Raw genomic sequence first — 922,746 nt, 5'->3', positions numbered from 1 at the left:
TCCAGTTGGCGTAGCGCGTCGGCGACGGCCATCGCAGGCTCTACGTGACCGGCAGTGCCGCCGCCGGCCAGGACCACCGATAACGGCTCACCGCGTTCCGGCGTGCTGACCGAGTCGTTCACCGCCTATCGCTGACCTTCCAATGCTCGCGCGCGCCCGCGGGTCGGACGCGCCCCGGCGTGACGCCGGCCGCCTCCATTTTGCCCTGTCCGGCCGGTGCTCCGACCCGCTGCCCGTGCCGACGTCTGCGTACCGGTGCGCGGCCGCCCCGATCGGGCCGGTGTCCGCGCCGCCGAACGCGGACGGGTTTCGGACTGCGGGCGCGAGCGCAACCGGTCTCGCAGCGCCTCGATCCGGCTCGGCGCATACGGCTCCGGCAGCGGCAGCCGCAGCAGCCGGTTCATCCGGTCGTCCCGGCCGGCCCGCAGCGCCGCCACTGCTTCGGGTTCGTGGCGCGCGGCATTGGCCATGATCCCGATCATGAACAGCGTTGTCGCCGTGGAAGTCCCGCCCGCGGAGATCAGCGGGAGCTGGATGCCGGTGACCGGGAGCAAGCCGATCACGTAGCCGACGTTGATGAACGACTGGCCGATCACCCACATCGTGGTGGCGGCGGTCAGCAGTCGCAGGAACGGGTCGGCGGACCGCTTGGCGATCCGCATGCCGGTGTAGGCGAACAGCCCGAACAGCGCCAGCAACCCGAATCCGCCGACGAAGCCCAGTTCTTCGCCGATGATGGCGAAGATGAAGTCGTTGTGCGCGTTGGGCAGGTAGTTCCACTTCGCGGTGCCCTGGCCCAGGCCGTCGCCGAAGATGCCGCCGTTGGCCAGCGCGAACTTGGCCTGCCGGGCCTGGTAGCCGGCGTTCTGCGGGTCCGCATCGGGGTCCAGCCAGGACCGCACCCGGTCGGAGCGGTAGCCCTCGGAGAGCGCCAGCACGACCGCGAGCGCCATCGCCCCGATCGTCCAGGTCAGGAAGGTCTTCAGCGGCAGGCCGGCGTACCAGAGCAGGGCCAGCAGGATGATGACCATCGACACCATCTGCCCGAGGTCCGGCTGCACGAAGATCAGCAGCAGCGCGGCTCCGGCACCCGGTATCAGCGGAAAGACCATTTCGCGCAGCGTCGCCCGTTCCATCCGTCGGCTCGCCAGCAGGTGAGCACCCCAGATCGCGAAGGCGATCTTGGCCAACTCCGACGGCTGCATCGAGAAGCCGGCGATCACGAACCAGCCCCGAGACCCGTTGGACAGCGTGCCGATGCCCGGAATCAGCACCAGTACCAGTAACACGACGCTGAGGGCGAAAGCCGGCAGCGCCATCCGGCGCATGAACCGCACCGGCATGCGCAGTGCCACGTAGCAGCCCGTCAGCCCGATCACGGTCCACAGCACCTGCTTGCCGAAGATCCGCCACGCCGAGCCGTCGAGCCCGTAGGACTCCACCCCGGAAGCGGACAGCACCATGATCAGGCCGAGCGTGGTCAGCAACGCGGCCACCGCGACGATCAGGTGGAACGACGTCATCGGCTTGCCCAGCCAGGCACCGAATCGGGTGCGCGGCTCCGCTTTGGCGGGCTTGTCCGCGGTCCCCTCCGCCGAAGCGTCGGCGGCCCCGGCACCGCGCCGCAGCCGGGCCAGAATCCCGATCACACCGATCCCGCCGCCGAGCGCGCCGCGGCGGCGAACGCATCGCCTCGCGCGCCGTAACCGGCGAACTGGTCGAACGACGCGCCCGCCGGCGCCAGCAGCACCGTGTCGCCGGGCCGGGCCAGCTCGCGGGCGGCAGCCACCACTGCTGTCATCACCCGCGAGCCCAAGGTCTCGTCGGCCCCATCAGCTACTCGCCTCACCTGAGCAACTGGAGACACAGCAGTATCACCCATACCACTATCCTCACCCGTCACAACCTGGACGACGGGGACATCCGGTGCGTGTCGTGATAACGCCTTGGCAACCTCGGCCCGATCCCGGCCGATCAGCACGGCCCCGGCCAGGTGCGTGGCGATTCTGGCCACCGTCTCGTCGATCGAGGCGCCCTTGAGCAGTCCGCCGGCCACCCAGACCACCCGCGGATGCGACAGCACCGACGCCTCGGCGGCGTGGGGGTTGGTGGCCTTGGAATCGTCGACGTAACTGATCCCGCCGTCGACGATCACCAGTTCGGCCCGGTGCCGGCCGACCCGGAACGACGCCAGCGCATCGGCGACGGCCGCGGCCGGCACATCCACGCTGCGGGCCAGTGCGGCGGCCGCCAGCGCGTCGAGGACACCGACCGCGCCGGGCACCGGTATCGAGGCCGTCGCGGCCAAGGGCACGCCGTCGGAACCGGCCGGGCCGAACGCCCGGTCGACCAGCATCCCGTCCACCACGCCGAGTTCGCCGGGTTCGGGTTCGCCGAGCCGGAATCCCACCTGCACCGGGGCGGGGCCGGTGCCGTGCAGCGCCGCCGCATGCGGATCGTCCATGCCCACGACCGCCACCCGCCCGGCCAGCGCCCGCGCCTTGTCGGCGGTGTAGGCGGCCATGCTGCCGTGCCAGTCCAGGTGGTCTTCGGCGATGTTGAGCACCACGCCCGCCTCCGGGCGCAGCGACGGCGCCCAGTGCAGCTGGAAACTGGACAATTCGACGGCCAGCAGTTCGGATTCATTCGGCTCGGCGAGCACGTCCAGGACCGGGCTGCCGATATTGCCGCACAGGTCGGCCCGCCGGCCCGCGGCGAGCAGCATCGCGTGCAGCATCGACGTCGTCGTGGTCTTGCCGTTGGTACCGGTCACCACCAGCCAGCGCCGCGGCGGGCCGTAGTGGCCGGCCGCGTCGAGGCGCCACGCCAGTTCGACATCGCCCCACACCGGCACCCCGGCCGCGACCGCAGCGACCAACACCGGGGTCTGCGGACCGAAACCGGGGCTGGTGACCACCAAACTGAATTCGCCGATCCGCGCCGCGGCATCCGCGGTGCTGCAGGTGGCCACCTCGGGGTAGCCGTCCAGCGCCGCCGCGTTGTCGTCGCACAGCGTCGGCTCCGCCCCCAGCGATGCCAGCGCGTTCAGCACCGCCCGGCCGGTGATCCCGGCACCGGTGACCAGGACTCGCGCACCCGCGGCGACCACGGCCGGTGCGGCCGGGTCCGGTGCGGGCGGCATGTCAGACGCCTACGGCGGCGAACCACTCGCCGTAGAACATCGAGACGCCCAGTCCGCAGGCAATGGCGGTGAGCAGCCAGAACCGGATGATCACGGTGGTCTCGGCCCAGCCGGCCAACTCGAAGTGGTGATGGAACGGCGCCATCCGGAACACCCGGCGACCGGTGGTGCGGAAGGCCAGGATCTGCAGCACCACCGAGGTGATCTCGGCGACGAAGAGCCCGCCGAGCACCACCGCGAGGATCTCGGTGCGGGTGGTGATCGACATCCCGGCGATCACGCCGCCCAGCGCCAGCGACCCGGTGTCGCCCATGAAGATCTTCGCCGGGGCGGCGTTCCACCACAGGAAGCCGATGCAGGCGCCGGCCGTCGCCCCGGCGATCAGCGCCAGATCCAGCGGGTCACGGACGTTGTAGCAGCCCAGCCCGGGTGCGCTCACACAGGCGTTGCGGTGCTGCATGACGGTGATCAGCACATAAGCGGCACTGACCATCGCCATCGCGCCGGCCGCCAGCCCGTCGAGCCCGTCGGTGAAATTCACCGCGTTCGACCAGGCGCTGACGATCAGGATCACGAACAGCACGAAGGCGGCCGCGGGCAGCGTGACGGTGGCGATGTCGCGGACGTAGGACAGTTGCAGGCTGCCCGGGGTCAGACCGGCATCGTTGCGGAAACACAGCACCAGCAGGCCGAAGATGGTCGCCGCGGTGACCTGACCGACGGTCTTGGCGGTCTTGTTCAGACCGAGATTGCGCGACCGGCGGATCTTGATCAGGTCATCGATGAAACCGACGCCGCCCAGCGCGGTGGCGAGTCCCAGCACCAGCAGGCCCGAGGCGGTCGGCCCCGTCCCGTAGAACACCAGGCCGGCCAGTTGTGCGACGAGGTAGCCCGCCCAGATCCCGGCCACGATGGCCACACCGCCCATCGACGGGGTGCCGCGCTTCTTCTGATGGCTGGCCGGACCGTCCTCGCGGATCTCCTGGCCGAATCCCTGCTTGGTGAACACCCGGATCAGCACCGGGGTCAGCAGGATGGACACCAGCAGGGCCACCCCGGCGGCGACGAGGATCATGATCATCGGCGATCTCCTGACTCGTGGCCGGTCAGCGCATCGGCCAGTCGGGTCAGCCCGGCGGAGTTCGACGCCTTGACCAGCACCACGTCGCCGGGTTCCAGCTCGGCACGCAACAGCGCCAGCGCGGCGTCGACGTCGGCCACCGCGGTGGCCTCGGCGCCCCAGGACCCTTCCATGACCGCGCCGTGCAGCATCGCGCCCATCGATCTCCCCACTCCGACGACAATGAGACGAGACACATCTAAGCGCACTGCCAGCCGTCCGATGCGGTCATGCTCGGATATCGCGTCCTCGCCGAGTTCCGCCATCTCCCCCAGCACCGCCCAGCTACGTCTCGACGCGAACGGATTCTCACCCCGGGAGATCCAGGCCAGCGCCTGCAGCGCCGCCCGCATCGAGTCCGGGTTGGCGTTGTAGGAATCGTCGATCACGGTCACCCCGTCCGCGCGGTTGCTGACCTGCATCCGGTGCTGCGAGACCGGTCCGGCGCCGGTCAGGGCATCGGCCACCTGCTGCGGAGTGGCACCGCATTCCAGCGCGACCGCCGCCGCGCACAGCGCGTTGGAGACCAGGTGATCCCCGGAGACCCCCAGTGCCACCTCGACGGCCGGGCCGTCGCCGGCGTGCAGCGCGAAACGCGGGCGGGCCAATGCGTCGAGTTCCACCGGGCCGGCCCAGACGTCGGCCCCGGGCGACCGAGCGACCCGGACCACCCGTGCCGCGGTCGTGCCCGCCATCGCGGCCACCGCCGGATCGTCGACGTTGAGCACCACCACCCCGGATTCGGGGACGGCTTGGGCCAGTTCGGCCTTGGTTTCGGCGATCGCCTCGCGGGAGCCGAACTCCCCCAGGTGCGCGGTACCGACGTTGAGTACCACCGCCACCTGCGGCGGGGCGATGGCCGCCAGTGCGGCGATGTTGCCGCGGTGCCGCGCGGAGAGCTCCAGCACCAGGAAGTCGGTGTTCTCGTCCGCCCGCAACACCGTCCACGGATGGCCGAGTTCGTTGTTGAACGAGCCGGGCGGGGCGACCACCCGCCCCAGCGGTGCCAGCACCGCGGCCAGCATGTCCTTGGTGGAGGTCTTGCCCGCCGACCCGGTCACGCCGACGATCGTCAGGCCCTTGGCCACCAGCTCGGCCGAGACCGCGGCGGCCAGCTCGGCCAGCGCGCCCAGCACCGCGGCCCCGGACCCGACTGCGTCGTCGTGTTCCAGTGCCCCCGAACGACTCTCGGATGCCACCGGTTCCACCACGATGGCCGGTACCCCGACCGGCCGCGCGGCCAGCACCGCCACCGCTCCGGCCGCGACGGCCGCCGCCGCATGATCGTGGCCGTCGGCCCGCGCGCCGGGCAGGGCCAGGAACAACCCGCCGGGGGTGACCCGGCGGGAATCGAACTCCACGGTGCCGGTGACGACGCTGGCCGCCGCGTCCGCCGGGGAGATGTCGGCCAGGCGCCCGCCCACGATCTCGGCGATCTGCGCAACCGTCAACGCGATCATGCGTGCTGCTCCAATGCCGCCGCCAACTCCACCCGGTCGTCGAACGGCTGGGTGTGGCCGCCCGCGGTCTGCCCGCTCTCATGCCCCTTGCCCGCGATCAGCACCACGTCGCCGGGCCGTGCCCAGGCCACCGCGTGCTCGATCGCGGCCCGCCGGTCGCCCAACTCGATCACCTCCGCCGTACCGCCGGTGGCCCCGGCCAGGATCGCCCGGCGGATGTCGGCGGGGTCCTCTCCGCGTGGATTGTCGTCGGTGACGACCACCAGGTCCGCGGATTCCGCGGCGATGCGGCCCATCGGCTCACGTTTGCCGTGGTCGCGGTCGCCGCCCGCGCCGAACACCACGGCCAGTCGCCCGCCGGTGTCGCGCACCTGCTGACGCAGGGTCGCCAGCACCGCGGCCAGCGCCCCGGGCTTGTGCGCGTAGTCGACCAGCGCGAGAAAGTCCTGTCCGCGGTCGACCGGTTCCATCCGTCCGGGGACCCGCGCCGCGCGCAGGCCGGGTGCCGCCTGTTCCGGGGAGACCCCGACCGCGTCGAGGATCGCCAGCGCCAACAGGCAATTGGCCACGTTGTAGTCGCCCGGCAGCCCGATGCCGATCGGGTGCCGCCCGCCGGAGGGATCGACGGCCACGAACTCCCGGCCGCCGGTGGGGCCCGGGCCGGCCGTCAACGGTTCGATGCGCCAGTCGGCCGGCCGCCCGGTGGTGCTGACGGTGATCGGTGCGGCCGCCCGGACGGCCATGGCCGCGCCCGCGTCGTCGTCGATGCAGAGCACCGAGCGCCGCGCCCGCAGCGGTGAGGCCGGGTCGAACAGGCGGGCTTTGGCCTCGAAGTAGTCCGCCATGGTCGGGTGGAAATCCAGGTGGTCACGCGACAGGTTGGTGAAGCCGCCCACCGCGAACCGGGTGCCGTCGACGCGTCCCAGGCTCAGTGCGTGGCTGGACACCTCCATCACCGCGGTATCCACGCCCCGCTCGGCCATCACCGCCAGCAGGGACTGCAATGCCGGGGCTTCCGGGGTGGTCAGCGCACTGGGCAGGTCGACGCCGTCGATGCGGATTCCGACGGTGCCGATCAGACCGGCCGTGCGCCCGGCGGCCCGCAGACCGGCTTCGACCAGGTAACTGGTGGTGGTCTTGCCCGATGTGCCGGTGATGCCGATGAGCGTGAGCCGTTCGCACGGATGCCCGTAGACCTCGGCCGCCAGCCCGCCGAGCACCGCGCGGGGATCCGGGTGCACCAGCACCGGTGTATCGGTGACGCCGCCGATCGCCGCGGCGCCGGCGGCGTCGGTGAGAATCGCCGCCGCGCCCCGGGCGTCCGCGTCGGCGACGAAACGTGCCCCGTGCGTCGTCGCACCGGGCAGCGCGGCGAACAGGTCACCGGGCTGCACATCCTGGGCACGCAGGGTCAAGCCGGTGATCGGCACGTCCGGCACGGTTTCACCGGCGGCGACGGCCCCGATCCGGGCGGCCAGTGCCGGTAACGGCGTCCCCGGAACCAGGTCCGGGCGCAGCGCAGCCGGCACCGCCATCACCTCCATCGCCTTGGGTCGACTCTTGCCGAATCGGCAATGACACTACCCAGACCGGTGCGCCTCAACGGCGAGGCGAGCCGCATTGGTGCGACGCCGCCACACCACGGTGGCGGTTGATATCCGTCGCACCGCACCGGCGCCGGCGCGATGACCGGACTACGCCCTACATCGCCTCCAGCACCAGCGGCGGTCCGGGGTCGGGCGACAGCGGCACGTTGTGGCGCTGCAGCAACCAGCTGGCGATGTCGTGGAACAGCGGGGCGGCCGAGGTGCCCGGCGATCCGTCGGCGGACCGATGGGGATTGTTCATCATCAGGCCGATCACGTAGCGCGGATTGTCCGCCGGGGCGATCCCGGCGAAGGTGATCCAGTAGACGTCGTCGTAGTAGCAGCCGCAGGCCGGGTTGATCTGCTGCGCGGTGCCGGTCTTGCCGGCGATCTGGTAGCCGTCGACGGCGGCCTGCCAGCCGGTGCCCTGCTGTACCCCGGTCGGGTCACGCTGCACGACCGAGCGGAACATGTTGCGCAGTGTCGCCGCGGTCTGCTCGGAGACCACCCGGATGCCCTCGGGGCGGGGCTCTTCGGTACGGCTGCCGTCGGCTCCGATGGTGGCCTTGACGATTCGGGGCGGAATCCGCAACCCGTCGTTGGCGATCGCCTGATACATGCCGGTCATCTGCAGTAGCGTCATCGAAAGTCCCTGGCCGATCGGCAGGTTCGCGAATGAGCTGCCCGACCATTGGTCGATCGGCGGGACCAGGCCGGAACTCTCGCCGGGCAGCGCCACCCCGGTACGTTGCCCCAGACCGAACTTCTCCAGGGTGTCGAACCAGCGCTCCGGGCCGACCCGCTGGGCCAGCATCAGCGTCCCCACGTTGGAGGACTTCCCGAAGATCCCGGTCATGGTGTAGGGCGCCACGCCGTGTACCCAGGCGTCGCGCACGGTGACGTCGGCGACGTTGATCGATCCCGGCACCTGCAGTACCTCATCGGGTTGGCCCAGACCGTATTCGAGGACCGACGCCGCGGTGACGATCTTGTTCACCGATCCCGGCTCGAACGGCGTGGACACCGCCAGGTTGCCGAGCTGGCGGTCTTCCTGGCGCCCGATGTCCTGGGAGGGGTCGAAGGTGTTGTCCCCGGCCATCGCCAGCACTTCCCCGGTGCGCGCGTCGAGCACCACCGCGGTGACGTCGTGGGCACCGGAGACGTTCTTGGCCTGCTGCACCTGCTGTTGGACGTGGAACTGGATGTCGTCGTCGATGGTCAGCTGGACCGTCGAACCGTTGACCGCCCGGTGGCGGTTGCGGTAGCTCCCCGGAATCACCACACCGTCCGAACCACGGTCGTAGGTGACCGAGCCGTCGGTGCCGGCAAGTGCGGCGTCCATCGACTCCTCGAGCCCCAACAGGCCGTGGCCGTCCCAGTCAATGCCGCCGATGATGTTGGCGGCCAGCGACCCGCCCGGATACTGGCGCAGATCCTGCCGCTCGCTGCCGACCTCCGGATACTTCTCGGTGATGATCTCTGCCACCGCGGGGTCGACGGCACGGGCGAGGTAGACGAATTCCTCGTCGCTGCGCAGTTTCTTGAGCAGGGTCGGCACGTCCGGCTTGTTGTCGAGCCGGACCGCGATCGCCTTGGCGATCTCCTGCAGTCGCTGTTGCGGGTCGGGCGCCGACGAGTCCTTCTTCTTCACCTCGGCCAACTGTTTACGGATCTTGACCGGCTGGAAGGACAGCGCCCGGGCCTCGATGGTGAACGCCAGCTTGTCGCCGTTGCGGTCGATGATGTCCCCGCGCATCGCCTGCTGCACGTCGGTGACCTTGAGCTGGCCGGCTGCTTCATCGCGGAGCCCGGATGCCCGCGGTACCTGCAGGTAGAACAACTGCGCAGCGGCCAGAGCCAACACCCCGAAGATGACGAAATTGCCGCCGCGGTGGCGGAATTCGAACGACGCGCTGCGCGGCCCCAATTCGGTGGCGGTCCGGGTACGACGGTCGCGGGCCGAGTGTCCTTCTATCGGGGTGGTTTTCGGGGCTTTGCCCGGCTTGGGAGATTTCCCGGCTTTGGCCGGCGGGGTGGACTCGGGAGTCCGGCGTGCCCTTCGCTTGGCAGCCGAGGCCGAATCGCCGGCGCGACGCGCCGGACCGGTACCCCGCGCGGCCCGCCTCATCGGATGGCTCCCGGGAACACCTGCGCGGCCTCCGGCGGCAGCGCTGCCTCGGGCGACGGCACCCCCTCGGTCGACGGCGCCGGCTGCGGCGGAAGCATCGCCTCGGGCGGGATGACGACCGGCGGCAACACTTCGGCCGGGCCGGTCGCGGGCAGGGTGACCAGGGGCGGAACGTCCAGCCCGACCGGACCCGGCGGCGGCCCGGCCACCGGAGTACCGGGCCCGCCGGGCAGGCCCGGGATGGTCAGCGGCGCACCGGGTACCGTCCCGGCGGGCGGTACCGCCGACGGCAGATGCCGGCTGTCCAGCTTGGGCCCGGCGGGGGGCACCCGCACCGGTACCTCCACCGGTGGCGCGACATCGTCGGGCAGCTTGGTGTTCAGCGGTGGCGGCGGCACCCCTTCGGCCGGTTTGGGTTGCCCGACGACCACCCAGTTACCGACCGGATCCTGGATCAGATGCGCGGTGTCGCGGCTCGGGATCATGCCCAGTTCCCGCGCGGCCTCGGCGAGCGCCGGAGCGGACTCCGCGGTCAGCACGTCGCGCTCCAGCGCTTCCTTCTGCTGCAGCAGGACCCGGTTGCGTTCCCGGAGGTTGCCCAACTCGTAGGAGCGCTCGGCGGCGTCGGTGGACAACCACAAGGTGATACCCAGCCCGATGCCGAGCGCTCCGATGATGAAGACCACGAACGGAACCCGGGCGGCCAGGGCACGCGGGCGTAGGTCGACCTCGGCCAGCCTCGCAATGAGGCGTTCGCGCAGTGGAACACGCACCACCTTGGGGGCCTTGGCCTTGCGCGCCTTCGCCCGGGCCTTGGCCTGCTTGGTGTTCTTGGGCGGCAGCGGCCGGGCGTCGGGACGCAACGGTGCCGTCTTCTGCGGTCCGGACCTCGGCCGCGCTTCGCGCCCCGGCGTGGGTGCGGTGCCGCGTTGCCGACGCGATCCCCGGGCCTGGCTCGCCTCGTTGTTCCGGCGCGGGCCGGTGCGAGCCGGGTGCTCGGAGCCACGCCGGCGGTCGGCCTGCCGTACCGCTGGCTTGCGTTTGGTCGCCATCATCTCCCCCCCGATGCCGAGACGGCCCCGGCCCGAACACGCTCGACCGCCCGCAACCGGACCGAACCCGCGCGGGGGTTTCGGTCCACCTCATCCGGTTCGGCGCGTTCGGCTCCCCTGGTCAGTACCTTGAACCTGGCTGCGTCACTGGGTAATTCGACCGGAAGATCGACCGGAGTGCGGGACGTGGTCAGCGCGGCGAACAGTTGCTTGACGATGCGGTCCTCCAACGACTGGTATGCCATGACCGCGACACGCCCGCCCACCGTCACCGCGTCCAGCGCCGCGGGCAACGCGTCGCGCAGTGAGTCCAGTTCGCCGTTGACCGCGATGCGCAGCGCCTGAAAGGTCCGCTTCGCCGGGTGTCCGCCGGTGCGTCGGGCCGGCGCCGGGATCGCCTCGTAGAGCAGGGCCGTCAACTCCCCGGTCGAGGAGAACGGCTGCTGCGCCCGACGGCGCAGGATCTGCGCGGCGATGCGCGAGGCGAAACGCTCTTCACCGTATCGGCGCAGGATGTCGGTGAGCGCGGCCGCGTCGTAGGTGTTGACGATGTCGGCCGCGGTGAGCTCACCCTCGGGATCCATGCGCATGTCCAGCGGAGCATCCTGGGCATAGGAGAAGCCCCGCTCGACCCGGTCCAGTTGCATCGAGGAGACACCGAGGTCGAACAGCACCGCGTCGATCGAGTCGGTTTCCGCCAGACCCGATTCGGCCAATGCGGAAGCGATCCCGTCGTAGCGGGTGCGGACCTTCTGGAACCGATCGCCGAACCGGGCCAACCGGGCGCCGGCAATGTCGAGGGCGGTCGTGTCGCGGTCCAATCCGATGACCCGCAGGCCGGGGAACTCGGTCAGAAAGCTCTCGGTGTGCCCACCGGCGCCCAGGGTGGCGTCGACCAGCGTCGCGCCGCTCCCGTCGGCCGCCCGCCTGGTCAGTGCCGGCGCCAACAGCTCCACGCAACGTTCCAGAAGGACTGGCACATGCCCGAATTCGCCCTGCTCGGCCACGCCGACACCTCCCCGTTGCAGCCCGTGAAATCGGCGGCCGGCCCCTCGCTGCGCTCCGAGGCGGATCCGGCTCCCGCAGGCCCCTGCCTCGAGGTCCCTGCCCGACGGTGCGAACCTGACGTTGGGGAAGTACGTCAGGGTCGGTTCGGACAGAGGCCACGAGGCACGGGCGTGCTCGTCAGATGATGTCGCTGAGTGCTTCATCGCTGGCCGCGGAGAAGTTCTCTTCATGGGTCTGCTGGTAGTCGCTCCAGGCCTGCGCGTCCCAGATCTCCAGGTAGTCGACCGACCCGATGACCACGCAGTCCTTCGACAGGTTCGCGTAGCGGCGGTGGTCGGGCGACAGGGTGATCCGGCCCTGGCCGTCGGGATGCTGCTCGTCGGTGGCGGCGGCCAGGTTCCGCAGGAAGGCCCGCGCTTCCGGGTTGCTGCGTGAGGCCTTGGCGGCCCGGCGCGCCAACTGCTCGAACTCCGCACGCGGGTACACCGCAAGGCTGTGGTCTTGGCTCTTGGTGACCATCAACCCTCCTGCCAGCGCGTCCCGAAACTTGGCGGGCAGCGTCAGCCGCCCCTTGTCGTCGAGCTTGGGCGTGTAGGTGCCGAGAAACATCGGCCACCTCCAGCCCTCATCGACGTCGTGCGCCCACGATACCCCACATTCACCCACTCTGCACCATTTCTAGGGCTGTTTCCGCCCCTTAGCCCCACCAGATGACCCCACAACCGCGGAAACCAGGCGCAGAGCACCTCACCGAGACCGCAAATGACCTGGTCAAAGCGGTGGGGAGAAAGTGGGGCGCGGTGGGGAGAACGCCCCGAAAAGCCCGCGCAGTGGGGCACGTGCCGCGACGGCCGGGCACACCGCGCGAGCCACGCCGGGCGACCGGGCACGGAGTGCGCACGAAAAAGGGGCAGCCGATCGGCTGCCCCTTTCACATCACAGGTACTGCGGGAATCCGCCTAAGGCTCGAACCGGCGCCGGAAACGCTCTTCCATCCGGCTGCTGAAACTGCCGCCACCACCCTTGGCGCGCCGCTGCGGGGCCCCACTCGACGGCGCCGCGTTCTCGTGGGCCGCCCCGGCGTGGCCGCTGGTCAGGGCGAACACCGCACCGCCGAACATGACCAGGAAGCCCAGCACACTCAGAATCAGAAACACCAGATTGCTCGTGTTCGAGTACATCGGAATGCCGGCGACCAGCATCACCAGGCCGACCACGAGCAGGGTCATGCCCTGCACGCGCCGCCGGGTGGTGGGAATCCGCAGGGCGCCGCCACGAACGCTGGAAGCGAACTTGGGGTCCTCCGCGTAGAGGGCGCTCTCGATCTCGTCGAGCATGCGCTGCTCATGATCGGAGAGTGGCATTCGTCCCTCCCTTACCGACGGCCGGTCATATCAATGCCCACGGTGCGATACGGACGGTTGCGGGCAACTAACACTGATACTACGAGATCAGCCTGTGCCGTACCACAGGCTTCGACCGCCGATTGTAGCGGCGCGCCGGTGTCTGCGACCCGCAACGGCCGACGACGACGGGATGAACCCGGATAATGGAGCTGCGTCTCATGCCGCGTCGCACGCGAGATGCCGGGTCGTGAGCTACCGACGCCCTGCGATACCGACCGCGAAAGGAGACTCCGCGTTGGCGACATTCCTCATCGACATGTCGCCCGGCGTGATGGCGGACCGTCTCAGCGAAGCGCTGCGCGTCTACGTCACGGCGATGGGCTACCCGCCCGGCACCGAACGCCAGCGCGCCGCGATGTGGCTGGAACACACCCGCCGCAGCGGCTGGCGGGCGGTCGCCGCCTTCCACGACGGTGCCGTCGAGGCCGGTGGAGGAATCGGCACCATCCGGACCGCGGATGCCGTGCCGGTCGGACCGGGCAACGCCGAACTGCTGGGGGTGGCCTACGGGTACAGCGGCGCGCGGGACCAGTGGTGGCAGCAGCAGGTGGTGCTCGGATTACAGCGGCGCGGGGTGCCCCGCCCCGACATCGCGGTTCTGATGGCCAGCTATTTCGAACTGACGGAGTTGCACGTCACGCCGCGGGCGCAGGGCAGCGGGCTCGGCGAGGCCCTGACGCGGCACCTGCTGTCCGGACGCCGGGAGGCCAACGTGCTGCTCTCGACGCCGGAGATCAGCGGTGAAGCCAACCGCGCCTGGCGGCTCTACCGTCGGCTGGGTTTCGTCGACGTCATCCGCGGTCACCACTTCACCGGTGACCCCCGACCGTTCGCCATCCTGGGCCGTGCCCTGCCCCTGTGACGGGCCCGGGGCCGCATCGTCGGCGCAGCCGCCCCCGGGTCTGGCACGATGACCCCGTGCATGTTCGGCGATCGCTAGTGCCCGTTCGACAGCCCGTTGGAAGTCGGCCTCGACGATTCAGCACCTACCGCCGACTGTTGGCGGCGCTGATGTTGCTGCTCGTGGTGGCACCGCTGAGCGGGTGCGTGCGCATCCGGGCGACCATCACCGTCTCCCCCAACGATCAGGTCTCCGGGCAGATCATCGTGGCGGCCAAACCCCGCACCGACGAGGACACCGGCCCCAAGCTCAACGCGGATGTGTCGTTCCCGCAGAAGATCGCGATCTCCAATTACAGCCGGGACGGCTACGTCGGCTCGCAGGCGGTCTTCTCCGATCTGACCTTCGCCGAATTGCCGCAGCTGGCCGAGATGCACCGCGACGCCGCCGGGGTGGACCTGTCCCTGCGCCGCGCCGGAAACCTGGTGATCCTGGAAGGCCGGGTGGATCTGACGACACTCAACGACCCGGAGGCCGACGTCCAGTTGAGCGTCGCGTTCCCCGGTGAGGTGACGGCCACCAACGGCGAGCGCATCGGCGGTGACACCGTGCAGTGGCACCTCAAGCCGGGCGTGGTGAGCACCATGAACGCTCAAGCGCGCTATACCGATCCCAGCAATCGGGCGTTCGCCCATGCCGCGACCTGGCTGGCCCTGTCGACGTTCGCCGCCGCCGGACTGGTCGCCCTGCTGGCCTGGTCCCTCCGGGACCGGTCGCCGCGCTTCGGCGCACCCGACGACACCGCCGGCTGAGCCGCGACGCCGGTTCAGCGCACCTCGGGCGAGAAATATTCGAGCATCTGCGCGAAGGTCCGAAACGCCGCGCCGGAAACCCCGTAGGTCGCCTCCAGGTGGATGCTCAACGGGAAACCCAGGTCGACGACGCCGTCGACCACCCGCTTGTACAGGTCGAGCATCAGCTTGCGGCGCTCGTCGGGCTCGCTGGCGGCGAGCGTCTTGACGAATTGCTGCTCAGCGGCGACCGCGGCGTTGCCGGGGTCCTGGATCAGCCAGTCGATCAGTCCGACCCGGCTCTCGACCGTCGGCACGAAACCGAACGACAGCAAGACCTCCGGGCGGGCATCACTGCGCTTGGCGAACTCGGTCAAAAACCCCACGATCGCATCGGAGTACAGCAACTGGGTCAGGGCGAAGTTCGCGCCGCGCTCGCACTTGAAGTTGAACCGGCCGAGCTCGTCGGCACGGGTCGGGATGAGAATGGCGCCGCGGTTGGCCACGTCGGCCCGGAAGATCTCCAGCGCATCGGTCGGGGGTACGCCCGCGCCCTCCCCGTCGGCCATGGTGCGGGGCACCCCGACGAAGACGACACCGTCGATACCGGCACCGGTCAGATCGCCCAGCCGACTGCGCAGACCGGCCTCATCGGAGAACGACGTGACCTGCGTGCACAGACCGGCCACGCCCGGCAGTTCCGGGCGCAGGGCCTGCCAGAAGTCCAGGACGTCGAGCTTGGGCTTCATCTCGATCGGCCGGTCGTCCTCCTCGGCGATCATGCTCGGCATCAGGATGTGGCGGATCCGCCCCTGCAGACCGGACTCGGACGCGAACCGCAGCACCTTGTGGGCTTCCTCATGCACCGTCTCGTCGGCCGGCCGACCGCCCGGCTCCACGTTCGGCGGGACGAGTTCGAGTGCGACGGTATTCAAGGTCACGCGGTTGCTCCTCATCAAGGACGGCCAACAGTGCTTCGGGGGTTGGGCGGGGCAGCGTCCAGCCGCCGCCGGCCGCCACCGGCCTGAGTCCCCCCACTCGTGGTGGCACACTCTACGCTGAACGCACGCTGGGGGTCCCCGGCCGGGCTGCGCAGAAAGGGGTGCCGAGCTGAGCGTCAAGGCAACAGCAGCGACGACACCGTCGGCCGCCGACCTGGCCGGCGCCGTGACCGATCGGTTGCGCAGCTACCTGAGCGGCCGTCGATCCGAGACGGCCTACATCGGCGACGACTACGAGGCGCTGGTCGCCGGCCTCGAAGAATTCGTGCTTTCCGGCGGGAAGCGACTCCGGCCGGCCTTCGCCTACTGGGGCTGGCGGGCCATCACCGGCCGCGACGCCGACGACGACGAATTGCTGCTGTTCTCCGCGCTGGAGTTGCTGCATGCCTGCGCACTGGTGCACGACGACGTGATCGACGCGTCGGCGACCCGGCGCGGCAACGCGACCACCCACCGCAAGTTCGCCGAGTTGCATCACAGCCGGGGCTGGCGGGGGTCGGCCGATCAGTTCGGTATCTCGGCCGCGATCCTGCTCGGTGACCTGGCGCTGGTGTGGGCCGACGATATCGTCGCCGGCGCCGACCTGCCGCCGGACGCCCAGCGCCGGGTGCGGCGGGTGTGGTCGGATATCCGCACCGAAGTGCTCGGCGGGCAGTATCTCGACATCGCCGCCGAAGCCGGCGGGGTCGATTCCATCACCTCGGCGATGCGGGTCAACACCTATAAGACGGCGTCCTACACGATGGTGCGTCCACTGCAGCTGGGGGCGGCCGCGGCGGGCGATCGACCCGACATCCAGGCACTGTTCCACGAGGTGGGCACCGACCTCGGTATCGCCTTCCAGCTTCGCGACGACGTGCTGGGGGTGTTCGGCGATCCCACGGTGACCGGCAAACCCTCCGGCGACGACCTGCGATCGGGCAAGCGCACGGTCTTGTTGGCCGAGGCGGTCGAGCGCGCCGCGGCGTCGGGCCCGACGGCCGCCGAACGGTTGCGCACCACGATCGGGACTGCGCTGACCGACGCCCAGGTCCGGGAACTGTGCGACATAATCGAATCGGTCGGTGCCCTGGCCGCGGTCGAGGAGCGCATCGACACGCTGAGCCGCCGCGCCATGGCCGCCCTGGCATCCGCACCCATCGACGAGGTCGCCAAAGCCGGGCTCACCGATCTGGCCCGCCTGCTCGCCGACCGGTCCGCCTGAGGAGCCCCACCGCGATGACGTCGACCCCCGCCACGCCCGCTGCGCCGAATCCGGCCGGCCCCGCCGTGGGCGGCTTGGCGCGCCTGCGGGAGTTCGCCACCGGAGCGCAGGCGAAAGCCGCCTGGTTCGGTTGCCTGGGGGCCCTGCTGATCACCGTCGGCGGGCTGGGTGCCGGCAGCACCCGGATCCAGGATCCGGTGCTCGATTCGCTGCACCTGTCCTGGCTGCGCTTCGGCCACGGGCTGGTGCTGTCGTCGGTGCTGCTGTGGACCGGCGTCGCGGTGATGCTCGCCGCCTGGCTCGGCCTGGGCCGACGGGTGATCGACGGCACCGTGAGCGCCTACACGCTGATCGTCACCACCGGTTTCTGGCTGGCGCCGCTGCTGCTGTCGGTTCCGGTGTTCAGCCGCGACACGTATTCCTACCTGGCCCAGGGTGCGTTGCTGCGCGACGGATTCGACCCCTACCAGGTGGGGCCGGTCGACAACCCCAATGTGCTGCTCGAGGACGTCAGCCCGATCTGGGCGGCGACCACGGCACCGTACGGTCCGGCGTTCATCCTGGTCGCCAAGCTGGTCACGATGCTGGTCGGCAACAACGTGGTGGCCGGAACCATGCTGTTGCGCCTGTGCATGCTGCCCGGGCTGGCGTTGCTGATCTGGGCCGCGCCGCGGGTGGCCGCCCGTGTCGGCGGCAGCGCCCCGGCCGCGCTGCTCCTGGCCGTGCTCAACCCGCTGGTGATCATTCACCTGATGGGCGGGGTGCACAACGAGATGCTGATGGTCGGCCTGATGGTCGCCGGTATCGCGTTCACACTGGAAAGTCGTCCCCTGGTGGGGGTGGGACTGGTAGCGCTGGCGGCAGCGGTGAAAGCTACCGCCGTTATCGCGTTGCCCTTCTTGGTGTGGGTGTGGATGCGGCGACTACGTGAACGGCGCGGCTACCCGACCCTGGCCGCCTTCGCCACCGTGACCGCGCTGTCGGCGGCGATCGTCGTCGCTGTCTTCGCCGTGTTGTCTGCCCTGGCGGGCGTGAGCATGGGCTGGTTGACCGCACTGCTGGCCGGCAACGTCAAGATCATCAACTGGCTGACCGTGCCCACCGCCGCCGCCAACCTGATCCACCTGATCGTCACCTTCTTCGCGTCGGTGAACTTCTATTCGGTGCTGCACATCACCCGGATGTGCGGCCTGGCGGTCATCGGGCTGGTACTGCCGGTGCTGTGGTGGCGGGCGCGACGCGACGACCGGTCCGCGGTCTGCGGTATCGCCTGGGCGATGCTGCTGGTGGTGCTGTTCGTGCCGGCCGCGTTGCCCTGGTACTACACCTGGCCGCTGGCGGTGGCCGCCACCGTGGTCCGCTCCCCGAGTGCGATCGCGGTGATCGCCGCGGCCTCGACGTGGATCATGGTGATCTTCAAGCCGGACGGCTCGCACGGCATGTACACCTGGCTGCACGTGCTCAGCGCGATGGGCTGCGCAGCCTATGCCTGGCACCGGTTGTCGAAGGCGCCGCGGGCCGCCGAACTCGACTCCACCCCCGCCGCCTGAACCGCGGCTGCTAGTACGCCATGGCCTGCGCCCGGCGCATAACTTCGCGGGCCTGGTGGGCGTGCAACGCATCGATCGGGCGGGCGTTGTCGACCGGGTCGGGCGCGCCGTCGCGGGTCAACGACAGCGACGGGTCCGGGGTGAACAGCCACCGCACGATCTCGGTCGGCTGATAGCCGCCGTCGTGCAACAGCGCCAACAACCCCGGCAGGAGCTTGACCACGTCGCCCTCGTCGGTGAAGAACACCTGCGGCACCAGCAGCACACCGGAGCGCCGAATCGCGATCAGGTGGTTGTCCCGTAGATGCTGGTGCACCTTGGTGACCGGAACCCCGAGCATTTCGGCGACCTGGGGCAGATCGAAGGTCGGTTCATCGGGCTGAAGGACGTCATCGGAGGCCGGAATGCTGCTCACGACACAAGTTTAGAACCGCCGAGCGGGCCGCTCGCACACATACCATGACCAGATGACTGCAGCGTGGGGCGGCGATGTGCTGGAGGGCGCCCTGCTCGACGGCCGGTATCGGCTGGGACCCCGGATCGCCACCGGTGGCACCTCCACCGTCTACCGGGGCCTCGACGAGCGTCTGGACCGCCCGGTCGCGGTCAAGGTGATGGACCTGCGCTACGCCGGGGACCGGCAGTTCCTGAGCCGGTTCCAGCTCGAGGCGCGGGCGGTCGCCAGGCTCAAGGATCCGGGGCTGGTCGCGGTCTACGACCAGGGTTTCGGCACCCCGCACGACCCCGGGCAGCCGTTTCTGGTGATGGAGCTGGTGGACGGCGGGACGCTGCGGGAGTTGCTCGACGAGCGCGGGCCGATGCCGCCGCACGCCGTCGCCGCGGTGCTACGCCCGGTGCTGGGGGCGCTCGGTATCGCCCACCGCGCCGGTCTGGTGCATCGCGACGTCAAGCCGGAGAACATCCTGATCTCCGACGAAGGCGACGTGAAGGTGGTCGACTTCGGGTTGGTGCGCGCCATCGCCGCAGCCGGGATCACCTCCACCAACGTGATCTTGGGCACCGCTGCCTATCTGTCTCCGGAGCAGGTCCGCGACGGCGAAGCCGAACCGGCCAGCGACGTCTACGGGGTGGGCGTGCTCACCTACGAACTGCTCACCGGCCACCAGCCCTTCACCGGCGACTCCCCGTTGACGGTGGCCTACCGGCGCCTGGACCACGACGTCCCTCCGCCGAGCAACGTCATCGACGGTGTCCCACCGGAATTCGACGATCTGGTGGCGTGCGCGACGGCCCGCGACCCCGCCGACCGGTATGCCGACGGGCTGGAGATGGCGCACGCGGTGCAGGTGATCGCCGAACGTCTGGCACTGCCGGAATTCCGGGTGCCGGCCCCGCAGCACTCGGCCCAACACGTATCGGCGGCATCCCGGCCCGGCGCCGCACGGCCGCTCCCGCAGCCGTCGGCTTCGCCGCACCAGACGCTGCACATGCCCCGCGACGCGGAGGATTGGGCGGAGGACACCGACACCCACTATCAGCTGGTGACCGGGCAGTTCGGCGGTGTCGAACTGAGCCGGTTCGTGCTGGAACGCCAGCATGCCCGCCGGATGGTGGTGATCTGGCTGGCGGTGGTGTTCGCGCTCACCACGCTGATCGCCGCACTGGGGTGGACGCTGGGCAACAACGTCGGCGCGCTGCTGTAGCCCCCTCCGCCGAGCAGACAGAGAATCGCGCTAGGGGTCACCTATCCGTGCGATTCCCTGTCTGCCTCGCGGGGAAAAGGGGAAAAAGCTAGCCGCGCAGCATCTCCGCGACCAGGAAGGCCAGCTCCAGCGACTGCTGGGTGTTGAGCCGCGGGTCGCACGCGGTCTCGTAGCGGCCGCCCAGGTCCGCGTCCGAGATGTCCTGTGCGCCACCCAGACATTCGGTGACGTCCTCGCCGGTGAACTCCAGGTGGATGCCGCCCGGGTGGGTGCCCAGCGCGTGGTGGACCTCGAAGAACCCCTGGACCTCGTCGACGATCCGGTCGAAGTGCCGGGTCTTGTGACCGGTCGAGGCCTCGTGGGTGTTGCCGTGCATGGGGTCGCACTGCCAGATCACCTGGTGGCCGGTGGCCTGCACCTTCTCGATGATCGGCGGCAGCAGGTCACGCACCTTGGAATTGCCCATCCGGCTGACCAGGGTCAACCGGCCGGGCACGTTGTTGGGGTCGAGACGCTCGACGTACTCGACCGCCAGGTCCGGTGACGTGGTGGGCCCGAGCTTGATGCCGATCGGGTTGGCGATCACCTCCGCCAGCGCGACGTGCGCGTGGTCGAGCTGACGGGTCCGCTCACCGATCCACACGTAGTGCGCCGACAGGTCGTAGAGCTGCGGTGTACCGGCGATATCCGACATCCGCAGCATGGCCCGCTCGTAGTCGAGCACCAGCGCCTCGTGGCTGGCGTAGATCTCGGCGGTCTGCAGCTCCCGGTCGGCGACCCCGCAGGCGCTCATGAACTTCAGGGCGCGGTCGATCTCGGCGGCCAGCGCCTCGTAGCGGGCGCCCGCCGGCGAGGTACGGACGAATTCGCGGTTCCAGTCGTGCACCAGTTCCAGGGATGCCAGGCCCGACGACGTCAGCGCACGCACCAGGTTCATCGCCGCGCTGGCGTTGGCGTAGGCCCGCACCAGCCGGGACGGGTCGTGTTCGCGCACCGCGGCGTCGGCCGCGAATCCGTTGACCATGTCGCCGCGGTAGGACTTCAGCCCCAGCGCGTCGATGTCCGCCGAACGCGGCTTGGCGTACTGCCCGGCGATACGGGCCAGCTTCACCACCGGCATGGACGCGCCGTAGGTCAGCACCACCGCCATCTGCAGCAGGGTGCGGATGTTGCCCTTGATGTGCGGTTCGGTGTTGTCGGTGAACGTCTCGGCGCAGTCGCCGCCCTGCAGCAGGAAGGCCTCGCCACGGGCAACCTGCGCCAACAGCCCTTTGAGCCGCTCGATCTCGGAGGCCACCGTGATCGGCGGGACACTCTCCAGCACGGTGCGCATCGCCTTGGCCTGGTCAGCAGGCCAGCTCGGCTGCTGGACGGCCGGCTTGGCCAGCGCGGCGTCGAGGCGCTCGCGTAGTTCCGCGGGCAGCGGCGGCAACGCCGGCAGCTGGTCGATGGGTACGTCAACGGTCCAGTTCACCCGACCATGGTAGCCGGGGCCCGACCTTCGCTGATCAGGGCTGTTGCACCCCGGTAATCACCTGGTAGCGCCGCCACTGATCGCGGGCGTCGACCAGGGCGTCGTGACTGCCCGCCGACCGCGGTGGCAGCCGGGGCCGGCCGCGGTCCTCCCACAGTTGCCGCAGCTCATGGGTGAACCGTGGGATCGGCTCCGGCAGATCCGGCATGGTCCCCCACAGCTGGCAGAGCACCACGTGGTCGTAGGCGGCCACCCAGGCCCACAGCTCGATCGGCTCGCCGCGGTGCCCGTCGGCCACACCCAGGAACTCCTCCAGGTCGGCGCGGATGCGACTGCGCGAGCGCCATGCCTTCGACGCCGGTGACGGCAGCTTGGGCAGCACGTGGGTGCGCACCCACGGCCCGGCCCGGCCCGGGTCGAAGTCGGTGGAGACCGCGTAATATTCGCGGCCGTCCTCGGCGACCACCCCGATCGAGATCAGTTCGATGGTGCGGCCGTCTTCGATGAACTCGGTGTCGTAGAAATATTTCACCGCGGCGGACCGCCCGGCCGGTGGATGCGCGGAATCGCGACCGGCATGGTCGGCGCCGACGCCTCGGCGACCACCCGGTTGGGTGCCGGACGCATCGGTGGCCGGACCGGGCCGCCCGCCGCCGGTACCGGCCGCTCCGGCGGCCGGCCGATGGGTACCTGGCGGCGAATCATGAACTGCACGGTCGGAGCCGACGCCGCCCGCACGTCGCGGTCGAGTTCGGCGTCCACGACATGGTCATCGGGCACCTGCGGTTGGCCGGCGATCGCATCCTGCAGCCAGAGCTTCGCCTGGATCACCGGCCGGCGCAGCCGGCGTTCCCGCTCCAGCGCCCGGTTCATCCGCTCGGCGTTGGTCAGGTAACGCCAGCGCGCCCACGGCGCGTGCGGCCTCGACAGCCGCACCGCGCCCACCACCAGCAGCGGAAAAAAGAACATCCCGAGCAATCCGGTCCACACCTTGCCTTTCAACAACACCACCACACCCAACGGCAACGCCATCACCAGGCCGGCGATCACCCCGGCGTGGATCAGCGGCGACGACGTGTCATGCCACGTCGACAACACGAACGTCAGCGGATGAAAACCCAGCACCAGCAGTCCGGTGACCGCGGCGGCGGCGAACACCGCATCCACCGAGGCACGCCCGTCCTCCTCCCAGTACACGTCGGACAGGTGCAGGATCAGCGCGTACTCGTCGAGCACCAGCGCGGCCCCGATGCCGAACCCGATCGCGGCGAGGCTGAACGCCGGTTCGCGCGCCCCGGCGCCCATCGCCACCAGGGTCACCCCCGAGACCATCACCAGCACCACCCCGAAGACCACGTGGTGGATGTGTTTGGAACCGAAATGCAGATTTCGCGGCTGCCACCACCGGGGTTCACCGGCATCGGCGGGCCGACTGCGGATGTAGCGGACCACCGACCGGGTCACCAGAAACGTCACCAGGAACGCCAACAGACAGCACAGCAGCGGCAGTCTGCCACGGCCGACGATGTCGTCTTCGAACCATTCGAGCACCTAACAGAACGTACGCCCTCGCCGCGCACCGCGCCCGGATGACCGTCGGCATGGCGTGGGCACCGATAGTCTGTTGCTCACCATGAATAGATCGGGCCCGTCCGACCGGGTTGACCAGCGGCTCGTCATCTGGCGGGCATTTCAAGTACTCACCCTCGGGCTCCTGGGTTCGGCGACGTACTGGGTACTGACCTTCTGGCCGTACCGGATCGACATCGACGTCTACCGGATGGGGGCGCAGGCCTGGCTGGACGGTCAGCCGCTGTACGCCGACGGGTCGCTGTTCACCACACAGGGCGGACTCGACCTGCCGTTCACCTATCCCCCGCTGGCCGCGATCGTGTTCGCCCCGTTCACCTGGCTGTCGCTGCCGGCCGCCACGGCGGCGATCACCTGCACCACGCTGGTGCTGCTGGTGGTGGCGATGGCACTGGTGCTGGCCGGCCTGGGCGTGCGGCCCGGACCGGACCGCACCGGTGAGCCGCTGTGGGCGCGTCGACTGTGGCTGGCGGCGGCGATCGTGGCGGTCGCGGCGGTCGTGTCCGAACCGATCCGGTCGAATCTGGGCTTCGGGCAGATCAACGTCGTGTTGATGACGCTGGTGCTCGCCGACTGCGTCCCGCGGCGCACCCCGTGGCCGCGCGGGTTGCTGCTGGGTGTGGCGGTGGCGCTCAAACTGACCCCGGCGGTATTCCTGCTGTATTTCCTGCTGCGGCGCGACCTGCGGGCCGCAGCGACGACGACGGCGTCGTTCCTGGCCGCGACCCTGGTCGGTTTCGCGCTGGCCTGGCGTGATTCGTGGCAGTACTGGACGGGCACCATCGGGCACACCGATCGGATCGGTGGCGCCGCGCTGAACACCAATCAGAACGTGGCCGGCGCGTTGGCGCGGCTTCCGTTGAGCGAGCACCAGCGGTTCGTGTTCTGGGTGCTGGCGAGTCTGCTGGTGCTGGCGATCACGGTGTGGGCGGTCCGCCGGGTTCTGGCCGCGGACGCTCCGATGCTGGCCCTGATCTGCGTGGCGCTGTTCGGGTTGGTCGTCTCACCGGTGTCGTGGTCACACCATTGGGTGTGGATGCTGCCGGCCGTGGTGGTCACGTGGGTGCTGGGCCGGCGGCACGACTGCACCGGCCTGACGGTGTTGGGCGCGGTCGGGGCGGTGCTGATGGTGGCCAGCCCGGTGTATCTGTTGCCCGAACACCACGAGGTGGGCGCGACGTGGTGGCGTCAGCTGGGCGGGGCCTCGTACATGTGGTGGGCGCTGGCGGTGATCATCACGGCCGGCGCGACGCTTCGGCCGCTCCGGCAGCCGGTCCCGGATCAGCCCGCGGCGGTCTCCGGAAACCGGGCGACCGGCTGACCTGCCGTCCCGCTGGTTTCCGGAACACCGTTCTTCAGGCTAGCGGCGTAGACGTCGACGTATTCCTGCCCGGACAGTCGCATCAGCTCGTAGATGACCTCGTCGGTGACGGCCCGTTCGATGAAGCGGTTGTCGGCCATGCCCTCGAAGCGGGAGAAGTCCATCGGCTCACCGAACCGGACCGTGACCCGGCCGAACCGCAGCATCTTGGTGCCGGGTGGGTTGACGACGTCGGTGCCGATCATGACGACCGGGATCACCGGGACGCCGGTGTGCAACGCGAGCCGGGCCAGCCCGGTCTTGCCCTTGTACAGCCGGCCGTCGGGCGAACGGGTGCCCTCGGGGTAGATACCGAGCAGCTTGCCCTGCGACAGAATCCGCGCGGCGGTGTTCAACGCGGCCTGCGCGGCATCGGAGTTGTCCCGGTCGATGGGAACCTGCCCGACCGCGGTGTAGAACGTGCGGGTGAGCCAGCCCTTGAATCCGGTGCCGGTGAAGTACTCCGACTTGGCCAGGAAGGTGATCCGGCGGCGCACCACCAGCGGCAGATAGAAGCTGTCCATCACGGCGAGGTGATTACTCGCCAGGATCGCCGCGCCCTCGTCGGGGATGTTTTCGAGTCCCTCGACCTTCGGCCGCCCGATCAGAGACAGCAGAGGTCCGAAGAAGACGTACTTGACCAGCCAGTACCACATGGCCCCTCCCTCCTGCCCCCGACTAAGGCGACCGTGTTCGCGCCAACTTTACCGACCGGGGGTGCCCAGAGCCACACGGTGATTCGTCACAGCGCGAATTCCGCGGAATTCCTCAGCTTTCAGGGTGGCCGTTATCGGTTTCGATGGTGACCGGAATGTGTTGATAGCCGGGCCGATTGGCCGGCGGGGCGCCGTCGCCACTCGGCGGGGCGCCGTCGGGCGGTCCGGGCGGTTCCGGCGTAGGCCCGGTCCCGCCGCCCTCGGCGACCACCGCACGGATCACGTCGTAGAGCGCGGTGCTGTGTTCGGCGACGACGGTGAGCAGGGGGTGCTCTTCCCCGTTGACCAACGCCACCAGCGCGCAGACCGGGCACCACACCTGTTGGCATTTGCCCGGGCCGTCGCCGGCGGCCGCGAGCAGCGCCGCCGCCCGCACCGCCGGGTCCAGCCGATCCAGGATCGCCTGGGCCAGCCTGCGCAGTTCCGGCCCGAGCTCGCCGAGATCGCGGTGCGCGCCAGCGGTCACCGTCGCACCTCCTCGTCAGCACTCGCCGGCCACAGTCGCGGATCCGGCCGGAAGCGCACCGTCAGTTCGCTGCCCCGCAGGGTCGCGTCGCTGACCGTGCATCGCCGCAGCACCGACGCCAGCCGTACCCGGCGCCGGGTAGCACCGGCACCGATGATCAGGTCGTCACCGGATCGCCCCAGGCGCAGCGCGCCGGAATCGACTTGGGCCAACTCTAGCCGCAGCCGGTAGACCGCCCCCAGCCCGGAACCGGACTCCCGATCGACCACCGGCCGCAGCGGGCCGGGCGGTGCCGAACCGTCCCGGCGCCGACTGCTGTCGAGCAGCTCACCCAGGGCCCGGGGGCCGATCGGTTCGCCCGCCAGATGCGGGACCAGCACCATCGCCACGTCGCCGATCGCACGGTCGAGTTCTTCGAGGACCCGCTGCTGCTCGCCGATCCGCGCGGTGTACCAGTCGAACGCCGGATGCGCGGGCAGGTTGTCGTAGGCGTACGAATCATCCTGCGGCAAAATCTGATTGACGATCAGCTCGGCCACCCGGACACCGCTGAGCGACAGCGCACCCAGCGTCCGAACGGCTTCGGCGGCCACCACGCGTTCCGCGGTCAGCACCAGGTGCGCGGCCACCGACGTCTCGTCGGTCAACCGCTCGGCCAGCCGCTCGGCGGCGCCGCTGACCCGCTCGATCAGCTCGACCAGAGCGGTCGAACGGGGATCTTCGGTACCGCTGAGCCTGCGGTGCCGCGGCCAGGACCGCTCCGCATAGAGCGCCACCGTGGCCGGCAACGTCAACATCCGCATCGCGTCGGCGGTGGAGGCGCAGTCGACGACGACGAGGTCCCACCGTCGACTGTCGGCCAGCTCGACGACCTCGTGCAGGCCCAGCACCTCCTGGATGCCGGGTAGCGCGGAAAGTTCTTCGGGAGCAACACTTCCCAGATCCGATTCCGGGAAACGCGCAGCCAGGACGTCGGCGACGCCGACCCAATGCGCCTCGAGCAGCGCCAGGGTGTCGAGCGCCAGGACCTCGAGGCTTCCGGTCTGCGGAGCGGCGTCGTCGAGCGTCACCGCGACGGCCTCGCGGGCGTCCCGCGCGCCGCTGGGGGTCACCGCAACCCCGAGTACGTCACCGACCGAGTGGGCCTGGTCGGTGGAGATCAGTAGCACCCGGTTTCCGGCGCAGGCCTGGACAACAGCGCTCGCCGCTGCGCAGGTGGACTTTCCCACACCCCCTTTGCCGACGAACAGGCCGATCGCCGTGGGCGGCACGGATTCCGGCGGCTTCACTCAGCCTCTGCTCGCTTCTTAAGGTCCTTGAGCGCGGTGTCGGTCAATCGCCGCTCCGCCTTGCGCTTGAGCAGACCGATCATCGGAATCATCAGGTCCACCGACAGCTCGTAGACCACTTCGGTCCCGGATCCCTTGGGCGTCAGGCGATATGCACCGTCCAGCGCTTTGAGCAGCGAACTCGACACCAGCGACCACCGCACCGACCGGCGGTCCGCCGCCCAGTCGTAGTCCAGCACCATGGTGTCTTTGAGTACCGCGGCGTCCAGCACCAGCCGGGCCACCTTCGGGTAACCGTCGGCATCGGTTTCGAGCACTTCGGCCTCGGTGTACTCCGAGACCCAGTCGGGATAGGCGGCGATGTCGGCGATCACCGTCATCACGGCGTCCGGATCTGCGGAGATGAAGATCGTCTGAGCTGTCTTGTCCGCCACGCGGCTACTTCCCTAACTCGTTCGCACCTACCACCGGTTCTCGGCAGAGACGCTACCTCGCCGCCACCGGTGGGACCGGATCAATGCACGGCGAGCGGCGAGACCCCGACCGGCCGGGAACGCTCCAGGCGGTCCTTGACCTCGAAGGCCATCCGCTTGCCGGCCACCCGGCGGCGGTGGTTCAGCTTCGCGAGGTTCAGTCTGGCCAGCTGCCGCCCGGTCACGCCGGTCGGTTCGGCGTGCAGGAAGTAGTGCAGCAGCACACCGTCGAGCATCGGTTCCAGCCAGATCTCCATGGTGCCGGTCAACGGCCCGCCCACCGTCCAGCGGACACCCTTGTCGGCGCGGTCCTCGACCACCTGGAGTTGGAGGTCCGGCCACCACCGCCGCCAACTCGACGGGTCTCCGACGACCGCACCGACCTGCTCGCCGGAGGCGGCGACGAACGTCTCGTCGGCAACCTGGATACTGTTCATCGCCCCAGCTTCACATATGCCGATTCCATCAGGTGGAACACCCTGGGTGCTCAGGGACCATCGGAGGTTTCGACGGTGACCACCATCACACCGTGACCGGGCGCCGACTAGGCTGGGCGGGTCGACACCCATGCTGGCAAGAGAGGTCATCGCAATGCGTGAGTTCAGTGTTCCCGCGCCGTTCACCGTCGAGGAGCACGACAACGTCGCTGCGGTTGTTTTCGAGCACGAGCGCAACCACCCCGACTTCGTCATCTATCAGCGACTGGTCGACGGTGTCTGGACCGATGTCAGCTGCGCGGAGGCCGCCGCGCAGGTCCGTTCGGCGGCCCTGGGGCTGATCGCGCAGGGTGTGCAGGCCGGCGACCGGGTCGTGATCTTCTCGGCCACCCGCTACGAGTGGGCGATCCTCGACTACGCGATCCTGTCCATCGGCGCGGTGACCGTCCCGATCTACGAGACGTCCTCGGCCGAGCAGGTCCGGTGGGTCATGCAGGACTCCAGCGCGGTGGCGGCGTTCGCCGAGACCGACGCGCACACCCAGATCGTCAACGAACTGGCCGATGACCTGCCCGCGCTGCGCCACGTGCTGACCATCGACGGCTCGGGCCCGCAGGCCCTCGACGAACTCGCCGCGGCCGGTGCCGGTCAGGATCCCGAGCAGGTCACCGCACGACTGGCCGCGCTGCGCGCCACCGACCCGGCGACGCTGATCTACACCTCGGGCACCACCGGGCGCCCCAAGGGCTGCCAGCTCACCCACTCCAACCTGCTGCACGAGGTGCGCGGCACCCAGGCCGCCCTGCCGACGCTGCTCACTCCCGGGCAGCGCCTGCTGGTGTTCCTGCCGCTGGCCCACGTGCTGGCCCGCGCCCTGAGCATCGGTGGCTTCGCGAACCGGGTCACCGTCGGATTCACCAGCGACATCAAGAACCTGGTGCCGATGTTCTCGGTGTTCAAGCCGACCGTGGTGGTGTCGGTACCGCGGGTGTTCGAGAAGGTGTACAACACCGCGGCGCAGAACGCCGCCAACGACGGCAAGGGCCGCATCTTCGAGATCGCGGCGCAGACCGCGGTGGACTGGAGTGAAGCCCTCGATCACGGCGGTCCGGGACTGCTGCTGCGCGTCAAGCACGCCGTGTTCGACAAGCTCGTCTACCACAAGCTGCGCTCGGCGCTGGGCGGCAACTGCCGCGCGTCGGTCTCCGGCGGGGCACCGCTGGGTGAGCGGCTGGGGCACTTCTACCGGGGTGTCGGGCTGTCCATCTACGAGGGCTACGGGCTGACCGAGACCACCGCGGCCATCACCGTCAACCCGGTCAGCGGGATGAAGGTCGGGACGGTCGGAAAGCTGGTGCCGGGCAACAGCATGCGGGTCGCCGACGACGGCGAACTGCTGGTGCGCGGCGGTGTGGTGTTCCACGGTTACTGGCAGAACGACGCGGCCACCGCCGACGCGTTCGTCGACGGCTGGTTCCGCACCGGCGACCTGGCCCACATCGACGCCGAGGGCTACCTGAAGATCACCGGCCGCAAGAAGGAGATCATCGTCACCGCCGGCGGCAAGAACGTCGCACCCGCGGTACTCGAGGACCAGTTGCGCTCCCACCCGCTGATCAGCCAGGCGATGGTCGTCGGCGACGCCAAGCCGTTCATCGGGGCCCTGATCACCATCGACCCCGAGGCCATCGAAGGCTGGAAGCAGCGCAACGGCAAGGCCGACAGCGACACGGTGGCGGATCTGGTGACCGACCCGGACCTGCTCGCCGAGGTGGACGGCGCGGTCAAACAGGCCAACCTGTCGGTGTCGCACGCCGAATCGATCCGCAAGTTCTCGATCCTGCCGGTGGACTTCACCGAGGCCACCGGTGAGCTGACCCCGACACTGAAGGTCAAGCGCAACGTGGTGGCGCAGAAGTTCGCCGACGCGATCGAGGAGATCTACGCCAAGGGCTGAGCCGGGCCTTCGGCGAGGCGCACCGCGGCCGGTTCAGGCCTGCAGCAGGGTGCCCATCCGGGTCGCCAGCGCATCCCAGCGCCAGTTGCCGGTCACCCATTCGCGGCCCGCGGCGCCCATCGCCGCGGCCCGGTCGGGATCGGCGAGCAATCCGCCCACCGCCGCACCGATCTGGTCCACGGCGCGACCGTCGACCACCAGGCCGGTCCGCTCCGGCAGCACGGTCTCGGGGGCACCGCCGGAGTCACCGGCCACCACCGGGACACCGGCTGCGGAGGCCTCCAGGAACACGATGCCCAGACCCTCCACGTCCAACCCGGCACCCCGGGTGCGGCACGGCATCGCGAACACGTCGCCGAGCAGGTAGTAGCCGGGTAACTCGGCGGCCGGTACGCCGCCGGTGAACGTCACCGCATCGGCCACGCCGCACTCCACGGCCAGCTTGTGCAGCGTCTCGGCGTAGGGCCCGCCGCCGACGATCACCAGGGCGGCTCCTTCGACCCGTGCCCGGATCGCCGGCAACGCCCTGATCAGCATGTCCTGGCCCTTGCGCGGCACCAGCCGCGAAACGCACACCACGGTGGGGCGCTCCCCGAGGCCGTGCCGGGCCCGCAGTTCGGCGCGGGCCGCCGGATCCGGCCGGAAGCGGTCGGTGTCCACCCCGGGCGGCAGATGCTCCAGTGCGGCGTCGGGGCCGAACGCCGAGGCGAACCGGCCGCGGGTGTAGTGACTGACGAATGTGACGGTGTCGCAGGTCTCGCCGATCCGGCGCAGCACCGAGCGGGCGCCCGGCACCATCGACCAGCCCACCTCGTGGCCGTGGGTGCTGGCCACCACCCTGCGCGCCCCGGCCGCACGCGCCCGCTGCGCCAGCAGCGCCAGCGGTGCGGCCGCCCCGAACCAGACGGTCTCGGCCCCCGACTCCCCGATGAGCCGCCGCATCCGGTTGTCCACGGACGGGCCCGGCAGCATCAGCGTGCCCGGGTGCCGAACCACCCGATAACCCGCGGAGTTCGCCGCGTCGTCGAAGGCCTCGGCGCCCTTCCACTTCGGCGCATAGACGGTGACCTCATGGCGTCCGCTGCCGGCGATACGCCGTACCAGCTCCTCGAGGTAGCACTGGATCCCGCCGGGGCGCGGCGGAAAATCATTGGTCACCAGCAGGACCCGACTCACCCGTGGGATGCTAGCGGCCGGTGCCGACCGGCACCCAATCGTCACGTCGCCGAAGAAGGGGTGCCGGCATGGGTAGCCGCACGACTGATGCGCCGACCACCGCGCGGTCGCGTGTGGTGGCCTGGGCGTTGTGGGACTGCGGCGCGACGGGCGTCAACGCCGTGGTCGGCACTTTCGTGTTCTCGGTCTACCTCACCGCGCAGGTGGGTGACGGATTGCCCGGCGACACGACGCCCGCGAGTTGGCTGGGCCGGGCACTGACCGTAGCCGGGTTGTGCGTCGCACTGCTGGCGCCGGCGATCGGGGTGTGGGTCGACGCGCCGCACCGCCGGCGCACCGTGCTGTCGGTCTTCACCGGACTGGTGGTGGTCATGACGGCGTCGATGAGCCTGATCGACGACGACTACCGGTATCTGGCACCGGGTCTGCTGCTGCTGGCGTGTACCGCGGCGTGCAGCGATCTGGCGACGGTGCCCTACAACGCCGCACTGAGCCAACTGTCCACTCCGCAGAACACCGGTCGGATCTCCGGCATCGGTTCGGCGTCCGGATTCTTCGGCAGTGTGTTGCTGCTGCTGGTCCTCTATGTCGGGTTCATCTCCGGTGACGGCGATACCCGGGGCATCTTCGGACTGACGGTGGCCCACGGCCAGTACATCCGGGTGGCCATGCTGGTGGCCGCGGCGTGGCTGGTGGTGTTCGCCTGCCCGCTGCTGTTCCTGCTGCCCACGCCCCCGCCGGTCGGACCGCCGCCGGCGGTCCGCCTCGCCGGCACCTATCGCGCACTGTGGCAGGAGGTGAAGAGCGAGTGGCGGCGCGATCACCACGTCGTCTACTACCTGCTGGCCAGCGCGGTCTTTCGCGACGGACTCACCGGGATCTTCGCGTTCGGCGCGGTGCTCGGTGTCAGCGTGTACGGGATCTCGCAGGCCGACGTGCTGATCTTCGGCGTCTGCGTGAGCATCGTCGCCGCGATCGGTGCGGTGCTGGGCGGTCTGCTCGCCGACCGCGCCGGCCCCAAACCGGTCATCATCGGCTCGCTGGCGGTCATGGTGGTGATCGGGTCGGCCCTGTTGGCCGCCTCCGGTCCGACGGCGTTCTGGGTCTGCGGGCTGCTGCTGTGCCTGTTCGTCGGCCCGATCCTGGCCTCGGCCCGGGCCCTGATGCTGCGGATGTCCGCGCCGGGCAAGGAGGGGGTGGCGTTCGGCCTGTACACCACCGCCGGACGCACCGCGTCGTTCCTGGCGCCGTGGATGTTCTTCACCTTCGTCGACCTGTTCGGCACCGATCGGGCCGGGATGGGTGGACTGTGTGTGGTGCTGGCGGCCGGTCTGATCGCGATGTTCGCCGTGCGGGTACCCCGCGAAGCGACCTGACCCCATGTGGCTGACCGTCCTGGTGATGGCACTCGCCGTCAGCCTGGAACCGTTCCGGATCGGGATGACGGTCCTGATGTTGAACCGGCCGCGACCGATGCTGCAGTTGGCGGCGTTCCTGTGCGGCGGCATCGCGATGGGCATGACCGTCGGGTTGATCGTCCTGTTCGTCCTTCGGCACCGACTGCTCGACTGGACGTTCGTGACCGTGCCGCACGTGCAGATCCTGATCGGCGCGCTGGCGCTGCTGGCCGCCGCCGCGGTGGCCACCAGGCACCGCTGGGCGCGTCCCCGCCGGGAATCGGCGGACCGGCCCACCCGACGACTGCTGCAGGGCACCTCGCTCTGGCTCGCCGCGGCCGCCGGCCTGGGGATCGCGTTGCCGTCGGTGGACTACCTGGCCGCCCTGACCGTGATCCTGGCCTCCGGGTCGGCGGCCGCCACCCAGGTGGGCGCGTTGACGCTGTACCACGCCGTGGCCTTCACACCCATCGAGATTCCGCTGCTGGCCTATGTTTTCGCACCGCAGGCCACGCAGAGCGCGGTCACCGCGGTCAACGCCTGGATCCGGTCACGGAGCCCGGCCCAGGTCGCCGTCGCGCTCGCCGTCGTCGGCGCCGGGTTGCTCACCGCCGGTGTCGTCACCCGCTGACGCGGCCGATTGTGCGCCGGCTTCCGATTCCGGATCCGGCAACTGGCCGGCCAGATACTCGCCCAGGCCGCCGATCGTCGGATAGTCGAATACCGCGGTCGCATTGATCGTGAACGCGCCGCCGAACTGGCTGTGCAACCGGTTGCGGAGTTCCACCGCCATCAGGGAATCGGTGCCCAGGTCCAGAAAGCGGCTGGTCGGTGCCGGCGGCTGCGCCAGTCGCAGGAAGCCCTGCACCTCGCGCTGCAGGAACTCGGTGATGAAGTCACCGCGCTGGGCGACCGGGATCTCCTGCAGTTGCCGCAGTAGTTCGGCGTCACCGGTGGCTTCGCCTGCGGCACTGGGCAACACCAGGTCCAGCATCGGTGGGCGGGAGCTGCCCAGTACCTTCGCCGCGCGCTGCCAGTTGGCTTTGAGCACGGCCGCCTGCGGGCATCCGTTGGCGACCACCACCGCGAGCGCCCCGAGCGCCGCCGACGGCTCCAACGGGACCAGGCCCTGCGCGCCGATATTGGCCCGGGCCGCATCCGAGGACGCCATACCGCCCTGGGCCCAGGGGCCGAAGTTCACTCCGGTCGCCGGCAGGCCCGATGCCTGACGCCGGGCGACCAGACCGTCGAGGTAGGCGTTGGCGGTCGAATAGTTGGCCTGACCGGGTGCGCCGAGCAGGCTCGACACCGACGAGGACACGATGAAGAACTCCAGGTCGTCGTCGCCGGTCATGCGATCCAGATAGCAGGCCCCGAAGGCCTTGGGCGCCAAGGTGGTACGGAATCTTTCCGGGGTCTGCTCGGAGAGCAGCGCATCGTCGAGCACACCGGCCAGATGCACCACGCCGGCCAGTGGGGGCAGCTCGGCGCGGATACGGTCCAGCAGCTGCGCCACCTCCGTCTCCTCGCCGACGTCCGCGGCGAAGGTGTGGATACGGCACTTGTGGCGTTCGGTGATCTCGTCGATCACCCGGCGCGCGTCGGCGTCCGGCCCCCGCCGGCCGGTCAGCACGATGTCACCGGCGCCGAGTTGGGCCAGGTACCCCGCCACGTGCAGGCCGATCGCCCCGAGTCCGCCGGTGACCAGGTAGCTGCGGTCACCGCGCGGCTGCAACGGCGCGGGCATGGCCAGAACGATCTTGCCGATGTGCCGGGCCTGCTGCATGCGGCGGAACGCGGTCTTGGCCTCGGCCAGGGGGTAGATCTCCGCCGGCAACGGCGACCACTCCCCCTTGCCCAAGCCGTCGGACACCTCGGCGAGCAAGGTACGGATCCGGTCGGGCTCGGTGAACATCACGGTGTCCAACGCAACGATCTCGTAGGCGATGTCGGGGCGAACCTCGGCCATCTGTTCGGCGGTCCAGATGTCTCGCTTGGCGATCTCGGCGAACCGACCGCCCGGTGCCGTCGCTCGCAGGGTCGCTTCGATGAAGCCGTCGTTGGTCAAGCTGTTGAGCACCACATCCACGCCCGACCCGTCGGTGTCCGCGAGAATTTGATCGGCGAAATCTGTTGTGCGCGAATCATAGACATGCTTCACGCCGAGCTTGCGCAGCGTTGCCCGTTTGAAGGCGCTCGCCGTCGCATACACCTCGGCACCATGCTGTTGGGCCATTTGGACGGCGGCCAATCCGACACCACCGCTGGCGGCGTGGATGAGCACCTTGTCGCCGGGATTGAGCTTCGCCCAGTCGAACGAGAGCCGGACGGTGAGTGCCGCGGCCGGAATCGTCGCGGCCTGCACCGCGCTCACCCCGTCCGGGATCGGCGCGGCGAACTGGGCCGGCACATTGAAGCGGCTGGCGAACGCGCCCTGCATGGAACCGTAGACCCGCTGACCGACCTCGAGTCCCAGCACACCCTCACCGACTGCGGTGACGACACCGGCGAAGTCCCCGCCGATCGGCCCCGGATCTCCCGGGTAGAGGCCCAGCACGTTGAGCACGTCGCGGAAGTTCAGCCCGGCGGCCTCCACCCGGACCTGCACATAGCCGGCCTCCGGCGGCGGCACCTGCGTTTCGGTCAGCCGCAGGTTGTCGATTGCGCCGCGTTCGGTCGGGGCCAACGCGTAGTCGGTGCCGCGCGGCACCGCCAGGTGACCGCTGCGCGCCCACTGCAGCAGGCGCGGCGCCAGCAACTTTCCCTGCCGCAGGGCGAACTCGGCTTCGTTCGGCGGGGCCGCCAGCAGACCGGCCAGTATCCGCACGCCGACGGCGGACCCGTCGTGATCGATCAGTTTGCAGTTCAGCGCCGGTTCCTCGTTGACGATGGTGCGCCCGAGCCCCCACAACGCCGCCTGCACCGGATCGGCGGGTTCACCGGATTCGGTGGCCACGGCCCGTTCGGTGACGATCCACAGGCCGCCGGGCAGCTTGATCGCGGCCTCACGCTGCACCGCATGCACCGCCCCGAGCAGCTGGCCGATCTCGTCTTCCAACCGGGTCGCCGACTCCCCGCTCGACTCCCCGTCCCCCGCACCGGCACTGCGCCAGACGACACCGGCGAAGGGCATCCCACGCCGGTGCGCCTCGGCCAGCAGTTGCCCCAGCGGTTCCGGATCGGTGGTGCGGTCCAACGCGATGGCGCCGGGCAGCCGGTCGGCCAGCTCGTCGAAACCGGCGACCAGCCAGGTCCCGGCGGGCGATCCGGCGTCGTCGACGGCGGCCGGCACCTCGTGCCAGCCGAGGCTGTACAGCAACCGGTTGGTGTCGCCGCCGAGTCCGCGCAGCAGGGCCTCACGCGGGGCGCGCTTGACGGTGAACTCGCGGATGCCGCCGAGCCGCCGGTTGTCCCGGTCGACGAAATCGAGGTCGAAGACCTGGGTTTCGCCGTCCAGTGCGGCGGCATGCCACCGGGCGCGGCAGTAGAACCGCCGCGGCATTTTCTCGGCCAGCGTCACCTGGCCGTACCGCAGCGGCAGGAACAGGTCGTGGATGCCCTGCTCGGCGGCGAGCAGCGCCGGGAACGCCGGGAACGCCACGCCGGTGCACAGGTCGAGCAGGACCGGGTGCATGGGTTCGGCGCCCAGGTTCTCGGCGAGTTCCGCGCCCACGGTGATGTCGCCGATCGCCTCCCCGTCGCCGAGCCACAACGCCTTCAGGCAGCCCGACCAGTTCGGTCCCCACGCCAGTTCCATGTCGGCGAAGGTCTCGAACAGTTCCTGCGGGCGCATGCGTTGCAGTCGCTCCAGGGCGGCGTCGACGGGATCGAGTTCCGCCTCCGGCTCGTCGTCGATGCCCGAGACCACCACGCCGTCGGCGTTGAGCGCCCATTCGGCGTCGTGGACACCGTAGGGACGGCTGTGCACCCGGAAGTTCCATCCGGCACCGCTCGCGGCGCCGTCCTCCAACGGGTGCAGGGTCAGCTGGACCTCCCGGGAGCTTTTCTCGGGCAGGATGATCGGTTCGTAGAAGAAGACGTCTTTCACCCGGGCCGGCGGGCCGACCGCCGCCAGCGCCATCGCCGCGTAGGTCGCTCCGGGTACCACGACGGTGCCGTAGATGACGTGGTCGGCCAGCCACGGCTGCGATTTGACCGACAGCCGGCTGGTGTAGACCGAATCGCCGGACGCCAGATCCTTCGCACTGCCGAGGATGCCCGACACCACCGGGCCGTCCACGGTGACCCCGGACGATCGGGGCCAGAACCGGCGACGCTGGAACGGATAGGTCGGCAGCTCGACGCGTCCCGAGGAGCGGTGCAGCGCACCGAAATCGGGTCGATGGCCGCTGACGTAGGCGCCGGCCAGTGCATCGGCGATCTGGCGCCGGTCGCCGATGCCCTTGCGCAGCGACACGATGGCGCGCGGTGCGGCCAGATGCTCCGGCCAGACCTGGATCGCGTTTCCGGTCAGGACCGGTTGCGGCCCGAGCTCCATCAGCACCGAGCACCCGAGTCCCGCCACGGTCCGCACGCTTTCGGCGAACTGCACCGGTTGGCGGGAATGCCGGCGCCAATACTGCGCGTCCAGCGGCGTATCGGCCATCAGGACGGTTCCGGTGCGGTTGCACACCAACGGCAACGTCGGCACCGCGTACTGCAGTGTTCCGGCGTATGCCTCGAACTCGTCGAGCACCGGATCCAGCAACTCGGAGTGGAACGCGTGGCTGGTCTGCAGCCAACTGCAGCGCACCGCGTCCTCGCCGAATGCCGCGGCCACCTGCTCCAGGTCCTCCGCCGGCCCCGACAAGACCGTGTTGGGCCCGTTATAGGCGGCGACCGAGACGCGCGGGAACGCCTTGGCGCCCTCCTCGACGCGCGCCGCGTCGGCGAACACCGCGACCATCCGGCCACCGGCGGGTAGCGCGCCGAAGAGCCTGCCGCGCTCGGCCATCAGCCGGGCACCGTCCTCCAGGCCGAAGACTCCGGCGACGCACGCCGCCGCGTACTGCCCGACGCTGTGCCCCAACACGACATCGGGTTCGATACCCCACGACTGCCAGAGCCGGGCCAGACCCATCTCGACGGCGAACAGCGCCGGCTGGGCGAACGAAGTGTGCTGCAACAGTTCCGCCGCCTCGGGGTCGGTGGCCAACAGCACCTCGAGCAACGGTCGCGCCAGCATGCCGTCGACGGCCTCGGCGCACCGCCGGACGGTCTCGGCGAACGTCGGCTCGGCCTCGAACAGTTCTCGGGCCATCCCCGGGTACTGGCTGCCCTGTCCGGTGAAAAGCCATGCGGTGGTGGGCCGGTCCGCGCATTCGCCGCGCAGCACGCCGGGACGCAGTCGGTTGTCGGCCAGATCCGTCAGTGCCTCGTCCGCGCTGCGTACCGAGTCCACCACCAGGGCGGCCCGGTGGTCGAAATGCGAGCGCCCCACCCCGGCGGTCCGGCAGACCTCGGCGATGTCGACGTCGGGGTGTCCGTCCAGCCAGGCCGCATACCGGTGCGCCAATGCCAGCAGTGCTTCGGGGGAACGCGCCGACAGCGGCAGTACCTCGACGGTGCCCGCGGCCGCGCCGGTGACCGCCGGTGCCTCCTCCACGTCGGGGGCCGGTGGGGCCGGTGGTGCTTCTTCGATCAGCACGTGGGCGTTGGTGCCGGTGAAGCCGAAGGAACTCACCCCGGCGCGACGCGGTCGGCCGTTGGCTTCCCAGGGCCGGGGGCTGTCGACCACCCGCACCGGCAACGAATCCCACGGGATGTGCGGTGACGGATTGTCGAAGTGCAGGCTCGACGGCAGCATCGCGTGTTGCAGCGACAACACCACCTTGATCAGTCCGGCGGCGCCCGACGCCGATTCGAGGTGGCCGATGTTGGTCTTCACCGATCCCATCAGCAGGGGGCGGTCCGCGGCACGGCCGTCCGCATAGGCCGCCCCGGCCGCCTGGACCTCGATGGGATCGCCCAGCGGGGTGCCGGTGCCGTGCGCCTCGAGGTAGTCGACGTCGCCGCCCACCAACCCGGCACGGGCCAGGGCGGTCCCGATGAGCCGTTGTTGCGCTCCGCCGTTGGGGACGGTCAGCCCACTGGAGGCTCCGTCCTGGTTGATCGCGCTGGCCGGGATGACCGCGGCGATCCGGTCGCCGTCGCGGACCGCATCCCCGAGCCGCTTGAGTACCAGGATCCCGCAGCCTTCGCTGCGCACGTAACCGTCGGCGGAGGCGTCGAAGGTCTTGCAGCGCCCCACCGGGGAGAGCATCCGGGCGCGCGAGGCGGCGATCACGGTCACCGGGCTGAGCAGGACGTTCACCCCACCGGCGACGGCCAGGTCGCAGTCGCCGGAGCGCAACGCCAGACAGGCCTGATGGACGGCCACCAGCGAGGAACTGCACGCGGTGTCGACCGCCACGGCCGGGCCCTCGAAGCCCAGCGCGAAGGCGACCCGCCCGGAGATCGCGTTGAGGGCGTTGCCGGTGATGAAGTACGGCTCGATCTTGTCGATCGGTTCGGCCGACAGCAGGTGCGCGTATTCGTTGGCCGCCACCCCCACGAAGACGCCGGTTCGGCTGCCGCGCAGCGATGACGGCGCGTACCCGGCCCGTTCCAGGCCCGCCCAGACGGTTTCGAGCATCAGCCGCTGTTGCGGCTCGATCCAGACCGCCTCGCGGGGTGAGATCCCGAAGAACTCCGGGTCGAATTCGTCGATTCCGTCGAGGAACCCGCCGAACCGGCTGTAGGTCTTGCCCGGGGTCTCCGGGTCGGGGTCGTAGAACTCGTCGATGTCGAACCGGTCTTCGGGCACCTCGCGGATCGCGTCGACGCCGCCGGCCAGCACTTCCCAGAAGGATTCCGGGTCGGGCGCCCCGGGGAAGCGGCACGACACCGCGACGATCGCGATCGGCTCGTCGGCCGGTGCCGCCGGCCCCACCGGTGCCGCGGTCCGTGATTTCGCCGATGCCGGGTCCCCGAGTTCGAGGACGTCGCCGAGCAGGTAGTCCACCACGTCGGACAGTCGCGGGTAGTCCATCGCCAGGGTCGCCGGGATCTCCTTGCCGACGCCCTGTTCGATTCGGCGGCGCAGTTCCACCGCCATCAGCGAATCCATGCCGAGATCGAAGAAGCCCGCGTCGGCGCGGATCTCGGCCGGATCGACCCGGGTCACCTCGGCGACCGCATCGCGCAGATAGTCCGAGAGCAGCTTGCGGCGTTGTTGCACCGGTGCGGCCGCGAGCCGTTCGACCAGTTCGGTCTTCCCGGCCGCGGTCGGAGTCGCAGCACCGACGCCGGGGACCTCGCGCTCCAGGTCCGCCAGGAACGGATGCCGGCCGGCCTGCTGGTACAGCGGCAGGAATCGTTCCCAGTCGACCCGTGCGACGACGCCGTGGGCGGGTCCGCCCGCGGCGGCTGCGGCGACCACATCGGCCATACCGGCGAGTGCATCGGCCGGCGACAGGGTGCGGATGCCCCGTTTGCCCAGCCGGGCCCGCGACTCCTCGTCGGCCATCCCGACCGACCAGGGCCCGAAGCCGACGCTGGCCCCCGGGATGCCCCGGGCGCGCAGTCGCCAGGCCAGCCCGTCGAGGAAGGCGTTGGCCGCCCCGTAGGCGGTCTGGCCGAATCCACCCCAGACCGAGGCGATCGACGACGTGCAGACGAAGAAATCCAGCTCCAGGTCTGTCGCGGCCTGGGCAAGATGCCAGGCGCCCCATACCTTTCCGGCGAAGACCCGATCGATCTCGGCATCGTCGAGGGCGCTGAGCGGACTGGTGCCGATCTCGCCGGCGGCGTGGACGATCCCGGCCGGCGGCGGCAGCTCCGCCCGCACGACCGCCAGCAGATCCGCGACGTCGTCGGCCTGCGCGACGTCGGCGGCGACGATACGCACATTGCAGCCGTACTGAGTGCTGAGCGCAGCAATCCGCGCCCGGGCGGCGTCGCCGGGTGCGCGTCGACCGGTCAACACCAGGTTCCCGGCGCCGTGGGCGGCCAGATACGACGCGATCTCCAATCCGATCGAGCCCAGCCCGCCGGTCACCAGATACGTGGCGTCCGAGCGCAATACCAGCGGTGTCGCCGCCGGTTCGGCGTCGCGGCGAACCAGGCGCGGAACGTAGACGGCGTCGCCGCGCAGCGCGATCTGGTCTTCGCGCGGGCCCGGATCACCGGATTGCGCGATCTGCTCGATCAGCCGCGGCCACGGTTCGGGGCCGGTCCGGTCGAGGTCTGCCAGGCCGCCCCAGAACTGCGGATACTCCAGTGCGGCGGCACGGCCGAAGCCCCACAGGCAGCTCTGGTCCGGTGCGACGTCGTCGGTGTCGGTGACCCGTTGCGCACCGCGGGTCACCACCCAGACGGGTCGACGCAGTTCGGCGGCGGCCGCCGCCCGGAACAGTCGGCGGGTTCCACCGAGCACCGCGTGCTGCATGCGTGCCGGTGACCCGTCCTGCGGGCCGTCTTCGGCGTCGAGGCCCGCCACGTGCAGGATGCGTAGCTCGGGTGTATCGGCCGCCGCGGCGCGCAGCGCCGCTGCCAGCGCTGCCTCCTCGGCGTCCGTCTGCGGCAACCCGTGCACCTGATGGCGGTGCCCGCCGCCGGTCAGCGCCGCGGTCAACGCCGCCGTGTCGCCGGAGCCGTCGCCGACGACGAACCAGGCCGTCCCGTCGGATTCGCCGGGTCCGGTGACCGGCGTCGTCGACGTCTCCCAGCGGAACTCGTAGCGCGCATCGGCGATCGAGTGTGCTTTGCGCTGCTGATTGTGTTGCGCGGCAAGCTTTGACAACACCGTCAGGGTCTGCGGGTCGGCGTTGCCGTCGTCGAGCAGGGCGGCCAGCTCTGCGACCCGGCCGTCCTCGAGCATCCGGAGGGTTTCGGTGCCGACCGCGGTGTGCTGCTGCTGGTTGGGCCGTTGCCGGTCGTCGCGGTACCAGTAGCCGCGGTGTTCGAAGGGGTAGCCGGGCAGATCGACCTTGCGGGCCTGCGACATCCCGACGGACCCGAAGTCGGGTCGATGCCCCGCCACGTAGGCGTCCGCGAGGGCTTCGGTGATCTGCCGCTGGTCGGCGGTGTTGCGGCGCAGGGATGCGATGGCCTTCGGCGTGGTGGCCGGGTCGGGCCAGGCCCGCAGTGCGGCGGCCGTGAGCACCGGTTGCGGCCCGATCTCCAGCAGCAGCTTGCAGCCCAGCTCGGACAGGGTGCGCACGCTCCTGGCGAACTCCACCGGCTGTCGCGCATGCCGGCGCCAGTAGTTGCCGTCCAGCTTGACGCTGCGCCCGATCGCGGTGCCGGTGCGATTGCAGACCAGGGTCTTGGTCGGCGGCGCATAGCCGAACCGGTCGGCGTAGGACTCGAATTCGTCGAGGATCGGGTCCAGCAGGGCCGAGTGGAAGGCATGGCTGGTCTCCAGCCGGTCACAGCGGATACCGGCGGCGGCCAGTCGGGCGACCGCCTGGTCGAGGTCCTGCTCCGGTCCGGACAGCACGGTGTTCGCGCCGTTGTAGGCGGCCACGGACAGGCCGGGAAAGTCCGCGGCCACGCCCTCGACGCGGTCCGCGTCGGTGAACACCGCGACCATGCGGCCACCGGCGGGCAGGCTGCCGAAGAGGCGGCCCCGCTCGGCCATCAACCGGGCGCCGTCGTCGAGACCGATCATCCCGGCCACGCACGCCGCCGCGTACTGGCCGACGCTGTGGCCCAGGACCACATCGGGTTCCAGCCCCCACGACTGCCAGAGCCGGGCCAAACCCATCTCGACGGCGAACAATGCGGGTTGCGCATACGCCGTCTGGCGCAGCGTCGCTTCGGCCTCGGGACCGTCGACATCGAAGACGACGTCCAGCAACGGTCTGTCCAGGACGTCCGCCAATACCTCGGCACACCGGTCCACCGTCTCGGCGAACACCGGCTCGGCCGCGTACAACCCGCGCGCCATGCCCGGATACTGGCTGCCCTGGCCGGTGAAAAGCCATGCCGTCTTGGGCCGGTCGCCGGTACCGCCGCGCACCAACCCGGGTGCCGGGCGATCGTCGGCGAGCGCGCCGAGTAGCTCACCGGCCGACTCCCGCGAATTCACCACCAGCGCCGCACGGTGTTCGAGGTGCGCCCGCGCCGTCCCAGCGGTGAAACACAGGTCCGCAGTCGTCGCCTCCGGATGTGCGTCCAACCAGGCGCGGTACCGACCGGCGAGCGTCACCAACGCGGTCGGCGTCCGCGCCGACAGCGGCAGAACGCGGAATCGCGCCGACCCCGGGTCGGCTCCCGCCGCCGGCGGCACGGGTACCGCGGGCGCCTCTTCGATGATGACGTGGGCGTTGGTCCCGGCGAACCCGAACGAGCTGACGCCGGCGATGCGGCGCCGGCCGTTGCGTTGCCACGCGGTGGCCTCCTCAACGACCTTCAGCGGCAACCGTTCCCAGGGGATGTGCGGTGACGGGTCATGGAAGTTCAGGTGCGCCGGCAACAGTTCGTGCTCGAGGGCGAGGATCACCTTGATGACGCCGGCGATTCCGGCGGCCGCCTCGAGATGACCGATGTTGGTCTTCGCCGAGCCGATCAGCAGCGGCCGGTCCGCCTCGCGTCCCGCACCGAACGCCGCGCCCGCCGCCTGCGCCTCGATCGGGTCACCCAATGACGTTCCGGTCCCGTGGGCCTCCAGGTAGTCGACGTCGCCGGGTTCGACACCGGCGCGGTTCAACGCCTCACGGATCACCCGTTGCTGGGCGACGCCGTTGGGCACGGTCAGGCCGCCCGAGGCCCCGTCCTGGTTGATCGCGCTGCCCCGGATGACCGCCCGGATCCGGTCGCCGTCGGCGATGGCGTCCTCAAGCCGCTTGATGACGATGACGCCGCAGCCCTCGCCACGCACATAGCCGTCGGCGGCGGCGTCGAAGGTCTTGCACCGGCCGTCGGGGGCGAGCATGTGGGCGTGCGAGAACGTGATCATGGTGGCCGGCGTCAGCAGTACGTTCGCCCCGCCGGCCAACGCCAGATCGCATTCGCCCAGCCGCAGCGCCTGGCAGGCCTGGTGGATGGCCACCAGTGACGAGCTGCAGGCCGTGTCGACGGCGACCGCGGGACCCTGCAGCCCCAGTCGGTAGCTGATCCGGCCGGCCGCCGCGGCGTTCGACGTCCCGATGGCCATGTAGGCCTCGATCTCCGGGTAGGTCAGCTCGTCGGATGCCATCCCCAGGTAGTCGTGGGTCGCCAAACCGACGAAAACACCGGTGTCACTGTCGGCCAACGCCGCCGGGGAGGTGCCCGAATGCTCCACCGCACGCCAGGCCGTCTCCAGCAACAGCCGGTGCTGCGGATCGAGTAGCCGTGCCTCGCGGGCGGAGATCCCGAAGAACGGGGCGTCGAATCCCGTTACGTCGTCGACGAATCCGGCCCGCCGGGTGACCACCTTGCCGGGTGTGCCCGGTTCCGGGTCGAAGAACTCGTCGGCGTCCCAGCGATCATCGGGAACCTCCGAGACCGCGTCGCGCCCGTCGCGCAGCACGTGCCAGAACTGATCGGCATCCGCTGCGCCGGGCAGGCGCGCGGCATAGCCGATGATCGCGAAACCAGGTGACGACTCTTCCGGATCCCCGAGGGGTGCCATAACGGTCCCTTCCCATGCCCCAACGGGCCAGGCCCCGGTCGCACGTGATATCCGAGCCCGCCCCCAATCGCCCACCAAGACTCCCCCGTGGTCGGCCGCTATTGCAAGAGTTACGCGGAATCCTGATCCTCACCTGGCAAATCCTGCTGAACTCTCAACACCGCCGAGGCGGCTTCACACCGGCGCCGGGGTTGGTAAAAATTGCACGTATCGGATGGCGCTCCGGCACGCTATCCTGACAACGCTGCAGCGTCGCCGGGGCACCCACGCCGAGGAGGATCGGTTTGCGCATAGGGAAAATAACGGTCGGTTCACTCGATGAATGGACCCTGTCCCCCGGTTCGGTGATCTCCTGGCATCCCACGATCGCAGCAGCAGAAAAATCCCGGCAGGCACCGGTCAGCTCTGTTCCGGTCAGTTACATGCAGGATCAGCATCTGCGTAATTACTGTCGGCGAACCGCCGCCGGTCAAAGTTTTTCCCGGCAGATCATAGCCAGTTGCGATGTACCGGGCCGGTGCGATACCGACGCGATGAATCTCGCACTGAATTCCTACCTGCGTCGCCATGACACGTTCCGCAGTTGGTTCGAACAATCTCCGGACGGCGGCTTCATCAGGCACACTCTCGCCGATCCGGGCGATATAGAATTCGAGCCGATCGAGCACGGCCGGATGACTCCCGACGAGATCCGCGCGCACGTCGTGGACATACCCACCCCGCTGGAGTGGGGGTGTTTCACCTTCGGCATCTGCCAGTGCGACGACCACTTCACCTTCTTCGCCGCGATGGATCACGTCCACGGGGACGCAACGCTGATCGGCACAACGATGTTGGAAGCCAACGGAATGTACTCCGCGTTGCGCACCGGCGGCGGCGCACTGGCCCTCCCGGACGCCGGGCGCTACGACGACTTCTGCGTCCGTGAGCGCGAGTACACCGCGACACTGTCCGCCGATTCGCCGGGGGTACGCGCCTGGATCGACTTCGCCGAAAACAACGACGGCGGATTTCCCGAATTTCCGCTCCCGTTGGGGGACCCGGCGGAATCCACCCGCAGTGATATGTCGTCGGAACTACTGATGGATGCAGGTGAAACGGAGCGTTTCGAGGCGGCTTGTTCAGCGGTGGGGGCACGTTTCGTCGGTGGATTGTTCGCCTGTTCCGCACTGGTGGAACACGAATTCACCGGAACGCCCACCTATTACGGCCTCACCCCGCGCGATTCGCGAACAGCCGCCGATAATTTCATGACACAGGGCTGGTTTACCGGATTGATTCCGATCACCGTGCCGATAGCGGCTGCATCTTTCGGCGACGCCGCGTGGGCGGCGCAGAATTGCTTCGATTCCAGCCTGGATATGGCGCGGGTTCCCTATTACCGGGCGCTGGAGTTGGCCCCGCACCTGAACTGGCCGCAACCGAATTTCCCGGTGACAAACTTCCTGCACGGCGGGGCCGCCCCCCTCAACGCGATTCTGGCGGCCGGGGACCTGGGACTGGCGGACAATATCGGCATCTACCCCGACGGCCGATATTCATATCAACTCACTATCTATATATTTCGGTACGGCGAGGGCACCGTCATGGCGATCATGCATCCCGATAATCCGATCGCCCAGAAATCGGCCACCCGCTACATGGAGGCCATGCGATCCGTGTGCGCACGGGTCGCCGACAGTGGACACTGGGGACGCGTCGCATAAAAGGGGGAATGCGATATGCGCCGGCTAGCCGACGTGGTGGTGCGATGGCCCTGGGCGGTGATCGGGGTCTGGATCGCGATCGCCGCCGCGCTGCCGTTGTTCTTCCCGTCCCTCAACGAGCTGGCCCAGAAACACCCGCTGGCGATCCTGCCCGCCGATGCCCCGGCCAGTGTCGCCGCCCGCGCAATGTCGGAGGCGTTCGCGGAGTCCGGTTCGGACGACCTGCTGCTGGTGGTGCTGACCGATGACGACGGGCTGAGCGCCGCCGACGAAACCGTGTATCGCCACCTGGTCGACGAGTTGCGCCGCGACACCGAGAACGTGGTGATGCTGCAGGATTTCATTCGCACTCCCCCGCTGCGTTCGGTGCTGACCAGCGACGATGAGAAGGCGTGGGTGCTGCCGGTCGGTGTAGCCGGCGAGCTGGGCACCCCGCAGTCGTTCGCGGCGTTCCAGCGCGTCAGCGCCATCGTCGAACACGCGCTGGAACACGCGCCCGACGACGCGGCCCTGTCGGTGCATCTCACCGGTCCGGCGGCCACGGTGGCCGATCTGACGATCGCGGGTGACCGCGACCGCCTCCCCATCGAACTGGCGATCGCGGTACTGGTGCTCATCGTCTTGCTGGTGGTCTACCGCAGTCCGATAACGATGCTGCTGCCGCTGATTTCGATCGGCATTTCACTGGTGATCGCCCAGACCCTGGTGGCCGGGTACGCACTGGTGACCGGCGCGGGCGTGTCCAATCAGTCCATCGTTTTCTTGAGCGCGATCATGGCCGGCGCCGGAACCGACTATGCGGTCTTTCTGATCAGCCGCTATCACGACCACTTGCGAACCGGCGCGGATTCCGACCGGGCGGTCAAGAACGCGATGATGTCGATCGGAAAAGTGATCGCCGCATCGGCGGCGACCGTCGGCATCACGTTTCTGGTCATCAGTTTCGCCCGGATGGGTGTTTTCAAAACCGTGGGATCCTCGGCGGCGATCGGAATCGGCGTGGCATTCCTGGCCGCGTTGACTTTACTGCCGGCAATTCTGACGCTGGCCGGGGCGCGCGGCTGGGTCAAGCCGCGGCGCGAGCTGACCGCCCGACTGTGGCGCAAGTCGGGAATCCGTATCGTGCGCAGGCCGAGGGCCCACCTGCTGGCCAGCCTGCTCATCCTGGTGATACTGGCCGGCTGCGCCGGGTTCGTGCGCTACAACTACGACGACCGCAAGGCCCTGCGCGCATCGGAGCCGAGTTCGCTCGGGTACGCCGCGCTCGAACAGCATTTCCCGGTCAACCAGTCGATCCCCCAGTACCTGCTCGTCCAGTCGCCGAACGACCTTCGGACGCCGGAGGCGTTGGCCGACCTCGAGCAGATGGCGCACCGGGTCAGCCAGGTGCCGCACGTCGCCGCCGTCACCGGTATCACCCGCCCCACCGGCGCGGTCCCCGAGGAGTTCCGGGCCACCTACCAGGCCGGGGCCATCGGCGGATTCCTCGCCGACGGGTCGGCGTTGATCAACGGGCGGCGCAGCGATCTCAATCAGCTCTCCGACGGCGCGGAGACCCTGGCCGGCAATCTCCACGACGTCCGCGGCCAGATCAAGCGTCTGTCGACCGGTGTGCAGGAGGTGGTCGACTCCTTCGCGTCGATGAAGAACCAGTACGGCGGCGACACCCTGGTCAAGGAGGTCGACACGGCGGCCAAGCTGGTCGACCACGTCAACTCGCTCAGCAACTCGATGGGCTGGAACTTCTCCGCGGGCAAGAACCTGTTCACCTGGATCGGCCCGGTGCTGGCCGCGCTGCAGGGAAACCCGGTCTGCGATCTCGATACCTCCTGCAGCGCCACCCGGTGGAGTTTCGAACAACTGGTCGGCGACCGTAATCAGGCGGACCTGGACGCGATCAACGATCTTGCGCTCGAGTTGCAGTCGATCCCCGACCAGAAGTCGCTCGACGCCTCGATCAACCGCGTCCGCGCCGCGCTCGCCGACCTCACCGCAGCGATGCAGGCGATGGGGATGGACAAACCCGGCGGACTGCAGACCAACCTGAAATCCATGCAGGACGGGGCGGATCGCGTCGCGGGCGGTAGCCGGCGGATCGCCGACGGCGTGCACGAACTCGTCACGCAGGTCAAACAGATGGGCGTGCAACTCGATGCCGCCGCCACGTTCCTGCTGACCCTGAAGACCGGCGCGGCGCACCCGGCGCAGGCCGGCTTCAACCTGCCTCCCCAACTGCTGGAACTCGACGAGTTCACCCAGGCCGCCAAGATCTTCATCGCACCCGACGGACACTCGGTGCGCTACCTGGTGCAGACCGAGCTCAACCCGTTCAGCACCGATGCGATGGATCAGATCAACGCGATCACCGACGTCGCCCGGGGCGCCCAACCCAACACCGCATTGGCCGATGCCACCGTCTCGATGGTCGGCTACACCGCGACCCTGCGCGACACCCGCGACTATTACCGACACGACATCCGCTTCATCATCACCGTCACCGTGCTCGTCGTGCTGTTCACCCTCATCGCGCTGCTGCGGGCGATCGTTGCTCCGCTGTATCTGGTTGCCTCCGTGGTGATCTCGTATCTTTCGGCACTGGGCATCGGTGTCCTGGTCATCCAGTTCCTGCTCGGCGCGCAGTTGCACTGGACCGTTCCCCCGCTGGCGTTCGTGGTGCTGGTCGCCGTCGGCGCCGACTACAACATGCTGTTGGTGTCGCGGATGCGCGACGAATCCCCGCACAGCATCCGCTACGGGGTGATCCGCACGCTGGCCGGGACCGGCGGGGTGATCACCGCGGCGGGGCTGATCTTCGCCGCCTCGATGTTCGGGCTGCTGTTCTCCAGCATCGGTACCGTGGTCCAGGGGGGCTTCGTCATCGGTGTCGGGATCTTGCTGGACACCTTCTTGGTGCGCACCATCACGGTGCCCGCGATCGCAGCACTGGCCGGCCGGGCCAACTGGTGGCCGTCTCAGCTGGCATCTCGACGGGCGGCCCCGAGCCGCATACGGGCGTGAGGAGGGGGTTACGAGTGGGTGCGAACTGTGTGAAACTACACAACGAGCCGCAGCGGTCAGGGGTGACGGGGATGAAAAGACTGGTCGCAGGAATCACCGTGCTGGTAGCCGTGAGCACCACCGGATGCCTGGGCGCCGGGATCGGGTGGGCCGATGACACGCCCGCCCCGGAGACACCCGACGGCGGCAGTCCCGGCTCGAACGACCGGACCGCCTACGCGCTCGGCGGCGCCCACGTCCTGGGTATCCCCTACGACGAATACATCCGCCGCGAAGGCGAGGAATGGTTCCCCGGGCTGAAACGACAGATCGTGCACTATCCCGCCGGCCAGGTACAGGGGCATGTGCTCGAGCGGCTGTTTCCGGGTATCGGCCGGCTCGACGAGGCCTTCCCCGGCCTGGGCGCCGACGGCCCGAGCATCGGCGAGTCGGTCGACGAGGGCGAGGACAATCTGGACGCCGCGATCCGCGCCGGCGGGCCGGGTACCGCGATCGGGCTCTCCGAGGGGTCGCTGGTGCTCAACGCCGTGCAGGCCCGACTGGCCGACGACCCCACCGCACCACCGCCGTCGACGCTGAACTTCGCCACGTTCGGCGATCCGATCGCCCGGCACGCCTTCGGCCAGAGCTTCCTGACCGCGATGTTCCCGGTCGGCTCCGTGGTGCCCGCGATGGACTACCGCATGCCGGCTCCGGTCGAAAGCCAATACGACACCAAGATGTTCGTCTCCGCCTACGACTCCATCGCGGACTTCCCCGACCGGCCGGACAACCTGCTGGCGCTCGCCAACACGCTGATGGGCCTGGCCACCGGCCACACCGCGGTCGCCTTCACCAACCCGAGCATGGTGCCGCCGCAGAACATCAGAACCACGGTCAACTCCCGGGGTGCGACGACCACCACCTACCTGATTCCCGAGAAGCATCTTCCGCTGGTCATGCCACTGGCCTATATCGGGATCGACGAAGACACCCTCAACAGGCTGGACGCCATCCTGGCGCCGCGGGTCGACGCCGCCTATTCGCGCAACGACGATCCGGCGACCGCACCGGTGCAGGTGGACCCGATCAACGGTTTCGACCCGGCGGCGGTGACCGCACCGGCCACCCAGGCCACCTTCGGCGGCGGCGCCGACCCGATCTCCCAGATCCTCAGCGGCGCGATGTCGGTCTTGTCCGGCTTGGGCAAGGGCTGACGAACGCGGCCGCCGAACCCATCGATCGAACGAGTCGATACGGACCCGAAGTGACACCGATACCCCAGTCCTCCGTTCTGTCGATGCTGCACGGGCGGGCCAGCCTGCGTCCGAACGATGTGGCCTTCACCTTCACCGACTACGACCGCGACCCGGCGGGCATCCGCGAAGCCCTGACGTGGTCGCAGCTATCCCGTCGTACGTTCAACGTGGCGCGTGAACTGGGTTTCCACGGTTCGGTCGGCGACCGCGCCCTGATCCTGGCCCCGCAGTCGCTGGATTACATCGCGGCGTTCCTGGGCGCCATGCAGGCCGGCCTGATCGCGGTTCCGCTGCCGCTGCCGCACCGCGGTTCGAGTCACGAGCGGGTGAGCGCGGTACTCACCGATACGTCGCCCTCGGTGGTGCTGACGACGTCTGCGGTAGCTCAGGAAGTCGCCGAATACGTGGATGCGGCCCGCCTGATCTCGGTGCCCAAGATCGTCGAGATCGACTCGCTGAATCTGGACGCCATCGGCGAAACAGTCTTGCCGACAATCGATTTCCCTAAAACCGCGTATCTGCAATACAGTTCGGGATCCACCCGGCTGCCGGCCGGGGTGATGATCTCGCACACCAACCTGCAGACGAATTTCGAACAGCTGATGCGCGGCTTCTTCGCCGACGCCAAAGTCCCCTCGGACGCCACCATCGTGTCCTGGTTGCCGTTCTACCACGACATGGGTCTGGTGCTCGGGGTCTGCGCGCCCATCCTCGGCGGGTACCGCGGCGAGCTGACCAGCCCGGTCGCCTTTCTGGAGAAGCCCGCCAGATGGATTCGGACCCTGGCGCAGAACCCGCAGTCCTTTTCGGCCGCACCGAATTTCGCATTCGATCTGGCGGCCCGCAAGACCACCGATGCGGACCTGGCCGGATGCGACCTCGGCGAGGTGCTGGGCATCATCAGCGGCGCCGAACGGGTGGAGCCGACCACCCTGCAACGGTTCGTCGACCGGTTCGCCCATTTCAACCTGCGCGATCAGGTGATGCGCCCGTCCTACGGCCTGGCCGAGGCGACCGTCTTCGTCGCCGCCGGCACCTGGGACGAGATGTCGCCGGCGGGGTACTTCGATGCCGACGAGCTCAGCGCGGGCCGGGTCCGGCGATGCGGGGCCGCGACCGGCACCGCACTGATCCGCTACCGGGTGCCGCACTCGCCCCGGGTGCTGATCGTCGACGGTGACACCCGTCGCCCGTGCCCGCCGGGCGTCGTCGGCGAGATCTGGGTACACGGCTCCAACGTCGCCGAGGGGTACTGGAACAAACCGGCCGCCGAACAGCAGTGCTTCGGGGCGGCTCCCGACGCACCGGACGCGGGGGTTCCCGCCGAGGGTTGGCTACGTACCGGGGATCAGGGCTTCATCGACCGCGGTGAGCTGTTCATCGTCGGCCGGATCAAGGATCTGCTGATCATCCGGGGCCGCAATCACTATCCGGAGGACATCGAGGCCACGATCCAGCAGATCACACCGGGCCGGGTCGCGGCGATCGCCGTACCGGTGGCCGACACCGAGAAACTGGTCGCCGTGGTCGAGGTCAAGCTGCGTGACGGCCGGTCCGACGAGGACCTGCAGCGACTCGACCGCATCAAAAGCGATGTCACCTCGGCGATTTCGACCACACACGGCGTGAACGTCGGAGACCTGGTGCTGGTGGCACCGGGTTCGATTCCGACCACCACCAGCGGCAAGATCCAGCGCGCCGCCTGTCTCGAGCAGTACCGGCGGGATCAGTTCATCCGGGTGGATTCCTGAAATCCTGCGCCCAGTGCTGCCAGTCGGCGAGCACATCGGGAAGGGGGCTGCCCAACACCCGATGCACGGTGGCCGCCAGGTCGGGCCGGTCGGGTCCGCAGGCCGCCAGATACAGCCGCCGCAGGCCGTCGGCGCCGTACCGCTGACCGACATAGCGGGCGAACCACCAGGAGCGTTCGTAGGCTTGGGCACGTCGCGGCCCGGTCGCCGTCAGGTCGGCGTCCGACGGCAGCCACATCGGCAGCGGCGGCGAGTCACCGGGTGTCACCGGCCGGGCCACGAAATCTGCCACACCTTCGGTCAACCAACGGGGCGCATCGACTGCCGTATCAAGTCGGGCGGCGTAGTGAAAGAGCTCGTGGGTCAACACGATCCGTAGTGCGGCGGCGGTCATGCCGACCGCACCGGGCGCGAACACCACCTGTTGTCCACTCACCACCCGGCGTTGACGATCCACGCCGTCGGCGACCGCGACGGCCGCGATGTCCGACCACTGCGCGGGATCACCCGCGGTATCGCGGCTGGCCAGGATCGCGAACTGCTGGTCGGTTCCGGTCGCGGTGACGGTGAGCCGGTGCGACCAGTCGGTACCCCAGAACGCCTCCACCGCCTCGACGGCGGGACCGATGGCCGCGGCGATCCGGTCCAGCAGCGCCCCGGTCTCCGGTCCCCCGAGGTTGATCAACTCGACGGTGCGGTGGTCCCCGACGACCAGGCCCGCCGGTGCCGCCGAGACGGCGGGGGCCGGGGCACTGTCGGGCTGCGTCGACGGCGACACCCGCGACACACCGCTGATCAGTTCGACCGCCAGCACCACGGCCAGCAGCCGACGGAGCCCGCGACGATCAGTAACGACGGGCGTTGTGGATCGGGCCGGACGAGTTCATCGGCACCACCCGGACCGGCTGGCCGTAGGTGGACGAGTGGATCATCATGCCGTCGCCGACGTAGATACCGGAGTGCGACGCATCCGAATAGAAGGTCAGGACGTCACCGGGCTGCAGGTCCGACAACGCCACCGGCTGACCGCCGTTGGCCTGCGCCTGGCTGGAGTGCGGCAGGTTGATGCCGGCCTGGTGGAAGGCCCACATCACCAGTCCGGAGCAGTCGAAGCCGCCCGGCGCGGCCCCACCCCAGACGTAGGGAGTGCCGACCTGGGTCAACGCCGCCTGCACGGCGGTGGCTGCGGCGCCGCCGCCGGGCGCCGCCATCGCCATGTCGATCGACGGCGGGGGTGCATCCGGGCCGGGCATCGGCAAGCCGGGGGCCGGGGGCGGTCCATCGGGCGCCGGTTGTCCGGGGACACCTTCGGGTGCCGCTCCCGGGCCGGCCAGCGCCGTACGCTGCGCCGGCGTGAGCGAGTAGTACTGCGATTTGACCACGGAGATCTGCAGTTGCAGGCGGCTCTGGCGCGCCTGGAGTTCGGCGCGCACCGCGGCGGCCTGCTCGGCTGCCGTGCGGGCTTCCTCGGCGGACCGGGCGGAGTCCTGCTCGGCGCGGTCGGCCTGTTCGGTCGCGGCCCGGTAGCGGTCCATCTGCACGGCCAGATCTCCGGCAACGACTCGTTGCACACCGAGTTTGTCGATCAGTTGTTGCGGGGACTCGACGGTCAGGATGGCGTCCATGCCGCCCACCCGGCCACCCATGTAGGTGGTGGCGGCGTACCGGTTGACGGCCGTGCGGTAGCCCGACAACTGGGCTCGGGCGGCATCGAGGGTCGCTTGGTCGGCGGCGTGCGCGTTCTCGGCGGCCTGCTGTTCGGCGAGTTTCTCGTCGAGGTTGAGCTGCGCGGTGTGCATGGCTTCAGTGGTCTGCTCGGCCTGCCGCGACAACTCGCTGAGCTTCGCCAGCGCATCGTCGGCGGGGTCGGCGGAAACATTGCCGACCAACACGCTGCTCATCGCCGTGATGCCGGCGACCAGACCGACGACGGCACCGAGAGCAGGACGCCGAAAGGCACGCAGATTCCACTGCATACGTTCGAGGTCCAAGATTGCATCCTTAACACTGCCCAGGGCGATACATGGACGTGCCGCCGCCGAAAGTACGTAAGGTCTCGAACAGGTTACGGAACGGCTACGACGTTGTCCATACGCGGGCTGCCCACACTAACAGCCGGTCCCGTGAAATCTCTAAGGCCGGCGAGGGCCGTCAGGCCACGCCCGAACGGCGTACCGGACCGCGTTCCCCGCGGATCGGCACCAGCCGCAATCGCGGTGCCATACCGGCCTCGGCGAGTACGTCCAGCGCCGCCCGCTCATCTTCGAGCAGTTCGTTCGGCACACCCAGCAACACGCTGACCACGCAGTCGCGGCAGGCGGGGCCGCGCACCGCGCAGTCGTCGCAGTCGATGACGACCGGTCCCGGATCGACCGGGCACGCATCGCTGTCTTCGGACGGGCCCGAGATATGTCCCATGACGATTCCTCTCGATCGGTTGCCGGCACGCTAACCCCGGGTACCGACAACATTCCGGGGACGGCTGTCGGTGCACCCGCCTACGGTTCGGCTATGACCTCCGGTGCGCACGCGGAGCAGCTGTGCTTCCCCCCGACGGATGCCCACCTCGACGCCGCCCCGCCCTCGTTGCGGGAGACCACGTTCGTCGTGGTGGATCTGGAGACCACCGGGGCGCGCGCCGCCGCCACCGCCGACGCCGGACCCGACGCCATCACCGAGATCGGCGCGGTCAAGGTGCGCGGCGGTGTCGTCGAAGGCGAGTTCGCCACCCTGGTCAATCCGCAGCGCGGCATCCCGCCCCAGATCACCCGACTGACCGGTATCACCACCGCGATGGTGCATGAGGCGCCCACCGTCGGCGCCGTGCTCCCGTCCTTCCTCGAATTCGCCGGCTTCGACCGTGGGTCGGTGCTGGTCGCACACAACGCCGGGTTCGACGTGGGATTCCTGACGGCCGCGACGCAACGCTGCGGCCTGGACTGGCCACGGCCCCCGGTGCTGTGCACGGTCCGGCTGGCACGCCGGGTGCTCAGCCGCGACGAGGCGCCCAGTGTGCGGTTGGCGGAGCTGTCCCGGCTGTTCGCGGTCACCACCACCCCCACCCACCGGGCCCTCGACGACGCCCGCGCCACCGTGGACGTGCTGCACGCGCTGATCGACCGGCTCGGCAACCAGCGGGTGCAGACCTTCGTCGACCTGCGCGCCTACCTGTCGCATGCCACCGCTGCCCAGCGCAGCAAACGCACGCTCGCCGACGGGCTGCCGCACCGTCCCGGGGTCTACCTGTTCCGCGGTCCCTCGGCGGAGGTGCTCTACATCGGCACCGCCACCGACCTGCGTCGACGGGTCGCGCAGTACTTCAACGGATCCGATCGCCGCAGCCGGATCACCGAGATGGTCGCCCTGGCCACCCGGATCGACCACGTCGAGTGCGCCCACCGACTGGAGGCGGGGGTACGCGAGCTGCGCCTGTTGGCCGCGCACGCCCCGCCGTACAACCGCCGGTCGAAGTTTCCCCGGCGGTGGTGGTGGATCACCCTGTCCGACGAGGCCTTCCCCCGGCTGACGGTGGTGCGCAATCCCCGCCACGACCGAGCGATCGGCCCCTTCCGGTCCCGCGCCGACGCCGCCGAGACGGCCGGTCTGCTGGCCCGCTACACCGGTATCCGGACCTGCACGAAGCGGTTACGACGCGACGCCGTGCATCGCTGCCCGACGGCCGAGGTCAGCCCGTGTCCGGCCGCGCCCGGAGTCACCGCCGAGCAGTACGCCGACGCCGCCCGCCGGGCGGCCGCGCTGATCGACGGCACCGACAACGCCCCGCTGGCCGCAGCGGTCGGTCAGGTCTCCGCCCTGGCCGAGCGCGGCCGCTACGAGAGCGCCGCCCGGCTGCGTGACCGGACCGCCGCCGCGATCGAGATGCTGTGGCGCAGCCAGCGCGCCCGGGCATTGGTGGCGTTGCCCGAGTTGGTCGCCGCCGCACCCGACGGGGCCGGTGGATGGCAGCTGGCGGTGATCCGTCACGGCCGGTTGGCGGCCGCCGGATGCGCAGCCCGCGGGGTGCCGCCGATGCCGGTCGTCGAAGCGCTCACCCTGGGCGCCCAGACGGTGATCCCCGAGCCCGCACCACTGTCGGGCGCCCTGGTCGAGGAGACCGCGCTGATCGCCGGATGGCTGGCCGGCGCCGGGGTTCGTATCGTGCGCGTCACCCCCGAACACGGCTCCGCCGAGGCACCCGGTTGGGCGTCGCCGCTGGGTTCGGCGGGGCCGTGGGCGGCGTGGGCGGCGGTGGCCCGCTCGGCGCGGCTCGCCTCAGAGCTGGGCGCCGAAACGGACCCAGCGGGCCAGCAGTTGTTCGGCCGCGCCGCTGTCGATCGCCGCGACAGCGCGCTCGAGCCCGTCCTCCCACGCCGGCAACCATTCAGCGCTGCTGGATAGCCCCGCGTGCGCGACCAGGGCACCGGCGGCGTTGAGCACCACCGCGTCACGCACCGGCCCCTTCGTGCCGGCGAGCACCGATCGGGCCTCCGCGGCGTTGGCCTGCGCGTCGCCGCCCAGCAGTTGGGAGATCTCGGCCCGTTCGAACCCGAACCCGGCGGGGTCGAAGGTCAGCCTGTCGACCGTGCCGGCCTGTACCCGCCAGATGGTGCTGGTCGTGGTGGTCGTCAACTCGTCGAGGCCGTCGTCGCCGTGCACCACCAGCACGCTGGACCGGCGGGCTGCGAAAACACCGGCCATCACCTCGGCCAGACCGCCGAACGCACATCCGATCAACCCGGCCCGCGGCCGCGCCGGATTCGTCAGCGGCCCCAGCAGGTTGAACACCGTCGGGACGCCGATCTCCCGGCGTGCCGCCGAGGCGTTGCGATACGACGGCTGGAACTGTGGCGCGAAACAGAAACCGATGCCGACCTCGGCGACGCTGCGAGCCACCTCGTCGGGGCCCAAGTCGATCCGCACCCCGAGTTCCTCCAGGGTGTCGGCGCCGCCGGACAACGAGCCCGCCGACCGGTTGCCGTGCTTGACCACCGGCACGCCGGCCGCCGCCACCACGATGGCCGCCATCGTCGACAGGTTGACGGTGTTGGCACCGTCCCCACCGGTACCGACCACGTCGACGGTGTCGGTACCGATCTCCTCGGTGGGTACCTTGCGCCCGTGGGCGAGCATGACCTCGGCCAGCTCCGCCACCTCAGCAGCGGTCGGGCCCTTCATCTGCATCGCCACCCCGAAGGCCGCGATCTGCGCGGAGGTCGCCGCGCCGGTCATGATCTGCTCCATCGCCCAGGCCGCCTGCCCCCGGGCCAGATCGGCGCCGGACGTCAAACCGCCCAGCACCTGTCGCCACTGTGCTGTCTGGGCTTTCGGCTGCGCCTCATTACCTGGCTGGACCACGCGCCGATCGTCGCATGCGTACCTGGCGTCTCCAAAGTGGCCCGGCAACACGCCGGAGACGGTCGGAAAACAGCCTGGTAACGGCCAAGACACCACTACTTCTCACAAATTCACAGCCCCGGGTGGAGTTCTACAACTACATAGCGTCATACTTGCGGGGTGACGAGCGCTGTGGGGTCCTCGGGTACTGCCATTACTTCTCGTGTGCATTCGCTGAACCGTCCTAACATGGTCAGCGTCGGCACCATCGTGTGGCTATCCAGTGAGTTGATGTTCTTTGCCGGTTTGTTCGCGATGTACTTCACGGCTCGCGCCCAATCCGGAGGTGCGTGGCCGCCGCCACCGACCGAGCTGAATCTTCCCTTGGCGGTCCCGGTGACGCTGGTGCTGATCGCATCGTCGTTCACCTGCCAGATGGGTGTCTTCGCCGCCGAACGCGGCGACGTCTTCGGGCTGCGCCGGTGGTACATGGTGACCTTCCTGATGGGGGTGTTCTTCGTCTGCGGTCAGGCCTACGAGTACTCGCACCTGATCGCGCACGGCACCACCATCCCGTCGAGTGCCTACGGCACGGTCTTCTACCTGACGACCGGTTTCCACGGCCTGCACGTCATCGGCGGCCTGATCGCCTTCGTCCTGCTGATGCTGCGCACCACGATGAGCAAGTTCACCCCGGCTCAGGCCACCGCGTCGATCGTCGTGTCCTACTACTGGCACTTCGTCGACATCGTCTGGATCGCGCTGTTCGCAACGATCTACTTCGTCCGATGAGCAACCACCCGATGAACAGGAGTGTCCGGTTGAAGACACCGAACAAAACCGTCGCCCGGCGGCGCCTGCGCCGTCGGCTCTCCGGTGGACTGCTGTTGCTGGTCGCCCTGGCCATGGCCGGCGGATTGGCTGCAGTGCTCACCCCGACCCCGCAGGTCGCCGTCGCCGACGAATCGGCCTCGGCCACCCTGCGCAACGGCAAGCAGCTCTTCGACACCTCGTGTATCAGCTGCCACGGCGCCAACCTCCAGGGTGAGCCCGGCCGCGGCCCGAGCCTGATCGGCGTCGGCGAGGCCGCCGTCTACTTCCAGGTCTCCAGTGGCCGGATGCCGGCGGTGCGCGGTGAGGCTCAGGCCCCCCGCAACTACCCGATCTTCGACGCCCAGCAGATCGACGACCTGGGCGCCTACGTGCAGGCCAACGGTGGCGGCCCGCAGGTGCAGCGCGACGCCGACGGCAAGATCGCCCAGGCCTCGCTGCGCGGCGAGGACCTCGGCCGCGGCGGTGACCTGTTCCGGCTCAACTGCGCGTCCTGCCACAACTTCACCGGTCAGGGCGGCGCCCTGTCGTCCGGCAAGTACGCGCCGGATCTGGCGCCGGCCAGCGAGCAGCAGATCTACACCGCAATGGTGTCCGGTCCGCAGAACATGCCGCGCTTCTCCGACCGGCAGATCTCCCTGGAGGAGAAGAAGGACATCATCGCCTACGTCAAGACCGTGACCGAGGAACGCAACCCGGGCGGCTACGGGCTCGGCGGCTTCGGCCCCGCCCCCGAGGGCATGGTGATGTGGATCATCGGCATGGTCGCCGCCATCGCCGCAGCATTGTGGATCGGGGCACGCGCATGAGCAGTAACGACAAGATCGAAATCCCGAGTGACTCCGCCCTGGCGGAGATGACCACCGACGAGTTGCTGACGCTCGGCGGCGACATCGACGGCGTCAACACCATCTACAAGGAGCCGCGCTGGCCGGTCGAGGGAACTCGCGCCGAGAAGCGTGCCGAGCGCAGTGTCGCACTGTGGTTCCTGGCCGGTGGCGGCTTCGGTGTGGCGCTGCTGCTGATCTTCCTGTTCTGGCCCTGGGAGTACGCCTCGGTGGACTCCGCGGACGGTCTGGCCTACTCGCTGGCCACCCCGCTGTACGGCCTGACCTTCGGGCTCTCGGTGCTGTGCATCGCGATCGGCGCGGTGATGTTCGTCAAGAAGTTCATCCCCGAAGAGATCACCATTCAGGAGCGCCACGACGGCAGTTCTTCGGAACTGGACCGTCGAACCGTCGCCGCACAGCTCACCGACGCCTTCCAGGGCTCGACCATCGGGCGGCGGAAGCTGCTCGGCGCCTCGATCGGTGTCGGTTTCGGCGCCTTCGGTCTGGGCACCGTGGTCGCCGGCGCCGGCGGCCTGATCAACAACCCGTGGAAGCCGGTCGTCGAAACCGCCGACGGCAAGAAGGCCGCACTGTGGACCTCCGGATGGACCCCGCGCTACAAGGGCGAGACCATCTACCTGGCCCGCGCCACCGGCCACAGCATCAACTCGCCGTTCGTCAAGATGCGGCCGGAGGACTTGGACGCCGGCGGCATGGAGACGGTCTTCCCGTGGCGGGAGTCCGACGGTGACGGCACCACCGAGGAATCGCACGAGAAGCTCAACGAGATCATGATGGGCGTCCGTAACCCCGTCATGCTGATCCGCATCCGGCCCAACGACATGGCGAAGGTGACCAAGCGCAAGGGCCAGGAGAGCTTCAACTACGGCGACTTCTTCGCCTACACGAAGATCTGCTCGCACCTGGGTTGCCCGTCGTCGCTGTTCGAGCAGCAGACCTACCGCATCCTGTGCCCGTGCCACCAGTCGCAGTTCGACGCGCTGACCTACGGCAAGCCGGTCTTCGGCCCGGCGGCTCGCGCACTGGCACAGCTGCCGATCACCGTCGACTCCAACGGATATCTCGTGGCCAACGGCGACTTCGCCGAACCTGTCGGACCTGCCTTCTGGGAGCGCACCTCATGAGCCCTGTAATCGGCGACCTGCTCGCAAAGCAAGCAGACGACATCGACACCCGGTACCACCCGGCGGGAGCGCTGCGGCGTCAGTTCAACAAGGTCTTCCCGACGCACTGGTCGTTCCTGCTCGGTGAGATCGCGCTGTACAGCTTCATCATCCTGTTGCTGTCCGGTGTCTACCTGACGCTGTTCTTCGACCCGTCGATGGCCGAGGTCGTCTACCGCGGTGTCTATCAGCCGCTCAACGGGGTGCAGATGTCGCGGGCATACGAGTCCGCCCTCGACATCTCCTTCGAGGTGCGCGGCGGCCTGTTCGTCCGGCAGCTGCACCACTGGGCGGCGCTGATGTTCGCGGCGTCGATCATGGTTCACCTGGCCCGCATCTTCTTCACCGGCGCGTTCCGCCGGCCGCGTGAGGCGAACTGGGTGATCGGCTCGCTGCTGCTGATCCTGGCGATGTTCGAGGGCTACTTCGGCTACTCGCTCCCCGACGACCTGCTGTCGGGCATCGGTATCCGTGCCGCGCTGTCGTCGATCACGCTGGGCATGCCGGTGATCGGAACCTGGCTGCACTGGGCGCTGTTCGGTGGCGACTTCCCGGGCACCATCCTGATCCCCCGGCTCTACGCGCTGCACATCCTGCTGGTCCCGGGCATCATCTTGGCCCTGATCGGCGTGCACATGGCGCTGGTGTGGTTCCAGAAGCACACCCAGTTCCCCGGACCGGGACGTACCGAGTCCAATGTGGTCGGCGTCCGGGTTCTGCCGGTCTTCGCGATCAAGTCCGGTGCGTTCTTCGCGATGATCACCGGCATCCTCGGCCTGATGGGTGGTCTGCTGCAGATCAACGCGATCTGGAACCTGGGCCCCTACCGGCCGTCGCAGGTCTCGGCGGGTAGCCAGCCGGACTTCTACATGATGTGGACCGAAGGCATGGCGCGACTCTGGCCGGCCTGGGAGTTCTATCCCTTCGGCCACACCGTGCCCGGCTCGGTCGGCGTCGCGCTGATCATGGGCGCCGTCTTCACCCTGCTGATCATCTACCCGTTCCTGGAGAAGAAGTTCACCGGGGACCGCGCACACCACAACCTGCTGCAGCGTCCGCGGGATGTACCGGTGCGGACCGGGATCGGCGCCATGGCGATCACCTTCTACATGGTGCTGACCCTGGCCGCGATGAACGACATCATCGCGTGGAAGTTCCACATCTCGCTGAACGCGACGACCTGGATCGGCCGCATCGGAATGGTGGTGCTGCCGCCGCTGGTCTTCTTCGCGACCTACCGCTGGTGCCTCGGCCTGCAGCGCAGCGACCGTGACGTGCTGGAGCACGGCATCGAGACCGGCATCATCAAGCGGCTGCCGCACGGTGCCTACATCGAACTGCACCAGCCGCTGGGCCCGGTCGACGAGCACGGCCACCCGATTCCGCTGGAGTACGCCGGTGCGGCGCTGCCGAAGCGGATGAACAAGCTCGGTTCGGGCGGTGCCCCGGGTCGGGGCAGCTTCCTCACCCCGGATCCGGCGGACGAGACGGCTGCACTCAACGAGGCCGAGCATGCCGGCGAGAAGCGCGCGATGACCGCGCTGGCCGAGCATCAGGGCAGCGACACCAACGGCCAGCACTAAGGCCTATCGGACCCACCGGTCCGAACCGACGGGCAGTCTGCGCAACCTTGCGCGGGCTGCCCGTTCTGGTTTTCACGGACCTCGGATCCGATCCGGCGCCGGCACCCGAATGCCCCGGTCGAGCTGCTCAGCGGGTCGCTGCCGGATGCGATCCGCCACGGCGTGACCGAGGCTCATGCGGTGCCGTCGCACACTGTGGCCGAGGTCCCCGCCGCGTCCGCCGCCGAGCCGGCAATCCCGCTGTGGCACCGGCGTTCTACCGGCTGACTGTGGGGCGTCCGGGCTAGGGCCGCGCCGCTCACCCCGAGCGTGCCCTACACCGATCCGGGTGAGCGCGACGAGGCGCTGAAGAAAGCCCGGCCGCAGGCCGGCCCACTCCCCCACCCCGGCATCGGACGTATGGGATGTGGGGATGCGATCCGGGCCGACCCGGTCGGGTATCTGGCGGGCCACAACGCTGACCTACGGCGGGAACCACCGCGGGCCTGCCGACGACGCTGTACCGGGCCGGTGGGCCAGCGGCCGGCACCAAGCGGCAGGCGGCCCTCACCGGGCCGCCGGGCGACGACTTAGCCGAGTCGGGCCGGGAGGTCCTGTACCTCGTCCAGGCGCCGCAGATACAGCCACGGGATGACCGGCATGGCCACCGCGACGGCCCCCGCCACCCCGTAGCAGACCCACGAGCCGGTGTCGGCGCCGGTCGCCATCAGATAGGTGGCCAAAGAGACCGCCCCCAGCGAGGTCCCCACCGCACCGGCCAACACCGTGATGCCACGCAGCAGCACCCGATCCACTTCGGCCTGGTTGGGCGCCGCCTCACGGGTGACGGTCGCGCGGCGGCCCGGGGCATCGAATCCGCGCTGGGGCAGCGGGGCGTCCGGTCGCTGGGGCTTCGCCTGCGGGGACGGTCCGAAACCGGGTGGACGCGGAGTCGCGGGCTGCCGCGCCCGCAACAGGACCGGAATGGCGCCGAGGATCACCAGTGCGGAGACCCCGATCACGACGTAGAGCAGGCCGGTGTGCGAACTCGTCGTCGGTTCGTCGTAGCCGCGTCCCAGATCCACCAATGCCACGGTGGCCGCCACGCTCAGGCCCAGCCACGTCAGCCAGATCCCGGCACAGACGCCCAGCAGGACCCGGTCGACGGTCTCCGGGGACTGTCCCGGGCGAATGAACCTGTCAACCATGTTCCGATTCATCATCCGCAGCTCGCAGCCGGCGCATCGTTGGTGTTGGCGAAGAGCACCCGCCCGTCACTGCTGGTGATCGTGCAGTTGAGCTTGCTCAGTCGCAGCATGCTGGTGACCTCCACCGAACCCACCTCTGATTGGGAGATCGGTGTCAGCGTCATCGACCAGGGAATGTAGGCGTTGCGTTGGACCCGGCGCTGACCGGTGGCATCCACGAACGTAATGGTGATCGAGTCGAACGGCGCCTTGGTGCCCGTCACCGAATAGGTGATCTGCAGCGGCTTCGCCTGGCTGGACGTGGTGGGCTCCTGCGTCGTGGTGGATGGCTCCGGGGCCGGCTCCTCGCTGGGTGGCGGCGGGGGCGGCGGCTCCTCACTGCTGGGCAGCGGGGGCGGCGGCTCCTCGCTGCTGCTCGGCGGGGGCGGCGGCGCCGTGGTGGTGGTCGGTGTGCTGGTCTTGGTGATCTCGTCCTGCACGGGGGGCACGGGCGGTGCACTGGTGGTGGTGACCGGCGCGGCCACGTCGTGGTTCTCGGTGTGCGCGAACAACAGTGCCACCGACACCACCAGGGACACGGCCGCGATGATCACGGTGATACCGACTACCCACGGCCACCGCGGCGTCTTGGCGTGTGGGTCCGGCTCGTCGGCGCCGCCGTAGTCGTCGTAGTCGTAGAGGCGCGGATCCACCGGCACGTACGGGCCACTGAGGAACTGGTCGGATTCCGGCGCGGAGTAGGCCTGCGAGTAGGCGGTGTTGTCCGGTGCCGCGGCCGGGGCCGCGACCTCCAGTTCGTCGATCTCCGGGATGCCGTCACCGGCCGCCGTCGAGTCTGCCCCGGATGCCGACGGTACGTTGCCGACGTCCTCGGCTCCCGAGTCCGGCTCCGGGGGATTCGGCCCGCTCATTCCCGCCTATCCTGTTCGCATCGCCGCGCCGACGGCATCACGCCGTGACCGATTGCGGTCGACATCGACCGCCGATGGTCATTGTGCACCGGAAACCCTACCCAAGTAGGTCGACACGGCGGTCCCGACGGGACGCAGTCAGTGCTTCTCCGGCCCGATGTAGTACTCGAAGACCAAGCCGGCCACGGTCGCGATCACGAAGACCACGCCGGCCGCGATGAGCCACGGCAGCCACAACCCGACTCCGACGGCCACCACCGAACCCGACAGCGCGATCAGGATGGGCCACCAGCTGTGCGGGCTGAAGAAGCCCAGTTCGCCGGCGCCGTCACTGACCTCGGCGGCCTCATAGTCCTCCGGGCGGGTGTCGAGACGACGGGCCACGAACCGGAAGAAGGTGGCCACGATCATGGCCATCATCCCGGTCAGGAACAACGCCGTGGTGCCGGCCCATTCCACGCCGCCGACCTCGGAGTACTTCCCGGTCAACACCGCATACAGCACGCCCACCGCGATGAAGAAGGTGGCGATGAACTCGAACAGCCTGGATTCGATGCGCATGTACGTGTCCCTACTTGTCGGCGGCTTCGGCGATCTGGCCGCGGCGGCTGTCGAACGGTCGCGTCGACGTGGCCTGCGGGGCCTGGTTGATCGCCTCGAGGGCCTCGGCGTTGCTCTTACCGGCCTTGCGCTGTTCCAGGTACGCCTTGAACTCGTTGGGCGAGACCACCCGGACCTCGAAGTTCATCATGGCGTGGTAGGTGCCGCACATCTCGGCGCAGTGGCCGACGAAGGCACCTTCCTCGGTGATCTCCGAGACCTGGAACCGGTTCTCCTGGTTGTTGCGCTCGGGCCAGGCGATGACGTCGCGCTTGAACAGGAAGTCCGGCACCCAGAACGAGTGGATGACGTCGGCGGAGTTCAGCTGGAACTCGATGCGCTTGCCGCTGGGCAGCACCAGGATCGGGATCTCGCTGGTGGTACCGACCGTCTCGATCTTGTCGAAGTTCAGGTAGGTCCGGTCCTGGGTGTTGAGGCCCTGGATCGGTCCGCGCCGTTCCACACCGTGCTCGTCGGGGCCCTCTTCGGGCTTGGAGGTCATCGCGGCTTTGGCCTCGGGGTCCGAGCCGTCGTAGCCCTGGATCAGACCGTCGTGGAAGTCGACCTTCTGGTAACCGAACTTCCAGTTCCACTGGAACGCCGTGACGTCGACGACCACCTCGGGGTCGTCCTTGAGCTCCAGCATCTGCTGCTGCACGACGACGGTGAAGTAGAAGATGACCGCGACCGCCAGGAACGGCAGCACGGTGAGGCTGAGCTCCAGCGGCATGTTGTAGCCGAACTGGCGCGGCAGCTCGGTGTCGGTCGCCTTCTTCCGGTGGAAGATCATCGTCCAGAAGATCATCCCCCAGACCAGGCCACCGATGACCACCGAAGCGATGACCATGCCGATCCACAGCTGATAGTTGGCATGGGCTTGCGGCGTGATGCCCTTGGGCCAGCCGAAGCCGACGATATCGGTCCAGTCGAAGCTGCAACCGCTGAGCGTCACCGCCAGCAGTCCGAGCACGCTGGCTCCCACCAGCGGCCGACGCAGACGGCTAAGCGCAACGCCCTGCCCGCGACGTGTCACGTTGATGCCTCCTCGAGTCACAGAACGGGCCGACTGACCCGGCGGAGCAGTCGAATACTACGCAGCGTAGACCACCCGGACCACCGAGGTTCGACGTACCTGCCCGTTGGCCGTCTCGGTGTGTTGACCAGCACGGCCGCCACCCGGTGCCGATCGGGGCCCCGGCATGGGCCTACGTGGCCCGACGCCGATCCCGGTGCGGCATACTGACACCCGATGTGTGGACTGCTGGCCTTCGTCTGTGCCCCGGCCGGCACGACCCCGAGCCCCGACGTGGCCGAAGTCGCCGGCGCGGTTTCCCGTGCGATCCATCTGATGCGTCACCGCGGACCCGACGAGCCGGGCGGCATCTGGGCGGGCGACCAGGTGGTGTTCGGCTTCAACCGGCTGTCGTTCATCGACATCGCACACGCTCACCAGCCGATGCGGTGGGGTCCCCCGGAGTCCCCCGACCGCTATGAACTGGTGTTCAACGGCGAGATCTACAACTACCTGGAACTGCGTGCCGAGTTGGCCGCCGAACACGGTGCGGTGTTCGCGACCGACGGCGACGGTGAGGCGATCGTCGCCGGCTACCACCACTGGGGCGTCGACGTGCTGACCCGGCTGCGGGGCATGTTCGCCTTCGCGGTGTGGGACACCGTCACCGGCGAGTTGTTCTGCGCTCGGGACCCGTTCGGGATCAAGCCGCTGTTCATGGCGTCCGGCCCGGGTGGCACCGCGGTGGCCAGCGAGAAGAAGTGCCTGCTGGACCTGGCCGAGGTCATCGGGTTCGACACCGGGATCGACGACCGTGCCGTGCAGCACTACACGGTGCTGCAGTACGTGCCGGAGCCCGAGACCCTGCACCGCGGCATCCGGCGACTGGAGTCGGGCTGCTACGCGCGGATCCGGCCCGGCGGAGCACCGCAGACCGCCCGTTACTTCCGGCCACGGTTCGACGCCACCCCGATCACCCGGGACACCGAGCAGGCGCGTTATGACGAGATCACCGCGGTGCTCGAGGACTCGGTCGCCAAGCACATGCGGGCCGACGTCACGGTGGGCGCGTTCCTGTCCGGGGGCATCGATTCCACCGCGATCGCCGCGCTGGCGATGCGCCACAACCCGAAGCTGATCACCTTCACCACCGGTTTCGAGCGTGAGGGCTTCTCCGAGGTCGACGTGGCCGCCGCCTCCGCCGAAGCGATCGGCGCCCGGCACGTGGTCAAGGTCGTCAGCCCGGCGGAGTTCGTCGCCGCGCTGCCCGAGATCGTCTGGTACCTCGACGACCCGGTGGCCGACCCGGCATTGGTGCCGTTGTTCTTCATCGCCCGCGAAGCCCGCAAACACGTCAAGGTGGTGCTGTCCGGGGAGGGCGCCGACGAGTTGTTCGGCGGCTACACGATCTACCGCGAGCCGCTGTCGCTGCGCCCCTTCGACTACGTCCCACGGCCGGTGCGCCGGTCCCTGGGCAAGGCGTCCCGGGGGTTGCCGGAGGGTATGCGCGGCAAGAGCCTGCTGCACCGCGGCTCGCTGACGCTGGAGGAGCGTTACTACGGCAACGCCCGTAGTTTCTCCGACGAGCAGCTGCGGGCGGTACTGCCCGGCTTCTCCCCCGACTGGACGCATACCGACGTCACCGCGCCGGTGTACGCCGAATCGGTCGGCTGGGATCCGGTCGCCCGGATGCAGCACCTCGACCTGTTCACCTGGTTGCGCGGCGACATCCTGGTCAAGGCCGACAAGATGACGATGGCCAACTCACTGGAGCTGCGGGTGCCGTTCCTGGACCCGGAGGTGTTCGCGGTCGCCTCCCGGCTGCCGGTTTCGGCCAAGATCACCCGCACCACCACCAAGTACGCGCTGCGACGCGCGCTGGAGCCGATCATTCCGGCGCATGTACTGCACCGCCCCAAGCTGGGCTTCCCGGTGCCGCTGCGGCACTGGCTGCGTGACGGTGAGTTGTTGGAGTGGGCCTACGCCACCGTGGATGCGACGGGTGCGGATCATCTGATCGACGTGGCCGCGGTGCGCAGCATGCTCGAGGAGCACCGTGCCGGCACCGTCGATCACAGCCGCCGGCTGTGGACCGTGCTGATCTTCATGCTGTGGCACGCGATCTTCGTGGAGCGCTCGGTGGTGCCCGCCATCAGCGAACCGGACTACCCGGTGCGGCTTTAGTCGTTGACTCTGCATCCACGGCGCGACGTACTCGCACTTGTGCGCCGTGGACGCAGAGTCAACGTTGCTTACTTGAGTGCAGCGCCGATCTCGGCGGCGGCGTCGTCGCCGTAGGCATCCGCCAGACGGCTCACCGCGGTCTCGCGGTCCCACGTCCACTCCTGGGTTCCGGTGGACTCCAGCACCAGCACGGCCACCAGCGAGCCGAGCTGCGCGGAACGCTCCAGACTCAGGCCGGCACTGCGGCCGGTGAGGAATCCGGCGCGGAAGGCGTCGCCGACACCGGTCGGGTCGGTCTGAGACTTCTCCGGGACCACACCGACGTGAATACGCGATCCGTCCGGGGAGACGATGTCCACACCGTCGCCGCCGAGGGTGGTGACCCGCAGTCCGACCTGCTTGGCGACGTCGGCCTCGGTCCAGCCGGTCTTGGACAGCAGCAGGTCCCACTCGTAGTCGTTGGTGAACAGGTAGGCGGCGCCGTCGATGAGCTTGCGCGCCTCGTCGCCGGTCAACCGGGCCAGCTGCTGCGACGGGTCCGCGGCGAACGCCAGCCCGAGCTTGCGGCACTCCTCGGTGTGCAAGAACATCGCCTCAGGGTCGTTGGCCCCGACGATCACCAGTTCCGGCTTGCCGTTCGCCTCGATCAGCTTGGCCAGCGAGATGTTGCGGGCCTCCGACATGGCGCCCGGGTAGAACGACGCGATCTGGGCCATGTCCTGGTCGGTGGTGCAGACGAACCGGGCGGTGTGCGCGGTCGTCGAGGTCAGCACGTGGTCGCAGTTGACGCCGTGCGATTCCAGCCACTGGCGGTAGTCGGCGAAGTCCGCGCCGGCCGCACCGACCAGTGCGGCGTCACCACCGAGCACACCGATCGCGAAGGCGATGTTGCCGGCCACGCCGCCGCGGTGCACCACCAGGTCGTCGACCAGGAAGCTCAGCGAAACCTTCTGCAGGTGATCGGCCAGCAGTTGTTCGGAGAACCGACCCGGAAAGCGCATCAAATGGTCGGTCGCGATCGAACCGGTCACCGCAATCGTCACTGAAGAATCCCCCTCATATCGTCACCTTGGGCCTGGATGTGGGTACCCACGGTAGCTGCCCGGTGCCGTCGAACTCACGCCGGGCAGCGCAAGCCGCCCGGCGTGCCCAGTGCTATCGGGTGATCAGTTGAACGAGTCGCCGCACGAGCATGAGCCGCCGGCGTTGGGGTTCTCGATGGTGAAACCCTGCTTGTCGATCTGGTCGGCGTAGCCGATCTCCGCACCGTCGAGGTACGGGGCGCTCATCCGGTCGACGGTCAGCGTCACACCGTTGAAGTCGGCGACGATGTCACCGTCGAGGGTGCGGTCGTCGAAGAACAGGTTGTAACGCAGACCCGCGCAGCCACCCGGCTGGACCGAGATACGCAGGGTCAGATCGTCACGGCCTTCCTGTTCCAACAGCGCCTTCACCTTGGCCGCGGCTTCATCGGTCAAGACCACGCCGTGAGACTCGGTGGTCGACTGATCCTGAACAGTCATTGCGTCTCCCTAATGCGGTTGATCATGGGGATGGATCCCGCCCCGCCCGGAGCCGGGCGAACCCACACCCGTCAACGATACCCTGCGTCAACGGGTTCCCCACCGGCCCGCCGCACCGGATCAGCCCTGCCGGTGCCCGCCGATCTGCGCCGCGGTGACGGTGGTCAGACCGATCAGCTGATTGGCGGCGTCGATCAGGGCCAACCCGACCGAGCCGGCATGGTCGGCGATCGACCTGGCGGCGACCACGCCCGCCGACCGCAGCGCCGGTTCGTCCAGGCCGATCTGCCCGGCCAGCACCAGTAGCGGGATCTCACGTGCCCGGGCCGCCGCCGCCAGCGAACCGATGACCTTCCCGTGCAACGACTGCTCGTCGAAACATCCCTCGCCGGTCACCAGGACGTCGGTGTCGTCGAGGGCCGCATCCAGGCCGGTGTGGCGCGCCACGATCGCCGCCCCGGATTCGACGGCACCGCCCAGCGCCAGCAACGCCGCGGCGATGCCGCCGGCCGCCCCGCCGCCCGATGCGGCACTGACCGCCCATCCGGCGGCTCTGTCCAATTCGACCGCCCACGCGCTCAGGCGACTGTCCAACACGGCGACCGTGGCCGGATCGGCGCCCTTCTGCGGCGCGAACACCCGCGCCGCACCCCACGGTCCCAACAGCGGGTATTCCACGTCGCAGGCCGCGATCAGCTCGACGTCGGCGAGTCGCCGGCGGCCGGCGTCCAGGCCACCCAATTGGTCGACCATGCCGCGGCCTCCGTCGGTGCACGCGCTGCCGCCGAGTCCGACCACGATTCGCCGCGCACCGGCCGCCAGCGCCGCCTCGATCAGCTGCCCCACCCCGGCACTGTGGGCGGCCAGCGCGGTCTGCGGCGACGGCGGCGTACCGAGCAGCGCCAGTCCGCAGGCCTGGGCGCATTCGAGGTAGGCCGTCTCGGCGGGGGCATCCCAGACCCATTCGGCGTCGACGGGGTCGTCCAACGGCCCGCCGACCTGTACGCGCCGTACGACCCCCAGTTGGCTGGCCAGTACCGCGACGAAGCCCGGTCCGCCGTCGGACTGCGGTGCGATGGCCAATCGGTCGTGGGGGCGGCTGCGATGCCAGCCGGTCGCGATGGCCGCGGCCGCCTGCACCGCGGTCAGGCTATCGCCGTAGCAATCCGGCGCGATCAGCACCCGAAGCGCCCGTGGCGCGGGGCCGGCCGGACCGCCGCCACCCGGGTGATCAGCCATACCTGCAGCGTATCGAGCCGCACGGATGGCGACGCAGACCGGGCGCGCCGGGCAAGTAATCTGGCGGGCGTGAAGATGCCGGGGCGCAGGAAAGACGAGGCTCAGTCCGCTGAGTCCGTGGTTGCCGCCGTCTCTCCCGACGGTGCCGAATCGCAGGAGTTCACCCGCAGTGGGGGCACCGCGCCCAAGGGCCGGCCCACCCCCAAGCGCAACGCGAGCAGCAAGCGTCGGGGCCCGGTCGCACCGGCTCCGATGACCGCCGCGGAGGCGCGGGCCCGCCGCAAGGCGCTGGCCGGTCCGAAGCTGAGCAAGGAGGAGCGCCGGATCGCCAAGGCGCAGCGCCGGGAGCGGATGGCCGACCACCGCGAGCGGATGTTGGCCGGCGACGAGTCGGCGCTGCTGGAGCGTGACCGCGGTCCGGTCCGCCGGTACGTGCGCGACGTCGTCGACTCCCGCTACAACCTGCTCGGCATGTTCATGCCGTTGGCGCTGGGGTTGATGTTCATCATGATGGCGGTCCCGCCGCAGGCCCAGTTCTATTTCTCCCCGGCGATGATGCTGTTGATGGTGCTGATGGCAGTCGACGGGGTGCTGGTGGCCCGTAAGGCGGTGCGCAGTGTCGACGCCAAGTTCCCCGACAACGTCGAGTCCCGGTGGAAGTTGGGCCTGTACGCCGCGAGCCGGGCGTCGACGCTGCGTCGGATGCGGGCACCGCGACCGCAGGTACGCCGCGGCGAACGCCTCGACTGAGTTCTCCCTGCGACGCCGCGCGTGATGGATTTCCCCCCGGTCAGCCCACCCGATGCGGCGGCGGCCGCCGCGGCCCGGACCCGGCAGGATCGCCTGACCAAACCCACCGGTTCGCTGGGCCTGCTCGAGGATCTCTCGGTATGGGTGGCCGCCTGCCAGGGGCAGTGTCCGCCACGACAGTTCGAGCGGGTCCGGATCGTGGTGTTCGCCGGCGATCACGGCGTCACCCGCGAACGGGTGTCGGCCTATCCGCCCGAGGTGACCGCGCAGATGGTCACCAACATCGATCGCGGCGGCGCGGCGATCAACGCGCTGGCCACGATCGCCGGCGCCGGAGTCCGGGTGGTGGATATGGCCGTCGATGTCCCGGCCAGCGACTCCCCCGCGGTGTCGAAAGACGTGCACGCCTACCGGGTGCGCCGCGGCAGCGGTGACATCTCCCGCGAGGACGCGCTGACGCCTGCGGAGACGGTCGCCGCGCTACAGGCGGGTCGCGACATCGCCGACGACGAGGTCGACGCTGGCGCAGACCTGCTGATCCCCGGCGACATGGGGATCGGAAACACCACGGTCGCAACGGCATTGATCGCCGCACTGACCGGCACCGAGCCGATCGACGCGGTCGGCTATGGGACGGGGATCGACGACGCGGGGTGGGCGCGCAAGACCGCAGCGGTGCGCGACGCCCTGTTCCGGGCGCGTCCGTATCGCACGGATCCCGTCGCGTTGTTGCGCTGTTGCGGCGGTGCCGATTTCGCCGCACTGGCGGGCTTCTGCGCGCAGGCGGCGGTGCGGCGCACCCCGCTGCTGCTCGACGGCCTGGCATCCACGGCCGCGGCCCTGGTCGCCGAGCGATTGGCGCCCGGCGCGCGGGCCTGGTGGCGGGCCGGGCACCGATCTCCGGAGCCGGCGCATGCCCTGGCCTGCAGCGCGCTCGACCTGACGCCGATCCTGGACCTGCGGATGCGCCTGGGCGAGGGCACCGGTGCCGCGGTGGCGCTGCCGGTGCTGCGTGCCGCGGTCGAGGCCCTGGTGTCGATGTCGACCTTCGACGAAGCCGGGGTGTCCGGGCCGGGCGACGGGCCGGCCGGGTGATCCGGTCGCTGGCCGCGGCCGTCGGGTTCGCCACGGCGGTGCCGCTGCCCGCGGGCGCGGCCGGTCCGCCGGGGCGCGGTGCGATGACCGCGCTGCCCGTGGTCGGAGCCGCGCTGGGCGGGCTGGCGGCCGCCGTGGTGTGGGCCGGGGGTATCGCGTTCGGGCCGGGCAGCCCGGTGGCGGGCCTGCTCGCGGTGGCCGCTGTGCTGGCCGCGACCCGGGGGCTGCACATCGACGGGGTGGCCGACACCGCCGACGGACTGGGCAGTTATCGGCCGGCACCGCGGGCGCTGCAGATCATGCACGAGGGATCAACCGGCCCGTTCGGGGTGGTCGCAGTGGTCCTGGTGATCGGACTGCAGGCGTTGGCGTTCCCGCTGCTCGGTGCCGGGCAGATCGTGGTGGCGGTCTGCGCGGGCCGGGTGGCCGCGGTGCTGGCCTGCCGGCGGTCGGTCCCGGCCGCGGCGGGCAGCACGCTGGGTGTCACGGTGGCGGGCACCCAGCCGCTGCCGGTGGCGTTGGCGTGGGTGGTGGTGTTGGGGCTGGCCTCGGTGTGGTCGGGCCCGGTGTGGTGGCAGGGTCCGCTGGCGGTGCTGGTCGCGCTGAGCTGCACAACGGTGCTGGTCCGTCGGTGTGTGCGGCGGTTCGGCGGGATCACCGGCGATGTACTGGGTGCCGCCGTCGAGTGGACGACGACGGTGGCCGCGCTGGTGTTGGCCGCCGGGTTCGGGATGGCCGGCTAGCACCTCGCGTCGGCCGGCCGAATCCTGATTTCCAAACCCGATTCCGGTGTTCCGGAGATTTATCCGACCCGATGTGTTATGCCCAAATTTGATTTGTAAAAATCAAACAATCGTTAACATTCGGTCCAACGGGGAGGGCACACGGATGGCTCGGCACCATAGCTACAGCAAGCGCAGTCGGGAATCACTCAAAGCCCGGACGGACAGCACCGTGGAATGTGAGGACTACCCGGACTGCGACGAGTGCTCGACGGAGTCCTGGTCCACGCCCGCCGACACAGACCTACCGCTCAACCGGGTTCGCTGAGCCTCCAGCTCAGTCCAGCCGGGCCATCCAGCCGTGGGTGTCGGCGAAGGTACCGCGCTGGATCCCGGTCAAGGTGTCGCGCAGCGCCATGGTGACCTCACCTGGCCGGCCGTCGGCGATGGTGAATTCACCGGTGGCGGATTTCACCTGCGACACGGGGGTGATGACGGCTGCGGTGCCGCACGCGAACACCTCGGTGATCTCGCCCGAATCGGCCTTCTGCTGCCACTCATCGACATCGATCTTGCGTTCTTCGACGGCGAACCCGGCGTCGGTTGCCAACTGCAGCAACGAATCCCGGGTGATGCCGGGCAGCAGTGAGCCGGACAGCTCCGGGGTCACCAACCGTGCCGACCCGCCGCTGCCGAACACGAAGAACAGGTTCATTCCGCCCATCTCTTCGACGTAGCGGCGCTCCGGCGCGTCCAACCAGACCACCTGGTCGCAGCCCTGCTCGGCCGCCTGGGCCTGAGCGACCAGCGAGGCGGCGTAGTTGCCCCCGAACTTGGCGGCGCCGGTGCCACCCGGGCAGGCCCGCACGTATTCGGTGGACAGCCAGACGCTGACCGGCTTGATCCCGCCCTTGAAGTACGCGCCGGCCGGCGAGCCCATCACCAGGCAGCGGTACTCGTTGGCCGGGCGCACCCCCAGGCCCGGCTCGGTGGCGAAGATGAACGGCCGCAGGTACAGCGACTCCTCACCGCCGGGCGCGGGCACCCACTTCGAGTCGACGGCGATCAGTTGCCGCAGCGATTCGATGAACAGGTCGTCGGGCAGCTCCGGGATGGCCAGCCGGCGCGCCGATGCGCGCATCCGGGCGGCGTTGACCTCCGGCCGGAACGACACGATCGCCCCGTCGGTCCAGCGATAGGCCTTGAGCCCTTCGAACACCTCCTGCGCGTAGTGCAGGACGATCGCCGACGGGTCCAGTTCGATGGGGCCGTAGGGCATGACCCGCGCGTTGTGCCAGCCGGCGTCGACGGTGTAGTCGATCGAGACCATGTGGTCGGTGTGGTATTTGCCGAAACCGGGGTCGGCCAGGATGGATTCGCGCACCTCGTCGGGGGTCGGGTTAGCCGTGACCGACACATGGAAATCGAGGACGCTGCTTGTCATGCAGCGATTGTATAGGCGGTGCGCTAGCGGGTTTTTGCCGTCACGAACGGCGGCGTCACCACTTCGCACTCGACCGCGCGGCCGCGTACGTCGACGGTGACCCGCGCACCGTCGGCGATGCCGGCGTCGGCGTCGATCAGCGCCAGGGCGATTCCGACTTTCAGGGTCGGCGAGAACGTGCCGGAGGTGGTGACCCCGATCCGGCGGTCACCGTCGAGCACCGCCAGGTCGGCGCGCAGCACGCCGCGACCGGTGGCGCGCAGCCCGCGCAGCAGCCGGGACGGGCCGGCGGCCTTCTCCGCCAGCAGCGCGTCGCGGCCGAAGAATGACTCCTTCTTCCAGCCGATGGCCCAACCGGCGCGGGCCTGCAGCGGGGAGATCTCCGGTGACAGTTCGTGGCCGTGCAGGGCGTAGCCCATCTCGGTGCGCAGGGTGTCGCGGGCGCCCAGACCGGCCAGCTCTCCCCCGGCCTGTTGCACGGCGGCCACCAGTGCGTCGAACACCACGGCGGCGGAGTCCCAGGCCGGCAGCAGCTCGTAGCCGTGTTCACCGGTGTAGCCGGATCGGCACACCCGCACCGGAACGCCGGCGTAGTCGGCGTCGGCGAAGGCCATGTAGTCCATCTCGGTGGGCAGACCCAGCCCGGCCAGCACCTCGGTGGACCGCGGCCCCTGCACCGCGAGCACCGCGCGCGATCGGTGTTCGTCGGTGATGCTCACCCCGGCCGGCGCCACCGCCTGCAGCGCGGCCACCACCGCCGCGGTGTTGGCGGCGTTGGGCACCAGGAAGATCTCCTCGTCGGAGACGTAGTAGGCGATCAGGTCGTCGATCACACCGCCGGATTCGTTGCAGCACAGCGTGTACTGCGCCTGCCCGGGTGTGATCCTGCCGAGTTCGTTGGTGAGCGTGGAGTTGACCAGTTCCGCGGCGCCGGGACCGCGGACGGTCGCCTTACCCAGGTGGCTGACGTCGAACAGGCCCACACTCTCCCGGGTGGCGGTGTGCTCGGCGACGGTCCCGGCGTAGGAGACCGGCATCAGCCAGCCGCCGAACTCGGCGAAGCTGGCGCCCAGCTCGCGGTGACGGCTTTCCAGGGGTCCGTGTTGCAGTTCGCTCACGGCAGACCAGCCTAGTGGGCAGACTTGTCCCCATGGTCGATTGGGATGCGCTGGAAAAGGCCGGGATATCCGACGCCCGAGGCCGCGCCGATCTGATCGAATACCTCGCCGGCCTCGGCTTCACCGCCGAGGAGATGGCCGATGCCGAGCGGCGGGGCCGACTGTTCGGGCTGGCCGGCGACGCAGCCGGTCAGTCCGGGCCGCCGATCTATACGCTGCGCAGCGCCGCAGACGCGTTGGGGGTGCCACTCGGCGACGTTCAGCAGGCCTGGCGGATGCTCGGGCTGCACCTGCCCGACCCGGACACACCCGCGCTGAGCCAGGCCGACGTGGACGGGCTGGCCACCTGGCTTGAGATGCGGTCCTACCTCGGCGAGCCCGTCGACGGCTTCCTGCGGGTGCTGGGCGCGACCATGGCCCGGCTCGCCGAGGCCGAGTCGTCGATGATCCGGCTCAGCTCCCCCGACATGTGGTTGGGCCACACCCGCAGCGAACTGCGCACCGCCCAGGCGTGGCGGACGGTCGCGGAGTTCATCCCGCGGATCGGCGCGATGATCGACGCCGTCCACCGCCACCACCAGGTCAGCGCCCGCACGTTCCTTGAAGGGCTGGCCGGGGGGCCGTCGGCCAGCCTGGTCTGCGGTGTCGGGTTCGCCGACCTCACCGGCTTCACCGCGCTGACTCAGGTGCTCAGTTCCGCCGAGCTGGCCACCCTGCTCACCGACTTCGGCGGCACCGTCTCCGATGTGGTGCACTGCGACGGCGGCCGGGTGGTCAAGTTCATCGGAGACGCGGTGATGTGGGTGAGTTCGACGCCACAGCTGCTCACCAGGGCGGCCATCGACCTGGTCAATCATCCGAAGGCCCGCGAGGCGGGCCTGCAGGTGCGGGCCGGTCTGGCATACGGCGAAGTGGTGACGATGGTCGGCGACTACTTCGGGACACCGGTGAACCTGGCCGCACGCCTGGTGGATGCCGCAGCGCCAGGGCAGGTGCTGGCCGACGACGCGGTCCGCGCGCAGCTGCCCGATTGGCCGGCCGATTCATTGGAACCGTTGGCACTCAAAGGATTCGACGTACCAATCCCGGCATACGACATGAACCGCCGCGCCGCTGGCTAGGGTGAGTGCTTGTGAGCACCGAACCCGGATACCGTCCCCCCGCCGTCACCGTCGCCGACTCGCTGCCTACCGGCACCGACGAAACGGTGTTGATCCTGCCGGTCGTCTCCGCCGGCGAGGACTCCGAAGCCGCCGCCGTGGTCGCCGCCACCGAACCGGCACTGCCCACCGAGGCGGTCGCCGAGATCGAGGCCGCACTGCAGGCGTTGGGCGCCAAGGGCGGCAGTGACCAGGTGCACCGGTTGGTCGTCGCATCGCTGCCGGTGGCCAGTGTGCTCACCATCGGACTGGGCAAGGCCCGCGAATCGTGGCCGGCCGACGTGATCCGGCGCGCCGCCGGAACCGCGGCCCGCTCGCTCAACGGGACCACGGCGGCGATCAGCGCGCTGGGCGGGTTGCCGGGTGACGACGTGGTGGCCCCCGGTGTCGAGGGCGTGCTGCTGGGCGGCTACCGCTTCACCGCGTTCCGTACCGACAAAACCGCTCCGAAGGACCCCGGCCTGCAGAGCCTGACCGTGTTGTCCACCGCGGCCGACGCCGGCGCCGATGCGGCCCGCGGCGTCGACATCGCCGTCGCGGTGGCCACCGCGCGGGACTTCGTCAACACCCCGCCGAGCCACCTGTACCCGGCGGAGTTCGCCGACCGCGCCAAGGCACTGGGCGAGGCCGCCGGACTGGAGGTCGAGGTGCTCGACGAGCAGGCGCTCGCCGAGGCCGGCTTCGGCGGTGTGGTCGCGGTCGGCCAGGGCTCCTCGCGCCCCCCGCGGCTGGTGCGGCTGATCCACCGCGGTTCCCGGTTCGTCCCCGACCCGGCGGGCGCGAAGAAGGTGGCGCTGGTCGGCAAGGGCATCACGTTCGACACCGGCGGCATCTCGATCAAGCCGGCCGCCTCGATGCACCACATGACCTCCGACATGGGCGGGGCGGCCGCGGTGATCGCAACCGTGGCGCTGGCCGCCCGCCGCGCACTGCCGATCGACGTGATCGCGACCGTGCCGATGGCGGAGAACATGCCGTCGTCGACCGCGCAGCGCCCCGGCGACGTGCTCACCCAGTACGGCGGTACCACCGTGGAGGTGCTCAACACCGACGCCGAGGGCCGACTGATCCTGGCCGACGCGATCGTGCGGGCCTGCGAGGACGACCCCGACTACCTCATCGAGACCTCCACGCTGACCGGCGCGCAGACCGTCGCGCTGGGTGCCCGCATCCCGGGGGTCATGGGTTCCGACGAGTTCCGGGACCGGGTGGCGGCGATCTCGCAGGCCGTCGGCGAGAACGGCTGGCCCATGCCGCTGCCCGACGAGTTGAAGGACGAGCTGAAGTCGACGGTGGCGGACCTGGCCAACGTCAGCGGGCAGCGCTTCGCCGGGATGCTGGTCGCCGGGGTCTATCTGCGCGAGTTCGTCGCCGAGGGCGTGTCGTGGGTGCACGTCGACGTGGCCGGCCCGGCCTACAACAGCGGCGCCCCCTGGGGATACACCGGCAAGGGCGGCACCGGGGTACCGACTCGCACCATGTTCGCGGTCTTGGAGGACATCGCGGCGAACGGATAGCCGGAAAGCGTTAGCGTGGTTGGCGTCCCGATCATGTCGATCGCGCGCGGCCATCGGGCTCGAAAGTGTCGACGCTTCGCTGGAAGGACAGCGCAACACTCTGCACCAGCACCAGACCGGTGAGAAGCGCAACCCATATCCACGCTTCCGCGGGAGCGATATGTGCGCTCGGGTCGATGGTCTGTAATACCTCGACGGACCGGATACGGGCGACGACCACAAAGGTGATGGTCAGGTACGGAAGCATGGTCTGGGTGGCCCGTGCCAGCCGGCCCGGTGGCTTCGCCGAGCGTCGGCGCCGCGCACCGATGCACCACAGCAGGGCACAACCGCCCAGAATCGTGTAGCCGATCGGCGCCCCGAGTCGGTTCGCGTCGTTCCACATCGGCTGCAGCGGCAGATGCTCTTCGGGCGAGCCCAACGAGATCGCCAGGTCCATCAGCCTGATCTCGGCGAACGAGAAGACGATCGGCGGAACCAGCACCACCACGATGAATCGGATGTGTTTGGCCAGCGACGCCGACGAACTCGCCGCGAATTGGACCAGGCCGTAGACCAGAATCCCGATCGCCGCCGCGAACATGACATCGCCCAGCAGCCCTTCGGACGCCGCCCGCCCGCCGATCAGGGCACAGCCGCGTTCGCCGGCCAGGGTGCCGTATTGGAAGCTGGCGAACAGCAGGCCCAGGAATGCGGCGATCAACGCGATTCCGGTCAGCTTTTCGTACTCCAGCCCACGTCTGTCCACGGATTCCCCGCCAACACTGTTCCGATGCCAGCGGTCCAGGATGACGGTGAAGGCGGCGAAGGTGAAACCGGCCAGAATGCCTGCGATCGATTGATAGTTGCTGGCGACGCCGGATATGTCGAAACCGGACCACAGTTCGCAGCTGTCTGCGCCATCTTCTGCGCCCATGACGGGGATGCTAGATCGCCGGCCGAGTCGCAACCCCCTGGATGTGAAACAAAGCCGCGACAATGACAGGATGGCTGGGGAGTCAGCCCGGGCACACCGCTCGATGCACCCGCTGTGGTAAGCCGGAAGGCGAATCTACGGCGGCCCACCGATCGATCGAGGAGTCAACTGCGATGGCGTTCTCAGTCCAGATGCCGGCACTCGGAGAGAGCGTTACCGAGGGAACGGTGACCCGCTGGCTCAAGCAGGAAGGCGACACCGTCGAGGTCGACGAGCCCCTGCTGGAAGTCTCCACCGACAAGGTCGACACCGAGATCCCGTCACCGGTTGCCGGTGTGCTGACCAAGATCGTCGCGGGCGAGGACACCACCGTCGAGGTCGGCGGCGAGCTGGCTTTGATCGGTGAGGCCGGCGAGAGCCCCGCCCCCGAACCGGCGGCCGCACCGCCGGCGGCGGAACCCGCACCCGCGGCCCCCGCCGCCCCCGCGGCACCCCCGGCCCCCGCTCCCGAAGCTGCGGCGCCCGCCGCACCGGCGGCCGCGCCGTCCGACGCCGGCACCCCGGTGCTGATGCCCGAATTGGGTGAATCGGTCACCGAGGGCACGGTGACCCGCTGGCTCAAGCAGGTCGGCGACAGCGTGGAGGTCGACGAGCCCCTGGTGGAGGTCTCCACCGACAAGGTCGACACCGAGATCCCGTCTCCGGTGGCGGGCACCCTGCTGTCGATCACCGCCGGTGAGGACGCCACCGTGGAGGTCGGCGGCGAGCTGGCCAGGATCGGGGCGGCGTCCGCGGCCGCTCCCGCTGCGGCCCCGGCACCGGCACCCGCCACCCCGGAGCCCACCCCGGCACCTCCGGCCCCGGCACCGCCTGCCGCCGCGGCACCGGCGCCCGCTGCACCGGCACCTGCACCGGCACCGGCCGCCCCGCCCGCACCCGCGGCGCCGGCATCGGATTCGGCCCGTTATGTGACCCCACTGGTGCGCAAGCTGGCCGCCGACAACAACGTGGACCTGAACCAGGTCACCGGAACCGGGGTCGGCGGCCGCATCCGCAAGCAGGACGTGCTGGCCTTCGCCGAGGCGCAGAAGGCCCCGGCGGCCCCCGCCGCAGCGGCGGCACCGGCAGCACCCGCTGCACCGCCGCGTACCGCGACGCCCGCACCGGCGTCGGCGCTGGCGCACCTGCGCGGCACCACCGCCAAGGCCGGCCGGATCCGTCAGATCACCGCCCGCAAGACCCGGGAATCCCTGCAGGCCACCGCGCAGCTCACCCAGACCCACGAAGTCGACATGACCAGGATCGTGGCGCTGCGGGCCCGCGCCAAGGCGGGTTTCGCCGAGCGCGAAGGGGTCAACCTGACCTACCTTCCGTTCATCGCCCGTGCGGTGATCGAGGCCCTCAAGGCCCACCCCAACGTCAACGCCAGCTACGACGAGGACGCCGGCGAGATCACCTACTACGACGCCGAGCACCTCGGCTTCGCGGTGGACACCGACCAGGGCCTGCTCTCCCCGGTCGTGCACAACGCCGGTGACCTGTCCCTGGCCGGACTTGCGCGTGCCATCGCCGACATCGCCGCCCGCGCGCGTTCGGGCGGCCTGAAGCCCGACGAACTGTCCGGGGGCACCTTCACGATCACCAACATCGGCAGTCAGGGCGCGCTGACCGACACCCCGATCCTGGTCCCGCCGCAGGCGGCCATGCTCGGTACCGGTGCCATCGTCAAACGCCCGCGGGTCATCGTCGACGAGGCCGGCAACGAGTCCATCGGGGTGCGGTCGGTCTGCTACCTGCCGCTGACCTACGACCACCGTTTGATCGACGGCGCCGACGCCGGTCGGTTCGTCACCACCATCAAGAACCGACTCGAAGAAGGCGCGTTCGAGACCGACCTGGGGCTCTGACACCACCGGGGATTTGTGAAGAGCTGCACGAGGATTCAGCTATGAACAACCCCACCGTCGCAGTCGCCGGATCATCCGGGCTGGTCGGCTCGGCACTGGTGTCGGCACTGCGCGCCGACGGCGGTCGCGTCCTGCGCATCGTGCGTCGCCCCGCGGCCCAGCCCGGTGAGCTGCAGTGGGATCCCGACGCCGGCGAGATCGACGTGGCGGCTCTGGTCGGAGTGGACGCCGTGGTCAACCTGTGCGGCGTCGGGATCGGTGACCGCCGGTGGTCGGGGTCGTTCAAGCAGCATCTGCGCGACAGCCGGATCACCCCGACCGAGGTGCTGGCCACCGCAACCGGCGAGGCCGGCGTGCCGGTACTGGTCAACGCCAGCGCGGTCGGGATCTACGGCGACACCGGCAACCGCCCGGTCGATGAGACCGCGCCGCCCGGCCTGGGCTTTCTGGCGCGGCTGGTCGGGGACTGGGAGGCCGCCACCGCACCCGCCCGCGCCGCGGGCACCCGGGTGGTGCTGGCCCGTACCGGTCTGGTGCTGGCCCGCTCCGGCGGGCTGATGAGCCGGCTGCGCCCGCTGTTCTCGTTCGGGCTGGGCAGCCGACTGGGCAGCGGCCGCCAGTACATGCCGTGGATCAGCCTGGAAGACGAGGTCCGCGCGCTGCGGTTCGCCATGACCGAGCCCACGATCCGCGGTCCGGTCAACCTCAGCGGACCCGCGCCGGTCACCAACGCCGAGTTCACCGCCGCGCTCGGGCGTGCCCTCAACCGTCCGGCGCCGCTGATCCTGCCCGGGTTCGCCGCACGGGCCGTCGTCGGTGAATTCGCCGACGAAGGACTGCTCACCGGTCAACGCGCCATCCCGACGGTGCTGGAACGCTCCGGCTTCCGGTTTCAACACAACACGATCGGCGAGGCCCTGGCCTACGCCACCGCCCGCCCGACCCCGTTGTAACCGCGGCTCGACGGGTAGCCTGCGACCATGGGGTCCATCCGGTCCAGCGCCGCACCGATCGACGTGCGCCAACTCGGCACCGTCGACTACTCCGCCGCCTGGCAACTGCAACGCGACCTCGCCGAAGACCGGGCGGCCGGCGGCCCCGACACACTGCTGCTGTTGGAGCATCCGCCGGTCTACACCGCCGGGCGCCGCACCGAACCTCAGGAACGCCCGGTGGACGGCACCCCGGTCGTCGACACCGACCGCGGCGGGAAGATCACCTGGCACGGCCCGGGTCAGCTGGTGGGCTATCCGGTGATCGGCCTGGCCGAACCCCTGGACGTGGTGAATTACGTTCGCCGCCTTGAAGAGTCACTCATCGAGGTGTGCAACACCCTGGGACTCAACACCGTTCGGATCGAGGGCAGATCCGGAGTCTGGGTTCCCGCCGGCGGTGGCCGACCGGACCGCAAGATCGCCGCGATAGGCGTACGAGTGGCGCGCGCCACCACCCTGCACGGATTCGCCCTCAATTGTGATTGCGATCTCAACGCGTTCGGCTCGATCGTGCCGTGCGGCATCACCGATGCGGGAGTGACGTCACTGTCCGCGGAGCTCGGCTTCGACACCGGTGTCGAAGACGTGCGGAACGCCGTGGCCAAGGCCGTCGTCGACGCACTCGACGGCGTGCTGCCGGTGCGCGAGCATTCGGCACCCCGCGTACCATCGACGTCGTGAGCGCCGTCGGAGAAGGCCGTAGATTACGCCGTGCCGAAGCACGCAACGCCGAGACGCCCATCGAACGCAAACCCGAGTGGATCAAGACGCGCGCCCGGATGGGGCCGAACTTCACCGACCTGAAGGTCTTGGTGAAGAAGGAGAAACTGCACACCGTCTGCGAAGAGGCGGGCTGCCCGAACATCTACGAATGCTGGGAGGATCGCGAGGCGACCTTCCTGATCGGCGGCGAGGTCTGCACCCGCAACTGCTCCTTCTGCCTGATCAAGTCGGGCAAGCCGCCGGAACTGGACCGCGACGAGCCGCGCCGGGTCGCCGAGAGCGTGCACACCATGGGGCTGCGGTATTCGACGGTCACCGGTGTCGCCCGCGACGACCTGCCCGACCAGGGCGCATGGCTCTACGCGGAGACCGTTCGGGCCATCAAGGCACTGAACCCGTCGACCGGCGTCGAACTGTTGATCCCGGATTTCAACGGCCGCCCCGACCTGCTGGGCGAAGTGTTCGAATCCCGCCCGGAAGTGCTGGCACACAACGTCGAAACCGTTCCGCGTATCTTCCGGCTGATTCGGCCGGGGTTCAGCTACGAGCGCAGCCTCAACGTGCTGACCCAGGCCCGCGACGCCGGACTGGTGGCCAAGAGCAACCTCATCCTGGGTATGGGTGAGACGGCCGAGGAGATCCGGACCGCGCTGGCCGACCTCTACAACGCCGGCGCCGAACTGGTCACCATCACCCAGTACCTGCGCCCCACCGAACGGCATCACCCGATCGACCGTTGGGTCAAGCCCGAGGAGTTCGTCGAGCACGCCCGGTACGCTGAGGAACTCGGCTTCGCCGGCGTGATGTCCGGCCCGCTGGTGCGCTCGTCGTATCGGGCCGGCCGGCTGTATCAGCAGGCCGTAGCGAACCGCGAGGGCCGGGAGCTGCGCGACGAGTGCGCCACCCCGGCCGGCAGCTGACGCCCCGGAAAGGCGTAAGCCCGGCTGCGTATCCTTGGTAGCTATGGCCAGACCGCGCAACTCCGCTGAAAACAAGGCTGCCCGCGAGGCGGCCAAAGCCGCTCGCAAGGCTGCCGGCAAGCAGCGCCGTGCCCAGCTGTGGCAGGCCTTCCAGATGCAGCGCACCGAGGACAAGCGCCTGGTGCCCTACATGGCCGGCGCTTTCCTACTGGTCTCCGGGGTGATCACCGCGGTGGCGCTGCAGGGCAACACGTTCGCGCGGGCGACGACGATCCCGCTCGGCGTGCTGCTGGGCGCACTGGTGGCGTTCGTGATCTTCGGCCGGCGCGCCCAGCGGTCGGTCTACCGCAAAGCTGAGGGGCAGACCGGTGCGGCGGCCTGGGCGCTGGAGAACCTGCGCGGCAAGTGGCGGGTCACCCCCGGTGTTTCGGCCACCGGTCACCTGGATGCCGTTCACCGGGTGATCGGCCGGCCGGGGGTCATCCTGGTCGGCGAGGGCTCCCCCTCCCGGCTCAGGCCGTTGCTCGCCCAGGAGAAGAAGCGCACCGCCAAAGCGGTCGGCCAGGTGCCGATCTACGACGTGGTGGTCGGCAACGGCGAGGGTGAGGTCCCGCTGGCCAAGCTCGAGCGTTTCCTGACCAAGTTGCCCGCCAACATCTCGGCGAAGGAGATGGATTCGCTGGAGTCGCGGCTGGCCGCGCTGAGTTCCCGCACCGGCCCCGCGGCCATGCCCAAGGGCCCGATGCCCGCCGGCGCGAAGCTCCGCGGCGTCCAGCGCGCCGCACGTCGCCGCTAGTCGCTCGTGCCTGTCTCCGTTGACTCTGCATCCACGGCGGCGCCTACTCGCACTTCCCCGCCCTGGACGCAGAGTCAACGGGGACCGGGTCGGGTCAGCGGCTGCGCACCACGGCGGTGGCGGTGGCCCGGTCCTGTAGGCCACGGCCATCGGCGTCGGTGAACAGCGCCGGCACCACCAACGCGATCAGCAGTCCCCGCAGCACGGCCCGCCCCAGCCCCACCCCGAGCCCGGGACCGTCCACCGGGATCACCCGCAGCCCGAAGGCGTACTGACCGGGCGTGAAGCCGAACAGTCGTACCGCAGCGACGCCGAGCACCAGCCAGATCCCCAGCACCACGGTCGCCAGATATTCCGCGGTCACCACTCCGGCGGCCACACCCAATCCCGCCAGCCCGTAACCCACCATCCAGTCCAGCGCGAGAGCCCCCATGCGGCGCCCCATCCCCGCCAGGGACCCCGGGCCGCTGGGCGGCAGGCCCAGGCGTTCACCCGGTGCGCTATCGGGATGGTGGGCTCCTGCCGATTCCGGCCCGGACAGCCAGGAGGAGAACATGCGGCTCATGGCCCCTACGATAAGCGGGCGGCGAATCCGACCCGGCGTCGACGGCCGCTGCCGTGGTTGCGTAACGTCTGCATCGGCGACCTCGGTGTCCGACCGGGGCTACCAGCGGAGGAGAACACTTCTGTGACCGACAAGACGGCCGACGATATTCTCAAACTCGTCGCCGATGAGAACGTGGAATACGTCGACATCCAGTTCTGCGACTTGCCCGGTCAGATGCAACATCTGTCGATCCCCGCATCCACGCTCGACGCGACCGTCTTCGAGGACGGCCTGGCGTTCGACGGTTCGTCGATCCGCGGCTTCCAGTCCATCCACGAGTCGGACATGATGCTGCTGCCGGACTTCTCCACCGCGCAGATCGACCCGTTCCGGGCCGCCAAGACGCTGAACCTGAACTTCTTCGTGCACGACCCGTTCACCCGCGAGCCCTACTCGCGCGACCCCCGCAACGTCGCCCGCAAGGCGGAGAACTACCTGGCCAGCACCGGGATCGCCGACACCGCCTACTTCGGCGCCGAAGCCGAGTTCTACATCTTCGACTCGGTGAGCTTCGACTCGCAGATGAACAGCACCTTCTACGAGGTCGACTCGGATTCGGGATGGTGGAACACCGGTTCGCCCACCGAGGCCGGCGGGCGGCCCAACCGCGGCTACAAGACCCGCCCCAAGGGCGGCTACTTCCCGGTGGCGCCCAACGACCAGTACGTCGACCTGCGCGACACCATGACCACGAACCTGGCCAACGCCGGTTTCACGCTGGAGCGCGGCCACCACGAGTGCGGTTCGGGTGGGCAGTCCGAGATCAACTACCGGTTCAACACGCTGCTGCACGCCGCCGACGACGTGATGCTGTTCAAATACATCATCAAGAACACCGCGTGGCAGAACGGCAAGACCGTCACCTTCATGCCCAAACCGCTGTTCGGCGACAACGGCTCGGGTATGCACGTGCACCTGTCGCTGTGGAAGGGCGGCCAGCCGCTGTTCTACGACGAGGCCGGCTACGCCGGACTGTCCGACACCGCCCGGCACTGCATCGGCGGCATCCTGCATCACGCCCCGTCGCTGCTGGCCTTCACCAACCCCACGATCAACTCCTACAAGCGCCTGGTGCCGCACTACGAGGCCCCGATCAACCTGGTCTACAGCCAGCGCAACCGGTCGGCGTGCGTGCGCATCCCGATCACCGGCACCAACCCGAAGGCCAAGCGGCTGGAGTTCCGCTGCCCGGACTCCTCCAGCAACCCCTACCTGGCGTTCGCGGCCATGCTGATGGCCGGCATCGACGGCATCAAGAACAAGATCGAACCGGCCGCCCCGGTCGACAAGGACCTCTACGAGCTGCCGCCCGACGAGGCCGCCAACATTCCGCAGGCCCCGACCAGCCTGGCCGCGGTGATGGACAGCCTCGAGGCCGACCACGAATACCTCACCGAGGGTGGGGTGTTCACTCCGGATCTGATCGAGAACTGGATCCGTTTCAAGCGTGACAACGAGATCACCCCGATCAGCCTGCGCCCGCACCCCTACGAGTTCGCGCTGTACTACGACTGCTGAGCACGACGGTCGAGGTTGTCAGCCGACCGAAGCGATCAGCGACCAATCCTATTGTGCAGCAACTCAACACCCGGTCCCGAAAGCTCATCGGTGACGCCGCGGCGACCGGCGATCGCCATCAGCAGCGCTTCGCCGCGGCCGCGGACCTCAAGCCCCCGCCCAGCCGTCCAATCCAGGTCGGTGGCGATCAGCCGCAGGCCGCGAGTCCGCGAGCGCGCATGGATCGGCGGCGCAAACAGCGCGAATTTCAAGGCCGCCAACAGTCGGTCGGCCGGAATCTCGCGGGGGATACCCAGGGGTCGACGGACGTCTTGCTGATGAATCATCCCGTCCAGTAACGCGATCCGCCCGCCGAAGGCCGTCGTGAGCCCGCGAGGACGGATGCTGCGGTCAAGCAGATCAAGCAGTTGCGGAGGGTCATAGCCGGCGTAATCCGCCAAACCGACGGTATTGGCGGCACTGAATCGCAGGCGGGCGTCGGCGAACCGGCGCAGCACACCTAGCGGGCTCAGTTCTTCGTAGCTGAGCATGTGGGCGACGACGTCACGAACCGTCCATCCCGCGCACAGGGAAGGCACCAGCCACTGCTGCGGAGACAGCGATTTCAGCAGCACGGCAAAGTCCGTGCGCTCAGCTGCAGCCAGTGCCGTTACGTCGAATGTCATGCTCCCCATCGACTACTTCCTAGGTGACGAAACTCAGCAGCATTGCCGTATTCGCGCCACCGCGCAGCGCTCAGAACAAGAAGTCGAAGTAGTCCGGTCCGGCAAAGGCGGCCATGTCGACCGGGTCGAAGAGGCTCCCGACCCACACGATCGGGACAGACGCGAAGAGCGCCGGCATCGCCTCAAGCCAGATGACGCCGAGCACATCGAATGACGCTCCGATGACGTCCGGCATCGATCCGTCCGCCAGGGCGGCGTCGAACGCCTGGGTGGCGTCGAGCATCGATTCCCCGGCGTCCGCCCACTGCTGATTGAGCGGGGCGAAGAACAGTTGATCGATCAAATCCGCCAGCGAACCCGAGTGTCCCAGGATCGCGGCCTCGGCCGGCTCGAGTCGATCCCCCATGAGGTCGACCATCCGATCCACGATGCCGGGCATCCGTTCCATGGAGCGGACCGCGCCCAGAACCGAATCGGACAGTTCCGAGGTGTCGATCCCGGTGTAGACGTCTTTGGCCTCCAAGAAATCCGTGACGGCCGCTTCCAACAGGTCCGACGAGCCGGCAAGCGAGATATCGATGGCCCGATCGGCCGCGGTGTCGTGCACACCTCCGATGCCCAGCGTCAACGTCATCGCGGCGGCTCCGCCGACCAGCACCGCCCTGGAACCGAATCGATACACCCGATTAGACATCCGAAGTACCCCGCTGTTTCGCCAAAACCACACCGCCCACCAGGCCGGATAGACAGTAAGTGAATCCCGCGAAAAAGCTTAACAAAATACTGTCGATTTCACCTCGCCAGCAATGTCGATACGTCGATCGCAGCGCCGGGCCGTCACTGGGCCCCGTCGCGCGCCCAGGACGGGGTGATGAAGACGCCGTCGGCCTCCACGGTGACGCCCTCGGCGTCGGAGATGTGACCGCGGCAGTAGGTCTTGACGCCCTCCTTGCGGTAGATCGACGCCTCGGCGTGCAACGGGCCCAACGGAGTTCCGCGCAGGTACTTCACCGTGATGGTGCCGGTGTAGAGCGGCTTGGTCAGGCCGTCGCTGGCCGCCTCCCCGAGAATGTGGTCCAGTACCAGCGCGCTGACGCCGCCGTGCACCAGCGACGGCGGGCCTTCATAGGCCGCGCCCAGGTGGAAGTCGGCCCAGCAGTGGCCGTTCTCGCCGTGCTCGATCACCAGCGGCGGGGCGATCGGGTTCCGCAGTCCCACCACGGCATTCCCCCACGCCAGTGGCCGGCCCTCGACCAGGTAGCGCAGGCCGGGCTCGTCACTGAGGCTCTCGCCGCGCAGCCGCTCGGTGAGCTCGCGCACCGCCGCGGTCACCTCCCGGGCGGTGTCGTCGTCGGCCCGGGTGCGGATGGTGACGTCGATGAGCTCGCGTACCGCCTGCGCCAGCGGCCCGTAGCGGTCCAGCAATGCACCGCTCTCGTCGGCACTGATCGTGGGCACGTTCGAGCGAGCTCGGAAATCCACCACAGACGTTCTCCTTCAATTACTTCAATCGCCGAAAACCTTGCGCACCACGGCCTTTGCCCTCCGGGTCACCCGCAGGTAGTTGTCCAGGAATTCACCACCGTCGCCGCCGGGCCAGCCGGCGGCCACCGCAACCGCGTTGAGCGCACGCCCCGGTCCGGGCAGCTGATCGGTGGGTTTACCACGAACCAGCACCAGTGCGTTGCGGGCACGGGTTGCGGTCAGCCAGGCCTGCCGCAACCGGTCCACGTCGTCTTCCTCGAGCAGCCCGGCAGCCGCGATGGCATCCAAGGTCTCCAGCGTAGAGGTGTTGTGCAGGGCGGCCACCCGGTGGGCGTGCCGCAACTGCAGCAACTGCACGGTCCACTCGATGTCGGCCAGCCCGCCGCGGCCGAGCTTGGTGTGGGTGTTGGGGTCGGCGCCCCGCGGCAGGCGTTCGGCGTCGACGCGCGCTTTGACCCGCCGGATCTCACGTACCGCATCGGCCGACACCCCACCGGCCGGATAGCGGGTGTCGTCGACCATCTGCAGGAATCGGTTGCCCAGGTCGGCGTCGCCGGCGACCCAGTTGGCCCGCAGCAGCGCCTGGATCTCCCAGGGCTGCGCCCACTGTGCGTAATAGGCGGCATAGGAGGCCAGTGTGCGGACCGGCGGGCCGGTGCGGCCCTCGGGGCGCAGGTTGATGTCCACCTGCAGCGGGGGGTCGGCGCTGGCGGTGCCCAGCAGCGCTCTGACCTGTTCGACGATGGTGGTGGCCCAGCGCACTGCGTCGGCATCATCGGCGCCGGCCGCCTCTTCGTTGGCCTCGCAGACGAACATCACGTCGGCGTCGGAGCCGTAACCGAGTTCGCCACCGCCGAGCCGACCCATCGCGATCACCGCGATCCGTGCCGGTGCGGTCATCACCTCGTCACCGGAGGTCAGATTGACCCGGATGATCGCCTCCAGCGCGGCCTGCAGCACCGCCACCCACACCGCCGTCAACGCCCGGCAGACATCGGTGACCTCGAGCATGCCCAGCAGATCCGCCGAGGCGATCCGGGCCAGTTCGTGGCGACGCAGGCTGCGGGCCACCGCGATCGCGCGCTCGGGGTCGGGATAGCGTCCCGCCGAGGCGATCAGCGCCCTCGCCACCGCATCGGGGGCGGGGTCGAGCAGCTTCGGTCCGGACGGCCCGTCACCGTAGGACTGGATGACATCGGGCGCCCGCATCAGCAGGTCGGGGATGTAGGCGGAGGTGCCCAGCACCCGCATCAGCCGTTTGGCCACCGCGCTGCTGTCGCGCAGGGTGCTCAGGTACCAGCGCTGCTGCCCGAGCGCCTCGCTGAGCCGTCGATAGGCCAGCAATCCCGCATCCGGATTGGGGGTGCCCGACAGCCAGTACAGCAACGTCGGCAGCAGCACGGTCTGCACCTGACCCCGCCGGCCGCTCTGGTTGGTCATCGCGGCCAGATGGGTCAGCGCATTGTGCGGGGCCTCATAGCCCAGCGCGGCCAGCTGGCGTTCGGCGGCACCGGGTGTCAGTCCCCCGACCAGTTCCAGCCCGGCGGGCCGGACCGCCTCCAGCAGCGGCTGGTAGAAGAGTTTGGCGTGCAGCCGCGACACCCGCCGGTTCTGCGCCTTGAGTTCGGCGCGCAGCACGCCGAGCGCATCGCGCCTGCCGTCGGGCCGGATGTGGGCGGCTCGGGCCAGCCAACGCAGCGCCTCGTCGTCGTCGGGGGGCGGGAGCATGTGGGTGCGCTTGAGTCGCTGCAGCTGCAGCCGGTGTTCGAGCAGTCGCAGGAACTCGTACGACGCGGTCAGATCGGCCGAGTCCTCCCGACCGATGTAGCCGCCGGCACCCAAGGCCGCCAGCGCGTCGACGGTGGACGCCACGTGCAACGATTCGTCCCCGCGGCCGTGCACCAACTGCAGCAGTTGCACGGCGAACTCCACGTCGCGAAGTCCACCGGAGCCCAGTTTTATCTCGCGGGAACGGATCTCCGCCGGCACCAGTTGGGCCACCCGCCGGCGCATCGCCTGCACGTCGGGGACGAAATCCTCACGCTCACAAGCGGTCCACACCATCGGCAGCAGGGCGTCGACGTAGGCCCTGCCCAGTTCGGCGTCACCGGCCGCGGGCCGTGCCTTGAGCAGCGCCTGGAACTCCCAGGTCTTGGCCCACCGCTGGTAGTAGGCGACATGCGATTCCAGGGTCCGCACCAGCGCACCGTGGCGCCCCTCGGGCCGCAGCCCGGCGTCCACTTCGAAGAACGCCTCGCCGGCCACCCTCATCACTTCGCCGGCCAGCCGCGTGCTCAGCGCGTCGGCCTCTTCGGCGACGAAGATGACGTCGACGTCGCTGACGTAATTCAGTTCGCGGGCACCGCATTTGCCCATTGCGATCACTGCCAGCCGAGGAGCGGGATCGCCGGCTTCGTCACCGCAGACCAGCAGTTGGGCGACCTGCAGCGCCGCCGCCAGCGCGGCGTCGGCCAGGTCCGCCAGGTGCTCGCCGACCGCCACGAAGGGCAGCCCGGGCAGACCCTCCACGGTGGGGGCCAGGTCTATCGCCGCCAGCACCAGCAGTCGATCGCGATACAGCGACCGCAACCGCTCGACGTAGGCACCATCGGTCGTCTCGGTGACACAGGCGGCGAACATGGCCCGCAACTCCGCCGGCGACGGCAGCGTGATCGACCAACAGTCGGCGCCCTCGGCGTCTTCGGGGCTGGTCAGCAGCTTCCACGAGTCCGGGTGGGTGATCAGGTGATCGCCCAGCGCCACCGAGGATCCCAGTACCCCGAAGAACCGCCCGCGCAGCCCGCGATCGGACATCAGCGCCGCGCTGAGTTCGGCCCAGTCGATACCGGGCGCCTCGGACAGTCGTACCAGGGTGCGCAACGCCGCGTCGGCGTCGGCCGCCCGCGACAGCGCCCAGAGCACGTCGACGTTGGGTTGGGTGTAGGCGCTGTACCAGCCCAGCGCGGTCAGATCCGCTGCGGCATAACGGTCGACCAAACCGAGCCGTCCAACGCTGGGCAGCTTGCGGCGCTGCGCTCCGGGATAGGCCACGACCGTCGGCGGGCCTTACAACGCCAGGTAGTTCTGCAGCTCGTAGGGCGTCACATGGCTGCGGTAGTTGGCCCACTCCTGACGCTTGTTGCGCAGGAAGAAGTCGAAGACCTGCTCCCCCAACGCTTCTGCAACCAGCTCGGAGTTCTCCATCTCCGAGAGCGCCCGCTCGAGGGTCCCGGGAAGTTCCTTGTAACCCATCGCGCGGCGTTCCTCGGGGGTCAGCGCCCAGACGTTGTCCTCGGCCTCCGGCCCCAGCTCGTAACCCTGCTCGACCCCGCGCAGGCCGGCGGCCAACAACACCGCGAACGCCAGGTAGGGGTTGCACGCCGAGTCCGGGCTGCGCACCTCGATACGCCGGGACGACGTCTTGTGCGGGCTGTACATCGGCACCCGCACCAGCGCCGAGCGGTTAGAGGCGCCCCAAGACGCCGCGGTGGGGGCTTCACCGCCGTGGATCAGCCGCTTGTAGGAGTTCACCCACTGATTGGTGACGGCGCTGATCTCGTTGGCGTGCTCGAGGATTCCGGCGATGAACGACTTCGCGGTGGCCGACAGCTGCAGCGGGTCGTCCGGGCTGTGGAAGGCGTTGACCTCGCCCTCGAACAGGCTCATGTGGGTATGCATGGCCGACCCGGCGTGTTCGCGGAACGGCTTGGGCATGAACGACGCCCGCACGCCCTCTTTGAGCGCGATCTCTTTGATCAGGTACCGGAACGTCATCACGTTGTCGGCCATCGACAGCGCGTCGGCGTAGCGCAGGTCGATCTCCTGCTGGCCGGGAGCGTGCTCATGGTGGCTGTATTCCACCGAGATGCCCATCGACTCCAGTGCCTCGATGGCGTGCCGGCGGAAGTTGGCGGCCGAGCCGTGGATGGACTGGTCGAAGTAGCCGGCGTCGTCGGCCGGAACCGGGGTGCTGCCGTCATACGGGCCGGGCTCGAGCAGGAAGAACTCGATCTCGGGGTGCACGTAGCAGGCGAATCCGAGCTCGCCGGCCTTGGCGAGCTGCCGGCGCAGCACGTGCCGCGACGACGCCCAGGCCGGGGAACCGTCGGGCATGGTGATGTCGCAGAACATCCGGGCCGAGTACTGCCGACCGGCATCCGATGTCCAGGGCAGCAGCTGGAAGGTGGACGGGTCCGGGTGGGCGACCATATCCGATTCGAAGACCCGGGCGAAGCCCTCGATCGCCGAGCCGTCGAAGCCCACGCCCTCGTCGAAGGCGCCCTCGAGTTCGGCCGGGGCGATCGCGACGGACTTCAGATAACCGAGTACGTCGGTGAACCAGAGCCGGACGAAACGGATGTCGCGTTCCTCCAGCGTGCGGAGCACAAACTCCTTCTGACGGTCCATACCGCGAAGCGTATCAGCGCTCAGCACTTCGCATCGTTTGGCGGCAACGTGCCGTCGACCAGGTAACGGGTGGCGAATGCGTCGACGCATTCGTTGCCCTGGAACACCACGGTGTGCTGGGTTCCGTTGAACGTCAGCAGCCCGCCGCGCAGTTGCTTGGCCAGGTCCACCCCGGCCTGATACGGGGTGGCCGGATCCCGGGTCGTGGACACCACCATGGTCGGCGGCAGATCCGGCACCGAGACCGCATGCGGTTCACTGGTCGGCGGCACCGGCCAGAACGCGCAGGTGCCCAGCGGCGCATCCCCGGTGAACTTCCCGTAGCTCATGAACGGCGCGACCTCGCGTGCCCGACGGTCTTCGTCGATCACCTTGGCGCGGTCGGTGACGGGCGGCTGATCGACACAGTTGACCGCGACGCGGGCATCGGTGGCGTTGGTGTAGTGGCCGCCGGCGTCGCGCCGCATGTACAGGTCGGCCAGGCTCAGCATGATGTCGCCGCGGCCGTCCACCAGATCCGCCAGACCGTTGTTGAGGTGCTGCCAGAACGTCGGCGAGTACAGCGCCATGATGGTGCCGACGATCGCGTCGCTGTAACTGAGCCCGCGGGGGTCCTTGGTCTTGGCGGGACGATCGACCAGCGGGTTGACCAGACTGTGGTAGACGTCGACGGCCTTGGCCGGGTCGGTGCCCAACGGGCAGTCCTCCTCCTTGGCGCAGTCCGCCGCGAAGTCGTCGAACGCGCCCTGGAACGCCTGGGCCTGGCGCAGATCCTCTTCAATCGGGTCGGCGTTGGGGTCGACCGCGCCGTCGAGGATCATTGCGCGCACGTTCTGCGGGAACGCCTCGGCGTAGGCGGCGCCGATCCGGGTGCCGTAGGAGTAGCCCAGATAGGTCAGCTTCTCGTCGCCCAGGCCGGCGCGGATCGCATCGAGATCGCGGGCGACGTTGACGGTGCCGACGTTGGCCAGGAACTCCTCGCCGGTCTTGTCCAGGCAGCGTTGGACGTACTCCTTGGTCTCGTTCTCGATCGCCGCCACACCCTCGGGGCTGTAGTCGACCTGGTCCAGGGCGCGCAGCCGGTCGTTCTCCTTGTCGGAGTTGCACCAGACCGCCGGCCGCGACGACGCGACCCCGCGCGGGTCGAATCCGACCAGGTCGAAACGCTCGTTGACCCGGCGCGGCAGCGCGGTGATCAGGCTGGCCGCGGTCTCGATGCCCGACTCCCCCGGCCCGCCCGGGTTGATCACCAGTGAGCCGATCTTCTCCTTGGTGGCCGGGAACCGGATCATCGCGAGTTGCGCGATCGCGCCCTGCGGTTTGTCGTAGTTCACGGGTACCGCCAGGAATCCGCACCGGGCGCTGGCCGGCACCTTGATGTTGGTGTCGGCGGTGAAACGGCATTTCTCCCACTGCACCGGCTGACCGACCTGCGGCACCGCCAGCACCGCATGTCCCGGCGTCATCCGGGTGCAACTGCCGACCATCAGGGCCACCATCGCGATCACGAGGCAGGTCAGGGGGGTGCGCATGATCCTGTCACGGCGCGTCGGCGAGCTCATGACACCACATGCTGCCATGCAGACCCGGGGATGCCCGGGCACCGGCTGCGCTCAGCGCGTTGACGATGTGAGGAAATGCACTCGACCTGGAGGTTCAGCAACGCTTCCGCAGGTGGCACACTGGCTGATGTCAGACGACCCGGGGACCCGCTCATGGGCTTCGAGGATCGACCCGACCATTTATAGGGATAACGATGTCTGAGCACGTCTATGGCGCTTCACCTGAGCCTGCACGCATTGCCCCGCAGACCCGCGTCCACCATCTGCAGCAGATGAAGGGCGAGGGCCGTAAATGGAGCATGCTGACGGCCTACGATTACTCCACCGCCCGAATCTTCGACGACGCCGGTATCCCGGTGCTGCTGGTCGGCGACTCGGCCGCCAATGTGGTCTACGGCTACGACAGCACCGTTCCGATCACCGTCGATGAGCTGATTCCGCTGGTCCGCGCGGTGGTGCGCGGCGCCCCGCACGCCCTGGTGGTGGCCGACCTGCCGTTCGGCTCCTACGAGGCCGGGCCCGCCGCGGCGCTGGCGACCGCCACCCGGTTCATGAAGGAAGGCGGCGCGCACGCGGTCAAGCTGGAGGGCGGCGAGCGGGTGGCCGATCAGATCGCGACGCTGTCGGCGGCCGGTATCCCGGTGATGGCCCACATCGGATTCACTCCGCAGAGCGTCAACACCCTGGGCGGTTTCCGCGTGCAGGGCCGCGGTGACGCCGCCGAGCAGACCATCCACGATGCGATCGCGGTAGCCGAGGCCGGCGCGTTCTCGGTGGTGATGGAGATGGTGCCCGCCGAGCTGGCCACCCAGATCACCGGCAAACTGACCATCCCCACCATCGGCATCGGTGCCGGACCGAACTGCGACGCCCAGGTTCTGGTGTGGCAGGACATGGCCGGGATGACCACCGGCAAGACCGCCCGCTTCGTCAAGCGTTTCGGTGAGCTGGGTGCTGAATTGCGCCGGGCGGCGGAGCAGTACGCCGACGAGGTCGCAGCGGGCACGTTCCCCGCCGAGGAGCACTGCTTCTAGTCCCGGCGGTGCCCCGGCGCGGCGGCCTGCGCCGCTACTCGGGCAGCTCTGATGAGGTCCAGTTGCAGCGCTTCTGCTGGTCGGCCAGCGGCTGGCGGAGCTGCTTCAGATCGGTATGCACCTGGGGGTTGGCGTCCATGTAGGCCTGCAGCGCCGCTTCGGCGTCGTCCTGCGGTTCGGTCTTCAGCTTGGTGAAGAACTCGTTGACGTCCGGGTGGGCGGTCAGATATGCCGCGGTCTCGGTCGCCGCGCTGGCCGAAGCGCGGGCCAGGTCGGCCGCCGTGCAGTTCGCCGGGGTCGGGTCGGCCGCCGCGGTACCGACGGCGCCGAACAGCGCCGCTCCGGCCAGAGCGCCGGCGGCGATACCACCGTAGATCCCGCGCAGGTCGATCCGGGTGAAACTCAACATGGCTACTCCCTCACCTCGACAATGACGTCCGGTATTGCGATCTTCATCGCACGCTGTAAACAGTACCGAGCACGAAATACCATAAAGCACAGGAACATCGGGCGCGGCCCGTATACTCCGATTCCATGACCGCTCACGAAATGGTTTCGCGCAAGGCCGATTCCCGCCGGCGACGGTCGATGAACCGGCGTTCGTGGATCGTCGGGGTCGCGGCCGTGCTGGGAGTGTTCGGTGCGGCGGAGGCCGCCACCGTCATCCGACCGCCCGCCGAGGCTCAGGCCACGATCTGTGTGGGGATCGGCCGCATCATCGGTATCAGTGACTGTTTCGGAGGCATGCGGGATTACGCGCCGATACCGCGCGACTACTACGCACCCCCGCCCCCGCCGCCGCCACCCGCGCCGGCTACGACGACCGCACCGCCGCCGCCTCCGGCGCCGTAGCCCCTGGCCGGGCCATGGTGCCGGCTCGATCTGGCACCATGGAGTCTGCGGCCCGCGTCCCGTGGAGGCGAGAATGTCAGGAATCGTCGATCGGGATTCGACTATGACTCAGCACCTGGAAATCGAGTGCAAATTCGACGTCGAAGAGTCCACGCTCCCGCCGTCGTTCTCGGGCATCCGGGGGGTCGCTCGGGTAACACAGCTACCGCCGGTGGAACTGGCCGCGACCTACTTCGACACCGCCGGGCATGACTTGGCGGCGCGGCGGATCACGCTGCGCCGACGCACCGGCGGCCCCGACGCGGGCTGGCACCTGAAGCTTCCGGCCGGGCCGGACGCCCGCACCGAGGTGCGCGCGCCCCTGGGCGAGGAGATTCCGGACGACCTGCTCGATGTGGTGACCGCGATCGTGCGGGATCGGCCGGTGGCTCCGGTGGCGCAGATCCGTACCGCACGCAGCCTGGTGGTGCTGCACGACGAGCACGGTGAGGTGTTGGCGGAGTTCTGCGACGATCAGGTCACCGCCTCGGCCGACGGTTCGGCAACCGACCAGACCGAACAGTACTGGCGGGAATGGGAACTGGAGCTGGGCTGCGGGGACCGCAAGTTGCTGGATCGGTTGGGCAACCGACTGCTCGACACCGGCGCCAGGCCCGCCGGCCACGGTTCCAAACTGGCCAGAGTGCTCGACTCACCGGCGAGGCCGGCGCCCCCGACCGATCGCCTGCACCGGGCGTTGGCCGAGCAGGTCGAGCAACTGCTGGTCTGGGATCGCGCGGTGCGCGCGGACATCGACGACGCGGTTCACCAGATGCGGGTGACCATCCGACGGATCCGCAGTCTGTTGAACAGCAAGGAGCCGGCGCACGCGGTGGTGCTCGGCGAGCTGAAGGAACTGGGCACGGTGCTGGGTGCCGCCCGGGATGCCGAGGTCCTGGCCCAGCGTTATCGGCAGGCGCTGGACACGCTGGCACCGGAGCTGGTCCGCGGTCCGGTCCGTGAACGGCTGGTGGACGGTTCGCTGCGCCGCTATCAGGCCGGGCTACGACGCAGTCTGGCCGCGATGCGGTCCCCGCGCTATTTTCGGCTGCTCGACGGCCTCGAGGATCTGGTCGGAGCGCCGGCCGCCGGGCGGTCCGCCACCGTCGGCCTCGCCTACCGGCGGCTGCGCAAGGCGGTGAAGGCCGCCAAGGGCGCGGCCGACCACGACGCGGCCCTGCACCGGATCCGCAAGGCTGCCAAGCAGCTGCGCTATGCGGCCGCGGCGGCGAACAAGAAGAAGATCGCCCGGCGGGCGAAGACGATTCAGACCCTGCTCGGCGAGTACCAGGACAGCGTGGTCAGCCGGGCGCATCTGCTTCACCAGGCCGACGCCGCGGCGGCCGCCGGTCAGGACACCTTCACCTACGGGGTGCTCTATGCCCGGGAGGCCGAACTCGCCGCGCGGTGCGAGGCGGCACTGCGGCCGGCCCTGCGCAAACTCGACCGGATCATGTAGCGCGACTCGACAAAGGCCAACCGCGGCCGCGTGGCTACCGCCTCTGGCAGTCGACCCATTCCAGATAGGCGGATCCGCTCACCGCTTTGCCACGCCAGTGGCCGGTATAGGAGTACGCGCCGACGTATCCGCGCCCATGGCCGAAGCGAAGCGGGGAATCGACGGTGCCCGTGATCGAAGCGATCTCGCGACCGTAATGCAGTATGTCCCAACGCAAGCGGCGCGGAACCCTCATCGACCGCCCCATCGGGTCGACCTGCGGGTCGGCGTATTCGATGACTTTGAACCGAACGTCGTCGAACACCTCGGCCGGCCGGTCCAGGTACCGCACCTGGGCCAGCCGGCATGCGGTGGCACCGGCCGCGCGCACATCGGTCAGGAGCAACTGGATATCACCGGGCAGCGCGATGATCTGGTAGGTGAAGAAATCGACCGGCAACCGGGCGGGTGCCGGCAGCGGTCGCGCCAGCATCGTCTGCGGACTGATGCAACGCGCATACTCCACGGTGCCGATGCCGGACACCGGAATCCGTTCGTCCCCGTCGCGCAGCACACCGCGGTAGGGAGCCAGCAGACTGAAGTGATCGTAGACCGGCGTCTTGACGAAGTACGAGACGTGTTGGGTCGCATCGAACTCCAGGTCGATGCCGAATTCCTCGTAGTCTCCGTGCACGGTGTATCGAGGATGGTCGGCCTCGACCGCCAGATGCTCACCCCAGCGAAGGGTCGATCCGTCGGCGGCGAAGTCGCAGTCGCGGCGGGCGTCGTAGGCGCGGTAATGGTGGTGATCCGCTGCCGCGGTCGAGGAGAGCACCGTGGTGGTGTCGCGCACGTCGGCGCTGGCCACCACGCCGTTGTCGAATATCACCGTTCCGGTGGTTCCGATCAAGGTCATGGTGTTGACGTAGCGATACGGCTCCGGCAGGTCCGGGACGAAGAATCCGTAGTGCGTCCAGCCCCATCGGCGACTGCCCAGTTCGGGACGCATCTGCCGAGCCTGGGTGAACGGTTGGACCGACGCCGAAAGGCGACGATCCAGCATCGGCAACACGTGCCGTGTCAGGCCGCGTCCGGCCGCATCGAGTAACCGACTCCGCTCGCCCACCCCGGTCACGCCGCCCCCTTGCGCAGTGCAGTCATGTAGCCCCCTCGACGATGACCCTGCGGCCATCTTGATATCCGCCGAGGGCTTGGTCAATGGGGGCGGGGCGGCCCGGTGGAGAGGGCGGACGAGTTGGCCTGTAAGCCGGATTCTGTCCCGCACCGCTTACGCGCTGCGGCGGCGACCATCCATCTGGGCACACCGTCGCCGGGTACCTCAAGCGGCCTACCCGCAGATTCGGGCGAGCAGCCCTCGAACACCTGCGCGACCGCACCGGAGTGCGGCCTTCTTGGCCTTGCTTCGGGTGGGGTTTACCAAGCCGTCCCGGTCACCCGTGACGCTGGTGCGCTCTTACCGCACCGTTTCACCCTTACCACCTCGCGGTGGCGGTCTGTTTTCTGTGGCACTGTCCCGCGAGTCACCTCGGATTGCTGTTAGCAATCACCCTGCTCTGTGAAGTCCGGACTTTCCTCGACCCGCCTGAAGCGGGCCGCGGCCGCCCGGCCAACTCGTCCGCGCTGATCACCGTACCGGTAAGCCGATGTGGCGGGCCAACCGTGCCATACTCGCGACGTGAGCGAGTATCCGGGCGACGGTCCTGATCAGCCCAGTGGCTATCCCCCGCTCGGCGGCTATCCGCCGCAGAGCGGCTATGCCCAGCCCGGTTTCTATCCGCCGCCCGGCGCGTACCCGCCGCCGGGCGCGTACCCGACACCGGGCGGTTACGGGGCGCTCGACCCCTACGCTCCGTTCGGCCGGGATCCGATGACCGGTGAGCCGTACTCCGACAAGTCCAAAGCCGCCGCCGGCCTGTTGCAACTGTTTCTGGGTGGTTTCGGCGCGGGCCGGTTCTACCTGGGCTCGAACCAGCTGGCGGTCGCACAGTTGGCCACCTGGATCGTCGGCTTGCTGCTGCTGGTCTTCGGCATCGGCGCACTCATCTGGTTCGGCCTGGGCATCTGGGTGATCGTGGACGCCATCATGATCTTCACCGGCTCGGTGCGCGACCGGTACGGCCGACCGCTGCGGCCCTGAACCGGACGCCCCGATGGCCGCAGCCGTTCCGCCCAACCGTTGGCAGCGCCGCGTCGACGCCGCCGACTGGGCTGCGGTGCGCACCGAACTGGACGAATCCGGCGGCGCCCTGCTCCCCCGCCTGTTGACCGGGCCGGAAGCCGCACGGCTGCGACGGTGCTACACCGACGACACGCGTTTTCGCACCACCGTCGACATGCAGCGACATCGCTACGGCTCCGGCCAATACCGCTATTTCACCGCACCGGCACCCGATCCCGTCGAACCCCTCAAACGGGCGTTGTACCCGCACCTGTTGCCGATCGCCCGGGAGTGGGCGGACCGACTCGGCCGGGAGTCGCCCTGGCCCGACGATTTCGATACCTGGCTGGAGCACTGCCACCGTGCCGGCCAGATCAAACCGACCGCCCTGATGCTGCACTACGGCCCGGGCGACTGGAATGCCCTGCACCGGGATCTCTACGGCGAGTTGGTGTTTCCACTACAAGTCGTGATCAACCTCAGCGATCCGGGCACCGATTACACCGGCGGTGAGTTCCTGCTGGTCGAGCAGCGTCCCCGCGCCCAGTCGCGGGGAATGGCCGTGCAGTTACCCCGGGGGCAGGGCTATGTGTTCACCACCCGCGATCGACCGGTGCGCTCGACTCGGGGATGGTCGACGGCCCCGGTGCGCCACGGGGTCTCCCCGGTCCGATCCGGCCAGCGCTACACCCTCGGATTGATCTTTCACGACGCCGCTTGAGGGACGCCGCTTGAGGGACGCATCCCCTGCGCTGCAGCAGAATCACGTTGCCGAGGCGGTCGTGATCTTCGCGGCCCACGGCGAACGGGTGCACCTGCACAGACCGAGCGAGCGTCGCCGGTCTACAGATAACCCGTCTGGTTGACCAGACGCACCGACGCGGGGCCGTCACCGTAGAACTCGGCGATGCTCAGTGACGCCAGATCCAGATGCAGCCGGTACAAGATGCCCGGGCCGGCGTCCAGCGCCAGCCGCAGCACCGTTTTGATCGGCGTCACATGCGACACCACCAGCACGGTGGAGCCGGCGTGGTCGGCCACGATCCGGTCGCGGGCCCGCTGCACACGCTGTTGCACCGCGTCGAAGCTCTCGCCGCCGGGCGGCTCGGTGGAGGTGTCTTTGAGCCATCGGCGGTGCAGTTCGGGGTCACGCTCGGAGGCCTCGGCGAACGTCAGGCCCTCCCAGGCTCCGAAGTCGGTCTCGGTCAGGTCGTCGTCGACGGTCACGTCCAGGCGCAGGAGCTTCGCCGCCGCGGCCGCGGTGTCGCGGCAGCGCTGCAGTGGCGAACTGACCACTGCGGCAATGCCGCCGCGCTCGGCCAGATAGCGCGCCGCGGACTCCGCCTGGCGCCACCCGGTGTCGGTCAGCGGCGGGTTGCCCCGGCCCGAGTAGCGCCGGTGCACCGACAGTTCGGTCTGCCCGTGCCGCAGCAGCAGCATGCGGGTCGCGGTTCCGGTGGCCCCGGTCCAGCCGGGAGCGGTGGGCGCCGGCGCCGGAGCCGTCTCGGCCTTGTCGGTCGGAGGCTTGTCGATCCCGGCGGCGGCGTCCATCGCCTCGTTGGCCAGCCGGTCTGCGTGCGAGTTCTTCTCCCGCGGGATCCAGGTGTAGCGGACATGGTCGAATCGCGACGCCAGGTCGCGGGCCTGCCGGTGCAGTGCGATGAGGTCGGGGTGTTTGACCTTCCACCGGCCGGCCATCTGTTCGACCACCAGCTTGGAATCCATGAACACGCCGACCTCGGCGGCACCCAGGCGGGACGCCTCGGTCAATCCGGCGACCAGGCCCCGGTATTCGGCGACGTTGTTGGTGGCGATCCCGATGGCCTCTTTGGCCTCGGCCAGCACATCGGCGCGGTCGGCCGACCACACCACCGCGCCGTATCCGGCCGGTCCCGGGTTGCCACGCGATCCGCCGTCGGCTTCGACTATGACTTTCATCCCACGACCCTCACCAGCGATGCCGCTAACCGAAGTCCTTGACCCGCAACAGGATCGCGTTGCATTCGGGGCAGCGCAGCACCTCGTCGGGCTCGGCGGCCGAGATCCGGGCCAGCTCACCGCGATCGATCTCGATCCGGCAGGCACCACACTGGCCGCCGCGCAGCGGTCCCGCGCCGACCCCGGCCGACGCCCGCTGCCGCTCATAGAGGGCCAGCAGTTCGTCGCCGATCGTCGCGACCAACTCGTCACGGCTGGTGGCGCGCTGCGCGCGGGTGGTCTCGATCTCCGCCAGCGCGGTGTCCACCGCCTCCTGGACCCGGGCCAGGTCGGCGGCCAGACCCTCGACGACGGCCGCTTCGGCGTCCGCCTGGGTCTGCAGTTGCTCCCGCTGCTCCATCAGTTCCAGCAGCGAGTCCTCCAGGCTGGACTGACGTTTCTGCAGCGTCTCCAGCTCGTGCTGCAGGTCGGCGACCTGCTTGACGTTCGTCTGGCTCGAATCCAGCAGCGCACGGTCGCGATCCTCGCGCTGGCGCACCGCGTCGATCTCGGATTCCAGGCGACCGGCCTGGGCGTCCAAGTCCTCCAGCGCCAGCTCCAACGCCGCCAGCCGATCCGCGGCGGCGACCTGATCGGCCTGGATACGCTCGCGCTCCTGCTGCTCGGGCAGGTGCCCGGCACGGTGGGCGATCCGGGCCAATTCGGCGTCCAGCTCCGCCAATTCGAGTAGCGAACGTTGCTGTGCTACTTCGGCTTTCATGGCCGGTCTCCTTCGTGCGCGAGGTTCCAGGGGTCAGTGCGCAGCGTGCTCACGTGCACCGGCAACGTCGCACCGAAATGCGAGCGCAGTATATCGGCGGCTTGAGTGCACCACGGGTATTCACTGGCCCAGTGCGCCACGTCGACCAACGCCATCGGCGACCGGCGGGAGTGCTCGTCGGCGGGATGATGCCGCAGGTCCGCGGTGACGTAGACCTGGACATCGGCGGCGGCCGCGGCGTCCAGCAGTGAATCGCCGGCGCCGCCGCAGACCGCGACCCGCGAGACCTGCAGGTCGGGATCACCGGAGGCGCGTACCCCCCATGACGTGGCTGGCAGCACCGCGGCGACGCGGTTGACGAAGTCGTGCAACGGCTCGGGAACGGCCAGACTCCCGATCCGGCCGATCCCGACACCGGCGGGCAGCGGCTGCAACGCGAGGATGTCGAAAGCCGGCTCCTCGTAGGGGTGTGCGGCCCGCAGCGCCGCGTGGATACGCGCCCTGGCCCGCGCCGGTGCCACGACTTCGACGCGATCCTCGGCGACGCGCTCCACCGCACCCACCTGCCCGATGGCCGGCGTCGCACCGTCGCCCGGCAGGAATTGGCCGGTACCCGGGACGCTCCAGCTGCACTGCGCGTAGTCGCCGATCTGGCCGGCGCCGGCGGCGAACACCGCAGCGCGCACCGAGTCGGCGTAGGCCGCCGGTGTGTAGATCACCCATTTGTCGGTGTCGACCGCCGCAGCGGCGGGGTCCAGAACCGCCTCGACGGTCAGCCCCAGCGCGTCGGCGAGCGCGTCGGACACCCCGGGCGAGGCGGCATCGGCGTTGGTGTGGGCGGTGAACAGGGCGCGGCCGTTGCGGATCAGCCGATGCACCAGCGAGCCCTTGGGGGTGCTGGCCGCCACGGTGTCCACGCCGCGCAGCAGCAGCGGGTGATGCGCCAGCAGCAGACCGCCGGCGGGCACCTCGTCGACCACCGCAGCGGTCGCGTCGACGGCGATGGTCACCGAACTCACCGTCTCGTCCGGGTCACCGCAGACCAGCCCGACGGAATCCCAGGAGTGGGCCAACCCGGGCGGGTAGGCCGCATCCAGTACGTCGATGACGTCAGCCAGCCTCGCGGTCACACTGCAAGACAGTAGTGCGCCACCCGGCGAGCTCTCCGGCCACGTCGGGGACAATGGACCCGTGACACGCACCGGCACCGCCGCCGCCGAACTGGTGATCTTCGACCTGGACGGCACCTTGACCGACTCCGCCGCCGGGATCGTCGCCAGCTTCCGCCATGCGCTGGGCCGGATCGGCGCTCCGATCCCCGAGGGTGATCTCGCCCAGCGGCTGGTCGGCCCGCCGATGCACCACACGCTGGCCGCGATGGGTCTGGGCGCGCGGGCCGAGACGGCGATGGCCGCCTACCGGGCCGACTACACCAGCCGCGGGTGGAAGATGAACACCGTCTTCGACGGGGTGTCCGAGCTGCTGCACGACCTGCGGGCGGCCGGGATCCGGTTGGCCGTGGCGACCTCCAAGGTCGAGCCCACCGCGCGCCGGATCCTCGCTCATTTCGGGCTCGACGGCTATTTCGAGGTGGTGGCCGGGGCCAGTGTCGACGGCGTCCGGGCCGCCAAAGCCGACGTGGTGAGTCATGCCCTGCAACAGTTGTCCCCGCTGCCCGAGCGGGTGCTGATGGTCGGCGACCGGCGCCATGACGTCGACGGTGCCGCCGCGCACGGCATCGACACCGTCTTGGTCGGCTGGGGCTACGGGCGCTCCGACTACGCCGACGTCGCCGACGGCGATGGTGACGGCCCTGTTCCTTGTCCCGACGGTCCGATCGCCCGCGTGCAGACCGTCTCCGAACTACGGGAGGTACTCGGTGTCTGATCCGGCACTGCATGTCACGTTCGTGTGTACCGGCAACATCTGCCGCTCGCCGATGGCCGAGAAGATGTTCGCCCACCAGCTCGCACAGCGCGGCTTGGGCGACCTGGTGCGCGTGAGCAGCGCCGGTACCGCGGACTGGCATGTCGGCAAGGGTGCCGACGAACGCACCAACCGGGTGCTGCGCGACAACGGCTATCCGGTGGAGCATCGCGCCGCCCAGGTCGGTCCCGAGCACGAGTCCGCCGACCTGGTGATCGCGCTGGGGCGCAACCACGTCGGGCTGCTCCAGGGGCTGGGGATTCCCGCCGAGCGGATCCGCATGCTGCGGTCCTTCGACCCGCGTTCGGGCGCGGCCGTACCCGACGTCGACGACCCCTACTACGGCGACCACGACGACTTCGTGCAGGCCTTCACCGTCATCGCGGCGTCGCTGCCGGGTCTGCACGATTGGGTCGACGCCCAGCTGGCACCGGGTCGGGACGGTTGATGCGACGCCTGGCCTTCCTGCTACGCCCGAGCTGGCTGGCTCTGGCGGCGGTGGTGCTGGGCTTCGCCTACCTGTGCTTCACGGTGCTGGCGCCATGGCAGCTGGGGAAGAACACCACCACCTCACGCGCCAACAGTCAGCTGGAGCACGCCCTGACAGCGGAACCGGTGCCGCTGACAACGCTGCTGCCGCATCAGGATTCGTCGGCGCCCGACGAGCAGTGGCGCCCGGTGACGGCCACCGGACGCTACCGCCCCGAAGCACAGGTGCTGGTGCGGTTGCGGGTGATCGACGGGATGCCCGCGGTAGAGGTGCTGACCCCGTTCGCCGTCAAGGGCGGTCCGACGGTGCTGGTGAACCGCGGCTATGTACGCACCGAAGACGGCGGTTCGCGGCTGCCCGAGATTCCGCCGCCGCCGGATTCGGAGGTCACCCTGATCGCGCGCCTGCGGGATCCCCAGGGCGCGGTTCCGGACAAGGCCCCGTTCACCGCCAACGGTTTTCGCCAGGTGTACTCGATCAACACCGAGCAGATCGCGGCGTTCACCGGCGTGCCGCTGACCGGGACCTACCTCCAACTGGGTGAGGACCAGCCCGGCGGGCTGGGTGTCATCGCACTGCCGCGCCGCGACAACGGGCCGTTTCTGTCCTACGGGATCCAGTGGATCGCGTTCGGCATCCTGGCACCGATCGGACTGGGCTATTTCGCGTTCGCCGAGTTGCGGGCCCGCCGGGCGGAAAGCCAGCCGACCGAAGCCGGCTCCGCCGACGGCGACGAACCCCCACCGATGACCGTCGAGCAGAAGCTCGCCGACCGGTACGGACGCCGCCGGTAGGCCACACCACCGGGCGCTGTGCCATTCTGGGGCCATGGTGAACCTTTCGGGTGTCGGGATCTGGAGTGCGTCGCTGCGCTACGGCGACCAGGGTGAGGCCGCCGAAGCGGCCGCCGAATTGGAGGAGCTGGGCTTCGGCGCGCTGTGGATCCCCGATGTCGGCGGCCCGGTGTTGGAGTCGGTGGCCAACCTGTTGGCGGCCACCCGGCAGGTGGTGATCGCCACCGGCATCCTGAACCTGTGGATGCATGAGCCCGCCGATGTCGCCGCGTCGCACGCCTCGCTGACCGCCGAACACGGTGACCGCTTCCTGCTCGGCATCGGGGTCAGTCATGCCCCGCTGATCGACTCTCGCGAACCCGGCCGCTACCGTCGGCCGCTGCACGCGACGGCCACCTTCCTCGACGGCCTGGACGCCGCGGAGACGCCCGTCCCGGTGCAGTCCCGTGTGCTTGCCGCACTCGGCCCGAAGATGCTGGATCTGGCCGCCGCCCGCAGTCGCGGCGCGCACCCGTATCTGGTCACTCCCGACCACACCCGCTTCGCCCGCGAGCAACTCGGTGTCGGCCCGCTGCTGTTGCCCGAGCAGACCGCGATCTTCTGTTCCAGTCGCGAGGAGGCGCGCGAGATCGGTGTTCCGTGGCTGGCCTCTTACCTGGCGCTGCCCAACTACGCCAACAACCTGCTGCGGACGGGCTTCTCCGAGGAGGACATCGCCGACGTCAGCGACCGGTTGTTCGACGCGATCATCGCCTGGGGCACCCCGGAGACCGTGCTCGGCCGGGTCGCCGAACACCATGCGGCCGGCGCCGATCACGTCTGCGTGCAGATGCTCGACGCCGACCCGCGCGCCTTCCCGCGTCAGCAGTGGCGCCGGCTGGCCGACGCCTTGGGCTGAGCCGCCTTGATTCTGGTGGGCGCGGACGGTTTCGAACCGCCGACCGCTGGTGTGTAAAACCAGAGCTCTACCCCTGAGCTACGCGCCCCTGCCTCGGGCAGGTTACCCGGATCGGTACCCCAGACCCAAAACGGCCACTACCCCGCGACGAGCGTGCACAGAATGCCGCCGCGGGCGGCGTGTCGGCGTACAGACACGCGCGCTCGCCGGTGAGGGGCTCAGGCTTTCAGGGCTTCCAGGGCGTCGAGCCAGAGTTGCTGGTCACGCGACTCACCGGGCTGCTTCATCTCGGCGAACCGGATGATGCCGGCCTTGTCGATGACGAACGTGCCCCGGTTGGGAAAGCCGGTCTCGGCGTTGAACACCCCGTAGTCCTGGCTCACCGCACCGTGCGGCCAGAAGTCCGACAGCACCGGGAACAGAAAGCCGCTCTCGGTCGCCCAGATCTTGTGGGTGGGCGGCGGGCCCACCGAGATCGCCAGGGCCACGCTGTCGTCGTTGACGTAGCTGGGCAGGTGGTCGCGCAACTGGTCGAGCTCGCCCTGGCAGATACCGGTGAACGCCAGCGGGAAGAACACCACCAGCACGTTCTTGGCACCCCGGAAGCTGCTCAGCGTCACCAACTGCTGGTTCTGGTCCTTGAGCGCGAAGTCCGGTGCCTGCGCGCCGACCTCCAGCATCAGCGCTTGCCCGACCGCGACTTGGGCTGCACCAGCCGGCTGGCGCTCCAGTCCCCCAGATTCACCGACGAGGTCGGCATCAGCCCCGCCGTCGGCGCCGCCTCGGCGATCTCGGCGGGCTGGACATGGCCCGACCTGCCGGTCTTGGGCGTCAGCACCCAGATCACGCCGTCGTCGGCCAGCGCGGTGATCGCGTCCATCAACGTATCCACCAGATCGCCGTCGCCGTCGCGCCACCACAGCAGCACGACGTCGACCACCTCATCGGTGTCCTCATCGAGCAGTTCACTACCGGAAGCCTCTTCGACATCGGCACGGATGTCGTCGTCGGCGTCGTCGTCCCAGCCGAACTCCTGGACCAACTGTTTGCTTTCGATGCCCAGTTTGCGGGCGAAGCTCGGGGCGTTATCCGCCGCGACCACCGTGCGACCTCCTTCGATCGTCAGCGCGTCGTATGTTAGGGAGTATCGTTGCACAGCTACGCATGCTGGCGCTGAGCATGGGGTTCAGAATGCTTTGCACAGCTGGATCCCCTTCTCCCTGGCGCGATTGAGTTCATCTTTGCGGGCGTTGTACACCGACACCGGCGCCTTGGCCGAAATCGCTGTAGCAACACCCCGTGCAGCCTCGGCATAGGTGTTGAACGCATCCACCAACTCCGAGGACAGCTTCTCGTTGATCGCCTTGGCGACCTCGTCGGCACTGCGATTGAGCGCCTCCACCGCAGGCCCGGCGGTTCCGGGGATGTCCCCGCCGTTGTTGAACGCTTCGACGTACCGGTTCACCACATCGACAGCATCACTGCTGCTGGAGACGAACCGTCCACACGCACCGCGTATCGCCTGAGTCGTCATCGAATGCTGACGCTGGGTCTCGCGGATGCTCGACGTCGCCTCCGACGCCGACACCGAGGACCGATACGCCGGGGCTTCCGAGACGTCCGCCTCCGGGGTACCACCGATGATGCTGGTACAGCCGACGACGCCCATAGCGATCGCCGCGACTCCACCGGCCACCAATGCGCCGACTCGGGCGTGTCGCCGCCTTCGCACGCGCGAAGCGGTCCGCCATCCGATCAGCACAACTTCAAACGTTACCGCGTACCGCTCACCGGGCCGAGATCAACCCACCTGCGGCCACTCACCCACCGCCGGTCGGCGACCGCGTGGGGCAGGATAGAAAAGACAGACCGATAAAACAATCGGGCCGGTGTCATCCCAGCCACAAGCCGGGAGACACATCTTGTCCTCCGAACCAAGGAGCAATGCGTTGAGCACTGAGGCCGCAAATCAGGACCTGGCCAAAAAGCCAAGCACCACAGGCGAATCCGACCGAGTAAGGGTGATCCGCGAAGGTGTGGCGTCGTACCTGCCCGATATCGACTCCGAAGAGACCTCCGAGTGGTTGGAGTCGTTCGACGAACTGCTCGCGCGGTCCGGCCCGGCCCGCGCCCGCTACCTGATGTTGCGGCTGCTCGAACGCGCCGGGGAACAGCGCGTCGCGATCCCCGCACTGACCTCCACCGACTACGTCAACACCATCCCGACCGAACTGGAGCCCTGGTTCCCCGGCGACGAGGAGACCGAGCGCCGTTACCGCCGTTGGATCCGCTGGAACGCCGCGGTGATGGTGCACCGCGCCCAACGTCCCGGCGTCGGCGTGGGCGGCCACATCTCCACCTACGCATCCTCCTCGACGCTCTATGAGGTCGGTTTCAACCACTTCTTCCGCGGCAAGGACCACCCCGGCGGCGGCGACCAGGTGTTCATCCAGGGCCACGCCTCCCCCGGCATCTATGCCCGCGCCTTCCTCGAGGGCCGACTGAGCACCCATCAACTCGACGGCTTCCGCCAGGAGCACAGCCACCCCGGCGGCGGCCTGCCCTCCTACCCGCACCCGCGCCTGATGCCCGACTTCTGGGAATTCCCCACGGTGTCGATGGGCCTGGGGCCGATGAACGCCATCTACCAGGCCCGGTTCAACCACTACCTGCACGACCGGGGCATCAAGGACACCTCCGACCAGCACGTGTGGTGCTTTCTGGGCGACGGCGAGATGGACGAACCCGAAAGCCGCGGCCTGCTGCAGATGGGGGCACTGGAGGGCCTGGACAACCTGACCTTCGTCATCAACTGCAACCTGCAACGTCTCGACGGCCCGGTGCGCGGCAACGGCAAGATCATCCAGGAACTGGAGTCGTTCTTCCGTGGCGCGGGCTGGAACGTGATCAAGGTGGTGTGGGGCCGCGAATGGGATGCCCTGCTGCACGCCGACCGTGACGGCGCCCTGGTCAACCTGATGAACGTCACCCCCGACGGGGACTATCAGACCTACAAGGCCAACGACGGCGGCTACGTGCGCCAACACTTCTTCGGCCGCGACCCGCGCACCAAGGCCCTGGTGGAAAACCTCTCCGACCAAGACATCTGGCACCTCAAACGCGGCGGCCACGACTATCGCAAAGTCCATGCCGCCTACCGCGCCGCCATCGAACACAAGGGCCAGCCGACGGTCATCCTGGCCAAAACCATCAAGGGCTACAGCCTGGGCAGCTACTTCGCCGGCCGCAACGCCACCCACCAGATGAAGAAGTTCCGCCTGCAAGACCTCAAGGACTTCCGCGACGAGATGCGGATCCCGATCCCGGACTCCGAACTCGAGGCCAACCCCTACCTGCCGCCCTACTACCACCCCGGGGAGCAAGCGCCCGAGATCCGCTACCTGCTGGATCGCCGCCGTGCCCTGGGCGGCTTCGTGCCCCGGCGCCGCACCACCGCCCGCACCCTGGCACTGCCGGGCCCGGACGCCTATGCGGCGGTCAAGAAGGGCTCCGGCAACCAGGAGGTCGCCACCACCATGGCGACCGTGCGGGTGTTCAAAGAATTGTTGCGGGACAAGCAGATCGGCCCGCGGCTGGTACCGATCATCCCCGACGAGGCCCGCACGTTCGGGATGGACTCCTGGTTCCCGTCGCTGAAGATCTACAACCGCAACGGCCAGCTCTACACCTCCGTCGACGCCGACCTGATGCTGGCCTACAAGGAGAGCGAAGTCGGCCACATCCTGCACGAGGGCATCAACGAGGCCGGCTCGACGGCGTCGTTCACCGCCGTGGGCACCTCCTACGCCACCCACGACGAGCCGATGATCCCGATCTACATCTTCTATTCGATGTTCGGCTTCCAGCGCACCGGCGACGGCCTGTGGGCCGCCGCGGACCAGATGGCGCGCGGATTCGTCCTCGGCGCCACCGCCGGACGCACCACGCTGACCGGTGAAGGCCTCCAGCACGCCGACGGGCACTCCCTGCTGCTGGCGTCCACCAACCCCGCCGTGGTCTCCTACGATCCCGCGTTCGCCTACGAGGTCGCCCACATCATCGACAGCGGCCTGCAGCGCATGTTCGGTCCCGACCCGGAGAACGTCTACTTCTACATCACCCTCTACAACGAGCCCTACGTCCAACCGGCCGAACCCGACGGATTCGATCCCGAGGGTCTGCTGCGCGGTATCTACCGCTACCGCAAAGCGGCCGAAAGCCGGGCGAGCACCGCGCACATCCTCGCCTCCGGCGTCGCGATGCCCGAGGCACTGCGCGCCGCGGACCTGTTGGCCGCCGACTGGGACGTGGCCGCCGACGTCTGGTCGGTCACCAGTTGGGGTGAGCTCAACCGCGACGGCGTCGCGATCGAACGCCAACGCCTGCGCCACCCCCAGCGCCCGGTCGACGTCCCCTATGTGACCCGGGTGCTCTCCGAGGCGCTGGCCGACACTCCGGGCCCGGTGGTCGCCGTGTCGGATTGGATGCGCGCGGTGCCCGAACAGATCCGGCCGTGGGTACCCGGTGACTACACCACCCTGGGGACCGACGGTTTCGGGTTCTCCGACACCCGGCCCGCCGCCCGTCGTTACTTCAACACCGACGCCGAGTCCATCGTGGTGGCGGTGCTGGCCGCACTGGCCCGTGACGGCGCCGTCGACGCCTCCGCACCGATCGCCGCGGCGACGCGCTACCAGATCGACGACGTGCTGGCCGCGCCGGAACAGACCTCGGATCCGGGTGTGGCCTGACCCGGCCACACCCACTTGTGGGTATCAACCAGAATTCAGGCGTAGCTTTTAGGGATGCCTGACAAGTCCGCTTCGACCCCTCCGGGGAGTCCGGTCCTGCCGCGTTCCACGTTGGACCTGCTCAGCGCGGTCCCGGACACCATCCTGCGCAGGCTCAAGAACTATTCGGGCCGGCTCGCCACCCAGGCCGACGCGGTGATGGGCGAACGACTGCCGTTCTTCGCCGAATTGGAGGCGTCGCAGCGGGCCAGCGTCCAACTGGTGGTGCAGACCGCGGTGGTCAACTTCGCCGAGTGGATGCGCGACCCGCACGGCAACGTCAGCCACACCGCGCAGGCCTTCGAGTTGGTGCCCCAGGACCTGACGCGGCGCATCGCACTGCGGCACACCGTCGACATGGTGCGGGTCACCATGGAGTTCTTCGAGGAAGTCGTGCCGTTGTTGGCCCGCTCCGAAGAAGAGGTCTCCGCGCTGACGGTGGGCATCCTCAAATACAGTCGCGACCTGGCCTTCACCGCGGCGTCGGCCTACGCGGACGCCGCCGAGGCCCGGGGCACCTGGGACTCCCGGATGGAGGCCAGCGTGGTGGACGCCGTGGTGCGCGGCGACACCGGGCCCGAACTGCTCAGTCGCGCCGCGGCGCTGAACTGGGACACCACCGCTCCGGCCACCGTCGTGGTCGGCACCGCCCCACCGGGACCGGACGCCTTCGCCGGGCAGAAGGCCAGCCAGGATGTCCGCGACGTCGCCGAACGTCACGGCCGTGCGGCGTTGACCGACGTCCACGGCACCTGGCTGGTGGCCATCGTGTCCGGCCCGCTGTTGCCCACCCAGAAGTTCTTCGCCGACCTGCTCGGCGCGTTCTCCGACGGGCCGGTGGTGATCGGCCCGACCGCGCCGACGCTGACCGCGGCCTACCACAGCGCCAGCGAGGCGATCTCGGGGATGAACGCCGTCGTCGGCTGGACCGGGGCACCGCGCCCGGTGCTGGCCCGCGAACTGCTGCCGGAGCGGGCCCTGATCGGGGACGCCTCGGCGATCGCGGCGCTACACACCGACGTGATGCGACCTCTGGCCGAGGCGGGCCCCACGCTCACCGAGACCCTCGACGCGTATCTGGACTGCGGTGGCGCGATCGAGGCCTGCGCACGAAAGTTGTTCGTTCATCCCAACACGGTCCGGTACCGGCTCAAGCGGATCGCCGACTTCACCGGACGCGATCCGGCGGTCCCCCGCGACGCCTATGTGCTGCGGGTCGCGGCGACGGTGGGGCGGCTGGCCAATCAGGCGCAGCATGCCACCATCAGCAGCGCAGACGTGACGTATGCCACCGACAGCGCCGCGCTACCACCCGCGACCGGCTGATCCACCGCGCACCCGGAAGCAGCCTTGCCCCGACGTGTTGTCGCAGTTAGGTATCGAATGCATCGCATGAATCGACTAATTTGTAGGGTCTCCACAAAAACATAAGACAATGTTCATAATCTAGGACATCCTGCAAAACGCTCTTCACAATGTTCTCTTAAAGACGTGATTGCGTTGCTCGCTCCCGGACAGGGATCGCAGACTCCCGGCATGCTGGTGCCGTGGTTGGAGTCGGCCGACTCCGACGCCGCCCGCGATCAGCTGACCGCCTGGTCGGAGATCAGCGGCCTGGACCTGATCACGCTGGGCACCACCGCGACCGCCGAAGAGATCACCGACACCGCGGTCACCCAACCCTTGGTGGTGGCGGCGACTCTGCTGGCCTACGCCGAGCTGACCAAGCGACGCAACGGATCGGCCCTCGGCGCCGACGTGGCCGTCGCCGGCCACTCCGTCGGTGAGATCGCCGCCTACGCGATCGCCGGCGTGATCTCCGCCGACGACGCCGTCCTGCTGGCCGCCATCCGCGGCCGGGAGATGGCGAAGGCCTGTGCTCTCGAGCCCACCGGCATGGCCGCGGTGCTCGGCGGAGACGAAGCCGAGGTGTTGGCCCGACTCGAACAGCTCGACCTGACCCCGGCCAACCGCAACGCCGTCGGCCAGATCGTGGCCGCCGGGCCGCTGCCCGCGCTCGACAAGCTCGCCGAAGACCCGCCGGCCAAGGCCCGGGTCCGCAAGCTGGCCACCGCCGGGGCGTTCCACACCCAGTACATGGCGCCCGCGCTGGAGGCCTACGCCGCCGCCGCGGACAAGATCGTCGCCGCGGGCGTCTCCGAGCCCACCGTCACCCTGCTGTCCAACCGCGACGGACAGCCCGTGACGTCGGCGGCCCAGGCGATGGAGCACCTCGTCGCGCAGATGACCCGGCCGGTGCGCTGGGATCTGTGCACCGAGACGTTGCGCGCCCGCGAGGTAACGGCGATCGTGGAGTTCCCGCCCGCCGGCACCCTGGCGGGCATCGCCAAACGCGAACTTCGGGGGACCCCGACGCACGCCGTCAAAGCCCCCGCGGATCTGGACGGGCTCCCCGAGTTCTAACGCCCGCATCCAAACCTGCACCACCCAAAACGCAGTAATCACCCGCACACCCCGTGCGGATCCAACCGAAGGGAAACACAGTGGCTGCCAGCCAGGAAGAAATCATCGCCGGTCTCGCCGAGATCATCGAAGAGGTGACCGGGATCGAGCCCAGCGAGGTCACCGTCGAGAAGTCCTTCGTCGACGACCTGGACATCGACTCGCTGTCGATGGTGGAGATCGCCGTTCAGACCGAAGACAAGTACGGCGTGAAGATCCCCGACGAGGACCTCGCGGGCCTGCGCACCGTCGGTGACGTGGTGGGCTACATCCAGAAGCTCGAGGCCGAGAACCCCGAGGCTGCCGCCGCACTGCGCGAGAAGTTCGGTTCCGAGAGCTAATCGTGTCCTCTAAGCCTTCGACGGCCAACGGCGGTTACCCCAGTGTGGTGGTAACCGCCGTTGAGGCCACGACATCGCTCGGTGCCGACATCGACAGCACCTGGAAAGCCCTGCTGGCCGGCGAAAGCGGTATCCACGTCCTCAAGGGTGAGTTCACCGAGAAGTGGGACCTGGCGGTCAAGATCGGCGGCCAGCTCAAGGACCCGGTCGACGACCACATGGGTCGGCTCGACATCCGGCGTATGTCGTACGTGCAGCGGATGTCCAAGCTGATCAGTGGCCGACTCTGGGAGAACGCCGGTTCGCCCGAGGTCGACAAGGACCGGCTCGCGGTCGTCATCGGCACCGGTCTGGGCGGCGGCGAGAAGATCGTCGAGACCTACGACCTGATGAACGAGGGCGGGCCCCGCAAGGTCTCGCCGCTGGCCGTCCAGATGATCATGCCCAACGGCGCGGCCGCCGTCGCCGGACTGCAGCTCGGCGCGCGCGCCGGAGTCATCACCCCGGTCTCGGCCTGCTCGTCGGGTTCCGAGGCGATCGCCCACGCCTGGCGCCAGATCGTCATGGGTGACGCGGACATGGTCGTCTGCGGCGGCGTGGAGGGCGGCATCGAGGCCCTGCCGATCGCGACGTTCTCGATGATGCGTGCCATGTCGACCCGCAACGACGAGCCCGAGAGGGCCTCGCGTCCGTTCGACAAGGACCGCGACGGATTCGTGTTCGGCGAGGCCGGCGCGATGATGATCATCGAGACCGAAGAGCACGCCAAGGCGCGCGGCGCCAAGCCGCTGGCCCGCCTGATGGGCGCCGGAATCACCTCCGACGCCTACCACATGGTGGCTCCCGGCCCCGACGGTAAGCGCGCCGGTTACGCGATGAAGCGGTCGCTGGAGCTGGCGGGCCTGTCCGCCAAGGACGTCGACCACATCAACGCGCACGGCACCGCCACCCCGATCGGTGACACCGCCGAGGCGAACGCGATCCGGGAAGCCGGTTGCCAGCACGCCGCGGTGTATGCGCCCAAGTCGGCGCTGGGCCACTCCATCGGAGCGGTCGGTGCGTTGGAGTCGGTGCTGACGGTGCTCTCGTTGCGTGACGGGGTCATCCCGCCGACGCTGAACTACGAGACGCCGGACCCCGAGATCGATCTGGACGTGGTGGCGGGCGAGCCCCGTTACGGCGACTACAAGTACGCAATCAACAACTCGTTCGGCTTCGGTGGGCACAACGTCGCGCTCGCCTTCGGGCGGTACTGACGCTCCGACACGAAAAAGGAGTTCGCACGACCCATGTCAACACTGGCTACAGGCAACGGTTTTCCCAACGTCGTCGTCACCGGTTTTGCCATGACGACCGCTCTGGCCGGCGACGCAGAGAGCACCTGGAAAGGTCTGCTCGACGGCCAGAGCGGGATTCGTACGCTCACCGACTCGTTCGTCGAGGAATACGACCTCCCGGTACGGATCGGTGGGCACCTCGTCGAACCCCCGGAAGCCTTCGACGAGGGGCTGACCCGGCAAGAACTGCGACGCCTGTCCTATCTGCAGAAGATGTCCACGGTTCTGGGTCGGCGTGCGTGGGCGCACGCCGGTTCGCCCGAGGTCGACACGACGCGCCTGATGGTGGCGGTCGGCACCGGGATGGGGTCCTCCGAGGAGCTGGTCTGGGCCTACGACGGCATGCGGGAACGAGGCCTGCGAGCCGTCTCGCCGCTGGTCGTGCAGAAGTACATGCCCAACGGGGCGGCGGCGGCCATCGGGCTGGACCGCAAGGCCAAGGCCGGGGTGATCACCCCGATCTCGGCCTGCGCGTCGGGATCCGAGGCCATCGCCCACGCCTGGCAACAGATCGTGCTCGGTGAGGCCGACGTGGCGATCTGCGGTGGCGTGGAGACCCGGATCGAAGCGGTGCCCATCGCCGGGTTCGCCCAGATGCGCATCGTGTTGTCCAACTCCAACGACGACCCGGAGGGCGCCTGCCGACCGTTCGACCGCGACCGCAACGGGTTCGTGTTCGGCGAAGGCGGTGCGGTGCTGGTGATCGAGACCGAGGAGCACGCCAAGGCGCGCGGAGCCGAGATCTTCGCCCGCCTGATGGGTGCCTCGATCACCTCCGACGGCTACCACATCGTGGCGCCGGACCCCGACGGCCAGAGTGCGGGCCGGGCCATGACGCGGGCGATCCAGGTGGCCGGGCTGACCCCCGCCGACATCACCCACGTCAACGCGCACGCCACCGGCACCTCGGTCGGTGACGTCGCCGAGGGCCACGCCATCAACAACGCACTGGGAGCGCACGGCGGCAACGCCGCGGTGTACGCCCCCAAGGCGGCACTCGGTCACTCGGTCGGCGCGGTCGGCGCGGTGGAATCCATCCTGACCGTGCTGGCCCTGCGCGACCAGGTCATCCCCGCGACCCGCAACCTGACCAATCTCGACCCCGAGATCGACCTGGACGTGGTGGCCGGAGAGCCACGACCGGGCAACTACGAATACGCGATCAACAACTCGTTCGGATTCGGCGGACACAACGTCGCGCTGGCCTTCGGTCGGTACTGAAGACCATCAACGGACCCGGCACGAGACCCGCGAGCAATCGACCAAGGAGAGGCGCGATGACGACTATGGCTCCCGAAACGGTGGGCGAATCGCTAGATCCGCGCGATCCCCTGCTGCGACTGTCGACGTTCTTCGACGACGGCACCGTGGAGTTGCTGCACGAGCGTGACCGCTCCGGGGTGCTGGCGGCGAGCGGCACCGTCAACGGCGTGCGCACCATCGCGTTCTGCACCGACGGCACCGTGATGGGCGGTGCGATGGGCATCGACGGCTGTAACCACATCGTCGACGCCTACGACACCGCGATCGCCGAGCAGAGCCCGATCGTGGGCCTGTGGCACTCCGGCGGCGCTCGACTCGCCGAGGGTGTGCGCGCCCTGCACGCGGTGGGGCTGGTCTTCGAAGCGATGATCCGGGCATCCGGCTACATCCCGCAGATCTCGGTGGTGGTCGGATTCGCCGCCGGCGGCGCCGCCTACGGCCCGGCGCTGACCGACGTGATCGTGATGGCGCCCGAGGGCCGGGTGTTCGTCACCGGTCCCGACGTGGTGCGCAGCGTCACCGGCGAGGACGTCGACATGGCCGCCCTCGGCGGGCCCGACACCCACCACAAGAAGTCCGGTGTGTGCCACATCGTCGCCGACGACGAACTCGACGCCTACGAGCGGGGCCGCCGCCTGGTCGGGTTGTTCTGCCAGCAGGGGCATTTCGACCGCAGCAAGGCCGAAGCGCACGACAGCGACCTGCACGCACTGCTGCCCGAATCGGCGCGCCGCGCCTACGATGTGCATCCGCTGGTGACCGCACTGCTCGACGACGACGCACCGTTCGACGAGTTCCAGGGGAAGTGGGCTCCGTCGATGGTGGTCGGGCTGGGTCGGCTGGCCGGGCGCACCGTCGGGGTGCTGGCCAACAACCCGCTGCGGCTCGGTGGCTGCCTGAACTCCGAGAGCGCCGAGAAGTCGGCCCGATTCGTGCGGCTGTGCGACGCGTTCGGCATCCCGCTGATCGTGATCGTGGACGTGCCGGGTTACCTGCCCGGGGTCGGCCAGGAGTGGGGCGGCGTGGTGCGCCGCGGCGCGAAGCTGCTGCACGCGTTCGGTGAGGCCACCGTCCCGCGGGTCACGCTGGTCACCCGTAAGACCTACGGCGGGGCCTACATCGCGATGAACTCCCGGTCGTTGGGTGCCACCAAGGTGTTCGCCTGGCCGGACGCCGAGGTCGCGGTGATGGGCGCCAAGGCCGCGGTCGGCATCCTGCACAAGAAGAAGCTGGCCGCCGCCGCCGACCACGAGCGTGACGCCCTGCACGAGGAGCTGGCGCTCGAGCACGAGCGGATCGCGGGCGGGGTGGACAGCGCCATCGACATCGGCGTCGTCGACGAGAAGATCGACCCGTCACACACCCGCAGCAAGATCACCCAGGCCCTGGCCGAGGCACCCGCCCGCCGCGGCCGGCACAAGAACATCCCGCTGTAGGGGCGCCCCCCTCATCCCTCATCCCTCATCCCTCATCCCTCATCCCTCATCCCTCATCCCTCATCCCTCATCCCTCATCCCTCATCTCGCGAGCGAGCGTGTCTGTACACCGACACGCCGTGATCCGCGTACAACCGCGCACGCTCGCCGGCCGATTCAGCGCGTGGTGTACCCGCCGTTGGCGAAGATCGTCTGCCCGGTGACCCAGTGCCCGCCGTCGAGTAGGAACAGCACCAGCGGCGCGATGTCCTCGATCCGGGTCAACCGGTTGCCCATGCCCTGCGACTTGTGGAACTCGACTCGCTCGGGGGTCTCCTGCGGGTAGAAGAACGGGGTGTCCATCGGACCGGGGGCGACGCTGTTGACGCTGATCCCCCGGGTTCCGAACTCCTTGGCCGCCGCCCGGGTGAAGTGCTCCACCGGACTCTTGGACCCCGCATAGGTGGAGTAGCCGTCGGTGAACGCGCCGAGCAGCGCGGTCACGATCGTCACCACCGCGCCGTTGTCGTTGAGTCGCCTGCCGGCCTGCTGCAGAAAGAAGTAGGCGGCCTTGGCGTTGACGTCGAACATCGAATTATATTCGGCTTCAGTGGTTTCCAGTATCGGCTTTCGCAGCACCTTGCCGACGGTGTTGATCGCGAAATCCACCCCGCCGAACGCGTCGACCGCCGCGTCGAACAACGCGGTGACATTGGCCGGAGCGCTGAGGTCGCCCTGCACCTTGATCGCCTTGGCACCGGTGGCCCGTACCGCCGCGACGGTGGCGTCCGCGTCGGATTCCGAACCGTCGCTGTTGTAGTGCACGGCCACGTTGACACCCCTCGAAGCCAACGTGACGCTGATCAACCCGCCCAGGTTCTTCGCCCCGGCGGCCACCACCGCAGACTTCCCCACCAGATCACTCATGGATATCCCCCTCGTCGTCGCAGACCATGAAACTAACCGGCCATTCCACAAATAAGAAACAGATAATTACGGATGTTCAACAACCATCATTTGTGGATAGCATGGGTCGATGTCCCCGGTCCCCGATCTGCGTCGCCTGACCCACTTCATCGCCGTCGCCGAGTCCGCGGGATTCACCAGTGCGGCCCAGCACCTGCACCTGTCGCAGCAGGCGCTGTCGCATTCGGTACAGCAGTTGGAGAAGGAGATCGGCGTACCGCTGCTGACGCGCTCCGGCCGCCGGATCACGGTGACGGCGGCCGGCCAGGTTCTACTGGACGAGGGTCGCGTACTGCTGGCGGCGGCCCGGACCCTCACCCGACACACCCGCGCCGCCGCCGGCGCGCAACCGGCCGAATTCGTGATCGGCCACTCCCCCGCGATCAGTACCCACGAGGCGTACTCGCTGATCGCACCTGCGATCGCCGCGGCACCCGACACGTCGTTCACGGTCATGCAACTGTTTCCCGACCGGCTCACCGCCGGTGTGCGCGACGGCGACGTGCAACTGGGCCTGCGCCGGGCGGTGGTGCCCCAGGAGCAACTCGCCGGTGCGGTGATCCGCTACGACACGCTGCGGGTCGCCGTACGTACCGATCACCGGCTGGCCACCCGCGGCCGGATCGGCATCGCCGAACTCGCCGACGAACCGATCGCGCTGTGGGCGCCGCCGGGCGCCTCCTACTACAGCGACTTCCTGATCAACGCCTGCCGCCGCGCCGGGTTCGAACCCCAATACCGGGTCAGCCGGGTGCAGGGCTGCCCGCCGGAGGTGGCGGCGCTGACCGAGAACGCCGCCGCGTTCGTCACCGCGGCGGCCGGCCCGACGGTCGGCGGCGCCGTGACGATCATCGATCTCGATGAGCCCCTGCTGGTACCGCTGCAGGGGCTGTGGCAGCCGCATACCAGCTCCGCGGTGAGGGATCTGATTCTTCGTCAGTCCCCCGCCGGTTGATCCGGCATGGGGGCGAACTCCCGCGCTACCGCGAGCACCCGATCGCGATCGGAGTCCACCAGGCCTATCCGGGTGCGACGATCCACGATGTCGGCCACGGTCAGCGCGCCTTCGTGGCTGACCGCGTACTCGAATTCGGCTCGGAGAACATCGATTCCGTCGGCCACCGGGTCTCCCGGACGGCGGCAGGTGCCGGCGGCCAGCACGTTGGCCGCCTCGGCGCCGTAGCGCGCAACCAGCGATGCCGGCAGTTCTGCCGCCGGGCCCTGCGCGCCGGGATTGCCGGGGGCCCCGATCAGCGGCAGATCGCGGGTGCGGCAGGACGACGCCGCCAGGCCCCGCGCCCGCACCGCGCGATCCAGCACGTCTTCGGCCATGTGCCGGTATTCGGTCAGTTTGCCGCCGATCACGCTGAACACTCCCGACCCCGATTCGACGACGGCGTGGTTGCGTGAGACATCCGCGGTGCGCCCCTCCCCGGTATCGATCAGCGGCCGCAGCCCGGCATAGGCGCCGCGGACATCCGTCATCCACAGGGCGGTGTCGAGTGCGGTGTTGACGGTGTCGAGCAGGAACGAGATCTCCGCATCGGTGGGCCGCGGGACGTCGGGAATCGGTCCGGGTGCTTCTTCGTCGGTCAGCCCCAGGTAGACACGGCCCAATTGTTCGGGCATCGCGAAGACGAATCTGTTCAGTTCGCCGGGGATCGGAACCGTCAGGGCCGCAGTCGGATTGCCGAAAGCCGCCGCGTCGAACACCAGGTGGGTCCCGCGGCTCGGCCGAAGCCGCAGCCCCGGGTCGATGTCGGCGGCCCACACCCCGGTCGCGTTGATCACCGTTCGGGCCGCGACGTCGAACGATGCGCCGGAGAACCGGTCGGTCAACCGCACCCCGTCCCCGGTGGCCTGCGACGCGGCGACATAGGTCAGGACCGTCGCACCGTGCTGCGCCGCCGTGCGGGCCACCGCCGTGACCAGTCTCGCGTCGTCGATCAACTGTCCGTCATAGGCCAGCAGGCCCCCGTCGAGGCCGTCCCGGCGCACCGTCGGCGCCAGTTGCGCGGCCCGCTCGGCCGAGATCCGGCGCGACCGCGGCAACACCTCCGGCGAGGTTCCGGCCAGCCGGCGCAGCCCGTCGCCGGCCAGGAATCCCGCCCGCACCAGGGCACGGTCGCGGGTGCGCATCGAGGCCAGCAGCGGAACCAGTTGCGGCATGGCCCGCACCAGGTGAGGAGCGTTGCGGCTCATCAGGATTCCGCGTTCGATGGCACTGCGTCGCGCGATACCGACGTTGCCGGTCGCCAGATACCGCAGCCCGCCGTGCACCAGTTTGGAGCTCCACCGGCTGGTCCCGAATGCCAGGTCGTGTTTGTCCACGCACACCACCCGCAGGCCGCGGGTGGCCGCGTCCAGTGCGATCCCGGTGCCGGTGATGCCCGCCCCGATCACGACGACGTCGACGGTCCCCCCGTCGGCCAGCGCGGTCAGTTCGGCGGTACGGCGGGCGGCGTTGAGCGCGGCGAAGTCCGGGATCACGACAGGTACCTGTTCAGGGTGTAGGCCAGTTCAACCGAGAGGGCGTCCTCATCCAGGATCGGCGCGACCACCTGCGCCGACTGAATGGCCGATTGGGTGATCAGCAGACACATCGCCGCGAGCCGGCGGGGATCGCCGGCCCGGACCTCGCCACCGTCCTGCGCGTTGCGGAGTTCGCCGGCGACCAGGTCGATCAACCGCCGTTGGCTGGCGCCCATCCGCTCGGCGATATAGACCATCGCCAACTCGGGGGCATGATGCAGCACCTGCATCACCACGTCGTCGTGGCGCAGTCGGGCGGCCACCGCGACGATCCGCGTCACCAGCGCCGCGCGCCCGGAACCGGGTTGCGCCACCTCGGACCAGGCGGCGGTGATGCGTGCCGTCAGCAGTGCGGCGATCACCGATCGACTGTCCGGCCAGCGCCGGTAGACCGTGGGGCGACTGACCCCGGCACGGCGCGCGATGGCCGCCAGCGTCACCCGTTCAACGCCCAGCGCGAGCAGACAGCTGGCGGCGGCCTCGAGGATCCGTTCCCCGACCTCCACCTGCTCGTCATTACTAGTTGACAGCATCTGTAATACTGTAACGCATGACGCCGGCCGATGCCCAGGACGCCCTGACCCCTCCGATGAAGTGGAACGCCTGGGGCGATCCGGCCGCGGCCAAACCGCTCTCCGACGGCATCCGACAACTGCTGAAGGCGGCGCTCGGAGTGGACGGCTCGAGCGCCACAGAGCCGGACCCGAGTCAGGTACGGCTGCGCCCGTCGGCGCTGACCGACGAACACCGGCAGGCACTGGAGGCCATCGTCGGGGCGGAGCACTGCCGAACCGGCCACCTCGATCGACTGCTGCACGCCGGGGGTAAGTCAACACCGGACCTGTTGCGGCGTAACGGTTCCGACATCCAAGATGCACCCGATGCAGTACTGCTTCCGGGCTTCGACCTCGACATCGCGGCAATCCTGGAGTACTGCGGCAACCACCGCATCGCGGTGGTGCCGTTCGGCGGCGGAACCAGCGTCGTCGGCGGGCTCGACCCGATCCGCGGCGACGCTTTCACCGCGGTGATCTCGCTGGACCTGCGCCGCTTCGACGCGCTGCACAGCCTCGACGAGGTGTCCGGCGAGGCGGAGTTCGGCGCCGGGGTGACCGGCCCCGCGGCGGAACGGCTACTCGGCGAACGCGGGTACTCCCTGGGCCACTTCCCGCAGAGCTTCCAATTCGCCACCCTCGGCGGCTTCGCCGCCACCCGCTCGTCGGGCCAGGACTCGGCGGGCTACGGCCGATTCGACGACATGGTCCGCGGCCTGCGGGCGATCACCCCGGCGGGCGTGCTGGAGTTGGGCCGCGCCCCGGCCTCGGCCGCCGGTCCCGACCTGCGTCAGCTGCTGCTGGGCTCGGAGGGCGTCTTCGGTGTCATCACCCGGGTGCGGGTGCGGGTGCATCCGACGCCGGAGACCACCCGCTACGAGGCGTGGTCGTTTCCCGATTTCACCACCGGCGCCGCGGCACTGCGCGCGGTCACCCAGACCGGCACCGGGCCCACCGTCATCCGCCTCTCCGACGAAGCCGAGACCGGTGTGAACCTGGCGACCACCGAGCAGATCGGCGAACAGCAGATCACCGGTGGCTGTCTGGCGATCACCCTGTTCGAGGGCACCGCCGAGCACACCGCGAGCCGGCACGCCGAAACCCGGGCGGTGCTGGAGGCGCACGGCGGCACCTCACTGGGCGAAGAACCTGCGCGGGCCTGGGAGCACGGCCGATTCGGTGCACCGTACCTGCGCGATTCACTGCTGGCCGCCGGGGCGCTCTGCGAGACGCTGGAGACCGCCACCGACTGGTCGCGGGTTCCCGCACTCAAAGCCGCCGTCACCGAGGCGTTGACCACCGCACTGGCCGACAGCGGGACGCCGGCGCTGGTGCTGTGCCACATCTCGCACGTCTACCCGACCGGCGCGTCGCTGTACTTCACCGTGGTCGCAGGCCAGCGCGGCAACCCCATCGAGCAGTGGAGCGCCGCGAAAGCCGCGGCAAGCCAAGCAATCATGAACGCCGGCGGCACCATCACCCATCACCACGCCGTGGGCGCCGACCACCGGCCCTGGATGAGCCGGGAGGTCGGCGAACTGGGTGTGCAGGTGTTGCGCGCCGTGAAGGCCACGCTGGATCCGGCCGGCATTCTCAACCCCGGCAAACTGATTCCATGAACCCGCGCCCGCAGAACCGCCGCGTGATCGACCGGGTCGCGCTGCTGACCAACCCGGCGGCCGGACACGGCAACGCCCGGCATGCCGCGGAGCGGGCTTTGGCGCGATTCCAGCAGCGCGGCATCGATGTCCAGCATCTCGTCGGCGCCGATCCCGGCCATGCCCGGAGACTGCTCGACGACGCCCTGGCGGCGGGCACCGACGCCGTGGTGGTGGCCGGCGGTGACGGCGTCATCTCCCTGGCATTGCAGTCGCTGGCGCTCGGCGACGTGCCACTGGGCATCATCCCGGCCGGCACCGGCAACGATCACGCCCGCGAATACGGTCTGCCCACAGGAGATCCGGAAGCCGCCGCCGACGTCGTCGTCGACGGCCGGATCGAGACGGTCGATCTGGGCCGGATCGCCGGCGACGACGGCGCGGTGTCCTGGTTCGGCACCGTGATGGCTGCCGGTTTCGATTCACTGGTCAGCGACCGGGTCAACCGGATGCGCTGGCCGCACGGCCGGATGCGCTACAACGTGGCGATGGTGGCCGAGATGTCGCGGCTCCGACTCCTGCCGTTCCGGCTGACGTTCGACGACGATGAGCAGCTGGAGATCGCATTGACGCTGGCGGCGTTCGGCAACACCCGCAGCTACGGCGGGGGGATGCTGATCTGCCCGGACGCCGACCACGCCGACGGCCTGCTCGACGTCACCATGGTGCATTCGGATTCGCGGGCCAAGCTGATCAGGCTGTTCCCGACGGTGTTCAAGGGCACCCACGTGCTGCTCGACGAGGTCAGCAGCCGTCGGGCGTCGTCGATTCGGGTGGAGTGCCCGGGGATCAACGCCTACGCCGACGGGGACTATGTCCGCCCGCTGCCGGTGACGGTGTCGGCGGTGCCCGGCGCGCTACAGATCCTGCGCCCGCCCCTCTAACCGCGGAGAAAAACGCGGCCGGGAAATCAGCCCACGCCGCGGCTGAGCCAGGACACCTCCGCGCCCTCCCCGCCGTCGCGGTAAGGCTCCAGCGCCTCGTCCCACGCGGCACCCAGCACGGTCTCCAACTCGGCGGCCAGCGCGTCGGCGCCGGCGGCCATCAAGCTGCGCAGCCGGTTCTCCCCGACCATCACATCGCCGTTGGCGCTCATCGTTCCGCTCCACAACCCGAGCTGCGGGGTGTGGCTGAACCGCTGGCCGTCCACTCCGGTGCTGGGGTCCTCGGTGATCTCGAAGCGCAGCACCGACCAGGAGCGCAGCGCGCTGGCCAGCCGGGCACCGGTGCCGACCGGGCCCACCCAGTTGACGACCGCACGCAATTGTCCCGGCATCGCCGGTTGCGGCGTCCAGTTGAGTTTCGCCTGGCCGTTGCGGGCGCCCAGGGTCGAGGTCAGTGCCCACTCGACATGCGGGCATACCGCCGCGGGCGAGGCGTGGATGTACACCACGCCGCTGGTCACGTCGGCGAATTGATTCGTCGCGCGCATCAGTTGCTCCTTCGGCTCCACGAGGGACGTCTTCCCCAACGACCTGGTGGATTCCTGCAGAGCAGTGATACTGCTGAGTATTTAGTGTTGTATGTGTCTATTGTGCCTTGTGTGACGCCTGTTGGCTAGTCCCAGCCGGTCGCGGCCACCACGGCATCGGCCAACACCGGCCAGCACGTCTTCGCCCAGTCCCCGAAATCACGATCGGTCAGCACCACCAGGGCCCGTTCGATCACCGGATCAACCCAGATCAACGTGCCCGACTGGCCGAAATGGCCAAAGGTCCGCGGTGAGTTCGTCGCACCCGTCCAGTGGGGACTCTTGCCGTCTCGGATCTCGAAGCCCAGACCCCAGTCATTGGGGCGCTGCGGCCCGTAACCGGGCAACACCCCATCCAGCCCGGGAAACTGCACACTGATCGCTTCGGCATGCAGTTGCGGCGACACCGTGACCGGTATCAGCAGGTCACCGGCGAATGCCGCCAGATCCGCCACCGTCGAGGTGGCCCCGAAACCGGCGCCCGCGGCGCCCCCGTCCAGTCGGCTGGCCGACATTCCCAGCGGCTCGAACACCGCCTGAGCCAGATAGTCGCCGAACTCGATCCCGGATTCCTGTTCGAGACTCCGGGCGAGCACCTCGAAGCCGTGATTGGAGTACACCCGGCGGGTGCCGGGCGGCGCCTGAATCCGGTCGGAGCCCGCCGCGAACCCGGACGCGTGCGCCAGCAGATGCCGCACGGTGGCCCCCGGCGGCCCGGCCGGGGTGTCCAATTCGACGGCCCCCTCCTCCACCGCGACGTGCACGGCCCGCGCCACCAACGGTTTGGTGACCGAGGCCAGGCGGAACGGTCGGGCGATGTCACCGTGGGTGGCCAGCACCCCGTGCGGGCCGACGACCGCGGCGGCCACATGATCGACCGGCCAGTCGTCGACAACATCCAGGACAGCCATCGGCGGCCAGCCTAGCCCGCCGGGCTAATGCGGCCCCGACGTCGTCTCGCCCGGCTCGGCCATCCGGGCCGCCTTGCGATGACTGCTCGCGCTGCAACCGAACCACCGCTGACAGGACCGGCTGAGCACACTCTGCTCGGCGTAGCCGAGTTCGCAGGCCAGATGCGCCAGGCTGATGTCGGTGTCACGCAGATAGCGGTGGGCGGCATCGCGGCGCACCCCGTCGACGAGCGTGGCGAACGTGGTCTGCTCGGCCGCCAGCCGCCGGTGCAGCGCCTTGGGATGCAAACCCAGTTCACCGGCGATCAGTTCCAGGCTGACCGTTCCGGTCGGCAACAACTGACGGGCGATGGCGCGCACCGACGCCGCAACACCCGCCGACTCTGCGGTGATAGCGCGCAGATAGCCGACCACGGCCTGATGCGCCTGGTCGTCCCGGTGCAGCGGCCGGTCCAGATCCGCGGTGCGGAAGGTGAATCCGGCGACCGGCTGGGCGAAGTAGGGCCGGCAGCCGAAGTAGGCCAGGTAGTCGCGCAGCGGGGTCAGCGGCTGGTGCGGAAGATGCACCGACAGCGGCGCGTACGGGGCGTCGAACATCATCCGCATGATGCCCAGCGATACGCCCAGCGACAGCTCGGTGGTCTGTGGGTGCGGTGGGGACCGATCGATGAGCACTTCGAAGGCATAGAACGATTCGTTGGGCTCGGCACCGGCCAGGATCCGTGCCGAGATCGCCGGACTGTAGGCGGACAGGAATCGCTCCACGATCGAGAACCCGCCGCCGACGGTGGCCGCGGTACGTGCCGCCACGCCCAGCGGCCCGAAGTTCCCGATGTCCTGGCGCAGCGCCAACCGCCGCCCGAAGTCCGGGCAGTCGACGGCGCTCGCGGCAGTCTCCACGGCCAGGATCACCGCCCGGTACGGCACGAAGACCTCATGCACTCCGACCGCCCCGCCGGGGACCCCGGCGGCCTGCAGCAACGCGGCGGGATCACCGCCGAGTTCGGCAACCAGCTCCGCGTATCCGGACAGCGCGGTGCCGCGCACCACCGACATGTCCGCAAATATCAAAGAATTGTCCGCAGATGTCAAGACTTCCGCTGCGTCGCGGGCCATGCTGGGAACGACATCCGGCGGAAGGGAATACCCGTGAGTTTTGACACCGTGATTCGTGGCGGCCGGTGGTTCGACGGCACCGGTGCGCCGTCGGCGATCCGCAACATCGGTATCCGCGACGGCCACGTCGCGGCGATCTCGGCCGAACCGCTCGATGAGACCGGCTGCGCAAACATCATCGATGCAGCGGGGAAATGGGTGATGCCCGGTCTGCTCGACATCCACACCCACTACGACGTCGAAGTCCTGGCCGCCCCGTCGCTGTCGGAATCGGTACGCCACGGGGTGACCACGGTGCTCGTCGGCTCGTGTTCGCTGTCGACCATCCACGTCGACGGGCCGGATGCCGGTGACATCTTCGGCCGCGTGGAGGCCATCCCCCGCAAGTACGTGGTGGAGACCATCGATGCCCACAAGACCTGGGCGAGTTGCGAGGACTACATCGCCGCACTGGAGAGTCGGCCGCTCGGCCCGAACGTGACGGCGTTCATCGGCCATTCGGACATGCGCGCCGCAACCATGGGCCTCGACCGCGCCACCCGTTCGAACGTTCGGCCCACCGCCGCCGAGCAGGCTCGGATGGAGCAGATGCTGGATGAGGCTTTGCAAGCCGGATTTGTCGGAATGTCCTCCCAGCAACTGCTTTTCGACAAGATGGACGGCGAGATCTGCCGCTCACGAACACTGCCCTCGACCTATGCCAAGCCGAAAGAGCTCCGCCGCCTCAAGGCGAAGCTGCGGCGCACCGGACGAATCCTGCAGGCCGGCCCCGATATCAAGAACCCACTGGACGTGGTGTCCCAGCTGGCCCAGGCCCTGGGGATCTTCCGCCGGCCGCTCAAGACCAGCCTGCTGGCCGCCGCCGACGTCAAGAGCAACCGGTGGGCGATTCCGACGATGGTCAAGGCGTCGCGGATGCTGACCAAGCTGGGCGCCGATTTCCGTTGGCAGCACCTGCCGGTGCCGTTCGACGTCTACGCCGACGGTATCGATCTGGTGATCTTCGAAGAGTTCGGGTCCGGGGCCGAGGCGCTGCACCTGCGCGAGTCCGTCGAACGTGACGAGTTGATGCGCGACGAGGCCTACCGGCGCCGTTTCCGCAAGGACTACGCCAACAAGTACGGCCCGCGGGTGTGGCACCGCGACTTCTTCGACGCCGAGATCACCGAATGCCCGGACACCTCGATCATCGGAAAGTCCTTCGGGCAGGTCGGGGTCGAACGCGGCGGCGTGCATCCCGTCGACGCGTTCCTCGACCTGGTCCTGGAGCACGGGACCGCGCTGCGCTGGCACACCACGATCTCCAACGACCGGCCCGAGGTACTCAAGACACTCGCGCAGGAGCCCGGCATTCAGATGGGTTTCTCGGACGCCGGCGCACACCTGCGCAACATGGCGTTCTACAACATGGGCCTGCGTCTGCTGCGCCACGTCCTCGACGCCGAGCAGGCCGGCAAGCCGTTCCTGTCGGTCGAGCAGGCGGTGCACCGGCTCACCGGCGAACTGGCCGACTGGTACCGGATCGATGCCGGCCACCTGCGGGTCGGCGACCGCGCCGACATCGCGGTCATCGACCCCGATCACCTCGACGACACCCTGGACGCCTACAGCGAAGACACCTTCGCCGCGTACGGCGGCATGTCACGGATGGTCAACCGCAACGACGACGCCGTCACCGCGGTCTTTATCTCGGGTCGCCCGGTGGTCCTCGACGGACAGCCGACCGAGGTGTTGGGTGCGCAACGCACCGGAAGTTTCCTGCGCGCCGACACGCCCACCCGCGCGGTCACCGCACAAGCCGAGGTGCCGGTAACGCGCGCCACACCGGCAACATAAGGTTGGCCGCATGAGTCAGACAGTGCGTGGCGTGATCTCCCGTGAGAAGGGCAAGCCGGTCGAGGTGACCGACATCGTCATCCCCGACCCCGGGCCCAACGACGTGGTCGTGGCCATCACCGCATGCGGGGTGTGCCACACCGACCTGACCTACCGGGACGGCGGCATCAACGACAACTACCCGTTCCTGCTGGGCCACGAGGCCTCCGGCACCGTCGAGTCGGTGGGATCGGCGGTGACCGCGGTGGCCCCCGGTGACTTCGTGGTCCTGAACTGGCGCGCGGTCTGCGGCCAGTGCCGGGCCTGCAAGCGTGGCCGGCCGCACCTGTGCTTCGACACCTTCAACGCCTCGGTGCCGATGACGCTGACCGACGGCACCGAACTCTCCCCCGCCCTGGGCATCGGGGCGTTCGCCGACAAGACCCTGGTCCACGAGGGCCAGTGCACCAAGGTCGATCCGTCCGCCGACCCGGCGGTGGCCGGTTTGCTGGGCTGCGGGGTGATGGCCGGTCTGGGTGCGGCGATCAACACCGGCGGCGTGACTCGCGACGACACCGTCGCGGTGATCGGTTGCGGCGGCGTGGGTGACGCCGCGATCGCCGGTGCCGCCCTGGTGGGAGCCCGGCGCATCATCGCCGTCGACACCGACGACACCAAGCTGGCCTGGGCCCGCGACTTCGGCGCGACCGACACCGTCAACGCTCGCACTCAGGACCCGGTCGAGACCATCCAGGAGCTCACCGACGGGTTCGGCGCCGACGTCGTGATCGACGCGGTGGGGCGCCCGGAGACCTGGAAGCAGGCGTTCTACGCCCGCGACCTGGCCGGAACCGTTGTGCTGGTGGGTGTTCCGACCCCCGATATGCAACTGGAGATGCCGCTGGTGGACTTCTTCTCCCGCGGCGGGTCACTGAAGTCTTCGTGGTACGGCGACTGCCTGCCCGAACGTGACTTCCCCACCCTGATCAGCCTGTACCTGCAGGGCCGGTTGCCACTGGAGAAGTTCGTCTCCGAACGCATCGGACTGGACGACATCGAGCAGGCCTTCCACCGGATGCACGGCGGCGAGGTGCTGCGTTCGGTCGTGGTGCTGTGAGCGCGAACAGCCCGATCCAGCGGGTCGTCACGCATGGCACCTTCGAACTCGACGGTGGCAGTTGGGAAGTCGACAACAACATCTGGGTCGTGGGTGACGATTCAGAAGTCATCGTCTTCGACGCCGCGCATACCGCGGCGCCGATCGTCGAGGCGGTCGGCGGACGCAAAGTGGTCGCGGTGGTGTGCACGCACGGCCACAACGACCACATCACCGTCGCGCCGGAGCTGGGCCAGACTTTCGACGCCCCGGTTCTGCTGCACCCGGCCGATGCGATGCTGTGGCAGATGACGCACCCGGACAACGAATTTCGTGCCATCGACGATGATCAGCGGCTGACCGCCGGCGGTATCGAACTGCACGCCCTGCACACTCCGGGCCACTCGCCGGGATCGGTGTGCTGGTATGCGCCGGATCTGGGCGCGGTGTTCAGCGGCGACACCTTGTTCCACGGCGGTCCCGGCGCGACCGGTCGCTCGTTCTCGGATTTCCCGACCATCCTGGCGTCCATCTCCGGGCGCCTCGGCGCGCTGCCGGCCGACACCGTCGTCTACACCGGGCACGGCGACAGCACCCGTATCGGCGACGAGCTGGTCAACTACGACGAGTGGGTGGCTCGCGGCCACTGACGATGCGCCGCGAGGAACGAGCGGCGTTGAGGAAGCGGCCCATCCGACGTAGCCACTGACGATGCGCCGCGAGGAACGAGCGGCGTTGAGGAAGCGGCCCATCCGACGTAGCCACTGACGGTTCAGTGCCCGCGCAGGATTCGCCGCTTCTCTTCGGCGAACTCCGCCTCGGTCAACGCACCGGAATCGCGGAGGGCCGTTATCGTTTTGAGCTGCTCGATACGGATGCCTTCATCGTCGGGGACGTATCGGCCGGCCACAGATTCCATGACGGTTTCCGCGGCGGATTCCGTCGCGGCACCGTCCGACCGCACCGACCGCGGGCGACCGCGGACCGCAAACCACCGCGCTGCGATCAGGTCCAACAGACCGAGACCGAAGATGCCGGCGAAGATCCAGACCAGCGACCACCGACCGGCGTGCTCACCGAACGCCAACCGCGGAGCGATGTAGGCACCGACCTGCCCGTCAGTAGTGATCTGGTAGTCGCCGGCGACCGCCACCTGCATCCGCCACAGCCGGCGTCGCGAATCGTTGTTGACCGTGGTGGTCGGCCCGATGCTCTCCTCGAACTCCGGATCGGGCGCCCCGTCCGGCGATGTCACGCCCAGGCTTATCGGCGGTACCGGCAGACCGCCGCCGGTAGGGCTGGAGATGACTCGGGTGTGCAGGCTCACCGTCACCTCGCCCACGGGCAGGTGCACCGTGCCACTGCCCGGAATCGGCACTTCGCCGTAGGCGGCATAGCGGTCCAGCACAAAGACATTGAGGATGAGTGCGACCACGAAACCGATCACACCGATGCCCATCAGGGTTACCGCAACACCGACCGGAATCCGCCTGATCGCACGCCGCGCGCTCATCTCGGCAGTGTGCCACGACTGGGCGATGCCCGCGCTACGGGCTGCCCGGTCCCCCGGTCGGTTCGGTGGGCTCGGGGGCCGGGTGCTCGGGAATCTCCGGGTTCTCCGGCCCCTCGGGGAACTCTGGGACGACCGACTCGTCGGGCAGCATCGGCAAGACCGGCTCGGGGCTGGGCGCGAACGCCGGCGGCGGCTCGTAGGTCGGGGACGGTGTGCTGGTCACCGGTACCGGTGGCACGGTGGAGTCTGGTGCGGGTTCGGCGGCGTTGCGTAACACCAGCACCGCCACGGTGCCCAACAAGGTCGCGACCACTGCGGCGAGGATGACCACCGGGATCGGTCGCCGATACCAGGGCACACCGCCCCCGCCGAGCGGTTCCCGTTCGGGCACCACCGCTTTGGCCGGCGGGGCGATGACCGGATCGGGTGGGGTGACCAGAGGTTGGGGTGCGGGCTCGGTTCCACCGTTGCCGGTCTGCGGCGGACTGAATTCCGGCGGCGGTTCCGGCACGGGGAATTGCGGCGACTCGCTCGGCGGAGGCGCCTGCTTCGGAACGGCAACCGCACTGCCGGCGACGCTGAGGGCCGCGCCGATCGCCGCGGTCAACTGCGGCCGCGGGGAGCTGACGACGGCGACACCGAAGCGTTGCGACAGCCCGGTCGTCACGGTCGGCATGTTCGCCCCGCCGCCGACCGAGACGATCGCAGACAGCCCGTCGGGCCGGACATCGTTGTCGGCCAGGATCTGCTCTAGAACCGTGAAAAAGCCGTCGAGAGGCTGACGCAGCGCTTCGTCGAGTTCCACCCGGGTCAGCCACGCCCCGCCGTGGAATCCGGCGAGTTCGGCCACCGTCTCCGCCGACAATTGTTCTTTGGCGTCACGGCACTGGTTGCGCAGCCGGTTCAGCGATCCCACTGTGGGGGAATCCTCGCCGTTGCCGCCGAGATCGGCCACTACATGATCGAGTAGCGCCTGATCGATGACGTCCCCGGCGAACGTGGTGATTCGACGGGTGGCGCCCAGCGGCGCGAATTCGCGGCCGGCATCGACGAGGGTGACGTTGGTGCCACTGCCGCCGAAATCGCACACCGCGATGACGCCCTGGTCCGGAAGGCCCGGATTGGCTTGCAGCGCAGCCAGAACCGCAGTGGTATCGGGGATCAGCGTTACCGGGTGCTGCGCCCATTCGGCCACTCGCCCCAGCGCGGTGCGCAATGCGGCGACCGCATCCCGCGACCAGTGGGCGGGGTGGGTCACCGCTACGGCGGGCGGTATCGGCTGGCCCTCGGTCACCGCGTAGGCGAGTGCGTGCAGTCCATCGGCGAGCAGCTGCTCGGCACGGTGCGTCGAGCCGTCGCTGGCCACCACCGGTCCGCCACCGCCGACTCGGTCGACGAAATCGGTTACCACCAGGCCGCGGTCATGCAGGCTGCCGCTCACGGCGGAGTTCTCCGATGGCATACCGATCTGGGACGGACGATCCCGGAACAGGGTCAGCACCGGCCGGCGGGTCACGGCCCGATCGGCGGTCACCGCCGCCAGGGTGGTCGCCCCGACGGACATGCCCAATGCGGGGCCTGTCTCTTGCGCCATGCTGTCCCATCCACGGTGTCGTTCCGGCGTCCAGGGCCCACCGGTCGTCGCAATTTTATCGACCAATCCCCGATATACCCGGCATTGCAGCACCATTGGTGCGGCGGCGACCGCACGCCCACGGCAATCGGATCCCGCTGACGTCGGTTCGTATGCGGGCGCGGAAGCGCGCCAGATCCCGTGTCCCGATGAGCCCGTAGCCGTTCGTCGCCGCATTCGGCGCGGTCGGTCTGCTCGCCGTTTTCGTCTACGAGGACGCCCGTTCCATCACCGGTCCGCTGTCGCGCGCGTGCGGCGCCACAGGCTCGGTGGTCGACAGGGCACGGATCGGTTGGCTCTGTGACGTGCCGGTCGGCACGCCCGCGGCATCGGCGGGGATCCCGGTGCCCGCACTGCCGGCCGCCGTCCGGCCGAAAGTTTGCTCGACGGACATCGACCGGTAACCGTGCGCCTGCCACGGCAGGCTGCCCCATGGGTCGCCGTCGACCCACCGGGCCGGATCTCAGTGACGACTCAGACCGCGGCTATGGTCTGCTCAGCGAACGGTCGCGCAGATCGTCATGATTCTGCGAATAGGGTCACTGCCAGGTGTGTCTACTGCATCGCACAGGTTTGTTATGCCACCATGGACCGGTGAACGCACGTCGGATTTTTCGCCCCCTCGGTGTTGCGCTAGCACTGACCTGGCTGCTGCACAGCACCATCGTCACCCCGTCCACCGCCTCCGCAGACCCCTGCCCGGATGCCGAAGTTGTGTTTGCTAGAGGTACCGACGAGGCGCCCGGCCTCGGCGAGACCGGGCAAGCTTTCGTCGACGCCCTGCGGGCCCGACTGCCGGAGCGCTCCGTGGAGGCGTACCCGGTCAATTACCCGGCCACCAATGACTGGCCGACCGGCATCCAGGGCATCCGCGACGCGGCCGCCCATATCGAGGCGACCGCCGCCAACTGCCCCAAGACCAAGATGGTCCTCAGCGGCTTCTCCCAGGGTGCCGCGGTGATGGGTTTCACCACCGCCGACACCATCCCGGACGGGGTGGACGGCAACGACGTACCTCGGCCGATGCCCCCCGAGGTCGCCGATCACGTCGCGGCCGTGGTGCTCTTCGGCACCCCGAACGAGCGGGCGATGAACTTCCTCGGCCAGCCGCCGGTGAGCATCGGCCCCGCCTACTCCGCCAAGACCATCCAACTGTGCGCCCCCGAGGACCCGGTCTGCTCGGAGGGACTGAACTTCGCCGCACACGCGCCCGACGCCTACGGCGGCATCGCCGACGAAGGTGCGGCGTACGCGGCAAACCGCCTTTAACCTCGATGTTCGGCGCACAACACCGCCTTTGCGGTTTGCTGAACCGCGACCCGAAGACCGGTGGCGGGGTCGGGGCATGTCAGCATTCAAGGATGAATCTGCCCTACACCGTTCGCACATTCGCCGCCGCCGTCATGTTGACGGGAACGCTCGTAGCGGCGCCGGTGGCCGTGCCGACGGCCTCCGCAGACCCCTGCCCGGACACCGAGGTGGTGTTCGCCCGCGGTTCCGGCCAGCCCGTCGGCCTCGGAGACGTCGGTGAGGCCTTCGTCAACTCGCTCAGGGAGCAGTTGCCCGACCGCGACATCAGCGTGTACCCGGTCGAGTACCCGGCGAGCACCGATTACCACAACAGTGCGGTGCTCGGTGAGAGCGACGCCTCCGCGCACATCCAGAGCACCGTCGCCAACTGCCCGAACACCAAACTCGTGCTCGGCGGGTACTCCCAGGGCGCCAGCGTCATCGCCATGTCCAGTAACGCGCTGCCGGCCCGAGTCGCCGACCACGTCGTCGCGGTGGCACTGTTCGGCCCCCCGTCGAGTCCGTACTCCACCTCACTGTGGGGCGGTCCGCTGCCGGTCCTCTCCTCGACCTACCGTCCGAAGGCCATCGACTTCTGCCTGGCCGGCGACATCTACTGCGAAGACGCGGGCAGCGTCGTGCCGCATCTGATGTATGTGCAGGACGGCAAGGCCATCGAGGCCGCCGCATTCGCCGCCGACCGGGTGACGGCGGCGAAGACCGCGGGCTGACCCGCCCGGCCGGAACCGGGTGCCCGGTCAGAACAGGGTCGGGATCCGGGCGTCGATCAGGTGCGGGCCCGGCTCGGCCACGGCCCGGCGGAACTGTTCGGCGAGTTCGTCGCAGGTGGTGGCGACCGTGGCCGGCACCCCGAATCCTTCGGCGATCTTCGCGAAGTCCATGTTCGGCCGCGACAGATCCAGTAGGTCGTTCGCTTTGGGACCTCCGCCCTCGGCTCCGACCCGGGCCAGTTCCAGGCGCAGGATCGCATACGAGCTGTTGTTGATCAGCACCGTGGTCACGTTGAGGTTTTCGCGCGCCATCGTCCACAGCGCGGAGATGGTGTAGGCGGCGCTGCCGTCGGCCTGTAGTGCGATCACCGGTCGGTCCGGCGCGGCCACGGCCGCCCCCAGTGCCACCGGCAGGCCCTGCCCGATCGCCCCGCCGGTGAGCGTGAGCACGTCGTGCCGCGGTGCGCCGGCGGTGGCTGCTGGCAGCATCAGGCCGGAGGTGTTGGACTCGTCGGAGATGATCGCGTCGTCGGGCAGCAGCGCCCCGATCACCTGCACCCAGTTCTGCGGGGTGAGCTGGCCACTCGGCAGTTCTGGGACGGCCGCGGGGGCGGGCCGCGGCTGCACGTCGGGGGCCACCGCGTCGGCGAGCTGCTGCAGGGCCGCCACCACGTCGCTCTCCAGGCCGGCGAGATTGTGCACGGTGGCACCTTCGGGAACCAGGTCGCTGGGCTTGCCGGGGTAGGCGAAGAACGACACCGGGGCTCGGGTTCCGGCCACCACCAGGTGCTTGATCCCGTCGAGTTGGAATGCGGCCTGTTCGGCCAGGTAGCCGAGCCGGTCGATGGCCGGCACACCGGCACCGCGCACGACGCGGGCGGGGAAGGTCTCCACCAGCGCGCGGGCACCCGTCGCGGCGGCGATCCGGTCGGTGGCCTCCAGTGCGCGCACGTCGGCGACGGCCGGGCCGCCGATCAGGATCGCCACCGACTCCCCGCTGCGCAGCACCGCCGCGATCTCCGCGACGGCTTGTGCGTCGGGGGCCGCCGCGGGGATCGGTTCGACCGGAGCCGCGGACTGTGCGCCCTCGTCCCAGGAGATGTCGGCGGGCAGGATCAGGTTGGCGACCTGCGCCGGACTGGCCATGGATGCGGCCACCGCTTCGGCGGCGTCCCGCCCGACGTCACTGCCCTCACCGGTGCGGCGTACCCAGCCGTGCGTCCAGTCGGTCAACGGTTCGATGTCGGATTCCAGTGGGGCGTCGTACTTTTTGTGATACGTCGCGTGGTCGCCGATCACGTTGACCACCGGCACGTGGGCGCGGCGGGCGTTGTGCAGGTTGGCCAGGCCGTTGCCGAGCCCGGGCCCCAGGTGCAGCAGGGTCGCGGCGGGCTTCTGCGCTACCCGTGCGTAGCCGTCGGCGGCGCCGGTCACCACGCCTTCGAACAGGCACAGCACCCCGCGCATCTGTGGCACCGAATCCAGTGCCGCCACGAAATGCATCTCGGAGGTACCGGGGTTGGCGAAGCAGACCTGCACCCCGCTGTCCACCAGGGTGGATATCAGGGCCTGGGCTCCGTTGGTCATGTGCTTGCCTTTCTTGCCGGGCACCGAGATAGAGACGGACGCTCGCTGCCTATAGAAGCACGCCGGGATTGAGGATTCCGGCCGGGTCGAAGGCTTCCTTGATCCGGCGCATGAGCGCGATCTTGGCCGGGTCCTCCAGTTCCAGGAAATGCTCGGTCTTCACCCGTCCCAGGCCGTGCTCACCGGAGATGGCGCCACCCAGGTCCATCGCCGCCGCGAAGATGTCGTGCAGCAGTCGGTGCCGGACCTCGTCGTCGGCGCAGAACACCGCCAGGTGCACGTTGCCGTCACCGGCGTGGCCGCAACCGACCACCCCGGCGCCCGCACCCTGCGCGAGTTCCTGCGCCGCGGTGAGGAACCGGTGCATGCTGGCCCGCGGCACCACCACGTCGATGACGTCGTGGGCACCGGCGGCCTTGGCCGTCCAGAACGCCTTCTCCCGGGCTTCGATCAGGGCATGCGCCGAGTTGCCCTCCAGCACATACACATCGAGGGCGCCGAGTTCGCCGAGCAGCTCGCCCAGCATGGTCACGTCGCCGTCGAGCCGTTCCCGGTCGCGGTTCTCCACCCCCACCACCAGGTGCGCCTCGGCGGTTTCCCGGACCTCGTCGGGAATGCCCAGGTTGAGGTTCTGCGAGTAGCTGATCGCGGCCAGCGTGAGCTTGTCGACGTATTCCAGGATCACCGGGTCCACCCCGCTGCGCACCACCGACGGCACGGCACGCATGATCGCGGGCAGATCCGGGAACGGCGCCAGCAGGGTGGCCGAGTGCCCCAGCCGCGGGTAGAGCCGGACGGTGACCTCGGTGGCCAGCGCGCAGGTTCCCTCCGAGCCGATGATCAGTTGGGTCAGGTCGTAGCCGGTGGACAGCTTGGTGATGCGGCCGCCGGTGCGGATCAGTTCACCGGTCGGCAGTGCGGCCTGCAACCCGAGCACGTTGTGGCGGGTCACACCGTATTTGACCGCGCGCATGCCACCGGCGTTGGTGCCGACGTTGCCGCCGACGCTGGCGGACAACTCACCCGGGAAGACGGTGTACATCAGCCCGACGTCCGCGGTGGCGGCATCGAGGTCGGCCAGCGTGACCCCGGGTTGCACGACGGCGACCTGGTTCTCGGTGTCGATCTCCAGGATCGCCGCCATCCGCTCGAAGGAGATCAGCAGACCGCCGGGGCACGGCCGGGCACCGGCGGACATCCCGGTGCCGGAACCCCGTGCGGTGACCGGAATCTTGGCCGCGGTCGCCGCGGCCAGCAGCGCCGCGACCTGCTCGGCGTTCTCCGGGCGGGCGACATAGCCGGGCAGGACCGGTGTCCCCACCAGTGCCTCGTCATGGGCGTAGTCGGGGCCGATCTGGTCGCCGGTCAACAGTCCGGTCGCGCCGACGATGTCGGCGAACCTGCGCGCAGCGTCGGTCTCTACCGTGCCCATCGGTCCCTACCTCCCAAATCCGGCGTCACGCAGCGCCTGAGCCATCGACCCGCCTGCCGGGGCCGAATCCCGGCGTCCGGCATTGTTGCCCGGACGCCGCCCCCGATTCTGCTTGTCGCCGTCGCCGCGTGCAGCGGGTTTGGCCGCCGACCCGCGGGCGGGTTTCGCCCCCGGCTTGTCGTTCAACCGCAGGGACAGGCCGATGCGTTGGCGGTCCACGTCGACGTCGACCACCCGCACCTTCACCACCTGGCCGGACTTGACCACCTCGTGCGGGTCGGAGACGAACCGGTCGGCCATCGCCGAGACGTGCACCAGGCCGTCCTGGTGCACCCCGACGTCGACGAAGGCTCCGAAGGCGGCGACGTTGGTCACCACGCCCTCGAGCACCATGCCGACCTTGAGGTCGGCCACCTTCTCCACGCCGGTGGCGAACGTCGCGGTGGAGAACGCCGGCCGCGGGTCGCGTCCCGGCTTCTCCAACTCGGCGAGGATGTCGGTCACCGTCGGCACACCGAACCGGTCGTCGGCGAAGTCGCCGGGCTGCAGCGACCGCAACAGCCGTTCGTCGCCGATGATCTCGGCCAGTTCCACTCCGGAGCGATCCAGGATGCGCCGGACCACCGGGTAGGCCTCGGGGTGCACGCCCGAGGAATCCAGCGGGTCGTCGCCGTCGCGAATACGCAGGAAGCCGGCGCACTGCTCGAATGCCTTGGGCCCCAATCGCGGAACGTCGAGCAGGGCGGCTCGGTTGCGGAACGGACCGGTCTGGTCGCGGTGCGCCACGATCGCCTCGGCCAGCGATTCGGAGACCCCGGAGACCTTGGCCAGCAGCGGTGCCGAAGCGGTGTTGAGGTCCACGCCGACGGCGTTCACGGCGTCTTCGACCACCGCGTCGAGGCTGCGGGCCAGGGTGCCGGGCGTGACGTCGTGCTGGTACTGGCCGACGCCGATCGACTTGGGTTCGATCTTGACCAGTTCGGCCAGCGGGTCCTGCAGCCGGCGTGCGATCGACACCGCGCCGCGCAGCGTGACGTCCAGGTCGGGCAGTTCGTGGGCGGCATATGCCGAGGCCGAGTACACCGATGCGCCGGCCTCGCTGACCATCGCCTTGGTCGGGGCGGGGGCCCCGGCGGCCTTGATGTCGGCGATCAGTTCGGCGGCCAGCGCGTCGGTCTCGCGTGATGCGGTGCCGTTGCCGACGGCGATCAGGTCCACACCGTGGCGGGCGACCAGCGCGGCCAAGGTGGCCTTGGCCTGATCCCACTGCTTCTGGGGTTGGTGCGGGAAGATCGCGCAGGTGTCGACCACCTTGCCGGTGCCGTCGACGACGGCGACCTTCACCCCGGTACGGAAGCCCGGGTCCAGGCCGAGCGTGGTGCGGTTGCCCGCCGGGGCGGCCAGCAGCAGGTCTTTGAGGTTCTTGGCGAACACCGCCACCGCGTCGGCCTCGGCGCGTTGCCGCAGTCGCATCCGGGCGTCGACGGCGGCCGAGAACGCCAGCCGGGTGTCCCACGCCCAGCGCACGGTGCCGGCCAGCCAGGGGGTGGCCGCGCCCGGAGCGGTCATGTCCACACCGAGCGAGTCGGCGACCATCGCCTGGTAGGGCGCATCGTCGCCGCCGTCGAAGGACAGCGCCAAGGCGTCTTCCTTCTCGCCGCGCAGCACTGCCAGCACCCGGTGCGACGGCATGGTCTCCAGCGCTTCCCCGAACTCGAAGTAGTCCCGGAATTTCTGTGCCGCTGGACTTTTCGCGGCTTCTTCCGACCGCGGCATAGTCTTGAGCGAACCGCACGACCAGAACTTCTCCCGGACCGCGCCCACCAGTTCGGCGTCCTCGGCGGCGCGTTCGACCAGGATGGCGCGGGCGCCTTCGAGTGCGGCGGCAGCATCGGCGACCTCTTCGCCGAGATATTCGGCGGCCAGCTGTTGCGGGTCCAGGCTCGGGTCGGCCAGCAAGCGCTCGGCCAGCGGCTCCAGGCCGGCTTCCCGGGCGATCTGCGCCTTGGTGCGACGCTTGGGCTTGTAGGGCAGGTAGATGTCTTCGACGCGGGCCTTGGTGTCGGCCTGGATCAAGGCATTGCGCAGTTCGTCGGTGAGCTTGCCCTGTTCTTCGATCGAGGACAGCACGGCGTTCCGGCGCTCATCGAGTTCGCGCAGGTAACGCAGCCTTTCTTCGAGGGTGCGCAGCTGGCCGTCGTCGAGGCTGCCGGTGACCTCCTTGCGGTAGCGGGCGATGAACGGCACCGTCGCCCCCTCGTCGAGCAGCGCGACGGCGGCCGCGACCTGCCGTTCGGCCACCGCCAGTTCGTCGGCGAGGCGGGCATTCACCGGTTTGAGGGTTGAGCTCGAAGTCACGGGCAGCGACCCTACCGAACACCGCCGACAGTTCCCGGGTGCGGCACGGCGTGGCTTTTGACGGTCCGGAGGATGTCTACGATGCCGGTCACGTCGGCGTCGCCGAAGAGCTGGTCCGGGCCACGCGGCGCGTGATCGGTGTAGGGCGAACGGTTGCCCCTACAGCCCTTAACTATCGGTGCCGGCGCACCTTCAAAAGGTCGTCATCAACTCATCTGCCATACCCCAGCACGGTTGGCGATATCTGCCGCGCCGGTTCTCTGAGGTCGGTTTATCCCCAGTTGCCTGTTTGATCCACAGGCCGGGGTTCGACACCCATCTATCGCACGTTTGTTCGATACGTTGGGGTCATGGCTGAACAGGTCCTCACCCCCGCCGAGACCGCCCGCGCCGCGGTCCGCACCGAACTGGACCGCATCGACACCGCCCACGCCCGACTACGCGCCCTGAACACCGACATCGTCGGCAACACCTTCCGCATCGAAGTCGCCGAACGCCTCGAAACCCAACACCGGACCAACCGCGGCCTGTCCTACCGCATCCTCGGCGAAATCGCCGACCCCACCGACGGCCCCGACCAACCCACCAGCACCGCCACCCTCGACTTGCTCTGGCAGAAACTGCGCATCCCCCGCGCCGAACTCCGCCGCCGCATCCGCATCGCCGCCCGCATCCGCCCCCGCCGCAATCTCACCGGACCACCACGCCCACCCGAACTACCCCACCTGGCCACCGCCATCGAAGAAGGACACCTCGGCGACGACCACCTCAAAACCATCACCACCACCCTCGACCACCTACCCACCACCGTCACACCCGCCGACCGCGACCGCGCCGAACACACCCTCGTCCACCACGGCCGCGAACACGACGCCGACTTCGTCAGAATCGCCGGCCAGCGCATCGCCGACCACCTCAACCCCGACGGCACCTACACCGACCACGACCGGGCACGACGCCGCACCCTGAACCTCGGCCGCCAAGGCCCCGACGGCATGAGCACCCTCACCGGCTGCCTCGACCCCGAAACCCGCGCCTACCTCGAAACCGCCCTCGCCGCCGTCCGCCCCGGCCACCGCCAACCCGACGGCCTCGACACCACCGGGCCCGACCTACGGTCCAACGGCCAACGCAACCACGACGCCCTCAAACTCACCCTCCGCGCCGGCATCGCCTCCGGGGAGTTGGGCACCCACCGCGGCGTGCCCGTCACCGTCATCGCCACCACCACCCTGGCCGAACTCAACCAAGCCCTCCACGCCACCACCAACCCCGCCATTCCCATGCCCGGCCCCGCGACCACCGGCGGCGGCAGCCGCCTCCCCCTGCGCGACCTGATCACCATGGCCGCCGACTCCATCCACTACCTCGCCGTCTTCGACGACCACTCCAACCGACCCCTCTACCTCGGCCGTAGCAAACGCCTCGCCACCCTCGACCACCGCATCATCTGCCACGCCCGCGACCGCGGCTGCACCCGACCGGGCTGCCCCGCCCCCGGCTACCACTGCGAAGTCCACCACACCCCCGACTGGAACAACGGCGGCCAAACCAACCCCGACCAACTCCACTTCGCCTGCGGCTGCGACCACACCACCACCACCCAAGGCCAACTCCACACCCAAGTCACCGACCAAGGCCGCCTCGCCTGGACCGACGGCACCACCCCACCAGCAATCAACCACCTCCACCACCCCGAAGAACTCCTCGACAAACCCCCCGACAACGACGAAGAAGAAGACCCCTAGCGGGGCCACAGGAAACCCCACCCACCACGCGAGAGGATGACACGGTGACCACCTACACCGAGATCCGCAACAATGCGCCGCTGTGGCCGGGCGTGCTGGACCGCTCGCTGGTCGGTAACCGGCAGGCCCAGGCTGCGCTGTATCTGGCCGACGCGGCCAAGCGCGGCAAGTGGCGCAAGGTGATCCGCGAGCTCGACCGGGGCGATCACGTCGTCGACATCAAGTACTGGCGGCCGGAGGGAAAGACCTGGCTGTCGGTGCTGCACCAGGCCGGCTGGAACGGAGCCCCAACCGAGGTCGCATCGTGGCTGATCGAGCGGGGAGCACTGCGCAGTCAACCGGATGCCGCCGGGCGGACCGCCTATGACCTCGCGGTCGAACACGGCCGACCGGCCGAACTATTGGAGGTGCTCAAACCGCCGCAGAGTCCGCTGGACCGCGACCGGATCACCGCGCTCGACGACCAACTCGCCGCGGTCCTCGACGGTTTGATCGAGCATCTCTTCCGCGGCGCCGACCTGCGCCAGATGTTCCGCTATCCCCCGGTCGAGGTGCTGCACGAGCTACCCGGCAGGCAACTGTGGTTCCCGGTCCCCTACCTGTGGGGCGGCTTCCGGGTGGGGCTGAGCGGCGATGACGTGGAACTGTTCGGCGGCTACCGCGAACTCGACCCGGTCGGCGAGGTGCACATCGCCACGGTCGGCTACCTGATCACCCCCGACGGCCCGTCCCAGGTCTACGAGGGCTACGAATGAGAAGAATATCCGCTGAGTTCCCGCAACCGGCCTTTGGCGATCTTCCCGCCCGACGAGCGGGGTAGCTCCTCGAGCACGACCAGGCGCTCGGGCAGCAGCTCCTTGGACACCCCGAGTCCCAGCAGATGCTCGGCAAGTCCCGGCAGGTCGACGGTGCGTCCGCCGACCAGTTCCACATAGACGCAGACCTTCTCGCCGAACACCTCGTCACGCATCGGCACCGCGGCGGCCACCGCGATCGCCGGGTGCGACATCACCGCGTCCTCGACCTGGGCCGCACTGATGTTCTTTCCGCCGCGCAGGATGAAATCCGAGGTGCGGCCGGTGACGCTCAGATAGCCGTCGGCGTCGATCTCGCAGATGTCGCCCATCCGCATCCAGCCGTCGGGGGTGAACAGCTTGTCGTGATCGACGCCGTTCAGATACCCGAGGCTGGTGGCCGGTCCCCGGCACGCGGGCTGCCCGCGGCCGCTGTCGGTCACGTCGGTGTCGCCGTCGTCCCCGCCGAACAGTCGCACCGCCATCTCCGGCACGATCCGCCCGCCGGAGCGCAGCCGCCGCTCCAGCGGGTCGGCCAGCGTGGTGGCGCTGAGCAACCCGGTCTCGTTGGATCCGTAGAACTGCAGGATCTTCGCGCCGGTGAGCTCCTCGAACTCCGCGGCCGGCCGATACGGCAGGGCCTCGCCACCGGTGAACACCACCCGCAGTGAGCTCAGGTCGAACTCCCGGCTCGCCGGGTCTGCCATCATCATCGTCAATTGCGTGCTGACACAGCACAATACGGTGACCTTATGCCGTTCGATCGCCGCGCAGGTCGCCGCCGCGCTGAACCGCTCCAGCAGTACCGCGGTAACCCCCAGATGAATCGGCGTGGTGTGGCTGGTCCACAGACCGAATCCGAAAGGTGTCGGGATGATCGGCAGGAACACGTCCTGCGAACTCAACCGGCCGTTGGCCACCGCCAACTGGTGGAAGTAATGCCAGCGGTTCTGGGTGTGCACCACGCACTTGGGCAGCCCGGTGGTGCCCGACGTCGAGTTGATCAGGAATACGTCATCGGGGCCGAGCGCCGGCCCCGGCGCACCGACCTCGACTCCAGACCGCAGCGTGTCGATGTCGAGCGCCTCGACCCCCAGGCCGCTGGACGCGGTCTCGAACCGCTGCTCGTCGGCGATCAGCAGCTTCGCCCCGGCGGCAGCCAGGATCGCGGTCACCTCCCGGGTCCCGGCCCGCGCGCCGATACCCACCACCACCGCACCGCACCGCTCCAGAGCCACGAACAGTACGTGAATAGCAGAAGAATCCTTATGCCACACCGCAATCCGGTCACCGGGCCGCACACCCGCCCCGGCCAGGCGGGCCGCCAGCGCGTCGGCCTCCGCGTCGAATTCCCGCCAGGTCAGCGCCGATCCCGGATCGTCACCGCGATAGTCCACGTACGCCTCACGGTCGGGAAACCGCTGCGCATTGTCGCGGACCGCATCTGAGAGCGTGGTCTGCGACCACCAGCCCTCGGCGTGATAGCGGGCCACTTCGGCCTCGGTGTAGGCAGGTGAAACCCAGTCAGGCATAACGCTCCTGCAGCTTTCCCTTGATGAGTTTTCCGGTCGGCGTCCGCGGTAGGTCGGTGCTGAACTCGTAGCGTCGCGGCACCTTGTAGTGCGCGATGCGCTCCCGCAGGAACTGCTCCAACAACGCTGCCAGCCCCTCGGTCTCGTCGAGGTCGGCGACCGGATGCACCACCGCCAGCACCGATTCGCCCATCTCCTCATCCGGCACGCCGATCACGGCGACGTCGTGCACCGCGGGATGCAGCGTCAGCGCGTTCTCGATCTCCTGCGGATAGATGTTCACCCCGCCGGAGATGATCATGAACGATTTGCGGTCGGTCAGATACAGATAACCGTCGGCGTCGAGGTAGCCGACGTCACCGGTGGTGCTCCAGTTCGGGTGGTCCCGGTGGCGGGTTTCGGCGGTGCGCTGCGGGTCCCCGTGGTATTCGAACGGCGCCGTATCGCGTTCGAAATAGATGGTCCCGACCTCTCCGGTCGCTACCTCGGCGCCGTCGTCATCGCAGATATGCGCAACTCCCAGCACCGGTCTGCCGACCGATCCGGGATGCGCCAGCCACTCGCCGCTGTCGATGATCGACGTGCCGGCGGCTTCGGTGGACGAGTAGTACTCCAGCAGGATCGGCCCCCACCAGTCGATCATCGCGCGCTTGACCTCGACCGGGCACGGCGCGGCACCGTGCACCGCACACCGGTGCGACGACAGATCGTAGGAGTCGCGGACCCGCGGATCGAGTTTGAGCATCCGGACGAACATCGTCGGCACCCATTGACTGTGGGTGACCCGGTATTGCTCGATGAAGCCGAGCGCCGCCGCGGCGTCGAAACGTCGCATCATCACCACGGTCGCGCCGACCCGGTGCGCCATCGCCATGAACCGCAGCGGCGCCGAATGGTAGATCGGCGCCGGGGACAGATAGACCGAGTCGGCATCGAGTCCCATCGGCCCGGCGAACAATCCGGTGATCCGGTCCCCCGGCTCGTCGACATCACGATCCGGCAGCGGTACCTCGATCCCCTTGGGAAAACCGGTCGTCCCCGACGAATACAACATGTCCGCCCCGCAGGGCTGCGCGGGCAACGGCTGCGACGACGCGGATGCGATCACCGCCTCGTAGTCGTCGAAACCGGGCACCGCCCCCAGGGCGATCCGGCGCCCCACGCCGGGAACCGCGGATACCACCGCGTCGGCGACAGTGGCGAACCGCTCGGCGACCACGAACGTCTGCGCACCGCAGTCCTCAACGATGTAGGCGACTTCGGCCGCGCTCAGATGGGAGTTGATGAACGTGACGTAGAGGCCCGAACGCAGTGCGGCCCAGTAGATCTCCATGGCCCGCGGCTGGTTGTCGCAGAGCACCGCGAGGTGATCGCCGGACCGCACCCCGTCGTCGTAGAGGTGCCGGGCGAACCGCAGCGAGCGGTCGTCGAGGCGGCCGTAGGTGAGGATCTCCCCGGTCTCGGCGACGATAACCGCCGGACGCTGCGGTGCGATCTCGGCAACGGTGCCAGGATACCCGGGAGACATCGCGCGTGGCCCTCCGCGTCAGTAGATGTAGTCTTCGCCGCTCGCGCGCACCGTGATGTCGCTGATGCTGATGCCCCAGGGCTGGTCGATGACATGCACCACCGCCTCGGCGAGATCTTCGGGCGTGATCAGCCAGTACTGCACCGAATCGATGTCGGTCTGCTCGGCGGTGAGATTTCCCTGGGCGAACGCGGTGACCGACTGCATGTAGCTCTCGCCGCGGGAACCGACGATGCCCATGATCGCGGCGCCGTTGACGACCCCCTTGCCCAGGTTGGTGCCCAGCACACCGGTCGGCTTGACGGTGGTCACCTTGATCTTGCCTTTGGCCTCGCTGCGCAGCGAGTCCGACAGCACCGCCACCGCGGCTTTGGTGGCGCTGTAGACGCCCGATCCCGCCACGCCGGCGTTGCCGTAGATGGACGAGATGTTGACGACGTGTCCGCGGCCCTGCTCGATCATCTGGTCGTAGACGGCCGAGATGCCGTTCACCACACCCTTGATGTTGATGTCGATCGCGCGATGCCACTGTTGCCACGCCTTTTCGTGGTCCGCGAAGTAGGCCAGGGGCATCACGCCGGCGTTGTTGACGATCACGTCGACCGCGCCGAACGTCTGCACCGCGTGCTGCACGACGGCTTTCATCTGGTCCATGTCGGTGACGTCGGCGACCTGATAGGTGCCGGACCCGCCCGCCTCGCGAATCCCGTCGAACACGTCCTCGAGTGCCTGCGCGCCGATGTCCACTCCGACGACGCGTGCTCCTCCCGCGGCGCACTTCTCGGCGATCAGCTTGCCGAATCCGCCACCGGCGCCGGTGACGACGACGACTTTGTCCTGCAGGTGTTGCGACATAGTCGTCCTCCCGACAACGAAAATGGGACCGAGCAGTATCGCTGCAGTCTAGGTGGCGGGTATTGCCGCTGCTGCGTCCGCCCGATTGCCCGGCACAGTCCGCATGTTCAGTCGCCCGACCACCGGGTCCGGGCGCTATGGTCGCCTGGTGAAACGTCGAACGGCACTGGGGCTGCCCCTCTTGTTGACGGCGGGTTCGACATTGAGCCGACTCCCGCGGGCCGGCGCGGATCCCGGCCGATGGTCGATCGACCGGGTGAATCGCTGGTATCAGGCTCAGGGCTGGCCGGTCGGTGCCAACTACATCACTTCGACCGCGGTCAACCAGTTGGAGATGTTCCAGGCCGACACCTTCGACCTGCCGCGGATCAACGCCGAGTTGGGCTGGGCCCGATCCGCCGGCTTCAACACCATGCGGGTGTTCCTGCACGACCAGTTGTGGGCGGCCGACCAGCGGGGCTTCCAGTACCGGCTGTCCCAGTTCGTCACCGTCGCCGCCCGGCATCGCATCAAACCGCTGTTCGTGCTCTTCGACTCCTGTTGGGATCCGCATCCGAAAGCCGGGCCTCAGCAGGCGCCCCGGGTCGGGATCCACAACTCACGCTGGGTGCAGAGTCCGGGCGCCGATCGGCTCGGCGACCGCAGCTACTACCCCACCCTGCATTCCTACGTCACCGGTGTGATGAGCCAGTTCCGATACGACGACCGGGTGCTGGGCTGGGACCTGTGGAACGAGCCGGACAACATGGCCCGCGAGTACAGCAGCGTGGAACGCTCCGACAAACTCGATCTGATCAGCGACCTACTCCCGCAGGTCTTCAGTTGGGCGCGGTCGGTCAACGCCCGCCAACCGCTCACCAGCGGTATCTGGGAAGCGTCCCGACGGGGCAGCACGATCGTCAACACTCAACTGAACCAGTCCGACGTCATCACGTTCCACTCCTACGACAAGCCGGCGGACTTCAGCCAGCGCATCGCCGAGTTGGCACCGTACGGCCGGCCGATGATGTGCACCGAGTACCTGGCCCGTACCCGCGGCAACACCATCGACGGGATACTGCCGATCATGAAGCGCCACAAAGTGGGCGCCTACAACTGGGGATTCGTCGCAGGCCGGACCCAGACCTACCTGCCGTGGGATTCCTGGGACCACCCGTACACCGCAGAACCGCAGGTGTGGTTCCACGATCTGGTGCAGCCCACCGGGCGCGCCTACCGCAATCTGGAGATCATGACGATCAGCAACCTGACCGGCCGCTGATCCCACCGGCCGCACCGAATTCGACGGATCTTGGCGCGACCGGCTGATTGCCGCCGGGTTCGATGATGAAATCATTAGCGGCAATGTCGTCGGACGTGTGGTTCGGTGGCCGGGGTTCATGGATTTCCGTGAGGAGTCGGTGATGGGCGAGACCGCGTCGGGTTCGCGGGCTGGGTCGCGCGTGGGGCGTTACCTCCTCAAACGGTTGTTGGGGCGCGGTACCACCGGCGAGGTGTACGAGGCGTTCGACACCCAGAAGAACCGCACCGCCGCGCTCAAGCTGCTGGCACCGGCGTTGGGGCAGAATCCCGCTTTCCGCGAGTGGCTGCAGCGCGAAGCGCTGGTGGTGGGGCGGGTACAGGAACCGCACGTGGTCCCGGTCCGCGATTACGGTGAGCTCGACGGCGAGGTGTTCATCGATACGCCGCTGGTCCAGGGGGACGACTTGGCCGCCGTGCTGAAACGCAACGGCGTGTTGGCGCCTTCTCGAGCGGTGAACCTGGTGTGGCAGGCGGCCTCGGCGCTGGATGCCGCGCACAACGCCGGGGTGATCCACCGGGGCGTCAAACCGCGCAACATCGTGCTGACCGGTGACGATTTCGTCTACCTGGTCGATTTCGGGTTGGCGGGCGCGCCCGGGGCCGAGGCGGCCGACGCCGAGAACGCGGGCGCCCGATGGAAGTACGCCGCACCGGAGTTGTTCACCGGCGAGGACTTCGGGCCGAGCGTCGACGTCTACGCGTTGGCGTGCGTGCTCTACCAGTGTCTGACGGGCTCGCCGCCCTACCGCGCGGACAGTCTCAAAATGCTGGCCAATGCGCATCAGTCCAAGCCCATCCCCCGGCCCAGCCTGGCCGGAGCGACGATTCCGGCCGGGTTCGACGACGTCGTCGCCAAAGGCATGGCCAAGGATCCGCAGGAGCGTTATGCCAACGCGGCGGAGCTCGCGACGGCGGCCTACCAAGCACTCAGCGCACCCGATCAGCACCGCACGCTGCAGATCTACGAGGCCAGTCAGCAGGCCACCGGACCGTTGATCGAGCCGTCGCCGGCCGGCGCGCAGCCCGCCCCGGCCGAAGCGCCTCCCGATGAACAGCCCATCCCGCCGGTCCCGCCGGTTGACGTCCCTCCGCCCGCGGCGCCGGTCGAGGCGGCCACACCCGTCGAGGCGGCCGCACCGATCCAGGCCGCCGGACCGGCGGCGCCCGATCCGGTCGTCGCCCACCCGGGTGCCGCCCGGGTCTCGACGGTCACCGACGACTGGTTCAGCCCGCTGCGCCGTCAACCCCTGTACCGCGACCCCGCGAAACGCAAGCTGTTGTTGCGGGTCGCGGCCGCGGCAGTCGTATTGATCGGCCTGATCACCTGGATCACCAACCGATCCGGCTCGGAGGACCAGACCGCCGGCACCGATAGCACGGAGTCGTCCGAGGTGAGTCGGCCCACCACCACCGCGTCGACGGCCGAGGCCCAGGCCCGGCTGCGCAAACTACTGCCGTCGGGATATCCGCAGGATGCCTGCACCACGACCACGCCGACGGGCGGCGCTATCGCGCAGCTGACCTGTGGCCGCAACGTCGATGTCGACGGGCCGCCGGCGGCGACCTACGCACTGTTCGGCGACGCCGGCGCGATGCGCCGCAGCTTCGACAGCACCGTGCAGGCCACCAACGTCGTCACCTGCCCCGGCCGCATCCAGTCGCCCGGCGCGTGGCACCGTGCCGCCGCCCCCGACAAGACCGCCGGGACACTGCTGTGCGGGATGCGGCAGAGTTCGCCGGTGCTGGTCTGGACCAACGATGCCAATTTGATGATCGGCACCCTGCAGACCGAACGCAGCACGCCGACGCTGGAGCAGTTCTACACGTGGTGGAGTTCGCACTCCTGACCGTCGATCCAGACGACACGGACAAACATAGTTGTGCGATCCGTTAGGATTTTGCGACCTGAGTCACTGCATCACCCGCGAGCCCCCATCGACCCCGAGGAGTGACCTGACAATGAAGTTCTTCGCAACTGCCGTGGTAGCAGCCGGCGCGTTGGCCGCGGCCGGAGCCGTCACCGCCGCAGCCGCAGGTGCCGACGTCGGTGACGCCGCCCCCTCGATCCATCCGATCGGCACTCAGGCCACGCTGGACAACGGTGGGGTGATCCAGGGCTGGACCATCAGCAACCTGCGCCCCAGCTCGGATGCGATCCCCTACCAGCCGCGCGGCACCCTGTGGGAGGCCACCGCCACCGACGTGGCCATCCAGGGCACCGTCACCCCGGTGATCGCCAACATCGGGGCGCGCTCCGCAAACGGTCAGACCTATCCCGCACTGTTCACCGTGGCCACCGCGCAGGGTGTGAACCCGGCCAACCTGGCTCAGGGCCAGCAGACCAGCGGCAAGGTCTACTTCGACGTCACCGGTGACGCCCCCGACAGCGCGGTCTACCAGGGCGCCGGCAAGGACCTGCTGATCTGGACCCCGGCGCCGGCCGCGGGCTCGTCGGCACCGGCGGCCACCGGTTCACCGCGGACCTCGGCGCCGGCCGCCACCAGTCCGAAGCCGGCGCAGTCGGGTGCCCAGGGCGCACCGGCGGCCGCCGGAACCACGCCGGCCACCGGCAGCACCGCGCCCGCCGGCAGCCAGGGCACGCCGCTGCCCGCCGAAGCCGGCGGCACCCCGGCGGTCGCGACGGGTACGGAGACCCCGGCCACCGGCGGTTCGGAGACCACCGGCAGTACGAGCGGCGCCGAGGGGTCGACCACCGCCGGCAGCGCGGAGGCGTCGGCGCCGGCGAGCGAACCGGCGCCGTCGTCGCAGCAGACTCCCGGTAGCACCTCGCAGTCCGAGGCCTCGGCTCCGGCCGGCAGCTCGGGCACGCCGCTGCCCGCCGAAGCCCCCAGCTCGGGCACGCCGCTGCCGGCGGAGGCCCCCAGCGCATCGGCGACGGGGTCGGAAGGCAGCGTGTCGGTGCCCGCCGGCAGCCAGGGCACGCCCGTTCCCGCCGCCGCCGGTACGGCGTCGGCCGGCGCTGCGGGCACCGCCACCGCATCGAACTGACCGAGCACCCGAAACGCCAGTCCGGCCCGGTCTCCGCCTCGGCGGCGGCCGGGCCGGACTCGTTTCTCAACTAGCCTGGTCGAAAGCCCGTTACCATTGCGGTACATCAGTACCAATGCCGCCGGGATGTCGCCGAACCGAGGAGCCAGACCCATGAAGTCCATCTCGACCGCGCTGGTTGCCGGGGCGCTTGTCGCTACCGGGATTTTGAGCGGCGCAGTCGCTGCAGCGGACGGCCCCGAGCCGGTCACCCACCCGCTCGGCACCCAGGGCACCGTGCCCGAAGGCCCGGGGGTGCACGGCTGGACCATCGCCGATCTGCGTCCCAGCTCCGACACGATCCCCTACCAGCCGCGCGGCACGCTGTGGGAGGCCACCGCCACCGACGAGGCCATCCAGGGCACCGTCTTCCCGATCGTCGCCAACCTCAGTGCCCGCTCGGCCAGCGGCCAGAATTACCAGGCACTGTTCACCGTGCCGACCGCACAGGGCATCGTGCCGACCGGCTTGGCCCAAGGTCAGAAGACCAGCGGCAAGGTCTACTTCGACGTGACCGGCGATGCGCCGAACAGCATGGTGTACCAGATCGGCGGCAACGACCTGATCCGGTGGGAGGCACCCGCACCCCAGCCCGCTGCGACGGCACCGCAGCCGCAGCAGACCGGCGGCGCCACGCAGGCCCCGGCCAACAGCGGCAGCCAACGTGCGCCCGCACCGGCCCGCACCCCATCGACCAACTCCACGCGCCCCGGTCCCGCGGCTCCGCCGCAGGGCAGCTCGGGCACGCCGCTTCCCGCCGAAGGCAGTTCAGGCACCCCGCTGCCCTGATTCAGTGGCCGCTCACAGCCCGAACTGATCGTCGATCAGCCCGAGCCAGATCTGGGCCGCGTCGATGGCCACCTTCTCGCTGATGAAGGCATGCTGGGTACCGGTGTAGATGTCGCGGAATGCGCGCTCGAGCCGGCTGCCTTCGCGGATCGCCGAGGTCCCGGCGACCAGATGCGCCCACTCCGCGCAGGCTCGGGCGGTGTCGGTGGCGTAGACGGCGGCCACCCGCATGTCGGCCCGTAATCCCGGCGTCAGGTCTTCGCCTGCGGCGACGGCGGATTCGGCGGTGGTGAAGGCATCGAGCACCAGCAGTCGGGCGGCGCGCCACGCGGCGACGTGGTGTGCCAGTCCCTTCTGGAAAGTGGGTCGACTGGCCAGCGACGCCATGTCGCTCATCCGGTATTTGGTGGCCGCCAGTTCGGTGACGTCGTCGAGCATGCTCTTGGCCACCCCGAGCGCCCACGACGCGTGTCCGGCGGCCGTCACCGGCATCAGGCCCATCCGGACGGCCGGTGAGTCTCCCCGCGACGGGCGGCGACTGAACAACGGAAACGTCCGGTACTGCGGGACGAACACGTCCTGCACGCTGTAGTCGTAGGAACCCGTTCCCTTCAGACCCTGGACGTGCCAGCCGTCGTCGAACGAGACCTGTTCACGCGGCAGGACGGCCACCTGCATGTCGGGTATCCCCTCACCCGCCCAGCGCATCTCGCCGTCGTCCATCGGGAAGAAACCCGCGGCCACATACGCCGAATGACCGATGCCGGAGCCGAAGCTCCACGCCCCGCTCAGCCGGTAACCGCCGTCCACCGCGACGCCTTGGCCGTTGGGAAAGTACTGGCCGCCGAGCGTGACGCGCTGGTCGCCGCCGCCGAACACCTCGGCGAAGCCCTCCTCGGGCAGATAGGCCGCCGCGGCGAACGACGACGGCATGTTGGCGATGCCGACCCAACCGAACGATCCGTCCTGCCAGGCCATTTCGATCCACGTCTCGATCATCTCGGCGAACGACGGCTCGACACCGCCGGCGGCGACCGGATTGAACGCCGGCAGCAACCCGGTGCGCCACATCTCCTCGACGACCGGGTCGGTCAGGGTACGGGCCTGCTCGCATGCGGCCGCTTCGGCCGCCACCACGTCGCGCATGCCGCGTGCGGCCGCGACGACCCCGGCGCCGGTCACTTCCGGAAACGCCCGGCGAATCCGCGCAGCGGCAGGTCGGCACTGGTCAACAGGCCGGGCGGTGCCGCCACCACCGACTTGATCGCGTTGAGGGCCGGGAGCCCGGTCACGGTCATGCCGATGGAGGCGAAGTTGTCCGGGTCGGACAGGTCGATGCCGGGCTTGGGGAAGATCATGTGCTTGTTGTAGACGCACGGGTCACCGGTGACCCGGGTGATGTAGCAGCCCTTGATGTTCCAGTTCGGTTGGGTGAACGGGGTCATCTGCCACTCCAGGTGCGTCTCGACGCGCGGGACGCCGTCCACCATGCCCTGGTACTTGATGTAGCTGCCGCCCAACGAACCCTTGGGCAGGGTGTACCAGCCCAGGTCGACATCCCTGGTGCACGCACCCAGTTCGTAGTCGAACGTCACCTCGTCGAGAGTCAGGTCGAAGCAGTCGGCCATCATCAGCACGCTGTCGGCGAAGACCCGGGTGAACTTCTCCAGCTTGGCCGGGATCTCCGGATCGTCCACCGACTGGCCGTAGCCGACCTCGATCCAGGTGTCCTTGGAGTGGTGGCACGACACGTCGACCGATTCGATGGTGGTGATGTTCTCGATCTCGGCGACGTCGGCCGAACACACCACGCCCAGAATCTGGTTGAGCCCCGGGTTCATCCCGGTTCCGTAGAAGGTCGCGCCGCCCTTCTCGCAGGCCTCCGCCAACAGTTGGGTCACCGGTTTACCCGACGGGTGCGGGTGGTTGGTGTCGCGGTGCCAGCCGGTGATCCAGTCGGCGGTGGTGACGATGTTGATGCCCGCTTCCAGGATCGTGACGTAGAGGTCCTCGTCGGGGAAGACGCCGTGAAAGGTCAGGACGTCGGGTTTGGCGGCGATGATCTCGTCGACGCTGCCGGTCGCGATCACGCCGTTGGGGGCGATCCCGGCCAGTTCTCCGGTGTCCTTCCCGATCTTGTCGGGCGAATAGCAGTGCACGCCCACCAGTTCCAGGTCATCCCTGGCGGCGAACCGACGGATCATCTCGGTCCCGACGTTGCCGGTGGCGACCTGGAAGACACGGACGGGAGCAGCTGCGTTCATGCGGTGGAACCTTTCTGGGCGGTGAGTTCGGCGACCTCGGCGGCGCTGCCGCCGATGCCGTCGGGATAGAACTGTTTGGCCCACTGGCGAATCGCGGTGAAGCCCTCGTATTCGGCGGTCGCCAGGGCCGGCGGGTCCGAGTAGCGCTGATGCGACCAGATGTGGATGTCCTGCTCGAACTGGCGGATCACCTCGCGGCCGAAGTCGGCGCCGCGCGCTGCGGCGCGTTCCGGGTCGCCGGACGGTGAACGGCCGATGTAGACCATGAAGCGGACGTCGGAGGTGGAGTCGTCGACCGGTGTGATCGCCGAGATGGTGCGGTTGTCGATCATGCCCCAGCTCCTGGTCACCGCGATGCCCAAGCCGCCGTTGATGGCGTTCACGCCGCTGTTGACGTCTTCGATCTTCTGCCCGTCGTCGCCCTCGAAGGTGATGGTGAAGTCGACGTAGGAGACCGGCTCGGCGAAGTCGTGTCGGGTGAAGACGGGCACGATCGGGGTCTTGTGTACGTACTTGAAGTGGGCGAAGTCCACGCCGTTCTCCAGGACGTACTGCGGGTGTAGCTCCAGCCCTTGCCGGAACAGCCGCTGCTGCGGGTAGTAGTCCGCGGCCGTGCGGTCGTCGAAGTCGGCGAAGACGTCCGGCGGGTCGAAGAACGGCTCGCGCCCGTGCGCATCGTTCCAGATGTAGACCGATTCGTTTCGTTCGACGACCGGATAGGTGGTGATGCGCCGACCGCGGTTGGGCTTGTCCTGGTAGGGAATGCAGACGTTGCGCCCCTGGGAGTTCCACTGCCACCCGTGGAACGGGCACTGCAGGACCTCGCCGCAGACGGTGCCGCCGTAACCCAGGTGTGCGCCGAGGTGTTCGCAGTAGGCGTTCATCACGGTGAGGTGGCCGGACTCGGCCCGCCAGGCGATCATCTCCCGGCCGAAGTACTTCATCGTGTGGACGTCACCGATGCCGATCTCGTTCGACCAGGCGACTTGAAACCAGCCTGTCGGGTTCATCGACAACGGCGGTTTGGCCATGCCAACGTGTCCTCTCCGTGCGCGAGTGCGTTCTGCGGTGAACAGACTACGCCAGAATCATAGTGGGCACTATGGAAATTTTGTTAGGATTCGGCGGATGGCTCAACCGGAGACGCGGCGCACCAACAAGCGGGGGCAGGCGACCCGCGAGGCGATGCTGGATGCCGCCGTGCGCTCGCTGGCCACCGGCGACCCCGGTGCGGTCTCGGCCAGCCGGATCGCCAAGGAGAGCGGTGCCACCTGGGGGGCGGTGCAGTACCAGTTCGGCGACGTCGACGGATTCTGGGCCGCGGTACTACACCGCACCGCCGAACGCCGCGACGCCGCGATGACGGCGTTCGGCAGCGTGAAATCCGAAGCGCCGCTGCGGGAACGCGTCGCGGCGATCATCGACACCCTCTATGACGGGCTGGCGGCACCGGATTCCCGCGCGATCGAGAACCTGCGGGCCGCGCTCCCCCGGGATCCCCGGGAACTGGAACGCCTGTATCCGCGCACCGCAGCGGAACTGCATTCCTGGGGCAAGAGCTGGCTGATGACCTGCCACGCGGCCTTCGCCGATCTTGGCGTCGACCCCCAGCGACTGCGCGAGGTCGCCGCCCTGATCCCCGGCGCGATGCGCGGTCTGGTCTCCGAGCGCCAACTCGGTTCCTATGCCGACCTCGACGAGGCCCGTCGCGGACTCACCAATGCGCTGGCGGGTTACCTCGAAGGCTCCCGGGGCAGCTGACCGGATCCTCTCGCGGCGACAGAACGCGGGCGGCCCGCTACCATCCACCTTCGTGACCGAATCCCTGGCCCGCCGAACGCGGCTCGCAGTCGCGAGCGCAGTGCTGGCGGCGACGATGTCGACCGCCCCCGTCGTGCTTCCCGCGGGGACACCCGGGGCCGCCGCACCCGCAGGCGCGGCCTGCCCCGACGTCGAAGTGGTGTTCGCCCGTGGACGTCTGGAACCGGCCGGCGCCGGCGCGGTCGGCAATGCGTTCGTCAGCGCGCTGCGGTCGCGAACCTCGAAATACGTCAGCCTGTACGCGGTGAACTACCCCGCCGACAACCAGGTGGACCAGGGCGCCAACGACATGAGCGCCCACATCCAGAAGACCATCAACGGTTGTCCGAACACCCGCATCGTGGTGGGTGGCTACTCCCTGGGGGCCGCGGTCAGCGACATCGTCCTGGCGGTGCCCTTCCAGGTATGGAGCTTCAACAATCCCCTGCCGCCGGGCGCCGACGAGCACATCGCCGCGGTCGCGCTGTTCGGCAACGGCAGTCAATGGGTCGGTCCCATCACGGCATTCAATCCGACCTATAGCGATCGGACCATCGAGCAGTGCCACGGCGCCGATCCCATCTGCAACCCCGCTCACCCGGACACCTGGGAGGAGAACTGGCCGCAGCACCTGGCCAGTGCCTACATCTCGTCGGGAATGGTGAACCAGGCGGCCGACTTCGTCGCCGGAAAGCTGTAGCGGCTCAGCCCCTCGAGAGTTCGGGAGCACCGCGGCCCACACTGCGGAATCCCTCGCAGGGTTCCTTCACCCCGATCACGAACGGCAATCTGCTCCACCGCAGTTTCATTCGGTCTGCCAGCCCCAGTGCAGCCTGTGGTTGCACCACCGAGCGATCCAGCCCCAGGTAGTAGGTGGGCAGCGATCCCAGACCCTCGAACTCATGGATCAGCTCGGTGCAGTCCTGACGGACCGGATCGTCGAGGCACTGCGCGACGGCGTCCGTCATCAGCACATATTCTGCTACCGGCACTTGGTTTTTCAGCATCCGATGCACCAGGATGACGTCGACGCCGGCCAACTCGGTACGCCGCTTGACCTTCTGCTCGGCCACCTCGCCCTGATGCGCGACGAACTTCAGCGACAGGCTCGCCACCTGCCCGCAGCTCCCGCAGTCGCATTGGTTGCCGGTGTCGAGCTGCGCCTGGCGATCGAGGAAGGCCCGATGCATCCGCGCCAGCCGCTCACCCACCAGTGTTCGGGCATCTCCGTCGGGCGCCCAGAAGAAGGCGGCATCGCCCTCCAGCTTCGCCAGCTTCATGCCCTTGGCCGCATCGATGACCGACTCCAGCAGTGTGGCGACCGCCGTCTGGGCACACAACAGTTCGCCGCGATTCCAGTTCATGTAGGCGGTGTACCCGCCGATGTCGGCGATGACGAGCACTGCGCGCCGGATGGCCATGGTTCCCGCAGTTTAGTCCGCGTCGGCCGCCTGCGATACGGCCTGACGATAAAGATGCGGGTCGTGCGCGTTGACGATCAGCAGGTCCGGCGCGCCTGATTCCTGCAGTTCGGCCAGCCTGCGCTGATTGCCTCGGACCTTCTTCCAGTCGTAGGCGGTGATGCGCTCCATCAGCGTGAGCGCCCCGGGTGTCCGACCGGCGCCGCCGATCTCGCCGCGGTGGTAGAAGGAGTCACCGGCGTGCAGGATCCAGCGGTCCCCGGCGTCGACGGCGACCGCCGCATGGCCGCGACTGTGACCGGCCAGGTCGATCAGCACGATGCCCTCGGCGATCTCCGTAAGTTCTTTGGCCCCGGGAAAGCCTCGCCAGCTCTCGGCCTCGGCTGCGGAGTGCTCCACCAGCAGTGGGCCGTGGTCGCGACAGGCCGGCAGATAGCGCTGCTTTTCGGTGAGCGTTCGCGGATGCTGTGCGGCGGCGGCCTCGGCGCCGGTGAGGTGAACACGCGCCCAGGGAAAGTCCGCGGCACCGCCGACGTGGTCGGCGTCGAAGTGGGTCAACACGATGTGGCGGACGTCGGTGGGGTCGAAGCCCAGTTCCCGAACCTGGTTGATCGCGGCCTCATTCGGGTCGAAGGCCGGGCGGATCAGGAACCGCGCCGGCCCGAATCTCGGCCCCGGTGTCGCGCAGTCACGTAATCCGAGCCCGGAATCGACCAGGACCAGACCGCCCGGCGTCTCGATGAGCAGGACGTGACAGATCAGCCCATCCGGGGCGCCCAGCGGCCGCATGGTGCCGCAGCTGAGATGGTGGATCTTCATCCGAAGGCGGCCTTCATTTCTGCCGGGGTGGCGGGATCTCCGCCGAGCATAGCCGGATCGATGACCCGGATCGGTTGACCTCCGTCCCAGCAGCCGGCGGCCCCGTTGAGGTCGACCGGCCCTCCGGCCGCCGGTCGGGTCCGAGACCTCCGATGAGTGCGCGCATGAGAATCTTTCTGGGGGTTAGAGGTCGGCCGGCGGGGTGTTGAGCAGACGCGGATCGGGTTGGCCGGACATCGCGAGCAGCCCGCGCAGCCCGCGGAGCACCAGCGGCCAGTTGCGCGGGTCGCGCAGGTTCACCCCGCCCAGTAGCTGCTTGAGCATGGTGAGGCTGTCGAAGTAGATCCGCTCGCTGACCAGGTTCTCGTTCTCGTCGAAGACGAAGTACGCCGACATCCGGGTCCGGTGCCGCGCACCGGTCGGCGGGATGGTGCCCAACGGGCCCAGATGTGTCCCCAGTAACCAGAATTCGACGATCACCGCATCGGCGCTGTGGCGCAGCGCGATGATCTCGTGGTCTTGATCGGGGAAGGCCACCCGGGTGTCGCGGTAGTAGCCGCGCACCTCGTCGTCGCCGTCGTGGACGGTCAGCGTCGGGATGATCTCGTAGTGCGGATGCGGAAACGTGGCCAGCACGTCGTCCCAGTCCTGCCGCACCTCGTCGTGAAAGTGGTCCAGGACGAGCTTTTCGCGGGCGCGCAGCACCTCGGCGGACGGGATGGCGTAGCGGTCGGTCATCGGGGCCCCTGCCTGATCATTATTCCCACACCGTGGGAATAAATGCACGATAATCCCACAGCGTGGATATCTGCAAGGGTTCCAGGGGAGAATGATCGCCATGACCACTCCGCGGCGCGGCCGTCCGCCCAAGACGCAGGCCCAGTTGACCCGGGCCGCGATCCGCGAGGCGGCCTTGGCGGTGATCGACCGCGACGGTATCGCGGCGCTCAGTATGCGTTCGGTCGCCCAGCTGCTCGGTGTGGACGCCAAGAGCCTGTATCACCATGTCACCGACAAGGACGACCTGCTCGACGCCGTGGCCGAGCATCTCCTGGGCCAACTGCGGGTACCGGCGGCCACCGGCGTGCTGCGCACCGATTTGACGGCCCTGGCCCACGAGTTCCGGCGGGTGACGCTCGCACATCCCGAGGCGGCGAGCCTGGTGCTGACCCGTCAGCTGTCAACCCTGTCCGGTCTGGCACCGGTCGAGGCCATCCTGTCGGTACTGCGCCGCGCCGGCGCCGACCCCGAACACGCGGTGCACCTGGTACGGGTCTTGGTGGCCGGGTTGATCGGCATCCTGATGCGCGAAGTGTCCGCAGGCCCGACGTTCGGCAGCAGCGATCCCGCAGACATCGCCGCTCGGCAGCGGGCCCTGGAGGATTCCGGCCTGCCGGAGGTCACCGCAGCCGCGCCCTACCTGGCCCGATTCGACAGCGACCGGGAATTCGACTCTGCAATAGATCTATTCGTGGATGTCGTGGCATCCCGACTGGCCGGCTGACGGCCGGCTCAGCGCTCCGCACTCTCCTGCCGGTACTGGCGCAGCTCGGCGCGCACCGCGGCATCGAACGCGCGGTCCAGACTCGCGTGCGCCGCCCGCCGTGCCACTCGGCGCAGAGCGTCGACAAAGTCTGCGGCCCAGGCGAGTTCATCGTCGTCGGTGGGCAACCAGCCGGTTCCGCGCTGGCGTACCACTTCGGTGTAGCCACTGCGGGTCAGCGCTCGGGCGACCTCATCCATCTTCTCGTCGACCACGGCGCTGACCTCGAGCATCGCCGACAGCGGCGCACCCCGCGCAACCAGCGTGCCGAAGTCTTCGATCAGACGCATGTCCGGCACCAGATAGACATCGGGCTCGGTGGTCTCCTGGATCACTCCCCCGCCGACCAGCCGCCGCAACGTCGCGGCGTCCACCGTGCCCAGCTGTTCCTCCAACTGGACGCGCGTCAGCGTCTTCTGCACCGGGTGCGACCACGGTGCCGTGACGAGTTCGCCCAGATCGGCGAGGTCCAAGACCTCGACCAGATCCGCGCCGCGCTGCAGCCCGGTGAGGAATTTCAGAATGTGCTTGACCGTGAAGCCCTCGCCGAGCAGCCGAATGATCGCCTGCAACTGGCGTAGGTGCCGGTCGGTATAGATCGCGACCCGGCCCCGACGCAGCGGCCGCGGCAGCAGGCCGCTTTCCTGGTAGACCCGGACGTTGCGCGTGGTCGTCCCCGCCCGTCGCGCAAGATCGTCGATCCGGTACTCCGTCACCAACGCATCCTATGCAGTCAGGACGGGTTCGCTGCTCACCTTCGACACGGTGATCTTGAAGTCGTCCAGGTTCACGCTCTTGAGTTGGTTGACGTACTGAGTGGCGAATCCCGGGTACATGGTGGCGTTGAACCCGTCCTCGGTCAGATACCAGCTCTGGCATCCGGAGTTCCAGGTCGTCGATTCCAGGCGCCGCTGAATCTCCTTGTTGTAGCGAGCCTGCACCTCCGGCCGTACATCCAGGGACTTCCACTCGAATTGCACGAGTTTCGCGATCGCGTCGACGATGTAGTCGATCTGGGCTTCCATGTAGACCAGAGCCGAGCTGTGGCCCGGCCCGGAGTTCGGCCCGAAGGTGAAAAAGAGGTTCGGGTAACCCGAGACCGCGACGCTGCGGTAGGCGTAGGCACCCCTGCTCCACTCCGAGGCCAGCTCACGGCCGTCGATTCCGGTGATCGGGATCGGGGCGCCCGCTTTCGACACCTCGAATCCGGTGGCGAAGACGATGGCGTCGAATTGGTGCTCGATGCCCTCGACGGTGCGAATCCCCTTGGGCGACAATCGGGCGATCGGCCAGGTGACCAGCTTGCAGTTGTCCGCCTGCAGGGCCGGATAGTAGTCACTGGTCATCAACAGTCGCTTGCAACCCGCGGAGAAATCCGGGGTGAGCTGTCGCCGAAGCCACGGATCCTTCACCTGCACACGCAGGTTCGCCAGGCTCAAGGCTTCCACCAACCGGGTGAACGGGGTGTCCCACACCACCCCGACCGCAACCGATTCATGCCCCCAGAACCACGCGGAGCGCATCAACTTCTCCGCGAACGGCACATCCCGGTAGATCCTCTTCAGCCAGCCACCGGTGGCGGTGTTGATCCGCGGCAGCACCCAGCCCGGGGTGCGCTGGAACACCTTGACCGACCCGGCCACCTTGACCAGTTCCGGAACGATCTGTACCCCGCTGGCGCCGGTGCCGATGACGGCGACCTTCTTGCCCTCGAAGTCGTAGTCATGATCCCAACGGGCGCTGTGGATCTTGTGTCCCTCGTAGGTCTCGATACCGGGGATGTCGGGGAAGCTGGCATTGGCCAGCGGGCCGGAGGCGACGATGACGGTTCTGGCCCGTACCGGCTCGCGGCCGGCGAGATCGATGATCCATTCGCCGGCATCTTCGTCATAGCCGAGACCCAGGACGGTGTGGTCGAACCGGATATACGGTGCGATCCCCGATGTGTCGACCATCCGGTCGATGTAGGCGAGGATCTCCGCGCTGCCCGAGTAGGTGTGCGACCAGTCCGGGTTGGGCGCAAAGCTGTAGGAGTACAGCCGCGACGGGATGTCGCAGGCCGCGCCGGGATAGGTGTTGTCACGCCAGGTCCCGCCGACCCGCGAATCGCGTTCGAAGATCGCGAAATCGGTGATGCCCTGGTCTTTGAGGCGGATGGCGGCGCCGATACCGGCGAACCCGGCTCCGATGATGGCTGCGGTGATCGTCATGGTCAGGGTCCTCTAGGCGACGGGCTCGTAGGTGAGTTCTGCCGACCAGGTCGGCGTGTGCTGCACCAGGGCCGGCGGGATGACACCGGTGATCTTGACCAGCGAATCGGCTAGCCAGTGGTACTTCGAGGTGCGGTCGATCACCTTCTTGCCGTGCCAGGAGATGACCTGATACATCGGCACCCGACGGGCGAAAGCGCTTCGCTCGCCGACGCTCCGGAATCGCCGCATCGCCTGGTAGAGCCGTTCTTCATCGACGCCCATCGCCACGATGTTGTCGCGCATCTTGTTCAGCAGCGGGAAGTAGCTCAAGGTCCCGATCAGCAGCGTCGGGTTCATCCAGCTGCCCACGAAATCCACGGCCAGCTTCCGCAGGTCGGCATGGCCCAGGATGTCCATCACCTCGAAGTCGACCGCCAGGTGCCGGGATTCGTCGGAGTTGATCCGCTTGAAGACTTCTTGGGCCACCGGGTCTTTGACCTCGTCGGTGATGAACTTGATCAGCGCGCCGTCCAGCGCCACTTCCAGCATCGGAATGACGGTGCCCAGTATCGACAGCGACATCGAGTCGGAGAATTTGTCGAGCCAGGTGATCACCAGTTGCACGTTGACGCTCGGCGGCGGGATCTCGTCGTCGTCGAGCATGCCCCACCGCCGCATCAGTGCCAGCTCGGCGTTGGCGTGCTTCTGCTCCTCGGCGTGGAAGTGCTCGTAGATGCTCTTCAGCGTCGGGGTCGGGGCCTTCTTGGCCAACGCGGCGAACCCGCGCGCTCCGACGTTCTCGATCCACATCAAGTCGGTCATGAACGGCTTGAGCTTGGCCCACAACTGCGGCTCGATGAGCTCGGCGCCCGGCGCGTCCCAGTCGATGTCGACCAGGGACCACTGCTTGTCCTTGATCTTCTGCAGCATGTCGTCGAGATCCATCGCCATGATCGGCACTTCCTTCCCGGGGATGAACGGTCGCGGGTCAGTTCTGCGGCAGCACCCGGCCGAGTAGGCCGGCGCCGCGGGCGTAGAGCGCGGGGAAATGCCGCTTCAAATGCCAGATGACGGTGGCGTCGATCTGCGGCACCATGTACAGCCGGCCGTTGTCGTGTGCGTCCAGAGTGCGCGCCGCGACGTTGTCCGCCGACAGTCCCGTCCACCGGGCCAGCTGCTGGGACAGACTCATCGAGCCCGGGGTGATGCGGCCATCGGTGAAGACATTGGTCCTGACGAAGGTCGGGCAGAGCACGGTGACCGCGATATCGGTGTTGGCCAGTTCGGCGGCCAGGGTCTCCGACAGCGACATCACGCCGGCCTTGGACACGTTGTAGGCCGCCATCGTCGGGGCCGCGGCGAACCCCGCCGCCGAGGCCACGTTGATGATTCCGCCACGCCCGCCCTCCCGCAGCAGCGGGGTGAAGACCTCGCAGCCGTAGACCACGCCCCACAGGTTGATGCCGAGGGCCCAGTCCCAGTCCTCGAAGCCGATGTCGCCGACGGGTTTACCGCCGATACCGACACCGGCGTTGTTGATCACCAGGGTGGGCGCACCCCCGAAAATCTCCTGGGCCCGCTCGGCGAGTGCCTCGACCGCACTGCGGTCGGAGACATCGCACCGCACGGCATGCCCGGTTCCGGTGGGCATCGCCTCGATCAGCGCCACGGTCTCAGCGGCCCGGTCGGCGTCGATGTCGGCGCAGATCACCTCGCCGCCGCGGCGGGCGAGTTCCAGGGCGAACGACCGGCCGATACCGCTGCCGGCGCCGGTGACCACCGCCTTGGCGTCGGTGGTGCGGCGCGGGCCGCGAAAGACGTCGAGTACCGAGTCCAGACCGAACATCACTTCACTCCTTCGAGTTCACCGGATCGCGTGTCGTCGTAGGCGTCGGCGATGAACGCCGCCGCGCGACGCAGCGCCGGCACGGCCTCGGGCGCCAGGCGCGGCAGCGCTTGGAAGACATGCACCATGCCCGGCCACACCTCCAGGGTGCTGGTGCCGCCGGCCCGCCGCACTTCGCCGTCCAGGTACCGGGCGTCGGCGCTGAGCATCTCGCGATCACCGACCTGGATGAAGACCGGCGGCAACTGTGCCGCCTCGGCGAAGTCGAGTCGCAGGCGTGGGTGATCCCGGTCCAGACCCCGGGTATAGAGGCCGACCATCCGCCGCGCCGCGGTGGCCGACATGGCGGGGTCTCGCCGGACGGCTTCCTGCCGGTGGGCCAACGTCAGGGTCAGATCGATCAGCGGCGAGAACAGCACCACGCCCGCGGGCCGGAAATCCGCTTCGCCGGCGTGCGACAGCAACAGGTCACAGGTCAGGTGTCCGCCGGCGGAGTCCGCACCGATCACGATGTCGGATCCCGCATAGCCCTGCGCCAGCAGCCATCGATAGCCCGCCTCGACGTCCTCGGCGGCAGTCGGGAACGGGTGTTCGGGCGCCAGCCGATAGTCGACGACATACATCGGCAGGCCGGTGGCCTCGGACAGGCGGGCGACGAGTTTGCGGTGGGTCGACGGCGAGCAGAGCACGTAGGCGCTGCCGTGCACGTAGTAACCGACCCGGTCGCCGAACTCGACGCCCGGTCCGAGTACCCATTCGCCACGGATCCGGGGCCCGTTCACCGGGATGACCCTGGTCCCGTCGGGCAACGATCCGAACGTCCGCATGATGGTGGCGAGCAGCCGTCGTCCGAACCAGATACCGGGCCGGTTCATCGGGATCACACTGGTCAGATTGCCCAGCGTCCAGCGCGCGACGACGGCCGACAGCCTCGCACGCGCGGTCGCAGTGGTGGGCACCGCCGGAAGCTCGGAGGCATCAGGTCTCACGCCCCAAAGAACATCACCGACCGTGCCAGTTGTCAATGGCACGGTCAGTGATGTCGTGGTTGCGCGCAGCCGCGCATCCTGAGCCCCGCATCGTTTGACTCCGCTTGAGGTTTCTTACGATTCCGCAGATTAAATTGTCAGGCTTTGAAATAATTCTGCTGTTGCGTTCCGGTGCCACAGCGCACGACGACATCCGCCACGGCGGGGATGCCGGACAACGAAATCACGTACCCAGCAATGCAGTTCGACGACACCATCAGTGATCTTGCGAACAAGGGGAACCCATGAAGCGAATCTATCTCGGCGGAATCCTCGGCGGCGCCCTCTGCGGTGCGGCGCTGGCATTCGCCGGTGCGGCCAATGCCGAGGCCTACACGTTCGACAACTCCGAATTTCTTTACGGCTCGACCAGTGCGTTGGTTCTGGGTCCGACCGGCATTGCGACGCCGAGCGACAACTACATCAGAAACGGCATCGACTTGTACCTCGAACCACTCGGGTACCAGGGCAGCGTTGAATCGTCGGAGGCGCTGACACTGCCCAACTCCTACGACTTCTTTGAGAGCGTGCCCGGTGGTGAACAGATCCTCATCGACGCGGTCCTCGCCGACTACGAGGCCGGCGAAATGGGCTGCGACGACGGCGTGTGCAGCGACCCACTGACTATTTTCACCTACTCCCAGAGCAGCCTGGTGGCCTCCTACGCCCAAGACGACCTCATGGAGGCCGGCGTCCCCACCGATGCGTTGCGTTTCGTGATGCTCGGCGCCAACCCCGAGGCCGTCCCCAACGACCTGTACCCCACCGAAATATTCAATATCGACGGGGATGTCTTCGCAGCGAACCTGGGCGAAAGTTGGCTCAACCTGCTGTTCGGGAACACAAGTTGGGCGGACGTGGCGTACGGGTTGGGACTCCACAACGCCTACTTCGGCTTGACTGCCGACCAGATCGATGCGGCCACATCAGTGACCGATGGACTGACCACCATCAACGAGATTCCCACTCTGACCCTCCCGGAGCTGATCGGGGCGCTGATCAACGCGTTCTTCGCGGTGTGACGCGGTAATCACCGCACCGCGACCGGCCCCAGCCCGGCGGGCACGTCGGAGATGAGTTGCGGCAGACCCGGCGTGCCCGGATCCAGCGGTGCCGGCGACGCGGGTGCCGGCGTGGTGCCGATGGTCCAGTTCCCGTCGGCGCCCGCGGTGTAGGCCAACCAGACCCGGTCGACACCGGCTTGCGCTTTGGCGGCCTTGAGCTGTTCGTTGTGATAGCCGGTGCGCGGTACCGCGAATTCGCCCTGCCCGATACAGCCCAGTCCCCCACCGCCGAATTGACCGGTGCCGGTGCTGATGTGCCAGCCGTCGGCTCCGCGGCATGCGTAGTGCAGGAACTGACCGCAGCCCTCGGCTTGGAATCGGCCGTCGCCGTTGTGCACGGCGCACTGCTGGACCGAACTGGACAGCGGCTGCCCGTAGGACCAGCTCCAGACGAAGCCGGCCAGCTGGTCGGTGTGCGGGTCGAGGAAGTTCGGGCCGGGCCAGTTGGTGCCGCACCGCATCATGTCGCGGATCTGGTCCCCGGTCATCGGCTGGGTGTTGCCGCCGCCGGCGAGCACGTCGACCAGTGTGTTGGAGTCGAAGAACCGGGTGAACGAGTTCTCGAATTCCGACCGGCTGAAGTGGCAGTTCGGGTACTGCACGGTGACCGGCATCCCCTTCTCGATGACGTTGTGGTCGTTGAAGCCCAGGGCGTCCCACGCCGCATTGCGACCGCAGCCCCTGGTGTAGAGCAGCACCTGCTTCCCGCTCGCGCGGATCTGGGCCAGCGTCACGTCGCGGGGAACGGATGCCGTGGCACAGGTTGCGCCGGGCGCCACCTGGGTGGGACGGAACAGCAGGTCACGCGCCGACGTGTTGCCCAGTGTGCTCTCGATGACGGCCGCTCCGGCCGGCAGTGACTTGCTGATGTCGTCGACCGAGTCGTTGAGCCGGTTCTCCACATACAGGACGATCACCTGATCGGGGTGCGCATCCAGCCAACCGCGGATCTCCTTGAAGCCCGCGACGGCGGGGCGTTCGAAGGTGCAGCCCAGGTGATCGTCGAAGCCGTGGCACAGGATCGGCGCGTAGCCGCCGGGTGCGCCCAGGCTCGGGTACCAGTGCACGTCGAGTTCGAGGAACCGCATGTCCAGGTTGAGCTGGTCGACCAGTGAGTACAGCTGATCCGGGTCCATCCCCGACAAGGTGGGCGGGACGTTGGCGTTGGTGTAGTTGAACGAGTTATGGGTCGCCGGCAGCTGCGCCTCGCGCAGCGGCAGGGTCAGGTTCAGCCGATACTGCTCGGCCAGCGCACGGTGGACCGGCCCGGCCAGGTAGTCCCGGACCGATGGTTCGCCGATCGGGCTGCCGTTGCGCAGCGCGCAATAGTTGATGGGGCCGTTGACCACTCGGCACTGACTGGCCACCAACTGCGCCGCGGCGTCCAGCGTCTTGCAGGCCGTCGCGAGTTGACCGGTCGCGATGTCGAAGCAGGCGCTGATCAGCCCGTGCTTATTGCCGCCGAACCAGCTGCAGGCCTCCACCGACCCGACGGTGCTGCACGCCTGCACCAGGGGGTCGGTGATGCCGCCGATCGCCGTGCACACCGGGTCGAAGGCCGGACCCAGGTCGGTGCACGCGGTGGCCAGCGACGGCGGTGCCGCGGCGGGCGACAGCACCTGAATGCCGACGACGGCCGGATCCGAGACTCCCACGCCGTCGGTCGCGGCGTAGCTGAACGCATCGGCACCGACGAAGCCCTTGGCCGGGGTGTAGGTGAACGTCGAGCCGGTGACGGTGACGGTGCCGTGCGCGGGAGCGGCGACGACGGCGAATTGGGTGGCCGGGCCGGCCGGGGCGGTGATCAACCCCGCGGTCACCGGCGTGCCGGTGGTGGTCACGGCCACCACGTTCTGGGCCTGGGCGATCGCAGCCGATGGCACCCCCGGTACCCCCGAAGCGATCCCCGCACCGCCGAAAGCGACTGTCAGGGCAGCGAATAGCGCCGACCACCGCAGCCTGCGGGTCGCGATCCTGGCCGTGGCATCGCACCGGTGGTGCCGCCGAGAACGTTCAACTGCCGCCCCAAAGACCACAGGTCAAACTCCTCATTCGGTTACGACACCGACTCGCTCACGGAACACTCCTGCAACGTCCGTAACAATGAGGTCTATAAATCACACCGGTAACACGACATGATCACAGGTAGAACTCAATAAATTCTTGGGATTAACTTGGCTTAGGGTAATGGCCGCGCGGGGCCGGGACCGTTTCAGAGATCCGGCAGCAGAGCACCCGGGTCACCCGGGTCGTCGACATCGCCGAGATCGGGCGGCGGTGCGTCGTTGAGCGGCGACGGGTCGGCACCGATCGCCTCTGCGACGGATCGCGGCAGAAAATTCACCAGCGCATCGACGAAGCCCGTCTGCTCGGCCGTCTCGAAGGGTGCGAGAACCCCTGCCAGGCCGGGGCTTTCACTGTTGAGATAGGCGTTGAGGATCTCGGCCGGGGCGCCGATCAGCCCGCTCAGCGCGCCGCCGATGTCCCCCGCCGACAAGTCGTCGATGAAATCGCGCCCCACCGTTTCCACTTCGGCGATGACGGCCTGCAGAGAACTCAACGCGGCAAGCCCCACCGGCACCTGCAGGGCATGCAGCACGGCCGTCGCCGCGTTCACGATGTTCCCGATGACGTCGATGGGGATCGCCACCAGCCGATCCACCAACCCCAAGACCGGAAAGGCGCTGATCACCATGATGATGGCTTCCGACAGGGCCGGCACGATATCGCCGGAGGAGATCGAGTCGAAGAGGCTTTCGAGCTGACCCGGCAGGTTCTTCAGCCCGTCGACCACCGACTCGGCGGTATCACCGATCGCATCGACCGTCCGCTGCAGGTAGTCGCCCCAGTTGTCGACGAGTTGGGCCGCGGTCGGCAGCGGGTCGTCCAGCCAGTGTTCACCGATGGTGACCAGGTTGTCGAAGGTGTTGGTCACCAGATCGACGTACGGATCGAAGGGCGAGGCGGTCAGCGCGACCGACGGAACGACGGCCACCGAGCGCGGCGGCAGGTGCGCCGGCGCGATGAGCGTTGCGGCGACCAGCGCCGCGATGCCGACGCCGATACCGGAATGACTGACAGATCCCACGACTCTCATTTCATGACTGGAGCCACTACGGTACCTGTGAGGACGCTGAGCGACGATGGTAATCGGGGTTTCGGTGTGGCTGCCGCCGGGTTCGCCGCGGCTCAGCGCGTCCGGACCAACGGGGATGCCATCAGCATGTCGGTGACATGGTCGACGAAGACGGTTCTGTCCTCGCCGAGGTTGCCCTCCGTCCATTCGATGAACAAGGAGATGACGGCGCCGAACACGGTCGCATAGTGCATCTTGACCCGCGGCGTTTCGGCCGTGGGATCGGTGTAGTCGCCGAACGCGGCCGTTGCGAGTCGGCGAACGTAGCGGCGTAACCGGAGGTCCGCGACCGGTTCGATCAGCAGGATCCGACAGATACGCGGGTCGTCACGGACCAGCAGTGCCGCCGCGTCGACCCGGCGCCGGGTTTGCACGTGCAGCGTCTCCGCCGGGTCGCCCGCGGTGTCGTCGATGGCGGCCAATGCCCGCTCCAGGGTGGTGCGATACACGGTGTGCAGCAGTTGGTCGCCGTCGGTGAAACTCTCGTAGAAGAACTTCTGACTGAGTCCGGCCTGGCGGCACACCGCCCGCATGGTCATCGCCGACACCCCACCGGTTCCGACCAGTTCGATACCGGCCTGCACCAGCCGTTCGCGGCGTTGGGCCGCGCGCGCCTCGGCGAGATGGCCGCGGTAGGGCCTGGACATTCTGCGAGCGTAGCGCCCCGTCCGGGCGCAGCGATGTCGGTCTTGACGCCCGTCGCACAATCGGGAAGCATTCGCTTTCGGAAGCAGCCGCTTCCACATAGGCCCGCGGGTGTCGGACGATGCGATCGCCGGGCGAGCCGTACGGCCGGCTTTCCCCGCGCGGCCGCGACACGGAGGTAGCAGATGGCGGTATCCACCGGCGAGCCGTACCGATTCCCGCGGTCTGCGCTGCCGAACCCGGCATCCTCATCGACGATCCGGCACCCCGGTATCGCCACGACCCACGGGTGGTGATGCCGAGATGACCGAGACCCCCAACGGTCCCGACGGCCATGACCGCCCGGAGATCGCAGCCTGGAACCGACTCGTCGACGCACTGCGTGATGCGGGCACCCGACTGGCTGCCGATACCGCCGAATTGTCCCGCATAGAACAGGCGGACGGCTTTCGCGCGCTGCTCCGCGCGGTGACAAATCAGCTCGCCCGATTCGAGGTCGATCGCGACCGGCCCGAACTGGTCGCGTTCAATCAGTGGCGTCAGAAATTCATGATGGACAATCCCGATTTCCAGTATTGGGTAGCCGACGTCCGCGCCGACGGCCGGTACCGGATTCGGGGCAACCGCGCCGATGCGCACTACGTCTCGATCACCGCCTACGCGACCGCCGGCGGCGACGCTCAGGCGACCTCGCGCATCGACAGCGACACGCTGCACTTCGACGAGTTCGGGAACTACGACGTCGTCGTGGGTGGTGAACCTGTTCCGGGAAGCGACTGGCTGGGTTTGCCCGAACGCGCCTCGGCGATCTGGGTGCGGCATTTTCATGAGCGGGTACACACCGACGAGATCGGCTGGTGTCGCATCGATCCGGTGGGCACACCACCGGTTCCGCAGCCCATCGCACCGGAGCGGTTCGCCGCTCAGCTGACCAAGCTGGCCACCATGGCCTCCCTGGTCCCCCAGATCTGGTCGACGGCACGCGCTGCCGATGAGCAGAATCTCAACCGATTGCGGCACTGGGACGAGATGAGCGGCGGCGCCGTCTTCACCGAACCCGGCATTCATTACCTGCGCGGCGGATGGCGGTTGGCCCCGGACGAGGCTCTGGTGATCGAGGGCGAGCTGACCCCCTGCCGCTACTGGAACATCTTGGCGTACAGCCGGTTTCTCAACTCACTCGATCACCGCTACCGGCCCGTCTCCTACACCGGTGCCACCGCAACTCTGACCGGCAACCGCTACCGGTTCGTGGTCTCGGGAACCGCCCCGGCGGCTGCGGCGGGCGACTGGATCGACACCGAGAATCGGCCCTTCGGGGTGCTCGTCATGCGATTCCTGCAACCGGAGCGTCCCCCGGAACTGCCCACCGTGCGTCGCATCGCGCTCGCCGATCTGGACGGGCAGTCATGAGCGGCTGGGTCGCCCCGCCACGTAGCCCGGCCGCACTGCAGGCCTACGCCGCCGCCGAACACGACCGCGGGCTGGCGCCGCAGAAGTATCGGCTCGGCGCCGATGCGGTGCAGTCGGTGGTCGACCGCGCCTGCCGCGGCGCCGACAGCACCGTTCTGGGGCCCGCCGCGGCGTGGCGGCCCGGGCTCGTCGAATACCTCGGCTCGGCGGCCGAGGACGGCCGACTCAATGCCCTGGGTGCGCTGACGGTGCAGAACACCGCGGTGGGCCGCCTGGTCGCGCGGTGGCGGATCGCCGAGTATCTGCGCTCGCATCCCGACGTGGAACGGCGGCCGGTAGGCCCGCCGATCGTCATCATCGGTGGCTGGCGCACCGGCACGACCTACCTGTTCCGGCTGCTGGCCCAAGACCCGCGGCTGCGTGCGCCGCTGCCCGCCGAGCTGGGTCTGCCGTGGAAGCTGCCGGGCGAACTGGCTCCCGAAGTGCGCGAGCAGCGGATCCAGGCAGCGGCTGCCGCCAACCAGATGTTGCACATCCTCAACCCCACCATGGCCGCGGTCCACGACTCCGGGCCGCAGATGGCCGAGGAATGTGTGTTGGGCATGGGCACGACGCTGTGTAACTGGGGGTTCACGGCGACGACGCGGTTGAACGGTTACGCACGTTGGCTGGCCCGGCAGGATCTGTCCGAGGAGTACCGCCAGCATCGCCGCATGCTGCAGATTCTCGACGGCTGCGACGGGCGCCGCTGGGTGCTCAAGGCACCGGCGCATACCGCCGAGCTCGATCACCTGATTGCGACCTACCCGGGCGCCTGCATCGTGCAGCTGCACCGCGACGTCGTACCGACCGTCGCCTCCGGGGCGAGCCTCTTTGCGACGTATCGCTCGACCTACAGCGACGAGGTCGACGGCGCGGACGTGGGCCGAACCCAGCTCGATCAGACCGAACTGTGGCTGCGGCGAGCACTGGGCGTCCGCGAATCCGATGCGGCGCAGCGCGTTACCTGGGTCGACGTGCAATACACCGATCTGGTTTCCCGACCTGAGCAGACGCTGCACCGGATCTACGCCGGCGCGGAAATGGACAGCCCCGATGTGGCCGCGATGCTGGACCGGAACGAGGTGGTCCATTCACGCGATGCCCACGGCAAGCATCGCTATTCAGCCGCCGAATTCGGCCTCGACCCCGGCGAAGTGCGCGAACGGTTGCGCTTCTACACCAATGCGTTCGAGGTGCCGGCCGGCTGAGCCGACGTAATAAAGGAGACTTAGTAGGGCTGTTTAGCGTCGGGTGATGGTTGACGGATCGTGTTCGGTTGATCCTTGACACTCCGGGTTAGTGGTTAGGCCTGTTCGCGGGTGCGTAGGGCCCTTTTGTTTCGTACCGGGTCGCGACTGGCTCTGGCGGCGGTTTCGACCAGATGGCCGGGCCCGCCCCGGACGGACTCCGACGCGCTGGTCCTCCGGTGCACCACGAAGGCCGGTGCCGTCTAGGGCGATGCGTCCGCGGTGCTGGTGCCGTACGCCTTCTTCGGCCCCGACGCCGTCCCGTTCGTCCCCCGAGGGCGATCCGATCCCCGAGCTGTCGCCCGACGACACCCAGGTGGCCATCCACACCGGCAAGGTCGGGCTGATCGTTCCCCGTCTCGCGGGAGGAGTGGGAGGCAGGGCGACGCGGCCGCGCTCATCTCCGAGGCCTCACGGGAGGCGCTGGTGCGCAAGGCCAACCGCGCCTTCCTGACCGAGGCTGCGCCGGTCGCGCCCGCACCAACCCGCCCGCTGGCCTGCTAAGCCGGCCGCTGACCGTGGGCACGGGCGACGTCGTGACCGCCGGGAACCTCGACGCGGTGATGGCGGCCATCGCTAACGCCGAGACCGCCGGCGGCCAGGCGACGCACATTCTGGCGCACCCGCTGGACTGTGCGCCGCTGCCGGCGCTGACGCTCGCCGCCGACAGCAACGCCGCGCTACTCGGCCCTGCCCCAGGGCAGGTAACCCTCCCCATGGGCACATCGCCCCACGGATGGCATTGCGCCTCTAATGTCGCCGGGGTCCGGGACTTCAACCTCGCGCGGTCACTCGCCCCTGCAGCGGGACTCCAGCTCAGCCCGCAGCCACTTCCGGAGGTCTCGGATAGCGTCGTTGATGATCGCTCCCACAATGTCGTTGCATCGCGGGTCGGTTGCGTCGCACCGCGTGAACTCGATCGTCAGGGTGCCCTGAAATACGAGCAAGTCGTCGCCGCCGTCGAACGACGCGACCGATTGATAGATCGCACTGTCCTTCGCTGAGCGATCTTCAGGCGCGTGATGGGTCAACTCGTGCTGGACGTCGGTGAACTCATTGTCGGCGATCGACGCGATGGAGTCGGGATCGCTAAGCAAGCTTTTGGACAGCGCCGTGTCGATCACCGCCGTCAGCTTCACCCGTCCGTTGTCACCGAACTCGACCTCGACCGTCGGAGGATTGCCCCCGTTACCATGTTCGTCTCCGCTCGTCATGCCGGCCTCTTCTTCCCGAAGCGGGAGCCCGCGAGCACGTTGATGCGCTGTTCGACATTGATCAGGCCGAGGACCGTAGCGGTGAGCGCCTCCGGAGACGTCCAGCTGTCAATGTTGGCGTTGTTCACGCGGATGACGTCATCCCCGTCCACTGCGTACAGCGGCTGACCCGACATCTTGTGGGCATGCATCACCTTGGAGATCACCTCGTCCTCGTACACACCTTTCACAAGATCGACGACGTCTTCGGACGCTGCCTTCGGATACTGCTCAATCCAGTACTGGAATTCAGACTGGAACAGCGGGAACGACAGATTGAAGTGCACCGTCCCGTAGGATCCATCAACGCAATCGGCCTTGTCGAAGCGTGCAGCATGGGCACCCTCATCCTCTGGAAAATGGCTGTCCCAGCAGGTGTTCGGGATTCCGTCGGATGAGCGTCGCACGGCGCCGAACCGCTCACCGCTGCGATCCTCGTTGAGGAGCGCCGTGCCCCCAGTGCCGCCGGTGTCCTGGCGGCCAGGAGACGAGGATTCACTGGGGCGAGGCTGGTTCGGCCGCTTTGCCTTGACGTGCACACGTGACTCGCCGGTGCGCGCGCCGGAATCGTTGCCGGCCGTCCTCCCGAGGGCATGCTCGATCAGCTTCACGGGACGGAACCGCGTCGCCAGCCGAGATGCGATGCGCTTTAGGCGCTCTCGGCGCTCGGTGCTGTCGGCAGGCGACGACCGAGATTTGCGGAACTCCGCGAGCGCGTCCTGGATCGGCTTGGGCATGTTGAGCGCGAACGAGTCCTCCCACTCAGCCCACGGCAGCGGGGTGCCACCTTTCGAGAGAAGCTGACCGCGTGACCCCTGCGGGAATACGCCCCAATCCGGACGGCCTTCTTCGTACTTGGGCGGCGTCAGGACGAGCCACAGCCTGTTCCTGAACTCATCGATCAGGCCGAATGGGCGGTAGTCCCGTACGGTCGTCTTACGTTCGTACGCCTCACCCTCGTAGGCGAGGCAAATGTGCGGAGTGGCCGGTCCGTCCGTCTGACCGCGGGTGACGATGTCTTCTCCCGCGAGGTACCAGTCCACCCACGTGTCGTGCTTGAGCTTGAACCTGCCGCGCTGCGCGGCGGCGGGGATGTAGGCCAACGAGCCGCGGGCGCGACGCCAGTCCAGGGACAGCAACGTCCCACTCGGTGATTCCAGCGCGTCCTTCTGCCAAGTGCCCGGCTCACGCTTGGTCCGATCCTCAACCTCGGCGACTCTCACCGTCACGCCCTCCGGGATCTGGAGGAACCGGGAATTGATATAGATGATGATCCCGCGCTTCACCTTGTCCTCGCCGCGATCGATATCCCCTCGGTGGGTGTCGTCGTCGGGCGCTTTGCCGAGGAACAGGAACACCGTGCCCTGGCCAGCCTCCTTGATCTCCTTGGTCTTCAGCTCGGCGACGTCTACCCCGATCTCGTCGAGGTAAGAGGGGGCCACGACATCCTCGACCGAGCCGTCGTCGTCGACCTCGAAGTCCTTCAACTCCCAGTAGATCTTGCCCGCCCGCGTAACCCGGTGGATCCAGATCATGCAGCCCTCGGGGTCATCCTTCGTCCACGACGCAACGATGATCCCGTACGGATTCCATTCGTAGCAGGACGATTTGAATCCCTGCCCGAAGTTCTGGGTCAGCCCGATCGGACGTCCGCCGCCGCCGAAGGACATGAGGAATATCTTGATGTCCTCGGGGCTCATCCCGATGCCGTTGTCGGCGATGTACCGGCGGAGTACGCCCTTCGACTTGAATCCCTGCGGCTCGACGCCGAACTCAATTGACGTGGCCTGAGCCTGGATCCCGTTGACAAGAGCTTCCCGAGCCCACTGCCACTTCTCGCCGGCCTCGTATGCCTGGCGAATCAAATAAGCGGTGCCCTCCTGGGACACCGACGCAATACTTCCCATCAGGTTCTCCTAGTTTGCTAGGAACGGCGGCTAGGCAACTAGCTTCCGCTCAGGCCCGGCAGTGCGGACCTTGCACCGAGGTTACCCCGATCACCGACAAGTCGGTGGAAAATTACGCGGGTAGTTACTAATCGCCGATGTCGGTAGGTGCCGCATCAGGCGCCGGGACCCGGAATACTGCAGGTGGGCGATCGCGGTACCGCACTGCCAGCGACATGGCTGTGTTCGCCAGGAGTGAAATGGTGTGGGCCAGCGCCTCCCGCGTCCGTTGTCAGACTCCACTCGTAGCCTCGGATTCAGAGCCACCCAGACGAGGTGATGACGATGCCACTTCCACAAGAATTGCGCGACCTCGACGTCACGATGATACCCGTCTCGCACGTCAAGCCAGGCATGTCCCTGGTAGTCGATCATGGCATGGGGCGCCAGCTATTTCAGGTAGAGAAGGTCGGCTTCAGCTGATGGTTGACGGATCGTGTTCGGTTGATCCTTGACACTCCGGGTTAGTGGTTAGGCCTGTTCGCGGGTGCGTAGGGCCCTTTTGTTTCGTACCGGGTCGCGACTGGTTCTGGCGGCGGTTTTGACCAGATCGTCGCCGATGTAGAACCTCAGCAATTTCCCGTCGATGTGGACGTCGCATCGTTGGCCGGCATGGTGGGCGCCTACGCTGACCTGCTGCCAGGACACGCTGACGACCCCGTTGGTGGTGACCCGACGCGACACCCAGTCATCGCCGTCGCGATCGGCGCGCGGGACCGGCGAGGGTTCGCTAACCGTGCCGGGCGGCCCCGGGGTGAATCGTTGCGCGGGTGTGGCCATCGCGATCGCTTGATGCGGGCGGACGGTGTTGTAGTAGTCCACCCACTCATCCAACGCCCGCTGCGCAGCCCGCAGGTTGGTGAACGGCCCTCGGTTGCTGAGGAATTCAGCACGCAAACTGCGATGGAATCGCTCAATCTTTCCGGTCGTCGTCGGACTGCGTGGCTGAGTCAACAGATGCTCGATTCCGTTGAGACAGCAGATCGCATCGAAGAGCACCTCCACCGGCGGATGATGAAACCGACCCGTGAACACCTTGGGCGTTGTCGGTCAAGATCTGCTCGGGAGCACCGTAACGCCCCAACGCTTGACGGAGCCCATCGCAGACTGAATCGCCCTGGGATCGGTGGAGGCTCGGGCTAGTGGATTTCGGCCAGGGTTTGGTCGATCCGTTGCCCAGCGTAGAAGGCGTCTTCGTACTCGGTCGGCGGCAGGTCGTCGAGGTAGCCGTGTAGGCGGCTGGTGTTGTGCCAGTGCACCCAGCCCAGGGTGGCCAGTTCGACGTCCTCGACGGTCTTCCACGGCCCCGAATGGGCGGGTCCGTAGATCAGCTCGGCCTTGTAGTAGCCGTTGACCGTCTCAGCCAGGGCATTGTCGTAGCTGTCACCGACGGTGCCGATGGAGGGCACCGCGCCGATCTCAGCGAGACGTTCACCATAGCGAATACAGGTGAACTGCGCCCCGGCATCAGAATGACATCGCAAGCCCGGCAACGTGTTTCCCCGTGACCAGCGGGCCATCTCGATCGCATCGAGCACCATGGTGGTGCGCATGTGCGACGCGACCCGCCAGCCCACGATCATCCGGGAGAACGCGTCGGTGATGAAGCACACGTAGGCCACCCCAGCCCAGGTCGGCACATACGTCAGATCCGTCACCCACAGCTGGTCAGGTGCGACAGCGGTGAAATCACGTTTGACCAGATCCGGATGCCGTGGCGCCTCCGGATCGGCCTTGGTGGTGCGTACCTTCCTGCGGCGATGCACGCCGGTGATGCCGGCGGCCTTCATCAACCGGGCGACCTGGTCACGGCCCACGTGGTGGCCGGCACGACGGGCGGCCTTGGCCAGCTTGCGGGCTCCGTAGACGCGGTAATTGGCCTCCCAGAGCTCCACCAGGATCGGCGTCATGAGCGCGTCGCGGACCGCCCGCGCACAGTGCGTGCGGTTCTTGGCCGCGTAGTAGGTGCTCGGGGCCACCCGCAGGCCTGCGCTGCGCAGGACGGTGCAGATGGGCTCGACCCCGAGATCGGCACGGTTGGCGTCGATGAAGGCCACTATTTCTTGTGTTGGCGGTCGAGCTCCGCCCCGAAGAAACTGGCTGCCCGTTTCAGTATTTCGTTGGCACGCTTGAGCTCTCGATTCTCCTGCTCAAGGTCCTTGATCCGCCGTGCCTCCGCGGTCGATACCCCGGGCGCATGCCCGTCGTCGATATCTGCCTGGCGCACGCTCTGGCGCACAGACTCCACCCCGTAACCGAGCTGGTTGGCCACGCGCTGCACGGTGCCGTGCTCGGTGCCCAGCTCCGCGCGCAAGGTGCGCACCATCCGCACCGCCGAGGCCTTCTCCTCCGGACTGTAGCGACGACTCGTCGGTTTACCCGGCGTCTGCTTCTTCGACATGACTCCATCCTCGTTTCCAAGGTTTGGAGCCTCCACACAACCCAGGGCGATTCAACCGGAACCAAAACGTCAAGCATCAACCGACGTAATACAAGAGACCTAGTAGGGCGGGCGGGGCTCGAACCCGCGACCAATGGATTATGAGTCCACGGCTCTAACCGACTGAGCTACCGCCCCTCGCATCGCGTGCATGGTCGACTCTACTGATGCTCTCCATCGCGCCAGGCACCCCGGGTAGTCAGTGCGTGACACCGGCGACGTCGGTGTGCGCGAAGTCATCACCCTTGTACACCTGATCGGCGTCGACGGCCACCAAGTCGACCACTGCACGGTGCAGTCACAGATCCAGCTCGCGTCCGCCTGCTTCGCCGAATCGTGCTTCGATCACTATCGCGGCTTCCAGATACGACGCCGTGGACATCAGCCGGATCGGGTCGGCTTCGACGGCAGCCTCGAACTGTGCGGACTCCGGCTCGTCGGTCAACATCGCCACCAGAGAGGGCGTGTCGATCACCATCAGATGGGCAGGCCATTGTCGTCGTAGCCGATGCTCTGTTCTGGCGGCCGGGAATCCACCTCCGGCAACGCCGCACAGCGCAGCCGAATCGCGGCGAGCTCATCACTCAGCACACTGCCCCGTGCGCGCACGCGGCCCGGAATCAGCATCGGCACCGCGGCCCGGTACTGCCGGTACTCGTCGCCGAGCGCCGCGATCAGGTCGCGCTCCTCCAGGCGCAGCGCGATCAGGATGTAGCCGGTGGTCGCCACGGCGAACAGCAGGTGGCCGGCGGTCATGGTGGGCGTGGCCCAGAACGCGATCACGAAGCCCAGCATCAGCGGGTGCCGCACCAGCCGGTACAGCGCCGGCGCCCGGAACTCGACGCCGCGATAGGGCCGCCCCCGCCATGCCAGGTACACCTGCCGCAGCCCGAACAGGTCGAGATGACTGATCATGAACGTCGACGTCAGCGCGATCCCCCAGCCGAGCCAGAACAGCACCCACAACGCCGCGCGCCCCGCCGGCGCAGACACGTCCCAGACCACCGCCGGGATGGGATGCCACTGCCAAAACAGCAGGGCCAAAACCAGATTCGATGCCAGCACGTAGGTGCTGCGTTCGATCGCCCGCGGCACCACCCGGGTCAGCCATCGCTTGAACGCCGGGCGCGCCATCACGCTGTGCTGCAACGCGAACAGGCCCAGCAACGCCACGTCGACCGCGACGGCCCGTCCCGCCGGCGCCTGAGGGCCCACATCGACGGTTCGCGGCACCGCGACGTCGGCGACGAAACCGACGGCGTAACCGAATACCGCGAGGAATACCAGGTAGTTGAGTGCCCCGTAGACCAGGGCGAGATAGCGGGCCATGTTGCCCTCCCGACCTAACGAATACGTCATGGTATCCCCGACAACCCGCCGGTCACCAGGCTTTTCTCCGAGGCGGCTGCGGGCCCGATACCCGTCCCGGCATACGATCCGAAGATGACCGCGGAAACCTTCGTCACCCACACGCCCGGCGATGTGCGGATCATCGCCGACCGGCACGGCGATCCCGACGCCCGTGCGGTGGTCTTCCTGCACGGCGGCGGACAGACCCGCCGATCCTGGGGCAAGGCCGCCGCGGCGGTGGCCGAACGAGGCTGGCAGGCCGTCACCGTCGACCTGCGCGGTCACGGCGAATCCGACTGGGACGAAGACGGTGACTATCGGCTCGTCCGCTTCGCCGACGACGTCCACGAGGTATTGCGTACCCTGCCGCCGGACCCGGTATTGGTCGGGGCGTCACTGGGCGGGATGACGGCGACCCTGCTGGCCGGGGAGATCGCGCCCGGTGCGGCCAGTGCCGTGGTGCTGGTCGACATCGTGCCGAATATGGATTCCTCAGGGGCTCAGCGGATTCAGGCGTTCATGACCGAGCGGGCGGAATCCGGTTTCGAATCCCTCGACGAGGTTGCCGATGCGATCGCCGCCTACAACCCGCACCGTCCCCGCCCGGCCGACCTCAGCGGGCTCACCGCGAATCTGCGCCGTCGTGGCGATCGCTGGTATTGGCATTGGGACCCGAAATTCGTCGGCGGCGACGAGTACCGCGGGCCCATGGAGATCCACGACGTCGATCGGCTCAACACCGCCGTGCAGGCCATCCTCGACGGCGGCGTGCCGATCCTGCTGGTGCGCGGCCAACTCAGCGACCTGGTCAGCGCCCAGAACGCCGAAGACTTCTTGGCACGCTTCCCGCAGGTCGAGTTCGTCGACGTCGCCGGGGCCGGTCACATGGTCGCCGGGGACCGCAACGACGTCTTCGCCGACGCCGTCCTGGACTTCCTAGCCCGCCACTCCGACTGAGTTCAGCTGTACACCGTCTGGCCGTCGGCGTCGATCAGGTAGTGATCGATGCCCTCGGCCACCCGCGGCGCATCGGCGGCCAGCGCCACCGCGATCTTGTTGCCGGAGTTACGCATCACGTCCAACGTCAGTTCGACGGCCTGCTCGTCGGTGAAGTACCGGCGCACCCCCGCCGCCACCTCCGCATCGATCTGCGTCGGTGTCCAGATCAGCGCATCGACGTAGCGCAGTGCGGCCTTCTGTGCCTCGTTGAGCCGACCGGATTCCTCGAAGCGTTCGATGTCGTCGTAGAGCGACTCCGAGCCGCCGGCATCCAGCGCCGTCGTCTCGCGCAGCGATTTGCACAGTCGGCAGTTGTGTTGCGCCGCCACGCGGAGCCGGACCACCTCGGAGGTCACCGCATCCAGGGCCCGTAACCGGGCGACGGCGGGCATGAACCCGTTGAACAGGGTGCCGGCCAGGTCGCCCGACCGATCTGTGTCCTCGGCCGCCGGCCATGCCGCCGTGAGCCCCAGCGCGGCCAGACCGGCACGCACCCGCGGTGCGAAATCGGCGATGAACATCTGCGCGACCACACTGAAGGCCTGGTCTCCCAGTGCTTCCCGCAGCCGGTCCCGTTGCGCATCGGTGATCACCGAGACGTCGACGCCGAACTGTTCGGCGAACTCGGCGACCGCGGGATCGGAGTCCTCCACCGGATCGCCCGCCAACGCCACCAACCGGTTCAGCTCATCGAAGACGTCCACCCACCGATTATGACCACAACGGCAATAGGGTGGAACCCATGCGCGCCGTCGTCATCACCAAACAAGGCCCACCATCGGTGCTGCAGGTGCAGGATCGCCCCGATCCCCCGCCGCCGGCTGCCGGCCAGGTACGCATCGCGGTCCGCGCTGCCGGGGTGAACTTCGCCGATCATCTGGCCCGGGTCGGGTTGTATCCCGACGCGCCCGAACTGCCCGCCGTGGTCGGTTACGAGGTCGCCGGGACCATCGAGGCCGTCGGCGACGGCGTGAATCCCGCCCGGGTCGGCGAACGCGTATTGGCCGGCACCCGGTTCGGCGGCTACGCCGAGATCGTCAATGCCGACGCCGAGGACACCATCGTTCTGCCGGCGTCGATGAGCTTCGATGAGGGTGCCGCGGTCCCGGTGAACTACGCCACGGCCTGGGCCGCTCTGCACGGATATGGATCCCTGCGGGCCGGTGAACGGGTACTGGTGCACGCCGCGGCCGGTGGCGTCGGTATCGCCGCGATCCAACTGGCCAAGGCCGCCGGAGCGGTCGTACACGGCACGGCATCGCCGGGCAAGCACGCTCAACTCGACGCACTGGGCATCGACCGGGCCATCGACTACCGGCGAAAGGGCTGGTGGAAGGGTCTGCCCGCCTACGACATGGTGCTCGACGGGCTCGGCGGCACCTCGGCGTGGCGCTCGTTTTCGTTGCTGCGTCCCGGCGGGCGGCTCGCCGCCTACGGCCTGTCGTCGTTGCAGCAGGGCGAGAAACGGTCATTGCTGCGGGCGGCGCCGCAGGCGCTGGCGATGCTGCGCGGCTTCAGCCTGATCGCTCAGATGGAGCAGTCCAAGACCGTGATCGGCATCAACATGCTGCGACTGTGGGACGACCGGGGCACCCTCGGGCCCTGGATCGCACCCCTGACCGAGACGCTGTCGGCAGGGATCGCCAAACCGATTGTGCACGCGGCGGTACCGTTCGCGAATGCCGCTGAGGCGCACCGGATTCTGGCCGCCCGCGAGAACGTCGGCAAGGTGGTGCTAGTCCCCTAGCGGCCGCAGCACCCGGGGCGCACCCGCGCACCCGGCTCAGCCGTGATCGCCCTTGACGCCCGTGGTGCCGCTCAGCCCGGGTCGACTGATCTGTCCGTTCGCGCCTCCGGGGCTGCCGCCGGCGCCCACGGTGCCGTTGGAGTCTCCGCCGGCGCCCCCGGCACCACCGGTGCCGCCGTCCTTGGCCAGATAGCCACTGCCGCCGTCACCACCTGGCCCGCCGCCGCCTCCTTGGCCGCCCCGGCCGGTGTCGCCGCCGTTTCCGCCCAGACCGTTGGTGGAGCTGCCGCCCACACCGCCGGCGCCGCTGACGCCCCCGGTACCGCCGCTGCCGCCGGTGCCGCCGGTGCCGGCCTCGTACAGACCCCAGGAGTCGCCGCCGTCACCGCCGGCTCCGCCGCCTCCGCCGAGACCGCCTTCACCGCCCATGCCACCGTGACCGCCGTTGCCGTTGGTCGCGGTACCACCCCGGCCGCCGGTGCCACCGTTTCCGCCGGTGCCACCCTTGCCGCCGGTGTTGCCGTAACCGCCACTCTGGGCGGGGGCGCCGGAGCCGTTGGCGCCGTTGCCACCCCGGCCGCCGGTCCCGCCGTCACCGCCGACTCCGCCGGTGCCACCGTCACCGCCGTTGCCGCGGATCGAACCGCCGGCACCGCCGCGCCCACCGTCACCGCCGGTGCCGCCCTGATCGCCCCCGGTCCCGACACCGCCGTTGTAGGTGTTGCCGAAGCCCTGTTGGCCGTTGCTGCCGTTCTTTCCGACCAAGCCGGGTCCACCGGCGCCGCCGTCGCCGCCGCGCCCGCCGTTGCCGATGTTGCCGCCGTTGCCGCCACGCCCGCCGTTACCGCCGAAGTCGTGGACGGCGGTGGCGTCCGCACCCTTACCGGCGTCGCCGCCGTTGCCCAGCGCACCGGTGGGCAACTGGCCGGCCGCACCGGTGACACCGTTGGTGGAGCCGGTGCCGCCCGCACCTCCTGCTCCGCCGGCCCCCGCGTCGCCGCCGTTGCCACCGTCACCGCCAGAGCCGGAGAACCTGCTGATGTCGCGGTTGTCCGCGCCCCGGCCACCGTCGCCGGGAGTGCCGCCGGTACCGCCGGCGCCACCGTTGCCGCCTAGTCCTTGAGCACCGGCGTGGCCCGATCCACCCGACGCCACGCCACCCCCGGTGCCGCCATTGCCGCCGGCGCCGCCGGTACCGCCCGCACCGCCGTTGCCACCGTGCTGCCCGTTGCCGCCGTTGCCGACACCCACCGCGCCGTTCGTCCCGGTGCCACCGGTTCCACCGGTACCGCCGGCACCGCCGGAACCACCGAGACCGCCGTCGCCGCGGTCGCTGCCGCCCGTGCCACCGGCACCGCCGTTGCCGCCCGCTCCTCCGGTACCGCCGGCACTTCCGGACACGCCGTAGCCGGTTCCGCCGTCGCCCTGCCGGCCTAGGGCGCCCTGTCCGCCGTTGCCGCCGATGCCACCGTTTCCGATGTTGCCACCGTTGCCGCCGCGGCCGCCGTCACCGCCACGGGCCCCGGGTGAGGCGCCGTCGGAGCCGTTTCCGCCGGCCCCGCCGTTGCCGTGGATACCGCTCGCCGGGCCACCCGCGATACCCGCTGCGCCCTTGACCGAGCCGCTGCCGGCAGCGCCGGCCGCACCGCCATAGCTGCTACCACCGTTGCCGCCGGCACCGCCGTTGCCGCCGCCGATGACGGCGTCGGCGCCCTTGCCACCGTCACCGGGGGTGCCACCGGTGCCGCCGTTGCCGGCGTCCCCGCCGGCCCCGATCTCACCGTCGCGCCCGGATCCGCCGAAGGCCACTCCACCGCCGGCACCGCCGCGGCCACCGTTGCCGCCCTGGCCGCCTCGGCCCCCGTCACCGCCGGACTGACCGTAGCCGCCGTCGGTGTCGCCGTTGGCTCCGTTCTGGCCGGCACCACCGGTTCCCCCGGTGCCGCCCGCACCACCGGCCCCACCGTTGCCGCCGTTACCGCTGATCGAACCGCCCAGGCCACCGGCCCCGCCGGCGCCGCCGGTGCCACCTTGCCGGCCCGCGGTCCCGGACTGGCCGGCGTGGGTGCCGTCGGTACCGGCCTCGCCGTGCCCGCCGCGGCCGCCCTGGCCACCGGTACCGCCGTTGCCGTACGCCCCGCCGTTGCCGCCCTTACCGCCGTCACCGCCGATACCGCTCTCCCCGCCGGTTCCGCCTTCACCGCCGGTACCGCCGTCGCCGTGGTCACCGCCATTGCCACCGGCGCCGCCCCGGCCGCCGGTGTCACCGGCATCGGTGGCGTCGAAGCCCCGGCCGCCGGTGCCGCCGTTTCCACCGCTCTGGGCTTCAGCGCCGGCCTCGCCATGGAAGCCGGGGCCTTCATCGGCCATGCCGCCGGCGCCACCGGTGCCCGCCGTGCCGCCATTGCCACCGTTGCCGCCTACGCCCCCGTTGGGGTTGTCCTCGGTGCCGGCCGCTCCGGTCCCGCCGGTGCCACCCAGCCCGGCCGCTCCCCCGCGGCCGCCGGAGCCCGCGCTGCCGAATTCACCGCCGTTGCCTCCGATACCGCCGACGCCACCGATCCCGCCGTCACCGGCGTTCCCGCCGGCTCCGCCATTGATGCCGACGACGCCGGCCGCACCGTCGCCGCCGAATCCGCCCTGGCCACCGGCGCCGCCGATGCCACCGTTTCCGAATCGCGCGGTGCTCTCGCCGCCGGCGCCACCGTTGCCGCCGGTACCCCCGGCTGCACCGAGAGCACCCGTTGCGCCGATGCCACCGGCGCCGCCCGCGCCGCCGTCACCGAACACCACGCCACGTCCCAGGCCGCCGATTCCACCGTCACCGCCTCCGGCACCACCGGCGCCGCCGGCACCGCCGTCACCCAGTAGCCAGCCGCCCGCTCCACCGTCGCCGCCGCTCTGCCCGTAGGCACCGATGCCGCCGGCGCCGCCGTTGCCGAACATCCCGGCGTCACCGCCGTCGCCGCCGAGGCCGTCATAGCCGTGGCCGCCGTCACCGAACAGCAGACCGCCGGCGCCCCCGTCGGGGTGCTCCGCGGTTCCGTCGACACCGTCGCCGATCCACATCTGGCCGGCCGGCGCCAGGCTGTTGATGATGTCGATGAGCCAGTCGTTGTCCGGGTCGTCGATGAAGCTGTCGATCCCGGCGTAGATCGGGTCGTTGACGAACCAGTCCAGAAACGCCGCCCAGTCGAATTCGTCGGCCGCCCCGGCGCCGGCGACCGCGTCGACGGGATCGAGCAGATCGTCGATCCAGCCGAAAACGTCCGCCTGTGCCCGCGGGCTCGTCACCGACGGCGCCATCCCGAGCGCGACGAAGGCGCACGCGGCCACCGCGGCGGCGAACACCCGAGTCCGCAGGCGTGCCCATGCGCTCGGCGGCCGGCGGCGTCCGTTGCGGTGTGCATCGAGCATGCGACTGCGTCCCTTCTCCGGCGCCACGACAGCAAGAATTAAAAACAACTGAGATCGCCCGTAGAAAGGATCAAGCTCAAGGTAATAAATTGTGCGGTTTCACTGCGTTGCCGTCAACAGGAAACGCAGTGAAACCGCCCGGCGCGCGGCCGGGACACCGGCTCACACGGTGCGGGCCAGCCGCCCCGCCAACAGCTCGGCGAACCGGGCCGGATCCTCCAGCGCCCCGCCCTCGGCCAACAGCGCGGTGCCGTAGAGCAACTCGGCGGTCTCGGCCAGGTCGGTGTCCTCGCCACGCTCGCCGTGCGCCTGCCGCAGGCCGGTGACCAACGGATGATCCGGGTTGAGCTCCAGAATGCGCTTGCCCACCGGAACCTCCTGACCGTTGGCCCGGTAGATCCGCGCCAGCGCCGGGGTCATCTCGAAGGTGTCGGTGACCAGGCAGGCCGGAGAGTCGGTCAGCCGGGTGGACAGCCGCACCTCTTTGACGTGCTCGTCGAGGGTCTGCTGCAACCAGCTGAGCAGCTCGGCGAAGTCCTTCTCCTGCTCCTTGCGCTCGGCTTCGTGGGCGGTCTTGTCCTCCTCGGAATCCAGGTCCACCTCGCCCTTGGCCGCCGACTGCAACGGCTTGCCGTCGAACTCCGCAACCGCACTCACCCAGACCTCGTCGACCGGGTCGGTGAGCAGCAGCACCTCGTAGCCCTTGGCCTTGAACGCCTCCAGGTGCGGCGATTTCAACAGCTGCTGACGCGACTCGCCGGTGGCGTAGAAGATCTGCTCCTGACCGTCCTTCATCCGGGTGACGTACTCGGCCAGCGTGGTCGGCTCGGAGTCGCTGTGCGTCGAGGCGAACGAGCTGATGCCCAGCAGTGTCTCCTGGTTGTCGAAGTCGGAGAGCAGGCCCTCTTTGACGACGCGGCCGAACTCGGTCCAGAAGGTGCGGTAGTCCTCGGGGCGCTGCGCCTGCAGCTCCTTGATGGTGGAGAGCACCTTCTTGGTGAGCCGGCGCCGGATCGCGTTGATCTGTCGGTCCTGCTGCAGGATCTCCCGGGAGACGTTGAGCGACATGTCCGCCGCGTCGACGACACCCTTGACGAACCGCAGGTATTCGGGCATCAACTGGTCACAGTCGCCCATGATGAACACCCGTTTGACATACAGCTGCACCCCGACCTGGGCGTCGCGGTTGAACAGGTCGAACGGGGCGTGCGACGGGATGAACAGCAGCGCCTGGTATTCGAAGGTGCCTTCGGCCTTCATCGCGATGACCTCGAGCGGGTCGTCCCAGGCGTGCGCGATGTGCTTGTAGAACTCCTTGTACTCCTCTTGCGACACTTCGTCTTTGGGCCGCGCCCATAGTGCCTGCATCGAGTTCAGCGTGGCGGTTTCGACCGTCACGGTCTCTTCGCCGCCATCTTCCTCCGCCGGTGTGCGGCGCTCGATCTGCATCCGGATGGGCCAGGCGATGAAGTCGGAGTACTTCTTGATCAAACCGCGGATCGTCCACTCCGCGGTGTAGTCGTGCAGTTCGTCTTCGACGTCTTCGGGCTTGAGGTGCAAGGTGATTGCCGTACCGGGCGCTGCCTGCTCACCGGCGTCGACGGTCTCGATGGTGTAGGTGCCGTCACCGCTGGACTCCCAGCGGGTGGCCTCGCTGTGGCCGGCCTTGAGCGTGACCATCTCGACGCGGTCGGCCACCATGAACACCGAATAGAAGCCGATGCCGAACTGGCCGATCAGTTCTTCAGACGCTTCGGCGTCCTGCGCCTCACGCAGTTGCTGGCGCAGTTGCGCAGTGCCGGATTTGGCCAGGGTGCCGATCAGGTCCACCACCTCGTCGCGCGACATGCCGATGCCGTTGTCGCGGACGGTCAGGGTGCGGGCGTCTCGATCCACCTCGATGTCGATGTGCAGGTCTGAGGTATCGACCTGCAGGTCCTTGTCGCGGAATGCCTCCAGGCGCAGCTTGTCGAGCGCGTCGGAGGCGTTGGAGATCAGTTCCCGCAGGAACGCGTCCTTGTTGGTATAGACCGAGTGGATCATCAGATCCAGCAGCTGACGAGCCTCAGCCTGGAACTCCAACTGCTCCACACGCGCGTTCATGACGACCTTCCCTTCTCGATGATTGACACCGGCACGGCTACCCGGTTCAGTGACCATCATGATGGACGCTTCCGCATCGAATTCACCGACCGCACCGGCAGACGTCGTCACGGGCATGTGGCGTGCGTTGGAAGCCCATGATTGGGAGTCGCTCAAGTCATATCTGGCCCCCGACTGCCTCTATGTCGATATGCCGCTGCCGGCCGCCGGGGCCCGCGGCCCCGAGGACATCGTCAAACGGCTGCGGTTGTTGTTCGATCGGTTGGCCCGCTACGAGCACCACGGTGGCCGGATGGTGGCCGACGGTGTCGACGTCATGTACGAGCACTCCGAGACCTGGTACTTCCCCACCGGTGAGCAGGGCACCCTGCGGTTCGCCACGGTGCACCAGGTGGTCGACGGGAAGATCACGGTGTGGAAGGACTATTGGGATTACGCGGCGTTGGCGAACATCGCGCCGCCGAGCTACTTCGACAACATCGAGGACTTCGACCTGTCCTGGATGTACGACGCGAGCGCGTTGGTGTGAGGGTGGGCGGTCACTGCGCCTGACTCACCGATGACATGTGGAAGTCGGGAATGCGCAGGCTCGGCATCACCGCCCGGGTCGCCCAGTCCCCCCACTCGCGCGGCAGCGTCGGCTCGGCGATCCCGGCCTGGGTGGCCCGGCGCAGCAGGTCCAGCGGGCTCTCGTTGAACCGGAAGTTGTTGACCGCTGCGGTCACCGCCCCGTCCTCGACCAGATAGACGCCGTCACGGGTCAGCCCGGTCAGCAGCAGTGTGGTCGGGTCGACTTCACGGATGTACCACAGCGTGGTCAGCAGCAGTCCGCGCTCGGTCGAGGCGATCATCTCGTCCATGCTGGCCGAACCACCGGTCATCACCAGATTGTCGGCGGCCAGCGTGACCGGGACGCCGAACTCCGCGGCGGCGGCCCGCGGATAGGCCAACGCGTTGATCACCCCGCCGCGGATCCAATCCACGCAGCCGATGTCCAGACCGTTGTCGAACACCGACGCGGTCTCCGACGAGGTGCCGGTCGCCACGAACGGCGCGCACTCCAGACCGTAGGCGTGCGGATCGGAGTACAGCGTCAGCGGCAGTTCCGACAGCCGCTCCCCCACCCGGGTACCGCCGCCGGGCGCCGACAGCGCGGTGCGGCCCTCCTGGGCGCCGCGGCCACTCATCGTCCAACCCAGGTAGATCATCATGTCGGCCACCGTGGACGGCGGCATCAGCGTCTCATAGCGTCCGGCCGGCAACTCGACGCTGCGCGCCGCCCATCTCAGCCGCGTCGAGAGTTGCTCCAGCAGTGCGTCGGTGGGCACCTCGACGAAGTCCGGGGTGCTGATCCCGGCCCAGGCACTGGCCCCGTCGCGTTTGGCGTTGATCTCCACCGTCCCGGTGGGTTGGGTGAAACGGCGCCGCAGCCCGGTCGAGGACGCCAGGAACGTCGTCTCCAGCTCGTGCCGGGCGAAGCCGTAGAGCTGGTCGGTGCCGGCAAACCCCCGGCTCAGGGGCTCGGCCAGCCCGGCGAAGACCTCCGCACCGGTCCGCGGGACGGGGGCGTCCCAGTCCTCCGGCGTCTGGTCACCGCGCAACAACTCCGCGGCGTCGCGCGCCTCGGGCGCGTTCTTGGCGGCCTCCACCGACGCCGCCACCAGGTCGGGGATCAGCGCCGGATCCACCTCCGCCGAACGCAGCGACCCGACCCGGGCGCCCCGGTCGTCGCTGACGATCGAGATCACCGTGGTGGTCCGGCTGTCGGAGACCCCGTTGGTGGTCATGGAGTTGCCCGCCCACCGCAGCGACGCCTCGCTGCGATCGGTGACCAGCACGATGGTCTCGGCGTTATCGCTGCGCGCCGCCGCCAGTGCGGTGTCGATGACCTGCTGAGGCCCGATCATTCCCTGCCCCCCTCGCTGCGCGTGTTGAGCACGTTGATCCCGCGAAACAGTGCCGACGGGCAGCCGTGGCTGACCGCCGCCACCTGACCCGGCTGAGCCTTGCCGCAGTTGAACGCCCCGCCGAGACGCCAGGTGGAGGCCCCGCCGACGGCCTCCATCGCATTCCAGAAATCGGTGGTGGTGGCCTGATAGGCGACGTCGCGCAGTTGCCCGTCGAGCCGGCCGTCACGGATCCGGAAGAACCGCTGCCCGGTGAACTGGAAGTTGTAGCGTTGCATGTCGATCGACCACGACCGGTCGCCGACGATGTAGATGCCGTTGTCCACCCGGCTGATCAGGTCGGCGGTGGACAGGTCTTCGGAGCCGGGTTGCAGCGACACGTTGGCCATCCGCTGGATCGGCACGTGGTGCGGCGAATCGGCGTAGGAGCACCCGTTGGACCGGGATTGACCCAACCGCGGCGCGAACACCCGGTCGAGCTGATAGCCCACGAACCGGCCGTCGCGCACCAGGTCCCAGCTCTGGGCTGCCACGCCCTCGTCGTCGTAGCCGATGCTGGCGAGCCCGTGGGCGACGGTGCGGTCGGCGGTCACGTTCATCACCGGCGAGCCGTACTGCAGTGTCCCGAGCTTGTCCGGGGTCGCGAACGACGTCCCCGCATAGGCGGCTTCGTAACCGATCGCACGATCGTATTCGGTTGCATGCCCGATGGATTCGTGAATCGTCAACCACAGGTTCGTCGGGTCGATCACCAGGTCCGTCGGCCCCGGCGTCACGCTGGGCGACTTGATCTTCTCGGCGAGCAGCACCGGCAGCTCGGCCAGTTCGGTCGACCAGTCCCACACCTCGTCGCCGACCACCGCCTCCCAACCGCGTGCGGTCGGCGGCGCGCACGTCCGCATCGAGTCGAACCCGTCGGGACCGACGGTGACCGCCTCGCAGACCGGCATCAACCGCACCCGCTGTTGGGTGATCGACGACCCGAAGGTGTCGGCGTAGAAGGTCTGTTCCTTGACAGCGGTCAGCGCGGCGGTGACGTGATCCACGCCGTCGGCCGCCAGCAGCCGGCCCGAGTAGTCCTCCAGCACGGCGATCTTGTCGGATGTGGGGATGTCGAACGGGTCGATCGCATACTCCGACACCCAGGTGGCGTCGCGGTACACCGGCTCGGCGGCCAGTTCGACGCGTTCGGCGTTCAGCGCCGCCAGGGTCTTGGCGACCTGCACCGCGCGGCGCGCGGTGTCGGCCGCAACACCCGGCGCCAGTTCGGCGTGCGAGGCGAAGCCCCAGGTGCCGTCGACCACCACCCGGACCGCAAAGCCGAGTTCCCGATCGACGACGGCGGTCTCCAGCGCGCCGTCACGCAGTCGGACGATCTCGGTAGCTATTCGGTGAATGCGCAGGTCGGCGTGTTCGGCACCGGCCGCCTTGGCGGCCGATAACGCGGCCTCGGCCAACTCGTGGCGGGGCAGGGCCAGGAATTCGGCGTCGATCCCCCGGTTCGCTGTCACCCGCCCACGGTATCGAGCGGCTTTAATACCTGCATGGCAGACTCGCCGCGCACCGCCCGTTCCACCGCGCTGGGCTACGCGCTGCTGGCCCCCAGCCTGTTCGGTGTGGTGGCGTTTCTGCTGCTGCCGATCCTGGTGGTGATCTGGCTGAGCCTGCACCGTTGGGATCTGTTGGGGCCGATCAGCTATGTCGGCGCGGAGAACTGGCGATCGGTGCTGTCCGACTCCACGTTCGGCAATTCTCTGCTGGTGACAGTGCTTTTCGTGGCGATCGTCGTCCCGCTGCAAACCATGCTGGGATTGGGTGTGGCGGTGTTGCTGGCGCGCGGCCTGCCCGGCAGCGGCCTGTTTCGCACCGTGTACGTGTTGCCGTGGATCTGCGCGCCGCTGGCGATCGCGGTGTTGTGGCGCTGGATATTGAGTCCCACCGACGGCGCGGTGAGCACCGTGGCGGGGCACCGCATCGACTGGTTGACCGATCCGGGACTGGCGCTGCCGGTGACCTCGGCGGTGGTGGTGTGGACCAACGTCGGCTACGTCGCCCTGTTCTTCCTGGCCGGGATCCTGGCCATCCCCACCCAGGTGCTCTCGGCGGCGCGGATCGACGGGGCCAACGGGTGGCAGCGGTTCTGGCGGGTCACGCTGCCGATGCTGCGGCCCACCATGTTCTTCGTCCTGATCACCGGGGTGGTCAGCGCCGCACAGGTCTTCGACACCGTCTATGCGCTGACCGGGGGCGGGCCGGGCGGGCGCACCGACTTGATCGCGCATCGCATCTACGACGAGGCGTTCGGGGCGGCGGCTATCGGCCGGGCCGCGGTCATGGCGCTGGTGCTGTTCGCGATCCTGGTCGGTGTGACGGTGATCCAACAGCTTTCGATCGGCAGGCGGGTCAGCTATGACCTCACGTAACGGTGTCGTCTACGCGCTGCTGACCGTCGGCGCGCTGATCACGCTGGCCCCGTTCGGGCTGGGCCTGCTGACGTCGGTCACGCCGGCCCGGCAGTTCGCCGGCGGCACCCCGCTGTCCTGGCCGCACCCGCCGACCCTGGACAACTTCCGCGACCTGGGCGGTGCCGGATTCGGTCGAGCCGCGGCGGTCACGACGCTGATGACGGCGGTTATCGTCCTGGGCCAGCTGACGTTTTCGGTGCTGGCGGCCTACGCCTTCGCCCGCCTGGAGTTCCCGGGACGGGACACCCTGTTCTGGGTCTACGTGGCCACCCTGATGGTGCCGGCCACGGTGACGGTGGTGCCGCTGTATCTGATGATGGCGCAACTCGGGTTGCGCAACACGTTCTGGGCGCTGGTGTTGCCGTTCGTCTTCGGCTCCCCGTATGCGATCTTCCTGCTGCGCCAGTATTTCCGCGCCGTCCCCGATGACCTGGTCAACGCCGCGCGCCTCGACGGCGCGAACACCCTGGACGTGATCGTGCATGTCATGGTGCCGGCCAGCAGACCGATCCTGGTCACCCTGGGATTGATCACCGTGGTCTCGCAGTGGAACAACTTCATGTGGCCGCTGGTGATCACCAGCGGCGACAGATGGCGGGTGCTCACCGTGGCGACCGCCGCCCTGCAATCGCGGTACAACGCGCAGTGGACGCTGGTCATGGCGGCGACCACGGTGGCGATGATCCCGCTGATCGTACTGTTCGTGACGTTTCAGCGGCGCATCGTGCAGTCCATCGTGGTGACGGGAATCAAGTGAGCAGGCCGCGGTTCTCCACCTTGTTCGCCACGGCCGTGGTGGTCCTGGCGGTGCTGCTCGGCGCGGCGGCCGTGCTGCTCGACGACGCCGCGACCCGGTCTTCTTCAGGCAAGACGGTGGTGACGGTACGGCTCTGGGATGAGCAAGTCGCCGCCGCCTACCGGGAGTCGTTCGCCGCGTTCCAGCGCATCCACCCCGGTATCGAGGTGCGCGTCAACGTGGTGGCCTACCGGACCTATTTCGACACGCTGCGCACCGACATCGCCGGCGGCGGCGCCGACGACATCTTCTGGCTCTCCAACGCCTACCTGGCCGGGTATGCCGACAGCGGGCGCTTGATGAAGATCGATGCGACCGGATCGGACTGGGAACCGTCGGTGGTCGCCCAGTTCACCCGCAACGCCACGTTGTGGGGAGTGCCGCAGCTGACCGACGCCGGTATCGCTTTGTACTACAACGCCGATCTGCTGGCCGACGCCGGAATGACCCCCACCGACTTGGCCGGGTTGCGCTGGGATCCCGACGGCACGCACGACACCCTGCGTCCGCTGCTGGCCAGGCTCACCCGCGACGGCGCCGGCCGGGATGCGGGCACACCGGGCTTCGATGCGCGCCGGATCCGGCAGTGGGGCTACAACGCCGCCAACGACCCGCAGGGCATCTACCTGAACTTCATCGGCTCGGCCGGCGGGGTGTTCCAGCGCGATGACGAATTCGCCTTCGACAACCCGGATTCGGTGGCCGCCTTCGACTATCTGGTGCAATTGATCAACGGCGATCATGTGGCGCCGCCGGCCTCGGAGACCAACACCAACGGCGACTTCTCCCGAAACCAGTTCCTGGCCGGCAAGATGGCGTTGTTCCAGTCCGGCACCTACAACCTGGCCGCCGTGGCCGAACAGGCCGAGTTCGGTTGGGGGGTGGCGATGTTGCCGGCGGGGCCGGTCGGTCGCGTCAGCGTCACCAACGGCATCGCCGCGGTCGGCAACGCCGCCTCACCGCACCCGGACGCGGTACGCATCGTGTTGGACTGGCTCGGCAGCTACGACGGCAACGAATACCTCGGGCGCGAAGGTGCGGCGATCCCGGCGGTGCTGGGCGCACAACGGGTCTACTTCGACTACTGGAAGCGGCGCGGAGTGGATGTCACCCCGTTCTTCGCGGTGCTCGAGGGGCCACGGATTCCCGCGCCCGGTGGCGGGGCAGGCTTTCCGGCCGGAAATCAGGCGATCAAGCCCTTTTTCGACGAGATGTTTTTGGGTCGCGTCGAGGTGGCCACCGCACTGCGCCAAGCCCAGGTGGCCGCCAATACCGCCGCCGCACGCTGACTCGCCCCTCCGCCCCTTTACCCCTCCGCGAGATCGGATTCACGCAGTGAAACTGCGAGTGGCTACCTGCGTGAGCGGGATCTCGCGAAGAGTCAGGTCGTCGCCAGCACCGTCAGTTCCAGCGCCACGGCCGCACCACAGATCACGGCCACCACCACCAGAGCCCACAGGTCGGCGAGTCCCGGCCGCGCCGGCGATGCCGCGATCTGGCCGATTCCGCCGCGCGCGGTGATCGCATCGCCCATCTCATCGGCGCGGCGCAGCGTGACGGTGATCGCGGCGGTGATCAGGTCGATGGCCTCCCTGGCCCAACGGTGCCGACGCCGGCGCCCACTGCGCCCCGGTGGCGGCGGACGCAGTCTTCTAGCGGCGTAGAGGACCCGGAACTCGTCGATCAGCATCGGGAACGCCCGCAATGCCAGGGCGAGCGCCACCGCCCAGTCATCGACCGGGATGCGCAGCAATCGCAGCGGGCGGCCCAGTGTGGCCACCGCCGGCGCGATCTCGGCGACGTTGGTGGTCCACGAGACCATCGCCCCCAACGCCAGTAGCACGACGGACAGCGCGGTGATCCGCAGGAAGAACAGCAGCCCACCGAAACCGGCCGGGTCGCCGCCCGCCATGGCCGCGGTACCGCCGCCGACCGCCAGGAGGATCCAGAGCCAGCGCGGGACGGTGGGCAACGCGCCCCGCGGGATCCGGGCGACCCTGGCCGCGGCGAAGATCAGCAGCGCCACGGCGGCGATCGTCACCCAGCCCGGGTAGTAGGTCAGCAACACCGAGATCGCGAAGACCACGATCAGCTTGGTGCCCGCCCACAGGCGGTGCACCGCCGAGTCACCGGGTACCGGTCGCAGCAGCACCACCGGGCGGGACGGCCGATTCGTCGAGCGGTTGTCGGCAGCCGTCACGATCCCCCCACCGATGCCGGCACCAGCAGGCCGCCCTGCAGATGCAAAGTCGTCGGGCACAGTTGCTCCAGGCCGGCGAAGTCGTGCGAGATGACCACGACGGTCAGCCCGGTCTCCCGCCGCAGGTCCTCCAGCAACCGCAACAGCCCGGCCCGGCTGGCGGCGTCGAGGCCGGCCAGCGGCTCGTCGAGGATCAGCGCCCGCGGCGACCTGGCCAGCAGCCCGGCGAGTACCAGGCGGCGCATCTGGCCGCCGCTGAGTTGGTCGATACGCCGGCCGGCCAGCGCGGCGTCCAGGCCGACGGCGGCCAGCGCGGCGTTGATCCGGCCGCGGTCCCGCGACGAAAACCCGCCCGCCGACGCCACTTCCGCACCGACGTGGCTGCGCATCAGTTGCAGCCGGGCCGCCTGGAACGACAACGCGACCGCACCCACCTGCTCGTCGGCGGGTCGCCCACCGAGCAGGCAACTTCCGGTGGTCGGCGTCGTCAGCCCCGCCATGATCCAGGCCAGCGTGGACTTACCCGAGCCGTTGCCGCCGTGGATCAGCAGCCCGTCGCCTTCACCGACGGTGAAGCTGATGTCGTGCAGCGCGGTTTTGGCCCACGGTGTCCCGGTGCCGTACTCGTGCCCGACGCCCACCAACTCCAGCACCGGTGGGCCGTTGCGACCCGGCACCGTCCCGGCGGTGGCGCGGGGGGCCTCGGCGGTTTTCACCATGGCGGTGTTGTCCCGGGAGCCGCTGAGGTCGATGGTGCGGTCGGCGCTGTCGGCTTCGTCGTTGTAGTGGGTGATGTGGACCAGGGACGTGCATCGTCGTTCCGAACGTCCGGCCAGCTTCGACAGCACGCCCAGCAGCACCTCCCGGCCCTGCGGATCGACCATGCTGGTGACCTCGTCGGCGATCAGGAGGGCGGGCTCGCGCGCCAAGGCCGCCGCGACCGCCAGCCGCTGTAGTTCACCACCGGACAGGCCTCCGGTGTCGCGCTCGGCGAATCCGGCCAGACCGACTTCGCCCAGGAGCCGATCCACGTCGATCGCGGTGCCGGCGGGCAGGCCCCACACCACGTCGTCGGCGACCCGGGTACCCAGCACCTGGCTCTCCGGGTGCTGCATCACCACGGCGGTACCGCCGGGTGCGCCCAGGCCCACCGCGCCCAGGCGCTCGACGGTGCCCGAAGTCGGGGCACGACCGGCCAGCAACAGCATCAAGGTGGTCTTGCCCGACCCGTTGGCGCCGGTGACGGCGACGTGCTCACCGGCCTGCACGTCCAGGCTCACCGGCCCCAATGCGTCGTGATCGGTCTGCGGGTAGCGGAACCGCACCTCCTCGAGTCGCACCGGCACCGGTGCCACCGGGCCGCTTTCGACGGGCAGGTCGAGCTTGTGCACGTCGGGCACCCCGCTCAGCCTGTCGAGCACCCGCGACAACGCCCACCAGCCCAGCAGGGACACCAACACGATGCTGATCGTGGTCTGGGCCAGGATGAGCCACTGCCAATGCCGCAGCATGGTGGCGACGAACCCGGTCAGATCCCGGGCCGCCTGCTGGAATTCCGGCAGTGGAACCCGCTCCATGGCCACCGCCACGCCGCGGACGTTGGCGATGATCGCCTCGAAGATCAGGTGCCGCAATCGCGACAGCACACTCAATGCCAGCACCACACCGGTCCCGAAGATCGCGCCGGCCACCGTGGCGGTCGCGATCACGGTCGGCAGGCCGCGCCGGTGGCGTTTGATGGCGCCGGTCAACCCGCCGATGTAGGCGCAGTTGATCACCGTCATGAAGCCGCCCATGCCGGCGATCAGGAATGCGATGGTCCCGGACGCGACCGTGGCGGCGATCAACACCCGGATCCGGTAGCGGTAGGCCAGCAGACCCATCGGCACCGTGCCCAGCAGCGCCAACCCGCCCGCGAAGGGCACCACGATCGACAGAATGGCGGTCGCCGCGCACAGTGCCGCCATCACGGCGGCCTGGGCGACTTCGACGGGTTCGATCGACCTCCGCGGGACAGGCGCGTCACCCCGACCGGTCTTCGTCACCAGTCGATTCTGCCAGGCTGAATACTTCGATTGCCAACCTGGTCCACTTTCGTCCACCCATGTGTAATACTTGCGCGATGGTCGCACCCGCCTGTGTCAGCCTAGGAGCTGACTTGCTCAGCGTCGTTTCCCGGCTCAACCGGTTGGCTACCCAACGCGTGGCCCTCCCGATCCCCGGTGCGCAGGCCCGGCTACTTTCCACTATCGAGGACTTGGAAGTGGCCCGGATCTCCGAGCTGGCGGCGGTGGACCATTGCTCGCAGCCGACCATGACGACTCAGGTCCGTCGGCTTGAGGACGCCGGGCTGACCACGCGCACCGCCGACCCGCTCGATGCCCGTGCCGTGCTGATCCGGATCACCGAGAAGGGCATCGAGACCATGGCGCGGGTTCGCCAGGATCGGGCCGCCGCGCTCGATCCCGAACTCGACCGGCTCTCCCCGGAAGACCGCCAGACGCTCGCCGACGCCGTCGCGGTTCTGCACCGGTTCCTGACCGACGCCGGCCCCACCCGGCCGGTCCGCTAACGCGGCACGCGCACCACCACGGCCGGCGGCGACGATTCCGCCGGGATGCGTCCGGGCTGATCGCCTTTTCGAATATGCTCACGGGCAGCACCAGCCCGAAGCGAACGCAGGCATCCGGCGGCCCCGGCGGCTCCTCGACCGGGCTGCGGTCTTCGGGGGAAGGACATCGTGGCGGATAGATTGGCGCTGGTCACCTCGATCGCCGCCCAGCTGATGGCCACCACGCCGTCCTCTGCCCCCGCGGTCAGCGAGCGGGTGCTGCAGACGCTGGTCGATCAGCTCAACGTCGACGCCGGATTCCTGCGTCACAACGACCACGAGATCCGGGCATCCAAGCTGGTGGCCGAGTGGCCGCCCCGCCCGGAGCCACCGGACCCCGACCCCTTGGCGGTGGTCTCCTTCACCACCGCCGACCCGGTCTTCACCAGCTGCGCGCACGGCACAAACGTCGCAATCATCCGGCCGGATCCCGCCGAGTCCGGCTACGTGCGCGAGATGGCGAAGAGCCACGCCGTGGAATCCCTGTCGGTGGCCACCGCACCGCTGATCTCCGGCCCGGTCACCACGGGCATGCTGGGCCTGGTCAAGTTCCGCCGGCCCAAGTGGCGGCCCGAGGAGCTCAATACGATCGAGGCGATCGCCTCGCTGTTCGCGCAGCTGCAGGCCCGGGTCGCGGCCGAGGAACGGCTGCGCTATCTGGCCGATCACGACGACTTAACCGGTCTGCACAATCGCCGCTCGCTGGTCGCCCACCTCTCCGAACGACTGGTCGCCGGAAAACCCGGACCCGTCGGCGTCTTCTACATCGACCTCGATCGGCTCAAGCCGATCAACGACTACCTGGGACATGCGGCCGGCGACTGGTTCATCCAGGACTTCGCCAGGCGGTTGCGCGCCTATGCCGGGAACCGGACCATGGCCGCCCGGATCGGCGGCGACGAGTTCGTGGTCATTCCGGACTGGCCCATGTCGATGGCCAGCGCCGAGACCTTCGCCGACCGCCTGCAGGGCGCGTTGCGCGAGCGGATCGAGATCCAGGGCCACACCGTCAACAGCACGGTCAGCGTCGGTGTGACGGTCGGGTTGCCCGGCGAGGACACCAGCGCCGGACTGTTGCACCGCGCCGACGAAGCCGTGCTGGCCGCCAAACGCGGCGGCGGCAACCAGACCGTCAGCTCCACCGACGACATGGCGCTGAAGAGCCTGTTCCGCAAGGACATCGAGCTGCACCTGCAGGGCAAGATGGACGACGAATCGCTGCTGCTGTACTACCAGCCCGAGGTCGACCTGTGGAGCGGCGCGATCGTCGCGATGGAGGCGTTGGTCCGGTGGCGGCATCCGACCCGCGGACTGCTGTTGCCGGCGTCTTTCATCAGCATCGCCGAATCGGCGAACCTGGCCGACGATCTGGGCCGTTGGGTGATGCGCACCGCGTGCGCGGACTTCAGTCGTTGGCAGGCCAACGGGGTGCGGACCAATGCCACGCTGCGCATCAACGTCTCCCCCGTCCAACTGGCCGCCCGCGGCTTCGTGCAGAACGTGGTGGACACCATCGCCGAGTTCGGGTTGCGCCCGAATTCACTCTGCCTCGAGATCACCGAACGCGCAGTGGTGCAGAACATCGAGACCACCCGGCGGACCCTCGCCGAATTGCGTGAAGCCGGGGTGCAGATCGCGATAGACGACTTCGGCACCGGATATGCCGTCCTGTCGCACCTGAAGGATCTGCCGGTCGACACCCTCAAGATCGATGCCGTCTTCGTCCGGGAATTGGGCGCCAACGCCGGGGATCTCGCGATCGTCCGGGCGATCATCGCCCTTGCCGAGGCCTTCGGCCTTCAGGTGGTCGCGGAGGGGGTGGAGACCTCGGCGGCCGCACTCACCCTAATGCGACACGGCTGCCACCGGGCACAGGGCTTCCTGTTCTCCCGCCCGGTGCCGGGTCCCGCCGCCGAATCAATGCTGGCGTCGCGATGGATGGCGATGCCGTTCCTGGCCGACAGCCAGGCATTGGTTATCTGACAAGAACATCGCCCGGTAGAAAGTGGCACACAACCGCACCCCCGGTTGCCTGCCGGCGAGCGCGGTCGTCGGTGCGGTGCACCAACGCGGCTCGGCGAGCGGCGGCGATCGGCGATGCGGACCCCTCAAGGTGCCCCGGGCGAAGCTGCGGGAGGGATGCATCGGTGGCGGGCCACGGCGCACGCCGCAGCGCGCCCGTTCCTCGCAGACCAGTCCCTCGCATAGCGCCCGACAATACATACCTTTTGGATGATGTGCAACGCGCACAAGACTATGCGTCATGTCACTTTCTCGGGCGGCAGCGGTGCTTCGTCTCCCGTCTGCGCCCCACACCGACGAGAGTGCCCACGCCGTCGGCAAGGCCCGTCATAATCAGTCACATGGAGCGACGGCGAAACGCGCAAACCCCCATGGCCCCGATGGAAACCCTGCGGCAGTTGCCCGCCCTCGTCGCACTCGAGCGCATCCCCGTTCCGGTGCTCGCAATCGCCGACGACGGCACCATCTTGTTCGCCAACAGCGGGTTCGCCGCCATGCTGGGTTACACCCCCGAAGAGGTGCTGGCCCTGGAGTTCCGGCAGATCTTCGGCGAGGTTCCGCCGGCCGAGGAGTCCGCCCTGTCGGTCATGCACTCACTGGCGAATCTGGTTGTCTCCCTGGAACACCGGGATGGATCGACGGTCCGCGCACTGATGAGCAAATCGGCGCTGGTGCGGGCCGACGACCGCGTGGCACTGGCGACGTTCCAAGACCTCACCGAGCAGCTCTGGCTCGAGGAGCGGTAACACCTCTCAGCCCTCGGCGACCGCACCGCCGTCGGCTTGGTAACGCTGGGCATCACGCGCGAGGAACTGCCGGAAATACGGCAGCGACTCCTCGACCACGATGGCCGGCAGCACCATCTCCCACATCCGGTGGACCCGGCTGATTCCATCGCCGGCGACGTGCGTCAGCAACCAGGTCCCCAACATCGCCGAGCTGACCGACTCGGCGACGTACCGCGGGTCGAGATCCTCGCGCAGGTCGCCCTCGGCGATCGCACGGGCGGCCTGTTCGGTGACCGCAGCCGCCCATTCACCGCCGACTTCGGCCCCCAGCTCGTTGGACTCGGCGAGCGCGAAAACCAGGTGCCCGGCCGCCCGCGCCTCCTTGTCCGTCGCCAACACCTGGGTCACCGCGAACATGCCGTGGATCATCCCCTCCAACGCCGGAGAGGACGGTTGACACATGGTGCGGAACGTCGTCAGGACGGATGCGAAGCCACCCTCGATGATCGCCGTCACCAACGCATCCATCGACTCGAAGTGGTGGTACAGCGCGCCTTTGGTCACGCCGGCCCGCTCGATGATCGCCGTTCGACCGGCCGCGACGTAGCCGACTTCCCCGAAGACGTCGATGGCCGCGTCGAGCAGTTTCCGCCGGGTCGCTTCGGATCGGACCTGGCGGGCCATCAGCCGGCCCGATCGTCGGATGCCACGGTTTTTCCCCCCGCCGACGTGGTCTTGACGGCCAGCGCGGTGCGCCGCCGAACGAATTGGATGAAATAGTCGATGCGATCGGCGGGCACCACGCTGGGAAGCACCACCGTCCAGCTTCGCTCCAGCTCCCGCAGGAACTGTTCGGGCTGATCGAGATCGCCCGCCTGCCGCAGACCCAGGTACAGGGCCACCATCATCCGTGCGACGTCCTGCGGCTCATGACCCACCACGTCGCCTTCGGCGACGGCCCGCTCGGCCACCTTGCTCAACGCTTGAATCGCATTGCCCAGCACCGTGGCCTGCAGCCCCTCGGCACGGCCGACCACCGGCAGCAGATGCAGGACCGCACGGGCGCTGTCACTGGTGAGATCTTCGACGGCCATCAGATATCCGACGTCCAGCAGAGTTTCCAGACCCGAGAGATTCCGGTCCACCAGCGCCTGAACCGCCGCCCCGGCCTTCGCGAGCTGTTCGTCGATGACGGCCAATCCGAGCGCATGTTTAGATCGAAAATGGAAATACATCGCGCCCTTGGTCAATTCCGCTTCCGCAAGGATGTCGTCAAGGCCGACGTCATGAAAAGGTCGCTGCGCGAACTGATGCGCAGCGGCACGGATGATCTGCTGGCGCGTAGCATCGGCGCGCCGGTCGGTGGTGTCAGCCAACGCTCGTACTCAACCTCGTTGTTGACCGACACACGTACCACACCCGGGTAACGCTATCAGCCGATTGTCAAAGTCGACTCATTTCGATACCGGCACTCGTTATACACGCCCGGTGACATTCGAAAAAATGTCAATTCCGACGCGGCCGATACCGTTCGGTCTGCGATATCCGGACCGGCCGCACCCCGCCGGTGTCACTCCGCGGGCATCGCGAAGGCGACGAACTGCGTCACTTGGCGGGGGGAGAAGTTGTCGTCGCTGACCAACACCACGGTCTGACGCCCGTCGGGCAGGCGCGGCCCCAGCGTGATCCCCTCGATGTTGTCCAGCGGGTCGAGTCCCGCCGTGGCGGAAAGATCGGCCACCAGCGTCTTGGTCATCGGCGTCACGGCGGCATTGGCCAACACCGGCATCGCCAACACGTCGGTGGCGTCGGCGATCTGGGCACGGAACACCCGGACCGTCGGCCGGTCGCCGAACACCCGCTCGATCACCAGGAACTCCTCGTCGGACAACGCCACCAGATCGGTGAGTCCGTTGGTCTGGGCCGGGTCGGCGTCGGGCGGCGTCGGCTCCAGCGGATAGGCGTACTGGGCAACGGGTGTCGGCGGTCCCTCGTCGGAACCCAGCCGGTAGGCGGTGACACGGGTTGGCGCACCGCGGGATCGATCCGGCAGGGCGCCGTCGTCGTATCCCGGCCCCTCCATCGCGGCGAACAGCATCCCGCCGTCCGGGGCCACCGTCAGACCTTCCAGCGCCATGTTGCGGCGCGGTCCGGTGGGCCGCGCCGACATGGTCAGCTGCGGTGGCAGGACGAACCGGCCGAGATAGGCGCCGTCGGGTCCGGCGGTTCTGATCCAGGGGTCGGCCAGCACCGGGCCGGTACCCGGGTCTCCGGTGCGGCGCTCCCCCTCCGAGGACCAGTACAGCAGCCGCCTACCGGCATCGAATGCGATGCCTTCGGGGTCGGGCGGTACGACCGGCGGCGACGCATCGAAATCCCGGGGCGCGAACGTGCGACCGTGCTCGTCGCGCAGCGGATGGACGGCGGTGACCCTCACGTCGTCCACGCCGCGTTCGGATACCGCCAGTCGCATCGTGTAGAAGCGTGCGGGGCCGTGGGCCGACCGGTCGTCGCTGATCACGTAGTAACAGTCCCGATCGGGGTCGTAGCTGATCCCCGACAGGCCACCGACGACCGTGCCCTCGAAAGTGGTGCCGGGCGCCAGCAGCACCTGGCCCAGATAGTGCAGTTGCGGTGCTCCAGCCGGCACGACGCACGGTGCGCAGCCGGCGAGCAGAACGACCGCGGTGAGCGCGCCACCGCACAACGCCGACAACCGGCCCGGTTTGCCACGCACACCCGTAATCTAAGCCCGGATCGCCGGCCGCCCGCCGGTGCGCCCGGAGACCGGCCGTCTTTATAGGCTGTCGGGACCCCGAATCGAACAAAGGAGTATGTCTTATGGCGTGGTACCTCGCGCTGAATGCCACACCGACGAAAGGCGTTCAAGCCCCCACCTACGAGCTGCACGAAAGCGCCGACATCGAGCGGATCACCCACGAGATGGCGAACTTCGCGGCCTCCGACCGGGCCGTGGCGATCCCGGCGGTGTTCAACAACGGCCGCCAGCTGGTCACGCTGTACGTGCGGCCGGCCGCTTGGGGCGCCTGGGCGATCTACGAACTCAGCGAGGAAGAGCGCCGCGAGATGATGGCCAACAGCCCGCTGGTCAACGCGCTCGCCCAGGCCCGTGCCGCCAAGCAGCAACAGCCGCAGTCAGCGCAGACGCCGCCGATGTTCGCACCGCAGCAGCCGCCTTCGCAGGCGGGGCCGTCGGTGATTCCTCGGCTGGACTGACGCCAGCCTCAAACGTGGCTCCCCCGGGTGGACTCGAACCACCAACCCTCCGGTTAACAGCCGAATGCTCTGCCAATTGAGCTACAGGGGACTGCTGTCCTTGTGGACTTGAGAGACTCTAGCGCATACGGAAACGACCCCCGTGCAACGGGGGTCGCACCGGGGCGGTGGGGCGCCGCGTGAGGCAGGATGGAAGCACTGCATCGTCTGTTTTAAGGGGCCAATTTGATCGGGTACGTCGTGGTGGCGGGGGTCGGCTACGTGATGGGCACCAAGGCCGGCCGTCGTCGCTACGAACAGATAGTCGGGACCTACCACGCGATGACCAGCAGCCCGATCGCCAAAGCGGTGATCGACAAGGGACGACGCAGCATCGCCAACCGCATCCATCCCGAGCCGACGATGGTGACCCTGACCGAACTCGAGGACGGCATCTCGGTGGTACAGCCCGAAGAACCGGACGACGACCGCGCCTGAGCACCACGCCGCTCGGGCGCGGCCCCTCCGGTCGCGTACGCAGGCCGGACGGTCGCGCGGTCAGGCGGTCAGGTCGTCGCCGCTGGCCTGCTCCAGCAGGCTGCGGCGGTAGGACTCCATCGCGACCAGATCACCGAAGAGCGCGTGATATTCGTCACTGTTCTCCACCGGCGACATCCGCTGCAGTTTCGACTTGACCTCGGCGATCTGGCGGCCCACCCACACCTCTTGCAGTCGGGCCAACACCCCGCCGATGTAGCGCGGCAGCTTGTCCTCCTCGACGCGGATGGCCTCCACGCTCATCTCGTGGATCAAGGCGGTCGTCGGGGCCGAAGTCGTCTGGGCGCGCACCGACTCGATCCACTGCGCTCCCCCGGTACCGGCGACGCCCCCGGTTCCCCCGGCCGCCTCGATCGCGGCCCGCACCGCCGCGTAGCCGGGGTGGGTGAAGCTCTCCACGCTCAACGTGTCGAATACCGGCCCGGCCAGCGCGGGGAACTGCAACGCCGCTTTGAGCGCCTCACGCTGCGGCCATAGGGTCGGATCGGCCGGGTTGGGGCGTGCCACCGCCGCCGGTTCGGCGGGTTTGGCGGCAGCGCGTTCAGCCCGTCGCGCCCCGTCGCGGCCGGTGTCCGCCGGACCTTTCCTGGCCTGGGCCCGTACCCGGCCGATCACCTGCGCGACGTCATCCCATCCCACCCAGCCGGCCAACTGGCGCGCATACTCGTCGCGCAGCGTCGGGTCTTTGATCTGGGCGACCATCGGAACGCAGCGGCGCAGCGCCGCGACGCGCCCCTCGGCGTTGTCCAGGTCCATTTCTGCGAGCGCGGTGCGAACTGCGAACTCGAACAGCGGGGTTCGGCGCGCCACCAGATCACGCAGCGCTTCATCGCCGTGGCTCAGGCGCAGATCGCAGGGATCCATTCCGTCGGCGGCCACCGCCACGAAAGACTGTCCGGCCAACTGCTGTTCGCCCTCGAGCGCCTTGACGGCGGCGGCGCGTCCGGCCGCGTCGCCGTCGAAGACGTAGATCAACTCACCGCGAAAGAACTTGTCGTCCATCATCAGTCGGCGCAGCATCGCCAGGTGCTCATCACCGAAGGCGGTGCCGCAGGATGCGACCGCGGTGGTGACCCCCGCCAGATGCATGGCCATCACGTCGGTGTAGCCCTCGACGACGACGGCCTGATGTCCCCGGGCGATATCACGCTTGGCCAGATCGAGTCCGAACAACACGTTGGACTTCTTGTAGAGGCTGGTCTCGGGCGTGTTGACGTACTTGGCCTCCATCGGATCGTCGTCGAAGATCCGCCGGGCACCGAAACCGATCACCTCCCCCGCCGAGGACCGGATCGGCCACAGCAGTCGGCGGTGGAATCGATCCATCGGGCCGCGGCGGCCCTCGCGCGACAACCCGGCCGCTTCGAGCTCCTTGAACTCGAACCCCTTGCGCAGCAGATGTTTGGTCAACGAGTCCCAACCGGACGGGGCGAATCCGCAGCCGAAACGCTCGGCTGCCGCGGCGTCGAAGTTGCGTTCGGTGAGGTACTTGCGCGCCGGTGCGGCTTCGGGGCTGCCCAACGCCGCGGCGTAGAACTCGGCGGCCGCCGCATTGGCGGCGATCAGCCGACTGCGTCCGCCGCGCTCACGCCGAACGTTGGTGGCCGATGCTCCGGTGTAGGTGATGGTGTGGCCGACCCGATCGGCCAGCATCTCCACCGCCTCCACGAAGCTGGCGTGCTCGATCTTCTGCACGAAGGCATAGACGTCACCGCCCTCGCCGCAGCCGAAGCAGTGGAACAGCCCGTGGTTGGGCCGGACGTGAAACGACGGCGACTTCTCGTTGTGGAACGGGCACAGGCCCTTGAGCGAATCCGCCCCGGCCCGCCTGAGCTGTACGTAGTCACCGACCACGTCCTCAATCCGGACACGTTCGCGGATGGCGGCGATGTCGCGATCAGAGATACGGCCGGGCATCGAGTCAGTCTAGAGCGCGCCCTCGTGGCTGTATCGCCCATGCTTTAATGACGGGTCAACTGCTGCGACAGGGGCGTAGATGAAATCGAAGCGGGTCTGGTCGACGGCCCTTGCCGCCGTCGTCGTGGCCGTGGCCGCGGTGGCGACCTGGCTGGCGCTGTCCGACCGGTCCCGCGAGACCGTCGGCATCAGCGGCGAGACCGTCAAGCAGGTGCTGCTCAACGGAACCGAGCTCACCGCCATGCTGGATCAGCCGTTCACCACCGTGACCGGGCCGCCGTCGTACGGCGGATTCGAGGCGATGGAGGACACCGCCTCCCCCGGTGACTGTGCCGGGGTCGTGGATGTCGCGCAGAAGAGCGCCTACGCTTCGGCGTCCGTTCAAAGCTATGCCCGCGAGACCTGGACCGACTCCGAGCCGTCCCGCGGCGACTTCAAGCCCCTGGACACCCGGGTGATGTTCGTCAAGGAAGCCGTGGTCGCGCTGCCCAGCGCCGCGGAGGCCCGGGAACTCTTCGACCGGTTCGCCCAGCAGTGGAAGGGATGCGACGGGCATCCGGTCAACACCGCCGACCCGGACCTGGTCGGATCGCCGCACCTTCGCGGCACCGAGATGCACATCACCGACGTTCGGATCACCGACGACGTCCTGGCGGCGTCGATCGTGCTCGATGAGAGCCCCAAGGCACCCGACACCCGGGCCATCGGAGTGCGGGGCAACTGCATCGTCGGGGTGTTGATCGCCTTCACCGGCACCGAAGACGCCAGTGGTACCGGAGATCCGCACACCAGCAGCATCGAGGCGGTCCAGGCGATGATGAACAAGGTCAGCCGGCTCGGCTGAGCCGGCTCACCCCGTCACCAGACGTTCCAACCGTCCCTCGGTGCAGGACGCGATCTGGTCGACGATCACCCGCAGTCGCGCGCCGTCGTCGGTTGCGGCGGTGAATGCCGGCACGAACATCGGGTCCAAGCTGCGCGGTGCGGTGGCGAGCAGTCGGTCGGCCACCTCACGGACCCGGTCTCGTTGGTCCGCCTGAATTCGGCGGTGTTGCTCGGAGGTGATGATGAACTGCACCGCAAGGGTTTTCAGAACGGCTACCTCGGCTCGCACCAGGGCGGGGACTTCGAGGTCTGCCTGATAGCGGGTCAGCGGGCCGGTGCCCGCGACCGCCTGGGTGGCGGTGATCGCCGCAGAGGCGAACCTGCCGACCAATTCACTGGTCAACCGTTTGAGTGCCACCGACGCCGACAGTGTCGCGTCGTAGTCGCCCACCGCGGCCACCACCGGAAGCTCGGTGAGCCGGCGGGCGGCCCCGGCCAGGTCGTGTATCCCGTGCGGATCGCCCAACCGCGCCAGTTCGGCCACCGTCGAGGGATCGTCGAGCACCCGTAGGTCGATACGGCCCGAGATGACACCGTCTTCGACGTCGTGCACCGAATAGGCGACATCGTCGGCCCAGTCCATGATCTGCGACTCCAGGCAGACCCGTTCCCCGGGCGCACCGCGACGCATCCACTCCGCGGCGGGCAGGTCGTCGTCGTAGAAACCGAACTTGGTTCGGATCGCGCCGTCTTCACCGCGCCTACGCCAGGGATATTTGGTGACCGCGTCCAGCGCCGCCCGGCTCAGGTTCAACCCCGCGCTGCGCCCGTCCGGTCCCAGCACTTTGGGTTCCAGGCTGGTCAGGATACGGAAGTTCTGGGCGTTTCCCTCGAATCCGCCGCATTCGGCCGCGATTTCGTTGAGTGCCTGTTCGCCGTTGTGGCCGTACGGCGGATGCCCGATGTCATGGGCCAGCCCGGCCAGATCGACCAGGTCCGGATCGCAACCCAGCCCGATCGCCATCCCGCGGCCGATCTGCGCGACCTCCAGGGAGTGCGTCAGGCGGGTGCGCGGTGTGTCCCCGTCGCGAGGACCGACGACCTGCGTCTTGTCGGCGAGTCGACGCAGCGCGGCGCAATGCAGTACCCGGGCCCGGTCCCGCGCGAAGTCGGTGCGGTGTTGACCACCGGTCCCGGGCAGACCGGCGGTTTTCGGTGACTCTGCCACGATGCGTTCGCAGTCGTGTGCCACGTAGCCGTCGGAGAAGTCTGTGCCCACCGCCGCCAGTCTATTTTGACCGGATCCGCATCGGGACACGCCGGGCCGAAACCGGGTGCCGAAAGGCTCGGCGGCCCGCCCCGCACCGTCCTAGATTTCCGTCGCGCACTCCCCGATCGCATATAGATTGGCGAGCATGCGAATCTCCCGCCTGATCAGCGCGGTACTGGCAATGCTGTGCGCCGTGCTGCTGGTTGCACCGAGCGCCGCTGCGCAGCCCCCGATGCGTCTGCCCAGCTCGATCTCGGACAACGCCGGGGTGTTGTCGCCACCCGAACGCGCCGCGGTGCAGGGCGCGATCGACCGGCTCTACGCCGACCGGCACATCCGGCTGTGGGTGGTCTACGTCGACGTGTTCTCCGGGCAGACCGCCGACGGCTGGGGGCGCAGCACCGCGCGCCTGAGCGACCTCGGCAGCAACGACGCCCTGCTGGCGGTGGCCGTTGCAGACCGCAGCTACGCATTCCTGGTCTCCGAGGGCATCTCCGAGATCAGCAACAGCAAGGTGGAAGCCCTGCGGCGCAACCAGATCGAACCCGCCCTGCACCGCGGGGACTGGGCTGCTGCGGCGTCGGCGGCCGCCACCGGGTTGGATGCCGCGGCTGCACCGGTGGAGGTGAGCTGGGCACCGATCCTGATCGCACTGGCCGTCGTCGCCGCGGCCGGGCTGGCGGTGCTGCTGGTGGCGCGTCGGCTGCGGCGCCGGCGACGCAACGCGGCGGTGGCCGCCGCACGACGGCTCGATTCGACCGATCCCAACGCCCTGGCCGACGTGCCGGTCTTCGCCCTGGACGCCCTGTCCCGGGAGAAGGTGGTCGAAGTCGACAACGCGGTGCGCACCAGCGCCAACGAACTCGAGTTGGCGGTCGATGAATTCGGCGAGGAACGCACCCGGCCGTTCGCCCAGGCCGTCGCCTCGGCCAAGGCCGCCATGGAACACGCCTTCACCGTGCGTCAGCAGCTCGACGACGACATCCCCGAGACACCGGCCCAACAGCGCGACCTGCTCACCGGGGTGATCGTGACCGCCTCGAAGGCCGACCGCGACCTGGAGACCCAACGCGCCTCGTTCGAGCAGCTGCGCGACCTGGTGCTCAACGCACCGGAGCGCCTCAACGCCCTGACCCAGCTGATGGTGGAGCTGACCGGCCGCATCCCGGCATCGGAGCGTCATCTGATGGAACTGCACAACGAGTTCGACGCCACCGCGCTCAGTTCGGTGGCCGGCAACGTCAAGACCGCACAGGACCGGGTGGCCTTCGCCGAACGCAACATCACCCGGGCCCGTGCCCTGGCCGATCATCCGGTGACCGGCGGACAGAGCGAACTGGTGGACGCGGTCCGGGCCGCGGAGTCGGGGCTGTGCCAGTGCCGGGCACTGCTAGACGCCGTCGACAACGCCGCCCGCGACATCCGGCACGCCGTCGCCACCCTGCCCCAGGCGATCACCGACGCGGAGGAGAGCATCGCGCAGGCCAACGCCGCCCTGCAGCGTGGCGTGGGCACCCACCGGTCCGAGCTGACCGCCGCCCGCGACACGGTGGCCGGGGCCGTCACCACCGCACGCGGTTCGGGTGACCCGTTGGGTGCGTTCACCGCGTTGATCAAGGCCGACACCGACCTGGACCAGTTACTGGACACCGTGGCCGAGGAACGCGCCGCCGCCGAACGCCTGGCCCGCACGCTGGAACAGGCGTTGTTCACCGCCTCATCGCGCATCCGCGCCGTCTCGGACTACATCGACACCCGTCGTGGCAGCGTCGGCCCGGAGGCCCGCACCCGGCTGGCCGAGGCGCGGCGCCGCCTCGACGCCGCCAACGACCGACGTGGCACCGATGTGCCCGGCGCCATCACCCAGGCCAACGGTGCCGCCACGCTTGCGGCCGCGGCGCAATCCCTGGCCAAAGCCGACGTGCAGGCCGCGCAGCGCGCCTACTACGGGCGCTACGGCGGCGGGCACGGGGGCGGCAACGACACCGGTGCCATGCTCGGCGGCATCATCATCGGCAACATCCTCGGCGGGGGCGGGATGGGCGGCGGATTCGGCGGCGGCGGGGGCGGCTGGAGTCCCACCTCGTTCGGCGGTTCCTCCTCCGGCGGGGTTTCTTCGGCGGCGGCGGGCGCTTCTAGTCCCCGCCCCTCGATCGGCGGTCGCACCGTCGGCCGAGCACCCCCGAGCACCCCCGAGTACCGACGCCACCGCAGTCGATAGAACAGCAGTGCCCGCACGCCTGAGGCGTGCGGGCACTGCTGCCGAGACGCTGGATCAGCCGGCGTCGGTGGGGCCGCTGGCGCCCGCCTGACCGTCCGGTCCGGCCGTGCCGGCCGTGCCATCGGTTCCGGTGCTGGGTCCGGTCGCCGTCGCGGTGCCACCGGCACCACCGGGTCCGCCGGTCCCGCCGGCCCCGCCCGCTGCGCCACCGGTGCCGCCGGTCCCGCCGTCACCGCCGGCGCCACCGTCACCGCCGTCGCCGGCCGTCGAGACGCCGCCGGCACCGTGGGTGGTGGAATCGCCGCCGGCACCACCGGCACCGCCCGCGCCACCGGTGCCGCCGACGCTGCCCGCCGCGCCCGTGCCGCCCACGGCGCCGGCACCGCCCGCGCCGCCGTCACCGGCGGTCGCGGTACCCCCGCTGCCGTTCGACCGGGCGTCGCCGCCCGCACCGCCCGCACCACCGGTGCCGGCGATGAGGCCCTGGCCGCCGGTGCCACCGGCACCACCGTCACCGCCGTTGGCGATGCCGTCGGCGCCGTTGGATGTGGCCTCGCCACCGGCACCACCGACCCCGCCGACACCGCCGTGGCCGTTCTCGGCGACGCCACCGGTGCCGCCCTGCCCGCCGTTGCCGCCGGTGGAGTCACCGCTGAACCCGTTGGAGGTGCCTTCGCCGCCGGCACCGCCCGCACCGCCGGCCCCGCCTTCGCCGCCGTTGCCGATCGGTGCGGCCGAGTCACCGCCCGTGCCGCCGGCCCCGCCGTTGCCGCCGACGACGGTGCCCGTGGCCCCGTTGGCGGTCGCCGCACCACCGACACCACCGACACCGCCGGCGCCGCCGTTGCCGAAGATCGAGGCGACCGCGTCGCCACCGGCACCGCCGACCCCACCGTTGGATCCGGTCGCGACGCCACCGACGCCGTTGGCCGTCGCGGCGTATCCGGCACCGCCGGTGCCGCCGACTCCGCCGTCACCCATGACCGTGCCGCCGGTGCCACCGTTGCCGCCTGCACCGCCGTCGACTCCGGCGACGGTGGAATCCCAGCCGTCACCACCTGCGCCGCCGTTGCCGAAGAACCCGGCCGCGCCACCGTCACCGCCGGCTTCACCCTGCACCGTGGAGTCCCAGCCGTCACCGCCGTCGCCGAACCACAGCCCGCCCATACCGCCGTCGGGGCTGTCCGCGGTGCCGTCGTCGCCGTTGCAGATCAGGCCGCACGCACCATCGAGGCTGTCCTCGCCGTTGAGCTGGATGTAGGCAGCGTTGATCGCATCGTTGACCTGCTCGCCGAAGTCGCTGGTGATCCAGGCCTGCATCATGTCGTGCCACGGGTCATACATCCACTGCTCGACGATGGCCGCCGGGTCGAGCTCGGGGTTGCCCAGCAGCAGCTGGTCCCAGAACGGCGAATCGCCGAAGACGCCGTCGACATCGCTGGTGTCGGCGGCCGAGCCGATCACCAGGCCGGGGTCGAAGATGTCCATCAGCCAGTCGAGCCCGTCGGCGTGGGCGTCCGGGGCGGCGGCGAGCGGGGTCATCCCGAACGCCAGGAACGCCGCGATCGAGCTCCCCACCCCGATCGCGCGGTTGCGACGCCGTCCCGTGGTGCGGCGCGGATCATCCGATTGCGTGGTGCGCTTGCTCATAGTCATCTACCTACCTCCCAGGTGTGGACTACATCAGTCGGTCAGAGTGCCTCGAAAATATATAGGCTCCGATAAGTAAATGCCGACCGGGACCGCACATCAAGCCGAACGCCCAGACTCTCAGGAACCCGGGGCGCGCGTCGTCTACCCGCCCTGCGCACCCCGGGCGGGGCGCACCGACGCCGTGCGGAATCCGCTCAGCAGCCCTTGAGGCGGACCGCCAGGTAATCCGAGACCGCGTCGATCGCGACCCGCTCCTGCGCCATGGTGTCGCGCTCACGCACCGTGACGGAGTGGTCTTCGAGTGAATCGAAGTCGACCGTGATGCAGAACGGCGTACCGATCTCGTCCTGACGCCGGTAGCGCCGCCCGACCGCCCCGGCGTCGTCGAATTCGACGTTCCAGGACTGGCGCAACTCGGCGGCCAGATCGCGGGCCTTCGGCGACAGATCGGCGTTGCGCGACAGCGGCAGCACCGCCGCCTTGACCGGCGCCAGCCGGGGGTCCAGCCGCAGCACGGTGCGCTTGTCCACCCCGCCCTTGGCGTTGGGCGCCTCGTCCTCGTGGTACGCGTCGACCAGGAACGCCATCAGCGAGCGGGTCAGGCCGGCTGCCGGCTCGATCACGTAGGGGACGTAGCGGGTGTCGGTGCCCTGGTCGTAGAACGACAGGTCGACACCGGAATGCTCGGAGTGAGTGGACAGGTCGAAGTTGGTCCGGTTGGCGATGCCCTCCAGTTCACCCCACGGGTTGCCGGCGAAACCGAACTTGTACTCGATATCGGTGGTGCCGTCGGAGTAGTGCGACAGCTTCTCGCGCGGGTGCTCGTACAGACGCAGGTTCTCACGCTCGATACCCAGGTCCACGTACCACTGCAGGCGCGTCTCGATCCAGTACTTGTGCCACTCGGCCGCCGTGGACGGCTCGACGAAGAATTCCATCTCCATCTGTTCGAACTCGCGGGTCCGGAAGATGAAGTTGCCGGGGGTGATCTCGTTGCGGAAGCTCTTGCCGATCTGGCCGATTCCGAACGGCGGCTTGCGGCGCGCCGTGGTCACCACGTTGGCGAAGTTGACGAAGATGCCCTGCGCGGTCTCCGGCCGCAGGTAATGCATGCCCTCTTCGGATTCGATCGGTCCGAGATAGGTCTTGAGCATCATGTTGAAGTCGCGGGGCTCGGTCCACTCGCCCTTGGTACCGCAGTCCGGGCAGGAGATCTCACTCATCGGCACGTCATCGGGGTTGCCACCCTTCTTCAGTGCCACCGCTTCCTGCATGTGGTCCTGCCGATGCCGCTTGTGGCAGTTGAGGCACTCCACCAGCGGGTCGTTGAAGACCGCGACGTGGCCGGAGGCCACCCACACCGGGCGCGGCAAGATGATCGCGCTGTCCAGGCCGACGACGTCGTCACGGGACATCACGACCGAGCGCCACCACTGCCGCTTGATGTTCTCCTTGAGCTCCACCCCGAGTGGGCCGTAGTCCCACGCCGACTTGGTGCCGCCATAGATTTCGCCAGACTGAAAGACCAGGCCACGTCGCTTGGCCAAGTTGGCAACGGTGTCGATGATGGACGCCACGAGGGGGTGCACTCCTGTCTGGTCGGGACCGCCCCGGCAACGCCGGCGCGCAAAGCTTGAGCCATCGTATCGACACCGTCCGAGTTCTTTGACATGCATCATCACGCATGGAACAGTGGACGTCAGATCGGACCGATTTCCCAGTTCAGCCGGAGGTGGTGACATGTCTCCCTCCGCCTCGGGATTGGTAGCCGACGACCACCAGCACGCCGGCTCCGCATTCCCCGCGCCGCCGCCGCGGGAGATCCTCGATGCAGCCGGAGAACTGTTGCGCGCGTTGGCCGCTCCGGTGCGGATCGCCATCGTGTTGCAACTGCAGGAATCGCAGCGCTGCGTACACGAACTGGTCGATGCGCTCGGAGTTCCGCAACCGTTGGTCAGTCAGCACCTGAAGATCCTCAAGGCGGCGGGAGTCGTCGCCGGGGAACGCTCCGGCCGCGAGGTGCTCTACCGACTGGCCGACCACCACCTCGCCCATATCGCGATCGACGCCGTGGCTCACGCCGGTGAAGACCGTTGACGCCCCCCGGCGTACGCGCCACCCGGCAACGCGCGGCGATCTCGGCGTTGCTGGAGTCCGTCGACGATTTCAGGTCCGCACAGGAACTGCACGACGCGCTGCGTGAGCGCGGCGAGAACATCGGATTGACCACGGTCTACCGGACCCTGCAGGCGATGGCCACAGCCGGCCTGGTCGACACCCTGCGTTCGGACACCGGCGAGTCGGTGTACCGGCGCTGTTCGGAACACCATCATCACCACCTGGTGTGCCGAGACTGCGGAGCCACCGTGGAGGTGGGTGACCGTGAGGTCGAGGAGTGGGCGGCCCGGATCGCCGCCGAGCACGGCTATTCCGACGTCGAGCACACCATCGAGATCTTCGGCACCTGCGCCGACTGTCGCGGCTGAGCTCCCGCGCCGTCCGGAGACCTCAGCCGATCAACGCGCCCCGGATGTCCACGCCTTTGGCGAGTACCAACAAGACCAGCGTGCACAGCGCCTCGTCGGTCAGGCCGGTTCCGGGAAAGTTGTAGCGCAGCATCACATCTGCAGACTCGGCGTCCTTGGCGACCAGGGTGACCGTCCCGAGTTGGCTGAGGTCGGCCTGCTCGGCGGCACGGGCACGCAGCGTCTCGGTCAGCGGAAGATCCCAGCCCAGGATCTGGGTGAGCGACACCAGTTCGAGGTCTTCGGCTATCGGCACCACCCGCAGCGATGCCAACGTTCCGTCGTGCTGGACGGTCAGTGCGCCATCGGGTTCGGCGTCGACGGTCAGCACCTCGGCGAGCACCGGGGCGAGTCGGTCGGCCAGTGCCGCCATCACGCGCTTCCGAACCGCCGCTGCCGCGACGCGTACTGTTCGCAGGCCTCCCAGAGGTCGCGGCGGTCGTAGTCCGGCCACAGCTTCTCTTGAAAGATGTACTCGGCGTAGGCCGCCTGCCACAGCATGAAGTTCGACGACCGCTGCTCGCCGGAGGTACGGATCAGCAGGTCCACGTCGGGCATGTCGGGGCGGTGCAGATGCCGCGCAATGGTGGCCTCGTTGATGCGGTTCGGGTTGAGCTTGCCCGCGACGGCCTCGGCGGCGATCGCCTGTGCGGCCTCGGCGATCTCGGTACGCCCGCCGTAGTTCACGCAGTAGTTGATGGTGATGACGTCGTTACCGACGGTCATGGCTTCGGCGATCTCGAATTCCTTGATCACGCTGCGCCACATCTTCGGCCGCGAACCCACCCAGCGCATGCGCACGCCCATCGCGTTGAGGTTCTCCCTGCGGCGCCGCACGACCTCCCGGTTGAACCCCATCAGGAACCGGACTTCCTCCGCCGAACGTTTCCAGTTCTCGGTGGAGAAGGCGTACACGGTCAACCACTTGATGCCGAGTTCGATGGCACCACAAGTGATGTCGATCAGCACCGCTTCGCCCATCTTGTGGCCCTCGGTACGCCCCAATCCGCGCTGGGTGGCCCAGCGACCGTTGCCGTCCATCACGACGGCGACGTGGTTGGGCAGCGCCTCGGCGGGGATCTGCGGGGCGACCGCCTTGGAGGTGTGCTGCGGGGGACGGCACGGTCCCCCACCCGGCGGCTCCGGCAACTGCGGGAAGACCACCGGCCAGGTGGACTTGTCCGGAAACACCGGATAGTCGTCGGGCGCCGCGGGCAGTTGCGGGAAGGCGACCTTCCGATTGGCCCGGTTCAACACCATGCGCCCCATCCTGCCCGACCGGTCCGGAACCGCTCGCGGCGACCACGTAGTCGTGGTCGCCGCGGCGGCTTACCGGTCATACCGACGATCAGGAACGGGCACTCAGATCCATCGCGACGAAGTCCAGACGCCACAGCGACTGGAACAGCTTGCGCCCGAACTTCTCCAGGTCGGCGAGGCTGCCGCGGGACGGGCCGCCGGCCTGCGCCAGGTCCGCGGCGATCTGACGGATGCTGCGGCGCCCGTCGATGCTCTGGACGAACGGCAGCTGGGCCGGGTTCAGACCCAACCGCCAGCCCGGACGGAAGATCTCGTTGCCGTTCAGGCCGCACTTCCAACGGAACAGCGGCACGTAATCGAGGCTCTCGGGCGTCGAGAAGTCGATCGCGTAGCTGCTCTTGGGCCGGGAGCTCGGAGTGGCGATGAAGAAGTGGCGCGCGTTGAGGGTGTGGATGCGCTCCATCACCGACCAGATCTTCTCCTCCGGCAGCGCGTTCACCTTGTCGTAGAAACCACCCGACGGTGCGGCGATGTCGTGCGCGTAGTACGGGGCCTTGAGCAGCCAGCCCTGGAAGTCCAGGCCGGCCGAGTTGGCCAGATCGATACAGCCGTCGACGTCGTAGCTCTTCGCCCGACCGTGCAGGAAGGTGTCCACCAGACCCGAGTCCGATGCCAGGTCGCCGGCGATCTTCAGGTACGACTGGACCGGGTGGTCCTGCGAGAGCATCCGGATGGCCTGGCGAACGGTCTGGATCGACTCGTCGCTCTGCTCCAGCCCCAGGTCCTGGAAGACCGTCTCCAGGATCTCGATGCCGATCCGGCCGTAGCGGGCGTAGAGCATGATGCCGGCGACGCCGTCCGGACGAAGCTGGTCGGCGATCGCCTTCATGCCGACCTTCGGGTCGGCCATGTGGTGCAGCACGCCCGTCGAGACCGCGAGGTCGAAGTCCTGGTTGAGGCTGGACAGTTCCTCGATCGGGAGCTGGTGCAGCTCCAGGTTCCACAGGCCGTGCTTGTCCTTGAGGTACTGCTGGTGCCCCAGCGACGACGCGCTGATGTCGACGGCCACCACCTTGGCCTGGGGGTTGTTGTAGGCGAAGACCGCCGCCTGGTTGGTACCGCAACCCGCGATCAGGATGTCGAGGTCGGGGCGGTACTCACGGTCCGGCCACAGCACCCGGTGCGCGTGGCTCGGGTCGAACCATTCCCAGTTTCCGGCCGACCATGCCTGGAGGTCGTGGATGGGCGGCGGGTACGTCCACCGCTCGTACTGCCGGGAGACGATGTCTGCGCGTGGATTATCGGTCACTTCTTTGTGGCTCCTTGTTGATTTGACCCCCACCTGATCGGTTCAGACTTTAGCGGGGGCTGATTGGGCCGACGCGCCGGGAGCGACTCCGGATGGAGTCCCCGACGCGCCGGAATGGTCGTGGCGGCTCGGATCAGCCGGCGCGGCCCGGTTCACCGGGCTGACCAGGCTCCCCCGGGGTTCCGCCGGGCCCGGGCTCGCCACCCAGTCCACCGGCACCGCCCTCACCGGGCTCACCGCCGGGTCCGGCTGCGCCGCCGGCACCACCGGCACCGCCCTTGCCGCCGGCGCCACCCTGGCCACCGTCGCCGCCTTTACCGCCCTGGCCGCCTTGACCCCCGGCGCCGCCCTTGCCGCCCTGGCCGCCTTTACCGCCCTGGCCGCCCTTGCCGCCTTGGCCGCCCTTGCCGCCTTGGCCACCAGCACCCGCGGCACCGTCGGCCCCGTCGGCACCGTCTGCACCAGGAGCCCCGTCTGCACCAGGAGCACCATCGGCTCCGTCTGCACCGTCAGCCCCGGGGGCGTGCATCTGTAACGGCGCTCCGATCCCGAAACCCGGCCCGGCTTCGAAACCGGCACGGGCTGTCGGGGCCACGGCCGGGATCATTCCCACGACGAGCAGCGCTCCCGCCGCCATACCGAGACCAGCTCCGTATCGCGGCGTGGTGCTATGCGCCCAGCGCCCCCACCCGGTGTCGTGAAACATTCGGCCTGCCTTCCTGATTGAACAGTCGGATCGTGAAAGTCGCATCAGCCTACCGCCGAGGCCCGAAAAGTCCACCGAAACGGACATCATTGCCGGTCGACTCCAGCTGCGGTCAGCCGTCGCTGCCGGTCGCCTCGAACTCGGGATCGGCGTCGGGGTCGGGGTCGGGTTCGACCGCCCGCTGCTGGACCCGTTCCACCAGCGGCAAGGTGCGCAGCCGACGTTCCAGGTGCCATTGCAGATGAGCGGCCACCAACCCGCTGGCATGGCTGCGATGAGCCGTGCTGGATCGCCCGGCGGCCTCCCAGTCGCCGTCGTGCAGCGCCGACATCAGATCCAGCACGCCCAGTGGAGGGGTCGTCGACCCGGCCGGCCGGCAATGCCCGCAGACGCTGCCGCCGGCCGCGACGTGAAAGGACCGATGCGGGCCGGGGGTGGCGCAGCGCGCACACTCGGTCAACGCCGGCGCCCACCCGGCCACCGACATGGCGCGCAGCAGGTAGGCATCGAGCACCAACTCGCGGGGACGCCTGCCGTCGGCGACCGCACGCAAGGCGCCGACGGTGAGCCGGTGCAACGCCGTCGCCGGGGCGCGCTCCGCGCCGGCCAACCGTTCCGCGGTCTCCAAGATCACGCAGGCGCAGGTGTAACGGCCGTAATCACTGACGATGTCGGCGGCGAACGCGTCCACCGACACCACCTGGGTGACGATGTCCAGGTTGCGGCCGGGATGCAGTTGAACGTCGATGTGGGCGAACGGTTCCAGCCGGGCACCGAACTTGCTGCGGGTACGACGCACGCCTTTTGCCACCGCGCGGACCAATCCGTGGTCGCGGGTGAGCAGAGTGACGATCCGGTCGGCTTCGCCGAGCTTGTGCTGGCGCAGCACCACCGCCCGGTCCCGGTAAAGCCGCATCGCATCAGTTTGGCATCGCATGGCGCGTTTCGAGGGCACCCACCGGTGTGGCACGCCGATACTCTCGTCACCGATGACCCAACCGCCCGCGGCGTCCAACACCCGCTTCCCCACCCTCACCGAACAGATCTACCTGCTGGCCAGCGGCGAGGCGACCTCTGTCGACCTGGTGCGTCGCGCACTGCACGCCATCGACGCCAGCCAATCCACCCTGAACGCCTTTCGCGTGGTCTTCACCGAGTCCGCCCTGGCCGACGCCGCCGAAGCCGACCGACGTCGGGCCGCGGGCCGGCGTGCCCCCCTGCTGGGTATCCCCATCGCGATCAAAGACGACACCGACGTCGCGGGAGTGGCCACGTCGTTCGGCACCACCGGATACGTCGAACCCGCCGGCCACGACGCCGAGGTGGTGCGCCGTCTGCGGGCCGCCGGCGCGGTGATCGTCGGCAAGACCAACACCTGCGAGTTGGGCCAGTGGCCGTTCACCAGCGGCCCCGGATTCGGCCACACCCGCAATCCCTGGTCACGCCGGCACACTCCCGGCGGTTCCTCCGGTGGCAGCGCCGCCGCGGTCGCCGCCGGATTGGTCGCCGCGGCCATCGGATCCGACAGTGCCGGCAGCGTGCGCATCCCCGCCGCCTGGACTCATCTGGTGGGCATCAAACCGCAGCGCGGCCGCATCTCGACCTGGCCGCAGCCGGAGGGATTCAACGGGCTCACCGTCAACGGCGTGCTGGCCCGCACCGTCGAGGATGCGGCACTGGTGCTGGACGCGGTCGCCGGCAACGCCGACGGTGATCTGCACAAGCCGCCGCCGATCACGGTCTCCGACCATGTGCGGACCGCGCCGGGGCCGCTGCGCATCGCGCTGTCCACCCGTTTCCCCTTCACCGGATTCCCCGCTCGGCTGCACCCGGAGATCAGGGCCGCTCTTGAGCGCACCGCCGAACAGTTGCGGCTGCTCGGGCACACGGTGCTGCCGGGCAACCCCGATTACGGCATGCGCCTGTCGTGGAACTTCCTGTCCCGCTCCACCGCCGGAGTATTCGGCGCATCGAGCGGCTTCGATCACGTCACCTTCGACCCGCGGACGCTGGCCAACATGCGCACCGGCCGACTGCTGTCGCAGGCCGTACTGCGCAAGGCCCGCGCGCACGAAGCCGAGGACCGGCGTCGGGTCGGCTCGATCTTCCGCATCGTCGACGTGGTGCTCGCACCGACCACCGCCCAGCCACCGCCGCCGGTGCACGCATTCGACGACCTCGGCGCGCTGGAGACCGACCGCGCCATAATCGCGGCCTGCCCGGTGACCTGGCCGTGGAACCTGTTGGGGTGGCCGTCGGTCAATGTGCCGGCGGGGTTCACCTCGGAGGGGTTGCCGATCGGGGTGCAGTTGATGGGGCCCGCCAACAGCGACGGCCTGCTGGTTTCGTTGGCCGCCGAACTCGAGGGCATCAGCGGATGGGCCGCTCGCCAGCCCACCCCGTGGTGGCGCACCGAGCCCGGCCACGGCTCGTGAGCACACGGTAAGGCCGCTACCTGCGACTTCAGCGCGATCACCGGCGGTCCGCTAAGCTTGGCCCGTCTTGACGTAAGTCTTCGCATCCCCGTAAAGGTGCACTGGTGAAAGGCGTCCGAAACATGGCCTCTCTGTCGTTGACCAGATTCGCTGTCGCAGCTGGCAGCGTGGCCGTAGCGATCTCCGCCGGATCCGGGTTCGCCTCCGCGGCTCCCGACCTCGGCCCGATCATCAACACCACCTGCACCTACTCCCAGGTCACCCGGGCACTCAACGCGGAGAACCCCGCCGCGGCGGCAGAGTTCGACGCCAACCCGAACGCGCAGGGCATGCTGCAGATGTTCCTCAGCGCGCCCCCCGCCAAGCGTCAGCAGCTGGCGGGCATGGTCCAGGCCATGCCCGAGGCGCAGCAGTACGTCGGCACCATCACCCAGGTGGCCGGCTCCTGCAACAACTACTGAGCGCATGCCCGCGGAAGGCCCGCGCAGTAGAGTTCTGATCCGCGCCGCGGAGCTCGCCGAGCTCCTGCGATCGGGTGATTCGCCGACGATCCTCGACGTCCGGTGGAGCCTGGACCAACCCGACGGATATCCGGCGTACCTCGCGGGCCACATTCCGGGCGCGGTGTATGTCGCGCTCGAAGACGAGCTCTCCGATCACGCCGTGACCGGCTGGGGCCGCCACCCGCTGCCGACCGGCCGCAATCTGGAGAGCGCCGCCCGCCGGTGGGGAGTGCGACGTGATCGACCGGTGGTGGTCTACGACGACTGGAATCGGGCCGGGTCCGGTCGGCTCTGGTGGTTGCTGAGGACCTCCGGAGTCAAGGATGTCCGCATTCTCGACGGCGGCCTGGCGGCGTGGTCGGCGGCCGGCGGCGCGGTCCAGACCGGTGCCGTCACGCCGGAGCCCGGCAATGTCACCCTGCTACCCGAAGACCTCTACGACGGCCTGCAGCCCACGCTCACCGCCGATGACGCCGGCGAGGGCGCCCGCACCGGCACGTTGTCGCTGCTCGACGCCCGCGCACCCGAACGGTTCCGCGCCGAGGTCGAACCCATCGACGCGGCCGCCGGTCATATCCCGGGCGCGAAGAACCTGCCGTTCACCGCATTGCTCGCCGCTGACGGCACGTTCCTGCCCGACGACGAACTCGCCCGGCTGCTGACCGACCGCGGTGTCGGCGCCGCCGATACGGTCGGCGCCTACTGCGGCTCGGGAATCAGTGCCGCGGTGATCGTGGCGGCGCTGGCTGCCATCGGCCGGTCCGCTGCCCTGTTCCCCGGCTCGTGGTCGCAGTGGAGTTCGGATCCGAACCGTCCGGTCGCCACCGGCGAGGCCTGACAGCCGCGGCGCGTTTACTCGCGCAGCGCGGCAACCGCATCCACCAGCAGCTGACGTGCCCGCTCGGCGTCGACCATGCCCGGCGGCTGGCCGCGGAGCTGCTGCGGGCTGGCGGTCACCTGCACCAGCGCGGTTCCGAGGTATGCGGTGAATGTGTAGGTCTCACGGGACTGCGTCTGCCCGTCCTTGCCGGTGATGGTGATCTGCGAATGCGCCCCCACCGTCGTGGCGTGGTCGATCTGCGGCGCATCCACCTCCTCGAGGTCTCCGGTGAGCTTGCCCGCGTTGAACGACACCTGCTTGCAGTTCTCGGCCGCGGCGGCATCGTAGGGCAGTTCCTGGTCGGACTGCATGGCGATGGCGGCCATCTGGTTGCCGTTGCCGACGATCGAGACCATCGACATCTTGCCGCGGATGCCCTTGGGCGGCCGGCCGCTGGATGCCGCGAATTCGGCGCAGTCGGCCGGATCGAAGGTCACGCCGGGCGGCATCTTCTGCGGCCCGAGAATCTTCGGGTCGATGTCGTTGGGCCCCTTGGTCTGGCTCTTGTAGTCCGAGTCGAAAGTCGACTGGACGTTGAACAGCTTGGTGGTGTCGATCGGCTTGTTGGATCCGCCGCAACCGGTCAGCGCTTGCGCACACAGGATCAGGCCGACCGAGGACACCATCAACGACTTACGAACGGGCATCCCTGGAATGTACCAATGCCGATCCCCCAACCGCCGGAGGCGGCCCGTCCCGATTCCCCGGCGATACCCGCCGACGCGTCGCATGCCTAGAACCCCAGCCGGCCGAGCTGTTTGGGATCACGCTGCCAGTTCTTCGCCACCTTGACCCGCAGATCGAGGAACACCTTGGTGCCCAACAGTTTTTCGATCTGGGTCCGGGCGGCGGTGCCCACCTCGCGCAACCTGGCCCCGCCGCGGCCGATCACGATCCCCTTCTGACTGTCGCGTTCGACGTAGAGCAACGCGTAGACCTCGATGAGGTCCTCACGGTCTTCGCGCTGCCGGACCTCCTCGATGACCACGGCCAGCGAGTGCGGCAGTTCGTCGCGCACGCCCTCGAGAGCGGCCTCCCTGATGAATTCGGCCATCAGGGTCTCTTCGGGTTCGTCGGTCAGCTCGCCGTCCGGGTAGAAAGCGGGCCCGACCGGCAACGCGGCGGCCAGCACCCCGATCAGCACGTCGACCTGCTCACCGCTGACCGCCGATACCGGGACGATCTCGGCCTCCGGCGCCAGCTCGCCGACCGCCACCAACTGTGCGGCGACCTTGTCCCGAGAAGTCTTGTCGATCTTCGTGACGATCACGATCAACTTGGTTCGGGGGGCCACCGCCCGGATCTGCTCGATGATCCAGCGGTCGCCGGGACCGATGGCCTCGTCGGCGGGGATGCACAGGCCGATCACGTCGACCTCCGAGTAGGTGTCCTTGACCAACTCGTTCAGCCGCTTACCCAGCAGCGTCCGGGGCCGGTGTAGCCCGGGGGTGTCGACCAGGATGATCTGGAAGTCGTCGCGGTGCACGATTCCGCGGATCGTGTGCCGGGTAGTCTGCGGCCGGTTGGACGTGATCGCCACCTTCTGACCGACCAGGGCATTGGTCAGGGTGGACTTTCCGGTGTTGGGTCGTCCGACGAAACAGACGAATCCGGAATGGAACTCAGACGGGGACTGCGTCACGAGGCACCTTTCACCGAACGTGTATTCAGCGCGAGTCTGCGCGTGTTCTCCCGCAATGGGTGCAGGTCGGACACCCGCCCACCCCGCTGCTCACTGCGCATCTGCCGCCTCCTCGTCGTCGGGCTCGACCGGGGTGACCAGGATGGTTCTGATGCGCACCCGTCCGCGCCCCTGCCGACTGCCCTCGGCCCGCAATCGCAGTCCGTGTGACACTACCTCGGCACCGGGCAGCGGAACCCTGCCCAGCTCCAACGCCAAGAGTCCCCCGACCGTTTCGACGTCGAGGCCCTCGTCGAACTCCACCCCGTAGAGTTCCCCGACATCCTCGATAGGCAACCGTGCCGATACCCGAAACCTGTTGTCGCCCAGATCCTGTACCGGGGCCACTTCGCCCTGGTCGTATTCGTCGGCGATCTCGCCGACGATCTCCTCCAGCACGTCTTCGATGGTGACCAGGCCGGCGATCGCGCCGTATTCATCGACCAGCAGCGCCATGTGGTAACGGCTGCGCTGCATGTCGGCCAGCAGCGCGTCGAGCGCTTTGGAGTCGGGCATGAAGACCGCGGGCCGCATCACCTGCGCGACCGTGGTGTCGCGCCCCCCGTTGGTCGAATAATAGGTTTGTTGGACAAGGTCTTTCAGGTAGACGACACCGAGGATGTCGTCGACGTTCTCGCCGATCACCGGGATACGGGAGTGCCCGCTGCGCACCGCCAGCGACGTGGCCTGCCCGGCGGTCTTGTCGTGTTCGATCCACACCATCTCGGTGCGGGGAACCATCACTTCACGGGCCGGCGTGTCGGAGAGTTCGAAGACCGACTGGATCATCCGCCGTTCGTCGGCCGCCACCACACCGCGCTGCTGCGCGAGATCGACCACCTCCCGCAATTCGACTTCGGAGGCGAACGGCCCGTTACGGAAGCCGCGTCCCGGAGTCAGTGCGTTGCCCAATACCACCAGCACCCGGCTGATCGGTGCCAGCAGCACCGAAAGAACCTGCAGCGGAAGCGCGGAGGCCAGGGCGATGGAGTAGGCGTTCTGCCGGCCGAGCGTGCGCGGCCCCACCCCGATCACCACGAAGCTGACCACCACCATGACCGCGGCGGCCGCGAACAGACCCCAGTCCAAGCCGAGCACGGCGTGCAGCAGATACACCAGCAGTGCGGTGGCGGTGATCTCGCAGGTGATACGCAGCAGCACCACCAGGTTGATGTAGCGGGGCCGTTCGGCCATCAGCTTGACCAGCCACACCGCGCCGGGTCGCTTCGCCCGGACCAATTCCTCCACCCGCGCCGGCGACACCGTGGAGACCGCGGCGTCGATCGCGGCGAACAATCCGCCGAGACCGATCAGCGCGATGACGCTGAGTAGCAGCGGTGTCGACGTCACAGCTCGTCGAAGTACCGGGACTTGTCCAGCAGTCGGCGGTCCTTTTCGCTCTGGGTCTCGGCCCGATAGGCCTCCACCTGGTCGGCCACCCACTCCTCGAGCAGTCGGCGCTGCAGCGCGAACATCTCTTTTTCCTCGTCCGGCTCGGCATGGTCGTAGCCGAGCAGGTGCAGAACGCCGTGGACGGTGAGCAGCGCGAGTTCCTGGCCGAGCGAATGTCCGGCCGCGGCGGCCTGTTCGGCGGCGAACTGCGGGCACAGCGCGATATCGCCGAGCATCGACGGCCCGGGTTCGGGCGCATCCGGGCGACCGCCGGGCTCCAGTTCGTCCATCGGGAAGCTCATGACGTCGGTGGGACCGGGCAGGTCCATCCAGCGCATGTGCAGGTCGGCCATCGCGTCGGTGTCCAGCAACACCATCGACAGTTCGGCGCCGGGGTTGACGTCCAGCTTCGCCAGCACGAACTTGGCGACGCTGATCAGCTCGACCTCGGAGACATCGAGTCCGGACTCGTTGGACACCTCGATGCTCATCGGCGCGACCTTCCCTGCGTTGCGCGCCGCGCTGCGCGGTTCATCGCGAGTCCCGGCTGGGTTTGTTCGGACTCGTGGCGTGCGTAGGCGTCGACGATCTCCGAGACCAGTCGGTGGCGCACGACGTCGACGCTGGTCAGCTCGGCGACATAGATGTCGTCGACGTCGTCGAGAATGTCGACGGCGGCCCGCAGCCCGGATCTCGCGCCACCGGGCAGGTCGATCTGGGTGACGTCGCCGGTGACGACGATCTTGGCACCGAATCCCAGGCGGGTGAGGAACATCTTCATCTGTTCGGCGGTGGTGTTCTGCGCCTCGTCGAGGATGATGAACGCATCGTTGAGGGTCCGACCGCGCATGTAGGCCAGCGGGGCCACCTCGATCACCCCGGAACTCATCAGTTTGGGGATCAACTCGGGATCCATCATGTCGTGCAGGGCGTCATACAGCGGCCGCAGGTACGGGTCGATCTTCTCGCTCAAGGTGCCGGGCAGAAAACCCAGCCGCTCCCCGGCCTCCACCGCCGGCCGGGTCAGGATGATCCGGGTGACCTGCTTGGACTGCAATGCGCTGACCGCCTTGGCCATCGCCAGGTAGGTCTTGCCGGTGCCGGCCGGACCGATACCGAACACGATGGTGTGCGCGTCGATGGCGTCGACGTAACGCTTCTGGTTGAGCGTCTTGGGCCGGATGGTCTTGCCCCGCCGCGACAGGATGTCGAGGGTGAGGACTTCGGCCGGCGACTCGTTGCCGGTGCCCACCAGCATGCCGACGCTGTGCCGCACGATTTCGGGGGTCAGGGACTGCCCGCCGGCCACGATGGCCACCAGTTCGGAGAGCACCCGTTCGGCCAGGGCGACGTCGGCGGGCGCGCCGGTGCAGGTGACCGAATTGCCGCGCACGTGCAGGTCGGCGGAGAGCAGCCGTTCGAGCGCACGCAGATTCTCGTCAGCGGAACCCAACAGGCCCACGATCAGGTCGGACGGAACATCGATGCTGCTGCGAACCTGCGAGGCCGGCCCGGCAGCGGGGGTATCGCGGGGCGTCACGGCGCTTCCGATGCCTGCTTCCTGGGGATTTTTATGCCGCGTGGCGGCAACGAGTCGGACGCTTGAGTCTACCGCCTCGTCTGCGGCGAGCGGTTCGTTCAAGACCGGGCTTGCTCGCACCGCGGAGACTGGCCGGTATGAGCGAGAACGCGTTCACCCCCGCCCTGGGCCGCCTGGCGCCGGCCCGATTCTTCGATGTCGTGGTCGCGATGACGCGCGAGCGGCGCTGGCGCGGTCTGACCATCGAGCACCTGGCCCCGCAGTCCGGCGAGATGATCCTCGACGTGGGCTGCGGCACCGGTTCGCTGGCACTGTTGGCTGCCGCGGCCGAACCGGGAGCGCAGATCGTGGGCATGGACCCCGATCCCGAGGTCTTGGCGGTGGCACGCGGGAAGGATCGCGACGGCCGGGTGCGCTGGCTGTCCGGGATGGGCGACCGGCTGGTGGATTCCGTCGGGACAGGGTCGGTCGATGCGGTGATCTCCAGCCTGGTGTTGCACCAGTGCCCGCTGGCCGTCAAGAGTGCGATCTTGGCGTCGATGTTCGCGGTGCTGCGCCCGGGCGGCCGACTGGTGATCGCGGACTACGGGTTGCAGCGGACCGCGTTGATGCGTCTGGCGTTTCGGATCGTTCAATTCGCCGACGGCAAAACCGACACCCAGCCCAACGCCGACGGCGTTCTGCCGGAACTGATCACCGCGGCCGGTTTCACCGATGTCCGCGAGGTCGAGGTGGTGGCGACCGTCACCGGATCGCTGTCGGTCTATGTCGCCCGCAAACCCTGATCTCCCAATCCCCGCAGTACGACCGTCGGTGTCAGGCCCATCATCTCCCGCATCTGCCGGGCGAAATGAGCTTGGTCGGCGAACCCGGCAGCAGTCGCGGCCTCGGCCGGCGGCATACCCGATTGCGCGGCTTCCACCGCTCGGCGCAGCCTCGACCAGACCCGCCAGCGCGTGAGCGGCATCCCGAGGTCCCGCCGGGCGAGCGCCCGCAGCCGCTGCGGCGAAAGGCGTACCGCAGCAGCCAGGTTCGCCATCGGGATACTGTCATCGGCAAGCAGGGCCAGGACTGTCACCAGACGGGGATCGAGCTGCTGAGACCGCCCGCGGCAAGCGGCGGCAACTTCCGGCTCCCCGAGTTCGCCCAACTCTGGCGCTGCGGCGATACCGGGGTGGTAGCACCGCCGCAGCAGGTCGGCATATCGGCAGTGCGGTTCGATGAAGTAGGTGACCAGATCCGGCACGGCGAGGATGCGGTGGGGCGCCATCGGCGACACCACCAGGGCGGCCGCCCGATGACGGGTTCCGGCGGGATCCACCATGGCTACCCGGCCTCGACCGGCCGCCACGATCTGGAACGCACCGTGCCGATGAATCGGGCCGTCAGCCACCGGACCGCGATACACCGCGTAGCCGTCCCCGATGGTCAGCGCCGAACGCCTAATCTCCATCGTCGTCCCCGTCACCGGAATCACTGTCCTGCAATAGCTTTTCCGGGTGATGGTAGTAGTTGATGCGAGGTTGGCCGTGGTCGCGATCCGGCGGCGGAACGGTTTCGGTGACGCCGTCGGTGCGTTTGCGGGTTCGCCAGCCGCCGGTGGTGATCAGTTGATGGTGCGGGCCGCAGCGCAGGCTCAACTCGTGGATGTCGGTGCGATGCGTGATCGCATAGTCCTCGTCATGGTGGACCTCACAGCAGTACCCCGACACCGTGCAATTCGGATGCCCACACCCGCGCTCCTTGGCATACAGCACGATGCGCTGCGCCGGTGACGCCAGCCGTTTGGTGTGAAACAGGGCCAGCTCTTTGGCCCCGGAATAGATGCGTAGGTAGTGGTGGGCGTGCGACGCCATCGCGATCACATCGGTCATGGGCAACCGGGAGCCGCCGCCGGCATGGGCAGTGCCGTTGCCGGCCTCCAATTCGGCCAGGGTGGTGGAGACAACGATGGTGGCCGGTAACCCGTTGTGCTGCCCGAGTTCCCCGCAGGACAGCAGATAACGGCCCATCGCAGTCAGGGCGTCGTGATGACGTTGCGGGGCACCGCGGGTATCGCCTTGGATAGCCTCTTGGCTGGGTGTACCACTGGTGCAGGGGGTGGGATCGGCGGGGTTGCACATTCCCGGTGCGGCCCAGCGAGCCATCACCGCGTCCCAGGTCGCCCGAGCCTGGGGGTCGAGGAATCCTTTGATCGGGGTCATACCGTCGCGGCCCTGCGGACCCAGCACGATCCCGCGGCGCCGGGCCCGGTCCTCATCGGTGAAGTTGCCGTCGGGATGCAGGTGATCGGCAACCCGGTTCGCGCATCTGGCGAGTTCGTCGGGGCGGTTTCGTCGCGCCAGGCCCGCCAGGTGTTCCTCGGCCTGCGCGAGAGTGCCGGGGTCGGTGCCGGCGGGCAGGTAGTGGAAGAAGGAGCGGATCACCGCGATGTGCTCGGCCCCGACGCGGCCATCGCGTTGCGCGGCGGCCAGGTGTGGCATCACCGGGTCCAGGGGCTCGCCGGTCATGGCGCGGCGCGGCCCGAGTTCCGCGGCATCTGCGATGCGGCGGCCGGCGTCCCCGCGCAGGATGTGCAGTCGGTCGGCCAGGACCCAGCGGGGTTTCCCACCGATCTCGACCGGGTCTGCGGCGGCAACCCGGTTCACCATCGGATGCTCCAACGCCGGCAACCGCCGCCGCAGCATCTCGCAGCGCCGCAGTAAAGCCAAGCACTCCCGGGGCGTCAGCCCGTCGACATCACAGTCCAGCGCCCGATCCAGATCAGCGTCCAACGCATCGAGAGCCTGCTGCAGCTCCTGCCAACGGTTCGAACGCATGTGCTAACTCTAGCGTCGACCCCCGACAGGAATCCCGGACAAACCCGCAGCTCAACAACCACAGTGACACCCGTGAAACCAGTGACGGAAGTGGCCGCGAAACCGTCAGCGACTCCCCCAGCGCGGCGTCAGAACGCCCAGCGCGCCCAATGCCACGGCCGCGGCCGTCGACGTGCGCAGCACCGTCGGCCCCAGCCGGGCGGCGACGGCCCCGGCCTCGGTCAGCGCCGCCAACTCCGACGCGGTGATACCGCCCTCCGGCCCGACGATCAGCGCCAACGCCGCTGCTCCCGACACATCCGGCAACCCCGCTCCGGCCGCGTCGTGCAACACCAGCACCGTCGTGCCGCCGGCCACCCGTTCACCGACCCATGCCGCCAGCGCGGTACCGGCCAGCACGCCGTCCACCGGCGGAATATGCGCCCGACGGGACTGCCCGGCCGCCGCCCGGGCTACCGCCTGCCAGCGCCGCAAGCCTTTGTCGGCGCGCGCACCGTCCCACCGGGCCACGCAACGCTCGGCCTGCCAGGCCACGAAGGCGTCGGCGCCGGCCTCGGTGGCCAGTTCGATCGCCAACTCGGAGCGCTCCGATTTCGGTAGCGCCTGCACGACGGTGACGGGCGGCGACGGTGGCTCCACCTCACGACGCTCGAGCACCCGGGCGCGCAGCCCGCCGCGGTCGACCTCCTCGACCTCGCACTGGGCGATCACCCCGGCCCCGTCACCCAAGGTCAACTGCTCCCCGGGCCGGATCCGTCGCACCGTGGCGGCGTGGAAGCCGGCGTCGCCGCCGACCGCTACCGGCGCGCCCACTTCGGGCAGCGCCTCGACGTAGAAGAGACCCGCCACCGCTGCTCAGCGGCCGGTGAAGGTTTCGCGCAGCCGGCTGAACAGTCCCCCGCTGGCCGGGGCTCGCGTCGAGCGGACCTCGGCGACTTCACGCTCGCGATGCTGCTTGAACTTCTGCAGCAGTTCGGTGTCGTGGCTGTCCAGGCGATCCGGCACGACCACCTCGATGTGGGCGTAGAGATCACCGCGGACCCCGGTCCGCACCTGCGGCATGCCGTGGCCGCGCAGCACGATGGTCGACCCCGGCTGGGTGCCCGCCGGGACGGTGATCTCGGTGGCGCCGTCGAGGATGGCGTCGACCACCACCGCGGTGCCCAGTGCCGCGTCGACCATGGGGACCGAGATCTGGCAGTGCAGGTCGTCCCCGTCACGTTCGAAGACGTCATGGGGCTGTTCGTGCACCTCGACGTAGAGGTCACCGGCAGGTCCCCCGCCGGGCCCGACCTCGCCCTGGGCCGCCAACCGGACGCGCATGTTCTCGCCGACACCGGCCGGGATCTTGACGCTGATCTCACGACGCGAACGCACCCGGCCGTCACCACCGCACTGGTGGCACGGGTCCGGGATCACCTCGCCGACGCCGCGGCAGGTCGGGCACGGCCGCGACGTCATCACCTGGCCCAGCAGGGAGCGCTGCATGCTCTGCACCTCGCCGCGGCCATGGCAGGTGTCACACGAGACGGGCTGGGAGTCCCCGTGGGTCCCGCGGCCCTGGCAGCGGTCGCAGAGCACCGCGGTGTCGACGGTGACACGTTTGGTCACACCGGTCGCGCATTCGGTGAGGTCCAGGCGCATCCGCAGCAGCGAATCCGAGCCCGGCCGGACCCGCCCGACCGGCCCGCGGGAGGACGCACCACCGCCGAAGAACGCTTCGAACACGTCCCCGAGGCCGCCGAAGCCCGCAGCGCCGCCGAAACCTCCGAAGCCGTTGCCGCCGCCGCCTTCCAGCGGGTCACCGCCGAGGTCGACGATGCGGCGCTTCTCCGGGTCGGACAGCACCTCGTAGGCGGCGCTGATCTCCTTGAACTTGGCTTGCGCTTCCTCGTCGGGGTTGACGTCGGGGTGATAGGTGCGCGCCAGCTTGCGATATGCGCGCTTCAGCTCGGTGTCGCTGGCGTCCTTATCGACGCCCAGCAGTCCGTAATAGTCGCGTGCCACCCGTGAACCTTCCCAACTTCTACCGACCGGAGATCAGCGAGCCCCGAGCACTTCACCGATGTACATCGCAACGGCTGCGACACTGGCAATAGTTCCCGGATAGTCCATCCGGGTGGGGCCCAGCACTCCCATGCCCCCGTACACGGTGCCCTGAGAACCGTACGCGGTGGACACCACCGACGCGCCGGCCATCTCCTGTGCCTCGGTCTCGTGACCGATACGCACCGTGACTTTACCGGCCTCTTGCTGCACGGCGAGCAGCCGCAGCACCACGACCTGCTCCTCGAGGACTTCCAGCACCGACCGCAGCGAGTTGCCGAAGTCGGCGGCGTTGCGGGTCAGGTTGGCGGTGCCGCCCAGCAGCAGGCGTTCTTCGCGGTGTTCGACCAGCGATTCCAGCAGCACCGTCGCCGAGCGGCCCACCGCGTTCGCCAGGCCGGGCGACAGCCCGCTGCGCCCGTCGAGGTGCCCGGCGAGCTCTGCGACGGCGGTGGAGGCAGCCGAGATCCGCTTGCCCTCCAGCGCCGCGCCGAGCAGCTCGCGCAGCTGGCTGAGCTGGTGCTCGTCGATCGCGTCGCCGAGTTCGACGATGCGTTGGTCCACCCGACCCGAGTCGGTGATGACCACCAGCAGCAACCGGGCCGGGGTCAACGCGATCACCTCGAGGTGCCGCACCGTGGACACCGACAGCGTCGGGTACTGCACGACCGCCACCTGGCGGGTCAGCTGCGCCAGGGTGCGTACCGCACGGCGCAGCACGTCATCGAGGTCGACGCCGGAGTCCAGGAACGACAGGATCGCCCGCCGCTCGGCGGCCGACAGCGGTTTGACTTCGTCGATGCGGTCGACGAACTCCCGGTAGCCCTTCTCGGTGGGAATCCGCCCGGAGCTGGTGTGCGGCTGGGCGATGTAGCCCTCGGCCTCCAGCACGGCCATGTCGTTGCGGACGGTGGCCGGCGAAACCCCGAGGTTGTGGCGCTCCACCAGTGTCTTGGAGCCGATCGGTTCCTTCGTGGCGACGAAGTCCGCCACGATGGCACGCAGTACCTCGAAGCGACGGTCGTCGGCCACACCCATACGCACTAGATTACTTTCTGGGCTACGTCCCGGGGCAACCGTGCGTGTCTGCACACCGACACGCCGTGTTTGCTGTACATCTACGCACGTTCGGGGGATGCAGTCAGAAAGGAACGCATGTCCGACTTTCCCTATACCGACCGCTTCACCGTCAACCGCACGCTGCCCGAACACGGGCGCCCGCGCGACGAGGTGCTCGCGGAACTGCGGGAGATGGCGCGCGCCGAGGATCCCACCTGGGAGACCGGCAAGGTGTCCGGGACCATGTACTGCGGCGACCACGAGCACTACCGCTTCCTCGACGAGGCGTTCGGGCTGTTCGCCCACGTGAACGTGCTGCAGCGTGACATCTGCCCGTCGGCGACCAAGTTCGAGGGCGAGGTGATCGCGATGGCGCTGGACCTGATGCACGCCGACGCCGTCACCGACGGTGAGCCGGTCGGGATGATCACCACCGGCGGCACCGGCAGCATCATCCACGCGCTGCTGGCCTACCGCGAGTACGCCGCCAAGCAACGCGGTGTCACCCGGCCGAACTTCATCAAGCCCGAGACCGGCCACCCGGCCTTCGATAAGGGCTGCCACCTGTTCGGCATCGAGCTGCGCAAGGCCCCGATCGACCCGCAGACCGCCCAGGTCGACGTCGACTGGGTCGCCGCCAACATCGACGAGAACACCATCGCGATCATGGGTTCGGCCTGCAACTACGGCTACGGCACCGTCGACCCGATCCCCGAGCTGGGCAGGATCGCCCTGGAACGCGGCGTGGGCCTGCACGTCGACGGCTGCCTGGGCGGCTTCGTGCTGCCGTTCGCCGACGAACTCGGTTACGGGGACGCGGTGCCACTGTTTGATTTCCGGGTGCCCGGCGTCACCAGCATCTCGGCGGACAATCACAAGTACGGCTACGCCTTGAAGGGCGCGTCGACCCTGATGTTCCGCGACAAGGCCTACCGCAATGCGCAGTACTTCTTCCTGCCGGACTGGACCGGCGGCAAGTACATGTCGCCGGGCATCGAGGGTTCCCGTTCGGGCGGGCTGATCGCAGCCGCATGGGCATCGATGGTGCAGCTGGGCCGGGAGGGCTACCGCAACTATGCGAAGGCGATCTTCGAGACGGCGGCGACGATGCAGGAGGCGGTGCGCAGTCACCCAGAGTTGACGATCATCGGATCGCCGACGTTCTGCTTCAGCTTCCGCTCCGAGGAGTTCGACGTCTACCACATCTCCGACGCGATGAAACCCAAGGGCTGGCGGTTCAACGGTCAGCAGTACCCCAACGCCATCCACATGGCGGTCACCCGGCCGCAGACCCAGCCCGGTGTCGTCGAGGCGTTCGCCGCCGACCTGGCCGAGGCGGTGGAATACGCCAAAGCCAAGACCGCGGCCGGTGAGACACCGGTCAGCGCAGCGGTTTACGGCGGCGTGCCCGGCGGCATGACCGACGAGGCGGCTCAGTTCATCGAAGGCTTCATGGAGCAGATGCTCGACACTCAGCAGTCACTGCCGCCGCTATGACCCGAGCGGACCGCGTCGTCCTGGCCGTAGACCTCGGCACCGGCGGCCCCAAGGTCGGATTCGTGTCGTTGAACGGCACGGTGCTGTGGTCGGACCACATCGCGGTGACCAGTGAGTACGGGCCGGGCGGCGCGGCGGTTCAGGACGCGAGCCGGTGGTGGGAGATCATCTGCGACGCCACTCGCCGCGGACTGGCCGACAGCGGCGTGCGCGGCGAACAGGTGGCCGCGGTGTCGATCACCGGGCAATGGGCCAGCACCGTGCCGGTGGGCGTCGACGGGCGTCCGGTGGGCCCATGCGTGATGTGGATGGACACCCGCGGAGCGCCCTACAGCCGCAAGGCATTCGGCGGCCCGGTGGCAGGCTACCGACCGCGGGTGCTGCTGAGCTGGTTGCGCCGCAACGGCGGTATCCCGTCGCCCAGCGGCGACGACCCGGTCGGACACATGCTGTACCTGCAGCACGGCGACCCGGCCGTCTTCGCCAAGACCCGCTGGCTGCTGGAGCCGGTGGACTACCTGACCATGTGTTTCACCGGGCGACCCGCGGCGTCCCGGGCGTCGATGATCGGCTCGTGGCTCACCGATAACCGGAAGCTGGCCGTACTGGACTACGACGACGTGCTGGTGCGCCGATCCGGCGTCGACCGCACGAAGCTGCCGCCGCTGGTGCCGACCGGATCGATCGTCGGCCCGGTGACACCGGCGGTGGCCGCCGAACTCGGCATATCGCCTGCGGCGCAAGTGGTCACCGGTACCACCGATATGCACGCCGCCGCCGTGGGTGCCGGTGCCATCCGGCCCGGCGAGTTGCACCTGGCCATCTCCACCACCTCGTGGATCAGCGCTCCGATGACGTCGAAGAAGACCGATGCACTGCATCAGCTGGCCACCGTCGCCGGGCTCGACCCGTCGTCGTACCTGCTGGTCGACATGCAGGACACCGCCGGTCGCGCGCTGGAGTGGTTGCGCGACACACTTTTCAGCGATCTCGATTACGACGCCCTGACCGCGCTGGCGGCCGGCGCACCGGCCGGATCCAACGGCGTGATCTTCACCCCGTGGCTCAAGGGCGAACGCTCCCCGATCGACGACCGCCATGCGCGTGGCGGCTTCCACAACCTCTCGCTGGCCACCACCCGCGGTGACCTGGTACGCGCGGTACTCGAGGGGGTGGCCTACAACAGTCGCTGGCTGCTGCAGTTCGTGGACCGCTTCGCCCCCAATGCCGGGGCGGTCCGGATCATCGGCGGCGGGGCGCGATCGGACCTGTGGTGTCAGATCATCGCCGACGTCACCGGCCGCACCTGCGAGCGGGTCGCCGATCCGTTGAACGCGCAGTTACGCGGCGCGGCGCTGTTCGCCGGGATCGGTATGGGCGAACTGCAACGCGACGAGTTGCGCGATCTGATCCCGCTGGACGGCGTCTTCGAACCGCTGGCCGACAACCGCACCACATACGACCGGCTGTTCGCCGAGTTCGCCAGGCTCTACAAGACGCAGAAGGGGATGTTCGCCCGGCTCAACCGCGGTTAGCTGAACACCCGGCCGGTGATCTCGTCCAGCAACTGGTCGGCCCCGTTCCGCGACAGCATCCAGCCGTCCTGGTCGGTGAATTCCACGGGTTTGGTGATGGCGGCCGGCAACGTGGGCCCGTTGACGGTGATGTCCGCATCGACCGTGTCGGGCCCGGTGGAGGTGATGTTGGCCGCGGTGAACGTCAGCGGCAGTCCGTGGTGCTTGTCCAGTTTGCGGAGCCCGCGGTCCAACAGGTCGGTCTGATGCCGTTCCAGGCCGCCCGCCACCAGGCTGCTCTTCACCTCCGCGGATACCCGCGGGTCGGTCAGGTTGTCCAGGATGCCGGTGAGCTGCTCCGGGTTCGGCAGGTTCGCCGCCGGCGGCGGGTCCTGCGGGTGCGGCGCGTGAAACACCGTCAACGGCGGACCGCTCGGCGTTTCAGCGACTGCTACGCCCGGCACGGCCATCATGGCTGCCAGGCCGATACCGACGGTGAACAGTTTCACGGACATAACCACGCCTTTCCACGTTGCCTCGTTCGCCGACCGTTAGGGGTCTTCAGCTGAAGGGTACGTGGCATCGACGCAGCCGGCGTCGGGACCGGCCTGCCCGACGTCGTCGACACCGTCGGGCTAGGCCTGTTCGGCCGCCATGGCATCACGAAGACTCTTCGGCCGCAGATCGTTCCAGTGCTGCTCGACGTACTCCAGGCAGGCCGCCCGCGCAGCGCCCTGCTCGCCTCCGTAGACCACCCGCCAGCCCGCGGGCACGTCGGTGAAGGTCGGCCACAGACTGTACTGCTCCTCGTCGTTGACCAGCACGTAGAAGCTGCCGTTCTCGTCGTCAAAGGGATTGGTGCTCATCGGATCTCCTCGGTATCGGTAACGTGGCGGACGTCGCTCGGGTGCGGGCGAGATGGGCGCCCAGCACGCGATCGGACAACAGCCCCAGACAGCTCAGATTGGGGAATCCCGGGCCCTGGGTCAGCCCGGCCAGATTGGGTAGGAACAGTTTCGGGGCCACCCCGGTGACCGCCAGGTCGTGGCCGATCGCTTCGGCCAGCCGGTCCCCGGTCAGCGGCCCGCCCAGTCCCAGCTCCAGCAGGTCGAGGGTGTCCTGGCCGAACAGGTTCACAAACCACAGCGGGTCGGCGCCGGAACCGTCGATGACCAGATCGAAGCCGTGGACGGTCTCGAAGTTCTCGCCGCCGCGGTTGGTGCTCAACGTCAGCCGGATCCGCCCGTCGCGGGCCACCGCGTGGGCCACCCGGCCGCGCAGGTGCCGAATCCGGTCGTCGGCCAGCAGCGCATCCTGCACCCGCGCCGAGAACACCCCGCGGTCGGTGCGGGCCAGCGCGTCGCGTCGTTCGGCCAGGGTGAGCGCCGTCCAGTCGATGGGGTCGGAGAACAATGTGTTCTCGAAGAAGCCCTCCCCCCGGGTGAACAGGGTGACCTGCGGGGAGATGACGGTGATGGTCGAAACCCGATGCCGGAACAGTTCGTTGAGCATCGATGCGGCGGTCTCACCGCCGCCGATGACGGCCACCCGTTCCGCGGTGATCCGATCCGCCGCGGCCCGGTGCCAGAACTGAGCGATGGACAACACCAGCGGATTGCCGGGCAGGATCGACTTCTCGGCCTGGCCGGGCCCGGTGATCATCACGGCGTCGGCGGCGACCTCGGTCTCGCGGGTCCGCAGCACCCAGCCGGCGCCGTCGACGCCGAGTCGTTCCACCTCACCGGGAATCACGTTGAGCCGCACCGCCTCGGCCACCCAGCGCAGGTATTGGCTCCAGCGCAGATGGGTCGGCGCCGGCCGGCCGCGGTCCACCCACTCGGCGAACTGCCCGGTGGCGATCAGGTAGGACTGCCAGCCGTAGCGCGTCATGCGTTCGTCGAGTTCGGCGTTGCGGCCCGGTACCAGCGCCGAGCGGTACGGGAATCCGACGTCCTTCTCCGGGCTGGTGCCCAGCCGGTGCGCGCCGTCGGTCCAGCCGCCCGAGGCCCGCCAGTTGGCGGCCACCTCGGTACGTTCGACGGCGAACACCTCGGGTGCGGCGACCCCCATGTCGCGCAGCACCGCGGCCTTCGCCGCCACCGCGACCGCCTTGGCGCCGGCTCCCACCACCGCAAGTGTGCTCATCGCAGCTCCTCCGCCAACTCGCCCAGACTGTCGGTGAACAGGGTCTGCAGTTCGCTGATCTCGGCGTCGTCGAGAATATCGGGCAGCGTGCGCCACTGTGTCATCAACGCCGGTCCCGCACCCAGGTCGGCCACCGCGGCGAAGATGCCCAGTTCATGACGCACGGCTTGGTCGGGTTCGGGCACCGACGGCAACCCGGCGATCAGGTCGGGCGCCAGGGCCGGGCCGTCGGCGGTGCGGTCGACACGGCCCAGATAATTCAGCAGCAGCTGCGGCCCCGGATAGCCGGCCAGCCGTTCTGCGGTATCGGCCCGAAGGTAGGCCAGCAGGCCGTAATCGATTCCCCCGCCGGGGATCTCCGCCACCGCCCGCGCCACCCCGGCCGCGTCGGCCCGAGCCACCCGCAGCGGATAGATCGCGGTCAACAGCCCGGCGATGTCGGCGGCGTCCACTCCGGTCACGAGGTCTTCGGCACGCCCGTGGGTCTCCAACGCCAGCAGCGGCTCCGCTGCGGCCTGCCCGCGCCGGCCGCGCCAGGCCGTGATCATCCGCGCCGCCGCCGCCACCAGCACATCGTGCATCGGGACCTGTGCGGCCAGCAGTGCGGTGGTGAGAGCCGGGTCGGCGACGTGCACCGCGACCGTGAGATCGCCGGCACGGTCGGTGTCCGGTCGGACCCGGCGGGCCCCCAGCCGGGGGTCGTCGCCGGCGAGTTGCGCGGTCCAGAACGCTTCGGTGTCCAGGGTCTGCGCGCGCCGGGTCAACGCGGTCGCCCAGCGCCGGTAACCGCTGCGTTCGGGCAGCGGCTCCGCCCCGGCCAGCGCGGCGTGCAGCTCACCCAGGATCACCTGCCACGACACCGGATCCAGCGCCAGCACGTGCCCACCGAGCAGCAGGACGCCGGCCTCGCCGGACGGGCGCAGCCACACTGCGCGCAGCATGACGCCGGCCTGCGGATCCAGGCTCTCCAGCAGGCGGACGCCGTGTTCGGTGACCGCGGTCCGGTCGACCTCCGTGACGGCGACCTCGGTCAGGATGTCGCCGGGCTCGGTCGGGTGCAGGGTGAGCTCGGCCCGGTCGAGCCGGGCGTGCAGCACCGGGTGCGCGGCGACGATCGAGGCCAGCGCGTCACGCAACCGCTGCGGCTCGATGTCGTCGGGCAGGCGGACCGCCTCGACCTGCCCCAACCTGCGCGGGCTGCCGTGCTGGTAGAGCCAGCGGCCGGCCGGCAGCAACGGGATCGGCCCGACGTCGGCGGCCGGGTCGCCGTGCTGCACCGATTCGTCGGCTTCGCTGTCCAGCGCGGCAGCTATGTCACGGATCGTGTTGCAGCTCAATACCGTCCGTGGACGCAACGGCAATCCGTGCCGACGGGCGGCGCGCACCATCGACAGTGCGACGATGCTGTCCAACCCCAGTTCCCGCAGGTCCGTCTCCACTCCGGGAGTAGCACCGTCGAGCACTTCGGCCAGCGCCTGCACCAGTGTCCGTTCGGTGTCGGTGGCTGCTTCGGCCCCACCGTCGGCGAACGGTCCCGCCATTGCCAGCAACGCCTCGGAATCCAGCTTTCCGTTGGGGGTCAACGGCATCGAATCCACCGCGGTGATCCGGGCCGGGATCAGATAGGCCGGCAGCCGGGCACCGATCTCGGCCCGTACCCGGGCGGTGTCGACCCCGGAACCGGTGACGAAACCCGCCAGCCGGGTTCCGGTCGGTGCCTGCACGGGCAGCACCGCGGCCGCGGTCACCCCGGTCGCCGCCGCCAGCGCCGTCTCGACCTCGGCGATCTCGACCCGATAGCCGCGCACCTTGACCTGGTCGTCGGCGCGGCCCAGATACACCAGTCGGCCGTCGCCGCGGCGGCGGACCAGATCCCCGGTGCGGTACATCCGGCCACCGCAGCGGAACGGGTCGGCGACGTAGCGGGCCGCGGTCGCTCCGGTGCGCCCCAGGTAGCCGCGGGTGACCTGCGCCCCGGCCAGATACAGCTCACCGGCCACGCCGTCGGGTACCTCGCGCAGTCGGGAGTCCAGCACGTGGGCGCTCATGCCGCGCACCGCTTCCCCGATCATCGGGACATCGGTGTCCGAGACCGCGGCGACGACGGCCTCCACCGTTGTCTCGGTGGGCCCGTAACAGTTGTGCACCGCGGTCGCCGGTGCACTGCGCAGCCGCGCCCAGGTGTGCGGAGCGATGGCTTCGCCACCGAGCGCCAGCACGCTGAGCCGGTGGTCGGATCCGGCGTCGAGCAGGCCGGCGTCGAACAGTTGGCTGAACATCGACGGCGAGGTGTCGATCATGTCGAGTCGGTGCCGGCGGATGCCGTCGATGATCGCGTCGGCGTCCCGCATCTCCTCGGCGGAGAACAGGTGCACGCACTGCCCGCCCAGCAGACCGACCAGCGGCTGCCAACTCGCGTCGAAGCTCAACGACCAGGCGTGCGCGACGCGCAGGGCGCGGCCCAGCCGCGCCACCGCCGGGTCGTACATCCGCTGCCGGTGGTCGGCGAAGTAGGAGGCCAACGCCCGGTGGGTGCCGACGACACCCTTGGGCTCCCCGGTCGAACCGGAGGTGAAGATGACGTAGGCGGCCGAGTCGGGATGTATCGCGACCGCCGGCGGCCCCTGCTCGGCGACCTCGGCGACCTCGGCGCGCAGTTCGGCCAGCAGTTCGACGGTCAGGTTCAGCGCTGGATCTGCTTGGCGCAGAATCGAGTCGATGCGTGCCGCGGGCAGGGTGATGTCGATCGGGACATACGCCGCTCCGGACTGCAGCACCGCGAGTATCGCGATGACGGAGTCCAGCGAGCGCGGCAGCGCGATGGCGACGAGGTCTTCCGCGCCGATCCCCCGCCCGCGCAGCGCCCGCGCCAGCCGTCCGGTTTCGGCGGCCAGTTCGGCGTAGGTCAGGCTGCGGTCCTCGCCGGTGAGCGCCGGGCGGTCCGGGTGGGCGGCGACCGCGGCGGCGAACAGTGCGGGCACCGTCGTCGCCGGCGGCGGTGCCGGTTCGGTGATGCGGGCCCGTTCGGCGGGCAGCAGCACGTCGAGGTCCGCGATCCGGGGCCGGGCCGGGTCGCTGAGTTGCCGCAGCACCTGCAGGAGACGCTGTCCCAGATCGGGAATGGAGAGTTCCCCCAACGCATCCGGTAGGGCTTCGAGCAGTACGGTGAGCCGGCCGTCGCGGGGTGGATAGCTCACCAGGGTCAGCGGGTAGTGCGTGAGGCTTTCCACGGTGACCGGGATGAAGCGCACCCCGTCGGCGGTGGTGACACCGGCCGATGCCGAGCCGATCGGGGCGTTCTCGAACACCATCAGGGTGTCGAACACCGCATTGGTGCTGGCGCGCTGTAGCGCAGACAGGCTCAGGTAGCCCAGGTCACGCATCGCCGCGGTATCGCGCTGCAGCGCCTGACACCCGGCGACCACACCGGTACCCGGGGTGAGGGTCGCGGCCACCGGCACCGTGTTGATGAACAGCCCGACCATGGTTTCGACGCCGGTGAGCTGCTGCGGGCGGCCCGATACCACCGCACCGAACCCCACGTCGGTCCGGTCGGTGAGCCGGCTGAGCAGTAGCGCCCAGGCGAACTGCAGCACGGTGTTCAGCGTTAGCCCGTGGCTGCGCGTCCACTCGGTCAGCCGTGTGGTCGCATCGGAGTCCAGCGCCACCTCGTGGACCTGCGGCACGGCGCCGCCCACCGCGGCCCGTTCGCCGCCGGCCAGGATGGTCGGGGCGCTCAGCGGTTCCAGATAGCGACGCCACTGGGCGAGGGCGTCCGCGGTGTCCTGGCCGGCCAGCCAGCCGATGTAGTCGCGGTACGGGCGGGGCGGCGGCAGCGGGTCGGCACCCCCGGCCCGGTAGATGGCCACCATCTCGTCGAAGAACACCGCCATCGACCATCCGTCGAGCAGCAGGTGATGCACGGTGAGGATCAACCGATACTGCTCGGGGCCGGACTGAACCAGCACGAAGCGCAGCAGCGGCCCGCGGGCGAGATCGAAGTTCGTGGTGCGTTCGGTGTGCGCGATCTCCTCGTAGTCCGCCGGCGCGGCCGTGACCTCCCGCCACGGCAGTACGGCCGTGACCGGCACGATCTGCACCGGGTGCGGCAGGTCGACGTCCCAGAACGACGCCCGCAGGTTGGCGTGCCGGGCCAGCATCGCCTCGGCACTGCGTCGCAGCAGGGCGGTGTCGACGGCGCCGACGATGTCGATGACGAACTGCACGGTGTAGATGTCCAGCCCGTCGCCGTCGGCGGCGCCGTCGTCGGTGGCCAGTTTGGCCAGCGAGAACAGGCCCTGCTGCAGCGGCGAGAGCGCCAGGACGTCCTCGATCGCCGCGGCGGGCCGTTGCGAGGTCTCGGTCACGGTGAATCACCCCAGGACGCCGTCAGGTCGGCCAGCGCGTCGCTGCTCAGGCCCGAGACGCTCATCGGGGCGTACGCCGTGTCCGCCGGCTCGGTGGTGTCGCCCGCGGCGGCCCGCCGGTCGACGGCGGCGGCCAGTTCGGCCAACGTCGGGTGCTCGAAGATCATCCGCGGGTCCACGTCGAGGCCGGCCGCGCGGGCCCGGGCCGCCAGCTGTACCGACAGGATGCTGTCGCCGCCGAGTTCGAAGAAGCCGTCGCTGCGCCCGACCGCCTCGACCCCGAGCAGGTCGGCGACGATTCCGGCCAGGGCACGTTCGGTGGCCGTGACGGGCGGGTCGGACTGACCGCGGGTGGCCACCGCCGGCGCCGGCAGCGCGGGCCGGTTCAATTTCCCGGAGTCGGTGAGCGGCATGGTCTCCAGCACCGTCAACGACGACGGGACCATGTAGCCGGGCAGCGTCGCGGCCACCGCCGCACGGACCGAGGCGATGAACTCCGCCGCATCGGCGACCGGGCCGGCCGGCACCAGGTAGCCGGCGAGTGTGGTGACGCCCCGCTGCTCCCAGGTCCGGGCCGCGGCGGCCGCCACACCGGGCGCTCCGCGCAGGGCGGCCTCCACTTCGGCCAGCTCGACCCGGAAGCCGCGCACCTTGACCTGGTGGTCGGTGCGGCCGACGAACTCGAGCACCCCGTCGGCGGTCCACCTCGCCCGATCGCCGCTGCGGTACAGCCGGGAGCCGGTGCACCCCGGTTCTGCGAAGGGGTTGGCCACGAACCGGGTCGCGGTCAGTTCCGGGCGCTTCCAGTAGCCGCGGACGATCTGCGGCCCGGCGTAGTAGACCTCGCCGACCACCCCGGGCGGCACCGGTTGCAGTGCGTCGTCGAGCAGGTAGGCCTGCGATCCGGGGGTGGGACGGCCGAGTTTGGGGGTGGGCGGCGACAACTCGCCGCGCACCGCCGCACCGGAAGTCTCGGTGGCGCCGAAGTTGTTGAGCAGCTGGGCGCTCGGGTCCAGTGCCTCGCCCAGTCGGGCGAGCAGATCGGCGGAGACGGGCTCGCCGCTGCACACCAGGCGGCGCAGGCCGCGCAGGGTGTCGTCCGATTCGGCCAGCACCGAGATCAGGCTGGCCACCGCGGTCACCTGCGCCACCCGCTCATCGACGATCAGTCGGGCCAGCGCTTCGGGGTCGCGGAACTCGTCGTCGTCGGCCAGGATCAGCGTCGCCCCGGCGGCCAGCCCGGCCAGCATCTCCATGCCGCCCTCGAGGAACGTCATCGACGACTGGGCCAGCCGGATGTCCGCGCCGTCCACCGGGTAGTGCGCGATCTGCCAGTTCAGCCGTGCACTCATCGACCGATGGGTGCCCAGCACGCCCTTGGGGACACCGGTGGAACCGGAGGTGAACACCAGATACATCGGGTCTTCCGGATGCGGCACCGGAAGATCCACGCCGGTCGGCTCTTTCGCGAGCTCGGCCTGCACGGCCGGATCGTCCAGGCATACGTGTGTGACGCCGTCCGGTGCCGGAATCGCCTCGCGGGTGCCGGTACTGACCAGGATCACCTTCGGTGCGACGTCGTCGATCATGAATTCCAGGCGCTGCCGCGGATAGCTCGGGTCCAGCGGGAAGTAGCCGGCGCCGGCCTTCATGATCCCGACCAGCGCCACCGGCAGGTCCAGGTCGCGGCGCACCGACAGACCCACCAGGGTGCCGGGCTGCACGCCCGCCGCGATCAGCAGTTCGGCCAGCCGGTCGGAGCGTCGGTGCAGTTGCGGGTAGGACAGTTCGGCACCGGCACAGCGCACCGCCACACCGTCGTAGGTCCGGCTGGGCGCCAACACGTCGGCGATGGTGCGCGGGTCGTCGGCGGGGATGTCGACGCCGCGACTCCACCGGTCGAGGATGAGGGCGCGCTGGTCGTCGTCGACGAGGCTGATCTCGCGCAGCGTCCGGCCCGGGTCTGCGGCCATGGCGGCCAGCACCCGGCCCAGCCAGTCGGCCAGCCGTGCCACGGTGGCGCGTTCGTACAGATCGGTGCGGTAGATCAGATGCCCGTCGTAGCCGGCATCCTCGCCGTCGCCCGCGGTGGTGAACAGGTTCACCGACAGGTCGGCGTGGGCGATGTCGAACGTCGGCATCACGGTGCGGAACACCAGGTCTCCGCCGGGCCCGGTCTCGATGACGTGGGTGACGTCGGCGGCTTCGCGGACGTGGACCACCACCTGGAACAGCGGGTTGCGCGACAGGGTCCGGACCGGGTTGAGGGCTTCCACCAGCCGATCGAAGGGCAGGTCGGCGTGCGCGTAGGCACCCAGTGCGGTCTCCCGTGCCCGGGTCACCACGTCACGCAGGGTCGGGTTGCCCGCCAACCGGTTTCGCAGCACCACGATGTTGACGAAGAACCCGACCAGGTTGTCCAGGGCGTTGTCGGTGCGTCCGGCGATCGGCACACCCAGTGGGATGTCGTCGCCGCTGCCGGCCAGGTGCAGCAGGACCGCGACCGCGGATTGCACCACCATGAACTCGGTGGCGCCGGTGTCGCGGGCGAGAGCGGCCAGTCCGGCCCGTACCTGCGGCGGAACGGTGAACGCGACCGAGTCGCCGGACCCGTTGGCGGTGGCCGGGCGCGGGAAGTCCGGCCGCGGGCCGGTGTCGTCGGCCAGGCCGGCCAACTGCTCGATCCAGTACCGGCGCTGCGCTTCGATCAGCCCGGATTCGTCGCGCAGCAACTCCCCCTGCCAGTGCGCGAAGTCGGCGTACTGCAGGGCCGGCGGTTCCCAGGCCGGCGCGGAACCGGCGGTCCGCGACCGGTAGGCGATCAGCAGGTCGGTGAAGATCACCTCGACCGACCAGTGGTCGGCGGCGATATGGTGCACCACCAGCGACAGCACCCGCTCGTCACCGGGCAGGTGCAGCAGGGCCGGACGGATCGGCCAGTCGTGTTCCAGGTCGAACGCGATGGCGCGCTGCTCGTCGAGCCGGGCCTTGGTCCACTCCGCCACCTTCACCGGATCGGTTTCCGGGCAGTGCAATTCGGTGACCGGTATCGCCGCCGGGGCGTTGATCACCTGGTGGGGCACACCGTCGATCTCACCGAACGTGGTGCGCAGAACATCGTGGCGGGCCACCACGTCGCCCAGCGCCGCGATCAGGGCGGCGGTGTCGCAGGGTCCGGTGAGCCGCGCCGACAGCGGGATGTTGTCTCCGGTGGCATCCGGATCCAGCCGATAGGCGAACCAGGTGCGCAGCTGCGAGGCCGATACCCGCTGTTGTCCCGAGCGGGACACAGCAACGAGTGGTGGACGACCCGCCGCGGCCACGCCGTCGCGCGCGGCGGGCGCCCGGTCGATCGCGGCGGCCAACCGGGCCACCGTGCTGGCCTCGAAGATCTCGCGGATACCGATCTCGACCTCGCAGCGGGCGCGGATCGCGGCGACCAGTTTGGTGGCCAACAGCGAGTGCCCGCCGAGTTCGAAGAAGGAGTCGTCGGCGCCGACCTGATCGCGCGAGAGCAGTTGCGCAAACAGTTCCGCCACCAGGTGTTCGGTCTCGGTCTGCGGTTCCCGGTAGGGGGTGGCCTCGATCGGCTGCGGTTCGGGCAGCGCGGCCCGGTCGATCTTGCCGTGGGCGGTGATCGGAATGTCGTCGACCACCACATAGGCCGCCGGTGCCATGTACTCCGGCAGGGCGGCGGCCACTCGGGCCCGAATCCGGGGCACCTCGACGGTGTCCTCGGCAGCGCCCGGCCCCGCCGGGGTCAGGTAGGCGACCAGGCTGCGGCCCAGCCCGGGCAGGTCGGAGACCACCACGACGCACTGGCCGACGCTGGGGTCCACCGAGATGGCCGAGGCGACCTCGCCGAGTTCGATCCGGAAACCACGGACCTTGACCTGGTCGTCGGCGCGGCCGATGAACTCCAGATCCCCGGCGGCGTTGCGGCGGGCCAGGTCGCCGGTGCGGTACAGCCGTTGGCCGGGCGTCCACGGGTCGGCGACGAAGCGTTCCGCGGTCAGGCCCGGACGGTCGAAGTATCCGCGGGCGACATGTGTTCCGCCGATGTAGATCTCGCCGATCACCCCGACCGGGACCGGCTGCAACGCGTCGTCGAGCAACCAGATGGTGGTGTTGATGTTGGGGCTGCCGATCGGCACGATCCGGTTCCCCTGAGGGCCTTCCACCTTGTAGCGCGACGAGTTGACCACGGTTTCGGTGGGGCCGTAGAAGTTGTGCAGCAGTGCGTCGAAGGTGGCGTGGAACTTATCGGCGAGCTCGCCGGGAAGCGGTTCGCCGCCGATCGGGATACGCCGCAGGGTGCGCCACTGGTTCACCCCGGGCAGTGACAGGAACAGGCCCAGCAGCGACGGCACGAAGTGCATGGCGGTGACGCCTTCGCGCTGCAGCAGGTCGGTGAGGTAGCCGATGTCACGCAGTCCGTCGGGGCGCGGGATCACCAGGCGGGCACCGTTGCCCAGGGTGCCGAACAGTTCGCCGATCGACACGTCGAAGCTCGGTGAGGCGACCTGCAGCAGTACATCGGTGTCATCGATGCCGTATTCGCCGCCGAACCAGAGCAGGTATTCGGTGATCGGGGCGTGGGAGACCTCCACGCCCTTGGGCAGCCCGGTCGAGCCCGAGGTGTAGATCAGGTAGGCCAGATTCTCCGGACGCAGTGGCCGGATCCGGTCGGCGTCGGTCGGGTCGGTGTCGGGCCGGCCGGCCACGTCGTCGGCGGTCAGCGGTTCGTGCAGCACCAGCGACGGCCGGGCGTCACCGAGGATGAACTCGATGCGGTCCGGCGGATATTCGGGGTCGATGGGAACGTAGGCCGCGCCGGCTTTGGCGATGCCCAGTGCGGTGACCACCAGATCCAACGAGCGCCCGAACAGCACCGCCACCTTGTCCTCGGTGCCGATCCCGGCTGCGATCAGGTGGTGGGCGATCCGGTTCGCGCGCGCGTTGACCTCGGCGTAGCTGTAACGGCCGTCGTCGTCGACGACCGCGATGGCGTCCGGGGTCACCGCCGCCCGGTCGGCCACCAGCGCACCCAGCGTGGCCGGTGCCTCGGCCGGCGGGGTGAACAGCGGTCCGCGGGAGACCGTGTCCAACCATGCCCGGTCGTCTTCGCCGAGCATGTCCAGTTCGCCGACCGCCGATTCGGGTTGTGCCACCGCGGCGGTCAGCAACTGAACCAGGTGCCGCAGTAACTGGTCCACCAGTGTCTCGTCGAGCACGTCATGCAGATATTCGGCTTCGATCAGCGCTCCGTCGGTACCGGCCTCGACCATGATGCCGAGCGGAAGCTGGGCGATCTTGCCACGGTAATCGGCTCGGGCGCAGGTGATTCCGTCCGGCCGGAAGGCGTCCCAGTTCGCTCCCCGGAGTCCGAAGCTGAGCCGAGTGAGACGTTCGACTCCCCCGTGGCGGCGATCCGGGTTGAGTTCGCGCACCACGCGGTCGAGGTTGATGCCCTGGTGCTCGAACGCGCCGAGCGCGGTGTCACGGGTGCGTGCCAGCAGATCGGTGAACTTCTCGGCGGCGTCGACCCGGGCCCGCAGTACGACGGTGTTGCCGAAGTAGCCGATCGCCCCCTCGGAGCCGGGGGTGCGGTTGAGCACCGGTGAGGCGATCAGGAAATCGTCCGTGGCGGTGTAGCGGTGGATCAGTGCGGACAATGCGGCGGCGATCACCATGTAGGGCGTGGCGCCGTTGCTCCGCGCCAGTTCGGCGATCCCGTCCATCATCTCGATGGACAGCGCGCGGGTACACAACCCGGAGCGGAGGGTGCGCGGGACCGCTGACCCGCGTGCCCCGGGCAACTCCAGCGGGTCCGGCGGTTCGGCCAGCAGTGTGCGCCAGTACGTCAGGTCGGCACTGTGGTCGGCGTCTGTGGTGGCGATGGTTGCGGTCACGGTTGGGCGCTCGGCGAAACTCGCGACGTCCTGATAGGCCGCGGTGAGGTCGGCGAAGAAGACCGCCCACGAGTCGTCGTCCCACGCGATGTGGTGGGCCACCAGCAGCAGGACGTGCTCGTCTGCACCGACCCGGACCAGGGTGAGCCGCAGCGGGGCGTCGGCGTCCAACCGGAACGGGGTGGCGAACTCACGCTGCGCCAACACCTCAAGCCGCAGTTCTCGGGCCTGTTCGGGCAGGTCGGTCAGGTCGTGCCAGGCGAAGGCCGGCGTAACGTCCCCGAGCTGCGGGTGGGGTTCGCCCGCATCGTCGACGGCATAGACGGTGCGCAGCATCGGGTGGCGGGCGGCGACCGCGGCCAGCGCGGCTTCCAACCGGGCGGCGTCCAGCGGGCCGGTCAGCCGATAGGAGACCGAGATATTGGCGACGGTGCCCTCCGGGTCCATGGCCTGTACGAACCACATCCGACGCTGCCCGTCGCTCATCGTGGCCGATGCGGACACCTGGTCCGCATCGGGAGATGTAGCGGCCAGCCCGCGTTCGGCAAGGCGGCGACGCAGCAGTTCCAGCCGCAGCTCGTTCGCGTCGCTTGCCCGGTCGACGGTGTCAGTCATGGGTGAATACAGTCCTTTCGGGTCGCCCGACCGGCGCTGCGTCGTCGCGCAGGGTGTCCGTCAGCTGGGCTCCGGTCATGCCGGCCAGTAGCGGGCCGAGCGCCACCCGTTTACCGGTCACGCGGCCCAAGCGCTTGCGCAGGTCCAGTGCCAGCAACGAATCCAGGCCGAGATCGACCATGGCGCAGTGCATATCGATGTCGTCGGCGCTCGCCAGACCCAGCACCGCCGTGAGTTCTGCGGCCACCACCGCGTCGATCGGCAGATCGGTGTCGGCGGCACCGGCCGGTACCGCGCTCGGCGATTCCTCGAACGGCGAAGGCACGCCCTGGCTGTCGAAGAACACCGCGAGCCGGTCGAAGTCTGCGGTCAGGATCGCCGGATCGCCGGGCGCGGCCGCCAGCCCCGCGATGATCGCGGCGTCCGGCGGCATGGGGGTCAAACCGGTCCGGGCGATCCGGTCTTTCTCCTCGCCGGCGACCACGGCCACACGGCGCCACAGGCCCCAGCGGATCGAGTCGGCGTTGCGGCCCTGTGCCCGCAGTCGTCCCACCAGGACGTCGGCCATCCGGTTGGCCGCCGCGTAGAGTCCGTGGCCCGAACCGCCCCACAACGCCAGCACCGACGAACACACCTGTACCCGGGCGTCGTCGAGCAGCGGCCAGTGCCGCACCAGGTTGTCCAGTCCGATCACCTTGGCGCCGAACGCTTCCCGGACCGCCGGATCGGTGATCTCCGCCGCCGCGACTGCTTCGGCCGACGCGGTGTGTACCAGCAGCCCGGCCGGGACCGGTCGATACTGTGCGACCGCGGAGGCGACCGACGCCTCGTCGGTGAGATCACATCGCAGCACGCTGATGCTTGCTCCGGTGCGCGTGCGCAGCGCATCCAACCGGCCGGCGGTGGTGTCGGTGCCGCCGCTGCGGCTGAGCAGAACGATGTCGCGGGCGCCGTGTCGGGCGCAGTAGTCCGCGTAGGCCATTCCGATGGCGCCGGTGCCGCCGCTGATCACCACGGTCTCCGGGATCGCGGGAGCCGTCGTGGTGCCCGGTGCCGTGACGAACCGACGCACCGCGGGCCGGCCGGCCCGCACCGCGATCTCCGTATCGGCCAACCCGAGCGCCCCGACTGCGGCGCCCAGGTCCGCGATGGCGGGCCGCCCGGGTAGGTCCAGGTGCGCGAACGTCTGGTCCGGGTAGTCGAATCCGATGCTGCGGTGCAGCGCCGCCAGGGCGGCGGCGGTCGGGCGCGGAGCCGGTTCGCCGTCGATGCTCTCCGCGTCGCGGGTGATCAGCCACACCCGCCGCACGTTCGGTCCGGGAACCGTGCTGCGCTGAGCGGCGGCATATCCGGCGAATTCGGTGGCGGCCGCGACGATCTCCACGGTGTCGGCGGGCGGGGCGATCAGCAGCAGATGTTCGGCGTCGGCCGGGTCCACCACGTCGGCGTCGACGGCGTGCAATGCCGCCGTCAGGTCGGCGGTCAGGTCCGGCGAGTGGCCGGTGTAGTCGAGCAGCGCGACCCGCCCGGGGTGCTGATCGGGCGCGGTGACCGGCAGCCAGCGTTCGATCAGCGTCACCGGGGTGTGGTGTCGCGACGATGCTGTTTCGGTACCGGCCCACAGTTTTCCGGTGTGCATCGGCGCGTGCGGGAAGTGGCGCAGCCGCGCCGGCGGGTCTGCGGCGGTGAAATCCCGCCAGCGGTAACCGGGGTCGGCGATGGCCGCCGCGGCGATATTGGCGGCGAGTGCTTCGCCGGCCGGCCGGTCGCGGTCGGTGCTGCCGAGCGCCCGTGCGACACCGGTGGCATCGCCGAGTGCGACGAGCAGGGTGGGGTGCGCCGACATCTCGATGAACGTGGTGGCACCGCCCGCGGTGGTGGCGGCGGTCGCCAGATCGAACCGGACCTGGCGGCGCAGGTTGTCGAACCAGTACTGCGCGAACGTGGTCTCGGGCGGGATCGGACCGCCGTGGACCGAGCCGATGAATTCCACCGGTGCACTGTGGAATTGCGCGTCGGGAAGTTGACCGATCAGTTGTTCGCGCAGCGGTTCCAGGGCGCTGGTGTGAGCGGGGTAGCGCACCGGCAGTTCACGCGCGAACACACCACGGCGACCCGCGCGCTGCAGAATCTGTTGCACCGCCGCCAGTTCACCGGAGACCACCACCGATTCGGAGCCGTTGACCACCGACAGCTCCAGCCAGCCGGGGGTTTCGGCGATCAGGTCCTCGGCGGCGGCTGCGCTCACCGCGATCATCGCCATGCCGAATCGAACCGACGCGGCATCGGCCAGCGAGTCGGTCAGCCGTGCCCGGGCCGCCACCACGGCGACGGCCGCGTCGAGGTCCACCACGCCCGCGGTGTAGGCGGCGGCGAGCTCGCCGAGGCTGTGCCCCACCGTGATGTCGGGCAGCACGCCGTAGTGCCGCCAGGTGGCGGCCAGCGCCGCGGCGTGGGTGAACTGGGCACCCTGGACCACCACGGGGTCTGTGTCATCGGTGCCGCGCAGGTAGCCCAGCGGTGACGCGTGGCCGGCGCGCAGGAACGCGTCGTGGCAGCGGTCGGCTTCGGCGCGGTAGGCGGCGATGCCGAACAGCTCGGCTCCCATCCCCGGCCACTGATTGCCCTGGCCGGGGAAGACGAACGCGATGCGTGCGGGCTCGGGGTGATGCGAGCGGACCACCAGCGGATGTTCCGCGCCGCGGTAGACGGCGTCCAGGCCGTCGACCAGTTCGGCGGTGTCGCGGGCACGGATCACCGCGCGATAGCGGCGTACCGGGCGGGTCGCCCGCAGTGTCTGGGCGACCTCGGCTACCCCGGCCGGTCGGGTGCGCAGGAATGCCAGCAGTCCCCCGGCCTCGGCGGCCACCAGGTCGCGGGCATGCGCCGAGATCAGGACGGGGATCCGGCCGTCGGGCAGGGTGCTCGGATGGTTGCTCAGCACGGTATCGCCGCCCGGCTGCGTTCGGTGTCGTCCATCGCGACGATCAGATGTGCGTTGGTGCCACTCATTCCGAACGCCGACACCGAGCCGATCCGGCGGCCGTCGGACGCCGGCCAGGCGGTGATGGTTTCGGCCAACGTGATGCCGTGACCATCCCAGTCGATGCCGTCGTGCCCGCCGTCACGGACGTGCAGGGTGGGTGGGATCGCCCGGTGCTCGGCGGCCAGCAGCACCTTCGTCAGGCCGAGAGCTCCGGCAGCCGCCTGGGCGTGTCCGATGTTGGATTTGACCGAGCCGAGCCGCGGTCCGGTGTCCGGGGTCGTCTCGGCACCGTAGACGCTGATCAGCGAACGCAGTTCGATGGGATCGCCGACGCGGGTTCCGGTGCCGTGGCCCTCGATCATTCCGACCTGACCGGGCTGCAGATCCGCATCGGCCAGGGCGCGCCGGAACAGCTGCCGCTGGGCGTTCTCGCTGGGGGTGAGCAGTCCGGCGGTGTGCCCGTCCTGGTTGAGCCGGCTGGTGAGGATTTCGCCGTAGATGTGCCGACGTTGCCGCAACGCGGACGATTTTCGTTGCAACACGAAGATTCCGGCGCCCTCGGCCCACACCGTTCCGCTGGCGGCGGCACTGTAGGGCCGGCAGTGGCCGTCGTCGGAGAGTGCGTGTTGCTTGGCGAACTCGATGAAGAATCCGGGCGAGCCCATGACGCAGACACCACCGGCGAGTGCCATGTCGGTATCCCCGGATCGGATGGCCTGCACCGCCAGGTGCAGTGCGGACAACGCCGATGAGCAGGAGGTGTCGACGGTGATGGCGGGACCGGCCAGGCCGAGGGTGTAGGCGATCCGGCCGGAGATCACCGATAGCGCGGTGCCGGGCAGCAGGTGGCCGCTGTGTTCGGTGTAGGTGGCCATGTCCGGTCCGTAGCCGGTGACCGATGCGCCCAGGTAGACGCCGACGTCGTGGCCGGTGAGTTCGTCGGGGTTGATGCCGGCGTCCTCCAGGGCCCGCCAGGCCACCCGCAGCGCGACGCGCTGCTGCGGGTCCATCGCGATGGCTTCGCGGGGCGCGATACCGAAGAAGGCGGGATCGAATTCTGCTGCGCCGGAAAGGAATCCACCCGAGTTGCAGATCGGCTTGAATCCGTCGCGGTGCGAACCGGCGATCAGGTCACCGACCGCCCAGTCGCGGTCTTCGGGGATGGGGCTCAGCGCCTCGCGGCCGTCGGCCAGCAGCGACCAGTACTGATCGGCGGTGTCGATCCCCCCGGGCGCCTCCAGGCCGAGTCCGGTGATGACGACCGGATCCGCACGGCGGTCAGTCATCGGCGATGATCCGCTTCGCCAGGGTATCGATGTGCTCGTAGTGGTAGAAGTGTCCGCCGTCGTAGAGCGACACGGTGCAGGCGCCGGTGGTGTGGTCGGCCCAGCGTTCCAGCAGATCGGTGCTGATCCGGTCGTCGTCACGTCCGCCGAGCACATTGACGTCGGCACGGATGGTGGTCTCGGGGGCGCACCGGTAGCGGTTGAAGGCCAGGTAGTCCGCGCGCACCGGGGCGAGGATCAGGGCGAGGAACTCCTCGTCGGCCAGGATCCGCGGATCGGTGCCGCCGAGTCCGGCCAGTTCGGCGCGCAGGTCGGCGTCGCCGGTGGGTACCTTGCGCAGTCCGGCCACCAGTCCCGGCGCCGGGCCGGCCGAGGCCCACAGGCGCTGGATCTCGATACCGTTCTCTTCGGCGATCCGGGCGAACTCGAAGGCCACCAGCGACCCCATGCTGTGCCCGAACAGGCGCAGCGGCCCGAGTCGGTGCCAGGGGGCGGCGTCGAACAGGCCGCGGGCCAGTTCGGGAATGGTCAGGGCGGGCGGCTCGCGGTACCGGTCGGCGCGATGCGGGTACTGCATGATGTAGGCGTCGGCTCCGTCGGCCAGCGCCATGCCCAGCGGGCGGTAGTTCACCGCGGATCCGCCGGCGTGCGGGAACACCAGGGTCGGGACACCGGGGCCCGGGAAGCGGGCGATCCACCGCGGGAACGGCTCGACGGCCGAGGTGTCGTCGACGGCCATCCGATCCCCTCGCAAGTGTTAGTAAAGGCTGCCCTAATTTCTTTGGGTTAGGTTACCCCCACCCGGGGCGGGCCGGAAATCCGGGCGTCTGTCGCCGGTCCGGGAACCGTAGCTGCGCCGAACGTGCGCTGAGCGCGTATTTCCGGCGGTTCCTTCGCGCTGGTCACCCGTTCGACGAGAGCGGGACCGCGACCGGGGTCACACTGCTACCCATGACCGATGTGCGCACCACGATCGACACCTATCTACGGGCCTGGATGCAGCAGGACCCCGAGCTCATCGGCACGGTTTTCACCGCCGACGCGACCTATCACGAACGGGTGCTCGGCGAACCGATCCGCGGCCGCGCCGGGATCCGCGACTACTGGCAGCGCAAAGTCGTCGAAGGTCAGGGCGACATCGACGCCCGGCTGCTCAACCTCTACACCGCCACCGACGGCACCACGGTGATCGCCGAGTGGGAGGCCACCTTCGACGACCGGGTGCAGGGCGTGCGCAAGCGGATGCGGGAGGTCGCGATCCTGGAGTTCGACGGGGACCGGATCACGAGCCTGCGCGAGTACTGGGCCTCGGAGCCGGTCGGCCACGAACGCCGCGGCCTGACCCGGCATCGGTGACGCCGCGGTCACACCTGCCAGGATCATCCACGCCAGCGGCGGCCTCGCGTCAACCGCGGTCGACGGTGTTGTCGAGCCCGGAGGTCCGCACCTCGGGCTGCCCCGACCGGTAGACCACCCGGTTTCTCAAACCCGATACCGTGATCGTGGGTGTCGCGTCGACTGTGATGACGTTGTCGATCCCCGCCACCGCCAGCCCGGCGCAGTCACCGGTGAGCACCGCGGTGTTGCCGACGCCGTTGACGGAGACGAACTTGCCAGTGCAGTCCATCGTCTTGGTCTCGCCGGCCCCGGTGACGGTGACCGTGGTACGGGTCTCGGGTGCCGGGACGGCCACGGCCGGCGGCGCCGGCACGATCATCGAGCCGGATTCCGACGGTCCCGAGGTGGTCGTGCCCGGCATCGTGACGGTCCCCGGCGATGTAGATGTACTCGTCGACCCGCGTGAGAGCAGGAACACCGCAGCCGCGGCGACCATCACGAGCGCCGCGGCCATCGCACGCAACGCTACGGCTGCTCCGCGCCGGTTGCCCGGCAAGTCCGGCGACCGCCCTTCGGCATGGGCCCACGCGCCGGTCAGCTCGGTGGCCCTGGCCAAGTCGGACAGCGGGCGCTCCAGTTCCCGAATCCGGGCTTCGGGATCATCCTCGGCGTGCACACCTGGAATGATCGCATAATCAGACGGCGTTGATCTGCCATCCGGCGGCCTCGTCCTGCTGGCGCCAGAACGCGTCGAATCTCCCCCCTGCAGCACGTAATTCATCGATCGTGCCGTCTTCGATCACCCGGCCGCCGTCGATGAACAGCACCCGGTCGGCCTGGGAGATGCTGGCCAGCCGGTGCGCGACGATCACCCGGGTGCGCGAGCGCAGTTCGGCACTGAGCGCGGCGACGATCGCCGCCTCGTTCTCGGTATCCAGCGCACTGGTCGCCTCATCGACCAGCAATACCGGTGCCGGTTTGAGCAGGGCGCGGGCGATGCTGACCCGTTGACGCTCACCACCGGAGAGCGCCCCACCGGCTTCCCCCACCCGGCTGTCGGCGCCGTCGGGCAGCCGGGAAACCAGTTCGTCGACGCGGGCGAGCCGAACGGCCTGCTCGAGGGTCTCGGCATCCGCGTCGGGGTCGCCGACCAGGATGTTGTCGACGATGGTGCCGTCCAGCAGGTAGGGATGCTGAAACACCACACTGCAGACCGCCCGCCGAGACGGCGCGTCCAGCTCTGCCGCGTCGGCCCCGTCGAGCATCACCCGGCCGCCGGTCGGCTCGTGTAATCCTGCGATCAGCGCCAGGATCGTGCTCTTACCGGATCCGGACGGCCCGACGATCGCCGTGGTGGTACCCGCCTCGAGGGTGAAGCTGACCCGATCGAGCACCGGCGATCCCGCCGGGTCGTAACCGAAGGTGACGTCGTCGAACTCGATGCGCGGCGCGGCGGAACCCTGCGGTGCACGAACGGATCCGACCGTCACCGCCGGCGCGGTGAGGACACTACGGATCCGCTCGAGCGACGCCCGGGTCGATTCCAGCGCGGGCGCCAGTTCACCGATGACGGTGAATGGTTCCAGGTAGCGCGCCGCGACGACGATCAGGGCGATGGCCTCCGGAACGCCGAGTGTGCCGGTGACGGTCAGCACGGTGGTGGCACCGGCCAGCAGAATCAGCGCGCCCTGGCTGGCCAGGCTGAATAACAGCTGTCCCGGGATCTGCAGCAGCAACAGTCGCATCGCGGCGCCGTGCTGGGCGCTGAGCGCCTGCCCGACGGTGCTGCGCTCGGGTTCGACACGGCGCGCCGCCCGCAGTGCCTGTTGAGTACGGGCGAACTCGATGATCCGTTCGGTCAACGCGGTGTTGGCGTCACCGGCGGCGGAGTCGGCGCGGGCGCTGAGCCGGTTGGAGGCCCACAGCGCCCCCAGCAGCAACGGCACCCCGCCGAGGGCGGCCAGGCCCAGCTGCCAGGACACCCCTAGCAGTGCCAGCGCGATCGCCGGGGGCAACAGAATCGCACTGATCAGCGGAGTCAGCAGATTGACCACCAGGCTGACCAGTTCCGGGCCGGTCGTGGCAATCGCTTGTCGGGCGGCCGCGGTGTTGTCAGGGGTGAACCAGTCCAGCCGGACACCGGGCAGACGATCGGCCACATCGTGCTGGGTGCGATCGAGCAAGGCGAATCCCAGATCGAATCCGATTCGGGCGCAGGCGAAGTCAACCAGCCAGCCCCCGACGGTCGCTACCGTCAGCCAGCCCAGCCAGCCCACCGCCCGGCCGGGGGCGTCGGAGAACAACGCCCCCACCAACGGCACCAGCAGCACGGTTCCGGCCGCGCGCACCGCCACCGAGAGCAGCGTCAACGCCGCGTAACCGAATATTTGGCTGCGTCGCTCCCGCGGGATCAGCTGGATCAGGGTGCGCATCATCGGATCGCCTCCGCTCCGGCCGGGGCCGCACTGCGCCCGGTGTCCCACAGCTGTCGGTAGCGCCCCCCGGCGGCCAGCAGTTCGTCGTGACGGCCCTGTTCGACGATGTCACCGTGGTCGAGCACCACGATCTGGTCGGCCCCGGTGACCGTGTGCAGCCGATGAGCGATCACCAGCACGGTGCGGTCCTTGGTCAGGCTGTTCAGTGCCTGCTGAACCAGGTACTCCGATTCGGGGTCGGCGAACGCGGTCGCCTCGTCCAGGATCAGCACCGGGGTGTCGGCCAGGATGGCGCGGGCGATGGTAAGCCGTTGCCGTTCGCCACCCGAGAGCGCCGCAGCCGCCCCGAGCACGGTGTCGTAGCCGTGCGGCAGTCGCAGGATTCGGTCATGGATCTGAGCGGCCCGGGCGGCGGCCTCTACCTGTTCGTCGGTCGCTTCCGGGACAGCCAGCGCGATGTTGTCGCGCACGCTGCCGTGCACCAATTGGGTGTCCTGCAGCACGAATCCCACCCGCCGGTACAGCTCGTCGGCGGTCAGCGTCCGGATGTCGTGCCCGCCCACCGTGATCGACCCGGACTCGACGTCGTGGAACCGAGCCAGTAGTGCGGCGAGCGTGGACTTGCCGGATCCCGACGGCCCGACCAATGCGGTCACCGTGCCCGGCTGCAGGGTCAGTGACACGTCCCGGATCACCGGGACCCCGGGCCGGTAGCCGAAGGTGACCGCCTCGAAGCGCACCGTGCCCGCCGCATCGGTGCCGACCGAATCGCGCTGGGCACCGACAGCGAGATCGGGTTCGTCCAGGGCGGTCTGCACGCGGCGGGCCGCCAACATGCCGCCGCGGATACCGGCGACGCCCAGTCCGATACCGAGCAGGCGGGCGCCGAAGGTGGTGCCCAGCAACAGGAACGGCAGCAAGCTCACCGGGGCCATCCGCCCGGTAACGATCAACGGGGTACCGGTCAGCACGATCAACCACAGGAACGTCGACGGGCGCGTGACCAGGTCCATGGCCGTCTTCTTGCCGATGAACGGGCGCTGCCAGGACACCAGAAACTCGAGGTAGGAGTCCAGCCGGCGACGGAAGGTCGAGGCGGCGGCCCCACCGAACACCCGGATCACCGGCTGGCCCTCCAGGTAGGTGCCGGCTTCGCCGTTCATCCGCTCGGCCCAGCGCTGCGCCTGACTGATCTTGGCCCCCGACTGGGTCAGCATCACCGACATCAACACCAGATAGACCAGCACCGGCACGAACAGCACCAGCGCCACCCGCCAATCCACCACGAAGAGATAGACCAGCACCGCCACCGGCGCAACGACCGCGGCCACCGCATCGGGGATCGCGTGGGTCACCAGATAGTGCAGCGACAATGTGTCGTCGGCGACCAGCTGTTTGATCGAGCCGGATCCGCGAGCGGTGAACCAGCCCAACGGTAGTCGGGCCAACTTGCTCAGCAGCCGAGCCCGCAGTGCACCGGCGAAGCGGGCGTCGACGACGTGCAGCCACAACGTCAGACCGGCACCCAGTAACGTGCCCAGGCCGAGCAGCGAGAGCGCGGCGATCCCCAACGTCCACAAGCGCGACTCGTCGGCACCGGACACCAACAGTCGGGCCAGCTCCACGAGCAACACGAACGGCGCCAGCTGCAGCAGGGTGATCAGCGCCTGCAGCACGCCGGAGACGATCAGCGGTATCCGCAGTTCGCCCAGCAGCCGGCCAGCGGCCTGTGCGCGCCATTCGCCCTTCACGTTGACGTTGCGCTCACCGGGCACGTCAGTCGCACTGGTGTCCGCTGGCGGCGGAGTCGACGCCGATTCCGACGTGTCGCGTTGGGTGCCCATGGCGCGGCCCGCGGTCCAGTAGGCCTGCGCGTGGATCTCGGATTTGGGGAAACCGAACTCGTCGCGCAGCCGTCCCCGCACAGCTTTGAGGGTCGCGGCTTCCGGGGTGGCCCAGGCGTACCAGTCCGACCAGTCCCGGGATTCGATCGCCGCGGCCAGCGAGGTCGCGTCACGGCGCGGCACCCAATGCACCCGCAGCCGTGGGTGCTCCCGCAACGGGATGAGCAGATCGTCGTCGTGATGCTGTTCGAGGTAGAGCTCGATCGGGATGTCGGGCGCGACGGTGCCGATGATGCCGTTGATCCCGGGGATCGACGCCGAGTCGCCCAGCAGCAGATACCCGGCGGGTTGTGCGTCGTCGTCGGGCGCGTCGAAGCGCGACGAGCCCATCAGCGAGACCGCCGCGATGGTCGCTCCGGGTTCGACGGTTTGGGCCCACCGGGTCGCCGGACCGGCCGGCTCGTGCAACATCATGTCGATCGCGAAGCGTCCGGTATCGGCGTCGCCTTCGGCGATGGTGTAGGCCCGCTGAAATTCGGTGTCGGAGCCGTCCGGGTCGGGGAACCAGAACCGCAGCCAGGCACAGGGTTCCACCGTCGCCTCGGTGAACAGCGTCGACGAATGCATCCAGACCCGGATGCAGTGCGGAGTGATCCGACTGACCTCGAGGACTGTCACGGTGTGGTCGCGGGCGCCGAAGCCCCGCAGAATCGCCCCCTGCAAGCCGCGCGCCATCACGGTCCTTTCGCCAACGGTCAGCCGCCGTCGTGCCATGGGGCCGGGCCCCGGACAAGTCAACCTAGGTTACCCTATCCTCACTTACTCGACGGGTCGGTCGGGTAAGCTGACTGCTCGTTATGACTGACGCCGCCACCATCCTGCACCGCGAGCTGACGGACATCTCCGACGAGGTTCGCAGTGTGCCGGCACCGCCCGTACCGGTACTCGCCGAGCCCTATGCGATCCGCGTCGCCGACCCGGACGCCGACGCCGAGATGCTCTCCGAGTGGATGAACCGCCCACACCTGGCCGAAACGTGGGAGTCCGCCTGGCCGCCGGAGCGCTGGCATGCCTATCTGAGCGCCCAGGTCGCGGGTAGCTTCACCCGGCCGCTCATCGTCAGCCGGCACGGACAGGACAACGGTTATATCGAGCTATACCGGGCCGCAAAGGATTCCATCGCCAAGTACTACGCCGCCCACCCGCACGATCTGGGTATGCACGGGGCCGTCGCCGACATCGCAGCGGTCAATCGTGGTTTCGCGGCGATTCTGCTGCCGCGCGTCATGAACAGCGTGTTCGACCTGGAACCCCAGTGCCGGCGGATGATGTTCGAGCCCGAATACCGCAATACCGCGATGCGCCGGTTGGCCGAGTATGTGGGCGGCACGTTCCTCGGCGAGCATGACATGGGGTATCGCAAGATGGCGCTGTACGCGGTGCTGCGCTACCCCGACGACGACCCGCTGTCGAACAGCTCGGCGTAGCCGTCGTAGTCGGGCCGCATTCCCGCGGCCACCAGTTCCCAGAGCACCTCATCGGTACCGCCACCGACGCGGGCCAGTTTCATATCCCGCCACCAGCGCCCGATCGGTGTCTCATCGACCAGGTAGCCCGAGCCACCGAAGATATGCATGCATTCGGAGAACACCTCTTCGCCGAGACGGGCCGCGGTGACCTTCATGGCCGCGGCGGTGCGCAAATCGAGCCGACCCTTGACTGCGACGCCGTCGAGTGCGTGGCGGAGTAGATCGACACGGGCCTGCAGGTCGGCCACCCGCATCCGCAGCGCCTGATGCTCGAACAGCGTGGCGCCGAACTGTCGGCGGCGCATCATCCGGGCGTGGGTGAGCCCCAGTATCAGCTGACACGATGCGGCGACCTGCCCGGCGATCGACATGCGCTCATGCGCCAGCCCCCAGGAGATCGCAGCCAGGCCGGTACCCGGCCGGGCGATCAGGGCGTCAGCCGGCACCCAGGTATCGATGTCGACCGCGGCGGTGTCCAGCGGCCCGGCGCCCACTTTGCGGTAGGGCTCGTTGACGTGCACCTGCGCGATGGGGACCGCGATGACCAGGACGTTGCCGTGCCGACTGTTCTCGTCGTGGTCCACGCCGCGGGCGACCACCACGATGTGGTCGGCGATCGGCGACAGCGAGACGAATTTCTTGCGGCCACGCACCTCGAAACCGTCACGCCGGGAACGAACTTCGGTTTCGACGATCTGCAGGTCCGACCCGCCGGACTCCTCCGATGCGCCGATGCACAGCACCGACTGGCCGGCGATGGCCTGCGCACAGATGTTCTGCAGGTATTCGGAGCGCCCGAACCGGCGCAGGATCGCGATGGCCGAATCGTGCAGGCTCACCCCTACTCCGATGCCGGCCGACCGCAGCTGCCCCAGTTTGAGCGCCAAGGCCACCAGCTTGGCCACATCGGGGTGCGGGCCGTTGGCCCACTTCTGGGCGAACACGCCGCTACGGCCCAGGTGCTCGATCAGCGCGCGCGGAAATCGCTCGGTGGCTTCGGCCTGGGCGGTCCACTCGGCGACCCGTTGGTCGAACGCCTCGTCCAGCAGGGCGCGATAGGCGTCGATGTCGGACCCGGTGGTCGCTTCGGTCACTTCATCACCTCCAGGCTCCGTTTGACCTCCAGTCGCCGCAGCTTGCCCGACGACGTCCGGGGCAGCGACCCCGGTGCCAGAAACACCACGTCGGCGGGGACCACCCCGCACTGCGAGGCGACCTGGGAGATCACTTCGGCGCGGGCCCCGGCCTCGTCGCGGCCGCGAAACTCCGCGGCGATCAGCAATCCCGGGCGGATTCCGTCGGTGCCGACCGCAACTACCGCACCCTCGCGGACGCCGCGCACCTCCGCCGCGACCCGCTCGATCTCGGTGGGAAAGACGTTGCGTCCGGCGATCGTGATGATCTCCTTGGCCCGGCCGCAGACCACCAGTCCGTCGTCGGTGAAGTAGCCCAGATCGCCGGTGGGGAACCAGGAGTCGTCATCCAGGGCCGGTTCGCCCAGGTAGCCCGTCATCATCGACGTGCCGCGGATCTCGACTTCGCCGACCTCACGCTCGGGGAGCTCGTCGTGCCGCTGCGCTACCGGGGTGATGCGGACCTGCATTCCGGGGATCGGCTTGCCGAGCACGGCATGGCGGCGCACGGTGTCATCGCCGGCGGCGCCGACGATCTCGTCGTAACGCAGTCCGGTTCCGGGCGTCGGCGCCGTCACCGCGCAGGTGGCTTCGGCCAAGCCGTAGGACGGGGTGAGGGCACCGGGGTCCAGCCCGTACTTGGCGAGTTCGACGGCGAATCGTTGCAATCCGGCGCAGTCGACCGGTTCGCCACCGTTGATGGCAACCCGTAGCCGGCTCAGATCCACTTCGGGAACCCGGCGCGCGTACTTACCGATCACGCTGTAGGCGAAGTTCGGCGCGGCGGTCAGGGTGGCGCGGCTGTCGTGCAGCCAGCTCAGCCACCGAAACGGCGAAGCGGCGAATGCCGCGGTGGGCGCCAGCCACAGCGGCGATCCGGTCACCGCCGCGCTGAGCAGAAAGGTTAGACCCATGTCGTGGTAGAGCGGCAGCCAGCTGCAGCCGACGTCATCGGCGGGGTCGACGCCGACGTGGGCGCTCAGGCCCGAGATATTGGCCAGCACCGCCGCGGGCGACAGCATGGCGGTGCGCGGAGTACCGGTGGACCCGGCGGTGCCCTGTAATACCGCGGGCACGTCGGGAGCCGCTACGACCGGGTCGATCGAACGCCCGGTGGCGGCTGCCGCAGCGACATCGAGCACCGCCGGGCCACCGCGGATTTCCTCGGCACGCAGCAGTTCCAGCACCGGACCGTGACTGAATACCGTGCCGACTCCGATCCGGACGAAGCGATCCAGCGTGGCCCGAGCCCATCGCCGGGGTTCGGCGCCGCGCACCGGTCCGGGCAGGATCGACAGGCTGCGCCCGGCCAGCCAAGCGCCCTGGATGGCCGCGACCAGCTCAGCCGTAGGCTCACCGACCAGCCCGACCGCCCCGTCGTGGTCGCCGTCGAGAATCCGGGCGGCGAGGCTTTCCGCTCGGGCGTGCACCTCCGTCCAGGGATGGCGACGCCAGGTCGCGGCGTCCGGGTCGAAGACCACCAGGTCGTGTTCCGACCCGGTCATCGCCCGCGTCAGCGCGTTCGCCAGCGCGCTCACGCGTCGGCGGGGGCTTTCGCCCGAATAGCGGCTTCCAGATCGCCGACCGTGTCGCAGTTCAACAGGTCTTCCTCAGACAGCGCCACGCCGAGCCGATCTTCGATGGCGACCATTCCGATCGCGAAGGCCACCGAGTCCAAACCGACATCGTCGACCAATCGCGACTCCGGCGTCACCCGACTGAGGTCGACCTGCAGGTCATCCTGCAGAATGTCGCGCAGGGCAGCGGTGACGGCATCGGGGGATGAAGCGCTCATGATCAGCGACGCTACACCAGAATTCGAAGTAAGGTTAGCCTTGCCCTACTTGTGAGCCTCAATACACGGTTAGGTAAGGCTTGCCTGTTGGCCAAACCTGTGACTAAGGTAATCCCGGCGTTGTACATAACAGGAACCTCATAACAATTGAGGTCACGATAAGGAGAAGCAATGCAGCTCTCACTTGCCGAGGGGTCAACCGACCGCGGCACCGAATCCACCCCGCGCGCCGCGGGACTCCTGGCCGCCGGCGTCGCGCTGGCCGGTGCCGGAATGCTCGCCGTCAGCCCGGTGGCCCCGCTGGCCCCCGCGGTCACCCAGCAGCCTGCGGTACAGCTCACCGCCACCACGGCCGAGAACATGGACTACATCATGGACCTGCTCTCGGGTCCGAACCCGGTCTTCACCGCGCTGGGCGAACTCGGCAGCTACTACAGCGACGTCACCAACAACAGCCTCGAAGGGCTCAAGGACGGCCTGGAGATCATGTGGTCCGGCGGCGGCCGGGTCCTGGGCCTGGAAGAAATGCTCCCGCAGGTCTTCGAAGCACTTCAGAGCGGTGACCTCACCGAGGCCTGGAACCTGATCAACAACGACTGGCTGTTCAACATGAACAACATCTTCCAGCCGCTGTTCGACCACACTCCGCGCGGTGAGGACTTCGAGGTGCCCGGCGTGATGGGCATCGGTGCCCACATGACCCACGTCATGGCCAACCTGCAGGAACTCTTCGGCGACTTCAGCTTCTGGAAGTCCACCGCCAAGTACCTGATGGAACCGCTCACCGGCTTCGCTTTCGCGCTGTCGGAGAACCTGAGCGGCGTGCCCGAGGGCATCGAGCACGAGGCGCAGGACCCGTTCGACGCACTGCTCAACGGTTACATCACCTGGGACTCCGAGACCGGCGAGAACACCGGTCAGTGGTGGGGTCTGCTGACCGAGCAGGGCACGTTCTCCTACTTCCTCGACGTGCTGCCCAGCCGGATCGCCGAGGCGCTGACCCTGACCCTGCCGGTCGAGGTCGAGGTTCCGGACGTGCCGGACGTGCCGGACACTCCGGATGTTCCGGATGTTGACCCGGGCGACGCGCTCGCTCTGGCCGACCTGTTCTAGTCGCACCACCTCCTGCGCGCTCGCGCAGGTACCACCTCCTGCGCGAGCGTGCGTGTCTGCCCTAAACACGCCGATGTTTACCGCACAAGCACGCACGCTCGCGCAGTGCGGATGCCGGGCTCGGGTAGCTTGCTACCCGAGCCCGGCCCGTTCATTGCCTATGGTCGATCGCGCCATTGGCCATCAAAGCGGTTAGCGAACCGTTCGACGATCGCCACTCGCTGAGCCCCGCGGCATTACTCGCTCGCCGGGCCCGCATCGAGGGCCGACATGACATCGGCCTCCGACATCTCCGCAACCTCGACGTACATCTCGGCGACCGACTCCATTCGGCCGGCGTCGGTTTCACGGCTGGTGAGCACCTCGCCCAGCGCGGCGACCGTCCGGGCCGCGAACATGTCCGACACCATGATCCGTGGCGCGTCGAGCCATACCCGGATCTCGGCCACGACCTTCGTCGCGAGGACCGAATCACCGCCGAGCGAGAAGAAGTCGTCGTGGACGCCCACGGTGTCGCCGTCTCGGCCCAGAACGCCCGCGACGATTTGACACAGCGCCCGCTCCAATGCCGACCGCGGCGAGGCAAGAATTCCCGGTGTACCGCCGGATCGCCCGATCTCGTCGGCAAGCAGACTTGCGACGGCCGCGCGGTCGATCTTGCCCGCATCGTTGAACGGCACCCCATCCACCACCGCGATCCAACGCGGAATCATATGCGCGGGAACGAGATCGATGAGAGCGTCGCGAATCCGCCCCGCCGTCAAACCCGAATCATCACCCACCCGGACCAGCGCCGCCAAGCCGTCCGAACCCGCCGGGCCGGGCAGCACCGCGGCCACCGCGGCATGGACGCCCGCGATTGCGCCCAGTGCGGTCTCGACCTCCCCGAGCTCGACGCGGTAGCCGCTGATCTTGACGCGGTGATCGGCGCGGCCGACGAACTCCAGCGTGCCGTCCGGCCAATACCGGGCGAGGTCTCCGGTCCGGTACCAGGTACGCGGTACCCCGTCCAGCGGGTACTCGACGAAGCGCTCCGCGGTGAGGTCGGGACGGCCACGGTAGCCGCGGGCGATGCCGCGTCCGGTGATCCAGAGTTCGCCGATCACCCAGTCGGGGCAATCGCTGCCGTCGTCACCGACCACCCGGCAGGCCATATTCGGCAGCGGCACGCCGTACGGCACCGCGCTGCAGTTCTTCGGCAGCCCCGCGGTGACCTCGAAAATAGTTGCGTGCACTGCTGTTTCGGTGGCACCGCCCAGGCCGGCGAAGCGGACTTGGGGTGCGTACCCGCGCAGTCGGCGGACCAGCTCCGGTCGCACCCAATCTCCGCCGACCGCCACTGCCCGCAACGACGCCAGCCGGCCATCGCCGACCGCAAGCAGCATTTCGAGCCATCCCGGCATGAAGTTGAGGGCAGTCACCCGGTGCTCATCGATCAGGCGGGCCCAGGCGTCGGGGTCACGACGCTGGTCTTCGTCGACCACCACGACCGCGCCGCCCGTACGTAGGCTGACAAAGACGTCGGGGATCGACATGTCGGTCTCCAATGTCGCCAACGACAGCCAGCGATCGGTCGACCCGATCTCGAAGCGCCGGATGAAGAACTCGACGGTGTTCATCACGGCGTCGTGCGTCAGCTCCACGCCCTTGGGTTCGCCGGTGGAGCCCGACGTGAACAGAACATAGGCCGGGGCGTCGGGATCGCTTGCCACCGCGACCGATTCATCCCGAACGGCCGGGCGGGATAGCACTTCGGCAAGGCGCAGCGCGGGCACCGATGCGGGCGCCTGCTGCTCGCCGGAGAGCAGCGCGACCCGAACCGAGCCCGTCCCCAGTAACGCCTCCGCCCGCTCACGTGGCTGATCGGCACCGATGGGCAGGTACACCGCGCCCGCGGCGAGAACACCCAGCACCGCCGGTAGCTGCTCGGCGTTCTTCGGCCCCATCACCGCTACCGTGTCACCGGCCTGAACGCCCTCGTCGCGCAGCGCGGCCGCCACCCCCAGTGCCTGATCACGCAACTGCCGGTAGCTCACGACTTCGCGACCGGCATACACCGCGGGAGCATCCGGTTGCAGCTCAGCCTGCCGAAAGAACCCGGTGTGCAGTGCCTCACCGCTGGGGTCGGCGGCCGTGCTGTTCACCGCCGCCCGCACCACACGCTGAGATTCGGGTGCATCCGGCGAATCGGGCACCGTCCAGGCAGCGGGGTCGGCAAGTCGGCGCAGTTCGTCGAGGTGGTAGTCGAACATCGCCTCGGCCACCCCGGGCCGGAACGCGTCTTCTCGGACATCCCAGTTCACCAACAGGCCGCCGTCGAGCGGTGTCACCTGAGCATCCAGCAGTACCTGCGGCCCTTGGGAGATTGTCCACACCGGTGCGCCGAACTGTTCGGTTACCTTGCCGCCGAACAGATCCCCTAATCCGAGTCCGCTGGTGAACACGAACGGCGCCAACGTCTGGACACCGCGGTGGCGACTCAGATCGCGCAGCACCGACAATCCGGAGTAGCCGCGGTGGCGTGCACTGGCATGCAGAGCCTCCTGCACCGCGAGCGCCCGCGACAACGGGGTGTTCGCCCGGGTCAGGTCGACGTCGAGCATCACCGACGACGTGAAGTCGCCGACCAGCATGTCCACCTGCGGATGGAACGGCTCGCGTCCGAACATCGGCACGTTGAGCAAGAACCGACGGCTGGTGGACCACCGGGCCAATGCCCCGGCGTAGGACGCCGCGAATGCCATCGCCGGTGTGACGCCGTGCCTGCGGGCCGCGGCGAACAGGGCCTCGCGCGCCGGCGCGTCGAACCAGTGCCACCGCCGGACGCTCCGTCGCGGATCGGCCTGCTCGGCCGTCGGGACGAGCGGCAGGCAGGGCGATTCGGGCAAGGTCGGGATCCGTTCGCTCCACCATTGCTGGTCGGCGGACGACCGCGCGGCCTCCACCGCGGTCATGGCGGCACGGTACTCCCGATAGGTGTAGTCCAGTTCGGGCGGCTTCCCACCGTCGTACAGCACGGCGAGATCGGACATGAATCTGCGATAGCTCACCGCATCGCCCGCCTGCATGTCCAGATCGACATGCAGTCGGGTTCGCCCGCCCGGCAGCAGCGACAGGCTCAGCTCGAGTACCTCGCCGTCGAGCAACTGGTGAGACTTGGCTTCGCGCGTAGCGAGCAATCGCCGCTCGACGGCCTCGGCATCCAAGTCGCGCAGGTCGATGATCTTGACCGGAAGGCCGCGGTCTCCGATGCGCTGGGTGCCGTCCGCCAGGATCTCGACCCGCAGCATCGGGTGTCGGACGGCCAGTTCGGCGGCCGCCGCGGCCAGCCGCTCGGGATCGACGCCGACGCCGTCGAATTCGACGTAGAGATGCGCGGCGACGCCGCCGAGTTGCTGCTGATGGTTTCGGCCCACCCAGTAGGCGCGCTGCAGCGGCGCGAGCGGAAACGGCGCGGTGGGGTCACCGGAATCCGTGACCGACGAACCGCCGTCGGGCCCGGCGTCATCGGCACCGGCGCCGTCGGCCACCAGTTCCGACCACGCCGCAATCGTGGGCTGGGCCGCCAACGTCGCGAAATCGATGTCGATCCCCCGTTTGCGCCACCGACCCGACAGCGCCATCATCCGAATCGAATCCAGCCCCGAGGCGATCAGATCCTGCGCCGGATCGATGCTGCCCGCGTCCACGCCGAGCAGTTCTGCGACCTCGTCATGGACGGACGGTGAAGGTAGCGCCCTACCGTGCACGACGCGGCTCCCCTCGAATTAGTTAGTATAGGATGGCCTAACTTTGCGAAGGCTACCTCATGGGGGTCGGTCGCACATCACCACGATTGACCGAGGGGCGGTTCGACTGCATGAGTGCTGCACTCCGGCCTGAACACGGCGGGCTCATGACCGGCTTCGTACCGTTTCCCTCCGACCGTGCCGTGGAGTATCGACGAGCAGGCTACTGGGTCGGCAACACCGTGGACTCGATCCTCACCGCCGCGGCGAACCGGTGGCCGCAGCGGCCCGGGGCCATCGACGCCGACCGCAGCTACACCTTCGCCGAACTCGATTCCGCGGCCGACCGCTACGCGGCGGGCCTGGCACATCTCGGCATCGCGGCCGGCGACCGCGTGCTGGTTCAGCTGCCGAACTCGACGCAGTTCGCGCTGGCGTTCTTCGGCGTGCTGCGGGCCGGCGCCGTCCCGGTGATGTGCTTGCCGGGTCACCGGGCCGCCGAGCTCGGCCACTTCGCCGATGTAAGTGATGCCGTGGCACTGATCATCCCCGACCGTGCAGGCGGGTTCGACTATCGCGAACTCGCCGCACGAATCACCGACGGCCGCCCGCGACTGCGCCATGTCATCGTCGATGGCGATCCCGGCCCCTTCACCGCATGGTCGGTGGTCGCCCAGGGCACGGGTCCGTCCGTAGCGCGCGGCGACGTCGATACCACCGCACCCGCTCTGCTGCTGGTGTCGGGCGGCACGACCGGAATGCCCAAACTCATTCCGCGCACCCACGACGACTATGTCTACAACGTGACCGCGTGCGCGCAGGCGTGCGAACTGACGGGCGACGACGTCTACCTGGTGGCATTGCCCGCCGGCCACAATTTTCCGCTGGGCTGCCCGGGCATGTTGGGCGCTATGACGGTGGGCGCCGCCACCGTGTTCACCGCCGACCCCAGCCCTGAAGCCGCCTTCGCGCTGATCCACCGGCACGGGGTGACCGCGACCGCGTTGGTCAACGCGCTGGCGAAACTGTGGGCGCAGGCCTGCGATTGGGAGCCGAACCCGCCGACATCGCTGCGATTGCTGCAGGTGGGCGGATCCCGGATGGCCCCCGACGAAGCCCGCTACCTGCGCGAGACCCTGGGGCCGGGACTGCAACAGATTTTCGGCATGGCCGAGGGGATGCTGAACTTCACCCGCCCCGGCGATCCCGTTGAGGTTGTCGAGCAGACCCAGGGCCGGCCGATGTCACCGCACGACGAACTGCGCGTCGTCGACACCGACGGTAACGATGTCGCCCCCGGCGATGAAGGCGAACTGCTGGTCCGCGGACCGTACACGCTCAACGGCTACTACCGGGCCGATCAGGCCAATGCGCGGTCGTTCAGCCCCGACGGATTCTTCCGGACCGGAGACCAGGTGCGGATCTTCCCCGACGGTCCGCTCGCCGGCAACATCGAAGTCACCGGGCGGATCAAAGACGTGATTCACCGCGGCGGCGAGACTGTTTCGGCGTCCGACATCGAGGAGCACATCCTGACCCACCCGGCGGTCTCGGCAGCCGCAGCGATCGCGCTACCGGATGATTTCCTGGGCGAAAAAATCTGCGCTGCAGTGACTTTCAAGGGCAAGCAGATCGACCTCGCCGAACTCAACCGGCACCTGGACGAGCGTGGCGTCTCCGCCCATTCGCGCCCGGACATGCTCGTTGCGATGCCGTCGCTGCCCATCACCGCCGTCGGAAAAATCGACAAGAAACAGATCATCGCGCAGGTAGGCAGTCGATGACGACACCGCCCGTCCCCCCGCACGATCCGGTCGAGCCCATCGCCATCGTCGGCATCGGATGCCGCCTGGCCGGCGATGTCACCACACCGACGGACTTCTGGGAGTTTCTGCTCGACGGTCGCAGTGCGGTGCGGCAGGTGCCCCACGAGCGCTGGGAGCCGTATCTTCGGCGGGATCCACGCAACGCCGCGGTACTGCGCGACACCACCCCCTGGGGCAGCTTCTTAGCCGATCTGGCCGGCTTCGACGCCGAGTTCTTCGGCGTCTCACCGCGTGAGGCCGAACTGATGGATCCGCAGCAACGGCTCGCCGTCGAAGTGTGCTGGGAAGCCCTCGAACACGCCGGGATCGCACCCCGATCGCTGGCGGGCAGCGATACCGCGGTGCTGATGGGGGTCAACGCCGACGATTACGGCAAGTTGATCATGGAAGACCTGCCCGGTATCGAGGCCTGGACGGGAATCGGCACGGCGCTCTGCGGAGTGGCCAACCGGGTCTCACACCTGCTTGATCTTCGCGGCCCCAGTGTCGCCCTCGATGCGGCGTGCGCGGCGTCGCTGGTGGCAGTCCACCAGGCGTGTCAGCAACTGCGCACCGGCGAGACGTCACTGGCGCTGGCGGGCGGCGTGAGCGCGCTCATCGGGCCCGGCTTGACCCGCGTACTCGATCAGGCCGGAGCCACCGCACCCGACGGCCGGTCCAAAACCTTCGACATGGCCGCCGACGGCTACGGTCGCGGTGAAGGGGCCGCGGTGGTGGCGCTCAAGCGTCTCGACGACGCCAGGCGGGACGGCAACCCGGTACTGGCCGTGGTACGCGGTGGCGCCGTCGCGCATGACGGCAACACGCCGGGCATCATGTCGCCCAACGGTGCGGCCCAGGAAGAACTCTTCCGGCTGGTCTGTGAATCCGCCGAGATCGAACCCGCCAGCATCGACTTCGTCGAGGCGCACGGGACCGGCACACCGGTCGGTGACCGGGTTGAACTGGCCGCGCTTGCGGCGGTATACGGCGCCGGACGGCCCTCGAACGCACCGTGCCTCGTTGGATCGGTCAAGCCCAATACCGGGCACCTCGAGGGCGGGGCGGGCGTCGTCGGTCTCATCAAGGCGGCGCTGGCACTGCACCGAGAGGCCATCCCGCCGACCGCTGGGATCAGCAAACTCACGACCGCCATCGACTGGGCAGCCAGCGGCCTGCGGGTCCCCACCGAAACCGAGGCCTGGCCGAGACGGCAGGACAGGCCACGTCGCGCAGCGGTCTGCAGTTACGGTTACGGCGGCTCCATCGCCCACCTCGTGCTCGAAGAGGCACCGCTGCGCCCCGCCGAGTACCGCGGGCCGGCCGCGGAACCACCCTCGGCCCCGCCGATCGTCGTTCCGGTCTCCGCCCGCTCGCGTCCCCGACTCAGCAGGCAGGCCGACGCATTGGCCGGCCACCTCCGTGGCCGCGACTACTCCGTCGCTCAGGTGGCGGCGACACTGTGGACGCGGCGCTCGCACGAACGGATCCGCGCGGCCGTGCTCGCCGACAGCTGCGACGAACTGGTGGCCGGTCTGGATTCGCTGGCGAACGACGAGCAGCAACCTGACGTGGCCACCGGCACGGTCGTGCCCGGCGCATCGGCGGGCGCCGTCTGGGTCTTCTCCGGCCACGGATCGCACTGGGAGGGCATGGGCAGCGAACTATTGGCAAGCGAGCCCGCCTTCGCGGCAGTCATCGACGAGATCGATCCGGTGTTTCAAGCCGAGTTGGGGTTCTCCGCCCGCGAGGCGCTGAGCACCGGGGCACTGGGCACCACCGACCGGGTGCAGGCATTGACCTTCGCCATTCAGGCCGGGATCGCCGCATTGTTGACCGAGCGCGGCATCACTCCCGCCGCCATCATCGGTCATTCGGTCGGCGAGGTCGCCGCGTGTGTGGCGGCCGGTGTCTTCGACCTGGTGCACGGCGCCAAAGTCGCATGTTATCGGGCGCGCGGTTTCCGCGGTGTCGCCGGTCAGGGAGCGATGGCGCTGGTGGGGCTATCGTTCGAGGACGCACAACAACGGCTCTGCCAGCGCGACGACGTGGTCGCGGCGATCAGCTCCGCACCGGAATCGACGGTGGTCTCCGGAACCGTCGAGGCCATCGAGCAGCTCCAGCAACGCTGGCCGGACGACGGCATCTCGGTGCGTCGGGTAAACACCGATGTGGCGTTCCACAGCCCGCAGATGGATGGCCTCACCTCCCAGCTCGCCCGCCTGACCGCGGATCTCCCCCCGGCGGGCGAACCCTCCGTGCCGCTCTACTCGACCGCCCTGGCCGATCCTCGCTCGCCGGCGCCCCGCGACTCGCGCTACTGGGTAGCCAACCTGCGCGGGCAAGTGCGTTTCGCCGAGGCCGTTACCGCCGCGACGCAGGACGGGCACCGACTCTTCCTCGAGGTATCGGCCCATCCGGTGGTCTCACACTCGATTGCGGAAACGTTGCTACACACCGGGATCGACGAGTACGGGGTGGTCCCGACCTTGCGGCGTCAGCAGCCACAGCGGCGGGCGATCACCCATGCGCTGGCAGCGCTGTACTGCCACGGGGCGCCGTTCCCGCACGGTGTCCGCGCTGATTCGCCGTGGGCCGATGACCTGCCCGTCACCCGATGGCAGCATCAACGTTTTTGGCGCACTCCCACTCCGCCCCCCATCGGCGGTGGGATTCACGACGTCGACACCCACACCCTGCTGGGTGGCCGGGTGGATATCACCAGCGCCGTTCCGACCCGCATGTGGCAGACCGAGCTGACCATGTCCAACCGGCCCTATCCGGGCGACCATCCGGTGCAGGGCACCGAGATCGTGCCCGCCGCGGTGCTGTTGAACACGATGTTGACCGCCGCGACGACAGCCCTGGCAGACGTGCGATTGCGTACGCCGGTCGCGCCGGGACGAACCCGCCAACTCCAAGTGGTACTGCAGGAACACGCCCTGAGCCTGTCCTCGCGGATCGTGGAGTCCGATGACGCGGCTACCGAGGGTGGTTGGCTGACCCATTGCACCGCGGTGGCCGACGTCGACGACGACACCGCCGTGCCGGTCTTCGCACTGCCGACCGTGCAGCAACGCTGCACGGAGGTACTGCCCTCGACTCACGTCACCGATACTCTGGAATCGCTCGGGGTCGCCGCCATGGGATTCGAGTGGCAGATCCTGGAACTGCGTTGTGGGGAAGGGGAATTGCTGGCGCAGGTCAATGCGGAGCCGGACGGATCGGTGCCGTCGACCTGGGCTGGACTCCTCGATGCCGCAACATCGACGGCTTCGGTCCTGTTCAGCGACGCGGGACGGCTGAAGATGCCGGCACGTATCGAGCGGGTAGCCGTGCACGGCCCACCTTGCAGTCAGGCACTGCTGTACGTGCGACGGCGCGCAGCAGACGTGATCACCGATGTGGTGATCACCGATCTCGCCGGTACCGTCCTGGCCTCGATGACCGGCTTGGGCTTCGAAGATCTTGAGCGGTCCGGAGAACGTGAATCCGCCTTGGTCCACCGATTGGCGTGGCACCCGACACCGTGGACCGACGCCGATCGCCCCACCGACGTCACCCTGATCGGCGGCACCGACGAGACACGGGCATGGTGTACCCGCGACCTGGCCGCTGCCGGTGTGCCCACCCACAGCGTCGCGGACCCGGCAGAGCTGCCGTCGAGCGACGTGCGACTGGGTTCCGGAACCGTCGTCCTGGTGTTGACGGAACCGCAGGATGACGCCGACGTATCCATCGACTTGGTCTTGCGAACGCTGCAGTACCTGGCGGGACAGAACTCGGGCACGCGACTGTGGGCGCTCACCCGCAACGTTCACGAAGGCTCCGACATCGAGCAGGCGCCGCTGTGGGGAATCTCCCGCGTGGCCGCCGCCGAGCACCCGCAGCTCTGGGGCGGTGTCCTCGACGTTTCCGCTGAGCGGTCCGAACCGCCGAGCCTGCCCGTGCCCGTCCTCGGCTCCCTGGCGGGACACGGGGTCGTCGTGGTACGCGAGGGCATCGCTTACACAGCGCGTCTGGCCACGGCTCCGTGCGTCGGTGAACCGATGCGGTGTTCGCCGGGAGGTACGTACCTCATCACGGGGGGTACCGGCGCGCTCGGACGGCAGATGGCACACCGGTTGGTCGATCTCGGTGCCCGGCGCCTGGTGCTCGTGTCACGCTCGGGCATTCCGGACCGGGCAACAGCGGATTCCACAACCGACCACGAGGTTGCGCAAACCGTCCGATCGCTCGAGGAACGTGGCGTGTATGTCCGCGGGGCCGCCATCGATGTCGGCGCTCCCGGAGCTGCAGACGCCCTGCGATTCGCATTGCAGGACCTGCCGCCGGTGCTCGGGGTGGTGCATGCCGCCGGTATCGAAACCGGTGCACTGCTCACCGAGACAACGCTTGCTCAGGTCAAGGCCGCCATGCACGCGAAGGTCGCCGGCGCGCGGATCCTCGACGAGGTGTTCCCGCCGGGCACGCTGGACTGGATGGTGTTGTTCTCCTCCTGTGGTTATCTCACCGGTTTTCCGGGGCAGGGCGCGTACGCCTGCGGAAACGCGTATCTCGATGCGTTCGCCCGGCAACGACGCGCCCGCGGCGACCGAACCATCAGTGTCGCGTGGACGGCGTGGCGTGGTCTGGGCATGGGATCCACCTCCGGATTCGTCGCCGCGCAGCTGGAGTCCATGGGCATGCGAACCATCAGCGCCGACGATGCGATGTGGGCACTGGACCTGGCGATGCGCGATGACCAGGCCAACTCGGTGGTGCTGCCGGTCACTCCGGTCGCAGCATCGGTGGCGATGCTGGCCGACATCGCACCCGAGGAATCCGACGTCGTCGATTCGCTCGATCCGGTGCTGACGGGCTTGCCCGAGGACCCCATCGAGGCGTCCGACTGGGTGGCGGACCGGGTGCGTACGGCAGTCGCGAGCCAACTCGGTCTACCCGAGGACGGCATCGACCCCCACCTCCCGCTGGTCGAAATGGGCGTCGACTCGATCATGACCGTGGCCGTGCGACGACGACTGGAAAAGCAGATCGGACGGACGCTGTCGCCGACGCTGCTGTGGGAGCATCCGACGGCCGCCGCGGTGACGAAGAAGATCCTCGAACTGCTCGGCTGACCCGGTCCGCTCTTCGATGAAGCGCCGGCGTCAGCCATGCCGCATCATTCGATGCCGCGGCGGACGGAGCTGCTTAGGCCAGGGCGAGGAACAGTTTTTCCAGTTCTTCCTCGGTGAACGGGGCTTTTCCGCCCTCGGATCCGGCGCTCAGGCATTCGCGAAGCCCACTGGCGACGATCTTGAAGCCTGCCCGATCCAACGCGCGCGAGACCGCGGCGAGCTGGGTGACGACCTCCCTGCAGTCCCGGCCGCTTTCGATCATCGCGATCACACCGGCAAGCTGGCCTTGGGCACGGCGCAGCCGGTTCAGTATCGCTTTGACGTTCTCGTCGTCACCAACCACCTCAGGTCCTCTCCCCACGCAACTCGTTATACCCGCAAGGGTATCCCAACAGCGGGGTGTGCCCGCCGAATTCCACGGTGGGCGATCAGGGACGGCACCCGAGCTTCTGGCAGATCCGACCATGCGGTCACCGACGGGGACCCGCGCCCAGTGATACGTAACCGGCGTTCACGATTCGGTATCGGTCCGCACACAACCGTTGGCAACGGCAGCACCCGCACGGAATATAGAGAGATGCTAAGTATTCGCAAGTTCGTGGGATCGATGTTCGTAGCGACGGCCGCAACGGTGATCGCGGCGGCCCCGACAGGCGTGATGCTGATGACCGGTTCGGGGGGCAGTTCCGCCGTCGCCCAGCCGCACGGCGCCGGTGGCCCGGACGGCAACGGGGGCGGAGGCGGCTGCGGCCGCGACGCCGGTTGGCAGGGCTGCGGCGGCTTCGTTCCCGGCCAGGGCGGCTACGGGCACGGCTGCTTCCACGGCATCTGCGGCAGCTGGGACGGCGCGCGCGGCTGGTTCAGCGGCTAACCCAGCAGCGACCGCACCACCGCATCGGCGAGCAGCCGGCCACGATCGGTCAGGACCAGCCGCTCGCCGTCGCTGCTCAGCAGCCCGTCGCCGACGGCCACCTCGGCGCGCGCCCGTTCACCGGGATCCAGCACCGCCGACGCCAGCCCCTCGCGGGTCCGCAGCCGCAGCATGACGTCCTCGGTGTGCCGATCGGCGGCGGACAACTCCTCGAAACCCGCGACCGGCAAGGAACCGTCGGCGATCAGCTGCGCATAGGTGTTGGGGTGCTTGACATTCCACCACCGCAGCGCGCCGTCGTAACTGTGTGCGCCCGGCCCTGCACCCCACCACCGGCCACCGTTCCAGTAACCCAGGTTGTGTCGGCAGGCGGCACCGGGACGACTCCAATTGGAGACCTCGTACCAGTCCATCCCGGCCGCCCGCAGCCGAGCGTCGACCAATTCGTAGCGGTGCGCCAGCACATCGCCGTCGGGCGAGGGCAGTTCACCGCGCCGTACCCGGCGGGCCAGCGCGGTGCCGTCCTCCACGATCAAGCTGTAGGCCGAGACGTGGTCTGCGCCGGCCTCCAGCGCGGCGTCGACCGAACGCACGAGGTCGTCGTCGGTCTCACCGGGGGTGCCGTAGATCAGGTCGATGTTGAGGTGCTCGAAGCCCGCGGCCCGCGCTTCACGGGCGGCGGCCACCGGCCGGCCCGGTGAGTGGATGCGGTCCAGGGCGGCCAGCACCCGCGGCGACACCGACTGCATACCCAGCGACACCCGGGTGTAGCCGGCCGCCCGGATCGCCTCGAAGAACTCCGGCGACGTCGACTCCGGATTGGCTTCGGTGGTCACTTCGGCGTCGTCGGCCAGGCCGAAGTGCCGGCGCACCAGGTCCAGCACCCGGACCAGCCTCGCCGCGCCCAACAGTGACGGCGTCCCGCCGCCCACGAAGACCGTGTCGGCCCGCGGACCGCCCAGCCGGGCGGCGGCCAATTCCAGTTCCCCGGCCAATGCGGCCACCCAGGCGTCCGGGTTCACGCCGCCCAATTCCGCCGGGGTGTAGGTGTTGAAGTCGCAGTAGCCGCACCGGGCGAAACAGAACGGCACGTGCACATACACCCCGAACGGGGCGTCCTGGCCGGGCCGCGACGGCCCCACCGGGGGCAGTGCTACCGCAGTGGGGGTGGGGGTCATGGGGCCCGATCATCCCACGGCGGTGCGATCCGCGCCGTGCGTCCGCGGTTCAGTCGGCCTGCGCGACGGGTCTCTCGGCGTTGTCGTAGAGCTCGGTGACGTAGTGCGTCAGCGAACCGATCGGCGCCGAGTCGGACCCGACGCCGCGGGCCGCACACGCCGACCACGCACCCGGTCCCCGATTGGCCAGGATGCGGTTGGCCACCGCGATCTGTTGCTGCTGGGTGGCCTGCGAGGGCAACCCGTCCCCGCCGTTGGCGCGCCAGTCCTCGGCGCTGATCCCCAATCCGCCGTACGCCCCGTTACCGGTATCGGCCGACCAGTCTCCCCCGGACTCGCAGGAGGCGATGGCGTCCCAGTCGATGCGGTCGGCATAGGCATCACCGGCCGAATGGGCGGCGCCGATCAGCAGGACACCGGTCGCCACCGCTGTGAATTTCCTCATACCAACTCCACCTTGCTCGCCAGCCAACGCCCGTCGACCTTGTCCATCGTCAACCGGATCCGGCTGCGATCGAGCACGGGTTCGGGGTTGTCCGCATTACGCACGGCCTGGTTGACCAGCAGCACGATCACCGCGTGGTCGCGGCCGGCGGACTTCACCACCGCTTCGGCGATGTCGCCGCGCGCGGTCACCCGATTGTCGATCAGTTGCCGACGCAGCTTCACCCCGGCGCGGGTGTTCATCGTCCGAAGCTGGCCGGTCGCGCCGTCGGAGATCTGCGCGAAGTCGCGATCGATGTCGTCGGCGTCGATGTTGCTCAGCCGCAACACATATGCCTCGGCGACGGCCAGCGCCTGCTCACCGGCGAGATGGGTCTGATAGTGCCCGACCGCCAGCCACCCGCCGCCGCTCACGAGGGCGATCAGCGTCGTGATCCCCAGCCAGCGCCGCAACGTGGCACGACCGTTGGCCCGCCGTGGCGGATCGGTCACCGGCGGTGGTTCCCACACCGGTTCCCACCCGAAGTCGACGACACTCATCTGTCCCACCCGCCTTCCGATCGGCTTTTCGTTGACGGTGGCCCGCCGTCAGGCGCACCGCCCCGAGCCGTTCCGTTCCGTTCCCCCGGTCCGACCGCCGCGGCAGTCGGGCCCCAGATGAGTTTTGCTCACGCTGATCACAACTTTGCGCCGGTAGGGAAGATTTTCGGTATCCATGGCATAATCGCCGGTGTGACCGCCGCCTACTGCACCGCATCCGGGGTTGCCCTGGTGGCCCGGCGGCATATCGATCTCAAGCGTGTTTGCAGCTGTCGCTGTCTGCCTTGATGTCGTAGGACCGCCCACCTGTATTTTCCAGCTGGCCGCCGGATCTGCGTCGCCGGACAGTCGCCGGTGAACTGCGCGCAATCCCGCCAGCTCCTTTTACAAAGGAGAATCGATGACCGCCACCCCGACTGCTCCGCCGGCCAAAGCCAAGCCCAAGCGCAGCGAAGCCCAGTGGGCGCTCGGTGAGACCGAACCGGTCAACCACAACGAGCAGTTCAAGCAAGAGGACCCGGCCCTCAACGTGCGGGCCCGCATCGTCGACGTCTATTCCAAGCAGGGCTTCGACTCGATCGCCAAGGACGACCTGCGCGGCCGTTTCCGCTGGATGGGCCTCTACACCCAGCGCGAGCAGGGCTACGACGGCACCTTCACCGGCGACGAGAACGCCGACCTGCTGGAAGCCAAGTACTTCATGATGCGGGTGCGCTGCGACGGCAAGCCGCTGTCCGCGGAGGCGATGCGGACCCTCGGTCAGATCTCGGTCGACTTCGCGCGCAACACCGCCGACATCTCCGACCGCAACAACCTGCAGTACCACTGGATCGAGATCGAGAAGGTTCCCGAGATCTGGGACCGCCTGGATGCGGTCGGCCTGCAGACCACCGAGGCCTGCGGCGACTGCCCGCGCGGCATGCTCGGTTCACCGCTGGCCGGCGAGTCCCTCGACGAGGTGCTCGACCCGTCCCCCGCCCTGGACGAGATCGTCCGCCGCTACATCGGCAACCCCGAGTACGCCAACCTGCCGCGCAAGTTCAAGACCGCGGTCTCGGGCCTGCCCGACGTGGCGCACGAGATCAACGACGTCTCGTTCGTCGGCGTCAACCACCCCGAGCACGGCCCGGGCCTGGACCTGTGGGTCGGCGGCGGGCTGTCCACCAACCCGATGCTGGCCCAGCGCCTCGGCGCCTGGGTGCCGCTGGACGAGGTGCCCGACGTCTGGGAAGCGGTCACCGCGCTGTTCCGGGACTACGGTTACCGCCGGCTGCGGTCCAAGGCCCGGCTGAAATTCCTGGTCAAGGACTGGGGGCCGGAGAAGTTCCGCGAAGTCCTCGAGACCGAATACCTCAAGCGCCCGCTGATCGACGGACCGGCGCCGGCGCAGCCCACCGCCACCATCGATCACGTCGGGGTGCAGAAGACCCGCAACGGCCACAACGCGGTCGGGGTGGCCCCGATCTCCGGTCGGGTCAACGGTGAGATTCTGCTCAAGGTCGCCGAGCTGATGGAGCAGGTGGGCTCGGACCGGGCCCGCTTCACCCCCTACCAGAAGCTGGTCATCCTCGACGTGCCCGACGAGAAGCTCGACGGACTGCTCGCCGAGCTGGACGCACTGGGCCTGCCGGCCAACCCGTCGCCGTGGCGGCGCAACCTGATGGCCTGCACCGGGCTGGAGTACTGCAAGCTGTCGTTCGTCGAGACCCGGGTGCGCGCACAGAGCCTGGTCCCCGAACTCGAGCAGCGCCTCGACGACCTCAACGCGCTGCTGGACGTGCCGGTCACGGTCAACATCAACGGGTGCCCCAACTCCTGCGCCCGCATTCAGGTGGCCGACCTCGGGTTCAAGGGCCAGATGGTCGACGACGGCAACGGCAATTCGGTCCCCGGCTTCCAGGTGCTCCTCGGCGGCAGCCTCGGCGCCGACAGCGGGTTCGGCCGCAAACTACGCCAGCACAAGGTGTACAGCGCCGAACTGGGCGACTACATCGAGCGGGTGGTGCGCAACTTCATCAAGCAGCGCAACGCCGGTGAGCGTTTTGCGCAGTGGGCGGTGCGGGCCGAGGAGGACGACCTGCGATGAGGGCCCACAGCGAAGACGAGCTGCGGGCACTGGCCGCCCAGGGGGCGGCCGAGCTCGACGGGGCCGGCGCCACCGAACTGCTGGAGTGGACGAACGAGCACTTCGGCGGGGTCAACGGCCCGCGCGGCGGTGCCACCTGCAACTACGTGGTGGCCTCCAACATGGCAGACGCGGTGCTGGTGGACTTGGCGGCCAAGGTCCGCGCCGGGGTGCCGGTGCTGTTCCTCGACACCGGTTACCACTTCGCCGAGACCATCGGTACCCGCGACGCGGTCGAGGCGATGTATGACATCCAGTTGGTCAACGTCGCCCCGGAGCAGACCGTGGCCCAGCAGGACGCCGCCCACGGCAAGGACCTGTTCTCCTCCAATGCGGCCCTGTGCTGCAAACTGCGCAAGGTCGAGCCCCTGGCCCGCACGCTGCGCGGTTATTCGGCATGGGTGACCGGGTTGCGTCGGGTGGAGGCGCCGACCCGCGCCAACGCTCCGTTGATCAGCTTCGACGAGCAGTTCGGGCTGGTGAAGGTCAACCCGATCGCGGCGTGGAGCGACGACGAGTTCAACGCCTACATCGCCGACAACAACGTGCTGGTCAACCCGCTGGTCGACGAGGGGTACCCGTCCATCGGTTGCGCGCCGTGCACGGCGAAGCCGGCGGAGGGCGCCGACCCGCGCAGTGGACGCTGGGCCGGCCTGGCCAAGACCGAATGCGGGCTGCACGCCTCGTGACCACCACCCTGGTGCTGACCGCGCACGGCAGCCGGGATCCGCGTTCGGCCGCCAACACGCACGCGATCGCGGGACATCTGCGTCGGGTGGCACCGGAGTACGACGTGTGGGTGGCGTTCTGCGAACACAGCACCCCGAACCTGCGCGACGTGCTTCGCGACGTCGGTGACGACGCCGTGGTCGTCCCGTTCCTGCTGGCCAGCGCCTACCACGCGAGGGTCGACATCCCGGCGGTGATCGCCGAGTCCGGCGCCGCGGTGCAGATTGCCCCCACGCTCGGCGAGGACGACCGGCTGGTGCAGGTGCTCGGCGAGCGCCTGACGGCCGCCGGTGCGTCGCGGTTCGACCCCGAACTCGGCGTGGTGGTGGCGGCGGTGGGTTCCTCGCACGCCGCGGCCAATGCCCGTACCGCACGGATCGCGGCCCCGCTGTCCCACGGAACACGTTGGGCGGGCGTGGAAGTCGCGTTCGCCACCCAGGGACCGCAGCCGTCGCTACCGGAAGCCGTCGACCGTCTGCGTGCGCGCGGCGCGACCCGGCTGATGATCGCCCCGTGGTTCCTGGCGCACGGCCGGATCACCGACGGTATCGCCGGCTACGCGGCTCGGAACGGCATCGCGATGGCCGAACCGCTGGGCGCGCACCGGTTGGTGGCGGCGACGGTGCTCGACCGGGTGGAAGCGGCACTCGCCGCCGCCCGGATCGCCGCCGCCTGACCGACCGCGAGATCCCGCTGACGCGGCGCGCTACTCGAACCAATCCTGCGTGAAGCCGATCTCGCGAGCAGATCTCTAGGCCGGCGCCGGCTCCACGTCCGCCAGCGGCGGCACCCGGGTGGCTCGCACGTAGACGGTGTCACCCTCGGCCAGCTTGAGCGCTTCGGCGTCGCCGCGGGTGATCTGCGCGATGAACGGCACCTTGGTGGCGGCGTCGGTCAGCTCGACCCGGACCTCGAAACCGAGCGCTACCACCCGCTCGACGACGGCACGGACCACGCCGACCGCGTCGGCGCCGTCGGCCGCGGCGACCGCCATGTCGGGGGTGCGTCCGACCCGGATGTCATGCGGGCGGACCAGGGCGCCGTTGAGTGAGGAGACCGCCCCCAGGAACGACATCACGAACGCGTTCGCCGGGGCGTCGTAGACCTCGGTCGGGGTGCCCAACTGCTCGATGCGCCCCTGGTTGAGCACGGCGATGCGGTCGGCGACGTCGAGGGCCTCGGCCTGGTCGTGGGTGACCAGCACGGTGGTGACGTGCACCTCGTCGTGCAGGCGACGCAGCCAGGCCCGAAGGTCTTCACGGACCTTGGCGTCCAGCGCGCCGAACGGCTCGTCGAGCAGCAGCACCTTGGGGTCCACCGCCAACGCTCGCGCCAGCGCCATCCGCTGACGCTGGCCGCCGGAGAGCTGGTTCGGGTAACGCGTCTGAAAACCGCTGAGCCCCACCACTTCCAGCAGGTTGTCGACCTTCTCCTTGATTTCAGCCTTGGGCCGCTTGCGGATCTTCAACCCGAACGCCACGTTGTCGCGGACCGTCATGTGCTTGAACGCCGCGTAGTGCTGGAAGACGAACCCGATGCCCCGGCGCTGCGGCGAGATGCCGGTGACGTCGACGCCGTTGATGGTGACGGTGCCGCTGTCCGGGTGGTCCAGGCCGGCGATCGCGCGCAGCAACGTCGACTTCCCCGAACCACTGGGTCCCAGCAGCGCCGTCAGCGAACCGGCGGGCACCTCGAAGTCGACGTTGTCCAGTGCGACGAAGTCGCCGTAACGCTTGTTCGCTCCGCGCACCGAGATTGCGTTGCTCATTTGTCTCCCTTTCCGGCCCGCCGCATATCGAGCACCACCTGAACGATCAGAACCAGCACCGATACCGACATCAGCAATGTGGACAAGGCGTAGGCGCCGTATTCGGCACCGCGGTTGTAGCGGTCGGACACCAGCAGCGTCAGCGTCTGCGACTTGCCGGGCAGATTGGACGACACGATCAGCACCGCCCCGTACTCACCCAGGGTCCGGGCCACGGTCAGCACGATCCCGTAGGTCAGCCCCCAGCGAATGGAGGGCAGCGTGATCCGCCAGAACGTCTGCCAGGCGTTGGAACCCAGCGTCGCCGCCGCTTCCTCCATGTCAGTGCCCAGTTCGTGCAGCACCGGTTCGACTTCCCTGATCACGAAGGGCAGGGTGACGAAGATGCTGGCCAAGACGATCCCGGGCAGTCCGAAGATGATCTTGATGCCCCAGTCGTTCTCCACGAAGCCCAGCAGTCCGGCCGACCCCCACAGCACGATCAGCGCCACACCGACGATCACGGGCGAGACCGCGAACGGCAGATCGATGACCGCCTGCAGCACACCCTTGCCGCGAAACTTGCTGCGGGCCAGCACCAACGCCGTGGGGATACCGAAGACGACGTTGAGCGGAACCACGATCGCGACCACCAGCAGCGACAACTGCAGTGCCGAGATCGCCGCCGGGGTGGAGATATAGGCGAAGAACTGTCCCAGACCCGGCTCGAAACTGCGCCACAGGATCAACGACACCGGGACGATCAACAGCAGCCCCAGATAGGTCACCGCCAGGAAGCGGAACAGGTAGCGGATTGCCGGCGACGACGTCATGTCAGGAGTTCTCCTGCCGCTTGGTCACCCGTGCCCCCACCACCCGCAACCCGAGCAGGACCAGGAAGGAGATCGCCAGCAGTACCAGGGAGATCGCCGCGGCACCGGTGCGGTCGTCGTTCTCGATCAGGGTGCGGATCCACTGCGAGGACACCTCGGTCTTGCCGGGCACCGCGCCGCCGATCAACACCACCGAACCGAATTCGCCGATAGCCCGCGAGAACGCCAGCCCTGCTCCGGTCAACAGCGCCGGCAGCAGCGACGGCAGCACCACCACGCGGAAGATCGTCGGGCCCGAGGCGCCCAGCGATGCGGCGGCCTCTTCCACTTCGCGGTCGATCTCCAGCAGCACGGGCTGTACCGCGCGCACCACGAACGGCAGCGTGACGAACGCCAGGGCCAATCCCACGCCCCAGGCGGTGTGCTGCAGGTGCACGTTCACCGGGCTGGCGGGCCCGTACAGCGCGAGCATCACCAGGCTGGCGACGATGGTGGGCAGCGCGAAGGGCAGATCGATGATCACATCGATGAAGCGCTTGCCGACGAAGTCGTCGCGCACCAGTACCCAGGCGATCAACAGGCCGAACACCACATTGACCACGGTGACCCCGACCGCGATCGTCAACGTCACCCGGAACGACTGCAGCGCGGCGTGCGAGGTGACCGCCAACTGGAATGCCTTCCAGCCTCCGCCGCCGGCCTGCCAGGTGATCGCGGCCAGCGGCGCCAAGACGATCAGGGACAGCCACACGACCGCGGCACCCACCCGCAGCGAGGCACCCTCGCGGCGCAGCCCCGAAGAGACCGGCGGCCCGCCTTCACCGGACCGGGTCGCTTCGGTCACCACCACCTCGCTCATCCGGTGGCCTGGGTGTAGAGCTTGGTGATGGCGCCGTTCTCCTTGTCGAACAGGCTGTCGTCGACGACATCCCAGCCGCCGAGATCGGCGATCGTCCACAGCTTGTCCGGGTCCGGGAACACCGGCCGGTACTCGGCGGCGATGCTCGGATCGGCGGGGCGGAAGCCGGCTTCGGCCCAGAGTCGTTGCGCGGTGGCCGTGTACTGGAAGTTCTTGAACGCGGTGACGGTGTCCAGATTCCGGCTGTCCGTCACCACCGCCAGCGGGTTCTCGATCTTGAAGGTCTGCGATGGGTTGATGTGCTCCACCGGCTTGCCCTTGCGCTCGACCGCGATGGCCTCGTTCTCGTAGCTGATCAACACGTCCCCGCTGCCCTGCAGGAATACGTCGGTGGCTTCGCGTCCGGAACCGGGGCGCAGTTTGAAATGGTCACCGACCAGCTTGTCGATGAAATCCAGGCCGGCCTGCGGGTCCTTGCCGCCGGCACTCTTGACCGCGTACGGGGCCAGCAGGTTCCACTTGGCCGATCCCGAGCTCAGCGGGCTGGGGCTGATCACCTCGACCCCGGGCCGCAGCAGGTCGTCCCAGTCCTTGATGCGTTTGGGGTTGCCCTGCCGCACCACCAGGGTCACCACCGAGCCGAACGGGATGCCCTTGGTGACGTCGGCGTTCCAGTCCTCGGCCACTTTGCCCGCCTTCACCAGGCGAGTGACGTCGGGTTCCACCGAGAAGTTCACGATGTCCGCAGGTTTGCCGTTGGCGACACCACGCGACTGGTCGCCCGAGGCGCCGTAGGAGGTGACGACCTGGACGTCGGCACCCGCCTCGGTGTCGTAGAAGGCCGGAATCACCTTGCTCCAGCCGGGCTCGGGAACCGCGTAGGCGACCAGCGTCAACGTGGTGTGCGCATCCGAACGCTCGGCGCCCCCGACCACATCACTGGGACCGCCTCCACACCCGGCAAGCGTGGTGGCCGCCATGGCGGCGGCCAGTGCCAGCGCGACTCTGCGCGCAATGGTGTTGGGCATTGGTGACCTTTCCGGGCGAAACCGTATGGACGTCGGCAAGAATGCGTGTCCGTCGGATCGCGAAAGGCGTTGGCTGCTACAGATCGTGCGTCAACAATGACGACAGCGCTGCGCCGACGGGTGCAGGATCAGCGACAACAGTGCACGTCGGCCACAGCGGAAGTAGTCACGGTGTGCATCGGGAACGCCACCAGGGGGCGCCGCCGGTCACCGGTCGCTGCGAACATGCGGGGAAGCATAACAGAGGTCGGCCGCCTCCCCCGAGGCCGCGCGGTCAGCGGGTCAGCAGCCAGCTGATGATCACCAGGGCCATCAAGCCGACCAAGGCCAGGGTCACCTGTGAACGCGGCATCAGGGCGCTCCACCGTTGCGACCGGGACGAAAGCGGTCCCGCACTTTGATTCCCTCCCCGAGCATCGCGTCCAGCGCGCACGCCAGACCGTAGGCCAGCAGCAGCACCACCGGCATCACCACTGCGGTCTGCACGACGAATCCGAGCCCGGAGAGCCACAGCTCGACACCGTCCCACCAGCGCAGGAAGCCAACCACCCCGCCTACCTTAGCGGTGATCGCGAGCATGGCGAAGCCGGGCGAGGCGGGTCACCGCCATCAACCCAGCGGTGATCGCGAGCGCGGCGAAGCCGGGCGAGGCTCGCCGGCGTCGACCGATTCGGGTAGACGTGACGGCAAGAGTCCAGCGATGATGGCCGCATGGACCTGCACACCCCACCGGGCGATGCACCCGCCAAGACATCAGCGACGCACAGCGGCGCAACGGCAGCGACCGAGACCGCCATCCCGCCGGTGCCGCCGCTGTCCGCGACGGCACCGGTCCCCTATGCCGCGGCGACCAATCAGGTACGGAATCCGTTTCCGCCGATCGCCGACTACGCGTTCCTGTCCGACTGCGAGAACACCTGCTTGATCTCCGCGGCCGGTTCGGTGGAGTGGATGTGCGTTCCGCGCCCGGATTCCCCCAGTGTCTTCGGTGCACTCTTAGACCGCAGCGCCGGGCACTTCCGGCTCGGGCCCTACGGGGTGTCGGTGCCGGCGGCACGCCGCTACCTGCCCGGCAGTCCGATCATGGAGACCACCTGGCAGACCCACACCGGTTGGCTGATCGTGCGCGACGCGCTGGTGATGGGCAAGTGGCACGACATCGAGGCACGGTCTCAGACCCATCGGCGGACTCCCACCGATTGGGATGCCGAGCACATCCTGCTGCGCACGGTGCGGTGCGTCAGCGGCACCGTCGAATTGACCATGAGCTGTGAGCCGGCCTTCGACTATCACCGCACCAGTGCCACCTGGGAGTACTCCGCCAACGCCTACGGCGAGGCGATCGCCCGTGCCCGCCACAATCCGGACTCGCATCCGACACTGCGGTTGACGACGAACCTGCGGCTGGGCCTGGAGGGCCGCGAAGCCCGGGCCCGTACCCGGCTGACCGAGGGCGACGACGTCTTCGTCGCGTTGAGCTGGTCGAGGCATCCGGCACCGCAGAGCTATGCCGAAGCCGCCGACAAGATGTGGAACACCACCGAGTGCTGGCGGCAGTGGATCAACATCGGCAATTTCCCGGACCATCCGTGGCGGGTGTATCTGCAGCGCAGCGCGCTGACGTTGAAGGGACTGACCTATTCGCCGACCGGCGCGCTGCTGGCTGCACCCACCACATCCCTGCCGGAAACCCCTCAGGGGGAACGGAATTGGGACTACCGGTACAGCTGGGTGCGCGATTCGGCGTTCACCCTGTGGGGTCTGTACACGTTGGGGTTGGACCGCGAGGCCGACGACTTCTTCTCGTTCATCGCCGACGTGTCGGGTGTCAACAACGGACAGCAGCATCCCCTGCAGGTGATGTACGGGGTCGGCGGGGAACACGAGCTGGCCGAGCAGGAATTGGATCACCTGTCCGGCTATGACAACGCTCGACCGGTCCGGATCGGCAACGGCGCGTTCAACCAGGAACAGCACGACATCTGGGGCACCATGCTCGACTCGGTGTACCTGCACGCGAGATCCCGCGAGCAGATCCCCGAAACCCTGTGGCCGGTGCTCAAACGCCAGGTGGAGGAGGCCATCAAACACTGGCGCGAACCCGACCGCGGCATCTGGGAGGTGCGCGGCGAGCCGAAGCATTTCACGTCGTCGAAGGTGATGTGCTGGGTGGCGCTGGACCGCGGGTCGAAGCTCGCCGAATTGCAGGGCGAGGTGTCCTATGCCAAGCAGTGGCGGGCGATCGCCGAGGAGATCAAGGCCGACGTGCTGGAGCATGGGGTCGATTCTCGCGGGGTGCTGACCCAGGCATACGGCACCGATGCGCTCGACGCCTCGTTGCTGCTGGTGGTGCTGACCCGGTTCCTGCCGGCCGACGACCCGCGGGTGCGCGCCACGGTGATGGCGATCGCCGACGAACTCACCGAGGACGGCCTGGTACTGCGGTACCGCACCGAGGAGACCGACGACGGTCTGTCCGGGGCCGAAGGCGCCTTCACGATCTGCTCGTTCTGGCTGGTTTCGGCGTTGGTGGAGATCGGCGAGATCAGCCGGGCCAAGCATCTGTGCGAGCGACTGTTGTCGTTCGCCAGCCCGCTGCACCTCTACGCCGAGGAGATCGAACCCCGTACCGGGCGGCACCTGGGCAACTTCCCGCAGGCGTTCACCCACCTGGCGCTGATCAACGCGGTCGTCCACGTGATCCGCGCCGAGGAAGAAGCCGATTCCACCGGAGGTTTCCAGCCCGCGAATGCGCCGATGTAGCACCAGCGCGTTGGCGTTCGGCGGGGTTTAGCCGGTCAGGCTGCGAACCTTGTCCAGCATCGCCCGGGCCAGGTCGGCCGCGGTGGTGTCCCCGGCGGGCGGTACCGCCGATTCGTCGTCCTCATCGGCGAACCAGAACACGTCGACGTCGACGATGCAGTTCACCCGTACCGCCAGCGCCCGCGAAACCCGCAGTCCCGCATCGCCGTCCACCGTGGTGTGCACGACGGCGGTGAGCACGGTGCCGTCGTTGGCGACGTCGGTGACCTCCCCGGACGTCTCGTCATCCGCTCCGCCGTCGCGGATCACCACAGCCCCGTCGCAACTGCCCCACCGGCGCGCGAACTCCTCGAAGAGCGCGTCGGCGTCGGCCGCACTGCCCAACGCGATCACCGCCTCGGCCACACCGGTCAGCGGCGAGTCCTCGCTGGTGCTGTCCCAGAACTCGTGCGCCACGTCGCGCACTCCGCCGGAGCTGTAGACCTCGCGCTGGCCCCCGACCGCGGCACCGATGCAGTCGTGCGGTTCGGCCGATTCCCAGCCGTCGGGTAGTTCGTCGAGACCGCCGAAGCGCGGCGGCAGGGAGGGATCACTGCGGAAGGGTTGGCCGGCGAGCTTCGACAACTCGGCGTCGTCGAGCAGCACCTGCCGCACCGCCATCCCGGTCACCGGGGTCGGCGCCAGATCGGGTGCGGGCCGGACGGCTCCGGTGACCACCGTGGTGCATCCGCCGACGGGCAGCACGACCGCCAGCGCACCCGCTGCGACCGCTACTGCCCGGGCGATCACTGCTTCTTGGCCTTGTCCCCGGCGGCATCGGTGGACAACGCCGCCACGAACGCCTCCTGCGGCACGTCGACGCGCCCGATGGTCTTCATCCGCTTCTTGCCCTCTTTCTGCTTTTCCAGCAGTTTGCGCTTGCGGGTGATGTCACCGCCGTAGCACTTCGACAGCACGTCCTTGCGGATGGCCCGAATGTTTTCCCGGGCAATGATCTTCGATCCGATCGCGGCCTGCACCGGCACTTCGAACTGCTGGCGCGGGATCAATTCCTTGAGCTTGGTGGTCATCTTGTTGCCGTAGGCCGAAGCCGAGTCCTTGTGCACGATCGCACTGAAGGCGTCCACCGCCTCGCCCTGCAACAGGATGTCGACCTTGACCAGGTCGGCCTCCTGCTCCCCGGCCTCCTCGTAGTCCAGGCTGGCGTAGCCGCGGGTGCGCGACTTCAGCGAATCGAAGAAGTCGAAGATGATCTCGCCCAACGGCATCGTGTAGCGCAGTTCCACGCGCTCCGGCGAGAGGTAGTCCATGCCGCCCAGTTCGCCGCGCCGAGACTGGCACAGTTCCATGATGGTGCCGACGAATTCACTCGGCGCGATCACGGTGGTCTTGACGACCGGTTCGAAGACGGTGCGGATCTTGCCTTCCGGCCAGTCCGACGGGTTGGTGACGACGATCTCGCTGCCATCCTCGGCGATCACCCGGTAGACCACGTTGGGCGAGGTGGAGATCAGGTCCAGGTCGAACTCGCGTTCCAGGCGCTCCCGGGTGATCTCCATGTGCAGCAGGCCCAGGAAGCCACACCGGAAGCCGAAGCCCAACGCCACCGAGGTCTCCGGCTCGTAGGTCAACGCGGCGTCGTTGAGCTGCAACTTGTCCAGGGCATCACGCAGGTTCGGGTAGTCCGACCCGTCCACCGGGTACAGCCCGGAATAGACCATCGGTTTGGGCTCGCGGTAGCCGGTCAGCGCCTCGGCCGCACCGCCGCGCGCGGTGGTGACGGTGTCGCCGACCTTCGATTGCCGCACGTCTTTCACACCGGTGATCAGGTAGCCGACCTCGCCGACGCCGAGTCCCCTGGCCGCCTTGGGTTCCGGGGAGACGATCCCGACCTCGAGCAGTTCATGGGTGGCGCCGGTGGACATCATCGCGATCTTCTCGCGCGGGGTGATCTTGCCGTCGACGACACGGACATAGGTGACCACGCCGCGGTAGATGTCGTAGACGGAGTCGAAGATCATCGCCCGGGTGGGCGCGTCGGCGTCGCCGGTGGGCGCCGGCACGTGCTTGACGACTTCGTCGAGCAGTTCGGCCACGCCCTCGCCGGTCTTGCCCGACACCTTGAGCACGTCGCCGGGTTCGCAGCCGATGATGTGGGCCAGTTCGGCGGCGTAGCGCTCCGGGTCGGCGGCGGGCAGGTCGATCTTGTTCAGTACCGGGATGATGGTCAGGTCGCGGTCCAGCGCCAGATACAGGTTGGCCAGTGTCTGGGCCTCGATGCCCTGGGCGGCGTCGACCAGCAGGATGGCACCCTCGCAGGCCTCCAGTGCGCGCGACACCTCGTAGGTGAAGTCGACGTGGCCGGGGGTGTCGATCAGGTGCAGGACGAACTGCTCGTCGTTGAACGTCCACGGCAGGCGCACGTTCTGCGCCTTGATGGTGATGCCGCGCTCCCGTTCGATGTCCATCCGGTCGAGGTACTGGGCCCGCATCGATCGGTCGTCGACGACGCCGGTGAGCTGCAGCATCCGGTCGGCCAGGGTGGATTTGCCGTGGTCGATGTGAGCGATGATGCAGAAGTTCCGTATCTGCGCCGGCGCGGTGAAGGTCTGGTCGGCGAAACTGCTGATGGGAATCTCCTGGTGAACGGGCGGGTGGTGGTGCCTACTGCCTAGTCAGGGTAGCGAGGCGGGGCCCGCAAAACGAAACCCCCGAAGACGCGTCTTCGGGGGTTTGCGTTTCCGAGCGAAAACTAGACCTCGATAGTCCCGAAGTCGAAGTAACCGAAGATGTCGTTGACACCCTGCTCCAGGAAGTAGCCGACGGCGTCCGCCACGGTGCCACCTTCCAGCGCGGCCTCGATGTTGGCCGACGAGCCCAGCAGATCCTCCGCGGTGATCAAGTCACCGTCGTTCAACACCGCATACAACCCGACGTTGAAGGCGTCGTAGAAGTTGATCGTCGCGCCGTTGAACAGGCCGTAGGCGCCCGGTACCGATGCCACGTTGTCCGGGTTGAAGCCGTAGAGCAACGACAGGAACGCCTCGTTGTCGGTGCTGTCGGGGCTGAGGGTATCGAACGCGCCGTCGGCCTTGACGATGTCGTCGGAGTCGACGCCGGCCAACATCGCCCCGGTCTCGAACAGGAAGTTCATCGACTGGATCTCGCCCGCCAGAATGCTGTTGAAGTCGAATTCGTCGTCCGCCGCCGACGCCAGCGGCGTCAGGGCAATGGCGGCACCGGCCGCCAGACCGGTGAGCACTCCGAACTTACGCATGATCGTTTCCCCCACTATGTATCGCGCTGCAAGCCGACGCCACGATGACGCCCCGCCGACTACTCCCCCAGCAGCATTGCCGTAAAGATGCCTAAATCTAACAGCAGACTGTGAATAGAGTCAAGATTCACTTACTAGCTGGCCAGCGGATCATTTACACCCGCTATCCGCTGGTAGCGGCCGGTGCGGATGGATCGCCCGGCCGTGCCGCGGCCTCCGGCTAGGGAGTTACATCGGCCACACCGAACATGCCGAACAGGTCACTCCAGGCGGTCTGCATCAAGTCGGCTTGCAGGGCCATCAACGCATCCTGGAAGCCACTGGCGCTGACGACGGTCGCCGGGTCGATCAGGTTCGCCAGATCCGCCCCGAGGTCGGTGTCGGGACCGATGCCGGCACCGCTGAGGTCGTCGTAGAGCTGCTGGCCGATGGCCGACTCGTAGCCGCCGTCCCCGAGCCCCTGGTTCACCCCGAGGAGGTGATCCAGTTGCGCCTGCATCAGGGCCTGGCCGACCAGGTCGGCCTCGGTGAACCGGGAGAACGCCCCGTTGAACAGACTGTCCGCCGGGTCGTCGGCGTCGCCCGGAAAGAGCAGTGCGGAATCGGTGAGCCCGAGGCCGCCGTCGGCGGTCGGTTCCAGAGCCCAGGAGTAGATGCTCTGCTGCAGCGCTACGTCGTTGAGGAATTGCTGGTGGTCCAGACCGACCTGCGCGTCGATCAGGTCCTGATGCGGGCCATCGGCGGCACCGACCAGCAGGATGTCACGCTGCGCGACCAGATCGGCGTGGTCACAGATGCCGACGACGGCCAGTGCGCCGACGGATAGTCCCGTGACGGCGACGATTCCGGCGGCTACCCCCCGTCGAAGATCGTTGTGGTAATTCATGATTTTGGTTCCGTTATCGGTAGGGAATCAGAACGCTGAAGCTGCGGCTCGCGCTCGGGCGAGCGATCTCGTCGTCACCAAACGGGCCTCCCGGCACTGCACGGTTCCGCCGCTGGGCCACCTGCCGGCGGGAACGGCTATTTCTCGGACCCTACGCCGATGCGGATCTAGGGACAATGCAAGCGGCGCATCAGTTTTCGTAAAGTTTCCTGTCCGACCACCGTTGCGCACGCGGCAACGGAACGCGGCCGCGACGTCAGGTCGCCTATGCTGCGAACATGGCTTCCCCGCGGAAGATCCCATGGCGGACGGTGCAACGATTCGCGGAGAACCTGGTCTTCAACGAGGCCCCACGGTTCATCCGCCAACTCGAACAGACACCGGTGGTGCAACAACGCATCCAACGGGGCATCGAGCAGGGCATCAAGATCGGTCTGGAGGTACTCAGTGGCGGCGCGCCAGGACCCACCCCGGAGATCCCCGCGGGTCGCCCGGTGACCCACCGCAGTACCCCCACCGCGCACCGCGCCCGCCGGATCGCCTACGCCCCCGACCTCAACGGACGTGCCGACCCGGGCGAGATCGTCTGGACCTGGGTGGCCTACGAGGACGAGCCCGACCATGGCAAAGACCGCCCGGTGCTGGTCGTCGGCCGCGACCGCAGCATGCTGCTCGGCCTGATGCTGTCCAGCCGGGAACGGCACGCCGACGACACCAACTGGGTCGGGATCGGGTCGGGTACCTGGGACGACTCCCACCGGCTCAGCTGGGTACGGCTGGATCGGGTGCTCGATGTCCCCGAGGAGTCCATCCGCCGCGAGGGCGCCATCCTGCCCCGGCCGATGTTCGACGCGGTGGCCGCCCGGCTGCGCAGCGAGTATTCGTGGAGCTGATCGCACCGACCGCGCCGGTCCGGCGCGGCTATCCCTGGCTGATGTAGGAGCGCAGCTGCGCGTGCTCGGCCTGCAGTTCTTCCATCCGGGACTTCACGATGTCGCCGATACTGACGATGCCGGCCAACCGGCCGTCTTCGAGCACCGGGATGTGACGCGCCCGGTGCTCGGTCATCAAGATGCTCACGTCGTCGGCGGAGTCGGTCTTGCTGCACGTCGCCACCAGGCGGGTCATGATCGCCGATACCGGTCGGGGCAACAGACTGGCGCCGTGAACCTGCAGTTGGCGCACCACGTCGCGCTCGGAGGCCACGCCCTCCAGACCGCCGGGTCCGATCACCACCATCGCGCCGATGTTGTGTTCGGCCAGACCCGCGATCAACTCCATGACGGTGGCGTCGGGGTGGATGGTCACCACCGCCGCACCCTTGTTTCGCAATACGTCCGCGATCCGCATGAATGCCTCCCGACGTAGTGATCTACTTCACACCAGGCTAGGCCATTTGGGCCGATGCGGGGCGGCCATCCCGAAACTGAGCATTCACGTGGCGCGCGCCCGGTGTTTGTGGCATATGTGACGCCATGACCATCGAGATCACCCTGCTCGGCACCGGAAGCCCGATCCCCGACCCGAACCGGGCCGGCCCCGCCACCCTGGTGCGCGCCGGCGGCCAGCAACTCCTCATCGACTGCGGCCGCGGGGTGCTGCAGCGGCTGGCGGCGGCGGGCGGCTCGGCCAACACCGTCTCGGCGCTGCTGCTGACGCACCTGCACAGCGACCACATCGCCGACCTGGGTGATCTGCTCATCACCCGATGGGTCACCACGTTCGGACCCGACGCCACGCCACTGCCGATCATCGGCCCGCCCGGCACCGCGGAAGTGGTGGAGGCGATGCTGCGGGCGTTCGGCTACGACATCGGCTACCGGATGGCCCACCACGACGACCTGACCGGGCCGCCGCCGGTCGAGGTGTCCGAACACACCACCGGTCAGGTGTGGGACCGCGACGGGGTGCGGATCACCGTGGGCCCCACCGACCACCGCCCGGTGGCGCCGACCATCGGGTTCCGCATCGAACACACCGACGCCGACGGGACCGCGTCGGTGGTACTGGCCGGTGACACCGTGCCCTGCGACAGCCTCGACGAGCTGGCGGCCGGCGCGGGCGCGCTGGTGCACACCGTGATCCGCAAAGACATCGTCGAGGCGTTACCCCAGCAGCGGATCCGGGAGATCTGCGACTACCACTCCTCGGTGGCCGAGGCCGCCGCAACCGCCCGGCGGGCCGGCGTGGGCACCCTGGTGCTGACCCACTACATACCGGCGATCGCACCCGGTCAGGAGGAGCAGTGGCGGGAACTGGCCGCCGCGGAGTTCGACGGACCGATCGAACTCGGCGACGACCTGCATCGGGTCGAGGTGACCGCGCGCGGTTGAGTCGAGTTGGGGAGTTGCCGGGCCAGCTGCTACCCTGAACAGCTGTTGCTCCCGCGTCGGGAGGTAAACCCAACTCAAGCTTTTGCGAAGGAATTACTCCGTGGCCAACATCAAGTCGCAGGTGAAGCGCAACCGGACCAACGAGCGAGCCCGGCTGCGCAACCAGTCGGTGAAGTCCGCGGTGCGCACCGCGATCCGCGCCTTCCGCGAGGCCGCCGCAGCCGGCGACAAGGACAAGGCCGGCGAGCTGCTGGTGTCGACCAGCCGCAAGCTGGACAAGGCCGCCAGCAAGGGCGTGATCCACAAGAACCAGGCCGCCAACAAGAAGTCGGCGCTGGCGCAGGCGCTCAACAAGCTCTGATCCGGCGGGTTTCCCGCAGGCACAGGCCCCTGATTCCACCCGGAACAGGGGCCTTTGTGTTGCCCCGGCCGGTCAGCGGTCGGCCAGTTCGGCGACCCTGCGGACCGCGGTCTCCAGTGCGTAGTCGGCATCGGCGGCGCCGCCTTTGACGTCGCCGTTGAGTGTGGCGACCAGCCGTACCGCGGCGGCGAGCGAATCCCGCGACCAGTACCTGGCCTGCTTCTGCGCCCGTTGCACCCGCCACGGCGGCATCCCCAGTTCACCGGCCAGCCGGTAGGCGTCACCGGAGCGGGCGCCCACTCGAGCGATGGTGTTGATCACTTCGGCCAGCGCGTCGGCCAGCACCACGTGCGCGGCACCGCGGAACATCGCCCACCGCAGCGCCTCGGTGGCGCCGGCGATGTCTCCGACGACGGCCCGATCGGCGATGTCGAACCCGGTCACCTCGGCTTTTCCGCTGTGGTACCGCCGTACCGCGAGGGCATCGACGTGCCCGCCGGTATCGGCCACCAGCTGCGAACAGGACGCTGCCAACTCGCGGATATCGGAACCGACCGCGTCCAGCAGAGCGGTGACGGTCGCGTCGTCGACCCGCACCTTGAGCCGACGGAATTCGGCGCGCACGAAATCGGCGCGTTCGGAAGCCTTGGTGATGCGTGCGCAGGCATGGACCTGTGCACCCAGGTCCCGCAACTGGCCCGCCAGTGCCTTGGCCCGTCCCCCGCCGGAGTGCACCACCACCAACACGGTTCCGACCGGCACATCGGCCGCGGTGGCGGCGATCAGCGCGACCGCGTCCTTGCCCGCTTCGGCGGCGGATTCGAGCACCACCACCCGCTCGTCGGCGAACAGCGACGGACTCAGCAGCTCGGCGAGCTCACTGGCTGCCACCTCACCGGCGCGCAGGCGGTCCACCGGGATGTCGGTGCTACCGGCCTGTGCCCGCACCCCGGCCAGCACCTGCCCGACGGCCCGTTCGACCAGCAGTTCCTCATCCCCGAGGATCAGATGCAATGGCGAAACCGATTGGCTCACCCGCCAATCGTGTCACGCAGCGGCGATACCCGCCCAGTCGGTCAACATCTGCGAGGCCGACCACGCCAGCAGACCCAGCGCCAGCCCCGCCAGCACCCACCGGCACCACTGCCATCGCCAACAGACCACCAACAGCACGGCGACCGCACCGACCCCGACCAGCCCGCTCGCCCCGCCCGGTACCGGCACCATCGCGGCCGGCATCCGCCCGGACCACTGCGCCACGCGGCAGACCCACCACAGTTCCGGCCCGGTGAAGCGGATCAAGAACTGCGCGCCCGCGGGCCAGCATCCACACAGCACCGCCGCGGCGCTGCCGAGCACGGTGATGGGCGCGACCAGCACCGCCACCGCCAGATTCGCGACGGTGCTGACCAGGCTGAGGCGTCCCGAGATGCCGGCGATCAGCGGCGCGGTGACCAGGTTGGCGGCCCACGCCACGCTGAGCGCTGCGGCCAGTGGTTTCGGCCAGCCGCGCGCCACCAGCCGGGCCGTCCAGACCGGCGCGATCAACACCAACGCCGCGGTGGCCACCACCGACAGCGCGAACCCGACATCGACGGCCAGGTGCGGGGCCACCGCCAGTAGCAGCAGCACGCTGGCGGCGAGACTCGGCACGGCCTGGCGACTCCGTGCGGTCAGCACCCCCAGCAAGGCGATCGCGCCCATCACCGCGGCACGCAGCACGCTGGCCGTCGGCTGCACGACGATCACGAACGCCACCAACGCGCCTGCGGCGGCCAGCGCGGCCGTCCGCGGACCGACCAGGCGCGCCGAGAACAGCACGGCGCCGCAGACGATCGTGACGTTGGCTCCCGAGACCGCCATCAGGTGGGTCAGCCCGGCCGCCTTGAAGTCGCGACCGGTCGCCGACGTGATCGCGGTGGTATCCCCGAGGACCAGCGCGGGCAGCAGTCGGGCCTGCTCGTCGGGCAGCACCTGACGCGCTGCGGCCGCAAACCGTGTGCGGGTCCGATGTGCCAGCCTCGCCACCGCTCCGGCCGCGCCGCGGCGCGGTACACCGGCGGCGGTGAGGGTGGCCACGGTCAGGTCGCGACGGCCCGGTCGGGCGATCTTGGCCCGAAACGCCATGGGCTGGCCGACCATCACGTCGTCGAATTCGGCTCCGGACGCGAACACCACCACCCGGCCGGAGGCGATGTCCTCGTCCACCCGCAACAGATTGGCCCGGAACATCACCCGCCGCGCGCCGACCGGCAGCGGGCTCTCCGTCGCGGTGACCGTCACCGCCGCCGTGCTGCCGAACATCGCGGTGACCGGATGGTGCGCGAGCGAGTCGGTGCGGATCGCCACCGCACCGCCGAAACCGGCCCCCACCGCGGCCGCCGCAACGGCAACGGCGGCCGCCGACCGGCAGGCCGGACGCCCGGCCCGGTCGGCGAACCAGATCAGCAGGCCCGCCAGCGTTGCCCACACCGCGCACAGTGCCGCCAGGGTGCCGCCGATTCGCCACTGGATACCGGCGGCGGTGACCAGCCAGCCCAGCACCGCCGCCGGAACCAGTCGGACGTCCAACCGGGTCTCGCTCGCCGTGGACGGGGGCGCCGTCATGGTCAGACGCGGACCAGTGCGCGCAGCTTCTCCAGCCGTGCCGGGCCGATGCCGTCGACGTCACCGAGTTGCTCGACCCGGGTGAATCTGCCGTGGGTGTCACGCCAGGCCACGATGGCCGCGGCCGTCACCGGCCCCACCCCGGGGAGGGCATCGAGTTGCTCGACGGTTGCGGTGTTGAGGTCGATGGGCTGGCCGGGTTTGGGCTCGGGGCGCTCCGCTGCCGGCGTGGCGCCGGTGTGCGGTGCGTCGGGTCCCGGTGCGGTGGGGCCGACCGAGCTCCCCAGCACCGGAGGACCGTCCGGCGGTGCCAGGCCCACGACGATCTGTTCGCCGTCGACCAACGGGCGAGCCAGGTTCAGCCCGATGGTGTCCGCACCGTCGAGTGCGCCGCCGGCGGCGGTGAGTGCGTCGGCGATCCGGGATCCCGGTGACAGTGTCGCCAGGCCCGGCTTGTGCACCAGTCCGACCACGCTGACCACCACGGTGTCGCTCGCCGGCGGGACCGGGCCCGACGCCGGGTCCTCGGCACGCGAGCTTGCTGTGGAAGCCATCTCCACCGGCGGCAGTTTGGCGCTCAGTACCGGTGCGGGCCGATCGTGGAGCACGGTGAACACCGTGATCAGCAACGCGACGGCCGCGATCACCGCCAGTGCGATCGCACCGGCTCGGCCCGGATCGGCCCGCACTTTGGCCAACCAGCCCGGGTCGGCGGTGTCGTCGGGCAGCCAGCGGGGCACCAGAGAGTTCGGGTCTACGTCGTCCGCTGCGGGGGTGTCGTCGCCGTCGTCGGGTTCGGGCAGCAGGCCGAGTCGACGCTGTAGCCGCTCGCCGGGAAGTTCGGTAGCCATGGACCGACGCTAGGTCCGGCCACCGTCGCTCCGATTGCTTAACCGCGCGATCCGCGCCGGCCTGTGGATCGCCGGCGGGACTGTGGACACCCGGTCAGGGATTCAGCCACTCCCCCACGTCTTGTGAGATGCCCGAGGATGGTGCATAGCGCACCTTCTCCGCGCCGACCCCGGTGGGCAGGGCGAAGACGATGCAGCCGGCGTCGGTGGCACCGGAGGCGATCACGAACCAGCCGTTGGTGAAATCCCGGCATTCGGTCACCTTGGCGAAGTCCGCCCGGTAGGTCTGGCCGTCGGAGCCGATTATCGAAACATCGCTGTTGCCGTTGCCGACGATCGTCGTGGTCCCGGCATTCTCGATCCGCAGTTTGGTCGCGACGTAGGTCCGGCCCGCCTCGCCCCAGCCGTTCGGGACGGTCGCCGGGGAGATCACCTCTGTCAACGTCACGGCGATCTGCTGTCCGCCGATCCGCATCAGATTCAGCGTCTGGCCGACGTGGGCGACCGGCCGGGCCTGCGGTGTTTGCTGCGGCGACGGCGTCGCGTTCGGTTCGGCGTGATCGGCGGACTCCGCCGTACACGACACCAGCGGCATGAGCAGGACACCTAACGCGACGACCCACCGTCTCATGACGTCCAGCGTACAAAAGCGCATGCCAAGACCTCCCCCGCAGTGCCACCGATTAGACGATTAGGGTGCTAACCAACCCTGAGTTCACCCAACCAACCGGGAGGTCGACGTGAGACTGGCACTGTCCGCGGAGGAGGCGGCGTTTCGCGACGAAATGCGCACCTTCTTCACCACCGAGATCCCCGCTGACATCCGCGAGCGCAGTCGGCTGGGGCATTCGATCTTCCCGGACGACATCGTCGCCACCCAGAAGATCCTCAACGCCAACGGCCTGGCCGTGCCGAACTGGCCGGTGGAGTGGGGCGGCAAGGACTGGACGCTGACCCAGCATCAGATCTGGCACGACGAGATGCAGCTGGCGTCGGTGCCCGAGCCGTTGACCTTCAACGCCAAGATGGTCGGCCCGGTGATCGCCGAGTTCGGCTCGCAGGCCATCAAGGAACGTTTCCTGCCCGCCACCGCCAACCTCGACATCTGGTGGTGCCAGGGCTTCTCCGAGCCCGAGGCCGGTTCCGACCTGGCCGGCCTGCGCACCACCGCGGTGCGTGACGGTGACAGCTACATCGTCAACGGACAGAAGACCTGGACGACGCTCGGCCAGCACGCCGACTGGATCTTCTGCCTGGTGCGTACCGACCCGCAGGCGCCCAAGAAGCAGGCCGGGATCTCCTTCCTGCTCTTCGAGGTGAACACCCCCGGTGTCACCATGCGCCCGATCAAGATGATCGACGGCGGCTACGAAGTCAACGAGGTGTTCTTCTCCGACGTGCGAGTGCCCGCCGATCAGCTGGTCGGCGAGGAGAACCACGGCTGGACGTACGCGAAGTTCCTGCTGGGCAACGAGCGGACCGGTATCGCCGGGGTGACCCGCTCCCAGGTCCGTGTGGCCGAACTCAAGGAGCGGGCCAAGGCCGTGGGAGCACTCGACGACCCGCTGTTCGCCGCGCGCGTCGCCGAACTCGAAAACGATCTGCTGGCACTGGAAATCACGCAGGCGCGCGTCTCCAGTGGCTCCGCCGACGGCAAGCCGAACCCGGCGTCGTCGGTGCTCAAGCTGCGCGGCAGCCAACTGCAGCAGGCCGTCACCGAACTGTTCGTGGAACTGGCCGGCCCCGATGCCCTGCCGTTCGAGGCGGGCGACGGAATCGCGTCGGCCGACTGGGCGCAGGAGGCGGCGCCGATCTACCTCAACTACCGCAAGACGTCGATCTACGGCGGCAGCAACGAGGTACAGCGCACCATCATCGCGTCGACGATTCTCGGCCTTTAGAGAGGTAGAACCGCTATGGACTTTCAACTCATCGACGAGCAGGTTCTGCTCCGCGACACCACCCGTTCGATGTTGGCGGACTACGACACCGAGACCCGCAACAAGATCATCGAGACCGAGCCCGGGTTCAACCCCGAGGTTTGGAAGCAACTGGCCGAGGTCGGCATTCTCGGTCTGGGTTTCGACGCCGATTCCGGGCCCCTGGAGATCATGGTGGTGCTCACCGAGATCGGCCGGCGGTTGGCGCCGGAGCCGGTGGTCCACGGTGCCCTCGGGCCGGGTGCGCTGATCGCCGAGCGCGGCGACGACGCGCAGCGTGCGTTGCTCGACGAGGTCGCCGCCGGTGAGCGCATGCTGGCCTTCGCCCACACCGAGTCCGCCATGCGCGGGATCACCGCCGCGGTGACCACCACCGCTGTGCAGCAGGGCGATTCGTGGCGGCTGAGCGGATCCAAGAATCCGGTGCTGGCCGGGGACCGCGCGGACACCCTGGTGGTCAGCGCCGCCCTGCCGAACGGCGGCACCGGGCTTTTCCTGGTCGACCCGAGCGGGGACGGCGTGACCCGACAGTCCTACCGGACCTTCGACGGTCAGCGCGGCGCCCAGATCGACTTCGCCGATGCACCGGCCACCGCGCTGGGTGAGGCCTCCGACGCCACCACGGCCATCGAACACGCGTTGATCCGCATCTCCGCGGCACTGTGCGCCGAAGCCCTCGGGGCGATGGAGGAGGCGCTGCGGCTGACCACCGATTACCTCAAGACGCGCAAGCAGTTCGGGGTCACGCTCAACACCTTCCAGACCCTGACTCAGCGCGCCGCGGACATGTACGTGTCGTTGGAACTGGCCCGCAGCATGAGCATGTACGCCTCGATGTCCCTGGCCGACGGTGATATCGACCCGCGGATCGCCGCCCGGGCCAAGTTGCAGATCGGCCGATCGGGGCGGCACATCGCCCAGGAGGCCATCCAGTTGCACGGCGGGATCGGCGTGACCTGGGAGTATCCGGTGAGTCACTACGCGGCTCGGCTCACCGCCATCGAGCACACCCTGGGCTCGTCGCAGAACCAGCTGCAGGTGCTGATCGACGGCCTGGCCGACTACGACCTGGCCAAGATGTAGCCGGTTAGAACCCGAACCCGATCTGGGCGGCGACGTCGCTGACGAACGCCGCATCCAGTGCACGCACCAGGGCGTCGTCGCGGCCGCGCAGCCTTCCCGCTGCGGCCAGCGCCGACGCCCGGTGCGCGCCCAGGTAGAGGATGCCCAGCACGTCCAGATCCAGTTCGACGTCGGCCCCGGCATCGGTCGGGGTGCAGTCGGCGCGTCCGTCGCGGACCGTGAGGGCGAATCGCCCGCCATCGGCGCGGAATCCGTCACGGATCTGCAGGACGGCCGACACATCGGCGGCGTAGCGGCGTGCGGTCAGCACCTTGGGGATGTCCATGATCCGCAGCCACAGGCCGTCCGAGCGTCCGGTGGTGGTGGCCAGCCGGGTATCGGTGAGCAGGTACGGCATCGGGTCGTCCGGGTAGGTCTCGATGACGATCTCGGCCATCAGATCGAGCCCGAGCAACGCCCGCCACAATGCGGCGTGCGCATCGGGGGTGACGGCACGGAACTCACCGACCCGCACCGACTTCGGATGTTCTCCGTGGATGCGGTAGAGCACGTAGCCGTCGGGATGCAGCAACCCGAACCATCCGGTGCCGCCGCCGCGGGTGTTCTCCCGATCGGCGAGCACCTCATCCCAGAGCACCGACGGACGCGCCAATCCGCCCGGAACGCGCCGGCGCCACCGCTGATAGATCTCGGCCAGTTCGTCTCCGCGGTCGGCAACTCGGATCAGCCGTACCCCGCCGGGATCGGGCGCATCGGCATGCAACCGCGCGAACCGCCGATCGATGGTCAGCTCGTGGTCCACCGTTGCCGGACCATAACCGAACCGCCCGTAGATGCCGCCCTCGCTGGCGGTCAACGCCGCGATCGGATAGCCCGAATCGGCAATGCGGCGGTGCAATTCGGTGTACATCATCCGGAGCACTCCGCGCCGACGGTGGGTCGGCGCCACCACGACGAAACTGACACCGGCGGTCGGCAATACCGCGCCGCCGGGCACCGTCACCTCCAGATCCAGGTAGCCCGACATGCCGATGACGTCGTCGCCGTCAGCGACCACGATCGCACTGTCTGCGGTGGTCAGGGCCCGCCAGGCGACCATCGCCCGGGAGTCCCAGTCCTCGCCGAAACCGGTGGCGGCCAGCACCCCCATCGCCGGCCAATCATCGTCGGTTGCGCTACGCAGAATCAGCTCGGCCACGTGATCCGACGGTGCCACAAAGTCCGCCGCAGCGCACCTGAATATGGTGGTGCCCTATGAACACACCGCTTCGCGTCATCCAGTGGACCACCGGCAACATCGGCCAGCGCTCGCTGCACGCCATCATCGGCAGGCCCGACATGGAGTTGGTGGGCGTCTATGCGCACGGCAAGGACAAGGTCGGGGTGGATGCCGCCGAGCTTGCCGGCTGGCCGGAGGCCACCGGGGTCACCGCCACCGATGACATCGACGCGCTGATCGCGCTGCGTCCGGACGCCTGCTGTTACAACCCGCTGTGGCCGAGCATCGACGAGCTGGTGCGGCTGTTGGAAGCCGGGATCAACGTCTGTTCGACGGCGGCCTGGATCACCGGAGGCAAACAGAGCGCCGCGGACCGCAAACGCATCGAGGACGCCTGCCGGGCCGGGAATTCGACGATGTTCGGCAGTGGTGCGCACCCCGGGCTGACCAACATGGTCGGCATGGTGTTGTCCGGGGCGTGCGAGCGGGTCGACGAGATCCGGATCACCGAATCGGTGGACTGCTCGACCTACGAGTCGGCGGCCACCATGGCGGCCATGGGGTTCGCGCAGGATCCCGACACCCCCGGGCTGGCGGAGAGTGTGCGCCGCGAAAGCGAGGTGTTCGCCGAGTCCGCGGCCATGATGGCCGACGCGATCGGCGCACAGTTGGATCGGATCACCTTCGACGTGCAGTTCACCGCCGCCACCGGCGACAGCGATCTGGGTTTCATGAAGATCCCCGCCGGAACCGTGGGCAGTGTGTTCGGCTACCACCGCGGCTGGGTGGGTGACCGCAACGTGGTCAGCGTCGGCTTCAACTGGATCATGGGCGATCAGGTCACCCCGCCCAAGCCGGTGGCCCACGGCCATGTCATCCAGGTGTTCGGGCTGCCCAACATGCGCACCGTCATCAACTGCCTGCCGCCCAAGGACTGGAACGAGGCGAACTTCAACGGCCTGGGCTCGATCTACACGGCGATGCCGGTCACCAACGCGGTGCCGTCGGTGGTCGCCGCCGCGCCGGGCATCGTGACGCTGGCCGATCTGCCGCCGGTCACCGGCCGGGCGGGTTGAGCCGCCGAATCAGACCCGGCGGTTAGCGAGGTTCGACGCAGGAGAGCCGAAGCTGGACCGCCGCATCAGACCCGCCGGTTGGCGGTGACCTTTCCGGACGCGGCATCGACGGTGACGTCGCGCTCGGCCAGGTCCTGATCCCACACGTCGGCATTCCAGACGACGGTGCCGTTGATGTCGAGCAGGCTCAACTCGGTGATCGAACCATTGGGGACGGCCGCCAACACCGTGTCCACTGCGCTGCGGAAGTCCAGATGTGCGCCCTCGACGTTGGCGCGCCGCTTGGCCTTGTCGGCCTCACCGTCGTCGGTCACCGTCGGGCCGACCAGTACCGCTATCCCGTCGGAACCGATCTTGACCTGATGTTCGGTGCCGTCGGGCGTGACCAGCCCCGCCTTCCAGGTTCCGGCGTCGCTGGTCAGGCTTTCGATGAAGATCAGCGCACTGTCGGGGACCTGGGACACCGCGAGCTCGCTCGCACGCACCAGCGTCCGCGGGTCCGGCGGTGCCTCCGGTCGCGACCAGGACGCGTCTGGAGCGGCCGATCCGCTCGCCGACGCGCCGGACGTGCCGTTATCAGCGCAGCCGGCCAGCGACAACGCAACCACGACGGCCACCAAGCCGCTTCCGACGACATTCACCAGACCGCGCATCAGCGGCCATGCTACTGAAGTCGGCGCATCCGTGCTGGAGTCGAAACGGCGGCGGTCGCGGATGCCGCCGACGGACGCGCCGGGTTTAATCCTTAGCTAAGCAAAGGTTATGCTGCCCGAGGGTGAAACCGGCGGAACCATCGACGCTTCCGCCGAGCCTCGGAGTAATTTCGGTCAGACGCCAACGATCAACCGCACTATCGACCAGCGGAAGGCGGTGGGATGAAGAAGTTCTCGATCACCGGCATACTCTCCAAACACTGGATTCCGCTGGTATTCATCGTGGTCATCGCGGTTTCGAGTGTGATCGTCACCCGGTTGCACAAGGTGTTCGCCTCCGAAGACCTCAATCCCCATGCCGGCGCCGGCATCGAGATCGTCCAGTTCAACCCGAAATACGTCGCCTACGAGGCATTCGGGCCGCCCGGGACCCGCGCCGACATCAACTACTGGGACGCCGAGGCCAACGTCCATCAGCTCAACGACGTGCCGCTGCCCTGGAGTTACACCGTGGTCACCGTGCTGCCGGCCGTCATGGCGAACATGATCGTGCAGGGCAACACCGGTGAGATCGGCTGCCGCATCAAGATCGACGACCGTCTGCTCGACGAGCGCCGGTCCTCCGGACTCAACGCCCAGACCTACTGCCTGGTGAAGTCCGGATGATCAAACGCATCAAGACGCGCCTCGACGGTCAGCAGGATCCGCACGTCAAGCGACCGTTCTTCGCGCACATGCTGCGGATCTTCGCGGTGCCGATCATCATCGCCTGGGTCGTGCTCACCGTTTTGGTGAACATCCTTGTGCCGCAGCTGGAAGTCATCTCCGAGGAACACTCCGCCCCGTTGGCGCCGGTCGACGCACCGTCGATGATCGCCAGCAAGCTCGTCGGCGAGAACTTTCAGGAATACAAGTCCAACAGCACCGTGATGATGGTGGTGGTCGGCGAGGACGAGCTCGGCGACGCGGCCCACCACTACTACGACGAGATCGTCGCGAAGCTGGTCGCGGACAAGGAGCATGTCGAGCACGCCCAGGACTTCTGGCGCGACCGGCTGACCGCCGCGGGTGTGCAGAGTTCCGACGCCAAAGCCGCCTACGTCATGCTCAATCTGGTCGGCAACCAGGGCATGACCGAAGCCAACGACTCCGTCGTCGCGGTCCGCAAGGCCATCGATGACACCCCGGCTCCCCCGGGCGTGCAGGCCTACGTCGCCGGGCCCGCCGCACTGACCGCAGACCTGCGCGAGATCGGCGATGCCAGCCTGGTCAAGATCACGCTGTTCACCATCGGGGCGATCGCGATCATGTTGCTGATCGTCTTCCGGTCGTGGGCTGCGATGTTGACGCAGTTGTTCCTGACGCTGCTGGAGTTGATGTGTGCCCGCGGAGTGGTGGCCGTGATGGGCTATCACGACGTCATGGGGCTGACCACGTTCGCGGTCAACATCATGGTGATGCTGGCCATCGCGGCCGGCACCGACTACGGCATCTTCCTGATCGGCCGCTACCGCGAAGCCCGGGTCGCCGGCGAAGACCGGATCGACGCCTACTACACCACCGTTCGCAGCGTCACCCCCGTCGTGCTCGGGTCCGGTCTGACCATCGCCGGCGCATCGGCGATGCTCTACTTCACCCGGCTGCCCTACTTCCACACCATGGGTATTCCGGTCTCGGTCGGCATGCTCGTGGTGGTCGGCGCCGCCCTGACGCTGGGCCCCGCAATGCTGGTGGTGGTCACCACGTTCGGTCTGCTCGACCCCAAGAAGGCCACTCGCGGCGGGTTCTGGCGAAAGGCCGGGATCTCGGTGGTGCGCTGGCCGGGACCGATCATGGTCGCCAGCCTGGCCATCATCATGATCGGCCTGGTCGCCCTGCCGGGGTTCAAACCGGGCTACGACGACCGCAAGTACCTGCCCAAGGACACCCCGGTCAACGTCGCCTACGCCGCCGCGGAGAAGCACTTCTCGGCCGCGCGGATGGCCCCGGACATCACCATGGTCGAATCCGACCACGACATGCGCAATCCCGCGGACATGCTGGTGCTGGACCGGGTCGCCAAGAACATCATGCGGGTGGTCGGGATAGGGATGATCCAGGACATCACCCGGCCGCTGGGTATCCCGTTGCAGCACAGCTCGATTCCGTTCCAGTTGAGCGTCTCCAATCAACTGATGATCCAGAACATGAAGACGCTCAAGGACCGGGTCCAGGACATCGACACGATCTCCCAGCAGCTGGACAAAGACATCGAGTTGCTGATCCAGATGTACGGCTACCTGCAAGAGGTCGACCGCACCTTCGATGACACCGCCGAGGTCACCGAACGCACCGTGGAGATCTCCGACCGGATCCGTGACCATATCGCCGAGTTCGACGACCAGTTCCGCCCGCTGCGCAGCTATTTCTACTGGGAACCGCACTGCTTCGACATCCCGATGTGCAACGCCCTGCGCAACACCTTCGACACCACCGACGGCGTCGACCAACTCTCCGAAGAACTGCACAACCTGTCCACCGACATCACCAAGACAGCCAGGCTGCTGCCGCAGGCCGTCGAACTGTTGCCGGCGGTGGTCGACACCATGAAGATCATGCGTGGACTGGTGCTGACGGTGCACTCCACGTTCTCGGCGTTCATCGATCAGATGGAGAGTCTGAGCAACACCCAGATCATGATGGGCCAGAGCTTCGACGACTCCAAGAACGACGACTATTTCTATCTGCCCGCCGAGGCGTTCGACAACAAGGACTTCCAGACCGGTCTGCGACTGTTCATGTCCCCGGACGGCAAGTCGGCGCGCTTCTTCGTCACCCACCAGACCTATCCGGCGACCGCCGAGGGTATCAAGCGCGTCGAACCGGAACGTATTGCGGCACAAGAAGCCTTGAAGCAGTCCTCGCTGTCCGACGCCAAGGTCTATATCGGCGGCATGGCGGCCCTGTACGAGGACATGCAGAACGGCGCCAAGTACGACCTGATGATCGCGGTCGTGGCGTCGCTGACGCTGATCTTCCTGATCATGATGATGATCACCCGTTCCCTGGTGGCCGCCGCGGTGATCCTCGGTACCGCATCCAGTTCGATCGCCGCGTCCTTCGGTATCTCGGTGTTGATCTGGCAGCACATCTTCGGTCAACACATCTATTGGGTGACCCTGGTACTGGCCGTGATCGTGCTGCTGGCCGTCGGATCGGACTACAACCTGCTGCTGGTCTCCCGGTTCGAAGAAGAGATTCACGCCGGGCTCAAGACCGGTTACATCCGTGCCATGGCGGGCAGCGGTGGCGTGGTGACCTCGGCCGGAATGGTGTTCGCCGCGACCATGGGCATCATGTTCTTTTCCGACCTCAAGGCGATCGGCATGTACGGCACCACCGTCGCGATCGGACTGCTGCTGGATACCTTCGTGGTCCGGGCGTTCTTCATGCCCTCGATCGCAACGCTGTTGGGCAAGTGGTTCTGGTGGCCGCAGGTGGTCCGGCCGTGGGGACCCAATAAGAACATCCGCGGAATCGCGGCGCACACCCCGCATGACGAGGCCACCGACAGGTTCGCGGCGCCCACGCAGTGACACCGCGGTTCGCTCATGGGCTCAGGGGCGCACGAACTCTTCCGGGTCGACGTCGACGCATACCGCTACCGCCCCCGCCCCGACGTGCAGTGCCAGCGTGGGGCACAAATCGGTGATGACGGCCGGTTCGCAGGCCGGTAGGCGCTCGGCTAGGGCGCCGGCCACCTCGGCGGCCCCCTGCGGATTGGCGACATGATGCACCGCCAACGCGGCGGAACGCTCCCCCACCACGTCACACACCCGGTCGAGCATCGCCGCGACGGCTTTGCTCACGGTGCGAATACGCTGGGCCAGAACAAGTTTGCCGTCCTCGACGGCCAGCAGCGGTTTCAGCGACAGTGCGGTGCCCAGCCAGGCCGCCGCGCTGCCGATCCGGCCGCTGCGCCGCAGATTGTCCAGTCGTTGCACCACCATGTAGGCGTGGCTCCGGTGCACGGCGGCGTCCGCGGCGGCCGCCACCCCGGCGAGGTCGGCACCGGCTGCGGCCGCACGCGCCGCCGCCAGCGCTACGAACCCGGTGCCCATCGCGGCCGACCTGGAGTCCACCACCCGAACCCCGGAACCGATCTGCTCGGCGGCTTGTTCGGCGGTACCGAACGTCCCCGACAGCAACGAGGAGATGTGCACTGCGACCACACCGGAACCGGCACTGTAGGACAGCGCGTTCCGGTAGGCACCGACCAGGTCGTCGGGTCCGGCCCCGGCGGTGGTGACCCGATCCCGCGCGTAGATGTCCGCCGGTACGTCGTCCACCCCGTCACGCAGGTCGACGCCGTCGAGCAGGATGTGCAACGGAACCGTTCGGATGCCCCACCGGTCACGCAGCGCGACAGGCAGGCACGCCGACGAATCAGTCACCACGACAACGCGCGGGCCGCTCATTCCACCGGACCGGATACGCCGGCCTCACGCAGTGCTTTGAGCATCAGATCGGCGACCGCGCAATGCGCTTCGAAGTTCCAGTGAATCCCGTCCGGGTTGGCCCGCCCGCTGAGAACCTCGTCGGCGACGGCGGCCTTGAGGTCCACCAACGGAACATCGCGCTCCCGTGACCAGGCTTCGATGGCCCGGACGGTGGGTTCGCGGCCCTGGTGGGCACGTCCATAGGTGTCGGCGATGTGCACCGACGGCAACGACGCCACGATCGGGATTCCCGGCCGGTTGAAATCGATGGCGCCCCTGGTCATCTCAAGGTATTCCGCGGTGAGGTGCGGCGGCAGCGCGGCCCGTGCCATCGGCGAGAACCGGGGCTGCAACCAGCCGTAACCGTCACGGACCCACCGTCGCAACCACGCCGGTCGCACATAGCGGATCAGCTCGCGCAGCGCCGTCGGCCATACCGACGGCAACGAGTCCATCCCACTCGTCGCGAAGATCACCGCGCCGGCACGCGGCAGCGCAGCCCAGGCCCGCGGATCCTGGGTGGAAGCCCACCACACATCGCGGCTGGTCCAGCCGATCCGCCCGATCAGTTCGACGTCCCAGCCGAGTTCGGCGGCGACGATGTTGGGCCAGATCTTGGGGTGATCGGCCGGCAACCCGCCGGTCGGCCCGTAGTAGGACAGCGAGTCGGCGAAGACCAGCAGTGTCGGTCGCGCGTCAGAGGATTTAGAGGACATCACCGGCCACCTGTGCTGAGGCGTTCCAGACGTCGAGCCGCCATCGCACATCGGCGAAGTCGTCGTCGGGATCCGCTTTGTCGGAGTATCCACTGAGCTGGGTCCAACTGGCGTTGGCCATTCCGCCCAGTGCCGGCCAGTTGTCGACCGGAAGTCGCAGCAGCGCAGCGGTGAGCGCCGCGATCAACCCGCCGTGGGCGACCAGCACCACCGGTTGATCGGCGTGCTCGGTGCTGCCCCAGTGCGGTTCGGTGGCCACCAACTCGGCGACCAGGGGGATGCTGCGCTCCGCGACGTCGACTCGGCTCTCCCCGCCGTGCGGGGCCCATCGGGCGTCGTCGCGCCAGGCCAGCCGGGCACCCGGGGATGCGGCGTCCACCTCTTCGTGCGTCAGTCCCTGCCAGTCACCCAGGTGTGTCTCGCGCAGGCGGGTGTCCACCCGGACCTGCAAACCGTTGTGTTCGGCCAGCACCGTGGCGGTGTCGTAGGCGCGCCACAGGTCGGAGGAGACGATCAGCAGTGGGTGTCGCTTGCGCAGCACCTCGGCGGCCGCGGCGGCCTGAGCGCGGCCGAGATCGCTCAGGACGGTGTCGAGCTGACCCTGCATTCGGCTTCCGGCGTTGAACTCGGTCTGGCCGTGGCGCAGCAGGATCAGCCGGCGGGTCTTCACGAGGCATCCTCCGGTGGGGCGTCACCGGCCGAGTCGTCCAACGCCACCGGCACCAGCGGGCAGTCCTTCCACAGTCGATCCAGTGCGTAGAAGTCCCGCTCGTCCTGGTGCTGGATGTGTACGACGATGTCGACGTAATCCAGCAGGGTCCAGCGGCCCTCGCGGGTGCCCTCCCGGCGTGCCGGTTTGTGTCCGGCCAGCCGCATCTTCTCTTCGACCTCGTCGACGATCGCGTTGACCTGGCGTTCGTTGGACGCCGAGGCGATGACGAAGCAGTCGGTGATGACCAGCTGCGCCGAAACATCGATGACGACGACGTCGTCGGCCAGCTTGTTCGAGGCGGCACCGGCCGCCACGGTGGCCATCGCGATGGCCTCGGGTGTCGCGGTCATTGTGGTTCTCCGGGGGTCGGTTGGTAGAGGTGGCGCTTGGACACGTACTGGACCACACCGTCGGGTACCAGGTACCAGATCGGTCGGGCTTCGGCCGCGCGGCGACGGCAGTCGGTCGACGAGATCGCCAGCGCCGGCACTTCGACCAGTGTCAACGCGTCGGGTGGCAGCGCGCCCAGCGCCTCGGCGAGATGGTCGCCGTTCAGTTCGTAACCGGGTCGACTCACCCCCACGAACCGCGCCATCTCGAACATCTCCGGCCAATCCTGCCAGGACACGATAGAGGCCAGGGCATCCGCACCGGTGATGAAGTACAACTCGGCGTCGGAATACTGTTGTTGCAGGTCGCGCAGGGTGTCCTTGGTGTAGGTGGGTCCGGCCCGATCGATGTCGACGCGGCTCACCGAGAACCTCGGGTTCGAGGCGGTGGCGATCACCGTCATCAGGTAGCGGTCTTCTGCGGCGGTCACGCGGCGGTCCTTGAGCCACGGCTGGCCGGTCGGGACGAACACCACTTCGTCGAGACCGAACAGGTCGGCTACCTCGCTGGCCGCGACCAGGTGCCCGTGATGGATGGGATCGAATGTCCCACCCATGACTCCCAGCCGCCGTTTTCGCACGATAGGCCAGCTTACTTGGGGTCCGCGGCTGAGCGGCCTCCCCCATCCCGCCGCGACGGCCGGGCGTTGTTTCGCTTCGGTGCGCAATCGTGTACAAGATGACTGTGGACGAATTGCCCTTGACCTCAGTTGATCGTGCGCAGTCGGCGAAGGACGCCATGCTGAAGCGCTTCTACACCCGCGCGCAGATCACCGGGGAGATCAAGCTGCCCGCCGTCCCGAGCATGCTCGACGAATACGTGTCGATGTGCGACACCGTGTTCGCGGGTCTGGGCAAGAAATTCAACGAGCTCGAACTCGCCCACCTGAGACGTGTATTGGAAGATCAACTGACCCAGGCGTACGCCGCCTCGGTGCGGTCGAACATCATTATCTCCTACAATGCGCCGATCGGGCCCTCCCTCAACTACACGGTGCGTGCGGAGTGGAGTTCTGTCGCCGAGGCGTACACGAATTGGCTGTCGACGCGGAAGCCGCCCCTGTTCGGCACCGAACCCGATGCCCGCGTCTGGCAACTGTCCAACGAGTTCTATGACGCCGCGTCCTACCCGGTACTCGAGATCGGCGGCGGCACCGGGCGTAACGCGTTGGCCCTGGCACGCCGCGGACATCCGGTCGACGTGGTGGAGATGACACCGAAGTTCGCCGAGATCATCCGATCCGAAGCCCAACAGGAATCATTGAACGTACGCGTCATCGTGCGTGACGTGTTCGCCGGCGCGGACGATCTGCGCAATGACTACCAACTGGTCGTGCTCTCCGAGGTATTGACCGATTTCCGGTCCACGACGCAGCTACGCAGTCTGTTCGAACTGGCTGCCCGAAGCCTTGCCCCGAGTGGACGGCTGGTCTTCAACGCTTTCCTGGCCGACGACGGCTATGAACCCGACGGCGCCGCGCGTGAGTTCGGCCAACAGGTGTACACCAGTTTGTTCACCCGCGACGAAATGTCCGACGCTATCGCCGGTCTGCCGTTTCGGCTGCTTTCCGACGAGTCGGTGTACGACTACGAGAAGGCGAATCTGCCCTACGGCGCTTGGCCCCCCACCAGCTGGTACACCGACTGGGTAAGTGGGCTCGACGCGTTCAAGACCACCCGCGAGGAGAGTCCGATCGAGCTGCGCTGGTTGATCTACGAACGGACTCGCTGAGGACGTCACGCCTCGGTTTGAAGCCCGCCGAACAGCCTGACCAACTGATCACGCCGCTCGATGCCGAGCTTGGCGAACATCCGGTAGAGGTGGCCGTCGATGGTGCGTACCGATACCGAGAGCCGATGAGCGATCTCACGGTTGGACAGCCCGGCGGCGACCAGCATCGCGATCTCACGTTCACGGCCGGTGATCGGCAACGGCAGAACCGCCTCGGTCACCGCCGGGGTATGGATGTCGCCCTGCTTGGCCAGCCATTGGGAGCGGGTGGACGATTCCAACTGTTTGCCGCGTTGGCCGCCGCGCGCGTACTCGCAGGAAGCCTGAGCGGCCGCGTCCGCAGCCATCGCGAAAGCTCCCAGGGCGGCATACCGGTCCGAGGTGGAACTCAACAGGTCGGCGTCGTGATTGGCCATGCCCCGCGCCTGCGCGGCAGCCAATTCGGGCAAGGGCGCCTTCAGGATCCTGGCCAGCTCGGACAGCCGATCGGCTTGGGCTCGGTCACCGAATCTGACCGCGGTGTGCAGCGCACGCATCTCGACGGCGTGCATACCCAGGTTCCGGGCGACGTGAGCCGCCCGTAGCGCATGTGCCCGTCCCGCGGAGGTTTCGCCGTGCGCCGCACGTTCCCAGGCGCGAGCCAGTTCTACCTCGGGTAGGAAGGCCGCGGCCTGCGGCCCGTAGGCGCTCTCACAACGCCGCAGCGCCACCGACGCCGCAGACGCGTTGCCCTGAGCGGATTCCGCCTGGGTCGCCCACGCACTGGCCAGCATCGGCCACATCGCCTGGGCACCGACGACCAACGCCGGTATGGCGTTCTGGAACGCCGCACTGGCCGCGGAGAGTTGGCCGCGGGCCAGATACACCAGGCCGAACAGCACCCCTGCCATGGCGTCCGGTTCCGGCACGCCCGCCGCCATCGCGGCATAGCGTTCGGCGACCGATTCGGCCGCCGCGAAGTCGCCCACGACGGCTGCTGCCAGCACCTCGGCGACGCCGAAACCGTAGCGAATGGTCCCCAACCGGCCGCCGACGACCGCCCGCAGCCCGGCGTCGGCGACCGCGGTCACCTCTTCGAAGCGTCCGGCGGCAGCCAACGCGTATGCCGTCGGTAGCGCCGCCAGTGCGGTTGCCACGGGAAGTTCTTCGGCACCGAACATCGACACGTCACCCAGTGCCGTAGCCGGCATATCGCCGGAGAAGAACGCGACGGACAACTCGACGGACTCAACCATCGCGGTGCTCGACTCGGGATACCGGCAGCTTTGCAACTGACTCAAAACGGTTCGGGCCGCTTCGATGTCGCCGCAGTTCCAGAACAGATTGGACGCGCGCAGGCAGGCCCATTGGACGATCGACCGGTCGGCGGCACCGTCGAGGCTCACGTCCTTGAGCACACGCTCCGCCGCATCGCCACGGCCCTGCCAGCACAGTGCATCGGCGAGCACCAGCGCGGCGGGAAGACCTCCACCGTGTTCTAAAGCGAAGCGGGACAAGTCTTCTGCCTGGCTGAGATTCGCCACCGCGGTCGCGCTGGTCGCCGCCCTGATGATCAGCTCCAGGTCGGGCTTCAAGTCACTGCGGATCATGAACTGAGCCAGTCGGATCTGGCCACGCATGTCGGGCAGACGAATCCGCTGTCCCCGGCGCAGATGTTTCTGATACGCCTTAGCCAGCAAGCCGTTGAGCCGGCGCAGTCGGACCACTCCAGCACGCGCGAGCGCCGCGTCGCCGAACACCGGGTGCGTCACCTGCGCCAGGGTTCCGGATCCGTCGGAGGCCAGGTGGATCAGCCGATGGCGCTCCAGCCCGCACACCGCTTCGGGAGAACACAGCTCGCGGAACACCTCCCAATCCAGCACTTCCGCGGTTGCCAGAATCTCGAGTGCTTCCAACTCCTCGGCGGTCAACCCCTGCAACCGGAACTCCAACAGGTCCGAGAGCTCCTGGTCCGCGTGCAGCGAGCCCTGAAGATGCCAGCCCTCGTCGGATTCCACCAGCACGCCGTTCTCTGCCCCCGCCCGCAACAGCCCGCGCAGATACAGCGGCAATCCCGCACTGCGGCCGTGCAACCCGTCGATCACCTGCGGGCTGACCACTCCGCCGAGCACCCGCCGTGCCAGTTCACCGGTCTGTTCGCGAGTGAACGGACCGACATGCAGGTTCAGCAACAACCGTTCCTTCAGCAGCGCACCCACGGCGTCCGAGACCGGTTCGCCCGAACGGATCACCACGATCAGGTGCGCGTCGCGCTCCGCCGCCAACTGGTAGGTCAACGTCGCGGACAGCGGGTCGAGCAGTTGTGCGTCATCGACGATGATCACGGGGTCCGTTGCGGCTGTGAGGTTCTGGTGAGCGGCGGCCAGCATCGCGACGGGCTCGCGGGACGCGTCGACGGTCACCGACCGGGAGAACGCCCCGAGTGGCACGTCACGGCCGGTCTGGGTTCCCAAGACAAACCGGACGGTGCGCCCCTGCGCGCTGAGTTGCGCACCGAGTGCACGGGCCAGCGTCGACTTGCCGACACCGCTCTCGCCCACCAGGGCAACGCCTTGGTAATTCGACTCAATTCCCAGTGTTTCCAGCGCTTCTCGCTGTTGTTCTTCGCGGCCTATGACCGGCCAAGCCGACACCGCTTCCGCTGTTATGTGCACTGAAGTACCGACCTCCCCGATCCCCCTGCCGGCGATCACACCTCAAGCTCGTCGGCTGTACACCAAAATACGCCCCAAATACCCAATGGTGAATAACTTTCCGCACTGAATTTGAAGTCTTACACGTCCGTAAAAGTTTGACGCCAGCGTTAAAACCGTTGCGGGCATTGCGATCACAACACGGTGGCATCAGCTGCCGTCGATCATCCGATCTGACCAAAGGCGACAACCACGGTCGCCGGATATTCTCCGACGACCGTGGTTGTGCCGTTGCCGGTCTCAGCCGGCCTCTATGCGGGCGGTCCTCCGTTGGCGCCGTTCGCCCCCTTCTGGCCCGGCACGCTTCCGGCACTGCCGTCGGCACCGGTTCCCCCACCGTCGGTCCCGGCACCGCCGGAGCCGCCCGCACCGATCGCACCACCGGCGCCGCCCTGGCCGCCGGCGCCACCGACCCCGCCGAGCGAGCTGTGGGTGGCTTCTCCGCCCTCACCGCCCGCACCGCCGTTCTCACCGTTGGCCCCGTTCCCGCCGGGACCGCCGGAGCCACCACCGGTGCCATTGACGCCCGTACCGCCGGGACCGCCGGAGCCACCACTACCGCCGGAGCCACCGGCGGCGCCGAGACCGCCGTCACCGCCGTTGCCGGTGCCTGCGGCGTCACCGCCGGCACCGCCGGTGGCTCCGTCTCCCCCGGGGGTCTGCCCGTCGTAGCCGGTGGCGCCGCCGTCACCACCGTCACCGCCGTCACCGCCGAATCCCTGGCCTGCCGCGGCAGCACCGCCGGTGCCACCTTGGCCGCCATCACCGCCATCACCGGTCGCCCCGGCGTTGCCGCCCTGGCCACCATCGCCCTTGGCGTTGACCGTGGTCCCGGTGGATTTGCCACCGGCACCGCCGTTGCCACCCAGGGCACCCTGACCGCCGTCGCCCCCGGACCCGCCGGTACCGGCCGCCTGGCCACCACCGGAGGCGTCCCCGGCGCCACCGGCACCGCCGTTACCGCCAGTCCCCGCGGACGCGCCGGCACCGCCGTTGCCGCCGACGCCGCCGTCACCGTTGACCGAGTCACCGCCGGCACCGGCGTTTCCGCCGAGCCCGCCGTTGCCGCCGGTGCCGCCGTTACCGCCATCACCCGCCACGGTCATCGCGGAGGCCGCACCGCCGCTACCGCCGTTTCCGGCCGTCCCGCTGAGTCCACCGCTCCCACCGTCGCCGCCGAGGCCGCCGGTGCCGGCGCCCATGGCGTCTCCACCCTTGCCGCCGGCCGCCGAGTTACCGCCGCTGCCGGCGTTACCGCCTCGGCCACCGTCGGCACCGCTGTTGGTCGTGTTGGACCCGTTGGCACCGTTGCCGCCGACGCCGCCGTCACCGGATCGGCCACCGGCACCGCCGTTGCCGGACCCCAGTGCGGTGCCGCCAACGCCACCGGAGCCCGCCTTTCCGCCGTCGCCACCGTCACCGCCGTTTAGGCCCGGACCGTTTCCGGCCGAACCGTTGCCGCCGGCACCACCGTTGCCGCCCAGGCCACCGGCACCGCCGTTCCCGGCACCGGCCCCTTGACCGCCCTGGCCGCCGTTGCCACCGACGCCACCGACGAGACCGGCGTTGCCGGCGTTGCCGACCAGTGCCGCCAAACCGTCGCCGCCGTCGCCACCGAGGCCGCCGTTACCACCGGCACCACCGGTGCCTTCGACGGTGACGTCGCCCCCCGCGCCGCCCTTCGCACCGGCGCCCGCAGTGCCTCCGGGGCCCGCGTCACCGCCGCTACCGCCGTTGCCACCGGCACCGCCGGTACCGGTTGCCGCGGTTCCACCGTTGCCACCGATGGCACCGCCACCGCCGTTGCCGGAGGAGCCGTCACCACCGCTACCGCCGTTGCCGCCAGAGCCTCCATCGCCCTGACCGGCACCGTTGCCGCCGTCGCCACCCCGGACACCGTTGCCGCCGGTGGTCCCGTCCCCGCCGTTACCGCCGTTACCGCCATCGCCGCCGCTTCCGTTGCCGAAGGCGTTGCCGCCCTTACCGCCCTGGGCGCCATTGCCACCGGTCCCTGACGCGGAACCGCCGTTGCCACCGTTACCGGCGTTGCCGCCGTTGCCACCGCTGCCGCTGGCCCCGGGGAGGGCGTCGATGGAACCGCCGGCACCGCCCTTGCCACCGCCGGCGCCGTTGCCGTTGACGGAGCCGTTACCGCCGTTGCCGCCGTTACCGCCGTTTCCAGCGGTTCCGACGTGAGCACTACCGCCGACACCTCCGTCACCACCATCGGTCGGCGTGGTCCCGTTGCCACCGTGGCCACCGTGGCCGCCGTTACCGCCGTTACCGGACCCGGTGCTGGCACCGCCGTCACCGCCGTCACCGCCTTCGACCGTGGCATTGCCGTCGCCACCGTCGCCACCGTCACCACCGTTGCCGACCTTGGCGTCGCCGCCGCGGCCACCGTCGTGACCGGTGCCACCGTCACCACCGGCACCGCCGTTGCCCTTCACGACACTTTCACCGCCGGCGCCACCGTGAGCGTTAATCGCCCCATTGCCGTCGGAGCCGTCGCCACCGTCGCCGCCGTTGCCGGTCTGGGCGTCTCCGCCGTTACCGCCGTAGCTCCCGGCGCCCATCATCGCGCCGTTCAGGCCAGCGCCGGCCGCACCGGCGTCACCGCCGTTACCGCCGTCACCGACCTGGTTGAGCATCACGCCGAAGCCGTCACCGCCGGTACCACCGTGTCCGGCGTTGCCGCCCTGTCCGGTACCCGAACCCGAACCGCCGTCGCCGCCGTTACCGCCGGCACCGCCGGCGGCCCCGACGCTTCCGGCGTGGCCGGCGCTGCCGCCCGCGCCACCGGAGGCGCCCCCGGCGCCGCCCAGGGCCGAGTTGGCCGCCCCGTTGCCACCGGCACCGCCATTGCTACCGCTGCCGTTACCGCCGGTGACATTCCAGCCGTTCCCACCGTTACCACCGGCTCCGGCCGCCCCGGCATTACCGCCGTTTCCGCCGTCGCCGGCCAGGCCGATCGCGCCTTGACCACCGGCGGCTCCCGCTACGCCACCGGCACCGCCGCTACCCCCGTTACCGGCGATAGCGCCGTTACCACCGTTGGTGCCGTTGACGCCGGGTCCGGTGCCGTTGTGGCCGTCGCCGCCGTTACCACCGTTACCACCGTTACCACCGTTACCACCGGTGCCACCAGCGCCGCTGACGCCCGAGATCGTGCCGCCGGCGCCACCGGTGCCCCCCGCACCACCGGTGGCGCCGTTACCGCCGACGAGACCGTCGCCGTCGCCGCCGGTCCCCCCGTTAATACCGGCGGCACCTACACCACCGGTACCACCGACACCACCGTCACCGTACGTACCACCGGTACCGCCGTTGCCGCCCTTACCGCCGACGCCATTGGACGCCGCCACGTTCCAGTCGCCCGCGGCGCCGGCGCCGCCGTTGCCGCCGTGCGCGCTCCCGACAGCCGGAACGCTCCCGTCGTCACCGGCGTTGCCGGCGCTGCCGCCCGCACCAGAACCTGCCGCACCGCCCGCACCGCCTGCGCCGGCGATACCGATCGCCGTTCCGGCGTTGCCGCCCTTGCCGCCGACCCCGTTGGACAGAGCCACGCCCCAGTCACCGGTTGCACCGTTGCCGCCGTTTCCACCGGCACCCGCGTTACCGCCGACACCGCCGTCACCGCCGTCACCCGCCTGACCGGCTGTGCCGTGAGCAGCGGTCCCTGCATTGCCACCGTGTCCGCCGGCACCACCGTCGAAGCCTTGGCCGCCGGCTCCACCGTTCTCTCCGGCGCCCTTACCGTTGCCGTAGTCGATGGCCCAGTTGCCGTTCGCCCCGGCCTGGCCCTGGCTGCCACTGGCGCCGGCACCGCCGACGCCGCCGTCACCGCCGTTGCCGCCGTTGCCAGACTGGGAACCGCCCGCGCCGCCGTTACCGCCAGCGCCACCGTTGCTTCCGTCGCTGTTCTGGCCTTCGGCTCCGTCGCCACCGTTACCACCGTTGCCACCGTCGCCGGTCGCGCCGCCGGCACCACCTGCACCACCGTTGCCACCGTCGACGTCCGAGTCGGTGCTGGCAAGTCCGTCACCGCCGTTGCCGCCGTTGCCGCTGCGTGTGCTCGCGGCGCCGGCCTGACCCGCCGCCCCCGCGGTGCCCGCTAGGCTGCTCCCCGCACCGGCCGTGCCGGCCGCACCCGCCACACCGGCGTTGCCGCCGGCACCACCGTTTCCGGCGTCAAGGTGCGCAAGGATGCCGTCCGCTCCGTCGCCACCGTTGCCACCGCCACCGCTGGCGCCGCCGTCACCCGCCGCACCGCCGGTGCCGAAGAAGAGACCGCCGGTGCCGCCGTTACCGCCGCGACCGCCGTTTCCGCCGTTACCGCCGTTGGCGCCGTCACCATTACCGGTGGCGAAATTGCCGGCCGCGCCGGCATTGCCGGTCGCTCCGTCACCACCGGCACCACCGGCACCACCGTGCGCGAACGCCGAGAACTGGCCCGCGTTACCACCGGCGCCGCCGGCGCCACCGTCGATGTGCGCGGAACCGGCCACACCGTTGCCGCCGGCACCACCGTCACCACCGTTGCCTGAGAACATGCCGCCGTTACCGCCGAGGCCGCCCGCACCGCCGTCGGAGCCGGCGCCACCATCGCCGCCATTGCCCCACGTGTTGGCGTCACCCCCGGCGCCGCCGTCGTGGAAGCCGTCACCGGCGCTGTAGCTGTACCCCGCGCCGCCGTTGCCGAACAGCCAGCCACCGTCCTGACCGTCCGGGTCGGTGGCAGTCCCGTCCGCCCCGTCGCAGATGAAGCCACAGCTGTCGGCGGAGGTCCATGCCGCACCCAGCGGGTTGATCAAGTTGTCGTCGACCCAGTCGCCGAACTGGGTGCCGATCCAGTTGGTGGACACCCAGGCGTTCGCGTCGGCCATGAACGAGTTGAATGCGGCGTCGAGTCCGAACGGGTCGCTGGCCGCCCCACCCCCGGCGACCGAATCGAACGCCGCACCGTCGAACAACGCCGACCAGGCGTTCGGGTCGACGAAGGAGTCCCAATCGACACCGTCATACGGCATCGCCCAGGCGGCAGGGTCGAACAAGTCGTCCAGACCGAAGTCGTCGGCGTGTGCCCGTTGCGGAAGCGCGAGCGGCGTCATCCCGAATGCCAGGAACGCGCCTATCGTCGCGCCCGTACCCGCGACACGCTTGGTGCGACGCGCTCCCGCTCGGTGCGACGAATTCCGCTTCGCACCACGACTTCTCTCGATCATGGCAACAACCTCCCCATAGTTAGCGAGATACTTAACGCTCGCTAAGACGCCTTAGGTTATTTCCGAGCTGGGCATCGTTCATAGAGTGATCGATTGCCCTAGTTTTTCGGCCGCCTACCCGCCGGCTACTCACTCCCCTTCGACGTCGGTTCGCAAAACCCGGTGTTCAGGCGATGTTTCGACGCCGAATACGCAGATCAGCGGCACTAGGCGGACCAAAGTGCACGCAGAAGGACACGCAGGGCGTGCCCGAAAAGGGGGCAGCCGCCCCTAGATCGGCAGCAGGGCGTCGATCACTCCGGCCAACTGTTTGGCCGAACGGCACTCGTGCATGGGAATGACGTCGCTGTACCGCGGCACCGCGGAATCCCCACTGCCCCACAGATGCTGAGGTTCCGGGTTGAGCCAGTGCGCGTGCCGACTGGCGGTCACCAGGTGCGAGAGCACGTCGATACCGGGGTCACGGTAGTTGGTACGACCGTCACCGAGCACCAACAGCGCACTGCGCGGCGACACCACGTTGGGGAAGTTCTCGGCGAACGAGACGAATGCGTGACCGTAGTCGGAATGACCGTCACGGGTGTAGACCCCGGATTCCCGGGTGATCCGCTGAATAGCCACCGCCAAGTCCGCGTCCGGCCCGAACAGGTGAGTCACCTCATCGGTGGTGTCGATGAACGCAAACACTCGCACCCGCGAAAACTGTTGGCGCAGAGCATTAACCAAAAGCAACGTGAAGTGACTGAAGCCGGCCACCGAGCCGGATACATCGCACAGCACCACCAGTTCGGGCCGAGCCGGGCGCGGCTTGCGCAGCACCACGTCGATCGGCACCCCACCGGTGGACATCGACTTGCGCAACGTCTTGCGCAGATCGATGGTGCCGGCACGGGAGCGCCGCCGGCGCGCGGCCAACCGGGTCGCCAAGGTGCGGGCCAGCGGTGCCACCACGCGCCGCATCTGGCGCAACTGCTCGCCGGAGGCGCGGAGAAACTCGACGTTCTCGCTCAGTTGCGGAATGCCGTACATCTGCACATGCTCGCGCCCCAACTGTTCGGCGGTGCGTCGCTTGGTCTCGGCGTCGACCAACTTGCGCAACTGGGCGATCCGTTGTGCCGCCATCGCCTTGGCGATCTGTTCCTGGCTGGGGCTGGGCTCGTCACCGTAGGGCGCAAGCAGCCCGGCCAGCAGCTTGCCCTCCAACTCGTCGAGCGCCAACGCCTTGAGCGCCTGGTAGGCCGAGTAGGACGGGCCGCGACTCGACCGATACTGCCCGTAGGCGCCGACGATCGCGGCGATCATCGCCGACAATCGCGGATCCGTCTCTGCCAGATCAGGATTGGCGTTCAACAGATCGAGCAACATCGCCCGCATGTCTTCGACGTCCTCGGACAGCGGCACGTCGTCGACGGGTTGCTCATCGCCGTCGACGATCACGGTCCGCCCGCCGAGTGCGGCCGGGAACCACAGATCGAACAGCGCGTCATAGGTGTCGCGGTGGTCGGGCCGGCGCAGCACCGCACACGCCAGGCCCTCCCGCAGCACCTCCCGGTCTCCCAGACCGATCACGGTCAGCACCCGACCGGCATCCACGGTCTCCGACGGCCCGACCGAAATGCCCTGCCCCCGCAGTGCTTCCACAAAACCCACGAGATGCCCGGGAATACCGTGCGGAGCCAGCGGCTGCGACGGGCGGATGCGGCGAACCATTATCGGACCATCAGTTCAGCCGGAGTTCTCCGGCGGCCCGGATCTGATCCGACTGATGCTTGAGCACCACGCCGAGCGTCGCGGCGACGGTGGCGTCGTCGAGGGTGTCCATGCCCAAGGCCAGGATGGTCCGGCCCCAGTCGATGGTCTCGGCCACCGACGGCACCTTCTTGAGCTGCATCCCACGCAGCACCCCGATGATGCGCACCAGTTCGGCGGCCAGCCGTTCGGGCAACTCCGGTACCCGCGACAGCAGGATGCGGCGTTCCAGGTCCGCGTCGGGGAAGTCGATGTGCAAGAACAGGCAGCGACGTTTGAGCGCCTCGGACAGTTCCCGGGTGGCGTTGGACGTCAGCACGGTGAACGGGGTCCTGGTGGCGGTGATGGTCCCCAGTTCCGGGACGGTGACCGCGAAGTCGGAGAGCACCTCCAGCAGCAGACCCTCGATCTCGATGTCGGCCTTGTCGGTCTCGTCGATCAGCAGCACCGTGGGGTCGGTGCGCCGGATCGCGGTCAGCAGCGGCCGCGACAGCAGGAACTCCTCGGCGAACACATCCATCTTGGTGGCGTCCCAGTCCCCGCCGTTGGACCCGGACTGGATGCGCAGTATCTGCTTGGCGTGGTTCCACTCATAGAGCGCCCGGGCTTCGTCGACACCCTCGTAGCACTGCAGTCGCACCAGCCCGGAACCGGTGGCCGTGGCCACCGCCCGGGCCAGCTCGGTCTTGCCGACGCCGGCCGGCCCCTCCACCAGCAGGGGTTTGCCCAGCCGGTCGGCCAGAAACACCGCGGTGGTGGTGGCGGTGTCGGCCAGATAGCCGGTCTCGGCCAACCTGCGGGCGACGTCGTCGATGTCGGCGAACAACGGCGCTTGGCGGGCCGGGGTGGCGGGGATGGCGGGGTTGTCCATGCGGGCTAGGGCTCCTTAGGCGGGACGGGTGTGGCCGTCGCCCCACACGATCCATTTGGTCGACGTCAGCTCCGGCAGCCCCATCGGGCCACGAGCATGCAATTTCTGGGTGGAGATGCCGATCTCGGCGCCGAAACCGAACTGCTCGCCGTCGGTGAACGCCGTCGAAGCGTTGACCATCACGGCGGCGGCGTCGACCTGTTCGCTGAACCGCTGGGCCGCGGCCATGTTGGAGGTGACGATGGCCTCGGTGTGTCCGGTTCCGTACTCGTTGATGTGATCGATCGCGTCCTCGAGATCGTCGACAACCGCCAATGCGATGTCCATCGCCAGGTATTCCCGGCGCAGATCCTCCTCGGCGGCCGCGGTGTCGGCGTCGCCGTGCACCGCGACTCCGGCGGTGGTCAACGCATCCACCAGCCGTGGCAGGGCGGTCGCGGCGATGGCCTTGTCGACCAGTACGGTTTCGGCGGCGTTGCAGACGCTGGGCCGGCGCGTCTTGGAGTTCAGCAGCACCTGTTCGGCAACGTCGAGGTCGGCGGATTCGTGGATGTAGACGTGGCAGTTGCCCACCCCGGTCTCGATGGTCGGCACCAGCGCATCGCGCACCACCGCTTCGATCAGCCCGGCACCGCCGCGCGGGATCACCACGTCGACCAGTCCGCGGGCCTGGATCAGATGAGTGACGGTGGCGCGGTCGGCCGACGACAGCAGTTGCACCGCGTCGGCGGGCAGGTCTTCGCTGACCAGGGCGCCGCGCAGTACGTCCACCAGGGCCTGGTTGGAGTGCGCCGCCGATGAGCTACCGCGCAGCAGTGCGGCGTTGCCGGACTTCAGGGCCAACCCGAACGCGTCCACGGTGACGTTCGGCCGGCCCTCGTAGACCATGCCGACGACGCCGAGCGGAACCCGCTGCTGGCGCATCATCAGGCCGTTGGGCAGGGTGTAGCCGCGCAGCACCTCCCCGACCGGGTCGGGCAGTCCGGCCACCTGCCGCAGGCCGGCGGCGATACCGTCGACCCGGTCCTTCGACAACGCCAGCCGATCCAGCATGGCCTCGGGAGTGCCGGCGGCACGCGCAGCATCGACGTCGACGGCGTTGGCCGCCAGGATGTCGTCGGTGTGGGCCAGCAGCGCATCGGCTGCGGCATTCAGCGCACTGTTCTTGGCCGCGGTGGACAACGCCGTCAGGGATCGCGAGGCGACTCTGGCACGTCGGGCGGCGTCGTGGACCTCTTGGCGCAGGTCGGGAAGTACGGGGACGCTCATCTGGCCAGAGTATCGGCGAACGACCGATCAGGTAAAACGGCCCCGGCAATCACCGCGGGCCCACCGACGCGCTGCGCCGCTGGTCGATGATCCGGCCCAGTTCCTGCAGCAGCATCGGTTTGTGGATCACCAGCTCTTCGATGCGCTCACGGTCGATCACCACCGCGGTCACCTCTTCCAGCGCGTGGGCGTCGAACTGACTCGCCTGCCGGGTCAGGGCGGTGACGCCGAGGAACGCTCCGTGCCGCAACGTGCTGTCCTGCGAGGGGGCGTCGACCCCGGAGATCCGGACACTGCCTTCGACGAGGAAGGTCATCGCGGTGGGTACCACGCCGGCCCGCTCCAGCACCTCGTCGGTGCCGTACCGCACCACCGTGGCGTGCGGGATCAGCGCCTGCTGGTCCTCGTCGGTCAGCCGCAGCGCCGGCGCCACCACCGTGCGCAATGCGTCGGCCACCCGCTCCGGCGTGGAGAACCGGTCGTACGCCCGGTCGAGGTGCAGCCCCTCGCGGCGGGCGGCGTACCAGAGCCACCGCAGGAAGGTGGCCTGCGCCGCCGACTCCTCCGACGGCGAATCGAGCGCGAACGTGGTGCGGTACTCGCCCCCGCCCAGCGCCACCGACACCACGGCCTCGTCGGTGCTCGGCAACGGCAACGCCTCGGCGACCCGCGACAGCAGCGCGCACACCCGGTCCGGTGGATCGGCGACGGCGAAAGTGGTGGTGATCGACGCCCGATACCGGTCCCCGGCGCGACTGACGTTGGTGAACGACGTCCCGGCCAGCACCGAGTTCGGCGTCACCTGCAGGCCGCTCGTGGTGCTGATGTGCACTGCCCGCCAGTTCACTTCGACCACCCGGCCGCGTGCCGCAGGGGTGGCCAACCAGTCCCCGATCCGGAACGGCTGCTCGAACAGCATGAACAGCCCCGACACGATCTGGCCGACCGAGTTCTGCAGCATCAACCCGATGACCACCGACGTCACGCCCAAGGCGGTGAACAGACCGCCGATCTTGGCGCCCCAGACGTAGGACAGGATCAGTGCCAGTCCGACACCGATCAGCAGAAACCGGGCGACGTCGATGAAGATGGTCGGGACCCGATTGCGCCAGGATCCCTTCGGCGCGCTCTGAAAGAACGTGGCGTCCAGACCGGACAGCAGCAACACCAGCAGCATGAAGCCGAAGGCCGTGTAGATGACCCGCAGGCCCGGATCCTGTCCCGGCACACCGGCCACCTGCGCCAACAGCACCAGCAATGCACCCAGCGGCAGCAGATAGTTCCGGATCAATGCCACCGGTCGTGCGAGATGACTGCCCTTGCGGACCAGCGCCACGTGCCATTCGGTGAACAGGATGAGGCCGACGGGCAATCCCAGGGCGACTCCGATCGCCCAGTACAGCCACGGCCCGAGGAAGCTCACGACGACTCCACCAGCCGCCAGACCTGTTCCCGGGAGCCGGCGACCGACCCCTCGGCCGGTGCGGCGAATTCCACGCCGTCACCGTCGGCGAGCAGATCCCGGACCGCCGTGGTGACGTAGATGCCGGGTTCGGCAGCGCCGTCGCGTAACCGGTAGGCGGCGTCGACGGCCGGGCCCCACAGGTCATAGGTGGTCCCGGAACGTCCCACCAGTCCGCTGACGACCCGCCCGGTGCTGATCCCGGCCCACAGACCCAGCCGATGGCCGGTACGGACTTCGTACCGGTCCACGATCCGCTGCATCTCCCGCACGAATTCGACGAGCCGGTACACCCCGTCCAGCCGCGGTGTGGTGAGTCCGCAGCCGGCCAGATACCCGTTGTGCATGGTGCGGATCCGCTCGACTCCGGCGGTGTCGGCTGCCGCGTCGAAGTGCCCGAACAGCTCGTCGACCGCCCGGATCAACTCGGGTGCCGAGACCTCGGCCGACAACCGGTCCACCCCCGACAGTTCGGCGTAGACGAGGCTGACGTTGCGGTGCTCGTCGGCGATGGTCTGCTCGCCGTCGCGGTAGCGCCGGATCAGCGGCTCGGGCATCAACGCCAGCAACAGCGCGTCGTTCCGCTTGCGTTGCTCGTCGAGCAGCTTCTCCTGGGTACGCAGGCTGGCACTCATGTCGTTGAACGCCACGGTGAGATCACCGATCTCGTCCGCCGTCCGGGTCGTCACCGCGGCGGTGTAGTCACCGGCGCTGATCCGCTGGGCGGCGGCCTGCAACCGCCGGACCGGCCGTAGAAACAGCCGGGCCAGCAACATCGCCAGCACACAGATGCCGAAGACCACCGCTGTGGTGGCCAGGACGACGCGTCGGCTGAACGCCGTGATCCGGGAGTATGCGTCGGAGTAGTCCCTGGTGGCCAGGACCGACCATTGCAGATCCGAATTGGGAATGGTCAGCGGTGCGTAGGCGACCAGCTCGCGGTGCCCGAGATAGTCGTTACCGGTGTTGAGGGTGCCGGTCTGTCCGCGCTGCGCGGCACGCAGGCCCGGGGCGCCGACCGGCTGCACCATGATGGTGGTCCCCAACTTCAGCGCCCGGTCGACCGTCGCCGCCGGGGTTCCCGCCGCCATCGCTTCACGACGGTAGGCCTCCGGATCCTCCAGGAACAGTCGTGAATCCGAACGCATCAGATCGTCCGAACCGGCCAGGTAGGTCTCGGTGGTCAGGCCCACTCCGGCCGCCGCCCACTGCCGGTCGGCGGTCATGATCCGGTTGATCTTGGCGCTGGGCAACGGTAGTGCCAGTACTCCCTCGACCGTGCCCTTACCGCTGATCGGCGACACCAGCCAGGCGGTCGGCGTGTTCAGGTAGGGCTGATAAGGCTGGTAATCGGTGATCCATACGAAGTTGACCGCATTGGCGGCCAACGCTTTGCGGTAGGCCTCCCGCAGACCGGATTCGCGATAGGGCCCGGTCAAGACGTTGGTGCCCAGGTCTACCCCCTTGTTCGCGGTGTAGACCACGTTTCCCCGGGTATCCAGCAACACCGCGTCCAGGTACTCGTTGCGTTTCACGATCTCGGTGAAGAAGCCGTTGAACTGGGCGTTTGCCGCCGACCACGCACTGCCGTCGCCGGCGTCCTCGGGCTTCTGCGCCGCCGGGCCGAATCCGGCCGTGTAGTGCGCCTGCAGGTAGCGCTGCGCCGGCGATGTCGGCATCAGCGCGGCGACATCGACCTGCTCGCCGCTGCGTTCCGCCAACGCACCGACGAACCGGTCGCGGTAGTGGCGCAGAATCGCGTCCTGCTGTTCGGGACCGATTGCGGCCCTGCTGAGTTCATCGAACCCGACGGTGAATGCCTTGGCCGCGTTGTAGGCGGTCGCCCCGGATGTGAAGACCACCAGCGAATTCGTCAGGTCGGCGAACAGCCCGGTCACCGCCCGGCGCTGCGATTCCCGCGCCTGTACCAGCTTGCTCGTGGCGGCACGTTCCAATTCTTGTGCACCGTATTGGAATTCGACGACACCGACGATCCCCACCGAAGCGATGCTGGTGAGCAACAAGATGAGCATCAATTTCGTCTGGATACTGATCCGAAACGGCAGCCACCGGCTTCGCGGCTCATCGTTGTCGGCGGCCCGTGCACCTGCTGACGATGCCGACGTCACTCGGCCGCTCCCTTCACCGACTACGGAACGATTCACCACCATAGGCGATATTCGCTACTCACACGGCCGACGATGCGAAGCTGACACCATGGCGACACACGTTTGCGTGCTGGGCAGCGCGAACCTCGATTCCGTCTTCGCCGTCACCGCATTGCCCGCCCCGGGCGAGACCGTCCTCAGCGCGGCGCCGAGCTTCCAGCCGGGCGGCAAGGGCGCCAACCAGGCGGTCGCCGCGGCGCGTGCCGGCGCGCGGGTGCAATTCGTCGGCGCAGTCGGCGACGACGACGCCGGGCGGCGACTGAGCGAGCATCTGCGGCACAACGGCGTGGGAACAGCCGGTCTGACGACGCTGCCCGGCCCCAGCGGTTCGGCGATCATCACGGTGGATCCGGCCGGGGAGAACACCATTGTGGTGGTGCCCGGCGCAAACGGCGCACTCACACTGAATCCGGTGCAGCACGACCTGATCACCGCCTGCGACGTGCTGCTGATGCAGTTGGAGATCCCGCTCCCGACGGTCACCGCGGCCGCCCGGCTTGCGCACGACGCCGGCGCGACGGTGATCCTCAACGTGTCCCCGCCCACCGGAGCCCTGACCGACCTGGCCGGCCTGATCGACGTCGCCGTGGTCAACGAATCCGAATCGGCGCACTTCTCCCATCGGGTGCCGCATCGGGTGGTCACCCTGGGTGCCCGTGGGGTCCGCTATCGCGGTGTCGACGGTGCCCTGGACATCCCGGCGCCGCAGGTTCGAGCCGTCGACACCAGCGGTGCCGGTGACGTCTTCGCCGGTGTGCTGGCCACCGAATGGCGGACGGGCATCGAACACGCGCTGCGGAGTGCCTGCGTGGCCGGGGCATTGGCGACCTTGCAGCCCGGCGCCGGCGACTGCGCACCGGGTGCGGCGCAGATCGGTGCCGCCCTGGCCGCGCTCACGGCAGGCGAGCCGCCGCCGGGATGACGTCGGAGGCGGCCCGACCGCCGCGTATCCCCCAGTTGTCCCGATCCACCTCGTGCACGGTGATCATCACATGGTCGGCCGGGATGCCAACGGCGGCAAGGTTCTCCACGATCGTGCCGTAGAGCAACCGCTTGGCTTCCAGCGACCGACCGGGAAAACAGTCGATCGTGACCAGGGTGCGGTACTCGGGCGCGGCGAGCTGTTCTGGTACGGCGAAACGGTGCGGCTCGTGCACCACCAAGCGGACATTCTTGTCAGCGGCCGGGGCCTGGAACGCCACCACCAGTGCGCCGTGGACGGCGTCCATGATCGCGACTTCTTCGGCCGGCTCGTAGCGGCGGCGGACCTCGATCAATGCGGTGGGCATGGCTCGATTCTCCCTACTGCTCCGGGATCTCGCGGTCGATCTCGTCGAGCCAGATCCGTGCGGACATGTCCGAGGGCGCCCGCCAGTCCCCGCGCGGTGACAACGCCCCGCCGTGGGACACCTTCGGCCCGTTGGGCAGTGCCGACCGTTTGAATTGACTGAACGAATAGAACCGCTGCGCAAAGACTTTCAGCCAGCGCCGGATCTCGGCCAGTGAATAGGCCTGGCGCTTGTCCGCCGGGTAGCCCGGCGGCCAGGAGCCCGCGTCGACGTCGTGCCAGGCATGCCACGCCGCGAACGCGATCCTGGCCGGCGAGAACCCGTAGCGCAGTGCGGAATACAGCGCGAAATCCTGCAGCGCATACGGGCCGACGGTGTCCTCGCTGCGCTGGATCTCCTCGCCGTCACCGACCGGGATCAGTTCCGGGCTGATCTCGGTGTTGAGCACCGAGGCCAGCACCGCACATACCTCGGCGTCGAACTCCCCGGAGTTGATCACCCAGCGGATCAGGTGCTGGATCAGCGTTTTGGGCACCCCGCCGTTGACGTTGTAATGCGACATCTGATCACCCACCCCGTAGGTGGACCAGCCCAGCGCGAGCTCCGACAGATCCCCGGTGCCCAGCACGATGCCGCCGTTGTGATTGGCGATCCGGAACAGGTAGTCGGTGCGCAGTCCGGCTTGCACGTTCTCGAAGGTGACGTCGTAGACGGCTTCGCCACGCGCGAACGGATGCCCGAGTTCGCCGAGCATCAGCGTCGCCGTCTCTCGGATGTCGATCTCGGCGAACGTCACCCCCAGTGCCCTACTCAACCCGGCGGCGTTGGCTTTCGTGTGCTCGCCGGTCGCGAAGCCGGGCAGCGTGAACGCCAGGATGTCGCTGCGTGGTCGGCCGAGTCGGTCCATCGCCCGAGCGGCGACGATCAACGCGTGCGTAGAGTCCAGCCCGCCGGACACCCCGAGAACCACCTTGGAGTCGCCCAGCGCGCGCAGCCGCTGCTCCAAACCGGACACCTGGATGTTGTAGGCCTCATAGCAGTCCTGTTGCAGGCGCTGCGGATTCGACGGAACGAACGGGAACCGTTCGACCACGCGGCGCAGACCGATATCACCGGCCGGCGGTTGCAGGCGGAATTCAACGGTGCGGTACGCCTCCGCCGCGCCCCGGTGGTGGCGCCGGTTGTCGTCGAAGGTGCCCATCCGTGCCCGTTCGGCGCGCAACATCGCCAGGTCGACGTCGGCGACCGATCTGCGTGCCCCGGTGGGGAAACGCTCGGTCTCGGCCAGCAGCGTGCCGTTCTCCCAGATCATGGTCTGCCCGTCCCAGGCCAGGTCGGTGGTCGACTCGCCTTCGCCGGCGGCGGCGTAGACGTAGGCGGCCAGGCAGCGTGCCGAGGCCGATCGGGCCAGCAGAACGCGGTCGTCGGCCCGGCCGACGGTGATCGGGCTGCCCGACAGATTCGCCAGCACGGTGGCGCCGGCCAGGGCGGCTTCGGCGCTGGGCGGAACGGGGACGAACATGTCCTCGCAGATCTCGGCATGTACGACGAATCCGGGCAGGTCGGTGGCGGCGAACAGCAGGTCCGGACCGAACGGGACCTCGGCCCCGCCGATCCGCAGCGTCCCGCGCTCCCCCGCTCCCGACGCCATCTGGCGGCCCTCGTAGAACTCCCGGTAGGTGGGCGGGTAGGACTTGGGCACCACCCCGAGGATGCGCCCGCGGTGGATGACGACGGCGGTGTTGTAGACCCGGTGGGCGTAACGCAACGGCGCCCCCACCACCAGCACCGGCAACAGGTCCGCGGTTGCGGCCACGACGCCGAGCAGCGCTGCCCGGACGGCATCGAGCAGCGTGTCCTGCAACAGGACGTCGTCGAGGGAGTATCCCGACAGCGTCAGCTCGGGAAAGACGGCGAGCGCGACACCGTCGTCGTGGCATTCCCGTGCCAGTCGCAGCACTGAGTCGGCATTGGCGGCCGGGTCCGCGAGCGTCGTGTGATGGGTGCAGGCGGCGATCCGCGCGAACCCGTGCCGATAGGCGTTGTAGAAGTCCCCAGAGAAGTCCATCGCCTGCCATTGTCGCCTATCTGCGAATTCAGCGCGGCAATCACCGCTATGCGGGCAAAAAGCACCCGGAAATCCGGCAGGATGCTCGCGTGGCACCGCAGCGGCTCACCCCCGATCAGCGCAACTCGTTCCTCGCCGCCGTACTGGGCTGGTCGATGGATGCCTTCGACTACTTCATCGTGGTCTTCGTCTACGCCGACATCGCCAAGACGTTCGGCCACACCAAGACCGAGGTCGCCTTCCTGACCACCGCCACCCTGGTGATGCGTCCGGTGGGGGCGTTCATCTTCGGGTTGTGGGCCGACCGGGTCGGCAGACGTATCCCGCTGATGGTGAACGTGGTCTTCTACTCGACGGTCGGGTTCTTGTGCGCGTTCGCGCCCACCTTCACGGTGCTGGTGATTCTGCGCCTGTTGTACGGCATCGGAATGGGCGGCGAATGGGGCCTGGGCGCGGCGCTGGCCATGGAGAAGATCCCGCCGGATCGCCGGGGATTCTTCTCCGGGCTGCTGCAGGAGGGCTACCTGTTCGGTTACCTGGCCGCGACGGTCGCCTCGCTGCTGGTGAACGACTGGCTCGGCTTGTCCTGGCGCTGGCTGTTCGGCCTGTCGATCCTGCCGGCCATGGTGAGCCTGCTCATCCGCTACAAGGTCACCGAGTCCGAGGTCTGGCAGGCCACTCAGGACCGGATGCGGTTGACCAGCACCAGAATTCGCGACGTCTTCACCGACGCCAAGGTGATCCGCCGGTTCTGCTATCTGGTGTTGTTGATGACCGCGTTCAACTGGATGAGCCACGGCACCCACGACATCTACCCGACGTTTCTGACCTCCACCGACGGTGCGGGGCTGTCCCCCGTCACGGCCAAGTGGATCGCGGTGATCTACAACATCGGCGGCATCGTCGGCGGATTGTTCTTCGGCTCGATGTCGCAACGGTTGGGCCGTCGCTACGCGATCATCTGGGCGGCGGCGATGGGATTGCCGATCGTGCCGCTGTTCGCGTGGTCGCACACCGCGGGAATGCTCTGCCTGGGATCGTTCCTGATCCAGGTCTGCGTGCAGGGCGCCTGGGGCGTGATCCCGGCTCACCTGACCGAGATGTCACCGGATGCGATCCGCGGCTTCTATCCCGGCGTGACCTACCAGTTGGGCAACCTGCTGGCCGCGTTCAACCTACCGATCCAGGAGCACCTGGCGGCCGCCCACGGTTATCCGTTCGCCCTGACCGTCACGGTGGTGCCCACCCTGATCGCCGTCGTGGTGTTGACCGCGGTCGGCAAGGACGCCACCGGTCGGCGCTTCGGCCTCTCGTAGGCGGGACCGGCCGACGCTAGAACGTGCAGGGCATGGCACGGATCCCGTGGATGAAGGTGCCCGGCACATACTCCGGATCCCCGGCCTGGATATCGGGCAGCTCACGGAGCAACTCGCCGAAGATGGCACGCAACTGTGCACGCGCCACATGGGTTCCCAGGCAGTAGTGCTGCCCGCCACCGCCGAAGCCCACGTGCGGGTTGGGGTCCCGGCTGAGATCGAGCTGGTCGGGTCGGTCGAAGACGTCGGTGTCCCAGTTGCCCGACGAGTAGAACATCGCGACCTTGTCGCCGGCGCGGATCGTCTGGCCGCCGAGCTCGTAATCGGTTGCCGCGGTGCGCCGGAAGGTCATCACCGGGGTGGCGTAGCGGACGAACTCCTCTACCGCGGTTCCGATCCGACGATCGAAATCCTCCAGCAGCCAGGCCCGCTGGTCGCCGAAATCGGTGAGCGCTTTGATCGCGTGACTGGTGGTCTGCCGGGTGGTGTCGTTGCCGGCCACCGACAACAGCACGAAATATGCGGCGACCTCGGCGTCGGTGAGTCGGTCGCCGTCGACCTCGGCGTTGACCAGGCTGCTGAACAGGTCGTCGCCGGGGCGCTCCCGGCGCTCGGCGGCCAACGCACCGGCCACCTGATGCAGGTACATGATGTTTTCGGCCATCATCGCCATCGGATCCCGCCCGGCGAGGAATACCGGGTCGTTGCCCGATACCAGCGCATCGGCGGCGTGGGCGACCTGGGTCCGTTCCGAATCCGGGATGCCCACCATGTCGGCCAGTGTGCGCAGTGGGAGTTCCTTGGCGCAGTATTCGACGAAGTCCGCCCCGCTACCGGCTTCCTTCAACTCTCCGACGATGGCCTTGGCGCTGGCCTTGATCGAGTCTTCGATACGCCGGATCTGCCGCGGGGTGAATGCCGCGGTGGCCAGTTTGCGCAGTTTGGTGTGTCGAGGCGGGTCCATGGCGAGGAAGGACTGTGTGGTCTCGAGCATCTCCTCGGGGAAGTTCTCGAACATCACGCCCTTGCCGGACAGAAACACCTCGTTGGTGCGACTGACGGTGACGATGTCGGCGTGGCGGGTGACCGCCCAGAAGCCGTGATCGTCCGGATCGGTCAGCATGGCCTCCTCGACGGGGCGATGCCAGCTCACCGGCCGTTCGGCGCGCAATACCGCAAAGGAGCGTTCCCGCTCTGCCGCGGTGGTGGACCAGAACTGCCGGGTGGACAGATCGATCGGGTCATAGGTGCGAGCGGTTGCGTCAGCCATGCAGCGATCTTGCGCTAGACATACTGTCTAGTCAAGATGTCGGCTAATCTGTCTGCCATGGCCTCGGTGACCAGAAAGCCGCAAGCGAGCCGGCAGGAGCGCCGCGAGCAGATCGAGCGGCGCCTGCTCGACGCCACCGAACGGTTGATGAACGCCGGCGCCAGCTTCACCGAACTCAGCGTGGATCGCCTCGCCACCGAGGCCGGGATCTCGCGAGCGAGCTTCTACATCTATTTCGAGGACAAGGGCCATCTGCTGCGCCGGTTGGCCGGCCAGGTGTTCGGCGACCTGACTTCCAGCGCGGAACGCTGGTGGGGGGTGGCGTGGCGTCACGATCCCGCCGACATCCGCGACGCGATGGCCGCGATCGTCGCCGACTATCGACGGCACCAGCCGCTGCTGATCGCACTGAGCGAGATGGCCGGCTACGACCCTCAGGTGGGCAGCACCTACCGTGAGCTACTGACCGGGATCGCCGACGGGATGACCCGGATGATCGAAGCCGGTCAGGCCGACGGCTCCATCCGCCGCACCCTGCCCGCGGCCGCGACCGCCAGCGCGTTGACCTGGATGGTGGAGCGGACCTGTCAACAGAATCTTCCGACGAAAGGCGCCGACTACGACGCCGAGCTGGCCGCCACACTCGCGGAGATCACTTGGAGCGCACTCTATCTGGAGTCCACCCCGCACCTTTCCTAGCCGTTCCAGGCCGAGCGATCGTACGCCTTCTCGATGCGTGCGCGCTGCATTGCACGGCGGGCGGCGGACAGCGCACCGAACCCGTAGACCGGCGGTGTGCGGGTGGGGGCGAACACGTAGACGATGTTGCCCCGGCGCACCCGCCGATTACGCGGACTGCCGATGTCGACCGCGAAGTAGTTGTTGTGGACGGTCACCAGACCGAGCATCGCATTGAGCACAGACCGCCAATCCACTTGTGCGGCGGGACGGTTGGGAAAATCGGCCATCCCGTCGTACTGGCGGCACACGTCGGTGACCGAAAACGGCGTGTTCGCCGGAACGCCCACGCCGCCGTAGTCGGGCAGCTTCATGAACCAGACCAGCCCGGGGTCCGCCCGATAGATCCCGTGGAAGGGCTGCTCCGGGTTGGCCAGCAGCAGAAACGACACCTTGCCGGACGGGACCGTCGAGCGTGGCCCGTACTCGCGCAGCCATTTACAGGCCACCTGCGAACCCATGCTGACGCCGTAGACCACTACGTCCTCGGCATCGGCCCGGCCGGTGAAATGTGCGGTCAGCATGTCATCGAGGGCTTGCGCGCCCCGGGCCACCGCCTTGACCGCGGGCACATAGCGCAGGCCGTCGAAATACGTGTTGGGGTACTTGACGTTTCTGACCGTCTTGCCCCGGGTGACCGCGCCGCGGCACATGAATCGCAGGAATCCGCTCCACCCCGCACCGTCGATGGTGAATACCGTCGTCATCCATGCCCCTCGATCACCGTCGACGATAACCGAGCGTGCATGGTTGTACGCCCCGACCGGCGTGTCGCCGAGCAGACACGCACCCTCGCCGGAACGGGGCTACACGGCGACCAGGTCGTCGGCATGCACCACCGGCCGGCGGGCATCCGGTGCCAACTCCGCCGTGGAGTGGCCGATCATCGCGGTGAGCTCCACAGCGTCGTAACCGACGACACCGCGGGCCACCGCGACGCCGTCCGGCCCGCACAGTTCCACCACGTCACCGCCGTAGAACCTGCCCGCTACCGCGGTGATACCGGCGGGCAGCAGCGAGCGGCGGCCGACCAGCACCGCCTCGACCGCACCCGCATCCAGCGTCAGCGTGCCGGCCGCGTCGGCGGCGTGACGCACCCAGAACTTGCGCGCCGACAACCGGTGCGCCCGCGGCGCGAAGACCGTCCCCACCGAGGCGTCCGACAGCGCAGCGGCGGCGTCGGCGGCGGCCGCCAACAGCACCGGAACCCCCGCGTCGGCGGCCAGCAGTGCCGACGACAGCTTGGAGACCATGCCGCCGGTACCCAGATGACTCCCCTCGCTGGCCACCACGTCGGCCAGATCGTCGGGGCCACTGACTTCGGGCACCAGCCGAGCGGGCCCCTTACGGGGATCGGAGTCGTACAGTCCGTCGATATCGGAGAGCAACACCAGCGCGTCGGCACCGACCAGATGTGCCACCAGCGCCGAGAGCCGGTCGTTGTCGCCGAACCGGATCTCGCTGGTGGCCACCGTGTCGTTCTCGTTGACGATCGCCACTGCGTGCAATGCACGCAGTCGGTCCAGCGTGCGGGCCGCGTTGGTGTGCGACACCCGCGAGGAGACGTCCTGCGCGGTGAGCAGCACCTGGCCGACGGTGCGCCCGAACCGGCCGAAGGCCGCGCTCCAGGCGTTCACCAACGCCACCTGCCCCACGCTCGCGGCGGCCTGTTTGGTGGCCAGATCCGTCGGCCGCTTGGACAGCCCGAGCGGCTCGAGCCCGGCGGCGATGGCGCCCGAGGACACGATCACCACGTCCGAGCCGGCTTTCATCCGGGCCTCGATCGCCTCCACCAGCCCGGCCAGGCGGGCCCCGTCGAACATGCCCGTCTCCGTGGTGAGCGCGGTGGTGCCGATCTTGACCACGATGCTGCGCGCGGAGCGGACGGCTTCGCGGGCATCGGTTTTCCGCGCGGTCACGAATCTTCCGAGTGCTCGCGACGCTGTTTACGAGCGACCTTGCGCTCCGCGGCACCCACCCGGTCGGTGCGCTCCAGCCTGGTATCGGTGCCCCGGCCCGACAACGTGATGTCGACACCGGCGGGGGTGGTCGGCTCCCAGTCGAACGTCATGTCCCCGATGGTCACCGCGCAGCCCGGTTTGGCGCCGCGCCGTAGCAACTCGTCTTCGACGCCGAGCCGTGCCAGCCGGTCGCCCAGGTAGCCGACCGCCTCGTCGTTGTCGAAATTGGTCTGATGCACCCAGCGTTCCGGGCGGGTGCCGCGCACCACGAAGCCACCGGCACCGTCGGCCTCCACACTGAAGCCGGTCTCCCGCGCGGGGATCGGGCGAATCACCGGCCGGCGCGCCACCGGTTCCGGTTGCGCGGCACGGTAGGCCGACACCATCTCGGCGAGGGCGAACGTCAACGGCCGCAGGCCGGCCCGGCTGACCGTGGAGACCATGAACACCGGCCAGCCCCGCTCGGCCACGATGTCGTCCCGAACGAATTCGGCCATCTCCAGCGCCTCGGGCACGTCGATCTTGTTGAGCACCACCGCCCGTGGCCGGTCCACCAGGTCACCCAGTGCCGAATCGCCTTGCATGGTGGGCGTATAGGCGGCCAGCTCGGCTTCGATCGCCTCGATGTCGGAGAGCGGGTCACGCCCCGGTTCTGCGGTCGCACAGTCCACCACATGCACCAGAACCGCGCAGCGCTCGATGTGCCGCAGGAAGTCCAGCCCCAGTCCGCGTCCCGCCGAAGCCCCCGGAATAAGCCCGGGAACGTCGGCCGCGGTGAAGGTGTTCTCGCCCGCCGACACCACCCCCAGGTTCGGCGCCAGCGTGGTGAACGGGTAATCGGCGATCTTCGGCTTGGCCGCCGAGATCACCGACACCAGCGCGGATTTGCCCGCCGACGGGAATCCGATCAGGCCCACATCGGCGACGGTCTTGAGTTCCAGGGTGAGGTCGCGGGTTTCGCCCTTCTCCCCGAGCAGCGCGAAACCGGGTGCCTTGCGGGCCCGTGAGACCAGAGCGGCGTTGCCCAGTCCGCCGCGACCGCCGGCCGCGGCTTCGAAGCGTGCTCCGGTACCGACCAGGTCTGCCAGTAGCCGACCGTGTTCGTCGAGGACCACGGTGCCGTCGGGCACCTTGATCTCCAGGTCGGCGCCGGCGGCCCCGTCCTTGTTGCTGCCCTGGCCCTGTTTGCCGGACGCGGCCGCGATGTGCGGCCGGAAATGGAAGTCCAGCAGGGTGTGCACCTGCGGGTCGACGACGAGCACGACGCTGCCGCCACGGCCGCCGTTTCCACCGTCCGGGCCGCCGAGCGGCTTGAACTTCTCCCGGTGAATCGAGGCGCAGCCATTGCCCCCGTCGCCGGCCCGCACATGGATGACGACGCGGTCGACGAACCGGGACATGGCGTTACTACCTATCCGGCGCCGAGTGGCGCCCAGTTACGCCGGCGACTAGTCGCGGGCGACAGGCACGATGTTGATCAGCTTGCGGCCACGCTTCACACCGAACTCGACCGAGCCGGGTGCCGTGGCAAACAAGGTGTCGTCACCGCCGCGCCCGACGTTCACGCCGGGATGGAAATGAGTGCCCCGCTGCCGCACCAAAATCTCGCCGGCCTTGACGACCTGGCCGCCGAACCGCTTGACGCCGAGTCGCTGGGCGTTTGAGTCGCGCCCGTTACGTGAGCTGGAAGCGCCCTTTTTGTGTGCCATCTCGCTGCCTCCTGCTGCTACTTGATTCCGGTGACCTTGAGCACGGTCAACGGCTGACGGTGACCCTGCCGCTTGTGGTAGCCGGTCTTGTTCTTGAACTTGTGGATGCGGATCTTGGGGCCCTTGGTGTGCTCGAGCACCTCGCCGGTGACCGCGACCTTCGCCAGCTTGGCGGCGTCGGTGGTGACGGTGGCACCGTCCACCACCAGCGCTACCGGCAGCGAGACCGACGAGCCCGGCTCGGACTCGATCTTCTCGACCTTGAGCACGTCACCTACGGCCACCTTGTACTGCTTGCCGCCGGTTTTGACGATTGCGTACGTCGCCATCGTTGGTCTCTACCTCTGCTTCTCGGGCGCGCACGCCATCGGGACTTGCGCAGGTGTCTGGGGTTCTGTCCGCCGAGCTGTGGTTATTCCCGCCTGGCGACAACTGGTCAAGGGTACGTGACCAGCGGCTAAGGGGTCAAACCGGCCCTGGCTTAGATCGGCGGCCCGGCAGGTCGGGCTGCCGCACGCCGCCGACGCGGACGTTCGACCACCACAACCGGCACTTCGGGTTCCTCGGAGTCTTCCGATTCCTCGGCATCGTCGGAGTCCTGGTCCTCATCGGACTCGTCGGCCTCGTCGGATGCATCGATGACGTCCAGGTCGTCATCGAAAGCTTCGTCGTCATCGTCGTCGAGATCGACTTCGTCGTCGCCCTCGTCGTCGTCGCCCTCGTCGGCATCGTCGTCGTCGCTGTCGTCGTCATCAACGTCGTCGTCATCAACGTCGTCGGCGTCGTCGTCGAGATCTTCGTCACCGGCGCCTTCGGCCAGATCGTCATCGCCGGTGTCCGGGGCGTCCACCGCGGCGTCGGCAGCGGCCGCGCCGCCCCCGGACTCCGCCGTCGGATCCACCGAGAGTTCCTCGGCTCCCGGCACCGCCTCCAGCTCCTCATCCGATTCGTCGTGCCGGTCGCTGGCCGCAGCCATCGCCTTGAACATCGGGTGATCGCCCGGCGTGTGCACCGGAACCTTGGCCACCGCCGGCTCATCGACCTTGGGCTTCTTCGAACGCTTGCCGCGGCGGCTTCCGCTTGACCCGCCGGATTCGGGTTTGCGTCCCGGCGCCGCCGAATCGACCGGGTCGGAGTGCAGCACGATGCCGCGTCCGGCGCAGTGCTGACACGACGTGGAGAACGCCTCGATCAGCCCGGTGCCCAATCGCTTGCGGGTCAGCTGCACCAACCCCAGCGACGTCACCTCCGAAACCTGGTGGCGGGTGCGGTCGCGGCCCAGTGCCTCAGTCAGTCTGCGCAGCACCAGATCCCGGTTGGACTCCAGCACCATGTCGATGAAGTCGATGACGATGATGCCGCCGATATCCCGCAGTCGCAGCTGCCGCACGATCTCCTCGGCGGCCTCCAGGTTGTTCTTGGTAACCGTCTCCTCGAGGTTGCCCCCGGATCCGGTGAACTTCCCGGTGTTGACGTCGACGACCGTCATGGCCTCGGTGCGGTCGATGACGAGAGTTCCACCCGAGGGCAGCCAGACCTTGCGGTCCAGCGCCTTGGCTAGCTGTTCATCGATGCGATGCACGGCGAACACGTCCGGCCCGGACTGGCCGTCGGGCCCTTCAGGCGCCTGGTAACGCGTCAGTTTCGGCATCAGTTCGGGCGCTACGGATCCCACGTAGTCGTTGATCGTGGCCCACGCATCGTCACCGGAGACCACCAACTCGGAGAAGTCCTCGTTGAACAGGTCCCGGATCACCTTGACCAGCACGTCGGGCTCTTCGTAGAGCGCCACAGCGGCTCCGGCGGCCTTCGCCTTGGTCTCGACGGCGGTGGCCTCGATCTGGGTCCAGCGTTCCTGCAGACGTTCCACGTCGGCGCGGATGTCTTCTTCCTTGACGCCCTCGGACGCGGTACGGATGATCACCCCCGCGTCGGCGGGCACCACCTCGCGCAGGATCTCCTTCAGGCGCTGCCGTTCGGTGTCGGGCAGCTTGCGGCTGATTCCGGTCGACGACGCGCCCGGTACGTAGACCAGGTAGCGGCCGGCCAGGGAGACCTGGGTGGTCAGCCGGGCACCCTTGTGGCCGATCGGGTCCTTGCTGACCTGGACCACCACGTAGTCGCCGGGCTTGAGCGCCTGCTCGATCTTCCGGTTGGCGCCGCCGAGCCCGGCGGCCTCCCAGTTGACCTCGCCGGCGTACAGCACGCCGTTGCGACCGCGACCGATGTCGACGAAGGCGGCCTCCATCGACGGCAGCACGTTCTGCACGATGCCCAGGTAGACGTTGCCCACCAGCGAGGTCGACGCGGCAGAGGTCACGAAGTGTTCGACCATCACGCCGTCTTCGAGCACGGCGATCTGGGTGTAACGAGCGCCCTGGTGCGGCGGCTCGGTCCGAACCCGGTCGCGGACGACCATCCGACGTTGGACGGCTTCGCGGCGGGCCAGGAACTCGGCCTCGCTCAGAATCGGCGGACGGCGGCGCCCGGCGTCGCGCCCGTCCCGGCGACGCTGGCGCTTGGCTTCCAGCCGAGTCGAGCCGGTGATGCCCTGGATCTCGTCGTCGCCGGTGCCCCCGCTCTTGGCCGCCCGGCTGGTCTTGGGCCGCGGTGTCCGTTCGTGCACGACGGTGTTGGGCGGATCATCGGAGGCCGGAGCGTCCTCGTCCTCTCCCGCGCCGGCCTTGCGGCGACGACGACGGCGACGACGACGGTTGCCGGCGTCATCGCCCGACCCGTTCTCGTCCTCGCCGGCGTCCTCCTCGGTGTCCCCGGACTCGTCCGTTTCCGCGGCGGAGTCTTCCTCGTCCTCCGCGGTCTCGTCGTCGGTGTCCTCGCTGGACGTCCCGTCCGAACCGCGGCCTCGGCCGCGGCCACGGCGGCCACGGCGGCGACGACGGTTGGTGGGGCGGTCCTCGTTGTCGCTGTCGTCGTCGGAATCCGTGTCCGATCCGCCGAGGTCCGCGTCGTCGTCATCGTCGGTGTCGGCGGTGTCGACGTCGCGGGTCACCGTTCGCTCGAAGGCGACGGGTTGCGGGGCCACGAACAGCGGCATGTAGTCCGCGTGCGCGGCGACCGGCTCGGGTGCCGTCTCCAGCAGCAGCCTGGACTCGGGCTCGTCGGGTACCCCGTCGAGTTCACCGGAGGGCCCGGGCTCGGCGGAGTCCGAGAACAGTCCGCCGGCTACCGGCTCCTGGACCGCGCCCAACAGGTCACGGACCCGCACGGCCTCGCCGCGATCCACGCTGGAGTGCGCGCTGCGGGTCCGCCCGTCCAGCTCGATCAGGGCGTCCAGAACCCGCCTGCTGGTGGTGCCCAGCACCCGGGCCAGCGAATGCACCCGCAGTCGATCGGGCAGCTCTTCCTGCTCGACCGGAGTTGCCGATGTGTCCGGTTCGGGGCCTTTGAATAGAGAGGGGTCTACCACGTACGTCTCCTCAAGCCCCCGGGCGCGTCGTGCTGACGCGGCCACGCGAGGACTTCTCGTTATGAGCCCGGCTCACTTCTCCGGGCTTGTGGTGGTCTCGCTCCGAGGGGCTCGGGTTGAACCGACTCGGTGCCTGGCTGAATGAGAACCGGCGATCGGCGCCGCATCACGTATCGCGACCGTCGCACTCGCCGAAGTCTTCATTCGGGTGTCGGAAACCGATCCGGTGACGTTCACCCGTTAGTCAGTATCCCACACAATCCACAGGAGCCGGACGAAAGGCGCTAACTACGACGTCAGGCCAGTGTCATCGGAGACGTCGGCGCCGACGGCTTCAAGTCCGGGAACCACAGCGCGATCTCACGCTCGGCCGACTCCGGCGAGTCCGAGCCGTGCACGAGGTTGAACTGGGTCTCCAGCCCGAAATCGCCGCGGATGGTGCCCGGCGTGGCCTTGGCCACCGGGTCGGTGCCACCGGCCAGCTGCCGGAACGCCTCGATCGCACGCGGCCCCTCGACGACCATGGCGACGACGGGTCCGGAGGTGATGAACTCGAGCAGCGATGCGAAGAAGGCCTTGCCCTCGTGCTCCGAGTAGTGCTGGCGGGCCACCGCCTGCTGCACCGGGCGCAGCTCCAGAGCCGCCAACGTCAGACCCTTGCGCTCGATCCGGCTGATGATCTCGCCCACCAACCGACGGTTCACGCCGTCCGGCTTGACCAGTACCAAAGTCCGCTCAGTCATACAGGGCCGCTCCTCATCCGTCGCTCCGCCCGCATCCTCGCCAGCGGCACGGGCGCTAGCGTACCGGCCCGGAACCCGACCGCCGCAACACCACCGCACGGAAATAGGCGATCAGTGCCCAGACCCCGGTGAACACCAGGCCCATCACCCCGACACCGGGGTAGATCAGGAATCCGGCCACCAGCACCGGTTGCAGCGCCAGGTTGGCCCAGATCGCCCAGCTTCGGCCCTGGATTCCGGCGAAAAGCAGCAGTACCAGCGCAAAGCCCAGCAGATAGCCCGTCGAGAGCGGCGTCAACCCGCCGCCGACCACGCCGACCACCGGCAACGCCAACAGCACCGTGATCGATTCGAGGATCAACGTCGCAGCCATCACGCCGCGAAAGCCCCGCCACGGGTCCGGGGCGTCGGTGTCAGTGCCAGTGTCAGGTTCGGTCATGCCGGATCCTTCCCGAACAGTGTGCGCGCCGCACCGGCGGTGACCACCGAGCCGGTGATCACGATCCCGGCGCCCGAGGCTTCGCCTCCGGCATCGAACTCGTCGACCAGTGCGGTGGCGGCGTCGATCGCATCTTCCAAGGTCTCGGTGGTGACCACCCGATCGTCGCCGAACACCCGCGCGGCGGCCACCGTCAGCGTCTCGATGTCCAGCGCCCGCGGGGATCCGTTGTGGGTGACCACGATTCGGTCGAACGCCGGCTCGAGTGCCGTGAGGATCCCGTCGACGTCCTTGTCCCCCAGCACGCTGACGACGCCGATCAGGTGGGTGAAGTCGAAATCGTCAGCCAGTGCCTCGGCGAGTACGGCGGCACCGGCCGGGTTGTGCGCGGCATCGATGAATACGGTGGGCGAGCTACGCATCCGCTCCAACCGTCCGGGACTGCGCACCGCGGCGAAACCCGCCCGTACGGTCTCGACATCGAGTTGACGCTCGGCGCCGGCACCGAAGAACGCCTCCACCGCCGCCAGCGCCAGCACGGCGTTGTGGGCCTGGTGTTCGCCGTGCAGCGGCAAGAAGATGTCCGAATACACCCCGCCCAGGCCCTGCAGCTCGAGCACCTGCCCGCCGATCGCGAGTTGCCTACTGCGTACGGCGAATTCGGAGTTCTCCCGCGCAACCGCCGCGTCGGCCCGAATGGACTGCGCCAGCAACACTTCCATCACCTCGGGCGACTGCCGGCCGATCACCGCCACGGTGTCGACCGACTCGTCGGTCGAGCGGTGGATGATCCCGGCCTTCTCCTCGGCTATCCCGGCGATCTCGGCACCGAGGTAGTCGACGTGGTCGATGCCGATCGGGGTGATGACCGCGACGGGGGCGGTCACGACGTTGGTGGCATCCCAGCGCCCTCCCATACCGACCTCGACGACCGCGACATCGACCGGCGCATCGGCGAACGCGGCGAACGCCATGCCGGTGAGCACCTCGAACTTGCTCATGGCCGGGCCGCCGTCGGCCTGTGAGGACGCGTCGACCATCTGCACGAAGGGTTCGATCTCGATGTAGGTCTCCACGTAGCGGGCCGGGCTGATCGGCTCGCCGTCGACCGCGATGCGCTCGACCGCCGACTGCAGATGCGGGCTGGTGGTCCGGCCGGTGCGACGGGAGAACGCGGTCAGCAGGGCATCGATCATCCGCACCACCGAGGTCTTGCCGTTGGTGCCGGCGACGTGGATCGACGGATAGCTGCGCTGCGGCGAGCCGAGCAGTTCCAGTAGCGCGTTGATCCGGGTCAGACTGGGTTCGATCTTGGTCTCGCCCCACCGTTGATCGAGCAGGTGCTCGACCTGGAGCAATGCCGCGATCTCGTCCGGGGTCGGCGCCGCCGGGCCGAGTGACCGATCGGTCATGCCAGTGCCGCGAGACGCGCGGTGATCCGCTCCACCTCGTCGCCGGCCAACTGCCGGCGAGCGCGAATCTTGTCGACGACGGCGTCGGGCGCCTTGGCCAGGAACGCCTCGTTGCCCAGTTTGGCCGCTGTCGCCTCGAGTTCCTTGCGGGCCGCCGCCAGGTCTTTCTCCAGACGGCGGCGTTCGGCGACGACGTCGACGGTTCCCGAGGTGTCCAACTCGACGACCACGGTGCCGTGGGCAAGTCGCACCTCGACGGTGGCCGACGGAGTGAATCCCGCACCGGGCTCGGTCAGCCACGCCTGCGAGGCCACGGCCGGCACCTGCGTGGACAGCTCGGCCTGCTCGATGCCGCTGAGCCGTGCGGGGACCTTCTGACGGTCCCGCAGGCCCTGATCGCTGCGGAACCTGCGCACCTCGGTGACCAGTTTCTGCATATCGGTGATCCGTTGCGCAGCAACCTGATCCAGTGCGATTCCCGATTCCGTGGGCCAGTCGGCCACCACCAGGGACTCCTCACCGGTGAGCTCGCGCCACAGCGTTTCGGTGACGAACGGGATCACCGGGTGCAACAGTCGCAGCAGCGTGTCGAGCACCGCGGCCAACACCGCCGTGGTGTTCTCGAGCCCCTGGCCCAGCTGAGTCTTGGCCAATTCGACGTACCAGTCGCAGAACTCGTCCCAGGCGAAGTGGTAGAGCGCTTCGCAGGCCCGACCGAACTCGTAGGTCTCGAACGCCGAATCGACTTCGGCACGAACCTCTTCCAACCGGCCCAGAATCCATCGGTCGGCGTCGGTCAACTCCTGCACCGGCGGCAGCGGTGCCGGCCGCGCACCGTTGATCAGGGCGAAGCGGGTGGCGTTGAACAGCTTGGTGACGAAATTGCGCGATGCGCGGGCATGGTCTTCGCCGATCGACAGGTCGCTGCCGGGGCTGGCACCGCGGGCCAGGGTGAACCGCAGTGCATCGGCGCCGAAGGTCTCCACCCAGTCCAGCGGATCGATGCCGTTGCCGCGCGACTTGCTCATCTTGCGGCCGTGCTCGTCACGAATCAGGCCGTGCAGGAACACGTTGCGGAACGGAACCTTGCCCTCGGGCAGCGCGGCGTCGCCGCCGACGAAGGTGCCGAACATCATCATCCGGGCCACCCAGAAGAACAGGATGTCGTAGCCCGTCACCAGAACACTCGTCGGGTAGAACTTCGCCAGCTCGGGCGTGGCGTCGGGCCAGCCCATCGTGGAGAACGGCCACAGCGCCGAGGAGAACCAGGTGTCCAGCACGTCGGGATCCTGTTCCCAGCCCGCCGGCGGAGTCTCGTCCGGTCCGACACAGACCTTCTCGCCGTTGGGACCGTGCCAGATCGGAATGCGATGCCCCCACCACAGTTGCCGGGAGATGCACCAGTCGTGCATGTCGTCGACCCAGGAGAACCAGCGCGGTTCCTGGCTCTTCGGATGGATGACGGTGTCGCCGTCGCGGACCGCGTCGCCGGCGGCCTTCGCCAGCGATTCGACGTTGACCCACCACTGCATGGACAGCCGGGGCTCGATGACCTCGCCGCTGCGTTCGGAATGGCCGACACTGTGCACATACGGTCGCTTCTCGGCGACGATCCGGCCCTGGGCGGCCAGCGCCTCCCGCACGGCGACACGAGCCTCGAAACGATCCATGCCGTCGAATTGTGTTCCGGTACCGGTGATCCGGGCCTTGACGTCGAGGATCGTCGGCATCTCCAGCTGATGGCGCAGACCGATCTCGAAGTCGTTGGGGTCGTGGGCGGGGGTCACCTTGACCGCGCCGGTGCCGAATTCCGGATCGACGTGGGCGTCGGCCACCACCAGGATCTCGCGGTCCGTGAAGGGATGCGGCAGGCGGCTGCCCACCAGATGGCGATAACGGTCGTCGTCGGGGTGCACCGCGATCGCGGTGTCACCGAGCATGGTCTCCAACCGGGTGGTGGCCACCACGATGTGGGGCTGGTCGTCGTCCATCGAGCCGTACCGGAAAGACACCAGCTCGCCTTCGATGTCCTCGTATTTGACCTCGAGGTCACTGATCGCGGTCTCCAGCACCGGCGACCAGTTGACCAGCCGCTCGGCTTGGTAGATCAGCCCGGCGTCGTAGAGCCGTTTGAAGATGGTCCGAACCGCCCGGGACAGGCCCTCGTCCATGGTGAACCGTTCCCGGCTCCAGTCCACCCCGTCGCCGATCCGGCGCATCTGGGTGCCGATGGTGCCGCCGGAGACTCGCTTCCAGTCCCAGACCTGCTCGATGAAGCGCTCGCGACCCAGTTCTTCCTTGGACTGCCCCTCAGCCGCCAGCCTGCGCTCCACGACACTCTGGGTCGCGATACCGGCGTGGTCCATGCCCGGCAACCAGAGCACCTCGAAACCCTGCATCCGCTTGCGACGGGTCAGCGCGTCCATCAGGGTGTGGTCGAGCGCGTGGCCCATGTGCAGACTGCCCGTGACGTTGGGCGGGGGCAGCACGATGGAGTAGCCCGGCTTGTCGCTGGTCGGATCGGCGGTGAAGTAGCCCGCATCCACCCAACGCTGGTAGATCGCGTCCTCTACCGCACCCGGCTCCCAGGACTTGGGCAGGTGTTCGGCGTTGGCGGCGTTGGGAGAGTCAGTCACCGCTCAATTCTAGGAATGACTGCCGGGCAACCGCCCTCCGAGGGAGGCATCAGGGCGAAAAACCCCCGGATCAGGGCTGATCCGGGGGTTTTGTCGAGAAGCAGTGTCGTCGGCTACTTCTTGCCGCCGAGCAGGCCGCCGAGGATGTCGCCGATGGCACCGCCGGTCTTGCCGCCGATCATGTTGCCCAGGATGCTGCCCATCGACTGGTTCTGGGCGCCGCCGCCACCGGCCATGCCGCCGAGGATTCCACCCAGGACGTCGCCGAGGACGCCGCCGGAAGCCTGCTGCTGAGCCGGCTCGGCCTTCTGCCCGGTCAGCTGCTTGCCGATGTAGGCCAGCACGATCGGCGCGATGATCGGCAGCAGCTTCTGCAGGAGTTCGTTGTTGCCGGCACCGGCACCCGACAACGCCGAGGCGACCTGGTTGGTGTCGTTGCCGCCGAAGATGGTGGAGATCACCTGCTGGCCCTCGGAGTTGCTGGCACCCAGGGCGTTGTCCAGCAGCCCCTGGGCGGCGAAGGTGGCGGCGCTGTTGACGATGTTGTCGGCCTGGCCGGGGTCCTGAGCGTTCTGACTCAACCCGCTGACCAGAACCGGGACCAGGGTACGAATGGTGCTGTCCACTTCACCGGAGTCGGCGCCGAGCTGGCTGGCGATGTCCTGGATCGGGATCTGAGCGAAAAGGTCGTCGAGGCCGGCCATGAGAGATTCCACCTTCGTTGCTGGGTGCCGCCCTGCAGGCAGCGGTCGAAAACGACACTAGCGGAAAGGTCAAGGGCCGGCACCGGCCTTCGGAACGGCTGTCAGGGCAGCCGGGAGACCTCCAGCGTCACCCCTGCCGCGGTGAGCCTGGCCTGCAACGCATCGCCCATGGCGGCCGCCGGGGTGAGTACCCCGTAGCGATCCGGCAGGGCGTCGCGGTCCAGGGCGAGCGTCAGCGCACTCTCGGCCAGCATGACCGAGGTGGCCTGATAGCCAGGGTCGCCCCGCTGCGCCATCACCGCCCGGTAGCGGGCACCACCGCTGGTGGTCGTGTACGTCTCGATGCAGTAGTAGCCGTTCTCCCGGCGTTGCCGGTTCGGGCCGGTCCCCGGCTTGGGCAGCACCCGCTCCACCAGTGCCGGGGGCAGGTACCGGAAGAACCGGCCGCCCAGCGCCACCGTCGCCTTCCCCATTCCGGTCACCAGTCCCGACAGTGCGGGTGCGGCGGCCGAGCCGCCGACGCTCATGTGCTCGGCGTACCGGAACCCGCGACCGTAGGCCCAGCCCAGCAGGCCGTTGCTGCGCCGCACGATACGCGTGTTGTAGGGCGCCATGGCAAAGCCCGCGGTCCAGATCCCGGCCAGCTCGGGGGCGATATCGGCACCCCGACGCCAGGTCAGGTCGGGTTCGGGGCCCAGTTCGGGCTCCGCGGGCCGATCGACACTGAGTGTGTGGGGGTCGAAGAGTTGCCGTCGGGCGTCTGGATCGTTGGAGGCGGTGCGCAGCACCTCGGTCATCGAGGCGATGGTTCCGCCCGACAGGCCGCCGGAGAAGCCCCGCACCACGAAATGCGTGTCGAGCAGTTCGCCGGTCCCGTCCTCCTGGGCCGTCCGGTAGAGCGCGTAGACGGTCATGTCCGACGGTATCGAGTCGAAACCGCACGCGTGCACGATGCGGGCCCGATTGTCGGCGGCCTGTTTGTGATAGGTGTCGATGCTCTCCCGCACGAACATCGCCTCGCCGGTGAGGTCGACGTAGTCGGTGCCCGCGGCGGCGCACGCCGCGACCAGCGGCATGCCGTAGCGGGTGTAGGGACCGACGGTGGTGATCACCACCCGGGTGCGGGCCGCCATCGCCTCCAGCGTCGCGGGCCTGGCCGCATCGGCGACCACTATCGGCCAGTCCCGGGCGCCGGGACCGAGTTCGTCGCGGATCGCGCGCAACCGCTGCTCGGAACGACCGGCCAACCCGATCCGGGCCGGGCCGGCTACCTGGGACAGATACTGTGCGGTCAGCTTCCCGACGAAGCCGGTGGCCCCGTAGACGACGACGTCGAACTCGCGTGACGGTTCACCCATCTGTCCGACGCTACCCGGCCACGGGGTGCCCCGCTGACGCCGACGGCGCCGGACTCATCAGGTCCGACGCCGTCGCCGTCTGTTCGGTCGCGGTGTTCAGCCGCGGCGGCCGCACACCGGCCACGCACCGATGCCCTGGGTACGCAGCACGTTCTCGGCGACCCGGATCTGCTCGGCACGGCTGGCGTTGTGCGGCATTCCGCTACCGCCGTGCGCCCGCCAGGTGCCCGGGTTGAACTGCAGCCCGCCGTAGTAACCGTTGCCGGTGTTGATCGACCAGTTACCACCCGACTCACACGCCGCGATGGCGTCCCAGTTCACGCTGTCCGCCTTGGCGGTGGCGTCGGACAGGGCGATCGCACCGGTGATCAGGGCGCCGGCGATCGCGGCCATGGTGAGGGGCTTGCGGACGTTCTTCAACATCGTTCCTTTCGCAGCGCGCGCTCCGAAGTACGCCCACGACGCGTGGGAGGGCATGCCTGATCTCAGGCGGGAGTGGTCTTCGAGACGTGCCGTCTAGGTCGGGCACGACAGCGGGGGCAGGTGGGCCCGCCGGGATGACACCCGGCACCGCGGAGGGGCTTTGGGGCCGACCGCGGCCCCGCTCACACGCAGTTCCGTGGATTCAATTTGTTTGCCCGCAATTGGGGCGAACGGAAACTTACGAAACGTTCATATGCAATGTCCAACCGAATGACGCGGCCATTTCGATCAGATCACGAAACAATCACACCCGACGATAGAGTGGTTTCACCTGGTCAGCTAACGATTCGGTGCACCGACCGGGCACACGACGCCCGATGCCACCCGTGAGTCAGATCACGGAGTTTCTGTGGGCTGGACCACTGAAAATCGGCGGATTCGATAGCGGCAAACACTTCCACGGTCGGCGATCCGTGCACCACACCCGCCACACACGCCTCAGATAACCCACAAACACCAGTTCACAGCCATCGCAACGCTCGCCATCCCCGAGGCCCGCCCGACGCCGACGCCAGCTACAGCAAAATGGCTTACACGCGCTCGTCAGGCCATTTCGCGCCGCGTCGCACCACCACGGCGCCGGCCAGGCGACTCGAAGCGAATTACGTTGAGCTACAACACTTTCCGAACCGCAACGCCGGACACCGCCACGCATCGACCGCAGCGGCCACGGACCCCGCACCAATAATGGCCGCATCTCGACCAGATAATGAGAGGATATATTTCACATTTTCGAAGCGCTGAAAACACTTTGCATTTCAGCGACTTGAGTTATTTGCTGTGATTCGACTCAAGAGAGCCCGGCGATGTCATCGGGAGAATTGAGATTGGCGAGCGGGGTCGCATCGGTGAGTGTCACCCGCAGCACGCCCACCATGTCGACGAGCGCACCGACCCGTCGTTCCCCGGCCGCCACCACCGCGTCGACGGTCTCGCACAAGCCGGTGCGGTACACCCCGGCCAGATAGTGGTCGCGTTCGGTGCGCGGCAACACGATGTCGGTATCGGCGGCCACCGCTGAATCGGCCATCCGGCCGATGAATTGTGGTGTCAGGAACGGCATGTCCACCGCGCAGACGAAAGCTCTCGATACGCCGGACTGCGCCGCCGCACGCAACCCCAATCCCAGCGCCGGCAACGGCCCCAGTCCGGGGCGCTCATCGTGCAGCACCCGGGCAGTGAGTTCGGGCAACTGCTGGCCCCGGGCGGCCACCACAAAGACGGGATCGCAGCATTGGGAGAGCACCGAGACCACCTGCTCCACCAACGTCCGGCCGTCGAACATGCCCGGAACGGTCAGGGTGGCCTTGTCACGGCCCATCCGGCGTGACGCACCGCCGGCCAGCACGACAGCGGCCGGCCGGCCGGTAATGGACGTCAGGCCCGCGTCAATCCACGGTCCAGGTGTCGCGGCCACGCAGCAGCGCCTGAAGTGCAGCGGTGTCGTGGGGAGTCGACTGCCGGGCCTCGGCGACCTGCGCACGGGCCAGGTCGTCATAGGTCGGCTTGGTGACCTTGCGGAAGATCCCCATCGGGAAGTGCGACAGATCCTGCTCGGCCAGCCGCGACAACGCGAACGCGTAGGACGGGTCGGCCAGCGTGGCGTCGTGCACCACGATCTGCTCCGCCGCGACGTCGGCCGTCTTGGCGACCTCCAGCCCGAAACCGGACTTGATGACGCAGTACTCCCCCTCAGCGCCGAACACGACGCGCTCACCGTGCCGGACGTTGATGATGCGGCTCTCCGCACCTTCCTTACGCAGCAGGTCGAAGGAGCCGTCGTTGAACACCGGGCAGTCCTGCAGGATCTCCACCAGCGCCGAACCCCGGTGCTCCATCGCGCCCTGCAGAACCTCGGTGAGGCCCTTGCGGTCGGAATCCAGGGCACGCCCGACGAAGGTCGCCTCGGCGCCGATGGCCAGCGAGATCGGGTTGAACGGGTTGTCCAGCGAGCCGTACGGCGTCGACTTGGTGACCTTGCCGGTCTCCGAGGTCGGCGAGTACTGGCCCTTGGTCAGGCCGTAGATCCGGTTGTTGAACAACAGGATGGTGAGGTTGACGTTGCGGCGCAGCGTGTGGATCAGGTGGTTACCGCCGATCGACAGCGCATCGCCGTCACCGGTGATCAGGAACACCTTGAGGTCTTCGCGGGCGGTCGCCAGACCGGTGGCGAAGGTCGGTCCACGGCCGTGGATCGAGTGCACACCGTAGGTGTTCATGTAGTACGGGAAGCGGCTCGAGCAGCCGATCCCGCTGACGAACACCACGTTCTCCCGGCGCACTCCCATCTCCGGCAGGAAGTTGCGGATGGAGTTGAGGATGGCGTAGTCGCCACAACCGGGGCACCAGCGCACCTCCTGGTCGGAGGTGAAGTCCTTGGCCTTCTGCGGCTCGTCGGTCTTCGGCACTCCGCTCAGCGCGGTCAGTCCCAGGTCGGTACCGACGAGCGAGCCGGCCGATTCGGTGATGGTCATGAGTTCGCTCCTGCAGTACCCGCAATGGTGACCGCCGCGGCCCGGGCCAGCGACGCCTTCTCGTTCTCGCGGTCGGCCAGGGTGCCGGCCAACGCATCGTCGATGATTCCCTCGATCTCGTCGGCGAGGAACGCCTGACCGGCCACCTTGGTCACCGACTGGATGTCGACCAGGTAGCGGCCGCGCAGCACCAGGGCCAGCTGGCCCAGGTTCATCTCCGGCAGCACCACCTTGGGGTAGCGCCGCAGCACCTCACCCAGGTTGGCCGGCAGCGGGTTCAGGTTCCGCAGGTGCGCCTGCGCAACCTTGACGCCGCCGCGCCGGACCCGCCGGCAGGCCTCGGCGATCGGCCCGTACGAACTGCCCCAGCCCAGCATCAGCAGCTCGGCCTCTCCGGACGGGTCGTCGACCACCAGGTCCGGCACCTTGATGCCGTCGATCTTGGCCTGCCGCAGCCGCACCATCAGGTCGTGGTTGGCCGGGTCGTAGGAGATCGCCCCGGACCCGTTGGCCTTCTCCAGCCCGCCGATCCGGTGTTCCAGACCCGCGGTGCCGGGAACGGCGAACTGCCGGGCCAAGGTCTCCGGGTCACGTGCGTAGGGCGCGAAGTCCTCGCCGGCCTTGGCCAGGTTCTGGTCGATGGGCTCCATGGACGCGACGTCGGGGATGCGCCACGGCTCGGAACCGTTGGCGATCGCACCGTCGGAGAGCAGCACCACCGGGGTACGGTAGGTCACCGCGATCCGGACGGCCTCGATGGCCGCGTCGAAGCAGTCCGACGGCGTGCACGGCGCCAGTACCGCGACCGGCGACTCGCCGTTGCGGCCGTAGAGCGCCTGCATCAGGTCGGCCTGCTCGGTCTTGGTGGGCAGACCGGTGGACGGACCACCGCGCTGAACGTTGATCAGCAGCAGCGGCAGTTCGGTCATCACGGCCAGGCCCAGCGCCTCGGCCTTGAGGGCCAAGCCGGGGCCGGAGGTGCTGGTAACGCCCAACGCACCGCCGTAGGAGGCGCCGATGGCCGCTCCGATGCCGGCGATCTCGTCCTCGGCCTGGAACGTCAGCACGTTGAAGTTCTTGTACTTGGACAACTCGTGCAGGATGTCCGACGCCGGGGTGATCGGGTACGTCCCGAGAACCACCTGGGTGTCGGCCAACTGGCCGGCGGTGATCACGCCGTAGGCCATCGCGGTGTTACCCGAGATCTGTCGGTACTCGCCGGCCGGCAGCTTGGCCGGGGCGATCTCGTAGGTGGTGCCGAACGCCTCGGTGGTCTCGCCGTAATTCCAGCCGGCCTTGAGCGCCAGCACGTTGGCGTCCGCGACATCGGGCTTCTTGGCGAACTTCTCCCGGATGAACCGCTCGCTGCTCTCCAGTTCCCGGCCGTACATCCAGGACAACAGGCCGAGCGCGAACATGTTCTTGGCCCGGGCGCCGTCCTTCTTGGTCGCACCTATCGCCTCGACCGCGCCGAGGGTCAGCGACGTCATCGCGACCGGGACCACGACGTAGTCGGAGAGTTCTTCGGTCTCCAACGGGTTGTTCTCGTAGCCGATCTTGGCCAGGTTGCGCTTGGTGAACTCGTCGGAGTTGACGATCACCATGCCGCCGCGCGGCAGGTCGCCGATGTTGGCCTTCAACGCGGCCGGGTTCATCGCCACCAGCACGTCGGGGCGGTCGCCGGCGGTCAGGATGTCGAAGTCGGCGATCTGGATCTGGAACGACGACACGCCCGGCAGGGTGCCCTGCGGGGCGCGGATCTCGGCCGGGTAGTTCGGCTGGGTGGCCAGGTCGTTGCCGAACAAGGCCGCTTCAGAGGTGAAGCGGTCACCGGTGAGCTGCATGCCGTCACCGGAGTCACCGGCGAAACGGATTACGACTTTTTCGAGTTTTTGGCGCGCGGGTGCCGACCCGGCTCCGTTACCGCTCGGCCCCACGGCCCCGCCTTCCATCACTGTCCGCGTTGGGCCTGCACAGCACGCCTGGCACGCCCACAAGTTTTTCTGTCACTGGCAGTACCGATTATTGCACCGGTCTTATAGACCATACGACGCCACACCGTGTCGAATTTCGGGTTACTCAGTGTTAAATGTCGATGTCACAGCGGGATTTGCGACCACTCCACAGGGGAAATGTGGTTTTCATCACGTTTACCCTCGCGTCAACTCTAAGAAAAGTTCGGTACTCGCGAGTAACTTTGCGCGGCCCGCCGGCCGCCGCTCCCGGATCAGGCGGTCTTGTCGCGACGCTCGCTGCGCGAGGCTTTGCGAGGAACGATGGTCGGCAGCACGTTGTCCTGCACCGTCTCCTTGGTCACCACGACCTTTGCGACGTCGTTGCGGCTCGGGATGTCGTACATCACCGGCAGCAGGACTTCCTCCATGATCGCCCGCAGACCACGCGCACCGGTGCCGCGGTGGATGGCCTGGTCGGCGATGGCCTCCAGCGCGTCCTGGCTGAACTCCAGCTCCACCCCGTCCATCTCGAACAGCCGGGTGTACTGCTTGACGAGCGCGTTCTTGGGCTCCGACAGGATCTTGACCAGCGACTCCATGTCCAGGTTGGTCACCGAGGCCACCACCGGCAGTCGGCCGATGAACTCCGGGATCAACCCGAACTTGATCAGGTCCTCGGGCATCACTTCGGCGAAGTGGTCGACGGTGTCGACTTCGGCCTTGGAGCGGACCTCGGCACCGAAACCCAGGCCACGCTTGCCGACCCGGTCGGAGACGATCTTCTCCAGACCGGCGAAGGCGCCGGCCACGATGAACAACACGTTGGTGGTGTCGATCTGGATGAATTCCTGATGCGGGTGCTTGCGGCCGCCCTGGGGCGGTACCGACGCCTGCGTGCCCTCCAGGATCTTCAGCAGCGCCTGCTGCACGCCCTCACCGGAGACGTCGCGGGTGATCGACGGGTTCTCGCTCTTGCGGGCGATCTTGTCGACCTCGTCGATGTAGACGATGCCGGTCTCGGCCCGCTTGACGTCGTAGTCGGCCGCTTGAATCAGCTTGAGCAAAATGTTCTCGACGTCCTCGCCGACATAGCCCGCCTCGGTCAGTGCGGTGGCGTCGGCGATCGCGAACGGCACGTTGAGCATCTTGGCCAGCGTCTGGGCCAGGTAGGTCTTGCCGCAGCCGGTGGGGCCGAGCATCAAGATGTTGGACTTGGTCAGCTCGACCGCTTCACCGGACCGGGAATCCCGGCTCTTCTCGCCGGCCTGGATCCGCTTGTAGTGGTTGTAGACCGCCACCGCCAGGGTGCGCTTGGCGGTGTCCTGGCCGATCACGTAGCCCTCGAGGAACTCCCGGATCTCCGCGGGTTTGGGCAGCTCATCGAGCTTGACGTCGTCGGCGTCGGCCAACTCCTCTTCGATGATCTCGTTGCACAGGTCGATGCACTCATCGCAGATGTAGACACCCGGCCCGGCGATGAGCTTCTTGACCTGCTTCTGGCTCTTGCCGCAGAACGAACACTTCAGCAAGTCCCCGCCGTCTCCGATGCGCGCCATGGTGCGTTAGGACCTACTTCCTGTTCGCCGTCTGTCGTCGGGGTGCCGATGTCTGCTCCGACGCTACCCGCTTGTTCCGGTGCGAGGCGACCGATAAGGCCGAATCGCGTCGTTGGTATTCGTCACTTGGTCCCGCCTGCCTGCTCCAAGAACATATCGCCCGAGGCGCCGCACTCGGGTGTGACGCGCTGACGCGCCGCAAGCGTTTCGGTGGCATTGCCCGACCGTGAGTCCCCCGTGATCCGGGGCCCTACAGTGACGAGCGTGGCGTTCGCCGTGCCCGACGATACCGTGCTCGTCGCCGATGGGGGGCTGGCCACGGAGCTGGAGGCCCGCGGCGCGGATCTGTCCGACCCGCTCTGGTCTGCCCGGTTGCTCGTGGACGCCCCCGCAGAGGTCACCGCCGTACACGCCGATTTCTTCGCGGCGGGGGCACAGATCGCGACCACCGCCGGCTATCAGGCGAGTTTCGAGGGCTTCGCCCGCCACGGCATCGACCGTCGGGGCACGGTGGCGCTGTTGCGCCGCAGCGTGGCGTTGGCGCGTGACGCCGCCGCCGGCCGGGCCGGGCGGTGGGTCGCGGCATCGGTCGGCCCCTACGGCGCCGCACTGGCCGACGGCTCGGAATACCGTGGCCGCTATGGCCTTTCGGTCGCCCGACTGGCGGAGTGGCATCGGCCGCGGTTGGAGGCCCTGGCCGACGCGGGCGCCGATCTGCTCGCCTGTGAAACGGTGCCGGATCTCGACGAGGCCGAGGCGCTGGTGAATCTGCTGACCCGGGCGGATGTGCCGGCCTGGCTCAGTTTCACCATCGACGGTGCGGCGACCCGCGCCGGGCAGCCGCTGGCCGAAGCGTTCGCGGTGGCCGCCGGGGTGCCGCAGATCGTCGCGGTGGGCGTGAACTGCTGTGCCCCCGCGGACGTGCTGCCGGCAATCGAGGTCGCCCGCGAGGTCACCGGCAAGCCGGTGATCGTCTACCCCAACAGCGGTGAGCACTGGGCGGCGGGCCGTTGGACCGGGCCGGGGACCTTCTCCCCCGCACTGGTGCCGGCCTGGGTGGCCGCCGGTGCGCGCATCGTCGGCGGTTGTTGCCGGGTCGGACCGGCCACTATCGCAGCGGTGGCCTCAGAAATACGCCGAGCGTGCACCCAGCGCGAAAATCCAGCCGGAAATTCGCCGTGAGTGCACGCTCGGTGCGGTGAAAACTAGGCCGTCTGCGCGGACAGCTTGCGGTACTCCAGGACGGTGTCGATGATCCCGTACTCCTTGGCCTCGGCCGCGGTGAGGATCTTGTCCCGGTCGGTGTCCTTGCGGATCACCTCGGGGTCCTTGCCGGTGTGCCGCGCCAGGGTGGACTCCATCAGGGTCCGCATCCGCTCGATCTCGGCGGCCTGGATCTCCAGGTCGGAGAACTGCCCCTGGATGACGCCCGACAGCGACGGCTGGTGGATCAGCACCCGGGCGTTGGGCAGCGCCATGCGCTTGCCCGGCGTCCCGGCCGCCAGCAGCACCGCAGCAGCCGAAGCGGCCTGACCCAGGCACACGGTCTGGATGTCGGCCCGCACGTACTGCATGGTGTCGTAGATGGCCATCAGCGAGGTGAACGAGCCACCGGGCGAGTTGATGTACATCGTGATGTCGCGGTCCGGGTCCAGCGACTCCAGCACCAGCAACTGGGCCATGATGTCGTTGGCCGAGGCGTCGTCGACCTGGACGCCCAGGAAGATGATCCGCTCCTCGAACAACTTGTTGTACGGGTTGGATTCCTTGACGCCCCAGCTGGAGTGCTCGACGAACGACGGCAGGATGTACCGGGCCTGCGGGGCGATGGCACGCAACGTTTCGGGGTTCATGATGCGGCTCCGTTGGTGTGGGCGCGGGTGATGATGTGGTCGACGAAGCCGTATTCCAGCGCCTCTTGGGCGGTGAACCAGCGGTCACGGTCGGAGTCGGCCTCGATGCGCTCGATGGTCTGGCCGGTGAACTCGGCGTTGAGCCGGAACATCTCCTTCTTGATGAGCGCGAACTGCTCGGCCTGGATCGCGATGTCCGCGGCGCTGCCGGTCACCCCGCCCAGCGGCTGGTGCATCAGGATCCGGGCGTGCGGCAGGGCGTAACGCTTGCCCTTGGTGCCCGCGGCGAGCAGGAACTCGCCCATCGAGGCCGCCATGCCCATCGCATAGGTGGCGATGTCGCAGGGCGCCAGGACCATCGTGTCGTAGATCGCCATCCCCGCGCTGATCGAGCCGCCCGGGGAGTTGATGTAGAGGTTGATGTCCTTGGTCGGGTCCTCGGCGGCCAACAGCAGGATCTGAGCGCACAACCGGTTGGCGATGTCGTCGTCCACCTGAGAACCCAGGAAGATGATGCGTTCTCGCAGTAGGCGCTCATATACGGAGTCGACGAGATTCAGACCGGGCTGGCTCACAGTGGGGTACCTGCTTTCTCGAGATTCATATGCACCGACCCTAACCAACCGGTCCGGCTGAAGGCGGTCCGAACCGGCTTCGTTCGCTTACAGCGTCACTCGTCGGATGCTGCCTCGGCCGCCGCCGCTTCGCCGTCGGTCTCGGCCGTCACGTCGGCGTCCACGTCGGCGTCTGCCTCGGCGTCATCGGCGGACTGGCCGGTTCCGAAGAACTCGGCGGTGTCGATCTCGTTGCCCGCGGTGTCGCTGACGTCGGCGGCACGCACCGCCGCGGCCAGCGCCATGCCCCGGCGCACGTCGGCGAAGACGGCCGGCAGCTGGTTGTTCTGCTGCAGGAACTGCATCAGCTGCTGCGGCGCGATGCCGTACTGCCGTGCCATCAGCACCAGGTGCTGGGTCAGGTCGTTCTGGCCGACCTGGATCTCGAGCTCGTCGCCGAGCGCGTCGAGCAGCAGCTGGGTCTTGACCGACTTCTCGGCCTCACTGCGGGTCTCGGCGTCGAACTCGGCGCGCGAGGACCCCTTCTCCGCCAGCGACTCGGCGAACTTGTTCTCGTCGTGGTCCAGACCGTGCAGCGCGTTGTGCAGCGCGTTGTCGACGTGAGCCTGCACGACGGCCTCGGGCAACGGCATCTCGACCTGGGCGACCAGGGCCTCCAGCGTCGCCTCGCGGACCTTCTCGGCCTGCTGGATCCGCTTGGTGCGGCTCACCTGCTCGGTGAGCTTCTCACGCAGTTCGCCGATGGTGTCGAACTCGCTGGCGAGTTGCGCGAACTCGTCGTCGGCCTCGGGCAGTTCACGTTCCTTGACCGACTGGACGGTCACGGTGACGTCGGCGTCCTTACCGGCCTGCGGACCGGCCGCCAGCTTGGTGGTGAAGGTCTTGCTCTCGCCGGCCGACAGTCCCACGATGGCGTCGTCGAGGCCTTCGATGAGCTGACCGGAGCCGACCTCGTGCGACAGGCCCTCGGTGGCGGCGCCCTCCACGGTTTCGCCGTCGATGGTGGCGTCCAGGTCGATCGAGACGAAATCACCGTTGGCGGCCGCACGCTCGACACCGGTCAGGGTGCCGAACCGCGCGCGCAGCGAGTCGAGTTCGGCGTCGACCTCGGCGTCGGTGACCTCGATGGGGTCCACGGTGATCTTCAGCTGCTCGAGGTCGGGCAGCGTGATCTCCGGCCGCACGTCGACCTCGGCGGTGAACGCGATCTGCTCGCCGTCGTCGAGCTTGGTCACCTCGATGTCGGGTTGGCCCAGCGGCTTGAGGTCCGACGTCGTGACGGCCTCGCTGTACCGGCTGGGCAGCGCCTCGTTGACCACCTGCTGCAGCACCGCGGCACGCCCGAAACGAGCCTCGATGAGCTTGGCCGGGGCCTTACCCGGCCGGAAGCCGGGCAACCGCACCTGCTTGGCCAGCTCCTTGTAGGTCCGCTCGAAGTCCGGCGTCAGCTCGGTGAACGGCACCTCAACGTTGATGCGAACCCGGGTCGGGGTCAGCTGCTCGACGGTGCTCTTCACGGGTGTACTCCTCGATATCGTTGACGTAGTCGGTCGTGCCAGGTGCGGCGCGCTCTGCTGGTCGGGGTGACAGGATTTGAACCTGCGGCCTTCCGCTCCCAAAGCGGATGCGCTACCAAGCTGCGCTACACCCCGCACTGACCAGGCGATCCTACGGCCCGGCAGATCGATGGTCGAAACGACCTGCTGTCTAGGCGCCCGACGGGGGCGGCGCGGCGGGGCAATTGGATTTCGGGTCCGCCACGCCGGTACAGTCTCGCTCTAGCAATTCATGCGGGCGTAGCTCAATGGTAGAGCCCTAGTCTTCCAAACTAGCTACGCGGGTTCGATTCCCGTCGCCCGCTCCACGAAGAGCGTCGGGAGGTCCGCCGAACAGCGGTTCGGCGGATTTCACCGGCGGCCTTTCTCCGGGACCGACCTGCTGTACTCGCGGGAGCCGGCCGATTTATCCTTCCTAGCAAGCTACGCGGGTCCAATCGCCCCGTCGCCCCCGCACAATGGGGATTTTCCCTAGCAGGAAGGCACGCCATGGGCGGCACACGGCACGTCCGAATCCATGGGACGTGCTCCCCACGTTTCGCGAAGGTGCGCGACGAGTTCGAACGCAACTTCACCGAGCGCGACGAACTCGGTGCGGGTGTGGCCGCCTACGTCGACGGCGAACTCGTCGTCAACCTGTGGGCCGGCTCTGCCGACGCCGACGGCCAACGCCCCTGGGGAGAAGACACCCTGGGCACCGTGCTGTCCGGCAGCAAAGGCTTGACCAGCACCTGCGTCCATCGCTTGGCCGAAGCGGGGGAACTGGATCTGCGTCGGCCGGTGGCTCATTACTGGCCGGAGTTCGGCCAGGCGGGCAAGAGCGACATCTCCTTGGCGATGGTGCTGTCGCACCGCTCCGGGGTGATCGGGCCACGGGAACCGATGCACTGGCGTGACGTGTTGGACTGGGATCTGGTCTGCCGGCGACTGGCGATCGCCGAACCGTGGTGGCGTCCCGGCTCCGCGCAGGGCTACCACATGACCACCTACGGTTTCATCGTCGGCGAAGTCGTCCGCCGGGTGATCGGCATGACGGTCGGCCAGTACCTGCGCAACGAGGTCGCCGGTCCGATCGGGGCCGAAGTGCATATCGGAGTGCCCGCCGACCAGCAGGCCCGCCAATGCACCGACCCGGTGGGCAAACCCACGATCCGCGAGATGCTGGCCTCCGCCGGCGCACCGAAGCGCCCGACGTCGTTGGACGTCCACTCCAAGGCGGGACTGGCGGTGGCGATGGGATTCGCCCCCGACGACGAGATCGCCACCAACGACCTGACGCTCTGGCGCCAACTGGAGTTCCCGGGCACCAACGCGCAGGTCTCCGCGCTGGGGATGGCCACGTTCTACAACGCCCTGGTGCAGGAGAAGCTGCTCAGCCGGGCGGCGATGGACCGCCTGCGGGTACTGCAGGGCGGCACCGAGACCGACCTGGTGCTCGGACCCCGGGTCGCCGAACACGGTTGGGGCATGGGCTACATGCTCAATGCCCAGGGGGTCAACGGCCCCAACCGGCGGATCTTCGGCCACGGCGGGCTCGGCGGGTCGTTCGCGTTCGCCGATCTGGAGCACCGCATCGGCTACGGCTACGTGATGAATCGGTTCGACCACACCCAGGCCAATGCCGACCCGCGCAGTGTGGTGTTGTCCAACGAGATCTATCGGGCGCTCGGCGTGCCGATCCGGCCCCGCCGGGAAACGGTCTACGACGACTAGGCCTGTTGGCAGGACGGGCACCAGAACACGTTGCGCCCCTCCAGTTCCGCGGTGCGTACCGCGGTCCCGCACACCCGGCAGGGATCTCCGGCGCGGCGGTAGACATAGGTGCGCGGCTTGCCCGGTGCATAGGCGGGCGCACCGTGGTCGTCCTCGGGCCGCACCACGACGATGTTGCCGCGACGCACCCCGACCTTCATCAGCGCCACCAGGTCGGCCCAGATCGCGGTGAAGTCCGCGTCGCCGATCTCGACGCCGGGTCGGTACGGGTCGATCCGGTGCCGGAACAGCACCTCGCTGCGGTAGACGTTGCCGACACCGGCGAGCACCGATTGGTCCATCAGCAGTGCCGCGATCGTCTTGCGGGACTTGGCGATCCGCTTGTAGGCCAGGGCCGGGTCGGCGTCACTCCGCAGCGGATCGGGGCCCAGTCGGGCGAGCACGTCGGCAACCTGTCCCTCGTCGACCACCTCGCAGGCCGCGGGTCCGCGCAGGTCGGTGCCGAACTCGGCGCCCACCATCCGCATCCGGACCTGGCCCACCGGCTCGGGAATACCGTCGTCGGCCAGGTGGAATTCGGTGAAGTGGCCGTAGATGCCCAGGTGCACGTGCACGATCGGCCCGTGCGCATAGCGGTGGAACAGGTGCTTTCCCCACGCTTCGGCACGCAGCAAAGGCCGCCCGTCGAGCAGTGCGGCACCGGACTCGAAGCGCCCTTGGGGACTCGACACCGAGACCGGTGCACCGGCGAAGCGACGCTGATGCAGCCGGGCCAGCCGGTGCAGGATGTGCCCCTCCGGCATGTCAGGCCCGCGGGTCGCGGATCAGGCCGGCGCGCCGGGAACCGGCGGCGCCTCGTGGTTGCGTTCGTAGGCGGCCAGGATGTCGATACGACGCTGGTGGCGTTCGGCTTCCGACCACGGAGTGCTCAGGAACGCGTCCACGATCGCGAGCGCTTCGGCGGTGGAGTGCATCCGGCCGCCGATACCGATCAACTGGGCGTTGTTGTGTTCACGGGCCAGTTGCGCGGTTTCGGGACTCCAGGCCAGTGCGCACCGCGCGCCGGGCACCTTGTTCGCGGCGATCTGCTCGCCGTTGCCGGAGCCGCCGATCACGATGCCCAGACTGCCCGGGTCGGCCACGGTGCGCGCGGCCGCAGCGATGCAGAACGCCGGGTAGTCGTCCTCGGCGTCGTAGCTGAAGGCCCCGCAGTCGACCGGTTCGTGCCCGGCCTGGGTGAGGTGCTCGAGGATCTGCTCTTTGAGTTCGTAACCGGCGTGGTCGCAGCCGAGGTAGACGCGCATGGCGCCATTGTCTCAGACCGCGTCCCCTCCCCCGCGAGCGTGCGTGTTTGTACGCCGGCACGCCGCGGCGAACCGTACCGCTGCGCACGCTCGCGAGGGCTGTCGAGACCTCAGTCGAATTCGGGCCCTTCGGTGCGGCCGCGCTTGAGCTCCCAGAAGTGCGGGTAGGACGCGAACGTCACCGAGGCGTCCCACAGCTGTCCGGCCTGCTCACCGCGCGGAATGCGGGACAGCACCGGCCCGAAGAACGCGACCCCGTTGACGTGGATGGTCGGGGTGCCGACGTCCTTGCCGACCGCGTCCATCCCGGCGTGGTGACTGGCACGCAGCGCCTCGTCGTATTCGTCGGTGTCGGCCGCAGCGGCCAATTCGGCGGGCAGACCCACCTCGGCAAGTGCCCCGGCGATGACGTCGGGGAAGTCCTTGTTGTTCTGGTTGTGGATCCGGGTGCCCATCGCGGTGTAGAGCGGCCGCAGGATCTCGTTGCCACGCAACTGTTCGGCGGCGATGGCCACCCGGACCGGGCCCAGCGCCCCCTGGAGGCGTTCGCGGTACTCCGGTGAGACGTCATCGCGGTCCTCGTTGAGAACCACCAGGCTCATCACGTGGAAGGTGACCTCGACGTCCCGGACCTTCTCGACCTCGAGGATCCACCGGGAGGTGATCCAGCACCACGGGCACAGCGGGTCGAACCAGAATTCGGCCTGCGACTTCTCGGACATGGGGCGATCCTCTCAACCAACGGTGGGCGCGACTGGAATCTCTAACGCGGCAGGGCCCCGATCTATGCCCGGCCGCCACGGTTACATGCTCGACGCCAGCAGCGCGACGGCGATCGCCGGGAACACACCCTGGGTGACGGCGGCGCGGACCTTATCCGGCGACGACGCCACCAGCACCAGCGCCGCAGCCAGCATCGACCCGACGCCGGCGAATATCAGTGCCAGTCCAACAGTCTTGTGCCCCAAGCAGACCGCTGCGATACCGATGCCTGTCACGATCGCCAGGAACAGGTTGTAAAAGCCTTGATTGAAGGCCAGCGCCTTGGTGGTCTCGGCTTCCTCGGCCGTGGTGCCGAACACCGCCCGGGTCCGTGGCGAGGTCCAACTCAGCGACTCCAGCACGAAGATGTAGACGTGCAAGACCGCAGCCAGCGCGGCGAATGTCAGACCGGCGGTGAGCATGGCCTTCATTTAACTCGGTCTGGCGTCTGCCCGCAGGGCTTGGCGGCTACTGTTGGCGGGCGTGGCACTTCCTAACCTCACCCGCGACCAGGCCGCCGAACGGGCCGCTTCGGTCACCGTCGACAACTACCGGATCGCACTCGACCTGACCGATGGCAACGGCAAGCCGGGCGAGCGCACGTTCCGCTCCACCACCACCGTGAGCTTCGCCGCGTCGGCCGGCGGCGACACCGTGATCGACATCGCCGCTGCGACCATCCGCAGCGCCACCCTCAACGGCCGCGCACTCGACGTCTCGGCCTACGACGAGTCGATCGGCGTCGTGTTGCCCGGCCTGGCCGCGCACAACGTCGTGGAGATCGACGCGGACTGCTACTACTCCAACACCGGTGAGGGCCTGCACCGTTTCGTCGACCCCGTCGATGACGAGGTGTATCTGTACTCGCAGTTCGAGACCGCGGACGCCAAGCGGATGTTCGCCTGCTTCGACCAGCCCGACCTCAAGGCCACCTTCGATATCAGCGTCACCGCGCCGCAGCACTGGCAGGTGGTCTCCAACGGCGCCACCACCGCCGCGGCCGACGGAGTGCACACGTTCGCGACCACGCCGAAGATGAGCACCTATCTGGTGGCGCTGATCGCCGGGCCGTATGCACGCTGGGACGACGTCTATCGCGACGAGCACGGTGAGATCGCCCTGGGCCTGTTCTGCCGGGCGTCCCTGGCCGAGCACATGGACGCCGAGCGGTTGTTCACCGAGACCAAGCAGGGATTCGGCTTCTACCACCGCAATTTCGGTGTGCCGTATGCGTTCGGCAAGTACGACCAGTTGTTCGTGCCGGAGTTCAACGCCGGAGCCATGGAGAACGCCGGCGCGGTGACGTTCCTGGAGGACTACGTCTTCCGCAGCAAGGTGACCCGGGCGTCCTATGAGCGCCGCGCCGAGACGGTGCTGCACGAGATGGCGCACATGTGGTTCGGCGACCTGGTGACCATGCGCTGGTGGGATGACCTGTGGCTCAACGAGTCCTTCGCGACCTTCGCCTCGGTGCTGTGCCAGACCGAGGCGACCGAGTACACCGGCGCTTGGACCACCTTCGCCAACGCCGAGAAGTCGTGGGCCTACCGTCAGGACCAGCTTCCCTCGACGCATCCGATCGCCGCCGACATCCCGGACCTGGCCGCCGTGGAGGTCAACTTCGACGGGATCACCTACGCCAAGGGCGCATCGGTGCTCAAGCAGTTGGTCGCCTACGTCGGGCTGGAGCATTTCCTGGCCGGCCTGCGTGACTATTTCGCCGCGCACGCCTTCGACAACGCCACCTTCGACGACCTGTTGGCCGCACTGGAGAAGGCGTCCGGCCGGGATCTGTCGGACTGGGGCAGGCAGTGGCTGAAGACCACCGGGCTGAACACCCTGCGGGCGGACTTCGAGGTCGACGACGACGGCCGGTTCACCCGATTCGCGGTGGCCCAGAGCGGCGCCGCCCCGGGCGCGGGCGAGACCCGCGTGCATCGGTTGGCCATCGGCATCTACGACGATGATCCCGCCGGTTCAGCGAGGCTCGACGGAGGAGAGGGGAAGCTGGGACCGGCGCATGACCCCGCCGGTTCCGGCCGGTTGGTGCGGGTGCACCGCGAAGAATTGGATATCGAGGGCCCCAGCACCGATGTCCCCGGCCTGATCGGCGTTTCACGCGGCAAGCTCATCCTGGTCAACGACGACGACCTGACCTACTGTGCGCTGCGTCTGGATCCGCAGTCGCTGACCACGGCGACCGAGCGCATCGCCGACATCGCCGAGTCGCTGCCCCGCACGCTGGTGTGGTCGGCGGCCTGGGAGATGACCCGCGAAGCCGAACTGCGTGCCCGGGACTTCCTGGCACTGGTGCAGCGCGGTATCGGCGCCGAGACCGAGGTCGGTGTGGCCCAGCGCCTGCTGTTGCAGGCGCAGACCGCGCTGGGGTTCTACGCCGACCCGCACTGGGCGGCCGAACAGGGTTGGCCGGCGTTCGCCGACCGACTGCTGGAGTTGGCCCGCGGCGCCGAGCCGGGTTCTGATCACCAGTTGGCCTACGTCAACGCGCTGTGCACCTCGGTGCTCGCCGACCGGCACACCACGGTGCTGGCCGCACTGCTGGACGCCGACCCGGCGAGTCAGGAACTGGCCGGGCTCGCGGTGGACACCGACCTGCGCTGGCGGATCGTGGTGGCGCTGGCCCGCGCCGGGCGACTCGACGCCGACGCCATCGACGCCGAGGCTGCGCGTGACCAGACCGCGGCCGGAAAGCGTTCCGCGGCACAGGCTTCGGCGGCCCGACCGCAAGCAGCGGTCAAGCAGGACGCGTGGCGGCAGGTGATCGAGGACGACACCCTGGCCAACATCACCGGGCGGGCGATCATCGCCGGGATCGTGCAGCCCGGGCAGGGCGAACTGCTGGCTCCGTTCACCGCTCGCTACTTCGAAGCGATCAGTGGCGTATGGGCGCGGCGTTCCAGCGAAGTGGCGCAGACCGTGGTGGTGGGCCTCTACCCCGGCTGGGATGTCAGCCAGGCCGGTTTGGCGGCCGCCGACGCGTTCCTGGCCGACCCCGAGGTGCCCCCGGCGCTGCGCCGGTTGGTGCTGGAGGGCCGAGCCGGGGTCGAGCGTTCGCTGCGGGCGCGCACCGCCGATAGCGCGTGATCGGCCGGCTACCCGATCAGCGGTAGCCCCCGTCGGCCAGACCGGCGGCCTTCTCGAATCCGTTGGTACCTCGGACGGTTCGCGCCCTGGTCTCCTCGGCCAGATAGCGCATCGGCATCCGCGCGGGCCCCAGTGCGGCCCATTGCTGGGCGTGGATCTCTTCGTGGTGCAGCAGTCGGTCCAGGTTCGGTCCGGCGCCGAGTCGGCCCGATTCGATGATCGCCCGCAACCGCCGGGCGGGGGCGGTGAAGATACCGGTGGCGTTGACCAGGAAGAGGTCTCCCCACATGGTTCCGCCGCGGTGGGTGAACGGGGCGTGGATTCGGCTGCCGCCCAACCCCATCAGGATCCCGTTGGGGGTGGTGACCACGCAGCCGCCGGTGCTGCAGATCCCCCGCACCGCCGGATAGCTCCAACGGTTCGCGTGCTGCCGATCGACGATGCGCTGCACCTCGGCGGCGCTGTAGGGCGTCTCGGGAAAGTCGCCGGCGACACCGGGCCGGCCGTAGCCGGTGCCCGCATTGAGAATGTAGGTCAGCAGCACCGCACGCCGGACGTCGCCGGCACCGGTACCCCGGGGGATGACGAAGAAACTCTTCCCGTCGGGGTCGGTGATCCGTTCCATCGCGTCCAGGACCGCGAAACTGTCCCGGGTGAGCGCCTGTCCGCGCACGATGTCGGTCACTTCGCGTGCGGCGACCGCATGCCGGTCGATGTTGGCCAACCAGTTGCGGTGTGCCGAGGATCCGGCGTCCGGACGGACATGCGCGGAATCGAGATTCCGCACGGCGTTTCGACCGGGGACGCGCACGCTCGCGACCGAAGGGGAGACCGCCGCTAGGCGGGGCTGATCCCGGCGCTCAGGAGTCGCACGGCGCTGATCAGACCATCGATCAGGTTGCCGTCGCGGAACGCCGCGGTGGCCGCGGCGACAGCCTGCGGTGCCGCCGCCGGGGCGATGCGACCGTCGAGCCCGGCGCCGTAGACCACCTCGACGGCCCGCTGGTCCGGGGAGACCGCGACCAGCACCGCGTCGTTGGGGGTGGGCACCTTCGCCAGGATCTCGCGGGCCCGGGCCGCGGTGTCGGTACCGAGATCGCCGATGTAGGTGGCGAACCGGGCCTGCGACGACCGCGACTCGTAGGTGAGCGCGTCATCGAGGGCTACCAGTTCCTTCACCGGGAAGGGGTAGTGCAACGACAACTCGCCGGGCTCGGTGACCCCGGAGATCCGACCGCTGTTGGTGATCGCCGAGCCGTACGGCAGGTCCGCCGGATCGACCATCGTGACCTCACCAGTTGCCACTTGCGCCACCCCCCACACTGAACTCGGATTTGCCGTGGCCGTGCCCGCCGATGACTTCGTCGGTCGCCGCCCACAGGATCGGCGGATGCGTCCACCGGTCCGCCATCTGGTAGGTGGCCGCGCGCGGCCCCTTTCGCAACAGGGTTCGTGCGGCCAGCAGCGCGAACAACCCTGCCGGAATGCCGACGAAGATGCCGAGGATTTCCAACACGCTCACGCCGTAGACGGTATCCCACCGCGGTTCGGCCGGTGCGGGAACCCGGCCCGATACGGCGTCCCGGTCAGGCGGCGCCTTCGCCGAGGTAGCGCATCCACACCGGATCGAGGTCGTTGATGACCGCCAGCAGTCGCCAATGTTGACCTTTGGGCGACGTCGGCACCAGGCGCAACGTCCAGCCGATCTCAGCCAGTAAGCGGTCCGCTTTGCGATGGTTGCAAGCCGAGCAGGCGGCCACACAGTTCTCCCAGGAGTGGTCGCCTCCCCGACTGCGGGGCACCACGTGGTCGACGGTGTCGGCCTTGCCGCCGCAGTAGGCACAGCTGTGCCGGTCACGGTGCATCAGGGCGGCGCGGGTCAGCGGGATCCGGGCCCGGTAGGGCACCCGGACGTAGTTGCGCAGGCGGATCACCGACGGCACCGGCACCGTCCGGGTCGCCGAATGGATGACGGGCCCGGTCGGGTCGTCGTGCACCATGTCAGCTTTGCCGCAGATCAGCATGACCACCGCGCGCCGCAGCGGCAACGCCGTCAGCGGCTCGAACGTGGAGTTCAGCAGCAACACCCGGCGACGGGTCCAGATCGATGCGGCCTCGGAGGCGGACGCGGAGCCCGCGGCCCCGACCGAATGCAGGCATGCGGTGGTGGCAAGCCCGTTCGGGCTCGCCGGTGGGGCACCGGGGGTGCGGCGGCCCCGACCTTTCATGGCCGCTCTAGCAGCTGCGGATGAAGCCGGTTCGTGTGGTGCGCCATATGACCTCCGCCGAACAGTTCACCACGATTCGGTGCTGGTCGCACTCGGATTTCCTGTGTGTTCACCGCCAGGATGCGGCGATACCCCACAATGGTGGGCGATGCAGCCGATAGAAGAACCCTCGTTTTATGACGCCGTCGGCGGTGCGGAGACCTTCCACGCCATCGTGTCGCGGTTTTATCAACTGGTCGCCCAGGACCCGATCCTGCGTCCGATGTACCCGGCCGACGACATGGACGGCGCCGAGGATCGGTTACGGATGTTCCTCGAGCAGTACTGGGGCGGTCCGCGCACCTACACCGAGCAGCGCGGCCATCCCCGGTTGCGGATGCGTCACGTCCCCTACCGGATCGGCCCGCTGCAACGCGACGCCTGGTTGCGCAACATGGTGACCGCGATCGGTGAGATCGACGACGAGACCCTCGACCGCGAGCACCGTGTCGAACTGCTGAACTACCTGCGTACGGCGGCCGATTTCCTGGTCAACGCACCGATCTGATGGGCAGCGGCGACCGCCCCGGCCACGGCGCGTGGTGGGCGGACAGCGTCTTCTATCAGGTCTATCCGCGCTCGTTCGCCGACAGCGACGCCGACGGGGTCGGTGATCTGGACGGTGTGACCGCGCACCTGGATTACCTGCAGCACCTGGGTGTGGACGCGCTGTGGCTCAACCCGGTGATGGTGTCGCCGATGGCCGATCACGGCTACGACGTGGCCGATCCCCGCGACATCGATCCGCTCTTCGGTGACCTGGCGGCGCTGGACCGGCTGGTCTCGGCCGCCCACCAGCGTGGAATCCGGCTGACCATGGATCTGGTGCCCAATCACACCAGTTCGGCGCACCCGTGGTTCGTCGAGGCACTGGCCGCTGAGCCCGACGGTGCGGCGCGTGCCCGCTACTTCTTCCGGGACGGCCGCGGGCCCGGCGGCGACCTGCCGCCCAACAACTGGATATCGGTGTTCGGCGGGCCGGCCTGGACCCGCGTCACCGGACCCGATGGTCCCGGGCAGTGGTATCTGCACCTGTTCGACGTCTCCCAACCGGATCTGAACTGGGATAACCCGGAGGTGTTGGCCGATTTCGAACGGACCCTGCGGTTCTGGCTGGACCGCGGCGTGGACGGCTTCCGGATCGACGTCTCACACGGCATGGCCAAACCGCCCGGCCTGCCCGACATGCCCGTCACCGATGTGAAGTTGCTGTCCCACCGCGACGACGACCCGCGCTTCAACCGGCCGGGTGTCCACCCGATCCACCGGGCGATCCGCGCGATCATCGACGACTACCCGCAGGCGGTCAGCGTCGGCGAGGTCTGGGTGCACGACAACGCCCAGTTCGCCGCATATCTGCGGCCCGACGAACTGCACCTGGCATTCAACTTCCGGCTGCTGCAGGCCGACTTCGACGCCGGCCAGATCCGCAAGGCGATCGACAATTCGCTGGCTTCGGTCGCCTCGGTGGGCGCCCCCGCGACCTGGGCGCTGGAAAACCACGACGTCGAACGCGCGGTCAGCCGCTACGGCGGCGGCGCGGGCGGCCTGGCGCGGGCCCGTGCGATGGCCCTGGTGCTGCTGGCGATGCCGGGTGCGGTGTTCATCTACAACGGTCAGGAGCTGGGCCTGCCCAACGTCGAACTGCCGGAGTGGGCGCTGCAGGATCCGGTGTGGGAGCGTTCCGGGCACACCGAGCGCGGCCGGGACGGCTGCCGGGTACCGCTGCCGTGGTCGGGCACTTCCCCACCGTTCGGATTCTCGGAGCGACCCGACACCTGGCTGCCGATGCCACCGGACTGGACCGCCCTGACCGTGCAGCGGCAGTCGCGGGATCCCGGCTCGACGCTGTCGCTGTACCGGGAGGCGCTTCGGGTGCGGGCGGCCTACCGCGGTTTCGACGGCGCGGGCATCGAGTGGCTGCCGGCCCCCGACGGCGCGCTGGTCTTCCGGCGCGGGCCGATGGTGTGCGTGCTGAACACCGCGGCGCACCCACTGGCGTTGCCCGAGGGCAGCCCGGTGGTGGCCAGCGCGGAGCTGGTGGACGGCCGACTGCCCCCCGATGCCGCGGTGTGGCTGGCCTGACGGCGGCCCGGTTGCCCCGTCAGCGCAGGTACTTCTCCAGGTAGGCGCGATGGTCGGGAGACAGCCGAACCAGCTTCTGTTCATCGATGCTGAAGGTGGCGAGCTGCGTTTCTGCGATCACCGCCGGCCGTGAATCGGGGGCCGCATGCACCGAACGCACTTCGTAGCCGATGGTGAAGTCGACGGTACGCAGTCGCTGCACCCACATGGTGACCTGCAGCGGCGAGTCCGTCAGTCGTAGCTGCCCCTTATAGCCGACTTTGACCTCGGCGATCAGCAAACCGATGCTGGTGATGTCGACCGCGAAAGCCGGCGACAGGAAGGGCACCCGGGCCTCTTCGAGCATGGTGACCATGGTGGCGTGGTTGATGTGCTGGTACATGTCGATGTCCGACCAGCGCACCGGAACCGATGCCACGAAGCCCGCGGTCTCCGCCGCGGATTCGCCTGTGGTCACGAGGTCGCTCCCCGCCCGCTGGCGCGAGTCATGCTGCGGATCTGCCGTGCCGCCACCGACAGCGTCGCCAGGTCTCGCTGATCGGATTCGTAGATCTGGGTCAAGGTGCGTTGCGCGCGGTGCACACGCGAGGCGTTGGTCGATTCCCACTCGGCGATTTTCTGCATCCCGTCCTCGTCCGGTTCTCCGACCGCCAGCACGTCCAGGCACAGCGATCGCACCGAATTGTAGATGTCATCACGGATCGCCAACCGCGCCAAGGCATGCCAGCGGTCATTGCGGGGCAGTTGGGCGACCGCGGTCAGTAGCCCGTCGGTGCCGAGCCGATCCATCAACGCGAAGTAGGTGTCGGCGACCTCGTCGGCGTCGCGTTCGGCGATGTCGGCGACGTCGATGATGTCGAGCAGGCTGTAGCGGTACAGACCCATCGCGACGTCGACGGCCAGATCGTGGGGTACACCCTGGGCTTCGAACTCACCGACGTGTTCGGCGACGATCGCGGCGTCGTCGCCGCGCAGCCACCCGGACATCCGCGGCGTCAACGCGGCGACCTGCTCGGCGAACCGGTTGATCTCGGCGCCCACCGCCAGCGGTTGCGGGCGGTAGTTGAGCAGCCAACGGCCCGCCCGGTCGATGAGTCGGCGCAGGTCCAGGGTCATCCGGTCGGTCACGGCCACCGGAAGCCGGTCGTGCTCACCGGCGGCGCGGATTCGCCGCCACAGCTCCCCCACTCCGAAGATCGCATCGGTGGCGACGTAAGCGCGTACCGCGTCGATCAGGTCGACGCCGACGTCTTCGGTGATCCGGTAGGCGTAGGTGATGCCCGCGGTGTCCACCATATCGTTGATGAGCATGGTGGTGACGATCTCGCGGCGCAGTTGATGGGCGCGGATCTCGGCGCCGAAGCGCTGCTGCAAGACCTGCGGGAAGTACTGCGGCAGGCGTGCCGCGAACACGTCCTGATCGGGTAGTTCGGTGGCCAGTACCGCGGCTTTGAGGGTCAGCTTGACGTGCGCCATCAACGTGGCCAGTTCCGGCGACGCCAGCCCCAGCCCCGCCTCGGCGCGCCGGGAGATCTCCTTCTCCGACGGCAGCGCCTCCAGTTCGCGGTTGAGGCCACGATCGGCCACCAGGTGCCGGATCTGATCGGCGTGCACCGGCAGCAGGCTCGCGGCGTTGGTCCGGCTGGTACCCATCAGATCGTTCTGGGCGGTGTTGTCGGCCAGCACCAGCGCACTGACCTCGTCGGTCATCGACTCCAGCAGTGCGGGTCGGTCGGCCGCGTCGAGTTTGCCGACGGTGACCAGGGCGTCGATCAGGATCTTGATGTTGACCTCGTGGTCGGAGCAGTCGACGCCCGCGGAGTTGTCCAGGGCGTCGGTGTTGATCCGCCCGCCGGCGAGGTCGAATTCGACGCGTCCCAGCGGGGTGACGCCGAGGTTCCCGCCTTCGCCGATCACCTTGGCGCGCACCTGGTTTCCGTTGACTCGAACCTGGTCGTTGGCGCGGTCTCCGACATCGCCGTCGGATTCGGTTTCGGCTTTGACGTAGGTGCCAATACCGCCGTTGAACAGCAGGTCCACCGGTGCCCGCAAGATGGCCCGGATCAGTGCGGGTGGGGTCAGTTCGGCGACGTCGTCGCCGAGCCCCAGTACCGCGGCGACCTGGGAGGTGACCGGTACCGACTTCAGATCCCGCGGGTAGACCCCGCCGCCCGCACTGATCAGCGCCTTGTCGTAGTCGTCCCAGCTGGAACGGGGCAGGTCGAACAGTCGCTCGCGCTCGGCGAAGGACCGGGCGGGATCGGGGTCGGGATCGAGGAAGATGTGCCGATGGTCGAAGGCGGCCACCAGTCGGATGTGTTCGCTGCGCAGCATCCCGTTACCGAAGACGTCGCCGCTCATGTCGCCGATGCCGACGACGGTGAAATCCTCGGTCTGGGTGTCGATTCCCATCTCACGGAAGTGCCGCTTGACCGACTCCCAGGCACCCTTGGCGGTGATGCCCATCTCCTTGTGGTCGTAGCCGACCGATCCGCCGGAGGCGAACGCGTCGCCCAGCCAGAAGCCGTAGGACGCGGCGACACCGTTGGCGATGTCGGAGAAGCTGGCGGTGCCCTTGTCGGCGGCCACCACCAGGTAGGCGTCGTCGCCGTCGCGGCGCACCACCTGCGCCGGTGTGCTGACCGCTCCGGTCGCGTGGTCGACGTTGTCGGTGACGTCGAGCAGACCCGAGATGAACAGGGTGTAGCAGGCGATTCCTTCGGCCCGCACCGCGTCTCGGTCGGTGACCGGGTTGCCGGTGGGGGCCGGCGGGTTCTTGACCACGAACCCGCCTTTCGCTCCGGTCGGAACGATGACGGCGTTTTTGACCTCTTGCGCTTTGACCAGGCCGAGGACCTCGGTGCGGTAGTCCTCGCGACGGTCCGACCAGCGCAGCCCGCCACGCGAGACGTAACCGAACCGTAGGTGGACCCCCTCGACGCGAGGTGAGTAGACGAAGATCTCGAACTTCGGTCGCGGCAGCGGCAACTCGTCGATCAGGGTGGCGTCCAGCTTGAGCGACAGCACGTTGTGGGCGCGTGCCGAACCGGCTTCGGTGACGAAGTAATTGGTGCGCAGCGTGGCTTGAATCAGCGAGGCGAAGGCCCGCAGTACCCGGTCGGTGTCGAGGCTGACGACCGCGTCGATGCCGGCGGCGACGGCGGCCGCGGCGGCTTGCGCGTCCCGGTTCCGGTCCGTCCGGGCGGGCTCGAACAGCGCCTCGAACAGGGCCACCAGCCCTCGCGCGATGCCCGGGTACTCGCTGAGCACCGCTGCGATGTGACTCTCGCTGTAGGGAAACCGGGCCTGACGCAGATATTTGGCGTAGCCGCGCAGCACCACCACCTGCTCCCAGGTCAGCCCGGCGCGCAGCACCAACTCGTTGAAGTGGTCGGCCTCGGCTCGACCCGCCCAGATCGCGGTGACTCCTTCGGCGAAACGCCTTTCTGCGTCGTCCTTTTCGCTGCGGGTCTGCGGAATCTCGATGGTGGAGTCCGGTGATACCTTGAACTTGTAGATCCACGCTTTGAGTCCGTCGGCGCGGGTTACGGTGAACGGTCGCTCCTCGAGTACCGCCACCCCCATGCACTGCAGCATCGGCAGCAGTTGGCTCAGCGACGCACCGTGCCCGCCGAGGAACCAGGCCAGCTCTCCGCCATCGGCTTCACCGAGGCCGGAGTACACCAGCTCGACCGAACCGTCGGTCAACCGCTCGATGATCGCGATGTCCCCGACGGCCTCGGCGGGTGTGACGGCCTGCTTGTAGATCTCGCCGAACGCCGCCGCATAGTGTTCGGCCACCTCGGCTTCGATGGAGTCCTGCGCGGCCGCCTCGAGTAGCCGGTCCCCCCAGTTTCGGGTGGTCTCGGCGAGCAGCGCCTGGATCCGGACCCGGTTCTGCTCGCCGGTGTCGACCGTACGGGCGTCGGGGGCATCGGACATCCGCACCATGAAATGCAACAGTGCCCAAGGCGCTTCGCTGACCCGGGCGCTGTATTCCAAACCCACTCCGCCGAACTCGCGAACCAGGATGTCTTCCATCTGTACGCGCACCGGTGTGGTGTAACGATCTCGCGGTAGGTACACCAGGCAGGAAACGAACCGGCCGGTACGGTCACCGCGCAGGAACAGCAGGGTTCCGCGCCGTGAACCCAGGTCCGAGACCGCCAGCGCCATGGTGAGCAGCTGTTCCGCATCGATCGCGAAAAGCTCGGTGCGTGGCACGGTCTGAATGATGTCGAGTAACAGCTGCCCCGGATGCCCGGGTTCCTGATCGGCCAGCGCCAAGGCCCGCCGGACGGTGTGGGAGATGACCGGGATCGCAAAGACGTCGGCGTTCATGGCGCCGGCGGTGAACAGCCCGACGAAACGGTGCGCCACGATACGGTCGCCGGTGTCCTCGCGGATCGCCACCACGTAGGTGTGCGAACCGAACCTCATGTAGCTGGGCACGGTGGCCTGTGCCAATGTCAGCAGGTTCTCTCCGGTAAGCCTGGGACGCAAGGATTTACGCAACTGCAGCACACCCAGCCGTGCCGCGTCGTCGACCAAGACCTGACCGTCGCGCACTTCCCCGCGCTGATATCCCAGGAGCACGAAGTGGCCGTCGGCCAGCCAGTGCAGCAGTGCGGCGACGTCGTGCCGGTCCGGCGCGGCGTAGTGGCCGTGCGGGTCGGTCTCCACCTCGTCGGCAAGCTCGGTCAGCGCGGCCCGCATCGCGGTGGCGTCGATGGCCACCTGGCGGACGTCGGCCATCACATCGGGCAGCAGCCGTTCGAGCTCGGCGAGGGTGTTGCGGCTCACCGACGGCGCGAGCTGGACGTGGATCCAGGTCTCGGCGCCGGCCGCGCCGTCACCGGATGCCGGAGCGACACCGCGCAGGTTCCCGGCCGGGTCACGCTGCACCGTGAACTGCGGGGTCATGATCCCGATGTAGGCCACACCCAGGCGGTGCAGCAGCACCGCCACCGAGTCCATCAGCATGCCCGCCGGTTCGGTGACCACCTGCAGTGCGGGCCCGAATCCGAAGCCGTCGTCGACGGAGTACACCGCGATCCCGGTTCGGCCGGGGAGTCGGCGTTGCGCCAACCGCGCGTGTGCGGCGACCAGCGCGGGGGTCACCACCGCGGTGGCGACGGTCCGGCCGGCCGGGGCGACGGCGGGGGGTTCGTCACCGGCCAGGGAGTCGCTGTGCGACCCGCGATAGGTCTCGACGTAAGCGGTCGAGACCCAGTCGGGGATGCCGTGCGGCTCAGCGGGATCGGGGAACGTCGTCCACGTGGTCGACTCGTCGGTGGACCTCGTCATCCCCACCCCTCCTGACCGGTGTCAGTTCCGGCAGCGCCGCTACCGGACCAACCCTAGTCGCGAGTGAGGCGGCGGTGAGTCACTCGATGCGGGCGCGCCGCCTCGGCACCGAGCCTTTCCACCTTGTTCTCCTCGTAGGCACCGAAGTTCCCCTCGAACCAGAACCACTTGGCCTCGTTGTCGTCGTCGCCCTCCCACGCCAGGATGTGCGTGCAGGTGCGGTCGAGGAACCAGCGGTCGTGGCTGATGACCACGGCGCAGCCGGGGAACTGTTCCAGGGCGTTCTCCAGTGAGCCCAGCGTCTCGACGTCGAGGTCGTTGGTCGGCTCGTCCAGCAGGATCAGGTTTCCGCCCTGTTTGAGGGTGAGGGCCAGGTTGAGCCGGTTGCGCTCACCGCCGGACAGTACGCCGGCCGGTTTCTGCTGGTCGGGTCCCTTGAAGCCGAATGCCGAGACGTAGGCCCGCGACGGGATCTCGGTCTGTCCGACCTCGATGTAGTCCAGGCCGTCGGAGACGACCTCCCAGACGTTCTTCTTGGGATCGATGCCGGCGCGGTTCTGGTCGACGTAGCTGAGCTTGACGGTCTCGCCGACCTTGACCGAACCGCTGTCCGGTTCTTCCAGACCGACGATCGTTTTGAACAGGGTCGTCTTGCCGACGCCGTTGGGGCCGATGACGCCGACGATGCCGTTGCGGGGCAGCGTGAACGACAGGTCCTTGATCAACTGGCGACCACCGAAACCCTTGTCCAGGTGCTCGACCTCGACGACGGTGTTGCCCAGCCGCGGGCCGACCGGGATCTGGATCTCCTCGAAGTCGAGCTTGCGGGTCTTCTCGGCCTCGGCCACCATCTCCTCGTAGCGCTGCAGGCGGGCCTTGTTCTTGGCCTGGCGGGCCTTGGCACCCGAGCGCACCCAGGCGAGTTCGTCCTTGAGCCGCTTCTGCAGCTTCTGGTCCTTCTTGCCCTGCACTTCCAGACGCTCGGCCTTCTTCTCCAGGTAGGTGGAGTAGTTGCCCTCATAGGGGTAGGCGCGGCCGCGGTCGAGTTCGAGGATCCACTCGGCCACGTTGTCGAGGAAGTAGCGGTCGTGGGTTACCGCGAGGATCGCGCCCGGGTAGGAGGCGAGGTGCTGCTCGAGCCAGAGCACGCTCTCGGCGTCGAGGTGGTTGGTGGGCTCGTCGAGCAGCAGCAGGTCGGGCTTGCTCAGCAGCAGCTTGCACAGCGCCACCCGGCGGCGTTCACCTCCGGAGAGGTGGGTGACGGGTTCGTCGGCCGGCGGGCAGCGCAGTGCGTCCATGGCCTGTTCGAGCTGGGAGTCGATGTCCCAGGCGTCGGCGGCGTCCAGCTCCTCTTGGAGCTTGCCCATCTCTTCCATCAGCTCGTCGGTGTAGTCGGTGGCCATCAGCTCGGCGACCTCGTTGTACCGGTTGAGCTTGGCCTTGATCGGCACGCCCTCTTCGACGTTCTCCCGGACCGTCTTGGTGTCGTCCAGCGGCGGTTCCTGCAGCAGGATGCCGACGGTGGCGCCGGGCGCCAGGAACGCGTCACCGTTGTTCGCCTTGTCCAGCCCCGCCATGATCCGCAGGACGCTGGACTTGCCGGCGCCGTTGGGACCGACGACACCGATCTTGGCGCCGGGCAAGAAGTTCAGCGTGACGTCATCGAGGATGACTTTGTCGCCGTGTGCCTTGCGCACCTTCTTCATCGTGTAGATGAACTCAGCCATGCCGGGGTGTCGCCTCCTGGTCTCGCGAATTTGCTCGCTGCCCATCCTAGGGGGTCGTGCGACGTGACCGTCGGCTGCTGCCGGACGGTGCCACCGGGCCGGACCGAATACCGTCGACATCGATGACGTCGTCGGGGAACGGCCCGGTGACCCCTGCTCCGGCGGTCAGGCGCTCAACGCCATCTCGTCGTCGACGTCGGTGCCCTCATCGACGGACTCCGCATCCTCGACGTCGGCGACGTCCCCGGCCGCCGGAATCTCCGGACCCGCCGCGATCAGCTTCTCGATGCGCGCGGCGCACCGCGCCAGATCGGGTCCGACCGCGGTCGCGCGTACTTCCACCGACGTGCGGCGAACCCCGTCCTTGTCCTCGTACTCGCTGGTGAAGACGTGTCCGACCACGATCACCGGTGACCCCTTGCCCAGGGACGCGCCGACCCCGGTGACCAGCCTGTCCCAACAGTTGACCGTCACGAACAGCGAGTTGCCGGTCTCCCAGCCACCGTCGGCACTGCGGCGGCGCGAGTTGCTGGCGACCCGGAATTTGATCAGTTCGTGGTCCCCCACCCGGCGGCGGATCGGGTCAGAGGCGATGTTGCCGACCACGGTCAGCAGAGTTTCGTACATAGCGGGATTCCTTCCTGGTTGCAGCGGGCCCGATATGCCCGCCGGTGCTGCACCCATTGGGCCCCGCCGCCCCGACAACATCGGTCGGCCGACCCCGGCGCGGCACCGCACCTGTGGAAGAAACGCGATCTGGGGATCGATCCCCGCAACCGGGCTAGACCCGCGGCTTGCCGACGTGCACCGGCGCATTCCAGTTCGAGAAGGTGATCACGACGGTCTGGTCGGCGCCCGACGCCAGCTTGAGCGCCACCAGGTGATGCGCACCGGTCTCCTCCACCCAGACCGTGCACGACACCCGTTTGGTGGCCTGCAACTGCGGCACGATCTTCTTCGCCGCGCCGGCCGACACCTGGCCGGCGATCCGAACGGCGTGCACCGTGTCGGCGCCCAGAGCGATGGTCTCGCGACCTTCGACCTGGGGGTCGATGAGGTCGGTCAGCATCCCGGCGAGCCCGGTTTCCGGGCTCAGGATCGACGCCACGTCGTAGAAATTCTCGGCAGGCCCGTAGTCGACCCACCGACCGGTGTCCTGAGACACGTAGAGGTCGCCGTCGAAAACGACGAACTCGACGAACGCCCGCGCCCCCCGATAGGCGATCTTGGCGTAGCCCTTCGCCGCCTCGGCGGGCTGCCGGGTCACGTCGCCGTCGAGCGAGGTGATCGCCATGTTCTCGATGCCGCTGCTGGCCGAAAGGCTCAGATGCGCGCTGTCGAGCGCTGCGGTGGTGGCGCTGGATTCCTTGAGGATCGCCGAGGCGTCCGGCAGCGGTTCGCTGTGCTTCTTCGAGGACGTGGGGGCCGGGGTTTCGGTCGGCGAGGGCACCGGACTGGTCGGCGCGGCACTCGAGGACACCGCCGGAGCGGACGATCCCGGATCCGGCGTCGGGGACGGTGCCGATGAGCAGCCGGCGGCCAGGACAGCGGCGCTCACCACGGACAGGACAGCTGGGAGCCTGCGCATGCCCGCCATGGTAGAGGCTGCCGCGCCATGCGGGCCGATAGGGTCAACGCGCCCAACTCGGCCAAGTGGTATACGTTGCATTCGGTGGATACCAAAGGCACGTCCGGCGGCGAACACAAGAACCGCGGGACATGGAAACGGGACGAAATCCGTGTCTCGGACCCTAAAGCGATGCGCCGGTCGATCACCGGCACCGCGGTCGGCAACTTCATGGAGTGGTACGACTTCGGCATCTACGGCTTCCTGGCCACCACCATCGCGCAGGTGTTCTACCCCGGTGACAGTGCCAGCGCGGTAGGCCTGATCGCCACCTTCGGCACGCTCGCGGCCGCATTCGCGGTCCGCCCGTTCGGCGGCATCGTCTTCGGCGCGCTCGGTGACCGCATCGGCCGCAAGCGGGTCTTGATCATGACCGTCGCACTGATGGCGCTGGGCACCACGATCACCGGCCTGTTGCCGTCCTACGAGGAGATCGGGGTCTGGGCGCCGATCCTGCTGATCGTCACCAAGATCATGCAGGGCTTCTCCACCGGCGGCGAGTACGTCGGCGCCATGACCTACGTCAGCGAACACGCCCCGGACCGCAGTCGCGGTGCGCTGACCGGGTTCCTGCCGCTGGGCACGTTGGGCGGTTACATCACCGGTGCCGGCGTGGTGACCCTGCTCAACTCCCAGCTGCCGGTCTCGGACATGTTGGCCTGGGGTTGGCGGGTGCCGTTCCTGCTGGGCGTTCCGCTGGCCGTCGTCACGCTGATTCTGCGGTTGCGCATCGATGAATCGCCGGCCTTCGAAGGGCTGGAACAGCCCGGCGAGGACGGGGCGGGCCGCCCCAGCGGATGGCAGCAGTTCCAGCAGACCGTGGTCGGCCAGCGCCGCGGGCTGTTGATCTGCATGGGCCTGGTGTTGGCCGAGAACGTCACCAACTACATGCTCACCGGGTATCTGCCGACGTACTTCAAGCAGGTCGGTGGGATCAGCGGCAGCCGCGGTCTGACGATGATCGTGGTGGCCCTGGTGGTGATGCTGGTCGCGGTGATGCCGCTGGCGCGGCTGTCCGATCGGATCGGCCGCAAACCACTGTTGTGGACGGGCAGCGTGTTGCTGATCTTCGGCTCGGTTCCGGCGTTCCTGCTGATCCGGCACGGCGGAAGCTACCCGCTGCGCCTGCTGGGTGTGCTGCTGATCGGTGTGATGCTGGTCTGCTTCTACAGCACCACGCCGTCGACGCTGCCCGCGCTGTTCCCCACTCAGGTGCGCTTCTTCGCGGTAGCGATCGGCTTCAACATCTCGGTGTCGGCGTTCGGTGGCACCACTCCCCTGGTCGCCGAGACCCTGGTGTCGGGCACCGGCAACGTGATGCTGCCGGCCTACATCCTGATGTGCGCGGGCGTCGTGGGTGCGATCACGCTGTGGTTCACCCCGGAGACCGCCGGCAAACGCCTCCCCGGTTCGGGACCGTCGGTGGCCACCGAGCAGGAGGCCGACGCGATCGCCGAAGCCGGCGGTTCAGCGAGGCTCGACGAAGGAGAGCCGAAGCTGGGACCGCCGCATGGGTCCGGGGCATCCGGTGCTTCGGGGCGGGTCTCAGTCCAAGCCGACGAGTTCGGCCGAGATCTCCCATAACCCGTCGATCAGCTTCTGATCGTGGGCTTGCCGGTTCTCGCGGCCCGCGGCGCGATGGCGGTGGAAGTAGACCCCGTTGATCTCCGGGTCGGCACCGCGCTCGGCCAATGCGATCAGCGGGGATGCTCCCTGTTCCGGGGTGATCGTCGCCAGCCGGCTCAGCGGGGTGCGGTAGAGCAGGCCGACGAACCACGAATCCCTGCCGAAGCTGGTCGCCGCCGGCCCCGGATGCACGGCGGCCGAATAGATCCCGTCGTCGGCCCAACGCTGCGCGATACCCCGGGTGAACAGGATGTTCATGAGTTTGCCGGTGCCGTAGGCCCGCATCTCCGACACCCGCCGGCGGTCGTAATCCAGGTCCGTCAGGTCGACGTGCCCGAACAGATTGCCGACGCTCGAGGTGTTCAACACCAGTGCGCCACCGCCGTCGGCCAGCCGGTCGCGCAGCAGGTTGGTCAGCAGGAACGGCGCCAGGTGGTTGATCTGGAAGTTGGGTTCGTGGCCGTCGGTGGTGCGCAGCCCGGGCGCGAACGTGCCGCCCGCGTTGTTCATCAGGACGTCGATGGTGCCGGCCCGGTCACGGATCTGCTGTGCCAGCGTGCGGACCTGCTCCAGGTCGGCGAAATCCGCGGTCAGCGCGATCGCATCGGTATCTTCGGCGATCGGCGCCAATTTCTGGGCCGACCGTCCCACGATGACCAGTCGGGTCTCGGGGCCGGCCAGGGCGCGTGCGGCGACGGCGCCGATCCCGTCGCTGGCGCCGGTGATCACGATGGTGCGGGGTGAGTTCACGGTAGGTCTCCTGCGCGTCGTATCGGTCGTCTGAATCAGTTCCGTGCTGCGTCGTCGCGTCGGGCCATCTCGGACAGCATCGCGTTGTAGGCGGCCAGTTCGGCGTCCTCGTCGCGGTCGGCGGCGCGGTCCAGTCGCTTGGCGGTCCGGCGGTCACTGCGATGCCATTGCACCAGCAGCGCGATCATCACCATCAGCAGCGGTAGCTCGCCCGCCGACCAGGTGATGCCGCCGGCGAGGTGCTGATCCCCGGCCAGATCGGTGTGCCAGGGCAGATTCAGGGCGCCGTAGAACCACTCGCCGAGCACCTTGTGCATGCCCATCAGGAGGACGCCGAAGAAACCGTGCAGCGGCAGCGAGGCGAACACCACCGCCAGCTTGGCCAGCGGCGAGAAGGGCCGGGGGGTGGGATCTACGCCGATCACCACCCAATAGAAGAGGTAGCCGCTGGCCATGAAGTGGATGTTCATCGCGACGTGCCCGGCGTGGCTGCCGACGATCGAGTCGAAGAGGCTGCTGAAGTACAGCCCGTAGAAGCCGACGACGAAGATCACCGCCGAGATGATCGGGTTGGTGAAGAACCGCGACACCCGGCTGTGCAGCGCGGCCAGCAGCCACTCCCGGGGGCCGGGCGGTTCACCGCGACCGGCGACGGGAAGCGCACGCAATGCCAGTGTGGTCGGCCCGCCCAGCACCAGCAGGATCGGCACCAGCATGGACAGCAGCATGTGCACCGCCATGTGCATGCTGAACATCGCCGGCATGTAGCGGCCGGTACCCGAGGAGGTGGCGAACAGCAGCATGAAACAGCCCAGCATCCAGGCGGTGGTGCGGCCCGCTGGCCAGGCGTCGCCGCGGCGGCGCAGCCGGAGCACGCCCGCCAGGTAGATACCGGCCAGCACGATCGCCGCGGTTCCGAACAGCACGTCGAACCGCCAGTCGAACAGGATCCGCGCCACCGTCGGGGGTCCGGCGAAGTCGTAGCCGATCTTGACCATCGAGATGGAGGGGTCGAGCACCGCCGGCGGGGGCGGCGGAGTGCGGCCCAGCCCTACCGCGACGCCGAAGGTGGCCGCGAAGACCACCGCCTCGGTCAACGCCAACCGGATCAGCGGGGCACGGTTGCCGGGGTCTTCGGCCAGCGCCGCCACCCCGCGTCGGCGCTGGCCGACGCCGAGGGCACCGAGGGCGACCAGCGCGATCACCTTCGCCGTCACCAGGCGGCCGTACGGGGTGGTCAGCAGATCCGCCGGGGACAGTCGCACCAGGGCGTTGATCACCCCGGAGAATCCCATCGCCACAAAGCACCACAACGCCACCGTGGAGAAGCGCCGCGCCGCCAGCGCCGCGTATTCACCGCCGCGCAGCGCGTGAACCAGCAGCGCGAGCAGACCGCCGGCCCACAGTCCCGCGGCGAGCAGGTGGATGAGCAGGCTGTTGGTGGCCAGGTCGTGTGATCCTCCGGCCGCGGAATGCCCGGTCAGGCCCAGCGGGATCAGGGTCAGCAAGGAGCCCGCCAACAGCACCGGCGTCCAGGCCCACCGCAGCACCGGCAGACTCAGCAGGGTCAGCCCGGCGGCCAGCAGCGCGGTCCACCGCCAGGCGGACGCGGTGTCGATCAGCCCGGCCAGCCGCCAGGTGGTGGCCGGATCCAGGAACTCCGACACCGGGTGACCGGAGACGTCGGAGATGGTCAGCGGCACCAGCAGTGCGGCGCACACCGCCCAGGCGCCGGAGGCCATCGTGCCGATCCGCAGTGCCCGGTAGCCGGCGACGTCGAGCACCCCGCTGGTCTGCGGGGGCACCAGAAACGCGGCGAGTAGGAACGAGCCGACGGCCACCACCGCGGCGACCTCCCCGGCGGCACGCACGAACGGCAGACCCAGGGTGGTCGCCCACCCCGGATCGGGCAGGCCGGTCGCGGTCAGCGCATCGGTCAACGACAGCGCGCCGATGCCCGCGGCGGTGGCGCCCGCCAGGATCGCCGCCCCGGCCAGCACCGGCAGGATCATCGCCGCACGGCCGCGGGTCGCCGAAATCGCCGTCATGTCCCCCAGCGTATGGGGCGCGGGCACCGCACCACAGACCGAGTCGTGCGGCTGTTACCGAGACTGGCCCCGCCAGTGCTTTCGTACCTCGACGTCGCGGGCGGCGAACGCCTCGCGCGCGATCCGGGCGATGTGGTCGGAGTCTCGCAGAATGCCCCGCAATTCGGCCCGGAACGCCTTACGCCGTTCCACCAGATCCGGCGCTTTCTCCAGCAGACCCTGGTCGGCGGCCACCTGGCATGCGGTCGCGAACAGCAGCGTGGACACCGATTCGCTGCTGCGGACCCGGCCCTGCGCCACGTACTGGCGGCCGACTCCCAGCGCCAGCTGCGTCAGCTCGTTCTCACCGATGTCGGCCGGTGCGTCGCAGAGCACGTCGGCGACGATCGTGTAGGACTCGAAGAACACCCGCAGCATGACGTCGGAGGTCACCGGGGTCTTCTCCGACAGGATCCCGTCGATCTCCGCGCCGCCGGCGGCGACCCGCGCCTGCCAGTCGTCGAACCAGGACATCTCTTCGGCGATGTTGTCGCGGAAGGCCGCCGAGTCGGCGAAGTAGAAGTCGAACTTCAGCAGATCCCGCAACCGCATGGCCTGCGCCCAGAACGCGTCCAGCCGGTCTCCTTCACCGCGGCCGGCGTGCGCCAGTGCCAGCTCGACGATCGAGGTCTCCAGGAAGGCGTGGATCACCGAGTTGCGGTAGAACGACGCCGCATGTTCGTCCTCGGGGGCGATCCGCCACACCGATTCGCGCCCGCCGTCGACGCGGGTGACCGGGTGCCCGTTGGACATCGCGTCCACCGCAGCGCGTACCCCGTCGCGGCTGCGCAGCCGCAGCGCACTGGTCGAGATCGGGGTCTGCTTGCGTTCCAGGTAGTCCAGCCCGGCCTGCAGCGAGTGATGGATCTGGTCCAGCGTCAGTGCCAGGCCGTGGGTGGTCAGCAGCAGCGCCGACACCAGACCGGTCGCACTGATCGGGGTGACGCGTTGAATCCGCCAGGCCACCTCGATGGCCATCTTCTGCATGGCCAGCCGCTTGGCGTCCGGGTCGGCTGCGATCGGGCCGTCGGAGGCACCGAGATATTGGCGCATCGAGACGGCTTCGGGGAAACGCACGTAGATCTTGCCGTAGTTGCGTTCGCCCTGGGCTTTGATGAACCGGTAGAGCCAGCGGACGCCTTCGGGGGTCTTCTCCCCGCCGCGGGCATACGCCGCGTATTCGTCGGTCTCGTGCAGCTGATCGAAACTGATCGAAACACCCTGCAGCAAGACATCTTCGGTGCGATCGTCCAGGTAGGCGTCGGCGACGTAGGTCATCAGCCCGAGCTTGGGCGGCAGCATCTTTCCGGTCCGCGACCGGGTGCCTTCGATGGACCAGCTCAGGTTGAACCGCTTCTCCATCACATAGCCGACGTACTCCTTGAGCACGTACTTATACAGCGGGTTGTTGCCGATGCTGCGCCGGATGAAGATCACCCCGGAACGGCGCAGCAGCGGCCCCATCAGACCGAACGACAGGTTGATACCGGCGAAGACGTGCACCGGCGGCAACCGGTTCTCCTGCATGGCCACCGGCATGACCGCGCCGTCGATGTAGGAGCGGTGCGAGAACAGCAGCACCGCGGGATGGTTCTCCAGGGCGGTGCGCAGTGCGGCGACCTGATATTCGTCGTAGTCGATATCGGGGTCGAAACCGCGGCTGAGCAGCCGGGTCAACACTGCCACCATGTCGACCGAGACGCGACTCCAGCCGGTAGACAGCTCGTCGAGCATCTTGCCGGCTTCGTCGACGGTGGCACCCGGAATGGCTTGCAGCCCTTCGCGGAATCGTGCCGACGCCAAGATCTCCGGCTTCACCAGCCGCGGTGACTTGTACTGCGGCCCCAGGATCCGGTTCTCGGCGCGTTCCAGCGCCAGCACGGCGCGGCGGGTGACGAAATGGGCGAAGTCCCGCGGATTCTCCGCGACGGTGTCCTCGCTCCACTGGCTGCGCAGGTCGGCGACGCTGGCGGGTTCACCGACGACCACCCGCGCCAGCGACGACTGGGTGCGCAGGATCTGCCGCTGCTGACGTTCGCTGGGCCGGTAGGGGTTGCGGCCGGGCAACAGTGCGACCACTCGCTTCAGTGCGGACGCTTCGGCGCGCGGCATCCAGAACACCCGTACCGGCAGCACCGACCGCTGCTCGTCGCGTTCGAGGTGCCCGACCAGCCGAGGCATCGCCGTCTGCCGGTCCGACGGATCCAGTTCCATCAGTTCGATGCGTGCCCCGGGCCTGTCGTCGCGGTAACGCTCCAGCCACTCGTGGACCAGGTCGGCTTCCACCGGCGACGACACGTAAGCCAGTACCAGGGTGTCACCGGATGCCGCGGCCGGCGCTGTCGTCACTGTTCCCCCTTCGGGGCGGAAGCCTTCTTGGCCGGGGCCTTCTTGGCCGGAGCCTTCTTCGCGGGCGCCTTCCTGGCCGCGGCCTTCTTGGCGGGTTCGGGTGCCTTGACCGGCCACTCCGGTAGCTCGTCGACCGGCCAGTCGGCCAGGGTGTCCAGGTAAAGCTGGCGGACCTCCGCGATCCGCTCGGATAGGTTGTCGACCGTCCAGTCCTCGACCGAGATCGCCGGGAACACCGCGACGTCGACGGTGCCGGGGTGGGCGGTCATCGAGTCTCGGGCGGCGACCACCTCGGCGTTGCGGATGACGACCGGAACGATCGGAATACCGGCCGCCATCGCCAGCCGGAACGGCCCCTTCTTGAACGGCCCTACCCCGGTGGTGTCGATCCGGGTTCCCTCGGGGGCGATCACCACCGATAGCCCGCGCTTGACGCGCTCCTCGACATCCTGCAGCGATTCCACCGCCGCAGCCGCGTCGTCCCGGTCGATGAAGACCATCTCGGTCAGCTTGCCCAGCGTGCCGGCGATCGGGTCCTTCTCCAGTTCCTTCTTGCCCACGCTGATCCAGTTGTCGCGCACCAGCGACGCGGTGATGACCGGGTCCACCTGGTTGCGGTGGTTGAAGATGAATACCGCCGGCCGGTTGGCGGTGAGGTTCTCCCTGCCGATCACGTTGAGCTGAACCCCGTTGAGGGTCAGCAGCAACTGCGGAAACAGCGCGGTGAAGAAGTTGACGCCGCGGCGCCGGCTGCCGCTGAGCAGGCCCAGTCCGATGGCCCCCGCCCCCACCGGCACCATGGACCCGAGGCCAGCCAGGTTCCGTAGTTGGCCGACGACGCCGCTGCCGCGACTGCTGAACCGCAGGATCGGCCAGCCGCGTTTGCGGGCGACCGAGGCCATCTTGCCCTCGGGGTTGGTGGGCCGGGGATTGCCGACCAGATGCATCAACGCGACGTCCTCGTCGCCGTCGGCGTAGAAGTAACTGTCCTGCAGGTCGATGTCGTGTTCGGCCGCGAACTTCTGCACCGCGGCGGCTTTGCCCGGACCCCACAGGATGGGTTCGACGACCTCGCCGGTGAGCGCACCGTTCTCGTCGGTCACGAACGCATTGGTGAGCGTGTTGGTGATGCCCAGGAAGCGGGCCACCGGTTCGACCTGAATGGTCAGCGCCGACGAGCTCAGCACCACGGTGTGCCCGCGCGCCTGGTGCGCGCGGACCAGTTCGCGCATCTCGGGGTAGATCCGCTTGGCGATCTTCTGGACGAACAGTCGCTCACCGATCTCGTCGAGGTCGGTGATGGAACGACCTTGCAGCGCCGACGACGCGGTGTTGATGAGTTCCTCGAACTCGATGCGCCCGAGTTGGTGGTTGAGTCCGGCTTGCACCATGCCGAACAACTCCCCCAGCCCCATGTCGCGGCTGCGGACCCGTTCCCTGGTGAGGATGACGGCGGTGAAGCCGGCCACCAGGGTGCCGTCGAGATCGAAGAAGGCGCCGATCTTGGGGCCGGGCGGGCTGGCGGCGATCTCTGCCACCGAGCCGGGCAGTCGCATGTCCCGCGGCGACGGCGATGTGGTGTCGTCGGTCATGAGCCGGCGTCCACCGTGAAGGACGCCGGCACGCAGTGCGGCGCCGGGTCACCGGCAAGGGCGAGTACCTCGTCGAAACCCTGCACCAGGCAGTCGGCGAACAGTTTCTCGTCGCGTACCGCCGCACGGTCGTAGCGGACCGTGATGGTGCACTCGCCTCCGCGGGAGATCAGCACCACCATCATCGCCACGCCCGGCAGTGGACCGATGCCGTAGTGCCGCAGCACTTTCGCACCGGCGATATAGGTTTCGCCGGGATAGAAGGCCACGTTGCTGGCCTGCGCGTCAGCGGCGATCACCGACTCCGACATCTTCTCCAGCACCGGGGACGGGAATACGCTCAGCAGCGGAGCGAGGGATCCGATCACGTCCATCGCGGGCTCGTCGCGGCGCTGGGTCATCTGGGACCGGATCCGCTTCATCCGCTCGACGGGGTCGGTGACGCCGACCGGGGCGGCCAGGTTCACCCCGGTGAACCGGTTGCCCCCGGCGGGATCGGAGTCGGCGCGAAGGTTGACCGGGATCGCCATCGGCAGGGTGGCGATGGGCACCCCCAGCGCCCGGTGGTAGCGGCCCAGCGCGCCGGAGAGCGCGGCCAGGTAGGCGTCGTTGATGGATCCACCGCCGGCCTTGGCCGCTCGGTGCAGATCCGACAACCGGATGTCGATCGCCTCGGTTCGACTGGCCAGGCTGCGCCGGCGCAGCAGCGGGGAGGGTTCGGCCGCCTGGCTCATCACCCGCGCACCGGATCGGGCGTAGCCGATGGCACCGGTGATCGCCGACAAGGGGTCGCGCACCGTGCGGGTCGCCAGCGACAGCGCACCGACCACCGCGTCACGGGTACCGCCCAGCAGCGTCGCGGGCAGGTGGTTGATGCCGTCGCGCATGAGATCGTCGGCCGACAGGTCCTCGGGCACCGGTTGCGGCGGCAGCGCCCGGGCCGGCGGGTCACGTTCGAGGTCGTAGATCTGGCCGAACATCGTGGCACCGCCGACGCCGTCGGTGACCGCGTGGCTCAGATGCATCATGGTGGCGGCCCGGCCCCCGGCCAGGCCCTCGACCAGCGTCGCCGACCACAGCGGGCGCTGAATGTCCATCGGGGACTGCAGGGCCACTTCGGCCAGGTCGAGCACTTCACGCAGACCGCCCGGCTCGGGCACCCGCAGTCGACGGACGTGGTAGTCCAGGTTGAAGTCGGGATCCACGACCCAGCGCGGTGCGGCCGTCGGCAACGTGGGGACCACGACCTTCTGCCGCAGTCGTAGCGCTTTGCGGGAGACGTTCTCGAACAGGCTGCGGAAACGGTCCCAGTCCGGCGCGGTGTCGAGCAGTTCCACGCCCATGATCCCCGAGCGGGTACGCGGGTTGGCCTCGCCGCGATGTAGGAGGTAGTCGACGGCACCGAGTTCGGTGGGCAGGCCCGCGGCGTCGACGAGGTCACCCACGTGCGGCTCCCGGCTTGCGTGTCCCACCCGCTACCGCCCGGTGCACCGCGGCTGCCAACACCACACACCCCTCTTGATTCACAGACGTCACGAGCACCATTCAACGCTAATGGTTCGCCTGCGGCGAGGGGTGTCGATTGGTGCAGATCCCGGTCTTAGCCGGCAAAACGAAATACCGTGTTGGCCGGTTGAATTGGAATCCGCCTCCGGCCACCTTGCTCAGTCCCCGCGGAACCACCGTCACCGGCGGATAAACTGGGTCCTGCATTGCCTCCGTAGCTCAGGTGGATAGAGCACATGACTTCTAATCTTGTGGTCGCAGGTTCGAGTCCTGCCGGGGGCGCAGCTTGGCTGTATTACGTCGGTTGATCCTTGACACTCCCTTGATGCGGGAGTCGGGCGTGGCTGAGCAGCGGTATCAGGCGGTGATCGGTCATGGCCGCACCGTCGCAATCCTGTCGGGGGGCGATGCCACGCTGCTTGGCATGACCACCACTACTGCGCACCCGGTCGACGTCGGCCCCGCCGCCCCGGCACCGAGCTCGCATCTGCCTGCTACCGAGCCGACCCGGCCGAATCGGGTCCCAGGACGACGTAGTTCATGGTCGGGTGCGGGGAGTACGAAAGTGAAGCTGATGACGGCCGCCGGTCTGGCTCTCGCCGCAATTCTCGGTATCGCACCTGCGCACGCAGACCCGGCCGGTGCTGCTATCTGCCGGCTCCTGGCCGCGGGGAACACCCCGAGTGGGTTGGAGACCTCGGTGACGGTGCGGCAGGTCCTCGGGCCGGACGCCACCCGGACCGATGCCCGCGTATACATCCGCTCGGTGGTTGCGGGCCAGTGTCCGCAGTTTCTCTGGCGGTTCTAGCATCGAGCACCGCCGGCCCGGGCTCGACGGGCGTGACGCGCCGAAGTACCTGACCGGCCGCCACAGGGCGTTGAACATGGGAACAACACCCGGGGGGCGAGGCTCCGGCATCGGATATTCCATGACATGGTGTCTCAGACACGGCAACGACGCCGGGTAACTGCGAAAGGTAGACACCGTGGGCCACGAACGCACGATCATCCTGTTCACGCTCTTCATGATCGGCCTGGTAGCCGCGAGCGCCGGCGTCGTCGCCTTCATCGGCTGACCCCCGCCGCAGTAGTGTCGTCACCGATGACACGAACCGATCTCGTCCGCTACGGCGTCACCGACCGGGCGGCGCTGGTCACCGTCAACGATCCGGACCGCCGCAACGCGGTCACCGGTGCGATGTCGGTGCAGTTGCGGGCCGCCGTGCAGCAGGCCGAAGCCGACCCGAACGTGCACGCACTGGTGGTCACCGGCGCGGGCCGCGCGTTCTGCGCCGGAGCCGATCTGTCGGCCCTCGGTGTGGCCACCGAGGACGGGCTGCTGGCGCTCTATGACGGGTTCATGGCAATCGCGCAGTGCACGCTGCCCACCATCGCCGCCGTCAACGGCCCCGCCGTGGGTGCGGGACTGAACCTGGCGTTGGCTGCCGACGTACGCATCGCCGGTCCTGCGGCGGTGTTCGACCCTCGCTTTCAGCAGCTGGGGATTCATCCCGGCGGCGGCGCCACCTGGATGCTGCACCGCATCGTGGGGCCGCAGGTGGCCCGGGCGGCGCTGCTGTTCGGCATGCGCTTCGACGCCGAGGCCGCCGTGCGGCACGGCTTGGCGCTGCAGATCGCCGACGACCCGGTCGCCGCGGCGATGGCACTGGCGGCCGGCCCGGCCTCGGCGCCCCGGCAGGTCGTGTTGGCGACCAAGGCGACCATGCGCGCCACCGCCAGCCCGGGCGCCCTCGAGGGCGACCAGCACGAGTTCGCCAAGGCCACCGAGCTGGGTCCGCAGGCGGCAACCATCGAATCACCGGAGTTCGCCGCGCGCCTGGCGGCGGCCAAACGCAAGTAGGCGCCACCGAGTTCAGAGGTCCAGCAGCGCGGTGTCGGGGTGTTCGATCAGATCGCGTAGCGCACAGAGGAATTCAGCGGCCTGCGCCCCGTCGGCGATTCGGTGGTCGAATACGCAGGTCAGATTCACCAGCGGTCGCACGACGACGGTGTCGTCCACGGCCACCGGCCGCGGTTTCAACGAACCGATTCCCACGATGGCCGCTTCGGGATAGTTGATCACCGGCACCCCGTCATCGAGGCCGAGTGCCCCGAAGTTGGAGACGGTGAACGTCGACCCCTGCATCTGGGCCGGCGTGAGCGTGCCCGCTCGGGCCTCGGCGATCAGTCGGGCCACCTCGGCGGCGAGTTCACGGGTGGTCTTGCGGTGCGCGTCGAACACCACCGGGACCAGCAGCCCGCGGGGGGCGGCCACCCCGAATCCCAGGTGCACGCCGCGATGGATGCGGATCTTCGGTCCGTCCGCCGCGTCGACCCAGGTCGCGTTGAGCACCGGATACCGGGTCACGGCGATGACCAGCAGCCGCAGGATCAGCACGAAGGGGGTGATGGCCGCACCCCCGAATTCGGCGAGCCGATCGCGGAGCCGCAGCAGCTCGGTGGCGTCGACCTGCACGCGGGCGTGCGCGTCGGGGATGCTGCTTCGCGCCATCACCATTCGTTGTGCCATGGCCGCCTGTACCGGGCTCGGGGTACGCAAGTCATCGGCCGGTTGCGCATCGCCGGCGGCGGCCAGTACCCCGTCGGTGGTGATGACGCCCCGCGGTCCCGGGGCGACATCACGCAGGTCCACCCCCAGTTCGGCGGCTAGTTTTCGGGCGCCCGGCTTGGCCTTGGGGCGACCGACGGGTGACGGGCAGGTGCGGCGACTGGTGTCGAAGCCATCGTCGGCGCCGTAACCGACCAGCACCGGGGTGCGGCCACCGGCCGCCGTGTCATCCGGTTCGGCCGTGCCGCCGGTGCCGATCCGCACCAGCGGGGCCCCGACCGCGAGCACCTCCCCGACGGCGCCGCCCAGTTCGACGATCCGGCCGGCATACGGGCTGGGGATCTCCACCTCGGCTTTGGCGGTCTCCACCGAGCACAGCACCTGGTTGAGTTCGACCTCGTCGCCGACGGCCACGTTCCAGCTTGTCAGGGTCACCTCGTCGAGTCGCTCGCCGAGGTCGGGCACGGTGAAAGTCCGGATCGGGGTGGTGCTCACGGCGCCTCCAAAACCCTTTGCACACAGTCCAGCACCCGGTCGGGGCCCGGTAACCACTGTCGCTCGAGGCGAGCCGGGGGGTACGGGGTGTCGAATCCGGTGGCGCGCAGCACCGGTGCCTCCAATTCGTAGAACAGCTCCTCTTGGATGCGTGCGGTCAACTCGGCGCCGTAGCCGAGGGTGCGGGGCCCCTCGTGCAACACCACACACCTCCCGGTGCGCCGCACGGATGCCGCGACGGTGCCGAAGTCCAGCGGAACGAGCGATCGCAGGTCGACCACTTCCAGGCTCCAGCCGTGACGCTGCGCGCCGATGTCTGCCGCCGACAGCGCGGTGGCCACGGCGCCGCCGTAGGCGAGCACGGTGACGTCGGTGCCGGCCCGCCGCACCGCGGCGCTTCCGAGTCCCGGTGCGGGATGGCCGGTGTCCACCGGGCCGCGGGCCCAGTACCGGCGTTTGGGTTCCAGGAATATCACCGGGTCTGGCGTCGCGATCGCGTGGCGCAGCAGCCAATAGGCGTCGGACGGGTCGGCGGGAACCACCACCTTCAAGCCTGCGGTGTGCGCCCAGTAGGTTTCGGTGGATTCCGAATGGTGTTCGGCTGCACCGATTCCACCGAACGACGGGATCCGCACGGTGACCGGCATCGAGACCTCGCCGTGCGTCCTGCTCCGGTACTTGGCCAGGTGACTGACCACTTGATCCAGTGCCGGATAGCTGAACCCGTCGAACTGGATCTCCGGTACCGGAACGAAGCCCCGCACCGCCAGTCCGATCGCGATGCCGATCACCGCCGATTCGGCCAGTGGGGTGTCGAAGCAGCGCTGCTCACCGAAGGTGTCGGCCAGGCCCTCGGTCACCCGGAACACCCCGCCCTGGACACCGACATCGGTGCCGAACACCATGACCTTCTCGTCGGCGGCCATCGCGTCGTGCAATGCCCGGTTGAGCGCGGCCACCATGGTGACCTCGTCGGTACGGGCGCCCGCACCGGAACCCCGCTGCGGGGTGGCCGGACGGGTGGGCGGTTCGAGGATCTGGGTCATCCGTGCCCCCTGGCCAACTCGGCGTGCAATGTGTCGCGCTGTTGCTGCAGCTCCGGGGTGATCTCGGCGAAGACGGTGGTGAAAACGTCGTCGATGTCGGTGTCGGCGGCCCCGACCGTGGCGTCGCGCAGTTCGGCGCGCACCCGCTCGGCGCGGGCCGCTACCCGGTCTTCGAGGCGTTGCGACCAGACGCCGACGGTGCGTAGGTAGTCGCGGTAACGCGGGATCGGGTCCAGTGCGGTCCAGTGCTCGAGTTCTGCACTGCTGCGATACCGGGTCGGGTCGTCGGAGGTGGTGTGCGGGCCCAGGCGGTAGGTGACCGCCTCGATCAGGGTGGGACCGCCGCCGCTCCGGGCCCGCCGGGCCGCTTCGGCCATCACCGCGTAGCAGGCCAGCGGATCGTTGCCGTCCACCCGGATGCCGGGCATACCGTAACCGATCGCCTTGTGCGCCAAGGAGATCGCCGCGGTCTGGCGACGCAGCGGCACCGAGATCGCCCATTGGTTGTTCTGCACGTAGAACACGCACGGGACGGCGAACACCGCGGCGAAATTCAGCGCTTCGTGGACGTCGCCCTCGCTGGTGGCACCGTCGCCGACGAAGGCGACCGTGACCGAATCCTCCCCCAGTCGTTGCGCGGCCATCGCGGCACCGACCGCATGCAACGCCTGGGTGCCGATGGGAACCGAGATCGGTGCACAGCATTTGGCGGTGAAATCCAGTCCGCCGTTCCACGTTCCCCGCCAGGCCGCCGCGACGTGCCACGGCGGGATGCCTCGGGCGAGAAAGACGCCCAGCTCGCGATACTGCGGAAACAGCCAGTCGGTCTTGCGCAGGCAGGCCGCGGCGCCGACCTGGGCGGCTTCCTGGCCACGGCAGGACGCGTACAGCGCCAGCTCGCCCTGCCGTTGCAGATTGACCAGTTCGACGTCGAGTTCGCGGGTGAGCACCATCAGCTCGTAGAGCCAACACAGCGTCTCGTCGGGGAGTTCCCGGCTGTAGCGTTCCTCGGCGGTGGGCGTCCCGTCCGGCGCGATCAGCTGCACAGGCTCCAGGGCGATTTCAGGACCAGTGAAGCCAGGCAGCTGGCCCATGAGAGCCTCCTTGTGACGCTGATCTCATTATGCCAGCGAATGCCCGATGGCCGGGGTTCGCGCGCATCAGCGCCCGCCGTGTCGGGCCGCTACCCGGTGACCTCGAAGATGCCGTGCGCCCCGTTCTCGGCGTGGCGCATGTCGTGATCCATGAACGGGTAGTGGCCCGGTTCGGGAAAGGTGAGCTCGACGAATCCGCCCTGCGCGGCCGCCAGGTCCAGGACCTGGGAACCGCCCGGCTCGGCCGGCCGCAGCAGCCAGGCACCTTCCTTGTAGACGGTGTCGAACTGGGTGCCGACGACGTGGAAGGCGATCGGGTCACCGGGTCCGGCGTTGACCACCCAGATCCGCACCCGTTCGCCGGCACGGGCGGGCAGTGGGGCGTGCATGTACCCCGCTGCGGTGCCGTTGAACATCCAGCCGTCGGGCTGTCCGGCTCTGATCGCGGTGGTTTTGGCGTCGGAATCCGGTGCGCCGGCATACAACTGGGCACCGATCAGGGCATATTCCCGGTCTACCGTCGGCAGTCCGGGCGGGTCGATGATCACTGCGCCGTACATGCCGTTGGCGATGTGCAGCGCCATCGGCGGGGTGCTGCAGTGGTACAGCCAGGCACCGGCGCGGCGCGCGGTGAACCGGTAGACCAGTCGCTCCCCCGGCGCCAGGGTGCGCATCGGTTGATCGGGAGCCAGCGCCCCGGCGTGGAAGTCGATGCCGTGCCCCATGGTGGCGTCGTTGATCAGGGTGATCTCGAAGGTGTCCCCGACCCGGCCGCGCAGTGTCGGCGCCGGCTCCACCCCTCCGAAGGTCCACCGGATCTCGCGGCGGCCGGGCGCGATCTCCAACTCCCGGTCCACGGCACGCAGCTCCACCCGGTGCAGGCCGGGCGTCGCCGGGGGCAGCGTCGCGTCGTGGGGTGTCCAACCCGGTGACGGGTCGGCGGCCAGGTCCAGTGCGGCCGGCCCGGTCGGCCCGCTGCCGTGATCCCCGCCGTGGTCGTGGCGTGGTGCTGCGCCGACGGCCCGGATGGTCATCGTCATGCCGGCGGCACGATGCCCGGGCACGTCGCACCACACGTCGAGATCGTGCCGCACCACGCCGAGATCCAGTACCGCGGTCTGTCCGCGGCTGAGCCGTGGGGTGTGCTCGCCGGTGTCGACGCGCAGGTCGTGCGGCAATCCGTCGATGTTGGTGACCCGCAGCACCAGGTGGGTTCCGGCCGGGATGTCGATGACGTCCGGGGCGAACCGCATGTTGTTCAGCGTGACGTCGACGACGCGTGCCGCGCCGGCGTTCGCTGCGGCCTCCGACGGGGCGGGGGCCCCCGTGCCCAGCGCCAGCGCCGCGGCCACCGCAAGCACCGCCGACGCCGCGACCGCGCCGGTGACCGCGCGGGGATGCGGTTGGATCTTGCCGATGTCGAGCGGCCCGCGCATCTCCACGGGCAGTGCGAGCCGCAGGGCCAGCAGGACGAAGCCGGCGACCGCGACCGCGGCCAGCACCCAGCCGATCAGTGGCACCGGCGCCGGCCACGGCCCGGCCACCAGCGGTACCGCGATGTTGATCGCGCAGACCCGCACCTGCCAGCCCTGGTCGAGGTAGGCGATGACGGCCTTGCGGACCGGGGGGCCGTTGGCCACCAGGATCGGCAGCAGCTGGCTCAACGCACCCAGTAGGATCTGCGCGACGAATCCCACCGCCAGCAGCGGCAGCAGGGTGTGTTCCACGAATGCGGGCAACATCTCGACGGTCCGGGCGCCGGCTAAGGCGATCGCTTCGATCACGACGGCGATCCCGAGCCAGGCCGTCGCGCCGACCAGCATCCAGGCTGCGGGTCCGGTGAAACTGCGCCCCGGCCACAACCCGGCGACGGACAGCCCCACTCCCACCGCGTACCCCAGCAGGCCCGCCGCGGTCAGCCACCAGCTACCGGTGAGCAGGCCGACGACCACAACCCCCAAACCGGCTATCAGCGTCGGCAGCGCACGCCGGGCCATCACGAAGGCACGCGGGCTGATCTTCTCGCGAATCGTGGTGGGCCACAGGGTGAACAGTGTGCCCAGCACGGTCAGGCCGATCCAGCCGTAGAGCATCACGTGGACGTGCGTGGTCCACAGCCGCGCATACCAGCGGGCCACCCCGAACGCCATCGCGGCACCGGCCGACGAACCGACCAGCAGAGCGGCGATGGCGGCCAGATAGAAGCCGACGAGATAGTCGAAGCGCCCCGACAACGCGGACTTCTTCATCGCGATCAGCTCGACACCGTGGGCGATGCCGACCACGGCCACACCCGCGCCACCGATCCCGGCCAGCCGTTCGGCCTCGAAGGCGACACCGCCCAGGGTCGCGATCACGGCGAGGTTGAGCAGCGCGAGCTTGGCCACCAGGTGCCAGTGCGGCGGGTCGGGAACCCGGCACAGCGTCGTGGTGAAGTGCCCCGACCAGATCACTATCGCGTTGCTGGCCGCGCCCAGGAACAGCGCATGGATGGGCAGCCAGATGGGATGCGCTAGGGCGTCGTGGCCGATCAGCAGTCCCACGGCGACTGCCAGCCACGCCACCACCACGATGTTGGCGCCCAGGAACACCGGCCCGCGCGGACCGCCGCGCCGTGGCAGCTTGACGGTCTGCACGGTCGGCGTCCCCAACTCGATCATGTGCGCCAGGCTACGTTCACCGCACCACCGGTCGGAAGTGTCCTAAGCCATCAGTGGGCCGTTCGTGGGCCGTCACACACCGACGAAGCGGTTGCGGTAGTCCCGCAACCGGTCGGCGATCCGGTCGGGGTCCAGCCCCAGGTCCGCGGGCCGATAATCCACCGTCCCGTAGCGGCCCCGCGGGTGGTCGCGGCAGAACCGGGCCATCGCCTGTTGCGCGGGTACGTCATACGGCTGGCCGGCGAGTTCGTAGATGCCCGCGACGGTGCCCTGTTCGTCGGCCATGAAGTCCTCGAACCGGACATCGACCGACTGCGCCGCGGGCAGCACCTCGCGATCGCGCAGGCATCCGGTGAGCAGGTCGTCGGCCCGTTCCAGCCAGTAGGCCGAGATCTTGACCGGATCAGGGTGTGCACAGGCCATCCGGGCGGCGTAGCTGATCATGGTCGCCATCGATTGCGTCACTTCGACGGGATCCCGGTGGGTGACAACGAAAGTGGCATCCGGGAAAGTCGCGTAGAGCGCCGGGAACTGTTCGAGATGCTGCGGCGACTTGAGCACCCAGCGGGTTCCGCCGCGCAACCATTGCAGCGCCTGCAGGGTCCGTTTGAGATAGGTGTACGACGGGCGTTGGTCGTGGGTCTTGTAGTGCTCGGCGAAAGTCGGGAGATAGTAGGTGCTCTCGAACAGCATGCCGGAGATGTCGTTGGCCAGCAGTTGGATCTCTTCGTGGGCGTGGTCGACGGTCATGTCGTGCATGCGCTTGAAGTCGGGCATCGTGGTGTCGATGAGGTCGAGTCCGACCGCGCAGCGGTCCCGCCGGGCCTGCGGATCGTCCTCCCCCGGCGTGGCGACCGGTTCCAGACTCTCCCAGTACGGCAGGTAGCGCAGCGCCGGGTCGGCGGCGATGAGGTTGTGCAGGTGGGTGGTGCCGGTACGCGGTAGCCCGCAGATGATGATCGGGCGTTCGATCGGCTCGCTTTCGATCTCGGGGTGCGCGGTGACCAGATCTTCCAACCGGAGCCGGTTGACCAGGTTGCCCACCAGCTGCTCGAACACCACCGCGGTCCCGGTATCGGACAGGTCCGCCTCGTCACGCAGCGACGTACACAGCACTTCGAGCCGTTCACGGAATCCGGTGTCGCCCCAGTTGCTCAGTCCGGTCCGGTCGATCGCGCTCTGCTGCAACGCTTCCGAAGTGAGTTGCAGTGTCGAACCGTAGCCGGACAGTGCCTCGCGGATCGGTGCGGCTGCCTCCGGATACACCGGGTCGGCGAGGTCGGTGAACCGGACCGGCGCCGGCCGCGTGCTCATGGACGCAGCTCCGCGACGTCGACGACCCGGCAGCTCAACGGGTCCGGGGTGGCCTCGGGCAGGAACCAGCGCAGCCAGATCAGGCCTTGGGAACGGCCCGCGGTGGACACCCAGTTCGGATGGCCGGGATCGGTGTCGGCGATGACGATCTGCCAGGATCCGTCGGGCCGGTGGTGAACGTGCGCGCCGTTGATCGTGACGCGCTCCCGCGTGTAGTCGTAGGTGTGCAGGAACGGGTTCCACAGGCACAGGTTCCAGAACACGCACTCCGGTGAGGTGCCCTCGATCACCAGGGCCTGTCCCGGTTGCAGGTCGTAGGCCCCCATGCAGTAGGCGGCGTCCCCGGCGGCCCAGCCGACGGTGCGACTCGGCACCGGGTAGGGGTCCTGCAGGGCGTTCGCGGGCAACCGCAGCGGCGCCATCGCCGCCTGTTCGCGGATCCAGGTGCGGGCGGCGCGCATTCGCCGGCTCAGGTCGGCACGGCTGTCGGGCCGGCGCGGGGTGTCGTCGAGTGCCTCGATGTGCCACTGCACGCGCTGATCGGTGTCGGGGTCCTCGAGGTAGTCGCGGGTCAGGATGAACACCGCGTCCGGTTCCAGCTTGAGCCGATTGCCGGGCCGGTCGGTGGCGCTGATGACGAATTCGAAGTTGCCGTCCGCGTCGCAGCCGAAGTCGCGGTCGTTGATCGTGTCGATGATGCGGTCGCTGTAGCGGCCGTCGTCGGGCCCGCCGTAGACGGTCATCGACAGGTAGACCGAGTCGCCGCGGTTGCCGGTGACCCGGTAGCTGCGGTTCGGGTCGATGGGCGCCAACTGGTAGAAGGCGTCGGAGTTGTCGCCGCCCCACTTCAGGTAGGGGCCGATCACGTCGACCAGGATCGGTTTGTCGGCATCGCCCCAGATGTAGGCGTCGGCGGCCACCCGCAGCAGGCTCAGGGCCCAGCGATAGCCGTCGAGCAGGTCGGCCTCGGCCAGCGGCGGATCGGCGTTCTGCAGTCGCTGTTCGACGGCCCGGACCTCGTCGAGCAGGTCGGCGAACGCAGCGGACAGTTCGTCTGTCATGGTCATCCCTTCCGTCGAAATCCTTGGAGCAGCACGGTGCAGAGCCGGTCGGCGACGCCGTCGACGGCCTCGGGTGCCAGCACCTGGGCGATGTAGAAGCTGGTTCCGACCACCGCGTCGAAGGCGATCTCGGCGTCGACGTCGGCGTCGAGGACGCCCTGGTCGATGCCGGCGTGGATCAGCGCACCGAAGGCATCGCGGGTCGAATCGTCGAGCAGCTGCTGGGTGCGGATGAACAACTCCGGGTCGCGGTGCCGATCGGCCAGGATCCCCAATGCCGCGGCGGCCACCTCGGGTGTGCGCCAGAAGTCGAAGACAGCGGCGACGAACCGGCGCAGGTCGGCTTCGAAGTCCCCGGAGCTGGCCAGCATGTCGCCCACCTCGGCGTCGCCGAAGACCGCGTCGAACACCAGGTGGGTCTTCGACGGCCAACGGCGGTACACGGTGGGGCGGCTGACGTCGGCTTCCCGGGCAATGGCCTCGATGGAGACCTGGTCGTAGCCGTCGCGGGCGAGCAGCCGGCGCGCCGCGGCGGTGATGGCCTGTTCGGTGCGCGGATCACGCGGACGACCACGACCGGCCGGGATGGCACCGGATTCCATCGTCACGACTTAAATGATTACGTTACGTAACGTAAATAGTCAATGGTCCCGGCTGCGGCTCAGAAGCCGTAACGGTGGTACTGCGACATGTTCGCCGTCGCCGGCAGCAGCGCCATCAGGGCACCCAACACCCGGTAGGCGCGGGAAAGCCGCTCATAGGTGTCGGATTCGAACCACCGCACCCATTCCAACAGTCGAGTGCCCGGCACCGCGGTCAGGATGTCGGCGGGGCCGTCGATCCCCCAGTGCAACCTGGCCCCGGATCGACGCACCACCGCGTTGGACCACTGCGTCTTGATGCCGAGCCAATTGAAGACGTCGAACTGCAACTCCCCGCCCGGGAAGCGTTCGACGATCCGGCGCAACAGTGCGACGCCGTCGGTTTCGGTGAGGTACATGGTCAGGCCTTCACCGATCATCAAGGTCGGCCGGTCGGCCGGGATTTCGGCGAGCCAACCGGGGTCGGTGACCGATGCGGCCACCACGTGGTTGTGTTCTGCGGCGGGCAGCAGGTGTCGGCGCAACCGCGCGACATCCGGATAGTCGACGTCATACCAATCCACTGCCGGCGCGGGAGCCAACCGGAAGTAGCGGGCGTCGAGCCCGCAGCCCAGGTGCAGCACCACCGCAGCGGGGTGGGCGGACAGGAAGCGGCGGGCCCAGGCGTCGAAATGCGCCGAGCGGATGGTCACCGACGGTGAGCGTGCCGCGGTGATCGTGGTCCGACGCCAGTCGTAGTCGATGCGCTCGACCACCTCTTTGGCGAAACGGTCCCCGAGAATCGGACGGGGCAGGTCGGCGTCGAGCGCCTTGGCGTAGAGCGTCGCGAGCATGGTCTGCGGCGCCCCGCTCAGGTCCACCCGGGCCTTACGGCCAGTCATAACATTCCAGGCTAGCGCCACTTTCGTTCAACGGCTTTGACCAGTGCGGTCAGCGTGGTGTTCACCGGGACCTGCTCCCCCACCCGGGCCGCATTACGCACCACGGCACCGTTGATGACGTCGATCTCACTGACCCGATGCGCCAGGTGATCCAACAGCGCCGATGGTTTGGCGTCGGGCATCTGGGCGCCGAACGCCCGCACGTGGGCGACCGGGTCCGCCACATCGATGTCGATTCCGGCGGCACGGGCCACCGACCAGGCCTCGGTGGCGGCGGCGCGGCTGACAGGTCCCATGTCGGCATCGTCGAGGACCTGTCCCACCGTCATCCCGGTCAGCGCGCAGGGCGCGCTGTAGGCGACGTTGCAGATCAGCTTCTCCCACTGCATGGCGGCGATGTCGGCGACCGCAGCCGCGTCGAAGCCGGCGTGCGACCACACTTGCGCGACCTCGTCGACGACCGAAAACGGCAGTCCCGCATACGCTCCGAACCGCATGGCGCGCATCGCGTTGTGATGCACGTGGCCGGGCGCGGGCCGTGCGGCGCCGAACCCGCTGGCGATGCCCACCGCGACCCGATCGGGGCCCACCGCATCGGCGACGGTGTCGGCCGAGCCGAGCCCGTTCTGGATGGTCAGCACCACAGTGTCTTCGCCGAGCAGCGGCAGTGCCTGAGTCGCCCCGGCGGCCACGTCGGCGGCTTTGACCGCCAATACCACCAGGTCCATCGGCTCGTCGGGCGCGACGGTCGCCGCCCGCATGGCCACCACCTGGTCGGGTTGCGGTCCGGTGATCCGCAGCCCGTGCGCGACGATGGTGTCGACGTGCTCGCGCGAACGGTCCAGTGCCAGCACGTCGTTGCCGGCCGCGGCCAGCCTGCCGGCGTAGATGGATCCCATGGCGCCGCATCCGATGACCGCGATCTTCATGCGCTCATCCCACCAGTTCGGCGATCGCCGCGGCCAGATCCGGTTTCTCCTCCAGCCCGAAGCCCGGGGCGTCGGTGGGGGCGATGGTGCCCTCGGCCAGCACGCATCCCGGCGAGTAGCCGCCGAACGGTGCGAACACTCCGGGATAGGACTCACAACCGCCCAGTCCCAGCGCGACCGCGATGTGCAGGTTGATCAGATGCCCACCGTGCGGGAAGGCGAACCGGCGGTCGAATCCGTGGTCCTCCAGAACCTCGATCATCCGGACGTATTCGGTCAGGCCATAGCTGAGTCCGGCGTCCATCTGGAAGATGTCGATGCCCGGTCGCATCCCGCCATAGCGCACCAGATTCGTGGCGTCACGCACCGAGAAGAGGTTCTCCCCGGTGGCGATCGCCCCGTGGTACTCCTCGATGACCGCGGCGTTGAGGGCATAGTCGAGTGGGTCGCCGGGTTCCTCGTACCAGCGCAGCCCGAAGGGGCGCAGGGCCTGCGCCCACTGCACCGCCTCGGCCTGCGCGAACCGCCCGTTGGCATCGACGGCGACCTTCGCGCCGCCGCCCACGATGTCGATCACCGCTTCGATGCGCGCCAGATCCTCGCCGGTCGAGGCTCCGCCGATCTTCATCTTGACCGCGTCGTAACCCATGTCGAGGTAGCCGCGGATCTCGGTGCGCAACCGGTCCAGGCCGGCCCCGGGGCCGTCGCCCGGGTAGTAGTAGCCACCGGCGGCGTACACCGGCACGGCGGTTACGCCGGGCGCCCGGCCGAAGTGTGCGGCGATGGTGGCATGGGCGGGTTCGTCGGCCAGCTTGGCGTTCAGGTCCCAGCAGGCCAGTTCCAGGACGGCCGCCGCACCGGCCCGGTCGCCGTGACCGCCGGGCTTCTCGTCGGTCAGCGCACACCCGAGCACCCGGGCGGGATCGATCCGGCCCGCGTCGTCGAGCAGTGATTCGGGAGTGGCACGCAGCACCCGCGGGATCATCCGGTCGGCGAGGATGCCGCTCTGGGCGAACCGGCCGATCGAGTTGAACGCCACCCCGGTCACCGGTCTCCCGCCGCGGATCTGGTCGCTGACGACCGCGACCAGCGACACCGTGTGCCGAGAGAAGTCGACCAGGGCGTTGGCGATCTCGCCGCGCAGGCGCACCGGTGTCTCGATGATCTGGGTGATGCGCATGCGCTGTGGTTCCTCCCGAGGTGTCAGTCCGCTCGCCGCAGGATAGCCTCGGCGTGCCGCAGCACCGGAGAGTCGACCATCTGTCCCTCGAACGCGAACACTCCGCGCTCGTGCTGTGCGGCGGCGAGTACACGCCGTGCCCAGTCGACGCGCTCCGGCGCGGGCCGGTAGGCGTCGCGGACGACCGCGATCTGGGTCGGGTGGATGCAGACCGTGGCGGCGAATCCGACCGCGGCGCCATCGAGCGCTTCGGCTTTCAGCCCGTCGAGGTCGCCGATGTTGAGATAGACCGCATCCAGTGCGGCCCGACCGAATGCCGACGCCGCCAACAGCACCGTGGAGCGGGCGTGACGGGCGAAGTCCCGATAGGTGCCGTCGGCGTGCCGGCTGGAGCCACCGCCCATGGCCGCCACCAGGTCTTCGGCGCCCCACATCATCGCGGTACATCCGTCGGCGGCTGCGATCTCGGAAGCCAACACCACCCCGCGCGGAGTCTCCAGCAACGCCACCACCTGCCGCGGTGCCAGTGCGGTCACCTGGGCGGCGGATTCGGTCTTGGCCAGCATCACCGTGGTGTAGGCGGTGCCGGAGAGTGCTTCCAGGTCGCGGGCCTGGTCCTCGGTGCCGGCCGGATTGATCCGCACCACCGTGCGCTCGGGGTCGAGTGGGTTGGTCCGCAACGCTTCCCGGGCGGCGGGACGGTCGGCGGCGGCCACCCCGTCTTCCAGATCGAGGATCACCACGTCGGCGACGGCGGCGGCCTTGCCGTAGCGTTCCGGGCGGTCTGCCGGGCAGAACAGCCAGGCCGGTCCGGCGCCGGTACTCACTGGTCCGCCTCGGCGGGCTTCTTGCGCACCAGCGTCGTGCGTACCGCACGAGCGACGATGTCGCCGTGCTGGTTACGGCCGATGTGCTCCAGCGTCACGATGCCTTCACCGGGACGGCTCTTGGACTCGCGCTTGTCGGTGCAGACCGTCTCGGCGTACAGGGTGTCACCGTGGAACACCGGCTTGGGGAACGTCACCTCCGAGAAACCCAGGTTGGCCACGATGGTGCCCAGCGTCAACTGGGTCACCGACAGCCCGACGAGCGTGGAGAGGGTGAACATCGAATTCACCAGGCGCTCACCGCGGAATCCGGGTTGTTGAGCCGCCCAGGCCGCATCCAGGTGCAGGGACTGGGTGTTCATGGTCAAGGTGGTGAACAGCACGTTGTCGGCTTCGGTGATGGTGCGACCGGGCCGGTGGGCATAGGTGGTGCCGATCTCGTATTCCTCGAACCACAGGCCCCGCTGCTCGACGGTCTTGTTCTGCTCCGCCATGGTCACAGCCCCAACGATCGCGCGATCAGCATCAGTTGCACTTCGGTGGTTCCCTCTCCGATTTCCAGGATCTTGCTGTCCCGGTAGTGCCGGGCCACCGGGTATTCGTTGATGAACCCGTAGCCGCCGTGGATCTGGGTGGCGTCCCGGGCGTTGTCCATCGCGGCCTCCGAGGAGATCATCTTGGCGATGGCCGCTTCCTTCTTGAAGGGCTTGCCCGCCAACATCTTCGCCGCGGCGTCGTAGTAGGCGGTGCGGGCCACGTGGGCGCGGGCCTCCATCCGGGCGATCTTGAAACTGATCGCCTGGTAGGAGCCGATGGTCTGACCGAACGCCTCGCGCTCGCCGGCGTATTTGACGCTTTCGTCGACGCAGCCCTGCGCCACCCCGGTGGCGACCGCGGCGATCGCGATGCGACCTTCGTCGAGGATGGACAGGAAGTTGGCGTAGCCGCGGCCTTCCTCGCCCAACAGATTGTCCCGGGGGACGCGGGCGTCGGTGAAGGTGAGCGGGTGGGTGTCCGAGGCGTTCCAGCCGACCTTGTTGTAGGCGGGTTCCACGGTGAATCCCGGTGTGCCCGAAGGCACGATGATCGTGGAGATCTCCTTCTTGCCGTCGGCCCGGGTACCGGTGACGGCGGTGACGGTCACCAGTGAGGTGATGTCGGTGCCGGAGTTGGTGATGAACTGCTTGGTGCCGTTGACCACCCAGTGGTCGCCGTCGAGGCGCGCGGTGGTGCGGGTACCGCCGGCGTCCGAGCCCGCCCCCGGTTCGGTGAGGCCGAACCCGGCCAGCGCACGGCCGGTCACCAGGTCCGGCAACCAGGTCTGCTTCTGCTCTTCGGTGCCGAACCGGTAGATCGGCATGGCGCCCAGGCCGACTCCGGCTTCCAGCGTCATCGCGACCGACTGGTCGACCTTGCCGAGTTCCTCCAGCGCCAGCGCCAGGGCGAAGTAGTCACCGCCCATGCCGCCGTATTCCTCGGGGAACGGCAGGCCGAACAGGCCCATCTGGCCCATCTTGGCGACCACTTCGTAGGGGAAGGTGTGCTCTTCGTCGTGTTTGGCCGCCACCGGTGCGACGACGGTGCGGGCGAACTCGGCGACGGTGTCGCGCAGGTCCTGGTAGTGGCTGGGCAGTTCGCCCGCCTCGGTCGTGGTCATTTCGCTTCCTCGGTCTCTTCCTCTGGGATCAGCCGCGCCAGCACCTGATCCACCTTCACTTGCTCGCCCACCGCTGCCAGTACCTGCACCCGGCCGGCGATCGGGGCGGTCAGGGTGTGCTCCATCTTCATCGCTTCGACCACGATCACCGGATCACCTTCGGCCACCGTCGATTCCGATTCGACGGCTACGGCGATCACGGTGCCGGGCATCGGGCTGGTGATCTCTGCACTGCGCGCACCGCCACCACGATGCACCCGCACCACCTCGGCTTCGCGCAACTGCCAGGTGCCACGCGCATCGCCGATCCACAACTGGCCGTCGTCCTCGGCGATCAGGTAACCGCGCTGGATCCCGGCCACGGTCGCGGTCAACCGATCCCCCGCAACCTCGATGCTCGCACTGCAAGTCGCGCCGTCACCGATCTGCACCTGTGCGGCAGCGGGCAGGCCCCACACCGACACCGTCTCGGCGCGCAGCGGGGTCTGCATCTCGGTGCGCACCGGCGCCGGCGCACCGATCCGCCACCCGCTGGGGCTCTCCCACAGCGATTTCGGCGCGCTTTGTCCCGCTGAGCGGTCACTATCGCGCCGAAATCGCCCGGACAGCGCCCACTGCCGGTAGAGGCCACCGGCGGCCAACACGTCATCGGGCGCCGGAACGGGCGCGAAGTCGCCGGCTCGGGTGTCGAGCAGTTCGGTGTCGAGGTCTCCGGCCACCACCCGCTCGTCGGCGAGCAGGAACCGCAGGAATTCGATGTTGGTCTGCACCCCGAACACCGCGGTGCCGGCCAATGCGGAATCCAGGCGGGCCAAGGCCTGGGCGCGGTCGGCGCCGTGCGCGATCACCTTGGACAGCATCGGGTCGTAGTCACTGCCGACGACGGTGCCGTCCTGCAGCGACGAGTCCACCCGGATACCCGCACCGGTGGGTTCGTGCACCGCCAGGACCCGGCCGCCGGTGGGCAGGAAGCCGCGCGCCGGGTCTTCGGCGTAGACCCGGGCTTCGATGGCGTGACCGGTCAGGGTGACGTCGTCCTGGGTGAAGGACAGCTTCTGCCCGGCGGCCACCCGCACCTGCCACTCGACGAGGTCCAGGCCGGTGATCGCTTCGGTGACCGGGTGTTCGACCTGCAGTCGGGTGTTCATCTCCATGAAGAAGAACTCGTCGGGCCGGTCTGCGGAGACGATGAACTCCACGGTTCCGGCCCCGACGTAGTCCACGCTGCGGGCGGTGTTGCAGGCCGCCGTGCCGATCCGGTCTCGGGTGGCGGCGTCCAGCAGCGGTGACGGAGCTTCTTCGATCACCTTCTGGTGGCGCCGCTGCAGGCTGCATTCGCGCTCGCCCAGATGCACCACGTTGCCGTAGGTGTCGGCGAGCACCTGTACCTCGATGTGGCGCGGCCGCAACACGAATCGCTCCAGGAACAGGGTGTCGTCGCCGAACGCCGACGCGGCTTCGCGGCGTGCGGTGGCCAGGGCCGGTCGCAGCCGGGCGGGATCCTCGACCAGGTGCATGCCCTTGCCGCCGCCGCCGGCCGACGGCTTGATCAGCACCGGGTAGCCGATCTCGTCGGCTGCGGCCACCAGCGCGTCATCGGACAGGCCGGGCTTCGCCAGCCCCGGCACCACCGGCACGTCGAAGGCCGTGACGGTGTTCTTCGCCGAGATCTTGTCGCCCATCACCTCGATGGCCCGCGCCGGCGGTCCGATGAACGCGATCCCGGCCTGCTCGCAGGCGGCGGCGAATGCGGCGTTCTCGGAGAGGAATCCGTAGCCGGGGTGGATGGCCTGGGCGCCGGTGGCCGCAGCCGCCTCGAGCACCTTTGGGATCGACAGATAGCTCTCGGCGACCGGTGCGGGCCCGAGGCGTACCGCGGTGTCGGCTTCGCGCACGTGGCGCGCGCCGGCGTCGGCGTCGCTGTAGACGGCCACCGACCGGATGCCCAACCGGCGCAGGGTGCGGATCACCCGGACCGCGATTTCGCCGCGGTTGGCTACCAGAACTGTGTCAAACATGTTCGCTCACATCCGGAATACGCCGTAGGAGACCGGGTCCAGCGGCGCGTTCGAGCAGACCGAAAGCGCAAGACCCAGCACTGTCCTGGTGTCGGCCGGGTCGATGATCCCGTCGTCCCACAGCCGTGCGGTCGAGTAGTACGGGTTGCCCTGCACCTCGTACTGCTCGCGGATCGGGGCCTTGAAGGCCTCCTCGTCGGCGGCCGACCACGGTTTGCCCGCGGCGTCGAGTTGATCGCTGCGCACGGTGGCCAGCACCGATGCCGCCTGCTCGCCGCCCATCACCGAGATCCGCGCATTGGGCCACATCCACAAGAACCGCGGCGAGTACGCCCGGCCGCACATGGAGTAGTTGCCCGCCCCGTAGGAGCCGCCGATCACCACGGTCAGCTTCGGTACCCGCGCGCAGGCCACCGCGGTCACCATCTTCGCGCCGTGCTTGGCGATACCGCCGGCCTCGTAGTCGCGGCCGACCATGAACCCGGCGATGTTCTGCAGGAACACCAGCGGGATCGAGCGTTTGTCGCAGAGTTCGATGAAGTGCGCGCCCTTGACGGCGGATTCGCCGAACAGCACGCCGTTGTTGGCGATGATCCCGACCGGGTGGCCGTGGATGCGGGCGAACGCGGTCACCAGGGTTTTGCCGTATTCGGCCTTGAATTCGCTGAACTCGCTGCCGTCGACCAGTCGGACGATCACCTGCCGCACGTCGTAGGGCACCCGAGGGTCCGGGGGGACGACGTCGTAGAGCTCGGCCGGATCATGCTCGGGTTCGACGGTTTCGGCGATCTCCCACGGCGTTTCGGTGCGCGGGCCGAAGGTTGCGGCGATCTGGCGCACGATGCGCAGCGCGTGTTCGTCGTCGTCGGCCAGGTAGTCGGTGACCCCGGAGACCTTGGAGTGCAGGTCGCCGCCGCCGAGTTCTTCGGCGGTCACCACCTCACCGGTGGCGGCTTTCACCAGCGGCGGGCCGCCCAGGAAGATGGTGCCCTGTTCACGGACGATCACGGCCTCGTCGCTCATCGCCGGGACATAGGCGCCGCCGGCGGTGCAGGAGCCGAGCACCGCCGCGATCTGCGGAATGCCCGCCGCGCTCATGGTGGCCTGGTTGTAGAAGATCCGGCCGAAGTGCTCCCGGTCCGGGAAGACCTCGTCTTGGCGGGGCAGGAACGCTCCCCCGGAGTCCACCAGGTACAGGCACGGCAGCCGGTTGGCCAGCGCCACCTCTTGGGCGCGCAGGTGCTTTTTCACCGTCACCGGGTAGTAGGTGCCGCCTTTGACGGTGGCGTCGTTGGCGACGATCACGCATTCGCGGCCCGACACCCGGCCGATCCCGGTGATGATGCCGGCCCCGGGGCACTCGTCGTCGTACATGCCGTCGGCGGCCAGCGGCGCCAGTTCCAGGAACGGACTGCCCGGATCCAGCAACCGGTCGACGCGGTCGCGCGGCAACAGTTTGCCGCGGGCCACGTGGCGCTGCCGGGACTGCTCGTTGCCGCCGAGTGCGGCCGCCGCCAGTTTGGCGCCGAGTTCGGCGACCAGGCGTCGATGCTCCTCCGCGAAGGCCGGTGCGGTCATGACATCTTCGAAAGGTCTAGCGGGGCTTCGGTCTTCGCGACGACCTCGTCGACGGAGACACCCGGGGCGGTCTCCACCAGTTGCAGGCCCGCACCGGTGACGTCGATGACGGCCAGGTCGGTGATGATCCGGTCCACGCAGCGCTGACCGGTCAGCGGCAACGTGCACTCGTTCACGATCTTGGCGCTGCCGTCCTTGGCGGCGTGCTCCATCATCACGATCACCCGCCGCGCCCCGTGCACCAGGTCCATCGCCCCGCCCATGCCCTTGATCATCTTGCCGGGGATCATCCAGTTGGCCAGGTCGCCGGCGGCCGAGACCTGCATGGCCCCGAGCACCGCCACATCCAGGTGGCCGCCGCGGATCACCCCGAAGGATGCCGACGACGAGAAGAACGACGCGCCGGGCAGCACGGTCACGGTTTCTTTGCCGGCATTGATCAGGTCGGCGTCGAGGTTCTCGCGCAGCGGGTAGGGCCCGACGCCCAGGATGCCGTTCTCCGAGTGCAGCACCACGCTGACGCCGTCGGGGATGTGGTTGGGGATCAAGGTGGGCAGGCCGATGCCGAGGTTGACGTACTGCCCGTCGCGCAGTTCGGCGGCCACCCGGGCGGCCAGTTGATCGCGGGTGAGGGTCATGACTCGCGCACCGTCTCTCGCTCGATTCGCTTGATCGGATTCGGCACGTGCACCACCCGGTGCACGAAGACGCCGGGGGTGTGCACCTCGGCGGGGCACAGTTCGCCGGGCTCGACGAGGTGCTCGACCTCGGCGATCGTGATGCGGCCCGCGGCGGCGCACTCGGGGTTGAAGTTGGCGGCGGCCTCGCGGTAGACGAGGTTGCCGTGCCGGTCGCCCTTCCAGGCGTGCACCAGCGCGAAGTCGGTGCGGATGGCGTGCTCCAGCACGTAGGTGCGCCCGTCGAAGTCGCGGGTCTCCTTCTTCGGTGAGGCCACCGCCACCCCACCGTCGCCGTCGTAGCGCCACGGCAGGCCGCCGTCGGCCACCTGGGTACCCACCCCGGTGGGCGTGTAGAACGCCGGGATGCCGGCACCGCCGGCACGCAACCGCTCGGCCAGGGTGCCCTGCGGGGTCAGCTCCACCTCGAGTTCACCGGAGAGGAACTGCCGGGCGAACTCCTTGTTCTCGCCGACGTAGGAACTGATGGTGCGGCGGATCCGATTGTGCTCCAACAGCACTCCGAGTCCGATCCCGTCGACGCCGCAGTTGTTCGACACCGTCTCCAGATCGGTGACCCCGAGTTGCAGCACGGCATCGATCAACGCCTCCGGGATACCGCAGAGCCCAAATCCGCCGACCGCCAGCGACGCCCCGTCGGTCACGTCGGCCACGGCTTCCCTCGCCGTGGCCACGACCTTGTCCATCGCCACCCGCGCCTCCTCGATTTTCAGTTAATATTGATTAACCGGTGCCCGAGAATACCATTCTCGGGCCGTACTGTCAGCCGCCGTCGAACTGCTCGATGACCTGCAGACGCATCTGATCCTTGCGGACCTTGCCGGTGACCGTCATCGGAAACTCGGTCACCGTCCGCACATACCGCGGCACCTTGAAGTGCGCCAACCGGCCGCTGCAGAACTCCCGCAGTTGCTCGGCGCTCAGCGGCATCGCCCCGTCGCGCATGATCACCACCGCCATCAGTTCCTCGCCGTAGGTTTCGTCGGGCACACCGATGACCTGGACATCGAGGATGTCGGGATGGCTATGCAGGAATTCCTCGATCTCACGCGGGTAGACGTTCTCCCCGCCGCGGATCACCATGTCCTTGATCCGCCCGGCGATCCGTAGGTAGCCGTCGCCGTCCATCACGGCCAGGTCCCCGCTGTGCATCCAGCCGTCGGTGTCGATGGCCGCCGCGGTCTTGTCCGGGTCGTTCCAGTAACCGGTCATCACCGAATAGCCGCGGGTGCACAACTCACCGACCTGCCCGCGCGGCACCACTGCGCCGGTGGCGGTGTCGATGAGTTTGACCTCCAGGTGCGGGCCCACCCGCCCGACGGTCTCCACCCGCTGTGTCAGCGAATCCCCGGCGCGGGTCTGGGTCGACACCGGGGAGGTCTCGGTCATGCCGTAACAGATCGCGACGTCGGCCATGTGCATGTCGTCCATGACGCGCTGCATCACCTCCGCCGGGCACGGCGAGCCCGCCATGATCCCGGTGCGCAGACTGCTCAGGTCGTAGTCCGCGAAGCCGGGCAGGCCCAACTCGGCGATGAACATCGTGGGCACCCCGTAGAGGCTGGTGCACGCCTCGTCCTGCACGGCCGACAGCGTGGCCGCCGGATCGAAGCCGGGGCCGGGCAACACGATGGTCGCACCGTGGCTGGTCGCCGCCAGGTTCCCCATCACCAGGCCGAAGCAATGGTAGAGCGGCACCGGCAGGCAGATCCGGTCGTCGGGGGTGTAGCCCAGCAGTTCGCCGACCAGGTAGCCGTTGTTGAGGATGTTGCGGTGGCTCAGCGTCGCACCTTTGGGGTGACCCGTTGTGCCCGAGGTGTATTGGATGTTGACCGGATCATCGGGGTGCAGCGTCGCACCGACCCGCGCCAACGCCTTGGCATCGACGGGGTTGCCGGCCAGGTCATGCCACCGGGAATCGCCGATGACGATCACCTCGCGCAGATCCGGGCAGTGCGGGGCCACTTCCCCCAGCATTCCGACGTAGTCGGAGCTCTTGAAACGCGCCGCCGAGATGACCACCGCAGCCCCGGATTGCTTGAGCGCATAGGCCAATTCGTGCGAGCGGTACGCCGGATTGACGTTGACCAGAATGGCGCCGATCTCGGCGCAGGCGTACTGGGTCAAAACCCATTCGGCGCAGTTGGGCGCCCAGATGCCCACCCGATCCCCGGGGCCGATACCGACCCGCAGCAGGCCGCTGGCCAACCGGTGTACGTCGGCCGAGAACTCGGCGTAGCTCCAGCGCCGGCCCGAGGCGACATCGACCAGGGCGTCGCGATCGGGGAACGTGCGTGCGGTGGCCGCCAGGTCGGCGCCGATCGTCGTCTCCAGCAAGGCGGGCTGCGTCCCGCCGCGGGCATAGGACAGCCCGTCCCGCGCCGCGGGCACTGCAGTTGCCATCGGTACCTCCACCGGTGCCGCCGGAATCCGTATCGGTTCACGACGCCGGGTGTTACGTTAGCGACCATTAACTCAAGATGTCCACGATGAGCGGAGGCGTGATGACAGCGTCCACCGCAGCCGGCTCGACAGCGAACAACGAACCGGCCAACCGGCGCAGCCAGCTGAAATCCGATCGGCGCACCCAGTTGCTGAAGGCGGCCGAACGACTCTTCGCGCAGAGCGGTTACCTGGCGGTGCGGTTGGAGGACATCGGCGCGGCCGCCGGCGTCAGCGGTCCGGCCATCTATCGGCACTTCGCCGGCAAGGAAGCGCTGCTGGTCGAACTGCTGGTCGGCATCAGTACCCGACTGCTGGCCGGGGCGCGCGCCGTCGACGCCGACGGACGCACCCCCCGCCAGGTGCTCGACGGGCTGATCGACTTTCACCTCGACTTCGCGCTGGGCGAGCCGGATCTGATCCGCATCCAGGATCGGGACTTGGCGCAGCTACCGGCCGCCGCGCAACGGCAGGTGCGCAGCGCGCAACGGCAATACGTCGAGGTGTGGGTGGGCGTGTTGCAGGCGCTGAAACCCGGACTGGCGGAGACCGATGCGCGGCTGATGGCGCACGCCGCGTTCGGCCTGCTGAACTCGACGCCGCACAGCATGAAGCCGTCCGGGTCCGACTCGGCCGGGCCGGAGCGCTCGCGAGCAGTGTTGCGGGCGATGACGATCAGTGCGCTCGGCGCACCGACGTCCCGGCCGTAGGCCTGTGCCGCAGGTACCCTGCAATCCATGAGGTGGGAATGACCGATCCCTATCGGCCGGAGGGCTCCGATCAGCCCTGGCAGAACTCCGAACCCCCGACCGTCGGCTTCCCGCCGTACGTCGACCCGGCATATGCGGGGCAACTCCCCACCTATCCGCCCGGTTATCCGCCGCAGGCGCCGAACCCGACCCAGCAGCTGCCCCGGCAGCACTGGGAGCCGCCACCACCGCCACCGGACGGGCCGGTCGGCGGCGGCCAGGGTGGGCCACCGGAGCCGCCCCGTTTTCCGAACTGGCTGTTTCTGGTGGCCGGCGCCGCGGTGCTGTTGGTGGTCGGCATGGTGATCGCCCTGGTGATCACCAACGGCTCACAGCGCAACACGGCGACGGCACCCCCGATGACACCGGTGACACCGTTGCCGACCGCCCCCAGCACCCCGGCTCCCACCCGGGTGCCCACCACACCCCCGTCGCCGACACCGTCGCGGACACCCGCACCCCGTACGACGACGACCCCGCCGCCGACGGCTTCGACCACCCCCGCGGTCCCCGAGACCATCGTCTACTCGGTCACCGGGACCGGAAAAGCGTTGAGTATCGCCTACATCGACACCGGCGGGATGCTCAAGACCGAGTTCAACGTGACCCTGCCGTGGAGCAAGCAGGTGACGCTGACACCGCCGGCCACGACTGCTGCGGCGGTCACGGTGGTCAACTTCGGTGAACAGGTCACCTGCGCGTTGTCGGTGGACGGCGCCCAGGTGCGCCAGCGCACCGGTTCGATCCTCACGGTGTGCGCGGCGGCCGGCTGAGCCGATCGCGAGTGGCCGGGCGTCAGCTCCGGCGCGGCACCTTCACCGGCAACACCGCGAGCAGTCCCAACAACAGCACGGTGCACAGTCCGCCCATGCCGGCGCGATCGCTGTGAAAGATGTCGACGAAGATCGAGAACAGCCACGGCGCCAGGAACGAGACCGCCCGACCGGTCATGGTGTACAGACCGAAGGCCACCCCCTCGAAGCCTTCCCGGCCCTGCTGCGCCATCCGCAGCAGCAGGGTGCGTGCCGAGGACTGGGTCGGCCCGATGAACAGGCACAGCAGCAGCCCGCAGGCCCAGAACGCCCGCGGCCCGGACATCGTCATCAGCGTGGTGCCCGCGGCGATCATCGCCACCAGTGAGCCGACGATGACGGTCTTGGATCCGATCCGGTCGTCGAGCAGGCCACCGGCGACGGCCCCGAGAGCGGCGACCACGCTGGCGGCCACGCCGAAGATCAAGACGTCACCGGGTGAGATGCCGTAGACGCCCACCCCGAGCACCGCACCGAAGGCGAACACCCCGGCCAGGCCGTCGCGGAATATCGCGCTGGCCACCAGGTAGTAGACCAGGTTGCGGTCGCGGTGCCATTCGGCGGTGATGTCGCGCCACAACTGGCGATAGCCACCGAGCAGCCCCAACCGCAGCGGCGGCTCCGCGTCCTCGCCGGCCAACCGGTGTGCGCTGAACAGCAGCGGTAACGCGAACACGACCAGCCAGGCCGCCGCCAGCAGCATCGCCACCCGGACGTTGTATCCGCCCTCGGTGGGCAGGTCGAGCAGGCCACGGGTCGGGCCAGTGCCGGCGATGCATCCCAGGTAGACCAGGAGCAGCAGGACGACGCTGCCGGCATAACCCGCCGCCCAACCGAAGCCGGAGATCCGGCCGGAGTTCTGCGGTGTCGACAGCTGCCGCAGCATGGCGTTGTAGGGCACGCTCGCCAGGTCGCCACATGCGGCGGTCAACGCCAGCAACAGCAGTCCGGGAGCCAGGTAGGCGGGCTCGTCGCGGATCAGGCTCATCGATGCCGTGAGTACCCCGGCAGTGCCGGTCAGCACTGCCAGCGTCACCCGACGGCGGTGCGGGGCCGACACCCACACCCCGATCACCGGCGCCACCACGGCCACGGTCAGCCCCGAGATCGCCAACGTGCGGCCCAGCCAGCTGGCCGGTGACACCTGCCCGGGCAGCTCCCGGCCGACACTGTGGGTGAGATAGACCGAGAAGACGAAGGTCACCACGATCGCGCTGATGCCGGCGGCACCGGTGTCCCACAGTGCCCACGCCACGATCCGGGAACGCCCCGGCTTGTCCGCCCCCGGCTCGTCCATAACCGGCACTCTACGATTGGTCCATGCCGATTCCTGCGCCCAACCCCGATGCCCGTGCCGTCGTCACCGGTGCCTCCCAAGGGATCGGTGAGGCGCTGGCCACCGAGCTGGCAGCCCGCGGCCACGCGCTGATCATCACCGCACGCCGCGAAGACGTCCTGGGCGAGGTGGCGGAGCGCTTGCGGGACGCCTACGGGGTGGCGGTGGAGGTCCGTGCCCTCGATCTGGCCGACCCCGCGGCTCGTGAGGTGTTCTGCGACGAATTGGCCGAGCGGGAGATCTCGGTGCTGTGCGCCAATGCCGGCACCGCGACGTTCGGGCCGATCTCCGACCTGGATCCCGCCGGCGAGAAGGCGCAGGTGCAGCTGAATGCGGTCGCGGTCCACGATCTGGTCCTGGCGGTGCTGCCGGGGATGTTGGCACGCCGGGCGGGCGGCATCCTGATCTCGGGTTCGGCGGCGGGAAACTCGCCGATCCCCAACAACGCGACGTATGCCGCCACCAAGGCGTTCGCCAACACGTTCAGCGAATCGCTGCGCGGCGAGCTGCTCAAGACCGGGGTGCACGTGACGGTGTTGGCACCCGGACCGGTGCGCGCGGAGATGCCCGACGCCGCCGAGGCCTCACTGGTCGACCGGCTGATCCCCGACTTCCTGTGGATCTCCACCCAGCACACCGCGAAGCTGTCGCTGGATGCCTTGGCGCGCAACAAGATGCGCGTCGTTCCCGGGATCACCTCGAAGGCCATGTCGATGGCGAGCGGCTATGCGCCGCGCGCCATCGTGACGCCCATCGTGGGCGCGGTCTATAAGAAGCTCGGCGGCGGTTAGGCCACCTCAGCGCCGGCGCCGGCCGGTGCCCATGGCGCCGCGGGTGATCTGTCCGACCACCGCGGTGGTGACGGCACGGGTCACCTGCTTGCCCTCCCGGGTCGTCAGGAAGTGGGCGAGCCAGCGACCGAACCGCGTCCACCAGTGCACTTTCGGCGGTGGCGGCACCCCGTCGTACCCCTGGTCGCCGGACGGCGGCGCACTGCCCTCCCCTGATGCCAGCTTGGCCGACAGGATCTCGTAGGCCGACTCGCGATCCACGGTCTGGCCGTAGACCGCGTGCAGCGGGCTCGCCGTGGCCGCCGCGGTGATCGCCGCGTCGCCGACGGAGTCCATCAGCGACCGCGGTGGCCGCAGCCGCGTCCAGGCGACCGGGGTCGGGGCGCCCTTCTCCGACAGGACGGTGACGATCGCCTCACCGATCCCCAGTGACGTCAACGCCGACTCCAGGTCGTACACCGTGGTTTTCGGATAGGTGCGCACCGTTTTGCTCAGCGCCTTCTGGTCATCGGGGGTGAAGGCCCGCAACGCGTGCTGGATGCGCGCACCCAGCTGGGACAACACGCTGTTGGGCACGTCGGTGGGCAGTTGGGTGCAGAAGAACACCCCGACGCCCTTGGAGCGGATCAGTTTGACGGTCTGTTCGACCTGCTGCAGGAACGCCTTGGAGGCATCGGCGAACAGCAGATGCGCCTCGTCGAAGAAGAACACCAGCTTGGGTTTGTCGACGTCGCCGACTTCCGGAAGCAGTGTGAACAGGTCGGCGAGCACCCACATCAGGAACGTGGAGAACAGCACCGGGCGCGCGGCCTGGTCGCCCAGTTCCAGCAGCGAGATGATGCCGCGCCCCTGCGGGTCGAGGCGGATCAGGTCCTTGGGGTCCAGTTCGGGTTCCCCGAAGAAGGTGTCGCCGCCCTCGGCCTCCAGGTTGACCAGGGCACGCAGGATCACCCCCGCGGTCTGCGCAGACACCCCGCCGAGGTTCTTCAGCTGAGGTTTGCCGGCATCGCTGGTCAGGTAGGAGATCACCGAACGCAGATCTTTCAGATCCAGCAGCAGGTAACCGTTCTGGTCGGCCCAGTGGAAGATCAGCCCCAGGGTCGACTCCTGGGTGGCGTTGAGGCCCAGCACCTTCGACAGCAGAACAGGCCCGAAGCTGGAGATGGTGGCACGCACCGGGACCCCGATGCCGCCGGTGCCCAGGGACAGGAATTCCGTCGGGAACGCCGTCGGCGCCCACTCGTCGCCGGTCTCGGCGGCCCGCTCGGTGATCTTGGCCCCGGACTCCCCCGCCCGGGACAGCCCGGACAGGTCGCCCTTGACGTCGGCCATCAACACCGGGACGCCGGCCGCGGACAGCTGCTCGGCGAGTACCTGCAAGGTCTTGGTCTTGCCGGTACCGGTGGCGCCGGCCACCAGCCCGTGCCGGTTGACGGTGGCCAGCGGAATGCGGACCTGCGCCGAGGCCTCGGCTACGCCGTCGACCACCACCGAGCCCAGTTCCAGAGCCTGGCCGTCGGCGACGTAGCCCGCCGCGATCTGCTGTGCGGCGTTCGCCGCCGAATCGGGACTCACAGGCCACGACATTACTTGCCCCGCCTCTACCACGGTTCGGCTATGGCCGTGGTGAACGGCTAACGTGGGCTAACTGTGAGTGCTGCACGAGACGAACTCGTTTGGATCGACTGCGAGATGACCGGGCTGGATCTGGGCTCGGACAAGCTCATCGAGATCGCCGCCCTGGTCACCGATGGTGAGCTGAACATCCTGGGCGACGGCATCGACGTGGTGATCCATGCCGACGACGCGGACCTGGACGCGATGAGCCCGGTGGTGACCGATATGCACACCCGCTCGGGCCTGATCGAGGAGGTCAGGGCCTCGACGGTCGATCTGGCCACCGCCGAGGCGATGGTGCTGGACTACATCCGCAGCCACGTCAAACAGGCCAAGACCGCGCCGTTGGCGGGCAACTCGATCGGCACCGACCGCGGCTTCCTGGCCCGGGACATGACCGCGCTCAACGACTACCTGCACTATCGGATGATCGACGTCAGCTCCATCAAGGAGCTGTGCCGGCGCTGGTATCCGCGGATCTACTTCGGCCAGCCGGAGAAGGGCTTGGCGCACCGCGCATTGGCCGATATCCACGAATCCATCCAGGAACTGAAGTACTACCGGCGGACGGCTTTCGTGGCCCCGCCCGGGCCCTCTACCAGCGATATCGCTGCGGTCGCGGCAGAACTGGGGCCGTTTACGGGCGCGTCCGGGGCCACCGATTCGGTGGCAGAGCGTCCTAGCGGCTAGTATCGACGACGCTGCTTGATCGGTTTGCCGAGTCGGCGGCAATGGTGGCTGTAGTTCAGTTGGTAGAGCACCAGGTTGTGATCCTGGGTGTCGCGGGTTCGAGTCCCGTCAGCCACCCCGCAGGTCAGGCCCCCTTTCGAGGGGGCCTGACTCATTTGTACGAAGGGTCCCGGAGGCCTCGACGTCGAGTTCCCGCTCCGATCGCAACGCGCGACGGGTTGTCACCCCCGCGCTCTAGGGTTGCCGACCATGCCGGCATACGACACGACTTCGTTCATCGCTCCCGGGCCGCGCGGTGCCGGTTGGTACGACGTGACCGCCACCGTGACATGGACACCGCGTCCCGGCGGTGACGCCGTGAGCACCACCGGCGCCTATCTGGATGCGAACCGCCCCGGCGGCGAGATCTTCCTCGGCTGCGGCATCGAGGAGCTCACCACCGCCCTCGGTCTGCCCGGTCTGCTGACCGACCCGGCGCACGTGATCGAAGTCTGCGATCTGGTCAACGCCCAACTTCTCGAACACCCCCACGCCGAACTGACCTGCCCCGCCGGTAGGGCCCGGCTGGAACTGGTTCGGCCGTGACCCGGCTGTGTGACCGCGGATCTTCGCCTCAGTCGGGCACCGCCCGGATCGTGACGCGGGCCGGGACCGGTTCGGCCGCAACCATGGTGAACGGCGTCGCCAGCGGGAATTCGGTTCTCAACGAATGGAATTCGTAACGGCGCACCAGGGCCGCCAGCGCCAACGTGACTTCGAGCATCGCGAAATGGTCTCCGATGCACTTGCGCGGCCCACCGCCGAACGGCAGGTACTGCCACCGATCACGGCCCGCCGATTTCTCGGGCAGGAACCGATCCGGATCGAACTCCGCGGCGCGCTCCCACAGCGCCGGATCACGATGCAATGCGTAAATGCCCACGCCCACCGCAGCACCGGCAGGCACTCGGTAGCCGTCCACGACCATGTCCCGTACCGCTGTCCGGCCGCTCAACGCGCCGGGTGGGCACAGTCGCAACGCCTCGTGCAGGACCTGCACGGTATAGGGCAGTCGGGTCACGTCGTCAGCGCTCAGTTCTGTTGCCGCGCAGGCCGCTTCGGCGGCGACCCGCTCCTGCATGGCGGCGTGGTTACCCAGGGCCCAGAGCGCGTAGGCCAGCGTCGTCGCAGTGGTGTCGTGGCCGGCCAGCATGAACAAGACCAATTCGTTGCAGATCTCGCGGTCACTCAACCCGCGTCCGGTCTCCGGGTCGCTCGCGGCCAGCAACCCGCGCACCAGCGGAGCATCCCTGCCCGGGTCGCTTCTGCAGACTTGCAGGATGTCACCGGCCATCCGGTGCAGCGCTGCGCTGGCTGCGCGGGCCCGACGGCGGGCCGGCGTCGGCAGCCAGCGCGGGGCACGTGCCGGCGCAAAAGCTCGATCGGCTGCATACTGCAGCACGACGCCCATGGCGTCGGCTACCGCGTCGAATTGGTCATCGAAGTCGATGCCCAGGATCGAGCGCCCCAGCGCCCGCATGGTGAGCCGGCGGCATTCGGCGTCCAGATCGACCGTCGCGCCGTTCCGCCATCTGCCGGCAACCATGTCGGCGGCCCGCGACATGGAGCATGCGTACGCGGCGACATGTTGTTTGGTGAACAGCGGTTGCAGGGTGCGTCGCCGCGGCAGCCATGGCCCATTGGGCAGATCGATCAGATTGGCGCCCAGCAGGTGACGGATCTCCTCGTGGGCCGGATTGCGTTCGACATCCGCATTGGTAAGCACGTCGTGCGCACCCTGCGGTGAGGTCACCAACACCACCGGCGGTGCCAGCCACCGCGGTGCCAGCACCAAGCGGGTCACCGGCCCACCGGCGTCGCGCAAGATCTCCGCCCCGGTGTGCATCTGCCGCAACGCCCGGACCTGCCGTAGATACGGCAGCGGATTCTTCGGCGCCTGCGGCAGCGCGGAAACGTCGACATCGACCATGGCCATGGCATTCAGCGAACCAGGCCCGATCCGGCGTCACATCATCCCAATGGTTGAGATTCGCCGGGAAAAAGCCATCGACCGAACGCCCCGCGGAGCGCACACTGTTTCCCAGACAACCGGACGTTATCCCCCAGACCGGAGCAGGCTATGCCGGCGAAACCGACCCTTGAGGACTTCTCTCGCATCGTCGGGTCCGTCTACAGCTCGGTCATGGTGCCGGAGAACTGGACCGGCGCCCTCGCCGATCTCCAGCACCTGATCGACGCCCAGTGCGCGCTGGTACGCGTCGACGAGGCGGGCCGGACAATCCGGGACGCGAGCCTGAAGGCGGAGGCCCGCGCCGACTATGAGAACTACTATCGCCGGATCGACTACGTGCTGGAAGCGTTGGCGCGCAGCCCGATCGGGGTAATGACCAGTGGACGGACGCTGGTTGGGTTGAACAGTCAGTCGGAGTTCAACATCGACTGGTTACGACCGCTGGGAATGGCCGACGGCATTTTCGTGCGGCTCACCGACGGCGTGGCACCGCTGGCATTTCTTACCGCCGGGCCGCGCCCACCGGAGCCGTACGCCCCTCTGGTCCGCGCCCTGGTGCCGCATCTGCAGCAGGCGCTGCGCAGTCATGCGCACCTGAAGGAGATGCAGCACCGCATCGGAGACCTCGGAACGGTCACCCGGTCGTTGCGCCAACCCGTCATCACGGTGACGACCGAATCCCGGATCGTCTACGCCAACGAAGCCGCCGAGGCCGTCTTGCGGTCAGATGACGGGCTCCGGGTGCGCGACGGACGGCTCGAAGCCGTCAGCGCCGGCACCGACACCGTGCTCCAGCACGATCTTGGTGCCGCCTTGACCGGTGGGGAGGGCCACCCGCGAGGCAGTTCGCTGCTGTGCGCCCGGCGTCCACCGCTACGTCCCTATGTCATCGAGGTTCTACCGGTCGATCCGGTCGGCACGGATGCCGGCGCCGCCCGCCGCGCCATGGTCGTCGTCATCGATCCCGAACTCGAATCGGCGGCGACGGCGACGTTATTGCGTCGCCACTACCGCCTCACGGCGGGCGAGGTCGATATCGCGGTCATGGTGCTGCGTGGCGGTGGCGCGAAGGACATCGCCGAGCGCCTATCGTTGTCGCAGGCCACCGTCAAGACGCACCTGCAGCACATCTTCGACAAGACCGGTGTCCACCGCCAATCGGAGCTGGTCCGGCTGCTTTCCGACCTGCGATCGCCGTACCGGTAGGCATCTATGTACCATCGGTTGTACCGCGCGCCGGGTTGATGTCGAAGTAACGTTTTGGTTACGGTTTCCTGCGTGCTCACGCAAGGACTGGGCGATCTGCGCCTGAAATCCTCGGTTTTAGCTGCGACGACACTGTTGCCGGCCGCGGTCTTGCTGGCCGCCGGAGTCGGCGCCGAACCGGGAAACAACGACGAACCGCCACCCCCGGCAGCCGCCGACGCGCCACCGCCCGAGGACGCACCCCCGCCCCCGGACGACGCTCCTCCCCCACCTCCCGAGGACTGGGCGGCGCCGCCGCCCCGGAGATGGCCCCGCCCCCGCCCGAGGATGCACCTCCGCCCCCGCCGGAGGACCTGCCTCCGCCCCCGCCCGAAGACCTTCCCCCACCACCCCCGGAGGACCTGCCTCCGCCCCCACCGCCCGCGGACTGGGGCACGCCGCCGCCCGACTTTGCGGCCAGCTGGTCGCTGCCCGCGCCGCACGCGCTACCGCCGGGCATCGTCAACGAGCGCGGTATGCAGGTCAAGACGATCCTCGTCGCGCGCAGCATCAGTGAACTGTTCCCGCAGATCAACAACATGATCGGCGTGCGACCCGACGGCCAGCGCTGGCATCCGTCCGGCCTGGCCATCGACGTGATGATCCCCAACCCCAACAGCGCCGAGGGCATCGCGCTCGGGGATGAGATCGTGGCCTACGCACTGCGCAACGCCGACCGGTTCGCCCTGCAGGACGCCATCTGGCGCGGCACCTACTACACGCCGGCCGGCCCCAGCGGCAGCGGCAACGGTCACTACGACCACGTCCACATCACCACGTTCGGTGGGGGCTACCCCAACGGCAGCGAGGAATACCTGCGCGAGGACTAGGCACCCCGGGCGTCAGCGCACCGGTTCTTTGGCGTTGCCGGCCTGCCACTCCGACCACGGCACGTTCCAGTCCCCGAGTCCGTCGTTGCCGGGCAGCGGCGGACCGATCGTGTTGATGACCTGCACGACGTCGCCGCGCTTGACGTGGTCGTAGAACCACAGCGCATTGCTGGGACTGACGTTGATGCAGCCGTGGCTGGCATTGGAGTAACCCTGGGCACCCACCGACCACGGCGCCGAGTGCACGAAGATGCCGCTGTAGGAGATCTGGGTGGCCCAGTCGACGTCGGTGCGGTAGCCGTTGGGCGAGTTGACCGGAACACCGTAGGTCGACGAGTCCATGACGATGTGCGGGAAGCGCTCGCCGACGATGTAGGTGCCGTTGTTGGTGGGGGTGCTGTCCTTGCCCATCGACACCGGCATGTTCTTGACCACCTCGCCGTTGACCCGCACCACCATCGACTTGGTGTCGTCGTCGATGGTCGCGATCACCTCGTCGCCGATGACGAAGTGGCTGGCCGCATTGTCCTGGCCGTACACCCCGTTACCCAGGTCGACGCCGTAGGTGTTCACCGACACATCGACCGTGGTCCCGGGCTTCCAGAAAGACTGCGGCCGCCACCGCACTTCGCGATTGTTCAGCCAGTAGAACGCGCCGTCGACGGCGGGCACGGTGACGATGGAGATGGCCTTCTCGGCCGCCACGCGGTCGGCGATGTTCTCATCGAACCGGATAGCCACCGGCTGGCCGACCCCGACGACCTCGCCGTCGCGCGGCATCACGTAGGGCATGGTCAGGTTCTGCGGCGAATGGGTCTGAAACGTCATCTGCCGGCTGGTCACGCCGCCGAGGCCCAGCGCCTTGGCATTCACCGTGTAGCGCTTGTTGTAGCCGAGTTGCTCCGATGTCGACCAGGTCAGCCCATCGGCGCTCAGCTTGCCGTCGACCACCGCGCCGTATTCGTTGACCATGGTGACCGAGTCGAGCACCCCGTCTTCGGCGGTCACCGTCACCGGCGAATCCACCGCTACCCCGACGGCCTTATCGGTGACCGAGGCGGTGACCTTGGGCACCAGCAGGTCGGCGAAGGGCGTGCCCTTGTCGGCGATGGTCTTGGCGGCTTCCGCGTCGGCATGGCCGCCGCAGGCGCTCAACCCCAGCACCACGGCCGGAACCATCAGCAATGCCGCTACCCGGGATCCGAACCCCCGGCAGCGTTGCCCCACACCAACCTGCCCCATGCTTTTCCCACCTGACCGTGCTCATGCTGCTCGCAGGCAGTCTAGTGGGTAACCGGCCAACCTGCTGTGCCGCACGAAACAACGCTTTGACGTCGCGATTTCGTCTCCCGATACGGCGCCTGTTATTGTTTCTCTCGCGGTTCTTCACCGCCCAGCGCCGTTAGCTCAGTTGGTAGAGCAGCTGACTCTTAATCAGCGGGTCCGGGGTTCGAAACCCTGACGGCGCACCCTAGAAAACCCCGCCTCGGCGGGGTTTTCGTGGTTTCGGGTGATGTCGGATCTGCCCCGTGCACACTGGTCGTCGACCGCCGGGCGGCGTGGGTCGATCCGTTCTTCCATCCCGCCCCATGGACATAAAAAGTGAACTAATGTCCGGATAATGGGCGTTGGCAACTCAGTCGTGCAATGACGAGACGCACCAGATTCGCGCTGCTCGGCATCGCACTCGCCTGCATCATCGTGGTGATCGCCCTCTGCCTCGTATCCCGCGGGGGCGCGAGCAACACCTCGACCGCAGTCACCTCCAGCTATCCCGCCAGCTCGCTGTCGCCGCTTGAGAAACTGGCCCGGCTCAGCGTCAAGGGGCGCGCACCGAAATCCGGATACGACCGAGTGCTCTTCGGCACGCCGTGGTCCGACGATGTCACGGTGGAAGGTGGCCACAACGGCTGCGACACGCGAAACGACATCCTGCGCCGCGATCTCACCGGAATCGGTTTCGCAGCGGGCGAATCCTGCACCGTGCTGTCCGGTGTGCTGAACGACCCCTATACCGCCGAAACCGTGCTCTACCAGACCGGATCGGCCAATCTGATCGATATCGACCACATCGTTCCGCTTGCCGACGCCTGGCAGAAGGGCGCGCAGGGCTGGGACGAGTTGACCCGGCGCAACTTCGCCAACGATCCCCTCAATCTCCAAACCACCATCGCCGAAGTCAATCGCCGGAAGGGAGCCGGCGACGCCGCGACATGGCTGCCGGCGAACGTCTCCTATCGGTGCACCTACGCCACCCGGATAGTCGACGTGAAAACCCGGTACCGACTGTGGGTCACCGAGGACGAGCGCGAAGCCTTGACGTATCTCCTGCGCCGGTGTGAAACCACCGGGACGGCTACTCCCCTATCCCCGGTGCCGTCGCACAGTGCCGGCACGACGAGCACCCGGTCCCCGACGAGCACCCGGTCCACAAAGACATACCGGGTGCCGACGCCGCCGTGCTACCGCAACGTCAACGGAGACTGCATCACCTTGCCGGGAAATTTTCCCCATCCGCCCGACGGCGCCAACGCGCTCTGCCGCGACGACACCTATTCCTTCGCCGAGCACCGACGCGGTTCCTGTGCGCGCCACGGCGGTGTCTACGCCTGGCTGGATTGAGTGGCCCGGTAGGCCACTTCGGCAAAACCGGCTTTCGCGAATGCCCGTCGAGCGGACGTCAGCGGTTCCGGATGCGTCGGACGGTCAGGATCAGGATCAAGCCGCCGACACCGGCCAGTGAGGCCATGACCACCGGTTGGGTGACGATCTCGACCGCACGGGCCTTGGCGCGGTCGGCCAGGCGACGCGGGTTGGCCCGCTCGGCGAGGATGTCCACCGTCGACGCCAGCTGGTCGCGGGCCTGATCGATGTCCTTCTTGATCGTGTCGGGATCGCGTTCCGCCACTGTCGTCCTCCCTGTCCGATGCTGCACCTGCCGAACTACCCTAGAGCAGCCGGGGCCGCCCGCATGCTCCGGCGAGCCGAAAGGGGCAGATGTTGACCGAGACCGCACGCCTGGCGCCCGGTGATGAAGCGCCCGCGTTCAGCCTTCCCGACGCCGACGGCAACACCGTGTCACTGGCCGACTACCGGGGTCGACGCGTCGTCGTGTACTTCTACCCGGCGGCATCGACTCCCGGTTGCACCAAGCAGGCCTGCGACTTCCGGGACAACCTGCGCGAATTCAACGACGCCGGCCTCGATGTCATCGGTATCTCGCCCGACAAGCCCGCGAAACTCGCCAAGTTCCGCGACACCGAGGGGTTGACGTTCCCGCTGCTGTCGGACCCGGAGCGGGCGGTGCTGGCCGCCTGGGGTGCCTTCGGCGAGAAGAAGATGTACGGCAAGACCGTGCAGGGCGTCATCCGCTCCACGTTCGTCGTCGACGAGCAGGGCAAGATCGCGGTCGCCCAGTACAACGTGCGTGCCACCGGACATGTCGCCAAGCTGCGGCGGGATCTGGACGTCTAGTCCACCCGCGTGGCGCGTTCGGCGTTCAACCGCCCAGCTTCGCCAACAGCAGTGCTTCGGTAGTGGCCGCGCGTTCCAGCACGCCCAGGTGCAGGCTCTCGTTGACGCTGTGCGCCTGGGTGCCGGGATCTTCCACCCCGGTGACCAGGATGGTCGCCTGCGGATAGGCGGCGGCGAACTCGGCGATGAACGGGATCGAACCGCCCATGCCCATGTCGATCGGCTCGACACCCCACGCTTGGGCGAAGGCGGCCCTGGCCGCGTCGTACACCGGGCCGGTGGCGTCGATGGCGTAGGGGGCGCCGATGTCGCCCGGCGTGACCGTCACCTGCGCACCCCACGGGGCGTGGCTGTGCAGGTGCGCGGTGAGCGCGTCCAAGTGTGCTGCGGCGTCGCCGCCCGGCGCCACCCGCATGCTGATCTTCGCCCGTGCGCGCGGGATCAGGGTGTTCGACGATGCCGCGATGCCGGTGGTGTCGATCCCGATGACGGTGATCGCCGGTTTCGCCCACATCCGCTGCGGCACCGACCCGGATCCGATCTCGGTCACGCCGTCCAGCAACCCGGTGTCGGCGCGGACCCGCTCGGGCGGGTAATCGACCGGCGCGGCCGTGCTCTCGTGCAGGCCGGCCACCGCGACGTTGCCGTCGTCGTCATGAAGGCTTGCCAACAGTCGCACCAGCACGGTCACCGCGTCGGGGACCACGCCACCCCACAGCCCGGAGTGCAGGCCGTGGTCGAGCGTGGCGACCTCCACCACGCAGTCGACCAGCCCGCGCAGCGACACCGTCAGCGAGGGTACCTCGGTGCTCCAGTTGTCGGAGTCGGCGATGATGATCACATCGGCGCTCAGCGCGTCGCGGTGCGCGGCCAGCAACGCGCCCAGTGAGGGCGAACCGGATTCCTCCTCGCCTTCGACGAAGACCGTCACCCCGACCGGCGGCTGGCCCTCGTGTGCGCGGAATGCCGCCAGATGCGTTGCGATACCGGCCTTGTCGTCGGCGGTGCCGCGGCCGTAGAGACGGCCGTCTCGTTCGGTCGGCTCGAACGGCGGGGAAACCCACTGGCCGGCATCCCCTTCGGGCTGTACGTCGTGGTGCGCGTACAGCAGCACGGTGGGAGCCCCCGGCGGAGGCGGATAGTGCGCGATGACGGCCGGCGCACCACCTTCGGCGACGATCTGCACCTGCGGAAAGCCGGCTTGGCTCAGGAGGTCTGCGACGCGTTGCGCGCTGCGGTGCACCTCGGGCCGGCGGGCCGGGTCCGCCCACACCGACTCGATACGCACCAGGTCTTCCAGATCGGCCCGCACCGACGGCAGGATGTCGCGGACTCGCTGCACCAGATCGCTCATGGCGTCGAGATTATCCGGTGACCGATCCGTCGCGAGCGTGCGCAGAATGCCGGTTTTGCCCGGCGTGTCGTGTGCAGACACGCACGCTCGCGAGATGAGGGGGACGCGCGACCGCGCGAGGTCGAGCGCTAGATCTCGAGGATGGCGACCGCGGCCGCGGTGTCACCGTCGTGGGTGAGCGACACGTGGATAGTCACCTCGGCCAGGTGCTGGGCGATGTCGCCGGACAACCGCACCTTCGGACGTCCCCAGGTGTCGGTGACCACCTCGATGTCGCGGTGAATCGCCTCCGGCAGCACCGGTTTCTGCGCGAACCGCGATCCCGACCACGCCTTGATCACCGCTTCCTTGGCCGCCCAGCGAGCCGCCAGGTGCCGGGCCTCCGACGAACTCTTGTCGGAGGCGTCGCGACGCTCCCCGCGGGTGAAGGTCTCGGCGAACACCGTTCCGGGCCGGGCGACCTGTTCGGCGAAGTCCGGAATCGACACCAGGTCGATCCCGATACCAACGATTGCCACGTGCGCCAATCTATCGAATGCCGACGGTAGACGCCTGCCCCGGCGCTCCGAGTCCACCCGGGGGCATCCCCACCGCTACGCGCCGATCGCCTCCGGCAGCTCGCTCGGAGTTTCGGGTGCCGACACCGGTGCGGCGACGCCGAAGCGCAGGTTGGCGTCGACGACGGGCCGGTTGCGAATCAGCTCGACGTCCTTGCGGTAGTCCATCGACATCGACCAGGGCTCCGCGGCTCCCTGCCGGGGCAGTCCGGCGGCGGCGCGCTGCACGTAGCCGGCCCCGAAGTCCAGCAACGGCTTGGTGGCCATCGTCGGATCATCGATCTCGGCCCGAACCGTGCGGTAGCCGCAGGCGTCCATGTGGGCCAGCAGCCGACACAGATACTCGCAGACCAGGTCGATCTTCAGCGTCCACGACGAGTTCGTGTACCCGAAGGCGAACATGAAATTCGGCACGCCGGACAACATCATCCCCTTGTAGGCGACCGTCTCGGACAGCTGTACCGGAACGCCGTCCACCGTCAGCGCCATGCCGCCGAACGCCTGCAGATTGAAACCGGTGGCCGTCACGATGATGTCGGCGTCCAACTCGCGCCCGGACTCCAGCCGGATGCCGGTCTCGGTGAACGACGCGATGCGGTCGGTCACCACCGACGCACGGCCGGCGCTGATGGCGCGGAACAGATCGTCGTCGGGGACGGTGCACAAGCGCTGATCCCACGGCTGATAGGTCGGGTTGAAATGCACGTCGACCGGATAGTCGGCGGGCAGCCGACGGGCGTTGAGGTAACGCAGGACGAACCGGACCGCGCCGGGGTAACGCTGACACAGCCGGTAGACGGCACGCTGCCGGAAGATGTTCTTACGCCGGGCCACTGCATAACCCAATGTGTCGCCGAGCAGCTTCTTGGCGGTGTTGGCGACCACGTCTTGCGACGGCACCGGGAGCAGGTAGGTCGGCGAGCGCTGCAGCATCGTCACGTGCCCGGCCTTGTCGGCCATGGCCGGCAACAGCGTCACCGCAGTGGCTCCGCTGCCGATGATGACGACCTTCTTACCGGTGTAGTCGAGATCTTCCGGCCAGTGCTGCGGATGGACGATCTGGCCGGCGAACCGGTCGCGGCCCTCGAAATGCGGGGTGAAGCCTTCGTCGTAGCGGTAGTAGCCACCCGCACAGAAGATCCAGTCGGTGCTGATCTGCACGCGCTCGGCGGTGTCGGTGCGCTCGATCTCGACGACCCACCGCGCATCGGAGCTCGACCAGGCGGCACTGAGCACCCGGTGGTGGAACCGAATGTGGGTGTCGATGCGGTTCTCCGCGATCGTCTCGCGAAGGTAGGCCAGGATCTTGCCGCCGGTGGCGATCGCGTCGTCGTCGCGCCACGGTTTGAATTCGTAGCCGTAGGTGTGCAGGTCGGAATCCGAGCGAACTCCGGGATAACGGAACAGATCCCAGGTTCCCCCAGTGTCACCGCGGGCTTCCAGGATGGCGTAGCTCTTGCCCGCCTGCTCGCGCTGCAGGTAGTAGGCCGCCCCTATGCCGGAAACACCGGCGCCGACGATCAGAACGTCAACGTGCTCCCTCGCGATGTGCTCCACGGTCTTCCTCCTGGTTCGCAGTGGACTCAGACCAATCCTGACGACGTCAGGACTCCGGGAATAGGTCAAAATGACCCGAATACCTCAATGTATCGCGCTTAAACAGTGCATATTGCACCGTTCGGGTTACCGTGGTCCGATGGACTGGCCGCCCCCGTCAGCACCGGTACAAGAACTGATCCGGCAGACCGCCCAGATCGCGGTCGCCGCCCGGCCGGAATGGCTCGAGGAGTTGGATCGGGCCACACTGGCTTCGCATCCGGCGCTCGCCGCCGATCCGGTGCTGGCCGCGGCGATCAGCCGCAGCAATCGGGCGAATCTCATCCACTGGGCCGCGGCGAACATGCTCAGTCCCGGCGCCGCCGTCGAACCCAACCTCGGCCCCGAACCGCTGGGGATCGCTCGAGATCTGGTCCGTCGCGGCCTCGACGCCGCGGCCCTGGACGCCTACCGTGTCGGCCAGGGCGTGGCGTGGCGGCGGTTGATGGAGATCGCCTTCGAGTTGTGCTCCGATCCCGCCCAACTGCACGAACTCCTCGACGTCTGCTCGCGATCCATCAGCGCGTTCATCGATGCGACGCTGGCCGGTATCGCCGCCCAGATCGATTTGGAGCGCGACGAATTGACCCGCAGTAGCCACGCCGAGCGACTCGAGGTCGTCACGCTGCTCCTCGACGGTGCACCGATCAGCCCGCAGCGCGCGGAGAACAGACTCGGCTATTCGCTGGGCCGGACACATACCGCGGCGATCGTCTGGACCGACCGGGGCAGCGGTGACGTGACCGGTCTCGATCGCGCCGTCGCAGCGTTCGGGCGGGCCGCCGGGTCGGCCTCACCGCTGAGCATTCCCGCCAGCTCGGCATCCCGGTGGGTGTGGGTGCCCGGGACCGCCGCGGTCGACTCCGATGGATTGACCGAAGACATGTCCGATCTTCCCGACGTGCGTATCGCGATCGGGTTCCCCGCTACCGGGATCGAGGGCTTCCGGCACAGTCATTTCGACGCGCTGGCCACCCAACGGACCCTGGCCCGTTTGCAGTCGCCGCAGCGCATCGTGTTCTTCACCGACATCGCCCTGACCGCGCTGATCACCCAGGACCGCGAACGCGCCGATGAATTCGTCGCACGGACCCTGGGTGATTTCGCCTCGGCCGGCACCGAGATGCACCGCACCGTGTCGGCATTCGTGAGCGAACAGTGCAACGTGTCGCGAGCCGCGGCACGCCTGTACGCGCACCGAAACACGCTGTTGCGCAGGCTCACGCGCGCCGACCGACTGCTCCCGCGCCCGCTGGCCGAGAACTACGTCGAGGTCGCCGTGGCCCTCAACGTGCTGCGCTGGTCCGGCGGCGCGGCGGTGTCGGCACCCGCACCGCCACCGCCGCCGCAGTCGCCTCAGCCGATGTAGACGTCGCCGTCGCCGAGCCGTGCCGCCGGGTTGAGCAGCATGGCCGACTCCTGGCGCTTCTCCGACGAGTCGTGGTCGAACCGCCGGTCCGCGGGCCGCTCGTAGAGCGGCTTGCCGCCGGCGATCGCCGAGGCGAGCCGGCGCTGGCCGGCCAGCAGCCGGGCGTTGGCCTGCTCGGTGTAGGCGGCGCGCTGGCTCGGGTCCAGTGCCGCCAGGAACGCCGCCGGGTGCACCAGTGCGACCAGACCGGACACGTGCCCGAAGCCGAGGCTGGTGACCAGACCGGCCTTGAGCGGGAACTTCTCCCCCATCTCCAGCGTCTCGCGTACCCACACCAGGTGACCGGCGGTGGCCAACTCGTCGTCGACGCAGTCCAGGCTGCGGTTGGGCGGGATGACGCCGTCGCGCAGGACCTGGCACAGGCCCATCATCTGGAAGACGGCCGCACCGCCCTTGGCGTGCCCGGTCAGGCTCTTCTGACTGACCACGAACAGCGGCGCCCCCTCGGAGCGACCCAGCGAGTCGGCCAGCCGCTCATGCAACTCGGTCTCGTTGGGGTCGTTGGCCAGCGTGGAGGTGTCGTGCTTGGAGACCACCGCGATGTCGTCGGCGCCCACCCCCAGCTTGGCCAGTGAACGGGCCAGCATCGAGTCCTTGCCGCCGCGGCCGGCGCCCAGCGCCCCCAGACCCGGGGCCGGGATCGAGGTGTGCACGCCGTCGGCGAAGCTCTGCGCGTAGGCCACCACCGCCAGCACCGGCAGCCCCATCTTGGCGGCGAGGTCGCCGCGCGCCAGCAGGATGGTGCCGCCGCCCTGAGCCTCGACGAAGCCCAACCGGCGCCGGTCGTTGGCGCGGGAGAACTTCGAGTCGCTGATCCCCTTGGCCCGCATCATCTCGGTGTCGGCGGTGGCCGCCATGTCACCGAAGCCGATGATGGCTTCCAGGGTCAGGTCGTCGTAGCCGCCGGTGACCACCAGCTCGGCCTTGCCCAGCCGGATCTTGTCCACGCCCTCCTCGACCGAGACCGCCCCGGTGGCACAGGCGGCCACCGGATGGATCATCGAGCCGTAGGACCCGACGTAGCTCTGAACGACGTGTGCCGCAACGACGTTGGGCAGCACCTCTTGCAGGATGTCGTTGGGCTTGGCACGCCCGAGCAGGTTGCCGTGGTACATGGTCTGCATCGAGGTCATGCCGCCCATGCCGGTGCCCTGCGTGCTGGCGACCTGCGACGGGTGCACCCAGCGCAGCAGCTCGGTCGGGGTGAAGCCCGCCGACAGGAACGCATCGACGGTCGCGACGATGTTCCACAGCGCCACCCGGTCGATGGAGGTGGCCATGTCCTGGCTGATCCCCCACACCGTCGGGTCGAACCCGGTCGGGATCTGCGCGCCCACCGTCCGCGACAGCTTGCTCTTACGCGGCACCCGGATCTCGGTGCCCGCCTTGCGGATCACCTGCCAGTCCGACGAGTCCGGCACCGGGCGCACCACGGTGTGCTCGGGGTCGAACTCCACGAACGCCCGCGCGTCGGCCTCGCTGGAGACCACGAACGAGAAGTCCTTGTCCAGGAAGACGCTGACCAGCAGCGGTGAGGCGTGGTCAGGGTCGATCGCGCCGTCGTCGACGAACTCGCGGACACCGACACGTTCCACCACGGCGTCGTGGTAGCGCTCCACCAGCTCGGCCTCGTCGACCAGCTCACCGGTCTCGGTGTCGTACCAGCCGGGGGTGGGATCGTCTTCCCACTTGACCAGGCCGGTGGTCCAGGCCAGCTCCAGCACGCCGGCGGCCGAGAGTTCGCCGGAGACCTCCATCTCAAAGCGGGTGCGCGACGAGCCCAGCGGACCCAGTTCCGCGCCGCCGACGATGACCACCAGGTCGGCCGGGTCGACGTCGAGGTCGTCCCAGGCCGGCGGGGGCGCCGGGTGATACCCGCGCGGCGGGCTCGGCAGGGCGGCGATGGTGCCGGCGGCGTCCTCGGTGGCGTCGCCGTCGCCGTCCGCGGAATCGGCCGTCATCTCCTCCCGTGCCCGGGCGGCCAGCTCGGCCATGTCCAGGTTCGCCTCGGCCAGGCCGCCGGTCAGGTCGGCCTCGATGGGGGTGTTGGCGGCCGCCACCTTGGACTCGACGGTGCACAGGTCCAGCAGCATGGCCGCCATCTGCTCGGTCGAGTAGGTGGTGACGCCGGCTTCCTCGACGGCGTCGACGATGACGTCGTTGTGGCCCATCAGCCCGGTGCCGCGGGTCCAGCCGATCAGCGCATGCGCAAGGCTGACCCGAGAAGCCCACGAGGACTCCGCTTTCCAGCGGGACACCACCGCATCCAGCGATGCCTTGGCCTCGCCGTAGGCACCGTCACCGCCGAACATGCCCCGGTTGGGCGAGCCGGGCAGCACCACGTGCAGCCGAGAGGCGATGTCGCGTTCGGCGCCGATCTTCGACAGGCCGCCGATCAGCCGCTGGACGGCCCACAGCAGGACCTTCATCTCCATCTCGGCGCGCGCACCCGCCTCGGACAGGTCCCCGGTCACGCGCGGTGCGGCGAACGGGAACAGCAGCGTCGGGGTCTGGGCGTCCTTGAGATGGATCGACTGCGGCCCGAGGTTCTGTGTCTGCTCGGTACCGACCCATTCGACCAGGGCGTCGATGTCGGCGTAGGAGGCCATGTTGGCCGGCACCACCCACAGCGCCGCCCCGAACCGGGCGTGGTCGCGATACAGGTTGCGGTAGAAGGCCAGCCGCTCGTCGTCGAGTCGGGAGGTCGTCGCGATGACGGTCGCACCGCCGTCGAGCAGCTGCCCGACGATCGACGCGGCGATCGAGCCCTTCGAGGCACCGGTCACCACCGCCACCTCGTTGCTGTAGCGGCCCCGGCCCGGGTTCTCCGCCCCGGCCGCGATACGGGCGTACAGCGAGGCGTGGATCTGCTTGCCGTCGGCCAGCGCCTTGCCCTGCCACCAGGTGGCCTGGGTGGCGACCACGTGACCGGCACCCTCGAAACGCTCGGCGAGCCGGGGCCAGTCGGCGTCGATGTCGCCCTCGTCTTGCAGCCACAGCCGCACCAGATCCTCACGGGCACTGGCCCAGCGGTCGTCGAACAGCACCGCTTTGCGCCCGTCGAACGCCGGTGCCACCAGACGCGGCCAGTCCGAACCCAGTTCGGCGGTGACCAGTTCGATCAGCTCGCCGTCGGTGGCACCCGCCGGGGCGCTCACCGGGTCGTCGAAGCCGAGCTGGCCCAGCACCAGCCGGGCGGCCGAAGCGAGCACGCCGTCGCGTCCGGTGATCTGCGCGGTGAACTCGCCCAGGGCGGCGGCATCCACCGTCGCACCGCCGCCGCCACCGCCGGCCGACGGCAGGCTGACGGCCACACCGTGACGTGCCGCGACGGCACCGACGGCCGCGTCGATGGCCTTGTCGACGGCCGCGCCGTCGGCCAGGGCGCCCTCGTGCAGGCCGCCCAGGGCACCGCCTCGGACGCTGGTGCCCTCGCGGGTGCCCAACGCCACCTCGACGGTGACGTGCTTGGCCCAGCCGTCGCCGAGTTCCCAAGTCTTCTTGACCCGTTCGGCGATGGCGCCCGGACGCTTGCCGGACGGCCCGAGCACGGTGCGCAGCTGGTCGTTGATCGCATCGGTCAACACCGGGCCGTAGGGCTTGTAGGTGCGTGCCAGCTTGGTGACCTGTGACTTGAGTCCGGCCAGGTCGGCCTCGGCGGCACCGTCGATGGCGCCCAGGTTCAGCTCCGACCCCAGGTCCACCAGCAGTTGGTTACGCCGCGACGACGCCCCGTCGGTGATGGACTCGATAGAGTCCAGCGCTTCGATCTGGTCGATGCGCATCTTGGCGCTCAGGGCGATCAGCGCGCAGGTGGCGTCGGCGGCATCGAAGGTGATGTCGTCGGGCCGCGGCGCACCCGCCGGCGCGGCGGGTGCCGCCGGTGCCGGTGCCGCAGCTTCTGCCGGGGCATCCGCGGAAACCTCAACCGGCGCTTCCTCTTCCGGCTCCGGCTCGGGGTCGGTGTCGGTGGCGAACAGCACGGCGGCATCCCGCTCGGCGTTGAGCACTTCCACGGTGCTGTGGGCGTACTCGGGCAGTTTGAGGGTGTTACCGGCCAGTCCGGCGACGGTCGGGGCGGTCTTCACCCCGATCTCGACGAACCGTTCCACCCCGAGTCCGCCGGCGGCCTGCTCGGTGAACAGCAGGTCCTGGGTCTCGATCCAACGCACCGGGCTGGCGAACTGCCAGGCCAGCAGTTCGATGACGACCTTGCGGCACAGCTCGGCGGGCTTCTCGTTACGCCAGGTGTCGTAGTCGGCCAGGATCTCGTCGAGCGGCTCGGCCGGCACCAGGTCACGGATCTCCTGGATGAAATCGCGGTCCAGGGTGAACGGCCTGGGCACCAGGTTGGGGATGTAGCGGCCGATCAGCAACGCCGGGTCGGCGTCTCGCGGCATCACCCGTTCCAGCGAACGCCGGAAGTCATCCACGCCGATGCGCAGCACGCTGGAGTGGAAGGGCACGTCGATGCCGGGCACCAGGATGAAGGACCGCTTGCCGCCGCTGATCTCGCGGCGCCGTTCGACCTCGGCCTCCAGGGCCTCCAGCCCCGCCACCGTGCCGGCGATCGCATACTGCGACCCGCGCAGGTTGAAGTTGACGATCTGCAGGAATTCTCCGGTGCGCTCGGAGATTTCGGCGACGAACGCGGTCACGTCGGCATCGTCGAGGTCGATCTGCGACGGCCGGATCGCGGCCAGTCGGTAGTTGGACCGGCCCATCGCATCCCGCGGCACGATGTCGTGCATCTTCGAGCCGCGGTGGAACACCACCTCCAGCAGTGCCTCGAGTTCGTAGACGCCGCTGACGCAGGCCAGTGCGGTGTACTCGCCGACGGAGTGTCCGCAAGCGATGGCGCCCTCGACGAAGGCGCCCTGCTCGCGCATCTCGGCCACCTGGGCGGCGGCCACCGTGGCCATCGCGACCTGGGTGAACTGCGTCAGGTAGAGCACGCCTTCGGGGTGCTGGTAGTGCACACCGGATGCGATCAGGCTGGTCGGGTTGTCGCGCACCACATGCAGCACCGAGAAGCCGAGGGTCTCGCGGGTGAACTTGTCCGCCGAGTCCCACACTTTGCGCGCGGCCTTGGACCGTGCGCGCACCTCCATGCCCATGCCCTTGTGCTGAATGCCCTGGCCCGGGAAGGCGTAGACGGTTTTGGGTGCGGTCAACCGGGCGGTCGCCGACATGACGAGATCCGATCCGATCCGGGCACTGATCTCCAGAACCTCTGCGCCCAGGTCGATCCCGACCCGGTCGACGCGGAAATCGACGTCGTCGCCGGGCTTGACCATGCCCAGGAAGCGGGCGGTCCAGCCGACCAGCCGGGCCGGCGGGCGGGCCTGGCCGTCGGTGGCGGTCACCACGTGCTGGGCTGCGGCCGACAGCCACATGCCGTGCACGATGGGCGATTCCAGCCCCGCCAGCAGCGCGGCGGCACGATCGGTGTGGATCGGGTTGTGGTCGCCGGAGACCACCGCGAACGGCCGCATGTCGATGGGCGCGGTGACGGTGACGTCGCGTCGGCGCCGACGCGGGGTGTCGGTGGCGTTGTCGGAGACCGCGCCGCCGGCCCGCACCGGGTCGGTCAGCTCCGCAGCACCGGTGCGGCCACGGATCGCGAACCGCTCCGCCATGGTGGCCAGCACCGTTCCGTCGGCGGCACTGACGGTGACCGCGACCGGAACGACCCGGCCGACCTCGGTGTCGGTGGCCGCCGACGCCGTTGCGCTGACGGTCAGTTCGGCCGGTTGTGCCGGCAGGTCCGCCACCAGGTGTGCCGCGTGGTCCAGGTGGACCAGAGACAGCAGGCCTTCGACGACCGGGAACCCGGCATCGGTGGTGGCCGAACCGATGGCCGCGAACACCGCGGGCCAGCATCGGCCGACCAGCGCGTCGGGCACCGTGGTCAGCCCGGGCGCCAGCGGTGCACCGAAGGTGGCGGTCACGCCGGTGTGATCGGCGACCTGCTCGGGGTCCCAGGCGACCGTCACCGTGGCCGCACCGTCGCGCACCGGCGCCAGCGCGTCGGGCCCGTCCGCACCGGCGGCGATCGCCAGCACCGAACGCATTGCGGCAGCGGCGTCCTCGGTCGACACCTGCGGGGCGGCGCCGTCGACGACGGCCGCCGGCACGGTGAAGCGAATGCTGATCCAGACGCCGGATAGCGGCACGCTCAACACCACGTGCGACTCCGACGCGACCTCCAGTCGGGCCCCGGTCGACGGGTGGGTGGCGGCGCGGTTCTCGTGGACCTGCCACTCCTCGGGTGCGGCGATCCGGTGCACCGGGTTGGTGGCGGTGCGCCCCGCCCACCGCACGTCGGGAGCGTCGAGCAGCACCGCCAGCGGGCCGGTCACGTCGGTACGGCCCCGACGGCGGGCACTGACGGGTTGCGGCTGCACACCCGCGGTCCGGTACTCCTCGAGCACCTGGTCGATCGCGGCCTGCTCGAACCGGTCGAGCAGCTCACCCACCGGCTCATCGACCCGGGTGATGCCGGCCACCGCGGTGATACCCGGAATGATGCACACCTGCTCGGCGGTGTAGCGGGCGTCGTGCGCCTGCCACAGCGAGTCACTGCGCCACCAGCGGCGCACGTCCTTGTCGATCACCGGCACGAAGTTGACGGGCTTGCCCGGCGTCTTGCACAGCTGCGTGAAGTACGGCGCATCCGCGGGGTGCAACCGGACGGTCTCGGCGTCGGGGTAGCGCGCGATCAGCGCGGCGATGGCGTCCGCGGGGCGCTCCAGAATCTCCTGTCCCGCTTCTGAATCCACGAACAGGGTCTCGATCCGCCCGGACTCGAGTTCGTTCAGTCGGGCCTCGGCACGCTGCAGCATCGAGCCGAACCGGTCCCGCCACGTCTCGGCCAGCCACGGGCTGCCCGCCGAGGCGGTGTCGGCGGTCGAATCGCCGGCGCCGATCGCCAGTTCGACATAACGGCGCAGCCACTGCGCGTAGGTCATCTCGCCGACGTCGCCGAAGTACGGCTTGGCGGTGGCGGCCAGCGCGGCGATGATCTCCTCGCGCCGTTCCGCCACGGCCGCACCGTCGCCGGCGACCTCGTCGAGCAACCGGCCGCAGCGCGACGCCACGTTGTCGATCTCGTGGATGTCGGCGCCGAGCTGGCTGCGCGAGGAAGCCATGCCGCCCTGGGCTTTTCCGGCCCCGATCCACTGGTCGGTTCCCGAGGTGTCGACCAGCATCTGCTTGACCGACGGCGACGTGGTGGCTTCTTTGGTCGCCATCGCCGCGGTGCCCACCAGGATGCCGTCGACCGGCATCAACGGGAAACCGTGCTGCAGCGACCACCGACCCGACAGGTATTCGGCGGCCTGCTCCGGGGTCCCGATCCCGCCGCCGACGCACAGCGTGATGTTGGAGCGCGAACGCAGTTCGGAGTAGGTGGCCAGCAGCAGGTCGTCGAGGTCCTCCCAGGAGTGGTGGCCACCGGCGCGGCCGCCCTCGACGTGCACGATCACCGGCGTGGTCGGCACCTCGGCGGCGATACGGATCACCGATCGGATCTGCTCGACGGTGCCGGGCTTGAACACCACATGGCTGATGCCCGCCTCGTTGAGCTCCTCGATGAGTTCGACGGCTTCTTCCAGCTCGGGAATACCGGCACTGATGACCAGGCCGTCGAACGGGGCGCCGGAGGCACGGGCCTTCTGCACCAAGCGCTTTCCGCCTACCTGCAGCTTCCACAGGTAGGGGTCCAGGAACAGGGAGTTGAACTGGACGGTGCGGCCCGGCTCCAGAAGCTCGGTCAGCTCCGCGACCCGGTCGGCGAAGATCTCCTCGGTGACCTGGCCGCCGCCGGCCAGCTCCGACCAGTGCCCGGCGTTGGCGGCCGCCGCGACGATCTTGGCGTCGACGGTGGTCGGCGTCATGCCGGCCAGCAGGATCGGAGACCGTCCGGTCAGCCGGGTGAACTTGGTGTCGAGCTTGACCCGGCCGTCCGGCAGCTGCACCGCCGACGGGGCATAGCTGGACCAGGGCCGGGCGACCTCGGGAACGGCGCCGATGGTGAACAGGTTGCGCTGCCCACCCCGGGTGGCCACCGGCACGATTCCGATGCCCAGGCCCCGGATCACCGGCGCGGTCAGCCGGGTCAGGATGTCGCCGGGGCCCAGATCCAGGATCCAGCGGGCGCCGGCCTCGTGCAGCGTGGTGACCTCGTCGACCCAGTCCACCTGGCCCACCAGGATCGAGTCGGCGAGCCGGCGGGTCAGCTCCACATCCAGGCCGACCCTGGCCGCCCACTGCGCGACGATCTCGATCCCGTCGGCCAACCGAGGCGAATGGAAACCGACCTCGACCTGCACCGGTTCGAAGACCGGTGCGAAGACGGCGCCGCCGCGCAGCTTGTTCTTGCGCTCGGCCGCCTCCTTCTCGGCGATCTGCTCGCAGTACAGCTCGAAACGGGAGAGCTGTTCGGGCGTGCCGGTGATGACCACCGCGCGACGGCCGTTGCGGATGGACAACACCGGCGGCAGCACGGTGCGCACGTCCTGCGCGAAGTCGTCAAGCAGGGCGCGAATCCGCTCCGGCTCGACGTTGCTGATCGCGACCATCGGCGAGCGGTCGCCCAGGATCGCGATCCCGCGGCGGCGGGCCACCAGGGTGCCGACGGCCCCCAGCAGCTGGGCGAGGGCCAGCAGTTGCACGTCGGTGGCGCCGCCGGCCTTCAGCGATTCGACGGCCAGGATGCCCTGCGAGTGGCCGGCCATGGCGACCGGCGGGGTGGCCGACAGATCCAGCCCCTGGCGCTGCAACGCCCGAATCGCGGCCATCTGCGTCAACAGCACCCCCGGCAGCGACACCGCGGCCGAGGTCAGCTGCTTGTCGGACGGGACGGGGTCTTCGGCGGCCAGGGCTCGCACCCATTGCAGCGGCTCGAATCCGATGGGCCGGACGACGACGAGTTCATCGGCGATCGGTTCGAGCAGCAGGTCGGCCTCACCGGCCAGCGTGGCCAGTTCGGTTTCGATACCCGCCGACGACACCAGTTCTTCCAGGGACTCCAGCCAGGCGCTGCCCTGCCCGCCGAACGCGACCGCGTAGGGCTCGCCGGCCACCAGACGATCCACCAGAGCGGATGATGCGCTGGCGAACGGCCCCGAACCAGCGCCCTCAGCGGAAACCCGGTCGTGTTCGTGAATCGTCACGTTTTGTATCTCCCCTGCCCTGGTTAACGTCGCGTCCTCGTAGACGCCCGCCGGCACAACCGGCTTCGTGGTGGGCTCTCGCGTGTTCGCGGCCGCGCCACAGCCGTAAGAGTGTCATAAGAACCTGTGCCGTTTCCGCAGCAAATTGGTTACTGGTGAGTTCTACGCTCGGGTAACCCGACCCCGGATATGACGGGCCCCGACAGCGGCCGTAAACATCGATGACCAAACGTCCTGCATGCATGGGGTTACGGTCGAGTAGCTATAACCGCGCAGATCAAGGCTCTATTGTTATCTAATCGTTATCTTTGAACCGGCCCGGCCAACCGCCGTCGGCAGCGTCCGACACCGCGAACCCGAAAGCGCAGGGCAATCGGTGCCGTCCGCGGCACCGGTTTGCTGGTCCGGCGGCTGTCGACGGTTTGGTCACCCCCACCGGCCGAACTGCGGCTGAAGGATCTCGTTAACGTCCACACCGATGCCCCCGACGGTGCGGCGGTCGATCTCCACTTGATGGAGGTTGGCCGCCGGGTGGGCGGTTCCGCCGGGCGAACCGAAGTTGTGCTGCCAGAAATAGGCGCCGAGGCCGTCCTGCAGCGCCCACTCGATGGTCGGGGAGTTGGCGTAGACACCGGTGCGCTCCGCCCCGATCACCGACTGCCAGCCCCGCAGATACGGCGCCACCTGCTGTTTGTACTGCTCGTAGGACGGATTGTCGTCGATCGAGGCGTAAATCGGGGCGTCGTCGGGGCCACCGGCAGCGGTGTGCAATTGCGCACCGCGGCGGCCGTGCTCCACCCCGGCCGCCTCACCACCCAGCCAGTCCGCGGTGGCCTGTTTGCCGAACTGGTAGCAGGACACCACCGCGAGCCCGCCTTCCAGAAGGTCACGGGCTTCAGCTGACCGCATCGGCTTGCCCAGCATCCACTCGGCGCCCGGCCGGCGATCCGAGACATAGCGGATGGCACCGGCGGCGCCGGCCGCGCGGATCTGGTCGGCGGTCAGCACCCCGGCGGAATAGTCCAGCAAGACTCCCAACGGTGCCGCACCGGCCACGTCGCCGAGCAGCGCCGACCGCGCGGCACCGATCCCCAGTGCAGCGGGTACCGTCGCCGCGAGCTTGAACACGTCACGCCGGGAAACCAACACGCGTCACAGACTAAGGCAGTTTTCGCAGCGTCTTGACTGTGCGACCATTGCGGGGCCCGGAAACAAAGAAGACAAGGTAGGCCTGAAGAGTGCGTCCCTGGATCGTGTGGGGCACCGGCCTGTTGTCCTACTTGGTGGCCGTCTTGGACCGGACCACCTTCGGCGTGTCGGGCCTCGACGCCGCCGAACGGTTCCATGCGGGCCCGAGCACCCTGTCGTCGTTCGTGATCGTGCAGTTGATCGTCTACGCCGCCATGCAGATCCCCGCCGGGGTCCTGCTGGACCGCTTCGGTCCGCGGGTGATGATCGCCAGCGGTGTCGCGGTGCTCTCCACCGCGCAGGTGACGCTGTCGTTGACCCATTCACTGGTCACCGCGATCAGCGCGTACGGCGTGGTCGGCCTCGGCGACTCGTTCATCTTCATCTCGGTCATCCGACTGCTGCCGAATTGGTTCGCCCCCCAGCGTGTTCCGCTACTGACTCAACTGACGGGGATCTGCGGCCAGTTCGGCCAGTTCCTATCGGCGGTGCCGTTCCTGGCGATTCTGCTGCACGGCGGCTGGACGGCCGCATACCTTTCCGCGGCCGGCCTCGGGGTTTTCGCGGCCATGCTGACATTCGCCGTCGCGCGCGACGCCCCGCCCGGAGCCCCGGTGCTGGTCCAGAAGCGCGCATTCCGTGCCGCCTTCGGGGAGATCAAGGCGGTGTGGTCACGACCGGGAACCAAGCTCGGTCTGTTCGCGCACATGGGTAACTCGTCCTCGCCCGGCGTTTTCGCGCTGATGTGGGGGGTGCCGTACCTGACCACCGCGCAGGAACTCCCGCGGGATCTGGCCGGAGCGGCGCTGACGCTGTCGGTGCTGCCGTTCATCGTGGTCGGACTGTTGGTCGGGACGATCTCGGCACGCCGACCCGAGCACCGACCGACCGTGGCGCTGACGATGATCGCGTTGATCACCGTGGTCTGGACCGTGCTGCTGGCACTGCCGCACCCCGCGCCGCACTGGTTGCTGGTGGTGCTGATCCTGGTGATCTCGGCGGGTCAACCGGTGTCGATGCTGGCGTTCGATTTCGCCCGGTCCTACAACCCACCGGCGGCGATGGGCACCGCACAGGGCATGGTCAATACCGGTGGATTCATCGCGAGCCTGTTGGTCATGCAGGCGATGGGACTGATCATCGCGCTGGCCGGCGGCTATTCGTTCTCCGCGTTCCGGCTGGCCTGGTGCGTGCAGTATCTGGTGTGGGCGATTTCGGCCGTGGGCATCGTGATCTACACCCGCAGGGCGCGGCACACCCCCGCCTTGGGCGAAACGCCGGTGCCGGTCGCGACCAACTAACCCTGCGACGTCGGGGAACGCCGATACGGGTCCGGTGACTGCGGACAATAGGCCAGCCGGGACGCGTTGATGATGACGTGCGCCTCATTGGGTGTCGCTTGCAGATCGGCGATTACCGACACCGGCACCAGTCGGGGCGCATCGGCAAGTGCGGCGCAGACCTCGTGCCCCTCCCGCACCAGCGCAGTGCCCAGCGGTTCGCATTTGTTGCTCACGCAAATCCGCTTGGCGTAGTCGGGCCGCAGCCCCTCATGCTGCAGTTCGTCGAAGAAAGCCTGGTCCTCGGCGTTGGGATCGGCCGACGCCGCCGGGATCGGGGCCGTCGGGCCGCACGCCAGCACCGCACCGAGGACGGTCACGGCCAGTTTTCTGTTCATGGGCGGCACCAATCCAGCAGGGACTCCGACCCTTCATTCTCGCACCGCGAAGACCTCTGCGACATGGGGTGATCCCGTAAAAAATCTGTGCGGGCGGAGGGACTCGAACCCACACGCTCTTTCGAGCACCGGCACCTAAAGCCGGCGCGTCTGCCATTTCGCCACGCCCGCAAACGCAGTCATCGTAGCCTCCGTCGCCCCTCATCTCACAACGCGAACCCCCTTCCGCACGGCCATCTCGGCAGGTCACGCGGTACCGTCAAGGGGTGTCCACTACACAGCGTCGGAGACCGGCTTTGATCGTGCTGGTCATCGTCGCCGCCTGCGCATGCCTGGCGCTGGGGTGGTGGCAATGGACCCGCTTCCAGGAGGTCAACGGCACCTTCCAGAATCTGGGCTATGCGCTGCAGTGGCCCTTGTTCGCTTGGTTCTGCGTGTACGCCTATCGCAAGTTCGTGCGCTATGAAGAAGTCCCCCCGGAGTTGCACCCGGCCGATACCGTGACCGAGATCCCGGCCGGACTGCTGCCGGAGCGGCCGGCGGCCGCAGCCACCCCGATCGATGACCCCGCCCTGCGGGAGTACAACGCCTACCTGGCCGAACTGACCGAACAGGATCGACAGAACAGGAATACCGCATGACCACTCCGGAGATGGAACGGCCGCCCGGCGCGGCCCCGGCCGAACGCGTCCGGTTGGCGCTGATGCGCTACCGGATGCTGGCCTGGGCGACCGGCATCTGGTTGATCGCGCTGTGCTACGAGATCGTGGTGCGCTACGTGGTCAAGGTGGACAACCCGCCGGTCTGGATCGGCGTGGTGCACGGCTGGGTGTACTTCGCCTACCTGCTGGCCACGTTCAACCTGGCGGTCAAGGCGCGCTGGGCGGTGGGCAAGACCGTGGGTGTGTTGCTGGCCGGAACGATTCCGCTGTTGGGCATCATCGTCGAGCATTTCCAGACCCGGAACGTCAAGGCCCAGTTCGGCCTCTGAAGCCACGCCCCCGTCATTCCGGCGGCCGGTTGACCCAGCGCTGCACCCCGCCGTGATTGGCGCAGGTGCCGCTGCGGCGGGCGCTGAACGATGAGCTGCCGTCACGGCAGAGCGCGGTGGCCCCCGGCTCCGGCACCGGGGGCGGCACGGTCGTGACCGGTGGCGCGACGGTCGTGACCGGCGGCGGCACGGCGGTGGTCGGCGGCGCGACGGCGGGCTGTGGTGGGGCCGCCGGTGACGACACGAACGGCACCGGTGCGGGCACCGTGGCCGACTCGGTCACCGTGACGGTCACCGGTTGTGAGGTGACGGTCGTCGGGGTCGGCGCCGGCTCCGCGGCTCCCCCACCCACCGCCGCCACGACGGCGACCACCCCGGTCACCGCGGCGGCACCGCCGACCAGCCAAGGCCACCGCCGGCGCGAGGTGGCGGCGGGTACGCCGGCAGCGACCGTCTCGCCGCGCAGCGCTTGGGCGAAATCGCGGCAACTGGCGAACCGTTGCGAAGGGTCTTTGGCCAGCCCCCTGGCCAACACCGGGTCCAGATGGGCCCATTCGGGCCGGTGCGCACTGACTCGCGGTGGGGCGGCGGTCAGGTGCCTGCTGATCACCGCCACCGGATTGTCGGCCGGGAACGGCGCGGCTCCGGTCAGCAGATGAAACGCCGTGGCCGCCAACGCGTACTGGTCGGCGCGGCCGTCGAGGTCCCCGCCCATCAGCTGTTCGGGCGCAGCGTAGGACAGCGTGCCGACGGTGAAATTGGTTGCCGTCAGTCCGGTGGCCTCCCCCAACGGGCGGGCGATCCCGAAATCGGTCAGCAGGATGCGTCGACCGGATTCGGCCAGCATGATGTTCGCGGGTTTGACATCTCGATGCAGCAGCCCTTGTCGGTGGGCATCGTCGAGGGCTTCGGCGATCGCCCCGATGATCGCCGTTGCCTCGTCGACGGGCATTCCCGCCGGGAAGCGGTCGGCCACCAGTTTCGCCGCGTCGGTGCCGTCGACGTAATCCATCGCGATCCACAGCCGCCCGTCGGACTCCCCGCGGTCATGGATGCCGACGACGTTCGGGTGAAACAGCGTCGCCGCCAAGTCGGCCTCGAGCCGGAATCGCTTCCGGAACTCGTCGTCAGCGGTCAGCCGGCCCGAAAGGACTTTGAGCGCATCATGGCGCGGCAGTCTCGGATGCCGTGCCAGGTACACCTCGCCCATCGCCCCGGCACCCAACAGGCGCTCGATCCGGTAACCGGCGAAAGTCGACCCGGCTTCCAGCGTCACGGGTCAACCCACTAGCTGCCGCAACGCAGGCAAGAGCAGTTCCAGTGCTCGGCCCCGGTGCGACGCGGCGTCCTTCTCTTGCGGGGTGAGCTGCGCGGCGGTGCGGTCGCCGCCCGCCGGGACGAACACCGGGTCGTAACCGAATCCTCCGTCGCCGCGGGGTTCGCGGGCGATGTCGCCGGCCCACTCACCGCGCACCACCACTTCGCACTGCGGTCCGGAACCCCACACCAACGCACACGCCGAGACGAACGCCGCACTGCGGCGGTCGTCGGGGACGTCGCAGAGTTGGGCCAGCAGCAATGCGGTGTTCGCCGCGTCGTCGCCGTGACTGCCGGACCACCGCGCCGACAGCACCCCCGGCATGCCGTTGAGGGCCGCAACGGTCAGACCGGAATCATCAGCGACACAAGGCAATCCGGTCGCAGAATAGCCGTCTCGCGCCTTCACCAAGGCGTTCTCCTCGAACGTCGCCCCGGTCTCCGGGGATTCCGGGTAGGAGGGCACGTCATCCAGCGAGACCGGCTGCAGTCCGAGCACCCCGGCGCGTTCCAGCACCCGGCTCAGTTCGGCCAGCTTCTTGCGGTTCCGGCTGGCCACCAACAGTTGTGTCGACGGCACGGCTCAGCTGCCGAATGCCTTCTTGGGCGCCGGCCCGTCCGGCAGCACTCCCGGATAGGGCAACGCCAGCGCTTCACGCTGCACCACGAACAGCTTCTCGCAGGCGGCCAGTGCCGCGTCGAGCATCTTGTCCAGGGTCGAGCGCGGGAAGGTGGCGCCCTCACCGGTGCCCTGGATCTCCACCAGGGTTCCGGTGTCGGTGGCCACGACGTTCATGTCGACCTCGGCACGTGAGTCTTCCTCGTAGGGCAGGTCGACGCGGACCCGGCCGTCGACCACGCCGACGCTGACCGCCGAGATCGCACACGACAACGGGCGCGGGTCGGACAACTTCCCGGCAGCCGACAGATAGGTGACCGCGTCGGCCAGTGCCACATAAGCGCCGGTGATCGCCGCGGTCCGGGTTCCGCCGTCGGCCTGCAGGACATCGCAGTCGATCGCGATGGTGTTCTCCCCCAGCGCCGCCAGGTCGATGCAGGCGCGTAGCGAGCGCCCCACCAGCCGGCTGATCTCCTGGGTGCGTCCACCCACCCGGCCCTTGACCGATTCGCGGTCCGAGCGGGTGTGGGTGGCGGCGGGCAGCATGGCGTATTCGGCGGTCAGCCAACCGCGACCGGAACCCTTCCGCCAGCGCGGGACACCTTCGGTGACGCTGGCGGTGCACATGACCCGGGTATTGCCGAATTCGACCAGCACCGACCCGGCCGGGTTAGCGGTGAAGCCACGGGTGATAACGACCGGGCGCAGCTCGTCGTCGAGGCGACCGTCTTCTCGTTTGGACACGCGGTCAACCCTAGCGGCGGGGGCCGACACACGCTGTATCAGGACCGCTTGATGTCGAACTGCTCGTCGCACACCACGGCGTGCACCGGCCCGTCGAACTCGGCCTTGGCTTCGCCGATCACGTCCTCGCGGGAGGTCCACGGCGGGATATGGGTCAGCAGCAGCTGGCCGACGCCGGCCGCCGCGGCGATACGCCCGGCATCGGTCCCCGACAGGTGTAGGTTGGGCGGCCGGTTGGCCGCGTGGGTCCACGACGCCTCACACAGGAAGACATCGGCACCGCGGGCCAACTCGATCACCGCGTCGCAGTAACCGGTGTCGGCGCTGTAGACCAGGGTCGCACCGGACGGATCGGTGATCCGCATCCCATACGACTCGGTCGGATGTGAGACCAGCCCCGGCTGGACGCGAAGCTCCCCGAAGGCGACCTCGGAACCGTCGACCCAGGTACGAACATCGAAGATGTCGGTGATGTCGTCGATCTCTCCGCCGTACGGCGACGAGGCGGCGCCCATCCGCGACCAGGTATCGGCCGGCCCGTAGAGCAGTCCCCTGTCGAACGGTTTGGTCTCCACCGACGGGTGGTAGCGGCGCCAGACGAACAGGCCCGGCAGATCCAGGCAGTGGTCGGCATGCAGGTGCGACAGCAACACATGCACCGACCCCGGGTCCACATGCCGCTGCAGGGCACCCAATACCCCGCCGCCGAAGTCGATAACCAGCGGCGGTGAGTCCGGTGCCTGCAACAGGTATCCCGATGCCGGCGAATCCGGACCTACCACACTGCCGGAGCAGCCGAGCACGGTCAGTCGCACGTTGACTACTGTGCCATGTTCGCCGGAGCCATGACGAAGACACCGGCGGTTTGCTCATGATTCGTCATCGAAATCACCGGCTATCGCCGCGAGGCGTGTCGATGCACCGCCCCGGCACCGGTGATGGTCGGCCCCAGAAAACGGGTAGCCAAGTCGGCGAAAGCCTCCGGGTCGCCGGTGGCCTCGAACACGCGCAGCGGTGCGGGCGCGTCGGGGCGTTCGGGATGCGCACGCAGCAGCTCACGCTCGGTGAGGACCCGCAGCAAATCTTTGGCGGTCTCTTCGGCGCTGGACACCAACGTCACCTGCTCACCCATCGCGAGCTGGATCAATCCCGACAACAGCGGGTAGTGGGTGCAACCGAGCACCAGCGTGTCCACGCCGGCGCGCTGCAGTGGCTCCAGGTAGCCCTCGGCCAGACCGAGTACCTGTCGGCCGCTGGTGATGCCGCGCTCGACGAAGTCGACGAACCGCGGGCAGGCCACCGCGGTGATCTCGGTGTCGCGGGCGGCGGCGAACGCGTCTTGATAGGCGTGGCTGTCGATGGTCGCCTGCGTGCCGATCACACCGATACGGCCGTTGCGAGTGGTTGCCACCGCCCGGCGCACCGCCGGCAGGATCACCTCGACGACCGGGACGTCATAACGCTCCCGGGCGTCGCGCAGGCACGCCGCCGACGCGGTGTTGCAGGCGATCACCAACGCCTTGACCCCCCGCTCGACCAGGTCGTCGGCGATGGCCAGGGCGTGCGCTCGGACCTCGGGAATGCTCAGCGGACCGTAGGGGCCGTTTCCGGTGTCGCCGACGTAGATGATGTCCTCATCGGGCAACTGGTCGATGATCGAGCGGGCCACGGTCAGCCCGCCGACCCCGGAGTCGAAGATTCCGATCGGGCTCACGCCGGCAACTCCCGACGACGGTTGCGCTGCCGGCGTTCGGTACCCGCCAGCCAGTAGGCGGCCAGCACCCCGGCGAGTGCCCCGCACAGGTGGCCCTGCCAGGACACCCCGCCGCACACGCCCAGCACCGGCACCGCTCCCCACAGGATCCCGCCGTAACAGAGCAGCACCACCGCACCGATCAGGATCTGCCAGAGGCTGCGGGTGAACCAGCCGAACACCACCAGGAAAGCCAACCAACCGAAGATCAGGCCGGATGCGCCGATGTGGTCGGTCGGCCCGCACGACGATCCGACGTTGCCGATCAGCCACGTGCCCAGGCCACCGACGACCCACACGATCGCGGTGGCCAGCAGGAACCGCACCTGCCCGGTCAGGGCCAGCAGGAAACCCAGCACCAGGGCGGGGCCGGTGTTGGCCAGCAGGTGCGCCCAGTTCGCATGCAGCAGTGGCGCGAACACCACACCCCACAGACCGTCGGCTTCCAAGGGCCGGATGCCGTGGCGATCCAGCCGGTGTCCACTGACCTGGTCCACGGCTTCCACGAGGTAGAGCACCGCGACGAAGGCGACGACGGTGGCACCCCCGGTACGCCAGGCCGGCTTCTTCCCGGAGCCCGGGGCGGAGGTGGTCTCCCCCGGCGGTATGGCATTCACCTCACGCGCCTCCGGCGCCGTCGGTCGGCCGGTTCGCGAACACCCCGGGCAGGGTTCCCGGGTAGGTCGGGATTCCGGCTATCGAATCGGCCTCCAGCAGGCCCGACAGCACCGCCCGCGCCAGGCAGTCCGCTGCGGCGGCCCCGACCGCCGTGATCAGGCCGGTCTCCGGCGACATCGCGTCCGGGGTTCCCGGCACCGTCGGCACGTCGACGGTCCCGGTCGACAATGCGAACACGGTGTCCCCGTCGACCGGGGTGTGCGAGGGCCGGATGGTCCGGGCCAGCCCGTCCTGCGCCGCGATCGCCATCCGTCGGCAACCGGCCGGGCTGAGCACGGCATCGGTGGCCACCACGGCGATGGTCGTATTGAGCGCCAACGATTTGGGTTCCAGCCCGGCGAGCACCGACAGCTGCTCCGACGGCGGCGCCGTCAGGCCGAATTCCTCGATGAGCAGGGTCGACCAGGGCAGCCCGGTGGTGTGGTCGATCACGTCACCGGTCGGATTGACCACCACGATCGCACCGACGGTGACCGTCTGCTCCCCCACCTCCACAGTGGTCGAAGCGGTACCCACCCCGCCCTTGAAGACGCCGGCACGCGCCCCGGTTCCGGCGCCGACGCTGCCCGACGCCGGCCGTATGCCGTCGGGCCCGGCGGCGGCTACCGCGGCCGCATAGCCGAAGTCCGCGGTGGGCCGCCGATCCCAGCCTCCGACCGGCAGGTCGAAGATGACAGCGGCCGGAACGATCGGCACCACCCCACCGTCCAGCGCGACACCGCGGCCCTGCTGCTCCAACCAGGTCATGACGCCGTCGGCGGCCGCCAGACCGTAGGCACTGCCACCGGCCAGCACCACCGCGTCCACCCAGCGCACACTGTTGGCCGGATCCAGCAGATCGGTCTCCCTGGTGCCCGGTGCTCCGCCGCGACCGTCGACGGCGCCGACCGTCCCCGGCGGCGCCAACACCACGGTGACCCCGCTGGCCCAGCCGGACCCGAGCGTCGCATCCGGATCTATCCGCTGATGATGCCCCACCCGGATACCGGCGACATCGGTGATCGAACCCAACGATGTCATCGGCGGGACCGTCCCATCAGAGCGACCACCAGGTATTCCTGCAGCACCGTGAGCCACTGGTACACGTTGAGTTGACCGGCCATCGGGTCGCCCGCCGACAGCTGTTCGGGGCCGTCGGGACCGATCTGGAGCATGGTGCCCAGCGCGAGCCGGATGTCGTTGACCGCGGCGATCCAGGCGTTGGCCTGTTCCTCGGTGAGCTCGAAGCGGCCGCCCGATTCGGGAACGGTCGCCAGCAACTGTTGTGCCGCTTCGCGTTTGGCATCGATGATGGCCGGCTCGTGCAGACTGCGCAGCGCGGAGTTCAGGCCGTCGGCGTCGACCGGAGCGTGCGTGTCGGGGCTGTCGGGGACGCCCGGACCGTCGGGGCCGTCGGGCCGGTAGAAATCCGGCAGCAGTCGCCGCGTGGTGGCGTCTTGGGGCGGTCGGGAGTTTCCGGCCCGCATCCCGGTGATCTGTTCGAGTTCATCGGGCGGCGAAGAGAATTCCCGGGCATCGAGCATGCCGACTATCGAGCCGACCAGGTTCCGGAGCAGCGCGGCCTCATGCAGTGCCAACGCGGACCGGAAGCGGGGGCCGCCATCGGTTTCGACCCGCTTCCACTTTTGCACGGTGAAGTCCCGGTTCCCTTCGGTTGAGTCTCAGCGGTCCTGCTGCATGGTCGCCCACAACCCGGCGGCATGCAGTTTGGAGACGTCGACCTCCATCGACTCGCGACTGCCCGCCGACACCACGGCTTTGCCCTCGTGGTGGACCTGCAGCATCAGCTTGGTCGCATGCTGCTCGCTGTAACCGAACAGCTTCTGGAAGATGTAGGTCACGTACGTCATCAGGTTGATCGGATCGTCCCAGACGATCGTGACCCACGGGGACGTCGCGTCCTCGACCGAGTCGGCGTGCCGCTCTCCGGTGCCCTGCGGTTTCACCGGAGAGGACGTCGGTGCTGACGTGGCCATACCGCTCAGGATACCGAGCGTGGGTGGGGTCGAGTCCAGTCGATACGGTTGGCGGGTGGACCCCTCGGCCCGGTGCGGCGGGCTGCTCACCGACAAGTATGAGCTGACCATGCTCGCCGCGGCCCTGCGCGACGGCACCGCCGATCGGCGGACCGGTTTCGAGATGTTCGCCCGCCGACTGCCCGAAGCGCGCCGTTACGGGGTGGTCGCCGGTACCGATCGGCTCTTGGCGGCACTGCCCGATTTCGCATTCGACGACGCGGCGGTACGTCTGGTCGAGGAATTCCTGGATCCGGCGACGGTGGATTTCCTCCGGGATTTCCGGTTCCGCGGCGATATCGACGGCTACGCCGAGGGTGAACTGTTCTTCGCGGAGTCGCCGGTGCTCAGTGTTCGCGGAACCTTCGCCGAGTGCGTCGTACTGGAGACATTGATCCTGTCGATCTTCAACTACGACACGGCGATCGCATCGGCGGCGGCACGCATGGTCGGCGCGGCCGACGGCCGGCCGTTGATCGAGATGGGGTCCCGGCGTACCCATGAGCAGGCCGCGGTGGCCGCGGCCCGCGCGGCCTTCCTGGCCGGATTCGCCGGGACCTCCAATCTGGAGGCGCATCGCCGCTTCGGCGTGCCGGTGCTGGGCACCAGCGCGCACGCGTTCACGTTGTTGCATACCGGCGCCGACGGCGAGTCCGCCGCATTCCGCGCCCAGGTCGCCGCTCAGGGCGTCGACACCACGTTGCTGGTGGACACCTACGACGTGACGACCGGGGTGGCCAATGCCGTCGCCGCGGCCGGGCCCGAACTGGGTGCGGTCCGCATCGACTCCGGCGAACTGGCGGTGCTCGCCCAGCAGGTCCGCGACCAGTTGGACCGGCTGGGGGCCACCGGAACCAAGATCGTGGTCTCCGGCGATCTCGACGAGTACGCCATCGCGGCGCTACGAGCCGCGCCGGTGGACAGCTACGGGGTCGGCACCGCGCTGGTGACCGGTTCGGGCGTGCCGACGGCCGGGTTCGTCTACAAACTGGTCGAGGTGGACGGCCACCCGGTGCACAAACGCAGCACCGGCAAGCAGTCCCGAGGCGGGGGCAAACAGGCACTGCGACTTGCCCGGGCCAGCGGCACCGTCACCGAGGAGGTCGTCTACCCGGCCGGTCGGCCGCCGGTACTGGACGGGCCGGCGCGCACGTTGACGATTCCGCTGGTGCGCGGCGGCGAGGTGGTCGCCGCCACCGGAACTCCGGCGCTGGCCGCCGCGCGTGAGCGGGTGGCGGCCGGGCTGCACAGCCTGCCGTGGGAGGGGCTCAAGCTCGCGCACGGCGAGCCGGCGATCCCGACGCGACTGGCGCTCTAGCACCCCCGTTGCCCTCACAACCCCCGTTGATTCTGCGTCCAGGGCGACGACACGCCGAGGAACGCCGCCCTGGATGCAGAGTCAACGCCGGCTGAGCGGGCTATCGGCCGTTGCGCTCACGATGTTTACACCCGGGCCAGCAGCAGGGGCGCCGCATGCCTTCCTCGAGTTCCTCACGGGTGCGTCGGATGCGGCGCTCCCGGGTGGCCTGCTGTTTGGCGTCCTCGACCCAGCAGATGAACTCGTTGCGCGCCAGCGGGGTGATGTCCTGCCAGGCGGCCGACGCGGTGGGGCTGCTCAGCAGCCCGTCGCGCAGGTCCGCGGGCAGCTCGTGCACCGCTCCGCCCGGCAACCGCTGGTCGCTCATGGGCTCAGGGTAGTGGTGCTTCGCGCAAAAAACGGGTCGAACCGCGAGAGTCGGAGTCACTACCGTCCGCGATATGGATATCGATGCGATGGCGGGTCAACGAGATTTTGCGTTTCGGCGATTACGGCCTGGTGATCGAGGGGCACGGTACGTATCTGGTTTCCGAAACCGTCGCTAGAGATTCGGCCACAACGCCGAGATGAACCGTCGCCAGCGACTGGGTAGGACAAAAGGAACGTAGGGATTACCCGGCAAATCCGTTTCAGCAAGCTCCTGCACGAACGGTTCCACCGGACGCCCGGTTTTCTTACTGGCGGTGACCGCTGCGCGGGCAGCGGCTACCCGAACCGCAAGGCTCCGAACCGGCCTGGGTTTTGACTCGGCGGCCTGCTGCTCGTCGCTCAACATGTCTACCCTCCTAAGGACTGACATCGGTGACGGTGTAATCCACGATCACCTGCACGACGTCCGAGTCATCCCTGGTGGCAAGTGTAGATCGCAACAGCGAATCGAGCATTTCCCAACCGAGCCCAGCCTCGCCGTCATCGGCGCTGAAGGTACGCTCAAAAGCCCATGCACTACGCCGCCACCACTCGCTGCGCCGGTCGGCACCGTTCTTCTGCTGCCAGGTGACGATGACACCGATTGCGGCTATGCCGCCCACGATCAACGTCGCCCACGCTTGTGCCGGCATACCGGCCAATCTGCCCCGGAGCACTCGCTGCCGCACTTCACCCTGCGCACAACATGACTGAACCCTCGATCCCGGAGCTACTCGCCGCCGCGGTGACCGCACTCGGCGGCAGTGAACGCAAAGGCCAGGTTCAGATGGCCGAGGCGGTGGCGCAGTCCTTCGAGTCCGGTGTGCACCTGGCGGTGCAGGCCGGCACCGGTACGGGGAAGTCGTTGGCCTACCTGGTTCCGGCGATCGCACGTGCGCTGACCGACGAAAGCCCTGTGGTGGTCTCGACCGCGACCATCGCACTGCAGCGCCAATTGGTGGACCGTGACCTGCCGCGTCTGGCCGGCGCACTCGAGAAGGTGCTGCCCCGCCGCCCCACCTTCGCCCTGCTCAAAGGCCGGCGGAATTATTTGTGCCTGAACAAGATCCACGCGGGTATCGCCGAAGAGTCCGACGCGGAGCCGCAGGCGGAGCTGTTCGATCCGTTCGCGGCCAGCGCGCTGGGGCGAGACGTGCAGCGACTCACCGCCTGGGCCGAGGACACCGACTCCGGAGACCGCGATGACCTCAAACCCGGTGTACCGGAACGCTCCTGGTCTCAAGTGAGCGTCTCGGCGCGGGAATGTGTGGGTGCGGTCCGTTGCCAATTCGGCACGGAATGCTTCGCCGAGCGGGCCCGTGCCGTCGCGGCCGAGGCCGACGTCGTCGTCACCAATCACGCACTACTGGCCATCGATGCGATCTCCGAAACCAACGTGCTGCCCGAGCACCACCTGCTGGTGGTCGACGAGGCACACGAGCTGGTGGACCGGGTGACCTCGGTGGCCACCGCCGAGCTCAGCGCGACCATGCTCAGCGTCGCGGTCCGCCGCGTCGCCCGGTTGATCGCCCCGGAGTTGGTCCAGCGACTCGACGCCGCGGCGCTGACCTTCGGCTCGGCGATTCACGACGGCACTCCCGGCCGGATGGATCATCTCGACGAGGAGCTCGCGACCTACCTTGCCGCGCTGCGCGACGCCGCCGGTGCCGCTCGCTCGGCGATCGATACCGCTCCCGCCGACCCCAAAGTCGCAGCCGCCCGCAAGGAGTCCGCCGCCGCACTGACCGAGATCGCCGACACCGCGGCCCGGATGCTGACCTCGTTCGAACCGGCCATCCCCGATCGCTTCGAGGTGGTGTGGCTCAACCACGAGGACAACCGCGGATCGGTGCGGGCGGTGCTGCGGGTGGCACCGTTGTCTGTGGCCGGCCTGCTGCGCGAGCGGTTGTTCGCCCGGGCGACCACGGTGCTGACGTCGGCGACGTTGACCATCGGTGGGTCCTTCGACGCGATGGCCGGCAACTGGGGGCTGCGGCGCGGTGAGGACGCCCAGGCCGCACGCTGGCGGGGACTGGACGTGGGCTCGCCGTTCGACCACGCCAAGGCCGGGATTCTCTACGTCGCCGCGCATCTGCCCCCGCCGGGCCGCGACGGCACCGACACCGCCGAACAACTCGACGAGATCGCCGGCCTGATCACGGCGGCGGGTGGCCGGACGTTGGGATTGTTCTCGTCCATGCGAGCCGCGCGAGCGGCGGCCGAGGTGATGCGCGAGCGACTGGACACCCCGGTGCTGTGCCAGGGCGACGACACCACCGGTGCCCTCGTCGAGCAGTTCGCCGACGACGCCGAGACATCGCTGTTCGGCACGCTGTCGCTGTGGCAGGGCGTGGACGTACCGGGGCCGTCGCTGTCACTGGTGCTGATCGACCGGATCCCGTTCCCGCGGCCCGACGATCCCCTGTTGACCGCGCGGCAACGCGCGATCAGCGCGCACGGGGGCAACGGGTTCATGGCGGTGGCCGCCAACCATGCGGCTCTGCTGTTGGCCCAGGGAGCGGGCCGCTTGCTCCGCGGGACCGACGACCGGGGTGTGGTCGCGGTGCTCGACTCGCGGATGGCCACCGCCCGCTACGCCGGATATCTCCGGGCATCGTTACCGCCGTTCTGGGGCACCACCGACGCCGGAAAGGTGCGCCTGGCTCTGCAACGGCTGCGAGGCGACTGAGCGCACTATCCTGGTACCTCATGCCCCCTGGCCGCCAACGGCACCGTGTTGATGCGGTGGCCCCAGCTTCGCCTCTCCTTCGTCGAGGCTCGCTGAACCACCGCTATCTGATCACCGCCTGTGTACTGATGTTGTTGCTGAGCGGATGCGCTCGACTGCTCGACGGCACACCGGTGTCGATCTTCGCCGACCCGTTCCGGGTGGGTGGCCTGCGGGCCGTCGACGGTCCCACCGGGTTGCGCCCGGACGCCTCGCCACCCAGCCGCGAGGTCAAGGGCACCGACGGCGGTCGGATCGATCAGCTCGCCGCCCAGTCGGTCAGTGACCTTGAGGCGTTCTGGACCACCACCTACCCCAATACCTTCGACGGCGACTTCAGACCGGCCAAGGCGCTGGTCTCCTGGGACCCCCGGCAGCCCCGCGGAAAATTCTGCGCCAGCAGGACTTTCCTGCTGGTCAACGCCGCCTACTGCTATCTGGACAACACCATCGGCTGGGATCGCCGACTGTTGCTGCCCGCGCTGCGCAACGCCTACGGGGACATCGCGGTCACCATGGTGCTGGCCCATGAGTACGGTCACGCGATCGCCCGGACGGCGGGCATCACCAAGCGGCGCCAGACCCCGACCCTGGTGGCCGAACAACAAGCCGACTGCCTGGCCGGTGTCTACCTGCGTTGGGTGGCGCACGGGGATTCCCCGCGGTTCACGCTGAGCACCGGCGACGGGCTCAACGGTGTGCTGGCCGCGATGCTGGCGCTGCGTGACCCGTTGCTGAATCCGGGCGAGACGGTCGGCGGCAACGAGCACGGTTCGGCCTTCGAGCGATTGTCGGCCTTCCAGTTCGGTTTCACCGACGGTGCCGGGTCATGCCGTGGCATCGACGCCGAGGAGATCGAACAACGGCGCGGTGAACTGCCGGTGCAACTGCAGCAGAACGAGACCGGTGAGGTGCCCGTCAGCGAAGCGTCGGTACAGATGATCGTCGACGCGATGACGACCACGTTCGCCCCGGCCGAACCGCCGAAACTCAGCTTCGACGCCGATGCCGCACCGTCGTGTCCCGACGCGCGTCCCAGCCCGCCCGCCTCATACTGCCCGGCTACCAACACGATCGTGGTGGACCTGCCGGCCCTGCAGACGATGGGCACCCCCAACGAGGACCAGAAGTTGGCGACGCTCTCCGGCGACAACACCGCCTACTCGGCACTGATCTCGCGGTACCTGCAGCGGGTGCAGATCGAACACGGCGGCCTGGTCCTCGACAATGCCGCGGCCGCACTGCGTACCGCCTGCCTGACCGGGGTCGCCACCACCAGGCTGTCGCAGGGTGTCGAGACCACCAACGGCGGCAAGATCACCTTGACCGCCGGCGATCTGGACGAAGCGGTGTCCGGGTTGCTGACCAACGGGCTGGCCGCCGGGGACGTCAACGGCGAGTCGGTCCCGGCCGGCTTCTCCCGGATCGATGCGTACCGCACCGGGGTCCTCGGCGATTTCGATCGCTGCCTGCAGCGCTTCCCCTGACCGCCACTTTCCGCTGCTCACGCCGGGGCGGGCGCGGCCCCTCACGCCAGCGTGACCAAACCCAGTTCGGCATCGCCGGCCAGTAGCGGGTGGCACGGCAAAACCCGCACCGTGTAGCCCACCGCTCCGGCCACCGGCAGCGGACTGGTGGTGGAGAACACCTCGGTCCCGTCGCCGCCGGTACGAAGGTGCGGCATCGTCACGGTGACCGGATCCAGCAGAGTGTCACCGGAATCCACCCGCCCGAGCACCGCCTGAACCGTCACCTCGTCGGGCCGCAGCCCGGCCAGGCGCACCGATGCGGTCAGCGTCAGCTCAGATCCCAGCCACGGCGCGTCGGGCAATCCGGTGCTGTCGACTTCGGTGATCTCGATCTGCGGCCAGGCTGCGGTCGCCCGACGCCGGTAGTCGGCCAGCCGGCGCGCCGCGCCATAGGGCACGCCGTCGATCGGTTCGCAGGTGCGTCGCGACGACTGCGCGGCCGGGGTATAGCACTGCACGACGTAGTCGTGCACCATCCGCGACGCGAGCACCTTCGATCCCAACGTCTGCAGCGTGTGATGCACCATCTCCATCCAGCGCGGCGGCACACCGCGGTCGTCGCGGTCGTAGAACTTCGGCACCACCGACGTGCTCAGCAGGTCGTAGAGCGCCGCGGCTTCCAGATCGTCGCGGCGGTTCTCGTCGGCGACCCCGTCGGCGGTCGGGATCGCCCAACCGTTACGGCCGTCGAACCACTCGTCCCACCAGCCGTCACGAATCGACAGGTTGAGGCCCCCGTTGAGGGCACTCTTCATGCCCGACGTGCCGCATGCCTCCAGGGGCCGCAGCGGATTGTTCAGCCACACATCACATCCGGCGTAGAGCCGCCGCGCCATCGACATGTCGTAGTCGGGCAGGAACGCGATCCGGTGCCGCACCTCCGGACGGTCGGCGAACCGCACGATCTGCTGGATCAACGCCTTACCGTCTTCGTCGGCCGGATGGGACTTACCGGCGACGATCAACTGCACCGGGCGCTGCTCGTCGAGCAACAGCTGCTCCAGTCTGGCGGGATCGCGCAGCATCAGCGTCAACCGCTTGTACGTCGGCACCCGGCGGGCGAATCCGATGGTCAGCACGTCCGGATCGAATGCGGTTGTTATCCAGCCTAATTCGGCTTCCGATGCGCCGCGGTCCAGACCCGACTGCAACAGCCGCAACCGGACCTCGTCGACGAGCAGGGCGCGCAGCCGGGACCGGATCGACCACAGCGCTTCGGGCTCGACCTGCTGAAGCCGCTGCCAGGCCGCCGGCTGGCTGAACGAATCGGGTTCAGCCAGGTCCCCGCTCAACTGCAACCACGGTGCCGCAGCCCAACTGGGCGCATGCACGCCGTTGGTGATCGACCCGATCGGCACCTCGTCGGCGTCGAAACCCGGCCACAGATCGTTGAACATGCCCCGGCTGACGCGTCCGTGCAGTCGCGAGACACCGTTGGCACGCTGCGCCAACCGCAACCCCATGTACGCCATGTTGAACGTGTCGGGATCGTGTTCCACACCCAGTTCCATGACCCGGTCGACGGGTACCCCGGCGACCAGCGCGTCACTGTCGTCGTCGAAGTAGCGGCGCACCATCTCGGCCGGGAACCGGTCGATACCGGCCGGCACCGGGGTGTGTGTGGTGAACACCGTCGCGGCACGCACCACCGCCAGCGCGGTGTCGAAATCCAGTTCATGCTCGGCGATCAGCTCACGAATTCTCTCGATGCCGAGGAATCCCGCGTGGCCCTCGTTCATGTGGAACACCTCGGGAGCGGGCATCCCGTGCAGCCGGCTGTACTGCCGGATCGCGCGGACACCGCCGATTCCGGCCAGGATCTCCTGGCGGATCCGGTGTTCCTGGTCGCCGCCGTACAACCTGTCGGTGATCCCGCGCAGGGAGCGGGGATTCTCACCGATGTCGGAGTCCAGCAACAGCAGCGGGACCCGGCCCACCTGCGCAACCCAGATTCGTGCCCGCAACCGGCCGGCGCCGGGCAGCGCCACCTCGATCAGGACGGGTTTGCCGTCGGTGTCCACCAGCAGTCGCAGCGGCAGGCCCTGCGGGTCCAGCGACGGGTAGGTCTCGCGTTGCCAGCCGTCGGCGGTCAGCGCCTGACGGAAGTATCCGGACCGGTAGTACAACCCGACCGCGATCAACGGCACACCCAGGTCCGACGCCGACTTCAGGTGATCGCCGGCCAGGATTCCCAGCCCGCCGGAGTAGTTGGGCAGTGCCTCGGCGACACCGAACTCCATTGAGAAGTAGGCGATGGCCGCGGGCAGCTCGGCATCACTGTCCTGCTGATGCTGGTACCACCGGGGTCGGCTCAGGTACGCCGTCAGCTCCGCCGACAAGGAGTCCAACCGCGCGGTGAAGGCGTGGTCGACGGCCAGCTCGTCGAGTCGCGCCGGGCCGACTGCGCCCAGCAGCGCCACCGGGTCACGGCCGCAGGCGTCCCACAGTTCGGGATCGATGGCGGCGAACAACTCTTGCGTCGGCTGGTCCCACGACCAGCGCAGGTTCATCGACAACGGCTCCAGCGCCAGCAGCCGCTGAGGCAGGTGGGCGCGAACGGTGAACCGGCGAAGGGCCTTCACCGGCATCACCTTACCCAGGGGCCGGCGAGGTTGGACGATGACGAAGCGGTCGCCTGGTACCGGCCGGCACGTCGAGACGGTTAACGTTGGCGCAGACAGCCCGACGAGGAACGACGACGACGAACGGAGTGCGGTGCCTGGCCGAGTCGAGGTCGGCCCACACCGAATTGCTATGCCGCCGATGAACACCGAGATGCGCAATCTCGCGCCGGCTCCAGCCGATCTGGCCCGCCTGCTCGCGGGCGAGCACCACGATCCGCATGCCATCCTGGGGGCCCACGAATACGGCACGACCACCGTGGTACGTGCGCTGCGGCCACGTGCGCGCCGCATCGCGGTGATCGTCGGCGGGGACCGCTTCGTCATGCACGATCTCGGTTCCGGCTTGTTCGCGACCGTGCTGCCGTTCACCGGTGTCGTCGACTACCGACTCGAGGTGCACTACGCCGAAACGGCCCGGTTCGCCGAACCCACCGGGGTGCACACCGTCGCCGACGGATACCGCTTCGCGCCGACGCTGGGCGAGCTGGATTTGTACCTGTTCACCGAGGGACGCCACGAGCGACTGTGGGAGGTGATGGGAGCCCATCACCGCAGTTACACCACACCCGACGGCGAGGTATCCGGGGTGTCGTTCGCGGTGTGGGCACCCAACGCCATCGGAGTCAGTCTGATCGGCGATTTCAACGGATGGGCCGGCGACGACGTGCCGCTGCGGTCGCTGGGATCGTCCGGGATATGGGAGTTGTTCTGCCCGGAGTTTCCCGCCGCGGGTCTCTACAAGTTCCGTGTGCACAGCACCGACGGTGCCGTCAGCGAACGCGCCGACCCGTTCGCCTTCGCCACCGAAGTGCCGCCGCGCACCGCGTCGGTCGTCACGTCCAGCGACTACGCCTGGAACGACGCCGCTTGGATGACGCAGCGGGCGGCCCGGGATCCGGTGACCGAGCCGATGAGCACCTACGAGGTGCATCTGGGTTCCTGGCGGCCCGGGCTCGACTACCGCGGCCTCGCGGTAGAACTCACCGAATACGTGGTGCGACAGGGCTTCACGCACGTGGAGTTGCTCCCGGTCGCCGAGCACCCGTTCGGCGGGTCGTGGGGCTACCAGGTGACGTCCTACTACGCCCCCACATCTCGGTTCGGTACCCCGGATGATTTCCGGGCGTTGGTCGACGCACTGCACGGCGCGGGTATCGGCGTCATCGTGGACTGGGTTCCGGCGCACTTCCCCAAGGACGACTGGGCACTCGGCCGATTCGACGGAACGCCGCTTTACGAGCATTCCGATCCGCGGCGCGGCGAGCAACTCGACTGGGGCACCTACGTCTTCGACTTCGGCCGGCCGGAGGTCCGCAACTTCCTGGTCGCCAACGCGCTGTACTGGCTGACCGAGTACCACGTGGACGGCCTGCGGGTGGACGCGGTGGCATCCATGCTGTACCTGGACTATTCGCGGCCGGACGGTGAGTGGACCCCCAATATCCACGGTGGGCGCGAGAACCTGGAGGCGGTGCAGTTCCTGCAGGAACTCAACGCCACCACGCACCGGGTCGCGCCGGGCATCGTGACCATCGCCGAGGAGTCCACGTCGTGGCCGGGCGTCACCCGGGATACCGGCCTTGGCGGCCTGGGTTTTTCGATGAAGTGGAACATGGGCTGGATGCACGACACGCTGGCCTACCTGGGGCACGATCCGGTGCATCGCAGCTACCACCACCACCACATGACGTTCTCGATGCTCTACGCGTACAGCGAGAACTACGTGCTGCCGATCAGCCACGACGAGGTGGTCCACGGCAAGGGCACGCTGTGGTCGAGGATGCCGGGCGACGACCATCTCAAGGCCGCCGGACTGCGCACACTGCTGACCTACCAGTGGTCGCACCCGGGTAAGCAATTGCTGTTCATGGGACAGGAATTCGGCCAGCGCAGCGAATGGTGTCACGAACGCGGCGTGGACTGGTTCCAGCTCGATCCCGAGGTCGAACCGGACGGCTACTCCGCCGGCATCCTTCGTCTGGTCGCCGATCTCAACACCCACTACCGGTCACTCCCGGCGCTGTGGACCCAGGACACCGACCCGCGAGGCTACTCCTGGATCGACGCCAACGATTCCACCAACAACGTGCTGAGTTTCCTACGCTTCGGCACCGACGGCTCGGTGTTGGCCTGTGTGTTCAACTTCGCCGGTGTCCCGCACACCGACTACCGACTGGGGTTACCCCGCGCGGGCCGTTGGCGCGAGGTGCTCAACACCGACGCGGTCGGGTACCGCGGTCGCGGCGACGGCAACCTGGGCGGCGTCGATGCCATCGATCAGCCCTGGCACGGCAGGCCGGCGTCGGCGGCGCTGACGCTGCCGGCCCTGTCGGCGCTGTGGCTGGCACCCGACTGACCTGCCGGCGTCCGGCCGCTCCCTCGAAGACTCGCCGGAATCAGTACAGCGCGTTGGCCAGGTTGCGCCGGCCGGCCACGACCTCCGGATCGGCGGGGTCGAACAACTCGAACAGTTCCACCAGTCGGGTCCGCACCGTCGCGCGGTCGTCGCCGGCGGTCCGCCGCACCAGCGCGATCAGCCGGTCGAATGCCGCCGTGACGTCCTGGTTGAGGATCTGCACGTCGGCGGCTGCCAGTGCCGCCTCGATGTCGGACGGGTCGGCGTCGGCCTGCGCGAGCGCATCGGGCTGCCGGCCGGTCGCCCGCTCCAGGAACGTCAGCTGACGCAGCGCCCCCTTGGCCTCCGCGTGGTTGGGATCGGAGTCCAGCAACGTTTGATACGCGACGCGAGCCGCCGCGAAGTCGCCGGCGTCGAGATGCTCGCGTGCCTGCGCCAGCACCGGATCGACTTCTTCGGGCTGCTCGGGGTCGGCGCCCCCGGAGAGCTTGCCCGCGGTGGCCGACACCAGCGAATCGACCCAGCGACGCAGCTGGTCGGGCGGCTGGGGGCCCTGGAAGCTGGTGACCGGTTGGCCGGCGGCCAGCGCCACCACGGTAGGTACGGCGTCTACCCCGAACACCTGCGCCACCCGTGGCGCGACATCGACGTTGACGGTGGCCAGCGCCCACTTGGCCCTGCCGTCGGCGTTGTCGGCCTGCGCGAGCGCGGCCAGGGTATCGGCCAACTGAATGCAGGCCTCACTGCGCGGGGACCACAGCAGCACCACCACCGGCACCTGGTTGGACCGGACCAACACCTCGTCTTCGAAGTTGGCCTCGGTGATCTCGGTGGCGCCCGGCGGGGCCGCGGCGCTGCCGGCGCCGCCGGCGGGTTGAGCCGGCTGCTTGAGGCCGGACAGATCCACTGCTCCGGCCAGAGCCGGTCCGATCGAAGGTCGAGGACGCGTCACGCCGTCAAGTCTGTCACGCCGCCCCGCAGCCACGCCGAGGGCCGCCGCCTGCCCGCCGCCCACCGCTATGACCAAGATCACAACACGGCGGCGCGACGGGACGGCTCCGAGCCCCCAGCAACCTACGCAAGCGTAGGGAGATCGCTAGCCGGCGCGCAGGATCAGCGCGTCACCCTGGCCACCGGCACCGCACAGCGCGGCGACCGCATACCCCGAACCACGCCGCTTGAGCTCGAGGGCGGCGTGCAGGGTGATGCGCGCCCCGGACATCCCGATCGGGTGGCCCATCGCGATCGCGCCGCCGTGCACGTTGACGACGTCGGGGTTCAGTCCCAGTTCCTTGGTCGAGGCCAGCGACACCGCCGCGAACGCCTCGTTGATCTCCACCACGTCGAGCTGGTCGGCCGAGATGCCCTCGCGTTGCATCGCCTTCTTGATGGCGTTGGCCGGCTGGGACTGCAGGGTCGAGTCCGGACCGGCCACGTTGCCGTGCGCGCCGATCTCGCAGAGCCAGTCCAGGCCCAGCTCCTGCGCCTTGGCCTTGCTCATCACCACCACCGCGGCGGCACCGTCGGAGATCTGCGACGACGAGCCGGCGGTGATGGTGCCGTCGGAGCGGAAGGCCGGCTTGAGCCCGCTCAGCGATTCGGCGGTGGTGTTGGCCCGGATGCCCTCGTCCTCGGCGAACTCCAGCGGATCCCCCTTGCGCTGCGGGATCTTCACCGGCACCACCTCATCGGCGTACACGCCGTCTTTCCACGCCGCGGCGGCCCTACGGTGCGATTCGGCGGCGAACTCGTCCTGCTCGGCGCGGGTGAACTTGTCGGTGTCGTTGCGCTGTTCGGTGAGCGCGCCCATCGGCTGGTCGGTGAAGACATCGTGCAGGCCGTCGTAGGCGAGGTGGTCGCGCACCGTCACGTCGCCGTACTTGTAGCCCGAGCGGCTGTCCAGCAGCAGGTGCGGGGCCTTGCTCATGGACTCCTGCCCGCCGGCGACGACGACCTCGAACTCACCGGCGCGGATCAGCTGGTCGGCCAGGGCGATGGCGTCGATCCCGGACAGGCACATCTTGTTGATGGTCAGGGTCGGCACGTCCCAGCCGATCCCGGCGCCCACCGACGCCTGCCGTGCCGGCATCTGACCGGCACCCGCGGTCAGGACCTGCCCCATGATCACGTACTCGACCAGCGACGCGGGTACCCGCGCCTTCTCCAACGCCCCGGCGATGGCGATGGCACCCAGGTCGGTGCCGGAGAAATCCTTCAGCGAACCCATCAGCTTGCCGATCGGGGTCCGAGCCCCAGCAACGATCACCGATGTCGTCATGACTACCTCCCGGGCGGGTTTGAAGGGCCGATCTGTCCGGTCGGCTCAGCGCGATGTTTCCGCTCAGGTTACCGTTACAACTATGACGACCGAATCCGTCGCTGACTCCTTTGAGGCACGACCCGCCCTGGCCTCGGCCTTGGTGACGGCGATCGACCATGTCGGTATCGCGGTCCCGGACCTGGAAGTGGCCAAGAAGTGGTACCACGACCAGCTCGGGATGATCGTGCTGCACGAAGAGGTCAACGAGGAGCAGGGCATCGTCGAGGCGATGCTGGCGGTTCGCGGCGCGCCGGTCGGCAGTGCCCAGATTCAGCTGATGGCTCCGATCGACGACTCATCGACCATCGCGAAGTTCCTGGACAAGCGCGGCCCCGGTCTGCAGCAGCTCGCCTACCGCACCAGCGACATCGACGCTCTCTCCGAGCGGCTGCGCGAGCAGGGCGTGCGCCTGCTCTACGAGGCACCGCGGCGCGGTACGTCGAACTCGCGGATCAACTTCATCCACCCCAAGGATGCCGGGGGCGTGCTCGTCGAACTGGTCGAGCCGGCCGCCGAGTCGGCCCACTGATTCAAGACCACTTGCGGGTGGGGCCCCGATTGTGGCGGTTGGCCCAGCACGGCGTGTGCCAATGCCTGCGGTCGTCACCGGCCTCTTCACCGAGATCGGCCGGCCACACCACTACATGGGCTATGCCGCAACGGATTTCGTGATCACATCCGGGGCAGCGATACACCTTTAGCGCCCGCGACCCGGCGATCGACAGCACCACGTATTCATAGCCGTCCGGCCCGGTCTCCACGCGTTGTTGCACCGGCAGCGGCCGGAACGGTTGTTGCCGACGCGAAGGACTGCGACGACGGGCCATACCGGCCAGCCTAATGACGATCAGGCAAGGGCGGACAGGGCGGCGACGACGTCGTAGCCGGCGAAACCGTCCAGGTTCCCGTCGCGCAGCCGATTCACCCAGGTCGGGTCGGCCAGCAGGGCACGCCCGATCGCGACGACGTCGAACTCCCCGGCGTCGAACTGTTCGACCAGCCGGTCGACCGGCGCGGGCGCGATCAGCTCGCCCTTCTTCTCGCTGCGGAACTGCGTTTCCAGACCGACCGAACCGACCGCGATGACGGGCATCCCGGTGACCTTCTTGGTCCATCCGGCCAGGCTCAATTCGCTGTCGTGCTCCGGGAAACCGGGTACGTAATGCCTGCGCGTCGACGGGTGCAGCACATCGACGCCTGCGTCGATCAACGGCGTGAGCAGTTCGTTCAGCTGTGTGGGATCGTCGACCAGCGACGCCGCGTAGTCGGTGCCCTTCCACTGTGAGAACCGGAAGATGATCGGATAGTCCGGGCCGACCGCCGCACGCACCGCCGCCACCACTTCGGCCGGGAACCGGGTCCGCTCGGCCGCCGAACCGCCGTAGCCGTCGGTACGACGGTTGGTGCGTTCCCAGAAGAATTCGTCCAACAGGTAGCCGTGGGCTCCGTGGATCTCGACCGCGTCGAAGCCGAGCTGTTGTGCGGTGACCGCACTGTCGGCGTAGAGCTGTGCCATCGCGGGAAGCTCGTCGGTGCGCAGCGCGCGGCCACGCGGCTGACCGTGCCCGTCGATGCCCGACGGGCCGACGGGTTCCACCCCGTCGTCGTCGCGCCGCTCGACGCCCTGGTGCCACAACTGCGCCGCGATCGTGGCGCCCTCGGCGTGCACACCGTCGATGACTCGGGTCCAGCCCCGTAACGCTTCGTCGCCGGCGATCGTGGGAATGCTGGCGGGATATCCCGCGGCGGGATCGGGCAATCGGATGCCCTCGGTGATGATCAGCCCGACACCGCCGGCCGCTCGCTTGCGGTAGTACTCGGCGACGTCGCTGCCGGGCACGCCGTTCGGCGACGCCTGGCGCGTCATGGGCGCCATCGCGAACCGGTTGGGCACGGTCAGCGAGCGCACCGTCAGGGGCTGGAAAAGATCATCGACTGCCACAGGTTCCTCCAACGCGCAACTGCGCGTTCCTATTCCGGCGAAAGGTCAGAACAGTCGGTATTCGTCGCTGTCCATGCCGCGCATCGCATCATAATCCAATGTCAGACAACGGATACCGCGGTCGGTGGCCAGTGTGCGGGCCTGCGGCTTGATCTGTTGGGCGGCGAACACTCCGCTGACCGGCGCAAGCAGGCTGTCCCGGTTGAGCAATTCCAGATAGCGCGTGAGCTGTTCCACACCGTCGATCTCGCCGCGCCGTTTGATCTCGACCGCGACCGCGCGGCCCTTTTCGTCACGGCACAGCAGATCGACCGGACCGATAGCGGTCATGTACTCCCGGCGCACCAGCGAGTAGCCCTCGCCGAGGAGTTCGACGTGTTCGGCCAGCAGCATCTGCAGTTGCGCCTCCACGCCGTCTTTCACCAGTCCGGGGTCGACGCCCAACTCATGGCTCGAGTCGTGCTCGATCTCCTCGATGGTGATCCGCAGTTGGTCGCCGGTCTTGTTGTTCGCCACCACCCACACCGGATACTCGCCGCCGCTCTCCTCGACGAGCCGGCACGGCGGACTCATCCAGTTCAGCGGCTTATAGGCACGGTCGTCGGCGTGCACGCTGACCGATCCGTCGGCCTTCAACAGCAGCAGGCGTCGGGCAGAGGGCAGGTGTGCGGTGAGCCGTCCGACGTAGTCGACGGTGCATTGGGCGATCACGAGTCGCATCCGAACCACCTTAAAGCCCGCAGTCGACCAATTATTCTTACGCCACGATGAAGCCGCCGAAGACGATCGCGCAACGCCTGGGCCGCATTCTGGAATTGCTCACCCGTCAGAGCGGTCGGCTGACCGAGACACCCGAATACGGCTCCTGGCTGCTCGGTCAGGTATCGGAGAGCCAATACCTGCGCCGGATCCGCATCCAGTTCATCCTGACGGTCGTCATCGTCGGGACGAACCTGCTCGGCGTCGCGGTAGAGGCACTACTGGTGACCGTGGCGTTCCCGGTACCCAGCATCTTCAGCGACGCGCCACTGTGGTTGACCTTCGGCATCGTTCCGGCCTACGTCGTCACGGCACTGATCGTCGGCACCTACGGCATCACCCGGCGCACCATCAAGAAGTTGAGTTGGGCCATCCGGGAACGCCCGCCCACCCGCGAGGACGAGCGCAACGCCTTCCTGACCCCGTGGCGGGTAGCACAGGTGGTGCTGGCCTTCTGGGGCGTCGGCACCGCGTTGTTCACCGTGTTCTACGGGCTGCACGACACGATCTTCATTCCGATCATCGGGTTCACCGTGAGCATCTGCGGCATCATGGTGGCTACCGCCTGCTATCTGTTCACCGAGTTCGCGCTGCGCCCGGTAGCGGCCCAGGCGTTGTCGGCGGGCCCGCCACCGCGGCGAATCCTGTCGGGTGTCATGGGCCGGACCATGATGGTCTGGTTTCTGACCTCCGGGGTGCCGATTCTGGGTATCGCACTCACCGCCCTGTTCGCGGTGGTGCTGAAAAACCTGACCCTGACACAGTTCGGGATCGCGATCTTCATCGCTTCCCTTACGGCCCTGGTCTTCGGTTTTCTGTTGATGCTGATCCTGTCGTGGCTCACCGCGACTCCCGTGCGCGTGGTGCGTGCCGCCCTCAAGCGCGTCGAGCAGGGCAACCTGCAGGGCGACCTGGTGGTGTTCGACGGCACCGAACTCGGCGAGTTACAGAGCGGCTTCAACGCGATGGTGCACGGCCTGCGGGAGCGTGAACGGGTTCGCGACCTGTTCGGCCGGCACGTCGGGCGCGAGGTCGCCGCAGCCGCAGAACGCGACCAGATCCAGCTCGGTGGCGAAGAGCGCCACGTCGCAGTCATCTTCGTCGATATCGTCGGTTCGACGCAGATCGTGACCAACAAACCGGCCACCGAAGTCGTCACGTTACTGAACCGGTTCTTCGCGGTGGTCGTCGACGAAGTCGACCGTCACCAGGGTCTGATCAACAAGTTCGAGGGAGACGCGACGCTGGCGATCTTCGGCGCCCCCAACCACCTCGATCAGCCCGAGGGCCAGGCACTGGCGGCGGCCCGGGCCATCCTGTACCGACTGGCCGACGAAGTACCGGAGATCAAGGCCGGAATCGGTGTGGCCGCCGGGCAGGTCGTCGCCGGAAACGTCGGCGCCAAAGAGCGTTTCGAATACACCGTGATCGGCGAGCCGGTCAACGAGGCCGCCCGATTGTGCGAATTGGCCAAAACCCTGCCCCGGCCACTGCTGACGACGGCGAAGACCGTCTACGCCGCAGACCTCGACGAGCAGGCCCAGTGGGTGATGGGCGACTCGATCGTGTTGCGTGGCTACGAGCAGCCCACCGTGTTGGCCGGCCCGCTGTGATCGGCGCTCAGGCCCCCGGCCGCGCCGCATCCAGCGCGTCCTCGACGGTGCTGAACACCAGGCCCGCGTAGGCCGCGGGATCCGGCGTCACCGAACCGCTGGGATCGACGAGCAGCCCCTGCTTGCCCAGGGTTCGCAGATCCTCCGCCAACCCCGCCAGCAACCCACGGGCCGGCTCGCTGATGGTGTGCAGCCGCGAGACATCCAGGATCGCGGTGCCGAATTCGCCGCAGTCACGCGTCGCGGTGCGGGCCACCTGTTCGGCGCCGGCGAACAACAGGTCACCGTGCACCTCGTAGACCCGAACTCCCGGACGCGGGGTGTACACGCCGCGAATAGCGGCGTGGGCCTCACTGCTCACGGTCAGGAAATGCAGTCCGAGTTGTTGGGAAAGGCTGCGGCACACCAACATTCCGCGCACGCTGTTGCCCTTGCCGTCGATTCGCGGCGAATAGACACCGATACCGAGCTGACCGGGCAGCACCGCCACGATGCCGCCGGCCACCCCGCTCTTGGCCGGCATGCCCACCGCACTCACCCAGGCCCCGGCGGCGTCGTACATGCCGCAGGTCACCATGACCGACAGTGTTCGCCGCACCACGGCGGCATCGGTCACCTGCCGCCCGGTCAACGGGTTCAGGCCGCCGCGGGCCAGCGTGGCCGCCATCCGGGCCAGATCGGTGCTGGTGACTTTCAGGGAACACTGGCGGATGTAGAGATCCAGCGCCTCGTCGGGATCGGCGCCGAGCGCACCGAAGCTGTCCAGCAGGTAGGCGATCCCGCGATTGCGACTACCACTGGACCGCTCGGAGCCATAGACCTGCGCGTCGAAGTCCAGGGTTCGGCCCGCGCACGCGCTGTAGAACTCCCGCAGGAGGTCGAATCGGTCGCCGACGGTCTTGCCCGGGATCAGGGAGCAGGCCACGATGGCTCCCGCGTTGATCATCGGATTCTTCGGGACATTGGTGACCTGGTCGACGCTGATCTTGTTGAAGCCCTCACCGGAGGGTTCGACACCGACTCGTTGATCGACCTCGGCCTGGCCGAGCTGGTCGAGCGCCAACGCATAGGTGAACGGCTTCGAGATCGACTGCATGGTGAACTGCACGTCGGCGTCGCCGGATTCGTAGACATGACCGTCCGATGAGGACAACGACAAACCGAATCCGGTCGGATCGACCCGGGCCAGCTCGGGAATGTAGCTCGCCAAGGCGCCGTCGTCGACCCCGGCGTGTTCGGCGAGAATCCCGTCCAGATACCGCTGCACCAGTGCCGCCACGTCCCGATGCTAGCCCGGGCGACATGCGCCGTCGGGCACTGTTCTGTCGTTTTCCCGCTAGTACTGCTGCCGCCGCCGTGCCATCGTGGATACGTGTACGACGACTTCGACCGCTGCTACGGCGCTGTGAAGTCCAGCGATGCCCGCTTCGACGGTTGGTTCATCACCGCGGTCCACAGCACCCGGATCTACTGCCGCCCCAGTTGCCCCGCCCGGCCACCGCTGCCGCAGAACGTCACCTTCTACCCCACTGCCGCTGCCGCCCAGCGGGCCGGCTTCCGGGCGTGCAAACGCTGCCGGCCCGATGCCGCACCGGGTTCTCCCGAGTGGAACGTCCGCGGCGACGTCGTGGGGCGGGCGATGCGGATGATCGCCGACGGCGCCGTCGAGCGCACCGGTGTGAACGGACTCGCCGAGAGCCTCGGCTACTCGGCCCGCCAGCTACAGCGGCTGCTGCAGGCCGAGGTCGGTGCCGGACCGTTGGCGTTGGCCCGCGCACAGCGCACCCAGACCGCCCGGATCCTGATCGAGACCACCGACCTGCCGTTGTCCGACGTCGCATTCGCCGCCGGCTTCGCCAGCATCCGCCAGTTCAACGACACCGTTCGGGCCGTGTGCGCCACCACGCCCACCATGCTGCGCAGCCGCGCCACCGCGCGGTCGCGCACCCGGACCGACCATGACTCTCCCGGCGTGCTGACCCTGCGACTGCCGGTCCGCACGCCGTTCGCGTTCCGGGGTGTCTTCGGGCATCTGGCGGCCTGCGCGGTATCCCGCTGCGAGGAGATCCGCGACGGCGCCTTCCGGCGAACGCTGCGGCTCCCCCACGGCAACGCCGTCGTCGGGCTCCGGCCTGCCGCTGACCACGTCCGGTGCCGGATCGCACTCGACGATTTCCGCGACCTCACCGCCGCCATCGCCCGCTGCCGCCGCCTACTCGACCTCGACGCCGACCCGCAAGCCATCGGGGAGGCTCTCGGCACCGACCGCTACTTGAAGCCGCTGATAGCCCACGCGCCCGGACAACGCATCCCCCGCACCGTCGACGAAGCCGAACTCGCCATCCGGGTCCTGCTGAGCCAACAGGTGTCGCTCAAGGCGGCTCAAACCCACACCCGGCGCCTCGTGGCCGCGTACGGCGATCCGATAGTCGACCCCGAGGGTGGGCTCACACACGTGTTCCCGACCGTGCAGCGCCTCGCCGACCTCGATCCCGACCGCCTGGCGCTTCCCCGGACCCGTCGACGCGCCTTCGCAGCCCTGGTCGCCGGCTTGGCCGACGGCCGCCTCGACCTGAGCGCCGGCGCCGACTGGGACCGCGCCCGCCACGAGTTGACCGCGCTGCCGGGAGTCGGCGTCTGGACCGCCGAGGTCATCGCCATGCGGGGCCTCGGCGACCCCGACGCCTTTCCCGCCACCGACTTGGGCGTACAGGCCGCCGCACGCCACCTCGGACTGCCAGCAGGCCCGTGGGCGCTGATCAGCCACGGGACCCGCTGGCGGCCGTGGCGCTCGTATGCCACCCAATACCTTTGGAGCGGGCTCGACCATGCCGTGAACGTCTGGCCGCCGGCCTCGAAGGAGAGCGCATGACCTGCCACCGCATCATCGACAGTCCGATCGGACCCCTGACCCTGGCCGGCACCGACAGCCGGTTGAGCCATCTGCTGATGCTCGACCACGCCCACGCCCCCAGCCAGATCGGTTGGGTACGCGACGACGCCGCGTTCCCGGACGCGGTCGAGCAATTGACGGCCTACTTCGCCGGTGATCTCACCGAGTTCGATCTGGCCTACGAGATGACCGGCACCGACTTCCAGAAGCGGGTCTGGACCGCCTTGCTGACCATCCCCTACGGCCAGACCCGCTCGTACGGGCAGCTCGCCGACCAGATCGGGGCACCCAACGCCTCCCGCGCGGTCGGCCTGGCCAATGGCCGCAATCCGATCTCGATCATCGTGCCGTGTCATCGGGTGATCGGCAGCAACGGCAGCCTCACCGGGTACGGCGGCGGTATCGAACGCAAGCGGACGCTACTCGACCTGGAGCGGCTGCACAGCCAGCCCGCCCTGTTCGAGTGACCCCGGAAAACGGAACCGGGGCCGGAACCACCCAACGGTGATTCCGGCCCCGGATCTCGGGTTGCAGCGGGTTTAGACGTCCGCGTCGATGTCGATCGGCAACAGCTCGACCGGCTCCGGCATCTCGTACTCCGTCGTGTCCTGGAACGCCGCCAGGAAGGCCGACAGACCGGTCAGCGATTCCTCCAACGTCGGGGTCGGCGAGTCCAGGTAACCGGCCAGGTAGCCCTCGTTGATGATCCCCAGCAGCGACGGGTGGTCGTTCAGCCCGTAGATGTGGTAGGTCTCCGGGTCCAACCAGCTCATGAACGAGTTGCCGATGCCTTCGAGGACGGCCTTGCCCAGCGCCTCCAGCAGGTCGCCGAACTCGATGTTGGGCGGCAGGAAGCTGTCGCTCGGGGTCACCTCATCGATGTTTCCGGGCGGCCAACCGTGCTCCAGGCTGCCGTAGCCCAGGTTCACCAGGACCCGGGTGGCCGGCTCCAACAGCTCGTAGAGCGGCATGCCCAGGATCGGGATCAGCTGCACCGGCGCCAGCAGCGGCAGCAGGTCGTTCTCGATCATGTGGAACGTGGTCAGCGAGTCGGGGTCGCCGACCGACAGCTCGACGGCGTTCTCGATCTGCTCCGGGGTGGCACTGGCGTAGATCGAGTGCCCGTAGATGAAGCCGAGCGACGAGTTCAGTTCCGCCAGCGGGTTGTTGTAGATCGGCTTCACGCCGACCGAGTCGTACTCGTAGTTGTAGACGTCAGTGTGGTACGCGCCCAGGTCCACCCGGGCCGCGGCCATCGAACCGATCGTCACGATCCGTACGAGCTCGTTGGAGACGTTGTTGTCTTCCAGCCACTCCACCAACCGGGAGGCGATGCCACCGCTCTGCGAGTACCCAAAGACCACGATGGGGTTCTCGGCACTCACTGCGGGCGAATCCTCGTAGCCCTCCAGTTTGTCACCGTTGAGCAGCGTGGCGATCGAGTTCTGCAGCTCCGCCAAGCCGACCGAACTCGAGGTCGCGCTCCGGTTCTCCGGCCCCCACTGCGAGTACAGGTCGCCGGTGAAGCCGTGCGGCTTCAGGAACAGGTCACTGATGGCCTCCATGAATGGTTCCGTGGGCTGGGGAATGCCGGTACCGCCCATGATCAAGGCAATACCGCCGCCCAAGTCCTCGCCGTTGCCAGTGAGAACGTAGGCCGGCGACTGGGTGGTGATGGATTGTGCAACTGCTGGGGCACCCGCGAAGACACTGCCAGCGACGACAGTGGCAACAAGCGGTAAGCAAGCTTTAACTCGCATGCGGTTCCTCCTGTTAACTTCCTTAATGGAACCTAAAAGATAGCGCGTAGTGACGCGCATCGCAACACGAATCGGACTGTGATTGGGGCCGAGGAAACCACCGCCCACCAGCACACTGCCGGCGCACCGACCGGTCGCCCAAAAGCCCACTTCGCGAGTCTATGAAACCGTCCGCATGTTCGCTTTTTCGGATCAGCACGGCATCCGAAGTCGCCGATATTTGTGTTGGGGGAATGGGAAACGCCCCCCGACGGTGTCGGGGGGCGTTTCTTTAAATTGTGTTCGGCGGTGTCCTACTTTTCCACCCGTGTGGGCAGTATCATCGGCGCTGACAGGCTTAGCTTCCGGGTTCGGGATGGGACCGGGCGTTTCCCTGTCGCTATTTCCGCCGTAACTCTATTTTTTTGTGGTGGTGGGCCGGCCACACGCGTGTGGTGTGGTGGTGGGCCTACCGGGTCACCAAAGTGTGTTTGGTGGCGGGGTGTGGCTTGATTCGTGGTGTGTGGTTGCGGGCAACACGTTTGTGTTTCTTTGTGTTGTAAGTTTTCGGCCGGTTAGTGCCAGTTCCCTGCACACCTTGCGGTGCTTCCAGGTCTGGTCTATCGATCCCGTGGTCTGCGGGGGGCCTTATCCCTCTAAAAGGGTGAGAATCCTGGTCTTGGAGTAGGTTTCCCGCTTAGATGCTTTCAGCGGTTATCCTGTCCGAACGTAGCCATCCAGCCGTGCTCCTGGTGGAACAACTGGTACACCAGAGGTTCGTCCGTCCCGGTCCTCTCGTACTAGGGACAGGTTTCCTCAAGATTCTGACGCGCGCGGCGGATAGAGACCGAACTGTCTCACGACGTTCTAAACCCAGCTCGCGTGCCGCTTTAATGGGCGAACAGCCCAACCCTTGGGACCTGCTCCAGCCCCAGGATGCGACGAGCCGACATCGAGGTGCCAAACCATCCCGTCGATATGGACTCTTGGGGAAGATCAGCCTGTTATCCCCGGGGTACCTTTTATCCGTTGAGCGACACCCCTTCCACTCGGGGGTGCCGGATCACTAGTCCCGACTTTCGTCCCTGTTCGACGTGTCAGTCTTACAGTCAAGCTCCCTTGTGCACTTACACTCAACACCTGATTGCCGTCCAGGTTGAGGGAACCTTTGGGCGCCTCCGTTACATTTTAGGAGGCAACCGCCCCAGTTAAACTACCCACCAGGCACTGTCCCTGAACCAGCTTCATGGTTCGAAGTTAGAGGTCCAATACGATCAGAGTGGTATTTCAACAACGACTCCACCCACACTGGCGTGCGGGTTTCACAGTCTCCCACCTATCCTACACAAACCGCATCGAACATCAATACCAAGCTATAGTGAAGGTCCCGGGGTCTTTTCGTCCTGCCGCGCGTAACGAGCATCTTTACTCGTAATGCAATTTCGCCGAGTCTATGGTTGAGACAGTTGAGAAGTCGTTACGCCATTCGTGCAGGTCGGAACTTACCCGACAAGGAATTTCGCTACCTTAGGATGGTTATAGTTACCACCGCCGTTTACTGGGGCTTAAATTCTCAGCTTCACCCCGAAGGGTTAACCGGTCCTCTTAACCTTCCAGCACCGGGCAGGCGTCAGTCCGTATACATCGTCTTGCGACTTCGCACGGACCTGTGTTTTTAGTAAACAGTCGCTTCTCACTGGTTTCTGCGACCCCCTCCCGCTGCCGGCCGCGAAGGCCATGACGGTATGAGGGTCCCCCTTCTCCCGAAGTTACGGGGGTATTTTGCCGAGTTCCTTAACCATAGTTCACTCGTACGCCTTGGTATTCTCTACCTGACCACCTGTGTTGGTTTGGGGTACGGGCCGTGTGTGTGCTCGCTAGAGGCTTTTCTCGGCAGCATAGGATCACCGAATTCGCCGCAATCGGCTATGCATCACCTCTCGGAATATATGCCAGACGGATTTGCCTATCTGACTTCCTACGGGCTTGCCCCAGTATTACCACTGACTGGTACGGCTACCTTCCTGCGTCACCCCATCGCTTGACTACTACCCACCCGGGTCCCACGCAGCCGGCAGAAGCTCTCACCCGAAGGATCAAGTCATCCACCATTTGGGTGGTTAGCAGAATGGATTCATCAGGGACGCCCACACACGGGTACGGGAATATCAACCCGTTGTCCATCGACTACGCCTGTCGGCCTCGCCTTAGGTCCCGACTCACCCTGGGAGGACTGGCCTGGCCCAGGAACCCTTGGTCTTTCGGCGGGCAAGGTTCTCACTTGCCTCATCGCTACTCATGCCTGCATTCTCACTCCCACACCCTCCACCACTAGATCACTCTGTGGCTTCACCGGATGCAGGACGCTCCCCTACCCAATACTTACGTATTGCCGCGGCTTCGGCGGTGTGCTTGAGCCCCGCTACATTATCGGCGCACAATCACTTGACCAGTGAGCTATTACGCACTCTTTCAAGGGTGGCTGCTTCTAAGCCAACCTCCTGGTTGTCTAAGCGACTGCACATCCTTTTCCACTTAGCACACGCTTTGGGGCCTTAGCCGGCGATCTGGGCTGTTTCCCTCTCGACGCACGGAGCTTATCCCCCGCCGTCTCACTGCCACGCTTACACTCACCGGCATTCGGAGTTTGGCTGACGTCAGTAACCTAGTAGGGCCCATCGGCCATCCAGTAGCTCTACCTCCAGTGAGAAACACGCAACGCTGCACCTAAATGCATTTCGGGGAGAACCAGCTATCACGGAGTTTGATTGGCCTTTCACCCCTACCCACAACTCATCCCCTCAGTCTTCAACCTAAGTGGGTTCGGGCCTCCACGCGGTCTTACCCGCGCTTCACCCTGGCCATGGGTAGATCACTCCGCTTCGGGTCCACAACACGCCACTACACCAGCTCCTACGAACTGGATACGCCCTATTCAGACTCGCTTTCGCTACGGCTACCCCACACGGGTTAACCTCGCGACGTGCCGGTGACTCGCAGGCTCATTCTTCAAAAGGCACGCCATCACCCCACCACAAGGGAGGGCTCTGACGGATTGTAGGCACATGGTTTCAGGTACTATTTCACTCCCCTCCCGGGGTACTTTTCACCATTCCCTCACGGTACTAATCCGCTATCGGTCATCGAGTAGTATTCAGGCTTACCGGGTGGTCCCGGCAGATTCACAGCAGATTCCACGGGCCCGCTGCTACTCGGGAAACATCACAAGGCAGGTGTCGGATTTTCACGTACCGGGCTCTCACCGTCTACGGCAGACCATCCCAGGCCACTTCCGCTAACCACAACACTTTCTCACTGCCCTCCGGTCGAGTAGAACCAGAAGCAACGCTCCCACAACCCCGCACACACAACCCCTACCCGGTATCACATGCATACGGTTTAGCCATCCTCCGCTTTCGCTCGCCACTACTCACGGAATCACATTTTGTTTTCTCTTCCTACGGGTACTGAGATGTTTCACTTCCCCGCGTTACCTCCCCACCGGCTATACATTCACCGGTTGGTGACACGACATCACTCGTGCCGGGTTTCCCCATTCGGACATCCTCGGATCCACGCTCGGTTGGCAGCTCCCCGAGGCATATCGCAGCCTCCAACGTCCTTCATCGGCTCTCGATGCCAAGGCATCCACCATGCGCCCTTAAACACTTACAAATCACAAAAACCAAGAAACAAAAATTGCAAAACAAACAAGAAAACTTGCTTGTTAGATGCTCGCAACCACTATCCACAAAACAAACACCACACCCCACCACCAAGATGGAGCGACAACACACCCACCCCCCACAAGGGAGCGACTACAGGCCTGTTGCCTCAGGACCCAACAGTGTGCCCAGCCAAAGCCGGCCACCAGAAACCCCGAAGGACCCCTGGCGGTTGATGATCAAAGCTGTTGCTGTTCAAAAAATATCTGCACCACCGGACACCCACTACAGGCGCCGGCAAACCTATCCCAACCACCATGAATCCCACACTCTTGCAGGGATGGGGGAAAAAAGGTGCTCCTTAGAAAGGAGGTGATCCAGCCGCACCTTCCGGTACGGCTACCTTGTTACGACTTCGTCCCAATCGCCGATCCCACCTTCGACGGCTCCCTCCACAAGGGTTAGGCCACCGGCTTCGGGTGTTACCGACTTTCATGACGTGACGGGCGGTGTGTACAAGGCCCGGGAACGTATTCACCGCAGCGTTGCTGATCTGCGATTACTAGCGACTCCGACTTCATGGGGTCGAGTTGCAGACCCCAATCCGAACTGAGACCGGCTTTAAAGGATTCGCTAACCCTCACGGGATCGCAGCCCTTTGTACCGGCCATTGTAGCATGTGTGAAGCCCTGGACATAAGGGGCATGATGACTTGACGTCATCCCCACCTTCCTCCGAGTTGACCCCGGCAGTCTCTCACGAGTCCCCACCATAACGTGCTGGCAACATGAGACAAGGGTTGCGCTCGTTGCGGGACTTAACCCAACATCTCACGACACGAGCTGACGACAGCCATGCACCACCTGCACACAGGCCACAAGGGAACCGACATCTCTGCCGGCGTCCTGTGCATGTCAAACCCAGGTAAGGTTCTTCGCGTTGCATCGAATTAATCCACATGCTCCGCCGCTTGTGCGGGCCCCCGTCAATTCCTTTGAGTTTTAGCCTTGCGGCCGTACTCCCCAGGCGGGGTACTTAATGCGTTAGCTACGGCACGGATCCCTAAAGGAAGGAAACCCACACCTAGTACCCACCGTTTACGGCGTGGACTACCAGGGTATCTAATCCTGTTCGCTCCCCACGCTTTCGCTCCTCAGCGTCAGTTACTGCCCAGAGACCCGCCTTCGCCACCGGTGTTCCTCCTGATATCTGCGCATTCCACCGCTACACCAGGAATTCCAGTCTCCCCTACAGTACTCTAGCCTGCCCGTATCGCCCGCACGCCCACAGTTAAGCTGTGAGTTTTCACGGACAACGTGACAAACCACCTACGAGCTCTTTACGCCCAGTAATTCCGGACAACGCTCGCACCCTACGTATTACCGCGGCTGCTGGCACGTAGTTGGCCGGTGCTTCTTCTGTACCTACCGTCACCCCAAGAAAAATCCCGGAGCTTCGCCGATACTGAAAGAGGTTTACAACCCGAAGGCCGTCATCCCCCACGCGGCGTCGCTGCATCAGGCTTGCGCCCATTGTGCAATATTCCCCACTGCTGCCTCCCGTAGGAGTCTGGGCCGTATCTCAGTCCCAGTGTGGCCGGACACCCTCTCAGGCCGGCTACCCGTCGTCGCCTTGGTAGGCCATTACCCCACCAACAAGCTGATAGGCCGCGGGCCCATCCCACACCGCAAAAGCTTTCCACCACACACCATGAAGCGCGCGGTCCTATTCGGTATTAGACCCAGTTTCCCAGGCTTATCCCAAAGTGCAGGGCAGATCACCCACGTGTTACTCACCCGTTCGCCACTCGAGTACCCCCGAAGGGGCCTTTCCGTTCGACTTGCATGTGTTAAGCACGCCGCCAGCGTTCGTCCTGAGCCAGGATCAAACTCTCCAAACAAAAACCATTTGGAAACAATCCCAAAACATCAGTCAAAAACTGACATCAAAAAAACAACCACACCCCCAACACGGGGCGCTGAAAGTGTGGCAAACAACAACAAACAAAAACCACCAAACACACTATTGAGTTCTCAAACAACACGCCCGGCTTCAGGCAACCCCGCTACTATACTAGCTGGCCGAAGTTGTGTCAACTCCGAATTTTTCGGGGCTTCCGGAAGGACTTCCAGACTGCTGGTCGTTCCGCTCCTGCGGCCCGCCTGCTCGACCTATATTACACGTTCTATCTCAGCACCCAAATCGCCTAGATACTCGACGAACATCGGGTACCCGCGGTCGATGTGAAAAACGTCGTGGACCTCGGTTTCTCCGTCTGCCACCAGGCCCGCGAGCACCAAGCCGGCGCCGGCACGGATATCGGATGCCCAGACCGGTGCGCTCGACAGTTGCGGCAGTCCGCGCACCACCGCGTGGTGTCCATCGGTACGCGCATCGGCGCCCAGGCGGATCATCTCCTCCACGAACCGGAACCGGGCTTCGAAGACGTTCTCGGTGATCATCGACGTACCCTCGGCGACCGCCGCCAGGCCGATGGCCATCGGCTGCAGGTCGGTGGGGAATCCGGGGAACGGTAGCGTCGCGACGTTGACGGCCTTGGGCCGCTCGTACTGCACGACCCGGAACCCGTTGTCGGATTGGGTCACGGTGGCTCCGGCGTCGTGCAGCTTGTGCAGCACGAGCTGCAGGTGCGACGGGTCCACCCCGGTCACGGAGATATCCCCCCGGGTCATCACTGCGGCGATAGCCCAGGTGGCTGCGACGATGCGGTCCCCGATGACCTCATGCTCGGTCGGATACAGCCGCGGGACACCGGTGATCTTCAACGTCGCCGATCCGGCGCCTTCGACCTGGGCGCCCATCTGGTTGAGCATCATGCACAGATCGACCACGTCGGGCTCGCGCGCCACGTTGTGGATGGTCGTGACCCCCTCGGCCAGGACCGCAGCCATCAGGATGTTCTCGGTGGCACCGACCGATGGAAACTCCAGCTGGATTTCAGCACCGTGCAGCTTCTCGGCGTGGGCAACCACACAGCCGTGTTCGATGTTGCAGGTCGCACCGAGTTGGCGCAGGCCGGCCTGATGCATATCGAGCGGCCGGGAGCCGATGGCGTCCCCACCCGGGAGCGCGACCTTCGCCCGCAGACAGCGGCCGACCAGCGGCCCGAGCACGCAGACCGACGCGCGGAACTGCCGCACCGCGGCGAAGTCGGCGTCGTACTTGGGCTCGTCGGGCGACGTGATCCGAACGGTCGTACCGTCCAACTCGACGTGCGCGCCGAGTCCGCGCAGCACCTCGGCCATCAACGGCACGTCGAGGATGTCCGGGCAGTTGGTGATGGTGCTGGTGCCCTCCGCCAACAAAGTGGCAGCCATCAGCTTCAGGACGCTGTTCTTGGCACCGCCGACAGCGACCTCACCGGACAACCGGTTACCCCCGGTAACCACGAAACGCTCACCCACCCGCATCAGTGTAGTTACGACAACCGCCCGTTCCCGAACAATCCGGGCTCTTAGGCCGCCGGGAGCCGATCGGAACCCGATCGGGCGTTGTCACCGAATGTTCACCCCGGTACGGTTTGGGCTATGGCTGTGCACATCACACGCGTTTACACCCGGACCGGCGACGACGGAACGACCGGCCTCAGTGATTTCTCCCGGGTGCCCAAGACCGATCCCCGGCTGGTCGCCTACGCCGATGTCGAGGACGCGAACGCCGCGATCGGCGTCGCGCTCGCCCTTGGCAAGCCCGACGAGGCGCTCAACGCCACACTGCTGCAGGTTCAGAACGACTTGTTCGACACTGGCGCAGACCTGGCGACCCCCATCGCCGAGGACCCCAAGTATCCGCCGCTCCGGATCACCCCCGACTACATCGACCGGGTCGAAGCATGGTGTGACGAATACAACGAGAAACTCGAACCGCTGAACTCGTTCATCCTGCCGGGGGGATCACCGCTGTCCGCGCTGCTGCATGTGGCCCGCACCTCGGTGCGCCGCGCGGAGCGCTCGGCATGGGCTGCCCTCGACGCCTACCCGGACGGTGTGTCCGTGTTACCGGCGAAATACCTGAATCGCTTGTCCGACTTGATGTTCGTGCTCTGCCGAGTGGCGAACACCGACGGCGACGTGTTGTGGAAGCCGGGTGGCGACCGCAGTGACCGGCCGGAAAAGTAAAGGGCGCCAAGGCGTCCGAAGATTTCAGTAGCTGTTGCGTCGGGTGCGCGGCGACGGCCGGGCCTCCACCCACGACAGGAATGCGGTACGAGCACCGCGGTCTAAGGCGATCTCGAACCCGGCGCGCCGGTCCTGGCTGGCGTCGCACAGTTCGAGGACCACGATCTCATCGGTCATGATGTCGAACTCGTCGCCGCGCGGCGGCCGGCGCGATACCACGTCCACGCCGCGCCGGCTCAAGCGGCGGTCCGGCCACAGCCGAACGCTGGACAGTCGGTAGAAGGCGGCTTCGCCGCCCCGGTAACGAATGACGCCGTGGCGCCAACCATGGCCGCCGACCGCGGGCAGATCACGCATGATCGCCGCGGTACCGCCCCGGCGCAGCTTCCACAGCCGGTAGCTCAAAGCCACCACTGCGGATAAGAGCACGCCGACGAGCACGACCATGTACATCATGGGCGTGCTCATCGGTCCATGCCTATTAGTCGATCACACCCAGGGCGCGCAGCCGGGCCCTGCCCTGCGCCGCCGTCTTGGGGTCATTGGACGCAGCCTCGTGCCGGGCGGTCGCCTCGTCGATCTCCGCTGCGAAATCGACCGATTCGGCCAGAATGCTGACACCTTCGTCGGTCACCGACAGGAACCCGCCGTGGACGGCGAGCCGCAGCTCGTCGTCCTCGACACGGTCCACACGCACCATGGCGTCATCGACGAGCTCGGCAACCACCGGGATATGCCCCGGCAGGATGCCGATCTCACCGACGGTGGTCCGAGTAAAGATGAATGTGGCCTTGCCCGACCACACCTTGCGGTCCACCGCGACGATGTCGACGTCAAGCTCTGCCATTACTCACCACCTTTCGCCGTCAAGAGATTCCGGGTCACAGCTTGGCGCCCAGGCTCTCGGCCTTCTTAGCCAGGTCGTCGAGACCACCGATCAGGAAGAACGCCTGCTCGGGCAGGTGGTCGAAGTCGCCCTTGGTCAGCCGGTCGAAGGCCTCGATGGTCTCCTTCAGCGGCACCGTCGAACCGGGCTGACCGGTGAACTGCTCGGCCGCCATCATGTTCTGGCTCAGGAACCGCTCGATACGCCGCGCCCGGCCGACGAGCTGCTTGTCCTCTTCGGACAGTTCGTCGATACCGAGGATCGCGATGATGTCCTGCAGGTCCTTGTAACGCTGCAACACCCGGATGACCTCCTGGGCGACCCGGTAGTGCTCGTCACCGACGATGGCCGGGTCCAGAATGGTCGAGCTGGAGGCCAGCGGGTCCACCGCCGGGAAGATGCCCTTGGAGAACACCGCACGCGACAACTCGGTGGTCGCGTCCAGGTGCGCGAACGTGGTCGCCGGCGCCGGGTCGGTGTAGTCGTCGGCGGGCACGTACACGGCCTGCATCGAGGTGATGGACCGGCCACGGGTCGAGGTGATCCGCTCCTGGAGCTCGCCCATCTCGTCGGCCAGCGTGGGCTGGTAACCCACGGCCGACGGCATGCGGCCCAGCAGGGTCGAGACCTCGGAGCCGGCCTGGGTGAACCGGAAGATGTTGTCGATGAACAACAGCACGTCCTGGTTCGCCTCATCGCGGAACCACTCGGCCATGGTCAGCGCCGACAGCGCGACCCGCATACGGGTGCCCGGCGGCTCGTCCATCTGGCCGAACACCAAGGCGGTGTCCTTGAGCACGTTGGCGTCCTCGAGCTCGACCCACAGGTCGTTGCCCTCACGGGTGCGCTCACCGACGCCGGCGAACACCGAGGTACCACCGAAGTTGCGGGCGATACGGTTGATCATCTCCTGGATCAGCACCGTCTTGCCCACGCCGGCACCACCGAACAGCGCGATCTTGCCGCCACGCACGTACGGGGTGAGCAGGTCGACGACCTTCAGACCGGTCTCGAGCATCTCGGTGCGCGGTTCCAGCTCGTTGAAGGCCGGGGGCTTGCGGTGGATCTCCCAGTGCTCGAACTCTTCGCCGTAGCCGGGCTTGTCCAGGCAGTGGCCCAGGGCGTTGAACACGTGGCCCTTGACCTCGTGGCCAACGGGAACCGAGATCGCCGCGCCGGTGTCGCTGACCTCGGTGCCACGGACTAGGCCGTCGGTCGGCTGCATCGAGATGCAGCGCACCAGGTTGTCACCCAGGTGCTGGGCGACCTCCAGGGTCAGGGTCTTGGCCAGCTCCGAGAAGCTGATCTCGGCGTGCAGCGCGTTGAACAGCTCGGGCACCGCGCCCCGGGGGAATTCGACGTCGACGACGGGGCCGGTCACGCGCACCACGCGGCCGGCGGTTGTCTTGTCTGCGGTAACAGTCATTATCTTCTTCGCTTCCTTGGGGACTTACCGGGCGGCGTCGGCCAGCGCGTTCGCGCCGCCGACGATTTCGCTGATTTCCTGGGTGATCTGAGCCTGGCGCTCGCGGTTGGCCTCAAGGGTCAACGCTTTGATCAGATCGTCGGCGTTGTCGGTCGCCGACTTCATCGCGCGCTGACGCGAAGCCAGCTCCGAGGCGGCCGAGTCGAGCAGCGCCGCGTACACGCGGGTGGTCAGGTACCGCGGCAGCAGCGAGTCGAACAACGCCGTGGCGTCCGGCTCGAAGGAGTACAGCGTCCGCGGACCGGTCTCCTCCCCGACGTACTCCACCAGCATCGGAGCGATCCGCCGCGCTTCCGCAGACTGCGACAGCATCGACCGGAAATCGGTGGACACGATGTGCAGTTCGTCGACGCCCAGTTTGCCGTCGGCACCCGGGTAGTCGCCGTCGTCGTCGGCGCCCGCCAGGAAGGCCTCCACCAGGGTCGAGGCGATGGTGGCCGCGTTCTCGTAGGTCGGCTGCTCGGAGAAGCCGGTCCACGACTGGGTCACCGCCCAGTTCCGGAAGGTGTAGTAGGCCAGTGCCTTACGTCCCACGACGTAGAGAACCGGATCCTTGCCCTCGGAACGCAGCAGCGAGAACAGTTCCTCGGCCCGCCGGAAGACGTTGGCGTTGTAGCCGCCACACAGACCACGGTCGGACGACACCACCAGCACACCCGCCCGCTTGGGCTCGCTGCGCTCGACCAGCAACGGGTGGTCCAGGGCCGCCTCGGCGGCCAGGGTGGTGAGCATCCGGGTGATCTCGGCGGCGTACGGACGGGCCGTTTCGAGCCGGGCCTGAGCCCGGCCGATACGCGAGGTGGCGATCAGCTCCTGGGCCTTGGTGATCTTCTTGATCGACCCGGCGGAGCGGATACGCCCGCGTAGTTCGCGAAGTGTGGCTGCCATGGCGGTGTTACTTCTTCGCCGGTGCGGCCTTGCGGACCTGCACCGCTTCCTTGCCGAGCTCGGACTCGTCGAGGGCCTCGACGTGCTCGTCGGGAACCACCGAGCTGCCGTCGGAGGCGGCGAAGCCCTTCTTGAACTGGTTGATCACCGAGACCAGCTTCTCGCTCGCCTCGTCGGAGAGCTTCTTGGACTCGCGGATCCCGGTCAGGATGTCGTTCTCCGAAGCCCGGATGTGGTCGAGCAGCTCGGCCTCGAACCGGCCCACGTCCTCGACCGGCACCGAGTCCAGGTGCCCTTCGGTACCCAGGAAGATCGAGACGACCTGCTCCTCGACGGGCATCGGCGCGTACTGCGGCTGCTTGAGCAACTCCACCAGACGAGCACCACGCTCGAGCTGCGCCTTGGAGGTCGCGTCCAGGTCGGAGGCGAATGCCGCGAAGGCCTCCAGCTCGCGGTACTGCGACAGGTCCAGACGCAGCGAGCCGGCCACCTCCTTCATCGCCTTGATCTGCGCGGCGCCACCGACACGCGACACCGACACACCGACGTTGATGGCCGGGCGAACACCCTGGTTGAACAGGTCGCTCTCCAGGAAGCACTGACCGTCGGTGATCGAGATGACGTTGGTCGGGATGTAGGCCGAGATGTCGTTGGCCTTGGTCTCGATGATCGGCAGACCGGTCAGCGAGCCGCCGCCCAGTTCGTCGGAGAGCTTCGCGCAACGCTCCAGCAGCCGCGAGTGCAGGTAGAACACGTCACCGGGGTACGCCTCGCGGCCCGGCGGACGGCGCAGCAGCAGCGAGATGGCGCGGTAGGCCTCGGCCTGCTTGGTCAGGTCGTCGAAGACGATCAGCACGTGCTTGCCCGAGTACATCCAGTGCTGGGCGATCGCCGAGCCGGTGTAGGGGGCCAGCCACTTGAAGCCGGCGGAGTCCGAAGCCGGGGCGGCCACGATCGTGGTGTAGTCCATGGCGCCGCCCTCTTCCAGCGCGCGACGCACGCTGGCGATGGTGGTGCCCTTCTGGCCGATCGCGACGTAGACGCAGCGGACCTGCTGGTTCGGGTCGCCGGTCTCCCAGTTCTGACGCTGGTTGAGGATGGTGTCCACGCACAGCGCGGTCTTGCCGGTCTTGCGGTCGCCGATGATGAGCTGACGCTGGCCGCGACCGATCGGGGTCATGGCGTCGACGGCCTTGACACCGGTCTGCAGGGGCTCACCGACGCTCTGGCGCTGAACCACCGAGGGGGCCTGCATCTCCAGCGGACGACGGGTCTCGGCCTCGATCTCGCCGCGGGCGTCGATCGGCTGACCGAGCGGGTTCACCACCCGGCCGAGGAAGCCGTCGCCGACCGGCACCGAGAGAACCTCGCCGGTGCGCTTGACCTGCTGGCCCTCTTCGATGTTCTCGAAGTTACCCAGGATGACCGCACCGACGTTGTGCTCGTCGAGGTTCAGGGCCACGCCCAGCACCCCGCCGGGGAACTCGAGGAGTTCCTGGGTCATCACCGAAGGCAGGCCCTCGACGTGTGCGATGCCGTCACCGGCGTCGATGACGGTGCCGACCTCCTCGCGCGCGGTGTCGGCGCTGAAGGAGCTCACGTACTCCTCGATCGCCCCCTGAATGTCGTCAGAGGAGATTGTCAACTCTGCCATGGCTTTTCGTCTTCCTGCCTTCGAAATGGGTGATGGTCTAGGTCTTGGTCAGTCGGGCAACTGCGTCTTGGCGGCCGCGAGGCGTGACGACAGCGTGCCGTCGATCACCTCGTCGCCGACCGCGATCGACAGTCCGCCCAGCAGTGCCGGGTCGACGGCGACCTGCACTCGAACCGGGTGGCTGTAGATCCGGCTCAGCACGGTGTTCAGTCGGCTGCGCTGCGCCTCGCTCAGTTCGGCGGCGGCACCGACGTGGGCCACCAGTTCGCCACGGCGTGCCACGGCGATCTGGGCGAGCTCGGTGATCGCCTGGTGCGCCGACTGGCCACGCAGCAACCGAACCGTCTGCTCCAGCAGCGCCGATGTGGTCGGGTTGGCGCCGCTGGCACCTCCGACGACGTTGCGCAGCAGCCCGACCCGGCCGGCGGCCGGAGCCGCGGTGTCGCCGAGCAGGATGTCCAGCCGCGGCTGAGCGTCCAGTACCCGGGAGAACAGGAACAGCTGGTCCTCGACCTCGTCGAGGTTTCCCGCCGTTTCGGCCGACACCAGCAGTGCCTGCCGCGCGATGTGCTCGATGGCGGTGATCAGGTCACCACCGTTTGACCACCGAGCCGCGGCAGCATCGGCGACCAGCGTCAGCGCGGGCGCACCGACCTTGTCGGCGAACAACCGCTGCACCAGGCGCACCTTCGGCGCGGCGTCATCGGCCGGCACGGTCAGGTGCCGCGTGACGACGTTCTCTTTCTCGAGCAGCTCGGCGACCGCGGTCAGGTCACCGGCCAGCGTGGCCAGGCCCTGCTGATCCAGTCCACCGGCCACCTCGCCGAACTTGTCCTGCAGACCGGCCAGTGCCTGTCGGCTGGCGGACCGCAGCCGGGCCAGGACGGGCGATGCGACCTCGACGGATTTCGGCGCCATGGCGTCGAGCTCATCGAGGAAGCGGTCCACGGTGGCCGCCTGGCGCTGGGGGTCGGAGACGTGCTCGCGAACCAGTTCGCCGGCCCGCTCAACGGCCTCGGCGCCCAGGTTGGACCGCAGGTCGCGGATCAGTTGCGCCCGCATCAGGCCGACCTGCTGACCGCCGGCCGTCTTGACGCGCTCGGCCTCGACACCGGCCTGCCCACGCAGTTGCTCGGCGATGCGCTCGGCATCGGAGCGCGCCTCGGCGGTGACCCGCTCGGCTTCGGCGGTGGCCTTGGCCACCGCGGTGGAGTGCGCCTGACCGGCCTCGGTCAGCCGGCTTGCGGCGGCTGCCGCCTCCTCCAGCTGCCTGCGCACCGACTCCTGCTGATTGGCCATCAGCTTGCGGACCTGGGGCACCACAAACTTGACCAACAGCCACACGATCAGGGCAAAGCCGACCAGCTGCCCGAGAAATACATCCATTTGCCGGCTACCGTCCTACCGTCGAGACGTCCACGCCGAGGATCCGGCTGGCCAGGGTGGCGGACAACGTCTCCACCCGGGTCTGCAGCTGGCCGCTCACCGCGTCGCCTTCCTGCTTGAGTTTGTCGGACGCGACCTGCAACGTCGAGGCCACCTCCGACTCCGCCGCCGCCCGCTGTTCGTCGATCACCTTGCGGCCTTCGGCACGGGCTTCGTCCCGTGCGGTGGTGGCCGCAAGGCGCGCCGCCGCCATCTGCTTGTCGTAGTCGGCGTCGGCGGCCGCGAACTGCTCGGCCGCTTCCCTGCTGTCGGCGAGCGTCTTGGTGACCATGTTCTCGCGGTCGCGCAGCACCTTCATGATCGGCGGCACGACGAACGTGCCGATCACGCCGAGCACGATCAGGAAGATCGCGAGCACGACGAAGAAGGTGCCGTCGGGGATGAGGAAGCTCTTGGGTTTGGCTTCCTCAAGCCCCTCGCCGGCGGCCAGGATGATGGCGGTCAGTTCACCCATGTCGCTGGATTAGGACGACAGGCCGGGAGTGGCGAAGACGAACAGCGCCATGAAGGCCAGGTTGATGAAGTACGCGGCTTCCACCAGACCAACGGTGATGAAGAACGGCGTGAACAGGCGGCCCTGGGCCTCCGGCTGACGGGCGATACCCGAGATCAGTGCGTTACCGGCGATACCGTCACCGATACCGGCGCCGATGGCGCCACCGGCCATGATCAAGCCACCGCCGATGAGGGCACCCTGGATGATGGTGGCGTTCGTTGCTGCGTCGGCCATTCTCTTTTTCCTCCTTGCTAACTGGTAGCTGCGCTACCAGGGTCTTTGTGGTTCCTAACAGGTCGTGCAAGTACTAATGGTGGTCTTCTTCGAGCTCCATGGCCTGGCTGAAGTACAAGATGGTCAGCAGCGCGAAGATGAACGCCTGGATCAGTCCGACGAACAGGTCGAAGGACTTCCAGACCGCGTTGGGCAGCACCATGAAATACGGTCCGAGCAACGCGATCAGGCTGACCAGGATGCCGCCGGCGAAGATGTTGCCGAACAGACGCAGGGAGAGCGAGACCGGCTTGGCGATCTCCTCGACCAGGTTGATCGGCGCCAGCACCGCCACGTGGCCCTTGAGCACCCGCAGCGGGTGGCCCAGCAGGCCACGACGCCAGAATCCCGCGGCGTGGTAGCAGATGAAGACGAACAGAGCCAGGGCCAGCACGAAGTTGATGTCTGCGGCCGCGGGTGCCAGTACCTCGTGCAGGTCGTCGCCGTCCCGGTACTGCCACGGGAACACCGACATCCAGTTGCAGATCAGGATGAACACGAAGATCGTGACCGCCAGCGGCAACACGAACGGCGCGATCTTCATCCCGATGGCACCCTCGATCTGGTTGCGCATCTGGACGGTGATCGCCTCGAAGAACAGCTGCACACCGCTGGGTACGCCGGTCGAGGTGACCTTGGCGCGCAGGAACAGCGCGAGCGCGATCACGATCACCGCGCCGATCGCCGTCGAGGTGATGGTGTCGATGTTGACCTCACCGACCAATGGCCACACCGCGGTCTCGTGGTGGCCGACCTCAATCTTGACGTCGCCCGCCAAGAACGACTCAGTCATTTCCCGTCCCTTCAGCGCCTGACTCTGACGCTTGCGCGCGGAGCTTTTTTACCACTGGCAGCGTGGTGGTCATCACCAGCACCACCTCGAACAGAGCCAATCCGAACAGCGTTCCAAGGCCAGCCGGCCGGAACAGGTATGCGATACCCAGGCCGATCGCGCTGATCACCAGGAGACGGGACGCCGAGTTCAGCGCCATCTTCTTCTTCAGCGGATGGTCTTCGGCGGTGATCTTCAGCGCGGACCGGCGGATCAACATCGCGTTGCCCAGTCCCAGCGCGAGCCCCAAGCCGAAGTAGGCCCCGAACGGCCAACAGCCGACAAAGGCGGCCACCGCGGTGGCGACGCCGGTCAGGGCGATACAGATGAGCAGCAGCCGAATCGGCTGGAATACCACCGACGGCAACACCAACGGCGCATCCTGCGCTGGTGTCGTCACCGCCTCACCCCAATCTGAATCTGCCCTGCGTCACTGTCGTGACTTCGCCCGCCGAGCGTATCGGATGCCCGAACGCACTGTGGAACCACCTACGACACCATCCTAAACGGTGCTACTACCGCGCGTCGTAGGGGGCGTCTTCCGGGCCGTCGTCCCGGCGTAGCAACGGAATGAGCGTAACCACGATCGCGATGAGCATGGCACCCAGCATCACCGCCCCGGTGTAGCGCGGATCGAAGAAGATGGTGCTCGCCGCCCCGAAGGCCACGATCCCGGTCCACAAGTAGATCAGCAGCACCACACGGCGGTCGGAATGGCCGATCTGCAGCAACCGGTGGTGCAGGTGCATCTTGTCCGGGCTGAACGGGCTCAGGCCGGCGCGGGTGCGGCGGATTATTGCCAGTAGGACATCCAGGGCGGGCACGCACATCACGGCGGCCACCAGCAGGAACGGCGAGAGCAGCGCGAACGCGTCCCGGGCCCCGTAGGCGGTCTGGGAGATCGGTCCCGCGGCGGTGGTGGACGCCGCGGCCAGCATCAATCCGATCAGCATCGACCCGGAGTCGCCCATGAAGATCTTCGCGGGGCTGAAGTTGTGCGGCAGGAATCCCAGGCAGGCGCCGGCCAGCACCACCGAGATCAGCGCCGGCGGATAGAACAACACGTCACCGCCGTGGTCGCGCAACACCCCGACGGAGAACACGCAGATGGCGAGCGCGGTGATCAGTCCCAAGCCGGCGGCCAACCCGTCGAGTCCGTCGACGAAGTTCATCGCGTTGACGATCGACACCGTCAACGCCAACGTCAGCAGGATCGACGACACCTGGTCGAGGACCACGGTGCCGACACCGCCGATCGGGATGTAGAGCACGCTCCAGGCCACCCCCATGGTCACCAGCACGCTGGCGGCGGTGATCTGGCCCGCGAATTTGGTCAACGCGTCCAGGCCCCACTTGTCGTCGAGCAGGCCTATCCCCATGATCACGCCGCCCGCCAGCACCACCGCGGGCATCCCGGTGGAGTAGACGAAGCCACGGGTCAGGGCGGGCAGCTGGGAGGCCAGAAAGATCGCGGCCACGATCCCCACGTACATCGCCAGACCGCCCATCCGCGGGGTCGGCCGCACATGGACGTCGCGTTCACGCGGGTAGGCCACCGCGCCGATCCGGGTCGCCAGCCAGCGGACCGGCCCGGTGGTGAAGTAGGTGATGATCGCCGCGGTCAGGCCCACCAGCGCGAGTTCCCGCAGCGGGACGCCGGCACCGCGGTCGGCGAGGGCCAGCACGCTGGTCACGGCGTCTCCGTCAGCGACTGCGGGTCCACACCGAGCACCGCGCCGATCTGCTCGGCGGTGACGGGCCCGGCCCGCACGATCCGCGGCGCCGGACCGGTCAGATCCACGATGGTCGAGGCCGTCCCCCGCTCGGCGGGACCCGCGTCGAGATAGACCGCGACGGAGTCCCCCAGTTGCTCATGTGCGGCCTCGGCGTCGACGGCGGGCGCGCCACCGGAGATGTTGGCGCTCGACACCGCCATCGGCCCCACCGCCTTGAGCACCTCCAGGGCGACCGGATGCAACGGCATCCGCACCATGACGGTGCCGCGGGCCTCGCCGAGGTCCCAGTGCAGCGACGGCGCCTGGGTGACGATGAGGCTCAGCGCGCCCGGCCAGAACGCCCGGATCAGCTCGCGGGCGGTGTCGGGCACCACCAGCGCCAGGCCGTCGATGGAGTTCCACGAGCCGACCAGCACACCCACCGGCATATCGCGGCCGCGGCCTTTGGCGGCCAGCAACGCGGTGACACCGGCGGCGTTGAACGCGTCGACGCCGATCCCGTAGACGGTGTCGGTGGGCAGCACCACCGGGCGACCGCCGCGGATCGCGTCGACGGCCGCGTCGATACCGGCGGCCCGCCGGTCGGCGTCGGAGCAATCGAAGATCTCTGTCATGGTCGACCGCTCCTGACCGCTGTGACGAACCGGAGTCGACCGGCCAGGTCCGGCCGGGACACCACGTCGTCGAACATTCCGGTGTCACGCACGGCCGCAACGGTAGCGGTCGGAGTGGTGTCGTCGTGCTCGACGGCGAACAGGCCGCCGGGGCGCAGCAGCCGGGCGGCGAGCCTCGCCAACGGGGCGATCACCGCCATCCCGTCCGGGCCGCCGAACAGCGCATGCTCGGGGTCATGGTGGGCCACTTCGGGATCCAGGTCTGCGCCGTCGGGAATGTAGGGCGGGTTGCTGACCAACAGATCGACCCCGCCGTCCAACTCCGGCAACAGGTCCGGCGCGGTGACATCGGCGCAGATCACCTCCACCGCGGTGTCGGCACAATTGCGCCGGGTGTAGCGCAGCGCCGCCTCGGAATCGTCGATCGCGATCACCCGGGCACCCGCTACGAGGCGCGACAAGGCGATCGCCAGCGCACCCGAACCGGTGCAGGCATCGACGATCACCGGATTCGACGGCAGCCGCTGCGCCATCGCCCATTCGAGCATGGCTTCGGTCTCCGGACGCGGGATGAACACCCCCGGCCCTACTTCCAGCGTCACCGGACCGAACGCCGCGGTCCCGAGCAGATGTTGCAGCGGGATGCGACTGCCGCGCGCGGCGACCAGTTCCCGGTAACGCCCGAAGAATTCATCGCCGGGTGCATCCAACAGCGCCAGCCGGCCGCGATCCGTCCCGGCCGCGTGGGCTGCGAGCTCCTCGGCGTCGTAGCGGGCGGAATCGATCCCAACCTCGGCGAAATATGCTGCGGCGGAATCGATCACATCCCGGACACTGCTCACGAAGTCCCCTGTAACCGGGTTTCCTTGTCGGCGGCTGCCAGCGCGTCGAACATCGCGTCGAGATCCCCGTCGAGGACCTGATCGAGGTTGTGCGCCTTGTATCCGATGCGGTGATCGGTGATCCGGTTCTCCGGGAAGTTATAGGTACGGATGCGTTCACTGCGGTCGACGGTGCGGATCTGACTCGCCCGATCGGCCGACGCGTCCGCCTGCGCCTGTTCCTCGGCGAGCGCCTGCAACCTCGCCGCGAGGACCTGCAGCGCGCGGGCCTTGTTCTGCAACTGGGACCGCTCGTTCTGGCACGTCACGACGATCCCGGTCGGCAGGTGGGTGATGCGCACCGCCGAGTCGGTGGTGTTGACGCCCTGACCGCCCTTGCCGGAGGACCGGTAGACGTCGATACGCAGGTCCGATTCGTCGATGGCGACCTCGGCGACCTCTTCGGGTTCCGGATAGACCAGAACACCCGCCGCCGAGGTGTGGACGCGGCCCTGCGATTCGGTCACCGGCACCCGCTGCACCCGGTGTACCCCGCCCTCAAACTTCATCTTCGACCAGACGCCGTCGGCGGTATCGCCTTTGCCGGCGATGGTCAACGTGGCGTCCTTGTAACCGCCGAGGTCCGAGGTGGTCTCGTCGAGAACGGTCACCTTCCAGCCCTGGCGTTCCGCGTAGCGGATGTACATCCGGGCCAGGTCCGCGGCGAACAGTGCCGATTCCTCGCCGCCCTCGCCGGACTTGACCTCCAAGACGATGTCGTCGGCGTCGTGCGGGTCGCGCGGCGCCAACATATCGGTGAGCGTGGTGTCGAGTTCGGCTACCAGGGCCTCCAACTCGGGGACCTCAGCGGCGAACGACGGGTCGTCGGCGGCCAGTTCACGGGCGGCTTCCAGGTCGCCGCGGGCCGACTCGAGCTTGCGGTGGGTGGCGATGATGGGCGCCAGTTGCGCGAAGCGCCGACCGGCCCGGCGTGCCTCGGCCGGATCGTTGTGCAACTCCGGATCGGAGAGCTGCGTCTCCAGGGCTACGTGCTCGGCCAACAGGGCGTCGATCGTCTGCACACTGCGGGTCATCTCACCTCCATCCCCGGACACAAACCGACGCCCGGGTGACGTGCTGGCACGTTCCGGGCGTCGGTGTGGGAGCTACTTGTCGGCTGCAGCGCCGGCTGCGGCGCCCGCGTTGCGCTTGCCGTAGCGCTTCTCGAAGCGCGCGACCCGGCCGCCGCTGTCCAGAATCTTCTGCTTGCCGGTGTAGAACGGGTGGCACTGCGAGCAGACCTCGACGACGATGTGGCCGCCCTCTTTGGTGCTGCGGGTGGTGAAGTTGTTGCCGCAACCGCAGACCACGGTGGTCTCGACATAGGCCGGGTGAATGCCAGATTTCATGATGTCCTCTTCAATCGTTGGTCGCCGGGTCGCACGCCGCTCAACAGGCGGCGCACGTGAACCGGAACCTGAGGTGGTCGATTATGCCAGCTACGCTGTCGCTCCCCCAAAACGCCGATCAGTCGTTGTCCATTCCCGGCGTGGTCTTGGAGACCTGGACCAGGAACTCGTAGTTGTTCTTGGTCTTGCGCAGCTGGCTCATCAGCAGGTCGATGGCCTGATGCGAGTCCAGGCCCGAGAGCAGGCGGCGCAGCTTGTGCACGATCGCGAACTCGTCCGGGCTGAGCAGCAGCTCGTCCTTACGGGTGCCGGACGGGTTGACGTCGACGGCCGGGAACACCCGGCGCTCGGCGATCTTGCGGTCCAGCTTGAGCTCGGCGTTGCCGGTGCCCTTGAACTCCTCGAAGATGACGGTGTCACCGGTGGAGCCGGTCTCGACCATCGCGGTGGCGATGATGGTCAGCGAGCCGCCGTCCTCGATGTTGCGGGCCGCGCCCAGGAACCGCTTGGGCGGGTAGAGCGCGGTGGAGTCCACACCACCGGACAGAATGCGGCCCGACGCCGGGGAGGCGTTGTTGTAGGCACGGCCCAGTCGGGTGATCGAGTCCAGCAGGACGACGACGTCCTTGCCCTGTTCGACCAGGCGCTTGGCCCGCTCGATGGCCAGCTCGGCGGCCTGGGTGTGGTCCGACGGCGGCCGGTCGAAGGTCGAGGCGATGACCTCGCCCTTCACCGAACGCTGCATGTCGGTGACTTCTTCGGGACGCTCGTCGACCAGCACCACCATCAGGTGGCATTCCGGGTTGTTGCGGGTGATCGCGTTGGCGATGTCCTGCATGATCGTGGTCTTACCGGCCTTCGGCGGTGACACGATCAGGGCGCGCTGCCCCTTGCCGATCGGCATGATCAGGTCGATGACGCGGGTGGTCAGCTTCTCCGTCGAGGTCTCCAGGCGCAGCCGCTGGTTCGGGTAGAGCGGGGTCAGCTTGGAGAACTCCGGACGCTTGCGGGCGTCCTCGACCGGGCCACCGTTGACCGAGTCCAGCCGCACCAGCGGGTTGAACTTCTGCCGCGGGTTCTTGTCGCCGCCGTCGCCCTCGCGGGGCACCCGGACCGCACCGGTCACCGCGTCGCCGCGGCGCAGCCCGTTCTTGCGGACCATGTTCATCGAGACGTAGACGTCGTTGGGGCCGGCCAGGTAGCCGGAGGTGCGTACGAACGCGTAGTTGTCCAGCACGTCGAGGATGCCGGCGACCGGCTGGACGACGTCGTCCTCGCGCAGTTCGGCGTCGCCACCGGCACCGCCGTCGCCGCCGCGCTCACCACGACGACGCCGGTCGCGGAAGCGGCGCCCACGGCGGCCGCCTCGGCCCTCGTCGTCGTCGCCACCGCCGCGGTTGGACTGGTCGCCGCCCTGGTCGTCGTTCCTGGCGTCGTTCTTGGCCTGGGCGCCGTCGTCGTTCTTGGCGTCGTTCTTGGCGCCTTCGCGCCGTCCGCCGGACTGCTCGGCCTTGTCGTTCTTGTCGCTCTTGTCGGCCCGGTCGTTCCGGTCGTCGCCGCGGCCCTGCTTGCGCGCCTCACCGCGCGCCTCGGTGTCGCCCGGCGCGTCCGACTCGGCCGGCTTGTCCTGCTGGGCGGGCTTGTCCTGCTCTGCGGGCGCGCCCGTCTCTTCGCCGTTGGCCGCGGGAGCACCGGTCGCACGGCTGGCGCCGCGCCGTTCCCGACGCCGCGGCGGCGCGGGGGCCTCTGACTCCGTGACCTGGGCCGCCTCGGTGTCCGCGGGCGCCTCGGGCGCCTCGGGCGCCTCGGCAACGGGCTCGATCGCCGGGGCGGGTTCGCTCGACTGCGCGGATTCGACGCCGCCGGCCTCGCCGTTCGTCGGCTGTGCCGCACTCGGCACCGCTCCGCCGTCCACGCTGACTTCACGAATCGCGGCGATCAGTTCGCTCTTGCGCATTCCCGACGTGCCTTTGACCCCCACGCGGTTGGCCAGTGCCCGCAGTTCGGGCAGCACCATCGCCGACAGCGAGGCGTCCAGAGTGGGGGTCGCGGCACCGGATTCCGGTGCGGCGGCCGGGGTGGAGTCCGAGGCGGACGGCGCGGCGGCTTCGATGCCGCCGACTGCTGCATCCTGGCTGGTCTCGGGAGCGTTCTGGGGGGTCGACGGCGCGTCGGAATCAGCGCTGCCTTCAGCCGTGAAGAGGTCCGTTTCGGTCACGGATTTCCTTTCTTCCCTCGTCGGTTTTCTCACGCGAGGGGTTGGTTGCATTCAGCGGACTCGCCGAGTGCGTGTCACCGTCGACTGTTTAACGGTGTTTTACCCATATCGACGGCGTGATAGCGCGCGCCATCAGATACGGGAAGAATTTGGTGGCATCCCGGTGACATCGCAGTCTGATTCAGGTGCTGATGCCGCGAATGCGGGACGAAACCGAGAATAACGCGCTTCGCAACCTCGCGCAACAGCGGGGCAACGGTGTCGCGGGCGGAAATTTCGGCCGTCTGGCCTGCCGGGGCGGGCCCGCGCCCCACCGGAAGCCAAGCCGGTGCCCCCGCCCGGGCAACACCGAACATCACCTGCGACGGCCCGGCTCAGTGTGCCACTGCGACGCCGGACGTCCAGCGCACCCCATCGCCGACGGGCATCTCTGCGACGGTGAACCCGTGCGCCGCACCGTATTCCAGCACTTCAGCGGGGAGCTCGCCGGTGCTCAGCGCGATCACCGCCGGTCCGGCGCCGGAGAGCACTGCCGCGATGCCGTTTCTGCGCAGCAGGTCCAGGAAAGCCGCGGACTCGGGCTGCGCGGCGGCACGCTGCGGCTGATGCAACACGTCCTCGGTGGCGGCCAACAGCAAGTCGGGCCGCTCGGTCAGTGCCACCACCAATAGTGCGGCACGACTGAGGTTGAACCGGGCGTCGCGGTGGCTGACCTGGTCGGGCAGCAGTGCGCGGGTCTCGGCGGTCGACGAGCGCAGCTGCGGGATCGCCGGGAACAGATGGATATCGGGGTGCAACCGCACCCCCGCCGCCGCGTAGTCGACCGCGCCGCCGGCGCCGTCCGTCGTCCACGAGACCACGGCGCCACCCAATACGGCGGCGGCCGCGTTATCGGGATGGCCCTCGAACTCCGAGGAGAGCTGGATCAGTTGGTCCTGCGACAGCCCGGGCAGATCCACTTGTGACACAAGACCGTTCACCACGGCCAGCCCGCCGACCGCCGCAGCGGCCGAGGAACCCAGACCACGCTGATGCGGGATGGCGTTGCGACAACGCACCACCATCCCGGGCGCCTGCACGCCGGCCGCACGCATTCCGCGCAGGATCGCTTGGACCACAAGATGATCCGCGGTCAACGGCACCTGACCGGCGCCCTCCCCCTCGACCTGTACCACCAGGCCGGAGTCGACCGTTTCGACGATCACCTCGTCGTAAAGGCCCAACGCCAGGCCCAAGCTGTCGAACCCGGGCCCCAGGTTGGCGCTGGACGCCGCGACCGCGACGCTGGCCGAGAGCCCGGTTGGCAGCAGTTGGACCACTAGGCCAGCCCCAACTCAGCGACCACGGTGGCCGCGTCGACCGGCAGTGCAGCCACCTCGGGCATGCCCTTGAGCGCGGTATCGGGGTCCTTGAGGCCGTTGCCGGTCACCGTGCAGACCACCGTCGAGCCCCGCGGCACCCATCCGTCCTCGACGGACTTCAGCAGCCCGGCGATGCTGGCGGCCGAGGCCGGCTCGACGAACACACCTTCGGACTGCGCCACCAGGTGGTAGGCGGCCAGGATCTCGTCATCGGTGGCGGCCAGGAAACGTCCACCGGAGTTCTGCTGCGCCTCCACGGCCTGAGTCCAGGATGCGGGCGAGCCGATCCGGATGGCGGTGGCGATGGTCTCCGGGTTGGCGACCGGCTCGCCGAGCACCAGCGGTGCGGCACCGGCGGCCTGGGTACCCAGCATCTTCGGCAGCTTGTCGGTCACACCGTCGGCGTGGTACTCGCGGTAGCCCTTCCAGTACGCGGTGATGTTGCCGGCGTTGCCGACCGGCAGCGAGTGGATGTCGGGCGCGGTGCCCAGCGCGTCGACGATCTCGAACGCGGCGGTCTTCTGGCCCTCGATTCGCACCGGGTTCACCGAGTTCACCAGCGAGATGGTCGGGAAGTCGGTGGTCATCTTTCGGGCCAACTCCAGACAGTCGTCGAAGTTGCCGTCGATCTGAATGATCTTCGCGCCGTGCATGACCGCCTGTGCGAGCTTGCCCATCGCGATCTTGCCCTGCGGGATCAGCACCGCGCAGGTGATGCCCGCACGCGCGGCATACGCCGCCGCCGACGCCGAGGTGTTGCCGGTCGAAGCACACAGCACGGCCTTCTGGCCCCGCGCGACCGCGTCGGTGACCGCCATCGTCATGCCACGGTCCTTGAAAGAGCCGGTCGGGTTGAGCCCCTCGACCTTCAGGTGCACGGTGCAGCCGGTCTGCTCGGAGATCCGCTTGGCGTGGATCAGCGGGGTGCCGCCCTCGAGCAGAGTGACCGGGGTCCAGTCGGTGGCGTCGGGCAACCGGTCGCGATAGGCCTCGATCAAGCCGGGCCACGGGGTGTGGGTCGGCTTCCCGGTGGAGCTCACTAGTCTGTTCCTTCCATTCGTAGCACGCTGGCGATCCGCTGGACGGCGTCCAGCTCGGCCAGCGCCGCAACGGTTTTCGACAATGCCGCATCGGTGGCCCGGTGGGTGAGAACCACGATCCGCGCCCCGATCAGTTGACCGTCGTCATCGACCACGCCCTCCTGGCGCACCTCGGCGATACTCACCTCGTGGGCGGCGAATTCGGCCGCCACCGTGGACAGCACACCCGGCTTGTCGGCGACGTCCATGCTCACGTAGTAGCGGGTCTGGACGTCGCCGATTGGCGCGATGGCCAGCTTGGCGTACTTGGACTCACGCGGGCCGCGACCACCCTGCACCCGGTTGCGGGCGGCCATCACCAGATCGCCGGTGACCGCCGAGGCGGTCGGTGCACCACCGGCACCCTGCCCGTAGAACATCAACCGACCGGCCGCTTCGGCCTCGACCACCACCGCGTTGAACGCGCCGTTGACGGTGGCCAACGGGTGGGTCAGCGGCACCAGCGCCGGATACACCCGCGCCGAGACCCGCTGCTTGCCGCCCTTGGTGATGCGTTCGCAGATGGCCAGCAGTTTGATGGTGCAGCCGAGTTCACGCGCGGTGGTCACATCCGCCGGGCTGATCCCGGTGATGCCCTCGCGGTAGACGTCGTCGGCGGTCACCCGGGTGTGGAAGGCGATCGACGCCAGGATCGCGGCTTTGGCGGCGGCGTCGTAGCCCTCCACGTCGGCGGTGGGGTCGGCCTCGGCATAGCCCAGCGCGCTCGCATCGGCCAACGCGCTGGCGTAGTCGGCTCCGGTGGAGTCCATTTCGGACAGGATGTAATTGGTGGTGCCGTTGACGATTCCAGCCACCCGCAGCACGGTGTCACCGGCCAGCGACTGCGTCAGCGGCCGGATGACGGGGATGGCACCGGCCACACTCGCCTCGAAATACAGATCCACCCGCGCAGCCTCGGCGGCTTCGGCCAGCTTGCCGGTGGACTGCGACAGCAGGGCCTTGTTGGCGGTGACGACGGACTTGCCGTGCGCGATCGCCGACAGGATGGCCTTGCGGGCCGGCTCGACCGGACCCATCAGTTCCACCACGATGTCGACGTCCTCGCGCGAAACCAGGCTGTCGATGTCGTCGGTGAGCAGCTCGGTCGGCACACCGCGGTCGTCGGCGATCCGGCGAACCCCGACCCCGCGCAGCACCAGCGGAGCCCCGATACGGGCAGCCAGATCATCGGCACTGTCGTTGAGGATGCGGACGACTTCACTGCCGACGTTGCCCAAGCCCAGGACTGCGACCCCCACCGGCCGCACGGACTCCTTTGAACCCGCCACTGCTAACTCACCTCCAGGCTGATCAGGTCTTCGACGGTCTCTCGCCGCAGCATAAGGCGAGCTTTCCCGTCGCGTACCGCCACCACCGCCGGGCGGGTGAGCAGGTTGTACCGGCTCGACATCGAGTAACAGTAGGCGCCGGTGGCCGCGACGGCGATCAGATCGCCAGGAGCCATGCCCCGGGGTACCCAGGTGTCACGCACGATGATGTCGCCGCTTTCGCAGTGCTTGCCGACGATGCGCGCCAACTCCGGGGCGCCGTCGGAACCGTCCAGGCTCTCCGGACCTCGCGATACCAGCCGGACGTCGTAATGCGCGTCGTACAGCGCGGGGCGGATGTTGTCGCTCATACCGCCGTCGACGCTGACGTAGCGGCGGTGCGCCGTTGCGCTGACCGCGACGTCTTTGACGGTGCCGACCTCATAGAGGGTGACGGTGCCCGGGCCCGCGATGGCCCGGCCCGGTTCGACGACCAGCTGCGGGGTGGGCACACCGACCGCGGCCGCCTCGTCGCGCACGATGGCAGTGAGTTTTTCGGCGAGCTCGCCCATCGGCGGCGGATCGTCCTGCGGCAGATACGAAATGCCCAGTCCGCCACCGAGGTCGATGACCGACAACTGCGCGGTCTTGTCGACGCCGAACTCCGCGACCACGTCACGCAGCAGCCCGATCACCCGGTGGGCGGCCAACTCGAATCCGGCGACGTCGAAGATCTGCGAGCCGATGTGGCTGTGCAGGCCGACCAGCCGCAGGTTCTCGGTGGCGAACACCGCCCGGACGGCCTCCATGGCCGCACCGCTGGCCAACGACAACCCGAACTTCTGGTCTTCGTGCGCGGTGGAGATGAACTCGTGGGTGTGCGCCTCCACACCGACGGTGACCCGTACCAGCACGTCTTGGACCACGCCGGCTTTCGCGGCGACCGCGTCGAGCCGGTCGATCTCGATCAGCGAGTCGAGCACGATGTGGCCGACGCCCGCGTCGACCGCGGTCTGCAACTCGGCGACCGATTTGTTGTTGCCGTGCATGGTGATCCGGTGGGCGGGGAAACCGGCGTGCAGTGCGACGGCCAGTTCACCGCCGGTGGCGACGTCCAGGCTCAGGCCCTCCTGGTCGATCCAGCGGGCGATCTCGCTGCACAGGAACGCTTTGGCGGCATAGTGCACGTGTTCGCCACCGCCGAACGCGGTCGCGATCTCGCGGCACCGGCCGCGGAAGTCGTCCTCGTCGATGACATAGAGCGGGGTGCCGTATTCGGCGGCCAGGTCGGTCAGCGTCACCCCGGCGATCTGAGTTACCCCGTCGTCGTTGCGAACGGTGTTGCGCGGCCAGACGTTCGGGGCCAGATCCAGCAGTTCTTGCGGGGTCTGCGGCCGCGGCGGCAGCCCGTCGTGGTGCAGTTCGTCGGCGTGCCGCGGACCGGCGGGGTGTGCGTTCACATCCGCTCCGGTGCGTTGACGCCGAGAATGTCGAGACCGTTGGCGATCACCTGGCGGGTGGCCTGGCACAACGCCAGTCGCGCGGCGTGCAGGTCGCCGGGTTCTTCATCGCCTTGGGGCAGCACCCGGCAGCTGTCGTAGAACCGGTGGTAGTCACCGGCGAGATCTTCGAGGTAGCGGCAGACGCGGTGCGGTTCACGCAGCGCGGCAGCGGTTTCCAGCACCCGGGGGAACTCCCCGAGGTTGCGGATCAGCGCACCCTCCTTGTCGTGGCCGAGCAGCCCGAGGTTGGCGGTGTCGGGTGCCAGGCCCAGTTCGGCTGCGTTGCGGGCCAGCGCACAGAGCCGGGCATGGGCGTACTGCACGTAGTAGACCGGGTTCTCGTTGCTCGCCGACGACCACAGTTCCAGGTCGATGTCGATCGAGGTGTCGACCGAGGACCGGGTCAGGCTGTAGCGGGCGGCGTCCACGCCGATGGCCTCGACCAGGTCGTCGAGGGTGATCACGGTGCCGGCGCGCTTGCTCATCTTGACCGGCTGGCCGTTGCGGACCAGGTTGACCATCTGCCCGATCAGCACCTCGACGGTAGCCGGGTCGTCACCGAAGGCGGCCGCGGCGGCCTTGAGCCGGGCGATGTAACCGTGGTGGTCGGCGCCGAGCATGTAGATGCACAGGTTGAAGCCGCGTTCGCGCTTGTCCAGGTAGTAGGCCAGATCGCCGGCGATGTAGGCGGGCTTGCCGTCGCTCTTGATCACCACGCGGTCTTTGTCGTCGCCGTAGGAGCTGGTGCGCAGCCAGGTGGCACCGTCTTGTTCGTAGATGTTGCCGTTGGCGCGCAACCGTTCGATGGCCTGGTCGACACGCCCGGAGGTGTGCATGGAGTCTTCGTGGGTGAAGACGTCGAAGTCGGTGCCGAACTCGTGCAGCGAGGACTTGATGTGGGTGAACATCAGGTCGACGCCGATCTCGCGGAAGATCTCCTGCGCCTGCTCTTTGGGCTGATTCAGGGCGTCGGGCGCCTTGGCCTGCACCGCGGCGGCGATATCGGTGATGTAGGCACCGGCGTAGCCGTCCTCGGGGGCCGGCTCGCCCTTGGCGGCGGCGATCAGCGAGTTGGCGAACCGGTCGATCTGGGCGCCGTGGTCGTTGAAGTAGTACTCGCGGGTGACCTGGGCGCCCTGGGTGCTCAGCAGCCGGCCCAGCGCATCGCCGACCGCGGCCCACCGAGTACCGCCGATGTGGATGGGGCCGGTGGGGTTGGCCGAGACGAACTCCAGGTTGACGTTGAGACCGTCGAACTGGCCGGAGTGGCCGTAGTCGGCGCCGGCGGCTATGACGTTGGCCACCACCGCGCCCTGCGCGTCGGCCTCGATGCGCAGATTCACAAAGCCGGGGCCGGCGATCTCGGCGGCGGCGATCCCGTCGGCCTTGGCCAGCGCCTCCGCCAGCCAACCGGCCAGCTCGCGCGGGTTGGCGCCGACCTTCTTGCCCAGGTGAAGGGCCAGGTTGGTGGCGTAATCACCGTGTTCGGGATTACGGGGGCGCTCGACCGTCACCGCTGCGGGCAGCGCGGAGGCGTCGAGGTCGTGCTCGGCCAGCACCGCAGCTGCGGTGGTCTTGAGCAATTCGGCCAGATCGGCAGGTGTCACGAGGTCCCATCCTATGGTCTGACGTGGTCAGGCCCCGAATCCGTCCGGTTCTCGAGTCCGGGCATTCATGCGCTACTCTGTCAAAGCCCACCTGGCGCCCGTAGTACGAGCGCCCCCGTAGCTCAGGGGATAGAGCGTCTGCCTCCGGAGCAGAAGGCCGCAGGTTCGAATCCTGCCGGGGGCACCCATTCCCACCTGGCGATATGCGATTCGGCTGACGCTGTCGGTTGCACGACACCGCACCCCCGCTCAAAACTCCACCGTTCTTCAACCCGTCGCGATACGCTCCCCTTCGATAGCAAGTAGTTGAGATTGCGCCACGAGGGACGCCGATGACTGCCGTAGTCGACCACGAGACCGATTTCGCCCGGCCCTGGGCCCCGCACCGGTTGCGGATCTATACCGGCACCGCCCTGTTCGTACTGGGCATGTTCGCGCTGCTGACCCTCGCGGTGAGTGTGCATCTCGTCCCGGCAAGCTTCCGGGTGGACGTGATCGCCAACATGATCTTCGGGATCCCGGTCATGGTGCTGCCCTTCGTGATCCTCTGGGATGCACCCGGCGAACACCGCACCCGCCTGGATAAGGCCGCCGAGCTGACGCTGTTCTACATCCCGTTCACCGCGGCCAGCCAGATCGGCTACGAGCTGATGTTCTTGATCGGCCAGCCGCTGGGCTGGTGGGCCCCCACCGACGACCCGGGCTGGAAATGGCTGTGGTGGCAGTACGGTCTGGCCGACACCCGCTACGTCAGCGGCAATCACTGGGTGTTCGCCCTCGAGGTGGTCGGCGTCGCCACCGGCATCACCGTCTTCGTGGCATGGACCAAGCTGTTGCGCTCGGCCCTGCCGTTGGAGTCCCGGATTCGGTGCCTGTGGGTGGTGGCGGTCGGCATCTCGGTGTTGATGAGCAGCACCGCCGTCTACTTCCTCAGCGAGGTGGGCGCCGGGTTCGCCGACATCGGGCAGGGCAGCTGGGGCTTCTGGTTCAAGTTCATCGGCGAGAACGTCCCGTTCATAGTGCTGCCGCCGCTGGTGATCTATGCGACCTATCTGCAGATCGACCATCTGACCCGCCGCGCGGGCGCCGCGGGCCCGACCACCCCTCGTTGACTCTGCGACCAGGGCGCAAAAATGCGAGTAGGGCCCGCCCTGGATGCAGAGTCAACGAGGAGTTCAGCTTCTCGTAGAGCGCAAATCGCCCCGCGAGACGTTTAGCCGCCCTAAGGTCAACCGCGTGACTATTCGCCTCGGCTTCCAGATCCCCGATTTCGCTTACGACAAAGACGTTTCGACGCTGTTCCCCACCGTCATCGCCCGGGCCCAAGAGGCCGAGGCGGCCGGGTTCGACACCGTGTTCGTGATGGACCACTTCTACCAACTGCCCATGCTGGGCGCCCCGGACCAGCCGATGCTGGAGGCCTACACCACCTTGGGCGCGCTGGCGCAGGCGACCGAGACGGTTCAGCTGGGCACCCTGGTGACCGGCAACAGCTACCGCAACCCCACCCTGCTGGCCAAGATCATCACCACGCTCGACGTGATCAGCGCCGGACGTGCGGTGCTGGGTATCGGCACCGGATGGTTCGAGCTCGAACATGAGCAGTTGGGATTCGAATTCGGCACCTTCACCGACCGGTTCAACCGCCTCGACGAGGCGCTGGAGATCATCCTGCCGATGATCAAAGGCGAACGGCCGACGTTCGAGGGCAAGTGGTACCGGGCCCGTGAGGCGACGGCCGAACCCCGCTTCCGCGACCATATTCCGTTGCTGATCGGCGGCAGCGGCGAGAAGAAGACCATCCCGCTGGCGGCACGCCACTTCGATCACCTCAACCTGATCATCCGGTTCGACGAGGCCAAGGCGAAGATGGACGTGGTCCGGCGCACCTGCGAGGACATCGGCCGCGACCCGGCCACCCTGGAAACCACCATGCTGATCACCGTGCTGCCCACCGGTTTCCCCGCGGATCAACTGCCCGACGACCTCAAGCAGCGCACCGTGACCGGCAGCCCCGAAGCGATCGCCGAGCAGATCAAGACCAAGGTGCTCGACGCCGGCATCGGCGGGGTGACTCTGAACATTCCCGGCTACACGCCCGGCGTGATCACCGAGGTCGGCCAGGCGATCCGCGCGGTGCTCGACGCCTGACGGCGGGCGGGCCGGGATCAGCCCAACACCGTGCGCATCAGCATCACGTCGTAGGCGTTCCACAGCGACAGCGTGAAGTAGACGTCCTTGCCCGTCGACCAGGGATGCATATACGGCGCGTAGATGCCGCCGGGGATCTGGCCGGTGGGGATCAGTGTCTGCTCGGCGCTCCAAGGGCCCTGCGGTGTCGGCGCGGTCCGGGCCACGACGTCGTTGCCGCCGTTGCCGTACAGCGCCAGGTACTGCTTGAGATAGGTGTTGTACTGCACCGACATCTCACCGACCGGGCCGGGAATCACCGGGGTGGCCGCGGCCGGGTTGTTCGGCACCCACGATCCGCTGTCACCGTTCCAGTACTGGTACCTGCTGACGTCGGGGATGACGCGCTCGGGCACCCGGGACAGGTAGGCCGATCCGCCACGGCCGGCTGGCGTTCCGTAGGAGTACAGGTACCCGTCGTTGCCGCGCAGGAATGCGCCCATCTGGAAGTTCTCATTGCCGGGGACGTAGCGCGCCCGCGGGACGTTCTCCGGCGACGACGATCGCACCGTGCCCGGATACACACCCCACGTCTCGCCGTTGTCGTTGGAGACCGCCAACGCCGAGTAGTTGGTCGACCACTCGCCGTCGCGGCCCCATTTCTTGATCGACATGAAGTTCATGTACTGGTTGCCTGCGATCCCGATCGCGGCGGTGGGAATCATGCCCTCCTGGTGCGGGGCCAGTTGGACGGCGGGCAGAATCTGCTTGGAGAAGTTCGCTTGGCGCAGCGGCGAACCCGAGTACCTGTTGCCGACCGCCCCCGGCCCGATGGTGATCCCGTCGGCCAGGTTGTTGTCCTGGGTCCGGAACAGCACGTTCTGCCGCCACTGCTTTCCCGGGACGCGGCAATAGCCGAAGGTGTCGCCGAAGGCCATCAGAATCTGACGATTGGCGGGATCCCCGTTATCCCAGGGGATTCCGAGGTCGGTGCCGGAGATTCCGAAGCGTTGCAGGGTCTGGTTGGGACTGTTCGGGCCGGTCACCCACTCCACCAACGACGTCTGGGCACCGGCGATGGCCCCGCCCGGGTCTGCCGTCGACAACCCGGGGTCCGCGCCGGCATTGGGGACGGGCTGGACCGGTTGGGCGACCTCCGGCACGGCCTGGCCGCCCGGATACGGCGCCGGGGGCACCGCGGCCGCCTGCTGCCGGATCACGCCGTTGGGGTTGATCAGTGCCGCGATCAGCGGGCCGAGTTTGGGCAGCGGGGCCTGGTCATTGGTACCGCGGGGCCGACGTCCACTGGGCAATTGACCGGCACCGGTCGTCGGCGAGCCGGGCGGCGGGTCGATGTTGGCCTCGGGGGCATTGCAGGTGGCCGCGGTGGCCGCGGGCGCGGTGGCCATCACCAGCCCGAGCACGACGGCCGGCACCATTGCCGCAGAGACGATTCGACGCGTCGCCGACATGTCACACCTTTCCCCGGGGACCCGGTCCCGGGACCTCCACCCCAGCGACCCTAGTGATTCCTGAGGCCCATGTGACCGATGGGAAGCGGATAGAGACGCATCCGTGACGGTGTCGCAACCCGAGGATCGCCGGGTCGGATGCGCCGGATGCGCCGGTCCGGCTTCGCCTCTCTACGGGTCAGCCCCCGCGGTTGACCTCGGCGACGACATCGGACACAGCACGCAGCTGCCCGAGGTCCGAACTGGTGGGGATCAGGTGGACCTCGTCGGTGCCCACCGTTGCGAAACCGCGCAGTACCTCGGCCAACTCGTCCTCGGTGCCGGCCCAGCCGGTGGTCGGGGCGATCGACTCGACGTAGCGCGGCGGAACCCAGTTCATGTAGCGCAGCAGATGCCGTCGCACCTGATCGCGGGCCTGGTCGCGGTCCCCCAACGCGAACCAGAACGACGTCGCCAGATACGGCTCGGGACGGCCGGCCTGCCGCCACGCGTCCCGGGCCACATCGAACAGCTCGTTCTGCTTGACGACATCGAGGTCCATGGTGATGCCGGCCAGTCCTTCGGCCCAGCTCGCCGCGTGGCGCAACGTCTTGGGGCCGGTGGTACCGACCAACAACGGCGGCCCACCGGGCTGTATCGGCGGCGGGCCGACCGGTACCACCGACTCGGCGGTCTTCTCCCCCGCCCAGACACGCCGCATGGTCGTCACCACCGCCGCCATCTCGGCCATCGTCTGCTTCACGGGGTCGACGCCGACGGCACGGTAATCCTCTGCCCGGCCACCCACCCCGAGACCGACGGTGAGGCGGCCTTGGCTGAGCACGTCCGCGGTGGCCAGTGCTTTGGCCAGCATTACCGGGTCGTGCAGTTGCGCGATGATCACCGTCGTCACCAACCGCACCCGCTCGGTCCAGGCCGATAGCGCCCCCAGCAGCGTCAGACTGTCGGGATTGGTGAAGGCGATCCGCTCGCCCCAGGCCAGCGACGAGTAGGGCCCGTCGTCGACGGTGCGCGCCCAATCCCGCAGCAACGACGCGTTCAGATCCGGTTCCATCACCGGCATGGTCATCCCGACGCGCATATCCGCGATTGTGGCACGCGGGGCGTATGCGGCCGACACTGGAGGAATGGGTATCGCCTTCAATCACACGATCGTGGCAGCGCACGACAAAGTGGCGTCGGCCGAGTTTCTGGCCGAACTGTTCGGACTACCCGCACCGCAACCGTTCGGGCACTTCCAGGTCGTCGCACTCGACCATGACGCCAGCCTGGACTACGCCGAGGTGCCCGCCGACGAGCAGATCCACCCGCAGCATTACGCGTTCCTGGTGTCGGAGCCCGCCTTCGATGCCATCTACGGCAAGATCGCCGCGCGCGGGTTGGCGCACTGGGCCGATCCGCGCGGCGAACACCCGGACGAGATCAACCACCGGGACGGCGGGCGCGGGGTGTATTTCCGTGACCCGAACGGTCACAACATGGAGATCCTGACCCGCCCGTACGGGTCAGGCGGCTGAGCGGTGCCGTCGTGGGGCTCAGCCGTCGTGGCCGCGCTCGTGCTCCTGCGCGCGGTACTCGGCGGCGAACTCCGCGACGTGTGCGGGCAGCGCACCTGCGGCCACGTCGGCCAGGCTGGTCTTCTCCAGCACCGAGCGCATGCTGGCCCGCAACGCCCGCCACACATCGGTCAGCGCCGCGGTCGGTCCGGTGTAGGGCAGGTCGCCCAAGCCGATGTCCCGGACGCTGGCCAACGGGCCGTCGATGCAGCGCAACACATCGGCGACGCTGATATCGGTGGCCGCCCGGGCCAGTTCGTAACCGCCGTCGCGGCCACGCTGGCTGCGGACCAGTCGGTCGGTCCGCAGATCGGACAGGATGTCGACCAGGAACTGCGCCGGAATACCCTGCGCGACAGCGATTTCATCGGTCTTGACCAGGGTTCCGGGCTCCGCGGTGGCAAGCTGCACCATCGCCCGAACCGCGTACTCCGCTTTGGCCGACATACGCATGTGGGGATCCTCCCGTCGGGACTGCGGAGTCAGTTGATGGCTGCGAGTACGGCTTCCGCGTATTCGGGGCGACACACCAGCAGATCGGGCAGCAGCGGATCCGGCCGATTGTAGATCAACGGCGACCCATCGATACGCGATGTGTGCAGACCCGCGGCGCGGGCCACCGCTACCGGGGCGGCCGAATCCCACTCGTACTGACCGCCGGCATGCACATAGACGTCGGCGGTGCCCTGCACCACCGAGGCAACCTTCACCCCCGCCGAGCCCATCGGCACCAGCACGGCGTCCAACCGCTCGCGGACGGTCTCGGCGACCGCCGGGGGCCGACTGCGTGACACCGCGATCCGCGGCGCGCCTTGGTGTTCCGGCGGGGCGGGCACCGACGGCGTGGCCAGTGTCATACCGCGGGCCGGCAACGCTACGGCACCGGCGGTCAGCTCACCGGACTGCCACAGCGCCACATGCACCGCCCAGTCGTCGCGGTCGAGTTCACTGAACTCCCGGGTGCCGTCGAGTGGGTCGACGATCCAGACCCGATCCGATCGCAGCCGAACCGGATCGTCGGCGCCCTCCTCGGACAGCACCGCGTCTTCCGGACGCTCGACCGCCAACGCCGCCATCAGGAACTCATGCGAACGCCTGTCGCCCGCCGCCTTCCGCTCCGCCTCGCCGGCGTCGGCCAACTCGTCACGAACCCCCAGCAGCAGCCTGCCCGCCTCAGCGGCGAGGTGAGCCGCCAACTGGTGGTCGTTCACCGCCGGCCGTCGATCGCCGCGATGACCTGACGGGCCTGCTCGTCGAGACCGTCTTGCGAGCTCAACCGCACATCGGGATTCTTCGGCCGCTGATAAGGGCTGTCGATACCGGTGAAGTGTGTGATCAGGCCGGCGCGCGCTTTGGCGTAGAGCCCCTTGGGATCGCGCTGTTCGCATTCCTCCAGCGGGGTGTCACAGAAGACCTCGACGAAGTCGAAGCCGGCGTCGGTGTGCACCTGCCGGGCCGCCTGCCGATGCTCCTCGAGCGGGCTGATGGCCGGGACCAACACCACCTGACCGGAATCGGCGAGCAGCGTGGCCACATGCGCCAGACGACGCAGGTTCTCCGCGCGGTCGGCCATCGAGAAACCCAAGTCCGCGTTCAGGCCGTGGCGCAGATTGTCGCCGTCGAGAACGTAAGCGGGCGTGCCCCTTTCGAGCAACATCTGCTCGACGCGCATGGCCACCGACGACTTGCCGGCACCGGACAGTCCGGTCAGCCACACCGTGCGGCCCTTCGACAACCGGTCCGAGGCGGTGACCAGCGAATCGTGGCGCACCGTGTTCGGGCTCGCCGCGCGCGGCGATACGTCACGCAGCACCATGCCGGCCGCCACGGTTCCGTTGGTGGCCTGGTCGATCAAGATGAACGACCCGGTGGAACCGTTGCGACTGAACTCGTCGAGCATCAGCGGGACCTGGGCCCGCAGCGAGACACGGCCGAGCTCGTTGAGCCCCAGCGTGTTCGCCTCCTTGTCCCGGTGCAGTGTGTTGACGTCCAGGCGGTAGTCGAGCGCCATCACCCGTACCCGGGTGGTGCGGGTGGTGTGCTTGATCAGGTAGTCGTTGCCCGGCTGCAGGGTCGCACCGTCGGCCATCCAACACACCGTCGCGTCGAAATCCTGGGTCACCCGCGGCTGGTTGTTGGTGCGGGCGATCATGTCCCCGCGCGAGATGTCGATGTCGTCGGTGAGGCTCACCGAAACCGACATCGGCGGGAACGCCTCGTCGACGACACCGGTGGGCCCTTGGATCTCGGCGATCTTGGTGGGCTTGCCCGACGGCAGCACCACGACGTCGTCGCCGGGGCGCAGCACGCCGCTGGCCATCGTGCCGGCGTAGCTGCGGTGATCGGCGTGCTCATGGGTCTGCGGGCGGATCACGTACTGCACCGGGAATCGCACGTCGACCAGGTTGCGGTCACCGGCGATGTAGACGTCTTCGAGGTGCGACAGCAGCGACGGCCCCTCGTAGTAGGGCGTCTTGTCGGACTTGGTCACCACGTTGTCGCCCAGCAGCGCCGAGATCGGGATGGTCGTGACGTCGTGCACGTCCAGACGGGTGGCGAACGAGTGGAAGTCGTCGCGGATCGCCTGGAATTTGTCGCCGTCCCAGTCGATCAGGTCCATCTTGTTGACGGCCAACACGATGTGCCGGATTCCCAGCAGGGACGCCAGGAAGGTGTGCCGACGGGACTGCTCCTGCAGGCCGTGGCGGGCGTCCACCAGCACGATCGCCAGATGTGCGGTCGACGCACCGGTCACCATGTTGCGGGTGTACTGGATGTGCCCGGGGGTGTCGGCGATGATGAATTTCCGCTTGGGCGTGGCGAAGTAGCGGTAGGCGACATCGATGGTGATGCCCTGCTCACGCTCGGCCCGCAACCCGTCGGTGACCAATGCCAGGTCGGTGTAGTCGTTTCCGCGCTCACGGGAGGTGCGCTCGACCGAGGCCAGCTGGTCTTCCATGACGGCTTTCGAGTCGAACAGCAACCGGCCGATCAGCGTGGACTTGCCGTCGTCGACCGAACCGGCGGTCGCGATCCGAAGCAGCGTGGTTGGCGCGCTCATCAGAAATACCCCTGCCTCTTGCGGTCTTCCATACCGGCTTCGGAGATTCGGTCGTCGGCGCGGGTGGCGCCGCGCTCGGTCAGCCGCGAGACCGCGGTCTCGTCGATCACCTCTTGGACGGTGGCCGCGGTGGATTCGACGCAACCCGTGCAGGTGACGTCGCCGACGGTGCGGAACCGGACCGTGGTCTCGAACACCTCCTCGTCGTCGGCGGGCTGCAGGAATTCGTGATCGGCCAACAGCATTCCGTCACGCCGGAACACCTTGCGCTGGTGCGCGAAATAGATGGACGGCAGCGTGATTTCCTCGGCGCCGATGTAGGACCAGATGTCGAACTCGGTCCAGTTCGACAGCGGGAACACCCGAATGTGTTCGCCGCTGCGGTGCCGGCCGTTGTAGAGGTTCCACAGTTCGGGCCGCTGCGCCTTGGGGTCCCACTGGCCGAACTCGTCGCGGAAGCTGAAGACGCGTTCCTTGGCGCGGGCCTTCTCCTCGTCGCGGCGGGCGCCGCCGAACGCCGCGTCGAACTTGTTCTCGCGGATGGCGCGCAGCAGGGTGACCGTCTGCAGCGGGTTACGCGACGGGCCGTTGTCGACCACGCGGCCGGCATCGATGTCTTCTTGCACCGATGCGACGACCAGTCGGATCCCAGTCTTGGCGACCAGTTCATCGCGGGTGGCGATGACTTCTTCGAAGTTGTGACCGGTGTCGACGTGCATCACCGGGAAGGGCAGTCGGCCCGGCGCGAACGCCTTGACCGCCAGATGCAGCATGACGATGGAGTCTTTGCCGCCGGAGAACAGCAGCACCGGCCGCTCGAACTCCGCGGCCACCTCCCGAATGATGTGGATGGCCTCGGCCTCCAGGGTGCGGAGCTGCGAGAGCTGATAATGCCCGGCCGTCGACGTTCCCGGGGGCGCGGTGATGTTACTGGTCATGACTTCCTTGCCAGGGATACCCGATAATCTTGGTGAGACTTACCATATTTGTTGGTTATAGCTGGACATCGAACCAGTCGCCCGGTGGTGCTGTCAATGTGATCTCCGCGCGGACGGCGGAGGCGTCACCGGCGGCGTCGTGCAATGGCCTCCCGGTCCCCCGTCCGCCCCGCCGCGAGCGTGCACAGTTGTACGCCGATTGCGGCGTGTCGCTGGACAGACACGCACGCTCGCGGGAGGGCGGAACGGGTGAGGCAGGGCCCGCTTACAGGGTGATTTCTTCGAGCTTGCCGGTGGCGACGTCGAAGACGAATCCGCGCAACGAGGTGGTCTGCGTAATGAACGGGCTGGCCTTGACCCGCCGCAGCGACTGCCGAACGTCCTCGGCGGGATCGGCGAACGCCTCGGCCGCCCAACTCGGGCGAATACCGGTCTCCTCGACGATCGATTGCTTGAACTCGTCGTCGGTGAAGGTGAGCATCCCGCAGTCGGTGTGGTGGATCAGGATGATCTCGCGGGTACCCAGCAACTTCTGGCTGATCGCCAGGGAGCGGATCGCGTCCTCAGAGATCACGCCGCCGGCGTTGCGGATGCTGTGCGCTTCGCCCTCGTTGAGGCCCAGCACCCGGTAGACGTCGAGGCGGGCGTCCATGCAGGCGACGATCGCGACGTGCTTGCTCGGCGGCATGGGCAGCGGACCTTTGAAGGTCTTCGCGTACTCCGCATTGTTCGCCAAGTAGTCGTCGGTAACGGTCACCGGTCTTCTCCCTCTGTCGTCGTCGCCCGGATTCTAATGAAGAAGGCCGCGGATTCCACGGATAAAAATCATCGCAAAATCATCTGTTGACGGCTGGTGTTCTGCGGTGAACGTGCGCAGCTGTACAGATTTTCACGGTGTGTCGCGGGCAGACACGCACGCTCGCGCCGAGGACCTCTACCCTTTGGGCCATGATGCGGTTTCTGGCCGGCCGGGCACTGAACTACCTGGTGCTGCTGGGCCTCGCGTCATTCCTGACCTTCTGCCTGACCTCGCTGGCGTTCGCACCGCTGGACAGCCTGATGCAGCGCAACCCGCGGCCGCCGCAGGCCGTCATCGACGCCAAGGCCGCAGACCTGGGCTTGGACAAGCCGATTCCGCTGCGCTACGCGCACTGGGCCTCACACGCGGTGCGCGGCGACTTCGGCGTCACGGTCACCGGCCAGCCGGTCTCCGAGGAGCTGGGCCGGCGCATCGGCGTCAGCCTGCGCCTGCTGGTGGTCGGCTCGCTGGCCGGCACCGTGATCGGTGTGGTGGCCGGCGCCTGGGGCGCGGTGCGCCAGTACCGGCTGTCCGACCGCGTCATCACCCTGGCGGCGTTGCTGGTGCTGTCGGTGCCGACGTTCGTGCTGGCGAACCTGGTGATCCTGAGTGCGTTGCGGGTGAACTGGGCGCTGGGCGCGCAACTGTTCGACTACACCGGGGAGACCTCCCCCGGGCTGGTCACCGGATTCTGGCCCGGGCTCGTCGACCGTCTGCAGCACCTGGTGCTGCCGTCGCTGACCCTGGCGCTGGGCGCGGCCGCCAGTTTCAGCCGCTACCAGCGCAACGCCATGCTCGATGTGCTCGGGCAGGATTTCATCCGCACCGCCCGGGCCAAGGGCCTGACCCGCCGGCGCGCCCTGTTCAAACACGGGCTGCGGACCGCGCTGATCCCGATGGCGACACTGTTCGCCTACGGGGTGGCCGGCCTGGTCACCGGCGCGGTGTTCGTGGAGAAGATCTTCGGCTGGCACGGCATGGGCGAATGGGTGGTGCAGGGTGTGGCCACCCAAGACACCAATATCGTCGCGGCCATCACGGTGTTCACCGGGGCGGTGGTGCTGTTGGCCGGCCTGCTCTCCGATGTCATCTACGCGCTGCTGGACCCGCGGGTGCGGGTGTCATGAGCGCCACGGTGGAATTCGCCTCCCGGCGCACCCTGGTGCTGCGCCGGTTTCTGCGCAGTCGTACCGCGGTCGTAGCGCTGGCCCTGCTGGTGGTGATGTTCGTCGGCTGCGACACGTTGCCGGGGCTGCTGCCCTACTCCTACACCGACCTCGACTACGACGCGCTGTTGGTTCCGCCGGGCTCCGGGCACTGGCTGGGCACCAATGCGCTCGGCCAGGACCTGCTGGCCCAGATCCTGCGCGGCATGCAGAAGTCGATGCTGATCGGCGTGTGCGTCGCGTTGATCTCCACGGTGATCGCCGCGACGGTGGGGGCGATCGCCGGGTACTTCGGCGGCTGGCGGGACCGGGCACTGATGTGGCTGGTGGACCTGCTGTTGGTGGTCCCGTCGTTCATCCTGATCGCAATCATCACCCCGCGGACCAAGAACAGCGGCAACATCGCACTGTTGGTGCTGCTGCTGGCCGGGTTCAGCTGGATGATCAGCGCCCGGATGGTGCGCGGGCTGACGATGAGCCTGCGGGAGCGTGAATTCATCCGTGCCGCACGCTATATGGGCGTCTCCAGCCGCCGGATCATCCTCGACCACGTGGTGCCCAACGTGGCCTCGATCCTGATCATCGACACCGCGCTCAACGTCGCGATGGCAATCCTGGCCGAAACGGGGCTGAGCTACCTGGGTTTCGGCATCCAGCCTCCCGACGTATCGCTGGGCACCCTGATCGCCGACGGCACCTCCTCGGCGATCACCTTCCCGTGGGTGTTCCTGTTCCCCGCCGGGGTGTTGATCACGATCCTGGTCTGCGCCAACCTCGCCGGGGACGGTCTGCGTGACGCCCTGGACCCCGACGCGGCCACCTTGCGGGGACGCCGATGACGCCGCTGCTGGAAGTCTCCGACCTGGCCGTGACGTTCGGCGCCGGACGCGATGCGGTGCAGGCCGTGCGCGGCATCGGTTATCACGTCGACGCCGGCGAAGTGGTGGCGATGGTCGGCGAGTCGGGGTCGGGCAAGTCCGCGGCGGCCATGGCGGTGATGGGGCTGCTGCCCGAATACGCGCGGGTATCCGGCTCGGTGCGACTGCAGGGCACCGAACTGATCGGCCTGGACGACGCCGCGATGTCGAAGTTCCGCGGCGCCTCGATCGGGATGGTGTTCCAGGATCCGATGTCGGCGCTGACGCCGGTCTACACGGTGGGCGATCAGATCGCCGAAGCCCTCGAGGTACATCGACCGCAGCTGGGTCGCGCGGCGGCCCGCCGGCGCGCGGTGGAACTGCTGGAGTTGGTCGGCATCACCCGACCCGCACAGCGCGCGCGGGCGTTTCCGCATGAACTGTCCGGCGGGGAGCGCCAGCGGGTGGTGATCGCGATCGCCATCGCCTGCGACCCGGACCTGCTGATCTGCGACGAGCCCACCACCGCGCTGGACGTCACCGTTCAGGCGCAGATCCTCGACGTGCTCAAGACCGCGCGTGATGTCACCGGTGCGGGGGTGTTGATCATCACCCACGATCTGGGCGTGGTCTCCCAGTTCGCCGACCGCGCGTTGGTGATGTACGCCGGGCGGGTGGTGGAATCCGCGCCGGTGCAGACCCTGTACCGGGCGCGGCGGATGCCTTACACGGTGGGGCTACTCGGGTCCGCGCCGCGGTTGGACGCCGCGCAGGGCACCCGGTTGGTGCCGATCCCCGGTGCGCCGCCATCGCTGACCGCCGGCTCGGAGCCGGGCTGCCCGTTTGCGCCGCGTTGCCCGCTGGCCGACGACGCCTGCCGGGTGCACGAGCCGGAGTTGCTCGAGGTCGGAGCCGCGCACTCCGCGGCGTGCATTCACACCGACCGGGTCGAGGGCCGCAGCGCCGCCGACATCTATCGCGTACGCACCGAGGTGACCGCGCCGGTATCCGGCGACTCCCCCACCGTGTTGCGGGTCCGTGATCTGGTCAAGACCTATCCGCTGACCAAAGGGGTGCTGCGGCGACGGACCGGTGAGGTGCGTGCCGTCGCCGGCGTGAGCTTCGAGTTGCAGCAGGGCCGCACGCTGGGCATCGTCGGCGAGTCCGGTTCGGGCAAATCGACTACCTTGCACCAGATCCTGGAACTGGTTGCGCCGCAGTCCGGGTCGATCGAAGTGCTCGGCACCGACGTCGCCACCCTCAAACGGGACGGCCGGCGTGCGCTTCGCCGCGATCTGCAGGTGGTGTTCCAGGATCCGGTGGCCTCGCTGGATCCACGGCTTCCGGTCTTCGAGATCTTGGCTGAGCCGTTGCGCGCCAACGGATCAGACAAGACCGCCACCAACAATCGGGTCGCCGAACTGCTCGAGTTGGTCGGGCTGCGCCGCGGCGACGCGCAGCGCTATCCGGCGGAGTTCTCCGGTGGGCAGAAGCAGCGGATCGGCATCGCCCGGGCGTTGGCGTTGCAGCCGAAGATCTTGGCGCTCGACGAGCCGGTGTCGGCGTTGGACGTGTCGATCCAGGCCGGGATCATCAACCTACTGCTGGACCTGCAGGAACAACTCGAATTGTCGTATCTGTTCGTGTCCCACGACCTGTCGGTGGTGAAACATTTGGCACACCGCGTCGCGGTGATGTTCGCCGGGGAGATCGTCGAACAGGGCGAGTCCGACGACGTGTTCGGCAATCCGCAACACGACTACACCCGGCGCCTGTTGGCCGCGGTGCCGCAGCCCGAGGTGCGCTCATGACCCCCACGTTGACTCTGCGCTCACGGCGGCATTGTGCGAGAAGAGGCCGCCCTGAGCGCAGAGTCAACGGGGTGGTGGCCACCGTGTTAGCTGCCGCGTTGGCACTGAGCGGGTGCACGGCGGTCGATATCACCGCCCCGGAGGGCGCCGCCACGGTCGGCACCGCCAGCGACATCAACCCGCAGGATCCCGCGAACCTGCGTGACGGCGGCAACCTGCGCCTATCGATGACGCAGTTTCCGCCGAACTTCAACCCGCTGCACATCGATGGCAACCTGGCGGAGAACGCGGCCATGCTCAAGGCCACCATGCCGCGGGCGTTCGTCATCGGCCCGGACGGCTCGGCCACGGTGGACACCGACTACTTCACCAGCGTGGAACTGACCGGCACCAATCCGCAGGTGGTCACCTACACGATCAACCCGAAGGCCACCTGGAGTGACGGCACACCACTGACCTGGAAAGACATCGCCAGCCAGATCCACGCCACCAGCGGCGCCGACCCCGAGTTCGCGATCGCGACCACCAACGGCGCCGAACGGGTGGCCTCGGTGACCCGCGGCGTCGACGACCGGCAGGCGGTGATGCGCTTCGCCAAGCCCTACGCGGAATGGCGCGGCATGTTCGCCGGCAACTCGATGTTGTTGCCGGCCAGCATGACCGGCGACCCGGACACCTTCAACAAGGCCCAGCTGAGCCGGCCCGGCCCGTCGGCGGGCCCGTTCGTGCTGTCGACGCTGGATCGCACCAGCCAACGGATCACCCTGGTCCGCAACCCCTCCTGGTGGGGCCGTACGCCGAAGCTCGACACCATCACCTACCTGGTGCTCGACGAGGCAGCACGGATGCCGGCGCTGCAGAACCACACCATCGACGCCACCGGGGTCGCCACTTTGGACCAACTGACGATCGCGCGGCGCACCGAGGGCATCGCGATCAGGCGAGCGCCGACCCCGGCCTGGAGCCACTTCACCTTCAACGGTGCACCGGGGGCGATCCTGTCCGACAAGGCGCTGCGGCTGGCGGTGATGCGCGGTATCGACCGGTCCACGATCGCCAAGGTGACCCAGCGCGGACTGACCGCGGACCCGGTGCCGCTGAACAACCACATCTACGTCGCCGGCCAGGAGGGCTACCAGGACAACAGCACCGTGGTGGCCTACGACCCGCAGCGCGCCGCCCGCGAACTCGACGAACTCGGCTGGAAACTCAACGGGCAGTTCCGGGAGAAGGACGGCCGGCCGCTGGTGATCCGACACCTGTTCTACGACGCCTCCAGCACCCGACAATTCGCCCAGGTGGCCCAGCACAACCTGGCTCAGATCGGGGTGAAGCTGCAATTGGACGCCAAGGCCGGTGGCGGCTTTTTCACCGACTACGTCAACGTCGGCGACTTCGACATCGCCCAATTCAGTTGGGTCGGTGATGCTTTCCCCCTGGCCGGGCTGAACCAGATCTCCGCCTCCTACGGCGAGGCCAACTTCGGCAAGATCGGTAGCCCCGCCATCGACGCCAAGATCGAAGAGACCCTGGAGGCGCTGGATCCCGCGGTGGCCCGAGCCAGGGCCAACGAAGTCGACACGCTGCTGTGGGCCGAAGGGTTCAGCCTGCCGCTGATCCAGACCACCGGCAACGTGGCGGTGCGCAGTTCGCTGGCGAACTACGGCGCACCGGGACTGGCCGACCTGGATTACACCGTGATCGGGTTCATGCGGGACTGAGCTCGACGCCACCGTGTTGAGCCCGGGCGCGGATCAGCTCGCCGTCCAGTGAATCCGAGATCGATGCGGGCGCCGGCAGCTCCGACACGGTGATCCCGCCGACGTCGGCGGCGGCTTCGGCGACATGCTGGTGATGGGTGAACACGATGATCTGCAGGCCGGGAGCCAATGTGGTCAGGATCTGCAGCGCGCCCCGCACACGCTCTTCGTCGAAGGCCATCAGCACGTCGTCGAGGACCAGCGGCAGCGCTTCCTCGCCGGCATCGGTGCGTTCGCGATGCAGCTCGGCCACCGCCGCCAGCCGCAGCGCGAAGAAGACCTGATCGGCGGTGCCCTCGGAGAGCGCCGCGGTGTCGCACGGTGTGTTGTCGGAGCGGATGACCCGCAGCGTGCGCACCGCGCCGTCGTCCTCGGCACGCAGCGCCACCCAACGCCCGTCGGTGAGCCGCTCCAGAAGCCGACCGGCGTGGTCCAGCAGCGGTCGGGTATCCCCCGCCCCCAGACCGTCGAGGATGGTCTCCAGCAGTTTGCGCTGCAGGGCGAGGATCGCCCACCGCTCCGCGAGATCGGCCACCTCGGCCTGCCGGTCCGCCACCTCGGCCTCGGCCGCGGCGGCCCCGGCGGCCGCCTCGAGGTTCTTGAGCTCGTCACGCGCCGACGTGCATCGGCTCAACATGTCGTCGGCTGCCCGGCCCGCCTCCTCGGCGCGCAGGCGTGCGTCGGCCAACTCCTGCCCGATCGTCACCTCGTCGCGGCCCGTCAACCGGTCGACCACGTGGTGGAAGTCGCTGCCCGAGTCCAAACCGTTCTTGATGGCCTTGGCCGAGTCATCCTGCCGCTCAAGCGGTTCCGCTGCCCGCAGGGCCCGGTCGACGAGCACTCCGAGATCCTGTTCGGTTGCCAGCCCGTGGGTGTCGACGAGTCGCTGCAACTCCGCCGATGCGGCCTGTTGCGCCTGCAGCACCTCTGCCCGCTCGGTCTGCAGACCTTCGAGCTGCTCGAGATAGGTCGAACGCTTGCCCTGCGCCGTCGTGGCCGACTCGAGTTCGCGCCCGAGCCGGGTGAAACCCTGCTCGATGAGTGTCGGCGTCAGCTGCTGATCGTCATCGAGCACGCGGTGCCGCCGGAGCAACTCGACGGCCTCGGCGAGGAACGTCTCCCAGGCACCACGGGCCTGCTGTTCGCCCTGCAGGCTCTTGGCGCGCTGTTCGTCGACGGCCACGATGTCTTCGAGCACCTGCGAACGCCGGTGCCACGCGGCCGTGGCGGTCGTCACCGGCAGCCCGGCGAGTTCCGCTGCGGCACACCAGGAACTGTCTAGGTCGCCGAGCTGATCGGTAAGCGACCGCACTCGGGCATGGGCGACGTGTGCGGTGGTGAGAAGTTCGGCGACGGTGCCACTGGAGTCGACGTCGGGGACGGCCGTGATCCCCAGGCCGGCCCACAGCTGCGCCCATTCGTCGGTCGCGCGGCCAGTGTCCTCGGCCGCGACGGCCAGGGTCGATGCCGCTTCGAGTTCCTTCTGGCGGGCCGCCTCAAGCCCCTCCACCTGCATCTCGGCACGCGCATCCAGCGCGGCGATGCGCGAACGCTCCATTGCCTCGTCGTCGGAGCACCGGTCCGCGGAGACCACTCGAGCATCCAATTCGGCTGCCATGTCGACTCGTTCATCGGCGCCGGGCAGCTCCCCGGTCACCCAGGAGCGTCGGATCGTGTGCCACTGGTCGTCCCGGCTGCGGCGAGCGTCGACGACGGCGTCGTGGGTCAGTGCGGCCCCGGCATGTGCGGCGGCCGTATCGGATTGCATGTTCCGCACGGTCTCGGCCGCCTCGGCGTGCAGGGTTCGTGCCGTACGTTCGGCATCGCGCGCCCCGATCAACTCGGCGCGCCGCTTGGCGAGGGCGTCCTCATCGGGAGGTTCGGACGCGGCGACGTCGACCGTGACGCCTTTGGACAACAGTGCGGCCACGGCCGTGTCGTGCCGGTCGCGAGCCTCTCGGCGTTTGTCTTCCAGTGCATCGATTTCGTCGGCCAGTGCGTCCAGAGTGGCCGCATGGTCCTCGCGGACCCTGGCTTCGGCTACGGCCGTGTCGATGTCGTCGACCTCGTCGATGCCGATACTGCGCAGCAGACCCCGCAATTTCGTCGCCGCGTCCGCGACCGCCGGCGCGAACTCCTCACCCGCGCGGCGCAGGCCCTCGATACGCACCTTCACCTCGGAATTCAGCCGGGTGAAGGTTTCGCGGTCGTCGAGCAGGCCGTCGTCTATCGACAGCGCCTCGACAGCCGCGGTGATCGAGGCGATGTCGTCGTCGAGCTTGGTGGCGCGCTGTTGTGCGCGGCGCCGCTCATCACCGGCCCGGTCGTAATCCACCAGTTCCGACGGCGTCAGCCGATCCCCTTCGCCGTCGATGAGTTCGAGCTCACGGGTCGCCTGGCTGAACGCCAGAACGTTGCCGATCACCCGGAGGTTCTCTTCGGCGACCTTGACCTCCAGGGCTGTCGCGGTGACCTCGTCGCGGAGACGGCGATGCTTGTCCTGCAGTTCCTGTACGACTCTGCGCTGCTCTACGACTCCGTCCGCACGGGTCAGCAGGCTGTCCCGATCGGTGACGGCCTGCTTGTAGGCTCCTGCCGCGACGCGCAGGTGCACCTTCTTCGACCGGCCGTCGGACTTGAAGAGTTTGTCGGCCTGGTCGGTGATGTCGTCCAGCACTTCGCGGGCGCTGCGGCCTTCGCGTGCGGCGAAGATGATGTCGGCGAGGTCGCCGCTGCCGGCGAATACCGCGTCTCCGCCGCGCCGTAGATCCTCGTGATTGAAGCCCAGTCGTGTCCGCCACCACTGCGCCGACAGCCGATTCTCCGGATTCCACGGTGCCTGGCGCGGCGTGACGACGTCGCCGTCGAACAGTCCGTTCGCCTTGCGCACCACCGTGTAGGGCTCACCATCACCGGCCAGCACCGCATCGATGCGCAGTTGCGCTCGCGGGCATTCCGCGGCGCGCGACGTTCGGGCCGGGATCCCCCAGAGGAAGTCGCTCAGCGCATCCAGTGACGTCGACTTACCCGCTTCGTTGGCGCCGAGCACCACCGTCACCCCGTCGCCGATGTCGACGGTGACGTCGCGGCAGCGCCCGTAGGCCGCCAAGGTCAAACGCGTGATCCGCATCAGCCCTGCCTCTCCGCCAGCCGTGCGTCGAGTCCGTCGCGCGCGCGTTCCAACAGTTCGCCCAGCACACCGTCGTCGGCGAGGTTGAGGCCGCGGCCGTCTTCCCCCCGGGCGATGTCGCGGATCTCGCGGTCGAGTGCGGCCATCAGCTTTCTGCTCTGCTCCCGATCACCGGCCAACGCCGCGGCGGCCTCGGCGACGGCTTCGCGCAGCCGTTGTGCTTCCGGGTCGGGCGGCAGCGGCGGCCGCACCCGCACCGTCGTCTTGTCCACCAACGCACCGACATCGGTGGCGATCCCGGTCAGCTCCGCCTGCAACCAGTCGTCATCCGACAGCTGCGAGGCCAGCTTCGTGGTGCCGGTGATCGCTACCCGCACGACCACTTTGCGCCCCGCGGCATCGCGCACCGCGGCGCGCATCTGCTCCCGGACGGCTGCCACCAAATCGTCGTGGTCGGCGATCCCGTCGGCGTCGATCTCGAGCCGATCCCAGCGCGCCACATCGCACGGCTCGAAGGCGATCTGGGCCGGCGAGCCGGCTTCGAGTTCGACCAGCAGCGCTCCCTTGGCGCCGGTCTCGCGCGGGTTGCGCCCCTGCAGGTTGCCGCTGAAGTACGCCGGGAACTCCCCGTCGACCACCGGACCGCGCTGGTGGATGTGCCCGAGCGCGAGGTAGTCGTAGCGCAGTGCCGTCAGGTCGGCTTCCGAGCACGGCGCGTAGGTGTCGTGCTCGGCCGACCCGGTGGCCGCGGTGTGCAGCACCCCGATGTTGACCAGGTCGGGAATCCGGTCCGGGTAGACCGCCGCGAGGTTCTCCTGCACGTCGCGGCTCTCGTAGCCCTGACCGTGCACCACCGCGCCGAGATCGTCGAAGACGACGCTCTCCGGTTTGTCGGTGGCCAGCAGATGGACGCCCTCCGGCAGAGTCAGCGAGCGGGTGATCTGGCTGGCGGCGTCGTGGTTGCCCGAGGCGATCACCACCGGGACCCCGGACTCCTTGAGCTTCACCATCTGTTCGATGAAGAACTGTCCGGTACCGAAGTCGTGCCAGCTGCCGTCGTACAGGTCGCCGGCGATGACCAGCAGGTCCGCCCGGCGCTCGATGGTGAGCGTGACCAGGTTCTCCAGCGCGCGCCGCGTGCTGCGCCGGAGTTCCTGCGCATGGTCGTCGCCGATCCGGCTCAGCCCGCGCAGCGGACTGTCCAGGTGGATGTCAGCGGCGTGCACGACAAGCAATTCGGCGTCCCCTTCCCTCCGGCTCCCAGTCGAGCACCGCGAGTGTATGACCGGCCACCGACAAGCACGCGGACCTCGCCCGGCAGGTCCGGCCCGGGCACCTACCCTGGATCAGATGAGCACTCACCGCACCCTGATCCTGCTGCGGCACGCGAAGTCGGACTACCCGCCCGGGGCGGCAGATCACGAGCGTCCGCTGGCGCCGCGCGGTATCCGCGAGGCGGGGCTGGCCGGCGACTGGCTGCGTGCCAACGCCCCGGTCCCGGACGCGGTGCTGTGCTCGACCGCCACCCGCACCCGGCAGACCTATGCCCGCACCGAACTGACCGCCCCGGTCCGTTACGTCGATGACCTCTACGACGCTGCACCGGGCACCGTCATCGCCACCATCAACACCGTCGGCGACGAGGTGGACACACTGCTGGTGATCGGCCACGAACCCGCGATGTCGGCGGTCGCCCTCGGCTTGGCCGGTGCCGGATCTGATTCCGCGGTGGCCCAACGGATCTCGGAGAAGTACCCGACCTCCGGCATCGCCGTGCTGCAGATCAGCGTGAGCTGGTCGGACGTGGAGCTGGGGTCGGCGTCGCTGGTCGGGTTCCACGTGCCGCGCTAGATCATCGCCCGCAGCGCCGGCGGCGCCTCCACTCCGATCGAGGTCAACGCGGTCGAGTGATAGATCGTGCCCGGGGTCTGGATGGCGTGCCCCAGTCCGACGTGGGCGTCACGCCAGAACCGCTGCAACGGGTTGTTGCGGCGTGCAGCGTTGCCGCCGGAGCGGGCGAAGATCGCATCCGCGGCCGACACCGCCCGCCAGGCGCTGCGGATCTGGTTGCGCCGCACCACCGACCGGTCCTCGAAGCTGATCTCCTTGCCGGCGTCGGCGAGGTCGTACATCCGGCTGATGCCGTCCAGCAGCTGCACCCGGGAGGCGGCGATCTCCGCGGCCGCCTCAGAGATCGCGTACAGCACGTAGGGGTCGTCTTTGATCTTGGTGCCGGTCGCAGCCACCCGGTCACGCTGATAATCCAGATGCGCGGCCAGCGCACCCTCGGTGATGCCGATGAGCGCCGCGGTGATCCCCAGCGGGAACATGGTCCAGAACGGCAGCTTGTAGAGCGTCTCGCTGCGCCCGGCGGCTTCGGCGGCACGCGCACCGGAGGCGACGTGTTCGAAGTCGATGGTGCGGTAGGCCGGGATGAAGGCGTCCTCGACGATGATGTCCTTGCTGCCCGTTCCACTGAGCCCGATGACATCCCAGGAGTCGTCGACGATGGTGTAGTCCGCGCGCGGCAACACCACGTGCAGCACCTTCGGTGGTCCACCGTCGCCGCCGCCGACGCGGGCGCCCAGGAAGATCCAGCTGCAGTGATCGGTGCCCGAGGAGAAGTTCCATCGGCCGGTCAGCCGGTAGCCGCCGTCGACCGGGGTCGCCACGCCCTGCGCGGCATACGGTGACGCGATCCAGGTGTCGGGGTCCGCACCCCAGACCTCGGCCTGCAGTCGGCGGTCCATCAACGCCATCTCCCACGGATGCACGCCGCCGACCCCGCACACCCATCCGGTGGAGCCGCAGTGCTTCGCCACCGCCATGACCGCTTCGGCGAAGTCTCGCGGATGTGCGGCATAGCCGCCGAAATCGGTCGGCTGCAGCATGCGCATCACCCCGGCCTCGCGGATCAGCGCGACCGACTCGTCGGACAGTTTGCCGAGCCGTTCGCTGTCCTCGGCGGTGGCGTCCAGCTTGGCGGCGATCTGTTCGACACGCTCGACGACGACGTGTGCCATGACGGGTACCTCCTGATCTGTGGACCGCGACGACGGCTTGTCGTGCACGTTGTTGTGAGCAACGTACCGCCTTTTTGACCATATGGTCAATCCATTTGGTCAAACCGTTTGTTCAACGGCTCGTCGGGTGACTAGCCTGCACGGATGGGCAACCGCGAGGATCTGCTGCAGGGCGCCAAACGCTGCCTGGTCGAACGCGGCTGGGCCAACACCACGGTGCGCGACATCGCCGCGGCCGCCGGCGTCAGCCATGCCGCGATCGGCTATCACTTCGGCAGCCGGGAACGCCTCCTGGTTCAGGCGCTGCTGGAGGAACTCGACGAACTCGATGCCCGGATGGCACCCGAAGGCGAGTCGGCGATGGACCGCTGGCGAGCGGTGATCGAGTCCTTCACCACCGACAAGGCGCTGTGGACGTCGCACCTGGAAGCGATCGTGCAAGCTCAACGCAACGACGAACTACGGGTCCGGCTGGCCGAAGGGCAGCAACGGGCGCGCGCCGAGATGGGCGGTTCGGTGGCGCTGGCCGTCGTCTTGGGCCTGATGATCCAGACACTCATCGACCCCGAGAGTGCGCCGACCGCCGCCGAGGCGGTCGCGGAGTTACGCGAGTTGGCCGGCGGCGGTCACCCGCCGCCGCCCTGAGCGATCAGGAATTGGTGGCGAGCGTGAGTTCCATCAGTTTGAGGGCCTGCTCGCAGGCATCGATGCCGGGGGCTTGCGGGTTCACCCACCAACCGACCACACCCGCCGCATCGCTTGCGACACCGCAGGCGCCGTTCGGGTCGGCCGGCCGCATCACGATCGACGGCACCCCCACGATGGACTTGTTCTCGACCTGATACTGCAGGAATTCGGCGATCTTGCGCTCGTTGTCCAGGCTGCCCTGCTCGAACCAGAACCGGGTGATGTCGATCAGCCCGGCCGGGTTGGCCGCCTGCCAGCGGCAGATGGCACCGACGAACGTGCTCTGGATGTCCAGCGGGTCGGCCCCCACCGTCTTGGCCAGAATGTCGGTGGTCAGTACCTCGCACTCCTTGAGCAGGTTCGGGTACTGCCGCTCGGAGTTGTCGTTGCGCTTGGTATCACCGGCACCGGCCTTGATCGCGGTGCCGCCCACCTCACGCGAGCAACCGGTCGACGCGATCAATACCGCCAGCGCGGCCAGCGCCCCGAATACGGCGCGAGTACGGCGGCTCATTTCGCGTTCGCAATCGACTGGCGGGTCAGCTCTTTGGCGACGTCGCACGGGTCCGGGAACGGCTTCTGGGCGAAACTCACCGACCATTCGATGAAGTCATCCTTGAACTGAATTCCGACCTCACACAGGTTGTCGCCCAGCGTCGGGGCGGTTCCGATCGCGATGAAACCGCTGTGGCCGTCGATGTTGATGTCCTCGACGGAGGTACGCGACACCTCCTCGGTCTTGCGTTCACGCCCGATGGGGCTGCCGCGATACCAGGAGAAGGAGAAGTGCGGGCCGGAGATGCCGCCACGCAACAGCCACTGGCAGCCCACCGAGTTCTGCGCCGTGCCGACCAACCCCGACACCCGGGTGAGGTTGGCCATCGTCTCTTCGCTGACGCCACCGCAATGCGGGAACGACGGTCCGTGAGTGCTCTGCTCGGACGCCGGCGCAGACGACTGACCGGACTGAGCTTCGGTCGACGAGTCGGAGTCGGAACAGCCGCCGACCATCGGGATCAGGGCCGCGACCGCCAAGGCCGGGACCGTCAGTTTGAGCCGCACACGATGCACTGTAGCGGCACCGCCGCCCGTCAACCACGACACCGCGATGACCAGTCGGTTTGTGTCGCCCACCGTCGCCGCGAGCACGCCCGGGCGATACCGGTGTGCGACAGTAGCCCCATGCTCCTGGCGCTGCTGCGCTGCTACATCAAGCCTTACCGCGGCCCGATCGCGGCCGTGATGGCCCTGCAATTGGTCAGCACGCTCTCCTCGCTCTACCTGCCGACCGTCAACGCGACGATCATCGACGACGGCGTGATCCGCGGCGACACCTCGGTCATCACCCGACTGGGCGCGGTGATGCTGGCCGTCACCGCCCTGCAGGCTCTGTGCGCGGTCGCCGCGGTCTATTTCGGGGCTCGTACCGGCGCCGGTTTCGGACGCGATCTGCGTCGCGCGGTGTTCAGCCAGGTGATCCGGTTCTCCGACCGCGAGACCGCCGGTTTCGGGGCGCCGACCCTGTTGACCCGCACCACCAACGACGTCCGGCAGATCCAACTGGTGGTGCAGTTGAGCGCCACCACCCTGGTGGCCGCCCCGATCATGAGCGTCGGGGGGGTGCTGATGGCGATCCATCAGGACTCCGGGCTGGCCTGGCTGCTGGCGGTCAGTGTGCCGCTGTTGGCGATCGCCAACTATCTGATCGTGGTGCGGATGCTGCCGCTGTTCCGGCGCATGCAGATGTTGATCGACAACATCAACCGGGTGCTGCGCGACCAACTCACCGGCATCCGGGTGATCCGCGCGTTCGCCCGCGAAGCCGGCGAACGGGACCGATTCGCGCAGGCCAACGCGGCTCTGTCGCAGGCATCGTTGACCGTCGGAAACCTGCAGGCGCTGATGCTGCCGGCCACGACGCTGATCATCAACGCGTCCAGTGTCGCGCTGATCTGGTTCGGCGCCCTGCGCATCGACGCCGGGCAGATGCAGGTCGGCTCGCTGATCGCCTTCCTGTCCTATTTCATGCTGATCCTGATGGCCGTGCTGATGGCCACCATGGTGCTGGCCATCCTGCCGCGGGCCTCGGTCTGCGCCGAACGGATCACCGAGGTGCTGTCCACCGAGCCGACGATCAGTGCCCCGGCACATCCCGCTACGCCGGCGGCCGTCACCGGCGAGGTCCGGCTGCACGGTGTCGGCTTCCGTTACCCCGGGGCCGACCGCTCGGTGCTGCACGACGTGTCGTTGACCGCAATGCCCGGGTCCACCACCGCGGTGGTCGGCTCCACCGGGTCAGGCAAATCGACTCTGGTCTCGCTGATCTGCCGGCTGCGTGACGTGACCGAGGGCGCGGTCCTGATCGACGGCATCGATGTGCGCGACCGCGACCCCGAAGCCCTGTGGTCGGGCATCGGGCTGGTCCCGCAACGCGGCTATCTGTTCTCCGGAACCGTCGCCGACAACCTTCGCTACGGCGCTCCGGCCGACGTCCCGGTCAGCGACGAGCAACTGTGGGAGGCGTTGCGGGTGGCGGCCGCCGACGATTTCGTGGCCGCCCACCGCGACGGGCTGGAAATGCGGGTGGCGCAGGGCGGCATCAATCTGTCCGGCGGGCAACGGCAACGGCTCGCGATCGCCCGGGCGGTGATCCGGCGACCCCGGCTCTATGTCTTCGACGATGCGTTCTCGGCCCTGGACACCCGGACCGACGCCGCGGTGCGCGCGGCGCTGCGCGAGGTGGCCGCCGATGCGACGGTCATCATCGTGGCACAACGGATCTCGACGGTCACCTCGGCCGATCAGGTGATCGTCCTCGACGACGGCCGGGTGGTGGGCGGCGGAACCCACCGCGAACTGCTGGCGGGCTGCCCCATCTACGCCGAGTTCGCCGACTCCCAGTCGGTGGCCGCCGGGACCGGTGGACTGTGACCGCACCGATGCCGCCCCGGGACGCCGGGGTCGCGAACTTCTCCGCCACCGCGCTGCGACTGGCTCGCCGGATGGGTGCGCAACGCCGCTTGATCACGGCCGTCGTCGGCTTGTCGTTGTGCGGTATCGCGATCGGCGTCGCCGGACCGCGCATCCTCGGCCATGCCACCGATCTGGTGCTCAACGGCATCCTCGGCCGTGGCCTGCCCGCCGGGATCACCAAGCAACAGGCCGTCGACGACGCCCGCGAGCAGGGCCGCGGCACCTATGCCGACATGCTGTCGCGCACGGACGCGGTGCCCGGAACCGGGATCGACTTCACCGCGGTGGCGCACACACTGGCATGGGCCGTCGGGCTGTATCTGGTCGCGGCGCTGGCGATCTGGACGCAAGCACGGCTGTTGAACGTGATCCTGCAACGTACGATTCGGGCCCTGCGCCGTGATGTCGAAGACAAGTTGCACCGGCTGCCCCTGAGCTACTTCGACACCCAGCGACGCGGGGAACTGCTCAGCCGGGTCACCAACGACGTCGACAACACCGCCACATCGGTGTCGATGACGATCAGTCAGCTGTTCTCCTCGGTGCTGACGGTGCTGGTGACGCTGGGCATGATGCTGTCGATCTCGCCACTGCTGGCCGCGATCACGCTGGTGGGCGTCCCGGTGTCGCTGCTGGCGGTGCGCTCGATCACTCGGCGCTCGCAACGACTGTTCGCCGCGCAGTGGGCCGCCACCGGACGGCTCAACGCGCATCTGGAGGAGACCTACAGCGGGTTCACCCTGGTCCGGACGTTCGGTCATCGCGACTGGGCCCAGCAGCGGTTCGACGAGTGCAACTCCGAGCTGTACCGGGCCGGGTTCGGTGCGCAGTTCTTCTCCGGTCTGGTGGCGCCGGCGACCGGCATGATCGCCAACCTCGGCTACGTCGCGGTCGCGGTCGTCGGCGGCTTCCAGGTCGCGACCGGTCAGATCACCCTGGGTAGCATCCAAGCGTTCATCGCCTACGTCCGTCAGTTCAACCAGCCGCTGGGGAATCTGGCCTCGATGTTCAACGCCCTGCAGTCCGGCGCGGCCAGCGCCGAGCGGGTCTTCGAGTTCCTCGACGAAGCCGAAGAACCGCCCGCACCGCCGGTTCCGCTGTGGCCCGAATCCGCCACGCCGCGCGGCCGTGTGGAGTTCCGGGACGTCAGCTTCGGCTACCGGCCCGGGGTGCCGGTGATCGAGGATCTGTCGTTGTCGGTGGAGCCGGGCAGCACGGTGGCGATCGTCGGACCCACCGGCGCCGGCAAGACCACCCTGGTCAACCTGCTGATGCGGTTCTACGACGTGGACCGTGGGCAGATCCTGGTCGACGGCACCGATATCACCGGCGTCGATCGCTGCGCACTGCGCTCGGCTATCGGCGTGGTGCTGCAGGACACCTGGCTGTTCACCGGGACGATCGCCGACAACATCGGCTACGGCCGGACCGGCGCCACCGAGGACGAGATCATCGAAGCCGCCCGCGCCGCGCACGTCGACCCGTTCGTGCGCGCCCTGCCGAACGGCTACGACACCCGGGTCAACGACGACGGTGGCGCCATCAGCGCCGGCGAGAAGCAGCTGATCACCATCGCCCGGGCGATTCTGGCCCGGCCGCAACTGCTCGTCCTCGATGAGGCGACCAGTTCGGTGGATACCCGAACCGAACTGCTGATCCAGCGGGCGATGGGCGAACTGCGCCGCGACCGCACCAGTTTCATCATCGCCCACCGGCTATCGACGATCCGCGATGCGGATCTGATCCTGGTGATGCAGTCCGGCCGGATCGTGGAGCAGGGCACCCACGTCGAGTTGCTGGCCCGCCGCGGGGCCTACTGGGCGATGACGGAGAGCAGCTGACTCCGGGATCGGACACAGCTCGCAGCCTTCACCATCGTCATCGCTGAAACTGTTGTCCTGCAATAGCCGAGATGACCCATTGCCGCCGGGTGGCCGCAAGCGTAGATTCGATGGCGAAGCAGGCCCGGTCGTGACCGATCCGAAGAGCTGGAACCGTGGGTGCAAGCCAGCCGCGCAGGAAATGCAGACGCCCCCGAACGTCCGTCCGGGCCTGCCCTAATTCGATCCCGCCGTCAGCCCCTTGACCTGCAGCACGTCGACCAGCGGTCGTCGCGGTGTGGGCGCCGGCGGCTTCTCCAACGCGGGAGTGCCGCCGACCCGAACCAGGATCTGCGGTAGATCGTCGGCCCCGACCAACCCGGCGAGCAGCGCTCGCCCCGCCGGCACCTCCGTCAAATGCGACACCGGGCAGGTCGCCAACCCGACCATGGCGCATTCCAGTAGCAGTGTGGACAGCGCCTCACCGCACGCCAGCGCGTCGGCGGGATCGTCGCCGGCGGTCGACAGGAGCAGGACTTTGGAGTGGTCGTCACCGACTTCGAGGCGCCGCTCCCGGTTGTGGGTGACCGGGAACGTCCGCCCGATATCGACCCGGTCGCTCTCGGCGGCCGAGATCAGCGCACTCTGCGGGATGCCGTCGGATACCTCGAACGGCGCTGTCCACCAGTTGAGTTCGGCGTGATACGACGCATCGTAGAGACGCAACGACTCGGCGATCTGGGACGCCTCCGCGAGGGTCGAACGCAGCTCGTCGGCGAGCACATAAAGCCGGACCGGATCCTCGACCTGATTCCGTAACACCGATTCGAAGGGTGCCCAATTGGCCGGCGCCAGGAACGGCAGTCGGTCGGTGTGCCGGGTCAGGATCGCGCTGGCGCGGTAACGCTGTACCGCGGTAACCCGTTCGGACTCGCTGAACCCGATGGTGGCCAGATGCTCGGGGTGCGCGGCATCCGGGAACCGCTCGATTTCAGCGGTCCATCCCGCGGCGGCGGTCGCCACCCGCAGGTGGTCGAGGACCGCACCGCAGCTGATCAAGGCTTCGCGCGCCGACCGGTCGCCGTGCACCGCGCGGGTGGAGTCCAGATACAGGTCCAGACGGTCCCCGTGGGTCACCCATCGCCAGGGCTGACTGTTGTGCAGTGACGGTGCTCGACAGGCCAGGCGCACCGCTTCGGCGAGGACTTCGGCGTCCACAGTCGTGTCCAGCATCAGCCACCTCCCACAGGTCGGTCGGCCTCAACGATTCCAGCACCGGGCCGGCCTCACCAGGGGCCGTTGGTCCCCCGTCGTGCGGCATTGGGCCCCGCTCAGTCACGGTCGGCTCGCCGCACCCGGAACAGGTTCACCTCGCCCTTGATGCCCTTGAGCCGGCGTCCGCCCGCGAACGACCACCGGAAGGCGCCGTCGTCGCCCAGTGCTGTTCGTACCGGCTCGGCGACCAGCACGGTGCCGGGCCGTGCGACCCCGGTGACCCGGCTGGCGGTGTTCACCGGGCTGCCGAACCAGTCGCCGACCCGGCTCACCGCTTCGCCTGCGGCGACACCGGCACGCAACCGCGGCAGGGTCTCGTCGGCCCCGGCCGCCTCGACCAGCCGCAACATCGCCTCGACCAGTGGCCCGGGTTCCGGGCTGACGAGCATGACCGCGTCACCGATGGTCTTGATGAAGCGCACCGGTGGAACGGCGATGTCGCGGCCCAGCCCGGCCAGCCGCTCGGCGAGTTGGACCAGTTCCTCGGGCGGCACCAGTTCACCGAGTCGGGTGAATCCGACCAGATCGGCGAAGGCGACGGTGATCCGACGAGCCCCCGGCAGCGGCGTGCCCGCAGCGCGTTCACCGGCGGTCACCGCGTCGATGTCGAGCTGATGCCGCAGCTGCATCAAGAGCATGTCCTGGACGAACGGGCCCAGCAACGGCGCCAGTTCGGCCACCAGGTGCTGCGAGCGCTGAGCGATCTGGAGTTCGGTGACGCCCGGCTCGCCGATGGCGGCCAGCACGGTGTAGCGCATGACCTCCGCGGTCTGCGCCAGACCGTCGGCGAGCACCCGCGCCGTCTGTACCGCATGTTCGGGCTCGATACCGGCCTCGATGAAGCGGCGCGCATGTACCGCGATGCGGGCGTCGGCACGCATCTGCACCGCAGCCTCCGGATCGTCCACCCACGGCAATCCGACCGCTTGCAGGAGCCGTTGCAGCAGCCGGAGATCGATACCGGCGGATTCCGCCATCTCACGCGCGGAGACGTACTCGCCGTCGTCGCCGACCGATCGTCGCGACGCCAACAACATCGGCGAGACGGTGTTGCGGATCTCGTCAGCACCGATGCCCTGCCCGAGCAGCCATTCGATCAGCTCGGCGCGTTGGGCGCGCAACTCGCCCTGCAGGCCGTCGAGCAGGTCTTCGATCTCGGGATCGGTCACGCCGCAAACGTATCCCGCGGCAGACTGTCGGGGTGGCTGAAGTCTTCGATGCCTTGACACCGGATCAACTCCGGGCCCGTAACACGATCAAGTGGAATCACTTCGATCCCGACGTGCTGCCGCTGTGGATCGCCGAGATGGATTTCCCCACCGCTGCTGTGATCCGTGACGCCCTGCGCGACTGGGTGGACAGCGAGGAGTTCGGCTACCCGGCACTGAATTCCGAAGCACTGCCGACGGCGCTCGCCGCGTGGTGCGCACACCGCTACGGGTGGGCGGCCCGCCCGGAATGGGTGCGGGTGGTCCCCGACGTGCTCAAGGGCATGGAGGTGGTCATCGAATTCCTCACCCGCCCGCAGAGCCCGGTGGCGCTGCCCGTCCCGGCCTACATGCCGTTCTTCGACCTGCTGACCGTCACCGGCCGCCAGCGGGTGGAAATCCCGATGGTGCAGCAGGATTCGGGACGCTATCTGATGGACCTGGACGCACTGGATGCGGCGTTCGCCGCGGGCGCCGGATCGCTGATCCTGTGCAACCCGAACAATCCGCTGGGCACCGCGTTCACCGCCGCGGAGATCGGCGAGATCGTCGAGATCGCCGCACGGCACGGCGCCCGGGTGATCGCCGACGAGATCCACGCTCCCCTGGTCTACGACCGCCCGCATGTCGCGGCCGCGTCGGTGTCCGATGTCGCCGCCGACACCGTCGTCACCCTGATGTCGGCCTCCAAGGGCTGGAATCTGCCCGGGCTGATGTGTGCCCAGGTGGTGCTGTCCAATCAGCGCGACGCCGACGACTGGGACCGGATCAACTTCCTGCACATCATGGGCGCGGCCACCGCCGGTATCCGCGCCAACATCGCCGCCTATCGGCACGGCGAGGCCTGGCTGGACGCATTGCTGGGCCAGCTGCGCGCCAACCGCGATCACCTGAGCCGGGCCCTGCCCGCGGCGATCCCCGGGGTGCGGGTCACCAGACCGGAGGCCACCTACCTCGCGTGGGTCGACTTCCGGAACCTGATGCTGCCCGCCGAGCCGGCCGAGATCCTGCTGGCCGACGCTCGGGTGGCGCTGAGCCCGGGCATCCCCTTCGGTGGCGGGCCGGGCTTCGCACGACTGAACTTCGCGACCACCCGGGTCATCCTGGACCGGGCGATCGACGCGATGGCCGGTGCACTGAGCTGAACTCGAGGCCGCCGCGAGGGCGACGGCGGCTAACCTGGCAGTCATGTCCTGCGTGTTCTGCGCCGTCGTCGCCGGGGACGCGCCGGCCGTGCGGGTCTTCGAAGACGACGACTATCTGGCGTTTCTCGACATCCGGCCGTTCACCCGCGGCCACACCCTGGTGATCCCCAAACAGCACTTCGTCGACCTCACCGATACGCCGGCCGCCACCCTGGCCGGCATGCTCACGATCGGGCAGCGGGTCGGCCGGGCGGCGCGGGATTCCGGGTTGCATGCCGACGGCAACAACCTGGTGATCAACGACGGTCGGGCGGCGTTCCAAAGCGTGTTTCACATCCACCTGCACGTGGTGCCGCGCCGCGCCGGTGACCGGGTGTCGTTCGCCAAGGGCCTGTTGGTGCGCCGCGACCCGGACCGGGAGGCCACCGGCGAGATTCTGCGGGCGGCACTGGCGGGCAGCGACACCGCACCGTCAGACTGATCGGATGGATCATCTCCCCGCGATCGAAAAGGTGGGCATCCGGGTACTGGGCCTGCATGACCGGATCTACCAGTTGACCAACGGCTGGATCGGCCACCGGTTCCCGGGTCTGCCACCCAGCCTGATGTTGCATACCGTCGGCGCGAAGACCGGCAAGGCACGCACCACGACACTGACCTACGCCCGCGACGGCGAGGCGTACCTGGTCGTCGCGTCGATGGGCGGGGCACCGCGCTCCCCCGGCTGGTATCACAACCTCAAAGCCCGCCCCGAAGTCGAGATCAACGTCGGGCCGAAACGGCTACGAGCCATCGCCCGGCCGGTGCTTCCCGACGACCCGGATTACACCCGCCTGTGGCGGATGGTGAACGCCAACAACGCCGATCGCTACGACGCCTACCAGCGCCGCACCTCACGTCCGATCCCGGTGGTGGCACTTACGCCCGTGACCTCCGCTTAAGCCGGTTAAGTTAATCGTCGTTTTCGGCCTGCGCCGATTCTCTCTATCTTTTGCTCAGCTATCGTTCAGCTAGTACTTTGGGGCGATGAGTCGTCAGGTCAGGCTGGGTAGGCGCAAGTCGGCACAAACTCGTGTGGTGGGCGCCGGCGCTGCCCTCGGCGCGTTCCTCACCTTCGGGTTGGCCCCGGCCGCCCCGTCGGCCCGCGCCGACGGACTGGACTTCGACTGGCTGGTCGACATGTTCACGCCGGTCGCCGGGGTGGCCGCCGACACCGATCCGTTCGGTTCCGCGGCATTGATCGACCAACTCTTCTACGACCCGCTGCACGCCTCCATCCAGTCCTGGATCACCAGCCCGTTCGGCGAGCAGATCAACGACCTGATCAACGACATGTCCGGTCAGTACCTGATCGGCAACGGCCTCGACGGCACGTTCGAGAATCCCAACGGCGGCGCCGGGGGCCTGTGGTTCGGTGACGGCGGCGACGGCTATGACCAGGGCGAGGCCGGGATGGCCGGCGGCAACGGCGGGAACGCCGGCATGTTCGGCGACGGCGGCGCGGGCGGTGCCGGCGGCGCAGGTGCCGCCGGCGGCGATGGCGGCGCCGGCGGATCGATCATGGGCAACGGCGGCGTCGGCGGCGTCGGTGGCGTCGGTATCGGCGGCGAGGCCGCCGGTGCCGGCGGCGACGGTGGCGACGCCATCGCCTGGCTGTTCGGCAACGGCGGCGCGGGCGGCGCGGGCGGGGCCGGCGAGGCCGGCCTGGCCGGGGCGATGGGCTTTACCGGGGAAACGGTTCGCTGGGCGGTAACGGCGGCGCGGGCGGATCCAGCCTCTCGGCGCAGTTCGGCGACGGCGGCCGCGGCGGGGCCGGCGGCAACGGCGGCGCCGGCGGCGCCGGCGGCTTCGGGGCGGCCGGGGCGAACGCGACGCTCGCCGGCGGGGCCGGCGGCGACGGCGGCAACGGCATGCAGGGCGGTAGCGGCGGCGACGGCGGCACCGGTGGCGCCGGTGGCACGTCGGCCCACGGGGCGGCGGGCCTGCAGGGTGCAGGCGGCAACGGTGGGGCGGGCGGCTCCGGCGGCAACGCCGGTGACGGTGGTCGAGGCGGCGACGGCGACGCGGACAATCCCGACGGCGGACGGGGCGGCGACGGAGGCGTCTTCGGCGCCGGAGGCTTGGGCGGCGACGGCGGCGCGGGCTCCATCCGCGGTGTCGACGGGGCGACCGGGACACCCTCGGACTACGCCGGCAACGGCGGCAACGGCGGCAACGGCTACGACGCGGCCGCGGACCCGAACGCCGCCCCGGGCACCCATGGTGGCCGCGGCGGCGACGGTGGAACGGGCAGCCTGCACGGCAACGGTGGAATCGGTGGGGCCGGCGGCAACGGTGCCAACGGCGCCGGCGGAGGTAACGGCGGCAACGGCGGCCACGGCGGGGCCGGGGGTGCCTCGCTCGGGGACGGCCGCGGCGGCGCGGGTGGTGCCGGCGGTAACGCCGGGGACGGCGGCGCCGGCGTTAACGGGGCGGACGGGGCCAACGCCACCACCGCTGGTGGGGCCGGCGGCAACGGCGGCGACGGTGTGCGGGGCGGCAACGGCGGGGTAGGCGGCAACGGTGGCGCCGGCGGCGCGTCGGCCCAGGGCGCCGCGGGTAACTACGGCGCGGGCGGCAACGGCGGTGACGGCGGCAACGGCGGGACGGGCGGCAACGGCGGTAACGGCGGCAACGGCAACTCCAGCCACATCAACGGCGGCCGGGGTGGCAACGGCGGTGCCAGTGGCGCCGGCGGCCTCGGTGGGGCCGGCGGAACCGGCTCCACCACCGGTATCAGCGGAACGACCGGTTCGGCGTCGAGCGCGCCCGGCGGCAACGGGGGCAACGGCGGCAACGGCTTCAACGCGGTGACCGCAGGCGCCAACGGAGGCAGAGGCGGCGACGGCGGCACCGGCGGCCTGCACGGCAACGGCGGCAACGGTGGTAACGGCGGCAACGGTGCGACCGGCGCGAACGGCACCGCAGCCCGCGACAACGGCAACGCGGGCGCCGGCGGTAACGGCGGGGCCGGCGGCAACGGCGGTCACTCGCTGGGCGACGGCAACGGCGGAAACGGCGGCGCGGGCGGCAATGCCGGTGACGGCGGCCGCGGTCTGGACCAGTCGCAGCTGCCCGCCAGCGCCACCCTGCCCGGAGCGGGCGGGACCGGCGGCACCGGCGGTGCCGGCGGTGCCGGCGGCAGCAGCGCGAGCGCGCACGGCCCCGGCACCGGAAACGGCGGCGCCGGCGGCGCGGGTGGAGCCGGCGGCGATGGCGGCGGCAACGGCATCGCCACCCTGGACGTGGCCAACAGCGTTCCCTACGGCAGCGGTGGCGACGGCGGCGCCGGTGGAGCCGGCGGCAACGGCGGACTCGGCGACACTGGTGCATCGGGCGGCGGTGCCGGCTTCGACGGCGGCAACGGCGGCGCCGGTGGCGCCGGCGGCGCGGCCGGTTCGACCTACACCGGCAATGTGGCCCTGCACGAGCACGGCACCTTCGGCACCAATGGCAACGGCGGTGCCGGCGGCGACGGCGGCACGGGCGGCGGTGGCGGCACCGGTGGTGCCGGAGTCGGCACTGCGGGCGGCACGGGCGGCAACGGCGGCAACGGCGGCGCGGCCGGTGAAGGCGGCGCACCCGGCTCCGGGCACAACGCCCAACCCGGGATCAACCGGGCACCGGTCGGAATCGGCGGTGCGGGCGGCGCCGGCGGTGCGGCCGGCGCCGGCGGTGACGGCGGCCACGGCGACACCCGGTTCAGCGGCGGCAACGGCGGCAACGGCGGCGTCGGTGGTGCCGGTGCGGACGGCGGCAGCGCCGTCGGCGACTACTACGCGCAGGGTTCCAGCGGCGGCGACGGCGGCAACGGCGGCAACGGCGGCGCGGCCGGGGCGGGCGGGGCCGGTGGCACCGGCGCCCACGCGGGCCACGGCGGCAATGCCGGGGCGGGCGGCAGCGGTGGCGACGGTGGCGACGGCGGGGATGCCGTCTTCGCCGGAACCAATGTGCACGGCGGCGCGGCCGGTGACGGCGGCGACGGCGGGGCGGCGGGTGCGACGGCCGCGGGCGGTGCCGGTGCCCGCGGCGGCGACGGCGGTGACGGCGGCCATGGCGGTGAGGGCGGGGTCATCGGCAGCAACGGTGCCAACGGTGCCGGCGGCGCCGGCGGCGCCGGCTCCGGGGGCAGGCCGGCCGGCGATGCCGGTGGCCCGGACGGTCCGGCCAACGTCACCATTCCGCTGTACCTGCAAAGCGGGGGCATCAGCCCGATCGTCTACATCTCGATCAACGGCGGTCCCCCGGTCCCGGTGCAGATCGACACCGGTTCCACGGGTCTGACGATTCTGGGCGGTGCGGTCGGCGACGACGACGAGTTGGGCGAGGTGCTTCTGACCGGCAGTTCCAGCTACGCGGGCCTGAACGGTTCCAGTTACCGCTTCCAGACCTACGACACCACGGTGGGTTTCTGCGACAAGACCACCTGCATGGACGACCTAGTGACCGATCCGACGTCGGTCAACATCATCAGCCCCGAGTCGAACACGCTGATGACGAACTACTTCGAGCGGTACGGCATCGTCGGCGTTCTGGGCGTCGGCCCCAACAACGGCCACGCCGGCACCTCGACGATCATCTCGGCGCTGCCGGGTGCGCTCAACCAGGGCCTGTTGATCGACGAACAGTCCGGTCAGGTCACCTTCGGCCCGAACCCGCTGGAGTCGGAGATCTCGGTGCCCGGTTCGCCGTTCGTCGACACGATGGTGTCGATCAACGGCGGGGCGCCGATCGCGGTATCGACGTCGATCGACTCCGGCGGCATGTACGGCAGTATCCCGCAGTTCCTGTACCCACAGCTCGGGGTCGGATCGCAGGTGCCGGCCGGCACCGAGATCTCGGTGTACACCTCCGATGGCGAAACACTGCTGTACTCCTACGTCACCACGAACAACGGCCCGTATGTGACCTCCGGCGGGGCGGCCAACAGCGGCTACTATCCGTTCTCGGTGAACCCGGTCTACATCGACTACCGGCCCAGCGGCTACGGCGCGACCATCATCAGCCGCTGAGGCCCTACAGCAGTTCGGCGGCCAACAGCGTGCAGGTGCCCTCGCGCCCCGGCGCGGTCGCCGGATCGGTGCCGCGGTAGGCCGAGGCGACCGGGTTGACCATCACCTCGTCGACGCCGAAGTGCTCGGCCAGCGCGGTGAGTTGGCGTACGGCATCGGCCGGAGCGCCGACGACCGCCCGCCGCAGTCCGCCGTCGATGATGCGCTGCTCGGCGTCGGACACCACTGTGGCCTGGGCGTCCTCGACCAGATCGACCGACCCCAACGGCCGCCCGGTCCGCAACCGGGCCATCATCTGCAGGTTGGGCAGCACCAACGCCATTGCCTCGTCGTGGGTTTCGGCGACGCAGGCGTTGACCGTCAGGAACGTCGTCGGGGCGGCACACACCTCGCTCGGGGTGAAATGGGAGCGGTAGTAGTCCAGCGCCTCCTCGGTCCCCTGCCCGGAGAAGTGGTGGGCGAAAACGTACGGCAGCCCTTTGGCCGCCGCCAGCTGAGCCGAGTACATGCTGGATCCCAGCAGCCACAGCCGAGGTTCGCCGACGGCCGCGGGGGTGGCTTTGAGCCGATAGTCCCCGTCGCGCAGTTGAACCTGCACGCCGCGACTGCTCATCATCGCCCGCACGTGGTCGAGATAATCCGGGAAACGTGCCACCTCGTCGTCGTCCATCCCGCGTTGCCCGCCGCGCAGCATCACCGAGGTGACCGGGTCCGACCCCGGCGCCCGCCCGATGCCCAGGTCGATACGCCCGGGTGCGGCGGCTTCCAGCAGTGCGAACTGTTCGGCCACGGCCAGCGGCGCGTGGTTGGGCAGCATCACTCCGCCCGACCCCAATCGGATCCGCGACGTCTGCGCCGCCAGGTAGGCCAGCACCACCGGCGGGCTGGTGGCGCCCACCGACGGCATGTTGTGGTGTTCGGCCACCCAGTAGCGGGTGAACCCGAGCCGGTCGGCGGCCTGCGCCAACCGCACCGTCGCCGCCAACGCATCGGCGGTGGACTGGTCGGTGCGAACGGGGACGAGATCGAGAACGGAAAGACGCACGTTGGTAGTCAACACCGGACGTCAGTCGGATAGTCCCGCCAGCTCCGCAGCCCGACCGAAGACGTCGTCGAGCATGGCCGGGGTCAGCCGCCCGGTGAACATGTTCTGCTGGCTGGGGTGATAGCAGCCCAGCAGCCGCAGGTTCGGGCCGAGTTCGGCGACGGCGCCGTGACCGAACTTCGGCTTGGGTTTGGGCACCGCGTCGGCGGCGATCCGCAGCGCGATCTGCCAGGCGAAGCCGCCGAGGGCCACCATCACCCGCACGTGCGGGGAGATCAGGCGCCATTCGGCGTCGATCCACGGCGCGCAGGTGTTGCGTTCGACCGTGGTCGGGGCGTTGTCCGGGGGCGCGCAGCGGACCGGAGCGATGATCCTGATGTCGTCGGTGCTCAACCCATCCGCGGCGTCGACACTGGTCGGTTGGTTGACCAGACCGGCCCGGTGCAGCGCGGCGTAGAGCTGGTCACCGGACCGGTCGCCGGTGAACATCCGGCCGGTGCGGTTGGCGCCGTTGGCCGCCGGGGCCAACCCGACGATGACGATCTTGGGCTCCGGTGCACCCCAACCGGGCACCGGACGCCCCCAGTAGGGCTGGTCGGCGAAGGATTTGCGTTTGGTGACCGCGACCTGCTCGCGCCAGGCCACCAACCGCGGGCAGGCCCGGCAGACGCTGATCAGCGCGTCGAGTTCGGCGATCGACTGCGCCTGGGCGGCCATCGCGGTCACGGCCGCGGCGTCGGCGGCCGGCGGGGTGGCGGGGGTGGCCGGATCCCCGGGCCAGCCGGCACCGGGCGGTACCGGGGAGTCGAACGCCTGACCGGTCCGGGGATGGTTGAGCATGTGTCCATGGTGCCGGGTGCCGGTTCGGGGCTTCGCGCGACACCGCACCCTCCGTAGGATCACCTGCGTGAACGCCGACGCACTGTCGCAGTTGATCGCCGCCCTGCCCGACGGCATGGTGGTGACCGACCCGACGATCACCGAGGGTTACCGACGGGACAAGGCCCTGGACCCGCGGGCGGGTCGGCCGCTGGCGGTGGTTCGGCCGCTGCGCACCGAAGATGTGCAGCAGGTGATGCGCTGGGCCACCGAGCACCGGGTGCCGGTGGTGACCCGCGGCGCCGGCACCGGATTGTCCGGTGGCGCCACCGCGATCGACGACGGGATCGTGTTGTGCACCGAGCGGATGCGCGAGATCACCGTCGACCCCGTCACCCGCACCGCGGTGTGCCAGCCCGGCCTGTTGAACGCCGAGGTGAAAAAAGCCGTTGCCACGCATGGCCTGTGGTACCCGCCGGATCCTTCGTCGTTCGAGATCTGCAGCATCGGCGGCAACATCGCCACCAATGCCGGCGGACTGTGCTGCGTCAAGTACGGCGTCACCACCGACTACGTGCTGGGCCTGCAGGTGGTGCTGGCCGACGGCACCGCGGTGCGGCTGGGTGGACCGCGGCTCAAAGACGTCGCCGGGCTGTCGCTGACCAAGCTGTTCGTCGGCAGCGAGGGCACCCTCGGCGTGGTCACCGAGGTGATCCTGCGACTGCTGCCCGCCCAGAGCGCGTCCTCGGTGGTGGTGGCCACCTTCGACTCCGTGACCGCGGCGGCCGACGCGGTGCTCGACGTCTCCGGCCGGCTGCGGCCGTCGATGCTGGAGTTCATGGACTCCGCGGCGATCAACGCCGTGGAGGATCAGCTGCGGATGGGTCTGGACCGCGAGGCCGCCGCCATGCTGGTGGCGGGTTCCGACGAGCGGGGTGCCGCCGGCGCCGAAGACGTCGAACTGATGGCCCGGGTGTTCGCCGAGCACCGTGCCAAAGAGGTGTTCTCCACCGACGACCCCGTCGAGGCCGAGGGATTCGTCGCCGCCCGGCGGTTCTGCATCCCGGCCGTCGAGGCCAAGGGGCCGCTGCTGCTCGAGGACGTCGGGGTGCCGGTGCCGCGCCTGGCGGAGCTCATCACCGGGATCGAGAAGATCGCCGCCGAGCGGCGGTTGCTGATCTCGGTGATCGCGCATGCCGGGGACGGCAACACCCACCCGCTGATCGTGCACGATCCGAACGACCCCGACGAGGTGCGCCGCGCCGAGGCCGCCTACGGCGAGATCATGGATCTGGCCCTGGGACTGGGCGGCACCATCACCGGTGAGCACGGTGTGGGGCGGCTGAAGCGGCCGTGGCTGGGCCAGCAGTTGGGCCCCGACGTGATGGCGCTGAACCAGCGGGTCAAAGGCGCGCTCGACCCGCTGGGCATCCTCAACCCGGGCTCGGGGATCTAGCCGGAGCCGAGGATCTCGCGCAGCCGCGCCAGTGCTGGAATCGCCGCGGCGATGGACCGCCGCTGGGTGTCGTCGAGTTCGCTTAGGGCGGCATACACCAAGGTCGAAGCCGCGCTGTCATATCTGGCGAGCAGTCGGCGCGCACGCGCGGTGAGATGAACCTCGGTGATCCTCGCATCGTCGGTGCGCCGCCTCAGCTCGACCAAGCCGTCACGGCGCATGGCGTTGAGCAGGTTGCTCACCGTGGGGCGGGCGAGTTGCAGGAGCGCCGCGACGGCACCGGTGGTGATTCCGGGCGCGCTCGCCGCGGCACGCAGGACCTCGATCTGATTCTCCGGCAGGTCCGGTAACCCTTCGGCACCCCGCGTCGCCCGGGACATCGCGCGGCGCAACGGCCCGATCTCGCGGGCCAGGTCGGCGGCGACCCGGTCGATTCGATCCGACATATACGTTCCTATCAAACACTGTTTGTGTTAAACATATCCGGTGAGTGCGCCCGCCGGTTCCGAACCGATCGATCCCGCCAAAGGTCTACCGGGACACCGGTTCCTCTACACCTACGCCAACGGGTGGACCTACGAGATGTACGTCAAGAACCCGACGACCATCGACTACCGCATCCACACCGGCCATGTCGGCGGGCGATGGGTACGTGACCAACACGTCGATCTGGCGGAGATCGCCCCGCAGGTCTACAAGATCTCCTGGACCGAGCCCACCGGTACCTGCGTGGTGGTCAACGTCATGCCGGCACTCCGGCGACTGCACGGAACGATCTTCTTCCCCGAGTGGATTCGGCGGGACGGCACCAAGACCGTCCTGTATCAGAACGACCACCTCGACCAGATGCGGGCATACCGCGACGAGGGCCCCACCTACCCCATCTACGTGGTGCCCGAGTTCGCCGAGATACAGCTCTACGAGTACGTCGGCGAGGACGACGACTCGGTCATCGCGATCGCACCGTCGCAGCTGCCCGAAGGCTTTCTCGAACGGCGCAATTGACCGCGCGGAATGATGCCCCCGAAGACAAGGCGACGTTGCCGACGATGACCAGCGCGGCGATTCCGGCGATCATCAGGTCACATTTGGCGCCTTCGGCGATCTCTTTGTAGGTGGCAGCGGTGCCGGCGAGGTAGATCTTGGATCCCGCGAGCGGGGCTCCCCCGACAACGTCCTCGACGGCCCGAGGGCACTCACACCCGCGAAGATGGCGACCATTGACACCGATCGACGGCATGTCGTATTAATGAGACATGACGGCCACGATGTCTCACCCGAAGTTCGAGCTCTGCGATGCCCACTCCTGGCCCGCCCCGTGGCAGATGTACGCCGACCTGCGCGACCATGACCCGGTCCATCACGTCATCCCCGACGGCGCACCGGACCACGACTACTACGTGCTGTCGCGGCACGCCGACATCTGGTCGGCGGCCGCCGACCACGAGACCTTCTCCTCCGCACAGGGATTGACCGTCAACTACGGCGAACTGGAGATGATCGGCCTGGCCGACAATCCGCCGATGGTGATGCAGGACCCGCCGGTGCACACCGAGTTCCGCAAGCTGGTGGCCCGCGGCTTCATGCCGCGCCAGGTGGAGACGCTGGAGCCGAAAGTTCGCGCGTTCGTCGTCGAGCGCCTGGAACGGTTGCGCGCCAACGGTGGCGGCGACATCGTCGCCGAACTGTTCAAGCCGCTGCCGTCGATGGTGGTGGCGCATTACCTGGGCGTCCCCGAATCCGACCGTGCCCGGTTCGACGGCTGGACCGAGGCGATCGTGGCGGCCACCACCAGCCCGGACGGGGTGGCCTCGGCCGGTGACGCGGTCGGCGAGATGATGGGGTACTTCGGCGGACTCATCGAACGCCGCCGCACCGAACCCGAGGACGACACCGTCTCCCATCTGGTCGCAGCCGGCCTGGGCGCCGACGGCGACGTCGCCGGCCTGCTGTCGGTGCTGGCCTTCACCTTCACCATGGTCACCGGCGGCAACGACACCACGACCGGAATGCTCGGCGGCTCGGTACAACTGCTGCAGCAATACCCCGAGCAGCGCCAACTGCTGGTCAAGCGCCCGGAGCTGATCCGCGACGCGGTCGAGGAACTGCTGCGGTTGACCTCGCCGGTACAGGGCCTGGCCCGCACCACCACCCGGGATGTGACCCTGCACGACACCACCATTCCCGCGGGCCGCAAGACACTGCTGCTCTACGGCTCGGGAAACCGTGATGAGCGCCAGTTCGGGGCCGACGCCGGCGAACTCGACGTGCAGCGCAAGCCGCACCAGATCCTGACGTTCAGCTACGGTGCCCACCATTGCATCGGCAATCAGGCGGCGCGGATGCAGGCCCGGGTGGCGTTGGAAGAGGTCCTGGCCCGCTGCCCGAACTACCGCGTCGACGAATCCGGGATCGCCTGGGCCGGAGGCAGTTACGTGCGCCGCCCGCTGTCGGTGCCGTTCGCCGTGGGTCCGTGATGGCCGGGCGGTCCTGGCTGTCCGGCCGGCGCGGCGAGCTGGGCGCCGACAAGATTCTCGACGCGGCCGAGGCGCTCTTCGCCGAACAGGCCCCCGACTCGGTGGGGATGAACGAGATCGCCCGCGCGGCGGGCTGTTCCCGCGCCACGCTGTATCGGTACTTCGAGAACCGCGAGGCGCTACACACCGCCTACGTGCACCGGTGGGCCAATGCGCTCTTTCACGTGTTGACCCGGCGGCTGGCCGGTATCGACGATCCGGCGGAGAAGCTGGCCATCGGCATCGCCGAAGCACTGGCACTGGTGCGCAGCAACCCGGCACTGCTGTCGTGGTTCGCCGAGACCGGCCCACCTATCGGTACCGCGATGGCCGCGGAGTCCGATGTCATCACCGCGATGGTCGCGTCGTTCCTGAACGCGCTGGGCGCCGACGCAACCGACACGCAACGGCGGGCCCGCTGGGTGGTGCGGGTGCTGACGTCACTGTTGAGCTTCCCGGGCCGCGACGCCGAGGACGAACTCGCGATGCTGAGAGATTTCGTGGTCCCGGTGGTGGTGCCGCCGCAGCGGTTCAGGTCCGCACCCGAGTGAGGCGGTGCAGCAGCCACGCCACCGGCACGGTGACCACCATGGTGCCCACGAACAGGTTGATCATCGATCCGGTGTAGACCGGGGCGCGCAGCACCTCGACCATCACCACCTCCATCAGCACCAGGTGCACCAGGAATATCTCGTAGGAGATCTCCCCCAGCCACACCATCGGCCGACTGGCCAGTAGTCGCGCGTACCAGCCGCGGTTGCCCAACGCCAGCGGCGCCACCGCCAGGGCGGCGATCACCGCGTAGAAGCCTGCCTTGACCAACGCCTCGGACAGTTGAGCCGGTGACGTGGTGGGCTCCCCCGCGATCGGAGTGGAGGCGATCAGATAGCAGATGAGCGCCAACGGAATCGCCACGAAGCCGTAGCAGCGCACCCGCATCGCCTGCAGCACGGCCAGGATCATCCCGGCGACGAACCAGGCCAGGTAGCCCGGCAGCCACAACCGGGCGCCGTCGGGCAGGAAATCGACGGTGTGCACCAGCGTCAGCCAGGCCGGGGTGACCGCCGCCGCCGCGGTCAGGCCGGCCAACAGCAGCCACGGCCGCCACGTCCGCCGGCACAGCCAGACCAGCAGCACGTAGGCCAACGCCGGCAGCACCACGTAGAACGCGACTTCGACTGCAAGACTCCACATCTGGGTGAGTCCCTGGTGCAGATAGCCGAACATGTAGTTGTCGGTGTAGATCTGGGTCAGCGTGAGGTTGCGCAACAACCCGATCCAGTTGTGCCCGGGATTGGGTCCGGCGGTGCGGAAGTGATAGATCGCGTACGCCAGCAGCACGGTGACGACATAGGCGGGCATGATGCGCCGCACCCGATGCCAGGCATAGCGACGCACCGACGGCGCCGGCCGACCGGTGGCGGTGGCCCGGACCCAGGGCCGGAACAACAGGAAACCGGAGAGTACGAAGAAGATCGGCACCCCGATCTCCATCCGGGAACCCAGCAGTCCCGCATAGCCGTGGGTGTACTTGCCGGTGGTGTAGGCCGCATGGGTTCCCACCACCAGGATCGCGGCCACGGCACGCACACCGGTGAGCGAGGCGACGCGGTCGACGTGATCGATCTGCTCGAGCCCGCCCTGGGCGTCCTCGTCGGACGGCAGGGTCATTCGGATCGTTTCCGGTACCCTCCGTCGCCGCGACGATCGGGCTTACCGGACGGCCGGTCACGGCGCAGGTTGATCAGCTGGCCCTGAATCCGGGTCTGCTCGAGCGCCTTGAAGGTCTTGCCGGACAGTTTGGCCGGCAACTCGACCAACGAGTGGTCCACCTTGATGCTGATGCTGCCGAAATCGCTGCGGTTCAGGCCACCCTCGTTCGCCAACGCTCCCACGATCGCACCGGGGTTGACCTTGTGGCGCTTGCCGACCGAGATCCGGTAGGTGGCGAAGCCCTCCTTCGGCGGACCCTTGCGCTCCCCGCGGCGGTCGTCGCGGCCGCCGTCGCGATCCGGCCTGGCCCGGTCCCGTCGCTTGTCCGGCGGCGGTTCCACCATCAAGAACGCCTCACCGTCACGCGACTGCAGCGCCAACGCCGCGGCGATGTCGGCCATCGGCACGTTGTGCTCGCGGCTGTAGTCCTCGACCAGGCGACGGAACAACTCGATGCCCTGCGCACCGAGGTGGTTGGTGATCGCATCGGCGAACTTGGCGACCCGCTGAGCGTTGACGTCGTCGACGCTGGGCAATTCGGCCTCGACCAGCTTCTGCCGGGTCACCTTCTCGATCAGCCTGAGCAGGTGCCGTTCCCGCGGGTTGACGAACAGCAGCGCGGTTCCCGAACGCCCGGCCCGCCCCGTGCGGCCGATCCGGTGCACGTAGGCCTCCGGGTCGTTGGGAATGTCGTAGTTGACCACGTGCGAGATGCGCTCGACGTCCAGTCCGCGGGCCGCGACGTCGGTGGCGACCAGGATGTCGATGTTGCCGTTCTTGAGCGCGGTAATGGTCCGCTCGCGTTGCGCCTGCGCGATGTCACCGTTGATGGCGGCCGCGGAAAATCCTCGGGCACGCAGCTTTTCGGCAACCTCTTCGGTGGCCTGCTTGGTGCGGACGAAGACGATCATCGCCTCGAACGGTTCGACTTCGAGCACCCTGGTCAGCGCGTCCATCTTGCGCGGGCCGGCGACCTCGATGTAGCGCTGGGTGATGTTCTCCGCGGTGGTGGTCTTCGCCTTGACGGTGACTTCGACCGGGTCGTGCAGGTAGCGGGTGGTGATCCGGCGGATCGCCGACGGCATGGTCGCCGAGAACAGCGCCACCTGCTTGTATTCGGGGGTGTCGGCCAGGATGCGTTCGACGTCCTCGGCGAACCCCATCTGCAGCATCTCGTCGGCCTCGTCGAGCACCAGGTAGTCCAGGTGCGACAGGTCCAGGCTGCCGCGTTCCAGGTGGTCGATGACGCGCCCCGGGGTGCCCACCACCACCTGGGCGCCACGCTTGAGCCCGGACAGTTGCACGGTGTAGGACGCCCCACCGTAGATGGGCAGCACGTTGATCCGCGGCAGATGCGCGCCGTAGCGCCCGAAGGCCTCGGCGACCTGCAGCGCCAGCTCCCGGGTGGGCGCCAGTACCAGCGCCTGAGTGGCCTTACTGCTGGTGTCGATGCGCGACAGGATCGGGATCGCGAACGCGGCGGTCTTACCGGTACCGGTCTGGGCCAGCCCGACTACGTCGGAGCCTTCCAGCAGGGCGGGGATGGTGGCGGCCTGAATCGCCGACGGCGTCTCATAGCCGACATCGGCGACGGCCTGCAGCACCGAGGGGTGGATCTGCAGGTCGGCGAAGGTCGGAGTGGACGGGTCGGAAAAGGACTCAACGGGGGCATCGGGCGAGGTCATAGCGTTTAGCAGTCTACGGGCAAAACCGGCCGGTTATCGCCGCGCTTGATTCTCACGTGTAGAAGGCGTCGGTGTGCGGCCGCCGAGTCGGTCGCGCCTACCGCGTTCACCCGACCGCCGACGGTACGGTTCCCGATGTGGGGGTTGCCGTGAAGCCGTTTGCCGTGATCGGTGCGCTGGCCGCGGTGACGCTGGCCGGCTGTGGCTCGGGCGACTCGACCGTCGCCAAGACCCCGCAGAACACCAGCCCGGTCGCCGCACCGCCGGAGGCCTCGACGGCCGCGTCCGCGCCATCGAGCGCCCCACCCGCCGATCCCTGCGCGGTCGATCTGGCCGCCCCGGCGATCGCCAAGGCCGTGTCGGAGTTGCCGGCCGACCCGCGCAGCAAGCAGCCGTGGAACCCCGAACCGCTGGCGGGCAACTACAGCGAGTGCGCGGACCTGTCGGCGGTGATCGTCAAGGCCAACACCAACGCCGACCACCCGAGTACCCGGGCGGTGCTGTTTCACCGCGGCGAATTCCTTCCCCAATCGGTCCCGGACACCTACGGATTCAGCGGTATCGACTTGGCGCATTGCACGCCCGACACGGTGGCGTTGAGCACCGCCAGCGGAATACCCGGAGTGACCGGGACGGTGAAGTTCCACTGGAACGGCACCGGGGTCGACATCGTCGGCAACACGGCGCGGTAACCGGTCGCCGGTCAGCGCCGCGCGTGCCGACCAGCGGTGGGAGCGTCTGCGGTGTCTTCCCGATAGTGCCGATTACGGCGCGTCGCACCGCCGGCGGTGATCCCGAACTTCGCCAGTACGTCACTCACCGGCTCTCCGTTGACGGCCGGACGGACGTGCCGTCCCCCATCGACGCGAAATCCGTTGTGCAGCAGTGGATGTGATTCCATTTCCAAAAATCCCGGCACCGCCCGGGGGATCTCCACGGTGAGCGGTTCGGTGATCGGTTCGTCGTCGCGGACCGACGACGGGACCGGTGCCGGCGGCGCGGCGATCACCGGTATCGGGTCGGTCGGCGCGTCGCGTTCGGGTGTCCGGGCACTGAAGTGCCGGGGCAGGCTGACCCGTTCCGGCGCGACGACGGCGCGGTCTCCGGGATCAGCGGCAGCCACGGTGTTACCGCCCGCGCCGGCGTCGGCGGAGTCCCTCGGCCGGGGCTCCCGACGCGCCGGTGCCATGACGATCCCGCCCATGAACAGCGCCGCGGTCACACCGAACAGGGCGATGAAGGCCGGCAGCAGCATCGACTCCGACATCGCCGCCGCGAACGGTTCATGCAGGAACTCCGGTAGCTGCAGCACCGCGGACGCCTGCTCGGGCCGCGATCCACCGGACATCGGCGGCAGATCCGCGGCGATCCGTGAGGTCATGAAGGCTGCCATGCCGGCGCTGCCCAACACCGCGCCCACCTGGCGGGTCGCGTTGTAGACCCCCGACCCGGCACCGGCCAGATGCGGCGGGAGGTTGCGGGTGGCGGTGGCCGCCAGCGGCGACCAGATGAACGCCATTCCGGCCCCGACCGCCGTGAACGGCAACACCAGCCGCCAGATCGGCGTGACCGGTGTCATCTCGATCGACAGCCAGGTCAGCGCGATCGCCAACACCGAGAAGCCGAACCCCACGACCGTGCGGGGCTGCGCCCGGTCGACGATCCGCCCCACGACCGGCGCCAGGGCACCGGAGGCGATCGCCATCGGCGCGGTCAGCAGCGCCGAACGAGTCGGTGACATACCGCAGACCGCCTGCGCATAGAACATCGCCGGCAACACCATCGCGGTGGCGGCGAAGCCGATCACGGCGACGCCGGCGTTGGACAGGCCGAAGTCCAGATCGCGGAAGATATGCAGCGGGACCAGCGGTTCGCCCGCGGTGACGGCCTGCCAGTAGACGAAGACCGCCAGAAAGACGATGCCGCCGGCGATCAGCGCCCAGATCCACGCCGCCCAGCCCTGGGATTCGCCTTCCTGCAGGGCGAAGACCACCAGGAACATCCCGATCCCCGACAACACCACCCCGAGGACGTCGAAACGGTGCCGGTGCACCGGGAGTTCGGGGATCAGCACGATGGCCAGCACCAGTCCCACCGCACCGACGGGGACGTTGACGAAGAAGATCCACTCCCAGCCCAGCCGGTCCACCAGCACCCCGCCCGCCAGCGGCCCGACCAGCGTCGCGACCCCGGCGGTGGCGCCCCACACGCTCATCGCCACCCCGCGCCGCTCCGCCGGGAACGTCCGGGTGATCACCGCCAGGGTCTGCGGGGTCAGCAGTGCGGCCCCGATGCCCTGGACCGCCCGCGCGGTGACCAACATCTCGACGCTGCCGGACAGCCCACACCACAACGACGCCGCGGTGAACACGGCGAGCCCGATCAGGTAAAGATTCTTGGGCCCGAACTGGTCGCCCAATCGTCCGGCGACCAGCAGGGGGACCGCATAGGCCAGCAGGTAGGCGCTGGTAACCCAGATCACCGTGTCGTAGCCGACGTCCAAGGCCGCCATGATGCTCGGATTGGCCACCGCCACGATCGTGGAATCCACCAGGATCACGAAGAAGCCGAGCATCATCGCCCACAGGGCGTTCCACGGGTTGACCTCGTCGACCGGGGCGGGCGGCGCGCCCGTGCGACGTGCAGCGTCGGCGCGTTGCATCCGCTCCCCGGTCCGGGCCCGGCTACTCGTGCTACTCAAGCGCCGCCCTTCCCATCGCCGCACTGCTGCCGTTCGGGGCATAAAGCCGCCTCATCCGACGCTACGGACAGATGATGTCGGGAACAACTCGCATCGCCGGTGTGCGCGGTCGGCGGCCTCCTCGCGGCCGGGGCCGCCGAAACGGGTAACCACGACCAGACCGTTAGCCTGAAATCACGAGCGTCGACACGGGAGGCAATCATGGGCATCTTTCGACGGCGGAAGCCGGCGCAGGCGCCGGTGCCCGTCATCGCCGAGGAGAAGCCCGGTATGGCGGCTCGGGTGCTGTCGCAGGTCATCGAGCGCAGCGAGCGTGTGCAGGGCCCGGCGGTACGCGCCCACCTCGAACGCCTGCGGCGCCGCCATCCCGACGCCGGCCCGGCGCAGATCCTGACGAAGCTGGAAAAGCGCTACCTGGCGGCGGCCACGGCCAGCGGTGCGGCGGTGGGCGCTACCGCGGCGGTACCCGCCATCGGCACGCTGATCGCATTGTCGGCGGTGGCCGGCGAGACCGCGGTCTTCCTGGAGGCCACCGCGTTCTACGTGCTGTCCGTCGCCGAGGTGCACGGCATCCCCGTCGACGATCGGGACCGGCGCCGCGCCCTGGTGCTGGCGGTGTTGGTGGGTGACCGGGGCAAGAGCGCCATTACCGATCTGCTCGGTACCGGGCGCACCGGCGGGGCCTGGCTGGCCGAGGGATCCGCGGGGGTCGCCGCCCTGCCGCTGCCGGCGGTCAAAGAACTGAATTCACGACTGCTGGGCTACTTCGTCAAACGCTTCACGCTGCGCCGCGGCGCACTGGCGTTCGGCAAGGTGTTGCCGATCGGCCTGGGGGCGGTGATCGGGGCGATCGGCAACCGTCTGATGGGCAAGAAGATCGTCGGCAATACCCGTGAGGCGTTCGGACCGGCTGCCGATCATTGGCCGGTGAACCTGCACCTGGTGCCGGCTCTGTGTGACGCCGATGCCGACTCCGCCTAGCGGGCCCGTTCGCGGTCGGCGGATACCGGGCCGCGGGCCTGCCGGAATATCCGGGAGAGGCTAGCCTTTATGAGGCAGGTGGGCGCGGCGCAATTGCCTCGCCAGGTGACCAGGAATCGAGGCGAGACGCTGTCGTGAGCGGTATGAGTTCACCCTTCGGTCAGAACGAGTGGCTAGTCGAGGAGATGTACCGCAAATTCCGCGAGGATCCCTCCTCGGTGGATGCGAGTTGGCACGAGTTCCTGGCCGGCTACCAACCGGGCGACGGCGCCGCCGCGCCGGCCCCGAGCGCGACCCCGCCTGCACCGCCCACCCCTGCTCTCGCCGCCGCTCCCGCCCCTGTGGCCAGTGCCCCGACCCCGACTTCGACTCCCGCCCCGGCCCCGGCTCCCGCGTCCCGGCCCGCCCAGCCCGCCAAGCCGGCCGCCTCTTCGGCCCCCGCACCGGCGGCCGACGACGAGACGCAGGTGCTGCGCGGCGCCGCGGCCGCGGTGGTCAAGAACATGTCCAGCTCGCTGGAGGTGCCGACGGCCACCAGCGTGCGTGCGGTGCCGGCCAAGTTGATGATCGACAACCGCATCGTCATCAACAACCAGCTCAAGCGGACCCGCGGCGGCAAGATCTCCTTCACCCACCTGTTGGGTTACGCGATCGTGCAGGCGGTCAAGCAGTTCCCGAACATGAACCGGCACTTCGCCGAGATCGACGGCAAACCGAACGCGGTCACCCCGGCTCATACCAATCTCGGTCTGGCGATCGACCTGCACGGCGCCGGTGGCAAGCGGTCCCTGGTGGTGGCCGCCATCAAGAAATCGGAGTCGCTGCGCTTCGCGCAGTTCGTCGACGCCTATGAGGACATCGTGCGTCGCGCCCGCGACGGCAAGCTGACCGCCGAGGACTTCTCCGGGGTGACGATCTCGCTGACCAACCCCGGCACCATCGGCACCGTGCATTCGGTGCCGCGGCTGATGGCCGGCCAGGGCACCATCATCGGCGTCGGCGCGATGGAGTACCCGGCGGAATTCCAGGGCGCCAGCGAACAGCGCATCGCCGAGCTCGGCGTCGGCAAGGTGATCACGCTGACCTCCACCTACGACCACCGCATCATCCAGGGCGCGGAATCGGGCGACTTCCTGCGCACCGTGCACGAGATGCTGCTCTCGGACGCGTTCTGGGACGAAATCTTCTTCGAGTTGTCCATCCCCTATGAGCCGGTGCGCTGGCGTTCGGACAACCCGGACTCCGTCGTCGACAAGAACGCCCGGGTCGTGGAGTTGATCGCCGCCTACCGCAACCGCGGTCACCTGATGGCCGACATCGACCCGCTGCGCCTGGACAACACCCGGTTCCGCAGCCACCCCGACCTCGATGTGCAGAGCCACGGTCTGACGCTGTGGGACCTGGATCGCGAATTCAAGGTCACCGGCCTGCCCGGCGGCGACATCCGCAAGCTGCGCGAGATCCTATCGGTGCTGCGCGACGCCTACTGCCGCCACGTCGGCGTGGAGTACACCCACATCCTCGAACCCGAGCAGCAGCAGTGGCTGCAGGAGCGCATCGAGGTCAAGCACGTCAAACCGACTGTGGCGCAGCAGAAATACATTCTGAGCAAGCTCAACGCCGCCGAAGCCTTCGAGAACTTCCTGCAGACCAAGTACGTCGGCCAGAAGCGTTTCTCGCTGGAGGGCGCCGAGACCGTCATCCCGATGATGGACGCCGCGATCGACCAGTGCGCCGAGCACGGTCTGGACGAGGTGGTCATCGGCATGCCGCACCGCGGCCGGCTCAACGTACTGGCCAACATCGTCGGCAAGCCGTATTCGCAGATCTTCACCGAGTTCGAGGGCAACCTCAACCCGGCCGAGGCGCACGGTTCCGGCGACGTCAAGTACCACCTCGGCGCTACCGGGGTGTACCTGCAGATGTTCGGCGACAACGACATTCAGGTGTCGTTGACCGCCAACCCGTCACACCTGGAAGCCGTCGACCCGGTGCTGGAGGGCCTGGTCCGGTCCCGCCAGGACCTGCTGGGCCGCGGCGCGCTGGGCACCGACGAAGACCCGCCGTTCTCGGTGGTGCCGATGATGCTGCACGGCGACGCCGCGTTCGCCGGCCAGGGTGTGGTCGCCGAGACGCTGAACATGGCACTGCTGCCCGGCTACCGGGTCGGCGGCACCATCCACATCGTGGTCAACAACCAGATCGGGTTCACCACCGCACCGGACTACTCGCGCTCCAGCGAGTACTGCACCGATGTGGCCAAGATGATCGGGGCGCCGATCTTCCACGTCAACGGCGACGACCCGGAGGCGTGCGACTGGGTGGCGCGGTTGGCGGTGGACTTCCGGCAGAAGTTCCACAAGGACGTCGTCATCGACATGCTGTGCTACCGCCGCCGCGGGCACAACGAGGGCGACGACCCGTCGATGACCAACCCCTACATGTACAACGTGATCGGCACCAAGCGCGGTGTCCGCCAGAGCTACACCGACGACCTGATCGGCCGTGGCGACATCTCGATGAAGGAGGCCGAGGACGCACTGCGCGACTACCACGGCCAGCTGGAGCGGGTGTTCAACGAGATCCGCGAACTGGAGAAGCACGCCGCGCTGCCCAGCGAGTCGGTGGAATCCGAGCAGCAGGTGCCGCGCGGGTTGAACACCGCGGTGGACAAGGCGGTGCTGGCCCGCATCGGGGATGCCTTCATGGCGATCCCCGAGGGCTTCACCGTGCATCCGCGAGTGCTGCCGGTGCTCGAGCGGCGCCGCGAGATGGCCTACGAGGGCAAGGTGGACTGGGCGTTCGCCGAACTGCTGGCGCTGGGTTCGCTGGTGGCCGAAGGCAAGCTGATCCGGCTGTCCGGGCAGGACAGTCGGCGCGGCACGTTCTCCCAGCGGCACTCGGTGATCATCGACCAGGTCAACGGCGCGGAGTTCAGCCCGCTGCAGTCGCTGGCCACCAACCCCGACGGCACCCCCACCGGCGGCCAGTTCCGGGTCTATGACTCACCGCTGTCGGAGTTCGCCGCCGTCGGCTTCGAGTACGGCTACACCGTCGGCAACCCCGAGGCCGTGGTGCTGTGGGAGGCCCAGTTCGGCGACTTCGTCAACGGCGCCCAGTCGATCATCGACGAGTTCATCAGCTCCGGCGAGGCCAAGTGGGGGCAACTGTCCAACCTGGTCCTGCTGCTGCCGCACGGTCACGAGGGCCAGGGTCCCGACCACACCTCCGGACGCATCGAGCGATTCCTACAGCTGTGGGCCGAGGGTTCGATGACCATCGCGATGCCCTCGACCCCGTCGAACTACTTCCACCTGCTGCGCCGCCATGCCCTCGACGGCATCCGGCGGCCGCTGATCGTGTTCACCCCGAAGTCGATGCTGCGGAACAAGGCCGCGGTCAGCGAGGTGAAGGACTTCACCGACGTCAAGTTCCGGTCGGTGCTCGAGGAGCCCGGCTACGAGGACGGTACGGGTGATCGCAGCACGGTCACCCGGGTGTTGTTGACCAGCGGCAAGCTCTATTACGAACTGGCCGCGCGCAAGGCCAAGGACGGCCGCGACGACATCGCGATCGTGCGGATCGAGCAGTTGGCCCCGCTGCCCAAGCGTCGGCTCAGCGCAACCCTGGACCGCTACACCAATGCCCGTGAGTTCTTCTGGGTCCAGGAGGAGCCGGCCAACCAGGGTGCCTGGCCGCGGTTCGGTCTGGAGTTGCCGGAGCTGTTGCCCGACAAGCTCACCGGGATCAAGCGGATCTCGCGGCGGGCGATGTCGGCACCGTCGTCGGGGTCGTCGAAGGTGCACGCCGTCGAGCAGCAGGAGATCATCGACGAGGCATTCGGCTGACCCCGGGGCCGCCCCCGCACTCAGCGCGAGCGGGCGTGTCTGTACGCCGACACACCGGGGTGTGACGTACAACTGCGCACCCTCGCGGTGGCCGATTAACCCGGTACCACCGGTACCGGATAGGATTTGAGGGTCCACCGAGCGCTGGGAGAACCGCATGCAGGGATTCGCCGGAAAAGTCGCCGTCGTCACCGGCGCCGGTTCGGGTATCGGTAGGGCGCTCGCCGTCGAGCTCGCCCGCTCCGGCGCGCAACTGGCGATCAGCGACCTGGACACCGAGGGACTGGCCGAGACCGAGAAGCGGGTGGCCGCGCTGGGAGTGCCGGTCAAAGCCGACCGCCTCAACGTCACCGAGCGCGAAGCGTTCCTCCTCTACGCCGACGAGGTCAACGAGCACTTCGGCAAGGTCAACCAGATCTACAACAACGCCGGCATCGCGTTCAACGGTGACATCGAGGTCAGCCCGTTCAAGGACATCGAGCGGGTGATGGACGTCGACTTCTGGGGCGTGGTCAACGGCACCAAGGCGTTCCTGCCGCACCTGATCGCCTCCGGCGACGGGCACGTCATCAACATCTCCAGCCTCTTCGGGCTGCTGTCGATGCCCGGCCAGGGCGCCTACAACGCGGCCAAGTTCGCCGTCCGCGGGTTCACCGAGGCGCTGAACCTGGAGATGTCCATGAACAAGCACCCGGTCAAGGTCACCACGGTGCACCCGGGCGGCATCAAAACCGCCATCGCCCGCAACGCCACCGCGGTCGAGGGAATGGACGTGGAGGCGTTGGCCGACTTCTTCGACCGCCGACTGGCCTCCACCAGTGCCGAGAAGGCCGCCCAGGTAATCCTGGAAGGGGTCAGCAAGAAGCGGGACCGGGTGCTGATCGGCAACGACGCCCGCGCGCTGGACCTGCTGGTGCGCATCCTGGGCTCGAAATACCAGCGGCTGTTCGCCCTCGCGTTGCCCAGGCTGCGGCCGCAGTAGCCCCGCTACCGGCCCAGCGGATGCTCGTCGAGGAATGCGTCGGCGACCACCCGCGGGTCCGCACCCTCAACCACCTGTCGGCGCATGTCGGCCAACGCCTCGGTGTCCAGGACCCCGGCCACCTGGTTGACGGCCAGCAATTGGGCTTCGGTCAACTCGTTGCGGCGATACAGCGCGACCACGTTCTCGGCGCGTATCAGCGCGGGACGGGTGTCGGTGAGCAACACGGCGTCCTCGGGCACACCCGGGTCGGCCGTGCTGGTCCACGCAACGGTGATCCGGCCGGCGCGCAGCGCGGCGAACAGTGCCGCATCATCGGGGAATTCGCGTCGTTCGCCGAGTCTGCACCGGCCCACCGCCGGCGGCGACGGCATGCCCGCCACCCCGCCGACGACCAGCCCGCTGCAGTGTCGGGCCAGCGTGCGCAGATCGGTCCCACCCCAAGCGGCAGCCGTCGCTGCGGTCACCGCCGCCGCGGGTTTGTCCGCGGCCGTCATCGCGTAGTCCCCGACCGCGAGACCTTCGGGCAGCGCGCCGGCCAGTGCCCAGTAGACCGCCCGATCCGATCGGGCCGGCGAGCCGGGCGCGAACACCGTCAGGAACCGGCCGCTGAAGCCCGGAACGACGGTCAGCCCGCCGGTGTCGAGTTCGGCGATCGGGTCGGCGACGTCCTCGACGCGTACGGTCGCACCCGTGCTGCGCAGCGCTCCGGCGTACAGGTGGGCCAGGATCTGCGACTGCGGATCCGGGCGGGCGCCCACGCCCAGCGGCGTCGCCTCCGGCCCGGCTCCGCAACCGGCGATCAGCAGGGCCGCGCATCCCAGCACCAGGCGGCGCAGGCGGTGGCGGAGCGGCCCGGGCACCGGGTCCTCTAGGTGGCCGAGACCGCGGCCGCGACCGCCGCCGCGACCGCCGGTTCCACGCGGGGATCCAGCGGGCTGGGCACGATACGGTCCGGGGCCAGATCATCGGCGACGACGGAGAAGATCGCCTCTGCGGCGGCCAACTTCATGGCCTCGGTGATCCGCTGCGCACCGGCGTCCAGCGCACCCCGGAACACACCCGGGAAGGCCAGCACGTTGTTGATCTGGTTCGGGAAATCGCTGCGGCCGGTGGCCACCACCGCGGCGTACTTGGCCGCCAGGTCGGGGTGAATCTCCGGGTCGGGGTTGGACAGCGCGAAGATCACCCCACCCGGGGCCATCGTGGCGATCAGTTCCTCGGGAACCACGCCACCGGAAGCGCCCAGGAACACGTCGGCGTCCTTCAGCGCCTCGGCCAGGCCCCCGGTCAGACCGCGCGGGTTGGTCCGCTGCGCCAACTCGACCTTGACGTCGTTCATGTCGGTGCGGCCCTGGTGCAGCACGCCCTGCGAATCCAGCACCACCATCTCGGTGATGCCCTTGGACAGCAGAATGTTGGCACAGGCCACACCCGCGGCGCCGGCACCGGAGACCACCACCCGCAGCGAGGCGATGTCACGGTCCAGGACCTTGGCCGCACCCATCAGCGCCGCCAGTGCGACGATCGCGGTGCCGTGCTGATCGTCGTGCATCACCGGGCAGTCCAGGGCCTCGATCACCCGACGCTCGATCTCGAAACACCGCGGCGCGGAGATGTCCTCCAGGTTGACCGCCCCGAACGACGGGCGCAACCGCACCAGGGTCTCGACGATCTCGTCGGGGTCCTTGGTGTCCAACACGATCGGAATGGAGTCCAGGCCGGCGAACGTCTTGAACAGCGCCGCCTTGCCCTCCATCACCGGCAGCGACGCCGCCGGACCGAGGTCGCCCAGACCCAGCACCGAGGTGCCGTCACTGACGACCGCCACCATGCGGTGCGCCCAGGTGTATCGGGCCGCCAGCGTGTGGTCTGCGGCGATAGCGCGGCTGACCTGCGCCACCCCCGGGGTGTAGGCGATCGACAGCGCGCGCTGGCTGTCCAGTGGGGCTTTGAGTTCGACCGAGATCTTTCCGCCCATGTGGGCTTCGAAGATCTCCTCGTCGCCGATGACGATCGGCGAGCTGTTTACCGTGTTCACAAGGTTCTCGGACATCGGTAGTCCAGCCTACTGCGCTGGTTATCTAGCACGGCTATCGGCTGGGGCTGCCGACCGTGCGGGCACGGCGGCGACGCCGCCACATGGGCGTTTCCCGGTTTCCTGGCTGTTGGCCGCGGCCTCGCGGGGATGGTGGGCCACCGGAGAACCCGACCCACAAAGCACAAGCGCCCAGCCGATGGCTGGGCGCTTGTGCTTGCTGCAGGACACCGCTCGGGTGCCGGAACCCTAGATCAGGCCGAGGCCGGTGACGGCCTCGCGCTCCTCGGCGAGCTCGGCGGTCGAGGCGTCGATCCGGCCGCGGGAGAAGTCGTCGATCTCCAGGCCCTGCACGATGCTCCAGTCGCCGTTCTTGGTGGTGACCGGGAACGACGAGATCAGACCCTCCGGGACGCCGTAGGAACCGTCGGAGACCACGGCCATCGACACCCAGTCGTCGTCGGGGGTGCCGAGCAGCCAGCTGCGCGCTGCGTCGACGGTGGCCGACGCGGCCGACGCGGCCGACGACGCACCGCGCGCGTCGATGATCGCCGCGCCACGCTTGGCGACGGTGGGGATGAAGTCGTTCTCGATCCAGGCCTGGTCGTTGACGACCTCGGCGGCGTTGCGCCCGCCGACCTCGGCGTGGAAGACGTCCGGGTACTGGCTGGCGGAGTGGTTGCCCCAGATCGTCATCTTCTTGACGTCGGTGACCTTGGCGCCGGTCTTGGCGGCCAGCTGCGAGATCGCCCGGTTGTGGTCCAGGCGGGTCAGCGCAGAGAAACGCTCCTTGGGGATGTCGGGGGCGTTGCTCATCGCGATCAGCGCGTTGGTGTTGGCCGGGTTGCCGGTCACACCCACCCGGATGTCGGAGGCTGCGACCGCGTTGAGGGCCTTGCCCTGCGCGGTGAAGATGGCGCCGTTGGCCTCGAGCAGGTCACTGCGCTCCATGCCCGGACCGCGGGGGCGGGCGCCGACCAGCAGGGCCAGGTTGGCGCCGTCGAAGATCTTGTTGGCGTCCGAGCCGATCTCCACGCCCGACAGCAGCGGGAAGGCGCAGTCGTCGAGTTCCATCACGACGCCCTCGAGTGCCTTCAGCGCCGGCTCGATCTCCAACAGGCGCAGTTCGATGGGCCGGTCGGGGCCCAGCAGCGAGCCGCTGGCAAGGCGGAACAACAGGCTGTAGCCGATCTGGCCGGCGGCGCCGGTGACGGCCACTTTGAGTGGGGTTGTGCTCACGTCAAGTGCTCCTCGAACGGGTTCGGCAAGTCTGGATTCGGTCCGGGTCGAAACTAGCGCACCGACCGTCGTCCCGGAAACTCCGGACCCGCCGGCCAATCGTGCTCACCGTGCAGGTCGGCGCCGACCGCGTAGCATTTGACCGGCATCTGCTCCGGGAGGGAGAGCCGCCATGACGGCGTTGCAAGACCCGACACCACGGGTGCTGGTGGACTGCGGCGTCTACGCCGACGGCGAGCGGATTCCCGGCGAATTCACCCCCGCCGGCGCGCGGGCCAAAGTGCGCGAGATCGAAGCCGGTGGCGGCGAGGCGTTCGTCTGGGTCGGTCTGCACGAACCCGGCCTGGCCCAGATGCAGGGGGTGGCCGCGACGTTCCAGCTGCACCCGTTGTCCGTGGAAGACGCGGTGCAGGCGCATCAGCGGCCGAAGCTGGAGCGCTACGACGACACCCTGTTCCTGGTACTCAAAACCGTCAACTACGTCGCGCACGAATCGGCGCGGTTGCCGCGGGAGATCGTCGAGACCGGCGAGATCATGATCTTCGTCGGCAAGAACTTCGTGGTCACGGTTCGGCACGGTGAACACAGCAGCCTGTCCGACGTCCGCAGGCGGATGGACAACGATCCCGAGCAGATGCGGCTGGGGCCGTTCGCGGTGATGCACGCGATCGCCGACTATGTGGTGGACCGCTATGTCGAGGTGACCAATCTCATGGAGACCGACATCGACGACATCGAAGAGGTGGCGTTTGCGCCGGGCACCCGTACGGATGTCGAGCCGATCTACCAGATCAAACGCGAGGTCGTCGAACTGCGGCGCGCGGTGGCCCCGCTGACCCTGCCGTTCGAGCGGATGCAGACCGACTACCGGGACCTGGTCTCCAAGGAGGTGCGGCGCTACCTGCGCGACGTCGCCGACCACCAGACCCGGGCCGCCGAGCAGATCGCCGGCTACGACGAGTTGCTGAGCTCGCTGGTGCAGGCCGCACTGGCACGGGTGGGCATGCAGCAGAACACCGACATGCGCAAGATGTCGGCCTGGGCGGGCATCATCGCGGTGCCGACCATGATCGCGGGCATCTACGGGATGAACTTCGATCAGATGCCCGCCCTGCACTGGGCGTTCAGCTATCCGGTGGTCGTCGCCGGCATGGCCGTCATCTCCGCGGTGCTCTACCGCGCGTTCCGCCGCAACGGCTGGCTCTGAGTCGCGCCTGCTGCCCCACCCGCGCCCCCTTCCGGCGAGCGGGCGTGTTTGCCCGTCGACACGCCGTCGAAAAGCGTGCAACCACGCACGCTCATCAACCAACGCGACGTCGTAGGCGCGCACCGACTACTCCGAAGACCTCAGGTTTGCGGCGGACCCCGCCCCTGCGTGAGCGTGCACAGGTGTACGTAAACCGCGGCGTGTCGACGGGCAAACACGCCCGCTCGCCGGGGACGGGGACAGTTGGCAGGGGCGGGGGCAGGGGCGGGGGCAGGGACAGAGCTAGGTGGGTTGGGAGGCGGAGCGGGCGGGGTCACACACATCCACACCGTCGACCCGCCAGGCCTCACGCATCGCCTCGGCGCCCTTCAACCGCACCCAGGCCGCTTCGGTCGCGGTGATCGGGGTGGCCGAGAAGAACCGCACCGGTTCCCGGGGCCCGTCCAGCGCCAGGTCGGCGATGTCACTGGTCCCCAACAACACCGCGGTGAACGGCACCGGGCCGGACGGCCCGGTCCACAGCGGCCCGCCCAGATCGATCAATCCGTCCGGCGCCAACACCACCCCTTCGACCGCCGGCGACGCGGCCATCGCGGCCAGGCTGCGGGCCAGCCCGGTATCGGTCCCCGAAGATCGCAGTCGCACAACGATTTCAGCGCGCGGACCGTGTACCGGGTCGGCGAGGATCTCGCCGGGATCGCCCATCGGATGACGGGAACACCCCGCCGACACGTAATGCACCATGCGGTCGGGGCCGGGCCCGTACCGCAACACCTCGATCGGCTCGACGCCCAGGAAGGTGATCCGCGCGGTGTCCGGTTCGGTCGCCATTCCCGCGGCGCGGAAGTGCTGCCGAACGTGGGCGCGCACCCGGTCGAGAACGTCACTCACCGCCGCGTCACCGTCCGGCCGGTGCGACGCTGAGGTTGACCCCGGTCTTGGCGTCGAACACCACCACCCGGCCGGGGTCCAGCGCCAACTCGATCGGTTGACCGCCATGGGCTTTCGACTCGGCCGGAACCCGGGCCACCAGCCCGTTGTCGGCCGGCGCGTCGGCGGACCCGTTCGGGGTGAAGTACACGTACTTGTCCGCGCCCAGCGATTCGACGAGGTCGACGCGCGCAGCGAACGTCACCGCGGCGTCGCGCCCGGCCTCGTCGAGCAGCGCGGCGTCGCCGAGGTGCTCGGGACGCGCCCCGATGACCACGTCCCCGCCGGACGGCGCGGGATGTCTTCCGATCGCCTCGCGGGTCGCCGCATCCAGCGGTATCTCGCCGAAGGACAGCCGGGCGCCGGTCGCGGTCAGGGTGCCGGGGAAGAAGTTCATCGCCGGGGACCCGACGAATCCGGCGACGAACAGGTTCGCCGGACGCTGGTAGAGCTCGTCGGGGGTACCGATCTGCTGGGCGATGCCGCCGTGCATCACCACCACGCGGTCGCCCAGCGTCATCGCCTCGGTCTGGTCATGGGTGACGTAGACCGTGGTGGTGCCCAACCGGCGCTGCAGTCGGGCGATCTCGCTGCGCATCTGTACCCGCAGTTTGGCGTCGAGGTTGGACAGCGGCTCGTCCATCAGAAAGGCCTTGGGCTGCCGCACGATCGCCCGGCCCATCGCCACCCGCTGCCGCTGCCCGCCGGAGAGTTGCGACGGCTTGCGATCCAGCAGGTCGGTCAGATCGAGGATCTTGGCGACCTCGGCGACCTTCTCGGCGATCTGCGGCTTCTTCATCTTGGCCAGGGTCAGCGGGAACGCGATATTGCCCCGCACCGTCATGTGCGGGTAGAGCGCATAGGACTGGAACACCATGGCGATGTCGCGATCCTTCGGGGCGCGCTCGTTGACGCGTCGACCGCCGATCCGAAGTTCCCCCGACGAGATCTCCTCGAGACCGGCGATCATGTTCAGCGTGGTGGATTTTCCGCAACCCGACGGGCCCACCAGGATGATGAATTCGCCGTCGGCGATCGTCAACGACAGATCCTGCACCGCCACCGCGCCGTCGGGGTAGCTCTTGGTGATGTGGAGGAGTTCGATCTCTGCCATCGGCCTATCCCTTCACCGCACCGGAGGTCAGTCCCGCCACGATCCGTCGTTGGAAGATTAGAACAAAGACGATGATCGGCACGGTGATGACCATCGCGCCGGCCGCGATCGACCCGGTCGGTTCCTCGAACTGCGAACTGCCGGTGAAGTTGGCGATCGCCACCGGGGCGGTGATCGACGCCTTGGTGGCGGTCAGCGACAACGCCAGGAGCAGATCGTTCCAGGCGAAGATGAACACCAGGATCGCGGCGGTGACGATCCCCGGCGCCGCCAGTGGTGCGATGACCTTGCGGAACGCCTGGCCCGGGGTGGCACCGTCCATCTTGGCGGCTTTCTCCAGTTCCCAGGGGATCTCGGCGAAGAACGCCGACAGCGTGTAGATCGCCAGCGGCAGCGCGAAGGTGATGTAGGGGATGATCAGCCCCGGCCAGGTATCGAACAGTCCGGTTGCCCGTTCGATGTTGAAAAGCGGTGTCACCAGCGATATCTGGGGAAACATCGCGATGAGCAGCGCCGCGCCGACCAGCAGGCGCTTGCCGCCGAACTCCAGGCGCGCCACCGCGTAGGCGGCCATCGCTCCGATCACCACCGCGATCACCGTGGTGATCAGGCCGATCCCCACCGAGTTGATCAGCGCGGAACCGAAGACGTCGCCGGAGAAGATCCCGCGATAGTTGTCCAGGGTGACCGACGAGGGAATCAGCTTGCCGTCTTTGACCGTTGCCGTCGGCTTGAGCGACAGCGAGAAGATCCACAGCACCGGGACCAGGGCGTAGACCACCACCGCCAGGTCGATGATCAGCCAGGCGGTGCGGCGGCGCAGGTCGGTCATCGCCGGTCCGATCCCGGCGCCGCGGCGCCGAACACCTTGATGAACACCCAGGCGATCAGCGCCACGCAGCCGAAGATCAGCACCGAGATCGCCGATCCCAAGCCCACGTTGAACCCCTTGAACAGGTTGTCGTAGCCGAGGATGGACACCGAACCGGTGTCGTTCGAACCGTTGGTGAGCACGTAGATGTTGTCGAAGATCCGGAATGCGTCGAGCGTGCGGAACAGCAACGCCACCAGGATCGCCGGCTTCATCATCGGCAGGATCACACTGACCAGCCTGCGCCACGCGCCGGCGCCGTCCATCTGTGCCGCCTTGAGCAGATCGTCGGGGACCAGCGCCAGACCGGCCAATAACAGCAGGGCCATGAACGGCGTCGTCTTCCATACCTCGGCCGCCACCACGATCGCCAGTGACGGCAACTGCTGGGTCAGCGGCGCGCTGCCCGCCGGCAGCAGGTCGGCCAGATACCCGGTGCCGGGTGTCCAGGCGTAATACCAGCTGTAGGCGGCCGCGACCGTCACGATCCCGTAGGGCACCAGCACGGCGGTGCGCACCATGCCCTTGGCGAACAGACTCCGGTGCATCACCAGCGCCAGGGCCAGGCCGAGTACGAATTCGATGGCCACCGAGACCACGGTGATCCCCACCGTCACCCCGACCGCAGTCCACCAGTAGGAGTCGGTCAGCGTGGTCTGGTAGTTGGCCAGGCCGACGAAGGCGGTGTCGTCCGGAGTCGCGAGGTTGTAGCGCAGCAGGCTCAGCCAGATCGCGTAGCCGATCGGGTAGGCCGTCACCGCCAGCATCAGGATCACCGCGGGAGCGACGAGCACTACGGCCAGCCGACGCTGCGCGCGCACGTCGTCGGCGCGCGAACCGGTATGCGACGTCACGGGATCAGCCCCTTGCCGTCGATGGCCTTTTGCACCTGCACCGCCAGTTCGTCGGCGGTGCGTTCCGGGTCGATTGCGGTGATCGGCGCCAGTGTCGCCGAGATCCGGGTCGACACCACCTGGTAGACCGGGGTCACCGGGCGCACCGCGGCGTTGGTGAGTTGTTGACGGATCACGCTGTGCTGCGGGTATTTCTCCCGGAACTGCGGGTCTGCGTAGACCGAGGCGCGCACCGGCGGCAGGCCTCCCTCGATCGCGACGTATTTCTGGTTCGCCGCGGTGCGCAGACAGCGGACCGCGTCGAACGCCTCGGCGCGGTGCCGGGTGGTCCGGGCCACCGCGAGGTTCAGCCCGCCGAGGGTGACCTTGGCGGGCTCTCCCGCCACCACCTCCGGATATGGCGCGAAGCCCAGCACGGCACGGCTGGCGTCGTAGGCGGCCCGGTACTGCTCTTCACTGGGCACGAATGCGCCCACCCCGTCGATGCTGCCGGCCAGATCCGAACGTCGCTGCAGCGGAAGGAATCCCACGCCACCCTTGACCGCGTTCTCCAGCATCGACGGCAGCACGTAGGGCCAGTTGACCTCCAACGCGGCGTTGCCCTGCTCGAACGCCAGCCGTGCGCTGGCCTCATCGCTCTGAGTGATCGACGGGTCGGCTCCGGGAGCTTCGGCGACCGCCTTCATGATCTGCAGGGCGGCCACGGTCGCGGCTCGATGTTCCGCGGTGTCGACGAGGGTGACGGTGTTGCCGTCGTCACCCAGCACGTGCCCGCCGGCACTTTCCAACAGGGTGTTGAACCACACCATCAGGCCTTCGTACTGCTTGGCCTGAACCGCGATCCAGCTGGGCTGCCCGGCGGCGTGCAGGCGGGCTGCCTCGCCCAGCACCTGGCGCCAGGTCGACGGTGGCGACGTGATCAGATCCGGGCGGTACCAGAGCAATTGGGTGTCGGTGACGACCGGGGCCGCGTAGAGCCGCTGGCGCCACCGGGCGGTGGCGAGCGGACCCGGCAGGGTGTCGGCGACCGCATCCGCCTCGGCTTTCCCGGCCGGGTCCTCGGCGAGCGGGAGCGCCCAACCGGCCTCGGCGAACTCCGCGGTCCACACCACGTCCAGGCCCATCACGTCCAGCGTGCGGTCGTTGCCGGTCAGCCGGCGCGCCAGTTGCAGCCGTTGATCGTCGGCGGCGCGGGGCAGGCTGAACTGCTGCAGGCGGTACCTGCCGCCGGCCTGTTCGGTGCAGCGCCGGGCGAGGGTGCTGAACGTCGCGCTGTTGTTGGCCGGGATGTAGACGCTGATGACCGGACCGCTTCCGGCCGACTCGACCGAACCGCAGGCCGATGCGGCCGAGGCGACGGTCAGTGCCGTGCACGCGGCCGCACCGAGTCGTCGTAGGCGACCGCGCCGAATCGCCACGCCACCAGCCTCCCCTCTGTTCGTGCCAGAACGGTAAGGCCGGTTGCCTGCGCTACGCAACAACGCGGAGTCAGAGGGTCAGCTTCGCCAACAGATCCCGGCCCTGTTCGGCACTCTGCGGGTCACACAGCACGTCGTAACGACCGGCGACCAACTGCATGGTCGAGCTGAAATCCCTTGTACCGCGGGCCATCGCATAGGGCACCGATGAAGTGATCAGGCCGAAGAAAACCCCGGCTACCAAGCCCGTCACCAGCGCCTGGGTCGGGTTCTCGCTGAAGATGCCCAGGACCAGCCCGATGAACAGGCCCAGCCAGGCGCCGGTCAGCACCCCGCCGCCGAGCACCTTGGGCCAGGTGAGTCGGCCGGTGACCCGTTCGACCTGCATCAGATCGACACCGACGATGGTGACCTGGTGCACCGGGAATTGCTGGTCGGACAGATAGTCCACCGCCCGCTGCGCTTCGGCGTAGGTGGGGTACGCCCCGATCGGCCAGCCCTTCGGCGGGGTCGGCAGCCGCGTCACGTCGCGGCGCCCGGGTGCCCCGGGGCCACCGAGTGGATCGGGTGTTTGTCCTGGCTGAAAAGGACTGGTCATCGAAATTCTCTCTCCTTGCTCCGGGAACCGATTGTCGGACGACAAGCCGGTCACAGTGCATCGGCTAGGTTGAACAGCATGACAGCTCCCGGAGGGGATCCTGGCGAGAATCCCCCAGGCCATGCCGATCAGCCCTGGACCAACCCGGGTTCGCCCGCACCCGCCCCGGGCGGCTGGGCCAACCCGGCAGGCTTCGGCGGGCCGCCGCCGGAATCCGGGTTTCCCCCGCCCGGCGGTTACCCGCCGCCCGGCGGCTATCCGCCACCCGGCGGTTACCCGCCACCGGGGGGCTACCCCCCGCCGGGTGGTTATCCGCCGCCGGACTTCGGCATGCCCACCGGGCACCCGCCGCCGGGCTATGGCATGTACCCGGGCGGCTACCTTCCCGACGGGCAGCAGCCGAAGACCAGCGCGCTGGCGATCGGCTCGCTGGTTCTCTCGGTGCTGAGCCTGGTGTTCTGGCCGCTGGCGGTGGCCGGGGTCATCCTGGGAGCCGTCGCGCTGAACCAGATCAAGACGACCGGCCAGGCGGGCCACGGCATGGCGGTGGCCGGCACCGCGGTCGGCGGTGTGGCCCTGCTGCTGGGGATCATCGCGTCGATGGTCGCCATGAATGTGAACTAGCGGCGCCTCGACACCCCGGCCGGTCCAGGCCGGTCTAGGCCGGCGAGGGCGGGGTGAACGCCGGTGCCTGTCGGCTCATCCCGGCCGCCCGGCCCTTGCCCGCCACCACCAGCGCCATCTTGCGGCTCGCCTCGTCGAGCATCTCGTCGCCGAGCATCACCGCGCCGCGGGCCCCGCCGGCCTGCGAGGTGTGCCAGGCGTAGGCCTCCAGGATCAGCTCGGCATGGTCGTACTCGGCCTGGCGCGGGCTGAAGATCTCGTTGCCGGCCGCGATCTGGTCGGGGTGCAGCACCCATTTGCCGTCGTAGCCCAGCGCGGCCGACCGGCCGGCCACCCGGCGGAACGCCTCGACATCGCGCACCTTCAGGTAGGGCCCGTCGATGGCGGCGATCCCGTGGGCCCGCGCGGCCACCAGGATCGTCATCAGCACATGGTGGTAGGCGTCGCCCTCGGTGTAGCCCTCCGGCTGCTCCCCGACCTCCAGGGTGCGGGTGTTGAGGCTGGCCATCAGGTCCGCCGGACCCAGCACCAGCGCCTGCACCCGGGGTGCGGCGGCGATCGCGTTGATGTTGGTCAGTCCGCGCGCGTCCTCGATCTGGGCGTCGATCCCGATGCCGCCGACCGGCAGCCCGTAGGTGGTCTCCAATTGTGTGAGCAGCAGGTCGAGCGCATGGACGTGCGAGGCGTCCGACACCTTGGGCAACACGATGACGTCGAGTCGGCTACCGGCCGCCCCGACGGCCGAAACCACCTCGATCAGATCGGCGTGCGTCCACGGTGTGGTCCAGTCGTTGACCCGCACCCCCAGCAGCGGGGCGGTCCAGTCCTGGGCGGTGAGTGCCGCGGCGACCTGCGTTCGGGCCTGCTCCTTCGCCGCCGGCGCGACCGCGTCCTCCAAGTCCAGGAACACCTCGTCGGCCGGTAGGGCCTTGGCCTTGTCGATCATCTTCTGGCTGCTGCCGGGGACCGACAGGCAGGTACGGCGGGGGCGATATGCGTTGGTCACCTAAATACTCCTACCCTTTCAACCATGGCGTCGAGCAACAGGGTTTACGCAGCACGGCTCGCGCGGTTGCTGGTGCTGGGCCCGTTCGGCGAATCCGTGGGTCGAGTCCGCGACGTCGTGGTCAGTCTGAGCATCGTCCGCCAGCAGCCCCGTGTCCTGGGGCTCGTGGTGGAACTACCCACCCGCCGACGCATCTTCGTGCCCATCCTGCGGGTCGCCGCCATCGAACCCAACGCCGTCACTCTCAACACCGGCAGCGTATCGCTGCGCAAGTTCAACCAGCGCCCCGGCGAGGTGCTGGTGCTGGGGCAGGTGCTCGACACCAAGGTCCGGGTCACCGACCCGGAACTGCCGGAACTGGCCGACGTCGACGTGACGATCACCGACTTGGCCATCGAGCAGAGCCGGACGCGCGACTGGCTGGTGACCCGGATCGCGGTGCGCCATTCGCGGCGGTTGGGCCGGCGCGCCGCGGTACACATCGTGGACTGGCAGAACGTGCAGGGGCTGACCCCGTCGGCACTGGCGATGCCGGGGCAGGGCGTGGCGCAACTGCTGCAGCAGTTCGAGGGCTGGCGTCCGATCGAAGTCGCCGACGCCATCCGCGAACTGCCGCCCAAACGCCGCTACGAGGTGATCCACGCGCTGGACAACGCGCGATTGGCCGACATCCTCCAGGAACTGCCCGAAGAACGTCAGGCCGTGGTGCTCGGGCAGTTGGGCACCGAGCGTGCCGCCGACGTCCTCGAAGAGATGGACCCCGACGACGCCGCCGACCTGTTGGGCGTGATGAACCCCACCGAGGCCGAGGCGCTGCTGGCCCGGATGGATCCCGACGACTCGATTCCGGTGCGCCGACTGCTGGAGCACTCCCCCGACACCGCCGGTGGCCTGATGACCTCCAACCCGGTGGTGCTGACCGCCGACACGTCGGTCGCCGAGGCACTGGCCCGGGTGCGCGACCCCGACCTGACCCCCGCGTTGTCGTCGCTGGTCTTCGTGACCCGCGCCCCAACCGCCACCCCGACCGGACACTATCTGGGCTCCATCCCGTTGCAGCGGCTGCTGCGGGTGCCGCCGGCCGATCTCATCGGCGGGATCGTCGACTCCGACCTGCCGGTGCTGAACCCGGAGGTGTCGCTGGCCCAGTTGACCCGGTACTTCGCGGCCTACAACCTGGTCTGCGGGCCGGTGCTCGATGAGCAGAACCACCTGCTGGGAGCGGTGACCGTCGACGACGTGCTGGATCACCTGCTGCCCGCTGACTGGCGGGAAACGCCCGAACCCGACCTGGGGCCGAAAATCGCCGGGAGGACGCAGTGACCGACCGCTCGACATCACAGCGGCTCTCCACCCCCCGCACCTCGCGACTGCCCGGCCTGCGGATGGACCCCGACGCGCTGGGCCGATTCACCGAATCGGTGGCCCGATTCTTCGGGACCGGGCGCTATCTGGCCATTCAGACCATCTTGGTGGTGGGATGGATCCTGCTGAACGTCTACGCGGTCAGCCTGAAATGGGACCCGTACCCGTTCATCCTGCTCAACCTGGCGTTCTCCACCCAGGCCGCCTACGCGGCCCCGCTGATCCTGCTGGCCCAGAACCGACAGGAGAACCGGGACCGGGTCAGCCTCGACGAAGACCGCCGGCGCGCGGCGCAGACCAAGGCCGACACCGAATACCTTGCCCGGGAACTGGCGTCGCTGCGACTGGCGGTCGGCGAAGTCCCCACCCGCGACTACCTGCACCACGAGCTCGAGCGGGTGCGGGAACTGCTCGAAGCCCTGCAACCCGAGTCCGATCCCGGCCGCGGCGAGCGCCCGCACGCACCGAGCTGACCGGCGGTTTGAGCCGGATAACCGTCACCGGTGGGACAGACGTTGGGTATGGTGACCTAGTTCACGAAGCCCGGCCGGGTTTCATCATCGCGGAATTAGGGGCGGCCGAGTGCCTACAGGGGGCGACGCACCGGTATCGGTGTCGCGCGCTGCCAGGTTGCGGCGGGCGGCCCGGTCGGCTTTACGTCCGGCATTCGGACTGGCATTCATCACCCCGCTGGTGTTCGCCGGCGCGGTAGGCGCCACTCCCCGGACTCCGTCGACCACGCTGCCGCTGCGCAACGCCGCGATCACCCCGCTGGCCGCGTCCGTCAGCACCTCGTCGGCGGGCCGTTCCTCGGGGCCGTCGGTGGTCGCGGTGCAGCGTCCGCAGGCGAACCTGCGGGTGGCCTCCGGTGCGCCGTCGGCACCGCCGGCAGCGGTCGTCTACGCACCGGGCACGTTGGGCATCCCCAAGACCGCGTTGCAGGCCTACCGCAACGCCGAACACCAGATGACCACCGCCGCCCCCGAATGCGGCATCAGTTGGAACCTGCTGGCCGGCATCGGGCGCATCGAGTCCGGCCACGCCAACGGCGGCGCAACCGACGAACGCGGCAACGTGCTCCAGCCGATCTACGGCCCCGCACTCGACGGCACCCTGCCCGGCAACGAGGTGATCGTGGCCAGCAGTGCGCCCGGCCGTGTCGTCTACGCCCGCGCCATGGGCCCCATGCAGTTCCTGCCCGGAACCTGGTCCCGCTACGCCGCCGACGGCGACGGCGACGGCAAAGCGGACCCGCAGAACGTCTACGACGCGACGCTGGCCGCCGCGCGCTATCTGTGCAGCGGCGGGATGAACCTGCGTGATCCGTCCCAGGTGCTGAGCGCGATCCTGCGCTACAACAATTCGATGGCCTACGCCGAGAACGTGATGGGCTGGGCCGCGGCCTATGCGACCGGGGTCGCGCCCGTGGACCTGCCGCCGATCGTGGGCCCGGCGCCGCCGATCGCCGATCCGCATCTGGAGCATCTGGAGCACCCGGAGGGGCTGGGACCGCAATCGCTTGCCATGCACGGGATGTCGCCGGCCGAACAGTCCGGGGGATCCACGCTGATCGACCTGGGCCAGCCGAGCTTTGAAACCCAGATGGCCAGCCTGCCCTGGCTGGCACCGTGGATGACTCCCGCCGAGCAGCAACTGCCGCGTCCCTCGGCGGCCTGCCGGATGATCTGCTTGGAACCGCAAGGCGCGGGCGCTCCGCCGGCACCGGCCGCGCTGCCGCCGGACTCGTTCGGCGTCCCGGAAGCCGCACCGGAACAGCCTGCACCGATGCAGGCGTACGCCGTCGCGCCGGCTCCCCCCGAGCAGCCCGCACCGGCTCCGCAGCAGGCTTATGCGACGCCGCCGCCGGACGGTGCACCTCCGGCCCCGCCGTTCTGACCAAGATCACAGGTAGCAGCGCACGCGCACTGGCCTAGACTCGATTGCGATGTCCCAGAATCCCGATGACACCGCCGCCCTGCACGACGCGATCTATGCAGCTTTGGGCACCGTGCTCGATCCCGATATTCGGCGCCCGATCACCGATCTGGGCATGGTCAAGAGCATCGAGATCGCAGCCGATCACAGCGTGCACGCCACGATCTACCTGACCATCGCCGGCTGTCCGATGAAGGCCGAGATCACCAACATGGTGACCCGGGCGATCAACGATGTGCCCGGTACCGGTCCGGTCAAGGTCAGCTTGGATGTGTTCAGCGACGAGCAGCGTGCCGAACTGCGCAAACAGTTGCGTGGCGACACCGTCGAACCGGTCATCCCGTTCGCCCAGCCCAGTTCGCTGACCAAGGTCTATGCGATCGCCTCCGGCAAGGGCGGGGTCGGAAAGTCCAGTGTGACGGTCAATCTCGCGGTCGCGCTCGCCGAACGCGGCCTGTCGGTCGGCGTGCTCGACGCCGACATCTACGGGCACTCGGTACCGCGGATGATGGGCGTCACCGCGCTGCCCACCCAGGTCGACTCGATGATCATGCCGCCGATCGGTTATGGCGTGAAGGTGATCTCGATTGCGATGTTCACCCAGGGCAACACCCCGGTGGTCTGGCGCGGCCCGATGCTGCACCGGGCGTTGCAGCAGTTCCTCGCCGACGTGTACTGGGGCGACCTGGACGTGCTGCTGCTGGACCTGCCGCCGGGCACCGGTGACATCGCGATCTCGGTGGCCCAGCTGGTGCCCTCCGCCGAGATCCTGGTGGTGACCACGCCGCAGCAGGCGGCCGCGGAGGTGGCCGAGCGGGCCGGGGCGATCGCCCTGCAGACCCGTCAGCAGGTCGTCGGCGTGGTGGAGAACATGGCCGGGTTGGCCATGCCCGACGGGTCCACCATGCATCTGTTCGGTGAGGGCGGCGGCGAGCGGGTCGCCGAGCGGCTGACCCGGGCGATGGGCCGCGACGTCCCGTTGCTGGGTCAGGTGCCCATCGACACCGAGATGGTCACCGGCGGCGACTCGGGGTCCCCCGTGGTGCTCTCGCCGGAATCCGCAGCGGGCAAAGAGTTGCGGCGTATCGCCGAACGGCTGGCCACCCGCAAGCGCGGGCTGGTCGGGATGTCGCTGGGCCTGGACACCGGTTCCACCCGGCGCTGATCCGGCGTCCCACCGCGGGCGCGGTGGCCGTACCGGCCGCGGGTCAGGTCGCGTCGGTGTCGAACGGGGCGGGCCCGACGAGTTTCGGCGTCACCGCGGGGGCGACCACCGTGGGCAGCGGTTCCGCGGCCAGGGAATCGACCGCGGTGAACAGCGAGTCGTCCCCGTCGAGCAGATGCTTGGTCAGGGCGGCCCGCGGTGTCATGCCCCGCAGCTTCTGCAGTTCACTCAGCGGTGCGCGCAGGTCGTCGAATTCCGGTCCGATCTCGTCCCGCAGCTGATCGGTGGCGTTGGTGACGTAGTCACGGGCCTGCCGCAGTGCGCCCGCGGTCCATCGGATGGCTCCGGGTAGCCGCTCCGGGCCCAGGATCACCAGTCCGACCACCACAAGGACGAGGATCTCGCCCCACCCGACGTTCGCGAACATTTAACCGTCGGCGGCGGGGGTCACCGTCAGCGTCACGTGACGCCCGTCGCGGACGACTTCGACGGGGGCTTCCTTGCCGATGGCCAGATTCCGCACGGCCACCACGAACTCGTCGGCGTTGGCGACGGTGCGGTCACCGATCTTGACCACCACGTCGTTCTCCAGAATGCCGCCCTTCTCCGCGGGGCCGCCCACCTTGACGTTGGCGATCTGGGCCCCGGAGGCGATGGCATTGCTGACCGACCGTGCGCTCACGCCCAGCGTGGGGTGCACGATCTTGCCGTCTTTGATCAGCGCTTCGGCCACCGTCTTCATCTCGTTGACCGGGATCGCGAATCCCAGGCCGCTGGCACTGTCGGACAGCGACTTGCCGGCGGTGTTGATCCCGATCAGCTGAGCGTCCATGTCGATCAACGCGCCACCGGAGTTGCCGTGGTTGATCGAGGCGTCGGTCTGCACCGCGTCGATGACGGTGTCGGTGTCGGAGTCATCCCCGGAGAGCGGCACCGGCCGGTGCACGGCACTGATGATGCCGTGGGTGACGGTGCTGCGCAGGCCCAGCGGCGCACCCGCGGCGATCACCTCGTCGCCCACCCGGATCTTGTCGGAATCACCGAGGCGGGCCACCGACAGGTTGTCGACGTTGTCGACCTTGAGCACGGCCAGGTCGGTCTTGGGGTCGCGACCGACCAGGTTCGCCAGCACCTCTTTGCCGTCGTTGAACACCACGGTGGTCTTGAACTTGCTGGGGTTGTTGGCGGCCTCGGAGATCACGTGGTTGTTGGTGACGATGTAGCCCTTGCCGTCGATGACCACCCCGGAGCCCTGCATGCCCTGATCGTCGCTGACGGATTCGATGGTCACCACGGAGTTGGCGATGGCGTCGGCGACCTTGGCGAATCGCCCGGCCGGTTCCTCGGCGTTGCCCTTGGTCGACAGCGTCACCTTCGACGTCGTGAACGCCTCCACCACCTGCGCCGTGGTGCGCCCGACCCAGCCGCCGACCATGCCGATCGCCAAGGCGATGGCGGCCAGCACGCCCAGCGCCCGGTAGGAGATCCGGTCGCCGAACAGCACGTCGCGCACCCCGAGACGGCCGCCGGCGTCGCCGGCCATCCGCGGTGCCGCCGGGATCATCGCCGGCCTGCCCAGCGCGGCACCGGCCGCGGGGTCACGCCACGGGTCTGGAGGCGCCGCTGCCGCGCCGGACTTGCCGTTGCGGTTCAGGGCACCGGCGTCGGCCGGATGACGCTGCAGGGAGGGCCCACTGCCGTAGGGACGGCCGAAGGCCTCCTTGAGCACCGGGTCCGGCGGCAGGTCACGGGGGCTGAACTCGCCCTGTTCGCGGTAATGCTTGGGCCGCACCTCGGCGGGGATGAAGGATCCGGGCACGCCGTCGGGCCGCCCGAAGGTCTTCTGGGCCGCGCTGTCCACCGGGGGCCGGTAGACGGGACGCGGCGCCAAGCGGTTACCGCCGGCGTTCTCGTTGTTGGAGCTCACCTGTTCCTCTTCCGGGTACACCCCTGGGTCGCTTCCCGGCGCCGCGAGCACAGCATTACCTGGCGCTGGCGCCGCACCGCATCCACCTTACCGACGTCTGCGACGTTCTTGAGGTTTGCCGTCGGCCAACCGGGCGGGCATCGGCCCTGCCGGCTCGTCGGGGGGACAGTCTCCCGGCTTCTCCGGAATTTGGGCCAGCTGGCCGAGCAGTGCCGCCGGGATCCGGATCGGATGCGAATCCCGCAGGGCCGAACGCGCCCTGCCCTGATACTCCACCTCGGCAGCGCAGTCGGGACACAACGACAGGTGGTGGGCGGCACGCAGATGGGCGTTCATCCGCAGTTCGCCGTCCACGTAGGCGGTGATGGCCTCGCTGCACAGGTGCTCGGTGGAACCGAACTGCCGGGGTGCGCCCACCGGGGCGTCGCTCTGCGACGCGAATTGAGCGGGCAGCCAGGAGAACGCGCGACGGAAGACACCTCCGCGATCCGTCACACCGGACTCCTCTCCGATCGCGCGACCCCAATGAACTACGCCCTGACAAGAATGTAGCGCGATATCGCCCGCCGACGCGGAACTCCGAGGGTGTCGGCGACGGCGGACGTCAGCCGGCGGCGCCACCGAAAGCGGCACCGTCGCGCGCCGCCGGGCGGGCGGCCAGATAGTCGCGCAACGCCTGGCGTCCGCGGTGGATGCGACTGCGCACCGTCCCCAGCTTCACCCCGAGGGTGGCCCCGACCTCCTCGTAGGACAGGCCCTCGATGTCGCACAGTACGACGGCTGCCCGAAACTCCGGCGCCAACGAGTCCAGCGCCGCCTGCAGGTCCGGGTCCAGCCGTGCGTCGTGGTAGATCTGCTCGGGGTCGGGTTCGTCGGCCGGCACCCGGTCGTAGTCCTCGGGCAACGCTTCCATCCGCACCCGGCCGCGCTTGCGCACCATGTCCAGGAACAGGTTGGTGGTGATGCGGTGCAGCCAACCCTCGAAGGTCCCGGGCTGGTAGTTGTGCACCGACCGGAACACCCGGATGAAGGTCTCCTGGGTGAGGTCCTCGGCGTCTTGCTGACTCCCGGAGAGGCGATAGGCCAGCCGGTACACCCGGTCGGCGTGCTGACGCACCAACTCGTCCCAGGACGGCATGGCCGCCACGTCTCCGGTGGCGTCGAACACCGCGGTCCCCTGCGGTTCCTCGGACGGCTCCACCCACTCGGCGTCGGAGTAACGGTCCGAGTGGGTGGTCGGGTGCGACATGGCGACCGGGGGCAGCAAAGTGGTTATGGCGACGTCCTCCACATCAGGGCCGCCGTCCGATGACGACAGCGCGTTATCGGGGTCAACATGCAACGGGCCCCTCGTATTCCGAGCGTCGCGAGGCCGGTTCATACCTCGTTCCATGCCGATACCGTTGCCTATCGCGGTATGCCGGCTCTGTGCTGCTACTGAACGGCGACTGTGAACCTGTGTTCGAATGCGCCCGATACTGCGGTTATGGGCCCGGATAACAGTTCGGACACGGGCGTCGGCCCGGGCGTGTCGGCAAGGCGCGCCGATGCGCGCGCCGGGCCGGCGGTGTCCTACGCTGCGGACATGTCCAGCACCGACGACATTTCTGGAGAGCAGTCGCGCAGCCGGGCCGACGCCCTGCTGGCGCACGCCGAGAACTCGATGTCCGAGGACGCGGTCCTGGCCGCCGCACGCGACCGGGCCGGCGAGATCGGCGTCGGATCGGTCAGCGCCGCGGTCGGCGCACTGTTGAGCCTGCTGACGAAGCTCAGCGGCGGCAAGGCGGTGGTCGAGGTCGGCACCGGCGCCGGCGTCAGCGGACTCTGGCTGTTGTCCGGCATGGGCGACGACGGCGTGCTGACCACCATCGACATCGAACCCGAGCATCAGCGCACCGCCAAGCAGGCGTTCGGCGACGCCGGGATCGGGCCGGGCCGCACCCGGTTCATCAGCGGCCGCGCCCAAGAGGTGCTGACCCGTCTGGCCGACGAGTCCTACGACCTGGTGTTCATCGATGCCGACCCGGTCGACCAGCCCGGTTACGTGCCCGAAGCCGTGCGGTTGCTGCGTCCCGGCGGCGTGGTGGTGGTGCACCGGGCCGCGCTGGGCGGCCGGGCCGGCGATCCGTCGGCCAACGACGCCGAGGTGGTGGCGGTGCGCGAGGCCGCCCGGTTGATCGCCGAGGACGAGCGCCTGACTCCGGCTCTGATCCCACTGGGCGACGGGCTGCTGGCCGCCGTCCGCGACTGACCGCCGTTTTTCCGGGCGTGAGCGTGCGCAGTTGTACGCGACACGCCGGGTTTTGACGTACAGACACGCTCGCTCGCAGAAGTACAGCGGCGGCGCCCAACTCGCGGTACACGACGGGTGCACCATCGTCTGCTTCCATACATCCGGTGAGCGGCACGGTACGCGGCCACCGCGCCCCACATGGCTTACAGTCCCCTAAGCGAATGCTGTTATTTTTCAGTTAGGGAGATTAGATAAGCGATGCGTACACCCGATCAGCGCCGTGTCGGTCGCCGAACCTACTCTCCCGGCCGGGCACTGGCCGCCACGGCGGGTGCCCTGGCCCTCGGCATCGCTCCCGCCCTGAACGCCCCCGCCGCGCAAGCGGATTGGGATTGGGCGCTCGACGACGCCGAGCCGTTGGCGGCCGTCTCCAGCGCCGCGGGCGAATTCGACGTGACCAGCCTGCGCGGCCTGATGAACCTGGCCGGGGAATTCGTCGGCCAACTCGACCCGGCGTTCCACGCGCAGCTGTCTGAGGGGATCGACGCGGTCCTGGCATGGCCGGGGCCGACGCACTCCGTCGACGTCGCCGAATGGGTGCACGAGTACCTCTACACCCCGCTGCACGACGCCCTGCGGGAATGGCTCGCCACCCCGCTCGGCGAAGCCACCCTCGACGCCGTCAACGCGCCGTTCGTGACGCTGTTCGGCCGGGACCTCATCGGTGACGGTCTCGACGGCTTCGACGGCGTCAATTCCAGTCTGCTGGGCCAGTCGGGCTGGTTCGGCGATGCCGGTGACGGCGGCTTCCTGTTCGGCAACGGCGGTACCGGTATCGCCGGAATCAACGCCGACGGCGGTACCGGTGGCGACGCGGGGATCTTCGGCGTCGGTGGCGCCGGCGGGGCGGGATTCGCCGGTTTCGCCGGCGGTGACGGTGGGACCGGTGGCTTGGTGCTGGGTATCGGCGGGGTCGGCGGGGCCGGTGGCGACGACGCCGGCACCGGCGGCGACGGGGGCGCGGGCGGCTGGATATTCGGCCGCGGCGGCGACGGCGGCATCGGCGGGGAGGGCGGCGCGGGCGGCCTCGGCGGCGCGGCCGGTCTGCTGGGTGTCGCCGGCACCAGCGCGGCGCCCTATGTCGGCAGCACCGAGTGGGTGACCTACGAGGACGGCAGCAGCCTGCGGGTCTATCCGACCGAATCCGCCCGCGGTGAGGCCGGCGTGCCGGGCACATTGCGCCAGGGCGAGCAGGCCTGGGATGAGGTCGTCAAGCGCAACCCGGAAGCCAACACGCCCGGCATGCGCGAGCAGTTCATCTGCCATTGGCAGTTCGTCGAGTTCATCAACCCCGGCAAGACCAGCTGGAACCTGGAGCCGTGGCGCCCGGTGGTGAGCACCCTGAACCTGCTCGCCAACGGCTGCAACCCCGGCGGCGCCGAGGAACCGTTCTAGGCCCCGTCGAGCCGCGACCCGCTAGATCCACACCCCTTTACCGACGGCCACCACACCGCCGGCGCTGATGGAGAACCGCTCCCGGTCCTTCTCCAGGTCGACTCCGATCATCTCGCCCGGACCGACCACGACGTTCTTGTCGAGGATCGCGTGCCGCACCACCGCGCCACGACCGATGCGGGTCCCGGGCATGATCACGCTGTCCTCCACGATGGCGCCGTCGTCGATCACCACGTTCGACGACAACACCGAATTGCGCACCGAGCCCGCCGATATGACGCTGCCGGCGCCCACCACCGACTCCTGCGCCGAGCCCCCGTTGACGAACTTCGCCGGCGCGAGGTTCTCCGTCGCCCCGTGAATCGGCCAGCGGTTGTTGTAGAGGTTGAAGATCGGGTGCGCCGACACCAGGTCCATGTGCGCGTCGTAGAACGCGTCCAGGGTCCCGACGTCGCGCCAATAGCCCCGGTCGCGCTCGGTGGCCCCGGGCACCTCGTTGTCGGAGAAGTCGTAGACGGCCGCCATCCCGTCGGCCACCAGGCGCGGAATGATGTTGCCGCCCATGTCGTGATCGGAGTGGTCGTCGTCGGCGTCGGCGCGGATCGCATCGACTAGAACCTTGGTGGTGAAGACGTAGTTGCCCATCGACGCATACGTGCTGTCGGGGTCGCCGGGGGTGCCGGGCGGGTTCGCCGGCTTCTCCAGAAAGCCACGGATCCGCCCCGACTCGTCGGCGTCGATGCATCCGAACGACGACGCCTCCGCTCGCGGTATCCGAACCCCGGCGACGGTCGCGCCCGCACCGCTGTCGATGTGGAAGCGCACCATCTGTTCGGGGTCCATCCGGTACACGTGGTCGGCGCCGAAAACCACGATGTAGTCCGGATCTTCGTCGAAGATCAGGTTCAGCGACTGGTAGATGGCATCGGCGGAACCGGTGTACCAACGCGGGCCGAGGCGTTGCTGGGCCGGCACCGAGGTGATGTACTCCCCCGCCAGGCCGCTCAGTCGCCAGTTCTGGGAGATGTGCCGGTCCAGCGAGTGCGACTTGTACTGCGTCAGCACGCAGACCCGCAGATAACGCGCGTTGACCAGGTTCGACAGCACGAAGTCGATCAACCGGTAGGCGCCCCCGAACGGGACCGCCGGCTTCGCCCGATCCACGGTCAGCGGATGCAGTCGCTTGCCCTCACCACCGGCCAGAACGATGCCCAGCACATGCGGCGCTTCCCTCATGGCCACAAACCTATCGGCCGCGTCGGGGCCCTGCCAGGTCGACTTCACGATTGCGAACGGTTCTCACAGGTTGGGCTCCACCCTCCGCCACGCTGCCGACGGCCGCGCAACACCAGCGTGCCGGTCGTGCGGGCGGCGATGTCGACGCGGGACACCGGCCCAAGATCTACGGCGGTTGTGCCCCGGAAACACCACCGGCGCGGCAGACCCGCGAATTACTCTCGGCGACAGCAGTTCTGCCCGTCGGTGCACGAATCGTCGGGCATCGTCGATCCGGAGACGACGGCGTGCGGCACCGCGGGGTCGATGATCCGACGCGGGCAGGGGTGATCGACCCGACCGGCCACCGGTAGGCGGCCCGCTGAGCCGACGGACAGTCCGAACCGGCGGCGTCTCTAGCTGGTGACGGCCTTGAGTTCGTCGCCGAGTGCGGCGGCCTCGTCGGGAGTCAACTCGACGACCAGCCGTCCACCGCCTTCGAGTGGTACCCGCATCACGATGCCACGCCCCTCTTTTGTCGCTTCCAGCGGACCGTCACCGGTCCGGGGCTTCATGGCCGCCATCGAGTGCTCCCTCCAGGTACCGGCCCGCAGGCCGCGCCCTTGATCTCCACCGGGCGTGCACGGCAGTCACAGCGTCCGGTATCGAACTGCGATTTCACTTCGCCATTCTTCCCTATCGGCGACGGCGCGTGCACAAGACCCAATTCCGCCGTCCATTTTAGTGGATCTAACCGCTGATCGGTGGCACCCAACATGCCTGTACGTGGTCATCGACCATCCCGGTGGCCTGCATCAACGCATATGCGGTGGTGGGACCCACGAAACGAAACCCGCGGCGCTTCAGTTCCCGGGCCATCGCCGTCGATTCCGGAGTCACGGCCGGCACCGCCGCCAGGTCGATCGGGCGCGGGCGCGCCGGCGGGGCGAACGACCACAACAGCTCCACCAGGTCGGTCGTGCCCAGCTCGAGGGTCGCGCGGGCGTTGGCGATCGTCGCCTCGATCTTGGCCCGGTTGCGCACGATGCCGGCATCGCCCATCAGCCGCAGCACGTCCGCCTCGGTGAACCCCGCGACGGTCTCGACGTCGAAACCGGCGAACGCGCGACGGAAATTCTCCCGCTTGCGCAGAATCACCAGCCACGACAGGCCGCTTTGGAAGGCTTCCAGACTGACCCGTTCGAACAACGCGGCCGCATCGCGCACCGGGCGCCCCCACTCCCGGTCGTGGTAGTCGAGGTAGAGCTCCGAGCCACCGTCGACCCAACCGCACCGGGTGCGGCCGTCGTGGGCGACCCCGCTCATCGCGGCTCCGCAGCGGGAGCATCGGCCGCCTCCGCCGCCGCCAGCCGACCGCGCAGTAGGTCTATCTCGGCGCCCAGGCGCTCCAGCACCCAATCCACCTCACCGGTGTGGTAGCCCCGCAATACCTGGGAGAACTTGACCGCGTCGACATCGGCACCGGTCACATCTGAGGCCGGCAACATGGTCGCGGTGGTGCCCCGCGGCAACGGCGGCAACTGTTCCCCGCGGCCGAACAGCACGCTGGCCACCCCGAACAGCAGCAGCGCGGTGAGGACGAGCACCACGAGGTAGAGCAACACCAGTGTCACGGTTTCGATAGTGCCTCATCGCTCCGTGGAGATCGCGGTTACCCGATCAGCGCTGGCGCAGCGAGTTCATCGGCGGCCGGTCGACCAGCGACAGCGGCGTGGTGTGCGGCCGGTAGTCCAGGCCGTCGGCGCCGCCGGCGAAGAACTGGGTCAGTCCCACCCCGGAGTCGGGCACCCCGCAGCGCGACAGCAAGGTGGCGATGACCTGGCGGCTCATCACCGCCAATTCGGCCAACGGGCGGTTCCGATGTGCACGAACACCCAGGTTCACCTGGGCGATCGCCTCCAGCCCCAGCCGATCGTAGGTGTCGATCAACAGCCCGATCTCCACCCCGTAGCCGGGCGCGAACGGCACCGAGGCCAGCAGTTCGCGGCTGCCCGCGTACTCGCCGCCCAACGGCTGCAGCACGGCGCCCAGATCGGGTCGCAGTGCGGTCAGCAGCGGTCGGGCGACCAGTTCGGTGACCCGGCCGCCGCCGGTGGCGTCCTCGGTGCCGTTGACCTTCAGCGGCCGCCGATAGAAGCCTTTGACCAGGTGCACGCCGTCGCCGGTGAGCAGCGGCCCGACCAGGTTCGGCACGAACATCGGGTCGGGATCGATGAGGTCGGAGTCGACGAACACCACGATGTCACCGCTGGTGGCCGCCAGGGAGCGCCACAGCGCCTCGCCCTTGCCGGCTTGCGGCGGGATCTCCGGCACGGCCTGCTCACGGCTGACCACCCGGGCACCGGCGGCGATGGAGCGGATCTCGGTGTCGTCGGTCGAACCGGAGTCCAGCACGATCAGCTCGTCGACCAGGTTGTCGACCAGCGGCGTGATGCTGTCGATGACCGATTCGATGGTCGCCTGCTCGTTCAGCGCGGGCAGCACCACCGAGATGCTGCGCCCGGTCTTGGCCTTGGCCGCCAGCAGCTCGGCCACCGTCCAGTTCGGGCGGCTCCAGGTACGCCCGGACAGCCGGGTGTCACCCGGCGCCGAGACCAGGTCGGTCATGCAAGTCCCCTTACTGTGCGGGTCGGGGTCCGCACGCCCTGGATCGATGCCACCATCTCCAGGACGCGCCGGGTCGGCCCGACCTCGTGAACCCGAAACATCCGGGCTCCGGCGGCCGCCGCCAATGCGGTGGCCGCCAATGTTCCGTCCAGTCGTTCGGTGAGACCCACTCCAAGAGTCTCCCCGATGAAGTCTTTGTTGGAGAGCGCCATCAGCACCGGCCATCCGGTACCGACCAAGTCCTCCGCATGTCGCAACAACGCTAGCCCGTGGAAGGTGTTCTTGCCGAAATCATGGGTCGGATCGATCAGCACCCGGTCCCGCGCCACCCCCGCCGCCACCGCCCGCTCCGCGGCGGCGGTGACCTCGGTGATCACCGCTTGCACCACCCCGTCGACGGTCGTTCCGTAACGCACCCGGAACGGGCGGGTGCGCGGCACCGCACCTCCGGTGTGCGAACAGACCAGGCCCGCCCCGAATTCGGCGGCCACCGCGGGCAGTTCCGGGTCGATCCCGGCCCAGGTGTCGTTGATCAGGTCGGCACCGGCCGCGCAGGCCCGTTTGGCCACCTCCGAGCGCCAGGTGTCGACGCTGATCAGCTGGTCGGGGTAGGCGCTGCGCAGCCATTCGATGAACGGGACCACCCGGGCGGTCTCGGTGTCGGCGTCGACGGTCTGCCCCGGCCCGGCTTTGACCCCGCCGACGTCGATGACATCGGCGCCGTCGGCGATGGCGGCGTGCACGGCGGACTTGGCCGCCTCGTCGGTGAACGTGGCGCCCGCATCGTAGAAGGAGTCCGGGGTGCGGTTGACGATCGCCATGATCAGCGCACGATCAGCCGCGACCGGACGACCGCAGAAGTGGGACTGCACCCGTCTATGGTGCCTGGTTGCCGTCCGGGCCTGCTCGCTCAGCCCTTCGGACGCTGACCGGCGGCCACTTCGCCCGGGTATTCGGCGTAGAAGGGCACATAGCCTTCGGTGCGGCCGGCCAGTACGTACAGCGGTTCCTCGATGACCGCCCCGCCGGCACCGTAGCCCTGTTCGCGCAACTCCACCTTGCGGCTCTTGAACGTGGTGGTGTGGGCCATCGAGGACACCAACCGGACGAACAGCGGCACCGCGTAGGACGGCAGCTGATCGCAGACCACTTCGGCCAGCGCGGCCCCGTCGAACGTTTCGCCGTCCCGCAGTTTGACCGCGGCCATCCCGGCCCGGCCCCCGGTCCCGGGTACCTCCACCCCGTAGACCGCGCACTCCTCGACCGACTCGTCGGCGCAGACCGCGGCCTCGACCTGCGTGGTGGCCACGTTCTCGCCCTTCCAGCGGAAGGTGTCGCCGAGCCGGTCGACGAACGCGGCGTGCCCCATGCCCTGCGGCCGCATCAGGTCCCCGGTGTTGAACCAGCAGTCGCCGTCGCGGAACGCGTTGCGCACCAGTTTCTTCTCGTTGGCCTCCGGGTCGGTGTAGCCGTCGAACGGGGAGAACCGGTTGACCGGGCTCAGCAGCAGCCCGGGCTGGCCGTCCGGAACCCGGCGCACCCGGCCGTCGTCGCCGCGCAGCGGCAGACCGGTGTCGGGGTCGTACTGGACGTAGGCCAGCGGCAACGGGTAGACGCCGGTGCTGCGCGGCACGTTGAAGACGTTGAGGAAGGCGCTGTTGCTCTCGCTGGCCGCGTAGAACTCGCAGACCCGCTTGATCCCGAAGCGGTGGGTGAACTCGTCCCAGATCTCCGGGCGCAGACCGTTGCCGGCGATCACCCGCACCTTGTGCGCCCGATCGGTCGGCTTGACGGGCTGGTTGAGCAGGTAACGGCAGAGTTCGCCGATGTAGACGAACGCGGTGGCCTCGGCGGCGATCACCTCGTCCCAGAACCGGGAGGCGGAGAAGGATTTGCCGAGCGCCAGGGTGGCACCGGAGTTGAGCACCGACGAGACCGCGACCGTCAGCGCGTTGTTGTGGTACAGCGGCAGGCAGCAGTACAGCGTGTCGTCGCCGCGCAGTCGCAGGCCGATGCCGCCGAACGTCGCCAGGGCCCGCAGCCACCGGTAATGCGTCATCACGCTGGCCTTGGGATAGCCGGTGGTGCCGGAGGTGAAGATGTAGAACGCGGTGTCCTTGGCCAGCACGGCGTTGACCGAGGCGGGATCGGTCGCCGGTGCGGTGGCGGCCAGCCGCCGGAACTCCTCGATGGTCACCGGGGCCGCCTCGGCACCACAGTCGGTCACGGCGTCGACCAGGTCTTCTTCGGCGACCAGCAGCGCGGCGTCGAGCACGCCCAGGCTGTGTGCCAGTACGTCGCCGCGCTGGTTGTAGTTGAGCATGCCGGCGACCCCACCGCGTTTGGCGACGGCCAGCATCATCAGCACCGCGTCCGGGGAATTGCGCAGCATGATCCCCACGACGTCGCCGTGGCCGACGCCGCGGGCGGCCAGCACGGCGGCGTAGCGGTTGACGGTCTGGTTGGCTTCGCGGTAGGTCAGCCGCTGATCGCCGAAACGGATGAAGATCCGGTCGGCGAATCGGGCCGCCCGGTCCTGGAACACCTTGCCGATCGACGCCGGGGAGGTGGGGCGCGCCCGCAGGCCGGTCCACACTCCGCGCAGGATCACCGGGGCGTCGACGAGCAGTCCGGGCACACGGGTGACCAGGTCGGCCAGCCCTACCCGGGTGGCGGCGCCGGAATCGTGGTCGGACACGTTATCGCCTCGTTTCGCTGAACATCGGTGGCCTGGCGAGCCTAATCGATACCGGCGGTACCGGGTGCGCAGGCGGCCAGTGCCGCCTCCAACTCGTCGACCACCAGCAGTCGCTGCATCGCCCGCCCGGATACGTAGCCGGTATCGGCCAGCCCCGCCAGCCAGGTCAACAACCCCGCGTAATGGCCGTCGGGATCGAGCATCACCACCGGCTTATCGTGCATGCCCAACGAGCCACTGGTCCAGGTTTCGAAGAGTTCTTCGCAGGTGCCGATCCCGCCCGGCAGGGTCAGGAACGCGTCGGACCGCTCGTCCATCACCTGTTTGCGCTCCCGCATGGTGTCGGTGACGATCAGCTCATCGGCCTCGACGTCGGCCACCTCGCGGTGTAGCAGGGCTTTGGGGATCACCCCGACCGTGCGTCCACCGCGCCGGCGCGTCGCCGCCGCCAACGCCCCCATCGCCGAGACGTTGCCGCCGCCCCACACCAGCGTCCAGCCCCGTTCCGCGATCGCCGCGCCGACGTCGGCGGCGAACGCCAGTAGCGCCGGATCACTCGGCCCCGACGCGCAGTAGACGCAGACCGACCATTCCCCTGACCCCACAGCAGACCCCACAGCCGAAAGGCTATCGGGCGGTTGGCTCAGACCGTAAAATCGCGGCGATGCCGATCCGGTGGAACGTCCCCGAGCAGTCGGCGGCCCTGGATCGGCTCACCGCGACTCTGGATGCCGACCGGCCGCGGGCCGGTGCGGTGCTGCTGGGCCCCGACGGGTGCGGCAAGTCCACCCTGGCGCGATCGGCGGCCGACGCACACGCCGCCCGCCGTCCGGGAACCCGGATCCGCTGGGTGATCGGTACCCCCACCGAACGCGATGTGCCGTTCGGCGCCTTCGGCCATCTGGTGCGGATCGCCGATATCGGCAAACCGGCCGCCCTGCTGCGTGCGGCGCGGGACTCGCTGGCCGAACAGGGTGCCGAACTGCTGCTGGTGGTCGACGACGCCCACCGCCTCGACATCCTGTCGGCGACGCTGGTCTACCAGCTGGCGCTGACCGGCACGGTCCGGATGATCGTCACCGGCTGCACCGAGAGTCCCACTGCGGTCCCGGCCCCCATCACCGCACTGCGGGGCGACGACCTGCTGCCCTGCATCGAGATCACCGTTCCCGACGGCCCGGGCGGAGCCGGTGACGACGTCGCCGACATCGAGGCCTTCGTGGCGGGGTTGCCGGCCGACGCGCGGGCGGTGCTGGACTACCTGGCCGTTTTCGAACCGCTGGCGTTGGCCGACCTGACCCGACTCACCGGCGACCACGCCGTCCGCCGAGCCGAGGAGCTGGGCGCGGTGGAGATCCGCACCCGCGGCGGCCGCGGCCCGGAGCCGGTGGTCTACACCGCCCATCCACTCTTCGCCGAACGGGCCCGGGTTGCGTTGGGCGGGCCCGACGGGCCGGCGGCTCGCGCCCGGCGCACCGAGGTGGTGGGTGTGCTGGCCGCCCGGACCGGCGAGCACGTCGTCGAACAGCTGCGGCTGGCGGCACTGGCACTCGACAGCGATGCTCCGCAGCCCGCCGCGGCGGTGGTCGACACCGCCCGGCAGGCGCTGCGACTGGGTGACCTGAGCCTGTGCGAGCGCTTGGCCCGGCACGCGCTGGACCGCGGCGGCGGGTTGCCGGCCCGGCTGGTGTTGGCGCACGCGCTGGGCTTCCAGGGCCGGGGGCGTGACGCCGACGAGGTGCTGGCGGGGGTCGACCCGGCGGTGTTGAGCGAACCGGAGCTGATGGCCTGGGCGCTGCCGCGGGCCGCCAACCAGTTCTTCATGCTGGGCGAGCCGGAGCGTGCGACGGCGTTTCTGGCCGCCACCCGTGGCCGGGTCACCGGCCGGGGGCCGCAGGTCACTCTCGACGCGCTGGGCGCCACCTTCGCGATGAACGCCGGCAATATCGGCCGGGCGGTGGAGACCGCCACCGCGGTGCTGGCCGATCCCGCCGCCGACGACATGGCGGTGGCCTGGGCGGGCAGCGCCGCGGCCCTGTGCGCGGCGCGTGCCGGCCGATTCGACGACGTCGATCCCCTGGCCCGTCGGGCCCTCGACGCCGAGCATCCCGGGGTGTTGCGGTTCACCGTCGGTCTGGCCCAGATCAGCGTCTTGCTGATGGCCGGCCGGATCGCCGAGGCGCGTGAGCTGGCCGCGCGGTTCACCGATTTCGCCGAGCTGGCCCAGCCCGGCCGGGCGATCGGCGAGGTGCTGGTGGCACAGGTGCTGATCGCTGCCGAGGATTTCCCTGCCGCGACCGAGTTGCTGGTACCGGCGGCGGCCGCCCTGGAGCGCACCGGCTACTCCTGGGGTCCGCTGTCGTTGACCCTGCTGGCCATCGCATCGGCCCGCCAGTCCGATATCGCCGGTGCGGCAAAAGCGTTGCGGCGGGCGGAGTCCCGACACGGCACCAAGTCGGCGCTGTTCGCGCCCGAGTTGGGGATGGCGCGGGCCTGGCAACGGGCCGGTATGCGCGATCGGCACGGCGCGATCACCGCGGCTCGGGACGCAGCGCGGATGGCGGAACGCAGTGGGCAGTCGGCGGTGGCGTTGCAGGCCTGGGAGGTGGCCGCCCGACTCGGGGATGCGCGGGCGGCGGAGTCGTTGGACCGGCTCTGCGCCGAGGTCGATTGTGCGTTCGGCCGCGCCGCGTTGGCCCGGGCCGGGGCCGGCTGAGCACCGCCGGACCGCCGGGCGCTACCGGGCGCTGAGGAATCCGCGCAGCAGGTCGGCGACCGCGGTGATCTGGTCCACCGGCACCCGCTCGTCGACCTTGTGGGCCAGGTTGGGATCCCCCGGCCCGTAGTTCACCGCGGGGATGCCGCGGGCGGCGAACCTCGACACGTCCGTCCAGCCGTATTTGGCCCGTACCCGGCCCCCCGCGGCGGTGACCAGTTCGGCGGCCGCGGGGGCGGTCAGTCCCGGCAGCGCGCCCGCCGCGGAGTCGGTCTGCTCGATGTCGACGTCGAGGCCGTCGAAGACCTCGCGCACATGGGCCAGGGCCTGCTCCGGTGTGCGGTCGGGGGCGAACCGGAAGTTCACCGTGACCGTGGCGGCATCCGGGATGACGTTGCCGGCCACCCCGCCGTCGATGCGTACCGCCGACAGCCCCTCGCGGTACACACAGCCGTCGATGTCGACACTGCGCGGCCGATAGGCGGCCAGTCGCTGCAGGACGGCGCCGAGTTTGTGGATGGCGTTGTCGCCGAGCCAGGACCGCGCCGAGTGCGCCCGGGTGCCGGCGGCGGAGATCACCACGCGCAGGGTGCCCTGGCAGCCCGCTTCGATGTAGCCGCCGGAGGGTTCGCCCAGGATGGCGAGGTCGGCCGTCAGCCAGTCCGGCAGGTTGCGTTCGATGCGGCCCAACCCGTTGGCGGCCGCTTCGATCTCCTCGCAGTCGTAGAACACGCAGGTCAGATCGTGCGCTGGCGCGACGACGGTGGCCGCGAGGTGCAAGAAGACCGCGACCCCGGATTTCATGTCGACGGTGCCGCAACCGTGCAACACGTCGCCTTCGGCGTCGGTGGTGCGGCGACTGGGCAGGTTGCCCGCCACCGGGACGGTGTCCAGGTGACCGGCCAGCAGCACCCGGGTGGGCCGTCCCAGCCGGGTGCGGGCCAGGACCGCGTCGCCGTCGCGGATGATCTCGAAGCCCGACGATGGGGGGAGCTGCGCCCGCAGCGCGGCTTCCACCTCGTCGGCGATCCGCGCTTCGTGCCGCGATTCGCTGGGGATGTCCACCAGGGCCGCGGTCAGGGTGATCGGGTCGGCACGCAGGTCCAGCACCGCCCCAGCCTAACGGTCCGGGTAGCCTGACCGGCGTGACTGGAGCTTGGGGCGTCGGGGTAGCGACGCTGGCCGCAGACGGATCGGTACTCGACACCTGGTTTCCCGCACCGGAGTTGGGCGGCTCGGGTGAGGCCGGAACCACCCGACTGGCCGCCGACGAGGTACCCGCGGAGTTGGCCGGGTTGCTCGGGCGCGACGAGGACCGCGGCACCGAGACGGTGGCGGTGCGCACCGTGATCGGTTCGCTCGACGACGCCGCCGTCGATGCCTACGACGCCTACCTGCGACTGCACCTGCTGTCGCACCGGCTGGTCGTGCCGCACGGGCTCAACGCCGGTGGACTGTTCGGGGTGCTGACCAATGTGGTGTGGACCAACTACGGGCCGTGTGCCGTCGACGGCTTCGAGTCGACGCGGGCCCGGCTGCGCCGGCGCGGCCCGGTGACCGTCTACGGCGTGGACAAGTTCCCCCGGATGGTCGACTACGTGCTGCCGTCCGGGGTGCGTATCGCCGACGCCGACCGGGTGCGGCTGGGTGCGCACCTGGCCTCGGGAACCACGGTGATGCACGAGGGGTTCGTCAACTTCAACGCGGGCACCCTGGGTGCCTCGATGGTCGAGGGCCGCATCTCGGCGGGCGTCGTGGTGGGCGACGGCTCCGACATCGGGGGCGGTGCATCGATCATGGGCACCCTGTCCGGCGGCGGCACCGAAGTCATCTCGATCGGCCAACGCTGCCTGCTGGGGGCCAACGCCGGCCTGGGCATCCCGCTGGGTGATGACTGCGTGGTCGAAGCGGGCCTCTACGTCACCGCGGGGACCAAGGTCACGCTGCCCGACGGTGCCGCGGTGAAGGCCCGCGAACTGGCCGGTGCGAACAGCCTGTTGTTCCGCCGCAACTCACAGAGCGGGACGGTCGAGGTGGTCGCCCGCGATGGCCGGGGAATCGCGCTCAACGAGGCACTGCACGCCAATTAGGCGCTACAGCATCGCCCGGCTGATCTTGTCGCTGTCCTTGCCGATCGTCTTGCAGTAGGCGCTGACCGCCAACTGGGTCCCGGACAACTCCAGGTTCGTCGGCTCCTCGCCCTTCTTGTCGGCGAGCATCTTGGCGACCGCGGAGCGCTGCTTCTCGGCGTCGTCGGCGTTGAAATCCTCGCACGTCGTGTCGCCGCCCTTGTTGGTGAGTTTCTCCACCGTCGAGCATCCGCCGAGCAGGATCGGCGCACACAGCAGGGCGGCCACCGCGGTGCGGCCGAATCGGATCCTAGGTTTCACTTCGGCCACCCTTCCAGCGTCGACTCATGCATGCGCGAGCCTACGTCAGGAGTGCCTTCTTGAGGACTTTTCCCATCGCATTGCGCGGCAAAGCCTCCACGATACGCACCTCACGCGGCCGCTTGTGCACCGAAAGCTGTTGGGCCACATAGTCGATCAGTTCATCGGGCGGTACGGTGCCGCCGGCCGGCGGCACCACGAAGGCGACGATCCGCTGCCCCAGGTCTTCGTCGGGCAGGCCGACCACGGCGACCTCGGACACCCCCGGATGCCCCAGCAGCGCGGTCTCGATCTCACCGGCACCGATGCGGAACCCCCCGGATTTGATCAGATCGACCGACTCGCGGCCGACGATCCGGTGCATCCCGTCCGCGTCGATCACCGCGACGTCCCCGGTCCGGTACCAGCCGTCGGCGTCGAGCGCCTCGGCCGTCGCGTCGGGCCGGTTGAGGTAGCCGTTGAACAGCGTCGGAGTGCGCACCGACAGTCGCCCGATCGTCTCCCCGTCGTGCGGCACCGGACCGCCGTCCTCAGCGACGAGCCGGGTCTGCACCCCTTGCAACGGCAGTCCCACCCAGCCGGGCCGACGCTCGCCGTCGACCCGGGTGCTCAACGTGATCAACGACTCGGTGCTGCCGTACCGCTCGATGGGCGCGTGGCCGGCCAGCGAGACGAGGCCCTCGAACACCGGGACGGGAAGTGCGGCACTGCCGGAGACCAGCAGTCGGGCCGACCTCAGGGCAGCGGCCGCGCTCCGGTCGGCCACCACCCGCGACCACACGGTGGGAACACCGAAGTACAGCGTGCCGGCCGCGGCGGCGTAGTTCTCCGGAGTCGGCTTGCCGGTGTGCACGAAGCGGTTGCCGACGCGCAGCGACCCGAGCAGGCCCAGCACCAGGCCGTGCACGTGATACATCGGCAGCCCGTGCACCAGTACGTCATCGGGGCTCCACTGCCAGGCCTCGGCCAGCGCGTCGAGATCCGCGGCCAGTGCCCGCCGGCTCAGCTGTACACCTTTGGGCGGGCCGGTGGTGCCCGAGGTGTAGATGATCAGTGCGGTGTCGTCGTCGGCCGCGTCGACGCAGTGCGGTGCCGAGCCCGCGCGCGGCGCGAAGTGCGGCAGACCGGCCGCATCGTCGGGTCGCTCCCCCAGCCAGGCCTGCGCGCCGGAGTCACGCAGGATGTGCTCGCGTTCGGCGACGCCGACGTCGGCGGGTACCGGCACCAGTGGCACTCCGGCGAGCAGGCAGCCCGCCACCGCCCGCACGGTGGCCGCCGTCGGTGTGGCCAGCACGGCGACGCACCGTGCGCCGCCGAGATCTTCGAGCACCCCGGCCGAGGTGGCGCTCAATTCGGAACGGCTGAGCGTGGTGTCGTCGATACGCACCGCATCGGCGATATCGGTGATGTTGGCGTCGTCGCAAGCCAGGGAGGTGAGCAGCACGTCAGCGACGTTACCGTTACCGCGGGGCCGACCCTCGGCCTGACCGATCCCTCGATCATCGCCTGACCACTGCACGTGGTATCGACGGGTCGGTTCCCTTATCTTTGAAGGTAACTCATCACGGAAAGACACACCGATGCACGACAAGTCCGACACCCGGCGACCGGCCCGGCGCAGCCCGCGGTTGCCTCGCAACCAGCAGCGCGAGCGGGTGCTGCGGTTGGTGGGTGCGGCCAACGGGGTGGTGGATGCCGGTGAGATCGCCGAGCGGATGCAACTCCATGTCACGACGGTCCGGTTTCATCTCGATGCGCTGTGCGAGGACGGGGCCGTGGCCCGTACCCGGATCAAGCGGGACGGAGTCGGACGGCCCCGGACCGGCTACATCGCCGTCCGTGATCGCCTGGACTACCGGAGCCTGGCCGAAATCCTCGCGATGGAGCTCGGCGACACCGCCGACGAACGCCGGGAGCGCGCCGAGCGGGCGGGTCTGCGCTGGGCCGAGCGGATCCTTTCCGCCGCCGCCGACGATCCCGCGGGCCGGAAGGGGGCGGTGAACGGGTCCGGCGTCGATGCCTGTGCCGACCGGATCACCGAGGTCTTCGAGCGCATGGGATTCGGCCCGGAGATCGTCACAGACCCCCGCAACACCGTCGGGCAGCGCACGATCCAGCTCAACGCCTGCCCGGTCAGGGACTTGGCACGGTCCCATCCCGAAGTCAGCTGCGCCATGCACCGGGGGCTGTTGCGGGGGCTACTCGCCGACCACGACGGGGACCAGACCGACCTCGCCCCGTTCGTCGAGCCGGAAGTGTGCATCGCCAAGATCACTCGCCGCTGACCGGGCAGCACGGTCAGTCGGCGGCGTAGTCCACCGCGATCTCGGCCGCCAGCCGCGCATTGGCCAGCACCAGGGCGACATTGGTGGCCACCGACGCGCCACGCGTGCCGCGGTGGAACCAGTCGAGCAGAAACGGGGTGACGTCCTTGCCGCGCACCTGCGCCCGTTCGGCCGCGGCCAGGCCTTCGGTGAGCACCCGGTCGTGCAATGTGCGGTCGAGTTCGGCGTCGGCGGGCACCGGGTTGGCCAGCACCAGGCCGTAACCGTCGGTGCCCACCCGGGCGCGGGCCCGCAGCACGTCGGCCGCCTGGCCGGGAGTCTGGACCCGCCAATCGATCCGGTATCCGGAATCGGCCAGGTAGAAGGCCGGGAACCGGTCGGTGCGATAGCCGATCACCCCCACCCCGAGGGTCTCCAGTCGCTCGAGTGTGGCACCGATGTCCAGGATTGACTTCACCCCTGAGCAGACCACCAGGATCGGCGTGCGCGACAACGCGGTCAGGTCCGCCGATTCGTCCCAGGTGTCGCGGGCGCCGCGGTGCACTCCCCCCAGGCCGCCGGTGGCGAACACGCCGATACCGGCGCGGGCCGCCAGGTGCGCGGTCGCGGCGACCGTGGTCGCCCCGTCACCGCCCGCGGCCGCCAGCATGGCGATCTCGCGGGTACTGACCTTGACCGCGGTGCCGGTGGCGATCCGGTGCAGCGCGGCGTCGTCGAGTCCGATGTGGGGCCGGCCGCCGAGGATCGCGACGGTGGCCGGCACCGCGCCGCCGGCCCGCACCGCGTTCTCGATCTCGCGGGCCACCGACAGGTTGTCCGGGCGGGGCAACCCGTGGCTGATGATGGTGCTCTCCAACGCCACCACGGCACGCCCGGCGGCCAGCGCCTCGGCCACCTCTGGATGAACACGCACCGGCCCAGCCTATTGCTCCGGCAAGCTCGGCGGCCGATGTCGTCGGTGCGCACTGGTAGCGTCCGGGCCGATATCGCGGAGTCAGGGAGGTGTCGTGGCCGATCGACGGCACGGGTGGCCGGGCCGGGTGCGGGCCCTGGGTGGTCTGTTCGCCGCAATGGCGCTGCTGATCGGCGCTGCAGGCACCGCAGCGGCCGAGCCGATTCCGGTCGGTGCCGCCGACGGATCGACCACCCTGGACATGCTCGCATCCCTGCCCATCAAGGGCCGCGCACCCAAGACCGGATATCAGCGGGCACTGTTCGGCCACGCGTGGAGCGACGACGTGGCGGTGCCCTACGGGCACAACGGCTGCGACACCCGCAACGACATCCTGCGCCGGGACCTGGTCGACATCGAACTGAAGCCGGGCACGAACGACTGCGTGGTGCTCACCGGCATCTTGAACGATCCCTACACCGGAACCGCGATCCCCTTCCAGCGGGGTACCGACACCTCGCGGGCGGTGCAGATCGACCACATCGTGGCGCTGTCGGACGCCTGGCAGAAGGGCGCCCAGCAGTGGGATGAGATCACCCGCCGCAACTTCGCCAACGATCCGCTGAATCTGCAGGCCACCAGCGGCCCGGTCAACTATCAGAAGGGCGACGGTGACGCCGCGACGTGGCTGCCGCCCAACCGGTCCTATCGTTGCGAGTACGTCTCTCGGATCGTCGCGGTCAAGGCGGGCTACGGCCTGTGGGTCACCCAGGCCGAGCACGACGCGATCGAACGCATCCTCACCGGGGAGTGCGGCGCTCCCGGGGGCTAATCCAGCCGCGCGACGGCCGCGGCGATCCGTTCGTCGGTGGCGGTGAGCGCCACCCGCACGTGCTGCACGCCGCTCGGCCCGTAGAACTCACCGGGCGCCACCAGGATGCCGCGCTGCGCCAGCCATTCCAGGCTGTTGCGGCAGGGTTCCCCGCGGGTGGCCCACAGGTAGAGCCCACCCTGGGACAACTCGACGGTGAATCCGGCCGCCTGCATGGCCGGCAGCAGCAGCGCCCGGCGGCGGGCGTAGCGGTCTCGTTGTTCGCGTTCGTGCGCGTCGTCACCGAGGGCCGCGGTCATGGCGGCCTGGATCGGGGTCGGCACCATCATCCCGGCGTGTTTGCGCACCGCGAGCAGTTCGGCCACCACGGCCGGGTCACCGGCGACGAAGCCGGCCCGATACCCCGCCAGCGACGAGGTCTTCGACAGCGAATGCACCGCGAGCAGGCCGCGGTGATCCCCGTCGCACACCGCCGGGTGCAGCACCGATCGCGGCTCGGCATCCCAGCCCAGACCCAGATAGCACTCGTCGGAGACCACCAGCACGTCGTGTGCGCGGGCCCAGTCGACGACGGCGCGCAGTTCGGCCTCGGTCGCGATCGCCCCGGTCGGGTTGCTGGGTGAGTTGAGGTAGACCATGGCCGGTGCCGGGCCGTCGAGGGACTGCGGGGTATCGCTGCGCATCCAGGTGGCCCCGGCCAGTCGGGCACCCACCTCGTAGGTCGGGTAGGCCAGTTCGGGGACCACCACCGTGTGCTGTTCGCCGAGGCCGAGCAGGGTCGGCAGCCACGCGATGACCTCTTTGGTGCCGATCACCGGCAGCACCGCCGATTCGCGCAGCCCGGTGACCCCGTAGCGCCGCTGCAGTGCGGCGACCGCCGCGTTGCGCAGTGCGGCGGTTCCGGCGGTGGTGGGATAGCCCGGTGCGGATGAGGCCGCCGCCAGCGCGTCGCGGATGACCGGTGCGACGGGATCCACCGGTGTGCCGACCGAGAGGTCGACGATCCCGTCCGGATGGGACCTGGCCAGCGCGGTCACCTCGGCCAGGGTGTCCCACGGGAAGGTGGGCAGTGCGGCCGATCTGCCGCCGGGCAGGGGGCTCACGGGACTGCGGCGAGGCACGGTGGATTCATCGGTTCCTGATAGTAGAGGCCGCCGCCGCGGGCCGCCCACCACCCGGGCCGGTGGGACGCCCGCGACCGGCTATGCAGTTAGTTGCACTGCAACTAGTTGCATATCACCGTTGCGGATGCCTATGCTGCCCCGCGTGGCACTTCCGCACGCGATCCTGGTGTCGCTGAGCGAGCAGTCCGGCTCGGGCTACGAGCTGGCCCACCGTTTCGACCGCTCGATCGGCTACTTCTGGAGCGCCACGCATCAGCAGATCTATCGCACGTTGCGCGCTATGGAGGCCGACGGCTGGGTGCGGGTCACCGAGGTGGCCCAGCGTGGCCGACCGGACAAGAAGGTCTACACCGTCGCCGACGCCGGCCGCGCCGAACTGACCCGCTGGATCGCGGCACCGCTGGCCGGGCGCGGAAACTCGGTGACGGACAACCGGCTGCGCGAGTTGGCGGTCAAGATCCGCGGCGCCGGCCCCGACGATACGGCCGCGGTTCTCGAGCAGGTGGCGACGCTGCGCGCCGAGCGCGCCGAGCGGCTGGACGTCTACCGCGTGCTGGAGAAGAAGCAGTTCGCCGATCCCGCCGCGTTGTCGGGCGCCGCCCTGCATCAGCACCTGGTGTTGCGCGGCGGCATCCGTGCCGAGGAGAGCGCGATCGGCTGGCTCGACGAAGTCGACGAGGCGCTGCGGCGATCGAGCTGTTGAGATCAAGGGGGCATCAGGCATCATGACGACCGAATCGACCAACCCGTATCCGCTGCTGTTGTCGCCGTTGGATCTGGGGTTCACCACGCTGCCCAATCGGGTCGTGATGGGTTCGATGCACACCGGCCTGGAAGACCGCGCCGGCGACATCGACAGACTGGCCGAGTATTTCGCGGCACGCGCCCGCGGCGGGGTGGGGCTGATCATCACCGGCGGGTATGCGCCGAACCGGTCGGGTTGGCTGCTGCCGTTCGCCGCGGCGATGACCAGTCGCGCCGATGCACGGCGGCACCGCCGCATCACCGACGCGGTACACGAGGCCGGCGGCAAGATCGCGTTGCAGATCCTGCACGCGGGACGCTATGCCTACCACCCGTTTTCGGTCAGCGCATCCAGCCTCAAGGCGCCGATCAACCCCTTCCGGCCGCGGGCGCTGTCCACCCGCGGGGTCGAATCCACCATCGACGACTTCGCCCGCACCGCTGAGCTGGCCAGGGAAGCCGGCTATGACGGTGTGGAGATCATGGGCAGCGAGGGCTACCTGATCAACCAGTTCCTGGCGCCCCGGACCAATCGGCGCACCGACGGCTACGGCGGTACCGCGGCCAACCGTCGACGATTCCCGGTGCAGATCGTCGCGCGCAGTCGCGCGGCCGTCGGCGACGACTTCATCATCTGCTACCGGTTGTCGATGGCCGACTTCGTCGAAGAAGGTCAGAGCTGGGATGAAATCGTCGCGCTGGCAACCGAAGTCGAGGCGGCCGGCGCCACCATGATCAACTCCGGATTCGGCTGGCACGAGGCCCGGGTGCCGACCATCGTGACGTCGGTACCCGCGAATGCATTCGTCGACGTCTCCCATGCCATCGCCGACCACGTCACGATCCCGGTGGTGGCGTCCAACCGGATCAACATGCCGCAGGCGGCCGAACAGGTGCTGGCCGAAACCTCGGTGCGGTTGATCTCGATGGCCCGCCCGATGCTGGCCGATCCCGATTGGGTCCGCAAGGCAGCCGAGAACCGGGCCGCGGAGATCAACACCTGCATCGCCTGCAACCAGGCCTGCCTGGATCACGTCTTCGCCCACAAGAAGGTGTCCTGCCTGGTCAATCCTCGTGCCGGACATGAGACCAAGCTGGTGTTGGGCCCCACCCGTCGACAGCGGCGCATCGCGGTGGTGGGCGCGGGCCCGGCCGGGCTGGCGACGGCGGTGTCCGCGGCCGAGCGCGGCCACGCGGTGACCCTGTTCGAGGCGAATGAGTTCATCGGCGGCCAGTTCGATCTGGCCAGAAGGATTCCCGGCAAGGAGGAGTTCGCCGGCACCATCCGCTACTACACCGCCATGCTGGACAGGTTCGCGGTCACCGTGCGACTGGGCAGTCGCGCCGGTGTCGAGGAATTGACCGGTTTCGACGAGGTGGTGCTGGCCACCGGGGTCAGGCCCCGGATTCCGCAGATCCCCGGTATCGACCATCCGATGGTGATGTCCTACGCCGACGCGATCACCGGCCGGCCCGTCGGCGCCGCGGTGGCGGTGGTCGGTGCCGGCGGGATCGGTTTCGACGTCAGCGAATTCCTGGTCCTGGACGCGCCGGCGTCGTCGCCGACGCTGCACCTCAAAGAGTGGAAGGCCGAATGGGGCGTCGCCGACCCCTGGGAGGCCCGGGGCGCGTTGATTCCGCCGGACCCGGCGGCGCCGGCCCGGCAGGTCTATCTGCTGGCCCGCACCGAGGGGGCGCAGGGCCGGAAGCTGGGCAAGACCACCGGCTGGGTGCATCGCGCGGCGTTGAAAGCCAAGGGCGTCCAGCAGCTCTCCGGTGTGAACTACGACCGCATCGACGACGACGGCCTGCACATCAGTTACGGCCCGAAGAAGTCACGGCCGCAGGTGTTGGCGGTGGACAATGTGGTGATCTGCGCCGGGCAGGAATCGGTGCGCGACCTCGAGGACGGGTTGCGGATGCGCGGGGTGACCCCGCACATCATCGGCGGGGCGGCGTTGGCCTCCGAGCTGGACGCCAAGCGGGCCATCAAGCAGGGCACCGAACTGGCCGCCCGCCTCTAACCTCTAACCTCTAACGCGATTTCGGCGCGATTATGCCCGCTCGGCGGGACCAAACGCGCCGAAATCGCAAGGGGCTCAGGCCGGCAGCGGCGCGTAGTCGGTGGCGCGCTGTCGGGCCGGGCGTCCGATTCCTTCGGCGATCGAGGTCAGCTCGGCGATGGTCTTGGCCGAACCGTGTTCGGAGCCGGCCATCCGGGAGATCGTCTCCTCCATCAGGGTGCCGCCCAAGTCGTTGGCGCCACCGTTGAGCATCACCTGGGTGCGTTCCACGCCGAGCTTGACCCAACTGGTCTGGATGTTGGGGATCCGACCGTGCAGCATGATCCGGGCCAGCGCGTGCACCGCGCGGTTGTCCCGGTGACTCGGGCCGGGGCGTGCCCCACCGGCCAGGTACAGCGGTGAACTCTGGTGCACGAACGGCAACGGCACGAATTCGGTGAAGCCGCCGGTACGGTCCTGGATGTCACGCAGCACCCGCAGGTGTCCGATCCAGTGCCGCGGGGAATCGATGTGGCCGTACATCATCGTCGAACTCGATCGCAGTCCCACCTCGTGTGCGGTGGTCACCACTTCGACCCACATCGACGTCGGCAGCTTGCCCTTGGTGAGCACCCAGCGGATCTCGTCGTCGAGGATCTCCGCGGCGGTGCCCGGAATGCTGCCCAGCCCGGCCTCGCGCAGGCTGGTCAGCCACTCCCGGATACTCAGACCGCTCTTGGACACCCCGTTGGTGATCTCCATGGGTGAGAACGCGTGCACGTGCATCGAGGGAACCCGCGCCTTGACCGCGCGCACCAGGTCGGCGTAGCCGGTGACCGGCAGTTCCGGGTCGATCCCGCCTTGCATGCAGACCTCGGTGGCACCGGCCAGGTGTGCCTCATAGGCACGTTCGCCGACTTCGGCGTTGGACAGCGAAAACGCGTCCGCATCACCTTTGCGCTGGGCGAACGCGCAGAAGCGGCAGCCGACGTAGCAGATGTTGGTGAAGTTGATGTTGCGGTTGACCACATAGGTGACGTCGTCGCCGACGGCGTCGCGCCGCAGCGAATCGGCCAGTGCGGCAACCGCATCCATCGCGGGGCCGTCCGCGGTGGCCAACGCCAGGTATTCGGCGTCGGTGCAACCGGCCGGGTCGCGTTCGGCCGAACGCAGCGCGGCGAGCACATCAGTGTCGACACGCTCGGGCGCGCGGGCCGCCAGATCGTGAATCTGTTCGCGGATCGACTCCCAGTCTCCGAAGGCACTGCCCAGGTCACTGCGGGTCTCGGTGTTGCGGCCGTCGACGTCGATCGCGGAGTTCAGGTCCACCCGGCCGGCCGAGACCACCTCGTCGGGTTCCTGCCAGGCCAGTCCGACCGGGTTGACGTCCCGCGCCCAGCCGGTCTCCGGGTCCGCCAGGGCGGTGACGTGCGGGCGCACCCGCGGGTCGATCCACGCCGCGCCGGCCTGGACGTAGTCGGGCTGGGCGGTCAGTCGCTGCACCAGGTCGTAGCCGGCCCGCTCGGTGACCGCGGCCAGGTCGTCGAGCGCGGGCCAGGGGCGCTCGGGGTTGACGTGGTCCGGGGTCAGCGGCGACACCCCGCCCCAGTCGTCGACCCCGGCGCCGATCAGCGCCAGGCATTCGTCGGCCGAGACCAGGTTCGGCGGTGCCTGCACCCTCATCTTGGGTCCCAGCACCAGCCGGGTGGCGGCCACCGTGGCCAGGAATTCCTCGAAACCGGCATCGGGAGCGGCTGCCATCGCGGTGTGGTCCTTGGCCCGGAAGTTCTGCACGATGACTTCCTGGATATGCCCGAATTCCTTGTGCACCTTGCGGATCGCGTGCAGCGTGTCGGCGCGCTCGTCGAGGGTCTCGCCGATACCGACCAGCAACCCGGTGGTGAACGGGATCGAGAGCCGACCGGCGTCGGCCAGTGCGCGCAGCCGCACCGCCGGGTCCTTGTCGGGGCTGCCGTAGTGGGCCAGGCCCTTGGTCTCGAACAGCCGTCGGGAGGTGGTCTCGAGCATCATGCCCATCGACGGCGCCACCGGTTTGAGCCGCGACATCTCCGACCAGCTCATCACGCCGGGGTTCAGATGCGGCAGCAGGCCGGTCTCCTCGAGAACCAGAATCGCCATCGCCCGCACATAGGCGAGGGTGGTGTCATAACCCTGCTCATCGAGCCACTGCCGCGCCTCGGGCCAGCGCTCCTCGGGCCGGTCCCCCAGCGTGAACAGCGCTTCCTTACAGCCCAATTCGGCGCCGCGGCGCGCGACATCGAGAATCTCGTCGGGGCTGAGGTACATCTGCTTGCCCTGCGCGCGCAGCACGCCGGGAACCGTGACGAACGTGCAGTAATGGCAGGTGTCGCGGCACAGATGGGTGACCGGGATGAACACCTTGCGCGAGTAGCTGACCGGCAACCGGCCGCCCGCGCCGCGGCGACCGCCCGACACCAGGCCGGCGTCGCGCACCCGGGCCGCACTGGCGCACAGATCGTCCAGATCCGCGCCGCGCGCGGTCATCGCGATGGCGGTCTCCTCGGGATTGAGGAGCACGCCGTCGCGGGCCCGTCGGAGTACACGGCGAAGCGCCGATCCGGTCACCGGAGAAGCCACCGGCCGACGCGACGCACCAGGCCCCTCGGGAAGCGGCGTCACATCACCACCCCTCGGGACAGCTTGCTGTTCATTGCCCACACCCCATACTTTTCCAGACCCCGGAAAGCCGCCTCGTATTCACCAGCCAGGGTACGTCGGCCCGGCGGGCGGACAGACCCGCAGCCCGGGGTCGAAAAACCTAAGAATTTCACAGTTCAACGACGCGCGATCGTTTGCCCCGGCGGTCGCCGTGATGCCCGCTTCGCCGACAACCCCAGGTATGTCGAGAATCATACGCCTTCTATGTGTGCAAAGTTCCCTTTTATAAAACTATTGACCTCTAAACGGGACTGTTCTTTACTGAGCAAAACAACAAGGAGTTGCAATGAAAATCTCAACTAAGCCCTGGCTCGCCCCGCTGGTCGCGGCAACTTTCCTCGCGGCAAACCCGGCAGTGGTTCCGGTCGTCCAACACAACGACGTACAGGCGTCCGCGGTGACCTTGACCGCGGGCGGATCGGCACTCGATCTACTGGGATCGCTGGGGCCGGACCTACTCGCGCTGCAGAACTCCGCGCTGCAGAACGCCCCAGACCTGCTCGATATCCCCGGCGAGGCCGCCTACGGATTCCTCGGGCTCGGGGGTTTCGTCGAAAGTGCGATATCGATGTTCAACTCCGTAGTAGGACCGCTGTTGTCGATCCTCTACTCGATACCGTTCGTCGGCCCCACGCTCTATTCGGTGGTCACGACTCCGATCAGCATGGTCGAGGGGTTCATCTGGCAGATGTTCGTGGGTACGACGTACGTCCCGTTCTTCTATTACTACGCCGAGGCCACGGACTTCAGCGCCGAGGCCACCGACCCCGGAGCTGTCCTGGATCTCCCCGATGCGCCGGATCTCGGTGGTACCGCCCTCGAATTCGGTGACCTCTCGGACTTCGGCGACGGCGGGATCCTGATCCAGGACGCAGTCGAATCGCTGCTGGACATGGCCCTGTAGCACGACGGCGAGCAGCGATGGCGCGGTTGCCGCGGCGAACGCCGCGGCAACCCGTCAGCTCTGCCGGGCCGGCGCGTTTCCGGCGGCCAGCGCCTCGCGACGACGCCATAACACCCACACCGGCGGCGCACTGCCCACCACGATCATCAGCAGTACGCCGTAGGCCATCAGCCCGCGGTCGGCGAAGATCAGGTCGTCGCCCGGCCCGCCGAGGGTCATCAGCGCGATCGCCAGCAACCAGCCCCACAGCGGCAACGCGGCCACGCGCAACGAGTGGGTGCAGCCCAGCGCGACCCAGACCAGGCCCGCGTTGACCAATCCCCCGATCAGCGCGCTGATCGGGAAAGGGACGGCACCGATGTGCGCAGGCAACAGCAACGCGGTCGCCACCGCGCAGAGGACCCCGTCAAAGGCCAACAGTGCCAACACCGGCACGTTGAAAGCGGGATGCGGTGTAAGGGAAGGGATCGCGGGCACGGTGTGCGGCGCGACGGGGCTCAAGTGGGAATGCTCTCCAGCTGGCTGACCATGGAACCGACCATCCACTGGAAGCTGTCGAGCCACCACTGCCAGTGTTCCAAGTTCGGGTCCAGATCGGGATCCATGCCTAAACCACCTAAGTCCTTGCCTCTACAAAAGCTGGTCAGCAGGAGCTTACCGCGCCGACCCCGGCATCGAACCCCAGTCCGGCCAACAGATCGGTTTCCCACCCCCGCGCGTCGCGCGGCCCCGCCGCACCGGCGGCCAGCACGTAGTGCTCGCTGTCCAGGATCGGCTGGGCGATGTCGTTGGACAGCGCGAAGGCGTTCCCGGTGGGCCCGACCGTCACCTGGGTCGCGTGTGCGGTCATCGCCGCCACTTTCGCCCGGCGCACCCCGGCGTCCTCGATCACCGCGTCGATGCGGTCATCCGGGTAGCCGCCCACCGCCACCGCACCGGCCGGGACCGTCCAGTGCGGGAACCGATCGGCGTCGCGCAACCGGAGCCGGGCGGCCTGCCAGGCACTGTCGGCGATCACGGTCCAGTAGAACTTCGGCGTGGCCCAGGCCGCTCCGCAGCCGCGACCGCCGTCCGCCGCCGCGGCCACGGCTGCGGTGGTGATGTGATGGGCCTGCACGTGATCGGGATGGCCGTAGCCGCCGTGCGGGTCATAGCTGACGACCACATGCGGGCGCAGTCGCCGGATGACGTCCGACAGCGCCGTGACGACTTCATCGCGCTCGGCGTCGATGAACCGCTGCTGTCGCCGCGCCGGGGTTCCGGTCATCCCGGAATCGCGCCAACGTCCGGCGCCGCCGAGAAACTGCGGTGCGCCGATCCCCAGTGCCCGCAGCGCCTCGGTGAGCTCGCCGATCCGATACCCGCCGAGTTGGTCGGCCCGGTCCACGGTCAGATGCGCCCACCGCTCCCCGATCACCTCGCCCTCTTCGCCGAGTGTGCACGTCACGACGTGTACATCGGCCCCGCGGGCCGCGTAATGCGCGATCGTCGTCCCGGTCGTGAGGGTCTCGTCGTCGGGATGGGCATGCACGAAAAGCAGCCGCGGAGTACGGTCCGGCATGCCAAGACCCTATCGCGCGGTGCTGGATCGACCGCCGGACCGCGATCGGTCAGAACAGGCCCGCGAACAGCCCCGCCCAGTCGAGGTTGCCCATCAACAGCGCGAGGTTGTCGGCCTGCAGCGCCTCGATGATCTGGTCGAACTGGTCCGGGCTGAAGCCCAGCAGGGTCTCCCAGTCCACCGCGGCGATCTCCGGCGCAAAGCCCCCGAGCAGGGTGGTGTGCGGGTCGTAGGCGATGCCGAACAGGCTGTTGAATGCGGCCTCATTGTTCGCCAACACCGTGTTGTTGAGGCTGAAGATCCAGGTCACGGCATCGTTGACGGCGGGATCGTCACCGAAGATGCGGTCGGCGGCCGCCTGCTGCGCAGCGACGAGAGCACTGTTGAACTCCGTCTCCGCCGCCACGATCGCGTTGTTCAACGCCTGCTGCAGATCCGGAATGGCCTGCATCATCCACACGATGCCGGCCGCGGCACTGGCGGCGGCGGTTCCCGCGGCCTGCTCGCCGCCGCCCACCGCGCCGGTGGCCGGGGTGACGAACGCACCCGGATCCGGGTCGAACTGCAAGCCGAGCGGCAGATTCTGCGGGTCGAAGTTGCCGCCGGTGAGCTCGGTCAACTCGTCCTGGCTCAGGGCGTCGACGTCCAGCCCCGATCCGGCGCCCGCGTTCTCACCGCCCCGCCCGAACAGCAACTCACCGATGTCGACGTACTGTCCCTGGTAGCCGGCATCGCCGATGACGTCGGGGCGGACATGGTTCTCCACGATGTCGAGGACCGGATGCGCGTCGACGTTCGCCGCAGCCAGATCGACGCCACGGACCTGGATTTCGGGTAGATCCGGGTTGGTCGGCGTCAGGACCGCGATCAAGCCACCGAAAGTCAGGGCCGACGCCGCAACAGCGGCGCTCCGGCGAATGAGGTGTTCCATGTACCCAGTCCCCCTCCGACGTGTCCCGCGCAGGTTTCTTAATCTTATCCAAGAATTACCTGTGCGCAAGACGCCGTTAACTCCGTCGTCAGCCGACGGCGACCTCCCCCGGTGCCGTTCGGATTGAGAAAGAGTAGCGCGTCCGCTGAGCCGCTACGGCAACTTCACCCAGTTACCGGCCCCGCCGACGATCCCGACCGGCACCGATCCGGTCAGGCTGACGTTTCGCACGCTCGGGCCCACCGCGACGATCGTGGTGTCCTGCAGGATCGGCAGCACCGTCGCCATGGCCCATAACCGGGGTTCGACCGCGGCGATGACGTCCCCGATGGCCTTGCTGCCGTCGAGTGCCGCATCGATCTCCGCCTGGATGGCGCGGTCACAGATACCGGTGACGTTGGAGGGGGCCTGCACCAGTGCCCGCGGGGGCGCGGTACGCGGGGGCACGTTCGGCGTCGACGGGCCGGGCTCCGGCGTGGCTGACGGCGGCCGGGACGTCGGCACGTGGTCGGGGGCGGGAACCGGCACGCCCGACGTGGCCACCGTCGTGGGGGCCAGGGCACCACAGCCGTATCGCGATGCCAACAGGGTCGCCAGGTCGCCGCCGGCCTGCTGCCAACCGACGATCGCGTCCACCTGGTGGGTGACCAGTGCCTCCCGGTACAGCTTCACCGGGTCCAACGCCAGCACGGTGGCCGCGACGCCGCTGTTGCGTAGCTGGTCGGCGGCGGTGTTGGCCACCGCCATCGAGGTCGGGTCGTTGGCCGCCACCCCGATGACCAGCGTCAACTGTTCACCGTCCTTGCTGATTCGGCCATGGGTGATCTCCGGCGGATGCGGCAGGCCGGTCGCGCCCGCGGGCGGGACCACCGCCGACGGGGGTGCGTTCTTCTCGATCCGGTAGCCGGCCGACTGCAACAACGCCAGCGCGGCGGATTCCGACATCGCCGGCGGCGCGGTCGGCACATAGCCGGGGTCGCTGGGTGCACGGACGTGGGCCTGGTCCAGGGTCACCGTGTTGTCGCTGCCGGCGCCCACCGTGGCCAGCAGTCCCACGTCCAGCAGTCCCAGGAGGGCGCGGCGGACCCGCACGTCGGCCAGTTTGGGTTCGGTGGCCCGCAGGGCCATCTGCATCACCCGGGGGGTGACCACGCGGGTGGTCTGCACACCGGGGATCACCGACAACTGTGCGAATGCCGCCGAACCGCCGTGCACCTGGGCCACCTGGGTGTCCCCGTTGCGGATGGAGTCGGCCAGCGCGGCGGCCGCTCCGGCGCGGCGGAACAGCACCAGATCGGGTTTGGCCGGGGGTCCCCAGTAGCGGTCGTTGCGGGCGAGCAGGATCGCGTCACGCTGCGGATCGATGTTCTCCACCCGGAACTGGCCACCGGTGACCGGCAGCGCCCGGGCCAGGCCCGCGGAGAATCCGCCGGGGATGTCCTTGACGATGTGTGCGGGCAGGATGTTGCTGAACAGCTCCCGCCAGGCCGGATACGGCTTGGCGAAGGTGACCACCACCTGCTTTCCGCCCTCGACGGAGTGCACGCCCGTGATCAGGTCGTAGCCCGCCGGGTCGACGACGCCGGGTTGGGTGACCATCTGCTGCCACAGGTACCAGAAGTCGTCGGCGGCGATCGGCGCGTTATCGGTCCAGGACGCCTCGGGTCGGATCCGGTAGGTCACGGTGAATGGCGCCTCGGAGGTCACCTTGGCCCAGACCAGCAGGGTGGGATCCATCTCCCACCGTGAGCCGGTCGGTGTCGAGGTGTCCGGGATCGGCCGGAACGCACTGGGCAGCACCAGCGAGCCGATTGCCGCGCTGACCGCGGACAGGTCCGAACGCAGGTGCGGATTGAAACCGGCGCCGATCGAGTCGATGCCCATGATGATCTGGCTGATCCGCTGCGCCGGCGGTGCGACGCTCTTCGGCGTCTCGGTGCTCTGCGGCGCCGGTGGCGGGTTGACCGCACACCCCGATACGGCCTGCACCGCACCCAGCAGCGCCACCGAAATCAGGGCCCCCGCCGTGACTCGGGCGCGGCGGGCTGGTCTCGGCACGGGCACCAGGGTATCCGGGGGACGATTTCGGCGCGAAAACCGACGCGCGGCAGCGCGCAAGACCGCTGACCGATCTAGAGGTTCTTGGCCCGCGAACGTGCCCGCGCCCGCAACGTCGAGTCCAGTTCGACCTTGCGCACCCGCACCACCTCGGGAGTCACCTCGACGCATTCGTCGGCGGCGCAGAACTCCATCGCCTGCTCCAGGTCCAGCTCGATCGGCCGGGCCAGGGTCTCCATCACGTCGGCCGTCGAGGACCGCATGTTGGTGAGCTTCTTCTCCTTGGTGACGTTGATGTCGAGGTCTTCGGCGCGCGGGTTGATCCCGACGACCATGCCCTGGTAGGTCTCCTGGCCCGGTTCGACGAAGAACTGCCCGCGGTCGGCCAACTGGATCAGCGCGAACGGGGTGATGGAACCGGCCCGGTCGGAGACCAGCGAGCCGGTGTGCCGCGCGCGGATCTCGCCCGCCCACGGCTGATAGCCCTCGAACACCGCGTTGGCGATGCCGGTGCCGCGGGTCTCGGTGAGGAAGTCGGTACGCCAGCCGATCAGTCCGCGGCTGGGAATGATGAACTCCATCCGCACCCAGCCGGTGGTGTGGTTGGCCATCTCGGTCATCCGGCCCTTACGCGCCGCGGCCAGCTGGGTGATGGAGCCGACGTACTCCTCGGGGCAGTCGACGGTGAGGTGCTCGAACGGCTCGTGCACCTTGCCGTCGACCTTGCGGGTCACCACCTGCGGCTTGCCGACGGTCAGCTCGAAACCTTCCCGGCGCATCTGCTCGACGAGGATGGCCAGCGCCAGCTCACCGCGGCCCTGCACCTCCCAGGCGTCCGGCCGGCCGATGTCGACGACCCGCACCGAGACGTTGCCGATCAGCTCGGTGTCCAGCCGGGTCTTGACCATCCGGGCGGTGAGCTTGTGACCGGAGACCTTGCCGGCCAACGGCGAGGTGTTGGTGCCGATCGTCACCGAGATCGCCGGCTCGTCGACGGTGATCCGCGGCAGCGCGTGGGGTGCCGCGGGGTCGGCCAGGGTGTCGCCGATCATGATGTCGGGAATCCCGGCGACGGCGACGATGTCCCCGGCGCGGGCCTCTTCCGTCGGAGTGCGCTCGACCCCCACCGTGACCAGCAGTTCGGTGATCTTGGCGGTGGTGGTCACCGGCTCACCGTCGACCTCGCGCATCCAGGCGACCTGCTGGCCCTTGCGGATGCGGCCGTTGGCGACCCGGATCAGTGCGAGACGGCCCAGGAAGGCCGAGGCATCGAGGTTGGTGACCAGCGCCTGCAGCGGAGCCTCCGGGTCGCCCGACGGCGGCGGCACGTGCTCGAGCAGCACGTCGAACAGCGGGTCCAGGTTGTCGCCGTCGGGAATCTGGCCGTCGGCGGGCGCGGTGGTGCTGGCCACCCCGGCACGACCGGACGCGTACAGCGTCGGCAGTCCCAGCGCATGCTCGGCGGCGGCCTGGGCCGCGTCGTCGAGGTCGCTGGCGACGTCGAGCAACAGGTCGTGGCTGGCGTCGACGACCTCGGCGATACGGGCGTCGGGGCGGTCGGTCTTGTTGACCACCAGGATCACCGGCAGATGCGCCGCCAGCGCTTTGCGCAGCACGAAGCGGGTCTGCGGCAGGGGGCCTTCGGAGGCGTCGACCAGCAGGACGACCCCGTCGACCATCGACAGGCCCCGCTCCACCTCCCCGCCGAAGTCGGCGTGGCCCGGGGTGTCGATCACGTTGATGACGGTGACGGTCCCGTCCGGGTGGTGGCGATGCACGGCCGTGTTCTTGGCCAGAATCGTGATGCCCTTTTCCCGCTCCAGATCACCGGAGTCCATCACCCGCTCTTGCGCCTCACCGCGCTCGGCAAGAGCGCCGGACTGGCGGAGCATGGCGTCGACCATAGTCGTCTTGCCGTGGTCTACGTGCGCGACGATGGCGACGTTACGAAAGTTCACCGGGCGATTCTGCCAGCGCTACCTGGCAATCGCGAAAACGTGAAAGATACATCACAGCGCGGGACGCAACCCCAGAGGGGTTTCGGCGCTGAACCGCTCCAGTTCCTCGAGGTGCAGTTCGGTCAGAGCTTGCAGGCACTGCGCCGCCGTCTCGGTCAGCTGCAGCCGGATCACCCGCTGGTCACCGCTGTCGCGGACCCGGACGACCAGGCCTGCGGCTTCGGCCCGCTGGATCAGTTCGCCGGCGCTGTGGTGGCGCAGCAAGAGGTATTCGGCGACCTCGCCGACGGTGGGTCCCCGGGAGTCGCTGTGGCCCCGGATCGCCAGCAGAAGCTGATGCTGCGCGGGGGTCAGCCCGGCGGCTTGGGCCTGGTCGGCACTCCAACGCTCGAACTGCCGCAGTCGCGTACGGAACGCGAGCAGCCGGGAATAGACGTCGTCAGGCAGTGCCACATCACGTAGCTTATGCCCCCTCGTCAGGCGGCGCCCGTCGTGTCGTTCCGCACCAGCTGATCCGGGCAGTACAGCTGAGCGGCGATCCCGACGAACTGGGTGCCGTGTTCGGTGGTCAGCCCCGGGTTGCGTTCCTTGAGCCCCTCCAGCACCTCCGCACTGGGCTTACCCTGCGCGATCAGCTTGCAGACCAGTTTCGCGGTGATGATGGCCTGATCCGGATAGCTGTAGGTGATGCCGGCCGCCGTCAACGATCCCAGGAAGGCGGCGTCAGCGTCACTGCCGACGGGGTCGGCGTGGGCCGGCCCGGCTACGCAGACCGCGGCTAGGGCGCCCAGCAGCGCCGTTCGGATCCTCACCAGCCCCTCCTCTGTGGACGTGAACCCATCGGCTGGTTCCTCCTTGCGACGTCGCGACTGCGGTAGACGATGTAGGGCCGGAACAGATAGCCGATCGGCGCGCTGAACGCGTGGACCAGCCGGGTGAACGGCCAGAGCGCGAACAGCATCAAGGCGATCATGACATGTATCTGGAAATACAGCGGTGCCTGCAACATCAGATCACCGCGCGGTTGCAGTGTCCAGATCGACCGGAACCAGACCGACACCGTCTCGCGGTAGTCGTGTTGCTCGCCGTAGGCCGTGGTCCCCATCAACGTGCAACTCATCCCGGCGACCAGCGCACACCCCAGAACCGCGTACATCAGCTTGTCACTGACACTGGTGGCCTTGAACACCGAACGTTCGGTACGGCGCCGGTAGATCAGCAGCCCCACCCCGACCAGGGTGGCGACGCCCGCGGGAATCCCAAGGATCATCGCCTGCAGGTGGTAGAGCCGATCACTCATCCCGATGGCGCGGGTCCACGACTCGGGGATGATGAGGCCGACGATGTGTCCGATGATCACCACGAAACTGCCGAAGTGGAACATCGGGCTGCCGATGCGCAGTAGTCGGGACTCGTACAGCTGCGACGAGCGGGTGGTCCAGCCGAATTTGTCGTAGTGATAGCGCCACCAGGTGGCCACCCCGGCGATGGCCAGCACGAAGTACGGTCCGATGTCCCACCACAGTTCGGCGTCGTTGATCAGCGTCATCGGGCCGGCACCTTCGGCATGCCCAGCGAGACGGACGCTGTGAACGGTTGCAGCCCAACGGCTTCCGCAGGCGGACCGGACGTCAGCAGCTGACTCACGTTACGCACCTCCTGGTCGGTCGCCGCCGGCAGCGTGGCGCACACCGCGGCGACGACATGGGCGTACGGCGACCCCGCATCGTCTAACGCGCGATGCAGGACGTCGATCGGCGTCCGGTGCGCCAGCAACAGCCGGCGGCCGGCCTCGGGGTCGACGGTGGCGGCGAACTCCAGGACCACCGGGAGATGGTCGGGTGCCTCACTCGTCGGCGGCGGCACGCCCGCCTGTCGGTAGGCGGTGGCGAACGCCAGCATCTGCATCCCCCGATTGCGGGTGTCTCCGCCGGTCCAGTAGGTCAGCAACATCGTCGAGCGCCGGCGCATGTCGAATGTTTCGACGTAGTCGACGGCGGCGGTCATCGGCTCGGTGTCGCGCAGTGCACCCACCGCGCGCCGCAGCAGGTCCGCGGCGGCCGGCCCGGTGTGGGCCAACAGGGCCTCGACGGTGTCCAGGCGTGCGCCCAGCTGCGCATCCGGGTAGGACAACAGCAACGACGCCGCCTGCCACACCGCACGGTCCGCGGGCCGGGCGCCGGGGCGGCGCCGCCCCGACAGGAGGCGCTTCATTTGTGCTCCGGGAACATCTCGGGCACCGCGCGGTCGCCGCCGCCCCAGTTGAGCAGGTTGGTCCGGCCCCGCGGCCGCCCGGCGGGTCCGCCGTTGTCCACCATGTGGAACGACGACTGCGGCTCGGTTCCGGAGGCGAACGGATCATCCTCGTAACCATCGGGCCCACCGGTGATCGAACAACTCATGTGCTCGAGTTCGTGTGCCTGCTGACTGTAGGCGGTCGGAATCACATAGCGTTCTTCGTATTTCGCGATCGCCAGCAGCCGGTACATGTTGTACATCTGCTCCTCGGTCATGCCGACCGAGGCGGGGATATGCGGCTGGGTCTCGCGCCCGAGGCTGATATCGCGCATGTAGGAGCGCATCGCGGCCAGTCGCCGCAGCACGTCCTCGACCACACCGGTGTCTCCGGCGGTGAACAGTTCGGCCAGGTAGGTCATCGGGATGCGCAGTGCTTCGAGCGCGCCGAACAGGTTTCCCAGGTCTTCGCCGTCGTGGCCGTCACGACTGACCGCGTCGACCACCGGTGACAGCGGCGGCACGTACCAGACCATCGGCATGGTCCGGTACTCCGGATGCAGCGGCAGCGCCACCTTGTATGTGTTGATCAGGGCGTAGATCGGAGAACGCTGGGCGGCCTCGATCCAGGCGTCGGAGATGCCCTCGGCCCGGGCGCCGGCGATCACCTGCGGGTCGGACGGATTCAGGAAAACGCCGCGCTGCGCCTCGTACAGATCGGTGTCTTTCTCCACCGACGCCGCTTCGAGCACCCGGTCGACGTCGTAGAGCACCAGACCGATATAGCGCAGCCGCCCCACGCAGGTCTCCGAGCAGATCGTCGGCAGTCCGACTTCGATACGCGGATAACAGAAGTGACACTTCTCGGCTTTGCCGGTCTTGTGGTTGAAGTAGACCTTCTTGTAGGGGCAGCCCGACACGCACAGTCGCCAACCCCGGCAGCGATCCTGGTCCACCAGCACGATGCCGTCTTCTTCGCGCTTGTAGATCGCCCCGGTCGGGCACGACGCCACGCACGACGGATTCAGGCAGTGTTCGCAGATCCGCGGCAGGTAGAACATGAAGGTCTCTTCGAGTTCGCTTTTGACCCGTTCACCGACCTTCGCCAGGATCGGGTCGTTGGCCAGAGTCTCCGGCGCGCCGGCGAGGTTGTCGTCCCAGTTGGGACCCCACTCGATCTTCATCGGCTGACCGGTGATCGAACTCTTCGGCGCGGCAACGGGAATGGCATCGCCCAGCGGCGCAGCGGTGAGGTTCTCGTAGTCGTAGGTCCACGGCTCGTAGTAGTCGGTCAACTGCGGCAGGTTGGGGTTGGCGAAGATGTTCAGCAGCTTGTGCAATCGTCCGCCCGCGAGCAGTCGCAACCGCCCCTTGCGGTCCAGGGTCCAACCGCCCTTCCAGCGGTCCTGATCTTCGTAGGTACGCGGATACCCGCCGCCGGGGCGGGTTTCTACGTTGTTGAACCAGACGTACTCGGTGCCCTCGCGGTTGGTCCACGCCTGCTTGCAGGTCACCGAGCAGGTGTGACATCCGATGCATTTGTCCAGGTTCATCACCATGGCCATCTGCGCCATTACCTTCATCAGTAACGGACCTCCTGACTGCGGCGCCGCACCACGGTCACCTCGTCACGCTGGTTGCCGGTCGGCCCCAGGTAGTTGAACGCGAACGCGTGCTGGCCGTAGCCGCCGGCGAGGTGACTGGGCTTGACCCGGATGCGGGTCAGCGAATTGTGGGTGCCGCCGCGCTTGCCGTTGGCCTCGGACCGCGGGGTGTCGACGGTGCGCTCCTGGACGTGGTAGACGAACACCACCCCGTCGGGCATCCGCTGGCTCACGATCGCGCGGCCCACGAATACGCCGTTGGCGTTGACCGCCTCGACCCAATCGTTGTCCCTGACATCGATTTTCGCGGCGTCTCCCGGACTCATCCACATCGTCGGGCCGCCCCGGGACAGCGACAACATGTACAGGTTGTCCTGGTAGGTGGAGTGGAACGACCACTTCGAGTGCGGTGTCAGGTAGCGCACGGTGATCCCGATCCCGCCGGGACTCTCGCCGAGTTCGGGGGCGTCGAACAGTCGCGCCATGTCCAGTGGGGGGCGGTAGACCGGCAGGTGCTCGCCGAGTTCCTCGATCCAGTCGTGCGCGGTGTAGAAGTGCATCCGGCCGGTCAGGGTGTGAAACGGTTTGAGGCACTCGATGTTGATCGTGAAGGGTGCGTAGCGCCGTCCACCGGTCTCACTGCCCGACCACTCCGGGCTGGTGACCACCGGCACCGGGCGCGCCTGGGTGTCGGCGTAGGTGATCCGCTTCTCCTCGCTGCCCTCCGACAGGTGCGCCAGTCGCCGACCGGTGCGTTTCTCCAACTCCCGGAAACCCGCCGTCGCGATCCGGCCGTTGGTGGTGCCGGACAGCGCCAGCACCGCATCGGCCATCCGGATGGCGGTGGTCAGCGCCGGGCGTCCCTCCCCGGCACCGGATCTCATCACCCCGAACCTGCCGGCCAGGTCCTCGACCTCGTCGTGCGGGAACACCGTATAGCCCTTGATCGTCATCCCCAGGGTGTCCACCAGCGGACCAAGTGACTGCCATTTGTCACCGATTGCGGTGTAATCGCGTTGCACCACCGTCACTTTGGGCATGGTCTTGCCGGGAATCGGCGTCTCGCCGGTACGCAGCCAATCGTGTTCGGTGCCGTCGGGGTAGGCCATCGCGTCGGGGGTGTCGTGCTGCATGGCCGTCAGCACCACGTCGTTGCGGACGCCGAGGTGGTCGACCGCGAGTGCACTGAACGTCCGGGCGATCGCGCCGAACGCGTCGTAGTCGCTGCGGGTCTCCCACGGCGGGTCGATCGCCGCGCTGAACGAGTGCACGTAGGGGTGCATGTCGGTCGACGACAGGTCCGCCTTCTCGTACCAGGTGGCGGCCGGCAACACGACGTCGGACATCAGCGTGGTGGAGGTCATCCGGAAGTCGATCGACATCAGCAGGTCGAGTTTGCCTTCGGGAATGTCGCTGTCCCAGCGAACATCCGACGGCTTCACGCCGCCGGGCGGAGGCTCGCCGAGCACGCCGGCATCGGTACCCAGCAGATGCTTGAGGAAGTACTCCCCGCCCTTGCCGGACGCGCCGATCAGGTTCGCCCGCCACACCGTCAACACCCGCGGCCAGTTCACCGGGTTGTCCGGATCGGTCACCGACAGCTTCAGATCGCCGGCGGCGAGGCGCTCGGCGACGTACTCCCCGGCTTCCCGCCCGGCGGCGTCGGCTTCGTCGGCCACGTCCAGACTGGAGCGGTCGAACTGCGGATAGAACGGGCTCCATCCCATGGCGGTGGCCGACGCCAGGATGTCCATGGTGTGCCGGCCGTCGAACCGGCCCCGCCCGAGCGGGGTGGTCAGCTTGTCGGCGCCGTAGGCGTCGTAGCGCCACTGGTCGGTGTGGGCGTACCAATACGAGGTGCCGGGCACCTGCCGGGGTGGTCGTGACCAGTCACTGCCGGCGGCCATCGTGGACCAACCGGTCAGCGGGCGGACCTTCTCCTGGCCGACGTAGTGCGCCCAGCCGCCGCCGTTGCGCCCCATGGACCCGGTGAGCATCAACAGCGCCAGCACCGCCCGGTAGGTGGCGTCGCCGTGGAACCACTGGCAGATTCCGCTGCCCATGATGATCATCGACCGGCCGCCGGATTCCTCGGCGTTGCGGGCGAATTCGCGTGCGATCCGGATCGCCTGCGCCGCCGAGACACCGGTGATCGGTTCCTGCCAGGCCGGGGTGTTGACCTGCGCGCCGTCGTCGTAGCCGGTGGGCCACGGTCCGGGCAGGCCCGGCCGACCGACCGAATAGTTCGCCAGCATCAGGTCGAAGACGGTGCAGACCAGGTGCTCACCGACCTGGCGGACCGGCACTCCGCGCTGCACCACGGTGCCCTGTCCGGTCACGGCGTCGAACGCGGGCAGCGAGACGACCGCGGCGCGCCGGTGGCCGTTGTGCGCGCCGGGGTCCAGCACGGTCAGCGCCGGCTGCAGGTCGCCGAGGTCCAGGTTCCATTTGCCGATCCCCTCGTCGCCCCACCGGAAGCCCAGCGAGCCGTGCGGTACGACGACGGTGTCGGTGGCCTCGTCGAGCAAGGCCGGTTTGAACGCGGCGTTCTCGGTGGTGGCGAGGTCTGCGCCCAGGTCGGCGGCGGTGAGGTTCTTGCCCGGCACCAGGTGGCCGTCGCGTTCCTCCAGTTTGATCAGGAACGGCAGGTCGGTGTAGCGGCGCACGTAGTCGGTGAAGAACGGCACCTGCCGCTTGACGTAGCACTCGGTGAGGATGACGTGCCCCATCGCCATCGCCAGCGCGGCGTCGGTGCCGGCCGCACAGGGCATCCACTCGTCGGCGAACTTGGTGTTGTCGGCGTAGTCGGGGCTGACGCTGACCACCTTGGTGCCGCGGTAACGCACCTCGGTCATCCAGTGCGCGTCGGGGGTGCGGGTGATCGGAACGTTCGAGCCCCACATCATCAGATAGGCCGCGTCCCACCAGTCGCCGGATTCCGGGACGTCGGTCTGGTCGCCGAACACCTGCGGCGAGGCGACCGGCAGGTCGGCGTACCAGTCGTAGAACGACGTCATCACCCCGCCGAGCAACTGGACGAACCGGGAACCGGCCGCGAAGGACACCATCGACATGGCCGGAATCGGCGAGAAGCCGGCGACCCGGTCCGGGCCGTGGGTCTTGATGGTGTGCACGTGCGCGGCCGCGATCATCTCGGTCGCCTCGGCCCAGGTCACCCGGACCAGCCCGCCCATGCCGCGCGCTCGCTGGTAGCGCCGCCGGCGCTCCGGGTCGGCCTGGATGTCGGCCCAGGCCAGGACCGGATCGCCCAGCCGCGACTTGGCCTCGCGGAACATCTCCACCAGCACGCCGCGCGCGTAGGGGTAGCGCACCCTGGTCGGCGAGTAGGAGTACCAGGAGAACGAGGCGCCGCGCGGGCAGCCGCGGGGCTCGTATTCCGGCCGATCCGGGCCCACCGAGGGATAGTCGGTGGCCTGGTTCTCCCAGGTGATGATGCCGTCTTTGACGAAGATCTTCCACGAGCACGACCCGGTGCAGTTCACCCCGTGGGTGGAGCGGACGACCTTGTCGTGACTCCAGCGGTCGCGGTAGAAGATGTCGGCTTCGCGGCCGCCCCGGTGGGTGACGGTGCGCAGGTCCGCCGAGACCTCGCCCGGTGTGAAGAAGCGGCCGCTGCGTTGCAGCAGTTCCTCGAGCGCACCGCCGATTGCGGGGTTGCGCGGTCGTGCTGCACGCGTCATCCGGGGTCTCCTTCGCCGGTCGCCGCGCCGCAGCGGTTCACACCCGTTCCCGAGCCGCCGCAACGCACCATTTCAGACCCGAAACACCAGCGTAGCGGGATACCTCACTGTGGAGCCGAATACGTCGGCAAGATTTACAGAGCTGTTCCTTCTACAGTGCCCGAGCGAGGTCCGATAGCCAAGCTCGATCGGCCGGTACCCAGTCAACGCCGTCCAACTGCACAGCGGTCACCCAGCGCAGCGCCTGATGGTCGTGCGCTTGCGGCTCACCGTGCTGCAGCCGGACCACGTAGGCGCGCAACGTCATTCCGGAATCGAGCACCACCTCGTCCCCGAGCCGCTCGCCCACCTCGATCGCGTCGACGTCCAGGCCCAGTTCTTCGGCCAGTTCCCGGGCCAGGGCGTCGGGTTCGCTCTCGCCCGGGACGACCTTGCCGCCGGGCAGCTCCCAGCGGCCGGCCAACTCCGGTGGGCGTTGCCGCTGCGCGATCAGCACCCGCCGCCCGGACGACGATTCGGTGATGACGGCTCCGGCGACGACGATCTGGGGGGACATGGCGTGTGAGGCTATACCGTCCTACGGTCGGGTATGGCTTTGTTGACCGACGATCAGGTGCATGCGGCGTTGACCGGCCTCGACGGCTGGGAGCACACCGACGGCGTGCTGCGGCGCTCCGTCACGTTCGACTCGTTTCCGGCCGGCATCGACGCGGTGCGGCGGGTGGCCGAGTGCGCCGAGGCGGCCGATCACCACCCCGATATCGACATTCGCTGGCGCACGGTGACGTTCGTATTGGTCACGCATTCGGCCGGCGGCATCACCGAGAAGGATGTGGCGATGGCGGGCCAGATCGACCGGATCGTGGCGCCCTGACCCGTACCGTCGCCATCCAGCCGAGCGTGACCAGCGCCCCGACGATGTAGACCAGTCCCGCCCAGGCCAGATACCAGGGCCGACCGTCCTGCCAGATGCTCGGTTGGGCGAAGCTGAGCAGCCACGGCACGCCGATGAGGGTCACCGCCAGCCAGCCCCACCCCAGTAGCCGCGCGCCGGGAAGATCCGAGCACGGGCCGTGCAGCAGCCAGATCATCAGCGGCACCACCCACGCCCAGTGGTGGGTCCAGGAGATCGGTGACGCGAGTAGCCCGAACAACTCGACGATCAGCAGCGACCCCAGCGGATCCGGCTTGCCGTGGACACTGTTCAGCGCCCGCCAGGCGAATACCGCCACCACCGCGGTGACGACGATTGCGATCAGCACGGGCGGGCCGTAGCCCGCGTCGTAGCCGAGGATGCGCGATATCCCGCCGCGCCAGGACTGGTTGAACGACGTTCCGATCGGGCCCACCCGGTGCGCGTCGCCGAGCAGTTCGGTGAAGTACCGGCGGGCCTGATCGCCGGTGACCCAGACCGACACCGCGATGGTGCCGACGAAGACCACGAACGAGAACAGTGCCGCGGCCCACCGTCGGGCGCCGGCCAGATAGACACCGGCGATGGCCGGGGTCAGCTTCATTCCGGCGGCCAGTCCGACCAGTAGTCCCGATATCCACCAGCGTCGGCTGTACACCGCATAGAGCACCCCCAGCACCAGGATCACGTTGATCTGGCCGTAGTCGAAGGTGCTGCGCAACGGCTCGGTCCAGATCCCGATCGCGGTCCACAGCATCGCGATACGGCGCCCTTCGGTGGCCGCCATACCGATGAGTCGCTGACACAGCCGCACCACGCCATAGAGCGCGACCACCGTCCCGAGCTGCCATCCGAGGGCGACCAGCCCGAACGGCAGGAAGTGCAGCGGGTAGAACACCACCGCGGCGAACGGCGGATAGGTGAACGGCAGCGGGAAGTCCGGCGTCTGTTCGGCGTAGACGTAGTCGTACAGTCCGCCGGGCGCGGTCAACGCGGCCGCCCCGCTGATATAGACGTGCAGGTCGACGAAGTTGGCGCCGCGCGGGGTGAGGTAGGTCCAGGCGAGCCGCGCCGCGACGGCGATCAACAGCAGCAGCGGAGCCCACGCAGTCAGGCGGTGAGCCCACGAACGGGCGGCCGGGGACGTACGGGTGGTGTCTACCGGCACGACTTTAGCGAACAGCCGACAGGTCACCGTCGCGGTGCGGGTCCGTAACGGTTCCATAAATGACACACGTGTCACTTGAGCCTCACCAGCAACAGACTAGCTTCGGTTTGCATAGCAGCCACCGCCGACGATTGGGGAAATCATGTCGCGCCTCCGGACGCCGTTCAGCACACCGCAGTTCTCGCTGCGGCGCGCCACCAGCAAGGCGGGTCTCGCAGTCGTCTCGTCGGCCGCCTTGGCCTTCGGCGGCGTCACCGGGGTGGCCTGCGCCGACCCGGCCCTGCCGGTGCTGCCGTTGCCCACCGCCGGGTTGCCCGGCCTGCCGGCACTCGAACAGCTGAGCCCGGTCATCCAGCAGGCGGCCGCCGACCCGGCCGGCGCGACGTCGTTGCTGATGGCCGCGGCGGCGGCCTTCACCGGAAACACCGCCGCTCCCGCCGACGCGCGGCAGGTGGCCGATTCGGTGGCGCAGTTCGTCCAGGCTCCCCCGGACGTCTTTCCCGGCCAGCACGTCCCGACCGCGGGCTCGGAGCCCGGTCTGGTGGCTCACCTGCCCAGCGGCGTCAACCCGGCCAAGTCGGTGGGTCCGATCGCACAGACCGCGCCGAGTGCTCCCGAGGCGATCCCGGCACCCGCCGAGGCCCTTCCCGACGCACTGCCCGAGGCGATCCCGGCAGCCCCCGAGGCAATCGCGGCGGCACCCGACGCCGCCGCGCTGGCCGCGGCCGACACCGCCGGACCCGGCGGCGGCGCGCCCGGCGCCGACGCGGGCTTCGGCCCGGACGCGCCGCCCACGCAGGACTTCATGTACCCGTCCATCGGACAGAACTGCCTGGCCGACGGCGGCAACGTGATCGCCACCGCGCTGTCGGTGGCCGGCCCGGCACCGATCCCCACCCCCGGGCCGAAGCCCGGCCAGACCGCCTATGTGTTCACCGCGGTGGGCACCCCGGGGCCGGCCGAGACCCAGAAGCTGCCGCTGAACGTCACCTGGGTGAATCTGACCACCGGCAAGTCCGGCAGCGCCACGTTGCAGCCGCGCACCGACATCAACCCGGAGGGCCCGACGACACTGACCGCGATCGTCGACACCGGGTCGGGCAGCATCATGTCGACGATCTTCGGTCAGGTCACCACCAAGGACCACCAGTGCAACTTCTTGCCCACCATCGGTTCGACGGTGGTGCCCTGACACGACGCCGACGGCGCCGCAGACCGGTTACCGACGCCACGCCCCGCGGGATTTCGCACCCGCGGGGCGTCTGGCGTCAGTACGCCATGAACAGGATCTCGTCGCGGCCGTAGTCCATGCCGGGATGGGCGTCCGCCAGGTGTTTTTTGGCCAGGTCCACCAGGTCGTCCTCGTCTTTGCCGACGATGGCCTCACCACACGGGCAGTTCAGATGAGTTTTCATGTCACGCCTTTCCCTTGTTTTCCCGGGCCTGCTTCGCAGCCAATTTCTGGGCCTTCTTGGTGGAGCGCACCTGCTGCAGTGACGCCGCATCGACGACGTCGGCGATCGACAGGCGACTCCCCGGCTCACCGTATGCTCCGGCGGCCTCGCGCCACCCCGACGGGGTCACGCCGTACTGCTTGCCGAGCAGCGCCACGAAGATCCGGGCCTTCTGCTCGCCGAAACCGGGCAATGCCTTGAGCCGCTTGTAGACCTCGGCCCCGTCGGGATCACCGACCGTCCACAGTGCGGCCGTGTCGCCGCCGTACTGGTCGCAGACGGCACGGGCCAGCGCCTGTATCCGGCCCGCCATCGAACCGGGAAAACGGTGGACCGCAGGCTTTTCGGCGACCAGGGCCGCAAACCGTTCCGGGTCGCATTCGGCGATCTCGTGCGGGTCCAGCGCGCCCATCCGATCGGCGATCTTCTTCGGGCCGGCGAACGCGAGCTCCATCGAGATCTGCTGATCGAGCAGCATGCCGGTCAACAGGGCGAACGGGTCGGTTGCCAGCAGGGCATCCGCCTCAGGCTCTTGCGCGAGGCAGAGATTCGGAGTCACTGCGTCACCTCTCGCTGAAGAGCGGACGGCTGAACGTCCGCGTCACACAACCAGGGAGAGCGTAACCACGCCCCGAATCCGCGGCCGCACCTAGTCGACGTCGACGCCCTTGTCGGTGCCCCGGGCCACAATCGCGGGCATTGCCATCCGAGAGCGAAGGAGCACCGCTAGATGATCAGAGCTGTCGCCGTCCTGTTGGTCGCCGCCGCGGGCCTGCTGGTTGCGCCGCCCCCGCAGGCCGACGCCGTACCGTGCATGCACCGCGGTCGGCAGCACGTCGTTCAGCACGCCAACGGCAACGTCGACGCCGACTCCCGTCTGCACATCCTGCGCGGTGAGCGTTCGACCTGTGACACCGCCGGGGGCTCGAGGTCCACCGAGGACACCTGGCGGCGTCGACAAGCCGACATCGACCGGGAACGGCACCGCTGGTGAGTGTGCCCCGGGCGACCGAATCCGTCCCGTGGTCTATGTCGGTGGAATGTGGAAACGTGTCAGCCATGAAACGCGCAGTGACAGCTCTGATCGCCGCGATGGCCGCCGCGACGGCCCTGGCCGCCACAGCCGGAGCGATCCCCGACCAGGGCACCCCGGAGTTCGACACCTATATGCAGGGCCTGGAACGCAACGGGTTCAACCTGAATCCGGACACCGCCTGGCGGGTCGCCCACCAGGCCTGCGAAGGCGGGGCCGCGGGTCTGATCGGGTGGGAACTCACCGCACAGGGAGTCATCGGCCCGGGCGCCGGCCAGCGACTGATGGATGTGGCCCGCACCTACGCCTGCCCGGTGCAGTAGCTACCCCGAGCTACCCGCTCTTACGGCGGAACTCCCGGCGGCTCTCCAGCGGGCCGTGCGACCGCGACTGTTTGGCGCCGCCGTCCTTGTGCGCGGAACCGCCCGATGCGTTGGCCTTCTTGCGTTCCAAGGCCTCTCGGAACTTGCGCTTGTTCTCGTCTGCGGCGGACTCTGATTCGGGCATGCCCTGAACTCTAGCCGGGGTGCACGGGTTTCAGCGCACGTTCAGCGCCGCCCCGGGGGCATGCCGTACAAGTGCGAGATCGGCAGGGTCAGCAGCACGCGGCGGTCGGTGACCATCACCTGGCGGTATTCGTCCCAGTCCGGGTGTTCCCCGGCGATGTTGCGGTACAACGCGATCAACGCTTCGACGGTGTCGTCGCCGGGCGCTGCGGCCGGCGGTGTCAGCTGCGCGTCCCCTTCGGCGACGGCATAGGACCACCCGTCGTCGGAGCTGACCAGCAGCGATGCCCTGGGATCACGGCGCAGGTTGCGGGTCTTGGCGCGCGGTTCGGTCACCGACACCTGCAGTGCCAGCGCACGCGGGTCGAAGTGGTACTGCACGTTCGACAGTTGCGGACGTCCGTCCTGTTTGACCGTGGCCAGGACGCCCAGCGAGTTCCCGCTGATCAAGGCCAACAACTTATCGTCGAAAACCTGGCGTCCCATACTCGAAGACTACCGACGCGGCCGGCCGTTACCATCGTTCTCGCTGGATTGGAGATCGCCGCCGTGACCCGCTACGCGCTGTTTCTCCGCGGCGTCAACGTCGGCGGAGTCAACCTCAAGATGGCCGACGTCGCCGGTGCACTGTCGGTCGCCGGGTTCGGCGCGGTCCGCACGCTACTCGCCAGCGGGAACGTACTGGTGGAGTCGACCGCCGATGCCGCCACCGTCCGGGCCACCGCCGAGGCGGCCCTGCGGGAGAACTTCGGGTACCCGGCCTGGGTGCTGGTGTATGACGTCGCCACGCTGCGCGAGATCGTGGCGGCCTATCCCTTTGCGACCGACGCGCCGGGCCTGCACTGCTATGTCACGTTCGTCGCCGACGACGCGGTGCTGGCCGAACTGGCCGAGCTGACCCGGACCCCCGGCGAGAAAGCCGTTGCCGGTGCCGGGGTGCTCTACTGGCAGGTCCCCAAAGGCGATACCGTGACCAGCACCGTGGGCAAGACGATGGGCAAAAGCCGGTACAAGTCGACGACCACCACCCGCAATCTGCGCACGCTGCACAAGGTGCTGGACGCGGCCGCCCACCGGTAAGGTCGCACGGGTGAGCCAGGCGGAGAAAGTCACCTTGACCGGGGTTTCCGAGACGGCACTGCTGACCCTGAACGCTCGAGCGGTCGAAGCCCGTCGTTCCGACGGGATCCTCGAGGATCCGCTGGCGATCACCCTCGCCGATTCGATCGACTACGACTTCTCCAAGTTCGGGCCGACCCGCCAGGACATCGCACTGCGCGCGCTGGCCTTCGACGATCAGACCCGCCGGTTTCTTCGGCAGCACCCGACCGGTACCGTGGTGGCACTGGCCGAAGGTTTGCAGACCAGTTACTGGCGGGTGAGCGCCGGTGTGCCCGACACCGGGTTCCGTTGGCTAACCGTCGACCTGCCGCCGATCGTCGAGATCCGTAGTCGGCTTCTCCCTGCGGCGCCCAAGATTTCGGTCTGCGCCCAGTCCGCCCTGGATTACAGCTGGATGGATCGGGTCGACCCGGACAACGGGGTGTTCATCAGCGCCGAGGGCCTGCTGATGTACCTGCAGCCCGAGCAGTCGCTGGGCCTGATCCAAGAGTGCGCACGCCGCTTCCCCGGCGGCCGGATGCTCTTCGACGTGCCGCCGCCCTGGATGGCCGCGGTGATCCGTCGCGGGGTACGGACGTCGCTGCGTTACAAGGCGCCGCCGATGCCGTTCAACCTGTCGGTGAGCGAGGCCGCCGATCTGGTCAACACCATGCCCGGGATCCGGGCGGTGCGCGATCTGCCGATGCCGGCCGGCCGCGGATTGCTGTTCAACACCTTGCTCTCGGCGGCCTACCGGCTGCGGTTCTTGGATCCGCTCCGGCCCTCGCTGACGCTGTTGGAATTCGGCTAACCGGTATTCGGCCCGGCGCCGGCGACGTTGGCGAAGGCGGCATCGAGGTACCGCAATGCGTCGGCCTTCCCCATGCCGACGGCGTGCGCCGCGGCGGCGAAGGCCCGCGCGGCCTGCGCCATCGTTGCGTCGGCGGGGTCGCTGCCGGCGATGAAGGTGCCGAAACGGCCGCGGGTTTCGACCACTCCGCCGGCTTCCAGTTCGCGGTAGGCCCGGGCGACGGTGTTGACGGCCAGGCCCAACTGACCGGCCAGGTCACGCACGGTCGGGAGCCGGGTGCCCGCCGGTACCGATCCGGATCGGACCGCTTCGATCAACGCGACCCGGATCTGCTCGAACAACGGCGCGGCGGCGTGCGAATCGGTCTTCAGCAGGTCGGAAAAGTCCACTCGGCCAGTATCCCGCTATGTTGGTCGCGTGAAGATCGCGGTGTTCTCCGGTGCGGGCATCTCAGCCGAGAGCGGGGTGCCGACCTTCCGCGACGCGGAGACCGGCCTGTGGGCGAACTACGACCCCTACGAGGTGTCCAGTATCGACGGCTGGAACCGGAATCCGGCACTGGTCTGGGCGTGGTACCTGTGGCGTCACCAGATGGGCAGCAGCGTCAAACCGAATCTGGGCCATTACGCGGTCGCGGACTGGGAACAGCACGCCGACGTCCACATCATCACCCAGAACGTCGATGACCTGCACGAACGCGCCGGAAGTTCCACGGTGCACCATGTGCACGGCAGCATGTTCAAGTTCTTCTGCCAAGACTGCCGAGTCCCCTACACCGAGCAGTTGCCGGTGATGAAAGAGCCGGAACTGGAAGTGGCACCGCCGGTCTGCGACTGCGGAGGTCTGGTGCGGCCGGACATCGTCTGGTTCGGCGAAGACCTGCCCGCGGGCCCCTGGAACGCCGCGGTCGAGGCCATCGAAACCGCCGACGTGGTGATCGTGGTGGGCACGTCGGGCGTGGTCTATCCGGCGGCCGGCCTGCCGGAGCGGGCGCTGGAACTGGGCAAGACCGTCATCGAGGTCAACCCCGAGCCGACGCCGCTGTCGGACCGGGCGACCCGGTACCTGCGCACCACCGCGTCGGCCGCCCTACCCGGCATGGTCCAGCGGTTGCGGTTCCTGCTGAATTGAGGTGCGTCAGGCCGGCCGGTTGGCCGAGCCCAGCGCGAACTCCGAGACGGGGACCGGCGCCCACGCCGGGAATTGCTGCCCCCGCCGTGACGTGGTGACCGTGAAGCCCGCGGCGGTGATCATCCGCTCGGTGTCTCGGTGGGTGTGGCAGTTGCCGAACAGGCGGGGCCAGAAGGTGGCGTCGGCCAGCCGTTGCAGGCCACCGCGCATCCCGGTGCTGGCGACGTGTTCGAAGTAGCGCAGTTCACCGCCGGGCTTGAGCAGTGCGAACAGTTGACTCAGCACATCCTCGGGCCGGTCCACCGAACACAGCACCAGGGAGCAGACGACGGCGTCGAAGGGTTCCCCGGCGGCCAGCGTTTCGACGGTGCTGGCCAGCACGGTGACCGGTACCGGCGCCGCGGCCGCCGCGGCCAGCGCGGCATCGCGCAGGCGCACCTCGGGTTCGGCGGCCACCACCTCGGTCACGGTCTGCGGGTAGAACGCGAAGTTGCTTCCGGTGCCGGCGCCGACCTCCAGGACCCGCCCGGCCAGGCCCGCCAGGTTCTCCCGGCGACGGTCCCGCAGCCAGTCGGTTTCGTGACTGGACATGTAGGTCCAGATCCGGGCGAACAGCGGATTGTCGACGGTCTGCGGTGCGGTCATGGACCTCACCCTAGCGTCCAACGGCAGTGACCCCGATCGCAGCGAGGGAGCATCCGTGCGGCCCGTCTCGGTGAAAAAACCGGCAAACGCTACCGGTCGGTAATATTGCCACCATTTCCCGAAACGTGACTCAATGATTCCTTAATAGTGACCCATACGCTCAGTGTCATGTGGATCGACGACTCAAGTGCCGACGTAATCAAGGTCGACTTCGAGGCTCTGTACCACGGCGATGTCCTGGTAGAGGGTGACACCTCGGAGCAGTTCGACGACTGGCACCCGCTGGCCAGCTGATTGATCGGCGCCGCCCGAGCGGCGCCCGTCAATGTCGCGTCATCGCGCGACGGCCGCCGCCCTCATCTGGGTGGGCCGCCCTTTAGATAAGTCATTAATTTCTGTTGCATTCAGGTTGGGCCTTCCTCTGCCTCGCAAACGACAACGCCGAACGTGTAACCACCGCGAGAATTCACCGAGAATCTCGCAATGGTTACACGTTCGGCGCGTCTGAAGCGTCAGGCCGAGGGCCTATCGCCCGGTCCTCAGGCGACGTTCTCCTCGTCGTCGGAGTCGACGACCATGTCACCCAGGCGTCCGGTGATGATGTCCTCGGCCTCCGACACCATCCGCGACACCAGTTCGCCGACGGTGGGGATGTCGTTGATCAGGCCCATCGCGGTGCCGACCGTCCAGATGCCGGCGTCGATGTCGCCTTCGTCGAACACCTTGCGACCCCGCACACCGGCCACCAGTTCCTGCACGTCGGGGAACTGACCGCCCTTGTTGAGGATGTCGACGACCTCACGCGAGACGACGTTGGAGGCCACCCGAGCGGTGTTGCGCAGGCTGCGGAAGATCAGCTCGGTGCCGCGCTCGTCGCCGGCGACGATGGCTTCCTTGACGTTCTGGTGGATGCAGGACTCCACGGTGCACATGAACCGCGAACCCATGTTCACGCCGTCGGCGCCCAACGCCAGCGCCGCGACCAGGCCGCGCGCGTCGGCGAAACCACCGGAGGCGATCATCGGGATCTCGATCTGGGCGGCCGCCGCCGGGATCAGCACCAGGCCCGGCACATCGTCCTCACCCGGGTGCCCGGCGCATTCGAAGCCGTCGATGCTGATGCCGTCCACGCCGAGGCTCTGCGCCTTGACCGCGTGCCGCACCGAGGTGCACTTGTGCAGCACCTTGATGCCGTTGTCGTGAAACATCGGCAGGTGCGGCGCCGGGTTGGAGCCGGCGGTCTCGACGATCTTGATGCCGGCGTCGACGATCACCTGGCGGTACTCGTCATAGGGCGGCGGGTTGATCGTCGGCAGGATGGTGAGGTTCACCCCGAACGGCTTGTCGGTCAGATCGCGGGTCTTGGCGATCTCGTTGGCCAGGTCGGCCGGGGTGGGCTGGGTGAGCGCGGTGAGGAAACCGAGCGCACCGGCGTTGGCGACCGCCGCGACCAGTTCCGCACGCCCGACCCACTGCATACCGCCCTGGGCGATGGGGTGCTCGACCCCGAACACCTCGGTGAACTTCGTCGTCAAAGACATCTGGACTCCTTCTACCTGGGGGCCATGCGGATCGCGCCGTCGAGGCGGATGACCTCGCCGTTGAGCATCGGGTTGCTGATGATGTGCTCCGCCAGCGCGCCGTACTCGTCGGGGTCACCGAGCCGGGCCGGGTGCGGCACCTGCTGGCCCAGCGAGCGCTGTGCTTCCTCGGGCAGCGAACCCAGCAGCGGGGTCTTGAACAGACCCGGGGCGATGGTGCAGACCCGGATCAGGTCACGCGACAGGTCCCGCGCGATCGGCAGCGTCATACCGACCACACCGCCCTTGGACGCCGAGTAGGCGGCCTGGCCGATCTGGCCCTCGAACGCCGCCACCGAGGCGGTGTTGACGATCACGCCACGCTCCCCGTCGATCGGCTCGGTCTTGGCGATCCGCTCCGCGGCCAACCGCAGCACGTTGAACGTGCCGATCAGGTTGACCTGAATGATCTTGGTGAAGGCATCCAGCGGGAAGGCGCCGTCTTTGCTCAGCGTCTTGATCGCGTTACCGATACCGGCGCAGTTGACGTTGATCCGCAGCGGGCCCATCGACTCTGCGACGTCGAGCGCCTTGGTGACCGCGGCCTCGTCGGTCACGTTGGTCTCGACGAACTTCGCCCGGTCACCGAGCTCGGCGACGACGTCGGCGCCGCGCAGGTCGATGACCACCACCGAGGCGCCCGCATCCAGCAGCCGCTTGGTGGTCGCCAGGCCCAACCCGGACGCCCCGCCGGTGACAACCGCAACCGCATCTTTGATCTGCATTCACACGCTCCAATCACCCAACCGTCTAGTTGGTCGGGACTATACCCAGTCGTTCAGAATGGTGTCGTTGTCGGCTCCCAGATCCACCGGCGGCGTCGGGACGTCGGTCGCGCTGCGGGAGAACCGCGGCGCCGGCATCGGCTGCAGGTAACCGTTGGCGTCGTAGAAGGTGTTGCGCTCGGCGATGTGCGAATCCGACTGCACCTCACCGAACGCCAGCACCGGTGCCGCACAGGCATCCGAACCGGCGAACACCTGCGCCCAGTGGTCCCGGTCCCGGGTGGCGAACACCTCGGTGAACTTCGCCCGCAGCTGCGGCCAGCCGCTGACGTCGTTCTGCGCCGGCAGTTCTGCGGTGTCCAGCCCCAGCTTGGCCAGCAGTTCGGCGTAGAACTGCGGTTCGATGGCGCCCACCGACATGTACCGGCCGTCGGCGCACTCGTAGGTGTCGTAGTAGGGCGCGCCGGTGTCGAGCATGTTGACCCCGCGCTCGTCGCTCCACATCCCCTGCGCCCGGAAGCTCCACATCATCGATGCGAGCACGCTCGCCCCGTCGACCATGGCGGCGTCGATGACCTGGCCCTTGCCGGAGGTCTGCCGCTCCCACAGCGCGGCCAGGATCCCGACCAGCAAAAACATCGACCCGCCACCGAAGTCACCGGCCAGGTTCAGCGGCGGCACCGGCTTCTCGCCGTTGCGCCCGATCGCGTGCAGCACACCGGTCAGCGAGATGTAGTTGATGTCGTGACCGGCCTGCTGCGAACGCGGGCCCTCCTGCCCCCAGCCGGTCATCCGGCCGTAGATCAGCCGTTCGTTGACCTTGGCGCAGTCCTCCGGACCCAGCCCCAACCGCTCGGTGACGCCGGGACGGAACCCCTCGATCAGCACGTCGGCCTTGGCGACCAGCTTGAGCACCAGGTCACGGCCTTCCGGGGATTTCAGGTCTGCGGTCACCGACCGCCGGTTGCGCAGCATGGCGTCCTTGCTGGGCCCGCCCCCGAATTTCGGTTGCCGGTCCACCCGGACCACATCGGCGCCGAGGTCACCCAGGATCATCGCCGCGTGCGGCCCCGGCCCGATCCCGGCCAGTTCGATGACCCGCAGCCCCGCCAGTGGTCCCGCCATATCTGCCTCCTCGTCGTAAGCGTGTGTGATCTGCATCCTAAGGTGAGTGCCATGACTGCTATCGACTCCGGCATCGACTCGCTGACTCCGGTGGAGGGTGTGTCCGTCACCCTGACCGACGGGATCCTCTCGGTGACCATCGACCGCCCCGACAGCCTGAACTCGGTGACCACCCCGGTCTTGGCCGGTCTGGCCGACGCGTTCGAGGCCGCCGCCCGCGACCCGCGGGTGCGGGTGGTGCGGTTCGGCGGGGCCGGTCGCGGCTTCTGCTCCGGGGCCGGTATCAGCGCCGACGACGCCGGCGACGGGGTTCCGACGGAGATCATCGTCGAGGCCAACCGCTTGATGCGGGCCATCGTCGCGCTGCCGCGGCCGGTGGTGGCCGTCGTCCAGGGGCCGGCCGCCGGCATCGGGGTGTCGTTGGCACTGGCCTGCGACCTGGTCGTCGCCTCCGACAAAGCCTTTTTCCTGTTGGCGTTCACCAAGATCGGGCTGATGCCCGACGGCGGCGCCTCGGCGCTGGTGGCCGCGGCCGTCGGCCGGATCCGCGCCATGCGCCTGGCGTTGCTGGCCGAACGACTCTCGGCCACCGAGGCCCTGGAGTGGGGTCTGATCAGCGCGGTGCACCCCGCCGATGAGTTCGACGCCGAGGTGGACAAGCTGCTGGCGAGCGTGCTGGCCGGGCCCGCCGCGGCCTTCGCCAAGACCAAGCACGCCATCAACTCGGCGACGCTGACCGAGCTCGACAGCACCCTGGACCGGGAGTACGTCGGGCAGTCGATCCTGTTGAACGCCCACGACTTCCGCGAAGGCACCCGCGCATTCCAGGAGCGGCGCTCGCCGACCTTCACCGACTCCTGATCACCGGGCGAGCGCCCGCTAACGCGAGCTACATGCCGAAGATCGGCGGCAGTGCGAGCACCATCATCAGCCCCCACACCAGGTGGGTGAGCACCGGTGCCAGCACACCGCCGGTCGCACGGCGTTCCATGGCGCAGACGGTGCCGAGCACCAACGCGGCGATTCCCACCGCGACGTTGCCCGCCGCCATCATCGCCGCGACATAAAGCAGGGTCGACAGCACCATCGGGGAGTGCCGGCCGAAGGCACTGAACAGCGCACCGCGGAAGAACATCTCCTCGGCGATCGCGTTGACGATGGCGATCAACACCACCAGCCGCCAAGACATCTCGGTGGTGAAGGCCAACACGGCGGCCACCTGGTGCGCCATCGCCGGAATATCCTTCGCGGCCAGCGCGCCGACGATGAATATCCCGCCGAGCACCAGGCCGACGCCGGTTCCGGTGAACACCGGTCGCTCGTTGCGGCCCCGGAATCGCAACACCCCCAGGTGCAGCGGGCCGGCCACCACCGCGCCCACCGACCAGACCGCGGCCAGCACCAGCGACAGCCAGTAGAACGCCGGGTCGCCGGGCAGCTTGTCGTGCATGGAGGCCAGCACCGCGGCCCCGATCAGCACCACCACTGCGACGACGACACGCCGCCGCCGCACCACCGCCCTCGGTTCGTGATACGGCAGGGCGACCCTGGTGACGATCTCGCTGATCTCGCGCAGCAGGCCGGGGTGAGCTGAACTGATCTGGGTCATAGGACGACGTCCCCTCAGCGGCGGGTTGAGCAACGTCCCTAAAACGTAGCCGCGAAACGGCGGCCGGTGGCCCGAATGCGCTAGTTCGCCCGATGGACCTCGGTCAGCAGTCGATAAGCCGCGGCGTTGTTGCGGTTGTTTTCGACCTCGGCCTCGCTGAGTTCCCGTCGTACCTTGCCCGGCACGCCCGCCACCAGCGAGCGCGGCGGCACCACCATCCCCTGCGGGATGACGGCACCGGCCGCCACCAACGAGCCCTCCCCCACGACGGCACCGTTGAGGACGATCGCACCCATGCCGATCAGGCAGTCGTCTTCGACGGTGCAGCCGTGCAGCACCGCGTTGTGACCGACGCTGACGTTGGCCCCGACCCGGCAGGGGAATTCGGGGTCGACATGGACGGTCACCCCGTCCTGGATGTTGCTGCCGGCGCCGATCTCGATCGGTTCGATCTCGGCGCGCAGCGTCGCCGAGTACCAGACACTGGCCCCGTCGGCCAGGCTGACCTGGCCGATCAGGCTGGCGTTGGGAGCCACCCAGGCCTCGGGCGACAACTGCGGGGCATGCCCGCGAACGGTGATGATCAACGGTTCCGGCACGTCGCTCAACGCGCCTTCCATACCGGTGCGCGCTTCTCGGCGAACGCCCGCGGGCCTTCCTTGGCATCCTCGGTGCGCAGCAGGGTGGCGAACTCCCGGCCGGTGCGCGCCCAGCCGTCCGCCTCGCCGGGGATTGCGCCGTCGTCGGCACCGTAGGCGATCCGCTTGCTGGCCCGCACCGACAGCGGAGCGTTGCCGGTGATCCGTTCGGCCAGCTCCAGTGCGGCTTCCAGCGCCTTACCGTCCTCGACCACGCGGTTGACCAGACCCCAGCCGGCGGCGTCGTCCGCCGAGATGGGTTCACCGGTGTAGAGCAGTTCCAGCGCCACCTTGCGGGGCAGTTGGTCGACGATGCGGAACACCCCTCCCGCACCGGCGATCAAGCCGCGCTTAACCTCCGGTAGCCCGAACTGTGCGCTGCGCTCGGCGACCACCAGGTCGCTGGCCAGTGCGATCTCGGTGCCGCCACCCAGTGCGGTGCCGTTGACCGCGGCGATGGTCGGCTTGTCGATGAAGTGCTGCACGTAGCCGGCGAATCCCCACTCCGGGTGCTGCGGGTGGTAGATGTTCTCCCGGTTGGCGATCGCCTTGAGATCGGCTCCGGCGCAGAAGGATTTGTCGCCGGCACCGGTGATGACCACGGCGCGCACCTCGTCGTCGTCCTGCGCCTGCTGAAGACCGTCGCCCAGTCCGGCGCTGACCGCACCGTTGACCGCGTTGCGGGCCTCGGGCCGGTTGAGGGTGATCAGCAGGACGTTCCCGCGCCGCTCGGTCAGAACGGCCGCGTCACTCACAGCAGCTCCAGGATGGTGGCGTTGGCCTGGCCGCCGCCTTCGCACATGGTCTGCAGGCCGTAGCGAATCCCGTTGGCGCGCATGTGGTACAGCATCGTGGTCATGATCCGGGCGCCGGAGCCGCCGAGCGGGTGGCCCAGCGCGATCGCCCCGCCGTTGGGGTTGAGCTTCTTCGGGTCGGCGCCGATCTCGGCGAGCCACGCCATGGGCACCGGGGCGAAGGCCTCGTTGACCTCGAACACCCCGATGTCGTCGACGCTCAGGCCGGAGCGCTGCAGCGCCTTCTGGGTGGCCGGGATCGGCGCGGACAGCATCATCACCGGGTCGGCGCCGGCCAGCGTGGCGGTGTGCACCCGGGCGATCGGGGTCAGTCCCAGCTCACGCGCCTTGGCCGCCGACATGAACAGCAGCGCCGCCGAGCCGTCGGAGATCTGGCTGGAGTTACCGGCGTGGATCACGCCGTCCTCTTTGAAGGCCGGCTTGAGCTGGCCCATCTTCTCCAGCGTGGTGCCGCGACGGATGCCCTCGTCCTCGCTCACCAGATTGCCCTCGGCGTCCTTGATCGAGACGATCTCGTCCTTGAAGGCACCGGCATCCTGTGCCGAGGCGGCCTTCTCGTGCGAGGCCAGCGCGAACTCATCCAGCGCGGTACGGGACAGGCCCCACTTCTCGGCCATCATCTCCGCACCGATGCCCTGGTTGGGGGTCTGGCTGTAGCGGGCCTTGAAGGATTCCCCGTAGGGGCGCCCGCCGTTGGCCAGCGAGGAGCCCATCGGGGTGCGCGACATCGACTCCACACCGCCGGCGACGACGACGTCGTAGTGCCCGGCGATCACGCCGGCGGCGGCGAAGTGCACCGACTGCTGGCTCGATCCGCACTGGCGGTCCACGGTCACCGCGGGCACGGTCTCCGGCCAGCCCGCGCTGAGCACGGCGGTGCGGCCGATGTCGAGGGCCTGCTCGCCGGCCTGCATGACACAGCCCCAGATCACGTCGTCGACCAGCGCCGGGTCCACGCCCGCCCGCTCGACCAGCCCGTTGAGCACCTGGGCGGACAGTTCCGCCGGGTGCACCCCGGACAGTCCACCGTTGCGCTTGCCGACGGGCGCGCGCACCGCTTCGACGATGACGGCTTCAGCCATGGGGTGCTCCTTAAGGTTCGGGGTTCTTGCCTCGATTGTCGACCGACGCTCTCGACGGGTGTCAAGGGGGGTCACTCCAGGATCGGTGCGTACCGTCGAACCCATGGCACGGATCGTGATCGTCGGCGGCCACGGCAAGGTCGCCCTGCTGCTCGCCCCGATCTTGACCGAAACCGGCAACCAGGCCAGGTCGGTCTTCCGTAACCCCGACCACGCCGAGGAGGTCGCGGCCACCGGAGCCGAACCACTGGTCGCCGACATCGAGCAACTCGACACCGACGCACTCGCCGGGCTGCTGGCCGGCCACGACGCGGTGGTGTTCTCCGCCGGCGCCGGCGGCGGCAACCCGGCCCGCACCTATGCCGTCGACCGCGACGCCGCCATCCGCTGCGTCGACGCCGCCGCGAAGGCCGGCGTGCGCCGTTTCGTGATGGTCTCCTATTTCGGCGCCGGCCCCGATCACGGTGTCCCGGAGGGAAATTCGTTCTTCCCCTACGCCCAGGCCAAGGCCGCGGCCGACGCCCACCTGCGGGCCACCGATCTGGACTGGACGGTGCTGGGACCGAGCCGGCTCACGCTCAAGGCGGCGACCGGGCGGATCGCCGTCGGCCCGGGAACCGGCAAAGGCGAGGTGTCGCGGGCCAACGTCGCGCAGGTGGTCGCCGCATGCCTGTCGGATGATGCGACCATCGGCCGCACCATCGAGTTCAACGACGGCCCGACCCCGATCCCGCAGGCCCTGCGCGCGGGCTGAGCCGGGTAGCCTCGATAACGCAACTGGTCTGCCGTTGCCACCTCCGGGCGGCCTCGGCATCGAGCGCGCCGTGGATTTCCCAGCCGGTTTTCCGCGGCGCGCAAGAGGGAACCCGGTGAGAATCCGGGACTGTCCCGCAGCGGTATGCAGGAACGACCGCCGTCATAAGCACTGGTCACGGGTTGACCCACCGACTGGGAAGCGACGGCCATTAGGAGCACCTCGGTGCGCGCCTGCGAGTCCGAATACCTGCCTGTTGTGCCGGGCGCGCCGCGTCCGGCGGATCAACGCCTCGCGGAATAGGCGTCTGGTTTTGAGGGTTATGGTGCTTTATATAGGCACGGGACCGGATCAGCTGGGCGACTGCTGGCGTTGGCCCACCCTCTGAAAAAAGGATCACGTCGTGACCGCTCAACCCTTTACCGCCACCGTCCTCGGCTCACCGAGAATCGGCCCCAACCGCGAACTCAAGCGCGCCACCGAACGCTACTGGGCCGGTCGCATCGGCCGGGACGAACTCGCCGACGTCGCCGCCGGCCTGCGCCGCGACACCTGGGCGCAGTTGACCGCCGCCGGGCTGGACTCGGTGCCGGTGAACACGTTCTCCTACTACGACCAGATGCTCGACACCGCGGTACTGCTGGGGGCTCTCCCGGCTCGGGTGTCCGGCGTCGCCGACGAGTTGGACCGCTATTTCGCCGCGGCCCGGGGCAACGCCGAGATCGCGCCGCTGGAGATGACGAAGTGGTTCGACACCAACTACCACTACATCGTTCCCGAGATCGGCCCGGACACCACGTTTGCGCTGAACCCGGCCAAGGTGCTCACCGAACTCGCCGAGGCCACCGAGCAGGGCTTCGGCGGGAACGTGGCGCGCCCGGTGATCATCGGGCCGGTGACGTTCCTGCTGTTGAGCAAGGCCGTCGACGGTGCGGCCGCGCCGATCTCCCGGCTCGACGAGCTCACCGAGGTCTACGCCGACCTGCTGGGCAGGCTGGCCAAGGCCGGCGCGCAGTGGGTGCAGATCGACGAGCCGGTGCTGGTGACCGACATCTGCGCCGACGCCCCGGCGCTGGCCGAGCGGGTCTATCACCGCCTGGGCGGGCTGAGCGAGCGACCGTCGATCTTCGTGGCCACCTATTTCGGCGACCCGGGTGCCGGGCTTCCGGCCCTGGCCCGCACCCCGGTCGAGGCGATCGGCGTCGACCTGGTCTACGGCCCGCGTGACCTGGCCGCCGCTCTCGGGTCGGTGCCGGAGCTGTCGTCCAAGACGCTGGTCGCCGGTGTCGTCGACGGCCGCAATATCTGGCGCACCGACCTGCGGGCCGCGCTGGACAAGCTGGCGGCGGCGGCGGGAAGTGCGGCCGCCGTGGCAGTTTCCACATCGTGCTCAACGCTGCACGTGCCCTACTCGCTGGAACCCGAGACCGGCCTGGACGACGCGCTGCGCAGCTGGCTGGCGTTCGGCGCCGAGAAGGTGACCGAGGTGGCCGTCCTGGCCCGAGCGCTGCGGGAGGGCCGCGAAGCCGTCGCCGACGCCGTCGCCGCCTCCGACGCGGCGATCGCCTCCCGCACGTCCGATCCGCGGCTGAACAACACCGCGTTGCGCGCACAGATCGCCGAGATAGCGCGGGCGGGTGTCCAACGCGGTTCGGCCGAGGAGCGGCGCGCCGCACAGGACGAGCGGCTGCACCTGCCGCCGCTGCCGACCACCACCATCGGTTCGTTCCCGCAGACGGTGCAGATCCGCAAGGCCCGCGCCGCACTGGTGGCCGGCGAGATCGACGAGGCGGCGTACACCGAGCAGATGAAGGCCGAAGTCGCCGCCGTCGTCAAGCTGCAGGAGGACCTCGGCCTCGACGTGCTGGTGCACGGCGAGCCGGAGCGCAACGACATGGTGCAGTACTTCGCCGAGCAGCTCGATGGCTTCTTCGCCACCGCGAACGGCTGGGTGCAGTCCTACGGCAGCCGGTGCGTGCGCCCGCCGGTGCTGTTCGGTGACGTCACCCGCCCGCACCCGATGACCGTCCAGTGGGCCACCTATGCCCAGTCGCTGACCGACAAGCCGGTCAAAGGCATGCTCACCGGCCCGGTCACCATCCTGGCCTGGTCGTTCGTCCGTGACGACCAACCGCTGGCCGACACCGCCTACCAGGTGGCGCTGGCGATCCGCGAGGAGACGGTGGATCTGGAAGCCGCCGGTATCGCGGTGATCCAGGTCGACGAGCCCGCACTGCGGGAGCTGCTCCCGGTGCGCGACGCCGACAAGGCGGCCTATCTGGACTGGGCGGTCGGTTCGTTCCGGATGTCCACCTCGGGGGTGTCGAACGCGACGCAGATCCACACCCACCTGTGCTATTCGGAGTTCGGTGAGGTGATCGGGGCGATCGCCGACCTGGACGCCGACGTCACCTCGATCGAAGCGGCCCGCTCGCACATGGAGGTGCTCGACGACCTCAACGCGATCGGGTTCTCCAACGGGGTGGGCCCGGGCGTCTACGACATCCACTCGCCGCGGGTGCCGTCCACCGCGGAGATGACGGCGTCGTTGCGGGAGGCACTGGATGCCGTTCCCGCGCAACGCCTCTGGGTCAACCCGGACTGCGGCCTCAAGACCCGCAAGACCGACGAGGTGACCGCGTCGCTGACCAATCTGGTCGAAGCCGCCAGGGAAGCGCGCGCCGGCCTGTCGTCCTGACCCACCGCCGAACGTGCGCCCACTGCGAAAAAGTCGTCCCGATGTCGCAGTGGGTGCACGTTCGGCGCGCCAACGAATCGGAGGTTTCTGGTGGCCCTGAACACCATCGCACTGGAACTGGTACCGCCCAACACCGATCGCGGAGCCCAGTACGCCCGCGACGAGGCACACAAAGTCCTGCAACTGTCAGCCCAAGCGGGTATCGCGGGCCGGATCGGTCACGTCATGATCCCCGGGTTGATCCCCGAAGACGACGACCGGCCGGTTGCGATGCAACCCAAACTCGATGTCCCGGATTTCTGGTCGATCATCGGACCCGAACTGCCCGGTGTCCGCGGATTGTGCACGCAGGTAACCGCATTCCTCGATGAGACCGCGCTGCGGACGCGACTCGAGGGGCTCCGTCAGGCGGGGTTCGACGGGATCATCTTCGTCGGTGTCCCCCGCACGCTGAACGACGGTGAGGGCGGTGGCGTCACCCCCACCGACGCGCTGTCGAAGTTCGACGGCCTGGTCGACGACCGGGGTGTCATCCTGATCCCGACCCGGGACGGCGAGCAGCAACGCTTCGCCTTCAAATGTGACCGGGGCGCCACCTTCGGGATGACGCAGTTGCTCTATTCGGATGCGATCGTCGGTTTCCTGCGCGATTTCGCCCAGGTCAGTGAGCACCGTCCCGAGGTGCTGTTGTCGTTCGGCTTCGTGCCCAAGATGGAGGACAGGGTCGGACTGATCGATTGGCTGATCCAGGATCCGGGCAACGAGGCCGTCGCCGCCGAGCAGGACTTCGTCCGGATGTTGGCGGCCGGCGAACCCGGTGTCAAACGCCGGAAGCTGCTCGACCTGTACAAGCGGGTGATCGACGGTGTGGGTGAGTTGGGCTACCCGTTGAGCCTGCACTTCGAAGCGCCCTACGGTGTGTCGCAACCGGCGTTCGACACCTTCGCCGAGATGCTCGCCTATTGGTCACCGGAGGCGTGAACGGCGGGTAGCCCGTAATTCACCGGCATTTCAAGGCGATTCCGGTCGGCGTTCAGCCCGCCGCCGCTTAGCCGCTCTAGCTTCGCCGGTGAAGGGGAGTAGTTCCATACCGCCGGCCGGCGGTTGTGAATGGTCGTCAATACGGCGGGTCCGCCCGCCCGGTCATTCAGCGGAGCCAGCACATTTCCGTGAGCGAGACCTTCGGACGATGAACCATGTCGGCCGAAGGCTCCGCGGATGATCGCAGCGGATTCGGTCGCCGAGCCAAGGAGACCGATGGCCCCCTCGATTCCCCTCCTGATCGACGACGCCGAACCGGCAGTGGAGGAATCGCACACCGCGATCGCCGCTGCCGAACGCCTCGCGATCGACGACACTCCCCCTGCGGCACCCGCACCCGGCGACGGTTTCATCGCGGTCAGCAAGGCGGCCATGGCGGGAATCTCCGCCGTCGGGCTGGGCTTCGCACTGGCCGGGCGCGTCCTGCGAGTGCCGCGGCTACCGGCCAGTGTCCAGGGCGCCGTGGTGGCCCTGGAGCACCAACCGCGACTGCGCCGCCTGCTCGAGGAACGTATCGGCAAGCGCGCCACCGACACCGCGCTGGGATTGGCCTCCACCGCCGCCAACGCGCTGGCCGCGGCACCGTCGATTCTCGCGGTGGACCTGGCGATCAACACCCTGCTGGCCGCCGAGGCCCGCGCCGACTCGCGGGCCTGGTCGCGCCGCGAACCCGAACTGGCCCGCCCCGTCGCCCGAACGGGCGCCGACTCGGACGCCCGCCCGCTCGCCGCGCCGGACGGCGAGGTCGAACTACACCTGCAGCGCAGCAGCTGGGTTCAGGCGATCGGCGCCGTCGTGGCCGGGGTGGCGGGCCGGGACCCGAACCTGGCCGGCAACGCCGCGTTGGCCACCGTGCCGAAGGCCGCCCGGTCCACCCTGGAATCCTTCGCCGCGACGCTGGGCCGCGGGTTGGCCGACCGGGACGAGGCGTTGCAGATCGACCCGGCGGGCCTGCGCCGGCTGGATCGGATCGATGTGGTGATCCTGGATCCGCGGGTGCTGCGCACCGACTCGCTGCGCCTGGTGCGGCTGCGCGGCGGTGACGAGAAGGACCTGGCCGCCTGGGAGCGTGCCCACGCGATGCTGGCCGACGCCGACCTGCGGCCGGGCTGGCATCCGGTCCCCGGGACGCGCCACGGCCGGGGACGTTCCGGCACCGAGGCGCTGTTCGCGCCGGCACCGCACCCGCTGGCGGCGGCGACGCTCGCCGAGACCCAGCGCGCCGACGTGCAGACCGTCACCGTCGAAGACACCACGGGCCTGGGAGAACTGCGCCCCGCCTTCGACGAAATCTTCTCGGCGACAGGCGATTCGATCGACGACATCCTGCTGGAGAAGGTGCACGGCTATCAGCGGGACGGCCACTGCGTGGCGGTGATCAGCGCGCTGGCCGCCCGGGCGCTGTCGGCGGCCGATCTGGGGGTGGGCATCCTGCCCGACCGTGACGATCAGCCGCAACCGTGGGGTGCGGACCTGATCATGGATGATCTCGCCGGGGTGTGGCGGATTCTGCATGCGCTGCCGGCGGCCAAGGAAGCCAGTCGGCGCGGTGTGGATCTGTCCATCGGCGGATCGGCGTTGGGGTCACTGCTGCTGATTCCGACCGTGCGGGGCAGCGGTCCCGAACCGGTGGTGGTGAGCGCGGCGGCGGGCCTGGCGTCCGGGTACGTCTCGGCACGTTCGGTGCTCAATGCTCCGCTGCCGCGCCCGGTGCCGGTCGATGAGTGGCACGCCATGTCCGTCGAGCAGGTCCGGGCCGCACTGGCCCGCTCGGCCGACGACGCCGGCGCCCCACACCCCGCCGACGCGGGGCAGCGCCACGTGGTCCGGCAGTTCCTCGATGCGGTGCGCGACGAACTCTCCGATCCGCTGACCCCGGTGCTCGGGCTCGGTGCCACGGCCACCGCCATCCTGGGCTCGCCGATCGACGCGCTCCTGGTGGGCTCGGTGCTGGTCAGCAACGCGTTCCTATCCGCCGGCCAGCAACTCAGCGCCGAGCTGCGCCTGAATCGCCTACTCGCCGGCCAGATTCCGCCGGCCTGGAAGGTCACGATCCGGCCCGACGGCACCCGGGAGCGCGTCCAGGTGCTCCCCGAGCAGTTGCGGCGTGGCGACCTGATCGAAGTGGGTCCCGACGATGTGGTGCCGGCCGACGCCCGCATCGTGGAACTGGAGAAGCTCGAGGTCGATGAGTCGTCGTTGACCGGTGAGTCGTTGCCCGTGGCCAAGCAGGTCGACGCCACCCCGGGCGCCGACGTGGCCGAGCGTCGCTGCATGCTCTTCGCCGGCACCACGGTGGCCGCCGGCACCGGTCTGGCATTGGTGACCGCGGTGGGCCCCGACACCGAGGTGCGGCGCGCGGCCGATCTGGTCACCAGCCGGCACACCGACATCGGCCTGGGCCATCAGCTCGGTGCGATCACCACCAAGACGTGGCCGTTGAGCATGGTGGCCGGCGGGCTGGTCAGTGCCCTCGGGGTGCTGCATCGCACCCCGCTGCAGCAGGCGGTGGGGCAGGGGGTCTCGGTGGCCGTCGCCGCGGTGCCCGAGGGCATGCCGGTGGTGGCGACGCTGGCCCAGCACGCCTCCGCGCACCGTCTCACCAAATCCGGTGTGCTGGTGCGGGTGCCGCGTGCGGTGGAGGCACTGGGCCGGGTCGACGTGGTGTGTTTCGACAAGACCGGCACGCTCAGTGAGAACCGGCTGCAGGTCACCGAAGTGCGCACGGCGGGAGGTCACTCCCGTGACGAGGTGCTGCGCTGCGCGGTGCGTGCGACGCCGCCGGCGAAGGACCACGGGCACGTCGATGCCACCGATGCCGCGATCATGGCGGCCGCCGAGTCGGTGGTCGACGTCGTTGCGTCCGAACCGGCCGACGCCCATCTGCCGTTCCGTTCCGGGCGTCCGTTCGCGGCGTCGGTATGCGGGGCCGAACTGACCGTCAAGGGCGCCCCCGAGGTGCTGCTCGCGGCCTGCGGCGATGTTCCCGGTGACCTCTACGACGTGGTGGAGCAATTGGCCGACGACGGGCTGCGGGTGCTGGCGGTGGCCCGCCGTGACCTCGACGAGGACCACCTCCGCTTGCTGGCGGCCGACCCCGACGACCCGGACGCCCAACTGGCCGCGATGACCAAACTCTGCGGCGACGGGCTGAGCCTGCTCGGGTTCGTCGGCATCGCCGACACCCCACGCACCGGATCGGCCGGCCTGCTCGCCGAACTACACCGCCGCGACGTCCCGGTCCGAATGATCACCGGCGACCACCCCACCACCGGCCGCGCCATCGCCCGCAAACTCGGCCTACCCGTCACCACCGAACAGGTCATCACCGGCAGCGAATGGGAATCCCTGTCCGGCAAGGACCAAGAACGCGCAGTAGCCGAGAAGGTCGTCTTCGCCCGCATGTCACCGGCGAACAAAGTCCAGGTGGTGCAAGCCCTCGAACGCAGCGGCAAAGTCTCGGCGATGGTCGGCGACGGCGCCAACGACGCCGCCGCCATCCGCGCCGCCACCGTCGGCATCGGCATCGTCGCCCAAGGCAGCGACGCCGCCCACACCGCCGCCGACGTCGTGCTCCTCGACGGCCGCATCGAAATGCTGCTCGACGCCCTCAACGAAGGCAGCCAACTGTGGCAACGAGTCCAGGCCGCAGTGGCGGTACTACTGGGCGGCAACGCCAGCGGCGCACTGTTCGCACTCCTGGGGACCGCGCTGACCGGCCGGGCACCGCTCAACACCCGCCAGCTGCAGCTGGTGAACGTGGTGACCGACGCGTTCCCCGCGACCGCACTGGCGATCAGCAAACCGCGGCGCCCGATGCCGTTCTCCGGTCGCGGACCCGACGAGAAAGCGTTGATGCGGGCGGTGGCGCTACGCGGGACGACGACGGCCGGCGCCACCATCGCAGCCTGGTATCTGGCCCGGCTCACCGGGTTTCCCCGCCGTGCCGCCACGGTTGCTCTGGTCGCGTTGGTGACGACTCAGCTGTCCCAGACGCTGCTGGAGTCGCGCTCACCATTGGTGGCGGTCACGGCCGGTGGATCGTTTGCGGCGATGACGCTGTTGATCAGCACCCCGGGGATCAGCCAGTTCATGGGTTGCACCCCGCTCGGTCCGATCGGCTGGTCGCAGGCACTCGGGTCGGCGGCGGTCGCCACCACCGCATCGGCCATCGCGCCCCGCTTCTTCGGGGGCCGTGCCGAGGAAACTAATCTCGGCTGATGGACTTCAACACGATCCGCCACGAGGTCACCGACGGCATCCTCACGGTGTACCTCGACCGCCCGGACAACCTCAACGCGTTCACCGTCGAGATGGCCGAGGAGCTGGAGCGCACCTTCACCGAGGTCAACGACGACGATTCGATCCGGGCGGTGATCGTCACCGGGTCGGGCCGCGCGTTCTGCGCGGGCATGGACCTGTCCGGCTCCGGCAACGTCTTCGGCCTCGACGAGTCCAAGTCGCCGTCGCTGGCCGACATGGCCGACCTCGACGATCCCGAACTGGTCCGGGTGCGCGACACCGGCGGGCGGTTGACCCTGGCGATCTACGCCTGCCGCAAGCCGGTGATCGCCGCGGTGAACGGTGCCGCGGTCGGGATCGGCGCCACCATGATGCTGGCGATGGATGCCCGGTTGTTCTCGACCAAGGCGCGGTTCGGTCTGGTGTTCGGGAAGCTGGGTATCACCCCGGAGGCCTGTTCGACGTGGTTCCTGCCGCGGATCGTCGGGGTGCCCACCGCGCTGGATCTGCTCTACCGCGCCGAGATCCTCGACGCCGACGCGGCACGCGGGTGTGGCATCGCGGCGTCCGTCCACGAACCCGACGCCCTGTTGGCCGACGCACGCGCCCTGGCCGACGCCTGGACCAAGGGCCGCTCCCCGGTCTCGTTCGCCCTGATCCGGCAGATGCTCTACCGCAACTCGGCACAGCCCGATCCGGTCGAGGCGCACCGCATCGACTCGCTGGCGATGTTCTACACCAGCATCGGAGACGGTGCCGACGGTGTGCGCGCCTTCCTCGAGAAGCGCTCCCCCGACTTCACCTCGCGGGCTTCGCAGATGCCGCCGTTCTACGACGACTGGGTCCGCCCGCAGTAACCATTCACCGGCATTTCAAGTCGAATCTCGCCGACGTTCAACCCGTCGACGGACTCGCCGGGCAGATTTCGGTCACCGAGCAAAGGAGACCGATGCCCCCCGCGATGCCTGTTCTTGCCGACGACCTGTTCCCGGCGACCGACGAGCTCTACGAGGCAGACGAAGACCCCGATAGTCCACCGCCCCTCGGCGACCACGATGTCGTCACCGAGGGGCGACCAATTCGCTCCACCCATGAGCCGGGCGACGGCCTGCTCGCGGTCAGCAGCGCGGCCATGGCGGGCATCACCGCCGTCGGCATGGGTATCGCACTGGCCGGCCGCGTCCTGCGGATTCCCCGGTTGCCGGCCGGTATCCAAGGCGCGGTGGTCGCCTTGGATCACCAGCCGAAGGTGCGCCGCCTACTCGAGGAACGCATCGGCAAACGTGCCACCGACACCGCACTGGGATTGGCGAGCACCGCCGCCAACGCGCTCGCCGCGGCGCCCTCCATGGTGGCGATCGACCTGGCGATCAACACCTTCAAGGCCGCCGAGACACGTGCCGAAACTCGGGCACGGTCGCGACGCGAACCGCAGCTGGCCCGCCTGACCGGCCGGCCGCACGCGCTGCCCGCTCCCCGAACCGAACCGCGGCCGGCCGGCCCGGTCGAACAGCATCTGCTGCGCGGCAGTTGGATTCAGGCGATCGGCGCGGCGGTGACCGGTGTCGTCAGCCGTGATGTGAATCTGGCCGGAACCGCCGCACTGGTCGCGGTGCCGAAAGCCGTCCGGTCCACCCGGGAATCCTTCGCCGCGACCCTGGTCCGTGGGCTCGCCGACAACGACGAGGCCCTGCAGCTCCATCCCGACAGTGTGCGGCAACTCGACCGGGTCGACGTAGTGATCCTGGATCCGCGGGTGCTGCGCACCGATTCGCTGCGCCTGGTGCGCCTTAGCGGGGGCGGCGAGAAGGACCTGGCCGCCTGGGAGCGTGCCCAGGCAATGCTGGCCGACGCCGACCTGCGGCCGGGCTGGCATCCGGTCCCCGGCCGGGGACGTTCCGGCACCGAGGCGCTGTTCGCGCCGGCGCCGCACCCGCTGGCGGCGGCGACACTCGCCGAGACCCAGCGCGCCGACGTGCAGACCGTCACCGTCGAAGACACCGCCGGCCTGGGAGAGCTGCGCCCGGCGTTCGACGAGATCGTTGCCGCCGGCCGCGGTTCCGTCGACGGCGCCCTGTTCGACGCGGTGCGCCGCTACCAGCGCGACGGCCACACCGTCGCGGTGGTCTCCTCGACGGCCACCCAGGCGCTGTCGGCGGCCGATCTCGGGATCGGTATGTTGCCCGCCTCCCACGACCAGGCGCAACCGTGGGGTGCGGACCTGATCGTGGACGATCTCGCCGGGGTATGGCGGGTGCTGCATGCGGTGCCCGCGGCGAAGGCCGCCGCCAAACGTGGTGTCGAATTGTCCATCGGCGCAACGGCGATGGGATCGCTGATGCTGATTCCGACTGTTTCCGGCCGGGGACCCGAAGCCGTGGTCGTGGGCGCGGCCAGCGGACTGTGGTCCGGATACTCGCTGGCACGTTCGGTGCTCAATGCTCCGCTGCCGCGCCCGGTGCCGGTCGATGAGTGGCACGCCATGTCCGTCGAGCAGGTCCGGGCCGCACTGGCCCGCTCGGCCGACGACGCCGATGCCACACACCCCGCCGACGCCGGGCAGCGCCACCTGATCTTCCAGTTCGTCGATGCCGTGCGCGACGAACTGTCCGACCCGTTGACCGCGGTACTGGGTCTGGGCGCCACGGCCACCGCGATCCTGGGCTCGCCGATCGATGCGGCCATGGTCTGTTCGGTGCTGGTCAGCAACGCCGTGTTGGCCGCCGGCCAGCGGTTGAGCACCGAGCTTCGACTCAACCGGCTACTCGCCGAACAGATTCCGCCCGCCTGGAAGGTCACCATCCGACCCGACGGCACCCGGGAGCGGGTCCAGGTGTGCCCCGAACAGTTGCGGCGCGGTGACCTCATCGAGGTGCGGGCCGACGACGTGGTGCCGGCAGATGCCCGGCTGATAGAGCAGGAGAAGCTCGAGGTCGACGAGGCATCCCTGACCGGGGAGTCGCTGCCGGTGACCAAGCAGGTCGACGCCACCCCGGGCGCCGAAGTGGCCGAGCGTCGCTGCATGCTCTTCGCCGGCACCACGGTGGCCGCCGGCACCGGCCTGGCATTGGTGACCGCGGTGGGCCCGGACACCCAGGTACGCCGCGCCGCCGATCTGGTCACCAGCCGGCACACCGACATCGGGCTGGGCCACCAGCTCGGTGCGATCACCACCCGTATCTGGCCACTGAGCATGGTGGCCGGCGGACTGGTCGGCGCCCTCGGGATGTTGCGCGGCACCGCGCTACACCCGGCCGCCGCCGACGGGGTGTCCGTCGCCGTCGCCGCGGTGCCCGAGGGCATGCCGGTGGTGGCGACACTGTCGCAGCAGGCATCGGCGAGTCGGCTCACCGAATCCGGTGTGCTGGTGCGGGTGCCGCGTGCGGTGGAGGCACTGGGCCGGGTCGACGTGGTGTGTTTCGACAAGACCGGCACCCTCAGCGAGAACCGGCTGCAGGTCACCGAAGTGCGCACGGCGGGACGTCACTCCCGTGCCGAACTGCTGCGCTGCGCCGCACAGGCGACACCGCCGGCGAAGGACCACGGCCATCCCGACGCCACCGATGCCGCAATCGCGGCGGCCGCCGGCTCGGTGCCCGATGCCGTCGACATCCATCTGCCGTTCCGTTCCGGGCGTCCGTTCGCGGCGTCGGTATGCGGGGCCGAACTGACCGTCAAGGGCGCCCCCGAGGTGCTGCTCGCGGCCTGCGGCGATGTTCCCGGTGACCTCTACGACGTGGTGGAGCAATTGGCCGACGACGGGCTGCGGGTGCTGGCGGTGGCCCGCCGTGACCTCGACGAGGACCACCTCCGCTTGCTGGCGGCCGACCCCGACGACCCGGACGCCCAACTGGCCGCGATGACCAAACTCTGCGGCGACGGGCTGAGCCTGCTCGGGTTCGTCGGCATCGCCGACACCCCACGCACCGGATCGGCCGGCCTGCTCGCCGAACTACACCGCCGCGACGTCCCGGTCCGAATGATCACCGGCGACCACCCCACCACCGGCCGCGCCATCGCCCGCAAACTCGGCCTACCCGTCACCACCGAACAGGTCATCACCGGCAGCGAATGGGAATCCCTGTCCGGCAAGGACCAAGAACGCGCAGTAGCCGAGAAGGTCGTCTTCGCCCGCATGTCACCGGCGAACAAAGTCCAGGTGGTGCAAGCCCTCGAACGCAGCGGCAAAGTCTCGGCGATGGTCGGCGACGGCGCCAACGACGCCGCCGCCATCCGCGCCGCCACCGTCGGCATCGGCATCGTCGCCCAAGGCAGCGACGCCGCCCACACCGCCGCCGACGTCGTGCTCCTCGACGGCCGCATCGAAATGCTGCTCGACGCCCTCAACGAAGGCAGCCAACTGTGGCAACGAGTCCAGGCCGCAGTGGCGGTACTACTGGGCGGCAACGCCAGCGGCGCACTGTTCGCACTCCTGGGGACCGCGCTGACCGGCCGGGCACCGCTCAACACCCGCCAGCTGCAGCTGGTGAACGTCGTGATCGACGCGTTCCCCGCGACCGCACTGGCGATCAGCAAACCACGGCGCCCGATCCCGTTCTCCGGTCGCGGACCCGACGAGAAAGCGCTGATGCGGGCGGTGGCCCTGCGCGCCGGCACCACCACCAGTGCCACGGTCGCGGCGTGGTTCATGGCCCGGCTCACCGGGTTTCCCCGCCGCGCCGCCACCGTCGCTCTGGTCGCGTTCGTCACCACCCAGCTGTCCCAGACGCTGTTGGAGTCGCGCTCACCGTTGGTGGCGGCCACCGCGGGCTGTTCCTTTGCGGCGCTGGCGGTCCTGATCAGCACACCGGGAGTCAGCCAGTTCCTCGGCTGCACCCCGCTCGGCCCGATCGGCTGGTCGCAGGCACTCGGATCGGCGGCGGTCGCCACCACCGCATCGGCCATCGCGCCGCGTTTCCTATCGCGGCTCCACTCGCGACTCGACGTAGACCGGCAGCTCGTCGTCCCAGGGCTGGCGAGTGACCATGTCTGACACCTTGACGTAGCCGCGTTCGAACTCGCCGGTGGCGGCATCCACCAGCCGGTAGTTCTGGGTCTGCCGGTGGATGGGCTGGGCGTCGAGGATGACGATGCGCACCTCCCCCGGTTCGAATCCGCAGCGCTGCTGCAGCGCGGAGATCAACTGCTCGTTGGTCATGTGGCCGTCACCGAAGTTCCAGCCGATGGCCGTCGAGCAGATCCGTTCTCCGTCGGTCAGCGTGTAGTCGTCCTCGTTTCCGTCGGCCATCACCCGGTGCGCCAGCGTGAACAGTGCGCGGCCGTGACTGTTGAAGGAGCGGAACGCGTATCCCATGTACATCGGGATCTGCGCGGCTTCCTTGCTGCCGTAGAACTTCTCCAGCTGGGCGGCGGGCATGCTGGCGATCGCGACGATCCCGCGGGCGATCTTCTCCTCGGCCGAGGGCTTGAGGCACCACAGTGTGGTGTCCCAGTTGCCGGCGTAGTAGCGCATCCCGGGCAGGAACGAGATCTTTTGCGGGAAAAGGTTTCCCAGAGCGACGGTTCCGGCCACCACGACGAACAGCAGGATCGGCAGGGGCGTGCTCAGGCCGGCCAGGCCGACGTCGGCGTGGCCGACGAACAGCGCCAATGCCGCGAACATCATGAACACATTCCATTCCAGCGGAACACCCATCGGGATGGCCGACAGGATGCCGAAGTGGAAGCACAGCATGACGACCGCGGCGATCGCGGTGGGCCAGCCGCCGTGGCTGAAGAACAGCACCAGTGGGGCCACGCCCTCGACCACGGTGCTCAGGTGAGCGAGCCACCGCGACGGTCGGCCGGGCCGCAGGTCGTCGGGGAAGTTCTCGAAGAACTTGCGTTTGATGAACCGCGGCCGCAGCACCGGGTTGTTGCTCATCATCGTGGAGATCACGAACGGGAAGTGCTTGTTGAGTTTGGAGACCGCCGCACCCAGCCAGATCACCAGGCAGACCAGTTTGGCGCCCAGGATCAGGTCCACCCCGTGCCCGGCGAACAGGAAGGCGACCGTGAGCGAGCCGTACACCTCGCCGCGGGCGGCCAGGAAGATGACCTTGTCGCGCAGGCCCAGTACTGCGAGCACCCCCAGCACCGCGGCGATCTGCCAAGTCGGGAGCACGCCGACCGTCGTCCCCAGCGCCGGATCGGGTCCGGTGCCGTCGGAGAACAGCGCGATCACCAGCAGCACCAGCAGCGCGCCGTAGAGCAGAGCGTCGATGGGGGTGCGCCGGTCGCCGGAGGTCAGCGGGATCCGTCCCGGCCAGGGTGGCAGCCGGATGGTGCCGGGCCGCAGCCAGTACAGGATCGACCCCATCGGCGGGAAGAACCGGTTGTTCAGCGGGCCGAAGCCACAGCCGAGGCCCACCACCTCGTAGAGCATGGTGAACAGCACGACCTTCTCGAACACGATCGGCTCGGCGTACCAGTGCGTGACGTCGGTGAAGCCGTCGATGCCGCGGGTACTCAGGCAGATCAGCCAGGCGCCCAGGATGTAGAGGGCGACCTTGACGACGTAGAACAGGTGCAGCAGCACCGGGGTGCCGAAGCCGACCTCGGCCCAGTGCCGGGCCATCGGGATGATCTTCTCCGCGCGGGTGCCCTTACTCCACTCCTCGAAGTCGATCTCGGGGGTGTCCTGTTTGAGAAATCCCATGCCCGCCAGACTAGAACGTGTTCTAGATCGACGGGCCGGAACCGGGCCCCGACACGGCGTCGCTGCGGGTCGCAGCGTCAGGCACTCACAGCGATCGGCTGATGATCTCCTTCATGATCTCGCTGGTGCCGCCGTAGATCCGGTTCACCCGCGAACCGGTGTACATGTTGGCGATCGGGTACTCGGCCATGTAGCCGTAGCCACCGAAGATCTGCAGGCACTTGTCGATGACCTGATCGGATTTCTCGGCGGCGAACAGTTTGGCCATCGAGGCGGTCATCGGGTCGTTGTTACCGTCGACGTACTGGCTGATCGCGTAGTCGACCAGGGTTTTGATCGCCAGCGTCTCGGTCTTGCATTCGGCCAGCACGAATTTGGTGTGCTGGAAGTTGCCGATCGGCCGGCCGAACGCCTCACGTTCCCTGGAGTAGCGGATGGCTTCGAGTACGGCGGCTTCGGCCAGCGCCGAACAGACGGTCGCGATGATCAGCCGCTCCCGGGCGAGCTGCTCCATCAACTGGTAGAAGCCCAGCCCCTCCTTCTCGCCGAGCAGGTTGGCCACCGGGACCCGCATGTCGGTGAAGAACAGTTCGCGGGTGTCCTGGCCGTGCTGGCCGATCTTCTGCAGCACCCGGCCGCGTTCGAACCCGGCCAGCCCCTCGGTCTCGGCGACGATCAGCGACACCCCGGCGGCGCCCTGGGAAGGATCGGTCTTGGCCACGATCACCACCAGGTCGCAGTGGGTGCCGTTGGAGATGAACGTCTTCGAACCGTTGATGACGTAGTGGTCGCCGTCGCGGACCGCGGTGGTGCGCACCGACTGCAGATCCGATCCGGTGCCCGGTTCGGTCATCGCGATGGCCAGCACCGCCTCACCGCTGATGGCCTTGGGCAGCCACCGTCGGCGCTGCTCGTCGTTGCCGTAGGCGTACAGGTAATGCGTGACGATCGGTGAGTGCACCGAGAATCCGAACCCCTGGTCGTGGGCGTAGACGAGTTCTTCCTGGACCACCGCATGCATGGCGTAGTCGCCGCCGGCACCGCCGTACTCCTCGGGCAGATCCAGGCCGAGCAGCCCGGCGTCGCCGGCCTTGTTCCAGAACTCGCGGTCCACCCCGTGTTGGGCGACCCAGCGTTCCTGGTTCGGAGTGGCCTCCTTGCGCAGGAATTCCGCGGCGTGCTTACGCAGTTCACGGTGCTGGTCGGTCTCCCAGGACGGGCGGTAATCGGGGAACAGTTGCGACATGGCGGGATACTATCCCCGATCGGTTCAGCCCGCCTTGAGCGGGCGCTGCGGGCTTCCCGAGTAGGCGCTCAACGGGCGGATCAGCGCGTTGGACGCGGTCTGCTCGATGATGTGCGCGGTCCACCCGGTGATGCGGCTCATCACGAACAGCGGGGTGAACATCGGGATGTCGAAACCCATCAGGTAGTAGGCGGGTCCGGTCGGGAAGTCCAGGTTGGGTTTGATCCCGGTCGCGGCGAACATCTCGGTCTCCAGGATCCGGTAGATGTCCAGCCATCGCCCGCCGTCGTGCGCCGCCGCGACGCGCTCGAGCGCCGCCTTCATCGTCGGCACCCGGGAGTCGCCGTTCTTGTAGACGCGGTGACCGAAGCCCATCACCTTGTCCTTGTGGGACAGCTTGCCGTGCAACCACTCCGCGGCCTTGTCCGGCTCGCCGATCTCGATCATGTCGTGCATGACGGCCTCGTTGGCGCCGCCGTGCAGTGATCCCTTGAGTGCGCCGATGGCAGCGGTGACCGCACTGTAGATGTCCGACCGGGTGGAGGTGACGACGCGGGCGGCGAAGGTGGATGCGTTGAAGCTGTGCTCGGCGTAGAGGATCATCGACTGCTCGAACGCGGAGACGATCACCGGGTCGGGCACCTCACCGAAGCACATCCGCAGGAAGTTCTCGGAGTAGCCGAGCTGACTGTGCGGGGCGATCGGTGCCAGTCCGCGGCGGCGGCGCAGGTCGGCGGCGACGATCGTCGGCAGCACCGCGAACATCCGCAGCGCCTTGGCGAAATTCGCCGACTCGGCCGGGTCGTCCTCTTGCGCGTCCTCGGCGCCGAGGTAGCTGATCGCGGTACGTACTACGTCCATCGGATGGCAGTTGTCCGGGAGCTTTTCCACCAGCGACAGCATCGACCGGTCCACCCGGCGGGCGGCCCCCTCACGCTGGCAGAACAGCTCCAGTTCGGCCGGGGTGGGTAGCTCGCCGTGCCATAACAGGTAGGCGACCTGCTCGAAGCTGCAGTGCGCGGCCAGATCCTGTACCGGGTAGCCGCGGTAGGTCAGCGAGTTGGTCTCGGGCACCACTTTGGAGATCGCGGTGGTGTCGACGACGACACCGGCGAGGCCCTTACGGATCTCCGGGGCTGCGGCGGCTTCTGAGGAGGCGATGGTCATTGGGACGCTCCTAACGTGAAGTTGAAGATGTCGTCATCGAATCGGTTGTATTCGGCGTAGCGCAGCAGTTCGTAGAGCCGGCTGCGGTGCTGCATCCGGTCCAGCAGTCCGGATTGCGTTCCGACGGTGTCGATCTCCCGCAAGCCCACCTCGACGGCGTGCATCGCCAGCCGGAGTGTGGTGACGGGATAGATCACCGCGTTGTAGCCCAGTTCGGATAGTTGCGCGGCGGTCAGCAACTGCGATTTGCCGAACTCGGTCATGTTGGCCAACAGCGGGGCATCCACCGCGGCGCGGAATTTCTCGAAATCGGCGGGCCCGGAAAGGGCTTCGGTGAAGATCAGGTCCGCCCCGGCGTCGACGTAGGCCTTGGCGCGGTCGATCGCGGCCGGCAGGCCCTCGATGCCGGCGGCGTCGGTGCGGGCGCAGACGATGAAGTTCGGGTCGCGTCGCGCGGCGATCGCCGCCCGCAGTCGCTTGACCATTTCGCTCGTCGGCACCACGGCCTTGCCGTCGAGGTGTCCGCACCGTTTGGGGTTGACCTGGTCTTCGAGGTGACAGCCGGCCAGCCCGGCGTCTTCGAGCACCGTGACGGTGCGGGCCGCGCTCATCGGTTCACCGAATCCGGTGTCGGCGTCGATGAAGGTCGGCAGGTCGGTGGCGGCGGCGATCTGCGCGCCGCGCCCGGCCACCTCGGTCAGGGTGGTCAGCCCGATGTCGGGCAGCCCCAGGTCGGCGGAGAGCACCGCGCCGGAGACGTAGACGCCGTCGAAGCCGATCTCGGCGATCAGCTTGGCGACCAGCGGCGAGAAGGCGCCCGGGATCCGTTGCAGTTGACCGGATTGCAGACCGAACCGGAACGCCGTCCGTTTCTCCGCGGGCGACACGGTGGCCCCGATCAGCCCACTCACCGGAAGATCCCGTCCGGGGTCGCCGGGGCGGTCGCCAGCAGTGCCGGGTCGACGACGATGTTCAATGCGCCCAGCGTGCCCCCGCTCAGGCCCGCCAATCCCTCGGCGACACCCAGGAAGCGTTCCTGCTCTGCGGGACTCACCACGTCCTCGGCGAGTTCGGTGAACTTACCGATGTACTGCTTGCGTTCGAACGGCCGGGCTCCCAGTGGGTGCGCGTCGGCGATCGCGAGCTCGTCGGTGATGACTTCGCCGCTGGCCAGGGTCACCTCGGCACGTGCGCCGAAGGCCTTCTCGGCCGGGTCGGTCGAGTGGTAGCGCCGGGTCCACTCCGGGTCTTCGACGGTGGAGATCTTGTGCCACAGCGCGATGGTCTCGGGGCGGTGTGCCCGCTCCGGGGAGTAGGACCGCACATGGTGCCAGCTGCCGTCCTCCAGGGCGACCGCGAAGATGTACATCACCGAGTGATCCAGGGTCTCCCGCGACGCGTCCGGATCGAACTTCTGCGGGTCGCCGGAACCGGTGCCGATCACGTAGTGGGTGTGGTGGCTGGTGTGCAGTCGGATCGTGGCCACCTGGCTCAGGTCACCGATGCGGTCCCGCAGTCGGCGGGCCAGGTCGATCAGGGCCTGACTCTGGTATTCGGCGGAGTACTCCTTGGTGTAGGTGTCCAGGATGGCGCGCTTGGCCTCGCCGGGACCGGGCAGCGGTACCCGATAGGTGTGGTCTTTGCCGGACAGCATCCAGGCGATCACCCCGTCCTCGCCCTCCCAGATCGGGGCCGGGGCGCCTTCGCCGCGCATCGCCCGGTCGACGGCCTCGATGCCCACCTTCCCGGCCCACGCGGGGGCGTAGGCCTTCCAACTGGAGATCAGGCCCTTACGGGACTGCCGGGTGGCGGTGGTCAGGTGCAGCGCCTGTCCTACCGCGGAGTAGATCACTTCGGGGTCCAGTTTGAGCATGGTGCCGATACCGGCGGCCACCGACGGCCCGAGATGGGCGACGTGGTCGATCTTGTGCTCGTGCAGGCAGATTCCCTTGACGAGGTCGACCTGGATCTCGTAAGCGGTGGCCAGGCCACGGATCAGGTCGGCGCCGCTGACCCCGAGTTGCTGGGCGACGGCGACCAGCGGCGGGATGTTGTCCCCGGGATGGGAGTATTCGGCGGCCAGGAAGGTGTCGTGGAAGTCCAGCTCACGCACTGCGGTGCCGTTGGCCCAGGCCGCCCACTCCGCCGAGTAGCTGCCCTCGACGCCGAAGACCGCCGCACCCGGCGCCGAGGGGTGCGCCTGCGCCTGCCGGCGGGCCACCGTAACCGGGCGGCGCAGCACCGAGGCCGCGCTGACGGCGGCGTTGTCGATGATCCGGTTGATCACCATGGCCGCGGTGTCGTCGGGGACGGCGACCGGGTCGGCTGCCACCTGAGCGATCTTCCAGGCGAGGTGTTCCTCCCGGGGGAACTCTTCGGCGCTGCGTCGGGTCTTCACGTCGTGTAGCTGCATATTCCACACCCTACGCACGCTCATGCAGCACCGACATGCATGGGAAATGCGTATTCCCGCGTCCTGAGTCCACCCCTTTTGCAAACATTGCGAATGCCCGGCCGGGTTACGCTGCCTGCCATGGCTCCCTCGACCACCCGGACCTTCGCCGGTGCGCGGCTGCGACGTCTGCGGGAGGAACGCGGCCTGACCCAGGTGGCGCTGGCCCGCGCACTGAACCTGTCGACCAGCTACGTCAACCAACTCGAGAACGATCAGCGGCCGATCACCGTCCCGGTGCTGCTGGCGCTCACCGACCGGTTCAGCCTGCCCGCGCAGTACTTCTCCGCGGACGCCGATGCCCGGCTGGTCGCCGACCTGCGGGACATGTTCACCGCCACGGCCGGCGAACACGCCGCCAGCGACGGCCAGATCGAAGAACTCGTCGCACGCATGCCCGATATCGGCAACAGCCTGCTCACCATGCATCGCCAACTGCGCGCCGCCACCGAGGAATTGGAGTCCTACCGGTCGCGGGTCTCCGGCGACACCGCCCAGGCCGCGGCACGCCCGATGCCCTTCGAGGAGGTCCGAGACTTCTTCTACGACCGCAACAACTACATCGGTGAACTCGACAACGCCGCCGAGCAGTTGTTCATCGATTCGGGGATGCGGTTCGGCGGCTTGGATATTCAGCTTTCGGCGCTGATGGCCGACAGCTTGGGTGTCACCGTGGCCATCGTCGATGATCTGCCGACCGGAATCAAACGCGTCTTCGACCCCGAGACACGGGTATTACGCATCGCGCGCCGGCTGTTGGCGGGTCAGCGGGCCTTCCAGATCGCCACGCAGTTGGCGCTGTTGACCCAGCAGGAGTTGATGTCGGACATCGTGGCCCGGGACCAGTCGTTGAGCCCGGAATCCCGCGGGGTGGCCAAGATCGGCCTGGCCAACTATTTTGCGGGTGCATTCCTGTTGCCGTACCGGCAGTTCCAGCGATCGGCGACCGATCTGCGCTACGACATCGATTTGTTGGGGCGTCGCTTCGAGGTGGGGCTGGAGATGGTGTGCCATCGGTTGTCCACGCTGCAGCAGCCGGGCCGACGCGGGGTGCCGTTCATCTTCGTGCGCACCGACAAGGCCGGCAACATTTCGAAACGGCAGTCGGCCACCGCGTTTCACTTCAGCCGGGTCGGCGGCAGTTGCCCACTGTGGGTGGTGCACGACGCGTTCAGCCAGCCGGGCCGGATCGTCACCCAGGTGGCGCAGATGCCCGACGGGCGCAAGTACTTCTGGATCGCCACCACCACCCCACCCGAGGGCCGCGGCTATCTGGGACAGCACAAGACCTTCGCCATCGGACTGGGGTGCGATCTGGCGCACGCCGACAAGCTGGTGTATTCGACCGGGGTCGCGCTGAACGACGACGCGACCGTGGTGCCGATCGGTGCGGGCTGCAAGATCTGCGATCGGCAGGCCTGCCCGCAGCGGGCCTTCCCCTATCTGGGCCGGCGGGTCGTGGTGGACGAGAACGCCGGCAGCGGGCTGCCCTACTCGCCGGTCGCCTCGGACTTGACCGGCCGATAGAACAGGGCCAGCTGGCCGATAGCGCCGGCCAGGCCGAGACCGAGCGAGATCGCCAGGCCCGGCCAACCGTTCTGCCAGCAGTGGCAGAAGATCTGGTGGTCGGCGCTGAGGTGACCCGGCCCGATCATCGCGATCGCGACGGCGCCGGTGGCCAGGATCAGGTTGTACTCCCAGCCCTCACCGACGATGAAGAATCCGTTCGCCCGGTGCACCGTCCAGGCCGCGACCGTCATCAACGCCACAAAGCCCGCGGCGGCGATCGGGGTGAACAAGCCCACGGCGATACCCAGGCCGGCGGCGATCTCGGCGACGGCGGCCGTCACCGCCTGGAACTTGCCGTACTTCATGCCGATGCTCTCGAACCACCTGGCGGTGCCCGGGATCCGGCCCCCTCCGAAGAACTTGTTGAATCCGTGGGCCGCCATGGTCAGACCCAGGACCAGGCGCAGGAGCAGCAACGCGACGTCAGTAGCAGTGGCCATTGGCCCAAACTACAACGCGGCGTCCAACAGTCGTAGATAACCCTCGATATCGGCGATCGCCGATTCGGCCGCATGCACACTGACCACGACGCCGTCCCCGATACCGTGCACCCCGTGAGTCAGGCCCATCGCCGGGGACAGCGCGGGGAATCCCGCGGTGAGCGATACCGGCGCGGCACCGAACCGCAGATCGGCGGCGCCGCGGTGCACGCTGGAGACCACGGTGTTGCCGGCGACCCGTGCCGGTCGGGCGTCGACGTCGAAATTGTGGACACCCCAGCGCAGCAGCGCCGCGGGCGTCGCGGCGAAAGCCCGGTCGGCTGCGGCCGACGCGGGATGGCGGCCGCGCAGCCGGCCGACCGTCAGATCCGCGGCGATCCGTGCGCAGCGGGCATCGTGCGGCAGTGACGGGTACAGGCCCACCGGGACGTTGCCGAAATGGTTGTGTGCGCGCCGGGTGCCGGCTTTGGCCATCGGCACTTCGGCACCGAGCTGCTCGCAGGGTTCGCCGAGGTAGTCCGAGAGTGCCGCCGACACCGCCGCGAGCACCGCGACCGTCACGGTCGGCCCGCGCAGGTCGTCGCGGCGGCGCACCAGGGTGCGCACGGTCCGGGAACCGCCGGGCCGGTTGTTGGTGGCCAACGGTGGGCGGTCCCCGACCGGCGGCGGCAGCAGTCCGGCCCGGGTGGCGTCGACACGGTCTCGGTGGGCGCGCGCGGCCACCGCCGCACGCCACGGCAGCACGTCACGGCCGGGTGCACGCAGCGGGGCGACGGTGGCCGCCCGGCCGAACAACCGGGCCGCCAGCGCCGACGCCCGTCCCCCGTCGGCGAGCGCGTGGGCCACCTGCAGCACGGCCACGCTGCCGGCGCCGGGGTGACCGGGAATGCCGTGCACGGGGGCGAACACGTGCAGCCGCCACGGCGCCACGGCGGCGTCGAGTTGGTCGTCGGACAGCGCCACGATCGCATCCAGGCACCCGGTCCAGCTGTCGTCGGCCACCCGGTGCCGCATCGCGGCGACGCCGCCGGTCATCGGTACCCACCGCGGATAGCGAAGCGCGCAAGCGTCGGCCACCCGGATCGTCAGGTCCGGCACCGCCCGGGCCCGCTCGAGCACCTCGGCGATAGCGCCGTCGAGGTCGGCCGGTACCCCGGCGAACGCGTACAGCAGGAACTGGTCGCTGGGGATCTTGGCCGACATCCAGTAGAACTGCGCGTCGATCGCGGTCATCGGCCGACCGCGCATCAGGCCAGGAATCGCAGGATCCGCTCGGAGACCTCGTCGGGCTGCTCGAGTTGCAGGAAGTGGCCGGCGTTGTCGACGACCGCCACCGCGCTGTCCGCAGGCAGTGCCGGCGGAACCCAGCGGGTGAAAGCGGCCGTCATGCAGCCGTCGGTGCGTCCGTGCAGATACAGGCTCGGGATCGTCGGGAGCTGCAGCCAGTAGGGGTGCAGGCCGGCGTAGCGCGCCGGGGCACGCAGGCTGCGCAGCGCCCGATAGGGGCCGAGTGCCGCACGCCAGCCGTCCGGTGTCCCGATGGCCGCGTCGACGTGCCGCAGGTCGTCCTCGGCGGCGTATCCCGGTGACCACCGACGCCACAACAGGGGCAGCACCCAGGAGGCGGAGCGGTCCGGCAGCCAGGGCAGTTGGAAATAGCTGATGTACCAGCTGCGCACCAACTGGGCCGGCAGGTATCGGGCCACGGCCAACCGGCCGACGCCCCGGACCCCGCGCAGTGCGGCCGGCGGGGGCACCGACATGATCACCGCCTTGGTGAACGGGCTGTCCGGCATGGCAGCCAGTCCTGTGGCCGTCATCGCCCCCCAGTCGTGGCCGATCACCACGTCGCGGCCCGTCCTACCGACGGCGTCGAGAACCCGCAGCGCGTCGTCCATCAGCGCCCCGAGGTGATAGCTGCCGTCGGTCGGTATCGCCGACGGTGCGTAGCCCCGCAGGAACGGCGCCACCACATGCCAACCGGCCGCGACCAGTGCGGGCGCCACCCGTCGCCATCCGTAGGCGGTGTCGGGAAAACCGTGCAGGCACAACGCCACCGGATTACCCGGTGTTCCCCAGCTCAAGGCTTTGAGCTCGACCTCGGGCGCCGTCACGTCGATCCACCGCGGTTCACTCATCGCATACCCCTCAGACCGCACCGGCGGGCGTTTCTGTCCGCGCTGTCGTCCAACCTATCTACCATCTTTGAGATGCGCACAGCCCAGACGGTCGCGTTCGACGGCGTCAACGGAGTCACGCTGGCCGCCGATGAGTGGAACCGGGGCGCCCCGGACGCCGCCGGGTATCCGACGATCCTGATGCTGCACGGCGGCGGCCAGAATCGGTATTCCTGGCATAAGACCGGCCAGATCCTGGCCGGGCGCGGTTGTCACGTCGTCGCCCTGGACACCCGCGGCCACGGCGACAGTGACCGCTCACCGAACGCCGACTACTCCCTGGAGACCCTGACCGCCGATGCGCTGTCGGTGATCGACGCGATAGGCCGACCGGTGGCGTTGATCGGGGCCAGCATGGGCGGGTTGACCGGCATCATGGTCGCCGACCAGGCCGGTCCGCAGCGGGTGTCCAAGCTGGTGTTGGTCGACGTGGTGCCCCGCTATGAGAAGGACGGCAGCGCCCGGATTCGGGACTTCATGTTGAGCCACATCGACGGCTTCGATTCCCTCGAGCAGGCCGCCGAGGCGGTGGCCGAATACCTGCCGCACCGAGCCAAGCCGCGCAGCCCCGAGGGCCTGAAGAAGAATCTGCGGTTCCGCGACGGCCGCTGGTACTGGCATTGGGATCCGGCCATGATGTCCAAACCCGGCGACGATCCGGCGCTGCGCACCGAGAAACTCGAGTCGGCGGCCATCGGACTGCAGATCCCGATCCTGCTGATCCGCGGCAAGCTGTCGGACGTGGTGAGCACCGAAGGCGTCGACGACTTCCTGTCCAAGGTTCCCGGTGCGCGGTTCGTCGAACTGTCCGGGGCCGGTCACACCGCGGCCGGCGACGACAACGACGCCTTCAGCGCCGCGGTCGTCGAGTTCGTGTCCGGCCCTTGACGGGGTGGTTCGCGCCGCCGATGCTCGCGGCCTACGCGCTGGCGGCTCTGGCCGTCGGCGAGGGCGTCGCGCTGGCGGTGTTGACCGCACGCCTGCGGCGGGTCCAAGCCGAGGTGGCGGACCTGCGCGGCCGCGTCGACACCCGGAATCTGTTGCTCAGCGGCGGGCGTGAAGCCGTCAAAACCATGTGGCAGACCGCGAACCTGGTGCGCAAGCAGGGATTCGGTGCAGCGGTGCGCAGCTCGATCGAAGACCTCGCCGATTGGGCGGAGGTGGAGCGGCCCGACCTGGCCCGGCTGACCCCCGACGGGCATGTGGTGGTGCTGTTCACCGATATCGAGGGATCCACGGCGCTCAACGAACGGATCGGCGACCGCGCCTGGGTGAAGCTGATCGCCCGGCACGACGAAATGGTGCAGCGCATGGTCACCCGGCACGGTGGGCATGTCGTCAAGAGTCAGGGCGACGGGTTCATGATCGCGTTCGCGCAGCCCGAGCAGGCGGTGCGCTGTGCCGTCGACATCCAGCACGCGCTGGCGTCGCCGCGCGGCCGCAAACCGCAGCATCCGATCAAGGTCCGGATCGGGGCGCACATGGGCCGTTCGGTGCGCCGCGGCGACGACCTGTTCGGACGCAACGTCGCGATGGCCGCCCGAGTGGCGGCAGCCGCCGAGGGCGGGCAGATCCTGATCAGCGGCCCGGTCCGTGACGCGGTCAAAGACCGCGACGACATCACCGTCGGCGCCGGACGCGACGCCGAGTTGAAGGGCTTCGCCGGCACCCACCGGCTCTACGCGGTGGACTGCGGTTAACCCCGTTTGTCAGGCGTCGCCGTCAGCTTCGGCCAACCGCTGATGAAGCCGGGCCCGGATTTCCTCGGGCGTATAGGCCCGCCGCCGGCGCTGGTCCCGCACCACCAGCACTCCCCCGGCGGCGACGCCGACCACGCCGGCCAGGCCGATCCATTTCCAGATGCTGCGCACGCTCACACCCTATGGTGCTGTCGTGGACGAACACACCGTGACGTTGGAACGTGTGCTGGCCGAGACCCGCACCGGTGACATCTGGCTGTTCCGCGGGCGCTCCGGACCGGACCGCGCCATCCAGACGCTGTCCAACGCCCCGGTGAACCACGTCGGGATGACGGTGGCGCTCGACGACCTGCCCCCGCTGATCTGGCACGCCGAACTCGGCGACAAACTGCTCGACTACTGGACCGGCACCAATCACCGCGGTGTCCAGCTCAACGACGCCCGTGCTGCCGTCGAACAGTGGCTGGGCCGCTACGAGCAGCGCTGCTGGTTCCGCCAGCTCAGCGGGACCGTCACCCGCGAACAGGAGGATCAGCTGCTGCGTGCCATCGCCCGGATGGACGGCACCGCCTTCCCCACCACGGCACGGCTCACCGGCCGGTGGCTGCGGGGGCGGCTGCCGACCGCCAGCGACTGGACCCGCGGCATCCCGGTTCTGGATCGCAAGGTCCACGAACTCAGTCAGCGTCGCAAAGCCCGCCACCGCAAGGTAGCCCTGCAGACGGCCTACTGCGCCGAGACGGTCGCCATCACCTACGAGGAGATGGGCCTGCTGTCGACCGACAAGAACTCGAACTGGTTCGACCCCGGGTCGTTCTGGAGCGGCGACATCCTGCCCTTGGCCCCGGGCTATCAGCTCGGTCGGGAGATCTCCGTCGTGCCCTAGTCGATGGTCAGTTCACCCATCGCCGACCAGTCGGTGGCCTCGATCTGTTGGCTGATGATCTTCGGCGTGGACACCAGCGCCTGGGGCATGTCGGCCATGGCCTGCTTGAAATGGTCACTGTTGACGTGCGCGCTGCCGGCGTCGCCGTCCCGAAACGCCTCGACGAGCACGTACTCGCACGGGTCGTCGAGGCTGCGCGACCAGTCGAACCACAGGTTGCCCGGTTCGGCGCGGGTCGCTTCGGTGAAGGCGGCCACCAACTGCGGCCAGCGCTCCGCCCATTCCGGCTTGACCGCGAATTTGACGACGATGAAGATCACGGCGGCTACCCGATTTCCAGGGTGCTGTGCACCGGGGTGACGTTGGTGGTCATATCCAGGACCGGGCAGTGCTTTTCGACCACCTGGTGCAGTTCCCGGTAGCGCTCTTCGGTGTCCGGGCCGGTCACGGTGATGACCACGCGCACCTCTTTGAAGCCGGGACGGACGTCGTCGGCGAGGCCGAAGAAGCCGCGTACGTCGAGGTCTCCCTCAGCGCGCCCGGTGATCTGATCGACTGCGATGCCCAGCTTCTCGGCCCAGTACCGCCAGGTGACGACCTGGCAGGACAGCAGCGAGCCGAGGTAGTACTCGACCGGGTTGGGTGCGGTGTTCTCCCCGCCCAGGGCGGGCGGTTCGTCGACTTCCACGCTGTAGCGGCCCATGGTGACGGTGCTGGCCACCGCATCGTGGGCGACGGCCGAAGCGCGGAAGACGACCTGGGAGCCGGCCGAGTCGGCGGCGGCCGGGTCACTGGTGGCGGCGACGACGGCGGCGAGACGGGTAGTCGAGGAGGTCATAGCAGTCAGGGTAGAGACCTTGCGGCGAAAGGCTCCCGACGGAGGCCACATGAAAGATTCGTCGGTCGTTTCTACGCTATCCATTGCTGTCCGATAGACCGTTCATCAGTTTTCTTTGATGGCCTTCCTTCCTTGTTTGTGTACCGTGGTGGTACCAGTAAGCCCATCGAAGAAACTAGGGAGATTCTGCGATGCCGACCGCCACGGAAACCGACCCCCGACAACAGCTCTCGCTGGCCATCCGCGAACTGGCCGACCTGCGCAAACTCCTGAGCTCACTGCTGAGCCCCGACGACTCGCGCAACCCGGGCCACTAGTACGCGGGATCGAATACCATTCGCCACCGCCAGCGGCTAACCTGTGCCACGTGGAGGTACTACGGCACGTAATAGTTCTGCTGCACATCATCGGCTTCGCGGTGACGTTTGGCGCCCTGTTCGCCGAGGCTGCGGCGCGACGCTTTCAGCTCACCCCGGTCATGGATTACGGCGTGGGACTGTCCCTGCTGACCGGACTGGCCCTGGCCGCCCCCTGGCCCGCGGGAGTGGTGCTCAACTACCCCAAGATCGAGACCAAGCTGGTGATCCTGATCGCGCTGGGCGCCGTGCTCGGCATCGGGCGGGCCCGCCAACGCCGTTCCGGTGAGGCGCCCCGTGCGCTGTTCTATGCCGCCGGGGCGCTGGTCCTGACCGCGGCGGGCCTCGCCGTCGTCTGGTAGCCGCCGGGCGGGAGGCCTTGGCGGCCAGGCCGGCTCCCAGCCGGCTGGATGCCGATATAACTGTGCGGGCTCGGATGATTCGTCATGTAGTTGCTGTAGCCGAGCCAGCCGAACAACCCGTCATAGAAGGCCAGGGACTCGCCGTAATCCAAGACCGCGAACTCAACGCGACTGACGCCGCGTCATCTCATCCCGCCCCCAAAGCCAATTACTACGCAACGTAGTAAAAATGACGGAGACTGGAAAGGCTGCTTGGTGCCGCCTAGGTCCGATAGGCGTCGCGCCGGTGCACGATGTGGATGACACCCACGACAACTCGGTCATCGATAATCCGGTAGATAACCCGGAATTCGCCACGTCGCGCTGAGTATCGGCCTGCCAACTGGTCGCGCAGCGGTTTACCCACTCGACGTGGTTCCTCGGCAAGCGGGCCACAAATGAACTCCCAACAGGCGGCCGCAACAGCCTCGGGGAGCCCGGTGGTCAACGCCCGCTTGGCGGCACCAGACAATTCAATGCGATACGTCACCTAGGCAGCCGCCCGGCAGCCCTCATCTCCTCGGCCACCTCGTCGAGCGTGAAGACTTCGCCGCGCTCGATTGCATCCTCGGCGTCCCGAATCTCGCGCACCAACTCCGAATCACTCAAGACGTCCAGCGTTTCCATGAGGGAGTCGTAGTCTTCGGCGCTAAGGATCACGACGGCCCGCCTGCCCTGCCTGGTGACTTCGACCCGCTGATGCGTGCGGACAGCCTCATCGACCAGCTTGGACAGGTTTGCCCGAACCTCAGCCAAGGGCAACGTCGTCATGTACAGAATTCTAGCGTGAATACCGGATGGGCGATCCTGCTCAGAGGCCGAACTTCGCACAGGCCTGATCGATGACCGGCGTGAACAGATCGACTAGGCCGTGATCCGCTGTCATCGAGGTCAGACGACCTTCTTCACCACGCTCGACTTGAGCTGCATACGGCCGAATCCGGGGACGTTGGCGTCGATGTCGTGATCGCCCACGCCATCGGAGATGAGCCGGATGCCCCGCACCTTGGTGCCGGCCTTGATCACCCCGCCTCCGCCGCCCTTGACCTTGACGGTCTTCACCACGGTCACCGTGTCGCCGTCGGCCAATGGGTTACCGACCGAGTCCACGATCGCCGCATCCGAATCCTGCGCCCCGCCATCGCCGGCGTCATCGGCCGTCCACTCGTGCGCGCACATCGGGCACACCAGCAGCGCGCCCTGCTCGTAGGTGTACGCCTCGTTGCAGGCGGGGCACGGCGGCAACTGATCGGACAACAGTCAACTCCCTCGAGGTAGCCGGTGGTCACCGGTAGCGGGCAAACCAATCGAGCAGCAGATCGGCTGCCGCCTCGGGCTGCTCATCGGGGATCCAGTGCGACCCCGCGAGCGCCACAAAGCGAAAGTCACCGGTCACATAGCGTTCAGACCTGCGCGCTGCCCTCTCAAGAATGTATTTGTCACGGTCACTCCAGACCAACTGTGTCGGAACCGCCACCACGCCGACACGTCCCGCTAAAGGTGCCGCCCGATACCAGTTGAGCGCAGCCCGGTACGCACCCGGCTCGGCCATGAATCGGGCGTCGCGGTCGGCGAGATCGGGTCGCTGCCCGCCGGATCGCAGCATCCGCGCCAACCTCACCCCCTTGCCGTCAGCTCCGAGATAGAACCGTTCGGGTAGCTTCGGCAGCTGGTAGGCGAAGGCATACCACGACGACATGCCCTGCCTGCTCGTCAACATCGCCTGCTGCAGCGCGCGCGGATGCGGGCTGGACAGCGCGGACAACGTAGTAACCCGCTCCGGACATTGCGCTGCGAAGCTCCACGCGACAAGTCCGCCGAAGTCGTGACCCACCAGGTGCACACTCGATGCACCGCTCGCATCGACCAAGGCGCCCACGTCGCCGACCAGTTCGGCCATCCGGTAGTCGCGACGTCGCCGCGGCCGAGCCCCCGGCGATATCCCCCGCTGGTTCGGCGCCAGACACCGATATCCCGCAGTGAGCAGCCGCGGAATCACGCCGTCCCAAGCCGCCGCAGTCTGCGGGTGGCCATGCAACAGGATGACGGTGGGCGCATCGGCCGGCCCACGGTCGTCGAGGTCGAAAACCAGGTCGCCGCGCCGAAAACGGTCCATACCGCGATCATCGGGCACTGCGGGACGCGTCGGTGAGTTTTGGTCACCGCGACCCACGAATTGCGCGTCACCGGCGCCCCGCCGGATCGACCGACCCACACCCCGGACGTAGCGGTTACACGTTGAACCGGAACTCCTTGCTGGAGGTTTAGCTGGACCGAAAGCGTTGACTGCGTTAAGAACCCGCAGGTCAAAGATTTGGCTGGCTGTTACCAGTGACGGCGGTTTCCGCAACTACTGCCGACGGACTGCGGACGACGGCACCGACTCGCCCGAAGGGGGACCGTAAAGGTTGCGCCCCGATCGCGATGGACCGTGGTGCCCGGTAAGTGGCACGTCGATCGCCTCCCCTGGCTAGCGTGTATCGCGGCTACTGTGCGGGATGGTTGCCTGTCTGCAGGCAGGCTTTCCTTCACAGGAGGACGATGTCGTGAATTACCGAGGATCGTCACGGAGGCTACTTGGTAACTCAATGTCAGCCATGCTCGCCGCGATTGAGATTTATAATAAACCACGGTTTCCCTACCGCGACGAGGTCGCAGTTGTCATGCTTATCAATGCCCGGGAACTTATACTGAAGGCCGTTTTATCAAAATCTGGGAGCTCGATCTACTACCCAAAACGACGGCAGGAACAACAAGACAGTCCACTTTTACAATGAACCCGACTTTGGGGTCGTAAATTAATGCCTAGCCCAGACAGCGATCCATAATTAGCGGGACATTGCCCGCGAGGTCTTCGACAAAGATGTTACCGAAGAAATTTCCTGGCAGATCCTCCCACTGGGGGTGAAAGCTCCTGTCGATCCGGTTCAATACTTACGAGGCGGAGGATCAGCAGTTCAGGAGTTCCTGCTTGAGATCCAGGCCGCGCACCAAGAATTTAGAACCGACAGCTTTCGACTTCTAACTATTTATACGGTCCATCTGCAATCGACAAAGAGGTTGCGCGATGCGGATGTAACCGTAGGTATCTCCGGAATCGACAACGACAGCGTCACGACTGTAGAGAAAAGAGTGGATCCGAATAAAACACACCCGCTTCGACAGAAGGATGTCATACCTTTATTAAACAAGGCACTTCAATTTGGTCCGCATGAATTTCAGGCGATCACGCGAGTTCACCGATTAAGGAATCATCCGAGATATTGCTGGAAGGACGAGGATGTCAACCTAATCAAATGGTCCCATGACATTGCCGCCTTCATCAACATGTTGACCTTAGAGAATGTAATGGTGGCACGTCGCCAGTATGGCGAGACAGTCGGGCGTGTATCAGCCGCGAAGAATCGCGAGAAGCGAGGGGCCACACCCCCAAGCCGAGGCCATGCCGAACCAAACACACACAAGCAACCAATGTTCAGTCAATGCCGCGTTTTCCTGGAGAGAAACGGACGCTGGCAAATCGAGGCAAATCGAGGCGCGCTCTACAGGAGATCAGTGGCACCCCCGAGGGGTGGATCAGCTTAATCACATCGAGGAGGTGGACTACATCGCCTGGCCATGGACTATCCGCGCGATCTCATCAAAGGCCCGCTGTTGCCTTTCGAGGCGAGCTTGGCGCCCAGCGGGGTCTGGCGTCCATAGCGCTTGCTTACTTGGGTGAATGCTTTCGACAATCTTCAGACCACGATCAGCATCCAAGGATGGGCGCAGCTTCTTGACATGCTTCCACGCGGCTGCCGCTACGACTCCCTGCAACAGCACTACTTCCAAAGTCTCGACCATGTCAATGAGCTTGCAAAGAACCACCGCTCCGACTTTCTTTTCTTCGGCATTCGGAGCACGGTCGATGAACCACGGGTAGGCGTTCCACGGCAGGACCCAACGCGGCGGGATTCCCTGGTCCGCGAAGAGCTTGCATTGGGCTTCGGCTGTCGCATCGTCGTTCTCGATGCACAAGAACCCCGAACCGCTACCCTCCCGCGTTGCTTTTCCCGGGTCACTCAAGACGCTAAGAATCTTGGCATCCACCCCGCCGTGTAGAGGAGCCACCTTCGGCAGCCAACCCCGCCCATCCGGGTCAACCAGCTGATCAACGAACGCATTGATCGGAGCGATATGCGGATCCGATTGATGAGCGATCTGGCTAGCTTTAAAATTTGCATCGCGCATCCGCCGCACCATGCAGGCAGGCTAGCCGACCGCGCAGCAGCTGCAAGCCTGTTCCGGGTGGCGGCTAACCCTGCTGCGGACGAACTGCGGACAGACCGCCAATAAATAGCTGCTGACCTGCACCTCTACACGTTGAACCGGAACTCCACCACGTCCCCGTCGGCCATCACGTAGTCCTTGCCCTCCATGCGCACCTTGCCGGCGGACTTGGCCGCCGCCATCGAGCCGGCTTCGACCAGGTCGTCGAACGAGACCACCTCAGCCTTGATGAAGCCCTTCTCGAAGTCGGTGTGGATCACCCCGGCCGCCTTGGGCGCGGTGTCGCCCTGGTGGATGGTCCAGGCCCGGGCCTCCTTCGGCCCTGCGGTCAGGTAGGTCTGCAGTTTCAGGGTGTGGAAGCCGGCGCGGGCCAACGCGTCCAGGCCGCGCTCGCTCTGCCCGATCGACTCCAGGAGCTCCATCGCGGATTCGTCGTCCAGTTCGGCGAGCTCGGCCTCGATCTTGGCGTCGAGGAAGACCGCATCGGCCGGGGCCACCAGTTCACGCAGCGCGGCCACCCGGGCCGCGTCGGTGAGCACCGACTCGTCGGCGTTGAACACGTACAGGAACGGCTTGGTGGTCAGCAGGTTCAATTCCCGCAGCGGCGCGGCGTCCACGCCGGCGGCGAACAGGGTCTTGCCGCTGTCCAGGATGGCCGCGGCGGCCACCGCGGCCTCGTGCACGGGCTTGCGGTCCTTGTTGTTGCGGGCTTCCTTCTCCAGCCGCGGGACCGCCTTCTCACACGTCTGCATATCGGCCAGCATCAGCTCGGTGGCGATCACCTCGATGTCGGCCTCGGGATCCACCTTGCCGTCCACGTGCACCACGTCGTCGTCGGCGAAGACCCGCACCACCTGACAGATGGCGTCGCACTCGCGGATATTGGCCAGGAACTTGTTGCCCAGGCCGGCCCCTTCCGAGGCACCTTTGACGATGCCGGCGATGTCGACGAACGTCACCGGCGCGGGCAGGATCCGTTCGGACCCGAAGATCTCCGCCAGCTTGGCCAGCCGAGGATCGGGCAGCGGCACCACACCCTCGTTCGGCTCGATCGTCGCGAACGGGTAGTTGGCGGCCAACACATCGTTGTGTGTCAGCGCGTTGAACAGGGTCGACTTACCGACGTTGGGCAACCCCACGATTCCCAGGCTCAGGCTCACGAGTGACCAAGTCTAGATCGCTGCGCGTGCCGCCGTGCGCACCCGCCGTCGCCAGCCGGTACCGTCAGTGTGTGGCAGTAGCGCGCGAGAAGTCGGCAGTGGCGGCTGACCACCGTTCTATTTTGCCGAACATCAACGGCTTGCCGTGGTGGAGCGCCGTAGCGGTGGCGGTCATCTCAACAGCGATCGGGGTGGCGTTCGACGCCGGCTCGGGCGACAAGGAACTGACCGTCGTCTTCGCCGCCCTCTATGCGGTCGGCTGCGTTGCGGCGGTGCTCATGGTCCAGCAGTCGGCGGTGTTCGCGACGGTGGTCCAGCCCCCGTTGATCCTGTTCGTCAGCGTGCCCGCCGCGTACTGGGTGTTCCACGGCGCCGGCTTCCCCGGGCTCAAGAACATCGCCATCAACTGCGGTTATCCGCTGATCGAACGATTCCCGCTGATGTTGTTCACCGCCGCGGCGGTGCTGCTGATCGGGATGGTCCGCTGGTATCTGGGCATGCTGGACGGCGGGGTGCAGAAGCGGGTGACCGAGAAGCCGGGCACCGCGAACCCGCCGGCGTTCGTCGGCAAGCTCGTCGCCCTGGTCAACTCGGCGCTGAACCGCAATCCGGCCCACGCGGTCGAACGGCCGGCTTCGCGCCCGCCGCGGTCCGGCGAGCGCCCACGCCGCGCCACCGCCGAAGCCCGGCGTGCCGCACGAGAGGCCGGTTCGCGAACCCGCAACCGCCCCACCGGACATCGCGGGGCGACGAACGGAGCGGCGCCGACGCGCTCCCGGCACGTCCGTCCACAGATGGACGACCAGGAAGCCCCGCGTCCCCGCCGCCGGCCGCCGGCCGGCACCCGCCAGGATCCGCCTCAGCGCCGACGACGCCCGGCACCGGAAGTACGCGACGAGCACCAACCGCGACGACGTCCCGCCCCGGAATGGCAGGATCAGCCGCGACGACGTCCGCGTCCGTCACCCGATGCGCCGCGCGCCGCAGAACCGATGCCCAGACCGCATCGGGATCCGCGCACCCGCGGCTATCGGCCCGACGAGGTGGCCGAAGGGCTGCCGCGGCGCCACCCGGTCTCGCAGGTTCGTTACCGCAGAGCCGCGGGGGCTGAATCCGATGCGGCCCCGCGTCCCCGCGCCCACTCATCGCGCGAAGAATTCGACTCCTGGGAGTTCGACATCTAGCCAAGCCGCCTTCCGCCACGCTTGCATCGACCGACGCCCCGCCGCACCAATCAATCGGGGATTTCCATGGTGTTGAGACGACAGAAAAATTCCATGCCGAACCCAAATACTGCGCATTTACTGAAATACACCTGTCAACTTACTGTGAATTTGCGAATCACAACTCCGCCGCACGCAGAGGTTCCCCGAGGACTGCACGCGAACCGGCCATGACGGCCGATAACTGCAGGTCGGACCGGCACAGCTGCGCGAGAGCCGCCCGGGCCGGCACGGGCCGGGCCGGGCCGATCGTCGTACCGACCCCGATAATTCGACCGTTACCACAGCGCAAATTTTATTGTGACTGCGGTTCAAGTCGCGCATTTCGTTGCAAGGGCTACGATGCGATTTGTCCGCCCCCCGCCCCGTATATCCCCCTCCCGTTATGAAGTCGGATTGATGCTGCGCGACTTCGCAGCGCATCACCCCAACAGTTTTAAGCCGCTGCCGAGAGAGCCGATCCATGCAACAGATCTCGACCATGCCGACCGAAAAGCCGCACAACGGCTTAGCCGGCCTCAAACACTGGCGCTACGACCTCCGGTCGGGCTTCACCGTGGCGATGATCTCGCTGCCGTTCTCGATGGGTATCGCGATCACGTCGGGCGCGCCGCCCATCTGCGGGATCGTGTCGGCGATCATCGCCGGTTTCGTCCTGCCCTTTCTAGGCGGCTCGTATGTGACCATCAGCGGCCCGGCGGCGGGACTGGCGCCGGTCCTGTTCGCCGGCATGATCACCCTGGGGCAGATTCGCCTGGGCGAGGATGCACCGCAAGACGAGTTGCTTGCGGTGGGTTACCCGCTGATCCTGGTTGCCATCGCCTTTGCCGGTGTCGTGCAGTTCATCCTCGCCAAGTTGAAGGTGGCCCGCCTGAGCGCCATCTTCCCGGCCGCGGCCATTCAGGGCATGCTGGCCGCGATCGGCCTGATGATCATCGCCAAGCAGATCCCGCTGTTCATGGGCGTGCCGTTCGAGGGCCGCGATTTCTGGGCCATCATCACCGAAGTCCCCAGCCACATCGGGTCGATGAATCTACAGGTCTTCACCCTGGGGATCGGCTGCCTGGCAGGGTTGTTCATGCTGACGGTGCTACCCGGGCGACTGCTGAAGGTGATGCCGCCACCGGTCTGGGTTTTCTTCGCCGGCACGCTCGCCAGCGTCTTCATCCTGAAGTTGGACAAGGACTACCTGATCGACGTCCCCGATTCGCTGATGGATGGGATCGTCCTGCCCCAGTTCGGCACGGTGTTCGCCCATCCCGAACTATGGCTGGCGCTGTCCTACGTGGTCATCACCCTGGTCTTGATCGACGGAGCCGAGTCCCTGGCCACCATCGCAGCCGTGGACAAAATCGATCCGTTCCGCCGGCGCTCCGACCCGGATCGCACCCTGCAGGCCATGGGCGTGTCCAACATCGCCTCCAGCACACTCGGTGGCCTGACCATCATCCCCGGCATGGTCAAGAGCACGGCCAACATCCTGGGCGGAGGCCGCACCCAATGGGCCAACTTCTACAACGCCTGCTTCCTGTTGACGTTCGTACTGCTGCTCAGCGACCTGATCAACATGGTCCCCTTGGCGGTGCTGGCCGCCGTCCTGGTCTTCATCGGTTACAACCTGTGCAAACCCGCGGTCTGGCGCCATGTCACGCAGGTCGGGGGCGAGCAGTTCGTCGTCTTCGCGGTGACTTTGCTCGTGACGTTGTCGACGGACCTGCTCGTCGGCCTTCTCGCCGGCGTCGCCGTGAAACTGGTACTGAATCTGTGGCTGGAAGGCCTGTGGCACGCGTTGCACCACCGCGCCGATTCCGCCAAGCCGAGTCTCGTCGGCCGTTTCCTCAACATGTTCCGCAATCCGGTGTCGCGCCGGGACTTCGACGAAGGGACTTACCATCTCTACCTCGATCGCGCCCTGGTGTGTTTCAACCTGTTCCACGTGATTCGGGAGTTGGGGCAGTATCCGCCGGAAACCCGGACAGTGCACGTGCACCTGAGTTCGAGTGTGCCCCTGGTCGATCACACGACCAGCGAGACCCTCGGGTATTTCCTGGATGAGTTCAACAGCCGGGATGAGGGACCGGCGTTGATAATCGACGGCTGGGACCACATGCGGCCGCTCTCCGAGCACGCAACGAGCGCGCGGATCGCCCTGGCCGACATCGACGTCGACGCGGACGTGCCGGAGAACTCGCGAACCAAGGATTGACGGTCGACCGTCAGCGGCGATCCGGCCGGATCTCCCGCGGCAGTGCGAACACCAGGGTCTCGTTGGCCGTGGCCACCGGGAACACGGTGCCGTAGCCGTACTCGGCCAACCGCTCCAACACACCGCGCACCAGAATCTCCGGCACCGAGGCGCCGGAAGTGACGCCGATGGTCTGCACCGGGCCGGCCTCGGGGGCCAACCAGGCCGGGTCGATGTCGTCGGCGTAGTCGACCAGATGCGCAGCGGTGGCGCCAGCCCCCAACGCCACCTCGACCAGCCGGTTGGAGTTCGAGGAGTTACGCGATCCGACCACGATCACCAGCTCACATTCCGGGGCCATCGCCTTGACCGCGGTCTGCCGGTTCTGCGTGGCGTAACAGATGTCGTCGCTGGGCGGGTCCTGCAGATTCGGGAAACGCTCGCGCAGCTTCACCACGGTCTGCATGGTCTCGTCGACGCTGAGCGTGGTCTGCGACAGCCACACCACCTTGTTCTCGTCACGGACGGTCACCGCGGCCACCGCATCCAAGCCGTCGACCAACTGCACGTCGTCGGGGGCTTCCCCGATGATCCCGACGACCTCTTCGTGGCCGGCATGGCCGATCAGCAGGATGTCGTACCCGTCGCGGGCGAAGCGCTTGGCCTCGTTGTGCACCTTGGTCACCAACGGGCAGGTCGCGTCGATCACCCGCAGACCGCGGTCGGCGGCCGATTCGTGCACGGTCGGGGCCACGCCGTGGGCGGAGAAGACCACCATGGCACCCTCGGGCACCTCGTCGGTCTCGTGTACGAAGACCGCGCCCTTGTTCGTCAGGGTGTCCACCACATGCTTGTTGTGCACGATCTCGTGACGGACGTACACGGGTGCACCGTGCTTCTCCAGCGCCCGTTCCACGGTCTCGACCGCACGGTCCACGCCCGCGCAGTATCCGCGCGGCTCGGCCAGCAGCACCCGCTTACCGGCAGGCGCACCGGCGACCGGCGTCCCGGGATCGACGGCGGTCTTGATATCCAGGGTCGGCGGCATGGCAACCAGCCTACGGTCTGCCGACGCGGGACCGCCAGCTCACACCGGGCGACCCGATGCTTGGAGATGACCGGCGGGTAAGGCAGTCTGGAGACCATGGCAAACGCACCCTTTGGAGTCCGGCTTCTGGTCGGCGCGGCGACCGTCGCGGTCGAGGAGACCCTGAAGCTGCCGCAAACCATCCTGGCCTACCCGATGACGCTGGCCAGTCAGGCCGCGCACGCGGTGATGCGCTGGCAGCAGGGCGTCGCCGACCTGGTCAACAAGGGCGACACCACCCTGGAATCCCTCTTCCCACCGAAGGACGAGCAGCCGGAGTGGGCCACCTTCGACGAGGACCTCGACGACGGCGTCACCGGTGCGGTGTTCGACGATTCCGACGCCGGCCCCCGCAGCGACGGGCGCTTCGCCCTGTACTCGTTCAGCGAGGACGGTGCCGCCCCGCCCGCCGCGACCGGTGCCACCGGTGGCAGTGACGCGGACCCGGAGGTGGAGGTCCCCGACCTGGTCGACGAACTCAACTACGGTTCGCTGACCCTGGCCCAGTTGCGGGCCCGGCTGGCGTCGTTGAGCCTCGACGAACTCGAGACCCTGCTCGCCTATGAAGAGGCCACCAAGGCCCGTGCGCCGTTCCAGACCCTGCTGGCCAACAGGATCACCCGCACCACCACCAAGTGACCGCCCCCGGGGCGGGTGAGTCCGCCGAGAACCCGTTTCCGGTCCGTGCCGTCGCCACCCGGATCAAGGGATGGATCGATCGGCTGGGTTCGGTGTGGGTGGAAGGCCAGCTGACCCAGATCACCCTGCGGCCGGGTACCCGGACGGCGTTCATGGTGCTGCGCGATCCCGCCGCGGACATGTCGCTGACCGTGACGTGCACTCCCGAGATGGTGACCGGGGCACCGGTCAAGCTGATCGAGGGCACCCAGGTGGTGGTCCGCGGCAAGCCGAACTTCTACACCGGCCGGGGAACCTTCTCGCTGCGCCTGTCCGAGATCCGCGCCGTGGGTATCGGCGAACTGCTCGCCCGCATCGAGCGACTCCGGCGGCTGCTGGATGCCGAAGGGTTGTTCGATCCGCGGCTCAAACGGCCGCTGCCGTTCCTGCCGGCCACCATCGGCCTGATCACCGGTCGGGCCAGCGCCGCCGAACGCGATGTCATGACGGTGGCCGGCGCCCGCTGGCCCGCAGTGCGGTTCGCGGTGCGCAACACCGCGGTGCAGGGACCGACCGCGGTGGCCCAGATCGTCGCGGCGCTGCGCGACCTCGACGCCGACCCGGACGTCGAGGTGATCGTGGTGGCCCGTGGCGGTGGCAGCGTCGAGGATCTGCTGCCGTTCTCCGACGAGACGCTGTGCCGGGAGATCGCCGCCTGCCGCACCCCGGTGGTCAGCGCGATCGGCCACGAACCGGACAATCCGCTGTCCGATCTGGTCGCCGACCTGCGGGCGGCCACCCCCACCGATGCGGCGAAGAAGATCGTCCCGGATGCGGCCGCCGAGCAGGCACTGGTCGACGATCTGCGCCGCCGCAGCGCCCAGGCCGTGCGTAACTGGGTGGTGCGCGAGGATCGGGTGCTCGCGCAACTCCGCAGCCGCCCGGTGTTGGCCGACCCGTTGCGTGCCCTCGACGAGCGCGGCGAGCAGGTGCAGCGCGCCCTGGCCACGGTGCGCCGCGACATCGAGCGGGTGATCGCGGTGCAGACCGAACGCATCGGGCACCTGTCGGCACGGCTGGCTACCCTGGGCCCGGCCGCGACGTTGGCGCGCGGCTACGCGGTCGTCCAGGCCGTCGGCGCCCAGGGGCCGCAGGTACTGCGGTCGGTCGAGGATGCCGCGGCCGGAACCCGGCTGCGGATCCGGGTGGCCGACGGGGCGATCGCGGCGACGAGTGAAGGACGACTTCTTGGAGGACGACTTCTTGGAGGACCCAGCGATGGCAGCTGAGCAAGCCGATCCGGTGACACCCGTTAGTGAATTGGGCTACGAGCGGTGCCGTGACGAACTGATCGATGTCGTGCAGCGTCTGGAGCAGGGCGGACTGGACCTCGACGCCTCACTGAACCTCTGGGAGCGGGGCGAACAGCTGGCCAAACGCTGCGAGGAGCATCTGGCCGGCGCCCGACTGCGGGTGCAGGAAGTTCTGGCGGCCGACGCCGAGGACAGCACCGGAGACTGACTTCGCGGTCAGAAACTGGAACACGTTCAGTTATGCTCGTCCGATGGGTGATCCAGCACTGACCACTGAACTCGGCCGGGTATTGGTCACCGGCGGCTCCGGGTTCGTCGGCACCAACTTCGTCAAGACGCTGCTCGAGCGCGGCTACCGGGTCCGGTCGTTCGACCGGGCGCCGTCGACCGTGGACGCGCACCCCAATCTGGAGACGCTCGAGGGCGACATCTGCGACCCGCAGACCGTGGCCACCGCGGTCGCCGACATCGACACGGTGTTCCACACCGCCGCGGTCATCGATCTGGCCGGCGGCCCGTCGGTCACCGAAGAACTGCGGGCCCGCAGTTTCGGGGTCAACGTCGAGGGCACCAAGAATCTGGTCCGGGCTGCACAGCAGGCCGGCGTCAAACGATTCGTCTACACCTCGTCGAACAGCGTGATCATGGGCGGCAAATCGATCGCGCCCGGTGTCGAGACGATGCCGTACACCACCAAGTACAACGACCTGTACACCGAGACCAAGGTGGTCGCGGAGAAGTTCGTGCTCGCCGAGAACGGCGGCCCCGACGGCCAGGGCATGCTGACCTGCGCGATCCGGCCCAGTGGCATCTGGGGCCCCGGTGACCAGACCATGTTCCGCAAGCTGTTCGAGAGCGTCGTCGCCGGCCACGTCAAGGTGTTGATCGGCAAGGAGAGCGCCAAGCTCGACAACTCCTACGTGCACAACCTGATCCACGGATTCATCCTGGCCGCCGAGCACCTGGTGCCCGGCGGCAGCGCGCCCGGGCAGGCCTACTTCATCAACGACGACGACCCGATCAACATGTTCGAGTTCGCCCGGCCGGTGATGGAGGCCTGCGGGCAGCGCTGGCCGACGCGGCGGTTGCCGGGCCGGGTGATCCGCGACGTGATGGTGGTCTGGCAGAAGTTGCACTTCAAGTTCGGCATCATGCCGCCACTGCTGGAGCCCGGCGCGGTGGAGCGGGTCTACCTGGACAACTATTTCTCCATCGCGAAGGCCCGGCGGGACCTGGGATACGAACCGCCGTTCACCACGGAGCAGGCAATGGCCGACTGCATGCCCTACTATCTCGATCTGTTCAAGCAGATTCAGGCGCAGGCGCGCTAGCCAGGGGGCTGCCAGTGGAAACGGTGCTGGTGACCGGTGCGTTCGGTCTGGTCGGTTCGGCGGTGGTGAAGCAACTGGCGGCGGATGGCCGCAACGTCGTCGCCACCGACCTGAACATCCCCGAGAACCGCAAAGCCGCGGCAGCCCTGCCCGCTTCGGTGCAGGTGCGCTACGCCGATCTCACCGATCCGGCGGCGGTCGACGCCCTGGTGCGCGCCGTGCGGCCCGCAGCCATCATCCACCTGGCCGCGGTGATCCCGCCGTTCATCTACACCCGCCGCGACCTGGCTCGCCGGGTCAACGTCGAGGCCACCGGGCACCTGCTGGCCGCGGCCGCCACCCAGTCCGAGCCGCCGCGGTTCGTGCAGGCCTCCAGCATCGCCGTCTACGGGTCGCGCAACCCGCACACCGTCGACGGTGTGCTGACCGCCGATACCCCGACCAACCCCGCCGATGTCTACGGCGACCACAAGTTGCAGGCCGAGCAGCTGGTCCGGGCATCCTCGCTGGACTGGGTGATCCTGCGACTCGGCGGCGTCATGACCACCGACCTGGGCGCCTACACCAAGCTCGACAACATGTACTTCGAGCAGTTGCTGCCCGCCGACGGCCGACTGCAGACCGTCGACGTCCGTGATGTCGCGTCGGCGTTCGTGGCGGCCACCACCGCACCCGTCGTCGGGGAGACCCTGCTGATCGGCGGCGACGACTCGCACCGGCACGTCCAGGGCGATGTCGCACGCGCGATGGCCAACGCGATGGGATTGGTCAACGGAGTTCCGCCCGGCCTGCCGGGCGACCCCGCGCGTGATGGGGACTGGTTCAACACCGACTGGATGGACTCCAGCCGCGCCCAGGAGGCACTCGGCTTCCAGCACCATTCCTGGCCGGACCTCGTCGCCGAGACCGCGGCGGGCACCGGCCCACTGCGCTACCTGCTGCGCCTGGTCGCGCCGCTGGCCCGCGTGGTGATGCGCACCCGCTCCCCCTACCACGGCACGGGTAAGCAATACGCCGATCCGTGGCAGGCCATCCGCGACAAATGGGCCGAGCCGCGCCCATGAACGCCGAGTTCACCCCGACCCAGCGGCGAGCCCTCGCGGTCTTCACCGTGCTCGCGCTGGTGTTCGGGGCGTACTTTCTGCGCAGCTATTTCGTCCTGATCGTGGTGGCCGCGGTCGGCGCGTACCTGTTCACGCCGTTGTTCCGGCTGCTCGACCGCCGATTGCCCACCGGCCTGGCATCCGCCGGCACCCTGCTGGCGGCCCTGGTGGCGGTGATCGTCCCGATCGGGTTGTCGGTGTTTCTGGCCGTCGCCCAGATCACCCGCACCGCCGGTGAGGTCGCCGAATGGGTACAGGCCACCGACCCCAACGCACTAGGCGACAAGGCCCTGAAATTCGTCAACGGCCTGCTGGCGCGAGTGCCGTTCGTGCACGTCGAGCTGACCATGGAGTCGCTGCGGCAGTCGATGGTCACGGTGGCGCAGAAGGGCGGTGAGCTACTGCTGCATGTGCTGCAGGGCGCGGTCGGCGGCGCTGCGGGTGCGATCACCGCGGCGATCATCTTCTTGTACGTGTTCCTGGCGCTGCTGACCCACCGCGACGAGGTGCACACGCTGGTCCGCCGGCTCAACCCGCTCGGCGCCGAGGTCACCGACCTCTACCTGGCCAAGATGGGCTCGATGGTGCGCGGCACCGTCGGCGGCCAGTTCGTCATCGCGTTCTGCCAGGGCGTGACGGCCGCCGGATCCATCTACATCGCCGGATTCCACGAAGGGTTCTTCGTCATCGCGATTCTGCTCACCGCGATGTCGATCATCCCGCTGGGCGCCGGCATCCTGACCATGCCGTTCGGCATCGGTATGGCGCTGTTCGGCAATATCCCGGGCGGCCTGTTCGTCTTCTTTTTCCACCTGATCGTGGTGACCAACATCGACAACTTCCTGCGCCCGGTGCTGGTGCCGCGCGACGCCCGACTCAATCCTGCCCTGATGATGCTGGCCGTCTTCGCCGGGATCGGCATGTTCGGGTTCTGGGGCATCGTTATCGGCCCGGTGCTGATGATCGTCATCGTCACCACCATCGAGGTGTACCTTCAGGCGTTCTCCGCCGCCGAACCGTCAGCGGACGGGTAACGGCGGCTGCGACTGCACCGCGGCGGCCAGCGTGCGGAACAGTTCGGGTCCGCCGGCGCTGCTGATGGCCAACTGGGCGGCGCCGGTCTTGCCGGTCAGACGGGTGGTCCACACCGCGTCGCCGTCGCCCTGGTAGACCACCCAGCGGGTGCCGTCGACGTCCTCGGCACCGGTGGGCCGCAGGCTCGGCTGGATCGAGGCGACCAGGGGAACCTCGTCGGCGTTGCTCTGGGTCAGGCTGACATACATTCCGCCGGGGCTGATGTAGCCGACCCGCGACGTCACCGCCCGCAACCGCTGCCCCGAATCCCCGGCGCGCCCGTCGGTGATGCTGCCGCGAGAACCGGAATTGGGTTGCCAGCCGTCGGGCAGCTGCGGCAGCCGGACCGGGAACCCGAGCGTCTGCGCGTCGGCCTTCAGTGCGACGGCGGCGTCGTAGGACGGCACCGGGCCTGCGGTGATGCCGCCCGGCCGGAATGCGCAGGTCCCGGCCAGGCCGGCCAGCGCAAGGCAGGCCAGGACCAGCGGAATGATCGACCAGAACATGTCTCGGCCGTCGTGCAGAACGCGCGGTTTGGCGGGCCGCGGGGCGGGTTGGGGCTCGGTGGTCACGGGAGCCAGTATCCCAGCTCATCGGTGCCGATCCGGCTCTGGGAGAATCATCAGCCGTGACTGGCATGACGGGACCGACGCGACGTGAAGCTCCGGACCGCAACCTGGCTTTGGAGCTGGTGCGGGTGACTGAGGCCGGTGCTATGGCCGCCGGCCGCTGGGTGGGCCGCGGCGACAAGGAAGGCGGCGACGGCGCGGCCGTCGACGCGATGCGTGAACTGGTGAACTCGGTGTCCATGCGCGGCGTGGTGGTGATCGGCGAGGGCGAGAAGGACCACGCGCCGATGCTCTACAACGGCGAGGACGTGGGCAACGGCGACGGCCCCGAATGCGACTTCGCGGTCGACCCGATCGACGGCACCACGCTGATGAGCAAGGGCATGCCCAACGCGATCTCGGTGCTGGCGGTGGCCGAGCGCGGTGCGATGTTCGACCCGTCGGCGGTGTTCTACATGAACAAGATCGCCGTCGGCCCCGAGGCTGCACACGTCCTGGACATCACCAAGCCGATCGCCGAGAACATCGCCGCGGTCGCCAAGGTCAAGAACCTCTCCGCCCGCGATATGACGGTCTGCATCCTCGACCGCCCGCGGCACGCCAAGCTCATCGAAGACGTGCGGGCCACCGGTGCGCGTATCCGGCTGATCACCGACGGTGACGTGGCCGGGGCCATCTCGGCGTGCCGGCCGGACTCCGGTACCGACATGCTGGCCGGGATCGGCGGGACCCCGGAGGGCATCATCGCCGCCGCGGCGATCCGCTGCATGGGCGGGGCGATCCAGGCCCAGCTGGCACCCACCGACGACGCCGAACGGCAGAAGGCACTGGATGCCGGCTACGACTTGGATCAGGTGCTGACCACCGAGGATCTGGTCTCCGGCGAGAACGTGTTCTTCTGCGCCACCGGCGTCACCGACGGCGATCTGCTCAAGGGTGTGCGCTACTACCCCGGCGGCTGCACCACCCAGTCGATCGTCATGCGGTCGAAGTCCGGCACCGTCCGGATGATCGAGGCCTACCACCGGCTGTCGAAGCTCAACGAGTACTCGGCCGTCGACTTCACCGGCGACGCCCACGCCGCCTATCCCCTGCCCTAACCGGACCCGTCGAAACAAGCATCAGCGAGGACTGCACAGCTATGAGCGAGATCGAATACCGCATCGAACACGACACCATGGGCGAGGTCCGGGTGCCGGTGACCGCACTGTGGCGCGCCCAGACCCAGCGCGCGGTGGAGAACTTCCCGATCTCCGGGCGTGGCCTGGAGCGCACTCAGATCCGGGCCCTGGGCCTGCTCAAGAGCGCCTGCGCGCAGGTGAACGCCGACCTGGGCCTGCTGGACCCTGCCAAGGCCGCCGCCATCAAGGCCGCCGCCGCCGAGATCGCCGACGGCAAGCACGACGACCAGTTCCCCATCGACGTGTTCCAGACCGGCTCGGGCACCAGCTCGAACATGAACACCAATGAGGTGATCGCCTCGATCGCCGCCGCGGCCGGCGTGACGGTGCACCCCAACGACGACGTGAACATGTCGCAGTCGTCCAACGACACCTTCCCGACCGCCACCCACATCGCGGCCACCGAAGCCGCCGTGCGCCACCTGATTCCGTCGCTGCAGGTGCTGCACGACGCGCTGGCCGCCAAGGCCGCGCAGTGGCGCACCGTGGTGAAGTCGGGCCGCACCCACCTGATGGACGCCGTCCCGGTCACCCTGGGTCAGGAGTTCTCCGGCTACGCCCGCCAGATCGCTGCCGGCATCGAGCGTGTGCAGGCCACCCTGCCCCGCCTGGGTGAGCTGGCGATCGGCGGCACCGCCGTCGGCACCGGCCTGAACGCCCCGGACGGCTTCGGCGCCAAGGTGGTCGAGGTGCTGGTCGCCGAGACCGGGATCACCGAACTGCGTACCGCCGCCAACTCGTTCGAGGCCCAGGCGGCGCGCGACGGCCTGGTCGAGGCATCGGGCGCGCTGCGCACCATCGCGGTGTCGCTGACCAAGATCGCCAACGACATCCGCTGGATGGGGTCGGGCCCGCTGACCGGCCTGGCCGAGATCCAGCTGCCGGACCTGCAGCCGGGCAGCTCGATCATGCCGGGCAAGGTGAACCCCGTTCTGCCCGAGGCGGTCACCCAGGTGGCGGCGCAGGTGATCGGCAACGACGCGGCCATCGCCTGGGGCGGCGGCAACGGTGCCTTCGAGCTCAACGTCTACATCCCGATGATGGCGCGCAACATGCTGGAGTCGTTCACGCTGCTGTCCAACGTCTCGCGTCTGTTCGCCGAGCGCTGCATCGTCGGGCTGGTCGCCAACGAGGAGCACCTGCGTGAGCTGGCCGAGTCCAGCCCGTCGATCGTGACGCCGCTGAACTCCGCGATCGGCTACGAGGAGGCCGCCGCGGTGGCCAAGCAGGCCCTCAAGGAGCGCAAGACGATTCGCCAGACCGTGATCGACCGCGGCCTGATCGGCGACAACCTGTCGGAGGCCGAGCTGGACAAGCGCCTCGACGTGCTGGCCATGGCCAAGGTGAAGGACTAATCCGCCAGGCCGCGGATGAACGCTGACCCCGCCGCGGCGGCGCTGGGCCGGGTGACACTGGCGAAAGTCTCTCGTCGGCTCATCCCGTTCCTGGCGCTGCTGTTCTTCGTCAACTACCTGGACCGGGTCAACATCGGCTTCGCCGGGCCCAACGGGATGAACGCCGAACTCGGCCTGACCGCCACCACGTTCGGGTTCGCGTCGGGGATCTTCTTCTTCGGCTACCTGTTGCTGGAGATACCCAGCAACATCGCCCTGCATAAGTTTGGCGGTCGACGCTGGCTGGCCCGCATCATGTTGACCTGGGGAATCGTCAGCACCGCAATCGCTTTCGTGCCCAACGCAGCGACGCTCGTCGCACTGCGGTTCCTACTGGGCGTAGCCGAAGCCGGCTTCTTCCCGGGCATCATCCTGTACCTGACGTTCTGGTTCCCGGAGAAGCACCGATCCCGGGCGGTCTCGCTGTTCATGGTGTCGGTGCCGGTGTCCACGGCCATCGGCTCCACCCTGTCCGCACTCGTCATCGATTGGGGCCACGGCGTGTTCGGCCTGGCCGGCTGGCGGTTCATGTTCCTGGTCGAGGGGCTGCCGGCCATTGTGCTGGCGTTCGTCTGCTGGCTCTACCTGACCGATCGCCCAGCTCAAGCCGACTGGCTCGACGCCGACGAGCGGCAATGGCTGGAAACCACGTTGGCCGACGAGCGTGCGGCGGCCGAGGCCGGTCAGCACTGGCCGCTGCGCAAGGCGCTCAGCCACCCCAGGATCCTGGCGCTGGCGTTCATCTACTTCGGGATCGTCTACGGGCTGTACGCCGTTGGATTCTTCCTGCCGACCATCATCGCGGGATTTCAGCAGCAGTACGGCAGCCACCTGAGCATCATCGGGCGCGGTCTGGTGACCGCCATTCCCTACGCCATCGCCGCGGCCGTGATGGTGCCCTGGGCTCGCCACGCCGACCGGACGGGCGAACGCGTCTGGCATGTAGCGATCCCGGCGATCATCGGCGGGGTGTGTATTCCGGCGGCGCTGTACATGGCCAACCCGTATCTGGCGATGGTCGCGATCACGTTGACGACGTGCTCGATCATGTGCGCCATGCCGGTCTTCTGGGCGCTGCCCTCGACTTTCCTGACCGGGACCGCGGCGGCCGGTGGCATCGCCTTGATCAACTCGCTGGGCAACATCAGCGGTTTCGGGGGGCCCTACGTCACGGGTTGGCTGACGGACCTGACCGGCGACGGCAAGGCCGCACTGTGGGTGGTCGGGGCATTCTCGCTGGCCTCGGCAGCCGTTGTTCTGCGGCTCGGTTCCGCCCCAGCGGCTACCAGACCAGTGGCGCCAGATACTTATTCGCGTAAGCGCTGACCGCCTGGTCGTCGGCCGGGTCGAGCACCGACGTCGACACCTGGGCGATCGATGCAGCCAGGCGCACATGCAATTCGGCGGCGGCCACCAAGTCCGCGTCGGGCATGGTGGCCCCGGCCGCGCGTAGCGCCTTGGCCATCGCGCTCGACGCGCTGTCCAGGAATGCTTCGGCCTCCTGGTACATCCCGGCCATCATCGGTACACCGGCGTCAAGCCGGAGCAGCTTTCGCACGACCGGATCGGTGGTCAGCAGCCGCAATCCGGCGCGAAACGCCGCGACCGCAGCGTTCTTCGGCCCAGAGTCCACCGCAACGGTGCGCAGCTGAAGCATCGCGTTGTCGAAGGCTCGGCGGCCGAGCTCGGTGATCAATGCGTCGCGAGTCGGGAAGCGCCGGTACAAGGTACTGCGGCTGACCCCCGCCTGGCGGGCGATGACATCAAGGCTGGCGCGGCCCACACCGACCAGCCCGACTTCCTCGGCGGCAGCTTTGAGGATGGCCGCCTCCTGCTCAGCTGGGCTCGCGGTACTGCGTCGCGATGTCATCGGCACCAGTGTGTCATCCCATCGGGCAGCCGGGTGGTGCAAAGGAATCCAGTGCGACCGAGCGGTGCATCTTCACCAGCTTCTCGTACTGCAACCTGTTGTAGGCCAGCGGCACAAGCACCACCCGATCAGGCAAAACCCGCCACGCCATCTGCAGCAGCTGGGTGTAGAAGTTGAATTCGACGTCGTGGTGCGGTTGCCACCGGAAGCCGGTCAGCTCCCGAACCCCGGGATGCATGATCCCGAACGAACAGATCTTCACCACGCGGCCAGCCCCCGCGCTGACGACCGACCACAATGGCCCCGCTGCGGCCCGTACCGGGGCGGGCAGCGCCGACGGCAGCGGCAGCTTGCCCAGACCCGCGGTGACCCGATCCAAGAACGGGTTGGCCGCCAGGTCGGTCTGCACCATCCGGTCGTAGTATTCGACGGCCTCGGCGTAGGTCGCAGGGAACTTGCCGGCCTTGCCGGGCAGCTCGAGCGCGCGGAATGCCTCGACCAGTTGCTGGTAGGCCGCCTCCTGCTCGGCGTCATTCCATTTGATTCCGGTGACCGGGGTGAACGAATTGAGGGTCACGAACATGCCGCTGACGGCAATCCAGTTCCACAGGCGTGGATTCAGCGCGCTGTAGCGCACATCGGCGAAGTCCCCTTTGCCGTGGCCGTGCACGTCGCGGTGCATCCGCTTGAGGCGTTCGCCTTCGGCGGCGCGGTCCTCGGCGTCTCCCCAGATGGCAAGCAGCGCAGAGAATCCGCTGCGGATGGCGCGGTCGGTGAAGTTGCGCTCGAAACGCCCGGTCTTGTCCACCGCGGCCGCCACCGGTACCAACGCCACCTCGTCGAATGCCGCGGCACCGAACAGGCCCGACAGCACGCTGCCGGAGTGCCGACGAAATTGGGCCATCACCTCGGGCCGAACCCGAGCGGCAGGGTCGATGCTGGTGACGCGATTGATCACTGCCATCATCTCAGGCCTCCTCGGCTCACTTGACACAAAGAATAGTTTTTCGTGTCAAAGTGTCAATAGGCTATGCGCCGTTAGAAGGGTGGTGGGTCGTCGTCTGCGGCGGCGGTGGCTTTGGGGAACCAGACGGCGTCGAATGCGGCGTGTCGCGCTTGGCGGGCTTTGCGGTTCTGGTTGCGTTCGGTAGCGATACGGGCCGCGCGGTGTTGGGCGCGGGTGCGCCGTCGGCGGGGCATCATCGCGGTCCGATCACCACAGCGGTCATCGACACGTGGCTTGGGTGTCGGCAGGTCCCCGGTGGGTGCGCACAAGTGCGGGAACAGCCACGAACTGCCCGGGGTGGTGACGTACGTGCACCCCGACGGCGAAGTCAGGATCACCGTGCCATCGGGCAGCTGCTGATCTCGCCACCCCCAAAACGTCTTCACCAAATGATGGGTGCGGCAATAACATTTGAGATTCGACGCATGCGTGGGCCCACCGTCACCGTAGGCAATCGTATGGTCGATGTCGCAGTCGAGCGCCGGGCGGTCACAACCGGGCCAACGACACGTCATATCCCGGCACCGCACAAAATCCGCCAACGCCTTCGACGGCACATACCCGGGCTCCGGCGGGGCATCGCCGGGATGCACCACCGACACCAACCGGGCCGATCGGGCGAGCTCAGCAACCACCTCCGGCGGGATCAACCCATCAGCCCCGACCAACGAGCCCGGCGCATCCCCAGTCCCGTCGACGCTAGCCCGCTCAGCGATCACATGAATCAACACCGGCGAGGCCCCGGGGCGGGAACCCGCCACACAGTCCGGGCGCCCGCAGCGACAACCCAGCCGATCGGCGCGCGCCGCCAACGCCCCCATCGCATCGGCACGCCGCTGCTCACGCGTGCGCGGATCGTGCTCACAGACCGTGGCGGCCAACGCATCCAGCGCCTTGTCCAGTGCACGGGCATCGGTGGTGAACAGGCTGCCGTAGATATCGGTGATCCCGCCCTCCTGATCGCTGAAGCCGACCTCACGCTCGGCTTGGCGTTCTTTGCGGCGGCGCACCGCATCGGCATCGGCCTGGGCCACGATCTTGTCGATCTTTGCCGCCAACCGACTCCTGGTCAGCGACGGCCACCGCCCCACCTGCGCCGCCAACTGCCCATCAACGACCGCCAGCACCTGCCGGTCGGTGATCAACCCGGTGCGATACACGATCGTCTGAAACAACCGCATATCGATATCGCCGGCCTTGAACACCTCCGCCACCTGCGGCAACTCCTCACGCATCACCCGCGCGTAATGCAACCGACTAGCCGCCAACCCCTGGCTGATCCGCAACGCCGCCGCCACCTCCGCAGCCACCGCCGCCTCGGTATCGACCGCCCACACTTCGGTCTCACCACAGGAGCTCAACCGCAGCGCGAACAACTCCCCGATCGCCACCAACTGCGCCGCCGCCGCCCGATTCTCCGCCCGCGCCGCCCCACAAACCCGATCCACCAACACCGCCGACTCCGACGTCACCGACGGATACCGCCGCGCAAACAGCTCACTAAGCCGCGCCACCGACTCCGGAGACGGAACCCGCGACTGCTCGAACATACGTTCGATTATAGCGCTCTCCACTGACTCAAACTTTCTGACAGGGTCGCCACTTGTGGATAGCCAGGCAACGACCAGAAGGTGTGGAGGACGCTGGCGCGCGCCGTACGGAGGTGCCTGGCGCTTGCCAGCGCTGGCTAACGATGAGCTGAGGTGAGTCGGGCGCACCAGACGCTGGCACACCACAACCCAGAACAGGCCTACCTGGCAGGAGAAACCCCACAGAACAGCCAACTTCTTGACTCAAGACGGAAGCCGGCGACAGGCGAGCCGGATCAGGGGGTGACGATGTTGAACCAGAACGGGAACGTGTCGAGCAGCCCCATAAACTCGTCGAAGGCTCCTCGGTTGCCGTCGATGGTGATCCGCTTCGACGAAATGGCCTGGTCCAGCTTGATTTTCTTGAGCTCGATGTCGTCGAGCGTGGCCTTGTCCAGAGTTAGGGTCGCATCGGCACCATCTACCGGTTCGGGCGCGTAGTTCAACACCGCGTTCTCCACGGTGAGGCCGTATTCCTTATTCAAGTCGGTGAATTTCATGTTGAGCGTGATCTTCTTGCCCGCCGCCTTCGGCCCGTTGAGCCGCACCGCGAGATAGTCGAACAGCTTCTCCGGGGGCATAGCCCGGATGGTGTCCGGGCTGGCCGCGTCGGTCGCTGCGACGTCCGGAACGCCGTTACGCAACTCGTAAGCCCCTTGCAGGTACTCCGAACGCCATGGCCCGGATTCGGCTTGATAACCAAGCTGCTCGTAGCAATCCGCCAAGAGGTTCTTGCCGTCGACGCTGTCGGGGTTGGCGAATACGACGTGCTTGAGCACCATCGCGGCCCAGCGATAATTGCCGGCGTCAAAGTCCCCCTTGGCTTTCCGCAGTACCGCCGATTCGCCACCCATGTACTCGATGTACTTAGTGGCCGCTTGCTGCGGAGGGAGGTCATTCAGATCGGACGGGTTGCTGTCATACCAGCCCATGTAACGCTGGTACACAGCACGGGAATTGTGGCGCAGCGTTCCGTAGTAGCCACGATTCGGCCAGAAGTTGGACAGCTCGGGAGGTAGCTCGATCTCTTCGGCGATCTCGGAACCGATCAAACCCTCGTTCATCAACCGCACCGACTGGTCATGGGTGTATTTGTACAGATCCCGTTGACGCTTGAAGTAATCGACGATCTTGGCATTGCCCCACATCGGCCAGTGGTGGCTCTGAAATTTCACCTCGGTCTGCGCGCCGTACAACCGGATCGCTTCGTCGATGAAGGCCGCCCAGATCAGCGGATTGCGCACCTGTGCCCCGCGCAGTGTCAGCAGGTTATGCATGGTGTTGGTGGTGTTCTCTGCCATCCACATCGCCTTGAACTGCGGGAAGAACGTGTTCATCTCGGTGGGCGCTTCGGTGCCTGGGGTCATCTGGAACACCATCTCCACGCCGTCGACCGTCAGCTTCGTTCCAGTCGTGCTGACGATGTCGGTCGGCATGATCAAGGTCGGCTTGCTTGTTGAAATCGTCTGCCCAAGGCCAGCGTTCACGCCACCCGCCGGATCGCGGGGCAACTGCGCGCCAAACATGTAGACCGCGCGCCGAGACATGGCATTGCCGGCCAGTACATTCTCGTCGACGACGTCCTCGACAAAGTTCGCCGGCGCGATGACCCTGATCTTCCCTGAGTCGACGTCACCCTGTGCAACGACCCCGCGGATTCCGCCGTAGTGGTCCGTGTGGGAATGACTGTGCACGACGGCCACGATGGGCTTCTCCCCCAGATGCCGGTTTGCCAAATCCAGCGCGGCCCTTGCAGTCTCCGGCGAGACCAGTGGGTCGAAAACGATCCACCCGGTGTCGCCCTGGATGAAGGTGATGTTAGACAAGTCGTAACCGCGCACCTGGTAAATACGGTCGACGACCTTAAACAGGCCATAGTTCATACACAACTGCGCGTTGCGCCACAGGCTGGGGTTGACGGTGTCCGGTGCCGGCTTGTCGTCGCCGATGAACGCCTTGTAGCTCTCCAAGTCCCATACGGTGTTGCCGTCGGCATCTTTGATAGTCAGCGTGTCAGGACGCGCGATGAGGTTGCGTTGCGCGTCCTCGAAGTCGCTGCGATCGTTGAACGGCAGCGACTTGAGCACGTCGGCGTTGGCTGCCTTGGTCGCTTCGGTAGCCGGCTTGACCTCGTTGTCGGTGTTCAAGGACCCGCCGGACTGCTTTCCCTCGCAAGCTGATACCCATGCCGAGCCTGCCGCAGCAGCAACGCCGGCGACCGCGAAACGACCTAGAACGGCACGTCTGGTGAAGTCAGTCATGCATATCGATTCTGCCGAAAATTGTGACCTGGCCCAGGGTTTCGCCACAAAAGTCGCTATGTGACATGCCCGTTGGTGCCATCGTTACCCGCGATACCCGGATTACCGGCCGTACCGTCGCTGGCGCCGTCCTGACCGGCTGAGCCAGTAGACCCACCTGCCGCGCCGCCTTGACCAGCTCCGCCAGCAGCGCCCGCCGCGCCGGCTGCCCCACCGGTACCGCCCGTGCCGGGCGTTGCCGTGCCATTGGAGGCGGCGGCGTCGCCACCGTCGCCGGCATCACCCCCATTGCCACCATCGGTACCGTTGCCGCCACTGCCCCCATTTCCGCCGTTCCCGTCGGTCCCGTTCCCGCCGGCACCGACGCCGGCTGCCCCGCCCTTGCCACCATTACCACCGGCACCACCATTGCCGCCGTTGCCACCGGCACCACCGTCACCGCCATTGCCCGCGTTGGCATTTCCCGTACCCCCGAACGCTGTCGCAGATCCGCCGCTGCCTGCGTTGCCTCCGGCATTGCCGGCACCTACGGCGTTGCCGCCGTCCGCTCCATTGCCACCGTTGCCGCCATTACCGCCCACACCGAACCACAGGGATCCCACGCCGCCGGCCCCACCGTTGCCGCCGTTGCCGCCACCGGTACCGCTCGATCCGCCACCACCCGTGCCGCCGCTGCCGCCGTTGCCGGCGATGGCGTTGCCGCCGGCGAGGCTGGACGCGCTGCCTCCGTTGCCGCCAAGTCCGCCGGCCGCGGTGGGCGCGCCGGCACCGCCGTCACCGCCATTGCCGCCGTGAGTCAGGTGGGACTCGGTGTTCCAGACATCGTCGCCGCCGTTACCACCGTCACCGCCGGCCTGGGCCAGCCCGTCGACAACCTGACCGTCGGATCCCCGCCCGCCGCCGGTGACCGTGTGGTCGCCGTTGAAGCTGTTCTGACCGATGCCGCCGTCGGCTGCCTTACCACTGGGCTGTGGCGCTTGGCCGTCGGTACCTCGATAGCCGTCGCCGCCCCTGCCACCGTTACCGCCATTACCGGCCGCACCAATGCCGAACAAATCTTGGACCTGCCCGGTGCCACCACCGTTGCCGCCGTTGCCGCCATCCACGTGATCGGCGTAGCCGGCACCTCCGGCTCCGCCGTCCCCGCCGTTACCCCACCACTCGCCACCTGCACCGCCGTCGCCGCCATCGGCGCCCAGTCCACCGGCACCGCCGTCGCCGCCATTGCCCCACCCGCCTGCGTGGCCGCCGTTGCCTCCGGCCACACCGGCCGCGTCGCTGCTCCAGCCGTCCCCGCCGTCCCCAAACCACAGACCACCGTTGCCGCCGTCCGGGCTTGCCTGGGTACCGTCGGTGCCGTCGCAGATCAGCCCGCAGAACGCGCCGACTTGGAACCACGGGTTGATGACGGCGCCGACCGCCTGACCCATGTCACTGTGGATCCAGTCCTCGAGCATCGAGTGGAACGGCAGCCAGAAGTCGGTCTGCCAGGCCACCGGGTCGCCGAACAGATCAGCCAGCGACCCCGCGGCGGCCCCGGCGGACATCTCACCCCAGACCGAGGGATCCAGCGCGGCGAAAAATGCGTCCGTGGCTCCGCCTTCGCTATATCCGATACCGAACAGCGGGTCAACAAGTTCGAACAACCAATCGAGCTCGTCGGCATGTGCCGCCGGTGCAGTTGTCAGGGGCGTGATCCCGAACGTCAAAACTGCTCCCAGCGCCGTGCCTGCACCGATCAGGCTCCGACGTCGCGGCTTGGTTATCGCACGGGTTGAACGACTTTGTCCGATAGTGCCCCTTGGGATGGTGGACTTCGGATCGGCGTGAGTCACGCGTGGTGATCAACGAGTCGCGGTGAATGCTAGGCGATTTGGCGTTGGTCGGCTAGTGGTTCGGCCGCTAGCTGTTTGGCGGCGATGACTTTGCGCAACTCGGCCATGGAGACCTCGGATAGGTAGCGGCGGGTGACCTGCCATTCGTCGTGGGCTTCGATGACCACGGCAGTGGCCAGGCGCAGGAACGCGGCCGGGTTGGGGAAGATCTCCACGACATCGGCGCGGCGTTTGATCTCCTTGTTGAGCCGCTCAATCGGGTTGTTCGACCAGATCTTCTGCCAGTGCGCTTTCGGAAACGCCGTGAAGGCCAGCACATCGGTCTTGGCGCCATCCATCATGACAGTGACCTTGGGAAACGCCGACTTAAGCGAGGCGGCGACCTGATCCCATTGCGCGGCAACATCGGCGGGGTCGGTGTGGGCGAAGATCGTCTTGACCGCCGCGGTCACCGCCGGGGCATGCTTGGCGGCCACGGCGCCGTGCAGGTTACGCATGAAGTGCACCCGGCAGCGTTGCCAGGCTGATCCGCTGAACTGCTGGGCGACCGCCGCCTTGAGGCCGGCGTGGGCATCGGAGATCACCAAGTGCACCCCGGCGAGACCGCGGGCTTTGAGCGAGGCCAAAAACTCACGCCAGAACTCGAACGATTCACTGTCACCGACGGCGGTCCCGAGGACTTCGCGGGTGCCATCGATAGAGACCCCGGTGGCCACCACCAGGGCTTGGGAGACCACGTGGGCACCGACACGGACTTTGCAGAACGTGGCATCGCAGAACACGTACGGGAACGTCGTGTGGGTCAGGCTGCGGGTGCGAAACGCCTCGATCTCGCGATCCAGACCTGCGCAGATGCGCGAAACTTCCGATTTGGAGATGCCCGAGTCGACCCCGAGAGCACCGACGAGGTCATCGACGTTGCGGGTCGAAACCCCGTGCACGTAGGCCTCCATGATCACCGCGTGCAGGGCCTTGTCGATGCGACGCCGACGCTCCAGCAGAGACGGGAAAAACGATCCGGCCCGCAGCTTGGGGATCTGCACTTCGATGTCACCGGAGGTCGTCGACAGTGCCTTGGGCCGGTGCCCGTTGCGGTGGGTTTGGCGGTCACTGCTGCGCTGGTAGCGGCCGGCGCCGATCTTCTCGGTGGCTTCGGCCTCAATCAGCGCCTGCAGCCCGGCACGAATCAGCTCCGCGAACACCGCACCGGAATCAGCGGCGGTAAGCGCGTCGAGCTGGGCGAGCAAGGCAGAATGATCCTGGGTCATCGCGTCGTGTGTCCTTTGCTTGAGTCACTTTGGTCGGTAACTCACTGACCACTACGCGATGACCCACCCCAAAGCCCCCAACGACACACCAGAGCCAGTCCGCCCCGGTCAACCGCAGGACCGAAACCCCACCACCCCAGGGGACTTACCCCTTTGTCCAGACATCTTGCGGCCTTCCCCTCCAGATCTACCGAGAAACGCATAGTTCTACCTCAACGTCATCTAACGACGCCGGAAAGTTCGCCGTACGAATCCCGTGCGGGCTTTGTGTTTCGGATACAGCCGAGCACCGAAATCTTGTTGCGTGGCAACGTCAATTTTTTCGGTGACGTCACTGGAGCACGGCGTTGCGGAACCACCGGCACAGCAGCAGGGCAAGTTCGACTTCCAGGCGGTCATCGACTATCGGCCGCCCACGACGTTCCTCGGCGCGCGCCACACGGTACTTCACCGAGTTGAAATGCAGATCCAGCTGCCTAGCTGCCGCCTTGTAGCTGGACCCAGCATGCAGAAAAACCCGGAGCGTTTCCCTCAGACGCTCATCACTGTCGGTGGCGCCGGCCAACGGTCCAAGCACCTCACCGACCCATTCCTGGGCCGCCTCGACGTTGCTTCCGAGCAGCGCGGCGGCCGATAGCCCCGGGTCGTTGTTGGCAACAACTGTTTCGGCATGTGGGCCGGCCGCGATAGCGACCGCGCTCGCCGCCACGGCCCGGCGATGCGAACGCCGGAATCCGTCGAGGCCCGACAGGGGATCGCCGATCGCGAGCAATGGGGCGTGATGCTGGGCTTTGGCGAACGCGCGAGCACGTGCCACCACCGCATCCGACGATGCGTCGGCCGCCAGGGGAATCCACCCCCACCCGGTCATTCGGTCGGCGGCAACGAACAACGGGCGGTCCTGGCGCCCCACAAATTCAGATAGCGCGCGCACAAATCGGTCCATCCGCACCATCCCATCGGCTACGTATGGCTCGCGCCACCAGACGACCACCGCAAGATGCAGCCGGTCGAGCGGATATCCGATCGCGGCGCTCTGCTCACCGTCGTCGACGGTGTCCGAATCCAGTAACTCTCGAACACGCAGCGCTCGGGCACTGTTCTGGGTCTCCAACCAGCGATCCCGCTCATTTTGATAGACCGCGATGACCTCTTGAGAGATGCGGTCGATGTATCCGAAGGTGGTCGCGGTGATCTGTTGGTAGACCGCCAGGCTTCGCTCTGGGTCCGGCTCGGCGATCCGGATCTGGTCGAGCACCACGTCCAACAGCGTCTGCTGGCCGAAACGGTAGGCCCTGATTAACACGTTGACCGACACCCCGCGCTGGGCCAGGCGTCGGGCGTGTTCGAGCGCCGCGCTGGGTGGCTCGATCTGTTGGATCGGGATGCCGTACTGGATCGCGGACAGCACCGCGTCGACATTCTGCTCGACGCTGGCCTGTAGGAGGTCCAGCAACGGTATGTCGTCGCGCATCTCCGCGATTTCATCCATCACGCGCTGCTGAACGGCGCGCGCAATCTCACCGAAGCGGTTCTCCAGTTTGGCAATGGTTGCCGCCGCCGACTGGGCTACCCCGGTGACGTCCTCATAGCTCGGCTCCACCATGCATAAACCCTATGGGGGCGCTCGGCGTAATTGGGCAGGTTTTGGGCTGACCGATCCCCTTCGCTACCCGCCGTTGTTGGGGCCCCCGGAGTTCGCCCCGGCAATATCGGTGATCGGGAAATTCGGCATCGGCGGCGGCGACGGCGTCGCGGGCAGTCCCGGGATGTCCGCGGGTGGGATGTCCTGCAGCTCATTGACCGGCGGGCCGTTGTCCCGGCCCCCGTACACGCTGCCCGGCGCGCGCGGGCCGAGCAGCTGGCTGACCGTAACCACGTGGTAGCCATTGGCTCTGAGCACCGGCAGGAACTGGTAGACCAGATCCACGGTGGACGAGTAGGTGTCGTGGAACAACACCACCGACCCGGGCTTGATCTGGGTCATCAGCATGTAGCGGGTGGCATTGGTGTCGGCGTCGTTGATCCAGTCGAACGGGATGACATCCCACAGGATCGCCGCCTGTCCGGCCTCGGCGGCCCGCGCGTTGACCGCCGCGTCGGTCAGCCCGCCGGGTGGGCGCCACAACGTGGGCGTGATGCCGGTGGCGGAACGGATCGCGTCGGTGGCCTTGGCGAACTGCGCGGGCACGTCCGCTGCCGGGATCGTGGTCATGTTCGGGTGTTCCCAGGTATGACTGCCGATCTCCATCCCGGCGTCGGCGATCCGCTTGGCGCCCGCCGGGTCGGCAGCCACCTTGTTGCCGATCAGGAAGAACGTGGAGCGCGCACCGGCGTCGTTCAAGATCCCCAACAGCCGGTCGGTGTAGGGCGAGGGACCGTCGTCGAAGGTCAGCGCCACACACTTGTCCACGGCGCAGTCGACCGGCTCGGCCGACGCCTCGTGGACATGGCTGGTGCAGGCGCCGAGCACCGCAACGGCCATCGCAACCACACCGGCATGCCAGGGTTTTGCCACCCCGGCAGCCTACCGGGGGGCTCAGCTCAGGTCGGGTCCGCTGATCTCCTCGAGCATCTCGGTGACCAGGGCGGCGATCGGCGAACGTTCGCTGCGCAGCAGGGTGATGTGGGCGAACAGCGGGTGACCCTTGAGCTTCTCGATCACCGCGGCGATGCCGTCGTGCCGACCGACCCGCAGGTTGTCCCGCTGCGCGACGTCGTGGGTGAGCACCACCCGCGAACCGGTGCCCAGCCGGGACAGCACCGTCAGCAGCACGTTGCGCTCCAGTGATTGCGCCTCGTCGACGATCACGAACGAATCGTGCAGCGAACGGCCCCGAATGTGGGTCAGCGGCAGCACTTCGAGCATGCCGCGCGAGGCGACCTCCTCCAGCACCGCCGGGCTGGCCAGGCCCTCCAGCGTGTCGAACACCGCCTGGGCCCAGGGACCCATCTTCTCGTTCTCGCTGCCCGGAAGATAGCCGAGTTCCTGACCGCCCACCGCGTACAGCGGGCGGAACACCACCACCTTGCGCTGAGTGCGCCGCTCCAGGACCGCCTCCAGGCCGGCGCACAGCGCCAGCGCCGACTTGCCGGTGCCGGCCTTGCCGCCCAGCGAGACGATGCCGACCGATTCGTCGAGCAGCAGGTCGAGCGCGACGCGCTGTTCGGCGGAGCGCCCACGCAAGCCGAACGCCTCCCGGTCGCCACGGACCAACTGCACCCGCTTGGCCGCGTTGACCCGGCCCAGCGCATGAGAGCTTCCGCCGAGCAGCCGGATCCCGGTGTGGCACGGCAGATCCCGTGCCGCGGCGAGATCGATCTCACCTTCGTCGAACAGGGCGTCGATCTCGTCGACGGAGGCCTCGACCTCGTCCATCCCGGTCCAGCCGGAGACTATGACGTCCTGGGCGTGGTACTCATCGGCGGCCAACCCGAGTGCGGCGGCTTTGACCCGCAACGGTATGTCTTTGCTCACCAGGGTGACGTGACGTCCTTCGGCGGCCAGGTTGGCTGCACAGGTCAGGATGCGCGAGTCATTGCTGTCCGTACGAAAGCCAGTCGGCAGCACCGCCGGGTCACTGTGGTTGAGCTCGACGTGAAGCGTACCGCCCTGTGTCCCAACGGGAATGGGCTGATCAAGCCGACCATACTCTAATCGCATGTCGTCGAAGAGGCGCAGCGCCTGGCGAGCGAACCAGCCGAGCTCGTGATGGTGGCGCTTGGCCTCCAACTCGCTGATCACCACCAGTGGAACGACGACCTCGTGTTCGGCGAACCGCGCGCAAGCCCACGGGTCAGACAGCAGCACGGAGGTGTCGAGCACGTACGTCCGGATTTCAGGCACTAAGCGCTCCAGCGGTGAGGGCACGCGCGACCCCGCGCGAGCATTCCGACGGGGGGTATGGCACAGGACCGGGGCCGGTCCTGTCGTGATGACGACCGGTGGTGCCGACGAGACAGCGAAGCGTGTGGCTAGCCATCGATTGCGACGGTACCCCGCTTCCAGCGTGCGCGCTGCGCAGGCGCGCCGGAGTCATCAGCTGATGACGAACGCCTTCAGATCGGGGTGCGCGGCCAGGCCCCAGGCGCTGATCCGATCCGAGATCACCCGGCGCAGTTGGTCGGGCCCGAAGATGCCGGCCTCGGCGATTCCGGCCTGCCGGTCGGCATAGGCGTCGATGTCGGCGCCGATGATCTTCAGCTCCGCAGCCCGGGCGGCTATGGCGGCGACCGTCTCCTCCTGGACATAGTCGAGGCAGTGCGCGACCAGGTTCGCGAAGAACTCCTCGTGGCGTTCCTCGTCGCCGGCGATGCGGGCAATCAGCCCCTTGAGCACCGGCTCGTCGGTCCGCTCCGCCAGGTTGCGGCAGAACTCGGCGCAGGCGCGCTCGTAGAAGGCCATGAACACCAGCGTCTCGACCTGGCTGTAGCGGTCGGCGCGGTAACCCTTCTGCACGTGCTCCATGCGGACCCGCTCGTTGGCGTCCGGATCGATCTCGCGGGTGACGATCAGGTACTCGCGCAGGGCGATGGCGTGCAGGTGCTCCTCTGCGGTCCAGCGACCGATCCAGCGTCCCCACTTGTCCTCGAGAATGAAGTGCTCGACGAGCTCACGGTGGTAGCCGGCGAGGCTGTCCTTCTCGATGAGCAGGATCTCGCAGGCGTCGGTGATCGCCTTGGGCAGGCTGACCTGCGACGGGTCCCAGTCCTGGCCGCCGAGGAAAGCGAAGTTCTGCCCCTGCTCGAACGGCACGAAGTCGTGCGCGTACCACGGATCCACCGTCTCGATGTGGCGGACCATGTTCGCGGCGACAACCGGCTCCAGCTCACGGATCAGTGCATTAGCAACGGGACGTTCAGCCATGAAAGTAACTGTAACCCAAATTCACACTATCTTGTCAACTCGGGGCACGGCGTGTCAGCTGCACCTAGGCGAGCTTCCAGTCCTCCAGACCGTCGTAGAGCGGGAAGTCCTGGGCGAGCTTGGTGACCCGGGCCCGCAACGCCGAGACATCGGCAGCCGACCCGGCCGCCAGCGCGGTGGCGATGACATCGGCGACCTCGGTGAACTCGGCATCGCCGAAGCCTCGGGCGGCCAGCGCCGGGGTGCCCACCCGCAGGCCCGAGGTGACCATCGGCGGACGCGGGTCGTTGGGCACCGCGTTGCGGTTGACCGTGATGCCGACCTCATGCAGCAGGTCCTCGGCCATCTGGCCGTCCAGGGGGGAGTCCCGCAGGTCGACGAGCACCAGGTGTACGTCGGTGCCGCCGCTGACCACCGACACACCGGCCTCGGCCACGTCAGCGGCCAACAACCGCTCGGCCAGGATCTTGGCGCCGGAGAGCACCCGCTGCTGGCGCTCGGCGAACTCCGGCGTGCCGGCGATCTTGAGCGCAACGGCCTTGGCGGCGATCACATGCATCAGCGGGCCGCCCTGCTGGCCGGGGAAGACTGCCGAGTTGATCTGCTTGGCGTACTCCTTCTTGCCGACGATCAACCCCGAGCGGGGTCCGCCGAGGGTCTTGTGCACGGTGGTCGACACCACCTGGGCGTGCGGCACCGGGGAGGGATGCAGGCCGGCGGCCACCAACCCCGCGAAGTGGGCCATGTCCACCCACAGCGTGGCGCCGACCTCGTCGGCGATCGAGCGGAAGGCGGCGAAATCGACGATGCGCGGATACGCCGACCAGCCGGCGATGATCACCTTCGGCTTGAACTCGCGCGCCTGCGCCCGGACCACGTCCATGTCGATGCGATGGGTGACCGGGTCCACACCGTAGAAGGCGTTCTCGTAGAGCTTGCCGGAGAAGTTCAGCCGCATGCCGTGGGTGAGGTGTCCCCCGTTGGCCAGGTCCAGGCCCAGCAGTCGGTCGCCCGGCTCCATCAACGCCTGCAGCACCGCGGCGTTGGCCTGGGCACCGGAGTGCGGCTGGACGTTGGCGAACTCAGCACCGAACAGCTCCTTGGCTCGGTCACGGGCGATGTTCTCCACCACGTCGACGTGCTCACAGCCGCCGTAGTAGCGCCGGCCGGGAAGTCCTTCGGCGTACTTGTTGGTCAGCACGCTGCCGTGCGCCTGCAGCACCGCCCGCGGCACGAAGTTCTCCGACGCGATCATCTCCAGGGTGTCGCGTTGGCGCCCCAGTTCCTTGCCGAGCAACTCGGCGATGTCCGGGTCGAGTTCGGCCAGCGGCGTCGACATGGTGGATGCGGAGCGGGTGTGCGGTGCGGCGGTCACGGGGGCAAGTCTATCGAGCGGGAGACACACCGCCGGACGCGCTATGCGGCCAACTCGGCGCGCAGGCCCGACGGGGTCAACGGCTCGTCGAGCAACCGGCCGAACCGCTGCGTCAGGCTCACCCCGGACGGCGCCGCGTCCAGCCAGCCGCGCAGCAGCCGGTAGCCCTCCACATACGTCGAGGTGTAGGCCCGCCACAGCGGCGAGGACAGGAACCGCATGCTCTGCCGGGCCCGGTCCTCGGGCACCAACAGCCAGCGCTGCAGGTAGTCGACCACCTCGTCGGCGTCGCGGTGCTCGTCGTGCAGCATCAACGCCGCGTCCTGGCGCACATCGGCCAGCGCGGCGGCGGCCTCGGACACCGCTTCGGCGCGTTCGCCGTCGAACCGCATCCCGAGATCGGCGTAGATCTCCGCTGCCCAGCGGCCCCAACCGGTTCCGACCGCGGCGTAGAGCGCCAGGTCGGCCAAACCCTCCGCCATCAGGCATTGCGGGGTGTTGACCAGGAAGATGGTCTGCTCGGCCTGGCCCAGGGTGGCGACCAGGCCGGCTTCCTTGCGGCAGTGCTCGGTGTGATGACCCGGGTAGGACTCGTGGGCCACCAGCCGCGGCAGGTTCGACATCAGCTGCTTGAGGTCGGCGTTGACCGCCACCGTGGAGCGGTAGACGCCGCGGTAGTAGTTGAACCCCGACCAGGGTTTGTCGCTGACCACCTCGTAGGTGATGGTCTCGGTCTCCGGCAGCGGAAAGTGCACCCGCACCCGATCGCGCAGCGCCGAGGAGAACGCGTGAATGGCGGCTTCGAGCCGCTCGGGCGGGATCTCCTCGGCTCGGCGGTGCGCGGCCATCCGCTCGACCAGCGGTCCGGAGCCGCCGAGCGCCTCGTCCAGCCGGGCGTGGGCGGCCCGGTATCGGTCGGGGTCGCCCTTGGTGATCTCGACGTCGAAGTAGTCGCGCACCTCGTCGACGAACCCGACCTGCTGGCCGGCGAACTTTCGGCCGGCGCAGGCCAGCGCGCGTAGGTGCACCCGCAGGTATTCGGCGCGCGCGTCATCGAGTCCGGCCGGCAGCGCCGCGATCAGCGCGTCGGCCCGGCGGGCCAGCGCGGCCGGGTCCGGCGTCGGCTCGTTCTCGACGCGCCGCTGAAGCGTCGGATCACCGGTGTAGGCGTCGACGTAGCCCTGCTCGATCCGGTCGAAGCGCAGACCGAGCAACAGGTATTCGCGGATCAATTCGGCGGGCTCCATACCCGATCAGGCTAACGGTCGGGGCTGCTGCAAGACTGTATGGTCATGCGGCGGCTTAGCGAGCCGAGTCCCTACGTGGAGTTCGACCGACGTCAATGGCGGACACTGCGTATGTCCACGCCGATGCCGCTGACCGCCGAAGAAGTCGTGGCGCTTCGTGGCCTCGGCGAACAAGTCGACCTGCTGGAGGTCGAAGAGGTCTATCTGCCGCTCGCGCGACTTCTGCACCTGCAGGTCGCCGCCCGCCAGCAGCTGTTCGCCGCCACCGCGGAGTTCCTCGGCGAAAACGACCAGAGCCCGGACCGGCCGGTGCCGTTCATCATCGGGGTGGCCGGCAGCGTGGCGGTCGGCAAGTCGACCACGGCCCGTGTGCTGCAGGCGCTGCTGGCCCGCTGGGACCACCATCCCCGGGTGGACCTGGTCACCACCGACGGTTTCCTGTACCCCAATCACGAACTGGAGCGCCGGAACCTGATGCACCGCAAAGGGTTCCCGGAAAGCTACAACCGGCGCGCCCTGATGCGGTTCGTCACCTCGGTGAAATCCGGCGCAGATTACGTCTGCGCGCCGGTGTATTCACATCTGAGCTACGACATCGTCGCCAGCGCCAAACAGGTGGTGCGCCATCCCGACATCTTGATCCTCGAAGGCCTCAACGTGCTGCAGACCGGGCCGACGCTGATGATCTCCGACCTGTTCGACTTCTCGCTCTACGTCGACGCCCGGGTGGAGGACATCGAGCACTGGTACGTCTCGCGGTTCCTGGCCATGCGCTCCACCTCGTTCGCCAACCCCGACTCGCACTTCCACCACTACTCGGCGCTCAACGACACGCAGGCGGTGACCGCCGCCCGGGACATCTGGCGGTCGATCAACCGGCCCAACCTGATCGAGAACATCCTGCCCACCCGGCCGCGGGCCACCCTGGTGCTGCGCAAGGATGCCGATCACTCCATCAACCGGCTGCGGCTGCGCAAGCTCTGACGTGAAGCGCCCCTAGGGCTGGGTCGCGGTGCCGGGCTGCGGCACCGGCGGTGCCGGCTCGGGCGCCGCGGGCGCATCCGGCGGCGGCGGAAGCTCGGCTGCCGGAGCGGGCTCCGGCGGTGGCGGGAAGCCCGGCGGAGGCGGCGGCGGAGGCGCGAACCCCGGCGGGGGCGGCGGCGGAGGGAAGCCGGGCGGGGGCGGGAACACCGGCGGCGGCGGGAAGCCCGGCGGCGGCGGTGGGACCTCGGCGCCCGGCGGCGGCGGAACCTCGGCGCCCGGCGGCGGCGGCGGAACCGGCGTCGGAGTCGACGTCGGCGTGGTGGCCGTCAGCGTGTCCGGGCACAGTTCCTGCTGGGCGGCGTCGATCATGACCTTGGTGACACCGTCGGCGACCTTGGCGCCGAACCGGTCCTTGGCGGGCCGGCCGCGCCGCAGGTTCTGGCAGATGATCCCGCCGAACTTCACCGCACCGTCGGGCGTGGTCAGCCCCGGGGTGTTCTGGTATTTGAACCCGTGCGACTGCAGGTAGGCCAGGTAGCTCTTCTCGTCGGCCTGCGCCGGCGCAGCACCGTAGATCAGCATTCCGGGGATCAGCGTCGTCGCCGCCAGCCGCCACATCATGGGAGAGAACTGTAGACGGTGACGGCCGGGGCGACATCTCGAGTGGCCGCGAAGATCAGCGCAACCTGCGCAGCCCGCGGTACTGCACCAGCCCGATGAACGCGGTGTAGGCGGCACTCACCAACATGGCCACCACGCCGATTCCGGTCAGCGGCAGCACCCCGGCGCCGAGCACCGCGAGTGCGATCACGGTGCAGGCCGCGTTGGCGGCGATGACCGCGGTGCCGGCCCGGCGCAGATCCGACAGCCCGGACAGGATGTAGACCGCCACACCGTAGAGCAGGCAGAAGGCGCCGAGCGCGTATTCGTGGGCGGCGGTCAGGCCCTCGGCCGCCGCCATCGGGCCGGCGGCGAGCACCCCGACCAGGCCGACGGCACCGATGATGACGGCGTCGGCACGCAGGGCGAAACGCAGCAGCGAGTCGGTCGAGTCGGACAGGACCGGGGTGGTGATGACGGCCATCGGGAGACTCCCTTCAAGACTTCGTGACTTCGGGTACGGATACGGACACCCCGACGGTGCCTCCGATCTGCTGCCACATCGACCCCCGGCACTGCCAAGCACTGCCAAGCGCAGGTCAGAGACTCGGCGACACCGTCATCCGGCCGCGCAGATCGGCGGCGATCACCCGGGCACCGGCGTTCTGCCAGTTGTGCAGCGAACGCTGCGGCACCTCGGTGACCAGCCACTGCCAGGCCTGCCGAGCGACGGGATCCAGTCCGGTTGCGGTGGCGTTCTGCGCATACGCCCGCACCCCGACGACGTAGGGGAAGTACAGGGCGTTGTAGTGGCGCCACTCTTCGGTGGTGCCGAATTCGCCGCCGTCGCGCGGTTTGAGCGCGGCGATCCGATCGGCCAGCAGCGCTTTGAGTTCGTTGGCCCGTTCCAACGGCGTGTCCGGGGCTCCCCGGGCGGCCAATCGTTCATCGATCACCGGCAACGCGGTCAGCGGGCTGGCGACGAGCTTGGACAGATCTCCGTAATGGCCCAGGGCACGCCGGGTCAACCGGACGAAGGTCTCTTCGTCCAGATCGGCGAGCGGATCGCTGGAGCGCAGCGCCAACGCCGCCTCGGTTCCGCGCAACGCGGCGCGGTCGGCGCGCAGCGCCGGAGACCGCCAGAAGGCCAGCCGGTCCCAGAGCCCGGCCAGCCGGTCGACGAACACCTGGACCTCGATGCCCACCGCGATCGTGGTGAACAGCAGCACCGTCAGTGCGATCTGCGCCACCGGTTCGCGTCGGGTGAACGCCAACCCGATCAGCACCTGCCCGCCCAGCAGCGCGGCCATCGCCACCGCCGCCAGGAATGACCGCAGCATGTCCAGCCGCAACGCCTGCCCCTCGTCGAAGGCATCCCACAGTGCTACCGCCAAGCCGAGCAGGAGCACGTCGACGCCCGTGCTGGCCAGCGCAAGTCCGCTGGGCACCACCCCCATCGGGATGACCAGGATCGCGTTGGCCAGGGCGAAGAACAACGTCGCGACGGCGGCCACCCCGCGCACCGATCCGGGCTGCGCGGGCCGGAACAGTGCCTTGACCATGGCCGCCAACGTCGACGCCGAGATCACCACGAACAGCAGCCAGTGCCCGGCCTGCGGCGGACCGCCGACGCTACCGGCCCACGTCGCACCGGCGAGCGCGACCACCCCGACCGCACCGACGAGCAGTGCATCCCGCGCCCGGCCGGTCCAGCAGTCACCCGGCCGGGCCAACTCGAGCAGCACGGCGAACCACGCCACCCCGGGCAGCACGGCCAGATAGATCTCCACCCGCCCCAGCAGTTCCGGCTGCCACACCGCCCGCACCGCGTCGGCGGCCACCACCGCCGCGAAGCCGCACAACCCCACGGCGGCCAATACCAGCACCGGTTTACGCGGATCGCGGGCCAGCAGGTACATCCCGAGCCACCAACTCAGGGTGAAGACCAGCGCCGACAGCACGATCACGGCTGCGTCACCGCCCGAATCGCCGATGCCGCACGCTGTAGTCGCGCAGCGCCCGCAGAAAGTCGACCCGGCGGAACGCCGGCCAGTGGGCTTCGGTGAACCACATCTCCGAGTAGGCGCTCTGCCACAGCAGGAAGCCGGACAGTCGCTGCTCACCGGAGGTGCGGATCACCAGATCCGGGTCCGGTTGGCCGGAGGTGTACAGGTTCTCCGAGATGCCCTCGACGGTCACCGCCTCGACGAGTTCCTCCGCGGTGGCGCCGTTGGCCAGTTGCTTGCCGAGCAGGCCCCGCACGGCATCGACGATCTCCTGGCGGCCGCCGTAACCGACCGCGACGTTGACGTGCAGGCGGGTAGGCGCGTCGGCGCTGTCGGTCGTGCTTACTGTTCTCTCCACGGCCTCCCGCAGCCGGCGGGCGGGTTCTTCGCCCAGCAGTTCCAGATCGCCGACGGTCCGGACGCTCCAGCGGTTGGCCGGTGCACAGATCTCCTCCACCACGTCGGTGATGATCTCGATGAGCGCGGCCAGTTCTGCGGGATCACGCTGCAGATTCTCGGTGGACAGCAGGTAGACGGTGGCCATCTCGATACCCGCGTCGGCACACCAGCGCAGCATCTCGGCGATCTTGGCCGCACCCATCCGGTAGCCGTAGCTGACGTCGTCGTACCCGGCGTCGCGCGCCCACCTGCGGTTGCCGTCGCAGAGCACCGCGATGTGGCGTGGCAGGGCCGACTGCGACGCCGCCAGGCCCTGCCGGAGACGCAGCTCATAGATCCGGTACAGCGGCTCTTTCAAGCGCGCCGGGATGATTGCCACAACCACCCAGACTACTGTGGCCGTATGGCTGTTGAGCGAATCAGTCCGGGATCTGTGGAGTCGGGAAAGCCATGAGCACCCACACCGATACCATCGCCGAGCCGAATCCGAACGACCTGCCGGCCGGTGACGGCGCCGTGCGCGTCAAGCCGCGGGCCCGCGGGTGGATTCACCTGGTCTCGGCCATCGTGGCACTGATCGCCGGGATCGCCCTGATCGCGGTGACCTGGCCGTTGGCCGGCCTCGAAGCGGGGTTGGCATCGCTGGCCTACTCCATCTCGGTGGTCGGCATGTTCGCGGTCAGCGCGACCTATCACCGGGTGACCTGGAAAACCGTCGCCGCCCGGATGCGGATGAAGCGGCTCGATCACGCGATGATCTTCATCTTCATCGCCGGCACCTACACACCGTTCGCACTGCTGGCGATGGATCACGGCCAGCAGGAACGCCTGGTGATGACCATCGTGTGGGGCGGCGCGCTGGCCGGCGTGGTGCTCAAGCTGTGCTGGCCGACCGCCCCGAAATGGGTGGGGGTGCCGCTGTATCTGCTGCTGGGCTGGGTGTCGGCGTTCTTCATCGCGACGATCATGCACAACGCGGGTGTCGCGGCCATGGTGTTGCTGGCCGTCGGCGGTGCGCTCTACAGCATCGGGGCGATCATGTACGCGCTGAAGTGGCCGGACCCGTGGCCCGAGACGTTCGGGTACCACGAGTTCTTCCACGCCTGCACCGCGGTGGCCGCGGTCTGCCAGTACATCGCGATCTGGTTCGCCGCGCTGTACTGACCGCGGCCCGGCCTCACAGCTGGGTGATGTTCTCCGCCGACCAGTAGGCCTTCATCCCGGAGATCTTGCCGTCGGCGTCGAACGCCATCACGTCGATGGGCTCGATGCGCATCCGGTGGTCGCCATTGGTGATGGTCAACGCGAACTGGAACGCCGCCTCGCTGCCCGAGACCCGCAGCGATACCAGCTCGGCCTGCCGGTCCAGGCCGGTGATGGCCGAGTAGAAGGTGCGGATGGCCTGGTGCCCGATGTGCACCTCCCCGCCGACCGGGTCCTCCACGGTGGCGTCGGCCGCGTACAGCCCGACCAGGTCATCCTCGTTGCCGCCGCCACCGACCAACTCGATGTAGCGGTGGACGGTCTCGATGATGGCCTGGGCCCGCTCGGGTGCGCTCGTCATGTGCCGCAGGTTACACGGGCGCCGAATTCGCGGGCACCCCAAGGGCCGACGCCAACTCCTCGGCATCGCGTACCGGCAGGTCGCAGACCGTTCCCCGGCAGACGTAGGCGGCGTCGGCGCCCGCGATCCGGTCCCGCCCGATCAGCGGCTCCGACGAGTCGACCCTCCCGCCGACGACCGTCGTCCCGCCGGGGGCCAGTCGTCGGGCGGCGGCCAGCAGGGCCGATTCCGGACCGTCGCAGGCCACCGCGACCTGCAGCGGGCCCCGCACGAAAGCCTCCGCGATCGCCAGCCAGTGGCCGACCGCGCGCGGCGCCTGCTCCAGCAGCGCGGAGTGCGCCGCCAAAGAGTCGGCGGCCGCCCGCAGATAGCGGTCGCTGCGGTCCGCGGCGACCAGGTGCGCAGCGGTCAGCAGCGCCTCGGTGACCAGCGCCGCCCCCGACGGGGTGGCCCCGTCCTGCGGATCGCCGGGGCGCATCATCAGCGTCTCGGCGTCGTCGGCGCTGTCGAACCAGCGTCCGGGAGTGTCCGGGTCGGCGAAGTGACCCAGCGCGGTGTCGAGCAGACCGACCGCGCCGTCGAGATGACGCCGGTCACCGCCGAGTTGGTAGACGCTGAGCAGCCCGGTGGCCAGGGCCCCGTAGTCCTCCAGGATCGCGGCGCTGTCCCCCACCCGGCCGCCCAGGCCGGCCCGCCGCAGCCGGCCGTCGATCAGATGCCCGGACAGCAGCTGGTCGGCGCATTCCCGCGCGGCGACGGCCAGGCTCGGATCCGACAGCGCCACCGCCGCTTCGGCCAACGCCGTGATCGCCAAACCGTTCCAGGCGGTGACGACCTTGTCGTCGCGTCCGGGCTGCACGCGGGACCGGCGGGCGGCCAGCAACCGCTGCCGCACCCGGTCGAATCGCGGTTGATCGGACGGATCGACCGGCAGTTGCAGGACGGACGCACCCGCCTCGAAGGTGCCCTCCTCGGTGACCCCGAAGACCTCGGCCGCCCAAGCACCGTCGTCGGCGCCGAGGACACCGGTCAGCTGCTCGGGTGTCCAGACATACGTCGAACCCTCCCGGCCGTCGGCGTCGGCGTCCAGCGACGAGATGAACACCGCACCGTCGGAGAGCTCCTCGAGCAGGAACCGGGCGGTCTGACCGGTCACCCGCACGGCCAACGGATCACCGGTGCGGCGGGCCCAGTGCGCGTAGGCCCGCAGCAACAGGGCGTTGTCGTAGAGCATCTTCTCGAAATGCGGGACCACCCAGGCGTCGTCGACGCTGTAGCGGGCGAAGCCGCCGGCCAACTGGTCGTAGATCCCGCCGCGTGCCATCGCCGCACCGGCCCGGGCGACCGCGTCGAGTGCGGACTGAGAACCGGTCCGTTCGTAGTGCCGCAGCAGCGTTTCCAGCAACGCCGACGGCGGGAACTTCGGTGCGCCGCCGAATCCGCCGTGCGTGGTGTCCTCGTCGCGCAGCACCGCCGCCACCGCGGCGTCGCACAGCATCGCGTCGACCGGCGGCCCCCCTCCCGGCAGGCGGGCGGCCCTGGCCCGCAGTTCACCGGCGATGTTGTCCGAGGCGTCCTCGACTTCGTCGCGACGTTCGTTCCAGGTGGCGGTGATGGCGGAAAGCAGGTTCAGGAAGGCGTCTTTCGGGTAGTAGGTACCGCAGTAGAACGGCCGCCCGTCGGGGGTCAGGAAACACGTCATCGGCCAGCCGCCGCGTCCGGTCAACGCCTGGGTGGCGGTCATGTAGATCGCGTCGATGTCCGGGCGTTCCTCCCGGTCGACCTTGATACACACGAAGCCCGCGTTCATCACCGCGGCGACCTCGGCGTCCTCGAACGACCCGTGTGCCATCACATGACACCAGTGGCAGGCCGCGTAGCCGACCGACAGCAGGATCGGCACGTCGCGCTCGGCGGCTTCGGCCAGCGCCTCGGGCCCCCACTCCCACCAATCCACCGGGTTGTCCGCATGTTGACGCAGATAGGGGCTGGCTGACGATGCGAGGCGGTTGACCACTCCCCCACGCTAATCCTCAGGCCGCCGATGAACACCGGACCCCGCGGGAGTAAACCGGAAACCGGAGCGTTAACCAACCGGAAAACGGTAGCCGAATAATTCAATTCCGATGTCGATTAACAACATTGGGCAATCCTCGCGTTGCTAGCATTCGTCGGTACGACGATCCGAGGGATGTGGTTGACATCAATCGACGTGCCGTGATGAGCGTGCCGGTCATAAGCGCTGCGCTGTTGTCCGGGTGCGGAGCCCAACCGGCACCGACGCCACCGAACGCGTCCGCGCCGGACCTGCCGTCCGCATATCCGGGCGTCGACTGCGGCGGACGCCCGGAGATCACAGCCAGCGGCTCCACCGCCCAGGCCAACGCGATGACCCGGTTCGCCGCATCGTTCCAGCACGCCTGCCCCGGCCAGCGCCTGACCTACCGGCCCAACGGCTCCGGCGCGGGCATCGACGAATTCCTTTCCGGCCAAACCGACTTCGGTGGATCCGATTCGCCGCTGAGTCGAGGCGAGTACGGCTACGCCCGGCAACGCTGCGGGGCGCCGGTATGGAACCTGCCGATGGTGTTCGGCCCCATCGCGATCGCGTTCCGACTCGGCGGGCTGACGTCGCTCAACCTGGACGGCCCCACCGCGGCCAACATCTTCAACGGCACCATCACGCGCTGGGACGACCCGGCGATCGCCGCCCTCAACACCGGCGTCACACTGCCCTCGGTGCCTGTTCGGGTGGTGTTCCGCAGCGACGAATCCGGCACCACGGACAACTTCCAGCGCTACCTCGACACCGCATCCGCGGGCGCCTGGGGCAGAAGCGCCGGGCGGACGTTCACCGGAACCGCCGGTGCGGGCGCGCACGGCAACGAGGGCGTCGCCGCGGCCACCGCCGACGTCGACGGATCGATCACCTATACCGAATGGTCCTTCGCCCAGGCCCACCACCTGGGCATGGCCGACATCATCACCTCGGCGGGCCCGGAACCGGTCGCGATCAGCGCGGAATCGGTCGGCAGGACGATCTCCTCGGCCTGGTTCATCCGGGAGGGCAACGACCTGGCGCTCGACACCATCTCCTTCTACCGGCCCAATCAGCCCGGCGCCTATCCGATCGTGCTGGCCACCTATGAGGTGGTCTGCTCGGCGTATCCCGACCCGCAGGTCGGAACGGCGGTCCGGGCCTTCCTGCAGAGCGCGATCGGCGACGGGCAGAACGAACTGGCCGCCCACGGTTATGTGCCCGTTCCCGATGCGTTCAAGCCGCGCCTGTCGACTGCGATCGACGCGATCGCCTGAGGCCACCGCACCCGAAGTCATGCAGTCCCTCACCGCGCCCCCGGAGATCAGCTCCGCACTGGTTCACTCCGGGCCCGGCCCGAGTTCGCTGATCGAGGCGTCCGCGGTGTGGCACCGGCTCGGTAGCACACTGGACGAATACGCCGACGACTACGTCGCCTCGTTGTGGTCCCTGGTGGAGACCTGGCGCGGGCGGTCCGCGGTCGCCATGGTGCACACCGCCGAGCCCTACCTGGCGTGGCTGCGGGCCACCGCGCAGCAGTGCCGGCAGGTCGCGGTCTCCTCTCAGCGCGCCGCGGAGGCCTTCGAATCCGTCCGCACCGCCGTGACTCCCACCGCCGCTATCGCAGCCAATCGCGCGTTGCGACGACAACTGCTGGCCACCAATCGATTCGGGACCAACACCGCAGCGATCGCGGAGAACGAGAACCAGTACCTGAGCATGTGGACGAACAACGCCGCGGCGATGACCCGCTATCAGGCGGCCTCGGCTCAGGCCACCGTGCTGCCGGTGTTCAGCGCCCCGGCCGAAGACACCATCCCGGCCGTCTTCGACCCCAACAACGGCTGGAGCGGGCTGGCCAACGCCTACGGCAACGGGCTGGTGAGCGCGGGATTTCCGATCAACCTGCTCAGCTACCTCGCACAGAACACCTCGGCGCAGGCGTTGCAGGGCGTCAGCTCGGCGATGGCCCAGGGCATCAGCGAAGGTGAAGCCGCCCTGGCACCGTCGATCCCGCTGGACGCATTGGGCGGATTCCTCGGCGGCGGCGGGGGTCTGGGCGCGCTTGGGGCCGCCGGGCTGTCCTCGACGCCGTCGGCGGCCATCGGTGTCGGGATGAAGATGGGGACGCTGACCGTCCCGCCCGCCGCAGCGGGATTGCTGCCCACGGCACCGGTCCGGCTGGCGTCGTCGGCGACACCGCTGCCGGCCGGCCAGTCCACCACGTTCGCCGGGGTCCCGGCCGTCATGCCGCCGATGGCGCCGGCGTCGCATGCCGCGGGCAGCGGGTGGCGTAGGCGCCGGAATCAGAAGTACGAAGACCTGGAGGTCGGGCTGGAACTGCGGGGCCCGGTGATGCCCCGGCCGCCGTCGGCCGGCTGAGCGGGCCTAACCGTGGTGGCGGGGGCAGAACGCGCTCACACTGACCCCGACGAAGAATCCGGCGTGGTAGTCGTCGAGCCGACTGCTGCGCATCACCTCGGATACGACGTCGGTCTTCGGCCGGCCCACGTCGAGTTCGTCGCAGACTTCGTGTCCGGCGATCACCGCGGACTGCCCGTTGGCGAAGCCGATTCCCTTGGCGTTCAGCGCCCCCAGGAACGTGGTGTCGATCGCGTCGGCGTATGCCGCCGGGGCGAGCAGCACCGCCGCCGGCAGCACCGTCACAACGATCGGAGCCAACGTCGACCCGCGAGAACGACCTGCGAACACGGCCAACCCCGACCCTTTCTGAAGACCACAGACCAGGCCATCATCGCAGGGGCGACGACGCTCGCGAAAGCCGCGAAACCCACCGGGGCAAAGGTTAATCCAACAGCCACAGAACAGAAATCGGCCGTTCGGCGGCCATTCGCGCCCGGCGGTCGCGGTGGCGGAACGCGCCGATCGCGGTCAGCCGGGCAGATCCCCGACGGTCCCCTCGTCGGCGGCCTGGTCGGCGGCGGGATCCTCCGGGTCGAAGGAATCCGGCAATTTCTTCAGCTGCCGGTTCATCGACCACACCAGCCCCATGGTGCCGATCAGCAACAGCACGATGATCAGCAGCCCGAACGGGCTGGCCTTACCGAAGTCCGGACCGGTGTCGCGCGGTACTTCGTCGGCCAGAATCCAGAGCACCGTCAGTGCAGCGTGGTTCATCCGTTGTCCTCGATCCCGGTGAACAGGTCGGTCTCGGGCAGCGTAACCGGCACCCGGGACCGGGCAAGCTCGAACTCCTCGGTGGGCCACAGGCGCTGCTGCCATTCGATCGGTGCGGTGAAGAAGGCACCGTTGGGGTCGATCTGGGTGGCGTGCGCGCGCAGCGCGTCGTCGCGCTGGCCGAAGTAGTCGGCGCATTCGATGCGGCTGGTGACCCGGGCGGCGAATTCGTCGCGGTCGGGATTCCAGTGTTCCAGCCACTTCGCGAACGGGCCCACCTGCCCGTTGCGGGCGAACTCGTCCTGGAGCAGTTGCATCCGCTCCCGCAGGAAGCCGTGGTTGTAGTAGAGCTTGGAGACCGTCCAGGCCTCGCCGGCGTCGGGGTAGCGGCGGTAGTCACCGGCCGCTTCGAAGGCCGCCACCGACACCTCATGGCACCGGATGTGGTCCGGGTGCGGATAACCGCCGTTCTCGTCGTAGGTGGTCATCACGTGCGGCCGGAACTCGCGGACCACCCGGACCAGGGCTTCGGTGGATTCCTCCAGCGGCACCATCGCGAAGCAGTCGTCGGGCAACGGCGGCAGCGGGTCGCCGGTGGGCAGCCCGGAATCGATGTAACCCAGCCAGCGGTGCTCGACACCGAGGATCTCGGCGGCCCTGGCCATCTCTTCGCGACGCACCTCCGCGATGCGGCCGTGGACGTCGGGCCGGTCCATGGCGGGGTTGAGGATGTCGCCGCGCTCGCCGCCGGTCAGCGTCACCACCATCACCCGGTGACCTGCTGCGGCATAGCGGGCGGTCGTGGCCGCGCCCTTGCTGGACTCGTCGTCGGGGTGAGCGTGCACCGCCATCAACCGCAGTCCGCTCATATACGCATTCCCCTATAGTCCCTAGTGGCTTCCGGCTCCCATCGTTCCATCTTCGACGACGGGCCCGGCAACCACTCCCGACTCCACCGGCGACCATGGGACACCACTGACGATGACCGACTCCAAGCCGGCGCGCTACGGCGATACCCGCGGCAGCGCCCTGCCCCGCCGGTTGCTGGCGATCACGCTGGGCGCCCTGGGGGTCGCAACCTTCGCCGCGCTGGCCGTCATCGGCTACCAGCGGGTCGCCACGGCCGAGGTGAAAGGCGAGTTGTACGGGTACGAGGTGCTCGACGACCAGACGGTCTCGGTCCGCTTCAGCGTGACGCGGTCGGATCCGTCGCAGCCGGCGGCCTGCATCGTGCGGGTCCGGACCGCGGACGGCAGCGAGACCGGGCGACGCGAAGTGCTCGTCGTACCGTCGCAGTCGAAGACCGTTCAGGTGACGACGACCGTCAAATCCTCCCAGCCACCGGTCATGGGGGACGTCTACGGTTGCGGCAACGACGTGCCCGGTTATCTGCGGGCGCCGTAGCGTCGCGGTGGTACCCTGGTCGGATACACGGTTCCGATTGGGACCGTGTATTGCTGCATTAGAACAGCCTGCATCAGAACGACGTCGCCCCGCTGACCGAGATGGCGCCGGGATCGACGACACAAGGAGCACAGTGAGATGACGGACACCCAGGTGACCTGGTTGACGCAGGAGTCACACGACCGGCTCAAGGCGGAGCTCGACCAGCTGATCGCTAACCGTCCGGTGATCGCCGCGGAGATCAACGACCGCCGCGAAGAGGGCGACCTGCGCGAGAACGGCGGCTACCACGCCGCACGTGAGGAGCAGGGCCAGCAGGAGGCCCGCATCCGGCAGTTGCAGGAGCTGCTCAACAACGCCAAGGTGGGCGAAGCCCCGACCCAGTCCGGTGTCGCGTTGCCGGGTTCGGTGGTCACGGTCTTCTACGACGGCGACAAATCCGACACCGAGACCTTCCTGATCGCCACCCGCCAGGAGGGTGTCAGCGAGGACAAACTCGAGGTGTACTCGCCGAACTCACCGCTGGGCCACGCGCTGCTCGGCGCCAAGGTCGACGAGGAGCGCAGCTACACCGTGCCCAGCGGCAAAACCGTCAAGGTGACGCTGGTCAGCGCCGAGCCCTACCACTCCTGAGCCGGGTTGGCCTGAGCGCACCGCTCAGGCCAACGCCTGCTTCAGGTCGGCGATCAGGTCTTCGATGTCCTCGATGCCCACCGACAGCCGCACCAGGTCGTCGGGAACCTCCAGTTGGGAACCGGCGGTCGACGCGTGTGTCATCGCGCCGGGCAGCTCGATCAGCGACTCCACCCCGCCGAGGGACTCGGCCAGGATGAAGATCTCGGTGCCGGCGCACAGTTTCTCGGCCGCCGCCCGGCCGCCCTGCATCCGCACCGACACCATGCCGCCGAATCCGCGCATCTGCGCCGCCGCGACGGCGTGGCCGGGGTGGCCGGGCAGACCCGGATAGAGCACCTGGCTGACCGCGGGATGCCCGTTGAGGTATTCGGCGACCACCGCGGCGTTCTCACTGTGCCGCTGCATCCGCAGCACCAGCGTCTTCAAACCACGCATCGTCAGATAGGCGTCGAACGGGCCGGGCACCGCGCCGGCCCCGTTCTGCAGGAACGCGAACGCCTCGTCGAGCTCCTCGTCGTCGGTGACCAGGGCCCCGCCCACCACATCGGAGTGGCCGCCGATGTACTTGGTGGTCGAGTGCAACACCACGTCGGCGCCCAGTGTCAGCGGCTGCTGCAGCGCCGGCGAGGCGAAGGTGTTGTCCACCAGGACCTTGGCGCCGGCTTCCCGTCCGATGGCGGCGATGCCGGCGATATCGGCGATCGACAGCAGCGGGTTGGTGGGGGTTTCCACCCAGATCAGCCGGGTCTTGTCGGTGCGTGCGGCGCGCACCGCATCGAGATCGGACAGCGCCGCCGGGGTGTAGGACACGCCCCACTGGCTGAACACCTTGTCGATCAGCCGGAAGGTGCCACCGTAGGCGTCGTCGGGAATGATCAGGTGATCCCCGGGACGCAGCATGGCGCGCAGCGCACAATCCGTGGCGGCCATCCCGGATCCGAACGCCCGGCCGAACCGGCCCCGCTCCACCGCGGCCAGCGCGGTCTCCAGCGCGGCCCGGGTCGGGTTGCCGGTGCGGGCGTATTCGAAGCCGCCGCGCAGGCCGCCGACGCCGTCCTGGGCGAAGGTGCTGCTGGCGTAGATCGGTGCGTTGACCGCGCCGGTGGCCGGGTCGGGCCGGAATCCGGCGTGAATCGCCGTGGTGGACAGGCCGGTGGCCTCGTGTCGACTCGGGCTCACTGGACCGGCAGGCAGACGGTCGTCATGATCTTGTCGGCGATGGTCTGCCGCTTGGCATCCCACAGCGGGAACAGGTAGCCGACGCAGAAGACGGCACTGTCGATGAGGTGGGCCAACTGGCGCACGATCGACATCCCGAACCCGATGGGTTGGCCGGTGGCCTCCGAGACCACCTTGAACTTCATCACCGACTTACCGATGCTCGACCCGGTGACGCCCTGCCGGTAGCCGAAATTCCAGACCCCGTACCCGATGGCGGCCAGCCAGCCCACGAACATCAGGGCCGCGCCGGCACTCGACGGTGTGACCTCGCAGGCGAAGCCCTCGGAGGTGGTGACGCATTCCCGGTGGGCCGTGGTGCCCGCGAGCACCGCCGGGATGCCGTAGATCAGCATGATCGGGAGGAAGTCGATGAAGTAGGCGGCGACCCGGGTCAGCCACGACGTGTAGGCCTGCTGCGGCAGTTGACCGACGGGGTATCCGGCCGGTACCGGGTAGGCGCCATACCCCGGCGGCGGGGGCGGCGGGTAGTTCCCGGGCGGCGGGGGCGGGTAGTTACCGGGTGGCGGCGGCGGGTAGTTCCCCGGCGGGGGCGGCGGGTAATTTCCCGGGGCGGGTAATCGGTCATGGGTACCCTCTTCCAGATCGGTCGATGTGGGTTTCAAGCTACTTGCGTCGCGTCCCGTCGGACAGGAAGCCCAACAGATCGTGGCGGGTGATGACACCCACCGGCTTACCGTCCTCGACCACCATCACCGCGTCCACCTCGGACAGGGTGGTCGCGGCGACGCCGACGACCTCGCCGGAGCCGATCAACGGCAACGGCGGGCCCATGTGCTGGCTCACCGCGTCGGCGAGCTTGGCACGCCCCTCGAACACCGCGGAGAGCAGGTCGCGTTCGGAGACGCTGCCGGCCACCTCGCCGGCCATCACCGGCGGCTCGGCACCGACAACCGGCATCTGCGACACCCCGTATTCGCGCAGGATTCCGATGGCGTCGCGGACGGTCTCCGACGGGTGGGTGTGCACCAGGTCGGGCAGCACACCGGATTTTGCGCGCAGCACGTCGCCGACGGTGGACTGCACGGTCGAGCCGTCGAGTCGGGTCCGCAGGAACCCGTAGGACGACATCCAGGAGTCGTTGAACAGCTTCGACATGTAGCCCCGGCCACCGTCGGGCAGCAGCACCACCACGAGCGCATCGGGTCCGGCCTGCACGGCGGTCTCCACCGCGGCCACCACGGCCATGCCGCAGGACCCGCCGACCAGCAGCGCTTCCTCACGGGCCAACCGGCGGGTCATCTCGAACGAGTCGGCGTCCGAGACGGCGATGATCCCGTCGGGGACGGCGGGGTCGTAGGCGGCCGGCCAGAAGTCCTCGCCGACGCCTTCCACCAGGTAGGGCCGGCCGGTGCCACCGGAGTACACCGAGCCTTCCGGGTCGGCGCCGATGACTCGTACCGGTCCCCCCGGCCGCCCGGCGGATACCTCTTTGAGGTAGCGGCCGGTACCGGTGATCGTTCCCCCGGTCCCGATACCGGCGACGAAGTGGGTGACCTGCCCGTCGGTGTCGGCCCAGATCTCCGGTCCGGTGGTCTCGTAGTGGCTCTCCGGGCCGGCCGGGTTGGAGTACTGGTCGGGCTTCCACGCGCCGTCGATCTCGGCGACCAGCCGGTTGGAGACGCTGTAGTAGCTGGCGGGGTCGTCCGGCGGGACCGCCGTCGGGCACACCACGACTTCGGCGCCGTAGGCGCGCAACACGTTCTGTTTGTCCTCGCTGACCTTGTCCGGGCAGACGAACACACACTTGTAGCCACGACGCTGGGCCACCAGCGCCAGCCCGACCCCGGTGTTGCCCGAGGTGGGTTCGACGATCGTGCCGCCGGGCCGCAGTGCCCCGCTGGCCTCCGCGGCGTCAATCATCTTGACCGCGATGCGGTCCTTGGAGCTGGCGCCCGGATTGAGGTACTCGACCTTGGCGACCACCCGGCCCGCCCCGGGCGGAACGACCGAACTCAGCTCGACCAGTGGGGTGTTGCCGATCAGGTCACTGATGTGGCGCGCTATCCGCATGCCTGCCATCGTCTCAGGTTATTGGCCCCGGCGCTGGGACCGGGCGGGTCATCCGGTCGCCTCGCGAATGTATTCGCCGATCTGCCGCAACGAGCGGGTGGCCTCCGGCACGAACGGCGCGGTGATCTGGAAGACGTGGATCTGGCCGGGCCACACCCGCAGTTCCACCGGCACGCCGGCGGCCGCCAGGATCTTGGCTCCCAACCGGGCGTCGTGCAGCAGTACCTCGGACCCGGAGACATGGATCAGCGTGCGCGGAAGGCCCGGCCGGACGTGTTGCAACGGTTCGGCGACGGTGCTGCAGTGGGTGCGGTCCCGCCGGGCCGCCGCTTCCACCAGTTCGACCAGTGCGTCGAACGCCTTGGGCGGGAACATCGCGCCGGTGTGGATGTTGGGGTGCGCCTTCTTCGCCTCCTTGGCGATCTCCAGCAGCGGCGACAGCGCCACGATCGCGGCCGGCATGTCGTCCTCGTCGCCTTCCAGGCACTCGTCCTGCAACCGCTGGGCCAGCGCCAGCGACAGGTAGCCGCCCGCGGAATCGCCGGCCAGCACGATCTGGTCGGGCCGATAGCCCTGGCGGCGCAGCCACCGGTAGCCGTCGTAGCAGTCGTCGAGCGCGTCGGCGATGGAGTATTTGGGGATCATCCGGTACTCCACCACCAGGACCGGGCTGTCGGCGTACTTCGACAGCTTGGTGACCAGGCGACCGTGGGTGTTGGCTCCGCAGGTCAGAAACGCCCCACCGTGCATGTAGAGCACGACGCGGCGGGTGCCGTCGGCCGGCAGCACGCCGGCGGCGCGCACCAGTTGCGCGGTGCAGCGCGGCAACCGGATGGTGGCGCGCACGGTGCCCGGCGCCGGCAGCACCGCCTTGGCGGCGAAGTCGACCAACCCGAACGGCCACGGCATCCGCGGCAGATAGCTGCCGACCGATAGCACCGGCCGGATGGTGGCGCGGGCCGCCAGCCACGCCAACCGGCCTTCGACGCTGGGCGAGTCCTCGACGACCTCGACGGGCAGCCCGTCGTTGCGGAGCTGGCGACGCAGTCGCGAGTCGGGGTGCAGCCGGGTCGCCACGCGCGGCGAGCTGGGAATTCTGCTGGGTGCGGTCATGGCGAACACTCCCTCCAACCGGCCCGGGCCGGCACAGCCAACGCGGTAGGAGACCATCGTCACACGCAGAAAATTGAGAAGAAATCTTAGGATTCGTTCCGATACTGCATCGGGTCCACATCGTGACCGTTTCAGTTTGCTGAGTGCCGCCGGCCCGCGGGGCTGCTCCCTACACTTGCGGCATGGGGATCCGGGCTCCACGACGGTCGACGGCGACCTTGATGGCCGCCGGCGCGATCGCCTCCGGCGGCAGCCTCTACGTCGGTGTTCGCAACCTGTTGGTCGGCCAGGCCGACCGGGCCCGCCTGATGATCCCCAAGGCGTGCGCCACCCCGCCCCGCGCCGACGGCGTCTACGTACCCGGCGACGCGCCGGTGCAGCGCTACCAGCGTGACATGGCCGTAGACCTGCACCTGATGATCTTCGGTGACTCGACGGCGACCGGCTACGGCTGTCTGTCGGCCGACGAGGTTCCCGGCGCACTGATCGCCAAGGCCCTGGCGCGGCGCGGCGGTCTGCGGGTGCGGTTGAGCACCAAGGCGATCGTGGGTGCCACCTCCAAGGGGCTGGCCGGCCAGGTGGATGCCATGTTCGTCGCCGGCCCGCCACCGGACGCGGCGGTGATCATGATCGGCGCCAACGACGTCACCTCGTTCAACGGCATCGCCGGTTCGGTGCAGCGCCTGCACGCGGCGGTACGACGCCTGCGTGCCGCCGGGGCCGCGGTCATCGTCACCACCTGCCCGGATCTGGGGGCGGTCAGCGCGATCCCCCAACCCTTGCGTTGGATCGCCCATACCCGCGCACGGCAGTTGGCGCGGGCCCAGGCCCGGGCGGTCAAAGCCGCGGGCGGTACCACCGTCCCGTTCGCCGACTTCCGGGCCCGGGAGTTCCGCGACGCCCCGGAGTTGCTGTTCGCCCAGGACCAGTACCATCCGTCGGCCGCCGGGTACGCGCTGGCAACGATGCAGGTCATCCCCGCACTCTGCGCCGCTTTGGACCGGCCCGATTCCCGCTCGGCGACCACTTCGGACTAGATTCGGCTCAAATACCCGATCACAAGGAGTAGCCGTGCCCGAAGCCGTCATCGTTTCCACTGCTCGTTCACCGATCGGCCGGGCCGGCAAGGGCTCCCTGGTCGGTATGCGCCCGGATGACCTGGCCGCCCAGATGGTGCGCGCCGCGCTGGACAAGGTGCCCGCACTGGACCCGCGCGAGATCGACGACCTGATGATGGGCTGCGGCCAGCCCGGCGGCGCGTCCGGCTACAACATCGGCCGGGTCGTGTCGGTGCTGCTGGGCTACGACTTCCTGCCCGGCACCACGGTGAACCGGTACTGCTCCTCGTCGCTGCAGACCACCCGGATGGCCTTCCACGCGATCAAGGCCGGTGAGGGCGACGCCTTCATCTCCGCCGGGGTGGAGACCGTGTCCAACTTCGGTATCGGTGCCGCCGACGGCGCCCCCAACAGCAAGAACCCGCTGTTCGCCGACGCCATGGCTCGCTCGGAGGCCGGTGCCGAGGGTGCCACCGAGTGGCACGACCCGCGCACCGACGGCCTGCTGCCCGACGTCTACATCGCGATGGGCCAGACCGCCGAGAACGTGGTGCTGCACACCGGGATCAGCCGTGAAGACCAGGACCACTGGGGTGTTCGCAGCCAGAACCGCGCCGAGGAGGCCATCAAGAGCGGCTTCTTCGCCCGCGAGATCTCCCCGGTCACGCTGCCCGACGGCACCGTGGTGAGCACCGACGACGGCCCGCGCGCCGGCACCACCTACGACAAGATCAGCCAGCTCAAGCCGGTGTTCCGCCCCAACGGCACGATCACCGCCGGCAACGCCTGCCCGCTCAACGACGGCGCGGCCGCGGTGGTCATCACCAGCGACACCAAGGCCAAGGAACTGGGCCTCAAGCCGCTGGCCCGCATCGTGGCCACCGGGGTGTCGGGCCTGTCGCCGGAGATCATGGGCCTGGGCCCGATCGAGGCCGTCAAGAAGGCGCTGGCCAACGCCAAGATGTCGGTCTCCGACATCGACCTGTTCGAGATCAACGAGGCCTTCGCGGTGCAGGTGCTGGGTTCGGCCCGCGCGCTGGGTATCGACGAGGACAAGCTGAATGTGTCCGGCGGCGCGATCGCCCTGGGCCACCCGTTCGGTATGACCGGTGCCCGGATCACCGCCACCCTGCTGAACAACCTGGCCACCCACGACAAGCAGTTCGGCGTGGAGACCATGTGTGTCGGCGGCGGTCAGGGCATGGCGATGATCGTGGAGCGCCTCTCCTAGTTTCGCGTTGACACTGCGCCCAGGGCGGGAACGTTCGAGTAGTCCCCGCCCTGGGCGCAGAGTCATTTGTAGGGTGTCCACCCAGAAATGACGCTGCGCCGGGGGCCGGCGCTATGCGCACTTACGCCCCCGGCGCAGCATCACCGGAAACCGCTCTAGGTCACTCGTTCTGGAAGTAGCTGAGCAGACGCAGGATCTCGATGTAGAGCCAGACCAGGGTCACGGTCAGGCCCAGCGCGATACCCCAGGCGGCCTTCTCCGGCGCGCCGGCCCGGATCAGCTGGTCGGCAGCGTCGAAGTCGATCAGGAAGCTGAACGCGGCGATGCCGATGCACACCAGCGAGAACACGATCGACAGGGTTCCGCCGCTGCGCAGCCCCAGTCCTTCGCCTCCGCCGACGCCGAACAGCGACAGCACCAGGTTGCCGATCATCAACGCCAGCACACCGAACATCGAGGCGACCAGCATGCGGGTGAACTTCGGGGTGACGCGGATGGCGCCGGTCTTGTAGACCACCAGCATGCCGCCGAACACGCCGAAGGTGCCCATCACGGCCTGCCCGATCATCGAACCGGCGTTGCTGGTCCCGACGGTGAGCGCGGTCAGCACGAACGAGATGGCGCCCAGGAACATGCCCTCGAGCACCGCGTAGCTGAGCACCAACGCCTTGCTGTCCTGCTTGCGGGCGAAGGTGCCGATCAGGACCAGCGCCAGACCGCCGAGGGCGCCGATCATGGCCAGTGGACCGGCCAACGCCTGGTTGGACGTCACCATGAAGAAGGACACGATCGCCGAGAGGCTCAGCACCCCCAACGTGATGCCGGTCTTGGTGACCACGTCATCGATGGTCAGCGGTCGGCTGACCTGCTGTTGCTGCTGGTACTGCAGCATGGCCGGGTCGGCCTGGTAGGTCTGGCTCATCTGCTGAGTCGCGCCGGCCATACCGGTCCCGAACTGGGCGTAGCCGCCCTGCTTGGGCATCGAACGAAATACCGGGTTGCTGGTCTCCCGCACCGTCCCGATCCTCTCTTGGGTTTGTGAAACCGAAGGGTTACGAACACTTCGTCAACGTTTCCCGACCCGCCGGAGTTCCCCGGCGGCGTTAGGGCGTCTTGCCGCCAAACCTTACCCGCGGTGCGGGGAGCGCGGCGAGGTATCTACATTGCGAAGGCGTGACAGACGAATCTGACGACGTCTTGGCCCGTGTCGACAACGGGATCGGTCGGCTGACACTCAACCGGCCGAAAGCGATCAACTCGCTGAACTATCCGATGGTGACCGCGATGACCGCGGCGCTGACAGCCTGGGCCGACGACCCGGGCATCGCCGCGGTGGTGCTGGACGGGGCCGGCGAGCGCGGGCTTTGCGCCGGCGGCGACGTGGTGGCGATCTATCACAGCGCCAAAGCCGACGGCGCCGACGCCCGCCGATTCTGGTACGACGAGTACCTGCTCAACGCGCAGATCGGGGCGTACCCCAAGCCGTATGTGTCGTTGATGGACGGCATCGTGATGGGCGGCGGGGTCGGCGTCGGGGCGCACGCGAACACCCGGGTGGTCACCGACACCACCAAGATGGCCATGCCCGAGGTCGGCATCGGCTTCATCCCCGACGTCGGCGGCACCTACCTGCTCTCCCGCTCGCCGGGTCGGCTCGGACTGCACGCGGCGTTGACCGGGGCGCCGTTCTCCGGGGCCGACGCGATCGCCCTGGGCTTCGCCGACCACTACGTGCCGCACGCGTCGCTGGAGGCGTTCACCGCCGCGACCGTCGCCGACGGGGTGGACGCCGCACTGGCCGCGCACGCCATCGAGCCGCCGCCGAGTGCTCTTGCCGGACACCGGGACTGGATCGACGAGTGCTACGCGCACGACACCGTCGCACAGATCGTGGCCGCGCTGGCCGGCCACGCCAGCCCCGACGCCAACGCCGCCGCCGAACTGATCGGCACCCGCTCCCCGATCGCGCTGTCGGTCACCTTGGAGTCGGTGCGGCGGGCCGGCGATCTCGCCACCCTGGAAGAGGTCCTGGTCCAGGAGTTCCGGGTGTCGTGCGCGTCGCTGCGCACCCATGACCTGGTGGAGGGGATCCGCGCCCAGTTGGTCGACAAGGACCGCAACCCGCAGTGGTCCCCGGCCACCCTGGCCGATGTGACCGCCGCCGACATCGACGCGTACTTCGTTCCCGCCGAGCCCGACATCACCTTCTAAGGAGCACGTCATGAGCCAGCACGACTACCAGACCATCATCGTCGACCGCGACGGCCGGGTCGGCACCATCACCTTGAACCGCCCGCAGGCGCTCAATGCACTCAACAGCCAGGTGATGCACGAAGTCACCACTGCCGCCGCCGAATTCGACGCGGACCCGGGCATCGGCGCGATCATCATCACCGGTAGCGCGAAGGCGTTCGCCGCCGGCGCGGACATCAAAGAGATGGCCGACCTGAGCTTCGCCGACGTGTTCGCGGCCGACTTCTTCGCCGCCTGGTCCAAGCTGGCCGCGGTGCGCACCCCGACCATCGCCGCGGTCGCCGGGCACGCGCTGGGTGGCGGCTGCGAGCTGGCCATGATGTGTGACCTGCTGATCGCCGCCGACACCGCCAAGTTCGGCCAGCCCGAGATCAAGCTCGGGGTGATCCCCGGCATGGGCGGCTCGCAACGCCTGACCCGGGCCATCGGCAAGGCCAAGGCGATGGACCTGATCCTGACCGGCCGCACCATCGACGCCGCCGAAGCCGAACGTTCCGGGCTGGTGTCACGGGTGGTGCCCGCCGACGACCTGCTCACCGAGGCCGGCAAGGTCGCCGCGACCATCGCCGGGATGTCACTGGTGGCCGCGCAGACGGCCAAGGAAGCCGTCAACCGCGCCTACGAGTCCACCCTCGCCGAGGGCCTGCTCTATGAGCGGCGAGTGTTCCACGCACTGTTCGCCACCGACGACCAGACCGAGGGCATGGCGGCCTTCACCGAGAAGCGGCCCGCCAACTTCACCCACCGCTAGGACATACCCCATGTCGGAGCCCGTCGTCGTTACCGCCGCCGAGCCGGTGCCGCCGCCGCGCCCCGGCAAACCCTGGTGGGTCCGGCATTACACGTTCACCGGTACAGCGTTCGGTGTGGCGTTCCTCTGGCTGTCGCTGACGCCGTCGCTACTGCCCCGCGGCCCACTTTTTCAGGGTCTGGTCAGCGGCGCATCGGGCGCCGTGGGTTACGGCCTGGGTGTGTTCGCGGTGTGGCTGGTCCGCTACCTACGGTCGGCGGATTCCAGCCCGGCTGCCCCGCGCTGGGCCTGGGCGCTCCTGGTTCCAATCGCCGTCGCCGGCATCGTCGGCATGAATTTCTGGTTCCACGTCTGGCAGGACCGGGTACGCGATCTGATGGGCGTCGCGCATTTGAGCTGGACCGCCTATCCGTGGGCTGCGCTGCTGTCGGTCATCGTGTTGTATTCGCTGGTCGAGATCGGCCAGTTGATTCGTCGCCTGACCCGGTCTCTGGCCGGGCAACTCAATCGGGTGGCGCCACCGCGGGTTTCGGCGGTCGCCACAGTGGCGTTGTTGGTTGCGCTGGTGGTAGCCCTGCTCAACGGAGTGGTGGTGAAGGTCGCGATGCGCACCATGAACCACACCTTCGCTGCACTCAACAACGAGATGGACAACCACACCGCACCGCCGGACAGTCCGCACCGGTCGGGTGGTCCGGGTTCGCTGGCCTCGTGGCCGTCGCTGGGACGCGAGGGCCGCGTCTTCATCGAAGGCGGTCCGACCGTCGCACAGCTGACCGCATTCAACCGGTCCCCGGCCCTCGAGCCGATCCGTGCCTATGCGGGCTTGAAGTCAGCGGACGGGATCGACGCGACCGCCGAGTTGGCGGCACGGGAACTCGAACGCGCCGGGGGGTTGGAACGCGACGTCATCGCGGTGGCGACCACGACCGGTACCGGTTGGGTCAACGAAGCCCATTCGTCGGCGTTGGAGTACATGTTCAACGGCAACACCGCGATCGTGAGCATGCAGTATTCGTTCCTGCCCAGCTGGTTGTCGTTCCTGGTGGACAAGGAGAACGCGCGCCAAGCCGGACGGGCATTGTTCGAAGCGGTCGACGCACGGGTACGCGCGTTGCCCGAGACGAAGCGACCCAAGATCGTGGTGTTCGGCGAGAGTCTGGGCTCGTTCGGCGGTGAGGCGCCATTCATGGGTCTCAACAATGTGCTGGCCCGAACCGATGGCGCAGTTTTTACCGGGCCGACTTTTCAGAACACGATCTGGACCGAACTGACCGCGCACCGCGATCCGGGGTCCCCGATGGTCTTGCCGGTCTACCACGACGGTCAGCACGCGCGGTTCGCTTCGCGCCCCGGGGACCTCACCCGGCCATCGGCGCCGTGGGCCTCGCCCAGGGTGGTTTATCTGCAGCACGCTTCCGACCCGATCGCGTGGTGGAATCCCGACCTGTTGTTCAGAAAGCCCGACTGGCTCGGCGAACCTCGCGGCTACGACGTTCTCCCCGAGGTGCAGTGGAAGCCGATCGTGACGTTTTTCCAGGTCTCCGCCGACATGGCCGTAGCCATCGATGTACCTTCCGGGCATGGGCACCACTACACCGAGGACGTCGCCGACGCCTGGGCGGCCGTGCTGCAGCCCCCCGGATGGGGACCACAGCAGACCGCGAAACTTCGCGGCATCCTGCATGATGGTCAGGCCGACTGACGTGCGACCGATCCACGCCGGTCGGCGCCTCGGCGCGGTTATCGCACTCAGCATGCTGGCCGTATTCAGCGGCATCCCGACCGGCTTCGCCGCTCCCGGCGACCCGACCGAACCGGTAGCGCCGGTCGAGCCCGGTATCCCCGAGTTTCTGGACATGCCCGCCGATGCGCCCGCCGAGAAGGACGCGTCCGACCCACCGCGATCGGTCTCGCTACCCGATGTGCCGGATCTACCGTCGGTGCCGCACAATCCGGATGCGCCGCACCACTCCACCCCGGCCCACGCGCCTCATGCGCCGCACGCCCCGCATCATCATCACCATCACGGGCACTGACCCGAAGGGCGACGACAGCGGCGGTCCTACATCCAGCGACGTGGACCCCCGAGAAGACTGAACGACTCCGCCCCCTGCTGCACTCCAATGCTTAGTGCCCGCAACGGCGCCGGCTGCACCAGTTCCCCGACGGCGGCCAACGCCTCATAACCGCCGATGACGTCGGTGGCCCGGTGCAGGCCTAGGTCCACCAGCGCGGCCGCGGCCAGGCTCGAGGTGTAGCCCTGCGAGCACAGGATCACCCACTGCACGTCGTCGTCGACCGCCTGCGGCAGTCGCGCGTCGCTGGTCGGGTCGCATCGCCACTCCAGCACGTTGCGTTCGATGACCAACGCGCCCGGCACCGCGCCTTCGCGCTCCCGTTGGGCGGCGGGCCGGATGTCGACCAGGTGGGCGCCGGCACGCAGGGCGGCGGGCACCTCGTCGGCGCTCAACCGGTGCAGTTTGGCGCGGGCCGCCGCCAGCATCGCGTCGATGCGACTGGTGCGCTGCGTCACGGTCATGATGCCTCCGGGTGCTCGGTCAGTTCGGTGCGTTGCCGACGCAACGTGTTGTCGGGCGCGACGTCGTAGTAGGACATCTCGAACAACGGCGGTGAATAGGCGTGCACGCTCAGCGTAGGCGCGGCGGGCTCGGCTGCCGCGGAATTCGACGACGGCGCCCACACCACGTCGTGAACCCAGCCGCGCGAGAACGCGGCCTGATCCCCGGCGTCGAGCCGTCGCCGCGCCAACCGGTCGCCGTCCCAATGGAACTCGTCGAGCGCTCCGGACAGCACGGTCAACGCGCCGAGCGATTCACCGTGGTCGTGCAACTCGGTGGCGTGCCCGGGCACCCAGCTGATCAGCCAGATGTCGAGCCGGTCGTCGCCGTGGATGCGGGCGAACCAGCGCTCGTCGTCGGGCAGGCCCGTGGCGGGCAGTAGGTGGTCGTAACGGCCGCGCAGCACTTCCTCGGCGGCCAGGTCGGTGATCTGTAGCAGGTCGGGACGGCGCAGGGTGCGCCCTCCGACGGTCGGGCGGCGCAGGGCGATGGGTTCGGCGATAGCCATGGTGGAAACTCCGGATGAGATGGGGTGGATTCAAGAAGGGGTCGGCGGCAGCATTCAGCTGCGGCAACAACAGCCCTGGAATCCGACGTGCTCCATCACGGCCGCCACGTTAGACGAGGACGCCGCCGGCCGGTAATCAGCACCTGCACGGTCGGCCGCCGATGCCGGCGGCGCAATCCGGGTAAAACATCTCCGACCTGCATGTTCTCTCGATTTCGCCGGTTGCGATCACGCTGATGGAAAACCCGGCGGCGTGGCCAGCACAATGGTGGGCATGACCTCTGCTACGGAATCCCGGGCAGCCCGGGTAGCTCTGGTACTGGGTAGCGGCGGCGCACGCGGTTACGCCCACATCGGGGTCATCGCCGAACTGCGCGAGCGCGGCTACGACGTCGTGGGGATCTCCGGGTCCTCGATGGGCGCTCTGGTCGGCGGTCTGCAGGCCGCGGGGCGCCTCGATGACTTCGCCGAGTGGGCGAAATCGCTCACCCAGGGCGCGGTACTGCGCCTGCTGGACCCGTCGTTCACCGCGGCGGGGGTGTTTCGGGCGGAGAAGATCCTCGACGTCGTCCGCGACATGCTGGGCGACATCGCCATCGAGGACCTGCCGATGCCCTACACCGCGGTGGCCACCGACTTGATCGCGGGCCGCTCGGTGTGGCTGCAGCGCGGCCGGGTCGACACCGCGATCCGCGCCTCGATCGCTATCCCCGGGGTGATCGCGCCGCATGTGGTCGACGGGCGACTGCTCGCCGACGGCGGCATCCTCGACCCGCTGCCGATGGCCCCGCTCAGCGCCGTCAACGCCGACCTGACGGTGGCGGTGAGCCTCAACGGGGGCGGCCCGGCGGCCGGCGGCCCGACCACCGAGGACGCCGATCGCGGCGTCTCGCCCGGGCGGCTGAATCGGATGCTGCGCGGTACGTGGTTCAGCGGTGCGGACAGTGATACCGGCGAGGGCGGCGAGCCCGAACCCGAGGTGCCCAAACTGGGCAGCTTCGAGGTGATGAACCGGACCATCGACATCGCCCAGGCGGCGCTGGCCCGGCACCAGCTCGCCTCACACCCACCGGACCTGTTGATCGAGGTGCCCCGGTCCTCCTGCCGGAGCCTGGACTTCCATCGCGCGGCGGAGCTGGTCGAGGTGGGGCGCGAACTGGCCGCCCAGGCCCTCGACACCGCGAAGTCGCCGCCGAAAGCGCCTTAGGCCTCGGCCTAGGGCGACGACCCGCAGCACCCGACTCCGTCGCGCTCGCGCTCGTCGCTAGCCAAGAAACTCGGCGATGGCGGCGGCCTGCCGGCGGCCCTGATCGCGGCCCGCCCGCGCCGACGCCGCTCGGCACGCCGGGTCCAGCGGATTGTCGCCGAAGGCCCGCAGCGCATCGCCGTCGGCCAGGACCGCGCAGACCCGGCCGCGGTAGGCGTCGATCTCGCCGTCGACGCCGCCGCCGGTGGGCACCAGCAGCACGGCCTCGTCGCAGTCGGCGGCCACATCGAGGTTGATCGTGCTGCGCACGCCGCCGTCCATGTAGCGGCGCGCACCGATCACGACCGGCGGCCAGGCGCCCGGTACCGCGCAGCTGGCCGCGACCGCGTCGACGAGTTCCACACCGGATTCGCCGTCGAAGACCATCAGTTCACCGGTGTCGATGTCGATCGCGGTGATCCGCAGTGTCCGGTCCGGCCAGTCGTGTGACGGCAGGCGGTCGGCGATGATGCCCCGCCGCACCGGTGCGGCGATGGTCTGCGCGGCCAGGGCAACCGCGCCGATCCCCTGCAGTTTCTGCGCGGTGGTGGTGTTCGGCGCGGTGATCGCGGCGATGAACAGCTCGTCGAGCTCGGCGCCGCCGGCGCCGGGGTCGATCTCCGAGGTGGTCTCGGATAGCTGGCGGGCGAACAGTTCTTCCAGCTCGAGCCCGCTACCGAGCTGGGCGGCCACCGCCGATCCGGCCGAGGTACCCACCAGCACCGCGGAATTCAGGAGTTCCTTTGCCGTAGCGGGAGATTCGTCGGCGATACCGCAGAGCACGCCGGTCTCCCAGGCGATACCGGCCACCCCACCGCCACCGAGCACCAGGGCACGCTTGAACGTCGTTTCCACGATGCCGGTTTCAGCGTGCCAGGTGCGGGGCGGCCCGGCCGGTGATGGGCGGCAGGTCGAAGAATCCGGCGATGCCCGGGGCGGCCGCGCAGGTCGCGGGGATCGCGTTGACACAGTGCGCCGCGGTGGCCACGATGCCCGGGTTGCTGACCAGGCCGGCCTCGACGGTCTCGGGCTGCCAGCCCTTGACCGTGACGAAGGTGTCGGGGTTGCCGCGGACCTCCATCTCGTAGCGCTCTCCGGCGGGCCCGAATGTCCATGCCGGATCGAGGTTTTCCTCGCCCATCAGCCAGTTGACGGTGACCCGCACCACCACGTCGTCGCCGACGGTGGCCTCCCAGTGGAAGCGACGCCCGGCGACCTGGCCGGGTTCGATGGTGCCGATCGGTGATTCGATCGGCGCGGTGGCCACCGCTATCTCCTGCGAGGAGCGGATGTGCTCGTCGGCGGCGAAGCCCAGCCGGTCCACGCACAGCCGCACCGATTGCCGGAACCCGCCGTCGAGCAGTTTCTGCATGGGGCCGCTCAGCGCCTTGTCCGGGGTGCCGCCGAAACCCATCACGTGCCGCACCACGTCCGGGGCGCCGTAGGTGCGCAGATCCGAATACTCTTCGCCGCGAATGAATGTGACACCGGTGGACATCACCGACAGCAGCAGCGGGAACAGTTCGGTGGCCGCACCCGGACCGATGCCGGCACCGTGCAGGGTCACGTCGCCCTCGCGGGCCGCCGCGTCGAGCGGACCGGACTCCTTCTCGGTCGGATAGAACCAGCCGACCGGGGTGATGACGTTCTTCCCCGACCGCAGCAGTGCGGCCACCTCGTCGACGTTGGGCAGCAGCGGCGCGTAGATCACCGCGTCGGCGTCGAGCGCCAGGATCTCCTCGACGCTGTCGGTGGCCGTCACCCCCACCGGATCGGTGCCGATGATCTCGCCGACGTCCTTGCCGCTCTTGGCTTTCGAATGCACCCAGCAGCCGACCAGGTCGAGCTCGGGGTGTTCGAGCACGCCCTTGATCGCGGCCACCCCGATCCCGCCGGTGGCCCATTGAACGACACGCAGGCTCATCAGTCACGCACCTCACTCACTTGGTAGTGCCCCTCGGAGTACCGGGCCCGGATGGTCTTCTTGTCGTATTTGCCGACGCTGGTGCGCGGGATCGCCTCGACGAACGTCCAGCGTTCCGGCAGCCACCAGCGGGCGACCTTGTCGGACAAGAACGTTCGCAGGGTCCCTCCGTCGACCGCGGCGCCGCTGCGGGCCACCACGACGGCCAGCGGGCGTTCCTGCCAGCGCTCGTCGGGTACCCCGACCACGGCCGCTTCCACGACGTCGGGGTGGGCGATCAGTTCGTTCTCCAACTCCACCGAGGAGATCCACTCCCCGCCGGACTTGATCACGTCCTTGGCCCGGTCGGTCAGGGTGATGAAGCCCTGCGCGTCGATGCGGCCCACGTCACCGGTGCGCAGCCAGCCCGAGGAGAACTTGGATTCGTCCTGGCCGCGGAAGTATGCGCCGGTGATCCAGGCACCGCGCACCTCCAGTTCCCCGACGGCCACGCCATCCTTGGGCAGTACCCGGTCGGCGTCATCGACGATGCGGGTCTCGACCCCGCAGATCGGGCGGCCCTGGGTGCCGCGCAACGCCCAGTGCCGCTCCGGCGGGGTGCCCGGCGGCGGCCAGGCCATGGTGGCCATCGGCGAGGTCTCGGTCATGCCCCACAGTTGCCGCACCTGCACGCCGAAACGCTGTTCGAACGTCTGCATCAGCGACACCGGGACCGCGGAGCCGCCGCAGGCCACCAGGCGCAGCGACGAGATGTCGTGTCCGGGTTCGCGTTCCAGGTAGTGCATGACGTCGTTCCAGATCGTCGGTACCGCGCCGGCCAAGGTGGGACGCTGTGACTCGATCAGGTCGACCAGCGACGTGGCGTCCAGGTGGCGGTCGGGCAGTGCCAGGTCCGCGCCGGCCATCAGCGCCGCATACGGCAGGCCCCAGGCGTTGGCGTGGAACATCGGCACGATCGGCAGCACACAGTCGATCGAGCCGACACCGAGGCCGTTGGTGGTGCAGGTCGCCATGGCGTGCAGGTAGTTGGACCGGTGGCTGTAGACCACGCCTTTGGGATTGCCGGTGGTGCCGCTGGTGTAGCACATGGCGGCCGCGGAGTTCTCATCGATGTCGGGCCAGTCGAACTCGTCGGATTCGGCGGCCAGCAGTTCGTCGTAGCGCAGTACGGTCTTGCCGGAGTCCTGCAGGGCCGCGATGTCACCCTCGCCGGCGACGATCACGGTGTGCACGGTGTCCAGTTGTGCCAGCACCGGCGCCAGCAGACCGATCAGCGACGCGTCGACCAGGATCACCCGGTCTTCGGCCTCGTTGGCGACGAAGACGATCTGCTCGGCGAAGAGCCGGATGTTGAGCGTGTGCAGGACCGCGCCCATCGCCGGTATCGCCAGGTAGGCGGCCAGGTGTTCGGTGTTGTTCCACATGAAGGTGGCCACCCGCTCGTCACCGGTGATTCCGATGCGTCGCAGCGCGTTGGCCAACTGCGCCACGCGGGCACCCAGCTCGCGGTAGGTGGTGGCCCGGTAGCCGTCGTCGTAGAGGGTGGTGACGGTGCGGTCACCGTGGACATCGGTGACGTGTCGCAGGATGGCACCGACCGTCAGCGGCCAGTGCTGCATGGTGCTGTGCATCGGCCTATTCGATCACGCCACCGCCGAGCGTGGGGCGCGGGTCAGAGGGCGGGTTGCAGTTGCAGCATCCGGCTGACGGCATCGTCGAGCTCGAGTTGCTCGTGCAGCGATTCCGAGGACGCCGGCAGATCGGCCAGCGAGGCGACCCGGACGGTGCCGTCGAAACCGGCGACGTAGAGCTTGCTGCCGTCCGGGCTCTCCACCGCGCAGGACGGCTCGCCGATCCCGGTCAAGGTCTCCAGGGTCTCGTTGGTGCGGGCGCACACCACCAGCACACCGTCGGAGGTCACCAGGTAGACCCGCAGACCGTCGCGGCTGGCGATCAACTGGATCAGCTGGGCCTCGATGGTGCGGCTGGAGCTCACGGCGTGGCTGCGGGTGTCGACGACGTGAACGGCGCCACGACCGTCGGCACCGCACGTCGCGATGTGCAGGCGGGCACCGTCGGGGCTGATGGCGACGTCGACGATGGTCGCGCCGACCCGGACGGTGTCGATGACGTTGAGTTCACGGTCGAGCACGGTGACGATGTCGCCGCCGGGCTGACGGACGGCCGCGTAAAGCCGCTGACCGTCGGCGCTGATGCGCAGGCCGGCCGCGGCCGCACCGGTGCGGCCGGATACCGCCGCCGAGCCCACGGGCCGCATGGCCGCGTCCAGTGCCAGCACGTCGACGCCGGAGGAACCGGTGCGGGTCAGGTAGACGCGGGTGCTGGTCGGGTCCACGACCAGGTAACCGATGTCCATGGCCACCGGATAACAGCCGGTGACCTCGGCGGTGTCCACGTCGATCGCCAGCACGGCGTCCAGCGCGGTCGAACCGGCGGTCACGTAGGCCCATCCGGTACCGGCCGGACCCGCGGCGATCGCGAACGGCTCGTCGGCATGGAAGACGGTGCTCACGACGCGACAACTGGCGGTGTCGATGATCGAGACGGTGTCGTCGCCGTAGTTGGTGGCCAGCAATCGCGTGCCGTCCGCGGTGACCGCCACGCCCCCGATGGGGCCGCGATTCAAGGCCACACTGGTGACGGCGCGCGTTGCCGAGTTGGCCGCCCTATCTGCCTGCACGTCGCCCACATCGCTCCCATCGACCACAGTTCGCATCTATCCGGTTCGTATCGTCATCGCCCACGCTCCCCCGCAGCTACCGCGTTGCAACCGAAGTGCAGACCGGGCGCCGGGACGGGGCGTCCGGTTGATCCTAGCGGTGAATTCCGCGTAACTGGAAAATGACGTAATTATTGTGAGCGAGGTCGCAGACAAATCCCATCAGCCCCATGCGACATCCGTCGATATCGCTCGATCCGACAGCGTCCAGCAACCGCTAATACCCATCACTACCTCGCAATATTCATCAACTCGCAACCTGCGACCCCGGCCGCTATTAGCGTTGAATAAGAAATTAAGAAGGATCGGTGTGAAATTACGCGGCACAGGTCACAGAACTCTTGCAATTTTTCCGAACGACAGGTATGCAGGCGCCGCCGCAGCGCCCTAACCAGCGGGAACCCGGGCGGCCTGCGACGCCATGCTCGGCCCGTCGGCTCCCGTGGCCGCGGCTGGCTATCCGACCCCGGCCTGCAATCCGGCGGCACTACCACCGGAGCGGTTGCCGACCGTTGCGATGCGGGGTGGCGCGTCGGGCCGCGGGTAGCCACGGGGACGATGTACGCGCCGGGATTCTTGGGTGCCCCCAGTCGGACTCGAACCGACACTGGGCGGATTTTAAGTCCGCTGCCTCTGCCAATTGGGCTATGGGGGCGTTGCAGCTCAGAGCGTACTGGCGCTTCGGTCACCGCCGGCCGGCTACTCGGTGCTCTTTGGATGACCGGGCCCGGCGTGCTTGAGCCACAACGTGCGACTGACGGTATCGACCAGGTACCAGATTCGGCCGGCGGCCGTCACCTCGTATTGCCACTGCTCCATCTCAATGCCGCGATGAGTCGCAGTGGCCAGTCGGCCCTTGAGCTGATGATGCCGACTGGTCGGCGCCGGCCGCTGCACACGTGCACGAAGCTCGCGCCACGCGGTCGCGGTGTTGGCCGGAGCCTGTTGACACAGCGCATCCCAGCCCTTGACTGCCTCGCCGGTGGCGAACCGAAGCTCCCATTCGTCATGGCCCGCAGGCGGCGCAACACGATCCCCACGCTTGGGCGCCACCTATCTGCGGACTCCCGGCTCCGGCACCGGGCCGAAGTCCTCCTCGCTGGGCGCTGAAAGCACCGCCGCGAGTTCGGGATCCGCCAGCACCTCGGCGGTGTGCCGCCAGGCTTCGATCACCTGGGCCACCGGCGCCGGATTGTCGATCGACTCTGCCGCTTTCATCGTCGACACCAGCTCAGCGGTGAATTGGCGCGCCTCGTCACGTGAGAGGAAATCCACCCAGGGAAACACCTGGGGAATGACATCGGCCATCAGCTCCTGAACGTGAGCATTCTGCTGCACCAGCGCGACGAACAGTCGTGCGGTCGCCGACGACGCTTCGCGCGCCTGGGCGGCACGTGAGGCGGTGATCAGCACTAGGTCTTCGGCATCGCGGCGGCGTACCAGCAGGGGGCGACCCGCCGACGTACCCAGCCAGGCCTCGACCGTGGCCTTGCCCCGCAGCTGCAGGTCCGAGAACGACACGTCCATGACATCAAAAATACTTTTAAAGTCAACGCCCGGCAATGCCGGCAGCGACAGCCGGGGTCAGGCGTGCTCGGGGCAGTAGTTCTGCGCCGCGATCCGGGCGAACTCGGCGGCGCGCTGCAGCGTGAAGCCGGGGTTGGTGGTCTGGACCGCGACCACGGTGTCCATCGGGGTCAGCCCGGCGTCCATCAGTTGACAGACCGAGTGGCCGGCCGAGATGGCCACCTGATCCGAGCCGCGGTGACTCAGACCCGCGCCGGTCAACTCGGTGAGGAATGCAGCGTCACTGCCGACCGGTTCGGCGTGCACGGGGGCCGCCAGACCGAGCGCGGCGGTGGTGCCCGCCAGCAGCAGTAACCGTTTCATGGCTCGTAGTCTGCTGAGCGTTCGTTAAAGGCACGTTACGGACCGTTTACTCGGCCGGATCGGCCTGTTAATTCGGCATTACCGAATGCTCACAGCGCCGGGCCGCCCCGGCTCCGCACAACCGTCGACCGCTGATCACACGAAAATCCGTATACCACTGACTCCCAACATGTTCTGATGCATCGGTACGTGCGCGACCGACCTATGCACCGGTGAAATCCATTCGGCGGCAACCAGATACTTCACCGACGTGCGTAACGTGAAGTTACAACCCCGCCCCGGACGATGGCGGCCGTCACACGATATGTCCCGCCGCCGGACATCGCATGTAAAGAGTTCCGACACCTGGGTTAATAAGCGGTTAAAGAGCTTTCACATTCTCCCCCCGATACGCGACTGTGTTGTACGGAAGCGGGTTCGACACCGACTTCCGTGAGGAGAAGACCATGTCGTTCGTGACCACTCAGCCCGAGGCCCTGGCGTCCGCCGCCGGCAGCCTGCAGGCGATCGGCGCGTCACTCAACGCCCAGAGCGCCGCAGCGTCCGCGCCGACCACCGGGGTCGTGCCCGCCGCCGCCGACGAGGTTTCAGCGCTGACCGCAGCGCAGTTCGCCGCACACGCCGGCCTGTATCAGACGGTCGCCGCCCAGGCTGCGGCCATTCACGAGATGTTCGTGGCCACCCTCAAGACCAGCGCCGAGTCGTACGCGGCCACGGAGGCCGCGAACGCGGCCGCGGCGAGCTAGGCGGACGTCATGCTGGACTACGGAGCCCTGCCCCCCGAGATCAACTCCGGGCGGATGTACACCGGGCCGGGATCGACGCCGATGATGACCGCGGCCGCCGCATGGCGGGGCCTGGCCGCGGAACTGGCGTCGGCGGCCCACTCCTATGAGACGGTGATCTCCCAGCTCTCCGGCGAGGAGTGGCTCGGTTCGGCGTCGGCATCGATGGCCGGCGCCGCAGCCCCCTACATCGCGTGGATGAACGACACCGCCGCACTGGCCGAGCAGGCCGCGGCACTGGCCACCTCCGCGGCCGCCGCGTTCGAAACGGCGCGGGCCGCCACGGTGCCCCCGGCCGCGGTCAGCACCAACCGGGTGCAGCAGGCCGCGCTGGTGGCGACCAACATCCTGGGGATCAACACCCCGGCGATCGCGGCCCTCGACGCCCACTATGCGCAGATGTGGGCGCAGGATGCCGCCGCCATGTACGGCTACGCAAGCGGGTCCGCCACCGCGTCGCAGGTCACCCCGTTCAGCGAACCGGCCCAGAACACCAACCCGGCCGGGCTGTCCGCCCAGGGCGCCGCGGTCGCTCAGGCCGGGGGCAGCAGCACCGCCAACAGCACCGCGCAGACCGCCCAGATGATCTCGACCCTGCCGTCGGCGCTGCAGAGCATGGCTTCACCGGCCGCCTCGACCGACTGGATCCAGCCGATCATCGACTTCCTCTACAACGACACGGTGAACGGCTTCGCCTACATGTTCGGCACCCCGCTGTACAACCTGTTCAACACCGCGGGCACCGGTGCGGCGTTCATCCCCTCGGCCCTGCTGCCCAGCCTCATCGGTTTCATGACCGGCGGGGGCTTCAACGCCGCCAGCGGCAGTGCGCTCGGCAGCGGTCTCGGCGCGGCATTGAGCCCCGGCGGTGCCCTCGGCGCCCTCGGCGCGCTCGGCGGCGGGCTCTCGAGCGGCGCCGCCAGTGCCTTCGGGGTCAGTTCGGTCACCCCGGCCGTCACGGCCGCCATGGGGAAGGCCTCCCTGGTCGGGACGTCGTTCTCGGCGCCGGCCGGCTGGGCGGCCGCCACTCCCGGCGCCGCGGCCGTGACCAGCGGTCCCGGCGGTTGGGCGGTCCCCTCCGAGACCCACAACAACATGGCCTCGGTGCCGCCGCCGGTTCCGGCCGGGATGGGGCGTCCCGGGATGAACTACGGCACGCCGCGCTACGGGTTCCGTCCCAAATTCATGCCCAAGCCGATGGTGGTCTAGGAGCAACGATGATCGACTACGCAGCCCTGCCACCGGAGATCAACTCCGGGCGCCTGTACGCCGGACCGGGTTCGGCGCCGATGATGGCCGTCGCCTCCGCCTGGCGCGGGCTGGCCGCCGAGATCTCCTCGGCCCTGACCTCCTGCGAGACCACGATCACCCGACTCGTCGACGACGAGTGGATGGGTCCGGCGTCGGTGTCCATGGCCGCCGCCACCAAGCCCTACCTGGCCTGGCTGACCGACACCGCGACCAAAGCCGAGGAGGCCGCCACCCAGGCCACCGCCGCGGCGGCCGCCTTCGAGGCGGCGCACTCGGCGACCCCTCCCCCGGCGATGATCACCGCCAACCGTGTCCAGCAGAAGCAACTGGTGGCCACCAACGTCATCGGCCAGAACTCGGCGGCGATCATGGCCGCCGACGCCCAGTACATGCAGATGTGGGCCCAGGCCACCGACGTCATGTACGGCTACGCCGCGTCCTCGGCGACGGCCACCAAGGTGTCGCCGTTCAACGAACCCAACCAGACCACCAATCCCGATGGCACGGCCAGCCAGGCGGCGGCGGTCAGCCAGGCCAACGGCACCGCTGCCGGCAACACCGCGCAGACCGCGCAGGCGATCTCGTCGCTGCCGAACACCCTGCAGACCCTGACTGCGCCGAGCCCCGCCGATGCCGGCATGCCCCCGCCCACGCTGGCCGGGCTGTTCGAGGCGATCGGCCGGAACGCATCGATCAACGGCGCCGTGTCACTGGTGACCTATCCCCTCAACGGCGGCATGAGCTTCCTCGGGACCTCGGCGGCGTTCACGCCGGCGAGCTTGATCCCGACCATGACGACCTTCTTCTCCGGCGGCGGTTTCAACGCCCTCGGCGGTGGTGCGGCCGGCGCCGGTATCGGCGCACTGTTGGCACCCGGAGGTCCGCTGAGCAGTCTCGGGGCGCTCGGCGGCGGGGCGGCGTCGGCGTTCACCGCGGGCGCACCGGCGGTGACGGCGGGCGTCGGCCAGGCCACCCTGGTCGGTGAGTTATCCGCGCCGGCGGCGTGGGCCGCGGCGGTCCCCACCGGTGTGGACGGGGTGGACACCGCCGCATTGCAGGCCAGCAGCTGGTCGGCGGCCCCGGAGGAGATCGAATCCATGGCGGCCATGCCCGGCGGAGTACCGCTGGGCGCCGAGCGCGGCGGCTTCGGCCTGGGTACCCCGCGCTACGGGTTCAAGCCGACCGTGATGGCCCGGCCCGTGGTCGCCGGCTAGCACCGCTCATCTCCCGCAGAGACCCGGAAGACCCGGTGCAGCGGAGGGGGCTGCACCGGGTCTTCCCGTTCCCGGCGGCCCCCGTCGACGCCGGCGAGGGCTGAAAGCAAACCGTCAATAATCCGCGCGAGGCCGTAAAGAACTCGTTAACGACCCCTGAAGTTCGAGGGCCGGGCCGAAACCATGGAGCGTTGACCGCGCCCCGCCGGGGGCCGGCTGGTATCGCACAAGGAGCTGTCATGTCGTTCCTGACCACCCGCCCGGAGGCACTGTCCCTGGCGGCCGGGGACTTGCAGACCATCGCCGCAGCGCTGAACGCCCAGAACGCAGCCGCAGCCGGCCCGATCACCGGACTCGCCCCAGCCGCCGCCGACGAGGTCTCCGCCCTGCAGGCCACCCAGTTCTCCGCCTACGGCACGCTGTATCAGCAGATCAGCGCGCAGGCCGCGGCCATGCAGGAGATGTTCATCCACACCCTGCGGGTCAGCGCCGACTCCTACGGCGAGACCGAGACCGCCAATTCGGCGGCGGCCGCCCCGGCCGCGGCGGGGCTGGGTACCGCGACCGGCCTGGGGGACGCCGGTACCGGTGCCGCCGTCGACCCGACGTTCGGGCTGGGCACCCTGGCCAGCAACGGAGCCATCCTGGCCGCCATGCAGGCCACCAACGTCGGCTCGGCCACCTCCGCATTCACCGGCCTGGGCACCGGTTTCATCACCAATCCGTCCGGTGTCGTCCACCACGTCGAGGGCGTCAGCGACGCCACGCTCATGGCGTCGAGCACACCCGCCGCCGGGGCCGGCCCGGTGGCTGCGGCCGCCGGTCAGGGCGGCCCGGCGAACAAGCTGCCCGCACCGTCTGGTTGGGCCGCCGAACCCGAACCGGCGACCCCGGCGCGCCCGTTGGTCGCCACCGGCCCAGTCGAGACCGAGGCACACGGCGCCACCACGGTCCCGGCCGGGGCACCAGCGGTCGCGTCGTCGGATCGCGGCGGCCCCGGGTTCGGTCGGCCGCGGTACGGCGTCAAACCCGTCGTAATGCCGCGTAAGCCGATCGTCTAGCCGCGACCGACTCCTCTACCGACTTCGAACTAGCGAAAACGGACGTCCACGACATGGATTACGCAGCACTGCCCCCGGAGATCAACTCCGCCCGGATGTACACCGGTGCCGGGTCCGCGCCGATGACCGCCGCCGCCACGGCGTGGAACTCGCTCGGCGCCGAGTTGGCCACCACCGCGGCCGCCTGGGAATCGGTGATCTCACGACTGACCGGCGAGGAGTGGCGGGGACCGGCGGCCACCGCGATGGCCACCGCCGCGCAGCCCTACCTGGCCTGGCTGAACAGCACCGCCGCGGCGGCCGAACACGCCGCGGCGCAGGCGTCGGCCTCGGCCGCCGCCTACGAGGCGGCGTTCGCGATGACGGTGCCACCGGCGGTGGTGACCGCCAACCGGACGCAGTTCGCGACGCTGGTGGCGACGAACTTCCTGGGCCTCAACACCGCGGCGATCGCCGCGGTCGAAGCCCAGTACGCCGAGATGTGGGCGCAGGACGCCATCGCCATGTACGGCTACGCGGCGTCGTCGTCGCTGGCCGGTGTGCTGCAGCCGTTGGACACCCCGGCCCCCGGCACCAACCCGGCCGGGATCGCCGGCCAGGGTGCGGCGGTCGCCCAGGCATCGGCGAGCGGCGCCCAGAACGACTTGGCCCAGTTGGTGTCCGGACTGCCCTCGGCCCTGCAGTCCCTGGCGGCCCCTGCCGCAGCGTCGCAACCAGCGGCCAGCGGTATCACCGACTTCCTGTCCGAGTTCATCGGCTCCACACAGAACATCGGGATCTGGAACGGCGTGCAGACCTACAGTTCGGCGCTGAGCAACGCCGGTGCCTGGCACATGTTCGCCGGTATCGCCAGCGCGATCGCGATCGCGCACGGCCCCGCGGCCGAGGCTGCGGTGTCGCCGTTGTTTGTGAACTCGGTGAGCGCCCCGGCCGGAGCCGCCGGCGGGTCTCCGGTGCTGGCCGGCGTCGGCAAGGCCGCCCCGGTGGGCGGGCTGTCGGTGCCGCAGACCTGGCCGGCCGCGGTCCCCACGACGGCGGCCGCGATCCCCGAGAGCAACGCCACCCTGGTCAGTCACGGCTGGACCGAGGCCGAAGAACCCAGCCGGGTCAACACCGTGGGTGCCGGAATGCCGGGCGTGGCCTCGGCCGGCCGCAGCGGCGCCGGGCTGAGCAACCCGCGGTACGGATTCAAGCCGACCGTGATGGTGCGGCCTGTCGTCGCTGGCTGATCACGACGGTTGCCGCGATGATGGTCTGGTGAGTGTGCTGAGCCGGCCCGGCCGTCGCGGCGAGCTGCGTATCTATCTCGGGGCGTCGCCCGGGGTGGGCAAGACCTACGCGATGCTCGGCGAGGCCCACCGGCGTGCCGAACGCGGCACCGACGTCGTCGCCGCCGCGGTCGAGACGCACGGCCGCAGCAAGACCGCCGAACTGCTGCAGGGCATCGAGATCCTCGGCGACCCGGCCGGCGAACTCGATGTCGCCGCGGTGCTGGCCCGCCGCCCCCAGGTCGCACTGGTCGACGATCTCGCCCACACCAATGCCGCCGGTGCCCGCAATCCGAAACGCTGGCAGGACGTCGACGAACTGCTCGCCGCCGGGATCACGGTGATCTCGACGGTCAACGTGCAGCAGTTGGAGAGCCTGCGCGACGTCGTCGCCAAGATCACCGGAACCGCCCAGCACGACACCGTCCCGGATGCGGTGGTGCGCCGGGCCGCGCAGATCGAACTCATCGACGTCGCACCGGAAGCACTGCGCCGCAGGCTCTCCCACGGCAACGTCTATCCGCCCGAGAAGGTCGACGCGGCGCTGGCCAACTACTTCCGCGGCGAGACCCTGACCGCATTGCGGGAACTGGCGCTGTTGTGGCTGGCCGGCCAGGTCGATGCGGCGCTGACCCGCTACCGCGCCGACAAGAACATCACGCAGACCTGGGAGGCCCGGGAACGCATCGTCGCCGCGGTGACCGGCGGCCCCGAATCCGAGACCCTGGTGCGCCGGGCGTCCCGGATCGCCTCGAAGGCCGGTGGCGAGTTGCTGGTGCTGCACGTGCTGGGCGACGACGGCCACTCCGGCGCCGCCGCCCCCTGGGTGGGCAAGCTGCGCCAGTTGGCGATCAGCTTGGGCGCCTCGCTACACACCGTGATCGGCGACGACGTGCCGGATGCGTTGCTGGCCTTCGCCCGGGACGTCAACGCCACCCAATTGGTGATCGGCAGTTCACGGCGCTCCCGGTGGGCCCGCATCCTCGACGAGGGCGTCGGCGCCGCGGTGGTGCAGCAGTCCGGCGACATCGACGTGCACATCGTCACCGACGAAGACGCCAAACCGAACTTCCGGGCGTTCGCGGTCTCCCCCCGGGAACGGCGGGCGGTGTCCTGGCTGGCCGCGGTCGTCGTCCCCTGCCTGATGTGCGCGATCACCACGGGACTGCTGGACCGCTACCTCGACACCGGGCTCAGCTCGTTGTTCCTCATCGGGGTGCTGCTGGTGGCGTTGCTCGGCGGGATCGGGCCGGCGGTACTGTCCGCGCTGCTGTCGGGGGTGCTGCTCAACTATTTCCTGCTGGCGCCGCGCCGCGATTTCACCATCGCCGAAACCGACGCCGCGGTAACCGAAGTCGTGCTGCTGTTGGTGGCCGTCGCGGTGGCGGTGCTGGTCGACGGCGCGGCCAAACGGGCCCGCGAAGCCGGCCTGGCCTCCCGCGAGGCGGAGCTGATGACGTTGTTCGCCGGGTCGGTGCTGCGCGGCGCCGACCTGGAGACCCTGCTGGAACGCGTCCGCGAGACCTACGCCCAGCGCGCGGTGAGTCTGGTCCGCGTCGCCGGCGGCGCCGCGGCACCCGGCGTCCCCCCGGTTCCCAAAGTGGTCGCCTCGGTCGGCGAGATGCCGTGTACCTCCGTCGATCTCGCCGACACCTCGATCGACGTCGGCGACGACGAGTTCTGGATGCTGATGGTCGGCCGGCAACTGGAGTCCCGGGACCGCCGGGTGCTGTCGGTGGTGGCGCGCCAGGCCGCCGGGCTGGTCCGGCAGGAGGAACTCGCCGCCGAAGCCGGCCGGGCCGACGCCCTGATGCGCACCGACGAACTGCGCCGCTCGCTGCTGTCGGCGGTCAGCCACGACCTGCGTACCCCGCTGGCGGCGGCCAAGGCGGCGGTGTCGAGCCTGCGCGCCGACGATGTCGCCTTCTCCCCCGACGACACCGCCGAGCTGCTGGCCACCGTGGAAGAGTCCGTCGATCAGCTCACCGACCTGGTGGGCAACCTGCTGGATTCCTCACGGCTGGCGGCCGGGGTGGTACGGCCCGAGTTGACCAAGGTCTACCTGGAGGAGGTGGTGCAGCGCGCGTTGGTCGGGATCGGCAAGCGCAGCAGCATCTTCGGCCGCGGCGGCCTGGAGCAGGTCAAGGTCGAGGTCGGCCCCACCGTGGCGATGGCCGACGCCGGTCTGCTGGAACGCGTCCTGGCCAACGTCATCGACAACGCGCTGCGCTATGCCTCCGATTCGGTGGTCCGGGTGACGGCCGGCCGGGTCGGCGATCGGGTGCTGATCAACGTCGCCGACGAGGGTCGCGGGCTGCCGCCCGGCGGCGAGGCGCACGTGTTCGACCCGTTCCAGCGGCTCGGCGATCGCGACAACACCAGCGGAGTCGGGCTGGGCCTGTCGGTGGCGCGAGGTTTCACCGAGGCGATGGGCGGCACCATCTCGGCGACAGAGACACCGGGCGGCGGATTGACCATGGTGGTGGATCTGGCCGCACCGGCGGGGGAGAACGGATGAGCACGCGGGTACTGGTAGTCGACGACGAGCCGCAGATTCTGCGGGCACTCAAGATCAACCTGTCGGTGCGCGGTTACGAGGTCGTCACCGCCGCGACCGGCGCCGGCGCCCTGCGCGCTGCGGCCGAACAGCGCCCCGACGTGGTGATCCTCGATCTGGGACTGCCCGACATCTCCGGCATCGAGGTACTGGCCGGACTGCGCGGTTGGCTGACCGCGCCGGTGATCGTGTTGTCCGCGCGCACCGATTCCACCGACAAGGTGGAGGCCCTCGACGCCGGCGCCGACGACTACGTGACCAAGCCGTTCGGGATGGACGAGTTCCTGGCCCGGTTGCGGGCGGCCGCCCGGCGCAATGCGGCCGGCAACGAAGTCGACCAGCCGATCATCGAAACCGCCTCGTTCACCGTCGATCTGGCCGCCAAGAAGGTCACCAAGGACTCCCGTGAGGTGCACCTGACCCCCACCGAATGGGGGATGCTGGAGATGCTGGTGCGCAACCGCGGCAAGCTGGTCGGCCGCGACGAGTTACTCACCCAGGTGTGGGGTCCGGCGTATGCGAAGGAAACCCAGTATCTGCGGGTCTATCTAGCGCAACTGCGGCGCAAACTCGAGAACGATCCGTCCAACCCCCGGCATCTGCTGACCGAAGCCGGAATGGGTTACCGCTTCGAGGTTTAGCCCCCTGGGTGTTTGAGAGTCCGCCGGTGGGGATATGCCCCCAGGACCCAGCGGAAGGAGTATTACCGTGAAGTTCTCCACGATCGCCCAGACGACGGCCGCAGCGGGGCTCGCGACAGCGGGTCTACTGGTGGCGGCGCCCGCTTCTGCCGACCCGCAAGTCGTCGGATTCGGCCAGACGCAAGAGATTCAGAGCCCGGGCGGGGCCATCGACTACACCGTCACCGATCTTCAGCCCAGCGGTCACAACGACGGAATCTGGTATTCGGACGTGACGGCCCGCGCGGTCAGCGGTACGCCCACCCCGAACATCGGCGACTTCAACGCCCGGGCCGTCAACAGTTCGACGTTCGCGGTGATGAAGGGCAACGAGATCGACGGTCTGCCCAACGCACCGATCCCGGCCGGCAGCCAGACCAGTGGCCGCCTGTACTTCGACGTCCGCAACGGCACCGCCCCGGACAGCGTCGTCTACCGCGACGCCGGTGGCCACGACAAGGTCGTCTGGAAGCACTGATCCCGCTAGCGGGCGGTGATCGACAGCGCGATGCCATCCAGGATGTCGTGCTCGCTGACCACCAGTTCGTCGATCCCGGCACGATCGGCCAGGAACCGGGCCAGCTCCTGCACCACGATCGCCCCGCCGCCGATGACGTCGACGCGGCCGGGGTGCATCGGGCCCAGCGCGGCCCGCTGCGCTCGGGTCATCGCGATGAGCCGATCGCACAGCGCGGTGAGTTCGGACAGCGTGATTCGTGACAGATGTATTGCGGCCGAGTCGTATTCGTCCAGATCCAGCGCCAGCGCGGACAGTGTCGTCATGGTGCCCGCCACCCCCACCCAGGTGCGGGCGTGCTGCACCGGGACCGCCGCCAGAGCTTCGGCGAGCAGTTCGCGGACCACGGCGCGGGCGGCGGCGATCTCCGGCGCGGTCGGCGGATCGGAGTGCAGGCACCGCTCGGTGATCCGGACACACCCCACGTCGGCGGAGAAGCCGGCCGACACTCCCGCCACCGGATCGCCGAGCACCACCTCGGTGGACCCGCCACCGAGGTCGACGACCACGAACGGCCCTTCGGCGGCGTCCAATTCACCCACCGCACCGCGGAAGGTCAATTGCGCCTCCTGCTCGCCGGTGATCACCTCGGCGACCGCACCCGCGACGACCCGCCCCAACACCTGCGCCGTCATCGCGAAGAACTCGTCACGGTTGGCCGCGTCGCGGGTGGCCGAGGTGGCCACCATCCGCAGCCGCGAAACACCTTGTGCGGCCATCAGTTCGGCGTAATCGGTCAGCGCGACGCGGGTGCGTTCCAGCGCCGCGGGCGCGAACCGCCCGGTGGCGTCGACGCCCTCCCCCAACCGGACGATGCGCATCTCCCGATGCACGTCGCGAAGCCGTCCGGATGCGTCGACGTCGGCGATCAGCAGGCGAATCGAGTTGGTGCCGCAGTCGATTCCGGCGACCCGTCCCGTCGGCGTCAGCGCCATTGCTCCGGCACCAGGATCCCGGCCATCGCCGGCTCGGCGGCCAGGATCGCCAGCGCCTCATCGCCGAACGGGTTCACGCCGCGGCCCTTCGCCAACGAGTGCGCGATCACCACGTGCAGGCACTTCACCCGGTCGGGCATCCCCCCGCCGGAGAACGTGGTGCCCAGCGGCTCGATCGCATCCCGTTCGGCCAGAAAGGATTCGTGGGCGCCACGGTAGGCGGCGGCCAGTTCGGGGTCGTGCCGCAACCGCTCACTCATGTCGGCCATCAGCCCGGACGACTCCAGTCGGCTGGCCGCGGCGGTCAGCACCGGGTGGGTCAGGTAGTACAGGGTGGGAAACGGTGTGCCGTCGGGCAGCTTCGGCGCCGTCTTCACCACGGCCGGTTCGCCGTTGGGGCAGCGGTAGGCGATCGCCAGGACGCCGCGGGGTTCGCGACCCAACTGCCGGCCCACCGCTTCCAGGTCTGCGGGATCAACCACCGGGCACCACCGGGACCGGGAGCGCCGGCGGGCCCGCGGGCGCCGGTTCGGCGGGCGGCGGATGCGGGGCGTCGGCGATGGTGTGCCACAACGACGTGTACCAGGGGTCACCGCTGGGGGCGATCAGCGCCTCGGCGCCGGGTTCCGCCTCCACCTCCACCGGCCCGGGCAGCTGGACCTGATACGGGATCTCGCCGGGCATCACGAAGCCCAGCCGCTGGCGGGCCTGCGCCCGGATGTGCGCGGGGTCGTCGAGGTTGGCCTTCTGCTGCTGCAGGTCGGTGATCTGGCGGTGCAGGGTGCTCTCCAATTCGGACTGCTGTTTCATCTCCGCGTGCTGGGCGAAGAAGGTGCGGACCGGCCCGGCGACGGTCAGCGTGAGCACACACATCACCGCCGCCAGGATCACCGCCCGCCGTGCGGTGGAGCCGACCCGCAGCTCCGAACTCTGCTCGGTGGCGGCTGCCAGCGCCCGCTTGACGGCACCGACCGGCGAGGACGGCGTCGTGCGGGCACCGCCCGTCCCGCGGCGGACCGCGGGAGACCGGCGCGGGCGGGCACGCCCGTTCTCGCCGGCCCGACCCGGCCGCGACGTCGCGGCACGCCGCTTGGCGTCCGGCCGCTTCGGATCGGGCATTACCAGCCGCCCCCGGCTGCTACTTGCTTTCCGGCGCGTACCGCGGGAAGGCCAGTTCGCCGGCGTAACGTGCGGCGTCGCCGAGCTCCTCCTCGATCCGCAGCAGCTGGTTGTACTTGGCCACCCGCTCGCTGCGGGCCGGGGCACCGGTCTTGATCTGGCCGCTGGACACCGCGACCGCCAGGTCGGCGATGGTGGTGTCCTCGGTCTCACCGCTGCGGTGGCTCATCATGGTGCGGTACCCGCTGTTGTGGGCCAGCGTCACCGCATCCAGGGTTTCGGTCAGGGTGCCGATCTGGTTGACCTTGACCAGCAGCGCGTTGGCCGCGCCCCGCTCGATACCGTCCTCGAGGCGTTCGGGGTTGGTGACGAACAGGTCGTCGCCGACCAGCTGCACCCGGTCGCCGATCGCCGACGTCAGCGCCACCCAGCCGTCCCAGTCGTCCTCGGACAGCGGGTCCTCGATGGAGACCAGCGGGTAGCTGTCGAGCAGCGAGGCGTAGAACTCGGCGAGCTGCGCCGCGCTGCGGTTCTGCTTCTCGAAGGCGTACCCGGTGCCGTCGGTGTAGAACTCGGTGGCCGCGACGTCGAGGGCCAGCGCGACGTCGGAGCCCAGCTTCAGGCCGGTGGCCTCGATGGCGGTGCTGATCAGGTCCAGTGCGGCGGTGGTGCCGGCGACGTCGGGGGCGAAGCCGCCCTCGTCACCGAGGCCGGTGGCCAGACCCTGCTTCTTGAGCACCGACTTGAGCGAGTGGTAGACCTCGACGCCCCAGCGCAGCGCCTCGGCGAAGTTGGGGGCGCCGATCGGGGCCACCATGAACTCCTGGACGTCGACACCGGTGTCGGCGTGCGCGCCGCCGTTGAGGATGTTCATCATCGGCACCGGCAGGATGTGGGCGTTGGGACCGCCCAGGTAGCGGTACAGCGGCAGGGCCGCGCAGTCCGCGGCCGCCTTGGCCACCGCCAGCGAGACCCCGAGCATGGCGTTGGCGCCCAGCCGGGACTTGTCCGGGGTGCCGTCGAGGTCCACCAGTGCCTGGTCCACCAGTCGCTGGTCGTCGGCGCTGATCCCGATCACCGCCGGGGCGATCTGGTCGAGCACCGCGGTGACCGCCTTCTGCACGCCCTTGCCGCCGTAGCGGGCGCCACCGTCCCGGAGCTCCACGGCTTCGTGCTCACCGGTGGAAGCGCCCGAGGGCACCGCGGCCCGGGCGAACGTGCCGTCCTCCAGCGCGACCTCGACCTCGACCGTGGGGTTGCCGCGGGAATCGAGGATTTCGCGGGCGCCGACCTGCTGGATGATGGGCACTGACTTCTCCTTGAGCTGGGTGGGGCGGGCCTGGGTTGGCCTATTGGCTAATGGGGAGCCTAACCATGCTGCGCAACGGGCGTGTCACAGTGGGCGTCCGGCCGCGTACGCGGCGGCCCAATCGCGGACCGCGCGGGCGTAGATCTCCGACTCGTTGTAGGCCATCAAGGCCGTCATCCAGCCCTTGGGGGTGGACAGGTCTTTGCCGCGCCAGCACAGGTATCCGGCCGCCGACAGCGCGGCGTCGTCGATGTTGTCCGGGCTGATGATGCCGTCGTTGTTGGCGTCGACGCCGTAGAGACGCCAGGTCTGCGGAATGAACTGCATGGGCCCCATGGCGCGGACGACGCCGTCGTCGTCGGCCAGATCGGGCTGCACCTCCTCGACGATGTGCAGATTGCCGCCGGAGCCGTCGAGGCGGACCCCACGGATCTTGGGGCGCACATCGCCGTTGCGGGCCACCGTGGAGTTGTTGTAGTGGCCGTGATGACTTTCGATCTGGCCGATGCCCGCCAACGTGGTCCAGCCCAGCCGGCAGCCGGGGTTCTCCACCTCGGCGACCCGGGCGGCGTAGGCGTAGGCCTCCAGCGCGGTGACCGGGATCCCCAGCATCGGCGCCCGCTCGGCGGCCCACTGCGCCAATTGGTCGGCGGGCCGGCCGGCCACCCCGTAGGTCTTCACCGGCGGAACCGGATCACCCGGGGGCGGCGGCACCCCCTGCGGGATGGGGTTGCCGAGCTGCCAGCTGCAACTGGACGCCAGCAACACGGCCGTCGCGCCCACGACGGCGGCCGTCCGCAGCCAACGTAGCGCCGACACCGTTCTCCCCAACCTCAGACCAATGCTTTTGCGTCCATCGTTCCACGACCGCTGAAATCCTGACCGCCGCCGCCGGATCGCCGCCCCGAAAAACCGGGTACCACCAGCACCGATTCGGTCGGATCGACCGGACTAACCGGTCAGTTCACCCAGGTCGGGATCGGCCAGCAGTGCGTCGCGCGCTCGGGCGACCCGCGACCGGATGGTGCCCACCGGGCAACCGCAGACCGCCGCGGCATCGTGATAGGACAGGCCGAACAACTGGGTCAGCAGCAGCGCTTCGCGCTGATCGGCCGAGAGTCCCGCGATCAACGCGTTCACCTCGACGACGTCCTCGAAGCCGCGGGCGGGCCGGTCGCGATCGAGCAGCAACTCCGGATCGGCGCCGGGTGCGGTGCGCGGTCGCGATCTGAGGTAGCGGATGTGATCGGCGACCACCCGTCGGGCGATGGCCAGCAGCCAGGTGCGGGCACTGGACCGCCCGGCGAATCGCGGGATGGCGCCGATGGCCCGCAGGAACGTCTCCTGGGTGAGATCGTCGGCACTGCCGCCGTCGAACAGGTAGGCCACGAAACGCCAGACGTCGCGCTGGGTGGCCTTGATGAACGCCTCCAGCGCGCGGGTGTCCCCGGCGGCCGCGGCGACGGCGAGCGCGGTGACGACGTCGTCGTCGACCCGATCGGTTCCCGCCATGGAAGCCCACCTTAGTCGGGACGCCGCCGCACCATTACGACGCATGGTCGTAGAACCGGTGGGACCGTCGACCGACCGCAGATGACGGCGCTTCGTCCGGCCGGCGGTCGCCGGTGCGAGCCCCGCGACCGCCGCACCGTCGGCGTCGTCGCGCGCCGGGCGCAGGCCCGTGCCACCACCACGCTGACGGACCACCAGCAAAGCGAACACCAGCCCGACGAGAATCGGCAGATGACTGGCGATCCGCGCCGCCGTCACCTGACCGTGGTAGGCATCGATGGCCACATAGCCACCCAGAGCCAGCGCATATACCCCGGTTATCGCGAGCACACCGATCGCGACAACAGGCCAGATACCGGCCGCGATCATCGCGCCGCCGAGTGCGAGCAGCCATGCGGTGGACTCATGCAGCAAATGCGCTCCGGTGGCGGCCCCGTGTCCGTGCCCGTGCGCCGACACCATGCCGAAGTCCACCCCGGCGATCTGCACCACCGCCATCGCCACCTGCAGGATTCCGACCGCGATCAGGGCCGGCCGCCACATCCCCCACTGCGACCACCGCCCGCCGGCCGGCGCCTCGGTGGTGACCGATGTCACCCCGGCGGCCGCCAGGATCTGCGCGGCCAGGTCAGGACCCGCATCGTTGCCGGTTCCGGCCTCGAGTTCGGTGAGCCGGCGGGCCTGCGCCGCGGCCCCGACCAGCCAGCGCCGGCAACTGCGGCATGATGCCAGATGCGCGTCGACCTGCTGCGCGGGCAACTCCTGTCGCTCGCCGTCGAGCAACGACGACAGCGTCTCCCGGACCACCTCGCACCGCATGCCGACATCGTCGCTCATTCGGTGCCCGGAAACAAAGATCCGGTCGGACGGGAACCAAACCGGACTGCGGCACGACCATTGGTTGACCGAACAAGATCGAAGAAGCGCGGAAGCTCGGGAAGGATGGGTGTTCGATGACCGCACCGGTCTGGCTGGCGTCGCCGCCGGAGGTGCACTCGGCGCTGCTCAGCGCGGGGCCGGGTCCTGGTCCGTTGCTGGAATCGGCGGCGGCATGGTCGGCGATGAGCGCCGAATACGCCGAGGTGGCGGCCGAGCTCGACGCGGTGCTGGCCGGGGTCGAGGCCGGTGCCTGGCAGGGTCCCAGCGCCCAGCAGTACGCGGCCGCACACGGCCCGTACCTGAGCTGGCTGGCCGACAGCGCGGCCAAGAGCACCACGGCGGCCACCCTGCACCACAGTGCCGCGGCGGCCTACCTCACCGCGTTGGCCGGCATGCCCACGCTGGCCGAGCTCGCCGCCAACCATGCCGTGCACGCGACGCTGGTCGCGACGAACTTCTTCGGCGTCAACACCATCCCGATCGCCCTGAACGAGGCGGACTACGCCCGGATGTGGATCCAGGCCGCGGAGATGATGACCGTCTATCAGGGCACCGCGGGCGCCGCGCTGGCCGCGGTGCCGGTACCGACGCCCGCACCGCCGATCGTGGCGCCGGGGAGTGCGGCCGACACGACGGTGAGCTGGGAGCAACAGCTCAAGGACCTGATCACCGAATTCAACATGGGTTTTGCGGACCCGGTGGCCAAGTGGCTGTGGGCGCAGTTGGGTGTCGACGGCTATCCGATCGAGGCGTTCCCGTTCGCCAGCGCGGTGACCCAGATGCTGGTGCAGATCCCGGGGATGTCGCCGATCCTGGCCGGCGCCCTGGGCTGGTTCACGTTCCACACCCTGATGCTGATGTGGCCGTTGGGGCAGATGGCCTTGACGATGGCGATCCCGATCGTGATGGCCGCCGCGCCCGTGTTGGCGGCTGCGGCGGGGCTGGGCACGCTGGGAGTGATCGGTGCTGCGGTGGCATCGACCCCTGACCCGGTTCCCGCGATGCCGGTGCCGGTGGGCGTCGGCCTTCCGCTGTCCGCGAGCGTCCCGGTGCCGGCGGGCGCCGAGATCTGCACCTGTGCCGAGCCGATCTCCTCGGCCGGGCCGACGGCTCCGGCGGCCGCCGGTGCGGGGATGCCGGCCGGTGGCGCGGCGGGCGGCGGGCCGGGCGTCGGGTTCGGGCCGACGTCGTGCCTGTACCTGGTGAGCAGCGCGTCGTCGTCGGCGCGGCGCTCGGGCAGCGCGCGCCGGTCCCGGGAAGCCGACGAAGACGCCACGGAAGGCCAGGACGCCCCCGGCGAGGCCACCGCGCAGGCGTCGGCGCAGCAGCGGCGGCGTCGCCGGCGCGCCCAGCAGCGCGGGTTCGGCGACGAGTACATGGATATGAACGTCGGCGTGACGCCGGACTGGGGACCGCCGCATGAGCCCGCCGCGGCCGCCTCGGAAACCGGTGCCGGCCCGCTGGGCTTCGCCGGCACCGCCGTCGACACCGGTCGACGGGCCGCCGGGGTCACCGTGTTGGCCGGCGACGGGCTCGACACCGCGCCGCGGGTTCCGATGCTGCCGGGCGGTTGGGGCGAGGACGCCCGCTGATTCGGCTCGGTTTCGGCGTGACGCGCTACGGCCAGTGCGCACGCCACTGCGCTTCGGTGGGCTCGCCGATGATCGACTTCTCAACGGAGCGCACGGTATCCATCAACTCCAGAACCGCTGTGCGCAAATCGTTCTCGGCGTTACCACCTGCTGCGATGGTGACGGTGGTGACCGCCTCGGGGATCAGGTCGGCCGGCACGCCGGCGCGGGCGAGCCGTTTGAGCACCTTGCTGGCCAGCGCCAAGGCCGGCTGTGCGGTCGGCAGGTCGTCGAGGATGGAGTCGGTGGACCGTTTCGCTCGCTTTTCGCTAGCCTTGCGCTCCTCCCACTGCGCCACCTGCTGGTCCAGTGAGACCTCTTCCCCGGCCAGCACGGCCGGAGCCCGATTGCCGAGCTTGCGCAGCAGCGCGTCGGCGACGTCGTCGATACCGAACGGATGCTCTCGCGCGTCCTGCGCGATGCGGGCGTGGAACAGCACCTGCAACAGCAGATCCCCCAGCTCGGCGCAGAGTTCGTCGGCGTCGCCGCCGCGGACCGCGTCCAGCAACTCGTAGGTCTCCTCCAGCAGGAACCGGCACAACGAGTCGTGGGTCTGCTCGCTCTCCCACGGCCCGGACGTCCGGAGTCGGTCCATGACGGCGACCGCGTCGATCAGCCGCTCCCCTGCCGGTGGCTCCGGGACGGCGATCAGCGTTTCACCGGCCGCCAGCCGGGCGACGACGACGGGATGATCGCGATCCGAGGACAACAGCACCGGACCGTCGGCGCCGCTGAGCGCCGATCGCGCGGACGGCAGCGCCCAGGGCACCGCGATCGGTAGCTCCTCGGTGTAGATCACGTCACCGGTGAGCAGCGCGAGTGCTTCCACCGGTATCAGCGACGGCCGACGAGGGTCGAGAAGGACGACGGTCATCGTCGCCTACGGTACTGCCGGCGCCGCGTCGGCGACGTCGATGCGGACCTGCGGTTTGCCGTCTAACGCGGTGATCAGATCGGCCACCATCTGCACCAGTTCCACATCGCGGATCCGCGGGGCCCCCACCGCCGCGCCGGCACCGCCGACCCGCGGGATCGGCACCTGCACGGTGGCGGTGGTGGCGCGGTATCCGGCCGACGGGTGCATCCGCTTGAGCCGCAGCTGCGCGGAGTCCGGCAGCGTCATCGGGGACAGCCGCAGTGTGGTGGCCGAGGCCGCGGCGACCTCGGTGATACCGGCCGCCCGGCACAGCAACCGCAGCCGGGCCACCGCCACCAGTCGGCCCGCCGGTTCGGGCAGCGGCCCGTAGCGGTCGGTGAGCTCGTCGATCACGGCGCGCACCGCGGCCTCGTCGGGCGCGGCCGCCAACCGCCGGTAGGCCTCCAGCCGCAGCCGGTCGGAATTGATGTACTCCGGCGGCAGGTGGGCATCGACCGGCAGGTCGATCCGGACGTCCTTGACCTCTTCGGTGGTGACGGTCTCGCCGTTGAACGCCGCCCGGTACGCCTCGACGGCCTCGCCGACCAGCCGCACATACAGGTCGAAACCGACGCCGGCCACGTGCCCGGACTGCTCGACACCCAGCACGTTGCCGGCGCCGCGGATCTCCAGGTCCTTCATCGCCACCGCCATCCCGGCGCCCAGTTCGTTGTTCTGGGCGATGGTGGCCAGCCGGTCGTGGGCGGTCTCGGTCAGCGGGGTCTCCCGCGGATAGAGGAAGTAGGCGTAGCCGCGTTCCCGGCTACGCCCCACCCGGCCCCGCAACTGGTGCAGCTGGGACAGCCCGAAGGTGTCGGCGCGTTCGACGATCAACGTGTTGGCGTTGGAGATGTCCAGGCCGGTCTCGATGATGGTGGTGCAGACCAGGATGTCGTACTCCCGGTTCCAGAAGCCCTGCACCGTGGTCTCCAGCATCTCCTCGGGCATCTGGCCGTGCGCGACCACCACCCGCGCCTCGGGCACCAGTGCCCGCACCCGGGCGGCCGCGGCGTCGATGGAGCTGACCCGGTTGTGCACGTAGAAGACCTGCCCGTCGCGCAGTAGTTCGCGGCGCAGTGCCGCGGCGACCTGCTTGTCGTCGTGCGCGCCGACATAGGTCAGCACCGGGTAGCGGTCCTCGGGCGGGGTGAGGATGGTCGACATCTCCCGGATGCCGGCCAGGCTCATCTCCAGGGTCCGCGGGATCGGGGTGGCGCTCATGGTGAGGACGTCGACGTGGCTGCGCAGCGCCTTGATGTGTTCCTTGTGCTCGACGCCGAACCGCTGCTCCTCGTCGACGATCACCAGCCCGAGATCCTTCCAGCGGACCCCGGTCTGCAGCAGTCGGTGGGTGCCGATCACCACGTCCACCGAACCGTCGGCCAGGCCGTCGACGGTGGCCTTGGACTCGCTCGGGTCGGTGAACCGCGACAGCCCCTTGACGGTGACCGGGAAGCCGGCCATCCGGGTGCTGAACGTCTGCAGGTGCTGATCGGCCAGCAGTGTGGTGGGCACCAGCACCGCGACCTGCTTGCCGTCCTGGACGGCTTTGAACGCGGCGCGCACCGCGATCTCGGTCTTGCCGTAGCCGACGTCACCGCAGATCACCCGGTCCATCGGGACCGGCTTTTCCATATCGGCCTTGACTTCGCTGATCGCGGTGAGCTGGTCGATGGTCTCGGTGAACCCGAACGCATCCTCCATCTCGGCCTGCCACGGGGTGTCCGGGGCGAACGCGTGGCCGGGCGCGGCCTGGCGTTTGGCGTAGAGGGCGACGAGTTCGTCGGCGATCTCCCGGACCGCCTTGCGTGCTTTGGTCTTGGTCTGGGCCCAGTCGCTGCCGCCGAGCTTGCTCAGTGCCGGGGCCTGCCCGCCGACGTAGCGCGACAGTTGGTCCAGGGAGTCCATCGGCACGTAGAGCTTGTCGGTGCCCGCGGCGCCACCGCGCTTGCCGGAGGCGTACTCCAGCACCAGGTATTCCCGGCGCGCCCCACCCACGGTGCGCTCGGTCATCTCCACGAACTTGCCGATGCCGTGCTGATCGTGCACCACCAGGTCGCCGGCGTTCAGCGCCAGCGGGTCGACGGCGTTGCGGCGTTTGGCGGCCAGCCGCTTGCCCTCCGGGCCGCTGACCCGGTTGCCGGTCAGGTCGGCTTCGGTGACGATCACCAGGTTCGCGCCCGGAATCACCAGGCCGTCGTGCAGCGGCCCGGCCAGCACCCCGACCACCCCGGGCTGCGGCGCGGTACCGGACTCCAAAAGTGTTGCCGCGGTATCGGATTCGGCGAGCTGTTCGACCACCCGGCGGGCGGTACCGACACCGGGTGTGACGACGGCGGCGCGTCCGCCGGTGGCGATGTGCGCCCGCAGCATGGCGAAGATCTCGTCGATGTCACGCTGCCGTCCGCGGGCCGACGGTGCCGCGCGCACCTCGAGTTCGATCGCCTCGGGGTCGGGCAGCTGACTCAGCGTCCACCACGGATGCCCGGCCGCCTGCGCGGCCTCGCGGACCGCCGCGAGCTCCCGGAAACCCGAGCCGCCGAGCTGTTCGATGTCGATCGGGGCTTCCCCGCCGATCGCGGCGACCGACCAGGACGCCTCCAGGAATTCCCGGCCGGTCTTGATCAGGTCGGCGGCGCGGGCGCGGACCTTCTCCGGATCGCAGAGAAGCACCGGGGTGCCGGGGGCGAGCTGATCGGTCAGCAGTGCCTGCGGTCCGGGCCGCAGCACCGGTCCCAGGGCCTCCATGCCGTCGACGGGGATGCCCTCGGCGAGCTTGGCGAGCATGTCGCCGACGGTGCCGGTGACGGCGTTGTCGGTCTGCGGCTGGTCGCGGGCCAGTTCCGCCGCGCGGGCCCGGACCTCGTCGGTGAGCAGTAGCTCCCGGCAGGGCACCGCGACCACGGTGCCCACCTCGACTTCGGGGATGGACCGCTGATCGGCCACCGAGAACGGCCGGATCTCGGTGACCTCGTCGCCCCAGAACTCGATCCGGACCGGATGCTCGGCGGTGGGCGGGAACAGGTCGAGGATGCCGCCGCGCACCGCGAACTCGCCGCGCTTGCCGACCAGGTCCACCCGGGTGTAGGCCAGCTCGACCAGGCGGGCGATCACCGCCTCGAACGCGGTCTCGTCGCCGACGGTCAGCAGCACCGGTTCGATCGAGTCCAGTTGCGGGGTCATCGGTTGCAGCAGCGAGCGGGCGGTGGTCACCACCACCCGCAGCGGCGGTCCCAGCCGGGCGTCGTCGGGCCGGGCCAGCCGGCGCAGCAACAGCAGTCGGGCGCCGACGGTGTCGACCCCCGGCGAGAGCCGTTCGTGCGGCAGGGTCTCCCAGGACGGGAACAGCGCCACCGTGTCGCCGTACACGCCGCGCAGCTCGGCGGTCAGGTCGTCGGCCTCGTGCCCGGTGGCGGTGGCCACCAGCAACGGGGTCTGCCGGGCCAGGGCGGCGGCGACGAACGGGCGGGCCGCAACCGGGCCGACCAGCGCGAGTTCGGCGGGTGGGTCACCGGCCCGCTCGATGATCTCGGTGAACGCCGGCGCGCTCAACGCCAGCTCGACGAGCCCCGCGATCGGGGTGTGGACAGGTGCGGGCCCCGGTGCGGTCATGATGCGGGCAATTCTAAGCGGTGCGCCCGACGGCCCCGATTTGCGTTGCGGTGCAGGCGCTATACGTCGTGCAGGTCGGGGTCGGGCTCCAGATGGGTCAACCCGTTCCAGCACAGGTTGACCAGGTGCGCGGCCACCACTTCCTTCTTGGGTTCGCGCACGTCGAGCCACCACTGGGCGGTCATGGACACCGAACCGACCAGCGCCTGGGCGTACAGCGGCGCCGTCTCGGGATCCAGGCCGCGCTTGGCGAAGTCCCCGGCCAGGATCGACGACACCTGGCTGATCGCGTCGTTGAGCAGGGTGGAGTAGGTACCGGAGCTGATCGACGCCGGGGAGTCCCGGATCAGGATGCGGAAACCGTCGGTGTGCTCGTCGACGTAGGTCAGCAGTGCCAGCGCGACCCGCTCCACCCGCAACCGGGACTGGTTGTTGGTGGCCTTGGTCAGCGAGGTGGTGATGCCGTCCAGCAATGCCGACATCTCGCGGTCGACCACCACCGCGTAGAGGCCCTCTTTGCCGCCGAAGTGTTCGTACACCACGGGTTTGGACACGTTGGCGCGCTGCGCGATCTCCTCGATGGAGGTGCCTTCATAGCCGCGTTCGGCGAACAACGAGCGGGCGACGTCGATGAGTTGGTGACGACGCTCGCTCCCGGTCATCCGGGCGCGCGGCGCCCGACCGTCTTTGTCCAGACCAGCCACGCGACCAGGGTAGTCCTTTGCATTAGAGTCACAGGGCGAACACCGATCCGTCGTGGTGTAATCGGCAGCACCTCTGATTTTGGTTCAGATAGTTCAGGTTCGAGTCCTGGCGACGGAGCTCATGGTTTTACCGCAGTCTTTGCCGCGAACGTGCGCAGAGTGACAGGCTAGGCGGCGTGTCCACGCACAAACACGCACGCTCGCCCCAAGATGCCGTCATCGTCCTGGCGGCCGGGGCCGGCACCCGAATGGTCTCCGATACCCCCAAGGTGCTCCACGAGCTGGGCGGGCGCAGCATGTTGTCGCACTGCCTGCGCGCGGCCGCCGGCGTCGGCCCCCGTCACCTGGTGGTGGTGCTGGGGCACGCCCACGAACGCATCACCGGCCCGGTCGCCGAACTGGCGCAGGCACTGGACTTCCCCATCGACATCGCGCTGCAGGACCAGCAACTGGGCACCGGCCACGCGGTGCTGTGCGGACTGTCGGCGCTGCCGGCGGACTTCAGCGGCACCGTCGTGGTCACCTCCGGCGACATCCCGCTGCTGGACACCACCACCCTGCAGGCGCTGATCGACACCCATCGCGCCGCGCCGGCGGCGGTCACCGTGCTGACCACCACGCTGGCCGACCCCACCGGTTACGGCCGGATCCTGCATACCCAGGACGGTGAAGTCACCGCGATCGTCGAGCAGGCCGACGCCACCGAGTCCCAGCGCGAGATCCGCGAGGTCAACGCCGGTGTGTACGCCTTCGACATCGCCGCGCTGCGGTCCGCGCTGAGCCGGCTGGGATCGGACAACGCCCAGCACGAGCTCTATCTCACCGACGTGATCGGCATCGTCCGCGGCGACGGTCAGGTGGTGCACGCCCGCCACGTCGACGACGCGGCCCTGGTCGCCGGCGTCAACGACCGCGTGCAACTGTCGGATCTGGCCGGCGAACTCAACCGCCGGCTGATCGCCGCGCACCAGCGCGCCGGGGTCACCGTCGTCGACCCGGCCACCACCTGGATCGACGTCGACGTGACCATCGGGCGCGACACCACGATCGCACCCGGGACTCAACTGCTCGGCCGCACCGTGATCGGCGCGCACTGCGCGATCGGTCCGGACAGCACCCTGAGCGACGTCACCGTGGGCGATCACGCCTCGGTGATCCGCACCCACGCCACTTCGTCGTCGATCGGCGCCGGGGCCACCGTCGGGCCGTTCAGCTATCTGCGGCCGGGCACGGTGCTGGGCGCCGAGGGCAAACTGGGGGCGTTCGTCGAGACCAAGAACTCGACCATCGGGACCGGGACCAAGGTGCCGCATCTGACCTATGTCGGCGACGCCGACATCGGCGAGCACAGCAACATCGGCGCGTCCAGCGTCTTCGTCAACTACGACGGGCAGACCAAGCGGCGTACCACCGTCGGCTCGCACGTGCGCACCGGCTCGGACACCATGTTCGTCGCACCGGTCACCATCGGCGACGGGGCCTACACCGGTGCGGGAACCGTGGTCCGCAACGACGTGCCGCCGGGCGCGCTGGCGGTGTCGGCCGGTCCGCAGCGCAACATCGAGAACTGGGTGGCGCACAAGCGGCCCGGTAGCGCGGCCGCGGCCGCGGCCGAATCCGCGAAGACGGCCGCCGACGCCGACCGACCGGATCGATCATCGTGAGCTTGATCGCGTTGGGGCGGTCGAAGGCGAAATTCATCGACGGGCTACGTACCATAAGGCCCGAATTAACTCGACCGAGTTCCCAAATCTCCTACCGCGGGGGCAGCACGTGAGCCACGACTGGACAGACAACCGCAAGAACCTGATGCTCTTCGCAGGTCGTGCGCACCCCGAGCTGGCCGAACAGGTCGCCAAGGAACTCAACGTTCCGGTCACCGCCCAGACGGCACGCGACTTTGCCAACGGTGAGATCTTCGTGCGGTTCGACGAGTCGGTGCGCGGCTGCGACGCGTTCGTCCTGCAGTCGCACCCGGCACCGCTGAACCAGTGGCTGATGGAACAGCTGCTGATGATCGACGCGCTCAAGCGCGGCAGCGCCAAGCGCATCACCGCGATCCTGCCGTTCTACCCCTACGCCCGCCAGGACAAGAAGCACCGTGGCCGCGAGCCCATCTCGGCCCGTCTGGTGGCCGACCTGCTCAAGACCGCCGGCGCCGACCGGATCGTCACCGTGGACCTGCACACCGACCAGATCCAGGGCTTCTTCGACGGCCCGGTGGACCACATGCGGGCCCAGTCACTGCTGATCGGCTACATCAAGGAGAACTACGCCGACTCCGATGTCGTGGTGGTCTCCCCCGACTCGGGCCGGGTGCGCATCGCCGAGAAGTGGGCGGACTCCCTGGGCGGTGTGCCGCTCGCGTTCATCCACAAGACCCGTGACCCGATGGTGCCCAACCAGGTCAAGTCCAACCGTGTCGTCGGTGAGGTGGCCGGCAAGACCTGCGTGCTGATCGACGACATGATCGACACCGGCGGCACCATCGCCGCGGCGGTCAACCTGCTGCGCAACGACGGCGCCCGCGACGTGATCATCGCCGCCACCCACGGCGTGCTCAGCGACCCGGCCGCCGAGCGGCTGGCGGCGTGCGGGGCCAGCGAGGTGATCGTCACCAACACCCTGCCGGTCCCCGACGACAAGCGATTCCCGCAGTTGACCGTGCTCTCGATCGCCCCGCTGCTGGCCAGCACCATCCGGGCGGTGTTCGAGAACGGTTCGGTCACCGGCCTTTTCGATGGAGATGCCTGACATGACCGATGCAACGATCTACCACAACCCGCGCTGCTCCACCTCGCGCAAGACGCTGGAGTTGCTGCGCGAGAACGGTATCGAGCCGACCGTCGTCGAATACCTGAAGACCCCGCCGTCCCGGGCGGAGCTCGCGGAGATGATCGCCACCGCGGGGATCGGAGTGCGCGACGCGGTCCGCACCGGCGAGGCGGTCTACGCGGAGCTGAACCTGGCCGACGCCTCCGACGACGAGTTGCTCGACGCGATGGCCGCCAATCCGATCCTGATCCAGCGGCCGTTCGTGGTGACCGGCAACGGCACCCGGCTGGCCCGTCCGATTGACGCGGTCCGCGAGATACTGTGACCCCGCTGCGCTGGGCGACCGTGGCGTGGGCGTGCCTGGCCCTGGCCGGCACGGTTTCCGGCTGCGGCGCTAAAACGCCTGACTACCAATCGATCTGGTCCAACGGCACCACGACCACCACCTCGACGGAGCCCGAGGCGCCGGTGACCGTCGGGCGTTATCTGGAGGATCAGGGGGTGGTCGCCGAAGCGGTGGCGCCCGACGCCCCGACCGACCTGAGCGTGACGATCCCGACGCCGGCGGGCTGGACCCGCAAGCAGAGCTCACTGTTGCCCGATACCACCCTGGCGTTGGGCAAGGGCGAGAAGTATCCGCGGGCGATTCTGAGCGTGGTCAAGCTGACCGGGAACTTCGACTCCGGCGAGGCCATCAAACACGGCATCGTCGACGCCCAGCTCTCCCCGAAGTTCAAGCTGCTGGACGCCTCCAACGAGGACTACCAGGGCTTCCCGTCGTCGATGGTCCAAGGCACCTACGACATGGACGGCCAGCGCCTGCACAGCTGGTTCCGGATGGTGATCGCGACCGGCTCGGCACCGGCGGAGCAGCGTTACCTGGTGCAGTTGGCGGTGACCGCCCCGGCCGACGAAGCCCCCAAGCACGCCACCGACGTCGAGGCGATCATGAAGGGATTCAACGTCGCCGCGAAATAGGCCGCCCGGCCGCCGGCGCTTGTTACAGTGCGACGCACCTGCGGAAGGGAGTCTTGCAATGCCCGTGGTTCACCTGTCCCCGCTGCGGCTGGCCGGTTTCGGTCTGGTCGCCGCCGCCGTCGGCGTGCTGGCACCGGCCAGCGCGATCGCCGACCCGCAGCCCGGCTGCACGGCCGCCGACATGGCCAACGTCGCGGCCGGTGTCGCCGCGTCCACCTCCGGATACCTGCACGCGCATCCGGACGTCAACGCCTTCTACACCGAATTGCGGGACCGGCCCGACGACGAAGTGCCCGAAGCGATCCGGGGCTACTTCGCCGACAATCCCCAGGCGCACGCCGACCTGCGGGGGCTCCGCCAGCCGCTCGTCGAATTCCGCAACCGCTGCGGGGTGGCCGACCCCGGGCACCCGCTGCTGGACCAGTGATGGCCCGCCGGATCGCCGTCGCGGCGGCACTGGCCCTGACCGCGCTGCCCGCGGTCGTCGTCCCGACGGCCGGGACCGCCGAGGCGCAGGGCTGTGTCGGTGTGGGTCGCCGCGTCGTCGTCAGCCAGTGCAACAACCCCGCACCACCGCCGGCCTACTACGCGCCCCTGCCCGAAGACGTGCCACCTCCCCCGCCCCCGCCACCGCCCACCACGTGTGTGGGCTACAACGGGCGGTGGGTGCACACCAGCAACTGCCATTAGGTCCGCGCCGATCACTAGGGTGAAGCCATGAGCTCCTGGACCGCCGCAGATCTGCCCTCGTTCGCCGGCCGCAGCGTCATCGTCACCGGCGCCAACAGCGGTCTGGGAGCCGTGACCGCCCGGGAACTGGCCCGAGTGGGCGCCCAAGTCACCCTGGCCGTCCGCAACACCGCCAAGGGCCGCGAGGCCGCGGCCGCCATGCCCGGCGACGTCACGGTGCGCGCCCTGGACCTGGCGGATCTGGCCTCGGTGCGCCGGTTCGCCGAGGAGACGGCGGGCGTGGACGTGCTGATCAACAACGCCGGCATCATGGCGGTGCCCTACGCCCGGACCGTCGACGGCTTCGAGAGCCAGATCGGCACCAACCACCTGGGGCATTTCGCCCTGACCAACCTGCTGTTGCCCAAGATCACCGACCGGGTGGTGACGGTGTCGTCGACCATGCACCGGATCGGCTACATCAGCCTCAAGGACCTGAACTGGCAGACGCGCCGCTACTCGGCCTGGCTGGCCTACGGCCAGTCCAAACTGGCCAACCTGCTGTTCACCAGTGAGCTGCAACGCCGGCTGGTGTCGGCCGGCTCGCCGCTGCGCGCGCTGGCGGCACACCCCGGCTACTCGAGCACCAACCTGCAGGGCCACACCGGCAATCGGGTCGCGGACGCGCTGACCCGCGCGATCGGCAACGGCCTGCTGGCCACCTCCGCGGATTTCGGGGCACGGCAGACGCTGTATGCGGCGTCGCAGGAGCTGTCCGGCAACACCTATGTGGGGCCGCGGTTCGGCATCGTCGGCCGCACCGGGTCGGTGGGCCGCAGCCTGCTGGCCAAACGCGGCGCCACCGCCGCCGGCCTGTGGGAACTGTCCGAGCAGCTCACCGGGGCACGATTTCAGCTCTGAGGCGCCGATGCGCTAGCCTGACCAGGCGTCACGGCGAGGGCGGCCGGTGATTTCGGCTGCCGTTATCGACGAGGACCTCACTTCGATGGTTGTCGCGATCTGGCCGTGCCCTATGCACGCCACAGCAACCGAGGAGTCTCCGATGGCACAAGCCCCCACCACCAACCAGCTCACCGTCTCCGTGCGGACCGAGACCGGCAAGGGCGCCTCGCGCCGCGCCCGCCGCGACGGCAAGGTTCCCGCGGTCCTCTACGGCCACGGCACCGAACCGCGGCACCTGGAGCTGCCGGCCCGCGAATTGGCGGCCGTGCTGCGGCACTCCGGCACCAACGCGGTGCTCGCCCTGGACATCGAGGGCACCGAGCAGTTGGCGCTGACCAAGGCCCTGGACGTCCACCCGATCCGCCGGACCATCCAGCACGTCGACCTGCTGGTGGTGCGCCGCGGCGAGAAGGTCATCGTCGAGGTCAACGTGGTCGTCGAGGGCGACGCCTCCCCCGGCACCCTGGTCACCCTGGACGCCACCACCGTGGAGATCGAAGCCGAGGCGCTGTCGATCCCCGAGCAGCTGACCGTCTCCATCGAAGGTGCGGAAGCCGGCACCCAGATCACCGCCGCCGACATCGCACTGCCCGAGGGCGTCACCATGATCTCCGACCCGGAGTGGCTGCTGGTCAACGTGATCGAGGCGCCGAAGGCCGAGGAGGCGGAAGAGGAAGCCGCCGCCGAGGCCGACGCGGACGCCGAGTCCGAGTAAGCCGAGCGCAGCGTGGCCGAGTCACCGCCGGTACTGGTGGTCGGCCTGGGCAATCCGGGTCCGAATTACGCACGCACCCGGCACAACGTGGGCTACCTGGTCGTCGACCTGCTCGCCGAGCGGATCGGGTCGACGTTCAAGTTGCACAAGAAATCCGGAGCCGACGTGGCCACCGGGCGCCTGAGCGGGCGCCCGGTGGTGTTGGCCCGGCCACGCTGCTACATGAACGAGTCGGGCCGCCAGGTTGGCCCACTGGCCAAGTTCTACTCCGTGCCGCCGCAGGGTCTGGTGGTGATCCACGACGACCTCGACCTGGACTTCGGCCGGATCCGGCTCAAGCAGGGCGGCGGCGAGGGCGGCCACAACGGTCTGCGGTCGATCGCGCACACATTGGGCAGCAAGGACTTTCAGCGCGTACGGCTGGGAATCGGCCGACCGCCCGGCCGGCAGGATCCGGCGGCTTACGTGCTGCAGGCGTTCGCCGCGCGGGAGCGCGACGAACTGCCCACCATCTACGAGCAGACCGCCGACGCCACCGAGATGCTGATCGAGCTGGGACTCGAACCCGCGCAGAACGTCGTGCACGCCTGGGGTTGACCGGCGCGAGGCACCGGGCCGGGCTGGGCTGAGCTAGGTGACCAGCTCGATGGAGTTGGCCCGGCGCAGCTTGCCCGACGGGGTCTTGGGGATGGTCCCCGGCCCGAGCACCACCACGTTTCGCGGCCGCACGTCGACCTCGGTGACCACCTCGTGCGCCACCTGGTGCTCGATGCGCCGCACCTCGACGGGATCCTGCCAGGCGTTGGACTCCACCGCGACGGCGAAGGTCTCGCGGGAGTGCCCGGCGTCCAGGCGCACCGCCACCGCACAACCCGGCCGCACGCCCTCGACCTTGCCCGCGGCCCGCTCGATGTCGGTCGGGTAGATGTTGCGCCCACCCATGATGATGACGTCCTTGACCCGGCCGCAGACCACCACGTGGCCGTTCTCCATCTGGTAGCCCAGGTCGCCGGTGTCGTACCAGCCGTTCTCGTCCTGCGCGGGCAGGAAGCCCGCCATGGTCAGGTAGCCGGAGGTCACCGACTCGCCGCGCAACTGGATGACCCCGACCCCGCGGGCCGGCAGCACCGCACCGTGCTCGTCGACGATCCGGATCTCGATACCGTCGAGCAGCGGGCCCAACGACGCCAGCCGCCGGGTGTTGCCGCGGGTGGCGGGAACCGCGCGGTGCAGCGCGGCCAGCAGGTCGGCGTCGACCTCGTCGACGTACAGACCGGTCTCCACCGGCGTGAACGCGGTGGCCAGCACCGTCTCGGCCATCCCGTAGACCGGCATGATGGCTTCGGGCTTGAGCCCGAACGGCTTACCGGCGTCGATCAGGTCCTCGACGTCGGCGGGGTCGACCGGTTCGGCGCCCGACATCGCGATCCGCAACGTGGACAGGTCGAACTGCCCGGGCTGCGCCTGCCGGCGTAACCGCTTGGCGAACAGCGCGTAGGCGAAGTTGGGGCCGCAGATGAAGGTGCCCTTGTACTTGTCGACCAGCTTGGCCCAGAGCAGGGTGTCGCGCAGGAAGTCCATCGGGGTGATCTTGACCAGCTCGGCGCCGAAATACATCGGCGTGGTCAGGAAGCCGACCATGCCCATGTCGTGGAAGCACGGCAGCCAGCTGATCATGACGTCTTTGTCGATGTCGTACTTGGCGCCGACGAACATCGCCTCGAGGTTCGCGTGGATGTTGCCGTGCGTGATCAGCACGGCCTTCGGCGATCCGGTCGAGCCGGAGGTCAGCTGCATCAGCGCCAGATCGTCCTCGTCGGCCTCCACCGGGTCGATCGGCTCGTGGGCCAGCAGTTCCGAGACGGTCAGAACCTTCAGCCCCTTCTCCTGCAGCACCGGCATGGCCGCCATGAACGGTTCGGAGATGATGACGGCCTTGGCGTCGATCATGTCGACGACGGTCATGGTGTCCTTGGCCCATACCGCTAGGTCGGTGCGCGGGGTGGGCTGGTGCAGCATCGTCAGGCTGGCCGCCCGCATCCACAGTGCCTGCGCCGACGGGGCGATCTCCACCGGAGCCCCGGCCAGCACCCCGACCGCGTCTCCGCGACCGATGCCGGCCGCGGCCAGGCCGCCGGCGATGCGGCGGGCACGCTCGTGCACCTGGCCCCAGGTGTGCCGGACCGGCTCATGGGGTTCGCCGGTGACCATGCCCTTCGTGGACTCGCGGGCACTGCGGTACATCTTGTCGGTAAACCTGCTCACGACGGCCTCCTAGCCGGCACTACTTTCGGGCTTAATTTCATGCTCCACCTGCTGGAGTCCACTTCGCGAGAGGCACGCGCGCACGATTCGGCGGCGGTTGCATCTCGATCCCGTAATGAACGGTCCACCAGGTCACCACACTTCCGGGTGGCAGGACTGTCGTGGCCGCAACTAATCACCGCGAGCTATCTTAAACTTCTCTTAATCAGGGGGCAAATCCTCGCCCGATTCCGTGCCGTTAGGCGCCGCTGACCGAGGACGGCACCACCCGGGCGCCGTAGACCGGGCCGCTGGCCACCCGCACCGCGCGTCCGGCCCCGAGGGTGGACAACTCCACGGCGACATCGGCCGCCGATGCCGCCGACGTGCACAGGAACGCGCAGGTCGGGCCGGAGCCCGACACCACGCCGGCCAGCGCACCCGCCTCCACGCCGGCCCGCAGGGTGCGACGCAGCGCCGGGTTGAGGCTGATCGCGGCCGCCTGCAGGTCGTTGCCGAGCAGACCCGCCAACTGCTGCGGGTCACCGGCCGCCAGCGCCGCCAGCACCGGTTCGGGCTCGCCGGACTCCGGCAGGGTGCGCCCGGTATCGCGCAACCGGTCCAGTTCGGCGAAGACCGCCGGGGTGGACAGCCCGCCGTCGGCGAACGCCAGCACCCAGTGAAACGTCTCCCGGGTCAGCACGGTCGCCAGTTCCTCACCGCGGCCGGTGCCCAATGCGGTACCGCCGTGCAGGGCGAACGGCACGTCACTGCCCAGTCGGGCGGCCAACGCGTGCAGGTCGCGGCGCGGCACACCCAGTTCCCAGAGCACGTTCATCCCGACCAGCACGGCCGCCGCGTCCGCACTGCCCCCGGCCATGCCGCCGGCCACCGGAATGGACTTGTCGATCGTGATCGCCACATCCGGCGCGCGGCCGACGTGCTCGGCCATCAACTCGGCGGCCCGCCACGCCAGGTTGCGGTCGTCGACGGGCAGCACGTCGGCGCCCTCACCGGTGATCTGCAGCGACAGCACGTCGGCGTCGCGGACGGTGACCTCGTCGACCAGTGAGACCGCGTGGAACACCGTGGTCAGCTCGTGGTAGCCGTCGGCGCGGCGGTCACCGACGGCCAGATACAGGTTGAGCTTTCCCGGTACCCGCACCGTCACCGAACCGGTCGGGGACCATTCGGTGGCGGCACTGCCGTCGGATGCGGTCACGCCGATGACACTAGCGGTCTCCGGCGCACCCGCACCCGGGCTCCGTCGCCCCGGCCCGCCCCGATCAGGAGAACAGGTCGGAGAAGTCGGCGCTGATGCTGCTGAAGGCGCCCATCAAGACCTCCACCTCGAACCCGCCGGCCATGGTCACCAACCCGGTGGTGGCCGCCAGCGGCATCCCGATCGCACCCAGCAGATCGCCGTCCATGAGTTCGTTGACGAACAGGCTCGTGGCGTAGGCGGGCAGGGTGGTCAGCAGGGCGTTGACGATGTCGGCGGTCGGCAGCAGCGTCGCGTACAGCGTCGCCGCAGCGCTGGTGAACGTGTTGACGATCTCCATCAGGCTCGGCATGGTGAAGTCCGCGGCGCTGCCCGCGTCGAAGCCCAGCAGGTCCGCCGCACTGGATGCCGACATGTTCTCCAGGTCGGCGAGGAAGTCGTTCCAGCCCTGCTCCACGCCGTTGCCCAGTGCGGTCAACACCTCCATGGGGTCGACGTCCGGGAACAGCCCGAACGGGGTGGCGACGTCCGCCGGTCCCTGGTCCCAGCCGTGTTCGATGTTGCCGTAACCGAGGTTGATCAGCACCCGCAGCGCCGGCTGCAACAGGTCGGCGAACGCGTTGCCGAATGCGTTGCCGCGCAGCAGCTGCAGCAACGGCAGGTCCTCGGTCGGGATCATGAAGTACTGGTTGCTGCCCCCGGTGACGTCGAGCTCGATGGCGCTGGCCAACTGCTCATCGGTGAGCGCCGGGTAGGTGCCGTGGATGAACATGATGCCCAGGAAGGCGTTGAGGTCGGCCAGGAAGTTCAGCGGATACTTCGGGAAGTCGGCGAAGCCGTCGTACTCCTGGATGTAGTTGGCCGTCTCCCACGGCGTGTCCGACGGCGCGGCACCGCTGAACGAGACACCGAGGCTGGGCAGGGACAGCGGGACGCCGGGCACGTCGAAGCGGGACAGCAGGCCGCCGTTGGGGTTGGCCGGGCTGCCCAGCGTCACGAAGGACAGCTGGTCGGAGGTCGGGGCCTGGTCACCCATCGCCAGCAGTTGGTCCATCACCAGGCCGTTGATGACACCGCTCTGCGAATAGCCGACCACCACCAGGTCGTTGCCCTTGGCCGTCTCTTCGATGATCTTCTGGTACAGAATCGTGGAACCCTGCTCCAGCGAATTGTCCAGCGTCAGGGTCTTCACCCCGGTGAGCGGGTAGAGCCCCTCGGGGGTGAACAGCGGGTTGACGGCGTCCACCGGGAAGCTGGGCTGACCGTCGAACTTCGGGGTGGCCGGGTCCACGAACCGGTCGGTGAGGGCCTCCAAGTACTGCGGCGGGGGGATCGGCAGCCCACTGCCGCCCATGATCCACGACTCGGTGTCCAGCAGGGTGGTGTCGGCCACCAGCGTCTTGAGGTTCCCCGCCAGACCGGGCGCCACCGCCGGGCCGATTCCCAGCGCGGTGAAGGCGGCCGCGGCCAGCGACACCGCCCCGAGCGAACGCAGGTTCTTGCTGGACAGAGTCATCATGACGGCCTCCCGAGACGATGTATGTGGCGTTGATTATCACTCCGCGCCAGCGGAATGCCATCTATTTTTTGCCATTTAATCATGTTCTTCTCAGGTTTCTGTGAGGCCTCGCTATCGGCGCCGAAACCGGGGCCGGCCGCCCTAGCCTTGGCCCATGAACGGCGCCCCCACCGATCTCGGCGGCTATCGGGTCGACCGCGAGATCGGGCGCGGCGGACACGCGCGGGTGTACCGCGCCCATCACCCCGACGATCCGGACCGGCCGGTGGCACTGAAGATCCTCGACGAAGCCCACCGCATCCCGGCCGAACACGACCGGTTGGACCGCGAGTTCGGCTTCGCCGCCGAACTCGCCCACCCCCACGTCGTCGCGGTCCACCGCCACGGCCCGCACTGGTTGGCCATGCAGTACGTCGACGGCGGCAACGCGACCGGCCTGCGGACCGTCGCCGACAAACTGCTCGTCGTAGCCCAGATCGCGGACGCGCTCGACTACGCCCACCGGCGGGGCATCGTGCACGGCGACGTCAAACCCGCCAACATCCTGATCGCCGCGGACCTGCTTCGCGGCGGCGCGGTACTCATCGATTTCGGGGCGGCCCACGCCGTCGTCGACGACGTGTGGAAGCGGCGGCCCGCCCCCGAGGTCTCGCTGCCCTACACCGCCCCCGAATTGCTGTGCGGCCGGGCACCCACGGCGGCCACCGACGAATACGCGCTGGCCTGCACCGCCGTCGAGTTGTTGACCGGGACGCCGCCGTTCACCGCGCAAAGCGCGGCGGACCTGATGAACGCGCACCTGCGACTGCTGCCGCCGCCGGTCTCGGCGACGCTCGGGCCGGCCGCACGCGGCGCCGACGTGGTGCTGCAACGCGCCTTGGCGAAGTTCCCCGCGCGCCGCTACCGGTCCTGTTCGGAGTTCGCCGACGAGTTGTCGGCCGCACTGGCGCGGCCGCCCGGCCCCTCCCAGACCTGAAGCAGGCGGACGAAGTCCGTTATCGCCAGGGTCTCGCCGCGCCGCATCGGATCGATACCGGCGGCCTGGAGCCAGTCGGCCGAGGCCGCACCCGAACCGGCCCAGTCGGCGAACGCGTTGCGGGAGGTCTTGCGCCGCTGCGCGAACGCGATGTCGATCAGCGCGAACACCCGCCTGCGGAAGTCACCGTCGTCCGGCCACGGCGCGGCCTGGTACCGATCGATGCGCACCAACCCGGAATTCACCCTCGGCACCGGCCAGAACACGCTCGGCGGCACCGTCCCGCACCGGCGCACGGTCCCGAAGAATCGGGCCTTGGCACTGGGCACGCCGTAGTCCTTGCCGCCGGGTTCGGCCGCCAGTCGCTCGGCCACCTCCAGCTGCACCATCACCATCACGGTGCGGATCGAGTCGAACTCGGCCAGCAGGTGCAGCAGGGCCGGCACCGCGACGTTGTAGGGCAGGTTCGCCACCACCGCTGTCGGCGCGGTCGCCACCTCGTCGCGGCGCAGCGTCAAGACGTCCCTGCCGAGTACGTCGAGTCGGCCCGCGGCGTCGGGCGCATGGTCGGCGACGGTCCGGGGCAGCCGGGCCGCCAGCACCGGATCCTTCTCCACCGCGATCACCGTCGGCCCGTGCTCGAGCAGCGCCAGGGTCAGGCTGCCCAGCCCGGGACCGACCTCCAAGACGTGGTCGTCGGCGGTGACACCCGCGCCGTCGACGATCCGGCGCACCGTGTTCGCGTCGTGAACGAAGTTCTGTCCCAGTGATTTCCGCGGCCGCAGGTCGAGTTCATCCGCCAGGGCCCTGATGTCACCGGCCCCGAGTAGCCCGATGGTCAGCGTCTCCCGCTGCAGACCGGCCAGGCACCCCAGCCCTGCCGGGCCTGGGTGACCTCCGCGATCGCGATCTGCTCCTCACGGGTGGCCAGGTCGGCCCGCGGCGCATACTTCAGGCCGCCGTTGGCGATCCAGGTGCCGTAGTCGAACTGCACTCCGCCGTAGAACCCGTTGCCGGTGTTGATCGACCAGTTGTTGTGCGATTCGCACGCGGCGATCCGGTCCCAGGCCGCACCGTAAATCGACGGCGGCACTTCGGTTCCCGGCTTGGTACCGACCCGCAGCACCGAATCGCGGGCGGGATCGACGACCGTGTTGGACACCGGCAGCCGGCCGGTCTCGGCGCCGTTGACGGTGGCCACCGAATAGGTGACGTCCTGGGTGCCGGGGGTGCCCGGGTCTTCGACGACCTGCCGGCTGATGTTCATCGTGGGGTCTTCGACGCGGCGGGCGTTCGGCGGCAGCGGCACCCGCTCGGTGACCTGCTCGACGCGGATCCTCGTCACGTGGATCTGCATACCCTCGGTCACCGGGGTGGCGGCCGCCGGGATGACCTTGTCACCCTGCTCGAGCGGGGTGCCTTCGGCCGCCAGCAGCTCACCGACGTTCGGTGCGGCCCGACGCACCGTGCGGAACACCCCACCGTCGTCGATGGACACGTTCTTGGCACTGACCACCGGCAACGCCATCCCGGCCAGCGGCACCCGGCTACCGCGCGACGCCGCGGCCGGAGCATGGTCGGTCATCGACAACTGCGCCAGGGCCTCGTCGACGGAGAGCGCCGTCGTCCACACCTGCTCGGGCTCGCGACCGTCCAGGGACAGCTGCAACGGCCGACTGCGGCGGACGGTGATCGTCTCGGCGTCGTGCACCCGGGCATTGCGGGCCGGCACCACATCGTCGCGCTCACCGAGCCGGTAGCCGTTCTCGGCGACGACGTCGATCACCTTGGACCGCATGGTGGTGACGGTGACCGGGGTGCCGTCGACATCCAGTGTGACGGTCTTGGCACTGACGGCCGCGAAGCCGCCGGCAAAGGTCAGCACCAGCAACAACGCGCCGACCAGCATCCGCAGCATCGGCGACGGCGCCTGATGCAGCCTGGTCAAAGTGTTCAAGGTTAGCGACCTCACGACACGGCGATGGCGCCCTCGCGGCGCCCCGGTTTGATAACAGGACGGTAACGAACCCGTCGGCCGGCGGCAACCGAATGTGACCGGCCCGACCCTCAGTCCAACCCGTACACCCGCCGGGCGTTGCGGTTCGTGACCTGCGCCAGGTCGGTCGGGGATGCTCCCAGCAACTGCGCCAGCGCGTGGACAGTGTATGGCAGGCAGTAGGGCTCGTTGGGGGCGCCGCGATACGGGTGCGGCGTCAGGAACGGCGCATCGGTCTCCACCAGAAGCTGCTCATGCGGGATCAGGGCGGCAGCTTCACGCAGGTCACGGGCGTTCTTGAAGCTGACCGTGCCGGACAGGCTCAACATCCAGCCGGCGTCGACGCAGGTGTGAGCCATCTCCGGTCCGGACGAGAAGCAGTGGAAGATCACCGTCTCGGGGGCGCCCTCGGCGCGCAACACGTCCAGGACCGCGGCGTCGGCGTCGCGGTTGTGGATCATCAGCGGCTTGCCGGTGCGCTTGGCCAGGTCGATGTGCCAGGCGAAGGCCTCGCGCTGGGTGGCCGGGTCGGCGCAGCCCTCGAGGCGGCCGGGCCAGTACAGGTCCATGCCGGTCTCCCCGATCGCCACCACACGCGGGTGGGCCGCCAGATTCTCCAGTTCGGCGCGGGCCGCCTCGGTGAGCGCGTCCGCGCGGGTGGGGTGCAGGGCGACCGCGGCGTAGACCCGCTCGTCGGCGTCGGCGGCCTGCGTCACCCAGCGGGCCGAGGCCAGGTCGTCGGCGACGGTGATCGCCGCCTGCACACCGGCCGCGGCTGCCCGATCCATGATCTCGCGCACCGAGGCCGCATCGGTGGCGCCGCAGGCGTCGAGGTGGGTGTGCGCATCGACCAGCGGGCTCAGCGGCTCGGGTGCCGGTGGCGGAGTTTTGGCTGATCGTTTGGAACTCACCCGCACACAATAGGGTGGGCGGTGATGAGCACGACACCGCCTTTCTACGTCACCACCGCGATCAGCTACCCCAACGGCGATCCGCACATCGGTCACGCCTACGAGTACATCGCCACCGACGCGATCGCCCGGTTCCACCGGCTCGACGGGTTCGACGTGCGGTTCCTGACCGGCACCGACGAACACGGGCTGAAGATGGCCGAGACCGCCGCCGCCGAGGGCATCGCCACCGCCGAGCTGGCCCGGCGCAACTCCGATGTCTTCCAGGCGCTGCAGGACAAGCTCAACATCTCCTACGACCGGTTCATCCGCACCACCGACGCCGATCATCTGGAGGCGTCCAAGGCGATCTGGCAGCGCATGGTCGACGCCGGGGACATCTACCTGGATGCCTACTCCGGCTGGTATTCGGTGCGCGACGAGCGGTTCTTCACCGAGGGCGAGACCCGGCTGACCGACGACGGTGCGCGGGTGTCGAACGAGACCGGGGCGCCGGTGACCTGGACCGAGGAGCAGACGTACTTCTTCCGGCTGTCGGCCTACACCGAGCGGCTGCTGGCGCACTACGAGGCCAACCCCGATTTCATCGCACCGGACGTGCGCCGCAACGAGGTGATCAGCTTCGTCTCCGGCGGCCTGCGCGACCTGTCGATCTCCCGCACCTCGTTCGACTGGGGTGTTCCGGTGCCCGGCGACCCCGAGCACGTGATGTACGTCTGGGTGGACGCCCTGACGAACTATCTGACCGGGGTCGGCTACCCCGACACCGACTCGGAGTCCTTCCGCCGCTACTGGCCGGCCGATCTGCACATGATCGGCAAGGACATCATCCGATTCCACACCGTGTACTGGCCGGCGTTTCTGATGTCGGCCGGAATCGAGTTGCCGCGCCGGGTCTTCGCGCACGGATTCCTGCTCAACAGCGGCGAGAAGATGAGCAAGTCGGTGGGCAACGTCATCGACCCGGTCTCCTTCGTCGACACCTACGGCGTCGACCAGGTGCGGTTCTTCCTGCTGCGGGAGATCTCGTTCGGCCAGGACGGCAGCATCTCCGACGAGGCGATCATCGCCCGCATCAACGCCGACCTGGCCAACGAGCTGGGCAACCTGGCGCAGCGTTCCCTGTCGATGGTTGCCCGCAACCTCGGTGGGGTGGTGCCCGAACCGGCCGATCGGACCGGCGGTGACGACGAACTGTTGGCGTTGGCCGACGGGCTGCTGGAGCGGATGCGGGCCGCGTTCGCCACGCAGGCCATGCATGTCGGGCTGGAAGCGATCTGGCAGATGCTGGGGGCGGCCAACCGGTATTTCTCCGCCGAGGAACCGTGGAAGCTGGCCAAGAGCGAATCCCCGGCCGATCGGGCCCGGTTCGGCACCGTCTTGTACACCACGTTGGAGGTGGTCCGGATCGCCGCGCTGCTGCTGCAGCCGGTGATGCCCGACTCGGCGGGCAAACTGCTGGACCTGCTGGGGCAGACCGGCGACCAGCGGATGTTCACCGCCATCGGCACGCGGCTGACGCCGGGGCTGACCCTGCCGGCACCGTCCGGGGTGTTCCCGCGCCACCAGGCCTGAGCCGCCCCCGCACCCAGGGGCGCCCGTGATGTGGGCCACAGGGCGTCACATCCGTGTGCGCCGCGGTGTCTTGAGGTCATCAGCCTCTAGAGACGGGAGCACCTCATGAACCGCATCCAGGTCGTCATCCTCGGCGGCGGCTACGCCGGCACGCTGGCCGCCAACCGGCTGCGCCGGCACCCGGGCGTCGCCGTCACACTGGTCAACCCGCGGCCGGCATTCGTCGAACGGATCCGGCTGCACCAGCAGGTGGCCGGCACCGGTTCGGCCACCGTCGACTACGCCGATCTGCTCGGCGACGGCGTCCGACTGGTGGTCGATTCCGCCACCCGGATCGACGCCGCCGGTCACCGCGTCCTGCTGGCGTCGGGCGCCGCCCTGCGCTACGACTACCTCGTCTATGCGGTGGGCAGCACCGGCGCCGTCACCCCGGCGGTGCCCGGCGCCGCCGAATTCGCCTACCCCATCGGCGAATTGGAGCAGGCGAGCCGGCTGCTGACCCGGATCGGCGAGGTGCCACCGGACGCGCCGGTGACGGTGGTGGGCGGCGGCCTGACCGGAATCGAGACGGCCGCCGAACTGGCCGAGCAGGGTCGCCGCGTCACGCTGGTCTGCGGTGGGACGCTGGCGCCCTCGCTGGGCGTGCCGGGCCGGCGTTCGGTCGCCAAGGCGCTGCGCAGGCTCGGCGTCGCGCTGCGCGAGACCGCGGTGGTCGCACAGGTGCGCGCCGATTCGGTGCTGCTGGCCGACGGCGAGGTGCTGCCCGGCGCGGTGACCATCTGGACGGCGGGCTTCGGCGTCCCGGATCTGGCCTCGGCCAGCGGACTGGCCACCGACGGGCTGGGCCGACTGCGCACCGATGAGACGCTGACCTGCGTCGACAACCCGTGGATCGTGGCGGCCGGGGACGCGGCCTGCCCGTCGGGCCGACCGCTGCGGATGAGCTGCCAGGCCGCGCTGCCGCTGGGCGCCCAGGCCGCCGACACCGTGCTGGCCCGCATCGCCGGGCAGGCACCGGCCGCCCTGGATCAGGGTTTCGTGTCGCAGTGCATCAGCGTGGGCCGTCGGGCCGCCACCCTGCAGTTCGCCCGCCGCGACGACACGCCGGTCCGGGCCTACCTCGGCGGGCGGCTGGCCGCGGTGGCCAAGGAGTCCATCTGCCGCTATACGGTGAAGTGGATTCGGGGCGAGGCGGCCAAGCCGGGCTCGTTCCGCTGGCCCCGGGGCGGCACCCGGCCGTCCGCCGCCGAACAGCAGGCGAGGGTATGAACACCGAACACGCCGACAGGTTCATGCAGCTGCGACCGCTGCTGTTCACCATCGCCTACGAGGTGCTGGGTTCGGCGACCGAAGCCGACGACGTCCTGCAGGACAGCTATCTGCGCTGGGCCGAGGTGGACCTGACGCAGGTCCGCGATGCCAAGGCCTACCTGGCCGCCCTGGTCACCCGCCAGGCGCTCAACGCGCTGCGGGCCGGCGCCCGGCGCCGCGAGGAGTACGTGGGGCCGTGGCTTCCCGAACCGCTGCTGCTGGACGAGCATGATCCCTCGGCCGACGTGGTGCTGGCCGAGTCGGTGTCGATGGCGATGCTGGTGGTGCTCGAGACGCTGCGCCCCGACGAGCGTGCGGTGTTCGTGCTGCGCGAGGTGTTCGGGTTCGGCTACGACGAGATCGGTGCCGCGGTCGGCAAGACCACCGCGGCGGCACGCCAGGTGGCGCATCGGGCCCGCAACCACGTGCAGGCGCGACGCCCGCGCTACACGCCGGTGGATCCCGACGAGAACGCCCGGGTCGCCGCGGAGTTCATGGCCGCGGCCGCCGGCGGCGACCTCGCGACGGTCATGTCGATGCTGGCACCCGACGTGGTCTGGACCGCCGACGGCGGCGGCAAGGTCACCGCGGCGCGGCGGCCGATCGTCGGCGCCGACAACGTCGCCCGGGCGATCATGGCGCTGGTGCGCTCCGGGGGCCGCTACGTCGACCTGCGACTGGAGTTGGGTGTCTGCAACTCGGCGCCGGCGGTGCTGTTCTTCGACGGCGACCGTTTGGCGGGCGTGTTCACCTTCGAGATCGTCGACGGGGTGATCACGCACTTCTACGCGATGCGCAACCCGGACAAGCTGGCCGCGGCGGCCGCCGCCCGGCGGATCGCCCGCACCTGAGCCGTCTGACAAGCTAGTGCCGTGCGGATCGAGCGGCTCGGCGACCTGGGCGCGGCACCGGAGGTGCTGCGTGCGGTCGGTGACGCCACCGATCGATGCGGTCTGCCGCCGCCGGCGGCACTGACCGGCGAGTGGTTCGGTTCCCGGGCGGTCATCGCCCCCAGCGTGGCCGCCGAGCCCATCGGCCCGGACCGGGTGTTCGCCGCCGCGGGCGCGCCCGCCGACGCCCCGACCGGCGCGGTGGGCGGCGGCTGGATCGGCTACCTGTCCTATCCCGATGCCGGCGCCGACGGCCACGGCCCGCGGGTACCCGAGGCGGCCGGCGGGTGGACCGACAGCGTGTTGCGCCAGGACGACGCCGGGCGGTGGTGGTTCGAAAGCCTCTCCGGAGCGCCGATGCCGGGTTGGCTGGCCGACGCGCTGACGACCCCCGCCGCCGCGCGCGGTTGCCGGATCTACTGGGCCACCCCGGACCGGCAGGCGCACCGGGCCGGGGTGCTGGCCTGCCTGGAGGCCATCCGGGCCGGTGAGGTCTACCAGGCCTGCGTGTGCACCCGCTTCACCGGGACCACCACGGGTCGCCCGTTGGACTTCTTCGCCGACGCGGTGGCGCGCACCGGCCCGGCGCGCGCCGCCTACGTCGCGGGGACCTGGGGCGCGGTGGCGTCGTTGTCACCGGAGTTGTTCCTGCGCCGCCGCGGCGCGGTGGTGTCCTCCAGCCCGATCAAGGGCACGCTGCCGCTGGATGCCCGCCCGTCGGCGCTGCGCGCCTCGACCAAGGACGTCGCGGAGAACATCATGATCGTCGACCTGGTCCGCAACGATCTGGGCCGGGTGGCGGTCACCGGATCGGTCACGGTGCCCGAACTGCTCGCGGTGCGGCCCGCGCCCGGAGTGTGGCATCTGGTGTCGACGGTGTCCGCCCGGGTGCCCGAGCAACTGGGCATGGCCGAACTGCTGGACGCCACGTTCCCGCCCGCATCGGTGACCGGAACCCCTAAACACCGTGCCCGCCAACTACTTTCACAGTGGGAACCGTCCCGTCGCGGGATCTACTGCGGCACGGTCGGGTTCGCGTCACCGGTGGCCGGCTGCGAGCTCAACGTCGCGATCCGCACCGTGGAGTTCGATGCCGCCGGGGGCGCGGTGCTCGGGGTCGGCGGCGGCATCACCGCGGACTCCGACGTCGACGCCGAATGGCAGGAGTGCCTGCACAAGGCCGCTTCGATCGTCGGAGCGCATCAGTCCCGGGAGCGCAGCACCGCGTCGTAGAGCTCGCGGCGCGACACCGCGCCGGGCACCTCGGCGATCACCTGCGCGCAGGCGTCCTTGACCCGCATCCCGTCGGCGGCCAGCCGGTTGACCTCGGCGACCAGCGCCGGCAGGTCGGCCCGCGGCACCGCACCGGCCAGCACCACGGTGATCTCCCCCAGCACGCCGTCGACCGCCCAGTCGGCCAGCTCCGCCAGCGTTCCGCGCCGCACCTCCTCGTGGGTCTTGGTCAGCTCCCGGCACACCACCGCGCGCCGCTGCCCGCCGAGTTCGTCGACCGCGTCGCGCAGGCAGTCGGCCAGCCGCCGCGGCGATTCGAAGAACACGCAGGTGCGGCGTTCGTCGGACAGCCCGGCCAGCCAGGCCCGGCGCGCGGACTGCTTGCGCGGAGCGAAACCCTCGAAGCAGAAGCGTTCTGCGGCCAGCCCCGAGATCGCCAGCGCGGTGGTCACCGCCGACGGGCCCGGCAGGCAGCTCACCGGCAGGCCGGCCTCGGCGCACGCCGACACTAGCCGGTAGCCGGGGTCGCTGATCAGCGGCATCCCGGCGTCGCTGACCACCAGCACGGTGGCGCCGGCCGCGATCTCGGCGACCAGGGCGGGCACCCGGGCCGCTTCGTTGGCGTCGAACAGACTGACCACCCGGCCGGCGATCTGCACGTCGAGGGATCTGGCCAGCGTCCGCACCCGCCGGGTGTCCTCGGCGGCCACCACGTCGGCGGTGCGCAAGGCGGTGACCAGTCGCGGGGAGGCGTCGCCGGGCTGCCCCAGCGGGGTGGCACCGAGCAGCAATCGACCATCGGGCATGGCGCACAGCCTACGATCGTTGCTGTGACCGCTCCGCCCACGACGGCCGTGCCGGAGCGCACCGCGCCCATGATCAGCCCGGGATTGCTGGTGCCGGTGGCCGATTTCGGGCCGACCGACCGGGCCCGGGGCTGGGCGGTGACCGCGGCGGTGACCACCCTGGCGGCGATCACCCGGTTCGCGAATCTGTACTCGCCCACCGACGCCGGCACCCCGATCTTCGACGAGAAGCACTACGCCCCGCAGGCCTGGCAGATGCTGCACAACCACGGCGTCGAGGACAACCCGGGCTACGGCCTGGTGGTGCACCCGCCGGTCGGCAAACACCTGATCGCGATCGGTGAGGCGCTGTTCGGCTACAACGGGCTGGGCTGGCGGTTCACCAGTGCACTGCTCGGGGTGCTCGCGATCGCGCTGCTGGTACGCATCGTGCGCCGGATGACCCGCTCCACCCTGGCCGGCGGGATCGCGGGGCTGTTGCTGGTCGGCGACGCGGTCAGCTTCGTGGCCGCCCGCACCGCACTGCTGGATGGTTTCCTGTGTTTCTTCGTGGTGGCCGCGTTCGGGGCGCTGATCGTCGACCGCGACCAGGTGCGGATGCGGATGCACACCGTGTTGACCGAGGGCCGCAGTGGCGTGACGCCGTGGGGACCGCGACTGGGGGTGCGTTGGTGGCGTTTCACCGCCGGCGTGCTGCTGGGGTTGGCGTGCGCCACCAAATGGTCCGGGCTGTATTTCGTGGTGTTCTTCGGCGCGATGTCGCTGGCGTTCGATGTGGCCGCCCGCCGCCAGTACCGGGTCCGTCGGCCCTGGTCGGGGACGCTGTTCCGCGATGTCGGCCCCACCGGCTACGCCATGGTGGTGATCCCGTTCGGGGTGTATCTGGCCTCGTATGCGGCGTGGTTCGCCTCCGAGACCGGTGTGGACCGCCACGAGGTCGGCCAGTCGATCGGGGTGGAGAGCCGGTTCCCGGTGCCCGACGCGCTGCGCTCGCTGTGGCACTACACCTATCAGGCGTATCACTTCCACTCCGGGCTGACCAACGCCGCCGGCAACCACCACCCCTGGGAATCCAAGCCGTGGGCCTGGCCGATGTCGCTGCGTCCGGTGCTGTACGCGATCGACCAGCACGACGTGCCGGGGTGCGGCGCGCAGTCCTGCGTCAAAGCGGTGATGCTGGTGGGCACGCCCGCGATGTGGTGGCTGGCCGTGCCGGTGCTCGGCTACGCGGCGTGGCGCAGCCTGGTCCGCCACGACTGGCGCTACGCCGCCGCACTGGTGGGGTACTGCGCGGGCTGGCTGCCGTGGTTCGCCGGCATCGGTCGGCAGATGTACTTCTTCTACGCGGTGCCGATGGCCCCGTTCCTGGCGATGCTGCTGGCCCTGATCTGCGTGGACATCATCAACGACGGGCGGACCGGCACGTCGGAGCGGTGGGCACTGGGCCTGCTCGCGGTCTCCGGCTACGTCGCGCTGGTGCTGACGAACTTCGCCTGGCTCTACCCGGTTCTGACCGGGGTGCCGATCTCGCCGACCACCTGGCACATGCAGATCTGGCTGCCCAGTTGGTCCTGACACCCTCGACGAATCGAACTGGTGTGCGATAAACTGCGCGGGTGGCGATACCGGTCCAGGAGTCGCTGTTCGACCTCAGCGAACGCCGACAGCTCGGCGATGGCGCCTGGCTCGATGTGCGCCCGGGCTGGATGTCGGAGGAGAGCGCCGATCTGGTCACCGAGTTGCAGACCGCCGTCGCCTGGCGCGCCGAGCGGCGCCGGATGTACGACCGGGTCCTCGATGTACCCCGGCTGGCGAGCTTCCACGACCTGACCACCGGCGACGCCCCGCACCCGACGATCGCGAAACTGCGGCGCCGGCTCAACGACATCTATGCCGGCGAGCTCGGCGAGCCGTTCGCCACGGTGGGCATGTGCCTCTACCGGCACGGCGGCGACAGCGTGGCCTGGCACGGCGACACCCTCGGTCGCGGCGCCACCGAGGACACCATGGTCGCGATCGTCAGCGTCGGCGCCACCCGGACCCTGGCGCTGCGGCCGCGCGGCGGCGGCCCGGCCCTGCGGCTGGCGCTACACCACGGTGATCTGGTGGTGATGGGCGGCTCGTGTCAGCGGACCTGGGAGCACTCGATCCCCAAGACGGCGACACCGACCGGCCCGCGGATCAGCATCCAGTTCCGCCCGCGCGGCGTGCGGTAGCGAATCGGCTAGCCGCGGATCGCTTCCACCGCGGCCACCAGCAACTCACGTGCCCGGGCGGTGTCGACCGGGGCGACGGGCTTGCCGGGCTGCACCAGCGGATTGGCCGTGACGAGCACCTGGTAGGGCCCGAAGTAGGCCGAGTAGTTGTACAGTTCGCCGACCCGGGACTTACCGGCGGTACCGGCCTCCACCACCCGGTGCACGCCGAGGGTCTTCACCCCGTCGATGTGCGGGGCGTCGACCGCCTCGACCAGCCCGCGCATCGAACCGCCGGAGAAACCGATCCGCCGGCAGGTGCGCCCGGGCTCGGAGACCGTCAGCGGCTCGGAGGTCTCCAGGGCGATCGTGATGAACCGGTTGCCCTCGCCCTCGGCGGCGACGGCGGCCATGTTGCCCTGCACGCCCTGGGGAAGTTGCTGGCTGATCGCGAATTTCGAGCAGTCGGCCGGGTCGAAGGTGAGCCCCGGGGGCAGGGAGGTGCCGGCCAGCAGCTTGGGGTCGATGCCGCTGTTGGCGATCGACTTGACCTGGAATTCCGGGCCGAAGGACGCCTTGAGCTCCACCACCTTGCTGATATCGGCGGTCACCTCCGCCGGGCTGGAGCTGCAGGCCGCCACCAGACCGGCGCAACCGATTGCCAGCACCGCACGAAGATTCAACATCGCAGCCAATTTACCCAACCGGCACCGCGACCGGCGGTGGCGGTCACCCGACGGCTTGGATCGCCTGGCGGCCCACCTCTTTGATCGCTGCGGCCAGATCGCGGCCGAACGGTAGCCGGTCCCCGCCCGGTACGTCGAGGACGGTGGTGACGATGCCCGGATCGTCCCGCTCCCAGTGGGCGCCCAGGTGGTCGAGGATGGCGCGCATCGGCGCGTTCTCCGACAGCACTCGCGCGGTGAACTTCTCGATGCCCTCCAATCGCGCGATGACGGCGATCGCCCCCATCAGGAAGGTGCCGATACCGCGGCCCTGATAACTGTCGCCGACGATGAACGCGACCTCGGCGACGGTCGGATTCTCCGGATCCCGGACGAATCGCGCATCGGCGACGAAGGAGCCGTCCGGTTCGGTCACCACCCAGACGAAGTGATCGACGTAGTCCACCTCGAACAGGTAGTGCATCAGCGCCGGGCTGGGGATCCGCGGTGTCATGAACCGCCGGTAGAGGGTCTCACCGGAGAATTCGACGTGGCCGTTGACGGTCCGGGCGCTGTCGCCGGGCAGCACCGGCCGCAGCAACAGTTCGGTGCCCCGGCGATCGCGGATCGGCACCGCGGTGATGTAGGCGGCCAGGCGTTGCCGCGCGATGCGCACCAGCCGGTCCATCACCTCGGGCACCTGCACCATCGCGTCGAAGGCGTGCCCGTCACCGATCCAGCCGGTCAGCGGCGTGGTGGTGGTGACCGTCGCCGTCCGGTGGCCGTGGCGCAGCAGCGCGATCTCACCGACCACCATTCCGGCCGTCACCTCGTTGACCACCACGGTGCCGTCGTCGCCGATATGGCGCACCTCGGCGGTCCCCGACGAGATGAGCAGAAAGGACCGCGCCTGCTCGCCCTGATGCATCAATTCGTCGCCGGCGGCGGCGCGCAGCGGCTCCAGCGCGGCGACCAGCGGGGCCAGGTCCGTCTCCGAGCAGCCGGCGAAGATCTCCATCTCCGCCAGGCCGGCGGAGGGTGCCGTCTCGCCCGGCACCGTGGTAGCCCGGTGCTGCCGCGGTATCACCATGAACTGCTCCACCTTTGTTCGCCAATCAAGGCTAACCGGGGAAACGGGGGCGGTAATGATTTAACAATTACGTAACGGCCAGGATTCGGCGTTCGCGATCTGGGCCGCTAGCCTGTGCCCGCTGACAGCGATACGCGAGGAAGAAGAGATCACACATTATGAGCGAACTGAATCCGAAGCTGCATGACATCTATGACGAGGTTTTGCGCCGCAATCCGGGCGAGGCGGAATTCCACCAAGCCGTCTTCGAGGTGCTCAGCAGCCTCGGCCCCGTGGTGACCAAGCACCCGGAGTATGTCAACAGCGCCGTCATCCGCCGGATGTGCGAGCCCGAGCGTCAGATCATCTTCCGCGTGCCGTGGCTCGACGACAACGGTGACGTGCAGATCAACCGTGGTTTCCGGGTCGAGTTCAACTCGGCGCTGGGCCCCTACAAGGGCGGCCTGCGCTTCCACCCCTCGGTGTACCTGGGCATCGTCAAATTCCTCGGTTTCGAGCAGATCTTCAAGAACTCGCTGACCGGTCTTCCGATCGGCGGCGGCAAGGGCGGATCGGACTTCGACCCCAAGGGCCGCTCCGACAACGAGATCATGCGGTTCTGTCAGTCGTTCATGACCGAGCTCTACCGCCACCTGGGCGAGTACACCGACGTCCCGGCCGGTGACATCGGCGTCGGCGGACGTGAGATCGGTTACCTTTTCGGCCAGTACAAGCGCATCACCAACCGCTACGAGTCGGGGGTGCTGACCGGTAAGGGCCTGAGCTGGGGCGGTTCGCAGGTCCGCACCGAGGCCACCGGCTACGGCGCGGTGTACTTCGCCGACGAGATCCTCAAGACCACCAAGGACTCCTTCGAAGGCAAGCGCGCGGTGGTCTCCGGTTCGGGCAACGTGGCGATCTACGCGATCGAGAAGATCCACCAGCTCGGCGGCACCGTGGTGGCCGCCTCGGACTCGTCGGGCTACATCGTCGACGAGAAGGGCATCGACCTCGAGCTGCTCAAGGAGATCAAGGAAGTCAAGCGCGAGCGGATCGAGGCCTACGCCAAGGCCCGCGGCGGGGCGACCCAGTTCGTCAGCGACGGCTCCATCTGGGACGTGCCGTGTCAGATCGCGATCCCGTCGGCCACCCAGAACGAACTCGACGGTGACCACGCCGCCGCCCTGGCCCGCAACGGCTGCAAGATCGTCGCCGAGGGCGCCAACATGCCGTGCACCCCGGACGCGGTCAAGCTGTTCTCCGAGGCCGGTGTGACGGTCGCGCCGGGTAAGGCGGCCAATGCCGGCGGGGTGGCCACCAGCGGCCTGGAGATGCAGCAGAACGCCTCGCGGGACTCGTGGAGCTTCGAGTACACCGAGCAGCGGCTGGCGGCGATCATGCAGAGCATCCACCACCGCTGCCTGGTCACCGCCGACGAGTACGGCGCCCCCGGCAACTATGTGCTGGGCGCCAACATCGCCGGCTTCATCCAGGTGGCCGACGCGATGACCGCGCTGGGCCTGATTTAGTTTCCCCGTTGACTCTGCGTCCAGGTCGGCGTGCACTCGCACTTTCCCGCCCTGGACGCAGAGTCAACGTCTTTTGCGGCCGGTGTCCGACGTAGCATCGCCGGTATGACTCGGATTCTGCGTGCAGCCGTGTTCGCCGGGACCGTCGCGATCGCGCTGCTCGGCAGCGCACCGGCGCACGCCGACGACGCCAGCTACCTGGCCGCCCTGGACGCCAACGGCGTCTTCCGGTCCGGTCCCCCCAACGCCCGGCTGTCGGCCGGGCACCGGTTCTGCAACCAGTTGCGCAGCGGCGCCACCGTCGACCAGGTGGTGGACGCCTACGTCCGTCGGCCGTCGTTCGGCGGGCCGTCCATGGTCGACGACCTGACGGTCAACCTGCGCCCGGTGATCGATATCGCCCAGCACGAACTCTGCCCCGACACCCTGGGCTGACGTCCGGCGCGCGGCGCTGGGGCCGGCAGCTCAGCCGGTCAGCATCCGGTATTGCGCGGCGACCTGCTGTTGTGCGCTGTTCAACTGTTGCGCAACGGATTTGATGACGTAACGGTCCACCGCGGCAAAGCACCGGTGCCGGACGACCAATCCGCCGGTATCGCTGAGGCAGTGACCGGACGGCAAGCCCGGCACAGCCGGACCGGGCCGGGCCGCACCACCGGCGGCGACGAGGTCGGCGAGTCGGTCGGCCAACCGGCGAGCCCGGTCGGGATCGCCGGCCCGGTACACGCTGTCTCCCGCGTTGACGACGGCGTCGACCCCGGCGTCGGCCAGGGCTTCCGCGACGTCGATCGGGTGGTCTTCGAGGTGCACGGCGCCCCGCTGATCGAAGGTGGTGTTCGCCAACCCACCACCGACGGTCGGCAACGGCAAGGTCCGGGCCAGCAGTCCCGCCGGGTCCAGCGACAACTCGGCCAGGTGTGTCGGGTCGGTGGGCGTGAAGTCTTCCAGGAGCGGGATCTGCAGGTCCAGGGCACGACCGGCGAACTCGGCCGCCCGGTCGGGCCCCTCGGCGGAGCGCGCCACCTCGACCAGCACGAAACGTCCGTGCGCGGTGATCGCGGTCAGCTCCCGAACCTCGACGCCGTCGACGATGTGGGTGAGCACCGCCCCGGTGCTGTCGGGATGCCCGGGGATCGGGACCGCACGTACCGGTTCGGTCGGGACGGGCGAGTAGAACTCGATCGACATGCGCCCGTCCATCGCGGTCTGCGACATGCCCTCGGCGACTGCGGTCGCGGCCTCGGCGGTCGCGAAAAGCAGCACCGTATTGCGCAGTGCGGTCGGGTCACCGGGATCGGTGACGTGCCGGTCGGCGCTGAAGGCGACCAGGAAGGGATGCCCGTGGACCGGTGCGGCAAGCGTCGGCCAGAGCACCGCTCCCAGATGCTTGGGTTCGGTGACGATCGCGGCCGGCCCCGCACTGCCGTCGACGAACCGGGGGTCGACCTGCCACGGGCCGACGACATGGCCGGCCAGGCGCTGCCCCTCGGCGCGACGTCCCGCGTCCTCGGTTCCGGCGGTGCCCCACGTCGGCGCCGGCGTGGTCGGATACGTCCCGGTGTCCAGTGCGCGCAGGTCCACCGAATCGGGCGGCGCCGCGGCCGGGACGGCCGTCCCGGTCACCGCATGACCGCACCCGGTCAGCGCCAGCACGCACAGCGCCACCCAGGTGGGGCGCCTACCGCATCGCACGGGGGCCAATGTAGCCGACGCGGCACCGCCGCTCAGTCGACCTGACAGATCTTCCAGCCGTCGGAGCGTTCCAGCGGCAGCGACACCGTCATCTGCCCCACCGCCTCACTGTGGGAATCCAGGGTCGCCCGCGCGGTGTCCCCGTCGATCTCCACCGCGGTCACGGTCGCGTTGGTCAGCCCGCTGTCGGTGCGGGTCTTCTTGAGCATCTCCATGACCGGACCGGTGAACCGGTCACGCATCGCCGGGCACATCATCGCCCGGTAGGCATCCCAGTTCTGCACGTTGTAGGCGTCCTGGAACGTCATGACGGCCGCGCGGACCTGATCCTCGTCGGACATCGGCGGGGGTGGCGGCGGGGCGGGTTCCGGGGCGGCCGGCGGGGTCACCTCGGCGGTCACCACCGCACTGTCCTCCCCGGCCACCGGTCGGCCCGTGGTCGTGCTCGAACACGCCGCGACGCAGCCGATCACCAGCACCGACCACACCACCGCGACGACGCGACACCGTGTCATGGCGAACTCACCCCCCTCATCCCGCGGGCATCAGCGCCGGGGCACCTTGCCCGCGGTCGCGTAGACCAGTGCCCCCACATCGACGACGCCCCGGGTTCGACACTGCCTGATGTCGATCAGGACGTTGCCGCGCACCCCGATGCCGTGTTGGCAGGCCGCTCCGCCGTCGGCCGTTTTCACGTCGACTTGGACCGTGCCGGAGACCGTCGTCTGTCGGCCCAGCTCCCACACCAGCGTCGGCTCGCCGGGCAGTGTCACCGCGAGGGACCGGCCGGAGCAGGTCTCCCACTGCTTCTGCTGCTGTTGCAGCGAGCGGATGGCGGCGGCCTGGGTGGGGAACGCCAGTGCGGCTTGCACGACGCCGTCCTCGAACGACTTCCGGTACATGGCGCGCAACACCTGCACCTGCGCGCCGGCGAAACCGCTGCTGCCGTATACGCGTTCCTGCGCCGGCGCCCACACGCCCACGCATTCGCGATCGTCGACGGCATCGGCGTCGTCGGGCAGGACGATCCCGTCGCCCTCCAGTACCACCGGCTCGCCGGATGCATCGGCGCGAATCTCCGCTGCGGTCAACAGAATCGACCGCAACGCCGAGGCCTGGACATCGGTGGCCGGCGGGCCCTGCGCGGCTTCCGATTCGCGGTCGGCGGTCACCGTCAAGGCCGCCGACGCGGCGGTGTCGGGTGTCCCGCCGCCGCTCTGCCGGTTCACCGCCACCGCGGTCACCGACCCGCCGACCAGCAGCAGGGCCGCCACCCCGGACGCCGCGAGCAGCGTTCGCCGGCTGCGACGTTCCGGCGGCCCGGCGGGGCGCGCCGGTTCCGGCGCCGCCCACCGTCGGTGGGGATCCGCCAGTACCGCGCGTGCCGCATCGGCGAATGCACTGGCCGAGGGGAACCGTTGTGCCGGGTCCTTGGCCATCGCCGTGGCGATCACACCGTCCAACCCCGCCGGTAGCGCCGGCACCACGTCGGTGACCCGCGGCGCCGGTCGCTGCAGGTGGGCCATCATCACCGCCGCCGGGCCGTTGGTGGCCGGATACGGTGTCGCTCCGGTCAGCAGGGCGTACAGCGTGCAGCCCAGCGAGTAGATGTCGGCTCGGCCGTCAAAAGCCATGCCCGAGAGCACTTCCGGGGCCGCGTAGGCCACCGTCGCCAGCACCGATCCGGTGGCGGTCAAGCCGACGTCGTCGAGTGCACGAGCGATTCCGAAGTCGCCCAGCAATACTCGTTCGTCCGGGCCGACCGGCCCGGAGAGTAAGAAGTTGGCCGGTTTGATGTCGCGATGCACCACCCCGCGGGAGTGCGCGTAGTCCAGCGCCTTGGCGACGCACCCGATGATGTGCACGGCACGCCACGGCGTCATGGTCCCGGCGCGCAGCGCGGCATCGGCGTCGTCGCCGTCGACGAACTGCATGGCGATCCACAGTTGGCCTTCGTCGGTCTGCCCACGGCTGTAGACCGACACGATGTTGGGGTGGTCGAGGCCGGACGCCACATCGGCCTCCCGCAGGAACCGTGCCCGGAAATCCGGGTTGCGGGACAACTCCGCCGACAGCACCTTGAGCGCATCGTGCCGCGGCAGGGTCGGATTGGCGGCCAGATACACCGTCCCCATGCCACCGGCACCCAATGTTCGCTCGATGCGGTAACCGCCGACCAAGGAGCCCGGCGTCAGCACTGCACCCCCGCGGGCAGCGGCCGGCCTGCGCGCGTCGTCATCGGCTCAGCGTAACGGGGCGGTGCCGACGCGGGCCGACATTCCTGCGCTGAAAACGAAAAAACCCCAGCTCAGCTGGGGTTTTTCACTGTGGAGCTAAGGGGAATCGAACCCCTGACCTTCTCGATGCGAACGAGACGCGCTACCAACTGCGCTATAGCCCCTGACCGCTAGAAGATTACCAGTCCCCCAGCCCGTCTCTGAAACCGAGACCTACTGGCCGGCCGCGCGGGGCAGGTCGCCCCGCCAGTCGTAGCGTCCGGCACTCGACGCGTACTCCAGGTGCTCGAACACCGGGTCCTCGTCGTCGATCTCCAGCACCGCCACGCCGGGACGCCGCAACCGCGACGGCACCACCTCGTATGCGTCGGCTTGGCGGACGCTCTCCCGCTGCGCGCGGGGCCGCTCGGCTCGCCGCGCACGACGTGCCCGCACCTGCTGCTCGATGCGGGTCTGGCGGCGCAGGTAGGCCAGGTAGAGCACCGTCGCGCCGGCCGCTCCGGCGCACAGCCACCACGCACTGGGGGCCACGGTGAAGGCCGTCAGCGCGGAGAGCACCAGGACCACCGCCAGCGACATCAGCACCCGCTTGCGGAACTCGTACTTGCGCGCACTGACCACGGCGGCGGTGTCCTGGCGGGGCCGGCGCGCACGGGCCGAGGCACCGGTCGCGCTCGATTCGGCCTCGGGTTCCAGGCCCGAGCTGTCCTCGACGTACTCGTACTCGTAGCCCTCGGCCTCGGCCTCCGGCGCTGCCTCGCCTTCGGGCTCGGTCTCGGCTTCGGGCTCGAACTCGGGCTCGTCGTCGACGTCGGCGGCCCCGGCGTCCTCGGTGACGGCTTCGGCGTCGGCCTCCTCGTCGGCCTCGAGTGCGGGTTCGGCCTCGGCGGCCCGCCCGGCTTCGGACAGCGGGAGTTCGTCGGAGTCCTCGGCGACGACATCGACGTCGAGGTAGTCCAGTTCGGTCTGCTCGCCGACGGCCGGTTCCTCGGTGGAGGCCACGAACACCGCCGCGGCGGCGACGAACACCCGCGAGCCGCCCTCGGCGACCTCTTCGGCGTCGTCGTCGACCTCGTCGACGTCTTCGATGTCGTCGACGCTGCGCTGCCAGTCGGGGTCGCTGCGGTGGCCGGTGGCCGGGCCGCCGCGTTTGAGCAGCCGGGCACTGGATCCACTGGTGAGAACCCGGGTCGCCAAGGCGACGTCACTGGTTCGGCGTACCGCGTCACGTTTGCTGACCAGCATCGGGACCAGTACGAACAGCCAGAGGACGACCAGTGAGATCCAGAGCAAAGATTGCGGGATGCTGGGCATGTTGTGGCCTGCTCCTTTCCCAGCCAAGGCTAGGTGTGGGACCCACACGGCCTCGGACGACGCGCCGAGCCAATTACACGCTTGTAATTTACTCCCTGACCTCGATAGTCACAACTACCACACAGGTAACAGCTGTCCCGGGGTGGCGCTCAGACCCGGGCGGCGCGGCCGGACTGGATCAGCCGCGACGTCACCGATCCGGCGACCTCCTCGACCGTCATCGCCACCAGCAGGTGATCCCGCCATGCGCCGTCGACGTCGAGGTAACGCCGCAGCAGCCCCTCCTCCCGGAACCCGGCCTTGGCCAGCACCGCCCGACTGGCCCCGTTCTCCGGGCGCACGGTGGCCTCCACCCGGTGCAATCGGGTGGGGCCGAAGCAGTGGTCGAGCCCGAGCGCGACCGCGCCGGTCGCCACTCCGCCACCGGCCACCGCGCTGGACACCCAGTAGCCGATCCAGGCCGATCGAAGCGCGCCATGGGTGATGTTTCCCACCGTCAACTGGCCGCAGAACCGCCCGTCGAGTTCGATGACGTACGGCAGCATCCGCCCGTTGCGGGCCTCGGTGCGCAGACTCGAGCACAGGGGCGGCCACGCGGAACTGTTGTGCCGGGTCTCCCAATCCACATCGATGGTGGGCTCCCACTGCTCCAGGTAGGCGCGGTCGGCCAACCGGATCCGGCTCCACGTGACACCGTCGCGCATCCGCACCGGCCGCAGCCGGATCACCCCGGCGGCCACCCGAAGCGGCCCGAGCACGCTCGGCCAGCCGGGGTGCTGAACGGCCTTGAACGGCCACAGATTGACCAGCATGACTGCGGACTCAACCCCGCTGGGCCAGGAAGGCGACGTCGACCCACTCGCCGGCCGCGATCTGTTCGACCTCCTCGGGAACCACCACCAGGCTGTTGGCCTCGGCCAGCGTGGCCAGCAGATGCGACGACGTCGAGCCCGAGGTGCCGAGCACCTGCACCAGATATTCACCGTTCTGCTCGTCGCGCATCAACTGGCCACGCAGATAACCCTTGCGGCCGGGCATGGACGCGATCGGCCCCAAGGTACGCGCCTGCACCATGCGGCGCATGGGTTCGCGTTTGCCCAGCGACATCCGGACCAGCGGGCGAATCATCACCTCGAAGATCACCAGCGCGCTCAACGGATTGGTGGGCAGCAGGAACGTCGGCACGCCTTCGGGCCCCAGCTGCCCGAAGCCCTGCACCGAACCCGGGTGCATGGCGATTCGGGAGACCTCGATGTCACCGAGATCCGACAGCACCTTGCGCACCTCATCGGCCGCCGCACCGCCGACGCCCCCGGTGATCACCACCACCTCGGCGCGGCTGAGCTGGCTCTCGACCACCTCGCGCAGCTTCTTCGGGTCGTTGCTGACGATGCCGACCCGGTTCACCTCCGCGCCCGCGTCGCGAGCGGCCGCGGCCAGCGCATAGGAGTCGACGTCGTAGACCTGCCCGTTGCCGGGCGCCCGGTTCACGTCGACCAGTTCACCGCCGACGGCCAGCACCGACACCCGCGGGCGCGGATGGACCAGCACCCGGTCGCGCCCCACCGCCGCCAACAGCCCTACCTGGGCCGCGCCGACGACGGTGCCGGCCCGCACCGCGATGTCGCCGGGTTGGACGTCGTCGCCGACCCGGCGCACGTAGTCGCCCGGCCGGACCCCGCGCAACACCCGGACCCGGGAGTTGCCGCCGTCGGTCCAGCGCAGCGGCAACACCGCGTCGGCCAGGGTGGGCATCGGCGCCCCGGTCTGAATCCGGGTGGCCAGCTTGGGCTGCAGCCGGGTCGGGGTGCGCGCGCCGGCTTCGATGATGCCCAACACCGGCAGGGTGACGACCTCGTCGTCGCGACCGGGCCCCTCCGAGGTGTCGCCGATCGCGTCGGCACCGTAGACGTCGACGCTGCGCACCGCATAACCGTCGATGGCCGCCTGGTCGAAGGCCGGCATCGGCCGCTCCGCGACGACCTCTTCGGCGCACATCAGCCCCTGCGCCTCGGCGATCGCCACCCGGACCGGCCGCGGCGCCACCGCGGCAGCCGCAACCCGGGCCTGCTGCTCCTCAACCGAACGCACGGTGCGCCTTTCTCCGATACCGCCTCAGATCTGTTCGGGCTGACGCCAGTTCAGTTCTCCGCCAAGCCCAGCCGCGCGACCAGCCACCGACGCAGGTCAGGGCCGTAGTCGTCACGGTCCAGGGCAAAGTCAACCGCAGCTTTGAGGTAGCCGCCCGGATTTCCCAGATCGTGTCGCGATCCGCGGTGCACCACGACGTGCACGGGATGCCCTTCGGCGATCATCAACGCGATGGCATCGGTGAGCTGCACCTCGCCGCCGGCCCCCCGGTCGATCCTCCGCAGCGCGTCGAACACCGCCCGGTCCAGCACGTAGCGTCCGGCCGCGGCATACATCGACGGCGCGTCTTGGGCCTTGGGCTTCTCGACCATCCCCTTGACGGCCATCACGTCCGGGTTGTCGCCGTCGGGCAGCGGTTCCACGTCGAACACGCCGTAGGCGCTGACCTCTTCGGGGGTGACCTCGATGGCGCACAGCACGGTGCCGCCGCGGCGAGCCCGCACCGCCGACATGACCTCCAGCACGCCGGTGGGCAGCACCAGGTCGTCGGGGAGCAGGACCGCGACGGCGTCCTCGTCGTCGGACAGGGTGGGCTCGACACAGCTGACGGCATGGCCCAGGCCGAGCGGCTCGGCCTGCACCACCGACTCCACCTTGATCAGCTCGGGGGCGCGCCGCACCTTGGCCAGCATCGCCTTCTTGCCGCGGGCCTCCAGCGTGCCTTCCAGCACCAGGTCTTCGACGAAGTGCGCGACCACGCCGTCCTTGCCCTCGGAGGTGACGATCACCAACCGCTCGGCGCCGGCCTCGGCGGCTTCGGCGGCGACCAGTTCGATCCCGGGGGTGTCGACGACCGGCAGCAGCTCTTTGGGCACCGTCTTGGTGGCGGGCAGAAAACGGGTGCCCAGACCTGCCGCGGGCACAATGGCGGTGCGCGGAATCGGAACCTTCGGAGTGGGCATTGCTCACACGATAACCGCAACCGGCTCAACCACCTGCGCTGGCGGTGGGCGCGCCGTTGCTGACAGTCTGGTAGTCGTGACCGACGACGCGGTGGTGACCGCCAAGACCGCGTTGCGGGCGCGGTTGCTCGCCGAGCGGCGCGCGGTGCCTGCCCAACGGCACGCCGCCGAGGCGGCCGCGCTGGCCGGACACCTCGAGGAACTGGCCGGTGATTCCGGCACGGTCTGCGCCTACGTGCCGGTGCGCGGTGAGCCCGGATCGACCGCGATGCTCGATCGGCTGGCCCGCCGCGGGGTGCGGGTACTGGTGCCGGTGGTGCGCACCGACGACGACGGCGCCCCCTTGGCGCTGTGGTGGGGTGTCTACCGGCCCGACGCACTGCACACCGCCCGGTTCGGCCTGCTCGAACCGCCGCAGCCGTGGCTGCCCGCCGAAACGGTGGCCGAGGCGGATCTGGTCGTGGTGCCGGCGGTGGCCGTCGACCGGCGCGGGGCGCGACTGGGGCGCGGCGCCGGTTTCTACGACCGCTCGCTGTGCTTGCGCCGGTCGGGTGTTCCGCTGGTCGCCGTGGTGCGCGACGCCGAACTTCTCGACGAGTTGCCCGCGGAACCCCACGATGTGCCGATGACGCACGCCCTGACCCCCGGGTGCGGAACGGTGGCGTTGGGCTGACCGCGGCGGCCGGCGCTGCCGCCGGGAATGCCGAAGGTCACATGGCGGTTCTAGCACTTAGCGCGGTAGAGTGCTAAGCCGATTGTCCGATCCACGGAGGTTCACGTGCCCACCTACAGCTACGCCTGCACCGAGTGCAGCAACCGCTTCGACGTGGTCCAGGCCTTCACCGACGACTCCCTGACCACCTGCGAGCAGTGCAACGGCCGGCTGCGCAAGATCTTCGGCAAGGTGGGCGTGGTGTTCAAGGGCAGCGGCTTCTACCGCACCGACAACCGCGACTCGGGCAAATCCTCCTCGGCCGGTGCGAACTCGGCCGGCTCCACCTCGTCGGGCGACTCCAGCGGCGGCTCCGGCGACGGCGGCACCAAGTCCTCCGCCGACAGCGGCACCAAATCCGGTGACGGCGCCAAGGCCGCTTCGTCGTCGACGTCGGCGCCGGCGGCCGCCTCCGCCTGAGCGGTTATCCACAGCCCGGCATCGGAGCCGGCGGCCCCCGGCCGACCTACCGGTTAGCGTGACGCCATGGGCGACTCGCTCGATCCCACCCTGGCCAGTCGGCTCTCCCAGGCCCTGCGCCCGGACTGGGTACGCACCGAGCGCGCGCGACGGCTGACCGCCGGCGCCCTGGTGCTGTTGGCCGCAGTCGCGGCGATCCGCCCCGACCCGGGCGACGACCTGGTCGAGGTGGTGGTGGCCAGTCACGACATCGCACCCGGGAAGGTGCTCACCGATGGTGACGTCACCGTCGAAAGCCGCTCTGCCCGAACGATTCCCGACGGCGCCGCCACCGATCGGAGCGCGCTGGTGCACAACGCGCTGGCCGGCCCGGCCCGCCGCGGTGAGATCCTCACCGACGTCCGGCTGCTGGGCAGCAGGCTCACCGAAGCCGCGGCCGGGCCCGACGCCCGGATCGTGGGTGTGCATCCCGCCGACACCGCATTGGCCGACCTGATCCATCCCGGCGACGTGGTCGACGTGGTGACGGCCTCCCCCGACGAGTCGACCGAACCGCCCAACCCACCGCGCGTGCTGGCCGGCGGCGGGATCGTGGTGTTGGTCTCCGACAACCACGACCACGACGACCGGGTGGTCTTGATCGCGTTGCCGGCCACCGCCGCGGTGGCGGTGGCCGGTGCCACGCTGACTCAGGCCGTCACACTGACCCTGCGCTGAAGCCCTAGGCCGCGGCCCGTTGCGGGCTGGCGCAGAACTTGCACTTGGTCGCTTCGGCGGGAATGTCGGACAGGCACTCCGGGCAGGCCTTGGTCGCCGGGGCGTCACCGAAGACGGACTTCCCGCGCCGCTGCTGGATGTGCTTGTACGGCGTCACGATCAGGAAGTAGACGGTCGCCATGAACACGATGAAGTAGATGATCGCCGAGATGAAGGCACCGAGATCGATGAACGTGGCCTCGTTGCCGGCCGCCCCCAACTGGTAGCCCAGGCCGAGCCCGGCGGTGTCGGGTTGCGCCGCCGCGACCAGCGGGTTGATCACACTCTTGGTGAATGCCTCGACCAGGTTGGAGAACGCCAAGGCCACCACCAAACCGATGGCGACGGTGATGACGTCATCACGCATCAAAAAATTCTTGAACCCTTTTAGCATTCCGATACCCCTCCGCCTCAGAACCGCAGCGGCCCAGCGCCGCCCATGCGGAACCGTAACCACCATCAAAGGAGCGGCGTGAGCGATTACGCGAAGTCGAATCTCAACCGTGATGCGGCGGGACGTTGTCCCGCAACCAGCGCTCGCGTTCCTCGGCTTCGCGGGCGTCGTCGGGATCGCGTTCGTCCGACGACGACCGGTGCTCTTCGAGTCCGGGCATGGCCGGCTATATCTCCAGGCTGGACAGCTGCCCGATGATCGCGGCGGCCAGCGGGTTCAGCGTCGCCATGCCGTCGCGCACCGCCGCGCGCGACCCGGCCAGGTTGACCACCAGGGTGCTGCCCGACACTCCGGCCAGCCCCCGCGACAGGCCGGCGTCGGCGATCCCGGCCGCCAGCCCGGACGCCCGCAGCGCCTCGGCGATACCGAGGATCTCGCGGTCCAGGATCTCGAGGGTGGCTTCCGGTGCCACGTCCCGGGGGGTGACCCCGGTGCCGCCCACCGACACCACCAGGTCGACCCCGCCGATCACCGCGGTGTTGAGCGCGTTGCGGATCTCCACCTCGTCGGCGGAGACGGCCACCACGCCGTCGACCATGAACCCGCCTTCGGCCAGCAATTCGGTGACCAACGGGCCACTGTGGTCCTCGTCGCCGTGTGCCGTGCGGTCGTCGACGACGACGACGAGGGCGCGGCCTGCGAGTTCTCGGGACTGCTCCATGGATGTCACCGTATATCGCCCGACCCGGCTAGGACGTCACCAGCCCGTCACTGCGGCGCTTTGCCCAGGGTGACCTGCGCGGTCTTGGATGCCCCGGTGGGGTCCAGATAGGTCAGCGTGATCTGGTCGCCGGGCGCCTTGGACCGCACCGCGGCCACCAGCGCGTCGGCGCTGCCGATGGGGCGGTTGTTGACCGCGGTCACCGTCGCACCCTCGGGCAATCCGGCCTTGGCCGCGGCCTCTCCCGGCACCACCTCGACCACCTTGGCGCCGTGCAGGCTGCGTTCGCTGGTGACCTTCACGCCCAGTGAGGCATGCGAGGCGGTGTGGTCGGGCGAACTGATCAGCTCGTCGGCGATCCGCTTGGCCTGATCCACCGGGATCGCGAAGCCCAGGCCGATGGAGCCGCTCTGGGCGTCGGCGGAGTCACCACCCATGGTGGCGATCGCGGAGTTGATGCCGACCAGGTCGCCGTTCATGTTGACCAGCGCGCCGCCGGAGTTGCCCGGGTTGATGGCGGCATCGGTCTGGATGGCGTCGAGCACGGTGTTCTGGTTGCCGGCTTCGCCACTGGTGGAGACCGGCCGGTTGAGGGCGCTGACGATCCCGGTCGTCACGGTGCCTTCCAGGCCGAGGGGCGATCCGACGGCCACCACGTGCTGTCCCACCCGCAGGTCCGCCGACGAGCCGATCGTGATCGGGGTCAGATCCGAGACGCCCTGGACCCGCACCACGGCGATGTCGCTGGCCGGATCGGTACCCACCACGGTGAACGACGCCGTGCGGCCGTCGAAGAACGTCACGGTGGTCTTCGGCTGTGCCCTGGCGGGCCCGTCGCCCTTGGCCGCGGCGGCGGAGACCACATGGTTGTTGGTCAAGATCATCCCGTCGGCCGACAGGATGATGCCGGAGCCCTCCTCGGACGCCCGGCCCAGATCGGTCTCCAGCGTCACCACGCTGGGGACCACCTTCGCCGCGACCTTCTCCACCGATCCGTCCGGCAGGTTCACCGCGGCGGGCACTCCCGGCGGCTGGATGCTCGGCGCGTGGCTGCCGGCGGCGGCGGACTGGTGGTCGGGGCGCATCGCCGAGCCCACCAGACCGCCCATCACACCGGAGACGGCCGCGATGGCCACCGCCCCGATGACCAGTCCCGGCGTGCGCGACCGCTTCGGTGCGCCGGTGCCCGGACCGTTGGGGGACCCGGGCCGGCCGTAGGACGCGTCATAGGCGGGGCGGTATGCCGTCTGTTGCTGGCCGTAACGCCAGTCGTAGTGCGGTGGGTACGAACCCGGCGCGGTGCCGCCGGGATAGCCGGCCTGCCCGCGCTGGTCCGCCGCCTGCGCACCGGTCTGCTGCGACCGGTCCGGTTGCTGCTGCGGCGGGTAGTACCCCGGGTAGTTCGTCATCTCTGCTGCCTACTCCTACTGACACGGCTTGGCGAAGTTGCCTCACCACCATGCCTACCTGGACTGAGAACCGCCTGTGACTCCCGCGGTCGGTGCCTCGGCGGACGTCGGCCCGCCGGGCAACACCAACCGGAAGGAGGTTCCCGGCGGCGTCGCCCCGGGATGGGTCTCTCCGATGGTGATCGCCCCGCCGTGCTTGAGCACCACCTGTTTGACGATCGCGAGCCCCAGACCGGATCCGGGCATCGCGCGCGCCGTGTCGGACCGGTAGAACCGCTCGAACACCAATTCACGTTGGTCCGCGGGAATTCCCGGGCCCTCGTCGGAGACCACCATCTCCATATGGGTGGCGTCGAGTTGGCGCATGTTCAACCGCACGACCCCGCCCGACGGGCTCCACTTGGCCGCATTGTCGAGCAGGTTCAGCACCGCCCGCGACAGCCCGGCCGCGTCGCCGTAGACGTGCCACGGCAGCACCCGGATGTCGAACTCGATGTCGTTGCGGCGCCGCCGGATCCGTTCCATGCTGCGGTCGACGACCTCGGTGATGTCGACCTGCTCGGATGCGGCTTCGCGCTGATCGTCGCGGGTGAGGTCCACCAGATCGCCCACCAGCGTGGACAATTCCTCGATCTGACCGATCGCGTCGGCACGCAGTTCGGCCATCTCCTCCTCGGGCAGCTGCGGGGCGCCCGGCGCGGCGGACGCCATCAACAGTTCGACGTTGGTGCGCAGCGACGTCAGCGGTGTCTTCAGCTCGTGCCCGGCATCGGCGACCAGCCGGGCCTGACGTTCCCGGGATTCGGCCAGTGCCCGCAGCATGGCGTTGAACGCTTCGGTGAGCCGGGCCAGTTCGTCGCTGCCGTACACCGGGATGGGCCGCAGGTCATCGGTGCGTGCCACCCGTTCGGCCGCATCGGTAAGCCGGCCCACCGGTCTCAAGCCGGTGCGGGTCACCATTCCGCCGGCCACCGCGGCCACCACGACACCCACGCCGCCGACCACCAGCAGCACCCAGCGCAGCTTCATGGTCACCGCGCGCGTGGGCGCCAGGCTCTTGGAGATCAGCAGGGTTCCGCCGGTGGGCAGATGCACCGCCAGTACCCGCTGGCCGGATGCGGTGCGCCGCGACAGGATCAACTCCCCGCGGATGACGGCCTTCTCCTGCTGCCCGACCGGCAACCGCTGGCCGGGCTGATTGGCGGTGTAGATCGACCGCCCGGGATTGACCAGCATGGCGTTCACGTCGGAATAGGCGGTGCCCTCGATCGCCTTGCGGGGATCGGCGGCCAGCGAACCGCTGGCGATCAGCATTTCGGCGCGACTCTGCAGCTGATTGTCGATGTCGTTGTAGAGCGCGGCCGAGATCACGGCGTAGACGGCCACCGCCATCAACACCACCACCAGCGCGACCATCGACATCGCCAGCAGCATCACCCGCCAGCGCAGCGACAGAGTCGATTTCCGGGACTCCTCGCTCCGCTGCCGGCGGAACGATTGCATCAGGGCGGTGTCTCGCGAAGCACGTAACCCACCCCGCGCACGGTGTAGATCAGCCGCGGCTCCCCTTCGGCTTCAGTCTTGCGACGCAGGTATCCGATGTAGACCTCCAGCGCATTGCCCGAGGTGGGGAAGTCGAAGCCCCACACCTCCTCGAGGATGCGGCTGCGGGTCAGCACCCGGCGCGGGTTGGCGATCAGCATCTCCAGCAACGCGAACTCGGTGCGGGTCAGGCTGATCTGTCGCTCGCCTCGGGTCACCTCGCGGGTCACCGGGTCCAGGGTGAGGTCCTCGAAGCTCATCGCGACCGACTCGGACAGGTCCTCGGCGGTGGTGCGACGCAGCAGCGCCCGCATCCGCGCCAGCAGTTCCTCCAACGCGAACGGCTTGGGCAGGTAGTCGTCGGCGCCGGCGTCGAGGCCCGCGACCCGCTCGGAGACCGAGTCACGCGCCGTCAGCACCAGGATCGGCAGATCGTCACCGGTGCTGCGCAGCTGGCGGCAGACTTCCAACCCGTCCAGCCGCGGCATCATCACATCGAGGATCATCGCGTCGGGACGGTCGTTGGTGATGGCCTCGAGCGCCTCGACGCCGTCGGTCGCCAACGCGACGGAATAACCATTGAACGACAGAGACCTGCGCAACGACTCGCGCACAGCGCGGTCATCATCAACAACCAGTACCCGGGTAGCCATGCGTGCTATCCAATCATCGAAGGGCGAGCTGGACGGTCAGGTTCCGGTCGTGTCGGAGCTGTTTTAGCGGCGATCGAGGTCGATCAGGCCCAGGCGCGCGGCCTTGAGCAGACGGCGCGGCACCTTGTGCGCACGGCCGGCGACCGACACGTTGACCAGGCCGGTTGCCTCAGCCTTCCACTGCGCGCGGCGACTGCGAGTGTTCGCACGCGACATCCTGCGTTTCGGCACGGCCATGGTCGGGCCTCTCCTGTTGTAGACATAGGGCCGCTAGATACCAGCGGCGGGACTCCCGAAAGGATAGCCGGTGACCAGCGTCGGCTCCAAAATGACAGAGGCGAGGCCCCGACCTGGGCTCACGGCCCGGCGATTCGGTCTGCGGCGACGGGCCTTGACGTGACACCGCCGGTACCGACTAACCTACCGGTTGGTTGAGAAGGGATTACGGATGACGACACCGGTTCGGATCGGAAACTGTTCGGGCTTCTACGGCGATCGCCACGCCGCGATGCGCGAGATGTTGACCGGCGGTGAGCTCGACTTCCTGACCGGTGACTATCTGGCCGAGCTGACGATGCTCATCCTGGGCCGCGACCGGATGAAGAACCCCGACCGCGGCTACGCCAAGACGTTCCTGACCCAACTCGAGCAGTGCCTCGGCCTGGCCCGGGACAAGGGCGTGCGCATCGTGGCCAACGCCGGCGGGCTCAACCCGGCCGGACTGGCCGACGCGGTCCGCGAACTGGCCGACCGGCTGGGCATCGCGGCCCGGGTCGCCCACGTCGAGGGCGACGACCTGCTACCCCGCGCCGCCGAACTGGGATTGGGCAGCCCGCTGACCGCCAACGCCTACCTGGGCGCCTGGGGCATCGTCGACTGCCTGGCCGACGGCGCCGACATCGTGATCACCGGTCGCGTCACCGACGCCTCGGTGATCGTCGGCCCCGCGGCCGCGCACTTCGGCTGGTCGCGCACCGACTACGACCGGCTGGCCGGGGCCGTGGTCGCCGGCCACGTCATCGAGTGCGGCATCCAGGCCAGCGGCGGCAACTACTCCTTCTTCACCGAGATCCCGACCGCGCAAATGCTGCACCCCGGTTTCCCGCTGGCCGAGATCCACGCCGACGGATCCTCGGTGATCACCAAGCATCCCGGCACCGGCGGCCTGGTCAGCGTCGACACCGTGACCGCCCAACTGCTCTACGAGGTGACCGGGGCCCGCTACGCCAACCCGGACGTCACCGCCCGGATGGACAGCGTCGAGTTGGCCCCCGACGGCCCGGACCGGGTGCGGATCGCGCGCGTGACGGGCGAGGCTCCCCCGCCCACCTACAAGGTGTCGCTGAACAGCATCGGCGGGTTCCGCAACTCCACCACGTTCGTGCTGACCGGCCTGGACATCGAAGCCAAGGCCGAGCTGCTGCGCACCCAGCTGGAGGCGGCCATGACGGTCCGCCCGGCCGAGCTGCAGTGGACGCTGGCACGCACCGACCGCCCCGACGCCGACACCGAGGAGACCGCCAGCGCCCTGCTGCACTGCGTGGTGCGCGACCCCGACCCGGCCAAGGTGGGCCGGGCGTTCTCCTCGGCCGGCATCGAGCTCGCGCTGACCAGCTACCCCGGGTTCTGCGTCACCGCGCCGCCCGGGGACGGCCAGGTCTACGGGGTGTTCACCCCCGGCTACGTCGACGCGTCCGAAGTGCCGCACGTCGCCGTGCACGCCGACGGCACCCGCGTCGCCATTCCGCCCGCCACCGAGACGCTGGAGCTGGCGGCGGCCGCCGACCCGCGACTTCCCGAACCCCTGCCGTCCGGCCCGACCCGGCGGGTGCCGCTGGGGTCGATCGCCGGTGCCCGCAGCGGCGACAAGGGCGGCTCTGCCAACGTCGGCGTCTGGGTACGCAGCGACGAGGCGTGGCGCTGGCTGGCCCACACCCTGACCGCGGAGCGACTGCGCGAACTGCTGCCCGAGACCGCCGAGCTGCCCGTCACCCGGCATCTGCTGCCGAATCTGCGGGCGGTGAACTTCGTCATCGAGGGCATCCTCGGGCAGGGCGTGGCCTACCAGGCCCGATTCGATCCGCAGGCCAAGGGGCTGGGCGAGTGGTTGCGCAGTCGGCACCTCGACATACCCGAGCAACTGCTGCCGAAAGGGACTTCGTGAGCATCTGGACCACCCCCGAGCGCCAGGCGCTGCGGGGGACGGTACGGGGTTTCGTCGAACGCGAGATCACCCCGAACGTCGACGAGTGGGAGCGCACCGGTGAACTGCCCCGGGAGCTGCACCGCAAGGCCGCCGAGGTCGGCCTGCTGGGCGCCGGCTTCCCCGAGGAGGTCGGCGGCAGTGGCGGCGACGGCGCCGACGCGGTGATCGTCTGCGAGCAGATGCACGCCGCCGGAGCGCCGGGCGGGGTGTTCGCCTCGCTGTTCACCTGCGGGATCGCGGTGCCGCACATGATCGCCTCCGGCGACGCCCGCCTCATCGAGGAGTTCGTCCGCCCCACCCTGGCCGGGGAGAAGATCGGCTCGCTGGCGATCACCGAACCCGGCGGCGGGTCCGATGTCGGGCACCTGCGCACCACCGCTGAGTTTGTCCCCGGCGACGGCAGCGGCTACTACCTGGTCAACGGCGCCAAGACCTTCATCACCTCCGCGGTGCGCGCCGACTACGTCGTGACCGCGGTGCGCACCGGCGGGCCGGGAGCGGCCGGGGTGTCGCTGCTGGTGGTCGAGAAGGGCACGCCGGGGTTCACCGTGTCCCGCAAGCTGGACAAGATGGGCTGGCGCTCCTCGGACACCGCCGAACTGTCCTACGTCGACGCCCGGGTGCCGGTGGCCAACCTGGTCGGCGTCGAGAACAGCGGCTTCGCCCAGATCGCCGCGGCCTTCGTCTCCGAGCGGGTCGGGCTGGCCGCACAGGCCTATTCCAGTGCCCAGCGCTGCCTGGATCTGACCCTGGCCTGGTGTCGGGACCGGGAGACCTTCGGCCGTCCGCTGATCTCGCGGCAGGCGGTGCAGAACACCCTGGCCGAGATGGCGCGGCGCATCGACGTCGCCCGGGTCTACACCCACCACGTGGTGGAGCGGCAGCTCGCCGGGGAGCAGAACCTGATCGCCGAGGTGTGTTTCGCCAAGAACACCGCGGTGGAGGCCGGTGAATGGGTGGCGCACCAGGCGGTGCAGCTCTTCGGCGGCATGGGCTACATGACCGAGTGCGAAGTGGAACGGCAGTATCGAGACATGCGCATCATCGGTATCGGTGGCGGTACCACCGAGATCCTCACGTCACTGGCCGCGAAATCCCTGGGGTACCAATCATGACCACACTGAAGTCCACCCTGGACACCAACTCCCCCGCCTACGCCGAGGCCGCCGGGGCACTGACCGAGAAGCTCGCCGAGATCGACGCCGAGCACGCCAAGGCGCTGGCCGGCGGCGGACCCAAGTACGTCGACCGCCACCACGCCCGCGGCAAGCTCACCGCCCGGGAACGCATCGAGGCGCTGGTCGACGCGGACTCCCCGTTCCTGGAGCTGTGCCCGCTGGCCGCCTGGGGCAGCAACTTCCAGGTCGGGGCCAGCCTGGTGACCGGCATCGGCGCGGTCGAGGGCGTGGAGTGCATGATCATCGCCAACGACCCGACGGTCAAGGGCGGCACCTCCAACCCGTGGACGTTGCGGAAGATTCTGCGGGCCAACAAGATCGCGCTGGAGAACCGACTTCCGGTGATCTCCCTGGTGGAATCCGGTGGGGCCGACCTGCCGACCCAGAAGGAAGTCTTCATTCCCGGCGGCCAGATGTTCCGCGACCTGACCAGGCTCTCGGCCGCCGGTATCCCGACCATCGCGCTGGTGTTCGGCAACTCCACCGCGGGTGGCGCCTATGTCCCCGGGATGTCCGATCACGTGGTGATGATCAAAGAGCGCTCGAAGGTGTTCCTGGCCGGGCCGCCGCTGGTGAAGATGGCCACCGGCGAGGAGTCCGACGACGAATCACTGGGCGGCGCCGAGATGCACTCCCGCACTTCGGGTCTGGGCGACTACCTGGCCAACGACGAGCTCGACGCCATCCGCGTCGGACGGCGCATCGTGGCCCGGCTGAACTGGGCCAAGCAGGGGCCGAAGCCGTCCGCCGTCGTCGTCGAACCCCGCTACGACACCGAAGAGCTGATCGGCATCGTGCCGCCGGACCTGCGCATCCCGTTCGACCCGCGAGAGGTGATCGCCCGGATCGTCGACGACTCCGACTTCGACGAGTTCAAGCCGCTGTACGGATCGTCACTGGTGACCGGCTGGGCGCGGCTGCACGGCTATCCGGTCGGCATCCTGGCCAACGCACGCGGTGTGCTGTTTTCCGAGGAGTCCCAGAAGGCCACCCAGTTCATCCAGTTGGCCAACCGGTCCAACACCCCATTGCTGTTCCTGCACAACACCACCGGGTACATGGTGGGCAAGGACTACGAAGAGGGCGGGATGATCAAGCACGGCTCGATGATGATCAACGCCGTGTCCAATTCGACCGTGCCGCACATCTCGCTGCTGATCGGGGCCTCCTACGGCGCCGGCCACTACGGCATGTGCGGTCGCGCCTATGACCCGCGGTTCCTGTTCGCCTGGCCGTCGGCCAAGTCCTCGGTGATGGGCGGCGCGCAGCTCGCCGGTGTGCTGTCCATCGTGAACCGGGCGGCCACCGAGGCCCGCGGACAGCAGGTCGACGAGGAGGCCGATGCCGCGATGCGCGCCATGGTCGAAGGTCAGATCGAGGCCGAGTCGCTGCCGTTGGTGCTGTCCGGGATGCTCTACGACGACGGGGTGATCGATCCGCGCGACACCCGCACGGTCCTGGGAATGTGTTTGTCCGCCATCGCCAATGGCCCGGTCGAGGGGACGTCGAACTTCGGCGTCTTCCGGATGTGAGCGCGATGAGCGCTTGCGCGAAGAGCAGAAGGCAGAGTCAATGATCAGCAACGTTCTGGTAGCCAACCGCGGCGAGATCGCCCGGCGGGTCTTCGCCACCTGCCGCCGATTGGGCCTGGGCACCGTCGCGGTCTACACCGATCCGGATGCCGGCATGCCGCATGTCGCCGAGGCCGACGCACAGGTGCGACTGCCCGAGACCACCAGTTACCTGTCGGCCGAGGCGATCATCGCCGCGGCACAGGCCGCCGGAGCCGATGCGATCCACCCCGGCTACGGATTCCTTTCCGAGAACGCCGAGTTCGCCACCGCCGTGCAGGCGGCCGGCCTGACCTGGATCGGGCCGCCGGTGGCCGCGGTGACCTCGATGGGCTCCAAGATCGAGTCGAAGAAGATGATGGCCGCCGCCGGCGTGCCGGTGCTCGAGGAACTCGACCCGGCAACCGTCACCGCCGAGCAGTTGCCGGTACTGGTGAAGGCGTCGGCCGGCGGTGGCGGCCGCGGGATGCGGGTGGTCACCGAATTGTCGGCACTGGCCGACGAGGTGGCGGCCGCCGAGCGGGAAGCCGCGTCGGCGTTCGGCGACCCGACGGTGTTCTGCGAGCGCTACCTGCCGACCGGCCACCACATCGAGGTCCAGGTGATGGCCGATGCGCACGGCACGGTGTGGGCGGTCGGCGAGCGCGAGTGCTCGATCCAGCGCCGCCACCAGAAGGTCGTCGAGGAAGCCCCCTCGCCGCTGGTGGAGCGCACCCCCGGAATGCGCGACAAGCTCTTCGAGGCGGCCCGACTGGCGGCGAGCGCGATCGGTTACACCGGCGCCGGCACGGTCGAGTTCCTGGCCGATGCGAACGGCGAGTTCTTCTTCCTGGAGATGAACACCCGCCTGCAGGTCGAGCACCCGGTCACCGAGGAGACCACCGGCGTCGACCTGGTCGAATTGCAGATCGCGGTCGCCGACGGCGTCCGGTTGGATCCCGAACCTCCTGCGACGCGGGGGCATTCGATCGAGGTGCGCCTCTACGCCGAGGATCCGGCACAGGGCTGGCAGCCGCAGGCCGGCACCGTGCACCGCCTCGAGGTGCCGGGCGTGGCCGCCGAATTCGGGTCGCTGGGCAGGCGCACCGGCGTCCGATTGGATTCCGGCATCGTCGACGGATCGACGGTGTCGGTGCACTACGACCCGATGCTGGCCAAGGTGATCAGCTATGCGCCCACCCGCCGGCAGGCGGCCACCGTGCTGGCCGGCGCACTGGCGCGTACCCGACTGCACGGGCTGCGCACCAACCGCGACCTGCTGGTCAACGTGCTGCGTCATCCGGCGTTCCTGGACGGCGCCACCGACACCGCGTTCTTCGACACCCACGGCCTGGCGGAGTTGTCCGCGCCACTGGCCGACGACGCGACGGTGCGGGCCTCGGCGGTCGCGGCCGCACTGGCCGACGCCGCGCAGAATCGAGCCACCGCGCGGGTGTTCGGCACGATTCCCACCGCCTGGCGCAACCTGGCCTCGGGTTTCCAGTCCAAGGGCTACCTCGACGATGCCGAGACCGAGCATCGCGTCGAATACCGTTTCAGCCGAACCGGATTGATCGTCAACGCCGACCTCACCGTGGTCTCGTACCGCCCGGACGAGGTGGTGCTGGCCGACGCGTCCGGGGTGGCCCGGACCTTCACCGTGGCCCGTTACGGTGCGGACGTCCACGTGGACTCCCCCGCCGGAGCGGTGCACCTGGTCGCGTTGCCCCGCTTCCCCGACCCCGACTCAGAGGTCGCCCAGGGTTCGCTGCTGGCCCCCATGCCCGGCAACGTGATCCGGCTGGGTGCGGCCGTCGGCGACACCGTGACCGCCGGCCAGCCGCTGATCTGGCTGGAAGCCATGAAGATGGAACACACCATCAGCGCACCGTCCGACGGTGTGCTCACCCAACTCGACGTCAAGCCCGGCGACCAGGTCGAGGTCGGCGCGGTACTTGCGCGCGTCGAACAACCGGAAACCGATTCCTGAGCAGAAGGAGACCACCATGACCGAATCAACCACCGACACCAGCTTCATCGAGAGCGAAGAGCGCCGCGCCCTGCGCGAGGCCGTCTCGGCGATGGCGAAGAACTACGGCCAGGACTACTACCTGGAGAAGGCCCGCGCCGGCGAGCACACCGACGAACTGTGGAGTGAGGCGGGCAAACTCGGATTCATCGGCGTCAACCTGCCCGAGGAGTACGGCGGCGGCGGCGCCGGCATGTACGAGCTGTCGCTGGTGATGGAAGAGATGTCGGCCAACGGCTGTGCGCTGCTGATGATGGTGGTCTCGCCGGCCATCAACGGCACCATCATCTCCAAGTTCGGCACCGACGAGCAGAAGAAGCGCTGGATCCCCGGCATCGCCGACGGGTCGCTGACCATGGCGTTCGCCATCACCGAGCCCGACGCCGGGTCGAACTCGCACAAGATCACCACCACCGCGCGCCGGGACGGCTCGGACTGGATCCTCAAGGGCCAGAAGACGTTCATCTCCGGTATCGACCAGGCGCAGGCAGTGCTGGTGGTCGGCCGCAGCGAGGACGCCAAGACCGGCAACCTGCGTCCCGCGCTGTTCGTGATTCCCACCGACACCCCCGGACTGTCCTGGACTCCGATCGAGATGGAGCTGGTCAGCCCGGAGCGCCAGTTCCAGGTCTTCCTCGACGACGTCCGGCTGCCCGCCGACGCGCTGGTGGGCTCCGAGGACGCCGCCATCGCGCAGCTGTTCGCCGGCCTGAACCCGGAGCGCATCATGGGTGCGGCCAGCGCGGTCGGCATGGGTCGGTTCGCGATCGGCAAGGCCGTCGACTACGTCACCACCCGCCAGGTGTGGAAGACCCCGATCGGTGCGCACCAGGGCCTGTCGCACCCGCTCGCCCAGAACCACATCGAGATCCAGTTGGCCAAGCTGATGATGCAGAAGGCTGCGACGCTCTATGACGCCGGTGACGACTTCGGTGCCGCCGAGGCCGCCAACATGGCCAAATACGCTGCCGGTGAAGCGTCCACCCGGGCGGTCGACCAGGCCGTGCAGTCGCTCGGCGGCAACGGGCTGACCAGGGAATACGGCATCGCCGCGGCTCTCACGTCGTCGCGGCTGGCGCGGATCGCACCGGTGAGCCGGGAGATGATCCTCAACTTCGTCGCGCAGACCTCGCTGGGTCTGCCCCGGTCCTACTGATGGACACCCTGGTCACCTACACCGGGCCGGAGGCCACCGGCGACGGCTCGGCCCGGCTGACCCTGGACTCGCCGCACAACCGCAACGCGTTGTCGACGCGGTTGATCACCCAACTGCACGCCGGGCTGCGCGACGCCGCCGCCGACCCGGACGTGCGGGTGGTGGTGCTCGGGCACACCGGCGGCACGTTCTGCGCCGGGGCGGACCTGAGCGAGGCCACCGAGGGGGATCCGGGCGAGCTGGCCGCCGGGCGGGCCCGCGAGATGGCGGCGCTGCTGCGGGCCATCGTCGAGTCGCCGCGGCCGGTGATCGCCGCGGTCGACGGGCACGTGCGGGCCGGCGGGATGGGACTGGTCGGCGCCTGCGACCTGGCGGTCGCCGGCCCGGGGAGCACCTTCGCGCTGACCGAGGCCCGGATCGGGGTGGCTCCGTCGATCATCTCGCTGACCCTGCTGCCCAAGCTCGCGCCTCGGGCGGCGGCCCGCTACTACCTGACCGGGGAGAAGTTCGGGGCGGCCGAGGCCGCCGCGATCGGGCTGATCACGCTGGCCGTGGACAGCGCCGAGGGCGTGCAGTCCGCGGTCGCCGATCTGGTCGCCGACCTGCGGCTCGGATCCCCGCAGGGGCTGGCGGCGTCCAAGGCGTTGACCACCGCGGCGGTACTGGCCGGCTTCGATCGGGATGCGGAGCGGCTCGCGGTGGCCTCGGCGCAGATGTTCGTCTCCGACGAGGCCCGCGAGGGCATGCTGGCGTTCCTGGCCAAGCGCCCCCCACGGTGGGCGGAGTAGGCACTTTGGGTAACCCGGCTTGCGGCGGGAGCCGTTCGTCGTAGGCTCTGTATCCGATGAGGAACTCAACCCGGCGTAGCCACGACACCAGTGGCACCCCGTCACGTGCCGCTGACACCGACCGGATCCAATTGGCGCAGGTGCTCGGCGATGCCGTCGCGCAGGGCCAGCTGCCGATGAGCGAGTACGAGGACCGACTCGCCAAGGCCTATGCGGCGCAGACCTATGACGAGTTGGACGTCCTGCGCGCCGATCTGCCGGGCTCCTCGGTCTGCCCGCACCGCGGCGGCGATTGCAAACCCGCCCCCGCCACGGTGTTGTTGGGCATCCTGAGTTCCTTCGAACGACGCGGCCGCTGGAACGTGCCCAAGCGCCTGACGTCGTTCTCCTTCTGGGGAGGCGGCGTCATCGACCTGCGCTATGCCGACTTCACCTCGCCGGACGTCGAGATCAACGCCTACTCCATCATGGGCGGCCAGACCATCCTGTTGCCGCCCGAGGTCAACGTCGACATCCACGGCCACGGCGTGATGGGCAGCTTCGATCAGCGCGTCGAGGGCACCGGCACCCCGGGCGCACCGACGGTCAAGGTGCGCGGCTTCTCGCTGTGGGGCGGCGTGGGCATCCGCCGCAAGGGCCGCAAGCCGCGCGGCTGACCGGGCTACGTCCTCGACGTTGACATGGCGCCGGTGCCGCCGGCGCAGCCTCAACCGCGATACAACGCCGGGTCGTCGAGCCGGCCCACCAGCGCGGCCAACTGCTCCACCAGGTCACCGGGCGCCAGGCGGACGTCGCCGGCCAGCCAGGCGCTGATCGTCTGCGCCACGCCGCCGACGATGAAGTGCGCGGCGGCGGTGATCCGGTCGTTGCCCGGCACCCGCAGCACATTCTGAACGTGGTGGCCGGACAGCACCGCGAACAGCGCACTCGATTCGGCCCGCTTGCGCACCAGCAGGGCATTGGTCAGCTGCGCGCTGAACAGCAACCTGCCGACCCGGGCGTCACCGGCGATGACGGCCACCAGGTGGGCGATACCGGCCCGGGTCTGCCCGGACTGGGGCACGGCGGCCACCGCCGCCTGGGTACTGCTCGCCAGGTCGCCGACCACCCAGTCGAAGACCGCGGCCACGAACTCGTCCTTGTCGGTGAAACTCTCGTAGAAATACCGCGATGCCACACCCGCCCGACGGCAGATGCCGCGCACCGTGAGCTCGACCATCTCTCGGCCACCCAGCAGGTCCAGCCCCGCCTCCAACAGTCGTTCCCGGCGCTCGGCGAGCCGGTCGGCTGCTTGCACGCCCCGGTACGGGCGCTCGGGAACGGCGGTGGCCACGCTCATCATCTTGACACCGGGCGCGCAGCTGGGCAATATCAGGAAACCGACGTTCTCACAATTAGCGAGGTGCAGCCATGACGATCAGCGAACCGATTCCCCTGGTGGAGCGTTCGGTGAGCGATTCGCTGACCCCGCAGGTCACGCCGCGCAGGCGTTCCCTGCTGCCGCAGGTCGACTGCACCGACAACATGATGATGGGCGTGGCGCTGCTGGCCGGGCCGGCCAACGTGATCATGCAGCTGGCCCGCCCCGGCGTGGGTTACGGCGTGCTGGAGAGCAAGGTCGAAAGCGGCCGGGTGGACCTGCACCCGATCAAGCGGGCCCGCACCACCTTCACCTATCTGGTGGTCGCCACCCAGGGCACCGAGGAGCAGAAGGCCGCATTCCGCGAGGCCGTCAACAGTGCCCACCGCCAGGTTCGGTCGACCGCCGACAGCCCGGTCAAGTACAACGCGTTCGACCGGGACCTGCAGTTGTGGGTCGGGGCGTGCCTCTACAAGGGCAACGTCGACATCCACCGCATCTTCCTGGGCGAGATGGACGACGAGCACGCCGACCGCCACTACCACAACGAGGGCAAGGCGATGGCCACCATGCTGCAGGTGCCCGAGGACATGTGGCCCGCCGACCGGGCCGCCTTCGACCGCTACTGGCAGGAGCAGCTCGACAAGGTCCACATCGACGACGCCATCCGCGAATACCTCGAGCCGATCGCGGCGAGCCGACTGCGGGGCCTGACCCTGCCGGGGCCGCTGCAGCGTGCCAACGAGCGGCTCGCGTTGCTGATCACCACCGGATTCCTGCCGCAGCGGTTCCGCGACGAGATGCGACTGCCGTGGGGACCCGACCAGCAACGCAAGTTCGACCGGTTGATGCGCATGCTGCGCGGGGTCAACAATGTGCTGCCGCAGTTCCTGCGCGGTTTCCCGTTCAACCTGATCCTGTGGGACCTGGACCGGCGTATCCGCTCCGGGCGCCCGCTGGTGTAACCCGCGCGGCGCTCAGGCGTTCTTGGTCAGCGCCCACCAGACGGTGCCGGCTTCCCCGGCCAGCTTTCCGGCCAGGGTCCGCTGGTCGAATGAGTGGGTCAGCTTCCCGTTGTTGATGGTCCACACCCAGGAGTTGCCCTCACGGTGTGCGTCGGAGGACCAGCCCACATCCAGGTCGTTGACGTTGAGGCAGTCCGAACCGCACGGTGCCAGCAGCCAGGTATGGGCGGCGCCCGCCCTGACGATCCCGGCGCCGTCGGTGATCGTCATCGTGAACGACCCCGCCAGCGACACGGGTTGCCCCGGACTCACCAGTCCGATAGCTCCCCCGACCAGGATCGCGGCCAGTGCCAGACCCTTCTCCCACACCGCTTCGTTCCTTCCCTGACCTCCGTTTAGCTAGAAAATCTAGGGTTTTCGCCGGTGCGGGGAAACAGGGTTTTCCCTTGCATCGCCATGACCCGCCGCACAGTCGATGCCGTCGACCGAACGGTAAGCCCCGCCTGATGTCCGCGCCGATACACCGACCGGCAAGAATGCATCCATGGTCGAGCAGAGCCTCTGGATGCAGAAAGTCGCCGCCGATCCCGGGCATTCGCAGTGGTACATCGAACGCTTCCGGGAGATGGCCCGCGCCGGAAACGATCTGGCCGGCGAAGCACGCTTCGTCGACGCGATGGCCGCCCGGGGCGCGCGCATCCTCGATGCCGGTTGTGGCCCGGGCCGGGTGGCCGGCGTCCTGGCGGCGGCCGGTCACGATGTGGTCGGTGTCGACGTCGACCCGGAGTTGATCGCCGCCGCCGAGCAGGACCATCCCGGTCCGCGCTACCTGGTCGGCGACCTCGCCGAACTGGATCTGCCCGCGCGCGGCATCCCCGACCCGTTCGACGTCATCGTCTGCGCGGGCAACGTGATGGCGTTCGTCGCCCCCAGCACGCGGGCTACGGTGTTGCGCCGGTTGCGGAGCCATTGCGCCGACGACGGCCGGGCCGTGATCGGTTTCGGTGCCGACCGGGATTACGAGTTCGACCAGTTCCTGCGCGACGCGTCGGCCGCCGGATTCGCCCCCGACCTACTGCTGGCGACCTGGGACATGCGGCCGTTCGCCGCCGACTCGGACTTCCTGGTCGCGGTGCTGCGGGCCGATCACAGCGGCAGCTGATCGTCCTCGGACAGCTCGCCGAGTTCATCGACGGTCAGCACCTCGGTCATGTCCTGCTCCTGGTAGGCCAGCCGCCCGACCCGGTGCGCGACGACCGGCGCGGTGATCAGCGTGAACACGATGCTGACGATCACCATGCCCGCGTCGTGGCTGCCGCGGAGCCGGATCAGTGCGCCGAGCAGCACCAGAATCAGCCCCAACACCTGCGGTTTGGTCGCCGAGTGCATGCGGGCGAGGGTGTCGGGGAACCGCACCACGCCGATCGCCGCGGTCAGCGCCAGCACCGATCCGGCGAGCACCAGCACGCCGGCGATCACAGCGGGCACGTTCATCGCGTCCTCCCCACGTCCGGTGCATCGTCGCGCACCCGGAACCGCGCCACGCTCACCGATCCGATGAAGCCGACCAGTGCCAGCGCCGCCAGGCTGTAGGTCGCGGTGGTGTCCCGGCTGACCGCGGCCCAGGTGCCGATGGCGCACATGGTCATCGCGGCCAGGGTGTCCAGCGCCACCAGTCGGTCCAGGGTGCTGGGCCCGATCAGCAGTCGGTACATGGTGATGATGGTGGCGATCCCCAGCAACGCACCCGCGCTCACCCAGATGAAGGTCATGCGGTCCTCCCGGCCGGCTGCCAGTCCTCGTCTCGTTCGAAGGCGTCGATCAGCAACCGCTCGACCTGCCTGGCCTGGTGGTAGAACCGCGCGACCGACTGCGGCGATCCGACATCGATCACGTGGCAGTACAGGATGCGGCGCACCTGGTCGATCTCCAGCACCATCGATCCGGGAATCAGGGTGGTGATGGCCGAGGCCAGCACCAGCACCAGGTCGGACTTGATGCTCAACTCCACCCGCAGCACCCCGGTCTGCGGCGGCGGGCCCGGACGGACCGCCAGCCACATCAACTGAATACTGGACACCGCCAGATACCAGCCGAACAGCCCGATCAGCTTGATCAACGGAATCAGGTGCAATCGGCCCTGTACCGGCACCGGCGGCATCGGCAGCACCACCAGGATCACCGTCGCCACCACGGCGCCCATCACGATGTTGGGCACGCTGAAGCGGCCCCACAGCAGCACCCACACCAGGGTCAGGGCGGATATCGCAAAGATCCGCAATCCGAGGGCCCTCACGGTGCATCCACCTTCAGCACCGTCGAGATGTACTCGCCCCGGTCCAGGACCTCCGATGCGGCCCGCTGGGTGTAGCCGAAGATCGGGCCGGCCAGCACGGTCATGGACAGACCCAGGGCGATCAACCCGAGCGTGGGGACCACCATCCACGTCGGCATCTTCCCGACGTCGATGCGCTCCTTGTAGGACACGTCGGCGACGTCGTCGAGCAGCACCGGCGGCGCCGCGAGCGCCAACTCGCCTTCGGGGGCGTCGACCCGGCGACGCCAGAACGCCGTGGTCCAGATCCGGGCCAGCACGTACAACGTCAGCAGACTGGTCAGCACCGCCCCGCCCACCAGGCACCAGGCCAGCACCGATCCGTCACCGACACCGGCCTGCAGCACGGCGGTCTTGCCGATGAACCCCGAAAACGGCGGGATACCACCGAGATTGAACGCCGGGACCAGGAAGATGAACGCCAAGAGCGGATTGGCGATCAAACCGCCGAGGCGCTGCAGCGACGACGCGCCGCCCTGGCGTTCGATCAATCCGGCCGCCAAGAACAGTGTGGTCATCACGATGATGTGGTGCATCACGTAGAAGATCGCACCGGACATGCCCATCTGGCTGGACAGCGCCACCCCGAACATCATGAACCCGATGTGGCTGACCAGGGTGAACGACAGGATCCGCTTGATATCGCTCTGCGCTATGGCGCCGAGGATCCCGATCAGCATGGTCAACAGCGCCGCGACCAGCAGCACCCCGTCCAGTCCCCCGTCCGGGAACAGCAGCGAGTGCGCCCGGATGATCGCGTAGACACCGACCTTGGTCAGGATTCCGGCGAACACCGCGGTGATCGGTGCGGGCGCGGTCGGATAGGAGTCGGGCAGCCACGCCGACAGCGGGAACACCGCGGCCTTGATGCCGAACGCCACCAGCAGCACCGCGAACACCGCGCTGCGGACACCGCCGGGCAGATCACCGGTGCGCAGCGCCAACTCGGCCAGGTTGAGTGTCCCGGTGGCCGCGTAGACCAGGGCGATACCGAACAGGAACACCAGGGACGAGGCCATCGAGACCATGACGTATCCGATGCCGGCCCGGATCCGTTCGGCGCTGGCGCCGATGGTCAGCAGCACGAAGCTGGCCGACAGCAGCATCTCGAACCCGACGAACAGGTTGAACAGGTCGCCGGCCAGGAAGGCCAACGACACGCCGGTGGCCAGGGTGAGGTAGGTGGGCAGGAAGATCGAGACCGGCTGGCGATCGTCGCCGTCGCGCACCCCCTGCCCGATCGCGTACACCATGACCGCCAGCAGCACGATCGCCGACACCACCAGCATCAGCGCGGAGAGCCGGTCGACCACCAGGCTGATCCCCAACGGCCCCAACTGTTCCTCGGTGGGACCCCAGCCCCCGACGTGCAGCACCAGGGTGCCGTCGCGGTCGGTGAGGTAGAGCAACGCCGCACTGACCGCGGCGACCGCGCACAGCACGGCGATGGTGATCGGCCGCTGCAGCCGGGGGCGCCGACCGACGATCAGGGTCAGCGCCGCACCCAGTGTGGGGAGCAGCACCGGAAGGGGCATCAGGACAGCGGCCAGACTCACCGCGCTTCCTCGCTTTCGGGGACGGCGTCGAGTTCGTCGGGCGCAACCGGTATCCCGTAGTAGGGCTCGGCGGCCATCACCTCGTCGTCGGCGAGATGCGAAACGCGGGTCGCTTCCTGGTCATCGCCGATGTCGTCGGTGGTGGTCAGGTGGTAGGAGCGGTAGGTCAACGCCAGCACGAACGCGCCGACGCCCATGGTGATGACGATGGACGTCAGCACCATGGCCTGTGCCAGCGGATCGGCGTCGGTCTCCATCCCCTCGGTGCTGTTGTAGATCGGCGGGCTGCCGCCCGGGCCGGAGACGTCGATGATCAGCAGGTTGATGGCGTTGCCGATCATCATCAGGCCCAGCAGTGCACGGGTCAGGTTGCGCTCCAGCAGCATGTAGACCCCGCAGGAGACCAGCCCGGCCGCCATCACCAGCGGAAGCAGATGTGTGGTCATGACACCCCCGCCATCGATCGAGGCCGCGAATCCAGTTCCTGATCCAGCCGCGCCCCGAGACTGCGGAGGACGTCGAGCACCATGCCGACCACCACCAGGTACACCCCGATATCGAAGAACAACGACGTGACCACGTGGACATCCCCGAACACCGGCAGGGTGACGTTCAGTACCGCCGAGGACAGCACCGGTGCACCCAGGAACAGCGAGCCCAGTGCGGTACCGCCCACCATTGCCAGCCCGGCCCCCAGGATCTTGCTGGAGTCCAGGGGCAGTGTCTCGCCGAGTTCGTAACGCCCGCCGGCCAGGTAACGCAGCGCCAGGCCGAGTCCGGCGGCCAACCCGCCGGCGAACCCGCCGCCGGGGTGGTTGTGCCCGGCGAACAGGAAGTACAGCGACACCACCATGATCAGCGGGAAAATGATGCGGGTCGCGACCTCCAGGACCAGCGAACGCTGGTTGGGGTCGTAAAAGGCGCTCCCCCGCAGCCAGGTGGTGGATCCGACCGCCGGACTGTAGGGAGTGGTCCGGGTGTCCGGACCGGTGTCCGGGCGCAGTGCCCCGGCGTCGGCCACCCTCGGCGCCCGGCCGAAACGCCGGGTACGGAACACCATCGAGGCCACTCCGGTCGCGGCGACCAGCAGCACCGAGATCTCGCCGAGCGTGTCCCAGGCCCGGATGTCGACCAGCAGCACGCTCACGGCGTTGGCGCCGTGCCCGCGGACGTAGGCGGCCTCGGGAAGCAGTTCGCGGACGGTGCGCTGCGAACGCGCCCCCATCGCGAACGCCGTCAGAACCGCGACACCGACGCCGACCGCCACCGACAGCAACGCGCGCGGCAGCCGATGCTGCATGGTCGGTTCGGCGGATTCCGCCGGCAATGTGCGCAGCACCAACACGAAGATCACCAGGGTGACCGTCTCGACGAGCAACTGGGTCAGCGCCAGGTCGGGCGCGCCGTGGAAGGCGAACGCCGCGGCGCAGCCGTACCCGGTGACGCCGACCATCAGCACGGCGGACAGTCGGTTGCGGGCCAGGGTCGCGCCGATCCCGCCGGCCACGACCATCACCGCCAGGGTGAGGTGCAGCGGGCGGTCCCACAGCAGTAGCTCCACCTGACCGCGGGCACCCAGCGCCAGCGCGCCCAGTGGCAGCACCACCAGAGTCGCGAAGATCATGCCCTGGTTGATCGGCAGCGACCCCCGCTGGGTGACACCGGTCAACCGCACCGCTGCGATGTCGAGCAGGCGCAGTGCTTCGTCGTAGATCCGGTCGGCCTTACCCAGCGGCAGCCGCCGCAGCCGGGTGAGCTGCAGCGGGCCGCGAGCCGCGAAGATCCCGGTGCCGACCACCAGCACCAGTGCCGACAGCATCACCGGCAGGCCCAGACCGTGCCACAGCGCCAGGTGGTAGCCGGAGCCCTGCGGCGCCTTGTCGATGGTGTCGGTGTAGCCGTGCAGCACCGTGTCCAGGCCCACCGCGCACAACCCGAGGATCAGGCTGGCGACGGCCAGCACCCCCGGCGGCGCCAGGAACGCCACACTCGGCCGGTGCAGGTCGGCAACGGCGGGGCTGGGCGCGGACTGCCCCTTGTCGGCGAACCCACCCCAGACGAACCGCACGCTGTAGACCACGGTGAACATCGACGCGATGACACCGGCCGCCAACACGTACGGCCCGGCGGCGCCCAGCACCGGGGACTGTGCCTCGGTACCGAAGATGGTCTCCTTGGCGATGAAGCCCACGAACGGCGGCACCCCGGCCATGCTGGCCGCGGCCGCAGCCGCGATCAGGAACAAGCCCGGACAACGCCGGCCCAATCCGGCCAGCTCCCGCAGGTCGCGGGTACCGGTGGCGTGGTCGATGATCCCCACCACCATGAACAGCGCGGCCTTGGCCGCCGCGTGCGCGCACATGGCCGTCAGCCCGGCCAGCATCAGGTCCCCGCTGCCGGCCCCGACCAGCACGATCATCAGCCCCAGCTGACTGACGGTGCTGTAGGCCAGCAGCAGCTTCAGGTCGTACTCGCGCACCGCACGCCACCCCGCCAGCAGGGCGGTGGCCAGGCCCAGTACCAACAGGGTGGGACGCCAGCCCGGGGAATCGGCGAACCCCGGTGTCAGCCGCGCCACCAGGTAGATGCCCGCCTTGACCATCGCCGCGGCGTGCAGATAGGCGCTGACCGGGGTGGGCGCGGCCATCGCGCCCGGAAGCCAGAAGTGCAGCGGCACGATCGCCGACTTGCTCAACGCACCGACCAACACCAGCAGCACCCCGACGGTGACGACGGTGCCCGACGGCGGCTGCGCGACCAACTCCGACAGCAGGTAGGTGCCGGCGGTCTGGCCCAGCATGATGATGCCGACCAGCATGGCCAGTCCACCCGCGGTGGTGATGACCAGGGCCTGGGTCGCGGCCCGCCGGTTGGCCGCGCGTTCGGCGTAGTGGCCGATCAGCAGGAACGACAACACCGTGGTCGCTTCCCAGAACACGTAGAGCACCAGCATGTTGTCGGCGACCATCAGTCCGAACATCGACCCGGCGAACCCGATCATCTTCGCCGCGAAGCTGGGCAGCCGCGGGTCGAGGGCGTTGTCACCGACCGGCTGGAAGTAGGCGGCGCAGTAGAACAGCACCAGCGCGCCGATGCCCAGGGCCAGCACGCACATGATCGCGCTTAGCACGTCGAACCGCAGGGCGATATCCATCGACAACCCGGGCACCCAGGGCACCGTCGTGCGGTGGTCGTCGGCCGGTCCCGTCGGCCAGTTGGCCAACACCCAGCCCAGCGACGCCAACGGGATAGCCCCGAGGAGATAGAACGCCGCCCGCCCGAACCGGCGCACCAGCCCGGGCGCCGCAGCTGTGCCAAGACAATGGGCAAGCAGTATCGCTAGCATCACGCTCCACGGGCCGTTTCGATTAAGTCGATGCGTTCAAGGTTGTCGTTGGGTCCTATCGCGGCAGAACGCCACGGCGGACGCGCCGAAGCGCGTCCGCCTGACGTCTCCACGATTACATGTAACCAGTCTGTGCGGTGCCGGGGCCCCGCGCCATGGAATATGACTCCCATTCGGCGGGGGGTTGAACACCCATATCGACGCCCGGCACATCCCCCGGTGGCGACTTACGGCTCGATCAGCCCGGTCCGTATCGCATAGCGGGTCAGGGCCAGTCGATCACGTAAGCCCAGTTTCTGCAGGGTATTGGTGCGGTGCCGGTCGACGGTCTTGGCGCTGATCCCGAGGGTCTTGGCGATTTCTCGCGCGGAGAAGCCCTCGGCGATCAGCTTCAGCACTTCCTCTTCCCGCGGGGTCAGGATCGTCTCCGGCAGCGTAGTGCCCTGCCGCGCCCGATGCAGATACTCGCGGATCAATGCGGTCACCGCACCGGCGTACAGAAACGGCTCGCCGCGGATCGTGGCCCGGCAGGCCTCCAGCAGGTCCTGGTCGGCCACCGACTTCAACACGTAGCCCGAAGCGCCGGCCTTGAGGGCCTCGAAGAAGTACTGCTCGTTGTCGTGCATCGACAGCATCAGCATCCGCACGTGCGGGTGGTTTCGGTTGATCTCCCGGGCGGCCTGCAGTCCGGTCATCCGCGGCATCGCGATGTCGAGGATCGCGAGGTCGACCTCGGTCTGCTGCACCAGCGCCACCGCTTCGGCGCCGTCGGCCGCTTCGGCGACCACCGTCAGGTCGGGCTCGGCATCCAGGATCATCCGCAGGCCACTGCGCACCAGCGCGTGGTCGTCGGCGAGCAGAATCCGCGACGGCTGCGTCGGCTTCATCGGCGGCCCGGACCGGGTCGAGCCGGCACCACCAACCGGACTTCGGTGCCCTCGTTCGGCTCGGAGGTGACGGTGAGCGTGCCGTGCACCAGCAGGGCGCGTTCGCGCATCCCGGTCATTCCGGCGCCCTCCACACTCATGCCGCCCCGGCCGTTGTCGGCGATCCGCAACGTCAGTTCACCGGCGGCGTTGATGTGCAGATCCAACCAGACCTTCTGGGCGCCGGAGTGCCGGGCGATATTGGTCAGGCTCTCCTGGACGATGCGGTAACACACCAGTTCGACGTCGGGGGTCAACCGCTCGGCCTGGGGAGCGATGTCTTTGACGACGTCGATGTCGGACACCTGGGTGAATTGGTTGCACAGCGCCTGCAGGGCGCTCTGCAGGCCGAGGTCTTCCAACGCGTCGGGCCGCAGCCGGCGCGCGATACTGCGTACCTCGTCGAGGCTGGCCCGCACGATCTCCTGCGCCTCCCCCAACTCGGGGCGGATCTCGGCGGGGGCGGCGTCCACCGCACGTTTGAGGGTGAGCAGCGCGACGGTGAGGGTCTGGCCGATCTCGTCGTGCAGTTCCCGGGCGATGCGCTGCCGCTCGTTCTCCTGGGCGGTCAGCGCCAGGGCGCTCGACGAGGCCCGTTCGCTCTCCAGCCGGTCCAGCATCGCGTTGAACGATGCGATGAGGTGATGCAGTTCGCCCTCGCCGGGATCGTCCACCCGATCGGAGCGCCGCAGCAGGTCGACCCGGCGCATGGACGCGGCGAGGCGATCCAGCGGGGCCAGACTGGACCTCAACAGCAACGCGTTGGCGCCCACCACCACCGCCATCCCGATCACCAGCACCGGGATCTCGGTCAGTCGGACCGGACCGGACACGGTCGCCGGCGACATCGCCAGCGCCAGGGTGCCGACGGTGAAGACCAGACCGTTGATCAGCACGACCCGCCGGAACAGTCCACGTGTGGGCGCGCCGACCCGTCGCCGCAAGCGGTCGACGAGCCCCGTGCAACGGCTCATACCCACACCCTGACTGCGCGGCCGATATTTGTCCATACGGGCTGCCGTAGTCCCCGAATGGGAGTCAAACACCATGGCGAGCGGCCCGTCGCGGCCCGGAAAATGAAGGTAAGCCCAGCGCATCGGAGCCTTTGCCGCCGCCGTCGGCGTGTTTGCCGCACCCCCGGAGTGTCAGCGCACCACCGAAGCGCTGGGCGAGGTTAGATCGAATCGCACCAAAGACGACCCATGACCGGAGGGATACCACCACAATGGACCGCCACACCGGCATCTGCCGGCCATGAACTTCGCTGCGTTACCGCCGGAAGTCAACTCCGGACTGATGTACACCGGTCCCGGTGCGGGTCCGATGCTGGCCGCTGCCTCTGCCTGGAGCGCACTGGCCGCCGAACTGCACGCGGCGGCCGCCGGTTACGAGTCGGTGGTCGCGGAGTTGACCGGCACGGCGTGGTCGGGTCCGTCGGCGGCCGCGATGACGGCTGCGGCCGCCCCGTACGTGGCGTGGCTGAACCTCACCGCGGGCCAGGCCGAGAAGACGGGGCTACAGGCCCAGGCCGCGGTGGCCGCCTACGAGGCGGCGTTCGCGTTGACGGTGCCCCCGTCGGTGGTGGCGGCCAACCGGGCACAGTTGCTGACGTTGCTGGCCACCAACGTGCTGGGTCAGAACGCGGCGGCGATCGCGGCCACCGAAGCCCAGTACGGCGAGATGTGGGCCCAGGACGCCACCGCGATGTACGGTTACGCCGCGCTGGCCGGGTCCGCCCGGGAACTCGAGCCGTTCCAGCCGCCGCCGCAGACCGCCAACCCCGCCGGTCCGCTCGGCCAGACCGGCGGCCCCGGTGACCCCACCGGCAACCTCGCCCAGACGGTGTCGTCGCGGCTGGCCTCGGCGTTGAACGGTCCCGGTGCGGCCGAGGCCACGCCGGGCCTGGCCCCCGACGTGCCGTTGCCCACCGACCTCCCGTCCGGCCCGTTCGACTGGCTGGGAGTGATCGCCGACGAACTCGGTGTCGGGGTCGCCCTCCCGTTGTCGGTGCTCGGGGTCTGGCTGGCCGGTGCGGCGATGTACTTCGCCGAGCAGGACTCCCGGGAGATCTTCGACACCCAGGACATCCTGCGCGCCGGCCAGCGCAGCATTCTCGAAACGCTGGACCAATTGGGCGTGCACGGAGAGCTGCCGTCGATCGACACCCTGCGTGTCCCGCACGTGCCGGTGGTCGCGGCCATCGGCGAGGGCTTCCCGATCGGGGCGCTGTCGACTCCGATCGGTTGGGCCGAAGCCGCCCCGGAGATCCGCCACGTCAGCTACTCGACGCCGCTGAGCAGTGCCCTGCCCTCGGCGACCCCGGGCGGGATGGGGACCGCGTTCGGGCAGATGGCCCTGGCGGGCATGGGCGGCAGCGCCCTGGCCGGGGCGATGAATCAGCGTCGTGCGGACTCCGGCAAGCAGACCGCCGTCGCAGCCGGCGCCGCCGGATCGGCGAAGAAGACGGCGGATTCCTCCGAGCCGACGGCCCCCGGACTGTCCCCGCTGGTCTCGGTGGGCGAACTCGCCGCCGGCATCCGCGAACTCGGCGAGCTGCACGACGCCGGCTACCTGACCGGCGAGGAGTTCGCCGAACAGAAACGCCGGCTGCTGGCCCGCTGAGCGCCGGGCCCGCGGCGCGCACTCAGCGCCGCCGCGACCCCAGATAGTCCCCGACCACCGCGGCACCCAGACCGTCGAGGTCGGGTACCACCACCCGGCCGGAGACGCGCCGGGCCACCTGGTCGATGAACCGCGCCAGGCCCGGGTCGTCGCCGAGCCGAAAGATGGTGATCTGCGCACCGAGCCGGGCGACCTCGTCGAAGCCCCGGACGGTCAGCGCGATGGTCCGCGGGTGCGGCGGGTAGTCGAAGAACACCGACGGGCCCGTCGATCCATCGCCGCGGTAGTCCTCCAGGTGCGCGGTCGGCTCGCCGTCGGTGACGATCAGCACCACCGGCTGGGCGTTGGGGTGCCTGCGCAGGTGCCGGGCGGCCAGCGCCAGTGCATGGTGCAGGTTGGTGCCCTGTTCGTAGACGCCCTCCAGGCCGGTCAGCTCGGCGGCGGTCACCGTGCGCGCATACCGCCCGAATGCGATGATCTGCAACGCATCCGAACGGAATCGGGTGCTCACCAGGTGGTTGAGGGCCAGCGCGGTCCGCTTCATCGGCAGCCAGCGGTTGTCCATCACCATCGAGAACGAGGTGTCGACCAGCAGTGCCACGGCCGACTGGGTGCGGGTCTCGGTCTCGGAGACCTCGACGTCATCGACGCTGATCGACAGCCGGCGGCCGCTGCGGAAACCGTCCCGCTCGCCCACCTCCCGCAGCACCGCGTTGGTCAGGGTCCGGGTGACGTTCCAGGGTTCGGTGTCGCCGAACTGCCACGGCCGGGTGGCTCCGGTCAGCTCGCCGGCCGCCCCTGCGCGACGGTGGTCGCGTTCACCGCGTCGGCCCGAAAGTTGGCGTGCCACATCGCGGAGCGCGGTCTCCCCGAGCCGGCGCATCGCCTTGGGCGACAGCCGCCACTGCCCATCGGAACTGCGGTCGAGGAATCCCTGGTTGAGCAGCGCACGTTCCAGTTCGGCGAGCGCCCGCGCATCCACCGCGGCCTGGTCGCCGAGTTGGCGGGCCAGCGCATCGAGGTCGACGTCGTCCATGCTGGCGCCGGGATAGGCCTGCGAGAGCTGCTCGGCCAACTGCTCGAGCTCGGCGATATCGGCCAGCGCCTGCGCGCCCTCGCCCATGCCCAACGGGTTGTTGCCGGAGAACTTCGACGAGCCGGTCCAGTCCTCCCCCGGGCGTGCGGCCTGCAGGTGCGCGTCCAGGCGGTTCAACGCCTGCTGCAGTGCCGGCGAGCCGAATGCCTGCTGCGACAACGCATCCAACTCGGCACGCTGTTCCTCGCTCAAGCTGTTGCGGAACCGCTGGGCCGCCGCGGCGCGCTGCGCCAGCGAGTCCAGCAGCTCCTCGACGTTGCTCGGGTTGTCCGGAAAGAACTCGCCGTGCTTATCCATGAACTGCTGGAAGTCCTCGGCGCTGTCCTCGCCGCGCGCGTGCTTGTCCAACAGGTCGTTGAGATCGTCGAGCATGTCGGAGACCCGTTGCCGGTCCTCGTCGGTGGCACCTTCGAGGGCCTGCTTCATGCCGGCGAAGCGCTGATCGAGCATCTCCCGGCCGAGCAGGTCCTCGATCTGCTCGTAGGACGCCCGGGCCTCGGCGCTGCGCCAGTTGTAGTCGGAGAGTTCCTGCACGGCCTTGGCCGGTGACGGCGACAACGCCTCGATCTGCATCTCGGCGAAGCGGGCGTCGTCGTCCAGGGCCCGGGCCAGCTCTTTGCGTTCGGCCAGTACCGCGTCGTCGAGCAGTTTCTTGATCTCGGCCAGCGTCCCGTCGAGATTGTTGTCGCGCAACAGTTCCCGGCGTCTGCGTTGCGCCGCCGCGGCCAGTTTGTCCGCCCCGGTCATGTTCTTCGTGCCGCGGCGCAGCATCTCCTGCAGGGCGCGTCGGGGCGAGGTGCCCTCCATGACGTCGCGGCCGATCTCCTCGAGCGCCTCGGCCAGGTCGACCGGCGGCGCGAGCGGATCCGGCCCACCGGTGTAGGCCGAATACCGCGAAGCATGGCTCTTAGCCATAGACGGTTTCACCCTCGTCGGATGTCTTGTCGATACGTTTGGCCAAATACAGTGCTTCCAGGGCCAATTCGAGTGCCGCAGCACGCTCGCCCTCGGATTCCGCACCGAGCCGCTGTGCGATCGCGTCGACCACCGGCAGGTCGCCCAACGCGGCCAGCACCGCTTTGGCCGACACCCGCTCACCGGTGGTGACCGCCGCGTCCTCCACCGCGGCCACCAGCGGCCCCACGTCCAGACCGCCCAGCTCCCGTGACGCGGTGTCGGCGGTGGCACGGCGCAGCAGATGTTCCAATACCGCCTGCTCGCGGCCCTCCTCACCGGATTCGAACTCCAGCTTCCCGCGCAGCACGTCGACGATCGTGCCCAGGTCGACCACCCGCGCCACCGGTTCGGCTTCGCCCAACACCGCGCCGCGGTGTCGCGCCGAGGCCGCCACCGTCTCCGCGGCGGCGATCGCGAACCGCGCCGAGACGCCCGAACGCTGATCGATCGAGCGGGACTCGCGCAGGTAACGGGCGAAGCGCGCGAGTACGGCCAGCAGGTAGGTCGGCACCGCCGCGCTCAGGTGGGCCTCCTGGGCGATCACGCCGACCTCGGCGTCGAGTTCCAGCGGGTAGTGGGTGCGGATCTCGGCGCCGAAGCGGTCCTTGAGCGGGGTGATGATCCGGCCGCGGTTGGTGTAGTCCTCCGGGTTGGCGCTGGCGACCACCAGGACGTCCAACGGCAGCCGCAGTGTGTAGCCGCGCACCTGGATGTCGCGCTCCTCCATCACGTTGAGCATCGCCACCTGGATACGTTCGGCGAGGTCGGGCAGTTCGTTGATCGCGACGATGCCGCGGTGCGCCCGCGGGATCAGCCCGTAGGCGATGGTCTCGGGGTCACCGAGGCTGCGGCCTTCGGCGACTTTGATGGGGTCGATGTCGCCGACCAGGTCCGCGACGCTGGTGTCGGGGGTGGCCAGTTTCTCGGTGTAGCGCTGGCTGCGGTGCCGCCACGCCACCGGCAGGGCGTCGCCGAGTTCGGCGGCCCGCCGGATCGACTCGGGCGTGATCGGCGAGTACGGGTGCTCACCGAGTTCGGCGCCGGCGATCACCGGGGTCCATTCGTCGAGCAGTCCGACCAGTGCGCGCAGCAGGCGGGTCTTGCCCTGACCGCGCTCGCCGAGCAGCACGATGTCGTGTCCGGCGATCAGCGCACGTTCCAGCTGCGGCAGCACGGTGTCGTCGAAGCCGAACATGCCCGGCCAGATGGCCGCGGCGTCGTCGCCGGCGGCGAGGCGGGCGAGCAGGTTCTCGGCGATCTCCTGTTTGATGCCTCGTTCCGGGTAGCCGGCGGCACGCAGTTCGCCGAGCGTGGTGGGCAGATCGTGCGGGGTATTCAGCGCGGTCACCACTCCACGCTACGACGGGCGCGGGGACGCGTCACCAGGTCCCGGTTTTCCGGGCCAGAAATACCCGGTACCGTAGGTATCGTGAATTCCCGGCAATGGCGTGATCGACCGGCGCAGATGTACTTCGGTCCGGCCTCCTGGCAGGCTCGGCTGCTGGCCCTGGCGGCCGCCGTCGTCCTGCGTACCTCGATCGCGGTGCTGACGCTGGTCGGCATCGTGATCAACCGGTTCTTCCCGGCCGCGCTGCAACGGGCGCGCCTGGACGTCATCGATGCGCCGATGCGCTGCATCCGGGCACTGCCCGGCACCACGGTGACGCGGGTGCGACTGAGTGACTGTCCGGCCGAATGGGTGGTGGCGCCCGCCGCCCGCGACTCCGACCGGGTGATCGTCTACTTCCACGGTTCCGCACTGGTGACGCTGGGGCTCAATTCGCACCGCCGGTTCGCCAGCAAGCTATCGGCGGCCACCGGCGCCAAGGTCTTCAACGTCGGTTACCGCTTGGCTCCGCTGGCCGGCATCGAGGAGGCGGTCGCAGACGGTCTGTGCGCCTACCGGCATGTGCTCGACGCCGGGTTCACCGCCGACCGCATGGTGCTCGCCGGTGATTCGGCGGGCGGGCTGATGGCCGCCGACACCGCGCTCGCGGTGCGCGACGCCGGGCTACCGGTACCCGCGGGTCAGGTGTTGCTGTCGGCGCTGACGTCGTCGGACATGGAGATCAAGCGCGCCGCGGCCCGCAGCCGCCGCGATCCGTTCTTCCCGTTCCTGGCGTTCACGTTCATCTACCGGGTGTTCGCCACCGTCAACGGAACCCGCGAACTCCCCGTGATGCCACCGGAGGCCGACCTGCGCGGGCTGGGGCCGGTCCTGCTGCAGATCGGCGACAACGAGCTGCTGCGCAACGACACCTTCGTGCTGGCCGACGCGCTCACCGCCGCGGGCGTGCCGAACTGGGTGCAGGTCTGGGACCGCTCCCTGCACATGTTCCAGCTCAGCTTCGACGTCAACCCCGATGCGCGGCGTGCGATCGCCGAGATCGCCGACTTCGTCGACTACGCGGTGGCCGCATCTGCGCCGAATGTCGACTTGACGCACGCCGATGAGCAGAAAACGGTGCACAACCCGACACTCGACGCGTAGGGACCTACCCCCCGAGCAGCGACAGCAGCAGCGGGATCCGGTTGGCCTCGATCTCGGGCTGCGGCAGCACCGCACGCACGATCGCCGCGCCGTCGAAGGTGTTGGTGAGCAACGCCACCAGCGTCGGGTAATGCTCTTCGGGAAACGCCTCCGCCGTGGGCAGTGCCCGTGCCGCGTCGGCGATCTTGGCGCTGTATTCGGCGAGCACCTCGGCCAGCACGGCGCGCAGTCGGTCATCTGTGCGCGCGGCGATCAGCAGTTCGTAGAGCACCGCATTGGTGTCGTTGGCGGTCAGGTCACGCAGCACCGTCAACGCCGCTTCCAGCGCGGGTGCGTCGACGGGGATCTCCGCGACCTGCTTTTCGAACCGCTCCAGTTGGCGCCGCAGCACTTCCTGGGCGGTGGCGGCCATGAAGTCGCCCATGGTGCCGAAATGACGGAACAACGCTCCGTCGGAGACCCCGGCGCGTGCCGCGATCACCTTGGCCGACGCCCGCGCATAGCCGATCTCGGCGATGGTGGCGATGCTGGCGTCGAGCAGGCGCGCGACGGTGGTCTCACGCCGTTGCTGCTGTGTCCTGGCCATCTCAGATCGGTTGCAGCTCAGATGATTCGGCTCGCAGGAAACGGCCGGAACGCATCGTCGTGCCGTAGCCGTCGCAGAACTGCCCGTCGCGGAACACCACCGTTCCGCCCACCCCGGTCGCCACCACCGCGTCGTCGTTGCGGTTGACCATCCGGGACAGCCCGCCGTAGAACGGCACCGTCGCCTCGTGATAGCCGTCCACGGCATCGGTCAGGCCGGCCGGGTCGATCACCACGAAGTCGGCGCGGTCGCCGCGCCGCAGGGTGCCGGCAGCGAAACCGAACCAGTCCGCGACCTCGGCGGTGAGCCGGTAGACCGCCCGCTGCACGCTCATGAACGGCCGGCCGGCCTCTTGCGCGTCGCGGACCCGCTTGAGCAACCGCAGCGAGAAGTTGTAGAACGCCATGTTGCGCAGGTGCGCGCCGGCGTCGGAGAACCCCATGTGAATGGTCGGCTCGTTGGCCAGCTTGTCCAGCATCTCGGGCCGGTGGTTGGCCACGATGGTGGTCCAGCGGACGTTGCGCTCGCCGTTGTCGACCAGCACGTCGAGGAACGCGTCCAGCGGATGCAACCCGCGCTCGTCGGCGATCTGCCCGAAGCTCTTGCCGATCAGGCTGGCATCCGGGCAGTCGACGATCACCGCGTCGTGGAAGTCGCGGTGCCACAACGCCGGACCGTACTTCTTGCGGTCGAAGGACTTGCGGAACCGGCGCCGGTATTCGGTGTCGGCCAGCAGGGCGTTGCGCTCCAACTGGTCGCGCAGGTGCAGCGCGGCGGTGCCGGCACCGAACTCCTCGAACACCGGCAGGTCGATACCGTCGGAGTACAGCTCGAACGGCACCGGCAGGTGCTGGAAGCGCACCGCGGATCCGAACAGTGCGTTGAGCAACCGGGTGCCCGGACCCATCACCCGCACCGCACCCGGTGCGGACTTGCCGTCGGCGGAGACCAGCAGGCTCATCCGCACCCCGCGCCGCCGGCCGAACATGGCACTGCTGGTCAGGAAGAAGTTCAACGCCGTCCACGGTTTGGCGACGTTGGGGGCGCTCTGCAGCATCCGGCCGCGGCGGCGAAGCACCTTGATCAGCCGTCGGCGTTCCCGCCAGGTGGCGAACGTCGACGGCAGCGCCCGGGACCGGAAGCGGTCGCCGTCGAGCTTGTCGATCGCGGCGTCCATCCCCGACATGCCGAGCAGGCCGGCGTCCAGTCCCGCCTCGAGCAGTTCGGCCATCTTCTCCAGTTCGGCGTCGGTGGGTACGACGCCGTCGGTGGTGGCGCGGTCCAGACCGAGCACGGCGGTCCGCAGGTCCGAATGGCCGAGCATCGAACCGATGTTGGGCCCCAGCGGCAGCGTCTCCAGCGCGCGCACGTATTCGGCCGGATCCGACCAGGTCTTCTTGGCTTTCAGCGCGTCCAGCACGAACTTGCGCGGCACCGCCTCGACCCGGCTGAACAGGTCCGCGGCGTCCTCGGAGTCGGCGTAGACGGTGGACAGCGAGCAGTTGCCCAGCAACACCGTGGTGACGCCGTGCCGCACCGATTCCCGCAGGCCGGGGTCGAGCAGCACCTCGGCGTCGTAGTGGGTGTGCACGTCGATGAAGCCGGGCACCACCCACTTGCCCGCCGCGTCGATCACGTCCGGGCAGCCGGTCTCGTCCAGTTCCCCGGCGACGATGTCGGCCACGACCCCGTCGCGGATGCCCAGGGTGCGGACCTGCGGGGCGTTACCCAGGCCGTCGAACCACAGCCCGTTCCGGATGATCAGGTCGTAAGCCACATCGTCTCCCAACTACCAGCCGTTGAGATAGATAGTGAGTGCTTACAACCTTTACGTCAAGACCTCAGTGCGCGAAGTGCCGCGCCCCGGTCAGGTACAGCGTGATGCCGGCCTCGGCCGCCGCCGCGGTCACCTCGTCGTCGCGGACCGAGCCGCCCGGGTGCACGATCGCCTTCACCCCGGCCGCGGTCAGGGTCTGCAGACCGTCGGGGAACGGGAAGAAGGCGTCGGAGGCCGCCACCGCGCCGGCCACCCGCTCGCCGCCGCGCTCCACCGCCAGCCGGGCCGCGTCGACCCGGTTGACCTGCCCCATGCCCACTCCGATGGTGGCGCCGTCGGCGGCGACCACGATCGCGTTGGACTTGACCGCCCGGCAGGCCCGCCAGGCGAAGACCAGGTCGGCCAGGGTGTCCGGGTCGGCCGGGGCGCCGGTGGCCAGCGTCCAGTTCGCCGGGTCGTCACCGTCGGCGTCGAGTTCGTCGCGGCGCTGCATCAGCAGCCCGCCGCTGACCTGGCGCCATTCGGTGCCGCCGCGCAGCGGTTCCGACGCCAGCAGCACGCGGATGTTCTTCTTGCGTGCCAGGATCTCGACGGCGCCGGGCTCGTAGGCCGGCGCCACAATCACCTCGGTGAAGATGGTGCTGACGTATTCGGCCATCTCGACGCTGACCTCGGTGTTGGCCGCGATCACGCCGCCGAACGCGCTGAGCGGGTCACATTCGTGGGCCTTGCGGTGGGCGTCGGCCACCGAGGTCGATGAGACCGCGATACCGCACGGGTTGGCGTGCTTGATGATCGCCACGCAGGTCTGTTCGTGGTCGAACGCGGCCCGCCAGGCGGCATCGGCATCGGTGAAGTTGTTGTAGGACATCTCTTTTCCGTGCAGCTGGTCGGCCTGCGCCAAGCCCGGCCAGGCACCGCCGTCGCAGTAGAGCGCGGCCTGCTGGTGCGGGTTCTCGCCGTAGCGCAGCTGCGCGGCGCGCCGGTAGGTGCGGCCGAACCATTCCGGGTTCGCCTGGCGGGGCTCCTCGGGGGCCAGTGTCGAGCACATCCAGCTCGCGACCGCGACGTCGTACTCGGCGGTGTGCCGGAATGCCAACGACGCCAGTCGTTTCCGCTCGGCGAGGGTGAACCCGCCGGCCTTGACCGCGGCCAGCACGCCGTCGTAGCCCAGCGGGTCGACCACCACGGCGACGCTGGGGTGGTTCTTGGCGGCCGCGCGGATCATCGAGGGCCCACCGATGTCGATCTGCTCGACGCATTCGTCGATGCCCGCGCCGGAGTCCACGGTCTCGCTGAACGGGTAGAGGTTGACCACCACCAGTTCGAACGCGGCGATCTCCAGCTCGTCGAGCGCCGCGGCGTGCTCGGGCTTACGCAGGTCGGCCAGCAGCCCGGCGTGCACCCGCGGGTGCAGGGTCTTCACCCGCCCGTCGAGCACCTCCGGGAATCCGGTCACCTGCTCGACCGGGGTCACCGGAATACCTTGGGCCGCAATCGTCTTCGCGGTAGATCCGGTGGAGACGATATCCACGCCCGCGGCGTGCAGGCCGGCGGCCAGATCCACCAGGCCGGTCTTGTCGTAGACGCTGATGAGCGCCCGACGAATGGGTCGCGTGCCGTCGGTCATCCTAGGGTTGCCTTTCGTCCGTTCCACGTCACGCCACCGGTCGCCAGAGCGGCCAGCACGTCGACCAGGAGCTTGCGCTCCACCGTCTTGATGCGTTCATGCAAAGTGTCTTCGTCGTCGTCGTCGAGCACGGCGACGGGTTCCTGGGCGAGCACCGGGCCGGTGTCGGTTCCGGCGTCCACCAGGTGCACGGTGCAGCCGGTGACCTTCACCCCGTAGGCCAACGCATCGGGCACCGCGTGCGCGCCCGGGAAGGCCGGCAACAGCGCCGGGTGGGTGTTGACGGTGCGGCCCATGAACCGGGCCAGAAAGTGCGCTCCCAGGATTTTCATGAAGCCCGCCGAGACCACCAGGTCGGGGCGGTGGGCCGCGGTGGCCTCGGTCAGCGCCAGGTCCCAGGCCGCCCGGTCCGGGTAGTCACCCATCGCGACGGTGAACACCGGCAGTCCGGCGGCGGCGGCGATCTCCAGGGCCCGGCAATCCCGGTCGGCACCGACGGCCACCACCCGCGCCGGATAGTCCCCGACGGCCGCGGCGAGCAACGATTCGAGCAGCGACCCGGTTCCGGACGCCAGCACCACCAGCCGTGCCGGGACGCTGGGAGCCAGATGGATCGGTTGCACGGTGACTGAGCCTAACGGCCGATGCACCCGCGGCGAAGTCGGGCGGACAACGCGGGCGATCAGGCGGAGCGCTGCACCGCGTCGCGGGCGACCCGAAGCGCGGTTCCCACCCCGTCCATCCAGATCTCCACCATGTCCCAGGTCACCTCCGGGTGCCCCGCCGGCTGGACCATGTTGCCCAGCTTGGACACCTGTCGGTACGCCAGATCCTGGAAGTCGGAGTCGTCCAACTCCGGGAACTCGTCGTATTCGCTGCAGAGTTTCGCGTCCTCCAGCGCGTCGTAGAGAGCCTCGCCGAGGTCGTCGGAGAGCCCGCACGGCGGTGGTTGGACGTCACTCAACTGCATTCCGGCCTTGACGCCGTCGACCCAGATCATCACCACGACGTCGAGCACCTGTTCGTGTCCGGGCGGCAGCACCAGTCCGGTCAGCTTCTCGGCCCGGGCGCCGGCCAACATGTCCAGCGTCCTGCGCCGGCGCACCTCGGGCGCGGGAGTTCCGCCGGTGGACTCGGCGCTCACGACATCGGTCATGCAGTCCCCTGGTTGACGTTCGAACGGGCGGTATCACCCATCCGACCAGTCGGCCGCGACATATATAAGGGACGGAAGTCCTTGATTTAGCGGTCGTACCCGTCGTCGTCGGTGAACATCAGGTCTTCGGGATCCTGCAGCGGCCCCGGTGGCCTGATCGGCGGGTGCGTTCCGGCCTCGCGCGACGGCTCCGGGGCCGGCGTCCACCGCAGTCCGCCTTCGTCGACGACGTCGACGACCTCGTCGGGCTCGGGCGGCTCGTCGGGCTCGGGTGGCACGGGTGGCTCGGACGCCGCGGGCGCCTCGTCGTGTTGCGGCCGCCCGGGCTCGGCGGCCGGGGCCGGGTCCGGTTCGGCGACCGGATCGGGCGCGGTACCCCGGTTCGGGCCGGGCGGCAGTACGCGCCGGGGTGCGGCGATCGCGCCCCGGCGCACCCCGCCGATCATCACGACCGTCAACGCGCCGATCCCCAGGAACCACCCGAACACCGCGGGACCGAAGGTCAGCTGATCCACGCCGACGCCACCGAAATTGCCCAGCTGTCCGCCGCCCGCGGCACCGAGCAGCGCCATCGTCACCGCCGCGATCAGTGCCGCGGTGGCCACCTTCGCCAACGCCGGCAGCAGCGGCAGCGGCCGGCGGGCGCATTGCTGCCCGACGGCCACCCCCGCGGCGGCCCCGATGATCAGCAGTGCCACCCACGCCGGCCCCAGCGGCGGACGGGGTGCCGCGGCCAGGATCGGCAACGCCGGGATGTCACCGCCGAGCACCGTGAACGCGCTGAACAACGCGGGACCGATGTGTGCACTGGACCCGACCGCCATCGCCGTCGCTCCCACCACGACGTTGGGCACATACAGCACCGCCAGCAGGGTCAGGCTGAACTGACCGAACAGCGAATCGGTGATCCCGTAGAGCTCGTGCATGGTCCGCCAGTGCCAGACCAGGGAGAGCACCGTCGTCACGCCGGCCAGACCGAACAGCGCCAGCATCCCGGCGAGCGCGGCTCGCACCGACTCGCCCAGCCAGTTCGGCAGCCGCAGTTCGGCTACCGCCCGGGAACCCAGCCGTGTCGCCACACCGATCGCCGCGCCGATCGCGTGCACGGCGAATACGTGGACGAAGGCGGTCAGGGCCACCGGGGTCTGCAGTTCGGTGATGACCGAGGCGGCATCGTGGATGATCGCCAGCATGATCGCCGCGATCAGCAGTGGGCCGCCCACCGCCGACGCCACGATCCAGCGGACCACGAACCAGGAGGTGCCCCGGGAGGTGGCCTGCGCCGTGGTTCGCGCGGTTCCCGCCACCATCAGCAGCACCGGCAGCAGGGGCAGCACCCCCAGATCGCGGCCGCCGATCGAGATCGGAACCTGGTGCACGGCCAGCCACATGCTCGCGATCGCACCGAACGCCCCGGTCATGTCGCTGTTGGCGATCAGCAACTGCAGCAGCGTCACCGCCGCGATGATCGTCAACGCCACGACGGACGGACCGAAGGCGACCCGTAGCAGGTCGCGCGTCGGGTTCGTTCCTGGTCTGCCGCCGGTCACCAATGTCACGCTACGAGCACGTTCAACTCGGCGCCCGCGCGCGGGTTAGGGCTGCGCCGGCCCAGACGAGGCGGCGCCGCCCTGCGACTGCTGACCGCCCGTCGAGCCCTGTCCCGGACCCGAAGCGCTCTGGCTTCCGGTCGACGACGTACTCCCCGTTGCACCCGTGCTCCCCGTCGCACCCGTGCCACCGGTCTGGGGCGAACCGAAGCTGGGGAAGCCGGTCGGCGGGGTCGGCGGGCCCTGCGGCGCCGACGGGGCCGGGTTGGCGCCCGTGTTGAACCCGCTGACGCCGGTGGTCTGATGCGCGCCGGTGTTGTACCCGCCCGTGGCCGTGTTCTGCTGCCCGCCGAAGCCCCCGCCGGCCGGCCCGGACGGGTAGCCGCCGTAGGCCGGATAGCCGGACGACTGCTGGGGTCCGGGCTGACCCGGCTGGCCCTGGGGCCCGTAGTTCTGTTGCCCCTGATGGCCGGGCTGGCCGTAGTAGTTGCCGCCGGGCGGCAGCCCGTACTGGCCGTAGGGGTCGTACTTGGGACGCGGCGCGGGTGCGGTCACCACGCCCGCCTCCAGCAGCAGTGCCCCGACTGCCGCGACGGCCTGCAGCACGCTGAACGTCAGGATCAGCCACTGCCACAGCTCGGCGCCGGTGGAGGCGACACTGGAAATGGCCGTCAACGCACCCAGCGAGGCGATCACCGCGACGACCGCGGTGTGGGTCTTCGCCTTGGGCAGCAGGCTCACCCCGGCCAGCAGCGCGGCCAGCACGGCCAACGGAACCATCAGCCGACCGCCCGGCGGGACGAGCGGGAAGTCCACCGCGCTGATGTTCGTGATCAGCCCGAAGTTCGCCAGGTACACACCCAGCCCCAACGCCAGCACCGCGATCCGGAGATAGAACGGCAGCTTGCTCTCGGCCTCGGCGGTCTTGGCGAACGACGGGGTCGACGGCCCGTAGGAGCCTGACGGCGGGTTCGGCTGGAAGCCGGGACTCCCGGACGAGTAGGTCATGAGCTCTCCTGTGCTTGTGGGCAGGGTGCTTCGAGCAGGTACGGCGCGGTTCGACCATCCACGCTAGCGCACGCGTAGCGGTCGTCGCTGGGTCAACACCGAGCGATAGCGGCCCCCGGTTGTTGCCCGTCGAACAAGAACACGTTCTAATCACCGATATGGATTACGGGCTTGTGCTGTTCACCAGTGACCGTGGAATCGACCCGGCGGCCGCCGCGAAACTCGCCGACGACCACGGCTTCACCACCTTCTATGTGCCGGAGCACACGCATATCCCGGTGAAGCGGCAGGCCGCGCATCCGACCACCGGCGACGAATCGCTGCCCGACGACCGCTACATGCGCACCCTGGACCCGTGGGTGAGTCTGGGCGCCGCCTGCGCGGTGACCTCACGGGTGCGGTTGTCCACCGCGGTGGCACTGCCGGTCGAACACGATCCGATCACGCTGGCGAAATCGATCGCCACGCTGGACCACCTGTCCGGCGGACGGGTCAGCCTGGGAGTCGGATTCGGTTGGAACACCGACGAATTGGCCGACCACGGTGTGCCCGCGGGACGGCGCCGCACCATGCTTCGCGAGTACCTGGAGGCGATGCGGGCGCTGTGGACGCAGGAGGAGGCGTCCTACGAGGGCGAGTTCGTGAACTTCGGCCCGAGCTGGGCTTGGCCCAAGCCGGTGCAGGCCCACGTACCGGTGCTGGTCGGTGCGGCCGGCACCGAGAAGAACTTCAAGTGGATCGCGCGCAGCGCCGACGGCTGGATCACCACACCGCGCGACTTCGACATCGATGCGCCGGTGAAGTTGCTGCAGGACACCTGGGCGGCCGCCGGCCGGGACGGCGCGCCGCAGATCGTGGCGCTGGACTTCAAGCCCGACGCCGACAAGCTCGCCCACTGGGCCGAGATCGGCGTCACCGAGACGCTCTTCGGGCTCCCGGACCGTTCCGAGGCCGAGGTGGCCGCCTACGTGGAGCGCCTCGCCGCCAAGCTGGGCCTGAGCTCCTAGCGCCGCCCGCTTTCCTCGCGAGCGTGCGTGTCTGCACGCAGACACGCCGCTTTCGCCGGCATTCTGCGCACGCTCACGACGGGCAGCAGGCTCAGCGCACCGTGCAGCGGTTGCCGTAGTCGAACGCGCGCACCGTCACCGACGCACCCAGCGGGTCGCCGTCGGAGAGCAACGCCACCAGGTCTTCGTCCTCGGTGGTGGCCAGGAACCGGGTGCCGTCGGCGTCGAGTCGGCCGATGATGATCCCGGTCGGGGTCTTCCAGTCGTGCCGCACGCTGTAGGTCTCGACGGTGGCCGGCCCCTCGGCGCTCTCCGTGACCGGGACGGCCTGCGCGGCGGCGTCGGCGCGCGCCTGCAACTCGGCGCTGCGGTCGGCCTGCCACGGCACCGGGGTGGTCGCGTACACCCCGGCCGCGTACTTGCTCTGCATGCCGCCGTTGGCGCCGACGAACGCGAACTTCCCCGGGGCGCTGCGGGCGAAGGCGACGGCCTCGGCGATCGCATGCATCGAATAGTTGTTGCCGGCACCGCCGAAGAACGGCAGCCCGCCGGTCAACGTCAGGCCGCGCGGGTCGTCGGCGGCCAGCCCGAAGGCGTCACAGATGTTGAACACCGGCACCGCGAAGCAGCTGTAGAGGTCCATCGCCGCGACGTCGCCGAAGCCGATTCCGGCCATCTCGAGGGCCTCGGCGGTGGCCGCCACCGCGGCCGGGTAGGCACCCAGGTCGGGGCGCTCCAGCAGTCGCTGCTCACGCAGGTCGGCGTGGCCGTGCAGGAACACCCAGCGGTCTTCCGGCACGCCCAACCGTTGGGCGGCCGCCACCGACATCACCAGCGCCGCGGCACCCTGGTTGACCTGGTCGCGGGCCACCAGCAGGCGCGGGTAGGGGTCGCAGATCATCCGGTTGCTGGCGTTGACCGTGGTCAGCTCGTCGACCGACCGCTCCACCGGCGAAGCCGAGAACGGGTTCTTGGCGGCGATCTTGGACATCGGGGCGAACAGTTCGGCCATGGACTGCAGGTAGTCGGCCTTGCTCATCCCCAGCCCGGCCCGGCGGGCGTTCTCCAGCAGGGCGTACTGCACCGGCGCTCCGGTCAGCCCGTGGATGACGGTGTAGCGCTCGACGAAGTCCTCCAGCCCGTAGCCGCGGTCCTCGAGTTGCCCGTCGACGGTCTCGTTGAAGTCCGGCTTGGTCTCGGACTTGGCGAAGTGCCGCAGTGTGGAGGTGGCATCCGATCCGCACAGCAGCACCACGTCGGCGGCGCCGGCCACGATCTCGCCGGCGAATTCGGTGAGCAGCTTCTGCGGTCCCTGGCCGCCCACCTTGTCCAGTACGGCCCGGGCCGGGTCGGCACCGATCAGCCGTGCCACCGAACGCGGGAAGTTGTTCGACTTGCCCAGCGGCGCAGGGGCTTTGGGAATGGAGATCTCGAACGCCCGGGTGGCCACGATCGCGTCGATGGCGGACGCGACCTGCTCGGTGTCGGCCCCGCAGTCCGCCAGGGCCGCCTGCGCGGCCGCCGCTGCCAGCTGCACCGGCGACATCGCGCGGTAATCGGCGTCGTCGATGCGTTCGGCCGACTGGCCGACGCCGACGACGACGGGGGTACGCGGGTCGATCATGGGGTCACCTCACCACAAAAGCCGACCGTGCCGTTTCGTTCCCCCGCAAGCGGGAGGTGCCCCCAGCAACGCGCGGATGGCGGCGTACGAAACGGCACGGTCGGTGCTGATTGTTACTTACAGGCTCTCGAGGATCTGGCGAGCCAGCGCCGCGGTGGCCGACGGGGTCTTGCCCACCTTCACACCGGCGGCCTCCAGGGCCTCCTGCTTGGCGGCCGCGGTGCCCGACGAGCCCGACACGATGGCGCCGGCGTGGCCCATGGTCTTGCCCTCCGGCGCGGTGAACCCGGCCACGTAGCCGACGACCGGCTTGGTGACGTTGGCCTTGATGTAGTCGGCGGCCCGCTCCTCGGCGTCGCCACCGATCTCACCGATCATCACGATGACCTTGGTCTCGGGGTCCTTCTCGAACGCCTCGATGGCGTCGATGTGGGTGGTGCCGATCACCGGGTCACCACCGATGCCGATCGCGGTGGAGAAGCCGAAGTCCCGCAGCTCGTACATCATCTGGTAGGTCAGCGTGCCGGACTTCGAGACCAGGCCGATCGGGCCGGTGCCGGAGATGTTGGCCGGGGTGATCCCGACCAGGCACTCGCCGGGGGTGATGATGCCCGGGCAGTTCGGCCCGATGATGCGGGTCTTCTGTCCCTTGTCCACGTTGTAGGCCCACGCGTACGCGCTGTCCTGCACCGGGATGCCCTCGGTGATGACGACCAGCAGCGGGATCTCGGCGTCGATGGCCTCGATCATCGCGTCCTTGGAGAAGGCCGGCGGCACGAAGGCGATCGACACGTCGGCGCCGGTCTTCTCCATGGCCTCGGCGACGCTGCCGAACACCGGCAGTTCCACGTCGGCGCCGCTCGCGTCCTTGTGCGACACGGTGGTGCCGGCCTTACGGGCGTTGACACCGCCGACGATCTGGGTGCCGGCGGCCAGCATGCGCGCGGTGTGCTTGGTGGCCTCGGCTCCGGTGATGCCCTGGACGATGACCTTGCTGTCCTTGTTGACGAAGATCGACATTGGATTACGCGTCCTTTCCAGCGTTGGCCAGCTCCGCGGCCTTGTCGGCGGCCTCGTCCATGGTTGCGACGACGGTCACCAGCGGGTGGTTGGCCTTGGCCAGGATCGCCCGGCCCTCATCGACGTTGTTTCCGTCGAGGCGCACCACGAGCGGCTTGGTTGCGGCGTCGCCGAGGATCTCCAGCGCCGACACGATGCCGTTGGCGACCGCGTCACACGCGGTGATGCCGCCGAACACGTTGACGAACACGCTCTTGACCTGCGAGTCACCCAGGATGACGTCCAGGCCGGCGGCCATCACCTCGGCGGAGGCACCGCCACCGATGTCGAGGAAGTTGGCCGGCTTCACGCCGCCATGCTTCTCACCCGCGTAGGCGGTGACGTCCAGGGTCGACATGACCAGGCCGGCGCCGTTGCCGATGATGCCGACCTCGCCGTCGAGCTTGACGTAGTTCAGGTCGTGCTGCTTGGCCTTGATCTCCAGCGGGTCGGTGGCGTCGAGGTCGGCGAACTCGGCGTGCCCGGCCTGACGGAACTCGGCGTTGCCGTCCAGGGTGACCTTGCCGTCCAGCGCCAGGATCTGGTCGTCGGGGGTGCGCACCAGGGGGTTGACCTCGACCAGGGTGGCGTCTTCGGCGATGAAGACCTCCCACAGCTTCGCGATGGTCACGGCCGCGGCGTCGAGCACCTCGGCGGGCAGGTGGCCCTGCTCGGCGATCGAGCGGGCGAACGCCAGGTCGACACCCTTGACGGCGTCGACGGGCACCTTGGCCAACCGCTCCGGCTTGGTGGCGGCGACCTCTTCGATCTCCATACCGCCCTCGACCGAGCACATGGCCAGGTAGGTGCGGTTGGAACGGTCGAGCAGGAAGGAGATGTAGTACTCCTCGGCGATGTCGCTCGCCTCGGCCACCAGCAGCTTCTTGACGACGTGGCCCTTGATGTCCAGACCGAGGATGTTCTGCGCGTGGGTGAACGCGTCGTCGGCGGTGGCGGCGTACTTCACCCCGCCGGCCTTGCCGCGGCCGCCGACCTTGACCTGCGCCTTGACCATGACCGGACGACCGATCTCGGTGGCGATGGCCTTGGCGTCCTCAGCCGAGGTGGTTACCCGGCCGGGGGTGGTGGGCACGTTGTGCTTGGCGAACAGCTCCTTCGCCTGATACTCGAAAAGATCCATGGGCTCACTGTCTTATTACGTGTCGCCGGCGGGGCCGGCCTGTCGGATTGTGTAGAGATGTAGCTCCCGAGGCACTGTATCGAGCCTGCGGCGGGGTTCCCTCCTCACGTACCACTGCTGTGGCACATCTCACCGCCGGGAAAACGTGATTAGCTTCACATTAGTGATCGGATTCGACCGATGGCTTGCCAGGCCGCGGGGGGAGTGGTTACCGTCACCAGGTCTAGGTCTTTATAACGTTCTGATCACGACCAGAGGAATTTCCAGGCTGATGCAGCACGGTGCACCGATGCGTCCGGTTCCAAGCGGGGTTCGCCCGCGCCGCCGGAACGAGGCCGCGGTCGGCGCGCGCCGGTCTTCGGTTCCCAGCTCCGCCGAGGTCACCGACATCATCGCGTTCAGCGAGTTCGACCGCTTCGACGACGCCACCGACGTGCTGTCGGCGCCCGAACTCGACGACCTGACCGACACCGACAACATGCCGGTGCTGCGCCTGGCCTATCCGCGCGGCGGCTACCCGGACGACCGGCACCCCGACCGTTCGGTGTCCCCGGTGCCCGCGCGGGGCGGGAAGCACCGCAGCCAGCCCACCAGCGCCGTCAAGAGCCGCGTGATGATCGCCGCCATGGCAGCCGGTGCGGCCGCCGCGGCCGCCCACGCCGCCACCCACCCCTCCGACGACGCCGTCTCGCGGCCCGCCGTACTGGCGGCCAGCAAGACGACCCTGAACGACGGCACCACCACCACCTCCAGCCACGGCCTGCAGATGATCACGGTCAAGGCGGCCGCCAACACCGTCGTGCACAACGAGGAGTTGGCCAAGGGCATGGCGTTCGCCCAGGAGCGCGCCGAGCGCGAAGCCCGACTGCAGCGCCCGCTGTTCGTCGCACCGACCCGGGGCGCGTTCACCTCGGGCTTCGGTTACCGCTGGGGCGTGCTGCACGCCGGTGTCGACATCGCCAACTCGATCGGTACCCCGATCCTGGCGGCCTCCGACGGCGTGGTCATCGAATCGGGCCCCAGCGCCGGTTACGGCATGCTGGTCAAGCTGCGGCACTCCGACGGCACCGTCACCCTCTACGGCCACATCAACCGGTCGCTGGTCAGCGTCGGTGAGCGCGTGATGGCCGGCGACCAGATCGCCGAGATGGGCAACCGCGGCTACTCCACCGGCCCGCACCTGCATTTCGAGGTGCTGCAGAACGGCACGAACCGGATCGACCCGACGTCGTGGCTGGCCAACCGCGGCATCAGCTTCTCCTGACCCGCAGCGGGCCTAATCTGGAACGGTGAGCGATCGCCACCCTCCACCCACCGGCGCGACGCCGTCCGGTCGACAATCCTTTGAGCCTGCCGGGCGCATCATCCGGCGCGCACCGACCGGCGCCATGCCGATCGTCACCGGCGCACCGCGGACACCGCCGCCCTTCGCACCCGCCGCGGCTCCCCCGCCGGGCAGCGACCAATCGGCCGGTGCGGCGATCGGCGCCTGCGTCCTGGCCCTGGTGGGCTGCTGGGCCACCTCGGTGGTCTCCACTGACCTGATCGCCAGCTGGTGGCATACCGACCGCCTGTTCTGCGTCGCGGTGGCCTTCTTGAGCCTGGTCTTCGCGATGACGACGGTGTGCGGGGTGATCATGCTGCTGCTGCGGCGTCCGCTCGGCCGGTATCTGGTCGCGGTCGGCGCGGTGGTCGCACTGCTGACCTTCGGCAGTCTGTTTCTGGCCGGTGCCCGGGTGCCCTCGATCGTGCACGTCATCCCGGTCATCCACGTCGTGACCGTCGTGGCGGCGCTGCACCCGGCCACCCGGCGCTGGCTGCTCGGACGCTAAAGCTTGGTCACCGGCGCGTGGTTGTGCATCAGTTTGACCCGCCCGGAACTGCCGAAGTCGATCAGCGACATCGCCGACTCCCCCACCCCGGACACCTCTTCGACCCGGCCCAGGCCGTACTTGTCGTGGGTCACCCGGTCCCCCGCCGCCAACACCAGCAGCGGCCGGTTGCTCGCCCGGCTCGGCGCCGGGCGCGGGCTGCCGAACTGGCCGGCACCGCTGACCGGGGCGCTCGGCGCCGGGGCGGCCTCGGTGCGCCGCCAATCGATGAGCTGTTGCGGGATCTCCCGCAGGAACCGTGATTCGGGGTTCAGCATGGGCTGCCCCCACGAGGAACGCACCTTGGCCCGGCTCAGGTAGAGCCGTTGCCGTGCCCGGGTCAGGCCGACGTAGGCCAGCCGGCGTTCCTCGGACAGCTCGCGGGCATCGCCCAGCGAGCGCATGTGCGGGAACATCCCGTCTTCCCAGCCGGTCACGAACACCACCGGGAACTCCAGCCCCTTGGCGGTGTGCAGGGTCATCAGGGTGACCATGCCCGCTTCGTGTTCGGGGATCTCGTCGGAGTCCGCGACCAGCGACACCCGCTCCAGAAACGCCGCCAGCACCCCGGCGTCGGGCACCTCGTCGTCGTCGTCGGCGGTGCCGTCGGAGTCGGCGAGCATGTTGGCCCGGTCGATGCTGAATTCGTGTGCGACGCTGACCAGTTCGTTGATGTTGTCCAGCCGGGCCAGATCCTGCGGATCGGTGGAGGCTTCCAGCTCCGCTCGGTAACCGGTCCGATCCAGCACCATCTCGACCAGGCTGCCGAGATCGTCGTCGCAGGAGTGCAGGTGCGCGCGCAGTTCGTCGAGCAGTGCGACGAAGGCGGCGATCGCGTTCTGCGCACGGGTGTTGAGCATCGGCACGCCGCCCTCGGCGGCCGCCGCCAGTGCCGCGGCGAAACCCTGACCGGTGTTCTCGGCGTGCACCGACACGCACGCCTCGGCACGGTCCCCGATCCCGCGGCGCGGGGTGTTGAGGATGCGCCGCAGACTGACCGCATCGCCCGGGTTGTCCAGCACCCGCAGGTAGGCGACGATGTCGCGGATCTCTTTGCGTTCGTAGAACCGCACGCCGCCGACGACCTTGTACGGGATGCCGCTGCGGATGAAGACCTCTTCCAGTGCCCGCGACGCGTTGTTGGTGCGGTAGAACACCGCGACCTCGCCGTAGTTGACGGTGCCGGCGTCGGTCAGGGCGTCGATCTCCTGGGCCACGAACCGGGCCTCGTCGTGTTCGTTGTCGGCGACGTAGCCGACGATCAGCTCGCCGTCACCGGCGTCGGTCCACAATCGCTTCTCCCGGCGGCCGGCGTTGCAGGCGATCAGCGCGTTGGCGGCCGACAGGATGTTCTGGGTGGAGCGGTAGTTCTGCTCCAGCAGGATGGTGGTGGCGTCGGGGTAGTCGCGTTCGAAGTCCTCGATGTTGCGGATGGTGGCGCCGCGGAACGCATAGATCGACTGGTCGGCGTCGCCCACCACGCACAGTTCGGCCGGCGGCAGGTCCGGGTCGCCGTGCCCACCCGCGGAGCTGTGGCCGGCCAACTCCCGCACCAGCATGTACTGGGCATGGTTGGTGTCCTGGTACTCGTCGACGAGGATGTGCCGGAACCGGCGCCGGTAGTGCGCGGCGATCTCGGGGAAGGCCTGCAGGATCGCCACCGTCTCGCCGATCAGGTCGTCGAAGTCCAGCGCGTTGGCCGAACGCAGCCGGCGCTGGTATTCGACGTAGACCGCCGCCACCACCCGGCTCAGGTCGTCGGAGTCCTCGGTGAGGTCGGCCAGCGCCCGGTCGGGGTCGATGAGTTCGTTCTTCAGGTTGGAGATCGCGGTGGCCAGCAGCCTCGGCGAATGCCGTTTGACGTCCAGGCCCATATCGCGGCCGATCATCAACAGCAGTCGCCGCGAATCGTCGGCGTCGTAGATGGAGAAGTTGGAGTTCAGCCCGGGCACCGCCGAGGCCTGGTTGCGCAGGATCCGTACGCAGGTGGAGTGGAAGGTCGACACCCACATCACCCGCGCCCGGGGACCGACGAGACCGGTCACCCGCTCACGCATCTCGGCGGCGGCCTTGTTGGTGAAGGTGATCGCCAGCACCTGGCCCACCCCGACGTCGCGGGCGGCCAACAGATAGGCGATGCGCCGGGTGAGTACCGCGGTCTTGCCCGACCCGGCGCCCGCCACGATCAGCAGTGGAGAGCCCTCGTGCAGTACGGCGCGGCGCTGCTGCGGGTTGAGCCCGTCGAGAAGGTGATCGGTGTGTGGACTGGCGTACAGGGTCATCCGCCACTCCTCCTCATCGCTGCGCTCTGCATCGTCGTCGGCGGGTCATAACGCTCCCCAACGTACCGCCGCCCCACGACAGTCTTTGCGCTGGCACGGCCGTTAGTGGCAGACTTCGGTTCGTGCTCGACATGCAGCGTCGATTTTTTTACGGGTACCGGTCAGCGGTGCCCGTGGTTTAGCTGCAACGCCTGAGCCCCGCGGTCCGCTTCACCGACCCGGGGCTCGTCTGTTGGGTGAGGCCGGGTCGACAGATGAAGTCAACGGGACCAGAATCCACCGACAGCAAGAACCTGGAGTCCTAACCATGACTGCCCAATCCGAACAGCTGCCCGAGATCGATCGGCTGCGCCACGAGATCGACCGCCTCGACGCCGAGATTCTGGCCGCGGTGAAGCGCCGCACCGAGGTGGCCCAGGAGATCGGCAAGGCCCGGATGGCCTCCGGCGGTACCCGCCTGGTGCACAGCCGCGAGATGAAGGTGATCGAGCGGTACAGCGAACTCGGCGAGGACGGCAAGGACCTGGCCATGCTGCTGCTTCGGCTGGGCCGCGGCCGGCTCGGTCACTGAGCAGCGATCACCGCTGCGCCGTACCCCGGCCGCTAATGTCGGGGTATGAGCTCCGTGACGCAGATCTCCGACATCTCCGCCACCCCGGCCTGGGACGCGCTGCGCAAGCATCATCGACAGATCGGTGAGACCCACCTGCGCCGACTGTTCGCCGACGATCCCGAACGCGGCACCGCGTTCACCGTGACCGTCGGCGACCTCTACATCGACTACAGCAAGCACCGCGTCACCGCCGAGACCATCCGACTGTTGGTCGATCTGGCCCGGACGGCCGCACTCGAAGACCGGCGCGACGCGATGTTCGCCGGCGCGCACATCAACACCTCGGAGGACCGGGCGGTGCTGCACACCGCACTGCGCCTGCCCCGCGACGCCCAGTTGCACGTCGACGGCCGCGACGTCGTCGCCGATGTGCACGCGGTGCTGGACGCGATGGGCGATTTCACCGACCGACTGCGCAGCGGCGCGTGGACGGGCGCCACCGGGGAACGCATCCGGACCGTCGTCAACATCGGGATCGGCGGCTCGGATCTGGGCCCGGTCATGGTGGACCACGCTTTGCGGCACTACGCCGACGCCGGCGTCTCGGCGCGGTTCGTCTCCAATGTCGACCCCGCCGATCTGACCGCGAAGCTGGCCGACCTGGATCCGGCCACCACCCTTTTCATCGTGGCCTCCAAGACGTTCTCGACACTGGAGACGCTCACCAACGCCACCGCGGCACGCCGCTGGCTCACCGGTGCCCTGGGCGACGACGCGGTCTCGAAGCACTTCGTGGCGGTGTCCACCAATGCGCGACTGGTCGAGGAGTTCGGCATCGACACCGCGAACATGTTCGGGTTCTGGGATTGGGTCGGCGGACGGTACTCGGTGGATTCGGCGATCGGGCTGTCGGTGATGGCGGTGATCGGCCGGGAACGCTTCGCGGAGTTCCTGTCCGGGTTCCGTATCGTCGACGAGCACTTCCGCAGCGCACCGCTGGAGGCCAACGCGCCGGCACTGCTCGGCCTGATCGGACTGTGGTACGCGAACTTCTTCGGCGCCCAGTCCCGCGCCGTGCTGCCCTACTCCAACGACCTGGATCGCTTTGCGGCGTACCTGCAGCAGCTCACCATGGAGTCCAACGGCAAGTCGACCCGCGTGGACGGCAGTCCGGTGCGCACCGATACCGGTGAAATCTATTGGGGTGAGCCCGGAACGAACGGCCAGCACGCCTTCTACCAGTTGCTGCACCAGGGCACCCGGTTGATCCCGGCCGATTTCATCGGCTTCGCCGAGCCGCTCGACGACCTCGCCACCGCCGACGGTGTCGGCAGCATGCACGACCTGCTGATGAGCAACTTCCTGGCCCAGACCCAGGTCCTGGCGTTCGGCAGAACCGCCGAGGAGATCGCCGCCGAGGGCACCCCCGCCGATGTCGTGCCGCACAAGGTCATGCCCGGCAACCGCCCCACCACCTCCATCCTGGCCACCCGGCTCACCCCGTCGGTGCTGGGGCAGTTGATCGCGCTCTACGAGCACCAGGTGTTCACCGCGGGTGTGGTGTGGGGCATCGACTCCTTCGACCAGTGGGGCGTGGAGCTGGGCAAGACGCAGGCCAAGGCGTTGCTGCCGGTGCTCACCGACGACGCTCCCCCGGCCGCACAGACCGACAGTTCCACCGATGCGCTGGTGCGCCGCTACCGGACGCAACGGGGCCGACCGGTCTGATCCCGGGTTGGGCGATTTCGCCTCACCGTGAGTCTTTCGGCCCGGCGCGCCGCGGCACCGGTCCCGACGGCGGTCCGGCCGGCCGGCGCGCAGTGGCATCACGATATCGGATCGATCATCGATTACGTTCGGCCCCAATGTATTTCGCCTATCAGCGAAAGCCTCCCGCCGGCATCCTGAGCCCGGGGAATCGTGGCTTTCACGCCCCGACCAGCTATCCGCGCCGCCGATCCGTCCGGCTCCGGGCACCCCGGGCCGGTATCCGGTCGCGCTTAGGCTACCGCCATGCAGCTGCCATCCCGTGTCGGTCGAAGTGCCACAACGGCACTCGTCCGCGTCCGTTGCGCCGGCGGGCGCGGGACCGGTTTCGCGGTGCACTGTCGTCGCTGACTTCCCACCACCGGCACGCCTGCCGGTAGTCACCACGGGTGCCCGGCACCCGCCGTCTCGGGCATTGGAAGGTCAGCCATGCGTTCTACTCTCGGATTCCGCCGGTGACGGTCACGTCCCCGTACCCGACGATCCGGGTCGGCGTGACCGCACTCTGGCTCTCGCTGATCGTGCTGCTGCCACTGCTCGCGATCGCCTGGCAGGCCGGCGGACGGGGTTGGCAGGGCTTCCGGTCGGCGGTCACGACCCATGCGGCGCTGGAATCCTTCCGGGTGACGCTGACGATTTCGGTACTCGTCACCGCGCTCGACGTGGTGTTCGGTCTGGCGACCGCCTGGGTGTTGGTGCGTGATGAATTCCCGGGGAAGGGCGTGATCGACGCGTTGATCGACCTGCCCTTCGCGCTGCCCACGATCGTCACCAGCCTGGTGATGCTGGCCCTGTACGGCAACTCCAGTCCGGTCGGCATTCATCTGCAGCACACGCCCCCGGGGGTGGCGATGGCCCTGGCCTTCGTCACGCTTCCGCTGGTGGTCCGCGCCGTGCAGCCGGTGCTGCTGGAAGTCGATCGTGACGCCGAGGAGGCCGCCGCGTCGCTGGGCGCCACCCGACTGACGACGTTCGCCATGGTCGTGCTGCCGGCTCTGCGGCCGGCGTTGCTGACCGGTGCCGGGCTTGCGTTTTCGCGCTGCGTCGCCGAGTTCGGTTCGGTGGTGACGATCGGGGGTGCGGTACCGGGCCGCACCGAGGTGTCCTCGCAATGGATCCGCTCGTTGATCGAGAACGACGACCACACCAGTGCTGCTGCGATATCGATTGTGCTGCTGGCCATCTCGTTTGCCGTGTTGGCCGTGCTGCGCACCGTGGGCGGGCGGGCCGCCAAGCGGGAGGAGGACGCCGCATGACGGGGTGGCCGGGGAAGCGCCACGCCCTGCGGTTGGCGGTCCTGACCTATCTCGGCGTGATGTTGATCGCGCCGGTGTCGGTGATTCTGTACCGGACTTTCGCACCCGGGCTGGACCAGTTCTGGTCCTGGGTGAGCACGCCCGCCGCGGTCTCGGCGGTGAAACTGTCCCTGCTGCTGGTCGTCATCGTGGTGCCGCTCAACGCACTGTTCGGCGTGTCGACCTCTATCCTGCTGGTGCGCAACAGGTTCTGGGGCAGATCAGCACTCCAGTCCATCCTCGACCTGCCGTTCGCGGTGTCCCCCATCATCGTCGGTGTCGCGTTGATCGCACTGTGGGGGTCGTCGGGCGCGCTGGGTTTCGTCGAGAACAGTCTCGGATTCCGGATCATCTTCGGGCTGCCCGGGATGGTGCTGGCGAGCATCTTTGTGACGCTGCCGTTCGTCGTGCGCGAGGTCCAGCCGGTCCTGCTGGAGGTCGGGATCGAGCAGGAGCAGGCCGCCGCGACCCTGGGCTCCAACGCGTGGCAGACCCTGTGGCGGGTCACGCTGCCGTCGATCCGCTGGGCTCTGACCTACGGCGTCGTGCTGACCACCGCACGCACCCTCGGCGAGTTCGGCGCGGTCATCATGGTGTCGTCGAACCTGCCCGGGCAGTCCCAGACCCTGACGTTGCTGGTCAACGACCGGTATCAGCGCGGGGCAGAGTACGGCGCCTACGCCGTCGCGACGCTTCTGATGGGTGTCGCCGCGGCGTTCCTGATCGCCAAGGCGGGGCTACTGGTCTACCGCAGGAGGGCCGACGCCCTGGACTGGATCAGGGAATCGATGCGCTGATCCCCGCCGGCGGGCAGGTCAGGCGAACCGTCTGGTGAACCGCGGCGGCATCCGGCGCAGCAACCACACCAGCGGAGCCCAGGGCCACCGCGGAACCACGGCGTGACCGGTTTCGCGCTCGATCGCCCGCACCAGGGCCTTGACCCCGGATTCGTTGTCCACCATCAGCAGCGTCGACTCCGATTTCGCCGTCATCTCCGATTCGATGTACCCCGGCTCGAGCACCGTGACCCGGATCGGTCCGCGCGGGTATTCCGCGCGCAGGGACTCCCCCAGCGAGGACACCCCAGCTTTGCTGGCGGCATAGGCGGCCTTGACGCCGGGGAGCCCCTTGTTGCCGAGCACCGAGGAGACCAACACCAGGTGCCCACCGCCGCCGGCCTTGAACATCTCCAGTGCGGTCTCGATCTGCACCAGTGCCGCAACCAGGTTGGTTTCGATGGTGGCCTTGTTGGCCCACAGTTTGCCGGATCCCAGCGGCGCGCCCTTGCCGATGCCCGCGTTGACGATCACCCGGTCGAGCCCGCCGAGTTCTGCGGCGAACCGACCGAAGACTTCCGGAACGGCGTCATGATCGTTCACATCGAGTGCCGCGACGGCGACCTTGATACCCGGATAGCGGGCCGTCAACTCGGCCTTCAGGTCATCGAGCCGGTCAGTTCTCCGAGCGCACAGCGCCAAATCGCGTCCCTGCGCAGCGAATACGCGGGCCATGCCTGCACCCAGGCCGGAACTGGCGCCGGTTATGAGGATCTTCTGACGGGTCACCACGGCAGCTTAGCCGTGGGCCGCTACTTGAGCAGCTTGGACATCCTCCGGTCGGCCAGCACCTTACCGCCGGTCTGACATGTGGGGCAGTACTGAAATGACTTATCGGCAAACGATATCTCGCGAACGGTGTCCGAACACACCGGGCAGGGCAAACCGGCGCGGGCATGCACCCGCAGCCCGGAACGCTTCTCGCCCTTCAACGTGGCGGCTTGCTGGCCCACCGACCGGTCCACCGCGTCGCCGAGAACCCTGCCCATGGCGTCGTGCAGCCCCACCAGCTGCACATGCGTCAACCTGGCGGCGGTGGCGAAGGGGGAAATCTTTGCGGTATGCAGAATTTCGTCACTGTAGGCGTTGCCGATCCCCGCGATCACCTTCTGGTCGGTGATGACGTTCTTGATCCGGCCGGTGTTACCGGCAAACAGCCGCACCAGATCGTCGGCGCCGACCGCAAGCGCGTCGGGCCCCAATCCGGCGATACCGGGCACCTTCGCCGGATCGTCGACCAGCCACACCGCCAAGCGCTTCTGGGTGCCGGCCTCGGTCAGATCGAAGCCCGGCGCCTGCCCGGGTGTGCCGAGGTGCACCCGCAGCGCGATCGGACCCTTACCCGGCCGCAGCGGGGCCGGCGCCAGCCGGTCCGACCAGCGCAACCACCCCGCCCGCGACAGGTGCGCGATCAGGTACAGCCCACCGGCCTGTACACCCAGATACTTGCCCCAGCGATGCGCACCCGTCACGGCCCGGCCGTGCAACTCCGCCACCGGCGGGTCGAAGGTCTTGAGCACCGACAGGGCCGCAACGTCGATACGCCCGATGGTGGCGCCTACCGCGCGCCGACGCAGATGGTCGGCGAGCGCTTCGACTTCGGGCAACTCCGGCATGCGCCCGAGTCTGCCCGCTTATCGGGCGATGCGCCCGGCGTCGCGCAATACCAGCGACAGCACCCAGCCCACCAGCGACAACACGATCGCGCCCCAGACCGCCGTCCACCAGAACTGGTCGATGTGCAGGCCCCAGTGGGTGGTGTTGTCGGTGATCCAGGCGGTGATCCACAGCATCAGCGCGTTGACCACGATGTGGAACAGTCCGAGGGTCAGGATGTACAGCGGGATCGACAGCAGTTGCACCACGGGTTTGACGAACGCATTGACCAAACCGAAGATCAGCGCGACCACAAAGATGATTCCGGCCCGCTGCACCGTGGTCTCGCCGCCGACGAACGTGATCCCCGGAACGATCTTGGTGACGATCCACAGCGCCAATCCGGTGAGGGCGGCGCGCAGCAGGAAGGCGGTCATGGGCAGATCGTGCCACGCCGGCCCGGTATGCGAAGGCGTTTGACGCCTTCGCTACCGGTTGCGTGCGTAGTCGCCACTGCCGCTAGCCGTTGGCACCCGGGGTACCGTCGCCCCAGCCTTCGCCTCCGTCTTGGCCGCGGCTACCGTCGGTTCCGGCGCCATCGCTGCCGTCACCTCCGCGACCACCGTGTCCGTCCCCATTGGCGCCTTCGAGCCCGCCGGCGCCGCCGTGGCCACCGTAGCCGCCGGCACCGTACTCTTCCGCGGTACTGCTGGTGCCGTTTCCGCCGTTTCCGCCGTCGCCGCCATCGCCACCGATGGCTCCGTCGTCGTAACTGTGACCGCCGCCGTACCCGCCGTCGCCGCCACGACCGCCACTGGCGCTTGTCGATGATCCGCTGGCGGTGCCGTTGCCGCCGTCGCCGCCATGTCCGCCGTCGCCGCCGCGGCCTCCGATGGCTACGCCCGGGTCAGTTACGCCGATTCCGCCGCGGCCACCGTGGCCACCGTAGCCGCCGTCGCCACCTGTCGCGGTGCCCAGACCGCTGCTGCTGCTGTACACGCCGTTACCGCCGTTTCCACCGGCACCGCCGTCGCCGCCGACACTGTGGAGCCCGACCCCATAGCCACCTTGGCCGCCGTTCCCGCCGTAGCCGCCCATACCGCCGTACCACCCGAGCGCGCCGTAGCGTAGCCCGCTGCCCTCGCCGCCGTCGCCGCCGTCGCCGCCGACACCGCCGACACCGCCAACCCGGCCGGCGCCACCACCGCCCCCGCCGCCACCACCACCGCCGAACTCGCCACCACCGCCGTTGCCACCGACGCCACCGGCGATGCCAGCCCCGCTGAGGCCGCCGTCGCCACCACTCCCACCGCCATTGCCGTAGCCACCGCGACCGCCCCAGCCGCCTTCCTCGGTCTGGAGGTAGCCAGCTCCGCCGTTGCCGCCATCGCCGCCATCGCCACCGCGGCCGCCGGTGCTATCGCCGCCGAAACCACCATTGCCGCCCCGTCCCGCCAAGAAGTGGAGGCTGTTACCGCCGTCGCCGCCGTCACCGCCGTTACCGCCGCCGCCACCTCCGAAACCACCGTTTCCGCCGTCGCCGGCCCAGCCACCAACGGAGCCACCACTATCGAACAACCCGACGCTGTTGCCGCCGTTGCCACCTTCACCACCATTTCCGCCGACGCCGTTGCCGCTCCATACCAGGACCCCCGACGCGCTGGTGGCGCCGCCCCCGAGACCGCCATTGCCGCCGTCACCACCACGACCCGCGCTGACGGTTTCGCTACCGTCGGCGCCGTTGCCGCCGCGGCCCCCATCACCGCCGCGGCCGGTGTCCCCGCCACCCTGACCGCCGTTACCGCCGTTACCCCCGTGGGTGCCGGGTGCAGCGGCCGCAGCGTCGTAGCCGTCACCGCCGTCACCGCCGCGGCCCGCGCCGCCACTGCCCGCACCGTCGCTACCGGTAGCACCGGCAACCGAGCCGGCACCGCCGGCACCGCCGACACCCGCCGCACCCCCGGAGCCGCCGCGGCCACCGTTGCCGCCGTGGATGTTGTCCGCGGTGCCATCGGCACCACGTCCACCGTTGCCGCCGCCACCGTCTCCACCGTTGCCGCCGTCTCCACCGGCGCCACGTGCGCCAGCCGTTCCGACGCTGTTCTTCAACGCGCCCGCCGCACCACCGTCTCCACCGCGGCCACCGTTGCCACCGGCACCACCGACACCGCCGTCCTCACCATTGCCGACGCCGTTGCCCCAGTCGTTGATCCAGTCGCCGGCGCGACCGTCCTGGCCGCCGCCACCGGTACCACCCGCACCGCCGTGCCCCCCGGCGCCACCCACGCCGGCGTTACCTCCCTGGGCGCCGCTGGCACCACCGGCACCACCGACCCCACCGTTGCCGCCGTTGGCGAGCGCGCCGGTCGCACCGTCGAGTCCGTCGCCACCGTCGCCGCCTGCGCCACCGGTTCCGCCGTCGCCGACCCCCAGGGCCGCACCGCCTGCGCCGCCGGCAGCACCATCACTGGCGGCGTGATCGGCGGTGGCACTCAGGCCGTCACCCCCGGCGCCGCCGACACCACCGTCGCCGAAGAGCCAACCGCCGGACCCACCGGCACCGCCGGCAGTCGCGGCGTGGAAAACGCCGTCCTGATCGATGTAGGCGTCAGCCCCGGCGCCGCCCGCGCCGCCGATACCGAACAGCCCGGCAGCCCCGCCGGCCATACCCGCCGCCCCCGCAGCGCCGTCACCGAAGATGACCCCACCATCGCCCAGATCGCCGCCGACCAGCCAGCCCAGCCATGACGTATTCGGCTCGTCGGCGCCTGCAACACCGTTGCCGATCAACGTGCGCCCGAACACGTCAACCCACAGTTGGTTGAGGGACTCGAGATCGTCGGCGTTGCTCGGGTCGGTGATGTTGGCCTGCAGACCCTCGTAGAGGATCGTGGCGAACGCCGCGTAGTTGACGTCCCAGGCAGTGTCGGGATCGAACCAGGACCCCGGATCCAGCACATCGGCGACGAACGCCGAATCGGCTAGGTCGTCGACGAAATCGAAGTCCCAGTCTGCTTGGGCGGCAGGCATCGCCACCGGAGTAAGCCCCAGCGCAAGGAACGCCGCCACTGCACTCGTGGATCCCGCAGCCCGATTCAGACGATTCAGACGCCCGGGACGTCGCCCACGCCATGTAGCACGATTCATCGCCGCTTCCCTTCACTCGCCGGACCCGCGCACGGATACATCCGACTGTTTCCTGTGCGTGCGCTGAGGAAACGGTAATCAACGTGTTATGTCACCGGATACAGGGAAATCCCTGGTATTCCTCTCGAAGACCCCTGTTCCCGAACGCGGGACACCCCGCCGATTCCACTCCATCAGCAGCCGCCACGAGCTTCCTCAGATGTTCACGCGGAAGAGAGAACGGCGGACAGAGCGGCCCGCGAACGGATACCTAGCTTCCGGTACACACTGCTAAGGGTCGTCTCCACCGTCTTGACCGCGACAAACAACTCCGCGGCAATCTGCTTGTTCGACAAACCCGCCGCGGCATATTCGGCGATCCGGCGCTCGGCAGCGGTGAGCTCGGCGCCTAAGACCGTCGCCGCCATCCGGTCCAGCTCGGCGCGCGCCCGCTGCTCCCACAACGGCACACCTAACCGCTCGAAGGTCTCCAGCGCCGCGCCCACTGTGGCTCGCGCGGTCTGCATACGGCGGCGACGGCGCTGCACTTGACCCCGCAACAACTGGGTGCGCGCCGTTTCGAACGGCATCGGCAATCGCTGGTGATGGATCAGCGCGACCAGAGCGGCCTGCTCAGCTGCCGCCAGATCACCCTGTGCGGCCAGCAGATGGCAACGACCTCGCGCACCCATCGCCAGCATCCATGGACGATCGTGCCGGGTGCCGTTGGACTCCAACGCGGCGATCAACGGCTCAGCCTCTTCGAATCGCCCCAGCGCGGTCAGCGCCTCCACGGCGTCGGGAAGGAACGCACCCGTGATGATCTCGGCGTGGTGGTCGGGTTCAAAGACAGCCCGCAATGGCTCGAGTGCAGACAATGCGGCCGCATAGTTTCCCAAAGACACTTCCAGAAAACCCACAGCCGTCGCCGCGGCAACGCTCTGGTGCACTCCGCCGGTGACTTCCGTAGCCGCAAGGATCGCTTGTGCGGCATCGCGGGTCAGCGCTTCGTCGCCGAGGTACGCGGCGATCGCAGCCTGGGTGCCCCAAGCCTGAACCAGCAGTGTTTGGCCACCCAACTGCTCGGCACGCTGTGTACAGTCCGCGGCGATCTCCGCGGCAGCCGAGTAGTTCCCCAGCCACATCTCGATCATTGCGGCGATATCGGCGGCCCAGAGGATATCGATCTCGGTTCCCTGCGCCTGCAGATCCGCGGATACCACCTGCAGCTGTTCGCGTGCCACCAGCAAGTCGCCACTCCAAGCCCGCAGCACCGGCACTGCGGCACTGGCCCGCAGACGGGCGGTCGCGGGGTGGTCGAGATCCTCCAGATCCAGCGCCAACTTGAGGGACGGCCAGTCCACGCCCAGGCCGAACATGGTGCTCACCACTACTTTTATCGTCAACGCCTGGCTGCGCAGTGCGGGCACGGCGAGCCGCTCGGACTGTGCCGCGGCGATCTCCGCCAGTTCGACGGATCGCTTCATATCGCCGGTCAGACCCGGCAACGGCGTGAGCAGCAGCCGGGCGCGCAACTGCAGAACCGGGTTGTCGGCGGACTCGGCCACGGCCTCGGTCAACAGATCGGCGGCGGTCGTCAAATTCCCGTCGAAGGCGATGACCCCGGCGAGCGAGATCAATGCGATGCACCGCACCGTGCTCGGGCCTCGCAGGCACACCAGGGCCGATTCCAGATGGTCACGGGCCGCCGCAATCTCACCGGCTCGAAAACGATGCTCCGCAGCCCGTATCCGGCGAAGCGGAGTGTCGCCGCCCAGTTCGATGGCCAACTCCATGAGTTCGGCGGCCACCGTCGGGGCGCCCCGGGACTGGGTGGTGACAGCGGCAGCATCGAGTGCGTCGAGCATGTCTGGATCAGCAGTGGTGGCAGCCAGCGCCAGATGCCGTGCGATGAGCTCGGGTCCCTCGACGATATCCGCCAGTCGACGGTGCATGGCCCGCCGCGCCGATGGCGAAGCGGCACCATAGACGCCTGCGGCGAACAGCGGATGACAGAACCGGATTCGGCCGCCGTCGATCTCTACCACACCGTTGCCTTCACTACGTTCGAGCAATTCGACGACGCGGTCCGGGCTGATTGCGGTGGCGAGGCTGATGGCCTGCACCGTTGGCGAGGCGATACTGGCCGCGGCCAGCAGCACGGCACCGGATTCTTCGTCCAGTTGCCCGATCCGCTCCTGAACCAGAACAGCGAGGCTGGCGGGGAGTTCGGCGGCAGTCCTGCCTGGTTGTTCGGCCACGGACCGGGCCAGCTCCAGCGCGAAGAACGGATTGCCTCCTGATATCTCGTGAATCCGGATAATCGCAGGCCGCGGCAGCGTCTGCTCCAGCCCCAGCGAGATCAAGGAATGCAGACCGCCGACAGACAACGGGGGGACGTGCAGTCGGGCCAAGGAGTCGGGGCGGGCCGGATTCAGCCAGTCCAACTCTCCGCTTTCACCGGAGTCCTTGCGCACTGCCAGCACCAGACCGACGCGTCCGGCGAGCCGACGTTGAGCGAACCCGATCACCATCTGACTCGATGTGTCCAGCCACTGAGCGTCATCGATGCACAGCAACAAAGGAGCAACCGAACACAGCCGGCGGATCACCGCGAGGAATGCGGTGGCAACCATGCGCTCGTCGCTGTCCGAACCGTCCTGTCCATCGGACAGAATCCGATTCAGTGCGGCAGCCTGTGCCGTCGGCAATTCGCGCCATATCGCAGCATCGACCGAAGCCAACAAGTCGGCCACCGCGGCATAGGCACAGCGCGCTTCGCTCTGCGGCCCGGCGGCCGAGAGCACCTGAAATCCCCGCGCCGCCGCGGCCTCGGCCGTCGCCCACAGCAAGGTGGATTTGCCGATGCCTGCCTCCCCGTCCATCAACAACGACACCGGTTCCAAGGCAGCACGGTCCAGAAACTCGTCCAACACCGCGAATTCTGCGGATCGCGCTACCAGGGCTGAACGCGGCATCATGGCCGAGCCCCGATCTCATCGGGATTGAGCGCGGCGAACAGCCCGGCCCGTGAGCGGATACCGAGTTTGCGGTAAACCTTGCTCAGGGTCGACTCCACAGTCTTGAGAGCGATGAACAACTCCACTGCAATCTGCTTGTTGGGCATTCCCTCCGCCGCCCGTTCGGCAATCCGCAGCTCGGCAGCGGTCAGTCCGGCGGCCGGGCCGACGCTAGTCATCCGATCGAGTTCAGCGCGGGCGCGCTTGGCCCACAACGGAGAACCGAGCGTCTCAAATGTAGTCAGCGCCTCCCCCAGGGTGGCCTGCGCAGCCGTTCTACGCCGGCGGCGCCGCTGTACCTGGCCCAGCAGCAATCGCGTACGCGCCGTCTCGAACGGCATCGGCAGACGTCGATGGTGAATCAATGCCGCCAGTGCAGCCTCCTCGGCCGCCTCGAGGTTGCCTTGAGCGGCTAGCCAGTGACCGCGCCCGCGTGCACCTACTGCCAACATCCACGGTCGATCCAGTCGAGACCCGCTGGACTCCACCGCGGCGATCAATCGCTCTGCTTCATCGAGGCGCCCCAACGCCGTCAATGCCTCCATCGCATCGGGCAGAAAGCCACCGGCGACGATCTCACATTCGTGCTCGGGATCGAAGGACATCAACAACGGCGCGAGTACATCCAGCGCTGCCGCGTAGTCGCCGAGCGACACCTCAAGGAAGCCGAGAATCGCCGTTGCCAACTTCGTGTGCATCACGTTTCCACCGGCACTAGACTTTTCGATGACTACTCCCGCAACTGCGCGGGCCGACTCAACAGATCCGATGTAGGCGGCCACCTCCGCCTGCCGGTACCATGCACACACCAGCGCCAGGTCGGCGCCCAACTGCTCGGCACGCTGCACCGCCTCATCGGCGATGGTCTTAGCTTGCGCGTAGTGACCGGACCAGAGTTCCAGTGTTGCAACGTGATCGGTGATCCACAGAATGTCGGTCTCGGTCGCATCGGCAAGGAGCTGCCTGTGTACGGTTTGAAGTGGGCCCTGAGCTTGTTCGATCTCCCCGGACCAGAATCGAATCACCGGCTCGAAGGCGCTCGCCCGGTATAGCGCGGCGGGCGCTTCGGACCGATCCTCCAGTTCCAATGCCGTTTGCAGGCCGTCGGAATCGCCCCCGAGCCCATGACAGAACCGAACCAAGGACCGAATCGTCAATGCTTGGCTGCGCAATCCGGCTGCACCGAGCTGCTCGGCTTGCGCCACCGCGACATCGGCGAGGCGAACTGCCTCCGACAGGTCACCGAGCACCCTCATCAGCGGAATCAGCAGCAACCGAGCCTGCAGCTGCAACACCGGATTGTCGACGGATTGATCGATGGCCTCCGACAGTAATTCGGCGGCGCCCACCAGGCTCATGTCGTAGCCGCAGATAGCACCCAGACCGATCAATGCCGCACAGCGCAGTTCTTTCGGAGACGACGACCCGTCCGCGATCGATTGCAGGTGGCCTCGGGCCAGCTCGATAGATCCGGAACGAAAATGATTCTCGGCAGCCGACATCCGCCGGTGCGGAGTATCGCCACCCAAACCGATCGCGAGTTCGAGCAACTCGGCAGCGACTGCCGGGGCACCTCTCAGTTGCGTAACTACGGCCGCGTCATCGAGCGCGCGCAATACCTCCGGCCCTGCACTGGTATCGGCCAGCGCCAGGTGCCGAGCGGTCAGCTCCGCCTCGTGGACAGTCTCAGCGAGGCGCCGGTGCATCCGGCGGCGATCCGACGGTCGAGTCAAGCTGTAAACCCCGGTGGCAAACAGCGGATGATTGAACCGGATGCGCCCGCGGTCGAGCTTGACCACCGCACTCGCCTGCTCCGATTCCACAAGTTCGACAACACGGTCAGGGCTCATTCCAGTAACGACACTCACCCGTTCGACGCTCGGCAGGGTAGCGCAGGCTGCAGCCAACAGGACGGCGCTGACCTCGTCGTCACAGCCACGGAGGTGATGACTTACCAAGGACGCGAGGGCATTCGGAAGGCCGGTGACGTATCGACCGGGAATCCCGTCGATATGTCGCGCCATTTCGAGGGCGAAAAACGGATTACCGCCCGAAATTTCGTGAATCCGGGCGATCGACGGCCGGGGCAACGTATACCCCAGTCTCGTCGAGATCAGCGTGTGCACCCCACCCAACGTCAACGGGGCGATCCGGAGGCGCTCTATCGATTCCGATCGCAGCGGGTTCTGCCCAGCCGGGTCGACCGTGCCTACAGCGCCAGTGCGAGCGGTGAGCAACATGCCGACCCGGCCCACCAGTCGTCGCTCGATGTAGTCGACCACCATCCGGCTGGACATATCCAGCCACTGGGCGTCATCGATGCACAGCAAGACCGGTGCAGCCGAACTCATCCGGTGCGTCACCGCTAGGAATGCGATGGCCACCATGCGCTCATCACTGCCCGGACCTTCACCGCCACCGAGTTGGACTCGTTCCAACACAGCCCGCTGTTCCGGGGGCAGCTGGGCCAGGACATCGGTATCGACCCCGCCGAGCAAATCGGCAACCGCCGCATAGGCATAACGCACCTCGGTCGGCGCTCCCACCGCCGACAGCACATGGAATCCACGTTCGTCCGCTGTCTCGGCAGCCTCCCAGAGCAGTGTCGACTTGCCAATGCCAGCCTCGCCCTCGACCAGCAACGACGCTGGTTCCGACTCCGCGCGCTTGAGAAACGCACGCAACGCGGCTGATTCAGCTGCTCGTGCGACCACCCGGCAATCTGTCGTCAATGATTCGCCTCGACTCCGTCGGGATTGAGTGCGGCGAACAATCCGGCCCGCGACCGTATACCCAACTTGCGATACACACTGCTCAGCGTCATCTCCACCGTCTTAGGCGCGATGAACAACTCCGCCGCGATCTGCTTGTTGGACAACCCCCTGGCCGCCCGCTCGGCAACACGCCGCTCCGCAGCAGTCAACCCGCCACCAGCAGCCGAAACCCGCACCCGATCCAATTCATCGCGAGCCCGCCGCGCCCACAACGGTGCACCCAGACCCTCAAACACCGTCAACGCCTCACGCAGCGTCACCTCCGCCGCCCGCCTACGCCGACGACGACGTTGCACCTGCCCCAACAACAATTGCGTACGCGCCGTCTCAAACGGCATGGGCAACCTCTGATGATGAACCAACGCTTCCACCGCCGCCCGCTCAGCAGCCTCCAACTCACCCCGCGCCGCCAGCCAATGTGCACGCCCACGAGCGCCCACCGCCAACATCCACGGCCGATCGAACCGGGCACCGTTAGTCTCCAACGCCACGAACAACGGCTCCGCCTCATCAAGCCGCCCCAACGCAGTCAACGCCTCCACCGCATCCGGAAGAAACGCACCAACCACAATCTCGGTGCCATGCACCGGATCGAACGACACCAACAACGGCTCCAACACCGAAACCGCCGCAGCAAAATCACCCAACGACACCTCCAGAAACCCCAGAGTCGCCACCGCGGGGCCCACCAGAAACGCCGCACCGGTATGCGTCGCCGCATCGATCGCTGCCGTCGCGTTCTGACGAGCCGCAACTTGATCACCGGTCAACGCCGAGATCGCCGCTTGAGTGGACCAGGCGTGTATCAGCTGGTGCCTGCCACCCAATTGCTCAGCTCGCCGGACACTGTCTTCTGCAAGCGCAGCGGCGGCTGAATAGTTTCCCAGCCACATGTCGAACGTCGCTATGTAGTTGGCGGCCCACAATGTATCGGTTTCCGTTCCGCCAGCATCCGAATTCCGGTGGACAACACATATCTGCATTCGCCCTTCCTGAATCTGCCCGGCCAGCGCACGCGTCACCGGTATGACCGCACTGGCACGGAAGGTTGCTGCTGTGCCGCTGACCGCAGGTTCCATCTCCAGAGCGATCTCGAACGCCTCATGATCAATGCCGAGGCCATAAAGGAAGCGAACATGCGCCGCGATCGTCAGGGCTTGGCTGCGAAGTGCTGGGATGTCGAGTTGCTCGGCTTGCGCCACAGCTATGTCGGCCAGTTCGACAGAGCCCTTCATATCACCGATCAGCCCGGTCAACGGCACCAGCAACAACCTGGCCCGCAATTGCAAAACGGGGTATTCGCCGGCTTCATCGACAGCCTGACCCAACAATTCAGCCGCCGCCACCAAACTCTGATCGTATCCGGTAACCGCGGCCAGCATCATCAACGCCATGCAACGCAACGGATTCGCCGACGGCAGATCTGCCAGAACCGACTGCACGTGCAACCGCGCCTGAGCAATCTCACCAGCCCGAAAATATTGCTCAGCGGCCCGCATCCGCCGCGTGGGACTGTCACCGCCCAGGTTGATCGCCAGTTCGATCAGCTCCGCTGCTACCGCGGGGGCTCCGCGGGCCTGCGTGACCGTGGCCGCATCGTCGAGCGCTTGCAGCACCTCCGGGTCCGCGCTGGTGGCCGACAACGCCAGATGCCGCGCGGTGAGTTCCGGCTCGTGGACGGTCCCGGCGACCCGACGGTGCATGGCGCGGCGTGCCGACGGCCGGGCCGCACTGTAGACGCCGGAGGCGAACAGCGGATGGCGGAACCGGACGTATCCGTTGTCGAGCCGGACCACGCCGCGGGCCTGCTCGGATTCCACCAGTTCCACCACCCGATCGGGGCCGAGCCCGGTGACCAGGCCCACCCGCTCGACGGTCGGCAGCGATGCGCAGGCCGTGGCCAAGAGTACGGCGGCCACCTCGTCGTCGGAGTCACCGATGTGGTGGCGTACCAGCGACGCGAGGGCGTCCGGCAGTCCGGCGGGGCCCCTGTCGGGGTTTTCGGCGATGTACCACGCCAACTCGAGGGCGAAAAACGGGTTGCCACCGGAGATCTGGTGAACCCGGGTCAGCGACGGCCGCGGCAGGGCATACCCCAGCCTGGTCGAGACCAGCGTGTGCACACCGCCCATCGTCAAGGGCGCGATCTGCAGGCGTTCGACCGATCCGGTGCCCGCCGCATGCAGCCAGTCGAGGTCGGCGCCGTCCGCGGGCCCGGTTCGGACGGTGAGCAACATGCCGACGCGGCCGGTCAGCCGCCGTTGCGCATACCCGATCACCATCCGGCTCGACTTGTCGAGCCATTGCGCGTCGTCGATGCACAACAGCACCGGCGCAACCGAACTCAGCCGGTCCGCCACCGCCAGAAACGCGGCGGCCACCGTCCGCTCGTCGCCGGCCGGTCCGTCACCGCCGCCCAGCATCACCCGGTCCAGGGCGGCACGCTGGTCGGCGGGTAGCTCCGCCACCACGTGGGGATCGACGCCGGCGAGCAGGTCGGCCACCGCCGCATGGGCGTACTGCACCTCGGTCGGCGCACCCATCGCCGACAGCACCCGGAATCCCCGGCCACCGGCGGCCGTTGCCGCCTCCCACAGCAGGGTGGACTTGCCGATCCCGGCTTCACCTTCCAACACCAGGGTCGCCGGTCGGTCGGCGATGACATCGAGGAAGGCGCGCACCGCCGACGACTCGGCTCCCCGGTCCGCCAAACCCGCGCGCATGGCCACGATTGTGGCAGGTGATCTCCGAATCGTTATTAACCACCGTGTGTCGACTCCGACACCGGGGAAGTTCTCGCCCAACGGAATAGCGCCTGTTCGGCGGGCGCGGCCACCGCCCGCAACCCGTACCGAAAGTATCCGATACCGACGGTATTGACAACTTCGGTGGCGGCTCCTAGCTTTGGGGAACGCAGCGAGAGAGGTGCCCGATGACCACAGCAGTGCGGCCGAGCGAGCCGACTCGGGAAGAATTCGCCGAGCGGCTGTTGAAGGGCTCGGTGAAGAAGTCCTACGCCCCGATCGTCGACATCGACTGGGATGCCCCGCTGGCCGACGACACGTTCTTTCTGCCGCCGCGGATGTGCAGCCTCTACGGAACGGCCATGTGGGAGGCGATGTCCCGCGAACAGCAGATCGAGATGTCGCGTCAGGAACTGGTCAACGTGCTGTCGGCCGGCATCTGGTTCGAGAACATCCTCAATCAGGCGCTGCTGCGCGACATGATGCACAAGAACCCCACCGCGCGCACCGTGCACTACTCGCTGACCGAGCTGGGCGACGAGACCCGCCACATGCTGATGTTCGGCAAGACCATCGGCCGGATCGGCGGGGTTCCGGTGCGGCCGAGGTTGCACCAGCGCATCGTCATCAACGCATTGCCGTTGGTGTTCCGCGGCTCGATCCTGTGGGCGGCGGCACTGGTGGGCGAGGAGATTTTCGACTCGCTGCAACGGCAGATCCTCGAAGACTCCGACATTCAACCGATCGTGCACCGGGTGATGCGCATTCACGTCACCGAGGAGGCCCGGCACATCCAGTACGCGCGCGACGGACTGCGGCGCAGCGTCCCGGCGATGCCTCGCTACCGTCGCATCCTGCTGGCGAACATGCAGGGAGTGGGCGGGCCGTTCTACCGCCACCTGTTCACCCTGCCCGCGGTCTACCGCCGGGCCGGCCTGGACGGTCGCGAAGCCCGCCGGGTGGCGCGGGCCAACCCGCATTTCCGTGCCGCCGCCCGGTCTTCGTTCGCACCGTTGGCGGAGTTCTTCACCGAAGTCGGCCTGATGGGCTCGCTGGCCCGGCGGTCGTGGCGGCGAGCCGGATTCCTGTGACCCGCACCGGATTCCTCGATGTCGTGGTGCTGGGTGATCCCGCGCACCTGCACCGGGCGATCTCCGAGTACCGCGCCGTCGACCCGCACGGTGCGATCACCCGTTTCGACGGCGCGACCGACACGTGGGTGGTCGGCACCGCCGCCGGTGCGGAACTGACCGCCCGGACACTGATCGATACCGCCGCATCGCCCGATGACGCCGTCGCCCGGCACGGCATCCCCAATCGGTTCCGGATTCCCGGCCCGCACACCCGCCGACAGGCCCGTTATGTGGCCGGAATCCTCGACGGTATGCGGCGCTGCGGGGCCAGCCGCATCGAGGCACGGTCGCCGCGCCTGCGGGTGCACCCGCTACTGCCCACCCGCGGGCTCTCCCGGTTCTATCTCACCGGTACGGACGGACCGGACGCCGCGGACGACGACACCTACCACGGACCGGCGGTGCTCACCCACGACGGCGAGGACTACCCGATCCGGGTGCGACTGACCGGCCACTTCGACCCGATCGACGGTCGATACCATTGGCAGGGAATGCTTTTCGCCGAGCTACCCGGATCCAACGTCACCGGATCGAAGGTGAGCCTGCAGATCGGGCGATACAGCGCGCAGGGGCGCGTCGCGGAGCGGACCCCGTGGGGAACGCTGACGGTGATCGGCGCCGCGGGTTACCCGCCGTTTCCCCTGGAGTACGCCACCGCCTCGCTTGCGCCGCCGGTATAAGCGACATCCCACGCTCGGCCCGCGCGGCCGGGTCTGCTATGCAGAAGGCAGACGTCCCACCACCCGCAACCGAGGAGATGCCGTGCGGTTCACCTACGCCGAGGCGATGACCGACCCGAGCTACTACGTTCCGCTCGCCAAAGCCGCCGAGGCCGCCGGCTACCACAGCATGTCCATCCCGGACAGCATCGCCTACCCGTTCGAGTCGGACTCGAAATACCCCTACACCCCCGACGGCAATCGCGAATTCCTCGAGGGCAAGGCCTTCATCGAAACCTTCGTGCTGATCGCCGCCCTGGGCGCGGTCACCTCCACGCTGCGGTTCACGCCGTTCGTGATCAAGCTGCCGATTCGACCGCCGGCCCTGGTGGCCAAGCAGGCCGGGTCGCTCGCCGCGATGATCGGGAACCGGCTGGCCCTGGGCGTGGGCACCAGCCCCTGGCCGGAGGACTACGAACTGATGGGCGTTCCGTTCGCCCGCCGCGGCAAGCGGATGGACGAGTGCATCGACATCATCAAAGGCCTCACCAGCGGCGACTACTTCGAGTTCCACGGCGAGTTCTACGACATCCCGAAGACCAAGATGACCCCGGCGCCCACCGAGCCCATCCCGGTTCTGATCGGCGGCCACGCCGAGGCGGCGCTGCGCCGCGCGGCACGCAACGACGGCTGGATGCACGGCGGCGGTGACCCGGCCGAACTCGACGGCATGATCGCTCGGCTCAAGCAGTTGCGCGAAGAAGAAGGCCGTGCCGATGACCCCTTCGAGATCCACGTGATCTCGGTGGATGGATTCACCCTGGACGGCATCAAGCGTCTGGAGGACAAGGGCGTCACCGACGTCATCGTGGGCTTCCGGGTGCCCTACATCATGGGGCCCGACACCGAGCCACTGGACGACAAGATCCGCAACCTGGAGCGGTTCGCCGAGCGCGTCATCGCCAAGGCGGGGTGACGCCCGCCGCGGCACCGCCGCGAGTGAGCAGCCTCACTCGTTTCCCGGGGCGGATCGGGATAGATTCCCCCACCGCCGACGTTGAGCCCTATGTGCGCTGGCTGCGACGGCGCGGCCAGGTACTGCAGTTCTCACCACGCGACCTGCAGGGGGTATTCGATGAAGCCGCAACCGTACTCGGGGAACCAACCACCGGGCGCCCGCAGCGAACGGCAGCGGGCCGTTCAGTTGTTGCGTGCCGCCGCCTCGGCGGCCGGCCAGAACGATTCCCGACGACAATGGATTCGCGCCGCCACGCAGTGCTGAGCCGGCAAATCTGAGCGCTATTTCAGCGATCCCCTCCGGACGGTGAAACCGGTCGTCTACCCTTCTCAGACAGATTTCAGAAATCGGTGTCGTGAGAAGGGTCTGTTGAGATGGCGCGTCGCCGCAGCAAAGCAGTGGGCAGCAGGGTTGCCGGAGTGGCCGCGTTCCTCGCGGTGGCCCCGATGGCCGCGATGGCCCCGGCCGCACACGCCGACGTCGACGACATGATGGATGTGCTGCTGTCCCCGTTCGCCACCGCCGACGGCGTACTCGACGGTGCGGCACTGTTCGACGCCGACGCCTGGAACGAGTTCCTGTCCACCGCGCACTGGGACGACTCCCTGGCCGCCCTGGCCGAACCCGGACCGGCCGCCGGCCTGGACCTCTACGCCCTGATGCACGACGCCGGCCAGCAGTGGATCGACAGTGAGCTGGGCAGCACGGTCAACGGCGTGATCAACCAACTCTTCGGTTTCGGTTCGATCGTCATCGGCAACGGCGCCGACGGCACCGCGGACAACCCCGACGGCGGCAACGGCGGCTGGCTGTTCGGCGACGGCGGCAACGGCTGGAACAGCACCGACGACGGTGTCGCCGGCGGCCACGGCGGGGCGGCGGTCGGACTCTTCGGCAACGGCGGTGCCGGCGGCGACGGCGGGGCCGGGGCCATCGGCGGGGACGGCGGAGCCGGCGCCTGGCTGCTGGGCGACGGCGGTAACGGCGGCGACGCCGGCGACGGCGCCACCGACACCGGACTGCCCGCCCTCGGCGGCGCCGGCGGCACGGCGGGCCTGTGGGCCGGCAGCCACGGCGCATCCGGGCACTTCGGCACCCTGCCCGGCGGCATCACCGGAACCACCGACCCGGTGGTACAGGTCACCGACGGCTGGCTCACCAACGCCGACGGCCAGGTCGTCATCTGGCACGGACTCAACCAGGTCTACAAGCTCGCCCCCTATGAGCCCTCGGCCAGCGGGTTCGACGAGGACGATGCGGCGTTCCTGGCCGCCAACGGCTTCAACGTCGTACGCTTGGGCGTCATCTGGGCCGGGGTCGAACCCGAGCCCGGCGTCATCGACTACGACTACCTGGCCTCCATCGAAGACACCGTGGAGATCCTCGCCCGACACAACATCGTCGCGATCCTCGACATGCACCAGGACCTGTACAGCGGCAGCCTCGGCGGCGACGGCGCTCCGGACTGGGCGGTCTTCACCGGCGGGCAGGCCGACATCGACGCGGGCTTCCCGGGCAGCTACTTCGTCAGCCCGGCGCAGAACAATGCCTGGGATGCGTTCTGGGCCAACGAGAAGGCCTCCGACGGGATGGGGCTGCAGAACCACTACGCACTGATGTGGCAGGCCGTCGCCAACCACTTCAAGGGCAACGAGAACGTCGCCGGCTACGAGATCATGAACGAGCCGTGGGCCGGCTCGCACTGGATCGGCAGCCTGTTGGGCAACCCGTACTTCGACTCCCAGCAACTGACCCCGTTCTACAACCAGATCGACGACGCCATCCGCTCCGTCGACCCCAACAAGACGGTGTTCTTCGGGCCGACCACCCTCGACGCCAGCCTGCCGGTGCAGACCCACCTGGGTACGGTCGACGACCCGAACACGGTGTACTCCTTCCACCACTACTGCATGATCAACGCGTTGTTCCCCACGTCGAACTTCGGTTGCGACTGGAACGCCGACGTCGTCCTCGGCTACGCGAGCGACTACGCGCAGGAGCACAACATCCCGGCATTGCTGAGCGAGTACGGGGCCACCAACAACATCCCGACCATCACCTCGGCGATGAACTCCGCCAACCATTACCTGTTCGGCTGGACCGAGTGGGCCTACACCGGCAACGACCCCACCAGCACCTCACCGACCGACCAGGCGCTGGTCTACGACCCCACCAAGCCACCCGTCGACGACAACGTCAACTTCGAGAAGCTGGACGCGCTATCCCAGCCGTACCCGCAGGTGATCTCGGGTATCCCGACCTCCTGGTCGTTCGACGACGGCGTCTTCAGCTTCAGCTACTCCACCGCACATGCCGACGGCTCCGGGCCGTTCGCGGCCGGTTCCGAGACCACCGTCTCGGTGCCCACCAGCCAGTTCCCGGACGGCTACACCGTGACCGTCACCGGCGGCCACGTCACCTCCGGAGCGAATGCACCCGTGCTGACCATCAGCTCGGATGCCGGTGCCGCCTCCGTCCACGTGACGGTGACCCCCACGGCCTAGCGGATCACCCGCCGCCTTGCACCCTGTGAGCAACTCGTTTAACTTCTCAGTCACTACTCAGAATTTGGGTGCATCCGTGAGAAGGGTCTGTTGAGATGGCGCGTCGCCGCAGCAAAGCAGTGGGCAGCAGGGTTGCCGGAGTGGCCGCGTTCCTCGCGGTGGCCCCGATGGCCGCGATGGCCCCGGCCGCACACGCCGACGTCGACGACATGATGGATGTGCTGCTGTCCCCGTTCGCCACCGCCGACGGCGTACTCGACGGTGCGGCACTGTTCGACGCCGACGCCTGGAACGAGTTCCTGTCCACCGCGCACTGGGACGACTCCCTGGCCGCCCTGGCCGAACCCGGACCGGCCGCCGGCCTGGACCTCTACGCCCTGATGCACGACGCCGGCCAGCAGTGGATCGACAGTGAGCTGGGCAGCACGGTCAACGGCGTGATCAACCAACTCTTCGGTTTCGGTTCGATCGTCATCGGCAACGGCGCCGACGGCACCGCGGACAACCCCGACGGCGGCAACGGCGGCTGGCTGTTCGGCGACGGCGGCAACGGCTGGAACAGCACCGACGACGGTGTCGCCGGCGGCCACGGCGGGGCGGCGGTCGGACTCTTCGGCAACGGCGGTGCCGGCGGCGACGGCGGGGCCGGGGCCATCGGCGGGGACGGCGGAGCCGGCGCCTGGCTGCTGGGCGACGGCGGTAACGGCGGCGACGCCGGCGACGGCGCCACCGACACCGGACTGCCCGCCCTCGGCGGCGCCGGCGGCACGGCGGGCCTGTGGGCCGGCAGCCACGGCGCATCCGGGCACTTCGGCACCCTGCCCGGCGGCATCACCGGAACCACCGACCCGGTGGTACAGGTCACCGACGGCTGGCTCACCAACGCCGACGGCCAGGTCGTCATCTGGCACGGACTCAACCAGGTCTACAAGGTGTCGCCCTACACGCCGTCCGGGGACGGCTTCGGCGAGGACGATGCGGCGTTCCTGGCCGCCAACGGCTTCAATTCGGTGCGCCTGGGCGTCATCTGGGCCGGCGTGGAGCCGGAGCCCGGCGTCATCGACTACGACTACCTGGCCTCCATCGCCGACACCGTGGAGATCCTCGCCCGACACAACATCGTCGCGATCCTCGACATGCACCAGGACCTGTACAACGAGGAGTTCGGCGGCGAAGGCGCGCCGGACTGGGCCACCTTCAACGGGGGGCTCCCCCACATCGGCCTGGGTTTCCCGGCCACCTACCCGGTGAGCCCGGCGCAGAACCATGCCTGGGATGCGTTCTGGGCCAACGAGAAGGCACCCGATGGGATGGGGCTGCAGAACCACTACGCACTGATGTGGCAGGCCGTCGCCGACTACTTCAAGGGCAACGAGAACGTCGCCGGCTACGACATCATGAACGAGCCGTGGGCCGGTACGCACTGGCTGGGCACCATCCTGGGCAACCCGTACTTCGACTCCCAGCAACTGACCCCGTTCTACAACCAGATCGACGACGCCATCCGCTCCGTCGACCCCAACAAGACGGTGTTCTTCGAACCGACCGCTCTCTTCGGCAGCCTGCCGGTGCCGACCTACCTGGGCACGGTGGACGACCCCAACTCGGCCTTCTCGTTCCACCACTACTGCATGACGGCGTCGCTGTTCCCGGGGACCAGCTTCGGCTGTGACTGGAACGCCGACGTCGTGTTCGACTACGCCATGGACTACATGCAGGAGCACAACGTCCCGGGCTGGCTCAGCGAGTTCGGCGCGACCAACAACCTCGGCGCCATCGAGGCGAGCTTGCAGGGCTCCAACGGCAATCTGTTCGGCTGGTCCGAATGGGCCTACAGCGGCAGGGACATCACCAGCATCTCGCCGGAGGATCAAGCGCTGGTGTATGACCCGAGCAAGCCGCCGGTCGGGGACAACGTCAACTGGGACAAACTCGACGTCTTGGCCCAGCCCTACCCGCAGGCGATCTCCGGCACCCCGACCTCCTGGTCGGTCGACAACGGTGTCTTCAACTTCAGCTACTCCACCGAGCGCGCCGACGGCTCCGGGTCCTTCGCGGCCGGTTCCGAGACCACCATCTCGGTGCCCACCAGCCAGTTCCCGGACGGCTACACCGTGACCGTCACCGGCGGCCACGTCACCTCAGAGGCCAACGCCTCGCAGCTGACCATCGCGTCCGATTCCGGCGCATCCACCGTCAAGGTGACCGTCACAGCGGCGAGCTAAGGGCGCGGGCGCTCCGCCAGCGGTATCGGCGGAGCGCTGGCCCGTACCGCCTGGCGCACCTCACCGAGGCCCTGCACCTGCAGGGTCACCACGTCGCCGTCGACCAGCCATCCGGGAAAGGATTGCGGCGCCGTGGGATCGAGGTGTTCGAGCAGCGTGCAGGTGGGTACGGTCCCGGATCCGAAGACATCACCGGGCACCAGGGGCACGCCGCGGGACGCGTAGCTGACGATCTCGCCGAAGCTCCAGTCCATGGACTCCGTCGAGCCGAGGCCGACGATCACGTCGTTGACGATCGCGGTGGCGTGCAGGCTGAGCTGCCCGTCGCGTCGGTAGGGTTCCAGCTCGTCGGGCGTGACCAGGTAGGGCCCCAGCGTGATGCCGCTGTCCTTGCCCTTGCCCTGTCCGATCGCCAGCACACCCTCTTGGGCCTGCAGGTCTCGGGCCGACCAGTCGTTGAAGATGGTGTAGCCGATGATGGCCTGCTCTGCCTCGGCGACCGACAGATCCGTGCCCGCGACACCGATCACCGCGGCGACTTCCAGCTCGAAGTCCTGGCAGTGACTTCCGGGCGCCATCGGAACGTCGTCATAAGGTCCGAACACCGTTGTCGGGCAGGCGAAATAGAACGCCGGTATCCGATACCAGGTGTCGTCGAGTTCGCGGCTACGGCCGGTGGCGGCCAGGCAGTTGCGCATGTGGTCCAGAAAGCACAGGCTGTCGCGGATCGACGGCGGCCGCGGGATCGGCGCCGACAACGTCACCCGGTCGACCGGCGCCGTCTCCGACGGGGTCTTCAGTGCCCGCTCTCCGGCGTCGCGCAGACCGTCGGGGCCGAGCCGGATCAGGTCGAGCAGGGTCACGCCGGGCGGCACCGCATGGATCACCTCGCCGTCCAGTACCCCCGCGCGCTCACCCTCTTCGCTTCGATAGGTCACCCATCGCACGCGTCAATCCTCACCCACCACGTCGTCGGGCGCCTTGTCGGGCCGCAGTCCGCGCCAGCTGGGATGCCGCAGTCTGCCCTCGGCGGTGCGTTCGCTGTAGCGCACCTCGGCCACCACGCTCGGCTGCACGAAGGTGACGTCCTTGGCCTCTGCCCGGGAAAGCTTTGCGTCGAATGGGGATTCGTCGCAGGCCAACGGCGCCAGTAGATCCTTGAGCGTCTCCAGCTGACGATCGGTGAAGCCGGTACCGACCCGACCGACGAACCGCAGGCGATCGCCGTCGGGCACCCCCAGCAACAGTGAGCCGATCCCGCCGGCTCTGGCACCCTCCCCGGCCCGCCAGCCGCCGATCACCACCTCCTGGGTGCGCCAGTGTTTGGCCTTGATCCAGGCCCGCGACCGCCGACCGGGCTGATAGGGCGCCGCCCACTTCTTGGCGACCACACCTTCCCAGCCCAGCGCTTCGGACTCTTCGAGAGCCCTCGCCCCGTCGGGATACAGCAGGTCTTTGACCACCAGATCGGATCCCCACGCCAGGGTTTCCAGCAGGCTCCGCCGGTCCCGGTAGGCCGCCCGCAGCAACGGACGGCCGTCCAGATAGAGCAGGTCGAAGGCCCAGAACTGCAGACCCGCGGAAGGCGTGCCACCCTGCATCGCGGTGAAACTGGGCACACCGTCCGCGTCGAGGGCGACGAGTTCGCCGTCGAGCACCAGGTGGTGCTCGGCCAGATCGTCGGTCCCGAGGGCGAGCTGCGGGTAGTCGTCGGTGACGTCGCGCCCGCTGCGGGACCGCATCCGCACCCGGCCGTGGTCGGCTTCGACCAGCAGGCGGTAGCCGTCCCATTTGCCTTCGAAGGCCCATTGGTTCGGGTCGAGCCGGGCCACCGAGCCGGGGGTGGCCAGCATCGGGGTCAGGGTGTCGAAGCCGAAGGCCTGCTGATCCTTCATCCGATGCGCCAGCCACTGGTCGCCGCCGGTGCGGATCAGCGCGTAGCGCCCGGAGATCCGGCGCCCGGACAGCACCACGATCACCTCGCCACGCTCCGCGGTGTCCTCGAACTTCTCGGTGACGTAGCTGCCGGAGTCCCAGATGCGCACCGTTCCGGCGCCGTATTCGCCTTTGGGGATGGTGCCCTCGAAACCGCCGTACTCCAGCGGATGGTCTTCGGTGCGTACCGCGAGATGGTTGACCGAGGTGGTCGCCGGCAGGTTCTTGGGCACCGCCCAGCTCACCAGCACGCCGTCGTGCTCCAGCCGGAAGTCGTAGTGCAGCCGGCGGGCGTGGTGTTCCTGAATGACGAAACTGCTGCCCCCGCCGGGCGGCGGCGCCGCGTCCGGCACGGGTTCGGGCGTTCGCCGTGCGTCACGCTTGGCCCGGTATGTGGCGAGCCGATCGTGCGGGGCGTCCAGTTCGGCCAACGGGTCGCCGTCGCGGGCCACCCGTTCCAGCACCTCGTCGTAGCGCAACTGCCGCAGTTCCGGGTCGGCCAGTTCCTCCCAGGTGCGCGGCGCGGCGACGGTCGGGTGGTCGCGGCCACGCAGCGAATACGGTGCGACGGTGGTTTTGGCGGCGTTGTTCTGGCTCCAGTCCAGGAAGACCTTGCCGGCCCGCACGCTGCGAGCCATGGTTGCGGTCACCTGGTCGGGTATCTCGGATTCCAGTTGGTGCGCAATGCGTTTGGCCAGCTCGACCGTCCCCGAGCCGGCGATCGGCGGATCCAGCGGCACGTAGAGATGCAACCCTTTGCTGCCGCTGGTGACCGGAAACGTGGTCAGCCCGATGTCGGCGATCAGATCGCGGATCGCGCGGGCCACCACCGCGAGCTGGGGCAGCGAGACGCCCTCGCCGGGGTCGAGGTCGAAGACCAGCCGGGTCGCCGGACCCGGTGTGAGCACCTGCGCGCCACGCTTCTCCCGGGCGACGAATCGCCACTGCGGCACATGGACTTCCAGCGCGGCCTGCTGGGCTATCCAGGCCAGCCCGTCGACGGTGTCGATGATCGGGTACACGGTGATGCCCGAGCGGTGCTGCAACTCGGCGCGGGCCAGCCACGCCGGCGCTGAGGACGCGAGGTTCTTCTCGAAGAAGGATTTCTGCGCGACGCCGTTGGGCCAGCGTTTGCGGGTGGCCGGGCGGCCCGCGATGTGCGGCAGCATCACCTCGGCGATGCGGGTGTAGTAGTCGAAGACGTCGGCCTTGGTGGTGCCGCTGGCCGGATAGAGCACCTTGTCGGCATTGGTCAGCGAGACCCGGGGCTTGGAGGTCGAAGCACCCATGCTGCCAACCTACGTCGCGGGATCGTAGGTTTCATACGGGTTTGCGTGGGCATACTGACCTCATGCGTTCCATCTGGAAGGGTTCGATCGCATTCGGTCTGGTCAACGTCCCGGTGAAGGTCTACAGCGCCACCACCGACCATGACATCAAGTTCCACCAGGTGCACGCCAAGGACAACGGTCGCATCCACTACAAGCGGGTCTGCGAGATCTGCGGAGAGGTGGTCGACTACGGCGATATCGCCCGGGCCTACGAATCCGATGACGGTCAGATGGTGATCGTCACCGACGACGACCTCGGCGACCTCCCCGCCGAACGTGACCATGAGATCGCGGTGCTCGAGTTCATCCCGGCCGCCGACCTGGATCCGATGCTCTTCGACCGCTCCTATTTCCTGGAACCGGCGTCGAAGTCGATCAAATCCTATGTGCTGCTGGCCAAGACACTCGCCGAAACCGATCGGGTGGCGATCGTGCATTTCGCCCTCCGTAACAAGACCCGGCTGGCGGCGTTGCGCGTCAAGAACTTCTCCAAACGCGAGGTGATGGTGGTGCATACCCTGTTGTGGCCCGATGAGATCCGCGACCCCGACTTCCCCGCTTTGGACGGGGAGGTCGAGATCAAGCCGGCCGAGCTGAAGATGGCCGGCCAGGTGGTCGAATCGATGTCCGACGACTTCGATCCCGACCGCTACCACGACATCTACACCGAGCAACTGCAGGAGTTGATCACGGCCAAGCTCGAGGGCGGCGAGGCATTCACCAGCGAGGAACCGCCCGCGGAATTGGACGCCACCGAGGATGTCTCCGACCTACTGGCCAAACTTGAGGCCAGCGTCAAGAAGCGATCCCCTAAAAAGGCGGGGGGTCGTCGAGGGCGGCGCGGTGCTTAGCGGCGTGGGCTAGTTGGGCTTCGGCGGCGTGGATGTCGAGGCGGGTTTGGTTGTGGTGGCGTTCGAGCTGTATTCGGTAGGCGCGGTCTTGGGCGCGGGTCTGGCGGCGGGTGGGCATCCGTGCGCCGCGGTCACCGACCGGTATCCAGGGCGGTAGGTCCAAGGTGGTGGTGGGTGCGGCCAGGTGTGGGAAGTACAGGGTGCCGGCGGGTGTGGTGGTGTAGGTCTGTCCGGTGGGGGCGGTCCAGATGATGGTGCCGTCGGGTTCTTGGCGATCGCGCCACCCGTTGGGCCCGGTCCAGAAGGTTTTCAACAAATGATGGCGACGGCACAGCAGTTTGAGGTTGGAGGCGTGGGTGGGCCCGGCCGGCCAGGGCACGGTGTGGTCGATATCGGCGTATTCGGCCGGCCGCCCGCACCCGGGGAATCGGCAGGTCAGGTCCCGGCAGCGGATGAAATCGGCTAACGCCGTCGAGGGCCGGTAGCTCGATTCCGGCGGCGTATCGCCGGGATGACGCACCGTGCGCAGTCGAGCGCTTTTGGCTACCTGCCGCACGGTGTCGGCGGCCAGGCCGCCGAAGCCGGGCACATAGCCGGGCTTGTCCCCGGCCCCGGTGAGGGTGGCCTGCTCGGCGAGTACGTGGATCATCACCGCCCCGACCGGGGCATCGGCCCCCTGCGCTGGGCACTGCGGCGACCCGCATTCACAGGCCATGGTGGCCGCCCCGGCGGTCAACGCGGCCAGCGCGTCGGCGCGGCGTTGCTCTTTGGTGCGCGGGTCGGCGTCGCAGACGGTGCCGGCCAGCTCACTCAGGCGTTGGTCGAAGGCCAGGGCGTCGGGGGTGCGGACATCACCGAAGATCTCGGCCAGCCCGGAATGCATCGGTGAGATCCCGATATGGCGGGTCGCCTCGGTGGCGCGGGCCTCGCGGACCGCGACGGGCTCGAGGACCTGGATCCAGTAGTCGACGGCTTCGACGATGCGGGCCCGCGACCACTTCCCCCACCGCGGGGCGTTGCGTTCCAGCCAGCGGTCCAGCCGGGGGATGGCGTCGAGATCGAGCATCAACTCACTGCGATGCACCACCGCGGCCACGATCTGGAAATCCACCACCCCCGCGGCGAACAACGCCTCAAAACGCGGCAACCGCTCGCGAAGCGCCAACCCGATCCGCAACTGCCCGGCCGCCCGACCCCGACTGATGCCCTGCGCGGCGGAGATCTCCGCGGCGACCTCCTCCCAGCCGTCGATCGCCCAGATCTCCCGACGCGCCACCGGCTGCTGCCGCAACCGCCGGTGATACAACTCCGCACCCGCGGCGAACACCCGCGCCAACCACGCCGACTGCAACCGCACCCCGTCGGCCATCGCATCGACCAACCCGGCATCATCCAAACCCCGGACGACCCCCAAATCAGGCAGATCGATGTCGAACACATGTTCGATTGTACGCGAATCTCCCGCGGCGTGCATACGCGATCTAGAACGTGTTCCAAATATCGACTTCCGGCGTTACCTAACCCTTGCTACGGTGTCGACGTGATATTCGACAAATTCCGCATCGACAACCAAACCGCCGTGGTCACCGGCGCTGGCCGGGGCTTGGGCGCCGCCATCGCGGTGGCGTTCGCCGAGGCCGGCGCGGACGTGGTGATCGCGTCTCGCACCCAGTCCGAACTAGAGGCCGTCGCGGAGCAGGTCCGCGCCGCGGGCCGTAAGGCGCACATCGTGGTCGCCGACCTCGCCCAGCCCGAGGAGACGGCCAAGCTGGCCGCCGAGGCGGTCGAGGCGTTCGGCCGGCTCGACATCGTCGTCAACAACGTCGGCGGCACCATGCCGAACACGCTGCTGACCACCAGCACCAAAGACCTCCGGGACGCGTTCACGTTCAACGTGGCCACCGCGCACGCGCTGACCATCGCGGCGGTGCCGCTGATGCTGGAGCACTCCGGCGGCGGAAACTTCATCAACATCACCTCCACCATGGGCCGGGTGCCCGGGCGCGGCTTCGCCGCCTACGGCACGGCCAAGGCCGCGCTGGCCCACTACACCCGCCTGGCCGCACTGGACCTGTGCCCGAAGATCCGGGTCAACGCCATCGCCCCGGGCTCGATCATGACCTCGGCACTGAACGTGGTGGCCTCCAACGAGGAGCTGCGCACCCCGATGGAGCAGGCCACCCCGATGCGTCGTCTCGGCGACCCCGACGAGATCGCCGCCGCCGCCCTGTACCTGGCTTCGCCGGCCGGCGCCTACCTGACCGGCAAGGTGCTCGAGGTCGACGGCGGCATCACCTTCCCGAACCTCGACCTGCCCGTCCCCGACCTGTGAGGAATTGCTGACCTATGACTATTCGTGTTGCTCAGATCGGCACCGGCAACGTCGGTGTACACGCGCTCAAAGGGCTGATCCTCAACCCCGAGTTCGAACTGACCGGCGTGTGGGTGTCCTCGGACGCCAAGGCCGGTAAGGACGCCGCGGAACTGGCCGGCGTGGACACCCCCACCGGCGTGACCGCGACCACCGACCTGCAGGCCATCATCGACACCAAGCCCGACTGCGTGGTCTACACCGCGCTGGCGGACAACCGGTTGATGGAGGCGCTGGAGGACTTCAAGCGCATCCTGTCGGCCGGCATCAACGTGGTCGGCAGCAGCGCGGTGTTCCTGCAGTACCCGTGGGAGGTGCTGCCCGCCGAGCTGCTGACCCCGATCGAAGAGGCCGCCAAGGCCGGTAACGCCAGCCTGTTCATCAACGGCATCGACCCGGGCTTCGCCAACGACCTGCTGCCGCTGGCGCTGGCCGGCACCTGCCAGAGCATCCAGCAGATCCGCTGCTCGGAGATCGTGGACTACGCGACCTACAACAGCGCCGCCGTGATGTTCGACGTGATGGGCTTCGGTCACCCGATGGAAGAGACCCCGATGCTGCTGCAGCCGGGCGTGCTCAGCCTGGCCTGGGGCTCCGTCGTGCGTCAGCTCGCGGCCGGCCTGGGCCTGGAGCTCGACTCCGTCGAGCAGTCCCACGAGCGGGTTGCCGCGCCGGAGGACTTCAGCATCGCCGCGGGCGACATCAAGAAGGGCACCGCTGCCGCGGTGCGCTTCGAGGTGCGCGGCATGGTCGACGGCAAGGCCGCCGTGGTCCTCGAGCACGTCACCCGACTGCGCGGCGACCTGTGCCCGGAGTGGCCGCAGCCGGCCCAGGAAGGCGGCTGCTACCGGGTCGAGGTGACCGGTGAGCCGTCGTACAAGATGGACATCTGCCTGTCCAGCCCGAACGGCGACCACAACCACGCCGGTCTGGTGGGCACCGCGATGCGCGTCGTCAACGCGATTCCCGCGGTGGTCGAGGCCGACTCCGGTATCCGCACCACGCTGGACCTGCCGCTGATCACCGGCCGCGGTCTCTACAGCGCGAACTGACCGCGGCACCCGACTACCCTGAACAGGGTGTCGGTGCCCGCGGACACCGCTGATCGGCAGAAGCCGGGCTGGGCTTTGCTCGGCCCGGCTTTTGTCGCGGCCATCGCCTACGTCGACCCGGGCAACGTCGCCGCGAACGTCAGCGCGGGGGCGAAATTCGGCTTCCTACTGGTCTGGGTCATCGTCGTCGCCAACCTGATGGCCGGGCTGGTGCAGTATCTCTCCGCCAAGCTCGGGCTGGTGACCGGCCGCTCGTTGCCGGAGGTGATCGGCGCGCACAGCGCCAGACCGGCCCGGATCGCCTATTGGCTGCAGGCCGAGTCCGTGGCGATCGCAACCGATCTCGCCGAAGTGGTGGGCGGCGCGATCGCACTGAACCTGATCTTCGGGCTGCCGTTGCTACTCGGCGGGCTCATCACCGGCGCGGTGTCGCTGGCGCTGCTCGCGGTGGGCGACCGGCGCGGCCCGCGGAGGTTCGAGCGGGTGACCAGCGGCCTGCTGATCATCATCGCCGTCGGGTTCCTGGCCAGCCTGGTGGTCGGACCGCCCGATCCCGCCGAGGTCGCCGGCGGCCTGCTGCCCCGCTTCGACGGCGCCGAGAGCGTGCTCCTGGCCACCGCCATCCTCGGCGCGACGGTGATGCCGCACGCGGTGTATCTGCACTCCGGGCTGGCCCGCGACCGGCACGGCCACCCGGAGCCCGGCCCACGGCGACGGCGCCTGCTGCGGGTGACCCGCTGGGATGTCGGCCTGGCGATGCTGGTGGCCGGTGCACTGAATCTGGCCATGCTGGTGGTGGCGGCGGGCAATCTACGCGGCCTGGACCACGGCGACACCATCGAGGGGGCGCACGCCGCGGTCGGGGCCGCGCTCGGCCCGACGGTCGCACTGTTCTTCGCGATCGGCCTGCTGGCCTCCGGGCTGGCCTCGACGTCGGTGGGCGCCTACGCCGGCGCGATGATCATGCAGGGCCTGCTGCGGGTCTCGGTGCCCCTACTGTGGCGGCGGCTGATCACGTTGGGGCCGGCGCTGGCCGTTCTGGCCCTCGGCATCGACCCCACCCGGGCGCTGGTGCTCTCCCAGGTGGTGCTCTCCTTCGGCATCCCCTTCGCCCTGGTCCCGCTGATCCGGGTGACCGGCGACCGGACGATCATGGGCGACGACACCAACGGCCGCCTGACCTCGACGCTCGGCTGGATCGTCACCGTGGTGATCGGCGCGCTCAACGCGGTCCTGATCTATCTGGTGCTGCGGTAGCGGCCCGGCACGCACCATCATTTGTTAAATCGACTAATTACTTGCTAGGCTAAGTAAATTAGTTCGTTCGCCGCTTTGAGGAGTACCCATGGCACGCACCGATAACGACACCTGGGATCTGGCCACCAGCGTCGGGGCCACCGCGACCCTGGTCGCCGCCGCCCGCGCAATCGCCACCAAGGCCGACGATCCGCTGATCGACGACCGTTTCGCCGAACCGCTGGTCCGGGCCGTCGGCGTCGACTTCCTGACCAGGTGGGCGGCCGGGGACCTGGCCGGCAGCGATATCGACGACCACGACTCCAGCTGGAAGCTGGGCCAGATGCCCGACGCCATGGCGGTACGCACCCGCTTCTTCGACGGATTCTTCGCCGACGCCACCCGGGCCGGAATCCGGCAGGCGGTGATCCTGGCCTCCGGCCTGGACGCGCGCGCCTACCGGTTGACCTGGCCGGCGGGTATGACGGTCTTCGAGATCGACCAGCCCGAGGTGCTGGCCTTCAAAACCGCGACGATGGACGAGTTGGGTGCGGTGCCCACCGTCGATCGCCGGGCCGTCGCGGTCGATCTGCGCGACGACTGGCCCGCCGCGTTGACCGCGGCCGGTTTCGACCGCAGCCGGCCCACCGCGTGGATCGCCGAGGGGTTGCTGGGCTACCTGCCGCCCGAGGCCCAGGACCGACTACTGGACAACATCGGCGCGCTGAGCGCCGCCGGCAGCCGCCTGGGCACCGAGGCCGTCCCGAATCTGTCGGAGGACGCTCACGAACAGGCCCGCGAAGCGATGCGCAGCGCCACCGAGAAGTGGCAGTCGCACGGCTTCGATCTGGAGTTCTCCGAGCTGGGGTACCTCGGCGAACGCAACGACGTCGCCGATTACCTCAGCACCCGGGGCTGGGTGTCGACCGGCCAGACCATGACCGAGCTGCTGGACCGGCACGGCCGCCCGACACCGAACCGCGGGGCGGACTCGGCGTCGGTGGCCGACACCACCTACTACACCTCGGTCAAGGGCTAGGCCGAGACGGCTTCGCGCGCCTTGGCCTTCTCCTCGTAGTAGGTGGCCCGCTCGTCGACCATCTTCATGAAGCCGTTGACCTGCTCCAGCGCCTCCTGCCCGGCCGGGCCGAAGTCGGTGCGCTCGTTGACCTTCCAGAACCGCAGTACCGGCTGGACGACGTCGTCGTGGTGGATGCGCAGGTCGTAGATGCCGGCCTTGGCGATCATGACGGCGTTCTCCTGGAACCCGGGCATGTGCATGCCGGGCATCGCGAAGCCGATCACTTCGTCACGGATGGCGCACATCGCCTCGTCCGGCGAGATGTCGAGCGCCGCCTGCATCAGGTTGCGGTAGAAGACCATGTGCAGGTTCTCGTCGAGTGCGACGCGGGCCAGCAGCTGGTCGGCGATGGGGCAGCCGGAGGCCTTGCCGGTGTTGCGGTGCGACACCCGGGTGGCGAGCTCCTGGAAGGACACGTAGGCCAGCACCTGCAGCGCCGACTTGCCGCCGGCGTCATACCCGGCGACGGTGTGCTGCATACGCATGTTCTCGAGGTTCACCGGGTCGATCCCCCGGGTCACGATCAGGTAGTCGCGCAACGCGATGCTGTGGCGGCCCTCCTCGGCCGTCCACTGCCCGACCCAGGTGCCCCAGGCGCCGTCGCGGCTGAACGTGGTGGCGATCTCGCGGTGATACGACGGCAGATTGTCCTCGGTCAGCAGGTTGACCAACAGCGCCGACTTGGCCACCGGATCCAGCGGCGAGTCTTCGGGAACCCAGTCCTCACCGCCGAGGAATGCGAAATCCCGTCCCCTGCTCCACGGCACGTAATCGTGCGGCAACCACGGCTTGGCCGCCTTGAGGTGACGGTTGAGATTCTGCTCGACAATCGGTTCCAACTCATGCAACAGCGCTGTTTGGACGTTCGTCATCTGTACTCCATCCCCGGACCGACATACGGGCTGTCGATTGGCCCCCCGACCGAACCTACGGTTCCGTAGGTTCGAAACCCACGGTAAGCGTGCAGATTGCCACATGTCAACCATCGGTGTCGGTACTTCGGTTTAATTCGGGCACCTATCCGGGGACGTCAGAGGCCTTTCGAGCGCGTTCCCGCATGGAGGCGACCACTCCCCCGTCGGCCAGGATGTCGGTGCCGGTCAGGTAGCGGCACCTGTCACCGGCGCAGAAGGCGAACAGCTCGGCCATCTCCTCGGGGGTACCCCAGCGCGGGATCAGGGCGTCGGGCATCATCGCGCCGACCCCGGCCTTCTCCTCCCGGCGCCCCAACTCGGTGTCGACGTTGCCCGGCGACACCGAGACGATCCGCAGTCCGCGGCCGCCGAACCGTTCGGCCTGCGACGCGCTGTACCACTTCACGAACGCTTTGCTGACGGTGTAGGAGAACCCCGACCGGGCCTTCTCCGGCGCGTTGTTGCAGAACGCGGTCAGCTCGGCCACGAACGCTTCGCCGTCGCGCAACGCCAGCGGGAACTGCGCGACGGGAAGGTAGGCGTCGGGCACCAGCTGCGCGGCCATCGACGCCACGTTGACGATCACGGCACCGTCGCCGGCCGTCTCATAGAACACCTCGTCGACGACGACGGTGCCGTAGGCGTTGGTCCGCATCACGTGCTCGGCATCGCCCATGCTCGGGCCGATCCCGGCGGTATGGATCACCGACGCCACCGGCCCGAGGCCCGACGCGGTCTCGAACAACCGCGTGACGGCCGCCCGATCGGTGACGTCGCAGTCGACGACGGTCGCGGCGATGCCGAGTTCGGCGAGCTCCGAGCGCGCCGCGTCGAGCCGGTCCTTCCGGATATCGCAGAGCACCACCGTGTGGTCTCGGCCCATGATCTTGGCCGTCGCCACACCCATGCCGCCGGCACCGCCGGTGATCACCGATACTGAAGCCATAACTGGACGGTAGACGGCTGCGCCCCGGTGCCGGTCGACTGGGTGATGCGGAGAGTCGAAATGACCGATCTGTCAGGCAAAGTGGCGCTGGTGACCGGCGCGTCGTCGGGGCTCGGCGCTGCGGTGGCGCAGTTGTTCGCGGCGCGCGGGGCGTCGGTGTTCGGGGTGGCCCGCGACACCGAGCGGCTGGCGACGGTGTTCGCCGATGCCCCCGGCGGGCGCTTCGCCGGCGTCGACATCGCCACCCCGGAGGCCTGCGCCGCGGCCGTCGAACAGTGCGTCGCCGAGTTCGGCCGGCTCGATGTGCTGGTCAACGTCGCCGGTGCCCATCAGATGCGCCACACCGCGTCGGTCACCGACGCCGATTGGGCCCACGATCTGGCGGTCAACCTCAACGGTCCGTTCTACCTGTGCCGGGCGGCGCTTCCGCACCTGCTGGAGACCGGCGGCAACATCGTCAACGTCGCCTCCATCGCCGGGGTGGAGGGCCAGGCCTACTCGGCGGGCTACTGTGCGGCCAAACACGGCCTCGTCGGGCTGACCCGGGCCCTGGCGGTGGAGTTCACCGCGGAGAAGCTGCGGGTCAACGCCGTCTGCCCGGGCGGCATGCTGACCCCGCAGGTGACCGACTTCCGGCTCCCCGAGGGCGCCGACGTCAACCTGGTCATGCGGGTGGCCTCACCGCGCGGGATGAGCGCGCCGGCAGACGTCGCTCAGGTGATCGCGTTTCTGGCCAGCGATGCCGCGTCCGCGGTGCACGGCGCGGTGTATCTGGCCGACAACGGCAAGACCGCCGGATAAGCGCGGCGGCCCACGTTCAGCGCAGCGCCAGGCCGGTCAGGGCCCGGGCGATCACCAGTCGCTGGATCTCACTGGTGCCCTCGAAGATGGTGAAGATCTTCGCGTCGCGGTGCATCCGCTCGACCGGGTAGTCGCGGGTGTAGCCGTTGCCGCCGAGGATCTGGATGGCTTCGTCGGTGACATAGACCGCGGTCTCGCTGGCGAACAGCTTGGCCATGGAGCCTTCGGCGTTGTCGAACGCCTTGTTGTTGCGGGCCATCCAGCCGGCCCGCCAGACCATGAGCCGGGCCGCGTCGATGCGGCTCTTCATGTCGGCCAGTTTGAAGGAGACAGCCTGGAACTCGCCGATCTTGCGGCCGAACTGCTCACGCTGGCAGGCGTATTCGAGGGCGTATTCGTAGGCGGCCCGGGCCACCCCGACCGCCATCGCGCCGACCGTCGGCCGGGTGCGTTCGAAGGTCTTCATGGCCGCCTGTCCGCCGGCCGACGCCCCGGATTTGACCCGGGCGACCCGCGCCTCGAACTTCTCCCGGCCGCCGAGGATCATGTCCTCGGGCAGCCGGACGTTGTCCAGCACGATCTCGGCGGTGTGCGAGGCCCGGATGCCGTGCTTCTTGAACTTCTGGCCCTGGGCCAGCCCGGGGGTGTCCGGGCCGATGACGAAGGTGGCCTGGCCGCGCGAGCCGAGTTCGGGATAGACCGAGGCGACCACGATGTGCACGTTGGCGATGCCGCCGTTGGTGGCCCAGGTCTTGGTGCCGTTGAGCACCCATTCGCGGGTCGCCTCGTCGAAGCGGGCCCGGGTGCGGATGGCGCCGACATCCGAGCCGGCGTCCGGTTCCGAGGAGCAGAAGGCGGCCACCTTGGGGTCGTCGGCGGTGCCGAACATCTGCGGCAGCCACAGCCCCAACTGCTCGGGGGTTCCGTTGCCCGCCAGGGCCGCCGCCGCCAGCCCGGTGCCCAGGATGGACAGCGCGATGCCGGCGTCACCCCAGAAGAGTTCCTCGAACACCGCCAGCATGCCGATTCCGCTGGGCTCGGCGGCCTGGGTGGCGAACAGTTCCGGCGAGTACAGCCCGATCTTGGCCGCCTCGGCGATCACCGGCCACGGTGTCTCTTCCCGCTCATCCCATTCGGCGGCGGCGGGCCGGACCACCTCGGCGGCGAACTGGTGCACCCAGTCCCGCACCTCGATCACATCATCGCTGAGCTCCATCGAGAACGACATCTCTACTCCTGGAAAGGTTTGGGCTCGTTCAGTGCCAAATCGCTTGCGCTGCGGCGCTGCCAGCATAGTAAGCGCCGAGTCCGCAGCTCAATGTGAGCACCAGATTGGCGAGCGCGTACAACCGCGCACCCGCACCGGCCAATTGCAGGGTCTCGTAGGAGAACGTCGAGTAGGTGGTCAGCGCACCGCACAGCCCGGTACCGATCACCAGGTGCAGGCGTTCGTCGCCGGTGCTGCCGGTGAGCACACCCAGCAGCAGACTGCCGAGCACGTTGGCGGCCAGCGTGCCCCAGGGAAACATCGACGCGTGGCGGGCCTGCACGAACCGGTCGGTCAGATAACGCAGCGGTGCCCCCACCGCGGCGCCCGCGATGACCAACAGCCAAGTCATCGGCCGGCCGGGCTGCGCCCGACATGCCGGACGACTTCCACCTCGTCCAGCATGATCAGACCCTCGGTCACCAACTCGTCCAGTTGTGGCAGGAAAGCCCGAACCCGTTCGGGGGCATCCACGATGACGACCGAGACCGGCAGGTCCTCCGACATCGACAGCAGCCGGGTGGTGTGGATCGCCGAGGACGCCCCGTACCCCTCCACCCCGCGGAACACCGTCGCCCCGGCCAGACCGGCGCGGCGTGCCCGGTGCACGATCTCGCTGAACACCGGCTTGTGCTGCCAGGTGTCGCTCTCACCGACAAAGACCGTCAGGCGCAAGGCGGGACCGCTGAGCCGACTCATGTTGTCCTCCTGATGATCAGGCGTCGGGTGAGGCCCGCGGTCAGCCACGTCGCGATCAGCACCGCCACCGGCGTGCTGCACAGATAGGCCAGCGCCAGGATCGGGTGCCCACCGACGGCCAGGCCGTCGACGTCGGCGGCGAAGGTGGAGAACGTGGTGTAGCCGCCCAGCACACCGGTGCCCAGCAGCGGCCGCAGCAACCGGTGGCCGACCCACAGCTCGGTGATCGCCACCATCAGCACGCCCATCAACGCGCACCCGCTGATGTTGGTGACGAAGGTGGCCCACGGGAATCCGCCGGCCGGCGTGGGTGCTGCCAATGCGACGGCATAGCGGGCCGACGCCCCGATCGCACCGCCCGCCGCGACGGCCGCCAGCACCGGAGCCTGGTCCCGCACGGCGGGCTCAGAAAGGTACCTGGTGACCGAAATACTCATGGTCTTCGTTGTAACCGCCCATGCCCAGTCCGCGGTAGCGGAAGTCGTCGATGAATTCGATCGCCTCGATCCATTTCACCATTTTGAAGCCGAGTTCGTGCTCGTTGCGGAGCCGCAGCGGCGCGCCGTGGTCTTCGGTCAGCGGTGCGCCGTTCATCTCATAGGCCAGCAGGGTGGTCGGCTCGCTCATGTGCGCGATCCGGTGACAGTCGTAGTAGCGGCCTTCGTTCGGCGGCCCGGAGCCGTCGGCGAAGGAGTAGAACACCACCCAGCGTGCCGACGGCAGCGGACGGACCAGCTCGACGATGTCGGCCATCCGCACGCCGGCCCATTGGGCCACCCCGGTCCAGCCCTGGATGCAGTGGTGTCCGGTGACCTGTTCGTGTCTGGGCATGGCCAGCAACTGCGCGTAGGTCAGGGTGACGGGGTTTTCCACCAGTCCCTCGACACGTAGCGCGTAGTCGGCCCAATCGCCCTTCTGCAGGGCGCGGTAGTGCTCGGAAGCCGGCGGTGTTCCGTTGGCCCAGAAGTACGGTGAGATGTCCTTCTCGGTGTAGGTGGCGACCGGGTGCGGTCGATCCAACAGCTCGGTGATCCGACCGAGCAGCACCGTGCCGACCCGGCGAACCACCCCCGGGTAGCGCAACGTCAGCGGCGAGGCCGCCAGCCACAGTGCCGCGATGACGCTCATCGCGATCAGGTAAATCACCAGCGGCCAATAGGATTCGGTGTCGGTGCCCAACACGATGTGGTTGAGATTGCCCACCAGGCCGGTGGTGAACACCATCAGGGAGTGCACGGCGATGAAGAACACCATCCACAGCAGCACCGCGAAATGCGCCGTTCGTGCCACCTGGTGGTTCAACGGCCCGCGGTCCAATCCAAAGCGTGCGGCGACCGCCGGCGATTGCAGCATCCCGGTGACGAAAGCCAATGGGGCGGCGACGAAGACGGTGGTGAAGTAGGCGATCACCTGCAGCGCGTTGTAATCGGTGAAACCGTCGTTGACCGGAAAGTTCAGCGACGCATACTGAATCATGGTCGATGCCGCATTGGGCAGCACATCCCAGCTCTGCGGAACTATCCGGCGCCATTCCCCGCTGGTGAACAGCAAGACGTAGAACACCGCCCCGTTGAGCAGCCACAACAAGTCGAACGTGAAGTGCCACCAGCGCGCCAGGCCGATGGTGTGACGGACGCCGGGAATGCCCAGCCACTTCGGCAGTGCCACCGAATCATCTTTGGCGGTCCAGACTTTCGTGCCGTCGACACGTTCGGCACTGTTCAGTCGTTCGGCGGGCACCGGCCCACGCATCCGCAGCCACGCGGTCCCCGGCCGGCAGCCCTGGCGCAGGTACAGCCGCGGGTGGTCGGCCAGGATCTGCAGCCCGGCACGTATCAGGAACATCATGAAAACGATGTTGAACAGGTGCTGCCAGCGCAGCCAGGCCGGAAAGCCGGTGGTGATCACCGGTGTCACCTGCCCCGACGTACCCGGGTAGGCGGCGATGAAGTCCTGCATCCAACCGTATTGGCGTAGCTGCTGCGCCAACGCGATCCCGACGACCAACGCGGCCGCACCAAGCGGTAGCAGCCACAGTGACGAGACCCAGCGTTTGCCGAATCGCAGCGCCGGGACCCGGGCCATCTCCTGGGGAATCGATCCGGCCCAGTGCGCGGTCTCGACCCGGCGGTCCACCTCGCGGCGACGGGGCCCCTGATCGAGCAGTGCGGCAAAACCTTTGGTGCGTATAACCATGTCAAAGCCCCCTACCCCAGGAGTCATCAACGGTGGTAGATGCCATCAGCCGAAACGTCGGCCATGGCGGGCCTCATTGCCGCTATCAACTATAACCGCGGTTAGGGCGGTGCGCAGGTGCGCTTTTCGGCTAGCCCGACCCGCTGTCGGCGGCGGCCTCACGGGTGATCTGCTCGAATTGTTTGCCCATCGCCTCGGCCAGTGCGGTGGCCGCCGACAGCGGCCGGACCATCACCACGAAGTCGTCGATTTTGCCGTCGTCGTCGAAATGCAGGAAGTCGCAGCCGCTGAGACGTTTGCCGTCCACGGTGGCCTCGAAGAGCAACGCATGGTCACGCCCGGACTCATCGCCGATCTCGCGGACGTAGCGGAAGTCTTCGAAGACGCGCATCACCGCGCGCAGGATCGCCGCGGTCACCGGCTTGCCCGGGTAGGGCTTGAACGCCACCGGGCTGGTGAACACGACGTCGTCGGCGAGCAATGCCTCGATGGCTGCGCTGTCGCGGGCTTCTACGGCCTGCCGGAAGGGGTGCATGCCCTCACGCTAGCCCTCCGATGGCGGCCGGCGACGATTCCGGGGAATCCGTCGGGCGCAGCATCCGCACCGTGGCCATCGGCCCCGGCTCGGCGTCGGGTTCCGGCGGGGCGCTCCGTGCGGCGGGCAGAACGTACGGGGCCGCGGCGATTCCCAGCACGGCGGCGCCCGCGGCTCCCAGCGCCCGCGACCAGCCCAGCGGCCCCACCGGGGTGCACCCCAGCAGTTGGCTGATGCCGGGCAGGCTGATCGCCGCGGCGAACGCCGCGAACGAACCGGCCGCGGTGAGCAGCACCAGTGGTGCGCGCGAGTCGACCAGGGTCTGGGCGAGTTCGGTGGTGACCAGCGTGATCAGTGCGACCGTGGCGGCCCGTTGTGGGGCGCCCGGTAGCACCGAAAGGCGAGCCATGCCCCACGCGGCGCTGGCCGCCGCGCCGGTGATCGCGCCGCGGACCGCGACGGCCCGCATCAGCGCGCGTTCGTCGATGCCGTGCACCACGCGGTGCGCGGAACCAGCGGGCGTGCTGACCGCGACCGCGGTGGCCGGCAACGCGTCGGTGAGCATGTTCATCAGCAGCAGTTGCCGGTTGTTCAGCGGCGAGGTCCCCGACAGCGCGGCGCCGACGACGCCGAAGATGACCTCGCCGACGTTGCCGCCGAGCAGACCGGTCACCGCGAGCTGCACCCCGCGCCACAGGCGCTGGCCCTCGTCGATGGCGTCGACCAGGGCCCCGATGCGCCCGTCGGTCAGCACGATGTCGGCGGTCAGGTGCGCCGAGTCGCTACCGCGGGCCACCACGCCGAGTCCGACGCTGGCGGCGCGGATGGCGGCCGCGTCGTTGGCGCCGTCGCCGACCATCGCGCAGACCCGGCCGCTGCGTTCGAGGGTCTGCACCACCTGCACCTTGTTCTCCGGTGACATCCGGGCGAAGATCACCCGCCGGGCCACCGCCCGCTCCTGATCCTTGCGCGACAGGGCATTCCACTCCGCGCCGGTGATGACCTGATCGGCGGTGACCGGGACGCCGAGTTCGGCGGCGATGGCGGTGGCGGTGACGGGGTGATCGCCGGTGATCAACCGGACGCCCACCCCGCGGGCGGCCAGGTCGGCGAGCAGTTGCGGCGCTTCGGCGCGGGGGGTGTCGGAGATGCCGAGGTAGCCGGTCAGTGTCAGCCCGCTGCCGCACAGTCCGGCCAGCGCATCCGGGTCGTCGGCGAGGAGCTTCGTCTGCGCGACGGTGAGCCGGCGCCGGGCCACCGCGATCACCCGCAGTCCTTCGGCTGCCAGGGCGGCCACCGTTGCGTCGCCGTCGGGTTCGGGTCCCCGGCAGGCGGCCAGCACCACTTCGGGGGCGCCCTTGATCATCAGGTCCCGGCCCGACACCGACGCGGAGAACGCCCGGCCGGAGCGGAACGGCAGGTGGGCGTCCGGGGTGGTCCACAACGGCTCGCCGGCGCCGGGGAGCGTCGCGGCGGCCTCGGTGACGGCCTGGTCGGTGGCGTGCGTGTGCGGGTCGCCCTCCGGCGCCGGTGCGGCGTTGGCCGCGCACCGCAGCACCTCGTCGGACGAATAGCCGGCCACCGGCTGCACCCGGGTGACCCGGAGCCGGTTCTGGCTGAGCGTGCCGGTCTTGTCGAAGCAGACCACCTCGACCCGGCCGAGGGCTTCGACCGAGCGCGGAATACGCACCAGTGCACCGGAATCGGTCAGGCGTTGCGCCGAGGCGTGCTGGGCCAGCGTCGCCATCAGCGGCATCCCTTCGGGCACCGCCGCGACCGCGACCGCGATGGCGTTCCCCAGGGCCAGGCGCAGACCGCCGCCGCGCAGCATCCCGAGCAGACCCACCATGACGCCGCCGGCGGCGCTGGCCGGGAAGGCCCGGCTCATCAGCCGGCTCAGCTGATGCTGCAACCCGACGACGGGCAGGTCCCCGGCGGCCAGTTCGGCGGCGCGACGGGCCTGGGTGTCGGCGCCGACCGCGGTGACCACGGCCCGCGCGGTGCCGGCGACCACCGTCGTACCGGCGTAGAGCATGCAGCGGCGGTCGGCGAGTTCGGCGCCGGGTGTGGCCGCGGTCTGCTTGTCCACCGACAGGGATTCACCGGTGAGCGAGGATTCGTCGACCTCGAGGTCGGTGGCCTCGATCAGCCGCGCATCGGCGGGCACGACCTCGTTGCTGCGGATCTCGATGACAGTGCCGGGCACCAACCGGTCGGCGTCGATCTCGGTGTAGGCGCCGGTGTGGGGTTCGACGGTGCGGGCGGGCGGAGTCTGTTGGGCCAGCAGCCGGTTCAGCCGGTTCTCGGCCTGCAGTTGCTGGGCGGCGGCGAGCATGCAGTTGCCGATCAGCACGGTGCTGACCATCAGCGCGTCCACCGGTGATCCCAGCATGGCGGTGGCCGCGGAGCTCAGCGCCAGCACCGGCATCAGCGGATCCGACAGTTCGGCGCGCACCGCACGGAGGAACTGCCAGGCGATGTGCGGCGGGGCGTCGTGCGGCCCGGCGGCGACCAGTGGGCCGGGGTCCGGCAGGATCTCGCGGATCTCCTCGATCGTCATCGCGTGCCACTGGTAGGACGGTGCGGGCCGGGGCGCGGCGGTGTCGGCGACGCTGCGGGCCAGCAGGTACCCCGACAGCAGCCCGGTGGCGGCCCCGGCGGTGACCGGCCCCGGGCCGCGCCCGCCCCGCACGCCGGGAACCATCAGCAGCGCACCCAGGGTCGAGGATCCGGTGGACAACGAGATGCCGCGCTGGGCGGCCTGCCGCGCCGCGGGGATCGCGTGCAGCACCCGCCAGGCACCGGCCAGGTCGGCCAGCAGCAGGTCGGCATCCCAGGGCGGGACGTCGGCCGGGTCGTCGGAGAGCACGCCCAGGCCCAGATCGGCGCTGCACAGCGCCTGAGCCCCGGTCGAGGTCAGCACGGCGACGGTTCGGCCGGCTTCCTGCCGGGCGCTCAATGCGGTGGCCAGCGCCCGGTCGAGTTCATCGTCTGAGGCGTGGTCGCGGACGGGAGTCAGTTCGTCGAAGGCCGACCGCAGTTCCCCGAGCGCCGCGATGTCGAGGGTGCACAGTTCGGCACCGCCGGCCCGGGCCTCGGCCAGTAACGCCGCGGCCAGCGGGTGGCGTACCTCGCCGCGGTACAGCAGACGGGGGTCGATGAGGACGGCGTCGACGCGGTCGAGCAGGCGCAGCCCCTCGGGGCGCAGCGGGAGCGCGGCATGCTGGTCGACCAGGGTGCGGCTCAAGGTGGCGGCGAACGCTTCGGTGGTGGTGCGCATGGCTTTCGGGGCGGCCACCACGGCCGCGGTCGCGGCGGTGGTGAGGTTGCCGGTGAGCACGCCCACCAGTCCGGCGCCGAACAGTTGCGCGTGGCCCGCCCGCCGGCCGTGCCGTTCGACGGCGCCCTCCGGCAGCGGCACCGGCCTGGTCGGCAGGTGCACGTGCGCCTGGTCGGCGTGCCGGGCCAGGTGCGGCTCGTGGCGGGCCCAGGCTTGGGCCGCAGCCTGGTTCTCGGCGGCTTTGACGCCCTGCAACGCCAGATCCACGGCCAGCGTGGCCGGTGACAGGGTGGCGATGCGGGCCCCGGTGGAGATCAGCGAAAGCACCGTGTGGGCCGGGCCGACGCCGATCCGGTCGACGAGTTGCCGGCGCAGCCACGGCTGGTGGTTCGCCAGCGCGGCGGCGGCGTCGACGGTGATCGGCGCCTGCGGTAGCCGCAGCACGCGCCCGGCGACCGCAATGGCCAGCCCGGCGGCGTTGACCCCGACCATGACGCCCCGGGCCATCAGCGGCAGACCGTCGCCGGGCAGGGCGGCGGGCCGGTCCGCACCGGCCGATGGCACGCAGCCCCCGGCCCTCCGGTGCCGTCGTTCGGTCTCGGCGATCACCCGGCAGAGATCGTTCAGGCCGGCCCGCCCGCCGTCGTCTTCGTCGTCGTCGGCCAGGGTCACCACCGCGCGCGACAGCGGGCGGTTCAGTCGCACCGACACCACGCCCGGCGCGGCGGCGAGCGCGGTGAGCACCCGATCGCCGAGTTCGGGGGTTTCGGTCAGCCCGCGCACCTCGATCCAGGCGCGGCCCTCGCCGTGCCAGCACCGGCGGGTCAGCGTCGCGGTGGCGGAGTCCCCCGCGAGCATTCGAGTGGCTTCGCGAACGGGCAGTGCGGCGACCTGCAGTCCGGCCGCGGTGATGGCTCCCACCGCTTCGGTGGCGGCGGACGCCCCGCGGGTGGCCGTGCCGGCGAGGGCCGATGCCACCCGGATTCCCACGGCGGCTGGGCGGAGCAATGTCGGAACCATGTCGACAGCAACCAATCTCGTGACCTACGGCAGGCCGGAGCCGTGGCCCCGGCGGCGGCGGAAATGCCGCGTGAACCGCCCAATCCTGGCAACACTTTGATGATTACGCAACTATGCAAATGTGTTGATCGGCGAATCCCGCCGTGGCGGTTGGGACACAATGAATGCCGCCATGGCAAAAGATGAAAAACGGGTAGCCGAAGAAAACAGTTCAACCGGCCGACCCGACGAGCCGACCACGCCGCAACTGGCGTCCGCCGCAAGCACGTTCGCGCTGCTCAGCAGTCCGGCACGTCTGCACGTGATGTGGCTGGCCGCCCAGGACGCCTACGACGTCACCACCCTGGCGAAGCGAGCGGGCGTCAACGTCGCCACCATGAGCCAGCATCTGACCAAGCTGCGACTGGCCGGACTGATCAACGCCCGACGCGACGGACGCCACCACATCTACACCGTGGACGACCCGCACATCCTGACCCTGCTGCAGCAGATTTTCGCCCACATCGCCCCGGACGGCGGCCTGGCGCCCGACCCGCCCCGGAGCCGGTGACCCCGGCCGGCCCACAGAGTGACCCCGGTCACACTTGCGCGCGCTACGTGTTACCGGTCACGGACCAAGGTCCCCAAGTTCAGTGACCGGCAACACATTTCGATTTTCTACAACCGGGTTCTGGATAACGTCTGGACCCATGAAAGACCCTGTGCTGCTGCTTCCGGCCCTCGCCGGCATCATCGGATTCCTCGTCTTCGGCTTCCTGGCGCTCGAAGTCGTGTTCCATATCGGCTGAGCCGACGTGACCGGTGCGCCGTAGCGGCGCGCCCGGGGCCACGTCGGCCCCTTCGAGTCGGTGGGCGAGCAGTCGCCCCCGGTCGGCTAGCCGGCGCGCCAGACCCGTAGCGCTGCGACGACCATCGGGATCTGCAACGGCAGTCGCGCGATCGCTCCCGCACGCATCCACGGCTTGGCCCAGAACAACCGCACCGAGTGCAGGTTCGCCGGGTAGACCGCGGCGAACAGCGCCGCCGCGGCCAATCCGGCACGGCGGCGGGTACGCGGCACCAACAGCAGTGCCCCGATGACGATCTCGGCGACGCCCGAGACGTAGGTGTAGGCACGGGCGCTGCCCGGCAGTTCCGGCGGGACGATCACATCGAAGGGCTTGGGCGCGACGAAGTGTCCGATACCGGCGCCCAGCAGCAGTCCGGCCAATCCCCGCGCAGCCGTCACGGCCCGGCGCTGATCCGATGATGTGTCAGTCATGGCCCGATCGTAGCGCCGAACAGCACGGCTTCCATCAAGGTGAGGATCCGCGCGCGTTGCTCCGCACGATTGTCGAAGTTAACCAGGCGTCCCACATCGACGACCAGAGCCAGGGCCGCGTGCACCCGGAAGACCGCTTCGGCACCGGACCCGTGCACCTGGCCGACCAGGTGCGCCCATTCGTCGACGTTGTGCCGTTGCAACCCGCGCAACTCGACCCGGTCGGCTTCGGGCAGGTTGGCGAACTCGGCGAAATAGATGTTGATCAGGTCGGGGGCGGCGAAGGCCAGCGCGGTGTAGCGCTCGGCGATGCTGCGCGCCGCCTGCCGCGGCGTGCTGGACTCGGCCAGGGCATCGGTGATGGCCAGCAGCACCCGATCACCGGCCCGGTGGAAGGCGGCGGACAACAACGCGGCCTTGCTCGGGTAGTAGCGGTAGGCGCTGGAACCGTTGAGGCCCGCCGCGGTGCCGACCTCCTCCATGCTGACCTCGGAGAAGCCGCGCCGGCCGAACATCCGGGTCGCCTCGGCCAGCAGTCGTTCCCGTTTGGAGGTGCTCGGCAGACCGCGTTGCGGGCGCCGCGGCGCCGGGCCGTCCGGGGCCGGGGGCAGTTCGGTGGTCAGCACCGACCAGCACAGTTCCCCGAGTAATTCCTGCATCGCCGCGGCGGGCAGGCGGGTCCGGTGGGCGGAGACGCTGCCGATGACGCTGAGCGCCGCGGCGGCCAGTGTCGCGGTGTCGGCATCGGAGAGGCCCGGCCGCAGGGCCGCCAGCGGCTCGGCGATGGCGGCGTTGAGCGCGTCGTAGCTGCCGCGGATGTGCTTGCGGTCCGGCGGCTGCAGGTAGCGCCGCTCCCAGCGGTAGAACCCGCCCTCGCGACGCATCCCGATCGTGGTGTCGATCAGCGCCGCGGTGATCGCACGCAGCCGTTGCTCCGGCGGCCGGCCCGGATCGTCGGCGGACCGGGCGGCGCCGGCCAGTCCCTGCGCCGCGTACTCGGCGGTCGCCACCAGCAGCGCGTATTTGTTGGCGAAATGGCGGTACAGACCCGGGCCGGAGATACCGACGTCGGCGGCGATCTCGTCGACCCCGACCGCGTGGTAGCCGCGCTCGCTGAACGCCCGGGCCGCAGCCCGCACGATCTGGGCTTTGCGGTCCTTGGGGCGGCGCTGCACCGCGGTCGGCGAACCCGACGGCGTGGTCATTTCCACCCCCGTTGTTGACTGATCGACCGGACGCCCATACGTTAACCACAATTTACGTTTTGATCCACGAAGGAAGTAGCGTGCTGCCAACTCCGATCAGCGAAGGGCGGGACTGACCGTGCCCGGAGACTCCAGCTCGGCGAAATTCACCGCGACCCGCGACGGCCGCATCCTGCGGGTGACGATCACCAACCCCGACCGGCTCAACGCCATCGACTTGGCCACCATCGAGGCACTCGGCGACACCTTCAGCACCGCGGCCGACGACCCGGGTGTGCGGGCCATCGTGGTCACCGGTGAGGGCAAGGCGTTCTGCACCGGCGCGGATCTGTCCGCCACCGCGGGCGGCGCCGGCCCCGAACTGGTGATGGACGTCGCCGCCCGGATGGTGCGCTCGGTGGCCGAGACCCCGCTGCCGGTGATCGCCCGGATCAACGGGCCGTGCGCCGGAGTCGGGGTGGGTCTCGCGTTGGCCGCCGATCTGATCTACGCGGCCGAGAGCGCCTACTTCCTGCTGTCGTTCACCAACATCGGCCTGATGCCCGACGGGGGCACCACCGCACTGGTGGCCGCCTCGGCCGGGCGCGCGGTGGCCAACGAGATGGCCCTGCTGGGCGGTCGACTGTCGGCGACCGCGGCCGCAGACGCCGGCCTGATCAACGCGGTGCTGTCCGACGCCGAACTGGACACCCGGGTCTCCGCAGCCGCCGAGAAGCTGTCGCACGGCCCGCGTCGCGCACTCGAACTGACCAAACAGGCGCTCAACGCCACCAACCTGGCATCGCTGAACGACGCACTGGCCCGGGAGAAGACCGGCCAGGTCGAGTTGCTGGGCTCCCCCGACTTCTTCGAGGGCGCCACCGCGATGCTGCAGAAACGAAAGGCGGTATTCGGGGAATGATCGCGCAACCTCTGCGGTCTCGCCGCAACCACTGGATGAATCAGGTCGCCAACCACGCCGAGATGCGCCCGGATGCGGTCGCATTCCGGTGCCGGGGCGTCGACACCACCTGGGCGCAACTGCACGACCGCACCGAACGCCTTGCCGACGCGCTGTACCGGCGGGGCATCCGGTTCGGCGACCGCGTCCTGATCGTGATGCTCAACCACACCGAGTACATCGAAGCGACCCTGGCGATCAACACGCTGGGCGCCATCGCGGTGCCGGTGAACTTCCGGCTGACCGACCCCGAGATCCGCTACATCGTCTCCGACAGCGGGGCCAAGGGCGTCATCACCGACCAGATGCTCGCGCCGCTGATCGAGGCGGTCCGCAAGAACACCACCGGCCTGGACGTGGCCGTGGTGCTCGGCGACGACTACGAGTCGCTGATCGCCGAATCGGGCGATCCGCACCCGGGCAACGACGTCCCCGAGGACACTGCGGCGCTGATCATGTACACCTCGGGGACCACCGGCAGCCCCAAGGGCGCCATCCTGTCCTACTCGAACATGACGGCGCAGTCGTTGACCTGCATCCAGGCGCTACAGATCCGCACCGACAGCGTGTATTTCTGCGCGGCACCGATGTTCCACATCGCCGGCCTGGGCAGCATCGCACCGAACCTGATGCTGGGCACCAAGACCGTGATCCACCCGCTGGGGGCGTTCAACGCCACCGAGACCCTCGACGCCTGGGAGCGCGAGCGCGCCACCTCGGTGTTCCTGGTGCCGGCGCAGTGGCAGATCATCTGCGCGGATCCGACTGTGCGGACACGTGATCTGGCGTTGGAGGTGATCAGCTGGGGCGCGGCGCCGGCCTCGGACACGGTGCTGCGCGCCATGGCCGAGACGTTCCCGGATGCGCTCAACGTCGCGGTGTTCGGCCAGACCGAGATGTCACCGATCACCTGTGTGCTGCAGGGCGCCGACGCGATCCGCAAGCTCGGCTCGGTGGGCAAGGTCATCCCGACCATCTCCGCGCGTGTGGTCGACGACGAGATGAACGATGTGGCGCCGGGCGAGATCGGCGAGATCGTCTACCGCGGGCCGACCATGATGGCCGGCTACTGGAACAAGCCCGAGGCGACCGCGGAAGCGTTCGAAGGCGGCTACTTCCACTCCGGCGACCTGGTCCGCGTCGACGACGAGGGCTTCGTCTACGTGGTGGACCGCAAGAAGGACATGATCATCTCCGGCGGGGAGAACATCTACTGCGCCGAGGTGGAGAACGTCCTGTTCGAGCACCCGCTGATCGTCGAGGCCGCGGTGATCGGTCGGGCCCACGACAAGTGGGGCGAGGTTCCGGTGGCGATCGTGGCGCTGGCCGCCGAGGCCGGCGACCTGACGCTGACCGACCTCGAGCCGTTCCTCAACGAACGCCTGGCCCGCTACAAGCACCCCAAGGACCTGGTGCGCGTCGATGCGCTGCCGCGCAACGCCAGTGGCAAGGTGGTCAAGCCGCAGCTGCGCAAGGACCACGGGTAGCCGCGGGACGGGGGCGTCTCGTGCGACAGTAGCGAGATGCGTAGAGCAGCGTCCCTGAGTCTGATCACCGCGGCGTACGTCGTCGCGGTCGGTGCGGCCGCGGCCTGGCTGGCCTGGGGCGCCGATACCGGACGACTCTGGCTCGACACGTTCATCGCCGACGTGGTGGCGACCCTGGTGATCTTCGCCTTCAGTAGGAGCTTCGGTAATTCGAGTTTCTACGACGCCTACTGGAGTGTCATACCGCCGCTGTTACTGGGCTATTGGTGGGTCCAGTCCGTTCCCCATGTCGACACCACGCGTTGTGTCCTGGCCGCGGTGGTCGTCGGATTGTGGGCGGTGCGCCTCACCGGCAACTGGGTGCGGGGATTCACCGGATTGCACCATGAGGATTGGCGCTACCCCGAACTTCGTCAGCGCGCGGGACGCTGGGAGTTCGCCGCTGACCTGTTCGGTATCCACCTGGTCCCCACCGTGCAGGTCTTCGCCGCCATGGCGCCGGTGTACGTCGCGGTGACGCGGCCGGATCGCGGGCTGACCTGGCTCACCGTGATCGCTTTCGTCATCGGCGTGGCGGCGGTGCTGCTTGAACTGGTCGCCGACACGCAGTTGCACCGGTTCGTCCGGGATCAGCCACCCGGCACCGCGATGGATCGCGGGATCTGGGGATGGTCACGCCATCCGAACTATTTCGGCGAGCTCAGCTTCTGGTTCGCCTGCGCACTGTTCGGGGTGGCCGCCGCGCCGGCGCAGGCTTGGTGGATGTTCGCCGGGACGCTGGCGATGCTCGCCATGTTCCTGGGCGCCAGCATCCCGATGATGGAGGGCCGCAGCCTGCAGCGCCGGCCCGAGTATCAGGACGTGATCGACCGGGTGCCGCGTCTTTTCCCGCGCCCGCCGCAGGCTATGTCGTGGCGGCGAAAGCCTGGAACAACTCACTGATGCCCTGTGCCGCCTCCGCCCACGTGGGGTGCGCGGAGGGCAGGAAGCCGAAGATGTAGCCCGCCTCCTGTAGCGCGGTCAGCGACGGGTTGTCCAGCAGCGGGGTGAACCGGTAGGTCTCCGGGTCGAGCAGGTCGTCGAAGAAGTCCTGAATGCCTTGTTGCAGCCCGTTTCCCAGCGCGCTCAGCACGTCGCCGAGGTCCAGATCGGGAAACAGCCCGGGAGTGCTGACCACGTCGGCGTCGCCGGGCGCCCACCCGTGTTCGATGTTGCCGTAGCCGAGGTTCACCAGGACCCGGGTGACGGGTTCGAGTAGGTCGTACAGGGGTTGGCCCACAATCGGGATCAGCCGTAGCGGTTCGAGCAGCGGCAGGCCCTCGGCGGGGATCATGTAGTAGTTGACCATCGAGTCGGCCGCCGACGTGGGTAGTTCGACGGCGTTGGCGATCTGCTCGGGCGTCACGCTGAAATAGGTGCCGTGCTGGTAGATCATGCCCATGAAGGCGTTGAGGACCGACAGCAGATTGAGCGGATACCGCGGGAAATCGGCGACACCGTCGTATTCGTAGGTGTAGACGTCGGTCGGGTACAGGTTGTTCGGGGTGGCCACGTAGTCCTGGAGGTATTGCGGGTAGAGGCCACTGGTCTCCACCGTCAGACCGCCGACCGGGTTGTTCAGATTGCCGATCAGCACGAAATGCACGTGATCGCTGGGCACATCCTGGCCGGCAAGCTGCCGCATGACCGCCGAGGAGATGGCTGCGCTCTGCGAATAGCCGAACACCACGAGCGGGTTCTCAGCGCTGACGCCGCCGTCGGCGATCTTCTGCAGAATGGTGGAATCCAGAATCTGCGCACCCCGCACCTGGGAGGTGGCACTGGTGTTCTCCGGGGTGAACAAGGACTGCAGAGTACCGCCGAATCCGAACGGCTCCAGGTACGTCGTGAACGTCGCATCCAGGTAGAGCTGACTGGGTTGCGGAATGCTGGTGCCGCCCATGATCAACGCGGTGCCGTCGCCGAGTGGCCCCGCTGCGGTCGCACCGGAGGTCAACAGCACGTCGATCATCGTTGCCCGGCGGGGCGACAGGTCCGCTACGGCCAATGGGGCCGCAACGGCCAAACCCGCTGCCGTGACAGCCGCAGTAATACGGTCACTCCGCAAAGCGCGCATTCGATACCCTCTCCGCCCGCCCCCGAACAGTCGGATCATTGTTCCACCTGATTGCCGGGAATCGTGATCGAACGCGTACGGCGCCTTTTGCCGGACAGCAGTAACGTCGATGGATGGGGATCACGTTCACGAGCACGGTGGCGGCGCCACGCCGGGAAGTCTTCGCATGGCATGAACGGCCGGGGGCGTTCGCCCGTCTGAGCCCGCCGTGGCAGCCGATGCGATTGCGTTCCGAAGCCGACTCACTGCGGGACGGCACCGCCGAGCTGGCGCTGCCCGGTGGACTGCGCTGGATCGCCGAACACCGGGCCGACGGCTACGATCCGCCGCGGCGTTTCGTCGACGAACTCGGCGGGCACGGTCTGGCCTCGCTGCCGGCACGGTTGGCGTTGAACTGGCGGCACACCCACGAGTTCGACGACCTCGGCGACGGCCGGACCCGGATGACCGACACCGTGCAGGCCCCGATCCCCGCGGCATTACTGCGGCCGATGTTCGTCTACCGGCATCGCCAGCTCGCGGACGACCTGGCCGCCCATCAGCGCGCGGCCGAGCACGGGATGGGGTCGATGACGGTGGCGGTCACCGGCTCCTCGGGCCTGGTCGGTTCGGCGTTGACCGCGTTCTTGAGCACCGGCGGTCACCGGGTGATCCGGCTGGTGCGCCACTCCCCGCGCAATCCCGAAGAGCGGCAATGGAATCCCGACGATCCGGACCGCAATCTGCTGGCCGGTGTCGACGCGGTGATTCACCTGGCGGGGGCCTCCATCGCCGGCCGTTTCACCGACGCGCATCGTCGTGCGGTGCGCGACAGCCGGATCGAGCCGACCCGCAGGCTCGCCGAGTTGGCCGGTGGCGTCGCCTCGGGGCCCGCCGCGTTCATCTGCGCCTCGGCGATCGGGTACTACGGCTACGACCGCGGCGAGCAGACCCTGACCGAGGACAGTTCGCGCGGTGAGGGGTTTCTGGCCGATGTGGTCGCCGATTGGGAAGCGGCCCTGGCCCCGGCCGAGGAGTCGGGCATCCGGGTGGTCCGTGTCCGCACCGGCACCGTGCAATCGCCGCGGGGCGGCACCCTGCAGCTGATGCGGCCGTTGTTCGCCGCGGGATTGGGTGGACGCCTGGGCGACGGGCGCCAGTGGTTGTCGTGGATCGGGATCGACGACCTGGTCGACGTCTACCACCGGGCCCTGTGGGACACCGGGTTGTCCGGTCCGGTCAACGCCGTCGCCCCGAACCCGGTCCGCAACCGCGACTACACCAAGACCCTCGGACACGTGCTGCACCGCCCGACCGTCGTTCCGGTCCCGGGCCTGGGGCCCCGGGCGTTGCTCGGCGCACAGGGGGCACGCGAACTGGCCTGCGCGAATCAGCGGGTGTCACCGGCCCGCTTGCTTGCTGCGGGGCATCGGTTCCGCACCCCCGATCTGGAACCGGCGCTGCGGCATCTGTTGGGCCGTGCGGAGTCGGCGTGACCCGGTTGCGTCAGTCCACGACGTGATAGTCGACGTCCAGCGAGCGGTATATCCGCTCGGCCCACCGGTCAGCGCTGGGCGTCATCACGCAGCCGGCGGACGTCTGCATCGGTCAGGACGGCACCTTCGACCTCGGCGAGGACCGGCAGCCCGTCACGGATCCCGATTGCGCATTCACGCCGGTGCACCGGCTCGATCCGAAGTCCCGAGCCGTCGAGTACCAATTCGAGCGGGGTGTCCGGGGTGATGCCCAGCGCGACGCGCAGTGCCTTGGGGATCACGATCCGCCCTACCCGGTCCACGGACACATGCATGGCACGGTTTTACCAATTCATTGCCAAATTGGGATTGTCTTCCCAATCGCTATCCGGCCCCGACCGGGCGATCACTGCCGCCCTTCGCCGCGCGGCGGCACCAGCAGTGCCAGCGACGCCACCAGCACCAGGCCCAGGCTGACCACGTTGAGCACTTGGTCCCGCGGGCCGTACATACCCAACATGCCCAGGTGATAGATCAGGTGCAGCGCGTTGAACACCGACACCGCGACCCCGGTGACCACCACGACGGCACGGTTGCCCAGGTAGTACAGCGCCACCGCGCTCAGCGCCGCCAGTCCCAGATACATGGCGCCGACGTCCTTGACGAAGTGCTCGTTGTAGGGGCCGAGCACCGGCAACCACTGCATGCCGAGCCCGGGAAACGTGGTGTACCAGTGCAGCGGGGCGCTGTACGCCCACCCGCCGACGCCGAACCCGACCGCGGTCAACAGGATCAGGCAGGCGCGGTGCACGGTGCGGTTCACCGTGCCACCTCCGGGAGTGCGTCCAGCCATTCGGCGAAGGTCTGCCTGCCGCGGGGACCCGGTCCGGTGGGCAGCAGTGCGCCGTGGGCCATGCCTTTGCCGGCAGCACCGGGGATGCGCAGCGGCACGACCAGCCGGTGTTGCCCGCGTCGCCGGAGCACCCGGCGGGCCATGTCGACCACCGATTCCACCTGCGGGCCGGCCAATTCCGGTGCCATCTGCTGCGGTTCCCCGGCGGCCAGACCGACCAGGTGGGCGGCGACTTCGTCGACGGCGATGGGCTGCGATTTCATCTTCGGAACCGGCGCGACCGGGCCGGGCAGTTGCGCCAGCACCTGATCGGCGAACTCGTGGAATTGACTGGCGCGCAAGATGGTCCACGGGACGGCTGCGGCCTTGATGAGTTCCTCCTGCCGCAGCTTGCCCCGGTAGTAGCCGGTGGTCGCCCGGTCGATGCCGATGATCGACAACGCGACGTGATGCTGCACGCCGTTGCGCTGCTCGGCGGCCAGCAGATTGGCCGTCGCGGTGCCGAAGGATTCCCGGGCTTTGTTGGCGTTCATGGTGGCGAAGTCGACGACATCGATGACGGCCTGCACACCGTGCAGGGCGGCGTCGATCCCGGTGTTCGCCAGCAGGTCGACCCCGTGGGCGCGGGCCAGGATCACCGGCTGGTGGCCCTGGTCGCGCAACCGCTCGACGACTCTGCGCCCGGTCTTGCCGGTACCGCCGGCAACCGCGATCTTCATGGCTGTGTCCTTTCTGATTCGGATCTACCAGTTATGACGACGCAGCGCGGCCGAATGTGAGGCGGATTCCGATAGGGTCGCGATATGCCCGACGTAGTCGGCGAGCGCGGTTACCTGACCGGCCTGGCGTTTCGGATGCTGGGGACGATCGCCGACGCCGAGGACGCGGTCCAGGAGACCTACATCCGCTGGTACCGGCAGTCCGACCCCGAGCGTGCATCGATCGAGTCCGCGCGGGCATGGCTGACGAGGGTCATCGGCCGGATCTGCCTGGACATGCTGACCTCGGCGCGGGCCCGCCGCGAACGCTACGTCGGCCCGTGGCTGCCCGAACCGGTGCCGCCGCACGCCTTCGCCCCCGATATGGGTGACTGGCCCGCCGAGCGCGTCACGCTCGATGACACCGTCAGCACCGCGTTGTTGGTGCTGCTGGAATCGATGACGCCGGCCGAGCGGGTGGCCTTCGTGCTGCACGACGTTTTCGGGGTGCCGTTCACCGAGATCGGCGAGATCGTGGGGCGTAGCCCCGCCGCGTGCCGTCAACTCGCGGTGTCGGCGCGTACCCGCGTACGGCGCAGCCCGGCGCGGACCGTCAGCCGCGCCGAACACGACCGGGTGGTGCGGGCGTTCGCCACGGCCGCCCGCTCCGGTGACATGGCGGCACTCATCGCCACGCTGGACCCCGATGTGGTGGCCCGCTCCGACGGCGGTGGTCGGGTCAGCGCCGCGCGCAACCCGATTCACGGCGCCGACCGCGTCGCGCGCTACCTGACCGGGGCACTGCGGACCATGCCGTCGGTCAGGCTGGCCGATCGACAGACCAACGACGGGCTGGGCTTCGTGCTGCAGGCCGAGGGCTCCGTCGTCGGCGTGGTCACCCTGGAGGTCGACGGCGGTGTGGTCACGCAGGTCCGGTTGGTCCTCAACCCGGACAAGCTCACGCTGTGGCGATAGCGGCACTAGATCCGTCAACGCCGTTGACAAAATTGACCCCGGCGGCGCATGGTTTGAGTCAACGTTGTTGACAAAAATGGGCGAACCGCAGAGGAGAACACTCCGATGAGCGAATTACGCGCCGGCGTAGTGGGTTTGGGCATGATCGGCGGCGGTGTGGCGGTCAGCTTGGCCCGCAGCGGGCGTATCCCGGCGGTCTACGACATTCGCCCCGGCGCCGCCGACGACCTGGCCGGCGTTCCGGAGCAGGCGGCGACCATCGCCGAGGTGGCCCGCGACAGCGACGTGGTGCTGGTGGCGACCCTGACCGCCGAACAGGCCCGAGAGGTGATCGCCGGGGACGACGGGATTCTCTCGGCCGCCCACGACGGGCTGGTGGTCGCATTGCTGTCCACGGTCGACCTGGACGCGGTGACCGAACTCGCCGCCCGGTGCGAAGGCGCCGGAGTCGGGTTCCTCGATGCCGGTGTCACCGGCGGCACGCAGGCCGCCGAGAACGGGTTGACCGTGATGGTCGGCGGCCCCGAGGAGGTATTCGCACGGGCCAAGCCGGTGTTCGACGACTTCGCCAAGATCGTGGTGCATTGCGGCGATACCGGCACCGGCATGGTCACCAAACTGGCCCGCAACGCCCTGACCTATTCGATGTGGGCGGCGGTGCGGGAGGCCGCCTCGATCGCGGACGCGGGCGGCGTCACGTTGGACAAGCTGCTGGAGGTCATCTCCAACACCGACGGGGGCACGTCACCGCTGACGCTGCTGCAGGTGCATGCCGCCGGCATCGAGGTTCCCGAAGAACGGGTGGATTCCGCGGTCGCGCTGGCCGAAAAGGACCTCGCCGCCGCGCAGGCTTTCGCGGGCAGCGTCGGGCTGGAGGTGCCCATCGTCGACATCGCCCGGCCGAGGATGCGCGCGGTGTACGACGGGACGCTGCCCGAGCCGCTGCCCGGTGAGCCGTGGCAACGCGGGCTGGCGATGATGGATCGGGTCTACGGCCCCGGCTACAGCAAGCAGGTACCCGACGGCGTCACCATCCCCAGCGTCGTCACCACCGTCGAGCACCTCTTCGGACAGATCCTGTCCCGGCCCTACCTCACGCTGCGCGACCGCCGGCTGCTGACGTTCGGGGTGACCGCGATGGTGGGCCGCGCCGACCTGCTGCAGACCCAGTTGCGCGGCGCGATGGCCAACCAGGAGTTCACCGTCGATCAACTGCGCGAGATCGTCTTGCAATTAATGCATTACGCCGGGTGGCCCAACGCGACGGCGGTGCAGGCCGCCTTCGAGGAAGCCATCGGCCAGTACGCCGTTCCGCAGAGCAGCTGAGCCGGTGGACGACAGGCAGACCGGCCCGGTCGCCGGCGCACCGGTTCGCAAACCCGGCCGGCCCCGCTCGACGGCCACCCGGGAGGCCATCAAGGCCGCGGCCTCGACGCTCTTCGCCGAACACGGCTTCAGCGGCACCTCGGTGCGCGACATCGCCCGACTGGCCGGCAGCGATCCCGCGGTGGTGATCCGCCACTTCGGCTCCAAGGAGAAGCTGTTCCTGGAAGTCCTCACCGTGCCGCAGAGCTTTCAAGGGCTGGTCGAGGGCCCGCTGCAGACCCTCGGCCGGTCGATACTGCACCGGCTCTTCGAGACGGACGATTCGACGCTGCGGCTGTACCGCACCCTGCTCGGTGCGCTGGACCGGCCCGAGGTCCGCGCCTACCTGGAACGGTCGACCACCCGCCACATCACCGAACCGCTGACCGCACGCCTGAGTGGACCCGACGCCGGCCTGCGTGCCCAACTGATCGCCGCGCAGATCGGTGGATTGCTCACGCATATCAGCCTTTTCGAGCAGACCTCAGACCTGGTGGCCGGTGCTGCGGCATTCGACCACTATGCCGTCGCCCTGCAAGCCCTCATCGACCCGAAGGAGAAACCATGACCGACGGACCGCTTCGCATCATCGGGTGGGGGCTCGGCGCGGTCGGCCAGGAGATGATCACCACGATCATCGACCACCGTCCGGACCTGCAGATCGTCGGCGCCCGGGTGTATTCACCCGACAAGGACGGCGTCGACATCGGCACCCTGGTCGGCCGGGATCCGATCGGCGTCACCGCGTCCACCGACACCGACGCCATACTGGCCCTCGACGCCGATTGCGTGCTCTACACCCCGCGCCACCCCAGAATCGACGACGTGTGCGCGCTGCTGGCCGGCGGCAAGAACGTTGCCACCACGGCATTTCTGTTCCACCCCCGACGGATCGCATCGGCCGACGCCGACCGGGTGCTGGCCGCGGCCCGCGACGGCGGCGCCACCGTACACGGCAGCGGCCTGAATCCGGGCAACCTCTCGGGCGTACTGCCGCTGGCACTGTCGGGCATGAGTCGCACCATCGACAAGGTGACGCTGCAGGAGCGGGCCGACTGGTCGGTGTACGAGAGCACCTCGATCACCTTCGACGTCATGGGATTCGGTCAGCCGGTCGAGGCGATCGGCCCGACGACGAGCGAATCCCTGGCGCTCACCAGTTCGTTGTTCTGCGAACAGGTCTGGTTCATCGCCGACGAACTGCACGCCGGCATCGACGAGGTCACCACCCGTGTCGAGGCCGTCCCCGCGGTCGCCGATCATCAGATCTTCGACCGCCTGCTGCGGGCGGGCACCACCGCCGGCCAACGCTGGACCTGGTCGGGCCGCCGCAACGGCGAGACGCTGGTCGAAATCGAGGCGCTGTGGACCGTCGGCGGCGAGTACCCGGCACACTGGCCGACCCCCGAACACGGGTGGACGCTGACCGTCGAGGGCGATCCGTCGATGCGGACCCACTTCTTCTCGCTGGCCAGTTTCACACGGGCCGCCGGTATCGAGGAGCACGTCCGCTCTGCGAGTGTGGCCACCGCGATGCAGGTCCTCAACGCGGTGCCGGCGATCTGCGCCGCACCGCCCGGGGTGGCCACCATGGCCGACCTGCCGCCGGTCCGCAGTCACGTCGGCTTCGGCAACCGCCCCCGATGACCGCGATCGGAGATCCCGGTGCCACCGACCACCGGTAATCGGTGGCGATCCACTACAGTTTTCACACACCTGTTCCGACAGGTTCCCCGCCCCCGTAGCTCAGGGGATAGAGCACGGCTCTCCTAAAGCCGGTGTCGCAGGTTCGAATCCTGCCGGGGGCACTTGGTGCGTGTGAATTACGCAGATTGTGGCACTTGTTTGCTCTTGGGGATCGCCGTCGCCCACAGCACCCAGGCGATTAGCACCGGTTGGAAGAACAGGCGCACCAGTCGGCTGATGTCGCTGTTGAGGTTGAAAGCATCGACGTGGTTCAGATACTGGGCCAGATTGCCCGGAAAGATGAGCACGAAGAACACCGCCAGCAGGCCACCCACCAGCACCCGGTCGCGGCGCAGCACCGCCAGACCGACACCCAGCGCGATCTCCACTCCCCCGGAGGCCATCACGACGCCGTCGGCGTCCATGGGCACCCACTGCGGTACCTGCGCCTGAAATTCCTGGCGTGCCCAGAACAGATGGCTGAACCCCGCGAAGACCATCTGCGCGGCCAGCACGTAGCGAGCGATAGTCCGGGCGCGTGTCGTTGGAGGTGGGGGCGGTAACGCGGCCATAGCGGGTCCTTACTCTCGGCTATTCATCGGTGGCAGGAGTTGTCGGGTTGCCGGCATAGAGGCTCTCCGCGAGAAACCGCACTGCATCGCGGAGCGCGGCAAGGTCCTCGGCGGCCACATCGCCGTTGCCGACCAACCGCTCCGGCAGGCAGGCGGCGCGCTCCTCAAGCGCGTGCCCGGCCGCGGTGAGGGTGACCTGGACGCGACGTTCGTCGGTGGCCGATCGCTCGCGACGCACGTAACCGATCGCTTCGAGGCGTTTCAGCAGCGGCGAAAGGGTGCCGGAATCCAGATGCAATCGGCTACCGAGGTGCCCTACGGTGCACGGTCCGTCCTCCCAGAGCACCAGCAGCGCCAGGTACTGCGGATACGTGAGGTGCAGTTCGTCGAGCAAGGGGCGGTACGCGGCGGTTACCGCACGTGATGCCAGATGCAGGGCGAAGCAGAGTTGCTCATCGAGGCGCGGCGCAGGCACCCGATAACCGTAACGCACTGTTTTATTGCGCACAACTGAATTTGACACAATTAGATTCGGTGGCAGCACCAGCGGAGCGAGAGACCGCACCCTTCCGGATGGATCGACGATTGACACCGCTCCCCCGAACCGTCATTCTAAGACGACTGGTCATTTTAAGGGGGAGACTTTGATCAGCAGCGCTACGGGCCTCGCGGCCCCGTTCACCTTGGGCAACGGCACGGTCGTGCCGAACCGCCTCGCCAAGGCCGCGATGTCGGAATGTTTGGGAAGCCCGTCGTTCGCGCCGACCCGACGTCATGTCTCGCTCTACGAACGCTTTGCCGCCGGTGGAGCGGGCCTGATCATCACCGGCAACGTGATGATCGACCGCAGCGCCATCGGCGAGGTCGGCAATGTCGTGGTCGAGGACGATCGAGATCTGCCGATCCTGCGCCAATGGGCCTCGGCGGCGAAGTCTTCTGGCGCAGTCGCGTTGGCGCAGATCAACCACCCGGGCCGCCAGGTGCTGGCCGGAGTCGGTTCAAGGCCGGTTGCTCCATCGGCGGTCAAGGTCCGTCGGGCCGCGGGAGTGTTCCGCACCCCGCGCGCCTTGACCGCCGCCGAGATCAACGGCCTGATAACCCGATTCGCCGACAGCGCTCGGATTCTGGTCGATGCCGGATTCGACGGGGTGGAGATCCACGCCGCCCACGGCTACTTGATCAGCCAGTTCCTGTCCCCTTTGACCAACCTTCGCGCCGACGCCTGGGGCGGATCGCTGGAGAACCGGAGTCGATTTCTTCTCGAGGTGATCGCGGCGGTCCGCGCCGCTGTGCGGCCGGCGGCGGTAGCCGTCAAACTGAACTCCGCGGATTTCCAGCGCGGCGGGTTCGAGGACGGCGAAGCCCGTGACGTCGTACGAATGCTCGACGGACTGGTCGATCTGGTGGAGATCTCCGGCGGCACCTACGAGTCGACCGCGTTCATGGGGGTATCGCAAGATGCGACGCGAGCCAGTACGCGGCATCGCGAAGCCTACTTTTTGGACTTCGCGGAGTCGGTGCGCGGCAGCCTCCGCACACCGTTGATGCTCACCGGAGGTTTTCGCACCGCTGCCGGCATGACCGCTGCGATCGAGTCCGGTGCGGTCGACCTTGTCGGGCTGGCCCGTCCGCTGGCCTTGGATCCCGCCTTGCCGGCCCGGCTGCTGCAGGGATCGGCGGCCGCCGGCGCGGATGTTCCTCGCCGGCTCGGGCTCGCCCGGTTCGACGGCATGACGGATCTGATCTGGCACACCGTCCAGTTGCAGCGGATGGGACGAGGGCTGCACCCCGCCCCGGATCGACATCCTTTGTTGACGATGGCCGAATACGGTTGGCACTACGCCCCTTACCTATGGACCCGCATGACGGGAGGGCGATCTCGATGAGTCCGCGTGCCCCCAGGGCTTCGGCGGTGGCAACCCGCGAGCGACTCCTTGCGGTGGGGTTGGAACTGTTCCACGCCCGCGGTTATCACGCCGTGGGCATTCAAGAAGTGGTCGACGCAGCCGGTATACCAAAAGGGTCGTTCTACAACCACTTCCGCAGTAAGCAGGAGCTTGCGATCACCGCTTTGCAGCAGTACGCGGCGCACAGCCCCGTCGATCTGCTGTGGTCCACCCCGGAAGGGCCGCGTGCCGGGATCCGGGCGCACTTCGAGGAACTCGAACGCCGGTTCGTCGACGCCGACCTGATGCGTGGCTGCATGCTGGGCAACTTCGCCAACGAGATCGCCGATCGGGACGAGACCGTGCGGAATCTGCTGACCGGCCTGTTCGAGGCCTGGGCCGAGGTGCTCACCGACGCCTTACGGCAAGCCGAAACCTCGGAGTCCGTTCGACTGGCGATGCCGGCCGATCAGTTGGCCGGTGTCATCCTGAGCTTGTGGGAGGGTGCGATCACCCGCGCCCGGGCCGCTCAGTCCGAGGAACCGCTCCGCCAATTCTTCGACGTCGTCTTCGGCGACCTCATACCGGATCCATCCGTCGACGATGCCACCGCGACGACGCCGGTCGACCGGGACAACCGATGACCGTGTCGAAATCCGCACTCACCCAACGCCTCGCCGCCGCCGGCGCACACACTCTCGGCCGCATGTTCCACCTCTACGACCGGGACGACACGCCACTTCCCGCTCAGGAGTTCCTCCGGCCGCACGCCACGACCAAACGCTATGGGTTCTCGCACATCAACGTTGTGATTCCCGATCTTCCGGCGCCACACCGCCATCTGTCATGCATGGCACTGTTGGGACGCGCCGGTGCGGCGTGCTTCGACAACGACTTCCTGCCCGGCTCGCCGCGCGACACCGCCACCCTCGCGATCGGCACTGCCGCAACCGGTTCCGACGGTTTCCGGGCGTACTCCATGTCGCGCGACTGTGACCTACGCGAAGACGGCACTTACCTACGTTTCGGTGACGAACTCACCATCACCGGAAGCTTCCCCGATTTCCGGGTTGTCATCCAGGACCGCGACTTGTCGATCGACATCGCCGTGACGTGCACGGATCAAACCACCACGTTTGTGCGCAACCCCGTCTACGACCACGTCGGCCATCCCGCCCGCTACCGCGGAGCGTTGACCTGGGAGGGCCACCGTCATCCCATCGAAGGTGTGCTGTCGTTCGAGTACGCGCGCGCGACCAGCCTCACGGCGTTTCGCGACAAGACCGTGCCGACGCTCCTGAAACTGCCGGTGACCCACTTCGAATGGCAGGTCATCAAGATCAAACCGGATACGTTGCTGATGTTCGCCGATGCCTCCGCCTTCGGCCAATCCATGCTCACCAGCGGGTACCTGAAACAACTCGACGGCACCTCGCAACGGCACACCCGCAACGTGACCCACGAGATCCTCTGCTACCGCGATGAATTCGCGGTCGCTCCCGACGGCTACGCCACCCGGATTCCGGCCGAGTTCAGGTGGCGCATCCATGCGCCGGATGGTGACGTGTCCACGGAGATCGTGGGGATAACCGACACCGACCTGCTGTACGGCATCGGCCGTGGCTGGCTCGGCGGCTTCTCCTACACCGGCCACCATCAGGGTTCTCCGGTCGAGGGAGTCGCCTACCTGGAGTACGTGCGGCTCAACGACCCGGGCCGCCTCTGACGCGGATCAGCCCGCGAACAGCTCGGTCAGGTCGAAGCTCGGGGTGGTCGCGATCAGCTCCGACATGTTGGCCCACTGCTCGGCGGCCTGCCCGCCGAGCTCGGTCGGCCAGGCGTCGTTGGCGGTCAGGATCACCGTGGCCAGGTCGTCGCGGGCGTTGAGCAGTCCGGACAGGATGCTGGTGTTGGGGTTGAACAGCGCGTCGTTGACGGCCGTGATGAACATCTGCGGCAGCAGCACCGACATCGCGGTCTGCGCCACGGCCAGCGTCATGGGCGCGGTGATGTCGTTGGCCAGCACCGGCAGTGCGTTCCAGATCGCGGTCAGGCTCTCCCCCGGGTTGTCGAAGAAGACCCGCAACACGGTGTCCCAGTCGGGGCTGAGCGCGTCGGTGAACCGCAGCTCGATCGGGGTGAAGGGCTGCTCGCCGAAGACCGACTCGAAGGTGTCCTTACCCATCAGCGCCGAGAGCGCATTCAACTCGAGATGTTGGAGCACCCAGGCAGGCTGGGCGTGCATCCGGGAGATGTCGAGGCCGTAGCCGTAGGAGAACACCCGCTGGGCCATGTCGGCGGCGAACTCTTCGGGGCTGACCGTCGGCGTGTCCTCGGGCAGGTACTCGGCGAGGTCGTCGACCGAGACCACCTGGGCGGTGACGCCCAGCCCGATCGCGTCTTCGCGGTCGACCAGGTTCTCGTAGCGCGCGAAGATCTCGCCGCGTTCCAGTCCGCCGGTGTCGAGCCAGTTCGCGACACCGGGATTCGTCGCGCTGACAACGTAATAGGTGTAGCCGTCCTCGGCGTGATAGGTGGTGGTGTGGTTGAGGGTGGTCTGGGCCATCACGTAGGGCAGCGCGCCGCCGTAGACGTTCATCAACTCGATACCGCTGTAGGCCGAGTCCAGGGTCGGCATTTTGAGGATCAGCGCCTCGCCGGGCGCCAGGTCGAAGTTGCCGCCGGTGACGACCGCCGACTCCAGGCCGACGCCGAAGCTGGTCTCCGGCGCCAGCGTCATCATGGTGTTGGCGGGCACCTCCATCCCGACCGAGGCGCCGCCTTCGATGCTGCGCTGGTTGAACGGGACGACGATCTGTGCGAACGCGCCGAACAACATGTTCAGCACGTCGTCCACCGAGCCGATGCCGGCCGGCTCGCTGGGTGCGTCGGTGCCGTCCTCGCTGGGGAAGAACCCGCCTGCGGGGATCGCGAAGAACGGCGGGCAGTCCGCCACGCACTGCAGGCTCATGCTGCCGGGGCCCTTGGCCCAGTCGCCGAGCATGTCGCGGATCAGCAGGGACGCGGCACCGCCGACGGTGGCATCGGTGGAATCCAGGAAGTTCACCGCGCCTTCGGGTGCTTCCGGCCCGATGTAGACCGTGTAGTTGCCGTTCGCATCGACCACCAGACCGTGGCCGAGTTCCAGGTCCTCGATGGTGTGGGCGGTGGCGCCGGTGACGGCGGTGGTGCTGATCGACATGTGCTCGGTGCCCCCACCGAGGGTTCCGGTCAGCACGTACGTCGCGCCGGGCGCCAGCCCCGCGGTCACGTGGTAGTAGATGTCGGGGGTGAAGTAGTCGAAGTACTGCCGGGAGTCGGCGACGTTGCCGGCGACCACCTCGGGTGACTGGAAGAACACCCCGTTGAACAGCTCGGTGACCCGGGACAGCCCGGTGGTGAGCAGTTCGTAGTTGGTGTTGCGCAGCATGGCCATCAACACGTCCGCGTCCTCGGGCGAGGCGTAGGGCAGGGACAGGTCGAAGTCACGGGCCTGGTTCATGGCGTCGAGCAGGTCATCGAGTGCCTGTTGGTATCCCGCGGTCAAAGCCACCGCGGGGGCGGTGGTACCGGTGGTCGCCAGCGGGCCTGCGGCCACCATCGACAGCGCGCAACCGATCGCCGCGGCGGCGACGCCGACACGCGGTGGCCGACCCGCAGCCGTGAGCCACGAAGAGATCTTGGAATGGTGCGTCGTCTCGGTGCTGCCGGTGATGCCCACTGTTACTCCCCCGCCCCGTTAATCATTTATTCGTCGTATTAACAGCAAACTCTCATCTTGGACGATACGTCGGGCCCCGAGGGGGTGCAATAGTCACCGCGGATCCGCCGGCGATCGTGTCGGCAAACCCATTGCCGCCATCCGCCGGTGCCGGCAGGTAGGTTGCGCTGCATGTCCAAGCGATGGATTTCTGCACTCGGAGCGTCGACCGCAGCCCTGATCTTGGCCGGTTGCGGGCTGACGGTGACGAAAGCCGGCCCCGACCCCGTGGGCAACCAGGTCCCCCGCAGCACACCCAACGGCATGGTGTTGGTGTCGCCGGACAACTTCGTGCGGGCCGTCAGCGACCGGGAATTCACCAATGTCGTCAACGAGAACGGCTTCGGCCGCTTCTTCCACATGCGCGACGTCACCCCGATCGACCGGCAGATGGTGGTGCGCTCCAACCGGGACACGCTGTACTCGGCCGCCGTATTCGATCTGCAGGCCAGTCCGGTCACCCTGACCCTGCCCGACCCCGGCCAGCGGTACATGTCCGCACAGGTGATCAATCAGGACGAATACATCGTCGACATGTTCTACGGCGGCGGCGAACACACCATCGACGAGCAGCGCGCCGGCACCCGCTATGTGCTGGTGGCCATCCGCACCCTGGCCGACCCCACTGATCCCGCGGACCTGGCGGCGGCACACCGTCTGCAGGATGCGGTGACGGCCAGCCAGACCGACACCGGCAGCTTCGACGTGCCCCGCTGGGACCCGGTCAGCCAGAAGAAGGTCAACGACGCCCTGCTGGAGCTCGCCCAGACCATCCCCGACACCCGGGGCATGTTCGGCACCGCGGCCGAGACCGACCCGGTGCGCCACCTGATCGGGGCGGCCGCGGCATGGGGTGGAAACAACGAGCGCGAAGCCCTGTACCTCAACGTCACCCCGACCCGCAACGACGGCAACACCGTCTACCGGCTGACCGTCAAAGACGTTCCGGTGAAAGGCTTCTGGTCGGTCACCGTGTACAACAAGAACGGCTACTTCACCGAGAACCAGCAACAGGCGTATTCGGTCAACGACATCACCGCCCACAAGGCCCCGGACGGATCGGTGACCGTGCAGTTCGGCGACTGCTCCGACGGCGTCCCCAACTGCCTACCGGTCACCCCGGGCTGGAACTACCTGGTGCGCCTCTACCAGCCGGAGAAGGAGATCCTCTCCGGCAAGTGGGTCTTCCCGGTGGCCCAACCGGAGGAATCGGGCAGCGGCGAGCCCCGAACCCCGGCGTCGTCTCCGCCGCCGGCGCCCACCAGCACTCCCCCCGCACCGCCGGCACGGCCGGGGCGCTGAGGCACGTCGGACGGGCCGAGTGCGCACGCCCCGGCACCTCTACTTCGCGTACGGGTCCAACCTGTGCGCACGACAGATGGCGCGTCGCTGCCCCGACGCGTCCGACCCCCGCCCGGCAACGCTGGACGACCACGACTGGCTGATCAACGAACGCGGTGTGGCCACCGTCGAGCCGTTCCCCGGTGCGCGGGTGCACGGGGTGCTGTGGCGGGTCTCCGACTATGACCTCGCCGCGTTGGACAGCGCCGAAGGTGTGCCGCTGCGCTACCGCCGGGACCGGCTGACCGTCCACGCGACCGACGGTGGCCCGGCGCCGGCGTGGGTGTACATCGACCATCGGGTGCAGACCGGCGCGCCACGACCCGGTTACCTGGAGCGCATCATCGACGGCGCCGTCTCCCACGGGCTGCCCGCGGGCTGGATCGAGTTCCTGCACCGGTGGGATCCCTCGCACTGGCCGATGCCGCCGGCTGCGGGCGACGCCGCACCGGAGTCCCTGTCGGAGCTGTTGGCCGATTCCGGCGTCGTCGAACACAGCCGGCTGCGGTCCCGCTTCGGTTTTCTCGCCGTTCACGGCGGCGGTTTGGAACAGCTGACCGACGTGATCGCCGAACGCGCCGCGGCGGCGGCCGGCGCTTCGGTGTATTCGATGCGCCACCCCGATCGCGCTCCGCGCCACCTGCCGTCGACCCGATATCGCCCGGAGGAGTCCGGGCTGCTGGCCGCATTCCTCGACCACGTCGACGTCGTGGTGTCGCTGCACGGTTACGGCCGGATCGGGCGCGGCACGCAACTGTTGGCCGGCGGTGGCAACCGCGACCTGGCGGCACATCTGGACCGATGCCTCGACCTGCCCGGCTATCAGGTGATCACCGATCTGGAGGCGATACCGGCCGAGCTTCGCGGCCTGCATCCGGCGAACCCGGTCAATCGGGTACGCGGCGGCGGCGCGCAGTTGGAACTGCCGACCCGGGTGCGCGGTGTCAGTCCGCGCAGTCAGCCGCCCGGCGACGACGGCCTGTCACCGGTCACCGCCGCATTGGTGCGCGGGCTGGCGATCGCGGCCACCACCTGGCGGCTCACCGACTAGGCCGCCCGCGGCCCGGGCCAGCCCGCCAGGGCCATGTCGGCCAGGGCATGCAGTTCGTCGCGGCTCGCCCCGCTGCGGGCCTGGACCGCGATGCCCTGACACACCGCGGCGATCCAGCGCGCCAGCACCACGGTGTCCACCGCCGCCAGCTCGCCGTCGGCCACCGCGGCGTCGAACCGTCGGGCGATCCGCTGCACCAGGGCCTCACGCAGCTCGGCGAGCCCCGGCCCGTCGTCGACGGTCAGGCAACCCTGCGGGCCGCTGCTGGAGGTGTCGGCCGCCCCGTGCACCGCCGCCTTGGCGACTTCGGCCGCGGTGGGCAATGTCAACGCCGCCGCCACATAGCCGCCCTGCCCGGCGAGATAGCGGTCCACCACCCGCTGATACAGCTTCTCCTTGGAGCCGAACTCGGCGTAGATGCCGCGGCGGTTGACCTTGGCCGCGGCGCTGATGTCGGAGATCGAGACGCCGTGGAAGCCGTGCGCCCAGAACAGCTGCAACGCCGCCTCCACTACCTGGTCGGGATCGAACTCCCGCGGCCGTCCCACCGCCATTGCCCGCCCCGCCTTTCCTGTGATGTGCATCACATCGGGAATGCCCGCGACCCCGCGCCGCCTTGACCTGAGCGTACTAAGTAACACATCGGTTCGTAATTAGCTGGAGGAAGCAACATGAGCACAGCGACCCTGACCGGACGGCGCGTCCTGGTCACCGGCGGTTCCCGCGGGATCGGCCGGGAGACGGTACGACGCCTAGCGGCCGACGGTGCCGCCGTGGCCTTCACCTACGCGGCCTCCGCGGCCGACGCCGAAAGCCTGGTCGCCGACGTCGCCGCCGCCGGCGGACAGGCCGTCGCGATCCGGGCCGACGCCGCCGATCCCGCCCAGGTCGAGGCCGCCGTCGAACAAACCGTCACCGAACTCGGCGGCCTGGATGTGCTGGTGAACAACGCCGCCGTCCTGCATATGGCGCCGATCGACGAGTTTCCGGTCGAGCAGTTCGACCGATTGGTCGCGATCAACATCGCCGGCCCGTTCCGGGCGGTGCGCGCCGCGGTGAAGCACCTGGGCGAGGGGGCGCGGATCATCAACATCGGCAGCGTCAACGCCGAACTGGTTCCGGGCCCCGGACTGGCGGTGTACGCCATGACCAAGGGCGCCATGGCCTCGTTGAGCCGGGGCCTGGCACGTGATCTGGGCCCGCGGGGCATCACCGTCAACACCATCCAGCCCGGCCCGATCAACACCGACGCCAATCCCGACGACGGCGGCGAATTCCCGGAGAGCCTGAAGAAACTGACCACCCTCGGGCGCTACGGGCAGGTCGGCGACGTCGCCGCCGTGGTCAGCTTCCTGGCGGGCCCGGAGTCCGGGTACGTGACGGGAGCGACCTGGAACGTCGACGGCGGCGTCACCGTCTAGCGCTAACGGCGCCCCATCGCCGAGGCCAGCGCCCAGATCGAACAACCCAGGGCCCCGGCCACGGCGACCGCCGCCAGATACAACCCGTAACCGGCGCTGATCGGCGCGACGACGTTCAACCGGTAATAGCCGACACCGAGCGCGCCGATCAGCACCGAATCCACCAGGGCGACAACCGCGGCCAGCCGGGTGAACAGGGCTCGGCCGACCATGGCGCCGGCCACCAGCAGGACCGAGGCCAGCAGCACGATCAACTGGCCGGCTCCGAAACCCGGTGGCAGGGCGATGGCACCGACGCCGCCGCCGATGGCGCTGGCGTGCCCGCCGCCGCCGGCCGTCGTGGTCAGCCACGGCAGCCAGGCGCTGGCCGACACGATCGCGGCGCACAGCGCGATCAGCCAACCGGGACGCAGGGTCATGCCGGCGCGAAGACCGTGACGAACCTGCGCAGTGATTCGTTGATGTCGCTCTTGAGCGCGGCGGCCACCAGCATGCCGATCGGCCCGAACAACGCAGGCCCGCCCAGGTGCACGTCGAAACTGACCTTCGAGCCGTCGCCGGCCGGGGAGACCTTGGCGAGCAGCTTGATCTTGACCCCGCCCTTGCCGTCACCGTTGAGCGTCATGCCGGTGGGCGGCTTGTAGTTCACGATCGTCCACCGGACTTTGTTGAGCATGCCCTTGACCTCGACGATGGACTCCAGGGTGGTGCCCTTGTCGAGGGTTTCGGGCAGCGTGCTGCGCCACACCCGGTGGATGGTCAGCCACTCTTTGTAGCGGGACAGATCCGAAGCGTGCGCCCAAGCCTCCTCGGGAGGCAGGGGGACGTCGATGGATCCGGAGAGCTTGGCCATGTCGTTGTTACCCCTCGTGTCACGGTTTATCGCTGGGCCATTGTGGTCGCTGCCGGCTCGCGCCACAACTTCGGATGCCCACCGACGCGGGCCGCCTGCATCCACCACAGCGCCTCGATGGCGGCGGCACCGAGCGCGCCGATCCCCAGCGCGAGCAGCGTCAATGCGACGTTGGAGGGATCCAGCAGGAATTTCTCCCTGGTCAGCGGGATCGCGAAGATCGCCACATAGGCCGCACCGCAACTGCCCACCAGCAGCAGTCGCCACCACTGGTAGGGCCGCGCCACCACCGCCAGCACCCACCCCGCGGTGATCAGCAAGGTGATCAAAGCACTGGTGGAGGCTTGGATCTGCTGGACCGGGGTGGCTGCACTGCCGCGGTAGGCCACCAGATAGGACGAGAACGTGGCGACACCCACCACCACGCCGGCCGGCAGCGCGCCGCTCATCACCCGCCGGACGAATCCGGAATGTGCCTGCTCGTTGTTCGGCGCGAGCGACAGGATGAACGCCGGGATTCCGATGGTGAACCACGCCGCGATCGTGACGTGAATCGGCTGGAACGGGTACAGCAACGGCTCGGTGCCGAACAACGCCGACGCCAGTCCCACCGTTCCCACCAGCAGGGCGAGCAGCACCGAATACACGGTCTTGGTGAGGAACAGATGCGCCACCCGCTCGATGTTGCCGATCACCCGGCGGCCCTCGCCCACCACGTAGGGCAGTGTGGCGAACCTGTTGTCCAACAACACGATCTGTGCCACCGAGCGCGCCGCCGAACTCCCGGACCCCATCGCGACACCGATATCGGCGTCCTTGAGCGCCAATACGTCGTTGACGCCGTCGCCGGTCATCGCCACGGTGTGATCGCGCGCCTGCAGGGCGTGCACCATGGCGCGCTTCTGGTCCGGTCGCACCCGGCCGAACACGGTGTGTCGCTCCAGCGCGCCGGCCAGCGCTTCCGGTTCGGCCGGCAGCTCCCGGGCGTCCACCGCGTCGCCGGGCAGCCCCAGGTCGGCGGCCACCGCCCCCACCGACACGGCGTTGTCCCCGGAGATCACCTTCACCGAGACACCCTGTGCGGCGAAGTATTCCAGGGCGCCCCGGGCATCGGGCCGCAGTGTCTGCTCGAGCACCACCAGCGCCGCAGGCGTGACCCGGCCCGGCGCTTGCGGGTCGTCGACGGGGGTATCGCAGGCGCCCAACAGCAGGACCCGCAGGCCGCGGGCCCCGATCCGCTCGGCCTGCGCGGCAGCCTCCGACGTCGGTTCCAGCAGCACATCGGGCGCGCCCATCACCCAGTTGCCGTGCGCGGAGAAGGAGACCCCGCTCCATTTGGTGGCCGACTTGAACGGTGCCCGAGCCGAACACGCCCAGTCCGGCGACACCGGGAACGCCTCGGCGATGGCCGCGATGCTGGCGTTGGGGCGTGCGTCGTCGGCGGCCAGGGCGGCCAGCGCATCGCGCACCGGAAGGCCTTCGGCCCCACCGAGTTCGATGACCTGCGAGACCCGCATGGTGTTCTCGGTGAGCGTGCCGGTCTTGTCCGCGCAGACCACGTCGACGCGGGCCAGCCCTTCGATCGCGGGCAGTTCCTGCACCAGGCACTGCCGTCGGCCCAGTCGCACCACGCCGACCGCGAACGCCAGCGAGGTCATCAACACCAGGCCTTCGGGAACCATCGGCACCAGGGCACCGACCATCGCCAGAACCGACGCCCGCCACCCCACGTCGGTGGTGAACAGCTGGGTGTAGATGATCAGCAGCCCGGCCGGGATCAGCAGGTAGGTGATGAATTTCAGGATGTGGTCGATGCCGCTGCGCAGTTCGGATCTGACCAGGGTGAACTTGCTGGCCTCCTCGGCCAGTTGCGCCGCGTACGCCTCGCGGCCGACCCGGGTAGCCCGGTAGGCGCCGTTGCCGGCGACCACGAAACTGCCCGACATCACCGGGTCCGCCACCCCCTTGTCGATGGCGTCGGCTTCACCGGTGAGCAGCGACTCGTCGACCTCGAGGTCGGCGGCCTCCACCATCTCACCGTCGACGACGATCTGGTCACCGGGGCCGAGTTCGATGACATCACCGAGCACCACGTCGGCGGGCGGCAGTTGCCGAGTCCCGGATTGCCTGCGCACCAAGGGTTTCGCCTGACCGACGATCGCGAGCCGGTCCAGTGTCTGTTTGGCGCGGATCTCCTGCACCATGCCGATGACACTGTTGAACACGATGAGCAGCCCGAACAGCCCGTTGATCCAGGAGCCGGTGGTGACCACGATGGCCAGCAGCACACCCAGGATCGCGTTGATCCGGGTGAACACGTTGGCCCGGATGATCTGCGGCACGGTGCGCGCGGCGCGGGCCGGCACATCGTTGGTCTGGCCCTGCGCGACCCGCTGCGCCACTTCGGCATCGGTCAGGCCCGCGGCGCGTTGCGTCGTCATCGCGTCACAGTCTCCACCAGGGACTGCACGCGTCGTCTCCGGGGCGCACCCGGCCACCGGGTTTGGGCACCGCCACCGACACCCCGGCGGCGTCGGCGGCGGCGGTCAACCGTTCCACCGGTTCCGCCCAGCGGTGTGGCGCCAGCCGGAAGGTGCCCCAATGGATCGGCACCAGCAGGCCCGACGCCGAGCCGTTCAGGTCGAGGTGCGCCCGCACCGCCTCCTCGGGATTCATGTGGACGTCCGGCCAGGCGGTGTTGTAGGCGCCGATCGGCAGCAGCGTCATATCGAACGGTCCGTGTTCGGCGCCGATCACCCCGAAGCTGCCGGTGTATCCGCTGTCGCCGCCGAAGTACACCCGGTGCTCGGGCCCGGCGATCACCCAGGACGCCCACAGCGTCTGGTTGCGGGTGAAGAACCGCCCCGAGAAGTGCCGCGCCGGGGTGCACGTCACGGTGAGATCCCCCAGCGCGGCGTGTTCGTTCCAGTCGAGTTCGACGATTCGCACCGCCGGCACCCCCCAGGCGCGCAGGTGCGCCCCCACCCCCAACGGGACCACGAACGGCGCCCGCTGGCTGCGCGCCAACGCGGTGACGCTGTCGATGTCGAGGTGGTCGTAGTGGTCGTGGCTGATGACGATCGCATCCACGGCGGGCAGTCCGGCGAGTTCCACCGGCGGCGGGTGCAGGCGCCGCGGCCCGACCGCATCCGACGGGGAGCAACGCTCGCTCCACACCGGATCGGTCAGCACCCGGTAGCCGTCGATCTCGACCAGGGCCGTCGCGTGCCCCAGCCAGGTGATCGCCAGCGGTTCGCTACCGAACTCCGGCGTCTCCAGCGGGATCGGTTCCGCGGGACGCCGCGCGACCCGGTCGGCGAACAGTTCGCGCAGCATCAGCAGCTGCTGTTCGCGGTCCATGTTGACCGCCGCGGCACGTTCCAGATTGTGGAAGATCCCGTCGCGGTAGTTGGCCGACCGGCCGGCCACCGCGTCGATGGCGCTCGGCGCCGCACCCAGCGCAGCGGGCGTGCCGCGCAGCGCACGAAGCGTCCAACCCCCGACGGCCAACGACGCCGTGGCCCCCGCCAGTCGAAGCGCTCCGCGCAGCATGACGCGAGTCTAAGGCGGTCAGGCGCCCTGGAACTTCGGTGCCCGCTTCTCCACCCGCGCCACCTGGGCTTCGATCACGTCCTGGCTGGCCCACGCCCGGTCGAACAGCTCCTTGTGGATGGGCTGCTGCTCCTCGTAGGCGCCGTCGTCGTTGAGCACCCGTTTGGCGTGCTGCAGTGCCAGCGGTGCCAGCCCGGCGATCTCGTGTGCCCAGGCCTGCGCGTCGGCGACGGTGCCGATCCGGTTGGCCATGCCGGTCAGCAGCGCGGTATCGGCCGGCAGCTTCTCGGCGGTGAGCATCATCGCCCGGGCCCGCCCGTAGCCGACCAGCGAGGTCAACCGGCGGATGCTCCAGTTGTCCAGCGCCAGGCCGTACTTGGCGACCGGGAACTGGAAGAACGCCTCGGGCGCGACCACCCGCAGGTCGCAGACCATCGCCAACTGCAGGCCCGCGCCGATGGCGGCACCGTTGATGGCGCCGATCACCGGCACCGGGACGTCGGCGATGCTCTGGTGCAGGGCCATCAGCCGGTCGGGGTAGTCGGCGGCGAACGCGTCCCCGGACAGGTCGGCGCCCGCGCAGAACACCGTGCCCTGCCCGGTCAGCACGATCGCACGGACGTCGTGGGTGGCGGCGTCGACGACCGCCTCGCGCAGCTCGGTGACGAGCTGAGAGTTCAACGCGTTGCGCCGCTCGGGGCGCTGCAGCTCGATAGTCGTGACGGCTTCATCGCGGGTAACACCGATCATGACGACCCAGCCTATTAGCCTCGAACTGTGAGCCGGACCGGGGCCGACGAACTGCGCGACGCGGTACTGGACCGCGATTCCTTCCTCAGCTGGGACACCGAGCCGTTGGCCGTTCCCGTGAGCACCGACTATGCCGCCGATCTGGCGGCGGCCCGATCGGCCAGCGGCCGCGACGAGGCGGTGCTCACCGGTGAGGGACGGATCAACGGCCGCCGGGTCGCGGTGATCGTCAGCGACTTCGACTTCCTGGCCGGCTCCATCGGGGTGGCGGCCGCCGACCGGATCACCGCCGCGATCACCCGGGCCACCGCGCAGCGACTGCCGCTGCTGGCGTCGCCGAGTTCGGGCGGCACCCGGATGCAGGAGGGCACCGTCGCGTTCCTGCAGATGGTGAAGATCGCCGCCGCCGTCGAACTACACAAACGCGCACACCTGCCGTATCTGGTCTATCTGCGCCATCCCACCACCGGCGGGGTGTTCGCATCGTGGGGTTCGCTGGGGCATGTGACGCTGGCCGAGCCGAACGCGCTGGTGGGATTCCTGGGCCCGCGGGTCTACGAACAGCTCTACGGTGCCCCCTTCCCGCCGGGTGTGCAGACCGCCGAGAACCTCGCCGCGCACGGCGTGATCGACGGCGTGATCCCGCTGAAGTGGCTGCGGCGCACCTGCGCGCGGGCGCTGAAGGTGCTGCTCGACGACCCCGCTCCCCCGCCTGCACCGCCGCCGGACGAACCGATTCCCGATATCCCGGCGTGGGATTCGGTGTGCGCCACCCGGCGCCCGGACCGCCCGGGGGTGGGTTTCCTGCTGCGGCACGGTGCCACCGAACGGGTCATGCTGGCCGGCACCGGCAGTGCCGAACGCGGCGCCACCATGCTGTTGGCGTTGGCGCGCTTCGGCGGCCGGCCCGCGGTGGTGCTGGGCCAGCTGCGCGGTCCGGACCGGTTGACCGATCCGGTGGCGTTGCGCGACGCCCGCCGCGGCATGGCACTGGCCGCCGGCCTGCGGCTGCCGCTGGTGCTGGTCATCGACACTCCGGGGCCGGCGCTGTCGGTGGAGGCCGAAGAAGGGGGCCTGGCCGGGCAGATCGCGGCGTGCCTGGCCGAGCTGGTCACCCTCGAGGTGCCGACGGTGTCGGTGCTGCTGGGTCAGGGCAGCGGCGGCCCCGCCCTGGCGATGGTGCCCGCCGACCGGGTGCTGGCGGCGACGCACGGCTGGCTGGCGCCGCTGCCGCCGGAAGGTGCCAGCGCCATCGTGTTCCGCGACACCGCGCACGCCGCGAAACTCTCCGCCGCGCAAGGCATCCGGTCGGTGGACCTGCGGGCCGACGGGATCGTCGACGTGATCGTGGGCGAACACCCCGATGCCGCGGCGGAGCCGATCGACTTCGCCAAGCGGATGTCGCGGGCGATCGCCGTCGAACTGCACGCGCTGGCGGGGGTGCCCGCCGAACAGCGGATGGCGGCCCGCCTGGAGCGTTACCGGCGGATCGGCCTGCCCGGCTGACCCGGGCCGGCGGTGGACCGCTACCCGGCGGTGATCATCGCCACGGCCACCGCCGCCAACACCATCCCGGCCACCTGCCGGGGCCGCACCCGCTCCCGCAGGATCACCACCGCCAGCACCACGGTGGCGGCCGGATACAGCGAGATCAACACGCTGGCCAGCGACAGCAACGACAACTGCAGCGCCCACAGCATGGTGATGTTGGCGGCGGTGTCGAGCACCGCGATCAGCAGGGCGAGCCGCAGCGGGGTGCCGGTCGGCACCCGCAGATTGCGGGTCATCGCCGCCACCGCGATCACCAGCACGGTGGCCGCGGCGCGTGCGAACAGCAACGGCCACAGCCCGGCATCGGCCGAGGTGCGGTCCAAGAACACGAAGTTCATGCCCAGGGCCACCCCGGAGGCGATCGTCAACCAGACCACGCCCCGGGTCAGCCCCGCCCGGGTGCCGCCGTCCTCGCCGGCATGCCAGCTGATCAGCACCACCGCACCCAGTGCCAGGGTGATGCCGACGCCGGCGATCATCCCCGGCCGCTCCCCCATCACCCGGCCGATGCACACCGGCACACTGGCGTCGACCACCGCGGCCAGCGGCGACACCACCGAGATGGGACCGGCACCGAGCGCGGCGTAGAACCACCAGATGCCCAGCGCCTGACTGATCCCACCGAGCATGCCGAGCACGACGGCGCCCGCGGTGATCCGGCCGCCGCCGAGCACCGCGAGCACCCCCAGCAGCACCATCGAGACCGGGGTGGAGACCAGCACCACCCGCAGTGCGGCGACCCGCCGCGACGCGACGCCGCCCACGAAGTCGCTGACACCGAAGCTGGTGGCCGACGCCAGGGCCAGACCCTGAGCCGCCGGGGAGCCGATCACACCGCGACCCCGGGGACGGCCGATTCGATCATCACGCCGAAAGGGTAAGGGCCCGATCGGCGCCGATCCCGGGTCGTTTACGGGATCTTTGCAGCCGACGCGGCCCGCTTCAGGCCAGTGAGCGCAGCCAGGCGTCGTGCAGCGCCGCGTAATGCCCCTCGGCCCGGATCAGCTCGGCGGGCGGGCCGTCCTCGACGATGCGTCCGTCCTCGATCACCAGGACCCGGTCGGCGATCTCGACCGTGGAGAGCCGGTGGGCGATCACCAGCGCGGTCCGGCCGGCCAGGACGCCGCGCAGCGCCTGCTGCACCATCCGCTCACCGGGAATGTCCAGCGACGAGGTGGCCTCGTCGAGGATCAGCACCGCCGGGTCGGCCAGGAAGGCACGGGCGAACGCGACCAGTTGGCGTTGGCCGGCCGAGAGCCGACTGCCGCGCTTGCCGACATCGGTGGCGAAGCCGTCGGGCAGCGCGGCGATGAAGCCGTCGGCGCCCACGCCGGCCGCGGCGGCGATCACCTCGGCGTCGGTGGCCTCGGGGCGGCCGAACCGGATGTTGTCGGCGACCGTGCCGGAGAACAGGAAGTTCTCCTGGGTGACCATCACGATGTGCCGGCGCAGCGCCGCCTGCGGCAGCGTCCGCAGGTCGACCCCGTCGAGGGCCACCGTCCCGGAACCGGGGTCGTAGAACCGGGCGATCAGTTTGGCGATGGTCGATTTGCCGGCCCCGGTGCTGCCGACCAGCGCCACGGTCTGCCCGGCCGGGATGCTCAGCGACATGCCGTCCAGCACCGGGTGGTCGGCGCGATAGCCGAAGTGCACGGCGTGCAGGTCGATCCGGCCGGTCACCTCGCCGGGTACCGCCGCGGGGTCGGCCGGTTCGGCGACGGCGGGTTTCTCGGCCAGTACCCCGGCCAGCTTCTGCAGCGCCGATGTCGCCGAGGAGAAGGTGTTGAGGAATTCGCTGATGCCCTGCATCGGTTCGAAGAACATCCGCAGATAGAGCAGGAACGCGGTGAACGTCCCGATCGTCATGTGGCCGTGCAGCACCCGCCAGCCCCCGTACAGCAGCACCACCCCGGTGGTGAGGTTGCCGACCAGTTTGACGCCCGGCGCGAAGACCGCGACCAGCCGGAACGCCTTCTCGTTCACCGCCCGGTAGCCGTCGGCGACGCCCGCGAAGATCTGCTGGTTGCGCTCCGCGCGACGGTAGGCCTGCACCGCTTTGATCCCGGTCATGGTCTCGGTGAACTGCACGATCACCCGGGCGGCGTGTTCGCGCACGGCGGTGTAGTTCTTCGCCGACTCCGACCGGAACCAGCGCAGCAACAGCATCAGCACCGGAAACGCGGTCAGGCACATCAGGCCCAGCCGCCAGTCCAGCACCACCAGCAGCACCGACGTGCCGATCAGCGTGAGGATCGCGCCGACCAGGCCGTCGAACCCGGTCAGCAGCATCTCCTGGATCGCGTCGACGTCGTTGGTCAGCCTGCTGACCACCCACCCCGAGGTGTAGCGCTCGTGGAATCCGACGTCGAGGCGCTGGAACTGCCGGAACACCCGTCGGCGCAGTTCCAGCAGCATCCGTTGGCCGATCCTGCCCGATCCCTGCAGGAACGCCATCCTGCTGACGGCCTGGGTGAGGACCGCCGCGGCCAACAGGGCCATGATCACCGCGAGCTGCCGGGTGGAGCCGTCCGTCGCGATCGGCGGGATGCCCCGGTCGATACCCCGCTGGGCCAGCAGCGGAACCGCCAGCCGGGCGGCGTTCTCCACCAGGATCGCCAGGATCAGCAGCAGTGCCGCCGGCCGGTACGGGCGCAGCAGCGACCACAGCAGGGCCCGCGCGTCGGCCCGGCTCGGCTCGGCCGTCACCGGCGTGCCCACTCGGCGAGGTGTTCGGCGCCGTCGTCGAGTTCGTCGTCGGCGGCCAACAGGTAGCGGTACTGCGGCACGCCGGCCAGTAGTTCGGCATGCGTGCCGATCGCGGTGACAGCCCCGCCTTCGAGCAGCGCCACCCGGTCGGCCAACGCGATGGTGGAGGCCCGGTTGGCCACCACCAGCGCGGTGATGGGTTCGGGTCCGGACCGCAGGGTCCGGCGCAATGCTTCGGTGACGGCGGCCTCGGTGTGCACGTCCAGCGCCGACAGGGTGTCGTCGAGTACCAGCACCGTCGGTGCGGCCACCAGCGCCCGGGCCAGCGACAGCCGCTGCCGCTGCCCGCCGGACAGGCTCATGCCCTGCTCGCCGATCCGGGTGTCGAGGCCGTGCGGCAGCTCGTAGACGAAGCCCGCCGATGCCGTCGCTATCGCCCGGGCCAGGTCGGTGTCGTCGGCGTCGGGCCGGCCGAGTCGCAGGTTCTCCGCCACCGACATGGAGAACAGCGTGGGATCGTCGAAGGCGGTGACCACCGCCGAACGCAGGGCCCCCAGCGTGAGGGTGCGGATATCGCGCCCACCGATCAGGATCTGCCCCTCGGCGACGTCGTAGAGCCGCGACAGCAGCATCGCCAGCACCGACTTCCCCGAACCGGTGGCCCCCACCACCGCCAGGGTCTCCCCGCGCTCGACGGTGAGGTCGACCCCGCGCAGCACCCACGGGCTGTCCGGGAAGTCGCCGAACCGGAATCCGACGTCACGCAGTTCGAGTCGTCCCGACGGCGGCACCGGGTCGTCGCCGTCGGTGATCGTCACCGGCGCGTCGAAGATCTCGGTGATGCGGTCGGCGGCGGTCATCGCCTCGTGGGTGGACGACAGCAGAAAGCCCAGCGACGACAGCGGCCAGATCAGCGACAGCATCAGCGTGACGAACGCGACCAGGGTGCCGATGGTGATCAGCTGGTGCCCGACCGCATACGCGCCGACCGAGAGCACCCCGATCAGCGTCACATTGGGGATCACCCCCAGCAGCGTCCAGAACTTCGACGACACCATCACCTTGGCGATGCCGAGGTCGCGCAGGGCCTCGGCCTGGGCGTCGAATCGGGCGAACAGATGCTCCTCACGGCCGAACGCCTTGACGGTGCGCACGCCGGCCGCCGACTCCTCGACCACGGTGGCCACCTGCCCGGCCTGGTCCTGTGCTTGACGGGTCAGCCGGGTGTATTGGCGCCGGAAGTGGTGGACGGCCAGCATCACCGGGACCAGCGAGGCGCACACCACCACCCCGAGCGGCCAGTAGAGCACCAGCAGGATGAGCGTCACCGTCACGATGTGCACGGTGTTGAGGACCAGGAACACCACCACGAACGACAGGAAACGCCGCACCGCGGACAGGTCGTTCATGATCCGCGACAGCAGCTGCCCGGATTGCCAGCGGCCGTGGAAGGTCATCGGCAGGATCTGCAGCCGGGCGTAGAGGTCCTTGCGGATGTCGGCTTCCACGCCCATGGTGGTGGGCGCGACCAGCCAGCGGCGGGTGAACACCAGCAGCGCCTCGACGACCCCCAGCGCGGTGGCCGCGGTACCCAGCACCCACAGGCCGGGTTGATCGCGGTGCGACACCGGCCCGTCGATGACGGTCTTGGTCATCAGCGGGATCGTCACGGTGGCGACCAGGCTGAGCACCGCGACCGTCACCATGGTGATCCACCGGCCTCGGTAGGGGCGCAGGTAGGGCACCAACCTGCGCAGCGCCGAAGCCGAACTCACGGAATCGACCCTAGTTCCGCGGCGGCGAGATAGAACGCGGCGACCCGCGGCGCATCCCGCGCTTGGCGCGGGCGTTGCGGCAAAATGGCGCCCATGGACACCCCCTCCAACGGCGCCGCTGCCGCCTCGCCCAAGGTATTGGTCGTCGACGACGACTCCGACGTGCTCGCCTCGCTGGAACGCGGGCTGCGACTCTCCGGATTCGAGGTCACCACCGCCGCCGACGGCGCCGAGGCACTGCGCAGCGCCAAGGAGACCCGCCCCGACGCCATCGTGCTCGACATCAACATGCCGGTGCTGGACGGCGTGAGCGTGGTGACCGCGCTGCGGGCCATGGGTGATGACGTGCCGGTCTGTGTGCTGTCGGCCCGCAGTTCGGTCGACGACCGGGTCGCCGGGCTGGAGGCCGGCGCCGACGACTATCTGGTCAAGCCGTTCGTGCTGGCCGAGCTGGTGGCCCGGGTGCGGGCGATGCTGCGGCGCCGCGGTTCGGCGGCCAGTTCCTCATCGGAGACCATCACGGTGGGCCCGCTGGAGGTCGACATCCCCGGCCGCCGCGCCCGGGTCAAGGGCGTCGACGTGGACCTGACCAAGCGGGAGTTCGACCTGTTGGCCGTGCTCGCCGAGCACAAGACCGCGGTGCTGTCGCGCGCCCAGCTCCTCGAGCTGGTCTGGGGCTACGACTTCGCCGCCGACACCAATGTCGTCGATGTGTTCATCGGCTATCTGCGGCGCAAGTTGGAGGCCGGCGGCGCGCCCCGGCTGCTGCATACCGTGCGCGGTGTCGGCTTCGTACTGCGAACCCAGTAGGGGCGATCGATGAACGTCATGAAGCTGCTGCGCCGGATCTTCGCGCGGACCCCGTCGCTGCGGACCCGGGTGGTGCTGGCGACCGCGATCGGCACCGCGATCGTGACGGTCATCATCGGGGTGTTCGTGTGGGTCGGTATCACCAACGACCGCAAGTACTGGTTGGACCGCCGGCTCGACGAGGCGGCCGGGCTGACCGTCCCGCTGGTCGGGCTGGGTGAGCTGCCCCGCTCGGCGGGGACCACCGACGCGGTGATCACGCTGCGCCGGGCCAACGAGGTGACGTCGAACTCCGCGGTGGTGCTGCCGGAACTGGAACCGGGCTACGCCGACACCGAGATCGACGGCGTGCGCTACCGGGTGCGCACCGTCGCCATCCCCGGTCCGGGGCCGCGGTCACTGGCGGTGGGCGCCACCTACGACGCCACCATCGCCGACACCAACAACCTGCACCGCCGGGTGCTGCTGCTGTGTACGTTCGCGATCGGCGCCGCCGCCGTGTTGGGCTGGCTGCTGGCCTCCTTCGCGGTCCGGCCGCTGCGACGGCTGGCGCAGCAGGCCCGGTCGATCGACGCCGGCGACGAGCGTCCCGACATCGAGGTCCGCGGCGCCAGCGAGGCGGTGGAGATCGCCGAGGCCATGCGCGGGATGCTGCAGCGGATCTGGACCGAGCAGGACCGGACCAAAGAGGCGCTGGCCTCGGCCCGGGACTTCGCCGCGGTCTCCTCGCACGAGCTGCGCACGCCGCTGACCGCGATGCGCACCAACCTCGAGGTGCTGACCACGCTGGACCTGCCCGACGATCAGCGCAAGGAAGTGCTGCACGACGTGGTGCGCACCCAGACCCGGATCGAGGCGACCCTGTCCGCGCTGGAACGGCTGGCGCAGGGCGAGCTGTCCACCTCCGACGACCATGTACCCGTCGACATCACCGATCTGCTGGACCGGGCGGCGCACGACGCGATGCGGGTCTTCCCCGACCTGCATGTCTCGCTGGTGCCGTCGCCGACGTGCATCATCGTCGGGCTGCCGGCGGGTCTGCGACTGGCGGTGGACAACGCGATCGCCAACGCCGTCAAACACGGCGGCGCGACCCAGGTGCAGTTGTCCGCGGTCACCTCCCGCGACGGTGTGGAGATCGCGATCGACGACAACGGCGGTGGACTGCCCGAAGAGGAACGCCGGGTCGTCTTCGAACGGTTCTCCCGGGGGTCGACGGCGTCGCACTCGGGATCCGGCCTCGGTCTGGCACTGGTGGCGCAGCAGGCCGAACTGCACGGCGGTACCGCATCGTTGGAGGACAGCCCGCTGGGCGGGGTGCGCCTGGTGCTGCGGTTGCCGCCGCCGCGCTGACCGTCGTCAGTTCTTTTTCTTCTTCCGCCGGCTGTCCCAGCGTTCGAAGCCGGCCGCGGCGGCGGTCGCCTCGTCTTTGAACCACACCTCGGCGATGGTCGCGTCGTAGGCCGGGCTCGCCGGGCCGTGGTAGAGCATCGAGTCCTCGTTGCCCTTGACGGTCCAACCGGCCGGACCGCTGCCACCTGGGCCGGCCTTGGTGGATCCGGGACCGTAGGGGCCGGGCGGCACCTCTTCGACGTCGGCGAACAGCTTGGCGGCCCCGCCGCTCTTGGCCCGGCCCTTGTCCCAGCGGGTGAACCCGGCGGCCTCGGCGGCCTGCTCCTCGCGGAACCACACCTCGGCGATCGTCTGCCCGTACCAGGGGCTGTCGGTGGTGTGGTAAAGCATCGAGTCCTCGTTGCCCTTGATGGTCCAACCGGCCGGACCGCTGCCGCCGGCCCCGGCGCGCGCCGAGCCCGCACCGTAGGGGGCTCCCCCGGCGGCGATCTCGGTGGTCTCGGCATCTGAGGGCACGGTGCCGCCCGCCGGTTTCGCCGCGGCACCGGCAGTCGCGGCCGGCGTAGCGGGCTTCGGGGCACTCACCGCGGCAGCGGCGACCGCACCCGCCGCGGCCGAGACCGGCACTTCACGCCGCACCCGCCGAATGGTGAATGCGAATGTCAGAAACAATCCCAGGAGAAAGGACAGACCCATCAGCCAACAATTGACGTCACGCATCAGCGGGCTCCGATCTCACGCGAATCGGGAAGAGCCGCAACGGCTTCTTCGCGGCTGGTTCGGCGAATTGAGACAATGGTGAGCAGCCAGGCGACCGCCGATCCCACCGCGAATGCCAGCAGATACCACAGCCACTGAACGACGAAATCCATTGCAGATTCTCCTTAGCTAACGGTGATCGCGACGCGACGGTTCTGGGCGCGGCCGTCCGGTGTCGCGTTGCTGGCGACCGGGTCGGCCGAACCGAAGCCCTTGGACGTGACACTGTCGGCCGGGACGCCCTGCGACACCAGGAAATCGGCGACCGACTTGGCTCGGCTGGCGCTGAGCGGCACGTTGATGCGGTCGTTGCCGGTGCTGTCGGTGTAGCCGCTGACCGCCACCCGGGCACTGCTGCAGCCCTTCAGCTTCTCCGCCACCCGGCTCAGCTCCCGTTGGGTGCCCGCGGACAGCGTGTAACCGTTGGTGACGAAGGTGACCGGCGAACTCATCGCCGCGGTGATGGCGTCCTGCAGGTTCGCGCAGTCACCGGTTGCCTTCGGGGCCGGCGCGGCACTCGAAGACGTCTCGGTCGGGGCACTGGTCGGGGCGGGCGACGCGCTGGTCGGGGCGCTGGTCGGGGCGCTGGTCGCGGTCGGGGCCGGTTCCGCCGCGGTCGCCACCACGATCTCGTTGGACAGGGTGAGTTTGGGCCAGGCCAGCTTCGCGGCGGCCTCGACGGCGGACCTGACCGCGTCCGACGCCGCGGTTCCGATCAGGGTGACGGTGTCACCGAGGATCTTGAACTTGAAGTCCGGCATGGCGACCGCGGCTTTGAAGACCGATGCCAGACCGGACAACTCCGGTGCGGTGACGCCGGCCTTGATGTTGAGGTTGTCGACCAGTTGCACGCCGCCGCCGAACACCCCCTTGAGCATGTCCAGCAGTCCGGTCCTGGTGGCGATGTCGGGCAGGTCCCCGTTGAGGGTGATGACGTTGCCGTTCCGCAGGATCGACAGCGGGGCGAAGCCCAGACCCGGCAAACCCGCATCCGGCACCGCCAGGGACGGCACGGAGACACTCGGGGCCTCGGCGTTGATATCGGGTGTGACGCGATCACCCATTCCCTGGCCGATAAGCGCGAGCAATAGCGGTATCACGCCCAGCGCCAATAGCCAGCCCAAACCCGGGGGTCGGCGGTAATACCGTGTCGCTTTTCGCCAGCCAGTCACAGTTCGCTTTTCTGAGCCTGGCATGGATCCTCCTCGACAACCGAAAATCACCCGCGTTTTCCCAAGACATCGCGAGTGTATGAGTTTCGGTGGGCGATTCGAGGTGAATAGTCGTTTTTGGTGGACTGTTCCCCGCGCTAGGAGCCGACGACGAACTCGTCGACGATGCGGGCCCGCGGCCAGGCGTCCTCGCCCGCCGCCACCACGATCGCCGCCTCATCCGGCTTCGTCACGGTGCCGCCCAGCGTCACGACGTCGTCGCCGGCATGCAGGGTGAAATCGGCGATTCCGGCGGCCGCTTCGAAAACCGGTGCCGCCGCCGTGAAGTCGGGGGCGCTCGCCATCAGGGACACCCCGACGGTGTCGACGACGGTGATGTCCTCGCTCGAGGTGATCACCGCATCCAGCAGGGCGCGCCTGGCCGCCGGATCGGCTACCTCACCGGCCAGCACGATCTCGGTGCCGTGCCGGACGACCGATACCGGCACGGGCGTCGCCGCCGCGGGCTCGGGGCCGGTCGGAGCCGGCCGCTCGGGCATCCCGCAGCCGGCCGCACCGAGCAGCACGGCCAGCGCCGCCCCGATCAGCCGGGCTCGCACTCAGCGGGTGCCGAGCAGATCGATCACGAAGACCAGGGTCTTGCCGGCCAGCGGATGCCCGGTTCCGGCGGGCCCGTAGGCCAGTTCCGGCGGGATCACCAGCTGGCGCCGGCCGCCGACCTTCATCCCCGGAATGCCGTCCTGCCAGCCCGCGATGAGACCGTCCAGCGGGAACTCCAGGGATTCGCCCCGGTTCCACGAACTGTCGAACTCGGCTCCACTGTCGTAGTCGACGCCCAGGTAGTGCACGTTGACGACCGCGCCGGGGGCGGCCTCGGGGCCCTCGCCGACGACGATGTCCTCGATGACCAGTTCGGCGGGTGCCGGGCCGGTCGGCACGGTGAGCT

The 922,746-nt window shown here is 68.6% G+C and carries 791 protein-coding genes, 14 tRNA genes, 3 rRNA genes, 1 other RNA gene, 11 pseudogenes, 1 riboswitch and 1 other annotated feature (2 of these 822 cut by a window edge); of the genes and pseudogenes, 307 read left to right on the top strand and 513 right to left on the bottom strand.

What is annotated here, in order from left to right; genetic code table 11:
- From murG to RCP38_RS07845, 11 genes are all read right to left on the bottom strand, one after another.
- Nucleotides 1-122, bottom strand: the beginning of a protein-coding gene (murG, locus tag RCP38_RS07895) for an undecaprenyldiphospho-muramoylpentapeptide beta-N-acetylglucosaminyltransferase (RefSeq protein WP_308476550.1). Its footprint begins 1,024 nt before the window's first position; the window shows 122 of its 1,146 coding nt (coding positions 1-122); its start codon is at nt 120-122; its stop codon lies beyond the left edge, outside the window.
- 3 nt (nt 123-125) lie between these two features.
- Nucleotides 126-1,649 carry a putative lipid II flippase FtsW gene (ftsW, locus tag RCP38_RS07890; protein WP_308476548.1) on the bottom strand — a complete coding sequence of 508 codons (1,524 nt, stop codon included), beginning with the start codon at nt 1,647-1,649 and terminating at the stop codon, nt 126-128.
- Nucleotides 1,646-3,142 carry a UDP-N-acetylmuramoyl-L-alanine--D-glutamate ligase gene (gene murD / locus RCP38_RS07885; RefSeq protein WP_308476547.1) on the bottom strand — a complete coding sequence of 499 codons (1,497 nt, stop codon included), beginning with the start codon at nt 3,140-3,142 and terminating at the stop codon, nt 1,646-1,648. Before murD ends, ftsW begins: the two co-directional genes overlap by 4 nt.
- Nucleotide 3,143: 1 nt before the next feature.
- Complete coding sequence (gene mraY, locus RCP38_RS07880; protein ID WP_308476546.1) at nt 3,144-4,223, bottom strand: phospho-N-acetylmuramoyl-pentapeptide-transferase; 1,080 nt, start codon at nt 4,221-4,223, stop codon at nt 3,144-3,146.
- Nucleotides 4,220-5,722: a UDP-N-acetylmuramoyl-tripeptide--D-alanyl-D-alanine ligase gene (locus RCP38_RS07875; RefSeq protein WP_308476544.1), complete on the bottom strand. Its 1,503-nt coding sequence runs from the start codon at nt 5,720-5,722 to the stop codon at nt 4,220-4,222. Before RCP38_RS07875 ends, mraY begins: the two co-directional genes overlap by 4 nt.
- Complete coding sequence (locus tag RCP38_RS07870) at nt 5,719-7,257, bottom strand: UDP-N-acetylmuramoyl-L-alanyl-D-glutamate--2,6-diaminopimelate ligase (RefSeq protein ID WP_373692467.1); 1,539 nt, start codon at nt 7,255-7,257, stop codon at nt 5,719-5,721. The genes RCP38_RS07875 and RCP38_RS07870 overlap by 4 nt, the downstream gene beginning before the upstream one ends.
- A gap of 166 nt (nt 7,258-7,423) precedes the next feature.
- Nucleotides 7,424-9,436: a peptidoglycan D,D-transpeptidase FtsI family protein gene (locus tag RCP38_RS07865; RefSeq protein WP_308476542.1), complete on the bottom strand. Its 2,013-nt coding sequence runs from the start codon at nt 9,434-9,436 to the stop codon at nt 7,424-7,426.
- Nucleotides 9,433-10,491: a cell division protein FtsL gene (gene ftsL / locus RCP38_RS07860; RefSeq protein ID WP_308476541.1), complete on the bottom strand. Its 1,059-nt coding sequence runs from the start codon at nt 10,489-10,491 to the stop codon at nt 9,433-9,435. The genes RCP38_RS07865 and ftsL overlap by 4 nt, the downstream gene beginning before the upstream one ends.
- Nucleotides 10,488-11,699, bottom strand: a complete 1,212-nt coding sequence (gene rsmH / locus RCP38_RS07855; protein WP_308476540.1) for a 16S rRNA (cytosine(1402)-N(4))-methyltransferase RsmH — start codon at nt 11,697-11,699, stop codon at nt 10,488-10,490. Before rsmH ends, ftsL begins: the two co-directional genes overlap by 4 nt.
- Nucleotides 11,674-12,105, bottom strand: a complete 432-nt coding sequence (mraZ, locus tag RCP38_RS07850; RefSeq protein WP_019738354.1) for a division/cell wall cluster transcriptional repressor MraZ — start codon at nt 12,103-12,105, stop codon at nt 11,674-11,676. The genes rsmH and mraZ overlap by 26 nt, the downstream gene beginning before the upstream one ends.
- Before the next feature lie 350 nt (nt 12,106-12,455).
- Nucleotides 12,456-12,860 (bottom strand): DUF3040 domain-containing protein, encoded by a 405-nt coding sequence (locus RCP38_RS07845; protein WP_308476539.1) that lies wholly within the window; start codon nt 12,858-12,860, stop codon nt 12,456-12,458.
- Between the two features lie 277 nt (nt 12,861-13,137).
- On the opposite strand from RCP38_RS07845, the gene RCP38_RS07840 reads away from it, so the two are divergent.
- Nucleotides 13,138-13,764 carry a GNAT family N-acetyltransferase gene (locus tag RCP38_RS07840; RefSeq protein WP_308476538.1) on the top strand — a complete coding sequence of 209 codons (627 nt, stop codon included), beginning with the start codon at nt 13,138-13,140 and terminating at the stop codon, nt 13,762-13,764.
- A gap of 149 nt (nt 13,765-13,913) precedes the next feature.
- Nucleotides 13,914-14,555: an LppM family (lipo)protein gene (locus tag RCP38_RS07835; RefSeq protein ID WP_308477118.1), complete on the top strand. Its 642-nt coding sequence runs from the start codon at nt 13,914-13,916 to the stop codon at nt 14,553-14,555.
- 14 nt (nt 14,556-14,569) lie between these two features.
- Here RCP38_RS07835 and RCP38_RS07830 read toward each other — a convergent pair whose 3' ends face one another.
- Entirely contained in the window at nt 14,570-15,475 is a 906-nt protein-coding gene (locus RCP38_RS07830) for a mycobacterial-type methylenetetrahydrofolate reductase (protein WP_308476537.1), read from the bottom strand.
- 214 nt (nt 15,476-15,689) lie between these two features.
- On the opposite strand from RCP38_RS07830, the gene idsA2 reads away from it, so the two are divergent.
- Nucleotides 15,690-16,739, top strand: coding sequence for a bifunctional (2E,6E)-farnesyl/geranyl diphosphate synthase (gene idsA2, locus RCP38_RS07825; protein WP_308477117.1), 1,050 nt, complete (start codon nt 15,690-15,692; stop codon nt 16,737-16,739).
- Between the two features lie 14 nt (nt 16,740-16,753).
- On the top strand, nt 16,754-18,289 hold the full coding sequence (locus tag RCP38_RS07820; RefSeq protein WP_308476536.1) for an alpha-(1->6)-mannopyranosyltransferase A: 1,536 nt from the start codon (nt 16,754-16,756) through the stop codon (nt 18,287-18,289).
- Between the two features lie 10 nt (nt 18,290-18,299).
- Here RCP38_RS07820 and RCP38_RS07815 read toward each other — a convergent pair whose 3' ends face one another.
- A complete protein-coding gene (locus tag RCP38_RS07815; protein WP_308476535.1) occupies nt 18,300-18,704 on the bottom strand; it encodes an Rv2175c family DNA-binding protein in 405 nt (134 codons plus the stop codon).
- 52 nt (nt 18,705-18,756) lie between these two features.
- Between RCP38_RS07815 and RCP38_RS07810 the strand changes: the two genes are divergently transcribed.
- The gene (locus RCP38_RS07810; RefSeq protein ID WP_308476534.1) at nt 18,757-19,953 is read left to right on the top strand and encodes a protein kinase domain-containing protein; all 1,197 of its coding nucleotides are present in this window, start codon (nt 18,757-18,759) and stop codon (nt 19,951-19,953) included.
- Nucleotides 19,954-20,041: 88 nt separating this feature from the next.
- Here the strand turns inward: RCP38_RS07810 and RCP38_RS07805 are convergent, their stop codons facing one another.
- From RCP38_RS07805 to RCP38_RS07795, 3 genes are read right to left on the bottom strand one after another with little or no spacing between them, the layout of a single operon-like run.
- Entirely contained in the window at nt 20,042-21,427 is a 1,386-nt protein-coding gene (locus tag RCP38_RS07805; RefSeq protein ID WP_308476533.1) for a class II 3-deoxy-7-phosphoheptulonate synthase, read from the bottom strand.
- 34 nt (nt 21,428-21,461) lie between these two features.
- Nucleotides 21,462-21,959 carry a polyadenylate-specific 3'-exoribonuclease AS gene (locus tag RCP38_RS07800; protein WP_308476532.1) on the bottom strand — a complete coding sequence of 166 codons (498 nt, stop codon included), beginning with the start codon at nt 21,957-21,959 and terminating at the stop codon, nt 21,462-21,464.
- Entirely contained in the window at nt 21,956-22,978 is a 1,023-nt protein-coding gene (locus tag RCP38_RS07795; protein ID WP_308476531.1) for a hypothetical protein, read from the bottom strand. The genes RCP38_RS07800 and RCP38_RS07795 overlap by 4 nt, the downstream gene beginning before the upstream one ends.
- 82 nt (nt 22,979-23,060) lie before the next feature.
- Between RCP38_RS07795 and RCP38_RS07790 the strand changes: the two genes are divergently transcribed.
- Nucleotides 23,061-24,338 carry a glycosyltransferase 87 family protein gene (locus RCP38_RS07790; RefSeq protein ID WP_308476530.1) on the top strand — a complete coding sequence of 426 codons (1,278 nt, stop codon included), beginning with the start codon at nt 23,061-23,063 and terminating at the stop codon, nt 24,336-24,338.
- Here the strand turns inward: RCP38_RS07790 and RCP38_RS07785 are convergent.
- From RCP38_RS07785 to RCP38_RS07765, 5 genes are all read right to left on the bottom strand, one after another.
- A complete protein-coding gene (locus RCP38_RS07785; RefSeq protein WP_308476529.1) occupies nt 24,299-25,033 on the bottom strand; it encodes a lysophospholipid acyltransferase family protein in 735 nt (244 codons plus the stop codon). The two genes, RCP38_RS07790 and RCP38_RS07785, sit on opposite strands and share 40 nt — an antisense overlap.
- Before the next feature lie 112 nt (nt 25,034-25,145).
- Nucleotides 25,146-25,559, bottom strand: a complete 414-nt coding sequence (locus tag RCP38_RS07780) for a hypothetical protein (protein ID WP_308476528.1) — start codon at nt 25,557-25,559, stop codon at nt 25,146-25,148.
- On the bottom strand, nt 25,556-26,848 hold the full coding sequence (locus RCP38_RS07775) for an ArsA family ATPase (RefSeq protein ID WP_308476527.1): 1,293 nt from the start codon (nt 26,846-26,848) through the stop codon (nt 25,556-25,558). The genes RCP38_RS07780 and RCP38_RS07775 overlap by 4 nt, the downstream gene beginning before the upstream one ends.
- Nucleotides 26,845-27,282 (bottom strand): SRPBCC family protein, encoded by a 438-nt coding sequence (locus RCP38_RS07770; protein ID WP_308476526.1) that lies wholly within the window; start codon nt 27,280-27,282, stop codon nt 26,845-26,847. Before RCP38_RS07770 ends, RCP38_RS07775 begins: the two co-directional genes overlap by 4 nt.
- An 80-nt stretch (nt 27,283-27,362) precedes the next feature.
- Complete coding sequence (locus RCP38_RS07765) at nt 27,363-27,758, bottom strand: polyketide cyclase / dehydrase and lipid transport (RefSeq protein ID WP_308476525.1); 396 nt, start codon at nt 27,756-27,758, stop codon at nt 27,363-27,365.
- 154 nt (nt 27,759-27,912) lie between these two features.
- On the opposite strand from RCP38_RS07765, the gene RCP38_RS07760 reads away from it, so the two are divergent.
- A complete protein-coding gene (locus tag RCP38_RS07760) occupies nt 27,913-29,715 on the top strand; it encodes an AMP-dependent synthetase/ligase (RefSeq protein WP_308476524.1) in 1,803 nt (600 codons plus the stop codon).
- A gap of 33 nt (nt 29,716-29,748) precedes the next feature.
- On the opposite strand, the gene RCP38_RS07755 is transcribed toward RCP38_RS07760, so the two are convergent.
- Nucleotides 29,749-30,891 (bottom strand): glycosyltransferase family 4 protein, encoded by a 1,143-nt coding sequence (locus RCP38_RS07755; protein ID WP_308476523.1) that lies wholly within the window; start codon nt 30,889-30,891, stop codon nt 29,749-29,751.
- Between the two features lie 68 nt (nt 30,892-30,959).
- Between RCP38_RS07755 and RCP38_RS07750 the strand changes: the two genes are divergently transcribed.
- Together RCP38_RS07750 and RCP38_RS07745 are read left to right on the top strand one after the other, a co-directional pair.
- Nucleotides 30,960-32,267 carry an MFS transporter gene (locus tag RCP38_RS07750; RefSeq protein ID WP_308476522.1) on the top strand — a complete coding sequence of 436 codons (1,308 nt, stop codon included), beginning with the start codon at nt 30,960-30,962 and terminating at the stop codon, nt 32,265-32,267.
- Between the two features lie 4 nt (nt 32,268-32,271).
- Nucleotides 32,272-32,919: a GAP family protein gene (locus tag RCP38_RS07745; RefSeq protein WP_308476521.1), complete on the top strand. Its 648-nt coding sequence runs from the start codon at nt 32,272-32,274 to the stop codon at nt 32,917-32,919.
- Here the strand turns inward: RCP38_RS07745 and RCP38_RS07740 are convergent.
- Nucleotides 32,839-43,887 (bottom strand): SDR family NAD(P)-dependent oxidoreductase, encoded by an 11,049-nt coding sequence (locus RCP38_RS07740; protein ID WP_308476520.1) that lies wholly within the window; start codon nt 43,885-43,887, stop codon nt 32,839-32,841. The two genes, RCP38_RS07745 and RCP38_RS07740, sit on opposite strands and share 81 nt — an antisense overlap.
- Before the next feature lie 284 nt (nt 43,888-44,171).
- On the opposite strand from RCP38_RS07740, the gene RCP38_RS07735 reads away from it, so the two are divergent.
- The 4 genes from RCP38_RS07735 (at nt 44,172) to RCP38_RS07720 (ending at nt 51,600) form a co-directional block, all read left to right on the top strand.
- Nucleotides 44,172-45,593 carry a condensation domain-containing protein gene (locus RCP38_RS07735; RefSeq protein WP_308476519.1) on the top strand — a complete coding sequence of 474 codons (1,422 nt, stop codon included), beginning with the start codon at nt 44,172-44,174 and terminating at the stop codon, nt 45,591-45,593.
- 15 nt (nt 45,594-45,608) lie between these two features.
- On the top strand, nt 45,609-48,611 hold the full coding sequence (locus tag RCP38_RS07730; protein ID WP_308476518.1) for an MMPL/RND family transporter: 3,003 nt from the start codon (nt 45,609-45,611) through the stop codon (nt 48,609-48,611).
- 71 nt (nt 48,612-48,682) lie between these two features.
- On the top strand, nt 48,683-49,807 hold the full coding sequence (gene pe, locus RCP38_RS07725) for an acyltransferase PE (RefSeq protein WP_308476517.1): 1,125 nt from the start codon (nt 48,683-48,685) through the stop codon (nt 49,805-49,807).
- Nucleotides 49,808-49,866: 59 nt separating this feature from the next.
- Entirely contained in the window at nt 49,867-51,600 is a 1,734-nt protein-coding gene (locus tag RCP38_RS07720; protein ID WP_308477116.1) for an AMP-binding protein, read from the top strand.
- Here the strand turns inward: RCP38_RS07720 and RCP38_RS07715 are convergent.
- The 3 genes from RCP38_RS07715 to RCP38_RS07705 all read right to left on the bottom strand — a co-directional run bounded on the left by RCP38_RS07715 (nt 51,581) and on the right by RCP38_RS07705 (nt 54,018).
- On the bottom strand, nt 51,581-52,426 hold the full coding sequence (locus tag RCP38_RS07715; RefSeq protein WP_373692503.1) for a hypothetical protein: 846 nt from the start codon (nt 52,424-52,426) through the stop codon (nt 51,581-51,583). The genes RCP38_RS07720 and RCP38_RS07715 overlap by 20 nt on opposite strands.
- Before the next feature lie 19 nt (nt 52,427-52,445).
- Nucleotides 52,446-53,576, bottom strand: a complete 1,131-nt coding sequence (gene ripC, locus RCP38_RS07710; RefSeq protein WP_308477114.1) for a peptidoglycan hydrolase RipC — start codon at nt 53,574-53,576, stop codon at nt 52,446-52,448.
- A gap of 175 nt (nt 53,577-53,751) precedes the next feature.
- Nucleotides 53,752-54,018, bottom strand: a complete 267-nt coding sequence (locus tag RCP38_RS07705) for a hypothetical protein (protein WP_308476516.1) — start codon at nt 54,016-54,018, stop codon at nt 53,752-53,754.
- Here RCP38_RS07705 and RCP38_RS07700 point away from each other — a divergent pair.
- Nucleotides 54,010-55,935, top strand: a pseudogene (locus tag RCP38_RS07700) (DEDD exonuclease domain-containing protein); the annotation flags it as partial. The gene RCP38_RS07705 and the pseudogene RCP38_RS07700 overlap by 9 nt on opposite strands.
- On the opposite strand, the gene trpD reads toward RCP38_RS07700, so the two are convergent.
- Entirely contained in the window at nt 55,873-56,955 is a 1,083-nt protein-coding gene (gene trpD, locus RCP38_RS07695) for an anthranilate phosphoribosyltransferase (RefSeq protein ID WP_308476515.1), read from the bottom strand. The pseudogene RCP38_RS07700 and the gene trpD overlap by 63 nt on opposite strands.
- 159 nt (nt 56,956-57,114) lie before the next feature.
- Here trpD and ctaE point away from each other — a divergent pair, with 159 nt between their 5' ends.
- Genes ctaE through qcrB form a run of 4 tightly spaced genes read left to right on the top strand, consistent with a single transcriptional unit; the run spans nt 57,115 to nt 61,362 of the window.
- Entirely contained in the window at nt 57,115-57,726 is a 612-nt protein-coding gene (ctaE, locus tag RCP38_RS07690) for an aa3-type cytochrome oxidase subunit III (RefSeq protein WP_308476514.1), read from the top strand.
- A gap of 11 nt (nt 57,727-57,737) precedes the next feature.
- Nucleotides 57,738-58,574: a cytochrome bc1 complex diheme cytochrome c subunit gene (gene qcrC, locus RCP38_RS07685; RefSeq protein ID WP_308477113.1), complete on the top strand. Its 837-nt coding sequence runs from the start codon at nt 57,738-57,740 to the stop codon at nt 58,572-58,574.
- The gene (gene qcrA, locus RCP38_RS07680; protein WP_373692502.1) at nt 58,550-59,740 is read left to right on the top strand and encodes a cytochrome bc1 complex Rieske iron-sulfur subunit; all 1,191 of its coding nucleotides are present in this window, start codon (nt 58,550-58,552) and stop codon (nt 59,738-59,740) included. Before qcrC ends, qcrA begins: the two co-directional genes overlap by 25 nt.
- Entirely contained in the window at nt 59,737-61,362 is a 1,626-nt protein-coding gene (qcrB, locus tag RCP38_RS07675) for a cytochrome bc1 complex cytochrome b subunit (protein ID WP_308476512.1), read from the top strand. The genes qcrA and qcrB overlap by 4 nt, the downstream gene beginning before the upstream one ends.
- A 569-nt stretch (nt 61,363-61,931) precedes the next feature.
- On the opposite strand, the gene RCP38_RS07670 is transcribed toward qcrB, so the two are convergent.
- The 4 genes from RCP38_RS07670 to ctaC all read right to left on the bottom strand — a co-directional run bounded on the left by RCP38_RS07670 (nt 61,932) and on the right by ctaC (nt 65,114).
- Entirely contained in the window at nt 61,932-62,549 is a 618-nt protein-coding gene (locus RCP38_RS07670) for a DUF2561 family protein (RefSeq protein ID WP_308476511.1), read from the bottom strand.
- 11 nt (nt 62,550-62,560) lie between these two features.
- Nucleotides 62,561-63,460 carry a hypothetical protein gene (locus RCP38_RS07665; protein WP_308476510.1) on the bottom strand — a complete coding sequence of 300 codons (900 nt, stop codon included), beginning with the start codon at nt 63,458-63,460 and terminating at the stop codon, nt 62,561-62,563.
- A gap of 138 nt (nt 63,461-63,598) precedes the next feature.
- Nucleotides 63,599-64,021, bottom strand: a complete 423-nt coding sequence (locus RCP38_RS07660) for a cytochrome c oxidase subunit 4 (protein WP_308476509.1) — start codon at nt 64,019-64,021, stop codon at nt 63,599-63,601.
- Nucleotides 64,022-64,031: 10 nt separating this feature from the next.
- Nucleotides 64,032-65,114: an aa3-type cytochrome oxidase subunit II gene (gene ctaC, locus RCP38_RS07655; RefSeq protein ID WP_373692464.1), complete on the bottom strand. Its 1,083-nt coding sequence runs from the start codon at nt 65,112-65,114 to the stop codon at nt 64,032-64,034.
- 195 nt (nt 65,115-65,309) lie between these two features.
- Here ctaC and asnB point away from each other — a divergent pair, with 195 nt between their 5' ends.
- A complete protein-coding gene (gene asnB / locus RCP38_RS07650; protein ID WP_308476507.1) occupies nt 65,310-67,256 on the top strand; it encodes an asparagine synthase (glutamine-hydrolyzing) in 1,947 nt (648 codons plus the stop codon).
- Nucleotides 67,257-67,324: 68 nt separating this feature from the next.
- Here asnB and RCP38_RS07645 read toward each other — a convergent pair whose 3' ends face one another.
- The 3 genes from RCP38_RS07645 to RCP38_RS07635 form a co-directional block, all read right to left on the bottom strand.
- A complete protein-coding gene (locus RCP38_RS07645; protein WP_308476506.1) occupies nt 67,325-68,299 on the bottom strand; it encodes a carbohydrate kinase family protein in 975 nt (324 codons plus the stop codon).
- Nucleotides 68,300-68,422: 123 nt separating this feature from the next.
- Entirely contained in the window at nt 68,423-68,779 is a 357-nt protein-coding gene (locus RCP38_RS07640) for a HesB/IscA family protein (protein ID WP_308476505.1), read from the bottom strand.
- Nucleotides 68,780-68,899: 120 nt separating this feature from the next.
- Complete coding sequence (locus tag RCP38_RS07635) at nt 68,900-70,018, bottom strand: glycerate kinase family protein (RefSeq protein ID WP_308476504.1); 1,119 nt, start codon at nt 70,016-70,018, stop codon at nt 68,900-68,902.
- A 69-nt stretch (nt 70,019-70,087) separates the two neighbouring features.
- Here RCP38_RS07635 and RCP38_RS07630 point away from each other — a divergent pair, with 69 nt between their 5' ends.
- The 3 genes from RCP38_RS07630 to RCP38_RS07620 are packed head-to-tail and all read left to right on the top strand — an operon-like array spanning nt 70,088 to nt 72,606.
- The gene (locus RCP38_RS07630; RefSeq protein WP_308476503.1) at nt 70,088-70,768 is read left to right on the top strand and encodes a DUF3043 domain-containing protein; all 681 of its coding nucleotides are present in this window, start codon (nt 70,088-70,090) and stop codon (nt 70,766-70,768) included.
- Between the two features lie 21 nt (nt 70,769-70,789).
- Nucleotides 70,790-71,863: a nicotinate-nucleotide--dimethylbenzimidazole phosphoribosyltransferase gene (cobT, locus tag RCP38_RS07625; protein WP_308476502.1), complete on the top strand. Its 1,074-nt coding sequence runs from the start codon at nt 70,790-70,792 to the stop codon at nt 71,861-71,863.
- Nucleotides 71,860-72,606 carry an adenosylcobinamide-GDP ribazoletransferase gene (locus tag RCP38_RS07620; protein WP_308476501.1) on the top strand — a complete coding sequence of 249 codons (747 nt, stop codon included), beginning with the start codon at nt 71,860-71,862 and terminating at the stop codon, nt 72,604-72,606. Before cobT ends, RCP38_RS07620 begins: the two co-directional genes overlap by 4 nt.
- A gap of 316 nt (nt 72,607-72,922) precedes the next feature.
- On the opposite strand, the gene RCP38_RS07615 is transcribed toward RCP38_RS07620, so the two are convergent.
- Both RCP38_RS07615 and gcvT read right to left on the bottom strand, forming a co-directional pair.
- Nucleotides 72,923-74,029, bottom strand: a complete 1,107-nt coding sequence (locus RCP38_RS07615; RefSeq protein ID WP_308476500.1) for a branched-chain amino acid aminotransferase — start codon at nt 74,027-74,029, stop codon at nt 72,923-72,925.
- 23 nt (nt 74,030-74,052) lie between these two features.
- Nucleotides 74,053-75,147 (bottom strand): glycine cleavage system aminomethyltransferase GcvT, encoded by a 1,095-nt coding sequence (gcvT, locus tag RCP38_RS07610; RefSeq protein WP_308476499.1) that lies wholly within the window; start codon nt 75,145-75,147, stop codon nt 74,053-74,055.
- A 32-nt stretch (nt 75,148-75,179) separates the two neighbouring features.
- On the opposite strand from gcvT, the gene RCP38_RS07605 reads away from it, so the two are divergent.
- The gene (locus RCP38_RS07605) at nt 75,180-76,268 is read left to right on the top strand and encodes an adenylate/guanylate cyclase domain-containing protein (RefSeq protein ID WP_308476498.1); all 1,089 of its coding nucleotides are present in this window, start codon (nt 75,180-75,182) and stop codon (nt 76,266-76,268) included.
- Between the two features lie 11 nt (nt 76,269-76,279).
- Nucleotides 76,280-77,824, top strand: a complete 1,545-nt coding sequence (locus tag RCP38_RS07600; protein ID WP_308476497.1) for a leucyl aminopeptidase — start codon at nt 76,280-76,282, stop codon at nt 77,822-77,824.
- Between the two features lie 31 nt (nt 77,825-77,855).
- Here RCP38_RS07600 and RCP38_RS07595 read toward each other — a convergent pair whose 3' ends face one another.
- On the bottom strand, nt 77,856-78,740 hold the full coding sequence (locus RCP38_RS07595; protein WP_308476496.1) for a hypothetical protein: 885 nt from the start codon (nt 78,738-78,740) through the stop codon (nt 77,856-77,858).
- Nucleotides 78,741-78,913: 173 nt separating this feature from the next.
- Between RCP38_RS07595 and sucB the strand changes: the two genes are divergently transcribed.
- From sucB to RCP38_RS07570, 5 genes are read left to right on the top strand one after another with little or no spacing between them, the layout of a single operon-like run.
- The gene (gene sucB / locus RCP38_RS07590) at nt 78,914-80,647 is read left to right on the top strand and encodes a 2-oxoglutarate dehydrogenase, E2 component, dihydrolipoamide succinyltransferase (RefSeq protein WP_308476495.1); all 1,734 of its coding nucleotides are present in this window, start codon (nt 78,914-78,916) and stop codon (nt 80,645-80,647) included.
- A 41-nt stretch (nt 80,648-80,688) separates the two neighbouring features.
- Complete coding sequence (locus tag RCP38_RS07585; protein WP_308476494.1) at nt 80,689-81,600, top strand: TIGR01777 family oxidoreductase; 912 nt, start codon at nt 80,689-80,691, stop codon at nt 81,598-81,600.
- Between the two features lie 27 nt (nt 81,601-81,627).
- Nucleotides 81,628-82,323: a lipoyl(octanoyl) transferase LipB gene (gene lipB, locus RCP38_RS07580; RefSeq protein WP_308476493.1), complete on the top strand. Its 696-nt coding sequence runs from the start codon at nt 81,628-81,630 to the stop codon at nt 82,321-82,323.
- The gene (gene lipA / locus RCP38_RS07575) at nt 82,320-83,285 is read left to right on the top strand and encodes a lipoyl synthase (protein WP_308476492.1); all 966 of its coding nucleotides are present in this window, start codon (nt 82,320-82,322) and stop codon (nt 83,283-83,285) included. Before lipB ends, lipA begins: the two co-directional genes overlap by 4 nt.
- A 43-nt stretch (nt 83,286-83,328) precedes the next feature.
- Nucleotides 83,329-84,081 (top strand): DUF4191 domain-containing protein, encoded by a 753-nt coding sequence (locus RCP38_RS07570; RefSeq protein ID WP_308476491.1) that lies wholly within the window; start codon nt 83,329-83,331, stop codon nt 84,079-84,081.
- A 94-nt stretch (nt 84,082-84,175) separates the two neighbouring features.
- Here RCP38_RS07570 and RCP38_RS07565 read toward each other — a convergent pair whose 3' ends face one another.
- Entirely contained in the window at nt 84,176-84,646 is a 471-nt protein-coding gene (locus RCP38_RS07565; RefSeq protein WP_308476490.1) for an RDD family protein, read from the bottom strand.
- A 123-nt stretch (nt 84,647-84,769) separates the two neighbouring features.
- Here RCP38_RS07565 and glnA (RCP38_RS07560) point away from each other — a divergent pair, with 123 nt between their 5' ends.
- Entirely contained in the window at nt 84,770-86,206 is a 1,437-nt protein-coding gene (glnA, locus tag RCP38_RS07560; RefSeq protein WP_308476489.1) for a type I glutamate--ammonia ligase, read from the top strand.
- A gap of 35 nt (nt 86,207-86,241) precedes the next feature.
- Here glnA (RCP38_RS07560) and RCP38_RS07555 read toward each other — a convergent pair whose 3' ends face one another.
- The 6 genes from RCP38_RS07555 to RCP38_RS07530 form a co-directional block, all read right to left on the bottom strand.
- A complete protein-coding gene (locus tag RCP38_RS07555) occupies nt 86,242-86,871 on the bottom strand; it encodes a maleylpyruvate isomerase family mycothiol-dependent enzyme (protein ID WP_308476488.1) in 630 nt (209 codons plus the stop codon).
- A gap of 70 nt (nt 86,872-86,941) precedes the next feature.
- Nucleotides 86,942-87,565, bottom strand: coding sequence for a hypothetical protein (locus RCP38_RS07550; protein WP_308476487.1), 624 nt, complete (start codon nt 87,563-87,565; stop codon nt 86,942-86,944).
- 143 nt (nt 87,566-87,708) lie between these two features.
- Nucleotides 87,709-88,356 carry a PaaI family thioesterase gene (locus RCP38_RS07545; RefSeq protein WP_373692463.1) on the bottom strand — a complete coding sequence of 216 codons (648 nt, stop codon included), beginning with the start codon at nt 88,354-88,356 and terminating at the stop codon, nt 87,709-87,711.
- A gap of 21 nt (nt 88,357-88,377) precedes the next feature.
- The gene (locus RCP38_RS07540) at nt 88,378-91,407 is read right to left on the bottom strand and encodes a bifunctional [glutamine synthetase] adenylyltransferase/[glutamine synthetase]-adenylyl-L-tyrosine phosphorylase (protein WP_308476486.1); all 3,030 of its coding nucleotides are present in this window, start codon (nt 91,405-91,407) and stop codon (nt 88,378-88,380) included.
- A gap of 15 nt (nt 91,408-91,422) precedes the next feature.
- Nucleotides 91,423-92,763, bottom strand: coding sequence for a type I glutamate--ammonia ligase (gene glnA, locus RCP38_RS07535; protein WP_308476485.1), 1,341 nt, complete (start codon nt 92,761-92,763; stop codon nt 91,423-91,425).
- A 20-nt stretch (nt 92,764-92,783) separates the two neighbouring features.
- A complete protein-coding gene (locus tag RCP38_RS07530; RefSeq protein WP_308476484.1) occupies nt 92,784-94,325 on the bottom strand; it encodes an alpha/beta hydrolase in 1,542 nt (513 codons plus the stop codon).
- Nucleotides 94,326-94,519: 194 nt separating this feature from the next.
- Here RCP38_RS07530 and panB point away from each other — a divergent pair, with 194 nt between their 5' ends.
- Nucleotides 94,520-95,359: a 3-methyl-2-oxobutanoate hydroxymethyltransferase gene (panB, locus tag RCP38_RS07525; protein ID WP_308476483.1), complete on the top strand. Its 840-nt coding sequence runs from the start codon at nt 94,520-94,522 to the stop codon at nt 95,357-95,359.
- Nucleotides 95,360-95,393: 34 nt separating this feature from the next.
- Here the strand turns inward: panB and RCP38_RS07520 are convergent, their stop codons facing one another.
- Nucleotides 95,394-95,768, bottom strand: coding sequence for a heme-binding protein (locus tag RCP38_RS07520; RefSeq protein ID WP_308476482.1), 375 nt, complete (start codon nt 95,766-95,768; stop codon nt 95,394-95,396).
- 125 nt (nt 95,769-95,893) lie between these two features.
- Here RCP38_RS07520 and RCP38_RS07515 point away from each other — a divergent pair, with 125 nt between their 5' ends.
- Nucleotides 95,894-96,211 carry a hypothetical protein gene (locus RCP38_RS07515; protein WP_308476481.1) on the top strand — a complete coding sequence of 106 codons (318 nt, stop codon included), beginning with the start codon at nt 95,894-95,896 and terminating at the stop codon, nt 96,209-96,211.
- 103 nt (nt 96,212-96,314) lie between these two features.
- A complete protein-coding gene (locus tag RCP38_RS07510) occupies nt 96,315-97,709 on the top strand; it encodes a CYTH and CHAD domain-containing protein (protein ID WP_308476480.1) in 1,395 nt (464 codons plus the stop codon).
- Between the two features lie 34 nt (nt 97,710-97,743).
- On the opposite strand, the gene RCP38_RS07505 is transcribed toward RCP38_RS07510, so the two are convergent.
- Together RCP38_RS07505 and rnpB are read right to left on the bottom strand one after the other, a co-directional pair.
- A complete protein-coding gene (locus RCP38_RS07505) occupies nt 97,744-98,751 on the bottom strand; it encodes a DUF6670 family protein (RefSeq protein ID WP_308477111.1) in 1,008 nt (335 codons plus the stop codon).
- Nucleotides 98,752-98,935: 184 nt separating this feature from the next.
- An RNA gene (gene rnpB / locus RCP38_RS07500) (RNase P RNA component class A) lies at nt 98,936-99,323 on the bottom strand.
- Nucleotides 99,324-99,384: 61 nt separating this feature from the next.
- Between rnpB and RCP38_RS07495 the strand changes: the two genes are divergently transcribed.
- Both RCP38_RS07495 and RCP38_RS07490 read left to right on the top strand, forming a co-directional pair.
- A complete protein-coding gene (locus RCP38_RS07495; protein WP_308476479.1) occupies nt 99,385-99,846 on the top strand; it encodes a TM2 domain-containing protein in 462 nt (153 codons plus the stop codon).
- A gap of 13 nt (nt 99,847-99,859) precedes the next feature.
- Entirely contained in the window at nt 99,860-100,588 is a 729-nt protein-coding gene (locus RCP38_RS07490) for a 2OG-Fe(II) oxygenase (protein WP_308476478.1), read from the top strand.
- 122 nt (nt 100,589-100,710) lie between these two features.
- On the opposite strand, the gene RCP38_RS07485 is transcribed toward RCP38_RS07490, so the two are convergent.
- Genes RCP38_RS07485 through RCP38_RS07475 form a run of 3 tightly spaced genes read right to left on the bottom strand, consistent with a single transcriptional unit; the run spans nt 100,711 to nt 103,695 of the window.
- Nucleotides 100,711-101,805 (bottom strand): bifunctional RNase H/acid phosphatase, encoded by a 1,095-nt coding sequence (locus RCP38_RS07485; RefSeq protein WP_308476477.1) that lies wholly within the window; start codon nt 101,803-101,805, stop codon nt 100,711-100,713.
- 25 nt (nt 101,806-101,830) lie between these two features.
- A complete protein-coding gene (locus tag RCP38_RS07480; RefSeq protein WP_308476476.1) occupies nt 101,831-102,565 on the bottom strand; it encodes a zinc ribbon domain-containing protein in 735 nt (244 codons plus the stop codon).
- Nucleotides 102,562-103,695: a Nif3-like dinuclear metal center hexameric protein gene (locus RCP38_RS07475; protein WP_308476475.1), complete on the bottom strand. Its 1,134-nt coding sequence runs from the start codon at nt 103,693-103,695 to the stop codon at nt 102,562-102,564. The genes RCP38_RS07480 and RCP38_RS07475 overlap by 4 nt, the downstream gene beginning before the upstream one ends.
- 61 nt (nt 103,696-103,756) lie before the next feature.
- Between RCP38_RS07475 and RCP38_RS07470 the strand changes: the two genes are divergently transcribed.
- From RCP38_RS07470 to RCP38_RS07455, 4 genes are read left to right on the top strand one after another with little or no spacing between them, the layout of a single operon-like run.
- On the top strand, nt 103,757-104,452 hold the full coding sequence (locus tag RCP38_RS07470; RefSeq protein ID WP_308476474.1) for an HAD-IA family hydrolase: 696 nt from the start codon (nt 103,757-103,759) through the stop codon (nt 104,450-104,452).
- Nucleotides 104,445-104,939, top strand: a complete 495-nt coding sequence (locus tag RCP38_RS07465) for a low molecular weight protein-tyrosine-phosphatase (protein WP_308476473.1) — start codon at nt 104,445-104,447, stop codon at nt 104,937-104,939. The genes RCP38_RS07470 and RCP38_RS07465 overlap by 8 nt, the downstream gene beginning before the upstream one ends.
- Entirely contained in the window at nt 104,939-105,775 is an 837-nt protein-coding gene (locus RCP38_RS07460; protein WP_308476472.1) for an SURF1 family cytochrome oxidase biogenesis protein, read from the top strand. The genes RCP38_RS07465 and RCP38_RS07460 overlap by 1 nt, the downstream gene beginning before the upstream one ends.
- A 37-nt stretch (nt 105,776-105,812) precedes the next feature.
- A complete protein-coding gene (locus RCP38_RS07455; protein ID WP_308477110.1) occupies nt 105,813-106,673 on the top strand; it encodes an LLM class F420-dependent oxidoreductase in 861 nt (286 codons plus the stop codon).
- A gap of 13 nt (nt 106,674-106,686) precedes the next feature.
- Here the strand turns inward: RCP38_RS07455 and RCP38_RS07450 are convergent.
- From RCP38_RS07450 to RCP38_RS07435, 4 genes are all read right to left on the bottom strand, one after another.
- Nucleotides 106,687-106,761, bottom strand: a tRNA-Val gene (locus RCP38_RS07450).
- A gap of 130 nt (nt 106,762-106,891) precedes the next feature.
- Nucleotides 106,892-107,353: a peroxiredoxin gene (locus RCP38_RS07445; RefSeq protein ID WP_308476471.1), complete on the bottom strand. Its 462-nt coding sequence runs from the start codon at nt 107,351-107,353 to the stop codon at nt 106,892-106,894.
- Entirely contained in the window at nt 107,353-107,775 is a 423-nt protein-coding gene (locus RCP38_RS07440) for a DUF3052 domain-containing protein (RefSeq protein WP_308476470.1), read from the bottom strand. The genes RCP38_RS07445 and RCP38_RS07440 overlap by 1 nt, the downstream gene beginning before the upstream one ends.
- Before the next feature lie 84 nt (nt 107,776-107,859).
- The gene (locus RCP38_RS07435; protein WP_373692461.1) at nt 107,860-108,435 is read right to left on the bottom strand and encodes a hypothetical protein; all 576 of its coding nucleotides are present in this window, start codon (nt 108,433-108,435) and stop codon (nt 107,860-107,862) included.
- Between the two features lie 187 nt (nt 108,436-108,622).
- Here RCP38_RS07435 and aceE point away from each other — a divergent pair, with 187 nt between their 5' ends.
- The 7 genes from aceE (at nt 108,623) to RCP38_RS07400 (ending at nt 118,303) form a co-directional block, all read left to right on the top strand.
- Complete coding sequence (gene aceE, locus RCP38_RS07430; RefSeq protein ID WP_308476468.1) at nt 108,623-111,424, top strand: pyruvate dehydrogenase (acetyl-transferring), homodimeric type; 2,802 nt, start codon at nt 108,623-108,625, stop codon at nt 111,422-111,424.
- Nucleotides 111,425-111,478: 54 nt separating this feature from the next.
- On the top strand, nt 111,479-112,789 hold the full coding sequence (locus RCP38_RS07425) for a PucR family transcriptional regulator (RefSeq protein ID WP_308476467.1): 1,311 nt from the start codon (nt 111,479-111,481) through the stop codon (nt 112,787-112,789).
- 165 nt (nt 112,790-112,954) lie between these two features.
- Entirely contained in the window at nt 112,955-113,887 is a 933-nt protein-coding gene (locus RCP38_RS07420) for an ACP S-malonyltransferase (RefSeq protein ID WP_308476466.1), read from the top strand.
- 80 nt (nt 113,888-113,967) lie between these two features.
- Entirely contained in the window at nt 113,968-114,267 is a 300-nt protein-coding gene (gene acpM, locus RCP38_RS07415; RefSeq protein ID WP_046287036.1) for a meromycolate extension acyl carrier protein AcpM, read from the top strand.
- Between the two features lie 2 nt (nt 114,268-114,269).
- Nucleotides 114,270-115,523: a 3-oxoacyl-ACP synthase KasA gene (gene kasA / locus RCP38_RS07410; RefSeq protein WP_308476465.1), complete on the top strand. Its 1,254-nt coding sequence runs from the start codon at nt 114,270-114,272 to the stop codon at nt 115,521-115,523.
- 33 nt (nt 115,524-115,556) lie between these two features.
- Nucleotides 115,557-116,825, top strand: coding sequence for a 3-oxoacyl-ACP synthase KasB (gene kasB, locus RCP38_RS07405; protein WP_308476464.1), 1,269 nt, complete (start codon nt 115,557-115,559; stop codon nt 116,823-116,825).
- Between the two features lie 56 nt (nt 116,826-116,881).
- Complete coding sequence (locus RCP38_RS07400) at nt 116,882-118,303, top strand: acyl-CoA carboxylase subunit beta (RefSeq protein ID WP_308476463.1); 1,422 nt, start codon at nt 116,882-116,884, stop codon at nt 118,301-118,303.
- 156 nt (nt 118,304-118,459) lie between these two features.
- Here RCP38_RS07400 and RCP38_RS07395 read toward each other — a convergent pair whose 3' ends face one another.
- Entirely contained in the window at nt 118,460-119,209 is a 750-nt protein-coding gene (locus RCP38_RS07395) for an SDR family oxidoreductase (RefSeq protein WP_308476462.1), read from the bottom strand.
- Between the two features lie 109 nt (nt 119,210-119,318).
- On the opposite strand from RCP38_RS07395, the gene RCP38_RS07390 reads away from it, so the two are divergent.
- Entirely contained in the window at nt 119,319-120,203 is an 885-nt protein-coding gene (locus tag RCP38_RS07390; RefSeq protein WP_308476461.1) for a LysR family transcriptional regulator, read from the top strand.
- Here RCP38_RS07390 and RCP38_RS07385 read toward each other — a convergent pair.
- Together RCP38_RS07385 and RCP38_RS07380 are read right to left on the bottom strand one after the other, a co-directional pair.
- Nucleotides 120,185-121,738, bottom strand: coding sequence for a glycerol-3-phosphate dehydrogenase/oxidase (locus RCP38_RS07385; RefSeq protein ID WP_308476460.1), 1,554 nt, complete (start codon nt 121,736-121,738; stop codon nt 120,185-120,187). The genes RCP38_RS07390 and RCP38_RS07385 overlap by 19 nt on opposite strands.
- On the bottom strand, nt 121,735-122,313 hold the full coding sequence (locus RCP38_RS07380) for a TetR/AcrR family transcriptional regulator (protein ID WP_308476459.1): 579 nt from the start codon (nt 122,311-122,313) through the stop codon (nt 121,735-121,737). Before RCP38_RS07380 ends, RCP38_RS07385 begins: the two co-directional genes overlap by 4 nt.
- A gap of 56 nt (nt 122,314-122,369) precedes the next feature.
- On the opposite strand from RCP38_RS07380, the gene RCP38_RS07375 reads away from it, so the two are divergent.
- Together RCP38_RS07375 and RCP38_RS07370 are read left to right on the top strand one after the other, a co-directional pair.
- On the top strand, nt 122,370-123,953 hold the full coding sequence (locus RCP38_RS07375) for an FAD-binding oxidoreductase (RefSeq protein WP_308477109.1): 1,584 nt from the start codon (nt 122,370-122,372) through the stop codon (nt 123,951-123,953).
- Nucleotides 123,950-124,876 carry a diacylglycerol kinase gene (locus RCP38_RS07370; protein ID WP_308476458.1) on the top strand — a complete coding sequence of 309 codons (927 nt, stop codon included), beginning with the start codon at nt 123,950-123,952 and terminating at the stop codon, nt 124,874-124,876. The genes RCP38_RS07375 and RCP38_RS07370 overlap by 4 nt, the downstream gene beginning before the upstream one ends.
- A 26-nt stretch (nt 124,877-124,902) precedes the next feature.
- On the opposite strand, the gene RCP38_RS07365 is transcribed toward RCP38_RS07370, so the two are convergent.
- From RCP38_RS07365 to RCP38_RS07355, 3 genes are all read right to left on the bottom strand, one after another.
- On the bottom strand, nt 124,903-125,424 hold the full coding sequence (locus RCP38_RS07365; protein WP_308476457.1) for a DUF3145 domain-containing protein: 522 nt from the start codon (nt 125,422-125,424) through the stop codon (nt 124,903-124,905).
- Nucleotides 125,425-125,549: 125 nt separating this feature from the next.
- Nucleotides 125,550-126,374: a serine hydrolase domain-containing protein gene (locus RCP38_RS07360; RefSeq protein ID WP_308476456.1), complete on the bottom strand. Its 825-nt coding sequence runs from the start codon at nt 126,372-126,374 to the stop codon at nt 125,550-125,552.
- Nucleotides 126,375-126,398: 24 nt separating this feature from the next.
- Nucleotides 126,399-127,430, bottom strand: a complete 1,032-nt coding sequence (locus tag RCP38_RS07355; RefSeq protein WP_308476455.1) for an AraC family transcriptional regulator — start codon at nt 127,428-127,430, stop codon at nt 126,399-126,401.
- A 93-nt stretch (nt 127,431-127,523) separates the two neighbouring features.
- Between RCP38_RS07355 and RCP38_RS07350 the strand changes: the two genes are divergently transcribed.
- The 3 genes from RCP38_RS07350 to RCP38_RS07340 are packed head-to-tail and all read left to right on the top strand — an operon-like array spanning nt 127,524 to nt 131,051.
- Entirely contained in the window at nt 127,524-129,326 is a 1,803-nt protein-coding gene (locus RCP38_RS07350) for an N-acyl-D-amino-acid deacylase family protein (RefSeq protein ID WP_308476454.1), read from the top strand.
- A gap of 10 nt (nt 129,327-129,336) precedes the next feature.
- Complete coding sequence (locus RCP38_RS07345; RefSeq protein ID WP_308476453.1) at nt 129,337-130,422, top strand: S-(hydroxymethyl)mycothiol dehydrogenase; 1,086 nt, start codon at nt 129,337-129,339, stop codon at nt 130,420-130,422.
- A complete protein-coding gene (locus RCP38_RS07340; protein WP_373692460.1) occupies nt 130,419-131,051 on the top strand; it encodes an MBL fold metallo-hydrolase in 633 nt (210 codons plus the stop codon). Before RCP38_RS07345 ends, RCP38_RS07340 begins: the two co-directional genes overlap by 4 nt.
- A gap of 122 nt (nt 131,052-131,173) precedes the next feature.
- Here RCP38_RS07340 and RCP38_RS07335 read toward each other — a convergent pair whose 3' ends face one another.
- The 3 genes from RCP38_RS07335 to RCP38_RS07325 all read right to left on the bottom strand — a co-directional run bounded on the left by RCP38_RS07335 (nt 131,174) and on the right by RCP38_RS07325 (nt 133,941).
- Nucleotides 131,174-131,914 carry an SHOCT domain-containing protein gene (locus tag RCP38_RS07335; RefSeq protein ID WP_308476452.1) on the bottom strand — a complete coding sequence of 247 codons (741 nt, stop codon included), beginning with the start codon at nt 131,912-131,914 and terminating at the stop codon, nt 131,174-131,176.
- A 34-nt stretch (nt 131,915-131,948) separates the two neighbouring features.
- Entirely contained in the window at nt 131,949-133,508 is a 1,560-nt protein-coding gene (locus RCP38_RS07330) for an Hsp70 family protein (protein ID WP_308476451.1), read from the bottom strand.
- Nucleotides 133,509-133,755: 247 nt separating this feature from the next.
- Entirely contained in the window at nt 133,756-133,941 is a 186-nt protein-coding gene (locus RCP38_RS07325) for a hypothetical protein (RefSeq protein ID WP_308476450.1), read from the bottom strand.
- Between the two features lie 200 nt (nt 133,942-134,141).
- On the opposite strand from RCP38_RS07325, the gene RCP38_RS07320 reads away from it, so the two are divergent.
- Nucleotides 134,142-134,816 carry a cutinase family protein gene (locus RCP38_RS07320; RefSeq protein WP_373692459.1) on the top strand — a complete coding sequence of 225 codons (675 nt, stop codon included), beginning with the start codon at nt 134,142-134,144 and terminating at the stop codon, nt 134,814-134,816.
- A 92-nt stretch (nt 134,817-134,908) separates the two neighbouring features.
- Nucleotides 134,909-135,568 (top strand): cutinase family protein, encoded by a 660-nt coding sequence (locus RCP38_RS07315; RefSeq protein WP_308476449.1) that lies wholly within the window; start codon nt 134,909-134,911, stop codon nt 135,566-135,568.
- A 27-nt stretch (nt 135,569-135,595) separates the two neighbouring features.
- Here the strand turns inward: RCP38_RS07315 and RCP38_RS07310 are convergent, their stop codons facing one another.
- From RCP38_RS07310 to RCP38_RS07300, 3 genes are read right to left on the bottom strand one after another with little or no spacing between them, the layout of a single operon-like run.
- Entirely contained in the window at nt 135,596-137,155 is a 1,560-nt protein-coding gene (locus tag RCP38_RS07310) for an acetolactate synthase large subunit (RefSeq protein ID WP_308476448.1), read from the bottom strand.
- A 49-nt stretch (nt 137,156-137,204) separates the two neighbouring features.
- Entirely contained in the window at nt 137,205-138,587 is a 1,383-nt protein-coding gene (locus tag RCP38_RS07305) for an FAD-binding oxidoreductase (RefSeq protein ID WP_308476447.1), read from the bottom strand.
- Between the two features lie 6 nt (nt 138,588-138,593).
- Complete coding sequence (locus tag RCP38_RS07300) at nt 138,594-140,945, bottom strand: Tex family protein (RefSeq protein ID WP_308476446.1); 2,352 nt, start codon at nt 140,943-140,945, stop codon at nt 138,594-138,596.
- A gap of 350 nt (nt 140,946-141,295) precedes the next feature.
- Between RCP38_RS07300 and RCP38_RS07295 the strand changes: the two genes are divergently transcribed.
- Nucleotides 141,296-142,693 carry an HNH endonuclease signature motif containing protein gene (locus tag RCP38_RS07295; protein ID WP_308476445.1) on the top strand — a complete coding sequence of 466 codons (1,398 nt, stop codon included), beginning with the start codon at nt 141,296-141,298 and terminating at the stop codon, nt 142,691-142,693.
- A 44-nt stretch (nt 142,694-142,737) separates the two neighbouring features.
- Entirely contained in the window at nt 142,738-143,448 is a 711-nt protein-coding gene (locus RCP38_RS07290) for an ankryin (RefSeq protein ID WP_308476444.1), read from the top strand.
- On the opposite strand, the gene RCP38_RS07285 is transcribed toward RCP38_RS07290, so the two are convergent.
- From RCP38_RS07285 to RCP38_RS07275, 3 genes are read right to left on the bottom strand one after another with little or no spacing between them, the layout of a single operon-like run.
- Complete coding sequence (locus RCP38_RS07285; protein WP_308476443.1) at nt 143,439-145,019, bottom strand: class I adenylate-forming enzyme family protein; 1,581 nt, start codon at nt 145,017-145,019, stop codon at nt 143,439-143,441. The two genes, RCP38_RS07290 and RCP38_RS07285, sit on opposite strands and share 10 nt — an antisense overlap.
- Complete coding sequence (locus RCP38_RS07280; RefSeq protein WP_308476442.1) at nt 145,012-146,547, bottom strand: acyl-CoA synthetase; 1,536 nt, start codon at nt 146,545-146,547, stop codon at nt 145,012-145,014. Before RCP38_RS07280 ends, RCP38_RS07285 begins: the two co-directional genes overlap by 8 nt.
- Before the next feature lie 18 nt (nt 146,548-146,565).
- On the bottom strand, nt 146,566-147,402 hold the full coding sequence (locus RCP38_RS07275) for an SDR family oxidoreductase (RefSeq protein WP_308476441.1): 837 nt from the start codon (nt 147,400-147,402) through the stop codon (nt 146,566-146,568).
- 148 nt (nt 147,403-147,550) lie between these two features.
- Between RCP38_RS07275 and RCP38_RS07270 the strand changes: the two genes are divergently transcribed.
- The 4 genes from RCP38_RS07270 to RCP38_RS07255 all read left to right on the top strand — a co-directional run bounded on the left by RCP38_RS07270 (nt 147,551) and on the right by RCP38_RS07255 (nt 152,541).
- Nucleotides 147,551-148,663: a glycoside hydrolase 5 family protein gene (locus RCP38_RS07270; RefSeq protein WP_308476440.1), complete on the top strand. Its 1,113-nt coding sequence runs from the start codon at nt 147,551-147,553 to the stop codon at nt 148,661-148,663.
- A 118-nt stretch (nt 148,664-148,781) separates the two neighbouring features.
- Nucleotides 148,782-150,551, top strand: coding sequence for a serine/threonine-protein kinase (locus RCP38_RS07265; RefSeq protein WP_308476439.1), 1,770 nt, complete (start codon nt 148,782-148,784; stop codon nt 150,549-150,551).
- A gap of 112 nt (nt 150,552-150,663) precedes the next feature.
- Nucleotides 150,664-151,713 (top strand): DUF1942 domain-containing protein, encoded by a 1,050-nt coding sequence (locus RCP38_RS07260; RefSeq protein WP_308476438.1) that lies wholly within the window; start codon nt 150,664-150,666, stop codon nt 151,711-151,713.
- A gap of 153 nt (nt 151,714-151,866) precedes the next feature.
- Entirely contained in the window at nt 151,867-152,541 is a 675-nt protein-coding gene (locus RCP38_RS07255) for an MPT63 family protein (protein ID WP_308476437.1), read from the top strand.
- A 12-nt stretch (nt 152,542-152,553) separates the two neighbouring features.
- Here the strand turns inward: RCP38_RS07255 and RCP38_RS07250 are convergent, their stop codons facing one another.
- The 3 genes from RCP38_RS07250 to RCP38_RS07240 are packed head-to-tail and all read right to left on the bottom strand — an operon-like array spanning nt 152,554 to nt 155,836.
- The gene (locus RCP38_RS07250) at nt 152,554-153,687 is read right to left on the bottom strand and encodes an acyl-CoA dehydrogenase family protein (RefSeq protein ID WP_308477106.1); all 1,134 of its coding nucleotides are present in this window, start codon (nt 153,685-153,687) and stop codon (nt 152,554-152,556) included.
- Between the two features lie 32 nt (nt 153,688-153,719).
- Nucleotides 153,720-154,805, bottom strand: coding sequence for an NAD(P)H-dependent amine dehydrogenase family protein (locus tag RCP38_RS07245; protein ID WP_308476436.1), 1,086 nt, complete (start codon nt 154,803-154,805; stop codon nt 153,720-153,722).
- Nucleotides 154,802-155,836, bottom strand: coding sequence for a Rieske 2Fe-2S domain-containing protein (locus RCP38_RS07240; protein ID WP_308476435.1), 1,035 nt, complete (start codon nt 155,834-155,836; stop codon nt 154,802-154,804). The genes RCP38_RS07245 and RCP38_RS07240 overlap by 4 nt, the downstream gene beginning before the upstream one ends.
- A gap of 97 nt (nt 155,837-155,933) precedes the next feature.
- Between RCP38_RS07240 and RCP38_RS07235 the strand changes: the two genes are divergently transcribed.
- Both RCP38_RS07235 and RCP38_RS07230 read left to right on the top strand, forming a co-directional pair.
- Nucleotides 155,934-156,566, top strand: coding sequence for a TetR/AcrR family transcriptional regulator (locus tag RCP38_RS07235; protein ID WP_308476434.1), 633 nt, complete (start codon nt 155,934-155,936; stop codon nt 156,564-156,566).
- A gap of 115 nt (nt 156,567-156,681) precedes the next feature.
- Nucleotides 156,682-157,305 (top strand): cutinase family protein, encoded by a 624-nt coding sequence (locus RCP38_RS07230; RefSeq protein ID WP_308477105.1) that lies wholly within the window; start codon nt 156,682-156,684, stop codon nt 157,303-157,305.
- Nucleotides 157,306-157,309: 4 nt separating this feature from the next.
- Here the strand turns inward: RCP38_RS07230 and RCP38_RS07225 are convergent, their stop codons facing one another.
- From RCP38_RS07225 to RCP38_RS07215, 3 genes are all read right to left on the bottom strand, one after another.
- Nucleotides 157,310-158,026: a DUF2652 domain-containing protein gene (locus RCP38_RS07225; RefSeq protein WP_308476433.1), complete on the bottom strand. Its 717-nt coding sequence runs from the start codon at nt 158,024-158,026 to the stop codon at nt 157,310-157,312.
- 12 nt (nt 158,027-158,038) lie between these two features.
- A complete protein-coding gene (locus tag RCP38_RS07220; protein WP_308476432.1) occupies nt 158,039-158,845 on the bottom strand; it encodes an MBL fold metallo-hydrolase in 807 nt (268 codons plus the stop codon).
- 183 nt (nt 158,846-159,028) lie between these two features.
- A complete protein-coding gene (locus RCP38_RS07215; protein ID WP_308476431.1) occupies nt 159,029-159,583 on the bottom strand; it encodes an ester cyclase in 555 nt (184 codons plus the stop codon).
- Nucleotides 159,584-159,683: 100 nt separating this feature from the next.
- Here RCP38_RS07215 and RCP38_RS07210 point away from each other — a divergent pair, with 100 nt between their 5' ends.
- Nucleotides 159,684-160,349 (top strand): TetR/AcrR family transcriptional regulator, encoded by a 666-nt coding sequence (locus RCP38_RS07210; protein ID WP_308476430.1) that lies wholly within the window; start codon nt 159,684-159,686, stop codon nt 160,347-160,349.
- Between the two features lie 8 nt (nt 160,350-160,357).
- Here RCP38_RS07210 and RCP38_RS07205 read toward each other — a convergent pair whose 3' ends face one another.
- Genes RCP38_RS07205 through RCP38_RS07185 form a run of 5 tightly spaced genes read right to left on the bottom strand, consistent with a single transcriptional unit; the run spans nt 160,358 to nt 165,385 of the window.
- Nucleotides 160,358-161,104, bottom strand: a complete 747-nt coding sequence (locus RCP38_RS07205; protein ID WP_308476429.1) for a MerR family transcriptional regulator — start codon at nt 161,102-161,104, stop codon at nt 160,358-160,360.
- Between the two features lie 9 nt (nt 161,105-161,113).
- Nucleotides 161,114-162,598 carry a flavin-containing monooxygenase gene (locus tag RCP38_RS07200; RefSeq protein WP_308476428.1) on the bottom strand — a complete coding sequence of 495 codons (1,485 nt, stop codon included), beginning with the start codon at nt 162,596-162,598 and terminating at the stop codon, nt 161,114-161,116.
- 12 nt (nt 162,599-162,610) lie between these two features.
- A complete protein-coding gene (locus RCP38_RS07195; protein WP_308476427.1) occupies nt 162,611-163,531 on the bottom strand; it encodes a ferritin-like domain-containing protein in 921 nt (306 codons plus the stop codon).
- A gap of 37 nt (nt 163,532-163,568) precedes the next feature.
- A complete protein-coding gene (locus tag RCP38_RS07190; protein ID WP_308476426.1) occupies nt 163,569-164,426 on the bottom strand; it encodes an SDR family NAD(P)-dependent oxidoreductase in 858 nt (285 codons plus the stop codon).
- The gene (locus tag RCP38_RS07185; protein ID WP_308476425.1) at nt 164,426-165,385 is read right to left on the bottom strand and encodes an alpha/beta hydrolase; all 960 of its coding nucleotides are present in this window, start codon (nt 165,383-165,385) and stop codon (nt 164,426-164,428) included. The genes RCP38_RS07190 and RCP38_RS07185 overlap by 1 nt, the downstream gene beginning before the upstream one ends.
- Nucleotides 165,386-165,699: 314 nt before the next feature.
- On the opposite strand from RCP38_RS07185, the gene RCP38_RS07180 reads away from it, so the two are divergent.
- The gene (locus RCP38_RS07180; protein WP_308476424.1) at nt 165,700-166,476 is read left to right on the top strand and encodes a PE-PPE domain-containing protein; all 777 of its coding nucleotides are present in this window, start codon (nt 165,700-165,702) and stop codon (nt 166,474-166,476) included.
- An 8-nt stretch (nt 166,477-166,484) separates the two neighbouring features.
- Here the strand turns inward: RCP38_RS07180 and RCP38_RS07175 are convergent, their stop codons facing one another.
- From RCP38_RS07175 to RCP38_RS07165, 3 genes are all read right to left on the bottom strand, one after another.
- Nucleotides 166,485-168,401 carry an Ig-like domain-containing protein gene (locus RCP38_RS07175; RefSeq protein ID WP_308476423.1) on the bottom strand — a complete coding sequence of 639 codons (1,917 nt, stop codon included), beginning with the start codon at nt 168,399-168,401 and terminating at the stop codon, nt 166,485-166,487.
- A 329-nt stretch (nt 168,402-168,730) separates the two neighbouring features.
- Nucleotides 168,731-169,606 carry a hypothetical protein gene (locus RCP38_RS07170; protein ID WP_308476422.1) on the bottom strand — a complete coding sequence of 292 codons (876 nt, stop codon included), beginning with the start codon at nt 169,604-169,606 and terminating at the stop codon, nt 168,731-168,733.
- 101 nt (nt 169,607-169,707) lie between these two features.
- Nucleotides 169,708-170,301, bottom strand: a complete 594-nt coding sequence (locus tag RCP38_RS07165) for a TetR/AcrR family transcriptional regulator (protein WP_308476421.1) — start codon at nt 170,299-170,301, stop codon at nt 169,708-169,710.
- A gap of 301 nt (nt 170,302-170,602) precedes the next feature.
- Here RCP38_RS07165 and RCP38_RS07160 point away from each other — a divergent pair, with 301 nt between their 5' ends.
- Nucleotides 170,603-171,712: a hypothetical protein gene (locus RCP38_RS07160; protein ID WP_308476420.1), complete on the top strand. Its 1,110-nt coding sequence runs from the start codon at nt 170,603-170,605 to the stop codon at nt 171,710-171,712.
- A complete protein-coding gene (locus tag RCP38_RS07155; RefSeq protein WP_308476419.1) occupies nt 171,709-172,962 on the top strand; it encodes a sulfotransferase family protein in 1,254 nt (417 codons plus the stop codon). Before RCP38_RS07160 ends, RCP38_RS07155 begins: the two co-directional genes overlap by 4 nt.
- Nucleotides 172,963-173,789: 827 nt before the next feature.
- On the opposite strand, the gene RCP38_RS07150 is transcribed toward RCP38_RS07155, so the two are convergent.
- The 7 genes and pseudogenes from RCP38_RS07150 to mddA form a co-directional block, all read right to left on the bottom strand.
- A complete protein-coding gene (locus RCP38_RS07150) occupies nt 173,790-174,215 on the bottom strand; it encodes a hypothetical protein (protein ID WP_308476418.1) in 426 nt (141 codons plus the stop codon).
- Nucleotides 174,212-176,161, bottom strand: a complete 1,950-nt coding sequence (locus tag RCP38_RS07145; RefSeq protein ID WP_308476417.1) for an ATP-binding protein — start codon at nt 176,159-176,161, stop codon at nt 174,212-174,214. Before RCP38_RS07145 ends, RCP38_RS07150 begins: the two co-directional genes overlap by 4 nt.
- A gap of 510 nt (nt 176,162-176,671) precedes the next feature.
- Nucleotides 176,672-177,311 (bottom strand): annotated as a pseudogene (locus RCP38_RS07140) (integrase core domain-containing protein); the annotation flags it as partial.
- A gap of 28 nt (nt 177,312-177,339) precedes the next feature.
- Nucleotides 177,340-178,601 (bottom strand): IS3 family transposase gene (locus tag RCP38_RS07135; RefSeq protein ID WP_308476416.1). Its coding sequence is split into 2 segments (ribosomal slippage): nt 177,340-178,298 and nt 178,298-178,601, totalling 1,263 coding nucleotides; the frame shifts between segments, so codons are not numbered across the junction.
- Nucleotides 178,171-178,302: a sequence feature (AL1L pseudoknot), on the bottom strand. (Overlaps the previous gene by 132 nt.)
- Before the next feature lie 103 nt (nt 178,602-178,704).
- A tRNA-Ile gene (locus RCP38_RS07130) sits at nt 178,705-178,778 on the bottom strand.
- A 61-nt stretch (nt 178,779-178,839) separates the two neighbouring features.
- Nucleotides 178,840-179,118, bottom strand: a pseudogene (locus tag RCP38_RS07125) (type II toxin-antitoxin system VapC family toxin).
- Nucleotides 179,118-179,969, bottom strand: coding sequence for a methanethiol S-methyltransferase (mddA, locus tag RCP38_RS07120; RefSeq protein ID WP_308477104.1), 852 nt, complete (start codon nt 179,967-179,969; stop codon nt 179,118-179,120). The pseudogene RCP38_RS07125 and the gene mddA overlap by 1 nt, the downstream one beginning before the upstream one ends.
- 114 nt (nt 179,970-180,083) lie before the next feature.
- Here mddA and RCP38_RS07115 point away from each other — a divergent pair, with 114 nt between their 5' ends.
- Nucleotides 180,084-180,947 carry an alpha/beta fold hydrolase gene (locus tag RCP38_RS07115; RefSeq protein WP_308476415.1) on the top strand — a complete coding sequence of 288 codons (864 nt, stop codon included), beginning with the start codon at nt 180,084-180,086 and terminating at the stop codon, nt 180,945-180,947.
- A 2-nt stretch (nt 180,948-180,949) separates the two neighbouring features.
- On the opposite strand, the gene RCP38_RS07110 is transcribed toward RCP38_RS07115, so the two are convergent.
- Nucleotides 180,950-181,693 carry a carboxymuconolactone decarboxylase family protein gene (locus tag RCP38_RS07110; protein ID WP_308476414.1) on the bottom strand — a complete coding sequence of 248 codons (744 nt, stop codon included), beginning with the start codon at nt 181,691-181,693 and terminating at the stop codon, nt 180,950-180,952.
- Between the two features lie 38 nt (nt 181,694-181,731).
- On the opposite strand from RCP38_RS07110, the gene RCP38_RS07105 reads away from it, so the two are divergent.
- Nucleotides 181,732-182,736: a zinc-binding dehydrogenase gene (locus tag RCP38_RS07105; RefSeq protein ID WP_308476413.1), complete on the top strand. Its 1,005-nt coding sequence runs from the start codon at nt 181,732-181,734 to the stop codon at nt 182,734-182,736.
- A gap of 36 nt (nt 182,737-182,772) precedes the next feature.
- On the opposite strand, the gene RCP38_RS07100 is transcribed toward RCP38_RS07105, so the two are convergent.
- A complete protein-coding gene (locus RCP38_RS07100) occupies nt 182,773-186,153 on the bottom strand; it encodes a PGRS repeat-containing protein (RefSeq protein ID WP_308476412.1) in 3,381 nt (1,126 codons plus the stop codon).
- A 162-nt stretch (nt 186,154-186,315) separates the two neighbouring features.
- Entirely contained in the window at nt 186,316-188,256 is a 1,941-nt protein-coding gene (gene htpG / locus RCP38_RS07095; RefSeq protein WP_308476411.1) for a molecular chaperone HtpG, read from the bottom strand.
- A gap of 61 nt (nt 188,257-188,317) precedes the next feature.
- Here htpG and RCP38_RS07090 point away from each other — a divergent pair, with 61 nt between their 5' ends.
- Complete coding sequence (locus RCP38_RS07090) at nt 188,318-188,785, top strand: nuclear transport factor 2 family protein (RefSeq protein WP_308477103.1); 468 nt, start codon at nt 188,318-188,320, stop codon at nt 188,783-188,785.
- A gap of 10 nt (nt 188,786-188,795) precedes the next feature.
- Here the strand turns inward: RCP38_RS07090 and RCP38_RS07085 are convergent, their stop codons facing one another.
- Together RCP38_RS07085 and RCP38_RS07080 are read right to left on the bottom strand one after the other, a co-directional pair.
- Nucleotides 188,796-190,163, bottom strand: coding sequence for a metallopeptidase TldD-related protein (locus RCP38_RS07085; RefSeq protein ID WP_308476410.1), 1,368 nt, complete (start codon nt 190,161-190,163; stop codon nt 188,796-188,798).
- The gene (locus RCP38_RS07080; RefSeq protein ID WP_308476409.1) at nt 190,160-191,674 is read right to left on the bottom strand and encodes a TldD/PmbA family protein; all 1,515 of its coding nucleotides are present in this window, start codon (nt 191,672-191,674) and stop codon (nt 190,160-190,162) included. Before RCP38_RS07080 ends, RCP38_RS07085 begins: the two co-directional genes overlap by 4 nt.
- A 33-nt stretch (nt 191,675-191,707) precedes the next feature.
- On the opposite strand from RCP38_RS07080, the gene RCP38_RS07075 reads away from it, so the two are divergent.
- From RCP38_RS07075 to RCP38_RS07065, 3 genes are read left to right on the top strand one after another with little or no spacing between them, the layout of a single operon-like run.
- Nucleotides 191,708-192,586: a carbohydrate ABC transporter permease gene (locus tag RCP38_RS07075; RefSeq protein WP_308476408.1), complete on the top strand. Its 879-nt coding sequence runs from the start codon at nt 191,708-191,710 to the stop codon at nt 192,584-192,586.
- A complete protein-coding gene (locus RCP38_RS07070) occupies nt 192,573-193,385 on the top strand; it encodes a carbohydrate ABC transporter permease (protein ID WP_308476407.1) in 813 nt (270 codons plus the stop codon). The genes RCP38_RS07075 and RCP38_RS07070 overlap by 14 nt, the downstream gene beginning before the upstream one ends.
- Complete coding sequence (locus RCP38_RS07065; RefSeq protein WP_308476406.1) at nt 193,382-194,713, top strand: ABC transporter substrate-binding protein; 1,332 nt, start codon at nt 193,382-193,384, stop codon at nt 194,711-194,713. Before RCP38_RS07070 ends, RCP38_RS07065 begins: the two co-directional genes overlap by 4 nt.
- 92 nt (nt 194,714-194,805) lie before the next feature.
- Here the strand turns inward: RCP38_RS07065 and RCP38_RS07060 are convergent, their stop codons facing one another.
- Both RCP38_RS07060 and RCP38_RS07055 read right to left on the bottom strand, forming a co-directional pair.
- Nucleotides 194,806-195,624: a CbiQ family ECF transporter T component gene (locus RCP38_RS07060; RefSeq protein ID WP_308476405.1), complete on the bottom strand. Its 819-nt coding sequence runs from the start codon at nt 195,622-195,624 to the stop codon at nt 194,806-194,808.
- On the bottom strand, nt 195,621-197,591 hold the full coding sequence (locus tag RCP38_RS07055) for an ATP-binding cassette domain-containing protein (protein WP_308477102.1): 1,971 nt from the start codon (nt 197,589-197,591) through the stop codon (nt 195,621-195,623). Before RCP38_RS07055 ends, RCP38_RS07060 begins: the two co-directional genes overlap by 4 nt.
- Nucleotides 197,592-197,746: 155 nt before the next feature.
- Between RCP38_RS07055 and RCP38_RS07050 the strand changes: the two genes are divergently transcribed.
- The 3 genes from RCP38_RS07050 (at nt 197,747) to RCP38_RS07040 (ending at nt 201,003) form a co-directional block, all read left to right on the top strand.
- Nucleotides 197,747-198,196 (top strand): MarR family winged helix-turn-helix transcriptional regulator, encoded by a 450-nt coding sequence (locus tag RCP38_RS07050; protein ID WP_308476404.1) that lies wholly within the window; start codon nt 197,747-197,749, stop codon nt 198,194-198,196.
- Nucleotides 198,197-198,409: 213 nt separating this feature from the next.
- Nucleotides 198,410-200,218 (top strand): putative bifunctional diguanylate cyclase/phosphodiesterase, encoded by a 1,809-nt coding sequence (locus tag RCP38_RS07045; protein ID WP_308477101.1) that lies wholly within the window; start codon nt 198,410-198,412, stop codon nt 200,216-200,218.
- Between the two features lie 419 nt (nt 200,219-200,637).
- Nucleotides 200,638-201,003, top strand: a complete 366-nt coding sequence (locus RCP38_RS07040; protein ID WP_308477100.1) for a PAS domain-containing protein — start codon at nt 200,638-200,640, stop codon at nt 201,001-201,003.
- Between the two features lie 6 nt (nt 201,004-201,009).
- Here the strand turns inward: RCP38_RS07040 and RCP38_RS07035 are convergent, their stop codons facing one another.
- The 3 genes from RCP38_RS07035 to RCP38_RS07025 form a co-directional block, all read right to left on the bottom strand.
- Nucleotides 201,010-201,669 (bottom strand): TetR/AcrR family transcriptional regulator, encoded by a 660-nt coding sequence (locus RCP38_RS07035; RefSeq protein WP_308476403.1) that lies wholly within the window; start codon nt 201,667-201,669, stop codon nt 201,010-201,012.
- Nucleotides 201,669-202,361 (bottom strand): TetR/AcrR family transcriptional regulator, encoded by a 693-nt coding sequence (locus RCP38_RS07030; protein WP_308476402.1) that lies wholly within the window; start codon nt 202,359-202,361, stop codon nt 201,669-201,671. The genes RCP38_RS07035 and RCP38_RS07030 overlap by 1 nt, the downstream gene beginning before the upstream one ends.
- 194 nt (nt 202,362-202,555) lie before the next feature.
- Complete coding sequence (locus RCP38_RS07025) at nt 202,556-203,722, bottom strand: esterase-like activity of phytase family protein (RefSeq protein ID WP_308476401.1); 1,167 nt, start codon at nt 203,720-203,722, stop codon at nt 202,556-202,558.
- A gap of 104 nt (nt 203,723-203,826) precedes the next feature.
- Between RCP38_RS07025 and RCP38_RS07020 the strand changes: the two genes are divergently transcribed.
- Nucleotides 203,827-204,222: a hypothetical protein gene (locus tag RCP38_RS07020; RefSeq protein ID WP_308476400.1), complete on the top strand. Its 396-nt coding sequence runs from the start codon at nt 203,827-203,829 to the stop codon at nt 204,220-204,222.
- Between the two features lie 15 nt (nt 204,223-204,237).
- Here the strand turns inward: RCP38_RS07020 and RCP38_RS07015 are convergent.
- A tRNA-Asn gene (locus RCP38_RS07015) sits at nt 204,238-204,313 on the bottom strand.
- 134 nt (nt 204,314-204,447) lie between these two features.
- Between RCP38_RS07015 and RCP38_RS07010 the strand changes: the two genes are divergently transcribed.
- Nucleotides 204,448-204,699 carry a hypothetical protein gene (locus tag RCP38_RS07010; protein ID WP_308476399.1) on the top strand — a complete coding sequence of 84 codons (252 nt, stop codon included), beginning with the start codon at nt 204,448-204,450 and terminating at the stop codon, nt 204,697-204,699.
- A 60-nt stretch (nt 204,700-204,759) separates the two neighbouring features.
- Here the strand turns inward: RCP38_RS07010 and dnaG are convergent, their stop codons facing one another.
- Complete coding sequence (gene dnaG, locus RCP38_RS07005) at nt 204,760-206,676, bottom strand: DNA primase (protein WP_308476398.1); 1,917 nt, start codon at nt 206,674-206,676, stop codon at nt 204,760-204,762.
- A gap of 79 nt (nt 206,677-206,755) precedes the next feature.
- On the opposite strand from dnaG, the gene RCP38_RS07000 reads away from it, so the two are divergent.
- Nucleotides 206,756-207,520: a sensor domain-containing protein gene (locus tag RCP38_RS07000; RefSeq protein ID WP_308476397.1), complete on the top strand. Its 765-nt coding sequence runs from the start codon at nt 206,756-206,758 to the stop codon at nt 207,518-207,520.
- Between the two features lie 6 nt (nt 207,521-207,526).
- On the opposite strand, the gene RCP38_RS06995 is transcribed toward RCP38_RS07000, so the two are convergent.
- Nucleotides 207,527-208,780 (bottom strand): deoxyguanosinetriphosphate triphosphohydrolase, encoded by a 1,254-nt coding sequence (locus RCP38_RS06995; protein WP_308476396.1) that lies wholly within the window; start codon nt 208,778-208,780, stop codon nt 207,527-207,529.
- 136 nt (nt 208,781-208,916) lie between these two features.
- On the opposite strand from RCP38_RS06995, the pseudogene RCP38_RS06990 reads away from it, so the two are divergent.
- Nucleotides 208,917-210,910 (top strand): annotated as a pseudogene (locus RCP38_RS06990) (TPM domain-containing protein).
- Between the two features lie 136 nt (nt 210,911-211,046).
- Here the strand turns inward: RCP38_RS06990 and RCP38_RS06985 are convergent.
- Together RCP38_RS06985 and RCP38_RS06980 are read right to left on the bottom strand one after the other, a co-directional pair.
- On the bottom strand, nt 211,047-212,648 hold the full coding sequence (locus tag RCP38_RS06985) for a PGRS repeat-containing protein (protein ID WP_308476395.1): 1,602 nt from the start codon (nt 212,646-212,648) through the stop codon (nt 211,047-211,049).
- A gap of 191 nt (nt 212,649-212,839) precedes the next feature.
- Nucleotides 212,840-214,222 (bottom strand): glycine--tRNA ligase, encoded by a 1,383-nt coding sequence (locus RCP38_RS06980; RefSeq protein WP_308476394.1) that lies wholly within the window; start codon nt 214,220-214,222, stop codon nt 212,840-212,842.
- A 163-nt stretch (nt 214,223-214,385) separates the two neighbouring features.
- Between RCP38_RS06980 and RCP38_RS06975 the strand changes: the two genes are divergently transcribed.
- Complete coding sequence (locus tag RCP38_RS06975; protein WP_308476393.1) at nt 214,386-214,742, top strand: ArsR/SmtB family transcription factor; 357 nt, start codon at nt 214,386-214,388, stop codon at nt 214,740-214,742.
- On the top strand, nt 214,739-215,131 hold the full coding sequence (locus RCP38_RS06970; protein ID WP_308476392.1) for a Fur family transcriptional regulator: 393 nt from the start codon (nt 214,739-214,741) through the stop codon (nt 215,129-215,131). Before RCP38_RS06975 ends, RCP38_RS06970 begins: the two co-directional genes overlap by 4 nt.
- A 22-nt stretch (nt 215,132-215,153) precedes the next feature.
- On the opposite strand, the gene RCP38_RS06965 is transcribed toward RCP38_RS06970, so the two are convergent.
- The 5 genes from RCP38_RS06965 to recO all read right to left on the bottom strand — a co-directional run bounded on the left by RCP38_RS06965 (nt 215,154) and on the right by recO (nt 219,361).
- On the bottom strand, nt 215,154-215,543 hold the full coding sequence (locus RCP38_RS06965) for a hypothetical protein (protein WP_308476391.1): 390 nt from the start codon (nt 215,541-215,543) through the stop codon (nt 215,154-215,156).
- Nucleotides 215,543-216,430, bottom strand: coding sequence for a decaprenyl diphosphate synthase (locus RCP38_RS06960; RefSeq protein WP_308476390.1), 888 nt, complete (start codon nt 216,428-216,430; stop codon nt 215,543-215,545). The genes RCP38_RS06965 and RCP38_RS06960 overlap by 1 nt, the downstream gene beginning before the upstream one ends.
- A gap of 88 nt (nt 216,431-216,518) precedes the next feature.
- Complete coding sequence (locus RCP38_RS06955) at nt 216,519-217,739, bottom strand: class I SAM-dependent methyltransferase (protein ID WP_308476389.1); 1,221 nt, start codon at nt 217,737-217,739, stop codon at nt 216,519-216,521.
- A gap of 133 nt (nt 217,740-217,872) precedes the next feature.
- Nucleotides 217,873-218,334: a hypothetical protein gene (locus RCP38_RS06950; protein WP_308476388.1), complete on the bottom strand. Its 462-nt coding sequence runs from the start codon at nt 218,332-218,334 to the stop codon at nt 217,873-217,875.
- Between the two features lie 223 nt (nt 218,335-218,557).
- A complete protein-coding gene (gene recO, locus RCP38_RS06945) occupies nt 218,558-219,361 on the bottom strand; it encodes a DNA repair protein RecO (protein WP_308476387.1) in 804 nt (267 codons plus the stop codon).
- 73 nt (nt 219,362-219,434) lie between these two features.
- Between recO and RCP38_RS06940 the strand changes: the two genes are divergently transcribed.
- The 3 genes from RCP38_RS06940 to RCP38_RS06930 all read left to right on the top strand — a co-directional run bounded on the left by RCP38_RS06940 (nt 219,435) and on the right by RCP38_RS06930 (nt 222,221).
- Nucleotides 219,435-220,880, top strand: coding sequence for an amidase (locus tag RCP38_RS06940; RefSeq protein WP_308476386.1), 1,446 nt, complete (start codon nt 219,435-219,437; stop codon nt 220,878-220,880).
- Nucleotides 220,881-221,002: 122 nt separating this feature from the next.
- A complete protein-coding gene (locus RCP38_RS06935; protein ID WP_308476385.1) occupies nt 221,003-221,341 on the top strand; it encodes a hemophore-related protein in 339 nt (112 codons plus the stop codon).
- Between the two features lie 4 nt (nt 221,342-221,345).
- Nucleotides 221,346-222,221 carry a sulfurtransferase gene (locus RCP38_RS06930; RefSeq protein ID WP_308476384.1) on the top strand — a complete coding sequence of 292 codons (876 nt, stop codon included), beginning with the start codon at nt 221,346-221,348 and terminating at the stop codon, nt 222,219-222,221.
- A gap of 14 nt (nt 222,222-222,235) precedes the next feature.
- Here RCP38_RS06930 and RCP38_RS06925 read toward each other — a convergent pair whose 3' ends face one another.
- The 5 genes from RCP38_RS06925 to RCP38_RS06905 form a co-directional block, all read right to left on the bottom strand.
- Nucleotides 222,236-222,910, bottom strand: a complete 675-nt coding sequence (locus RCP38_RS06925; RefSeq protein ID WP_308476383.1) for a DUF5642 family protein — start codon at nt 222,908-222,910, stop codon at nt 222,236-222,238.
- Between the two features lie 86 nt (nt 222,911-222,996).
- Nucleotides 222,997-223,905, bottom strand: a complete 909-nt coding sequence (gene era / locus RCP38_RS06920) for a GTPase Era (RefSeq protein ID WP_308476382.1) — start codon at nt 223,903-223,905, stop codon at nt 222,997-222,999.
- Nucleotides 223,906-223,995: 90 nt separating this feature from the next.
- The gene (locus tag RCP38_RS06915) at nt 223,996-225,294 is read right to left on the bottom strand and encodes a hemolysin family protein (protein WP_308476381.1); all 1,299 of its coding nucleotides are present in this window, start codon (nt 225,292-225,294) and stop codon (nt 223,996-223,998) included.
- Nucleotides 225,291-225,827 (bottom strand): rRNA maturation RNase YbeY, encoded by a 537-nt coding sequence (gene ybeY / locus RCP38_RS06910; protein ID WP_308476380.1) that lies wholly within the window; start codon nt 225,825-225,827, stop codon nt 225,291-225,293. The genes RCP38_RS06915 and ybeY overlap by 4 nt, the downstream gene beginning before the upstream one ends.
- On the bottom strand, nt 225,824-226,876 hold the full coding sequence (locus RCP38_RS06905) for a PhoH family protein (protein WP_308476379.1): 1,053 nt from the start codon (nt 226,874-226,876) through the stop codon (nt 225,824-225,826). The genes ybeY and RCP38_RS06905 overlap by 4 nt, the downstream gene beginning before the upstream one ends.
- A 137-nt stretch (nt 226,877-227,013) precedes the next feature.
- Between RCP38_RS06905 and RCP38_RS06900 the strand changes: the two genes are divergently transcribed.
- A complete protein-coding gene (locus RCP38_RS06900) occupies nt 227,014-227,661 on the top strand; it encodes a class I SAM-dependent methyltransferase (RefSeq protein WP_308476378.1) in 648 nt (215 codons plus the stop codon).
- Here RCP38_RS06900 and RCP38_RS06895 read toward each other — a convergent pair.
- The 5 genes from RCP38_RS06895 to hrcA form a co-directional block, all read right to left on the bottom strand.
- Nucleotides 227,640-228,344, bottom strand: coding sequence for an AraC family transcriptional regulator (locus RCP38_RS06895; protein WP_308476377.1), 705 nt, complete (start codon nt 228,342-228,344; stop codon nt 227,640-227,642). The two genes, RCP38_RS06900 and RCP38_RS06895, sit on opposite strands and share 22 nt — an antisense overlap.
- Complete coding sequence (locus RCP38_RS06890) at nt 228,319-229,695, bottom strand: HNH endonuclease signature motif containing protein (RefSeq protein ID WP_308476376.1); 1,377 nt, start codon at nt 229,693-229,695, stop codon at nt 228,319-228,321. The genes RCP38_RS06895 and RCP38_RS06890 overlap by 26 nt, the downstream gene beginning before the upstream one ends.
- Before the next feature lie 105 nt (nt 229,696-229,800).
- Nucleotides 229,801-230,544, bottom strand: coding sequence for a 16S rRNA (uracil(1498)-N(3))-methyltransferase (locus tag RCP38_RS06885; RefSeq protein WP_308476375.1), 744 nt, complete (start codon nt 230,542-230,544; stop codon nt 229,801-229,803).
- 6 nt (nt 230,545-230,550) lie between these two features.
- Entirely contained in the window at nt 230,551-231,702 is a 1,152-nt protein-coding gene (gene dnaJ / locus RCP38_RS06880) for a molecular chaperone DnaJ (RefSeq protein WP_308476374.1), read from the bottom strand.
- 33 nt (nt 231,703-231,735) lie between these two features.
- Complete coding sequence (gene hrcA / locus RCP38_RS06875) at nt 231,736-232,779, bottom strand: heat-inducible transcriptional repressor HrcA (protein WP_308476373.1); 1,044 nt, start codon at nt 232,777-232,779, stop codon at nt 231,736-231,738.
- Nucleotides 232,780-232,896: 117 nt separating this feature from the next.
- On the opposite strand from hrcA, the gene RCP38_RS06870 reads away from it, so the two are divergent.
- Both RCP38_RS06870 and RCP38_RS06865 read left to right on the top strand, forming a co-directional pair.
- Nucleotides 232,897-234,297 (top strand): pyridoxal phosphate-dependent decarboxylase family protein, encoded by a 1,401-nt coding sequence (locus RCP38_RS06870; protein ID WP_308476372.1) that lies wholly within the window; start codon nt 232,897-232,899, stop codon nt 234,295-234,297.
- Entirely contained in the window at nt 234,294-235,832 is a 1,539-nt protein-coding gene (locus tag RCP38_RS06865; protein ID WP_308476371.1) for a xylulokinase, read from the top strand. The genes RCP38_RS06870 and RCP38_RS06865 overlap by 4 nt, the downstream gene beginning before the upstream one ends.
- Here RCP38_RS06865 and RCP38_RS06860 read toward each other — a convergent pair.
- The 8 genes from RCP38_RS06860 to RCP38_RS06825 form a co-directional block, all read right to left on the bottom strand.
- The gene (locus RCP38_RS06860; RefSeq protein ID WP_308476370.1) at nt 235,829-236,326 is read right to left on the bottom strand and encodes an MTB12 family secreted protein; all 498 of its coding nucleotides are present in this window, start codon (nt 236,324-236,326) and stop codon (nt 235,829-235,831) included. The genes RCP38_RS06865 and RCP38_RS06860 overlap by 4 nt on opposite strands.
- Before the next feature lie 120 nt (nt 236,327-236,446).
- On the bottom strand, nt 236,447-236,677 hold the full coding sequence (locus tag RCP38_RS06855; protein WP_308476369.1) for an MbtH family protein: 231 nt from the start codon (nt 236,675-236,677) through the stop codon (nt 236,447-236,449).
- Entirely contained in the window at nt 236,658-237,956 is a 1,299-nt protein-coding gene (mbtG, locus tag RCP38_RS06850) for an NADPH-dependent L-lysine N(6)-monooxygenase MbtG (protein ID WP_308476368.1), read from the bottom strand. Before mbtG ends, RCP38_RS06855 begins: the two co-directional genes overlap by 20 nt.
- Nucleotides 237,953-242,323 (bottom strand): amino acid adenylation domain-containing protein, encoded by a 4,371-nt coding sequence (locus RCP38_RS06845; RefSeq protein ID WP_308476367.1) that lies wholly within the window; start codon nt 242,321-242,323, stop codon nt 237,953-237,955. The genes mbtG and RCP38_RS06845 overlap by 4 nt, the downstream gene beginning before the upstream one ends.
- The gene (locus RCP38_RS06840) at nt 242,320-248,850 is read right to left on the bottom strand and encodes a non-ribosomal peptide synthetase (RefSeq protein WP_308476366.1); all 6,531 of its coding nucleotides are present in this window, start codon (nt 248,848-248,850) and stop codon (nt 242,320-242,322) included. The genes RCP38_RS06845 and RCP38_RS06840 overlap by 4 nt, the downstream gene beginning before the upstream one ends.
- On the bottom strand, nt 248,843-251,794 hold the full coding sequence (locus RCP38_RS06835) for an SDR family NAD(P)-dependent oxidoreductase (protein ID WP_308476365.1): 2,952 nt from the start codon (nt 251,792-251,794) through the stop codon (nt 248,843-248,845). Before RCP38_RS06835 ends, RCP38_RS06840 begins: the two co-directional genes overlap by 8 nt.
- Nucleotides 251,788-253,122, bottom strand: coding sequence for a beta-ketoacyl [acyl carrier protein] synthase domain-containing protein (locus RCP38_RS06830; RefSeq protein WP_308476364.1), 1,335 nt, complete (start codon nt 253,120-253,122; stop codon nt 251,788-251,790). Before RCP38_RS06830 ends, RCP38_RS06835 begins: the two co-directional genes overlap by 7 nt.
- Nucleotides 253,115-253,861, bottom strand: coding sequence for a thioesterase II family protein (locus RCP38_RS06825; RefSeq protein WP_308476363.1), 747 nt, complete (start codon nt 253,859-253,861; stop codon nt 253,115-253,117). Before RCP38_RS06825 ends, RCP38_RS06830 begins: the two co-directional genes overlap by 8 nt.
- Before the next feature lie 212 nt (nt 253,862-254,073).
- On the opposite strand from RCP38_RS06825, the gene RCP38_RS06820 reads away from it, so the two are divergent.
- Nucleotides 254,074-254,478 (top strand): nuclear transport factor 2 family protein, encoded by a 405-nt coding sequence (locus RCP38_RS06820; protein WP_308476362.1) that lies wholly within the window; start codon nt 254,074-254,076, stop codon nt 254,476-254,478.
- A gap of 49 nt (nt 254,479-254,527) precedes the next feature.
- On the opposite strand, the gene RCP38_RS06815 is transcribed toward RCP38_RS06820, so the two are convergent.
- Genes RCP38_RS06815 through RCP38_RS06805 form a run of 3 tightly spaced genes read right to left on the bottom strand, consistent with a single transcriptional unit; the run spans nt 254,528 to nt 259,474 of the window.
- A complete protein-coding gene (locus RCP38_RS06815; RefSeq protein ID WP_308476361.1) occupies nt 254,528-255,136 on the bottom strand; it encodes a DUF3060 domain-containing protein in 609 nt (202 codons plus the stop codon).
- 19 nt (nt 255,137-255,155) lie between these two features.
- Entirely contained in the window at nt 255,156-256,895 is a 1,740-nt protein-coding gene (locus RCP38_RS06810; RefSeq protein ID WP_308476360.1) for an ABC transporter ATP-binding protein, read from the bottom strand.
- The gene (locus RCP38_RS06805) at nt 256,892-259,474 is read right to left on the bottom strand and encodes an ABC transporter ATP-binding protein/permease (RefSeq protein WP_308476359.1); all 2,583 of its coding nucleotides are present in this window, start codon (nt 259,472-259,474) and stop codon (nt 256,892-256,894) included. The genes RCP38_RS06810 and RCP38_RS06805 overlap by 4 nt, the downstream gene beginning before the upstream one ends.
- 122 nt (nt 259,475-259,596) lie before the next feature.
- Between RCP38_RS06805 and RCP38_RS06800 the strand changes: the two genes are divergently transcribed.
- Entirely contained in the window at nt 259,597-260,226 is a 630-nt protein-coding gene (locus RCP38_RS06800; protein WP_308476358.1) for a GNAT family N-acetyltransferase, read from the top strand.
- Here RCP38_RS06800 and mbtN read toward each other — a convergent pair.
- The 3 genes and pseudogenes from mbtN to RCP38_RS06785 all read right to left on the bottom strand — a co-directional run.
- Complete coding sequence (gene mbtN / locus RCP38_RS06795) at nt 260,187-261,362, bottom strand: mycobactin biosynthesis acyl-ACP dehydrogenase MbtN (RefSeq protein WP_308476357.1); 1,176 nt, start codon at nt 261,360-261,362, stop codon at nt 260,187-260,189. The two genes, RCP38_RS06800 and mbtN, sit on opposite strands and share 40 nt — an antisense overlap.
- Entirely contained in the window at nt 261,359-262,939 is a 1,581-nt protein-coding gene (mbtM, locus tag RCP38_RS06790; RefSeq protein WP_308476356.1) for a long-chain-fatty acid--ACP ligase MbtM, read from the bottom strand. The genes mbtN and mbtM overlap by 4 nt, the downstream gene beginning before the upstream one ends.
- Nucleotides 262,936-263,217 (bottom strand): annotated as a pseudogene (locus RCP38_RS06785) (acyl carrier protein); the annotation flags it as partial. The pseudogene RCP38_RS06785 and the gene mbtM, both read right to left, overlap by 4 nt.
- A gap of 150 nt (nt 263,218-263,367) precedes the next feature.
- Between RCP38_RS06785 and RCP38_RS06780 the strand changes: the two are divergent.
- Nucleotides 263,368-264,309 carry a hypothetical protein gene (locus tag RCP38_RS06780; protein ID WP_308476355.1) on the top strand — a complete coding sequence of 314 codons (942 nt, stop codon included), beginning with the start codon at nt 263,368-263,370 and terminating at the stop codon, nt 264,307-264,309.
- A gap of 236 nt (nt 264,310-264,545) precedes the next feature.
- On the opposite strand, the gene RCP38_RS06775 is transcribed toward RCP38_RS06780, so the two are convergent.
- A complete protein-coding gene (locus RCP38_RS06775) occupies nt 264,546-268,058 on the bottom strand; it encodes a non-ribosomal peptide synthetase (RefSeq protein ID WP_308476354.1) in 3,513 nt (1,170 codons plus the stop codon).
- A 110-nt stretch (nt 268,059-268,168) separates the two neighbouring features.
- Between RCP38_RS06775 and RCP38_RS06770 the strand changes: the two genes are divergently transcribed.
- Together RCP38_RS06770 and RCP38_RS06765 are read left to right on the top strand one after the other, a co-directional pair.
- The gene (locus RCP38_RS06770; protein WP_308476353.1) at nt 268,169-269,821 is read left to right on the top strand and encodes a (2,3-dihydroxybenzoyl)adenylate synthase; all 1,653 of its coding nucleotides are present in this window, start codon (nt 268,169-268,171) and stop codon (nt 269,819-269,821) included.
- A complete protein-coding gene (locus tag RCP38_RS06765; protein ID WP_308476352.1) occupies nt 269,818-274,962 on the top strand; it encodes a type I polyketide synthase in 5,145 nt (1,714 codons plus the stop codon). The genes RCP38_RS06770 and RCP38_RS06765 overlap by 4 nt, the downstream gene beginning before the upstream one ends.
- A 73-nt stretch (nt 274,963-275,035) precedes the next feature.
- Here the strand turns inward: RCP38_RS06765 and RCP38_RS06760 are convergent, their stop codons facing one another.
- Nucleotides 275,036-275,305: a metal-sensitive transcriptional regulator gene (locus RCP38_RS06760; RefSeq protein ID WP_308476351.1), complete on the bottom strand. Its 270-nt coding sequence runs from the start codon at nt 275,303-275,305 to the stop codon at nt 275,036-275,038.
- Between the two features lie 264 nt (nt 275,306-275,569).
- Between RCP38_RS06760 and RCP38_RS06755 the strand changes: the two genes are divergently transcribed.
- The gene (locus RCP38_RS06755) at nt 275,570-275,833 is read left to right on the top strand and encodes a hypothetical protein (protein WP_373692456.1); all 264 of its coding nucleotides are present in this window, start codon (nt 275,570-275,572) and stop codon (nt 275,831-275,833) included.
- Here RCP38_RS06755 and hemW read toward each other — a convergent pair.
- From hemW to RCP38_RS06740, 3 genes are read right to left on the bottom strand one after another with little or no spacing between them, the layout of a single operon-like run.
- Nucleotides 275,830-277,011 carry a radical SAM family heme chaperone HemW gene (hemW, locus tag RCP38_RS06750; RefSeq protein ID WP_308476349.1) on the bottom strand — a complete coding sequence of 394 codons (1,182 nt, stop codon included), beginning with the start codon at nt 277,009-277,011 and terminating at the stop codon, nt 275,830-275,832. The two genes, RCP38_RS06755 and hemW, sit on opposite strands and share 4 nt — an antisense overlap.
- A gap of 49 nt (nt 277,012-277,060) precedes the next feature.
- Nucleotides 277,061-277,456: a transglycosylase family protein gene (locus tag RCP38_RS06745; protein ID WP_308476348.1), complete on the bottom strand. Its 396-nt coding sequence runs from the start codon at nt 277,454-277,456 to the stop codon at nt 277,061-277,063.
- Nucleotides 277,453-277,995 carry a hypothetical protein gene (locus tag RCP38_RS06740; RefSeq protein WP_308476347.1) on the bottom strand — a complete coding sequence of 181 codons (543 nt, stop codon included), beginning with the start codon at nt 277,993-277,995 and terminating at the stop codon, nt 277,453-277,455. The genes RCP38_RS06745 and RCP38_RS06740 overlap by 4 nt, the downstream gene beginning before the upstream one ends.
- Nucleotides 277,996-278,395: 400 nt before the next feature.
- On the opposite strand from RCP38_RS06740, the gene RCP38_RS06735 reads away from it, so the two are divergent.
- From RCP38_RS06735 to RCP38_RS06725, 3 genes are read left to right on the top strand one after another with little or no spacing between them, the layout of a single operon-like run.
- Nucleotides 278,396-280,081: a nitrite/sulfite reductase gene (locus RCP38_RS06735; RefSeq protein ID WP_308476346.1), complete on the top strand. Its 1,686-nt coding sequence runs from the start codon at nt 278,396-278,398 to the stop codon at nt 280,079-280,081.
- A complete protein-coding gene (locus tag RCP38_RS06730; RefSeq protein ID WP_308476345.1) occupies nt 280,078-280,809 on the top strand; it encodes a phosphoadenylyl-sulfate reductase in 732 nt (243 codons plus the stop codon). The genes RCP38_RS06735 and RCP38_RS06730 overlap by 4 nt, the downstream gene beginning before the upstream one ends.
- Nucleotides 280,788-281,525, top strand: a complete 738-nt coding sequence (locus RCP38_RS06725; protein WP_308476344.1) for a sirohydrochlorin chelatase — start codon at nt 280,788-280,790, stop codon at nt 281,523-281,525. The genes RCP38_RS06730 and RCP38_RS06725 overlap by 22 nt, the downstream gene beginning before the upstream one ends.
- Nucleotides 281,526-281,600: 75 nt before the next feature.
- Here the strand turns inward: RCP38_RS06725 and RCP38_RS06720 are convergent, their stop codons facing one another.
- The 5 genes from RCP38_RS06720 to RCP38_RS06700 form a co-directional block, all read right to left on the bottom strand.
- Nucleotides 281,601-282,617, bottom strand: coding sequence for a sulfate/molybdate ABC transporter ATP-binding protein (locus RCP38_RS06720; RefSeq protein WP_308476343.1), 1,017 nt, complete (start codon nt 282,615-282,617; stop codon nt 281,601-281,603).
- A complete protein-coding gene (cysW, locus tag RCP38_RS06715) occupies nt 282,614-283,429 on the bottom strand; it encodes a sulfate ABC transporter permease subunit CysW (RefSeq protein ID WP_308476342.1) in 816 nt (271 codons plus the stop codon). The genes RCP38_RS06720 and cysW overlap by 4 nt, the downstream gene beginning before the upstream one ends.
- Nucleotide 283,430: 1 nt before the next feature.
- Nucleotides 283,431-284,288, bottom strand: coding sequence for a sulfate ABC transporter permease subunit CysT (cysT, locus tag RCP38_RS06710; RefSeq protein ID WP_308476341.1), 858 nt, complete (start codon nt 284,286-284,288; stop codon nt 283,431-283,433).
- On the bottom strand, nt 284,285-285,316 hold the full coding sequence (locus RCP38_RS06705) for an extracellular solute-binding protein (RefSeq protein ID WP_373692454.1): 1,032 nt from the start codon (nt 285,314-285,316) through the stop codon (nt 284,285-284,287). The genes cysT (RCP38_RS06710) and RCP38_RS06705 overlap by 4 nt, the downstream gene beginning before the upstream one ends.
- A 351-nt stretch (nt 285,317-285,667) precedes the next feature.
- Entirely contained in the window at nt 285,668-285,865 is a 198-nt protein-coding gene (locus tag RCP38_RS06700; RefSeq protein ID WP_308476340.1) for a hypothetical protein, read from the bottom strand.
- Between the two features lie 255 nt (nt 285,866-286,120).
- On the opposite strand from RCP38_RS06700, the gene RCP38_RS06695 reads away from it, so the two are divergent.
- On the top strand, nt 286,121-288,079 hold the full coding sequence (locus tag RCP38_RS06695) for a glycoside hydrolase family 15 protein (protein ID WP_373692501.1): 1,959 nt from the start codon (nt 286,121-286,123) through the stop codon (nt 288,077-288,079).
- A 27-nt stretch (nt 288,080-288,106) separates the two neighbouring features.
- Here RCP38_RS06695 and RCP38_RS06690 read toward each other — a convergent pair whose 3' ends face one another.
- The 4 genes from RCP38_RS06690 to RCP38_RS06675 form a co-directional block, all read right to left on the bottom strand.
- Nucleotides 288,107-288,868 (bottom strand): sensor domain-containing protein, encoded by a 762-nt coding sequence (locus RCP38_RS06690; RefSeq protein ID WP_308476338.1) that lies wholly within the window; start codon nt 288,866-288,868, stop codon nt 288,107-288,109.
- Nucleotides 288,865-290,715 carry a translation elongation factor 4 gene (lepA, locus tag RCP38_RS06685; protein WP_308477098.1) on the bottom strand — a complete coding sequence of 617 codons (1,851 nt, stop codon included), beginning with the start codon at nt 290,713-290,715 and terminating at the stop codon, nt 288,865-288,867. The genes RCP38_RS06690 and lepA overlap by 4 nt, the downstream gene beginning before the upstream one ends.
- Before the next feature lie 116 nt (nt 290,716-290,831).
- A complete protein-coding gene (locus RCP38_RS06680) occupies nt 290,832-291,356 on the bottom strand; it encodes a hypothetical protein (RefSeq protein WP_308476337.1) in 525 nt (174 codons plus the stop codon).
- 220 nt (nt 291,357-291,576) lie between these two features.
- Complete coding sequence (locus RCP38_RS06675) at nt 291,577-292,242, bottom strand: hypothetical protein (protein ID WP_308476336.1); 666 nt, start codon at nt 292,240-292,242, stop codon at nt 291,577-291,579.
- 278 nt (nt 292,243-292,520) lie between these two features.
- Between RCP38_RS06675 and RCP38_RS06670 the strand changes: the two genes are divergently transcribed.
- A complete protein-coding gene (locus tag RCP38_RS06670; protein ID WP_308476335.1) occupies nt 292,521-293,135 on the top strand; it encodes a type II toxin-antitoxin system PemK/MazF family toxin in 615 nt (204 codons plus the stop codon).
- Nucleotides 293,136-293,163: 28 nt separating this feature from the next.
- Here RCP38_RS06670 and RCP38_RS06665 read toward each other — a convergent pair whose 3' ends face one another.
- Complete coding sequence (locus RCP38_RS06665) at nt 293,164-293,592, bottom strand: CBS domain-containing protein (RefSeq protein WP_308476334.1); 429 nt, start codon at nt 293,590-293,592, stop codon at nt 293,164-293,166.
- 125 nt (nt 293,593-293,717) lie between these two features.
- On the opposite strand from RCP38_RS06665, the gene RCP38_RS06660 reads away from it, so the two are divergent.
- Together RCP38_RS06660 and rpsT are read left to right on the top strand one after the other, a co-directional pair.
- Nucleotides 293,718-294,575, top strand: a complete 858-nt coding sequence (locus RCP38_RS06660; protein ID WP_308476333.1) for a ribonuclease Z — start codon at nt 293,718-293,720, stop codon at nt 294,573-294,575.
- Between the two features lie 100 nt (nt 294,576-294,675).
- Nucleotides 294,676-294,936, top strand: coding sequence for a 30S ribosomal protein S20 (rpsT, locus tag RCP38_RS06655; RefSeq protein WP_308476332.1), 261 nt, complete (start codon nt 294,676-294,678; stop codon nt 294,934-294,936).
- Between the two features lie 72 nt (nt 294,937-295,008).
- Here rpsT and holA read toward each other — a convergent pair whose 3' ends face one another.
- The 4 genes from holA to RCP38_RS06635 all read right to left on the bottom strand — a co-directional run bounded on the left by holA (nt 295,009) and on the right by RCP38_RS06635 (nt 299,025).
- Nucleotides 295,009-295,971 (bottom strand): DNA polymerase III subunit delta, encoded by a 963-nt coding sequence (gene holA / locus RCP38_RS06650; protein ID WP_308476331.1) that lies wholly within the window; start codon nt 295,969-295,971, stop codon nt 295,009-295,011.
- Between the two features lie 12 nt (nt 295,972-295,983).
- Nucleotides 295,984-297,543, bottom strand: coding sequence for a ComEC/Rec2 family competence protein (locus tag RCP38_RS06645; RefSeq protein ID WP_308476330.1), 1,560 nt, complete (start codon nt 297,541-297,543; stop codon nt 295,984-295,986).
- Nucleotides 297,544-297,545: 2 nt separating this feature from the next.
- Complete coding sequence (locus RCP38_RS06640; RefSeq protein WP_308476329.1) at nt 297,546-298,394, bottom strand: ComEA family DNA-binding protein; 849 nt, start codon at nt 298,392-298,394, stop codon at nt 297,546-297,548.
- A gap of 94 nt (nt 298,395-298,488) precedes the next feature.
- A complete protein-coding gene (locus RCP38_RS06635; RefSeq protein WP_308476328.1) occupies nt 298,489-299,025 on the bottom strand; it encodes a DUF4352 domain-containing protein in 537 nt (178 codons plus the stop codon).
- A gap of 109 nt (nt 299,026-299,134) precedes the next feature.
- On the opposite strand from RCP38_RS06635, the gene RCP38_RS06630 reads away from it, so the two are divergent.
- Nucleotides 299,135-300,295 carry an acyl-CoA dehydrogenase family protein gene (locus RCP38_RS06630; RefSeq protein ID WP_308476327.1) on the top strand — a complete coding sequence of 387 codons (1,161 nt, stop codon included), beginning with the start codon at nt 299,135-299,137 and terminating at the stop codon, nt 300,293-300,295.
- A 15-nt stretch (nt 300,296-300,310) separates the two neighbouring features.
- Nucleotides 300,311-301,417, top strand: coding sequence for an acyl-CoA dehydrogenase family protein (locus RCP38_RS06625; RefSeq protein ID WP_308476326.1), 1,107 nt, complete (start codon nt 300,311-300,313; stop codon nt 301,415-301,417).
- Nucleotides 301,418-301,421: 4 nt separating this feature from the next.
- On the opposite strand, the gene RCP38_RS06620 is transcribed toward RCP38_RS06625, so the two are convergent.
- Nucleotides 301,422-302,606, bottom strand: coding sequence for an enhanced intracellular survival protein Eis (locus RCP38_RS06620; RefSeq protein ID WP_308477097.1), 1,185 nt, complete (start codon nt 302,604-302,606; stop codon nt 301,422-301,424).
- A gap of 65 nt (nt 302,607-302,671) precedes the next feature.
- Here RCP38_RS06620 and RCP38_RS06615 point away from each other — a divergent pair, with 65 nt between their 5' ends.
- On the top strand, nt 302,672-303,712 hold the full coding sequence (locus tag RCP38_RS06615; RefSeq protein ID WP_308476325.1) for an NAD(P)H-dependent amine dehydrogenase family protein: 1,041 nt from the start codon (nt 302,672-302,674) through the stop codon (nt 303,710-303,712).
- A gap of 65 nt (nt 303,713-303,777) precedes the next feature.
- On the opposite strand, the gene RCP38_RS06610 is transcribed toward RCP38_RS06615, so the two are convergent.
- Nucleotides 303,778-304,365: a PepSY domain-containing protein gene (locus tag RCP38_RS06610; protein WP_308476324.1), complete on the bottom strand. Its 588-nt coding sequence runs from the start codon at nt 304,363-304,365 to the stop codon at nt 303,778-303,780.
- Between the two features lie 222 nt (nt 304,366-304,587).
- Here RCP38_RS06610 and RCP38_RS06605 point away from each other — a divergent pair, with 222 nt between their 5' ends.
- Together RCP38_RS06605 and RCP38_RS06600 are read left to right on the top strand one after the other, a co-directional pair.
- Nucleotides 304,588-305,031: an MmpS family transport accessory protein gene (locus RCP38_RS06605; protein ID WP_308476323.1), complete on the top strand. Its 444-nt coding sequence runs from the start codon at nt 304,588-304,590 to the stop codon at nt 305,029-305,031.
- Complete coding sequence (locus RCP38_RS06600; RefSeq protein WP_308476322.1) at nt 305,028-307,940, top strand: MMPL/RND family transporter; 2,913 nt, start codon at nt 305,028-305,030, stop codon at nt 307,938-307,940. The genes RCP38_RS06605 and RCP38_RS06600 overlap by 4 nt, the downstream gene beginning before the upstream one ends.
- A 21-nt stretch (nt 307,941-307,961) precedes the next feature.
- Here RCP38_RS06600 and RCP38_RS06595 read toward each other — a convergent pair whose 3' ends face one another.
- Genes RCP38_RS06595 through nadD form a run of 5 tightly spaced genes read right to left on the bottom strand, consistent with a single transcriptional unit; the run spans nt 307,962 to nt 311,244 of the window.
- On the bottom strand, nt 307,962-308,822 hold the full coding sequence (locus RCP38_RS06595) for a DegV family protein (protein ID WP_308476321.1): 861 nt from the start codon (nt 308,820-308,822) through the stop codon (nt 307,962-307,964).
- Nucleotides 308,819-309,559: a diglucosylglycerate octanoyltransferase gene (gene octT, locus RCP38_RS06590; RefSeq protein ID WP_308476320.1), complete on the bottom strand. Its 741-nt coding sequence runs from the start codon at nt 309,557-309,559 to the stop codon at nt 308,819-308,821. The genes RCP38_RS06595 and octT overlap by 4 nt, the downstream gene beginning before the upstream one ends.
- Nucleotides 309,549-310,229, bottom strand: coding sequence for a glucosyl-3-phosphoglycerate phosphatase (gene gpgP / locus RCP38_RS06585; protein WP_308476319.1), 681 nt, complete (start codon nt 310,227-310,229; stop codon nt 309,549-309,551). Before gpgP ends, octT begins: the two co-directional genes overlap by 11 nt.
- Nucleotides 310,226-310,621 (bottom strand): ribosome silencing factor, encoded by a 396-nt coding sequence (gene rsfS, locus RCP38_RS06580; RefSeq protein ID WP_308476318.1) that lies wholly within the window; start codon nt 310,619-310,621, stop codon nt 310,226-310,228. The genes gpgP and rsfS overlap by 4 nt, the downstream gene beginning before the upstream one ends.
- Complete coding sequence (gene nadD / locus RCP38_RS06575) at nt 310,618-311,244, bottom strand: nicotinate-nucleotide adenylyltransferase (RefSeq protein ID WP_373692500.1); 627 nt, start codon at nt 311,242-311,244, stop codon at nt 310,618-310,620. The genes rsfS and nadD overlap by 4 nt, the downstream gene beginning before the upstream one ends.
- 101 nt (nt 311,245-311,345) lie before the next feature.
- On the opposite strand from nadD, the gene RCP38_RS06570 reads away from it, so the two are divergent.
- Nucleotides 311,346-312,392, top strand: a complete 1,047-nt coding sequence (locus RCP38_RS06570) for a class I SAM-dependent methyltransferase (protein WP_308477096.1) — start codon at nt 311,346-311,348, stop codon at nt 312,390-312,392.
- Between the two features lie 5 nt (nt 312,393-312,397).
- Here RCP38_RS06570 and RCP38_RS06565 read toward each other — a convergent pair whose 3' ends face one another.
- The 7 genes from RCP38_RS06565 to RCP38_RS06535 all read right to left on the bottom strand — a co-directional run bounded on the left by RCP38_RS06565 (nt 312,398) and on the right by RCP38_RS06535 (nt 327,832).
- Nucleotides 312,398-315,025, bottom strand: a complete 2,628-nt coding sequence (locus tag RCP38_RS06565; RefSeq protein ID WP_416223209.1) for a helix-turn-helix transcriptional regulator — start codon at nt 315,023-315,025, stop codon at nt 312,398-312,400.
- Nucleotides 315,026-315,336: 311 nt separating this feature from the next.
- Nucleotides 315,337-320,196, bottom strand: coding sequence for a PGRS repeat-containing protein (locus tag RCP38_RS06560; RefSeq protein ID WP_308476315.1), 4,860 nt, complete (start codon nt 320,194-320,196; stop codon nt 315,337-315,339).
- Nucleotides 320,197-320,580: 384 nt separating this feature from the next.
- Complete coding sequence (locus RCP38_RS06555; RefSeq protein ID WP_308477095.1) at nt 320,581-322,023, bottom strand: vWA domain-containing protein; 1,443 nt, start codon at nt 322,021-322,023, stop codon at nt 320,581-320,583.
- A gap of 7 nt (nt 322,024-322,030) precedes the next feature.
- The gene (locus RCP38_RS06550) at nt 322,031-322,930 is read right to left on the bottom strand and encodes an AAA family ATPase (RefSeq protein WP_308476314.1); all 900 of its coding nucleotides are present in this window, start codon (nt 322,928-322,930) and stop codon (nt 322,031-322,033) included.
- A gap of 15 nt (nt 322,931-322,945) precedes the next feature.
- The gene (locus RCP38_RS06545; protein WP_308476313.1) at nt 322,946-324,199 is read right to left on the bottom strand and encodes a glutamate-5-semialdehyde dehydrogenase; all 1,254 of its coding nucleotides are present in this window, start codon (nt 324,197-324,199) and stop codon (nt 322,946-322,948) included.
- Nucleotides 324,200-324,248: 49 nt separating this feature from the next.
- Nucleotides 324,249-325,622, bottom strand: a complete 1,374-nt coding sequence (locus RCP38_RS06540) for a mechanosensitive ion channel domain-containing protein (protein WP_308476312.1) — start codon at nt 325,620-325,622, stop codon at nt 324,249-324,251.
- Complete coding sequence (locus RCP38_RS06535) at nt 325,619-327,832, bottom strand: adenylate/guanylate cyclase domain-containing protein (protein ID WP_373692452.1); 2,214 nt, start codon at nt 327,830-327,832, stop codon at nt 325,619-325,621. The genes RCP38_RS06540 and RCP38_RS06535 overlap by 4 nt, the downstream gene beginning before the upstream one ends.
- A 46-nt stretch (nt 327,833-327,878) precedes the next feature.
- Between RCP38_RS06535 and RCP38_RS06530 the strand changes: the two genes are divergently transcribed.
- Entirely contained in the window at nt 327,879-328,751 is an 873-nt protein-coding gene (locus RCP38_RS06530) for a ribokinase (protein ID WP_308476310.1), read from the top strand.
- On the opposite strand, the gene RCP38_RS06525 is transcribed toward RCP38_RS06530, so the two are convergent.
- Entirely contained in the window at nt 328,723-329,118 is a 396-nt protein-coding gene (locus RCP38_RS06525) for a tautomerase family protein (RefSeq protein ID WP_308476309.1), read from the bottom strand. The genes RCP38_RS06530 and RCP38_RS06525 overlap by 29 nt on opposite strands.
- A gap of 13 nt (nt 329,119-329,131) precedes the next feature.
- Nucleotides 329,132-331,186, bottom strand: a complete 2,055-nt coding sequence (locus RCP38_RS06520; protein ID WP_308476308.1) for an NAD(+) synthase — start codon at nt 331,184-331,186, stop codon at nt 329,132-329,134.
- Between the two features lie 89 nt (nt 331,187-331,275).
- Here RCP38_RS06520 and RCP38_RS06515 point away from each other — a divergent pair, with 89 nt between their 5' ends.
- Entirely contained in the window at nt 331,276-332,502 is a 1,227-nt protein-coding gene (locus RCP38_RS06515) for an MFS transporter (RefSeq protein ID WP_308476307.1), read from the top strand.
- Between the two features lie 16 nt (nt 332,503-332,518).
- On the opposite strand, the gene RCP38_RS06510 is transcribed toward RCP38_RS06515, so the two are convergent.
- Nucleotides 332,519-333,772 (bottom strand): cytochrome P450, encoded by a 1,254-nt coding sequence (locus RCP38_RS06510; RefSeq protein WP_308476306.1) that lies wholly within the window; start codon nt 333,770-333,772, stop codon nt 332,519-332,521.
- A 57-nt stretch (nt 333,773-333,829) separates the two neighbouring features.
- Here RCP38_RS06510 and RCP38_RS06505 point away from each other — a divergent pair, with 57 nt between their 5' ends.
- Nucleotides 333,830-334,471, top strand: a complete 642-nt coding sequence (locus RCP38_RS06505) for a TetR/AcrR family transcriptional regulator (protein ID WP_308476305.1) — start codon at nt 333,830-333,832, stop codon at nt 334,469-334,471.
- On the opposite strand, the gene RCP38_RS06500 is transcribed toward RCP38_RS06505, so the two are convergent.
- The 17 genes from RCP38_RS06500 to clpX form a co-directional block, all read right to left on the bottom strand.
- Nucleotides 334,468-335,217 (bottom strand): PE-PPE domain-containing protein, encoded by a 750-nt coding sequence (locus tag RCP38_RS06500; RefSeq protein ID WP_308476304.1) that lies wholly within the window; start codon nt 335,215-335,217, stop codon nt 334,468-334,470. The genes RCP38_RS06505 and RCP38_RS06500 overlap by 4 nt on opposite strands.
- 99 nt (nt 335,218-335,316) lie before the next feature.
- Nucleotides 335,317-336,429 carry a glutamate 5-kinase gene (proB, locus tag RCP38_RS06495; RefSeq protein WP_308476303.1) on the bottom strand — a complete coding sequence of 371 codons (1,113 nt, stop codon included), beginning with the start codon at nt 336,427-336,429 and terminating at the stop codon, nt 335,317-335,319.
- Nucleotides 336,426-337,871, bottom strand: a complete 1,446-nt coding sequence (gene obgE / locus RCP38_RS06490) for a GTPase ObgE (protein ID WP_308476302.1) — start codon at nt 337,869-337,871, stop codon at nt 336,426-336,428. The genes proB and obgE overlap by 4 nt, the downstream gene beginning before the upstream one ends.
- Nucleotides 337,872-337,919: 48 nt before the next feature.
- Nucleotides 337,920-338,180 carry a 50S ribosomal protein L27 gene (rpmA, locus tag RCP38_RS06485; protein WP_083022256.1) on the bottom strand — a complete coding sequence of 87 codons (261 nt, stop codon included), beginning with the start codon at nt 338,178-338,180 and terminating at the stop codon, nt 337,920-337,922.
- A 17-nt stretch (nt 338,181-338,197) separates the two neighbouring features.
- The gene (gene rplU, locus RCP38_RS06480) at nt 338,198-338,509 is read right to left on the bottom strand and encodes a 50S ribosomal protein L21 (RefSeq protein WP_308476301.1); all 312 of its coding nucleotides are present in this window, start codon (nt 338,507-338,509) and stop codon (nt 338,198-338,200) included.
- Between the two features lie 152 nt (nt 338,510-338,661).
- On the bottom strand, nt 338,662-341,607 hold the full coding sequence (gene rne, locus RCP38_RS06475; protein WP_373692451.1) for a ribonuclease E: 2,946 nt from the start codon (nt 341,605-341,607) through the stop codon (nt 338,662-338,664).
- Nucleotides 341,608-341,903: 296 nt separating this feature from the next.
- Complete coding sequence (gene ndk / locus RCP38_RS06470; protein WP_308476300.1) at nt 341,904-342,350, bottom strand: nucleoside-diphosphate kinase; 447 nt, start codon at nt 342,348-342,350, stop codon at nt 341,904-341,906.
- Between the two features lie 55 nt (nt 342,351-342,405).
- Complete coding sequence (locus RCP38_RS06465; RefSeq protein WP_308476299.1) at nt 342,406-342,789, bottom strand: DUF4233 domain-containing protein; 384 nt, start codon at nt 342,787-342,789, stop codon at nt 342,406-342,408.
- On the bottom strand, nt 342,786-344,201 hold the full coding sequence (gene folC / locus RCP38_RS06460) for a bifunctional tetrahydrofolate synthase/dihydrofolate synthase (RefSeq protein ID WP_308476298.1): 1,416 nt from the start codon (nt 344,199-344,201) through the stop codon (nt 342,786-342,788). Before folC ends, RCP38_RS06465 begins: the two co-directional genes overlap by 4 nt.
- The gene (locus tag RCP38_RS06455) at nt 344,198-346,837 is read right to left on the bottom strand and encodes a valine--tRNA ligase (RefSeq protein WP_308476297.1); all 2,640 of its coding nucleotides are present in this window, start codon (nt 346,835-346,837) and stop codon (nt 344,198-344,200) included. The genes folC and RCP38_RS06455 overlap by 4 nt, the downstream gene beginning before the upstream one ends.
- A gap of 113 nt (nt 346,838-346,950) precedes the next feature.
- Nucleotides 346,951-347,541 carry a DUF937 domain-containing protein gene (locus RCP38_RS06450; protein ID WP_308476296.1) on the bottom strand — a complete coding sequence of 197 codons (591 nt, stop codon included), beginning with the start codon at nt 347,539-347,541 and terminating at the stop codon, nt 346,951-346,953.
- Nucleotides 347,542-347,642: 101 nt separating this feature from the next.
- The gene (locus RCP38_RS06445) at nt 347,643-348,899 is read right to left on the bottom strand and encodes a saccharopine dehydrogenase family protein (RefSeq protein WP_308476295.1); all 1,257 of its coding nucleotides are present in this window, start codon (nt 348,897-348,899) and stop codon (nt 347,643-347,645) included.
- A 96-nt stretch (nt 348,900-348,995) separates the two neighbouring features.
- Complete coding sequence (locus RCP38_RS06440) at nt 348,996-349,319, bottom strand: transglycosylase family protein (protein WP_308477093.1); 324 nt, start codon at nt 349,317-349,319, stop codon at nt 348,996-348,998.
- An 853-nt stretch (nt 349,320-350,172) separates the two neighbouring features.
- Nucleotides 350,173-350,754, bottom strand: coding sequence for a molybdenum cofactor guanylyltransferase (mobA, locus tag RCP38_RS06435; RefSeq protein ID WP_308477092.1), 582 nt, complete (start codon nt 350,752-350,754; stop codon nt 350,173-350,175).
- 16 nt (nt 350,755-350,770) lie between these two features.
- Nucleotides 350,771-351,856 carry a 2-oxoacid:ferredoxin oxidoreductase subunit beta gene (locus tag RCP38_RS06430; RefSeq protein WP_308476294.1) on the bottom strand — a complete coding sequence of 362 codons (1,086 nt, stop codon included), beginning with the start codon at nt 351,854-351,856 and terminating at the stop codon, nt 350,771-350,773.
- Entirely contained in the window at nt 351,853-353,808 is a 1,956-nt protein-coding gene (locus RCP38_RS06425) for a 2-oxoacid:acceptor oxidoreductase subunit alpha (protein WP_373692450.1), read from the bottom strand. The genes RCP38_RS06430 and RCP38_RS06425 overlap by 4 nt, the downstream gene beginning before the upstream one ends.
- 275 nt (nt 353,809-354,083) lie before the next feature.
- Nucleotides 354,084-355,367, bottom strand: coding sequence for an ATP-dependent Clp protease ATP-binding subunit ClpX (gene clpX, locus RCP38_RS06420; RefSeq protein WP_308476293.1), 1,284 nt, complete (start codon nt 355,365-355,367; stop codon nt 354,084-354,086).
- 255 nt (nt 355,368-355,622) lie between these two features.
- Between clpX and mmuM the strand changes: the two genes are divergently transcribed.
- A complete protein-coding gene (gene mmuM, locus RCP38_RS06415; protein ID WP_308476292.1) occupies nt 355,623-356,549 on the top strand; it encodes a homocysteine S-methyltransferase in 927 nt (308 codons plus the stop codon).
- Nucleotides 356,550-356,572: 23 nt separating this feature from the next.
- On the opposite strand, the gene clpP2 is transcribed toward mmuM, so the two are convergent.
- The 4 genes from clpP2 to RCP38_RS06395 form a co-directional block, all read right to left on the bottom strand.
- Complete coding sequence (gene clpP2 / locus RCP38_RS06410; protein WP_047319926.1) at nt 356,573-357,220, bottom strand: ATP-dependent CLP protease proteolytic subunit ClpP2; 648 nt, start codon at nt 357,218-357,220, stop codon at nt 356,573-356,575.
- Nucleotides 357,217-357,795, bottom strand: coding sequence for an ATP-dependent Clp protease proteolytic subunit (locus tag RCP38_RS06405; RefSeq protein ID WP_308476291.1), 579 nt, complete (start codon nt 357,793-357,795; stop codon nt 357,217-357,219). Before RCP38_RS06405 ends, clpP2 begins: the two co-directional genes overlap by 4 nt.
- 95 nt (nt 357,796-357,890) lie before the next feature.
- On the bottom strand, nt 357,891-359,312 hold the full coding sequence (tig, locus tag RCP38_RS06400; protein ID WP_308476290.1) for a trigger factor: 1,422 nt from the start codon (nt 359,310-359,312) through the stop codon (nt 357,891-357,893).
- 58 nt (nt 359,313-359,370) lie between these two features.
- Nucleotides 359,371-359,447: transfer RNA gene (locus RCP38_RS06395), tRNA-Pro, on the bottom strand.
- Nucleotides 359,448-359,585: 138 nt separating this feature from the next.
- Between RCP38_RS06395 and RCP38_RS06390 the strand changes: the two genes are divergently transcribed.
- Both RCP38_RS06390 and RCP38_RS06385 read left to right on the top strand, forming a co-directional pair.
- Nucleotides 359,586-359,659 (top strand) — tRNA-Gly (locus RCP38_RS06390).
- A gap of 181 nt (nt 359,660-359,840) precedes the next feature.
- Nucleotides 359,841-361,064, top strand: coding sequence for a serine hydrolase domain-containing protein (locus tag RCP38_RS06385; RefSeq protein ID WP_308476289.1), 1,224 nt, complete (start codon nt 359,841-359,843; stop codon nt 361,062-361,064).
- Here RCP38_RS06385 and RCP38_RS06380 read toward each other — a convergent pair.
- The 4 genes from RCP38_RS06380 to RCP38_RS06365 all read right to left on the bottom strand — a co-directional run bounded on the left by RCP38_RS06380 (nt 361,061) and on the right by RCP38_RS06365 (nt 363,552).
- Nucleotides 361,061-361,867, bottom strand: coding sequence for an Fpg/Nei family DNA glycosylase (locus RCP38_RS06380; protein WP_308476288.1), 807 nt, complete (start codon nt 361,865-361,867; stop codon nt 361,061-361,063). The genes RCP38_RS06385 and RCP38_RS06380 overlap by 4 nt on opposite strands.
- Before the next feature lie 21 nt (nt 361,868-361,888).
- Complete coding sequence (locus RCP38_RS06375; RefSeq protein ID WP_308476287.1) at nt 361,889-362,368, bottom strand: ribose-5-phosphate isomerase; 480 nt, start codon at nt 362,366-362,368, stop codon at nt 361,889-361,891.
- A 110-nt stretch (nt 362,369-362,478) separates the two neighbouring features.
- Complete coding sequence (locus RCP38_RS06370; RefSeq protein WP_308476286.1) at nt 362,479-363,090, bottom strand: DsbA family oxidoreductase; 612 nt, start codon at nt 363,088-363,090, stop codon at nt 362,479-362,481.
- Between the two features lie 81 nt (nt 363,091-363,171).
- Nucleotides 363,172-363,552, bottom strand: coding sequence for a DUF1304 domain-containing protein (locus tag RCP38_RS06365; RefSeq protein ID WP_308477090.1), 381 nt, complete (start codon nt 363,550-363,552; stop codon nt 363,172-363,174).
- A 61-nt stretch (nt 363,553-363,613) separates the two neighbouring features.
- Here RCP38_RS06365 and pepN point away from each other — a divergent pair, with 61 nt between their 5' ends.
- Entirely contained in the window at nt 363,614-366,235 is a 2,622-nt protein-coding gene (pepN, locus tag RCP38_RS06360) for an aminopeptidase N (RefSeq protein WP_308476285.1), read from the top strand.
- A gap of 16 nt (nt 366,236-366,251) precedes the next feature.
- Here pepN and RCP38_RS06355 read toward each other — a convergent pair whose 3' ends face one another.
- From RCP38_RS06355 to RCP38_RS06340, 4 genes are all read right to left on the bottom strand, one after another.
- Entirely contained in the window at nt 366,252-367,022 is a 771-nt protein-coding gene (locus RCP38_RS06355) for a hypothetical protein (RefSeq protein ID WP_308476284.1), read from the bottom strand.
- 50 nt (nt 367,023-367,072) lie between these two features.
- Nucleotides 367,073-367,519 (bottom strand): DUF5130 family protein, encoded by a 447-nt coding sequence (locus RCP38_RS06350; RefSeq protein WP_373692499.1) that lies wholly within the window; start codon nt 367,517-367,519, stop codon nt 367,073-367,075.
- Nucleotides 367,520-367,526: 7 nt separating this feature from the next.
- Nucleotides 367,527-367,748: an aa3-type cytochrome oxidase subunit CtaJ gene (gene ctaJ, locus RCP38_RS06345; protein ID WP_308477089.1), complete on the bottom strand. Its 222-nt coding sequence runs from the start codon at nt 367,746-367,748 to the stop codon at nt 367,527-367,529.
- Nucleotides 367,749-367,821: 73 nt separating this feature from the next.
- Nucleotides 367,822-368,463: an HNH endonuclease gene (locus RCP38_RS06340; protein WP_308476282.1), complete on the bottom strand. Its 642-nt coding sequence runs from the start codon at nt 368,461-368,463 to the stop codon at nt 367,822-367,824.
- 148 nt (nt 368,464-368,611) lie between these two features.
- Between RCP38_RS06340 and RCP38_RS06335 the strand changes: the two genes are divergently transcribed.
- Both RCP38_RS06335 and RCP38_RS06330 read left to right on the top strand, forming a co-directional pair.
- Nucleotides 368,612-369,010, top strand: coding sequence for a globin (locus RCP38_RS06335; RefSeq protein ID WP_308476281.1), 399 nt, complete (start codon nt 368,612-368,614; stop codon nt 369,008-369,010).
- Nucleotides 369,010-370,587 (top strand): glycoside hydrolase family 13 protein, encoded by a 1,578-nt coding sequence (locus RCP38_RS06330; protein WP_308476280.1) that lies wholly within the window; start codon nt 369,010-369,012, stop codon nt 370,585-370,587. Before RCP38_RS06335 ends, RCP38_RS06330 begins: the two co-directional genes overlap by 1 nt.
- 19 nt (nt 370,588-370,606) lie before the next feature.
- Here the strand turns inward: RCP38_RS06330 and RCP38_RS06325 are convergent, their stop codons facing one another.
- The 5 genes from RCP38_RS06325 to RCP38_RS06305 all read right to left on the bottom strand — a co-directional run bounded on the left by RCP38_RS06325 (nt 370,607) and on the right by RCP38_RS06305 (nt 379,209).
- The gene (locus tag RCP38_RS06325; protein ID WP_308476279.1) at nt 370,607-371,044 is read right to left on the bottom strand and encodes an acyl-CoA thioesterase; all 438 of its coding nucleotides are present in this window, start codon (nt 371,042-371,044) and stop codon (nt 370,607-370,609) included.
- Nucleotides 371,041-375,894, bottom strand: coding sequence for an NAD-glutamate dehydrogenase (locus RCP38_RS06320; protein ID WP_308476278.1), 4,854 nt, complete (start codon nt 375,892-375,894; stop codon nt 371,041-371,043). The genes RCP38_RS06325 and RCP38_RS06320 overlap by 4 nt, the downstream gene beginning before the upstream one ends.
- A 53-nt stretch (nt 375,895-375,947) precedes the next feature.
- Nucleotides 375,948-377,621: an energy-dependent translational throttle protein EttA gene (gene ettA / locus RCP38_RS06315; RefSeq protein WP_308476277.1), complete on the bottom strand. Its 1,674-nt coding sequence runs from the start codon at nt 377,619-377,621 to the stop codon at nt 375,948-375,950.
- A 165-nt stretch (nt 377,622-377,786) separates the two neighbouring features.
- Nucleotides 377,787-378,248: a single-stranded DNA-binding protein gene (locus tag RCP38_RS06310; protein WP_308476276.1), complete on the bottom strand. Its 462-nt coding sequence runs from the start codon at nt 378,246-378,248 to the stop codon at nt 377,787-377,789.
- Nucleotides 378,249-378,402: 154 nt separating this feature from the next.
- Nucleotides 378,403-379,209 (bottom strand): LppX_LprAFG lipoprotein, encoded by an 807-nt coding sequence (locus RCP38_RS06305; protein WP_308476275.1) that lies wholly within the window; start codon nt 379,207-379,209, stop codon nt 378,403-378,405.
- A gap of 171 nt (nt 379,210-379,380) precedes the next feature.
- On the opposite strand from RCP38_RS06305, the gene RCP38_RS06300 reads away from it, so the two are divergent.
- The gene (locus RCP38_RS06300; RefSeq protein WP_308476274.1) at nt 379,381-380,832 is read left to right on the top strand and encodes an MFS transporter; all 1,452 of its coding nucleotides are present in this window, start codon (nt 379,381-379,383) and stop codon (nt 380,830-380,832) included.
- On the opposite strand, the gene RCP38_RS06295 is transcribed toward RCP38_RS06300, so the two are convergent.
- The 5 genes from RCP38_RS06295 to RCP38_RS06275 are packed head-to-tail and all read right to left on the bottom strand — an operon-like array spanning nt 380,794 to nt 389,097.
- Complete coding sequence (locus RCP38_RS06295) at nt 380,794-381,624, bottom strand: SDR family NAD(P)-dependent oxidoreductase (RefSeq protein ID WP_308476273.1); 831 nt, start codon at nt 381,622-381,624, stop codon at nt 380,794-380,796. The genes RCP38_RS06300 and RCP38_RS06295 overlap by 39 nt on opposite strands.
- Nucleotides 381,625-381,659: 35 nt before the next feature.
- Nucleotides 381,660-383,672 (bottom strand): bifunctional copper resistance protein CopD/cytochrome c oxidase assembly protein, encoded by a 2,013-nt coding sequence (locus RCP38_RS06290; RefSeq protein WP_308476272.1) that lies wholly within the window; start codon nt 383,670-383,672, stop codon nt 381,660-381,662.
- Between the two features lie 54 nt (nt 383,673-383,726).
- Nucleotides 383,727-386,060: a glycerol-3-phosphate 1-O-acyltransferase gene (locus RCP38_RS06285; RefSeq protein ID WP_308476271.1), complete on the bottom strand. Its 2,334-nt coding sequence runs from the start codon at nt 386,058-386,060 to the stop codon at nt 383,727-383,729.
- Complete coding sequence (locus RCP38_RS06280; protein ID WP_308476270.1) at nt 386,057-387,652, bottom strand: HAD-IB family hydrolase/lysophospholipid acyltransferase family protein; 1,596 nt, start codon at nt 387,650-387,652, stop codon at nt 386,057-386,059. Before RCP38_RS06280 ends, RCP38_RS06285 begins: the two co-directional genes overlap by 4 nt.
- Nucleotides 387,649-389,097: a wax ester/triacylglycerol synthase family O-acyltransferase gene (locus RCP38_RS06275; protein WP_308476269.1), complete on the bottom strand. Its 1,449-nt coding sequence runs from the start codon at nt 389,095-389,097 to the stop codon at nt 387,649-387,651. Before RCP38_RS06275 ends, RCP38_RS06280 begins: the two co-directional genes overlap by 4 nt.
- Nucleotides 389,098-389,366: 269 nt before the next feature.
- Between RCP38_RS06275 and RCP38_RS06270 the strand changes: the two genes are divergently transcribed.
- Nucleotides 389,367-389,440: transfer RNA gene (locus RCP38_RS06270), tRNA-Arg, on the top strand.
- Nucleotides 389,441-390,260: 820 nt separating this feature from the next.
- A complete protein-coding gene (locus RCP38_RS06265) occupies nt 390,261-391,019 on the top strand; it encodes an enoyl-CoA hydratase (protein ID WP_308476268.1) in 759 nt (252 codons plus the stop codon).
- A gap of 12 nt (nt 391,020-391,031) precedes the next feature.
- Here the strand turns inward: RCP38_RS06265 and RCP38_RS06260 are convergent, their stop codons facing one another.
- The 18 genes from RCP38_RS06260 to RCP38_RS06175 form a co-directional block, all read right to left on the bottom strand.
- Complete coding sequence (locus tag RCP38_RS06260; RefSeq protein WP_308476267.1) at nt 391,032-392,222, bottom strand: dihydrolipoamide acetyltransferase family protein; 1,191 nt, start codon at nt 392,220-392,222, stop codon at nt 391,032-391,034.
- Nucleotides 392,219-393,268 (bottom strand): alpha-ketoacid dehydrogenase subunit beta, encoded by a 1,050-nt coding sequence (locus RCP38_RS06255; RefSeq protein WP_308476266.1) that lies wholly within the window; start codon nt 393,266-393,268, stop codon nt 392,219-392,221. Before RCP38_RS06255 ends, RCP38_RS06260 begins: the two co-directional genes overlap by 4 nt.
- A complete protein-coding gene (pdhA, locus tag RCP38_RS06250; RefSeq protein WP_308476265.1) occupies nt 393,265-394,362 on the bottom strand; it encodes a pyruvate dehydrogenase (acetyl-transferring) E1 component subunit alpha in 1,098 nt (365 codons plus the stop codon). The genes RCP38_RS06255 and pdhA overlap by 4 nt, the downstream gene beginning before the upstream one ends.
- 89 nt (nt 394,363-394,451) lie before the next feature.
- Nucleotides 394,452-397,022, bottom strand: a complete 2,571-nt coding sequence (locus tag RCP38_RS06245) for a multicopper oxidase domain-containing protein (RefSeq protein ID WP_308476264.1) — start codon at nt 397,020-397,022, stop codon at nt 394,452-394,454.
- A 72-nt stretch (nt 397,023-397,094) separates the two neighbouring features.
- Nucleotides 397,095-398,336: a sulfotransferase family protein gene (locus tag RCP38_RS06240; protein ID WP_308476263.1), complete on the bottom strand. Its 1,242-nt coding sequence runs from the start codon at nt 398,334-398,336 to the stop codon at nt 397,095-397,097.
- Nucleotides 398,333-399,397: a DUF1214 domain-containing protein gene (locus RCP38_RS06235; RefSeq protein ID WP_308476262.1), complete on the bottom strand. Its 1,065-nt coding sequence runs from the start codon at nt 399,395-399,397 to the stop codon at nt 398,333-398,335. The genes RCP38_RS06240 and RCP38_RS06235 overlap by 4 nt, the downstream gene beginning before the upstream one ends.
- A gap of 2 nt (nt 399,398-399,399) precedes the next feature.
- Nucleotides 399,400-399,999 carry a TetR/AcrR family transcriptional regulator gene (locus RCP38_RS06230; protein WP_308477088.1) on the bottom strand — a complete coding sequence of 200 codons (600 nt, stop codon included), beginning with the start codon at nt 399,997-399,999 and terminating at the stop codon, nt 399,400-399,402.
- Between the two features lie 59 nt (nt 400,000-400,058).
- Nucleotides 400,059-400,880, bottom strand: a complete 822-nt coding sequence (locus RCP38_RS06225) for a class I SAM-dependent methyltransferase (RefSeq protein ID WP_308476261.1) — start codon at nt 400,878-400,880, stop codon at nt 400,059-400,061.
- Between the two features lie 11 nt (nt 400,881-400,891).
- Nucleotides 400,892-401,809, bottom strand: a complete 918-nt coding sequence (locus RCP38_RS06220; protein WP_308476260.1) for a ketopantoate reductase family protein — start codon at nt 401,807-401,809, stop codon at nt 400,892-400,894.
- 4 nt (nt 401,810-401,813) lie between these two features.
- Nucleotides 401,814-402,989, bottom strand: coding sequence for an enolase C-terminal domain-like protein (locus tag RCP38_RS06215; RefSeq protein ID WP_308476259.1), 1,176 nt, complete (start codon nt 402,987-402,989; stop codon nt 401,814-401,816).
- Nucleotides 402,990-403,012: 23 nt separating this feature from the next.
- On the bottom strand, nt 403,013-403,816 hold the full coding sequence (locus RCP38_RS06210) for an HpcH/HpaI aldolase/citrate lyase family protein (RefSeq protein WP_308476258.1): 804 nt from the start codon (nt 403,814-403,816) through the stop codon (nt 403,013-403,015).
- Complete coding sequence (locus RCP38_RS06205; protein WP_308477087.1) at nt 403,813-404,310, bottom strand: MaoC family dehydratase; 498 nt, start codon at nt 404,308-404,310, stop codon at nt 403,813-403,815. The genes RCP38_RS06210 and RCP38_RS06205 overlap by 4 nt, the downstream gene beginning before the upstream one ends.
- 2 nt (nt 404,311-404,312) lie before the next feature.
- Nucleotides 404,313-405,473: an acyl-CoA dehydrogenase family protein gene (locus RCP38_RS06200; RefSeq protein WP_308476257.1), complete on the bottom strand. Its 1,161-nt coding sequence runs from the start codon at nt 405,471-405,473 to the stop codon at nt 404,313-404,315.
- The gene (locus tag RCP38_RS06195) at nt 405,470-407,491 is read right to left on the bottom strand and encodes an acetyl-CoA carboxylase biotin carboxylase subunit (protein ID WP_308476256.1); all 2,022 of its coding nucleotides are present in this window, start codon (nt 407,489-407,491) and stop codon (nt 405,470-405,472) included. The genes RCP38_RS06200 and RCP38_RS06195 overlap by 4 nt, the downstream gene beginning before the upstream one ends.
- Before the next feature lie 6 nt (nt 407,492-407,497).
- Complete coding sequence (locus RCP38_RS06190; protein WP_308476255.1) at nt 407,498-409,069, bottom strand: carboxyl transferase domain-containing protein; 1,572 nt, start codon at nt 409,067-409,069, stop codon at nt 407,498-407,500.
- Complete coding sequence (locus tag RCP38_RS06185) at nt 409,066-409,707, bottom strand: 3-oxoacid CoA-transferase subunit B (protein WP_308476254.1); 642 nt, start codon at nt 409,705-409,707, stop codon at nt 409,066-409,068. The genes RCP38_RS06190 and RCP38_RS06185 overlap by 4 nt, the downstream gene beginning before the upstream one ends.
- A complete protein-coding gene (locus RCP38_RS06180) occupies nt 409,704-410,453 on the bottom strand; it encodes a CoA transferase subunit A (protein ID WP_308477086.1) in 750 nt (249 codons plus the stop codon). Before RCP38_RS06180 ends, RCP38_RS06185 begins: the two co-directional genes overlap by 4 nt.
- A gap of 76 nt (nt 410,454-410,529) precedes the next feature.
- On the bottom strand, nt 410,530-412,170 hold the full coding sequence (locus RCP38_RS06175) for an AMP-binding protein (RefSeq protein ID WP_308476253.1): 1,641 nt from the start codon (nt 412,168-412,170) through the stop codon (nt 410,530-410,532).
- Nucleotides 412,171-412,271: 101 nt separating this feature from the next.
- Here RCP38_RS06175 and RCP38_RS06170 point away from each other — a divergent pair, with 101 nt between their 5' ends.
- Nucleotides 412,272-412,919, top strand: coding sequence for an SACE_7040 family transcriptional regulator (locus RCP38_RS06170; protein WP_308476252.1), 648 nt, complete (start codon nt 412,272-412,274; stop codon nt 412,917-412,919).
- 38 nt (nt 412,920-412,957) lie between these two features.
- Nucleotides 412,958-413,731 (top strand): MmpS family transport accessory protein, encoded by a 774-nt coding sequence (locus RCP38_RS06165; protein WP_308476251.1) that lies wholly within the window; start codon nt 412,958-412,960, stop codon nt 413,729-413,731.
- Between the two features lie 22 nt (nt 413,732-413,753).
- Here the strand turns inward: RCP38_RS06165 and RCP38_RS06160 are convergent, their stop codons facing one another.
- On the bottom strand, nt 413,754-415,067 hold the full coding sequence (locus tag RCP38_RS06160; RefSeq protein ID WP_308476250.1) for an MFS transporter: 1,314 nt from the start codon (nt 415,065-415,067) through the stop codon (nt 413,754-413,756).
- A gap of 23 nt (nt 415,068-415,090) precedes the next feature.
- On the opposite strand from RCP38_RS06160, the gene cmrA reads away from it, so the two are divergent.
- Nucleotides 415,091-415,897, top strand: a complete 807-nt coding sequence (gene cmrA / locus RCP38_RS06155; protein WP_308476249.1) for a mycolate reductase — start codon at nt 415,091-415,093, stop codon at nt 415,895-415,897.
- A 6-nt stretch (nt 415,898-415,903) separates the two neighbouring features.
- Here cmrA and RCP38_RS06150 read toward each other — a convergent pair whose 3' ends face one another.
- A complete protein-coding gene (locus RCP38_RS06150; protein WP_373692447.1) occupies nt 415,904-417,484 on the bottom strand; it encodes a helicase HerA-like domain-containing protein in 1,581 nt (526 codons plus the stop codon).
- Nucleotides 417,485-417,547: 63 nt separating this feature from the next.
- Here RCP38_RS06150 and orn point away from each other — a divergent pair, with 63 nt between their 5' ends.
- The 3 genes from orn to RCP38_RS06135 all read left to right on the top strand — a co-directional run bounded on the left by orn (nt 417,548) and on the right by RCP38_RS06135 (nt 418,789).
- On the top strand, nt 417,548-418,204 hold the full coding sequence (gene orn, locus RCP38_RS06145) for an oligoribonuclease (protein ID WP_308476247.1): 657 nt from the start codon (nt 417,548-417,550) through the stop codon (nt 418,202-418,204).
- Between the two features lie 44 nt (nt 418,205-418,248).
- Nucleotides 418,249-418,321: transfer RNA gene (locus RCP38_RS06140), tRNA-His, on the top strand.
- Between the two features lie 132 nt (nt 418,322-418,453).
- Nucleotides 418,454-418,789: a hypothetical protein gene (locus RCP38_RS06135; protein ID WP_308476246.1), complete on the top strand. Its 336-nt coding sequence runs from the start codon at nt 418,454-418,456 to the stop codon at nt 418,787-418,789.
- Between the two features lie 28 nt (nt 418,790-418,817).
- Here RCP38_RS06135 and RCP38_RS06130 read toward each other — a convergent pair whose 3' ends face one another.
- Complete coding sequence (locus RCP38_RS06130; RefSeq protein ID WP_373692446.1) at nt 418,818-420,179, bottom strand: cytochrome P450; 1,362 nt, start codon at nt 420,177-420,179, stop codon at nt 418,818-418,820.
- Nucleotides 420,180-420,323: 144 nt separating this feature from the next.
- On the opposite strand from RCP38_RS06130, the gene RCP38_RS06125 reads away from it, so the two are divergent.
- Nucleotides 420,324-421,421: a helix-turn-helix transcriptional regulator gene (locus tag RCP38_RS06125; RefSeq protein WP_308476245.1), complete on the top strand. Its 1,098-nt coding sequence runs from the start codon at nt 420,324-420,326 to the stop codon at nt 421,419-421,421.
- A 305-nt stretch (nt 421,422-421,726) separates the two neighbouring features.
- Nucleotides 421,727-422,290: a VldE C-terminal domain-containing protein gene (locus RCP38_RS06120; RefSeq protein ID WP_308476244.1), complete on the top strand. Its 564-nt coding sequence runs from the start codon at nt 421,727-421,729 to the stop codon at nt 422,288-422,290.
- A 12-nt stretch (nt 422,291-422,302) separates the two neighbouring features.
- On the opposite strand, the gene RCP38_RS06115 is transcribed toward RCP38_RS06120, so the two are convergent.
- A complete protein-coding gene (locus tag RCP38_RS06115; RefSeq protein ID WP_308476243.1) occupies nt 422,303-423,532 on the bottom strand; it encodes a L,D-transpeptidase in 1,230 nt (409 codons plus the stop codon).
- A 154-nt stretch (nt 423,533-423,686) separates the two neighbouring features.
- Between RCP38_RS06115 and RCP38_RS06110 the strand changes: the two genes are divergently transcribed.
- Together RCP38_RS06110 and RCP38_RS06105 are read left to right on the top strand one after the other, a co-directional pair.
- A tRNA-Lys gene (locus RCP38_RS06110) sits at nt 423,687-423,759 on the top strand.
- 178 nt (nt 423,760-423,937) lie between these two features.
- Complete coding sequence (locus RCP38_RS06105; RefSeq protein WP_308476242.1) at nt 423,938-424,912, top strand: GmrSD restriction endonuclease domain-containing protein; 975 nt, start codon at nt 423,938-423,940, stop codon at nt 424,910-424,912.
- 58 nt (nt 424,913-424,970) lie between these two features.
- Here the strand turns inward: RCP38_RS06105 and RCP38_RS06100 are convergent, their stop codons facing one another.
- A complete protein-coding gene (locus tag RCP38_RS06100; protein ID WP_308476241.1) occupies nt 424,971-425,198 on the bottom strand; it encodes a DUF3618 domain-containing protein in 228 nt (75 codons plus the stop codon).
- A 92-nt stretch (nt 425,199-425,290) separates the two neighbouring features.
- Between RCP38_RS06100 and bcp the strand changes: the two genes are divergently transcribed.
- The gene (gene bcp, locus RCP38_RS06095; RefSeq protein ID WP_308476240.1) at nt 425,291-425,764 is read left to right on the top strand and encodes a thioredoxin-dependent thiol peroxidase; all 474 of its coding nucleotides are present in this window, start codon (nt 425,291-425,293) and stop codon (nt 425,762-425,764) included.
- Between the two features lie 25 nt (nt 425,765-425,789).
- Here the strand turns inward: bcp and RCP38_RS06090 are convergent, their stop codons facing one another.
- The 3 genes from RCP38_RS06090 to RCP38_RS06080 all read right to left on the bottom strand — a co-directional run bounded on the left by RCP38_RS06090 (nt 425,790) and on the right by RCP38_RS06080 (nt 429,232).
- A complete protein-coding gene (locus tag RCP38_RS06090; RefSeq protein ID WP_308476239.1) occupies nt 425,790-427,118 on the bottom strand; it encodes a dipeptidase in 1,329 nt (442 codons plus the stop codon).
- Between the two features lie 128 nt (nt 427,119-427,246).
- On the bottom strand, nt 427,247-427,636 hold the full coding sequence (acpS, locus tag RCP38_RS06085; RefSeq protein ID WP_308476238.1) for a holo-ACP synthase AcpS: 390 nt from the start codon (nt 427,634-427,636) through the stop codon (nt 427,247-427,249).
- A 75-nt stretch (nt 427,637-427,711) separates the two neighbouring features.
- On the bottom strand, nt 427,712-429,232 hold the full coding sequence (locus RCP38_RS06080; RefSeq protein WP_308476237.1) for a flavin-containing monooxygenase: 1,521 nt from the start codon (nt 429,230-429,232) through the stop codon (nt 427,712-427,714).
- Between the two features lie 139 nt (nt 429,233-429,371).
- Between RCP38_RS06080 and RCP38_RS06075 the strand changes: the two genes are divergently transcribed.
- Nucleotides 429,372-430,640: an Rv1453 family transcriptional regulator gene (locus RCP38_RS06075; RefSeq protein WP_308476236.1), complete on the top strand. Its 1,269-nt coding sequence runs from the start codon at nt 429,372-429,374 to the stop codon at nt 430,638-430,640.
- Here RCP38_RS06075 and RCP38_RS06070 read toward each other — a convergent pair.
- A complete protein-coding gene (locus RCP38_RS06070; protein ID WP_308476235.1) occupies nt 430,628-439,876 on the bottom strand; it encodes a polyketide synthase in 9,249 nt (3,082 codons plus the stop codon). The two genes, RCP38_RS06075 and RCP38_RS06070, sit on opposite strands and share 13 nt — an antisense overlap.
- 426 nt (nt 439,877-440,302) lie before the next feature.
- Nucleotides 440,303-441,025: a DUF1906 domain-containing protein gene (locus tag RCP38_RS06065; RefSeq protein ID WP_308476234.1), complete on the bottom strand. Its 723-nt coding sequence runs from the start codon at nt 441,023-441,025 to the stop codon at nt 440,303-440,305.
- 89 nt (nt 441,026-441,114) lie between these two features.
- Here RCP38_RS06065 and RCP38_RS06060 point away from each other — a divergent pair, with 89 nt between their 5' ends.
- Complete coding sequence (locus RCP38_RS06060) at nt 441,115-442,365, top strand: MFS transporter (protein ID WP_308476233.1); 1,251 nt, start codon at nt 441,115-441,117, stop codon at nt 442,363-442,365.
- On the opposite strand, the gene RCP38_RS06055 is transcribed toward RCP38_RS06060, so the two are convergent.
- Together RCP38_RS06055 and RCP38_RS06050 are read right to left on the bottom strand one after the other, a co-directional pair.
- Entirely contained in the window at nt 442,362-442,742 is a 381-nt protein-coding gene (locus tag RCP38_RS06055; protein WP_308476232.1) for a DUF732 domain-containing protein, read from the bottom strand. The genes RCP38_RS06060 and RCP38_RS06055 overlap by 4 nt on opposite strands.
- Before the next feature lie 88 nt (nt 442,743-442,830).
- A tRNA-Leu gene (locus tag RCP38_RS06050) sits at nt 442,831-442,913 on the bottom strand.
- A 95-nt stretch (nt 442,914-443,008) separates the two neighbouring features.
- Between RCP38_RS06050 and RCP38_RS06045 the strand changes: the two genes are divergently transcribed.
- Together RCP38_RS06045 and RCP38_RS06040 are read left to right on the top strand one after the other, a co-directional pair.
- Complete coding sequence (locus tag RCP38_RS06045; protein WP_308476231.1) at nt 443,009-443,383, top strand: hypothetical protein; 375 nt, start codon at nt 443,009-443,011, stop codon at nt 443,381-443,383.
- Nucleotides 443,380-443,733, top strand: coding sequence for a DUF3817 domain-containing protein (locus RCP38_RS06040; RefSeq protein WP_308476230.1), 354 nt, complete (start codon nt 443,380-443,382; stop codon nt 443,731-443,733). Before RCP38_RS06045 ends, RCP38_RS06040 begins: the two co-directional genes overlap by 4 nt.
- 13 nt (nt 443,734-443,746) lie before the next feature.
- Here the strand turns inward: RCP38_RS06040 and RCP38_RS06035 are convergent, their stop codons facing one another.
- The 9 genes from RCP38_RS06035 to clpS all read right to left on the bottom strand — a co-directional run bounded on the left by RCP38_RS06035 (nt 443,747) and on the right by clpS (nt 450,820).
- Nucleotides 443,747-445,009 (bottom strand): protein kinase domain-containing protein, encoded by a 1,263-nt coding sequence (locus RCP38_RS06035; protein ID WP_308476229.1) that lies wholly within the window; start codon nt 445,007-445,009, stop codon nt 443,747-443,749.
- Nucleotides 445,010-445,012: 3 nt separating this feature from the next.
- Nucleotides 445,013-445,630: an RdgB/HAM1 family non-canonical purine NTP pyrophosphatase gene (gene rdgB, locus RCP38_RS06030; RefSeq protein ID WP_308476228.1), complete on the bottom strand. Its 618-nt coding sequence runs from the start codon at nt 445,628-445,630 to the stop codon at nt 445,013-445,015.
- 3 nt (nt 445,631-445,633) lie between these two features.
- Nucleotides 445,634-446,413 (bottom strand): ribonuclease PH, encoded by a 780-nt coding sequence (gene rph / locus RCP38_RS06025; protein WP_308476227.1) that lies wholly within the window; start codon nt 446,411-446,413, stop codon nt 445,634-445,636.
- A gap of 38 nt (nt 446,414-446,451) precedes the next feature.
- Nucleotides 446,452-447,228 (bottom strand): cyclic nucleotide-degrading phosphodiesterase, encoded by a 777-nt coding sequence (locus tag RCP38_RS06020; protein ID WP_308476226.1) that lies wholly within the window; start codon nt 447,226-447,228, stop codon nt 446,452-446,454.
- An 80-nt stretch (nt 447,229-447,308) separates the two neighbouring features.
- Nucleotides 447,309-448,127, bottom strand: a complete 819-nt coding sequence (gene murI, locus RCP38_RS06015) for a glutamate racemase (protein WP_308476225.1) — start codon at nt 448,125-448,127, stop codon at nt 447,309-447,311.
- Nucleotides 448,124-448,783: a rhomboid family intramembrane serine protease gene (locus tag RCP38_RS06010; RefSeq protein WP_308476224.1), complete on the bottom strand. Its 660-nt coding sequence runs from the start codon at nt 448,781-448,783 to the stop codon at nt 448,124-448,126. Before RCP38_RS06010 ends, murI begins: the two co-directional genes overlap by 4 nt.
- A gap of 1 nt (nt 448,784) precedes the next feature.
- Nucleotides 448,785-449,864 carry a P1 family peptidase gene (locus RCP38_RS06005; protein WP_308476223.1) on the bottom strand — a complete coding sequence of 360 codons (1,080 nt, stop codon included), beginning with the start codon at nt 449,862-449,864 and terminating at the stop codon, nt 448,785-448,787.
- Nucleotides 449,861-450,475, bottom strand: coding sequence for an oxidative stress transcriptional regulator AosR (gene aosR / locus RCP38_RS06000; RefSeq protein WP_308476222.1), 615 nt, complete (start codon nt 450,473-450,475; stop codon nt 449,861-449,863). Before aosR ends, RCP38_RS06005 begins: the two co-directional genes overlap by 4 nt.
- 30 nt (nt 450,476-450,505) lie before the next feature.
- Nucleotides 450,506-450,820 (bottom strand): ATP-dependent Clp protease adapter ClpS, encoded by a 315-nt coding sequence (clpS, locus tag RCP38_RS05995; RefSeq protein WP_308476221.1) that lies wholly within the window; start codon nt 450,818-450,820, stop codon nt 450,506-450,508.
- A 55-nt stretch (nt 450,821-450,875) separates the two neighbouring features.
- Here clpS and RCP38_RS05990 point away from each other — a divergent pair, with 55 nt between their 5' ends.
- Nucleotides 450,876-452,177 (top strand): nicotinate phosphoribosyltransferase, encoded by a 1,302-nt coding sequence (locus RCP38_RS05990; protein ID WP_308476220.1) that lies wholly within the window; start codon nt 450,876-450,878, stop codon nt 452,175-452,177.
- A 100-nt stretch (nt 452,178-452,277) separates the two neighbouring features.
- Here RCP38_RS05990 and RCP38_RS05985 read toward each other — a convergent pair whose 3' ends face one another.
- From RCP38_RS05985 to RCP38_RS05975, 3 genes are all read right to left on the bottom strand, one after another.
- Nucleotides 452,278-452,544 carry a YdeI/OmpD-associated family protein gene (locus tag RCP38_RS05985; protein ID WP_308476219.1) on the bottom strand — a complete coding sequence of 89 codons (267 nt, stop codon included), beginning with the start codon at nt 452,542-452,544 and terminating at the stop codon, nt 452,278-452,280.
- Between the two features lie 174 nt (nt 452,545-452,718).
- Nucleotides 452,719-452,952 carry a hypothetical protein gene (locus tag RCP38_RS05980; RefSeq protein ID WP_308476218.1) on the bottom strand — a complete coding sequence of 78 codons (234 nt, stop codon included), beginning with the start codon at nt 452,950-452,952 and terminating at the stop codon, nt 452,719-452,721.
- 10 nt (nt 452,953-452,962) lie between these two features.
- The gene (locus RCP38_RS05975) at nt 452,963-453,238 is read right to left on the bottom strand and encodes a hypothetical protein (protein WP_308476217.1); all 276 of its coding nucleotides are present in this window, start codon (nt 453,236-453,238) and stop codon (nt 452,963-452,965) included.
- Nucleotides 453,239-453,291: 53 nt separating this feature from the next.
- Here RCP38_RS05975 and RCP38_RS05970 point away from each other — a divergent pair, with 53 nt between their 5' ends.
- Nucleotides 453,292-455,274 (top strand): ATP-dependent DNA helicase, encoded by a 1,983-nt coding sequence (locus RCP38_RS05970; RefSeq protein WP_308476216.1) that lies wholly within the window; start codon nt 453,292-453,294, stop codon nt 455,272-455,274.
- A 128-nt stretch (nt 455,275-455,402) separates the two neighbouring features.
- The gene (locus RCP38_RS05965; RefSeq protein ID WP_308476215.1) at nt 455,403-456,800 is read left to right on the top strand and encodes a neutral zinc metallopeptidase; all 1,398 of its coding nucleotides are present in this window, start codon (nt 455,403-455,405) and stop codon (nt 456,798-456,800) included.
- A gap of 41 nt (nt 456,801-456,841) precedes the next feature.
- Here RCP38_RS05965 and glgP read toward each other — a convergent pair whose 3' ends face one another.
- Nucleotides 456,842-459,424 (bottom strand): alpha-glucan family phosphorylase, encoded by a 2,583-nt coding sequence (gene glgP, locus RCP38_RS05960; RefSeq protein ID WP_308476214.1) that lies wholly within the window; start codon nt 459,422-459,424, stop codon nt 456,842-456,844.
- A gap of 181 nt (nt 459,425-459,605) precedes the next feature.
- On the opposite strand from glgP, the gene glgB reads away from it, so the two are divergent.
- A complete protein-coding gene (gene glgB / locus RCP38_RS05955; protein WP_308476213.1) occupies nt 459,606-461,822 on the top strand; it encodes a 1,4-alpha-glucan branching protein GlgB in 2,217 nt (738 codons plus the stop codon).
- Between the two features lie 40 nt (nt 461,823-461,862).
- On the opposite strand, the gene RCP38_RS05950 is transcribed toward glgB, so the two are convergent.
- Complete coding sequence (locus RCP38_RS05950; RefSeq protein WP_308476212.1) at nt 461,863-462,774, bottom strand: tetratricopeptide repeat protein; 912 nt, start codon at nt 462,772-462,774, stop codon at nt 461,863-461,865.
- A 144-nt stretch (nt 462,775-462,918) separates the two neighbouring features.
- Entirely contained in the window at nt 462,919-464,100 is a 1,182-nt protein-coding gene (locus RCP38_RS05945; RefSeq protein ID WP_308476211.1) for an acetyl-CoA C-acetyltransferase, read from the bottom strand.
- A gap of 82 nt (nt 464,101-464,182) precedes the next feature.
- Between RCP38_RS05945 and mce the strand changes: the two genes are divergently transcribed.
- Nucleotides 464,183-464,671, top strand: a complete 489-nt coding sequence (gene mce / locus RCP38_RS05940) for a methylmalonyl-CoA epimerase (RefSeq protein ID WP_308476210.1) — start codon at nt 464,183-464,185, stop codon at nt 464,669-464,671.
- A 1-nt stretch (nt 464,672) separates the two neighbouring features.
- Here mce and RCP38_RS05935 read toward each other — a convergent pair whose 3' ends face one another.
- From RCP38_RS05935 to nucS, 3 genes are read right to left on the bottom strand one after another with little or no spacing between them, the layout of a single operon-like run.
- Entirely contained in the window at nt 464,673-464,969 is a 297-nt protein-coding gene (locus RCP38_RS05935; RefSeq protein ID WP_308476209.1) for a hypothetical protein, read from the bottom strand.
- Nucleotides 464,970-464,989: 20 nt separating this feature from the next.
- Nucleotides 464,990-466,084 (bottom strand): NADH:flavin oxidoreductase, encoded by a 1,095-nt coding sequence (locus RCP38_RS05930; protein WP_308476208.1) that lies wholly within the window; start codon nt 466,082-466,084, stop codon nt 464,990-464,992.
- Between the two features lie 45 nt (nt 466,085-466,129).
- The gene (gene nucS / locus RCP38_RS05925) at nt 466,130-466,804 is read right to left on the bottom strand and encodes an endonuclease NucS (protein WP_308476207.1); all 675 of its coding nucleotides are present in this window, start codon (nt 466,802-466,804) and stop codon (nt 466,130-466,132) included.
- A 47-nt stretch (nt 466,805-466,851) separates the two neighbouring features.
- Between nucS and RCP38_RS05920 the strand changes: the two genes are divergently transcribed.
- Nucleotides 466,852-468,456, top strand: coding sequence for an adenylate/guanylate cyclase domain-containing protein (locus RCP38_RS05920; protein ID WP_308476206.1), 1,605 nt, complete (start codon nt 466,852-466,854; stop codon nt 468,454-468,456).
- A 7-nt stretch (nt 468,457-468,463) separates the two neighbouring features.
- On the opposite strand, the gene glsA is transcribed toward RCP38_RS05920, so the two are convergent.
- Nucleotides 468,464-469,735 carry a glutaminase A gene (gene glsA / locus RCP38_RS05915; RefSeq protein ID WP_308476205.1) on the bottom strand — a complete coding sequence of 424 codons (1,272 nt, stop codon included), beginning with the start codon at nt 469,733-469,735 and terminating at the stop codon, nt 468,464-468,466.
- Nucleotides 469,736-469,828: 93 nt separating this feature from the next.
- On the opposite strand from glsA, the gene RCP38_RS05910 reads away from it, so the two are divergent.
- Both RCP38_RS05910 and RCP38_RS05905 read left to right on the top strand, forming a co-directional pair.
- The gene (locus RCP38_RS05910; protein ID WP_308476204.1) at nt 469,829-471,328 is read left to right on the top strand and encodes a DNA-3-methyladenine glycosylase 2 family protein; all 1,500 of its coding nucleotides are present in this window, start codon (nt 469,829-469,831) and stop codon (nt 471,326-471,328) included.
- Complete coding sequence (locus RCP38_RS05905; RefSeq protein WP_308476203.1) at nt 471,325-471,816, top strand: methylated-DNA--[protein]-cysteine S-methyltransferase; 492 nt, start codon at nt 471,325-471,327, stop codon at nt 471,814-471,816. Before RCP38_RS05910 ends, RCP38_RS05905 begins: the two co-directional genes overlap by 4 nt.
- A 72-nt stretch (nt 471,817-471,888) precedes the next feature.
- Here RCP38_RS05905 and RCP38_RS05900 read toward each other — a convergent pair whose 3' ends face one another.
- The 5 genes from RCP38_RS05900 to murA form a co-directional block, all read right to left on the bottom strand.
- Nucleotides 471,889-472,914, bottom strand: coding sequence for a PE-PPE domain-containing protein (locus tag RCP38_RS05900; RefSeq protein ID WP_308476202.1), 1,026 nt, complete (start codon nt 472,912-472,914; stop codon nt 471,889-471,891).
- 475 nt (nt 472,915-473,389) lie between these two features.
- A 5S ribosomal RNA gene (gene rrf, locus RCP38_RS05895) occupies nt 473,390-473,502 on the bottom strand.
- A 141-nt stretch (nt 473,503-473,643) separates the two neighbouring features.
- Nucleotides 473,644-476,763, bottom strand: a 23S ribosomal RNA gene (locus RCP38_RS05890).
- A gap of 355 nt (nt 476,764-477,118) precedes the next feature.
- Nucleotides 477,119-478,653: ribosomal RNA gene (locus tag RCP38_RS05885) — 16S ribosomal RNA — on the bottom strand.
- Together the 16S, 23S and 5S rRNA genes form the textbook arrangement of a ribosomal RNA operon.
- Before the next feature lie 271 nt (nt 478,654-478,924).
- Nucleotides 478,925-480,178: a UDP-N-acetylglucosamine 1-carboxyvinyltransferase gene (murA, locus tag RCP38_RS05880; protein ID WP_308476201.1), complete on the bottom strand. Its 1,254-nt coding sequence runs from the start codon at nt 480,176-480,178 to the stop codon at nt 478,925-478,927.
- Between the two features lie 123 nt (nt 480,179-480,301).
- Here murA and RCP38_RS05875 point away from each other — a divergent pair, with 123 nt between their 5' ends.
- Entirely contained in the window at nt 480,302-480,892 is a 591-nt protein-coding gene (locus RCP38_RS05875; RefSeq protein ID WP_308476200.1) for a cob(I)yrinic acid a,c-diamide adenosyltransferase, read from the top strand.
- Nucleotides 480,893-480,916: 24 nt separating this feature from the next.
- On the opposite strand, the gene RCP38_RS05870 is transcribed toward RCP38_RS05875, so the two are convergent.
- The 21 genes from RCP38_RS05870 to argS form a co-directional block, all read right to left on the bottom strand.
- Nucleotides 480,917-481,360, bottom strand: a complete 444-nt coding sequence (locus tag RCP38_RS05870; RefSeq protein ID WP_308476199.1) for a DUF2550 domain-containing protein — start codon at nt 481,358-481,360, stop codon at nt 480,917-480,919.
- A 13-nt stretch (nt 481,361-481,373) separates the two neighbouring features.
- Nucleotides 481,374-481,739, bottom strand: a complete 366-nt coding sequence (locus tag RCP38_RS05865) for a F0F1 ATP synthase subunit epsilon (protein ID WP_308476197.1) — start codon at nt 481,737-481,739, stop codon at nt 481,374-481,376.
- Between the two features lie 34 nt (nt 481,740-481,773).
- Complete coding sequence (atpD, locus tag RCP38_RS05860; protein ID WP_308476195.1) at nt 481,774-483,204, bottom strand: F0F1 ATP synthase subunit beta; 1,431 nt, start codon at nt 483,202-483,204, stop codon at nt 481,774-481,776.
- A 24-nt stretch (nt 483,205-483,228) separates the two neighbouring features.
- Nucleotides 483,229-484,152 (bottom strand): F0F1 ATP synthase subunit gamma, encoded by a 924-nt coding sequence (locus RCP38_RS05855; RefSeq protein ID WP_308476193.1) that lies wholly within the window; start codon nt 484,150-484,152, stop codon nt 483,229-483,231.
- Nucleotides 484,153-484,159: 7 nt separating this feature from the next.
- Nucleotides 484,160-485,806, bottom strand: a complete 1,647-nt coding sequence (gene atpA, locus RCP38_RS05850; protein WP_308476191.1) for a F0F1 ATP synthase subunit alpha — start codon at nt 485,804-485,806, stop codon at nt 484,160-484,162.
- Nucleotides 485,807-485,854: 48 nt separating this feature from the next.
- Nucleotides 485,855-487,192, bottom strand: coding sequence for a F0F1 ATP synthase subunit B/delta (locus RCP38_RS05845; protein WP_308476189.1), 1,338 nt, complete (start codon nt 487,190-487,192; stop codon nt 485,855-485,857).
- Nucleotides 487,193-487,199: 7 nt separating this feature from the next.
- The gene (locus tag RCP38_RS05840) at nt 487,200-487,706 is read right to left on the bottom strand and encodes a F0F1 ATP synthase subunit B (protein ID WP_308476187.1); all 507 of its coding nucleotides are present in this window, start codon (nt 487,704-487,706) and stop codon (nt 487,200-487,202) included.
- 9 nt (nt 487,707-487,715) lie between these two features.
- On the bottom strand, nt 487,716-487,982 hold the full coding sequence (locus RCP38_RS05835; RefSeq protein ID WP_308476185.1) for a F0F1 ATP synthase subunit C: 267 nt from the start codon (nt 487,980-487,982) through the stop codon (nt 487,716-487,718).
- A 73-nt stretch (nt 487,983-488,055) separates the two neighbouring features.
- Nucleotides 488,056-488,814: a F0F1 ATP synthase subunit A gene (gene atpB / locus RCP38_RS05830; RefSeq protein ID WP_308476183.1), complete on the bottom strand. Its 759-nt coding sequence runs from the start codon at nt 488,812-488,814 to the stop codon at nt 488,056-488,058.
- Nucleotides 488,807-489,253 (bottom strand): ATP synthase subunit I, encoded by a 447-nt coding sequence (locus tag RCP38_RS05825; protein ID WP_308476181.1) that lies wholly within the window; start codon nt 489,251-489,253, stop codon nt 488,807-488,809. Before RCP38_RS05825 ends, atpB begins: the two co-directional genes overlap by 8 nt.
- A gap of 115 nt (nt 489,254-489,368) precedes the next feature.
- The gene (locus RCP38_RS05820; RefSeq protein WP_308476179.1) at nt 489,369-490,547 is read right to left on the bottom strand and encodes a glycosyltransferase family 4 protein; all 1,179 of its coding nucleotides are present in this window, start codon (nt 490,545-490,547) and stop codon (nt 489,369-489,371) included.
- Entirely contained in the window at nt 490,544-491,203 is a 660-nt protein-coding gene (locus tag RCP38_RS05815; RefSeq protein WP_308476177.1) for an L-threonylcarbamoyladenylate synthase, read from the bottom strand. Before RCP38_RS05815 ends, RCP38_RS05820 begins: the two co-directional genes overlap by 4 nt.
- On the bottom strand, nt 491,200-492,045 hold the full coding sequence (gene prmC / locus RCP38_RS05810; RefSeq protein WP_308476176.1) for a peptide chain release factor N(5)-glutamine methyltransferase: 846 nt from the start codon (nt 492,043-492,045) through the stop codon (nt 491,200-491,202). Before prmC ends, RCP38_RS05815 begins: the two co-directional genes overlap by 4 nt.
- Nucleotides 492,042-493,118 carry a peptide chain release factor 1 gene (gene prfA / locus RCP38_RS05805; protein ID WP_308476174.1) on the bottom strand — a complete coding sequence of 359 codons (1,077 nt, stop codon included), beginning with the start codon at nt 493,116-493,118 and terminating at the stop codon, nt 492,042-492,044. The genes prmC and prfA overlap by 4 nt, the downstream gene beginning before the upstream one ends.
- Before the next feature lie 72 nt (nt 493,119-493,190).
- Nucleotides 493,191-493,433 carry a 50S ribosomal protein L31 gene (rpmE, locus tag RCP38_RS05800; protein ID WP_308476172.1) on the bottom strand — a complete coding sequence of 81 codons (243 nt, stop codon included), beginning with the start codon at nt 493,431-493,433 and terminating at the stop codon, nt 493,191-493,193.
- A 118-nt stretch (nt 493,434-493,551) separates the two neighbouring features.
- Nucleotides 493,552-495,651, bottom strand: a complete 2,100-nt coding sequence (gene rho / locus RCP38_RS05795) for a transcription termination factor Rho (RefSeq protein ID WP_308476170.1) — start codon at nt 495,649-495,651, stop codon at nt 493,552-493,554.
- A gap of 374 nt (nt 495,652-496,025) precedes the next feature.
- A complete protein-coding gene (gene thrB / locus RCP38_RS05790) occupies nt 496,026-496,970 on the bottom strand; it encodes a homoserine kinase (RefSeq protein WP_308476168.1) in 945 nt (314 codons plus the stop codon).
- Nucleotides 496,970-498,052 carry a threonine synthase gene (gene thrC / locus RCP38_RS05785; RefSeq protein WP_308476166.1) on the bottom strand — a complete coding sequence of 361 codons (1,083 nt, stop codon included), beginning with the start codon at nt 498,050-498,052 and terminating at the stop codon, nt 496,970-496,972. Before thrC ends, thrB begins: the two co-directional genes overlap by 1 nt.
- Nucleotides 498,052-499,359 carry a homoserine dehydrogenase gene (locus tag RCP38_RS05780; protein WP_308477084.1) on the bottom strand — a complete coding sequence of 436 codons (1,308 nt, stop codon included), beginning with the start codon at nt 499,357-499,359 and terminating at the stop codon, nt 498,052-498,054. The genes thrC and RCP38_RS05780 overlap by 1 nt, the downstream gene beginning before the upstream one ends.
- A gap of 23 nt (nt 499,360-499,382) precedes the next feature.
- Nucleotides 499,383-500,819, bottom strand: coding sequence for a diaminopimelate decarboxylase (gene lysA, locus RCP38_RS05775; protein WP_308476164.1), 1,437 nt, complete (start codon nt 500,817-500,819; stop codon nt 499,383-499,385).
- Entirely contained in the window at nt 500,816-502,468 is a 1,653-nt protein-coding gene (gene argS, locus RCP38_RS05770) for an arginine--tRNA ligase (RefSeq protein ID WP_308476162.1), read from the bottom strand. The genes lysA and argS overlap by 4 nt, the downstream gene beginning before the upstream one ends.
- 111 nt (nt 502,469-502,579) lie before the next feature.
- Between argS and RCP38_RS05765 the strand changes: the two genes are divergently transcribed.
- The 3 genes from RCP38_RS05765 (at nt 502,580) to RCP38_RS05755 (ending at nt 504,619) form a co-directional block, all read left to right on the top strand.
- A tRNA-Arg gene (locus RCP38_RS05765) sits at nt 502,580-502,652 on the top strand.
- Nucleotides 502,653-502,800: 148 nt separating this feature from the next.
- Nucleotides 502,801-503,580, top strand: a complete 780-nt coding sequence (locus RCP38_RS05760; protein WP_308476161.1) for an emopamil-binding protein — start codon at nt 502,801-502,803, stop codon at nt 503,578-503,580.
- Between the two features lie 124 nt (nt 503,581-503,704).
- Entirely contained in the window at nt 503,705-504,619 is a 915-nt protein-coding gene (locus tag RCP38_RS05755) for an LLM class F420-dependent oxidoreductase (RefSeq protein ID WP_308476159.1), read from the top strand.
- 17 nt (nt 504,620-504,636) lie between these two features.
- On the opposite strand, the gene RCP38_RS05750 is transcribed toward RCP38_RS05755, so the two are convergent.
- Nucleotides 504,637-506,070, bottom strand: coding sequence for a DUF4185 domain-containing protein (locus tag RCP38_RS05750; RefSeq protein WP_308476157.1), 1,434 nt, complete (start codon nt 506,068-506,070; stop codon nt 504,637-504,639).
- A gap of 178 nt (nt 506,071-506,248) precedes the next feature.
- Nucleotides 506,249-507,151, bottom strand: a complete 903-nt coding sequence (locus RCP38_RS05745) for an LLM class flavin-dependent oxidoreductase (protein WP_308476155.1) — start codon at nt 507,149-507,151, stop codon at nt 506,249-506,251.
- Between the two features lie 46 nt (nt 507,152-507,197).
- Here RCP38_RS05745 and RCP38_RS05740 point away from each other — a divergent pair, with 46 nt between their 5' ends.
- Nucleotides 507,198-507,587, top strand: coding sequence for a VOC family protein (locus RCP38_RS05740; protein WP_308476153.1), 390 nt, complete (start codon nt 507,198-507,200; stop codon nt 507,585-507,587).
- A gap of 18 nt (nt 507,588-507,605) precedes the next feature.
- On the opposite strand, the gene RCP38_RS05735 is transcribed toward RCP38_RS05740, so the two are convergent.
- From RCP38_RS05735 to RCP38_RS05715, 5 genes are all read right to left on the bottom strand, one after another.
- Nucleotides 507,606-508,079: an Rrf2 family transcriptional regulator gene (locus RCP38_RS05735; protein WP_308476151.1), complete on the bottom strand. Its 474-nt coding sequence runs from the start codon at nt 508,077-508,079 to the stop codon at nt 507,606-507,608.
- Nucleotides 508,080-508,108: 29 nt separating this feature from the next.
- Nucleotides 508,109-508,837, bottom strand: coding sequence for a 3'(2'),5'-bisphosphate nucleotidase CysQ (locus tag RCP38_RS05730; RefSeq protein ID WP_308476149.1), 729 nt, complete (start codon nt 508,835-508,837; stop codon nt 508,109-508,111).
- Nucleotides 508,834-510,687 carry an adenylyl-sulfate kinase gene (gene cysC / locus RCP38_RS05725; protein ID WP_308476148.1) on the bottom strand — a complete coding sequence of 618 codons (1,854 nt, stop codon included), beginning with the start codon at nt 510,685-510,687 and terminating at the stop codon, nt 508,834-508,836. The genes RCP38_RS05730 and cysC overlap by 4 nt, the downstream gene beginning before the upstream one ends.
- On the bottom strand, nt 510,687-511,625 hold the full coding sequence (gene cysD / locus RCP38_RS05720) for a sulfate adenylyltransferase subunit CysD (protein WP_308476147.1): 939 nt from the start codon (nt 511,623-511,625) through the stop codon (nt 510,687-510,689). The genes cysC and cysD overlap by 1 nt, the downstream gene beginning before the upstream one ends.
- A gap of 265 nt (nt 511,626-511,890) precedes the next feature.
- A complete protein-coding gene (locus tag RCP38_RS05715; protein WP_308476144.1) occupies nt 511,891-512,382 on the bottom strand; it encodes a beta-class carbonic anhydrase in 492 nt (163 codons plus the stop codon).
- A gap of 191 nt (nt 512,383-512,573) precedes the next feature.
- On the opposite strand from RCP38_RS05715, the gene RCP38_RS05710 reads away from it, so the two are divergent.
- Genes RCP38_RS05710 through RCP38_RS05695 form a run of 4 tightly spaced genes read left to right on the top strand, consistent with a single transcriptional unit; the run spans nt 512,574 to nt 517,979 of the window.
- Nucleotides 512,574-513,551, top strand: coding sequence for an ABC transporter permease (locus RCP38_RS05710; protein ID WP_308476142.1), 978 nt, complete (start codon nt 512,574-512,576; stop codon nt 513,549-513,551).
- Nucleotides 513,548-514,429, top strand: coding sequence for an ABC transporter permease (locus RCP38_RS05705; protein WP_308476140.1), 882 nt, complete (start codon nt 513,548-513,550; stop codon nt 514,427-514,429). Before RCP38_RS05710 ends, RCP38_RS05705 begins: the two co-directional genes overlap by 4 nt.
- The gene (locus RCP38_RS05700; protein ID WP_308476139.1) at nt 514,426-516,258 is read left to right on the top strand and encodes a dipeptide ABC transporter ATP-binding protein; all 1,833 of its coding nucleotides are present in this window, start codon (nt 514,426-514,428) and stop codon (nt 516,256-516,258) included. Before RCP38_RS05705 ends, RCP38_RS05700 begins: the two co-directional genes overlap by 4 nt.
- Nucleotides 516,255-517,979, top strand: a complete 1,725-nt coding sequence (locus RCP38_RS05695; protein WP_308476137.1) for an ABC transporter family substrate-binding protein — start codon at nt 516,255-516,257, stop codon at nt 517,977-517,979. The genes RCP38_RS05700 and RCP38_RS05695 overlap by 4 nt, the downstream gene beginning before the upstream one ends.
- Here RCP38_RS05695 and RCP38_RS05690 read toward each other — a convergent pair.
- Together RCP38_RS05690 and RCP38_RS05685 are read right to left on the bottom strand one after the other, a co-directional pair.
- Complete coding sequence (locus RCP38_RS05690) at nt 517,966-521,148, bottom strand: AAA family ATPase (RefSeq protein ID WP_308476135.1); 3,183 nt, start codon at nt 521,146-521,148, stop codon at nt 517,966-517,968. The genes RCP38_RS05695 and RCP38_RS05690 overlap by 14 nt on opposite strands.
- Nucleotides 521,148-522,374 carry a metallophosphoesterase family protein gene (locus RCP38_RS05685; protein ID WP_308477083.1) on the bottom strand — a complete coding sequence of 409 codons (1,227 nt, stop codon included), beginning with the start codon at nt 522,372-522,374 and terminating at the stop codon, nt 521,148-521,150. The genes RCP38_RS05690 and RCP38_RS05685 overlap by 1 nt, the downstream gene beginning before the upstream one ends.
- 124 nt (nt 522,375-522,498) lie before the next feature.
- Here RCP38_RS05685 and RCP38_RS05680 point away from each other — a divergent pair, with 124 nt between their 5' ends.
- On the top strand, nt 522,499-522,999 hold the full coding sequence (locus RCP38_RS05680; protein WP_308476134.1) for a SixA phosphatase family protein: 501 nt from the start codon (nt 522,499-522,501) through the stop codon (nt 522,997-522,999).
- Here the strand turns inward: RCP38_RS05680 and RCP38_RS05675 are convergent.
- Nucleotides 522,996-524,171 (bottom strand): acyl-CoA dehydrogenase family protein, encoded by a 1,176-nt coding sequence (locus RCP38_RS05675; RefSeq protein ID WP_308476133.1) that lies wholly within the window; start codon nt 524,169-524,171, stop codon nt 522,996-522,998. The two genes, RCP38_RS05680 and RCP38_RS05675, sit on opposite strands and share 4 nt — an antisense overlap.
- Before the next feature lie 144 nt (nt 524,172-524,315).
- Here RCP38_RS05675 and RCP38_RS05670 point away from each other — a divergent pair, with 144 nt between their 5' ends.
- Nucleotides 524,316-524,816, top strand: a complete 501-nt coding sequence (locus tag RCP38_RS05670; RefSeq protein ID WP_308476131.1) for a TetR/AcrR family transcriptional regulator — start codon at nt 524,316-524,318, stop codon at nt 524,814-524,816.
- 4 nt (nt 524,817-524,820) lie between these two features.
- Here the strand turns inward: RCP38_RS05670 and RCP38_RS05665 are convergent, their stop codons facing one another.
- Nucleotides 524,821-525,372: a DUF3558 domain-containing protein gene (locus RCP38_RS05665; RefSeq protein WP_308476129.1), complete on the bottom strand. Its 552-nt coding sequence runs from the start codon at nt 525,370-525,372 to the stop codon at nt 524,821-524,823.
- Complete coding sequence (locus RCP38_RS05660) at nt 525,369-525,869, bottom strand: DUF3558 domain-containing protein (RefSeq protein WP_308477082.1); 501 nt, start codon at nt 525,867-525,869, stop codon at nt 525,369-525,371. The genes RCP38_RS05665 and RCP38_RS05660 overlap by 4 nt, the downstream gene beginning before the upstream one ends.
- Nucleotides 525,870-526,040: 171 nt before the next feature.
- Between RCP38_RS05660 and RCP38_RS05655 the strand changes: the two genes are divergently transcribed.
- Nucleotides 526,041-527,789, top strand: coding sequence for an ABC transporter ATP-binding protein (locus tag RCP38_RS05655; RefSeq protein WP_308476127.1), 1,749 nt, complete (start codon nt 526,041-526,043; stop codon nt 527,787-527,789).
- Nucleotides 527,790-527,797: 8 nt separating this feature from the next.
- Entirely contained in the window at nt 527,798-529,672 is a 1,875-nt protein-coding gene (locus RCP38_RS05650) for an ABC transporter ATP-binding protein (protein ID WP_308477081.1), read from the top strand.
- A gap of 216 nt (nt 529,673-529,888) precedes the next feature.
- On the opposite strand, the gene RCP38_RS05645 is transcribed toward RCP38_RS05650, so the two are convergent.
- A complete protein-coding gene (locus RCP38_RS05645) occupies nt 529,889-530,884 on the bottom strand; it encodes an Acg family FMN-binding oxidoreductase (RefSeq protein ID WP_308476125.1) in 996 nt (331 codons plus the stop codon).
- Between the two features lie 98 nt (nt 530,885-530,982).
- Nucleotides 530,983-532,095: an adenylate/guanylate cyclase domain-containing protein gene (locus tag RCP38_RS05640; RefSeq protein WP_308476123.1), complete on the bottom strand. Its 1,113-nt coding sequence runs from the start codon at nt 532,093-532,095 to the stop codon at nt 530,983-530,985.
- A gap of 32 nt (nt 532,096-532,127) precedes the next feature.
- Here RCP38_RS05640 and RCP38_RS05635 point away from each other — a divergent pair, with 32 nt between their 5' ends.
- The 5 genes and pseudogenes from RCP38_RS05635 (at nt 532,128) to RCP38_RS20030 (ending at nt 538,330) form a co-directional block, all read left to right on the top strand.
- Nucleotides 532,128-533,279, top strand: a complete 1,152-nt coding sequence (locus RCP38_RS05635; RefSeq protein ID WP_308476121.1) for a MalY/PatB family protein — start codon at nt 532,128-532,130, stop codon at nt 533,277-533,279.
- Between the two features lie 43 nt (nt 533,280-533,322).
- Nucleotides 533,323-533,760 (top strand): HIT family protein, encoded by a 438-nt coding sequence (locus RCP38_RS05630; protein WP_308476119.1) that lies wholly within the window; start codon nt 533,323-533,325, stop codon nt 533,758-533,760.
- A gap of 4 nt (nt 533,761-533,764) precedes the next feature.
- Complete coding sequence (locus RCP38_RS05625; RefSeq protein WP_308476117.1) at nt 533,765-534,220, top strand: nitroreductase family deazaflavin-dependent oxidoreductase; 456 nt, start codon at nt 533,765-533,767, stop codon at nt 534,218-534,220.
- Between the two features lie 85 nt (nt 534,221-534,305).
- A pseudogene (locus tag RCP38_RS20035) lies at nt 534,306-536,773 on the top strand (PGRS repeat-containing protein); the annotation flags it as partial.
- A gap of 495 nt (nt 536,774-537,268) precedes the next feature.
- A complete protein-coding gene (locus tag RCP38_RS20030) occupies nt 537,269-538,330 on the top strand; it encodes a PecA family PE domain-processing aspartic protease (RefSeq protein ID WP_465270697.1) in 1,062 nt (353 codons plus the stop codon).
- A 4-nt stretch (nt 538,331-538,334) separates the two neighbouring features.
- Here the strand turns inward: RCP38_RS20030 and RCP38_RS05610 are convergent, their stop codons facing one another.
- Nucleotides 538,335-539,375 (bottom strand): LLM class flavin-dependent oxidoreductase, encoded by a 1,041-nt coding sequence (locus tag RCP38_RS05610; RefSeq protein WP_308476113.1) that lies wholly within the window; start codon nt 539,373-539,375, stop codon nt 538,335-538,337.
- Between the two features lie 21 nt (nt 539,376-539,396).
- Nucleotides 539,397-540,215, bottom strand: a complete 819-nt coding sequence (locus RCP38_RS05605; protein WP_308476111.1) for a uracil-DNA glycosylase — start codon at nt 540,213-540,215, stop codon at nt 539,397-539,399.
- Between the two features lie 67 nt (nt 540,216-540,282).
- On the opposite strand from RCP38_RS05605, the gene RCP38_RS05600 reads away from it, so the two are divergent.
- Nucleotides 540,283-541,650 carry an FAD-binding oxidoreductase gene (locus tag RCP38_RS05600; protein ID WP_308476109.1) on the top strand — a complete coding sequence of 456 codons (1,368 nt, stop codon included), beginning with the start codon at nt 540,283-540,285 and terminating at the stop codon, nt 541,648-541,650.
- On the opposite strand, the gene RCP38_RS05595 is transcribed toward RCP38_RS05600, so the two are convergent.
- Complete coding sequence (locus RCP38_RS05595) at nt 541,647-542,096, bottom strand: MarR family winged helix-turn-helix transcriptional regulator (RefSeq protein ID WP_308476107.1); 450 nt, start codon at nt 542,094-542,096, stop codon at nt 541,647-541,649. The genes RCP38_RS05600 and RCP38_RS05595 overlap by 4 nt on opposite strands.
- 40 nt (nt 542,097-542,136) lie before the next feature.
- On the opposite strand from RCP38_RS05595, the gene RCP38_RS05590 reads away from it, so the two are divergent.
- The gene (locus tag RCP38_RS05590; protein ID WP_308476105.1) at nt 542,137-542,655 is read left to right on the top strand and encodes a phenolic acid decarboxylase; all 519 of its coding nucleotides are present in this window, start codon (nt 542,137-542,139) and stop codon (nt 542,653-542,655) included.
- A gap of 7 nt (nt 542,656-542,662) precedes the next feature.
- Here RCP38_RS05590 and RCP38_RS05585 read toward each other — a convergent pair.
- Nucleotides 542,663-542,836: pseudogene (locus RCP38_RS05585) on the bottom strand (MMPL family transporter); the annotation flags it as partial.
- A gap of 70 nt (nt 542,837-542,906) precedes the next feature.
- On the opposite strand from RCP38_RS05585, the gene RCP38_RS05580 reads away from it, so the two are divergent.
- Nucleotides 542,907-544,127: a cytochrome P450 gene (locus RCP38_RS05580; protein ID WP_308476103.1), complete on the top strand. Its 1,221-nt coding sequence runs from the start codon at nt 542,907-542,909 to the stop codon at nt 544,125-544,127.
- The gene (locus tag RCP38_RS05575; protein ID WP_308476102.1) at nt 544,127-544,717 is read left to right on the top strand and encodes a TetR/AcrR family transcriptional regulator; all 591 of its coding nucleotides are present in this window, start codon (nt 544,127-544,129) and stop codon (nt 544,715-544,717) included. Before RCP38_RS05580 ends, RCP38_RS05575 begins: the two co-directional genes overlap by 1 nt.
- Here the strand turns inward: RCP38_RS05575 and RCP38_RS05570 are convergent.
- Together RCP38_RS05570 and RCP38_RS05565 are read right to left on the bottom strand one after the other, a co-directional pair.
- Entirely contained in the window at nt 544,698-545,837 is a 1,140-nt protein-coding gene (locus RCP38_RS05570) for an acyltransferase family protein (RefSeq protein WP_308476100.1), read from the bottom strand. The genes RCP38_RS05575 and RCP38_RS05570 overlap by 20 nt on opposite strands.
- On the bottom strand, nt 545,834-547,564 hold the full coding sequence (locus RCP38_RS05565; RefSeq protein WP_308476098.1) for a DEAD/DEAH box helicase: 1,731 nt from the start codon (nt 547,562-547,564) through the stop codon (nt 545,834-545,836). Before RCP38_RS05565 ends, RCP38_RS05570 begins: the two co-directional genes overlap by 4 nt.
- A 137-nt stretch (nt 547,565-547,701) precedes the next feature.
- On the opposite strand from RCP38_RS05565, the gene RCP38_RS05560 reads away from it, so the two are divergent.
- Complete coding sequence (locus RCP38_RS05560; protein ID WP_308476096.1) at nt 547,702-548,256, top strand: LppP/LprE family lipoprotein; 555 nt, start codon at nt 547,702-547,704, stop codon at nt 548,254-548,256.
- A gap of 11 nt (nt 548,257-548,267) precedes the next feature.
- Here RCP38_RS05560 and RCP38_RS05555 read toward each other — a convergent pair whose 3' ends face one another.
- On the bottom strand, nt 548,268-550,226 hold the full coding sequence (locus RCP38_RS05555) for an MFS transporter (protein WP_308477079.1): 1,959 nt from the start codon (nt 550,224-550,226) through the stop codon (nt 548,268-548,270).
- A 240-nt stretch (nt 550,227-550,466) separates the two neighbouring features.
- Here RCP38_RS05555 and RCP38_RS05550 point away from each other — a divergent pair, with 240 nt between their 5' ends.
- The 3 genes from RCP38_RS05550 (at nt 550,467) to RCP38_RS05540 (ending at nt 556,076) form a co-directional block, all read left to right on the top strand.
- The gene (locus RCP38_RS05550) at nt 550,467-551,246 is read left to right on the top strand and encodes a hypothetical protein (protein ID WP_308476094.1); all 780 of its coding nucleotides are present in this window, start codon (nt 550,467-550,469) and stop codon (nt 551,244-551,246) included.
- A 134-nt stretch (nt 551,247-551,380) separates the two neighbouring features.
- Entirely contained in the window at nt 551,381-555,094 is a 3,714-nt protein-coding gene (locus tag RCP38_RS05545; protein ID WP_308476092.1) for a multifunctional oxoglutarate decarboxylase/oxoglutarate dehydrogenase thiamine pyrophosphate-binding subunit/dihydrolipoyllysine-residue succinyltransferase subunit, read from the top strand.
- 157 nt (nt 555,095-555,251) lie between these two features.
- Nucleotides 555,252-556,076, top strand: coding sequence for an SDR family NAD(P)-dependent oxidoreductase (locus tag RCP38_RS05540; protein ID WP_308476090.1), 825 nt, complete (start codon nt 555,252-555,254; stop codon nt 556,074-556,076).
- Nucleotides 556,077-556,081: 5 nt separating this feature from the next.
- On the opposite strand, the gene RCP38_RS05535 is transcribed toward RCP38_RS05540, so the two are convergent.
- From RCP38_RS05535 to RCP38_RS05525, 3 genes are all read right to left on the bottom strand, one after another.
- On the bottom strand, nt 556,082-556,939 hold the full coding sequence (locus RCP38_RS05535; protein ID WP_373692444.1) for a glycine betaine ABC transporter substrate-binding protein: 858 nt from the start codon (nt 556,937-556,939) through the stop codon (nt 556,082-556,084).
- Between the two features lie 8 nt (nt 556,940-556,947).
- Nucleotides 556,948-558,132, bottom strand: a complete 1,185-nt coding sequence (locus tag RCP38_RS05530) for an NAD(P)-dependent malic enzyme (RefSeq protein WP_308476088.1) — start codon at nt 558,130-558,132, stop codon at nt 556,948-556,950.
- A gap of 231 nt (nt 558,133-558,363) precedes the next feature.
- A complete protein-coding gene (locus tag RCP38_RS05525; RefSeq protein ID WP_308476087.1) occupies nt 558,364-559,353 on the bottom strand; it encodes a malate dehydrogenase in 990 nt (329 codons plus the stop codon).
- Between the two features lie 172 nt (nt 559,354-559,525).
- Between RCP38_RS05525 and corA the strand changes: the two genes are divergently transcribed.
- Nucleotides 559,526-560,560: a magnesium/cobalt transporter CorA gene (gene corA / locus RCP38_RS05520; protein WP_308476085.1), complete on the top strand. Its 1,035-nt coding sequence runs from the start codon at nt 559,526-559,528 to the stop codon at nt 560,558-560,560.
- Nucleotides 560,561-560,842: 282 nt separating this feature from the next.
- Here the strand turns inward: corA and RCP38_RS05515 are convergent, their stop codons facing one another.
- From RCP38_RS05515 to RCP38_RS05490, 6 genes are all read right to left on the bottom strand, one after another.
- Nucleotides 560,843-561,451, bottom strand: a complete 609-nt coding sequence (locus RCP38_RS05515; RefSeq protein WP_308476083.1) for a suppressor of fused domain protein — start codon at nt 561,449-561,451, stop codon at nt 560,843-560,845.
- Between the two features lie 7 nt (nt 561,452-561,458).
- Nucleotides 561,459-562,604, bottom strand: a complete 1,146-nt coding sequence (locus RCP38_RS05510) for an ABC transporter ATP-binding protein (RefSeq protein WP_308476081.1) — start codon at nt 562,602-562,604, stop codon at nt 561,459-561,461.
- A gap of 4 nt (nt 562,605-562,608) precedes the next feature.
- Nucleotides 562,609-563,436, bottom strand: a complete 828-nt coding sequence (locus RCP38_RS05505; RefSeq protein WP_308476079.1) for a carbohydrate ABC transporter permease — start codon at nt 563,434-563,436, stop codon at nt 562,609-562,611.
- Nucleotides 563,433-564,329 carry a carbohydrate ABC transporter permease gene (locus RCP38_RS05500; protein WP_308476077.1) on the bottom strand — a complete coding sequence of 299 codons (897 nt, stop codon included), beginning with the start codon at nt 564,327-564,329 and terminating at the stop codon, nt 563,433-563,435. Before RCP38_RS05500 ends, RCP38_RS05505 begins: the two co-directional genes overlap by 4 nt.
- Nucleotides 564,326-565,747 (bottom strand): ABC transporter substrate-binding protein, encoded by a 1,422-nt coding sequence (locus RCP38_RS05495; protein WP_308476075.1) that lies wholly within the window; start codon nt 565,745-565,747, stop codon nt 564,326-564,328. The genes RCP38_RS05500 and RCP38_RS05495 overlap by 4 nt, the downstream gene beginning before the upstream one ends.
- A 70-nt stretch (nt 565,748-565,817) precedes the next feature.
- Complete coding sequence (locus RCP38_RS05490) at nt 565,818-566,345, bottom strand: YflT domain-containing protein (RefSeq protein ID WP_308476073.1); 528 nt, start codon at nt 566,343-566,345, stop codon at nt 565,818-565,820.
- 78 nt (nt 566,346-566,423) lie between these two features.
- On the opposite strand from RCP38_RS05490, the gene RCP38_RS05485 reads away from it, so the two are divergent.
- Nucleotides 566,424-566,969 carry a DUF4190 domain-containing protein gene (locus RCP38_RS05485; RefSeq protein WP_308476071.1) on the top strand — a complete coding sequence of 182 codons (546 nt, stop codon included), beginning with the start codon at nt 566,424-566,426 and terminating at the stop codon, nt 566,967-566,969.
- Nucleotides 566,970-567,003: 34 nt separating this feature from the next.
- Here the strand turns inward: RCP38_RS05485 and RCP38_RS05480 are convergent, their stop codons facing one another.
- Entirely contained in the window at nt 567,004-567,975 is a 972-nt protein-coding gene (locus RCP38_RS05480) for an HpcH/HpaI aldolase/citrate lyase family protein (protein WP_308476069.1), read from the bottom strand.
- A 24-nt stretch (nt 567,976-567,999) separates the two neighbouring features.
- On the opposite strand from RCP38_RS05480, the gene RCP38_RS05475 reads away from it, so the two are divergent.
- From RCP38_RS05475 to RCP38_RS05460, 4 genes are all read left to right on the top strand, one after another.
- Complete coding sequence (locus tag RCP38_RS05475; protein WP_308476067.1) at nt 568,000-569,298, top strand: magnesium transporter MgtE N-terminal domain-containing protein; 1,299 nt, start codon at nt 568,000-568,002, stop codon at nt 569,296-569,298.
- Entirely contained in the window at nt 569,295-569,813 is a 519-nt protein-coding gene (locus tag RCP38_RS05470) for a DUF1003 domain-containing protein (protein WP_308476065.1), read from the top strand. The genes RCP38_RS05475 and RCP38_RS05470 overlap by 4 nt, the downstream gene beginning before the upstream one ends.
- A gap of 109 nt (nt 569,814-569,922) precedes the next feature.
- On the top strand, nt 569,923-571,236 hold the full coding sequence (locus RCP38_RS05465) for a lytic transglycosylase domain-containing protein (RefSeq protein WP_373692443.1): 1,314 nt from the start codon (nt 569,923-569,925) through the stop codon (nt 571,234-571,236).
- A 49-nt stretch (nt 571,237-571,285) separates the two neighbouring features.
- The gene (locus RCP38_RS05460) at nt 571,286-572,440 is read left to right on the top strand and encodes an Mrp/NBP35 family ATP-binding protein (RefSeq protein ID WP_308476063.1); all 1,155 of its coding nucleotides are present in this window, start codon (nt 571,286-571,288) and stop codon (nt 572,438-572,440) included.
- Nucleotides 572,441-572,483: 43 nt separating this feature from the next.
- Here RCP38_RS05460 and tatB read toward each other — a convergent pair whose 3' ends face one another.
- From tatB to sigE, 4 genes are all read right to left on the bottom strand, one after another.
- On the bottom strand, nt 572,484-572,867 hold the full coding sequence (tatB, locus tag RCP38_RS05455; RefSeq protein WP_308476061.1) for a Sec-independent protein translocase protein TatB: 384 nt from the start codon (nt 572,865-572,867) through the stop codon (nt 572,484-572,486).
- The gene (htrA, locus tag RCP38_RS05450) at nt 572,868-574,367 is read right to left on the bottom strand and encodes a serine protease HtrA (RefSeq protein ID WP_308476060.1); all 1,500 of its coding nucleotides are present in this window, start codon (nt 574,365-574,367) and stop codon (nt 572,868-572,870) included.
- An 87-nt stretch (nt 574,368-574,454) separates the two neighbouring features.
- Complete coding sequence (rseA, locus tag RCP38_RS05445; RefSeq protein ID WP_308476058.1) at nt 574,455-574,862, bottom strand: anti-sigma E factor RseA; 408 nt, start codon at nt 574,860-574,862, stop codon at nt 574,455-574,457.
- A 109-nt stretch (nt 574,863-574,971) separates the two neighbouring features.
- On the bottom strand, nt 574,972-575,760 hold the full coding sequence (gene sigE, locus RCP38_RS05440) for an RNA polymerase sigma factor SigE (protein WP_373692442.1): 789 nt from the start codon (nt 575,758-575,760) through the stop codon (nt 574,972-574,974).
- A 192-nt stretch (nt 575,761-575,952) separates the two neighbouring features.
- Here sigE and RCP38_RS05435 point away from each other — a divergent pair, with 192 nt between their 5' ends.
- Both RCP38_RS05435 and RCP38_RS05430 read left to right on the top strand, forming a co-directional pair.
- Nucleotides 575,953-576,618 (top strand): O-methyltransferase, encoded by a 666-nt coding sequence (locus tag RCP38_RS05435; protein WP_308476056.1) that lies wholly within the window; start codon nt 575,953-575,955, stop codon nt 576,616-576,618.
- A 240-nt stretch (nt 576,619-576,858) separates the two neighbouring features.
- Nucleotides 576,859-578,055, top strand: coding sequence for a DUF2599 domain-containing protein (locus RCP38_RS05430; RefSeq protein ID WP_308476054.1), 1,197 nt, complete (start codon nt 576,859-576,861; stop codon nt 578,053-578,055).
- Between the two features lie 21 nt (nt 578,056-578,076).
- On the opposite strand, the gene glgC is transcribed toward RCP38_RS05430, so the two are convergent.
- The 8 genes from glgC to RCP38_RS05390 all read right to left on the bottom strand — a co-directional run bounded on the left by glgC (nt 578,077) and on the right by RCP38_RS05390 (nt 585,213).
- Entirely contained in the window at nt 578,077-579,291 is a 1,215-nt protein-coding gene (gene glgC / locus RCP38_RS05425) for a glucose-1-phosphate adenylyltransferase (RefSeq protein ID WP_308476052.1), read from the bottom strand.
- 395 nt (nt 579,292-579,686) lie between these two features.
- Nucleotides 579,687-579,854 carry a DUF3117 domain-containing protein gene (locus RCP38_RS05420; protein WP_003885506.1) on the bottom strand — a complete coding sequence of 56 codons (168 nt, stop codon included), beginning with the start codon at nt 579,852-579,854 and terminating at the stop codon, nt 579,687-579,689.
- Nucleotides 579,855-580,020: 166 nt separating this feature from the next.
- Nucleotides 580,021-580,596 carry a DNA-3-methyladenine glycosylase I gene (locus RCP38_RS05415; RefSeq protein ID WP_308476038.1) on the bottom strand — a complete coding sequence of 192 codons (576 nt, stop codon included), beginning with the start codon at nt 580,594-580,596 and terminating at the stop codon, nt 580,021-580,023.
- The gene (locus RCP38_RS05410; protein WP_308476037.1) at nt 580,593-580,904 is read right to left on the bottom strand and encodes a DivIVA domain-containing protein; all 312 of its coding nucleotides are present in this window, start codon (nt 580,902-580,904) and stop codon (nt 580,593-580,595) included. The genes RCP38_RS05415 and RCP38_RS05410 overlap by 4 nt, the downstream gene beginning before the upstream one ends.
- Before the next feature lie 46 nt (nt 580,905-580,950).
- Nucleotides 580,951-581,898, bottom strand: coding sequence for a glucosyl-3-phosphoglycerate synthase (locus RCP38_RS05405; RefSeq protein WP_308476036.1), 948 nt, complete (start codon nt 581,896-581,898; stop codon nt 580,951-580,953).
- The gene (gene folP, locus RCP38_RS05400) at nt 581,895-582,719 is read right to left on the bottom strand and encodes a dihydropteroate synthase (RefSeq protein WP_308477075.1); all 825 of its coding nucleotides are present in this window, start codon (nt 582,717-582,719) and stop codon (nt 581,895-581,897) included. The genes RCP38_RS05405 and folP overlap by 4 nt, the downstream gene beginning before the upstream one ends.
- 89 nt (nt 582,720-582,808) lie before the next feature.
- Nucleotides 582,809-584,596: a long-chain-acyl-CoA synthetase FadD6 gene (gene fadD6 / locus RCP38_RS05395; protein WP_308476035.1), complete on the bottom strand. Its 1,788-nt coding sequence runs from the start codon at nt 584,594-584,596 to the stop codon at nt 582,809-582,811.
- A 41-nt stretch (nt 584,597-584,637) separates the two neighbouring features.
- Nucleotides 584,638-585,213 (bottom strand): LOG family protein, encoded by a 576-nt coding sequence (locus RCP38_RS05390; RefSeq protein WP_373692441.1) that lies wholly within the window; start codon nt 585,211-585,213, stop codon nt 584,638-584,640.
- A gap of 47 nt (nt 585,214-585,260) precedes the next feature.
- Here RCP38_RS05390 and RCP38_RS05385 point away from each other — a divergent pair, with 47 nt between their 5' ends.
- Nucleotides 585,261-587,312 carry an AAA family ATPase gene (locus RCP38_RS05385; protein ID WP_308476033.1) on the top strand — a complete coding sequence of 684 codons (2,052 nt, stop codon included), beginning with the start codon at nt 585,261-585,263 and terminating at the stop codon, nt 587,310-587,312.
- A gap of 21 nt (nt 587,313-587,333) precedes the next feature.
- On the opposite strand, the gene dapE is transcribed toward RCP38_RS05385, so the two are convergent.
- Nucleotides 587,334-588,422: a succinyl-diaminopimelate desuccinylase gene (gene dapE / locus RCP38_RS05380; RefSeq protein ID WP_308476031.1), complete on the bottom strand. Its 1,089-nt coding sequence runs from the start codon at nt 588,420-588,422 to the stop codon at nt 587,334-587,336.
- A gap of 26 nt (nt 588,423-588,448) precedes the next feature.
- On the opposite strand from dapE, the gene dapD reads away from it, so the two are divergent.
- A complete protein-coding gene (gene dapD, locus RCP38_RS05375; protein WP_308477073.1) occupies nt 588,449-589,402 on the top strand; it encodes a 2,3,4,5-tetrahydropyridine-2,6-dicarboxylate N-succinyltransferase in 954 nt (317 codons plus the stop codon).
- Between the two features lie 3 nt (nt 589,403-589,405).
- On the opposite strand, the gene RCP38_RS05370 is transcribed toward dapD, so the two are convergent.
- A complete protein-coding gene (locus RCP38_RS05370) occupies nt 589,406-589,702 on the bottom strand; it encodes a hypothetical protein (protein WP_308476030.1) in 297 nt (98 codons plus the stop codon).
- 40 nt (nt 589,703-589,742) lie between these two features.
- Nucleotides 589,743-591,146 (bottom strand): acyl-CoA synthetase, encoded by a 1,404-nt coding sequence (locus tag RCP38_RS05365; RefSeq protein ID WP_308476028.1) that lies wholly within the window; start codon nt 591,144-591,146, stop codon nt 589,743-589,745.
- Nucleotides 591,147-591,282: 136 nt separating this feature from the next.
- Between RCP38_RS05365 and RCP38_RS05360 the strand changes: the two genes are divergently transcribed.
- On the top strand, nt 591,283-591,987 hold the full coding sequence (locus tag RCP38_RS05360; RefSeq protein WP_308476027.1) for a helix-turn-helix transcriptional regulator: 705 nt from the start codon (nt 591,283-591,285) through the stop codon (nt 591,985-591,987).
- Nucleotides 591,988-592,000: 13 nt separating this feature from the next.
- On the opposite strand, the gene RCP38_RS05355 is transcribed toward RCP38_RS05360, so the two are convergent.
- Nucleotides 592,001-592,900, bottom strand: coding sequence for a pseudouridine-5'-phosphate glycosidase (locus tag RCP38_RS05355; RefSeq protein WP_308476025.1), 900 nt, complete (start codon nt 592,898-592,900; stop codon nt 592,001-592,003).
- Between the two features lie 157 nt (nt 592,901-593,057).
- Here RCP38_RS05355 and RCP38_RS05350 point away from each other — a divergent pair.
- Nucleotides 593,058-593,699: pseudogene (locus RCP38_RS05350) on the top strand (HNH endonuclease family protein); the annotation flags it as partial.
- 8 nt (nt 593,700-593,707) lie between these two features.
- Here RCP38_RS05350 and dapC read toward each other — a convergent pair.
- Nucleotides 593,708-594,805 carry a succinyldiaminopimelate transaminase gene (gene dapC, locus RCP38_RS05345; protein ID WP_308477071.1) on the bottom strand — a complete coding sequence of 366 codons (1,098 nt, stop codon included), beginning with the start codon at nt 594,803-594,805 and terminating at the stop codon, nt 593,708-593,710.
- 172 nt (nt 594,806-594,977) lie between these two features.
- Between dapC and RCP38_RS05340 the strand changes: the two genes are divergently transcribed.
- Entirely contained in the window at nt 594,978-595,538 is a 561-nt protein-coding gene (locus tag RCP38_RS05340; protein ID WP_308476024.1) for a PadR family transcriptional regulator, read from the top strand.
- A 22-nt stretch (nt 595,539-595,560) separates the two neighbouring features.
- On the top strand, nt 595,561-597,603 hold the full coding sequence (locus RCP38_RS05335; protein ID WP_308476023.1) for an NADPH-dependent 2,4-dienoyl-CoA reductase: 2,043 nt from the start codon (nt 595,561-595,563) through the stop codon (nt 597,601-597,603).
- A 75-nt stretch (nt 597,604-597,678) separates the two neighbouring features.
- On the opposite strand, the gene RCP38_RS05330 is transcribed toward RCP38_RS05335, so the two are convergent.
- On the bottom strand, nt 597,679-600,201 hold the full coding sequence (locus tag RCP38_RS05330; RefSeq protein WP_308476021.1) for a bifunctional FO biosynthesis protein CofGH: 2,523 nt from the start codon (nt 600,199-600,201) through the stop codon (nt 597,679-597,681).
- A gap of 367 nt (nt 600,202-600,568) precedes the next feature.
- On the opposite strand from RCP38_RS05330, the gene RCP38_RS05325 reads away from it, so the two are divergent.
- Nucleotides 600,569-601,186 carry a hypothetical protein gene (locus tag RCP38_RS05325; protein WP_308476020.1) on the top strand — a complete coding sequence of 206 codons (618 nt, stop codon included), beginning with the start codon at nt 600,569-600,571 and terminating at the stop codon, nt 601,184-601,186.
- A 54-nt stretch (nt 601,187-601,240) separates the two neighbouring features.
- Here the strand turns inward: RCP38_RS05325 and RCP38_RS05320 are convergent, their stop codons facing one another.
- The 12 genes from RCP38_RS05320 to RCP38_RS05265 all read right to left on the bottom strand — a co-directional run bounded on the left by RCP38_RS05320 (nt 601,241) and on the right by RCP38_RS05265 (nt 615,790).
- On the bottom strand, nt 601,241-601,663 hold the full coding sequence (locus RCP38_RS05320; protein WP_308477070.1) for a hypothetical protein: 423 nt from the start codon (nt 601,661-601,663) through the stop codon (nt 601,241-601,243).
- Nucleotides 601,664-601,829: 166 nt separating this feature from the next.
- Nucleotides 601,830-602,747, bottom strand: coding sequence for an N-acetyl-1-D-myo-inositol-2-amino-2-deoxy-alpha-D-glucopyranoside deacetylase (gene mshB, locus RCP38_RS05315; RefSeq protein ID WP_308476019.1), 918 nt, complete (start codon nt 602,745-602,747; stop codon nt 601,830-601,832).
- Nucleotides 602,748-602,796: 49 nt separating this feature from the next.
- The gene (locus RCP38_RS05310) at nt 602,797-603,618 is read right to left on the bottom strand and encodes a hypothetical protein (protein ID WP_308476017.1); all 822 of its coding nucleotides are present in this window, start codon (nt 603,616-603,618) and stop codon (nt 602,797-602,799) included.
- A gap of 213 nt (nt 603,619-603,831) precedes the next feature.
- Complete coding sequence (locus RCP38_RS05305; protein ID WP_308476015.1) at nt 603,832-605,742, bottom strand: ABC transporter family substrate-binding protein; 1,911 nt, start codon at nt 605,740-605,742, stop codon at nt 603,832-603,834.
- A 68-nt stretch (nt 605,743-605,810) separates the two neighbouring features.
- Nucleotides 605,811-607,694 (bottom strand): translational GTPase TypA, encoded by a 1,884-nt coding sequence (typA, locus tag RCP38_RS05300; protein ID WP_308476014.1) that lies wholly within the window; start codon nt 607,692-607,694, stop codon nt 605,811-605,813.
- A 51-nt stretch (nt 607,695-607,745) separates the two neighbouring features.
- Nucleotides 607,746-608,147, bottom strand: a complete 402-nt coding sequence (locus RCP38_RS05295) for a MarR family winged helix-turn-helix transcriptional regulator (RefSeq protein ID WP_308476012.1) — start codon at nt 608,145-608,147, stop codon at nt 607,746-607,748.
- 23 nt (nt 608,148-608,170) lie between these two features.
- Entirely contained in the window at nt 608,171-608,506 is a 336-nt protein-coding gene (locus tag RCP38_RS05290; protein ID WP_308476010.1) for a DUF732 domain-containing protein, read from the bottom strand.
- On the bottom strand, nt 608,503-609,243 hold the full coding sequence (gene narI / locus RCP38_RS05285; RefSeq protein WP_308476008.1) for a respiratory nitrate reductase subunit gamma: 741 nt from the start codon (nt 609,241-609,243) through the stop codon (nt 608,503-608,505). Before narI ends, RCP38_RS05290 begins: the two co-directional genes overlap by 4 nt.
- Nucleotides 609,240-609,908 carry a nitrate reductase molybdenum cofactor assembly chaperone gene (gene narJ, locus RCP38_RS05280; protein WP_308476006.1) on the bottom strand — a complete coding sequence of 223 codons (669 nt, stop codon included), beginning with the start codon at nt 609,906-609,908 and terminating at the stop codon, nt 609,240-609,242. Before narJ ends, narI begins: the two co-directional genes overlap by 4 nt.
- On the bottom strand, nt 609,905-611,512 hold the full coding sequence (narH, locus tag RCP38_RS05275; RefSeq protein ID WP_308476005.1) for a nitrate reductase subunit beta: 1,608 nt from the start codon (nt 611,510-611,512) through the stop codon (nt 609,905-609,907). The genes narJ and narH overlap by 4 nt, the downstream gene beginning before the upstream one ends.
- Nucleotides 611,512-615,234, bottom strand: a complete 3,723-nt coding sequence (locus tag RCP38_RS05270) for a nitrate reductase subunit alpha (protein ID WP_308476004.1) — start codon at nt 615,232-615,234, stop codon at nt 611,512-611,514. The genes narH and RCP38_RS05270 overlap by 1 nt, the downstream gene beginning before the upstream one ends.
- Nucleotides 615,235-615,385: 151 nt before the next feature.
- On the bottom strand, nt 615,386-615,790 hold the full coding sequence (locus RCP38_RS05265; protein WP_308476003.1) for a (deoxy)nucleoside triphosphate pyrophosphohydrolase: 405 nt from the start codon (nt 615,788-615,790) through the stop codon (nt 615,386-615,388).
- Nucleotides 615,791-615,823: 33 nt separating this feature from the next.
- Between RCP38_RS05265 and RCP38_RS05260 the strand changes: the two genes are divergently transcribed.
- The gene (locus RCP38_RS05260) at nt 615,824-616,108 is read left to right on the top strand and encodes a 4a-hydroxytetrahydrobiopterin dehydratase (RefSeq protein ID WP_308476002.1); all 285 of its coding nucleotides are present in this window, start codon (nt 615,824-615,826) and stop codon (nt 616,106-616,108) included.
- Here the strand turns inward: RCP38_RS05260 and RCP38_RS05255 are convergent.
- Complete coding sequence (locus RCP38_RS05255; RefSeq protein ID WP_308476000.1) at nt 616,053-617,372, bottom strand: mannosyltransferase; 1,320 nt, start codon at nt 617,370-617,372, stop codon at nt 616,053-616,055. The two genes, RCP38_RS05260 and RCP38_RS05255, sit on opposite strands and share 56 nt — an antisense overlap.
- Before the next feature lie 85 nt (nt 617,373-617,457).
- Here RCP38_RS05255 and RCP38_RS05250 point away from each other — a divergent pair, with 85 nt between their 5' ends.
- Nucleotides 617,458-618,507 (top strand): Rv1157c family protein, encoded by a 1,050-nt coding sequence (locus tag RCP38_RS05250; RefSeq protein ID WP_308475999.1) that lies wholly within the window; start codon nt 617,458-617,460, stop codon nt 618,505-618,507.
- 76 nt (nt 618,508-618,583) lie between these two features.
- On the opposite strand, the gene RCP38_RS05245 is transcribed toward RCP38_RS05250, so the two are convergent.
- The gene (locus RCP38_RS05245) at nt 618,584-618,730 is read right to left on the bottom strand and encodes a DUF1059 domain-containing protein (RefSeq protein WP_308475997.1); all 147 of its coding nucleotides are present in this window, start codon (nt 618,728-618,730) and stop codon (nt 618,584-618,586) included.
- A gap of 1 nt (nt 618,731) precedes the next feature.
- Entirely contained in the window at nt 618,732-619,328 is a 597-nt protein-coding gene (locus tag RCP38_RS05240; RefSeq protein ID WP_308475996.1) for an HhH-GPD-type base excision DNA repair protein, read from the bottom strand.
- 171 nt (nt 619,329-619,499) lie between these two features.
- On the opposite strand from RCP38_RS05240, the gene RCP38_RS05235 reads away from it, so the two are divergent.
- Both RCP38_RS05235 and RCP38_RS05230 read left to right on the top strand, forming a co-directional pair.
- Complete coding sequence (locus RCP38_RS05235; RefSeq protein ID WP_308475995.1) at nt 619,500-619,763, top strand: DUF7199 family protein; 264 nt, start codon at nt 619,500-619,502, stop codon at nt 619,761-619,763.
- Nucleotides 619,764-619,828: 65 nt separating this feature from the next.
- Nucleotides 619,829-620,125: a DUF732 domain-containing protein gene (locus tag RCP38_RS05230; RefSeq protein WP_308475994.1), complete on the top strand. Its 297-nt coding sequence runs from the start codon at nt 619,829-619,831 to the stop codon at nt 620,123-620,125.
- A gap of 10 nt (nt 620,126-620,135) precedes the next feature.
- On the opposite strand, the gene RCP38_RS05225 is transcribed toward RCP38_RS05230, so the two are convergent.
- Both RCP38_RS05225 and RCP38_RS05220 read right to left on the bottom strand, forming a co-directional pair.
- Complete coding sequence (locus RCP38_RS05225; RefSeq protein WP_308475993.1) at nt 620,136-620,309, bottom strand: DUF5302 domain-containing protein; 174 nt, start codon at nt 620,307-620,309, stop codon at nt 620,136-620,138.
- A gap of 41 nt (nt 620,310-620,350) precedes the next feature.
- Nucleotides 620,351-620,794 (bottom strand): PPOX class F420-dependent oxidoreductase, encoded by a 444-nt coding sequence (locus RCP38_RS05220; protein ID WP_308475992.1) that lies wholly within the window; start codon nt 620,792-620,794, stop codon nt 620,351-620,353.
- Nucleotides 620,795-620,857: 63 nt separating this feature from the next.
- Here RCP38_RS05220 and RCP38_RS05215 point away from each other — a divergent pair, with 63 nt between their 5' ends.
- Both RCP38_RS05215 and RCP38_RS05210 read left to right on the top strand, forming a co-directional pair.
- Nucleotides 620,858-621,388 (top strand): DUF1697 domain-containing protein, encoded by a 531-nt coding sequence (locus RCP38_RS05215; protein WP_308477069.1) that lies wholly within the window; start codon nt 620,858-620,860, stop codon nt 621,386-621,388.
- A gap of 10 nt (nt 621,389-621,398) precedes the next feature.
- Nucleotides 621,399-622,220 (top strand): class I SAM-dependent methyltransferase, encoded by an 822-nt coding sequence (locus RCP38_RS05210; protein WP_308475991.1) that lies wholly within the window; start codon nt 621,399-621,401, stop codon nt 622,218-622,220.
- On the opposite strand, the gene RCP38_RS05205 is transcribed toward RCP38_RS05210, so the two are convergent.
- The gene (locus RCP38_RS05205; protein WP_308475989.1) at nt 622,217-622,609 is read right to left on the bottom strand and encodes a GntR family transcriptional regulator; all 393 of its coding nucleotides are present in this window, start codon (nt 622,607-622,609) and stop codon (nt 622,217-622,219) included. The genes RCP38_RS05210 and RCP38_RS05205 overlap by 4 nt on opposite strands.
- A 28-nt stretch (nt 622,610-622,637) precedes the next feature.
- On the opposite strand from RCP38_RS05205, the gene RCP38_RS05200 reads away from it, so the two are divergent.
- Complete coding sequence (locus RCP38_RS05200) at nt 622,638-623,351, top strand: NAD-dependent deacylase (RefSeq protein ID WP_308475988.1); 714 nt, start codon at nt 622,638-622,640, stop codon at nt 623,349-623,351.
- A 6-nt stretch (nt 623,352-623,357) separates the two neighbouring features.
- Here the strand turns inward: RCP38_RS05200 and RCP38_RS05195 are convergent, their stop codons facing one another.
- Entirely contained in the window at nt 623,358-623,996 is a 639-nt protein-coding gene (locus RCP38_RS05195) for a class I SAM-dependent methyltransferase (protein WP_308475987.1), read from the bottom strand.
- Nucleotides 623,997-624,164: 168 nt separating this feature from the next.
- On the opposite strand from RCP38_RS05195, the gene RCP38_RS05190 reads away from it, so the two are divergent.
- Complete coding sequence (locus RCP38_RS05190) at nt 624,165-624,290, top strand: hypothetical protein (RefSeq protein ID WP_255611441.1); 126 nt, start codon at nt 624,165-624,167, stop codon at nt 624,288-624,290.
- 245 nt (nt 624,291-624,535) lie between these two features.
- On the opposite strand, the gene RCP38_RS05185 is transcribed toward RCP38_RS05190, so the two are convergent.
- Genes RCP38_RS05185 through RCP38_RS05175 form a run of 3 tightly spaced genes read right to left on the bottom strand, consistent with a single transcriptional unit; the run spans nt 624,536 to nt 627,426 of the window.
- Nucleotides 624,536-625,537 carry an NAD(P)H-dependent flavin oxidoreductase gene (locus tag RCP38_RS05185; protein ID WP_308475986.1) on the bottom strand — a complete coding sequence of 334 codons (1,002 nt, stop codon included), beginning with the start codon at nt 625,535-625,537 and terminating at the stop codon, nt 624,536-624,538.
- 11 nt (nt 625,538-625,548) lie between these two features.
- A complete protein-coding gene (locus RCP38_RS05180; protein WP_308475984.1) occupies nt 625,549-626,301 on the bottom strand; it encodes a 3-hydroxyacyl-CoA dehydrogenase in 753 nt (250 codons plus the stop codon).
- 39 nt (nt 626,302-626,340) lie between these two features.
- Nucleotides 626,341-627,426 carry a CaiB/BaiF CoA transferase family protein gene (locus RCP38_RS05175; protein WP_308475982.1) on the bottom strand — a complete coding sequence of 362 codons (1,086 nt, stop codon included), beginning with the start codon at nt 627,424-627,426 and terminating at the stop codon, nt 626,341-626,343.
- A 51-nt stretch (nt 627,427-627,477) separates the two neighbouring features.
- On the opposite strand from RCP38_RS05175, the gene RCP38_RS05170 reads away from it, so the two are divergent.
- Entirely contained in the window at nt 627,478-628,287 is an 810-nt protein-coding gene (locus tag RCP38_RS05170; RefSeq protein WP_308475981.1) for an enoyl-CoA hydratase, read from the top strand.
- A 28-nt stretch (nt 628,288-628,315) separates the two neighbouring features.
- Here the strand turns inward: RCP38_RS05170 and RCP38_RS05165 are convergent, their stop codons facing one another.
- The 4 genes from RCP38_RS05165 to RCP38_RS05150 form a co-directional block, all read right to left on the bottom strand.
- The gene (locus tag RCP38_RS05165; RefSeq protein ID WP_308475980.1) at nt 628,316-629,035 is read right to left on the bottom strand and encodes a CPBP family intramembrane glutamic endopeptidase; all 720 of its coding nucleotides are present in this window, start codon (nt 629,033-629,035) and stop codon (nt 628,316-628,318) included.
- A gap of 80 nt (nt 629,036-629,115) precedes the next feature.
- On the bottom strand, nt 629,116-629,634 hold the full coding sequence (locus tag RCP38_RS05160; RefSeq protein WP_308477068.1) for a gamma carbonic anhydrase family protein: 519 nt from the start codon (nt 629,632-629,634) through the stop codon (nt 629,116-629,118).
- A gap of 5 nt (nt 629,635-629,639) precedes the next feature.
- Nucleotides 629,640-630,428 (bottom strand): crotonase/enoyl-CoA hydratase family protein, encoded by a 789-nt coding sequence (locus tag RCP38_RS05155; RefSeq protein WP_308475979.1) that lies wholly within the window; start codon nt 630,426-630,428, stop codon nt 629,640-629,642.
- Nucleotides 630,425-631,570, bottom strand: coding sequence for a thiolase family protein (locus tag RCP38_RS05150; RefSeq protein ID WP_308475977.1), 1,146 nt, complete (start codon nt 631,568-631,570; stop codon nt 630,425-630,427). The genes RCP38_RS05155 and RCP38_RS05150 overlap by 4 nt, the downstream gene beginning before the upstream one ends.
- 103 nt (nt 631,571-631,673) lie before the next feature.
- Between RCP38_RS05150 and RCP38_RS05145 the strand changes: the two genes are divergently transcribed.
- From RCP38_RS05145 to RCP38_RS05120, 6 genes are all read left to right on the top strand, one after another.
- Nucleotides 631,674-632,324 carry an SDR family oxidoreductase gene (locus RCP38_RS05145; protein ID WP_308475975.1) on the top strand — a complete coding sequence of 217 codons (651 nt, stop codon included), beginning with the start codon at nt 631,674-631,676 and terminating at the stop codon, nt 632,322-632,324.
- A 67-nt stretch (nt 632,325-632,391) separates the two neighbouring features.
- Nucleotides 632,392-632,595: riboswitch (cobalamin riboswitch) on the top strand.
- A gap of 132 nt (nt 632,596-632,727) precedes the next feature.
- Nucleotides 632,728-635,022, top strand: coding sequence for a 5-methyltetrahydropteroyltriglutamate--homocysteine S-methyltransferase (gene metE, locus RCP38_RS05140; RefSeq protein WP_308475974.1), 2,295 nt, complete (start codon nt 632,728-632,730; stop codon nt 635,020-635,022).
- A 90-nt stretch (nt 635,023-635,112) separates the two neighbouring features.
- A complete protein-coding gene (locus RCP38_RS05135; protein ID WP_308475973.1) occupies nt 635,113-636,003 on the top strand; it encodes a mycobacterial-type methylenetetrahydrofolate reductase in 891 nt (296 codons plus the stop codon).
- 237 nt (nt 636,004-636,240) lie between these two features.
- Nucleotides 636,241-640,284, top strand: a complete 4,044-nt coding sequence (locus tag RCP38_RS05130) for a cation-translocating P-type ATPase (protein ID WP_308475972.1) — start codon at nt 636,241-636,243, stop codon at nt 640,282-640,284.
- Nucleotides 640,284-641,162, top strand: a complete 879-nt coding sequence (locus RCP38_RS05125) for a crotonase/enoyl-CoA hydratase family protein (protein WP_308475970.1) — start codon at nt 640,284-640,286, stop codon at nt 641,160-641,162. Before RCP38_RS05130 ends, RCP38_RS05125 begins: the two co-directional genes overlap by 1 nt.
- 92 nt (nt 641,163-641,254) lie before the next feature.
- Nucleotides 641,255-645,298 carry a cation-translocating P-type ATPase gene (locus RCP38_RS05120; protein WP_308475968.1) on the top strand — a complete coding sequence of 1,348 codons (4,044 nt, stop codon included), beginning with the start codon at nt 641,255-641,257 and terminating at the stop codon, nt 645,296-645,298.
- Here the strand turns inward: RCP38_RS05120 and RCP38_RS05115 are convergent.
- The 5 genes from RCP38_RS05115 to prpD all read right to left on the bottom strand — a co-directional run bounded on the left by RCP38_RS05115 (nt 645,224) and on the right by prpD (nt 651,789).
- Nucleotides 645,224-646,963 carry a DUF3556 domain-containing protein gene (locus RCP38_RS05115; RefSeq protein WP_308475967.1) on the bottom strand — a complete coding sequence of 580 codons (1,740 nt, stop codon included), beginning with the start codon at nt 646,961-646,963 and terminating at the stop codon, nt 645,224-645,226. The two genes, RCP38_RS05120 and RCP38_RS05115, sit on opposite strands and share 75 nt — an antisense overlap.
- Nucleotides 646,964-647,048: 85 nt before the next feature.
- Nucleotides 647,049-648,209, bottom strand: coding sequence for an acyl-CoA dehydrogenase family protein (locus RCP38_RS05110; protein ID WP_308475966.1), 1,161 nt, complete (start codon nt 648,207-648,209; stop codon nt 647,049-647,051).
- Between the two features lie 24 nt (nt 648,210-648,233).
- Nucleotides 648,234-649,376, bottom strand: coding sequence for a bifunctional 2-methylcitrate synthase/citrate synthase (locus RCP38_RS05105; RefSeq protein ID WP_308475965.1), 1,143 nt, complete (start codon nt 649,374-649,376; stop codon nt 648,234-648,236).
- The gene (gene prpB, locus RCP38_RS05100) at nt 649,373-650,287 is read right to left on the bottom strand and encodes a methylisocitrate lyase (protein ID WP_308475964.1); all 915 of its coding nucleotides are present in this window, start codon (nt 650,285-650,287) and stop codon (nt 649,373-649,375) included. The genes RCP38_RS05105 and prpB overlap by 4 nt, the downstream gene beginning before the upstream one ends.
- Nucleotides 650,284-651,789, bottom strand: a complete 1,506-nt coding sequence (gene prpD, locus RCP38_RS05095) for a 2-methylcitrate dehydratase PrpD (protein ID WP_308475962.1) — start codon at nt 651,787-651,789, stop codon at nt 650,284-650,286. Before prpD ends, prpB begins: the two co-directional genes overlap by 4 nt.
- Nucleotides 651,790-651,909: 120 nt before the next feature.
- Between prpD and RCP38_RS05090 the strand changes: the two genes are divergently transcribed.
- The gene (locus RCP38_RS05090; protein ID WP_308475961.1) at nt 651,910-653,355 is read left to right on the top strand and encodes a short-chain fatty acyl-CoA regulator family protein; all 1,446 of its coding nucleotides are present in this window, start codon (nt 651,910-651,912) and stop codon (nt 653,353-653,355) included.
- On the opposite strand, the gene RCP38_RS05085 is transcribed toward RCP38_RS05090, so the two are convergent.
- From RCP38_RS05085 to RCP38_RS05075, 3 genes are read right to left on the bottom strand one after another with little or no spacing between them, the layout of a single operon-like run.
- Nucleotides 653,319-653,837 (bottom strand): DoxX family protein, encoded by a 519-nt coding sequence (locus RCP38_RS05085; RefSeq protein ID WP_308475959.1) that lies wholly within the window; start codon nt 653,835-653,837, stop codon nt 653,319-653,321. The genes RCP38_RS05090 and RCP38_RS05085 overlap by 37 nt on opposite strands.
- 9 nt (nt 653,838-653,846) lie before the next feature.
- Nucleotides 653,847-655,085, bottom strand: coding sequence for a WS/DGAT/MGAT family O-acyltransferase (locus RCP38_RS05080; protein WP_308475958.1), 1,239 nt, complete (start codon nt 655,083-655,085; stop codon nt 653,847-653,849).
- Nucleotides 655,085-655,975, bottom strand: a complete 891-nt coding sequence (locus RCP38_RS05075; protein WP_308475956.1) for an alpha/beta fold hydrolase — start codon at nt 655,973-655,975, stop codon at nt 655,085-655,087. The genes RCP38_RS05080 and RCP38_RS05075 overlap by 1 nt, the downstream gene beginning before the upstream one ends.
- Nucleotides 655,976-656,047: 72 nt before the next feature.
- Here RCP38_RS05075 and RCP38_RS05070 point away from each other — a divergent pair, with 72 nt between their 5' ends.
- Entirely contained in the window at nt 656,048-656,902 is an 855-nt protein-coding gene (locus tag RCP38_RS05070; protein WP_308475954.1) for an alpha/beta fold hydrolase, read from the top strand.
- A 20-nt stretch (nt 656,903-656,922) separates the two neighbouring features.
- Nucleotides 656,923-657,714 carry an adenylate/guanylate cyclase domain-containing protein gene (locus RCP38_RS05065; RefSeq protein ID WP_308477067.1) on the top strand — a complete coding sequence of 264 codons (792 nt, stop codon included), beginning with the start codon at nt 656,923-656,925 and terminating at the stop codon, nt 657,712-657,714.
- A gap of 9 nt (nt 657,715-657,723) precedes the next feature.
- Here the strand turns inward: RCP38_RS05065 and RCP38_RS05060 are convergent, their stop codons facing one another.
- Nucleotides 657,724-657,885, bottom strand: coding sequence for a hypothetical protein (locus tag RCP38_RS05060; protein ID WP_308475952.1), 162 nt, complete (start codon nt 657,883-657,885; stop codon nt 657,724-657,726).
- A gap of 22 nt (nt 657,886-657,907) precedes the next feature.
- Here RCP38_RS05060 and RCP38_RS05055 point away from each other — a divergent pair, with 22 nt between their 5' ends.
- Nucleotides 657,908-658,600 carry a guanylate cyclase gene (locus RCP38_RS05055; protein WP_308475950.1) on the top strand — a complete coding sequence of 231 codons (693 nt, stop codon included), beginning with the start codon at nt 657,908-657,910 and terminating at the stop codon, nt 658,598-658,600.
- On the opposite strand, the gene RCP38_RS05050 is transcribed toward RCP38_RS05055, so the two are convergent.
- The gene (locus tag RCP38_RS05050; protein ID WP_308475948.1) at nt 658,597-658,920 is read right to left on the bottom strand and encodes a putative quinol monooxygenase; all 324 of its coding nucleotides are present in this window, start codon (nt 658,918-658,920) and stop codon (nt 658,597-658,599) included. The genes RCP38_RS05055 and RCP38_RS05050 overlap by 4 nt on opposite strands.
- Before the next feature lie 5 nt (nt 658,921-658,925).
- On the bottom strand, nt 658,926-659,438 hold the full coding sequence (locus tag RCP38_RS05045) for an OsmC family protein (RefSeq protein ID WP_308475946.1): 513 nt from the start codon (nt 659,436-659,438) through the stop codon (nt 658,926-658,928).
- A gap of 191 nt (nt 659,439-659,629) precedes the next feature.
- On the opposite strand from RCP38_RS05045, the gene RCP38_RS05040 reads away from it, so the two are divergent.
- Both RCP38_RS05040 and RCP38_RS05035 read left to right on the top strand, forming a co-directional pair.
- Complete coding sequence (locus tag RCP38_RS05040; protein ID WP_308475945.1) at nt 659,630-659,755, top strand: hypothetical protein; 126 nt, start codon at nt 659,630-659,632, stop codon at nt 659,753-659,755.
- Between the two features lie 50 nt (nt 659,756-659,805).
- Entirely contained in the window at nt 659,806-660,156 is a 351-nt protein-coding gene (locus RCP38_RS05035; RefSeq protein WP_308475944.1) for a Fe-S protein, read from the top strand.
- Between the two features lie 38 nt (nt 660,157-660,194).
- Here the strand turns inward: RCP38_RS05035 and RCP38_RS20025 are convergent.
- The 5 genes and pseudogenes from RCP38_RS20025 to RCP38_RS05015 form a co-directional block, all read right to left on the bottom strand.
- Nucleotides 660,195-660,308, bottom strand: a pseudogene (locus tag RCP38_RS20025) (VOC family protein); the annotation flags it as partial.
- 110 nt (nt 660,309-660,418) lie between these two features.
- Nucleotides 660,419-660,685, bottom strand: coding sequence for a type II toxin-antitoxin system RelE family toxin (locus RCP38_RS05030; RefSeq protein ID WP_308475943.1), 267 nt, complete (start codon nt 660,683-660,685; stop codon nt 660,419-660,421).
- Entirely contained in the window at nt 660,682-660,966 is a 285-nt protein-coding gene (locus RCP38_RS05025) for a type II toxin-antitoxin system Phd/YefM family antitoxin (RefSeq protein ID WP_308475942.1), read from the bottom strand. The genes RCP38_RS05030 and RCP38_RS05025 overlap by 4 nt, the downstream gene beginning before the upstream one ends.
- Nucleotides 660,967-661,086: 120 nt before the next feature.
- On the bottom strand, nt 661,087-661,452 hold the full coding sequence (locus RCP38_RS05020; protein ID WP_308475941.1) for a zinc ribbon domain-containing protein YjdM: 366 nt from the start codon (nt 661,450-661,452) through the stop codon (nt 661,087-661,089).
- A gap of 28 nt (nt 661,453-661,480) precedes the next feature.
- The gene (locus tag RCP38_RS05015; RefSeq protein WP_308477066.1) at nt 661,481-662,311 is read right to left on the bottom strand and encodes an alpha/beta fold hydrolase; all 831 of its coding nucleotides are present in this window, start codon (nt 662,309-662,311) and stop codon (nt 661,481-661,483) included.
- A 382-nt stretch (nt 662,312-662,693) separates the two neighbouring features.
- Here RCP38_RS05015 and RCP38_RS19955 point away from each other — a divergent pair, with 382 nt between their 5' ends.
- A complete protein-coding gene (locus tag RCP38_RS19955; protein ID WP_373692440.1) occupies nt 662,694-662,972 on the top strand; it encodes a DUF3644 domain-containing protein in 279 nt (92 codons plus the stop codon).
- Between the two features lie 826 nt (nt 662,973-663,798).
- Here RCP38_RS19955 and RCP38_RS05010 read toward each other — a convergent pair.
- On the bottom strand, nt 663,799-664,437 hold the full coding sequence (locus RCP38_RS05010) for a uracil-DNA glycosylase (protein WP_308475939.1): 639 nt from the start codon (nt 664,435-664,437) through the stop codon (nt 663,799-663,801).
- Nucleotides 664,438-664,550: 113 nt separating this feature from the next.
- Nucleotides 664,551-665,624 (bottom strand): redox-regulated ATPase YchF, encoded by a 1,074-nt coding sequence (gene ychF / locus RCP38_RS05005; protein WP_308475937.1) that lies wholly within the window; start codon nt 665,622-665,624, stop codon nt 664,551-664,553.
- Between the two features lie 122 nt (nt 665,625-665,746).
- Between ychF and RCP38_RS05000 the strand changes: the two genes are divergently transcribed.
- Both RCP38_RS05000 and RCP38_RS04995 read left to right on the top strand, forming a co-directional pair.
- Complete coding sequence (locus RCP38_RS05000; RefSeq protein WP_308475935.1) at nt 665,747-666,808, top strand: DUF6542 domain-containing protein; 1,062 nt, start codon at nt 665,747-665,749, stop codon at nt 666,806-666,808.
- Nucleotides 666,809-667,310: 502 nt separating this feature from the next.
- Complete coding sequence (locus tag RCP38_RS04995; RefSeq protein ID WP_308475934.1) at nt 667,311-669,053, top strand: SulP family inorganic anion transporter; 1,743 nt, start codon at nt 667,311-667,313, stop codon at nt 669,051-669,053.
- A 10-nt stretch (nt 669,054-669,063) separates the two neighbouring features.
- Here RCP38_RS04995 and RCP38_RS04990 read toward each other — a convergent pair whose 3' ends face one another.
- On the bottom strand, nt 669,064-670,080 hold the full coding sequence (locus RCP38_RS04990) for a 4-hydroxy-3-methylbut-2-enyl diphosphate reductase (protein ID WP_308475933.1): 1,017 nt from the start codon (nt 670,078-670,080) through the stop codon (nt 669,064-669,066).
- A gap of 96 nt (nt 670,081-670,176) precedes the next feature.
- On the opposite strand from RCP38_RS04990, the gene RCP38_RS04985 reads away from it, so the two are divergent.
- From RCP38_RS04985 to RCP38_RS04960, 6 genes are read left to right on the top strand one after another with little or no spacing between them, the layout of a single operon-like run.
- On the top strand, nt 670,177-670,758 hold the full coding sequence (locus RCP38_RS04985; RefSeq protein WP_308475931.1) for a lipid droplet-associated protein: 582 nt from the start codon (nt 670,177-670,179) through the stop codon (nt 670,756-670,758).
- Entirely contained in the window at nt 670,755-672,026 is a 1,272-nt protein-coding gene (gene xseA, locus RCP38_RS04980; protein WP_308475930.1) for an exodeoxyribonuclease VII large subunit, read from the top strand. Before RCP38_RS04985 ends, xseA begins: the two co-directional genes overlap by 4 nt.
- Entirely contained in the window at nt 672,016-672,258 is a 243-nt protein-coding gene (locus tag RCP38_RS04975; protein WP_308475928.1) for an exodeoxyribonuclease VII small subunit, read from the top strand. Before xseA ends, RCP38_RS04975 begins: the two co-directional genes overlap by 11 nt.
- 43 nt (nt 672,259-672,301) lie before the next feature.
- On the top strand, nt 672,302-673,381 hold the full coding sequence (locus RCP38_RS04970) for a 3-beta-hydroxysteroid dehydrogenase (protein ID WP_308475927.1): 1,080 nt from the start codon (nt 672,302-672,304) through the stop codon (nt 673,379-673,381).
- 14 nt (nt 673,382-673,395) lie between these two features.
- The gene (locus RCP38_RS04965) at nt 673,396-674,445 is read left to right on the top strand and encodes an NAD-dependent epimerase/dehydratase family protein (RefSeq protein WP_308475925.1); all 1,050 of its coding nucleotides are present in this window, start codon (nt 673,396-673,398) and stop codon (nt 674,443-674,445) included.
- Nucleotides 674,442-675,518 carry an AI-2E family transporter gene (locus RCP38_RS04960; protein WP_308475924.1) on the top strand — a complete coding sequence of 359 codons (1,077 nt, stop codon included), beginning with the start codon at nt 674,442-674,444 and terminating at the stop codon, nt 675,516-675,518. The genes RCP38_RS04965 and RCP38_RS04960 overlap by 4 nt, the downstream gene beginning before the upstream one ends.
- On the opposite strand, the gene RCP38_RS04955 is transcribed toward RCP38_RS04960, so the two are convergent.
- Entirely contained in the window at nt 675,504-676,130 is a 627-nt protein-coding gene (locus RCP38_RS04955) for a DUF4245 domain-containing protein (protein WP_308475922.1), read from the bottom strand. The two genes, RCP38_RS04960 and RCP38_RS04955, sit on opposite strands and share 15 nt — an antisense overlap.
- Nucleotides 676,131-676,195: 65 nt before the next feature.
- Here RCP38_RS04955 and glpX point away from each other — a divergent pair, with 65 nt between their 5' ends.
- The 3 genes from glpX to RCP38_RS04940 are packed head-to-tail and all read left to right on the top strand — an operon-like array spanning nt 676,196 to nt 680,028.
- Nucleotides 676,196-677,227 carry a class II fructose-bisphosphatase gene (gene glpX, locus RCP38_RS04950; protein ID WP_308475921.1) on the top strand — a complete coding sequence of 344 codons (1,032 nt, stop codon included), beginning with the start codon at nt 676,196-676,198 and terminating at the stop codon, nt 677,225-677,227.
- A 41-nt stretch (nt 677,228-677,268) separates the two neighbouring features.
- Entirely contained in the window at nt 677,269-678,663 is a 1,395-nt protein-coding gene (locus tag RCP38_RS04945) for a class II fumarate hydratase (protein ID WP_308475920.1), read from the top strand.
- 15 nt (nt 678,664-678,678) lie between these two features.
- Nucleotides 678,679-680,028, top strand: coding sequence for an MFS transporter (locus RCP38_RS04940; protein WP_308475919.1), 1,350 nt, complete (start codon nt 678,679-678,681; stop codon nt 680,026-680,028).
- On the opposite strand, the gene RCP38_RS04935 is transcribed toward RCP38_RS04940, so the two are convergent.
- The 12 genes from RCP38_RS04935 to RCP38_RS04880 form a co-directional block, all read right to left on the bottom strand.
- Entirely contained in the window at nt 679,985-680,572 is a 588-nt protein-coding gene (locus RCP38_RS04935; protein ID WP_065039336.1) for a TetR/AcrR family transcriptional regulator, read from the bottom strand. The genes RCP38_RS04940 and RCP38_RS04935 overlap by 44 nt on opposite strands.
- Nucleotides 680,573-680,585: 13 nt before the next feature.
- Entirely contained in the window at nt 680,586-681,539 is a 954-nt protein-coding gene (locus RCP38_RS04930; RefSeq protein ID WP_308475918.1) for an oxygenase MpaB family protein, read from the bottom strand.
- 71 nt (nt 681,540-681,610) lie between these two features.
- Entirely contained in the window at nt 681,611-683,128 is a 1,518-nt protein-coding gene (locus RCP38_RS04925; protein ID WP_308475916.1) for an HNH endonuclease signature motif containing protein, read from the bottom strand.
- A 275-nt stretch (nt 683,129-683,403) separates the two neighbouring features.
- Nucleotides 683,404-685,428, bottom strand: a complete 2,025-nt coding sequence (locus RCP38_RS04920; protein ID WP_308475915.1) for an alkyl/aryl-sulfatase — start codon at nt 685,426-685,428, stop codon at nt 683,404-683,406.
- Between the two features lie 56 nt (nt 685,429-685,484).
- A complete protein-coding gene (locus RCP38_RS04915; protein ID WP_308475914.1) occupies nt 685,485-687,074 on the bottom strand; it encodes a PGRS repeat-containing protein in 1,590 nt (529 codons plus the stop codon).
- A 218-nt stretch (nt 687,075-687,292) separates the two neighbouring features.
- On the bottom strand, nt 687,293-688,531 hold the full coding sequence (locus RCP38_RS04910) for an IS256 family transposase (protein ID WP_308474565.1): 1,239 nt from the start codon (nt 688,529-688,531) through the stop codon (nt 687,293-687,295).
- 331 nt (nt 688,532-688,862) lie between these two features.
- Complete coding sequence (locus RCP38_RS04905; protein WP_308475913.1) at nt 688,863-690,137, bottom strand: PucR family transcriptional regulator; 1,275 nt, start codon at nt 690,135-690,137, stop codon at nt 688,863-688,865.
- A gap of 63 nt (nt 690,138-690,200) precedes the next feature.
- On the bottom strand, nt 690,201-691,016 hold the full coding sequence (locus tag RCP38_RS04900; RefSeq protein ID WP_308477065.1) for a polysaccharide deacetylase family protein: 816 nt from the start codon (nt 691,014-691,016) through the stop codon (nt 690,201-690,203).
- Nucleotides 691,017-691,070: 54 nt separating this feature from the next.
- Complete coding sequence (locus tag RCP38_RS04895; RefSeq protein WP_308475911.1) at nt 691,071-692,378, bottom strand: PhoH family protein; 1,308 nt, start codon at nt 692,376-692,378, stop codon at nt 691,071-691,073.
- A gap of 192 nt (nt 692,379-692,570) precedes the next feature.
- A complete protein-coding gene (locus tag RCP38_RS04890; RefSeq protein ID WP_308475910.1) occupies nt 692,571-693,398 on the bottom strand; it encodes an acyl-ACP desaturase in 828 nt (275 codons plus the stop codon).
- Nucleotides 693,399-693,462: 64 nt separating this feature from the next.
- Nucleotides 693,463-694,737 carry a serine hydroxymethyltransferase gene (gene glyA, locus RCP38_RS04885; RefSeq protein WP_308477064.1) on the bottom strand — a complete coding sequence of 425 codons (1,275 nt, stop codon included), beginning with the start codon at nt 694,735-694,737 and terminating at the stop codon, nt 693,463-693,465.
- A gap of 77 nt (nt 694,738-694,814) precedes the next feature.
- The gene (locus RCP38_RS04880) at nt 694,815-696,020 is read right to left on the bottom strand and encodes a DUF885 domain-containing protein (RefSeq protein WP_308475908.1); all 1,206 of its coding nucleotides are present in this window, start codon (nt 696,018-696,020) and stop codon (nt 694,815-694,817) included.
- A gap of 45 nt (nt 696,021-696,065) precedes the next feature.
- Between RCP38_RS04880 and coaA the strand changes: the two genes are divergently transcribed.
- Nucleotides 696,066-697,004 (top strand): type I pantothenate kinase, encoded by a 939-nt coding sequence (coaA, locus tag RCP38_RS04875; RefSeq protein ID WP_308475907.1) that lies wholly within the window; start codon nt 696,066-696,068, stop codon nt 697,002-697,004.
- A gap of 12 nt (nt 697,005-697,016) precedes the next feature.
- Here the strand turns inward: coaA and RCP38_RS04870 are convergent, their stop codons facing one another.
- The 4 genes from RCP38_RS04870 to RCP38_RS04855 all read right to left on the bottom strand — a co-directional run bounded on the left by RCP38_RS04870 (nt 697,017) and on the right by RCP38_RS04855 (nt 700,388).
- Nucleotides 697,017-697,625: a DUF732 domain-containing protein gene (locus tag RCP38_RS04870; protein WP_308475906.1), complete on the bottom strand. Its 609-nt coding sequence runs from the start codon at nt 697,623-697,625 to the stop codon at nt 697,017-697,019.
- Between the two features lie 55 nt (nt 697,626-697,680).
- Nucleotides 697,681-698,088, bottom strand: a complete 408-nt coding sequence (locus RCP38_RS04865; protein ID WP_308475905.1) for a hypothetical protein — start codon at nt 698,086-698,088, stop codon at nt 697,681-697,683.
- A 115-nt stretch (nt 698,089-698,203) separates the two neighbouring features.
- Nucleotides 698,204-699,571 (bottom strand): hypothetical protein, encoded by a 1,368-nt coding sequence (locus RCP38_RS04860; protein WP_308475904.1) that lies wholly within the window; start codon nt 699,569-699,571, stop codon nt 698,204-698,206.
- A 7-nt stretch (nt 699,572-699,578) separates the two neighbouring features.
- Nucleotides 699,579-700,388, bottom strand: a complete 810-nt coding sequence (locus RCP38_RS04855; protein WP_308477063.1) for a (2Z,6E)-farnesyl diphosphate synthase — start codon at nt 700,386-700,388, stop codon at nt 699,579-699,581.
- A 71-nt stretch (nt 700,389-700,459) separates the two neighbouring features.
- Here RCP38_RS04855 and trhA point away from each other — a divergent pair, with 71 nt between their 5' ends.
- Entirely contained in the window at nt 700,460-701,173 is a 714-nt protein-coding gene (gene trhA, locus RCP38_RS04850) for a PAQR family membrane homeostasis protein TrhA (protein WP_308475903.1), read from the top strand.
- 13 nt (nt 701,174-701,186) lie between these two features.
- Here the strand turns inward: trhA and RCP38_RS04845 are convergent, their stop codons facing one another.
- Together RCP38_RS04845 and RCP38_RS04840 are read right to left on the bottom strand one after the other, a co-directional pair.
- Entirely contained in the window at nt 701,187-701,573 is a 387-nt protein-coding gene (locus RCP38_RS04845) for a nuclear transport factor 2 family protein (protein WP_308475902.1), read from the bottom strand.
- A 10-nt stretch (nt 701,574-701,583) separates the two neighbouring features.
- Nucleotides 701,584-703,590 (bottom strand): thioredoxin domain-containing protein, encoded by a 2,007-nt coding sequence (locus tag RCP38_RS04840; protein WP_308475901.1) that lies wholly within the window; start codon nt 703,588-703,590, stop codon nt 701,584-701,586.
- A gap of 203 nt (nt 703,591-703,793) precedes the next feature.
- On the opposite strand from RCP38_RS04840, the gene pstS reads away from it, so the two are divergent.
- Together pstS and RCP38_RS04830 are read left to right on the top strand one after the other, a co-directional pair.
- On the top strand, nt 703,794-704,888 hold the full coding sequence (gene pstS, locus RCP38_RS04835) for a phosphate ABC transporter substrate-binding protein PstS (protein WP_308475900.1): 1,095 nt from the start codon (nt 703,794-703,796) through the stop codon (nt 704,886-704,888).
- A 19-nt stretch (nt 704,889-704,907) separates the two neighbouring features.
- Nucleotides 704,908-705,993, top strand: a complete 1,086-nt coding sequence (locus RCP38_RS04830) for a PPE family protein (RefSeq protein ID WP_308475899.1) — start codon at nt 704,908-704,910, stop codon at nt 705,991-705,993.
- A gap of 6 nt (nt 705,994-705,999) precedes the next feature.
- Here RCP38_RS04830 and RCP38_RS04825 read toward each other — a convergent pair whose 3' ends face one another.
- The 3 genes from RCP38_RS04825 to mca all read right to left on the bottom strand — a co-directional run bounded on the left by RCP38_RS04825 (nt 706,000) and on the right by mca (nt 707,618).
- Nucleotides 706,000-706,293, bottom strand: coding sequence for a DUF732 domain-containing protein (locus RCP38_RS04825; protein WP_308475898.1), 294 nt, complete (start codon nt 706,291-706,293; stop codon nt 706,000-706,002).
- 210 nt (nt 706,294-706,503) lie between these two features.
- On the bottom strand, nt 706,504-706,749 hold the full coding sequence (locus tag RCP38_RS04820; RefSeq protein WP_308475896.1) for a hypothetical protein: 246 nt from the start codon (nt 706,747-706,749) through the stop codon (nt 706,504-706,506).
- Nucleotides 706,746-707,618: a mycothiol conjugate amidase Mca gene (gene mca, locus RCP38_RS04815; protein WP_308475894.1), complete on the bottom strand. Its 873-nt coding sequence runs from the start codon at nt 707,616-707,618 to the stop codon at nt 706,746-706,748. The genes RCP38_RS04820 and mca overlap by 4 nt, the downstream gene beginning before the upstream one ends.
- Before the next feature lie 112 nt (nt 707,619-707,730).
- Between mca and RCP38_RS04810 the strand changes: the two genes are divergently transcribed.
- Nucleotides 707,731-708,153: a DUF4307 domain-containing protein gene (locus RCP38_RS04810; protein ID WP_308475893.1), complete on the top strand. Its 423-nt coding sequence runs from the start codon at nt 707,731-707,733 to the stop codon at nt 708,151-708,153.
- A 138-nt stretch (nt 708,154-708,291) separates the two neighbouring features.
- The gene (greA, locus tag RCP38_RS04805) at nt 708,292-708,786 is read left to right on the top strand and encodes a transcription elongation factor GreA (protein ID WP_308475892.1); all 495 of its coding nucleotides are present in this window, start codon (nt 708,292-708,294) and stop codon (nt 708,784-708,786) included.
- 24 nt (nt 708,787-708,810) lie between these two features.
- Here the strand turns inward: greA and RCP38_RS04800 are convergent, their stop codons facing one another.
- Genes RCP38_RS04800 through RCP38_RS04785 form a run of 4 tightly spaced genes read right to left on the bottom strand, consistent with a single transcriptional unit; the run spans nt 708,811 to nt 713,154 of the window.
- Complete coding sequence (locus RCP38_RS04800) at nt 708,811-709,968, bottom strand: cystathionine gamma-synthase (protein ID WP_308475891.1); 1,158 nt, start codon at nt 709,966-709,968, stop codon at nt 708,811-708,813.
- Nucleotides 709,965-710,612: an RDD family protein gene (locus tag RCP38_RS04795; RefSeq protein WP_308477062.1), complete on the bottom strand. Its 648-nt coding sequence runs from the start codon at nt 710,610-710,612 to the stop codon at nt 709,965-709,967. Before RCP38_RS04795 ends, RCP38_RS04800 begins: the two co-directional genes overlap by 4 nt.
- Nucleotides 710,613-710,634: 22 nt before the next feature.
- Nucleotides 710,635-712,041, bottom strand: a complete 1,407-nt coding sequence (locus RCP38_RS04790) for a cystathionine beta-synthase (protein WP_308477061.1) — start codon at nt 712,039-712,041, stop codon at nt 710,635-710,637.
- A gap of 48 nt (nt 712,042-712,089) precedes the next feature.
- Nucleotides 712,090-713,154, bottom strand: a complete 1,065-nt coding sequence (locus RCP38_RS04785; RefSeq protein ID WP_308475890.1) for an alpha/beta hydrolase — start codon at nt 713,152-713,154, stop codon at nt 712,090-712,092.
- A gap of 182 nt (nt 713,155-713,336) precedes the next feature.
- Here RCP38_RS04785 and RCP38_RS04780 point away from each other — a divergent pair, with 182 nt between their 5' ends.
- A complete protein-coding gene (locus RCP38_RS04780) occupies nt 713,337-714,191 on the top strand; it encodes an SGNH/GDSL hydrolase family protein (protein ID WP_308475888.1) in 855 nt (284 codons plus the stop codon).
- A gap of 34 nt (nt 714,192-714,225) precedes the next feature.
- Nucleotides 714,226-715,443: an acetyl-CoA C-acetyltransferase gene (locus RCP38_RS04775; RefSeq protein WP_308475886.1), complete on the top strand. Its 1,218-nt coding sequence runs from the start codon at nt 714,226-714,228 to the stop codon at nt 715,441-715,443.
- Nucleotides 715,444-715,603: 160 nt separating this feature from the next.
- Here RCP38_RS04775 and RCP38_RS04770 read toward each other — a convergent pair whose 3' ends face one another.
- Entirely contained in the window at nt 715,604-716,458 is an 855-nt protein-coding gene (locus RCP38_RS04770; RefSeq protein WP_308475885.1) for a Bax inhibitor-1/YccA family protein, read from the bottom strand.
- Nucleotides 716,459-716,616: 158 nt separating this feature from the next.
- On the opposite strand from RCP38_RS04770, the gene RCP38_RS04765 reads away from it, so the two are divergent.
- Genes RCP38_RS04765 through RCP38_RS04750 form a run of 4 tightly spaced genes read left to right on the top strand, consistent with a single transcriptional unit; the run spans nt 716,617 to nt 720,486 of the window.
- The gene (locus tag RCP38_RS04765; RefSeq protein ID WP_308475884.1) at nt 716,617-717,654 is read left to right on the top strand and encodes an enoyl-CoA hydratase/isomerase family protein; all 1,038 of its coding nucleotides are present in this window, start codon (nt 716,617-716,619) and stop codon (nt 717,652-717,654) included.
- Nucleotides 717,655-717,664: 10 nt separating this feature from the next.
- Nucleotides 717,665-718,447 (top strand): enoyl-CoA hydratase, encoded by a 783-nt coding sequence (locus RCP38_RS04760; protein WP_308475882.1) that lies wholly within the window; start codon nt 717,665-717,667, stop codon nt 718,445-718,447.
- Between the two features lie 10 nt (nt 718,448-718,457).
- Entirely contained in the window at nt 718,458-720,152 is a 1,695-nt protein-coding gene (locus RCP38_RS04755) for an alpha/beta hydrolase (RefSeq protein ID WP_308475881.1), read from the top strand.
- Nucleotides 720,153-720,204: 52 nt separating this feature from the next.
- Nucleotides 720,205-720,486 (top strand): hypothetical protein, encoded by a 282-nt coding sequence (locus RCP38_RS04750; protein WP_308475880.1) that lies wholly within the window; start codon nt 720,205-720,207, stop codon nt 720,484-720,486.
- Between the two features lie 26 nt (nt 720,487-720,512).
- On the opposite strand, the gene RCP38_RS04745 is transcribed toward RCP38_RS04750, so the two are convergent.
- Nucleotides 720,513-720,989 (bottom strand): rhodanese-like domain-containing protein, encoded by a 477-nt coding sequence (locus RCP38_RS04745; RefSeq protein ID WP_308475878.1) that lies wholly within the window; start codon nt 720,987-720,989, stop codon nt 720,513-720,515.
- Nucleotides 720,986-721,537 carry a cysteine dioxygenase gene (locus RCP38_RS04740; protein WP_308475876.1) on the bottom strand — a complete coding sequence of 184 codons (552 nt, stop codon included), beginning with the start codon at nt 721,535-721,537 and terminating at the stop codon, nt 720,986-720,988. The genes RCP38_RS04745 and RCP38_RS04740 overlap by 4 nt, the downstream gene beginning before the upstream one ends.
- Before the next feature lie 274 nt (nt 721,538-721,811).
- Here RCP38_RS04740 and RCP38_RS04735 point away from each other — a divergent pair, with 274 nt between their 5' ends.
- The gene (locus RCP38_RS04735) at nt 721,812-722,744 is read left to right on the top strand and encodes a patatin-like phospholipase family protein (RefSeq protein WP_308475875.1); all 933 of its coding nucleotides are present in this window, start codon (nt 721,812-721,814) and stop codon (nt 722,742-722,744) included.
- Between the two features lie 57 nt (nt 722,745-722,801).
- Here RCP38_RS04735 and RCP38_RS04730 read toward each other — a convergent pair whose 3' ends face one another.
- From RCP38_RS04730 to RCP38_RS04695, 8 genes are all read right to left on the bottom strand, one after another.
- Entirely contained in the window at nt 722,802-723,638 is an 837-nt protein-coding gene (locus tag RCP38_RS04730) for a patatin-like phospholipase family protein (protein WP_308475874.1), read from the bottom strand.
- A 10-nt stretch (nt 723,639-723,648) separates the two neighbouring features.
- Nucleotides 723,649-724,707, bottom strand: a complete 1,059-nt coding sequence (locus RCP38_RS04725; RefSeq protein ID WP_308475872.1) for an NAD(P)H-dependent amine dehydrogenase family protein — start codon at nt 724,705-724,707, stop codon at nt 723,649-723,651.
- Entirely contained in the window at nt 724,707-726,338 is a 1,632-nt protein-coding gene (locus RCP38_RS04720; protein WP_308475870.1) for a long-chain fatty acid--CoA ligase, read from the bottom strand. Before RCP38_RS04720 ends, RCP38_RS04725 begins: the two co-directional genes overlap by 1 nt.
- Before the next feature lie 41 nt (nt 726,339-726,379).
- Complete coding sequence (locus RCP38_RS04715; RefSeq protein WP_308475868.1) at nt 726,380-727,444, bottom strand: YncE family protein; 1,065 nt, start codon at nt 727,442-727,444, stop codon at nt 726,380-726,382.
- A 584-nt stretch (nt 727,445-728,028) separates the two neighbouring features.
- A tRNA-Leu gene (locus RCP38_RS04710) sits at nt 728,029-728,102 on the bottom strand.
- 44 nt (nt 728,103-728,146) lie between these two features.
- Nucleotides 728,147-728,500: a hypothetical protein gene (locus RCP38_RS04705; RefSeq protein WP_308475866.1), complete on the bottom strand. Its 354-nt coding sequence runs from the start codon at nt 728,498-728,500 to the stop codon at nt 728,147-728,149.
- Nucleotides 728,501-728,974: a hypothetical protein gene (locus RCP38_RS04700; protein ID WP_308475865.1), complete on the bottom strand. Its 474-nt coding sequence runs from the start codon at nt 728,972-728,974 to the stop codon at nt 728,501-728,503.
- Between the two features lie 57 nt (nt 728,975-729,031).
- The gene (locus RCP38_RS04695) at nt 729,032-729,337 is read right to left on the bottom strand and encodes a DUF732 domain-containing protein (RefSeq protein ID WP_308475863.1); all 306 of its coding nucleotides are present in this window, start codon (nt 729,335-729,337) and stop codon (nt 729,032-729,034) included.
- A 446-nt stretch (nt 729,338-729,783) separates the two neighbouring features.
- On the opposite strand from RCP38_RS04695, the gene RCP38_RS04690 reads away from it, so the two are divergent.
- The 8 genes from RCP38_RS04690 to RCP38_RS04655 all read left to right on the top strand — a co-directional run bounded on the left by RCP38_RS04690 (nt 729,784) and on the right by RCP38_RS04655 (nt 738,631).
- On the top strand, nt 729,784-730,083 hold the full coding sequence (locus RCP38_RS04690) for a PE family protein (protein WP_308475861.1): 300 nt from the start codon (nt 729,784-729,786) through the stop codon (nt 730,081-730,083).
- Between the two features lie 9 nt (nt 730,084-730,092).
- A complete protein-coding gene (locus tag RCP38_RS04685) occupies nt 730,093-731,331 on the top strand; it encodes a PPE family protein (RefSeq protein WP_308475859.1) in 1,239 nt (412 codons plus the stop codon).
- A gap of 8 nt (nt 731,332-731,339) precedes the next feature.
- Entirely contained in the window at nt 731,340-732,587 is a 1,248-nt protein-coding gene (locus tag RCP38_RS04680) for a PPE family protein (RefSeq protein WP_308475858.1), read from the top strand.
- Between the two features lie 239 nt (nt 732,588-732,826).
- Nucleotides 732,827-733,648: a PE family protein gene (locus RCP38_RS04675; protein WP_308475856.1), complete on the top strand. Its 822-nt coding sequence runs from the start codon at nt 732,827-732,829 to the stop codon at nt 733,646-733,648.
- 53 nt (nt 733,649-733,701) lie between these two features.
- The gene (locus RCP38_RS04670; protein WP_308475854.1) at nt 733,702-734,877 is read left to right on the top strand and encodes a PPE family protein; all 1,176 of its coding nucleotides are present in this window, start codon (nt 733,702-733,704) and stop codon (nt 734,875-734,877) included.
- Nucleotides 734,878-734,905: 28 nt separating this feature from the next.
- Nucleotides 734,906-737,434, top strand: a complete 2,529-nt coding sequence (locus tag RCP38_RS04665; protein ID WP_308475852.1) for a sensor histidine kinase — start codon at nt 734,906-734,908, stop codon at nt 737,432-737,434.
- A complete protein-coding gene (locus RCP38_RS04660) occupies nt 737,431-738,114 on the top strand; it encodes a response regulator (RefSeq protein WP_308475850.1) in 684 nt (227 codons plus the stop codon). The genes RCP38_RS04665 and RCP38_RS04660 overlap by 4 nt, the downstream gene beginning before the upstream one ends.
- 67 nt (nt 738,115-738,181) lie before the next feature.
- On the top strand, nt 738,182-738,631 hold the full coding sequence (locus tag RCP38_RS04655; protein ID WP_308475848.1) for a DUF1942 domain-containing protein: 450 nt from the start codon (nt 738,182-738,184) through the stop codon (nt 738,629-738,631).
- A 5-nt stretch (nt 738,632-738,636) separates the two neighbouring features.
- On the opposite strand, the gene RCP38_RS04650 is transcribed toward RCP38_RS04655, so the two are convergent.
- The 7 genes and pseudogenes from RCP38_RS04650 to RCP38_RS04620 form a co-directional block, all read right to left on the bottom strand.
- Entirely contained in the window at nt 738,637-739,605 is a 969-nt protein-coding gene (locus tag RCP38_RS04650; RefSeq protein ID WP_308475846.1) for a Ppx/GppA phosphatase family protein, read from the bottom strand.
- Nucleotides 739,596-740,087, bottom strand: a complete 492-nt coding sequence (locus RCP38_RS04645) for a DUF501 domain-containing protein (protein ID WP_308475844.1) — start codon at nt 740,085-740,087, stop codon at nt 739,596-739,598. Before RCP38_RS04645 ends, RCP38_RS04650 begins: the two co-directional genes overlap by 10 nt.
- Entirely contained in the window at nt 740,080-740,724 is a 645-nt protein-coding gene (locus RCP38_RS04640; RefSeq protein WP_308475842.1) for an FtsB family cell division protein, read from the bottom strand. Before RCP38_RS04640 ends, RCP38_RS04645 begins: the two co-directional genes overlap by 8 nt.
- Nucleotides 740,725-740,743: 19 nt before the next feature.
- Nucleotides 740,744-742,033 carry a phosphopyruvate hydratase gene (eno, locus tag RCP38_RS04635; RefSeq protein ID WP_308475840.1) on the bottom strand — a complete coding sequence of 430 codons (1,290 nt, stop codon included), beginning with the start codon at nt 742,031-742,033 and terminating at the stop codon, nt 740,744-740,746.
- Nucleotides 742,034-742,117: 84 nt separating this feature from the next.
- Complete coding sequence (locus RCP38_RS04630) at nt 742,118-742,852, bottom strand: lytic transglycosylase domain-containing protein (RefSeq protein WP_308475838.1); 735 nt, start codon at nt 742,850-742,852, stop codon at nt 742,118-742,120.
- A gap of 132 nt (nt 742,853-742,984) precedes the next feature.
- Complete coding sequence (sigC, locus tag RCP38_RS04625) at nt 742,985-743,545, bottom strand: RNA polymerase sigma factor SigC (protein ID WP_308477060.1); 561 nt, start codon at nt 743,543-743,545, stop codon at nt 742,985-742,987.
- 183 nt (nt 743,546-743,728) lie between these two features.
- Nucleotides 743,729-744,364 (bottom strand): annotated as a pseudogene (locus RCP38_RS04620) (DUF2275 domain-containing protein); the annotation flags it as partial.
- Nucleotides 744,365-744,498: 134 nt separating this feature from the next.
- On the opposite strand from RCP38_RS04620, the gene RCP38_RS04615 reads away from it, so the two are divergent.
- The gene (locus tag RCP38_RS04615; RefSeq protein WP_308475836.1) at nt 744,499-746,016 is read left to right on the top strand and encodes a PPE family protein; all 1,518 of its coding nucleotides are present in this window, start codon (nt 744,499-744,501) and stop codon (nt 746,014-746,016) included.
- 25 nt (nt 746,017-746,041) lie between these two features.
- On the opposite strand, the gene RCP38_RS04610 is transcribed toward RCP38_RS04615, so the two are convergent.
- Genes RCP38_RS04610 through RCP38_RS04600 form a run of 3 tightly spaced genes read right to left on the bottom strand, consistent with a single transcriptional unit; the run spans nt 746,042 to nt 751,245 of the window.
- Nucleotides 746,042-746,929, bottom strand: coding sequence for a nucleoside triphosphate pyrophosphohydrolase (locus RCP38_RS04610; protein WP_308475834.1), 888 nt, complete (start codon nt 746,927-746,929; stop codon nt 746,042-746,044).
- 6 nt (nt 746,930-746,935) lie between these two features.
- Nucleotides 746,936-750,595 carry a transcription-repair coupling factor gene (gene mfd / locus RCP38_RS04605; RefSeq protein WP_373692497.1) on the bottom strand — a complete coding sequence of 1,220 codons (3,660 nt, stop codon included), beginning with the start codon at nt 750,593-750,595 and terminating at the stop codon, nt 746,936-746,938.
- A 47-nt stretch (nt 750,596-750,642) separates the two neighbouring features.
- Nucleotides 750,643-751,245, bottom strand: coding sequence for a TetR/AcrR family transcriptional regulator (locus RCP38_RS04600; protein WP_308477059.1), 603 nt, complete (start codon nt 751,243-751,245; stop codon nt 750,643-750,645).
- Between the two features lie 88 nt (nt 751,246-751,333).
- Here RCP38_RS04600 and RCP38_RS04595 point away from each other — a divergent pair.
- From RCP38_RS04595 to pth, 10 genes are all read left to right on the top strand, one after another.
- Nucleotides 751,334-751,405, top strand: a tRNA-Gln gene (locus tag RCP38_RS04595).
- Between the two features lie 58 nt (nt 751,406-751,463).
- Entirely contained in the window at nt 751,464-752,951 is a 1,488-nt protein-coding gene (glmU, locus tag RCP38_RS04590) for a bifunctional UDP-N-acetylglucosamine diphosphorylase/glucosamine-1-phosphate N-acetyltransferase GlmU (RefSeq protein WP_308475830.1), read from the top strand.
- Nucleotides 752,952-753,060: 109 nt separating this feature from the next.
- A complete protein-coding gene (locus RCP38_RS04585; protein ID WP_308475828.1) occupies nt 753,061-754,041 on the top strand; it encodes a ribose-phosphate diphosphokinase in 981 nt (326 codons plus the stop codon).
- A gap of 1 nt (nt 754,042) precedes the next feature.
- Nucleotides 754,043-754,387, top strand: coding sequence for an arsenate reductase (glutaredoxin) (gene arsC, locus RCP38_RS04580; RefSeq protein ID WP_308475826.1), 345 nt, complete (start codon nt 754,043-754,045; stop codon nt 754,385-754,387).
- Nucleotides 754,384-755,040: an LpqN/LpqT family lipoprotein gene (locus tag RCP38_RS04575; RefSeq protein WP_373692439.1), complete on the top strand. Its 657-nt coding sequence runs from the start codon at nt 754,384-754,386 to the stop codon at nt 755,038-755,040. The genes arsC and RCP38_RS04575 overlap by 4 nt, the downstream gene beginning before the upstream one ends.
- A 58-nt stretch (nt 755,041-755,098) precedes the next feature.
- The gene (locus tag RCP38_RS04570; protein ID WP_308475824.1) at nt 755,099-755,467 is read left to right on the top strand and encodes a heme-binding protein; all 369 of its coding nucleotides are present in this window, start codon (nt 755,099-755,101) and stop codon (nt 755,465-755,467) included.
- The gene (locus RCP38_RS04565) at nt 755,467-755,730 is read left to right on the top strand and encodes a hypothetical protein (protein WP_308475822.1); all 264 of its coding nucleotides are present in this window, start codon (nt 755,467-755,469) and stop codon (nt 755,728-755,730) included. Before RCP38_RS04570 ends, RCP38_RS04565 begins: the two co-directional genes overlap by 1 nt.
- 27 nt (nt 755,731-755,757) lie before the next feature.
- Complete coding sequence (locus RCP38_RS04560; protein ID WP_308475820.1) at nt 755,758-756,630, top strand: oxidoreductase; 873 nt, start codon at nt 755,758-755,760, stop codon at nt 756,628-756,630.
- A gap of 142 nt (nt 756,631-756,772) precedes the next feature.
- Nucleotides 756,773-757,387, top strand: coding sequence for a 50S ribosomal protein L25/general stress protein Ctc (locus tag RCP38_RS04555; protein ID WP_308475818.1), 615 nt, complete (start codon nt 756,773-756,775; stop codon nt 757,385-757,387).
- A 12-nt stretch (nt 757,388-757,399) separates the two neighbouring features.
- The gene (gene pth / locus RCP38_RS04550; protein WP_308475817.1) at nt 757,400-757,984 is read left to right on the top strand and encodes an aminoacyl-tRNA hydrolase; all 585 of its coding nucleotides are present in this window, start codon (nt 757,400-757,402) and stop codon (nt 757,982-757,984) included.
- Between the two features lie 33 nt (nt 757,985-758,017).
- Here the strand turns inward: pth and RCP38_RS04545 are convergent, their stop codons facing one another.
- The 3 genes from RCP38_RS04545 to RCP38_RS04535 form a co-directional block, all read right to left on the bottom strand.
- Nucleotides 758,018-759,652 carry a fatty acyl-AMP ligase gene (locus tag RCP38_RS04545; RefSeq protein WP_308475816.1) on the bottom strand — a complete coding sequence of 545 codons (1,635 nt, stop codon included), beginning with the start codon at nt 759,650-759,652 and terminating at the stop codon, nt 758,018-758,020.
- Nucleotides 759,653-759,890: 238 nt separating this feature from the next.
- The gene (locus RCP38_RS04540; RefSeq protein WP_308475815.1) at nt 759,891-760,853 is read right to left on the bottom strand and encodes a 4-(cytidine 5'-diphospho)-2-C-methyl-D-erythritol kinase; all 963 of its coding nucleotides are present in this window, start codon (nt 760,851-760,853) and stop codon (nt 759,891-759,893) included.
- 64 nt (nt 760,854-760,917) lie between these two features.
- Nucleotides 760,918-762,372, bottom strand: a complete 1,455-nt coding sequence (locus RCP38_RS04535; protein ID WP_308475814.1) for a PE-PPE domain-containing protein — start codon at nt 762,370-762,372, stop codon at nt 760,918-760,920.
- Between the two features lie 154 nt (nt 762,373-762,526).
- Between RCP38_RS04535 and RCP38_RS04530 the strand changes: the two genes are divergently transcribed.
- Nucleotides 762,527-763,348, top strand: coding sequence for a serine/threonine-protein kinase (locus tag RCP38_RS04530; RefSeq protein ID WP_308475813.1), 822 nt, complete (start codon nt 762,527-762,529; stop codon nt 763,346-763,348).
- On the opposite strand, the gene rsmA is transcribed toward RCP38_RS04530, so the two are convergent.
- The 3 genes from rsmA to RCP38_RS04515 all read right to left on the bottom strand — a co-directional run bounded on the left by rsmA (nt 763,273) and on the right by RCP38_RS04515 (nt 766,261).
- Nucleotides 763,273-764,214: a 16S rRNA (adenine(1518)-N(6)/adenine(1519)-N(6))-dimethyltransferase RsmA gene (rsmA, locus tag RCP38_RS04525; RefSeq protein WP_373692496.1), complete on the bottom strand. Its 942-nt coding sequence runs from the start codon at nt 764,212-764,214 to the stop codon at nt 763,273-763,275. The genes RCP38_RS04530 and rsmA overlap by 76 nt on opposite strands.
- A complete protein-coding gene (locus RCP38_RS04520; protein ID WP_308475812.1) occupies nt 764,187-765,305 on the bottom strand; it encodes a resuscitation-promoting factor in 1,119 nt (372 codons plus the stop codon). Before RCP38_RS04520 ends, rsmA begins: the two co-directional genes overlap by 28 nt.
- Before the next feature lie 110 nt (nt 765,306-765,415).
- Nucleotides 765,416-766,261 carry a TatD family hydrolase gene (locus tag RCP38_RS04515; RefSeq protein ID WP_308475811.1) on the bottom strand — a complete coding sequence of 282 codons (846 nt, stop codon included), beginning with the start codon at nt 766,259-766,261 and terminating at the stop codon, nt 765,416-765,418.
- 18 nt (nt 766,262-766,279) lie between these two features.
- On the opposite strand from RCP38_RS04515, the gene metG reads away from it, so the two are divergent.
- The 4 genes from metG (at nt 766,280) to RCP38_RS04495 (ending at nt 771,264) form a co-directional block, all read left to right on the top strand.
- On the top strand, nt 766,280-767,830 hold the full coding sequence (gene metG, locus RCP38_RS04510; RefSeq protein ID WP_308475810.1) for a methionine--tRNA ligase: 1,551 nt from the start codon (nt 766,280-766,282) through the stop codon (nt 767,828-767,830).
- A 105-nt stretch (nt 767,831-767,935) separates the two neighbouring features.
- Nucleotides 767,936-769,099, top strand: coding sequence for an NAD(P)/FAD-dependent oxidoreductase (locus tag RCP38_RS04505; protein WP_308475809.1), 1,164 nt, complete (start codon nt 767,936-767,938; stop codon nt 769,097-769,099).
- Nucleotides 769,096-769,992 carry an RNA polymerase sigma-70 factor gene (locus RCP38_RS04500; protein WP_308475808.1) on the top strand — a complete coding sequence of 299 codons (897 nt, stop codon included), beginning with the start codon at nt 769,096-769,098 and terminating at the stop codon, nt 769,990-769,992. Before RCP38_RS04505 ends, RCP38_RS04500 begins: the two co-directional genes overlap by 4 nt.
- Nucleotides 769,993-770,013: 21 nt before the next feature.
- Nucleotides 770,014-771,264: an aminodeoxychorismate synthase component I gene (locus RCP38_RS04495; protein ID WP_308475807.1), complete on the top strand. Its 1,251-nt coding sequence runs from the start codon at nt 770,014-770,016 to the stop codon at nt 771,262-771,264.
- Here the strand turns inward: RCP38_RS04495 and rsmI are convergent.
- Nucleotides 771,234-772,070 carry a 16S rRNA (cytidine(1402)-2'-O)-methyltransferase gene (gene rsmI, locus RCP38_RS04490; protein ID WP_308475806.1) on the bottom strand — a complete coding sequence of 279 codons (837 nt, stop codon included), beginning with the start codon at nt 772,068-772,070 and terminating at the stop codon, nt 771,234-771,236. The genes RCP38_RS04495 and rsmI overlap by 31 nt on opposite strands.
- A gap of 69 nt (nt 772,071-772,139) precedes the next feature.
- On the opposite strand from rsmI, the gene RCP38_RS04485 reads away from it, so the two are divergent.
- Entirely contained in the window at nt 772,140-773,645 is a 1,506-nt protein-coding gene (locus tag RCP38_RS04485; RefSeq protein WP_308477057.1) for a dolichyl-phosphate-mannose--protein mannosyltransferase, read from the top strand.
- Between the two features lie 41 nt (nt 773,646-773,686).
- Nucleotides 773,687-774,286 (top strand): alpha-ketoglutarate-dependent dioxygenase AlkB, encoded by a 600-nt coding sequence (locus tag RCP38_RS04480; RefSeq protein WP_308475805.1) that lies wholly within the window; start codon nt 773,687-773,689, stop codon nt 774,284-774,286.
- Nucleotides 774,287-774,294: 8 nt separating this feature from the next.
- On the opposite strand, the gene RCP38_RS04475 is transcribed toward RCP38_RS04480, so the two are convergent.
- Nucleotides 774,295-774,951: a DUF5642 family protein gene (locus tag RCP38_RS04475; protein ID WP_308475804.1), complete on the bottom strand. Its 657-nt coding sequence runs from the start codon at nt 774,949-774,951 to the stop codon at nt 774,295-774,297.
- 43 nt (nt 774,952-774,994) lie between these two features.
- The gene (locus RCP38_RS04470; protein WP_308477056.1) at nt 774,995-775,948 is read right to left on the bottom strand and encodes a GNAT family N-acetyltransferase; all 954 of its coding nucleotides are present in this window, start codon (nt 775,946-775,948) and stop codon (nt 774,995-774,997) included.
- A 230-nt stretch (nt 775,949-776,178) separates the two neighbouring features.
- On the opposite strand from RCP38_RS04470, the gene gdhA reads away from it, so the two are divergent.
- Nucleotides 776,179-777,528, top strand: coding sequence for an NADP-specific glutamate dehydrogenase (gene gdhA / locus RCP38_RS04465; protein ID WP_308475803.1), 1,350 nt, complete (start codon nt 776,179-776,181; stop codon nt 777,526-777,528).
- A 105-nt stretch (nt 777,529-777,633) separates the two neighbouring features.
- Nucleotides 777,634-777,963, top strand: a complete 330-nt coding sequence (locus RCP38_RS04460) for a DUF732 domain-containing protein (RefSeq protein WP_308475802.1) — start codon at nt 777,634-777,636, stop codon at nt 777,961-777,963.
- 30 nt (nt 777,964-777,993) lie between these two features.
- Here the strand turns inward: RCP38_RS04460 and RCP38_RS04455 are convergent, their stop codons facing one another.
- The 8 genes from RCP38_RS04455 to RCP38_RS04420 form a co-directional block, all read right to left on the bottom strand.
- On the bottom strand, nt 777,994-779,220 hold the full coding sequence (locus tag RCP38_RS04455) for a DUF7373 family lipoprotein (protein WP_308475801.1): 1,227 nt from the start codon (nt 779,218-779,220) through the stop codon (nt 777,994-777,996).
- Between the two features lie 32 nt (nt 779,221-779,252).
- Nucleotides 779,253-779,735, bottom strand: a complete 483-nt coding sequence (locus RCP38_RS04450) for an Rv0361 family membrane protein (protein ID WP_308475800.1) — start codon at nt 779,733-779,735, stop codon at nt 779,253-779,255.
- Between the two features lie 30 nt (nt 779,736-779,765).
- Nucleotides 779,766-781,355, bottom strand: coding sequence for a serine/threonine-protein kinase PknH/PknJ (locus tag RCP38_RS04445; protein WP_416223210.1), 1,590 nt, complete (start codon nt 781,353-781,355; stop codon nt 779,766-779,768).
- Nucleotides 781,356-781,548: 193 nt separating this feature from the next.
- Nucleotides 781,549-781,621 (bottom strand) — tRNA-Ala (locus RCP38_RS04440).
- A gap of 49 nt (nt 781,622-781,670) precedes the next feature.
- Nucleotides 781,671-782,771 (bottom strand): divisome protein SepX/GlpR, encoded by a 1,101-nt coding sequence (gene sepX / locus RCP38_RS04435; RefSeq protein ID WP_308475798.1) that lies wholly within the window; start codon nt 782,769-782,771, stop codon nt 781,671-781,673.
- Between the two features lie 149 nt (nt 782,772-782,920).
- On the bottom strand, nt 782,921-783,583 hold the full coding sequence (locus tag RCP38_RS04430; protein WP_308475797.1) for a GNAT family N-acetyltransferase: 663 nt from the start codon (nt 783,581-783,583) through the stop codon (nt 782,921-782,923).
- Between the two features lie 10 nt (nt 783,584-783,593).
- Nucleotides 783,594-784,862 (bottom strand): molybdotransferase-like divisome protein Glp, encoded by a 1,269-nt coding sequence (gene glp / locus RCP38_RS04425; protein ID WP_308475796.1) that lies wholly within the window; start codon nt 784,860-784,862, stop codon nt 783,594-783,596.
- A 50-nt stretch (nt 784,863-784,912) separates the two neighbouring features.
- The gene (locus tag RCP38_RS04420) at nt 784,913-785,824 is read right to left on the bottom strand and encodes a UTP--glucose-1-phosphate uridylyltransferase (RefSeq protein WP_308475795.1); all 912 of its coding nucleotides are present in this window, start codon (nt 785,822-785,824) and stop codon (nt 784,913-784,915) included.
- Between the two features lie 76 nt (nt 785,825-785,900).
- Here RCP38_RS04420 and RCP38_RS04415 point away from each other — a divergent pair, with 76 nt between their 5' ends.
- From RCP38_RS04415 to RCP38_RS04405, 3 genes are all read left to right on the top strand, one after another.
- Nucleotides 785,901-786,497, top strand: a complete 597-nt coding sequence (locus RCP38_RS04415; protein ID WP_308475794.1) for a 5-formyltetrahydrofolate cyclo-ligase — start codon at nt 785,901-785,903, stop codon at nt 786,495-786,497.
- A gap of 105 nt (nt 786,498-786,602) precedes the next feature.
- Nucleotides 786,603-786,956, top strand: coding sequence for an FmdB family zinc ribbon protein (locus tag RCP38_RS04410; RefSeq protein ID WP_308475793.1), 354 nt, complete (start codon nt 786,603-786,605; stop codon nt 786,954-786,956).
- A gap of 66 nt (nt 786,957-787,022) precedes the next feature.
- Entirely contained in the window at nt 787,023-787,673 is a 651-nt protein-coding gene (locus tag RCP38_RS04405; RefSeq protein ID WP_308475792.1) for an SAF domain-containing protein, read from the top strand.
- A gap of 4 nt (nt 787,674-787,677) precedes the next feature.
- On the opposite strand, the gene RCP38_RS04400 is transcribed toward RCP38_RS04405, so the two are convergent.
- The 6 genes from RCP38_RS04400 to rpmF all read right to left on the bottom strand — a co-directional run bounded on the left by RCP38_RS04400 (nt 787,678) and on the right by rpmF (nt 792,668).
- Complete coding sequence (locus tag RCP38_RS04400; RefSeq protein ID WP_308475791.1) at nt 787,678-788,106, bottom strand: large conductance mechanosensitive channel protein MscL; 429 nt, start codon at nt 788,104-788,106, stop codon at nt 787,678-787,680.
- A 226-nt stretch (nt 788,107-788,332) separates the two neighbouring features.
- The gene (locus RCP38_RS04395; protein WP_308475790.1) at nt 788,333-788,827 is read right to left on the bottom strand and encodes a MogA/MoaB family molybdenum cofactor biosynthesis protein; all 495 of its coding nucleotides are present in this window, start codon (nt 788,825-788,827) and stop codon (nt 788,333-788,335) included.
- 47 nt (nt 788,828-788,874) lie between these two features.
- Nucleotides 788,875-790,236: a S1C family serine protease gene (locus RCP38_RS04390; RefSeq protein WP_308475789.1), complete on the bottom strand. Its 1,362-nt coding sequence runs from the start codon at nt 790,234-790,236 to the stop codon at nt 788,875-788,877.
- Nucleotides 790,237-790,290: 54 nt separating this feature from the next.
- Nucleotides 790,291-791,739: a HAMP domain-containing sensor histidine kinase gene (locus RCP38_RS04385; protein ID WP_308475788.1), complete on the bottom strand. Its 1,449-nt coding sequence runs from the start codon at nt 791,737-791,739 to the stop codon at nt 790,291-790,293.
- A complete protein-coding gene (locus tag RCP38_RS04380; RefSeq protein ID WP_308475787.1) occupies nt 791,739-792,431 on the bottom strand; it encodes a response regulator transcription factor in 693 nt (230 codons plus the stop codon). The genes RCP38_RS04385 and RCP38_RS04380 overlap by 1 nt, the downstream gene beginning before the upstream one ends.
- 63 nt (nt 792,432-792,494) lie before the next feature.
- A complete protein-coding gene (gene rpmF, locus RCP38_RS04375) occupies nt 792,495-792,668 on the bottom strand; it encodes a 50S ribosomal protein L32 (protein ID WP_013827873.1) in 174 nt (57 codons plus the stop codon).
- 211 nt (nt 792,669-792,879) lie between these two features.
- Here rpmF and RCP38_RS04370 point away from each other — a divergent pair, with 211 nt between their 5' ends.
- Genes RCP38_RS04370 through RCP38_RS04340 form a run of 7 tightly spaced genes read left to right on the top strand, consistent with a single transcriptional unit; the run spans nt 792,880 to nt 801,994 of the window.
- A complete protein-coding gene (locus tag RCP38_RS04370) occupies nt 792,880-794,595 on the top strand; it encodes an acyclic terpene utilization AtuA family protein (protein ID WP_308475786.1) in 1,716 nt (571 codons plus the stop codon).
- Nucleotides 794,592-795,752 carry an acyl-CoA dehydrogenase family protein gene (locus tag RCP38_RS04365; RefSeq protein ID WP_308475785.1) on the top strand — a complete coding sequence of 387 codons (1,161 nt, stop codon included), beginning with the start codon at nt 794,592-794,594 and terminating at the stop codon, nt 795,750-795,752. Before RCP38_RS04370 ends, RCP38_RS04365 begins: the two co-directional genes overlap by 4 nt.
- The gene (locus tag RCP38_RS04360; protein WP_308475784.1) at nt 795,749-797,347 is read left to right on the top strand and encodes an acyl-CoA carboxylase subunit beta; all 1,599 of its coding nucleotides are present in this window, start codon (nt 795,749-795,751) and stop codon (nt 797,345-797,347) included. The genes RCP38_RS04365 and RCP38_RS04360 overlap by 4 nt, the downstream gene beginning before the upstream one ends.
- 40 nt (nt 797,348-797,387) lie before the next feature.
- Entirely contained in the window at nt 797,388-799,355 is a 1,968-nt protein-coding gene (locus tag RCP38_RS04355; protein WP_308475783.1) for an acetyl/propionyl/methylcrotonyl-CoA carboxylase subunit alpha, read from the top strand.
- Between the two features lie 16 nt (nt 799,356-799,371).
- Nucleotides 799,372-800,550 (top strand): acyl-CoA dehydrogenase family protein, encoded by a 1,179-nt coding sequence (locus tag RCP38_RS04350; protein ID WP_308475782.1) that lies wholly within the window; start codon nt 799,372-799,374, stop codon nt 800,548-800,550.
- A complete protein-coding gene (locus RCP38_RS04345; protein ID WP_308475781.1) occupies nt 800,550-801,338 on the top strand; it encodes an enoyl-CoA hydratase family protein in 789 nt (262 codons plus the stop codon). The genes RCP38_RS04350 and RCP38_RS04345 overlap by 1 nt, the downstream gene beginning before the upstream one ends.
- Before the next feature lie 56 nt (nt 801,339-801,394).
- A complete protein-coding gene (locus tag RCP38_RS04340) occupies nt 801,395-801,994 on the top strand; it encodes a DUF1707 SHOCT-like domain-containing protein (RefSeq protein ID WP_308475780.1) in 600 nt (199 codons plus the stop codon).
- Nucleotides 801,995-802,044: 50 nt separating this feature from the next.
- Here the strand turns inward: RCP38_RS04340 and RCP38_RS04335 are convergent, their stop codons facing one another.
- On the bottom strand, nt 802,045-802,680 hold the full coding sequence (locus tag RCP38_RS04335; protein WP_308475779.1) for a TetR/AcrR family transcriptional regulator: 636 nt from the start codon (nt 802,678-802,680) through the stop codon (nt 802,045-802,047).
- Between the two features lie 68 nt (nt 802,681-802,748).
- On the opposite strand from RCP38_RS04335, the gene RCP38_RS04330 reads away from it, so the two are divergent.
- Nucleotides 802,749-803,663 (top strand): oxygenase MpaB family protein, encoded by a 915-nt coding sequence (locus RCP38_RS04330; protein WP_308475778.1) that lies wholly within the window; start codon nt 802,749-802,751, stop codon nt 803,661-803,663.
- 12 nt (nt 803,664-803,675) lie between these two features.
- On the opposite strand, the gene RCP38_RS04325 is transcribed toward RCP38_RS04330, so the two are convergent.
- Nucleotides 803,676-804,032, bottom strand: a complete 357-nt coding sequence (locus RCP38_RS04325; RefSeq protein ID WP_308475777.1) for a hypothetical protein — start codon at nt 804,030-804,032, stop codon at nt 803,676-803,678.
- Between the two features lie 175 nt (nt 804,033-804,207).
- Between RCP38_RS04325 and RCP38_RS04320 the strand changes: the two genes are divergently transcribed.
- Nucleotides 804,208-804,825, top strand: coding sequence for a class I SAM-dependent methyltransferase (locus RCP38_RS04320; protein WP_308475776.1), 618 nt, complete (start codon nt 804,208-804,210; stop codon nt 804,823-804,825).
- Here RCP38_RS04320 and mnhG read toward each other — a convergent pair.
- From mnhG to RCP38_RS04280, 8 genes are all read right to left on the bottom strand, one after another.
- Nucleotides 804,810-805,157 carry a monovalent cation/H(+) antiporter subunit G gene (gene mnhG, locus RCP38_RS04315; RefSeq protein WP_308475775.1) on the bottom strand — a complete coding sequence of 116 codons (348 nt, stop codon included), beginning with the start codon at nt 805,155-805,157 and terminating at the stop codon, nt 804,810-804,812. The genes RCP38_RS04320 and mnhG overlap by 16 nt on opposite strands.
- Nucleotides 805,154-805,435: a monovalent cation/H+ antiporter complex subunit F gene (locus RCP38_RS04310; RefSeq protein ID WP_308475774.1), complete on the bottom strand. Its 282-nt coding sequence runs from the start codon at nt 805,433-805,435 to the stop codon at nt 805,154-805,156. The genes mnhG and RCP38_RS04310 overlap by 4 nt, the downstream gene beginning before the upstream one ends.
- Nucleotides 805,432-805,959, bottom strand: a complete 528-nt coding sequence (locus RCP38_RS04305) for a Na+/H+ antiporter subunit E (RefSeq protein WP_308475773.1) — start codon at nt 805,957-805,959, stop codon at nt 805,432-805,434. Before RCP38_RS04305 ends, RCP38_RS04310 begins: the two co-directional genes overlap by 4 nt.
- On the bottom strand, nt 805,956-807,554 hold the full coding sequence (locus RCP38_RS04300; RefSeq protein ID WP_308475772.1) for a Na+/H+ antiporter subunit D: 1,599 nt from the start codon (nt 807,552-807,554) through the stop codon (nt 805,956-805,958). The genes RCP38_RS04305 and RCP38_RS04300 overlap by 4 nt, the downstream gene beginning before the upstream one ends.
- Nucleotides 807,551-808,000, bottom strand: coding sequence for a Na(+)/H(+) antiporter subunit C (locus tag RCP38_RS04295; RefSeq protein ID WP_308475771.1), 450 nt, complete (start codon nt 807,998-808,000; stop codon nt 807,551-807,553). The genes RCP38_RS04300 and RCP38_RS04295 overlap by 4 nt, the downstream gene beginning before the upstream one ends.
- Nucleotides 807,997-810,900, bottom strand: coding sequence for a Na+/H+ antiporter subunit A (locus RCP38_RS04290; protein ID WP_308477055.1), 2,904 nt, complete (start codon nt 810,898-810,900; stop codon nt 807,997-807,999). Before RCP38_RS04290 ends, RCP38_RS04295 begins: the two co-directional genes overlap by 4 nt.
- Before the next feature lie 227 nt (nt 810,901-811,127).
- A complete protein-coding gene (locus RCP38_RS04285; RefSeq protein WP_308475770.1) occupies nt 811,128-811,787 on the bottom strand; it encodes a response regulator in 660 nt (219 codons plus the stop codon).
- The gene (locus tag RCP38_RS04280; protein WP_308475769.1) at nt 811,784-812,800 is read right to left on the bottom strand and encodes a HAMP domain-containing sensor histidine kinase; all 1,017 of its coding nucleotides are present in this window, start codon (nt 812,798-812,800) and stop codon (nt 811,784-811,786) included. The genes RCP38_RS04285 and RCP38_RS04280 overlap by 4 nt, the downstream gene beginning before the upstream one ends.
- A gap of 280 nt (nt 812,801-813,080) precedes the next feature.
- Between RCP38_RS04280 and RCP38_RS04275 the strand changes: the two genes are divergently transcribed.
- Entirely contained in the window at nt 813,081-814,448 is a 1,368-nt protein-coding gene (locus tag RCP38_RS04275) for a PPE family protein, SVP subgroup (protein WP_308475768.1), read from the top strand.
- Between the two features lie 22 nt (nt 814,449-814,470).
- Here the strand turns inward: RCP38_RS04275 and RCP38_RS04270 are convergent, their stop codons facing one another.
- Together RCP38_RS04270 and RCP38_RS04265 are read right to left on the bottom strand one after the other, a co-directional pair.
- Complete coding sequence (locus RCP38_RS04270; RefSeq protein WP_308475767.1) at nt 814,471-816,459, bottom strand: vWA domain-containing protein; 1,989 nt, start codon at nt 816,457-816,459, stop codon at nt 814,471-814,473.
- Complete coding sequence (locus RCP38_RS04265; RefSeq protein ID WP_308477054.1) at nt 816,452-817,840, bottom strand: sigma 54-interacting transcriptional regulator; 1,389 nt, start codon at nt 817,838-817,840, stop codon at nt 816,452-816,454. The genes RCP38_RS04270 and RCP38_RS04265 overlap by 8 nt, the downstream gene beginning before the upstream one ends.
- A 90-nt stretch (nt 817,841-817,930) precedes the next feature.
- Between RCP38_RS04265 and RCP38_RS04260 the strand changes: the two genes are divergently transcribed.
- Nucleotides 817,931-818,992, top strand: coding sequence for an alpha/beta hydrolase (locus RCP38_RS04260; protein WP_308475766.1), 1,062 nt, complete (start codon nt 817,931-817,933; stop codon nt 818,990-818,992).
- Between the two features lie 4 nt (nt 818,993-818,996).
- Here the strand turns inward: RCP38_RS04260 and RCP38_RS04255 are convergent, their stop codons facing one another.
- The 7 genes from RCP38_RS04255 to RCP38_RS04225 all read right to left on the bottom strand — a co-directional run bounded on the left by RCP38_RS04255 (nt 818,997) and on the right by RCP38_RS04225 (nt 826,699).
- Nucleotides 818,997-819,578, bottom strand: coding sequence for a TetR/AcrR family transcriptional regulator (locus RCP38_RS04255; protein ID WP_308475765.1), 582 nt, complete (start codon nt 819,576-819,578; stop codon nt 818,997-818,999).
- 1 nt (nt 819,579) lies between these two features.
- A complete protein-coding gene (locus RCP38_RS04250; RefSeq protein ID WP_308475764.1) occupies nt 819,580-821,355 on the bottom strand; it encodes an N-acyl-D-amino-acid deacylase family protein in 1,776 nt (591 codons plus the stop codon).
- Between the two features lie 64 nt (nt 821,356-821,419).
- Nucleotides 821,420-822,985 carry a bifunctional phosphoribosylaminoimidazolecarboxamide formyltransferase/IMP cyclohydrolase gene (gene purH / locus RCP38_RS04245; RefSeq protein WP_308475763.1) on the bottom strand — a complete coding sequence of 522 codons (1,566 nt, stop codon included), beginning with the start codon at nt 822,983-822,985 and terminating at the stop codon, nt 821,420-821,422.
- The gene (purN, locus tag RCP38_RS04240) at nt 822,982-823,608 is read right to left on the bottom strand and encodes a phosphoribosylglycinamide formyltransferase (RefSeq protein WP_308475762.1); all 627 of its coding nucleotides are present in this window, start codon (nt 823,606-823,608) and stop codon (nt 822,982-822,984) included. Before purN ends, purH begins: the two co-directional genes overlap by 4 nt.
- A 59-nt stretch (nt 823,609-823,667) precedes the next feature.
- Nucleotides 823,668-824,141, bottom strand: coding sequence for a hypothetical protein (locus RCP38_RS04235; protein ID WP_308475761.1), 474 nt, complete (start codon nt 824,139-824,141; stop codon nt 823,668-823,670).
- A gap of 86 nt (nt 824,142-824,227) precedes the next feature.
- Nucleotides 824,228-825,691: a cell division protein PerM gene (locus RCP38_RS04230; protein WP_308477053.1), complete on the bottom strand. Its 1,464-nt coding sequence runs from the start codon at nt 825,689-825,691 to the stop codon at nt 824,228-824,230.
- A 45-nt stretch (nt 825,692-825,736) separates the two neighbouring features.
- Nucleotides 825,737-826,699: a DUF5336 domain-containing protein gene (locus RCP38_RS04225; protein ID WP_308475760.1), complete on the bottom strand. Its 963-nt coding sequence runs from the start codon at nt 826,697-826,699 to the stop codon at nt 825,737-825,739.
- A 158-nt stretch (nt 826,700-826,857) separates the two neighbouring features.
- Between RCP38_RS04225 and RCP38_RS04220 the strand changes: the two genes are divergently transcribed.
- Nucleotides 826,858-827,706 (top strand): LLM class F420-dependent oxidoreductase, encoded by an 849-nt coding sequence (locus RCP38_RS04220; protein ID WP_308475759.1) that lies wholly within the window; start codon nt 826,858-826,860, stop codon nt 827,704-827,706.
- 91 nt (nt 827,707-827,797) lie between these two features.
- Here the strand turns inward: RCP38_RS04220 and RCP38_RS04215 are convergent, their stop codons facing one another.
- The 3 genes from RCP38_RS04215 to sucC form a co-directional block, all read right to left on the bottom strand.
- The gene (locus RCP38_RS04215; RefSeq protein ID WP_308475758.1) at nt 827,798-829,330 is read right to left on the bottom strand and encodes an acetyl-CoA acetyltransferase; all 1,533 of its coding nucleotides are present in this window, start codon (nt 829,328-829,330) and stop codon (nt 827,798-827,800) included.
- Between the two features lie 117 nt (nt 829,331-829,447).
- Nucleotides 829,448-830,350, bottom strand: a complete 903-nt coding sequence (sucD, locus tag RCP38_RS04210) for a succinate--CoA ligase subunit alpha (RefSeq protein ID WP_308475757.1) — start codon at nt 830,348-830,350, stop codon at nt 829,448-829,450.
- 4 nt (nt 830,351-830,354) lie between these two features.
- Entirely contained in the window at nt 830,355-831,530 is a 1,176-nt protein-coding gene (gene sucC, locus RCP38_RS04205; RefSeq protein WP_308475756.1) for an ADP-forming succinate--CoA ligase subunit beta, read from the bottom strand.
- A 289-nt stretch (nt 831,531-831,819) separates the two neighbouring features.
- Between sucC and RCP38_RS04200 the strand changes: the two genes are divergently transcribed.
- Nucleotides 831,820-832,794, top strand: a complete 975-nt coding sequence (locus RCP38_RS04200) for a M23 family metallopeptidase (protein WP_308475755.1) — start codon at nt 831,820-831,822, stop codon at nt 832,792-832,794.
- Between the two features lie 25 nt (nt 832,795-832,819).
- On the top strand, nt 832,820-833,362 hold the full coding sequence (locus RCP38_RS04195) for a hypothetical protein (RefSeq protein WP_308475754.1): 543 nt from the start codon (nt 832,820-832,822) through the stop codon (nt 833,360-833,362).
- On the opposite strand, the gene pcrA is transcribed toward RCP38_RS04195, so the two are convergent.
- Entirely contained in the window at nt 833,359-835,683 is a 2,325-nt protein-coding gene (gene pcrA / locus RCP38_RS04190; RefSeq protein ID WP_308475753.1) for a DNA helicase PcrA, read from the bottom strand. The genes RCP38_RS04195 and pcrA overlap by 4 nt on opposite strands.
- A gap of 307 nt (nt 835,684-835,990) precedes the next feature.
- Here pcrA and RCP38_RS04185 point away from each other — a divergent pair, with 307 nt between their 5' ends.
- From RCP38_RS04185 to RCP38_RS04170, 4 genes are all read left to right on the top strand, one after another.
- Nucleotides 835,991-836,254, top strand: a complete 264-nt coding sequence (locus tag RCP38_RS04185; RefSeq protein WP_308475752.1) for a chorismate mutase — start codon at nt 835,991-835,993, stop codon at nt 836,252-836,254.
- Nucleotides 836,255-836,299: 45 nt separating this feature from the next.
- Complete coding sequence (gene pgi, locus RCP38_RS04180) at nt 836,300-837,964, top strand: glucose-6-phosphate isomerase (protein WP_308475751.1); 1,665 nt, start codon at nt 836,300-836,302, stop codon at nt 837,962-837,964.
- Between the two features lie 485 nt (nt 837,965-838,449).
- A complete protein-coding gene (cysT, locus tag RCP38_RS04175) occupies nt 838,450-839,259 on the top strand; it encodes a sulfate ABC transporter permease subunit CysT (RefSeq protein ID WP_373692495.1) in 810 nt (269 codons plus the stop codon).
- Nucleotides 839,256-840,095 carry a sulfate ABC transporter permease gene (locus tag RCP38_RS04170; RefSeq protein WP_308475749.1) on the top strand — a complete coding sequence of 280 codons (840 nt, stop codon included), beginning with the start codon at nt 839,256-839,258 and terminating at the stop codon, nt 840,093-840,095. Before cysT (RCP38_RS04175) ends, RCP38_RS04170 begins: the two co-directional genes overlap by 4 nt.
- A gap of 18 nt (nt 840,096-840,113) precedes the next feature.
- On the opposite strand, the gene RCP38_RS04165 is transcribed toward RCP38_RS04170, so the two are convergent.
- From RCP38_RS04165 to RCP38_RS04135, 7 genes are all read right to left on the bottom strand, one after another.
- Nucleotides 840,114-840,863, bottom strand: coding sequence for an SDR family oxidoreductase (locus tag RCP38_RS04165; protein WP_308475748.1), 750 nt, complete (start codon nt 840,861-840,863; stop codon nt 840,114-840,116).
- A 23-nt stretch (nt 840,864-840,886) separates the two neighbouring features.
- Nucleotides 840,887-841,750, bottom strand: a complete 864-nt coding sequence (locus tag RCP38_RS04160; protein WP_308475747.1) for an Fpg/Nei family DNA glycosylase — start codon at nt 841,748-841,750, stop codon at nt 840,887-840,889.
- 18 nt (nt 841,751-841,768) lie between these two features.
- Entirely contained in the window at nt 841,769-842,167 is a 399-nt protein-coding gene (locus RCP38_RS04155) for a phage holin family protein (RefSeq protein WP_308475746.1), read from the bottom strand.
- Between the two features lie 82 nt (nt 842,168-842,249).
- The gene (locus tag RCP38_RS04150) at nt 842,250-844,760 is read right to left on the bottom strand and encodes a PE family protein (RefSeq protein WP_308475745.1); all 2,511 of its coding nucleotides are present in this window, start codon (nt 844,758-844,760) and stop codon (nt 842,250-842,252) included.
- A 320-nt stretch (nt 844,761-845,080) separates the two neighbouring features.
- Complete coding sequence (locus tag RCP38_RS04145) at nt 845,081-847,834, bottom strand: AAA family ATPase (protein ID WP_308477052.1); 2,754 nt, start codon at nt 847,832-847,834, stop codon at nt 845,081-845,083.
- The gene (locus tag RCP38_RS04140; protein ID WP_308475744.1) at nt 847,834-850,590 is read right to left on the bottom strand and encodes a helix-turn-helix transcriptional regulator; all 2,757 of its coding nucleotides are present in this window, start codon (nt 850,588-850,590) and stop codon (nt 847,834-847,836) included. The genes RCP38_RS04145 and RCP38_RS04140 overlap by 1 nt, the downstream gene beginning before the upstream one ends.
- Before the next feature lie 14 nt (nt 850,591-850,604).
- Nucleotides 850,605-853,373, bottom strand: coding sequence for a helix-turn-helix transcriptional regulator (locus RCP38_RS04135; RefSeq protein ID WP_308475743.1), 2,769 nt, complete (start codon nt 853,371-853,373; stop codon nt 850,605-850,607).
- Nucleotides 853,374-853,582: 209 nt separating this feature from the next.
- On the opposite strand from RCP38_RS04135, the gene RCP38_RS04130 reads away from it, so the two are divergent.
- From RCP38_RS04130 to RCP38_RS04110, 5 genes are all read left to right on the top strand, one after another.
- Entirely contained in the window at nt 853,583-854,485 is a 903-nt protein-coding gene (locus tag RCP38_RS04130; protein ID WP_308475742.1) for an AurF N-oxygenase family protein, read from the top strand.
- Complete coding sequence (locus RCP38_RS04125) at nt 854,482-855,207, top strand: DUF4873 domain-containing protein (RefSeq protein WP_308475741.1); 726 nt, start codon at nt 854,482-854,484, stop codon at nt 855,205-855,207. Before RCP38_RS04130 ends, RCP38_RS04125 begins: the two co-directional genes overlap by 4 nt.
- 82 nt (nt 855,208-855,289) lie before the next feature.
- Nucleotides 855,290-856,162, top strand: a complete 873-nt coding sequence (locus RCP38_RS04120) for a TIGR03619 family F420-dependent LLM class oxidoreductase (protein WP_308475740.1) — start codon at nt 855,290-855,292, stop codon at nt 856,160-856,162.
- A 416-nt stretch (nt 856,163-856,578) separates the two neighbouring features.
- Nucleotides 856,579-858,708 (top strand): cellulase family glycosylhydrolase, encoded by a 2,130-nt coding sequence (locus RCP38_RS04115; RefSeq protein ID WP_308475739.1) that lies wholly within the window; start codon nt 856,579-856,581, stop codon nt 858,706-858,708.
- A gap of 95 nt (nt 858,709-858,803) precedes the next feature.
- Nucleotides 858,804-860,933, top strand: a complete 2,130-nt coding sequence (locus RCP38_RS04110; RefSeq protein ID WP_308475738.1) for a cellulase family glycosylhydrolase — start codon at nt 858,804-858,806, stop codon at nt 860,931-860,933.
- On the opposite strand, the pseudogene RCP38_RS04105 reads toward RCP38_RS04110, so the two are convergent.
- Together RCP38_RS04105 and RCP38_RS04100 are read right to left on the bottom strand one after the other, a co-directional pair.
- Nucleotides 860,933-861,880, bottom strand: a pseudogene (locus tag RCP38_RS04105) (fumarylacetoacetate hydrolase family protein); the annotation flags it as partial. The gene RCP38_RS04110 and the pseudogene RCP38_RS04105 sit on opposite strands and share 1 nt — an antisense overlap.
- A gap of 3 nt (nt 861,881-861,883) precedes the next feature.
- Complete coding sequence (locus RCP38_RS04100) at nt 861,884-864,157, bottom strand: ATP-dependent DNA ligase (RefSeq protein ID WP_308475737.1); 2,274 nt, start codon at nt 864,155-864,157, stop codon at nt 861,884-861,886.
- A 62-nt stretch (nt 864,158-864,219) separates the two neighbouring features.
- Here RCP38_RS04100 and ku point away from each other — a divergent pair, with 62 nt between their 5' ends.
- Nucleotides 864,220-865,050, top strand: coding sequence for a non-homologous end joining protein Ku (gene ku, locus RCP38_RS04095; protein WP_308475736.1), 831 nt, complete (start codon nt 864,220-864,222; stop codon nt 865,048-865,050).
- Here the strand turns inward: ku and RCP38_RS04090 are convergent.
- Complete coding sequence (locus tag RCP38_RS04090; RefSeq protein ID WP_308475735.1) at nt 865,010-866,488, bottom strand: HNH endonuclease signature motif containing protein; 1,479 nt, start codon at nt 866,486-866,488, stop codon at nt 865,010-865,012. The two genes, ku and RCP38_RS04090, sit on opposite strands and share 41 nt — an antisense overlap.
- A gap of 102 nt (nt 866,489-866,590) precedes the next feature.
- Here RCP38_RS04090 and RCP38_RS04085 point away from each other — a divergent pair, with 102 nt between their 5' ends.
- From RCP38_RS04085 to RCP38_RS04070, 4 genes are all read left to right on the top strand, one after another.
- Nucleotides 866,591-867,382 (top strand): SDR family oxidoreductase, encoded by a 792-nt coding sequence (locus tag RCP38_RS04085; protein WP_308475734.1) that lies wholly within the window; start codon nt 866,591-866,593, stop codon nt 867,380-867,382.
- 14 nt (nt 867,383-867,396) lie between these two features.
- Entirely contained in the window at nt 867,397-868,473 is a 1,077-nt protein-coding gene (locus RCP38_RS04080; RefSeq protein WP_308475733.1) for an NAD(P)H-dependent amine dehydrogenase family protein, read from the top strand.
- Nucleotides 868,474-868,506: 33 nt separating this feature from the next.
- Complete coding sequence (locus tag RCP38_RS04075; RefSeq protein WP_308477051.1) at nt 868,507-869,730, top strand: Nramp family divalent metal transporter; 1,224 nt, start codon at nt 868,507-868,509, stop codon at nt 869,728-869,730.
- Nucleotides 869,731-869,818: 88 nt separating this feature from the next.
- Nucleotides 869,819-870,748, top strand: coding sequence for a class I SAM-dependent methyltransferase (locus tag RCP38_RS04070; RefSeq protein ID WP_308475732.1), 930 nt, complete (start codon nt 869,819-869,821; stop codon nt 870,746-870,748).
- Here RCP38_RS04070 and RCP38_RS04065 read toward each other — a convergent pair.
- Together RCP38_RS04065 and RCP38_RS04060 are read right to left on the bottom strand one after the other, a co-directional pair.
- Entirely contained in the window at nt 870,745-871,662 is a 918-nt protein-coding gene (locus RCP38_RS04065; protein WP_308475731.1) for an acyl-ACP desaturase, read from the bottom strand. The two genes, RCP38_RS04070 and RCP38_RS04065, sit on opposite strands and share 4 nt — an antisense overlap.
- 145 nt (nt 871,663-871,807) lie before the next feature.
- Complete coding sequence (locus tag RCP38_RS04060; RefSeq protein ID WP_308475730.1) at nt 871,808-872,650, bottom strand: SDR family oxidoreductase; 843 nt, start codon at nt 872,648-872,650, stop codon at nt 871,808-871,810.
- A gap of 60 nt (nt 872,651-872,710) precedes the next feature.
- Here RCP38_RS04060 and RCP38_RS04055 point away from each other — a divergent pair, with 60 nt between their 5' ends.
- The gene (locus RCP38_RS04055) at nt 872,711-873,451 is read left to right on the top strand and encodes an SDR family NAD(P)-dependent oxidoreductase (RefSeq protein WP_308475729.1); all 741 of its coding nucleotides are present in this window, start codon (nt 872,711-872,713) and stop codon (nt 873,449-873,451) included.
- 16 nt (nt 873,452-873,467) lie between these two features.
- Here RCP38_RS04055 and RCP38_RS04050 read toward each other — a convergent pair whose 3' ends face one another.
- The 7 genes from RCP38_RS04050 to RCP38_RS04020 all read right to left on the bottom strand — a co-directional run bounded on the left by RCP38_RS04050 (nt 873,468) and on the right by RCP38_RS04020 (nt 882,406).
- Nucleotides 873,468-874,679 (bottom strand): acyl-CoA dehydrogenase family protein, encoded by a 1,212-nt coding sequence (locus RCP38_RS04050; RefSeq protein WP_308475728.1) that lies wholly within the window; start codon nt 874,677-874,679, stop codon nt 873,468-873,470.
- A 28-nt stretch (nt 874,680-874,707) separates the two neighbouring features.
- Nucleotides 874,708-875,070, bottom strand: coding sequence for a fluoride efflux transporter FluC (locus RCP38_RS04045; RefSeq protein ID WP_308475727.1), 363 nt, complete (start codon nt 875,068-875,070; stop codon nt 874,708-874,710).
- The gene (locus tag RCP38_RS04040) at nt 875,067-875,417 is read right to left on the bottom strand and encodes a DUF190 domain-containing protein (protein WP_308475726.1); all 351 of its coding nucleotides are present in this window, start codon (nt 875,415-875,417) and stop codon (nt 875,067-875,069) included. Before RCP38_RS04040 ends, RCP38_RS04045 begins: the two co-directional genes overlap by 4 nt.
- On the bottom strand, nt 875,414-875,854 hold the full coding sequence (locus tag RCP38_RS04035; RefSeq protein ID WP_308475725.1) for a fluoride efflux transporter FluC: 441 nt from the start codon (nt 875,852-875,854) through the stop codon (nt 875,414-875,416). The genes RCP38_RS04040 and RCP38_RS04035 overlap by 4 nt, the downstream gene beginning before the upstream one ends.
- Nucleotides 875,823-877,613 (bottom strand): molybdopterin-dependent oxidoreductase, encoded by a 1,791-nt coding sequence (locus RCP38_RS04030; protein ID WP_308475724.1) that lies wholly within the window; start codon nt 877,611-877,613, stop codon nt 875,823-875,825. Before RCP38_RS04030 ends, RCP38_RS04035 begins: the two co-directional genes overlap by 32 nt.
- A gap of 130 nt (nt 877,614-877,743) precedes the next feature.
- Nucleotides 877,744-878,148, bottom strand: a complete 405-nt coding sequence (locus RCP38_RS04025) for a nuclear transport factor 2 family protein (protein WP_308475723.1) — start codon at nt 878,146-878,148, stop codon at nt 877,744-877,746.
- Nucleotides 878,149-878,152: 4 nt separating this feature from the next.
- Nucleotides 878,153-882,406, bottom strand: a complete 4,254-nt coding sequence (locus RCP38_RS04020) for an HAD-IC family P-type ATPase (RefSeq protein WP_373692433.1) — start codon at nt 882,404-882,406, stop codon at nt 878,153-878,155.
- 214 nt (nt 882,407-882,620) lie between these two features.
- Here RCP38_RS04020 and RCP38_RS04015 point away from each other — a divergent pair, with 214 nt between their 5' ends.
- Nucleotides 882,621-882,998, top strand: coding sequence for an ArsR/SmtB family transcription factor (locus RCP38_RS04015; protein ID WP_308475722.1), 378 nt, complete (start codon nt 882,621-882,623; stop codon nt 882,996-882,998).
- A gap of 324 nt (nt 882,999-883,322) precedes the next feature.
- Here the strand turns inward: RCP38_RS04015 and RCP38_RS04010 are convergent, their stop codons facing one another.
- Nucleotides 883,323-883,709 carry a DoxX family protein gene (locus RCP38_RS04010; RefSeq protein WP_308475721.1) on the bottom strand — a complete coding sequence of 129 codons (387 nt, stop codon included), beginning with the start codon at nt 883,707-883,709 and terminating at the stop codon, nt 883,323-883,325.
- On the bottom strand, nt 883,706-884,914 hold the full coding sequence (locus tag RCP38_RS04005; RefSeq protein WP_308475720.1) for a TetR/AcrR family transcriptional regulator: 1,209 nt from the start codon (nt 884,912-884,914) through the stop codon (nt 883,706-883,708). The genes RCP38_RS04010 and RCP38_RS04005 overlap by 4 nt, the downstream gene beginning before the upstream one ends.
- A 112-nt stretch (nt 884,915-885,026) precedes the next feature.
- Between RCP38_RS04005 and RCP38_RS04000 the strand changes: the two genes are divergently transcribed.
- From RCP38_RS04000 to RCP38_RS03990, 3 genes are read left to right on the top strand one after another with little or no spacing between them, the layout of a single operon-like run.
- Nucleotides 885,027-885,815 carry an enoyl-CoA hydratase gene (locus RCP38_RS04000; RefSeq protein ID WP_308477049.1) on the top strand — a complete coding sequence of 263 codons (789 nt, stop codon included), beginning with the start codon at nt 885,027-885,029 and terminating at the stop codon, nt 885,813-885,815.
- Nucleotides 885,812-887,341 (top strand): fatty-acid--CoA ligase FadD5, encoded by a 1,530-nt coding sequence (fadD5, locus tag RCP38_RS03995; RefSeq protein WP_308475719.1) that lies wholly within the window; start codon nt 885,812-885,814, stop codon nt 887,339-887,341. Before RCP38_RS04000 ends, fadD5 begins: the two co-directional genes overlap by 4 nt.
- A gap of 36 nt (nt 887,342-887,377) precedes the next feature.
- A complete protein-coding gene (locus RCP38_RS03990) occupies nt 887,378-888,283 on the top strand; it encodes a DUF1295 domain-containing protein (RefSeq protein WP_308475718.1) in 906 nt (301 codons plus the stop codon).
- Here RCP38_RS03990 and RCP38_RS03985 read toward each other — a convergent pair.
- A complete protein-coding gene (locus RCP38_RS03985; RefSeq protein WP_308475717.1) occupies nt 888,246-889,352 on the bottom strand; it encodes a PE-PPE domain-containing protein in 1,107 nt (368 codons plus the stop codon). The two genes, RCP38_RS03990 and RCP38_RS03985, sit on opposite strands and share 38 nt — an antisense overlap.
- A 218-nt stretch (nt 889,353-889,570) precedes the next feature.
- Here RCP38_RS03985 and RCP38_RS03980 point away from each other — a divergent pair, with 218 nt between their 5' ends.
- On the top strand, nt 889,571-890,932 hold the full coding sequence (locus RCP38_RS03980) for a TIGR01777 family oxidoreductase (protein ID WP_308475716.1): 1,362 nt from the start codon (nt 889,571-889,573) through the stop codon (nt 890,930-890,932).
- Nucleotides 890,933-891,000: 68 nt separating this feature from the next.
- Here the strand turns inward: RCP38_RS03980 and RCP38_RS03975 are convergent, their stop codons facing one another.
- The 3 genes from RCP38_RS03975 to RCP38_RS03965 all read right to left on the bottom strand — a co-directional run bounded on the left by RCP38_RS03975 (nt 891,001) and on the right by RCP38_RS03965 (nt 892,483).
- Nucleotides 891,001-891,246: an AbrB/MazE/SpoVT family DNA-binding domain-containing protein gene (locus RCP38_RS03975; protein WP_308475715.1), complete on the bottom strand. Its 246-nt coding sequence runs from the start codon at nt 891,244-891,246 to the stop codon at nt 891,001-891,003.
- Between the two features lie 71 nt (nt 891,247-891,317).
- Complete coding sequence (locus RCP38_RS03970; RefSeq protein WP_308475714.1) at nt 891,318-891,734, bottom strand: hypothetical protein; 417 nt, start codon at nt 891,732-891,734, stop codon at nt 891,318-891,320.
- Nucleotides 891,731-892,483, bottom strand: coding sequence for an SDR family oxidoreductase (locus RCP38_RS03965; RefSeq protein WP_308475713.1), 753 nt, complete (start codon nt 892,481-892,483; stop codon nt 891,731-891,733). Before RCP38_RS03965 ends, RCP38_RS03970 begins: the two co-directional genes overlap by 4 nt.
- Before the next feature lie 84 nt (nt 892,484-892,567).
- Between RCP38_RS03965 and sigJ the strand changes: the two genes are divergently transcribed.
- From sigJ to RCP38_RS03940, 5 genes are all read left to right on the top strand, one after another.
- Nucleotides 892,568-893,437 (top strand): RNA polymerase sigma factor SigJ, encoded by an 870-nt coding sequence (gene sigJ / locus RCP38_RS03960; RefSeq protein ID WP_308475712.1) that lies wholly within the window; start codon nt 892,568-892,570, stop codon nt 893,435-893,437.
- A 105-nt stretch (nt 893,438-893,542) separates the two neighbouring features.
- Nucleotides 893,543-894,763, top strand: coding sequence for an NAD(P)-binding domain-containing protein (locus tag RCP38_RS03955; protein WP_308475711.1), 1,221 nt, complete (start codon nt 893,543-893,545; stop codon nt 894,761-894,763).
- 4 nt (nt 894,764-894,767) lie between these two features.
- A complete protein-coding gene (locus tag RCP38_RS03950; protein WP_308475710.1) occupies nt 894,768-895,370 on the top strand; it encodes a TetR/AcrR family transcriptional regulator in 603 nt (200 codons plus the stop codon).
- The gene (locus RCP38_RS03945) at nt 895,367-896,449 is read left to right on the top strand and encodes an NAD(P)H-dependent amine dehydrogenase family protein (RefSeq protein ID WP_308475709.1); all 1,083 of its coding nucleotides are present in this window, start codon (nt 895,367-895,369) and stop codon (nt 896,447-896,449) included. The genes RCP38_RS03950 and RCP38_RS03945 overlap by 4 nt, the downstream gene beginning before the upstream one ends.
- Nucleotides 896,450-896,537: 88 nt before the next feature.
- Nucleotides 896,538-896,610, top strand: a tRNA-Arg gene (locus RCP38_RS03940).
- A 15-nt stretch (nt 896,611-896,625) separates the two neighbouring features.
- Here the strand turns inward: RCP38_RS03940 and RCP38_RS03935 are convergent.
- Together RCP38_RS03935 and RCP38_RS03930 are read right to left on the bottom strand one after the other, a co-directional pair.
- On the bottom strand, nt 896,626-897,060 hold the full coding sequence (locus tag RCP38_RS03935) for a DoxX family protein (protein WP_308475708.1): 435 nt from the start codon (nt 897,058-897,060) through the stop codon (nt 896,626-896,628).
- Nucleotides 897,061-897,079: 19 nt separating this feature from the next.
- Complete coding sequence (locus RCP38_RS03930; protein WP_308475707.1) at nt 897,080-897,535, bottom strand: MarR family winged helix-turn-helix transcriptional regulator; 456 nt, start codon at nt 897,533-897,535, stop codon at nt 897,080-897,082.
- 208 nt (nt 897,536-897,743) lie between these two features.
- Here RCP38_RS03930 and RCP38_RS03925 point away from each other — a divergent pair, with 208 nt between their 5' ends.
- Genes RCP38_RS03925 through RCP38_RS03915 form a run of 3 tightly spaced genes read left to right on the top strand, consistent with a single transcriptional unit; the run spans nt 897,744 to nt 900,672 of the window.
- The gene (locus RCP38_RS03925; RefSeq protein WP_308475706.1) at nt 897,744-898,946 is read left to right on the top strand and encodes an NADH:flavin oxidoreductase/NADH oxidase family protein; all 1,203 of its coding nucleotides are present in this window, start codon (nt 897,744-897,746) and stop codon (nt 898,944-898,946) included.
- Nucleotides 898,943-899,590, top strand: coding sequence for a TetR/AcrR family transcriptional regulator (locus RCP38_RS03920; RefSeq protein WP_308475705.1), 648 nt, complete (start codon nt 898,943-898,945; stop codon nt 899,588-899,590). The genes RCP38_RS03925 and RCP38_RS03920 overlap by 4 nt, the downstream gene beginning before the upstream one ends.
- Nucleotides 899,587-900,672, top strand: a complete 1,086-nt coding sequence (locus RCP38_RS03915) for a DUF6670 family protein (protein ID WP_308475704.1) — start codon at nt 899,587-899,589, stop codon at nt 900,670-900,672. Before RCP38_RS03920 ends, RCP38_RS03915 begins: the two co-directional genes overlap by 4 nt.
- 6 nt (nt 900,673-900,678) lie before the next feature.
- On the opposite strand, the gene RCP38_RS03910 is transcribed toward RCP38_RS03915, so the two are convergent.
- Nucleotides 900,679-902,667 carry a hypothetical protein gene (locus RCP38_RS03910; RefSeq protein ID WP_308475703.1) on the bottom strand — a complete coding sequence of 663 codons (1,989 nt, stop codon included), beginning with the start codon at nt 902,665-902,667 and terminating at the stop codon, nt 900,679-900,681.
- Nucleotides 902,668-902,979: 312 nt separating this feature from the next.
- Between RCP38_RS03910 and RCP38_RS03905 the strand changes: the two genes are divergently transcribed.
- Both RCP38_RS03905 and RCP38_RS03900 read left to right on the top strand, forming a co-directional pair.
- Nucleotides 902,980-904,008, top strand: coding sequence for a DUF1214 domain-containing protein (locus RCP38_RS03905; RefSeq protein ID WP_308477048.1), 1,029 nt, complete (start codon nt 902,980-902,982; stop codon nt 904,006-904,008).
- Nucleotides 904,009-904,027: 19 nt separating this feature from the next.
- Nucleotides 904,028-905,098, top strand: coding sequence for a poly-gamma-glutamate hydrolase family protein (locus tag RCP38_RS03900; RefSeq protein ID WP_308475702.1), 1,071 nt, complete (start codon nt 904,028-904,030; stop codon nt 905,096-905,098).
- Here RCP38_RS03900 and RCP38_RS03895 read toward each other — a convergent pair.
- The gene (locus RCP38_RS03895) at nt 905,095-905,652 is read right to left on the bottom strand and encodes a TetR/AcrR family transcriptional regulator (RefSeq protein ID WP_308475701.1); all 558 of its coding nucleotides are present in this window, start codon (nt 905,650-905,652) and stop codon (nt 905,095-905,097) included. The genes RCP38_RS03900 and RCP38_RS03895 overlap by 4 nt on opposite strands.
- Nucleotides 905,653-905,769: 117 nt before the next feature.
- Here RCP38_RS03895 and RCP38_RS03890 point away from each other — a divergent pair, with 117 nt between their 5' ends.
- On the top strand, nt 905,770-906,519 hold the full coding sequence (locus tag RCP38_RS03890) for a 3-oxoacyl-ACP reductase family protein (RefSeq protein WP_308475700.1): 750 nt from the start codon (nt 905,770-905,772) through the stop codon (nt 906,517-906,519).
- Nucleotides 906,520-906,521: 2 nt separating this feature from the next.
- On the opposite strand, the gene RCP38_RS03885 is transcribed toward RCP38_RS03890, so the two are convergent.
- From RCP38_RS03885 to RCP38_RS03865, 5 genes are read right to left on the bottom strand one after another with little or no spacing between them, the layout of a single operon-like run.
- Complete coding sequence (locus RCP38_RS03885; RefSeq protein ID WP_308475699.1) at nt 906,522-906,938, bottom strand: hypothetical protein; 417 nt, start codon at nt 906,936-906,938, stop codon at nt 906,522-906,524.
- Nucleotides 906,935-907,372 (bottom strand): type II toxin-antitoxin system Rv0910 family toxin, encoded by a 438-nt coding sequence (locus RCP38_RS03880; RefSeq protein ID WP_308475698.1) that lies wholly within the window; start codon nt 907,370-907,372, stop codon nt 906,935-906,937. Before RCP38_RS03880 ends, RCP38_RS03885 begins: the two co-directional genes overlap by 4 nt.
- A 26-nt stretch (nt 907,373-907,398) precedes the next feature.
- The gene (locus RCP38_RS03875) at nt 907,399-909,813 is read right to left on the bottom strand and encodes a cation-translocating P-type ATPase (protein WP_308475697.1); all 2,415 of its coding nucleotides are present in this window, start codon (nt 909,811-909,813) and stop codon (nt 907,399-907,401) included.
- 4 nt (nt 909,814-909,817) lie between these two features.
- Nucleotides 909,818-910,924 carry an MBL fold metallo-hydrolase gene (locus tag RCP38_RS03870; protein WP_308475696.1) on the bottom strand — a complete coding sequence of 369 codons (1,107 nt, stop codon included), beginning with the start codon at nt 910,922-910,924 and terminating at the stop codon, nt 909,818-909,820.
- Nucleotides 910,925-910,942: 18 nt separating this feature from the next.
- The gene (locus RCP38_RS03865) at nt 910,943-911,674 is read right to left on the bottom strand and encodes an enoyl-CoA hydratase (RefSeq protein ID WP_308475695.1); all 732 of its coding nucleotides are present in this window, start codon (nt 911,672-911,674) and stop codon (nt 910,943-910,945) included.
- Nucleotides 911,675-911,701: 27 nt separating this feature from the next.
- On the opposite strand from RCP38_RS03865, the gene RCP38_RS03860 reads away from it, so the two are divergent.
- Nucleotides 911,702-913,180 carry a carboxyl transferase domain-containing protein gene (locus RCP38_RS03860; protein WP_308475694.1) on the top strand — a complete coding sequence of 493 codons (1,479 nt, stop codon included), beginning with the start codon at nt 911,702-911,704 and terminating at the stop codon, nt 913,178-913,180.
- Between the two features lie 20 nt (nt 913,181-913,200).
- Here RCP38_RS03860 and RCP38_RS03855 read toward each other — a convergent pair whose 3' ends face one another.
- The 3 genes from RCP38_RS03855 to RCP38_RS03845 all read right to left on the bottom strand — a co-directional run bounded on the left by RCP38_RS03855 (nt 913,201) and on the right by RCP38_RS03845 (nt 917,637).
- The gene (locus RCP38_RS03855; protein ID WP_308475693.1) at nt 913,201-914,058 is read right to left on the bottom strand and encodes a DMT family transporter; all 858 of its coding nucleotides are present in this window, start codon (nt 914,056-914,058) and stop codon (nt 913,201-913,203) included.
- Nucleotides 914,059-914,167: 109 nt separating this feature from the next.
- On the bottom strand, nt 914,168-915,931 hold the full coding sequence (locus RCP38_RS03850) for an ABC transporter ATP-binding protein (RefSeq protein ID WP_308475692.1): 1,764 nt from the start codon (nt 915,929-915,931) through the stop codon (nt 914,168-914,170).
- Complete coding sequence (locus tag RCP38_RS03845; RefSeq protein ID WP_308477047.1) at nt 915,928-917,637, bottom strand: ABC transporter ATP-binding protein; 1,710 nt, start codon at nt 917,635-917,637, stop codon at nt 915,928-915,930. The genes RCP38_RS03850 and RCP38_RS03845 overlap by 4 nt, the downstream gene beginning before the upstream one ends.
- A 153-nt stretch (nt 917,638-917,790) precedes the next feature.
- Between RCP38_RS03845 and RCP38_RS03840 the strand changes: the two genes are divergently transcribed.
- Both RCP38_RS03840 and RCP38_RS03835 read left to right on the top strand, forming a co-directional pair.
- Complete coding sequence (locus RCP38_RS03840) at nt 917,791-918,516, top strand: response regulator transcription factor (protein WP_373692431.1); 726 nt, start codon at nt 917,791-917,793, stop codon at nt 918,514-918,516.
- Nucleotides 918,517-918,534: 18 nt separating this feature from the next.
- On the top strand, nt 918,535-919,869 hold the full coding sequence (locus RCP38_RS03835) for an ATP-binding protein (protein WP_308477046.1): 1,335 nt from the start codon (nt 918,535-918,537) through the stop codon (nt 919,867-919,869).
- A gap of 6 nt (nt 919,870-919,875) precedes the next feature.
- Here RCP38_RS03835 and arfC read toward each other — a convergent pair whose 3' ends face one another.
- From arfC to RCP38_RS03810, 5 genes are all read right to left on the bottom strand, one after another.
- Nucleotides 919,876-920,589, bottom strand: coding sequence for a channel accessory protein ArfC, sunset domain variant (gene arfC, locus RCP38_RS03830; RefSeq protein ID WP_308475690.1), 714 nt, complete (start codon nt 920,587-920,589; stop codon nt 919,876-919,878).
- Nucleotides 920,589-920,741, bottom strand: a complete 153-nt coding sequence (arfB, locus tag RCP38_RS03825; RefSeq protein ID WP_308475689.1) for a channel accessory protein ArfB — start codon at nt 920,739-920,741, stop codon at nt 920,589-920,591. Before arfB ends, arfC begins: the two co-directional genes overlap by 1 nt.
- Nucleotides 920,742-920,753: 12 nt before the next feature.
- Entirely contained in the window at nt 920,754-921,824 is a 1,071-nt protein-coding gene (arfA, locus tag RCP38_RS03820) for a channel-forming protein ArfA/OmpATb (RefSeq protein ID WP_465270696.1), read from the bottom strand.
- A gap of 113 nt (nt 921,825-921,937) precedes the next feature.
- Complete coding sequence (gene arfA / locus RCP38_RS03815; RefSeq protein WP_308475687.1) at nt 921,938-922,399, bottom strand: channel-forming protein ArfA/OmpATb; 462 nt, start codon at nt 922,397-922,399, stop codon at nt 921,938-921,940.
- Nucleotides 922,400-922,746 carry the 3' portion of an FKBP-type peptidyl-prolyl cis-trans isomerase gene (locus RCP38_RS03810; RefSeq protein WP_308475686.1) on the bottom strand. The gene runs 22 nt beyond the window's last position, so only the last 347 of its 369 coding nucleotides appear in the window; its start codon lies beyond the right edge, outside the window; its stop codon occupies nt 922,400-922,402. It lies immediately after the preceding gene.

It is taken from the genome of Mycolicibacter sp. MU0083 (genome assembly GCF_963378075.1).
Taxonomy (GTDB): Bacteria; Actinomycetota; Actinomycetes; order Mycobacteriales; family Mycobacteriaceae; genus Mycobacterium; species Mycobacterium kokjensenii.
The sequence above is the reverse complement of the archived record's forward strand: the minus strand, read 5'-3'. Positions and strand labels throughout refer to the sequence as shown.

Coding starts and splice junctions, on each gene's coding strand:
- murD (WP_308476547.1), bottom strand. CDS start 3,142: ATGCCGCCCGCACCGGACCCGGCCGCACCGGCCGTGGTCGCCGCGGGT.
- mraY (WP_308476546.1), bottom strand. CDS start 4,223: ATGATCATGATCCTCGTCGCCGCCGGGGTGGCCCTGCTGGTGTCCATC.
- RCP38_RS07875 (WP_308476544.1), bottom strand. CDS start 5,722: ATGATCGCGTTGACGGTTGCGCAGATCGCCGAGATCGTGGGCGGGCGC.
- RCP38_RS07870 (WP_373692467.1), bottom strand. CDS start 7,257: ATGGCGGTGCCGGCTGCGCTGCGCCCGGACCTGGTTCCGGGGACGCCG.
- RCP38_RS07865 (WP_308476542.1), bottom strand. CDS start 9,436: ATGAGGCGGGCCGCGCGGGGTACCGGTCCGGCGCGTCGCGCCGGCGAT.
- ftsL (WP_308476541.1), bottom strand. CDS start 10,491: ATGATGGCGACCAAACGCAAGCCAGCGGTACGGCAGGCCGACCGCCGG.
- rsmH (WP_308476540.1), bottom strand. CDS start 11,699: ATGAAGCACTCAGCGACATCATCTGACGAGCACGCCCGTGCCTCGTGG.
- mraZ (WP_019738354.1), bottom strand. CDS start 12,105: ATGTTTCTCGGCACCTACACGCCCAAGCTCGACGACAAGGGGCGGCTG.
- RCP38_RS07845 (WP_308476539.1), bottom strand. CDS start 12,860: ATGCCACTCTCCGATCATGAGCAGCGCATGCTCGACGAGATCGAGAGC.
- RCP38_RS07835 (WP_308477118.1), top strand. CDS start 13,914: ATGTTGCTGCTCGTGGTGGCACCGCTGAGCGGGTGCGTGCGCATCCGG.
- RCP38_RS07820 (WP_308476536.1), top strand. CDS start 16,754: ATGACGTCGACCCCCGCCACGCCCGCTGCGCCGAATCCGGCCGGCCCC.
- RCP38_RS07810 (WP_308476534.1), top strand. CDS start 18,757: ATGACTGCAGCGTGGGGCGGCGATGTGCTGGAGGGCGCCCTGCTCGAC.
- RCP38_RS07790 (WP_308476530.1), top strand. CDS start 23,061: ATGAATAGATCGGGCCCGTCCGACCGGGTTGACCAGCGGCTCGTCATC.
- RCP38_RS07785 (WP_308476529.1), bottom strand. CDS start 25,033: ATGTGGTACTGGCTGGTCAAGTACGTCTTCTTCGGACCTCTGCTGTCT.
- RCP38_RS07765 (WP_308476525.1), bottom strand. CDS start 27,758: ATGAACAGTATCCAGGTTGCCGACGAGACGTTCGTCGCCGCCTCCGGC.
- RCP38_RS07760 (WP_308476524.1), top strand. CDS start 27,913: ATGCGTGAGTTCAGTGTTCCCGCGCCGTTCACCGTCGAGGAGCACGAC.
- RCP38_RS07750 (WP_308476522.1), top strand. CDS start 30,960: ATGGGTAGCCGCACGACTGATGCGCCGACCACCGCGCGGTCGCGTGTG.
- RCP38_RS07745 (WP_308476521.1), top strand. CDS start 32,272: ATGTGGCTGACCGTCCTGGTGATGGCACTCGCCGTCAGCCTGGAACCG.
- RCP38_RS07740 (WP_308476520.1), bottom strand. CDS start 43,887: ATGGCACCCCTCGGGGATCCGGAAGAGTCGTCACCTGGTTTCGCGATC.
- RCP38_RS07730 (WP_308476518.1), top strand. CDS start 45,609: ATGCGCCGGCTAGCCGACGTGGTGGTGCGATGGCCCTGGGCGGTGATC.
- pe (WP_308476517.1), top strand. CDS start 48,683: ATGAAAAGACTGGTCGCAGGAATCACCGTGCTGGTAGCCGTGAGCACC.
- ripC (WP_308477114.1), bottom strand. CDS start 53,576: ATGCAGTGGAATCTGCGTGCCTTTCGGCGTCCTGCTCTCGGTGCCGTC.
- RCP38_RS07705 (WP_308476516.1), bottom strand. CDS start 54,018: ATGGGACATATCTCGGGCCCGTCCGAAGACAGCGATGCGTGCCCGGTC.
- qcrC (WP_308477113.1), top strand. CDS start 57,738: ATGAACAGGAGTGTCCGGTTGAAGACACCGAACAAAACCGTCGCCCGG.
- qcrB (WP_308476512.1), top strand. CDS start 59,737: ATGAGCCCTGTAATCGGCGACCTGCTCGCAAAGCAAGCAGACGACATC.
- RCP38_RS07670 (WP_308476511.1), bottom strand. CDS start 62,549: ATGGTTGACAGGTTCATTCGCCCGGGACAGTCCCCGGAGACCGTCGAC.
- RCP38_RS07665 (WP_308476510.1), bottom strand. CDS start 63,460: ATGAGCGGGCCGAATCCCCCGGAGCCGGACTCGGGAGCCGAGGACGTC.
- RCP38_RS07660 (WP_308476509.1), bottom strand. CDS start 64,021: ATGCGCATCGAATCCAGGCTGTTCGAGTTCATCGCCACCTTCTTCATC.
- asnB (WP_308476507.1), top strand. CDS start 65,310: ATGTGTGGACTGCTGGCCTTCGTCTGTGCCCCGGCCGGCACGACCCCG.
- RCP38_RS07640 (WP_308476505.1), bottom strand. CDS start 68,779: ATGACTGTTCAGGATCAGTCGACCACCGAGTCTCACGGCGTGGTCTTG.
- RCP38_RS07635 (WP_308476504.1), bottom strand. CDS start 70,018: ATGGCTGATCACCCGGGTGGCGGCGGTCCGGCCGGCCCCGCGCCACGG.
- RCP38_RS07615 (WP_308476500.1), bottom strand. CDS start 74,029: ATGACAAGCAGCGTCCTCGATTTCCATGTGTCGGTCACGGCTAACCCG.
- RCP38_RS07605 (WP_308476498.1), top strand. CDS start 75,180: ATGGTCGATTGGGATGCGCTGGAAAAGGCCGGGATATCCGACGCCCGA.
- RCP38_RS07595 (WP_308476496.1), bottom strand. CDS start 78,740: ATGGGCGCAGAAGATGGCGCAGACAGCTGCGAACTGTGGTCCGGTTTC.
- sucB (WP_308476495.1), top strand. CDS start 78,914: ATGGCGTTCTCAGTCCAGATGCCGGCACTCGGAGAGAGCGTTACCGAG.
- RCP38_RS07585 (WP_308476494.1), top strand. CDS start 80,689: ATGAACAACCCCACCGTCGCAGTCGCCGGATCATCCGGGCTGGTCGGC.
- lipB (WP_308476493.1), top strand. CDS start 81,628: ATGGGGTCCATCCGGTCCAGCGCCGCACCGATCGACGTGCGCCAACTC.
- RCP38_RS07570 (WP_308476491.1), top strand. CDS start 83,329: ATGGCCAGACCGCGCAACTCCGCTGAAAACAAGGCTGCCCGCGAGGCG.
- RCP38_RS07565 (WP_308476490.1), bottom strand. CDS start 84,646: ATGAGCCGCATGTTCTCCTCCTGGCTGTCCGGGCCGGAATCGGCAGGA.
- RCP38_RS07555 (WP_308476488.1), bottom strand. CDS start 86,871: ATGACATTCGACGTAACGGCACTGGCTGCAGCTGAGCGCACGGACTTT.
- RCP38_RS07550 (WP_308476487.1), bottom strand. CDS start 87,565: ATGTCTAATCGGGTGTATCGATTCGGTTCCAGGGCGGTGCTGGTCGGC.
- glnA (WP_308476485.1), bottom strand. CDS start 92,763: ATGGACCGTCAGAAGGAGTTTGTGCTCCGCACGCTGGAGGAACGCGAC.
- RCP38_RS07530 (WP_308476484.1), bottom strand. CDS start 94,325: ATGAGCTCGCCGACGCGCCGTGACAGGATCATGCGCACCCCCCTGACC.
- panB (WP_308476483.1), top strand. CDS start 94,520: ATGTCTGAGCACGTCTATGGCGCTTCACCTGAGCCTGCACGCATTGCC.
- RCP38_RS07520 (WP_308476482.1), bottom strand. CDS start 95,768: ATGTTGAGTTTCACCCGGATCGACCTGCGCGGGATCTACGGTGGTATC.
- RCP38_RS07515 (WP_308476481.1), top strand. CDS start 95,894: ATGACCGCTCACGAAATGGTTTCGCGCAAGGCCGATTCCCGCCGGCGA.
- RCP38_RS07510 (WP_308476480.1), top strand. CDS start 96,315: ATGACTCAGCACCTGGAAATCGAGTGCAAATTCGACGTCGAAGAGTCC.
- RCP38_RS07505 (WP_308477111.1), bottom strand. CDS start 98,751: ATGCTGGATCGTCGCCTTTCGGCGTCGGTCCAACCGTTCACCCAGGCT.
- RCP38_RS07490 (WP_308476478.1), top strand. CDS start 99,860: ATGGCCGCAGCCGTTCCGCCCAACCGTTGGCAGCGCCGCGTCGACGCC.
- RCP38_RS07485 (WP_308476477.1), bottom strand. CDS start 101,805: ATGAAAGTCATAGTCGAAGCCGACGGCGGATCGCGTGGCAACCCGGGA.
- RCP38_RS07480 (WP_308476476.1), bottom strand. CDS start 102,565: ATGAAAGCCGAAGTAGCACAGCAACGTTCGCTACTCGAATTGGCGGAG.
- RCP38_RS07460 (WP_308476472.1), top strand. CDS start 104,939: ATGCGACGCCTGGCCTTCCTGCTACGCCCGAGCTGGCTGGCTCTGGCG.
- RCP38_RS07445 (WP_308476471.1), bottom strand. CDS start 107,353: ATGCTGGAGGTCGGCGCGCAGGCACCGGACTTCGCGCTCAAGGACCAG.
- RCP38_RS07425 (WP_308476467.1), top strand. CDS start 111,479: ATGCCTGACAAGTCCGCTTCGACCCCTCCGGGGAGTCCGGTCCTGCCG.
- kasB (WP_308476464.1), top strand. CDS start 115,557: ATGTCAACACTGGCTACAGGCAACGGTTTTCCCAACGTCGTCGTCACC.
- RCP38_RS07400 (WP_308476463.1), top strand. CDS start 116,882: ATGACGACTATGGCTCCCGAAACGGTGGGCGAATCGCTAGATCCGCGC.
- RCP38_RS07395 (WP_308476462.1), bottom strand. CDS start 119,209: ATGAGTGATCTGGTGGGGAAGTCTGCGGTGGTGGCCGCCGGGGCGAAG.
- RCP38_RS07390 (WP_308476461.1), top strand. CDS start 119,319: ATGTCCCCGGTCCCCGATCTGCGTCGCCTGACCCACTTCATCGCCGTC.
- RCP38_RS07380 (WP_308476459.1), bottom strand. CDS start 122,313: ATGCTGTCAACTAGTAATGACGAGCAGGTGGAGGTCGGGGAACGGATC.
- RCP38_RS07375 (WP_308477109.1), top strand. CDS start 122,370: ATGAAGTGGAACGCCTGGGGCGATCCGGCCGCGGCCAAACCGCTCTCC.
- RCP38_RS07370 (WP_308476458.1), top strand. CDS start 123,950: ATGAACCCGCGCCCGCAGAACCGCCGCGTGATCGACCGGGTCGCGCTG.
- RCP38_RS07365 (WP_308476457.1), bottom strand. CDS start 125,424: ATGCGCGCGACGAATCAATTCGCCGACGTGACCAGCGGCGTGGTGTAC.
- RCP38_RS07360 (WP_308476456.1), bottom strand. CDS start 126,374: ATGGCTGTCCTGGATGTTGTCGACGACTGGCCGGTCGATCATGTGGCC.
- RCP38_RS07355 (WP_308476455.1), bottom strand. CDS start 127,430: ATGTCGGTGGTGCGCGGCACCGCGCTGTCCGGATACGCGGAGCTGGTT.
- RCP38_RS07345 (WP_308476453.1), top strand. CDS start 129,337: ATGAGTCAGACAGTGCGTGGCGTGATCTCCCGTGAGAAGGGCAAGCCG.
- RCP38_RS07335 (WP_308476452.1), bottom strand. CDS start 131,914: ATGAGCGCGCGGCGTGCGATCAGGCGGATTCCGGTCGGTGTTGCGGTA.
- RCP38_RS07330 (WP_308476451.1), bottom strand. CDS start 133,508: ATGGCGCAAGAGACAGGCCCCGCATTGGGCATGTCCGTCGGGGCGACC.
- RCP38_RS07325 (WP_308476450.1), bottom strand. CDS start 133,941: ATGTCCGTCGAGCAAACTTTCGGCCGGACGGCGGCCGGCAGTGCGGGC.
- RCP38_RS07315 (WP_308476449.1), top strand. CDS start 134,909: ATGAATCTGCCCTACACCGTTCGCACATTCGCCGCCGCCGTCATGTTG.
- RCP38_RS07310 (WP_308476448.1), bottom strand. CDS start 137,155: ATGACCAACGGAGCCCAGGCCCTGATATCCACCCTGGTGGACAGCGGG.
- RCP38_RS07305 (WP_308476447.1), bottom strand. CDS start 138,587: ATGGGCACGGTAGAGACCGACGCTGCGCGCAGGTTCGCCGACATCGTC.
- RCP38_RS07295 (WP_308476445.1), top strand. CDS start 141,296: ATGGCTGAACAGGTCCTCACCCCCGCCGAGACCGCCCGCGCCGCGGTC.
- RCP38_RS07285 (WP_308476443.1), bottom strand. CDS start 145,019: ATGCCTGACTGGGTTTCACCTGCCTACACCGAGGCCGAAGTGGCCCGC.
- RCP38_RS07280 (WP_308476442.1), bottom strand. CDS start 146,547: ATGTCTCCCGGGTATCCTGGCACCGTTGCCGAGATCGCACCGCAGCGT.
- RCP38_RS07275 (WP_308476441.1), bottom strand. CDS start 147,402: ATGTCGCAACACCTGCAGGACAAAGTCGTCGTCGTCACCGGCGCCGGT.
- RCP38_RS07265 (WP_308476439.1), top strand. CDS start 148,782: ATGGATTTCCGTGAGGAGTCGGTGATGGGCGAGACCGCGTCGGGTTCG.
- RCP38_RS07260 (WP_308476438.1), top strand. CDS start 150,664: ATGAAGTTCTTCGCAACTGCCGTGGTAGCAGCCGGCGCGTTGGCCGCG.
- RCP38_RS07255 (WP_308476437.1), top strand. CDS start 151,867: ATGAAGTCCATCTCGACCGCGCTGGTTGCCGGGGCGCTTGTCGCTACC.
- RCP38_RS07250 (WP_308477106.1), bottom strand. CDS start 153,687: ATGCGCGACGTGGTGGCGGCCGAAGCGGCCGCATGCGAGCAGGCCCGT.
- RCP38_RS07245 (WP_308476436.1), bottom strand. CDS start 154,805: ATGAACGCAGCTGCTCCCGTCCGTGTCTTCCAGGTCGCCACCGGCAAC.
- RCP38_RS07240 (WP_308476435.1), bottom strand. CDS start 155,836: ATGGCCAAACCGCCGTTGTCGATGAACCCGACAGGCTGGTTTCAAGTC.
- RCP38_RS07235 (WP_308476434.1), top strand. CDS start 155,934: ATGGCTCAACCGGAGACGCGGCGCACCAACAAGCGGGGGCAGGCGACC.
- RCP38_RS07230 (WP_308477105.1), top strand. CDS start 156,682: ATGTCGACCGCCCCCGTCGTGCTTCCCGCGGGGACACCCGGGGCCGCC.
- RCP38_RS07225 (WP_308476433.1), bottom strand. CDS start 158,026: ATGGCCATCCGGCGCGCAGTGCTCGTCATCGCCGACATCGGCGGGTAC.
- RCP38_RS07220 (WP_308476432.1), bottom strand. CDS start 158,845: ATGAAGATCCACCATCTCAGCTGCGGCACCATGCGGCCGCTGGGCGCC.
- RCP38_RS07215 (WP_308476431.1), bottom strand. CDS start 159,583: ATGACCGACCGCTACGCCATCCCGTCCGCCGAGGTGCTGCGCGCCCGC.
- RCP38_RS07210 (WP_308476430.1), top strand. CDS start 159,684: ATGACCACTCCGCGGCGCGGCCGTCCGCCCAAGACGCAGGCCCAGTTG.
- RCP38_RS07200 (WP_308476428.1), bottom strand. CDS start 162,598: ATGACGATCACCGCAGCCATCATCGGAGCCGGGTTCGCCGGTATCGGC.
- RCP38_RS07195 (WP_308476427.1), bottom strand. CDS start 163,531: ATGGCGATGGATCTCGACGACATGCTGCAGAAGATCAAGGACAAGCAG.
- RCP38_RS07190 (WP_308476426.1), bottom strand. CDS start 164,426: ATGTTCGGTCTGGACTCGGTACTCGACGTCTTTCGCGGCCCGCGCCGC.
- RCP38_RS07180 (WP_308476424.1), top strand. CDS start 165,700: ATGAAGCGAATCTATCTCGGCGGAATCCTCGGCGGCGCCCTCTGCGGT.
- RCP38_RS07165 (WP_308476421.1), bottom strand. CDS start 170,301: ATGTCCAGGCCCTACCGCGGCCATCTCGCCGAGGCGCGCGCGGCCCAA.
- RCP38_RS07160 (WP_308476420.1), top strand. CDS start 170,603: ATGACCGAGACCCCCAACGGTCCCGACGGCCATGACCGCCCGGAGATC.
- RCP38_RS07155 (WP_308476419.1), top strand. CDS start 171,709: ATGAGCGGCTGGGTCGCCCCGCCACGTAGCCCGGCCGCACTGCAGGCC.
- RCP38_RS07150 (WP_308476418.1), bottom strand. CDS start 174,215: ATGACGAGCGGAGACGAACATGGTAACGGGGGCAATCCTCCGACGGTC.
- RCP38_RS07145 (WP_308476417.1), bottom strand. CDS start 176,161: ATGGGAAGTATTGCGTCGGTGTCCCAGGAGGGCACCGCTTATTTGATT.
- mddA (WP_308477104.1), bottom strand. CDS start 179,969: ATGGCCCGCTATCTCGCCCTGGTCTACGGGGCACTCAACTACCTGGTA.
- RCP38_RS07115 (WP_308476415.1), top strand. CDS start 180,084: ATGACCGCGGAAACCTTCGTCACCCACACGCCCGGCGATGTGCGGATC.
- RCP38_RS07105 (WP_308476413.1), top strand. CDS start 181,732: ATGCGCGCCGTCGTCATCACCAAACAAGGCCCACCATCGGTGCTGCAG.
- RCP38_RS07100 (WP_308476412.1), bottom strand. CDS start 186,153: ATGCTCGATGCACACCGCAACGGACGCCGCCGGCCGCCGAGCGCATGG.
- htpG (WP_308476411.1), bottom strand. CDS start 188,256: ATGAACGCGCGTGTGGAGCAGTTGGAGTTCCAGGCTGAGGCTCGTCAG.
- RCP38_RS07090 (WP_308477103.1), top strand. CDS start 188,318: ATGGACGCTTCCGCATCGAATTCACCGACCGCACCGGCAGACGTCGTC.
- RCP38_RS07085 (WP_308476410.1), bottom strand. CDS start 190,163: ATGATCGGGCCTCAGCAGGTCATCGACACCGCACTGGCGGCGGCGCGC.
- RCP38_RS07075 (WP_308476408.1), top strand. CDS start 191,708: ATGGCAGACTCGCCGCGCACCGCCCGTTCCACCGCGCTGGGCTACGCG.
- RCP38_RS07070 (WP_308476407.1), top strand. CDS start 192,573: ATGACCTCACGTAACGGTGTCGTCTACGCGCTGCTGACCGTCGGCGCG.
- RCP38_RS07055 (WP_308477102.1), bottom strand. CDS start 197,591: ATGGCGGCACTGTGCGCGGCGACCGCCATTCTGTCGATCGTGGTGCCC.
- RCP38_RS07050 (WP_308476404.1), top strand. CDS start 197,747: ATGGTCGCACCCGCCTGTGTCAGCCTAGGAGCTGACTTGCTCAGCGTC.
- RCP38_RS07045 (WP_308477101.1), top strand. CDS start 198,410: ATGGCCACCACGCCGTCCTCTGCCCCCGCGGTCAGCGAGCGGGTGCTG.
- RCP38_RS07040 (WP_308477100.1), top strand. CDS start 200,638: ATGGAAACCCTGCGGCAGTTGCCCGCCCTCGTCGCACTCGAGCGCATC.
- RCP38_RS07035 (WP_308476403.1), bottom strand. CDS start 201,669: ATGGCCCGCCAGGTCCGATCCGAAGCGACCCGGCGGAAACTGCTCGAC.
- RCP38_RS07020 (WP_308476400.1), top strand. CDS start 203,827: ATGGCGTGGTACCTCGCGCTGAATGCCACACCGACGAAAGGCGTTCAA.
- dnaG (WP_308476398.1), bottom strand. CDS start 206,676: ATGCCCGGCCGTATCTCTGATCGCGACATCGCCGCCATCCGCGAACGT.
- RCP38_RS07000 (WP_308476397.1), top strand. CDS start 206,756: ATGAAATCGAAGCGGGTCTGGTCGACGGCCCTTGCCGCCGTCGTCGTG.
- RCP38_RS06985 (WP_308476395.1), bottom strand. CDS start 212,648: ATGACTATGAGCAAGCGCACCACGCAATCGGATGATCCGCGCCGCACC.
- RCP38_RS06975 (WP_308476393.1), top strand. CDS start 214,386: ATGTCTCCCTCCGCCTCGGGATTGGTAGCCGACGACCACCAGCACGCC.
- RCP38_RS06965 (WP_308476391.1), bottom strand. CDS start 215,543: ATGGCGGCACTGGCCGACCGACTCGCCCCGGTGCTCGCCGAGGTGCTG.
- RCP38_RS06960 (WP_308476390.1), bottom strand. CDS start 216,430: ATGGTGTTGAACCGGGCCAATCGGAAGGTCGCCTTCCCGCAACTGCCC.
- recO (WP_308476387.1), bottom strand. CDS start 219,361: ATGCGGCTTTACCGGGACCGGGCGGTGGTGCTGCGCCAGCACAAGCTC.
- RCP38_RS06940 (WP_308476386.1), top strand. CDS start 219,435: ATGACCCAACCGCCCGCGGCGTCCAACACCCGCTTCCCCACCCTCACC.
- RCP38_RS06935 (WP_308476385.1), top strand. CDS start 221,003: ATGGCCTCTCTGTCGTTGACCAGATTCGCTGTCGCAGCTGGCAGCGTG.
- RCP38_RS06930 (WP_308476384.1), top strand. CDS start 221,346: ATGCCCGCGGAAGGCCCGCGCAGTAGAGTTCTGATCCGCGCCGCGGAG.
- RCP38_RS06925 (WP_308476383.1), bottom strand. CDS start 222,910: ATGCCCGTTCGTAAGTCGTTGATGGTGTCCTCGGTCGGCCTGATCCTG.
- ybeY (WP_308476380.1), bottom strand. CDS start 225,827: ATGAGCATCGAGGTGTCCAACGAGTCCGGACTCGATGTCTCCGAGGTC.
- RCP38_RS06900 (WP_308476378.1), top strand. CDS start 227,014: ATGAGCGAGAACGCGTTCACCCCCGCCCTGGGCCGCCTGGCGCCGGCC.
- RCP38_RS06890 (WP_308476376.1), bottom strand. CDS start 229,695: ATGCGTTCGAACCGTTGGCAGGAGCTGCAGCAGGCTCTCGATGCGTTG.
- hrcA (WP_308476373.1), bottom strand. CDS start 232,779: ATGGGTGTGGCCGACGACCGTCGCTTCGAGGTACTGCGTGCCATCGTG.
- RCP38_RS06870 (WP_308476372.1), top strand. CDS start 232,897: ATGTCCGACTTTCCCTATACCGACCGCTTCACCGTCAACCGCACGCTG.
- RCP38_RS06865 (WP_308476371.1), top strand. CDS start 234,294: ATGACCCGAGCGGACCGCGTCGTCCTGGCCGTAGACCTCGGCACCGGC.
- RCP38_RS06860 (WP_308476370.1), bottom strand. CDS start 236,326: ATGTCCGTGAAACTGTTCACCGTCGGTATCGGCCTGGCAGCCATGATG.
- RCP38_RS06855 (WP_308476369.1), bottom strand. CDS start 236,677: ATGAGCACCAATCCCTTTGACGACGAGAACGGCAGCTTCTACGTGCTG.
- mbtG (WP_308476368.1), bottom strand. CDS start 237,956: ATGAGCACACTTGCGGTGGTGGGAGCCGGCGCCAAGGCGGTCGCGGTG.
- RCP38_RS06840 (WP_308476366.1), bottom strand. CDS start 248,850: ATGACTGACACCGTCGACCGGGCAAGCGACGCGAACGAGCTGCGGCTG.
- RCP38_RS06830 (WP_308476364.1), bottom strand. CDS start 253,122: ATGACTGACCGCCGTGCGGATCCGGTCGTCATCACCGGACTCGGCCTG.
- RCP38_RS06825 (WP_308476363.1), bottom strand. CDS start 253,861: ATGGCCGTCGACGACACCTCGGCCGTCGAGCCGTTCCCGCGGTGGATC.
- RCP38_RS06820 (WP_308476362.1), top strand. CDS start 254,074: ATGACCGATGTGCGCACCACGATCGACACCTATCTACGGGCCTGGATG.
- RCP38_RS06810 (WP_308476360.1), bottom strand. CDS start 256,895: ATGATGCGCACCCTGATCCAGCTGATCCCGCGGGAGCGACGCAGCCAA.
- RCP38_RS06805 (WP_308476359.1), bottom strand. CDS start 259,474: ATGGCGCGCGGCTTGCAGGGGGCGATTCTGCGGGGCTTCGGCGCCCGC.
- RCP38_RS06800 (WP_308476358.1), top strand. CDS start 259,597: ATGACTGACGCCGCCACCATCCTGCACCGCGAGCTGACGGACATCTCC.
- RCP38_RS06780 (WP_308476355.1), top strand. CDS start 263,368: ATGCAGCTCTCACTTGCCGAGGGGTCAACCGACCGCGGCACCGAATCC.
- RCP38_RS06770 (WP_308476353.1), top strand. CDS start 268,169: ATGAGTGCTGCACTCCGGCCTGAACACGGCGGGCTCATGACCGGCTTC.
- RCP38_RS06765 (WP_308476352.1), top strand. CDS start 269,818: ATGACGACACCGCCCGTCCCCCCGCACGATCCGGTCGAGCCCATCGCC.
- RCP38_RS06755 (WP_373692456.1), top strand. CDS start 275,570: ATGTTCGTAGCGACGGCCGCAACGGTGATCGCGGCGGCCCCGACAGGC.
- hemW (WP_308476349.1), bottom strand. CDS start 277,011: ATGACCCCCACCCCCACTGCGGTAGCACTGCCCCCGGTGGGGCCGTCG.
- RCP38_RS06745 (WP_308476348.1), bottom strand. CDS start 277,456: ATGAGGAAATTCACAGCGGTGGCGACCGGTGTCCTGCTGATCGGCGCC.
- RCP38_RS06740 (WP_308476347.1), bottom strand. CDS start 277,995: ATGAGTGTCGTCGACTTCGGGTGGGAACCGGTGTGGGAACCACCGCCG.
- RCP38_RS06735 (WP_308476346.1), top strand. CDS start 278,396: ATGACCGCCACCCCGACTGCTCCGCCGGCCAAAGCCAAGCCCAAGCGC.
- RCP38_RS06730 (WP_308476345.1), top strand. CDS start 280,078: ATGAGGGCCCACAGCGAAGACGAGCTGCGGGCACTGGCCGCCCAGGGG.
- RCP38_RS06725 (WP_308476344.1), top strand. CDS start 280,788: ATGCGGGCTGCACGCCTCGTGACCACCACCCTGGTGCTGACCGCGCAC.
- RCP38_RS06720 (WP_308476343.1), bottom strand. CDS start 282,617: ATGAGCAACGCAATCTCGGTGCGCGGAGCGAACAAGCGTTACGGCGAC.
- cysW (WP_308476342.1), bottom strand. CDS start 283,429: ATGACGTCGTCGCCGGCAATCCGCTACCTGTTCCGCTTCCTGGCGGTG.
- cysT (WP_308476341.1), bottom strand. CDS start 284,288: ATGAGCGAGGTGGTGGTGACCGAAGCGACCCGGTCCGGTGAAGGCGGG.
- RCP38_RS06705 (WP_373692454.1), bottom strand. CDS start 285,316: ATGCCCAACACCATTGCGCGCAGAGTCGCGCTGGCACTGGCCGCCGCC.
- RCP38_RS06680 (WP_308476337.1), bottom strand. CDS start 291,356: ATGCGTAAGTTCGGAGTGCTCACCGGTCTGGCGGCCGGTGCCGCCATT.
- RCP38_RS06675 (WP_308476336.1), bottom strand. CDS start 292,242: ATGAATTACCACAACGATCTTCGACGGGGGGTAGCCGCCGGAATCGTC.
- RCP38_RS06670 (WP_308476335.1), top strand. CDS start 292,521: ATGGCTTCCCCGCGGAAGATCCCATGGCGGACGGTGCAACGATTCGCG.
- RCP38_RS06665 (WP_308476334.1), bottom strand. CDS start 293,592: ATGCGGATCGCGGACGTATTGCGAAACAAGGGTGCGGCGGTGGTGACC.
- RCP38_RS06660 (WP_308476333.1), top strand. CDS start 293,718: ATGACCATCGAGATCACCCTGCTCGGCACCGGAAGCCCGATCCCCGAC.
- RCP38_RS06645 (WP_308476330.1), bottom strand. CDS start 297,543: ATGACGGCGCCCCCGTCCACGGCGAGCGAGACCCGGTTGGACGTCCGA.
- RCP38_RS06640 (WP_308476329.1), bottom strand. CDS start 298,394: ATGGCTACCGAACTTCCCGGCGAGCGGCTACAGCGTCGACTCGGCCTG.
- RCP38_RS06635 (WP_308476328.1), bottom strand. CDS start 299,025: ATGAGACGGTGGGTCGTCGCGTTAGGTGTCCTGCTCATGCCGCTGGTG.
- RCP38_RS06625 (WP_308476326.1), top strand. CDS start 300,311: ATGGACTTTCAACTCATCGACGAGCAGGTTCTGCTCCGCGACACCACC.
- RCP38_RS06615 (WP_308476325.1), top strand. CDS start 302,672: ATGAACACACCGCTTCGCGTCATCCAGTGGACCACCGGCAACATCGGC.
- RCP38_RS06610 (WP_308476324.1), bottom strand. CDS start 304,365: ATGCGCGGTCTGGTGAATGTCGTCGGAAGCGGCTTGGTGGCCGTCGTG.
- RCP38_RS06605 (WP_308476323.1), top strand. CDS start 304,588: ATGAAGAAGTTCTCGATCACCGGCATACTCTCCAAACACTGGATTCCG.
- RCP38_RS06600 (WP_308476322.1), top strand. CDS start 305,028: ATGATCAAACGCATCAAGACGCGCCTCGACGGTCAGCAGGATCCGCAC.
- RCP38_RS06595 (WP_308476321.1), bottom strand. CDS start 308,822: ATGAGCGGCCCGCGCGTTGTCGTGGTGACTGATTCGTCGGCGTGCCTG.
- octT (WP_308476320.1), bottom strand. CDS start 309,559: ATGTCCTCTAAATCCTCTGACGCGCGACCGACACTGCTGGTCTTCGCC.
- rsfS (WP_308476318.1), bottom strand. CDS start 310,621: ATGACCGCGACACCCGAGGCCATCGCGATGGCCACCGTGGCGGCCGGT.
- RCP38_RS06560 (WP_308476315.1), bottom strand. CDS start 320,196: ATGACGCCGCTCGCGCTTCCGCAACGGGCACACGCCGACGACTTCGGT.
- RCP38_RS06550 (WP_308476314.1), bottom strand. CDS start 322,930: ATGGACAACCCCGCCATCCCCGCCACCCCGGCCCGCCAAGCGCCGTTG.
- RCP38_RS06545 (WP_308476313.1), bottom strand. CDS start 324,199: ATGAGCGTCCCCGTACTTCCCGACCTGCGCCAAGAGGTCCACGACGCC.
- RCP38_RS06535 (WP_373692452.1), bottom strand. CDS start 327,832: ATGGTGGTGAATCGTTCCGTAGTCGGTGAAGGGAGCGGCCGAGTGACG.
- RCP38_RS06530 (WP_308476310.1), top strand. CDS start 327,879: ATGGCGACACACGTTTGCGTGCTGGGCAGCGCGAACCTCGATTCCGTC.
- RCP38_RS06525 (WP_308476309.1), bottom strand. CDS start 329,118: ATGCCCACCGCATTGATCGAGGTCCGCCGCCGCTACGAGCCGGCCGAA.
- RCP38_RS06520 (WP_308476308.1), bottom strand. CDS start 331,186: ATGGACTTCTCTGGGGACTTCTACAACGCCTATCGGCACGGGTTCGCG.
- RCP38_RS06510 (WP_308476306.1), bottom strand. CDS start 333,772: ATGGCTGACGCAACCGCTCGCACCTATGACCCGATCGATCTGTCCACC.
- RCP38_RS06505 (WP_308476305.1), top strand. CDS start 333,830: ATGGCCTCGGTGACCAGAAAGCCGCAAGCGAGCCGGCAGGAGCGCCGC.
- RCP38_RS06500 (WP_308476304.1), bottom strand. CDS start 335,217: ATGACGACGGTATTCACCATCGACGGTGCGGGGTGGAGCGGATTCCTG.
- obgE (WP_308476302.1), bottom strand. CDS start 337,871: ATGTCCCGGTTCGTCGACCGCGTCGTCATCCATGTGCGGGCCGGCGAC.
- rpmA (WP_083022256.1), bottom strand. CDS start 338,180: ATGGCACACAAAAAGGGCGCTTCCAGCTCACGTAACGGGCGCGACTCA.
- rplU (WP_308476301.1), bottom strand. CDS start 338,509: ATGGCGACGTACGCAATCGTCAAAACCGGCGGCAAGCAGTACAAGGTG.
- ndk (WP_308476300.1), bottom strand. CDS start 342,350: ATGACTGAGCGGACTTTGGTACTGGTCAAGCCGGACGGCGTGAACCGT.
- RCP38_RS06465 (WP_308476299.1), bottom strand. CDS start 342,789: ATGACCGAACCTGACACTGGCACTGACACCGACGCCCCGGACCCGTGG.
- folC (WP_308476298.1), bottom strand. CDS start 344,201: ATGACCGATCGGTCACTCGGCCCGGCGGCGCCGACCCCGGACGAGATC.
- RCP38_RS06450 (WP_308476296.1), bottom strand. CDS start 347,541: ATGGCCGGCCTCGACGACCTTTTCGCTCAGATCCCGATCCAGGACATC.
- RCP38_RS06445 (WP_308476295.1), bottom strand. CDS start 348,899: ATGGGTGAACCGTCACGCGAGTTCGACGTCGTCGTCTACGGGGCCACC.
- RCP38_RS06430 (WP_308476294.1), bottom strand. CDS start 351,856: ATGACCATCACCGAATCGGCCGGCTCGCTCGTCGGTACCGACCTGGGA.
- RCP38_RS06425 (WP_373692450.1), bottom strand. CDS start 353,808: ATGGAAGGCGGGGCCGTGGGGCCGAGCGGTAACGGAGCCGGGTCGGCA.
- clpX (WP_308476293.1), bottom strand. CDS start 355,367: ATGGCGCGCATCGGAGACGGCGGGGACTTGCTGAAGTGTTCGTTCTGC.
- clpP2 (WP_047319926.1), bottom strand. CDS start 357,220: ATGAACCCCGAAACGTTGCGTGCCATCGCCCCGCAGGCCCGGTACATC.
- RCP38_RS06385 (WP_308476289.1), top strand. CDS start 359,841: ATGGGCGGCACACGGCACGTCCGAATCCATGGGACGTGCTCCCCACGT.
- RCP38_RS06380 (WP_308476288.1), bottom strand. CDS start 361,867: ATGCCGGAGGGGCACATCCTGCACCGGCTGGCCCGGCTGCATCAGCGT.
- RCP38_RS06375 (WP_308476287.1), bottom strand. CDS start 362,368: ATGCGCGTCTACCTCGGCTGCGACCACGCCGGTTACGAACTCAAAGAG.
- RCP38_RS06370 (WP_308476286.1), bottom strand. CDS start 363,090: ATGTCCGAGAAGTCGCAGGCCGAATTCTGGTTCGACCCGCTGTGCCCG.
- RCP38_RS06365 (WP_308477090.1), bottom strand. CDS start 363,552: ATGCTCACCGCCGGTCTGACATTCGCCGCGCTGGCTGCGGTCTTGCAC.
- RCP38_RS06350 (WP_373692499.1), bottom strand. CDS start 367,519: ATGGTCGATCCGGCGGACCTGCCGTACGGCTCGGCGATCACCAACAGC.
- RCP38_RS06340 (WP_308476282.1), bottom strand. CDS start 368,463: ATGAAAGGTCGGGGCCGCCGCACCCCCGGTGCCCCACCGGCGAGCCCG.
- RCP38_RS06335 (WP_308476281.1), top strand. CDS start 368,612: ATGCAGCCGATAGAAGAACCCTCGTTTTATGACGCCGTCGGCGGTGCG.
- RCP38_RS06330 (WP_308476280.1), top strand. CDS start 369,010: ATGGGCAGCGGCGACCGCCCCGGCCACGGCGCGTGGTGGGCGGACAGC.
- RCP38_RS06320 (WP_308476278.1), bottom strand. CDS start 375,894: ATGACGAGGTCCACCGACGAGTCGACCACGTGGACGACGTTCCCCGAT.
- ettA (WP_308476277.1), bottom strand. CDS start 377,621: ATGGCTGAGTTCATCTACACGATGAAGAAGGTGCGCAAGGCACACGGC.
- RCP38_RS06310 (WP_308476276.1), bottom strand. CDS start 378,248: ATGTACGAAACTCTGCTGACCGTGGTCGGCAACATCGCCTCTGACCCG.
- RCP38_RS06305 (WP_308476275.1), bottom strand. CDS start 379,209: ATGCGCAGGCTCCCAGCTGTCCTGTCCGTGGTGAGCGCCGCTGTCCTG.
- RCP38_RS06300 (WP_308476274.1), top strand. CDS start 379,381: ATGCGCCGGTCGATCACCGGCACCGCGGTCGGCAACTTCATGGAGTGG.
- RCP38_RS06290 (WP_308476272.1), bottom strand. CDS start 383,672: ATGACGGCGATTTCGGCGACCCGCGGCCGTGCGGCGATGATCCTGCCG.
- RCP38_RS06280 (WP_308476270.1), bottom strand. CDS start 387,652: ATGACCGACGACACCACATCGCCGTCGCCGCGGGACATGCGACTGCCC.
- RCP38_RS06265 (WP_308476268.1), top strand. CDS start 390,261: ATGACACGAACCGATCTCGTCCGCTACGGCGTCACCGACCGGGCGGCG.
- RCP38_RS06255 (WP_308476266.1), bottom strand. CDS start 393,268: ATGACCCAGATCCTCGAACCGCCCACCCGTCCGGCCACCCCGCAGCGG.
- pdhA (WP_308476265.1), bottom strand. CDS start 394,362: ATGGGCCAGCTGCCTGGCTTCACTGGTCCTGAAATCGCCCTGGAGCCT.
- RCP38_RS06245 (WP_308476264.1), bottom strand. CDS start 397,022: ATGATCGAGTTGGGGACGCCGACCGTGCAGACCGTCAAGCTGCCACGG.
- RCP38_RS06240 (WP_308476263.1), bottom strand. CDS start 398,336: ATGAGCACGCGGCCGGCGCCGGTCCGGTTCACCGACCTCGCCGACCCG.
- RCP38_RS06235 (WP_308476262.1), bottom strand. CDS start 399,397: ATGACAGACGAACTGTCCGCTGCGTTCGCCGACCTGCTCGACGAGGTC.
- RCP38_RS06230 (WP_308477088.1), bottom strand. CDS start 399,999: ATGGAATCCGGTGCCATCCCGGCCGGTCGTGGTCGTCCGCGTGATCCG.
- RCP38_RS06225 (WP_308476261.1), bottom strand. CDS start 400,880: ATGACTGGCCGTAAGGCCCGGGTGGACCTGAGCGGGGCGCCGCAGACC.
- RCP38_RS06220 (WP_308476260.1), bottom strand. CDS start 401,809: ATGAAGATCGCGGTCATCGGATGCGGCGCCATGGGATCCATCTACGCC.
- RCP38_RS06215 (WP_308476259.1), bottom strand. CDS start 402,989: ATGCGCATCACCCAGATCATCGAGACACCGGTGCGCCTGCGCGGCGAG.
- RCP38_RS06205 (WP_308477087.1), bottom strand. CDS start 404,310: ATGGCGGAGCAGAACAAGACCGTCGAGCAGCGGGGCCTGTGGTTCGAG.
- RCP38_RS06200 (WP_308476257.1), bottom strand. CDS start 405,473: ATGACCACGACCGAGGCGGGCGAACTGCCCAGCCACTACCAGGACCTG.
- RCP38_RS06195 (WP_308476256.1), bottom strand. CDS start 407,491: ATGTTTGACACAGTTCTGGTAGCCAACCGCGGCGAAATCGCGGTCCGG.
- RCP38_RS06190 (WP_308476255.1), bottom strand. CDS start 409,069: ATGACCGCACCGGCCTTCGCGGAGGAGCATCGACGCCTGGTCGCCGAA.
- RCP38_RS06185 (WP_308476254.1), bottom strand. CDS start 409,707: ATGACCCTCACCCGCGATCAACTGGCCGCCCGGGTGGCCGCCGAACTG.
- RCP38_RS06180 (WP_308477086.1), bottom strand. CDS start 410,453: ATGGACAAGGTCGTGGCCACGGCGAGGGAAGCCGTGGCCGACGTGACC.
- RCP38_RS06175 (WP_308476253.1), bottom strand. CDS start 412,170: ATGGCAACTGCAGTGCCCGCGGCGCGGGACGGGCTGTCCTATGCCCGC.
- RCP38_RS06170 (WP_308476252.1), top strand. CDS start 412,272: ATGACAGCGTCCACCGCAGCCGGCTCGACAGCGAACAACGAACCGGCC.
- RCP38_RS06165 (WP_308476251.1), top strand. CDS start 412,958: ATGACCGATCCCTATCGGCCGGAGGGCTCCGATCAGCCCTGGCAGAAC.
- RCP38_RS06160 (WP_308476250.1), bottom strand. CDS start 415,067: ATGGACGAGCCGGGGGCGGACAAGCCGGGGCGTTCCCGGATCGTGGCG.
- cmrA (WP_308476249.1), top strand. CDS start 415,091: ATGCCGATTCCTGCGCCCAACCCCGATGCCCGTGCCGTCGTCACCGGT.
- RCP38_RS06150 (WP_373692447.1), bottom strand. CDS start 417,484: ATGTCGTGGCCTGTGAGTCCCGATTCGGCGGCGAACGCCGCACAGCAG.
- RCP38_RS06135 (WP_308476246.1), top strand. CDS start 418,454: ATGCCGGCATACGACACGACTTCGTTCATCGCTCCCGGGCCGCGCGGT.
- RCP38_RS06130 (WP_373692446.1), bottom strand. CDS start 420,179: ATGGCCATGGTCGATGTCGACGTTTCCGCGCTGCCGCAGGCGCCGAAG.
- RCP38_RS06125 (WP_308476245.1), top strand. CDS start 420,324: ATGCCGGCGAAACCGACCCTTGAGGACTTCTCTCGCATCGTCGGGTCC.
- RCP38_RS06120 (WP_308476244.1), top strand. CDS start 421,727: ATGGCCCCGCCCCCGCCCGAGGATGCACCTCCGCCCCCGCCGGAGGAC.
- RCP38_RS06115 (WP_308476243.1), bottom strand. CDS start 423,532: ATGGGGCAGGTTGGTGTGGGGCAACGCTGCCGGGGGTTCGGATCCCGG.
- RCP38_RS06105 (WP_308476242.1), top strand. CDS start 423,938: ATGACGAGACGCACCAGATTCGCGCTGCTCGGCATCGCACTCGCCTGC.
- RCP38_RS06090 (WP_308476239.1), bottom strand. CDS start 427,118: ATGAGCGATCTGGTGCAGCGAGTCCGCGACATCCTGCCGTCGGTGCGG.
- RCP38_RS06075 (WP_308476236.1), top strand. CDS start 429,372: ATGGACTGGCCGCCCCCGTCAGCACCGGTACAAGAACTGATCCGGCAG.
- RCP38_RS06055 (WP_308476232.1), bottom strand. CDS start 442,742: ATGAACAGAAAACTGGCCGTGACCGTCCTCGGTGCGGTGCTGGCGTGC.
- RCP38_RS06040 (WP_308476230.1), top strand. CDS start 443,380: ATGACCACTCCGGAGATGGAACGGCCGCCCGGCGCGGCCCCGGCCGAA.
- RCP38_RS06005 (WP_308476223.1), bottom strand. CDS start 449,864: ATGACATCGTTGGGTTCGATCACCGATGTCGCCGGTATCCGGGTGGGG.
- clpS (WP_308476221.1), bottom strand. CDS start 450,820: ATGGCCACGTCAGCACCGACGTCCTCTCCGGTGAAACCGCAGGGCACC.
- RCP38_RS05985 (WP_308476219.1), bottom strand. CDS start 452,544: ATGAGCGACCAGCGGTTGCCGGGCGGAGCGGTGCACGAGCTGCCCGCG.
- RCP38_RS05980 (WP_308476218.1), bottom strand. CDS start 452,952: ATGTTGAGCGACGAGCAGCAGGCCGCCGAGTCAAAACCCAGGCCGGTT.
- RCP38_RS05975 (WP_308476217.1), bottom strand. CDS start 453,238: ATGCCGGCACAAGCGTGGGCGACGTTGATCGTGGGCGGCATAGCCGCA.
- RCP38_RS05970 (WP_308476216.1), top strand. CDS start 453,292: ATGACTGAACCCTCGATCCCGGAGCTACTCGCCGCCGCGGTGACCGCA.
- RCP38_RS05965 (WP_308476215.1), top strand. CDS start 455,403: ATGTTGTTGCTGAGCGGATGCGCTCGACTGCTCGACGGCACACCGGTG.
- glgB (WP_308476213.1), top strand. CDS start 459,606: ATGAACACCGAGATGCGCAATCTCGCGCCGGCTCCAGCCGATCTGGCC.
- RCP38_RS05945 (WP_308476211.1), bottom strand. CDS start 464,100: ATGACGACATCGGTGATCGTTGCTGGGGCTCGGACCCCGATCGGCAAG.
- mce (WP_308476210.1), top strand. CDS start 464,183: ATGACGACCGAATCCGTCGCTGACTCCTTTGAGGCACGACCCGCCCTG.
- RCP38_RS05935 (WP_308476209.1), bottom strand. CDS start 464,969: ATGGCCCGTCGTCGCAGTCCTTCGCGTCGGCAACAACCGTTCCGGCCG.
- nucS (WP_308476207.1), bottom strand. CDS start 466,804: ATGCGACTCGTGATCGCCCAATGCACCGTCGACTACGTCGGACGGCTC.
- RCP38_RS05920 (WP_308476206.1), top strand. CDS start 466,852: ATGAAGCCGCCGAAGACGATCGCGCAACGCCTGGGCCGCATTCTGGAA.
- RCP38_RS05905 (WP_308476203.1), top strand. CDS start 471,325: ATGACCTGCCACCGCATCATCGACAGTCCGATCGGACCCCTGACCCTG.
- RCP38_RS05900 (WP_308476202.1), bottom strand. CDS start 472,914: ATGGAGGCCATCAGTGACCTGTTCCTGAAGCCGCACGGCTTCACCGGC.
- RCP38_RS05875 (WP_308476200.1), top strand. CDS start 480,302: ATGGCTGTGCACATCACACGCGTTTACACCCGGACCGGCGACGACGGA.
- RCP38_RS05870 (WP_308476199.1), bottom strand. CDS start 481,360: ATGAGCACGCCCATGATGTACATGGTCGTGCTCGTCGGCGTGCTCTTA.
- RCP38_RS05865 (WP_308476197.1), bottom strand. CDS start 481,739: ATGGCAGAGCTTGACGTCGACATCGTCGCGGTGGACCGCAAGGTGTGG.
- atpD (WP_308476195.1), bottom strand. CDS start 483,204: ATGACTGTTACCGCAGACAAGACAACCGCCGGCCGCGTGGTGCGCGTG.
- RCP38_RS05855 (WP_308476193.1), bottom strand. CDS start 484,152: ATGGCAGCCACACTTCGCGAACTACGCGGGCGTATCCGCTCCGCCGGG.
- atpA (WP_308476191.1), bottom strand. CDS start 485,806: ATGGCAGAGTTGACAATCTCCTCTGACGACATTCAGGGGGCGATCGAG.
- RCP38_RS05845 (WP_308476189.1), bottom strand. CDS start 487,192: ATGGATGTATTTCTCGGGCAGCTGGTCGGCTTTGCCCTGATCGTGTGG.
- RCP38_RS05840 (WP_308476187.1), bottom strand. CDS start 487,706: ATGGGTGAACTGACCGCCATCATCCTGGCCGCCGGCGAGGGGCTTGAG.
- RCP38_RS05835 (WP_308476185.1), bottom strand. CDS start 487,982: ATGGCCGACGCAGCAACGAACGCCACCATCATCCAGGGTGCCCTCATC.
- atpB (WP_308476183.1), bottom strand. CDS start 488,814: ATGACTGAGTCGTTCTTGGCGGGCGACGTCAAGATTGAGGTCGGCCAC.
- RCP38_RS05815 (WP_308476177.1), bottom strand. CDS start 491,203: ATGACAGAGATCTTCGATTGCTCCGACGCCGACCGGCGGGCCGCCGGT.
- prfA (WP_308476174.1), bottom strand. CDS start 493,118: ATGACCCGCAGTGTGCAGACGATCGACGCCCTGTTGGCCGAGCACGTA.
- rpmE (WP_308476172.1), bottom strand. CDS start 493,433: ATGAAATCTGGCATTCACCCGGCCTATGTCGAGACCACCGTGGTCTGC.
- RCP38_RS05760 (WP_308476161.1), top strand. CDS start 502,801: ATGACTGCCGTAGTCGACCACGAGACCGATTTCGCCCGGCCCTGGGCC.
- RCP38_RS05750 (WP_308476157.1), bottom strand. CDS start 506,070: ATGTCGGCGACGCGTCGAATCGTCTCTGCGGCAATGGTGCCGGCCGTC.
- RCP38_RS05745 (WP_308476155.1), bottom strand. CDS start 507,151: ATGCGCGTCGGGATGACCATGCCGGTGATGGAACCGGATCTGAACGCG.
- RCP38_RS05740 (WP_308476153.1), top strand. CDS start 507,198: ATGGGTATCGCCTTCAATCACACGATCGTGGCAGCGCACGACAAAGTG.
- RCP38_RS05735 (WP_308476151.1), bottom strand. CDS start 508,079: ATGCGTATGTCGGCCAAAGCGGAGTACGCGGTTCGGGCGATGGTGCAG.
- cysC (WP_308476148.1), bottom strand. CDS start 510,687: ATGAGCGCGCCAACCACGCTGCTTCGGATCGCGACCGCCGGTTCGGTC.
- cysD (WP_308476147.1), bottom strand. CDS start 511,625: ATGACCAGTAACATCACCGCGCCCCCGGGAACGTCGACGGCCGGGCAT.
- RCP38_RS05710 (WP_308476142.1), top strand. CDS start 512,574: ATGATGCGGTTTCTGGCCGGCCGGGCACTGAACTACCTGGTGCTGCTG.
- RCP38_RS05705 (WP_308476140.1), top strand. CDS start 513,548: ATGAGCGCCACGGTGGAATTCGCCTCCCGGCGCACCCTGGTGCTGCGC.
- RCP38_RS05700 (WP_308476139.1), top strand. CDS start 514,426: ATGACGCCGCTGCTGGAAGTCTCCGACCTGGCCGTGACGTTCGGCGCC.
- RCP38_RS05695 (WP_308476137.1), top strand. CDS start 516,255: ATGACCCCCACGTTGACTCTGCGCTCACGGCGGCATTGTGCGAGAAGA.
- RCP38_RS05690 (WP_308476135.1), bottom strand. CDS start 521,148: ATGCGGATCACGCGTTTGACCTTGGCGGCCTACGGGCGCTGCCGCGAC.
- RCP38_RS05680 (WP_308476134.1), top strand. CDS start 522,499: ATGAGCACTCACCGCACCCTGATCCTGCTGCGGCACGCGAAGTCGGAC.
- RCP38_RS05675 (WP_308476133.1), bottom strand. CDS start 524,171: ATGGCACACGTCGTCGTCGAGCGTGTCGAACAGATCGCCGCCAAGCTG.
- RCP38_RS05670 (WP_308476131.1), top strand. CDS start 524,316: ATGGGCAACCGCGAGGATCTGCTGCAGGGCGCCAAACGCTGCCTGGTC.
- RCP38_RS05665 (WP_308476129.1), bottom strand. CDS start 525,372: ATGAGCCGCCGTACTCGCGCCGTATTCGGGGCGCTGGCCGCGCTGGCG.
- RCP38_RS05660 (WP_308477082.1), bottom strand. CDS start 525,869: ATGGTCGGCGGCTGTTCCGACTCCGACTCGTCGACCGAAGCTCAGTCC.
- RCP38_RS05655 (WP_308476127.1), top strand. CDS start 526,041: ATGCTCCTGGCGCTGCTGCGCTGCTACATCAAGCCTTACCGCGGCCCG.
- RCP38_RS05650 (WP_308477081.1), top strand. CDS start 527,798: ATGCCGCCCCGGGACGCCGGGGTCGCGAACTTCTCCGCCACCGCGCTG.
- RCP38_RS05645 (WP_308476125.1), bottom strand. CDS start 530,884: ATGCTGGACACGACTGTGGACGCCGAAGTCCTCGCCGAAGCGGTGCGC.
- RCP38_RS05630 (WP_308476119.1), top strand. CDS start 533,323: ATGTCCTGCGTGTTCTGCGCCGTCGTCGCCGGGGACGCGCCGGCCGTG.
- RCP38_RS05625 (WP_308476117.1), top strand. CDS start 533,765: ATGGATCATCTCCCCGCGATCGAAAAGGTGGGCATCCGGGTACTGGGC.
- RCP38_RS05605 (WP_308476111.1), bottom strand. CDS start 540,215: ATGCTCAACCATCCCCGGACCGGTCAGGCGTTCGACTCCCCGGTACCG.
- RCP38_RS05595 (WP_308476107.1), bottom strand. CDS start 542,096: ATGTCGGATCGAATCGACCGGGTCGCCGCCGACCTGGCCCGCGAGATC.
- RCP38_RS05580 (WP_308476103.1), top strand. CDS start 542,907: ATGACGGCCACGATGTCTCACCCGAAGTTCGAGCTCTGCGATGCCCAC.
- RCP38_RS05575 (WP_308476102.1), top strand. CDS start 544,127: ATGGCCGGGCGGTCCTGGCTGTCCGGCCGGCGCGGCGAGCTGGGCGCC.
- RCP38_RS05570 (WP_308476100.1), bottom strand. CDS start 545,837: ATGACCCTGCCGTCCGACGAGGACGCCCAGGGCGGGCTCGAGCAGATC.
- RCP38_RS05565 (WP_308476098.1), bottom strand. CDS start 547,564: ATGACCTCGCCCGATGCCCCCGTTGAGTCCTTTTCCGACCCGTCCACT.
- RCP38_RS05555 (WP_308477079.1), bottom strand. CDS start 550,226: ATGCAACGCGCCGACGCTGCACGTCGCACGGGCGCGCCGCCCGCCCCG.
- RCP38_RS05550 (WP_308476094.1), top strand. CDS start 550,467: ATGGGCATCTTTCGACGGCGGAAGCCGGCGCAGGCGCCGGTGCCCGTC.
- RCP38_RS05540 (WP_308476090.1), top strand. CDS start 555,252: ATGCAGGGATTCGCCGGAAAAGTCGCCGTCGTCACCGGCGCCGGTTCG.
- RCP38_RS05530 (WP_308476088.1), bottom strand. CDS start 558,132: ATGTCCGAGAACCTTGTGAACACGGTAAACAGCTCGCCGATCGTCATC.
- corA (WP_308476085.1), top strand. CDS start 559,526: ATGACGGCGTTGCAAGACCCGACACCACGGGTGCTGGTGGACTGCGGC.
- RCP38_RS05510 (WP_308476081.1), bottom strand. CDS start 562,604: ATGGCAGAGATCGAACTCCTCCACATCACCAAGAGCTACCCCGACGGC.
- RCP38_RS05505 (WP_308476079.1), bottom strand. CDS start 563,436: ATGACCGACCTGCGCCGCCGCACCGCCTGGCTGATCATCGACCTGGCG.
- RCP38_RS05490 (WP_308476073.1), bottom strand. CDS start 566,345: ATGACCAGTCCTTTTCAGCCAGGACAAACACCCGATCCACTCGGTGGC.
- RCP38_RS05485 (WP_308476071.1), top strand. CDS start 566,424: ATGACAGCTCCCGGAGGGGATCCTGGCGAGAATCCCCCAGGCCATGCC.
- RCP38_RS05475 (WP_308476067.1), top strand. CDS start 568,000: ATGGCGTCGAGCAACAGGGTTTACGCAGCACGGCTCGCGCGGTTGCTG.
- RCP38_RS05460 (WP_308476063.1), top strand. CDS start 571,286: ATGTCCCAGAATCCCGATGACACCGCCGCCCTGCACGACGCGATCTAT.
- tatB (WP_308476061.1), bottom strand. CDS start 572,867: ATGTTCGCGAACGTCGGGTGGGGCGAGATCCTCGTCCTTGTGGTGGTC.
- sigE (WP_373692442.1), bottom strand. CDS start 575,760: ATGGAACGAGGTATGAACCGGCCTCGCGACGCTCGGAATACGAGGGGC.
- RCP38_RS05435 (WP_308476056.1), top strand. CDS start 575,953: ATGTCCAGCACCGACGACATTTCTGGAGAGCAGTCGCGCAGCCGGGCC.
- RCP38_RS05430 (WP_308476054.1), top strand. CDS start 576,859: ATGCGTACACCCGATCAGCGCCGTGTCGGTCGCCGAACCTACTCTCCC.
- glgC (WP_308476052.1), bottom strand. CDS start 579,291: ATGAGGGAAGCGCCGCATGTGCTGGGCATCGTTCTGGCCGGTGGTGAG.
- RCP38_RS05420 (WP_003885506.1), bottom strand. CDS start 579,854: ATGGCGGCCATGAAGCCCCGGACCGGTGACGGTCCGCTGGAAGCGACA.
- RCP38_RS05415 (WP_308476038.1), bottom strand. CDS start 580,596: ATGAGCGGGGTCGCCCACGACGGCCGCACCCGGTGCGGTTGGGTCGAC.
- RCP38_RS05405 (WP_308476036.1), bottom strand. CDS start 581,898: ATGACCGACCTGGTCTCGGCGCCGGGTGACACCCGGCTGTCCGGGCGT.
- folP (WP_308477075.1), bottom strand. CDS start 582,719: ATGGCGATCGTCAACCGCACCCCGGACTCCTTCTACGATGCGGGCGCC.
- RCP38_RS05385 (WP_308476033.1), top strand. CDS start 585,261: ATGCCGATCCGGTGGAACGTCCCCGAGCAGTCGGCGGCCCTGGATCGG.
- RCP38_RS05360 (WP_308476027.1), top strand. CDS start 591,283: ATGCACGACAAGTCCGACACCCGGCGACCGGCCCGGCGCAGCCCGCGG.
- RCP38_RS05335 (WP_308476023.1), top strand. CDS start 595,561: ATGACGACCGAATCGACCAACCCGTATCCGCTGCTGTTGTCGCCGTTG.
- RCP38_RS05325 (WP_308476020.1), top strand. CDS start 600,569: ATGAAAATCTCAACTAAGCCCTGGCTCGCCCCGCTGGTCGCGGCAACT.
- mshB (WP_308476019.1), bottom strand. CDS start 602,747: ATGCCGGACCGTACTCCGCGGCTGCTTTTCGTGCATGCCCATCCCGAC.
- narI (WP_308476008.1), bottom strand. CDS start 609,243: ATGACGCTGATCAACGACGCCGAACTGTGGTGGGACATCGGACCGTAC.
- narJ (WP_308476006.1), bottom strand. CDS start 609,908: ATGAAGCGCCTCCTGTCGGGGCGGCGCCGCCCCGGCGCCCGGCCCGCG.
- narH (WP_308476005.1), bottom strand. CDS start 611,512: ATGAAGGTAATGGCGCAGATGGCCATGGTGATGAACCTGGACAAATGC.
- RCP38_RS05270 (WP_308476004.1), bottom strand. CDS start 615,234: ATGACGCGTGCAGCACGACCGCGCAACCCCGCAATCGGCGGTGCGCTC.
- RCP38_RS05265 (WP_308476003.1), bottom strand. CDS start 615,790: ATGTCCCCCCAGATCGTCGTCGCCGGAGCCGTCATCACCGAATCGTCG.
- RCP38_RS05260 (WP_308476002.1), top strand. CDS start 615,824: ATGGCTTTGTTGACCGACGATCAGGTGCATGCGGCGTTGACCGGCCTC.
- RCP38_RS05255 (WP_308476000.1), bottom strand. CDS start 617,372: ATGGAACCGTTACGGACCCGCACCGCGACGGTGACCTGTCGGCTGTTC.
- RCP38_RS05250 (WP_308475999.1), top strand. CDS start 617,458: ATGTCGCGCCTCCGGACGCCGTTCAGCACACCGCAGTTCTCGCTGCGG.
- RCP38_RS05245 (WP_308475997.1), bottom strand. CDS start 618,730: ATGAAAACTCATCTGAACTGCCCGTGTGGTGAGGCCATCGTCGGCAAA.
- RCP38_RS05235 (WP_308475995.1), top strand. CDS start 619,500: ATGATCAGAGCTGTCGCCGTCCTGTTGGTCGCCGCCGCGGGCCTGCTG.
- RCP38_RS05230 (WP_308475994.1), top strand. CDS start 619,829: ATGAAACGCGCAGTGACAGCTCTGATCGCCGCGATGGCCGCCGCGACG.
- RCP38_RS05225 (WP_308475993.1), bottom strand. CDS start 620,309: ATGCCCGAATCAGAGTCCGCCGCAGACGAGAACAAGCGCAAGTTCCGA.
- RCP38_RS05220 (WP_308475992.1), bottom strand. CDS start 620,794: ATGGGACGCCAGGTTTTCGACGATAAGTTGTTGGCCTTGATCAGCGGG.
- RCP38_RS05195 (WP_308475987.1), bottom strand. CDS start 623,996: ATGACCGCACCGCAGACCGTCGACAATCCGCTGTTCGCCCGGATCTGG.
- RCP38_RS05190 (WP_255611441.1), top strand. CDS start 624,165: ATGTGGATCGACGACTCAAGTGCCGACGTAATCAAGGTCGACTTCGAG.
- RCP38_RS05185 (WP_308475986.1), bottom strand. CDS start 625,537: ATGTCTTTGACGACGAAGTTCACCGAGGTGTTCGGGGTCGAGCACCCC.
- RCP38_RS05180 (WP_308475984.1), bottom strand. CDS start 626,301: ATGCAGATCAAAGATGCGGTTGCGGTTGTCACCGGCGGGGCGTCCGGG.
- RCP38_RS05175 (WP_308475982.1), bottom strand. CDS start 627,426: ATGGCGGGACCACTGGCGGGGCTGCGGGTCATCGAACTGGCCGGGATC.
- RCP38_RS05170 (WP_308475981.1), top strand. CDS start 627,478: ATGACTGCTATCGACTCCGGCATCGACTCGCTGACTCCGGTGGAGGGT.
- RCP38_RS05165 (WP_308475980.1), bottom strand. CDS start 629,035: ATGACCCAGATCAGTTCAGCTCACCCCGGCCTGCTGCGCGAGATCAGC.
- RCP38_RS05150 (WP_308475977.1), bottom strand. CDS start 631,570: ATGGCTGAAGCCGTCATCGTCGAAGCGGTGCGCGCGCCCGTCGGCAAG.
- RCP38_RS05145 (WP_308475975.1), top strand. CDS start 631,674: ATGGCACGGATCGTGATCGTCGGCGGCCACGGCAAGGTCGCCCTGCTG.
- RCP38_RS05130 (WP_308475972.1), top strand. CDS start 636,241: ATGATCGCAGCGGATTCGGTCGCCGAGCCAAGGAGACCGATGGCCCCC.
- RCP38_RS05125 (WP_308475970.1), top strand. CDS start 640,284: ATGGACTTCAACACGATCCGCCACGAGGTCACCGACGGCATCCTCACG.
- RCP38_RS05120 (WP_308475968.1), top strand. CDS start 641,255: ATGCCCCCCGCGATGCCTGTTCTTGCCGACGACCTGTTCCCGGCGACC.
- RCP38_RS05115 (WP_308475967.1), bottom strand. CDS start 646,963: ATGGGATTTCTCAAACAGGACACCCCCGAGATCGACTTCGAGGAGTGG.
- RCP38_RS05110 (WP_308475966.1), bottom strand. CDS start 648,209: ATGTCGCAACTGTTCCCCGATTACCGCCCGTCCTGGGAGACCGACCAG.
- RCP38_RS05105 (WP_308475965.1), bottom strand. CDS start 649,376: ATGACCATCGCCTCCTCAGAAGCCGCCGCAGCCCCGGAGATCCGTAAG.
- prpD (WP_308475962.1), bottom strand. CDS start 651,789: ATGCAGCTACACGACGTGAAGACCCGACGCAGCGCCGAAGAGTTCCCC.
- RCP38_RS05090 (WP_308475961.1), top strand. CDS start 651,910: ATGGCTCCCTCGACCACCCGGACCTTCGCCGGTGCGCGGCTGCGACGT.
- RCP38_RS05085 (WP_308475959.1), bottom strand. CDS start 653,837: ATGGCCACTGCTACTGACGTCGCGTTGCTGCTCCTGCGCCTGGTCCTG.
- RCP38_RS05080 (WP_308475958.1), bottom strand. CDS start 655,085: ATGCGCGGTCGGCCGATGACCGCGATCGACGCGCAGTTCTACTGGATG.
- RCP38_RS05075 (WP_308475956.1), bottom strand. CDS start 655,975: ATGAGTGAACCGCGGTGGATCGACGTGACGGCGCCCGAGGTCGAGCTC.
- RCP38_RS05070 (WP_308475954.1), top strand. CDS start 656,048: ATGCGCACAGCCCAGACGGTCGCGTTCGACGGCGTCAACGGAGTCACG.
- RCP38_RS05065 (WP_308477067.1), top strand. CDS start 656,923: ATGCTCGCGGCCTACGCGCTGGCGGCTCTGGCCGTCGGCGAGGGCGTC.
- RCP38_RS05045 (WP_308475946.1), bottom strand. CDS start 659,438: ATGACCTCCTCGACTACCCGTCTCGCCGCCGTCGTCGCCGCCACCAGT.
- RCP38_RS05040 (WP_308475945.1), top strand. CDS start 659,630: ATGCCGACCGCCACGGAAACCGACCCCCGACAACAGCTCTCGCTGGCC.
- RCP38_RS05025 (WP_308475942.1), bottom strand. CDS start 660,966: ATGACGACGTTGCCCTTGGCTGAGGTTCGGGCAAACCTGTCCAAGCTG.
- RCP38_RS05015 (WP_308477066.1), bottom strand. CDS start 662,311: ATGGACCGTTTTCGGCGCGGCGACCTGGTTTTCGACCTCGACGACCGT.
- RCP38_RS19955 (WP_373692440.1), top strand. CDS start 662,694: ATGGTTGCCTGTCTGCAGGCAGGCTTTCCTTCACAGGAGGACGATGTC.
- RCP38_RS05010 (WP_308475939.1), bottom strand. CDS start 664,437: ATGGTGCGGCGGATGCGCGATGCAAATTTTAAAGCTAGCCAGATCGCT.
- RCP38_RS04995 (WP_308475934.1), top strand. CDS start 667,311: ATGCAACAGATCTCGACCATGCCGACCGAAAAGCCGCACAACGGCTTA.
- RCP38_RS04990 (WP_308475933.1), bottom strand. CDS start 670,080: ATGCCGCCGACCCTGGATATCAAGACCGCCGTCGATCCCGGGACGCCG.
- RCP38_RS04985 (WP_308475931.1), top strand. CDS start 670,177: ATGGCAAACGCACCCTTTGGAGTCCGGCTTCTGGTCGGCGCGGCGACC.
- RCP38_RS04975 (WP_308475928.1), top strand. CDS start 672,016: ATGGCAGCTGAGCAAGCCGATCCGGTGACACCCGTTAGTGAATTGGGC.
- RCP38_RS04970 (WP_308475927.1), top strand. CDS start 672,302: ATGGGTGATCCAGCACTGACCACTGAACTCGGCCGGGTATTGGTCACC.
- RCP38_RS04960 (WP_308475924.1), top strand. CDS start 674,442: ATGAACGCCGAGTTCACCCCGACCCAGCGGCGAGCCCTCGCGGTCTTC.
- glpX (WP_308475921.1), top strand. CDS start 676,196: ATGACGGGACCGACGCGACGTGAAGCTCCGGACCGCAACCTGGCTTTG.
- RCP38_RS04945 (WP_308475920.1), top strand. CDS start 677,269: ATGAGCGAGATCGAATACCGCATCGAACACGACACCATGGGCGAGGTC.
- RCP38_RS04940 (WP_308475919.1), top strand. CDS start 678,679: ATGAACGCTGACCCCGCCGCGGCGGCGCTGGGCCGGGTGACACTGGCG.
- RCP38_RS04935 (WP_065039336.1), bottom strand. CDS start 680,572: ATGACATCGCGACGCAGTACCGCGAGCCCAGCTGAGCAGGAGGCGGCC.
- RCP38_RS04930 (WP_308475918.1), bottom strand. CDS start 681,539: ATGATGGCAGTGATCAATCGCGTCACCAGCATCGACCCTGCCGCTCGG.
- RCP38_RS04925 (WP_308475916.1), bottom strand. CDS start 683,128: ATGTTCGAGCAGTCGCGGGTTCCGTCTCCGGAGTCGGTGGCGCGGCTT.
- RCP38_RS04920 (WP_308475915.1), bottom strand. CDS start 685,428: ATGACTGACTTCACCAGACGTGCCGTTCTAGGTCGTTTCGCGGTCGCC.
- RCP38_RS04910 (WP_308474565.1), bottom strand. CDS start 688,531: ATGACCCAGGATCATTCTGCCTTGCTCGCCCAGCTCGACGCGCTTACC.
- RCP38_RS04905 (WP_308475913.1), bottom strand. CDS start 690,137: ATGGTGGAGCCGAGCTATGAGGACGTCACCGGGGTAGCCCAGTCGGCG.
- RCP38_RS04900 (WP_308477065.1), bottom strand. CDS start 691,016: ATGGCCGTTGCGGTGCTCGGCGCCTGCACCAGCCATGTCCACGAGGCG.
- RCP38_RS04890 (WP_308475910.1), bottom strand. CDS start 693,398: ATGGCTGAACGTCCCGTTGCTAATGCACTGATCCGTGAGCTGGAGCCG.
- glyA (WP_308477064.1), bottom strand. CDS start 694,737: ATGTCGACGCCGCTGGCCGAACTCGACCCGGACATCGCCGAGTTGCTC.
- RCP38_RS04880 (WP_308475908.1), bottom strand. CDS start 696,020: ATGGAGCCCGCCGAATTGATCCGCGAATACCTGTTGCTCGGTCTGCGC.
- coaA (WP_308475907.1), top strand. CDS start 696,066: ATGCGGCGGCTTAGCGAGCCGAGTCCCTACGTGGAGTTCGACCGACGT.
- RCP38_RS04870 (WP_308475906.1), bottom strand. CDS start 697,625: ATGATGTGGCGGCTGGCGGCGACGACGCTGATCCCCGGAATGCTGATC.
- RCP38_RS04865 (WP_308475905.1), bottom strand. CDS start 698,088: ATGGCCGTCATCACCACCCCGGTCCTGTCCGACTCGACCGACTCGCTG.
- trhA (WP_308475903.1), top strand. CDS start 700,460: ATGAGCACCCACACCGATACCATCGCCGAGCCGAATCCGAACGACCTG.
- RCP38_RS04845 (WP_308475902.1), bottom strand. CDS start 701,573: ATGACGAGCGCACCCGAGCGGGCCCAGGCCATCATCGAGACCGTCCAC.
- pstS (WP_308475900.1), top strand. CDS start 703,794: ATGAGCGTGCCGGTCATAAGCGCTGCGCTGTTGTCCGGGTGCGGAGCC.
- RCP38_RS04830 (WP_308475899.1), top strand. CDS start 704,908: ATGCAGTCCCTCACCGCGCCCCCGGAGATCAGCTCCGCACTGGTTCAC.
- RCP38_RS04820 (WP_308475896.1), bottom strand. CDS start 706,749: ATGAACCACGCTGCACTGACGGTGCTCTGGATTCTGGCCGACGAAGTA.
- mca (WP_308475894.1), bottom strand. CDS start 707,618: ATGAGCGGACTGCGGTTGATGGCGGTGCACGCTCACCCCGACGACGAG.
- RCP38_RS04810 (WP_308475893.1), top strand. CDS start 707,731: ATGACCGACTCCAAGCCGGCGCGCTACGGCGATACCCGCGGCAGCGCC.
- greA (WP_308475892.1), top strand. CDS start 708,292: ATGACGGACACCCAGGTGACCTGGTTGACGCAGGAGTCACACGACCGG.
- RCP38_RS04790 (WP_308477061.1), bottom strand. CDS start 712,041: ATGCGGATAGCGCGCCACATCAGTGACCTGATCGGCAACACCCCACTG.
- RCP38_RS04785 (WP_308475890.1), bottom strand. CDS start 713,154: ATGACCGCACCCAGCAGAATTCCCAGCTCGCCGCGCGTGGCGACCCGG.
- RCP38_RS04780 (WP_308475888.1), top strand. CDS start 713,337: ATGGGGATCCGGGCTCCACGACGGTCGACGGCGACCTTGATGGCCGCC.
- RCP38_RS04760 (WP_308475882.1), top strand. CDS start 717,665: ATGAGCCAGCACGACTACCAGACCATCATCGTCGACCGCGACGGCCGG.
- RCP38_RS04755 (WP_308475881.1), top strand. CDS start 718,458: ATGTCGGAGCCCGTCGTCGTTACCGCCGCCGAGCCGGTGCCGCCGCCG.
- RCP38_RS04750 (WP_308475880.1), top strand. CDS start 720,205: ATGCTGGCCGTATTCAGCGGCATCCCGACCGGCTTCGCCGCTCCCGGC.
- RCP38_RS04745 (WP_308475878.1), bottom strand. CDS start 720,989: ATGACCGTGACGCAGCGCACCAGTCGCATCGACGCGATGCTGGCGGCG.
- RCP38_RS04740 (WP_308475876.1), bottom strand. CDS start 721,537: ATGGCTATCGCCGAACCCATCGCCCTGCGCCGCCCGACCGTCGGAGGG.
- RCP38_RS04735 (WP_308475875.1), top strand. CDS start 721,812: ATGACCTCTGCTACGGAATCCCGGGCAGCCCGGGTAGCTCTGGTACTG.
- RCP38_RS04725 (WP_308475872.1), bottom strand. CDS start 724,707: ATGAGCCTGCGTGTCGTTCAATGGGCCACCGGCGGGATCGGGGTGGCC.
- RCP38_RS04720 (WP_308475870.1), bottom strand. CDS start 726,338: ATGCACAGCACCATGCAGCACTGGCCGCTGACGGTCGGTGCCATCCTG.
- RCP38_RS04715 (WP_308475868.1), bottom strand. CDS start 727,444: ATGCGAACTGTGGTCGATGGGAGCGATGTGGGCGACGTGCAGGCAGAT.
- RCP38_RS04700 (WP_308475865.1), bottom strand. CDS start 728,974: ATGGACGTGTCGTTCTCGGACCTGCAGCTGCGGGGCAAGGCCACGGTC.
- RCP38_RS04695 (WP_308475863.1), bottom strand. CDS start 729,337: ATGAAACGGTTACTGCTGCTGGCGGGCACCACCGCCGCGCTCGGTCTG.
- RCP38_RS04690 (WP_308475861.1), top strand. CDS start 729,784: ATGTCGTTCGTGACCACTCAGCCCGAGGCCCTGGCGTCCGCCGCCGGC.
- RCP38_RS04685 (WP_308475859.1), top strand. CDS start 730,093: ATGCTGGACTACGGAGCCCTGCCCCCCGAGATCAACTCCGGGCGGATG.
- RCP38_RS04680 (WP_308475858.1), top strand. CDS start 731,340: ATGATCGACTACGCAGCCCTGCCACCGGAGATCAACTCCGGGCGCCTG.
- RCP38_RS04675 (WP_308475856.1), top strand. CDS start 732,827: ATGTCGTTCCTGACCACCCGCCCGGAGGCACTGTCCCTGGCGGCCGGG.
- RCP38_RS04670 (WP_308475854.1), top strand. CDS start 733,702: ATGGATTACGCAGCACTGCCCCCGGAGATCAACTCCGCCCGGATGTAC.
- RCP38_RS04660 (WP_308475850.1), top strand. CDS start 737,431: ATGAGCACGCGGGTACTGGTAGTCGACGACGAGCCGCAGATTCTGCGG.
- RCP38_RS04650 (WP_308475846.1), bottom strand. CDS start 739,605: ATGGCGCTGACGCCGACGGGACGGGTCGCCGGAATCGACTGCGGCACC.
- RCP38_RS04640 (WP_308475842.1), bottom strand. CDS start 740,724: ATGCCCGATCCGAAGCGGCCGGACGCCAAGCGGCGTGCCGCGACGTCG.
- sigC (WP_308477060.1), bottom strand. CDS start 743,545: ATGGCGGGAACCGATCGGGTCGACGACGACGTCGTCACCGCGCTCGCC.
- RCP38_RS04615 (WP_308475836.1), top strand. CDS start 744,499: ATGACCGCACCGGTCTGGCTGGCGTCGCCGCCGGAGGTGCACTCGGCG.
- RCP38_RS04610 (WP_308475834.1), bottom strand. CDS start 746,929: ATGACCGTCGTCCTTCTCGACCCTCGTCGGCCGTCGCTGATACCGGTG.
- RCP38_RS04600 (WP_308477059.1), bottom strand. CDS start 751,245: ATGACCGGGAGCGAGCGTCGTCACCAACTCATCGACGTCGCCCGCTCG.
- arsC (WP_308475826.1), top strand. CDS start 754,043: ATGACCGATGCAACGATCTACCACAACCCGCGCTGCTCCACCTCGCGC.
- RCP38_RS04570 (WP_308475824.1), top strand. CDS start 755,099: ATGCCCGTGGTTCACCTGTCCCCGCTGCGGCTGGCCGGTTTCGGTCTG.
- RCP38_RS04565 (WP_308475822.1), top strand. CDS start 755,467: ATGGCCCGCCGGATCGCCGTCGCGGCGGCACTGGCCCTGACCGCGCTG.
- RCP38_RS04560 (WP_308475820.1), top strand. CDS start 755,758: ATGAGCTCCTGGACCGCCGCAGATCTGCCCTCGTTCGCCGGCCGCAGC.
- RCP38_RS04555 (WP_308475818.1), top strand. CDS start 756,773: ATGGCACAAGCCCCCACCACCAACCAGCTCACCGTCTCCGTGCGGACC.
- RCP38_RS04535 (WP_308475814.1), bottom strand. CDS start 762,372: ATGATGACTCTGTCCAGCAAGAACCTGCGTTCGCTCGGGGCGGTGTCG.
- RCP38_RS04530 (WP_308475813.1), top strand. CDS start 762,527: ATGAACGGCGCCCCCACCGATCTCGGCGGCTATCGGGTCGACCGCGAG.
- metG (WP_308475810.1), top strand. CDS start 766,280: ATGAGCACGACACCGCCTTTCTACGTCACCACCGCGATCAGCTACCCC.
- RCP38_RS04505 (WP_308475809.1), top strand. CDS start 767,936: ATGAACCGCATCCAGGTCGTCATCCTCGGCGGCGGCTACGCCGGCACG.
- RCP38_RS04500 (WP_308475808.1), top strand. CDS start 769,096: ATGAACACCGAACACGCCGACAGGTTCATGCAGCTGCGACCGCTGCTG.
- rsmI (WP_308475806.1), bottom strand. CDS start 772,070: ATGCCCGATGGTCGATTGCTGCTCGGTGCCACCCCGCTGGGGCAGCCC.
- RCP38_RS04485 (WP_308477057.1), top strand. CDS start 772,140: ATGATCAGCCCGGGATTGCTGGTGCCGGTGGCCGATTTCGGGCCGACC.
- RCP38_RS04475 (WP_308475804.1), bottom strand. CDS start 774,951: ATGTTGAATCTTCGTGCGGTGCTGGCAATCGGTTGCGCCGGTCTGGTG.
- RCP38_RS04470 (WP_308477056.1), bottom strand. CDS start 775,948: ATGGAGATCTTCGCCGGCTGCTCGGAGACGGACCTGGCCCCGCTGGTC.
- gdhA (WP_308475803.1), top strand. CDS start 776,179: ATGAGCGAACTGAATCCGAAGCTGCATGACATCTATGACGAGGTTTTG.
- RCP38_RS04460 (WP_308475802.1), top strand. CDS start 777,634: ATGACTCGGATTCTGCGTGCAGCCGTGTTCGCCGGGACCGTCGCGATC.
- RCP38_RS04450 (WP_308475800.1), bottom strand. CDS start 779,735: ATGACACGGTGTCGCGTCGTCGCGGTGGTGTGGTCGGTGCTGGTGATC.
- RCP38_RS04445 (WP_416223210.1), bottom strand. CDS start 781,355: ATGGGGACGGTGTATCTGGCCGCCAATCCGACCCTGCCGCGGCACGAT.
- sepX (WP_308475798.1), bottom strand. CDS start 782,771: ATGCCCAGCATCCCGCAATCTTTGCTCTGGATCTCACTGGTCGTCCTC.
- RCP38_RS04430 (WP_308475797.1), bottom strand. CDS start 783,583: ATGCTGGTCAATCTGTGGCCGTTCAAGGCCGTTCAGCACCCCGGCTGG.
- RCP38_RS04420 (WP_308475795.1), bottom strand. CDS start 785,824: ATGCCCACTCCGAAGGTTCCGATTCCGCGCACCGCCATTGTGCCCGCG.
- RCP38_RS04405 (WP_308475792.1), top strand. CDS start 787,023: ATGGGCGACTCGCTCGATCCCACCCTGGCCAGTCGGCTCTCCCAGGCC.
- RCP38_RS04400 (WP_308475791.1), bottom strand. CDS start 788,106: ATGCTAAAAGGGTTCAAGAATTTTTTGATGCGTGATGACGTCATCACC.
- RCP38_RS04395 (WP_308475790.1), bottom strand. CDS start 788,827: ATGGAGCAGTCCCGAGAACTCGCAGGCCGCGCCCTCGTCGTCGTCGTC.
- RCP38_RS04390 (WP_308475789.1), bottom strand. CDS start 790,236: ATGACGAACTACCCGGGGTACTACCCGCCGCAGCAGCAACCGGACCGG.
- RCP38_RS04385 (WP_308475788.1), bottom strand. CDS start 791,739: ATGCAATCGTTCCGCCGGCAGCGGAGCGAGGAGTCCCGGAAATCGACT.
- RCP38_RS04380 (WP_308475787.1), bottom strand. CDS start 792,431: ATGGCTACCCGGGTACTGGTTGTTGATGATGACCGCGCTGTGCGCGAG.
- rpmF (WP_013827873.1), bottom strand. CDS start 792,668: ATGGCCGTGCCGAAACGCAGGATGTCGCGTGCGAACACTCGCAGTCGC.
- RCP38_RS04370 (WP_308475786.1), top strand. CDS start 792,880: ATGACGACACCGGTTCGGATCGGAAACTGTTCGGGCTTCTACGGCGAT.
- RCP38_RS04360 (WP_308475784.1), top strand. CDS start 795,749: ATGACCACACTGAAGTCCACCCTGGACACCAACTCCCCCGCCTACGCC.
- RCP38_RS04355 (WP_308475783.1), top strand. CDS start 797,388: ATGATCAGCAACGTTCTGGTAGCCAACCGCGGCGAGATCGCCCGGCGG.
- RCP38_RS04350 (WP_308475782.1), top strand. CDS start 799,372: ATGACCGAATCAACCACCGACACCAGCTTCATCGAGAGCGAAGAGCGC.
- RCP38_RS04345 (WP_308475781.1), top strand. CDS start 800,550: ATGGACACCCTGGTCACCTACACCGGGCCGGAGGCCACCGGCGACGGC.
- RCP38_RS04340 (WP_308475780.1), top strand. CDS start 801,395: ATGAGGAACTCAACCCGGCGTAGCCACGACACCAGTGGCACCCCGTCA.
- RCP38_RS04335 (WP_308475779.1), bottom strand. CDS start 802,680: ATGATGAGCGTGGCCACCGCCGTTCCCGAGCGCCCGTACCGGGGCGTG.
- RCP38_RS04330 (WP_308475778.1), top strand. CDS start 802,749: ATGACGATCAGCGAACCGATTCCCCTGGTGGAGCGTTCGGTGAGCGAT.
- RCP38_RS04320 (WP_308475776.1), top strand. CDS start 804,208: ATGGTCGAGCAGAGCCTCTGGATGCAGAAAGTCGCCGCCGATCCCGGG.
- mnhG (WP_308475775.1), bottom strand. CDS start 805,157: ATGAACGTGCCCGCTGTGATCGCCGGCGTGCTGGTGCTCGCCGGATCG.
- RCP38_RS04310 (WP_308475774.1), bottom strand. CDS start 805,435: ATGACCTTCATCTGGGTGAGCGCGGGTGCGTTGCTGGGGATCGCCACC.
- RCP38_RS04295 (WP_308475771.1), bottom strand. CDS start 808,000: ATGACCACACATCTGCTTCCGCTGGTGATGGCGGCCGGGCTGGTCTCC.
- RCP38_RS04290 (WP_308477055.1), bottom strand. CDS start 810,900: ATGCTAGCGATACTGCTTGCCCATTGTCTTGGCACAGCTGCGGCGCCC.
- RCP38_RS04285 (WP_308475770.1), bottom strand. CDS start 811,787: ATGAAGCCGACGCAGCCGTCGCGGATTCTGCTCGCCGACGACCACGCG.
- RCP38_RS04280 (WP_308475769.1), bottom strand. CDS start 812,800: ATGAGCCGTTGCACGGGGCTCGTCGACCGCTTGCGGCGACGGGTCGGC.
- RCP38_RS04275 (WP_308475768.1), top strand. CDS start 813,081: ATGAACTTCGCTGCGTTACCGCCGGAAGTCAACTCCGGACTGATGTAC.
- RCP38_RS04270 (WP_308475767.1), bottom strand. CDS start 816,459: ATGGCTAAGAGCCATGCTTCGCGGTATTCGGCCTACACCGGTGGGCCG.
- RCP38_RS04255 (WP_308475765.1), bottom strand. CDS start 819,578: ATGGCCAGGACACAGCAGCAACGGCGTGAGACCACCGTCGCGCGCCTG.
- purH (WP_308475763.1), bottom strand. CDS start 822,985: ATGACCGACGGCACGCGACCCATTCGTCGGGCGCTCATCAGCGTCTAC.
- RCP38_RS04235 (WP_308475761.1), bottom strand. CDS start 824,141: ATGACCGATGTCGTGAGCGCCGAGTCCACCGGCGGAACTCCCGCGCCC.
- RCP38_RS04225 (WP_308475760.1), bottom strand. CDS start 826,699: ATGACCTACTCGTCCGGGAGTCCCGGCTTCCAGCCGAACCCGCCGTCA.
- RCP38_RS04220 (WP_308475759.1), top strand. CDS start 826,858: ATGGATTACGGGCTTGTGCTGTTCACCAGTGACCGTGGAATCGACCCG.
- RCP38_RS04215 (WP_308475758.1), bottom strand. CDS start 829,330: ATGATCGACCCGCGTACCCCCGTCGTCGTCGGCGTCGGCCAGTCGGCC.
- sucD (WP_308475757.1), bottom strand. CDS start 830,350: ATGTCGATCTTCGTCAACAAGGACAGCAAGGTCATCGTCCAGGGCATC.
- sucC (WP_308475756.1), bottom strand. CDS start 831,530: ATGGATCTTTTCGAGTATCAGGCGAAGGAGCTGTTCGCCAAGCACAAC.
- RCP38_RS04200 (WP_308475755.1), top strand. CDS start 831,820: ATGCGTCCGGTTCCAAGCGGGGTTCGCCCGCGCCGCCGGAACGAGGCC.
- pcrA (WP_308475753.1), bottom strand. CDS start 835,683: ATGACCCTGTACGCCAGTCCACACACCGATCACCTTCTCGACGGGCTC.
- RCP38_RS04185 (WP_308475752.1), top strand. CDS start 835,991: ATGACTGCCCAATCCGAACAGCTGCCCGAGATCGATCGGCTGCGCCAC.
- pgi (WP_308475751.1), top strand. CDS start 836,300: ATGAGCTCCGTGACGCAGATCTCCGACATCTCCGCCACCCCGGCCTGG.
- RCP38_RS04170 (WP_308475749.1), top strand. CDS start 839,256: ATGACGGGGTGGCCGGGGAAGCGCCACGCCCTGCGGTTGGCGGTCCTG.
- RCP38_RS04160 (WP_308475747.1), bottom strand. CDS start 841,750: ATGCCGGAGTTGCCCGAAGTCGAAGCGCTCGCCGACCATCTGCGTCGG.
- RCP38_RS04155 (WP_308475746.1), bottom strand. CDS start 842,167: ATGACCGCCTTCCTGCTGCGCGCCGCCCTCACCGGATTGGCGCTGTGG.
- RCP38_RS04150 (WP_308475745.1), bottom strand. CDS start 844,760: ATGCCTGCCGCCCAAGCAGACTGGGACTTCGATTTCGTCGACGACCTA.
- RCP38_RS04145 (WP_308477052.1), bottom strand. CDS start 847,834: ATGCCGCGTTCAGCCCTGGTAGCGCGATCCGCAGAATTCGCGGTGTTG.
- RCP38_RS04135 (WP_308475743.1), bottom strand. CDS start 853,373: ATGCGCGCGGGTTTGGCGGACCGGGGAGCCGAGTCGTCGGCGGTGCGC.
- RCP38_RS04130 (WP_308475742.1), top strand. CDS start 853,583: ATGACCACAGCAGTGCGGCCGAGCGAGCCGACTCGGGAAGAATTCGCC.
- RCP38_RS04115 (WP_308475739.1), top strand. CDS start 856,579: ATGGCGCGTCGCCGCAGCAAAGCAGTGGGCAGCAGGGTTGCCGGAGTG.
- RCP38_RS04110 (WP_308475738.1), top strand. CDS start 858,804: ATGGCGCGTCGCCGCAGCAAAGCAGTGGGCAGCAGGGTTGCCGGAGTG.
- RCP38_RS04100 (WP_308475737.1), bottom strand. CDS start 864,157: ATGGGTGCTTCGACCTCCAAGCCCCGGGTCTCGCTGACCAATGCCGAC.
- ku (WP_308475736.1), top strand. CDS start 864,220: ATGCGTTCCATCTGGAAGGGTTCGATCGCATTCGGTCTGGTCAACGTC.
- RCP38_RS04080 (WP_308475733.1), top strand. CDS start 867,397: ATGACTATTCGTGTTGCTCAGATCGGCACCGGCAACGTCGGTGTACAC.
- RCP38_RS04070 (WP_308475732.1), top strand. CDS start 869,819: ATGGCACGCACCGATAACGACACCTGGGATCTGGCCACCAGCGTCGGG.
- RCP38_RS04065 (WP_308475731.1), bottom strand. CDS start 871,662: ATGACGAACGTCCAAACAGCGCTGTTGCATGAGTTGGAACCGATTGTC.
- RCP38_RS04060 (WP_308475730.1), bottom strand. CDS start 872,650: ATGGCTTCAGTATCGGTGATCACCGGCGGTGCCGGCGGCATGGGTGTG.
- RCP38_RS04055 (WP_308475729.1), top strand. CDS start 872,711: ATGACCGATCTGTCAGGCAAAGTGGCGCTGGTGACCGGCGCGTCGTCG.
- RCP38_RS04050 (WP_308475728.1), bottom strand. CDS start 874,679: ATGTCGTTCTCGATGGAGCTCAGCGATGATGTGATCGAGGTGCGGGAC.
- RCP38_RS04045 (WP_308475727.1), bottom strand. CDS start 875,070: ATGACTTGGCTGTTGGTCATCGCGGGCGCCGCGGTGGGGGCACCGCTG.
- RCP38_RS04040 (WP_308475726.1), bottom strand. CDS start 875,417: ATGAGTCGGCTCAGCGGTCCCGCCTTGCGCCTGACGGTCTTTGTCGGT.
- RCP38_RS04035 (WP_308475725.1), bottom strand. CDS start 875,854: ATGAGTATTTCGGTCACCAGGTACCTTTCTGAGCCCGCCGTGCGGGAC.
- RCP38_RS04030 (WP_308475724.1), bottom strand. CDS start 877,613: ATGGTTATACGCACCAAAGGTTTTGCCGCACTGCTCGATCAGGGGCCC.
- RCP38_RS04025 (WP_308475723.1), bottom strand. CDS start 878,148: ATGCACCCCTTCCGGCAGGCCGTAGAAGCCCGCGACAGCGCAGCCATC.
- RCP38_RS04015 (WP_308475722.1), top strand. CDS start 882,621: ATGGCAAAAGATGAAAAACGGGTAGCCGAAGAAAACAGTTCAACCGGC.
- RCP38_RS04010 (WP_308475721.1), bottom strand. CDS start 883,709: ATGACTGACACATCATCGGATCAGCGCCGGGCCGTGACGGCTGCGCGG.
- RCP38_RS04005 (WP_308475720.1), bottom strand. CDS start 884,914: ATGACCACGCCGTCGGGTTCGCCGACCGCGGTGCAGCGCCGCCCCAAG.
- fadD5 (WP_308475719.1), top strand. CDS start 885,812: ATGATCGCGCAACCTCTGCGGTCTCGCCGCAACCACTGGATGAATCAG.
- RCP38_RS03990 (WP_308475718.1), top strand. CDS start 887,378: ATGCGTAGAGCAGCGTCCCTGAGTCTGATCACCGCGGCGTACGTCGTC.
- RCP38_RS03985 (WP_308475717.1), bottom strand. CDS start 889,352: ATGATCGACGTGCTGTTGACCTCCGGTGCGACCGCAGCGGGGCCACTC.
- RCP38_RS03980 (WP_308475716.1), top strand. CDS start 889,571: ATGGGGATCACGTTCACGAGCACGGTGGCGGCGCCACGCCGGGAAGTC.
- RCP38_RS03975 (WP_308475715.1), bottom strand. CDS start 891,246: ATGCATGTGTCCGTGGACCGGGTAGGGCGGATCGTGATCCCCAAGGCA.
- RCP38_RS03965 (WP_308475713.1), bottom strand. CDS start 892,483: ATGAAGATCGCGGTTGCCGGCGGTACCGGCAAGACCGGGCGCAGAGTC.
- sigJ (WP_308475712.1), top strand. CDS start 892,568: ATGCCCGACGTAGTCGGCGAGCGCGGTTACCTGACCGGCCTGGCGTTT.
- RCP38_RS03955 (WP_308475711.1), top strand. CDS start 893,543: ATGAGCGAATTACGCGCCGGCGTAGTGGGTTTGGGCATGATCGGCGGC.
- RCP38_RS03945 (WP_308475709.1), top strand. CDS start 895,367: ATGACCGACGGACCGCTTCGCATCATCGGGTGGGGGCTCGGCGCGGTC.
- RCP38_RS03935 (WP_308475708.1), bottom strand. CDS start 897,060: ATGGCCGCGTTACCGCCCCCACCTCCAACGACACGCGCCCGGACTATC.
- RCP38_RS03920 (WP_308475705.1), top strand. CDS start 898,943: ATGAGTCCGCGTGCCCCCAGGGCTTCGGCGGTGGCAACCCGCGAGCGA.
- RCP38_RS03915 (WP_308475704.1), top strand. CDS start 899,587: ATGACCGTGTCGAAATCCGCACTCACCCAACGCCTCGCCGCCGCCGGC.
- RCP38_RS03895 (WP_308475701.1), bottom strand. CDS start 905,652: ATGGCGGTGGGACGGCCGCGGGAGTTCGATCCCGACCAGGTAGTGGAG.
- RCP38_RS03890 (WP_308475700.1), top strand. CDS start 905,770: ATGAGCACAGCGACCCTGACCGGACGGCGCGTCCTGGTCACCGGCGGT.
- RCP38_RS03885 (WP_308475699.1), bottom strand. CDS start 906,938: ATGACCCTGCGTCCCGGTTGGCTGATCGCGCTGTGCGCCGCGATCGTG.
- RCP38_RS03880 (WP_308475698.1), bottom strand. CDS start 907,372: ATGGCCAAGCTCTCCGGATCCATCGACGTCCCCCTGCCTCCCGAGGAG.
- RCP38_RS03875 (WP_308475697.1), bottom strand. CDS start 909,813: ATGACGACGCAACGCGCCGCGGGCCTGACCGATGCCGAAGTGGCGCAG.
- RCP38_RS03870 (WP_308475696.1), bottom strand. CDS start 910,924: ATGCTGCGCGGAGCGCTTCGACTGGCGGGGGCCACGGCGTCGTTGGCC.
- RCP38_RS03865 (WP_308475695.1), bottom strand. CDS start 911,674: ATGATCGGTGTTACCCGCGATGAAGCCGTCACGACTATCGAGCTGCAG.
- RCP38_RS03845 (WP_308477047.1), bottom strand. CDS start 917,637: ATGGTGACGGTCGCGGTGCTCAGCCTGGTCGCCACCGTGACGATCCCG.
- RCP38_RS03840 (WP_373692431.1), top strand. CDS start 917,791: ATGGCGCCCATGGACACCCCCTCCAACGGCGCCGCTGCCGCCTCGCCC.
- RCP38_RS03835 (WP_308477046.1), top strand. CDS start 918,535: ATGAAGCTGCTGCGCCGGATCTTCGCGCGGACCCCGTCGCTGCGGACC.
- arfC (WP_308475690.1), bottom strand. CDS start 920,589: ATGCGTGACGTCAATTGTTGGCTGATGGGTCTGTCCTTTCTCCTGGGA.
- arfB (WP_308475689.1), bottom strand. CDS start 920,741: ATGGATTTCGTCGTTCAGTGGCTGTGGTATCTGCTGGCATTCGCGGTG.
- arfA (WP_465270696.1), bottom strand. CDS start 921,824: ATGCCAGGCTCAGAAAAGCGAACTGTGACTGGCTGGCGAAAAGCGACA.